925 protein-coding genes, 22 tRNA genes, 3 rRNA genes, 2 other RNA genes, 28 pseudogenes, 6 riboswitches and 8 other annotated features (1 of these 994 cut by a window edge) are annotated in these 919648 nt (G+C 46.3%); of the genes and pseudogenes, 728 read left to right on the forward strand and 252 right to left on the reverse strand.

Annotated elements, in window-relative coordinates; genetic code table 11:
• Nucleotides 1–395: 395 nt before the first annotated feature.
• The 3 genes from ACVC9U_RS00765 to ACVC9U_RS00775 all read right to left on the reverse strand — a co-directional run bounded on the left by ACVC9U_RS00765 (nt 396) and on the right by ACVC9U_RS00775 (nt 2476).
• A complete protein-coding gene (locus tag ACVC9U_RS00765) occupies nt 396–662 on the reverse strand; it encodes a hypothetical protein (protein WP_016885193.1) in 267 nt (88 codons plus the stop codon).
• 20 nt (nt 663–682) lie between these two features.
• Nucleotides 683–2197, reverse strand: a complete 1515-nt coding sequence (locus tag ACVC9U_RS00770) for a glycosyltransferase (protein WP_441390030.1) — start codon at nt 2195–2197, stop codon at nt 683–685.
• Between the two features lie 63 nt (nt 2198–2260).
• The gene (locus tag ACVC9U_RS00775; protein ID WP_016885191.1) at nt 2261–2476 is read right to left on the reverse strand and encodes a helix-turn-helix domain-containing protein; all 216 of its coding nucleotides are present in this window, start codon (nt 2474–2476) and stop codon (nt 2261–2263) included.
• Between the two features lie 159 nt (nt 2477–2635).
• Between ACVC9U_RS00775 and ACVC9U_RS00780 the strand changes: the two genes are divergently transcribed.
• Nucleotides 2636–3451, forward strand: a complete 816-nt coding sequence (locus tag ACVC9U_RS00780; protein WP_441390031.1) for a helix-turn-helix domain-containing protein — start codon at nt 2636–2638, stop codon at nt 3449–3451.
• 381 nt (nt 3452–3832) lie between these two features.
• Nucleotides 3833–3985 (forward strand): hypothetical protein, encoded by a 153-nt coding sequence (locus ACVC9U_RS00785; protein ID WP_023856347.1) that lies wholly within the window; start codon nt 3833–3835, stop codon nt 3983–3985.
• Between the two features lie 65 nt (nt 3986–4050).
• Here the strand turns inward: ACVC9U_RS00785 and ACVC9U_RS00790 are convergent, their stop codons facing one another.
• From ACVC9U_RS00790 to ACVC9U_RS00800, 3 genes are all read right to left on the reverse strand, one after another.
• Entirely contained in the window at nt 4051–5598 is a 1548-nt protein-coding gene (locus ACVC9U_RS00790; RefSeq protein WP_075751465.1) for a glycoside hydrolase family 32 protein, read from the reverse strand.
• A gap of 75 nt (nt 5599–5673) precedes the next feature.
• A complete protein-coding gene (locus ACVC9U_RS00795) occupies nt 5674–7119 on the reverse strand; it encodes a glycoside hydrolase family 68 protein (protein WP_441390032.1) in 1446 nt (481 codons plus the stop codon).
• 346 nt (nt 7120–7465) lie between these two features.
• Nucleotides 7466–8560 carry an NADH-dependent flavin oxidoreductase gene (locus ACVC9U_RS00800; RefSeq protein WP_075751463.1) on the reverse strand — a complete coding sequence of 365 codons (1095 nt, stop codon included), beginning with the start codon at nt 8558–8560 and terminating at the stop codon, nt 7466–7468.
• 172 nt (nt 8561–8732) lie between these two features.
• Here ACVC9U_RS00800 and ACVC9U_RS00805 point away from each other — a divergent pair, with 172 nt between their 5' ends.
• The gene (locus ACVC9U_RS00805; protein WP_075751462.1) at nt 8733–9065 is read left to right on the forward strand and encodes a winged helix-turn-helix transcriptional regulator; all 333 of its coding nucleotides are present in this window, start codon (nt 8733–8735) and stop codon (nt 9063–9065) included.
• Between the two features lie 50 nt (nt 9066–9115).
• Here ACVC9U_RS00805 and ACVC9U_RS00810 read toward each other — a convergent pair whose 3' ends face one another.
• Nucleotides 9116–9634, reverse strand: coding sequence for an NAD(P)H-dependent oxidoreductase (locus ACVC9U_RS00810; RefSeq protein WP_441391212.1), 519 nt, complete (start codon nt 9632–9634; stop codon nt 9116–9118).
• Nucleotides 9635–10045: 411 nt separating this feature from the next.
• Nucleotides 10046–10504 (reverse strand): HTH-type transcriptional regulator SlrR, encoded by a 459-nt coding sequence (gene slrR, locus ACVC9U_RS00815; RefSeq protein ID WP_023856335.1) that lies wholly within the window; start codon nt 10502–10504, stop codon nt 10046–10048.
• A gap of 236 nt (nt 10505–10740) precedes the next feature.
• On the opposite strand from slrR, the gene ACVC9U_RS00820 reads away from it, so the two are divergent.
• The 15 genes from ACVC9U_RS00820 to ACVC9U_RS00890 all read left to right on the forward strand — a co-directional run bounded on the left by ACVC9U_RS00820 (nt 10741) and on the right by ACVC9U_RS00890 (nt 26666).
• Complete coding sequence (locus tag ACVC9U_RS00820) at nt 10741–11493, forward strand: YveK family protein (protein ID WP_075751461.1); 753 nt, start codon at nt 10741–10743, stop codon at nt 11491–11493.
• Nucleotides 11483–12175 (forward strand): CpsD/CapB family tyrosine-protein kinase, encoded by a 693-nt coding sequence (locus ACVC9U_RS00825; protein ID WP_154495500.1) that lies wholly within the window; start codon nt 11483–11485, stop codon nt 12173–12175. The genes ACVC9U_RS00820 and ACVC9U_RS00825 overlap by 11 nt, the downstream gene beginning before the upstream one ends.
• Nucleotides 12176–12434: 259 nt before the next feature.
• Complete coding sequence (locus ACVC9U_RS00830) at nt 12435–14252, forward strand: polysaccharide biosynthesis protein (protein ID WP_075751459.1); 1818 nt, start codon at nt 12435–12437, stop codon at nt 14250–14252.
• A 10-nt stretch (nt 14253–14262) separates the two neighbouring features.
• On the forward strand, nt 14263–15411 hold the full coding sequence (locus ACVC9U_RS00835; protein ID WP_441390033.1) for a glycosyltransferase family 4 protein: 1149 nt from the start codon (nt 14263–14265) through the stop codon (nt 15409–15411).
• Nucleotides 15408–16250, forward strand: a complete 843-nt coding sequence (locus ACVC9U_RS00840) for a glycosyltransferase family 2 protein (protein ID WP_075751457.1) — start codon at nt 15408–15410, stop codon at nt 16248–16250. Before ACVC9U_RS00835 ends, ACVC9U_RS00840 begins: the two co-directional genes overlap by 4 nt.
• Nucleotides 16243–17403: a glycosyltransferase family 1 protein gene (locus tag ACVC9U_RS00845; RefSeq protein WP_075751456.1), complete on the forward strand. Its 1161-nt coding sequence runs from the start codon at nt 16243–16245 to the stop codon at nt 17401–17403. Before ACVC9U_RS00840 ends, ACVC9U_RS00845 begins: the two co-directional genes overlap by 8 nt.
• Before the next feature lie 4 nt (nt 17404–17407).
• Complete coding sequence (locus ACVC9U_RS00850; RefSeq protein WP_441390034.1) at nt 17408–18511, forward strand: EpsG family protein; 1104 nt, start codon at nt 17408–17410, stop codon at nt 18509–18511.
• 55 nt (nt 18512–18566) lie between these two features.
• Nucleotides 18567–19598, forward strand: coding sequence for a glycosyltransferase family 2 protein (locus tag ACVC9U_RS00855; protein WP_075751454.1), 1032 nt, complete (start codon nt 18567–18569; stop codon nt 19596–19598).
• Nucleotides 19599–19609: 11 nt separating this feature from the next.
• A complete protein-coding gene (locus tag ACVC9U_RS00860) occupies nt 19610–20689 on the forward strand; it encodes a polysaccharide pyruvyl transferase family protein (RefSeq protein WP_075751453.1) in 1080 nt (359 codons plus the stop codon).
• Entirely contained in the window at nt 20686–21705 is a 1020-nt protein-coding gene (locus tag ACVC9U_RS00865; RefSeq protein WP_075751452.1) for a glycosyltransferase, read from the forward strand. Before ACVC9U_RS00860 ends, ACVC9U_RS00865 begins: the two co-directional genes overlap by 4 nt.
• A complete protein-coding gene (locus tag ACVC9U_RS00870; protein WP_441390035.1) occupies nt 21702–23258 on the forward strand; it encodes an MATE family efflux transporter in 1557 nt (518 codons plus the stop codon). Before ACVC9U_RS00865 ends, ACVC9U_RS00870 begins: the two co-directional genes overlap by 4 nt.
• Before the next feature lie 20 nt (nt 23259–23278).
• Complete coding sequence (locus ACVC9U_RS00875) at nt 23279–23881, forward strand: sugar transferase (RefSeq protein WP_075751450.1); 603 nt, start codon at nt 23279–23281, stop codon at nt 23879–23881.
• Nucleotides 23881–24546 carry an acetyltransferase gene (locus tag ACVC9U_RS00880; protein ID WP_441390036.1) on the forward strand — a complete coding sequence of 222 codons (666 nt, stop codon included), beginning with the start codon at nt 23881–23883 and terminating at the stop codon, nt 24544–24546. The genes ACVC9U_RS00875 and ACVC9U_RS00880 overlap by 1 nt, the downstream gene beginning before the upstream one ends.
• Entirely contained in the window at nt 24533–25678 is a 1146-nt protein-coding gene (locus ACVC9U_RS00885) for a DegT/DnrJ/EryC1/StrS family aminotransferase (RefSeq protein WP_075751448.1), read from the forward strand. Before ACVC9U_RS00880 ends, ACVC9U_RS00885 begins: the two co-directional genes overlap by 14 nt.
• 10 nt (nt 25679–25688) lie before the next feature.
• Entirely contained in the window at nt 25689–26666 is a 978-nt protein-coding gene (locus ACVC9U_RS00890; RefSeq protein WP_075751447.1) for a polysaccharide pyruvyl transferase family protein, read from the forward strand.
• Nucleotides 26667–26681: 15 nt separating this feature from the next.
• Here ACVC9U_RS00890 and yvfG read toward each other — a convergent pair whose 3' ends face one another.
• Nucleotides 26682–26897 carry a protein YvfG gene (gene yvfG, locus ACVC9U_RS00895; protein WP_075751446.1) on the reverse strand — a complete coding sequence of 72 codons (216 nt, stop codon included), beginning with the start codon at nt 26895–26897 and terminating at the stop codon, nt 26682–26684.
• A 73-nt stretch (nt 26898–26970) separates the two neighbouring features.
• Between yvfG and rpoN the strand changes: the two genes are divergently transcribed.
• The gene (rpoN, locus tag ACVC9U_RS00900) at nt 26971–28281 is read left to right on the forward strand and encodes an RNA polymerase factor sigma-54 (RefSeq protein ID WP_441390037.1); all 1311 of its coding nucleotides are present in this window, start codon (nt 26971–26973) and stop codon (nt 28279–28281) included.
• 33 nt (nt 28282–28314) lie between these two features.
• On the opposite strand, the gene lutP is transcribed toward rpoN, so the two are convergent.
• Nucleotides 28315–30006, reverse strand: coding sequence for an L-lactate permease LutP (gene lutP / locus ACVC9U_RS00905; protein ID WP_441390038.1), 1692 nt, complete (start codon nt 30004–30006; stop codon nt 28315–28317).
• A 207-nt stretch (nt 30007–30213) separates the two neighbouring features.
• Between lutP and lutR the strand changes: the two genes are divergently transcribed.
• The 6 genes from lutR (at nt 30214) to ACVC9U_RS00935 (ending at nt 35949) form a co-directional block, all read left to right on the forward strand.
• Entirely contained in the window at nt 30214–30954 is a 741-nt protein-coding gene (gene lutR, locus ACVC9U_RS00910) for an L-lactate utilization/bacilysin biosynthesis transcriptional regulator LutR (protein WP_003185485.1), read from the forward strand.
• Between the two features lie 142 nt (nt 30955–31096).
• Nucleotides 31097–31813: a (Fe-S)-binding protein gene (locus ACVC9U_RS00915; RefSeq protein ID WP_009329616.1), complete on the forward strand. Its 717-nt coding sequence runs from the start codon at nt 31097–31099 to the stop codon at nt 31811–31813.
• Between the two features lie 43 nt (nt 31814–31856).
• Nucleotides 31857–33290: a LutB/LldF family L-lactate oxidation iron-sulfur protein gene (locus tag ACVC9U_RS00920; RefSeq protein ID WP_003185481.1), complete on the forward strand. Its 1434-nt coding sequence runs from the start codon at nt 31857–31859 to the stop codon at nt 33288–33290.
• On the forward strand, nt 33287–34009 hold the full coding sequence (locus ACVC9U_RS00925) for a LutC/YkgG family protein (protein ID WP_441390039.1): 723 nt from the start codon (nt 33287–33289) through the stop codon (nt 34007–34009). The genes ACVC9U_RS00920 and ACVC9U_RS00925 overlap by 4 nt, the downstream gene beginning before the upstream one ends.
• Before the next feature lie 324 nt (nt 34010–34333).
• Nucleotides 34334–35023: an ABC transporter permease subunit gene (locus ACVC9U_RS00930; RefSeq protein WP_075751440.1), complete on the forward strand. Its 690-nt coding sequence runs from the start codon at nt 34334–34336 to the stop codon at nt 35021–35023.
• Complete coding sequence (locus ACVC9U_RS00935) at nt 35023–35949, forward strand: ABC transporter ATP-binding protein (RefSeq protein WP_075751439.1); 927 nt, start codon at nt 35023–35025, stop codon at nt 35947–35949. Before ACVC9U_RS00930 ends, ACVC9U_RS00935 begins: the two co-directional genes overlap by 1 nt.
• A gap of 146 nt (nt 35950–36095) precedes the next feature.
• On the opposite strand, the gene ACVC9U_RS00940 is transcribed toward ACVC9U_RS00935, so the two are convergent.
• Nucleotides 36096–36569: a hypothetical protein gene (locus ACVC9U_RS00940; protein WP_075751438.1), complete on the reverse strand. Its 474-nt coding sequence runs from the start codon at nt 36567–36569 to the stop codon at nt 36096–36098.
• Between the two features lie 314 nt (nt 36570–36883).
• Nucleotides 36884–37141 (forward strand) — a binding site (T-box leader).
• A 61-nt stretch (nt 37142–37202) separates the two neighbouring features.
• Between ACVC9U_RS00940 and ACVC9U_RS00945 the strand changes: the two genes are divergently transcribed.
• Nucleotides 37203–38570: an amino acid permease gene (locus tag ACVC9U_RS00945; RefSeq protein ID WP_075751437.1), complete on the forward strand. Its 1368-nt coding sequence runs from the start codon at nt 37203–37205 to the stop codon at nt 38568–38570.
• 139 nt (nt 38571–38709) lie between these two features.
• Entirely contained in the window at nt 38710–39717 is a 1008-nt protein-coding gene (locus tag ACVC9U_RS00950; protein ID WP_075751436.1) for an LLM class flavin-dependent oxidoreductase, read from the forward strand.
• A gap of 169 nt (nt 39718–39886) precedes the next feature.
• Here the strand turns inward: ACVC9U_RS00950 and ACVC9U_RS00955 are convergent.
• A pseudogene (locus ACVC9U_RS00955) lies at nt 39887–39958 on the reverse strand (hypothetical protein); the annotation flags it as partial.
• Nucleotides 39959–40223: 265 nt separating this feature from the next.
• Here ACVC9U_RS00955 and ACVC9U_RS00960 point away from each other — a divergent pair.
• The 8 genes from ACVC9U_RS00960 to ACVC9U_RS00995 all read left to right on the forward strand — a co-directional run bounded on the left by ACVC9U_RS00960 (nt 40224) and on the right by ACVC9U_RS00995 (nt 48331).
• Nucleotides 40224–41264 carry a sugar-binding transcriptional regulator gene (locus ACVC9U_RS00960; protein ID WP_003185468.1) on the forward strand — a complete coding sequence of 347 codons (1041 nt, stop codon included), beginning with the start codon at nt 40224–40226 and terminating at the stop codon, nt 41262–41264.
• 33 nt (nt 41265–41297) lie between these two features.
• A complete protein-coding gene (gene gap, locus ACVC9U_RS00965) occupies nt 41298–42305 on the forward strand; it encodes a type I glyceraldehyde-3-phosphate dehydrogenase (protein WP_017474711.1) in 1008 nt (335 codons plus the stop codon).
• A 173-nt stretch (nt 42306–42478) separates the two neighbouring features.
• Nucleotides 42479–43663: a phosphoglycerate kinase gene (locus ACVC9U_RS00970; RefSeq protein WP_003185465.1), complete on the forward strand. Its 1185-nt coding sequence runs from the start codon at nt 42479–42481 to the stop codon at nt 43661–43663.
• 30 nt (nt 43664–43693) lie between these two features.
• Nucleotides 43694–44455, forward strand: coding sequence for a triose-phosphate isomerase (gene tpiA / locus ACVC9U_RS00975; protein ID WP_003185464.1), 762 nt, complete (start codon nt 43694–43696; stop codon nt 44453–44455).
• Nucleotides 44448–45983 carry a 2,3-bisphosphoglycerate-independent phosphoglycerate mutase gene (gene gpmI / locus ACVC9U_RS00980; protein ID WP_003185462.1) on the forward strand — a complete coding sequence of 512 codons (1536 nt, stop codon included), beginning with the start codon at nt 44448–44450 and terminating at the stop codon, nt 45981–45983. The genes tpiA and gpmI overlap by 8 nt, the downstream gene beginning before the upstream one ends.
• Nucleotides 45984–46005: 22 nt before the next feature.
• Nucleotides 46006–47298 carry a phosphopyruvate hydratase gene (gene eno, locus ACVC9U_RS00985; protein ID WP_003185460.1) on the forward strand — a complete coding sequence of 431 codons (1293 nt, stop codon included), beginning with the start codon at nt 46006–46008 and terminating at the stop codon, nt 47296–47298.
• A 135-nt stretch (nt 47299–47433) separates the two neighbouring features.
• A complete protein-coding gene (locus ACVC9U_RS00990) occupies nt 47434–48066 on the forward strand; it encodes a type 1 glutamine amidotransferase family protein (RefSeq protein WP_441390040.1) in 633 nt (210 codons plus the stop codon).
• 184 nt (nt 48067–48250) lie between these two features.
• Nucleotides 48251–48331: a putative holin-like toxin gene (locus tag ACVC9U_RS00995; protein WP_003185456.1), complete on the forward strand. Its 81-nt coding sequence runs from the start codon at nt 48251–48253 to the stop codon at nt 48329–48331.
• 337 nt (nt 48332–48668) lie between these two features.
• Here the strand turns inward: ACVC9U_RS00995 and ACVC9U_RS01000 are convergent, their stop codons facing one another.
• Nucleotides 48669–49061 carry a hypothetical protein gene (locus ACVC9U_RS01000; protein WP_003185454.1) on the reverse strand — a complete coding sequence of 131 codons (393 nt, stop codon included), beginning with the start codon at nt 49059–49061 and terminating at the stop codon, nt 48669–48671.
• Between the two features lie 286 nt (nt 49062–49347).
• Here ACVC9U_RS01000 and ACVC9U_RS01005 point away from each other — a divergent pair, with 286 nt between their 5' ends.
• Together ACVC9U_RS01005 and ACVC9U_RS01010 are read left to right on the forward strand one after the other, a co-directional pair.
• Nucleotides 49348–50295: an ABC transporter substrate-binding protein gene (locus tag ACVC9U_RS01005; protein ID WP_441390041.1), complete on the forward strand. Its 948-nt coding sequence runs from the start codon at nt 49348–49350 to the stop codon at nt 50293–50295.
• A 128-nt stretch (nt 50296–50423) separates the two neighbouring features.
• Nucleotides 50424–52202, forward strand: coding sequence for a zinc ribbon domain-containing protein (locus tag ACVC9U_RS01010; RefSeq protein ID WP_069500788.1), 1779 nt, complete (start codon nt 50424–50426; stop codon nt 52200–52202).
• A 43-nt stretch (nt 52203–52245) separates the two neighbouring features.
• Here the strand turns inward: ACVC9U_RS01010 and ACVC9U_RS01015 are convergent, their stop codons facing one another.
• Complete coding sequence (locus tag ACVC9U_RS01015) at nt 52246–53025, reverse strand: zinc ribbon domain-containing protein (protein ID WP_011198330.1); 780 nt, start codon at nt 53023–53025, stop codon at nt 52246–52248.
• A gap of 162 nt (nt 53026–53187) precedes the next feature.
• Between ACVC9U_RS01015 and ACVC9U_RS01020 the strand changes: the two genes are divergently transcribed.
• Nucleotides 53188–53820, forward strand: coding sequence for an NAAT family transporter (locus ACVC9U_RS01020; RefSeq protein ID WP_003185444.1), 633 nt, complete (start codon nt 53188–53190; stop codon nt 53818–53820).
• Between the two features lie 46 nt (nt 53821–53866).
• Here the strand turns inward: ACVC9U_RS01020 and ACVC9U_RS01025 are convergent, their stop codons facing one another.
• On the reverse strand, nt 53867–54406 hold the full coding sequence (locus ACVC9U_RS01025) for a GbsR/MarR family transcriptional regulator (RefSeq protein ID WP_003185442.1): 540 nt from the start codon (nt 54404–54406) through the stop codon (nt 53867–53869).
• A 257-nt stretch (nt 54407–54663) separates the two neighbouring features.
• Here ACVC9U_RS01025 and ACVC9U_RS01030 point away from each other — a divergent pair, with 257 nt between their 5' ends.
• The 4 genes from ACVC9U_RS01030 to ACVC9U_RS01045 are packed head-to-tail and all read left to right on the forward strand — an operon-like array spanning nt 54664 to nt 58103.
• Nucleotides 54664–55803 carry a betaine/proline/choline family ABC transporter ATP-binding protein gene (locus ACVC9U_RS01030; protein WP_003185439.1) on the forward strand — a complete coding sequence of 380 codons (1140 nt, stop codon included), beginning with the start codon at nt 54664–54666 and terminating at the stop codon, nt 55801–55803.
• 21 nt (nt 55804–55824) lie between these two features.
• On the forward strand, nt 55825–56478 hold the full coding sequence (locus tag ACVC9U_RS01035; RefSeq protein WP_009329612.1) for an ABC transporter permease: 654 nt from the start codon (nt 55825–55827) through the stop codon (nt 56476–56478).
• A 13-nt stretch (nt 56479–56491) separates the two neighbouring features.
• Nucleotides 56492–57409, forward strand: a complete 918-nt coding sequence (opuCC, locus tag ACVC9U_RS01040; RefSeq protein ID WP_441390042.1) for an osmoprotectant ABC transporter substrate-binding lipoprotein OpuCC — start codon at nt 56492–56494, stop codon at nt 57407–57409.
• A gap of 16 nt (nt 57410–57425) precedes the next feature.
• A complete protein-coding gene (locus ACVC9U_RS01045; protein ID WP_003185432.1) occupies nt 57426–58103 on the forward strand; it encodes an ABC transporter permease in 678 nt (225 codons plus the stop codon).
• A 47-nt stretch (nt 58104–58150) separates the two neighbouring features.
• On the opposite strand, the gene ACVC9U_RS01050 is transcribed toward ACVC9U_RS01045, so the two are convergent.
• Together ACVC9U_RS01050 and ACVC9U_RS01055 are read right to left on the reverse strand one after the other, a co-directional pair.
• A complete protein-coding gene (locus ACVC9U_RS01050) occupies nt 58151–58549 on the reverse strand; it encodes a helix-turn-helix domain-containing protein (protein ID WP_009329610.1) in 399 nt (132 codons plus the stop codon).
• A 169-nt stretch (nt 58550–58718) separates the two neighbouring features.
• Nucleotides 58719–59120 (reverse strand): transcriptional regulator, encoded by a 402-nt coding sequence (locus tag ACVC9U_RS01055; protein WP_009329609.1) that lies wholly within the window; start codon nt 59118–59120, stop codon nt 58719–58721.
• 152 nt (nt 59121–59272) lie between these two features.
• On the opposite strand from ACVC9U_RS01055, the gene ACVC9U_RS01060 reads away from it, so the two are divergent.
• The 8 genes and pseudogenes from ACVC9U_RS01060 to ACVC9U_RS01095 form a co-directional block, all read left to right on the forward strand.
• The gene (locus ACVC9U_RS01060; RefSeq protein ID WP_085959538.1) at nt 59273–59506 is read left to right on the forward strand and encodes a helix-turn-helix domain-containing protein; all 234 of its coding nucleotides are present in this window, start codon (nt 59273–59275) and stop codon (nt 59504–59506) included.
• 28 nt (nt 59507–59534) lie between these two features.
• On the forward strand, nt 59535–59819 hold the full coding sequence (locus ACVC9U_RS01065; protein ID WP_003185421.1) for an AbrB/MazE/SpoVT family DNA-binding domain-containing protein: 285 nt from the start codon (nt 59535–59537) through the stop codon (nt 59817–59819).
• A gap of 170 nt (nt 59820–59989) precedes the next feature.
• On the forward strand, nt 59990–60220 hold the full coding sequence (secG, locus tag ACVC9U_RS01070) for a preprotein translocase subunit SecG (RefSeq protein WP_003185418.1): 231 nt from the start codon (nt 59990–59992) through the stop codon (nt 60218–60220).
• Nucleotides 60221–60360: 140 nt separating this feature from the next.
• Nucleotides 60361–61107 (forward strand): alpha/beta hydrolase, encoded by a 747-nt coding sequence (locus ACVC9U_RS01075; RefSeq protein ID WP_003185416.1) that lies wholly within the window; start codon nt 60361–60363, stop codon nt 61105–61107.
• 13 nt (nt 61108–61120) lie between these two features.
• Nucleotides 61121–63424 (forward strand): ribonuclease R, encoded by a 2304-nt coding sequence (gene rnr, locus ACVC9U_RS01080; protein WP_003185414.1) that lies wholly within the window; start codon nt 61121–61123, stop codon nt 63422–63424.
• A gap of 111 nt (nt 63425–63535) precedes the next feature.
• A complete protein-coding gene (gene smpB, locus ACVC9U_RS01085) occupies nt 63536–64009 on the forward strand; it encodes an SsrA-binding protein SmpB (protein ID WP_009329604.1) in 474 nt (157 codons plus the stop codon).
• A 116-nt stretch (nt 64010–64125) separates the two neighbouring features.
• Nucleotides 64126–64481, forward strand: a transfer-messenger RNA (tmRNA) gene (gene ssrA / locus ACVC9U_RS01090).
• Between the two features lie 211 nt (nt 64482–64692).
• Nucleotides 64693–64962: pseudogene (locus ACVC9U_RS01095) on the forward strand (peptidoglycan-binding domain-containing protein); the annotation flags it as partial.
• 30 nt (nt 64963–64992) lie between these two features.
• Here ACVC9U_RS01095 and ACVC9U_RS01100 read toward each other — a convergent pair.
• The 7 genes from ACVC9U_RS01100 to ACVC9U_RS01130 all read right to left on the reverse strand — a co-directional run bounded on the left by ACVC9U_RS01100 (nt 64993) and on the right by ACVC9U_RS01130 (nt 68508).
• Nucleotides 64993–65277, reverse strand: coding sequence for a hypothetical protein (locus ACVC9U_RS01100; protein ID WP_003185302.1), 285 nt, complete (start codon nt 65275–65277; stop codon nt 64993–64995).
• 5 nt (nt 65278–65282) lie between these two features.
• On the reverse strand, nt 65283–65636 hold the full coding sequence (locus ACVC9U_RS01105) for a hypothetical protein (protein ID WP_003185300.1): 354 nt from the start codon (nt 65634–65636) through the stop codon (nt 65283–65285).
• Nucleotides 65637–65677: 41 nt separating this feature from the next.
• Nucleotides 65678–65905, reverse strand: coding sequence for a hypothetical protein (locus ACVC9U_RS01110; protein ID WP_003185298.1), 228 nt, complete (start codon nt 65903–65905; stop codon nt 65678–65680).
• A 152-nt stretch (nt 65906–66057) separates the two neighbouring features.
• Nucleotides 66058–66543, reverse strand: coding sequence for a DUF6022 family protein (locus ACVC9U_RS01115; RefSeq protein ID WP_069500775.1), 486 nt, complete (start codon nt 66541–66543; stop codon nt 66058–66060).
• Nucleotides 66544–66639: 96 nt separating this feature from the next.
• Nucleotides 66640–67038 carry a YrvL family regulatory protein gene (locus ACVC9U_RS01120; RefSeq protein WP_003185294.1) on the reverse strand — a complete coding sequence of 133 codons (399 nt, stop codon included), beginning with the start codon at nt 67036–67038 and terminating at the stop codon, nt 66640–66642.
• Nucleotides 67039–67110: 72 nt separating this feature from the next.
• Nucleotides 67111–68265 carry an oxalate decarboxylase family bicupin gene (locus ACVC9U_RS01125; protein ID WP_003185292.1) on the reverse strand — a complete coding sequence of 385 codons (1155 nt, stop codon included), beginning with the start codon at nt 68263–68265 and terminating at the stop codon, nt 67111–67113.
• 93 nt (nt 68266–68358) lie between these two features.
• Nucleotides 68359–68508: a YvrJ family protein gene (locus ACVC9U_RS01130; RefSeq protein ID WP_003185290.1), complete on the reverse strand. Its 150-nt coding sequence runs from the start codon at nt 68506–68508 to the stop codon at nt 68359–68361.
• Between the two features lie 156 nt (nt 68509–68664).
• On the opposite strand from ACVC9U_RS01130, the gene ACVC9U_RS01135 reads away from it, so the two are divergent.
• The 3 genes from ACVC9U_RS01135 (at nt 68665) to trhO (ending at nt 70603) form a co-directional block, all read left to right on the forward strand.
• Nucleotides 68665–69246 carry a sigma-70 family RNA polymerase sigma factor gene (locus tag ACVC9U_RS01135; protein WP_003185288.1) on the forward strand — a complete coding sequence of 194 codons (582 nt, stop codon included), beginning with the start codon at nt 68665–68667 and terminating at the stop codon, nt 69244–69246.
• A complete protein-coding gene (gene rsoA, locus ACVC9U_RS01140) occupies nt 69221–69439 on the forward strand; it encodes a sigma-O factor regulator RsoA (RefSeq protein ID WP_164972524.1) in 219 nt (72 codons plus the stop codon). Before ACVC9U_RS01135 ends, rsoA begins: the two co-directional genes overlap by 26 nt.
• A gap of 195 nt (nt 69440–69634) precedes the next feature.
• Nucleotides 69635–70603, forward strand: coding sequence for an oxygen-dependent tRNA uridine(34) hydroxylase TrhO (trhO, locus tag ACVC9U_RS01145; RefSeq protein WP_441390043.1), 969 nt, complete (start codon nt 69635–69637; stop codon nt 70601–70603).
• Nucleotides 70604–70735: 132 nt separating this feature from the next.
• On the opposite strand, the gene ACVC9U_RS01150 is transcribed toward trhO, so the two are convergent.
• On the reverse strand, nt 70736–70831 hold the full coding sequence (locus tag ACVC9U_RS01150) for a putative holin-like toxin (protein WP_222426460.1): 96 nt from the start codon (nt 70829–70831) through the stop codon (nt 70736–70738).
• A gap of 39 nt (nt 70832–70870) precedes the next feature.
• Entirely contained in the window at nt 70871–71458 is a 588-nt protein-coding gene (locus ACVC9U_RS01155) for a manganese efflux pump (protein WP_441390044.1), read from the reverse strand.
• A gap of 153 nt (nt 71459–71611) precedes the next feature.
• On the opposite strand from ACVC9U_RS01155, the gene ACVC9U_RS01160 reads away from it, so the two are divergent.
• Both ACVC9U_RS01160 and ACVC9U_RS01165 read left to right on the forward strand, forming a co-directional pair.
• The gene (locus ACVC9U_RS01160) at nt 71612–72265 is read left to right on the forward strand and encodes a helix-turn-helix domain-containing protein (protein ID WP_075751401.1); all 654 of its coding nucleotides are present in this window, start codon (nt 71612–71614) and stop codon (nt 72263–72265) included.
• Nucleotides 72266–72343: 78 nt separating this feature from the next.
• On the forward strand, nt 72344–72979 hold the full coding sequence (locus ACVC9U_RS01165; RefSeq protein WP_059232005.1) for an FMN-dependent NADH-azoreductase: 636 nt from the start codon (nt 72344–72346) through the stop codon (nt 72977–72979).
• 31 nt (nt 72980–73010) lie between these two features.
• Here the strand turns inward: ACVC9U_RS01165 and ACVC9U_RS01170 are convergent, their stop codons facing one another.
• A complete protein-coding gene (locus ACVC9U_RS01170; RefSeq protein ID WP_075751400.1) occupies nt 73011–74060 on the reverse strand; it encodes an oxidoreductase in 1050 nt (349 codons plus the stop codon).
• A 183-nt stretch (nt 74061–74243) separates the two neighbouring features.
• Between ACVC9U_RS01170 and ACVC9U_RS01175 the strand changes: the two genes are divergently transcribed.
• The 3 genes from ACVC9U_RS01175 to ACVC9U_RS01185 all read left to right on the forward strand — a co-directional run bounded on the left by ACVC9U_RS01175 (nt 74244) and on the right by ACVC9U_RS01185 (nt 76480).
• Nucleotides 74244–75422, forward strand: a complete 1179-nt coding sequence (locus tag ACVC9U_RS01175) for an amidase (protein ID WP_075751399.1) — start codon at nt 74244–74246, stop codon at nt 75420–75422.
• A 106-nt stretch (nt 75423–75528) separates the two neighbouring features.
• Nucleotides 75529–76008, forward strand: coding sequence for a MarR family transcriptional regulator (locus ACVC9U_RS01180; protein WP_154495591.1), 480 nt, complete (start codon nt 75529–75531; stop codon nt 76006–76008).
• A 16-nt stretch (nt 76009–76024) separates the two neighbouring features.
• Nucleotides 76025–76480, forward strand: coding sequence for a radical SAM protein (locus ACVC9U_RS01185; protein WP_075751398.1), 456 nt, complete (start codon nt 76025–76027; stop codon nt 76478–76480).
• Here the strand turns inward: ACVC9U_RS01185 and ACVC9U_RS01190 are convergent.
• Both ACVC9U_RS01190 and ACVC9U_RS01195 read right to left on the reverse strand, forming a co-directional pair.
• Nucleotides 76477–77697, reverse strand: coding sequence for a cytochrome P450, cyclodipeptide synthase-associated (locus ACVC9U_RS01190; protein ID WP_075751397.1), 1221 nt, complete (start codon nt 77695–77697; stop codon nt 76477–76479). The two genes, ACVC9U_RS01185 and ACVC9U_RS01190, sit on opposite strands and share 4 nt — an antisense overlap.
• Complete coding sequence (locus tag ACVC9U_RS01195) at nt 77694–78443, reverse strand: tRNA-dependent cyclodipeptide synthase (RefSeq protein ID WP_075751396.1); 750 nt, start codon at nt 78441–78443, stop codon at nt 77694–77696. Before ACVC9U_RS01195 ends, ACVC9U_RS01190 begins: the two co-directional genes overlap by 4 nt.
• Before the next feature lie 526 nt (nt 78444–78969).
• On the opposite strand from ACVC9U_RS01195, the gene ACVC9U_RS01200 reads away from it, so the two are divergent.
• On the forward strand, nt 78970–80196 hold the full coding sequence (locus tag ACVC9U_RS01200; RefSeq protein WP_075751395.1) for an MFS transporter: 1227 nt from the start codon (nt 78970–78972) through the stop codon (nt 80194–80196).
• A gap of 20 nt (nt 80197–80216) precedes the next feature.
• On the opposite strand, the gene ACVC9U_RS01205 is transcribed toward ACVC9U_RS01200, so the two are convergent.
• Nucleotides 80217–81416 carry an MFS transporter gene (locus ACVC9U_RS01205; RefSeq protein WP_441390045.1) on the reverse strand — a complete coding sequence of 400 codons (1200 nt, stop codon included), beginning with the start codon at nt 81414–81416 and terminating at the stop codon, nt 80217–80219.
• A 361-nt stretch (nt 81417–81777) separates the two neighbouring features.
• On the opposite strand from ACVC9U_RS01205, the gene ACVC9U_RS01210 reads away from it, so the two are divergent.
• From ACVC9U_RS01210 to ACVC9U_RS01255, 10 genes are all read left to right on the forward strand, one after another.
• Entirely contained in the window at nt 81778–83847 is a 2070-nt protein-coding gene (locus ACVC9U_RS01210) for a bifunctional aldolase/short-chain dehydrogenase (protein WP_075751392.1), read from the forward strand.
• 54 nt (nt 83848–83901) lie between these two features.
• Nucleotides 83902–84291, forward strand: coding sequence for a sensory rhodopsin transducer (locus ACVC9U_RS01215; RefSeq protein WP_075751391.1), 390 nt, complete (start codon nt 83902–83904; stop codon nt 84289–84291).
• Nucleotides 84284–85504: an L-rhamnose isomerase gene (gene rhaI / locus ACVC9U_RS01220; RefSeq protein ID WP_178388296.1), complete on the forward strand. Its 1221-nt coding sequence runs from the start codon at nt 84284–84286 to the stop codon at nt 85502–85504. The genes ACVC9U_RS01215 and rhaI overlap by 8 nt, the downstream gene beginning before the upstream one ends.
• Nucleotides 85501–86982: a rhamnulokinase gene (locus ACVC9U_RS01225; RefSeq protein ID WP_441390046.1), complete on the forward strand. Its 1482-nt coding sequence runs from the start codon at nt 85501–85503 to the stop codon at nt 86980–86982. The genes rhaI and ACVC9U_RS01225 overlap by 4 nt, the downstream gene beginning before the upstream one ends.
• A gap of 79 nt (nt 86983–87061) precedes the next feature.
• Nucleotides 87062–87823, forward strand: coding sequence for a DeoR/GlpR family DNA-binding transcription regulator (locus ACVC9U_RS01230; RefSeq protein WP_075751388.1), 762 nt, complete (start codon nt 87062–87064; stop codon nt 87821–87823).
• An 85-nt stretch (nt 87824–87908) separates the two neighbouring features.
• Nucleotides 87909–88460: a DJ-1/PfpI family protein gene (locus ACVC9U_RS01235; protein WP_145653699.1), complete on the forward strand. Its 552-nt coding sequence runs from the start codon at nt 87909–87911 to the stop codon at nt 88458–88460.
• A 124-nt stretch (nt 88461–88584) separates the two neighbouring features.
• On the forward strand, nt 88585–88890 hold the full coding sequence (gene csoR / locus ACVC9U_RS01240; RefSeq protein WP_020452956.1) for a copper-sensing transcriptional repressor CsoR: 306 nt from the start codon (nt 88585–88587) through the stop codon (nt 88888–88890).
• A gap of 94 nt (nt 88891–88984) precedes the next feature.
• Nucleotides 88985–89194: a copper chaperone CopZ gene (copZ, locus tag ACVC9U_RS01245; RefSeq protein ID WP_020452955.1), complete on the forward strand. Its 210-nt coding sequence runs from the start codon at nt 88985–88987 to the stop codon at nt 89192–89194.
• Between the two features lie 36 nt (nt 89195–89230).
• Entirely contained in the window at nt 89231–91666 is a 2436-nt protein-coding gene (locus tag ACVC9U_RS01250) for a heavy metal translocating P-type ATPase (protein ID WP_441390047.1), read from the forward strand.
• The gene (locus ACVC9U_RS01255) at nt 91663–91794 is read left to right on the forward strand and encodes a hypothetical protein (protein ID WP_256700593.1); all 132 of its coding nucleotides are present in this window, start codon (nt 91663–91665) and stop codon (nt 91792–91794) included. Before ACVC9U_RS01250 ends, ACVC9U_RS01255 begins: the two co-directional genes overlap by 4 nt.
• Before the next feature lie 60 nt (nt 91795–91854).
• On the opposite strand, the gene ACVC9U_RS01260 is transcribed toward ACVC9U_RS01255, so the two are convergent.
• The 14 genes and pseudogenes from ACVC9U_RS01260 to ACVC9U_RS01325 all read right to left on the reverse strand — a co-directional run bounded on the left by ACVC9U_RS01260 (nt 91855) and on the right by ACVC9U_RS01325 (nt 107954).
• Nucleotides 91855–92706 carry a tagatose bisphosphate family class II aldolase gene (locus ACVC9U_RS01260; protein ID WP_441390048.1) on the reverse strand — a complete coding sequence of 284 codons (852 nt, stop codon included), beginning with the start codon at nt 92704–92706 and terminating at the stop codon, nt 91855–91857.
• A gap of 25 nt (nt 92707–92731) precedes the next feature.
• The gene (locus ACVC9U_RS01265; protein WP_075751386.1) at nt 92732–93190 is read right to left on the reverse strand and encodes a PTS sugar transporter subunit IIA; all 459 of its coding nucleotides are present in this window, start codon (nt 93188–93190) and stop codon (nt 92732–92734) included.
• A gap of 6 nt (nt 93191–93196) precedes the next feature.
• Nucleotides 93197–94595, reverse strand: a pseudogene (locus ACVC9U_RS01270) (PTS fructose transporter subunit IIC).
• Between the two features lie 13 nt (nt 94596–94608).
• Nucleotides 94609–95523: a 1-phosphofructokinase gene (gene pfkB / locus ACVC9U_RS01275; protein WP_441390049.1), complete on the reverse strand. Its 915-nt coding sequence runs from the start codon at nt 95521–95523 to the stop codon at nt 94609–94611.
• Between the two features lie 83 nt (nt 95524–95606).
• Nucleotides 95607–96386: a MurR/RpiR family transcriptional regulator gene (locus ACVC9U_RS01280; RefSeq protein WP_441390050.1), complete on the reverse strand. Its 780-nt coding sequence runs from the start codon at nt 96384–96386 to the stop codon at nt 95607–95609.
• 109 nt (nt 96387–96495) lie between these two features.
• A complete protein-coding gene (locus ACVC9U_RS01285) occupies nt 96496–96822 on the reverse strand; it encodes a four-helix bundle copper-binding protein (RefSeq protein WP_065644319.1) in 327 nt (108 codons plus the stop codon).
• A 102-nt stretch (nt 96823–96924) separates the two neighbouring features.
• The gene (locus tag ACVC9U_RS01290; protein WP_441390051.1) at nt 96925–97854 is read right to left on the reverse strand and encodes a metal ABC transporter substrate-binding protein; all 930 of its coding nucleotides are present in this window, start codon (nt 97852–97854) and stop codon (nt 96925–96927) included.
• A gap of 27 nt (nt 97855–97881) precedes the next feature.
• Nucleotides 97882–98742: a metal ABC transporter permease gene (locus tag ACVC9U_RS01295; RefSeq protein WP_075751382.1), complete on the reverse strand. Its 861-nt coding sequence runs from the start codon at nt 98740–98742 to the stop codon at nt 97882–97884.
• On the reverse strand, nt 98742–99485 hold the full coding sequence (locus ACVC9U_RS01300) for a metal ABC transporter ATP-binding protein (protein ID WP_075751381.1): 744 nt from the start codon (nt 99483–99485) through the stop codon (nt 98742–98744). The genes ACVC9U_RS01295 and ACVC9U_RS01300 overlap by 1 nt, the downstream gene beginning before the upstream one ends.
• A 224-nt stretch (nt 99486–99709) precedes the next feature.
• Complete coding sequence (locus ACVC9U_RS01305; RefSeq protein ID WP_441390052.1) at nt 99710–102655, reverse strand: glycoside hydrolase family 3 C-terminal domain-containing protein; 2946 nt, start codon at nt 102653–102655, stop codon at nt 99710–99712.
• A gap of 15 nt (nt 102656–102670) precedes the next feature.
• Nucleotides 102671–104980: an alpha-xylosidase gene (yicI, locus tag ACVC9U_RS01310; protein ID WP_441390053.1), complete on the reverse strand. Its 2310-nt coding sequence runs from the start codon at nt 104978–104980 to the stop codon at nt 102671–102673.
• Between the two features lie 21 nt (nt 104981–105001).
• Complete coding sequence (locus ACVC9U_RS01315; protein WP_441390054.1) at nt 105002–105823, reverse strand: carbohydrate ABC transporter permease; 822 nt, start codon at nt 105821–105823, stop codon at nt 105002–105004.
• Complete coding sequence (locus ACVC9U_RS01320; protein ID WP_145652006.1) at nt 105820–106713, reverse strand: carbohydrate ABC transporter permease; 894 nt, start codon at nt 106711–106713, stop codon at nt 105820–105822. The genes ACVC9U_RS01315 and ACVC9U_RS01320 overlap by 4 nt, the downstream gene beginning before the upstream one ends.
• Before the next feature lie 26 nt (nt 106714–106739).
• Nucleotides 106740–107954 carry an ABC transporter substrate-binding protein gene (locus ACVC9U_RS01325; protein WP_441390055.1) on the reverse strand — a complete coding sequence of 405 codons (1215 nt, stop codon included), beginning with the start codon at nt 107952–107954 and terminating at the stop codon, nt 106740–106742.
• A 252-nt stretch (nt 107955–108206) separates the two neighbouring features.
• Here ACVC9U_RS01325 and ACVC9U_RS01330 point away from each other — a divergent pair, with 252 nt between their 5' ends.
• From ACVC9U_RS01330 to ACVC9U_RS01345, 4 genes are all read left to right on the forward strand, one after another.
• Complete coding sequence (locus ACVC9U_RS01330; RefSeq protein ID WP_441390056.1) at nt 108207–110318, forward strand: heavy metal translocating P-type ATPase; 2112 nt, start codon at nt 108207–108209, stop codon at nt 110316–110318.
• Nucleotides 110319–110443: 125 nt separating this feature from the next.
• On the forward strand, nt 110444–111139 hold the full coding sequence (locus ACVC9U_RS01335; protein ID WP_048350387.1) for a thioredoxin domain-containing protein: 696 nt from the start codon (nt 110444–110446) through the stop codon (nt 111137–111139).
• Nucleotides 111129–111542 carry a disulfide oxidoreductase gene (locus ACVC9U_RS01340; protein WP_048350388.1) on the forward strand — a complete coding sequence of 138 codons (414 nt, stop codon included), beginning with the start codon at nt 111129–111131 and terminating at the stop codon, nt 111540–111542. The genes ACVC9U_RS01335 and ACVC9U_RS01340 overlap by 11 nt, the downstream gene beginning before the upstream one ends.
• A gap of 96 nt (nt 111543–111638) precedes the next feature.
• Nucleotides 111639–112124, forward strand: a complete 486-nt coding sequence (locus tag ACVC9U_RS01345; protein WP_048350389.1) for a GNAT family N-acetyltransferase — start codon at nt 111639–111641, stop codon at nt 112122–112124.
• A 95-nt stretch (nt 112125–112219) separates the two neighbouring features.
• Here the strand turns inward: ACVC9U_RS01345 and ACVC9U_RS01350 are convergent, their stop codons facing one another.
• Together ACVC9U_RS01350 and ACVC9U_RS01355 are read right to left on the reverse strand one after the other, a co-directional pair.
• On the reverse strand, nt 112220–112585 hold the full coding sequence (locus ACVC9U_RS01350) for a GrpB family protein (protein WP_441390057.1): 366 nt from the start codon (nt 112583–112585) through the stop codon (nt 112220–112222).
• Complete coding sequence (locus ACVC9U_RS01355; RefSeq protein ID WP_441390058.1) at nt 112533–112748, reverse strand: GrpB family protein; 216 nt, start codon at nt 112746–112748, stop codon at nt 112533–112535. Before ACVC9U_RS01355 ends, ACVC9U_RS01350 begins: the two co-directional genes overlap by 53 nt.
• 124 nt (nt 112749–112872) lie before the next feature.
• Here ACVC9U_RS01355 and ACVC9U_RS01360 point away from each other — a divergent pair, with 124 nt between their 5' ends.
• The gene (locus tag ACVC9U_RS01360; RefSeq protein WP_003185205.1) at nt 112873–113481 is read left to right on the forward strand and encodes a trimeric intracellular cation channel family protein; all 609 of its coding nucleotides are present in this window, start codon (nt 112873–112875) and stop codon (nt 113479–113481) included.
• Between the two features lie 178 nt (nt 113482–113659).
• Nucleotides 113660–115996 (forward strand): RNA polymerase recycling motor HelD, encoded by a 2337-nt coding sequence (gene helD / locus ACVC9U_RS01365; RefSeq protein WP_075751375.1) that lies wholly within the window; start codon nt 113660–113662, stop codon nt 115994–115996.
• A 107-nt stretch (nt 115997–116103) separates the two neighbouring features.
• On the opposite strand, the pseudogene ACVC9U_RS01370 reads toward helD, so the two are convergent.
• Nucleotides 116104–116201, reverse strand: a pseudogene (locus tag ACVC9U_RS01370) (hypothetical protein); the annotation flags it as partial.
• A 308-nt stretch (nt 116202–116509) separates the two neighbouring features.
• Between ACVC9U_RS01370 and ACVC9U_RS01375 the strand changes: the two are divergent.
• Complete coding sequence (locus ACVC9U_RS01375) at nt 116510–117394, forward strand: alpha/beta fold hydrolase (protein ID WP_075751374.1); 885 nt, start codon at nt 116510–116512, stop codon at nt 117392–117394.
• 88 nt (nt 117395–117482) lie between these two features.
• On the opposite strand, the gene ACVC9U_RS01380 is transcribed toward ACVC9U_RS01375, so the two are convergent.
• Both ACVC9U_RS01380 and ACVC9U_RS01385 read right to left on the reverse strand, forming a co-directional pair.
• Entirely contained in the window at nt 117483–117893 is a 411-nt protein-coding gene (locus ACVC9U_RS01380) for a DUF5412 domain-containing protein (protein WP_075751373.1), read from the reverse strand.
• A 77-nt stretch (nt 117894–117970) separates the two neighbouring features.
• Nucleotides 117971–119095: an aminotransferase class V-fold PLP-dependent enzyme gene (locus tag ACVC9U_RS01385; protein WP_075751372.1), complete on the reverse strand. Its 1125-nt coding sequence runs from the start codon at nt 119093–119095 to the stop codon at nt 117971–117973.
• 265 nt (nt 119096–119360) lie between these two features.
• Between ACVC9U_RS01385 and ACVC9U_RS01390 the strand changes: the two genes are divergently transcribed.
• The gene (locus ACVC9U_RS01390) at nt 119361–120221 is read left to right on the forward strand and encodes an ROK family protein (RefSeq protein ID WP_075751371.1); all 861 of its coding nucleotides are present in this window, start codon (nt 119361–119363) and stop codon (nt 120219–120221) included.
• An 87-nt stretch (nt 120222–120308) separates the two neighbouring features.
• Nucleotides 120309–121148: an aldo/keto reductase gene (locus ACVC9U_RS01395; protein WP_075751370.1), complete on the forward strand. Its 840-nt coding sequence runs from the start codon at nt 120309–120311 to the stop codon at nt 121146–121148.
• A 39-nt stretch (nt 121149–121187) separates the two neighbouring features.
• Here the strand turns inward: ACVC9U_RS01395 and ACVC9U_RS01400 are convergent, their stop codons facing one another.
• The 3 genes from ACVC9U_RS01400 to ACVC9U_RS01410 all read right to left on the reverse strand — a co-directional run bounded on the left by ACVC9U_RS01400 (nt 121188) and on the right by ACVC9U_RS01410 (nt 125268).
• On the reverse strand, nt 121188–122639 hold the full coding sequence (locus ACVC9U_RS01400; protein ID WP_075751369.1) for an MDR family MFS transporter: 1452 nt from the start codon (nt 122637–122639) through the stop codon (nt 121188–121190).
• 199 nt (nt 122640–122838) lie between these two features.
• Nucleotides 122839–124698, reverse strand: a complete 1860-nt coding sequence (locus ACVC9U_RS01405) for an LTA synthase family protein (RefSeq protein WP_075751368.1) — start codon at nt 124696–124698, stop codon at nt 122839–122841.
• A 99-nt stretch (nt 124699–124797) separates the two neighbouring features.
• Complete coding sequence (locus ACVC9U_RS01410) at nt 124798–125268, reverse strand: metal-dependent hydrolase (RefSeq protein WP_075751367.1); 471 nt, start codon at nt 125266–125268, stop codon at nt 124798–124800.
• A gap of 241 nt (nt 125269–125509) precedes the next feature.
• On the opposite strand from ACVC9U_RS01410, the gene sspJ reads away from it, so the two are divergent.
• The 13 genes and pseudogenes from sspJ (at nt 125510) to ACVC9U_RS01475 (ending at nt 141649) form a co-directional block, all read left to right on the forward strand.
• Complete coding sequence (sspJ, locus tag ACVC9U_RS01415; RefSeq protein ID WP_003185183.1) at nt 125510–125650, forward strand: small acid-soluble spore protein SspJ; 141 nt, start codon at nt 125510–125512, stop codon at nt 125648–125650.
• A 160-nt stretch (nt 125651–125810) separates the two neighbouring features.
• A riboswitch (Lysine riboswitch) is annotated at nt 125811–125987 on the forward strand.
• A 114-nt stretch (nt 125988–126101) separates the two neighbouring features.
• On the forward strand, nt 126102–127505 hold the full coding sequence (locus ACVC9U_RS01420; RefSeq protein WP_048350392.1) for an amino acid permease: 1404 nt from the start codon (nt 126102–126104) through the stop codon (nt 127503–127505).
• A 156-nt stretch (nt 127506–127661) separates the two neighbouring features.
• On the forward strand, nt 127662–128726 hold the full coding sequence (locus ACVC9U_RS01425; RefSeq protein ID WP_048350393.1) for a FecCD family ABC transporter permease: 1065 nt from the start codon (nt 127662–127664) through the stop codon (nt 128724–128726).
• On the forward strand, nt 128726–129739 hold the full coding sequence (locus ACVC9U_RS01430; RefSeq protein ID WP_057957803.1) for a FecCD family ABC transporter permease: 1014 nt from the start codon (nt 128726–128728) through the stop codon (nt 129737–129739). Before ACVC9U_RS01425 ends, ACVC9U_RS01430 begins: the two co-directional genes overlap by 1 nt.
• A 63-nt stretch (nt 129740–129802) precedes the next feature.
• A complete protein-coding gene (locus ACVC9U_RS01435; RefSeq protein ID WP_048350405.1) occupies nt 129803–130570 on the forward strand; it encodes an ABC transporter ATP-binding protein in 768 nt (255 codons plus the stop codon).
• 171 nt (nt 130571–130741) lie between these two features.
• Nucleotides 130742–131470, forward strand: coding sequence for a response regulator transcription factor (locus ACVC9U_RS01440; protein ID WP_020452923.1), 729 nt, complete (start codon nt 130742–130744; stop codon nt 131468–131470).
• Nucleotides 131467–133224: a sensor histidine kinase gene (locus ACVC9U_RS01445; protein WP_048350394.1), complete on the forward strand. Its 1758-nt coding sequence runs from the start codon at nt 131467–131469 to the stop codon at nt 133222–133224. Before ACVC9U_RS01440 ends, ACVC9U_RS01445 begins: the two co-directional genes overlap by 4 nt.
• A 174-nt stretch (nt 133225–133398) precedes the next feature.
• On the forward strand, nt 133399–134820 hold the full coding sequence (uxaC, locus tag ACVC9U_RS01450; RefSeq protein ID WP_048350395.1) for a glucuronate isomerase: 1422 nt from the start codon (nt 133399–133401) through the stop codon (nt 134818–134820).
• A 41-nt stretch (nt 134821–134861) separates the two neighbouring features.
• Nucleotides 134862–136244 (forward strand): glycoside-pentoside-hexuronide (GPH):cation symporter, encoded by a 1383-nt coding sequence (locus ACVC9U_RS01455; protein WP_370510544.1) that lies wholly within the window; start codon nt 134862–134864, stop codon nt 136242–136244.
• Between the two features lie 80 nt (nt 136245–136324).
• Nucleotides 136325–137323: a LacI family DNA-binding transcriptional regulator gene (locus ACVC9U_RS01460; RefSeq protein ID WP_441390059.1), complete on the forward strand. Its 999-nt coding sequence runs from the start codon at nt 136325–136327 to the stop codon at nt 137321–137323.
• Nucleotides 137324–137381: 58 nt separating this feature from the next.
• Entirely contained in the window at nt 137382–138845 is a 1464-nt protein-coding gene (locus tag ACVC9U_RS01465) for a tagaturonate reductase (protein WP_048350398.1), read from the forward strand.
• A complete protein-coding gene (locus ACVC9U_RS01470; RefSeq protein ID WP_048350399.1) occupies nt 138845–140335 on the forward strand; it encodes a UxaA family hydrolase in 1491 nt (496 codons plus the stop codon). The genes ACVC9U_RS01465 and ACVC9U_RS01470 overlap by 1 nt, the downstream gene beginning before the upstream one ends.
• Nucleotides 140336–140348: 13 nt before the next feature.
• Nucleotides 140349–141649, forward strand: a pseudogene (locus tag ACVC9U_RS01475) (glycoside hydrolase family 28 protein).
• Between the two features lie 37 nt (nt 141650–141686).
• On the opposite strand, the gene ACVC9U_RS01480 reads toward ACVC9U_RS01475, so the two are convergent.
• Entirely contained in the window at nt 141687–142595 is a 909-nt protein-coding gene (locus ACVC9U_RS01480) for a LysR family transcriptional regulator (protein ID WP_075751363.1), read from the reverse strand.
• Between the two features lie 189 nt (nt 142596–142784).
• Between ACVC9U_RS01480 and ACVC9U_RS01485 the strand changes: the two are divergent.
• Nucleotides 142785–143469, forward strand: a pseudogene (locus ACVC9U_RS01485) (MOSC domain-containing protein).
• 44 nt (nt 143470–143513) lie between these two features.
• Here the strand turns inward: ACVC9U_RS01485 and ACVC9U_RS01490 are convergent.
• Together ACVC9U_RS01490 and ACVC9U_RS01495 are read right to left on the reverse strand one after the other, a co-directional pair.
• Nucleotides 143514–144305 (reverse strand): SDR family NAD(P)-dependent oxidoreductase, encoded by a 792-nt coding sequence (locus tag ACVC9U_RS01490; protein WP_165428041.1) that lies wholly within the window; start codon nt 144303–144305, stop codon nt 143514–143516.
• Nucleotides 144306–144403: 98 nt separating this feature from the next.
• The gene (locus tag ACVC9U_RS01495; RefSeq protein WP_441390060.1) at nt 144404–145084 is read right to left on the reverse strand and encodes a GntR family transcriptional regulator; all 681 of its coding nucleotides are present in this window, start codon (nt 145082–145084) and stop codon (nt 144404–144406) included.
• Nucleotides 145085–145464: 380 nt separating this feature from the next.
• Between ACVC9U_RS01495 and ACVC9U_RS01500 the strand changes: the two genes are divergently transcribed.
• The 11 genes from ACVC9U_RS01500 (at nt 145465) to liaR (ending at nt 155199) form a co-directional block, all read left to right on the forward strand.
• Nucleotides 145465–146415 (forward strand): ABC transporter substrate-binding protein, encoded by a 951-nt coding sequence (locus ACVC9U_RS01500; RefSeq protein ID WP_441390061.1) that lies wholly within the window; start codon nt 145465–145467, stop codon nt 146413–146415.
• Nucleotides 146378–147442 carry a FecCD family ABC transporter permease gene (locus tag ACVC9U_RS01505; protein WP_441390062.1) on the forward strand — a complete coding sequence of 355 codons (1065 nt, stop codon included), beginning with the start codon at nt 146378–146380 and terminating at the stop codon, nt 147440–147442. Before ACVC9U_RS01500 ends, ACVC9U_RS01505 begins: the two co-directional genes overlap by 38 nt.
• Nucleotides 147435–148718 carry an ABC transporter ATP-binding protein gene (locus ACVC9U_RS01510; RefSeq protein WP_075751358.1) on the forward strand — a complete coding sequence of 428 codons (1284 nt, stop codon included), beginning with the start codon at nt 147435–147437 and terminating at the stop codon, nt 148716–148718. The genes ACVC9U_RS01505 and ACVC9U_RS01510 overlap by 8 nt, the downstream gene beginning before the upstream one ends.
• Nucleotides 148719–148841: 123 nt before the next feature.
• On the forward strand, nt 148842–149420 hold the full coding sequence (locus tag ACVC9U_RS01515; protein ID WP_075751357.1) for a cob(I)yrinic acid a,c-diamide adenosyltransferase: 579 nt from the start codon (nt 148842–148844) through the stop codon (nt 149418–149420).
• A 131-nt stretch (nt 149421–149551) separates the two neighbouring features.
• Nucleotides 149552–150505 carry a pectinesterase family protein gene (locus ACVC9U_RS01520; RefSeq protein ID WP_003185134.1) on the forward strand — a complete coding sequence of 318 codons (954 nt, stop codon included), beginning with the start codon at nt 149552–149554 and terminating at the stop codon, nt 150503–150505.
• Between the two features lie 172 nt (nt 150506–150677).
• Entirely contained in the window at nt 150678–151064 is a 387-nt protein-coding gene (locus tag ACVC9U_RS01525; RefSeq protein ID WP_003185133.1) for a protein liaI, read from the forward strand.
• A gap of 20 nt (nt 151065–151084) precedes the next feature.
• A complete protein-coding gene (liaH, locus tag ACVC9U_RS01530) occupies nt 151085–151768 on the forward strand; it encodes a stress responsive protein LiaH (RefSeq protein WP_009329563.1) in 684 nt (227 codons plus the stop codon).
• Nucleotides 151769–151873: 105 nt separating this feature from the next.
• Nucleotides 151874–152737, forward strand: a complete 864-nt coding sequence (liaG, locus tag ACVC9U_RS01535) for a LiaG family protein (RefSeq protein WP_025807519.1) — start codon at nt 151874–151876, stop codon at nt 152735–152737.
• 30 nt (nt 152738–152767) lie between these two features.
• A complete protein-coding gene (gene liaF, locus ACVC9U_RS01540; RefSeq protein ID WP_048350404.1) occupies nt 152768–153499 on the forward strand; it encodes a cell wall-active antibiotics response protein LiaF in 732 nt (243 codons plus the stop codon).
• Nucleotides 153496–154560: a two-component system sensor histidine kinase LiaS gene (gene liaS, locus ACVC9U_RS01545; protein ID WP_003185128.1), complete on the forward strand. Its 1065-nt coding sequence runs from the start codon at nt 153496–153498 to the stop codon at nt 154558–154560. The genes liaF and liaS overlap by 4 nt, the downstream gene beginning before the upstream one ends.
• A gap of 3 nt (nt 154561–154563) precedes the next feature.
• Nucleotides 154564–155199: a two-component system response regulator LiaR gene (gene liaR, locus ACVC9U_RS01550; RefSeq protein WP_003185124.1), complete on the forward strand. Its 636-nt coding sequence runs from the start codon at nt 154564–154566 to the stop codon at nt 155197–155199.
• Nucleotides 155200–155235: 36 nt separating this feature from the next.
• Here liaR and ACVC9U_RS01555 read toward each other — a convergent pair whose 3' ends face one another.
• The 4 genes from ACVC9U_RS01555 to ACVC9U_RS01570 are packed head-to-tail and all read right to left on the reverse strand — an operon-like array spanning nt 155236 to nt 159292.
• A complete protein-coding gene (locus tag ACVC9U_RS01555) occupies nt 155236–155619 on the reverse strand; it encodes a hypothetical protein (protein ID WP_003185122.1) in 384 nt (127 codons plus the stop codon).
• A gap of 43 nt (nt 155620–155662) precedes the next feature.
• Entirely contained in the window at nt 155663–156784 is a 1122-nt protein-coding gene (locus ACVC9U_RS01560) for a Ger(x)C family spore germination protein (RefSeq protein WP_075751353.1), read from the reverse strand.
• Nucleotides 156781–157881: an endospore germination permease gene (locus ACVC9U_RS01565; protein ID WP_048349997.1), complete on the reverse strand. Its 1101-nt coding sequence runs from the start codon at nt 157879–157881 to the stop codon at nt 156781–156783. Before ACVC9U_RS01565 ends, ACVC9U_RS01560 begins: the two co-directional genes overlap by 4 nt.
• On the reverse strand, nt 157850–159292 hold the full coding sequence (locus tag ACVC9U_RS01570) for a spore germination protein (RefSeq protein ID WP_048349996.1): 1443 nt from the start codon (nt 159290–159292) through the stop codon (nt 157850–157852). Before ACVC9U_RS01570 ends, ACVC9U_RS01565 begins: the two co-directional genes overlap by 32 nt.
• A gap of 123 nt (nt 159293–159415) precedes the next feature.
• On the opposite strand from ACVC9U_RS01570, the gene ACVC9U_RS01575 reads away from it, so the two are divergent.
• Together ACVC9U_RS01575 and fumC are read left to right on the forward strand one after the other, a co-directional pair.
• Nucleotides 159416–159583 (forward strand): YvzF family protein, encoded by a 168-nt coding sequence (locus ACVC9U_RS01575; RefSeq protein WP_003185114.1) that lies wholly within the window; start codon nt 159416–159418, stop codon nt 159581–159583.
• 83 nt (nt 159584–159666) lie between these two features.
• Nucleotides 159667–161055 carry a class II fumarate hydratase gene (gene fumC / locus ACVC9U_RS01580; RefSeq protein ID WP_441390063.1) on the forward strand — a complete coding sequence of 463 codons (1389 nt, stop codon included), beginning with the start codon at nt 159667–159669 and terminating at the stop codon, nt 161053–161055.
• A gap of 45 nt (nt 161056–161100) precedes the next feature.
• Here the strand turns inward: fumC and ACVC9U_RS01585 are convergent, their stop codons facing one another.
• Nucleotides 161101–161985, reverse strand: coding sequence for a TetR/AcrR family transcriptional regulator (locus tag ACVC9U_RS01585; RefSeq protein WP_075751350.1), 885 nt, complete (start codon nt 161983–161985; stop codon nt 161101–161103).
• Between the two features lie 187 nt (nt 161986–162172).
• On the opposite strand from ACVC9U_RS01585, the gene spxO reads away from it, so the two are divergent.
• Complete coding sequence (gene spxO, locus ACVC9U_RS01590; RefSeq protein WP_023856228.1) at nt 162173–162337, forward strand: anti-adapter protein SpxO; 165 nt, start codon at nt 162173–162175, stop codon at nt 162335–162337.
• 23 nt (nt 162338–162360) lie between these two features.
• Here the strand turns inward: spxO and cssS are convergent, their stop codons facing one another.
• Both cssS and ACVC9U_RS01600 read right to left on the reverse strand, forming a co-directional pair.
• Nucleotides 162361–163707 carry a two-component system sensor histidine kinase CssS gene (cssS, locus tag ACVC9U_RS01595; protein ID WP_441390064.1) on the reverse strand — a complete coding sequence of 449 codons (1347 nt, stop codon included), beginning with the start codon at nt 163705–163707 and terminating at the stop codon, nt 162361–162363.
• Complete coding sequence (locus ACVC9U_RS01600) at nt 163704–164378, reverse strand: response regulator transcription factor (RefSeq protein ID WP_441390065.1); 675 nt, start codon at nt 164376–164378, stop codon at nt 163704–163706. Before ACVC9U_RS01600 ends, cssS begins: the two co-directional genes overlap by 4 nt.
• A gap of 238 nt (nt 164379–164616) precedes the next feature.
• On the opposite strand from ACVC9U_RS01600, the gene ACVC9U_RS01605 reads away from it, so the two are divergent.
• Complete coding sequence (locus tag ACVC9U_RS01605) at nt 164617–165987, forward strand: S1C family serine protease (RefSeq protein WP_441390066.1); 1371 nt, start codon at nt 164617–164619, stop codon at nt 165985–165987.
• Nucleotides 165988–166022: 35 nt separating this feature from the next.
• Here the strand turns inward: ACVC9U_RS01605 and ACVC9U_RS01610 are convergent, their stop codons facing one another.
• Together ACVC9U_RS01610 and ACVC9U_RS01615 are read right to left on the reverse strand one after the other, a co-directional pair.
• Complete coding sequence (locus ACVC9U_RS01610) at nt 166023–166487, reverse strand: Dps family protein (protein WP_145645619.1); 465 nt, start codon at nt 166485–166487, stop codon at nt 166023–166025.
• Nucleotides 166488–166580: 93 nt separating this feature from the next.
• Nucleotides 166581–167423 carry an oxidoreductase gene (locus ACVC9U_RS01615; RefSeq protein ID WP_048350822.1) on the reverse strand — a complete coding sequence of 281 codons (843 nt, stop codon included), beginning with the start codon at nt 167421–167423 and terminating at the stop codon, nt 166581–166583.
• Nucleotides 167424–167566: 143 nt separating this feature from the next.
• On the opposite strand from ACVC9U_RS01615, the gene ACVC9U_RS01620 reads away from it, so the two are divergent.
• The 3 genes from ACVC9U_RS01620 to ACVC9U_RS01630 all read left to right on the forward strand — a co-directional run bounded on the left by ACVC9U_RS01620 (nt 167567) and on the right by ACVC9U_RS01630 (nt 171142).
• Complete coding sequence (locus ACVC9U_RS01620) at nt 167567–168721, forward strand: D-alanyl-D-alanine carboxypeptidase family protein (RefSeq protein WP_145651567.1); 1155 nt, start codon at nt 167567–167569, stop codon at nt 168719–168721.
• 110 nt (nt 168722–168831) lie between these two features.
• Entirely contained in the window at nt 168832–170616 is a 1785-nt protein-coding gene (locus tag ACVC9U_RS01625) for a M3 family oligoendopeptidase (protein WP_075751343.1), read from the forward strand.
• 79 nt (nt 170617–170695) lie between these two features.
• A complete protein-coding gene (locus ACVC9U_RS01630; protein ID WP_075751342.1) occupies nt 170696–171142 on the forward strand; it encodes a YusW family protein in 447 nt (148 codons plus the stop codon).
• 40 nt (nt 171143–171182) lie between these two features.
• Here the strand turns inward: ACVC9U_RS01630 and ACVC9U_RS01635 are convergent, their stop codons facing one another.
• On the reverse strand, nt 171183–172160 hold the full coding sequence (locus ACVC9U_RS01635) for an ABC transporter substrate-binding protein (protein ID WP_075751341.1): 978 nt from the start codon (nt 172158–172160) through the stop codon (nt 171183–171185).
• A gap of 152 nt (nt 172161–172312) precedes the next feature.
• Between ACVC9U_RS01635 and ACVC9U_RS01640 the strand changes: the two genes are divergently transcribed.
• Genes ACVC9U_RS01640 through ACVC9U_RS01660 form a run of 5 tightly spaced genes read left to right on the forward strand, consistent with a single transcriptional unit; the run spans nt 172313 to nt 176187 of the window.
• Nucleotides 172313–173314, forward strand: coding sequence for a FecCD family ABC transporter permease (locus ACVC9U_RS01640; protein WP_075751340.1), 1002 nt, complete (start codon nt 172313–172315; stop codon nt 173312–173314).
• On the forward strand, nt 173311–174366 hold the full coding sequence (locus ACVC9U_RS01645) for a FecCD family ABC transporter permease (protein ID WP_020452889.1): 1056 nt from the start codon (nt 173311–173313) through the stop codon (nt 174364–174366). Before ACVC9U_RS01640 ends, ACVC9U_RS01645 begins: the two co-directional genes overlap by 4 nt.
• A gap of 17 nt (nt 174367–174383) precedes the next feature.
• Entirely contained in the window at nt 174384–175202 is an 819-nt protein-coding gene (locus tag ACVC9U_RS01650) for an ABC transporter ATP-binding protein (protein WP_020452888.1), read from the forward strand.
• Nucleotides 175195–175935: an IucA/IucC family C-terminal-domain containing protein gene (locus tag ACVC9U_RS01655; protein ID WP_075751339.1), complete on the forward strand. Its 741-nt coding sequence runs from the start codon at nt 175195–175197 to the stop codon at nt 175933–175935. Before ACVC9U_RS01650 ends, ACVC9U_RS01655 begins: the two co-directional genes overlap by 8 nt.
• Complete coding sequence (locus ACVC9U_RS01660) at nt 175936–176187, forward strand: YusU family protein (RefSeq protein ID WP_075751338.1); 252 nt, start codon at nt 175936–175938, stop codon at nt 176185–176187.
• 29 nt (nt 176188–176216) lie between these two features.
• Here ACVC9U_RS01660 and ACVC9U_RS01665 read toward each other — a convergent pair whose 3' ends face one another.
• The 3 genes from ACVC9U_RS01665 to ACVC9U_RS01675 form a co-directional block, all read right to left on the reverse strand.
• A complete protein-coding gene (locus ACVC9U_RS01665; RefSeq protein ID WP_009329552.1) occupies nt 176217–176558 on the reverse strand; it encodes a spore coat protein in 342 nt (113 codons plus the stop codon).
• Between the two features lie 10 nt (nt 176559–176568).
• Nucleotides 176569–176820, reverse strand: coding sequence for a hypothetical protein (locus ACVC9U_RS01670; RefSeq protein ID WP_075751337.1), 252 nt, complete (start codon nt 176818–176820; stop codon nt 176569–176571).
• A 76-nt stretch (nt 176821–176896) separates the two neighbouring features.
• Nucleotides 176897–177058: a YuzL family protein gene (locus tag ACVC9U_RS01675; protein WP_075213790.1), complete on the reverse strand. Its 162-nt coding sequence runs from the start codon at nt 177056–177058 to the stop codon at nt 176897–176899.
• A 209-nt stretch (nt 177059–177267) separates the two neighbouring features.
• On the opposite strand from ACVC9U_RS01675, the gene ACVC9U_RS01680 reads away from it, so the two are divergent.
• The 20 genes from ACVC9U_RS01680 (at nt 177268) to sufB (ending at nt 195255) form a co-directional block, all read left to right on the forward strand.
• Nucleotides 177268–179658, forward strand: coding sequence for a 3-hydroxyacyl-CoA dehydrogenase/enoyl-CoA hydratase family protein (locus tag ACVC9U_RS01680; protein WP_075751336.1), 2391 nt, complete (start codon nt 177268–177270; stop codon nt 179656–179658).
• Between the two features lie 11 nt (nt 179659–179669).
• A complete protein-coding gene (locus ACVC9U_RS01685) occupies nt 179670–180845 on the forward strand; it encodes an acetyl-CoA C-acetyltransferase (RefSeq protein ID WP_075751335.1) in 1176 nt (391 codons plus the stop codon).
• A 19-nt stretch (nt 180846–180864) separates the two neighbouring features.
• On the forward strand, nt 180865–182649 hold the full coding sequence (locus ACVC9U_RS01690; RefSeq protein WP_075751334.1) for an acyl-CoA dehydrogenase family protein: 1785 nt from the start codon (nt 180865–180867) through the stop codon (nt 182647–182649).
• Nucleotides 182650–182764: 115 nt separating this feature from the next.
• Nucleotides 182765–183121, forward strand: a complete 357-nt coding sequence (locus ACVC9U_RS01695; protein WP_003185068.1) for an arsenate reductase family protein — start codon at nt 182765–182767, stop codon at nt 183119–183121.
• A gap of 61 nt (nt 183122–183182) precedes the next feature.
• Nucleotides 183183–183566 (forward strand): glycine cleavage system protein GcvH, encoded by a 384-nt coding sequence (gene gcvH / locus ACVC9U_RS01700; protein ID WP_020452879.1) that lies wholly within the window; start codon nt 183183–183185, stop codon nt 183564–183566.
• A gap of 60 nt (nt 183567–183626) precedes the next feature.
• Nucleotides 183627–183863, forward strand: coding sequence for a YusG family protein (locus ACVC9U_RS01705; RefSeq protein WP_020452878.1), 237 nt, complete (start codon nt 183627–183629; stop codon nt 183861–183863).
• A gap of 61 nt (nt 183864–183924) precedes the next feature.
• A complete protein-coding gene (locus tag ACVC9U_RS01710; RefSeq protein ID WP_020452877.1) occupies nt 183925–184269 on the forward strand; it encodes a toprim domain-containing protein in 345 nt (114 codons plus the stop codon).
• 25 nt (nt 184270–184294) lie between these two features.
• Nucleotides 184295–184603, forward strand: coding sequence for a thioredoxin family protein (locus ACVC9U_RS01715; protein ID WP_075751333.1), 309 nt, complete (start codon nt 184295–184297; stop codon nt 184601–184603).
• A gap of 121 nt (nt 184604–184724) precedes the next feature.
• Complete coding sequence (locus ACVC9U_RS01720; RefSeq protein ID WP_003185057.1) at nt 184725–185072, forward strand: SCP2 sterol-binding domain-containing protein; 348 nt, start codon at nt 184725–184727, stop codon at nt 185070–185072.
• Nucleotides 185073–185255: 183 nt separating this feature from the next.
• A riboswitch (SAM riboswitch) is annotated at nt 185256–185363 on the forward strand.
• 116 nt (nt 185364–185479) lie between these two features.
• Nucleotides 185480–186505, forward strand: a complete 1026-nt coding sequence (gene metN / locus ACVC9U_RS01725) for a methionine ABC transporter ATP-binding protein MetN (RefSeq protein WP_075751332.1) — start codon at nt 185480–185482, stop codon at nt 186503–186505.
• Complete coding sequence (locus ACVC9U_RS01730) at nt 186498–187166, forward strand: methionine ABC transporter permease (RefSeq protein WP_003185053.1); 669 nt, start codon at nt 186498–186500, stop codon at nt 187164–187166. Before metN ends, ACVC9U_RS01730 begins: the two co-directional genes overlap by 8 nt.
• Nucleotides 187167–187179: 13 nt before the next feature.
• Nucleotides 187180–188010, forward strand: a complete 831-nt coding sequence (metQ, locus tag ACVC9U_RS01735) for a methionine ABC transporter substrate-binding lipoprotein MetQ (protein ID WP_020452873.1) — start codon at nt 187180–187182, stop codon at nt 188008–188010.
• A 92-nt stretch (nt 188011–188102) separates the two neighbouring features.
• Nucleotides 188103–188486 carry a carboxymuconolactone decarboxylase family protein gene (locus ACVC9U_RS01740; RefSeq protein WP_031305044.1) on the forward strand — a complete coding sequence of 128 codons (384 nt, stop codon included), beginning with the start codon at nt 188103–188105 and terminating at the stop codon, nt 188484–188486.
• A 143-nt stretch (nt 188487–188629) separates the two neighbouring features.
• Nucleotides 188630–188776: a YuzK family famiily protein gene (locus ACVC9U_RS01745; RefSeq protein ID WP_020452871.1), complete on the forward strand. Its 147-nt coding sequence runs from the start codon at nt 188630–188632 to the stop codon at nt 188774–188776.
• A gap of 132 nt (nt 188777–188908) precedes the next feature.
• The gene (locus ACVC9U_RS01750; protein WP_048350182.1) at nt 188909–189844 is read left to right on the forward strand and encodes a cation diffusion facilitator family transporter; all 936 of its coding nucleotides are present in this window, start codon (nt 188909–188911) and stop codon (nt 189842–189844) included.
• A gap of 222 nt (nt 189845–190066) precedes the next feature.
• On the forward strand, nt 190067–190852 hold the full coding sequence (gene sufC, locus ACVC9U_RS01755; RefSeq protein ID WP_020452869.1) for a Fe-S cluster assembly ATPase SufC: 786 nt from the start codon (nt 190067–190069) through the stop codon (nt 190850–190852).
• Between the two features lie 17 nt (nt 190853–190869).
• Nucleotides 190870–192183: a Fe-S cluster assembly protein SufD gene (sufD, locus tag ACVC9U_RS01760; protein ID WP_048350181.1), complete on the forward strand. Its 1314-nt coding sequence runs from the start codon at nt 190870–190872 to the stop codon at nt 192181–192183.
• Nucleotides 192183–193403, forward strand: a complete 1221-nt coding sequence (gene sufS, locus ACVC9U_RS01765; RefSeq protein WP_048350180.1) for a cysteine desulfurase SufS — start codon at nt 192183–192185, stop codon at nt 193401–193403. Before sufD ends, sufS begins: the two co-directional genes overlap by 1 nt.
• Entirely contained in the window at nt 193393–193839 is a 447-nt protein-coding gene (sufU, locus tag ACVC9U_RS01770) for a Fe-S cluster assembly sulfur transfer protein SufU (protein WP_003185039.1), read from the forward strand. The genes sufS and sufU overlap by 11 nt, the downstream gene beginning before the upstream one ends.
• Nucleotides 193840–193857: 18 nt before the next feature.
• The gene (gene sufB, locus ACVC9U_RS01775) at nt 193858–195255 is read left to right on the forward strand and encodes a Fe-S cluster assembly protein SufB (protein ID WP_003185037.1); all 1398 of its coding nucleotides are present in this window, start codon (nt 193858–193860) and stop codon (nt 195253–195255) included.
• Between the two features lie 65 nt (nt 195256–195320).
• On the opposite strand, the gene ACVC9U_RS01780 is transcribed toward sufB, so the two are convergent.
• The 3 genes from ACVC9U_RS01780 to ACVC9U_RS01790 are packed head-to-tail and all read right to left on the reverse strand — an operon-like array spanning nt 195321 to nt 197382.
• A complete protein-coding gene (locus tag ACVC9U_RS01780) occupies nt 195321–196478 on the reverse strand; it encodes a site-specific integrase (protein WP_095259981.1) in 1158 nt (385 codons plus the stop codon).
• 6 nt (nt 196479–196484) lie between these two features.
• Nucleotides 196485–196943, reverse strand: a complete 459-nt coding sequence (locus ACVC9U_RS01785; protein ID WP_441390067.1) for an ImmA/IrrE family metallo-endopeptidase — start codon at nt 196941–196943, stop codon at nt 196485–196487.
• A 10-nt stretch (nt 196944–196953) separates the two neighbouring features.
• Entirely contained in the window at nt 196954–197382 is a 429-nt protein-coding gene (locus ACVC9U_RS01790; RefSeq protein WP_098408127.1) for a helix-turn-helix domain-containing protein, read from the reverse strand.
• 275 nt (nt 197383–197657) lie between these two features.
• On the opposite strand from ACVC9U_RS01790, the gene ACVC9U_RS01795 reads away from it, so the two are divergent.
• From ACVC9U_RS01795 to ACVC9U_RS01810, 4 genes are all read left to right on the forward strand, one after another.
• Nucleotides 197658–197843 (forward strand): helix-turn-helix domain-containing protein, encoded by a 186-nt coding sequence (locus ACVC9U_RS01795; RefSeq protein WP_048407361.1) that lies wholly within the window; start codon nt 197658–197660, stop codon nt 197841–197843.
• Nucleotides 197844–197848: 5 nt separating this feature from the next.
• The gene (locus ACVC9U_RS01800) at nt 197849–198118 is read left to right on the forward strand and encodes a group-specific protein (protein WP_095259976.1); all 270 of its coding nucleotides are present in this window, start codon (nt 197849–197851) and stop codon (nt 198116–198118) included.
• A gap of 138 nt (nt 198119–198256) precedes the next feature.
• Nucleotides 198257–198412 carry a hypothetical protein gene (locus tag ACVC9U_RS01805; RefSeq protein ID WP_017695837.1) on the forward strand — a complete coding sequence of 52 codons (156 nt, stop codon included), beginning with the start codon at nt 198257–198259 and terminating at the stop codon, nt 198410–198412.
• 58 nt (nt 198413–198470) lie between these two features.
• Nucleotides 198471–198713, forward strand: a complete 243-nt coding sequence (locus tag ACVC9U_RS01810) for a hypothetical protein (RefSeq protein WP_017695838.1) — start codon at nt 198471–198473, stop codon at nt 198711–198713.
• Nucleotides 198714–198737: 24 nt separating this feature from the next.
• Here ACVC9U_RS01810 and ACVC9U_RS01815 read toward each other — a convergent pair whose 3' ends face one another.
• Complete coding sequence (locus tag ACVC9U_RS01815) at nt 198738–199079, reverse strand: hypothetical protein (RefSeq protein WP_159376597.1); 342 nt, start codon at nt 199077–199079, stop codon at nt 198738–198740.
• A gap of 57 nt (nt 199080–199136) precedes the next feature.
• Between ACVC9U_RS01815 and ACVC9U_RS01820 the strand changes: the two genes are divergently transcribed.
• The 40 genes from ACVC9U_RS01820 (at nt 199137) to ACVC9U_RS02015 (ending at nt 230896) form a co-directional block, all read left to right on the forward strand.
• Nucleotides 199137–199718: a hypothetical protein gene (locus tag ACVC9U_RS01820; protein WP_017695840.1), complete on the forward strand. Its 582-nt coding sequence runs from the start codon at nt 199137–199139 to the stop codon at nt 199716–199718.
• Nucleotides 199696–199971 (forward strand): YqaH family protein, encoded by a 276-nt coding sequence (locus ACVC9U_RS01825; RefSeq protein ID WP_017695841.1) that lies wholly within the window; start codon nt 199696–199698, stop codon nt 199969–199971. The genes ACVC9U_RS01820 and ACVC9U_RS01825 overlap by 23 nt, the downstream gene beginning before the upstream one ends.
• Before the next feature lie 193 nt (nt 199972–200164).
• Nucleotides 200165–200719: a host-nuclease inhibitor Gam family protein gene (locus tag ACVC9U_RS01830; RefSeq protein WP_017695843.1), complete on the forward strand. Its 555-nt coding sequence runs from the start codon at nt 200165–200167 to the stop codon at nt 200717–200719.
• A gap of 3 nt (nt 200720–200722) precedes the next feature.
• A complete protein-coding gene (locus ACVC9U_RS01835) occupies nt 200723–201655 on the forward strand; it encodes an AAA family ATPase (protein WP_017695844.1) in 933 nt (310 codons plus the stop codon).
• Entirely contained in the window at nt 201655–202095 is a 441-nt protein-coding gene (locus ACVC9U_RS01840; RefSeq protein ID WP_017695845.1) for a DUF669 domain-containing protein, read from the forward strand. Before ACVC9U_RS01835 ends, ACVC9U_RS01840 begins: the two co-directional genes overlap by 1 nt.
• A 60-nt stretch (nt 202096–202155) precedes the next feature.
• Nucleotides 202156–204573: a phage/plasmid primase, P4 family gene (locus ACVC9U_RS01845; protein WP_441390068.1), complete on the forward strand. Its 2418-nt coding sequence runs from the start codon at nt 202156–202158 to the stop codon at nt 204571–204573.
• A 394-nt stretch (nt 204574–204967) separates the two neighbouring features.
• The gene (locus ACVC9U_RS01850; protein ID WP_009329257.1) at nt 204968–205339 is read left to right on the forward strand and encodes a hypothetical protein; all 372 of its coding nucleotides are present in this window, start codon (nt 204968–204970) and stop codon (nt 205337–205339) included.
• The gene (locus ACVC9U_RS01855) at nt 205317–205754 is read left to right on the forward strand and encodes a hypothetical protein (protein ID WP_441390069.1); all 438 of its coding nucleotides are present in this window, start codon (nt 205317–205319) and stop codon (nt 205752–205754) included. Before ACVC9U_RS01850 ends, ACVC9U_RS01855 begins: the two co-directional genes overlap by 23 nt.
• A complete protein-coding gene (locus tag ACVC9U_RS01860) occupies nt 205751–206290 on the forward strand; it encodes an ERCC4 domain-containing protein (protein ID WP_017474876.1) in 540 nt (179 codons plus the stop codon). Before ACVC9U_RS01855 ends, ACVC9U_RS01860 begins: the two co-directional genes overlap by 4 nt.
• Nucleotides 206287–206457, forward strand: coding sequence for a Fur-regulated basic protein FbpA (locus ACVC9U_RS01865; RefSeq protein WP_441390070.1), 171 nt, complete (start codon nt 206287–206289; stop codon nt 206455–206457). Before ACVC9U_RS01860 ends, ACVC9U_RS01865 begins: the two co-directional genes overlap by 4 nt.
• 2 nt (nt 206458–206459) lie before the next feature.
• Nucleotides 206460–206984 (forward strand): putative metallopeptidase, encoded by a 525-nt coding sequence (locus ACVC9U_RS01870; RefSeq protein ID WP_441390071.1) that lies wholly within the window; start codon nt 206460–206462, stop codon nt 206982–206984.
• A gap of 22 nt (nt 206985–207006) precedes the next feature.
• Entirely contained in the window at nt 207007–208029 is a 1023-nt protein-coding gene (locus ACVC9U_RS01875) for a DNA cytosine methyltransferase (protein WP_335496456.1), read from the forward strand.
• Nucleotides 208011–208820, forward strand: coding sequence for a DNA adenine methylase (locus ACVC9U_RS01880; protein WP_105979916.1), 810 nt, complete (start codon nt 208011–208013; stop codon nt 208818–208820). Before ACVC9U_RS01875 ends, ACVC9U_RS01880 begins: the two co-directional genes overlap by 19 nt.
• Nucleotides 208821–208967: 147 nt before the next feature.
• Nucleotides 208968–209348, forward strand: a complete 381-nt coding sequence (locus tag ACVC9U_RS01885; protein ID WP_009329244.1) for an ArpU family phage packaging/lysis transcriptional regulator — start codon at nt 208968–208970, stop codon at nt 209346–209348.
• Nucleotides 209349–210097: 749 nt separating this feature from the next.
• Nucleotides 210098–210319 carry a hypothetical protein gene (locus ACVC9U_RS01890; RefSeq protein ID WP_048407332.1) on the forward strand — a complete coding sequence of 74 codons (222 nt, stop codon included), beginning with the start codon at nt 210098–210100 and terminating at the stop codon, nt 210317–210319.
• A 2-nt stretch (nt 210320–210321) separates the two neighbouring features.
• The gene (locus ACVC9U_RS01895) at nt 210322–210567 is read left to right on the forward strand and encodes a hypothetical protein (RefSeq protein ID WP_009330078.1); all 246 of its coding nucleotides are present in this window, start codon (nt 210322–210324) and stop codon (nt 210565–210567) included.
• A complete protein-coding gene (locus ACVC9U_RS01900; RefSeq protein ID WP_026080869.1) occupies nt 210555–211196 on the forward strand; it encodes an ATP-binding protein in 642 nt (213 codons plus the stop codon). Before ACVC9U_RS01895 ends, ACVC9U_RS01900 begins: the two co-directional genes overlap by 13 nt.
• A 159-nt stretch (nt 211197–211355) precedes the next feature.
• Entirely contained in the window at nt 211356–211730 is a 375-nt protein-coding gene (locus tag ACVC9U_RS01905) for an HNH endonuclease signature motif containing protein (protein WP_441390072.1), read from the forward strand.
• Nucleotides 211731–211869: 139 nt separating this feature from the next.
• Nucleotides 211870–212025: a hypothetical protein gene (locus tag ACVC9U_RS01910; protein ID WP_225315929.1), complete on the forward strand. Its 156-nt coding sequence runs from the start codon at nt 211870–211872 to the stop codon at nt 212023–212025.
• Nucleotides 212026–212111: 86 nt separating this feature from the next.
• Entirely contained in the window at nt 212112–212645 is a 534-nt protein-coding gene (locus ACVC9U_RS01915) for a phage terminase small subunit P27 family (protein ID WP_009330377.1), read from the forward strand.
• Entirely contained in the window at nt 212645–214354 is a 1710-nt protein-coding gene (locus ACVC9U_RS01920) for a terminase large subunit (protein ID WP_009330378.1), read from the forward strand. Before ACVC9U_RS01915 ends, ACVC9U_RS01920 begins: the two co-directional genes overlap by 1 nt.
• Before the next feature lie 11 nt (nt 214355–214365).
• Nucleotides 214366–214536, forward strand: a complete 171-nt coding sequence (locus ACVC9U_RS01925) for a hypothetical protein (protein WP_009330391.1) — start codon at nt 214366–214368, stop codon at nt 214534–214536.
• 5 nt (nt 214537–214541) lie between these two features.
• Nucleotides 214542–215786, forward strand: a complete 1245-nt coding sequence (locus tag ACVC9U_RS01930) for a phage portal protein (protein WP_009330396.1) — start codon at nt 214542–214544, stop codon at nt 215784–215786.
• Complete coding sequence (locus ACVC9U_RS01935) at nt 215776–216405, forward strand: HK97 family phage prohead protease (RefSeq protein ID WP_025807960.1); 630 nt, start codon at nt 215776–215778, stop codon at nt 216403–216405. Before ACVC9U_RS01930 ends, ACVC9U_RS01935 begins: the two co-directional genes overlap by 11 nt.
• Nucleotides 216406–216445: 40 nt before the next feature.
• Nucleotides 216446–217762: a phage major capsid protein gene (locus ACVC9U_RS01940; protein ID WP_017475036.1), complete on the forward strand. Its 1317-nt coding sequence runs from the start codon at nt 216446–216448 to the stop codon at nt 217760–217762.
• A gap of 25 nt (nt 217763–217787) precedes the next feature.
• On the forward strand, nt 217788–218237 hold the full coding sequence (locus ACVC9U_RS01945) for a collagen-like protein (protein ID WP_441390073.1): 450 nt from the start codon (nt 217788–217790) through the stop codon (nt 218235–218237).
• Nucleotides 218238–218252: 15 nt separating this feature from the next.
• The gene (locus tag ACVC9U_RS01950) at nt 218253–218603 is read left to right on the forward strand and encodes a head-tail connector protein (RefSeq protein WP_080626963.1); all 351 of its coding nucleotides are present in this window, start codon (nt 218253–218255) and stop codon (nt 218601–218603) included.
• Nucleotides 218533–218907, forward strand: a complete 375-nt coding sequence (locus tag ACVC9U_RS01955; protein ID WP_009329206.1) for a phage head closure protein — start codon at nt 218533–218535, stop codon at nt 218905–218907. The genes ACVC9U_RS01950 and ACVC9U_RS01955 overlap by 71 nt, the downstream gene beginning before the upstream one ends.
• Nucleotides 218900–219283, forward strand: coding sequence for an HK97-gp10 family putative phage morphogenesis protein (locus ACVC9U_RS01960; protein WP_009329205.1), 384 nt, complete (start codon nt 218900–218902; stop codon nt 219281–219283). Before ACVC9U_RS01955 ends, ACVC9U_RS01960 begins: the two co-directional genes overlap by 8 nt.
• Nucleotides 219280–219660, forward strand: coding sequence for a tail completion protein gp17 (gp17, locus tag ACVC9U_RS01965; RefSeq protein ID WP_009329204.1), 381 nt, complete (start codon nt 219280–219282; stop codon nt 219658–219660). Before ACVC9U_RS01960 ends, gp17 begins: the two co-directional genes overlap by 4 nt.
• Entirely contained in the window at nt 219660–220268 is a 609-nt protein-coding gene (locus ACVC9U_RS01970) for a major tail protein (protein ID WP_009329203.1), read from the forward strand. Before gp17 ends, ACVC9U_RS01970 begins: the two co-directional genes overlap by 1 nt.
• A 60-nt stretch (nt 220269–220328) precedes the next feature.
• Complete coding sequence (gene gpG / locus ACVC9U_RS01975) at nt 220329–220664, forward strand: phage tail assembly chaperone G (protein ID WP_009329202.1); 336 nt, start codon at nt 220329–220331, stop codon at nt 220662–220664.
• A 23-nt stretch (nt 220665–220687) separates the two neighbouring features.
• Entirely contained in the window at nt 220688–220849 is a 162-nt protein-coding gene (locus tag ACVC9U_RS01980) for a hypothetical protein (protein WP_009329201.1), read from the forward strand.
• A 12-nt stretch (nt 220850–220861) separates the two neighbouring features.
• Nucleotides 220862–224752 (forward strand): phage tail tape measure protein, encoded by a 3891-nt coding sequence (locus ACVC9U_RS01985; RefSeq protein ID WP_441390074.1) that lies wholly within the window; start codon nt 220862–220864, stop codon nt 224750–224752.
• Complete coding sequence (locus ACVC9U_RS01990; protein ID WP_017475032.1) at nt 224752–225588, forward strand: phage tail family protein; 837 nt, start codon at nt 224752–224754, stop codon at nt 225586–225588. Before ACVC9U_RS01985 ends, ACVC9U_RS01990 begins: the two co-directional genes overlap by 1 nt.
• A 12-nt stretch (nt 225589–225600) precedes the next feature.
• Nucleotides 225601–227310 (forward strand): phage tail spike protein, encoded by a 1710-nt coding sequence (locus tag ACVC9U_RS01995; protein WP_441390075.1) that lies wholly within the window; start codon nt 225601–225603, stop codon nt 227308–227310.
• 36 nt (nt 227311–227346) lie between these two features.
• Nucleotides 227347–228900, forward strand: a complete 1554-nt coding sequence (locus ACVC9U_RS02000) for a hypothetical protein (RefSeq protein ID WP_080626959.1) — start codon at nt 227347–227349, stop codon at nt 228898–228900.
• A 38-nt stretch (nt 228901–228938) separates the two neighbouring features.
• A complete protein-coding gene (locus ACVC9U_RS02005) occupies nt 228939–230378 on the forward strand; it encodes a phage baseplate upper protein (RefSeq protein WP_441390076.1) in 1440 nt (479 codons plus the stop codon).
• A gap of 12 nt (nt 230379–230390) precedes the next feature.
• The gene (locus ACVC9U_RS02010) at nt 230391–230714 is read left to right on the forward strand and encodes a bZIP transcription factor (protein ID WP_069500671.1); all 324 of its coding nucleotides are present in this window, start codon (nt 230391–230393) and stop codon (nt 230712–230714) included.
• The gene (locus tag ACVC9U_RS02015) at nt 230711–230896 is read left to right on the forward strand and encodes an XkdX family protein (protein WP_069500670.1); all 186 of its coding nucleotides are present in this window, start codon (nt 230711–230713) and stop codon (nt 230894–230896) included. Before ACVC9U_RS02010 ends, ACVC9U_RS02015 begins: the two co-directional genes overlap by 4 nt.
• Before the next feature lie 147 nt (nt 230897–231043).
• On the opposite strand, the gene ACVC9U_RS02020 is transcribed toward ACVC9U_RS02015, so the two are convergent.
• Nucleotides 231044–232255, reverse strand: coding sequence for an IS110 family RNA-guided transposase (locus ACVC9U_RS02020; RefSeq protein WP_441390077.1), 1212 nt, complete (start codon nt 232253–232255; stop codon nt 231044–231046).
• Nucleotides 232256–232539: 284 nt separating this feature from the next.
• Here ACVC9U_RS02020 and ACVC9U_RS02025 point away from each other — a divergent pair, with 284 nt between their 5' ends.
• Genes ACVC9U_RS02025 through ACVC9U_RS02045 form a run of 5 tightly spaced genes read left to right on the forward strand, consistent with a single transcriptional unit; the run spans nt 232540 to nt 234221 of the window.
• Nucleotides 232540–232809, forward strand: coding sequence for a hemolysin XhlA family protein (locus tag ACVC9U_RS02025; RefSeq protein WP_003185322.1), 270 nt, complete (start codon nt 232540–232542; stop codon nt 232807–232809).
• A gap of 15 nt (nt 232810–232824) precedes the next feature.
• Nucleotides 232825–233088 (forward strand): phage holin, encoded by a 264-nt coding sequence (locus ACVC9U_RS02030; protein WP_441390078.1) that lies wholly within the window; start codon nt 232825–232827, stop codon nt 233086–233088.
• Nucleotides 233089–233139: 51 nt separating this feature from the next.
• Nucleotides 233140–233982, forward strand: coding sequence for a peptidoglycan recognition protein family protein (locus ACVC9U_RS02035; protein WP_441390079.1), 843 nt, complete (start codon nt 233140–233142; stop codon nt 233980–233982).
• 7 nt (nt 233983–233989) lie between these two features.
• A complete protein-coding gene (locus ACVC9U_RS02040) occupies nt 233990–234136 on the forward strand; it encodes a hypothetical protein (protein ID WP_340428973.1) in 147 nt (48 codons plus the stop codon).
• A 13-nt stretch (nt 234137–234149) separates the two neighbouring features.
• Nucleotides 234150–234221 (forward strand): hypothetical protein, encoded by a 72-nt coding sequence (locus ACVC9U_RS02045; RefSeq protein WP_340428983.1) that lies wholly within the window; start codon nt 234150–234152, stop codon nt 234219–234221.
• A 70-nt stretch (nt 234222–234291) separates the two neighbouring features.
• Here ACVC9U_RS02045 and ACVC9U_RS02050 read toward each other — a convergent pair whose 3' ends face one another.
• Nucleotides 234292–234636 (reverse strand): hypothetical protein, encoded by a 345-nt coding sequence (locus ACVC9U_RS02050; RefSeq protein WP_021837705.1) that lies wholly within the window; start codon nt 234634–234636, stop codon nt 234292–234294.
• 17 nt (nt 234637–234653) lie between these two features.
• Nucleotides 234654–236375: a T7SS effector LXG polymorphic toxin gene (locus ACVC9U_RS02055; RefSeq protein ID WP_441390080.1), complete on the reverse strand. Its 1722-nt coding sequence runs from the start codon at nt 236373–236375 to the stop codon at nt 234654–234656.
• A gap of 983 nt (nt 236376–237358) precedes the next feature.
• Between ACVC9U_RS02055 and ACVC9U_RS02060 the strand changes: the two genes are divergently transcribed.
• The 5 genes from ACVC9U_RS02060 (at nt 237359) to ACVC9U_RS02080 (ending at nt 242568) form a co-directional block, all read left to right on the forward strand.
• On the forward strand, nt 237359–238480 hold the full coding sequence (locus tag ACVC9U_RS02060; protein ID WP_075751331.1) for a Rap family tetratricopeptide repeat protein: 1122 nt from the start codon (nt 237359–237361) through the stop codon (nt 238478–238480).
• A 588-nt stretch (nt 238481–239068) separates the two neighbouring features.
• A complete protein-coding gene (locus ACVC9U_RS02065) occupies nt 239069–239452 on the forward strand; it encodes a hypothetical protein (protein ID WP_075751330.1) in 384 nt (127 codons plus the stop codon).
• A gap of 30 nt (nt 239453–239482) precedes the next feature.
• Nucleotides 239483–240343: a DMT family transporter gene (locus tag ACVC9U_RS02070; RefSeq protein ID WP_075751329.1), complete on the forward strand. Its 861-nt coding sequence runs from the start codon at nt 239483–239485 to the stop codon at nt 240341–240343.
• Nucleotides 240344–240408: 65 nt separating this feature from the next.
• Nucleotides 240409–241530: an NAD(P)/FAD-dependent oxidoreductase gene (locus tag ACVC9U_RS02075; protein WP_441390081.1), complete on the forward strand. Its 1122-nt coding sequence runs from the start codon at nt 240409–240411 to the stop codon at nt 241528–241530.
• Between the two features lie 198 nt (nt 241531–241728).
• Nucleotides 241729–242568 (forward strand): FAD binding domain-containing protein, encoded by an 840-nt coding sequence (locus ACVC9U_RS02080; protein ID WP_075751327.1) that lies wholly within the window; start codon nt 241729–241731, stop codon nt 242566–242568.
• A 125-nt stretch (nt 242569–242693) separates the two neighbouring features.
• Here the strand turns inward: ACVC9U_RS02080 and ACVC9U_RS02085 are convergent, their stop codons facing one another.
• Both ACVC9U_RS02085 and ACVC9U_RS02090 read right to left on the reverse strand, forming a co-directional pair.
• Nucleotides 242694–243515 (reverse strand): endonuclease I family protein, encoded by an 822-nt coding sequence (locus ACVC9U_RS02085; protein ID WP_075751326.1) that lies wholly within the window; start codon nt 243513–243515, stop codon nt 242694–242696.
• Nucleotides 243516–243594: 79 nt separating this feature from the next.
• A pseudogene (locus ACVC9U_RS02090) lies at nt 243595–244619 on the reverse strand (anthranilate phosphoribosyltransferase).
• Nucleotides 244620–244883: 264 nt separating this feature from the next.
• Here ACVC9U_RS02090 and ACVC9U_RS02095 point away from each other — a divergent pair.
• Nucleotides 244884–246290: a YfcC family protein gene (locus tag ACVC9U_RS02095; RefSeq protein WP_003185015.1), complete on the forward strand. Its 1407-nt coding sequence runs from the start codon at nt 244884–244886 to the stop codon at nt 246288–246290.
• Nucleotides 246291–246468: 178 nt separating this feature from the next.
• A complete protein-coding gene (locus ACVC9U_RS02100) occupies nt 246469–247665 on the forward strand; it encodes an MFS transporter (RefSeq protein WP_003185013.1) in 1197 nt (398 codons plus the stop codon).
• Nucleotides 247666–247767: 102 nt separating this feature from the next.
• Here ACVC9U_RS02100 and ACVC9U_RS02105 read toward each other — a convergent pair whose 3' ends face one another.
• Entirely contained in the window at nt 247768–249366 is a 1599-nt protein-coding gene (locus tag ACVC9U_RS02105) for a PucR family transcriptional regulator (RefSeq protein ID WP_003185012.1), read from the reverse strand.
• Nucleotides 249367–249530: 164 nt separating this feature from the next.
• Here ACVC9U_RS02105 and allC point away from each other — a divergent pair, with 164 nt between their 5' ends.
• The 4 genes from allC to ACVC9U_RS02125 all read left to right on the forward strand — a co-directional run bounded on the left by allC (nt 249531) and on the right by ACVC9U_RS02125 (nt 252866).
• Complete coding sequence (gene allC / locus ACVC9U_RS02110) at nt 249531–250784, forward strand: allantoate deiminase (RefSeq protein WP_441390082.1); 1254 nt, start codon at nt 249531–249533, stop codon at nt 250782–250784.
• 15 nt (nt 250785–250799) lie between these two features.
• Entirely contained in the window at nt 250800–252026 is a 1227-nt protein-coding gene (locus tag ACVC9U_RS02115) for a pyridoxal-phosphate-dependent aminotransferase family protein (protein WP_011198269.1), read from the forward strand.
• Nucleotides 252027–252534: 508 nt separating this feature from the next.
• Nucleotides 252535–252756 carry a hypothetical protein gene (locus ACVC9U_RS02120; RefSeq protein WP_003185004.1) on the forward strand — a complete coding sequence of 74 codons (222 nt, stop codon included), beginning with the start codon at nt 252535–252537 and terminating at the stop codon, nt 252754–252756.
• On the forward strand, nt 252708–252866 hold the full coding sequence (locus ACVC9U_RS02125) for a YolC/YozM family protein (RefSeq protein ID WP_465251048.1): 159 nt from the start codon (nt 252708–252710) through the stop codon (nt 252864–252866). Before ACVC9U_RS02120 ends, ACVC9U_RS02125 begins: the two co-directional genes overlap by 49 nt.
• A gap of 78 nt (nt 252867–252944) precedes the next feature.
• Here the strand turns inward: ACVC9U_RS02125 and ACVC9U_RS02130 are convergent, their stop codons facing one another.
• Nucleotides 252945–253529, reverse strand: a complete 585-nt coding sequence (locus tag ACVC9U_RS02130; RefSeq protein ID WP_011198268.1) for a TetR/AcrR family transcriptional regulator — start codon at nt 253527–253529, stop codon at nt 252945–252947.
• Nucleotides 253530–253619: 90 nt separating this feature from the next.
• Here ACVC9U_RS02130 and ACVC9U_RS02135 point away from each other — a divergent pair, with 90 nt between their 5' ends.
• The 8 genes from ACVC9U_RS02135 (at nt 253620) to ACVC9U_RS02170 (ending at nt 260402) form a co-directional block, all read left to right on the forward strand.
• Nucleotides 253620–254153, forward strand: coding sequence for a hypothetical protein (locus ACVC9U_RS02135; RefSeq protein WP_003185000.1), 534 nt, complete (start codon nt 253620–253622; stop codon nt 254151–254153).
• A gap of 131 nt (nt 254154–254284) precedes the next feature.
• A complete protein-coding gene (locus tag ACVC9U_RS02140) occupies nt 254285–255136 on the forward strand; it encodes a DUF72 domain-containing protein (protein WP_441390083.1) in 852 nt (283 codons plus the stop codon).
• Nucleotides 255137–255153: 17 nt separating this feature from the next.
• Nucleotides 255154–255975 (forward strand): sulfite exporter TauE/SafE family protein, encoded by an 822-nt coding sequence (locus tag ACVC9U_RS02145; protein WP_441390084.1) that lies wholly within the window; start codon nt 255154–255156, stop codon nt 255973–255975.
• Between the two features lie 19 nt (nt 255976–255994).
• A complete protein-coding gene (locus tag ACVC9U_RS02150) occupies nt 255995–257350 on the forward strand; it encodes a bifunctional metallophosphatase/5'-nucleotidase (RefSeq protein WP_075751314.1) in 1356 nt (451 codons plus the stop codon).
• A 79-nt stretch (nt 257351–257429) separates the two neighbouring features.
• Complete coding sequence (locus ACVC9U_RS02155) at nt 257430–257735, forward strand: YunC family protein (RefSeq protein ID WP_003184991.1); 306 nt, start codon at nt 257430–257432, stop codon at nt 257733–257735.
• Between the two features lie 67 nt (nt 257736–257802).
• Nucleotides 257803–258579 carry a sporulation protein YunB gene (yunB, locus tag ACVC9U_RS02160; protein ID WP_020452848.1) on the forward strand — a complete coding sequence of 259 codons (777 nt, stop codon included), beginning with the start codon at nt 257803–257805 and terminating at the stop codon, nt 258577–258579.
• 183 nt (nt 258580–258762) lie between these two features.
• Nucleotides 258763–260292: a sodium-dependent transporter gene (locus ACVC9U_RS02165; RefSeq protein ID WP_145699681.1), complete on the forward strand. Its 1530-nt coding sequence runs from the start codon at nt 258763–258765 to the stop codon at nt 260290–260292.
• The gene (locus ACVC9U_RS02170) at nt 260289–260402 is read left to right on the forward strand and encodes a methionine/alanine import family NSS transporter small subunit (protein ID WP_003184985.1); all 114 of its coding nucleotides are present in this window, start codon (nt 260289–260291) and stop codon (nt 260400–260402) included. The genes ACVC9U_RS02165 and ACVC9U_RS02170 overlap by 4 nt, the downstream gene beginning before the upstream one ends.
• Before the next feature lie 46 nt (nt 260403–260448).
• On the opposite strand, the gene ACVC9U_RS02175 is transcribed toward ACVC9U_RS02170, so the two are convergent.
• A complete protein-coding gene (locus ACVC9U_RS02175; protein WP_020452846.1) occupies nt 260449–261429 on the reverse strand; it encodes a M23 family metallopeptidase in 981 nt (326 codons plus the stop codon).
• Nucleotides 261430–261660: 231 nt separating this feature from the next.
• On the opposite strand from ACVC9U_RS02175, the gene lipA reads away from it, so the two are divergent.
• Complete coding sequence (gene lipA, locus ACVC9U_RS02180; RefSeq protein ID WP_009329538.1) at nt 261661–262572, forward strand: lipoyl synthase; 912 nt, start codon at nt 261661–261663, stop codon at nt 262570–262572.
• 53 nt (nt 262573–262625) lie between these two features.
• Here lipA and ACVC9U_RS02185 read toward each other — a convergent pair whose 3' ends face one another.
• Nucleotides 262626–263249 (reverse strand): YhcN/YlaJ family sporulation lipoprotein, encoded by a 624-nt coding sequence (locus ACVC9U_RS02185; protein ID WP_441390085.1) that lies wholly within the window; start codon nt 263247–263249, stop codon nt 262626–262628.
• Nucleotides 263250–263351: 102 nt separating this feature from the next.
• Here ACVC9U_RS02185 and ACVC9U_RS02190 point away from each other — a divergent pair, with 102 nt between their 5' ends.
• The 3 genes from ACVC9U_RS02190 to ACVC9U_RS02200 are packed head-to-tail and all read left to right on the forward strand — an operon-like array spanning nt 263352 to nt 264885.
• Nucleotides 263352–263627 (forward strand): YutD family protein, encoded by a 276-nt coding sequence (locus ACVC9U_RS02190; RefSeq protein WP_003184977.1) that lies wholly within the window; start codon nt 263352–263354, stop codon nt 263625–263627.
• Nucleotides 263628–263654: 27 nt separating this feature from the next.
• A complete protein-coding gene (locus ACVC9U_RS02195; RefSeq protein ID WP_025806013.1) occupies nt 263655–264095 on the forward strand; it encodes a DUF86 domain-containing protein in 441 nt (146 codons plus the stop codon).
• A 19-nt stretch (nt 264096–264114) separates the two neighbouring features.
• The gene (locus ACVC9U_RS02200) at nt 264115–264885 is read left to right on the forward strand and encodes a TIGR01457 family HAD-type hydrolase (protein ID WP_075751311.1); all 771 of its coding nucleotides are present in this window, start codon (nt 264115–264117) and stop codon (nt 264883–264885) included.
• 47 nt (nt 264886–264932) lie between these two features.
• Here ACVC9U_RS02200 and ACVC9U_RS02205 read toward each other — a convergent pair whose 3' ends face one another.
• Nucleotides 264933–265433, reverse strand: a complete 501-nt coding sequence (locus ACVC9U_RS02205) for a phosphatidylglycerophosphatase A family protein (protein ID WP_020452842.1) — start codon at nt 265431–265433, stop codon at nt 264933–264935.
• A 144-nt stretch (nt 265434–265577) separates the two neighbouring features.
• Between ACVC9U_RS02205 and yutH the strand changes: the two genes are divergently transcribed.
• The 6 genes from yutH to ACVC9U_RS02235 all read left to right on the forward strand — a co-directional run bounded on the left by yutH (nt 265578) and on the right by ACVC9U_RS02235 (nt 273216).
• Nucleotides 265578–266588 (forward strand): spore coat putative kinase YutH, encoded by a 1011-nt coding sequence (gene yutH, locus ACVC9U_RS02210; protein ID WP_075751310.1) that lies wholly within the window; start codon nt 265578–265580, stop codon nt 266586–266588.
• Nucleotides 266589–266679: 91 nt separating this feature from the next.
• Entirely contained in the window at nt 266680–267642 is a 963-nt protein-coding gene (locus ACVC9U_RS02215) for a 2-hydroxyacid dehydrogenase (RefSeq protein ID WP_441390086.1), read from the forward strand.
• Between the two features lie 229 nt (nt 267643–267871).
• Nucleotides 267872–269173 (forward strand): homoserine dehydrogenase, encoded by a 1302-nt coding sequence (locus ACVC9U_RS02220; protein WP_075751308.1) that lies wholly within the window; start codon nt 267872–267874, stop codon nt 269171–269173.
• On the forward strand, nt 269173–270231 hold the full coding sequence (gene thrC, locus ACVC9U_RS02225; protein ID WP_075751823.1) for a threonine synthase: 1059 nt from the start codon (nt 269173–269175) through the stop codon (nt 270229–270231). Before ACVC9U_RS02220 ends, thrC begins: the two co-directional genes overlap by 1 nt.
• Complete coding sequence (gene thrB / locus ACVC9U_RS02230) at nt 270228–271148, forward strand: homoserine kinase (protein ID WP_441390087.1); 921 nt, start codon at nt 270228–270230, stop codon at nt 271146–271148. The genes thrC and thrB overlap by 4 nt, the downstream gene beginning before the upstream one ends.
• A gap of 106 nt (nt 271149–271254) precedes the next feature.
• Nucleotides 271255–273216: a S9 family peptidase gene (locus ACVC9U_RS02235; RefSeq protein WP_441390088.1), complete on the forward strand. Its 1962-nt coding sequence runs from the start codon at nt 271255–271257 to the stop codon at nt 273214–273216.
• Nucleotides 273217–273452: 236 nt separating this feature from the next.
• Here ACVC9U_RS02235 and ACVC9U_RS02240 read toward each other — a convergent pair.
• A pseudogene (locus ACVC9U_RS02240) lies at nt 273453–273751 on the reverse strand (NifU family protein).
• Between the two features lie 133 nt (nt 273752–273884).
• Between ACVC9U_RS02240 and ACVC9U_RS02245 the strand changes: the two are divergent.
• The gene (locus tag ACVC9U_RS02245; protein WP_003184955.1) at nt 273885–274211 is read left to right on the forward strand and encodes a YuzD family protein; all 327 of its coding nucleotides are present in this window, start codon (nt 273885–273887) and stop codon (nt 274209–274211) included.
• 110 nt (nt 274212–274321) lie between these two features.
• Nucleotides 274322–274588 (forward strand): hypothetical protein, encoded by a 267-nt coding sequence (locus tag ACVC9U_RS02250; protein WP_003184953.1) that lies wholly within the window; start codon nt 274322–274324, stop codon nt 274586–274588.
• 9 nt (nt 274589–274597) lie between these two features.
• Here the strand turns inward: ACVC9U_RS02250 and ACVC9U_RS02255 are convergent, their stop codons facing one another.
• On the reverse strand, nt 274598–275098 hold the full coding sequence (locus ACVC9U_RS02255; protein ID WP_009329528.1) for a phenolic acid decarboxylase: 501 nt from the start codon (nt 275096–275098) through the stop codon (nt 274598–274600).
• A gap of 276 nt (nt 275099–275374) precedes the next feature.
• Between ACVC9U_RS02255 and ACVC9U_RS02260 the strand changes: the two genes are divergently transcribed.
• The 3 genes from ACVC9U_RS02260 to ACVC9U_RS02270 all read left to right on the forward strand — a co-directional run bounded on the left by ACVC9U_RS02260 (nt 275375) and on the right by ACVC9U_RS02270 (nt 277369).
• On the forward strand, nt 275375–276481 hold the full coding sequence (locus tag ACVC9U_RS02260) for a Rap family tetratricopeptide repeat protein (protein ID WP_044822438.1): 1107 nt from the start codon (nt 275375–275377) through the stop codon (nt 276479–276481).
• 5 nt (nt 276482–276486) lie between these two features.
• The gene (locus tag ACVC9U_RS02265; protein WP_206696998.1) at nt 276487–276669 is read left to right on the forward strand and encodes a hypothetical protein; all 183 of its coding nucleotides are present in this window, start codon (nt 276487–276489) and stop codon (nt 276667–276669) included.
• 328 nt (nt 276670–276997) lie between these two features.
• Entirely contained in the window at nt 276998–277369 is a 372-nt protein-coding gene (locus ACVC9U_RS02270; protein WP_009329525.1) for an iron chaperone, read from the forward strand.
• Nucleotides 277370–277476: 107 nt separating this feature from the next.
• On the opposite strand, the gene ACVC9U_RS02275 is transcribed toward ACVC9U_RS02270, so the two are convergent.
• Entirely contained in the window at nt 277477–278544 is a 1068-nt protein-coding gene (locus ACVC9U_RS02275; RefSeq protein ID WP_025807488.1) for an NAD(P)/FAD-dependent oxidoreductase, read from the reverse strand.
• A 272-nt stretch (nt 278545–278816) separates the two neighbouring features.
• Here ACVC9U_RS02275 and ACVC9U_RS02280 point away from each other — a divergent pair, with 272 nt between their 5' ends.
• The 8 genes and pseudogenes from ACVC9U_RS02280 to ACVC9U_RS02315 all read left to right on the forward strand — a co-directional run bounded on the left by ACVC9U_RS02280 (nt 278817) and on the right by ACVC9U_RS02315 (nt 285086).
• A complete protein-coding gene (locus tag ACVC9U_RS02280) occupies nt 278817–279053 on the forward strand; it encodes a YuzB family protein (RefSeq protein WP_003184941.1) in 237 nt (78 codons plus the stop codon).
• Between the two features lie 156 nt (nt 279054–279209).
• The gene (locus tag ACVC9U_RS02285) at nt 279210–280427 is read left to right on the forward strand and encodes a NupC/NupG family nucleoside CNT transporter (RefSeq protein ID WP_003184940.1); all 1218 of its coding nucleotides are present in this window, start codon (nt 279210–279212) and stop codon (nt 280425–280427) included.
• A gap of 125 nt (nt 280428–280552) precedes the next feature.
• Complete coding sequence (gene dapF / locus ACVC9U_RS02290) at nt 280553–281410, forward strand: diaminopimelate epimerase (RefSeq protein ID WP_009329524.1); 858 nt, start codon at nt 280553–280555, stop codon at nt 281408–281410.
• Between the two features lie 74 nt (nt 281411–281484).
• Nucleotides 281485–281850 carry a HesB/IscA family protein gene (locus ACVC9U_RS02295; RefSeq protein WP_003184936.1) on the forward strand — a complete coding sequence of 122 codons (366 nt, stop codon included), beginning with the start codon at nt 281485–281487 and terminating at the stop codon, nt 281848–281850.
• A gap of 146 nt (nt 281851–281996) precedes the next feature.
• Nucleotides 281997–283043, forward strand: coding sequence for a tyrosine-type recombinase/integrase (locus tag ACVC9U_RS02300; protein ID WP_069500753.1), 1047 nt, complete (start codon nt 281997–281999; stop codon nt 283041–283043).
• 166 nt (nt 283044–283209) lie between these two features.
• On the forward strand, nt 283210–283944 hold the full coding sequence (locus tag ACVC9U_RS02305) for a helix-turn-helix domain-containing protein (RefSeq protein ID WP_441390089.1): 735 nt from the start codon (nt 283210–283212) through the stop codon (nt 283942–283944).
• 347 nt (nt 283945–284291) lie between these two features.
• Nucleotides 284292–284528: pseudogene (locus ACVC9U_RS02310) on the forward strand (BRO-N domain-containing protein); the annotation flags it as partial.
• A 12-nt stretch (nt 284529–284540) separates the two neighbouring features.
• A complete protein-coding gene (locus ACVC9U_RS02315; protein ID WP_441390090.1) occupies nt 284541–285086 on the forward strand; it encodes a tyrosine-type recombinase/integrase in 546 nt (181 codons plus the stop codon).
• 678 nt (nt 285087–285764) lie between these two features.
• Here ACVC9U_RS02315 and ACVC9U_RS02320 read toward each other — a convergent pair.
• The gene (locus tag ACVC9U_RS02320) at nt 285765–286097 is read right to left on the reverse strand and encodes a hypothetical protein (protein ID WP_069500749.1); all 333 of its coding nucleotides are present in this window, start codon (nt 286095–286097) and stop codon (nt 285765–285767) included.
• 11 nt (nt 286098–286108) lie between these two features.
• A complete protein-coding gene (locus ACVC9U_RS02325; RefSeq protein ID WP_069500748.1) occupies nt 286109–287539 on the reverse strand; it encodes a lipase in 1431 nt (476 codons plus the stop codon).
• A gap of 52 nt (nt 287540–287591) precedes the next feature.
• Here ACVC9U_RS02325 and ACVC9U_RS02330 point away from each other — a divergent pair, with 52 nt between their 5' ends.
• Nucleotides 287592–287933 (forward strand): DUF1433 domain-containing protein, encoded by a 342-nt coding sequence (locus ACVC9U_RS02330; protein ID WP_069500747.1) that lies wholly within the window; start codon nt 287592–287594, stop codon nt 287931–287933.
• Nucleotides 287934–287984: 51 nt separating this feature from the next.
• On the opposite strand, the gene ACVC9U_RS02335 is transcribed toward ACVC9U_RS02330, so the two are convergent.
• Together ACVC9U_RS02335 and ACVC9U_RS02340 are read right to left on the reverse strand one after the other, a co-directional pair.
• Entirely contained in the window at nt 287985–288173 is a 189-nt protein-coding gene (locus tag ACVC9U_RS02335; RefSeq protein ID WP_017474975.1) for a hypothetical protein, read from the reverse strand.
• A 6-nt stretch (nt 288174–288179) separates the two neighbouring features.
• Nucleotides 288180–288416 carry a helix-turn-helix domain-containing protein gene (locus ACVC9U_RS02340; protein WP_017474976.1) on the reverse strand — a complete coding sequence of 79 codons (237 nt, stop codon included), beginning with the start codon at nt 288414–288416 and terminating at the stop codon, nt 288180–288182.
• Between the two features lie 164 nt (nt 288417–288580).
• On the opposite strand from ACVC9U_RS02340, the gene ACVC9U_RS02345 reads away from it, so the two are divergent.
• The 15 genes and pseudogenes from ACVC9U_RS02345 (at nt 288581) to ACVC9U_RS02415 (ending at nt 298981) form a co-directional block, all read left to right on the forward strand.
• Nucleotides 288581–288919 (forward strand): hypothetical protein, encoded by a 339-nt coding sequence (locus tag ACVC9U_RS02345; protein WP_069500746.1) that lies wholly within the window; start codon nt 288581–288583, stop codon nt 288917–288919.
• Entirely contained in the window at nt 288916–289254 is a 339-nt protein-coding gene (locus ACVC9U_RS02350) for a hypothetical protein (RefSeq protein WP_069500745.1), read from the forward strand. Before ACVC9U_RS02345 ends, ACVC9U_RS02350 begins: the two co-directional genes overlap by 4 nt.
• Nucleotides 289251–289448 (forward strand): hypothetical protein, encoded by a 198-nt coding sequence (locus tag ACVC9U_RS02355; RefSeq protein WP_069500744.1) that lies wholly within the window; start codon nt 289251–289253, stop codon nt 289446–289448. The genes ACVC9U_RS02350 and ACVC9U_RS02355 overlap by 4 nt, the downstream gene beginning before the upstream one ends.
• Nucleotides 289445–289753, forward strand: coding sequence for a hypothetical protein (locus ACVC9U_RS02360; RefSeq protein WP_225315911.1), 309 nt, complete (start codon nt 289445–289447; stop codon nt 289751–289753). Before ACVC9U_RS02355 ends, ACVC9U_RS02360 begins: the two co-directional genes overlap by 4 nt.
• Before the next feature lie 17 nt (nt 289754–289770).
• Complete coding sequence (locus ACVC9U_RS02365; RefSeq protein ID WP_069500743.1) at nt 289771–290313, forward strand: hypothetical protein; 543 nt, start codon at nt 289771–289773, stop codon at nt 290311–290313.
• Between the two features lie 695 nt (nt 290314–291008).
• Nucleotides 291009–291431 (forward strand): hypothetical protein, encoded by a 423-nt coding sequence (locus tag ACVC9U_RS02370; protein ID WP_441390091.1) that lies wholly within the window; start codon nt 291009–291011, stop codon nt 291429–291431.
• 242 nt (nt 291432–291673) lie between these two features.
• A complete protein-coding gene (locus tag ACVC9U_RS02375; RefSeq protein ID WP_069500742.1) occupies nt 291674–292486 on the forward strand; it encodes a hypothetical protein in 813 nt (270 codons plus the stop codon).
• A gap of 65 nt (nt 292487–292551) precedes the next feature.
• Nucleotides 292552–292782, forward strand: coding sequence for a helix-turn-helix domain-containing protein (locus tag ACVC9U_RS02380; RefSeq protein WP_069500741.1), 231 nt, complete (start codon nt 292552–292554; stop codon nt 292780–292782).
• 689 nt (nt 292783–293471) lie between these two features.
• Nucleotides 293472–293861, forward strand: a complete 390-nt coding sequence (locus tag ACVC9U_RS02385) for a hypothetical protein (protein ID WP_069500738.1) — start codon at nt 293472–293474, stop codon at nt 293859–293861.
• A complete protein-coding gene (locus ACVC9U_RS02390; RefSeq protein ID WP_069500737.1) occupies nt 293862–294587 on the forward strand; it encodes a hypothetical protein in 726 nt (241 codons plus the stop codon). It abuts the gene before it with no gap.
• Nucleotides 294588–294703: 116 nt separating this feature from the next.
• On the forward strand, nt 294704–294928 hold the full coding sequence (locus ACVC9U_RS02395) for a hypothetical protein (RefSeq protein ID WP_021837232.1): 225 nt from the start codon (nt 294704–294706) through the stop codon (nt 294926–294928).
• Nucleotides 294925–297744 (forward strand): phage tail tape measure protein, encoded by a 2820-nt coding sequence (locus ACVC9U_RS02400; protein WP_441390092.1) that lies wholly within the window; start codon nt 294925–294927, stop codon nt 297742–297744. The genes ACVC9U_RS02395 and ACVC9U_RS02400 overlap by 4 nt, the downstream gene beginning before the upstream one ends.
• A 115-nt stretch (nt 297745–297859) precedes the next feature.
• Nucleotides 297860–298108: a hypothetical protein gene (locus tag ACVC9U_RS02405; RefSeq protein WP_069500735.1), complete on the forward strand. Its 249-nt coding sequence runs from the start codon at nt 297860–297862 to the stop codon at nt 298106–298108.
• Nucleotides 298109–298306: 198 nt separating this feature from the next.
• Nucleotides 298307–298399 (forward strand): annotated as a pseudogene (locus ACVC9U_RS02410) (iron-sulfur cluster assembly accessory protein); the annotation flags it as partial.
• 102 nt (nt 298400–298501) lie between these two features.
• Nucleotides 298502–298981, forward strand: coding sequence for a GNAT family N-acetyltransferase (locus ACVC9U_RS02415; protein ID WP_059231507.1), 480 nt, complete (start codon nt 298502–298504; stop codon nt 298979–298981).
• A gap of 104 nt (nt 298982–299085) precedes the next feature.
• Here the strand turns inward: ACVC9U_RS02415 and ACVC9U_RS02420 are convergent, their stop codons facing one another.
• The gene (locus tag ACVC9U_RS02420) at nt 299086–299310 is read right to left on the reverse strand and encodes a cold-shock protein (RefSeq protein WP_020452823.1); all 225 of its coding nucleotides are present in this window, start codon (nt 299308–299310) and stop codon (nt 299086–299088) included.
• 142 nt (nt 299311–299452) lie between these two features.
• Here ACVC9U_RS02420 and ACVC9U_RS02425 point away from each other — a divergent pair, with 142 nt between their 5' ends.
• Nucleotides 299453–299653, forward strand: coding sequence for a hypothetical protein (locus ACVC9U_RS02425; protein ID WP_020452822.1), 201 nt, complete (start codon nt 299453–299455; stop codon nt 299651–299653).
• 34 nt (nt 299654–299687) lie between these two features.
• Here ACVC9U_RS02425 and yumC read toward each other — a convergent pair whose 3' ends face one another.
• Complete coding sequence (gene yumC / locus ACVC9U_RS02430) at nt 299688–300686, reverse strand: ferredoxin--NADP reductase 2 (protein WP_020452821.1); 999 nt, start codon at nt 300684–300686, stop codon at nt 299688–299690.
• 357 nt (nt 300687–301043) lie between these two features.
• Between yumC and ACVC9U_RS02435 the strand changes: the two genes are divergently transcribed.
• The 4 genes from ACVC9U_RS02435 (at nt 301044) to ACVC9U_RS02450 (ending at nt 303775) form a co-directional block, all read left to right on the forward strand.
• The gene (locus ACVC9U_RS02435; RefSeq protein ID WP_165688675.1) at nt 301044–302261 is read left to right on the forward strand and encodes an NAD(P)/FAD-dependent oxidoreductase; all 1218 of its coding nucleotides are present in this window, start codon (nt 301044–301046) and stop codon (nt 302259–302261) included.
• A 190-nt stretch (nt 302262–302451) separates the two neighbouring features.
• Entirely contained in the window at nt 302452–302580 is a 129-nt protein-coding gene (locus ACVC9U_RS02440) for a YuiA family protein (RefSeq protein WP_003184925.1), read from the forward strand.
• A 74-nt stretch (nt 302581–302654) separates the two neighbouring features.
• On the forward strand, nt 302655–302975 hold the full coding sequence (locus tag ACVC9U_RS02445; RefSeq protein WP_011198260.1) for a YuiB family protein: 321 nt from the start codon (nt 302655–302657) through the stop codon (nt 302973–302975).
• Nucleotides 302976–303109: 134 nt separating this feature from the next.
• Nucleotides 303110–303775, forward strand: a complete 666-nt coding sequence (locus ACVC9U_RS02450; protein WP_441391213.1) for a 3D domain-containing protein — start codon at nt 303110–303112, stop codon at nt 303773–303775.
• A 42-nt stretch (nt 303776–303817) separates the two neighbouring features.
• On the opposite strand, the gene ACVC9U_RS02455 is transcribed toward ACVC9U_RS02450, so the two are convergent.
• Complete coding sequence (locus ACVC9U_RS02455; protein WP_003184918.1) at nt 303818–304294, reverse strand: divergent PAP2 family protein; 477 nt, start codon at nt 304292–304294, stop codon at nt 303818–303820.
• Nucleotides 304295–304459: 165 nt separating this feature from the next.
• Here ACVC9U_RS02455 and ACVC9U_RS02460 point away from each other — a divergent pair, with 165 nt between their 5' ends.
• Together ACVC9U_RS02460 and ACVC9U_RS02465 are read left to right on the forward strand one after the other, a co-directional pair.
• Complete coding sequence (locus tag ACVC9U_RS02460) at nt 304460–305950, forward strand: leucyl aminopeptidase (RefSeq protein ID WP_075751301.1); 1491 nt, start codon at nt 304460–304462, stop codon at nt 305948–305950.
• A gap of 152 nt (nt 305951–306102) precedes the next feature.
• Nucleotides 306103–307431, forward strand: a complete 1329-nt coding sequence (locus ACVC9U_RS02465; RefSeq protein WP_441390093.1) for a Na+/H+ antiporter family protein — start codon at nt 306103–306105, stop codon at nt 307429–307431.
• Nucleotides 307432–307509: 78 nt separating this feature from the next.
• Here the strand turns inward: ACVC9U_RS02465 and ACVC9U_RS02470 are convergent, their stop codons facing one another.
• Complete coding sequence (locus ACVC9U_RS02470) at nt 307510–308106, reverse strand: biotin transporter BioY (protein ID WP_020452815.1); 597 nt, start codon at nt 308104–308106, stop codon at nt 307510–307512.
• Nucleotides 308107–308209: 103 nt separating this feature from the next.
• On the opposite strand from ACVC9U_RS02470, the gene ACVC9U_RS02475 reads away from it, so the two are divergent.
• Nucleotides 308210–308803 carry a sulfite oxidase-like oxidoreductase gene (locus tag ACVC9U_RS02475; protein ID WP_441390094.1) on the forward strand — a complete coding sequence of 198 codons (594 nt, stop codon included), beginning with the start codon at nt 308210–308212 and terminating at the stop codon, nt 308801–308803.
• 14 nt (nt 308804–308817) lie between these two features.
• Nucleotides 308818–309060 (forward strand): hypothetical protein, encoded by a 243-nt coding sequence (locus tag ACVC9U_RS02480; protein ID WP_075751298.1) that lies wholly within the window; start codon nt 308818–308820, stop codon nt 309058–309060.
• Between the two features lie 52 nt (nt 309061–309112).
• Here ACVC9U_RS02480 and ald read toward each other — a convergent pair whose 3' ends face one another.
• Both ald and ACVC9U_RS02490 read right to left on the reverse strand, forming a co-directional pair.
• Entirely contained in the window at nt 309113–310252 is a 1140-nt protein-coding gene (gene ald, locus ACVC9U_RS02485) for an alanine dehydrogenase (protein ID WP_441390095.1), read from the reverse strand.
• Nucleotides 310253–310362: 110 nt separating this feature from the next.
• The gene (locus tag ACVC9U_RS02490) at nt 310363–311601 is read right to left on the reverse strand and encodes a PucR family transcriptional regulator (protein WP_048350244.1); all 1239 of its coding nucleotides are present in this window, start codon (nt 311599–311601) and stop codon (nt 310363–310365) included.
• A gap of 182 nt (nt 311602–311783) precedes the next feature.
• On the opposite strand from ACVC9U_RS02490, the gene ACVC9U_RS02495 reads away from it, so the two are divergent.
• From ACVC9U_RS02495 to ACVC9U_RS02540, 10 genes are all read left to right on the forward strand, one after another.
• The gene (locus ACVC9U_RS02495) at nt 311784–313193 is read left to right on the forward strand and encodes an alanine/glycine:cation symporter family protein (protein ID WP_075751296.1); all 1410 of its coding nucleotides are present in this window, start codon (nt 311784–311786) and stop codon (nt 313191–313193) included.
• A gap of 332 nt (nt 313194–313525) precedes the next feature.
• Nucleotides 313526–313822, forward strand: a complete 297-nt coding sequence (locus tag ACVC9U_RS02500) for a WXG100 family type VII secretion target (RefSeq protein ID WP_003184900.1) — start codon at nt 313526–313528, stop codon at nt 313820–313822.
• A gap of 80 nt (nt 313823–313902) precedes the next feature.
• Entirely contained in the window at nt 313903–314142 is a 240-nt protein-coding gene (yukD, locus tag ACVC9U_RS02505; RefSeq protein ID WP_020452810.1) for an ESX secretion system protein YukD, read from the forward strand.
• A 14-nt stretch (nt 314143–314156) separates the two neighbouring features.
• Nucleotides 314157–315473 carry a type VII secretion protein EssB gene (gene essB, locus ACVC9U_RS02510; RefSeq protein WP_075751295.1) on the forward strand — a complete coding sequence of 439 codons (1317 nt, stop codon included), beginning with the start codon at nt 314157–314159 and terminating at the stop codon, nt 315471–315473.
• A 36-nt stretch (nt 315474–315509) separates the two neighbouring features.
• Nucleotides 315510–319994 (forward strand): type VII secretion protein EssC, encoded by a 4485-nt coding sequence (gene essC, locus ACVC9U_RS02515; protein WP_441390096.1) that lies wholly within the window; start codon nt 315510–315512, stop codon nt 319992–319994.
• Nucleotides 319991–323029 (forward strand): type VII secretion protein EsaA, encoded by a 3039-nt coding sequence (esaA, locus tag ACVC9U_RS02520; protein WP_075751293.1) that lies wholly within the window; start codon nt 319991–319993, stop codon nt 323027–323029. The genes essC and esaA overlap by 4 nt, the downstream gene beginning before the upstream one ends.
• A gap of 25 nt (nt 323030–323054) precedes the next feature.
• Nucleotides 323055–323507, forward strand: coding sequence for a type VII secretion protein EssA (gene essA, locus ACVC9U_RS02525; RefSeq protein ID WP_441390097.1), 453 nt, complete (start codon nt 323055–323057; stop codon nt 323505–323507).
• 12 nt (nt 323508–323519) lie between these two features.
• On the forward strand, nt 323520–323975 hold the full coding sequence (locus tag ACVC9U_RS02530; RefSeq protein WP_075751291.1) for a hypothetical protein: 456 nt from the start codon (nt 323520–323522) through the stop codon (nt 323973–323975).
• Between the two features lie 20 nt (nt 323976–323995).
• Entirely contained in the window at nt 323996–324763 is a 768-nt protein-coding gene (locus ACVC9U_RS02535; protein WP_441390098.1) for a (S)-benzoin forming benzil reductase, read from the forward strand.
• 53 nt (nt 324764–324816) lie between these two features.
• A complete protein-coding gene (locus ACVC9U_RS02540) occupies nt 324817–325347 on the forward strand; it encodes an HD domain-containing protein (protein ID WP_003184886.1) in 531 nt (176 codons plus the stop codon).
• On the opposite strand, the gene ACVC9U_RS02545 is transcribed toward ACVC9U_RS02540, so the two are convergent.
• The 3 genes from ACVC9U_RS02545 to ACVC9U_RS02555 form a co-directional block, all read right to left on the reverse strand.
• Nucleotides 325344–326807, reverse strand: coding sequence for an esterase/lipase family protein (locus ACVC9U_RS02545; RefSeq protein WP_075178253.1), 1464 nt, complete (start codon nt 326805–326807; stop codon nt 325344–325346). The genes ACVC9U_RS02540 and ACVC9U_RS02545 overlap by 4 nt on opposite strands.
• A gap of 146 nt (nt 326808–326953) precedes the next feature.
• The gene (locus ACVC9U_RS02550) at nt 326954–327850 is read right to left on the reverse strand and encodes a prolyl oligopeptidase family serine peptidase (protein WP_003184882.1); all 897 of its coding nucleotides are present in this window, start codon (nt 327848–327850) and stop codon (nt 326954–326956) included.
• 170 nt (nt 327851–328020) lie between these two features.
• Nucleotides 328021–328455 carry an Rrf2 family transcriptional regulator gene (locus ACVC9U_RS02555; RefSeq protein ID WP_441390099.1) on the reverse strand — a complete coding sequence of 145 codons (435 nt, stop codon included), beginning with the start codon at nt 328453–328455 and terminating at the stop codon, nt 328021–328023.
• A gap of 188 nt (nt 328456–328643) precedes the next feature.
• Between ACVC9U_RS02555 and ACVC9U_RS02560 the strand changes: the two genes are divergently transcribed.
• The 7 genes from ACVC9U_RS02560 (at nt 328644) to ACVC9U_RS02590 (ending at nt 334471) form a co-directional block, all read left to right on the forward strand.
• Nucleotides 328644–329753, forward strand: a complete 1110-nt coding sequence (locus ACVC9U_RS02560; protein ID WP_441390100.1) for an AI-2E family transporter — start codon at nt 328644–328646, stop codon at nt 329751–329753.
• 56 nt (nt 329754–329809) lie between these two features.
• The gene (locus ACVC9U_RS02565) at nt 329810–330031 is read left to right on the forward strand and encodes a spore germination protein (RefSeq protein ID WP_003184874.1); all 222 of its coding nucleotides are present in this window, start codon (nt 329810–329812) and stop codon (nt 330029–330031) included.
• 73 nt (nt 330032–330104) lie between these two features.
• Nucleotides 330105–330353 (forward strand): YueH family protein, encoded by a 249-nt coding sequence (locus ACVC9U_RS02570; RefSeq protein ID WP_003184872.1) that lies wholly within the window; start codon nt 330105–330107, stop codon nt 330351–330353.
• 94 nt (nt 330354–330447) lie between these two features.
• Entirely contained in the window at nt 330448–330849 is a 402-nt protein-coding gene (locus ACVC9U_RS02575) for a YueI family protein (RefSeq protein ID WP_003184870.1), read from the forward strand.
• A gap of 184 nt (nt 330850–331033) precedes the next feature.
• Complete coding sequence (locus ACVC9U_RS02580; RefSeq protein WP_003184868.1) at nt 331034–331585, forward strand: cysteine hydrolase family protein; 552 nt, start codon at nt 331034–331036, stop codon at nt 331583–331585.
• A 17-nt stretch (nt 331586–331602) separates the two neighbouring features.
• Nucleotides 331603–333072 carry a nicotinate phosphoribosyltransferase gene (locus tag ACVC9U_RS02585; RefSeq protein ID WP_003184866.1) on the forward strand — a complete coding sequence of 490 codons (1470 nt, stop codon included), beginning with the start codon at nt 331603–331605 and terminating at the stop codon, nt 333070–333072.
• Nucleotides 333073–333250: 178 nt separating this feature from the next.
• Entirely contained in the window at nt 333251–334471 is a 1221-nt protein-coding gene (locus tag ACVC9U_RS02590; RefSeq protein ID WP_003184864.1) for an EAL and HDOD domain-containing protein, read from the forward strand.
• A gap of 42 nt (nt 334472–334513) precedes the next feature.
• On the opposite strand, the gene ACVC9U_RS02595 is transcribed toward ACVC9U_RS02590, so the two are convergent.
• The gene (locus ACVC9U_RS02595) at nt 334514–334861 is read right to left on the reverse strand and encodes a YuzC family spore coat inner layer protein (RefSeq protein ID WP_009329512.1); all 348 of its coding nucleotides are present in this window, start codon (nt 334859–334861) and stop codon (nt 334514–334516) included.
• 485 nt (nt 334862–335346) lie between these two features.
• Here ACVC9U_RS02595 and degQ point away from each other — a divergent pair, with 485 nt between their 5' ends.
• From degQ to ACVC9U_RS02625, 6 genes and pseudogenes are all read left to right on the forward strand, one after another.
• The gene (gene degQ / locus ACVC9U_RS02600; protein ID WP_003184860.1) at nt 335347–335487 is read left to right on the forward strand and encodes a degradation enzyme regulation protein DegQ; all 141 of its coding nucleotides are present in this window, start codon (nt 335347–335349) and stop codon (nt 335485–335487) included.
• 188 nt (nt 335488–335675) lie between these two features.
• Nucleotides 335676–336575: a polyprenyl synthetase family protein gene (locus tag ACVC9U_RS02605; protein WP_441390101.1), complete on the forward strand. Its 900-nt coding sequence runs from the start codon at nt 335676–335678 to the stop codon at nt 336573–336575.
• On the forward strand, nt 336559–336729 hold the full coding sequence (comX, locus tag ACVC9U_RS02610; RefSeq protein ID WP_075751281.1) for a competence pheromone ComX: 171 nt from the start codon (nt 336559–336561) through the stop codon (nt 336727–336729). The genes ACVC9U_RS02605 and comX overlap by 17 nt, the downstream gene beginning before the upstream one ends.
• A 20-nt stretch (nt 336730–336749) precedes the next feature.
• Nucleotides 336750–339066 (forward strand): annotated as a pseudogene (locus tag ACVC9U_RS02615) (ATP-binding protein).
• An 86-nt stretch (nt 339067–339152) separates the two neighbouring features.
• Complete coding sequence (comA, locus tag ACVC9U_RS02620; RefSeq protein ID WP_075751279.1) at nt 339153–339791, forward strand: two-component system response regulator ComA; 639 nt, start codon at nt 339153–339155, stop codon at nt 339789–339791.
• A gap of 16 nt (nt 339792–339807) precedes the next feature.
• Nucleotides 339808–340197 (forward strand): hotdog fold thioesterase, encoded by a 390-nt coding sequence (locus tag ACVC9U_RS02625; RefSeq protein WP_075751278.1) that lies wholly within the window; start codon nt 339808–339810, stop codon nt 340195–340197.
• Nucleotides 340198–340236: 39 nt separating this feature from the next.
• Here the strand turns inward: ACVC9U_RS02625 and mnhG are convergent, their stop codons facing one another.
• Genes mnhG through ACVC9U_RS02660 form a run of 7 tightly spaced genes read right to left on the reverse strand, consistent with a single transcriptional unit; the run spans nt 340237 to nt 346003 of the window.
• Nucleotides 340237–340611, reverse strand: coding sequence for a monovalent cation/H(+) antiporter subunit G (mnhG, locus tag ACVC9U_RS02630; protein WP_075751277.1), 375 nt, complete (start codon nt 340609–340611; stop codon nt 340237–340239).
• A complete protein-coding gene (locus ACVC9U_RS02635; RefSeq protein WP_075751276.1) occupies nt 340595–340879 on the reverse strand; it encodes a Na(+)/H(+) antiporter subunit F1 in 285 nt (94 codons plus the stop codon). Before ACVC9U_RS02635 ends, mnhG begins: the two co-directional genes overlap by 17 nt.
• A complete protein-coding gene (locus ACVC9U_RS02640; RefSeq protein WP_075751275.1) occupies nt 340879–341355 on the reverse strand; it encodes a Na+/H+ antiporter subunit E in 477 nt (158 codons plus the stop codon). The genes ACVC9U_RS02635 and ACVC9U_RS02640 overlap by 1 nt, the downstream gene beginning before the upstream one ends.
• 5 nt (nt 341356–341360) lie before the next feature.
• The gene (locus ACVC9U_RS02645; RefSeq protein ID WP_075751274.1) at nt 341361–342839 is read right to left on the reverse strand and encodes a Na+/H+ antiporter subunit D; all 1479 of its coding nucleotides are present in this window, start codon (nt 342837–342839) and stop codon (nt 341361–341363) included.
• The gene (locus ACVC9U_RS02650; protein WP_043929148.1) at nt 342832–343173 is read right to left on the reverse strand and encodes a Na(+)/H(+) antiporter subunit C; all 342 of its coding nucleotides are present in this window, start codon (nt 343171–343173) and stop codon (nt 342832–342834) included. The genes ACVC9U_RS02645 and ACVC9U_RS02650 overlap by 8 nt, the downstream gene beginning before the upstream one ends.
• On the reverse strand, nt 343173–343604 hold the full coding sequence (locus ACVC9U_RS02655; RefSeq protein WP_441390102.1) for a Na(+)/H(+) antiporter subunit B: 432 nt from the start codon (nt 343602–343604) through the stop codon (nt 343173–343175). The genes ACVC9U_RS02650 and ACVC9U_RS02655 overlap by 1 nt, the downstream gene beginning before the upstream one ends.
• Nucleotides 343601–346003: a Na+/H+ antiporter subunit A gene (locus ACVC9U_RS02660; protein ID WP_075751273.1), complete on the reverse strand. Its 2403-nt coding sequence runs from the start codon at nt 346001–346003 to the stop codon at nt 343601–343603. The genes ACVC9U_RS02655 and ACVC9U_RS02660 overlap by 4 nt, the downstream gene beginning before the upstream one ends.
• A gap of 244 nt (nt 346004–346247) precedes the next feature.
• Between ACVC9U_RS02660 and ACVC9U_RS02665 the strand changes: the two genes are divergently transcribed.
• Nucleotides 346248–346481 carry a hypothetical protein gene (locus tag ACVC9U_RS02665; protein WP_041817304.1) on the forward strand — a complete coding sequence of 78 codons (234 nt, stop codon included), beginning with the start codon at nt 346248–346250 and terminating at the stop codon, nt 346479–346481.
• A 59-nt stretch (nt 346482–346540) separates the two neighbouring features.
• Here ACVC9U_RS02665 and ACVC9U_RS02670 read toward each other — a convergent pair whose 3' ends face one another.
• From ACVC9U_RS02670 to malK, 7 genes and pseudogenes are all read right to left on the reverse strand, one after another.
• Complete coding sequence (locus tag ACVC9U_RS02670; RefSeq protein WP_441390103.1) at nt 346541–347881, reverse strand: 2-hydroxycarboxylate transporter family protein; 1341 nt, start codon at nt 347879–347881, stop codon at nt 346541–346543.
• 272 nt (nt 347882–348153) lie between these two features.
• Nucleotides 348154–348945: a phosphatidylserine decarboxylase gene (locus tag ACVC9U_RS02675; protein ID WP_003184826.1), complete on the reverse strand. Its 792-nt coding sequence runs from the start codon at nt 348943–348945 to the stop codon at nt 348154–348156.
• A 42-nt stretch (nt 348946–348987) separates the two neighbouring features.
• A complete protein-coding gene (locus ACVC9U_RS02680) occupies nt 348988–349470 on the reverse strand; it encodes a DedA family protein (RefSeq protein ID WP_016886500.1) in 483 nt (160 codons plus the stop codon).
• A 6-nt stretch (nt 349471–349476) separates the two neighbouring features.
• A complete protein-coding gene (pssA, locus tag ACVC9U_RS02685; RefSeq protein WP_011198249.1) occupies nt 349477–350013 on the reverse strand; it encodes a CDP-diacylglycerol--serine O-phosphatidyltransferase in 537 nt (178 codons plus the stop codon).
• Between the two features lie 230 nt (nt 350014–350243).
• Nucleotides 350244–350484 (reverse strand): annotated as a pseudogene (locus ACVC9U_RS02690) (ABC transporter permease); the annotation flags it as partial.
• Between the two features lie 84 nt (nt 350485–350568).
• On the reverse strand, nt 350569–351276 hold the full coding sequence (locus ACVC9U_RS02695; RefSeq protein WP_003184821.1) for a response regulator: 708 nt from the start codon (nt 351274–351276) through the stop codon (nt 350569–350571).
• Entirely contained in the window at nt 351269–352870 is a 1602-nt protein-coding gene (gene malK / locus ACVC9U_RS02700; protein ID WP_441390104.1) for a malate sensor histidine kinase MalK, read from the reverse strand. Before malK ends, ACVC9U_RS02695 begins: the two co-directional genes overlap by 8 nt.
• Nucleotides 352871–353056: 186 nt before the next feature.
• Between malK and ACVC9U_RS02705 the strand changes: the two genes are divergently transcribed.
• On the forward strand, nt 353057–353614 hold the full coding sequence (locus ACVC9U_RS02705) for a YufK family protein (protein ID WP_009329502.1): 558 nt from the start codon (nt 353057–353059) through the stop codon (nt 353612–353614).
• Nucleotides 353615–353664: 50 nt separating this feature from the next.
• On the opposite strand, the gene ACVC9U_RS02710 is transcribed toward ACVC9U_RS02705, so the two are convergent.
• The 3 genes from ACVC9U_RS02710 to ACVC9U_RS02720 all read right to left on the reverse strand — a co-directional run bounded on the left by ACVC9U_RS02710 (nt 353665) and on the right by ACVC9U_RS02720 (nt 357336).
• A complete protein-coding gene (locus ACVC9U_RS02710) occupies nt 353665–354078 on the reverse strand; it encodes a thiol-disulfide oxidoreductase DCC family protein (RefSeq protein WP_009329501.1) in 414 nt (137 codons plus the stop codon).
• Between the two features lie 17 nt (nt 354079–354095).
• Nucleotides 354096–355931, reverse strand: a complete 1836-nt coding sequence (locus ACVC9U_RS02715; protein WP_044051839.1) for a transglycosylase domain-containing protein — start codon at nt 355929–355931, stop codon at nt 354096–354098.
• 133 nt (nt 355932–356064) lie between these two features.
• A complete protein-coding gene (locus ACVC9U_RS02720) occupies nt 356065–357336 on the reverse strand; it encodes an MFS transporter (protein ID WP_003184810.1) in 1272 nt (423 codons plus the stop codon).
• A 218-nt stretch (nt 357337–357554) separates the two neighbouring features.
• On the opposite strand from ACVC9U_RS02720, the gene kapD reads away from it, so the two are divergent.
• On the forward strand, nt 357555–358172 hold the full coding sequence (kapD, locus tag ACVC9U_RS02725) for a 3'-5' exonuclease KapD (protein ID WP_003184808.1): 618 nt from the start codon (nt 357555–357557) through the stop codon (nt 358170–358172).
• Between the two features lie 27 nt (nt 358173–358199).
• Here the strand turns inward: kapD and kapB are convergent, their stop codons facing one another.
• Nucleotides 358200–358589, reverse strand: coding sequence for a kinase-associated lipoprotein KapB (kapB, locus tag ACVC9U_RS02730; protein WP_003184806.1), 390 nt, complete (start codon nt 358587–358589; stop codon nt 358200–358202).
• A gap of 67 nt (nt 358590–358656) precedes the next feature.
• Here kapB and ACVC9U_RS02735 point away from each other — a divergent pair, with 67 nt between their 5' ends.
• Nucleotides 358657–358857 (forward strand): hypothetical protein, encoded by a 201-nt coding sequence (locus ACVC9U_RS02735; RefSeq protein ID WP_003184804.1) that lies wholly within the window; start codon nt 358657–358659, stop codon nt 358855–358857.
• A 26-nt stretch (nt 358858–358883) separates the two neighbouring features.
• Here ACVC9U_RS02735 and ACVC9U_RS02740 read toward each other — a convergent pair whose 3' ends face one another.
• Nucleotides 358884–360047 (reverse strand): MalY/PatB family protein, encoded by a 1164-nt coding sequence (locus tag ACVC9U_RS02740; protein WP_003184802.1) that lies wholly within the window; start codon nt 360045–360047, stop codon nt 358884–358886.
• 106 nt (nt 360048–360153) lie between these two features.
• Here ACVC9U_RS02740 and ACVC9U_RS02745 point away from each other — a divergent pair, with 106 nt between their 5' ends.
• Together ACVC9U_RS02745 and ACVC9U_RS02750 are read left to right on the forward strand one after the other, a co-directional pair.
• On the forward strand, nt 360154–360651 hold the full coding sequence (locus ACVC9U_RS02745) for a hypothetical protein (protein ID WP_011198245.1): 498 nt from the start codon (nt 360154–360156) through the stop codon (nt 360649–360651).
• Between the two features lie 79 nt (nt 360652–360730).
• Entirely contained in the window at nt 360731–360985 is a 255-nt protein-coding gene (locus ACVC9U_RS02750) for a DUF1871 family protein (RefSeq protein ID WP_011201725.1), read from the forward strand.
• Between the two features lie 39 nt (nt 360986–361024).
• Here the strand turns inward: ACVC9U_RS02750 and ACVC9U_RS02755 are convergent, their stop codons facing one another.
• Complete coding sequence (locus tag ACVC9U_RS02755; RefSeq protein WP_009329497.1) at nt 361025–361846, reverse strand: alpha/beta fold hydrolase; 822 nt, start codon at nt 361844–361846, stop codon at nt 361025–361027.
• A gap of 204 nt (nt 361847–362050) precedes the next feature.
• Between ACVC9U_RS02755 and ACVC9U_RS02760 the strand changes: the two genes are divergently transcribed.
• The 3 genes from ACVC9U_RS02760 (at nt 362051) to yugI (ending at nt 364317) form a co-directional block, all read left to right on the forward strand.
• On the forward strand, nt 362051–362551 hold the full coding sequence (locus ACVC9U_RS02760) for an Lrp/AsnC family transcriptional regulator (RefSeq protein ID WP_003184796.1): 501 nt from the start codon (nt 362051–362053) through the stop codon (nt 362549–362551).
• Nucleotides 362552–363724: an aminotransferase gene (locus ACVC9U_RS02765; protein WP_441390105.1), complete on the forward strand. Its 1173-nt coding sequence runs from the start codon at nt 362552–362554 to the stop codon at nt 363722–363724.
• Nucleotides 363725–363927: 203 nt separating this feature from the next.
• Nucleotides 363928–364317 carry a S1 domain-containing post-transcriptional regulator GSP13 gene (gene yugI, locus ACVC9U_RS02770; protein WP_009329495.1) on the forward strand — a complete coding sequence of 130 codons (390 nt, stop codon included), beginning with the start codon at nt 363928–363930 and terminating at the stop codon, nt 364315–364317.
• 232 nt (nt 364318–364549) lie between these two features.
• Here yugI and ACVC9U_RS02775 read toward each other — a convergent pair whose 3' ends face one another.
• On the reverse strand, nt 364550–364786 hold the full coding sequence (locus ACVC9U_RS02775; protein WP_003184789.1) for a DUF378 domain-containing protein: 237 nt from the start codon (nt 364784–364786) through the stop codon (nt 364550–364552).
• 142 nt (nt 364787–364928) lie between these two features.
• Between ACVC9U_RS02775 and ACVC9U_RS02780 the strand changes: the two genes are divergently transcribed.
• Nucleotides 364929–366092: an iron-containing alcohol dehydrogenase gene (locus tag ACVC9U_RS02780; protein ID WP_441390106.1), complete on the forward strand. Its 1164-nt coding sequence runs from the start codon at nt 364929–364931 to the stop codon at nt 366090–366092.
• Between the two features lie 289 nt (nt 366093–366381).
• A complete protein-coding gene (locus ACVC9U_RS02785; RefSeq protein ID WP_020452762.1) occupies nt 366382–367734 on the forward strand; it encodes a glucose-6-phosphate isomerase in 1353 nt (450 codons plus the stop codon).
• Between the two features lie 21 nt (nt 367735–367755).
• Here the strand turns inward: ACVC9U_RS02785 and ACVC9U_RS02790 are convergent, their stop codons facing one another.
• Both ACVC9U_RS02790 and ACVC9U_RS02795 read right to left on the reverse strand, forming a co-directional pair.
• Nucleotides 367756–368283, reverse strand: coding sequence for a GNAT family N-acetyltransferase (locus ACVC9U_RS02790; RefSeq protein WP_441390107.1), 528 nt, complete (start codon nt 368281–368283; stop codon nt 367756–367758).
• Between the two features lie 72 nt (nt 368284–368355).
• Nucleotides 368356–368832 carry a TspO/MBR family protein gene (locus ACVC9U_RS02795; protein WP_075751260.1) on the reverse strand — a complete coding sequence of 159 codons (477 nt, stop codon included), beginning with the start codon at nt 368830–368832 and terminating at the stop codon, nt 368356–368358.
• 118 nt (nt 368833–368950) lie between these two features.
• On the opposite strand from ACVC9U_RS02795, the pseudogene ACVC9U_RS02800 reads away from it, so the two are divergent.
• Both ACVC9U_RS02800 and ACVC9U_RS02805 read left to right on the forward strand, forming a co-directional pair.
• A pseudogene (locus ACVC9U_RS02800) lies at nt 368951–369516 on the forward strand (DUF421 domain-containing protein).
• 38 nt (nt 369517–369554) lie between these two features.
• Complete coding sequence (locus tag ACVC9U_RS02805) at nt 369555–369959, forward strand: YugN-like family protein (protein ID WP_075751259.1); 405 nt, start codon at nt 369555–369557, stop codon at nt 369957–369959.
• Here ACVC9U_RS02805 and ACVC9U_RS02810 read toward each other — a convergent pair.
• Together ACVC9U_RS02810 and ACVC9U_RS02815 are read right to left on the reverse strand one after the other, a co-directional pair.
• The gene (locus tag ACVC9U_RS02810) at nt 369956–370897 is read right to left on the reverse strand and encodes a potassium channel family protein (protein WP_441391214.1); all 942 of its coding nucleotides are present in this window, start codon (nt 370895–370897) and stop codon (nt 369956–369958) included. The genes ACVC9U_RS02805 and ACVC9U_RS02810 overlap by 4 nt on opposite strands.
• Nucleotides 370898–370935: 38 nt before the next feature.
• Nucleotides 370936–371190 carry a membrane-integrating protein MstX gene (locus ACVC9U_RS02815; RefSeq protein WP_020452756.1) on the reverse strand — a complete coding sequence of 85 codons (255 nt, stop codon included), beginning with the start codon at nt 371188–371190 and terminating at the stop codon, nt 370936–370938.
• 182 nt (nt 371191–371372) lie between these two features.
• Between ACVC9U_RS02815 and ACVC9U_RS02820 the strand changes: the two genes are divergently transcribed.
• From ACVC9U_RS02820 to ACVC9U_RS02835, 4 genes and pseudogenes are all read left to right on the forward strand, one after another.
• Nucleotides 371373–371597, forward strand: coding sequence for a YuzI family membrane protein (locus ACVC9U_RS02820; protein ID WP_075751257.1), 225 nt, complete (start codon nt 371373–371375; stop codon nt 371595–371597).
• A gap of 99 nt (nt 371598–371696) precedes the next feature.
• Nucleotides 371697–372371, forward strand: a complete 675-nt coding sequence (locus ACVC9U_RS02825) for a zinc metallopeptidase (protein WP_023856125.1) — start codon at nt 371697–371699, stop codon at nt 372369–372371.
• Nucleotides 372372–372421: 50 nt separating this feature from the next.
• Nucleotides 372422–373711, forward strand: coding sequence for a hemolysin family protein (locus tag ACVC9U_RS02830; RefSeq protein WP_020452754.1), 1290 nt, complete (start codon nt 372422–372424; stop codon nt 373709–373711).
• Between the two features lie 182 nt (nt 373712–373893).
• Nucleotides 373894–374679 (forward strand): annotated as a pseudogene (locus ACVC9U_RS02835) (GH12 family glycosyl hydrolase domain-containing protein).
• Between the two features lie 82 nt (nt 374680–374761).
• Here the strand turns inward: ACVC9U_RS02835 and ACVC9U_RS02840 are convergent.
• Both ACVC9U_RS02840 and ACVC9U_RS02845 read right to left on the reverse strand, forming a co-directional pair.
• Nucleotides 374762–375436, reverse strand: coding sequence for a YqeB family protein (locus ACVC9U_RS02840; protein WP_016886100.1), 675 nt, complete (start codon nt 375434–375436; stop codon nt 374762–374764).
• Entirely contained in the window at nt 375433–376023 is a 591-nt protein-coding gene (locus tag ACVC9U_RS02845) for a TetR/AcrR family transcriptional regulator (RefSeq protein ID WP_016886099.1), read from the reverse strand. The genes ACVC9U_RS02840 and ACVC9U_RS02845 overlap by 4 nt, the downstream gene beginning before the upstream one ends.
• Nucleotides 376024–376325: 302 nt before the next feature.
• Here ACVC9U_RS02845 and ACVC9U_RS02850 point away from each other — a divergent pair, with 302 nt between their 5' ends.
• From ACVC9U_RS02850 to ACVC9U_RS02860, 3 genes are read left to right on the forward strand one after another with little or no spacing between them, the layout of a single operon-like run.
• Nucleotides 376326–378008 (forward strand): glycoside hydrolase family 13 protein, encoded by a 1683-nt coding sequence (locus tag ACVC9U_RS02850; RefSeq protein WP_441390108.1) that lies wholly within the window; start codon nt 376326–376328, stop codon nt 378006–378008.
• A 38-nt stretch (nt 378009–378046) separates the two neighbouring features.
• On the forward strand, nt 378047–378448 hold the full coding sequence (locus ACVC9U_RS02855) for a secondary thiamine-phosphate synthase enzyme YjbQ (RefSeq protein ID WP_075751251.1): 402 nt from the start codon (nt 378047–378049) through the stop codon (nt 378446–378448).
• A 15-nt stretch (nt 378449–378463) separates the two neighbouring features.
• A complete protein-coding gene (locus tag ACVC9U_RS02860) occupies nt 378464–379519 on the forward strand; it encodes an NAD(P)H-dependent flavin oxidoreductase (RefSeq protein ID WP_441390109.1) in 1056 nt (351 codons plus the stop codon).
• On the opposite strand, the gene ACVC9U_RS02865 is transcribed toward ACVC9U_RS02860, so the two are convergent.
• Nucleotides 379499–380236, reverse strand: a complete 738-nt coding sequence (locus ACVC9U_RS02865) for a protein-glutamine gamma-glutamyltransferase (RefSeq protein WP_441390110.1) — start codon at nt 380234–380236, stop codon at nt 379499–379501. The two genes, ACVC9U_RS02860 and ACVC9U_RS02865, sit on opposite strands and share 21 nt — an antisense overlap.
• 130 nt (nt 380237–380366) lie before the next feature.
• Here ACVC9U_RS02865 and tlpB (ACVC9U_RS02870) point away from each other — a divergent pair.
• From tlpB (ACVC9U_RS02870) to ACVC9U_RS02885, 4 genes and pseudogenes are all read left to right on the forward strand, one after another.
• Nucleotides 380367–382342, forward strand: a pseudogene (gene tlpB / locus ACVC9U_RS02870) (methyl-accepting chemotaxis protein TlpB).
• Nucleotides 382343–382487: 145 nt separating this feature from the next.
• Nucleotides 382488–384473, forward strand: a complete 1986-nt coding sequence (gene tlpB, locus ACVC9U_RS02875; protein ID WP_075646710.1) for a methyl-accepting chemotaxis protein TlpB — start codon at nt 382488–382490, stop codon at nt 384471–384473.
• Nucleotides 384474–384626: 153 nt separating this feature from the next.
• Nucleotides 384627–386588 carry a methyl-accepting chemotaxis protein TlpB gene (tlpB, locus tag ACVC9U_RS02880; protein ID WP_440898618.1) on the forward strand — a complete coding sequence of 654 codons (1962 nt, stop codon included), beginning with the start codon at nt 384627–384629 and terminating at the stop codon, nt 386586–386588.
• A 132-nt stretch (nt 386589–386720) separates the two neighbouring features.
• Complete coding sequence (locus ACVC9U_RS02885; protein WP_003184745.1) at nt 386721–387245, forward strand: type 1 glutamine amidotransferase domain-containing protein; 525 nt, start codon at nt 386721–386723, stop codon at nt 387243–387245.
• 44 nt (nt 387246–387289) lie between these two features.
• On the opposite strand, the gene ACVC9U_RS02890 is transcribed toward ACVC9U_RS02885, so the two are convergent.
• Entirely contained in the window at nt 387290–388276 is a 987-nt protein-coding gene (locus tag ACVC9U_RS02890) for a Gfo/Idh/MocA family protein (RefSeq protein ID WP_441390111.1), read from the reverse strand.
• A gap of 211 nt (nt 388277–388487) precedes the next feature.
• Here ACVC9U_RS02890 and ACVC9U_RS02895 point away from each other — a divergent pair, with 211 nt between their 5' ends.
• The 3 genes from ACVC9U_RS02895 to ACVC9U_RS02905 all read left to right on the forward strand — a co-directional run bounded on the left by ACVC9U_RS02895 (nt 388488) and on the right by ACVC9U_RS02905 (nt 391488).
• Entirely contained in the window at nt 388488–389633 is a 1146-nt protein-coding gene (locus ACVC9U_RS02895) for an AI-2E family transporter (RefSeq protein ID WP_003184738.1), read from the forward strand.
• A 77-nt stretch (nt 389634–389710) separates the two neighbouring features.
• Complete coding sequence (locus ACVC9U_RS02900; RefSeq protein ID WP_003184736.1) at nt 389711–390541, forward strand: undecaprenyl-diphosphate phosphatase; 831 nt, start codon at nt 389711–389713, stop codon at nt 390539–390541.
• 131 nt (nt 390542–390672) lie between these two features.
• A complete protein-coding gene (locus ACVC9U_RS02905) occupies nt 390673–391488 on the forward strand; it encodes a metallophosphoesterase (RefSeq protein ID WP_003184734.1) in 816 nt (271 codons plus the stop codon).
• Between the two features lie 44 nt (nt 391489–391532).
• On the opposite strand, the gene ACVC9U_RS02910 is transcribed toward ACVC9U_RS02905, so the two are convergent.
• Nucleotides 391533–392081, reverse strand: coding sequence for a YkoP family protein (locus ACVC9U_RS02910; protein ID WP_016885156.1), 549 nt, complete (start codon nt 392079–392081; stop codon nt 391533–391535).
• A 99-nt stretch (nt 392082–392180) separates the two neighbouring features.
• Between ACVC9U_RS02910 and ACVC9U_RS02915 the strand changes: the two genes are divergently transcribed.
• Nucleotides 392181–393314, forward strand: coding sequence for an MGDG synthase family glycosyltransferase (locus ACVC9U_RS02915; protein WP_017474930.1), 1134 nt, complete (start codon nt 392181–392183; stop codon nt 393312–393314).
• A gap of 16 nt (nt 393315–393330) precedes the next feature.
• Entirely contained in the window at nt 393331–394812 is a 1482-nt protein-coding gene (locus ACVC9U_RS02920; protein ID WP_003184728.1) for an alkaline phosphatase family protein, read from the forward strand.
• A gap of 20 nt (nt 394813–394832) precedes the next feature.
• Here ACVC9U_RS02920 and ACVC9U_RS02925 read toward each other — a convergent pair whose 3' ends face one another.
• Entirely contained in the window at nt 394833–395006 is a 174-nt protein-coding gene (locus tag ACVC9U_RS02925) for a hypothetical protein (RefSeq protein WP_003184726.1), read from the reverse strand.
• Nucleotides 395007–395028: 22 nt separating this feature from the next.
• Entirely contained in the window at nt 395029–395238 is a 210-nt protein-coding gene (locus ACVC9U_RS02930; RefSeq protein WP_441390112.1) for a zinc ribbon domain-containing protein, read from the reverse strand.
• Between the two features lie 293 nt (nt 395239–395531).
• On the opposite strand from ACVC9U_RS02930, the gene ACVC9U_RS02935 reads away from it, so the two are divergent.
• The 8 genes from ACVC9U_RS02935 (at nt 395532) to ACVC9U_RS02970 (ending at nt 401050) form a co-directional block, all read left to right on the forward strand.
• Nucleotides 395532–395891 carry a hypothetical protein gene (locus ACVC9U_RS02935; RefSeq protein ID WP_003184722.1) on the forward strand — a complete coding sequence of 120 codons (360 nt, stop codon included), beginning with the start codon at nt 395532–395534 and terminating at the stop codon, nt 395889–395891.
• Between the two features lie 18 nt (nt 395892–395909).
• Nucleotides 395910–396260 (forward strand): WXG100 family type VII secretion target, encoded by a 351-nt coding sequence (locus ACVC9U_RS02940; protein WP_003184720.1) that lies wholly within the window; start codon nt 395910–395912, stop codon nt 396258–396260.
• 17 nt (nt 396261–396277) lie between these two features.
• Complete coding sequence (locus ACVC9U_RS02945) at nt 396278–396985, forward strand: DUF5081 family protein (protein ID WP_003184719.1); 708 nt, start codon at nt 396278–396280, stop codon at nt 396983–396985.
• Entirely contained in the window at nt 396982–397305 is a 324-nt protein-coding gene (locus tag ACVC9U_RS02950) for a hypothetical protein (RefSeq protein ID WP_441390113.1), read from the forward strand. Before ACVC9U_RS02945 ends, ACVC9U_RS02950 begins: the two co-directional genes overlap by 4 nt.
• Before the next feature lie 19 nt (nt 397306–397324).
• Nucleotides 397325–398998: a glycohydrolase toxin TNT-related protein gene (locus ACVC9U_RS02955; protein WP_075646712.1), complete on the forward strand. Its 1674-nt coding sequence runs from the start codon at nt 397325–397327 to the stop codon at nt 398996–398998.
• A gap of 16 nt (nt 398999–399014) precedes the next feature.
• A complete protein-coding gene (locus ACVC9U_RS02960) occupies nt 399015–399650 on the forward strand; it encodes a hypothetical protein (protein ID WP_025807450.1) in 636 nt (211 codons plus the stop codon).
• A gap of 226 nt (nt 399651–399876) precedes the next feature.
• A complete protein-coding gene (locus ACVC9U_RS02965; RefSeq protein ID WP_003184713.1) occupies nt 399877–400863 on the forward strand; it encodes an ADP-ribosylglycohydrolase family protein in 987 nt (328 codons plus the stop codon).
• A gap of 114 nt (nt 400864–400977) precedes the next feature.
• A tRNA-Ala gene (locus tag ACVC9U_RS02970) sits at nt 400978–401050 on the forward strand.
• 73 nt (nt 401051–401123) lie between these two features.
• On the opposite strand, the gene ACVC9U_RS02975 is transcribed toward ACVC9U_RS02970, so the two are convergent.
• On the reverse strand, nt 401124–402305 hold the full coding sequence (locus ACVC9U_RS02975; protein ID WP_009329445.1) for an oxalate decarboxylase family bicupin: 1182 nt from the start codon (nt 402303–402305) through the stop codon (nt 401124–401126).
• A gap of 314 nt (nt 402306–402619) precedes the next feature.
• Here ACVC9U_RS02975 and alr point away from each other — a divergent pair, with 314 nt between their 5' ends.
• Together alr and ACVC9U_RS02985 are read left to right on the forward strand one after the other, a co-directional pair.
• The gene (alr, locus tag ACVC9U_RS02980) at nt 402620–403801 is read left to right on the forward strand and encodes an alanine racemase (protein ID WP_003184708.1); all 1182 of its coding nucleotides are present in this window, start codon (nt 402620–402622) and stop codon (nt 403799–403801) included.
• A gap of 174 nt (nt 403802–403975) precedes the next feature.
• On the forward strand, nt 403976–404893 hold the full coding sequence (locus tag ACVC9U_RS02985; protein ID WP_003184707.1) for a class I SAM-dependent methyltransferase: 918 nt from the start codon (nt 403976–403978) through the stop codon (nt 404891–404893).
• 43 nt (nt 404894–404936) lie between these two features.
• On the opposite strand, the gene ACVC9U_RS02990 is transcribed toward ACVC9U_RS02985, so the two are convergent.
• Nucleotides 404937–406565 (reverse strand): high affinity choline transporter 1, encoded by a 1629-nt coding sequence (locus ACVC9U_RS02990; protein ID WP_003184705.1) that lies wholly within the window; start codon nt 406563–406565, stop codon nt 404937–404939.
• 119 nt (nt 406566–406684) lie between these two features.
• Complete coding sequence (cudC, locus tag ACVC9U_RS02995) at nt 406685–407239, reverse strand: choline uptake/conversion transcriptional regulator CudC (RefSeq protein ID WP_003184703.1); 555 nt, start codon at nt 407237–407239, stop codon at nt 406685–406687.
• Nucleotides 407240–407562: 323 nt separating this feature from the next.
• Here cudC and betB point away from each other — a divergent pair, with 323 nt between their 5' ends.
• The 3 genes from betB (at nt 407563) to ACVC9U_RS03010 (ending at nt 410954) form a co-directional block, all read left to right on the forward strand.
• The gene (betB, locus tag ACVC9U_RS03000; RefSeq protein WP_026699416.1) at nt 407563–409035 is read left to right on the forward strand and encodes a betaine-aldehyde dehydrogenase; all 1473 of its coding nucleotides are present in this window, start codon (nt 407563–407565) and stop codon (nt 409033–409035) included.
• A 17-nt stretch (nt 409036–409052) separates the two neighbouring features.
• Nucleotides 409053–410261, forward strand: coding sequence for an iron-containing alcohol dehydrogenase (locus ACVC9U_RS03005; protein ID WP_009329443.1), 1209 nt, complete (start codon nt 409053–409055; stop codon nt 410259–410261).
• A 111-nt stretch (nt 410262–410372) separates the two neighbouring features.
• Complete coding sequence (locus tag ACVC9U_RS03010) at nt 410373–410954, forward strand: MOSC domain-containing protein (RefSeq protein WP_441390114.1); 582 nt, start codon at nt 410373–410375, stop codon at nt 410952–410954.
• A gap of 46 nt (nt 410955–411000) precedes the next feature.
• Here the strand turns inward: ACVC9U_RS03010 and ACVC9U_RS03015 are convergent, their stop codons facing one another.
• Complete coding sequence (locus tag ACVC9U_RS03015) at nt 411001–411486, reverse strand: DinB family protein (protein WP_441390115.1); 486 nt, start codon at nt 411484–411486, stop codon at nt 411001–411003.
• A 120-nt stretch (nt 411487–411606) separates the two neighbouring features.
• Here ACVC9U_RS03015 and ACVC9U_RS03020 point away from each other — a divergent pair, with 120 nt between their 5' ends.
• Nucleotides 411607–412521, forward strand: a complete 915-nt coding sequence (locus ACVC9U_RS03020) for a DMT family transporter (RefSeq protein ID WP_011198226.1) — start codon at nt 411607–411609, stop codon at nt 412519–412521.
• A 10-nt stretch (nt 412522–412531) separates the two neighbouring features.
• Here the strand turns inward: ACVC9U_RS03020 and ACVC9U_RS03025 are convergent, their stop codons facing one another.
• The 6 genes from ACVC9U_RS03025 to ACVC9U_RS03050 form a co-directional block, all read right to left on the reverse strand.
• Nucleotides 412532–413851: a TrkH family potassium uptake protein gene (locus ACVC9U_RS03025; protein ID WP_441390116.1), complete on the reverse strand. Its 1320-nt coding sequence runs from the start codon at nt 413849–413851 to the stop codon at nt 412532–412534.
• Between the two features lie 2 nt (nt 413852–413853).
• Nucleotides 413854–414510: a potassium channel family protein gene (locus ACVC9U_RS03030; protein ID WP_003184686.1), complete on the reverse strand. Its 657-nt coding sequence runs from the start codon at nt 414508–414510 to the stop codon at nt 413854–413856.
• A gap of 118 nt (nt 414511–414628) precedes the next feature.
• Entirely contained in the window at nt 414629–415276 is a 648-nt protein-coding gene (pcp, locus tag ACVC9U_RS03035) for a pyroglutamyl-peptidase I (RefSeq protein WP_003184683.1), read from the reverse strand.
• 79 nt (nt 415277–415355) lie between these two features.
• Nucleotides 415356–415484: a hypothetical protein gene (locus ACVC9U_RS03040; protein ID WP_003184681.1), complete on the reverse strand. Its 129-nt coding sequence runs from the start codon at nt 415482–415484 to the stop codon at nt 415356–415358.
• A 1-nt stretch (nt 415485) separates the two neighbouring features.
• On the reverse strand, nt 415486–416598 hold the full coding sequence (locus tag ACVC9U_RS03045; protein ID WP_003184679.1) for a response regulator aspartate phosphatase: 1113 nt from the start codon (nt 416596–416598) through the stop codon (nt 415486–415488).
• Between the two features lie 125 nt (nt 416599–416723).
• Nucleotides 416724–416912, reverse strand: coding sequence for a hypothetical protein (locus tag ACVC9U_RS03050; RefSeq protein WP_003184678.1), 189 nt, complete (start codon nt 416910–416912; stop codon nt 416724–416726).
• A gap of 180 nt (nt 416913–417092) precedes the next feature.
• On the opposite strand from ACVC9U_RS03050, the gene ACVC9U_RS03055 reads away from it, so the two are divergent.
• Together ACVC9U_RS03055 and ACVC9U_RS03060 are read left to right on the forward strand one after the other, a co-directional pair.
• Nucleotides 417093–418088, forward strand: coding sequence for a processed acidic surface protein (locus ACVC9U_RS03055; RefSeq protein WP_003184676.1), 996 nt, complete (start codon nt 417093–417095; stop codon nt 418086–418088).
• A gap of 106 nt (nt 418089–418194) precedes the next feature.
• Nucleotides 418195–418752: a class D sortase gene (locus ACVC9U_RS03060; RefSeq protein ID WP_003184674.1), complete on the forward strand. Its 558-nt coding sequence runs from the start codon at nt 418195–418197 to the stop codon at nt 418750–418752.
• Nucleotides 418753–418792: 40 nt separating this feature from the next.
• On the opposite strand, the gene thiT is transcribed toward ACVC9U_RS03060, so the two are convergent.
• Nucleotides 418793–419377, reverse strand: a complete 585-nt coding sequence (gene thiT, locus ACVC9U_RS03065; protein ID WP_009329439.1) for an energy-coupled thiamine transporter ThiT — start codon at nt 419375–419377, stop codon at nt 418793–418795.
• 111 nt (nt 419378–419488) lie between these two features.
• A riboswitch (TPP riboswitch) is annotated at nt 419489–419588 on the reverse strand.
• Nucleotides 419589–419750: 162 nt separating this feature from the next.
• Between thiT and ACVC9U_RS03070 the strand changes: the two genes are divergently transcribed.
• The 29 genes and pseudogenes from ACVC9U_RS03070 to ACVC9U_RS03210 all read left to right on the forward strand — a co-directional run bounded on the left by ACVC9U_RS03070 (nt 419751) and on the right by ACVC9U_RS03210 (nt 436970).
• A complete protein-coding gene (locus tag ACVC9U_RS03070; protein ID WP_075751223.1) occupies nt 419751–420851 on the forward strand; it encodes a GntR family transcriptional regulator in 1101 nt (366 codons plus the stop codon).
• Nucleotides 420852–421379: 528 nt separating this feature from the next.
• Nucleotides 421380–422928 (forward strand): 16S ribosomal RNA (locus ACVC9U_RS03075).
• A gap of 174 nt (nt 422929–423102) precedes the next feature.
• Nucleotides 423103–426032: ribosomal RNA gene (locus ACVC9U_RS03080) — 23S ribosomal RNA — on the forward strand.
• 138 nt (nt 426033–426170) lie between these two features.
• A 5S ribosomal RNA gene (gene rrf / locus ACVC9U_RS03085) occupies nt 426171–426286 on the forward strand.
• Together the 16S, 23S and 5S rRNA genes form the textbook arrangement of a ribosomal RNA operon.
• A gap of 717 nt (nt 426287–427003) precedes the next feature.
• Nucleotides 427004–427079 (forward strand) — tRNA-Val (locus ACVC9U_RS03090).
• Between the two features lie 15 nt (nt 427080–427094).
• Nucleotides 427095–427170: transfer RNA gene (locus tag ACVC9U_RS03095), tRNA-Thr, on the forward strand.
• Between the two features lie 81 nt (nt 427171–427251).
• A tRNA-Lys gene (locus ACVC9U_RS03100) sits at nt 427252–427327 on the forward strand.
• Between the two features lie 7 nt (nt 427328–427334).
• Nucleotides 427335–427419: transfer RNA gene (locus tag ACVC9U_RS03105), tRNA-Leu, on the forward strand.
• Nucleotides 427420–427434: 15 nt separating this feature from the next.
• Nucleotides 427435–427506 (forward strand) — tRNA-Gly (locus ACVC9U_RS03110).
• A gap of 11 nt (nt 427507–427517) precedes the next feature.
• Nucleotides 427518–427594, forward strand: a tRNA-Arg gene (locus ACVC9U_RS03115).
• An 8-nt stretch (nt 427595–427602) separates the two neighbouring features.
• Nucleotides 427603–427679 (forward strand) — tRNA-Pro (locus ACVC9U_RS03120).
• Between the two features lie 6 nt (nt 427680–427685).
• Nucleotides 427686–427758: transfer RNA gene (locus ACVC9U_RS03125), tRNA-Ala, on the forward strand.
• Between the two features lie 25 nt (nt 427759–427783).
• Nucleotides 427784–427857, forward strand: a tRNA-Met gene (locus ACVC9U_RS03130).
• Nucleotides 427858–427862: 5 nt separating this feature from the next.
• Nucleotides 427863–427939: transfer RNA gene (locus ACVC9U_RS03135), tRNA-Ile, on the forward strand.
• Between the two features lie 7 nt (nt 427940–427946).
• Nucleotides 427947–428039: transfer RNA gene (locus ACVC9U_RS03140), tRNA-Ser, on the forward strand.
• A 24-nt stretch (nt 428040–428063) separates the two neighbouring features.
• A tRNA-Met gene (locus ACVC9U_RS03145) sits at nt 428064–428140 on the forward strand.
• Nucleotides 428141–428184: 44 nt separating this feature from the next.
• Nucleotides 428185–428261, forward strand: a tRNA-Asp gene (locus ACVC9U_RS03150).
• 11 nt (nt 428262–428272) lie between these two features.
• Nucleotides 428273–428348 (forward strand) — tRNA-Phe (locus ACVC9U_RS03155).
• 22 nt (nt 428349–428370) lie between these two features.
• Nucleotides 428371–428446 (forward strand) — tRNA-His (locus ACVC9U_RS03160).
• 8 nt (nt 428447–428454) lie between these two features.
• A tRNA-Gly gene (locus tag ACVC9U_RS03165) sits at nt 428455–428528 on the forward strand.
• Between the two features lie 12 nt (nt 428529–428540).
• A tRNA-Ile gene (locus ACVC9U_RS03170) sits at nt 428541–428617 on the forward strand.
• Nucleotides 428618–428623: 6 nt separating this feature from the next.
• A tRNA-Asn gene (locus ACVC9U_RS03175) sits at nt 428624–428698 on the forward strand.
• Between the two features lies 1 nt (nt 428699).
• Nucleotides 428700–428790: transfer RNA gene (locus tag ACVC9U_RS03180), tRNA-Ser, on the forward strand.
• A gap of 12 nt (nt 428791–428802) precedes the next feature.
• Nucleotides 428803–428874, forward strand: a tRNA-Glu gene (locus tag ACVC9U_RS03185).
• A gap of 184 nt (nt 428875–429058) precedes the next feature.
• A complete protein-coding gene (glgB, locus tag ACVC9U_RS03190) occupies nt 429059–430942 on the forward strand; it encodes a 1,4-alpha-glucan branching enzyme (protein ID WP_441390117.1) in 1884 nt (627 codons plus the stop codon).
• Nucleotides 430939–432077: pseudogene (locus ACVC9U_RS03195) on the forward strand (glucose-1-phosphate adenylyltransferase). Before glgB ends, ACVC9U_RS03195 begins: the two are co-directional and overlap by 4 nt.
• Nucleotides 432078–432103: 26 nt before the next feature.
• Nucleotides 432104–433132 (forward strand): GlgC family sugar phosphate nucleotidyltransferase, encoded by a 1029-nt coding sequence (locus tag ACVC9U_RS03200; RefSeq protein ID WP_441390118.1) that lies wholly within the window; start codon nt 432104–432106, stop codon nt 433130–433132.
• A complete protein-coding gene (gene glgA, locus ACVC9U_RS03205; protein ID WP_009329435.1) occupies nt 433129–434583 on the forward strand; it encodes a glycogen synthase GlgA in 1455 nt (484 codons plus the stop codon). The genes ACVC9U_RS03200 and glgA overlap by 4 nt, the downstream gene beginning before the upstream one ends.
• Nucleotides 434570–436970 (forward strand): annotated as a pseudogene (locus ACVC9U_RS03210) (glycogen/starch/alpha-glucan phosphorylase). The gene glgA and the pseudogene ACVC9U_RS03210 overlap by 14 nt, the downstream one beginning before the upstream one ends.
• Before the next feature lie 33 nt (nt 436971–437003).
• On the opposite strand, the gene ACVC9U_RS03215 reads toward ACVC9U_RS03210, so the two are convergent.
• Nucleotides 437004–437762 (reverse strand): TraR/DksA C4-type zinc finger protein, encoded by a 759-nt coding sequence (locus tag ACVC9U_RS03215; protein WP_075752474.1) that lies wholly within the window; start codon nt 437760–437762, stop codon nt 437004–437006.
• A gap of 106 nt (nt 437763–437868) precedes the next feature.
• Entirely contained in the window at nt 437869–438801 is a 933-nt protein-coding gene (locus ACVC9U_RS03220; protein ID WP_441390119.1) for a 1,4-dihydroxy-2-naphthoate polyprenyltransferase, read from the reverse strand.
• Nucleotides 438802–439069: 268 nt separating this feature from the next.
• Between ACVC9U_RS03220 and ACVC9U_RS03225 the strand changes: the two genes are divergently transcribed.
• The 6 genes from ACVC9U_RS03225 to menC all read left to right on the forward strand — a co-directional run bounded on the left by ACVC9U_RS03225 (nt 439070) and on the right by menC (nt 446510).
• Nucleotides 439070–440494 (forward strand): isochorismate synthase, encoded by a 1425-nt coding sequence (locus ACVC9U_RS03225; protein ID WP_075751855.1) that lies wholly within the window; start codon nt 439070–439072, stop codon nt 440492–440494.
• Nucleotides 440491–442233 (forward strand): 2-succinyl-5-enolpyruvyl-6-hydroxy-3-cyclohexene-1-carboxylic-acid synthase, encoded by a 1743-nt coding sequence (gene menD / locus ACVC9U_RS03230; protein WP_075751856.1) that lies wholly within the window; start codon nt 440491–440493, stop codon nt 442231–442233. Before ACVC9U_RS03225 ends, menD begins: the two co-directional genes overlap by 4 nt.
• Nucleotides 442221–443042: a 2-succinyl-6-hydroxy-2,4-cyclohexadiene-1-carboxylate synthase gene (menH, locus tag ACVC9U_RS03235; RefSeq protein ID WP_075751857.1), complete on the forward strand. Its 822-nt coding sequence runs from the start codon at nt 442221–442223 to the stop codon at nt 443040–443042. The genes menD and menH overlap by 13 nt, the downstream gene beginning before the upstream one ends.
• A gap of 13 nt (nt 443043–443055) precedes the next feature.
• A complete protein-coding gene (menB, locus tag ACVC9U_RS03240) occupies nt 443056–443874 on the forward strand; it encodes a 1,4-dihydroxy-2-naphthoyl-CoA synthase (protein ID WP_020452693.1) in 819 nt (272 codons plus the stop codon).
• 77 nt (nt 443875–443951) lie between these two features.
• Nucleotides 443952–445388, forward strand: a complete 1437-nt coding sequence (locus tag ACVC9U_RS03245) for an o-succinylbenzoate--CoA ligase (RefSeq protein WP_441390120.1) — start codon at nt 443952–443954, stop codon at nt 445386–445388.
• Between the two features lie 12 nt (nt 445389–445400).
• Nucleotides 445401–446510, forward strand: coding sequence for an o-succinylbenzoate synthase (gene menC, locus ACVC9U_RS03250; protein WP_025808457.1), 1110 nt, complete (start codon nt 445401–445403; stop codon nt 446508–446510).
• Nucleotides 446511–446668: 158 nt separating this feature from the next.
• On the opposite strand, the gene ACVC9U_RS03255 is transcribed toward menC, so the two are convergent.
• The 4 genes from ACVC9U_RS03255 to ACVC9U_RS03270 are packed head-to-tail and all read right to left on the reverse strand — an operon-like array spanning nt 446669 to nt 449500.
• Nucleotides 446669–446860, reverse strand: a complete 192-nt coding sequence (locus ACVC9U_RS03255; protein WP_003184632.1) for a hypothetical protein — start codon at nt 446858–446860, stop codon at nt 446669–446671.
• Nucleotides 446861–446886: 26 nt separating this feature from the next.
• The gene (locus ACVC9U_RS03260; protein ID WP_003184630.1) at nt 446887–447048 is read right to left on the reverse strand and encodes a DUF1540 domain-containing protein; all 162 of its coding nucleotides are present in this window, start codon (nt 447046–447048) and stop codon (nt 446887–446889) included.
• Between the two features lie 44 nt (nt 447049–447092).
• Nucleotides 447093–448136, reverse strand: a complete 1044-nt coding sequence (locus tag ACVC9U_RS03265; RefSeq protein ID WP_025806211.1) for a cytochrome d ubiquinol oxidase subunit II — start codon at nt 448134–448136, stop codon at nt 447093–447095.
• A 38-nt stretch (nt 448137–448174) separates the two neighbouring features.
• The gene (locus ACVC9U_RS03270) at nt 448175–449500 is read right to left on the reverse strand and encodes a cytochrome ubiquinol oxidase subunit I (RefSeq protein WP_003184626.1); all 1326 of its coding nucleotides are present in this window, start codon (nt 449498–449500) and stop codon (nt 448175–448177) included.
• Nucleotides 449501–449691: 191 nt separating this feature from the next.
• Here ACVC9U_RS03270 and ACVC9U_RS03275 point away from each other — a divergent pair, with 191 nt between their 5' ends.
• Entirely contained in the window at nt 449692–449937 is a 246-nt protein-coding gene (locus tag ACVC9U_RS03275; RefSeq protein WP_003184624.1) for a type B 50S ribosomal protein L31, read from the forward strand.
• An 85-nt stretch (nt 449938–450022) separates the two neighbouring features.
• On the opposite strand, the gene ACVC9U_RS03280 is transcribed toward ACVC9U_RS03275, so the two are convergent.
• Together ACVC9U_RS03280 and ACVC9U_RS03285 are read right to left on the reverse strand one after the other, a co-directional pair.
• Nucleotides 450023–451054, reverse strand: a complete 1032-nt coding sequence (locus ACVC9U_RS03280; protein WP_009329427.1) for a metal ABC transporter solute-binding protein, Zn/Mn family — start codon at nt 451052–451054, stop codon at nt 450023–450025.
• Nucleotides 451055–451152: 98 nt separating this feature from the next.
• Nucleotides 451153–452334, reverse strand: a complete 1182-nt coding sequence (locus ACVC9U_RS03285; RefSeq protein WP_009329426.1) for a GTP-binding protein — start codon at nt 452332–452334, stop codon at nt 451153–451155.
• A 126-nt stretch (nt 452335–452460) separates the two neighbouring features.
• Between ACVC9U_RS03285 and ACVC9U_RS03290 the strand changes: the two genes are divergently transcribed.
• Complete coding sequence (locus ACVC9U_RS03290) at nt 452461–453030, forward strand: beta-class carbonic anhydrase (RefSeq protein ID WP_025808461.1); 570 nt, start codon at nt 452461–452463, stop codon at nt 453028–453030.
• Here ACVC9U_RS03290 and yidD (ACVC9U_RS03295) read toward each other — a convergent pair.
• Nucleotides 453027–453254, reverse strand: coding sequence for a membrane protein insertion efficiency factor YidD (yidD, locus tag ACVC9U_RS03295; RefSeq protein ID WP_003184617.1), 228 nt, complete (start codon nt 453252–453254; stop codon nt 453027–453029). The two genes, ACVC9U_RS03290 and yidD (ACVC9U_RS03295), sit on opposite strands and share 4 nt — an antisense overlap.
• Nucleotides 453255–453391: 137 nt before the next feature.
• Here yidD (ACVC9U_RS03295) and ACVC9U_RS03300 point away from each other — a divergent pair, with 137 nt between their 5' ends.
• Together ACVC9U_RS03300 and ACVC9U_RS03305 are read left to right on the forward strand one after the other, a co-directional pair.
• Entirely contained in the window at nt 453392–453865 is a 474-nt protein-coding gene (locus ACVC9U_RS03300; protein ID WP_003184615.1) for an S-ribosylhomocysteine lyase, read from the forward strand.
• Between the two features lie 131 nt (nt 453866–453996).
• Complete coding sequence (locus ACVC9U_RS03305) at nt 453997–454440, forward strand: FixH family protein (RefSeq protein ID WP_009329425.1); 444 nt, start codon at nt 453997–453999, stop codon at nt 454438–454440.
• Here ACVC9U_RS03305 and ytzI read toward each other — a convergent pair.
• Entirely contained in the window at nt 454434–454577 is a 144-nt protein-coding gene (gene ytzI / locus ACVC9U_RS03310) for a YtzI protein (protein ID WP_011201722.1), read from the reverse strand. The genes ACVC9U_RS03305 and ytzI overlap by 7 nt on opposite strands.
• Nucleotides 454578–454710: 133 nt before the next feature.
• Between ytzI and ACVC9U_RS03315 the strand changes: the two genes are divergently transcribed.
• The 4 genes from ACVC9U_RS03315 (at nt 454711) to ytkD (ending at nt 456746) form a co-directional block, all read left to right on the forward strand.
• Nucleotides 454711–455148, forward strand: a complete 438-nt coding sequence (locus tag ACVC9U_RS03315) for a Dps family protein (RefSeq protein ID WP_003184609.1) — start codon at nt 454711–454713, stop codon at nt 455146–455148.
• A 151-nt stretch (nt 455149–455299) separates the two neighbouring features.
• Entirely contained in the window at nt 455300–455704 is a 405-nt protein-coding gene (locus ACVC9U_RS03320) for a phage holin family protein (protein ID WP_003184607.1), read from the forward strand.
• Nucleotides 455705–455751: 47 nt separating this feature from the next.
• On the forward strand, nt 455752–456075 hold the full coding sequence (locus tag ACVC9U_RS03325) for a hypothetical protein (protein ID WP_003184604.1): 324 nt from the start codon (nt 455752–455754) through the stop codon (nt 456073–456075).
• 194 nt (nt 456076–456269) lie between these two features.
• The gene (gene ytkD / locus ACVC9U_RS03330) at nt 456270–456746 is read left to right on the forward strand and encodes an RNA deprotection pyrophosphohydrolase (protein WP_003184602.1); all 477 of its coding nucleotides are present in this window, start codon (nt 456270–456272) and stop codon (nt 456744–456746) included.
• Nucleotides 456747–456776: 30 nt separating this feature from the next.
• Here the strand turns inward: ytkD and ACVC9U_RS03335 are convergent, their stop codons facing one another.
• From ACVC9U_RS03335 to ACVC9U_RS03345, 3 genes are read right to left on the reverse strand one after another with little or no spacing between them, the layout of a single operon-like run.
• The gene (locus ACVC9U_RS03335) at nt 456777–457601 is read right to left on the reverse strand and encodes an ABC transporter permease (RefSeq protein WP_009329424.1); all 825 of its coding nucleotides are present in this window, start codon (nt 457599–457601) and stop codon (nt 456777–456779) included.
• A complete protein-coding gene (locus ACVC9U_RS03340) occupies nt 457564–458352 on the reverse strand; it encodes an ABC transporter ATP-binding protein (protein ID WP_003184598.1) in 789 nt (262 codons plus the stop codon). Before ACVC9U_RS03340 ends, ACVC9U_RS03335 begins: the two co-directional genes overlap by 38 nt.
• Nucleotides 458353–458364: 12 nt before the next feature.
• Nucleotides 458365–459357: an ABC transporter substrate-binding protein gene (locus tag ACVC9U_RS03345; RefSeq protein ID WP_003184596.1), complete on the reverse strand. Its 993-nt coding sequence runs from the start codon at nt 459355–459357 to the stop codon at nt 458365–458367.
• 107 nt (nt 459358–459464) lie between these two features.
• Here ACVC9U_RS03345 and ACVC9U_RS03350 point away from each other — a divergent pair, with 107 nt between their 5' ends.
• Entirely contained in the window at nt 459465–460265 is an 801-nt protein-coding gene (locus tag ACVC9U_RS03350) for an alpha/beta hydrolase family protein (protein WP_441390121.1), read from the forward strand.
• Nucleotides 460266–460289: 24 nt separating this feature from the next.
• The gene (locus tag ACVC9U_RS03355) at nt 460290–460532 is read left to right on the forward strand and encodes a DUF2584 domain-containing protein (RefSeq protein ID WP_009329422.1); all 243 of its coding nucleotides are present in this window, start codon (nt 460290–460292) and stop codon (nt 460530–460532) included.
• Nucleotides 460533–460572: 40 nt separating this feature from the next.
• Here ACVC9U_RS03355 and ACVC9U_RS03360 read toward each other — a convergent pair whose 3' ends face one another.
• Together ACVC9U_RS03360 and pckA are read right to left on the reverse strand one after the other, a co-directional pair.
• Nucleotides 460573–461757, reverse strand: coding sequence for a dicarboxylate/amino acid:cation symporter (locus ACVC9U_RS03360; protein ID WP_003184590.1), 1185 nt, complete (start codon nt 461755–461757; stop codon nt 460573–460575).
• Nucleotides 461758–462006: 249 nt separating this feature from the next.
• Nucleotides 462007–463590, reverse strand: a complete 1584-nt coding sequence (gene pckA / locus ACVC9U_RS03365) for a phosphoenolpyruvate carboxykinase (ATP) (protein WP_003184588.1) — start codon at nt 463588–463590, stop codon at nt 462007–462009.
• A gap of 194 nt (nt 463591–463784) precedes the next feature.
• Nucleotides 463785–463922: riboswitch (SAM riboswitch) on the forward strand.
• A 391-nt stretch (nt 463923–464313) separates the two neighbouring features.
• Here pckA and metK point away from each other — a divergent pair.
• Nucleotides 464314–465516: a methionine adenosyltransferase gene (gene metK, locus ACVC9U_RS03370; RefSeq protein WP_003184586.1), complete on the forward strand. Its 1203-nt coding sequence runs from the start codon at nt 464314–464316 to the stop codon at nt 465514–465516.
• Nucleotides 465517–465660: 144 nt separating this feature from the next.
• On the forward strand, nt 465661–467559 hold the full coding sequence (gene asnB / locus ACVC9U_RS03375) for an asparagine synthase (glutamine-hydrolyzing) (protein WP_075751871.1): 1899 nt from the start codon (nt 465661–465663) through the stop codon (nt 467557–467559).
• Between the two features lie 41 nt (nt 467560–467600).
• On the opposite strand, the gene ACVC9U_RS03380 is transcribed toward asnB, so the two are convergent.
• The 3 genes from ACVC9U_RS03380 to ACVC9U_RS03390 all read right to left on the reverse strand — a co-directional run bounded on the left by ACVC9U_RS03380 (nt 467601) and on the right by ACVC9U_RS03390 (nt 470013).
• Nucleotides 467601–468737: a glycosyltransferase family 4 protein gene (locus ACVC9U_RS03380; RefSeq protein ID WP_441390122.1), complete on the reverse strand. Its 1137-nt coding sequence runs from the start codon at nt 468735–468737 to the stop codon at nt 467601–467603.
• A gap of 58 nt (nt 468738–468795) precedes the next feature.
• Nucleotides 468796–469320, reverse strand: a complete 525-nt coding sequence (locus tag ACVC9U_RS03385; RefSeq protein ID WP_145652214.1) for a phosphatase PAP2 family protein — start codon at nt 469318–469320, stop codon at nt 468796–468798.
• A 174-nt stretch (nt 469321–469494) separates the two neighbouring features.
• Entirely contained in the window at nt 469495–470013 is a 519-nt protein-coding gene (locus ACVC9U_RS03390) for a gamma carbonic anhydrase (RefSeq protein ID WP_075751874.1), read from the reverse strand.
• A 43-nt stretch (nt 470014–470056) separates the two neighbouring features.
• On the opposite strand from ACVC9U_RS03390, the gene ACVC9U_RS03395 reads away from it, so the two are divergent.
• Nucleotides 470057–470836, forward strand: a complete 780-nt coding sequence (locus ACVC9U_RS03395; RefSeq protein WP_075751875.1) for an alpha/beta hydrolase — start codon at nt 470057–470059, stop codon at nt 470834–470836.
• 14 nt (nt 470837–470850) lie between these two features.
• Entirely contained in the window at nt 470851–471930 is a 1080-nt protein-coding gene (locus ACVC9U_RS03400) for a tetraprenyl-beta-curcumene synthase family protein (RefSeq protein WP_075751876.1), read from the forward strand.
• Between the two features lie 40 nt (nt 471931–471970).
• Here the strand turns inward: ACVC9U_RS03400 and gltP are convergent, their stop codons facing one another.
• The 3 genes from gltP to mnmL form a co-directional block, all read right to left on the reverse strand.
• On the reverse strand, nt 471971–473221 hold the full coding sequence (gene gltP, locus ACVC9U_RS03405) for a glutamate-aspartate/proton symporter GltP (RefSeq protein ID WP_075751877.1): 1251 nt from the start codon (nt 473219–473221) through the stop codon (nt 471971–471973).
• Between the two features lie 165 nt (nt 473222–473386).
• Nucleotides 473387–473971, reverse strand: a complete 585-nt coding sequence (gene mnmM, locus ACVC9U_RS03410) for a tRNA 5-(aminomethyl)-2-thiouridylate-methyltransferase MnmM (RefSeq protein WP_075751878.1) — start codon at nt 473969–473971, stop codon at nt 473387–473389.
• Nucleotides 473968–474936: a tRNA modification radical SAM protein MnmL/YtqA gene (gene mnmL, locus ACVC9U_RS03415; RefSeq protein ID WP_441390123.1), complete on the reverse strand. Its 969-nt coding sequence runs from the start codon at nt 474934–474936 to the stop codon at nt 473968–473970. The genes mnmM and mnmL overlap by 4 nt, the downstream gene beginning before the upstream one ends.
• A 153-nt stretch (nt 474937–475089) precedes the next feature.
• On the opposite strand from mnmL, the gene ACVC9U_RS03420 reads away from it, so the two are divergent.
• The 7 genes from ACVC9U_RS03420 (at nt 475090) to ACVC9U_RS03450 (ending at nt 479937) form a co-directional block, all read left to right on the forward strand.
• Nucleotides 475090–475362, forward strand: a complete 273-nt coding sequence (locus ACVC9U_RS03420) for a YtzC family protein (protein ID WP_003184568.1) — start codon at nt 475090–475092, stop codon at nt 475360–475362.
• Between the two features lie 125 nt (nt 475363–475487).
• The gene (locus ACVC9U_RS03425) at nt 475488–475616 is read left to right on the forward strand and encodes a hypothetical protein (RefSeq protein ID WP_441390124.1); all 129 of its coding nucleotides are present in this window, start codon (nt 475488–475490) and stop codon (nt 475614–475616) included.
• Between the two features lie 41 nt (nt 475617–475657).
• Nucleotides 475658–476050, forward strand: a complete 393-nt coding sequence (locus ACVC9U_RS03430; RefSeq protein ID WP_075751880.1) for a GntR family transcriptional regulator — start codon at nt 475658–475660, stop codon at nt 476048–476050.
• A complete protein-coding gene (locus ACVC9U_RS03435) occupies nt 476043–476921 on the forward strand; it encodes an ATP-binding cassette domain-containing protein (protein ID WP_441390125.1) in 879 nt (292 codons plus the stop codon). Before ACVC9U_RS03430 ends, ACVC9U_RS03435 begins: the two co-directional genes overlap by 8 nt.
• Entirely contained in the window at nt 476915–477892 is a 978-nt protein-coding gene (locus ACVC9U_RS03440) for an ABC transporter permease (RefSeq protein ID WP_020452659.1), read from the forward strand. The genes ACVC9U_RS03435 and ACVC9U_RS03440 overlap by 7 nt, the downstream gene beginning before the upstream one ends.
• A 25-nt stretch (nt 477893–477917) precedes the next feature.
• A complete protein-coding gene (locus ACVC9U_RS03445) occupies nt 477918–478616 on the forward strand; it encodes an ABC transporter ATP-binding protein (RefSeq protein WP_075751882.1) in 699 nt (232 codons plus the stop codon).
• Entirely contained in the window at nt 478606–479937 is a 1332-nt protein-coding gene (locus ACVC9U_RS03450) for an ABC transporter permease (protein WP_075751883.1), read from the forward strand. Before ACVC9U_RS03445 ends, ACVC9U_RS03450 begins: the two co-directional genes overlap by 11 nt.
• A gap of 27 nt (nt 479938–479964) precedes the next feature.
• Here the strand turns inward: ACVC9U_RS03450 and ACVC9U_RS03455 are convergent, their stop codons facing one another.
• Nucleotides 479965–480645, reverse strand: a complete 681-nt coding sequence (locus ACVC9U_RS03455) for a sunset domain-containing protein (RefSeq protein ID WP_075751884.1) — start codon at nt 480643–480645, stop codon at nt 479965–479967.
• Between the two features lie 130 nt (nt 480646–480775).
• A riboswitch (SAM riboswitch) is annotated at nt 480776–480883 on the forward strand.
• A gap of 56 nt (nt 480884–480939) precedes the next feature.
• On the opposite strand from ACVC9U_RS03455, the gene ACVC9U_RS03460 reads away from it, so the two are divergent.
• From ACVC9U_RS03460 to ACVC9U_RS03480, 5 genes are all read left to right on the forward strand, one after another.
• Nucleotides 480940–481764: a MetQ/NlpA family ABC transporter substrate-binding protein gene (locus tag ACVC9U_RS03460; RefSeq protein WP_075751885.1), complete on the forward strand. Its 825-nt coding sequence runs from the start codon at nt 480940–480942 to the stop codon at nt 481762–481764.
• 120 nt (nt 481765–481884) lie between these two features.
• A complete protein-coding gene (locus ACVC9U_RS03465; RefSeq protein WP_003184551.1) occupies nt 481885–483066 on the forward strand; it encodes an MDR family MFS transporter in 1182 nt (393 codons plus the stop codon).
• A gap of 220 nt (nt 483067–483286) precedes the next feature.
• Nucleotides 483287–483616, forward strand: a complete 330-nt coding sequence (locus ACVC9U_RS03470) for a DUF4257 domain-containing protein (protein ID WP_016885609.1) — start codon at nt 483287–483289, stop codon at nt 483614–483616.
• Nucleotides 483617–483718: 102 nt separating this feature from the next.
• Nucleotides 483719–483925 (forward strand) — a binding site (T-box leader).
• A 112-nt stretch (nt 483926–484037) separates the two neighbouring features.
• On the forward strand, nt 484038–486452 hold the full coding sequence (gene leuS / locus ACVC9U_RS03475) for a leucine--tRNA ligase (RefSeq protein WP_441390126.1): 2415 nt from the start codon (nt 484038–484040) through the stop codon (nt 486450–486452).
• A gap of 362 nt (nt 486453–486814) precedes the next feature.
• Nucleotides 486815–487219: a VOC family protein gene (locus ACVC9U_RS03480; protein ID WP_441390127.1), complete on the forward strand. Its 405-nt coding sequence runs from the start codon at nt 486815–486817 to the stop codon at nt 487217–487219.
• A 5-nt stretch (nt 487220–487224) separates the two neighbouring features.
• On the opposite strand, the gene ACVC9U_RS03485 is transcribed toward ACVC9U_RS03480, so the two are convergent.
• Nucleotides 487225–488118 (reverse strand): LysR family transcriptional regulator, encoded by an 894-nt coding sequence (locus ACVC9U_RS03485; protein ID WP_441390128.1) that lies wholly within the window; start codon nt 488116–488118, stop codon nt 487225–487227.
• A gap of 127 nt (nt 488119–488245) precedes the next feature.
• Here ACVC9U_RS03485 and ACVC9U_RS03490 point away from each other — a divergent pair, with 127 nt between their 5' ends.
• The 5 genes from ACVC9U_RS03490 (at nt 488246) to ACVC9U_RS03510 (ending at nt 493595) form a co-directional block, all read left to right on the forward strand.
• Nucleotides 488246–489196, forward strand: a complete 951-nt coding sequence (locus tag ACVC9U_RS03490; RefSeq protein ID WP_441390129.1) for an APC family permease — start codon at nt 488246–488248, stop codon at nt 489194–489196.
• A 186-nt stretch (nt 489197–489382) separates the two neighbouring features.
• Nucleotides 489383–490270, forward strand: a complete 888-nt coding sequence (locus tag ACVC9U_RS03495) for a dienelactone hydrolase family protein (RefSeq protein ID WP_075751890.1) — start codon at nt 489383–489385, stop codon at nt 490268–490270.
• An 18-nt stretch (nt 490271–490288) separates the two neighbouring features.
• Entirely contained in the window at nt 490289–491053 is a 765-nt protein-coding gene (locus ACVC9U_RS03500; protein ID WP_075751891.1) for an NAD-dependent epimerase/dehydratase family protein, read from the forward strand.
• A gap of 141 nt (nt 491054–491194) precedes the next feature.
• Nucleotides 491195–492073 carry a carbohydrate ABC transporter permease gene (locus ACVC9U_RS03505; RefSeq protein WP_020452647.1) on the forward strand — a complete coding sequence of 293 codons (879 nt, stop codon included), beginning with the start codon at nt 491195–491197 and terminating at the stop codon, nt 492071–492073.
• Nucleotides 492074–492089: 16 nt separating this feature from the next.
• Nucleotides 492090–493595 carry an extracellular solute-binding protein gene (locus ACVC9U_RS03510; protein ID WP_020452646.1) on the forward strand — a complete coding sequence of 502 codons (1506 nt, stop codon included), beginning with the start codon at nt 492090–492092 and terminating at the stop codon, nt 493593–493595.
• A gap of 31 nt (nt 493596–493626) precedes the next feature.
• On the opposite strand, the pseudogene ACVC9U_RS03515 reads toward ACVC9U_RS03510, so the two are convergent.
• Nucleotides 493627–495936 (reverse strand): annotated as a pseudogene (locus ACVC9U_RS03515) (helix-turn-helix domain-containing protein).
• A 215-nt stretch (nt 495937–496151) separates the two neighbouring features.
• Between ACVC9U_RS03515 and ACVC9U_RS03520 the strand changes: the two are divergent.
• The 10 genes from ACVC9U_RS03520 (at nt 496152) to ACVC9U_RS03565 (ending at nt 503220) form a co-directional block, all read left to right on the forward strand.
• The gene (locus ACVC9U_RS03520; RefSeq protein WP_020452644.1) at nt 496152–497117 is read left to right on the forward strand and encodes an ABC transporter permease; all 966 of its coding nucleotides are present in this window, start codon (nt 496152–496154) and stop codon (nt 497115–497117) included.
• A gap of 28 nt (nt 497118–497145) precedes the next feature.
• On the forward strand, nt 497146–498267 hold the full coding sequence (locus ACVC9U_RS03525; protein ID WP_075751893.1) for a glycoside hydrolase family 88/105 protein: 1122 nt from the start codon (nt 497146–497148) through the stop codon (nt 498265–498267).
• Nucleotides 498264–498752: a lipoprotein YteS gene (locus ACVC9U_RS03530; protein ID WP_075751894.1), complete on the forward strand. Its 489-nt coding sequence runs from the start codon at nt 498264–498266 to the stop codon at nt 498750–498752. Before ACVC9U_RS03525 ends, ACVC9U_RS03530 begins: the two co-directional genes overlap by 4 nt.
• Nucleotides 498753–498773: 21 nt before the next feature.
• Nucleotides 498774–500051: a Gfo/Idh/MocA family oxidoreductase gene (locus ACVC9U_RS03535; RefSeq protein WP_075751895.1), complete on the forward strand. Its 1278-nt coding sequence runs from the start codon at nt 498774–498776 to the stop codon at nt 500049–500051.
• 14 nt (nt 500052–500065) lie between these two features.
• On the forward strand, nt 500066–500713 hold the full coding sequence (locus ACVC9U_RS03540) for a YesL family protein (RefSeq protein WP_075751896.1): 648 nt from the start codon (nt 500066–500068) through the stop codon (nt 500711–500713).
• 37 nt (nt 500714–500750) lie between these two features.
• Entirely contained in the window at nt 500751–501110 is a 360-nt protein-coding gene (locus tag ACVC9U_RS03545) for a DnaJ family domain-containing protein (protein WP_023855528.1), read from the forward strand.
• A gap of 104 nt (nt 501111–501214) precedes the next feature.
• The gene (locus ACVC9U_RS03550) at nt 501215–502333 is read left to right on the forward strand and encodes a response regulator aspartate phosphatase (protein ID WP_162009189.1); all 1119 of its coding nucleotides are present in this window, start codon (nt 501215–501217) and stop codon (nt 502331–502333) included.
• Nucleotides 502330–502464 carry a hypothetical protein gene (locus tag ACVC9U_RS03555; RefSeq protein ID WP_256700609.1) on the forward strand — a complete coding sequence of 45 codons (135 nt, stop codon included), beginning with the start codon at nt 502330–502332 and terminating at the stop codon, nt 502462–502464. Before ACVC9U_RS03550 ends, ACVC9U_RS03555 begins: the two co-directional genes overlap by 4 nt.
• Nucleotides 502465–502546: 82 nt before the next feature.
• Nucleotides 502547–502861 (forward strand): rhodanese-like domain-containing protein, encoded by a 315-nt coding sequence (locus tag ACVC9U_RS03560; RefSeq protein WP_075751897.1) that lies wholly within the window; start codon nt 502547–502549, stop codon nt 502859–502861.
• 176 nt (nt 502862–503037) lie between these two features.
• Complete coding sequence (locus ACVC9U_RS03565) at nt 503038–503220, forward strand: sporulation protein Cse60 (protein ID WP_003184510.1); 183 nt, start codon at nt 503038–503040, stop codon at nt 503218–503220.
• 27 nt (nt 503221–503247) lie between these two features.
• Here ACVC9U_RS03565 and ACVC9U_RS03570 read toward each other — a convergent pair whose 3' ends face one another.
• The 3 genes from ACVC9U_RS03570 to ACVC9U_RS03580 form a co-directional block, all read right to left on the reverse strand.
• Nucleotides 503248–504678, reverse strand: a complete 1431-nt coding sequence (locus ACVC9U_RS03570) for an IS1182 family transposase (protein WP_016886315.1) — start codon at nt 504676–504678, stop codon at nt 503248–503250.
• A gap of 121 nt (nt 504679–504799) precedes the next feature.
• Nucleotides 504800–506335, reverse strand: coding sequence for a glycine betaine transporter OpuD (opuD, locus tag ACVC9U_RS03575; protein ID WP_142238593.1), 1536 nt, complete (start codon nt 506333–506335; stop codon nt 504800–504802).
• Between the two features lie 230 nt (nt 506336–506565).
• Nucleotides 506566–507840 (reverse strand): BaiN/RdsA family NAD(P)/FAD-dependent oxidoreductase, encoded by a 1275-nt coding sequence (locus ACVC9U_RS03580; protein WP_075752479.1) that lies wholly within the window; start codon nt 507838–507840, stop codon nt 506566–506568.
• A gap of 234 nt (nt 507841–508074) precedes the next feature.
• Between ACVC9U_RS03580 and ACVC9U_RS03585 the strand changes: the two genes are divergently transcribed.
• Both ACVC9U_RS03585 and ACVC9U_RS03590 read left to right on the forward strand, forming a co-directional pair.
• The gene (locus ACVC9U_RS03585) at nt 508075–509703 is read left to right on the forward strand and encodes a putative polysaccharide biosynthesis protein (protein ID WP_075751899.1); all 1629 of its coding nucleotides are present in this window, start codon (nt 508075–508077) and stop codon (nt 509701–509703) included.
• Between the two features lie 40 nt (nt 509704–509743).
• Nucleotides 509744–510466, forward strand: a complete 723-nt coding sequence (locus ACVC9U_RS03590) for a pseudouridine synthase (RefSeq protein ID WP_075751900.1) — start codon at nt 509744–509746, stop codon at nt 510464–510466.
• 122 nt (nt 510467–510588) lie between these two features.
• Here ACVC9U_RS03590 and ACVC9U_RS03595 read toward each other — a convergent pair whose 3' ends face one another.
• Nucleotides 510589–510810, reverse strand: coding sequence for a DeoR family transcriptional regulator (locus ACVC9U_RS03595; RefSeq protein WP_003184500.1), 222 nt, complete (start codon nt 510808–510810; stop codon nt 510589–510591).
• A gap of 267 nt (nt 510811–511077) precedes the next feature.
• Between ACVC9U_RS03595 and ACVC9U_RS03600 the strand changes: the two genes are divergently transcribed.
• Both ACVC9U_RS03600 and ACVC9U_RS03605 read left to right on the forward strand, forming a co-directional pair.
• Nucleotides 511078–511788: an ABC transporter ATP-binding protein gene (locus ACVC9U_RS03600; RefSeq protein ID WP_075751901.1), complete on the forward strand. Its 711-nt coding sequence runs from the start codon at nt 511078–511080 to the stop codon at nt 511786–511788.
• Nucleotides 511785–512945 carry an ABC transporter permease gene (locus ACVC9U_RS03605; RefSeq protein ID WP_075751902.1) on the forward strand — a complete coding sequence of 387 codons (1161 nt, stop codon included), beginning with the start codon at nt 511785–511787 and terminating at the stop codon, nt 512943–512945. The genes ACVC9U_RS03600 and ACVC9U_RS03605 overlap by 4 nt, the downstream gene beginning before the upstream one ends.
• A gap of 20 nt (nt 512946–512965) precedes the next feature.
• On the opposite strand, the gene ACVC9U_RS03610 is transcribed toward ACVC9U_RS03605, so the two are convergent.
• Nucleotides 512966–514273, reverse strand: a complete 1308-nt coding sequence (locus ACVC9U_RS03610; protein WP_075751903.1) for an NCS2 family permease — start codon at nt 514271–514273, stop codon at nt 512966–512968.
• Nucleotides 514274–514380: 107 nt separating this feature from the next.
• Here ACVC9U_RS03610 and pepV point away from each other — a divergent pair, with 107 nt between their 5' ends.
• The 3 genes from pepV (at nt 514381) to ACVC9U_RS03625 (ending at nt 517569) form a co-directional block, all read left to right on the forward strand.
• Nucleotides 514381–515772 (forward strand): dipeptidase PepV, encoded by a 1392-nt coding sequence (gene pepV / locus ACVC9U_RS03615; protein WP_075751904.1) that lies wholly within the window; start codon nt 514381–514383, stop codon nt 515770–515772.
• 16 nt (nt 515773–515788) lie between these two features.
• Nucleotides 515789–516262: a DUF2691 family protein gene (locus ACVC9U_RS03620; RefSeq protein WP_441390130.1), complete on the forward strand. Its 474-nt coding sequence runs from the start codon at nt 515789–515791 to the stop codon at nt 516260–516262.
• A gap of 116 nt (nt 516263–516378) precedes the next feature.
• Entirely contained in the window at nt 516379–517569 is a 1191-nt protein-coding gene (locus ACVC9U_RS03625; RefSeq protein ID WP_075751906.1) for an MFS transporter, read from the forward strand.
• Nucleotides 517570–517609: 40 nt separating this feature from the next.
• Here ACVC9U_RS03625 and cysK read toward each other — a convergent pair whose 3' ends face one another.
• Nucleotides 517610–518542, reverse strand: a complete 933-nt coding sequence (gene cysK, locus ACVC9U_RS03630; protein WP_075751907.1) for a cysteine synthase A — start codon at nt 518540–518542, stop codon at nt 517610–517612.
• 139 nt (nt 518543–518681) lie between these two features.
• Here cysK and thpR point away from each other — a divergent pair, with 139 nt between their 5' ends.
• The 5 genes from thpR (at nt 518682) to ACVC9U_RS03655 (ending at nt 524336) form a co-directional block, all read left to right on the forward strand.
• A complete protein-coding gene (thpR, locus tag ACVC9U_RS03635) occupies nt 518682–519287 on the forward strand; it encodes an RNA 2',3'-cyclic phosphodiesterase (RefSeq protein WP_075751908.1) in 606 nt (201 codons plus the stop codon).
• Nucleotides 519271–520212: a hypothetical protein gene (locus tag ACVC9U_RS03640; protein WP_075751909.1), complete on the forward strand. Its 942-nt coding sequence runs from the start codon at nt 519271–519273 to the stop codon at nt 520210–520212. Before thpR ends, ACVC9U_RS03640 begins: the two co-directional genes overlap by 17 nt.
• Nucleotides 520213–520264: 52 nt before the next feature.
• Nucleotides 520265–521185: a YegS/Rv2252/BmrU family lipid kinase gene (locus tag ACVC9U_RS03645; protein ID WP_075751910.1), complete on the forward strand. Its 921-nt coding sequence runs from the start codon at nt 520265–520267 to the stop codon at nt 521183–521185.
• Nucleotides 521186–521211: 26 nt separating this feature from the next.
• Complete coding sequence (gene pulA, locus ACVC9U_RS03650; RefSeq protein WP_075751911.1) at nt 521212–523344, forward strand: type I pullulanase; 2133 nt, start codon at nt 521212–521214, stop codon at nt 523342–523344.
• A 188-nt stretch (nt 523345–523532) separates the two neighbouring features.
• Nucleotides 523533–524336: a phosphotransferase family protein gene (locus ACVC9U_RS03655; protein WP_075752481.1), complete on the forward strand. Its 804-nt coding sequence runs from the start codon at nt 523533–523535 to the stop codon at nt 524334–524336.
• On the opposite strand, the gene ACVC9U_RS03660 is transcribed toward ACVC9U_RS03655, so the two are convergent.
• Nucleotides 524331–524609 carry a YtzH-like family protein gene (locus tag ACVC9U_RS03660; protein WP_075751912.1) on the reverse strand — a complete coding sequence of 93 codons (279 nt, stop codon included), beginning with the start codon at nt 524607–524609 and terminating at the stop codon, nt 524331–524333. The two genes, ACVC9U_RS03655 and ACVC9U_RS03660, sit on opposite strands and share 6 nt — an antisense overlap.
• A 180-nt stretch (nt 524610–524789) precedes the next feature.
• On the opposite strand from ACVC9U_RS03660, the gene trmB reads away from it, so the two are divergent.
• From trmB to ACVC9U_RS03675, 3 genes are all read left to right on the forward strand, one after another.
• Entirely contained in the window at nt 524790–525431 is a 642-nt protein-coding gene (trmB, locus tag ACVC9U_RS03665) for a tRNA (guanosine(46)-N7)-methyltransferase TrmB (RefSeq protein ID WP_075751913.1), read from the forward strand.
• Between the two features lie 91 nt (nt 525432–525522).
• Nucleotides 525523–526368 (forward strand): YtnP family quorum-quenching lactonase, encoded by an 846-nt coding sequence (locus ACVC9U_RS03670; protein WP_075752483.1) that lies wholly within the window; start codon nt 525523–525525, stop codon nt 526366–526368.
• A gap of 73 nt (nt 526369–526441) precedes the next feature.
• Complete coding sequence (locus ACVC9U_RS03675; RefSeq protein WP_441390131.1) at nt 526442–528139, forward strand: NAD-dependent malic enzyme; 1698 nt, start codon at nt 526442–526444, stop codon at nt 528137–528139.
• A 36-nt stretch (nt 528140–528175) separates the two neighbouring features.
• Here the strand turns inward: ACVC9U_RS03675 and ACVC9U_RS03680 are convergent, their stop codons facing one another.
• A complete protein-coding gene (locus ACVC9U_RS03680; RefSeq protein WP_020452616.1) occupies nt 528176–528490 on the reverse strand; it encodes a PepSY domain-containing protein in 315 nt (104 codons plus the stop codon).
• A 136-nt stretch (nt 528491–528626) separates the two neighbouring features.
• Here ACVC9U_RS03680 and ACVC9U_RS03685 point away from each other — a divergent pair, with 136 nt between their 5' ends.
• The gene (locus ACVC9U_RS03685) at nt 528627–529700 is read left to right on the forward strand and encodes a M42 family metallopeptidase (protein WP_075751915.1); all 1074 of its coding nucleotides are present in this window, start codon (nt 528627–528629) and stop codon (nt 529698–529700) included.
• Nucleotides 529701–529752: 52 nt separating this feature from the next.
• Here ACVC9U_RS03685 and ACVC9U_RS03690 read toward each other — a convergent pair whose 3' ends face one another.
• A complete protein-coding gene (locus ACVC9U_RS03690) occupies nt 529753–530199 on the reverse strand; it encodes a YtoQ family protein (protein WP_020452614.1) in 447 nt (148 codons plus the stop codon).
• 290 nt (nt 530200–530489) lie between these two features.
• Between ACVC9U_RS03690 and ACVC9U_RS03695 the strand changes: the two genes are divergently transcribed.
• The 13 genes from ACVC9U_RS03695 (at nt 530490) to motS (ending at nt 543283) form a co-directional block, all read left to right on the forward strand.
• Complete coding sequence (locus ACVC9U_RS03695; protein ID WP_003184462.1) at nt 530490–530810, forward strand: thioredoxin family protein; 321 nt, start codon at nt 530490–530492, stop codon at nt 530808–530810.
• A 19-nt stretch (nt 530811–530829) separates the two neighbouring features.
• Nucleotides 530830–531639, forward strand: a complete 810-nt coding sequence (locus ACVC9U_RS03700; RefSeq protein ID WP_075751916.1) for a DUF1444 domain-containing protein — start codon at nt 530830–530832, stop codon at nt 531637–531639.
• A gap of 18 nt (nt 531640–531657) precedes the next feature.
• Nucleotides 531658–532263: a YtpR family tRNA-binding protein gene (ytpR, locus tag ACVC9U_RS03705; RefSeq protein ID WP_075751917.1), complete on the forward strand. Its 606-nt coding sequence runs from the start codon at nt 531658–531660 to the stop codon at nt 532261–532263.
• Nucleotides 532264–532447: 184 nt separating this feature from the next.
• Complete coding sequence (locus tag ACVC9U_RS03710) at nt 532448–535354, forward strand: DNA translocase FtsK (RefSeq protein WP_075751918.1); 2907 nt, start codon at nt 532448–532450, stop codon at nt 535352–535354.
• Between the two features lie 264 nt (nt 535355–535618).
• Complete coding sequence (gene murC, locus ACVC9U_RS03715) at nt 535619–536917, forward strand: UDP-N-acetylmuramate--L-alanine ligase (RefSeq protein WP_075751919.1); 1299 nt, start codon at nt 535619–535621, stop codon at nt 536915–536917.
• Between the two features lie 167 nt (nt 536918–537084).
• On the forward strand, nt 537085–537507 hold the full coding sequence (locus tag ACVC9U_RS03720) for a DUF948 domain-containing protein (RefSeq protein WP_059231756.1): 423 nt from the start codon (nt 537085–537087) through the stop codon (nt 537505–537507).
• Between the two features lie 3 nt (nt 537508–537510).
• Entirely contained in the window at nt 537511–537927 is a 417-nt protein-coding gene (locus ACVC9U_RS03725) for a YtxH domain-containing protein (RefSeq protein WP_075751920.1), read from the forward strand.
• Between the two features lie 20 nt (nt 537928–537947).
• Nucleotides 537948–538274 carry a bacillithiol system redox-active protein YtxJ gene (ytxJ, locus tag ACVC9U_RS03730; RefSeq protein WP_020452607.1) on the forward strand — a complete coding sequence of 109 codons (327 nt, stop codon included), beginning with the start codon at nt 537948–537950 and terminating at the stop codon, nt 538272–538274.
• 149 nt (nt 538275–538423) lie between these two features.
• Complete coding sequence (locus ACVC9U_RS03735) at nt 538424–539083, forward strand: hypothetical protein (RefSeq protein WP_075751921.1); 660 nt, start codon at nt 538424–538426, stop codon at nt 539081–539083.
• 210 nt (nt 539084–539293) lie between these two features.
• Complete coding sequence (locus ACVC9U_RS03740; RefSeq protein WP_003184447.1) at nt 539294–540370, forward strand: bifunctional 3-deoxy-7-phosphoheptulonate synthase/chorismate mutase; 1077 nt, start codon at nt 539294–539296, stop codon at nt 540368–540370.
• Between the two features lie 315 nt (nt 540371–540685).
• Complete coding sequence (ccpA, locus tag ACVC9U_RS03745) at nt 540686–541687, forward strand: catabolite control protein A (protein WP_075751922.1); 1002 nt, start codon at nt 540686–540688, stop codon at nt 541685–541687.
• Nucleotides 541688–541782: 95 nt separating this feature from the next.
• On the forward strand, nt 541783–542601 hold the full coding sequence (gene motP, locus ACVC9U_RS03750) for a flagellar motor protein MotP (protein ID WP_075751923.1): 819 nt from the start codon (nt 541783–541785) through the stop codon (nt 542599–542601).
• Nucleotides 542591–543283, forward strand: coding sequence for a flagellar motor protein MotS (gene motS, locus ACVC9U_RS03755; protein WP_075751924.1), 693 nt, complete (start codon nt 542591–542593; stop codon nt 543281–543283). The genes motP and motS overlap by 11 nt, the downstream gene beginning before the upstream one ends.
• Nucleotides 543284–543347: 64 nt before the next feature.
• Here motS and ACVC9U_RS03760 read toward each other — a convergent pair whose 3' ends face one another.
• Genes ACVC9U_RS03760 through ACVC9U_RS03770 form a run of 3 tightly spaced genes read right to left on the reverse strand, consistent with a single transcriptional unit; the run spans nt 543348 to nt 545803 of the window.
• Nucleotides 543348–544508 carry an acetoin utilization protein AcuC gene (locus tag ACVC9U_RS03760; protein ID WP_075751925.1) on the reverse strand — a complete coding sequence of 387 codons (1161 nt, stop codon included), beginning with the start codon at nt 544506–544508 and terminating at the stop codon, nt 543348–543350.
• Complete coding sequence (locus tag ACVC9U_RS03765; RefSeq protein WP_075751926.1) at nt 544505–545149, reverse strand: acetoin utilization AcuB family protein; 645 nt, start codon at nt 545147–545149, stop codon at nt 544505–544507. The genes ACVC9U_RS03760 and ACVC9U_RS03765 overlap by 4 nt, the downstream gene beginning before the upstream one ends.
• Nucleotides 545150–545170: 21 nt before the next feature.
• On the reverse strand, nt 545171–545803 hold the full coding sequence (locus tag ACVC9U_RS03770; RefSeq protein WP_075751927.1) for a GNAT family N-acetyltransferase: 633 nt from the start codon (nt 545801–545803) through the stop codon (nt 545171–545173).
• Nucleotides 545804–545958: 155 nt separating this feature from the next.
• Between ACVC9U_RS03770 and acsA the strand changes: the two genes are divergently transcribed.
• The 3 genes from acsA to ACVC9U_RS03785 all read left to right on the forward strand — a co-directional run bounded on the left by acsA (nt 545959) and on the right by ACVC9U_RS03785 (nt 549564).
• Nucleotides 545959–547677 (forward strand): acetate--CoA ligase, encoded by a 1719-nt coding sequence (acsA, locus tag ACVC9U_RS03775; protein ID WP_075751928.1) that lies wholly within the window; start codon nt 545959–545961, stop codon nt 547675–547677.
• Between the two features lie 53 nt (nt 547678–547730).
• Nucleotides 547731–547971 (forward strand) — a binding site (T-box leader).
• 48 nt (nt 547972–548019) lie between these two features.
• On the forward strand, nt 548020–549285 hold the full coding sequence (gene tyrS / locus ACVC9U_RS03780; protein ID WP_441391215.1) for a tyrosine--tRNA ligase: 1266 nt from the start codon (nt 548020–548022) through the stop codon (nt 549283–549285).
• Nucleotides 549286–549417: 132 nt separating this feature from the next.
• Nucleotides 549418–549564, forward strand: coding sequence for a hypothetical protein (locus tag ACVC9U_RS03785; RefSeq protein WP_003184427.1), 147 nt, complete (start codon nt 549418–549420; stop codon nt 549562–549564).
• 50 nt (nt 549565–549614) lie between these two features.
• Here ACVC9U_RS03785 and ACVC9U_RS03790 read toward each other — a convergent pair whose 3' ends face one another.
• Complete coding sequence (locus ACVC9U_RS03790) at nt 549615–550034, reverse strand: Lrp/AsnC family transcriptional regulator (RefSeq protein ID WP_075751929.1); 420 nt, start codon at nt 550032–550034, stop codon at nt 549615–549617.
• 132 nt (nt 550035–550166) lie between these two features.
• On the opposite strand from ACVC9U_RS03790, the gene ACVC9U_RS03795 reads away from it, so the two are divergent.
• Both ACVC9U_RS03795 and ACVC9U_RS03800 read left to right on the forward strand, forming a co-directional pair.
• Nucleotides 550167–550928 carry an MBL fold metallo-hydrolase gene (locus ACVC9U_RS03795; RefSeq protein WP_075751930.1) on the forward strand — a complete coding sequence of 254 codons (762 nt, stop codon included), beginning with the start codon at nt 550167–550169 and terminating at the stop codon, nt 550926–550928.
• Between the two features lie 480 nt (nt 550929–551408).
• A complete protein-coding gene (locus ACVC9U_RS03800) occupies nt 551409–551846 on the forward strand; it encodes a DUF805 domain-containing protein (RefSeq protein ID WP_145699675.1) in 438 nt (145 codons plus the stop codon).
• 255 nt (nt 551847–552101) lie between these two features.
• Here ACVC9U_RS03800 and ACVC9U_RS03805 read toward each other — a convergent pair whose 3' ends face one another.
• Nucleotides 552102–552332 carry a hypothetical protein gene (locus ACVC9U_RS03805; protein ID WP_075751932.1) on the reverse strand — a complete coding sequence of 77 codons (231 nt, stop codon included), beginning with the start codon at nt 552330–552332 and terminating at the stop codon, nt 552102–552104.
• Between the two features lie 287 nt (nt 552333–552619).
• The gene (gene rpsD, locus ACVC9U_RS03810) at nt 552620–553222 is read right to left on the reverse strand and encodes a 30S ribosomal protein S4 (protein WP_075751933.1); all 603 of its coding nucleotides are present in this window, start codon (nt 553220–553222) and stop codon (nt 552620–552622) included.
• A gap of 331 nt (nt 553223–553553) precedes the next feature.
• Here rpsD and ACVC9U_RS03815 point away from each other — a divergent pair, with 331 nt between their 5' ends.
• Nucleotides 553554–555245, forward strand: coding sequence for a sensor domain-containing diguanylate cyclase (locus ACVC9U_RS03815; protein WP_441390132.1), 1692 nt, complete (start codon nt 553554–553556; stop codon nt 555243–555245).
• Between the two features lie 13 nt (nt 555246–555258).
• On the opposite strand, the gene ACVC9U_RS03820 is transcribed toward ACVC9U_RS03815, so the two are convergent.
• A complete protein-coding gene (locus tag ACVC9U_RS03820; protein WP_075751935.1) occupies nt 555259–555753 on the reverse strand; it encodes a GAF domain-containing protein in 495 nt (164 codons plus the stop codon).
• 129 nt (nt 555754–555882) lie between these two features.
• Here ACVC9U_RS03820 and refZ point away from each other — a divergent pair, with 129 nt between their 5' ends.
• The gene (gene refZ, locus ACVC9U_RS03825) at nt 555883–556521 is read left to right on the forward strand and encodes a forespore capture DNA-binding protein RefZ (protein ID WP_075751936.1); all 639 of its coding nucleotides are present in this window, start codon (nt 555883–555885) and stop codon (nt 556519–556521) included.
• Here the strand turns inward: refZ and hisJ are convergent.
• Nucleotides 556514–557326: a histidinol-phosphatase HisJ gene (gene hisJ, locus ACVC9U_RS03830; protein WP_075751937.1), complete on the reverse strand. Its 813-nt coding sequence runs from the start codon at nt 557324–557326 to the stop codon at nt 556514–556516. The genes refZ and hisJ overlap by 8 nt on opposite strands.
• A 187-nt stretch (nt 557327–557513) precedes the next feature.
• Here hisJ and ezrA point away from each other — a divergent pair, with 187 nt between their 5' ends.
• Complete coding sequence (gene ezrA, locus ACVC9U_RS03835) at nt 557514–559208, forward strand: septation ring formation regulator EzrA (RefSeq protein WP_075751938.1); 1695 nt, start codon at nt 557514–557516, stop codon at nt 559206–559208.
• Nucleotides 559209–559315: 107 nt separating this feature from the next.
• Here the strand turns inward: ezrA and brnQ are convergent, their stop codons facing one another.
• Nucleotides 559316–560653, reverse strand: coding sequence for a branched-chain amino acid transport system II carrier protein (gene brnQ / locus ACVC9U_RS03840; protein WP_441390133.1), 1338 nt, complete (start codon nt 560651–560653; stop codon nt 559316–559318).
• A 172-nt stretch (nt 560654–560825) separates the two neighbouring features.
• Here brnQ and ACVC9U_RS03845 point away from each other — a divergent pair, with 172 nt between their 5' ends.
• The 8 genes from ACVC9U_RS03845 to ACVC9U_RS03880 all read left to right on the forward strand — a co-directional run bounded on the left by ACVC9U_RS03845 (nt 560826) and on the right by ACVC9U_RS03880 (nt 568085).
• Nucleotides 560826–561971, forward strand: coding sequence for a cysteine desulfurase family protein (locus ACVC9U_RS03845; RefSeq protein WP_044789832.1), 1146 nt, complete (start codon nt 560826–560828; stop codon nt 561969–561971).
• Nucleotides 561972–561978: 7 nt separating this feature from the next.
• A complete protein-coding gene (gene thiI / locus ACVC9U_RS03850; protein WP_044789833.1) occupies nt 561979–563184 on the forward strand; it encodes a tRNA uracil 4-sulfurtransferase ThiI in 1206 nt (401 codons plus the stop codon).
• Between the two features lie 111 nt (nt 563185–563295).
• Nucleotides 563296–563508: an alpha/beta-type small acid-soluble spore protein gene (locus tag ACVC9U_RS03855; RefSeq protein ID WP_003184396.1), complete on the forward strand. Its 213-nt coding sequence runs from the start codon at nt 563296–563298 to the stop codon at nt 563506–563508.
• Nucleotides 563509–563641: 133 nt separating this feature from the next.
• Nucleotides 563642–565240 carry an acyl-CoA synthetase MbcS gene (gene mbcS / locus ACVC9U_RS03860; RefSeq protein WP_031314684.1) on the forward strand — a complete coding sequence of 533 codons (1599 nt, stop codon included), beginning with the start codon at nt 563642–563644 and terminating at the stop codon, nt 565238–565240.
• A gap of 25 nt (nt 565241–565265) precedes the next feature.
• Nucleotides 565266–565694: a MarR family winged helix-turn-helix transcriptional regulator gene (locus ACVC9U_RS03865; RefSeq protein ID WP_003184392.1), complete on the forward strand. Its 429-nt coding sequence runs from the start codon at nt 565266–565268 to the stop codon at nt 565692–565694.
• 137 nt (nt 565695–565831) lie between these two features.
• Nucleotides 565832–566365: an MFS transporter gene (locus ACVC9U_RS03870; protein ID WP_441390134.1), complete on the forward strand. Its 534-nt coding sequence runs from the start codon at nt 565832–565834 to the stop codon at nt 566363–566365.
• Nucleotides 566353–567447, forward strand: coding sequence for a hypothetical protein (locus ACVC9U_RS03875; RefSeq protein ID WP_441390135.1), 1095 nt, complete (start codon nt 566353–566355; stop codon nt 567445–567447). Before ACVC9U_RS03870 ends, ACVC9U_RS03875 begins: the two co-directional genes overlap by 13 nt.
• Nucleotides 567448–567449: 2 nt before the next feature.
• Complete coding sequence (locus ACVC9U_RS03880; RefSeq protein WP_441390136.1) at nt 567450–568085, forward strand: HlyD family secretion protein; 636 nt, start codon at nt 567450–567452, stop codon at nt 568083–568085.
• Nucleotides 568086–568121: 36 nt separating this feature from the next.
• Here the strand turns inward: ACVC9U_RS03880 and ACVC9U_RS03885 are convergent, their stop codons facing one another.
• Entirely contained in the window at nt 568122–569552 is a 1431-nt protein-coding gene (locus ACVC9U_RS03885; RefSeq protein WP_016886315.1) for an IS1182 family transposase, read from the reverse strand.
• A gap of 139 nt (nt 569553–569691) precedes the next feature.
• Nucleotides 569692–570489, reverse strand: a complete 798-nt coding sequence (locus ACVC9U_RS03890) for an NAD kinase (protein WP_009329373.1) — start codon at nt 570487–570489, stop codon at nt 569692–569694.
• A 192-nt stretch (nt 570490–570681) separates the two neighbouring features.
• Here ACVC9U_RS03890 and sppA point away from each other — a divergent pair, with 192 nt between their 5' ends.
• The 15 genes from sppA (at nt 570682) to ACVC9U_RS03965 (ending at nt 584003) form a co-directional block, all read left to right on the forward strand.
• Nucleotides 570682–571689, forward strand: a complete 1008-nt coding sequence (gene sppA, locus ACVC9U_RS03895; RefSeq protein WP_003184383.1) for a signal peptide peptidase SppA — start codon at nt 570682–570684, stop codon at nt 571687–571689.
• Nucleotides 571690–571704: 15 nt separating this feature from the next.
• Complete coding sequence (locus ACVC9U_RS03900; protein WP_003184381.1) at nt 571705–572223, forward strand: RDD family protein; 519 nt, start codon at nt 571705–571707, stop codon at nt 572221–572223.
• A 121-nt stretch (nt 572224–572344) separates the two neighbouring features.
• Nucleotides 572345–573028, forward strand: coding sequence for a DUF2953 domain-containing protein (locus ACVC9U_RS03905; protein WP_044789834.1), 684 nt, complete (start codon nt 572345–572347; stop codon nt 573026–573028).
• 12 nt (nt 573029–573040) lie between these two features.
• Nucleotides 573041–573499, forward strand: coding sequence for a GerW family sporulation protein (ytfJ, locus tag ACVC9U_RS03910; RefSeq protein ID WP_441390137.1), 459 nt, complete (start codon nt 573041–573043; stop codon nt 573497–573499).
• A 145-nt stretch (nt 573500–573644) separates the two neighbouring features.
• Nucleotides 573645–574148: a thiol peroxidase gene (gene tpx / locus ACVC9U_RS03915; RefSeq protein WP_011198194.1), complete on the forward strand. Its 504-nt coding sequence runs from the start codon at nt 573645–573647 to the stop codon at nt 574146–574148.
• Between the two features lie 85 nt (nt 574149–574233).
• Nucleotides 574234–575220, forward strand: coding sequence for a class I SAM-dependent methyltransferase (locus ACVC9U_RS03920; RefSeq protein ID WP_003184373.1), 987 nt, complete (start codon nt 574234–574236; stop codon nt 575218–575220).
• A gap of 229 nt (nt 575221–575449) precedes the next feature.
• Nucleotides 575450–576637 (forward strand): acetate kinase, encoded by a 1188-nt coding sequence (locus ACVC9U_RS03925; protein ID WP_441390138.1) that lies wholly within the window; start codon nt 575450–575452, stop codon nt 576635–576637.
• Between the two features lie 98 nt (nt 576638–576735).
• A complete protein-coding gene (locus tag ACVC9U_RS03930) occupies nt 576736–577254 on the forward strand; it encodes a MogA/MoaB family molybdenum cofactor biosynthesis protein (protein ID WP_075752489.1) in 519 nt (172 codons plus the stop codon).
• A gap of 193 nt (nt 577255–577447) precedes the next feature.
• The gene (locus tag ACVC9U_RS03935; protein WP_003184365.1) at nt 577448–578659 is read left to right on the forward strand and encodes an argininosuccinate synthase; all 1212 of its coding nucleotides are present in this window, start codon (nt 577448–577450) and stop codon (nt 578657–578659) included.
• On the forward strand, nt 578656–580035 hold the full coding sequence (argH, locus tag ACVC9U_RS03940) for an argininosuccinate lyase (protein ID WP_009329372.1): 1380 nt from the start codon (nt 578656–578658) through the stop codon (nt 580033–580035). Before ACVC9U_RS03935 ends, argH begins: the two co-directional genes overlap by 4 nt.
• A gap of 74 nt (nt 580036–580109) precedes the next feature.
• Nucleotides 580110–580253, forward strand: a complete 144-nt coding sequence (locus ACVC9U_RS03945) for a hypothetical protein (RefSeq protein WP_003184361.1) — start codon at nt 580110–580112, stop codon at nt 580251–580253.
• Nucleotides 580254–580431: 178 nt separating this feature from the next.
• Nucleotides 580432–581193, forward strand: a complete 762-nt coding sequence (locus ACVC9U_RS03950; protein WP_009329371.1) for an SDR family oxidoreductase — start codon at nt 580432–580434, stop codon at nt 581191–581193.
• Between the two features lie 34 nt (nt 581194–581227).
• Entirely contained in the window at nt 581228–581914 is a 687-nt protein-coding gene (locus ACVC9U_RS03955) for a metal-dependent hydrolase (protein WP_009329370.1), read from the forward strand.
• A gap of 116 nt (nt 581915–582030) precedes the next feature.
• On the forward strand, nt 582031–582588 hold the full coding sequence (locus tag ACVC9U_RS03960) for a PadR family transcriptional regulator (RefSeq protein ID WP_003184355.1): 558 nt from the start codon (nt 582031–582033) through the stop codon (nt 582586–582588).
• Between the two features lie 92 nt (nt 582589–582680).
• A complete protein-coding gene (locus tag ACVC9U_RS03965) occupies nt 582681–584003 on the forward strand; it encodes a CBS domain-containing protein (RefSeq protein ID WP_011198192.1) in 1323 nt (440 codons plus the stop codon).
• Between the two features lie 28 nt (nt 584004–584031).
• Here ACVC9U_RS03965 and ACVC9U_RS03970 read toward each other — a convergent pair whose 3' ends face one another.
• Nucleotides 584032–584334: a YtpI family protein gene (locus ACVC9U_RS03970; RefSeq protein WP_003184352.1), complete on the reverse strand. Its 303-nt coding sequence runs from the start codon at nt 584332–584334 to the stop codon at nt 584032–584034.
• 146 nt (nt 584335–584480) lie between these two features.
• Here ACVC9U_RS03970 and ACVC9U_RS03975 point away from each other — a divergent pair, with 146 nt between their 5' ends.
• Nucleotides 584481–585425, forward strand: a complete 945-nt coding sequence (locus tag ACVC9U_RS03975) for a DHH family phosphoesterase (protein WP_011198191.1) — start codon at nt 584481–584483, stop codon at nt 585423–585425.
• Between the two features lie 115 nt (nt 585426–585540).
• Here the strand turns inward: ACVC9U_RS03975 and ACVC9U_RS03980 are convergent, their stop codons facing one another.
• The 3 genes from ACVC9U_RS03980 to ytrH form a co-directional block, all read right to left on the reverse strand.
• Nucleotides 585541–585720 carry a YtzJ family protein gene (locus ACVC9U_RS03980; protein ID WP_003184347.1) on the reverse strand — a complete coding sequence of 60 codons (180 nt, stop codon included), beginning with the start codon at nt 585718–585720 and terminating at the stop codon, nt 585541–585543.
• Nucleotides 585721–585832: 112 nt separating this feature from the next.
• Complete coding sequence (gene ytrI, locus ACVC9U_RS03985; protein WP_003184345.1) at nt 585833–586336, reverse strand: sporulation membrane protein YtrI; 504 nt, start codon at nt 586334–586336, stop codon at nt 585833–585835.
• A complete protein-coding gene (ytrH, locus tag ACVC9U_RS03990) occupies nt 586333–586674 on the reverse strand; it encodes a sporulation membrane protein YtrH (RefSeq protein ID WP_003184343.1) in 342 nt (113 codons plus the stop codon). Before ytrH ends, ytrI begins: the two co-directional genes overlap by 4 nt.
• A 139-nt stretch (nt 586675–586813) precedes the next feature.
• On the opposite strand from ytrH, the gene dnaE reads away from it, so the two are divergent.
• From dnaE to ACVC9U_RS04025, 7 genes are all read left to right on the forward strand, one after another.
• The gene (gene dnaE, locus ACVC9U_RS03995) at nt 586814–590158 is read left to right on the forward strand and encodes a DNA polymerase III subunit alpha (RefSeq protein ID WP_095235610.1); all 3345 of its coding nucleotides are present in this window, start codon (nt 586814–586816) and stop codon (nt 590156–590158) included.
• 142 nt (nt 590159–590300) lie between these two features.
• Nucleotides 590301–591536 (forward strand): NADP-dependent malic enzyme, encoded by a 1236-nt coding sequence (ystJ, locus tag ACVC9U_RS04000; RefSeq protein ID WP_003184340.1) that lies wholly within the window; start codon nt 590301–590303, stop codon nt 591534–591536.
• 360 nt (nt 591537–591896) lie between these two features.
• On the forward strand, nt 591897–592772 hold the full coding sequence (gene accD, locus ACVC9U_RS04005; RefSeq protein WP_003184337.1) for an acetyl-CoA carboxylase, carboxyltransferase subunit beta: 876 nt from the start codon (nt 591897–591899) through the stop codon (nt 592770–592772).
• Nucleotides 592757–593734: an acetyl-CoA carboxylase carboxyl transferase subunit alpha gene (accA, locus tag ACVC9U_RS04010; protein ID WP_003184335.1), complete on the forward strand. Its 978-nt coding sequence runs from the start codon at nt 592757–592759 to the stop codon at nt 593732–593734. The genes accD and accA overlap by 16 nt, the downstream gene beginning before the upstream one ends.
• 242 nt (nt 593735–593976) lie before the next feature.
• Nucleotides 593977–594936, forward strand: coding sequence for a 6-phosphofructokinase (gene pfkA / locus ACVC9U_RS04015; protein ID WP_003184332.1), 960 nt, complete (start codon nt 593977–593979; stop codon nt 594934–594936).
• 24 nt (nt 594937–594960) lie between these two features.
• Entirely contained in the window at nt 594961–596718 is a 1758-nt protein-coding gene (pyk, locus tag ACVC9U_RS04020) for a pyruvate kinase (RefSeq protein WP_145838436.1), read from the forward strand.
• A gap of 312 nt (nt 596719–597030) precedes the next feature.
• Complete coding sequence (locus tag ACVC9U_RS04025; RefSeq protein WP_009329366.1) at nt 597031–597417, forward strand: FxsA family protein; 387 nt, start codon at nt 597031–597033, stop codon at nt 597415–597417.
• 40 nt (nt 597418–597457) lie between these two features.
• On the opposite strand, the gene ytvI is transcribed toward ACVC9U_RS04025, so the two are convergent.
• Nucleotides 597458–598573, reverse strand: coding sequence for a sporulation integral membrane protein YtvI (gene ytvI / locus ACVC9U_RS04030; protein WP_003184324.1), 1116 nt, complete (start codon nt 598571–598573; stop codon nt 597458–597460).
• A gap of 101 nt (nt 598574–598674) precedes the next feature.
• Between ytvI and ACVC9U_RS04035 the strand changes: the two genes are divergently transcribed.
• The 10 genes from ACVC9U_RS04035 (at nt 598675) to coaE (ending at nt 611126) form a co-directional block, all read left to right on the forward strand.
• Nucleotides 598675–599139 (forward strand): DUF441 domain-containing protein, encoded by a 465-nt coding sequence (locus ACVC9U_RS04035; RefSeq protein WP_003184322.1) that lies wholly within the window; start codon nt 598675–598677, stop codon nt 599137–599139.
• Between the two features lie 421 nt (nt 599140–599560).
• Nucleotides 599561–600679: a citrate synthase gene (gene citZ / locus ACVC9U_RS04040; RefSeq protein WP_003184320.1), complete on the forward strand. Its 1119-nt coding sequence runs from the start codon at nt 599561–599563 to the stop codon at nt 600677–600679.
• Nucleotides 600680–600846: 167 nt separating this feature from the next.
• Entirely contained in the window at nt 600847–602118 is a 1272-nt protein-coding gene (gene icd / locus ACVC9U_RS04045) for an NADP-dependent isocitrate dehydrogenase (RefSeq protein ID WP_011198189.1), read from the forward strand.
• Nucleotides 602119–602166: 48 nt separating this feature from the next.
• On the forward strand, nt 602167–603105 hold the full coding sequence (gene mdh, locus ACVC9U_RS04050) for a malate dehydrogenase (protein ID WP_003184317.1): 939 nt from the start codon (nt 602167–602169) through the stop codon (nt 603103–603105).
• 343 nt (nt 603106–603448) lie between these two features.
• The gene (locus ACVC9U_RS04055) at nt 603449–604171 is read left to right on the forward strand and encodes a response regulator transcription factor (RefSeq protein ID WP_009329363.1); all 723 of its coding nucleotides are present in this window, start codon (nt 603449–603451) and stop codon (nt 604169–604171) included.
• The gene (gene pnpS / locus ACVC9U_RS04060) at nt 604164–605909 is read left to right on the forward strand and encodes a two-component system histidine kinase PnpS (protein WP_441390139.1); all 1746 of its coding nucleotides are present in this window, start codon (nt 604164–604166) and stop codon (nt 605907–605909) included. Before ACVC9U_RS04055 ends, pnpS begins: the two co-directional genes overlap by 8 nt.
• 255 nt (nt 605910–606164) lie before the next feature.
• Entirely contained in the window at nt 606165–608804 is a 2640-nt protein-coding gene (gene polA / locus ACVC9U_RS04065; RefSeq protein ID WP_009329361.1) for a DNA polymerase I, read from the forward strand.
• 18 nt (nt 608805–608822) lie between these two features.
• Nucleotides 608823–609650, forward strand: a complete 828-nt coding sequence (gene mutM / locus ACVC9U_RS04070; RefSeq protein WP_441390140.1) for a DNA-formamidopyrimidine glycosylase — start codon at nt 608823–608825, stop codon at nt 609648–609650.
• A 178-nt stretch (nt 609651–609828) separates the two neighbouring features.
• Nucleotides 609829–610503 (forward strand): sporulation membrane protein YtaF, encoded by a 675-nt coding sequence (gene ytaF, locus ACVC9U_RS04075; RefSeq protein ID WP_254926394.1) that lies wholly within the window; start codon nt 609829–609831, stop codon nt 610501–610503.
• A 17-nt stretch (nt 610504–610520) separates the two neighbouring features.
• Nucleotides 610521–611126 carry a dephospho-CoA kinase gene (gene coaE / locus ACVC9U_RS04080; protein ID WP_003184302.1) on the forward strand — a complete coding sequence of 202 codons (606 nt, stop codon included), beginning with the start codon at nt 610521–610523 and terminating at the stop codon, nt 611124–611126.
• 26 nt (nt 611127–611152) lie between these two features.
• Here coaE and ACVC9U_RS04085 read toward each other — a convergent pair whose 3' ends face one another.
• Nucleotides 611153–612637: a pectate lyase family protein gene (locus tag ACVC9U_RS04085; RefSeq protein ID WP_073410699.1), complete on the reverse strand. Its 1485-nt coding sequence runs from the start codon at nt 612635–612637 to the stop codon at nt 611153–611155.
• 251 nt (nt 612638–612888) lie between these two features.
• Here ACVC9U_RS04085 and ACVC9U_RS04090 point away from each other — a divergent pair, with 251 nt between their 5' ends.
• The 10 genes from ACVC9U_RS04090 (at nt 612889) to thrS (ending at nt 621940) form a co-directional block, all read left to right on the forward strand.
• Nucleotides 612889–613911: a glyceraldehyde-3-phosphate dehydrogenase gene (locus tag ACVC9U_RS04090; RefSeq protein WP_003184298.1), complete on the forward strand. Its 1023-nt coding sequence runs from the start codon at nt 612889–612891 to the stop codon at nt 613909–613911.
• 236 nt (nt 613912–614147) lie between these two features.
• A complete protein-coding gene (speD, locus tag ACVC9U_RS04095; RefSeq protein ID WP_441390141.1) occupies nt 614148–614534 on the forward strand; it encodes an adenosylmethionine decarboxylase in 387 nt (128 codons plus the stop codon).
• Nucleotides 614535–614715: 181 nt separating this feature from the next.
• Entirely contained in the window at nt 614716–615108 is a 393-nt protein-coding gene (locus ACVC9U_RS04100) for a hypothetical protein (RefSeq protein WP_003184295.1), read from the forward strand.
• A 15-nt stretch (nt 615109–615123) separates the two neighbouring features.
• On the forward strand, nt 615124–615582 hold the full coding sequence (gene nrdR / locus ACVC9U_RS04105) for a transcriptional regulator NrdR (protein ID WP_003184292.1): 459 nt from the start codon (nt 615124–615126) through the stop codon (nt 615580–615582).
• Between the two features lie 116 nt (nt 615583–615698).
• On the forward strand, nt 615699–617123 hold the full coding sequence (dnaB, locus tag ACVC9U_RS04110) for a replicative helicase loading/DNA remodeling protein DnaB (RefSeq protein ID WP_003184290.1): 1425 nt from the start codon (nt 615699–615701) through the stop codon (nt 617121–617123).
• 17 nt (nt 617124–617140) lie between these two features.
• On the forward strand, nt 617141–618073 hold the full coding sequence (gene dnaI, locus ACVC9U_RS04115; protein ID WP_011198187.1) for a primosomal protein DnaI: 933 nt from the start codon (nt 617141–617143) through the stop codon (nt 618071–618073).
• 38 nt (nt 618074–618111) lie between these two features.
• The gene (locus ACVC9U_RS04120) at nt 618112–618525 is read left to right on the forward strand and encodes a TVP38/TMEM64 family protein (protein WP_254926393.1); all 414 of its coding nucleotides are present in this window, start codon (nt 618112–618114) and stop codon (nt 618523–618525) included.
• Nucleotides 618500–618745, forward strand: coding sequence for a TVP38/TMEM64 family protein (locus tag ACVC9U_RS04125; RefSeq protein ID WP_441390142.1), 246 nt, complete (start codon nt 618500–618502; stop codon nt 618743–618745). The genes ACVC9U_RS04120 and ACVC9U_RS04125 overlap by 26 nt, the downstream gene beginning before the upstream one ends.
• Nucleotides 618746–618822: 77 nt before the next feature.
• The gene (ytxC, locus tag ACVC9U_RS04130) at nt 618823–619665 is read left to right on the forward strand and encodes a putative sporulation protein YtxC (RefSeq protein WP_009329355.1); all 843 of its coding nucleotides are present in this window, start codon (nt 618823–618825) and stop codon (nt 619663–619665) included.
• 343 nt (nt 619666–620008) lie between these two features.
• On the forward strand, nt 620009–621940 hold the full coding sequence (gene thrS / locus ACVC9U_RS04135; protein ID WP_003184282.1) for a threonine--tRNA ligase: 1932 nt from the start codon (nt 620009–620011) through the stop codon (nt 621938–621940).
• A 31-nt stretch (nt 621941–621971) separates the two neighbouring features.
• On the opposite strand, the gene ACVC9U_RS04140 is transcribed toward thrS, so the two are convergent.
• On the reverse strand, nt 621972–622784 hold the full coding sequence (locus tag ACVC9U_RS04140) for an HAD family hydrolase (protein ID WP_025805119.1): 813 nt from the start codon (nt 622782–622784) through the stop codon (nt 621972–621974).
• Nucleotides 622785–623036: 252 nt separating this feature from the next.
• Between ACVC9U_RS04140 and ACVC9U_RS04145 the strand changes: the two genes are divergently transcribed.
• The 3 genes from ACVC9U_RS04145 to ACVC9U_RS04155 all read left to right on the forward strand — a co-directional run bounded on the left by ACVC9U_RS04145 (nt 623037) and on the right by ACVC9U_RS04155 (nt 625905).
• Nucleotides 623037–623264 carry a DUF3923 family protein gene (locus ACVC9U_RS04145; protein ID WP_003184279.1) on the forward strand — a complete coding sequence of 76 codons (228 nt, stop codon included), beginning with the start codon at nt 623037–623039 and terminating at the stop codon, nt 623262–623264.
• Between the two features lie 159 nt (nt 623265–623423).
• Entirely contained in the window at nt 623424–625208 is a 1785-nt protein-coding gene (locus ACVC9U_RS04150) for a sensor histidine kinase (protein WP_003184277.1), read from the forward strand.
• Nucleotides 625183–625905 (forward strand): LytR/AlgR family response regulator transcription factor, encoded by a 723-nt coding sequence (locus tag ACVC9U_RS04155; RefSeq protein WP_003184275.1) that lies wholly within the window; start codon nt 625183–625185, stop codon nt 625903–625905. Before ACVC9U_RS04150 ends, ACVC9U_RS04155 begins: the two co-directional genes overlap by 26 nt.
• A gap of 55 nt (nt 625906–625960) precedes the next feature.
• Here ACVC9U_RS04155 and ACVC9U_RS04160 read toward each other — a convergent pair whose 3' ends face one another.
• Nucleotides 625961–627517, reverse strand: a complete 1557-nt coding sequence (locus ACVC9U_RS04160; RefSeq protein WP_016885581.1) for an alkaline phosphatase D family protein — start codon at nt 627515–627517, stop codon at nt 625961–625963.
• Nucleotides 627518–627753: 236 nt separating this feature from the next.
• Between ACVC9U_RS04160 and lrgA the strand changes: the two genes are divergently transcribed.
• From lrgA to ACVC9U_RS04190, 6 genes are all read left to right on the forward strand, one after another.
• Nucleotides 627754–628167 carry an antiholin-like murein hydrolase modulator LrgA gene (gene lrgA, locus ACVC9U_RS04165; RefSeq protein WP_003184272.1) on the forward strand — a complete coding sequence of 138 codons (414 nt, stop codon included), beginning with the start codon at nt 627754–627756 and terminating at the stop codon, nt 628165–628167.
• Between the two features lie 23 nt (nt 628168–628190).
• Nucleotides 628191–628874: an antiholin-like protein LrgB gene (lrgB, locus tag ACVC9U_RS04170; protein ID WP_003184270.1), complete on the forward strand. Its 684-nt coding sequence runs from the start codon at nt 628191–628193 to the stop codon at nt 628872–628874.
• 135 nt (nt 628875–629009) lie between these two features.
• Nucleotides 629010–629142: a sequence feature (ribosomal protein L20 leader region), on the forward strand.
• 67 nt (nt 629143–629209) lie between these two features.
• Nucleotides 629210–629728, forward strand: a complete 519-nt coding sequence (gene infC / locus ACVC9U_RS04175; RefSeq protein ID WP_111304963.1) for a translation initiation factor IF-3 — start codon at nt 629210–629212, stop codon at nt 629726–629728.
• A 17-nt stretch (nt 629729–629745) separates the two neighbouring features.
• Nucleotides 629746–629946 (forward strand): 50S ribosomal protein L35, encoded by a 201-nt coding sequence (rpmI, locus tag ACVC9U_RS04180; RefSeq protein ID WP_003184267.1) that lies wholly within the window; start codon nt 629746–629748, stop codon nt 629944–629946.
• Between the two features lie 33 nt (nt 629947–629979).
• The gene (rplT, locus tag ACVC9U_RS04185) at nt 629980–630339 is read left to right on the forward strand and encodes a 50S ribosomal protein L20 (RefSeq protein ID WP_003184266.1); all 360 of its coding nucleotides are present in this window, start codon (nt 629980–629982) and stop codon (nt 630337–630339) included.
• A 116-nt stretch (nt 630340–630455) separates the two neighbouring features.
• Nucleotides 630456–630719 (forward strand): DUF1294 domain-containing protein, encoded by a 264-nt coding sequence (locus ACVC9U_RS04190; RefSeq protein WP_003184264.1) that lies wholly within the window; start codon nt 630456–630458, stop codon nt 630717–630719.
• A gap of 16 nt (nt 630720–630735) precedes the next feature.
• Here ACVC9U_RS04190 and ACVC9U_RS04195 read toward each other — a convergent pair whose 3' ends face one another.
• Nucleotides 630736–631137 carry a hypothetical protein gene (locus tag ACVC9U_RS04195; protein WP_009329349.1) on the reverse strand — a complete coding sequence of 134 codons (402 nt, stop codon included), beginning with the start codon at nt 631135–631137 and terminating at the stop codon, nt 630736–630738.
• 173 nt (nt 631138–631310) lie between these two features.
• On the opposite strand from ACVC9U_RS04195, the gene ACVC9U_RS04200 reads away from it, so the two are divergent.
• From ACVC9U_RS04200 to ACVC9U_RS04250, 11 genes and pseudogenes are all read left to right on the forward strand, one after another.
• Complete coding sequence (locus tag ACVC9U_RS04200; protein WP_003184261.1) at nt 631311–632396, forward strand: M42 family metallopeptidase; 1086 nt, start codon at nt 631311–631313, stop codon at nt 632394–632396.
• A 157-nt stretch (nt 632397–632553) separates the two neighbouring features.
• Entirely contained in the window at nt 632554–633516 is a 963-nt protein-coding gene (locus ACVC9U_RS04205; RefSeq protein WP_003184259.1) for a glycoside hydrolase family 43 protein, read from the forward strand.
• Between the two features lie 260 nt (nt 633517–633776).
• Nucleotides 633777–635259 (forward strand): annotated as a pseudogene (gene araA, locus ACVC9U_RS04210) (L-arabinose isomerase).
• A 14-nt stretch (nt 635260–635273) separates the two neighbouring features.
• Nucleotides 635274–636965: a ribulokinase gene (gene araB, locus ACVC9U_RS04215; RefSeq protein ID WP_075751982.1), complete on the forward strand. Its 1692-nt coding sequence runs from the start codon at nt 635274–635276 to the stop codon at nt 636963–636965.
• A 15-nt stretch (nt 636966–636980) separates the two neighbouring features.
• Nucleotides 636981–637667 carry an L-ribulose-5-phosphate 4-epimerase gene (gene araD / locus ACVC9U_RS04220; RefSeq protein ID WP_075751983.1) on the forward strand — a complete coding sequence of 229 codons (687 nt, stop codon included), beginning with the start codon at nt 636981–636983 and terminating at the stop codon, nt 637665–637667.
• Nucleotides 637668–637683: 16 nt separating this feature from the next.
• Nucleotides 637684–638883: a sn-glycerol-1-phosphate dehydrogenase gene (locus ACVC9U_RS04225; RefSeq protein ID WP_441390143.1), complete on the forward strand. Its 1200-nt coding sequence runs from the start codon at nt 637684–637686 to the stop codon at nt 638881–638883.
• A gap of 30 nt (nt 638884–638913) precedes the next feature.
• Nucleotides 638914–640191, forward strand: a complete 1278-nt coding sequence (locus ACVC9U_RS04230; protein ID WP_176464204.1) for an ABC transporter substrate-binding protein — start codon at nt 638914–638916, stop codon at nt 640189–640191.
• Nucleotides 640192–640221: 30 nt separating this feature from the next.
• A complete protein-coding gene (locus tag ACVC9U_RS04235; RefSeq protein WP_003184249.1) occupies nt 640222–641166 on the forward strand; it encodes a carbohydrate ABC transporter permease in 945 nt (314 codons plus the stop codon).
• Nucleotides 641166–642008, forward strand: a complete 843-nt coding sequence (locus ACVC9U_RS04240; protein ID WP_003184247.1) for a carbohydrate ABC transporter permease — start codon at nt 641166–641168, stop codon at nt 642006–642008. The genes ACVC9U_RS04235 and ACVC9U_RS04240 overlap by 1 nt, the downstream gene beginning before the upstream one ends.
• 35 nt (nt 642009–642043) lie before the next feature.
• Entirely contained in the window at nt 642044–643552 is a 1509-nt protein-coding gene (arfA, locus tag ACVC9U_RS04245; RefSeq protein ID WP_003184245.1) for an arabinosylfuranosidase ArfA, read from the forward strand.
• Nucleotides 643553–643645: 93 nt separating this feature from the next.
• Nucleotides 643646–643921: a hypothetical protein gene (locus tag ACVC9U_RS04250; protein WP_003184237.1), complete on the forward strand. Its 276-nt coding sequence runs from the start codon at nt 643646–643648 to the stop codon at nt 643919–643921.
• Nucleotides 643922–644036: 115 nt separating this feature from the next.
• Here the strand turns inward: ACVC9U_RS04250 and ACVC9U_RS04255 are convergent, their stop codons facing one another.
• From ACVC9U_RS04255 to ACVC9U_RS04265, 3 genes are read right to left on the reverse strand one after another with little or no spacing between them, the layout of a single operon-like run.
• Entirely contained in the window at nt 644037–645485 is a 1449-nt protein-coding gene (locus ACVC9U_RS04255) for a PH domain-containing protein (RefSeq protein WP_075751988.1), read from the reverse strand.
• Nucleotides 645486–645488: 3 nt separating this feature from the next.
• Entirely contained in the window at nt 645489–645944 is a 456-nt protein-coding gene (locus ACVC9U_RS04260) for a PH domain-containing protein (RefSeq protein WP_441390144.1), read from the reverse strand.
• 10 nt (nt 645945–645954) lie between these two features.
• Complete coding sequence (locus tag ACVC9U_RS04265) at nt 645955–646548, reverse strand: TetR/AcrR family transcriptional regulator (protein WP_075751990.1); 594 nt, start codon at nt 646546–646548, stop codon at nt 645955–645957.
• 199 nt (nt 646549–646747) lie between these two features.
• On the opposite strand from ACVC9U_RS04265, the gene cstA reads away from it, so the two are divergent.
• Nucleotides 646748–648544, forward strand: a complete 1797-nt coding sequence (cstA, locus tag ACVC9U_RS04270; RefSeq protein WP_075751991.1) for a carbon starvation protein CstA — start codon at nt 646748–646750, stop codon at nt 648542–648544.
• A gap of 29 nt (nt 648545–648573) precedes the next feature.
• Here the strand turns inward: cstA and sspI are convergent, their stop codons facing one another.
• Complete coding sequence (sspI, locus tag ACVC9U_RS04275; protein ID WP_023855460.1) at nt 648574–648786, reverse strand: small acid-soluble spore protein SspI; 213 nt, start codon at nt 648784–648786, stop codon at nt 648574–648576.
• 116 nt (nt 648787–648902) lie between these two features.
• Between sspI and ACVC9U_RS04280 the strand changes: the two genes are divergently transcribed.
• From ACVC9U_RS04280 to pheT, 3 genes are all read left to right on the forward strand, one after another.
• Entirely contained in the window at nt 648903–649649 is a 747-nt protein-coding gene (locus ACVC9U_RS04280; RefSeq protein ID WP_075751992.1) for a TrmH family RNA methyltransferase, read from the forward strand.
• A gap of 364 nt (nt 649650–650013) precedes the next feature.
• Nucleotides 650014–651048 (forward strand): phenylalanine--tRNA ligase subunit alpha, encoded by a 1035-nt coding sequence (gene pheS, locus ACVC9U_RS04285; RefSeq protein WP_075751993.1) that lies wholly within the window; start codon nt 650014–650016, stop codon nt 651046–651048.
• A 15-nt stretch (nt 651049–651063) separates the two neighbouring features.
• Nucleotides 651064–653478 carry a phenylalanine--tRNA ligase subunit beta gene (pheT, locus tag ACVC9U_RS04290; protein WP_441390145.1) on the forward strand — a complete coding sequence of 805 codons (2415 nt, stop codon included), beginning with the start codon at nt 651064–651066 and terminating at the stop codon, nt 653476–653478.
• A gap of 82 nt (nt 653479–653560) precedes the next feature.
• On the opposite strand, the gene ACVC9U_RS04295 is transcribed toward pheT, so the two are convergent.
• The 3 genes from ACVC9U_RS04295 to ACVC9U_RS04305 form a co-directional block, all read right to left on the reverse strand.
• Nucleotides 653561–654361 (reverse strand): zinc-dependent metalloprotease, encoded by an 801-nt coding sequence (locus tag ACVC9U_RS04295; protein ID WP_075751995.1) that lies wholly within the window; start codon nt 654359–654361, stop codon nt 653561–653563.
• Between the two features lie 1220 nt (nt 654362–655581).
• Complete coding sequence (locus ACVC9U_RS04300) at nt 655582–655956, reverse strand: MaoC/PaaZ C-terminal domain-containing protein (protein ID WP_075751996.1); 375 nt, start codon at nt 655954–655956, stop codon at nt 655582–655584.
• A 140-nt stretch (nt 655957–656096) separates the two neighbouring features.
• Nucleotides 656097–656648 carry a tautomerase enzyme gene (locus ACVC9U_RS04305; RefSeq protein WP_237562593.1) on the reverse strand — a complete coding sequence of 184 codons (552 nt, stop codon included), beginning with the start codon at nt 656646–656648 and terminating at the stop codon, nt 656097–656099.
• A 178-nt stretch (nt 656649–656826) separates the two neighbouring features.
• On the opposite strand from ACVC9U_RS04305, the gene ACVC9U_RS04310 reads away from it, so the two are divergent.
• A complete protein-coding gene (locus ACVC9U_RS04310; RefSeq protein WP_075751997.1) occupies nt 656827–657381 on the forward strand; it encodes a PadR family transcriptional regulator in 555 nt (184 codons plus the stop codon).
• Between the two features lie 198 nt (nt 657382–657579).
• Here ACVC9U_RS04310 and rnhC read toward each other — a convergent pair whose 3' ends face one another.
• Nucleotides 657580–658521, reverse strand: coding sequence for a ribonuclease HIII (rnhC, locus tag ACVC9U_RS04315; RefSeq protein WP_441390146.1), 942 nt, complete (start codon nt 658519–658521; stop codon nt 657580–657582).
• A gap of 149 nt (nt 658522–658670) precedes the next feature.
• Here rnhC and zapA point away from each other — a divergent pair, with 149 nt between their 5' ends.
• The 13 genes from zapA (at nt 658671) to ACVC9U_RS04380 (ending at nt 673437) form a co-directional block, all read left to right on the forward strand.
• Nucleotides 658671–658928 carry a cell division protein ZapA gene (zapA, locus tag ACVC9U_RS04320; protein WP_003184205.1) on the forward strand — a complete coding sequence of 86 codons (258 nt, stop codon included), beginning with the start codon at nt 658671–658673 and terminating at the stop codon, nt 658926–658928.
• Between the two features lie 8 nt (nt 658929–658936).
• Entirely contained in the window at nt 658937–659473 is a 537-nt protein-coding gene (locus tag ACVC9U_RS04325) for a CvpA family protein (protein ID WP_061576084.1), read from the forward strand.
• Nucleotides 659474–659616: 143 nt separating this feature from the next.
• A complete protein-coding gene (gene polX, locus ACVC9U_RS04330; RefSeq protein ID WP_003184202.1) occupies nt 659617–661332 on the forward strand; it encodes a DNA polymerase/3'-5' exonuclease PolX in 1716 nt (571 codons plus the stop codon).
• Between the two features lie 16 nt (nt 661333–661348).
• Nucleotides 661349–663706 carry an endonuclease MutS2 gene (locus tag ACVC9U_RS04335; protein ID WP_061576085.1) on the forward strand — a complete coding sequence of 786 codons (2358 nt, stop codon included), beginning with the start codon at nt 661349–661351 and terminating at the stop codon, nt 663704–663706.
• Between the two features lie 18 nt (nt 663707–663724).
• Nucleotides 663725–664129, forward strand: a complete 405-nt coding sequence (locus ACVC9U_RS04340) for a DUF350 domain-containing protein (RefSeq protein WP_003184198.1) — start codon at nt 663725–663727, stop codon at nt 664127–664129.
• Nucleotides 664130–664337: 208 nt separating this feature from the next.
• Entirely contained in the window at nt 664338–666017 is a 1680-nt protein-coding gene (locus ACVC9U_RS04345) for an AMP-binding protein (RefSeq protein ID WP_061876388.1), read from the forward strand.
• Nucleotides 666018–666158: 141 nt separating this feature from the next.
• Complete coding sequence (locus ACVC9U_RS04350; RefSeq protein WP_003184196.1) at nt 666159–666761, forward strand: TetR/AcrR family transcriptional regulator; 603 nt, start codon at nt 666159–666161, stop codon at nt 666759–666761.
• 2 nt (nt 666762–666763) lie between these two features.
• Nucleotides 666764–667540, forward strand: a complete 777-nt coding sequence (locus tag ACVC9U_RS04355; RefSeq protein ID WP_009329335.1) for an enoyl-CoA hydratase — start codon at nt 666764–666766, stop codon at nt 667538–667540.
• Between the two features lie 31 nt (nt 667541–667571).
• Nucleotides 667572–668345 (forward strand): electron transfer flavoprotein subunit beta/FixA family protein, encoded by a 774-nt coding sequence (locus ACVC9U_RS04360; protein ID WP_003184191.1) that lies wholly within the window; start codon nt 667572–667574, stop codon nt 668343–668345.
• A gap of 49 nt (nt 668346–668394) precedes the next feature.
• Complete coding sequence (locus tag ACVC9U_RS04365; RefSeq protein ID WP_009329334.1) at nt 668395–669372, forward strand: electron transfer flavoprotein subunit alpha/FixB family protein; 978 nt, start codon at nt 668395–668397, stop codon at nt 669370–669372.
• A 212-nt stretch (nt 669373–669584) separates the two neighbouring features.
• A complete protein-coding gene (trxA, locus tag ACVC9U_RS04370) occupies nt 669585–669899 on the forward strand; it encodes a thioredoxin (protein ID WP_003184189.1) in 315 nt (104 codons plus the stop codon).
• A gap of 142 nt (nt 669900–670041) precedes the next feature.
• Nucleotides 670042–671814, forward strand: a complete 1773-nt coding sequence (uvrC, locus tag ACVC9U_RS04375) for an excinuclease ABC subunit UvrC (protein ID WP_016885566.1) — start codon at nt 670042–670044, stop codon at nt 671812–671814.
• Nucleotides 671815–671878: 64 nt separating this feature from the next.
• A riboswitch (Lysine riboswitch) is annotated at nt 671879–672058 on the forward strand.
• Between the two features lie 149 nt (nt 672059–672207).
• Nucleotides 672208–673437 carry an aspartate kinase gene (locus tag ACVC9U_RS04380; protein WP_441390147.1) on the forward strand — a complete coding sequence of 410 codons (1230 nt, stop codon included), beginning with the start codon at nt 672208–672210 and terminating at the stop codon, nt 673435–673437.
• 44 nt (nt 673438–673481) lie between these two features.
• Here the strand turns inward: ACVC9U_RS04380 and ACVC9U_RS04385 are convergent, their stop codons facing one another.
• Entirely contained in the window at nt 673482–673925 is a 444-nt protein-coding gene (locus ACVC9U_RS04385) for a YslB family protein (RefSeq protein ID WP_003184184.1), read from the reverse strand.
• A 301-nt stretch (nt 673926–674226) separates the two neighbouring features.
• On the opposite strand from ACVC9U_RS04385, the gene ACVC9U_RS04390 reads away from it, so the two are divergent.
• From ACVC9U_RS04390 to ACVC9U_RS04455, 14 genes are all read left to right on the forward strand, one after another.
• A complete protein-coding gene (locus tag ACVC9U_RS04390; protein WP_075752003.1) occupies nt 674227–674835 on the forward strand; it encodes a succinate dehydrogenase cytochrome b558 subunit in 609 nt (202 codons plus the stop codon).
• 33 nt (nt 674836–674868) lie between these two features.
• Nucleotides 674869–676632, forward strand: a complete 1764-nt coding sequence (gene sdhA / locus ACVC9U_RS04395) for a succinate dehydrogenase flavoprotein subunit (protein WP_020452492.1) — start codon at nt 674869–674871, stop codon at nt 676630–676632.
• Nucleotides 676629–677393 carry a succinate dehydrogenase iron-sulfur subunit gene (sdhB, locus tag ACVC9U_RS04400; protein WP_075752004.1) on the forward strand — a complete coding sequence of 255 codons (765 nt, stop codon included), beginning with the start codon at nt 676629–676631 and terminating at the stop codon, nt 677391–677393. The genes sdhA and sdhB overlap by 4 nt, the downstream gene beginning before the upstream one ends.
• 63 nt (nt 677394–677456) lie before the next feature.
• Nucleotides 677457–677927, forward strand: coding sequence for an acyl-CoA thioesterase (locus ACVC9U_RS04405; RefSeq protein ID WP_075752005.1), 471 nt, complete (start codon nt 677457–677459; stop codon nt 677925–677927).
• A gap of 17 nt (nt 677928–677944) precedes the next feature.
• Entirely contained in the window at nt 677945–678622 is a 678-nt protein-coding gene (locus tag ACVC9U_RS04410; RefSeq protein ID WP_441390148.1) for an SDR family NAD(P)-dependent oxidoreductase, read from the forward strand.
• Between the two features lie 196 nt (nt 678623–678818).
• On the forward strand, nt 678819–679043 hold the full coding sequence (gene gerE / locus ACVC9U_RS04415; protein WP_003184172.1) for a spore germination transcription factor GerE: 225 nt from the start codon (nt 678819–678821) through the stop codon (nt 679041–679043).
• A gap of 163 nt (nt 679044–679206) precedes the next feature.
• Nucleotides 679207–679650: a MarR family winged helix-turn-helix transcriptional regulator gene (locus ACVC9U_RS04420; protein WP_003184148.1), complete on the forward strand. Its 444-nt coding sequence runs from the start codon at nt 679207–679209 to the stop codon at nt 679648–679650.
• A 7-nt stretch (nt 679651–679657) separates the two neighbouring features.
• Nucleotides 679658–680476: a glutamate racemase gene (racE, locus tag ACVC9U_RS04425; protein WP_142238588.1), complete on the forward strand. Its 819-nt coding sequence runs from the start codon at nt 679658–679660 to the stop codon at nt 680474–680476.
• Nucleotides 680477–680628: 152 nt separating this feature from the next.
• Nucleotides 680629–681738 (forward strand): GerMN domain-containing protein, encoded by a 1110-nt coding sequence (locus ACVC9U_RS04430; RefSeq protein ID WP_075752008.1) that lies wholly within the window; start codon nt 680629–680631, stop codon nt 681736–681738.
• 125 nt (nt 681739–681863) lie between these two features.
• Entirely contained in the window at nt 681864–682604 is a 741-nt protein-coding gene (rph, locus tag ACVC9U_RS04435; RefSeq protein WP_025811024.1) for a ribonuclease PH, read from the forward strand.
• A gap of 22 nt (nt 682605–682626) precedes the next feature.
• Entirely contained in the window at nt 682627–683217 is a 591-nt protein-coding gene (locus ACVC9U_RS04440; protein WP_075752009.1) for an XTP/dITP diphosphatase, read from the forward strand.
• Nucleotides 683218–683233: 16 nt separating this feature from the next.
• Nucleotides 683234–683755, forward strand: a complete 522-nt coding sequence (locus ACVC9U_RS04445; RefSeq protein ID WP_075752010.1) for a YfcE family phosphodiesterase — start codon at nt 683234–683236, stop codon at nt 683753–683755.
• Between the two features lie 119 nt (nt 683756–683874).
• Nucleotides 683875–683948 (forward strand) — tRNA-Arg (locus ACVC9U_RS04450).
• A 404-nt stretch (nt 683949–684352) separates the two neighbouring features.
• Entirely contained in the window at nt 684353–684841 is a 489-nt protein-coding gene (locus tag ACVC9U_RS04455) for a hypothetical protein (RefSeq protein ID WP_075752011.1), read from the forward strand.
• A gap of 43 nt (nt 684842–684884) precedes the next feature.
• Here the strand turns inward: ACVC9U_RS04455 and ACVC9U_RS04460 are convergent, their stop codons facing one another.
• Nucleotides 684885–685139 (reverse strand): hypothetical protein, encoded by a 255-nt coding sequence (locus tag ACVC9U_RS04460; protein ID WP_075752012.1) that lies wholly within the window; start codon nt 685137–685139, stop codon nt 684885–684887.
• A gap of 398 nt (nt 685140–685537) precedes the next feature.
• Between ACVC9U_RS04460 and gdhA the strand changes: the two genes are divergently transcribed.
• Nucleotides 685538–686920: an NADP-specific glutamate dehydrogenase gene (gdhA, locus tag ACVC9U_RS04465; RefSeq protein WP_441390149.1), complete on the forward strand. Its 1383-nt coding sequence runs from the start codon at nt 685538–685540 to the stop codon at nt 686918–686920.
• A gap of 42 nt (nt 686921–686962) precedes the next feature.
• On the opposite strand, the gene ACVC9U_RS04470 is transcribed toward gdhA, so the two are convergent.
• Nucleotides 686963–687190, reverse strand: a complete 228-nt coding sequence (locus ACVC9U_RS04470) for a hypothetical protein (RefSeq protein ID WP_003184104.1) — start codon at nt 687188–687190, stop codon at nt 686963–686965.
• A 456-nt stretch (nt 687191–687646) separates the two neighbouring features.
• Here ACVC9U_RS04470 and ilvE point away from each other — a divergent pair, with 456 nt between their 5' ends.
• The 14 genes from ilvE to yihA all read left to right on the forward strand — a co-directional run bounded on the left by ilvE (nt 687647) and on the right by yihA (nt 706162).
• A complete protein-coding gene (ilvE, locus tag ACVC9U_RS04475; RefSeq protein WP_003184102.1) occupies nt 687647–688561 on the forward strand; it encodes a branched-chain-amino-acid transaminase in 915 nt (304 codons plus the stop codon).
• A 4-nt stretch (nt 688562–688565) separates the two neighbouring features.
• Nucleotides 688566–688827, forward strand: a binding site (T-box leader).
• 158 nt (nt 688828–688985) lie between these two features.
• Nucleotides 688986–690710, forward strand: a complete 1725-nt coding sequence (gene ilvB, locus ACVC9U_RS04480) for an acetolactate synthase large subunit (protein ID WP_003184100.1) — start codon at nt 688986–688988, stop codon at nt 690708–690710.
• Nucleotides 690707–691225 carry an acetolactate synthase small subunit gene (gene ilvN, locus ACVC9U_RS04485; RefSeq protein ID WP_085537955.1) on the forward strand — a complete coding sequence of 173 codons (519 nt, stop codon included), beginning with the start codon at nt 690707–690709 and terminating at the stop codon, nt 691223–691225. Before ilvB ends, ilvN begins: the two co-directional genes overlap by 4 nt.
• Nucleotides 691226–691248: 23 nt before the next feature.
• The gene (ilvC, locus tag ACVC9U_RS04490) at nt 691249–692277 is read left to right on the forward strand and encodes a ketol-acid reductoisomerase (protein WP_003184095.1); all 1029 of its coding nucleotides are present in this window, start codon (nt 691249–691251) and stop codon (nt 692275–692277) included.
• Complete coding sequence (locus ACVC9U_RS04495) at nt 692264–693820, forward strand: 2-isopropylmalate synthase (RefSeq protein ID WP_075752016.1); 1557 nt, start codon at nt 692264–692266, stop codon at nt 693818–693820. The genes ilvC and ACVC9U_RS04495 overlap by 14 nt, the downstream gene beginning before the upstream one ends.
• A 27-nt stretch (nt 693821–693847) precedes the next feature.
• A complete protein-coding gene (gene leuB / locus ACVC9U_RS04500) occupies nt 693848–694960 on the forward strand; it encodes a 3-isopropylmalate dehydrogenase (protein WP_075752017.1) in 1113 nt (370 codons plus the stop codon).
• A gap of 33 nt (nt 694961–694993) precedes the next feature.
• Nucleotides 694994–696412, forward strand: coding sequence for a 3-isopropylmalate dehydratase large subunit (gene leuC, locus ACVC9U_RS04505; protein ID WP_075752018.1), 1419 nt, complete (start codon nt 694994–694996; stop codon nt 696410–696412).
• Nucleotides 696413–696424: 12 nt separating this feature from the next.
• The gene (leuD, locus tag ACVC9U_RS04510; RefSeq protein ID WP_075752019.1) at nt 696425–697024 is read left to right on the forward strand and encodes a 3-isopropylmalate dehydratase small subunit; all 600 of its coding nucleotides are present in this window, start codon (nt 696425–696427) and stop codon (nt 697022–697024) included.
• Between the two features lie 130 nt (nt 697025–697154).
• Nucleotides 697155–698162, forward strand: a complete 1008-nt coding sequence (gene ddcA / locus ACVC9U_RS04515) for a DNA damage checkpoint antagonist DdcA (RefSeq protein WP_075752020.1) — start codon at nt 697155–697157, stop codon at nt 698160–698162.
• A 226-nt stretch (nt 698163–698388) separates the two neighbouring features.
• Nucleotides 698389–699663, forward strand: coding sequence for a trigger factor (gene tig, locus ACVC9U_RS04520; protein ID WP_011198167.1), 1275 nt, complete (start codon nt 698389–698391; stop codon nt 699661–699663).
• A gap of 268 nt (nt 699664–699931) precedes the next feature.
• Nucleotides 699932–701197 carry an ATP-dependent protease ATP-binding subunit ClpX gene (gene clpX / locus ACVC9U_RS04525; RefSeq protein WP_003184083.1) on the forward strand — a complete coding sequence of 422 codons (1266 nt, stop codon included), beginning with the start codon at nt 699932–699934 and terminating at the stop codon, nt 701195–701197.
• 182 nt (nt 701198–701379) lie between these two features.
• Nucleotides 701380–703035, forward strand: a complete 1656-nt coding sequence (lonB, locus tag ACVC9U_RS04530) for an ATP-dependent protease LonB (RefSeq protein WP_271726749.1) — start codon at nt 701380–701382, stop codon at nt 703033–703035.
• 218 nt (nt 703036–703253) lie between these two features.
• Nucleotides 703254–705578 carry an endopeptidase La gene (gene lon, locus ACVC9U_RS04535; protein WP_009329308.1) on the forward strand — a complete coding sequence of 775 codons (2325 nt, stop codon included), beginning with the start codon at nt 703254–703256 and terminating at the stop codon, nt 705576–705578.
• The gene (gene yihA / locus ACVC9U_RS04540; protein WP_003184076.1) at nt 705575–706162 is read left to right on the forward strand and encodes a ribosome biogenesis GTP-binding protein YihA/YsxC; all 588 of its coding nucleotides are present in this window, start codon (nt 705575–705577) and stop codon (nt 706160–706162) included. Before lon ends, yihA begins: the two co-directional genes overlap by 4 nt.
• Nucleotides 706163–706210: 48 nt before the next feature.
• Here yihA and ACVC9U_RS04545 read toward each other — a convergent pair whose 3' ends face one another.
• Nucleotides 706211–706696: a hypothetical protein gene (locus ACVC9U_RS04545; protein WP_003184074.1), complete on the reverse strand. Its 486-nt coding sequence runs from the start codon at nt 706694–706696 to the stop codon at nt 706211–706213.
• Between the two features lie 188 nt (nt 706697–706884).
• On the opposite strand from ACVC9U_RS04545, the gene hemA reads away from it, so the two are divergent.
• From hemA to ysxE, 8 genes are all read left to right on the forward strand, one after another.
• Nucleotides 706885–708246, forward strand: coding sequence for a glutamyl-tRNA reductase (gene hemA / locus ACVC9U_RS04550; protein ID WP_441390150.1), 1362 nt, complete (start codon nt 706885–706887; stop codon nt 708244–708246).
• A 5-nt stretch (nt 708247–708251) separates the two neighbouring features.
• Nucleotides 708252–709082: a cytochrome c biogenesis protein gene (locus ACVC9U_RS04555; RefSeq protein WP_011198166.1), complete on the forward strand. Its 831-nt coding sequence runs from the start codon at nt 708252–708254 to the stop codon at nt 709080–709082.
• 39 nt (nt 709083–709121) lie between these two features.
• On the forward strand, nt 709122–710063 hold the full coding sequence (gene hemC / locus ACVC9U_RS04560; protein WP_145838381.1) for a hydroxymethylbilane synthase: 942 nt from the start codon (nt 709122–709124) through the stop codon (nt 710061–710063).
• Entirely contained in the window at nt 710053–710844 is a 792-nt protein-coding gene (locus ACVC9U_RS04565; protein ID WP_044789850.1) for a uroporphyrinogen-III synthase, read from the forward strand. The genes hemC and ACVC9U_RS04565 overlap by 11 nt, the downstream gene beginning before the upstream one ends.
• A 3-nt stretch (nt 710845–710847) precedes the next feature.
• The gene (gene hemB, locus ACVC9U_RS04570) at nt 710848–711822 is read left to right on the forward strand and encodes a porphobilinogen synthase (RefSeq protein WP_441390151.1); all 975 of its coding nucleotides are present in this window, start codon (nt 710848–710850) and stop codon (nt 711820–711822) included.
• Nucleotides 711823–711848: 26 nt separating this feature from the next.
• The gene (gene hemL, locus ACVC9U_RS04575; RefSeq protein ID WP_075752028.1) at nt 711849–713144 is read left to right on the forward strand and encodes a glutamate-1-semialdehyde 2,1-aminomutase; all 1296 of its coding nucleotides are present in this window, start codon (nt 711849–711851) and stop codon (nt 713142–713144) included.
• Nucleotides 713145–713291: 147 nt separating this feature from the next.
• Entirely contained in the window at nt 713292–714929 is a 1638-nt protein-coding gene (locus ACVC9U_RS04580) for a LysM peptidoglycan-binding domain-containing protein (RefSeq protein WP_441390152.1), read from the forward strand.
• Nucleotides 714930–714956: 27 nt separating this feature from the next.
• On the forward strand, nt 714957–715979 hold the full coding sequence (ysxE, locus tag ACVC9U_RS04585) for a spore coat protein YsxE (RefSeq protein WP_075752030.1): 1023 nt from the start codon (nt 714957–714959) through the stop codon (nt 715977–715979).
• 18 nt (nt 715980–715997) lie between these two features.
• Here the strand turns inward: ysxE and ACVC9U_RS04590 are convergent, their stop codons facing one another.
• The gene (locus tag ACVC9U_RS04590) at nt 715998–716189 is read right to left on the reverse strand and encodes a hypothetical protein (RefSeq protein WP_020452457.1); all 192 of its coding nucleotides are present in this window, start codon (nt 716187–716189) and stop codon (nt 715998–716000) included.
• A gap of 161 nt (nt 716190–716350) precedes the next feature.
• Nucleotides 716351–716583, forward strand: a binding site (T-box leader).
• A gap of 60 nt (nt 716584–716643) precedes the next feature.
• Here ACVC9U_RS04590 and ACVC9U_RS04595 point away from each other — a divergent pair.
• The 11 genes from ACVC9U_RS04595 to minD all read left to right on the forward strand — a co-directional run bounded on the left by ACVC9U_RS04595 (nt 716644) and on the right by minD (nt 728618).
• A complete protein-coding gene (locus ACVC9U_RS04595; protein WP_075752031.1) occupies nt 716644–719286 on the forward strand; it encodes a valine--tRNA ligase in 2643 nt (880 codons plus the stop codon).
• Between the two features lie 82 nt (nt 719287–719368).
• On the forward strand, nt 719369–720667 hold the full coding sequence (locus ACVC9U_RS04600; RefSeq protein WP_305954529.1) for a bifunctional folylpolyglutamate synthase/dihydrofolate synthase: 1299 nt from the start codon (nt 719369–719371) through the stop codon (nt 720665–720667).
• Between the two features lie 152 nt (nt 720668–720819).
• On the forward strand, nt 720820–721569 hold the full coding sequence (locus ACVC9U_RS04605; RefSeq protein ID WP_075752033.1) for a prepilin peptidase: 750 nt from the start codon (nt 720820–720822) through the stop codon (nt 721567–721569).
• A 204-nt stretch (nt 721570–721773) separates the two neighbouring features.
• Nucleotides 721774–722808: an SPOR domain-containing protein gene (locus ACVC9U_RS04610; RefSeq protein ID WP_075752034.1), complete on the forward strand. Its 1035-nt coding sequence runs from the start codon at nt 721774–721776 to the stop codon at nt 722806–722808.
• 422 nt (nt 722809–723230) lie between these two features.
• Nucleotides 723231–723794 (forward strand): Maf family protein, encoded by a 564-nt coding sequence (locus tag ACVC9U_RS04615; RefSeq protein ID WP_441390153.1) that lies wholly within the window; start codon nt 723231–723233, stop codon nt 723792–723794.
• Nucleotides 723795–723848: 54 nt separating this feature from the next.
• Nucleotides 723849–724523 (forward strand): RadC family protein, encoded by a 675-nt coding sequence (radC, locus tag ACVC9U_RS04620; RefSeq protein WP_075752036.1) that lies wholly within the window; start codon nt 723849–723851, stop codon nt 724521–724523.
• A gap of 87 nt (nt 724524–724610) precedes the next feature.
• Nucleotides 724611–725621 carry a rod shape-determining protein gene (locus ACVC9U_RS04625; RefSeq protein WP_003184042.1) on the forward strand — a complete coding sequence of 337 codons (1011 nt, stop codon included), beginning with the start codon at nt 724611–724613 and terminating at the stop codon, nt 725619–725621.
• Nucleotides 725622–725651: 30 nt separating this feature from the next.
• Nucleotides 725652–726560 (forward strand): rod shape-determining protein MreC, encoded by a 909-nt coding sequence (gene mreC / locus ACVC9U_RS04630; RefSeq protein WP_017474373.1) that lies wholly within the window; start codon nt 725652–725654, stop codon nt 726558–726560.
• A complete protein-coding gene (mreD, locus tag ACVC9U_RS04635; protein WP_441390154.1) occupies nt 726557–727075 on the forward strand; it encodes a rod shape-determining protein MreD in 519 nt (172 codons plus the stop codon). Before mreC ends, mreD begins: the two co-directional genes overlap by 4 nt.
• Before the next feature lie 53 nt (nt 727076–727128).
• On the forward strand, nt 727129–727809 hold the full coding sequence (gene minC / locus ACVC9U_RS04640; protein WP_075752505.1) for a septum site-determining protein MinC: 681 nt from the start codon (nt 727129–727131) through the stop codon (nt 727807–727809).
• A gap of 2 nt (nt 727810–727811) precedes the next feature.
• Entirely contained in the window at nt 727812–728618 is an 807-nt protein-coding gene (gene minD, locus ACVC9U_RS04645; protein WP_020452447.1) for a septum site-determining protein MinD, read from the forward strand.
• A gap of 46 nt (nt 728619–728664) precedes the next feature.
• Here minD and ACVC9U_RS04650 read toward each other — a convergent pair whose 3' ends face one another.
• Nucleotides 728665–728988, reverse strand: coding sequence for an ArsR/SmtB family transcription factor (locus tag ACVC9U_RS04650; RefSeq protein ID WP_023855421.1), 324 nt, complete (start codon nt 728986–728988; stop codon nt 728665–728667).
• Nucleotides 728985–729416 carry an SRPBCC family protein gene (locus tag ACVC9U_RS04655; RefSeq protein ID WP_035338321.1) on the reverse strand — a complete coding sequence of 144 codons (432 nt, stop codon included), beginning with the start codon at nt 729414–729416 and terminating at the stop codon, nt 728985–728987. Before ACVC9U_RS04655 ends, ACVC9U_RS04650 begins: the two co-directional genes overlap by 4 nt.
• Nucleotides 729417–729561: 145 nt before the next feature.
• Between ACVC9U_RS04655 and ACVC9U_RS04660 the strand changes: the two genes are divergently transcribed.
• From ACVC9U_RS04660 to pheA, 9 genes are all read left to right on the forward strand, one after another.
• A complete protein-coding gene (locus tag ACVC9U_RS04660) occupies nt 729562–730353 on the forward strand; it encodes a peptidoglycan DD-metalloendopeptidase family protein (RefSeq protein WP_075752037.1) in 792 nt (263 codons plus the stop codon).
• The gene (locus tag ACVC9U_RS04665) at nt 730346–731212 is read left to right on the forward strand and encodes a M50 family metallopeptidase (protein ID WP_075752038.1); all 867 of its coding nucleotides are present in this window, start codon (nt 730346–730348) and stop codon (nt 731210–731212) included. Before ACVC9U_RS04660 ends, ACVC9U_RS04665 begins: the two co-directional genes overlap by 8 nt.
• A 74-nt stretch (nt 731213–731286) precedes the next feature.
• Nucleotides 731287–731361: a sequence feature (ribosomal protein L21 leader region), on the forward strand.
• Between the two features lie 12 nt (nt 731362–731373).
• A complete protein-coding gene (rplU, locus tag ACVC9U_RS04670) occupies nt 731374–731682 on the forward strand; it encodes a 50S ribosomal protein L21 (protein WP_003184027.1) in 309 nt (102 codons plus the stop codon).
• 12 nt (nt 731683–731694) lie between these two features.
• The gene (locus tag ACVC9U_RS04675) at nt 731695–732036 is read left to right on the forward strand and encodes a ribosomal-processing cysteine protease Prp (RefSeq protein ID WP_035338334.1); all 342 of its coding nucleotides are present in this window, start codon (nt 731695–731697) and stop codon (nt 732034–732036) included.
• 12 nt (nt 732037–732048) lie between these two features.
• The gene (rpmA, locus tag ACVC9U_RS04680) at nt 732049–732330 is read left to right on the forward strand and encodes a 50S ribosomal protein L27 (RefSeq protein ID WP_003184023.1); all 282 of its coding nucleotides are present in this window, start codon (nt 732049–732051) and stop codon (nt 732328–732330) included.
• 226 nt (nt 732331–732556) lie between these two features.
• A complete protein-coding gene (locus ACVC9U_RS04685; RefSeq protein ID WP_075752039.1) occupies nt 732557–733135 on the forward strand; it encodes a sporulation initiation phosphotransferase B in 579 nt (192 codons plus the stop codon).
• A 32-nt stretch (nt 733136–733167) separates the two neighbouring features.
• Nucleotides 733168–734454, forward strand: a complete 1287-nt coding sequence (gene obgE, locus ACVC9U_RS04690) for a GTPase ObgE (protein ID WP_020452440.1) — start codon at nt 733168–733170, stop codon at nt 734452–734454.
• Nucleotides 734455–734571: 117 nt separating this feature from the next.
• Complete coding sequence (locus tag ACVC9U_RS04695; RefSeq protein ID WP_023855415.1) at nt 734572–735015, forward strand: ACT domain-containing protein; 444 nt, start codon at nt 734572–734574, stop codon at nt 735013–735015.
• Nucleotides 735016–735042: 27 nt separating this feature from the next.
• Complete coding sequence (gene pheA / locus ACVC9U_RS04700) at nt 735043–735894, forward strand: prephenate dehydratase (RefSeq protein ID WP_035339345.1); 852 nt, start codon at nt 735043–735045, stop codon at nt 735892–735894.
• A 42-nt stretch (nt 735895–735936) separates the two neighbouring features.
• Here pheA and ACVC9U_RS04705 read toward each other — a convergent pair whose 3' ends face one another.
• The gene (locus ACVC9U_RS04705; RefSeq protein ID WP_075752040.1) at nt 735937–736479 is read right to left on the reverse strand and encodes a transcription repressor NadR; all 543 of its coding nucleotides are present in this window, start codon (nt 736477–736479) and stop codon (nt 735937–735939) included.
• Nucleotides 736448–737626 (reverse strand): IscS subfamily cysteine desulfurase, encoded by a 1179-nt coding sequence (locus ACVC9U_RS04710; RefSeq protein ID WP_441390155.1) that lies wholly within the window; start codon nt 737624–737626, stop codon nt 736448–736450. Before ACVC9U_RS04710 ends, ACVC9U_RS04705 begins: the two co-directional genes overlap by 32 nt.
• A gap of 100 nt (nt 737627–737726) precedes the next feature.
• Here ACVC9U_RS04710 and nadB point away from each other — a divergent pair, with 100 nt between their 5' ends.
• The 7 genes from nadB (at nt 737727) to ACVC9U_RS04745 (ending at nt 744544) form a co-directional block, all read left to right on the forward strand.
• Complete coding sequence (nadB, locus tag ACVC9U_RS04715; RefSeq protein WP_075752042.1) at nt 737727–739301, forward strand: L-aspartate oxidase; 1575 nt, start codon at nt 737727–737729, stop codon at nt 739299–739301.
• On the forward strand, nt 739282–740121 hold the full coding sequence (nadC, locus tag ACVC9U_RS04720) for a carboxylating nicotinate-nucleotide diphosphorylase (protein ID WP_075752043.1): 840 nt from the start codon (nt 739282–739284) through the stop codon (nt 740119–740121). Before nadB ends, nadC begins: the two co-directional genes overlap by 20 nt.
• A 21-nt stretch (nt 740122–740142) precedes the next feature.
• Nucleotides 740143–741252: a quinolinate synthase NadA gene (gene nadA, locus ACVC9U_RS04725; RefSeq protein ID WP_075752044.1), complete on the forward strand. Its 1110-nt coding sequence runs from the start codon at nt 740143–740145 to the stop codon at nt 741250–741252.
• A gap of 115 nt (nt 741253–741367) precedes the next feature.
• Nucleotides 741368–742417, forward strand: a complete 1050-nt coding sequence (gene safA, locus ACVC9U_RS04730) for a SafA/ExsA family spore coat assembly protein (RefSeq protein WP_441390156.1) — start codon at nt 741368–741370, stop codon at nt 742415–742417.
• Between the two features lie 172 nt (nt 742418–742589).
• Nucleotides 742590–743225 (forward strand): YhcN/YlaJ family sporulation lipoprotein, encoded by a 636-nt coding sequence (locus tag ACVC9U_RS04735; RefSeq protein WP_075752046.1) that lies wholly within the window; start codon nt 742590–742592, stop codon nt 743223–743225.
• A gap of 127 nt (nt 743226–743352) precedes the next feature.
• Nucleotides 743353–744075: a YebC/PmpR family DNA-binding transcriptional regulator gene (locus ACVC9U_RS04740; protein ID WP_075752047.1), complete on the forward strand. Its 723-nt coding sequence runs from the start codon at nt 743353–743355 to the stop codon at nt 744073–744075.
• A gap of 142 nt (nt 744076–744217) precedes the next feature.
• Nucleotides 744218–744544 carry a hypothetical protein gene (locus tag ACVC9U_RS04745; protein WP_075752048.1) on the forward strand — a complete coding sequence of 109 codons (327 nt, stop codon included), beginning with the start codon at nt 744218–744220 and terminating at the stop codon, nt 744542–744544.
• Nucleotides 744545–744633: 89 nt separating this feature from the next.
• Here ACVC9U_RS04745 and ACVC9U_RS04750 read toward each other — a convergent pair whose 3' ends face one another.
• On the reverse strand, nt 744634–744813 hold the full coding sequence (locus ACVC9U_RS04750; RefSeq protein WP_441390157.1) for a DUF8096 family protein: 180 nt from the start codon (nt 744811–744813) through the stop codon (nt 744634–744636).
• Nucleotides 744814–745216: 403 nt separating this feature from the next.
• Here ACVC9U_RS04750 and ACVC9U_RS04755 point away from each other — a divergent pair, with 403 nt between their 5' ends.
• From ACVC9U_RS04755 to ACVC9U_RS04765, 3 genes are all read left to right on the forward strand, one after another.
• Nucleotides 745217–745927 (forward strand): poly-gamma-glutamate hydrolase family protein, encoded by a 711-nt coding sequence (locus tag ACVC9U_RS04755; RefSeq protein ID WP_020452428.1) that lies wholly within the window; start codon nt 745217–745219, stop codon nt 745925–745927.
• Nucleotides 745928–745986: 59 nt separating this feature from the next.
• The gene (locus ACVC9U_RS04760) at nt 745987–746451 is read left to right on the forward strand and encodes a DinB family protein (RefSeq protein ID WP_441390158.1); all 465 of its coding nucleotides are present in this window, start codon (nt 745987–745989) and stop codon (nt 746449–746451) included.
• A 108-nt stretch (nt 746452–746559) separates the two neighbouring features.
• A complete protein-coding gene (locus ACVC9U_RS04765) occupies nt 746560–746739 on the forward strand; it encodes a small acid-soluble spore protein H (RefSeq protein ID WP_145653880.1) in 180 nt (59 codons plus the stop codon).
• Nucleotides 746740–746819: 80 nt separating this feature from the next.
• Here the strand turns inward: ACVC9U_RS04765 and ACVC9U_RS04770 are convergent, their stop codons facing one another.
• Both ACVC9U_RS04770 and ACVC9U_RS04775 read right to left on the reverse strand, forming a co-directional pair.
• Nucleotides 746820–746942: a hypothetical protein gene (locus ACVC9U_RS04770; RefSeq protein ID WP_023855401.1), complete on the reverse strand. Its 123-nt coding sequence runs from the start codon at nt 746940–746942 to the stop codon at nt 746820–746822.
• Nucleotides 746943–747012: 70 nt separating this feature from the next.
• A complete protein-coding gene (locus ACVC9U_RS04775; RefSeq protein ID WP_145653881.1) occupies nt 747013–747660 on the reverse strand; it encodes a protein kinase family protein in 648 nt (215 codons plus the stop codon).
• Nucleotides 747661–747891: 231 nt separating this feature from the next.
• On the opposite strand from ACVC9U_RS04775, the gene ACVC9U_RS04780 reads away from it, so the two are divergent.
• From ACVC9U_RS04780 to yajC, 7 genes are all read left to right on the forward strand, one after another.
• Nucleotides 747892–748413, forward strand: coding sequence for a BofC C-terminal domain-containing protein (locus ACVC9U_RS04780; RefSeq protein WP_441390159.1), 522 nt, complete (start codon nt 747892–747894; stop codon nt 748411–748413).
• Nucleotides 748414–748535: 122 nt separating this feature from the next.
• Nucleotides 748536–749141, forward strand: coding sequence for a Holliday junction branch migration protein RuvA (ruvA, locus tag ACVC9U_RS04785; protein ID WP_441390160.1), 606 nt, complete (start codon nt 748536–748538; stop codon nt 749139–749141).
• Between the two features lie 9 nt (nt 749142–749150).
• Nucleotides 749151–750155: a Holliday junction branch migration DNA helicase RuvB gene (gene ruvB / locus ACVC9U_RS04790; RefSeq protein WP_145652810.1), complete on the forward strand. Its 1005-nt coding sequence runs from the start codon at nt 749151–749153 to the stop codon at nt 750153–750155.
• Nucleotides 750148–750348, forward strand: coding sequence for a DUF2905 domain-containing protein (locus ACVC9U_RS04795; protein WP_003183984.1), 201 nt, complete (start codon nt 750148–750150; stop codon nt 750346–750348). Before ruvB ends, ACVC9U_RS04795 begins: the two co-directional genes overlap by 8 nt.
• 40 nt (nt 750349–750388) lie before the next feature.
• A complete protein-coding gene (queA, locus tag ACVC9U_RS04800) occupies nt 750389–751417 on the forward strand; it encodes a tRNA preQ1(34) S-adenosylmethionine ribosyltransferase-isomerase QueA (protein ID WP_020452420.1) in 1029 nt (342 codons plus the stop codon).
• Nucleotides 751418–751445: 28 nt separating this feature from the next.
• Nucleotides 751446–752591, forward strand: a complete 1146-nt coding sequence (gene tgt / locus ACVC9U_RS04805; RefSeq protein WP_020452419.1) for a tRNA guanosine(34) transglycosylase Tgt — start codon at nt 751446–751448, stop codon at nt 752589–752591.
• Between the two features lie 46 nt (nt 752592–752637).
• The gene (yajC, locus tag ACVC9U_RS04810) at nt 752638–752901 is read left to right on the forward strand and encodes a preprotein translocase subunit YajC (protein WP_085959518.1); all 264 of its coding nucleotides are present in this window, start codon (nt 752638–752640) and stop codon (nt 752899–752901) included.
• 175 nt (nt 752902–753076) lie between these two features.
• Here the strand turns inward: yajC and ACVC9U_RS04815 are convergent, their stop codons facing one another.
• Nucleotides 753077–753460 carry a TIGR04086 family membrane protein gene (locus ACVC9U_RS04815; protein ID WP_003183976.1) on the reverse strand — a complete coding sequence of 128 codons (384 nt, stop codon included), beginning with the start codon at nt 753458–753460 and terminating at the stop codon, nt 753077–753079.
• A 155-nt stretch (nt 753461–753615) separates the two neighbouring features.
• Between ACVC9U_RS04815 and ACVC9U_RS04820 the strand changes: the two genes are divergently transcribed.
• Nucleotides 753616–754266: a DUF421 domain-containing protein gene (locus ACVC9U_RS04820; protein ID WP_048349912.1), complete on the forward strand. Its 651-nt coding sequence runs from the start codon at nt 753616–753618 to the stop codon at nt 754264–754266.
• 8 nt (nt 754267–754274) lie between these two features.
• On the opposite strand, the gene spoVB is transcribed toward ACVC9U_RS04820, so the two are convergent.
• Complete coding sequence (gene spoVB, locus ACVC9U_RS04825) at nt 754275–755828, reverse strand: stage V sporulation protein B (protein WP_009327771.1); 1554 nt, start codon at nt 755826–755828, stop codon at nt 754275–754277.
• Nucleotides 755829–755945: 117 nt separating this feature from the next.
• On the opposite strand from spoVB, the gene ACVC9U_RS04830 reads away from it, so the two are divergent.
• From ACVC9U_RS04830 to dtd, 7 genes are all read left to right on the forward strand, one after another.
• Entirely contained in the window at nt 755946–756242 is a 297-nt protein-coding gene (locus ACVC9U_RS04830; protein WP_003183971.1) for a post-transcriptional regulator, read from the forward strand.
• Between the two features lie 36 nt (nt 756243–756278).
• Nucleotides 756279–758504 carry a protein translocase subunit SecDF gene (secDF, locus tag ACVC9U_RS04835; protein ID WP_003183969.1) on the forward strand — a complete coding sequence of 742 codons (2226 nt, stop codon included), beginning with the start codon at nt 756279–756281 and terminating at the stop codon, nt 758502–758504.
• A 153-nt stretch (nt 758505–758657) separates the two neighbouring features.
• Nucleotides 758658–758951 (forward strand): LapA family protein, encoded by a 294-nt coding sequence (locus ACVC9U_RS04840; RefSeq protein WP_003183967.1) that lies wholly within the window; start codon nt 758658–758660, stop codon nt 758949–758951.
• A 71-nt stretch (nt 758952–759022) separates the two neighbouring features.
• On the forward strand, nt 759023–761371 hold the full coding sequence (gene recJ, locus ACVC9U_RS04845; RefSeq protein ID WP_048349913.1) for a single-stranded-DNA-specific exonuclease RecJ: 2349 nt from the start codon (nt 759023–759025) through the stop codon (nt 761369–761371).
• A gap of 17 nt (nt 761372–761388) precedes the next feature.
• A complete protein-coding gene (locus tag ACVC9U_RS04850; protein ID WP_020452411.1) occupies nt 761389–761901 on the forward strand; it encodes an adenine phosphoribosyltransferase in 513 nt (170 codons plus the stop codon).
• A 169-nt stretch (nt 761902–762070) separates the two neighbouring features.
• Nucleotides 762071–764272, forward strand: a complete 2202-nt coding sequence (locus tag ACVC9U_RS04855; protein WP_023855390.1) for a RelA/SpoT family protein — start codon at nt 762071–762073, stop codon at nt 764270–764272.
• Nucleotides 764273–764285: 13 nt separating this feature from the next.
• Nucleotides 764286–764729 carry a D-aminoacyl-tRNA deacylase gene (gene dtd, locus ACVC9U_RS04860; protein WP_048349914.1) on the forward strand — a complete coding sequence of 148 codons (444 nt, stop codon included), beginning with the start codon at nt 764286–764288 and terminating at the stop codon, nt 764727–764729.
• A gap of 29 nt (nt 764730–764758) precedes the next feature.
• On the opposite strand, the gene ACVC9U_RS04865 is transcribed toward dtd, so the two are convergent.
• Nucleotides 764759–766330 (reverse strand): SH3 domain-containing protein, encoded by a 1572-nt coding sequence (locus ACVC9U_RS04865; protein ID WP_441390161.1) that lies wholly within the window; start codon nt 766328–766330, stop codon nt 764759–764761.
• A 142-nt stretch (nt 766331–766472) separates the two neighbouring features.
• Here ACVC9U_RS04865 and ACVC9U_RS04870 point away from each other — a divergent pair, with 142 nt between their 5' ends.
• The 5 genes from ACVC9U_RS04870 to ACVC9U_RS04890 all read left to right on the forward strand — a co-directional run bounded on the left by ACVC9U_RS04870 (nt 766473) and on the right by ACVC9U_RS04890 (nt 771263).
• Complete coding sequence (locus tag ACVC9U_RS04870) at nt 766473–766637, forward strand: YrzK family protein (RefSeq protein WP_162009190.1); 165 nt, start codon at nt 766473–766475, stop codon at nt 766635–766637.
• A 54-nt stretch (nt 766638–766691) separates the two neighbouring features.
• Nucleotides 766692–766931, forward strand: a binding site (T-box leader).
• Nucleotides 766932–767011: 80 nt separating this feature from the next.
• Complete coding sequence (hisS, locus tag ACVC9U_RS04875) at nt 767012–768286, forward strand: histidine--tRNA ligase (RefSeq protein WP_441390162.1); 1275 nt, start codon at nt 767012–767014, stop codon at nt 768284–768286.
• 14 nt (nt 768287–768300) lie between these two features.
• Nucleotides 768301–770079, forward strand: coding sequence for an aspartate--tRNA ligase (gene aspS / locus ACVC9U_RS04880; RefSeq protein WP_057957844.1), 1779 nt, complete (start codon nt 768301–768303; stop codon nt 770077–770079).
• A 68-nt stretch (nt 770080–770147) separates the two neighbouring features.
• A non-coding RNA gene (gene ssrS, locus ACVC9U_RS04885) (6S RNA) lies at nt 770148–770344 on the forward strand.
• 154 nt (nt 770345–770498) lie between these two features.
• The gene (locus ACVC9U_RS04890; protein WP_020452405.1) at nt 770499–771263 is read left to right on the forward strand and encodes a tRNA threonylcarbamoyladenosine dehydratase; all 765 of its coding nucleotides are present in this window, start codon (nt 770499–770501) and stop codon (nt 771261–771263) included.
• A gap of 141 nt (nt 771264–771404) precedes the next feature.
• On the opposite strand, the gene ACVC9U_RS04895 is transcribed toward ACVC9U_RS04890, so the two are convergent.
• Nucleotides 771405–772670 (reverse strand): replication-associated recombination protein A, encoded by a 1266-nt coding sequence (locus tag ACVC9U_RS04895; RefSeq protein WP_048350766.1) that lies wholly within the window; start codon nt 772668–772670, stop codon nt 771405–771407.
• Between the two features lie 375 nt (nt 772671–773045).
• Between ACVC9U_RS04895 and cymR the strand changes: the two genes are divergently transcribed.
• The 21 genes from cymR (at nt 773046) to ACVC9U_RS05000 (ending at nt 793386) form a co-directional block, all read left to right on the forward strand.
• Nucleotides 773046–773462 (forward strand): cysteine metabolism transcriptional regulator CymR, encoded by a 417-nt coding sequence (cymR, locus tag ACVC9U_RS04900; RefSeq protein ID WP_023855382.1) that lies wholly within the window; start codon nt 773046–773048, stop codon nt 773460–773462.
• A gap of 20 nt (nt 773463–773482) precedes the next feature.
• The gene (locus ACVC9U_RS04905) at nt 773483–774622 is read left to right on the forward strand and encodes a cysteine desulfurase family protein (protein WP_016885536.1); all 1140 of its coding nucleotides are present in this window, start codon (nt 773483–773485) and stop codon (nt 774620–774622) included.
• A 105-nt stretch (nt 774623–774727) separates the two neighbouring features.
• A complete protein-coding gene (gene mnmA / locus ACVC9U_RS04910) occupies nt 774728–775846 on the forward strand; it encodes a tRNA 2-thiouridine(34) synthase MnmA (protein ID WP_075752054.1) in 1119 nt (372 codons plus the stop codon).
• Between the two features lie 94 nt (nt 775847–775940).
• On the forward strand, nt 775941–776591 hold the full coding sequence (locus tag ACVC9U_RS04915; protein ID WP_016885534.1) for a tetratricopeptide repeat protein: 651 nt from the start codon (nt 775941–775943) through the stop codon (nt 776589–776591).
• Between the two features lie 51 nt (nt 776592–776642).
• Entirely contained in the window at nt 776643–779039 is a 2397-nt protein-coding gene (gene recD2, locus ACVC9U_RS04920; RefSeq protein WP_075752055.1) for an SF1B family DNA helicase RecD2, read from the forward strand.
• 88 nt (nt 779040–779127) lie between these two features.
• A complete protein-coding gene (locus tag ACVC9U_RS04925; protein ID WP_075752056.1) occupies nt 779128–779592 on the forward strand; it encodes a PRC-barrel domain-containing protein in 465 nt (154 codons plus the stop codon).
• Between the two features lie 15 nt (nt 779593–779607).
• On the forward strand, nt 779608–779799 hold the full coding sequence (locus ACVC9U_RS04930) for a hypothetical protein (protein WP_016885531.1): 192 nt from the start codon (nt 779608–779610) through the stop codon (nt 779797–779799).
• Nucleotides 779800–779814: 15 nt separating this feature from the next.
• Nucleotides 779815–779946 (forward strand): YrzQ family protein, encoded by a 132-nt coding sequence (locus ACVC9U_RS04935; RefSeq protein WP_003183926.1) that lies wholly within the window; start codon nt 779815–779817, stop codon nt 779944–779946.
• 87 nt (nt 779947–780033) lie between these two features.
• On the forward strand, nt 780034–781092 hold the full coding sequence (locus ACVC9U_RS04940; protein WP_016885530.1) for an AI-2E family transporter: 1059 nt from the start codon (nt 780034–780036) through the stop codon (nt 781090–781092).
• A gap of 346 nt (nt 781093–781438) precedes the next feature.
• A complete protein-coding gene (gene alaS / locus ACVC9U_RS04945) occupies nt 781439–784075 on the forward strand; it encodes an alanine--tRNA ligase (protein WP_075752057.1) in 2637 nt (878 codons plus the stop codon).
• An 83-nt stretch (nt 784076–784158) separates the two neighbouring features.
• Nucleotides 784159–784425, forward strand: coding sequence for an IreB family regulatory phosphoprotein (locus tag ACVC9U_RS04950; RefSeq protein ID WP_003183920.1), 267 nt, complete (start codon nt 784159–784161; stop codon nt 784423–784425).
• Nucleotides 784426–784431: 6 nt separating this feature from the next.
• Nucleotides 784432–784851: a Holliday junction resolvase RuvX gene (gene ruvX / locus ACVC9U_RS04955; protein WP_003183918.1), complete on the forward strand. Its 420-nt coding sequence runs from the start codon at nt 784432–784434 to the stop codon at nt 784849–784851.
• 10 nt (nt 784852–784861) lie between these two features.
• Complete coding sequence (locus ACVC9U_RS04960; RefSeq protein ID WP_016885528.1) at nt 784862–785146, forward strand: DUF1292 domain-containing protein; 285 nt, start codon at nt 784862–784864, stop codon at nt 785144–785146.
• 194 nt (nt 785147–785340) lie between these two features.
• Nucleotides 785341–786453: an endolytic transglycosylase MltG gene (gene mltG / locus ACVC9U_RS04965; protein WP_075752099.1), complete on the forward strand. Its 1113-nt coding sequence runs from the start codon at nt 785341–785343 to the stop codon at nt 786451–786453.
• 146 nt (nt 786454–786599) lie between these two features.
• Nucleotides 786600–787262, forward strand: coding sequence for an O-methyltransferase (locus tag ACVC9U_RS04970; protein WP_441390169.1), 663 nt, complete (start codon nt 786600–786602; stop codon nt 787260–787262).
• Nucleotides 787259–788188 (forward strand): peptidase U32 family protein, encoded by a 930-nt coding sequence (locus tag ACVC9U_RS04975; RefSeq protein ID WP_075752103.1) that lies wholly within the window; start codon nt 787259–787261, stop codon nt 788186–788188. The genes ACVC9U_RS04970 and ACVC9U_RS04975 overlap by 4 nt, the downstream gene beginning before the upstream one ends.
• Nucleotides 788189–788202: 14 nt before the next feature.
• A complete protein-coding gene (locus ACVC9U_RS04980; protein WP_441390171.1) occupies nt 788203–789471 on the forward strand; it encodes a peptidase U32 family protein in 1269 nt (422 codons plus the stop codon).
• Nucleotides 789472–789475: 4 nt separating this feature from the next.
• Nucleotides 789476–790111 carry a uridine kinase gene (udk, locus tag ACVC9U_RS04985; RefSeq protein ID WP_075752107.1) on the forward strand — a complete coding sequence of 212 codons (636 nt, stop codon included), beginning with the start codon at nt 789476–789478 and terminating at the stop codon, nt 790109–790111.
• A gap of 238 nt (nt 790112–790349) precedes the next feature.
• The gene (gene greA, locus ACVC9U_RS04990) at nt 790350–790826 is read left to right on the forward strand and encodes a transcription elongation factor GreA (RefSeq protein ID WP_020452389.1); all 477 of its coding nucleotides are present in this window, start codon (nt 790350–790352) and stop codon (nt 790824–790826) included.
• Nucleotides 790827–790880: 54 nt separating this feature from the next.
• Nucleotides 790881–792635 carry a peptidoglycan D,D-transpeptidase FtsI family protein gene (locus ACVC9U_RS04995; RefSeq protein WP_441390174.1) on the forward strand — a complete coding sequence of 585 codons (1755 nt, stop codon included), beginning with the start codon at nt 790881–790883 and terminating at the stop codon, nt 792633–792635.
• 58 nt (nt 792636–792693) lie between these two features.
• Nucleotides 792694–793386: a YrrS family protein gene (locus tag ACVC9U_RS05000; RefSeq protein ID WP_123032355.1), complete on the forward strand. Its 693-nt coding sequence runs from the start codon at nt 792694–792696 to the stop codon at nt 793384–793386.
• Nucleotides 793387–793633: 247 nt separating this feature from the next.
• On the opposite strand, the gene ACVC9U_RS05005 is transcribed toward ACVC9U_RS05000, so the two are convergent.
• Nucleotides 793634–793837 carry a YrzA family protein gene (locus tag ACVC9U_RS05005; protein ID WP_043928220.1) on the reverse strand — a complete coding sequence of 68 codons (204 nt, stop codon included), beginning with the start codon at nt 793835–793837 and terminating at the stop codon, nt 793634–793636.
• A gap of 189 nt (nt 793838–794026) precedes the next feature.
• On the opposite strand from ACVC9U_RS05005, the gene ACVC9U_RS05010 reads away from it, so the two are divergent.
• The 7 genes from ACVC9U_RS05010 to ACVC9U_RS05040 all read left to right on the forward strand — a co-directional run bounded on the left by ACVC9U_RS05010 (nt 794027) and on the right by ACVC9U_RS05040 (nt 798706).
• On the forward strand, nt 794027–794668 hold the full coding sequence (locus ACVC9U_RS05010) for a class I SAM-dependent DNA methyltransferase (protein WP_145653533.1): 642 nt from the start codon (nt 794027–794029) through the stop codon (nt 794666–794668).
• A 21-nt stretch (nt 794669–794689) separates the two neighbouring features.
• Nucleotides 794690–795385, forward strand: a complete 696-nt coding sequence (mtnN, locus tag ACVC9U_RS05015) for a 5'-methylthioadenosine/S-adenosylhomocysteine nucleosidase (RefSeq protein WP_123032357.1) — start codon at nt 794690–794692, stop codon at nt 795383–795385.
• A gap of 52 nt (nt 795386–795437) precedes the next feature.
• Nucleotides 795438–796361: a PLP-dependent cysteine synthase family protein gene (locus ACVC9U_RS05020; protein WP_441390177.1), complete on the forward strand. Its 924-nt coding sequence runs from the start codon at nt 795438–795440 to the stop codon at nt 796359–796361.
• A 1-nt stretch (nt 796362) separates the two neighbouring features.
• Nucleotides 796363–797505, forward strand: a complete 1143-nt coding sequence (locus ACVC9U_RS05025; RefSeq protein WP_441390179.1) for a bifunctional cystathionine gamma-lyase/homocysteine desulfhydrase — start codon at nt 796363–796365, stop codon at nt 797503–797505.
• An 88-nt stretch (nt 797506–797593) separates the two neighbouring features.
• Nucleotides 797594–797827: a YrhC family protein gene (locus ACVC9U_RS05030; RefSeq protein ID WP_011198155.1), complete on the forward strand. Its 234-nt coding sequence runs from the start codon at nt 797594–797596 to the stop codon at nt 797825–797827.
• 406 nt (nt 797828–798233) lie between these two features.
• Nucleotides 798234–798383, forward strand: a complete 150-nt coding sequence (locus ACVC9U_RS05035; protein ID WP_020452381.1) for a YrzI family small protein — start codon at nt 798234–798236, stop codon at nt 798381–798383.
• A gap of 173 nt (nt 798384–798556) precedes the next feature.
• The gene (locus ACVC9U_RS05040) at nt 798557–798706 is read left to right on the forward strand and encodes a hypothetical protein (RefSeq protein ID WP_164468297.1); all 150 of its coding nucleotides are present in this window, start codon (nt 798557–798559) and stop codon (nt 798704–798706) included.
• A gap of 98 nt (nt 798707–798804) precedes the next feature.
• On the opposite strand, the gene ACVC9U_RS05045 is transcribed toward ACVC9U_RS05040, so the two are convergent.
• Nucleotides 798805–798954: a YjcZ family sporulation protein gene (locus tag ACVC9U_RS05045; RefSeq protein ID WP_003183876.1), complete on the reverse strand. Its 150-nt coding sequence runs from the start codon at nt 798952–798954 to the stop codon at nt 798805–798807.
• Between the two features lie 267 nt (nt 798955–799221).
• On the opposite strand from ACVC9U_RS05045, the gene ACVC9U_RS05050 reads away from it, so the two are divergent.
• The 4 genes from ACVC9U_RS05050 to ACVC9U_RS05065 all read left to right on the forward strand — a co-directional run bounded on the left by ACVC9U_RS05050 (nt 799222) and on the right by ACVC9U_RS05065 (nt 807240).
• A complete protein-coding gene (locus ACVC9U_RS05050; protein WP_441390182.1) occupies nt 799222–799827 on the forward strand; it encodes a class I SAM-dependent methyltransferase in 606 nt (201 codons plus the stop codon).
• A gap of 171 nt (nt 799828–799998) precedes the next feature.
• A complete protein-coding gene (locus ACVC9U_RS05055) occupies nt 799999–803142 on the forward strand; it encodes a S8 family peptidase (protein WP_441390184.1) in 3144 nt (1047 codons plus the stop codon).
• Nucleotides 803143–803405: 263 nt separating this feature from the next.
• Nucleotides 803406–803981 (forward strand): TetR/AcrR family transcriptional regulator, encoded by a 576-nt coding sequence (locus ACVC9U_RS05060; RefSeq protein WP_003183871.1) that lies wholly within the window; start codon nt 803406–803408, stop codon nt 803979–803981.
• A 34-nt stretch (nt 803982–804015) separates the two neighbouring features.
• A complete protein-coding gene (locus tag ACVC9U_RS05065) occupies nt 804016–807240 on the forward strand; it encodes a bifunctional cytochrome P450/NADPH--P450 reductase (protein WP_003183869.1) in 3225 nt (1074 codons plus the stop codon).
• Between the two features lie 24 nt (nt 807241–807264).
• Here the strand turns inward: ACVC9U_RS05065 and ACVC9U_RS05070 are convergent, their stop codons facing one another.
• The gene (locus ACVC9U_RS05070) at nt 807265–807648 is read right to left on the reverse strand and encodes a YoqO family protein (protein WP_441390187.1); all 384 of its coding nucleotides are present in this window, start codon (nt 807646–807648) and stop codon (nt 807265–807267) included.
• A 146-nt stretch (nt 807649–807794) separates the two neighbouring features.
• Nucleotides 807795–809012: an MFS transporter gene (locus ACVC9U_RS05075; protein ID WP_441390189.1), complete on the reverse strand. Its 1218-nt coding sequence runs from the start codon at nt 809010–809012 to the stop codon at nt 807795–807797.
• Nucleotides 809013–809132: 120 nt separating this feature from the next.
• Between ACVC9U_RS05075 and ACVC9U_RS05080 the strand changes: the two genes are divergently transcribed.
• On the forward strand, nt 809133–810032 hold the full coding sequence (locus tag ACVC9U_RS05080) for a LysR family transcriptional regulator (RefSeq protein ID WP_441390191.1): 900 nt from the start codon (nt 809133–809135) through the stop codon (nt 810030–810032).
• A gap of 273 nt (nt 810033–810305) precedes the next feature.
• Nucleotides 810306–811064: an ABC transporter substrate-binding protein gene (locus ACVC9U_RS05085; RefSeq protein WP_237562594.1), complete on the forward strand. Its 759-nt coding sequence runs from the start codon at nt 810306–810308 to the stop codon at nt 811062–811064.
• Nucleotides 811065–811106: 42 nt separating this feature from the next.
• Here the strand turns inward: ACVC9U_RS05085 and ACVC9U_RS05090 are convergent, their stop codons facing one another.
• Nucleotides 811107–812051 carry a cupin domain-containing protein gene (locus tag ACVC9U_RS05090; protein ID WP_075752121.1) on the reverse strand — a complete coding sequence of 315 codons (945 nt, stop codon included), beginning with the start codon at nt 812049–812051 and terminating at the stop codon, nt 811107–811109.
• Nucleotides 812052–812155: 104 nt separating this feature from the next.
• On the opposite strand from ACVC9U_RS05090, the gene ACVC9U_RS05095 reads away from it, so the two are divergent.
• Nucleotides 812156–812983, forward strand: coding sequence for a uroporphyrinogen-III synthase (locus ACVC9U_RS05095; RefSeq protein WP_075752123.1), 828 nt, complete (start codon nt 812156–812158; stop codon nt 812981–812983).
• Nucleotides 812984–813268: 285 nt separating this feature from the next.
• Here ACVC9U_RS05095 and ACVC9U_RS05100 read toward each other — a convergent pair whose 3' ends face one another.
• Complete coding sequence (locus tag ACVC9U_RS05100) at nt 813269–813934, reverse strand: peptidase E (RefSeq protein ID WP_075752125.1); 666 nt, start codon at nt 813932–813934, stop codon at nt 813269–813271.
• Nucleotides 813935–813953: 19 nt separating this feature from the next.
• Nucleotides 813954–814331: a winged helix-turn-helix transcriptional regulator gene (locus tag ACVC9U_RS05105; protein ID WP_043926545.1), complete on the reverse strand. Its 378-nt coding sequence runs from the start codon at nt 814329–814331 to the stop codon at nt 813954–813956.
• A gap of 157 nt (nt 814332–814488) precedes the next feature.
• Here ACVC9U_RS05105 and ACVC9U_RS05110 point away from each other — a divergent pair, with 157 nt between their 5' ends.
• Complete coding sequence (locus ACVC9U_RS05110) at nt 814489–815709, forward strand: MFS transporter (protein ID WP_075752127.1); 1221 nt, start codon at nt 814489–814491, stop codon at nt 815707–815709.
• Nucleotides 815710–815739: 30 nt separating this feature from the next.
• On the forward strand, nt 815740–816588 hold the full coding sequence (locus ACVC9U_RS05115) for an aldo/keto reductase (RefSeq protein WP_075752129.1): 849 nt from the start codon (nt 815740–815742) through the stop codon (nt 816586–816588).
• A 35-nt stretch (nt 816589–816623) separates the two neighbouring features.
• On the opposite strand, the gene ACVC9U_RS05120 is transcribed toward ACVC9U_RS05115, so the two are convergent.
• Together ACVC9U_RS05120 and ACVC9U_RS05125 are read right to left on the reverse strand one after the other, a co-directional pair.
• On the reverse strand, nt 816624–817151 hold the full coding sequence (locus ACVC9U_RS05120; RefSeq protein ID WP_075752131.1) for a methylated-DNA--[protein]-cysteine S-methyltransferase: 528 nt from the start codon (nt 817149–817151) through the stop codon (nt 816624–816626).
• Between the two features lie 4 nt (nt 817152–817155).
• A pseudogene (locus tag ACVC9U_RS05125) lies at nt 817156–817715 on the reverse strand (bifunctional transcriptional activator/DNA repair enzyme AdaA).
• Between the two features lie 218 nt (nt 817716–817933).
• On the opposite strand from ACVC9U_RS05125, the gene catA reads away from it, so the two are divergent.
• Nucleotides 817934–818584: a type A chloramphenicol O-acetyltransferase gene (catA, locus tag ACVC9U_RS05130; protein ID WP_075752133.1), complete on the forward strand. Its 651-nt coding sequence runs from the start codon at nt 817934–817936 to the stop codon at nt 818582–818584.
• Nucleotides 818585–818666: 82 nt separating this feature from the next.
• Here the strand turns inward: catA and ACVC9U_RS05135 are convergent, their stop codons facing one another.
• A complete protein-coding gene (locus tag ACVC9U_RS05135) occupies nt 818667–818927 on the reverse strand; it encodes a YrhK family protein (protein ID WP_075752135.1) in 261 nt (86 codons plus the stop codon).
• Between the two features lie 120 nt (nt 818928–819047).
• Between ACVC9U_RS05135 and ACVC9U_RS05140 the strand changes: the two genes are divergently transcribed.
• From ACVC9U_RS05140 to ACVC9U_RS05170, 7 genes and pseudogenes are all read left to right on the forward strand, one after another.
• Nucleotides 819048–819509: a hypothetical protein gene (locus ACVC9U_RS05140; RefSeq protein ID WP_075752137.1), complete on the forward strand. Its 462-nt coding sequence runs from the start codon at nt 819048–819050 to the stop codon at nt 819507–819509.
• Between the two features lie 628 nt (nt 819510–820137).
• Nucleotides 820138–822920: pseudogene (locus ACVC9U_RS05145) on the forward strand (sigma-54-dependent transcriptional regulator).
• Between the two features lie 200 nt (nt 822921–823120).
• Nucleotides 823121–823558: a mannose/fructose/sorbose PTS transporter subunit IIA gene (locus ACVC9U_RS05150; protein ID WP_075752141.1), complete on the forward strand. Its 438-nt coding sequence runs from the start codon at nt 823121–823123 to the stop codon at nt 823556–823558.
• Complete coding sequence (locus tag ACVC9U_RS05155; protein ID WP_075752143.1) at nt 823558–824049, forward strand: PTS sugar transporter subunit IIB; 492 nt, start codon at nt 823558–823560, stop codon at nt 824047–824049. The genes ACVC9U_RS05150 and ACVC9U_RS05155 overlap by 1 nt, the downstream gene beginning before the upstream one ends.
• 18 nt (nt 824050–824067) lie before the next feature.
• Nucleotides 824068–824871: a PTS mannose/fructose/sorbose transporter subunit IIC gene (locus ACVC9U_RS05160; protein WP_441390197.1), complete on the forward strand. Its 804-nt coding sequence runs from the start codon at nt 824068–824070 to the stop codon at nt 824869–824871.
• A 20-nt stretch (nt 824872–824891) separates the two neighbouring features.
• Nucleotides 824892–825719: a PTS system mannose/fructose/sorbose family transporter subunit IID gene (locus tag ACVC9U_RS05165; protein ID WP_075752147.1), complete on the forward strand. Its 828-nt coding sequence runs from the start codon at nt 824892–824894 to the stop codon at nt 825717–825719.
• A 129-nt stretch (nt 825720–825848) separates the two neighbouring features.
• The gene (locus ACVC9U_RS05170; protein ID WP_075752149.1) at nt 825849–827882 is read left to right on the forward strand and encodes a glycoside hydrolase family 32 protein; all 2034 of its coding nucleotides are present in this window, start codon (nt 825849–825851) and stop codon (nt 827880–827882) included.
• Nucleotides 827883–827919: 37 nt separating this feature from the next.
• Here the strand turns inward: ACVC9U_RS05170 and ACVC9U_RS05175 are convergent, their stop codons facing one another.
• Nucleotides 827920–828636, reverse strand: a complete 717-nt coding sequence (locus ACVC9U_RS05175; RefSeq protein ID WP_391509910.1) for an SDR family NAD(P)-dependent oxidoreductase — start codon at nt 828634–828636, stop codon at nt 827920–827922.
• Nucleotides 828542–828922, reverse strand: a complete 381-nt coding sequence (locus ACVC9U_RS05180; RefSeq protein ID WP_075752151.1) for a hypothetical protein — start codon at nt 828920–828922, stop codon at nt 828542–828544. The genes ACVC9U_RS05175 and ACVC9U_RS05180 overlap by 95 nt, the downstream gene beginning before the upstream one ends.
• A gap of 652 nt (nt 828923–829574) precedes the next feature.
• Here ACVC9U_RS05180 and ACVC9U_RS05185 point away from each other — a divergent pair.
• The 6 genes and pseudogenes from ACVC9U_RS05185 to ACVC9U_RS05210 all read left to right on the forward strand — a co-directional run bounded on the left by ACVC9U_RS05185 (nt 829575) and on the right by ACVC9U_RS05210 (nt 838848).
• Nucleotides 829575–830968, forward strand: a pseudogene (locus ACVC9U_RS05185) (MFS transporter).
• Nucleotides 830969–831014: 46 nt separating this feature from the next.
• Entirely contained in the window at nt 831015–832616 is a 1602-nt protein-coding gene (gene xynB, locus ACVC9U_RS05190; RefSeq protein ID WP_075752155.1) for a xylan 1,4-beta-xylosidase, read from the forward strand.
• 394 nt (nt 832617–833010) lie between these two features.
• On the forward strand, nt 833011–833898 hold the full coding sequence (locus ACVC9U_RS05195) for a sulfite exporter TauE/SafE family protein (protein ID WP_075752157.1): 888 nt from the start codon (nt 833011–833013) through the stop codon (nt 833896–833898).
• 447 nt (nt 833899–834345) lie between these two features.
• On the forward strand, nt 834346–835581 hold the full coding sequence (locus ACVC9U_RS05200) for a cytochrome P450 family protein (RefSeq protein WP_075752159.1): 1236 nt from the start codon (nt 834346–834348) through the stop codon (nt 835579–835581).
• A 393-nt stretch (nt 835582–835974) separates the two neighbouring features.
• Complete coding sequence (locus ACVC9U_RS05205) at nt 835975–836802, forward strand: alpha/beta hydrolase (RefSeq protein ID WP_075752161.1); 828 nt, start codon at nt 835975–835977, stop codon at nt 836800–836802.
• Between the two features lie 261 nt (nt 836803–837063).
• A complete protein-coding gene (locus ACVC9U_RS05210) occupies nt 837064–838848 on the forward strand; it encodes a phosphatase PAP2 family protein (protein ID WP_075752507.1) in 1785 nt (594 codons plus the stop codon).
• Between the two features lie 97 nt (nt 838849–838945).
• Here the strand turns inward: ACVC9U_RS05210 and ACVC9U_RS05215 are convergent, their stop codons facing one another.
• The 4 genes from ACVC9U_RS05215 to ACVC9U_RS05230 form a co-directional block, all read right to left on the reverse strand.
• Nucleotides 838946–839740, reverse strand: a complete 795-nt coding sequence (locus tag ACVC9U_RS05215) for an SDR family NAD(P)-dependent oxidoreductase (RefSeq protein ID WP_075752163.1) — start codon at nt 839738–839740, stop codon at nt 838946–838948.
• A 17-nt stretch (nt 839741–839757) separates the two neighbouring features.
• Nucleotides 839758–840765 carry a helix-turn-helix transcriptional regulator gene (locus tag ACVC9U_RS05220; RefSeq protein ID WP_075752509.1) on the reverse strand — a complete coding sequence of 336 codons (1008 nt, stop codon included), beginning with the start codon at nt 840763–840765 and terminating at the stop codon, nt 839758–839760.
• 305 nt (nt 840766–841070) lie between these two features.
• Complete coding sequence (locus ACVC9U_RS05225) at nt 841071–842426, reverse strand: MATE family efflux transporter (protein ID WP_441390202.1); 1356 nt, start codon at nt 842424–842426, stop codon at nt 841071–841073.
• 60 nt (nt 842427–842486) lie between these two features.
• Nucleotides 842487–843314, reverse strand: coding sequence for a MerR family transcriptional regulator (locus ACVC9U_RS05230; RefSeq protein WP_075752167.1), 828 nt, complete (start codon nt 843312–843314; stop codon nt 842487–842489).
• A 531-nt stretch (nt 843315–843845) separates the two neighbouring features.
• On the opposite strand from ACVC9U_RS05230, the gene ACVC9U_RS05235 reads away from it, so the two are divergent.
• Nucleotides 843846–844895 carry an NAD(P)/FAD-dependent oxidoreductase gene (locus tag ACVC9U_RS05235; protein WP_075752169.1) on the forward strand — a complete coding sequence of 350 codons (1050 nt, stop codon included), beginning with the start codon at nt 843846–843848 and terminating at the stop codon, nt 844893–844895.
• A gap of 73 nt (nt 844896–844968) precedes the next feature.
• Here ACVC9U_RS05235 and desR read toward each other — a convergent pair whose 3' ends face one another.
• The 3 genes from desR to desA all read right to left on the reverse strand — a co-directional run bounded on the left by desR (nt 844969) and on the right by desA (nt 847880).
• Complete coding sequence (desR, locus tag ACVC9U_RS05240) at nt 844969–845568, reverse strand: two-component system response regulator DesR (RefSeq protein ID WP_075752171.1); 600 nt, start codon at nt 845566–845568, stop codon at nt 844969–844971.
• A 19-nt stretch (nt 845569–845587) separates the two neighbouring features.
• Complete coding sequence (gene desK, locus ACVC9U_RS05245; protein WP_075752173.1) at nt 845588–846700, reverse strand: two-component sensor histidine kinase DesK; 1113 nt, start codon at nt 846698–846700, stop codon at nt 845588–845590.
• A 121-nt stretch (nt 846701–846821) separates the two neighbouring features.
• Nucleotides 846822–847880, reverse strand: coding sequence for a Delta(5) desaturase DesA (gene desA, locus ACVC9U_RS05250; protein ID WP_075752175.1), 1059 nt, complete (start codon nt 847878–847880; stop codon nt 846822–846824).
• Nucleotides 847881–848171: 291 nt separating this feature from the next.
• Between desA and ACVC9U_RS05255 the strand changes: the two genes are divergently transcribed.
• The 4 genes from ACVC9U_RS05255 to ACVC9U_RS05270 all read left to right on the forward strand — a co-directional run bounded on the left by ACVC9U_RS05255 (nt 848172) and on the right by ACVC9U_RS05270 (nt 850817).
• Nucleotides 848172–848519 (forward strand): winged helix-turn-helix transcriptional regulator, encoded by a 348-nt coding sequence (locus tag ACVC9U_RS05255; RefSeq protein ID WP_075752177.1) that lies wholly within the window; start codon nt 848172–848174, stop codon nt 848517–848519.
• A 185-nt stretch (nt 848520–848704) separates the two neighbouring features.
• Nucleotides 848705–849331 carry a 3-hexulose-6-phosphate synthase gene (gene hxlA / locus ACVC9U_RS05260; protein ID WP_075752179.1) on the forward strand — a complete coding sequence of 209 codons (627 nt, stop codon included), beginning with the start codon at nt 848705–848707 and terminating at the stop codon, nt 849329–849331.
• Between the two features lie 2 nt (nt 849332–849333).
• Entirely contained in the window at nt 849334–849891 is a 558-nt protein-coding gene (gene hxlB, locus ACVC9U_RS05265; RefSeq protein ID WP_075752181.1) for a 6-phospho-3-hexuloisomerase, read from the forward strand.
• 536 nt (nt 849892–850427) lie between these two features.
• The gene (locus ACVC9U_RS05270; RefSeq protein ID WP_075752183.1) at nt 850428–850817 is read left to right on the forward strand and encodes a tautomerase family protein; all 390 of its coding nucleotides are present in this window, start codon (nt 850428–850430) and stop codon (nt 850815–850817) included.
• 85 nt (nt 850818–850902) lie between these two features.
• Here the strand turns inward: ACVC9U_RS05270 and erm are convergent, their stop codons facing one another.
• Together erm and ACVC9U_RS05280 are read right to left on the reverse strand one after the other, a co-directional pair.
• A complete protein-coding gene (erm, locus tag ACVC9U_RS05275) occupies nt 850903–851766 on the reverse strand; it encodes a 23S ribosomal RNA methyltransferase Erm (RefSeq protein WP_075752185.1) in 864 nt (287 codons plus the stop codon).
• A 275-nt stretch (nt 851767–852041) separates the two neighbouring features.
• On the reverse strand, nt 852042–852086 hold the full coding sequence (locus tag ACVC9U_RS05280) for an erythromycin resistance leader peptide (RefSeq protein WP_105980607.1): 45 nt from the start codon (nt 852084–852086) through the stop codon (nt 852042–852044).
• A 239-nt stretch (nt 852087–852325) separates the two neighbouring features.
• Here ACVC9U_RS05280 and hemB (ACVC9U_RS05285) point away from each other — a divergent pair.
• The 18 genes and pseudogenes from hemB (ACVC9U_RS05285) (at nt 852326) to ACVC9U_RS05370 (ending at nt 868331) form a co-directional block, all read left to right on the forward strand.
• A pseudogene (hemB, locus tag ACVC9U_RS05285) lies at nt 852326–853311 on the forward strand (porphobilinogen synthase).
• Nucleotides 853308–853568: a membrane protein insertion efficiency factor YidD gene (yidD, locus tag ACVC9U_RS05290; RefSeq protein WP_075752189.1), complete on the forward strand. Its 261-nt coding sequence runs from the start codon at nt 853308–853310 to the stop codon at nt 853566–853568. The pseudogene hemB (ACVC9U_RS05285) and the gene yidD (ACVC9U_RS05290) overlap by 4 nt, the downstream one beginning before the upstream one ends.
• Before the next feature lie 391 nt (nt 853569–853959).
• Nucleotides 853960–854667 carry a DNA alkylation repair protein gene (locus ACVC9U_RS05295; RefSeq protein WP_075752191.1) on the forward strand — a complete coding sequence of 236 codons (708 nt, stop codon included), beginning with the start codon at nt 853960–853962 and terminating at the stop codon, nt 854665–854667.
• A gap of 44 nt (nt 854668–854711) precedes the next feature.
• Complete coding sequence (locus ACVC9U_RS05300) at nt 854712–855308, forward strand: class I SAM-dependent methyltransferase (RefSeq protein WP_441390208.1); 597 nt, start codon at nt 854712–854714, stop codon at nt 855306–855308.
• Nucleotides 855309–855653: 345 nt separating this feature from the next.
• Nucleotides 855654–855914 carry a metal-sensitive transcriptional regulator gene (locus ACVC9U_RS05305; protein WP_009327831.1) on the forward strand — a complete coding sequence of 87 codons (261 nt, stop codon included), beginning with the start codon at nt 855654–855656 and terminating at the stop codon, nt 855912–855914.
• Nucleotides 855915–856060: 146 nt separating this feature from the next.
• Nucleotides 856061–856543, forward strand: a complete 483-nt coding sequence (locus ACVC9U_RS05310; RefSeq protein WP_020452325.1) for a DsrE/DsrF/DrsH-like family protein — start codon at nt 856061–856063, stop codon at nt 856541–856543.
• Nucleotides 856544–856636: 93 nt separating this feature from the next.
• Nucleotides 856637–857188, forward strand: a complete 552-nt coding sequence (locus ACVC9U_RS05315) for a sulfurtransferase TusA family protein (RefSeq protein WP_441390211.1) — start codon at nt 856637–856639, stop codon at nt 857186–857188.
• 81 nt (nt 857189–857269) lie between these two features.
• Nucleotides 857270–858400 (forward strand): annotated as a pseudogene (locus ACVC9U_RS05320) (MBL fold metallo-hydrolase).
• Nucleotides 858401–858431: 31 nt separating this feature from the next.
• Nucleotides 858432–858659 carry a sulfurtransferase TusA family protein gene (locus tag ACVC9U_RS05325; protein WP_043054408.1) on the forward strand — a complete coding sequence of 76 codons (228 nt, stop codon included), beginning with the start codon at nt 858432–858434 and terminating at the stop codon, nt 858657–858659.
• A 55-nt stretch (nt 858660–858714) separates the two neighbouring features.
• Nucleotides 858715–859494, forward strand: coding sequence for a sulfite exporter TauE/SafE family protein (locus tag ACVC9U_RS05330; RefSeq protein WP_048350331.1), 780 nt, complete (start codon nt 858715–858717; stop codon nt 859492–859494).
• Between the two features lie 43 nt (nt 859495–859537).
• Nucleotides 859538–859873: a thioredoxin family protein gene (locus tag ACVC9U_RS05335; RefSeq protein WP_075752197.1), complete on the forward strand. Its 336-nt coding sequence runs from the start codon at nt 859538–859540 to the stop codon at nt 859871–859873.
• Nucleotides 859874–859892: 19 nt separating this feature from the next.
• Nucleotides 859893–860984 carry a PAS domain-containing sensor histidine kinase gene (locus tag ACVC9U_RS05340; protein ID WP_043054405.1) on the forward strand — a complete coding sequence of 364 codons (1092 nt, stop codon included), beginning with the start codon at nt 859893–859895 and terminating at the stop codon, nt 860982–860984.
• Complete coding sequence (locus ACVC9U_RS05345) at nt 860959–861603, forward strand: response regulator (protein ID WP_075752199.1); 645 nt, start codon at nt 860959–860961, stop codon at nt 861601–861603. Before ACVC9U_RS05340 ends, ACVC9U_RS05345 begins: the two co-directional genes overlap by 26 nt.
• A gap of 159 nt (nt 861604–861762) precedes the next feature.
• The gene (locus tag ACVC9U_RS05350; protein ID WP_043054403.1) at nt 861763–862962 is read left to right on the forward strand and encodes an NAD(P)/FAD-dependent oxidoreductase; all 1200 of its coding nucleotides are present in this window, start codon (nt 861763–861765) and stop codon (nt 862960–862962) included.
• Nucleotides 862963–863034: 72 nt separating this feature from the next.
• Nucleotides 863035–864465: an MBL fold metallo-hydrolase gene (locus ACVC9U_RS05355; RefSeq protein WP_075752201.1), complete on the forward strand. Its 1431-nt coding sequence runs from the start codon at nt 863035–863037 to the stop codon at nt 864463–864465.
• 345 nt (nt 864466–864810) lie between these two features.
• Nucleotides 864811–865473, forward strand: coding sequence for a hypothetical protein (locus tag ACVC9U_RS05360; protein WP_075752203.1), 663 nt, complete (start codon nt 864811–864813; stop codon nt 865471–865473).
• Between the two features lie 1195 nt (nt 865474–866668).
• Nucleotides 866669–867514, forward strand: coding sequence for a MerR family transcriptional regulator (locus tag ACVC9U_RS05365; protein ID WP_075752207.1), 846 nt, complete (start codon nt 866669–866671; stop codon nt 867512–867514).
• A gap of 247 nt (nt 867515–867761) precedes the next feature.
• The gene (locus tag ACVC9U_RS05370; RefSeq protein WP_025811105.1) at nt 867762–868331 is read left to right on the forward strand and encodes a flavin reductase family protein; all 570 of its coding nucleotides are present in this window, start codon (nt 867762–867764) and stop codon (nt 868329–868331) included.
• A 315-nt stretch (nt 868332–868646) separates the two neighbouring features.
• Here the strand turns inward: ACVC9U_RS05370 and ACVC9U_RS05375 are convergent, their stop codons facing one another.
• Nucleotides 868647–869378 (reverse strand): MurR/RpiR family transcriptional regulator, encoded by a 732-nt coding sequence (locus tag ACVC9U_RS05375; protein WP_048350351.1) that lies wholly within the window; start codon nt 869376–869378, stop codon nt 868647–868649.
• A gap of 210 nt (nt 869379–869588) precedes the next feature.
• On the opposite strand from ACVC9U_RS05375, the gene ACVC9U_RS05380 reads away from it, so the two are divergent.
• The 5 genes and pseudogenes from ACVC9U_RS05380 to ACVC9U_RS05400 all read left to right on the forward strand — a co-directional run.
• Nucleotides 869589–870917 carry a 6-phospho-beta-glucosidase gene (locus ACVC9U_RS05380; RefSeq protein ID WP_020452298.1) on the forward strand — a complete coding sequence of 443 codons (1329 nt, stop codon included), beginning with the start codon at nt 869589–869591 and terminating at the stop codon, nt 870915–870917.
• Nucleotides 870918–870972: 55 nt separating this feature from the next.
• Nucleotides 870973–871783, forward strand: a pseudogene (locus ACVC9U_RS05385) (Cof-type HAD-IIB family hydrolase).
• Between the two features lie 434 nt (nt 871784–872217).
• The gene (cotD, locus tag ACVC9U_RS05390) at nt 872218–872442 is read left to right on the forward strand and encodes a spore coat protein CotD (protein ID WP_075752209.1); all 225 of its coding nucleotides are present in this window, start codon (nt 872218–872220) and stop codon (nt 872440–872442) included.
• A gap of 109 nt (nt 872443–872551) precedes the next feature.
• Nucleotides 872552–872734 (forward strand): annotated as a pseudogene (locus ACVC9U_RS05395) (VOC family protein); the annotation flags it as partial.
• Between the two features lie 291 nt (nt 872735–873025).
• A pseudogene (locus tag ACVC9U_RS05400) lies at nt 873026–873283 on the forward strand (MFS transporter); the annotation flags it as partial.
• Nucleotides 873284–873448: 165 nt separating this feature from the next.
• Here ACVC9U_RS05400 and ACVC9U_RS05405 read toward each other — a convergent pair.
• Together ACVC9U_RS05405 and ACVC9U_RS05410 are read right to left on the reverse strand one after the other, a co-directional pair.
• Nucleotides 873449–873756, reverse strand: a pseudogene (locus tag ACVC9U_RS05405) (sigma factor-like helix-turn-helix DNA-binding protein); the annotation flags it as partial.
• A gap of 37 nt (nt 873757–873793) precedes the next feature.
• Nucleotides 873794–874129: a hypothetical protein gene (locus tag ACVC9U_RS05410; RefSeq protein WP_178388305.1), complete on the reverse strand. Its 336-nt coding sequence runs from the start codon at nt 874127–874129 to the stop codon at nt 873794–873796.
• Nucleotides 874130–874845: 716 nt separating this feature from the next.
• Here ACVC9U_RS05410 and ACVC9U_RS05415 point away from each other — a divergent pair.
• From ACVC9U_RS05415 to ACVC9U_RS05435, 5 genes are all read left to right on the forward strand, one after another.
• A complete protein-coding gene (locus ACVC9U_RS05415; RefSeq protein WP_075752211.1) occupies nt 874846–875277 on the forward strand; it encodes a hypothetical protein in 432 nt (143 codons plus the stop codon).
• A 64-nt stretch (nt 875278–875341) separates the two neighbouring features.
• Nucleotides 875342–877381, forward strand: a complete 2040-nt coding sequence (locus ACVC9U_RS05420; protein WP_075752213.1) for a nitroreductase family protein — start codon at nt 875342–875344, stop codon at nt 877379–877381.
• A 1-nt stretch (nt 877382) separates the two neighbouring features.
• A complete protein-coding gene (locus ACVC9U_RS05425) occupies nt 877383–877589 on the forward strand; it encodes a hypothetical protein (protein ID WP_075752215.1) in 207 nt (68 codons plus the stop codon).
• 4 nt (nt 877590–877593) lie between these two features.
• On the forward strand, nt 877594–878505 hold the full coding sequence (locus ACVC9U_RS05430; RefSeq protein WP_075752217.1) for a phosphoenolpyruvate carboxykinase (ATP): 912 nt from the start codon (nt 877594–877596) through the stop codon (nt 878503–878505).
• The gene (locus tag ACVC9U_RS05435) at nt 878468–878992 is read left to right on the forward strand and encodes a GNAT family N-acetyltransferase (protein ID WP_020452288.1); all 525 of its coding nucleotides are present in this window, start codon (nt 878468–878470) and stop codon (nt 878990–878992) included. Before ACVC9U_RS05430 ends, ACVC9U_RS05435 begins: the two co-directional genes overlap by 38 nt.
• A 185-nt stretch (nt 878993–879177) precedes the next feature.
• On the opposite strand, the gene sigK is transcribed toward ACVC9U_RS05435, so the two are convergent.
• Nucleotides 879178–879903, reverse strand: coding sequence for an RNA polymerase sporulation sigma factor SigK (gene sigK / locus ACVC9U_RS05440; RefSeq protein ID WP_003183729.1), 726 nt, complete (start codon nt 879901–879903; stop codon nt 879178–879180).
• Nucleotides 879904–880194: 291 nt separating this feature from the next.
• Between sigK and ACVC9U_RS05445 the strand changes: the two genes are divergently transcribed.
• Nucleotides 880195–880374 (forward strand): hypothetical protein, encoded by a 180-nt coding sequence (locus tag ACVC9U_RS05445; protein WP_154495329.1) that lies wholly within the window; start codon nt 880195–880197, stop codon nt 880372–880374.
• A 73-nt stretch (nt 880375–880447) separates the two neighbouring features.
• Here the strand turns inward: ACVC9U_RS05445 and ACVC9U_RS05450 are convergent, their stop codons facing one another.
• Nucleotides 880448–880927: a helical membrane plugin domain-containing protein gene (locus ACVC9U_RS05450; protein WP_075752219.1), complete on the reverse strand. Its 480-nt coding sequence runs from the start codon at nt 880925–880927 to the stop codon at nt 880448–880450.
• A gap of 21 nt (nt 880928–880948) precedes the next feature.
• Complete coding sequence (fdhF, locus tag ACVC9U_RS05455) at nt 880949–883888, reverse strand: formate dehydrogenase subunit alpha (protein ID WP_020452286.1); 2940 nt, start codon at nt 883886–883888, stop codon at nt 880949–880951.
• A 307-nt stretch (nt 883889–884195) separates the two neighbouring features.
• On the opposite strand from fdhF, the gene ACVC9U_RS05460 reads away from it, so the two are divergent.
• The 4 genes from ACVC9U_RS05460 to ACVC9U_RS05475 all read left to right on the forward strand — a co-directional run bounded on the left by ACVC9U_RS05460 (nt 884196) and on the right by ACVC9U_RS05475 (nt 886469).
• The gene (locus ACVC9U_RS05460; protein WP_025811122.1) at nt 884196–884567 is read left to right on the forward strand and encodes a Na-translocating system protein MpsC family protein; all 372 of its coding nucleotides are present in this window, start codon (nt 884196–884198) and stop codon (nt 884565–884567) included.
• 31 nt (nt 884568–884598) lie between these two features.
• Complete coding sequence (locus ACVC9U_RS05465; RefSeq protein ID WP_041817261.1) at nt 884599–885360, forward strand: GNAT family N-acetyltransferase; 762 nt, start codon at nt 884599–884601, stop codon at nt 885358–885360.
• Between the two features lie 144 nt (nt 885361–885504).
• Entirely contained in the window at nt 885505–886236 is a 732-nt protein-coding gene (locus ACVC9U_RS05470; protein WP_075752221.1) for an SGNH/GDSL hydrolase family protein, read from the forward strand.
• A 77-nt stretch (nt 886237–886313) separates the two neighbouring features.
• On the forward strand, nt 886314–886469 hold the full coding sequence (locus ACVC9U_RS05475) for a hypothetical protein (RefSeq protein WP_023855260.1): 156 nt from the start codon (nt 886314–886316) through the stop codon (nt 886467–886469).
• 114 nt (nt 886470–886583) lie between these two features.
• Here the strand turns inward: ACVC9U_RS05475 and sda are convergent, their stop codons facing one another.
• The gene (gene sda / locus ACVC9U_RS05480) at nt 886584–886724 is read right to left on the reverse strand and encodes a sporulation histidine kinase inhibitor Sda (RefSeq protein WP_003183713.1); all 141 of its coding nucleotides are present in this window, start codon (nt 886722–886724) and stop codon (nt 886584–886586) included.
• A gap of 368 nt (nt 886725–887092) precedes the next feature.
• Between sda and ACVC9U_RS05485 the strand changes: the two genes are divergently transcribed.
• Genes ACVC9U_RS05485 through ACVC9U_RS05520 form a run of 8 tightly spaced genes read left to right on the forward strand, consistent with a single transcriptional unit; the run spans nt 887093 to nt 892118 of the window.
• Nucleotides 887093–887611: a YqeG family HAD IIIA-type phosphatase gene (locus tag ACVC9U_RS05485; protein WP_020452282.1), complete on the forward strand. Its 519-nt coding sequence runs from the start codon at nt 887093–887095 to the stop codon at nt 887609–887611.
• Between the two features lie 3 nt (nt 887612–887614).
• On the forward strand, nt 887615–888715 hold the full coding sequence (yqeH, locus tag ACVC9U_RS05490) for a ribosome biogenesis GTPase YqeH (RefSeq protein ID WP_023855259.1): 1101 nt from the start codon (nt 887615–887617) through the stop codon (nt 888713–888715).
• A gap of 19 nt (nt 888716–888734) precedes the next feature.
• Nucleotides 888735–889571: a shikimate dehydrogenase gene (gene aroE, locus ACVC9U_RS05495; protein WP_075752223.1), complete on the forward strand. Its 837-nt coding sequence runs from the start codon at nt 888735–888737 to the stop codon at nt 889569–889571.
• Nucleotides 889565–889855, forward strand: coding sequence for a ribosome assembly RNA-binding protein YhbY (gene yhbY, locus ACVC9U_RS05500; RefSeq protein ID WP_075752225.1), 291 nt, complete (start codon nt 889565–889567; stop codon nt 889853–889855). The genes aroE and yhbY overlap by 7 nt, the downstream gene beginning before the upstream one ends.
• An 18-nt stretch (nt 889856–889873) precedes the next feature.
• Nucleotides 889874–890443 (forward strand): nicotinate-nucleotide adenylyltransferase, encoded by a 570-nt coding sequence (locus tag ACVC9U_RS05505; protein WP_075752227.1) that lies wholly within the window; start codon nt 889874–889876, stop codon nt 890441–890443.
• Nucleotides 890433–890996: a bis(5'-nucleosyl)-tetraphosphatase (symmetrical) YqeK gene (gene yqeK, locus ACVC9U_RS05510; protein WP_020452278.1), complete on the forward strand. Its 564-nt coding sequence runs from the start codon at nt 890433–890435 to the stop codon at nt 890994–890996. The genes ACVC9U_RS05505 and yqeK overlap by 11 nt, the downstream gene beginning before the upstream one ends.
• 13 nt (nt 890997–891009) lie before the next feature.
• A complete protein-coding gene (gene rsfS, locus ACVC9U_RS05515) occupies nt 891010–891366 on the forward strand; it encodes a ribosome silencing factor (RefSeq protein ID WP_020452277.1) in 357 nt (118 codons plus the stop codon).
• Nucleotides 891363–892118, forward strand: a complete 756-nt coding sequence (locus tag ACVC9U_RS05520) for a class I SAM-dependent DNA methyltransferase (protein ID WP_441390226.1) — start codon at nt 891363–891365, stop codon at nt 892116–892118. Before rsfS ends, ACVC9U_RS05520 begins: the two co-directional genes overlap by 4 nt.
• A 69-nt stretch (nt 892119–892187) precedes the next feature.
• Here the strand turns inward: ACVC9U_RS05520 and comER are convergent, their stop codons facing one another.
• The gene (gene comER / locus ACVC9U_RS05525; protein WP_075752229.1) at nt 892188–893009 is read right to left on the reverse strand and encodes a late competence protein ComER; all 822 of its coding nucleotides are present in this window, start codon (nt 893007–893009) and stop codon (nt 892188–892190) included.
• Between the two features lie 82 nt (nt 893010–893091).
• Between comER and ACVC9U_RS05530 the strand changes: the two genes are divergently transcribed.
• The 3 genes from ACVC9U_RS05530 to ACVC9U_RS05540 all read left to right on the forward strand — a co-directional run bounded on the left by ACVC9U_RS05530 (nt 893092) and on the right by ACVC9U_RS05540 (nt 896751).
• Complete coding sequence (locus ACVC9U_RS05530; protein WP_075752231.1) at nt 893092–893721, forward strand: helix-hairpin-helix domain-containing protein; 630 nt, start codon at nt 893092–893094, stop codon at nt 893719–893721.
• A gap of 68 nt (nt 893722–893789) precedes the next feature.
• Complete coding sequence (locus ACVC9U_RS05535; RefSeq protein ID WP_020452273.1) at nt 893790–894359, forward strand: ComE operon protein 2; 570 nt, start codon at nt 893790–893792, stop codon at nt 894357–894359.
• Between the two features lie 4 nt (nt 894360–894363).
• Complete coding sequence (locus ACVC9U_RS05540) at nt 894364–896751, forward strand: DNA internalization-related competence protein ComEC/Rec2 (RefSeq protein ID WP_441390229.1); 2388 nt, start codon at nt 894364–894366, stop codon at nt 896749–896751.
• Between the two features lie 24 nt (nt 896752–896775).
• On the opposite strand, the gene ACVC9U_RS05545 is transcribed toward ACVC9U_RS05540, so the two are convergent.
• Nucleotides 896776–896907 carry a YqzM family protein gene (locus ACVC9U_RS05545; protein ID WP_003183686.1) on the reverse strand — a complete coding sequence of 44 codons (132 nt, stop codon included), beginning with the start codon at nt 896905–896907 and terminating at the stop codon, nt 896776–896778.
• A gap of 229 nt (nt 896908–897136) precedes the next feature.
• Between ACVC9U_RS05545 and holA the strand changes: the two genes are divergently transcribed.
• A complete protein-coding gene (gene holA, locus ACVC9U_RS05550) occupies nt 897137–898162 on the forward strand; it encodes a DNA polymerase III subunit delta (protein ID WP_167564576.1) in 1026 nt (341 codons plus the stop codon).
• Nucleotides 898163–898255: 93 nt separating this feature from the next.
• Here holA and ACVC9U_RS05555 read toward each other — a convergent pair whose 3' ends face one another.
• Nucleotides 898256–898789, reverse strand: coding sequence for an NAD(P)H-dependent oxidoreductase (locus ACVC9U_RS05555; protein WP_020452270.1), 534 nt, complete (start codon nt 898787–898789; stop codon nt 898256–898258).
• Between the two features lie 252 nt (nt 898790–899041).
• Here ACVC9U_RS05555 and ACVC9U_RS05560 point away from each other — a divergent pair, with 252 nt between their 5' ends.
• Both ACVC9U_RS05560 and ACVC9U_RS05565 read left to right on the forward strand, forming a co-directional pair.
• Nucleotides 899042–899398, forward strand: coding sequence for a winged helix-turn-helix transcriptional regulator (locus tag ACVC9U_RS05560; RefSeq protein ID WP_020452269.1), 357 nt, complete (start codon nt 899042–899044; stop codon nt 899396–899398).
• A gap of 379 nt (nt 899399–899777) precedes the next feature.
• Nucleotides 899778–900062 carry an RNA polymerase alpha subunit C-terminal domain-containing protein gene (locus ACVC9U_RS05565; protein WP_020452268.1) on the forward strand — a complete coding sequence of 95 codons (285 nt, stop codon included), beginning with the start codon at nt 899778–899780 and terminating at the stop codon, nt 900060–900062.
• Between the two features lie 451 nt (nt 900063–900513).
• Here the strand turns inward: ACVC9U_RS05565 and rpsT are convergent, their stop codons facing one another.
• A complete protein-coding gene (rpsT, locus tag ACVC9U_RS05570; RefSeq protein WP_020452267.1) occupies nt 900514–900780 on the reverse strand; it encodes a 30S ribosomal protein S20 in 267 nt (88 codons plus the stop codon).
• Nucleotides 900781–900984: 204 nt separating this feature from the next.
• Here rpsT and gpr point away from each other — a divergent pair, with 204 nt between their 5' ends.
• The 13 genes from gpr to deoC all read left to right on the forward strand — a co-directional run bounded on the left by gpr (nt 900985) and on the right by deoC (nt 915753).
• Nucleotides 900985–902091 (forward strand): GPR endopeptidase, encoded by a 1107-nt coding sequence (gene gpr / locus ACVC9U_RS05575; protein WP_050820711.1) that lies wholly within the window; start codon nt 900985–900987, stop codon nt 902089–902091.
• Nucleotides 902092–902208: 117 nt separating this feature from the next.
• Complete coding sequence (gene spoIIP, locus ACVC9U_RS05580) at nt 902209–903414, forward strand: stage II sporulation protein P (protein WP_441390233.1); 1206 nt, start codon at nt 902209–902211, stop codon at nt 903412–903414.
• A 15-nt stretch (nt 903415–903429) separates the two neighbouring features.
• The gene (locus ACVC9U_RS05585; protein WP_003183676.1) at nt 903430–903753 is read left to right on the forward strand and encodes a YqxA family protein; all 324 of its coding nucleotides are present in this window, start codon (nt 903430–903432) and stop codon (nt 903751–903753) included.
• 145 nt (nt 903754–903898) lie between these two features.
• A complete protein-coding gene (gene lepA / locus ACVC9U_RS05590; protein WP_003183674.1) occupies nt 903899–905737 on the forward strand; it encodes a translation elongation factor 4 in 1839 nt (612 codons plus the stop codon).
• Between the two features lie 59 nt (nt 905738–905796).
• Nucleotides 905797–906936, forward strand: coding sequence for a radical SAM family heme chaperone HemW (gene hemW / locus ACVC9U_RS05595; RefSeq protein WP_009327869.1), 1140 nt, complete (start codon nt 905797–905799; stop codon nt 906934–906936).
• Nucleotides 906937–907016: 80 nt separating this feature from the next.
• Nucleotides 907017–908048 carry a heat-inducible transcriptional repressor HrcA gene (hrcA, locus tag ACVC9U_RS05600; RefSeq protein WP_003183671.1) on the forward strand — a complete coding sequence of 344 codons (1032 nt, stop codon included), beginning with the start codon at nt 907017–907019 and terminating at the stop codon, nt 908046–908048.
• A 78-nt stretch (nt 908049–908126) separates the two neighbouring features.
• Complete coding sequence (gene grpE / locus ACVC9U_RS05605; RefSeq protein ID WP_003183669.1) at nt 908127–908711, forward strand: nucleotide exchange factor GrpE; 585 nt, start codon at nt 908127–908129, stop codon at nt 908709–908711.
• Between the two features lie 23 nt (nt 908712–908734).
• A complete protein-coding gene (gene dnaK / locus ACVC9U_RS05610; RefSeq protein ID WP_003183668.1) occupies nt 908735–910573 on the forward strand; it encodes a molecular chaperone DnaK in 1839 nt (612 codons plus the stop codon).
• A 182-nt stretch (nt 910574–910755) separates the two neighbouring features.
• Complete coding sequence (gene dnaJ, locus ACVC9U_RS05615) at nt 910756–911883, forward strand: molecular chaperone DnaJ (protein ID WP_003183667.1); 1128 nt, start codon at nt 910756–910758, stop codon at nt 911881–911883.
• 23 nt (nt 911884–911906) lie between these two features.
• Nucleotides 911907–912842 carry a 50S ribosomal protein L11 methyltransferase gene (gene prmA, locus ACVC9U_RS05620; protein ID WP_003183664.1) on the forward strand — a complete coding sequence of 312 codons (936 nt, stop codon included), beginning with the start codon at nt 911907–911909 and terminating at the stop codon, nt 912840–912842.
• Nucleotides 912843–912865: 23 nt separating this feature from the next.
• The gene (locus tag ACVC9U_RS05625) at nt 912866–913633 is read left to right on the forward strand and encodes a 16S rRNA (uracil(1498)-N(3))-methyltransferase (protein ID WP_003183662.1); all 768 of its coding nucleotides are present in this window, start codon (nt 912866–912868) and stop codon (nt 913631–913633) included.
• A 2-nt stretch (nt 913634–913635) separates the two neighbouring features.
• Nucleotides 913636–914991 carry a tRNA (N(6)-L-threonylcarbamoyladenosine(37)-C(2))-methylthiotransferase MtaB gene (mtaB, locus tag ACVC9U_RS05630; RefSeq protein WP_003183660.1) on the forward strand — a complete coding sequence of 452 codons (1356 nt, stop codon included), beginning with the start codon at nt 913636–913638 and terminating at the stop codon, nt 914989–914991.
• Nucleotides 914992–915081: 90 nt separating this feature from the next.
• Entirely contained in the window at nt 915082–915753 is a 672-nt protein-coding gene (deoC, locus tag ACVC9U_RS05635; protein ID WP_011198130.1) for a deoxyribose-phosphate aldolase, read from the forward strand.
• A gap of 19 nt (nt 915754–915772) precedes the next feature.
• Here the strand turns inward: deoC and ACVC9U_RS05640 are convergent, their stop codons facing one another.
• Nucleotides 915773–916708, reverse strand: a complete 936-nt coding sequence (locus tag ACVC9U_RS05640) for a Na/Pi symporter (protein ID WP_003183656.1) — start codon at nt 916706–916708, stop codon at nt 915773–915775.
• A 185-nt stretch (nt 916709–916893) separates the two neighbouring features.
• On the opposite strand from ACVC9U_RS05640, the gene rpsU reads away from it, so the two are divergent.
• The 4 genes from rpsU to floA all read left to right on the forward strand — a co-directional run.
• Nucleotides 916894–917067, forward strand: coding sequence for a 30S ribosomal protein S21 (gene rpsU, locus ACVC9U_RS05645; protein ID WP_003183654.1), 174 nt, complete (start codon nt 916894–916896; stop codon nt 917065–917067).
• A gap of 14 nt (nt 917068–917081) precedes the next feature.
• On the forward strand, nt 917082–917528 hold the full coding sequence (locus ACVC9U_RS05650) for a GatB/YqeY domain-containing protein (RefSeq protein WP_003183651.1): 447 nt from the start codon (nt 917082–917084) through the stop codon (nt 917526–917528).
• Nucleotides 917529–917672: 144 nt separating this feature from the next.
• Entirely contained in the window at nt 917673–918992 is a 1320-nt protein-coding gene (locus tag ACVC9U_RS05655) for an NfeD family protein (RefSeq protein ID WP_003183649.1), read from the forward strand.
• A 23-nt stretch (nt 918993–919015) separates the two neighbouring features.
• Nucleotides 919016–919648: the 5' portion of a flotillin-like protein FloA gene (gene floA, locus ACVC9U_RS05660; protein WP_003183647.1), read on the forward strand. The gene runs 360 nt beyond the window's last position; the window shows 633 of its 993 coding nt (coding positions 1–633); the start codon lies at nt 919016–919018; the stop codon falls past the right edge of the window.

Below are 919648 nucleotides of genomic sequence, written 5' to 3' on the forward strand. Positions count from 1 at the left end.
ACATAAATCAGCTATAATATAAATAACGGAGGTTGATCGAATGGATTTCGTACGTGTAGAAGTACTGAAGAGGCGGATGTCGGTTGGGCGTATAATTCCTCGCGTTCTTTCAGGCCTAATTGGATTGTTCTTGTTGTTGATCAGCATAATATTGTTCGTTACTATTATCGGTATACTGCCAGGAATAGGTTTAGGCGGCATCGGACTCCTCTTCTTAGTCGGAGCATTTACGGGCAGTGAGCAGTTCGAATGCCCTCGTTGCGGATTCAAAAAGAATATTATTCTATACGGAAAACATAACGCAAGCTGTCGAAAATGTAAACAAAACATATCGATAGACTGGATAAAGGATAAATAAAAACTCTACCCTTATCCGGTAGAGTTTTTTTCTTTCTTTAATATATCTCATTTTCGCCGATTTTATCGGCTGCTACATACACCATTTCATCCTTATGCAGAATACTTCCTTTATACGAAGGTGACCCAAGAACGCTTTCTTTCTCTGTTTCACCATATAATTTAATGTTATAGACATCAGAGCTATGATTTTCTGTGGTGTTGAAATAAAGGTATAGTTCGTCTCTCTCGCTTTGTAGAGAAACTAATTCGCTACCAGACGGAACTACGATTACATCACTGTATTTTTGTTTAATAATAGACATTTTATTCTCTCCTCGCGTTGTTACTTCGAAAGTTGTTTAAACAGGCCTAACCAATTCTTCTTATAACGAGCATAACTAAACCGCTTGTACACATCCAATGAATTTTTCGCGAACTTTTTCTGTTTCATGCTGTCCAACATTAATTCAATTACTTTTTCCGCAACTTCTTCGTAGTTATTGTATTCTGTTAGGTATCCGTCTTTTCCGTCTCTGATAAGTGTTTCCGGTCCGTACTTCGTCCGGTAACTAACTACTGGCGTTTGGTTGGCTAGACTCTCCATGATCACTAGACAAAAGCCTTCAAAACGGGACGTCATAATAGACAATCCATGTTTTTGGATTTCTCTATTAACGTTATGGGTGAACCCGTGAATATAAACATTGTTTTCGAGTTTCAACTCCTTTATTAACGCTTGTAAATTTTCTTTCTCTTTTCCATAACCAAAGATGTGATACTCGGCTTCTTTAATAGTATCGACTACAATACGGAAAGCTCGAATTCCGTCCGCGATATTTTTGCTGTCCTCCAAGCGAGCTAGTGTTATGGCTGATTTAGGATTTCGCTCAATTGATTCATCTAGTATTTCATCTTTGTCCAATGTGACCGCATGAGGAACTACAACAAATCGTTTATCCTTACCGTAGTCTTCCTCGACATCCCTTTTTTGTTCTTCAGTTAAGAAAACAATCGCATCGAATTCATCCCTGTGATCAAATATCTCTTTATACACGCGCCTATATGGAGATCCTTTAACGTGTGGCTTATCAAGATGCGTATTATGCAAGGTTACGATTTTATAACAATCGTTGCTCACCTTACGGAAAACATCTAGTAATCCCAATTCATCAAGCATTAAAAACGGATTCGTGTAATCTTTTAGAACAGACTCAACCCAATAGACGTGCGCATCAGTTATATGATTAAATGCTTTGTTAATTCCAGCGTGAATAACACACTTCGTTCTCTTCCCTGAAGAATTTACCCAAACAGATAAATAACATTCTTCATTAATATCATAATATTTTTCAAACGCAGGTTTGTTGTTCTGAAGGTTGTATCTAATCTCACGTCTCTTTCTGCCGTTAAGATCATACTCAACTCTATGGGTACGTTGGAGATTAAGGTCACGATAATCAATGAACTTAAGTCTCATTTCTTCGTCGAATAGTTTGTACTTTACATAGTTCCCGTCCTTATCATAGTACCTGTAGCCATTTGTATTAGGGCGTTCATCTATATAGTGAGAAAGCCCATCCTCGACCAACCCAAGCTCAGGAGATTTATCCTTATTAGAGATTCGCTCAGGTAAGTTGTAGAAGTGCTCGTGAAAATTGTATACCTCGATATTCTCCGCGAGTCTCCCTCTTTCTTTCATTCTAGAGATAATGTGTTCGTGGTTATTTTGAAAATTAAGAGTTAGAAACGAGACTTCTCCCCGCTCTGTAGCAACCATATTAGCACGTCTTTCGGTTGCGAGAGCCATTCCGGATCTAACTTCGTCTAAGAAATCAATAAGTATAAAATTATGATTCATGAAATTCTCCTTAGTAATTTATTACTATTAGTATACATTAAATTCGAATGCAAGTGTTACTGTTTACCTGTCCTTTTCTATTTCGATAATTTCCCGAACATCATCAATCTCAAACGTATTTACAATTCGTTCTAAGTGGTCGATTGAAACGCGGACAACATGGTTTCGAGAAAGTTGCGAAATTGCGGCTGGTCTGATCCCGACCTTTTCGGCGAATTCACCCTGATTTAGTCCGTAGCGATCCATTAGCTTATCGATTCGTAGAACTACTCGTCTCATCGTTCTGCCTCCAATCGTTTTATTTAATTATAATGCACGAAAGTGTTTTCGTAAATACGTAAAAAAGAAATTTACGCAAAAACGAAAATAATCGTTGACTAGTATTACGCATAAACGTAAAATACGTATTAACAACTGATACGTAAAGGCGGAATCATTATGCATTACTTAGCGGAACACCAAACGTTCGACTCGACGGCCGAACTCAACGCTGCTGTCTACGAACATATCAAGCGCAATACATACGAACTAAACGACACGGACCGGCTGACGCTGAAGACGATCGCTCGCTATGCGGTCAAGTTCGCCGGGGCAGCGCATCTTAAAGCGGAAACACTCGCGGACCTGATCGGTAAGTCCGTCAAGACTGCGCGTCGTGCCGTCAACAAACTCGCATCACTTTCGATCATCCAAAAGGTCGCGACAACACGGAAAATAAACGGCGGACACGGCGCCAATATCATCGTCATTCTCCCGGTCGGAAGAAGAGTCGAGGACACGCAACTGTCCGAAGATGACCAGTCGACAATGACCACGCGTGAGGATGCCGAAACACCAACGGAGCCAACGGATGAAGCGCCTAAAATTACGAATGAACCATCGCATTCTATTAATCTTTCAAAAAATCACGTAATAGATACGGTGCTGGCCTGCGGTCTTAAAAATGCGTTACCAAGCGAAATCTACTCCGCAATGGCGCGCTACTTCGAAGCAGACGAAATTTATAAATACTACGGCATCTTATTGCGGGCTAAAGCATGCGTAGATCCAACGCTAGTACTCGAAGAACATCCGCAACCATTCGTTGAAGCGTGGCATGCAGCGATTCTCAAACGAAAACAGCAGAAAATTAGACGCTTTGACGACTACCTATACGCTAGCTTCCGACAGGCCGCATGGACGGTAAAAGCCCGTGAAAATCGTGTTAAAAACGTTGGGCTATTGGCGGAGTTCGAAACGTTCCTCCAAGCGTAGTAGATTTGCTCGTCACAAATTGTGACGACCGAAATTCGGATAATCAAACAACTTTAAGATCCGTAGAAAAGACGTTGACATGCCGTTCAGTATCGTTGTATAATCGCACAAAATACATTCGATTTCGCGTCCTTAAAATGTCGGACCGTTATCGAAAATAAGTGTGCGTAAGGCTTTCGTAAGTAAGGACGAACTGAATTTCGAAATAGGTTTCCGGTACCACGTCTGCCGGGGGTTCGAATCCCTCCGAGCGCGTTTTCAAGACAAGGATTTGGCATTAGCCGCCCTTGTTTTTTTTTGAACTTTTAGTCGTATTTGACTCCCCGGAAGCATATATCAATTGGGGTCACTCGTGATGACTAGACGAAGGGGCGGGGTTAAATGGACAAAAAACACAATTATTTTATACCATCAGGACTGTTGATTGGATTAGGCATCGGGATATTATTCGACCATCCGGCGCCGGGGCTTTTGATCGGCCTCGGGGCGGGGATTTTGTTGTCTGCTGTTGTGCCGAAACGAAACGGAAAGTGAGCTGGAAGGCTCGCTTTTTTACGCTTTTACAAAAAAAGGGCGGCCGTTTGGCCGCCCGTTGTTGTTTAATCATGGATTGAACGCATATGTTTGATCTTTAGATTTTCAAAGACGGCCGTTCCATTTTCGGTAAAGAGCGTGATACCTGTATCATTCAGGTCGGGAAATGCAAGGTTTGAGTGCGTCGTTTCGCCGTCATCAATAAACGCTTCGACAGTGTTTTGATCTACGATGATTGTGAAATGCACCCGCTTTTTTTCCGGATCAAACGGTGCTTTGCTTTCCAAATAGGTGCGGGTGCTGTCAGGCTGTCCCGTAAATCCTCTGTTCACAAAAGAATAACCGCCTTCAGCCGAAATACCTACATCGATATGGCGTTTTCGATCCGCAGATTCTCTGAGCCTGAATCCCGCGTTTTTAAGATCGGCCCACGAGATATCCGCCTCAAGCTGATAGGTATTTGCCTTAATCTGAAGCGTTTTTGATCCGTTTACTTCGATGCGCTCAAACTCATCTGTCGATTCGGTTAATTCATCCAATTGATCGATTGGATGAGAGGCAAGGCTGTATTGATTTCCGCCTTTATGTTTAAGCTGAATTTGCCGGACGATCGAATCGGTTCCGTTAAAGCCGTCTTTCCATGTCGGCGTCCGGTTTGCATAATCCCAGTTATTCATCCACGCCAAAGCATAGCGTTTCTCGTACGGATCGTTTGTTTCGCCGTCCTCAAATGTCACGCCCGCATACCAGTCAAAGCCGTAATCAAGCCACTGGGGTTCCGCCTCGTCCGCCGTAAATTCGTTGCCGTTGAAGCTGCCTGTCCAGTATGCATAAGTATTCGGCTTGCCGGCACCTTTTCCATTTGCGCTTGCTCCGAGAACCCATTTATATGTTCCGTCATCAGCCCGCATCTTGAACAGATCCGGACATTCGATGATGCCGATATTTTCTGTTTGAAAACTACTTGTATAACGCCATTCCTTCAGATTTTGTGATTCGTAAAAGCCGATTTTCGTTCCTTCAGCCAGCGCCATCACCCATTTATCATCCTCTTCATCCCAGATCACTTTCGGATCTCTGAAATCGACGGTGTCCGGGTTAGGCAAGACCGGCTCTTCACCGTAAGGTTTAAATGTTTTTCCACCATTTTTGCTGTACCATAAAAATTGTTCTTCCTTCCCGTCATTGGCCGAAGGCTGCGTCATAATCGCCACGATCGCCCCTTTGCCGAAGCCGGCTGTGTTTTGTGAGTCGACAACGACAGAACCGGACCAAGGATCGCCGTTTTTATTCGTATATTTCGGAATGGCAACCCCTTGATCCTGCCAGTGGACGAGATCGTCTGACACCGCGTGGCGCCACTCTGTCCCGTTGCCGTCCGGATAGTCCCGGTTATAGAGGTAGTAGTAATGATATTCTCCATTGAAATAGACGGGCTTTTGAGGGTCGTTTTTCCATTTGTCAGGGGTTGTCAAATGGAAAGCCGCTCGATATTCCGGTGTTTCCGGGGATTCTCCCTTTTTTTCTGTTTCCCGGGCTGAAGCCAATATCATGATGAAGATTCCAAGACAAACAGTTAAAATGCTAATCCGCTTATATACTGTCTTCTTCAAGAAAATTCCCCGCTTTATTCTAAGATGACACACGAAAGAAAATGCCGATGTTCACCGGCATTTTCTTTCGTTTTATTAGTTTACCGTTAATTGTCCCTGTTCAAGAATGCTGTTTTTGACAACGGATGTTTTTGATCCTTTGACTTTCAGCAAAAAGCTTGGTGCAAATGTGGCATGATGCTCGTTTGAAATTCCTCTGTTTGTGATGTAGCTCGTGATGACGACTTCGTCGCCTTTTTTCTGCGGTACGGCAAAGTGTGAATAAGTAAATGTGATGTCATTGTAATCCAGGTCCATGTGCAAAACAAGTCCGGATTTGTTTAAAGGCTTGAATGGCCCGGTTAGTGAATCTGATACATAGCCGAGCATATAAATGTCTTTTGCACCAATGCCGTCAATTGTCATTTTTGATCCTCTTGAATCTGTGAACAGATACCATTTTCCGTTCATTTTGAAGAGATTGGCCCGTTCGATTTCATCAGTCACCGCATTGGAGGCGATCAAAGGCTTCATGACTTTTTTCAGCGTATAATCGTTATTTAATTCGATGATGCCGAGTGCGCCGTTAGCCAATGAAGCGTTCTTTTTGTTCGCTCCTTGAAGCAGCTTGCTGCTTTCTTCTCTAAAGAATTTCTTGCTGCCTCCGTAGTAAGCTCTGTTGAATAGAGAGTCTTCTCCCTGATAGCCGGTTTTTGTTCCCGTATTGGCTTCAAATACGAGATATTTGCGGCCGTGATCTTCCACATAATGCGGGTCTCTCAGTGTATGGTTGTCGCCGGAGCTGTAGTTTCCTTCGTCAATGAATTGCTGAACGTTTTGGTACACTGAGCCGTCAGCGCCGTCAAAGACTGATTTATGATCTTCTACACCGTCAATTTTCAGTGTGTCCGAATCCGGCTGAGTGAAATTGACCTGCGCCGTTGTCAGCGTCTGTTTGCCGTATTGCATGCCGGAGAAAGCTGTGTAAAACAGTCGGACTTTTCCGTCTTTTGTCAGCGTGGCGGACCCTGACCATTCTTGTGTTTGATACTTAAGGTACGGATCGTCAGGAGTGAATTTGTCGCTGTCTTTAAACACTCTGCCGGCGTTTTTCCAGCTGTCGATGGAAGTTTCGCCTTTCTTTTGATAGAACAAGTAGATGGATGTGTCATCGACGTCTTTCGGGTCGCCCGCCAACGCGAAGACAAGATTGTAGCCGTGGTATGTAGCGACTGTTCCGTCGGCATTTTGCAGCGGCCAGCTGTCCCATACATCTAAATCGATCAGTTCTCCATTTTTGTTATAACCTTTTGCCGAAGGAATGTTTTTGATGGTTTTCGGATCGAATTGAGGAACTTTAAATTGTTCGCTCTTTTGCTGTTCGGGAATTTTCAGCATATCATGTCTTGTGATATGAGAAAATCCGTAGCTCTTCTTGTAATCTTGCGTTTCTTTTGCAAAGGTTTGCGGCGCACCTCCCGCAAGCAGAGCTGCTGCGACGGTTAAGGCTGACGCTTTTTTAGCGATGTTTTTGATGTTCATCAATATTTCCTCCCTTTTTAAATATGTAACAGATTGCTCCTGACAACATGAACGTTTCCAATCATCCCTCCTAACTGCGACATTGTCCTGAAGAACAGAAAAAAGACCTAAAATGTGCAAGGTCATATAGGCAAAAGATAGACTTCGCCCTTCACACATTTTAGGTCTTGCCTGCTTAACAGTAACAATCCCGACAATATTGAATTACCATCATTCTAATATACTCATCTCTGGGACTCAACTGGTCTAAGTTCCTCTTTTCTCATACATTTTTTTGCAAACGACATCAATTTTAAGCTAAAAGACACCTTTTTTAATGAATCTATAGTCTGTATAAGGAGTATCGTCAATCGTTGAAATCAATATACATCGGTATACTTTCCCAAAAGGCATCCGGAATTGCAAGCTTCTGCTGATCATGTCTTGACAGGGTTGTTTGAATATCGTCCTCTTTTCCGGCTTGAACTTTTTGAAGCCATTCCGGATCCATCAGAAGACCCCGGCCGATTCCGACGAGATCGGCTCCTGTTTTCAGCGCTTGAACGGCATCTTCCGGTGTGCGTACTTTCCCGGCTCCGATCAGAGGGAGACGGTCCCCGACCGCTTCTTTGATCAGTTCCATCCGCGTGCGGGATTTGTCTGCACCACGGCGCGGCAAGGACCGGAAATCAATGAGAGAAACGTGCAGGTAATCCAATGTTTGTTCCCGCAGTACATTGACGAAAGCCAACGTTTCAGCCATTGTGATTCCGGGCGTTTCCGGCTCTTCGGGCGAAAATTTGTAGCCGATGATAAAAGATGGTTTATGGCAGCTTTCCGCTACGCGTCTGATTTCTTCTATAATCTGAAGCGGAAATCTCATCCGTTTCTCTAAAGTGCCGCCCCAGCTGTCATTGCGCCGGTTGTAATAAGGGGAGAAGAACTGATGGATGAGAAACCCGTTTGCGCCGTGAATTTCAACTCCGTCAAACCCAGCTTCTATCGCTCTTCGCGCCGCCTGGCCGAAAGAATGGATAAGGTCTTGAATTTCTTGATCAGACAGCGCCCTTGGCACCGGTGCATTCGGTTGATTCGGAGCGACAGCGCTGGCGCTGACTGTTCGTTCTATACCTTTGGCTCCGGAATGGAAGAGCTGCAGGATCGCTTTTGCTCCATGTTTCTTTAAAGTGGCTGCAAGCCGGGTTAGTCCCGGGATTTGATCATCGTTCTCAGCTCCGGGGATGCCGGGAAATCCGGTTCCGGGCTGTACGGTTGTCGCAGATGTGATGACCATCCCGACATCTGTCGCCCGCGCGGCATAATAGACGAGTTCGTCGTCAGAAATGAATCCTCCCGGCATAGAGGATGAATGCCCCATTGGCGGCATGATGATCCTATTTTTCAATTGGATGCCGTTTTTAAAAGTAAAGGGTGTGAATAAAGAATCGTATTGTTTTTTCATGTTTTTCCTCCTTTTGATATAACCATAGCAACCACCGTGAGGCTCCACAAGAACGCAATTTTTTTATATATGCTTTATAAAAATAAACCGTAAGATCGTTCTCTTGAATGCTCCGGTGTCCATATGGTAGGATCAAGTCAAAATTGGCGAATGAGGCAATGGAGGAATTGCTATGAATTCAGCTGTCGATCATAAAGAATGCTCTTCTTTAATACAGGGTGTATTGAAAATTTTCTCTGGTAAATGGTCATTTTTGGTTCTCGCCGAACTCATTCAGGGCAAGCGGCGATTCAATGAGCTCAGAAGGAACTTGGGAAACGTCAACACGAAAGGATTAACTGACACATTAAGACATCTTGAAGAAAGCGGTATGATTTCCCGGAAGGTGTTCCCAACGGTTCCTGTTACTGTCGAATATGAATTAACAGAAAAAGGTAAAGAGTTCCACAGCATTTTTAAAGAGATGGCCGCGTGGGGGGAAAAGTGGATGGATGAACGTGAATGATAGCCGAAGAAATAATAAAACCCGACTTTTCAGAGTCGGGTTTTTTCGATTTAAAATGACTTCAAAACATGATCTCTATATGTTTTCGCGCTTTCGGCGAGCTCGCTTTCGCCGGTTGAACCCGCCCCGTAAAACACGTACGGCGGAAGGTATGTAGTACCGATGAAGTTGCTTGTCGCCTGAAAAGGGCGTAACAGTTCGCTGATCGTATAGTGATTTGACCCGCCAGCCTGATAGGCTTCTTCGGGAGCGCCCGCCGATACAGCGACCATGAATTCTTTGCCGTGAAGCGCTGTGCCGTTTGTTCCGTATGCCCAGCCGTAGAGAAAAACGTGGTCCAGCCATTTTTTTAAGAGCGGCGGCGAGCTGTACCAATAAAGCGGAAACTGGAAGACGATCCGATCGTGTTCTTCACAAAGTTTTTGTTCTTTTTCCACATCAATGGCCTCGTCAGGATATTTCAGATCGCGGAATGTAATGCCGGGTGCGTCTTTCAATGTGTCTGCAAATGCTCTGTTCACAACTGACTGCTCCATATTCGGATGAAATGCGAGCACCAATACTTTCATGATTCCATCTCCTTCTTCCATTTTATTCATCTTAACGAACAGCCAGCTTGGATTCAACAAAAACGCTCCGTCTCCATTCAAGGAATCGGGCCGTGACAAAGGTCTTGATATAAGCCACAAGACACAGAATTTGCATGCCTTGGAGGAAGATGCGAAAGGTCAAAATCCGAGTTTCTTCATTTATATATAAACATAAGCAAAAAGTCTCTTAAAGACTGCCATGAAAAAATAAGGCAAACAGGTGAAAACGGAGCTATAGACATGGATCATCATGATCGGGCGATATCTATTAATGCGATTATTCCGAATTTTAGGCAAGTTGAAATGGAAATGTGGATCTATATCCGGATGAATGGTTCAAGTCAAAAGCTCCCGTTATCTTCTAAAAATTAAATATGAATGCAGGATGAATTAATGGTTTTTTGTTCTCATCAAAAACGCTTCTACTTCTTTGACGGTTAATCCCATTTCTTTGGCCTCCAGCATAAGGGCTCTCCATTCGTCGATATTGGCTTGGGTCAGCTCCCTGTTTCGATAAAGCGTCCGTTCTTTCTTTTTCTGCTTGAGGCGGTGTGTGAATTGAAACAGTTCTTCCTGGTTCATCCCCGCCTGCACGGCCTGTACAAGGTGGGTTCTCCACTCGTCTTCATGCTCGGTCCGCCGATAAAGGATCACTTCGGTATCAAACAATTCCTTTAATTCCACTTTCAGCGCACGGGAGATTTTTTTCAGGAATTCGACTGACGGATTTCTGTGAACGCCGCGTTCAATTTTGCTTAAATATGATTTTGATACGCCTGCTATATCAGCAAGCTGGTTAATGGAGTAGCCTTTTCTTTTTCTGTACATTCGGATGACTCTTCCGATCATACTGATTCCTCCCCTTCCCCTTGCCATTCATATAAAAACGCTTTCCTGTTCATTATAAGAAATAATTTGTTCTTTATAAAATTCAAAAATTTAAGATATCGACAGAAAACAAAAGAAAACGAACGGATTTGTTCTCTAAAAAGAACTATATAGCTAAATTCAGCATTTTTCAATTCAAATTTTTTCTTTTATAATCCAATCATTAACAAACGGCATTCCTGAGGAGGCAGTCAAGCATGAAAGAAAATATTGATTTTAGAGAACTGATTGCAATCTTGCGAAAAAGAACGGTTCTTATTCTCGTTTTGACAATTGGTGTAACATTGACGACCGGAATCATTCAGTTCTATGTGCTGACACCTGTCTATCAGGCATCGACGCAGATTTTGGTACATCAAGTAGGAGAGAAAAAAGGGAGCGCCACGTACAGCGATATTCAAATCAACCTTCAATACACGCGGACATTCCAAGCGCTTCTGAAGAACCCGGTGATTTTGGAGCAAGTCAAGAGAGAGCTTGATTTACCTTACTCTGCCGGCCGGTTGGGTGAAAAAATCGCAACGAGCAGTGAAAGCGAATCAGAGATTATTAATATTTCGGTTCAAGATGAAAATCAGAAACGGGCAGCCGATATAGCGAACACGCTAACAGCGGTTCTCAAAAAAGAGATTAAGCAAATTATGAACACCGATCGGATAACCGTCCTTTCAAAAGCCGACATCGTCGATTCGCCGACTCCTGTCAGACCGAATTACAAAATGAATATTTTGCTGGCATTCGGCGCCGCAATAATGACCGGAATCGCTTTGGCGTTCTTTTTGGATTTTATCGATGATACGGTTGCAAGGCCGTCTCAAGTCGAAAAGGAAGCGGGATTTATTTATTTGGGAAGTATTGAGCAAATGAAGCATACAAAAAGTCTGTTTCGCGGAGACTCCGATATGAATATCCGCGTGAAAGCAGGAAGGAGTGAGCCGCTTGGCTATTAGAAAAAAACGCTCTCGCAAATATCAATCGGCGCTTGTCGCATTGCATCAGCCGAATGCGCCGATCGTCGAACAATATCGGACGATCAGGACGAACATTGAGTTCTCATCCTTTGAGAAGCCGTTTAAATCATTGCTCATCACATCGGGCCTGCCGGGAGAGGGCAAATCATTCTCGGCTTCAAACTTGGCGGTCGTATTTTCGCAACAGGAAAAAAAGGTCCTCCTGATCGACGCGGATTTAAGAAAGCCGACGATTCACAAAATTTTTGAGCTCGATAACCATTCTGGCGTCACAAATATATTGATGAAAAAAACGACGCTGGAAAATGTCGTGCAGCAAAGTCAGGCGGAAAATCTCCATGTGCTGACAAGCGGTCCGATTCCTCCGAATCCGTCCGAGCTGTTGTCGTCGCAGGCGATGGAGGATCTGCTTGCTGAAGCGTACAACCAGTACGATTTAGTCATCCTTGATTCGCCGCCGCTTTTGCCGGTCGCAGACGCGCAAATATTGGCGAACCAAGTGGATGGAAGCATCCTTGTCATCCTCAGCGGAAAAACAAAGCTTGATAACGCGATCAAGTCGCGGGACGCGCTGAATTCTTCAAAAAGCGAACTGCTCGGCGCCGTGTTGAACGGGCGGAAAGTGAAGAAGGCGCGTCAGTATAATTACGCAACCATGTAATCTTTTGAAGCGGCTGCGCCGCTTTAGGTGATGTCTCCTTGCCTTTACCGATGGAGGCACTCGGCTCTACCGTGGGCAGACTACCCGTCTGCCTTAGACGCAAGTCGTCGATGGCGGAGCGTGAGGACGGGTTAAATGCCCATTTTTATTTAATTGACGTGCTCGGTTTAAATTTGAAAATCGCCCGTATCTTTTTAGCTCATGGGATTTTGCCCTAAAAGATCCTATCAGCTAGAAAGATACATTAGGAGGTAGGAAATTGACATATCGGAGAAGGCTTTCCATTATTACCGCACTCGATTCGTACTTGGTTTTGCTGTCCATCTTTATCGGATATCAGCTGATTTCGCCATCATATGATTTATACCCTTCGGAAATGCTGCTGATGACTTCACTGATACTGCTTGGCGCTCAGCATTTATTCGCCCATTGCTTCCACCTTTACAAAAAAGTGTGGGAGTACGCAAGCATCGGTGAATTATATGTGCTGCTTAAATCGATTACCTTGTCCCATCTTGTGACGGCGGTCCTCGAACTGTTTTTCTTTCAAAACGTTCCGGTTCGCCTTTTATGTTTAAGCTGGCTGTTCCAGCTGATCTTGATCGGCGGGTCGCGGATGATGTGGCGCATCATCAGGGAACAGGTGAACAAAGAAAGCAAAGGATCTCTAAGAGCGCTCATCATTGGAGCGGGCTCTGCTGGCAGTTTGATCGCAAAACAGCTTGTGCAAAAGCCGGAATTGAACATTAAGCCCGTCGCATTTATCGATGATGACAAAACGAAATACCGGCTTGAAATCATGGGTTTGCCCGTTTTAGGCGGAAAAGAGCAGATCATGCAGACGGTCCGGCAGTGGAATATTGACCGGATCATCATCGCCATTCCGTCTTTAAGCGTCACTCAGATGCAGGACATGTACAAGGCGTGTGCGCAAACGGGGATCAAAACGCAAATCATGCCGAAAATAGACGAAATTTTGCTTGGCAGACATCCTGTCGGCCAGCTTCGCGATGTCAAAGCGGAAGATTTGCTCGGAAGGGAGCCTGTCCAGCTTGATACAAGCGAAATCTCCAATACGGTCAAGGACCGCGTCGTTCTTGTGACGGGGGCCGGAGGTTCAATCGGCTCGGAAATCTGCCGGCAAATCAGCAAATTTAAACCGAAATCGATTGTTTTAGTCGGGCACGGAGAAAACAGCATTCATTCGATTCTGCTGGAACTGCAGGAGAAGTTCGGAAAGCATGTCGCCTATTATCCGGAAATCGCCGACATACAGGACAGAGAGAAAATGTTTTTGCTGATGGAACGCTACAAACCGAATGTCATTTATCATGCAGCTGCACACAAGCATGTGCCGCTGATGGAAAAATGCCCGAAAGAAGCTGTCAAAAACAATATCCTCGGTACGAAAAACGTCGCTGAAGCCGCCGACGAAACCGGAGTGGAAACTTTTGTCCTGATCTCGTCAGACAAAGCGGTCAATCCCGCCAATATCATGGGGGCAACGAAGCGGTTCGCAGAAATGCTGATCATGAATCTCGGCAAAACGAGCAAAACCAAATTTGTCGCCGTCCGCTTCGGGAATGTTCTCGGCAGCAGGGGAAGCGTCATTCCGATTTTCAAAAAACAAATTGCTAAAGGCGGTCCGGTCACTGTCACACACCAGGACATGACGAGGTACTTCATGACGATTCCGGAAGCTTCAAGGCTGGTTATTCAAGCGGGGGCGCTTGCCAAAGGAAGACAGATTTTCGTGCTCGATATGGGCGAACCGGTCAAAATCGTCGATCTCGCCAAAAATCTCATCCAGCTCTCCGGCTATACGACAGACCAGATCAAAATCGAATTTACAGGCATCCGCCCGGGAGAAAAAATGTACGAAGAGCTGCTGAATCAAAATGAAGTGCTGGCAGAGCAGGTTTTTCCGAAGATTCATATCGGCAAGGCGGTCGACGTCGAGTTGACGGTGCTGAAGACATTCATGGAGGAATTTATGTATTTGTCAGACCGCGAGCTGAGAGAACGCTTGTTCCAAGCGATCGGCCAGCACGAGAAAAAGCTGGTGACAGCGCACTAGGGGGAAGAACATGACAAGAACGGTTTTGTTTTGCGCTACTGTGGATTACCATTTCAAGGTCTTCCACCTCCCATATTTAAAATGGTTTAAAGAGCAGGGATGGAACGTTCATATCGCCGCAAAAGGAGATATGACACTGCCTTATACAGACAAAAAATTTGATATCGACATCAGGCGTTCTCCTCTGAATGCAAGCAATATCGCAGCCTATCGGGAGCTGGCGCGCATCATTGACGAAAACCGGTACAGCATCATTCATTGCCACACGCCGATGGGAGGCGTGCTGGCAAGGCTTGCGGCCCGGAAACAGAGAAAAGAGGGAACGAAAGTGATTTATACCGCTCACGGCTTTCACTTTTGCCAAGGTGCACCTTTAAAGAATTGGCTGCTGTATTATCCGATTGAAAAAGGGCTGTCCGCTTTGACCGATTGCCTGATTACGATCAATGAAGAAGATTTCGTCCTTGCAAAAGGCTTGCGCAAGGCGCTGCGGACGGAAAAAATCCACGGCATCGGCGTCGATACGGAGCGGTTTCATCCTGTCAGCGAAACAGAGAAAATGCAGCTCAGGAAAACATACGGTTTCAAAGAAGACGACTTTATTCTCATATATCCCGCGGAACTGAACGCGAATAAAAACCAGGCGCTGCTCATCGAAACGGCGGCTGCTTTAAAAGACAGAGCCCCGAACTTAAAGCTCGTGTTTGCAGGTAAAGGGCAGATGGAAGAAAAATACCGAAGTCTCGCTGAACAAAAAGGCGTTTCTTCGACCGTCACATTTGCCGGTTTTCAAAAAAACATCCACGAATGGATTCAGCTTGCCGATGTGTCTGTCGCTTCAAGCATCAGGGAAGGGCTCGGCATGAACCTCCTGGAAGGAATGGCTGCAGGTAAACCCGCCGTTGCAGCGGACAACCGCGGACACCGGGAAGTCATTCAAGAGGGCGTGAACGGATTTTTGATTCCGCAGGGAGACGCCGGAACGTTCAGCGACCGGATTTTGCAGCTGTACCGCCTGCCTTCTTTGCGAAAAGAGATGGGGGACGCGGGGAGACGAACGGCCGCCGCTTTTTCCCAGCAGCGCACCGTCAAAGAAATGGCGGGCATTTACTCTTCCTTTATGGATCATGAAACAGTTGAAAGGAGGCTGAAAGGATGACAGGGGGTCAAAAGCCGAAAGTTTCTGTCATTATGGGAGTCTACAATTGTGAGGACACGATCGCAGAGAGCATCGAGTCGATTTTAAATCAAACCTATAAAAATTGGGAACTGATTATATGCGACGATGCATCGACAGATGGGACATATGCTGTTGCCAGGCGATATGCCGATCATTACGCAGATAGGATCAACCTGATCAAAAACGAGAAGAATCAGCGGCTGGCAGCTTCGCTAAACCACTGTCTCCGGTACGCCGGCGGGAAATATATCGCGCGCCAGGACGGAGATGACGTCTCTTTGCCAAGGCGTTTTGAAAAACAGGTCGCGTTTCTCGAATCACAATCTCATTATCATGTCGTCGGCAGCGGAATGATGGCCTTCGACGAAAACGGGATCAGAGGCATCAGAATGCTTCCTCCCTCTCCCGGGCCGAGAATCATGGCGAAAGGGACGCCGTTTTGCCATGCGACGATCATGATGAGAGCGGAAGTGTACGAGGCGCTGGACGGCTATCGGGTCGGCCGGAGAACAAGAAGGATGGAAGATATCGATTTGTGGCTTCGTTTTTTTGAGGCGGGCTTCACGGGCTACAACCTTCAGGAAGCCTTATACAAAGTAAGGGAAGACGAATCGGCGTTTAAAAGGAGAAAGCTCAGCTACTCGATTGATAATGCGTTTATCGTCTTTGCCGCCTGCAGACGGCTGAAGCTGCCGCTATCGGACTATATTTATACGATGAAACCCATCATCAGGGGGCTTATGCCTCCTTTTATCATGAACAGATATCATAAAAGAAGATTGATGAATGAAGGCGGAGGGGTCGTAAAACATGAGTGACGGAAGCGTGAGACCAGAACGGGTGCTTCACATCGTAAGCGGAATGAACCGCGGCGGAGCGGAGACGATGATTATGAATATATACCGCCATACAGACAGGCGGCATATTCAATTTGATTTTATTTCCCACCGGGAAGAAACGTGCGATTATGATCCGGAGATCATCACGCGCGGCGGCCGGGTGTTTTATGTACCGAGCATCGGGCGCTCGGGTCCTCTCGCCTACATCAAAAACATCAGAAGGATTTTGGTTGAGAAAGGGCCGTATGCCGCAGTGCACGCCCATACGGATTTTCAGACGGGGTTTGCCGCATTGGCGGCCAGGCTCGCCGGCGTTCCGGTCAGGGTCTGCCATTCCCACAACACGGCCTGGAAGCCTAACCCCCGGTTTTGGGATACATGGCAGCTCCTCGCATTCCGCCGTTTGATTTTCTCCAGTGCTACGGCTCTGTGTGCTTGCGGCAAAGATGCCGGGCGTTTTTTATTCGGCGGAAAAAAGATGGGCGAAAACGCGGTCCATCTTTTGCAAAACGGGATTGAACTTGACCGCTTCAAAGAAGCGAACGGCGTTTCAAAGACGGATGCAAAAAAGAGCTTCGGCATCAAGGAAGACGCATTGGTGATCGGGCATGTCGGCCGTTTTTTTGAACAGAAAAACCATGCGTTTCTGCTCGGGCTTGCCGCTCATTTTAAGAAATCGGGCACGCCTTTTCAAGCGGTGTTCGCAGGTGACGGTCCGCTGCGCAGACAGATGGAAGAAAAAGCCGCCGCTCTCGGTGTAAAAGACGACATACTGTTTCTCGGCGTCGTCGAAGATATCCCGGCTCTCATGCAGACGTTTGATGTATTTGCCATGCCGTCTTTGTTTGAAGGGCTCCCCCTCGTACTCGTCGAAGCGCAGGCTTCAGGGCTTCCTTGTATTGTATCAGACCATATTACGGAGGAAACCGATTTGGGACTCGGCCTGCTGACCCGTCTCAGCTTAAATGCCGGCTTTGAACGGTGGGCTGAGGATATCAGCCGTGCCGCTCAGGCGAAAAAGCCTGCATGGCCGGAGATTGAGAGAAGCCTGGCAGAGAGAGGCTATGATGCAAAAGCAAATTTGGCGAGACTGATGGACATCTATTCAATCTCCGCGGCAGAAGGACAGTGAGTGTATGGCTGTTTACATGTTGAATATGGGGATTGTTTTCATCTGGTCATGGTTTGCGAAAATGTACGGCAGGGAAGATCACAGGCTGCCGACGGGCTACCGTCCGAATGCGCTCCTCACCGTCGTTCCGCTCGCGTCTTTGATTATCGTTGCCGGCTTAAGATACAAGGTCGGAACGGATTACCACACTTATATGCTGCTTTACGAATTAGCCGGAAAATACAGAAACATTTGGGAGATTTTCGGTTTCGGAACAGACAAGTCGTCGACAGATCCCGGATTTACGGCACTCTTATGGATATTAAACCAGATTTCAGCTGATCCGGCGCTCATGTTTGCCGTCGTTGCCGCGATTACCTATATCTATATTGTCAAGACGCTTTATGTGTATGGAAGGCCGTTTGAATTGAGCATGTTTCTGTTTATCGGCATGTTTCACTATTATGCTTCGTTTAACGGCATTCGCCAATACATGGCGGCGGCCATTCTGTTTTGGGCGGTGCGGTATCTGATCGATGGGAAGCTGGTGCGCTATATGATCGTTGTACTGATCTGTTCGCTTTTTCATTCTTCGGCTTTGATCATGATTCCGGTTTATTTCATCGTCAGAAGAAAAGCGTGGTCGCCTGTCCTCTGGTGCCTGATGCTCGTCTTTTTGGCGGGGACTTTTCTGTATCAAAAATTTCTGTCCGTATTCCTTGTCGTGCTTGAAAACAGTCAATACGGACATTATGAAGAATGGCTGATGAAGAATACAAACGGCATGAACGTTATTAAAATCATCGTTCTTCTTCTCCCGCTCGCACTTGCCTTTTGCTTCAGGGAGCAGCTCAGAAAGCGCTGGCCCGAAGTCGATTATATCGTAAACCTTTGTCTGATCGGTTTCCTGTTCGGAATTTTGGCGACAAAGGATGTCATTTTTGCGAGGTTCAACATTTATTTCGGGCTCTATCAGCTGATTCTCGTTCCTTATTTTGTACGGATTTTTGAACCGAAATCAAACGCGCTTCTTTATGTTTTGATTTTGATCTGTTACTTCTTATACAGCTTTATGCTCATGCCGTTCGACTCGTCGGTATTGCCGTACAGAACGATTTTTGAACGTTGAATAGCGGAATAGGCCGTTTAGGTCTTGTGAAAATTTCGACAAAGGAGTCATCACATTGGAAAATCCAGCAGTTAGTCTACTGGTCGCTGTTTATAATACAGAAGCTTTTTTGCCGAATTGTTTGCAGTCGCTGATCAGCCAGACCTTAAAAAATATCGAAATCATTATCGTTAATGACGGTTCAACGGACGGAAGCCAGAAGATCATTGATCATTACGCCCGAAAGGACGGACGCATCAAAACGATTCAGCAGGAGAATCAGGGCCTCGGCGCTGTCCGCAATAAAGGGATCGAAGCGGCGTCAGGCGAGTACTTGGCATTTATCGACTCCGACGACTGGATTGAGCCGGACTATTGCCAATCTATGTATGAAAAAGCGAAGGATGAGGATGCCGACCTTGTCATCTGTGATTATGCCGTCGAAATTCAGGATACCGGAAAAACGGTCTGCCCGGACATCGGGAAAAACTATGAAGGAAAGCCGAAAGAGGCATTCATAAAAGATTTATTAAAGGGTCAAGTAAGCGGCTTTTCCTGGAACAAGCTCTACAGGCGGAGCCTGATTGAGCGGCATAAGCTCGTTTTCCCGCTGCGCGACGAGCTGGAAAACATCGAAGATCAATACTTCAGCTTCAGATGCCTTTTATATGCAAATACGGCGGCGTTCGTGACTAAGCCGCTTTATCATTACAGGGTCCATCTGTCGTCCATCGTCCAAAAGTATCAGGCGGGGCTGTTTGAAGACGGGCTCGCTCTTTATGAAGCGAACCTCGACTGCCTGACAAAGCACGGAGAGCTTCCGGCTTTAAAGGAGGCGCTGCACGTCTTTATCGTCAACCACGGCTGCATCAGTATTTTAAATGAATGCAAGAGCCGAAACCAAAACCCTTCAATAGAAAAATATAAAAATATCCGCAGCATATGCGCCTGTCCGGAATTCAGGGGGAAAATCCCCGCGGTGGACATGTCAGCATTCGATTCGAAGAAGAAGCTTCTCCTGATGCTGATTCGCTTGCGGTTGATGCCGGCAGTGTATGGATTTGCAGCCATTTACCAGAAAATGATCGAGCACAGAATGAAGAAATAGGCGGTGAGGAAATGACCTTTCAGGAACTGAAGATCAATCTTGCAGAATGGCTTTTGCTCAAGGTGAAATATCCTTCTGAATATGTGATGGGAACGCCGGGTTTAAGGCGTTTCGATCAATACAAAGGCAAGAAAAAGATCATTCTGACTTTAATTCCGTCCCATGATAATTTGGGAGATCACGCGATTGCCCTGGCAAGCCGGACATTCATAGAAAACGAGTTTCCCGATTTTGAATTAATTGAAATCGGCATCAACGATATTTACAAACATGCAAAAGCGCTCATGCGCATCCGCCACCCCGAGGATATGGTGTTCATCGTCGGCGGAGGAAACATGGGGGATTTGTACCGCAATGAGGAATGGACTAGGCGCTTCATTATCAAAACATTCAAGCATTATAAAATTGTCCAGCTCCCGGCAACCGCGCACTTTTCCGAGACGCCCCGCGGCAAAAAGGAGCTGAAAAGAGCGAAAAAAATCTACAACTCTCATCGCCGGCTGTTTATGATGGCGCGCGATGATACAACCTATCAATTTATGAAAAGGCATTTTTCAAAGCAAACGATTGTGAAACAGCCTGATATGGTGCTTTATTTAAAGAAAGAACAGCAGTCTGAAAGAGATGGTGTGCTCGTTTGTTTAAGGGAGGATAAAGAAAGCTTTCTCAGACCGGAAGAGCGTGAAAAGCTGCTGAAGGCTGTCGGCGACGAATATGGCGGCGTGCAAACTTTTACAACGACGATCGGCAGGAGGGTCAGCCGCGTGTCCCGCGAGAAGGAGCTGAATCGGCTTTGGGATCAGCTGAGAGGTGCGGAGGTCGTCGTGACAGACAGGCTGCACGGCATGATTTTTTGCGCGATTACAGGAACGCCGTGCGTTGTGATCCGCTCTTTTGATCATAAGGTGCTTGAAGGCTTTCGCTGGCTGAAAGGCGTTCCTTCGCTGAAGCTTGTGGAAAATCCCGATGCGGCAGAGGTTCTCGGCGCAATCGAAGAGCTGATTAAGACCGGTGATTCGTATCGTGAGACTCCGTCAAGGGAGCATTATTTCACAGATTTAAGACAGAAAATTATGGGTGATGTCCAATGAAGCCATTCGTCAGTATCATTGTTCCGATGTACAATGTCGAAGATTATATAGAAGAATGCGTCGATTCGCTGCGCAGGCAGACGCTGAAAAATATTGAAATCATCCTTGTCGATGACGGCTCTCCCGACAGATCAGGAGAGATAGCCAGAAAGTACTGCAGCCTGGATGCCAGAGTGAAAGTGATTCATAAAAAAAACGGCGGATTGAGCTCGGCGAGAAATGCCGGTCTTCAAGCTGCGACAGGAGATTATGTCGGATTTGTCGACGGCGATGATTTTGTATTGCCTGCCATGTTTGAAAACATGTACGCTGCTGCCAAAAAAGACGAGCTTGATATCGTCATGTGCGGGTATCATAAACATTCCGATGCGGAAGATACCTATTTCCCGCCGCCGCTGCCGACCGATCGCCTCTTGTTGAGCTGGGATATTAAACGCGAGCTCAAAAAGGCGCACGAAACCCGCTTCATCTGGTATGTGTGGCGGAATTTGTACAGGCGCGACCTGCTGAAGAAAAACCAGCTGTACTTTTTTGAGGACATTCGTTTTGCAGAGGATTCGCCGTTCAATTTGTACGCCTTTTATGCAGCCAAACGGGTGAGGGCGATCGATGACGGTTACTACATGTACAGATGCAATCCGGATAGCCTGACGGAGGTGCCGTTTAAACCGTACATGGATGAAAGCCTGAAAAGGCAGTACCGGGCGAAAAGGAGATTCTATGAGACGTTTCAGCTTTTGGATGAATGTGCGGACGATCTGGAAACATACACATGCAAACATCAAATTCCGATGCTTTTAGCCAATGCCTGTGCGGAACCGAAGCCTTCAAAGCAGGTGAGGCGGCACATTAAAGACATTTTGTCTTACCGGATGGTGCAGTCGTGCGTCAAATCAACGTCTCTCCGCAACCGCAATCTTTTAATCGGCCAACGGCTCGTTTTATTGCTATGCAAGCTGAATATTCCGATCCTGCTCGAATTGTTTTTTAAACGAAATCTGCCCAGTAAGGGATGAGCCTTTTGAATAAGACATTTGTTTTGAATCTCGGCGCCAATGTGGCGTCTTTTTTATTATCGGTGCTGTTTTCGATGTGGCTGACGCCTTATGTCATCAAGAACCTCGGTGTTGAGGCGTTTGGGTTTGTCCATCTCACACAGAATATGATCAATTACTTTTCGATTATTACGGTCGCCTTGAGCGCGGTCGTTGTCCGGTTTTTTTCTGTTTCCGCCCACAGGGGGGCGCTTGATGAAGCGAGGGGCTATATGAATACCTACATCGTTTCATCACTGGTGCTTTCGGTCATCTTGTTTTTTCCGCTTGGCGGCACGGTGTTTTTTATCGATCAGATCATTCGCGTTCCCGCCGGTCTTTTGGGGGATGTGCAGATCGCGCTTTTAATCGGGAGCCTGCTGTTTTTATTGACCTTTGTGATGTCGGGATTTGCCGCCGGTCCTTTTTTTGCCAATAAAATCTATATTACAAGCACGATCCAGGCCGTCCAAATGCTGATTCGCGTCTTGAGCGTATTGTTGATTTTCGCGTGGTTTGCACCGAAGATCTGGCACATTCAGCTCGCCGCTCTTATCGCAACCGCTTCGGCGTGTATCCTGTCGATCTTTTTCTTTAAGAAATTGATCCCATGGTTTACGTTTCGGGTGAGGGATATGTCGTTTGCAAAGTGCAAAAAACTGCTTCAGGCGGGAGGGTGGAGCTCCGTCAGCCAAGTCGGCGTCCTGCTGTTTCTGCAAATCGATTTAATGGTGGCGAATGTGATGCTGGGGGTTTCCGAATCCGGCATGTACGCGGCGATCATTCAGTTTCCGCTGTTATTGCGGACGCTTTCGGGAACGCTTGCGGCCGTATTTTTACCTACGATTACATTCTATTATTCAAAAGGCGACAAAGAAGGGCTCGTCCGCTATGCCAACCAGGCCGTCAGGTTTAACGGCATTCTGCTCGCTTTGCCGGCTGCGCTTCTGGGCGGGCTTGCCGGCCCGTTTCTGTCGCTGTGGCTCGGCCCTTCATTCGAACATTTGAAATGGCTTTTACTGATACATGCGGGTTACTTGGTTGTTTCATTAAGCCCGGCGCCGCTGTTTTATATCTTTACCTCCTATAACAAGCTGAGAACACCGGCACTGACAACGGTTGCCTTCGGCGTTGTCAATTTGCTGCTTGCCATCGTGCTGAGCGGACCGGCGGGATTCGGCCTTTACGGAATAGCGCTGGCCGGAGCGGCAGCTTTAATGCTGAAAAATGTCGTCTTCACTCCGATTTATGCGTCAAAGATTACGGGTGAAAGAAAAAGGGTTTTTTATAAAGGCATATACGGGCCGGTGGCCGGCGCTTCATTTACCTTGGCTGTCTGTTACGCTCTTCAATACTTATTTGCAATCGGCAGCCTGCTGTCCCTGTTTGTCACGGCGCTTGCTGCGACGGGGGCATACGGCCTGTTTGCCTATTTCGTCATGTTGACGAAAGCGGAACGGCATATTGTCACAACAAGGCTGCAAGCATTTCGATGCTCTTTATCCTTACCATTTCAAAAGGGATTTTTTAAATAAAAGAAAGGGGTGCGTTTTTCGTGCTAGCGAAACGGTTTTTCGATCTTGCATTGTCGGTTATTTTGCTGGTCGCGCTCAGTCCGGCCATGATCCTGACAGCTTGCCTTATCAGATGGAAAATCGGCTCGCCTGTTTTATTTCGCCAAACCCGTCCGGGGCTGAATGGCGAGCCTTTTACATTATATAAATTCAGAACAATGACTGATGAAAGAGATGAAGCAGGCAATCTGCTAAGCGATGAAAAACGGCTGACAAAGACGGGGCAGCTGATCAGAAAAACGAGCCTTGACGAATTGCCGCAGCTGATCAACGTCATCAAAGGAGACCTCAGCCTTGTCGGGCCGCGGCCGCTTTTGATGGAGTATATTCCCCTCTATACGAAGCGGCAGTGGAGACGGCATGAGGTCAAGCCGGGCATCACGGGCTGGGCGCAGATCAACGGGAGAAATAAAGTGACATGGGAGGAAAAATTTGAACTTGATGTCTGGTATGTGGACCATCGTTCTTTTTTGCTTGATCTCAAAATCCTTTTGTTGACTGTCGTAAAAGTCTTGAAGTCGGAAGGCGTCAGCCAGGACCGGCATGTGACAGCAGAAAAATTTACTGGGAGAAGGAATGCCTGATGCAAAATGTGGTGATCATCGGAGCCGGCGGCCATGGGAAAGTCGTTCGGGATCTTGTAATAGCGCGGCCCGATACGGCGCTTGCCGGTATTCTCGATGACCGGTATGCAGAGCTTCATGTCGAGAACGGTCTGTATCGCGGGCCTTCAGGCGCCGCAGAAGAACTTGCGCGATTGCATCCGGACGCGAAGTTCGTCTTAGCTGTCGGTCAAAACGGCATCAGAAAGCGGCTGTATGAACGCCTCGGCCTTCCGTTTGACCGGTATGCGGTTTTGATTCATCCGTCCGCCGTGATCAGCGGTTCGGCCCGGATTCAAAACGGCGCCGTTGTCATGGCGTCGAGCGTTATCCAAGCGGATGCCCACATCGGCATCCACACGATTGTCAACACAGGTGCGATCGTCGAACATGACAACCGGATCGGCGATTACGTTCATCTTTCGCCGGGAACGGTGTTAACTGGCGGCGTGACAGTTATGGAAGGCGCTCATCTCGGAGCGGGAACGGCGGTCATTCCCGGAAAGACAATCGGCCGCTGGAGCGTGACGGGAGCGGGATCATCCGTAATTCACGACATTCCTGATGATTGTACCGCTGTCGGAGTCCCTGCAAGAAAAATTAAATATCACAGCAGCAAAAAGGGTGAAAAACATGAGTCAGAATAAGCGAATTTATTTATCCCCGCCGCACATGAGCGGAGACGAAGAGCGCTATGTAGCCGAAGCGTTTCGGACAAACTGGATCGCGCCGCTCGGTCCCCTTGTCGATACATTCGAAGAAAAGCTTGCCGCCTATGCGGGGACGTCCGGTGCCGCGGCAGTCGGCTCAGGAACAGCCGCAATCCACCTGGCGTTGAAATTGCTCGGCGTTGGCAAAGGCGATACGGTGTTCTGTTCTTCCTTTACGTTTGTAGCGAGCGCCAATCCGATTATATATGAGCAGGCTGATCCGGTTTTCATCGATTCTGAACGGGATACATGGAACATGTCGCCCGAGGCGCTTGAACGGGCGCTCGACGAAGCAGAGCGGGCCAGGAATCTTCCGAAAGCCGTCATCGTCGTCAACTTGTACGGCCAAAGCGCGAAAATGGACGAGATTATGGCGATTTGCGATCGATTTGCCGTCCCTGTTATTGAAGATGCGGCCGAATCGCTCGGTTCTGTTTATAAGGGCAGAAAAAGCGGAACCTTCGGACGCTTCGGCATTTATTCGTTCAACGGTAACAAAATCATCACCACATCAGGCGGAGGAATGCTTGTCAGCGATGATGAAGACGCTTTGAAGAAGGCGCGCTTTTTAGCAACTCAGGCGCGCGAGCCCGCCATTCATTATCAGCATGAAAAAGCGGGCTACAATTACCGGATGAGCAATGTCCTGGCCGGAATCGGCATCGCTCAGCTCGCCGTCCTGGATGACAGGGTACACGCCAGACGGGCGATCTTCGAGCGCTATCAGGAGGCGCTCTCCGGTATCGAAGGTATAGAATTCATGCCTGAAGCCGGCATGTCAAACCGCTGGCTCACGACATTAACGTTTGATACAGCAAAGATTCAAACAACACCGGCGGACATCATTGAACAGCTCGCAAATGAAAACATAGAAGCCCGGCCGTTATGGAAGCCGTTGCACAGACAGCCCCTTTTTAAAGGCGCGGCCTTTTATCCGCACGATGACCAAGGCTCTGTCTGCTGCGACCTATTTCAGCGCGGGCTCTGCCTGCCGTCAGGATCAAGTATGACGCGAAAAGAGCAGGATCGGGTGATTCAAATCGTGGCCGACCGGATTAAATATAAATGAGGTGCTAAACATGGCGATTACATATTCCATGGACAGCTTAAAGCATAAGCTGGCAGAAATTTTGGATGTCATTCCAAGGCATTCATCAGTCGTTTACTTGGACTACCCGCTCTACGGAAACGTCGGGGACCTATTGATCATGAAAGGAACGGAAGCTTTTTTTGAAGCATACGGCATCAAGGTGCGCGAAAGATGGAATGCAGAGAATTTCATTCCGGGCCGCCGCATTCCAAAGGACGCCATCATTGTTTGTCAGGGGGGCGGCAATTTCGGCGATTTGTACCCTCACTTTCAGCAGTTCAGGGAACGGGTGGTCGAACATTACCCGGACCACCGGATCGTCATTCTGCCGCAGTCGATTTATTATGAACATGAAGAAAATGCAAAAAAAACGTGCGGCATTTTGGCGGCTCACCCGGATCTGCACTTATTCACGCGGGAAAAGGCATCCTTCGAATTTGCCCTCAAGCATTTCGAAGGGGTGAAAAACATCAGAATGATGCCCGATATGGCGCACCAGCTCTGGCCGATCGCGGCACCTGCCGAAAAGCCTTCTGAGTCCGTTCTGCGGTTGATCAGAACCGACAAAGAAGCAAACAGCAGCCTGCAGAAAACAGGGGAGCCGGATACGTACGATTGGAACGTCATCTTGTCAGAAGGCGACAAACGCGGAATCAAACGCTTGCAGACGATCAATGTCCTCAATAAAAAAGCCGGCAATCCGCTGCCGATCGCTTCTTATTGGAAACGCTATTCGGACAGCCTCGTCGACAAATCAATCCGTTTTTTCAACCGCTATGAATCAGTCGTTACTTCTAGGCTGCACGGCCACATCTTATCGTGCCTGCTCGGAAAAGAAAACGTAGTGATTGACAACTCCTACGGAAAAAACGCAAATTACTACAACACATGGATGAAGGATATCCCGAGTACAAAACTGATTCAAAACAAGCCGGAAGAAGCAGAAAAACCGCCTGTTCATGTATGACAGGCGGTTTTTCTGCTATGCTTCTTCGCGCTTTACTTTGTTGTAGGCTTCATCCAAATGCTGAATCCGTTTTAAGACGACCGCGTTTTTTGTCAGCTGGTCTTGGACAAGCGTTGACACGACTGAACGGTAGTAGCTGTTCATCGCCTGGATTTTATCCTCATTTGGATGCATTTCAATATGGGTTTTAAAATTTTCTATGAAATAGGGCACAGAGAAAAGTTCTGTCAATGGTAACACTCCTTTTTTAAGTCTATACGGTACGGAACCGATCGTGTAAACTAATAGTGGGAGGGGAGATTTGATGAACTTGCATGTACAGCAGCAGCAAACGGCAAAACTTCACTTGACGCAAGGGCTTGCCCAAGCCATTCATATGCTTCAGTATTCGTCGGCCGAGCTGAACAGCCGGATTGACGAACTCTCATTAGAAAACCCCCTGATCGAACGAAAAGACCCCGATATTCCCCGATCATTTTACCATAAAACGAATCGTCATTTGCAAAATGAAGGAATGAGCCGCTCTGAGACGGCGCATTCACGTGAAGATGTCAAAAGTGTCTTGAAACAGCAGGCGCTCGATCTCCGGCTGTCAAGCCGGGAAAAGCGGATTTTCAGCTATTTGGTCGAATCCCTTGATCCAAACGGATATGTGACAGAAGACATCGCCTTTATCGCTTCCGAGCTGGCTGTCACCAGAGAAGAAGCGGAAGAAGTCTTGGGCAAGCTGCAGACTCTTGATCCGGCAGGCATCGGAGCGCGGTCGCTTCAGGAATGCATCCTGATCCAATTAGAGCGTCTGCCAAAGGAGACGGCAAAAGCGGAGAAAGTCATTTCCCTATACTTTGATCTGTTTGCCAAAAAAGGATGGAAAGAGCTGTCTGAGAGAGCGGGCCTTTCGCTCTCAGAGCTTCAGGACATACAAGACCTTGTCGCAGGGCTGTCGCCGCGTCCCGGATTGATGTATGGCACGGATGAAGGCGGAGTCTATATCGAGCCTGATGTCATCATTTCAGCCGAGGATGGAAAATTGGTGCTTGAGCTCAGCAGCCGTTCTTTTCCCGATATCCAGCTTAACGCGTTTTACGAGCCGTTTTTAGAGCGCCAGTCAAAAGACGAGGCGACCGCTTATATCTCTGATAAGTTCAAGCAGTGGAAATGGCTCGACAATGCCCTCAGGCAAAGACGGGAAACGATGCGGAGGGTGATGGCGGAAATTATGGTGCGTCAAAAAGATTATTTTTTAAAAGGGAAAGACGAACTGAAGCCGCTCACATTAAAAGAGGTCGCCGATGCCCTCGGTGTTCACGAATCAACTGTAAGCCGCGCAGTCAAAGGGAAAATCGTGCAGACGCCTTTTGAGCTGTGCGAGCTTAAACAGTTTTTTTCGGCGAAGGTAAAGGACGCCGCTGACGGGCATGCGTCAAGTCACACAGTCAAAGCGCATCTGCGCCGGCTGATCGATGAAGAAGATAAAATGAAACCGCTTTCAGATCAGAAACTGGCCGACCTTTTAAACGAAAAGCACGGCGTTGTCATATCGAGGCGGACCGTCGCCAAATACCGTGATCAGCTCAATATACTGCCTTCGTCTGTAAGAAAGAGATATCAATAAAGAAGCCGTCCGGCACGATCGCCGGCGGCTTTTTTACGGGATCATCCACGAAAACAGATGATGCTGCAGGAAAGTGATCATGCAAACGAGGAAAAGAAGAAACAGACTGTGTTTCAGTGTAAAGCGCAGCAAGTCGGATTCCTTTCCTGCCAGTCCGACGGCTGCGCAGGCGACCGCAATCGACTGCGGAGAGATCATCTTTCCTGTGACGCCGCCCGAAGAGTTGGCCGCCACAGACAGTACCGGCTCCATTCCGACCGACTGTGCTGTCACTTTTTGCAGACTGCCGAACAGCAAATTGGCCGACGTATCTGAACCGGTTATAAAGACGCCGAGCCAGCCGAGAACGGGAGAAAAGAATGCGAACATTGAACCCGTCATCGCAAGTGACATGCCAAGTGTTGTGCTCATGCCCGAAGAGTTGGTGACATAGGCAAAACCGACGACGGAAGCGATCGTTAATATCGGCTTGCCGAGCTCTTTCAGCGAATCTGTAAACACGGCGACCCATTCTTTCCAAGGCATGCCTGTGACAAACTTTGTCAGTACGGCGGCAATCAGGATCGCCGTTCCCGCCGATCCGGCGAGATCAAGTTTATAAAGAGCTTCAAGCGGTTTTCCGGAGCCATCGAGAATTTGATTGTGCAAAAAAGGCACACCGGGCGCGAACGTCAGCCTGCCGCCGATGTCATTGATGAACAGCAGCAATGGATTTGACCCTTCGTAATGGCCTGTCAGCGCCTGTTTGACAGCTGGAATTCCCCAGATGGAGACCATTGCCGTGAGCAGCAAAAACGGTGTCCACGCCTTGAAAATCTGCCCCGCCGAGTATGAGGCCTTTTGATGTTCAAGCTGCTGCGCCTCCGCGGCAGCGGCCATTTCCTTTTCATGTGAAAATCTGAATGTCGTTTTCGGTTTCCAAAATTTTAAGAATACAGCGAGCGCGATAAGCGATACGATGGCTGACAAAATATCTGGGAGCTCAGGCCCCAGAAAGTTTGAGCTTACATACTGCGTAACGGCAAAAGAGACACCCGACACGAGAATCGCCGGCAGCACTTCCCAAGCCCTTTTCAAGCCGCTCATGATGATAATCAAATAAAACGGAATAAATACAGATAAAAACGGCAGCTGGCGTCCGACCATTTTTGAAATGTCCATCGCAGGAATCCCCGTCGGCCCTTCAACCGCGATAATCGGGATGCCGATCGCCCCGAAAGCGACAGGCGCCGTGTTGGCGATCAGGCATATGCCCGCCGCGTACAACGGATTGAAGCCGAGGCCGACAAGCAATGCGGCCGAGATCGCGACGGGGGCGCCGAAGCCTGCCGATCCTTCTAAAAACGCCCCGAATGAAAACGCTATCAAAAGTGCTTGCAAACGGCGGTCATCTGTGATCGACAATACCGAACTCCTGATGATTTCAAATTGGCCGGTTTTCACCGTAAGCTTGTACAAAAAAACTGAAGTCACGATAATCCAGCCGATCGGCAGCAGCCCGTAAACCGCGCCTTGCGAAGCCGACATCACAGCCTGCTGAGCGGGCATGCCGTATACGAAAACGGCCAGCACGAGTGCGATCAGCAAAGTCGTCAAGCCTGCTGTATGCCCTTTCATTCTTTTGATTGCCAGAGCCCAGAAAAAATACAAAATCGGTATAAGCGCTGCAAGCGAAGAGAGCAGCAAACTGTTCCCCAGCGGAGTATAATCTTGCGTCCATCCCATCTCCAATTCCCCCTTTGTTCGTCAAAAAAGCCTCATCTAGTCATCTGATGACATGATGATAAGACTGATCATTTAGCATTATATTTCTCAATGTCATAAATTACAATCTTTTTTTGCATGGAGCCGAAGTCTATATGTTCCAGACGGAAAGAACGGTATAATAAAAAATAGCGCATCATGCCCAGTCTGGTTACGAGGTGAAAAAAGTTGAAATACAAACAAATCAAGACGAAAAAAATATATGAAGAAGTCGCGGAAGCGCTTCTTGAATCGATTAAAAGCGGAGAGCTTGAGCCCGGCGACAAGCTTGACTCCGTCCAAGCGCTCGCCGACAGCTTTCAGGTCAGCCGTTCGGCCGTCAGGGAAGCGCTGTCCGCGTTAAAAGCGATGGGGATGGTCGAAATGAAGCAGGGGGAAGGGACGTATGTGAAAAGGTTTGAGCCTGAGCAAATTTCCATCCCCCTTTCGGCTGCACTTTTGATGAAAAAGAAAGATGTCGCTGAACTGCTCGAAGTCCGTAAAATACTTGAAATCGGGGCAGTTTCCAGTGCGGCTCAAAAACGCACGGAGGATGATCTCGGACGCATGCAGGAAGCACTTGAGGATATGAAGCTGGCGGACGGGAACGGCGAACTTGGCGAAAAAGCCGACCTCGCGTTTCACCTTGCGCTTGCCGGCGCTTCGCAGAACGATCTGCTGAAAGGCTTGATGAATCATGTGTCATCTCTCTTAATTGAGACGATGAGGGAGACGCGCAAAATTTGGCTGTTCTCGAAGAATACAACTGTTAAGCGCCTTTATGAGGAACACGAAGCCATCTATCAGGCTGTGAAGGAAAAAGACGGCCAAAAAGCGGAGCAAGCGATGCACAATCATCTGACAAATGTGGAAAATGTGCTGGCCTCATATTTTGAAGAAACGAAACAAGCCGACGAGCCGGCTATTTAAGCAGCAGTCAGCTGCACGGCCTGAGTGAAAACGAAAAAGAAACCCCTTTCAAAAAATTTTGCCAAGGTGTAAGATGGAGAAAGAGGGTTTTCTAACCAAGTCATCAGATGACCTGATTAATCGGGTTGGAGAGGGGATCAAGATGAAAGTATCACTGTTTATCACGTGTTTGGTTGACATGTTTCAGTCAAATGTCGGAAAAGCGACTGTTGAACTGCTGGAGCGGCTCGGATGTGAAGTGGATTTTCCCGAAGGGCAGATCTGCTGCGGCCAGCCTGCGTACAACAGCGGCTATGTCAAAGATTCCAAAAAAGCGATGAGACGGATGATTGAGACGTTTGAATCAGCTGAATACGTCGTCAGCCCTTCAGGATCGTGCGCTTTTATGTTCAAAGAGTACCCGCACCTTTTCCGGGATGAACCGGCCTGGGCGGAAAAAGCGCAGCGGCTGGCTGACAAAACGTATGAGCTGACCGATTTTATCGTCAACGTATTGAAGATTGAGGACGTCGGGGCGACACTCGAGAAAAAGGCGACTTATCATACGTCATGCCATATGACAAGGCTTTTGGGAGTCACGGAAGCGCCGATGAAGCTGCTTCGGCATGTGAAGGGACTGGAGTTCACGCCGCTGCCGCGCAAACACGACTGCTGCGGATTCGGGGGCACTTTCTCGGTGAAGATGTCGCAAATATCCGAACAGATGGTCGATGAGAAAGTGGCGTGTGTCGAAGAAACAGCCGCCGACGTGTTAATCGGGGCGGACTGCGGCTGCTTGATGAATATCGGCGGGCGGATCGGGAGAAAGAACAAGCCGATTGAAGTCATGCATATCGCAGAAGTGCTGAACAGCAGATAAACAGACAATCCGGTCATTTCACAGATAGAGGGGGACATTCGTTATGGCAATGAAGATCGGAACGCAGAAATTTAAAGAGCGCGTGTCAGACGGGCTCGACAACGAGTTTATGAGGGGGGCCGTTTCAAGCGCGCAGGAGCGCTTGAGAGCGCGCCGTCTTGAGGCGGCAAAAGAGCTCGGGAACTGGGAAGAATGGCGGTCTCTGGCCGAAGAAATCAGGCAGCACGTGCTGGAAAATCTGGATTACTATCTAGAACAGCTTGCCGAAAATGTCGCCAAAAAAGGCGGGCACGTTTTCTTTGCGCAGACGGCTGAAGAAGCGACAGGCTACATCCGCGATGTCGTGAAAAAGAAAAACGGCAAAAAAATCGTCAAATCAAAATCAATGGTGACCGAAGAAATCAACATGAACGAGGCACTTGAAAGCGACGGCTGCGAAGTGGTCGAAACCGATTTGGGCGAATACATCCTCCAAATCGATGATCATGATCCGCCGTCACATATCGTCGCACCTGCTTTGCATAAAAACAAAGAGCAAATCCGCGACGTCTTCAAAGAGCGGATCGGCTACCGCAACACCGAAAAGCCGGAAGAGCTTGTCATGCACGCGCGCGCCGTGCTCAGAAAGAAATTTCTCGAGGCTGACATCGGCATTACGGGCTGCAATTTTGCGATTGCCGATACGGGATCTGTCAGCCTTGTCACAAACGAGGGAAACGGACGTCTCGTCACGACCATTCCGAAGACGCAGATTACAGTGATGGGGATGGAGCGGATCGTCCCTTCATTCGACGAGTTTGAGGTTCTCGTCGGCATGCTCACAAGAAGCGCGGTCGGACAGCGGCTGACAAGCTATATCACGGCGCTGACAGGGCCGCGGCTGCCCGGTGAAGCGGACGGCCCGGAGGAGTTTCACCTCGTCATCGTTGACAACGGGCGTTCCAACATTCTCGGAACGGAGTTTCAGTCCGTCCTTCAATGCATCCGCTGTGCGGCCTGCATCAATGTCTGCCCCGTTTACCGTCATGTCGGCGGGCATTCTTACGGTTCGATCTATTCAGGTCCGATCGGGGCTGTATTGTCGCCGCTGCTCGGCGGATATGACGATTATAAAGAACTGCCGTACGCATCTTCGTTATGTGCGGCTTGCTCTGAAGCATGTCCGGTGAAAATCCCGCTTCATGAGCTGCTTCTAAAGCACAGGCAGCGCATCGTTGAAAAAGAAGGGCGCGCGCCGATATCCGAAAAGCTGGCGATGAAAGCGTTCGGCTTGGGAACTTCTGCGCCATCCCTTTACAAAATGGGCTCCAAATGGGCGCCGGCAGCCATGAAGCCGTTTAAAGAAGACGGCAAGATTACGAAGGGACCGGGTCCGTTAAAACAGTGGACCCAGATACGCGACTTCCCCGCGCCGAACAAGTCAAGGTTCCGCGACTGGTTTGAGGACAGACGGAAAGAGAAGGGGGAAGACAAATGACAAACGGAACAATCCACAACAAAAACGGCTTTTTAAACCGGATTGCTGAAAGGCTCGGCCGCAACAGGCGTTCTGCAGGCGTCACCGTTCCCGATTATATCCACCAGCCGCAGCACAGGGTATATCAAGGCTATACACAGGATGAGCTTGTCGGCGTCTTAAAGGACCACTGCCGGAAAATTCACACGGAGCTGATTGAAACAGATGTCATCGGCTTGCATGATGCCTTGTATGAACAAGCAGCGCGATTTGGAGGCGGGCCTGTCATGATCCCGAAAGATGACCGTTTTAAAGAGTACGGACTGTCAGGCCTGTTAACGGACAAGTGGCCGAATGAAGGGACGAAAGTGTGGGAATGGGATGCAGCGGCCGGAGATGAGAACATCCAGCGAGCCGAACAGGCTAACATCGGCGTGACATTCAGCGAGATCACGCTTGCTGAATCCGGAACGGTCGTCCTCTTCAGCTCAAAAGACAAAGGACGTTCCGTCAGCTTGCTGCCGACGACATATATCGCGATCGTCCCGAAAAGCACCATCGTCCCGCGGATGACACAAGCAAGCGCAATCATCAAACAAAAGATTGCAGACGGCGACGTCATCCCGTCCTGCATCAACTATGTCACTGGACCGAGCAATTCAGCCGATATCGAAATGGACCTTGTAGTCGGCGTCCACGGCCCGGTAAAAGCGGCATATATTATCGTGACGGACCGGTAATAAGACGATAACAAAAAGATTAGCCTCATGCTGAGCTAATCTTTTTTATTATGCGATATGACAATTCCGGTGCATACCGATTAAACGCATCGTTCTACTTTTTTTGCCGGTTATAAATAGTATATTAAAATGGTATTTTTATCGGATTTCCGGCTCTGCATCCCCATTTCTGCCGCTGGTTCAAGCCGCTTGCATCTCATTTGTGATTCTCGGAAACACCCTTGAAGGAAACAGTCTATTAAAATTTAAGGTAATGTTAAGGATAAGATTATTTCCCGATAATGTTCACTCACTATAATGGAGAATAGTGAAGGAGTGACTCGTATGCGGGCGGTATGTCTGAATGAATTTATCAGTCTTTTTAAAAGCATCAAGTCGATTATTGTCATTATTATTATGTTTTGGGTGAGCTATAAGACTGCGGGATTGATCGAACAGGCGCCTGCAGACTTCGTGAGCGAATTGGATTTAGGAAGCGATGCAAACGCAATCGGAACGGCGGTTATCGTTTTTGCTCTCGGTTTCCTGTTTATCGCTGGACTTTCCCATGACATGATCAACCGCGAAGTCCATGCCCGGACGGTCAGATTTCTTGTGACGAAAACGTCGCGGATCAAGATCATTCTGGGAAAGTTTTTTGGCGTCTGGCTGTTTTGGTTTTTCTGCATGCTCGTTTCGTACACCTTGGTGATGATCGCCTCAAAAGAGTTTTTATGGATGAGTTATGCAGACAGCATGGCGTTTCTTACAGCTGCAATCTCTTTGAACCTTTTATTTTCGATCGTGATTTCAAGGCCCGCCATGTCCATGTTTTTCGGAATCGTGTTTGCGCTCGTCTTTCCCGCGGTCAGCTTATGGGCTGTTTATTCAGAGAACGGCATGATCACCTGGTTTAAATATTTAACGCCGTACTATTACTCCGTGCTGGGCGGTTCTTTTGTTTTCATCAACTTTGTCTACGCCGCCATCGTTCTGTGCGGTGCGATCGTTTTGTTTAAAAGGAGAGATTTATAATGAATGTGGTGATCGAGGCAAAAGGGCTGATGAAAAGCTACGGGGCCAAAACCGTCGTCAACCATGTCGACCTCCAAGTCGAAAAAGGAGAGATTTACGGATTTCTCGGCCGCAACGGTGCGGGGAAATCTACGTTCATGAATATGATCACAGGCATTACCCAGCCGACAGCCGGCAGTTTTCTGCTGTTAAATGACGCTTCGATTGAAAACGTCAAGCATCGCATCGGCGTTTTACCCGATTATTTGACCCTCTATGATTCAATGACAGCAGTCGGGCATTTGAAGTATTTTGCAAAGCTGAACGGACGAGCCGTATCGACTGAGCGGTGCGAAGAAATCTTAGAGAGAGTCGGGTTCACTGAGCATGCTGAAAAAAAAGCGGGTGCGTATTCATTCGGTATGAAAAAAAAGCTCGGCATCGCCCAGGCGATCATCCATGATCCTGAGCTCATCTTTTTGGATGAACCGACATCAGGTGTTGATGCCGAATCGGCCCTGCACATTCAAAAGCTGATCATGGATTTGCAAAAAGAAGGTAAGACGATATTTATGACGTCACACAACCTGCATGAGATAGAGAAAATTTGCACACGAATCGCGATCATGAAAAACGGCTGCATTTTAATGGAAGGCACCCTCGATGAATTAAGAAGGCATTTCATGTCGAACATAAGCGTTCACATTCGTCACTCGAATATTCCCGAGCAGCATTTCGGCCTGATCGACCGTTTTCTTGAGTCAGCTGGTGAAAACGTTCAATTCAATCACCATGAGATTTCGATCACCGTCAATTCAGAAGAAAAAATTCCCGCCATTGTCAGAGTATTAACGAACTGCAAAGTGGGAATCTACAGAATTCACGTCGATGAACCGTCGCTTGAAGACATCTTTATGGACAGCTCGGAGGAACGCGTTGTTTCTTGACAGAATGATAGTGATGACCCGGGTTTATTCGGGCAGCTTGCCTTTTATTTTGCGGATGCGGATGGCGTCAGTGGATAGATCTATTAAATACCCGAACAAAAAAACGCCTTTGAATAAAGGCGTTTTCCATAAGGGGCGCTCGGTTTCTAGTATTTCCACAAAATCGACATGTCGCCGGTCGTTTCTTCATCAATGACATTTCCGTCTTGGTCCATCTTGACGAAATACCTGCCTCCGTTTGTTACGTTTTTGTACTCGGTTTCCGAAGTGCCGTCATCGTTTTGTGTGAATTCAAATTGAACATCAGCGATGAGAGTGTTGCTGTTGAGGTCGACATAGTAGGAATGGAAGCTGACATGGCTCCAGTCGTCTTTTTCGGCGGGGATGTCTGATATGACGCCGACTTTTTCAGCGGGGTCATTGACAATCACACCGTAATCCTTCTGCAAATTGCCGGTTTCGATATCAACGTCGTTTAAAATCTCTTTAATCTGGCTAAATTCAGCATCTGTAGGCGTTGTATACCTGTCTTCAGGAATGTCTTTCGCAAAGCTTACGGACGATGAAACAAAGACGAGCGTCAATACGGACAAGATCACCATAAACGAAAGTTTTTTCACGTTCTCTTCCTCCTTTAGCTGATGTGATGATTCGGTTCACACTCTATCATCGTTAAAATATTTTGTAAAGTTTGAATAATATTTCAATTTAACTATTTTTTTCGGGGGATATCCGCCGATTTTTATATTTTTCCCCTTTTGGGGAATGCTCCATCATCATGAAAGATGTGCATATCTTCCCTTGTATTTTCCAATAGAAAAGGCGATTTTCCTTGAAAAAAGAGAAAAATTTTAATTTTTATTTTTTGGCAGTGGATTTGATGTTGACAAAGTCAAGATCGGCACGTATATTATATGAATATATTTCAGGCAGAAAAAACACAATGAACGGGAGCAGTAAAAGATCGGCATTGGCAAAGAGAGCTGCGGGTAGGTGCGACGCAGACCAATGAACCTTTGAACTCGCCCGGGAGTGGACTGGCTAAAGGACGGACATCAATTCCTGAGGACATTACGATTAACCTTCGTTAACAGGTTTGCACAGCATGGCTGTGCTTCTCAAAAGCTGGATTCTTGGCATAGAATCAAAAAGAGTGGTACCGCGGTAAGCTTCAAAGCTCATCGTCTCTTTATCTTCAAATCGAAGAGGGAGACGGTGAGCTTTTTTCATTTTAATAGAGGAAGTGAACATAGATGGAGAAAGACATGCAGAAGCTCGAGCGCACGATGACATCGCGGCATATTATGATGATGGCATTGGGCGGGGCCATTGGAGCAGGATTATTTAAAGGAAGCAGCAAAGCGATCGATTTGGCGGGGCCTTCGGTCATGATCGCCTACTTGATCGGCGGCGTGATTTTGCTGTTTATCATGCAGGGGCTCGCCGAGATGGCTGTCCGAAACAGTGAAGCCAGAACATTCAGGGATCTCGTTCAATCAATATTAGGGCCGTATGCCGCTTATTTTTTGGACTGGATATACTGGAAAATGTGGGTTCTCAATATTGCGGCAGAGGCTGTTGTCGCCGCGATATTTTTGCAGTACTGGCTGCCGGGGCTGCCGATCTGGGTGCTGGCGCTGTTCGTTTCACTCGTCATTACGAGCGTGAATTTGCTTTCTGTCAAAAGCTTTGCCGAGACGGAATACTGGCTTGCCCTTATTAAAATCACAGTGATTGTCGTCTTTATTATATCCGGATTTATCTTGTTATTTTTCTCTTTTGGACAACATTCAGCTGTCGGTTTTACTCATTTGACAGACCATGGCGGCTTCTTCCCGAATGGCGCCGGAGGGCTGATTACCGCCATGCTAGTTGTGATCTATTCCTACGGCGGAACCGAAATTATCGGGGTAACACTGGCGGAAACCAAAAACCCTGAGAAGGTCGTGCCTAAAGCCGTGCGTGGAACGTTGACGCGCATTATTGCTTTTTATCTTCTGCCGTTTTTCGTGATCGTCAGCTTGATTCCATGGAATCAAGTCAACGGAGTGTCGGAGAGTCCTTTTGTCATGGTCTTTAAGATGATCGGCATTCCCGGAGCGGATCATTTGATGAATGCGGTCATTTTACTGGCGGTCATTTCTTCGATGAACTCAGGACTTTACGGCGCCTCCCGAATTTTGTATACACAGGCGTCAGACGGAAGAATGCCGAAAATCTTTTCGAGACTTTCCGTGAGAAAGGTGCCGGTTTATTCTATTCTATTATGTACTTCTTTCTTATACTTGGGCGTATTGTTTTCACTGTTTGCCGGCAGCCAAACGTTTGAATATTTGATGGGGTCTCTCGGCTATACCGTCCTTGTGATCTGGATGCTGATTGCCGCCGCCCATTTAAAATCGAGGAAACGGAATCAAACAGCGGGGAACGGCTACTATGTCAAATGGTTCCCTTATACGACTTGGCTGGCAATCATTTCGCTGACAGCGATACTGATCGGTGTCATCCTGACCACATCGATTGTCATTACATTGGTGACGGCGGGAATCTATTTGCTCATTAGCGCTGCTTATTTCTTTAAAGGAAGGAACCAGACAGCCGGCCAAACGGCCGCTTCTTAAAAAAAGGCTTGCCTCCGCAGGGAGGCAAGCTTTTAACACATTAGTTCGATTTTTTTCGAACTAATTTCTTTTATTCACCGGAACGATTATGTTATCGTCTAATTACATGACCACTACACTTCAGGAAGAAGGAAAGACAATGTCAGAACAGCATTTCAAAAATACGAAGTATTCCGTATTAAATCTGTCTCCTATTGTACAAGGCGGAAATGCGGGACAATCTTTTAAACAATCTATGGATTTGGCGCAGCATGCCGAAAAATGGGGATACCACAGGTTCTGGCTGGCTGAGCACCATAATATCGAAGGCGTTGCGAGCTCGGCCACCTCTGTTTTGATCGGCTATATCGCCGGGGGCACTAAGAAGATGCGCATCGGTTCGGGAGGGATTATGCTGCCGAACCATTCCCCGCTCGTCATCGCTGAACAGTTCGGAACGCTTGAATCCCTTTATCCAGGCAGAATCGATTTAGGACTGGGGCGCGCTCCGGGGACGGATCAATTAACCGCCCGCGCATTAAGAAGAAATATAAGCAGCGGGGAGGATTTTCCCGAGCAGCTTGAAGAACTCCGGCAGTATTTTAAGCCGTCCGGCAATGTAAGAAATCACGTGCGCGCCATACCGGGCGAAGGGCTTGATGTGCCGATTTGGCTTCTCGGTTCAAGCGGATTCAGCGCCCGGCTTGCCGGGGAGCTCGGTTTGCCGTTTGCATTTGCGGCTCATTTTTCGCCGGCCAATACGCTGCCTGCCTTGGAGCTGTACCGCAGTTCGTTTAAGCCGGGCGTCTTGGAGGAGCCTTATGCGATGGTCGGGGTGACCGTGATCGCGGCCGATACGGACGCGCAAGCGCAGCGCCTTGCAACGTCGCATTATCAGAAGTTTTTAGACCTTGTCCGCGGCGCCCCGACACAGCTTAAGCCGCCTGTAGATGATATGGATCAGATTTGGACTCCGCGTGAAAAAGCGATGGTAAATGAGCAGCTCAGCTCAACGATCATCGGCGGCCCGGACAGTGTGAAAGAAAAGCTTGAAGAATTCATCCGTACTACTCAGGCGGACGAGATCATGATCAATTCAGAAACGTTTGACCATGCTGATAGACTTCGCTCGTTTGAAATCATTGCAGATGTCTGGAAAAATGGATAAACGGCAAAAAAGCAACGGAACGGAAAAACCGCCCGTTGCTTTTTTTATAAGTACTTTAGTAATATATTTATTTTTGAAAATATACGAAGATGATGGACGGCATCAACCTGTACGCGAGCATCCACCTACACCCCATTCATACGTCCCAGAACGTTCGACAGCCAGATTCATTTTTTTCGAAGCCCATCATTTTAAATATTTCCGGTCCGTAATACGTAATGGCGTTCATTCTGATAACCCTTTTTAAGAAAAGGTTTTTTTTCATTGAGGCACGTTTTCATGAAATATGTATAGTATAGAAAATCAACAGGGACAATAATTAAAACAGATGTGTGAACATTCGCGCGAATCTTGTCGATGAATTGATTCTTAACAGTTGAATAAACATTTTAACCCTGTTACAATAAGGAATGTAAGCAGGAGTAATTTTTTTTGGCTGAGGTGGGACGTTTTCAGTCACTGCGGGACATTATTCGTCCAGGATGAGATGAAAGGAACGTTTTGGCATGAATCAACTAATACAGGCTCAGAAAAAATTATTGCCGGATCTTCTCGATGTCATGCAGAAAAGGTACAAAATTTTGCAGTACATAAGGCTGACTGAACCGATCGGCAGAAGAAGCCTTGCTGCCAGCCTCGGCATCAGCGAGCGGATTTTAAGGGCGGAGGTTCAGTTTTTAAAAGAACAAAATCTACTAGAGATTAAAACAACCGGCATGATATTGACACCTGAAGGATCCGACCTGCTGAAAGTTCTCGAAGATACGATGAAGGACGTTTTAGGTTTAACTCATTTGGAAAATACATTAAAAGAGAGGTTGAACCTCGACGAAGTCATCATTGTATCGGGAGACAGCGACCAGTCCCCATGGGTCAAAAAAGAGATGGGGAGAGCGGCCGTCGCATGCATGAAAAATAGGTTTACGGGGGAAAATATCGTCGCCGTAACCGGAGGTACGACACTTGAGGCCGTGGCAGAAATGATGACGCCTGACTCGAAAAACCGCAAGCTGCTTTTTGTTCCGGCAAGAGGCGGACTGGGCGAAAACGTCAGGAATCAGGCCAATACGATTTGCGCCCATATGGCCGAGAAAGCTTCCGGTACATACAAACTGTTATTTGTGCCGGGGCAGCTGAGCAAAGAAGCATATTCTTCTATCATTGAGGAACCTTCTATTAAAGAAGTGCTTCAGACGATTCAATCATCCAGTATGGTGATTCATGGAATCGGGGATGCTAAAACAATGGCAGAACGAAGAAATACGCCAAAGGAAGATTTGAAGAAAATAGAAGAAAATGAGGCAGTTGCAGAAGCGTTCGGCTACTATTTCGACCGCCACGGGGAAGTCATTCACAAAGTGCACAGCGTAGGCATCCAGCTTGAGGATCTCGATTCGATCCCGAACATCATTGCGGTGGCGGGAGGCTCGTCAAAAGCTGACGCCATAGAGGCATACTTCAAAAAGCCGCGCAATACGGTTTTGATCACTGATGAAGGAGCCGCAAAACAGTTATTAAGGGAAGCTTCTTCCCTCAATATAAATTAAATATCTCTTATTTACTTAAAGGAGGAAATCATCATGGCAGTAAAAGTCGGTATTAATGGTTTTGGTCGTATTGGACGCAATGTATTCCGCGCAGCATTAAATAATCCTGAAGTTGAGGTTGTGGCAGTTAACGATTTGACAGACGCTAACATGCTTGCTCACCTATTACAATATGATTCAGTACATGGAAAATTGGACGCAGAGGTTTCTGTTGACGGAAGCAACCTTGTTGTTAACGGTCAAACAATCCAAGTTACAGCAGAGCGCGATCCTTCTAAACTAAGCTGGGGAGAGCAAGGTGTTGAAATCGTTGTTGAATCAACTGGTTTCTTCACAAAACGCGCAGATGCGGCGAAACATTTGGAAGCCGGCGCGAAAAAAGTTATCATCTCAGCTCCTGCGAGTGAAGAAGATATTACAATCGTTATGGGTGTTAACGAAGGTAAATACGATGCGGCTAACCACCATGTTATCTCTAACGCATCTTGCACAACAAACTGCCTTGCGCCGTTTGCAAAAGTTCTGAACGACAAATTCGGCATCAAACGCGGTATGATGACAACTGTTCACTCTTACACAAACGATCAGCAAATCCTGGATCTTCCGCACAAAGACTACCGTCGTGCGCGTGCGGCAGCTGAGAGCATCATTCCTACAACAACTGGTGCTGCGAAAGCCGTTTCCCTTGTACTTCCTGAACTGAAAGGAAAACTGAACGGCGGAGCAATGCGTGTTCCAACACCAAACGTATCACTTGTTGACCTGGTTGCTGAACTTGACAAAGAAGTAACAGCAGAAGAAGTAAACGCAGCGCTTAAAGAAGCAGCAGAAGGCGAACTTCAAGGCGTTCTTGGCTACAGCGAAGAGCCGCTTGTATCTAAAGACTACAACGGCAATACAAACTCTTCTACAATCGATGCTCTTTCTACAATGGTTATGGAAGGCAGCATGGTTAAAGTTATTTCTTGGTATGACAACGAAAGCGGATATTCTCACCGTGTTGTTGACCTTGCCGCTTACATCGCAAAACAAGGTCTTTAATCCGGAAACCAGAATCAGACTTGGTTCTTGATGAGAGAAGCGCTATAATGAAAGCGGACAAGGGAAGGGGACACACACTCCCTTTCCCTTTTTCCATATCGGCGCCTTTAAGCCGCCCGGGGATTTCCGTTTTCAGGCTTGTAAAACATTAAAAGGAGGATCTCCTAAAAGCCATGAACAAAAAATCAGTAAAAGACATTGATGTAAAAGGCCGCGTTGTTTTCTGCCGTGTTGACTTTAACGTTCCGATGAAGGACGGAAAAGTGACGGATGATACGAGAATCCGCGCCGCACTTCCGACGATTCAATACTTAACAGAGCAGGGAGCGAAAGTTCTTCTTGCAAGCCACTTGGGCCGTCCGAAAGGCCAGGTGTCAGAAGAGCTTCGCTTAACGCCGGTAGCCGCACGCCTCGGCGAACTGATCGGCAAAGAAGTGAAAAAAGCGGATGAAGCTTACGGCGACGCCGTCAAAGCGCAAATTTCCGAAATGAAAGACGGAGATATTCTCGTATTGGAAAATGTCCGCTTCTATCCGGGAGAAGAAAAGAATGATCCTGAGCTTTCTAAAGCGTTTGCCGACCTGGCTGACGTTTATGTCAATGATGCATTCGGAGCGGCTCACCGCGCCCATGCTTCAACAGCAGGCATCGCTGAACACCTTCCGGCTGTTGCAGGCTTCCTCATGGAAAAAGAGCTTGAAGTGCTGGGCAAAGCGCTGTCAAACCCTGAACGTCCGTTTACAGCGATCATCGGCGGCGCAAAAGTAAAAGACAAAATCGGCGTGATTGAAAGTCTTCTTGAGAAAGTAGACAACCTGATCATCGGCGGCGGTCTTGCTTACACGTTCGTCAAAGCGCTCGGCCATGAAGTGGGAAAATCCCTGCTGGAAGAAGATAAAATTGAATTGGCTAAATCTTTCATGGACCGCGCCAAAGAAAAAGGCGTGAACTTCTACATGCCTACAGACGTGCTTGTTGCTGACGATTTCTCAAACGACGCCAACACGAAAATCGTGCCGGTAAGCGAAATCCCTAGCGACTGGGAAGCGCTTGACATCGGCGAGGAAACAAGAAAAACATATGCCGACGTCATCAAAAACAGCAAGCTTGTCGTTTGGAACGGACCGATGGGCGTATTCGAAATCGACGCGTTCGCTAAAGGAACAAGAGCTGTCGCTGAAGCATTAGCAGAGGCAAATGATACATACTCTGTCATCGGCGGCGGAGACTCTGCAGCTGCTGTAGAAAAGTTCGGCTTGGCTGACAAAATGAGCCACATTTCAACAGGCGGCGGAGCTTCCCTTGAGTTTATGGAAGGAAAAGAACTTCCTGGCGTCAAAGCATTGAACGACAAGTAAGCAAAATATACAGCATAAGGAGTGGAGCACATGAGAAAACCAATTATAGCCGGTAACTGGAAGATGAATAAAGTGCTTTCAGAAGCTGTCAGCTTCGTTGAAGAAGTGAAATCTTCCATTCCCGCAGCAGATAAAGCAGAAGCTGTTGTCTGTGCGCCTGCACTGTTCCTTGAAAAGCTCACATCAGCTGTAAAAGGCACAGATCTGAAAGTCGGCGCGCAAAACATGCATTTTGAAGAAAGCGGAGCTTTCACGGGTGAAATCAGCCCTGCGGCTTTGAAAGACCTTGGAGTTGAATACTGCGTCATCGGCCACTCCGAGCGCCGCGAAATGTTTGCTGAAACGGATGAAACGGTCAACAAAAAAGCGCATGCTGCATTTAAATACGGCATCGTTCCGATCATCTGCGTAGGTGAAACGCTTGAAGAGCGCGAAGCAAACAAAACAAACGAGCTTGTTGCAGACCAAGTGAAAAAAGCACTTGCAGGTTTAACAACTGAACAGGTAGCTGCTTCCGTGATCGCTTATGAGCCGATCTGGGCGATTGGAACCGGCAAGTCTTCAACTGCACAAGATGCAAACGAAGTATGCGCGCACATCCGCAAAACCGTGGCATCAGAGTTCGGACAAACTGCAGCAGACAGCGTCCGCATTCAGTACGGCGGAAGCGTAAAACCTGCGAACATTAAAGAATATATGGCCGAATCCGATATCGACGGCGCTCTTGTTGGCGGAGCAAGCCTTGAGCCGCAGTCTTTCGTGCAATTATTGGAGGCAGGTCAATATGAGTAACAAGTTAGCCGCGCTCATCATTTTAGATGGGTTTGGACTAAGGGACGAAACCGTCGGAAACGCCGTAGCCCAAGCGAAAAAACCGAACTTTGACCGCTATTGGAACAAGTATCCGCACCAGACGCTGACAGCTTCAGGAGAAGCGGTAGGTCTTCCAGACGGCCAGATGGGCAACTCGGAAGTCGGCCATCTGAATATCGGCGCAGGCCGGATCGTTTACCAAAGTCTGACGCGCGTGAACGTTGCGATTCGCGAGGGAGAATTCGAACAGAACGAAACATTCCTTGCAGCGATGAAGCACGTGAAAGAAAAAGGCACAAACCTCCACTTGTTCGGACTGCTGTCTGACGGCGGAGTGCACAGCCACATTCACCATTTATATGCACTCTTGAAACTTGCCAAAAAAGAAGGCGTTGAAAACGTCTATATTCACGGCTTCCTTGACGGCCGCGATGTAGGCCCGCAAACAGCTGAGAAGTACATCAAAGAGCTTCAGGATCAAATCGAAGAAATCGGCGTCGGCGAGATCGCAACATTGTCAGGCCGCTACTATTCAATGGACCGAGACAAGCGCTGGGACCGCGTCGAAAAAGCGTACCGCGCCATGGCATACGGAGAGGGACCGAAATATCAAAATCCGCTCGATGTCGTGAAAGATTCTTATGAAAACGGAATTTACGATGAATTCGTGATTCCTTCCGTCATTACGAAAGAAAACGGCGAACCTGTTGCGACAATCAAGGACAACGATGCGGTCATTTTCTACAACTTCAGACCCGACCGTGCGATCCAGATTTCCAACACGTTCACCAATGACGACTTCCGCGACTTCGACCGCGGAGACAAGCATCCGAAAAACCTTCATTTCGTTTGCTTGACACATTTCAGTGAAACGGTTGACGGATACGTGGCATTCAAACCGGTCAATCTCGACAACACAGTCGGCGAAGTTTTATCCCAAAACGGGCTGAAGCAGCTTCGCATCGCTGAAACTGAAAAATATCCGCACGTCACATTCTTTATGAGCGGCGGACGCGAAGAAAAGTTCCCGGGCGAAGAGCGAATCTTAATCGACTCGCCTAAAGTCGCAACATATGACTTGAAACCTGAAATGAGCGCATATGAAGTAAAAGATGCGCTTGTCAAAGAAATTGAGGCTGAAAAGCATAACGCGATCATCCTCAACTTTGCCAACCCTGACATGGTTGGACATTCAGGAAAAGTCGAGCCGACGGTCAAAGCAATCGAAGCGGTTGACGAGTGCCTCGGCGAAGTCGTTGATGCGATTCTTGCAAAAGGCGGCTACGCGATTATTACGGCCGACCACGGTAACGCAGACGTGCTGATTACCGAAGAAGGCAAGCCGCACACCGCACATACGACAAACCCGGTTCCTGTCATCGTCACAAAAGAAGGCGTGACATTAAGAGAAGGCGGAATCCTCGGGGATCTGGCGCCAACTCTTTTAGACTTGCTGGGTGTTGAAAAACCGAAAGAAATGACAGGATCGTCATTAATTCAAAAATAAGCATTAAAGGAGAGAAACAAACATGCCATACATTGTTGATGTTTATGCACGTGAAGTATTAGACTCCCGCGGTAACCCGACGGTTGAAGTTGAAGTATACACTGAATCAGGAGCTTTTGGACGCGCGCTGGTTCCAAGCGGAGCTTCCACTGGCGAATACGAAGCTGTTGAGCTTCGCGACGGCGACAAAGACCGCTACCTTGGAAAAGGCGTTTTAACAGCCGTTAACAACGTGAACGAAATCATCGCACCCGAGCTTATCGGCTTTGATGTGACTGAGCAAGTATCAATCGACAAATTGCTGATCGAACTTGACGGAACTGAAAATAAAGGCAAGCTCGGCGCCAACGCCATCCTTGGTGTATCAATGGCCGTTGCCCGCGCAGCTGCGGATTTCTTGCAGATTCCTCTATACCAATACCTTGGAGGATTCAACTCTAAAACGCTTCCTGTACCGATGATGAACATCGTAAACGGCGGAGAGCATGCGGACAACAACGTTGACATTCAAGAATTCATGATCATGCCTGTCGGTGCGGAAAACTTCCGCGAAGCACTTCGCATGGGAGCACAAATTTTCCACAGCCTGAAATCAGTCTTGAAAGAAAAAGGCTTGAACACAGCTGTAGGTGATGAAGGCGGATTCGCTCCAAACCTTGGATCTAACGAAGAAGCGCTTCAAACAATCGTTGAAGCGATCGAAAAAGCAGGATTCAAACCTGGCGAAGAAGTGAAATTGGCAATGGATGCTGCATCTTCTGAGTTCTACAACAAAGAAGACGGCAAATACCATCTTGCAGGCGAAGGCGTTGTAAAAACGTCAGCTGAAATGGTTGACTGGTACGAGGAGCTGACTTCTAAGTACCCAATCATCTCAATCGAAGACGGCCTTGACGAAAACGACTGGGAAGGCCACAAACTTCTGACTGAGCGTCTTGGCTCAAAAGTTCAGCTTGTCGGTGACGACCTTTTCGTAACAAACACGAAAAAGCTTGCTGAAGGAATCAAAAACGGCGTCGGCAACTCTATCCTGATCAAAGTAAACCAAATCGGTACATTGACTGAAACTTTCGATGCGATCGAAATGGCGAAACGCGCAGGCTACACTGCCGTTATCTCTCACCGCTCCGGTGAAACTGAAGACAGCACAATCGCTGACATCGCTGTGGCAACAAACGCAGGACAAATCAAAACAGGTGCTCCGTCTCGTACGGACCGTGTTGCGAAATACAACCAGCTGCTTCGCATCGAAGATCAATTGGCTGAAACTGCGCAATACCACGGTATTCAATCTTTCTACAACTTGAATAAGTAAGCATAAAAAAGAGGTTGGCTGCAGATGAGGCCAACCTCTTTTAAATGTGAAAGCTGAATTTCCTTTACCCTGACAAAAGCTGTCAGGGTTTTTGATTATAATAGGCTGTATCAATTGCGATTGGAGTGTTACTGGATGCAGTCGAAAACAGTATATCTTTATGGATTCCATACAATGTCAGATTGGGAATATGGATATTTAATGGCCGAACTGAACTCGGGAAGATATTTCAAAAAAGATGCGGCACCTTTAAAAGTCATGACAATAGGAGTGAATAAAGAAATGGTGACGACGATGGGTGGACTGCGCATAAAACCGGATATCTCCCTTGATGAGTGGACGCCCGAGAGTGCGGATCTAATCATTTTACCCGGAGGGAATACTTGGGGAGAAAAGATTCATCAGCCGATCTTGAAAAAGGCCGGCGAAGCTTTAGAGCTTGGCGCGATGGTTGCCGCAATATGCGGTGCAACTGCGGGACTGGCGAATAGCGGATATCTGGATTCAAGAAAGCATACAAGCAATGACTTGGCCTATATGAAAATGGTCTGTCCTCATTATAAAGGAGAACCGTTTTATGAGATGGGACCCGCGGTATCAGATGGGAATCTGGTTACTGCATCAGGAGCGGCTCCTCTCGAATTCGCAAGGGAAGTGCTGAAAAAATTAGACGTGTTTGCACCGGATACATTGGATTCATGGTATCAACTCAATAAGACCGGTCAACGTGAATACTTCTTCAAGCTAATGAATTCAATCAATAAATGAGCTGAAAGACCAAGAATTTAGTCGATGTCGAAGCAATTCGGCGGAAAAGCTAGATTTCATGAGTGAAAAAGGTTTTTTCCCTAATTTTATGTTCTCCTTGATATGGTATAATCTACCTCGTATAAAAAGCTTTGCTCACTCAAGGGAAGTCTTGCTCATCCCCTTCTGAAAGGGGGTGATAAAAATGACAGCATATGAAACAATCTCTTTAATGATTGCTTTTGGCATGCTGATTGCCATGTTGTCAGAGAACAAAGAAAAATAGACCGCCCCTTGAGCCTAGAAAGTGATAGGGAGTGGTCTATTTTAGGTCAATCTGAGCAAGCCCCTTCGAAGGGCCGGCTTTTTGTACAAGCCGAAGTGTTGGAGCACTTCGGTCTTTTTAGTATATGCAACATGTTTACTTAGATATCTATATCATAAAGAATTTTCATTAATTTGTAAATGGCGAAAGCAAATGTTGTTTTTTAAAAAATCAATCGTCAGATTACGCATTGGCAAGTGATTTTCTCAGAGCACCATATTGTCCAGCGCCGTTTATAGAAACCACTGAGTTCGACCTTGGCTCCAACACCCCGTCAGCCTAAGAAAAACCCACCCGTTTATCGCAGATTTTTCGCAGGCTTCAGAAACCAGGCGGGAAGAAAACCGCTGATGCCAACGATCAAAAAACCAATGATCGACAACAGCGCAATCGCGATGGGAGAGAGGGCTTGCTGAAGGCTGTAAGCCGAACAGGAAAGCAGCACGCCTAATCCTAAGGTGATGAGGAAGACCTTTTGATTTGTAAAAAACAACGTTTCAGATCTAGTGAATTTGGCATAAATCAAAGGAAGACCTGTATAGCACCCGATGATAAACGTAAAAAGCACCGCTTCCGATAATTGAAAAACGGCTGAATTGCCGGCTCCAAATATTTCACCAAAAGAAATCGACCAATTGCTCAGCATGACAAGTCCGAAAAGGTAGAAACCACTCAATAAAAACTTAGTCAAATCACCCCTCCTTACTATGGTAAAAAAAACATATTCATACAAGATTATGTTAACCTAATGAATTCAAAGTGTCTAGAAGGAGGATCATCCCGGTTTTCGTAAGAAGACGATAGCTCATTGTACAGTGTCTGCCGAGCAGGGTTTTCTTTATCCGGATGCAGCTCAAAAGCGGTTTTTAGCACAATCCAAAACAGATATATAGGAATTTCATATTGACTTTAGGTTGATTCATTATATAATCTAATTGATAATGAAAATCACTTGAGAAAAGGGGATCCTACATATCATGAAACGTTTTAAATGGTTTGCACTGTTCGCTGCGCTTATCCTTTTATTAGCCGCCTGCGGAAATCAAGATAAAGATCAATCTGCGGAGAAGAACGGCAGCAAAGATTCCTATACTGTAAAGCACGCAATGGGAACAGCGACAATTGACGGCACTCCGAAAAAAGTCGTCGTACTCACGAATGAAGCGACAGAAGCAGTGCTCGCACTTGGCGTAAAACCTGTCGGCGCCGTTCAATCCTGGCTGGGAGATCCATGGTATGACCATATTAAAGATAAAATGAAAGGCGTAGAGAACGTCGGAACGGAGGCTGCGCCGAATATTGAAAAAATCGCGAGCCTGAAGCCTGACTTAATCATCGGCAACAAAATCCGCCAAGAAGAAGTATACGACAAGCTGAAAGCAATCGCGCCGACCGTATTTGCCGAGACATTGTCAGGGGAATGGAAAGACAACTTTAAGCTGACAGCCGAAGCGCTCAATAAAAAAGCTGAAGGCGAAAAAGTCATCGCTGACTTTGACAAGCGCGTTGAAGACATTCATGAAAAACTAGGCGATAAAGTGAAACAAAAAGTCTCTCTCGTCCGCTTTACAGATGCTGATACCCGCATCTATCACAAAGGATCATTTGCCGGAACGATTTTGGATCAGCTCGGTTTTGCAAGGCCTAAAGGCCAGGAAGCCAACGATCTCGGACAAATGGAAGTGACAAAGGAACAAATTCCTGATATGGACGGGGACGTGCTTTTTTATTACACGTATGAGACAGGCGATGACAAAGCAAGCGCCATTGAGAAAGACTATGTCAATGATCCGCTCTTTAAAAACTTAAACGTCTCCAAAAAAGGAAACGTCCATAAAGTGAGCGATGCCATCTGGAATACAGCAGGGGGCGTCCTTGCAGCAAACCTGATGCTTGATGATATTGAAAAATACTTTTTAAAATGATCAAAAAAGCCAAACGGATCAGCGCATTCGTTTGGCTTTTTTTGATGCGGCCTTAATATTAAATCCCTTCTTACGATAAATATAGTATAAAATGACTAATGGTGTTTTTGTTTGATGGGAGGAAAGTCATGGATTTTTGCAAGGAATGTGGAAGGGAACGAACAAAAAATGCGCTGTATTGCAAGCATTGCGGCGCGCGGGCGGACGAGGAACGAGCTTCCGACCCGGCGGCAAGGTATCAGCGTGCGATGACACGAAAAAGAATCATCATCATGGCGGCAATCGCGGCCTGCTTGATTTTATTGTTTGCCGGCTATAAAACCGGTGAAGCACTCACATCAAAGGAAAAACTGATTTCCGATTTTGAAGCCGCCCTCGATCAGAAAGATGCCAAGAAAGCAGCAAAACTGCTTCAATCATCAGACGTGGATCTGGCTGTCACGGAGAAAAACGTCAAGCCGCTCTTGGATTACTTGAAAGAACACCCGGATCAAGAAAAAGAATTGATCACATCCTTAAAAAGCGGTGCCGGCCATCCATTGATGACGATCGAAAAAAAGGGCAGGCGTTTTTGGATCTATGACCGCTATGTCTTGAACACGGAGCCTGTCTACTTAACGGTTAAGACAAACTATAAAGATACCGGCCTGTTTGTTAACGGCAAAAAGGTCATCACAACAGAAAAAGAAAACTTCGAGAAAAAAATCGGCCCGTTTGTCCCCGGTACTTACGAGGTGAAGGCAAAGCTGAAAAGCGGAATCGCCGATCTTGAAAAAAAGGTAAAGGTCACCGCCCTCCAAGGTGATGTGAAGGTTAATGCGGACCTTAACGGGCACATGGCAAAGCTTGTCTTTGAAGAAGGCTATGAAAACTTGAAAGGAACGCTCTGGATCAATGATCAGGAGATGAAGATCAATCCATTCAAAGGAACTGAATTCGGACCTGTGCTGACTGACGGTTCAATGTCTGCTCAGGTTGAGGCGCAATTTCCGTGGGGGAAGCTGAAAAGCGAAAAAACGCCGATTGAAGGTGAAGAAATCGAAGTCAATCTTGCATCAGACAAAGGGTTTATGGATGACATGATGACCGCTGTCGTCAACCATACAAAGGAAGCAGCAAAGGCCTTTGCAAGCGGCAATGTCAGCGGCATGACAATGGCCGCCCCGTCTTATCAAAACCGCCTGAAAGAGGTCACGGACGGGCTGAAAAGCAGCAGCACCTACTATAAAGGCACCTACTTATCTACTGTATTTGATCTTGATTCGTTCCGGCTATACAAAGAAGACGGGCAATGGAAAACAGAGCTCAAAGGGATTGAAAAGCACAAATCGGCCTATTATGACGACTACATTGCGCCTAAACTGGAAGAAAACGATAGCGGATATACGTACACATTGGTCTATTCCGAAGGCAAGAAAAAGTGGCTCATCGAAAAAAGCGATCCTGAAGCCGTTATCGATATCGAGCATCAAAAAGAAATCAAAAATGACAATCCGAAGGAATACACATCGGCATGGGCCTCAGCGAAAGGGGCCATGAACAATGCATCAGCAGGCGAAGAGCTCACCGACCAAAAGGTTGCTTTCGCCATTGAAGCGTATTTATACAGGCTACAAGACGCCATCAACACAAACGATTTCGGCCTCGTCCGCGACAGCTTGAAAGAAGGAAGTCCGCTGTACAACGATCAAAAGAAACTGGTCGCTAAACTGTACAACAGCGGGACAGAGGAGGAAGTCGTCCAATTCAGCGTAAACAGCTGGAAGCAAAACGGGCGGGAGGCAACGATTAAGACAACGGAGAAAATTAATATTATCAAAGGCGGAAAAGAACAGTTAAAAACGTATCATTGGACATATCACGCCGCCATCGAGGACGGCAGATTGCTCTTAACGTCAATAGAATAAAAAAAAAGCCTTTTTCCTCAATGGAAAAAGGCTTTTCACTTCACTAAAACAGCCGCCCTAATATAGAGCCTCCGATCCTTCCGATATATTCAAGAAACAAATCTCCCATGATCCGCACCGACATAAATGTCAGCAAATAGACGATCAGCGTCGCGTAAATCGTATCAACAGCGCCTTCCGCTTTTTCGTGATAGCTCGAGATGACAGCCGGCGGAATTAAAAAGGCGATGCCGCAAAGGGCAAAGAAAAGAACATATATAAACAAACCCGTTTGCATGAATGATAAAAGCAAAGCGGCGAGCAGAAGGGCGACGAAAGGAATAAGCACCGCTCCGAACCGCCCGAGCACTTCCTTAAATGCCGCTTGCACACCCCGAATGCGCACGCCTGCGTATGTAAAAACAAATAATAAGAAAATATAAATAGCAAAGGTAACAGCGGGCTTTACGACGATATCAAAAAATGTCGGCATTGCGTAGGAGCGGCCGAATACTCCGGAATAGTCCCCCATGGCGTCAAAGAAGCCTTTGAGGCCGAAATAAAACATCAGCGGCACCGAAAGCGCAAATATCACCATTGTGGTGATGCTGTTGAGGACGTGCTGTTCTCCGGCGTTTTTCATTTCGATAAACGGTCGTTTCAGCACCTTTAAACAATAGGAAAAATACATGGAAGACGCTTGTTTCGCCGCCTCCGCATATCTAGCTGCCTGCGGCGTTTCAGCTGCTCCTTTTCCGCCATCACTGCCGCCGGCCAAACTTGACCCGCACTGCTCGCAAAATTTTCCGCCATCTGTTTGATGGCCGCACTTTGAACATGTCATGAAAATAAAATCTCCTTTAAAATAGTTATTTTGGCCTATAAAGGTTCATTATAAATGAAAGTGCAGGAAGGTGTCATTGTTTTTTGAAAGTTTAAGCGGTCAGCGTCGGAGGTAAAAATCGATTACCCGTATTTTTATACAGAGGAAGGAGTGGCTTTAACCGTGTTTGCTTTTATCATCCACGTTTTTGTATCATTGTTCGCCGTCACAAATCCGATCGGCAATGTTCCGATCTTTTTAGCGCTCACAGAAGGCTACGAAGCGAAAGAACGCACCGCATTGGCGAGAAAGGCCGCGGTTTTATCGTTTCTGATCCTGATCGCGTTTCTCATATTCGGAGAGTTTATCTTCAGGCTTTTTGACATCAACATCCATGCGCTGCGAATTGCCGGCGGCATATTTATATTCGGAATTGCCTACAACCTGCTGAATGCAAAGCAGTCCCATGTTCAGTCGCTGCATCATGCTGAGCATCGCGAGAGCAAGGAAAAGGAGGATATATCGGTGACGCCGCTCAGCATTCCGATCATTTCGGGGCCAGGAACGATTGCGACGGTGATGAGCCTTTCGGCCGGAAGCCGCAGTCTGGTGCATTTTGGCGGAATGATCATCGGCATCGCCGCCGTCCTCCTGCTGACGTTTGCGGCCTTTCATTATTCTACGCTGATCAGCAACAAATTGGGCCAGACGGAGATGAACGTGATCACCCGGCTGATGGGCCTGATTTTGGCTGTCGTGGCGGTCGGCATGATCGGAACGGGATTGAAAGGGATGTTTCCGGTGTTGGCGGGATAATTGAGGAAATGCAAAAAAGCTGCTTAGTCTTCGCAGCTTTTTTTGTTTATGAAGGTTTTGGCACATGCTTGAAGATCTCTTCGCTTTCCAAAAACGCGATCAGATTGTCAAGCCACTCGCAGTAATCGATCCATTGTTTTGTTTCAGCCAGCAGCTCGTTGATTTTAGCTTCGGTTTCAGGCGTAAGGCCTTCTTCCTCGAGCGCCTCCAACAGCTCTTTTCTGATTTTTTTCCCAATCATCCTGTTCTTTTTGGCGACTTTGCTCCAGTTGGCCGTAAACAATGAAATAAACGTTTGATAATAGTCTTGTTCGACATCGTACAGATCTTTGCGGACGCCTTTTTCAAAAACTTTTTCAGCTATATTTAAATCGATCATTTCGCGGACGACCTGGCTCATTCTCGTTTTGCTCATGCCCGTTTCTTCTGACAGTTCATTTAAGGTCATCGGCTTTCTGTTCATATAGATGATCCCGAGCACGCGGCCGACAGTTGATGATAGACCGTATGTATTCATATTTTCGGCGATTTTTTCTATGAAATGTTCTTCCGCTTGTTCAATCACTTTTAAAGCGTTTTCCTCCAAAGCTCATCATCCCTTCGGGCAGCCAATTTTATTGTCAATATATCATAATTTTGTTAGCGGTTGAAAACACTAAAACGACAGAAAAACAAAGAAATCAGCCGCAATTTTAAGAATAACCGGCAAATTGATGCCATGAATATATTTTTTTATGTCTTATATATATAATTTGAACACTTTGTAAACTTTTTATTTTACAAAGTGTATCTTATAATGAATGAGATGTTGAAATTTTTAAAAAACAGTTGGAGGTGTGCGTTTTGCTGAAGCTAGAGAATGTATCAAAGGTTTATAAAGGCGGAAAAAAAGCGGTCAAAAACATTAACCTTGATATAGCAAAAGGTGAATTTATCGTCTTTATCGGACCGAGCGGCTGCGGGAAAACAACGACGATGAAAATGATCAACCGCTTGATTGAACCGACTTCAGGAAGCATTTACATCGACGGAGAAAACATAATGGATCAGGACCCGGTGGAGCTGCGCCGGAAAATCGGCTATGTCATTCAGCAAATCGGACTCTTTCCCCATATGACGATTCAGCAGAATATCACGCTCGTTCCGAGGCTTTTGAAATGGCCGGAAGAAAAGCGAAAGAAGCGGGCGGAGGAACTGCTGCAGCTCGTTGATATGGGGCCGGAATATTTGAACCGCTACCCTCATGAACTAAGCGGCGGACAGCAGCAGAGAATCGGCGTGCTGCGGGCGCTTGCGGCAGAGCCGCCCCTCATTTTAATGGATGAACCGTTCGGAGCGCTGGACCCGATTACCCGTGATTCGCTTCAGGAAGAGTTCAAAAAGCTTCAGAAATCGCTGGACAAAACGATTGTCTTTGTAACCCACGATATGGATGAAGCGATTAAGCTTGCTGACAGAATCGTCATCCTTCGCGCCGGCGAGATCGTGCAAGTCGGATCGCCTGACGACATTTTGCGGAAACCGGCGGATGAATTCGTTGAGGAATTTATCGGAAAAGAGAGGCTTCTTCAGTCCCGTCCTGACATCGAGCATGTCGAACAAGTAATGAACCCGAATCCGGTCACGATTACGAGCGAAAAAAACCTGACTGAAGCAATTCAAGTGATGAGGGAACGCCGCGTCGATTCACTGCTCGTCGTGGACGAACACAATGTCTTAAAAGGATATATCGATGTTGAAATCATCGATCAGAACCGGAAAAAATCCGTCACAGTCGGGGAGGTTGTCAATGAGAATGTTTACTCCGTTCAAAAAGGAACGCTCATCAGGGATACCGTCCGGAAAATTTTGAAAAGGGGATTCAAATATGTTCCCGTTCTTGATGAAGAGGGCCGCCTTGTCGGGATTGTCACAAGGGCAAACCTTGTCGATATCGTGTACGACTCGATTTGGGGAGATGAAGAAACCCTTGTTCAACGTTAAATGCAGGGAGGTGCATCAATCATGAATCAGCTTGTCCAATTTCTTCAGCACAACGGCGGGGAAATGCTTTATAAAACATGGGAGCACTTATATATATCCATTTTCGCGGTTCTGCTCGGCATCATTTTCGCGGTTCCGCTCGGTGTCGTTTTAACGAGAATGAAAAAAGGAGCCGGCGTCGTGATCGGCGTTGTCAACATCATTCAGACGCTGCCGAGTTTGGCGATCCTGGCGTTTTTTATCCCGCTTCTCGGAGTGGGAAAGATTCCGGCGATTGTCGCGCTGTTTTTCTATTCAGTCCTACCGATTCTGAGAAACACTTACACGGGCGTAAAAGGCGTCAATCAAAATTTGCTTGAGTCAGGAAAGGGAATCGGTATGACTGCATGGGAACAAATCCGCCTGGTCGAGCTGCCGCTATCGGTGCCGGTGATCATGGCAGGCATCCGGACGTCCACCGTTTACTTAATCGGCTGGGCGACGCTTTCGGCTTTTATCGGCGGCGGCGGTCTCGGCGACTATATTTTTATCGGGCTCAACCTGTACCAGCCTGAGTACATTATCGCCGGAGCGGTGCCGGTTACGATACTGGCCATCGTGATCGACTATATTCTGTCGAAAACCGAAGACAAAGTCACGCCTCAAGGATTAAAAGGGATGAAGGAAGTATCATAAGGAGTTGGCTCTTATGCAAACAAAAAAACTGAGACGGCTCGGCGCCGTCATGCTGGTCCTCTCGCTTTTGATCAGCGGCTGTGCGCTGCCGGGCCTTGGCGGGGCTTCCGATAAAACGATCAAAATCGGAGCGCAAAACCTGACCGAATCCGAAATTCTTGCCAATATGATCTCGCTTTTGATCGAGCATGATACGGATCTCAATACGGTGCTGGTCAAAAACCTCGGCTCAAACTATGTGCAGCACCAGGCCATGCTCGGCGGAGACATCGACATTTCTGCGACGCGCTACTCGGGAACTGACCTGACAAGCACGCTTGGAAGGGAAGCGGAGAAAGACCCGAAAAAAGCGCTCCGCATCGTACAGCAGGACTTTCAAAAGAAATTCAACTACAAATGGTTCGATTCTTACGGATTTGACAATACGTACGCTTTTACAGTCACGAAAGAACTCGCTGAAAAAGGGAACTATGAAACCATATCCGATCTGAAAAAAGACGCGGATCAACTGAAGCTTGGCGTTGACAATGCATGGCTGAAACGAAAAGGCGACGGATATCCGGGATTTAACCAGGAATACGGGTTTTCATTTGGCTCGACCTTTCCAATGCAGATCGGACTCGTTTATGACGCCGTCAAAAACGGCAAAATGGATATCGTTCTTGCCTATTCAACAGACGGCAGGATCAAAGCCTATGATTTAAAGCTGTTAAAAGACGATAAACGCTTTTTCCCGCCGTATGACTGTTCGCCGGTCGTGCCGGAAAAAGTGCTGAAGGAGCATCCGGAGCTTGAAGAGACCATCAATAAACTGATTGGAAAAATCGACACCGAAACGATGCAGGAGCTCAATTACGAAGTCGATGGAAAGCTGAAAGAGCCTTCTGTCGTCGCGGCCGAGTTTTTAAAGAAGCACAATTATTTTGAGTAAAAGGAGGGGATGACAAATGGAAGTGCTGCAGCAGCTTTGGACGTATTACGCGCAAAACGGCGGCTATGTGCTGGGGGAATTTTACCGCCACTTTTTAATGTCGGCATACGGCGTATTGTTCGCCGCCGTCGTCGGCATCCCGGCCGGCATTTTCATCGCCAGATACCGTAAAATCAGCAAATGGGTCTTTTCCATCACTAATGTCATTCAAACGGTTCCGGCGCTGGCGATGCTCGCCGTCTTGATGCTTGTCATGGGGCTCGGCGCAAACACGGTGATTCTTTCATTGTTTTTGTATTCGCTGTTGCCGATCATTCGAAACACATATACGGGAATCGCCAGCATCGAGCATGCCTATCTTGAATCAGGGAAGGCGATGGGCATGACGAAATTTCAAGTGCTCCGGATGGTGGAGCTTCCCCTCGCCTTGTCGGTCATTATGGCGGGGCTCAGAACCGCGCTCGTCATCGCGATCGGCATTACGGCCATCGGCACGTTTGTCGGCGCAGGCGGCCTCGGGGATATCATTGTCAGGGGATCAAACGCGACCAACGGAACAGCGATCATTCTAGCAGGCGCGATCCCGACGGCGCTGATGGCGATCATCGCCGATCTGTTCATGGGATGGCTCGAGCGTGCGCTGAGCCCCGTTAAGCATCATAAAGGCAAGACGCCGAATCCGGATGCCGCTTAAGGCAGCCGAAAAAAGCCGAACTTCTCCTAAAAGGGAAATTCGGCTTTTTATGATTGGCGCTTCTTCGCTTCATTAACCAAAAAATGAAAATACTGTTCGAGGTTGAGCAGGTCTTCGCGGGACAAACAGTCCCATTTCTCGGGTTTAAACAGCCACAGGTCTTCGACGCCGTGCTTGGCCGCGATCTCCTGCATCGTGACATAGCCGCGCGGCTGTTCGCGAATCTCGTCAGCTCTCATATAACCGGCAATATCCATGAGCTGCTCGTACGGCATTTTCAGAGCCTCGGCCAATTTTCTGATCGTCGCGGGCTTGGGAACGCCGCGGTGGCCGTTTTCGATTCTGGAAATGGCTGCGGCGCTCACACCGGCATACATGGCAAGCTGATTAACCGACAGGCTTCTTTGTTCCCTCAGCTCTTTGAGCCGCTCGCCGAACCTTGTCATCGCCATCCCCCCCGCAAATTCATGATATGAACATTTTAATACAAATGTTGACTATAGGAAATACTTAGACAGGAAAAATATTGACAAAAGTTAACATAAGGGATAAAATAACAGCAGGATCGTAAACAGACGAAAATGATAGAGAGGAGAGTGTGCCGCGGAGAAGTATTCAGTTTTTGTTTCGGCTGCTTGCTTCCTGCACGAGAAAGTCGAAATATTTGTCCAGGTTTTCGATGTCTTTTTTTGAAAGCACCTTCCACTTTTCGCTGTCAAACAGAGAAAGGTCCTCTAAATCGTACTGTGACACGATGTCGTAAATGGAATCATAGCTGCTTCTTGCTTCCTGGACTGTAGACGCGCTGATATAGCCTGCAGATGCCATCAGTTCCTCATACGGGACTTTCAAAGCGTCCGCCAGTTTTCTGATCGTCGCCGGCTTCGGCACGCCGCGCTTTCCGTTTTCGATTCGCGAAATGCCTGCCGAACTGACGCCGGAATACATCGCCAGTTGATTGACGGTCAGTTTTTTCCGTTCCCTTAATTGTCGTAAATGGTGTCCAAAGTTCGTCATGGCCAAAACCTCGCAATCTCTTATTATAAAATATTTTAGTACGAATATTGCCTATAGGAAACATATGGATGGTAAAAGTATTGACAAAAGTTAACAAATCGTATATGTTCAATGTAGATAAAAAGAAACATAAGAGATTAGAAAGGGGAGTAATCATGGTAAAAAAGATTCATATCAAAAGAGATTTTGTTCTCCAGTACATGATTGAACACAATCTCTCCTTAAATCAGCTTGCCATTGAAATCGGCGTATCCCCGGCGACACTCAGCAGAGTTTTAAATGGCGAAAGGAGGCCCGGACAACTTGTGATCGGAAAGATGATTCAGTATTTCAACAAAAAATTTGAAGATCTCTTTTATTATAAAGATGTTGACAAAAGTCAATAAAGAAAGGAGAAAAGGAGGCTTTTCAAACGTGAAAAATACCGGGATTGTCCGGAGAATCGATGAGCTCGGCAGAGTCGTTCTCCCGGTCGAAATGCGCAGGGTGCTGAATATCAATGAAAAGGACCCGCTCGAAATATATACCGACGGCGAAAACATCATTTTGACAAAATACGCCGCAAACATGGCATGTTTGATGACCGGCGACATCACCACGAAAAATAAAACGTATGCGGGCGGCAAAATCGTACTCAGCCCGCGCGGAGCGGAAATGCTCCTGGAAGATATGATGGCGGCACTGTCAGAAAAGAAATAAATGTGATTACATATTCCGCAGGAAAGGGAGCAGAGCCGCTCTCTTTTTTTGTATACCTTATTCCGGCGCTGGGAAAAAATAAAAAAAGCTGTTCGAAACGCTCGTGACATGCGCTTGCTTTTCATGTAAAATAAAACTATTGTCAGCCAGTTTGTCTGGAGGTGTAGGTTATGGCCGCATTTTTAACGGTCTTATTAGTGATTGTAAGTATCGTATTAATCGTTGTCGTTTTACTGCAATCCGGCAAAAGCGCCGGATTATCAGGCGCGATTTCCGGCGGAGCCGAGCAGCTTTTCGGAAAGCAGAAAGCAAGAGGACTTGATTTGATTCTTCACCGGATGACGGTCGTTTTAACCGTGCTTTTCTTTTTCTTAACGATTGCGCTTGCTTACTTTGTATAAGACAATGAAGCATGAGGTCTGATGTTCAAGTCAGGCCTTTTTCCTATTTGCCGGTCTTTGTCTGAAGGGGCCGGCCGATTGATAAAGTTTGTTTCAAGACTAAACGTGGAAGAATACATATGAAAAGGAGACAGTGAATCATGAAAATTGTCAAACCACAACCTTTCACATTTAAAGGCGGAAAAAAAGCCGTCCTGCTGCTGCACGGATTTACGGGCAACACGGCGGACGTCAGAATGCTCGGAAGATATTTGAATGAAAAAGGCTACACATGCCATGCGCCCCAATATAAAGGCCACGGCGTGCCTCCGGAAGAACTTCTCTCCACAGGACCGGAAGACTGGTGGAAAGACGTCATGGACGGATATGAATATCTGAAATCGGAAGGATATGAACAAATCGCCGCTTGCGGACTGTCTCTCGGAGGGGTTTTTTCATTGAAATTGGGTTACACTGTACCCATAAAGGGAATTGTTCCAATGTGCGCGCCGATGTACATCAAAAGCGAAGAGACGATGTACGAGGGTGTGCTTGATTATGCCCGCAATTATAAGAAATTTGAAGGCAAGACAGCGGAGCAGATTGACGCTGAGATGGAAGAATTCAAAAAAACGCCGATGAACACGTTGAAAGCACTGCAGGATTTGATTGCCGATGTCAGAGAGCATGTGGACATGATCTATTCGCCTACATTTGTCGTGCAGGCGCGCCACGATCATATGATTAATACGGACAGCGCAAACATCATCTACAATGAAGTTGAAACGGATGATAAGCAGCTGAAATGGTATGAAGAATCAGGTCATGCCATCACATTGGATAAAGAACGCGAAACACTGCACAAGGATGTGTATCAATTTTTAGAAACGTTGGATTGGCAGACATAAGGAGGTCTGATTAGTGGAAAAAGAAGAATTTATGGATAAGCTTCTCTCCTTTATGAAAGAAGAAGCATATAAACCTCTTACAGTTCAGGAACTGGAAGAGATGCTGGAAATCACCGATTCGGACGAATACAAAGAGCTCGTCAAAGCTCTTGTAACCCTTGAAGAAAAAGGGCTTGTCGTCAGAACGAGAAGCAACCGCTACGGTTTGCCCGAAAAAATGAATCTGATCAAAGGGAAGGTGTCGGCGCACGCGAAAGGCTTCGCGTTTGTCCTTCCCGAAGACTCCTCGCTTGACGATGTCTTCATTCCGCCGTCTGAGCTGAACACAGCAATGAACGGAGATACCGTGCTCGTCCGCCTGAGCACAGAATCCGGCGGTACAAAAAAAGAAGGGGCCATCATCCGCATCATCGAGCGCAACATTCAGAAGATTGTCGGCACATACACAGAGACGAAAAACTTCGGCTTCGTCATTCCCGACGATAAAAAAATCACGAATGACATCTTTATTCCGAAGCACGCCAAAAACGGCGCCGTCGAGGGTCATAAAGTCGTCGTCCGCCTGACAAGCTATCCTGAAGGCCGGATGAGTGCAGAAGGAGAAGTCATCGAGATTCTCGGTCATAAAAACGATCCCGGCATCGACATTCTTTCGATTATTCATAAGCACGGCCTCCCGGGAGACTTTCCGGCTGAGGCGATGGAACAGGCCGGCAATACGCCTGATACAATCGATGAGAAAGATCTTGAAGGCAGACGGGATCTGCGCGATCAAACGATCGTCACGATCGACGGCGCAGATGCCAAAGACTTGGACGATGCCGTTACCGTCACAAAACTCAAAAACGGCCATTATAAACTCGGCGTCCACATTGCCGACGTCAGCCATTATGTAACGGAAGGATCTCCGATTGACCAGGAAGCGTATGAACGCGGCACGAGCGTCTACCTTGTCGACCGGGTGATTCCGATGATCCCGCACAGGCTGTCAAATGGAATCTGCTCCTTGAATCCGAAGGTCGACAGGCTGACAATGTCATGCGAAATGCTCATTAATCCTCAAGGGCAAGTCGTCGAGCACGAAATTTTTCAAAGCGTCATTAAAACGACCGAGCGGATGACTTATTCTGATGTGAACAAAATTTTAGTCGATGATGATGAAGAGCTGAAACAGAAGTATGAGGCCCTTGTCCCGATGTTTAAAGACATGGAAGACTTGGCTGCGATTCTGCGCGGCAAGCGGATGGAACGCGGAGCCGTCGACTTTGACTTTAAGGAAGCGAAGGTTCTCGTCGACGAAGAAGGAAAAGCGAAGGACGTCGTCTTGAGAGAACGGTCGACTGCTGAAAAGCTGATTGAGGAATTTATGCTTGTCGCCAATGAAACGGTCGCTGAGCACTTTCATTGGATGAATGTTCCGTTTATTTACCGGATTCACGAAGATCCAGATCAGGAAAAGCTGCAGAGATTTTTGGAGTTCGTTACGACATTCGGCTATGTCGTCAAAGGAACGGCGGGAAGTATCCATCCGAAAGCGCTGCAAAGCGTGCTTGAAGAAGTCAGGGATCGTCCTGAAGAAGCCGTAATTTCAACGGTTATGCTCAGGTCGATGAAACAGGCGAAATACGATCCGCAAAGCCTGGGGCACTTCGGCTTGTCGACTGAATTCTACACGCATTTCACGTCTCCGATTCGCCGCTATCCTGACTTAATCGTCCACAGACTGATCAGGACCTATTTGATTCAGGGCAAGACAGACGAAGCGACAAGGGAAAAATGGGCCGAGAAACTGCCTGAGATCGCCGAGCATACGTCAAATATGGAACGCAATGCCGTAGATGCGGAGCGGGAAACGGACGATCTGAAAAAAACCGAATTTATGCTGGATAAGATCGGTGAAGAATTTGACGGCGTCATCAGCTCCGTCACGAACTTCGGCATGTTCGTCGAGCTGCCGAACACGATCGAAGGGCTTGTCCACGTCAGCTTTATGACGGATGATTTCTACCGTTATGATGAACAGCACTACGCGATGATCGGCGAGCGCACGGGCAACGTGTACCGGATCGGCGATGAGATTACGGTCCGCGTCGTTGACGTCAATAAAGACGAGCGGAACATCGATTTTGAAATCGTCGGCATGAAAGGCTCCCGCCGCCGGCAGAAGCCGGAGCCAAAGCAGAAAAAGGCTTCAAAAAGAGAGGCTCCATCGGCTGACAAAGGGGAATGGTTCACCAAGCCGAAAAAGAAAAAAGTAAAGAAAAAACGCGGTTTTCAAAACGCGCCGAAACAAAAACGCAAGAAAAAGAAAAAATAGACGGCACACGTCAAAAAAAGGGCGGCGAAATTGTAACACGAACGTTCATTTGATAGAATAATACGTATTGGCCGCCCTTTAGTGAGATTGAAGGCGGGAGGAGGTTGCCGTATGCCAAAGGGAGAAGGGAAGGTTGTTTCCCAAAATAAAAAAGCAAATCACGATTATTTCATAGAAGAAACATACGAAACAGGCATCGTGCTTCAAGGAACGGAAATCAAGTCCATTCGCGCCGGTCGGGTGAATTTAAAGGACGCGTTTGCCAAAATTGAACGCGGAGAAGTGTTCCTCCACAATATGCACATCAGCCCGTATGAGCAGGGGAACCGCTACAACCATGATCCGTTGCGAACGAGAAAGCTTTTGATGCACCGCAAGCAGATCAACAAATTGATCGGTTTGACGAAAGAGCAGGGATATTCGCTCGTACCGCTCAAGATTTATTTGAAGAACGGCTTCGCAAAAGTGCTGCTCGGTCTCGGAAAAGGGAAGAAGAAGTTCGACAAACGCGAAGACTTGAAGCGCAAAGACGCCAAACGCGAAATCGAAAGAGCGTTCCGCGACAGGCAAAAAGGCTTGATCTAAAGCCAGAACTCATGTTATCCTATATGAACGTGATCACAGACATTACCATTTGGAATTGACGCGTGATCTTGTTATAATAGTGATGCAGCCAGTTATCCGGCTTCCTTTTCATCCAAGGGGACGTTACGGATTCGACAGGGACGGATCGAGCTTGAGCTGCGAGCCGAGAGGCGATCTCGTAAAAACGCACCTAAATATAACTGGCAAATCTAACCAGAACTTAGCACTAGCTGCCTAATTAGCGCAGCGAGCTCTTGCCCGCATCGCCTATGTGCCGGTTAAGAGCCCATAACGAAGTAGGCTACGCTTGCGCCCCCGTCTGAGGGCGCAGGAAGAGACTCATCAGACTAGCTCTCCGAGGGCCCGCCCGCAGGCACGAAGATGAGCGAAACTAAATATGCAGGGCTACGCTCGTAGACGCTGAAGCAATCGACGTTTCTGGACGTGGGTTCGACTCCCACCGTCTCCACCATACATATGATGGTGGTTTTTTTGTTTTTTGGGGAGTTTTTGTTGTTTGTGCAAGAGCGGGGAATCGCTTAATGAACATATGAATGATACTGCGGAATATGTCGGGTCATCGGTCCTCATATCATGAGAAAAACGTTTGGTTACTGGCATAATAATTCAAGGACGTTCCCATATTGCAAGCTCTTGCAGCGGAATAGAAAAAGCCTTCTTCAAGCGGCAAAAAATCATCCTGCACGCTGCGGTCTGGCATCTATAAGGTAAAAAGCCCACTGATGAAAGGGACGGTCGTCCGGCAGATTCAGGAGGCTTTAGCTGCCCTCTATTTCTATCCAGACAAAGGGGCGAAGAATAACGGCATAGATGGCTATTACGGGCCGAAAACGGCGAACGCGGTCAAACGGTTCCAGCTTATGCACGGGCTTTCTGCCGACGGTATTTACGGACCGAAAACGAAAGCAAAACTCGAATCCTTACTGAAGTAATAAAAAAAAGGCCTCTAAAAAGGGGCCTTTTTATCTCCATCTCCAATTTATTTCATTATCATTTTCGTAAATCCCTGGAAGGGATATACCTACCTTTTTTTGCTTTTCATCAATAATAAACCAATTTTCATCATCTAACCATTCTTCACTATACTGTTCAATGGCAAAAGGGTCATCCTCGTTTACTACAGCCTTAAAGAAATCTTTGAACTTTTCCATGTTTTCATTAGGAATGATTGTTCCATACATCCAGACACCTTCAACAGTAGCGCCTTTTATTTCACCCAAGCATTCATTTTTATAATATAGAAGCATATCTATCACTCCTTCGGATGTAGTTTGATAAATTGTTTTGGAACCTCACCTTTTACAAAGTATTCAGTGTCCCTTTGAGTCCATTTTAAAGCTTTGTTTTTCCAGTGTTCAGACTGGCGAGTATCATTTTTGATTAACCTTTCGATTTGTTTAGGAGATAAAATTACAATATCCTTCACTTCACCAGACCTGATGGCTTTACGGAGAGCAGATATGTCGAGTTCTATTGTATTTTTACCGTAGCCCTTTGCAACCTTTTGATTTATTGTAAAACTTGTATATGGGCTGTTGGATTTCCCGCCTTTTCTATATCCTCCAAGGACGTGCTCTGTTACAGTAACCTGACGACCTTGGTACATACCAGTTTTGTTGGCAGGTACAAGATTACCACCGGTTTCTTTTAAATGCTTGTTGAAAAATCCAAAACGTACCGGTTCACGATATCCGCGCTTCGTTCGCCGTCGATGTCGCCCGTCATGCCGAGCTGCTTCAAAAGTTTTGAATAAAGCTGCAAGTCCGCCAACACGCCAATACTCACAAATCCGGCTGCCGCCGCAAGCTTTCCCGGCATTTTTTGCTGAAACAGCATGACAAAAGACAGGAGTGTCAACACTTCGAAAGTTCTCATGAGTTTCTCCCTTATGTAAGATATTGGTCTTATACATAAACGAATGTGTGGTTTGATTGGTTGCAAAAATTCCTTGGCTGCATTTAGTGTAAATAAAAAAACCGCTGGAATACCCAGCGGCTACAGCTTATGACTTTGTGGGTCGAAATAAGCTAGTTCTCCTTTATCTGTTTTATGTGAGCAACAATTCGGTCTCTCTCCGTTTCTTCCAACGTGTAAATCCGCGGGGAGAGGGGGACATCAAATCCGGCGTGAGAGTGATAAAAGTCAAAGAGCAGCGTCCCGGCCGGCTGTTTTTGCTGATCGGAGATGACAACCCAAAACACACGTGAGCGGCAGTTGTCAGCTCCCCATTTTTCCATGGACTGTCTAAAGTTCAAGCCCTTTCCGATAAAAAAATCGCCTTTTCCCGCATTTTGAATCGTTGTAAAGCCGGACTGTTCGAGACTTTCAAATACAGGAGGCAGCAGGTGGTCCAGGTAGACCCCGTAAGTCGCGTCTTCCAATTCGGGAAACACCTTTAAAAGAGCTTCGCGATGATCGTCAAGCGTTTGTTTCCAATTTGCGGCGATATAGCCTTGCAACTGTTCGCTAATTTCTTTGATCGACATGCCGGGTCTGAAAAGAACCTTATTCATGAACAAAACCTCCTTTTAATCACTGCAAATCCAGTATATAACATTGTTGCAAATCATTGAGTCCTGCAATGAAAAAATTCGGTTTAAAATGGATCGTCAATATAAGAGCGAACCGGACCTCTGCCGCGGATAAAGGATTTTATCAATTGTAAAAAACGAAACGGCAATCATGATTTCCGCCGAGGTTGTCAGCAGAACGTCGTCCAGCAATTCGTCCGCGGTATAAATGGCGGCCCATAAACATCCGATCGTGATCATTTCAGCGGCAAAAACCGTGATCCGCCGATTGATGCCCAGCAGTTTCATACTGTGGATGAGCACCTTTTCAGCCGGTTCCAGGACAAAGGTCAGTCCGGTATAACAAAGCGTAAACAGCAGCAATGATCCGACTGTTTGGTAAAACGCGCCCGACAGATGAAACAGTATCGAAATGCCGAGAAAGTGGGCGAAAAAAACGAATATAACCGATATGCAGCAAATAATGAAATGTTTCATGACACAACTCCTTTAAAATATGTACACAAGCGCCAAAGGCCTGCAGGATATGTCTCCTGCAAGCCTGGCTGGTTATTTCTTATCAAATTTGACGACAGGATGCTTTTCTTTAGAGAGCATTTTTGTAAATTCGCTGCCGACGTCAAGGTGCTGGCGGACAAGCTCTTCCGGAACAAGCGCGAGCCATTGGTTTAACGAAACGTCAGCATAGTGGTCGTCTTTGAAAATTTCGAGGAACCGAAGCGGCTCATCTCCTGTATTTTGGACGTAGTGTCCCATTGCGAACGGCACATAGCCGACATCTCCGGCCTGGTAATTAAATGTTCTGGCATGCCCGTCGGCAGCGAAAACCGTCATTTTCGCTTGTCCGGAAATGTAATACTGCCATTCGTCTGTATTCGGATGCCAGTGCAGCTCCCGGATGCCTCCAGGTTCGACTTCCACTAACGCAGAAGCGATCGTTTTCGATGCTTTGAAGTTCGTGGAATCGGCAATCCATACTTTCCCTCCGCTGGATACAATCGGTTCCTGTTCAAGCAAATTGTAGCTGAAAGATAGAGGTACCGTTCCGTTCGGGCTTTCAACTTTGTCTTTCTCAAGACAGCCAGGGATCGCTTCTTGGAAAATATACTTTTCTTCAACTGGAAGAGAGGCGACGACGTCTTTTGAAATGCCGAAGTTTGCGGCAATCACCTCATCAGGCGTATGGGCCAGCCAATCTGTCACCTGGAAGGTGCTGTTTTCAGAGAAGGAGCCGTCATCGAAGACAAGCAGGAATTCGCATCCGTCTTCAAGTGCTTGAATTGAATGCGGCAGACCTGACGGGAAGTACCAGAGATCTCCTTCTTTCACATCTTCAATAAAGTTTCTGCCGTCTTGGTCAACAGACGTAATCCGTGCTTTTCCGTACAGCATATACGCCCATTCGGCTTCCTTATGCCAGTGCAGCTCCCTGATGGCCCCAGGTTTCAGCCTCATGTTGACAGAAGCAAGCTTGTCTGAAATCGGCAGCTCGCGAACTGTGACTTCCCGTGCATATCCGCCTTTTTCAAGACGGTTGTGGACATCGGAAAATGAAAATTTCATGTTTGGCACCGTTCCGTGGTCGGTTTCAGGCGGTACGAGCATGTCCGGGTTTTGGCGGTCGCGCTCAACGTTGTGCGGAATTTTCGTTTCCGCTCCTTTTTCTCCTCTGATCGGCTGTGGAATTTGTTTGTTTTTTTCCATGTGATATCCCCTCTTTCTAAAAATGTAAAGGAGAGCTGAAAGGCCTTTCGTTTTCCCCTTCTGTCATGTTAAGTGAAAAAAGTGAGGCCGATGTCAATCATCGGTTTCATTTTTTTCTTTGATCAGCTCGATCAGTTCATCGATTTTCTTTTCAAAACGAGTGAGCAAGTAAATTGCCAATACAGCTGGAAAGCCGACATTGCCGATTTGTTTCGCTGCTTCCTCAATGAATGCGCTGTCCATTCTTACCACCTCCTATGTTAAGAAGTGACGAAAGTTTGAAAAATGTAAGCAAAGAACTATTTTCTCTGAATGGGAACTTATGTTTGCATGTTAATAGAAGAGATGTGTTTACTTTTTTTTCATTTCTTTCATCTAAATAAATAGGAGGCGGTTTTTATGATTGATCAAACGTTACTGCGTGCGAAAATCAAGGAGATCACAAGGCATCCGCTTGTGAAGCATTTTTTGAGCAACCCAAGGTATGAGCGGCTTTTCAACCACGTGTTGGAACATCCGGATTCTGAAGAGGCAGAGTGTCTCGATCGTGAATTTAAGCGATTTTACAAAAACATCCGCATGATTAAATACATCAACTCGATGATCCGGATTTTCTCCGTCGACTTTGATAAAAGAGTCCGGAAAAACCGAGAGCGTTTTCCATTGATGATCGACGAAAGTCCGAATCTGCCCGAGCCGCCCCGAGGGGATCTGTTAGACGATGTCTTGGAACAGGAAGAGGAATTAAGCGAACACCTGCAAGACCCGATGCTTTATGAAGCGTTTTTGCAATTGACGGACAAGCAGAAAAAAGTGCTTGCACAAATTTATATTCATGGGGTATCCATGCAGGAAATTGCTGACTCTTTGGGAGAATCAAGGCAAAATATTTCAAAAATTCATAAAAGGGCACTCGAAAAGATAAGAGAGCTGCTGAATTCTAAAGCAGAGGGGAATGATAACAGTGAGTCTGCACGATGAAAAAGAGATTGAGAAATTGCTGGAAAATTTCACACCGATGATCAAAAGCAAATTAAACAACACATCCTATCAAGAGAGGGAGGATCTTGAACAGGAGCTGAAGATGAAGATTTGCGAAAAAGCGGAGATACTTTTATGCCAAGAGGTGCCTGGTTTTTGGGAGTTTATAACAGAATTACTGAAAGTCCTTTAATCTAAGCTGTTTTGCTTGCGTAAAGCCGCCGGAAGTGTTAAAATTTCTAACATTTGATTAATGGAATGTTCAAGCTGCTTCATTGAAATCATGGTGATGGTTTGTTTTAATATGAATGATGGTTTGATTATGTAAATGGACGGATATTCCATTTTCATCTTATAAAAACATGCATCAGATAGGTGGTAAAGTATCATGAAGAATCAATACCGAGTATTGTTGTATTATAAATATGTTCATATCGATAACCCTGAGCAATTTGCCGAAGATCACCTCAAGTTCTGCAAAGATTTGGGGCTGAAGGGGCGCATCCTTGTGGCGGGTGAAGGAATAAACGGAACCGTGTCAGGAACCATAGAGCAGACAGACCGCTATATGAGTGAAATGAAAAGCGATCCCCGCTTTGAAGATATGGTATTTAAAATCGATGAATCAGAAGGGCACGCTTTCAAAAAAATGCATGTCCGCCATCGCGATGAGCTGGTGACGCTCCGCCTGGAAGATGATATCGATCCGAACGAATTAACAGGAAAATACCTGGAGCCAAAAGAATTTTATGAGGCGATGCAGCAGGAAGATACGATTGTCGTCGACGCACGGAACGACTATGAGTACGATTTGGGACACTTCCGCGGCGCGGTCAGACCGGACATTAAAGCGTTCCGCGAATTGCCTGAATGGATCCGCGATAACAAAGAAAAGCTCGAAGGCAAGAAAATATTGACTTACTGCACGGGCGGTATCCGCTGCGAAAAATTTTCGGGATGGCTGAAAAAAGAAGGATTTGAAGACGTGTCCCAGCTTCACGGCGGGATTGTGACGTACGGAAAAGACCCTGAAGTTCAAGGTGAACTGTGGGACGGACAGTGCTATGTTTTCGATGAAAGAATCAGCGTTCCGGTCAACCAGAAAGAGCACGTCATCGTCGGCAAGGATTATTTCACCGGCGAGCCTTGCGAGCGCTATGTCAACTGCGCCAACCCTGAATGCAACAAGCAGATCATCTGCTCTGAAGAAAATGAGCACCGCTATTTGCGGGGCTGCACGCACGAGTGCCGGGTTCATCCGCGCAACTTGTATGTCAAAGAGCACGGCCTTTCAGAAGAAGAGGTGCAAGAGAGACTCGAAAAGCTGGAAGAAGAGGGGCATGCAGCGCAGTCATAAAAGTTGCAAACAAGAATATCATTTAAAAAATCGAAGATGCCGCGAGCATCTTCGAAGTGGCATTGCTCCTGCAAGGGAGTCGGCTTTGGTTTTGAATCCTGGAACGCCTTGATCTGAAAAATCGGGGTGTTCCTATTTTTTATTCGTGAAATGAAAGCAGAGTGAAAATATCGCAACGATCAGGATACCGAACGAAAGCATCAATTGAAGTGCGCTTTCTACTGCCATGCCTTTCCCTCCCTTCACCTGACGCTTTTGCTCCTGCCGCTAGTAAAAAAACGCAAAACCGGCAATCAATAGTAATATTGCTCCGCTGATCAGCGTGCCAAACTGCCCGACCGTAAAATGGCCAAAATGAATATGAGCCAGTTTGGAACCGCAGGCGGCACCTGCCCACACCGTCAGAAAACTTCCGGCGGCTGCCAAAACCGAAATCAGAAGCGGCGAATAGGCGAAGAGGCCAGCCCCGACTCCATTTGTAAGGGCATTTGCTGACAGTGCGATTCCGAGAAGGATCGATTCGAAAAAGCCAACGGTCTGTAGAGGCGAGCCAGTGCTTCCGTTTTCTTTCAAAGGGGAAGGTTTACGACGCGGAACGGCCAAAAGCATGATTCGCAGACCGATAACGGCCAATAAAACAGAACCTGCCAGAACGGGGAGAATCCCGGGTAAAACCGTTGATATCCAAAGTCCAAAGTGGATGCCGCACACGCTAAAGAGAAAACATATAAGTGAAATGACCACATTAGAAAAAAAGCTGATGCGAATTTGCCGAATCCCGTATGATAAACCGACCCCCAAATTGTCAACGCTTGATGAAACGGTTAAGCCTGCAATGATGATCCATGATGTCATGATGAGCAGCTCCTTTTTCCAGTAAGTTTGCTCTTACAGTATGTATCGTTGAGAAAAATGTGCCAGTACCATGAAAAAGCTCAACAAAAAAGCAAATTTCTCAACATATTCACATATCATGAGTTAAGAACCGTTGTGGAAAGGGGAGGGGAGATGGGACAGCCGAAAGAAAATCATATCGGACATCTGATTAAAGAGCTGCTAAAAAAGCGATCGCTTTCAATGCGAAAGCTCAGCAGCCTCTCCGGAATGGACGCCGCGACAATCTCGCGGATCGCTAACGGCAAGCAGCAACCTAAGCTTGTTCATCTAAAAGCTTTTTCCGAACATCTCGATATTTCACTTGATAAATTGATTGAAGCCTCGGGTTTTCAAGTTCATGGCAAAAAAGGACAAAACGGTACCGAGGTCCTTGGCTCTCTTGACGCCATGCTGGAAATGTTAGGGGCATCCAAGCTGTACGATCCCCAAGAGACGAGGCAGCGTATTGAACAGGAATTGAACAAATATGAGCAATATGCGCTGACAGAGGAAGGACACAGCATCATTTGTGAGGAATTCGACAACAAAGTAAGCCAGGTGAATGGAGCCGGACCGTTCATCAATCATTTGAAAAAAATGCACGACCGCTATTGTGACAATGCTACTTCTGAAAAAGACCGATCCGTTCTGGGGAGTGCGCTCCTGTATTTTATCCTGTCTGCGGACATTATTCCCGACTATACGTTTCCGATCGGCTACCTGGACGACGCCATCGCTGTTCACCTTGTATTGGACCGGCTGAATCATCGGGACGACACAGCATAATCCAATTTCCCCTGAATATTTGCCCGGCAACGTTCCATACTAACCAATATCAATATAAAAAGGCAGGTAGCAAAAGAGATGACAAAAACCCTTTACATTACCGCTCACCCGCATGACGAAAGGGCATCATACAGCATGGCGGCGGGGAAAGCTTTTATCGAATCTTACAAAGAAGCGCACCCGGATGATGAAGTGACACACCTTGATCTCTATCGGGAAAACATTCCGCAAATTGACGCGGACGTCTTCAGCGGCTGGGGAAAATTGCAGTCGGGATCGGGCTTTGAACAGCTTTCTGAACACGAAAAGGCAAAAGTCGGCCGTTTGAATGAGCTGAGCGAGCAATTTATCGCGGGAGACAAATACGTGTTTGTCACGCCGCTTTGGAATTTCTCTTTTCCGCCGGTGATGAAAGCGTACTTTGATGCGGTCGCTGTAGCGGGAAAGACGTTTAAATATACCGAGCAAGGACCGATCGGGCTGTTAACCGATAAAAAAGCCCTGCACATCCAGGCGAGAGGCGGCTACTATTCGGAAGGGCCGGCTGCGGAACTTGAGATGGGGCACCGCTATATCAGCATCATGATGCAGTTTTTCGGAGTGCCGGAATTTGAAGGTTTATTTATAGAAGGGCATAATGCAGAGCCGGATAAAGCCGAAGAAATTAAACGAAATGCAATTGCCCGGGCCAAAGAATTGGGCAGGACTTTTTGAAAAAACCGCGGATATGATCCGCGGTTTTGTTTTATTCGTTTAAGAACACCGTTTGATTCGTTTCGCTGCTTTTTTGCGCAGCTTCGATGATGCGGATGACGTCGCGTCCTTCTTCCGCCGTGACAGGCAGACTGCCGCCTTCAAGAATACTTGAAGCAAGCTGCTTGTAATAGGTTAAGTATGAACCGGGGAGCGTTTCCACGGTTTCCTTAATGACCTCGTCGCCTTCGACTGTGGCCAGTTCCCCGTAATATTCGGGTTGATCGGCTCCCCACTCATCGCCTGCAGGTTTTTGACCCGCTCTGAGTGCATCCTCCTGGCCGTCGATACCGTATTTGATAAAGCTTCCTTTTGAGCCGTGGATTTGGTAGCGGGGACCGTTGGCCGGAACAATCGAACCCGAGTGGAGAATCACTTGGCGCTGATCATAGTGGAGGACGACATGGAAGTAATCGTCTGTTTCCGCATTGGCTCTTTGAGCGGTCACTTGAGCGGTGACGCTGTTCGGCATGCCGAATAAATGAAGCGCCTGATCGATCAAGTGTGAACCCAAATCGTACAGTGCGCCTGAGCCCGGCCCTTTCTGCTCTCTCCAGCGCTGTCTGACATTCGGCCGGAACCGGTCGTAGGAGGCGTGGAATGTGTTGACCTCTCCGAGGCGCCCTTCTTTGATAAGCTGTTTGATCGTCAAAAAGTCGTTATCCCATCTTCGGTTGTGGTAGACGCTGAGAAGCACGCCTTTTTCTTTCGCGGCATTGATCAGTTTTTCCGCTTCTTCCGCCGTTGCCGTCATCGGTTTTTCAAGGACGACATGCTTTCCGGCGCGGATGCACTCTTTCGCCATTTCGTAATGAAGGCCGCTCGGCGTAGTCACGATGACGAGATCAATGTCCGGGTCATTTGTGATGTCTTCGATCGAGCTGACGGCTTCTGTTTCGGGGAGGTCTTGTTTGACTTGTTCTTTTCTTGAAGTCATCACCTTTCGAATCTCATAATCTTCTAACACAGATAATAAAGGCGCATGAAACACCGAACCTGACAAACCGTATCCTAATATCCCTGTGCAAACCTTGTTCACCATTCATTCTCCTCTCCCATGTTCGTTTTTAATATGTAATCAACACACCTTTATTTTACCCTGTTTGCCTATAGGAACAAACCTAAAGACCTTTTTCAACCGGGGAACGGAAGATTTTGTCACAATTTTGTTCAATTTGAAGAGGTGTCCGGTTATCGTTAAAAACAAAAAGAGGGGATTTTGAAAATGGAGCATGATTTGGGCGCTTTTATGAACAGGGATTTGGCTGTCGAGCCGGCATCAGCTGAAGGAAGCTTGAAAAATCTTTCGTTTGCGGTAAAGGATGTGTTTGCTGTAGAAGGCCATACAAATGCGGCGGGAAACCCTGATTGGCTGAGGACGCACGAACCTGCCGAAAAAAACGCGGAAGCCGTCGACTTGCTGCTGGGTGAAGGGGCAAGGCTTAAGGGTGCTGCACACACGGATGAGCTGATGTACAGCCTTGACGGAGAAAATGTCCATTATGGAACGCCTGTCAATCCTTGTGCAAAGGACAACATTCCTGGGGGATCTTCAAGCGGTTCGGCCGTGGCGGCAGCCTCCGGCATGGCCGATTTTGCTCTTGGGACAGACACCGGGGGTTCTGTCAGAATCCCTTCTTCCTACTGCGGAATTTTCGGATTTCGGCCGACGCACGGCGAGGTGCCGGTTGATGGTGTCATACCGCTGGCGAAAAGCTTTGACACCGTCGGATGGATGTCAAAAGATATCGGCGTTCTTCATGCTGCAGGCCGCGTCCTGCTTAGCGGACAGGAGGAGGCAGGGGCTTGTTTCAACCGGATTTATTTTGAAAAAGAGGCGTGGAGCCTGCTTGAAGAAAGCGACCGGACACAAGTATACGCTCATGCATTAAGCCTGATAGACGGCGAATTCGACTGGTGTGTTGCCGCTGACGGCGGCCTCGCGGAATGGGCGGAGATGTTCAGGGTGCTGCAGGCCCTGGATATTTGGGAGGAGCATGGAGCTTGGATCGAGCGCACAAATCCGGTGTTCAGCCCTGGAATCGCAGAAAGATTTGAATGGGCGTCAAGTCTTAGGAAAAGCGATCATGAGCATGTTTTTATGAAAAGAGAAGCGGTGAAAAGGAGACTGTCGGAATGGCTCGCGGAAGACGGCTTGCTCGTCACTCCAACTGCTCCCGGCACGCCGCCGCTCCGCGGGCTGCCGGAAAACGAATTACATGAGAGAAGGGCGCGCACAATGAAACTGACATGTATTGCCGGGCTTAGCGGGCTTCCGCAGATCACCGTTCCGCTACCGGCAAAAAACGGCAAGCCTTTGGGGCTTTCATTCATCGCCGGCCGTAAACAGGATCTGAAGCTTCTGGCTTGGACTGAAAAGCACGTGTTATCTCTTCAAGTATGAGGGAAGCATATGCTGCGGATCTTTTATGCTTTTTTGCTTGCTTCAATTATTGTTAACTGGTAAACTATTAAATAGTTAACCGGTTAACGATGATGGGAAGGACATGATGATCGTGGAAAACAAGACGTATGAGCAAGCATTTCAAGCCGTTCAGGATTTTATTCTCAAAAGAGAAAAGCGGGCTCAGCATGAACAGCAGACGCTCGTAAAGGAAGCTTTTCAAGAAGACGACAGCATCCGGAAGCATTGGACACTGACCCAGCTTCACATGATCTCGCTTATCAGCGAAAACGAGGCAGACGTCAACAACGCTTTCCTGGCAGCAAAACTTCAAATATCAAAAGCGGCAGTGACAAAAGCGGTCAATGTGCTCACAAAGCACGGGATGATCGAATCGCACAAAAAACCGAACAACAACAAAGAATTGTATTACACATTAACAGACGAGGGGAAGAAACTGGCCGACGTTCATGACAGGATGCACGAAATTGCAAAGCAGCGCTATATCGAGCTGTTTGATCGGTTTTCCGAATCCGAGCTGGAAACCGTCATCCGCTTTTTAAACGAATGGTCAAAACACATTTAATCAAGAGGAGCAGCGAATGAATAAAAGTGAAGCCCAACAGTTTTTAAGCAGCATGTATCAGGACATCTTGAGTGAAATGAAGACTGAAAAAATTCCCGATTATTTCAGCGAGAATTATGTTCAAGTAACCGACGGCAGTCAAATTGACCTTGTGCAGTTTAAAGATCACATGAGGACGCTGAAAAAGGTTGCCCGCACCATAACGGTGTCGCCCTTTCATGAGTTTTTGTTTGACGAGCGACTGCAAAGCGCAGCGGTCAGGTATACGGTCAATGTTGTCAAAACAAACGGAGACCGGGGGAGAATTGAAATCATCGCGATGTTTAAAATGAATGGTTTTAAAATCGTTCAATGCCACGAACTTTCACATGCGATCGAAGGTAAGGAGGATTTTGAAGAGCTGGCGAAGATCAGTGAGGCGGCAATTGAAAAAGCCTCCTCTCGGGAGGAGAAGGCTTTTTCACAAGATTAATGTTTGGTATCAAACTTGATATTGAGCGAGACGGGTCCGCGTGTGTAAAGGCCTGTCTCGCGGTAAACGAAGTCTTCCTCCAGCTGGATATTCTTCAGCTGATCCAGGACGATATTTGCGACAAGCTCGATTTCCGTCTTCGCAAACCCCGCTCCTACACAGTTGTGGACGCCTGAACCGAATGCGAGATGCCTGGCTGCGCCGCTGAATGCGCTTTTGACTTCCAGATCGCTGCGATGGATGTTGAACTCGTCTGGCTTCTCAAACGCTTCAGGATCGCGATTTGCCGCGCCTATCATGCAAAATACAGTCGTCCCTTCTTTGAGCTCGACTCCGCCGATCACCGCGTCTTGTGAAAGCTGGCGCGGAATGAGCTGCACCGGCGGCTTGTAGCGCAGCGTCTCTGCGATGGCCTGAGGCAGGAGCGTGCGGTCATCCAGCACATCATTCATTTGATCGGGGTGATGAAGCAAATGATAAATCATTAATGCGAGCGTCTTGTCCGCCGGTTCTGTGGCGGCAAGCAATATATTGAGAATCAGCGCGCGGATGTCCCGGTCAGACATCGCCACTCCCTCGTATTCGGAAGTGCAAAGGATGGATATTAAATCATGTCCGGGGTTTTTGCGCCTTTCCTCGATAATCGGATTCAAATATTCAGCGAGCTGTTCACTGCATTTGAGGGAATACTCCCGGTCCTCAGGCGCCTGATTCAAACTGGTAATGAAATCGGCGACGCCGCTGTGCCAGTTTCTCACTGTTTGGTGGTCGTTCTTGTCCAAACCTAAAATGTCCATCGTCACACAAACGGCGAACGTTTTGCCGAAATCATTAACAAGGTCGATCCGCCCTTTCTCCAGATGAGGAGCCAAAAGCCTTTGTGCATTGTCTTTAATGAGCGGCGTGAGGTGATCAAGGGATTCCCCGATAAAACGGCGCAGAACGATTCTCCTTTTCGCCGTGTGCTCTTTGCCTTTCATTTGGGCGAGCACAGGTCCGCGCATGACGGGCTCGGCCCGTTTGGCAAGCGATTTCGTTGTAAAGACGTCCTGATTCTGGAGCACGCGGCGCACATCCTGGTAGCGGCTGATAAAATAGCTGTCCAGCGATTCTTCATAATGGACGGGATCAGATTCCCGAAGGTATGAGAAATATTGATACGGATTCTCGTGATATTGTTCTGACAACACGCTGAATGTTTTTAGCGATTGATTCATACTCGTTCCTCCTGCATGCTTTTAGATTCCACACTTTCGTCCGATTCGGAAACCATAAGATATCCTTGATTCGGGCGCATTTTGACGGCAAATTCATGACGGGAGATCTGTTCGCCGAGCTTCCATGGACGGTGATAAGCAAGAAGCGTCTCTTCGACGCCTAAAATATCAGGGGCGGCGATGAAAAACGGAAGTTCAGCGATGACGTATTCAACAGCCAGCTCCAGCATGGCGGCGCTGACCTCCCGGACATCCATCCGAATGCCCCTGGCCCGTCCGAGGATCGCCGCATGCGACATCTCCAGGCAGGCTTTGCGAAAATGCGGCTGGTCAAAAAAGGCGTCTTCGACTTCCATCCGCAAACGCTGGTATACGGTCTGGTTCGCGAAATCGGAAAATGTATGGATGGCCTCGGGATTGCCGCCATGCGCTTCCAACGCCTTTTCAGCAAATCTCCGGTTCCGCGAGACTTCTTTCCTGACTTTCCGTTCGGCCTTCCCATTCGGGGTGCCAAGCGCTTCGAGAAGGTTGGCTGCTTCCTTTCCGGCTAAAAGCACGGATACATGGTGAAACTCACGGACGGCCCAGCCGATAAGCCGATGAATATAATCTTCGGAAAATCGGCTGTTAAACGGGCTGATGCCAACGAGAACATGGCGTCTGCGTTTTAGTATTTCATTGCAGTTTCGGGTAAGAGTTTCAGTTTTGAATGGCCGGTGTTTGCTCTCCATTGTAAGTTCTGTCATTGATTTCCTCCTTAACGGACATAGAATGACTTCTTTTGCAATCAATGATGGATACGTGCGGTTTATCGAGCTGGGAATAGGCTGGTCTCAACTTCACGATGAATCGAGAAGAATACAGCGATGGTGCGGGTCATGATGAAGGGGTATCGCATTTGTTCAATTGTTAAAGCAGAGCAAGAGTTTGAGCTCAAAATCAGGCAAGGTACAGCATGAAAGTTTACTAGTAAACAATAGTCATTTTATCCCTAACTTTTCCAGTTGTCAACACAAATCAAATTCAAAATATGAAAATATTCGTAACGTTTTTTGCAAATCTGAGGAATTTTGATCAGGATGAACCTTTTTTAAAGGCGTTTTTTGAGTAAAGGAACCCGATAAGTAAAAAATATGTAAAAAACTTTAAAGCTGCAGTAAGAAATGTCCGTTGACATTGATAAAGGGGTCATCTACAATTAATATTGTTAACTGGTAAACGATATTAAAGAGATTGTTAACGAATAAACAAAAACAAGGCAGGCGGTTTGACATGAGACCAATGAAATTAAATGCTTCTTTCATTATGTATTTTGTGTGTATCAGCGCCTTTTTCGCATCGTTGAATCAAAATATTTATTCACCCATCATTCCGTTAATCAGAGATTCGTTTCACGTTTCCGTATCGATGGTCAACCTGTCCGTCTCGCTGTTCATCTTCATTACAGCTGTGATGCAGATCATTGTCGGCTCAATTGTCGATTTTAAAGGAGCGAGGTTTGTGATGATGGCGAGCATGATCGTAACGGTCATTGCCACAATCGGCTGCGCCGTCGCCCGGGACTTTGGCCTGTTTCTTTTTTTCAGGGTGCTGCAGGCTTTAGGGACGGCAGCGCTTCCATTAATTGCGGCAACCACAATCGGTTCTCTGTTCCAGGGAACGAAGCGGGGCAGTGCGATGGGGACTTATCAAATGCTGCTTTCCCTTGCACCGGCAGCGGCGCCTATTCTCGGCGGTTTTATCGGGGAACGTTATAATTATCCGGGGATTTTTTGGTTTTTGACGGTATTGTCTGTTCTTTTGCTTTTCGGAAATGCGTTTTGCTTTCCGCAGAGCCATGCGGAGAAAAAGACCAATCTCAGCGCGGGCAGCCTGTTGTCGCATTATAAGGACATTTTCAAAAACAGGACGGGAAATGCCGTTTTGATATTAAGCTATCTTCTTTTCTTTATTTATTTTTCAGTGATCGTATATTTGCCGATTTTGCTGACCGATCATTATCACCTTGATCTGCAGATCGTCGGCTTGCTGTATTTGCCGATAGCCGTCAGCACGGTTGCCGGCAGCGTGCTGTTTAAGTGGATACAAAAGAAATTGTCGCTCAGACGCCTGTTTCTGATCGGCAATCTGACCGCCGCGGGCAGCGTCGTCTGTTTTGGCTTTACCCACTCGTTTTCACTTTTCGCCATGTCGGCGGCCCTCGTTCTTTTCGGCGTTACGATGGGGCTGATCCCGCCGCTATTCTCCACGATGATGGCAAATGAATTTGAGGAGAACCGCGGCAGTGCGATGGGCATGTTTAATTTTATCAGGTATACGGGAATGGCCTGCGGTCCCGTTATATCAGGCGTGTTATTAGGAATGTCATCTTCTGTTTTCGTTTTCGGCTGTTTCGGCATCGTCTATGCCGCGGCCGCCCTTTTGATGATCACGGTCATGCGGAAAGCAGCTCAGACAAAGACGCTGCAAGAACCAAACAAAAAAGCTGCCAGGTCTTAAAGCCGGGCAGCTTTTTTTTATTACAGATCCGTTCTCCACATTTCTTCTTTCACTTGTCTTTTCTCAGACACAAAGGCGAACAACGTCAGCGTCATTCCGCACATGGTCATAAGCGCACCGCCTGTGGCAAGGTATGTGTAGGACTCTGATGCATTAAGAATGAGTCCGCCGATCCATGCGCCGAGCGCGTTGGCCAAGTTAAATGCAGCGATGCTGACAGAGGTGGCGATCGTTGTTCCGTGTTCAGACGCAGCCACGACCTTTGTTTGCAAAAGGGGCACCGTTCCGAAAGCGCCGGCTCCGAATAAAAACGTCACGATGATGGCGCCGGCAGGGTGTCCGCTGACAAAAGGGAAGGCCGCAAGGATTGCCATGAGCGCGATCATCAATCCGATCATAGAGCGGGTTAACAGGTGAAACGGCACCTTTCCGGCGTAGAAATTGCCGACGACTCCGCCAAATCCGTAGGCGAAAAGGGCGGCTGTAATGCCGAGGCTGCCGAAACCGGCAGAATGCCGCAGCATCGGTTCAATAAACGTGTAGGCGATGAATACGCCTGAATACCCGAAAATCGTGATAGCAAAAGAGAAAAGAACTTGTTTATTTTTAAACACATCCCATTCATGGATCAATTTAGGGACGACTTTCGGTTTTCTGTGCGGCACCGTCAGCCAAATGCCGGCGAGGCCGATCAATCCGAGGCATGCGATCATCAGAAAGACGATCCGCCAGTTGAAAAGGTCGCCTAAATAAGAACCGAACGGAACGCCGAGCATCAGGGCGATGGTCAAGCCGCCGTTCATTGAAGCGGCAGCGGCGGCCCGCTTTTCGGGCGGTACCATTTCGCTGACGAACACCATCGTCGTTGCAAAAAATGCGCCATGAATGGAAGCGGATAGGATTCTTGAGATCAACAAAACGGTGAAGTTCGGCGCCAGGAAACTGAGCGCATTCGACAGTACAAACACACTCATCAAGCCGAGCAATACCGGTTTTCGCGGCATTTTTACCGACAATATGGTGACGATCGGCCCCGTCAGACAAACGCTTCCCGCATATGCCGTTACCAATAAGCCGGTAGACGAAATCGGAACAGAGAGATCCTTTGAAATGGAAGTCAATATACCCATAACGACATACTCTGTAAAGCCGATGGAAAATGTGCAAATCATAAAAATTGCGATGATCAGTTTGACTGGTGCGTGCAGTGTTTTATTCATCCTGACCCCTCCTTTTAAAAAACATGAGTTTATATATTAAAAGATTAAAAGCCGATTTTCAACCGTTTGTTGCGGATCAATATGTTCCCCAAACGGTATGCCGGCGGGACAAAAAGCGCCATCAACATGATGCCAGCGCTTTCTTAAAATCTGACATTTTATTTTCAAAATCAAAGGTTAAAACATTCCACATTCCTGACCCCGACGGCCGCCTGCTGTTGGGGGTTTTTTATTTATAGACCGATTGAAACAGCTCTATCATAAAATGGTTTCTAAAAAAGCGCTTACAAAACAAAACAAAATATGTTACTCTTTAAACAAACATATTCAAAAATAAACAAACAAAAACGGAGTGATACGTATGGTGGAATATTTATGGTCAGAAACTGAGGCTGCATCGCTGCTTCCGGGTCTTGACGAACTCGTCTACCGTTCCAACCTGATCGGCTCTGACCGCTCGGTCTGCAACTGGGGCGGGGGAAACACATCGATGAAAACGACGGAAAAGGATTTCAGGGGCAGGGACATCGAGGTGATGTGGGTGAAAGGCAGCGGCTCGGACTTGGCGACGATGTCAGCGGGTCAATTTACCGGGCTGAGGCTCGATGATATTCGTCCGCTGATGGAACGGAGCAGTATGACCGATGAAGAAATGACGGCATATTTGTCCCATTGCATGATGGACGGAAAGCACCCGCGGCCGTCGATCGAAACGCTTCTTCATGCTTTTTTGCCGTTTCCGCATGTCGATCACACCCACCCCGATGCGATTATCAGCATCTGCTGCGCTGATAATGGAAAAGAGATCGCAGAGGAGATATTCGGCAGCCGCTTTGTATGGGTGCCTTATGTCAGACCGGGCTTCGCTTTATCGAAGATGATAGCAGAAGGTGTGAAAAACAACCCGAATGCAGAGCTTGTTTTAATGGAGAAGCATGGGCTCGTCACGTGGGGGGAAACGGCGAAAGAAAGCTATGATCAGACGATTGCCGTGATTCGCGAAGCGGAAGCATACATTAAAAGCCGTTCAGAAGATCATCAGCCGTTTGGCGGACAGATGGTCGAGCCGCTTGCACCGGAGGAGCGGAAACGGATTTTAGCCGATATCTTGCCGATTATCCGCGGCGCTGTCAGCGGAGAGAAACGCATGCTGCTCACCTGGTGCGATGCTGACGATGTACTCGAATTCACGAACAGCAGGCGCGCTCCGTCGCTTTCACAGGTCGGCGCCGCTTGTCCGGATCACCTTGTGCATACAAAGCGGACGCCTGCCTATATTCCGTGGAATCCCGCTGAACAGGACACAGAGAAGCTGGCCGAACGGATCAAAACCGAGATTGCTAGGTTTAAAGAATCGTATGCCGCCTATTTTCAACGAAACCGGCGTGAAGGAGACGAGATGTTTGAACCGGCGCCGCGCGTGATGCTAATCCCGGGAATCGGCATGGTGGCAGCAGGTAAAAGCCTGGCGATGGCAAAGGTCAGCCGAGATTTATACCGGCGGGCGATTGCTGTCATGAAGGGAACGGAAGTCCTTGGAAACTTTGTATCTCTAAATGAGGAAGAATCCTACAATGTCGAATATTGGCCGCTTGAGCTTTATAAATTAACGCTTGCTCCGCCGGAAGCCGAATTTTCACGCAAGATCGCATTTGTGACGGGAGGAGCGGGCGGAATCGGCAGCGAGACCTGCCGCCGCCTTGCTTCAGAAGGTGCGCATGTTGTGGTTGCTGACATTAATATAGAAGGTGCAGAAAAAACAGCCGCAGAGATTAATGAACAATACGGTGCGGAACGGGCTTCCGCCGTCCGCATGGATGTGACAAAAGAAGAGGACGTTCAGGCGGCCTTCGAGGAAATCGTCCTTAAATACGGCGGGATCGATATTCTCGTCAACAACGCGGGGCTTGCGACATCCAGCCCGCTTGATGAAACGACGCTCGAAGAATGGAATTTGAATATGAATGTACTTGGAACAGGATATTTTCTCGTCGCCAGAGAAGCTTTTAAGCAAATGAAAAGACAGGGGTCAGGCGGCAGCATGGTGTTTGTCGGCTCGAAAAATTCCGTTTATGCAGGCAAAAATGCTTCGGCATACAGCTCTGCAAAAGCGCTTGAGGTTCATTTGGCGAGATGCATCGCCGCTGAAGGCGGACCGTACGGAATCCGCGCGAATTCAGTGCTTCCGGATGCGGTGCTTCAAGGGTCGGCCATCTGGGACTCCAAGTGGCGCGAAGAAAGAGCCGCCGCCTACGGGATTGAACCCGACCGGCTTGAAGAGCATTACCGCAAACGTACGACTCTTTCCGTCAACATTTATCCCGCCGACATCGCCGAAGCGATCGCTTATTTCGCTTCAGAAAAAACGGCAAAAACGACGGGATGCATGTTGACGGTTGACGGGGGAGTGCCGGCCGCATTTTCAAGGTAATTGGAAAGGAGCGGCTTCGGCCGCCCTTTCAGAAAACAAAGGGGGAAAAGGGAGATGAAGGGCGAGACCCATTGGATCATACCGGACGGTTTTATTCCTCCGGAAAGTTCCGGAAGCTTGACGAGCCATGAAGCGATTTGTGTTTTAAATTGCCATGAAGAAGACGCAAACCTTGCGATTACAGTATACTTCGAAGACCGTCCGCCGCTCGAAGGCATTCCCGAGACGGTTCATGGCAAGAGAACGAAGCATATTCGCACAAGTTCTTTGCATCGATCAGGAGAACGCATTCCTGAAAATATTCCTTATGCGATCGAGATCGCAAGCGATGTACCTGTGATCGTCCAGTACAGCCGGCTGGACACAACCCAGCCAGAACTTGCGTTAATGTCAACCATGGCATATCCGTTAAAAACAAGGGGGATGGGTGTACATGATGAATGACCGGGCTTACGCTTTATTTGAAGAACAGCAGAAAGACCGGGGCATCAGCCTTTCTGAAGTAAAGGAAAAATTGAAAGCGCTTAAAATCGAGACGCCTTCATGGGGATACGGGGATTCGGGCACGCGCTTCAAAGTGTTTCAGCAAGAGGGCGTACCAAGGGATCCGTTTGAAAAAATGGAAGATGCATCAGTCGTTCACAAATTAACCGGAACTTGTCCTTCCGTCGCCATCCATATTCCGTGGGATCAAGTTGATGATTACGGAAAGCTGAAAGCGCACGCCGAACAGCTTGGCCTTGCAGTCGGCGCCGTGAATCCGAACTTGTTCCAGGACGATGACTACAAATTTGGAAGCGTCACAAATGTTAAAGCGGACATTCGCCAAAAAGCGACTGAGCAATTGCTCGAATGCGTCGATATTGCAAAACAAACTGGCTCCAAGGAAATCAGCCTCTGGCTTGCCGACGGAACCAACTATCCCGGTCAGGGCGACATCAGAAAACGTAAAAACTGGATGTATGAGTGTCTGGCCGAAGTATACGAAGCGCTTGCCGATGATATGCGGCTCTTGATTGAATACAAGTTTTTTGAGCCGGCTTTTTATCATACAGACCTGGCGGATTGGGGGATGGCTTACAATTTGGCGCAAAAGCTCGGTCCGAAGGCCGAGGTGCTCGTCGACACCGGCCACCATGCCCAAGGGACGAACATCGAGCACATTGTCGCTTACTTGCTTGACGAAAAACGTCTCGGAGGCTTTCATTTCAACAGCCGCAAATACGCTGATGACGATTTGATCGCAGGCGCGCACAACCCGTACGAACTGTTTCTCATTTTTTATCAAATTTTGGACGCCTGCCGCGATTCCGACCCGAATGTCCGGAAGACGGCCGAACATATTTCGTATATGCTTGATCAATGCCATAATCTCGAACCGAAAATTCCGGCTGTACTGCGCTCTGTCATGAATGTGCAGACTCAATTTGCAAAAGCGCTTTTGATCAACTTCGATGATGTGAAGAAAGCGCAGGAAGATCATGACGTGCTTGCCGCAGAGGCTGCGATCCGCGAAGCATTTGAAATTGACGTCAAACCGCTCCTTTACGCCGTGCGGGAGGAAATGAACGTCCCGCCTGATCCGCTCAAGGCTTATGCGGAAAGCGGTTATGCGGAAAAAATACTGGCGCGAGGCAAAGGCGGTGCAAGCTGGTGACGATTCTCGCTTTTGATCTTGGTGCGTCGAGCGGCAGAGCTTATGCAGGTCATGTAGACGGCGGTCTGATCAAAGCGGAGGAAATTCACCGTTTTCCAAATCAGCCCGTTCAGGCGGGAAAACATCTTTATTGGGACATTCTCAGGCTGTATCATGAAATCAAACAGGGCATTTTAAAGGCGAAAAACGGCTGCGGACGAATCAGCTGCATCGGAATCGATTCATGGGCGGTTGATGTCGGCTTTCTCGATCGTAACGGAGAGCTGCTGGGGAACCCTTATCATTACCGCGACCCTTACACGGACGGAATGATGCGGGAGGTGCTGAATGAAATCGGAAAAGAAGAGCTGTTTTCCAGAACCGGTATTCAGCTTTTGCCGTTCAACACCATCTTTCAGCTCCGGGCGCTGAAAAAAGCGAATTCTCCGCTGTTTGAACACGCGGAAACGCTTTTAATGATTCCTGATTTGCTGCGCTATTTTTTAACGGGTGAGAAAAAAAGCGAGTTTACAAATGCGACAACAACTCAGCTGTTCAACCCGAAAACGTCTGACTGGGATTGGGAGCTCATCAGCCTTATGGGGCTCCCGGCCAATATTTTTCCTAAGGATATAGCAAAACCCGGAAGCGAAGCGGGGAGGCTGTCACAATCAGTGTGCAGCGAATTGTCGGTGCCTGCCGTACCGGTCATTGCCGTCGGCGAACATGACACGGCTTCTGCAGTTGTCGGCATTCCCGCTGAAACGGAAGACTTTGCATATTTGATTTGCGGCACCTGGTCGCTGATCGGAACCGAACTTGACACTCCGCTGATGACAAAACAGGCGCTCGATTGGAATTTTACAAATGAGGGCGGTGCCGGCGGCACATTCCGCTTTTTAAAAAACATTATGGGATTGTGGCTGTTCCAGCGCTGTCAGGCTGATTGGGAAAAAGACGGGAGCCGCTATTCGAGCGTCGAGCTTGTCAAACTTGCCGGACAGTCGGAAGCATTCAGGTCGGCGGTTGATCCGGATGACCCGGTGTTTCTCAATCCCGTGCATATGCCTGAGGCGATCAGGGAGTACTGCCGTGCAACTGGACAGCATGTTCCGGAAACGCCCGGACAGGTGATCCGCTGCGTGCTGGAAAGTCTTGCATTTAAATACCGGTTCACGCTTGAACGGATTGAAACATTGACAGGAAAAGAATATGACGGACTTCACATGGCGGGCGGAGGGATTCGAAATGAACTGCTCTGTCAATACACGGCGAATGTACTGGCCAGAAATGTATGGGCCGGACCGGCAGAGGCAAGCGCCATCGGCAACATTGCCGTACAGGCCATCGCGCTCGACATGTTTTGGGATATTCAAAGCGCCCGAAAAGCGATCAAAGCTTCCTTCCCTCAAAAAACGTATGTACCGGAAGATACAGAAGCGTGGGAGGCAGCATACCGCCGCTATACAAGTCAGATTCTCGGCGCCGCTTCCCGCTGAAAACATTTCCTGTATCGGCGCTGATGCGCTATCATGAAAGTAACAGTGACTTTTACCAAAAAAGGAAGGAAGTAAACGGATGCTTGTAGCTGAAAGACACCAAAAAATCGTCGAGCTTGTCAATCTGCGCTCGAGCGTACGCGTCACAGAACTGAGCGAGCTTTTTTCTGTCACGGAAGAAACGATCAGGCGCGATTTGGAAAATCTAGAGAAGGAAAATAAGCTGAAAAGAAGCCATGGCGGCGCTGTCAGCGTGCAGACTGAAGAAGCAGAAGTGCATTTTCGCGAGCGCGAAATTACAAACGTAAACGAAAAAAAGATGATTGCATTTGAAGCCGTCAAGCACGTGAAAAGCGGGGAACGGATTATTCTTGATGCGAGCACGACGGCGTGGTACATGGCAAAAGCGCTTGAAAACATCCCGCTGACCGTCATCACCAATTCAGTCAGAGTCGCGATTGAACTCAGCAAAAAAGAAAAGGTGACGGTTATTTCAACTGGCGGGATGCTGCTGCCGCAATCGATGTCATATGTCGGCCCTTTGGCTGAGCGCTCCCTTGATATGTATCACGTCAACAAAACATTTCTGTCTTGCAAAGGCGTCGACCCTGCGAGCGGTTTGAGCGATTCAAACGAAATGCAGGCTCTGTTGAAAAAACGAATGATCGAGATTGCGGACGAAACGATTTTGATGGCGGACAGCAGCAAATTCGGAACCCGTGCTTTTTCGCAAATCGATCGCCTTCATGACGGATACAGGATCATCACAGATTCAGGAATTGACAAAGCAAACCTTGCCCTCTTGAAAGACATAACAGAGACCATCACGATCGTCGGCTGAAACCAAGCTTTTCAAGCACTTGATTTTAAAATCAGGCGCAAATGGGATAAAATAGAAGAGTGAAAATGGAAAGGAGATGTTTTTGATGGCGAAAAAGATTTTGATCGTAACGGGCGACGCAGTTGAAGCGCTGGAAGTGTATTATCCTTATTACCGCTGTCTTGAAGAGGGCTATGAAACGACGATTGCCGCACCGAAAAAGAAAAAGATTCATACGGTTGTTCATGACTTCCTGGATTGGGATACATACACCGAGAAGCCGGGCTATTTAATTGACGCGCATGCTTCATTTGATGAGATTGATCCGTCCGAATACGACGGCATCATCATTCCGGGCGGACGGGCACCGGAATTTATCCGGATGTACGACTCCCTGCTGAAAATCGTTGCTCATTTCTTTGAAGAAAATAAACCGGTCGGCGCGATTTGTCATGCGAGCCTGATTTTCACAAGCCTGAGAGAACATCTGAAAGGTCGGGAGCTGACGGCTTACATCGCCTGCAAACCGGAAGTCGAAGCCGTGGGCGCGACTTATGTTGAGGAGAAGCTTCATGTGGACGCCAACCTGGTCTCAGGCCATGACTGGTCCAATCTACCGGAGTTTATGAGAGAGTTTTTTAAAGCGTTAAACAAATAATATGCAGGGACGACCCCGCAGAAGTTTGGGGTTGTCTCTTTTTTTTAGACATGTTCCGCTTCGCATTTTATAATGGTACAAACGGGTAACTTGGACAAAATATAATGGAAAGAGAGGTGCTCTGATGTCAGCAGATCATCATGAACACACATTAAATCCCAAAAGTTCTAAAGGAAAAGAACAAATCACAAACCGCTTAAAGCGGATTGAAGGGCAGGTCAGAGGCATTCAAAACATGATTGAAAATGACCGCTACTGCGTCGATATTCTCGTTCAAATCTCAGCTGTGCAAGCCGCGATGCAAAAGGTGGCTTTCAGCCTGCTTGAAGATCATACCCACCATTGCGTCGCAAACGCGATTAAAAGCGGTGAAGGCGAAGAGGCCATCGAGGAGCTGCTTGATGTGTTTAAGCGGTTTTCAAAGTCGTGAACGAAAAAAGAGAAAATCGTTTTCTTGAAATACCCTACAGGGGTATGGTAATATAAAACCGATCAATATCATCAAACCATAGGAGGTTTTCAATATGGAACAAAAAACACTGAAAGTCGAAGGCATGTCTTGCAACCACTGTGTTCAGGCAGTAGAAGGAAACGTCGGAAAGCTTGGCGGAGTAGAGTCCGTTAAAGTGAATTTAAGCGAAGGCAAGGTCGAAGTTTCGTTTGATTCAGGCAAAGTATCGCTGAAAGAAATCATCGATACGATCGAAGATCAGGGGTATGATGTCGCAGGCTAATGTATACCTATAAGGGGTATATAAGGAGTGAAGGATATGGACGGACAAAAAGAAGCCACCCTCCAAATCACTGGCATGACCTGTGCCGCCTGTGCGGCGCGGATCGAGAAAGGGTTGAAAAGGCTTGACGGCGTTCAGGACGCAAATGTGAACTTGGCGCTGGAAAAATCAAAAATCGTTTATGATCCGGGGCAAATCGAAGTCGGACAGCTGGCTGAGAAAGTCGAATCGCTCGGCTATCAAGTTTCAGCGGAAAAAGCCGAATTCGCAATTTCCGGCATGACGTGTGCGGCTTGCGCCAACCGGGTTGAAAAGCGCCTCAACAAGCTGCCGGGCGTCAAAAACGCCGCCGTCAACTTTGCCTTAGAGACTGCGGCAGTCGACTATCATGCCGGTGCGGTTTCGCCGGAGGAAATGATCGAAGCCGTTGAAAAGCTCGGCTACAAGCTCGAGTTGAAAAAAGACCGAACTGCGGATGGCGCAGCGGAACAAAGAGAAAAAGGCATTCAGCGCCAAACCGGCAAATTTATTTTTTCAGCCATTTTATCTTTTCCGCTGCTCTGGGCAATGGTCAGCCATTTCAAATTCACGTCATTTATATGGCTGCCGGGGATGTTCATGGATCCCTGGGTTCAGTTCGCGTTGGCGACACCGGTTCAGTTTATCGTCGGGAAACAGTTTTACACAGGGGCTTATAAAGCGCTTCGGAACAAAAGCGCCAACATGGATGTGCTGGTCGCTCTCGGCACGTCTGCCGCCTATTTCTACAGCTTGTATTTAAGCATTGAAAGCCTCGGCACGAACCGGCATCCGGACGGCCTTTATTATGAAACAAGCGCCATCCTCTTAACCTTGATCATTTTAGGAAAGCTGTTTGAAGCGAAAGCGAAAGGGCGCTCATCCGAAGCGATCAAAAAGCTGATGGGGCTGCAGGCAAAGACGGCGACCGTCGTCAGGAACGGCGAAGAGATGACCGTGCCGATTGAAGACGTATTGGCAGGCGACATCATGTACGTGAAGCCCGGTGAAAAAGTACCGGCAGACGGAGAGATTGTCGAAGGGCGTTCTGCGTTGGATGAATCGATGATCACCGGTGAAAGCATCCCTGTTGACAAGACGGTTGGAGATCCGGTTATCGGTGCTACAATCAATAAAAATGGATTTTTAAAAGTCAGAGCAGAAAAAGTAGGCAAAGATACTGCGCTGGCTCAGATTATCAAAGTCGTGGAAGAGGCGCAAGGTTCAAAAGCGCCGATTCAGCGGCTTGCAGACCGGATTTCCGGGGTTTTTGTGCCGATTGTCGTGGCGATCGCGGTCATCACATTTTTCGTCTGGTATTTGGCGGTTAGCCCCGGCGAATTCGGCACGGCGCTGGAAAAGCTGATTGCGGTGCTTGTGATCGCATGTCCGTGCGCGCTCGGTTTGGCAACACCGACATCGATCATGGCCGGATCGGGCCGTGCGGCTGAATTCGGAATTTTATTCAAAGGCGGCGAACATTTGGAGACGGCTCACCGCTTGGAGACGATCGTGCTTGACAAGACGGGGACGGTCACATATGGAAAGCCTCAGCTCACAGATGTGCGCCCTGAACCATGGATCGATGAAACATCGTTTCTCAAGCTTATCGGTGCTGCGGAAAAAAGCTCTGAACATCCGCTTGCAGAAGCCATTGTCGAAGGCGTTAAAAAGAGAGAGATAGAACCGGCCTCCGCAGACAGCTTTGAAGCGATACCCGGCTATGGTATCGAAGCCGCAGTCAATGAAAAACGGATTTTGATCGGCACAAGACGGCTGATGGAAAGCCGTGATATTGACATTCAAGAGGCGCACAGCGAAATGGAAGAGCTCGAAACACAAGGAAAGACGGCGATGCTTGCCGTCATCGACGGTCGGTTTGCCGGGCTGATCGCCGTTGCCGATACGATAAAAGACACGTCGAAGAGAGCGGTGAAAAGGCTGCATGATATGGGGCTTGAAGTCGTCATGATCACCGGGGACAACCGGCGGACGGCAGAAGCGATTGCTGCAGAAGCCGGCATTCAGCACGTCATCGCAGAAGTTCTGCCTGAAGGAAAAGCAGATGAAGTGAAGAAAATCCAGGCAAAAGGCAAAAAAGTCGCGATGGTCGGCGACGGCATCAATGATGCGCCGGCATTGGCGGCAGCCGATACCGGAATGGCGATCGGAACGGGGACTGACGTCGCCATGGAAGCCGCCGACATCACCTTGATCCGCGGCGATTTAAACAGCATCGCCGATGCGATCCTCATGAGCAGGCTGACGATTAAAAATATTAAACAAAACCTTTTCTGGGCGTTTGCCTACAACAGCATCGGCATTCCGTTCGCGGCCGTCGGGCTTTTGGCTCCGTGGATCGCAGGTGCCGCGATGGCGTTCAGTTCTGTCTCGGTCGTTCTGAATGCACTCAGGCTGCAAAAGGTGAAGCTTGATTGGAGGAATCCGTCTTGAAGGATAAGACAGTGCTCGTTTGGACGGTTTCGGCGGTTGTTTATGTAGGAATAGTCATGCTCGTATACAGCATATTGGCGCTCAGGAACCGATACCCGATGAAAAGCCTCATGACGGTCATGTTTTAGAAGAGCATAGCAGATGATTTGCTAAAAAGCTGGATGTTAATGAACATCCGGCTTTTTGTATTAGTATCTGTTATTGCTCATACACATCAAAATCTTTTCCTGAACGATTTCTTTCATGGCTTCTTTGGCGGGGGTCATATATTTTCTTGGATCGCTTGCATCGGTGTGTTCATGCAGATAACGGCGCAGTTTATCTGAAAAAGGAATTTTTAATTCAGTCGCGATATTTACTTTTGCACAGCCGAGCTTGATGCACTTTCTTACATCTTCTTGCGGAATTCCTGAGGCGCCGTGCAGGACGAGCGGAACTGAAACCCGTTTTTGAATCGCGGCCAGCCGGTCAAAATCGATATTGGGCTCTTTTGAGTAAAGCCCGTGGGCTGTACCGATTGCCACCGCCAGTGAATCGATTCCGGTTTTCTCGACGAACTCTTTTGCTGCATCCGGATCGGTGTAATAAGCGTCGGCTTCATCCACGATTAAATCATCTTCCTGTCCGCCGAGCCTTCCGAGCTCGGCTTCTACAGTGGCATCTTTTTGCCGGGCATATTGTACGACGCTCGCTACAATTCCGGTATTTTCGGCAAATGGACGGTGCGAAGCATCAATCATGACAGATTTTGTCCCTAATGATAAAGACTCGCGAATATCATCAATCTCTTCATGATGATCGAGATGGAGGGCGACCGGGATTGAGCAGCGCGCTGCGGCCGTTTCTGCAATCGCTTGAATATAGTCGCGGCCTGCATAGCTGAAGGTTCCGGGAGTAGCCGCAAGAATCACGGGGGACCTTAAGGCTTCAGCCGCTTCTGTCACGGCTTGCACGGTTTCAAGGTTGTGAATGTTAAAGGCCGGCACCGCATAGCCGTTTGTCTGTGCGTCCAACAGCATTTTCTTCGCATTTGTCAGCATATCGATTCCTTCTTTCTGATCAAAATTAGGATATATAGCTCGAAAAGGTGTTCAGAATATCGTCAGGACTCGAGGCTTCAAGCAGCTGCTGCCTCGCATCTTCGTGAACAAGCATGCGAGACACCGATGATAATAGATTGAGATGTGTGCTGCCTGCCTCGGCATCTGGTATCAATAAAGCAATGATAAATGTGACAGGGTTTTGATCAAGCGCGTTCCATTCGATTCCCGTCTGGTTTTGAATGATGATGACAGATGCTTCTGTGATGTCCTTCAGTTTTGCATGGGGAATGGCAAAGCCTTCAATGAAGCCGGTCGTACTTTCAGCCTCTCTTTGTGCCAATCCGTGAATGACCGCTTGTTTTGTTTGGGCGGCTCCCGATTCATATGCGATCTGAGCCACCCGGTCAAATGCTTCCGCTTGGGAAGATAACGTTTCTTGAAGATAGATGTGCTCTTTTTTGATTAAAGCTGCTGTGCCCATATTTGATCAGCCTTTCTGTTTTTCATATGTCCGTTTTTGGTAAAAGCCGTATAAGAAGGCGCCGATAAGCGATCCGATGATAATTGACAACACCCATTGAAAGGCTCCTGTGACAACGGGAAGTACAAGAAATCCGCCGTGCGGGGCAGGTACTTGAACTGCGAATGAGTATGTTAATATCGCCGATACCGAAGAGCCGATCATCAAAATCGGAATGACAGGGATCGGTTTTTTTGCGGCGAACGGGATAGCACCTTCGGTAATATGAGTGGCGCCGAGAATAAAATTGACAAGCCCTGCATTTCGGTCCTGCTGGCTGAAATATTTGCGGAAAAGCAAAGTGGCAAACGCAATGACGAGCGGCGGTGTGATGCACGCGGCGGAAACGCCTGCCATGAAATATTGGTTCCCTTCAGCGAGAAGAGCAGTGCCGGTGACATAAGCGGCTTTATTGACCGGACCGCCCATGTCAAATGCGCTCATACAGCCGATAATCAAGCCGAGAATGACGGGGTTCGCCCCTTGAAAATCGGCTAAAAAGTCCTTCATCCCTTCATTGATGGCCGTCATCGGCTCGACGAGGAAAAACATGACCGCACCGATCAGAAAAATGCCGATAACCGGATAAAGAAAAATTGCTTTTAGCCCTTCAAGGGACTGAGGCATTTTTTAGTGCATACGAGAGACCGTAAATAATCAGTCCCGCCAAAAAACCGGATACGATGCCGCCCAGAAAACCCGCTCCACCCGTGCTGGCGATCATGCCGCCGATAAAACCGACAATCAGGCCGGGGCGTTTGGCCATTGAATCGGCGATATAGGCGGATAAAATCGGAACCATCAGCTGGAAGCCGAAGGCACCAGTTTTATTCAGCAATTCGGCAAAAGCGTTGTAGCTTGGATGTTCAGGATCCGCTGAATGGATACCGAATAAAAAGGATAGTGCTATCAAAACCCCTCCGCCGACAACAAATGGGAGCATGTGGGAAACCCCGTTCATCAAATGTTTATATATTTTACGGCCGATGGAAGCAGCTTCGCCTGTTTGGGGTTCATCCTCTGTTTTTGCCGTTGTTTGTCCGCGGTAAATCGGCGCTTCGCCGTTCATCAGCGCCCGAATTAAAGATTCCGCATCTCGGATGCCCCGCGCAACCGGGACGTCAAGGACGCGTTTGCCTGCAAAACGCTCGGCGTCTACATCTTTGTCAGCCGCGACAATGACCCCGTCGGCTTGTTTAATGTCCTCTGGCGATAGTTCGTTTTGGACGCCGATTTGTCCGTGTGTTTCGACTTTGATTTCTACACCCAGTTTGGCGGCGGCCTGTTTTAAGGCCTCTTCAGCCATAAATGTATGGGCAATTCCTGTTGGACAGCCGGTTGCCGCGATGATTTTGAACTTTTTCATAAGAAAACCCCCTTTATAAATGAGTGATTTGAATTTGTGAAGCGGTTTGATCGAGTTTGGACACATCTCCGAGTCCTTTCGAGAAAGCCGTCAAGGATCCGGCGGCAGAGGCGTGTCTGAGTGCTTCAGGAACAGAACAGCCGAGCTCCTGTTTTCCGACGAACACGGCAAGCATGGCATCGCCGGCACACGCGGTATTGACAACTTTGCCTTTGGCGGCGGTCGCTTTTAAGGTTCTTTGGCGGTCCAAATAAAGGGCGCCGTCTTTGCCGCGGGAGATGAGAACCCTTTCAGCGCCGCGGTCGAGAAGCTCCTTTCCGTAATGGATGATGTCTTCTTCAGACAGCGCTTTCTTCCGGCTGAAAAAAGCGGCAAGCTCCTGTTCATTCGGTTTAATCAGGTAAGGATGGTATGAAAGACAATCTAATAGGACGGGAGAACTGATATCCAAGATCAATTTCAGTTTGTTTTCGGCGGCAATCTCGGAAAGCGAAAGGTAGATGTCATCGGGGACTCCTCTCGGAAGACTGCCAGAAACAAATAAAAAGCGGCCGGACGGAATTTGACGGATTTTGTTGATCAGCTCCTGTTTTCGGCCATCAGATATAAGCGGACCTTTGTTTACGATTTTGAATTCCCGGGTGGCGTTAATAAAAATATTAATCCGTGAGATGCCTTCGACTTCGACAAAGTCTGTGACGATTTTTTCATTGAGCAGTTCATTTTCAATAAAACGCCCGGTAAATCCGCCTGTAAATCCAAGCGCGGTATTGTTAAGGCCGAGGCGCTTGAGCATAAAAGAAATATTGACACCTTTTCCGTTTGGCTGATAATCTTCATCTTTAGTGCGGTTGACGACATCGGGTAGCAGCTCGTCGGTTTCAACGAATAAGTCGACCGCGGTATTCATCGTGCATGTATAAATCATGCTGTATCCCCCCTTTATCTGTGGCTTCACAGACATTATGTCACAGATAAAAGGGGGGATGTTTACAGGTTGTGTAAAGGTTTTCAGCTATGAGCGGTGCGGATGACGTATGAGTCCAGCATGATGCGGGAGAGGACTTGCAGAGGGAGGCGAGAGCGGACTTCATAATCGGGAAAAAATGATTGTTCACCTTTAAACCCGACAAGTACGATCTCTGATAATTTCGCAAGACGCGAATCGATCCTTGTTGTTAATGTAATGGTGGAAATGGCTTGCAATTTGAAATTTTGAGCGGCTTCAACAAGCTCTTCTGTCTCGCCGTTCAGGGAAACAAAAAGGCCGAGGTCTTTTTTGGCCAGTGTTTTTGACTTGCCTCTAATAATATTCGGGTCGCTGTGCATCTCGCAGTTTTTGCCGAGCAGCTGAAGCTTGATCGTCATCTCGGTCCCAATCATTTCAGACAATCCCCTTGCGAAAATGTAAACTTTTTCGGCATTGCTGATTTTTTGAATGGCATCTTCGATCAACCCGATATCAAGCATTTTAATCGTATCCAGAACTTCTCTTTCATTCTTTAGCACGGCCTGTTTAATTTGGTTGTCGATATCATCCATCAGCGGAGCGTGTCCGAGGTGGTGTTTTTCTTTTAATGCGTACTTAAAAGAAGTGTAGCCGTCATAACCGAGCTTTTTCATTAACCTGACAATCGTGGCTGTTGAAACATTTGCATCCTCGCTTAATTTTACAATCGATAAAGTGGCGATGACATCTAAGTGCTGATAAATGTACTCGAGCAAATGCCGTTCTGAATCGCTGAGCGACTGATATGTGTCAGAAGTCATTTGAAACACGCTGTCTTTCATATTAAAACCCCCTTTTATAGTCATATTGTATCAGTTTAGCATGGGGGGAGGAGAAAAAATAAACGTTTCCGACATAACAATATCCGGCCCGAGAGCCGGATATTTCAAGTTAAGAAGCGATTTTTCTGCATGCTTCCGCACATGCAAAGCAGCTTTCAGCACAAAGCTGGCAGTGGTCATGCTTGTGCAGGCTGCATTCATTGCCGCAAGCTTCGCAAACCTTTGCGCAAAGCTGGCAAATGTCTTCGGCATACGGGCTGTTGCGCGTCATTGCTTGAAGTGCGAATCCGCACATCTCCGCGCATTCCCGGTCAAGCCGGATGCATTCGGCCATCATTCCCGCGTCTTCTTCCATCAGACATTTGTCAAAGCAGTGATTGCATGCTTCAAGGCATTCCCGGCAGGCTTTGATGCATTCCTCATAGACAGATTCCACGACATACACTCCTTTTTCTGCGTTTTCCCTTCGTTGTACCCTGCTTTAAAAGCGGGAAAACATAAGAAAAACTGCTGTACATCGTGTACAGCAGTTCGTCGGTTATTCGGCGAGACCTTGATGGATCCGGTCAAGGTTTTCTTTCATCATCTTATAATAGGAATCTCCCGCTTCACCGGGCTTTCCGATCGAATCGGTGAAGACTTTTGCTTTAATCGGCACGCCTGTTTCCGCTGACAGGCTTTCCATGCTCCGCGGGTCAACGCTTGTCTCCACGAATAAGGCCGGGACGTCCTTTTTCTTTACGGTGTCGACGATTTTTTTCATCTGACCGGGAGTTCCTTCATTTTCGGTATTGATTTCCCAAATATACTGCGCGTCGACGCCGTAGGCCGAAGCGAAATATTTAAAAGCTCCTTCGCTTGTCACAAGGACGCGGCGCTCTTTCGGTATATCTTTAAAGCGGTTCACCGCTTCATCATGAAGCTTTTGCAGCTTGCCGATATAGGCTTCAGCGTTATTCTCGTAATCTTCTTTATGGTCCGGATCGTTTTTGATCAGCGCATCTCTTGCGTTTTTGGCATATTGAATCCCGTTTTCTATATCGAGCCATGCATGGGGATCTTCTTCCGTTTCTTTACCTTTGGCAGTGAGATGCTTTGGCTTGACCCCTTTGCTCAGCTTGTAGACAGGGGCGTCATCTCCGTCTTTTTCAGCTGTTTCCAGCAGCTTGTTAAACCAGCCGTTTCCTGTCTCCAAATTCAGGCCGTTGTAAAAGACGATATCGGCGTCCGTCGTTTTTTGCACGTCTTTAGGCAGCGGATCGTATTCGTGCGGGTCTGTTCCGACAGGTACAATGCTGTATAAATCGATGTGATCTCCTCCGACTTGTTTGACGATGTCATAGAGAATGGAGTAGGTGGTGACGACCTTTAGCTTTCCGTTTTCTTCACTGCTGCTTTTCGAGGAGCAGCCGGCGGCGAGAACAAGGATCAATGCCGCCGCAATGGCTAATGTTTGCTTCCACTTCATGTTTTGTTTTCCCCCTTTATATTGCGGTTATGATTGAAGTGCTGCCCGTTTTCTTCTTGATTTCAAAGCTCTCCAAAGCACGCCTTGTTTCGGTGAAAATGTAAAGGAAAGTCCGAACAAAATCGTAGCCACGAGCACGATCGCCGCTCCTGAGGAGAGGTTGTACGTATAGCTTAATCCAAGACCGACGACCGCTGACAAAGCGCCGAGGAAAGCGGACAAATAGATCATCACCCACAGCCGGTCCGTCAATAAATAAGCGGTTGCGGCAGGTGTGATCAGCATCGCGACGACGAGGATAATGCCGACGGTCTGAAGCGATGCGACCGTGACCATCGTTAAAAGCGTCATTAAAAAGTAGTGAATCAGCCGGTTCGGCAGGCCGTAGACGGCCGCCATCGTCGGGTCGAAAGAGGTGATGAGCAGCTCTTTGTAAAACAAAAAGACGGCGGTAAGAATAATGACTCCGATGACGAGCGTGATCCACATGTCGGATGAACGAACGGCCAGCACATTTCCGAATAAGATGTGGTACAGATCGCTTGAGCTTTTGACAAGCGTAATCAAAATGATCCCGACGGCGAAAAAGGCTGTGAAGACGATACCGATGGCCGAATCGTTTTTAATCCGGCTGTTTTGGCTGACATAGCCGATTCCGAGAGCCGTCAGGATGCCCGTAAAGACGGCGCCGAAGAAAAAATTGACGCCGAGCATATATGAGATGGCGACGCCGGGAAGAACCGCGTGTGAAATCGCATCTCCCATCAGCGCCATTCCCCTGAGAATGATAAAGCAGCCGATGACGCCGCAAATGATGCCCACCATAATCGATGTGAACAGCGATTTTTGCAGAAACGAATATTCCATCAAACCATGGATAAACTCCATCAGATCGCACCTCTTTTCGATTGCAGGAACGGAAGCTGAGATTCATAGGCTTTCATCATCACGTCGGGATTGAGGATGTCGGAGACAGGGCCTTTTTGAATCAGCTCTTTGTTCAGCAAAATTAATTCATTGAAGTAGCTGTCCGCTTTGCTCAAATCGTGATGGACGACAAGAACGGTCTTTCCTTCATCACGAAGTTCCTTTAAGATGCTGACAATCATTTCTTCGCTCGTCACATCAATTCCGACGAACGGTTCGTCAAGACAGAACAGCTCTGCTTTTTGGGCGAGCGCCCGGGCGAGAAAAACGCGCTGCTGCTGCCCGCCTGACAGTTCACCGATCTGGCGCTTGGCGTATGCTTCCATCCCGACTTTTTCTAGACAGTGATATGCCCAGTCTTTATCGCGTTTTTTCGGACGTCTGAAAAGGCCGAGTTCAGGATACGTGCCGAGGATGACGGTGTCGAGTACATTGATCGGGAACGTCCAATCCATATCATTCCGCTGCGGAACATAGGCGATTTGCTTGCGTACATCTTTGAGCGGTTTTCCGAGCAGACGGACGTCGCCTTTATCCTTTGGAATCAATTGGAGCATGGCTTTTAACAGCGTTGATTTTCCTGCGCCGTTCGGTCCGATAATGCCCGCCATCATTCCTTGATCGAGCGAGAAATTGATATCGCGGAGCGCTTCAGCGCCGTGATAAGAAACATATAAATCTTTTACAGTAATCGCGGGTTTCATAGGTTCATTAACCCCTTTCTATGTCTATATGAAAGTTAACCTGAATACAATATTTTTGTTCTGGTAATATTTTATTGCCTAATGACACTCTTTTTACCCAATGCAACTTTTGATTGAATTCTAATATATCATTCCTAAGTTGTAAAGCGCTAAAATTGCTGAAAAACGGTAAAAGCCATGCAGATCAAGCTGCATGGCTTTAAAAAAATTTCTTCTGTACCGGTTTATCGTTCAAATTGAAACGTATCGATTGCGACTTTCCCTTTGAAGACAAAGTAGACGCGGTGGGTGCCTGCCGATTTTCGGACGGAAGCTTTTATCGTTTTCCAGTTTTGCAATCCGGATGTGTCAGGCACTTTTAACGAACCGATTTGCTTTCCTTTTTGAGGATGGTCGAGGAAGATGCCGATTTCGCCGGCGCCGCTGCTTGCAACCTTTGCTTCTATCCTTTTTTCGCCTTTGAAGCGGACATCATGGTAGGCGATCCACGCGTTTGTTGTACTGCTTTTTACCGCATCGCCGCCGTATTTGGATTCTTCGGTGATGAGCACGCCTTTGTAGTCGTCGTAGTCTTCAGCGTTTGTCTTTCGGCGCAAGTTCCGTTCCCGAATTGTTTCGCCTTGGACGAAGATCCGCTTTGTCTTGCGGATGTCCGCCGCCGAGCTGCCGACGGATATTCTGTAAGGGCCTCTTTCAACGGCAAATGTTTCTCTCGTCACATCCCAAAAGGCAAGGTCTGTCTGTTTCAGCTTGAATGTCACGGTTTTCGTTTCTTTCGGTGCCAGTTCAACCCGCTGAAAATCTTTCAGGTCCAGGTTCGGCTGTTTAACCCGTGTTTTAAACAGGGGAGAGGTATAGAGCTGAACGACTTCATCTCCTTTTCTTCCGCCTGTATTGGTGACGTTGACGCGAATCGTGACAGATCCGTCTTTTTTGATGCTGTCAGAGGAAAGGCTTAAATCGCTGTAGCGAAACGCTGTATAGGATAACCCGTGGCCGAACGGAAACAGCGGCTTGCCTACGAAATATTTATAGGTTCTTTTCCCTTTGATGATATCGTAATTCATCATATCCGGCAGTTCTTTGACTGAGGTGTGCCAAGTTTGCGTCAGCCGTCCGCCCGGATTTACATCTCCATAGAGAATGTCCGCCAATGCGCTTCCCGCCTCCTGGCCTCCGTGAGCGGAATATATGATCGCAGGAATGTGCGCTTTTGCCCAGTTGAGAGCAAACGGATAGCTGCTCGTTACGACAAGCACCGTATTGGTATTGGCTTTAGAAACAGCTTTCAGCAGATTTTCCTGGGCCGGAGGGAGTGTAATATCTTTCCGGTCTTCGGTTTCCCGGCCGTTGATGTAAGGATTGTTGCCGACAAACACGATGGCTTTGTCCGCGGATTTTGCCAGCTGAACCGCTTCATCCGTACCGCTCTTGATGATCGTCTTTGAAAACTTTTCCGCTGCTGTTGCCGGCTTTTCGGCGGCGGCTGTTAATGTGCCGTCTTTACCGGCGGTGAGATATTTGCCGTTTGCCGTATTTTTGATGGCAAATGTCCCGTCAGACTGCTGTTCGAACTGAAATGTTTCTTTAACGGTCCGGCCGTTCGGCTGTTTCTGATCAGCGATCAGCCGGCCGTCATCCTGAAGCGAGACATAGAGGCCGTTCGCTTGGGCGCGGAGGGTGAAGATGCTTTCTCCCCAATCCGCCGCATCGAATGCCGCGCTTTTCTCAAGCTTATCAGCCGCTGCTGTGAGCGGTTGTTTGCCGTCCCGGCCTGCAGTTACAAACTTTCCGGTCGGCGCGGATTTGAAGCCGCTTTGTTCCAGACCTTCAGCAAAGGAGACGCGGTCTTTGCCGATTTTGTCCGCGATTTCGTCAAGCGGGGTTTTCCGATACGGCATCGTTCCGCTGTACCAATCTTCGTAAAGCGCATTTCCGAACGGGCCGATGACTGCAATGCTTTCATTCTTCCGGGCATTGAAAGGAAGCAGATCCTGGTCGTTTTTCAGTAAAACAATGGCTTTTTCAGCCGCTTTTTTCGCCAGCAGCTGATGCTTTGGACTGTTGATGACGTCATCTGTCAGGCGGCTGTACGGATTGAGTTCGTCCGGATCAAATTCGCCCGTGCGAAAACGGATGCTGAACGTATTGGCCAAGGCTTGATCGAGGTCTTTTTCAGAAATAAGTCCTTGCTTTAAGGCACCGGTTAAGGCGTTTCTCGTCAGCTCGGGATTTTCCCCCTGATCCGTAAAGTTGTCAATGCCGGCTTTTACGGCGTGGGCATGGGCTTTTTCGTGGCTGTCATAATACTTGTGGTCATTGACGATTCCGGAAGGATCAAAGGCATCGCTGACGATGAAGAAATCGTCTCCGGCCCATCTACGTTTGACTGTACTGTCGAGCAGCGGGCTCAAAATGGCCGGTTTATCGTTGACAGAATTGTAGGCCGGCATCAGTCCATACGCGGCTTTTTTGGAAATTGCTGTTTCGAAGGGCTTCAAATAATACTCGTGCATGTTCCTGGGATCGATGCTTGAGGAGCTGAATCCCCGGTCTGTTTCGTTGTTATAGGCAAGAAAATGCTTTAAGGTTGGAACTGTTTTCAAATAGAAGGGATGATCGCCCCTTAACCCGGAGGCATAGGCGGTTGCTATTTCCCCGGTTAAAAATGGGTCTTCGGAATAGCCTTCTTCATTTCTTCCCCACCTTGGATCACGCAGCAGATCGACGACCGGCGCCCAGACGTTGACTCCGTTTGCCGCGGGATCAAGGTGGTGGAAGCCGCGGACTTCATCACCGACCGCCGAGCCGATTTGTTTGATTAAATAGCGGTCCCATGTGTGCGCGAGCCCGAAAGCCTGCGGGAAAACGGTTGCTTCCCCGAGCCAGGCGACGCCGTGAAGCGCTTCTGTGCCCGTTTTAAAAGCGGGAATGCCCAGCCGGGGAACGGCGGGCTGATATTGATGCATCAGTGACACTTTTTCCTCAAGGGTCAGGCGTGAAAGCAAGTCGCTGACCCTTTTTTGAACAGGGAGACCCGGATCTTGAAAGGGATATTCATATTGATCAGCCCGGGTTTTAGCGGCCGCGGGCTGAGGCGGATCGAAAGCGGCGGCGGAAAGGATCGTGCACATTGCCGCCAACATGATGGTGCGGACCGTTTTCAGCATCCTGATCACTCCTTTTTAGAAAAAAATGAAGACATCCCGGTCGATTTCTTTTGGCTGAATCGCTGTTCCCTCCTGAAGCGCTTCCGCTGCGCCGTTTATGACTGAAGTGACAGAAAGACCGCGGATGAGCAGCTTCCATTTCTTTTGGACGCCTGCTGTTTTCACGGTAATCGTATTTTGATGCCGTGAAGCTTTGACTGTCATTGCTTCGCACTTTTCATTGTAAATCGTCTGTTCGGCTGTGCAGCCGTCTTTTAATTGGTAAAGGCAGAACGTCACATCGTCGAGATAGTCATAATCAGGTCGCCCGGATTCCTGCCCGAGCGGCAGCAGCGTGTTTTCCCTGACAAACAGGGGAAGCCCCATATACCCGTACTGTTCTTCTTTCCATTCTCCGCCTTCCGTCTCTTTTCCCGTCAAAAGGTGTGTCCAAGTGCCTTTTGGCAAATAATAACGGACAGCGCCGTCTTCCTGAAAAACGGGAGCGACGAGCAGCCTTCCGCCGAGCATGTACTGTCTGTCAAGCCAGTGGCAAGTGTTGTCCCCGGGAAATTCGAGGAGCATCGCCCGCATCATCGGAATGCCTTCATCGTGAGCTTCATGCGCGGCGGCGTACAAATAAGGCATCAGCCTGTGTTTCAGTTTGACAAAATACCGCATGACATCGGCCGCTTCTTCGTCAAACAGCCACGGAACGCGATATGATTCGCTCCCGTGCAGGCGGCTGTGCGTCGACAAGAGGCCGAATGCGGTCCAGCGCTTATACAAATCGGCTGTTGCCGTGCTTTCAAATCCGCCGATATCGTGGCTCCAGAAGCCGAAGCCTGAAAGGGAAAGCGACAGGCCGCCGCGAAGGCTTTCAGCCATTGAATCATAGCTGGCAAAACAATCCCCGCCCCAGTGTACGGGAAATTGCTGGCCTCCGGCCGTCGCCGACCTTGCAAACACGACCGCTTCCCGTTCGCCGCGCTTTTGCTTCAACAGGTCAAATACGGTTTTGTTGTATAAAAAAGAATAATAATTGTGCATTCTGTCGGGGTCTGATCCGTCAAAGTAAACCGCGTCTCTCGGAATCCGTTCTCCGAAATCGGTCTTGAAACAGTCGACGCCCATGTCGAGCAGGCTTTCAAGTTTTGAACAATACCAGTCACGCGCTTTTCGATTGGTGAAGTCGACGATTGCCATTCCGGCCTGCCACCGGTCCCACTGCCACACATCCCCCCGGCTGTTTTTTAAAAAGTAGCCGTTTTCTTTTCCTTCCTGAAAAAGCTTCGATTTTTGGGCGATGTAAGGGTTGATCCAGACGCATATTTTCAAACCCTTATCTTTCAGGCGGCTGAGCATAGCTTCAGGCTGCTTAAAATATCGTTCATCCCATTCGAAATTGCACCATTCAAATTCTTTCATCCAGAAGCAGTCAAAATGAAACACGCTGAGCGGGATGCCGCGTTCGGTCATCCCGTCGATGAAACGGGTCACGGTCTCCTCAGAATAGTCGGTTGTAAACGATGTGGACAGCCAAAGGCCGAAAGACCAGGCCGGGGGAAGCGCCGGTTTTCCCGTTAATGCCGCATAGCGTTTCAAAACATCCTTCGGTTCAGCGCCGCTGATGATAAAATAGTCAAGCGTTTCCCCTTCGACCGAAAACTGCGCTTTGGATACGACTTCAGAACCGATTTCATACGAAACGAGCTCGGGATGATTGACAAAAACACCGTACCCTTTGTTTGACAAATAGAACGGCACATTTTTATACGCCTGCTCCGTGCTTGTTCCGCCGTCCTGATTCCAGATGTCTACGGTTTGGCCGTTTTTCGCGAATGCCGTAAAACGCTCGCCGAGACCGTAGATCAATTCGCCGACGCCGATGTTGAGCTGTTCCCTCATAAATGTGCGCCCGTCATCGCTCGTAATATAGGCGAGGCTGTTCGATTCGCTTGCGGTCAGGCTCTGTCCATCACGTGAAAATTGGTAGCCCCAACTGTTTTTGTTCACTTCGACGCAGAGGCTGCCGCTTTGGAAGGTCAGCGCATCATCGTGTTCGGAGATGACCGGTTCAACGTCTGTCATATGCAGCTGAAACTCGGGCTTCCGAGGCGTTTCCCCTTGAAAATGGGACACTTGCACACGGATCACGTCTTCAAGAGGACTCGAAAATCTGACGGTGAGCATGCGGGTGTCCAGCGTGTCCCCGCGCTTTTGAACCGCTTTGACAGGCCCGTATACGGTCAATGATTGCTGATCAATCATTCGGTCGTAGGCTTCTTTTGGCGTGTTGATGTGATATCCTTCGCGCGTCAGCCAGTAGCCGTCTGAAAATTTCATGATCGAAAACACCCTTTCTTTTTACTTGATGGATCCGCTGATTAGACCTTTAACAAGCTGCTTTTGAAGCAGTATAAAAATGATGATGACAGGCAGAACCGATAAAACGGCAAATGACATCAAATCATTCCACTGGATTCCGTATTGGCTGATCACATTGTAAATGCCTGCCGTCAGCGGCCACAGCTCCTGATTTCGGTTGAATGTCATGCTGTAAATCAAATCTCCCCATGTAAAAAAGAAGGAAACCGCTCCGCTGACGGCAATCCCGGGTACGCTGATAGGCAAAATGATGCGGATGAATGCGGTAAAACTGCTGCAGCCGTCGATTTTGGCCGCATCTTCAAGATCCTTGGGGATCCCGAGAAAAAAAGTTCTGAGCATTAAAACCGAAAAAGGAACGCCGAGCGTTGCCCCCGTCAAAATCGGTCCGATATACGTGTTTAATATGTTCAGTTGATTAAAGGCGATAAACAGCGGAGTCAAAACAACGGTGGCAGGCAGCATTTGCGTGATGAGAAACAGTAAAATGAACATTTTTTTGCCCTTGATCCGAAAGCGCGCCAAGCCGTAAGCGGAAGGAACGGCCAATATAAGAACGATGGCGGCAGCCGCCCCGGAAATCAGCAGGCTGTTCAAAAAGTATCCGGCGATGCCTGAAGTGAACACAGCTTCGAAGCTGTCCGTCCGGAATGTCTCGGGCCACAATAAAGGCGGTGTTTTAAACAATTCTGCCTCGCTTTTGAAAGCCGTGGCGATCATCCAGTAAACGGGGAATAAAAAGCCGGCCGTAACGAGGACGCCAATAATGTTAAAGAGCCATTCCTTTTGCTTCGTTTTCATGACATCACCTCATCTTTTTTGATCAGCCGCAAATAGATAAGACTGACCAAAAGAAGAATAAAAAACAGGACATTGGCGCTTGCTGCGCCCATGCTGAATTGAAATTCGTCAAAGGAGTAGCGGTAGCTGACGGTTGACAGGACTTCAGTAGCGTGCACGGGGCCGCCTCCAGTCATCACAAACACAAGGTCGAACACTTTGAACGTATAAATGAAGCCAAGCATCATGACGACGGTGATCACCGGCCGCAATAAGGGCAGGGTCAGATGAATGAATTTCTGAAAAGCATTGGCGCCGTCAAGGCTTGCGCTTTCATAGACGTCTTCCGGAAGGGAGCTGAGACCTGCGGATATGAGCAGCATATTAAAGGGAATGCCGACCCAGATGTTGGCAATAATAACGGACCAGATAGCAATCTTCGGGTCTGACAGCCAGGGGATTGGATTGTCGATCATTCCCCATGATAGGAGCAGCTGATTGAAGACGCCTTCATTTGAAGCCATCATAAACTTGAATAAAAGCGCCGTAACCGTCAGCGGAATGAGCCAGCTCACCATCATCAATCCCCTGAGAAACGGGGCAAGCCGAAATTTCATGCTGAAAAACAAAGCGAGCAAAAAGCCGATTGCAAACTGAAAAACGACGCTTCCGGCCGTGTAAAGCAACGTGTTTTTTAAAGATGCCCAAAATACTTTATCCTGGGCAAGCCGCTGATAATTGTCGATTCCTATATAGCTGATATCCTGTGAGGCTATATTTGCAAGCGACACGTTTTGAAAGCTGAGAATCATGTTGTAGATGAGAGGATAACCGATAAGGGCAAGCATAAAAAGAACGGCCGGAAACAAATAGAAGTACCCTTCCCATTTACGGACAATGGTTCTGATCATGTCAAAACTCCTTCGTGCGCTTAAAGCTAGTTTAAGGCGTTGATTTTTTGTGCGGCCTCATCCAGCGCTTCTTTCGGCGTTTTGCTTTCGCTCAATGCTTCCTGCAGGGCCGTCTGTAAAGCTTCCGAAATTTTCGGCCAGTTTTTCGAAGGACCGCGGGCTGATGCAATCTCCATGATTGGAATGAAGGCTTTTAAATTGTCATCTGTTTTCCAATGACTTGATGATTCGAGCAAATCCTTACGCGGCGGGAATACACCTGTTTCCGCTGTCAGCGTTTCGAGCCGCTCCGGATCGATCAGCCAAGTGATGAAATCCCAGGCGCCGTCGGTGTTTTTTCCTTTAACGACCGCGATATTTTCCCCGCCGAGGGCGGAAGCGAATGTTTGATCTTTCGGGATGTAGGTAATCCCGTAATGTAAGTGCCCGGCTTCTTTCAGCCGTTCAATATTCCAGGAGCCGTTGATCATCATGGCGAGCTGACCTGCTGCAAACTGTCTGGCCAGATCATCCTGGGTGGCGTTTAACACTTCCTTGCTCATTGCGCCTTCTTTGACCAGATCCGTTAAAAACTGCAGGGAAGAGGCTGCTTCTTTTGAATGCAGCTGTTTTAAATCTGCTCCGGAAGACAAAAGAAACGGATAAAATTGAAAAGCGCTTTCCTCTGATTTGACGGCTGACAGGGCAAATCCTTTCGTTTGGCCTTTGCTCATTTTTTTCGCTGCTTTTTTCAGCTCGCTCCACGTTTCAGGCGGCTTGGAAATCCCTGCATCCTTCAAGAGGTCTTTGTTGTAAAACAAAGCAAGCGCATTGCTTGCGAAAGGGATGCCGTAGTACTTCTCTTCATATACGGCTGATGAGAGCGGCCCCTCATAATACCGGTCAGCCTGCCCCCATTGCTCGACTTTCTCCGTCAAATCTTCGAGCACGCCCATGGCGGCGAATGAGGCATTGTCGACATTGTCAAGAAAAACGGCGTCAGGCATGGCATTGCCGGCTGCTCCGACAGACAGCTGCTTTTTCACTTCATTAAAAGGAATGTACTCTGTTACGACTTTATACCGGTCCTGAGACCGATTGTACCGATCGACAAGTTCATGATAAAGTTCCTGCTGCCTGCCGGTGAAATAATCCCAGACTTTGATTTCTTCCGCATGCTTTGCGCCGGTGCAGTTTTTGCAGCCTGTGGAAAAAACGAGAAGAAAGGCGAGGCAGATGACCATCAGACACGATTTTTTCAAAAACGTTCACTCCTTATGAAAAAAGCTTGTTAGTTTAATAGCTAAACTAAGTATATTTGGCCATCGCTTCCAATATGCCAGCAGAGTTTTGCACACGCGGAATGCAGGGTAAACACGGAAACAGCCGGTGCGATGATAACAAAGATCGATTGACACATTTTTCAGATGAAGCATATAATAAGGGTAGACGATATATGCGTATATGCTCATATATAAAATAAAGCCCGGCGCTGAAAAAGAAAGGTGAGAGAGATGGAAAAGGTGAAGCAGGAATACATGTTAAACGGTCTCGACTGCGGCAATTGCGCACAAAAAATTGAGCATGAGATAGCCGGTATGAAAGGGATTGAAGCGTGTTCAGTCAATTTCGCAACAAGCACGCTGACTGTCAAAGTCGACCAAAACAGCGGTGAAGACATTCCTTCAAAAATAAAGAAAAAAGTAACCGAGATCGAACCGCACGTCAACGTAATGTTGAAGGAAGGGACAAAACAAGCTCCATCCGAAGGTGATGGCCGGTTTAAAAAAACGGTTGCAAGACTGGCTGCAGGAACCGTTCTCGGCGCGGCGGGCTTTCTGTTTCCCGGCGGTACCGCAGCTGAGTGGATTCTCTTTTTCCTTGCTTACCTCATCATCGGCGGTGATGTCGTATTAAGGGCCGTCAAAAACATCTTTCGCGGCCGGGTTTTTGATGAGCACTTTTTAATGACGATCGCCACTCTGGGTGCATTTATCATTCAGCAGTATCCCGAGGGTGTGGCGGTTATGCTGTTCTATCAAATAGGCGAGCTGTTCCAGGGAGCCGCGGTCAGCCGCTCCAGGAAATCGATCAGCGATTTGATGGACATCCGTCCCGATTACGCCAATCTTCAAACGGAAGGCGGTACGGTTAAAGTATCTCCTGATGAGGTTAAAGCGGGCGATGTCATCATCGTCAAGCCAGGAGAGAAAGTCCCGCTTGACGGCAAAGTGCGAGCGGGCAAATCGCTTGTCGATACGTCCGCATTAACCGGGGAATCCGTTCCGCGAGAAGCCGTGCCGGGCGAAGAGGTGCTGAGCGGATTTGTCAACAAAAACGGCGTGCTTGAAGTGAAAGTGGACAAAGAATACAGTGAATCAACCGTTTCAAAGATTCTTGACCTCGTCCAGAATGCCAGCAGCAGAAAAGCAAAAACAGAGAACTTTATCACCAAATTCGCCAAGTACTACACGCCTTTTGTTGTCATAGTCGCGCTTCTTCTCGCTTTTGTCCCGCCGCTGATCATTTCCGGAGCCGCGCTGTCGGATTGGGTGTACCGGGCCCTCGTCTTTTTGGTCATTTCTTGTCCGTGCGCCCTCGTCGTTTCCATTCCGCTCGGCTTTTTCGGCGGCATCGGAGCAGCGTCAAAAACGGGTATACTCGTAAAAGGCGGCAATTATTTAGAAGCGCTCAATGATGTCAAATACGCCGTTTTTGACAAAACAGGCACTTTAACAAAAGGCGAATTTGCCGTTGTTAAGCTCTCGCCGGCAGGCCGTGTCAAAGAAGATGAACTGCTTGAATATGCGGCGCTTGCCGAACATTTCTCAGGCCACCCGATCGCCGAGTCGATCCGTGAAGCATACGGGAAGGAAGTCCAAGCGGATCGCATCAAGGATTACAGCGAGACGGCCGGCTTCGGCGTCAGAGCGGTTGTAGACGGAGCCGTCATTTTGGCCGGCAATGCCAAGCTCATGAAGAAATTCGGCATAGAGTATCAAGAGGAAAGCGAAATCGGTACCGTTGTTTATGTAGCCGCCGGCGATACGTTTATCGGCTCGATTGTTATCGCAGACGAAATCAAAGAGGATGCCAAGCGTGCGATCTCTGCTTTGAAAAAAGCGGGGATTAAAAAAACGGTGATGCTGACGGGCGACGCGAAAGAGACCGGTGAGGCGGTCGGCGCGGAACTGTCCATTGATGAAGTGCATGCGGAGCTTCTTCCGCAGCATAAGGTGGACCGCATTGAAGCATTTGACAAGCAAAAGCTTCCAAAAGAAAAGCTGCTATTCGCAGGAGACGGCATCAACGATACGCCGGTCTTGGCGAGAGCGGATATCGGGGTTGCCATGGGAGGCCTTGGCTCTGATGCGGCAGTCGAAGCGGCTGATATTGTGATCATGACGGATCAGCCTTCAAAAATTGCGGAAGCCGTCAGCATTGCCAAGCGGACGAGGGCGATTGTCTGGCAGAATATTATCTTTGCGCTCGGCGTTAAAAGTGTTTTTCTCATCTTGGGTGCTTTCGGCATCGCGACGATGTGGGAAGCCGTCTTTTCAGACGTCGGTGTTACCCTTTTAGCCGTTTTAAATGCGATGAGGGTTTTAAAAGTGAAAGAAATGTAACTTTTTTACCACCTAATGAACTGGAAATTCCTTTTTTAGCATCTTCACGAATGCGGCTTGTCTTGTTAAAATGAAAGAGGTTATCAAACTGGCATACTAAAAAATAAGAATAATGAGGTGTCTAAGTGAAGAAGAAACAGCAGTCACCGATGAAATTTGCAGTGATTATGACAGTCATGGTCGTTTTTCTGATCGGCGCACTTGTCGTAATCAACAATCAAACCCAAAATGCTTCGCAAACCTTTGATGACAAGCCTTCAATTGAAGGACAGCCGCTTCTTGGCAACAAAGATGCGACTGTAACGATCACAGAATTCGGGGATTACAAGTGTCCCAGCTGCAAACAGTGGACTGAGACCGTCTTTCCGGATTTGAAAAAGGATTACATCGATAAAGATCAAGTTAATTTTTCATATATTAACTTCGTCAATGAACAGCACGGCAGAGGCTCTGAATTGAGCGCCCTCGCTTCCGAGCAAGTATGGAAGGAAGATCCGGCTTCATTCTGGAAATTCCATGAAGCGTTGTACAAAGCGCAGCCTGACAATGACACGATGGAAAACGAGTGGGCGACGCCGGCAAAATTGGCGGACATCACGGAAGCGAATACGAAAATCAAACGCGATAAGCTCGTCAGCAGCTTAAATGACAAAACGTTCGCTGAGCAATTAAAAACGGACAATTCGCTCATCAGCAAATACGAAGTAGACTCGACGCCGACAATCTTTGTCAACGGCGTAAAAATCGACAAACCGTTTGATTATGACAAAATCAAAGAAACGATCGACAAAGAGCTGAAAGGCCAGTCTGATGAAAAATAAACTGTTTTTTCTGTACGGCGCCTGGATCGTCTCATTAACGGCGACGCTAGGCAGCCTGTACTTCAGCGAAATCCGTAAATTCATTCCTTGCGAACTGTGCTGGTATCAGCGGATTATGATGTATCCGCTCGTGCTGATCCTTGGAATTGCGACATTTCAGGGCGATGCCCGCGTGAAAAAATACGTGCTGCCGATGGCGGTGATCGGCGCAGGCATTTCCCTGATGCATTACATGGAACAAAAAATTCCCGGATTCAACGGTATTAAACCGTGTGTCACAGGAGTGCCTTGCTCAGGGCAGTATATCAATTGGTTCGGTTTCATCACGATTCCGTTTCTCGCCCTTATCGCATTTATTTTGATTATCATTTTTATGTGCTTTCTCAAGGGGAAAGACGAGTAAAAAGAGCATTGTCTGACAATGCTCTTTTTTTTTACATGTTCAACAAAATAAATGCTATAATATTTGGAAATTATCAAATGGATAAGGATGATGAGGATGGAAATTAAGATTCGTAAAATGAAAAAGCAAGACATCCGACAAGTGCAGCAGATTGCCAAAACAAGCTGGAATCACACTTATGAAGGGATAATCCCTTTCGATATTCAAGAGAAATTCTTGCAGAAAGCGTACAATGATGAGAGAATGCAGCAGCGTTTGGAACACTCGTTAATGCTCGTTTCAGAAGCGGACGGAAAAATCGTCGGCTTTGCTAACTACTCCTTTGTCAGAGAAGGAGGGGAGGCCTATCTCGCTGCCATTTATTTAGCCCCGGAACACCAAGGAAAAGGCATCGGAACCGCATTATTGGAAGAGGGGCTAAAACATTTGGAGGGAGTAAAAAAGATCTTTGTAGAGGTTGAAACGGAAAACCGCACCGGAAAAAACTTTTACAAGGCGAGGGGTTTTGAGGATGTCTCCGAATATGATGAAGACTTTGAAGGGCATATCCTCAAAACGGTCCGAATGGCCTTGCGCGTATAATGCCCGCTTTCACTTCGTGACTTGGACATAGTAGTATAACAAAACCGCCATAATGAAGGCGATGGCTATTGTAAGCAATTTATGTTTTGTCTTTTTCAGCATGCCGGGCCGCTCCTTTCCAAATGTTTTGCTTTCTCAATCACGGCTTTAATGAACGATTCTTTTCCCTTTGTGTAGGAGGTGCGGTCATATGGAAAGCGCTGCGCCAAGGTTTTTTTCAATGTTTCATATTCTTGCCGCTCGGCGGAGTGCTTTCTTAAATAATTTCGGAATCTCAGCTGGTTTTTCCATTCTTCGCTTTGAAAAACATATACGTGCAGATGGTGTGTGCCCGCCCTCCACATCCCCTTTCGAAAAAAGCGCCTGGCCGGGAAGGCTTCGTGAAATACGTGCTCATAACCGAGCTGCTCAAGCGGTTCGATCCACGCTGAAGCTTCGCTGAGACTGTTGACGCCGGCCATCAGATCGAGCACCGGTTTTGCCGCAGCCGGGAACAGAGGTGCTGCCGATATGTTCGACAGCGATAACTTTTTTTCCGAGGGCATCCGTGAGCCGCTGTTTTTCAGATTCAAATTCCTGGACCCACCCGGCTTTCGCTTTTTCGATGATGATCTCCTGTTCCATGTTTTCACCCCTTTAAAAACGTCTTTTTATATTATAAGATATTTTGATTCAGAGAGGGTTGATTTAAAGGTTGGAGAAGTTATAAAATCAAAAAGATTGAAGTTTAGTATGGAGGACACCTTAGATGGCTTGGGAAGTGTTGAGCATCATCGGCACCGTCGCTTTTGCGATCAGCGGAGCGATCGTTGCAATGGAAGAAGAGTATGATATTTTAGGAGTTTATATATTGGGGATTGTGACAGCGTTCGGCGGAGGGGCGATCAGAAACCTGCTCATCGGAGTTCCGGTGTCCGCCTTATGGGAGCAGGGGAGCCTGTTTCTAATCGCTCTTGTTTCGATCACGATCGTTTTTTTGTTTCCGAAGCTCCTGTTAAAGCACTGGAGCATCTGGGGGAGCTTTTCAGACGCGATCGGTCTTGCCGCATTTGCGATACAAGGAGCGCTTTATGCCGTTCACATGAACCATCCGGTCAGCGCGGTGATCGTTGCGGCGGTCTTAACAGGAAGCGGCGGCGGAATGATCCGGGACCTTTTGGCCGGAAGAAAGCCGCTCGTGCTGAAAACCGAGATCTACGCCGTTTGGGCCGCTTTGGGCGGATTCATTATCGGCATGGGCTGGGCGGAGAAACCGCTCACGCTGTATATCCTGTTTGCTTTGCTGGTCGCATGCCGCGTATGTTCGTACATGTTTAACTGGAAGCTGCCGAATCGTTCGCTGCGATCCCACAGCTGAATAGAAAAAAGCCGATTTTTCGTTGATTGAAAAATCGGCTTTTTATATTGATTTGACCAAAGGTTATATGATAAGATGAAGTGTATTTTAACATAAAATTTCAAATATTATAGTATTATCCATTTTTATTTTATCATGAATATTTTTTGATGTCAAATCTTTTTAGGGAGTGGTCAGCGTGCAGGAAAACGGTCAGGAATGGCTGGAAGAGGAAAAACGAATCCGGCTTGTTTTAAAGGAATTGGATCAGAAGCTTCATTCTCTAAAGGGAAAGACCGGCGGATTGAAGGAGGATATCATCGATTTACGGAAACATTTCTGGAGCGATGTCACCGTAAACTTGGCCGATGAAAATGAAGCGGTTGAAACATTTTTTAGCATTAAACAGCAGGCTGAGTTTTTGGCTGAAAGGGAAAGGAGCCATAAGCAGTTTTACAACGAGTTGAAAAACTTGTTAAAAGTGAAAGAATCGCCTTATTTCGGCCGCGTAGATTTTTTGGAGGACGGCGAAGAAAACGCTGAATCCGTCTACATCGGACTCGCCTCTTTAATGGACGAAAAAGAAGAGCGGTTTTTGATTTATGATTGGAGAGCGCCGATTTCAAGTCTGTTTTACAACTATGGTCCCGGTGCGGCTCAATACGAAGTTCCGGACGAGACAGTCAGGGGAACGATTGAGCTGAAAAGGCAATTTCTCTTCAAAAACGGCCGGCTGAAAGCGATGTTTAATACGGATATGGCGATTGGAGATGAAGTCCTTCAGGAAGTCCTGGGGCAGCAGGCAGATATTCAGATGAAAAGCATCGTCGCCACGATTCAAAAAGAACAGAATCAGATTATTCGGAACGAAAGGAGCCGCTTTTTAATTGTTCGGGGAGCGGCTGGCAGCGGAAAAACGTCGGCGGCATTGCAGCGGGCTGCGTATTTGCTGTACCGCGGCCGCGGGCAGATCGAGTCGAGCCAGATGCTGCTATTCTCGCCAAACCTGCTTTTTAACAGCTATGTCGCCAATGTTCTGCCTGAGCTCGGAGAGGAAAACATCCAGCAGACGACATTCCAGGAATTTGTGGCGCGCCGCCTTGGAAAGCAGGTTTCGTGCGAGACTCCGTTCGATCAGCTCGAATATTGTTTAACTGCTTCAGACGATGAGGAGCAGCGCATCCGGATGAAATCAATCGAATTGAAATCCAGTCTGGCCTTCAAAGGCATTATCGATGATTACGTCAAATGTTTGGCAAAAGGGCGTCTGGATCTGGTGTTTAAACATATCGCCTTTCGCGGAAAAAGGATCATTACAAGCGATCAGGTGCGGGAATTTTTCGCGGCCCTTGATCATGCAGATACGCTGTCCAACCGGATTGAACAAACGGGAAAATGGCTGTTACAGCTGCTGAACAAATACGAACGCCAAGAAAGAAAAAAAGACTGGGTCATTGAGGAAAGCGAGCTGCTGGATAAAGAGGAATATTTAAAGGCCTACAAACGTCTTCAGGAAGAACAGCGCTTTACGGAGAATACGTTTGACGATTATGAAAGGGAACAAAGCCTCCTTGCCGCTATCATTGCCGAAAGGGAGTTCAAGCCGCTCAAGCAAGCGGTAAAAGCGTTCGGCTTTATTGATTTTAAAGGAACGTACCTTCAGCTTTTTTCCGGGCGCTATACTCCGCAAACCCGCCCCGATGACTGGCAGAGCATTTGCACATTCACCCAGAAAAGCTTTCGTTTTGAGAAGCTGCCGTATGAAGATGCCGTCCCTTTTTTATATATGAAAAACCAGCTGACAGGCGGGAGAAAAAACACGGCAATCCGCCATTTATTCATTGATGAAGCCCAGGATTACACGCCTTTTCAGCTTGCTTTTTTGAAGAGCCTGTTTCCCGCGTGCAGCATCACAATGCTGGGAGACTTAAACCAGGCGATTCTTGCCCATGCTTATCACGATAAGACGCTCCTGTCGGGAGGCGTGTTTGAAGGCGAAAAAACGGAGATCATCACCTTGAAGCGCAGCTACAGGTCGACGAAAGAAATTGTTGAATTGACAAAACGCATCATCGAGGGAGGCGAAGAGATCGAAGCCTTTAACAGGAACGGCAAAAAACCGACTTTGACAATATCGGCCGACCTTCATGCACATCATAAAAAGATGGCTTCCCTTTTGACCGCCCTTCAAAAAGAAGGACTTGAGACGATTGCAGTCATCTGTAAAACAGTCCGGGAATGCAGGGATGCGTTCCGGCATCTTCAGCAGCATACAGAGCTTAAACTGATCGATAAAGAAACGAGAACGTTTCAAAAAGGCGTGATCGTCATTCCCGTCTATTTGGCGAAAGGGATCGAATTTGATGCCGTCGTCATTTATGACGCTTCTGAAAAACAATACAAAAAAGAAAGAGAGCGGACTCTGTTTTATACGGCGTGCACGAGGGCGATGCATGAGCTCCATCTCTTTTCCCTTGGAAAGGAAACGCGTTTTTTAAACGGTGTTTCAAATGATATGTATACGAAAAGAGAGTGACGCTGTCACCTCTTTTTGTAGAGAAACCAGTGTTTCTATAAGCTTTTTTTTTACAGACTTTTTTACACTAGGCTGAGTCTGTGGCAATCTTCTTATATTCTGGCAGGAGAGATTGTTAAAGAGTTTGTCATCTTAAACAAAAATGAAATGATTGCCATCATTTATAGAGGAAAGTGGTCTGGCTAAATAATATAAAAGCTTTTATTCATCAAATCGCTTCTCTTTTTCTCGAAGATATATAACATATTAAAACTTCTAGTCGATTAACAACCTATTAGATTTCTATTTTCATTTTACATGCAGGAGATTACGAAATCGAAATCGCCAATTGAAATCTGTTATGTTCAATTTTATAATTCTGTACCATAATATAATGCTTTTTAATATTGGGGTTTGATGATTAATTTATTCTGTAATACACTATATATATAGTCTGTTATATATAATAACAAACTCCCCTACACGTAACGGCATATTCATTTGAAGAGGATTTATTGGGAGGGAAATATTTTCATGTCAAACCATTCACCGATTACCCCTGATTTAAGTGACAGTGGTATTCGCTATTTTCAAGCTTATAAGGAAAGCCTTGGTCTTTGGCCAGTTCATTACAAATCTTTCTACGTATCTACCCGTTTCGGCCAAACGCATATTATTGCAAGCGGACCTGAGGATGCCCCGCCGCTTGTATTGCTTCATGGCGCATTATTCAGCTCCACTATGTGGTACCCCAATATCGAGGATTGGAGCAGCAAATACCGAACATATGCAATCGATATCATAGGTGATAAGAACAAAAGCATCCCTGCAGATTTATGCGGTACGAGGGCGGGTTACGCTGATTGGCTTCTCGAAGTGTTCGACGCTTTGGGGATAGAGAAGTCGCACATGGTTGGTCTTTCGCTTGGCGGGCTTCATACGATGAATTTCGTTTTACGTGCGCCAGAGAGAGTAGAAAGCGCAGCTATCCTTAGCCCCGCGGAAACATTTTTGCTGTTTCATCACGATTTTTATCAATACGCTCTTAGCCTCATAGAGCCTGATGGAGTAGAGAATTTCTTAAATTGGATGATGACAGATCGTAATGTGTTACACCCGGTTTTTGCAGAGCAGTTTCATGCAGGCGTAATGTGGCAGGATGGATTAAGACAGCCCAAGCCTAACGCCGACGGATTTCCGTATGTTTTCACTGACGACGAATTAAAATCAGTAAAAGTCCCTATTCTATTATTGCTGGGTGAACATGAAGTCATCTATGACCCGCAATCAGCCTTACATCGCGCCTCAACATTCGTTCCTGGTATTGAAGCGGAAATCATAAAACAGGCAGGTCACGTTTTATCAATGGAACAGCCTCAATACGTAAATGAACGTGTATTACGTTTTTGCAGTAAATAAACCACAGTTTTGTTGTCTATGTCATAGAGATGCAGCGGCTTATACGAGCGGTCATACAAACTTTTTCCAAAGGCTGAGAGTGACGCTGTCACTCTCTTCTTCCATCATATATATCAGTTCTGACATCCAGCACGTTGTTGTTGATGGACACATGGTATTTGTCCTGCCATTCGATTTTGGCATGTTCTTCTTCGTATCCCCAATAAATGTTTTTTCGTTCACCGGTGGCAACCGTTGTCAATTCCCCTCTGACGGAAGGGGAGTTCGTTCCCCCGCCTTTATTCACGCTATACAAATTCAGGTTGTATGCTTGATTCGGCGAAGCGGAAGACTGAATCCAATTTCCTTTCGGCAGATGATTCATCGAGTAAAAATGCGTATAAACGATATATCCGATCGTAATGCCTGACGCAAGCAAAACAGCCAAAATGGCAAACAAGACGCTTCGGCACGGGGACTTCCTCTGCTCTTCTATTTCTCCGTCAATATAAAGCTCCAATTTGTCTCATTCCTTGATGAAAATTGTTTTTTTATAGTTTAAGGAAAAAATCGCATTCTGTCTATTTTCAAGCAGGGTTAACCAAAGAGCGCCGCCATCTCATCCATCACAAACCTGATTTCCTCCTTTGTATTGTAAAAATGCGGGGCTATTCTGATGACGTTGTTTCGCGCTGAGACGATGATATGCTTTTCACGCAAGAGAGCTTCCATACGGCCCGCCTCTTCGGCATACACCGAGATCAGGCTTGTTCTGTTATGTACGGTTTCGGGGCCTGCGATCTTCAGGCCTTTTTCCGCCCCGTATTGCAAAGAGAATGCCGCGAGCTGCCGCAGGTAGGGCTCGATCCTGCCGGGCTCTGCTTCAAGCAGTAGCTTCAGTGCCGCGTCTGCCGCGTAAATGCTGATAAATGACGGTGTCCCCGACTCGAAGCGTTTCGCACCTTCCGCAAAGCATGAATCTAAGGCAAATGGTTTGTTCCTGCCGAACCAGCCGGCCGTCTTCGGCTCAAATTGTCCGCAAAGTTCGCGTTTCATATACAAAAAAGCCGTTCCGGGAATGCCGAGCATGTACTTGCGCGTCCCCGCCGCAAGGATGTCGATATCCATGTCTTTGACATGAATCGGAATGTGTCCGGCAGTTTGATAGGCGTCGACAAATAAAAGCGACCCTTTTTGATGAACAATCTCGGCAATCTGTTTTACATCTTGTTTAAACCCGTTCCGATAGCCGGCATGGGGTACACAAGTCAAGAGCGTCTGCTCGGTAACGTCTTTTTCGTATTGTTCCAAGTCAATCATCCCGTCATCGCTCTGAATGATGATAAGGTGATCTTTGAAGCGGTCTTGCGCAAGCCAAATTTGGCCGACGGCAGGAAAATCGATATCCGTGAAGGCGATCTGCCTTCGGTGGGGTGGCTGCGGCAATGAAGCGGCGACAGCCGCCACTGCGTCAGATACTGACGGCAAAACGGCTATCTCTTCTTTTTCGGCACCGATCAGCATGGCGAATTTTTCCTTGGCCTCATCCATCTTGCCGAGATGCGCTTTCCAGTCTGCACCGGCTGTTAAAAGGCCGTTCTGATACTCATCAACCGCTTTGGCAACAGGCAGAGCCAACGCGCTTCCGGAGCATGCGGCAAGGTGAACATGACCAGACAATATCGGAAATAAAGAACGGTAAGTGTGGAATGGATGCTTCATGATATCCCTCCTCATTAAAGCTTCGAGCGGGCCTGAAAAAAATCCTCTTTTTCACAGTTGAAATAAAGCGGGCAGAAGCCTCTTTAAGCGAAAAAACAAGCGCTGCAGCTGTTTGAAAACTGTCACATTTTCGGGAAGCATTCTTCCGTCAGCATCAAAAGCTCCCATGCTCTGGTGAATCATTATTCAGTGCGATTGCTTTCTTTCATCGTCTGATTTATGATTCAATTAAAGCAATTCAAACAGATGAAAAGGAGCCGAGAGGATGAAACATTACGGTGCAATAGAAGCAGGAGGCACAAAGTTTGTTTGTGCAGTTGGAACAGAAAAGGGAGAAATCATTGACAGGCTGACGATACCGACGGAGACGCCTGAAGAGACCATTGGAAAACTGACCGATTTCTTCAGCAAGTATCAACTCACATCAATGGGAGTGGGCTCTTTTGGACCTATATCCGTTGCAAAAGATAAAGAGGATTACGGATACATAACCAATACGCCGAAATTAGCCTGGAAGGGGTACCCGTTTATTCCCGAGTTGAAAAAAAGGCTCGGCATACCGGTTTCGTTTACGACTGATGTAAACGCTGCCGCGCTTGGCGAACTGACAAAAGGAGCGGCGCAAGGCTTGGAAAGCTGCTTGTATATTACAGTAGGTACAGGAATCGGAGCAGGAGCGATTGTCGGCGGCCGGCTCGTGCAGAGCACGCTCCATCCTGAAATGGGTCACCTTCTCATTAGACGGCATCCGCACGATACGTTTGAAGGAATCTGTCCGTATCACAAGGACTGCCTTGAAGGGATGGCATCGGGTCCGGCGCTTGAAAAGCGCTGGGGGAAAAAGGGCAATGATTTGGCTGAAAACGAGGAAGTTTGGGAGATTGAAGCCGACTACTTAGCGCAGGCTCTCATGCAATATATCTTGATCCTGTGCCCTGAAAAAATCATCATGGGCGGCGGTGTCATGAAGCAGCAGCAGCTGTTCCCGCTGATTCGCAAAAAGCTTGCCGAATATATGAACGGATATGTTGACCTGCCTGATCTTGAAGGATACATCGTGCCGCCGGGTCTCGGCGATGATCAGGGAATCACCGGAGCGCTCGTGTTGGCTCATGAAGCCGATTGAGCAAGTTGTTTTGTAAAATCCACCCAGTGTGAGATAATAACAGCGGTGCGTTTAAAAGCATGAAAAAAAGAAAGGTGGTCGTTCAAAATGGTAAGCAGTTTAAAGGATACTGTGACATTACATAACGGTGTGAAAATGCCATGGTTCGGACTCGGAGTTTTCAAAGTGGAAGAAGGCAGCCAAGTCGTAGAATCTGTGAAAGCAGCCATTAAAAACGGATACCGGAGCATTGACACAGCCGCTATCTATCAAAACGAAGAAGGCGTCGGCAAAGGGATTAAAGAAGCAGGCGTTCCCCGCGAAGAGCTTTTCATCACGTCAAAGGTTTGGAACAGCGATCAGGGATATGAAAAAACATTGGCGGCTTTTGATGAAAGCCTTCGAAAACTCGGCCTTGACTACCTTGATTTATATTTGATTCATTGGCCTGGAAAAGACAAATATAAAGATACGTGGCGCGCACTAGAAAAGCTGTACAAAGACGGCAGAGTGAAAGCGATCGGCGTCAGCAACTTCAATGTGCACCATTTGGAAAGCTTATTGGAAGATGCGGAAATTAAACCGATGGTCAATCAGGTTGAGTTCCATCCGCGGCTGACTCAGGCTGAACTCAGAGACTACTGCAAAAAACAGGGCATTCAGGTGGAAGCATGGTCTCCGCTCATGCAGGGAAAACTCCTCGATGATCAAGTGCTGACTGACATCGCTAAAAAATACAACAAATCCGTCGCTCAAGTCATCCTGCGCTGGGATTTGCAAAATGAAGTCGTCACCATTCCGAAGTCAATCAAAGAGCACCGCATTATTGAAAATGCCGACATATTTGACTTTGAATTAACAGCGGAAGATGTCGAAAAAATCAACGCTCTTAACAAAGATGAGCGCGTCGGTCCCGATCCTGACACAATGGTTCACGGATTCGAATAAGCATAAGAAAATCCCGGGTTCATAAAAACCCGGGATTTATTATTTTTCATGAATGGCCAAGCGGCCTTTCGCTTGTTTCCTTCTGCTGCCGTCGAGCCGTCCGCGGCGGTGCTGCTTAATAAAGAATGAGAGAACCAATCCGATTCCCGACAATGCGGCCGCGGTCATAAACGCCAGATTGACGCCGTGAATCATCGCCGTATCCGAAGACGGACCGGCAGGATCAGCAAGCGCACGCTGTGTCATGATGGTGATGAGAACAGCCGTCCCGATCGATCCGGACATCTGTCTCATCGTATTGTTCATGGCCGTTCCGTGAGGAATCAAATGGCGCGGTAGCTGGTTCAAGCCGGCTGTTGTAACAGGCATGAGCACCATCCCCATGCCGACCATCCGAATCGCATAGACGACAGACAAATACGCAAAAGGCGTCGTCTTTGTCAGATGGGTCAAGAGCAATGTGGTCACGAAGATCGCCGTTAAACCGGTGATGCTCAAGATCCGCGCGCCGATTTTATCAAAAATTCTTCCGGTAATCGGAGACATCAGCCCCATCACTACAGCTCCCGGAAACAGCATCATTCCCGATTCCATCGCTGTGAAATGGCGCATATCCTGCATATACATCGGCACGATCGTCGCCGCTCCGATCATCGACATAAAGACAACCATCCCGATAATCGTCGCAAGTGTAAACATCGGATATTTAAATACCCTGAACTCCAAAATCGGTTCTTCCAAATGGAGCTGCCTCCAAATGAACCAAAACAGCGTAACACTGCCGACCGCGAAGCCGGCCAACACGTCCGCACCCGTCCAGCCCGCAACACCGGCGCTGCTGAAGGCGTACAAAATGCCGCCGAAGCCAAGTGAAGACAATATGATGGAAGTGACATCCATCTTAGGCGACGTCTGTTCGGTGACATTTTTTAAAATAAAGTGTGCGGCAATCATGTCGATAACGGCAAACGGAAGCAACAGGTAAAACAATACTTCCCAAGGGTAGCGATCGACGATCCAGCCTGACAAGGTCGGTCCGACAGCGGGAGCGAAGGCAATCACAAGCCCGACCATTCCCATCGCTGATCCGCGCTTTTCTTTTGGGAAAATCAATAAAAGCACCGTCTGCATCAATGGCATCATAATGCCCGCGCCGGCCGCCTGGACGACGCGTCCTACAATCAGCGCCGAAAAGCTGAATGACAAGGCGCAGATCAAAGTCCCAGCCGTAAATAAAGACATTGCCGCCATGAACAGCTTTCTCGTCGTGAATTTTTCAATTAAAAAAGCCGTAACTGGAATCATGATCCCATTCACGAGCATAAAAACGGTCGTCAGCCATTGGGCAAGCCCCGGCGTAATGTTTAAGTCCCTCATGATCGGAGGCAAAGCCGTCGTCAATAGCGTCTGATTCAAAATGGCGATAAAAGTCCCCATAATCAAGACGGCAACAATCGGCAGTTGATTTGTCTTATGCTGTGTTTCACTCATATTAAAACCTTCTTATTTATCATTTTTTATAACACTTTATGAAATAATCGGTAACCGAAATAACTTCTCTTTTTATTTAGGGTAACGAAGGAACCGCAAAACCGCAAGTTCATTTTTAACATTCGGTATATAATACCCAGCTGTCCCTCAATTTAAACAGCCCCTTTAAGCCGGGGGAATCCGGCTTAAAGGGGACGGATTATTTTTTATAAAATCTCAGCAAATCACCGTTAATAATCTTATCGGAAAGGGAAAGCTCTTGATTCGCCTTCTCTATGAGCGGGCCGCATTTGTCCTCTCTGTCGTTGATCATGTCCCCGGTTTTTTTGCTGTAGCACGTATTTTTCGTGTAGATATAATCATCTGTTATAAAGCTGCCGTTTCTTAACACAGCGAAAGGCATTCTTTCTTTCGAAAACAGGTCATTACCGAATTGAATCATGCCTTTTGTATCAATTCCGAGCAAATGGAGCAATGTCGGTTTCACATCAATCTGGCCGCCTGTTTCAGATATCGTTTTCGGGTCTTGATCCGTTACCCCCGGAATGTGGATAATCAGCGGCACACGCTGCAGCTGAACGGTATCGTAAGGGGTGATTTCGTCTTTGCCCAAAAATTGAGCCAGCGCATCGTTGTGCGCTTCTGATATGCCGTAGTGATCCCCCATGAAGACGATCACGGAATTGTCGTAAAGGCCGTTTTTCTTCAGTTTTGCAATGAAATGCTTCAATGATTCGTCTTCATAGCGTACAGTCGTGACATACCGATTTAAAATCTCACTGTCCGAGTCGTATTCATCGATCAGCTTATCCTTATCATCAATTTGGAACGGAAAGTGATTCGTCAATGTGATCAGGTTGCTGTAAAAGGGCTGCGGCAAGTCTTTCATCAAGTCGGCCGATTGCGTTAAAAACTCCTTATCCTTCAGCCCCCAGCCCGTTGAATTTTCAGGTGTCACATGAAAATGGGAGACGTCATAAAAGCTGTCGATGCCAAGGGCTTTGTACATAACGTCCCTGTTCCAGAATTTTTTATGGTTGGCGTGGAAAACCGATGTTCTGTAATCGTGGTTCGCCAGTGTTTTATACATCGAATTGTACGCATTTTCGCTCTTCGTAAAAAACACCGAACCGCTTAGAGACGGATAGAGCGAATTGGCGACAATGAATTCCGAATCGGACGTTTTTCCCTGTTCGGTCTGCTGATAAAAATGGTCGAAATAATAGCTTTTTTGAATGAATTTGTTCAAGAACGGCGTGATTTCCTGGCCGTTCACCTTTTCATTGATGACAAATGTCTGAGTGGATTCAAGCGTTACAAAGATGACGTTTCGTCCTTCGGCTATCCCGAACATATCTTGGTTCGGTTTGCTGTAGTCGGCGTTTGTGTAGTTCTCGATCGTTGCCAGGCTGTTTTCATCAGCGACCGCTTTTTGTGTCAAATTAAAGGTCTGTGAAATGCCGTCCAACAGATGAAACTGATATAAGCCGATGTTTTTTACAAGCACTTCCCTGTCGTAGGAGTAGCTTAAAAACTTCGGCTGATCCAGCTCCGACAGGGCGAGATTAAACAGCACCGTTCCGGCGGCTGCCGCATAGTAGATCTTAACGGCTTTAACGGAAAGCTTTTTGCCGGTTCTTTCGCGCGTTTTCGCCAGCCAGACCATGAGAGCCAGGTCCAGGAAAAGCGCGATGAAAACCGGATTGAACAGCTCCTGAAAACTGCTTCCAAGCCCCCCGAGGTTTTTTGCCTGGAACAGGACGGGAATGGTGATGAAATCGATGTAGAAACCATAAAAAATGCTGTTTGCAATCAAGATGCCCGTCAGGACGACATTAGCCCCGATTAAATAGAAGCGCTGCGTTTTTTCGCGAAAAAAGAGGCTGATGCCGAGTACAGGGATGAGAAAGCTAAGCGGGTTGATAAACAGGATCAGTTCCTGAAGTGCGTTGTCGATTTGTAAATTAAAGCCCAGCTTGTAGATGAAGTACGTCTTCATCCACATAAAAAATATGGACAGGCATAAAAACCACTGCTTTTTAAAAAATTGTTCTTTCATATAAATAGCTCCTCACATATAATCCCCGCAGGTAAAGAACACCAAGATAAAATGACTAAAAAAAGCACAATATAGCAATCGGTCAAACCGTCTCTTTCGTCAGGCGATCAAGTTCGCAATAAAATAGCACGACACAACGGTGAGCACAGCAAGAACGCCTTGTTCTGCCTTCCCGCCGGTTTTAATATAAAGGGGGAGCCGAACCTTAATGGCGGACGGAAAGAAAAGTTTGATGCCGTTTACAGTCCCGGCATCAAGGAGCAGATGGCTCGCCATTCCGGCCATCAATCCGACAAGTATGCTCTGATCTGCAAAATATAAATGTGCCGCAAATGCCGTGATGAGCAAAAAGAGCAGGCTGTGTGTAAACGTCCTGTGCCCGAAGACAGAACTGATCACTGCTGATAAAATCGGAAGCCTTCTGCCGATCTTGCTTTTTGTATGGCAAATATCCGGAATCAATGCTCCGATAACACCCGAAGCTGTCATGAACACAGGATCATATCCGTAAAAATAAGCAGCAGCCGTACAAGAAGCGACCCCTCCCATGATGTGTGTTTTTCCTGTCATATCGCTTCTCCTTTAAGACCTATAACAATTTCCTAATGAAAACTATATCAAGAGTTCTGACGGCCTTCAAGACAGATGGTGACAACTTGTCAGCTGAAAAACCGCATTTTCTTGAGGCAATCGGCACGTTTTCATCTAAAATATGGTGTTTTCAGTTGAAAAACACACTCCAAGGTTCTGCATAATTTTAAAATGATAAGCCAAATTAAAATTGTACCACATTTTTAAAGAGGTGATTCATTTGGGTATTTTCTTTAATAAAGATAGAGGAAATAAGGAAAAGGACCAAAACGCCGTTCGGGGGGCGCTTGAAGACGCAGGACAAGCGCTGAAAGGAGACCCTTTGCAAGAGGCGGTCAACAAAAAGAAAAACAACCGATAAATGCCAGATGGAAGCGCCGTCTTCCATTCTACAGAAGGCTGCCAAAACAGGCGGCCTTTTGGCGCGGCTGTCCGTTTTTTCCATCACTTCCCTTTGACAGATTAAAATTTCTCTGGTAACCTCTTTTCAGAATATGTGATAAATCCTCACTCTTAACTCTTAGTGAGGTAGAGGTTGCGCGGATGATGAGTCGCATGTGTGAGGCTGATGGGGCCGATGATCATATGCAAAAGGCATCAGCGCCGAAGCATAAGGAAGCCATTCATTCTTTATGCTGGGTCTGCATTGAATAAGTGCAGGACTGCCGCGGGTTTTCCCGCGGAGGGCTATCCGGAGATCAAGAGTGTATGTTTAACCAAAGCATGGACTTTTGTTCATGCTTTTTTTATTTTGAATGATCTCACGGTCTGGTCCGGCATATTTTTTATAAAATGCTCGGAGGTTATATCTTATGGAACAGACAAAAAAATGGGGCTTCTGGCTTCTTACCGCTTTTGTTGTCGGCAATATGGTCGGCTCAGGGATTTTTATGCTCCCCAGCACACTCGCCCAGACGGCAAGCCCGTTCGGCGTAACGGCGGCATGGCTGGTGACGGGTGCGGGGGTGCTGATGATCGCCCTTGTATTCGGTCATTTATCCATTCGCCGCCCGGATCTTAAAGCAGGTCCGCAAAGCTATGCAAGAGCTTTATTCTCAGCCCCTAAAAAAGGGAATGCGGCAGGTTTTACAATGGTATGGGGGTATTGGGTGGCAAGCTGGATCAGCAACGTCGCCATCATTACAAGCCTTGCAGGCTATTTGACGACTTTCCTGCCGATCTTAACTGACGGACGCGAGCTGATTGAACTCGGCGGCCACCCCGTTACACTCGGCCAGCTCTTGACATTTATCGTATGTACAATTTTGTTATGGGGGACGCATTTCATCTTAGTCTCCAGCATAAATGGAGCGGGTAAACTGAACTTTTTAGCGACTTTTTCCAAAGTGCTTGGGTTTGTCCTGTTTATTGTTGCAGGTTTGTTCGTTTTTCAGACGGCTTTATTCGAATCATTTTATTTTCCTATCGAATCAGAAGGCAAAAGTATTGGGCTGGGCGGACAGGTTCACAATGCGGCGATTTCAACGCTGTGGGCGTTTGTCGGCATCGAGTCTGCGGTGATCTTATCAGGGCGCGCATCATCCCAGCGCGATGTCAAACGCGCGACGATTACCGGACTGTTAATTGCGCTCGGCATTTATATGGTCATCACTTTAATAACGATGGGCGTCATCCCGCACGATCAGCTCCAGGCATCGGATAAACCGTTCGTTGATGTGCTGCACGTGATCATCGGCAGCTTTGGCAGCGTGATTATGGCGGTCTTGGCAATCGTTTCTTTGTTCGGATCGATGCTCGGCTGGATTTTAATCGGCGCAGAGGTTCCGTATCAGGCGGCAAAGGCCGGTGATTTTCCTGCTTTCTTTGCGAAAACGAACAAAAAGGGAAGCCCGGTCAATTCATTGATCGTCACAAACGTGATGTCGCAGATCTTTATTTTCTCAACGGTTTCGGGAACGATCAGCGAGGCCTTTACGTTTTTAACAACGTCGGCGACGCTCGCTTACCTTGTGCCTTATCTTGTGGCGGCTGTTTTCAGCTTGAAGCTCATCCTCAAAGGGGAGACATACGGCGAACTGAAAGGTTCAAGAACAGGGGACGGCATCATCGCTTTGGCTGCTCTGGCGTATTCTTTATGGGTCATCGTTTCAGGTACCTCTGACTTGACCACCTTTATCTTGGGAATCGGGCTGTTTTTCGTCGGTCTTGCGATATACCCGTTCGTCTACAAAAAGTTCAAAAATAATCAAGTGTGATAAAGTTCTTTGCCAGTCGGGTCTTTTAGCAGAAGATCGGCTGGCTTTTTGATTCCCGCCGAAATTTTTGATTAAAATTTCCGCTTAGGCCTGTTATACTATAAAATGAAAATGATAATCGTTATCGGTTAAAAAGATCGAAAGGAATGGCATCGAGTGAGTTCTTACAAAAACATACATCGTATCAACAGCACGGATGGCCGTGATGAGGAACAGAGACCGATCAGCCGTCCGCTCGGAGCTGTTTTTGTCCTGGCCGGCGGAATCATGCTGCTGCTGTTTGGCGCCGCATTATCGATTGCGCTCGGTGCGGCTGATATAAAGCTTGGAACTGTTTGGGACGCCATTTTTCATTTTGATGCGAAAAATACGGCCCATCAAATTATTCAGGAACTCAGACTGCCAAGGACGGTAAGTGCGGCTCTTGTGGGCGCCTGCTTGGCGGTTTCCGGAGCCGTGATGCAGGGGATGACGAGAAACCCACTCGCATCGCCGGAAATTATGAGCGTCACGCACGGGTCAGCTTTCGCAATTGCTGTCGCGTTTGCTTTTTTTCCGGGAACCTCATCGGTCGGGCTGATGATCTGGTCGTTTGCCGGAGCGGGTCTTGGAGCGGGGCTCGTTTTTGCGATCGGAATGTTTTCAAAAGGCGGTCTTACGCCTGTAAAGCTGGCTTTGGCCGGTACGGCTGTCGGCACGTTTCTGAGCGCTCTTTCTACGAGCATCGCGATCCATTTTGATGTGGCGCGCGACGTCAGTTTTTGGTATGCCGGAGGTGTCGCTGGCACGAAATGGATCAGCATTCAGTTGTTGGTTCCGGCGGCAGCGCTCGGTTTGGCCGTCGTTTTTGTCATCGCCCGTTCCATTACGGTTCTAAGCTTGGGAGAGGAGCTGGCGAAAGGGCTCGGTCAATATACGAAGACGGTTAAAGCGATCGGAATCGTGTCGGTTGTTCTGCTGACGGGTGCCGCTGTGTCCGTTGCCGGGGCAATCGGTTTTATCGGATTGATCATTCCGCATATTACCCGCTTTCTGGTCGGGGTTGATTACCGCTGGATCATTCCATGCTCAGCGGTGCTTGGCGCCGTCCTGCTGATCTATGCGGATATTGCGGCGAGGCTGGTCAACCCGCCGTTCGAAACACCTGTCGGAGCAGTCACGGCGCTTGTCGGCGTACCATTCTTTCTCTATCTGGCCCGCAGGGAAAGGAGTGGACTGTAATGCTCAAGAAAAACAACAGACGGGCGGCTGCGGTGATGCTCGTCATGGCCGTGCTGACGGTCGCCGTGTTTTTACTAAGCATGAACATGGGAGAAATCCGCATCGCCCCGCTTGATACATTGAAAACACTGTTCGGCTTCGGAACGCCGCAGGATGAACTTGTATTATTTGAATTCCGTTTGCCGCGCATGGTCCTCGCCATGCTGATCGGTGCGGGAGTTGCTGTCTCCGGAGCCGTCTGGCAGGGGATATCGCGGAATGACCTGGCCGATCCGGGGATATTGGGCATCAATACGGGAGCAGGTTTTGCCGTTGTGCTGTTCATCTTCTATTTTCAGGGAGATGTTGGCAATCTGCAAAAAGGATTCGTTTTTTCCCTGCCGATTTTCGCATTTTTGGGAGCCTGCTTTGCAGTCGTTTCCATCTATTTGCTGGCGTGGAAAAAAGGCTTGAGTCCCATACGCCTCGTTCTGGTCGGCATCGGAGTGAATGCGGCTTTCTCGGCGGCCATCTTAATGCTGCAGCTGAAAATGGACCCGAATGACTTTATGCAGGCGGCTGTTTGGCTGTCAGGAAATATATGGAGTTCGAACTGGAGTTTTGTCTCGGCCGTGCTGCCCTGGATTGTCGTGCTGCTTCCTTTTATCCTTTACAAAGCGCGCTATTTAAACGTGCTGAGTCTCGGCGATCAGCTCGCAACAGGGCTTGGAACGGCAGTTGAAAAGGAGCGGCGCACACTGCTTCTGTCGGCAGCGGCGCTGAGCGGCGCGTGTGTAGCGGCTGGAGGGAATATTACGTTTCTCGGTCTTGTGGCTCCGCATATTGCCAGAAGGCTTGTCGGGCCGAAGCATCAGCTTTTAATCCCGGCTTCCGCGTTGACCGGAGCATTGCTCTTTTTGCTGGCGGACTTAATCGGAAGAATGATACTGGCGCCTTCGGAAATTCCCGTAGGGTTAGTCATTGCCGCTTTAGGCGCGCCGTACTTTATCTATTTGCTCATGAAAACAAATTAAAGAAGGGAAGGGTGCAAGGTGTCTCTTTCAACAAACAACCTGGGGATCGGCTACGGAGAACAGATGATAGTCGAAAACTTAAACCTCCACATACCAAAAGGAAAAGTGACGACCATGATCGGTCCGAACGGGTGCGGCAAGTCAACCATATTAAAAACGATGGCACGCATACAGCGTTCGAGAACGGGCGCCGTTTATTTAAACGGCAAAGCGATCCACCAAATGTCGACGAAAGATATAGCCAAACAGATGGCGATTCTTCCGCAGACCCCTGAGGCGCCAGGCGGTCTGACCGTATATGAGCTCGTTTCTTACGGCCGTTTTCCTCATCAAAAGGGAATGGGCAGGCTCTCGGCCGATGACCGCCGCATGGTTGAATGGTCTCTCGAAGTGACAGGTATGCTGCCTTTTTATGACCGGCCGATCGAAGCCCTTTCCGGGGGACAGCGCCAGCGCGTCTGGATTGCGATGGCTCTTGCCCAGGAAACGGAGCTCTTGCTGCTCGACGAACCGACAACCTATTTGGATTTGGCGCACCAGCTTGAAATTCTGCAACTGCTGGAAAAGCTCAACAAAGAAGAAGGCCGAACGATTTTGATGGTCATTCACGACCTCAACCATGCCTCCCGCTTTGCCCATCACATGGTGGCGCTGAACTCCGGTGCGATTGTCAAAGAGGGCGCTCCTCATGAAGTCATGACATCAGAGGTATTGAAAAAGGTGTTTCAGATTGATGCTGAAATTATTTTAGACCCGCGAACAGGAAAACCGGTGTGCCTGACTTATGATCTATTGAAAAAAGAAGAGGATCAGAGGCTGGCAACCGGCTGACAGACATCAGACGATGTCTGTTTTTTTATTCCATGATTTCGTAAAGTAAAAAATCATTTCTAAAAAAGTTTATTTTTACTTTAAAATCAGAAAACTGGTGCCGATAAAGATATAATAGATGGTAAGATGAGGATATCAAAACATGATATAGACAGAAAGGAAAGAAGGATTTTGGAAAATGCGACAATTTTGATTGTGGATGACGAAGACGCCATTGTTCAAATGGTCAAGCGCGTCCTCACGAAGGAAGGATTTTCAGAAGTACTGACCGCGAGCAGCGCAGAAGAAGCGCTCGACATCGTGAAAAAGGATACCGTGCACTTAATACTTCTCGATGTCATGATGCCGGGACAGACAGGATTTGACGTATCCCCTGAAATCAGGCGGCACACCAACGCCCCGATCTTCTTTTTGACGGCGAAGACATCCGACCTCGATAAACTGTCAGGTTTTGCCTACGGAGCCGATGATTATATTACAAAACCTTTTAATCCTCTGGAATTAATCGCCAGGATTAAAGCGCATTTAAAAAGAACGTATATACATAAAGAAGTCGCGGCTGCTTCGGTATCTTCAGCCTACGAATATGAACGGTTTACATTTCATCCCGATTTTGCGGAGCTGATCGTGGACGGAGAAACGGTCAGCTGCTCCGCGCAGCTTCTCCAGCTTCTGCAATATTTTTGCGATCATCCGAACAGGGTGCTTTCCAAGGACCAAATTTATGAAAAAGTGTGGGGCGTTCCATCTTACGGAGACAGCAACACCGTTATGGTACATATCAGAAAACTGAGGGAGAAAATCGAAAAAGACCCGAGCAGCCCCGAATATATCGTCACGATTCGCGGTCTTGGCTATAAGTTCGTTCCCAATCCTGCAAGAAAAGAGAGCGAAGGATGAAGCTGAGAGGAAAGCTCGTCCTCCATTTTGTCAGCCAGATTTTCCTGATTCTCGGTCTTGTCCTTGCCACGCTGCTGTTATCCTTCATCTTTTTCGCTCTCCGGTTAAGCGAGAGCGAGGCGGATACAGGCTTGGCAAAAGCCACATCAGACACGTTTGAAAGCTGGGTCAGTGTGGATGACAATAACAATTGGCAGATTGAAGATATCTTGAAATCGGCGATCGACAAACAGGGAGGCTGGCTTCAAATATTAGACGGCAAGGAGAAGACCGTTTATTCCTACCGTCTTCCTCCGGAAATTCAGAGGCAGTACCACAGGGAAGACCTCGTATCAGTTTTTGACAAAAAAAGAATCAAAAAATATCAAGTCAATTTCTGGTCTGCCAATTTCAATGATGAAGACTATGTGATTTTATTCGGCTGGGAATCGAAAAGCGATACGATCCTGTCCTATTTGGAAAAGGAAGAAAAGGATATGGCGGACCTTTCTTCCTATAAAAAAAGCACGCTTGATTTCATTAAGAAAAACAAAGGATCGGTTTATCTGTTCAGCGAAAAAGGGAAAATGTTGAACTCGCTCTATCAGGACATAGATTACAGCCAGGGCATCACTGAGCTGGAGCTTTTAAAATACGGATCAAAGCCGTGGAACTACGAGCACGAGTTTTCATACAGGCGATTAAGCGCGACAGAATGGCTGATCGCCGCTACGCCGAACCCGATTTTTAATCCGGATCATGAGTTCAACAGGACGATGATCGGGCTCGCTTTAAAAATCGTTCTCATCGTGATCGGCGTTCTGATCTTACTGATGTCTTCTATGACCATTTGGTATTCTTTCAGATTCGGCATGCCGATCATCCATACGATTAAATGGATCGTCAACCTTTCAAAAGGGCGATTTGAAGAACCGAGAAACCGGAAAGGCCGCCCGCGAAGCCGGAACAAAAAAGGGAAGCGAAAACAGCCGTACCGGCTGTTCACAGAAGTGTTTGAATCGATGGAGCAGCTGACGGAAACGCTGAAAAAAGACGAGCAAAACCGCAAGAAAATCCAAACGACCCGGGAGGAATGGATCGCAGGGCTCTCCCATGACTTAAAAACGCCGCTCAGCACGATTTACGGCTACAGCATGATGCTGGAGTCTCCAAACTATGAGTGGTCAAAAGAGGAAATCCGCGAAATCGGCCAGGCGATGAAAGAAAAGTCGGACTACATGTCACAGCTAATCGAAGACTTGAACTTGACGTACAGGCTGAAAAACGACGCCTTGCCGATTAAACGCCAGACAGTGAGGCTCGTGCCGTTTTTAAAAAGCTTCGTTGAGGAGTTTAAGCGCCATTCGTTTTCGGAAGGGTACAACGTTTCTTTTGAATATACGCAAGAAGATACCGAGTTTGCGATAGACAGAGGCTGGTTCAGAAGAGTCTTGGAAAACCTCCTCGCCAACGCCGTCAAGCATAACAAAAAAGGCACTGACATCAAGGTGATCCTTGAAGAAACCAAGCAATATATTATTCTTAAAATTCAAGACAACGGAAGAGGCATGGACTCTGAAACCGTCTCAAATTTATTCAACCGCTACTACAGGGGAACGCATACAAAAGATGCGACAGAAGGAAGCGGTCTCGGCCTTGCCATTTCTTTGGAACTTGTTCACCTGCACGACGGCTGCATCGCAGTTGACAGCCGGACAGGACGCGGGACGGAAATTACGATGGAATTTAAGAAAAACCCTAAAGCCGCAAAATAAGCGGTATGAAAAAGAAGAAGCCAAAGGTTATTGCCTTTAGGCTTCTTTTATGTTGAGAAAATAATGGAAAAGAAGGCGAGGTTAGTATAAAATAAGATTAAATGTTAACGTTCACATCATATTTGCCAATGAAAATGTTAACGTTAACATTAAATAAAGAAAGGTGGGGATTTTATGAAGCCGTTTTTGAATGACGATTTTCTTTTAACGAATGAAACGTCGAAAGTGTTGTACCACCAGTATGCTAAAGGGATGCCGATCATCGACTACCACTGCCACTTGAGTCCAAAGGAAATTTACGAAAACAAAACGTTTAAAAACCTGACCGAAGTGTGGCTGTACGGGGATCATTACAAGTGGAGAGCAATGCGGGCCAATGGAATATCCGAAGAGTTTATTACAGGAGATGCATCAGACGAAGAGAAATTCAGCGCCTGGGCAAGAACGGTTCCGATGACGATCGGAAACCCGCTTTATCATTGGACCCATTTGGAACTGAGGAGGTTTTTCGGCATCGATGAACGGCTTGACGAAAAGAGCGCGCCGCATATTTGGGAGCGGGTGAACGAACAGCTGACCGGAGAAGGATTCGGCGCCAGAGACTTGATTGAAAAATCAAACGTTGAAACGGTTGTCACGACAGATGACCCGGCAGACAGTCTTGAATATCATGTGAAGCTGAAAGATGAAGACTTTAATGTAAGCGTTTTACCCGGATTTAGGCCAGACAAGGCGCTGGAAATCAATCAAGAAGGCTTTGCCGCCTGGGTGAGCAAGCTTGAAGCAGCAAGCGCTATGAAGATAGGAAATTACGACGATTTTTTGAAAGCGCTTAAAAACAGAATTGACTTTTTCCATGAAGCAGGCGGACGGATATCGGATCATGCCATCAATCAAATGATGTACACGGAAACAGATGAAAGCGAAGTGCGCCCGATTTTTGCAAAGGTGATGAACGGAGAAGCCGCCTCGCCTGAGGAAGAGTGCAAATTTAAATCCTTCACCCTGCACTATTTGGGAACATGCTATGCGGAGAAGGGCTGGGCGATGCAGCTTCACATTAACACCCTCCGAAACAACAGCAGCAAAATGTACCTGAAGCTCGGGCCTGATACGGGATATGATGCGATTAATGATCAGGACATCGCAAAGCCTTTGTGCAGCTTTCTCGATTCTCTTGACCGAAAAGACGCGCTGCCAAAAACGATCTTGTATTCTTTAAATCCGCGAGACAACGTCGTGATTTCAAGCCTTTGCGGAAGCTTCCAGGACGGCCGGATACCGGGGAAAATCCAGCATGGCACCGCCTGGTGGTTCAACGATACGAAAGACGGCATGCTCGAACAAATGAAATCGCTCGCCAACATCGGACTATTGAGCCGTTTTATCGGTATGCTGACTGATTCGCGCAGCTTTCTTTCCTACACAAGACATGAATATTTCAGGCGCCTGCTCTGCGATGTCATCGGCACATGGGTTGAAAACGGCGAAGCGCCGGATGATATCGAGCTGCTGGGCCGGATCGTCAAAGGGATCTGCTACGAAAATGCAAAACACTATTTCCAGTTTGAAGTGAAAGATCGTTTGAAAGCTTAGATTCACAAATTGGCTAGCAGAGGAGCTGCTTTTTCATGGAAATATCGACGAACAAACAAACCGAAACAGTCGCCGTCACTCAAGAGAAATTAAGTTTAAAAGAAAAGATTTCTTACGGTTTTGGAGATTTTGGGAACGGATTTATGTTTGACCTTGGACAGCTCTATCTTCTGAAGTTTTTTACGGATGTTGCCGGTATTCCGGCGGCGGCAGCCGGAGGCATTTTTCTTGTGAGCAAACTTTTCGCCGCTTTTGTCGATCCGATTGTGGGAACATCGATCGACTACAGGAAGAATATCGGGCCGAAAGGCAAATTCAGGCCGTATTTGCTTTACGGAAGCTTTGTGCTCGCGATTTTGACGATATTGACTTTCATCTCGCCGAATCTGTCACCGACGGGCAAACTCATATACGCTTATGCGTCATACATGCTTTGGGGCCTCGGCTATTCCTTTGTCAACATCCCTTATGGCTCGCTCGGGGCGGCCATGACGCAAAACTCGGTGGAAAGAACTTCACTTGCTTCCTTTCGACAGGCCGGCTCACTGGGCGCCCTGTTTGTGACGAGCATTGTTGTCATTCCGATGATCGTCAGGTTTGACAATCCTGCGGTTGCCTATCCGGTCGTCATGGGGCTTATGTCTTTTCTCGGTGTGTTGTTTTTCTACATTTGCTATAGAAACTGCCAGGAACGGATTGTCGTAAAAGATGAGAAGTACAAACAGGAAAAAGTGACATTCAAAGCAATATCAAAGACGTTTTTTACGAATAAACCGCTCCTTACGCTTATATTCATGACCATTTTTACGATTTCAGCCTATAACCTTAAATCCGCGATGCTGATTTATTTCGCGCAGTATAACCTCGGCAACGCCGAACTGATGGCCTACATGAACTTTATCATCATCGGCTCATCCTTTATCGGCGTCATCATGCTGCCGAAGCTCGTGAAGCTGTTCGGGAAAAAGCATACCGCTATTTTGGGGCTCGCGGTTTCTGTCTGTGCGGATCTGATCAATTTTTTCGTACCGGGCAATGTCTTTGTTTTTACGATTCTCGCAAGCATCGCCTTCATCGGCATCAGCATTCCGAACGGTATCACCTGGGCATTCGTATCAGACGCGATCGATTACGGCGAGTGGAGAACAGGGGAACGGAAAGAAGGAACGGTATACTCGCTGTTTAACTTTTCGAGAAAGCTGGCTCAGTCGCTCTCCGGCTTCCTGTCAGGGATCGGTCTCAGCATTATCGGCTATGTGCCGAATGCGACCCAAAAAGCGGGGACGCTGCTCGGCATTAAAGCAATACTCCTTTTGTATCCAGCAGCGGCGCTGACGGCGGCCATTCTTGTTCTCGGCTACCTGTACCGTCTGACAGATCAGAAGCACGCCGAAATGATCGCGGAAATCGAAGCGAGACCATAGCGGAATTTCACTTTCTAAAAAGCGCTTTTGATATGGTAAACTGATGGTAACAACAGCAGGAAAAGGCGGGTAAAAAAACAATGTCAGTAACGATTAAAGATATCGCCAGGCTGGCGAATGTATCGCACACCACAGTATCTAGAGCGCTGAACAACAGTCCGCTGATAAAAGAGAACACGAAAAAGAAAATACTCGACATCGCAGCCGAAATGAATTATAAACCGAATTTTAATGCGAAAAGCCTTGTTACGCAAAAGTCTTTTACGATCGGCCTGTTTTTAACAAGCCTGACAGACGGGACGTCTTCAAGCTTCTTTGCAGACATCTTGCGCGGCGTCAACAAGGTGATCGATGAAAACTATAATATGGTTGTCAGGGGGATTGACGATTATCATGATTTGTCATCCATTCACCGCAACCGCTATGACGGCCTGATTTTAATCAGCCAAAGCGAACAGGACCAGGCTTTTATTGAGCATGTCCTCAAACAGAATATTCCGGTCGTCGTGCTGAACAGAAAAATCGAAGGGCACTCCGTCGTCAATATTTTGGCGAATGAACACGAGGGCGCTTTCCTCGCTGCTTCATACTTGATCAAAAACGGCCACAGACGGATCGCCATGGTGCAGGGGAAAGAAGGTTTTAAATCGTCTCAAGAAAGAAAAGGAGGCTTTCTTCGCGCGCTTCGCGACTCAAATCTTGACATGCCCGGCGAATACCTCGTTCAAGGTGATTATACGATGCAAAGCGGCTTTCGCGCGGCTGAAACGCTGCTGAAACTGAAGAACCCTCCGACAGCCCTGTTTTGCGCCAATGATGATATGGCGATCGGCGCGATGAACGCCCTTTATGCAAACGGGAAACGCTGTCCTGACGATATGTCGATCATCGGTTTTGACGATAGCGGATTTTCGGCGTATACGACACCGTCATTGACGACGGTAAAAAAACCGACGGAAAAAATCAGCATGCTTGGTGCGGAAAGCCTGTTGTCACTGATCGAAAATCCGCAGGTAGAAGGCAGGCAGACGCTCATCGGCACGGAGCTGATCATTCGCAATTCAGTTAAGCATCTATAGCATCATTTTTGATGCGCTATAAAATGTGAACGTGTGCAAAAATGAGGAGGGAATTGAAATGGAGAGGCTGTCCAAACGGATAAGGTCTAAGCCGAGCCGTCCCGAACGGATTTTGCAAATCGGGGAAGGTAATTTTATGAGGGGGTTTATTGACTGGCAGATTCATAGATTGAATGAAGAAACCGATTTTAACGGCAGCGCCGTCGTCGTGCCTCCGCGCCGCGGTTCAGTAACGGCCTTTCAAGAGCAGGATGGGCTTTACACGCTTTATCTTGAAGGTTTCCGGGAAGGACGGGAGGTTCGCGATTCTGCTGTCATTACAACAATCAGCAGAGTCGTCAGCAGCTATGAACACTATGATGAATTTATGGAGCTGGCCGATCTGCCGGATTTGCGCTTTGTCTTTTCAAATACGACAGAGGCCGGCATCATTTATATCGAGGAAGACCGGCTGTCCGACCGTCCGCAGAAAAGCTATCCGGGGAAGCTGACTGCACTGTTATACAGACGATATCTGACTTTTCAGGGAAGCAAGGAAAAAGGTCTGGTCATCCTCCCGTGTGAGCTGCTTGAAGATAACGGAAAAAAATTGAAAGACATTGTGATGCGCTATACGAACGAATGGGCGCTTGAACAAGGGTTCATCGATTGGCTTGAGGAGGCGAATGTGTTTTGCAATACGCTTGTGGACAGGATCGTACCGGGATTCCCGCAAGAAAATGCACACCGGCTTGAAGAGGCGGCCGGCTATCGCGATTCCCTGATGGTGACAGCGGAGCCGTATCATTTGTTCGTGATTGAAGGGCCGAAATGGCTTCCAGACGAGCTTCCGCTTCATGAGGCCGGTCTGAATGTCGAGTTTGTCAAAGATGTGACACCGTACAGGGTGAGAAAAGTGAGAATCTTAAACGGCGCCCATACCGCGATGACGCCGGTCGCTTATTTGGCAGGCCTTGAGACGGTTCGTGAAGCGGCTGAAGACGAGCTTATCGGATCATTTGTGAAAGAGCTGATTCAGCGGGAAGTGCTCGAGACGATCGATATGCCCGGCAATGAGCTTGACGCCTATGCGGAAGAGATTCTCGACCGCTTTAAAAACCCGTTTATCCGTCACAAGCTGATCGATATTTCCTTAAATTCCTTTGCAAAATTCAAAGTCAGAAATTTGCCCGTCTTAATGGAATATGCGGAACGAACTGGCAAACTTCCGGCTCGAACCGTATTTGCTTTAAGCGCTTTAATTTATTTTTACCAAGGAAAACGGGAAGATGAGGCCATTCCGCTGTCTGACGACGATGAGGTGCTGGCTTTCCTCAAACGGCTCTGGACAGAAGTGACAGACGTTTCGAACATCGCGTTCCATGTTCTCGGGTTTGAAAAAGTATGGGGGCAAAACCTGAACGACATGCCCGGATTGACGGACAAGACGACCGAATATTTAAGGGACATGAAACAAACGGGAATGAGAAAGGCGCTGAAAAAAATGATGAACAGCCAAATGGCTGAGCTGGGGGACATGTGATGAAAGACTGCTTGATGATCAATCCTCAAGATAATGTCGGCATTGCGTTAAGAGAATTGCAGACCGGTGAAACGGTCACTGCAGGAGAACGGACCATCGTGATCAAGGAAACGATTTTGAAAGGCCATAAGTTTGCTTTAAAAGACATCGCTGAAAATGAAGACGTCATCAAATACGGCTTTCCGATCGGGCACGCGACTGACATGATTCAGACGGGGGAGTGGGTGCATACAAAAAATGTGAAAACGAATTTGGGCGGTGTCGAAGAATACAGCTACAAGCCGAAATTTACGGAAAACCGCTATCAAAAAGAACCGCTCACATTTAAAGGCTTTAAACGAAAAGACGGAAAAACGGGAATCAGAAACGAGCTGTGGATCGTACCGACTGTCGGCTGTGTAAATGGCATTGCAGAGCTGATCATCAAAGAATTTAAAGCTGAGGTCGGCTCTATCGCCCCTTTTGAAAGCGTTCACGTATTAAAGCACCAGTACGGCTGTTCACAGCTTGGCGATGATCATATCAACACGAGAACGATTTTGGCGAATGCCGTCAAACACCCGAATGCAGGCGGTGTCCTTGTGCTGGGACTCGGCTGTGAAAACAACAGCATCCATGAATTCCGCGAAGCGCTCGGCGATTATGATCACAGCCGGGTCAAGTTCCTGCTTTCCCAAGAAGTATCAGACGAAGTCACGGAAGGCGTCAAACTGTTAAAAGAAATTTACGAGTATGCAAAAGGTGACCGGCGTGAAGATGTTCCGCTTTCTGAACTGAAAATTGGTTTGAAGTGCGGCGGATCTGATGGATTTTCCGGCATTACCGCGAATCCGCTGCTCGGCCGGCTCTCCGATTTTCTGATCGCCCAAGGGGGAACGGCGGTTTTGACAGAAGTGCCTGAAATGTTTGGAGCGGAAACGCTTTTGATGGAGCGGGCTGAAAATGAGGAAGTGTTTCATAAAATCGTCCGCTTAATCAACGATTTTAAACAGTACTTTATCGATCACAGGCAGCCTGTCTATGAAAACCCGTCTCCGGGCAACAAAGCAGGCGGCATTACGACATTGGAAGATAAGTCGCTCGGTTGTACGCAAAAAGCCGGCACTTCAAAGGTGACGGATGTTCTGGAATACGGGGGCGTTTTGAAAAAGAACGGGCTGAACCTGCTGAGCGCTCCGGGAAATGACCTTGTTGCTTCATCCGCACTGGCCGCTGCAGGGTGTCAAATCGTTTTATTTACGACAGGGCGGGGCACGCCTTTTGGCACCTTTGTGCCGACGATGAAAATTTCGACAAATACAGCGATTTATGAGGCGAAGCGCCACTGGATCGATTTTAATGCGGGAAGGGTGCTCGAAAATCAGTCAGAAGATGACGTTTTGAAAGAGCTGACAGCATATTTGATCGAAGTCGCGGGCGGCAGGCAGCTAAACAATGAGATAAACGATTTCAGGGAGCTTGCGATATTTAAAACAGGCGTTACATTGTAAAGGGGGAGGTAACGTGAGTCTGCAGAAAATAAAAGACGAGATTCTAAAGACGCTGAAGGTTCCGGTATTTCCAAATCAATCATTTGATGTTACAGCGTTTGGGGCTGACGGAAGCGGAAAAAAGGATGCGACGGGAGCGATACAGAAGGCGATTGATCAAGCCCACCAAGCCGGCGGCGGAAGAGTAGCAGTTCCTGAGGGCGTGTTTCTTTCCGGTGCACTCAGACTGAAAAGCAATGTGGAGCTTCATCTTGCACAAGGAGCGGTGATCAAATTCAGTCAGAACCCGGAAGATTATCTTCCCGTTGTGCTGACGAGGTTCGAAGGCGTCGAGCTTTATAATTATTCACCGCTCATCTACGCTTACGAAGCCGAAAATATTGCGATAACCGGAAAGGGCACACTTGACGGTCAAGGAGATGACGAGCATTGGTGGCCGTGGAAAAGGGGAACGAACGGCCAGCCAAAGACCGGAATGCTTTGTTTGAAATGGCTGAGCACGGTGTTCCGGTCACTGAGCGGCAGTTTGGAAAAGGGCATTATTTGCGGCCGAACTTCATTCAGCCGTATCGCTGCAAAGATATTTTGATTCAAGGTGTCACCGTGCTGAATTCGCCGATGTGGCAAGTTCATCCCGTGCTTTGCGAGAATGTGACAGTGGACGGCATCAAGGTCATCGGACACGGTCCGAATACCGACGGAGTCAACCCGGAATCGTGCAAAAACGTGGTGATCAAGGGCTGCCATTTTGATAATGGAGACGACTGCATTGCCGTCAAATCGGGAAGAAACGCTGACGGCCGAAGGATCAACATGCCATCGGAGAACATTGTCATCGAACATAACGAAATGAAAGACGGGCATGGAGGGGTCACGATCGGAAGCGAAATTTCCGGCGGCGTGAAGAATGTCATCGCCGAGGGAAACCTCATGGACAGCCCGAACTTGGACAGAGCCCTCCGCATTAAAACGAATTCGGTGCGCGGCGGCGTTCTTGAAAACATCTACTTTCACAAAAATACAGTCAAAAGCTTGAAGCGCGAAGTGATCGCCATCGATATGGAATATGAAGAAGGGGACGCCGGAGATTTCAAGCCCGTCGTCCGCAACATTGATGTTAAGCAGCTGAAAAGCATGGGCGGACAATACGGGATCAGGGTGCTGGCGTACGATCATTCTCCAGTCACCGGTCTGAAAGTGGCTGATTCCGAGATCGACGGCGTCGATATTCCGATGGAACTGAAACATGTGAAAGACCCTGTTTTTTCGAATCTGTATATTAATGGAAAACGCTATGATTCACACGAAGTCTAAACAGAAATCCTCTGCAGACATGCAGAGGATCTTTCTTTTAACGCGGCGGCGCTTCAGCAGTTTCGTTTTTGACCGAGGAAATTAGCAGTTCCATAAACACCCGGCTTGCAGCGCACATATGCTTGTTTTTACGGTAAACGATGCTGATCTCCGTCGTCAAATCCGGCATTTGAATCGGAATCGTCTGAATGGATTTATTTCCAATATCATCAAGATAGCCTTTCGGCAAAATGGTGGCGCCAATGCCTTTACCAACCATGTTCATGATCGATTCCATCGTTGTCATTTCCATGACCGGCCGAGGCTCGAATCCAAACGTGCGGCACTTTTCGTTGATCAGCTGCCGCAAAAAATACGTCTGAGGCAGCAAAATAGATGGAATCTCCCTTAACACGTCAAGCGTGACAAACTGCCGTTTTGCAACCGGATTGTCGACAGGCACTGCGAGGGCGAGCTGCTGGGTCAGGAATGGAACGGTTTCCAGGTCACTGTGTTCCACCCGCTGGGCTACAATGCCCAAGTCGAGCTCATTTTGCAGCAGCCGGTCGTAAATATCCCCGGTTCTCAGCCCTAAAACAGACAATTCAATATTGGGGTAGCTGCGGTGAAATTCGATCACGGTCCGGGGAAGCAAATAATTAACCACGGTCAAAAGCGCTCCGATTTTTAGCGTCCCCCTCTTTAAACCTTGGAGCTCGCTGATCGCGTCTTGCGCCTGTGACAGTTCATGAAAGATATTGTAACAGTGCTGGAGCAGGATCTTTCCCGCTTCCGTTATCACGGTGCGTTTGCCTGAACGGTTAAACAAAGGCGTTCCGATTTCGTGTTCAAGCAACCGGATTTGCTGGCTCAGCGAGGGCTGAGCGATATTCAGTTTTTCGGCGGCACGGGTAAAATGAAGCTCCCGGCACAATGCCATGAAGTATTCCAATTGCTTTAGCTCCAATGCTCTTCCTCCTCTCCATCATAAAAAACAGACGAATTTCAATGATAGGTTTAACCTATTGTTTTTATAATAACGATTGAATAGTTTTATGGTAAGAGGTCGATTATACTTAAATCTCAAAAGGGATGGGCAGCGCTGCTGTTCGGCCGTTGCCGTCTGCAAGACATTTGAATGTAAGAGGTGATATGAATGGAATATGCCGATATCCTTTCGATCAATGTGGGGAAGCCAGAGGCAATTCAGTTTCAAAATAAAGCTGTGTCTACCGGAATATACAAGAAGCCGGCAAGCGGCCCTATCTTCCTGTCATCTACTAATTTCGCGGGGGACGGACAGGGGGATCTCGTTCATCATGGTGGCGCGGAAAAAGCAGTGTGTGTCTATCCGTATGAACATTATCTCTTTTGGGAAAAGGAACTGCAAAGAAAGCTGGAATACGGAGCATTTGGCGAAAATTTAACGATCAAGGGTCTGCTGGAGGATGACGTTCATATCGGCGACATCTTTCAGCTGGGTGAAGCTGTTGTACAGGTGAGCCAGCCGAGGCAGCCTTGCTATAAACTAACCGTAAGGTACGGTGTGCCCGACATGATACTGAAGGTACAGGACACCGGATTTACGGGTTTTTATTTTCGCGTGCTGAAAGAAGGGTTCGTCTGTAAGGATCGTGGTCTGAAACGAATCTCACGCCACCCTAAAGGCATCACGATTTCTTACGCAAATCGCATCAAGCATCATGAAAAGAACAATATTGAGGGGATCAAAGGTGGAGGAACTGTCGGCAAATTGGCGGGCATCATCTTTAAAACGGCTGAACGGTTTTGAGCCGGATGACCGCGAAAGGCTGACTGGAGGTCTGAAGCAGAGACCTTAATCCAAAAGGAAAAAAATCCTCTGCCGATCGGCAGAGGATACCTGTTAAATGGAGCGGATTATTCCGCCTTCCACTCTTTGAGCGGAACCGTTGATGGCCGCAGCTTTTTCGGAAGCGAGATAGACGATCGTACTCGCCACTTCTTCCGGTTTTGCATAGCGCTGAATCAAAGAAGTCGGCTCATTCACTTTGAAATAGTCTTTGACAAAAGTGTCTAAATCGGTTTTCTCCTGAGCGGCGGCTCCCTCCATATAATTGGCGACGCCTTCCGTCCATGTAGGTCCGGGAAGGACGGAGTTGACCGTCACATTTGTCCCTTTCGTCATTTCGGCCAAACCTCTTGATAAACTGATCAGAGCAGTTTTCGTCACCGAATAAGGGATCATCTGCGGAAGCGGTTTGATGCCGGCTTCGCTTGCCAAATTGAGAATCCTTCCCTTATTCCGCTTCAGCATGGCCGGCAGAAACGCGCGGCAAAGCCTGACTGCGCTTAAAACGTTTACTTCAAAATAGTTGAGCCACTCTTCGTCTGTCACCTCTGTGAAATCCTTCACTTCAAAGAAGCCCATATTATTGACGAGGACATCAAGCTCCCCGATTTTAGCGGTTTTTTCGACCAATGCCATGCTTTCGTCAGGATCGGATAAATCAGCGGCAATGCCGTGAACGTTTCCGTGCCGGGAAAGTTCCTCAACGACTGACTGGACTTTTTCTTCTGTCCGTCCGTTCACGATAACTTCGGCCCCTTCCGCCAAAAAGGCTTCCGCCGTTGCTTTTCCAATACCTGCAGTAGAACCTGTCACGAGTACGAGTTTGTCTTTCAGCTGTAAATCCATATGCCATCAATCCTTGTTTTAAGAGTTAAGATGAAAAAAACATCTAATGAACAGTATATCGCAGCTGGATACCTCGGTCGAAAATCGTGCTTGACGTTTTATTGTTCCTTGTCTTTTAAAATCTTATGAATATCTTCCATCGGACGGAGCCAATTCTTTTTCATCACTTCAGCCGCCAATTTCGAATCGTTTTTTTCAAAAGCGGCGATGATTTCCCAGTGCTCGGCGGCGGATTGCAGTTTCGGAGCAGACGGCCGATTGAAAAACACATACTTCATCCGTCTGACATGAAGCTGCAGAACGGCGGAAAACTGAAGGACATACGGGTTTTTAGCCGCTTCTGTAATCAAATGGTGGAACTGTTCGTCCAGTTCGGCTGCATCGTGGTTCCGCTCCTCTTTAAAAGCGGCTTCATATTGAGCCGCGAGTTTTTTGAGCTCGGCGATTTCTTCTTCAGTCAAAAGCGGCGCGGCCAGTTCTGCCGCCAGAGCCTGAAGATGTGCGAGCGGGGGATAGACGGCCAGCGCATCATCGGGATGAATGAGCGTGATCTTTGTTTCTTTTCCCGGCTTCATTTCCACAAAACCTTGAGATTCCAGAAGCTGGAGCGCTTCTCTGACCGGTGTGCGGCTGACGCCGAGCGCTTCGGCCAGATCGACGTCCGTGACTTTTTCACCGGGTTCAAGAGTTCCGTCAACAATCCAGCGCTGCAATTGATGAAACGCTTTTTCCTTTGCTGAAAGTCTGACCTGCGGCGTATAGTTTTTCGGTATCGGCATAAAACCACCCTTTCTCTATATGCAATATATCGTAAATGATTTAGTAAAAACAACGTTTTTTCAGTTGAAAATCTCCTTTTCAGAATCTCATATACAGACCTGTGTCGATTATAGTATAATAATTCCGAAATTAGGACACGAATGAGTCAGAAAGGCGCTGCCCGGAAGCAGCTTAAGAGGGGAGCCGGCGAGAGCCTCCCGCGAGCAGTTCGGCGGGCCGGGAGCGATCAACCGAAAGCCGGAATAACCGCCTGGATGATGACCGCGGATCTGCGAAGACAGATGCGGTATAAGCGATGTGCTCTTTTTTTGTACGATCCTGGTTTGCTGCATCTTTACTGAGTAGAGATGTTTTTATTTTATCCCGAGGAGGAAGCAGAATGAAGAAGTTAGGGCTTTTATTGCTGTCACTGCTGTTGGCCGCCGGCGTTCTTAGCGGCTGCGGTCAAGCGCAAAAACCGGCAGAACAGCAAAAACAGGAGAAGGCGGCTGAAGCGTTTCCGGTCACCATAAAAGATGCTTCAGGACAAGAGGTCAAAATTGAAAAAGAACCGAAGAAAATCGTCTCTCTGATGCCGAGCAATACCGAAATTACATACGCCCTCGGCCTGGGGAAGAAAGTCGTCGGCGTGACGGATTTTGATACATATCCAAAAGAAGTGAAAAACGTTGAAAAAATCGGGGGCATGGAATTCAACACAGAAAAAATCATTTCGTTAAATCCCGACTTGGTCTTGGCCCACGCTTCCGGCATGCAGAGTGCCAAAGAAGGGCTGAAGCAGCTGGAGGATGCAGGAATTACGGTGGTGACCGTGAATGATGCGGCCTCTTTTAAAGAGACGTACCGGTCCATCGAAATGATCGGAAAAGCTGCCGGCGCAGAGGATCGAGCGGCAAGCCTGATCAAAGGCATGAAATCTGACCTGGCTGACATAAAAGAAAAAGCCGCCGGCATATCTAAAGACGATCAAAAGAAAGTATTTGTCGAAGTGTCCCCGGCTCCGGACATTTATACGACCGGAAAAGGCACCTTTATGGATGAAATGCTTGAAGCGATCCATGCGGAAAATGCCGCTTCCGCGCAGAAAGGCTGGACCAAAATAACGGAAGAAGCGATCGTCAAGCTGAATCCTGATGCGATCGTGACGACAAACGGTGAATCCGCTGTCAGCGACATTAAAAAACGAAGCGGCTGGAGCGGTGTAAAAGCCGTCAAAAATAACGAAGTATACGACGTGGACCCAGACCTCGTGACCCGTCCGGGACCGCGATTGATCAAAGGGGTCGAAGAGCTTGCTGAACATATTTACCCTGACGTTTTTAAGAAATAACCGCTTCGCGGCATATGCCTTCAGTCTGATGTTTCTGTCGGCATCTGTTCTTATGGGAATCTCTATCGGATCTTTGGAGATTCCCATTCCTTCTATTATCAAGGTTTTTTTGGACGAATGGTTTGGCATTCAAGGGTTGAATCCCGATCCGACAGAGGCGAGCATCATCATGAAAATCAGACTGCCGAGGGTGGTGCTGGCCGCTCTTGTCGGCGCGGGGCTTGCTGCTGCGGGAGCCGGGTTTCAGGGGCTCTTGAAAAACCCGCTCGCAGATCCGTATACGCTCGGCATTTCGTCAGGCGCGGCCGTCGGTGCAGTGGTCACGCTGTTTTTTGGGATTCAGCTGCCGGTGATCGGAAGTTTTACACTGCCGTTTTTAAGCGTTGCCGCGGCCGTTGTCGTGATTTTTTTAGTTTTGTTCTTTGCGCGGCTCGTACACCCTTCATTGACCCTGTCTGCTTTGATTTTGACAGGAATTATCTTCAGTTCTTTTTTGGGGGCGCTTATTTCTCTCATGATCGCATTGACCGGCGATGATTTAAAACCGATCGTCCACTGGCTGCTCGGCAGCGTATCGATGAGAGGCTGGGGCTATGTCGCGCTGTTTCTGCCTTTTTTTTCTGCGGGTGCTGCCGCGCTTTTGATCAGCGGGAGAGAACTGAATGTGATGACTTATGGCGAGGAAAAAGCGAGGCTCCTCGGTGTGAATGTGAAGCGAAGTAAGTATGTCGTTCTGTTGGCGGGAGCTATTTTAACTGGCAGTGCGGTTGCTGTGTCTGGAACCATTGGCTTTGTCGGCCTCGTCATTCCGCATTTTATCCGGCTTTTCTCTATTACGGATCACCGCCATCTTCTGCCGCTCTCGATGCTGAACGGCGCTTCGTTCCTTGTGCTGTCAGACCTTTTGTCGAGAACCATCATTGAGCCGTCCGAACTGCCGATCGGCATTATTACCGCACTGATAGGAGCGCCTGTTTTTGGGTTTATTTTGATTCGGCGCTACCGGGGAGGGCGAATTCATGATTGATGTCATCCGTGTGTCCGGCGGTTACGGAAAAACGGATGTCTTACAGGACATCAGCTTTGCTGTAAAGCCGGGTGAGTTTTTAGGAATTCTTGGTCCGAACGGCAGCGGAAAAACGACTTTGCTGAACATGTTGTCGGGAACAATCGCGCCTCGAAGCGGCGAGGTGCTGCTTGAATGCCGTTCAGTCGGGGCGTACCAAACGAAGGAGCTCGCTCGCAAAATGGCGGTCCTTCCTCAAAAAACGGAGCAGGCCTTTTCCTTTACGGTGGAGGAAACGGTACAGTTTGGCCGCTACGCGTATCAATCAGGCCTTTTTCGGCAGCTGACAGCGGAAGACCATGATATCGTGAAGAGGGTGATGAAGCAGACAGACACGCTTCGTTTCGCTCAAAAATCCATTCATGAGCTGAGCGGCGGAGAGCAGCAGCGGGTGTATTTAGCGCAGGCACTTGCCCAGGAACCCGAATATTTGCTGCTTGATGAACCGACGAGTTTTCTCGATTTGTCATTTCAAAAGAGTCTGCTTGATTTAATGAAACAAGAAACGGCTGCATCCAAACTCGCAGTGGTCGGGGTGTTTCATGATGTGAATATTGCGAGTTTATACTGTGACCGCCTGTTGTTGTTGAAAGATGGAAAAGCGGAAGTTCTTGACCGCCCGGAAGCTGCCCTTTCTGCCGAGGGTATCGGAAGAGTGTATGATACGGGCATCACAGCGCTGGACCATCCTCAGCGTGCAAATCCGCAGTTTACGATCAAGGCGAAAACCATCCCGGAGAAAACCGAGCCCCTCTTTTTAAAAGAGCAAATTGAACAATATTTGCCGCATGGCATCGCATTTTCGGCAGACCGCCCGCTGCGTCTTCTGTCCTCTGAAGCAGGCTTTGCGTGGAGACGAAAGCTTGTCTTCGCAAGCGGAAACAACTCTGGATGGCCGCATGACCTGTCAGCCTATGAACAGGAAACGCTGTTTATCCAACATGATGCTGAATTGGCTGACTGTCATATTGTGTCGGAAAACGGTGATCTTTGCATCGTCGGTATGAAAGATACGGCGGGGCGTTTGATCATGTGGGTGCTAGTTGACGGCTGTTTGCAAGATGGTCAATTTGTGACGGCGATAAGCGCTGCAGCAAATGCCGCAGCCCAGCACCATGTTCCGTGCAGCGATGTGCTTGTAGCTGCCACTCAATCCGGCCGGTCAGCGGATCAAACCGCCTTTTTTACAGAAATTCAAAATAAAACAGCGGCTTGTGTGAAAGCTTTAAAAGGTTAATTTGACCTGCTTTGGTCACGCTCCCCTAAGATAGACAGTTGAAATAAAAAATTCTGTTTCTCTAAGCAGCCGTTACAAACGGAGTATACTAATAGGTACAAGTAATAAAGAGGGGAGAAGGAAATGAAACTATACACAAAAACAGGCGATCAGGGAAAAACGAGTTTAATTGGCGGAAAGGCTGATAAAGATCATCTTAGAGTGGAAGCGTACGGCACATTGGATGAAGCAAACAGTTTCATCGGGCTGGCCCAGTCTTATTTAAAAGCGGAAGAAGCGCTGTTTCGAGATGTTCTGTCAGAGTTGACCGCCATCCAGCATGAGCTGTTCGACTGCGGCACTGATTTGGCGCATGTCAATGTTCAGGAAGAAGGCAAGCTCAAGGCTGAATCGATCACGATTCTTGAAAAACGAATTGATGCCTATGTCGAGGAAGCGCCGCGGCTGACCAAGTTTATTCTTCCGGGCGGAACAGAACCGGCATCATTTTTGCATGCGGCGAGAACGGTCATCAGAAGAGCTGAACGAAAGATTGTCGCTTTGGCCAAAGAAGAAGACATTCCGCCGCTTGCGCTGCCATACGTCAACCGGCTGTCCGATTATTTATTTGCGGCGGCGCGCATTGTCAACCACCGGCTCGGGGAAGTGGATGTCGAATATGAACGAAGCGCTGATGTATTCCGGACAAAGAAAAAATCATGATTGAGCCATCCACCAATCGTGATCGAACAGAAAAGGGGCCGATTGATCAAATCAAGCCGTTTTCCGGCAGGGGAAAACGGCTTTTTGTCGTAAATTTTAAGTAAGCGTTTTCAAAGAGAGGGAGTGTTCAAGTGGTCAATCGGGAGGCAGCTGCTATACGGCTGACGGTTTCGAAGGATGGAGACGGCGAATTTCAAACCGTTCAAGAGGCGATCGATGCTTTGCCTGAGTACAGTCGGGAACAGAAAGTGATATTCATCAAAAAAGGAGTTTACAAAGAAGTCGTTCATATTCCGGCTACAAAGCCGTTTGTGAAGCTGATCGGCGAAAATCGTTACGAGACTGTGATTACGTATGACAACTATGCCGGAAAAGAAAAGGAAGGAGGAGGGAAATACGGCACGACCGGAAGTTCAAGCGTGTTTATTTATGCGGATCATGTTGAAGCCGAAAATTTGACGTTTGAAAACTCGTTCGACCGCACGAAAGTCGACACGACCGATACGCAAGCGGTGGCGGTTTATGCGAAAGGAAACAGGATGACGTTCAAATATGTCAGGTTTATAGGCAGACAAGATACACTGTTTGTCAATGACGGTACACAATATTTTTATCAATGCTATATAGAAGGCGATGTCGATTTCATTTTCGGAGGAGCAAGAGCTGTGTTTGAAGAGTGCCAGATCCATAGCGCTGACCGCGGGTCCGCTACAAACAACGGTTATGTGACAGCTGCGAGCACGCATATCGCAAAGCCGTTCGGTTTATTGATAACAAACTGCAGAGTGACAAGCGATGCCGCAGATGGAACGGTATACCTCGGGCGCCCATGGCATCCGGGAGGAGACCCCGACGCCATCGCCAGTGTGCTATATCACCGCTGCGATTTAGGCGCACACATCAAGCCTGAAGGATGGACGGATATGTCGGGCTTTTCTGCGGCCGATGCCAGATTGTACGAATACGGGAATACGGGTCCGGGTGCGATTTCGCATGAGGCCCGAAGGCAGCTTGCCGATCATGAGGCTGAGAAATGGACAATTGAAAACGTATTGGACGGCTGGAATCCTAAAGTTGAATCATAGCAAGGCAACCTGCAGAAAGACCGCTCTCTCGCTGAGATGAGCGGTCTTTTTATGCGAGCGGGTCCGATGTGCCATACGACCCTGGTCGTACGGCAAAATCAATCTGTGACTCGTTTTGTCGAAGCCTGAAATTGACTATAGTAAAGACATGAACGAGAAAGGAGGAGCAAATATGAATATAAATGGGAAGTCCATCATCGGCTTTTTTCTAATCCTTTTTGGCGTCTCCCTGTTCTTCGGCGGAGGCCATTTCGGCGGATTGGTTACAGGTGCTATTGGAGCATTGCTTCTATTCTATTCCGTGAAAAAATGGAAGGAAGGACGCCAGTTTGCCGCGGTACTGGCCGCGATCTTCGGCATCATGTTTTTGGGAGGGTCATTGCCGTTTCTGATCGGCATCGCGGTTGCTGCAGCCATGGTTTATTTCGGATGGAAAATGATGAAGCAAGATGACAAACAGGATGACATCCTTTATTCAGAGAAAACGGAGCCTTCCGCAGCTTCATATGACACAGGCTTTGATGCAGAGTGGGAAGACTTTTTGAAAAAGAATAAATAATATTTTAGGAGGACGAGATCATGGCTTTAAAAAGAATCAGAGACATGTTTGTCGCATCAGTAAATGAAGGATTGGATAAACTGGAGAACCCACGGGTGATGCTGAATCAATACGTACGCGACATGGAAAGCGATATCGCCAAGGCGAAGCATACCATCGTCAAGCAGCAGACAATTGAACATAGTTTTAAAGGAAAAGTGGAAGAAGCCGAAAAGCTTGCTGTCAAGCGAAGAAACCAGGCTCAGCTCGCTTTTGATGCGGGTGAAGAAGAACTTGCTAAAAAGGCGCTCTCAGAAATGAAGTATTTTGAAGAAAAAGCTGCTGAATACAAGGACGCTCACCAGCACGCGAAAAAGCAGCTTGCTGAATTAAAGGAACAGCTGGAGACACTTGAGGTTAAACTGCGCGATATCAAAGACCGCAAGCATGCGCTGATCGCCAGGGCAAACGCGGTGAAAGCGAAAGAACATATGAATGCATCATTTAATAAAATCGACAGCGAAAGCGCCTACCGGGAATTTATGAGAATGGAAAACCGGATTGAAGAGATGGAAACAAGGGTGAACAGCTATGCTGAATTATCAGCTTCATCAAGCAGCCCATTCGGCCGCCTTGAATATGCAAAAGAAGTGGAAGAAGAGCTGGAAAAAATGAGGGCTAAAAAGACAGGCTTGGAAAAGCAGACACCTGCGGGAAATGCATAAACGAATAGGGGCTCTCACAGCCCCTTATGCAATTTTTGATTTCTTTCAAAGACCATTTTCCTTATAATAAGGAGCATACACTTACTAGCCGAAAGGGTTTTCTAAATGAAAAAAACGGTTGGAAAACTGCTGATCATCGCCGGCATTCTCATCCTTGCAGGCATGATGTTTAATGGGCGTGAAGGCTTTTCTTTCTTCGGCTTCGATGAAGAGTCAGCCCGCACATATCATGCACAGGCGGAAGACATCGATAAAATTGACATTGATGCAAAGAGTATAACAGTCAACATTCAAGCTGAAAACCGCGATGATATAAAAGCCGAGATTTCAGGAAAAAACGTCCGGCTTGATTCGTCCGAACAGGGGCGTACTCTTCAGCTTTCCGCTCATTCGAAAGGCTTTTGGCCGTTTTTCTGGAAGAAAAATGAGCTGATTGTCAAGATCCCTTCTGAATATAAAGATGATCTGTCGATTTCTTCTGGAAGCGGAAATGTCAAACTGTCCGGCGGCGGTCTGCATTTGCGAAATGTAGCCTTAAAGTCGGGAAGCGGCAGCCTCAAGGCCGATGACCTTCAGGCGGAAGACCTTTCTGTAAAAGGGACGTCAGGATCGGTCAGGCTGGAAAACGTTCAAACGGCAGCTGCTGATATCCGCTCCACATCCGGTAATACAAAACTTGAAAATGTCACCGGCAAACTCAGCATCAAACAGACTTCGGGCAATTTGCGCGCTTCCTTTACAGAGATCAACGATTCTCTGAGCATCAAACAGACATCCGGAAACACCAAGCTCAGCCTGCCCGATGATGCCGACATCAGGCTTGAAGCCGAGTCGACAAGCGGAAACATCAGTCATTCCTATTCATTTGACCAAGTCGCCAATGAGAAGCGGACGCTGACTGGAAAAAAAGGAAATGGAAAAAATAAAATCGACATCTCAATTACGAGCGGGAATGTCTCAATTGAGTAATCGACAAGAAGAAAGGGGGCTCGAGTCAGCATGCGTCTTACAAAAAACCAGCTGATCGGACTGATCATCGTACTCTTCGGAATCAGCATATTTTTGCAAAACAGCGGGCTTGGAGACGCGTTATTCTGGCCGCTCGCTTTTCTTTTTGCCGGGTATTTTCTCCACAAATATTCCCGCCGCTGGCTCGGGTCTGTCATGTATATTTTTGCAGGCTTTCTGCTGCTGAAAGACATCTTCAGCATTACATTCAGCCTGTTCGGCTTCTTCTTTGCCGCTTTCTTAATTTATGCGGGATACCGGCTGGTGACAAACCAGCCGGTATTTGACCGCCATAAGCCGAAAGGCAGGGAGAAGGAAAAGACGGATTCCAAGCCGCTTCAGGAGAAGAACAGCCCGGGACAGCGCAGCTTCTTTTTCGGTGATGTAAAATTGATGAAAACACCTTTTGACTTAAATGAATTGAATATCTCCGGGTTTATCGGTGACGTGAAAATCGATTTGTCAAAAGCGATTATTTCAGAGGGAGAAAACACCATCGTCATCACGGGGTTGATCGGAGATGTCGATATTTACATCCCGTCCGACCTTGAAGTGTCCATCAGCTCCTCTGCGTTCATTGGAGACATTGACGTTATCGGCGGCCGAAAAAGCGGCATCGGCAATCAAATCTATACCGAGACAGAGAATTACGAGCAGTCGGCACGACGGGTCAAAATTTCGATTTCGCTGTTTATCGGCGATGTGGATGTGCGGTTCATATGAGAACGAACAGGCTTGCAAACATTCAATGGCGCGCCGTCCGCTTATCCCTTGGTGTCAGCTTTACGATTTTTCTTGCTGTATTGGGCTTTATGCTGTTTTATTACCAGCTGGATCCGAGGGTGCTCATCGTTTCCAGGTGGTTCGGGATTCCGTTTATCGCACTTCTCGCATTGATCAGCACAGCTGTCGGGTTCGGCTCAGGCTATATGTTCGGCAATCAGCTGAAAAAACGGCTTGAAAAGCTGATCGAGTCTATTCTAAAGTACGAAAACGGCAACTTTGCCTACCGGATTCCATCGCTTGGAGACGATGAGATCGGGCTGGCCGCCGACCAGCTCAATGAGATGGCCGAACGGATCGAAAGACAGGTTGCCTCTTTGCAAAAGCTGTCCAATGAGAGAGCGGAATGGCAGGATCAAATGAAAAAATCGGTGATCTCCGAAGAGCGGCAGCGTCTCGCGCGCGAATTGCATGATGCGGTGAGCCAGCAGCTGTTTGCGATTTCCATGATGACTTCAGCTGTTTTGGAGGGAATCGATGCTGCGGCTGATGAAAAGCTCGCTCAAAGGCTGAAAATGGTCGAAAAAATGGCGGCCGATGCCCAGAATGAAATGAGGGCGCTGCTTTTGCATTTACGACCTGTTACCCTTGAAGGGAAAGGTCTACAAGAAGGGCTTGCAGACCTTTTGAAAGAATTTAAAGCGAAACAGTCGATCGACATCGATTGGGAGATTGAGGATGCGGGCAAACTTCCGAAAGGTGTGGAAGACCACCTGTTCAGGATCGTTCAAGAAGCGCTCTCAAACGTGTTCCGGCATTCAAAAGCGACAAAAGTCACCGTCAGACTGCTGCTCAGGAACAAACAGCTCCAGTTGAAAGTCATTGACAATGGCGAAGGATTTAAGATGGATGCCGTCAAAACATCTTCGTACGGGCTGAACTCGATCAAGGAAAGAGCCAGCGAAGTCGGCGGAGTGGCAGAAATCATTTCATTTACGGGAAAAGGAACACAGGTTGATGTAAAGGTTCCGATTTTTGAACAACAAAAAGGAGAGGCTTAAAAGGTGATTCGAGTATTGTTAATTGATGATCATGAAATGGTGAGAATGGGGCTGGCCGCTTTCCTGGAATCCCAGCCTGATATTGAAGTGATTGGGGAGGCATCAGACGGAAAGCGCGGCGTTGAATTGGCGCTTGAAACCAAACCCGACGTGATTTTGATGGATCTTGTGATGGAAGGGATGGACGGAATTGAGGCCACGAAACAAATATGCCGGCAGCTTGCCGATCCGAAAATCATCGTTCTGACGAGCTTCGTTGATGATGACAAGGTCTATCCGGTCATCGAAGCCGGAGCGCTCAGCTATTTGCTGAAAACGTCGAAAGCGAGTGAAATCGCCGATGCGATCAGGGCTGCGAGCGTCGGAGAACCAAAGCTTGAAGCCAAAGTCGCAGGAAAAGTGTTGTCCAAGCTGAGACATTCAGCCGGCGAACAGCCCCTTCATCAATCGCTGACAGCAAGAGAATTGGAAATCCTCAAACTTGTAGCAGAGGGCAAGACAAACAAAGGTATTGCCGAAGAATTATATATCACCATTAAAACAGTTAAAACGCATGTGACGAACATCCTTTCCAAGCTTGAAGTCGACGACCGGACACAAGCCGCAATCTACGCCCACCGAAACAAACTTGTCGACTGATCAAACAAAAAACAGCTTTCTCAAGAAAGCCGTTTTTCAGCCGTTCCAATATTTTCGATCCTCGGCTGCAGGAAGAGTGAATGAATCTGTTTCAACCGTGCGGGCGGTAAGTTGGGCGGCCTCGTTTTCTTCGCGTGCATGTTCGCCCGCTGTACCGTTTTGGCAAATGATGTCGAGCCGCTCGGCCACTATGGCATTGTGTTTCTCCTGCAAGTCGATCAACTTGCCGATGCCTAGCAAAATGAATCCGCCGATGAAGCAAAAAAACGGAGTGGTGAGGTATGTGCCGATCGTGAAGAAAAGCATCGACTGCGAATCCTCCATAAACGGATCATAGGCGACATCACTGATAATGAATCCGGACAGAATGACTGCCGCTGCAATCAAAAAAATGCCTGTCATGTGCAATATCCGCTTCAAGCTCATCACCCTTTCAAACACATTCTATCAGAAAAACGGGGCGCTATCTGCTTTTTGTCGCACCTTTTGTTCCAAAGTCCTGAATCGTCGCTTTAATATGATAGTCGATATAGGCTTCGCTGAAGTGTTTGTCCCAATTGAATCTGTCTTTTTCCCACTCCTTCGGAAAATTGATCCGCGCATTGTCGGAAAAATCGGTGACGTCCGTTTTGATATCGTGCTGCAGGACATGGATCAGCTGCTCAACCCGCTTTTTGATGTCTTTTTGAACCGATTTCTCTATGTTTTTTATATATTGGTCATTAAAAGAATCCTCTCCAAGATACCAGTCCTCTGACAGCCTTCCTTTAATATTGGCATTTACGACGAATTTGTACTTTCCGTTCTGCCTCATCGCCCGCACGCGGTGGGTCATCGAAAACACTTCATACGAGAACAAATGTCCATCATGCCTTGAGTCGATCACTCCGCCGATGGCATTGCCAGTTAATAAATTCAGCGCTTCGATCTGAGACGGCGAAAGGTTTGCATGGTATTTGTTGTTTTTGATCACGGCGCCGCCTTCAAGCTGAAGCTGTCCTTTTTCGATCACAACCTTCGGCATGATATAAGATAAATCAGACTGCATTTTAATCGAAATATCGTTCAATGTGACGGGCTTGAGCAGCTTGATCGTCGAAGCTCTGTTTTCAGAGATGCTGTGGATCACGTCGGACGCAGGGTCACTTGCACCATCAACCTTCAGTATGCTGTCGGCAGCTCCGGGCGTCATATAGACCTCGCTGCTCCTTCTGATGCTGTTGTCCCTAATAAATTGATTGATCAATGCTTCCAGAGAAATATCGGATACAAGCTCCTCTGAGAAAATCAGGACTTGCAGATGCTGCGAGAATACCGGGAAATTTTTCAAAGCGGTGGAACGGATGGTTTGATGGACCGTGTTTCCGGAGGTGGACACCACTTTAGACGGATCCTGAGCGCTGCCGTCTTGTCCGATCTTTTTAGGAACAAGAAACTGATACGTCAATTTCACGTTTTTATCGTCCTCGCCTTTATCGAGGGCAAGGCCGATGGCGATGCTAAGCTTTTCGATCTGCCTGCTGTCCCAGCAGCCTGTTAAAAGGAGAAGCAGAGAAAGGGCTGCTAACATTCCCTTTTTTTTCATGAAGAAGTAAACCTCCTTTTGATGGACACGAGCAAAAAGATCATAAGCGGAAGTGCACAGAAGACAACGATAAAGATATATCCAAGGTAGTCGCTGAAGGCGCTGACCTGGTTGGCGTCCCGCGGGACAAGGGATGCTAGATAGATGACAACGCCGATGAAGAGGACGTTTTTTTTCACAGGCCATCCGAATACGTTTTCAAGTCCTGAAGCGGCAAAGTACGTATAGACGACAAACGTTGTGAAAAACTGGATCGTCCAAATGACGAGCAAAAACGATTCGAACCTTTCGATGAAAATCCCTCTTATCTCAAAAGACTGAAACAACGAGATCGTCGGCCATGTCAACGTCATGACCTCAGTCGCGGTCAGCGCCCCGACAACGACCGCAAAGGTGAGGATATATAAGAAGAGCGGTATCCCAAATCCAATCGCCGATGCCTTAAAAAGCTTTTCTTTGTTTTTGACGTATTTCGGCAGAAACATCATCAGCTCCACCCCTAAAAATGAAATGGAAACGACCGTCAAAGCTCTGCTGACCGGCTCCAAACCAAGGCCGAGAACCGGCCGCAAATGGTTCAGCTGAAACATATTCAGGCTCAGTCCGCAGACGATCAGAAGAATGACAATGGTAACGGACAGGAAGAACGGGAATATCTTTGACATATCGCTGATACCCCCGACAACCAAATAAATTGCACAGACGATAAAAGCGAAAATCGTCACGCTCATCGGCGTGAACTGAAGAAGGAAAAACTTTGCCATTTCAGCCATCGACCTGGCTTCAAAGCTGGCCACGCCCATGAAGTATAAAACGATTAACAGGTTGAGAATATTCCCGATTATAAAGCCGCAGCCTTCTCTTGTGTAATCAAAAAAAGACAGGACGTTGTGTTTTTTAACGATTTTTGCATTGATGTAGATAATGAGAAAAAAGACAAGCCCCTCAAAGATTAATACGATCCATCCGTCCGGCGACAGCGTTTTTTGCGTCAGCGCCCTGGGCAGCGTCAGCAGGCCTGCGCCGAGCATTGTGCTGGTTATGATCGAAGCGGCTTCATACGTGCTAATCCGATCGTGCTGATTTTTTGGATCCATTTTTACGGTTCACCTCCCGAGCTTTTGTTGGCAGACGAATAATGGCTTCATCCGTATGTTTTAAGCTGAATAAATGGTTCGGGTTAAAATACGGGATGCCGAAGCTTCTTTGCCTAGCCAAATGGGTGAAGATGGCGAGCATGCACAATATGATCCCGTAAAGCCCGAACACGGCTGCAGCCACCATGGAAATAAAACGAAGCACGCGAAACGACAGGCCCATGCCGTACTGCGGCACAGTAAATGAAGCAAGGGCGATAATGCTGACGATGATCACCATCACAGAGCTGACGATATTTGCTTCGACCGCCGCCTGGCCGATGACGACGCCTCCCACGAGGCCGATCGTCTGGCCTAGCGGGCTGGGAAGCCGCAGTCCCGCTTCCCGTAAGAGCTCGATCGTCACTTCCATAATCAGCGCTTCAAGGAGCGGCGGAAACGGCACATTTTCGCGCGTGCTCGCAATCGTAACAGCGAGAGCCGTCGGCAGCATGCCTTGATGAAAAGATACAAGCGAAATATAAAACGCCGATAGGAACAGGGTGATGAAAATCGAACTGAACCGAAGAAATCTGATCAAGGTCGTGGCGATCCATCTTTCGTAAAAATCGTCCGGGGACTGCATCACCATTCCGAAAGAAGCCGGCACGATCAGGGCAAATGGCGAGTAATCAACAAAAATTGCGATCCGTCCATTAAACAGCGCTGAAGAAACCTTGTCAGGTCTTTCGGTATTCTGGATCTGCGGAAACGGCGAGTACTTATTATCTTCGATTAATTCTTCAAGAACGCCGGTATCTTGAATATCATCCAGCTGAACTTTTTTCAGGCGCTTTTTAAGATCTTTGATGATCGAATCGTCCGCTTTGCCCTGGATATAGAGAATGGTCGCGTCTTTAAACTTGCTCTTGCCGAGCGGGATTTTTTCCACGGTCAGTTCTTTATCCGGGACACGCTGCCTGACTAGAGCCACATTTGTATCGACATCCTCGATAAAACCGACTTTCGGGCCTCTGACGACGTTTTCTGTATTCACTTCTCCAAGGCTTCTTTTCTTTTTCTCAGCTGTCGGCAGTGCAAATACAGTATTCAAACCGTTGATCAACAGCAGACATTTTCCTTTGAAGATTGCGTTAATCGCGTCCTTTTTTGCTGTAACGGGTTCCGCATTCAGCTTGTTTAAGCGGAGCCGGACATCCTCCAATGAATAGGAGCTGTCATCGGAGACAAGCAATTTCGCAGCCTTCTGGATTTTCTTGTCATCATTCAAATCTTTAAAGTACAAAAAGTAAAAAATGATTCCGTTTTTCAGCATTTTTTTATTTTGAATCAGATCATCGTTATGCTCGAGATGGGGAAGGAGCATTGCGAGATTTTCATGGATGTGTTCCTTGAATTCCGATTGAGTCATGATCGTCACCTGCCCTAGTGTTTCTGGAGTTGTATAGGTTATCTTTTCCTGTTAAAAAAACAATATACTGTGTTACAGTAGTGTTTGGCGAAATTTTCATTGAACAGAGACGGAGTGAGAAAGTTGGCGCAAATCAGGCTTACGGGGAAACCGGAGGAGATTGAACGCATTATTCAATCTTTTTCTAAGCATTATGAGGTTTCATATGTATCGAAAGAATACGGTAAAACAAATCCGAAATATAAATATGCAAAAGATACCCGGGTTTATATTGAGCTAAAATTAAAATAAAGATAAAATTTAAATGGAAGGGTTTTATCGATTTTTATCGAAATATAGAATATTGCAGAATTAGAGAAGGAAGGGATAAGAAAGTGGACTACAGAATTGAAAAAGATACGATGGGTGAAGTCAAGGTTCCCGCGGATAAGTTTTGGGGAGCCCAAACCCAAAGAAGCAAGGAGAACTTTAAAATCGGTTCCGAGAAAATGCCGCAGGAAATTGTGTATGCGTTTGCAATCTTGAAAAGAAGCGCTGCGATTGCCAATGAAAAGCTTGGAAATCTTGAGGCGGAAAAAAAGGAAGCGATTGTTTCCGTATGCGATGATATTTTAGAAGGAAAGTATGACAGCCATTTTCCGCTGGTCGTCTGGCAGACCGGCAGCGGAACACAGAGCAACATGAATATGAATGAAGTTGTGGCAAACAGGGGAACGGCTTATTTGCAGGAAAAAGGATCAAGCCTGAAAATCCACCCGAATGATGATGTCAACCGCAGCCAAAGCTCTAACGACACATTCCCGACAGCTATGCACGTGGCAGCTGTCCTCGCGATTCACGATAAACTGATTCCGGCGATTGACCGCTTGAGAAGCACGCTGCATGAAAAAGCTGAAGCTTTCAAAGACATTGTCAAAATCGGCCGCACTCATTTGCAGGACGCGACACCGCTGACATTGGGACAGGAAATCAGCGGCTGGGTATACATGCTGGACCGTTCTAAAGAGATGATCCTTGAAGCGGCTGAAAAAATCCGCGATCTTGCCATCGGCGGAACTGCCGTCGGAACAGGCATTAATGCCCACCCTGAATTCGGCAGCACCGTTGCCGAAGAGATCAGCGCTCTGACCGGGCAGACATTCAAAAGCTCGCCTAATAAGTTTCATGCGCTGACAAGCCATGATGAACTGACACACGTGCATGGGGCGCTTAAAGCGCTTGCGGCAGATCTCATGAAAATCGCCAATGATGTCAGATGGCTTGCGAGCGGACCTCGCTGCGGAATCGGCGAGCTGCTTATCCCGGAAAATGAGCCGGGAAGCTCGATCATGCCTGGAAAAGTAAACCCTACGCAAAGCGAAGCGCTGACAATGGTCGCATCCCAGATCATGGGGAATGACGCAACGATCGGCTTTGCCGCGAGCCAGGGGAACTTTGAGCTGAACGTCTTTAAACCGGTGATTATTTACAATTTCCTGCAATCCGTTCAGCTTCTTGCCGACGGCATGAATTCATTCCATGACAAGTGTGCCGTGGGAATCGAGCCTAATCGGGAAACAATTGAAAAGAACCTGACCAATTCTCTCATGCTGGTTACGGCTTTAAATCCGCATATCGGATACGAAAATGCGGCGAAAATCGCGAAGCTGGCCCATAAAGAGAGGCTGACGCTGAAAGAAGCGGCGCTCAAGCTGAACCTTTTAACAGAGGAGCAGTTCGACGAAGTTGTAAAACCTGAAGAAATGGTGAAACCGAAAGCATAATCAACAAACCGGCTGCATGCATTGCAGCCGGTTTTGTTTTGCAGATCATCCGTGCGGATGGTGCATGTCTTTTTTAATCAATTCAGCGAGTTTGTCCGTTTCTTTTCGAATCGCGTCATATTCCTTCAAGTTGGATATCATGCCTTTGATGATGGCGTTTTTGCGCTTTTCTTTTCTAAGCTCTTTTTCCAGAATATCGAGGCTTTCGGCAAGGTCGGCAGGAGGAGCGCCGTTGTACCGCTTGTTCGCTTTGACCCGCATTTCATTGAGGAGGGCGTCTTTCAGCGGATCAAATGTGTAAAACGGGCCGAACCACTCGTCTGCTTTTTCGAATGAGATCAGCGGCTGATCATTGCGCTTGATCATCCCCTTTGCCAAATCGTCGAGGCGGTTCAGCATGTGGTCGGCGAGAGACTGCAGGTCGAACGAATGGTGCAGCAAAATCATCAGGTCAAGATAAACATCGCTCATTCCATTGATCATAAAGCACAATTCGGCGCTGTACGGTTCAATGTCTTTGCCGTAAATGTTCTGGATGTTTTCGATGTGCAGCCTGAGCGTGGTTCTCCGCATTTTTTTCGCGAACGCTTCAATTTCTTCATTGATCGGCATTGACCGCTCATTAAACTGCATCGTGATAAACTCTTTGTGCTCCAAAATGTTTTCGAAAAAAACGACGAGCTGCATCCGGTACACATCGCGCGGGTGGTCATGCTCCGTTTTGATTTTCTGAATTCGGGTAAAGATTCTTTCATAGTAGTAGTGAAGGACTGAAAGGAGGAGCGCTTCCTTTGATTTAAAATAAATGTAAAAAGCGCCTTTTGACATTTGGCACTCTTTTGCAATCTCCTGAACTGAAGTAGAGCTGTATCCTTTTTTTGCGAAAAGTTTGATGGCTGTTTCAATAATGACTTTCTCTTTTTGTTTCATGGCTTTCACCTTCCTGAAAGATCGAACCCGAAAGCGGCTTTCGGCGGACCGTGGTGACTGGCGGGTCACTTTTTCTGCTCCGTTATATTTTTAACTGGATTGTAACTTGTTTTTTTGTTTGATATTATTTATATTATAAAGTAAGGTGACCGAGTGGTCAAAATTTGTGGAGAAAGGGTGAAGGTTGATGAAAGAAATCGATGATATGATCAGGCGTCTGCGCAGCAGGGGAATTAAGGTGGACAAAGTCAAATATCCAAAGCATGTCCTGTGCGAAAAGAAATGGATGAAAAAGCCGAAAAACACGATGAAGCCGAGCTACCGGGATTTCAACGGCTATTCGTTTATATGAAAAAAGACTGCAGCGTCTACAGTCTAATTTCGCGGAACGGATATTGAGTAGCACACACCGGTTTGATCATTCCGAATGGTCATGTCAGCATGGTGGAGCGTCAAAATTCGTTTAACGATGCTGAGTCCAATGCCGAATTCGCCTTTCTTCCCTTTATTAAAAGGCTCATACAGGCTGGAAACCATCTCTTCTTCAATGTGTGGTCCGTCATTTTTAATGGTGATCAACGTATGTTTTTTCGTCGACCTGACGCTGATTTCAATGCATGTCTCCGCATAGCGGATCTGGTTTTCAAGAACGTTTTCCAACAGCTTGCTCCATTGTTCTTGATCGCCCGTCAACATTGTTTCCTCTTCAAGATCAATCTTCCAGTTCAATTCTTTTTTGGACCATTTCAAGCGTTCAACAACTTCTTTAATGACCTCTTGTATATCAAAAGTTCCGTACTGTCTTTCTTGTCTCAGCAAATAATCAAGCTTTGTCAGATAAAGAAGATCCTTGATTTTCTTTTCAAGTTTTTCAGCTTCGCCTTCAATGACTTCAATCGTGTTTTCCAAATCTCCTTTAGGGTAGATGCCGTCTTTGATCGACTGGGTATACCCGCGGATGACCATGACCGGCGTTTTCAGATCGTGGGAGATGTTTTGCAGGAGCGTGCGTTCTGTTTCATCTTTCTGGATGAGCTTTTGCCGCATGTCCTCAATGGTGTGTCCGAGCTTGCCGATTTCGTCTTCCCTGTCGACAATCACGGGATCATCCCAATCCTGTTTAGAGATTTGTTTGACGTGCTTTTCGAGCGTGACGAGCGGTCTTGATAAATATTTCGCCAGCCAGATTGAAGGAATCCAGCTCAGCAAAATGACGACAATCAAAATAAACAGCAGCTGCTTAAACAGCGTATGGGACAAATCGTCCCTGTATGAATCAAGCGCATAGGACAACAGCAGAAACGTCTGGTCCTGGGTCTGGATTTTTTTGAGCACAAAGAAAATGTGCTCTCCGTTAACATTCTCCGAATACCTTTTTGAGGACTCGTCCTGTCTTTTGCCGAGCTTCTGAACCTTCTCGATAAATGAATCGGGGAGAATCTGCAGGCTTTGATAGACGGTTCCTCTCTCAGGCAGCAGGACGTGCTGAACGTGGCGGTTTGTGCTTCGCGAGCCGCTGCTTCCGCCGAAGCCTCTTTCCGGTGAATCGGAAAATCCGTATTCTGTCAGAACATGCTGTTCATTTTCAATGTTCGTATAAATTTCGTCAGTAAAAAAGTTCTGCAGTGTTGTCGAGAATAAAAACGTCAGCAAAATCGAGACCGTTAACAGGATGCCGCAAATGACACTCCAAATTTGAAAGGCGAGCGACCTGTTCTTCATGATTTCAACATCCTGTAGCCGAACCCGTAGATGGTTTCCACTTTCAGTTCGGGCATTTTCTTGCGCAGCCTTCTGACAAGATCATCGACGACGCGGTCGGTTCCGAAGTAATCGTCTCCCCAGATGCTGACGAGGATATCCTCCCTTGAAAAGGCGCGGCCTTTGTTGTTTATAAATAGAAGCAGAAGATCAAATTCCTTTGACGTCAAATTGATCATGCTGCCATTTTCATAGACTTCTCTCAAGTCTTCATAGACTTCGTAGCAGGAAACCGGCGTTCCTTTTTTCATTTCTCTCGGTTCTTCTTTATATATCAATTTGAGCAGCTTTTGCACGCGGATGATCAGCTCTCTGGGGAGAAACGGCTTAGAGATATAGTCACTGCTGCCCAGCTCGAGCCCCAGCACTCTGTCAATATCGGCATCGCGCGCAGAAATGAAAATGACGGGGACTTCCGGATCATGATTTTTTATTTCTTTTATTAGCGTATACCCGTCGATATCTGGTAACATGATATCGAGAATCCATAAATGAGGTGACTGGCCTATTTTTTGCCTGGCACTTTCACCGTTTAGAAAAGAAGTGACGTGCCAGCCTTCACTCTCTAAGTATTTTGTCAGCAATTCATTTAAATTCTCTTCATCTTCAACTAGATAAATGGAGTATGACAAGGGCGGTTCACATCCTTTCTACGTCATTATACTAGTTTTAACATAAGTCTGGTCAATTTTCATAATTTCACATATTCTTTTCATTTTTATCCCACAATGTTTTCGTAACATACTCATCAGGGAAGAAAGGGAATGAAAACAGAGTGAACGACGGCCGGGTCTCTTTTTTTGTGGATGTTAAAGCTTTTATGCCATTTGCGATAGTTGAAGACAAGAAAAATAAAGGAAGTGTACGCTTATGGATTTTAGACGCGATGACGAACAAAAACATGCAAATGAAGAGCAGCTTCAAGAAGAAGCGCAGACGCCGCAAACGGCAGGTTCTGAGGAGCAGCAGTCAGAACAGCCGGCAAAGGAGCCCGAGCTGATTTTAAAGAAGGATACAGACGATCAGTCAGATCTTACGAATAAAGAAACCGCTGCAGCCCTGGAAGATGCCAAGGAAACGAGAGCGGCAAAAGAAAAGCGGCGTAAGGCTTCGTGGCTGAGCCCAATTTTGGGCGGTATCATCGGGGGCGGCTTAGTGCTTGGAATCTCTTCGTATCTTCCGGGCGATCATCCGAGCGAAACAGCCGGAACCGGACAGACAGAGCCAAAGCAGTCGCAGAATTTCACCACAAAACCTGTCACAAGCGCAGATAACGTGCCTGATATGGTGGAAGATTTGGAGCCTGCGATCGTCGGAGTTTCAAATATTCAAACGAGCTTCGGCTTCTCTGAGGACGACGTGGAGGAAAGCGGCACGGGATCAGGCGTCGTCTTTAAGAAAGACGGCGGCAAGGCCTACATTATTACAAACAACCATGTCGTTGAAGGCGCTTCGAAGGTGACCATCTCCTTATACAACGGTAAGACAGCGGATGCCAAGATTATCGGCAGTGACGCTTTGACTGATCTGGCTGTTTTAGAGATCAGCAGCAAAGGCGTTGATAAGGTTGCAAGTTTCGGAGATTCCGCAAAACTTCGCGCCGGTGAAAAAGTAATCGCGATCGGGAACCCTCTCGGCCTTCAATTTTCAAGAACGGTTACAGAAGGCATCATCAGCGGTGTCAACCGGACAATTGAAGTCTCCACATCTGAAGGGAATTGGGATATGAACGTCCTTCAGACAGATGCGGCGATCAACCCTGGAAACAGCGGCGGACCTCTGATTAACAGCAGCGGGCAGGTCATCGGCATCAACAGCCTGAAGATCAGCCAAAGCGGTGTTGAATCGCTTGGTTTCGCGATTCCGAGCAACGATGTTCAGCCGATCGTTGACGAGCTTTTGGAAAAAGGAAAAGTGGAACGGCCTTTCCTGGGTGTGCAAATGATCGATATGCAGCAGGTGCCGGAACAGTATCAGCAAAATACGCTTGGCCTTTTCGGAGACCAGCTCAATAAAGGCGTGTACGTCGATAAAGTATCGCCGAAATCGCCTGCGGCTGATGCGGGCATGAAAGCCGGCGACGTCATCACCAAAATGAACGGCAAAAACGTCGAAACCACTTCAGACCTCAGAAAAATTCTTTATACTGAAGCAAAAGCAGGAGATACCGTCACATTTGAGGTGCTGAGAAACGGAAAGCAAACAACAATGAAAGCAAAACTTGCGAAAAGTAAATCATAAATAAAAGCCATGGCGTCTGCCATGGCTTTTTCATATTACTTGTCCAAAAATGAAGAAAGCATCCAAATTTGCTTATCAATTTCCTCTGTCAGGGCGATATAAAGGTCAGCGGTAGAATGGTCTGATTTGTCTTCCGCCAGTTCTATGGTATGCTGAATTTCATCGCGGATTTGACGGTAATCGCTGACAAGTGCGGAAACCATTTCTTCGGCCGTTTTTTCGGATCCGTCTTCCTCGATTGTGCCGTGGTCAAGGTATTCTTTCATTGTGGCAAGCGGCTGTCCGCCGATGGCCAGCAAGCGTTCCGCGACCACATCTGCTGTTTCTGCGGCATGGTTGTAAAGCTCTTCGAATTTTTCATGAAGGGTAAAGAACTGCGGCCCTTTTACATACCAGTGAAAACGGTGAAGCTTCGTGTAGAGAATGAACCAGTTGGACAAATTCGTATTCATTGAGTTTTCAAGTACAGGATTTTGCTGTTTTAATTGTTGAGAGATCATGTGATATTTCCTCCTCGTGTTTTCATTTGTTAATTATATTATAACAAATATAAAATTAAAATCAATACTAAATTATAATTATTTTAAATAACCTTATTTAAACAAATTTTTTATGACCGCGCGTTCCCAAATCCGCCATGGCAGGGCGTTGTGGAGGAGAATCAGGAGGCGGACGCCCCTGCCGATCGGATAGCGCAGCCTGTTCAGCCGCTTTTTTACCGCGAGGCGGCAGATCAGTTCAGCCACATCATCAGGGTTTCCGTAATGTTGGCGGCTCGCCGCAATGTAGGCGGAGATCCGCTCAAAATATGTACTGTACCGTGATTCGGCTTCAGGTGCAGTGACCTGGGCGGCAAACGATGTCTCCCAAATCGCCGTCTGATACGAACCCGGCTGGACGACGGCCACATCGATCCCGAATGGACGGAGTTCGAGGCGGAGGCTTTCTGAAAAGCCTTCAACCGCATGCTTTGATGAAGCATATGCCGAAAAAGCGGGGAAAGCGATCCGCCCGCTGATGCTGCTCAGATTGATGATTTTGGCGCCGCTGTGTTTCTTCATATAAGGAAGGATCGCTTTCGTTACCGCCATCAGGCCGAAAACATTTGTCTCATACTGTTTTCTGTAGTCGTCAAGAGAAAGCTCTTCAGCAAATCCGCCGTATGCCGTTCCTGCATTATTGACGAGAACGTCTATCTGTCCGTACCGTTTCAGCTCTTCGGTAAATGATGAAATCGATTGTTCGTTTGTGACATCTAGTTCGGCGACGGCAATCGATGAATCGATCGAAAGCTCCGCTATGCGGTTCCGCAAAGCTTCAGCTTTTTCTGTATGGCGCGCCGTTGCGATGACGAAATGAGTGCCGGCGAGTTTTAAAGCGGTCAATAAACCAAACCCGCTCGTCGCGCCTGTTACGATGGCGATTTTATTATTCAATGAGTTTCCTCCATTCAAAATTTTGGCTTGTTGACAAAAAAAGGCTTGTCAGCGGCAGTTTATCATTGATAAAATTTAAAAAGTGCTAAAAGACCTATTTTTTTATAAAAAAACGCAAGAGAGAAAGAAGGCAGGGTGACACGATGAATGTTAAACGATCCCTCCTGTTCATTATTGTACTATGTCTGACGCTGTTTTTTCATAGCTCGGCTCAAGCAGGAGAAAAAAATAAACCGGAAATTAAAAGCGTTTCCGCCATATTGATCGATGGGAAATCGGGGCAGGTCCTCTATGAAAAAAACAGCCGCAAAAAAATGTACCCGGCCAGCATTACAAAAATTGCCACGGCGATTTATGCAATAGAAAATGGAAATTTAGAAGATCGTGTGAAAGTCAGCAAAAATGCTGCTCAAACGGAAGGATCAAGCGTATATCTGGAAGCGGGGGAGTCGGTTCCGTTAAAACGGCTGCTCCAGGGGCTCTTGATGAATTCGGGAAATGACGCAGGAACGGCGATCGCCGAACATGTCAGCGGAAGCGTGACACAGTTTGCGGATGATTTGAACGCGTTTATTGCTGAGCATGCGGGAGTGCATGACACTCATTTTGTGAATCCTCACGGACTGTTTGACAAAAATCATTATACGACGTCCGCCGACATGGCGAGAATTACCGAGTACGCAATGAAAAACAAAACGTTTCGAGCGCTTTTTTCGGAAAAGCAAACGGCTTGGCACGGACAGACGTGGGACACGACGCTGAAAAACCATCACCGAATGCTGACAGGTGAGATTCCTTACAAAGGAATAACCGGCGGCAAAACAGGATTTGTGGATGAATCAAAGCATACCCTTGTCACGACGGCAACGCGGGGCAGCCTTGATTTAATCGCCGTCGTCATGAAGGCTGATAGCAAGAAAATGATGTACAGCGATACAAAAACGCTTCTGGATGAAGGATTTCACAATTACGAGACACAAGAACTCAAAAAGGGAGAGGCGTTTACCGACCAGAACGGGACGAGCCATGAACTGAAAAACCCTTTATACGTGACGAAAAAGAAAGGCGAAGCCCTGAGTGAAAATGTAGACAGCGACGGAATTCTGAACATTAAAGGGGAGGACGGCAGGCTGCTTCAGGCTTTGCAAATCGCAGAACCTTTCAGCGCAGAAATAGCAAGCGGCACAGATGGTGTTCACGGTCAGCCGCAAAGTAAAGGCGGATTGTTTTTATTTGTGTTCGGCCTAATCGGTTTATTGACGGCCAGCTATGCGGTCAAACGCATGAGGCAGCTGTAATATGATCAGGGAAGATGCGTGCCGGCTCACAAGCCGGCCGTTTTTTATTTGCCCTGAAAAGGCAAATTTATCTTATAATGGAAACAAGCCAATGAAAGGGGACGGGAATAATGACATTTCATCAACTTAAAGATACGTGGGAGCTCGAGGTTTTCTTTAAAGGCGGGAGCGGCTCCGCCGAGTTCCGTCAATATTTAAATGAGACTAAAGCACTGCTTTCAACTTTTAAACGCTCTGCCGAGGCTCTTACCGTTTCAAAAAGCAGCCTTGATGAATTGAAGGAAACACTGGCGCTTTTTGAAACAATTGATGTTAAAATCCGCGAAGCAGACGCTTTTGTCGGATGTCTCCAAGCGCAGGACACCGCGGATTTAAAGGCGAATGCCCTTAATTTTGAGGTCACCCAGCTCGCTGCCGATGCGCAGAAGGCGCTGGTCGTGCTTGACAGCAAATTTGCCGTTGTCCCAAATGAAGAATGGGAAGCGCTTCTACAAGATGAAGGCATTTCAGATATCGCTTATATTTTGAATGAGAGAAGGGAGCGGGTAACGGAAAAGCTTAGTTCCGAACAGGAAACATTGATTCAAGGCTTGTCTGTTGACGGATATCATGCCTGGGGCGATATGTACGACAGCATCGTCGACCAAATTCAAATTCCGTATGAAGAAGATGGCGAGACGAAAATTCTGTCTGTCGGACAAGCGCAGAACCTGACATCTAAACCTGACAGAAAAATCCGCCGCTCCGTATCGGAAAATTTGAACCACGGCTGGGAACAGCACGCTGATTTGCTCAGCAGCACGCTGAATCACCTCGCCGGTTTCAGACTGAACGTCTATGAGGCAAGAGGCTGGGACAATGTATTGAAAGAACCGCTGAACATCAACCGCATGAAGCAGGAAACCCTTGATGTCATGTGGCAGGTCATTATTGATCATAAAAAGCCGTTTGCAGACTATCTTTCACGGAAGGCATCTATGCTCGGGCTGGATAAACTGAGCTGGTATGACGTCGAAGCGCCGCTCGGTTCAGCGGCAAAGGAATATTCGTATCAAGAGGCAGCCGCTTTTATTACCGGGCAGTTTAAAACGTTTGGAAAAAAGCTCTCCTCCTTTGCCGAAAAAGCGCTCAGAGACAGATGGGTTGAAGCTGAGGACAGGGGAGGCAAGCGCCCGGGCGGCTTTTGCGCCAATTTTCCTGACAGCGGGGAATCGAGAATATTTATGACATTTGCAGGAAGCCAGTCAAACGTTTCTACGCTGGCGCATGAGCTTGGCCATGCCTTTCATCAGGAATCCATGCTGGACGTCAGGCCGCTGAACAGGGCGTACGCGATGAACGTGGCGGAAACCGCGTCCACTTTTGCAGAAATGATCGTGGCTGATGCGGCATTAAAACAAGCCGGTTCAGACGAAGAAAAACTCGTCCTTCTGGAAGATAAGGTTCAGCGAAGCGTCGCCTTTTTTATGAACATTCACGCAAGATTCCTATTTGAAACCCGCTTTTACGATGAACGAAAAAACGGCGTCGTATCCGCCGGAAGGCTGAACGAGCTGATGGAAGAAGCTCAGAAAGAAGCGTTTTGCGGAGCGCTTGGCGAGTATCATCCGTACTTTTGGGCATCAAAGCTTCATTTTTATATTACGTCTGTCCCGTTCTACAATTTTCCTTATACGTTCGGCTACTTGTTTTCGCTTGGCATTTACGCGCAAGCGCTGAAAGAGGGAGCGGCATTTGAAGAAAAATATATCGCGCTCTTAAAAGATACAGCCTCCATGTCTGTTGAGGAACTGGCGATGAAGCATCTCGGCGCCGATCTGACGAAGCGGGATTTCTGGGAAGCGGCCATTCAGCCGGCTGTCCGCGATGCAGAAGCATTGTTAGCGATGATATAAAGGCTTCCGCTAAGAGATTGAATGAGTTTCCGCAAAGTGGACATAGCTAAGGATAATGTGCATAGAGGAGATGAACGGTATGAACCTATTTCGGATGGCCGTTATCGCTCTTGTCATGATCCTGATGACCGGCTGCCGTTCAATAGTGGAAGAACATGCTGAAGGCAAGGAGGCCGTTCCCGATAACGCCCCTGTTTCAGATGTGGAAAGCGTGCCTTACGCCGCATTTGCATTGGAAGTGAACTATGGCCGTGGAAAGCACAATACGTTTGAAGCCGTATACGACAAACAGGAGCGGGAAAAAGCATCGATTAAAGACCACCTGAACGGAGCGGACCGCGAAGGGGAAGAAGCTTTAAACGAAATGAAAATGGTTTTAAGCGAACTTTCGATCGCTAAATCCGATTCAAAGCAGGACGTGATCAGCAATGTGCTCGAGGCTTTCAATCTTGATGAGCGATATGACCGGTTTCATCTGCGGGTGAAATGGCCGGATGGTACGTCAAGAATCTATCACGGAAAATAAGCAAAAGAGCATTTCCAACGGCGGAAATGCTCTTTTTTGCTTACGATTTTAAAAAGTATTTTTCGATGTCATCAAGGAACAGATACGCTGCTTTGACACCGCCGGCCGTCGTCCAGATCGCATCATCGACTTCGTGGGCGTTTCCGGTTTTTACAGCGTTCAATTTTTTCCAAAGCGGATCGCTTGTCCAATCGTTTTGCCATGTTTCGGCTTCTGTTTTGCTTTCGGCAGGTTTATATGTGAAATAGAAGAGGACATCCCCATCCATTTCAGGGATCGATTCTTTATTTTCTGTCATAAAAACAAATTTGTCGTCTTGTTTCTTAAACAGTTTTTCCTGTTTTTCCGGATACTTAAATCCGAGCTGATCCAAGATGATTCCCGGGAAAGAATCTTTATAGTAAATCCTTGATTGGCCGGCCATAAATCTGACAACCGACACCCGTTTCTTTTTCTGGTCGACGAGCTTGTCGCTCAATTCGCTGACTTTTTTATCGAAATCTTCTAAAACTTCTTTGCCCTTTTCCTCTTTGTTTACCGCTTTCGCGTAGAGGGAGAAGTTGTCTTTCCATTCGCCGCGCAGCGTTTCAGAGAAGACAGTCGGAGCAATTTTTTCAAGCTTGTCGTAGATTTTTTCATGTCTCATTTTATTCCCGATGATTAAATCAGGCTTCAGCTCGGCAATCGCTTCGATATTCGGTTCGCCTTCGAGTCCGACTTGCTTAACGCCTTTCATATCGGCTTGAATATGCTTATACCAAGGATCGCCTGTCCAGGATTTGACTGCACCCACAGGTTTGATTCCGAGTTCCAAAAGCGCTTCGGTTCCTTCATTTGTCAGGACGACGACTCTTTTTGGGTCTGAAGGCACTTGGTCTTCCGTACCCATTGCGTGTTTAACGGTGATCGTATCTTTATTCTCTCCGCCCTTTGCAGAGTCATCCTTGCCTCCGCCGCAGGCTGCAAGAATTGAAATCGCTAACAAAGCGATAAATCCAACAATTGACCATCTCTTCATGTGTGTCCTCCTTAGGTATGTAAGTCATTCATCCTGATCATAATTTTTGATCAGAATTTTGTCAATTGTTAATTGAAAATGATTTTCAAGATCAATGTTATCTGATACAATGACCAGTAGATGTTTCAGTCAAACTAGGAGAATTTTAATTTATGCTCTTAAGAACGAATAAATATAGAACGATCGCACTACTGTCTTTTATTTTGGTGCTGGTTGCCGCCGTTTGCGCCAGTATCGTATACGGTTATACGAATACGTCATGGTCGGTGGCCTACAAGGCTTTTACCGGCTTCAGCGGCTCTAATGAACATCTGGTCATCAAAAACGTGCGTTTGCCGCGCGCGCTGATTGCTGCAACTGTCGGCGCTTCCCTCGGGGTTGCCGGCGCTTTAATGCAGGCGATGACAAAAAACCCGCTTGCTTCCCCGGGAATTTTCGGTGTGAACGCGGGTGCCGGTTTCTTTGTTGTTGGAGCGCTGTTTTTCTTTCATGTCGGTTCGCTTCAGACGATTGCATGGATCTCGTTTTTCGGTGCAGCGTTTGCCGCGCTTGTCGTCTATTTTGTCGGCTCTCTCGGAAGGGAAGGGCTGACGCCGGTCAAGCTGACGCTTGCAGGGGCGGCGATGTCAGCGCTGTTCTCATCATTGACGCAAGGCATGCTTTCCGTTAATGAAGCAGCCCTTGAGCAGGCGCTGTTTTGGCTTGCGGGCTCTGTCCAGGGGCGCGACCTCAGCCTCTTGGTCTCCGTCCTTCCATATATCGTGCCGGCATTCATCATCAGCTTTTTACTCGGATCGAAAATCAATGTCTTAACGATGGGGGAGGAAGTGGCAAAAAGCCTCGGCCAGAAAACGTGGCTGATTAAAGCGCTGATGGCGGTTTCGATTATCCTGCTTGCCGGGGGATCTGTCGCCGTCGCCGGGCCGATCGGTTTTATCGGTATTGTCATCCCGCATTTTGCAAAATTTATCGTCGGCCACGACCATCGCTGGGTTCTTCCGTACTGCGCCGTGCTGGGAGCCATCCTGCTCGTAACCGCAGACATTGGCGCAAGGTACCTGATTATGCCTGAAGAAGTGCCTGTTGGCGTCATGACAGCCATCATTGGGACACCCATTTTTGTCTATATCGCGAGAAGGGGGTTCCAAAAATGAAAAATTACCGCACGCTGAGAATCGGAAAAGGCGGCATTTCATTGTTGATCGGCAGAAAAGCGCTGTTTTCATTCGTGATCCTATTGGTGTTGACGGCTTGTGCAGTCATCCTCAGCGCCGGCATCGGTGAACGTTTTATTTCTCCGGGCGCCGTCGCGAAAACGTTTTTGGGCATGGGGGATCCGGGCGATGACCTGATCATCATGTCCTTCAGGATGCCGCGGATTTTGGTCGCTCTGTTTGCCGGAATCTGTCTGGCGGCAGCCGGGTCGATCCTCCAGGGTCTGATCCGCAATCCGCTCGCTTCGCCGGATATTATCGGCGTGACCGGCGGGGCTTCAGTCGCCGTTGTCTTGTTTTTAATGCTGTTTTCCAATAAAAATAATGCGCTTACGGTCAGCATCAGCTGGCTCCCGGTCGCCGCATTTATCGGCGCGGCTCTCGCCGGAATGCTCGTTTATTTTCTTTCATATAAAAACGGCTCTTCGACTTTCAGGCTCGTTTTGATCGGAATCGGATTTTCGATGCTTGCCCAGTCGCTGACGACATTGTTTATGATAAAAGGACCGATATACAGAATGTCTCAGGCGAACGTCTGGATTACCGGATCAGTATATGGATCGAACTGGCAGGATGTGAACATTTTAATGCCGGCTGCGCTTGTCCTTTTGCTGATATCCGCAGCCGCCGCCAGAAACGTCAACATTCAGACGCTTGGCGAAGAACTGGCGACAGGAGCGGGCAGCTCGGTTCAGCGGAACCGCTTTTTGCTCCTTCTGCTGAGTACGGCTTTTGCCGGAATTGCCGTTGCCTTTGCCGGAACCGTCGGATTTGTCGGTTTGATGGCCCCTCATATCGCAAGAAGGCTTGTCGGTTCATCATTCGGCGCCCTCTTGCCGGTTGCCGCGCTGATCGGAGGATTGCTTGTGCTGATTGCCGACATCATCGGACGCACGCTTTTTTCTCCCGTTGAAGTGCCTGCCGGTGTGTTTACTGCAGCGATCGGCGCCCCTTACTTTATCTACTTGCTGTATAAAAGCAGAAACCAATAAAAGGAGAGATTTCATTTATGAGTGCCATTTCAACAGAAACGTTAAGCTTAGGTTATGGAGAAACAATCATTATTGATGAGTTAAACTTAACGATCCCAAAAGGTGAAATCACCGTATTTATCGGCAGCAACGGCTGCGGTAAGTCGACTCTCCTTCGGTCTCTCGCACGTTTGATGAAGCCAAAGGGCGGTTCAGTGCTTCTCGAAGGAAGTTCCATCGCCAAACTTCCGACGAAAGAAGTGGCAAAGGAGCTGGCCATTCTGCCTCAAGGCCCTTCGGCTCCGGAAGGCCTGACCGTTCTCCAGCTCGTTAAGCAGGGGCGGTATCCTTATCAAAACTGGCTGAAGCAATGGTCGGCGGAAGATGAAGAGGCCGTGCAAAAGGCTTTGAAAGCGACAAGAATGGAAGAACTGGCCGAGCGCACAGTCGATTCCTTGTCCGGAGGCCAGCGGCAGCGCGCCTGGATCGCGATGACGCTCGCTCAGGAAACGGATATCATTTTACTGGATGAACCGACGACATATTTGGATATGACGCATCAAATTGAAATTCTGGACCTTTTGTTTGAATTAAATGAACACGAAAAGCGCACGATCGTGATGGTGCTGCACGATTTGAACCTCGCCTGCCGCTACGCCCACCACCTCGTCGCGATTAAAGACAAAAAGATATATGCCGAAGGCCGGCCTGAATCCATTATCAACTGCAAGCTTGTGCAGGACGTTTTTGAAATGGACTGCGAAGTGACGAAAGATCCGCTTTTCGGCACCCCGCACTGCATCCCGTACGGAAGAGGAAGATGCATCGTCCAGCAGGTGGTTCAGTCCCATGCTTAATTTAACAAAAGAGGAGCTTGAGTCATTTCTTCGTTTTCGCCTTGGAACGAAGCAGACCGGCTCCTTATTCTCTGTTAAAGGAAACATGCTTCTTGATGAGGATTTTTTAGAACGTTATGTAGAAGATATGAAAGACTGGCTGAACGCTCCGAATCAAAAAGTTGCGGCTTCAATGCTCGTCAAGCGCAGCGGGATGCTTGCTGCGCTGCATTTCTATCTGTTTACGGTTTGCGGAAAACGCTTGCCAGCCGCTCCCGCTTCCGTGTCATGGGAGATAGAAGCCGATGATCAAGGGTGGACGCCGTCGTTTTATTTTCACAAAGGTGCTGAGCTTATCGAAGCGGATCGCACCGAAGAACTGAAAAAATTGACCGAGGATATCTTCAGGCGCCATCTTGGCGCCCTGATCGCAGCCTGTCGGCGGACATTTTCGATTTCAAAGCATATTCTTTGGGAAAATATTGCGGTTTATCTGTATTGGATGTATGACACGCTTCTGGAAGATCCGAAGCTCAAGGCGCGGGCGGCGCAAGATTTTCATTTTCTTCTTTATGAAGCTGAGCCCGGCCTTTTTGAAGAAGGGGCTGACGAAAACCCTCTCAAAAGGTTTTATCACGGACAGCACGCGGAGGATCGGACACGCACGACTTGCTGTCTGTATTATGCAACAGACAAAAACGGCGTCAAATGCAGGACATGCCCGAGAAATAAACGTAAAGAAAGGGTGTCGTGAGTGGAAAAACTAAAGGAGCAGCTGGACGGACTTGTTGAGAAATATACGGAGCTGCTTTTAGGCAAAACGGACGAAGAACTGAAAGAACAGGTGAAGATGTGGATCATCTACAGCCATATCGCCAAAAGCATGCCGTCCCTCGCCAAGCATTGGAACGGAGCTTATCCGGATGCGAAGCAGGAGATAAAAGAAGTCATCCGCCAGATTAAAGAACGAAATGAAGCGCACCGTGCGGCTAATCAAAAAAAATAAGCAGGGAGACTCCTCTGCTTATTTTTTGTTTATTGGTTTTGCTGATATGGCGACTGGTCTTGCAATGTAGAATGGAACTGCTGATAAGACTGCTGGATTTTCTGAGCATCTTCTGCCTCCACCTTGTACCATCCGTTTTGAAACATCACCTGGTACAATCTGCGCTGAACGTTTTGCGCCTCGTTAAACAGCGGCTGAACAGCCTGGTAAAGCGATTCATGGCTTAATTCATTAAGCGCTGTCGAGTATGCTGCCGTCATGTATTTTTCAGTTGTCAGCAGTTCGTTGACAAAATCCCTGTCATTCATCGCGCTCGTTTTCGGGACAGGAGTTTCCTGATTGCCGATTTTCTGTTGGTTTTGCTGATTCATCATTGACCTCCTATTGCATGTATGCTGACGGGTTTTGCGTTTGATTTTGACGAAGCTGCTCCAATATCACATTGTAATGGTGATGGTGCATTTGGCCGACCCTGTCGAGTTCTGTTTTAAGAGACTGATCCTGGCACTGCTCCGCCATAAAATGTGCTTTTTTCATCGCGAGCAAGTTCCAGTTCAGCATATCCGTCAAATACAGATGATCCTTTGTTGAAATGACCGGCGGCGGTGTTGTCATTCCTTGCTGTTGCTGCATGCGTCTGCCTCCTTTTAGCGTTTATTTTTAGATTTCCTAACACATCGGAAATTTATACCGGATGCTTAAAGGGGGCTTAGTGATCTTCAGGAACATCCATATTATGCTTTTTATATTGCTGGTTTTGGCTTGTTCGTTTTCCGCCCGCATTCGCCTTTTTATAATCCGGACCTGCATTGCCTTTTATGCTTGCGGCGCTGACTGCGGCAGAGGATGGATTTTTTCTTTCACGTACCAAGGCCTTCACCTCCTCTCTATTGGTTTGTCCCAAAAGCGGGGAAACATGTAACCGCGGCAAAATAATACCCGCTGAAAAAATTTCAGAAATTTTGCACCAAGTTATTGAACTCGCTTCCAAAATCTTTTAAGATGAAAGAAGACAGGAGAGTTTATTTTTTTGGAGCAAAAATGAATGAGTATTCATTCAAAGTGGGGGAGGATCTTTTCATGGTCAAGCATATTCGTAAAGCCGCCGTTATCGGTTCCGGTGTAATGGGTTCCGGAATCGCGGCTCACTTAGCCAATATCGGGATTCCTGTGTTACTGCTCGATATGGTGCCGCGTGAATTAACAGATGAGGAAAGAAAAAAAGGCCGCACCCTTGAAGACCCGGATGTGCGCAACCGGCTGGCACAGTCAGCCGTACAAAAGCTGCTAAAGCAAAAACCGGCTCCGCTGACTTCGAAGAAGAATATCAGCCGTATCACCACAGGGAACATGGAAGACGATTTTGAAAAAATTAAAGATGCCGACTGGATTATTGAAGTTGTTGTCGAAAAACTGGAGATCAAGAAGCAAGTGTTTTCAAAGGTCGATCAATACAGAAAACACGGAAGCATCGTCAGCAGCAATACATCAGGCATCTCCGTCAGGCAGATGGCGGAGGGAAGGTCCGCTGATTTCAAAAAGCACTTTTTAGGAACGCACTTTTTTAACCCGGCCCGCTATTTAAAGCTGCTTGAGGTGATTCCGATTGACGAAACGGATCCCGAAGTGCTGGCTTTTATGAAGAAATTCGGCGAAGACGTCCTTGGCAAAGGGGTTGTTGAAGCGAAAGACACACCAAACTTTATCGCCAACCGCATCGGAACCTATGGCTTGCTTGTGACGGTTCAGGAAATGCTGAAAGGCGGCTACACGATAGGCGAAGTCGATTCGATTACAGGTCCGCTGATCGGGCGCCCGAAAAGCGCAACTTTCAGAACGCTCGATGTCGTCGGGCTTGATACATTTTCGCACGTTGCCAAAAATGTTTATAACCAAGTCACTGATGAAGAAAAAAACGTTTTCCGGCTGCCTGAATTTATTGAACAAATGCTCGAAAAAGGCTGGATCGGAAGCAAAGCGAAACAAGGTTTTTACAAAAAAGAAGGAAAAGACATCCTTGAGCTCGATCCGATGACGATGACCTACAGCAAACGCCAAACATTAAAAACATCGGGACTTGAAGCGGCCAAGCAAATGAAAGGCACAGGAGCGAGATTGAAAGCGCTTATTTATTCAGATGACAGAGCGGGAAGCCTTCTTTGGAACATGACAGCTCCGACGCTTGTCTATTCGGCTGAGCTGACAGGGGAAATCGCTGACAGCATAACGGCGATTGATCAGGCGATGAAATGGGGGTTCGGCTGGTCGGAAGGGCCGTTTGAAATGTGGGACAGCATCGGTGTGAAAAACGCGGTGCAAAAGCTTGAAGCTGAGGGCTGGAAAGTCGCGGACTGGGTGAAGGAAATGCTCGCAAAAGGACATGAGACCTTCTACATTAAGGAAAACGGAAAGACGTTCTATTACTGTTTTGAAAGCGGCGAATACAGGGCGCTTCAAGAAAACAAGAAAACGATCCATTTGTCATCACTCAAAGAAACAAAAGGCGTCATCAAGAAAAACAGCGGGGCAAGTTTGATCGATTTAGGCGATGATGTTGCACTGCTCGAATTTCATTCGAAAAGCAATGCAATCGGCTTCGATATCATCCAAATGCTGAAATTCGCTCTTGAGGAAGTAGACGCCAATTATAAAGGACTTGTGATCGGCAACCAGGGCAAAAATTTCTGTGTCGGAGCCAATCTTGCGATGATGCTGATGGAAGCTCAAGACGACAACTATATGGAAATTGACATGATCATCCGTCAGTTCCAGGAGACGATGATGAAAGTGAAATACAGTACCAGGCCGGTCGTCGCCGCTCCGTTCGGAATGACGCTTGGTGGTGGGACTGAGCTTTGTCTGCCTGCAGCCCGTGTTCAAGCTTCAAGCGAGTCATACATGGGCCTCGTTGAAACAGGCGTCGGTCTGATTCCGGGCGGCGGAGGCAATAAAGAGCTTTATTTAAACTACTTGAAGGGGCTGCCTGAAGGCGTTAAACCGGACATCCAGGAGGCCGCCATCAAGACGTTTGAGACAATTGCCCTTGCAAAAACGTCGACTTCGGCTCAAGAAGCGAAAGAGCTGAACATCTTAACCGCAGAGGATCAAATCAGCATCAACCAGGATCACTTGTTATACGATGCTAAAAAACTCGTCCTGACGCTTTCCGAAAGCGGCTACCGTCCGCCGGTGAAAGAGAAAGTTCCGGTGACGGGCGAAACCGGCTATGCGGCGCTCCTGCTCGGTGCTGAATCGTTAAAACTTTCCGGCGCCATCTCTGAACACGACATGAAGATTGCGAAAAAACTGGCGTTTGTCATCGCGGGCGGCCGAGTTCCATTCGGCGCCGAAGTAACGGAAGAATACTTGCTCAATTTGGAAAGAGAAGCGTTTCTGAGCCTTGTGAGCGAACCGAAATCGCAGGCGAGAATGCAGCATATGCTTGTGAAAGGCAAACCTTTGCGTAATTAGGAGGGAAAATAATGAAAGAGGCAGTTATTGTATCGGGGGCGAGAACCCCGATCGGAAAAGCAAAAAAAGGCTCATTGAGGACTGTCCGTCCCGATGATTTAGGCGCATATGCGGTGAGAGAGACGCTGAAAAGAGCGGGCGGTTATGAAGGGAATATCGATGATTTAATCATCGGCTGCGCTACGCCGGAAGCCGAACAAGGCTTGAATATGGCGCGCAATATCGGCGCGCTTGCCGGTCTGCCGCACACAGTTCCGGCCGTTACGATCAACAGATATTGTTCATCAGGACTTCAATCAATCGCTTACGGGGCCGAAAAAATCATGCTTGGAGCTGCTGACACGATCATTGCAGGCGGCGCCGAATCGATGAGCATCGTGCCGATGATGGGTCATATCGTCAGACCGAACGCGGCTCTGGCGGAAACGGCTCCTGAATATTATATGGGAATGGGCCATACAGCTGAACAGGTTGCCGTCAAATACGGCGTTTCCAGGGAGGACCAAGATGCATTTGCCGTCAACAGCCATCAAAAAGCAGCCAAGGCGATCGCGGAAGGAAAGTTCGAAGATGAAATCGTCCCGGTGGACGTCACCGTCAGAGAAGTGGATGAACATCATAACCTGAAGGAGCGGACGTTTACTTTCTCTGCCGATGAAGGTGTACGCCCGGGGACAACCAAAGACGTTCTGTCAACGTTGAAACCGGCGTTTTCGGCAAACGGCTCGGTTACGGCAGGGAATTCCTCGCAGACGAGCGACGGGGCTGCCGCAGTGATGATCATGGACAGAGAAAAAGCGGACGCACTCGGGTTAAAGCCCCTCGCAAAATTTCGTTCGTTCGCAGTCGGCGGCGTTCCGCCGGAAGTGATGGGCATCGGCCCTGTGGAAGCAGTCCCAAGGGCGCTGAAGATGGCGGGACTTGAGCTGTCGGATATCGGTTTATTCGAATTAAATGAGGCGTTTGCATCGCAAGCGATCCAGGTTATCAGGTCGCTTGGAATCGATGAAGAGAAAGTCAATGTCAACGGCGGAGCGATTGCGCTCGGACATCCGCTCGGCTGCACGGGAACAAAGCTGACGCTGACATTGATCCACGAAATGCGGCGGAGAAGCGAGCAATTCGGCGTTGTGACGATGTGCATCGGCGGAGGCATGGGAGCAGCAGGGGTATTCGAATTAGTTTAATCACAAGGGGGATGGAACAATGGAACAAACAAAAGATCATATGAAAAAAGGCGGAGCCTTTCTGATCGAAGAGGTGACGGCTGATCAGCTGTTTACACCGGAAGATTTCACGGATGAACATAAAATGATCGCCAAAACGACTGAAGATTATATTCTCGGAGATGTTTTGCCATACATCGACGAAATTGAAGAGCACAATTTCGAACACTCTGTCAGGCTTCTGAAAAAAGCCGGCGAACTCGGGCTTCTCGGTGCTGACGTTCCTGAGGAGTATGGCGGACTCGGACTTGATAAAATCAGCTCGGCGTTAATCACCGAAAAATTTTCAAGAGCGGGGAGCTTTTCGTTATCGTACGGGGCGCACGTAGGGATCGGCACGCTTCCGATCGTATTTTTCGGAACCGAGGAGCAAAAGAAAAAGTATCTGCCGTCCCTTGCAACAGGGGAAAAATTTGCAGCCTATGCCTTAACAGAGCCGGGCTCCGGATCTGATGCATTAGGGGCAAAAACAACGGCCGTTTTGAATGAGGCGGGAACCCACTATATATTAAACGGTGAAAAGCAATGGATTACAAACTCAGCTTTTGCCGATGTTTTCATCGTCTATGCGAAAATAGACGGCGAACATTTTTCGGCCTTCATTGTGGAAAAAGATTACGCAGGTGTTTCCACAGGGCCTGAAGAGAAAAAGATGGGCATCAAAGGCTCTTCGACCCGCACGCTCATCTTAGACCAGGTTCAAGTTCCGAAAGAAAACCTTTTAGGCGAACCGGGAAAAGGGCATGTCATCGCCTTCAATATTTTAAATATCGGCCGCTATAAGCTCGCTGTCGGGACAATCGGCGCTTCCAAACGGGTCATCGAGCTGTCCGCTTCATACGCCAATCAGCGCCAGCAATTTAAGACGCCGATCTCAAAGTTTAGCTTAATCGGGGAAAAAATCGCCAATATGTCAGCCAAACTTTATGCGATGGAAAGCTCTGTCTATCGTACGGTCGGGCTGTTTGAAGACAAAATGGGCACCTTGAGCGAAGAAGAGCAAAAAGACGGGCGCCAGGTCGCAAAATCGATCGCTGAATATGCAATCGAATGCTCCCTTAACAAAGTATTCGGATCTGAAACGCTTGATTATATCGTTGATGAAGGCGTCCAAATCCATGGCGGTTACGGATTCATGCAGGAATACGAAGTGGAGCGGGCTTACCGCGATTCACGGATCAACCGGATTTTTGAAGGCACAAACGAAATCAATCGTCTCATCGTCCCGGGCACCTACTTGAAAAAAGCGATGAAAGGCGAGCTTCCTCTGTTTGGGAAAGCAAAGGCGCTTCAGGAAGAACTGATGATGCTCATGCCTGAAGAACCAGGTGACGGCGTTCTCGAACAGGAAAAGTATCTGCTGAGAAACGCCAAAAAGACCGCGCTCATGATCGCGGGACTCGCCGCGCAAAAATACGGAAAAGCGCTCGACCATGAGCAGGAAATCCTCGTTAACATCGCCGACATTGTCAGCCAGGTCTACGCGATGGAAGCAGCTATTTTGCGTACTGAAAAAGCCATCCAGGCAACCGGCGAAGACAAAAACGCCCAGAAAATTCTCTATACACAGATTTTTGCGCAGGAAGCTTTTCAGGAAATTGAAAGCCATGCCAAGGAGTCGCTCATTGCGATGGAATCAGGCGATTCGCTGCGCATGATGCTGTCCGCGCTCCGCAAATTGACGCGCTTTACGCCTGTCAACGTCATTGAGAAAAAGCGCCAGGCAGCCAAGGGAGTCTTTGAAGCTGAGAAATATATCGTTTAAACGAAAAGCCCTGCTTTAGGCGGGGCTTTTAAGCTGTTATAGAATCGAGCACGGTTTTAGGTTTTTCATTCGATCTGTGTTAAAATTACCTCGATTAAATGAGAGGGGTGTATGTATGGCTTTGGATTTTTACTGGTATCCGAAATGCGGGACATGCCGCAAAGCGAAAAAATGGCTTGAAGACCACGGCAAAGAAATCAATGGGATACATATCGCAGAACAGCCGCCAAGCAAGGAAAAACTGAAAGAACTCTACGAGAAAAGCGGGCTTGAATTGAAGAAGTTTTTCAACACGAGCGGCCAAAAATACCGCGAACTCGGTTTAAAAGACAAGCTGCAAAGCATGTCTGAAGATGAGCAGCTGGAACTGCTGGCTTCGGACGGTATGCTGATCAAACGCCCGATTACGACAGACGGCAGTAAAGTAACGGTCGGTTTTAAAGAAGATCAGTTTAAGACATACTGGTTATAACACATCAAAATATGATATCTTCAATGTAGGATCGATTAAAACACTTTATGGAGGGGTTAGCATGAGCACACCGAAAGAGTTGCGTTATTCAGAAGAACACGAATGGGTGAAAACAGAAGGAGATAAAGTCAGAATCGGCATTACAGACTTCGCCCAATCCGAACTTGGAGACATCGTATTTGTCGAGCTTCCTGAAGTGGGAGACGAAATCAAAGCGGACGAGCCTTTTGGCAGCGTTGAATCCGTAAAGACCGTTTCTGAGCTGTATGCCCCGATCAACGGAAAAGTGGTCGAAGTGAACGAAGATCTGGAAGACAGCCCTGAATTCGTCAACGAGTCTCCGTATGAAAAGGCATGGATGATTATCGTCGAGCCGTCAGATGCTTCTGAAATCGAAAATCTGATGACAGCCGAGCAATATGAGGACATGATAAAAGAAGACTAAGGATTATTCAGGATAGCCATGTGTCGTTTGGATACTCTATATCAAGAGGGGGTGTCCAAATTGACGCTGAAAAAAGAACGTATTGATATTACAGAACATGTGGAAAGCCGATTGAAAAACGGCGGAATGCAGCTGTACCATGAGAATGAGCTGATCGGCCGAATGACCGGCAAGGATCAATACGAGTTGAAATCTGGATATTCATTCCAAGACGAAAGATTTTACAAAACGGCGGATACCGTAAGCGGTCCGGATGCTAAATATGTAGACTGTGATGACCACCAAGGCTGGTGTTAATCGAGTCAGGCGGTGAATATTCACTGCCTTTTTTTACAAGTAAATCATTAAAGGTGATCATATGCCGGAAAATGAAAAAGTCATGATCGTCGAAGGGAAATCAGATAAGCAAAAAGTGAAGCATGTCATCGAAGAGCCCGTGGACATCATTTGCACAAACGGAACGATCAGCCAGGCAAAACTCGATGAATTCGCCGAGACGCTGTTTGATAAAGACGTTTATATCCTGGTGGATGCCGATGAATCAGGGGAAAAGCTCCGCCGTCAGCTGATGAGGGAGCTCCCCCAAGCTTCGCATCTATACATCGATAGGGTATACAAAGAAGTCGCTTCCGCCCCGAGTCAGCATGTTGCAGAAGTATTATTTCGTTCAAACATCCGGGTACATACAAAATATTTATTATAAAACGTATTGAGGTGCGGTTTAACAGATGCAAGAACTTCAAGAAAAAGAGCTGACACGGCTTGAACATGAGACCTGTCTTCTATATGTATACACGCCGTTCTGCGGAACGTGTCAGCTGGCCGGAAGAATGCTGGAGGTCGTTGATGAAATGATGAAGGACATTCCTTTTTATAAAAACAATCTCAATTACTCCCCGTCATTTGCCAAACAGCAGGAAATAGAAAGCGTCCCGTGTTTTATCCTTTACAAAAAAGGGCGAGTCGTCAAAAAAGAATACGCTTTTCACTCCGTTTCCTACTTATATGATACGATTAAACAAAATGTTGTGGATTAAGGGCGGTTTTGACATATTTCTCGGGAAATAACCAGCAAAAACTTGTCGAGCAATTCCTAAAGGAACTCCTGCAGCAGACAGAGAATCTGTAAGTATGACCAATTTACAGGAGGTTATACAGTTGGAGAAAATGGGATTGATAGAAAGAGAGGGCAAGGCTCTTTTTTTAAAACCTCTATTATCTACAACGGCTTTGCTGATTACGTTTCAAGGAGAGAAAGAAGCTTTTACGTTAGCAATCAACGAAAAAGGGGAAATGGAAAAATATTCTCCTGTAGAAAAAGCTCATTTGACCTTTTTTGGAGAGCAAAGCGAGATTATTGACCTTCTTCATGGCGACATTTCATTGCAGCATCTCGTACAGCGCGGCACTGTTAAAGTAAAAGGCTCTTTTAGAGCTTTATTGAAGCTTGAAGCGATTTTATGGCTGACGGACGGCTTCTTTAAAAACAGCGATCTTTATTCATAGACTTTTTAAAAATTCAAAAAATCGGCACATTCCGTGTATTAGTCAGACAGGGACGGGCGTTTACGCTCGTCTCTTTTCGCCGTAGGACGATTGTCTTACGAAAAATAGTTGACAACTATTTTTTCGCATGATATCCTACTTTAAGAATTCCGATCATAATAATCAAAAAATAAATATATGTTTCTCTTATCCAGAGAGGTGGAGGGAAGTGCCCTATGAAACCCGGCAACCATCAACACGTGTTGAAATGGTGCCAATTCACGCGAAGCGTTATGCTTTGAAAGATGAGAGAAAGGCCCAGACTTTTCCAAAGCCTTTCTGCTCATGTGTGCAGAAAGGCTTTTTTCGTTGATTGATCAGGAATTTAGACAACTATGAGAATTGAGCAAGAAAGCAGGTGATGGCTTTTGATAAATCTTCAAAATGTTTCAAAGATTTATCGGTCAAAGCATGGAGATGTCAATGCTGTCCAAGATGTCACCCTTACGATTAAAAAAGGTGAAATCTTCGGAATTATTGGATATAGCGGAGCCGGAAAAAGCTCCTTGATCCGTCTCTTGAACGGACTTGAACAGCCGACTTCAGGCACGGTTGAAGTAGCCGGCAGAAAAATCAGCGAGATCAAAGGGAAGAAGCTGAGGAAAGCAAGGCAGGAAATCAGCGTGATTTTCCAGCATTTCAACCTGTTATGGTCGAGAACGGTGCGCGACAATATTGCGTTTCCGCTGGAGATCGCCGGTGTCAGCAAAGCAAAACGTCTGGAAAGAGTCGCTGAACTGATTAAGCTTGTCGGTCTTGAAGGCAAGGAAAACGCCTACCCTTCACAGCTGAGCGGAGGCCAAAAGCAGCGCGTCGGCATCGCACGGGCGCTCGCAAACAATCCGAAAGTTCTGTTATGCGATGAAGCGACATCAGCGCTTGATCCGCAGACGACTGATTCGATTCTGGGTCTTCTGTCCGATATCAATGAAAGGCTCGGACTGACCATTGTCCTGATCACTCATGAAATGCATGTCATCAGGAAAATCTGCCACAGAGTGGCCGTCATGGAAAACGGAAAGGTCGTAGAAGAAGGCGATGTACTGAACGTCTTCATCAAGCCGAAGGAAGAAATGACAAAGCGCTTTGTTCAGCAGGTAACAGAACCGGTGGAAACAAAGGAAACGCTGAAGCATTTCCTCGAAGAAACGACATCCGGGCGGACGATCAAGCTCACTTTCGTCGGCGAAGCGGCCGAATCGCCGCTGATCACGCAGATCATTCGGAAGTTCGATGTTGAAGTCAACATCCTTCAAGGCAAAATCTCGCAGACTCAGGACGGTGCATACGGTTCATTGTTCATACATGTCGACGGACGTGAAAACGAGGTCAATGACGTGGTCGATTTCATCAAGAGCCGCCAGGTAGAAGCAGAGGTGATCACGAATGTTTGAAAAACTGTTTCCAAACGTAGATATGGAGCAGCTGTGGGAAGCAACGTATGAAACGATATATATGACAGGAATTTCCCTATTGTTTGCTTTTATCATCGGAGTGATTCTCGGTATGCTGCTGTATTTGACTTCAAAAGGAAACATTTGGCAGAATCGGGTCGTGAACGGTGTCATCTCGGCAATCGTCAATGTGTTCAGGTCTATTCCTTTTATCATATTGATTATTTTGCTGCTCGGTTTCACAAAGTTTTTAATGAACACGATCCTGGGACCGAATGCCGCACTTCCGGCTTTGATTATCGCATCCGCTCCCTTCTATGCCCGCCTGGTTGAAATCGCTTTGCGCGAAGTTGATAAGGGCGTGATTGAAGCGGCGAAATCGATGGGAGCCAAAACATCGACGATCATATTTAAAGTGCTCCTGCCCGAATCGATGCCGGCCTTGATCTCTGGCATTACGGTTACGGCGATTGCACTGATCGGTTCGACGGCGATGGCCGGAGCAATCGGGTCAGGCGGACTCGGGAACCTTGCCTATGTAAACGGTTTTCAGATGAACAATCCCGATATTATACTGATCGCCACTATTTTCATCTTAGCTATTGTGTTCATCATCCAGTTTATCGGGGATTTTATAACAAATAAATTAGACAAACGTTAGGGAGGACATCAACATGAAAAAAGGTTTATTAACAGCTTTATTCATCATTTTTGCAGGCGTTTTGGCCGCTTGCGGATCTTCCAGCAGCGAAGGGGATAAAGACAGCAAAGTCATCACAGTCGGAGCGACGCCGACGCCTCACGCTGAAATCCTTGAAGAAGCAAAGCCGCTTTTGAAAGAAAAAGGCTATGAGCTTAAAATCAAAAATTTCACGGACTACAAACTGATCAACAAAGCGCTTGCAACGAAAGATCTCGATGCGAACTATTTCCAGCACGTCCCGTATCTTGAACAGGAAATGAAAGAAAATAAAGATTATGATCTTGTTAACGTCGGCGCGGTACACCTTGAGCCATTCGGCATTTACTCTAAAAAGTATAAATCTTTAAAAGACCTTCCTGACGGTGCAAAAATTATTATGAGCAACAACGCAGCTGAACAGGGCCGCATGCTTGCAATGCTTGAAAATGCCGGACTGATCAAGCTGAAATCAGGCATTGAAAAAGTGGATGCGACAGTAAAAGACATTGCAGAAAACAAGAAAAACCTCAAAATCAAAAATGATGTGGCGCCTGAAATGACAGCAAAAGCATACGAAGCCAATGAAGCTGACGCAGTGTTCATCAATGTGAACTACGCGATCCAAAACAAGCTGAATCCGAAAACTGATTCAATCGAACTTGAGTCTCCAAAAGACAATCCTTACGCTAACATCATCGCCGTCCGAAAAGGCGACGAAGATTCTGACAAAGTGAAAGCTCTGATGGACGTATTGCGCTCTGATGACATCAAAAAGTTCATCGACAAAAAATATGAAGGCTCTGTCATTTCTGTTTCTGAGTAAATGAAAGAACACCCCGGTTTCAAAGAAAACCGGGGTTTTTTCGCGTATTTTTTGAAAAGAGGCTCATAATAAAAAAAGACTACCAACTGAAAATGGAGGAACAAAACGTGAATCAGCATGAATCAGAAAGCATTATCGAATCTGCACTGCATGAATATAAAGCAGGGATCGGCATCTTTTCCGAAAAAATGCCCGGAATTGCCGCCAAATACAACGAATTTACCGAGGAATGCTTTAAAAAAGGCGCGCTCAGCGAAAAGGATAAGCAGCTGATCGCACTGGGCATCAGTGTGAATACTCAGGATGAATATTGCATTATTTATCATATCAAGGGCTGCCTGGATTGCGGAGCGTCGGAGGAAGAAATTCTTGAAGCAGTCGGCGTAACTGCGGCATTTGGCGGAGGCGCGGCCATGAGCCAAGCTGTCACACTCGTTCTGCAGGCGATGGAAGAATTCCAGCAAATGAAGCATTGATTTTTCGTCCGTGAAAGCATATTGAAAGCACACACATTTTTGCAGAGTTTGTATATAACTGGTACTATGTAAGAAAATCTCTGAAAGGATGATTCATTATTTGTTCAAGCCAAGATCAGCTTGACCTTGAATTCACGGCCGAAATGGAAAAAGCGATGCACAAGTCGCATGGAATGGGGTACGAAGAGTACAGCAGAAGCCATGTGAACCGGCTTGAAGTTGAGAAAAGACGTGAAAAGCAGTATCAAAAAAGCAAGCAGATCGTATCAGACTTACCCATGATCGGATAAAACGCGAGGGGGGCGGATGTGTCGATCCGTCCTTCTCCATGTTCTTAAAAGCCGCTTGACCATAATTAAAGGAAAAGGTAAAATTTAAATATGAATACATGATCATATACTGATTTAAGAGGGGGATTTAAAATGGCTCATTCTCACGGACATACAGGTCACAGCCACCATGGCAGCCGATCAGCAAATCAAAAAGCGCTGTTCATCAGCTTCGGTTTGATTTTTACTTTTATGATAATTGAAGTGATAGGCGGGATATTGACGAACAGCCTCGCTTTGTTGTCAGATGCGGGACATATGCTCAGCGACGCTGCAGCGCTTGGATTCAGCCTCTTGGCGTTTAAAATTGGGGAAAAGGCTGCAACTGCGAGCAAAACATTCGGCTACAGGCGCTTTGAAATTTTGGCTGCGTTTATCAATGGGATCACCTTGCTTTTGATTTCACTTTATATTTTTTGGGAAGCGTACAACCGCTTTTTCAGCCCGCCGGAAGTCGCCGGCAGTGGCATGCTCGCAATTGCAACGGTTGGTCTGTTCATCAACATTGCTGCAGCCTGGATATTAATGAAAGGCGACACAAGCGGGAATTTAAACATGCGGAGCGCTTTATTGCACGTCATCGGCGATATGCTGGGATCTTTCGGCGCGATTATCGCAGGCCTCCTCATGATTTTCTTCAATTGGAATATCGCCGATCCAATCGCAAGCACCGCCGTCGCGGCTTTGGTTCTTGTTAGCGGGTGGCGGGTGACGAAAGACTCGGTGCACATATTAATGGAAGGAAAACCGAAAGACATTGATGCGGAAGCGCTTAAAAACGGCTTGCTTTCCATTCCGTCAGTAAAGGAGGTTCACGATCTCCACATTTGGTCGATCTCATCTGATATGCCGTCATTAAGCTGCCATATCGTGGCAGACGAAAACAGTGACAGGGATAGAATCTTAAAACAAGTATCAAAATATCTAAGGAAAGAATGCAACGTGGAGCATGTGACGGTCCAAATAGAAGGGGAGCGCTGTTCCCGTCATGAATCGTGCAGCCTGGGATCAAATCGTTCCCGCTCGTAATTCGCGCTGTTTGTCGATAGCTTGTTGATTGCAAGGTGCGCATCTCTCGTCCGGGAAGTTTTCTTACCCCAATCTCTTTAAGAACAAAACGTTTTTTGTTAAACTTGAGAACATGTACACGAAAAGATAGGAAGACTATTGTTGTATTCACTTTTCATTTGTTATAAAATTAGAATGAGAATAAATTGAGAATGATGATTATATATATTGGAGGTATATTTCATGGCTGCTTCGACATTAACAATCAAAGATCTTCACGTTGAGATTGAAGGAAAAGAGATTTTAAAAGGTGTAAACCTTGAAATAAAAGGCGGGGAATTCCACGCTGTAATGGGACCGAACGGAACGGGTAAATCAACTTTATCCGCGGCGATTATGGGTCATCCTAAATACGAAGTAACAAAAGGAAGCATCACGCTTGACGGCAAGGACGTTCTGGAAATGGAAGTGGACGAGCGCGCTCAGGCCGGCCTGTTTTTGGCTATGCAGTATCCGAGTGAAATCAGCGGTGTTACAAACGCCGATTTTCTCCGTTCAGCGATCAACGCGCGCAGAGAAGAAGGCGACGAGATTTCTTTAATGAAATTCATCCGCAAAATGGACGAAAACATGGAATTTCTTGAAATGGACCCTGATATGGCGCAGCGCTACCTGAACGAAGGTTTCTCAGGCGGTGAGAAAAAACGCAACGAAATTCTTCAGCTGATGATGATCGAACCGAAAATCGCGATTCTTGACGAAATCGATTCAGGTTTGGATATCGACGCCCTTAAAGTCGTTTCAAAAGGAATCAACAAAATGCGCGGCGAGGACTTCGGCTGCCTGATCATCACGCACTATCAGCGCCTCTTGAACTACATTACGCCTGACCACGTGCACGTCATGATGCAGGGCCGCGTTGTGAAATCCGGCGGACCTGAGCTGGCGCAGCGCCTTGAGGCTGAAGGATATGACTGGATTAAGCATGAGCTTGGAATCGAAGACGAAACTGTCGGTCAAGAAGCGTAAGCGTTAGGGGGATAAACATGACATTGGAAACAAAACTATCTGTAGATCGGGAATATGTCAAAAGCTTCTCTGAGAAGCACCAGGAACCGGCATGGCTGCAAGATCTACGCTTAGAAGCGCTTGAAAAAGCCGAAGATCTGCCGCTGCCGAAACCTGATAAAACGAAAATTACAAATTGGAATTTTACACGGTTTGATAAGCATACTGTAGAAAATAAACCGCTTGATTCTTTGGATGATCTTTCAGATGAGGTCAAATCGCTGATCGATCTTGGAAATGAAGACAAAACGCTTTATGTCCAAAGAGACCAGACGCCGGCTTACCTTTCTCTTTCAAAGGAGCTGCAGGATAAAGGCGTCATCTTTACAGATATTCATACTGCGTTCCGCGAACACGGCGAGCTAGTCAAAAAATACTTTATGAAAGACGGCGTTAAAGTCGATGAGCATAAATTAACGGCATTGCATGCAGCCCTCCTGAACGGCGGAGCCTTCCTTTACGTTCCGAAAAACGTCGAACTGGAAGCGCCTGTGCAAGCTGTTTATGTCCATGAAAGCAATGATACAACGCTTTTCAACCATGTACTTGTTGTTGCTGATGACAACAGTGCAGTCACATATGTAGAAAACTACATCAGCACTGTGAACCCTAAGGAAGCGGTCTTTAACATCGTGTCAGAAGTGATCACAGGCGCGAATGCCCGCGTGCAATACGGTGCGGTCGACAACCTTTCCGCAGGGGTGACGGCTTATGTCAGCCGCCGCGGAACTGCACTCGGACGCGACAGCAAAATTGAATGGGCGCTCGGTTTGATGAATGACGGAGACACCGTTTCTGAAAACACGACAAATCTGCATGGAGACGGCACATTCGGCGATACGAAAACGGTTGTCGTCGGCAGAGGAGAACAGACTCAAAACTTTACAACGCAAATCATTCATCACGGAAAGCATTCAGAAGGCTATATTTTAAAACACGGCGTTATGAAAGATTCCGCATCTTCGATCTTCAACGGTATCGGAAAAATCGAGCACGGCGCGTCAAAATCAAATGCAGAGCAGGAGTCACGCGTTCTTATGCTGAGTGAAAAAGCGCGCGGCGACGCAAACCCGATCCTATTAATCGATGAAGACGATGTAACGGCAGGACACGCTGCATCTGTCGGCCGCGTCGATCCGGTTCAGCTCTACTATTTGATGAGCCGCGGAATTCCTAAAGAAGAAGCAGAGCGCCTCGTCATTTACGGCTTCCTCGCACCGGTTGTCAATGAACTTCCGATTGAAGGCGTGAAGAAGCAGCTGGTCTCTGTGATTGAAAGGAAAGTAAAATAATGAATGCTAAAGATATTCGCGAACAGTTTCCGATTCTCAGCCAACAGGTCAACGGACACGATCTCGTTTATTTGGACAGCGCGGCCACCTCGCAAAAGCCGCGCGTCGTCATTGAGACGCTTGATGAGTATTACAACTCTTACAATTCCAATGTCCATCGCGGCGTCCATACATTAGGAACGAAAGCAACGGATGGATATGAAGGAGCACGTGAGAAGGTCAGGAAGTTTATAAACGCGAAATCGATGCAGGAAATTATTTTTACAAGGGGTACGACAACGGCCCTGAACACGATTGCGCTCAGCTATGCCCGCGCAAACCTCAAGCCCGGTGATGAAATCGTCATTACACCGATGGAGCACCATGCGAATATTATTCCGTGGCAGCAGGCTGTCAAAGCAACCGGCGCCACGCTGAAGTACATTCCGCTTCAGGAAGACGGAACCATTTCCTTGGACGATGTCAGGGAAACGGTGACGGAAAATACAAAAATCGTCTCGGCTGCGCATGTTTCAAACGTTCTCGGTACAATCAACCCGATTAAGGAAATAGCCAAAATCGCGCATGACAACGGCGCGGTTATGGTCGTAGACGGTGCGCAAAGCACGCCTCACATGAAAATTGACGTCCAGGATTTGGACTGCGATTTCTACACGTTTTCAGCCCACAAAATGTGTGGTCCGACCGGGATCGGGGTATTGTATGGAAAAAGAGCATTGCTTGAAAACATGGAACCCGCAGAATTCGGCGGAGAAATGATCGATTTTGTCGGTCTTTACGAATCGACTTGGAAGGAGCTGCCTTGGAAATTCGAAGCCGGCACACCGATCATTGCCGGCGCGATCGGATTGGGAGCGGCGATTGACTTCCTTGAAGACATCGGACTTGATGAAATATTAGCGCATGAACACCGTTTGGCGGCATACGCGCTGGAGCGCTTTAAAGAGCTTGAAGGCGCTGTTGTCTATGGTCCGGCCGAACGTGCAGGACTCGTGACGTTCAACCTTGAAGACGTTCATCCGCACGATGTGGCAACCGTGCTGGATGCAGAAGGGGTCGCCGTCAGAGCCGGCCATCACTGCGCGCAGCCTTTAATGAAATGGCTGAACGTCTCCGCCACTGCAAGAGCGAGCTTTTATCTGTATAATACGGAAGAAGACATCGACAAACTGATTGAAGCTCTTCAGAAGACAAAGGAGTATTTCACAAATGTCTTTTAATGTGAACTTGGATACACTGTATCGCCAGGTGATTATGGATCACTATAAAAACCCGAGAAATAAAGGGGTTTTGAATGACAGCATCGTCGTTGACATGAACAACCCGACATGCGGTGACCGGATCAGGCTGACGATGAAGATAACGGACGGTAAAGTAGAAGATGCAAAATTTGAAGGCGAAGGATGCTCAATCTCAATGGCTTCTGCGTCTATGATGACACAGGCGATCAAAGGGAAAGACGTGGAGACCGCCCTTCAAATGTCACGGATCTTTTCAGATATGATGCAGGGCAAAGACTACGACGATTCGATTGATTTAGGAGATATTGAAGCTCTGCAAGGCGTTTCAAAATTTCCGGCCCGAATTAAATGCGCAACATTGTCATGGAAAGCCCTCGAAAAAGGCGTTTCCAAAGAAAACAGCGATAACGAATAAAGATTGGAGTGAAAATGGATGGCTAAGAAAATGCCGGATATCGGCGAATATAAATACGGTTTTGCCGACAAAGACGTTTCCATTTTCCGTTCAGAGCGGGGATTGACAAAAGAAATCGTTGAAGAAATTTCACGCATGAAAGAAGAGCCACAGTGGATGCTCGACTTTCGCTTGAAATCTCTTGAACACTTCTACAATATGCCAATGCCGCAATGGGGCGGAGATTTAAACTCATTAAACTTTGATGAAATCACATACTATGTAAAGCCTTCTGAGCGTTCAGAAAGATCATGGGACGAAGTGCCTGAGGAAATCAAACAGACATTTGACAAGCTCGGAATCCCAGAAGCTGAGCAAAAATATTTGGCCGGTGTATCCGCGCAATATGAGTCAGAAGTCGTTTACCATAACATGAAAGAAGACCTTGAGTCTCAAGGGATCGTCTTCAAAGACACAGACAGCGCCCTCAAAGAAAATGAAGACATTTTCCGCGAGCATTGGGCAAAAGTCATCCCGCCGACTGACAACAAGTTTGCGGCCTTGAACTCTGCGGTATGGTCCGGCGGATCATTCATCTACGTGCCAAAAGGCGTAAAAGTTGATACTCCGCTGCAAGCATACTTCCGCATCAACTCAGAAAACATGGGACAGTTCGAACGGACGCTGATCATCGTCGACGAAGGCGCTCACGTTCACTATGTAGAGGGATGTACAGCACCTGTTTATACAACGAACTCCCTTCACAGCGCGGTTGTTGAGATCATCGTTAAAAAAGGCGGATACTGCCGCTATACAACGATTCAAAACTGGGCGAACAACGTCTTCAACCTTGTGACAAAGCGTGCGGTCTGCGAAGAAAACGCGACAATGGAATGGATCGACGGAAACATCGGCTCCAAGCTGACAATGAAATATCCTGCCGTTATCCTGAAAGGCGAAGGCGCGCGCGGCATGACGCTTTCTATCGCTCTTGCAGGAAAAGGACAGCATCAGGATGCCGGTGCGAAAATGATTCACCTTGCACCGAATACGTCATCCACAATCGTTTCAAAATCGATCTCAAAACAAGGCGGAAAAGTCACATACCGCGGAATCGTCCACTTCGGACGCAAAGCCGAAGGCGCCCGCTCAAACATCGAATGCGACACGCTGATCATGGACAACAAATCAACTTCTGATACAATCCCATACAATGAAATTTTGAACGACAACATTTCATTGGAGCACGAAGCGAAAGTATCAAAAGTATCTGAAGAGCAGCTCTTCTACTTGATGAGCCGCGGCATTTCTGAAGAAGAAGCAACAGAAATGATCGTCATGGGCTTCATCGAGCCGTTCACAAAAGAACTGCCGATGGAATACGCGGTTGAGATGAACCGTTTGATCAAGTTCGAAATGGAAGGGTCTATTGGTTAACCCTTGATACTAAAGGGGGTGATCAGATTTCGATTTGATTGCACCCACAAAACACCCACAAAATTTTATATGCTTGTGTACCGCAGATACAAATCCATTGCTTGGTCTTCAATCTTTTTGGTGACATGGAGGTATGTATCTGCGGTCATTTTTATACTCGAATGTCCTAGCCTTTCTGATACATATTTAATATTAACGCCGGCTTCAAGAAGGTGAACCGCATGACTATGTCTAAGAGCGTGTGGGGACAGAATAGGTAAACCAGCCCTTTTACACACTTCTTTGAAATATTCTCTGACAACATTTGTCCGAAGCCAGCGACCGTCGTGTTGAAAAAATATAATATTCGTTTCCGGCCTTTTATAATTTTTGTATTTCAGAACGACCTCATTCCGATTGATTTTATGCTTTTTCATAATATGGGCCGTGTTCTCATCAAGTTTGATGGTTCGTAAACTTGCTTTTGATTTTGGTGTGGAAAGGTATGGTGTTGAATTAGTTGGATAAACCAGTGTCTTGTTGACTGTAAGGGTGTTTTCTTCAAAGTTTATGTCATCCCAGGTTAATGCCAAGGCTTCACCAATGCGTAGACCGGTCCGCGCTATTAGAGAAAAAAGCGCATAATACTGTATTGAATGTTGATACTTTGATTTTTTTTGAGGCTCCTTTATTTTGTTAAGGAACTTGTTCAATTCTTCTATAGTAAAGAATTTAATTACCTTGTTAGTCATTGTGTCTTTTGGAATATTGATCCTTGTTACGGGATTTTCCCGAAGGATTCTGAATTCGTATACCGCATCGTTGAGTGCGGTGTTCATAATGCTGTGAATCCTTCTCACTGTTCCTTCACTATAGTGCCCCTTCAATTCATTGATCCATTTTTGATATTCATTTCGATTAATTTCTTTTAATTTATAGTCGCCCCACCGTGGGAGAATGTTTAATCTCACATTCCTTTCTTGAAGGGAATAGGTGATCGGTTTGACATTTGGTTTTTTGTATATTTCCAACCAACTTTCAAAATAGGTGTCAGTTTTTTCGTCACCATCTTCGGCGAAACCGTAATAATCAATCTCCATTTCAACTTGTGCAGCTGCCAGTTGTGCTTCTTTTTTTGTTTTAAAACCACGTTTTGATTTTTCTTTGTATTTATTTGATTTCCTATCCTTATACCGTATCCGATATTCCCACGATCCGTTAGTGTGCTTTCTAAAACTGGCCATCTTTTTTCACCTCTCAAGAAACGTACGTTCGATTTTTGGTGTAAAAATTTTTAGATTCAGGTTGGATAAAACTAATTTCTCAGGGATTCCGTATTGTTCAATTGCTTTCCTTACGGTGACGCAGCCATTAAAGGATGAGAACAACAAATTAATTGCGAAAAAATTCGCTTCCAACTCGATTCGATCTGTTGAAAATAGAGTCTGCCTTTTTAAAAAAGGAGTGTTTACGTCTGGATGAAAGATCGCATGACCTAGTTCATGGGCGCAAATAAACTCCTTACTATGTTCATTCGCATTCTTATTAATGTGGATGACCTTAACTTTAAAATGTCTACTGTAATAGCCCAAGGCTTTTCCTAAGTCTTCATATACCACTTCAATTCCTAATTCTTTTGCAATTTTAAATGGATTGTTTGTTTCAAATTTTTTTGTTATTGATTTGATTTTTGAAGTAATTGACTCCACAAAAAGGCACCTACTTACGATATTTTTTAGGAGTGAATTTTTGTTTTGAAATTCTTTTAGCGAGACGTAAGGAATTTTCCAGGCTGGCGATTAATAACTCTTTGTCTTCTTCATCCATATCGTCAAGAGTTTGGCCGTCAAATGCGGCATAACCGTTCTTGCCTTCTAACCCTTCTATAATTTTTTGTAGCTCTTTCTGTATATCTCTTTCATCTTTAGCAGTTAGCTCAGGCTCAAAGTTTTCTTTTTCTGTTCTGCCGAGAAGGTAGTCAACAGAAACGTTGAAGTAATCGGCAACTTTCTGTAGCTTATCAACTGCAGGTTTTTGGGTTTTCCATTTATATAATGAATTCACCCCCATATCTACGCGTTTAGCTAACTCAGTTAATGATATTCTACGATCATCAGCAAGTTTTTTAACCCTGTCGAACGTTGTCAAATTAATCACCCTTAATAAGCTCAGGGACTTTTTTATCCAAATAGATAAAAATGTGTTGACATTTATCCGAATGGATAATATACTATGTCCATAAGCTACTTATTCAGCTTTTTAGGCACTACAAAATAAAAGCCGCAGATCACGTCCCCAAACGTAAAGGCTATAATTGTAGGCTTGTTTAGCTATGGCTTTATTTTATCCAATTGGATAAAAAAAGTCAATAAAAAAGCTGAATATTTAGCTGAAAATATAAAAAGGAGGTGTTTTCTTTGGCTTTGGAACTGGATTTTGGAAAGCAGGTTAAGACTTGGTTAATTCTTAACGACATGCAGCAAAAGGATTTAGCAAAGATGCTAAACATTTCGAATGCGTATCTCTCTGACATTTTACTTGGTAAAAGAAAGGGCAAAAAAGTCAGAGAGAAAATTGTCAAAATCCTTGATATGAAGGAGGTTTCATAATAGGCATGCTAACGGTTCGGGTAGATCAAGAACAAATTGAACGCCAATTTCTTGATGAAATGCGCAAACACCTGAATGAAATTAAAAATCAATTTACGTTCTGGGACATGAAAGAACTGTGTCGACAGACCAACATGAGCCCTAATTTCATAAAGGACACGTTCTTTTACGACCCTCGCTTTCCTAAGTATCGAGTCGGAAAGAAATGGCTGTTTCCAGCAAAAGAGTGCGAAAAATTTCTATTGACCTGGTTGGCTGAACAGCCAAGGCATTAAGCCCTACTAAATGAGGAAGGTGAGAAAAATGAAGATCAAAACAAAAGAATGGCTTGCATTAAGTGAGGCGGAGCGTTTTATGAAGATTTATCAAGCTTTTGTGAAGAAGCATATCTAGAAATAAAAGGAGAGAGAAAAATGACCAAACAAAATAAATCAACCCCTGCGGCAACAGAGGTTGAAGAGGTTGGAGGTGATCAAATGGATAGCAGAAGATTTCATTTAATTGGAATTATAGTCAGTAGTATTTGTGTCATTCTGTCTCTTACTGCATTAATTCTGTCGCTTCAATAATCAAAGAAGATAAGAAAGGGAGTCGCTAAAATGGACACCCATGGGAGGAGAAAAGAAAGTGAAGCCTTATAGATCGGAAATGCAAAAAGTAAAAATCAAATCAGTTGAATATGAAGAAGCTTTGGAGAATACAGCAAAAGACCTCATTAGACAACTCAAAACATTTTGTCAGACATATGGAGACTTACTACATTGTTTAGATCAATTTAGATATAAGCCAAAAACTGAACAAGTTATTGCCGAATATGCTAAAAGACTTGTTAAACAAGAGATAAACAGCATCTTACTGAAAAAAATATAGCGCCCTAGGGACGCTATTAGATTACTAAACCATATCCATGAAATTTGAAGCGATTATGTTTCCATCAATTAATTCTAATGTTTGGCATAACTCAGGACGGAATCCAAATTCACTTTTCAAATTACTTATTGTTTGGCCGACTTCCCTGGCAGATTGGATATCAAATGTTCCACTATGGAAAACTGTTTGAATCGTTGAAAAAAGAGCAAGGGTGTATTTATATGTACGGCCAGGTTCAACAATTTGATTATAAGCAATATCTTCATAATCGCATGAATAATAAATGTGAACTGGCTCGATTCCATTTAGACCATGATTCCTAACGATATGTGAGAAATCATCAAGAGTTTTTGCAACAACTACCATTCTTTTCACCTCCTATTATCTTGATAGGAACATTATACCAAAAAAGGAGGATCGATAATGTTTCACCCATATGATTTCTATATTACACCAGAAGAGTTTGCACAAGCTGAGGCAAACGGGATATGTAAGGACACACTCATCTGGCGAATACGTAGGAAAGGTTGGAGCAAACAGCGAGCATTAACCGAACCGGTTCAGTTCCAAGACCGGGATAAATTCAGAGTGGAATGGAGTAAATGGGGAAAGTTTGCTGAAGAAAATGGCGTCTCGAGATCTGTCTTCTATGGAAGAGTGAAGATGGGATGGGATAGCGAAAAGGCGGCTACAACACCAAAAATAGATCAAAACGAACATATGAAAAGAATGTGTGAACTCTCCCCAAGAACCAAGCGCCGTAAATTCTCAGAAGATCTTGTCAGGTTAGCTGAATCGAACGGTGTCAGTTATACAAATCTACAAAACCGGGTGACTAATAAAGGTTGGGATCCATATACCGCGGCTACCACACCTTTGATGTCTCGACATGAGATTCAGCGAAAAGGGAATCAAACTTTTAGAAGAAAATACGGGTCAAATCCTAACGGTATTTTCTTTCTAAAAAGAAAGGAGCTCAAACATGAACTTAAATCATTTTCTTAAATCAGATAAGGAAAAAGCTAAACGTAAATTGGCATCCGCACAGTTTCTGCTGAACGAATTGCTTCCAGATGAAATAGAGGACAACAATTTCGATGAATGTATTGATCTCTGTTTGTCAGCTGCTGAAATGTTCAAGGAAATCAAACAGATGCATCATCCTGAACAAGTCGTTCAGCTACATGAAATTGCAAGTCAGTTTCTAAGCAAAGGTCTTAATGTCTCAATCGTAAAGAGGCCTGTATATGAATCTTGAGCATCCAATCATAACAGAAATTAACCGTTATGGTTACCCAAAAGAGTATCTGCAGTATGAACGGGGTCGGGAAGAGGATACCGATGAAGAAGACCAATAAAAAAGCCCACACGGCTATGTGGACTAAAAACAAACAAGCAACTCCATTTTAAATGGAATTCTCAACAAAATCAAATAGAGGAAGGTGTCTGATATGAATCCATTGCAGGATTTTGAATTAAATGAAATTAACAACGGCGAACTGCCGGGGGACCGTCCACAGTTTGAAATCACTGATATGAACAGCCTGAACTGGGCTTTCCGGAAAATAGCTGCTCTTAAGTCGCAGGAAAAGGAAATCAAAGCGCTGGCGGCCACAGAAAAGCAACGTATTGAAGAATGGGAAAGGCAGGAGCTTAAGCCTTTAGCTGACAGTCTTTCATTCTTTGAAAACTTGGTGAGTGTCTATCATACAAAGCAACTGCAGGAAGACCCGAAGGCAAAAACACTTTCCACACCTTATGGGAAATCAAAAAGCCGGACAACAAAAGCAGCGCCTAAAGAAGTGGACAAGGAAAAACTTCTGCATCATGTGAAAGATGCTGGCATGACTGAATTTATAAAAGAGTCTGTGGCATGGGGTGATCTTAAGAAGACATTGACTGTCACTGAGATTGAAGGTAAACCGATCGTAATTGATTCAAATGGACAAGCTGTCCCCGGCGTAGAAGTGCAGCCAGAAACAGTCAGCTTCAAAGTGGAGGTGTAAGGGATGTTTCAAGTAACAGACGCGCAGCGTCAAAAGGAAAAAGCAATTGTGGGATTTATCGGTCCAAGTGGTTCCGGTAAAACAGCCGGCGCCCTGCTGGTAGCTTACGGAATGATGCGTGAAGCATACCCAGAAGTAAGCGACGAGGTAATCTGGTCAAAGATCGGTGTCGTTGATACTGAGCACCGACGCGCAAAACTGTACGCTAATTTACAGTTTGATGAAATTCGCATCGGTAGCTTTAAGCATATTGATTTTACACCGCCGTATACAACTGAGCGTTATCAAATGGCTGTAGAAGCGATTAAGAACGCCGGTGCTGAGGTTGTCGTAATTGATTCACTCTCACACAACTGGCAGGGTGAAGGCGGAATAGTTGAAACACATGGCAGCATGTCCGGTAACTCTTTTCAAAACTGGGGCAAGCTTGCGCCGGAAACAACCAAGCTCATTAAGACGTTAACGCAAAATGATGTTCACATCTTAGCGACATTGAGAACAAAAACGGAGTATGTAGTGGAGCCTGATAATAACGGTAAAATGGCTCCTCGTAAGGTTGGGACAAAACCTGTACAGAAAGATGAAATGGAATACGAGTTTATGCTCAACTTTAATATTGACATTGATCATATGGCTGAGACCTCAAAAGACAATACGCGAATGTTTGAAGGATCTTCAATCAAGCTAAACCCGGAAGTCGGCCGCAAACTTTATCAGTGGCTTGAGCTCGGTATTGACGTGAAAGCAGAGGAAGAAGCCGAACGTATCCGTTTGATTGATGAAATTAAAACAATCGTCGCTGGCAACGAAACAGCTGCGCAGATGATTGAAGAATTTCAGATCAAAGCAAATAAAAAACTTGAACAATGGACTATTAAGCTGGCATCTGCCGCACTTGATAGATTACAAGATTTAAAGACTAAGGAGGAAAAATAATGTTTACAGTAGACCACAGCAAAGGTGAAGCTTTTGAACCGATTAAACCAGGAGAATATGAGGCCACAGTTATCAATTTCGAGGAGAAAACAGCAGCTTCATCCGGAAATAAGCGCCTTGTCGTAGACTATGAAATCCGTTCTGACGTTGAGCAACCATGTCAGGGCCAGAAAATCCTATACGACAATTTCACCGTTACGGAAAATGCAATGTGGAGATTTCACCAAGCATCAAAGGCCGCGGGTTTTCCAAACGGAATGCAATTTAAGGATCATATCGAATGGGCTAACGCGTTCCTGAATAAACCGGTTCGCCTGGTTGTCGGAGAACGAGAGCACAACGGCAAAAAATATCCGGAAGTCAAAGCGTTTAAGCCGTCTGAGGCGCCAGCGCCGGAAGCCGAACCGATTAATATCAGTGACGATGATGTACCGTTTTGATCATAAAAAACACATTTGAGGGAGTGTATAGCTCCCTCGTTTTTAAAGGGGAGTTATCACATGTACGAATTTAAGAACATACCGCAAGAGCTAAAAAACGCCCCTCAGTGGATTTTATGGCGTTCCGAAGAACGTGACGGTAAGCAAACAAAAGTGCCATACCAGATTGACGGCAGCATGGCTCAATCCAGTAATAAAAGAACCTGGTCGACGTTCCCGACCGTTTTGAAATTTTATAACGATCGAGATTATGACGGGATCGGCTTCATGTTTTCAAAAGATGATCCGTTCATCGGCATAGACATAGATCATTGTGTGGAGGATGGTGTCTTGTCCCCGTTCGCTGAGGAAATTGTTCAGGCGATTGGCAGCTACACCGAATATTCGCCCAGCGGCAAGGGCGTCCATATTATTACAAAAGGTAAGATCCCATTGCGCGGGCCGGGCACAGGGAGAAAAAATCCGGAACTCGGGCTGGAAGTATACCGCCATGGCCGCTATTTTACCTTTACCGGCAACAGCCTTGGGATCGGGGCAGTTGAAGAACGAACGGACGAGCTCAAAGAGCTGTTCGATAAATATTTGAAGGACAAAAAAGAAGAATCGAAACCGTCCAACCCGCCTGCTGCTTCATCCCGTGATATGAGCAATCTCTCCAATAAGGAGATATGGGAAAGGATGTTCAACAGCAAGAACGGGAAGAGCATTCAGGATCTGTTTAACGGTCATCTGATAAATGATGATCACTCCGCCACAGATATGGCTTTATGTAATCACCTGGCATTCTGGACGGATAAGGATCCCACAAAAATGGATTCGATGTTTCGGGAGTCAGGGTTGTTTCGGGAGAAATGGGATCGACAGCATTCATCTGACGGCTCTACATATGGAGAAATGACCATTGCTGCAGCCGTTTATTCTACCCATACGACAATTTCTGATTTGATGGAAGAGCAGCAGGAACAGCCGTATGAAGTGTATATTTCCCATCCCGATAATTCTCAAGTTGAGGATACGGAAGAGATCATTGACACCCCGCCGGTTTTTCATTTGACGGAGCTCGGCAATGCTGAACGGATTGTCTACTACCACGGAAAAAATATTCGATATTGTAACGAGCTTGACTGGCTGATCTGGAACGGGAAGAGATGGGAAGAAGACAGCAAACGAAAAATTGAAGCTATCACCGCCAAAACATTACGGGCGTTGTATGGAGAAGCAAAAGCCACGGAAGACAAATTCCGAAAAAAGCAGCTGAACGATTGGGCGAAGAAGTGCGAGCGTCGCAACATCAGGATGAACACAATTTTAGATGTGCGGCCAATGGTTTCAGTGAGGAAGCAGGAACTGGATTCCCACAATTATCTTTTTAATTGCGATAACGGTATTATCGATCTGAAAACAGGAGAACTTCTGCCACATGATCGGGATCTGCTTTTTACGAAAATATCCCCTATCTCGTATCAACCGGACGCCGACTGCCCGAACTGGAAAGCTTTTTTGGAAAGCATTTTTATAGATGACCAGGGCGCGCCAAATTATGAAATTATTGATTTCATGCAAAAGGCAATTGGCTATTCACTGACCGGGGATACCACGGAGCAAGTCATGTTTTTTCTATTCGGGAATGGCCGGAATGGTAAATCAACTTTTATCAATACCGTTCAGCACTTGTTTGGGGATTATGGCCGCCAGACCAACAGCGACACCTTCATAAAGAAGAAAAATGACAGTGCCATAAACAATGATATTGCCCGGCTGGACGGCGCCCGGTTTGTGTCGGCCGTTGAGAGTGAAGAAGGGCAGCAGCTGTCTGAATCGTTGGTGAAGCAGATCACCGGCGGTGAAAAGATGTCAGCACGTTTCCTGCGACAGGAGTATTTTGAGTTTACGCCGGAATTTAAAGTCTTCTTTACCACAAACCATAAACCGATCGTTAAAGGCAGCGATGAGGGTATTTGGCGCCGGATCCGGTTGATTCCGTTTACTGTCACGATCCCAAAAGAAAAAGTAGACAAGAAACTGCCGCAGAAACTGGCTGCGGAAATGCCTGGGATCCTTCGCTGGGCCGTTGAAGGCTGTTTGAAGTGGCAGAAGGAAGGTCTGGGAGAACCTGAAGCGATCAGGAAGGCGACGGAAGGATATCGGGATGATATGGACATTCTCGGTCCATTCATGGAAGAAAGATGCATCCAGTATCCGAAGGCCAAGGTAGAGGCCAAGGAGCTCTATAAAGATTACAAAGACTGGTGTTTTGAAAATGACGAAATTGAACTGAAGAACCGGGCATTTTATCGGCAACTCGAAATTCGTGGATTTAAAAAATATCGCGGCAACTATAACAAAAATTATTTTGATGGGATCGGTTTAATAAAAGAAAACCGAGATTTGCATAAGCAATTAAATCTTTTGAAACAGGGGCAGAATCCATCGGAATTAAAAAGTAATGTCACAAGTATTCAAAGAAAAAAATTATAAAAATTAATTAGAGAAGGGTTTTATTTAAAATACGGCTTTTCTTCTCGATTAAAAAGTAACAAAAAAGTAACATTATACAATTTATGGAATCGGCTATAAACGTTGATACAATAAGGGGTTTAGGCCTTTTGTTAAAAACTGGTGTTACTTTTGATACTTTTCTGCTATGTTCCCTCTACTGAAAAAATAAATAAAAAATAAATAAAAAATAAATAAATATATATATATATTAATTATTTATAGGGCGTTAATAAATATTTGAGTATCAAAAGTAACAAAAAAACGTTCAATCCCTTGGGAGAGTAAGAGTGAGGCGTGTTTTTTGAAAAAGTAACAAAAGTAACGACATTATCTGGAAACGACTGTGAGAAATTGATGAAAGGAGATTTCAAACGTGAATTCAATAATGAAAATAGATGAAATGACCTTAACGGAAAAAAATAAATTGTATATCAATCAAAAAAGAGAAATTGATAGGTTGAACAAAGTCATTGAAGACTTAGAAAAACAACTAAGTGTTCGGAATGAAAATGATGAACAATCATTAATATCAACATTTTTGAAAAAGTATTCCTCTAAAATTTCCGAACAACAGATTGAGGCTAAACAACTTTATCAAGAATATGAAAAGTGGATCAAAAGCTTATTACTAGGCAAAAGAAATTTTTATAATGTTGTAGCTACCTATGGTTATGAATTCAAAAGAGGTAAAGGAAATAAGCTCTTTGTCAAAGGTGAGGAAAATGCACCCAAAACAAATTTGTGATGACCTTGCCTTTTTGGGATCACCTTTAGTTCTGGACGGGGATGACCTTTATATTGAGAATCCGGAGAATGTCTATCCAGAACTTGTGGAATTTGTTCAGTCACATAAAAAACGGATCATCCAGTATTTAAAAGGTGAATACTCAATGCAGGATCATAAAGTCAAACAGACCATTGATAAAATCATCAATTATTTTATGGGCATAGATCAAGAAATGAATCCAAAGATAGACGACTGGTTCAATCATGATTGGGATGCGGCAACCAAAGCCGCGCGGTTGCTTGTTCTATTTTGGGGGAACGGCTGGAGAGATCTGAACAGCTCCGTTTCAAATTTTGAGGATGAAGAAACGGACAAGCTCTCTTTAGAAATCTATGAAAGGGCCATGTCGTACTTTAAGGGGAAGAAATCATGACGATTATTCACTATAACTATTCGGATACTGAAATGAAAAATATTCTCGACAGCATGATCATTATTGTGGATACGAGGGAGCAGAAGAACCAGCATGTTCTTGACTATCTCCGCAAAAAGAACGTATCCATTAAATTCAAAGGGATGAAGACGGGCGATTATTCCGCTATGATTCCGAAGAATGAAGAATATGGTATCAGTCGGGACATGTATTTGAACGCCGCTATTGAACGGAAAAACGGTGTTGATGAACTGGTTCAATCCATTAAGGACCGTTCCCGGTTTGAAAATGAATTGATTCGTGCATCCAAACACCCCTTCACTCTTCTTGTGGAGGATCTGGAAGGCTACCAAAAAATATTGAACGGAAAATATCGCTCACAATATAAGCCGCAGTCCTTGCTTGGCAGCTTAAAAACGTTTGAAGTCCGTTACAATTTCTCAACCGTTTTTATTAACCCGAGCGCGACCGGAAACTATATCTATCACCATTTTCATTATATGGCCCGGGAGCTGTTAAAGGGGGGCCTGTTGTGAATGACTTAATGAAGGCCCTTTATTTTGAAAGGAAAAAGGACGAGCTTAAAGCGCGGCTGCTCAAAATGGGATTTTTTAAAACGCCTGACGGTCGGCAGCTGTACGAGCTTTCATTGTCTGAATTAGACGAAATATTCAAAAAGAAATTGATTGAAAGGGGAAAATGATCATGGCATTTGTAGGTTTTGAAGAATCACAAGAGGTGCGGCAGCTGGCCGAAAGTTTAATCGATGAGCACCACCCACATTTAAAAGATGCAAAGGAGCACATTGGTTTTTACATCCGGGAAGGTAACAGCAAGTGGGCTGGGAAGGCGAAAAAATGCACAGCCTTTGAGCGCCATATGACCGATTACATGCTTTTTGTATTTATCAATAAGGAAGCCTGGAAGACGATGAACCAAGAGCAGCGTGCCGCCCTGGTCGATCATGAGCTTTGTCATTTTACCCGCGCGGAATGGGAGGAACCGGATCCGAATGACTCAAGCAAATGGGTTACTATGTACGGACCCGCAGACGATCCTGACAGTTGGGGGATTCGCGAGCATGACGTTGAAGAGTTTTCCGAAGTCATTAAGCGTCATGGCCTATGGGAAAAAGGTATTGAATCATTTGCTGCTGCCGTCAGGGAGGCTGACTATCAAATGAATATTGATGATGTGAATAGAGAGCAGCGGCTTCAGAGGGTGAAATGATGGGAGGCGGCGGAATAAACAAATGAAAAGTATTGAATTATTCGCTGGTATAGGGGGGATTGCACTTGCTGCAGAATGGGCTGGTATTGAAACAGTTGCCTTTTGTGAGCGAGAACCATTTTGTCAGAAGGTACTACAAAAAAACTTTCCCGGTGTCCCTATCTTTGATGATGTGTGCACCTTAAATAGACAGCTTTTAGAGGAAAAAGGAGTGATCGAACCTGGTGGAACAGTTGACATTATTTCCGGAGGATTCCCTTGCCAGCCTTACAGTATTGCCGGGAAGCGAAAAGGCAAGGAAGATGACCGCGACCTCTGGCCGGAAATGTTTAGGATCATCAAAGAACTCAGGCCCACTTGGGTTGTTGGTGAAAACGTTGCTAACTTCGCCAATATGGAGCTCGACCGCACGTTATTTGACCTGGAAAGTGCAGGTTACAAAGGGCAATCGTTTATTATACCGGCTTGTGCCGTCGACGCCAAACATAGAAGAGATAGAACATTCGTTGTTGCCTACTCCGACCACAAGGGACAGCAGGCCGGGGGATGCCAAGAATCGTCAAGGCGGTCGTTCCTTGGTCGATTCGGTGATGTGGCCGACACCAAGAGCAAACGATGCGGAGAAGAGGGGGAACATAAATCCTTACGACAAGAGGAATGGACTTCCCGCGGCTGTGAGGCTTTTTCCGACCCCGACAGCGCGGGATTGGAAGGGACGAACTGGTCCGAATTGGAATCATCAAACCTTGCCGGATGCCGTTCTATGGCCGACTCCGAGAACAAAGGGCATGTGCGGCGGAACCGGGTCATTCCAAACGATGATCGATCTGCAGGAAAAAGGGGTTATCACCGAAGAGGAGCGAAAACAGATGACGGCGGGCAACGGTGGGCAGCTGAACCCGACGTGGGTCGAGTGGCTAATGGGATTCCCAATCGGGTGGACAGAATTAAAGGATTAGGAAATGCTGTGGTGCCTCAGCAGATTTTCCCAATCTTTAAAGCGATTATGGAACAGGAGGCGGCAAGATGCCAAGATCACCTTTAATCTGGTTCGGTGGCAAGGCAAAATATGCCGAACACATCATTAACAAAATGCCTGCCCATAAGGTTTATGTTGAGCCTTTTGGCGGCGCGGCTCATGTTATAGCAAACAAGCCGAAAATTTCGCATGAAGTGTACAACGATATTGACGGAAATGTGGTCAATTTTCTAATGCAAGTCAGAAAGGATCCGAAGAAGATGCAGAAGGCTTGCGAGTCCATCCCGTACAGCAGAGCGCTCTATGAAAAGTGGAAATCTGAGAATTATCCAATAGACGATTTTGACCGGGCTGTCCGGTGGTTCTTTATGAATCGTTCTGGGATCAGTAAGGGAAACGCGGATAACGTGCCGCAAACTGGATGGCGACACAGTACAAAAAGTGGGCAGAATCCGGCGGGTGGCTACATAAGTGCCTGTACAGCATTCCAATCATTTGCCAATCGTATGAAGGGTGTCATGATTGAATGTCAGGATTTCCGCACGATTATTGAAAAATACGATAGCTCGGAAACTCTCTTTTACGTAGATCCTCCGTATGTTGGCCGAGAACAGTTTTATGCCGGCGGATTTACAGAGCAGGATCATCGGGATCTGGCTCGGTTGCTGATTCAGGCGAAAGGAAAAGTGGTTCTCTCCTATTATGATGATCCTTTGATACTCGAGCTCTATCCAAATTGGGAGAGAGAAACATTTTCAGCATACAAGCAGGTTGTCGGTGGATCCGGAAAAGGAAACTGGGCCGAAGAAATGTTGCTGTTCAATTATAAAATTACTCAGCTCAGTTTATTTGATTAGGAGGCGTGGTGGGCGCCGATAAGGAGGAGTTATGATTTATCTAATTATAGGAATCGTCATTCTTGCCGCTCCATTAATCTGGATGGAGATTATGGAAAGACGGATTCAGGAATGGGAAAAAGAAAAATGAACGAATGGAGGGAAAGGATGTCAAAGGAACAGCTATCTTTTCTCGATGATGTGGACGAAAAGGCCGTCCGAAAAATAGTCATCAAAGAACTGAAAAATTACCGCGCGCTCAAAGTCCAATTAGAGAATAAAAAAGAATGTTCATCTGCCGGCTTTAACATTTTCCCTTCCCTCCGGGATTCATTTACCGTTAATGAACTCAAAGTCAAACAGATGGAACGGGCTTTACAAAACAGCTTGGACGATGAAGAACGTTTGATTATCGAAAAGAAATACCTGACGGCTGCCAGGGTGAAAGACATCAATATTTATATGGAACTCGGCATGAAAAAGGATACCTATTATGAAATAAAGCAGCGGGCAATCTGCCGTATTGCAACAGCACTCGGAATTATCTGAGTGCTTTTTTCATCGAGAAAAACCCGACAAAATCCCGACATTTTTCCGATAATCGGGGGGATAAAGAGGGGGAATTTTTATGCGTAATTTGTCGATAAGATTTACTTATCAAGAAATAACGGGATACGCACCATTCCCTTATCAAGGTGAATTCGGATACTCAAATTAAGGCGATGAAGAATGAAGCCAAACGGGAGGAACATTCTGAGCCGGATCGCGCTAGTCTTGCGGCTTTGGTATCGGGAGATTGTAAGAAATATGTTTTTTGGACATGCCGTCTTACAATGCTTGGCTTCCTCCCGGAGTATGTGTGAGACGCAAATTTGAATAAGCGTTTAGCGTAAGGAGGAATTGTACAACTAAGATAAGAGGACAGTCCAAGACTGAACTATCGAGTATTATGGTATTAAGCGAGTAGACAAGTTTATTTTTAAAAATTTATTGCATAAAATAAAATACATCGAGAATTACCCCTTTTTTTGCACCCTCCATTTGGGTGCATTTTTATTTGGGTAGCTACTGACCACGGAAGGCGTTCGGGTGCACACGGATAGCCGGATGAAAGCAAGCGTTTCAGGGGGTTCAGTCTTAAACCCCTTGGTTTTATGTTCTCTGTAAACCGGGTCCAGTGAATCTCAGAATAGACGATTGGCGGCCAATGTGGGCCTCTGAGTGTGGGCTCGGTTTAGAAAGAATATACCAGGCGCTTTCCCAAATGGGAGGGCGTTTTTTATGTAGGAGGCTTGCATATGGAAGTCGTTATAGAAAGTATTGAGAGAAAAGGAGAAACCCTATTTAGTGATGGGAGCATAATGGGATTTGAAACCTATGGGTTTTTGATAAAAGCCACCGTTCGTTTTAAATCCGCTGAAGTTGAAGGCAGCTTTTATTTTCCGGGTGAACAGGAAATGAGCTTTTCAAAAGCTGAAAAGAAAATACGTGAGTTGTTCACCGAACAAAAGGGGGACTGACCTTGTCAGAGGATGAATTGTACGTCAAACAATTTAAAGCCTGGCGTACTGAACAAGAGCTACTTTTAAAACAAATCAATTATGATATTGAAGTCAGCCGGAGAAAAATTGAATTGAATGAGAAACAAAAGGAACTCCATTTAAAACGGGTGAACATAGGAATTCAGGAGTTTAATAATTGGGCGGAAACAACAAATCGGAAGGAAAGATTGGAGCTCTTAAAGGAGGTAGAAGCATGTTTGAATTGAATTTAGCGCATGCCAGTATCTTAGAGTTGTTGGAAAAGGCTGCTGAAAAGAATGAGTTTATTTTTGTAAGACAGGGACAAAGGCGGCTTGGTAAAACAACTGCGCTTATGGAATTTGCGAGAGAAAATGGTTATCCAGTCCTTGTAAATAAGGCGATTGTAAAGATTTTTCATCGTAAATATCCCGATGTGAATATTATCGGATATGTGGATGGATCAGAAGTCGACGGGCTATATAACGTCGTTTTTGATGAAGGGGTGCCGAGGGATGCGATTAAACGTCTCTATAAGCTTGGTATTTTGCTAACTGGATTTGTTCGTGTGGATGACCAGGCAGTTATTAATGATGATAACAGATATTCGGTATTTGGTGGATACAGTACAGAAGCACCATCGAAAAAAGCAACTCCTTTGCTGCAAATTGAGCTTGAGGATATTGATTCGATCCCGCACGTTTTCTATAAAGGCGAAAGGATCACCAAGCGTATTGCGATAGATTTTGAGTGGCGCACAGGGGGAGCTGATAAGGTTGGTTCTACCTATATTCGTATCAAGCATGGTAACGATCCTGATAAGGCACTAGCAGTTGAGACGAAGGAACTGGCGGTCGGTGAGAGAGCGTATGAATAGGGAACGTAAGCAGCGCTATAGATACCTACGAGAGCAACGAAGAGAACGCGACTATGAGCTTGGACTTATACAACTGGCTGGCCGTCCGTTCTGTAAACCTAGATTAATACGTCTGGGTCCAGCGCTAACCTTAACGCGATTCATGGCAGGTGCGAGGCGATGAATAAACCTTTAAAACCCTGCAATGAGCCAGGCTGCCCTACTCTCACCCGGGAAGGCTACTGCGAACAGCACAAGCGAACAAAGCCGGCCTATGATCAATACCGTGAGTCTGCTTCCCGCCGGGGATATGACAGCAAATGGCGGAAGGCAAGACAGGGGTACCTGTCAAAGCATCCTTTCTGTCTTTTCTGCATGAAGGAAGGCAGACGGGTTCCCGCGACAGTCGTTGACCATATCGTTCCGCATAAAGGAGATAAAAAACTATTTTGGGATTCTTCCAACTGGCAGCCGCTGTGTGCGCCCTGCCACAGCAGGAAGACCGCGAAGGAGGATGGCGGCTTTGGCAACAAAACATCAAACCTGCGTATGTGATCACTGTGGAACCAAGCTTCATATCAAAGGATGTTCGAAGGTTAGGAAGCATGACAACGGGGTGCGGCAGCATTACATCAAGTGTCCGCGGTGTCAGACTGAATACACGTCCTACTACACGAACGAGAAGATCAGGCGCATGCAACAGAAGGTAAAGAAACTGACCGTGCTGCGTCTCAATGCACAAGCGCAAAAGGGAATTGACGTATACAAACAAAAATACACGCAAGCTCGAAAAGAATTAGAGACTGCCATGCTGCAGCTGCGGGAGGAAATGGAGACCCCCCGCCCTTAAATCTCTGGAAAGGATTCGCCAGAGACCGCGCTCCCCTCCACATTTTGAAAAATTCCCTAAATGAAATTTCGGAAGGAGGTGAGGGAATGGCAAGACCAAGGCAACCGGTTGACTTATTGCTTGTGAAAGGTAAGAAAAACCTGACAAAACAGGAGATTGAGGAACGAAGAAAGCAGGAGATCAAGGCGCCAAGCGACAAAGTAAAGGCGCCTTCTTATTTACCGAAAGACTTAAAAAGGGAGTTCAAAAAAATAGCGGACGAGCTGAAAAACATCGGAATTATGACGAATTTAGATGTTGATGCGCTCGCCCGTTTTTTATATTCGCGAAAGCTTTACCTTCAGGTAACGGACCAGCTGCTTGAGCAGGGGCCAATGAAAACAATAGTCGTCAGAGATGTGGACGAACAGGGAAATATCGTGGGGGAAAAAGAAAAAACGGTAGTCAATGAAGCGTATTCGGACTTGCTTATCAATCAAGATAAACTATTCAAACAATGCCGGCAGGCTTCCAGTGATTTGGGCTTAACCATTTCCTCGCGCTGCAAGCTCGTTATTCCTAAAAAGGATGACGATAAGCCGAAATCAAAAGAGGAAGAGCGGTTCGGGGGCCGGATGTAATGCAAGAGGTCACCGCTGAAATTCTGATAGAGCGTGTATGGGCCTATTGCGAGAAAATACTTTCCGGTGAGATAAAGGCTTGTCAAAAGCATAAATGGGCTGTGCAGCGATTTTTTAAAGATGTTGATGCGTTAGCGGACCCGAATTGCCCCTTTTACTATGACGCTGAAGCAGTGTTAGATTTTTACGAATGGGCGCGGCAGTTCAGACATGTTGAGGGGATACTTGCGGGGGAGCCGATTGAGCTGACGGACTTTCAGCTTTTTATTGCGGCCAATGTATACGGCTTTTTTAAAAAGGAAAACGGTGCCCGCCGGTTTCGAAAAGTTTATATCCAGTTGGCTCGTAAGAATGCGAAATCGCAATTTCTCGCCCTCATGGCTTCTTATGAAGTGTTCCCGACAACCGAAAAACATCGGGTGTTTATTGCTGGATGGTCCCGGGAGCAGTCAGACGAAGTGTACCAGGCGATTCTTGAACAGCTGCAGCATGCTCCGATCCTCGAAGGAAAATATTCCTCCGCAAACGGCCGGGTAAAAAAGTATAAAACGAACTCAATAATTCAGCCTCTTTCCCGGGAGGCGCGGAAGCTCGGTGACGGTAAAAACCCGTCATTGGGAATTGTGGATGAATACCATGCACATGAAACCAGCGAGATTTATGATGTGCTTGACAGTGGTATGGTGGCCCGGCGCAGCCCGTTAATGGCAATCATCACGACAGCCGGGTTTAACATGGAGCGGCCATGTTTTAAGGAATACCAATATACAAGCAAGATTCTCGATCCTGATGCCGACACAGAAAACGATGACTATTTTGTTATGATCTGCGAACTTGATCCAGATGACGACATAAAAGACGAATCAAATTGGATCAAAGCCAACCCTATTGTTGCAACGTATCCAGAAGGTATGGAGTCACTACGCTCTGCCTTAAAGGTTGCACTCGAAGTTCCAGAAAAAATGCGAAGCTTCCTTACCAAGAATATGAACCGATGGGTTGATCAAAAGGATAACGGCTATATGAAAATGTCAAAATGGCGCGTGTGCAGCGGTGAAATTCCTGATCTGGAAAACATGGCCGTATATCTTGGGCTGGATTTGTCCATGACTACCGACTTAACATCAGTCGGCTGGGTTGGTGTTTTTGATGGAATCTATTATGTCGGACAACATTCCTTCATGCCTGAAGGGCGCGCAAAAGAAAAAATGGCGACGGATAAAGTGCCTTATGACCTGTGGAAAGAGATGGGCTACATTACGTATACGCCTGGCGACGCTGTTGATTATCAAATAGTTGAAAAATGGATCATTGAGTTTATTTACAAGCATCGGTTCCGGCCACAGGAAACCGCATATGACAAATGGAATGCCTTGCATTTGGCTCAACGGCTTGAATCTAAAGGCCATACCATGGTGGAGATTCCGCAAAGAATCAATCATCTATCTTTGCCGACAAAAGACTTTCGTCAAAAAGTATATGACGGCAAAGTTGTTCACGGGGATGACCCGGTTTTAAATTGGGCAATCAATAACGCGATCATGAAAATTGATCCTCAGGAGAATATCATGCTGGATAAAGCAAAATCTCCGCAAAGAATCGACCCGGCTGCAGCTGTCATTAATGCATACGCCAGGGCGATGTATCACGAAACAAACCAAAAAGTAGACCTGAATGCACATTTCATGTCTGATAATTTTAGCTTTTAGGATGTGAGAGAATGAAAAAATTCCTGGCCTTTCTGCTTTTAATTTTAAATGATCTGCTGTTTGTGGTGGGGGCCGCCTTCATCCTTGCAGCTGCATATAGATTCAATACGAACATCGGTCTGATTCTGACGGGTGTATTTTTTATGTTTTATGCCTATCTCCTGACCAAGAAAGGGAGGTGAAATAATTGCTAATTGATCGGGTGTTTGAAAAACGATCAGATTCCTCTGAGGCCAGTGGCTTCAATGAATTGATAAATTTGTTCGGCGGCAGACAGACCGCAAGCGGCGAGAAAGTGAATGAAAGAAATTCGCTTGTGCAGCCGGATGTTTTTGCCTGTGTGAATGTATTATCTGATGATATCGCAAAACTGCCTGTTCATACCTACCAAAAGTTAGACAACGGGATTGAGCGAAGACCAGAGCATCCTGTGGCGTATATGATCTATGCGCGCCCTAATCCTTATATGACCGCGTTTACGTGGAAAAAACTCATGATGACTCATGTTTTGACTTGGGGGAATGGCTACTCATACATTGAATTTGATTCCAGTGGGTTTCCAAAAGGATTATATCCATTGCGGCCTGACGCTACGAATGCTTATATCAATCCGAAAACGGGAATGCTTTGGTATCAAACGGCTCTCAATGACAAAGCGGTCGAGTTATATGATCACCAGGTGCTACATTTCAAAGGGCTTTCTACTGACGGCATACAGGGTAAGTCACCGGTCGGCGTTGTCCGCGAACACATCGGAGCCCAGGCAGCCGCGACAAAATATAATGCGAAGCTTTATAAAAATGACGCAACTCCTCGGGGAATTTTAAAGGTTCCTGCATTTTTAGATGAGAAGCCCAAAGAAAATGTTCGTAAAGAATGGAAACGTGTAAACCAAGGTGAAAACATTGCGATTATAGACAATGGGCTTGAATATCAATCCATCTCAATGCCACTGCAAGAGGCTCAATTCGTGGAATCAATGAAATTCAATAAAGCGCAAATAGCGATGATCTACAAAGTGCCTTTGCACAAACTGAATGAGCTGGATAAGGCCACATTCTCGAATATTGAACACCAATCCATTGAATATGTGAGAAACACTCTTCAACCGTGGATTGTTAATTTTGAGCAAGAACTAAACGTTAAGCTCTTCACAGATCATGAAACAGCCGCAGGCCACTATGTGAAATTTAATATTGATAGTGAGCTACGTGGAGACAGCAAGACCCAGGCAGAATACCTGAAAATACTTCAAGAAATTGGGGCCTTAAATAGAAATGAGATTAGGTCATTAATAGAACGCAACCCGATTGAATACGGGGACAAGTTCATGTCCAGCTTAAACTATGTTTTCCTGGACTTTATGGAAGAATATCAGCGCCTTAAAGCCGGCGGCGCCCTGAAGGGAGGTGACAAAAAGGATGAAGGATAAAGAGATTCGGCAGTTAACCACACCTATTGAAGTTCGTTCAGAGGGTGAAGGCGAAAGCGAATTTGTGGAAGGATATGCACTGAAATTTGAAAAGTGGTCTGAACGGCTTGGGGGATGGTTTAAGGAAATTATTAGCCGGAACGCTTTGGATTCGGCTGATCTTTCAAATGTTATTGCATTATTTAATCATCGGCAAGATTACCCATTGGCCCGAAATACCGTCTCAGGGGACGTAGGGCGGCTCGAATTAGAAGCGGACAACATAGGTCTCAAATTCCGTTTTAAGCCGTCAGAAACGTCATACGCGCGTGATTTGATGGCGAATATAAGAAGCGGCGTCATAAATCAGTGTTCTTTTGCCTTTTCCTTAAATCACAATGAGACGGATGCTGATGAATGGCGGTTTAATGATGAGGAAGATATTTATGAAAGGCGGATTAATAAAATCCATCGTATATATGATATTTCGCTTGTCACCACCCCGGCATATAACGACACGGAGGCAGTCGTTGGTTCGCGGAGTTTGGAGAAGGTAGAGCAGTTGAAAGAGTCCCGGAAACTGCCGGATGACAATTTAAAAATGGAATTAGAACTTTTAGACCTTATTCTCCCGGAATAGAGGTCTTTTTTTGTGTCTAAAAACAAGGAGGAAATCATTTATGCCAATGCAAATGAGCAAAAAAGAAATTGAATTGAGACAACAATTTACGGAAAAGAAAAATGCGGCAGATCAAAAGCTGCAAGAGGGAAATACAGAAGAGGCACGTACGCTGCTTGACGAGGCCAAGACCTTGAAAAATCAAATTGAATTAATGGCGGAGGGGCGTTCTCTTGATGTGTCGGATGTAACGGAACGGAACAATTTTGTACCGACGCTGGACGACGGAGAGGGTCGCAGTTTAGGCGCCCAGAATGAAACAGAGTCCCGAACCATTCTAACAGCTACAAAAGAGTATCGGGAAGCGTGGTTCAAAGTGTTGACTGGCCGTGAAGCTGATTTGAATTCTGAAGAAAGAAATATGATGGAACGGGTTTTAAAAGAAAATCGTTCTCTTTCTAGCGGAAGTGATAAGGATGGTGGCTATACCGTACCGGATGATATCTCAAAAGAGATTTTGAAATCTATCCAGGAATTAAACTCTGTCCGTAATTTGGTCCGCGTTGTTCCTAAAACTGCCCCTTCTGGCAGTTATACAGTCCGAAAAGGAGTGGCCGGAAAACTCTACAACACGGCTGAAAAAGAACAGATTCAAGAACTTAAAAATATGGAGTTTGATCAAATCTGGTACAACGTCAAGAAGTTTGCTGGATTTATGCCGGCTCCAAGTGAGCTTTTAGACGATTCATTTGAGAATTTTGTAAGAGAAATTGTGGAATGGCTTTCTGAATCAGCTATCGTCACAGAAAATGATGAAATCCTTTATGGAGCAGGCGGAGAGAAAAACGTTGAAGGGATCATCTCAAGCGAAAAATTTAAGACCCTCAAAGCACCATCAGTAATTACAATTAAGTTTTTAAGGAAAGTGAAAAATCAGATTAAACGTGGTTATCGGAAAAACGCAAAATGGGTGATGAATACTGAAGCCTTTGAAACTCTGGCAAACATTGAAGATAAAAACGGCAGAGGGATATTGGCTGAAGACCCTAGAGATGAAGACAACTTCCTTCTGTTCGGGCGTCCGGTTGAAATCTATGACGAAATTGTTACTGATGAGAAGACGCAAAAAACACACATTCTTTTTGGCGATTTCAAACGTGGATATTTTATGTTTGACCGTCAGAAATTCGAAATTAAATCAACAGATGTTGGCGGCGATGCTTTCTTGACTGATCAGACTTACTTCCGCGGAATCGAGCGTTTTGACGGGAAAGTTGTTGATCCTGAAGCTGCTGTGATTGTGACTGATCTAGTTGTTGGTGAAAATGCTCAAGTAGAAACCCCAAGAGAAGAAAAATCCGTTGATGTTGGAAAATAAAAATAACAGAAAAGGATGATGAAAAATGGCAGATCAATTTTTAAACCAAAGTAATGGTGTTTACACTTTCGCAGAGGATGACGGGACAGGAAAGCCTGTAACAGCTGTTTATTTGAAAAATAACAGTGAAGACAACCCTTTGTATATTAAAGGAATGCAGGGGGAACCAGGGCCCCAGGGACCACAAGGACCAAAAGGGGAAAAAGGAGATACCGGCCCACAAGGTCCACAGGGAGAGCCAGGACCCAAAGGTGAGAAAGGTGATCCGGCTGTCATTGAAGACGGGAGCATCACCCACGAAATGCTTGGTGAAAATGTTGTCAGAAGCAAAAACATTGGTACCGGCAGCGTCATGCCGGATAACTTAAACAGCGAAGTAAAGGCCATGTTTGATAGTCTTCAATCTCAAATTGATGAGTTGAGAGAAAAAGTGGCAGGCTCTGACGATTCCGCGAACAATGAGCCACAAGAATAAGGCGGGTGAACCATCATGAATATGGTGGATATGAAAAACTATCTCCGTCTGGACCATTCTGAAGATGATGAAATGTTATCGCAATTTATTGCGGCAGCGAAAAGCTATATTGTCAATGCTATTGGGCGGTTTGTTGATGGGAACCCACAGTTTGAAATTGTGGCCAAAATGCTTGTCCAGCATTGGTATGAAAACAGAGGAATGTATGAGTCAGGGACAAACGGCTCGTCCATCCCTTTTACTGTTGAAAATCTAATGACGCAGCTGCGTTATACGGATGATGAGGTGCAGGAAGATGAAGAGAAAGAGGACCAGCGATCTGCGGCACCGCCTGACCTTTCAAAAGAAAACCAAGATTCAAGATGAAGAACTGAATTGGATTGACGCTTATGTTGATGTATTCACTGTATGGGGAGCTGTGGAGGGGTTTAGCTCTCTCGGAAACAATGAATCTATGATTGCGGGGGCATGGGGCGTTAAATCGCCTAAAAAGATCACCATTCGGTTTCGGCAAGATATTCAACGCGATATGAAAATTGTTGAACAGATCGGCACAAATGAAAAGGGTGAACCGATTTTCCGAGCCTTTGACATCCTTGACTTTAACGATCCTGAAGATTCAAAAAAGTGGTTTGAAATTATGTGCCAGGAGGTGGGGCTCAATGGCTGAAATGAACTTTGAAGGGCTGGCCGACCTAGATCGATATTTTGAAAGAATCGGTGAAGACGTGGAAAAGGCGGAAGATGTGGCTTTGCAAGCCGGCGGGGAAATTATCGCGCAGCACCAGCGACAAAATGTTAATCGAAGCGATAAAAATCAGCCCCATATAGCTGATAACATTACGGTTTCAAAGGCCAGGGAATCAAAAGGCGCAGAAAAATTCGTGTCAATTGGGCCTAATAAAAAAGTCGCTTACCGGGCGAGATTCTTGGAGTATGGGACATCAAAAATGCCACCTTATCCTTTTATCGAAAAAGGCAGGGATGAAGGGGAGGCGTCAGCTGTGGAAGTAATGGCCCGCATTCTAACAGCGCCAATCAAATGAGTTTTGATGCAAAAGCAGAATTGAGCGCTGCCCTGGTCAACGATTTCTCATTAAAAGAACTGGTGACAGGCGGCTTTCATAATAGAGTCGCTTCAGACGTTAACGCATACCCAAGAATCATGTATACCGAATTGAAAAATGCTGATGATTCATATGCCGATAATCAGGCCCAATCTTCGGAGGTTCGCTTTCAGATCAGCATTTTTACCAATTCATATACAGTCAGTCAAGAAACCAAAATCGCAAAAGAAATTGACCGGCTCATGAAGTCAATCGGTTACGGCCGGTACGATTCTCAAGATTTATACGAAGAGACGGACAAGGTTTTTCACAAAGCTATGCGATATAAGAAAGCTTTTTTTAAGGAGGAAAAGTAATGGGACAAACAATTTATGGTTTAGATATGTTTCACTGTGCGGAAGTCATCCAAGACGATGAAGAGAGTTTGAAATTCGGTACACCTATAAAAATCCCGGGTGCTGTAAGCATAAAGGTTGACCCAAAATCAGAGCAAACAAAATTCTGGGCTGATAATGGTGTGTATGACATTTTTAATAGTATGGGTGACATTGATTTAGAAGCTGAAATGGCTGATCTCCCTTTAAAATTGCAGAATAAAATTTACGGCCACACAGAAGAGAATGGTGTTTCCTTTGCAAGTGCTGAAGACAAGGCAATTCATCTGGCTTTCGGCTTCAGAGCGAAGAAATCAACCGGCGGGTACCGGTATTATTGGTTTCTTAAAGGGCTGCCTGAATTAATGGCTATTGAATCGAAAACGACAGAAGACAAGGCTGACCCAGAAAGTGCAAAGTTTAAGGTTGGTTTTATGCCGTTGCAAAATCCAAAAGGAAAAAGACGCTGGAAAGCTCAAGCAGAAGACAGTGACACTTTTAACGGCGATGGTTGGTTTAATCAAGTTGTATATGATGGTTCTGCTTTTGCAACAGATACAAAAACCGAAGCAATTGGCTTAGGTAAATAAAGAATTTTGGAGCGCTTATAGGCGCTCTTTTTTATTGTCCAAAAACAGGGAGGAATCAAGATGGAACCTATTTCAATCAATCTCAGAATCAATGGTAAACACAAAAAGTTTGTCACACCAAATTTCATTTCAGGAAAGCTGTTCCGGGACGCGGCCGAGATCGCAGAAGATATTGAGTCAACTGACCCTGAACGCATCTACACAGAAAAGCAAATTGAATTTATCTGTGCTGCGTTTGGAAACAAATTCTCAGCTGACGAATTTGAAAATGGCATTGATGCGAGGCTGGTCACGAGAACAATTTACGGCACAGCAAACTACGTTTTAGGAAATATCGCAGAAGCCAGCCGAATTTTAAACCCTGATCCAAACGACGGTGAAGAGCCGGGGAAGTAAATTTATCTGACGCTGTCATTGACATGTACAACGCGTTAGAAGAAATCGGTTATACGCAAAACCAGATTGATGAAATGGACATTGTTTACCACCTGCGGCGCCTGGCCCGCCGAAAAGAAGCCGGCGGAAAGCTAGCAGCAGGGAAAGAAGAAAAGCGCCTTTATATTGACCAGGTGCTCGGGTAAGGGGGTGACCGATTGGCTAAGGACATAAAAGTCAGACTGTATTCAAACTCGAACCAATTCAGAACGGAAATGCGTGCAGTTGCTCTGCAAATGAAAAACGTCAAATCTGAATTTGAAAAGAACCGTACAGCTGTAGGCGTATGGGGCAACGAGTTAAGAACGTCTCAAGAAAAGGCGAAAACACTCAACCAGCAGCTGGATATTCATAAGCGGAAAGTAAAAGCTCTTGAACGGGCTTATGCTGATTCAGCTATAAAAAAGGGCAAAGATGCTCAAGAAACTCAGACACTGGCTCGACGGCTTAACTATGCCACAGCTGAAATGAATAAAACGCAAAATGCTTTGACGCAGACCACGCAGAGGATCAAAAAGCTGGAGGATGAATCTAGGCGCGCTTCTTCTACAATCCACAGAATGGGCCAAAGAATGAATGCAGTCGGCAGCACAATGAGGAATGTCGGTGCATCTGTCGCCATGACATCGGGTATTGCCTTTGGTGGTTTGGTCCTTCCTTTAAAAGATGCGGTTCAAGTCGGCATCGACTTTGAAAAGCAAATGAGTAAAGTGCAAGCCATTTCCGGCGGAACAGCGGGAGACCTTGCAAAATTAACGGCACAGGCGAAAGAACTTGGTGCCACTACAGTTTTTACTGCCAGCCAGGCCGCGGACGCTCAAAGCTTTCTTGCGATGGCCGGATTTAAAACCAATGAGATTTACGGGGCTATGCCTGGCATGTTAAGCCTTGCAGCGGCCGGACAGCTTGAACTTGGAACAGCTGCAGATATTACATCAAACATCATGTCTGCCTTTGCATTAAAGGCCGAAGAATCGGCGCATGCCGCCGATGTGATAGCCTATGCAGCATCCAACGCCAATACCAATGTTGAACAAATGGGCGAGGCAATGAAATTTCTTGCTCCAAATGCGAACTCACTCGGCTGGGGCATGGAGGAATCGGCTGCCGCTATCATGGCGTTTGGTGATGCCGGTTTACAGGGTACTATTGCAGGTCAGGCTTTCGGTACGTCCCTGATCCGTCTCGCAACTCCTGCCAGGAAGGCACAAAAAGAAATTGATCGACTTGGTTTTGAATTTTTTGATGCTGCCGGCAATATGAAAAGCATGCCTGAAGTCATCGCAGAAATGGAAAAGGGCATGAAAGGCATGACCAAAGAGCAGCAGGCGGCAACCCTGAAAACGATTGTTGGTGCTGAAGCATACAAGCATTGGGCGGTCCTTCTTCAAAAAGGCTCGAAAGCGCTCGGAGAAAACACGAAAAAGCTGAAAGAATCCGACGGCGCGGCCAAAAAAATGGCGGATACCATGCTTGATAATGCTCACGGAAGTATCATTCAATTCGAATCCGCATTGGAAGGCGCGAAAATAGCGTTAACCGAGGGACTTCTTCCTTCAATCGGTGACCTTGCGGATAAAGGTTCCGCCCTTCTTACCATGTTTAACAACCTGGATAAAGGCACACAAGCAACCATTGGAAAAACTGCGGTTCTTACTGCGGGAGTATTAGGCGTGACGACGGCTGTCGCTACACTAACGGCAGGAGTCGGCGCTCTGTTAGCTTTTACCGGTCCTGTGGGCTTGGCTATTGTCGGGGGAACGGCTTTATTGGGCGCTTTAGGAGTCGCCATGTATGCCGTTTCCGAACAAACCGAAAACATGAAGAAGAAGCAGGAAGAGGCCAGGGAAAAGGCTTTGCTTTTTGGTGAAGGGGTTTCAAAGGCGACACAAAAAGCAGCCGGCTCCTATGTGGATTTGAGAGAAAAAGCAGAGGTCCAACTTTTTGAACTCACCCGCGTTTCCGGGGAGCAGGCTGATAAGATGGCTGCAAAATTAGTTGAAACGTATTCTAAAATGCGGGATGAGCTGGTGCAGCAACTTCAGATGCTGAAAAAAGATGCTTTAGTCGTTATTAATGGCCTGCTGGATGATACGGATAAAAACACTCAAAAGGCCGGGGAAAAAATCGTTGATAAAATGGTCGGTAATATTGATCACGATATCCAGGAGGCAAGGGAAAAAGTAAAGGAACTGGAACAGCTCCAAAAAGAAACCGGCCTTGTCTCATCGAAAATGAATGATGCTCAGCAACGAAGACTTAACGAGATCATTTCTTATTTCGAAGAATCGACCAGCAAATTTGCGGCCAATCAAAAAGAAGCTCTTGCCATGCAAAAAGCGGTGACAGAGCAGCAAGGAAAGCTCTCTTTCAAGCAAGCAAAAGAATACAACGACAAGATTAAAAAAGTCTACGATGATGGCAAAAAAGCCGCGAAAGAAGATTATGAATATCGGAACAAGGTTCTAAATCAGTTGCATGCACAAGGTTATCTCAAGGCTGAAGCGTTAGAAGCTCTCTTGCAAAAAAGTTCAGCGGACTATCATAACACCCTTGCCGAAAATACTGCTTCTTATGAAAAAAATCTGCGCGCGCTTTTTTCAAAGATGTCCAAGAACGGAAAATTGCTTGACCTGGAAACCGGGAAGGCTCTTGAGAGACAAAAGAAATATTACACTAATTCTTTGGGAATAGTGACTTCTATGGATGAGTTAGATGCTGAATATCAAGAGCGATGGGCTCAAAAACAGATCAAATTTATGGATAGCATCGGGGCAAGTAAAGAGGAAGCCATCAAAACCACTAAACAGGCACTTGAGGATTTTTATATTGGTCTTGGTAATTCAGAACAGGAAGCCCAGGCAAAAGCAGACGAAGCGATCCAAAACGTCCTTGAAAAAATGAACGGCGGCAATGAAAAAGCTGAACAGGCTGGACGAGAAAAAGGATCGGCATTCACTCTTGGTTTGAGCAGTACATTAGGACAGGCCCAGGAAACAGGGAGTCTCATTGGTAAAGGAGCCAATCAGGGATTAAGCCAAGGGAAGATGCAGCCGAAGCAGTTTGGAATGGAAAAAGGAAATGCTTTTGCTCTCGGTTTAAGAAACACGCTCGGGATTAATAAACAGTCCAGCAGCGTGCTCCGCCAATCGGTGAACAGCGAGCTATCTAAAAACAGCGGGGCGGCACGTGCAGCCGGTAAAGAAAAAGGTGATCAGCACAATGCCGGTTTAAGTTCCACAAAGCCTAAAAACAATAATACTGCAGCAAGCCTTTCAAAAAACGTGTCCGGTCGTCTAGGTCAGACAACTGACGGCGGGGGCGGTAAAAAAGCCGGTATGGACTTGACCAAAGGGTTGATGAGTCAGCAAACCGCGTCTTACAATGCCGGTTCGAAGGTATCAAACAAGGCGAAATCTGGATTGAAAAGTGTGAAAACCAGTAGTGTGGGATCTGATTTTGTCTCTGGATTTGTCAGAGGAATTGAGGGCGGAATCGGCAGCAACTCGCTTTTTAAAGCAGCTTGGAATCTTGGTAAATCTGCATTATCAGCATTGAAAAAGTCTATTGATTCTCATTCCCCGGCGAAAAAGAGTATGGCTGAAGGTAACAACTTTACAGACGGATTCGCGATAGGGATAAGCAAAACGGTCGCACGCGCAAAACGAAGCGCCCAGGCGTTAGGGCAAGGAGCCAACCTGTCACTCAAACAGGAGATCAATAAAATGGCTTACAACATAAAAGGCGCGGCTGATGAGCTGCTGTCCTTGCGTTCGGAGTTAGTCGTCCGAAATGAAGTTGATACACCTGCTTTGAATCAGAAGCTGGATGCTCTCATTACGCTTCTTTCTAATGGTTTATCGTTTGGAGGACAACCAGAGCCGGCGGCCACGGGCGGGCCAATTAGAATTTATCCGGCGCCTGTCAATATTGATGGAAAACAAGTGGCGGAAATCGTTTTTGAACAAGGTGACGGCAGGATTTTGGATAGGAAGAGTTTAGACCGATATGATCAAAATGCTTATCAGAGTGGGGTGAGACGAACCTGATGAACCTTTATTTAGATTTTAATAATGGCCTGGGGGAACAGAGCTTATCAAGTTTGCTCCCCCATTTTAAGTTGCTGAGTTTTACGCCTGATTCACCGGCCATTGAACGGGAAACAGTGAAGATACCGAGGATCAACGGTCTTGTTTTGCCGCAGCATCCCCGCGATGTTGTTTTTAAAGAGCGATCTATCAAGGTGGAAATTCTATTAAATTCGATCATCGCAGAAAATTTTTATCAGTACAGGAGAGAAATTTATGCGCTTTTGGTGAAGCCGTTCCCTTATTATATTTCAACTGATCTATTGCCTAACCTCCGTTTTCTCGTTACGTGTGACGGTAATTTCAGCATACAGAAAGACAAACAGAAAAACCAAACTTCTTTTACTGTGGAATTTAATAACGTCACCGGCCTGGCTGAATCAAAATTTACGTCTTTGACAAAACAGAATTTTCACGGGGAATACTGGAGTCCAGGTATGAACATTCAAATGCGAGATGATCTGGAATACAGATTCAAAAATCGAAAGAGGTTTCAGGTTTATAACACTGGTGATGCCTATATCAATCCTCTGGAACATGACTACAATGTGACATTATGGGCGGCCGGAAAAAATGTGACAATCATCAATCATACAAATGGGGAAAAGCTGAAAATTGAGCAGGAATTAAAAAAATCACAGCGGGTTTCTTTTATTAAGCAATACACGGTGATCAATAAAACACCTATCAAAACATCCGGCAGGCTCCCGGGACTCGATATAGGAATGAATGAGTTTGAAATCCAGAATACCAATGATTTTGAAATCATATTCGATACTCGTTTCTATTACGGATAAGGAGCAAGGGAAATGGCAAATGTGGATTTTATAAAAGAGATTGCACCAGACGCCCAAAGAGTCTATAAAAAGTATGATATTCTTGCGTCTCTAATTATTGCACAAGCCTGTTTAGAGAGCGGATGGGGTACAAGTGAGCTGGCGCAGAAAGGGAAAAACTTATTCGGCATCAAGGGGACTTATAACGGTCAATATGTTCTCATGTGGACGACTGAATATGATAAGAGCGGAAATGCTACCCGTGTGCAAGCCAAGTTCCGAAAGTATCCGTCTTGGTATGAATCTATTCAGGATTTAGCCAAGCTGTACATAAACGGAACGAGCTGGGATCCAAACCATTATAAAGCCGTGGTGGGGGAAAAAGATTACCAGAAGGCGACAGCTGCGCTTGTAAAAGCCGGTTATGCGACTGACCCAAAGTACGCCACCAAATTGAACAGTCTCATTTTCACTTACAAACTCACACAATATGATTCTGTGGATGAGGTGCCGGATGAACCTGAAGAACCCGAAACACCGATACCCACCCCGGAGGTGCCAAGCAAAGAATATGATGGAAAAGACGTTCCGCTTAATCAAAACTTGCCTTCAGATGTTGATTTTCCACAGCTGCATGTACTAGCAGGGGACGGCAAGAATGTGGTTGAAATAACGGGCGTCTCGCTCGATCTGACGGACGATACGACGGGGAAGAAGAGCTTTACATTTACCATCACCAAAACGCAGGAAAACGCTATTGAATTTGATCTGTTGGTGATTGATAACATTCTTTTTCTGGATGAACGGAAATTTAATCATCAAAAGTATTACATTACAAACGTTGAAGTACGGCAGGAAAATAATGTGTTGAGAAAAACTGTTTCGGCCAGCCATATTTTTTCGGTCCTGCTGATCAACAATTATGTGACTGAAACGGCGTCTAAAAAAATGACGATCAAAGAGGCTTTTGATATCGCATTAAAAGAGACGCCATTCAAATATGTATTAAAAGCTTCGGCAAGTGATTTTCCGAGCATTGAACAAGAAAACTTTGGTGACGGAAATTCCACGGAATTGGTGGATAAAATCATTTCGGATTACGGTCCTGAGCTGGATGTTGATAACTATAAAATCCTTGTTTATAAGAAAATTGGACAAAAAATCAATTTCACCTTAGATTCGCGCTATAATATGCCAGGTATTTCTATTAAGACAAACTCGCAAAATTGTACAACGCGCGCCTGGGGTTACGGGGCGTTGAAGAAGAGCAGCACGGACAGTAAAAACCCACAATATGAATTTGAGCCGATCTTATACGTACATCCGGATGAGAAAAAGTTTTTACTCGAAGGCCTGCCGCGCTGGGCCGATCCGATTAAAGATGAAACCATAAAAAAAGCCAGCAGCATGGTTTCAGTTTTAAAAAAACATGTGAATCCATACCCTGAATTGACAATTGAAGCAGATTTCCAAAAAATCTATGAACCCAAGCTTTTAAAGATCGAACAGGATTTTTGGAAAGGTGACACGATTCACGTCCTTGCTGATACGGCATCAGGGATCACGTTTGAAGACGATGTTCGGCTGATTTCAATTCAGTATAACCCGTTGAACCCATACAGCAGCCCAAAATTAACGTTCGCGAATTTCAGAAAAGATATTCAGGATATTGCAGTCAATCAGGCCAAGAAACTAAGGGATCAAAAACGATATATTGACCAGCTTTTCAAAACGCTCAGATAGGCGTTTTTAATTTTGCCAAAAAAGGAGTGAGTAGCATTGATTCGGCTAATAAAAGACTATGATCATACAAGAAATTCCCGTCATCAAGCACAGTTAAGATCAGATATCCAGAGCATAGAAAATACGTTGAATGAACACGATTATAATTTAAAGCGTCATGAAGCTTCAAAAAACGCCCATACATCCGATCAAATAACCCATTTTGACGGTCTGACAGTATCAGATGAGATCGAGAGAGCAAAAAAACGGATAAACAACCTAATTTTAAATGCGGACGGGACAAATATTAAAGAGGTCGTAGATGCACGTGTAGACAATGATGGTTTTGTGTACCCGGTATTGAAAGAAAGATTAGATGCTGATAAGGGAGAAATTACTGCCAAACTATCAGAAACGTTCAGGACGGTTGAATTAATAACTAATTCGCAAGACGCCTTAAGCTACTTAAATAATGTCGAGGCGATGACTACATTTAAGGCGCGGGAGGAAGCTTTATTTTGGCCGCAATCTGCAAATATAAACGAACGAACAAATGAAATCTATGTTGCTTCGCAAGAAAATGAAGGAACAGAACTGAGAATTGAAATTCGCGATCTCGATACAGGTGGTTTTAAAGAAAGAAAATCAATTCCAATAGAATCAGGCGCATACACTGAGGGTTTATCGTTTTTTTATAATGAAAAAGATGAATTATGTTTTATCGTTAAAGCCACGAAAACGCCCGGATATAATATTTTCAATTATGATAAGGGAGAGCTCTCAGGACTAATCGCAGCTAATGTGAGTAGCAAATATGCATCTAATGGGTACTACTTTGTTTCAGTAACCGTAAATCAAGATAGTATCCATGCTTATGTGTACGCCTGGGAGTCGATAAAGGAGGGGAGCCCTGTTCTATACACTGAATTCCCCTTAGACTATATGCCTAACTTAGAGAAGATACAAGGTGTAACCCTAAACAATGGATACTTGTTCATGTCACATGGTAAAAGCTACGGAAGACCGGCTATATCTGTGTACAATCTAGTGGGCGAACTTTTGAATTACTATATTTACACAAAAGATTCACTCGCTAGTGCGATCAATAAAAAGTTCCCTGACTTTATCCCGAATATTCACAACTATCACTTTGAAAATGAATCGTGCTGCGTGTATAAAGGGGATTTAGTTGCGGTACAGGTAGTGAATAACGCAGATGTCGTTCTTGTACGGCATAATAGAATGCTAGGGTACCCATTGACTGTAAACGCAAACCAATCTCGTAAAGATACAGGCTGGATGCCCGTGGAGCTATTAAACGGGGCAAATACCTATGTTCCAGACCGCCCTCCACGAATCAGGAGAATAGGTAACAAAATACGTTTAGAAGCTGAACTAAAAGGTATAACGACAATGGACACAGAGTATATAAGTTACCATTCTGATTGGTCTCCTAGTAGAGTATTAGCTTTTGCGACACCGACATCGGGAGGATACAATGCTACTTGCCAAATTCAACCGAACGGAAAAGTTAAAATATTATCTACCCGACACCCTAGTCCGGATGAAAACTCTTGGTATCCGATAAACTTTGAATGGTATTTGAATTAATCCGTGCGATAACTATTTTAAAGGAGGGATGTCTCAGTATGATTTACAAAGATACCAATGTTCACTTCAGCATAAATTCGCAAATTAAACGAAGTATTGCCGCAAATATTCAATTTAGTACGCAGGACATCGATACGGCAAAACTAACGTTCAGCTTAACGAAAGATGGCATTCCGCTGCCGATCAGTCAAGCGACTCACGGGAAGTTGTTCATGCGATTTGCAGACGGAAGCAAGTTCTACGTTAATACGGAAGTTCAAGACGCGCTAGGGGGCGTTATTTTTTATGTCTTGAAACCGGATCAAGTTACGCATTATGGAACGGTGCAGGCGGAGCTTTACGTTAATTACGACAACGGCCAGAAGCTGAGCGTTCATAAATTTTCGTTCGAAATCGATCGGGCGCTCGTTGATCAGGACATTGTACCAGTGGGCGAGTATTATATAGAAGATTTCGAGGACCTTAAAGCTGTCATCGTAGAGATGTCGGATGAAGCGGAGCTAATGCTCACTGAGCTCCAAAAGAAATTTGAGACGCTGGACAGTATCGAGACGAAAGAGGGAGCGCAGGAAAAGGCGGATGCTGCGGAAGCTCACGCAAAGGCTTATACGGATGCACACGCAGCTAAGACGGACAATCCGCACAAGGTAACGAAAGCGCAGGTCGGCCTGTCCAACGTCGATAACGTCAAGCAAGCATCGAAAACAGAGTTTGATAGCCATGCTAATAATAAGAGCAACCCTCACGCTGTAACGAAGGCACAAGTTGGATTGGCTAACGTTGACAACGTAAAACAGGCAGCGAAAACGGATTTTGATGCACATACTGCGGATAATGTACGCCATATTACCGCTGATGAGCGGACTAAGTGGAATAAGGGGCAACTGTATAAATTGACACAAGATAATGGTGTGCGAATCCTTATTCCTGATGGTACTGATTTATTAACTTTGCCGCCTGGTTTTTATTACGGTATCAATAATAGACTGCTTAATAACCCCGACCCTAATGATGCTGGATGGTTCAATTATGACATTATGGATGGAAACTCTGGAAGAAAAACAATTATAGCCACAGCAAGTTACCACAATAAGATGTGGTTCGCAACCATCCACACAGATGGAGTCTTTAGGGGCTGGAATCGTATTATAACTGCTAATGATCTTGAGCCTGCATGGACTGAAGTTCCTTTGAAAAACGGTGCGGAACATGGGGCTAGAAAAGTTATGTGTGCAAATGTTGGGGGCTTGCTTTATTTAAAGGGTGAGATCATCACTAATAGGAGTGTAGTTTTCGGAACCCTCCCGGCATCTTATAGACCTGCCCAACTACGCAGCAAGCTTGTTCCTATATTCGGTACAACAGGGATGACTAAATTGTATATTGAAACAAACGGAAATATGAGGCTGGAGGGGCAAATCGCTGATAAGTCCGAGAACATAACTTCTTATGGTTTGGACGAAATTATTCCCCTGTAGGAGAGATAAATCATGAAAAACATTTTTAAATATGACAAAGAGACGTTCTTGTTAATTGATAATGATATTATTCAGCCTGATGATCAAGGGAATTATGAAATTCCGGATGGATGGACAGACATTCCATTTGACCCGGGTTTATATCTTCCGAAGTTTTATCCGGACGAAAAGGTGTGGAAGGAGTCGGCTACAAAAGAGTACATTGAAAGCTTGCAGCCTCCGGAGCCTGAAGCGAGTGAAATTGAGCTACTAAAAAAGCAAAACGCTTTACTCTCTTATCAATTGGCCCGTCTTCAAAAAGAAGTTGCATCATTGAAAGGTGATGGTTCCTCATGATGTATCCAGACTTTGCGGCTATTAAGCAGTTTTATGATTGGGGTTGTTATGATGATGACTCAATCATGAGAGATTACGTAGACTGGGGCCATATTACCCCGGCAGAATATGAAGAAATAACAGGCCGGAGCTATGACAAACCCGCCGTCTGTGCGGATTTAGGAATGACAAGCGCCCGATAAGGGTGTTTTTATTTTGCCTCAAAGACGCCCTAAGTCAATAAAAAATCTATCGGTACATTGGGAAAAAAGGCAATAGTAAACCAAGGGTGACGTTTAGTGATTTTTTTACAAACGCACCCGCTAAGGTCATCTCTAGCTTAAGCGCTTTTAAGCGGCATTTCGAGCTTTCGTTTCCAGATAGACAGATCGATCATAATGTTGGTGGTTTTTCCACATGGCAAAAAGTATACGTAACCAGGTATTTGCTACAATTCTCATGCTTTCGCTGGTACCACGGCCTAGCTTTCGATGCTTTTTAAACATTTCTTTGCTCCAGGGTTCATGTTTCACCATTTGCAAAGCAAATTGTTGCATAGTATTCCGAAAAGTCTTTTTACAAGCTCTTCGAAAATGTACCAGACGGCGTTTCCCACTTTTTCTGGTTACTGGAGCTGTTCCTGCTTCGCATTGTAAAGCGTTGGCATGTGGGTAATAGGAGTGATCATCACCAAATTCGACCATAAGCCTGGCAGCAAGATTTGTCCCAACACCTTTAAGTGAGAGGAAAATTTCGCTGTCAGGATGAGACTTTACCAAACATTCAATGGCTTTGTCGTATGCCTTAATATCTTGGATGAGCAGTTCCAATTGGTTTAGTAAAGACAATAGTAATCTACTTTTTGCTTGGACAGTCATGGCGTTGACTAGGAACTGTTTTTGTTGACCAAGTAAGAAAAGTTCTTTAGCTTTACTTTTCCAACCGAAATTGTAGCATTCCTTTAGAATGTGCTCTAAATGATCCAGGTCAGCACTTGCAAACTCTGTAGGTGTAGGAAACGCCTTGAGAAAAGTAATAGTAGATTGTTGATCCAGCTTACAAAAACATTCCAATGCTTGAGGATAGTAGCTTTTCAAGCAAGCCATAATTTGGTTTTCTATACGAACCTTAAGTGCTACAAGAGACTCTCTATCTCTTACAAGTAATTGAAGTTCCTTCAATTCGCTACTATCTTTGCGGAGGGGCCTATATTGGTGTTGATCTGTGCGGATCAAGTCCGCAAGGACTTGAGCATCACGAGAATCATCCTTTGCTCCTGCTGGTGAAAAGCGATCCCTAGCACGATCTACACTTTTTGGATTGATCGAATACACCGTATACCCTATTGCATGTAAGGATTCCATAAATAAGTGCTTATACGTTTCAGCAGAGATGAAAACATTATGTATATCTGTTGAAAATTCTTGTATTCCCGTTATCAGTTGGTCTAATCCCTCTGGTGAATGAGGAACAGTAAACTCTTTCAATTTTTCACCTGTAGAATCAAGAATGCAGATGTCATGTTTACGATCAGCAAGGTCTACACCAACATAATAGTTCATTTAACCACCATCCTCGTATATCAGATTGGGTATATCTATCGTTGCGATTGCCTCGTAGACTCGGTATACAGCAATACTACGCCCTAATGATCGTCTGCCGATAGATTCTTAGCTTTGGGGGATTAGTCTTTGAGAAGCAATGATTTTAAAACCCTGCAAGGAGGTGATGAATCTCCCCAAAACATACCCAGTTCTAATGTTAGATAAGGCTTATAGCCTTGTCTATAGATGATATTAACCTACGAGGAGGTGAAAACGATGTGAGAACAGGAGGATTTCAGGACATGACACAACCCAATGATTATGATGTTTTACAAAAAGAAATCGCAGAAATCAAAGCAGATCAAAAAACACAAGATCAGCGGATCACTACCCTCGAAAGAACGACTGACCGCCATGATCAGCAGATCATTTCAATTAATGAAAAGCTGAACAAAATCGAGGAAAACACAACTTGGATCAAGCGCAGCATCACCGGTGCGATCATCACAGCCGTCAGCACCGGTATCATTGGCGGCGCAATCGCTGTTTTTTATAATCTACTGCAAAAATAAGGAGGAAAACACAATATGAAAAACTTAGACAAAGGCACGGTCGTCCGGACGGTGCTTCTTTTTATTGCATTGGTAAACCAGACGTTGATCATGTTCGGAAAGGCAGTTTTGCCGATCAGCGAGGACCAGGTCAATACGCTGGCCGACGCTTTGTATTTGGCCGGCTCTACGATTTTTACAATCGTCACGACGTTGGTCGCTTGGTATAAAAACAACTATGTCACCGGTAAAGGTAAGCAGCAAAAAGAAGTTCTAAAACAAAAAGGATTAACGAAATGAGGTTGCCGGCTGGCAGCCTTTTTTATTTAAAACCAAATTGGAGGGGTTCAAATGGTTAAAGTTGTGAAGAATTATGTGAAAGTCAATCAGTATACCCGGCCGGGTCTGAAAATGTCGGGAGTTAAAGGCATTGTCATGCACTGGACGGCTACTCCCGGCGCTTCTGCATTGAATGAGCGGAATTATTTCAATGGAACGTGTATCGCTGATAAACGTTACGCATCAGCCCATTATTTTGTGGACCGTAAAGAGGCGCAATTAATTATTTCTGAAAATGAAGTCGCCTATCATGCCCATGATCAAAATCGCTGTTATGTCAGCTTTTTAAAACCAAACGCTAACACAACGGCAATCGGTGTTGAAATGTGTGTCGAAAAAGATGGCAAGATTCACAGCCAAACGATTCAAAATGCTGCTGAACTGGTTGCCGATCTGTGCAAGCGTTACGGCCTTTCTACAAACAAAATTGTCCGCCATTACGATGTGACAAACAAAAACTGTCCGGCGCCGTGGGTGAGCGATTCAAGCCAGCTGACGACATTCAGGAAAAAAGTCGATAGCTTGCTTGGAAAGAAGACGGTTTCCAAAACAACACCAGATAAAAAGTCATCATCCTCAAGCAAAAAGCAAACGAGCAAAAAATACACGCTGCCGTCCGGCATCTATAAAGTGAAAAGCCCGCTGATGAAAGGAACGGCTGTCCGTCAGATTCAAGAGGCTTTAGCTGCCCTCTATTTCTATCCAGACAAAGAGGCGAAGAATAACGGCATAGATGGCTATTACGGGCCGAAAACGGCAAACGCAGTCAAACGGTTCCAGCTGATGCACGGGCTGTCTGCTGATGGTATTTACGGTCCTAAAACGAAGGCGAAACTTGAAGCTCTGTTGAAGTGATGAAGAAATGCTGAAACAAATCCAAGAAATTGATGAAAAAATAGTTGTTATTGAAGAGCGAACTAAAAAAATAGACAGCTTGCCAACAAAAAATGAAATGCAAAGTTGTATTTCTGAAGCATTAAAAACCCTTTTGAAAAAGCCCTGTCCTTAAACGGTTCCAGCTTATGCACGGGCTTTCTGCCGACGGTATTTACGGATCGAAGACGAAAGCGAAAATTGAAAAGCTACTGAAATAAAGAAAAGGCCCTCTGTTGAGGGCCGATTTCATTTTTTTACTTTAAATTCTCATGGCTTTATCAGGTATTATTAATCCGACAGATTATCGTCATATTCCTGTATTTGTTCTGCTATCAGTCTGTCTCTGTCGATCAAGTTCTTAATAATATTAGAGTCTATAACTCTACTTGAATTCCGGATTTTTTGTATTATTTCCAACTTGGCTCCTTTTTGTTCTAATGCTTCGATAACACTTAACAGAGAGGTTAATTTATCCGGATCATCAACATAATAACAAGTTAATATAGAATGACCTTCGCTTATATTCTTTTTTATCTCGCTAATCGGCTCTCCACCGTATTTTCTAATTATTGATATAAGGCTATTTGTATTTTCAGCATTAAGTATTTTTACATCAATTCTATTTGAGCTCATAATTTTCACTCCATTCCTTAGAAATCTTTAATAGATTTTATCGGTTCACCAGGTTTACTGTTTTTCCAGTTACCGCCGTGCCAACCATAAAAATGTTCTTTGAAAGTAGCTGGGTAAATAATTTCACCTTTATCGGATAAATGAGGATATTTAGATGCACTATAAGTATGATGTCCAGCCATCGGTTTACCATCATATTTAGGGACTTTACCTGACAGTATATCCTGAACCTGTTTTTCACTCCAATTTCTAGTTGTAGGTTGTCCATTCATTATTCTTTCTGCTTCCATATCCCAAAATTCTGTAACACCAGCTTTACGTTTTTTAGCAAATTTCTTGTTCCATATATAGTCTTGGTATTCTTGTTTTGTAATTGTACGATTGTCAATCTTCTTTTTTAGTTCTTTCATTTTTTTCGAACCGAACTGCTTTGTTTTTGTGGGATGTTCCTTTAGATCAAGTGATTTACTTCTTTCTGCAATCACTTTTTTAACATCCTTCACTTCATTCTTCAAAGCTTTTTCAGCTGCTTTTTCAACTTTTGTAATTGCTTTTTTTCCCAAAGTTCGCGTAGCATTACCCAAGTTAAGATACTCTAAAATTTCCAATGGAGTTCCTTCAAAGTATGAGTCATTTATTTTAGCTGATGCAGCACCTCTGGCTTCTGGAATACGATCCACAACCATCACTTCTTCTTTGTCATTTGCTATATAGGTGCGTACAATCTGGCCATTTTCATATACACGATATCTGCCGCCAATAAAACTTGGATCTGAATGATCTCGGACAGCTTCGTCTGGAATATGAATATCTTTGACTACTTTCCATCCTTTATGATTATATAGTTTACCATCAATAACCCGGATATCTCCATAAACCTTTGGATGTTTCGCAAGTTCTTTTTGCAATGCATTCAAATCAAAATCGTTCGTATGAACGTCTTGATTGATGTTTTCTTCATTGTCTTCCCTAATCACCGTATCCACATTGGATTGTTTATTTTTGTTGAGCTTTTCAAGCATCATCTCCATCGGAGACGGCTCGGCATTCTCCAGTTGGCCCTGAAGCCCGCCAGGTAGTCCGTTTATTTTAGAGTTATCATCCTGCTTTAAAATCGCGCCTTTTTGATAGCCAGTTATTTCAATTTTCGGTCCGGTATACATCTTTTCAAGCCGCCCGATGTACTTCTGCATCGTCTCAAGGTCGTTTTCAGCCGTTTTAAGGGCGTTTGTTTGCTCGCGGTCAAACGCATGCAGCTTTTCAAGAGTCGTGCTGATTTCCTTTAACGCTTTCTGATTTTGCTCATGAAAACCGCTATCATTCAAATCCGGTAAATCAACGATATGACTGACTTTTGCGATCGTGGCGTTGGTCTTAGAAACCAAATTTTTTGTTGTGCGATCAGCGGCATTTAAGCCATTCTCCAACTCGTGTTCGAGAAAGGACTGTGAAATAAATCCGTTATGGTTGGGTTCCAGAGAATTTAGCGCGCTTTTCATTTTCTTCAGCGTGGAACTATATTCCTCTATGAAAGCATCATAGAACTGTAGAAAAGGGGTGTGGCATTCCTCATAAAACGCGCGGATCGCATCGCCGCCTTTTCCTTTTAAAGCATCATCAAGTGATGCGATGCCGTCAACGGCTTTTTTGACTTTGGCGAATTCGTCTGATTGTTTTTTTAATTGTTCGAGCGTTTGATCAATTGCATTGTGCAGCGCTTGAACATCCAGAGTCTTCATGGCATTCTCCTCTAATCTTTTTGGTTACAATCAGTATAGAGTTTACCACTATACGGAAACCAATCGGGGAATAAATCCTGTACACCCATGAAAATGAATCATTTGTTTTGGGTGATTATGCCTACATAGAATAAAAAGCCACCATTTAACGATTGGTGGCTTTGTTATTTTTGGTACCTTAGACAATTGTATAGATTACTTAAACAGATTTCTAAATAATTTGCCAGTTGCTTTACCGGCAGCGCGGCGAGCTATACGCTTTCCGATCGTCCCTCTTTTCGCCGCGTTTACATCTCCCAAAATCTTGGCCGACTTGTATAAAGCTGATCTGATTTTGTTGATGCTCATTTTTTCCTCGTCCCTTTTGTGTTGGTGATTTTATTATAACAAAATTCTTGAATGTGGGTCACCCACAGAACACCCACGAAACTATGATAAAGTATGATTTTAAGTGATTAAGAAAAATAAGAAACCCCGTAAAATCAATGTTTAGAACGGGTTATGATATAGCAAGATGTTCAAAAATAATCAAGTTCGAAATGGAAGGGTCTATTGGATAATAATTGGAAAGAAAGGGTGTAATCAGATTTCGATTTGATTGCACCCGCATAATTTTATATGTTTGTGTACCGCAGCTATAATCTATTGCCTATCGATTTTCTAAAAGGCGTAGAAATGTATCTGCGGTTTTTTCTTGAATAGATTAAACGATAATCGTAACGATTAGTTATACCAAATTGCATATCAACAGGAAAATATAATCCTTGATCTGTTCTGCCTTCCTTGCTATACTTCTAAAATTCACCCGAACACGGAAAACGAATCATATTGATTAGGTCAAAAAACCCCTAACTTTTAAAGATTTCATACAATGTTGTTGTGAAAAATTATTCTTTTATGTAAAATGATGACTATGAAGAAAAAGGAAAAACCTATTTAATTTTTCTGAAAAATTATAATCTTACGAGAAAGGACGAGGATATGTGAGCGTAATACCATTTGATTTAGTTGCGACGAAAATGAATTTTTGGTATACAGCATTAAAAAACAATTGGACAGGCAAGGCCGAGGATACAAAAAAAGAAGTTGAAAAAGAACTAGAACAAATGGAAGAAAACCAGGATGTGATTGTTTATTATAACTTACTGCTCTTTCGGCACAATCTTCAACTTGATTATATGTATTCAAATCCCGGTGTTAATTTAGATAGTCGGTTTGATGAGTTTAAAAAAATTCGCGATCAGAATAACCTGGAAGGGATGTTGGATTATTATTATCATTTTTTTGCTGGGATGTATCATTTCAGACAAAAAGAATTAATACTTGCGTTGAATTTTTATAGGGATGCCGAGAAAAAACTAGATTCTTTTGATTGTGATGAACTGGAAAAAGCTGAATTTTATTTCAAAGCATCTGAAGTGTATTACCATATGAAGCAAACGTTCTTTTCAATGAATTACGCAAGTCGTGCGTATAACATATACAAAAAGTACGAAACTTACGGTGAGCGTCGAGTGCAAAGTCAGTTTATCATTGCGGGTAACTGGTTAGATCAGATGTATCCTGAAAAGGCTCTACATAATTTAAATAAAGCACTTGAAGAGTCAGAGAAACAAAGAATCCATCACCTTATGGGTTCATCACATTTAAATATCGGAATATGTTATAATCAACTGGAAGAACTTGATAAAGCAACTGATCATTTTCAAGAGGCTCTTAATTTGTATAATGAGGAGAAACACGGTTTCTTGCCTAAAACGTTATTTAACCTCGCGCATGTTAGGGCGAAGCAAGGTAAGTTGTCGATTACTGATGACTTGTACTTTGAGGGGAAAGAACTGGCTGAAAAGAACAAAAATTCAGATATGCTTGCGAAGTTTGACTTAATAAAAGGGCTTTATCTTTCATTTGATCTAGACATGGTTCGGGAGTCGTTCAAGTTCTTCGAAGAAAAAGGTATGTATGCAGATATGGAGGAATATGGTTTCGTCACAGCAGACCTTTTAGAAAAACAAGAAAAAATTCGGGACGCTGTTGAATTTTACCGGATTACAGTTAATGCGAGAAGACAAATTCAAAGGAGTGCTTTTCTACATGAAAACTAAATTATTGATTTGTTTTGTTCTGTTGCTAGGAGCTATTGGAGTAGCAGGATCGTCTTCCTTTAAAGCAGAAACTCCCACCTACAAAGTAGCCGACAGGTTCGCTTCTTAAACTAACTATACCAAGGAATGATTTTATCTGATATAAATCCCAGTCTAAAATATGATACTCAGTCAGTAAAGCCCTTCTTCCAGCAGGGCTTTATTTATTCCAGTCCACTAACAATTTCAAATTTCGGATGATGAAGAAACGGCTCACGCGTTCTTTGTCATTATAGCTTAGTGTCCATCGTTGAGCCCTATTAAAGAAATTCAACAGCAATTCGGTTGTCCAGCAGCTCCACAAGGTTGCCTGCGAGAAAAAGATCATCATGAAAATATCCATCTTCATCAACAATTTTTATACCTGTCTTAATCATTTCAGCTTTGCTTCATACATGTAAATCATCCCCTTTCACCCACTTATACAGTATTTGTCCATTAAAAGAAGAACATGATCTTCTTGTCAAATATCTTTATTAGATCATATTGTCATGTATAATGAAGAGTATATCATGTGACATTCATACTGTATAAGAAAGGATATGACCAGTGAAAATGTTGAAAAAGGCTGTGTTGACAGCCGTTATTTTCTTGCTGGCCGCATTTGCAGGGAGTACAGAAGCCTTTGCTATGCCTTCCAAAGGGGCGGTGAAATTCAGGACGGATGCCAATACATATACGAAATCAGCCACTTCGATCGTTGTGACGGGAAAAAGTCCTGTTACGGGGACGATGGTCGCCGTCAGGCTGATCAATAAAAAAGGGACTGTCCTGATCTATCGAGATGTTCATTTAACACGCGGAAAACCTCATTTTCGGGTGAGCTTTCCGACGAAAAAGCTGAAACCGGGCAAGTATGACGTCTGGGTGGATGCCGTCAAAGGAAAGAAATGGCACGGGGAATTGAAGCGCTACATTGTCATCAAACATTGAGCTCCATTATGATGAACGGAGGGCTGTGTAATGACTGCCGTGGGTTTTTGTGTATTATTATGTTCTGCATTTATCCATGCATCGTGGAACTATCTTTCTAAAAAAGCCGATGGAGGCGTTCCGTTTATCTGGTTGTTCACAGCGATTGCAGCCGTTGTCTACACGCCGTTGGCCATAGGTGTTGTCATATATGAAAAGCCTGAAATCGGCAGCTGGCAGCTTGCCATCATCATGGCGAGCATCCTTGCCCACTTGGGCTTTTTTCTTGTTCTTCAAAAAGGGTACAAAAAGGGCGATCTTTCCCTCGTCTACCCTATCGCGAGAGGAACTGGCCCGCTGCTCACCTGTGTGCTGGCGGTCGCCTTTTTTGGCGAGACATTGACGCTGCCCGCTATTATAGGGATTCTTTTGATTGTGATCAGCATTCTTTTTTTCACAGGGGGAGTCAAGCGGTTAAAAGAATCAGGCTCGCTCACACCGGTTCTTTACGGGCTGGCGGTCGGCGGTATTATTGCCGCATATACCCTCCTTGATAAAGCAGCGGTCAGCCGGTTTCTTATTCCGCCGTTGCTGCTGGATTATTGCAATACGCTCGGCCGTCTGATCATATTGACTCCTTTTGCCGCGAAAAGCTGGAGCGAAGTCCGGTTTGAGTGGAAGCATCACCGGATGGAAGCTGTCGGGGTCGGGGTTTTTAACTCTTTGGCTTATATTTTGGCGCTGAGTGTCATGGTATTTGCGCCGGTCAGCTATGTGGCACCGGTTCGGGAAATCAGCATTTTAATCGGAACGGTGATGGGGGCGGTTCTTTTGTCTGAAGGTTTCGGACGGCTTAGAATTGTCGCGGCTGTCTTTATGGTGCTTGGCGTCATATCGGTAGCCGTTGGTTAGGTTGTGTTCCATCGATGTGATCCGTTATATTTGTAGAATAAACAGAAATGAAAAAGGTGTTAGTCATGAAATCTTTTATTGTAGTCGGAGCGGGCGTCCTCGGCGCTTCTGCCGCTTATCATCTTGCAAAAAAGGGCGCGGATGTGACATTGATTGACCGCGGAGAGCGGGGAAGGGCTACAGATGCCGCGGCTGGAATCGTCTGCCCCTGGCTTTCACAGCGCAGAAACCAGGCATGGTACAAGCTTGCAAAAGGCGGAGCGGTGTACTACGCCGATTTAATCAAGCGGCTTGAAGCTGACGGAGAATCGGATACGGGGTATAAACGGACAGGCGCTATCAGCTTGCATACAGACGAGCGAAAGCTGGAGAAAATGGAAGAACGGGCGCATCTCAGGCGCAAGGATGCGCCTGAAATCGGCGAGATCACCCGTTTATCCTATGAGGAAACGAAGCGTTTATTTCCGCCTTTGGCAGAGGGATACAGCTCGGTTCATATCAGCGGAGCCGCGCGCGTAAATGGAAAATTGCTCCGCCGCTCACTTGTGAACGCCGCACAAAAATACGGCGCTTCAGTTGTTGCCGGAAACGCTTCATTGCTCTATGAAGGAAACCTGGTAACAGGGATCTCCACAGCGGACAAAAAAATATACGCTGATCAGGTGCTGGTCACAGCGGGCGCTTGGGCGGACGAGCTTTTGAAGCCGCTCGGCGTGCGTTTTTCAGTCAGCCACCAAAAAGCGCAGATCGTTCATCTTCGTCTTCCAGATGCGGATACCGGCAGCTGGCCCGTTGTGATGCCTCCGAATGACCAATACATATTGGCATTTGAAGACGGCCGGATCGTTGCCGGCGCTACTCACGAAAATGAAGCGGAGCTTGATGATCTTCGGGTAACGGCCGGCGGCCTTCACGAAATTTTCTCAAAGGCGCTTGCCGTTGCGCCGGGTTTGGAATTGAGCGAGCTGCTTGAGACGCGCGTAGGCTTCAGGCCATTTACACCGGGCTTTCTCCCCGTGATCGGCTCATTGCCGAACATTTGCGGGCTGCTTGTTGCCAACGGTCTCGGCGCTTCAGGGCTTACGTCAGGTCCGTACCTTGGCGCAGAATTGGCAAGGCTCGCCTTAGGAGAAGAGCCTGAGCTAGATATCGCTTTATATGATCCGGCCGGCGCGCTTGAAAGTTAAATTATCATGCAGAAAAAAGTTCACTCGAAGCTAAAGTGAACTTTTTTCTTGTTTACAGTTTTAAAATAGAAAATTTTTCAATATAAATTCATGGAGGAAAATTTAGAAAAAAATCTAATTTTATTTGAAGGCATGCCGGTTTTTTGAATCGGCTGCCTCTGATTCCTAAACAAATTTGGGAAATGAAGGAGGGTCGCCATGATCCAGTTTGACTTTGAGTATTACAGGCCCCAATCTGCGCAGGAAGCGGTAAAGCTCTTTCAAAGCTTGGAGCGGGAGGGGAAAAAGCCGGCGTATTGTTCCGGCGGAACAGAACATTTGACGCCCGGACGGCTGAATGTGATCCATACAAATGCCGTTATCGATATTAAAGACATACCTGAGTGCAGAACTCTGCAATTTGAACGGAGTCACCTCGCTTTAGGCTCAGCATTAACATTGACGGAGGTCACGGAAAACGGCGGCTTTCCGCTGTTGAGTAAAGCGGTGAGGGATGTGGCTGACCATACGGCGCGCAATAAGATTACGCTTGGGGGCAATATTTGCGGGCAGATCTTTTACCGTGAAGCAGTGCTGCCTTTCTTATTAACCGACAGCAAAGTGGTGACGATCGGAGACGAGGGGGAAAAGCGCTATTTGATTCACGACGTATTCGATCAGCAGCTGAAGCTGAACAAGGGAGAAATCCTCATTTCGCTTTTAATTGAAGAACGCTATCTTCATCAGCCTTTTGCAAGCATAAAAGTGAGGCAGCAATGGGATACGGGATATCCTTTGGCGACGATTTCAGCTCTCGAAATAGACGGACGCGTCCGCTGTGCATTCAGCGGTGTCTGCCCTTTTCCGTTTCGTTCCGCAGAAGTGGAATCTGCGTTGAATGACGAAGCGCTCCCTGTCGATCAAAGGGTGGAAGAGGCGATCAGCCGCTTTCCCGGCCCTGTTTTGGACGATGCGCAAGGTTCCGCTGAGTATCGCAAATTTGTCATCAAACATACGCTGTTTGACATTCTCGGCATGCTGAAAAAGGGGCCACTATGACCAAGCGCTTGAATCCAATATTTGCAGGTGCACGGGGATACATGAATTTGAACTGGCCGTAAAATCGGTGCTGAACAAAAAAACAGAGGTTTTAAAAAAGAGCGCCGGGCAGGCGCTTTTTTTGTTCAATTCAAAACGCCTGAGCCCCAAATATCCTCCGCCCATTCAGGGTGATCAATGAATGGATTGCGGTTATGCTGGTATTGCTGATAGATGATGTCGTTCCGCTTTCTTTCGAGGGTATCGACAGGGTCTTCATGGTGCCATTTCAATAAAACCGACATTTTTCCGTGGTATGGTTTAGATCCGTTGTTCGTTGTGTCGTTCATTTCAAGATCCGGATGACCGTCGTCCCCTTCATAGCGGACCGCCATATAGAAAATCATTCTGGCGACATCGCCTTTAATGCTTTTGTCAGGTTCCCAGGAATCGCCGTCATAGCGGTTTCCGGGGGAACCGGGATAAGGGCTGCCGCCTTCGTCGAAATCAAGGTTTCCGCGGGCGGCGTTTACTTGCACATCGCTGGGCCTGAGGTGATGCAAATCTGTTCCGGGCCCTTTGCTTGTTCCGAAATCGCCGTGCGATTTTGCCCATACGTGCTCGCGGTTCCAATCGCCCGTTTGCCCCCCGTTCGCCTGTTTAGAGCGCGACTCTCTGGAATATAAGAGAATCACGTTGTTTCGATTGGCCGGATCTTCATCCGTTGCTTTCAGCGCTTCCCATACCTCACTGTAAGACAGCTCTCTATGATCGTCGATCGTGTCGTGAAGCGCTTGTTTTAAAGCTTCGCCTGTTTTGCCTTGCGCCTGTTCATAGTAATCCGCCGGAGCCGAGGACTGATAGGGCTGGACGTGTAAGGAAAACAATTGGAAGGCTTCTGCGTTTTGGGTGGGCGCGCACATCGCTGACAACATCAAAATAAACGGTATGAGACATTTTCGGTTCATCTTTCGATCGCCTCCTTTTCATTTCTTTCATTATCCAATCTTTTCATGAAAAGGAAATATCATTTTCGTTACGGTTTTCTTACGGTCTTGTAAATGAAGCTTTCCACCTCTCGAGAGCTTCCAGGCCGGCTTTTTCTTTCAGCTGTTTTTCCGCCGTTCGGATGCCTTCTTCAATGGCCGCGCAGTATCCGAACAAATAATAGCGCAATGCGGCATTCATGATGACTTGTTTTCTTTCGTATTCCGTATCCGCCGATTCATCTCCGGCGAGAACGGCTGTTATTTTTTCCGCCTGCTCTTCAGCAGACAGCGGTTTGTTGAGCTTTGCTTCCTCTGCGTAAAGTCCGTATTCTTCAGGTTTTAATATAAAAGAATCGATCTCGCCGTTTTTTATTGTAAACACAAAGCTGCCTCTGTGGACCGGCACATCTTCCGAGCCCTCCGCCCCTGGACAATGAACACTTCTTTGTACGTCAAGCGCTGAAATACGGGATGCATTTTCTGTATGGCCGTCCGGTGAAATGCGCCCATCATAAGCTTGTCGGCATCAGAGAAGTTGACCAGTTTTTCTGCTGTATTCAACACGGTGCGGACGCCGATTTCCTCGCGGATTTTCCTCATGCGAACAAACGGTTTGCAAAATGTTTCGGCGGCGGCGAATCCGATTAAAGCCTTTTCGAGTGAGCGTGCCGTTTGCGCTGGGGCAGTCTCAGAGGGGATTCCGAGTTTGTCCAGGACATCTTTTACGCTCGTTCCATATTTGGGCGGCAATGCATCGCTGCCGTGGAGAAACGCAGGAACGCCGTTTCCTGCGAGAAGGAGGGAGACGGGAATGGTTGCTAAAAAAGAATGTCTTCCTGTATAAGGTCCTGCAAAATCGATGACCGCCTCTTTTACAGCTCTGGAAAGGCTCAATGATTCCGAGCTGTTCCGCAATGCTTCGGTAAACGCGAACAATTCTTCAGGGGACTCCGTTTTGATCCTCTCCGCTATTAACAACGCGGCTGTCTGAGCGGGGCTTGCATTTCCCGTAACAATCGCTTCAGCAGCCTGTCTGGCCTCTTCATAAGTTAAATCCCGGGCGCCCCTTTTTCCTCTGGCCACTTCTTTAATCCACTGCTGCAATGTCAACTCTCTCCTTTACATGCTGATCTTTCTTATGACTTTACATGAAAATGCAGAAAAGGAACAGTCGAGATGATCAGCTTAATGATTGATAGAAAATGTGACGATTTTCTGGATTGCTCGTGTTGATTTATGTATTTTAACTGAAAACACGCTGAAATTTAGAGGATTTTTCAATGCTATCAGCGCTGCGATCATTTAATATGTTAAAAAATTTAACATGGAAGAAGGGGAGATTAAAAAATGGGAATGCCGGCTTACAAAACAGAAGAGGTGAAAAAGAACGAAAAACGCAAAAAGGAATTTCCGCATATTTATGTCATTCTGGCTGTCATGATTGGTCTTATGGCGCTTGCGACATATGTCATTCCGGCAGGCGAATATGAACGGGTGGAAAGTCCGGACGGCAGGGAAATGATTGATCCAGCGTCCTACAAACGGGTCGAACAGACGCCGGTTGATATTCTTGGCTTGCTTACGGCGGTTCCGAAAGGGATGACAGAAGCGGCTCCGATTATCGTGTTTACGTTTGTGATTGGCGGAGCTTTTGCCGTTCTGAGGAAAGCATCTGTCATTGAGCTCGGCGTCCGTCTGTTGGCCGATCAGTTCAGGAACAAGCCTGTTTTCGTTACGCCTGTCTTAATATTCGTTTTCTCCGGCATTTCCTGTTTTATCGGGACGCCTGAGCTTTCGATCGTTTATGTCCCTGTCATTCTTCCTTTGCTGCTGTCCCTCGGATATGACCGGATGACAGCAGCAGCAATCGCATTGTGCGGGACGATCGCCGGCTTTACGAGCGCTTTGACAAACCCATTTACCGTGGGAACCTCACAAATGATTTCCGGTCTCCCGCTTTATTCCGGGATGGGGTACAGGGCGGTCATCTTTGTTGTCGTTACGGCGATTGCCGCTGTTTATGTGCTCAAATATGCGGAAAAGATCAGAGCGCATCCTGAAAAAAGCCTGACGGGCAAGGAAGCAGTCGAACCCGTGCCGGCTTTTAAAGCAGGCGGACGGGTGAAATGGGCCGGGATCGCGGCGCTTGGGTTGTTTGCCGGCTTGATTGGGTGTGTAATTTATTTCAGGTGGGATATGCTGACAATGGCGGGCTATTTCCTGGCGCTCGGCATCATTCCTGCTTACATCGCCGGCATGAATTCGAGAGACATTGCCGAGTCCTTTAATGAGGGTTTTAAAGAAGTGCTCGTCGGTGCGATGATTTGCGGCATTGCAAGAGCTGCAGCAGTCGTTATGGCCGACGGGCAGATCATGGATACGATTGTTTACGGCTTGTCTCATGCTGTCTCACAGCTTCCTTCGTATTTAACGGTTACGGCGATGCTCTTTACACAGATGCTGTTTAACTTTTTTGTTCCAAGCGGAAGCGGACAGGCTTTAATAATGATGCCGATTATGGCGCCTTTGGCTGATATCGTCGGAATTACGCGGCAGACGGCGATTCTGGCCTTCCAATTCGGAGACGGTTTTTCAAACATCGTCTTTCCGACATCGGGATATTTTATGGCGACGCTTGCGATCAGCCGGATTGCCTGGAACAAATGGCTGCGATTCATCCTTCCGCTGTTTTGCCTCTGGATGGGAGCGGCCGTGCTTTTCCTGATGTTTGCTAACGCTGTCGGCTGGTCGTAAATGGATAAAAAGGCGGGGGAATCTCCGCTTTTTTATTTACCCATCATTCCTTCAGAAGAAAAAATATGCAAAAATATGAAAAAACTAGACTTTAAACCTATCTGTGGATATACTAATTTAGTAATTGTTCGAATTTAAGATTGTCCGGTATTTTCGGGCTGAAGGAAGGTATCCGCAGATGAAAAAGATGGCCAGATTGTATATGCTCATGCTTAACGTGTTTATCGTGATGCTTGGTATAGGCTTGATTATTCCACTCATGCCTACGTTTATAGAAGAATTCGGCGCGTCAGGCAGCACGCTCGGATTGCTGATCGCGGCTTCGGGGATTACCCAGCTGCTGTTTTCGCCCGTTGCCGGGGAAATGACTGATAAATACGGAAGGCGGAAAATGATCATTTTAGGAATCGGTGCGTTTGCGGTTTCCCAGCTGCTTTTCGCCTTGGCGAGCCAGATGTGGCTGCTGTTTGTTTCCCGCCTTCTCGGCGGAGCGGGAGCTGCGTTTTTGGTGCCGGCCATGTTTGCCTACATCGCTGACATCACATCGGAAAAGGATCGAAGCAAAGGGATGGGGCTGATCAGCGCCGCGATGTCTCTCGGCTTTGTCATCGGTCCGGGAGCAGGCGGATATTTGGCGGCGTTCGGGCTCACCTTCCCGTTTTACGTGTCAGCCGGATTAGCCGGCTTGGCGACGGTTTTATCGCTTCTTGTCCTCCCGGAAACGCTCAGTCAAGAAAAGATGCTTGAAAAGCGCCGCTCCGTTCAAAAGCGCGAACCGCTCGCTAAGCAAATGGCGCGCGCGCTGCGGTCGCCGTATGCATTTCTGTTTATCCTCGTGTTCATCTTGAACTTCGGGATCATGAATTTCGAGGCGGTATTCAGCCTTTATGTCGATCATAAGCACGGCTTTACACCGGGAGACATTGCCTTTGTCATAACAGCGGCAAGTCTGATCGGCGTGTTCGTCCAGGCGGTGGCTCTCGGGATGCTGACGAACCGCTTCGGCGAAAAAAAGCTGATGAACATGACGCTGATCGGTTCTGCCGGAGCGCTTGCCGTCTGCTCGATTGCCGGTTCGTACTGGCTCGTTTTCGGGGCAACAATTGTTTTCTTCATGCTGACGTCCATTCTTCGACCGGCGATTAATACGCTGATTTCAAAAATGGCCGGAGATGAACAGGGATTTGCCGCAGGCATGAACAATGCGTTTATGAGCCTTGCCAACATTGTCGGACCGACAGTGGCCGGTCTGTTATTCGATGTGAACGTAGAAATTCCATATATTTTTGGTGTGGTCGTTCTCGTGCTCAGCTTTTTGGCGGCAGTCAGCTGGGGGCGGAAGCAGCAGGCGCGCACAATTCCTGAAAAAGTATAAGGGAGCCGGCACATATGCCGGCTTTTTTATGGTGAAATGCTCAAATCATCAAATATGCCGGCGCGGCTTTACATCCTCCGATTGCCGCGGGGAAGGGATTTCTCACAACCCAAGCAGCATTTGAATTCTGAGCGCGAGTCTCAAGCGCAAGGTCGTGTCCGCATCTTTCAGGCTTTTCCCGAGCAGTTCCTCGCATTTTTCAAGCCTGTAGATGACGGTGTTTCTGTGGATGTACAGGCGCTTGGCCGTTTCAGAAATCTGACAGTGCGTTTCCAGATAGACGGACAATGTTTGCAGGAGCCCTGGGTCATCCTTCGGCAGGCTGGCAAGCTGATGCAGCGCATGCGTGTAAAATGTCTTCAAATCATCAGCCGGAATCATGCGCAAAAGCTCTGACACGTCTTTCATATGGTACGTCTGGATGAACTCGGTGCTGCCTGACAAATGGCCGGAGTGGAGCGCATCGACGGCTTCTTTGCAAATGTGCGGAACGTCTCTCAGCTGATGGCTGAGGTTGCTGATTCCAAAAGAAATCGTCCGCTGAAAATGCTCAGATGCATGGCGCTGAAACGCCTTTAAAAATCCGCCCACGGCTGCATTCATTTCAGCCCAGCTGTCCGTCGCCTCGGCCAGCAGGAAGCATATGTTTCCTTTTGTGAAAAGGTGAGGAGGAAACGGGAAGTCAACCAGCTCTTCTTCCAGGCGTTCGAACACGGAATCTGATTCAAGCTGATTTTCCGTGAAGCTGAGCGATTTTTCGCGGCGGTCCAATTTGCCGGCGATGCACACATATTTTTGATCCCACTTGAGCTGAAATTCTTTTGCTCGGTTTTTAATTTCTTCAGCAGAGGAAAAGGCGCCGTCCAAAAAATTTCTGAAAAACTCGTTCCGCGCTCTTCGCAAATATTGTTTGAGCGCATTTTCCTTCAGCAGCTCAAAGGCGATGACATTGGCGGCTTGTTCGAGGGTTAACAGCAAGCCTTTGTCTGAAGGGGAAATCATCCCGCAGACAACGAGGAAGCCGCATTTTTTTTCATGAGTATAGATCGGAAATACCGAATAGGTTTGTTTGTCGGGAATCGTTGAAAAACAGGTGAGCCCCGTTCTGTTTCCTTTTTGAAATATTCCTTCATAATCCGACAGCGTCCCGGCGGCATCTGCTTTTGAGGAGGCAATCGGCTTGAGGTGCTGATTGAATAGAAGAACGGGAAGCTTTAAAACAGCAGAGACGTTATGCAAGAGCGATTGAATGCTTTTTCCGCTCATAATATGGCTTGTGAACTTTTTTTGAGCGGCGATGGCCTGTTCGAGTTCTGCCGTCCGTTTGTCTAGAATATGGCTCAGTGTATGATTGACAATATCACCGAGGCGGACATCTTCATTTAGCTCGATGATCGGAAATGTCCGCTCGTCGGCAAGCTTGATCACCTCGTCGGGTATTTCCTGCAAAAAGCGGGTTTTGATACCGAGTCCGGCGCAGCCCCGCCTGATCATCCTTTCAATCAATTCCTTCAATAAAAAAGGCCGGTCTTTTAAATGGTATGCGGTCGTGACGAGGAGTTCGCCATGATGCAGATAATCGGCAATATCTGGCGCATCCATCATATTGATGTGTTCAATGTTCCGGGTTACGCCCGCCTTTCCAGCGGCAAGCGTTGCGCCTTTAAATACAGGGAGTTTCATCATGTCATAGATATTCATTGATCTGTACAGGCCTCCTTTGTCATTTTAGTCATTTTCAACAAAAAATGAGCGGATTTGTGACATTTATGCCGATGTTTATTTTTCATGTTACCAGTAAAATTGTATTTATATAGAGAGTTGTAAAGAAATATAACAAGAAAATAGAAAGGAAGTTTCTTTACATGACCATTGGTATTCATAAGACCGGAGAAAGTACAGCCCGCAATATCGAAGACATGATCAATTGGCTGGCATCATTCGGTGAAAGCGGAGAAGGAGGGGTGACAAGGCTTCTCTATTCAAAGCCGTGGATCAGCGCCCAGCAGTCGTTGAAGGAAAAGATGGAGGACTGGGGAATAGAGCCGTACTTCGATGATGCCGGAAATCTGTTTGGGAGAATAGAAGGTACAGAGAACCGTACGAAAGCGATCTTGACCGGTTCACACATTGATACGGTCATCAACGGAGGGAAATTCGACGGAGCGTACGGGATTTTAGCGAGCCTTTTGTCTGCCAAACACCTTCTGGACACGTACGGCAGGCCGAAAACGTCAATCGAAGTCGTGTCTCTGTGCGAGGAAGAGGGAAGCCGTTTCCCTTTGACTTTTTGGGGATCGGGGAATTTAACGGGCTTGTTTGACTGTCAAAAGACGCCGGCTGTGCACGATCGGGACGGAGTATCGATTGAGCAGGCGATGAAAGATTGCGGTTTCGGAAAACGGCGGTACAGGCGCCCGTTCAGGCGTGATGTGAAGTGCTTTATCGAGCTTCATATTGAACAGGGGAGCATTCTTGAGGAGAGCGGCCGTCAAATCGGCATTGTCACGGACATCGTCGGACAAAGACGGTTTACGGTTATGGTCAAGGGAGAAAGCAACCATGCCGGGACGACGCCGATGAACGCCAGAAAAGATGCGGTGGCCGTCTCGGCATTGTGCATTTCCTATTTGACGAACAAGGCTAAAGCTGCTTATCCGCTTTTAACAGCAACGGTCGGGAGGATTGAAGCAAAGCCGAATGTGCCGAATGTCATATCAGGAGAAGCTGTTTTTTCTCTTGATCTCCGCCATCATCATGATGCGGTGTTGGACCGGTATTGCGACGATATTTTTGCTTATTTCACAGAGCTGGCCGGCGAATGGAACGTTCAGATCACAGTTGAACAGACGACGGATGCGAAGCCTGTGAGGATGGACCGGGATTTGATTCAACTCTCAAAACAGTCGGCCGAGGATCTTGACGTATCCTATCAGGAGATGGTCAGCGGGGCGGGGCACGATGCCCAGGTTTTCGGCCCGCATTGCCCGACGTCACTGCTGTTCGTTCCGAGCCGGAAGGGCATCAGCCATTCGCCGGAAGAATGGACAAAACCGGCTGATCTTGCAGCCGGCGTTGAGCTCTTGACTCATGTATTATACAGGCTGGCATATGAATGAAAGGAGAAAAAGATCATGACAATTGGCGAAATGAATATTCCGAAACGGACAATTATGACTCCCGGTCCTGTCGAGGTTCATCCGAGAGTGCTGAGGGCGCTTTCCTCACCTGTACTGGGACAGTTCGATCCTGCATTTACAGACATGATGAACGACGTCATGGCGCTGCTTCGGCAGATTTTCCGAACGACAAATAAATGGGCATTCCCGATAGACGGGACATCGCGGGCCGGGCTTGAAGCCGTCCTTGCCAGTCTCATCAAACCGGGGGACAGGGTGCTCATTCCCATTTTCGGACGGTTCGGCTATCTGCTTGCCGAGATTTGCGAACGGTACCAGGCTGATGTTTATACAATGGAATGCCCGTGGGGAGACGTTTTTGAACCGAAAGAGGTCATCTCCGAAATCAAACGGACGAAACCGGAGATTGTTGCGGTTGTGCACGGCGAGACATCGACGGGATGCATTCAGCCGCTCGAAGAAATTGGCCGGGCCTGCCGGGAGCTTGATGTGCTTTGTGTAGTCGATGCGGTGGCTACAATCGGCGGCACGGATGTCAATACGGATGAATGGTGTCTTGACGCGGTCGTCGGCGGTACGCAAAAGTGTTTATCCGTTCCTTCAGGTATGGCGCCGATCACATTTAACAGCCGGGTTGAAAAGCGCATCAATGAAAGGAAAAAGGTAGAACGGGGCATTGCCACAAGAGAAGATATCGTGCTTGAAACGGGACGCTTGCCGATTTCCAGCAATTATTTTGACCTCGGCATGCTGATGGATTATTGGAGCCCGAGGCGCCTTAATCATCATACAGAAGCGACTTCGATGCTGTACGGCTTGCGCGAAGGAGCGCGGGTCGTTCTTGAGGAAGGGCTCCGCGAGCGATTCTCAAGACACCGGCTCCATGAAACAGCACTAATCAAGGGCATCAAAGCGATGGGACTCGAATTGTTTACGGAAGGCCGGAAAAAGCTGCCGACCGTCACTTGTGTGAAAGTTCCTGATCGGGTTGACGCAGATCTTGTCAGGAAGATGATGCTTGACGACTTCGGCGTCGAAATCGCCAGCTCTTTCGGGCCGCTGGCCGGAAAGATATGGAGAATCGGAACGATGGGATACAGCTGCCGGAAAGAAAATGTTCTTTTTACATTGGCTGCTCTCGAAGCTGTTCTCATTCGCACAGGTGCTTCAGTATCGCCGGGAAATGCGCTTCAGGCGGCACTGGATTTCTATCATGAGTAGGCTTCTGAGATAGAGGAAGGCTCGTGTTTGACGGCTCCGGCACGCGCGGGGCAACAGGTGGAACATGGCTGAACGAAAGAGATACAAAAAGCGGTTCACTAGTGCAGAAAAACAGCCTGCGATCAGGCTGTTTTTTTTGTGATGACCAGCAAAATAATTTGTGAAATCAATTTGTAATTTGAAAAATTTTGCAGAGGTTTATGCTATATTAGACTTGTGAATAAATAAAGGAGGTATCAAGGTAGAAGAGGCGGAAATAATGACAACGCCTCCAATCGCTAGCAAAAGAAGAAGTTGCAAAACAGTCAAATATCTCCATTCAGAGAAGATAAACTTACACTGATCCACCTCATGAGCCTACTTCCCCAGAAAATAAAGATCACCTCTCTCGTTAACGCTTTCAGGACCGGCTCCTAAAATATGAATAAACGGTGTCCCGGAAAGCTGAAATACATAAAAATAGAAACTCAATGCTGTGCTTAGGAAAAATTATTTTAAGGAGAGAATAATGAAGAAAAAACGGTTCGGAATCTTGTTCTTAGTTCTTTTCTTGTTACTGTTTAATACAGCTTCACAAGCGGCTGATCCAAATCAAAAAACAACTGAAGAAGTACTTCTGAACGCCTTTGATAAGTTTGGTTTAGTTAGTTCTGTGATTGGAAAAACAGACCAGTTATATCAATCGGCCCAGATGATACTCGCAGCGAAGAAAAACTCCGAGAATACTTAGATGAGAACTTACCTCCAGATGCAAAAGAGAAATACGAAATTGAAATTATTAAAAGAAATGTCGAAGAAATGAAGAAGGAAATCCGTGAGAATTTAAAACAAGAGCATTAAATCCAGAAAAGCAGGCTGAGAGGCCTGCTTTTCTGTGGTTGTGTGAGTTCCTTCTGGTGCAATGCGATAGATCTGTTCCTATTCCAACGATCTTAAATAACCCGCCAATACAGTATCGATCCTTTCAGCCGTCAGCCTTTCAGGGGCCATGATCAAATGAAGCGCCAGCCCGTCGACAAGGGCGTATAGATGCTCGGTTTCCTTAAGAACATCGATCCCGGTCTTTTTTTCGGTTTTTACCAGTATTTCAACAGCCGATTTGCAGGCTGAATAAATGCCTTCATTCATCTCCTTTCTCAACGGTTTGAGCTCCGGATCGCTGAGCGATTTGGCTGTAAATGCATACCATGCCTCCATTTCCAGTTTTCGCTCTTCATCAAGAGGCATAAGCTGAAAAAGAAGCTGTTTGACGTTTTCAGCCGGTGTACCGTTAAATGTCATGTTTTCGATACGCGTTTTGACCCGGTTTGCCACAAGCCTCATTGAATAAATGAAAAGCTCAGACTGATGAGGAAAATAATGGCGCATCGACCCGGCCGAAAGTCCGGCTTCCTTAGCGACATTTCTGACGGTGCATTGTTCAAGTCCATCTCTGTGAATCACATTCCACACCGCTTCGGCAATTTTTTCTTTTTGTTTTTCGTGATCAACTATTTTTGGCATACACACATTATAACACGGGTGTATTATTTAATACATCTGTGTTATAATTTTTTAGTACGAATGTGTTAAAAAAAGAGAGGCGGATAAAAGGTGATTGGTTTATTGATTTTAGCTTGTGAAATCGGCTTTTGGATTTTTATTCTGCTTGGACTTATTTTTCGCTATATGGCAGGCTGGAAAAAGGCTGGTTTGATCATGTTTGCATGCACACCGGTTTTGGATTTACTGCTTTTGGCTGCAACGTCGCTTGATCTGCACAATGGGGCGCAAGCGGATGTTTTGCACGGCATCGCCGCCGTTTATATCGGCGTCAGCATCGCGTTCGGGAGCCGCATGATCAAATGGGCGGATGAAAGGTTTGCCTATCGCTTTGCCGGAGGTCCGAAGCCTGACAAAGGCCCGCAGTACGGCAGGGAACACGCCAAAAAAGAGCGTGAAGGCTGGTTTCGCCATTTCATCGCATGGCTGATCGGAGCGGCTCTGCTGGCCGGGATGCACCTGTTCATCGGCGACCCGGAAAGAACGGAACCATTAATCCGCATCGCTTCTTTATGGTCGATCATCCTTGTCATCGATTTTTTGTACAGTTTCAGCTTTACCCTTTTTCCGAGGAAAGCCCGTTAAAAGAAGCCGGATGTCCGGCTTCTTTTTCATGTTCAAGTATCCCGCCGCTGAAAAAGGAAATGCTACAAGCAGACCTGGATCAAGATTTTCGAAAAAAACCTGTGATAAACTAAAAGAAGAGGTGAACTGCATTGATTTATATTGGATTAACAGGATGGGGGGATCATGACAGCCTGTATCCGCCCAAGACAAGCAGTCAAAACAAGCTGATCCACTATTCATCGCATTTTCCGATCGTCGAGCTTGATGCGAGCTTTTACGCGATACAGCCCGAGCGGAACAATGAAAAGTGGGTAAAGGAGACGCCGGAAACCTTTCAGTTTATCGTTAAGGCATATCAGGGAATGACAGGGCATCAGCGCGGGGAAATCCCCTTTGAAACGAAAGACGACATGTTTGCTGCTTTTAAGCTCTCATTAACGCCATACATAAAAGCGGGTAAGCTGGCGATGGTCCTCTTTCAGTTTCCGCCATGGTTTGATTGCAAGAAAGAAAACGTCAATTACTTAAGATGGGTAAAAGAGAAAATGGGAGATATCCCGTGTGCGCTTGAATTCAGGCATAGGTCATGGTTTATGCCCCAGTTTTACGACAAAACGCTCGCTTTTATGGAGGAGCAGCAATGGATTCACAGCATTTGCGATGAACCCCAGGCGGGCGAAGGCAGCATACCGACGGTTCTTCATGCGACTGACAGTCAAAAAACGCTCGTCCGTTTTCACGGCCGCAACAAGGAAGGCTGGTTAAGGCCGTCTTCCGGGCAAAATTGGCGTGAGGTCAGATATTTATATTTATATAATGAACAAGAATTAAAAGACTGGAAGAAAAACCTTGAGCTGCTTGAACAGCAGTCGAAAAACGTTTACGTGCTGTTTAATAACAATTCAGGCGGTGATGCGGCTCAAAACGGGAAGCAAATGAAGGAGCTGCTCGATATTGAATATAAAGGGCTTACGCCAAGGCAGCTCGATTTATTCAGCTAGAAAAGAGGACTTATTTTATGGAATATCTTATCTTGATCATACTCGGATTTATCGCGGGAACCATCGGCAGTCTTGTCGGGCTCGGCGGAGGGATCGTCATCGTTCCCTCGCTCCTTTTTCTGGCGGGGTTGCCGACGCTGTTTGACCATGTGACACCGCAAATGGCGGTCGGCACATCGCTGGTTGTCATCATATTCACAGGGCTTTCTTCAACGATTGCGTATATGAAGTATAAAACCGTTGACTATAAAAGCGGCCTTATTTTTTTCATCGGCTCGGGGCCGGGCAGCATCGTCGGTGCCCATGTATCGACATATTTTAGCTCAGACTCGTTTTCTCTATGGTTCGGGATTTTTATGATTCTCATTTCCCTTTCCTTAATGATAAAGAAAAGGGTGAAACCTGCCGAGAAAAAGCATACGGGCGTTATCAGAACGTTCACAGGAGATGAAGGACAGGAATATACGTATTCATATCATCCTTTAGCCGGAATCGCGATCGCCTTTGTTGTCGGCTTCCTCGGCGGGCTTTTCGGCATCGGGGGCGGCTCGCTGATGGTGCCGGCGATGATTCTTCTGTTTTTATTTCCGACAAGGGTCGCCGTTGCGACATCGATGTTTATTATTTTCCTTTCATCTGTCGCGGGCTCTGCCGGCCATGTCATCGCGGGCCATGTCAACTGGCTTTATGCGCTCGCATTGATCCCGGGCGCCTGGTTTGGCGGACAGCTCGGCGCCTACATTAATAAAAAGATGCAGACAAAGACGATCGTATTGATCATGAGGTTCGTATTGATCATCATCGGAATCAGATTAATCTATCAAGGCGTGTTTAGTTAAACGTTAGGGAGAGATTTGCATGACGGAAAAGCTCCATATTTACCATACGAACGATTTGCACAGCCATTTTGAAAACTGGCCGAAAATCGTTGATTATATTCAGACACAAAGACAAAAACATGAAGAGCGGGGGGAAGAAGTGCTTTTGTTCGACCTCGGCGATCATGTCGACAGATTCCATCCGATATCTGAGGCCACCTTCGGAAAAGCGAATGTGGAGCTGTTGAACCGTCTGCAGTATGATGCTGCAACGATCGGAAATAATGAAGGAATTACACTGCCGCATCAGGAGCTGGATACACTTTATGACAACGCTCAGTTTCCTGTCGTTGTTTCCAATTTATTTGACGAAAAAGGGAAGAGGCCCGGCTGGGCAGTGCCGTATGTGCTCAAAAAGGTGAAGAACGGCGCGACTCTTGCCATTCTCGGTGTGACAGTCCCGTATTATCCGATCTATCGACAGCTTGGCTGGACGGTTGCAGACGCATTTGAAAGCATCGGCGAGATGCTCAGTGAAATCAAAGGAAAAGCCGATACTGTCATCCTTCTTTCACACCTCGGCATTTTGGATGATCAGCGCGTCGCGGAGGCTTTTCCCGAAATCGACCTGATCCTCGGCTCGCATACCCATCACCTGCTTGAAGAAGGGATGATGATAGACGGTGTTATGCTGGCCTGCGCCGAAAAATATGGGAACTATGTCGGTCATGTTGAACTGACGTATAACGGAACGCTTGAGAACATCACAGCAACCGTTATGAAGACGGCAGAGTGGAACGAAGAATCAGAGGAGACGATTCGTTTTCTGAAGGAAAAAGAGAAAGAAGCTGGACATCTCCTTGAAGAAGAAATTGCGACATTGGACAACACCCTTGAAACCGCCTGGTTCCGCAGAAGCGCCCTTCCGCAAATGCTGGCAGACGCCTTAAAGGAATGGTGTGAGGCGGAAATCGGAATGGTCAACTCAGGCATTGTACTGGAATCTCTTTCACAAGGCGCGGTGACGAAAGCGGATGTTCACCGCATCTGTCCGCATCCGATTAATCCGGTCAAACTGAAGCTGACGGGACGTGAGCTGAAAGAGGTCATCCTTCATGCATCATCGGAAGAAACCGAGAAACTGCGCATTAAAGGGCTCGGTTTTCGCGGCGAAGTGATGGGAAAAATGCTGTATGCCGGCCTTGACCCGGAAAAGCTCTCTGTCAACGGAGCGGACATTGAAGATGATGTGTTCTACACGATAGCCACGATTGATATGTTTACACTCGGAACGCTGTTTCCGGCGATCCGCGATGCGGAAGATATCGAGTACTTTATGCCTGAATTCCTGCGCGATCTGCTCGCCTGGAAGCTTAAAAAAGCAAACCGGTTCTAATACAGATGGTTTAAGATTCGGGGCAAACCGGAACATGTCTCCCGCTTTATCATACATTAATGGTAAAGGAGGGATCTCGATGGTAAATTTAACTCCGATTATGATAGAAGATCAGCCGTTTACGGCTGTAACGGTCAAACTGCCGAAAACGAACTTTATGGCGGTAACCAATGACCATGGATATATTATGTGCGGAGCGCTTGACGTCGCCCTGCTGAACGATAAATTAAAAGAACGGAAGATCGTCGCCGCCAGAGCCGTCGGCGTGCGGACGATCGATCAGCTTCTCGAAGCCCCGCTCGAATCTGTAACCGATGCGGCCGGAGAGCTCGGCATCCATCCCGGAATGAGCGGAAAAGAAGCCCTTTTAAAAATGGTGAAATAAAGTTGTCTGATTGAATCGTATATCCCCTCTTACAAGCATACACTTGTGATGTAAGGGGGGATTTTGCTTGCGAAGATTTCGCGGCCCTCTGTCAAAAAGAGGACCTTTGCCTTTTCGATATGTCATGCTGCTTTCGTTTGTATTTTTTATTTTTTCAACGGCCGTCAGTCTGTTGATCATCAACTCATCCATCAAACCGACGCTTCTGAACATTGCTGAAATGGAAACGAACCGGATTGCGACGCACGTCATCCAGGAAGCCGTCGAGGATTATATGAGCCAAGATGAAAATGTGCAAAATCTAGTAGAAATGAAGACGAATGAAAATGGAAAAGTAACAACAATTGATTTCAACTCTCATGGTCTTCGTGGTATGCATTCGAAAATTACGAAACAACTTCACGAAAAGCTGAAGGAAACAGAAACCGAAGAATTTAATTCTTCTGCGAAAACTCCCGAAGGTAAGAATGATGGTGTAATCTATAATATTCCACTAGGTCAGGCAACTGGAAACACGCTTCTTGGAAACCTAGGGCCGAAAATACCTGTACGGCTTAATGTTGTGGGGGATGTCTTTACAGATTTTAAGCATAGTGTCGAACCATATGGAATTAATAATGCTTTAATTAATGTCGGTGTGCTTGTCGAAGTCAAGGTCCGTGTCGTCATACCGTTTGCGACAAAAACGGCGGTTGTCAAAAATACGATTCCGGCAACGATTCAAGCCGTGCACGGCGAAGTACCCGACTTCTACAGCGGCAGCGGCAGCCAGACGGCGCCATCGATTCAAATTCCTTCAAAGGATGAAAAAACAGAGCAAAAAAAGGAACAGAATAAGCAATGATTTCCAGGCGTTCTGCAAACATCAGGCAGAATGCTTTTTTTCATGGCTTAGAAACGGCATGCGTCTATTTTCTTAAAAAAATACTTTGACTTAGGCAAAAAGACTGTATATACTATTCAATAATAATAATCGTTAGAAAATTCAATGTTTTCAGATGTTTCGAAAAGATAAAGGAGGAAGCTTATGGATAATCGTCCGCAATGGGGAACAAGAGCGGGTTTTATTTTAGCAGCTGTCGGTTCTGCGATCGGTTTGGGGAATATTTGGAGGTTCCCGGCTGTAGCTTATGAAAACGGAGGAGGCGCGTTCTTTCTGCCATATTTGTTCGCGCTCTTGACAGCAGGAATCCCTCTTCTCATCATGGAATTTACAATCGGTCATAAATACAGAGGCTCAGCCCCGCTGTCCTATGCCCGGATGGGGAAAGGGAAGGAATGGATCGGCTGGTGGCAGGTCGCCATCTCATTTGTCATCTCGACGTATTATGCCGTTATCGTGGCATGGGCCATTTCTTACACTGTCTTTTCTTTCAATTTAGGCTGGGGAAAAAATACAGAAAATTTCCTGATGAATGAATATTTAAACAGAATTGATATCGGGGGAGGAGCCATCGGCCAATTCGGCGGCTTCGTGCCGGGCGTCCTGATTCCGCTCGCAATTGTCTGGATTGTTTCATTGGGGATTTTATTTGCCGGAGTCAAAAAAGGAATCGAAATCGCGAACCGCATTTTCATTCCGCTGCTTGTGGTCTTATTCTTAATCATTGTCATTTATTCGATAACACTTGACGGGGCTGCACAAGGACTGAATGCCTTTTTCACGCCTGATTGGAGCCAGATTACAAACGGAAAGGTGTGGGTGGCGGCCTACGGCCAAATTTTCTTCAGTCTGTCGATTGCGTTTGCCATCATGATTACGTATTCCAGCTATTTGCCGAAGAAATCCGATATTACAAACAATGCGTTTATCACCGGCTTTGGGAACTCCTCATTTGAACTGCTGGCCGGAATCGGGGTATTCAGTGCGCTGGGCTTTATGGCGGCGCAGCAAGGCGTTCCAGTCAAAGAAGTCGTCTCTTCGGGAATCGGTTTGGCGTTCGTCGTCTTCCCGCAAATCATCAATGAGTTTCCGGCGTTTAATGCGTTTTTCGGAATTTTATTCTTTGGCTCGCTCGTTTTGGCAGGTCTGACATCTCTCATTTCTATCTCTGAAACATATGTTGCCGCGATTCAGGATAAATTCAACGTTCCGCGGCGGAAAGCTGTCCTGTTCGGCGGAGGGGCTGCTGCATTGTGTTCGCTCGTATTTGCGACGAAAGGCGGGCTGTTCTTCCTCGATGCGGCAGATTACTTTATCAACAATTTCGGAGTGGCGCTTGCCGGATTGATCGAAGTCGTTGCGATTGCATGGTTTGCGAAAGAACTGAAAGCTCTGCAGGCTCACGCCAATTCGGTTTCCGACATTCAGCTCGGCGCCTGGTGGAGAATCTGCCTGAGCGTCGTCACCCCGATTGTTCTGGGGTATATGATGTTTGATAATATCAAGACGAATATCACAACAGCCTACGGTGATCTGCCGGTAGAGTTTCTCCTGAAATGGGGATGGTGCGTCGCTTTTGGAGCGATCGCAGCCGGATTTATCCTTTCGCTTTCAAAATGGAAGAACGAACTGAATTATACGCCATTTCAACATGACAAGGAGGTTTCCTCATGAACGGCGCATCTATAGCAATGATGGTGATCGGCATCGTCATTATTTGGGGAGGATTGGCCGCAAGCATTATCAATGCGGTTGTGAAAAGCAAGAAAAGCCAGGCCGGCTAACCTCTTAAAGCAAGACATCCCTATTCTTCTGAAATAGGGATGTCTTTTATTTTTTCTTTCGAAGCTCCTTCCGTTCCCATGCCCTTAAATGAGGATAAGGGTCAAAAGACCACTCTGTTCTTCCATTGTCTTTATACATGCCGTAGTGAAGATGGGGCGGGAATTTTCCCGATGTTCCCGGCGGCCCGTATCCCGTCGCTCCGACTGAGCCGATCACTTGGCCGGGCTCGACGATTTCTCCCACTTTCAAGCCTTTTGTGAATCCGTTCAAATGGGCGAAATAATGGTACGTATTGTTGATGTCTCTGATTCCGATCCGCCATCCGCCGAAACGGTTCCAGCCTTTCATTTCCACAATGCCGTAGCATGTCGACCGGACGGGGAGGCCGTAATGGGCGAACAAATCCGTCCCTTCGTGAATGCGCCTGCCCCCGAATCCGCGGGCATCTCCCCATGTGCTTCTATAGCTGTAATCTGATCTTACGGGAAGAGGAAAGGCGTGCTTGCCCAAATCAATGTGGCCGTATTTTTGAAATAGCCTGATAAAGCCTGATATGATGCCGACCGTCTGATCCCTTTCGTAAAACTCCCACAGGCCGATGCGGATATTTTCTATGTCTCTTCCGTATGTCAACAAGTATTGTCCAAACGTATAAAGGACGTCTTCATCCTGATCCGGTTCCGCCAGTCCGTCTCCGTTTCCGTCCATTCCAATTCCGTCAAAAACCTTGATGCTGAGCGGTGATGTATCTTTCGGGTTGGGGTTTTCAGGTCCGCTCCACACGCTTTGCGGAATATATATCCCGGTGTGCCCTTTTTGCTTCGGCAAGTCCTTACGGTTTTTGCGGATATTGATTTCGTATTGGTCGACAGCCGCGAAAACATACCAAGGAATATGGGTTGCAGCTTCTGTTTTATGATAAAGGGCCATTCTCTTTTGCAGATCGGGCTCTTTTTTCTCCTTTGCAAGAGCGCACGGCTGCGATATGAGCAAAAGGAGGATGAGAACGGATAATACAGCTTTCACAGTGTCCTTAGCTCCTTTCAGTTTGAATACGGTTAGTTTGTGACATCTGCAGAAATCGATAATAAGAAAATGTTAGAAATTCTATCTTGACTAATCAAGCTCTTGTTCACAAATCTGTACTATGTTAAAGTGACTAAAGATGAAGATTTAGCATTTTTAATTTAAGCGGTTCCAAAGCAGGGGGACACATCCGGCGCTATGTTTTCGTATTGAACTTGACTACAATCCACAATGGAGATGATGGAATTGGCAAAGAAAGACGAGCACCTAAGAAAGCCCGAATGGCTTAAAATCAAGCTGAACACAAATGAAAACTATACGGGCTTAAAAAAATTAATGCGGGAAAACAACCTCCATACGGTCTGCGAAGAGGCAAAATGCCCGAACATCCACGAATGCTGGGCCGTCAGACGTACCGCGACCTTTATGATTCTCGGATCTGTCTGTACGAGAGCCTGCCGCTTCTGTGCGGTGAAGACGGGGCTGCCGACAGAGCTTGACTTGAATGAGCCGGAAAGAGTCGCAGATTCTGTGAGCATCATGAACCTGAAACACGCGGTCATTACAGCCGTTGCCCGCGACGATTTAAAAGACGGAGGAGCGGGGGTATTCGCTGAAACCGTACGCGCCGTCCGGAGAAAAAGCCCGTTTACAACAATTGAAGTTCTCCCGTCTGATATGGGCGGAGACTATAATAATTTGAAAACGCTGATGGATACGCGTCCGGACATTTTAAACCATAATATTGAAACGGTCCGCCGCCTGACGCCGAGAGTCCGTGCGAGAGCTACATATGAAAGATCATTGGAATTTTTGCGCCGCGCCAAAGAGATGCAGCCGGACATCCCGACGAAATCCAGCATTATGATCGGTCTTGGCGAAACAAAAGAAGAAATCATCGAAACAATGGACGACCTTCTTGCGAACAATGTCGACATCATGGCAATCGGCCAGTATCTGCAGCCGTCCAAAAAACACATTAAAGTACAGAAATATTACCATCCTGACGAGTTTGCCGAACTGAAAGAAATCGCCATGGAAAAAGGCTTCAGCCACTGTGAAGCAGGACCGCTCGTCCGTTCTTCATACCATGCCGATGAACAGGTGAATGAAGCGTCTAAAAAACGCCAGGCGCAGGCATAACATTGGATGAAAAAACGCCAGCCATATGCGCTGGCGTTTTTCTTATTTTCAGGTCAGGATTCGGTCGCCTTTCCTTTTCCGTCAAGGTCGTTTCCGTTTTCATCTGTACCTGTCGTGGTTTTGCCTTGCGGCGATTTTTGCATTTCCTTAATTGTATCGGCCATCAGCTGATCGACGTTTCTCGAATTGGCTCCAAGCCGGCTGAAATTGGCGACGGATTGCATCATGTCCGGATCATCGGAAATATAGATATGGTAATATCTCGGAACGACGGATGCCGCCGTCTTTTTGACTTGATCAGCCGTCTGTTTGCGCTGCCCGGAGTCCGTTTTGTACACGACAAGCGCTTCTTCGTCTGTCACAAGCGCTGACGCATCTTGAATATTGGGAAGCTGAACCGTTAAACTAGATATAATATGCGCCATTTCTTCCCGGTCGATTTGGGGCGCCTGCATTTCTTCTTTGTTTGCAACAGGTGTTGCCTGATGTCGCGCATATCCGAATCTGCCTTTTCGGTTGTCATTTCTGAACTTTTCATGATATTGAGGGTTCTTGTCTGCAACGTGAACGGTATTTCCGTCTTCGTCATATATATTGTGTTCGGTATCGTTTAAGGCCGTCTGGCATCCTGCTAGAGGCACCGCCACCAGCCCTGCTAAAAGAATTTTTTTATTCATCTGCTTTTCCTCCTCATTTATAGCTTTTCCAAAGGGGAGGATTTATTCTTAGCAATTGATGGCGGCCCGGGTTTGAATTATCATATAAAAGAGGTGAAAAGAATGATTGTCGTTCAGAACGCTGCATTTGAAGTCGTCAAAGATGTGAAAAACGGTTTTAACGAAGAAGCGTTTAAAGCCAGATACTCCGACATTTTAAATAAATACGACTACATCGTCGGGGATTGGGGATACAGCCAGCTGAGGCTGAAAGGCTTTTTTGACGATCAAAATCAAAAGGCCACATTTGATACGAAGATCAGCACGCTTGATGAATATATTTACGAGTACTGCAATTTCGGATGTGCCTACTTTGTTTTAAAACGTCTGCGAAAATAAGCGATCATAAAAGGGGATGCACTGATGATGTATTTTGTCGATCGACACAAAATCGAAAACACGCTCAACTTCCTGGAAGAGGAGCTGCGGCTTTATCAAATGCAGGAAGAATGGACTTCCGACGTCGAAAAAAAAGCGCTTGAACGAATCGGCCACACGCTGATCGAATGTATATTGGATATAGGGAACGATATGATTGACGGCTTTATTATGAGAGATCCGGGAAGCTATGACGACATTATGGATATACTGACCGATGAAAAGGTTGTCAGCCAAGCGGAAGGCGACAGTTTGAAACATTTGATCGCCTATCGGAAGACATTGGTCCAAGACTACCTGAACGTCAACCATGAAGAATTGGAAGAGCTGCTCAGCAGGCATGCGGAAACGCTCGAGAAATTTCCGGCGCGGATCCGCGATTATTTAAACCATGAACTCGGTCCGGTATCCGCATTCAAACCGCACTAAACGAACTGGAGTGTACAACATGAAAACATACAAAGGATACTTAATTGATCTTGATGGAACAATGTACAAAGGGACGGAAAAAATCGAAGAAGCATGCGAATTCGTGAGAAAGCTGAAAGACCGGAACATCCCGTATCTGTTCGTCACGAACAACTCGTCGCGCACGCCGAAGCAAGTGGCGGACAAGCTTGTTTCATTTGATATTCCGGCCGAAGAGAGCCAGGTATTCACAACCAGCATGGCGACCGCCAATTTTATCGCCGAACAAAAACGAGATGCTTCCGTATATGTGATCGGTGAAGAAGGCATCCGGCAGGCCATTGAGGAAAAAGGACTGGCATTCGGCGAAGAAGACGCCGACTTCGTCGTCGTCGGCATCGACCGCGGCATTACATACGAAAAGCTAGCCGTCGGTTGCCTTGCCATCCGTAACGGCGCTACATTCATCTCGACTAACGGCGATATCGCCATACCTACAGAAAGAGGACTCTTGCCAGGCAATGGTTCTCTCACGTCAGTATTAACCGTTTCTACGCAGACAGAGCCTATTTTTATCGGCAAGCCGGAGCCGATCATCATGGAGCAGGCGATGAAGGTGCTCGGTACAGATATCAGTGAAACGCTGATGGTCGGTGACAATTATGATACGGATATTATGGCGGGAATGAATTCCGGGATGGACACGCTTCTCGTTCATACGGGCGTGACCAAAAAAGAACACCTTGAAGCCTATCAGGAAAAGCCGACATATGTCATTGATTCATTGACAGACTGGATGGATCGCATCTAAACCGAAAAAAAACACTTGTCTTTTAAGGACAAGTGTTTTTTAATGGCTTATTCCGCATCTTTTGCTCGATGCGCCAGTCTGCTGGATGCGGCTGCAGCAATCGCTCCGACGATATCATCCAAAAATGTGTGGCATTCGCCTGTTGATTTATCGTTTAAACGTGCGAGCACTCCCGGTTTGATTTTATCGATATATCCATAGTTTGTATAACCGATTGATCCATACAAATTCACAATGGAGAAGGATAAGATTTCATCGACGCCGTACAGGCTTTCATCTGTCTCGATTAAGGTTTGGAGCGGTTCCATGAGCTTTCTTTGCTCACCCAGCATATCCAATTGAATCCCTGTGATCACGGCGTTTTGAACTTCACGTTTTTTCATGACCCGGTTGACATTCTCTTCACATTCTTCTTTTGTCAAGTTTGGATGATATTTCTTCTGAAGTACGTAGACAAGATCGGCAATATCCGAAATCTTGACGCCCCGTTTCTCAAGCCATTCTTTTGCTGCTGTTTCGATTTGATGCATGCTGTTGTTTTCCGGCATCATTTTCACCCAATCTTTTTTTACTTAGTGTATACAAACAACCTTAAAAATGTAACGATTTTAGAACTCTTTTTCCGGATCGATTCATAATCGAATCCCTTCATGATTACGATGTGTAGAAGGGGAAAAATTTATCAGGAAGTGATGTCCGTGAAGGAGCTGATCAAAGAAAAATTCGGAATCCATATTCGCGATCTTACTTCATACTTGTCTTATCAGGCTTTTCATACCCCGAATTCGATGTTTTTGATCGTCCCGGTTTCCCACTTGAGTCAGGATGAGCTGGCGGAATTGTTTAGTATGAGTCAGTATTTGCAAGAACAGCGCGACCCATACGTTTCATCTTTTATATTGACAAAGGACGGGGAGATGACATTTGAGGAAAATAGCGTCTCATATGTGCTGCTTCAAGCTGCTCCCCGCATGACAAACAGGTCTGTTTCATTTGGGGCGGAGCTGGCCGAATTTCATCAGAAGGGAAGGGGATACCCTTACGAGGTAAAAGAAACCTCGCGGATCGGGCAGTGGAAAGAACTGTGGGGGAAACGGCTCGACCAGCTGGAACAATTCTGGATTCAAAAAACGCAGGCAAGACAGCTGCAGCCTTTTGAAAAACATTTTATCGAATCGTTTCCTTATTATCTCGGTTTAACCGAAAATGCGATTCAATATTTGGCCGATACCGAATTGGATGATCAGCCGCAGGCCGCCGACTCCGGGACGATTTGCCAGCAGCGGCTCACCTGTGAGGCTTTAAGGCGCGAACCGCTTATAAAAATCCCGATGGAATGGGTGTTTGATCATGCGGCCAGGGATCTTGCGGAATATGCCAGAAGCTTGTTTCACGAAAGGAAAAACTTCAATGAAATCGCATTGTTTTTTCAGCAATACGAACAAGCCGCGCCGCTTTCCTCATTTTCTAAGCGGCTGGTGTACAGCAGGCTGCTGTTTCCGCTCCACTATTTTGAGACGGTTGAAGGGTACTATATTTCTCCTGAATCTGAGCACCATTATTTTGAAAGCAGACTCGACCATTTATTGTCTCAAGCGCCGGCATATGAGCAATTTCTGAACGTCTTTCAAGAAATGGCGGGCATGAGAGCCGCAGGATTGATGAGCATGCCGCCTGTCAATTGGCTGAAAAGGACACCATAGACGCCGCGGTGTTCTTTTCTTCATGTTAACATTTCCGGATTTTTTCGATATGCTTAGATTGGAAGCTACTCTTAGAAAGGAACGAGGCAGCATGGACAAACCGTTTGTATATGTAACGAGAAAATTACCCGAAGAACAGCTTTCTGCGTTAAAAGAAGAAGCGCGTATTGAGATGTGGGAAAAGGAAGAAGAACCGTGCCCGCGCGCCGTTCTGGCGGAAAAAGCAAAAAAGGCGCACGGACTGTTGACGATGCTTTCCGACACGGTTGATGAGGAGCTTTTAAAAGGCGCGCCGCATTTAAAAGTGGTGGCCAATTTGGCGGTGGGTTATGACAACCTCGATGTGGCGGCTGCGAAAAAGCATGGCGTCATCTGCTGTAACACGCCCGGCGTGCTGACAGAGTCAACGGCAGATTTGACGTTTGCTCTGCTGATGGCATCCGCGCGCAGAATCGTCGAGGCAAGCGACTGGATTAGACAAGGCAACTGGACGGGCTGGGGGCCGCTGCTTTTGGCCGGAGCGGATGTCCATCATAAAACGATTGGCATCGTCGGGATGGGGAGCATTGGACAAGCCGTCGCCCGGCGGGCGAAAGGCTTTGGCATGGAGATTTTATATCATAACCGCACCCGCAATCCCGAGGCGGAAGCCGAACTGGGGGCAACTTATCTGTCCTTTGGCGAACTGCTTGAACAGGCGGATTTTGTTGTATGCCTGACGCCTTTGACTGATGAAACGAAGCATTTGTTTAACCGCAGCGCTTTCAAAAGGATGAAGCGCTCCGCTATTTTTATCAACGTCTCAAGAGGACAGGTTGTGAATGAAGGCGATTTATATGAAGCCTTGATCGAAAAAGATATTGCCGGCGCAGGACTCGACGTCTTTGCGGAAGAACCCGTGCAACAGGATCACCCGCTCGCCAGTCTGCCGCAAGTGACCGCACTGCCTCACATCGGCAGCGCCACTGTCGAAACGAGAGAAGCCATGATGAGGCTTTGTGCGGAAAATATTGCGCTTGTCCTGGGAGGGAAGCCGGTAAAGACCGAGATTTGACGTTTCTTCCGGCCTGAGCGGGTCGGAAGATTTTCTTACAAAAATATTTCTGAATATATAGAATCTTATTATATCAATGTATAAAGCGTTTTCATGATTTGTTTTTCAGCAAATGTCATCTTGTCAAAAAAAGAATCCCCCATTATAATGTTTGTAACTTAAATGTCTGCGTTGTGTTTACAAATGTCCTCACAGAGAGGACGATAAGAGAGAGAAAGGTGGAATTTCATTGAAGGCGATACGAGTGGGGCTGCTAGGATTAGGAACAGTCGGGAGCGGTGTGGTGAAGATTATTCAGGATCACCAGGATAAGCTGACACACCAAGTCGGATGCCCTGTTACGATTCAAAAAGTTCTTGTAAAAGATAAAGATAAGAAGAGGGATGTCGAACTTTCCAAAGATGTTCTGACGACGGAAGCTTATGATGTCATTCAAGATCCGGATGTGGATGTCATCATCGAAGTCATCGGGGGGATCGAGGAGACAAGACGCTATTTGCTTGACGCGCTTCAGGCGAAAAAACATGTTGTGACAGCGAATAAAGATTTGATCGCCCTCTATGGATCGGAACTGACGGCTGCCGCGAAAGAAAACGGCTGCGACCTTTATTTTGAAGCGAGCGTCGCCGGCGGAATTCCGATTTTGCGAAGCCTTGAAGACGGGCTGGCTTCAGACCGGATTACGAAGATGATGGGCATCGTCAATGGAACGACCAACTTTATTTTAACGAAGATGAACAAAGAAAACGCGCCTTATGACGAGGTGCTGAAAGAAGCGCAGGAGCTCGGCTTCGCAGAAGCAGACCCGACAGCTGATGTTGAAGGTCTTGATGCCGCGAGAAAGATGGCGATTTTGGCCAGGCTCGGTTTCTCAATGAATGTCGACCTTGACGATGTCAAAGTGAAAGGCATTTCCCAAGTGTCTGATGAAGACATCAATTTCAGCAAACGGCTCGGCTATACGATGAAGCTGATCGGCATCGCTCAGCGCGACGGACAAAAAGTCGAAGTGAGCGTCCAGCCGACATTGCTGCCGGAGCATCATCCGCTGTCTTCCGTCCATAATGAATTCAATGCGGTTTACGTATACGGCGAAGCCGTAGGGGAAACGATGTTTTACGGGCCTGGCGCAGGAAGCATGCCGACTGCGACCGCCGTCGTATCAGATTTGGTCTCTGTCATGAAAAACATGCGTCTCGGCGTGAACGGCAGCAGCTTTGTCGATCCGCAGTTTGAAAAGAAGATCAAGGCGCCGTCTGAAATCTTCGCCCAGCAGTTTTTAAGAATTCATGTCAAAGACCAGGTCGGTTCGTTTTCAAAAATCACATCGATTTTTTCGGAAAGAGGCGTCAGTTTTGAAAAAATTCTGCAGCTTCCGATTAAAGGCCATGATGACCTGGCTGAGATTGTCATTGTGACACATCATACGTCTGAAGAGGATTTTACGGATATTTTGCAAAAGTTGAATGATCTTGAGGTTGTTGATCAGGTGAAAAGCACTTATCGAGTAGAAGGGAACGGTTGGAGCTAATGTGGAAAGGACTCATCCATCAATATAAAGAATATTTGCCAGTAACGGACAAAACACCGGAATTGACGCTGAACGAAGGAAATACTCCGCTCATTTATCTGCAAAATCTTTCGAAAAAGCTCGGAATCGAGCTTTATGTCAAAACGGAGGGTGTCAATCCTACAGGCTCCTTTAAAGACCGCGGGATGGTCATGGCGGTCGCCAAGGCGAAAGAAGAAGGCAATGACACGATCATGTGCGCTTCGACCGGCAATACGTCGGCTGCTGCTGCGGCTTATGCGGCCCGCGCCAACATGAAGTGCATCGTCATTATTCCAGACGGCAAAATCGCCTTCGGAAAGTTGGCTCAAGCCGTCATGTACGGCGCCAAAATCATTGCGATCGACGGAAACTTCGACGATGCCCTGAAAATGGTGCGAAGCATTTGCGAGAAAGAGCCGATTGCGCTCGTTAACTCTGTGAATCCTTACCGGATTGAAGGACAGAAAACCGCTTCCTTTGAAATTTGTGAACAGCTGGGCGAAGCGCCTGACATCCTTGCGATTCCTGTCGGGAATGCCGGAAATATTACGGCTTACTGGAAAGGCTTTAAAGAATATCATGAGAAAAACGGCACAGGCCTGCCGGTCATGAGGGGTTTTCAGGCGGAAGGCGCGGCCCCGATTGTCAAAAATAAGGTAATTGAAAAGCCGGAAACCGTTGCGACAGCGATCAGAATCGGAAACCCGGCAAGCTGGGACAAAGCGGTCAATGCTGCAAAAGAATCGAACGGAAAAATCGATGCAGTGTCAGACGAAGAGATCCTGCACGCTTATCAGCTCCTGGCAAGAGAAGAAGGCGTATTTGCAGAACCGGGATCGTGCGCATCCTTTGCCGGCGTGCTGAAACAGCTGCAAACGAAAGAGATTCAGCCGGGGGCGAAAGTTGTCGCCGTCTTAACCGGAAACGGCTTGAAAGATCCGAACACAGCTGTTGATGTGTCGCAGATTAAACCTGTCACACTGCCGACAGATGAAGAAGCAATTCTCGAACACTTAAAAGGAGCCGCTCGTGTATGACTGAGGCTGACATGCTGTTTTCCGTTACGGTTCCCGGAAGCACGGCCAATCTGGGTCCGGGCTTTGATTCAGTCGGCATGGCGCTGTCCCGTTATTTGAAACTGTCTGTTTTTCCTCATGATGAGTGGCGTTTTGAGGCTGAAACAGAAGTCGTAGCGGGAATACCTGAAGGAACGGATAATTTAATTTTCCAGGTGGCCAAACGGACCGCCGCACACTTCGGAAAAGACCTTCCGCCAAGCCTTGTCAAAGTGTGGAGCGATATTCCGCTGGCGCGCGGTCTCGGCAGCAGCGCAGCCGCAATTGCCGCTGCGATTGAGCTGGCGAACGAACTTGCCGATTTAAAGCTCTCTGACCGCGAGAAACTCCATTTTGCGAGCCTTGAAGAAGGCCATCCTGACAATGCCGGAGCATCGCTTTTCGGCGGGCTTGTCATCGGACTTCATGAGGAAGATGAAACAGAGATGGTTTCTATGAAAGACATCGATTTGGATGTCGTCGTCGTCATTCCTTTTTATGAAGTGCTGACAAAAGATGCGCGGGATGTTCTTCCCGAAAGCCTCTCTTATCCGAAAGCCGTGGAAGCAAGCGCGGTCAGCAATATGCTCGTCGCCGGACTGATGGCGAAAGATTGGAAGGTTGTCGGCCGCATGATGCAAAAAGACCTCTTTCACCAGCCATACCGAAGGGCGCTCGTCCCTGAGCTTTCGAAAGTGGAGCATGAAGCAGGCCAAAACGGCGCGTTCGGGACGGCTTTAAGCGGAGCCGGCCCGACGATCCTTTCCTTTATTGAAAAAGGAAAAGGAGAGGCGCTGAGAAACCAGCTTGCGTCCAAGTTTCCGCACTGTGAGGTCGACTGCCTTTATGTCCCGGATACAGGCATTATCGTTGAAAGAAAGTCAGTAAACAGTGTTTAACGAAAAAAGAGCTTTTTCGGCTCTTTTTTTGTTTGCCTTCAAAACAAGGATTTTTATTTAGGAAGTCGAAGTAGTATGGCAAACAGACATGAGGAGGAGAAACGACATGAAGCAGCTGATAACCGAAAAAGACCTCATCAAGCTTGTATCCATTACCGATCCCCAGTATTCGCCCGATGGTGCAAAAATCGCCTACGTCCAAACAAAAGTAAACGAAAAACAGGACTCATATGATTCGCATATCATGATCTACGACCGCGAAAAACAAGCTTCGGTGCAATGGACGTTTGGGAAAGGCAGAAACCAGCATCCCCGCTGGTCGCCGGACGGCAAATACCTTGCATTTACGTCCAATCGCGAGGAAACCGCACAAATTTACGTGATAAGCGCCGCCGGGGGAGAAGCGAGAAAAGTGACCGATATTCCCTATGATGTATCACAGCCTGAATGGTCGCCGGACGGCAAGTCATTGCTTTGTTCAGTGAAGCTGACAAAAGAGGAAAGCGTCGACGATGAGAAGAAAACCGAGATTGAAGACCACGAACCGCTGGAAGTCGATTCTTTGTCATATAAAGCAGACGGCCAAGGGTTTAAAAGGGGAAAGTATACGCAGCTTGTCCTCGTTCAAGTGGAAACCGGGGAAATGAAACAGCTGACCGATCTTGAACGCGACCATTTCAGCCATGCATTTTCACCGTGCGGAGATCAGATTGCATTTTGCGCCAATCAAACGGATATGCGTGTGAACGATGTCTACTTGATGAACCTTTCGACAGGTGATTTGAAGCGCCTCACAGGTCAAAACGGCATTTTTTCTTCACTATCGTTTTCTCCTGACGGCAAACACCTTGCATTTATCGGAAACGAGAAAGAATATCAAAACGCCACGCTCGATAAAGCATGGCTGTATGATATTGAAACAGGAAAACTAACGTGTCTGACGGAAATGCTTGACGTCCATCTCAGCGATGCGGTGGCAGGAGACAGCCTTGTCGGAGGCGTTCTTCCGAAACCGGCCTGGACCAAAGACGGAAACGGCTTTTATGTCATCGGATCTGACCAGGGTTCTACAGGCATTTACTACATATCAATCGAAGGTCTTGCTTATCCGGTCCGGTTGGAAAAAGAGCATGTGAACGGATTCAGCCTGCATCCGGACGAAAGTGGCTTTGCGGCATCCATAGCCCTGCCCGTCCGGCCGAGCGAACTTTACCATCTCCAATTGGGTGAAGAAAAAGCGGAGCGACTAACAGATGCCAACCAAGCGTTTACGGAAGAACATATCATATCGGAACCGGAGGAGCTTCAATTTCAGGTAGCGGACGGTCTGACAATTCACGGATGGCTGATAAAGCCCGCCCAATATGAAAAAGGAAACACGTATCCGCTCATTCTGGAAGTGCACGGCGGACCTCACGCCATGTATGCGAATGCTTATTTTCATGAATTTCAAGTGCTGGCCGCAAAGGGAAGCGCCGTCGTATATGTTAACCCGCGGGGAAGCCACGGCTACGGACAGGATTTTGTCAACCGGGTGAGGGGCGACTACGGCGGTGGAGATTTTAAGGATGTAATGGCGGCTGTTGACCACGTGCTTGAACATTATGATTTCGTCGATCAAGAAAGGCTCGGCATCACCGGAGGAAGCTACGGGGGCTTTATGACAAACTGGGCTGTCGGCCACACGAAGCGCTTCAAGGCCGCAGTGACACAGAGGTCCATTTCCAACTGGATCAGTTTTTACGGGGTAAGCGACATCGGCTATTTTTTCACAGACTGGCAGCTCGGTGCAGACCTTTTTGAAGATCCAGGCAAACTGTGGGAGCATTCGCCGCTCAAATACGCGGACAAGGTGGAGACCCCTCTTCTCATTCTGCATGGCGAACGGGACGACAGGTGCCCGATTGAACAGGCGGAACAGCTGTTCACGGCGCTGAAAAAAATGGGGAAAGAAGTAAAACTCGTCAGATTTCCGAACGCGTCACACGATTTATCAAGAAGCGGGCATCCGAAGCAGCGGATCAGGCGGCTTGAGTATATTGCAGGCTGGTTTGAAGCTTATCTATAAAAAAGAAAAGGCTGCCGTACACTACGGCAGCCTCAGCGTGTCGACAAACCCTCGCATTCGTTGTCAGGGCTGCGCGTCGGTGCTCACGAATTCCAACATTCGCTCCGCTCCGATGCTCGACCTTCCTAGACTGCAAGGGTTTTCAATCACGCTGAGAGGATGACAAAATCCTAAACTGAAAACCGTTTTAGGATTTTGTCAACAATTTAGGCTGCCGTTACGGCAGCCTTCTCAAATTAAAATACTTGCTCTACTTCAATGACGCCCGGAACTTCTTCTAAAAGGGCGCGCTCAATTCCAGCTTTAAGGGTGATGGTGGAACTTGGGCAGCTTCCGCATGCGCCGAGCAGGCGAAGCTTGACGATGCCGTCTTCAACATCGACGAGTTCACAGTCACCGCCGTCACGGAGTAAAAACGGACGAAGTTTGTCCAGCACTTCCTGTACTTGTTCTTTCATTTCGACCTCTGTCGTCATTCGTATCGCTCCTTTCAAATCATACAACCATTATATTCAGTCGAACAATAAAAAGCTATTGTTTGGTTTCAATCGTTTTCCCACATATTATATCATATTTGCCGGCAAAGACAAAAAACGATTTTCATTTCAATATGGAGCAGATGGACAAAATAGAATAAAATAAAGATAAAGAGAAAGGAGCTGCCGCTGATGAAAAAACAAGCCGAGCTTTTTGTTTACGGTGCCGACGTTCTTTGTCCAAGCTGTGTGAACCTTCCGTCATCAAAAGAAACGTATGAGTGGCTAGAAGCCGCCCTGAAAAGAAAATATCCCGACCAGCCTTTCTCAATCACGTACATTGATATCCATCAGCCGCCGGAAAACGACCCTGAAAAACAGGAAATCTCCGAAAAAATCCTGAACGACGAATATTTTTATCCGCTCGTCATGGTCGGTGATCAAGTGGTCGGCGAAGGAAATCCGAAGCTGAAAGACGTGTATAAAGAAATGGAAAAGCAAGGATATAAGCCTGCATGATAAACAGCAAGGGGCAGACATGCCCCTTGCTGTTTTATTTTTTATGATTGCACCTTTCTTAAACCGGACAGACTAACTATCAGCCAGATCAATTAGGAGGGACAGCAAGCATGTCAAGCATTGAAGGACAAATCATGTCAGGCGATTTTGATGACGAAATGAATGTTTTTTCATTAAAGAAAATCAAGCAGTTTCAAACGCAGACCAGTCTGAAAGAAAACCAGCTCAAGGCTTTACAGCACTATTTAAGGCAGCATGAGCACGATGAGGACGGACAGATCATCACCCTCTACGACCAAATGCTTGTACCTTTGTCGCAAGATGATATAAAAGCGCTGCTGGATGACTTAACAAAAGTCCAGTCATTATATCATTAACTTTCCCTTTTATACCCGCTTTCCTGCCCTGATGTCATCCGTCATTCCGGGATAAGGGGCTTTTGAAATCAGATCTTCATTATCGATTCCGGCATTTTCAATAAATGTGATATCGGCGAATTCCGGTACGACATATTTTGGATACGTCTCATATTTTTCGCGCGATTCCTCCATTAAGTCGATATGGTCATTTTGATAGCAGACTGTAATATCAGGGCGTTCATGAACCCATTTAGGGAAGAAGATGATGCCGTGCATCCGCTTTTCATTCGGCATGAAGTTCAAGGAAACGTCAGTCCCTGTCGGTTCTGTCCAGGATACTTTATAGACGCCTTCAGTCAGCTTGACGATATCGGCTTTTTGATCGCGAACCCAGCGTCCCCCAACCATTCCGCTGTGAATGCGGTAATCGATGGTATGGTCATTTTTAATGTAGATTTCATATTCCCATCCGTTTTCATACGTATAGATCATATGGCTTCCTACAAACTCTTTGACATCTTGATTCATATGAACCGCTCCTTTATTTGTTTATTGTAAATCGAAACATGTTGATATTTACATATATAATTATAAAATGCCGTCAAAAAAGATGTCAAACGAAAATACTTCCTGAGAGATTTGCACAAATAAAGAAGATTGTTACGATTAATGTCAGAATTTTGAGTTATCTTAGGAAATTATGCCAATATTTAGAAAAGTGATTGTCAAAAAATAAGCGATTCTGTAAAATGAAAAACAACCCATAAAAAGGAAATGACATGGGAAGAAAGGAAGGATAAACGATTGAAGACAAAAATTGCGTATGAGGAAGTTGCGGGAATGCTTAATCAATGGTATGTCATGATCAAGCGTCACGAAGTATCACAAGCGGTCTCGATTAAATGCGACATTGAGCACCAGCTGCCGAATATGGAAGAAAATCAAGATCTGCTTCTTTATTTTAATCTTTTAGACTATCGGCACAAGCTGCTGACAGAAGAGTTTGCCGCTTCCAACAAACTGTTCGAGGATATTCAGGAGCAAAAAGCCGATATGCAAAGCACAGATGACATGATTGAATATTATTATTTCTTTTTCGCTGGCATGTACGAATTTCATAAGAAGGATTATACAAATGCAATCAATTATTATAAATTAGCCGAGGAAAAGCTCAGGACAATCCCCGATCAAATCGAAATCGCCGAATTCCATTACAAACTGGCTATCGCCTACTATCAAATCAAACAAAATTTCCTTTCCTTAAACCATGCGAAAACAGCTCTAAAAACCTTCAAAGCACATGGTGATTACATTCAAAAAGCGATCAGCAACGATATGCTGATCGGGGCAAATAAACTCGATTTATTTCGTTTTGATGAAGCCGAACAGCATTACAAGCAAGCCCTTAAAGACGCGGCACTGATCAAACATCATGTCCTCCTCGGCATGGCTCACCACAACTTAGGGTTGAGCTATGTCAATCGCAACCTCCTCACATTGGCTGAACATCATTTCAAAGAAGCGCTGCTTATCAAAGAGCATGAAGAATCGGTTTACGGCATCCATTCCATGTTTGAACTGACACATGTGCTGTACAAATCAAATGTTGTCAAAGAAGCACGCAAATTGTATGAAAAAGGATTTTTCCGTGCGGAAAAAGCAGGAGAAAGGGAATATTTGTCGAAATTTAAACTTATTCATGCTCTGTATGATGAACAGGATCCACTTACGGTTGAACATGCTTTAGAATATCTTAAAACGATCAATCTCTGGACGGATGTAGCGGAATTAACATTTGATATCGCACTTTACTATAAAGAAAATGGAGATGCAGACAAAGCTGCCGAATATTTTGAAGAATCTCATCATGCAAGAGACCAAATTCTTAAAAGAACGGAGGAGTTAAAGTGAAAAAGATGATTGCCGTTGCGTTGACTGCCGTCTTTGCAAGCCTTGTCGTTTTAAGTTTTTCGTCTCAGCCGAAGGGAGATGCCGAGTTTGCCGGCCGAGCCATTTTTCTTGACGATAAGCCGGCTCAGCTGATGGCGGGCAGAGCGATCTTTCTCGACAGCTTTGACGGAAATTCGCCAGCCGCCTGACAAAACACCGCATAACCCTGCTTGTCACCGGACAAGCTCTCTTCGAAAAGCGCCGCCAGCGGCGCTTTTTTTATGAAAGCAAATATAACCGGCGTCCCTGCAAATCGCTTGCGAAGATTAAAAATATGAAACACATGACAGGAATGGCGCTCACCGGCTTTTGGTCGAATCCTATTGAAAAATCTGCCCGATTTATAGTGCTTGTCATTCTATAAATCCTTATAATGGTCTTAACGCCAATGTGAGGCATGCCAATAGACAGATTGCAGGGGAAATTCTATACTGAACAGCGCAATTTAGCATGTAATCATTTTTAGGAGGGAGCAGCATGGAAGTCTTTGAAGAATATTTAGCGGGAATTGATCATCCGGAACATCGTGCCCGGATGGAAGAAGTATTGGGTTGGGTAGCGGAGACATTTCCAAATTTAACGCCGAAAATCGCTTGGAATCAGCCGATGTTTACTGATCACGGCACATTTATTATCGGCTTTAGCGTCGCGAAAAATCATTTGGCTGTCGCCCCTGAAAGCGCTGGGATCGATCGTTTTTCTGAGGAAATTGTGCAGGCCGGCTATGATCATACGAAGCAGCTTGTCCGTTTCCGCTGGGATCGTCCGGTGGATTTTTCATTGCTTGAGAAAATGATCGAGTTTAATATTGCGGATAAGGCGGACTGCTCGACTTTTTGGCGGAAATAAAAAAGCGCAAAAATAAGGGGCATCCTCTCATGAAGGCGAGAGAGCGCCCCGAAAGAAAAACGCTGTTTATCTAAAACTCCAAGGTTTCGCGCATGTACGCGGCAAACCTACCCATTATGATGCTTATACATCCAAAGCAAGCCGGATTTCAGCAGGCGAGGCACTCTGCCGATCAACGGCCGTTCAGCAACTAAACCGAAACCGGCTTTTTTGCCGAGCGACCCGAGGACGCCTTTCAGCTTGAATTTCGGCATTGTTTCAGGAAGAGGTTCGCCTTTCCAGCGCAGTTCAAGCACTTGGACGATTTGTTCCGCCTGGGCTTCGGCCAGCTGTGCGCTCGGCGCGTGAGGCAGGCTTGCACAGTCGCCGACAACATAAACGTGTTCGTCTCCCGGCAGGTTATGGTGCGGCGTCAGGACGACGCGCCCTTGCGGATCTTTTTCCACATCGAGATCCCGAACGATTTGATTCGGCTGTATCCCCGCTGTCCAGACGATGGCGTCGGCTTGGATCGGGTCGTCATGATTGTAGACGATGCCTTCTTCCACCTTTGTAATATTGGCGCAGTTGATAATCTTGACGCCGTGCTCTTCAAACCAGCTTTGCACATATTTGCTCAAACGCTTCGGGAAGCTCGACAAAATTAATTCTCCCCGGTCAAAAAGGATGATGTTCAAATCTTTTCGGCTTTCCCTCAGCTCGCTCGCAAGCTCAACGCCGCTCAGTCCTGCCCCGACGATCGCAACGGTGGCTTCCGCATTTAAGTTGTTGAGCGCCTGGTACGTGCTGCGTGATTGATCGATTGTCTGAATGCTGTAGGTATGTTCAGGCGCCCCGGGAACGTTGTGATATTTATCTTCACAGCCGAGTCCGATGACGGCGTCATCATAGGATACCGGCTCCCTGTCATGAAAAAAAACCTTTTTTCCTTCCAAATCAACAGACGAAATCGTCCCGTATTCAATCTTTAACTTCGGGTGATCCGGGAAGGACACTCTGATATGATGATCGGAAATCGTCCCCGCAGCCAGTGCGTAGTACTCCGTTTTTAAACAATGGTAAGGGTTTCTGTCGATTAAAGTGATCATCACATCATCTGGCAGCTGATTAGGCAGCAAACGATGAATGATGCGCATATTCCCGTATCCGCCGCCGAGCAAGACTAAATTTCTCATTGGTAATTCCCCTTTTCCCCTCAGATTAAGAAACTCACCTTTTACACTGCAAAAATAAAAAACTATGTAAATACCCTCTAGAATTATATCTAATTTGATGTAAAATCACAATATTTCTCGGGAAAATAACCTACACTAACGCCTAGAATCGATAATTAGTAAAACTCTTTAAAGTATTAATATGTTACAAAAGCTTTATTCTCCAGCCTTAAACTTTGACTAATGAAACGCATTTAGGGTACGATAAAAAAGGCGATGTGAGGTGAAATAAAGTGTTTCCAATCGTTGAGTTTTGCGTCAGCAATCTTGCCCAAGGTTCTCAGGAGGCAAAGGAAATATTGGAGAAAGATCCGAATTTGGATGTCGTTGAATACGGCTGCCTGAGTTACTGCGGACAATGCATGCAGACGATGTATGCTCTTGTAAACGGAGAAATGGTGACAGCGAATAATCCGGCTGAATTGGTCGAAAATATATACAAGTTCATTGATGAAAATGAACTCATTTAAAAACGGGGTCATCTTGGTGATCTCGTTTTTTCATGCAAAGCCTTTAAATGAAAGGGTTTACATAAAAAGAGAAAAAATTCGTGAAAATTTTTGTGGACAGGCCAATCATTAATTGATATCTTAATAAAAGTTTAAATAATAATAAGAGGTGTGGTCATGAACATTTTATGGGGACTTCTTGGTATTCTGGCGATTTTCGCGATTGCTTTCCTGCTTTCCGAGCATAAGAGCAAAATTAACATAAGAACGATTTTAATCGGTTTGGCGATCCAGCTCCTGTTCGGATTCATCGTTCTCAAATGGGAAACGGGGAGGGAAGCGTTTCTTTGGTTTACAAAAGCCGTTCAGCATCTCGTCAATTATGCGAATGAAGGCATCAGCTTTCTCTTCGGGCCTCTCTTACAAGTAGGCGACAGTGCTGCCTTTGCTTTAAGCGTTCTTCCTGTTATCATCTTCTTTTCATCTCTGATTGCAGTTCTTTACCATTTAAGAATCATGCAAGTGATCATCCGCTTCATCGGCGGCGGATTGGCAAAACTGCTCGGAACAAGCAAAACGGAATCTCTTTCTGCAGCTGCCAATATCTTTGTCGGGCAAACTGAGGCGCCGCTTGTAATTAAGCCGTTTATCGCAAACTTAACAAAGTCAGAGCTGTTTGCCGTTATGACAGGCGGACTCGCTTCAGTGGCCGGTTCTGTTTTGTTCGGTTACGCCCTTCTCGGGGTTCCTCTCGAATATTTGCTTGCAGCGAGCTTTATGGCCGCACCTGCGGGCTTGATTATGGCAAAAATGCTCATTCCCGAAACGGAAAAACCGAAAATTGAAGAAAAAGATATTCAAATGGCTGAAGACGAAGACGCAGCAAATGTCATCGATGCCGCGGCAAAAGGGGCATCAACGGGTCTCTCTCTTGCGTTGAATGTCGGCGCGATGCTGCTTGCTTTTGTTGCTTTGATTGCCGTTTTAAACGGAATTCTTGGAGGAGTCGGCGGATGGTTCGGCTTTAAAGACCTTTCACTCGAATATATTCTCGGCTATGTATTTGCCCCGCTCGCCTTTGTCATCGGCGTGCCATGGGATGAAGCGGTCCAGGCCGGAAGCTTTATCGGTCAAAAGCTCGTTCTGAACGAATTTGTCGCTTATTCCAATTTTGCTCCGATGTTTGATCAGCTTTCCGTCAAAACAGCTTCGATTATCAGCTTTGCGCTGTGCGGTTTCGCAAACTTGTCTTCTGTGGCGATTTTGCTTGGAGGACTTGGAGGAATGGCGCCGAACCGCCGTTCCGATATCGCCCGTCTCGGCTTGAAAGCCGTTGCGGCCGGAACATTGGCCAACCTTTTAAGCGCGGCGATCGCCGGAATGTTTATCGGATAACATGATAAAAGCTCCCTGCAAATGAATGCAGGGAGCTTTTATGTATGAAAAACGGGGGATAGCCATATTGTATCCATCCCTTTCAGCTTTTATACTAGAAGAAAGAAAAAAATGTGGAGGCGGCTATGAATTCTTTTCGTTTTACTAAAATGCACGGCTTAGGAAACAGCTATATATACGTCAATCAGTTTGAAGAACATCTCCCTGAGGAGCTGTTGTCGGATTTGGCCGTCAAAGTGTCTTCCGTTTACACCGGAATCGGTTCAGACGGAATGATTCTGATCTGTCCTTCAGATCGAGCGCCGGTTAAAATGCGGATTTTCAACAGCGACGGATCTGAAGGCAAAAACTGCGGAAACGGTTTGCGCTGCGTTGCAAAATACGCGTATGAACATAAACTGGTAGAGGAAACGTCCTTTTTAATTGAAACCCTTTCAGGCTTGGTAAAGGCTCAGGTTGAGGTGGATGAAGGAAAAGTTGTATCGGCTACGGTCGATATGGGCGAACCGCGACTTCTCAAATCAGATATGCCGATGCGGGGTGAACAGGGTTCAGAGACGATCAATGAAAAGATGATATTCGGCGGCCGTGAAATGAAGGGTACCGCTGTATCCATGGGCAATCCCCACATCGTCTTTTATTTAGACGATATTGAAAAAGCCCCGCTGACGACGATGGGACCGCTCATTGAAAAAGATGAAAGGTTTCCGGAAGGGGTTAATGTAGAATTTGTTGAAGTTGAAAACGAAAATGAACTCCATTTCCGCGTATGGGAAAGGGGATCAGGAATTACCCAGGCTTGCGGAACAGGCGCCTGCGCAGCCGCAGTTAGTTCGGTGCTCAACGGCTATTCCAAACGGGACACGGACATTACCGTCCATCTCGCCGGCGGCGATTTGATCATTAATTGGAAAAACGACGGACGCGTCATGATGACGGGACCCGCTGAAACGGTATGTGAAGGCGAGTTTTTTATATCATAAGTCGGTCTGTTTGAGAAATCGGACGTGCGACTTTATAATAAAGGTACACATGAGCTTTTAGGAGGTGTAATCTCATGAGCGAAAAAACGGTCACGGTTACGGAAGCGGCTGCTCTTCATATCAAGGATATGATGAAAGAGCATGAAGAGGAGAACGCATTTTTGAGAATCGGAGTAAAAGGCGGCGGATGCAGCGGCCTGTCATACGGCATGGGTTTTGAACATGAAAAAAACGAAGACGACAATGAATTCGTCCAGCATGGAATCACAGTGCTTGTAGACCAAGAAAGTCTGGATATCATGAACGGTACGGTCATTGATTTTAAACAATCGATGATGGGCGGAGGCTTCACCATCGATAATCCAAACGCCATCGCTTCATGCGGCTGCGGATCATCATTCAGAACCGCAGCGAATGCGGGGAAGCCTGAAGAGTGCTGACGTTCAGTGAATCGATAAGTTAGACGAAGGGGTTACGTATTTATCCCGAATAGGATTGCGTATACAACCCATTGGAAATCGCATATCTACTCGTTTATAAAACGCTTCTTTACGTATTTAACCGTACGTAAGGAGGCGTTTTTATTTTGTCGGAAGAACGATTAATTCGAAGAAGACGGAAGGCTGATAAGCGTGCGAACCCGCCTAGCAATATCCAACCGATGGAGCTAGCCCCGGCGTTTAACTACTTCATGAGTGCAAAAATCGGCGAAGGAATTCGGGAGCGTACGCAAACAGATTATTCGAATACGTGGAGGTATTTTACGGATTGGCTATACGAGGAGAATTATAACGTTAAGTATGTGCACGAAATTACTACAGAAATATGCCGCAGCTATATCCTTTATTTAACTGTCGAAGCTCCGCGGTTTAAAGGCCATAAATACATTCAAAATGATCAAGGCAAAGGGCTCTCAACCACGACAATAAACATGCGGATACGAGCGTTAAAGGTTGCGTTCAATTTTTGGTATAAAGAAGGCTTCGTTCGTAAAAATCCGATGGATAATATTCGGTGTCAAAAGGAAGATGAGGATAAAATCGAATCTTTCACAGATGAGCAAATCGAGGCCTTATTGGGGGCGTGTGATCAACGTACATACGTCGGTTTCCGTGACTATGTTTTTCAATGGTGCCTGTTAGATACTGCGATGAGAATTAATGAATTACTGTCAATTGCTCCAGAAGATATCGATATAAAAACTAGGTCTATTGAGCTGGCTGCCCGTTTTAATAAAAACAGAAGAGCGCGAATTGTTCCAGTGTCAGCAGAGACAATCAAATTACTCCATGAATTAATCGATGAGAATAAGGCCCACTTTCCTTACGCAAAGAAGGTGTTTCTGTCGGTTTATGGTGAGGAAGTCAAGGACACGCAGATGAACAAACGTTTGAAATATTATGGGGATATTACGGGCGTAAGTAAAGAGATACGAACGACTGCGCATACATGGCGCCATACTTCGGCAAGAAATTATATATTAAACGGTGGAGATCCTTATACATTAATGCGTCTACTCGGCCATAGTTCCGTTGCGATGACGCGTCGATATGTGCAGATGACGCCTGAGGATGTTCGGATTAAACACGAACAGTTTTCGCCGATAAAGAAATTTCGAACTAAATTAAGATAAAAAACACACAAAAAAAAAGACGACCACCCGTCGGAAATAAATTCCGATAGATAGCACGCCATACCCTACGTCTATCTTATCGAAAAAAAGCGTTCCAGTCAACGCTTTTTTGAGTGCGCCTAATTTTCCGATATGGGTCGGTACGTCTCCAAGGGGAGAAAACCGAATGTACACGAAAGAATCCGCTAAAATGGCGTCTTTTCGTTCTGTAGACGAGCTTAACGGCGCCATCCGTTCGCATATATACCGCAATAAATCCGATCTAACGCCTGCCGCAATCGAGGTTCTGAAGGTATTATCGCGTCATGCCTGCAAAACGCCGGGCGTCGCGTACTTGAAACTACAATCGATCGCGGATCTAATCGGCCGGCATCGTACAACAGTTATCCGGGCAATCAAGCGCCTAGTAGACTGTGGCATCATTCGCAAGGAAACGAAATTCCGGCCGGTATCCGGTGGCAACGGCGCCAATATGTACGTGATTTTGCCGGCTGATAATGGCGATGCTACTCCGCAAATGCAACTCCGCTCGACATCGGACAAGCCGACGGGGGAAACGTCTGAAGTACCGAAAAGTAAAAGCGAAACTGTTATTTCTAAAAGCGTAAATAAATTACTACGTAATACGTATAGCGCGTTTAAAGCTGTAGTCGAATCGTTTATGAGCGATCGGAAGCTAACGAATAGGCTATACGGCATTTACCTTGTGCATACGTCGTTTTTAAAAGGCGCTTATGATTCCGATACGCTAGAAGAAATCGGCCTACATGCGGTGCGTCAGACGTTCATTGCGACAAAGCGCAAGCACATTCGGAATCTTGCCGGCTATTATAACGGCGTGCTTGACCGAATGTTAGACCGACTATATGAAACACGTTTTGATGAGTTGACGCGTTCCTAACCGGTAAACAGAAGGACAGGACGTCGTTTCGGTTCGGTTGACTCTGCGGATGGGCGTGCGATTTCGTACGTTAGTGAGACGGGTAGGTCTTCGAGAAGATCAGTCTTACTGTCGCAATTTGAGACAATTAACTCGTACCTCTGAATTAACCTGGTTGCTGCGGTTATTTTAATTCCTATAGAGTGCAGCGATTCTGAAACGAAAACAGCAGAAAATTAGACGCTTTGACGACTACCTATACGCTAGCTTCCGACAAGCCGCATGGACGGTAAAAGCCCGTGAAAATCGCGTTAAAAACGTTGGGCTATTGGCGGAGTTCGAAACGTTCCTCCAAGCGGAATAGATTGAACGTCGCAAATTGCGACAATCAAACAGCTTTAATATCCGTAGAAAAGACGTTGACATACCGTTTGGATGAAGATGAAAAGAATACTGTCATTTTAAATGAGGGTATTGGAAACCCCAATAAAACGATTGTTAATGAACCCGGCCTATATTCATTGATTCTCGGCAGCCGCAAACCAGAGGCCAAACAATTCAAAAGATGGATAACCCACGAAGTCATCCAGACAATCAGAAAAACGAGGTGAATCGACATGGCAAACGAAGTTTTTCCGATAAAGTCAAAACGCGATTATAACAAGTTCATAAAGGCGCTCAAGCCGGGGCGCGATCAGTGGCTGGCGCAATTAGGCGCGGCATTCGGCCTCCGCATCAGCGACTTGCGGCTACTTAAAATCGGACAGCTTCGCGGCCAGAAGTCGATTACCCTATGGGAGAAGAAACGGAAGAAAAAGCGTGTGATCACGTTCAGCTCTTCCGTTCTCAAAATCGTTTCCCAACTCGAAGGTGATGACGATGATTACGTATTTGCCAGCCGTAAAGGAGGCGAGCCGATCAGCCGCGTCCAGGCATACCGCATTCTAAGTGACGCAGCCAAACGAGCCGGCATTTACGATAAGATTGGCGGCATCGGTACGCATACGCTGCGCAAGACTTTCGGATACCGGCTTTATCAGTCCGGCGTGCCTCTTTCGCGAATCATGGTGATTCTTAACCATTCGAGCGAGCGCGATACGGCCAAGTACATCGGGATTACTGCGGAAGAGATAGAGGCGGCATATGAGTCGATCGAGGTTTAGCGGCATACATCAGCGAGACGTGCCGGGCGGGGGCGACCGTCCAAAACTCAGGGGGTGCGGCACTACACTGCGCAACATATAACGATAGCCTGCGATCAGACGCAACGCTTTGTGCATCGCCGTTGCATGGCGCATTTATGGCCGTCAGACTCATCGGAAGTAGAAACGATGTTGCATCGACTCGCCTGACCAACGGCAGCAATACCGGTCCTATATGCACGACCTTATACATATCAACCGGCACCAGACGCAATCCTGATCGTTGATTTAATGCGGTTTATCGAATGCATAAATAACTTTCGTTTCATTGCGATAGAGAACGACTGGCGAGCGCTGTCATATCAAAGCTTTGTTCGATTGTTCAATGTAACAAAAACAGATTGTGTTACATTCGATATGCAAAACGATGAATGTTTTATTCAACGAAAGTTTTCGCTTGCGCCCGCCCCCAGGCCGCCCACCCAATCCCGCCTCATCTGCCGTTCGGAACTAGCGTGCAATTTTTTGAACTCGGAGGGTCATGACGGTTTAGGACGTCAAAATTGGCGATTGAATACAAATATAGTGGCCCCTTCGATTCTGCATTTCAAAAGCCCGTTAAATCAGCGTTTATGGGCGTCTAAATCGTCACGGAGTCCATGCTGTTGCGCAAAAAGAAAGACGCCGTCACTGGCGCCTCTATCTCGTCTTAAATCCGTTCACAAAGCCCTCTCCGTCCTTTTCTGTCGCAATAAGCTGCTGGGCGCTTTGGCTGATTCGCTGGGCAAGCGCCTGCTGCGCTTTTCCCTCGAAGCTGTAGAGAAGCGATGAATAAACGCTGTTCATTTCTTTTTGTATATCGTCTATTTTAAACTTCGGTCTTAGCGTCGTTTTAATGCCTTCAAGCTTAGTTGCGGCTGTTACTCTCATGCCCGTTTTCAGCATTTGAAGCTGATTGCGCCGTATGAAGAGGGTATCTTCTTGATCTCCGTTTAAGTTGTTGAGTGAAGCCAGTTTGTTGAAATTTTCCATTGTTTCATCTCCTAAAGTTTAAGCCAATTTGCCAGCATTTTATCTTTCGATTTAAAATTTTTTGCAATCTGCGCCAGGTATCCGCTGATGTCTTCTAAATCTGAAATCGTGTCCTTTAATGAGGCGATGTAAGCTTTTTCGGCATGAACATCGTAAAATAGCGGATTGCCTTTTTTGTCAAACGACTGCGCCAGGTTTTTCAGCGTATTGTTTACATCCTCGAGTGTCAGCTTGTCGTATAAACCGTGGCCGACTTGACGGTAGGTATCGTGCTTCAGGTCGTTGATCTCGGCGTCGTGTTCCTGATAAGCGTTTTCGGCTTCCCGTTTCATCGTCCGCAAGTCGTCGATGATCGCATTTACTTTTTGCGCGAGCTGCTTGGCAACTTCGGGTGTTACTTTAATTGCGCCACTTCCGGAGGCAACTTCCGGTGGGAGCATCGCTTTTAAATTTTTGTCATAAACGAGTTCATCGCCCTCTATATTTTGAACGTTGCCGTTTTCGTCGAAGGTAAAATTATTACTCCCGACCCAATGCGTATCAGGCATTCCTAAGATTGCGGTCTGAAAGAAATACCCAGCGTTTTGCCCGATTTGTTGGAATACATCGCCCTGCATTCTCGCCTCGCGCACCGCATTTGATAATTCAGGGTCCTTCGTATAAATTGTCGTTCCATTGTGCCGGTCATATTCGTTCCACCAGCCGGCCCCGACCATGTCATCCGGATTGATAATCGATTTTATGGACCGGTCATATTCGCCGTTATTAATTTTCTTTTGTTGCTCCTCAGAATGCAGCTTAACAATTGAGGGGCTGTTAAACGCGACGGCATAGACATTATTGTTGACCGCACTATATTCAGCCTCAGCGCCGCCAAGCGAGTGTCCGGTTGTTGAAATAACTGTCGAGGTGCCTTTATACTTTTGTTTAACTTCCCGCACCAGATCGTCAGCTTGCCCGATTTGGGACGTTTTTGTAATTAACTTGTAGTTACCGGTGCTAAGCATCGAGTCTTGTGTCGGAGTTCCGTTATATTTTCCGAGTGTTTTAGAAGTATCTTTCGCATCTTTTTCGACTATGTAGTGTTCCTTCTTTTTCGGGTCAATTCCCATTACAACGTTCCCGCCGTCAGCGTCAATAACATCCTGGAAGAATTGGCTCTTAGGATCTGTTCCCGCGAAGGCTACGACAACGTTTTCGGGATTATCTGATTTGACCCACTTGCCGTCTTTTGTTTTTTTGCCCTGCGATACAACAACCGCATCGAGTCCTGTATCGTTATCCCTTTTAATTCTTTCTACGTACCAATACGAATTCTTTTCGGTTTGTATTGGTTTTCCAGACTTCATTAGATCGTCCAACCGTTCGCGGTCGTAGGCCTCTCTATTAAGAATGAAATAAGTTTTATCTGATACATTTGGCACTTTTATGTCGTTGGTCATATACATCGCCTCTTTATTTTTGTAAAATTAGGGTATGAAAGGGTTGGTTTCTTTGAAAAAGAAAAAGTACATAATTATCCTTATTTTAATAATTATAGCAGTTGGAGGATTTATTATGAAGTATCAGCATGATCAAAAAGAAAAAGAGATTGCTTTTGTTAAAGAAGCTCAAGAACATATGGAGAAGTTTTTGTATGAAAATTACAGAGGTGTTAAAGGTGTTAGTTTTTCTGACGACTACTACATAAGTCCGATGGGGGGGATCAGGGTAGAAGGATATTTAAACGGAGATAAGGAAAGCAAATTCCAAGGAATATATGATCCTCCTAATGAAGAGATACAGTCCTATACCATCTATGATGATGAGATCGAAAAAACTAAAATTGAAAAATAGATAGCCCGCTCAAATCGAGTCGGGCTTTTGTTTTCTTCTAATGTTGTGTATTTACTTTTTATTAATGCCCTCAATAGCTTCCGCAATAGTAGACCATTTTTCAAGGCCGCGAGCTGTGTATGTACCTTTTCCGATAATCGATGCATGCACCTCATATGTAGAATTAACCTTGAACACCCGGACGTTTAACTTTCTTTCTTTAAAAAGAAGCCACTCTTGTTTTTCTTCTTCAAACATCATCTGAATTTAATCCTGTATATCCGACTTGTAAAGAATAATGTCATCTATTGTGTATGTCTTAGTTGGTGAGATGTCATTTAATACATTTAAGATCTTCTCAATTGTTTCAAGTTCTAATCTTTTGGTTTTCCCCTCGCAAAGATCCCCAATAGTTGCCGGCCTTACTTTTGCCTCAACAGCTAATTTGTTCTTAGTTATTCCTAACTCGTCCAGTATATTGTTCAAATTAAATCTAAAACCCATTTTAACAGTCCTCCATGAATTTGTTTCTAATCGTATTATACAAGTAAAACGCCAGTAGTAAAATATTTTTTGAAAAATATCTGAAAAACTCTTGACGCTTTACTTCTGGAGTAATATTATTAACCCAACGAGTTTTACTTCAGTGGTAAAGGAGAGGTCAAGAATTGAATAACCAAATTTCCAACCATCATTGGGAAGTCCTAACCGTGGATTTCGTCCTGTACGATCCGAAAACGGGGGCCATCGATTATCGAGAACCTACCGAAGTACTGCATCTTGGATCCGATATCGCGCTCGAAGTGAACGAAGCCTATCTCACGCTTTATAGGATGCGCGGCAAAGAGGGCGAATGGGAAATCGGCGAAAAGTGCGAAGTCCTGTACGATCTGCCGCTCGAATTTCCTGTCGGATTTAATTTCGGCCTAACAACCGAAGAGATCGCGAAAATGCCTGTACTCGATTTCATGCTATTTTTGGCGCAAAAAAAGGAGGAGACGCTATGAGCGAATTAACATGGATTGACGCAGGGGAACAACCGAAGAAAATGACCGTAGATTTCGTTTTTATTTATTCGGATACTGGCGAAGAAAGCCGCGAACGGGTAGATGTCTTAAACGTAGGTCGCGACTATGTACTTTATATAGACGAGGAGTGGCTCAATCTTTATCGCCTATACAACGGTCCTCACGGTTTAGAAATCGGTCAGCGTGCGGAATTGATTTACGATCTACCGTACGTCTCTGACTCGGAGATGGATCTCGAAACTATTGTGAATATGAACACGATCGAGCTGTTGGCTCATCTTGGCGGACAATTAAAGGAGGTAGTTGGAGAATGAACGTTTACTATAGAAAGACTGTTGTTGGTTGGTGGAATGTCTATCCCGCAGGCTCAGATGAATTTGTGAACCTAAACCCGGAGGAATTTTTCGCACTCTTGCCGCAAGTGTCCCGGAGAGCATTCGCAGGATGCGCCGAAATCGGCGTCACGGAAGCGCGAGAACTATTCGGTGAGGAGGTGCGGCCGGCGTGACGGAAAAATTTCAACCGCAGGCAGTAAAGCTGCATTATCACGGGGAAACATTCGATACGAAACAGGAAATACACGAAATTCCGGACGCCTGGTTAATTGCAGCCGATGTTATTGGAATGTATTCGGATGACGGGCTGGTGTTTTACAATACTGACCGATTAGAAAAAAGGAGCGACGGATACCATCTTTATGAAAACAACTATCCTCGGTTTTTTATGGTAGACACGTCAAAGGTAGGCGCAGACCTCCGCAAAATCGATGTTTCTGAACTCGCAAACATGTCGTTTCGTTCGGATTGGCTTTAATTTGGGGAGGGAAAACTATGGAGAAATTTAACGTTTCTAAAGCGGCAATTAAAAAAGCAACGACACGCCTCGGCCTATCAAAAACGCATGCACAAAACGTATTACCGAAGTATGCTCAAGGTGCCTCGTTCGTCTGGTCACTCGAATCAACTAGCGGCAGCCAGTCCGTTTATGATAATCCTCGCGAACAGGTGCGCCTGGTCATTGCGGAAAATGGAACGATTTTAGATGTTTTCCCGGCGGACTATGCGCTTCAGTCTCCGCACGCGTTGTCTGATGATGCTCTGCAATCGTTGAAAGAAGCGACACGTAACGCCTTAATTGCGAAAAGAGACGCAGTTCATCGCAAATGGTGCGAGGTAGAGGTCGACTTCCATTCGAACAGCTACGAGATTGCTAGGCGGCGGCTGGCTTTAATAGGGGCGACCGGTGACGATGAGCTGCAAATAAAAAGACGCCTGGCCCAGCTTTGCGCCGAAAACAAACGGCTGCACAACGAAAGGTCTGCTTTGAGGAAGGAAAGGACCGAGCTGGAACGCGCACTTGTGCCGTATGTATAACCCATGAACCGTCCGGCTATAAAAGTATATTCGCAGTTAATAATGAGGGGGGGGGTAAGATACGTCGATGCTTTATTTGAATGGGAAATAAAAAAAAGACGAACAGTTGCGGGAACAACTAAATCCGTCTTTAAAATTATCGAAACTAATTTGATTAAAACACTAAACATTTGAATTTAATGACCGATATTAATCTAGTAGACTATACGCATCCGGGGCCGAACGGGTTTCCGGGTGCGAATAAATAAATATTTTTTTAGATTCGACGGACATAGACTTCTTTTCTAATTCGAATCTATTTAAGTACGGGTGAAAACTTTTTTAGTTTAAAGTACACCCATTATATTATCTATTGCAATTATAATCACAAAAAGGAGGATTGTCAAGCACAAAATGAAAAACAAAATTACTTTACTCGAAAGTCAGTTTGTTCTCAGTGTTTCGTGGTTTTCAAATGAATTAAAGAAGGCGGTAAAAATAGATTCTGGATAGTTCTCAAGGGGATGTTCACCGTTACTTGTGTTGCCATATCGCCAATTACTTTCGCAGTTATATGTGAGGACGTATGTCCGGCTCGGAAAGTCATTTCGCAACTATAAATAAGGATAGAAATCTGTGTTATTAAAAAAACGAAGAGGCCAAAGAAAAAACTTCCGAACAACAAACAGGAATTACTATCTCACGATAATTATGAAATGTATAACCTGGACCTTTTGCGTAAAGTTTTTCCGAGAATCATAGACGATTATAACTCTTCTGTCGGTCGTACGCAGCGTAAGTTTCAAATCCGGGACGTAATTGCGCTTTATTTTTATCTACTTTCGTATGTGGACGGCACCCATACCCTAAAAAATGGAGATGAAAACGATCGTTTTGGTGCAAGTTTTCCGGGGCGACAAAAGATAGCGTCTGAGCTGGGGATCGCAGAAAGCCGGATAAAGAAACTGGTGGATATTCTATTAGCGAATGGACTGCTTCTCGACGTAAGAGACGTATGGATAGGGACAAATCGATATAAGTGGTATTTCGTTTCTTTCTGCCCGCGGATCAGCGATGACGGTTATATTGTCTCCGAGGAAGGGGAGGAAATAGTCCCCGATCCGTCCGTTTATGAATGATACATGCATTAGATGCCTGTTTGGATACAGCCATTAGAGGTACGTTTGCAAAGGGGCATTAGATATCCGAGTAAACATACCAAGGGAAACATACCAACGTTAAACATACCAACAAATAATAGCGCTCATATACATTCGCGCGGATATTTTTAATAAAAGATATATCGCGAGTAAATGAGCATCCGCAAGCGTGAGCGTAAGCGAACGATTGCAATGTTTTAAATAAGGAAGGAGGAAACAAGGTGAAAGAAGTTAATCCAAAGAAAGAGCTTGAACAAAAAATAAATAGATGGAAAATCGAAGTCAACTCCGAATTTATGGATGCTGCACGCCTGAATCGCGAGGTGGATGCCGCACTTTCGGCTTACGTCCAGGCTTCCGGAAAAAGTCCGCTACAATCGGCGCAGGAGTTAATGAAATTAATTACCGATCTGTTCGTCAAAGTCCACGAAAATATCGAGCGGCTTCAAGTAAAGGAACGGACCCGCGAAGAGTGGGAGCAGGAAGAGCGAAAGTATATGCCGCCCATGCCCTCCGAAGTTCCGGAAGGCTATCGAGTGTGTGCTTGCTGGAATTGTAACAATGTTTTTCTGCGCCTTGGAAAAAAGAAATATTGCAGCGACGCTTGCGGACAGGAGCAAAGGGACGCGGATAAACGGTTGAAAAGGACCGGCACATACTTGGCTCCCAAGCGCGACGGATATCTTCCTAATCGCGAAGAAAATGTCGGTCAAAAGGACAAAGTCCGCCTTGTTTTCACCGATCAAATAGAATTATACGGGAAGCGAGAGTCAGACGGAAACCGTGCATATTCCCCCCGCAGAGATACAAAAGCTAAGCAGTCGGGTGATATAAAATTTGGTCAGGTTGAGAGCGACGGGGAAGAGAAGACAGAGTATGAAAAATTCAGAGATGGTGAGAGTCCGGGTATCTTTACAGTGAATATTGCATCGGGTCTTAAAATCTATCATACAAACGGGAAAAAACACGAATATAGTGAGAGGGATACTGGCGCGTGGTATCTCTTTCAAACTTGCATTAGCCATTCTGGCTAATGCTTTTTTTATGCCTTTTTTTCGGCACTTTAGTTAAGAAAATTTAACAAAGGGGAATCGAAAACATGGAATTGACCGGTCATCAGGTTTTGAAAATTCGGCGAATTTATAGGCTATCACAAAAGGATGTAGCAGATTTGACGGGTGTTTCTGAGGCTTTTATTTGCATGATTGAAAACGGAAAGCGAAATATTACTCCAAAAGTCTCCAGGAGATTAATTAACAAATTGAGCCTTAATCCGGAAAAAGTGATTAGCCTGCTTGAATTCTACGCGCAAACGGAGGTTGTGAAATGAATCAGCGAAAGATTAACTCGACACGAAGCAAACTCGGCCGTCTAGCCCGAAATCATTGCGCCAACTATAAAAGTGGCGGCGCCTGCGATCTTCAGCGTTGCGGTTTGTGTACCGTTGAAATCAAAACGGATTCAATACAGGGGAATATATGTCCGTACTTTATGCGAAACGTTCTGCCCGCAGAGCCGGCTTTAATGCGGGAGTATCTCGAATGCTTACCGGCCGATCATCCGTTACGGAACAAGTCGAACCGGGCGGGAAAATGCAAACGTTGCGGCCAGCGGTTCGAACGCAGGAGTAACCGGCAACAATACTGCGCCGGATGTGCGGTTGAAAATGAAAAGGAAAATAGCCGGCGAAGGAATCGTGATTATCGTGATAGACAAAGAAAAAGAATGACGATTTAGACGTCCGTAAACGTTGATATGACGGGCTTTATAAATGCAAAAAACGGCACCCAGATATATTACTATTAGAATTCGATTTTTGCATCGAAAGGGGAGTTCTTATTTGTATGACGTTCTGATATACGTTAAGCCTACCGAAGTTCTTACGTTAGACGCCGAAACCGGGGAGATTCTGCGTCGATCGTCCGGCTGTAGCCGGGATATAAACGTATCGCGGGCGGTGCTAGAAGGTCGAGCTTACGGGGAAGAAGCGAAGGTCGTCTATGAAAAGGAGGAACCGGCATGTTCTGCGTTGTAACCGAAACCGAATACTACGGACCATACGGACCGGCCGGTGTTTCCTATCTTCGCGAAAGCAAAGACAGGGAGCAGCGGTCTTTTTTGTTCCCAGGCGGGGATGCGAGCATAAAACTCGATTGTGCTGGCGGCAGATACGAAATACGCAACATAGACGGCGAATTGTTGTTTCTTGCAACGGTCAAAAACGTGTACTCTTCTGAAATTGGATACGTCCGGGAGCTTTTCAACCGTGCAATGGATTGCGCTGTCGAATATGGTGCAAAAAATGCAATGATTGAATGCGGAAAAGACGTCATGGACGCAGATGAATTCGAAAAAGAATTATCGGCCAATGAGAAGGCCGCAAGAACTGAAAAACAGGGGGAATATTGAATGACTAAATTCAAAGAGATGCAAGAGAGCTACAAACAAATGGAAACTACTCGGAAAAGAGCCCGGGATATCGTATTAGAAGCTAAAACGAGCTATCGTGAAGAGCTATCCCAGATAACTAATGACAGGATGTTGTCAAATGAAGGTAAGCAGATAGAGAAAGAAAAACTAAACCAAAGATACCGGGATATATTTCTGGGTGAGATGATGAAGGTAAAAGATAAAGCCACGGAGGCGGCTGATAAAACGATTGATCTTGCGACAAAAATTCTCCTAGAAGACCCAGCGCAGCCGGAAGAAACCAAGGTTGCAACGTTCAATCAAAAGCTGGCAGACCTGAAAACGTCCCTTCTTCTTGCGCCGAATCCAGAGCGAGGAATAGAGAGCTTGAAAATGTTCGTGGAGGAGACTACAGACCCTTATCTGGCAAAACAGCTACAGTCTGAATTCTATGAAATGGCCGCCTCTATTGTAAAAGACGGATCTGCCGCCGAGAAAGTTAAATTGAACGAAATTTACGAACACATCAAAGTGAAATCTATGACTGAGGAGCAGAAACGTGCTGAAACACTTAAAGGGCTTGCTACAGCCGGAAAAAACAGCGACCTGTTACTGGATGGTGGCGTTCACCATAACGCCATTAAGGAGTTGCTTGGGTCCGAAACAGCAATGTACGCCAATAAGCCGCACGAATACTTTGACAGAATGATTGATGAGAACAGCTAAATACTTTTTGCGATGATGAACGGTTTCTGACATGGCCGTTTCGGAGCAAACCTCCTCATTTTTGGGCGCCATTTAATCGGGCGCCTTTTTTATTTCAACGAAAAGGAGCGAATTGTATGGTAAAGGTGAAAACACCGTTCAGAACGGAAGAGGAAGCTAACAAAGTTGCTGAAGCGCTTGGGGTTATTGACTGGATGAAAGACGCAGTGATAGCCGGAAATTTTTCATTCACCACAGAACAAGAGGCTGAGATATTGGCGGCCACAGAAACTCTAAATCAATATAGCCCTCAAGAAATTCTGCTTTTCATTTATTGGACACAGGTAGGTACTGAAGAATGAGTGCCGCAACAGTCGGAGAAATACGTGCCCGTTTGATTCTCGATATGGCCGATTGGTCTAAAAAATCCGATCAAGCAAAGAGCGACATGTCGGAGATGGGGAAATCGTCCAAAAAGCTATCGAAGGAAATGGGCCAAATACAAAAGGCGTCGCTGGCCGTCGGCGGTGCGGTAGTCGCCGGCATCGGAGCGTCCGTTAAGACTGCGGCAGACTTCGAAGCGGCCATGTCGAACGTCAAGGCGATCAGCGGCGCGACCGGTCAGGAATTCGAAGATTTAAAGAACATCGCGTCTAAGATGGGCGCTGAAACGAAATTTACAGCGGTAGAGGCGGCGGAGGGGCTCCAATTTTTAGCAATGGCGGGCTTCAGCGTAGAGGAACAAGTCGGATCATTACCGGCCGTCCTTAACCTGGCGTCAGCATCAAATGAAAGCCTCGGACGATCGGCCGATATCGTTTCGAACATTATGACGGGCTTCGGAATCAAAGCGGAAGAGTCTGGGCGCGCGGTCGACGTGCTTGTTAAAGCGATGACGACGGCGAATACGGACCTCGGCCAATTAGGTGACGCAATGAAATTCGTTGCCCCTGTTGCGACCTCTCTTGGATATTCGATCGAAGACACGGCGACAGCAGTGGCGAAAATGTCAGATGCGGGTATTCAGGGATCGATGGCGGGTACCGCATTGCGGGCGACGCTATTGCATTTGGCGAATCCAGTCGGACAGTCCGCACGAGCGATTAAAAAATATAACCTCGAAATACAAGACACGAACGGCAACCTGAAGCCGTTGCCGGAACTCATTGGACATATCGCGGAAAGATTTGACGGCATGACGTCGTCACAGAAAACGGCAGCTGCCGCACAGCTTGTCGGAACTGAAGCGGCTTCCGGATTTGTTACGTTACTCAGCGTTGGCGAAAAGGAACTGCGTAAATATTCAAGTACGTTAAAAGAAGCCGGTGGTACGGCTGATCGTGTAGCTAAAACGCAAATGGATAACCTGAACGGATCCTTCGAAAAATTCAGAAGTGCGCTCGATGGCCTCGGCATCAAGATCGGTAACGAGTTTTTGCCTACTTTCCGAAAAATTGTAGACGAGGGAACGAAAATACTCGATTTCCTTAATAAGCTGAATCCGGGAATTATCACGACAGGACTCGAAATGGCGGGGACAGCGGCGGCGATTGCGCTCGTAGCGTCGACGGTTGTCAAACTTGGAGTTGCGCTGAAAAGCTTAACGTTGGGGCCGGTTGGGCTGACGATTACGGCTCTTTCTCTTCTCGGCGGCTTACTCATCGGCATTAAAAATAGTTATGACGCAATGAACACCGTTAGTTTGGAGGCTGCGGAGACAAAGCAGAAAGAGATCGAGTCGCTTGATAAGGTCGCATCAGAATTCGATAAGCTTCAATCAAAAACGAAGCTGACTGCGGATGAGTTTGCCCATTATCTCGACCTTAATGACCGTTTGAAAACGGAGACAGATCCAGAGGTTATCAAACGTCTTAAAGACGAGCAGGCGAATCTAAAGGAGCGGTCCGGGCTTACAAATGCGGAGTTTGACCGTTTTCTGAAACTGAATGACGACATCGTAAAGAAGGCGCCAGAAACAAACGCGGCTATTAGCGAGCAGGGCAATGCTTTTACAAAAAACACCGAGGCCGTTAAAAAGTTAAGTGCGGCTAAGGCGGAAGAACTTCGGACTGAATTAGAAAAACAAAAAGCTACAGCTCAGAGCAAAGAAGCTGAACACCTTCAAAAACAGCAGAATCTTAAAACAGATATAAAAAAATTAGATGGAGAGCGAGCAGAATTAGAGGGGAAGATTGCTGATCAAACGCAAAAAGTAAAGGACGTAACTGACGAACTTAACTCAGCAAAAGCAGAAGGTAACGAAAAAGCGCAGTACCAAGCCGAAATTAATTTAGCCGCCGAAGAAGCGACGCTCAATAAATTGCGGGAACAACTCGTCGCAAACCTCGACAATCTACAGACAAAGCGAGAAAGCTTAGGTGAAGTACAAAAAGAGCTCGGCAAACTGAAGGATATTAACCAGAAATTGATTGATATTGAGCTGCAACAAGTCGGTTTGAACGCGAAAAAAGGAGAAGGCGTCAACGTTCTCAAGAAAGAAATCGCTAATCTCAAAGACGCGAAAGCCAATCTCGAAAACAACACAACGGCTGCGGACAAAAAGACGAAGGAGTATCGTGATGCCGTTAAAGCAATCGATAAAGAAATCGCGCAGCTTCAGGCGGCAAAGTCGAAGGTCCAGGAGATTACAAACGAAGCTGAAAACATGAACGCTAAGCTGGCGCGAAGGATCAATAAAAAGATCCACGTCACCTATAGCATGGACGGATCGGAAATCGAAGAGAGCGCGGAGACATTCAAGAAGACGCACGGAAAAGGCGGACAAGAAGTTCCGTATCACGTCGGCGGCATCGTCGGCCGCGGTCAGATCAACAGGCTCCATACCGGTGGCCTTGCGTCTAAGTTCGAAAATGCTCCGATGAGTCACGAAGTCGACATCCGGGCACTGCGGAACGAAATGGTTCTAACGGAAGCGCAACAGGCGAATTTGATGCGGATGATTGACGCAGGCCATACGGCGGCAGTCGGAGGAGAACTCGGAATATCAAGCGAGGTCATCGGAATACTGCGTTCGATTGACCAAGGCGTAAGGCAGAACCACAATGTGGCCGTTCAAATTGACGGAGAAACGGTTGCTTCCGCAACATATCCGCATATTGATAGGAAATTCACCCAAGATATCGCGATACAGTCACACTTTCTTGGACAAAAGAGTTAAATTTAGGGCTGTCCAGGCCGCACTTTCGTTCGACAATTTCCGCGAATAGTTCAAAACTCCCACCGTTTAACCGATAATAGGATACGGACTAATCAAATATGAAGGCGGGATATCAATGAAAGAAAAATTTCCGAAAATATTGTTTGTTCTCGGCTGGATCGTAATTGTGGCCGGTATATTGACGAACATCGAAGGTACCCTGTATCTTAACGCGAATCAATTCGTTGCTGACGGAGAAACACCGAAGCCGGTTAGAATGATGGAGATTGTTTCCGATATCATTCATCCGTTATATCAAGGCAGCATACTGATCGCACTGTCGTATCTATTAACCTACGTCAAAGGCTTCGGAAAAACTGAATAGATCGTCTGCCCCGTCCTTAATCGGATGGGGCGCTTTTTTTTCGAAATAAAACGCTTGTCCGAATTACCTGAACCGTTTATAATAACGTTAACAATGCACGATGCGTTAAATACGTAAGAACGAAAAAATAAACGAGTATGAAAATCGGTTCAGTGAGCGATAAGTTACCGTTTGGTCTACATTTGGGAATATCGACAATTCACCATCGATAATCCAAATGCCATCGCTTCATGCGGCTGCGGATCATCATTCAGAACCGCAGTGAATGCAGGGAAGCCTGAAGAGTGCTGACATATTGGCATCAGGTCAACGATATGGAATGAGAAAAACGCCTTTCATTGCGATGCATCATCGTGACGAAAAGGCGTTTTATTATGATCTGGGGGGAAAGAAATGAAACTCGTATCAACGCTCGGCTTGTCAAAAGCGGACGTTACCGCGTTTTTTCATAAGCATTGGGGAAGTCCGGACATGGTCAATTCACACGGAACATTCCGCTGCGATGAATTGGAAGGATTCGCTGTGACAGATGATAAAGGTGATATAAAAGGTCTGATTACGTACTTCATCGCCGGAAACGAATGTGAAGTCGTCTCCTTGGACAGTATTGCCGAAAACAAAGGGATCGGCTCACTCCTTTTAAACGAAGTGGAACGTGCTGCAAAGCGAAAACAGTGTCAATCGATTAAACTGATCACGACGAACGATAATATGCGGGCGTTTATGTTTTATCAAAAGAGAGGCTATACAATGGCCGAGCTGTATGTAAACGCAGTTGAAGAAGCAAGAAAAGTAAAGCCTGAAATTCCCTTTGCCGCTGATAACGGCATACCGATTCGGGATGAGATTCTTTTGGTAAAAGATTTAACATAATCTGTTTTCCGCTTCGCTCGGGAAATGCCGGAAGGAAGCAATGCAGCCACCCCGCTCAAGTGCTGAGCAAGGTTTTTGCAACGGGGCTTCCGGAACAATCGTGTTTATTTCTGGTTAAAGATTCGGTTGAGATTGCTCGTGTTGTTGGTGATTGAGGTGATATAGCGGCTTCCGCTTACCATTTCCTTGTTGCACAGAGGGCATAGAGGGCGATCGCTGCTCGTGAAATTTTTTCTCATCCATCCGTTGCAGTCCTCAGCGGTACATTCCCACGTACTGATATCTTCCTTTGGCAAAGGCTCTTGATTGCGATTGTTGTAGTAAGACATATCGTCACTTCCTAACAAGGGTTTTTTGGAGTTCATTTAAGAATATTTTGTGAATCTTAAGACATTCTATTCGTCAATTTGTTATTCTATACTGGACAGGTTTATTTAGAGTCCAAGCCCAGTAAAGAAAAGGGGTTCAACCATGGAAAAAATCAACTGCAGAAGCTGCGGCGGGCTTACGCCTTACGATTCAAAAGTCTGTGAAGCATGCGGCTGCGAAAAACCGCTTCCAAAAGCACAGAAAATTACGGACCGGATTGTCTTGACTGCGGCGGGAGTGGTCGGTATCTTAACGATTGTGCTGATTTTGGGAACGATCTTCTCATATTTGAATATCATATAATGAAAAGGAGCCGGTGTCAGGCTCCTTTTCATTTTTATTTGTTTTCAAACATGCTTGTAGAGTGCAGCGGCTGCACGCGCGCTTTAGGATCCATGTAAGCTTTTGCATTATTGACAGCGGTCGGTGCTTCTCCAAATCCGCTGGCAATCAGCTTGACTTTTCCTTCGTATGTGCAGATGTCACCGGCTGCATAGAATCCCTCGATGTTCGTTTCCATTGTGGACTTGACGACGATCGAATTTTTCTCGATTTCAAGCCCCCAGTTTTTGATTGGTCCGAGAGATGAAACAAAGCCGAAGTTGACGATCACATCGTCGACTTCGATGATTTCTTTTCTCTCGCCTTTCACTTCCTCGATGACGATCTGTTCAATCCGCTCGGCGCCGATCAGTTCGGTCGGAACAAACGGTGTCAGCACATTGACTTTTGAATTGTGCAGGTTTTCGACGCTGTGTTCATGTGCGCGGAATTTATCGCGGCGATGAATAATTGACACCTCTTTAGCGATCGGTTCCAGCATGAGCGCCCAGTCGACGGCGGAGTCGCCGCCGCCCAACACCGCAACGCGTTTGCCCGCAAATTGATTCAGATCATCTATAAAGTAATGAAGGTTTGCATTCTCGTATTGTGCCGCAGATTCAAGCTCGAGCTTTCTCGGCTGGAATGCTCCGTTTCCGGCTGTAATAATCACCGTTTTAGAATAATGGATTTCTTTGTTGGTGACGAGCTTGAAAATGCCGTCTGCTTGTTTTTCAACGCTTTCGACGGCTTGTTCCAGACAAACGGTCTGATCAAATTTCGCCATTTGCTCTTTTAAATTGTCGACCAGCTCCTGAGCGCGGATTTTAGGGAACCCGGCTACATCGTATATGTATTTTTCGGGATACAAAGCGGACAGCTGACCGCCTAGCTGCGGCAGGCTTTCGATAATTTTGACGCTCGCTTGCCGCATTCCGCCGTAAAATGCGGTAAACAAGCCGACAGGGCCGCCCCCGATAATTGTAATGTCATATACTTTTGAGTCTTCACGCATGAAAATAATGCCCCCTAAATGAAAATTGTTCTTAATTATATCATATCACATAAAATAAATACGAGCGCGTCTGTTTTTTTAAGATCGGAAAATATTACCGTCTGATCTAAAGTCTGCCGCCCGAGCATATTTAATCTTGAAAAAGCAAAAGCGAGCGGCTATGATGTAGTTGTGAACATTTTGTTAAAGATTCGTGAATATTTTTCGACGCACAGCCGAAAAACATTCCGTTGTTCGGTAAATTAAAGTGAAGGGTTTCACAAACTTTTTTTCATAAAAAGCCTGAAGCCGGCAGAAGATAACCCAAAGGCTATTTTTAATCCGGCTTAGCAGTAAAATACAGAAAAGGTGGATGTGATTCCGTTGAATAAGCCAAAAGTAGTAGTATTAGGTGCAGGTTATGGTGGATTAATGACCGTTACGAGACTTGTTAAAAAAATCGGCGTCAATGAAGCGGATGTTACGCTTGTCAACAAGCACAATTATCATTATGAGACAACCTGGATGCACGAAGCGAGCGCAGGTACGCTTCATCATGACAGATGCCGCTATCAGATTAAAGACGTCATCAATACATCCCGTGTCAATTTCGTTCAGGATACGGTAAAGAAAATCGATAAAGAAGGAAAGAAAGTCGTCCTTGAAACCGGCGAGCTTAGTTACGACTATCTTGTCGTAGCGCTGGGGGCCGTCCCTGAAACTTTCGGAATTTCTGGATTGAAAGAGTATGCTTTCTCCATTTCAAACATCAACTCGTCCCGGCAGCTTCGCGAGCACATTGAATATCAGTTTGCGACGTATAACACAGAAGCCGAGAAGCGCCCGGAACGCCTGACGATCGTTGTCGGAGGAGCGGGTTTTACCGGCATTGAATTTTTGGGCGAATTGGGCAACCGCATTCCTGAGCTGTGCCGCGAATACGATATCGATCGCCAGCAGGTTCGTTTAATATGCGTGGAAGCCGCGCCGTCCGTTCTCCCGGGCTTTGATCCGGAGCTTGTCGATTATGCGGTCAACTACCTTGAAGGAAAAGGCGTTGAATTCAAAATCGGCACGGCTGTGAAAGAATGCACGCCTGACGGAATCATCTGTGGAAAAGACAATCAGACCGAAGAAATCAAAGCAGGCACTGTCGTATGGGCCGCAGGTGTCCGCGGCAACCCGATCATAGAAGAATCAGGCTTTGAAAACATGCGCGGCCGTGTGAAGGTAAAGCCTGATCTGCGCGTTGAAGGCCATGATGATATATTTGTTATCGGAGACTGCTCGCTGATCATAAATGAAGAAACCGAAAGGCCTTATCCGCCGACTGCGCAGATTTCCATGCAGCAGGGCGAAACGTGCGCAAACAATTTGGCCGCACTGATTCACGGCAAAGAAACGGAAACGTTCTCATTCGATAATAAAGGCTCTGTCGCTTCTCTCGGCGAACATGATGCAATCGGCGTCGCATTCGGGAGAAAGATGACGGGAACGACGGCGTCCATGATGAAAAAAATCATCGACAACCGCTCGCTGTTCCTGATCGGCGGGCCGGGACTTGTTCTGAAAAAAGGCAAGTTTAAATTTTTCTAAGCGGAATCGAAGCCTGCAGCGGAAGCTGCGGGCTTTTTATTCGGGGTTAAAAACTTCAAAAACGAAAGAAAAAGGAAGAAAGCTTAGCTTTTAAGCGCTTACATCAAATGATCTGTTATATTTTCTGACTTTATTATTGACAATGTTCATGATATATTATCAGAAAATTAAGAAAAAAGGTGTGTATCTAATGAAGACGACGTCAACCCATCGCCTTGAATCAACCTGTACTTTCTGTTCGGGAAAAGGCTATTTTCAGCTTCTGCTTGGCGGTTCGGAAACGTGCAGCAACTGCAAGGGAACGGGAAAAGACCGCTGATCGCCGCTTTCCAATGATTGACTCAAGTTCCTTCCCCAATGTACACTAAAAGAGGTGAATTGGGGGTGGAGGCTTTGATTAGTTTACCAGTTGTCATCATTTCAGTTGTCTTATTTTTCGTCCTGTTTTTCGGTATCGGTTTTCTGCTGAATATGCTGCTCAGGATGTCATGGATCATGGCTGTCATTTATCCAATTGTATGCCTTTTCATTGTGAATAAAGAAAAGCTTATTCGCTATGTAGAGGCGCCGGGAGAGGCATTTTCCGGCCTTTTTGACAGAGTGGCTTCATTGGCTGCTGCCGATATCATCATTTTAGCCAGCGGAATGGCCGGGGCCCTGTTGTCGGGCGTTACGATTAAAGCGCTGCGAAAAAGGGGATATCAAATGTTTTAAGCCTTCTTCTTCAAGGGAGAGGGTTTTTTTGCGGTTAATTTTTTCACTTTTCTCAAAACTTTTCCGCCATCTGAATATTTCTTTTTCCACTTGGAAACAACTAGATGGTGAGAGGAGTGGAAGAATTGAGAAAAGTGATGACTATGTTCCGGCGTTTCTTGATGACAGTTTTGTTTGTCCTTGCTTTTATGACGACCTTCTTTGCCGTTTCAGGCGTGGAGGCACAGGATATATCCAGCTGGGCAAAAGAACGCGATCTGTCCTTGAAACAGCTGATGCTCACCTTTAAATCACTTCCGGAAGAAAAAGCGGAAAAGACGTCTCTGTCTGCCGCAGAACAAATTAAAAACAAACCGAAATCGCTTGAAGACGCGTTTGACTGGAGCAAGTATCCGAAGCAAAAAGTCACCGCGACCGGATATACAGCAGGGGCTGAATCAACGGGAAAACAGCCTCATCATCCCGATTACGGGATTGCATATTCGGGAGTCAAAGTAAAAAGAGATTTATATTCAACCGTTGCAGCCGACCCGTCGGTCTTTCCGATCGGCACGATATTGTTCATCCCGGACTACGGCTATGGGGTTGTTGCGGATACCGGATCAGCCATTAAGGGAAACCGGCTCGATTTGTACTATGAGACGGTTGAGGATGTTTATAAAGAATGGGGCAAAAAAACACTTGATGTTTATGTCATTAAAAAAGGAAACGGCACCATTACCGAAGAGGATCTCCTGAAGCTGAATGAAAATAAATCGATGCAAGTATTCAGACAAAAATATAAAATGGCGAAAGAATAAGAAAAAACGTTTAAGACCTGGCGTCTTAAACGTTTTTTTGCTTTACATCAATAAATAATCGAGAAGCAGCGTCAGGGCAATGCCGGTCAGGCCGCCGAAAAACACTTCAATCGGCTGATGGCCGAGCAGTTCCTTCAGCTTTTTCTGTTTTTCTTCCTGATGGCTTTTAGGGAAATCCTTCGCTTCGTTGACAAAGCGGTTAAAATCGCGGACAAGCCGGTTGATCACTGTTGCTTGTTCTCCGGCATGTCTTCTCACTCCGGTTGCATCAAACATCGTAATAACGGCAAATATTGCGGAAACGGCGAACAAAGAAGAATCCATCCCGTGATCAAGAGCTACACCGGTCGAGAGCGCCGTGACGGCCGCTGAGTGTGAACTCGGCATTCCGCCCGTGCTTGTGACAAGCCGCCAATCCCATTTTTTTGAGACGACAAAGTAAATGGGAACCTTGATAAACTGAGCGAAAAAGATCGCGGCAAAGCTCGCCAGCAAAGGAAAGTTTGTGAGGATTTCCATTTTGCAGAACATCCTTTCTATAAAGAAAATAGAGATGAATTCAGAAAAGCACGCAGTTATTTGCTAAAATATATGATATGAAACCCCATCGGGAAAAAATGTTTTTCCTATTATAACATTGTTGTTTTAATTTTACTCACTTTGCTGATAAGGAGCTGTGAACGCATGTTTTATGCCTTTAAAGACTTCGAAAAAAAAGAAACGCTTTTAATCGGACTGTTTAAAAAAAGCCGGCTGTACGGGAAGGCGGAAGAAATCGACCGCCTTTTGGACGGCCAGCTTTCTCAGCTGCTGAAAGACGGGGATGTATCTTCCAAAAAAACGAAAGTGTCTAAAATATTTACCCCTTCCCTTCAGGGAGTCAAACGCATCTATATCGTCGGATTGGGCCGTGAAGCGGAATTTACCTTCGAGGATGCGAAGCAGTGCTTTGCCGAAGCTGTTCAGCAGATTCACAAAGATCGAAAGCAGGAGTTAACCGTCATGCTCGACAGCTTCGTATCTGAAGAGGTCCCAGCCGCTGACGCTGCGCATGCATTGGCTGAATCGTGCATGCTGTCATGCTATGAAGTGCAGGATTACAAGCACAGAGCAAATGTGCCTGATCAATGCCTGCAAAGCGTCTATGTTTTGACAGACCATGACCTGAAAGAAATTCAGGCGAGTTTGCACGTCGGGCAGGTGTACGGAAATGCGACGAATTCGGCGAGAACCCTCGTGAACATGCCGGGGAACATGCTGACAGCGGCGGATCTCGCGTCATACGCCGCTGAATTGGCAGCAAAATACGAATTTGAATGTGAAATTCTCGAAAAGGCTGAAATGGAAGAGCTCGGGATGGGCGGTCTCCTCGCGGTCAACCAAGGATCAGAAGAGCCGCCGAAAATGATCGTCTTAAAATATCAGGGAAAAGAAACATGGGATGATGTCATCGGTTTAGTCGGCAAAGGGATCACGTTTGATACCGGCGGCTATTCGATTAAGACGAAGAGCGGCATTGTCGGCATGAAGTCAGATATGGGCGGAGCCGCCAGCGTTTTGGGAGCGATGGAAGCCATCGGAGAATTAAGGCCGGAACAAAACGTGCTTGCCGTGATCCCGTCGACTGATAACATGATTTCGGGAAGCGCAATGAAGCCGGACGATGTCATCGTTTCCTTGAGCGGCAAGACGATTGAGATCTTGAATACGGACGCCGAAGGAAGGCTGGCGCTCGCTGACGGACTGACATATGCGAAGCACCACGGAGCTTCCGTGTTGATCGATGTCGCGACACTGACCGGAGGTGTCGTCGTAGCTCTGGGAACGGAAACGACGGGCGCGATGACAAATCATGATCCGCTTTATCAGCAGGTGAGACAGGCGGCTGAAGAAGCGGGAGAAGCGATTTGGCAGCTTCCGATTACAGAAAAAGACAAAAAAAGAGTGAAAAACAGCCAAATGGCCGATCTTAACAATTCACCGGGCAGGGAAGGCCATGCGATTATGGCCGGAACGTTCCTCGGCGAATTCGCCGAGCGGACGCCATGGGTTCACCTTGACATCGCCGGAACGGCAACGACAGCTCAAAGCTCATGCTTTGGACCGAAAGGCGGAACAGGCGTGATGGTAAGGACGCTTGTCACGTTTGTCGAGCGGTTTTCAGATCAATTGTAGGCTTTTATCCCCTTTGACAGAAGGGGATTTTTTTTATGGAAAATACAGAGGAGCCTCATTGACGCATTCATAAAATATGTGGTACTATACGTTCATTACTTTAATTATCTACTACATTAGCAAACTAAAGCGTTTGTTCGGAGGTTTCAAATATGAATGCAGTTGTGATTGCTGTTATTGTCATGCTTATATTAAGCCTGCTGCGGGTCAATGTTGTTCTTGCCTTGATTGTGGGCGCACTTGCCGGAGGTCTGACGGGCGGTCTCGGCCTCGGCCAGACGGTCAGCATATTCACGGAAGGACTCGGAGGGAACGCAACCGTCGCTGTCAGTTACGCGCTTCTCGGCGCATTTGCGGTCGCTTTGACGAAAACGGGTCTTCCTGATGCCATGGTTGAAGCTGCTGTCAAGCTGATCGGCAAAGAAGGCGATGCAAGGCGCAAAACCCTTTCAAAAGCGCTGATCGTCTTCGTGATTTTAATCATTTCTTGTATGTCTCAAAATATCGTTCCAGTTCATATCGCATTTATCCCTGTTTTAATTCCGCCGTTATTGAAAATTTTGAATGAGCTGCAAGTGGACCGCCGCCTGATTGCGTGTGCGATGACATTCGGACTGACAGCTCCGTATATTTTGCTTCCCGTCGGCTTCGGCCAGATTTTCCAGGGGATTTTGAAAGACAATATGAAAGACGCCGGTCTTTCGGTCACATTGGCTGATATTCCGATCGCCATGATCATCCCGATCGCCGGGATGATTGCCGGTTTGGCTGCCGCTGTTTTTGTGTACCGCAAACCGCGCACATACGAAATGAAGGAAATCGCCGGTCAAAAATCGGCGGTTTATACGAAAAAAAGCCTTTCGATTGCCGGTTTGGCCATCGCTGTATCACTAAGCGTACAGCTTTATTTGTCTCAGAGTTTAGATGTCGACGGAATGATCTTCGGCGCGCTCAGCGGTTTGACAGTCTTGTTTTTAAGCGGAGCGATGAAGCGCGGCGAAGCGGACGAATTGATCACAAACGGCATGAACATGATGGCGTTTATTGGATTTGTGATGCTGGCCGCCGCTGGTTTTGCCAATGTGCTTGAGAAAACGGGCGATGTCAAAGCTCTTGTTGAAGCGTCAACAGGTTTCATCAACAATAATCAAGTGATCGGTGCATTGCTGATGCTGATTGTCGGTTTATTGATCACAATGGGGATCGGTTCATCATTTGCGACGATTCCGATTATCGCAACGATATTTGTGCCGCTTTGCATGCAGCTTGGCTTCAGTCCGATGGCGACCATCGCTATTATCGGGACGGCGGCGGCTCTCGGGGACGCCGGTTCACCTGCGAGCGACAGCACGCTTGGCCCGACATCAGGCTTAAATGCAGACGGACAGCACCACCACATTTGGGACACTTGTGTTCCGACATTCATCTTTTATAATATTCCGCTGATTTTGTTTGGCTGGATCGCGGCGATTGTTCTTTAAAAAAATTCCCCTCACTTTGAGGGGAATTTTTTTCTATGTTTGTTAAAATAAAAAGAGAACCGCACTGCCTGCTCTTAATCAATAGGTCGGGTTTCTTCTGAAGCCTGCGCCTTTTTGAACCGCCCGGAAAACCTTTGAGGCGAGCGCGGCGAGCAGAACGGAGAATGCCAAGTCTTTCACGAAGAACCAGGTCATCATCTTCCAAACGGCTGAATAAGACAACGGTGTATTGAGCCAAGTTGAAAACGCGAGATACGTATAATTGACGCCAATCAGATAAATGATTAGTGTACCGATCAATGAAGCTGTGAAAAAGTGGCCTGTTCTCGGTTCTGATACTTTGTCCGTGATCCAGCCCGCGGCATATGCGGCAGGAATGTAGGATAGAATAAATCCGGCGCTTCCTTTGAAAAGAACGGAAATACCGCCTGAAAAAGAAGCGAATACAGGAGCGCCTACAAAGCCGACTAACGCATAAACGATCATGGACAGCGCACCTAATTTGCGGCCGAGCAGAAGCCCGGCAAGCAGACAGAAGAAAGGCTGCATCGTAAGCGGAATACCGCCGATTTGCAGAAACGGGGCAAACGAAGTGATATTAGCGCCGATCCCCATGAGGGCGGCAAACATTCCGACAAGCGCCATATCAGCGGCGCGAAGTTTCTTTTTATTCATGATCTTTGTTCCTCCTCAGTGATTCAACACAACCTTATCGTAAGAGATCGTAAAATAGTTTGTCAACCACTTTTTAAACAAAGTTAACAAAGGGGGTTCTTTCGTGTTTTTTGGAAAAACAAAACCGCACAAGTCCGACAGGGTGCCTCCAAACCAAAATGTCACGACATCTTTTCCTGTTCTTCATGCAGGCGATGTTCCGGAATACAAAGACCTCTCAAAATGGAATTTGCAAGTCTACGGACTTGTCGAACAGCCGCTCCTGCTGTCTTTGAATGATCTGCATGACATGCCGCAGAGCGAAGTGTCCAATGATATTCATTGTGTAACAGGCTGGTCCAGGCTCGATAATGTCTGGGAAGGGATCAAAACAAAGGAGATCGTTGAAAGAGTAAAGCCGCTTCCCGAAGCCAAATTTGTCATCTTGCATGCAGAGGAAGGCTGGACGACGAATGTTCCGCTCGAAGACTTTTTAAAGGATTCGTCTCTTTTGGCTCATTCCCACAACGGCGCCCCGCTCACACCGGAGCACGGTTTTCCGCTAAGAGCGGTCATGCCGCATCTGTATTTTTGGAAAAGCGCCAAATGGCTGAGGGGCATTCAGTTTACAAAGGAAAACCATCCGGGCTTTTGGGAGAAAAACGGCTACCATATGAGGGGAAATCCTTGGAAAGAAGAAAAGTACAGCTTTGATTAGCGGGGGAGAATGAAATGTTTTTCGTACAGCTGCTCATATTTTTCATGCTGACCGTCTGTTTTTGGCTTTTTATCGCATCATTCAAGAAAAAGGCTTTTGCTGTTTTATTAGCGCTGACAGCTGCGGCGGTTTTGCTGCTGTTTGCCGCAGCCTGCGATTCCTCAAACAGGACGCTGTGGGGAATCGTTCTGTTTGCGGCGATCCCTGTTTCTGCAATCGCGGCAAAGTTGTTTCAGGATTGGCGAAAAACGGAATAATAGGAAAAGACAGAGTCTCGGAGATATTTCCTGAGGCTCTGTCTTTTTGATGCTAGGCGCCGGCAGCTGACGACGAATTTTCGATCGCAAGCTCTGCCGGAACGTAATCATAGTTTAAGTCCCTGGCTACGGCTTCATAAGTGATATGGCCGTTTGCTGTGTTTACGCCGGCTTTTAGCGCTCGGTTTTCAAGTATCGCTTTTTCCGCGCCCTTATTTGCGATTTCAAGCGCGTACGGAACCGTTACATTCGTCAGTGCGACTGTGGATGTCCGCGGAACGGCGCCCGGCATGTTGGCAACGGCGTAATGGACGATTCCGTGTTTGACATAGGTCGGATTGTCGTGGGTTGTGATGTGATCCACCGTCTCGACGATGCCGCCTTGATCGATTGCGACGTCAACGATCACAGAGCCCGGTTTCATCTGTTTGACTATCTCTTCCGTCACTAAAGTCGGCGCTTTGGCACCCGGGATCAGAACCGCGCAGATGAGGAGGTCGGCTTCCGCTACGGCATCGGTGATGTTGACCGGATTGGACATCAATGTTTTGATTTGGTTGCCGAATTGATCATCAAGCTGGCGCAGACGTTCCGCGCTTAAATCGATCATCGTCACATCGGCTCCGAGGCCCGCCGCGATTTTTGCCGCATTTGTGCCGACAACGCCTCCGCCGATGATCGTCACTTTCCCGCGCGCGACTCCGGGTACACCGGCCAGTAGTATGCCTTTTCCGCCTTTCGGCTTTTCAAGGAACTGCGCGCCGATTTGAGCGGCCATCCGCCCGGCTACCTCTGACATCGGCGTCAGCAAAGGAAGGGAGCGGCCGTCGCTGACCGTTTCATAGGCAATGGCTGTCACGCCTTTTTGCTTTAATGCTTCAGCCAGGGAAGGCTCTGCGGCCAGATGCAGATAGGTGAACAAGATGAGACCTTCTCTAAAATACGGGTATTCTTCAGGGAGCGGCTCTTTGACTTTCATCACCATATCAGCCGCTTCCCAGACGGCTTTCGCCTGTTCGGAGATCTCCGCTCCGACTGAGACGTAATCCTCATTTTCAAACCCGCTTCCAGTCCCCGCGTCTTTTTCCATGATGACGCGGTGTCCTGCCGCGATCAATTGAGAAGCCGCACCGGGAGTCAAGGCAACACGGTTTTCATTGTTTTTGATTTCTTTCGGTACGCCGATAATCATCCGATCATTCCTCCTTTTTCTGTAAAAATGCTGTTGCTTTAGTTTATACTGACTTTTTAGAATTTTCTTTGTTTGAATCGAAAAATAAAAAAACATGCATTTGTGGAATTTCACAAATGCATGTTGCGAAGCTTGATTTCAAGATAAATCGTAAATTTTTCATTGATGTTCTTTAAATCGATTTCGGCGATTTTGCTGATGCGTTTCAGCCTGTAATTCAGCGTGTTGACGTGAATGTTCAGCTTTTTTGCGGCGGTGTTGACGTTGCTGTCGCATTCGATGAACTGTTCAAGCGTCTCGACAAGATTGGAGTGGTGCTCTTTATCATATGCTTCAAGCTGCATTAAAGAATAGTTTGGATAGCTTGCATGTTTCCGTTTTTCGCTTAGCACGTCGAGATACTGATAGATGCCGAGCTCTGAAAAGCTGACGAGCTGCCTTGTCTCATCGGGAAAACGCTCCTTGACCTTCAGCGCCGAGAGCGCTTCCTGATAAGACTGGTGCACAAGGGTGATCAAGCTGTACATTCCGCCGATCGCGATCGTGCAGTTATTCAGTTTATAGCGCTCTTCAAGCTGCTTTTGTATATTTGCGGCAAATTGCTTTAAATCATTGAACGGCTGCCCTTTTTGCCCCGTTTTTGGCGAAGCGAGGACAATCAGCTCATTATAGTCGATAGTAGCCAGAAGGATTTGCACCTGCTGCGTCGTTTCCAGCAAGTAATGGAGCTGCTTTTCGGTTTTTTCTTCGATTTCGTCTTTCAGCCGGATGATGATGACCGAATAAGTTGAAGGAACTCCGATACCAAGCTGGTGAAAGCCGTCGGAGATTTCCTGATCTTCCGAAATGTGCCCGGTCAAAAGCTTCCAGAAAAATTCCTGACTGCGCTGTTCATTTTTTCTTTTTCGGACTTGATAAGGCAGCAGCTTGTTCTTTACGGAATCCGCGGCCAGCTTCAAAAGGTGAAGCTCGTCTTCCGACAGCGTTTTTTGGCTTTCCAGCGCCCAGATAAAACCGATAACCTCGCTGTTTTTCCAGATTGATATCGCCACGCGGCTCGACAAGCCGACTTCATCGATTTGCTCGACCCTGATCGGTTCGTCGGTTTTCATCAAGGCGGGAATCGTTCCATCCTTCCAAAGCTTGTTGATGACTTTTTCCGGCACGCGCCTTCCGATGATTGTTGACGTTCTCGCCGGGTCCGTGTAGTCGCTGTGGGTGCTGTAAGCAAGGAGGCGGTGATTGATGTCTTCTATCGTAATCGGACAATCCAGCACCTCGCTGATATGATCTGCCACATCTTCTAAACGGTCATATTGATATTTAAAAGGATTGTTTCGATTGTTCATAAAAAACCCCTACTTTTTATGTTTGCATGAAAAAATTTTGACATATACCCATCTTACTTTTATTATGAATATAGTTGTTTGTTAAAATCAACAAAAAAGTCGCTGATGATTTATTATTTTTCATAAACACGGCGATGTATTAAACCAAATTTAATTATTCTGAAATAAGAGGAGTAGGAACATTGGCGATTCTAGAGAAAATCAACGGCTTTTTATGGGGAGTCCCGGGCATCATACTGCTTGTGGGAACCGGTTTATTTCTGACGTTCATCCTGCGGGGACTTCAATTTAAAAGATTGATATATGCATTCAAACTTGCATTCGGGAAAGAGAAAGAATCAGCCGGAGCAGACGGTGATGTCAGCAATTTCAAGGCGCTGATGACGACGCTTGCCGGAACGATCGGAAACGGGAATATTGCCGGTGTAGCCACGGCGATTACGGTTGGAGGTCCGGGGGCTTTGTTTTGGATGTGGCTCGTCGGTCTTTTAGGGATGGCTACGAAATACAGCGAAGCATTGCTCGCCACGAAATACCGCGTCAAAAATGAGCGGGGCGAATATTCGGGCGGGCCGATGTACTATGTCGAAAAAGGGCTCGGGAAGAAGTGGAAGCCGCTTGCCGTTTTATTTGCCTTGTCAGGTGTGCTTGCCTCTTTTGGAATCGGGGATTCCGTCCAGTCCAACACGATTTCGGAAGTCGTTACACACAGCTTCGGGATTCCCGGCTGGATCATCGGCCTTGTGCTCGCAGTATTGACGGCTGCGATCATCTTCGGCGGTTTTCAGCGTGTCAGCACGGTTGCGAGCATTTTTGTGCCGGTCATGGCGATACTTTATATCGGCGGCTCACTGATCATTATTTTCCTTCATTATGATCAAATCATTCCGGCGTTCCAGCTGATTTTTTATCACGCCTTCAACCCGGTGTCAGCCGCGGGGGGCTTTACTGGTGTGGTCGTGTCTGAGGCGATCAGAAACGGAATGTCGAAAGGAATCTTTTCAAATGAAGCGGGTCTTGGTACCGCTGCTTTAATCGCAGGAAACGCGAAATCCGATCACCCCGTCAAGGCCGCTTTGGTTGCGATGACGGGAACTTTCATCGTTACATTGATCGTATGTACAATGACCGGACTCGTCCTCATTATCACGGGATTCTGGGATCCTTCAGGCGGTCTGCTTTCTGGTGTTGCCCATGATACATCGCTTGATGCCGGCGCGCTGACAAACGCCGCGTTTGCTTCTTCGCTGGGAGCCGCGGGCAAATACATCGTTACGTTTTCGGTGATTTTCTTTGGCTACTCAACCATTGTCGGTTGGTATGTATATGGAGAAAAATGTCTGGAATATTTAGTTGGTTTAAAATGGGTGCCGGTTTACCGTGTCGTTTATGTCATTGCTGCATATTACGGTGCAGTCGCAAGCCTCAATACTGTATGGGCTTTTGCCGACGCGGCAAACGCATTAATGATGATCCCGAACTTGATCGCCCTTGTGCTCTTATGGAAAGTCATTCGGGCGGAAACTGACGATTTCTTTTTGCACCATTATAATAAGGAAAAACAAAAGTCAGCCGGCTTGAAAGCGGGCTGATCGAGACAAGCCTGCCTCTCTTAGAGGCGGGCTTTTTTGCGCTTATGCAATCCTTCCTTTATCCTATGGAAACACTTCAGACTCAAGTGGGTATACAGAACCATGCCATTTGATTCAAATGTTCCGAAAGAAGAAAATTGAGATATTTTTACTAGATTTCTATAATTTTTGCTGGGTGGAAATAGAGGAATGATAAACCTTTAGACTCATTTTGTAAAATAACAACAGATTTGTTTGACTGTGCCTCAATCTTGTTTTTATAATAAAAGCGTTCAAAAAAATAAGTTATTTAGCCCATATCTAGGGCGAATAGCGCAGGAGGTATAAGGAATATGTCAGGAATCATTCGTGTTACGCCGGCTGAATTGCGGCAAATGGCTGACAGATATCAAAAAGAAAGCGGAGATGTGACTGAACAGGTCAATCAGCGTCTTGATCAAATGATCAACCAGCTTCAAGATATGTGGGAAGGTGAATCAAGCCGTGCGTTCTCAGAGCAATATCAAGAGCTAAGACCTTCTTTTATTAAAATGGCTGAACTTCTAAGCGACGTTTCTAAACAGCTTCATCAGACTGCTAACACTCTTGAAAGCACTGACCAAGACATCGCTAGCCAAATCCGCGGCTAATTTACAGATTAGAAGAATGAGAGAAGCGCCTAATTCAAAAGAAGATGACGGCGCTTTTTCTATTGAGAGGTGATGAACTGGTGTATGTTGACATTACCATCGATTTAAAACATTATGACGGCAGCGCCTTTGACCTCAGACTGTCGGATTACCATTCTGTTAAAAAGGTAATCGACATCGCGTGGCAAGCCAAAAGCATACCGGTACCTCCCCGGGAAGGCTACTGGGTAAGGGTGACAAATAAAGATGCCGTTTTTTCAGGCGAATATACATTATCGCAATGCGGAATTACGACAGGTGACCGCCTGGAAATTTTATGAAAGGATCTGGATGAATGGCAGAGAAAAAGAAAACGTATCTCGAAGACCAATTAGAGGCCGTCATGACGAAAGAAGACGGTGCATATATCTTTCGTTTTCAAAGAGAAAAGATCAATCTTGTGAACGGCTTGGAAGCAAACGTCATTAAAGAAGTCGATCCTTCCTTTAATAAAGAAACCGTCATGACCGATGATGAAGTCCAAATTTTGATTCAGCCTCCTTCCGAATATAAAGAATTTCGTTATATAAAAGGAAAAAATAAAAAAAGCAAATGGCTTTTTGCGTACCAGCTCGTGAAAGCCGTTGAAGAACATTCAATTAAAAGGCTGCACCTGATCGCTGCGCCTGAAAACATTGTTTTTGATAAAGGGTTAACACCTAAATTTTTACATTATGGAGTGAAAGAAAGCATTCCGCCATATGAACACGACGAAGAAAGACTTTTCAATGAAGTGAAAGCGGCCGCTGCGCTTGCTGTCGACGGGCAGTTTACTTTTGAAGAGTATTTAAAATACAGCGAAACCATCAAGTTTTCAGATCAGGTAAAAGACATCATCACAAGCGGGACGTACGGCGATTTGAAAGCCGTCATTCAAAAGAGGATCGATGAACTGGATGCCGAAGAAAAAACGCTTGTCCATCTTCCGAAGAAGAAATGGAAGATTCAAAGGTACATAGGGTTAGGACTTATTTTATGCTTAATACCGGCTGTTTTATTTTCCTTCTACTCATTATTCTTTGCACAACCGAAACAGCAGGCGTTTATCGAAAGCAACCGCTACTTCTTAAATAAACAGTACAGCAAAGTCATCAGTACGCTTGATAAATATGATGCCGGCGAGATGCCTGATTCTGTTCAATATCAGCTTGCTTATTCGTATATCATCGTTGACAATGTACTGAAGGAAGCGGATTTACAGGAAGATGCTATGAAGAGCCTGACGCTTCAAGTCGATCCGAATAACTTCCTTTACTGGATTCAGATCGGACGCGGCGCCAATAAAGAAGCGCTTGAGACGGCCCGTAAGCTGGAAAACAATGCACAGATTATGTTGGCACTTATGAAATATACAGATGACATTAAAGCTGATGATAAATTGTCCAGTGATGAGAGGCAGAAACAGCTGGAACCGCTCGAAAAAGAACTTGAAGAATTGAAGCGGACAGCAGATGAACAGAAAGCTAAAACTGATGAAAACCAGCAGGCAAACACCGAGCAAAGCCAGGCGGACGTAGAGGCCGCAAAGGCTGAAAAGGAGAAGGCCGAGCAAGAGCAGGCGAAAAAAGAAAATAAAGAAAAGGAAGACAAAAAGAAAAAAGATGATAAATAAAAGCGAAAACACCTGTTGTTGGCAGGAGGCGGAGAAATGAGTCTGTTATGGATTTTTTATCATAAAAACTATCAAAAAATAAAACTGGATGATCAGAACAGCCGCACGCTCACAATCGGGCCGGATTTGAAACATTCTGTCACGATCAAGCATTTTTCGTTTGAAAAAGGCCCGGTGGTACTGGAAAAGCAGAAGGACTCAGACGCTTTCAACGTGCAGCTGGGAGGGGAGACTGTTTCTTCTTTAAAGCTTGGCGGAAAGGCGTCCGTCCAAAGCGGCGCTGAACAGCTGACGCTTTTTTTAGCCGAAGAATCCGACAGCGTTCCCGCCCACTATTTGGGAGAGAGGCAGGAAGTCGTCATTTCTTCCCTCGATCAAGAAGCGGATGTTTATTTCCATGAAACGGATTCATTCTTTGGAGAAAAAGGTACATTCTCCTTCATCCGCCTCGACGGGCGATGGAATGTCCTGCCGAATGGCGCCAAAATTTATTTGAACGGAGAAGAAGTGTCCGCTTCGGTCTCCGTGCAAAATGGAGACGAAATCGCATTTGGACTGAATATTCTTCGCATCGTTGAAGATGATCTCTTGGAAATCGAGGGGTTCGGGCAGTATGATACGTCTTTGGAGAACATTCTCAAGCCGAGCTCCGAGACAAAAAATAAATATCCGCAATACCGCAGGCCGCCGAGAATGATTTACGACCTGCCGGATGAAAAGATATCCTTCAGCTTCCCGGCACAGGAAAGCGACGGAGACAACAGAGGCTTATGGCTGATGATTCTGCCTCCGATCGTCATGCTGCTCGTCATGGGGATCGTGGCGCTCATTCAGCCGCGGGGAATCTTTATCATCGTCTCCCTTGCGATGTTTATGATGACGCTGATTACGTCAACCGTGCAGTACTTCCGCGATAAAAATCAGCGTAAAAAAAGAGAAGAAAAAAGAGAGCGGGTCTACACCCTTTACCTTGAAAACAAAAAGAAAGAGCTGCATGAACTTGCAGAAAGGCAAAAGTTCGTCCTTGATTTCCATTTTCCTACATTTGAGAGAATGAAATATTTAACAAAGGAGATCAGCGGACGGATTTGGGAAAAATCGATTGAAAGCGCCGATTTTCTGCAAATCCGCCTTGGAACGGGAAATGTTGCATCTTCATACCAAATCAATTTGAACGGCGGAGATTTGGCCAATCGCGATACAGACCATCTCCTCGAACAAACGCAAAAAATGGAAGAGGTCTACAGAGAGCTGAAAAATGCGCCGATCACCGTGAATCTCGCCGAAGGCCCGATGGGCGTCGTCGGAAAATTGTCCGTCGTCAAAAATGAAATTCATCAGCTTGTCGGCCAGCTCGCATTTTTCCACAGCTATCATGATTTGCGCTTTGTCTTTATTTTTGACGAAGCCGAGTATCAAGAATGGGAATGGATGAAGTGGCTCCCGCATTTTCAGATGCCTCATATTTATGCGAAAGGGTTTATTTACAACGAACAGACGAGAGATCAGCTCCTTTCAAGCATATATGAGATATTGAGAGAACGGGATTTAGATGAAAATAAAAAGAAAACATTGTACAAGCCGCACTTTGTGTTTATCATCACAAATCAGCAGCTCATCGCAGAACACGTCATTTTAGAATATTTGGAAGGCAAGCAGAAAAACCTCGGAGTGTCGACAATCGTGGCGGCAGAGACGAAAGAAAGCCTGTCCGAAAACATTCATACCCTTGTTCGTTATATTACTGAACAGGAAGGCGACATTTTGATCAAGCAAAAGAAAGCCGTCCAGATCCCGTTTCAGCTGGATCACCACAACAGGGAAGACAATGAACTGTTTTCCCGGACGCTGAGAACGCTTGACCACCAGACGGGCATGACGAATTCGATTCCTGATACCGTATCATTTCTCGAACTGTTCCAAGTGAAGGAAGTCGATGACATCGGAATCGGCCAAAAATGGCTGACAAGCGAATCGGCCAAATCTTTGGCCGTACCGATCGGCTATAAAGGAAAAGACGACATTGTCTATTTGAACCTTCACGAAAAAGCACACGGCCCCCACGGGCTGCTTGCCGGAACGACCGGTTCGGGTAAAAGTGAATTTTTGCAGACTTATATTTTGTCTTTGGCCGTTCACTTTCACCCGCATGAAGTCGCATTTTTGTTAATCGACTACAAAGGGGGCGGAATGGCGCAGCCGTTCCGGAACATTCCGCATCTGCTCGGAACGATTACTAACATTGAAGGCAGCAAGAACTTCAGCAACCGGGCGCTGGCGTCCATTAAGAGCGAGCTGAAGAAAAGGCAGCGGCTCTTTGACCAGTACAAAGTCAACCATATCAATGACTATACAAAGCTTTACAAACAGAAAAAAGCGAAAACGGCGATGCCGCACCTTTTCTTAATTTCAGACGAATTTGCCGAGCTGAAAAGCGAAGAACCGGAATTTATCCGCGAGCTTGTCAGCACGGCAAGGATCGGCCGAAGCCTTGGGGTGCACTTAATCTTGGCGACGCAAAAGCCGGGCGGCATCATCGACGACCAGATTTGGAGCAACTCCAGATTCAAGGTCGCCTTGAAGGTTCAGGATGCGAATGACAGTAAAGAAATCCTTAAAAACGGGGATGCGTCTACCATCACGGTAACGGGCCGCGGTTATTTGCAAGTCGGCAACAATGAGGTGTATGAACTGTTCCAGTCTGCATGGAGCGGCGCCCCTTACATGGAGGACGGCTACGGCACAGAGGATGAAGTGGCGATCGTCACAGACACCGGGTTAATTCCTTTGTCAGATGTTGATGCCGATCATACGGCGAAAAAAGAGGCCGTGACGGAAATTTCCGCCGTCGTCGAACAAATTGAACGGATTCAAGCGGAAATGGGAATCGAGAAGCTTCCGAGCCCTTGGCTGCCGCCGCTTGAAGAGCGCATACCTAAAACGCGCTACCCGTCTGAGGAAGCGGATGCCTTTAACTTTGCTTATATCGATGAACCTGAAAAGCAAAGCCAGGAGCCGATCAGCTATCGCATGATGGATGACGGCAATATCGGCATCGTCGGTTCGTCAGGCTACGGAAAATCCCTGACCGCCATGACGTTCATGATGAGCTTTGCCGAACAATATACACCGGAAGAATTGCATTACTACATTTTCGACTTTGGCAACGGAACACTGCTTCCGCTTGCAAGGCTTCCGCATACCGCGGATTATTTCCTGATGGACCAAACGAGAAAAATCGAGAAATTCATGGTCCGGATCAAGGCGGAAATCGAGCACCGGAAAAATCTCTTCCGTGCAAAAGAAATCAGCCATATCAAGATGTACAATGCGCTGAATGAGGAAAAGCTGCCGTTTATTTTCATAACGGTCGACAACTTTGACATCATTAAAGACGAAATGCATGAACTTGAAAGCGAATTTATCCAGTTTTCACGCGACGGCCAGTCGCTTGGAATTTATTTAATCCTGACCGCGACAAGGGTCAATGCGATCAGACAGTCGCTCTTGAACAACCTGAAAACGAGGGTTGTCCACTACCTGATGGATCAGTCTGAAGCATATTCGATCATCGGAAGGCCGGAATTCAGCCTTGAACCGATCCCTGGACGCGTCATTATCAATAAAGAAAACCAATACTTCGCACAAATGTTTATGCCTGTGGAAGCGGACAACGATATCGAGCTGTTTGAAGGGATCAAAGCCGACATTCAGGCGATCGCAGAACGCTCGGAAGGCATGAGAAAGCCGGCGCCTGTGCCGATGCTGCCGCTCGAGCTTTCCGTCACGCAGTTTGTGAGAGATTATCCGCTGCAGCCTGAAAGAGGCCTTATTCCAATGGGGCTCGATGAAGAATCTGTCGAACCCGTATACTTTAACCTTGAGAAAAATAAGCACTGCCTCATCATGGGTCAGACGCAGCGCGGAAAAACAAACGTCATCAAGATCATGCTCGAGCACCTGCTTGACCATGACACGAAAAAAATTGCCGTGTTTGATTCGATAGACAGAGGGCTTTCTCAATATGCGACAGAGGATCATATCAGCTATCTTGAAACAAAAGACGACATTATGCTCTGGCTGGCTGAGACGGAAGAAATTTGCCGGACAAGAGAAGCGATGTATTTGGAAGCCGTTAAACAAGGCGAAATCGCCAACCTTGATTTTTCACCGATGGTCTTTATCGTCGACGGACTTTCACGGTTCCAGCAGACGATCGACGCATCGATTCAGGACAAAATGGCGATGTTTATGAAGTCATACGCCCATTTAGGCTTCCACTTTATACCTGCAGGAAACCACAGCGAGTTCACAAAAGGCTATGATTCGCTGACAAGCGAAGTCAAGCAGGTCAGACACGCCATGCTATTGATGAAAAAATCCGAGCAGAACTTGATTCAGCTCCCATATGAACGCCAGGAGCCGGAAATTCTCCCGGGCTTTGGCTATATCGTTGAAAACGGCAAAGAGAGGAAAATTCAAATTCCTTTATGTGCCGTAGAAAGGAAGAAAACGAAATGACGGAACAACAAAAAAGCACGCTGAAAATTATCAGCGCCATCGTCACGGTCATCTTGCTGCCCGTCTTGTTCTTTCATTTCATCGGTGAGAACCCGACGAAAAAGGTATCGAACGCGACAAGGGAAATCGCTGTCGTCAATGAAGATACCGGCATTTTGAAAGATGACGGAACCGTTGATGAAGATGCGCTGCTGGGGAACGAAATCTCGGCTTCCCTGGTTGACCGTCCGGACTATAAATGGACGGTCGTCAACCGGAGCGCAGCAGAAAGCGGACTTTCGGAGAAGCAATACGATGCGATTGTCTACATTCCGTCGGACTTTTCGCAAAACATTTTAAGCTACAACCATGAGCGTCCGCAAAAAGCGGAGCTGGAATTCAAAATTCAGGACCAGCTTGACGCCGTCAACAAGGAAAAAGTCCAGCGCGAACTTCAAGACGCGCAAAAAACGGTGAGCAAAAAAATGTCTTCCCTGTACTGGCGCTTTGTCAAACAGGGAGTCAAAAAGGTCAGAAAAGAGTTTGACAGCATCGTAAACAAAGAATCAGAGTTCCAAAACGCGATGTACAATTTTTACAAGCCGAGCTCCAACAATTTAGCTGGCGAAGTAGAGAGACAAAAAGAGATGATCGACAGACTGAAAGAGTCGATCAATGAAACAGAAGGCACATCAAAAGAGCGCAACGCAAGCGTCGAAGAATCCAAAAAACAATTGGACAGCTTCGTCGACAACGTCAATCAGTACAAACAATATCAAGAAAAGCAGTCGGAACTGCTGATGGCTGCACAAGCGGACAGTGAAGGCCAGATCCAAGACGGCCTTACGGTCATTAAGGAAAAGCAGTCCAGCGCCACGAGCCGTTTCAATGAACAAATGAGCGGCATGGCCGCTTCATTCAACGGTTTGCAAAATCAATTCGGCCTGACCGCGAACTCTTTTAAGTACCTGCAAACGACGCGGGAAGAACAGGTACCGATCCAAATAGACGGTATTAAGACTATCGAGAGTGAGTTGATCGATGAGTATCAGGCCCAAACGAGAAGCTATAATCTGAGCGTGCTGCAACCTAAATTAATAGAGAGGCGCTCAGTGTTAACCGTTCCACAGGAAGATCCAGGAACCACAAATCCTGGTGATGATCAAGATAACGATGATGAAGATCAAAATGACGACGAAGAACAGCCGAAAGATTTAAAAATTGATCTTCAAGAACAGCAAGATGAATTGAAGAGCATTGCGGCTGATCTAAAAGAATTATCGGACGGGCTAAAGGATTCCTCAGGGAATGATGGCGACAATTCAGGAGATAAAGACCCATCTGCCGGAGAGCCGAATCAAGGTCAAGAACCTTCTCCTGAAACCGGGGAAAACGGTCAGCAGGACGGAACAACTTCTGCTGCTGATGATGGCGATAAGGGAACGGGCGAAGACGGCCAAACGGAGAACCCGGGAGACGAGCCTGATGACGAAATTGCCAAGTTAAAAGCACAGCTCAATGAAGCCGCCGCTAGAATTGAAAAGGTGGAAACAGATCTTCGCGAAAAACAGGAAACGCATAATGAAGAGTTGAAAAAACAGCTAGAAAAATTTGATGATAAAGTCGCTGAATTAACGAATACGATTAAAGACTTAAATCAAAATATCGAAAAGCTGAACGGGCGAATTACAAAGCTTGAAGAGAGCCAGAATGAAGACTTTAAGACGATTTACAGCCAAATCGAAACGCTTGAAAACGAGATATTAAGCTACCCGATGGGTGCTGAGAGAAAAGAAGCATTAAAAGAGGCTTTTGCTTCTAAAATCAATACAAGAGATGTCCGCGACCTTCTTAGATATCATAATACGTTGTCTGTATATAGAACAACGCTATACGGATCAGTAGATTATTCAATTAAGAACAATGTCATCTCCGCGAAAAAAGACAGTGTGGATACCGTCCTTAAAATCGGTGAAACCGAAGCGGAAAAATGGAGCAATTTAAAAAATAACATGCTGTCTACAAATGAAGACATTGAAAATTACACAACAGACATGACCGATTTCGTCAAAAGCTACGGCGATTTCATTAATGAGAAGCAGACCGACGTGCTGAATGAGCTCAGCAACATTTCAGAACGAGCAAATGCCGTATCTGAACAGCTGCGCAATCCGGAAGGCGCCGGAACGGCGGTCATGCAGGGAGACGCGACAGATGGAACGATGGTCATCAGCATGCAGGATACGCTTGGAAATGACATTTTGCAGCTGTCTAACATGCTCGGTTCCTTGTCGGAAACGCAATCAGGCGTCATCGAGTACACGGGCAATATTCAGGAAAGTGTAAACGATGTTCAGAAAAAAGCGGATACCCTGAATTCAAACTGGGGTCAAAATGTCGCGACGACAAAACTGATCCGCGGAGACGTGTACGGCATTCTCGGCAATGCGTTCGGAGGAAACGACGGATATGTATACGATCATCTGGCAAGTCCGGTGAAAATCAGCGGGGATGTTCCAGAGTCGAAAGCGCAAAACGTACCGCCGGTCGTCATTCTCGTGATTGTGATGCTTTCCAGCTTGCTGATCGGATATTTCAGCCACCATTATCAAAATGCTCCGCTCTTAGTCAGAGGCGCGCTGTTTGGCATTTTGAATATTATTGTCGGACTGATGATCAGCCTGTTCGGTTTGAACATTTACTCACTCGCAGACGATCAGGCCGTCATGTGGTCGGTCTTTACGATCTTGCTGCTGGTCGCAAGTTCAGCCATCATCCGGACGGCGTTTATGCTGGGATCGATTGCAGGCGGAATCGCAACAGCCGCTATGGTGCTGTTCTATGTAGCGCCGCTGCTTGACTTGGCGATGCCGAATTTCAGCTTTAACAATCCGGTATCAGCCGTATATATGTCGATTCAGTACGGAACTGGAAGCCAGTTTGCACTCGGAATCGGAGCATTAATTTTAATCACGATCATCGCGATTGCTGTTCCTTTTATTATCGATTTTGCAAAATCAAGAACAGAAGAAAGCGAGACTGACCATGATGCTTAATGCGAAATGGGGAAAGAAGGGGATCATGGCAGTCATGCTCTCCTTCTTTCTTTTCACTCCGATCGTGAAGGCGGAGGAAACCGATAAAGTCTATGTAAAGCCAAACGAGTATGAAAAGCAGGATATTAAAATCGAGACGGACTATCTTCAGGAAGAAGAGACGGAATACAAAGAAAAAATATCAATTCCAGAAGAACTGAAGGAATTCTCATTTACAGATTCGAAAAAAGAAGATGCCATCGAAAAGCTGAAAAGCCTGTCCGGAAGCTTCACGAATGAGAGCAATTCCGTGGCGTCAAAGCTGAAGCAGCTTGACCTGTCATTCTCGGCAAATCCGTCCTTATCAGGACGGGAAGATGACGCTGCTGAAAGCCGGCAATCCATCTTCCTGCCCATCTTGTACGGTCTGCTGATCCTCTTATGCATCGCCGGTCTGTTCTTTTTGATTCCGAAAGTCAGCGGTCAGCAGAAAAAATAGGAGCGCTCAACAATGAAAAATCCGAGGTTCTATAAGGTGCTGTCTGCATGGTTAGCTTTTGCATTGGCGGCGATTTGGTTATTAATGCTTGTGGCAGTACACGGGCTGCTAATATTAGAATCCATTTTCTATTACATTGTGGTCATCGGCACATTAGGCATCATTTTACTGATATACCCATCGCTGAGGGAGGAACACGATCAGGCAATGGCGGACTTTTTCCACTACGGTTATGGCTTGCTAGGCTCGAGTGTGGCACTTGCCATCATGATCTTTGCTTTGATTCGCGTTTTAAAAGGGAAATGCGGTTCATGGACGCAAGGTTTGCTTGTTTTTGGGGCCGCTCTTCAGCTGGTTGTGTTCGAATGGTTCAGTTTACTGACGGCGGTTTTTTACGTGCTCGCCGCATTTCTTCCGGAACAGAAAACCGCTGCACTTGAGAAGCAGGCTGATGAATCAGTACAATAATGGATAAGGAGGGACGCCGTATGCATTTATCCATTGTTACCGGAGCGTCAAAAGGGCTTGGCGCCGCGATTGCCGAAGGACTTTTGCAAAAAGGCCATATTGTTCACGCTGTCTCAAGGACCAAGTCTGAAGTCAGTCATGACAGGCTGATCCAGCATGAGGCCGATCTGACACAGCTCGCTGAAACAGAAAAATGGTTTCGGCAATTGACAGAATCTGTCCAAGCCCGCGATTTTGCTTCGATCACTTTAATCAACAATGCGGGCATGGTGACGCCGATCAAGCGCGCCGTTGAAGCTGAACCGGAAGAGCTGAGGCTGCATTATGACTTGAATTTGTTAGCGCCGGTGATTCTCAGCCAGCTGTTTACCAAATGGCTCAAGCCATACAAAGGCAAGAAATCGATTGTCAATATATCATCAGGCGCAGCCAAAAACCCTTATAAAGGATGGAGCGCCTACTGCAGTTCAAAAGCGGGGCTCGATATGTTCACAAAAACATTCGGCTTTGAACAGGAAGATGAGTCTGATCCGGTGAAGATGATTTCTTTCTCACCGGGGATCATGGATACCGGTATGCAAGAGGTTATCCGTTCATCATCGAAAAAAGATTTTCATGAAATTGAACGATTCAAAACCTATCAAACAGAAGGAAAGCTGAGAAGCACCTCTTATGTGGCCGGCATTCTGCTCGACCTGCTTGAGACCGACTTTGAAAACGGCAGAGTGTATGATATTAAAGAGTTTTTTTATTTATCAATTTTGAATATGATGTGCCAGATCAATTGAGATTTGCATGAAAATATGTTAGGATTCTAAAAATATATAAAGGAGGGGTTTACATGAGAAACGTAACTTTAATGGATGTATTCACCCATCCAATCGCACAAAAATATTTAACTCGTTCCGGTGTAGCTCATGCTGTAGCCTGCGCCTATCACGCATACCGCCTGGCGGTGCGAGCTGGAGTAGATCCCGATATCGCGACAAAAGCGGCATTGCTGCACGATATCGGCCATTATGAATGGTACACCGACGGAGAATGGGATTATGAAAAATACAAGCAAAACGACATTCACGCAATAAAGGGAGCCGAGCGCGCCCACAAGCTTCTCATCCGCCTCGGCGAAGATCGGAAAGCGGCCAAAGAGATTGCTTTGGCGATTCTGCTTCATACGGATTCCTATTTGCCAGAAGGGGACCTTGATAAAAACAAGCTGCAGCAAATCGTCAAAAAAGCGGATGAGCTGGACGAAGAGCCGGGCGGAAACCACCATTACCGCAAAATCGATCATAAGCTGGCGCTTGAAAAAATCCGGAAGCTTGACCGCATGGTCGATGAATCCTTATCTCCCATGAAAAGAACGGTTTAATCGGACAAAGGGCTGTTTTCAAACTTTTCCCCTTTGTCATTTACATAAATAGAGCGGATGATCGTCCTGTTAAACGGCGAGTTGTCTGCCGTTTTTCCTGAAAGGTCTATCGTCACCGAGTACATGCCGGCTTTTTTGAATGACAGGCTGTTTTGCAGCGCATTGATAGAAGCAGGTTTCAGCGACTTTTTCTCGGCTTGTTTTCCGTTTTCGTAGCGGATCGAGCGGACGGACGCCTTAACATTCGCAAGGTTTGACGATTCTCTGGTGACTGCGTTTTTGATTTGCTGGTTTAGAGGAGAATCGAAAGTCACAATGAACAAAAACGCCTCTTTTTGTTTGACGGATGATGCGATCTTCCAAGTGCCTGCCGCGGGATTTTTGATGGCAGCGGAATGGACGACCCCCCCTTCAAAAACATCCGCCGTCTTTGCGATTGAAAAATCTTTGAACGGCTTGCCGCGTGGATCTGTCAATTTGATATTTCCCGAGGAATGATTGCTCAGCCAGTGAACGGTTATCTCCTTGACGCCTTTTTCAACGGCAAACTCCTCTTCTTTCAATCCATGATTTTCCCCCCCTCTGATGAAAGGGTACGATAAGTTTTCTTTGGTGGCCGCAGTTTCATTTGCATTTGCCTGAATCGTCAGTAAAGGCATGAATACAGGAAACGTGAGGTTTCCTTTAATAATTGAGAAGTGATCCCACTTCCCTGTATCCAGGTTTGTGGCGTAAGGGAGTCTCGCATTTTTTTCAGTGACGGCTCCGTCATTTTCGCCAAACATGTTTAAATAGACGCCCCCGAAAAATAAAGCGCTGCCGAACCCGCCGATTTTATTGCCTGCCAGGGTAAAATATTTGGTTTTCAATCGATTGGGATGATTGTCGGTCTGGTCGCGGAACGATTTCATAAACCCTGTCTGGAGTGAATAAACGGCGTCATTTTTCTGGCCTAAAATATCGGCTAGCCATCCTGCCCAGTTGCTGTAGGCAAGGTCTGCCAGCTGTGAGCCGTGATGGGGGGTTCCGAGTGTAATCACCCGCTCGACATAATGGTATGCGTTGTGATGAATAAGAGCCGACTGACTGTCAATTCCGCCTTTGCTGTAGGAAACGAGAATCACCTTGCGGCCGAAATACTGGTAGATTTCGCGCAGTTTGGCGGCCAGCATCGCTCCGTTGTCCTGCATGTCTTTATCGGGGTGGAGATCGATAAAAGCCGCGTCATACCCGTTTTTCCAGGCCTGTTCCGCCATGTCGTTTTCGTCAAACCAAGCGCTTGAAGAGCCGTTTAATCCATGGACGAATACAATCGGCGGTTTTGCGGGATCGGGATGTTCTACAGGGTCTCCCGCGAACCAGTAGCCCGGATTGCCGCCTCCTCCTTTAAATCCTCCCGCTTTCGATACATGCGGATACACGAGCAGCAAAACAAGCATGAGCAGCACCAGTTTTTTCATCGTTGTTCACCTCATGGTTTATTTGTAAGCGTTTTCATCTTATTTTCTGAAGGTGAACTTTATACCGATATACTGAAAAAAATTTAGAAAATATTCATAAAAGAGAGGAATATACACTGATAGGCCGGATATCCGGCCTTCAATGTTCAGGCTTTTCCAGGCTTTAAATGTTTGCGGAAGAACGATTTGACGATGTCCAGGGTATGAGCCTGGGTAAAACCGTTATGTCCGGCCCCGTTTATTTTATACATAAGGGCATCATGGCCTTCTTTTATTAAGGCTTCAAACAATTGGACGCTTTGTTGATAAGGGACGACATCGTCCTGATCCCCGTGCATAATCAGAATGGGAGGCGCTTCCCTGTGAACATAGCTTATCGGACTCGCTTGTTTCGCCTGTACTCTGTTTTCTTGAACAGCTCCGCCGATCAGCTTGGATTCCGGTGAATTGGGTGAATCATGATCGAAGATGGACGGATACTTGCTCATGGACAGAAGGTCGACCGGACCGAACCAGTCCGCAACCGCATCGACTTTGCTCGATACATGACGGTATTCGTCCGGGCCTTCAAATTCTTCAATTCCTTCGGTCAATCCAAGCAAAAGAGCCAAATGGCCGCCTGAAGAATCCCCCCAGACTCCGACTCTATCAGGATCGATGTTATAGCGGGCGGCATTTGCTTTTAAAAAGCGGACTGCTGTTTTCACATCATGAAGCTGAGCCGGAAACACCGCCTCTCCGCTGCCTCTGTATTGAACGCTTGCCACGACATATCCTTGCTCGACAAATGGAACCAGTTGGGGGATAAAGGCGGATGTATCCTGTTTTGTCCAGCCCCATCCGCACCCTTGCAAATAAATGATCAGCGGGTATGTTTCCTGATTGCCTTTCCTGTTAAATAACGCATCCATTGGATTGCGGTACACCAGCAAATGTAATGTCAAAGAAGTGTCTTCCACTTTTGTGTACTCAATATTCGGTATGAGCTGAATGTAAGAGTTGGTGTTTTGCTCCCAGTTGATTTCTTTTATATGATTCGTCATGTTAAGTCCTCCCTTAATGTGATGGAAATCCGAATTTGCCTGTGTTGATCACATGGAACCACCTCCTTTTATTCCGTTGTAATGAACAATATTACAACGAGGTGAAAAAAACACAGTGCCAGATGCTTGTTGTAAGTATAGTTATTACAACGAGTTGAAAAAATCATGCCTCACTGAGAAGCATTCTTTTTTTGGATGATCAGATCAGTCAATTCCTTTATAGACATTTCTTTGAGTATATTCTCCATGGCTGTTTGCGCTTTTAATAAAACAAGCTCAAGAACCTGGTGGATATTCGCGCCAACCCAGCAATCAGGATTGGGGTTTTCGTGAGTGTGAAACAGTTCGCCTTCACCGACAACTTCGACAGCTTTATAGACATCATACAAAGAAATGGCGCCGGCATCCCGTAATAAGTGCGCTCCGCCTGTGCCGCGCTTTACTTCAATCAAGCCCGCTTTTTTCAGCAATCTGCTGATTTGGCGGATGATGACCGGATTGGTATTGACGCTGTCTGCGATTTGCTCTGATGTCAAATGGTCGCTTCGGACGTGCATCAAGGATAACATATGTATGGCTATCGTAAATCTGCTGCTGATCTTCATCAAACCACCCTCCTGTTGTAATCATGATAATTACAACAGGAGGAGCTGTCAATCTTTTTTATTCAAAAGGCGCTGAAATATGAAACCCTGTCAAAGCTTTTTCGTATGAATGGAAGGAAAACAGTTGACAGACGTTAGTGTGAATAGTAGTTTTTAGATTAATGAAAAAAGCCGGGAGGAAACAAAGCTTGTTAAAATCAAAAACCCATTTTTGGACGCTGCAAATTTTATTGGTTCTTCTTATCATTTATGTGTCGACAAAAGTGTCTTTTCTTTTCGAACCGATCATCGTATTTGCATCGACTCTATTTACTCCGATTTTAATTGCGGGAATCTTGTATTTTATATTCAATCCGATCGTGCGGCTTCTTGAGAAAAAGCTGCCGAGAACGCTGTCCATTCTGCTGATCTATTTGGTGTTTGTGGCATTCATCGGGTTTGTATTGTCAGCAGTCGGTCCTGTATTTACAAAGCAGGTTACCGATCTGTTCAACAACATCCCCTCCTATGTGAAACAGATCCAGATTTTCATTAAGCAAATGTCGAATTCGCAGTGGTTCACTTGGATAATGAATCAGGACTTCGTATCGGTTGCCAAAATCGAAAGCTCAATCGGCGAATATTTGACGAGCCTGCCTGAAAATATTACAGGGAGCCTGACTTCTGTATTCGGCGTTGTGACCAACATTGCGCTCACGGCTGTTACCGTGCCGTTCATCCTGTTTTATATGCTGAAGGACGGCCACCGTTTCCCGAATTTGGCTGTCAAGATCCTGCCTGACAAGTATAAAAATGAAGGGCTGAAGATTTTTAAGGATTTGTACGAGACGCTGGCGGCTTACATTCAAGGACAGCTCATTGTTTGTCTGTTCGTCGGAACGGCGTGCTTCATCGGTTTTTGGATCGCCGGTGTGAAATACGCGTTGATTCTCGGGTTGATCATTGCCGTGACGAATATTATTCCATATGTCGGACCGTTTCTTGGAGCGGCGCCGGCCGTCATTATCGCATTTCTCGACTCGCCGACGAAAGCATTGATCGCGCTGATCATCGTCGTTGCCGTTCAGCAGACAGACGGGAATCTGCTGTCGCCGCTGATTATCGGCCGCCGCTTGAATACGCATCCGCTGACGATCATCCTTTTATTAATCGGCGCCGGAAGCTTCGGAGGCATTCTCGGCATGATCCTGGCCGTTCCGGCTTATGCCCTGCTCAAGGCTTTTACATTGAATATCGTCCGCCTTGTCCGTTTAAGGCAGAGGTATAAAAAAGAAACGGCGGAAAATGCTGAAGTCTGAACGTTTTGCCCATTTTCACATATGATGCTAATAAATTAAATGGCGGAGGTGTGAAAATGCCGGCAATTGTCGGACCGATTTTTATCAGGCGAGTCGTTGATGACAGCGCAGCCTTTTTTGGAGATGTGTTTGCGATTTCCCCGAAGTGCACGGATTCCTCCGGAGGAGGAGCGGGCACATTTCAAACAGGGGACTACGGATTGATTCATAACGATATCAATAAAACGACCTTCACAGATGCGGATGTGATGGACGGTTCCCAGTCATTGAACCTGTGACAGCCTCTTTTAAAGAGGCTGTTTCTTTTTTATAGTATAATGGAAAAAAAGATAGATAAGGCAGGTGACAAAGATGAAAATCAGGAAGGCAAACATCTTAAACGAAGATCAGATGATCACAGACGTTTACCTCCATGAAAATAAAAAGGAATTTCATACGCTTGTGGCTGTGCCGCAACTGGAGTGGAGCACGCTGATTTCCTATGAGGAAGAAAAAGCAGAACTCGCCGAAAAGCTTGACCGGTCATTGTCGAAAGTGGCTGAGTCGGATGCGGCCGAGGAGCTGTCCAAAAAGATCGTACAATGGGTGACCGAAATGTAGCACGGGCTCATGCCCGCTGTTTTCGTGGGCATACTGATAAAAAAATGCAGCTTAAAAAACGCTGCCAGCAGGATAAAACTGGAGGGTCTAAGACGTGAGCGACCAATCATTGGATCAATATTTACAGCAGGGAATGTACGGACCACGCGAAACGAAGCCGGATGAACGCAGACTGTTTTTAGGCTCGCTGAGGGAAAGGGTCATCATCGCATTGACTAAAGGACAAGTGCTGCGTCCGAAGGCATACCGGGAAGTCATCGATGCGCTTGGCTCAAAAGCGGATGCAACATTATTGCTTAACGGCGAAATCGGCTACTCTCATTTATCTCCTTACATCAAGGAGTCCAATAAGCAAGGCGTCCCTTTTTCGATCGTGTCCGATCAGCAATCGGACACTCCCCTTGGACTTGTTCTCGCGGCGCGTGAGGCCGTAGAGAAAGAATCGATTTATGTTCAGGACGATATCTTTGAGCAGTCGGTTTTAAACAAGAGATGAGGTGCGGGTTTTCGCACGCGCCTTCCGCAAGGCGGTCCCGAACCCGTGGTTTTTGTTTTTTTCTGAAAAAGAAAAAACCGCTGCTGGCGCGGCTTGACAGCCATATTCGATTGATTCGCCGTTCACTTGTCCGTTTAGATAAGTTATAATGTTACCTATCATACAAAAGGCGGGGAGGGCGGCAATGAAAAAAGCTCTTATATGTATAGATTATACGAATGACTTTGTCGCAGCTGACGGTAAGCTGACGTGCGGGGAACCCGGCCGCAAAATCGAAGACGCCGTGGCGCGTCTCGCGGATACGTTTATTCAAAACGGCGATTATGTCGTATTTGCAGTCGATTCACACGAGGCCGGCGATACGCTTCATCCGGAAACCCGTTTGTTTCCTCCGCATAATATAAAAGGTACATCAGGACAGGATTTATACGGGAAGCTTGAAAAGCTTTATCGAAAACACGAACACGATCAGAATGTCTATTACATGGAAAAAACAAGGTACTCTGCTTTTGCCGGGACAAACCTCGAGCTGAAGCTTCGTGAAAGGGATATTCAAGAACTGCACCTTGTTGGCGTATGCACAGATATATGCGTGCTCCATACCGCAGTAGATGCTTATAATAAAGGGTTTAATCTTGTCATTCATCAAAACGCAGTGGCTAGCTTTAACCCGGACGGACACGACTGGGCTCTTTCTCATTTTGCAAACACCCTGGGAGCCTCAGTGTCAGATTGAGGAAGGAGAAATGAAGGTTGGAACACCGTTTTACAGACGACAGTCTAGCACTACACACAGACCTATATCAAATTAATATGGCGGAAACGTATTGGCGCGACGGCATTGATCAAAAGAAAGCCGTATTTGAACTGTTTTTCAGAAAGCTCCCTTTTGACAGCGGTTTTGCCGTTTTTGCCGGTCTTGAAAAAGCGATTGAATTTTTGCGGGATTTCAGATTTACTGAAAGCGATTTAGTTTATTTAAAAGAAGAGCTGGGCTTTAAAGATGACTTTCTCGGCTTTTTAAAAGATATGAGATTCACCGGTTCGCTTTATTCTATGCAGGAAGGCGAAATCGTGTTTGGCAACGAACCGATCATGAGGATCGAAGCGCCTTTGGCTGAAGCGCAGCTGATTGAGACGGCTCTGCTCAACATTGTGAATTACCAAACATTGATTGCCACAAAAGCGGCGAGAATCAAAAGTGTGATCGGAGAAGAGACGGCGCTTGAATTTGGAACAAGGCGCGCGCATGAAATGGACGCGGCGATGTGGGGAGCAAGAGCCGCGATTATCGGCGGATTCGACGCGACAAGCAATGTCCGCGCCGGCAAGCGGTTTGACATTCCGGTATCAGGCACGCACGCCCATGCGCTTGTACAGGCCTATCGCGATGAGTACACGGCATTTAAAAAATATGCGGAAACCCATAAAAAATGTGTCTTTTTGGTCGATACATATGATACGGTGCGTTCCGGCATTCCAAATGCGATCAAAGTAGCAAAGGAATTCGGCGATCAAATTGAATTTTCGGGAATCCGCCTGGACAGCGGAGACCTCGCCTATTTGTCGAAGAAAGCGAGAGCCATGCTGGATGAAGCCGGATTTACAGATACAAAAGTTGTTGCATCAAGCGATCTTGATGAGTACACGATTATGAACCTTAAAGCCCAGGGTGCAAAAATCGACGTCTGGGGCGTGGGCACAAAGCTGATTACCGCTTACGACCAGCCGGCTCTCGGCGCGGTTTACAAACTTGTTTCGATCGAAGAAGACGGAAAGATGGCAGACACGATTAAAATTTCTTCGAATCCGGAAAAAGTGACGACTCCAGGCTTGAAAAAGGTGTACAGAATCATCAATCAGCTGAACCATCATTCAGAAGGCGATTATATCGCTTTGGACTATGAAAAGGTCAATGAACAGGAGCGGCTGAAGATGTTTCACCCCGTTCATACGTTTATCAGCAAGTTTGTGACGAATTTTGATGCGAAAGATCTTCACCAGCCGATCTTTGAAAAAGGCGAGCTTGTCTATGAGAATCCGAGCATTCAGGATATTAAGCGGTATGTTCAAGAAAATCTCAGTTTGCTTTGGGAAGAGTATAAGCGGATCAGCAAGCCCGAAGAATATCCTGTCGATTTAAGCGAAGCTTGCTGGAACAACAAGATGCAGCAAATTCACGAAGCGAAAATCAAGGCGAAAAAAGGTCTGGATCAAGGTTGACTCTGTAAACGATAGTTTTTAACATAACTGGGGATTGAAACAGATAATTTCTTCGGGGATTATCTGTTTTTCAATATTAAGTTCAAATTTGGGTGAATTTTTATACAGCAGACGGGATTTGCCCAATTATTTGATATACTTAAAAGCGAAGGCACCTCAGTCGCTAGGGGGAAGAAGAATGAGGGTATTCGTTGCCAGACAGCCAATATTCAACAGAAAAGAACAAGTTGTCGCATACGAGCTTTTATACAGGGAAAGCGAGAAAAACTTTTTTTCCGGTATTGACGGTGATCAAGCGACAACAGAATTAATGATTAACAGCTTTTTAAACATTGGAATCGATAAATTGACAGAAGGCAAAAGGTATTACGTGAATTTTACCGAGGGTCTTTTGGCATCAGGGCTGCCGACGTATTTTGACCCGGACCAGCTCGTTGTGGAAATCCTTGAAGATGTGCCGATTACCCTTGAGCTTATCGAAAGGTGCAGGCATTTGAAAAGCCTCGGCTACACGATTGCACTCGATGATTTTTGTTTAAAGCATCGCGTGAAGAGGGACTTGCTCCATCAGCTTTTGGCATCCATTGATATTTTGAAGATCGATTTTTTCAAAACGACGCAGCAGGAAAGACAGAGCATCCTTCGATCATGCCGTAACCACCGCCTGACGTTCCTCGCTGAAAAAGTGGAGACGCGAAAAGAGTATGAGCAGGCTGTAAAAGACGGATTTCATCTGTTTCAAGGCTATTTCTTCAGCGAGCCTGTCGTGATTGACGGTCAGGACATTACATATCATTTCCACGCTTATTATGAGCTGCTGCATGAATTAAGCGAAGATCAGCCTGATATTGAAAACGTCACAAATATTATAGAGCGCGATTTGTCGCTTTCTTACCAGCTGCTGAAGCTGTTGAATTCTCCAGCCAACCGGCCGATCCAAAAGATTAAAAGCATCCGCCAGGCTATCGTGCTTCTCGGATTTAAAGAAATCAAAAGGTGGATCTTCATCCTCTCATTTAAGGATTTAACGAAAAAGCAAAACTCCAGCAAGAACGAAGTCGTCAAGATTTCGCTGATCCGCGCGAAGCTTTGCGAATTGCTGGCAAAAAAAACGAACCGCCCTCAGCCGGCTTCTTATATGCTGACAGGCATGTTTTCATTTATCGATACACTGCTGCACAAAGAACTAACGGAAGTCGTCAGCGAACTGCCGCTGACAGACGAAGTGGGTCAGGCGCTGCTCGGAAAAGAAAATGATTACCGAAAAATCTTGCGGCTTGCAAAATCGATCGAACGAAACGAATGGGAAGACAACACACCGGAGACAGAAGGCTTAACTAAAGATGAAGCGTACCAGTGCTATCTTGAAGCTGTTGATTGGTGTCAAAAGCTCTTATAAAAAAATTCCGGCTCCTTCTTAGGGACCGGAATTTTTTTTGCGCTAAGACCAACGCAATAGCAGGAATAGTCTGCTGCGGGGGCTGATGAGCATGATGCGAATGCCGTCGGGATCGAATGAGGCATCAAGCTGGCTGCGGACGCCGGTTTGCCTGAGCGCGGCCAGCACGTTATTTTTTTGGTTGCTTTGGGCAGCCGTCATGATTTGCTGGGCCAAAGTACGCGAGGCTGAAAGCCTGCTTAAAATTCTCTGTCCGTCAGCCATCAAGCTCTCCGCTTCTTTTGCCGAGCGCAATAAGGCGCTGACTTGAACTTCGGGATAGACCTGCCGGCAGCTGACGTGTTGATATGGATGCATCCAAAAGCAATGAGGAGGAAGCAATATGAACACCTCTTTTCAATTTTTACGGGTCAAATTGCGGTTTTTGCGGTGTAAGGCGAAGGGATGGTTTTTTATAAGGGCCGAAATGCGTGTCGGTCTATTGCGTGTTTTTCGGTGGCGCATACCCGATCTGCGTTCCGTGAACACTCAAGTTTTTCTATTCCCCGCTAGTTACTACTTTAGACTCAAGGTTGCAAAACGAACAAAACACAACTGAACTTGCGATGATAAAGGGGTTTATATGCGATCTTTATTTGACTCCTTGAAAAACAAACAAAAATTTTATGTTTCATTAGGATTTGAGAACTAATCGCAAGTTGTGTAAAATGGGTGTTATGGTCTATTTAAAGTTTGCGGTGTAACGCATGAATTTATATGCAACTTTTCGGTGAAAAAGAAACCAAATCCCTTTAAACTTGTATTAACAGATCAAATACCTATGACTCGTTCACTATACACAAATTGATTGATCTTCCAAAAGGAGTGTGGAACCGGTGGAAAAGCAACAAATTGAAGAATTAAAACAACTGCTTTGGCGGCTAGAGAATGAAATCAGAGAAACAAAGGACTCCTTGCGCAAGATTAACAAAAGCATTGATCAATACGATAAGTACACATATTTAAAAACCTCGTAAAAAGACTTGTTTCAGACAAGTCTTTTTTTTGTGTGCAAACGAACCCAAAAAAAGGATAAATTATTATATAATTGTTAAATAAAAAAATTGCTCTGTCAATCGGGATTTTGATTTAGTAAAATATTAAGAAAGGAGAGAGCACCATCTCTAAGCTTTTTTGTCTAGATCACAGTAAAATCAAGCAAAGAATGAATCATTTTATAGACCTTGAGATTCCCAATGCGGACTTAAATCGGACGCTGCACGCTTTTCTAGATGCAAAGGACCAGTTGCATTTCAGCGAGCTTGCTTTTTATCATTACCAAAGTTTCGGCGGCACGGACACCGATGCGGCAGAAACCCTTGGAGCAGGCATTGAACTCTTGATTCTTGCGTTTGATATATTCGATGATTTAGAGGATGAAGACAGCCCCGATGAACCTTGGATGAAAATCAACAGTTCAGTCGCAATGAATGCGGCGACTGCGCTTTATACAATAAGCATTAAAGTGATCGGTTCGGTGTCGAAAGAACCGGTGTTTTTTGAAAAATTGATGGAATATATACTTCAATCGATGCAGGGACAGCATGACGATCTCAGCAACCGCCCTGCCACTGAAGATGAGTGTCTTGACATGATCAAGCGTAAATCCGGGTCGCTGACAGCCTTGCCATGCGTGCTGGGAGCGATGCTTGCTACGGGTAAATTTGACCCGGCGGTTGAAAAGTACGCCTACCAGCTGGGCATTGCTTCACAAATTGAAAATGATTATAAAGCACTTTTTTATGATTCAAAAAGCGATATTGCCAAGAAAAAGCGGACGCTTGCGTACTTATATTTGTCAAGAAAATTTAACCAGCCGTCGATTGATTTGTTAAAAACATTTGAAACTGAGGATAAAATTGCCGATAAAGAAATAAAATGCTATAAAGAGAAATTGAAAGCAGCAGGCGTCACTCAGTATATGTATGTTATGAATCAGCTCGCTATTCAGAAATTTAAGAAGGGAATCGAGGAGCTGAAGTTGGGAAATATGGAGAAAGAACGTTTGATGGCTTCGCTTTTAAACGAGTCTATACGAGGAGAGTCTTATGCAGGAGATCGTTAGTTTTTTGGTTGAACACCCAGAAGTGTTGGAACAGGTTATTGCTGGTAAAGCCAGTCTTATAGGTGTTGATAAAGACCAAATTTTCGGTTTAATTGAAGGTTTTAAAAGAATTGAAGCAGGTTGGGGTCCTTACCCTAATTTATGGTTCAAATAATGAATAGTAGGGATTTCTAAATGAAGTCATATTATAACAAGGTTTCACTAGTTCTCATATTGTTAAGTTTTATTTATGTTCTCTATGTTTGCTATCTTAGTTTTAATAATAATCTAGTTGGGTTAAAGGTGAAAAACCTTGATGAACACAGCCTAGAAGTTGTGGAAGTGAAAAAACACACTTTAGCCGCTGATTATGTAGAATTAAAAGAAGGAGATATCATTCATAGAATAAATGGGCAGCAGGTTCCATTTAAAAAAGATAAAGAATATACATTGTCAAACGTTTTAACGTTAACAATTGAAAGAAATGGGAAAGTATTTGAGAATGATTCTCTAATGTATTTGGATTTAGTCAGTTATGACAGTTTTTTTATATTTATCATACCGTTGATTTTTTACTTTTTATGTTTAATTTGTGTGTATTTTATTTTTAAAGTAAACAAATCTAAAAATCTCTTTTCAGCATTTTTATTAGTCCTATTTCTACTTATTACTTCTATAGCTTATGTCAGTGCAGGTGCTGTTGCAAGAGGTGACACTTTTAGTAGATTTGTAAATATACTTACTTTTTTAGCTGTTCCAACTAGCTACTTACATTTTATATATCAATACTTTAAAGAGATAGGGAAAACATTTTTCAGTAATAAAGTTTTTTTTACTTTATTTAATACCATTTATAAACCTCATACTTGAAGCTGGTTTATACATATTTGAATTTGAGGGAAGTATTCTGAAAAGCATAAACTTATTGTCGTTCTTTATTTCGATGGTTATTGTTTTTATTCTGATTACATATGCCTTAATTAAATTCAAGTATTCTCAACAGTCCTACTTATTGAAAATATTAATGTTGATGAACTTCATTGCATTGGTACCGTTTTTGTTTTTCTATGTACTTCCTATGCTGGTCTTTGGTGATTATATTTTTTCGGCCATTGTTGTATCCCCGTTTCTGTTGCTGATTCCTTTATCTTTGGTATATCAATTTATGTCTAATAAAATATATGATATTGAATTTTTAATTGGTCGATTGAAATATTATAGTTTTTTAGCTATAATTCCAACTTCTTTAATTATTACTATTTTAGCCATTGTTAAGCATCAAGAAGGAGAATTTTTTACAGTACAGGTTACAATCTTTACATATCTTATCATGGTAGGCGTTTTCTATTTAAAAGAAATTATTGATTTCCGCTTTCGGCTAAAGCGCTTTTCAGAAAAATTTAACTACCAGGATAGTATTTTTAAATTTACTCAAACCATTCGAACATTTACGTCTTTAAATCAAGTTTTAATGGAGTTAAAACAAATCGTTTTGGACGTGCTTCTTGTTAATAATATTTATATGCTCAAAGTAAAAAACGATGGATCGGTATCGATGCTAGAGAATGATGCAGAAGAAAAACCTTGGATCCCGTACGAACAAGAAGTAACCAAGGTCATCACCGACATCGGCAAAATCGTCGAAGTCGACCGCGGATTTTTGATTAAGATCGGTGAACGGGGCGGGACGTCTTATGTCATGCTGTGTTTGTCGGTTTTAAATACGCCTAGGCTGACGCGCGATGAGATTTCGTGGCTTGAGACGCTGGCGTTTTATACGAGTGTTTCCCTGGAGAACGTCTTGAAAATCGGCGAGCTGATGGAGCATCTGGAACATGTGAAAAAAAAAGGGCCGAATCCGGCGTGGCTGAATAAATTGATGTTTGCGATTGAAGAGAAGCAGAGATCTGATTTAGCCCGTGATCTTCATGATTCTGTGCTGCAGGACATGATTTCCTTGAAGCATCAAAGCGAGATGTTTCTGGCTGATTTTGAAAAAGATAAAGTCTGTACGAATCAAATCAGGCAAAGGCTCATCAATATGAATGAGCAAATGTCCACCGTCATCCAGACGACAAGGGAAACGTGCCAGGAGCTGAGGCCGCAGCTGTTGTACGATCTCGGACTGGTCAAAGCCCTTTCGAAACTGGCGGCGCAGCATCAGGAGTCCTCATCGATCGATAAGATCCGCCTTAATACGGAAAGGTTCTCAAAGGTGCTCGATCTGGACACGCAGCTGAATTTGTACAGAATTGTGCAGGAGCTTTTAAGCAATGCGGTTAAACACTCGAAAGCTCATGAGGTTTTGATTATGCTTGTCTGCATAAAAGAAAAAGTGGTTCTTCATTATGAAGATGACGGCATCGGTTTTGATCCGGACAAGCTTTATCAAAACAGCGCAAGCATGGGGCTGTCGGGCATTCGCGAGCGCGTCCGCGCGCTGAACGGCAGTCTGGATATACAGACAGCAGAAGGGAAAGGCTTCAGGGTCGCCATTGAAATGGAATTGTAATGTTTAGTTAACATTTTTGCTTGGCATCCGCCAAGTTTTTTCTATAAAATGGTGATAGGGCAAGGTTACGCAAAAGGGAGGAAATTATGAGAAGATTACTTGTGATCGATGATCATCCGGCTGTCATGGAGGGGACGAAGGCAATTCTTGAAACGAACCAGGACTTTGTTGTCGATTGCCTCAGCCCTGAAGCCAGCGAACAATTTCTCAAGAAGCATGATTTTTCTGCGTATGACCTGATCTTAATGGATTTAAATTTGGGTGAAATCAACGGCATGGACCTATCTAAGAAAATCCTTGAGACGTGTTCATCATGCAAAATTATCGTTTACACAGGCTATGAAGTCGAAGATTATTTTGAAGAGGCGATTCGTTCCGGCATGCACGGCGCCATCAGCAAAACGGAATCGAAGGAAAAGATTATAGAGTACATATATCAGGTGCTGGATAATAAAATTGTCGTCGATTTTGATTATTTCAAGCAGCTGATTACACAGCAAAAATCGAAGTCAAACAGCCAGCAGACCCAGCACGATCTTTTGACTGAAAGGGAATGCCTGATCTTAAAAGAAGTCGAAAAAGGCTATACAAATCAGGAAATTGCTGATGCGCTTCATTTAAGCAAGCGGTCGATCGAATACAGTCTGACTTCCGTATTCAGCAAACTGAATGTAGGATCACGAACAGAAGCTGTTTTAATCGCGAAATCTGAAGGCGTACTTTGATGAAGGGACGATTGTGATGGAAACGAAACATACACTTCTTGAAGCGTTGGGAATCGAGTTGAAGGAATGCAGTAAAGAGCGGTGTGTTGCGGTCATGCCTGTCGATGAAAGAACGCGTCAGCCATTCGGCTATCTGCATGGAGGTGCGTCCGTTGCGCTTGCTGAAACGGTGGCAAGCATCGGGGCATATCAGCATATCGATCCAAAAGAGGAGGCATGCTTCGGGCTTGAGATCAACGCCAACCATATTAAATCGGTGAAAGATGGAACGGTTAAAGCGGTCGCAACGCCTCTGCATGTAGGCAAATCAACAATGGTGTTTCAAATTGAAATACGCGATGAGCAAGACAGCCTGATTTGCACGTCCAGGTGCACGATGGCGGTCATCAGCCGTCCTTCATCGTAAACATAAAGAAAACTCGCCTTTTACGGGCGAGTTTTCTTTTTATAAATAGGAATCTTCCTTCTTTTTAATCAGAAAATTTCTGTAGCCTTCATAATCGTCCTGTACGCTTTTCTTTTCCATTTTAACGCCTGTATTATAGGCGGCCCTTGCGATCAGGTGGGCGCCTACAGGAGACGTCAGAAATACAAAGACGATACCGAGCAGCACTTTGGCCGTAATGAAGCCGTGCAGAAACCAGAAGTAAAAGAATACGCCGAGCAGCACGCTGATGATCCCCAATGTCGCTCCTTTAGAAGCGGCGTGGATTCTTGAGTATACGTCAGGCAGCCGCAGCGTTCCAAAGGAAGCGGCTAACGATATCAGTGCGCCAAGAAGGACCAAGACGGCGATAAGCAATTTAGCGGCTTCGATCATTTTCGATAATCTCTCCTTTCTCAAGGAATTTAGAAAATGCGACGGTGCCGATAAAGGCCAGAATACCGATCAAGAGGATGACTTCCAAATATGCTGTCGTATTTAACAGGATGGACACGAGAGCCGTAATTCCGATCAGGTTGATGCCGATCGCATCAAGCGCCACCACTCTGTCCGGGATGCTCGGCCCTTTAATGACCCTCAGGACATACAGAAAAGTGGAGACCGCCAAAATGCCGAGTGACAATTGCAAAATTAATTCAAACATCAGCGGCTTACCTCCTTAATCGCCTCTTCAAACGAAATGCGGATATCATTGATGGCTTTCTCGGCATCATCGATATCGACCGCATGAATATAAAGAATCGAACGGTCATCGGAGATATCGACGACCAATGTGCCCGGTGTCAGCGTAATCAGGTTCGCCAATGTCGTGATTTCCCAGTCTGCTTTAAGGTCTGTCTTGAAGGCGAATATGCCGGGCTTATTTTTTAACCTTGGGGATAAGATCGTCTTTAATACGCTGACGTTTGCGAGAACGAGCTCTTTAATAAAAATAAACAGCAGTTTGATGATCGCCCAAATGTTAATCAAGTAAAAGCGGCGGCGGAAAAAACGCCTCATCAGAAAGAGCGAGAATAATCCGATCACATAACCGACGACAAACCCGGCAGCGGTGTAGTCATTGTTCAGAAACATCCAGCACAACGCAAGAATAAAATTCAACAATATTTGTAATGCCATGCGATCTACTCCTTCAAAACGGCTTCAATATATTTTTCGGGGTTGACGAGTGTATCAGCCGCCTGATGGAAATACGGCGCGATAAGCTCGGTTCCGAGTCCGATGGCAAGCGACAGAAAGAGCAGTACCGCTGCCGGATACATATAGCCTTTTAGCGGTCTTTTGGCCGGAGCATCTTCCTGTTCATCCCCCCAGAAGCCGTTGATAAATATTTTCATGACGGAATACAAGACGAGCAGACTGGATAAAAGCATCAGCAGCGTAATCACGAATTCACCGCTTAGAAAGCCGCCCTCTGCAATTTTCAGCTTGCCGATGAATCCGCTGAAAGGAGGAACCCCTGCCAATGAAACGGCTGAAATCATAAACATCCAGCCGAGCACCGGATGGTTTTTGATCAGGCCGCTCATTTTTTTCAGGTTGTTTGTTCCTGTCAGGGCAAAAAGCGCTCCGCCAAGCATAAACAGCGCTCCTTTAATGATCATGTCATGAATCAGATAGTAGACAGATCCTTCGATCGAAGCCGGCGTATTGGCGGCGATACCGAACAAGATCACACCGACCGCCGTCACAATATTGTAGATAATGATTTTTTGAACATCCCAGTAGGCGATCGAGCCGATGACACCGAAGATGATCGTAAGGGCCGCAAGCCAGACCATTAATTGATGAGTAAAAGCCGCGTCTTGGGTGAAAATTAATGTAAACACCCTTGTGATCGCGTACAGGCCGACTTTGGTCAGAAGTGCGCCAAACAGTGCGGACACAGCGGCAGGCGGCGCATAATAAGAACCAGGCATCCAGAAATACAGCGGGAAAATGCCGCCTTTTAAACCGAAGACGATCAAAAATAAAACAGCGATGACCGTGATCAGTCCGGTTTGGCCCGATTCACTGATCCGAACGCTCAAGTCCGCCATGTTTAATGTGCCCGTCACCGCATATAAATAAGCGACTCCGATGACAAATAGGGCGGAAGAGATAATGTTAAAGACGATGTACTTCAGAGATTCCCGCAGCTGGATCTTCGTGCCGCCAATGACGATCAGCACATACGAAGCCATCAGGAGAACCTCAAAAAATACGAACAGGTTAAACAAGTCCCCGGTCAAGAAAGCGCCGCTAACTCCGGCAAGCAGGAACTGGACCGCGGGATAATAAAAGAAACGCTCGCGTTTTTCACCGATGGAGCGAAACGAATAAAGAATCGTCAGAAATCCGATAATGGCTGTCGTTAACGCCAGAAGGCTGGCGAATTGATCAGCGACAAGGCTGATTCCGAACGGCGGCTTCCACCCGCCGAGATACAAGGTCTGGATTCCGTCCGTATAGACGGTCTGCACAAGAACAGCGGCCGCAGCGATCGCCGCAATGGAAGATATGGCGCTGAATGCACGCATCAGCACGATCGACTTGTTCATAAAGATGAGCAGAACTGCGGCCATTAAAGGAATCAGTATTGGCAGAATTACAAGATTATTCATGTTGATCATTTCCCCTCATTTGATCCATATCATCCATTTTCAGCTCTTGGTAGGCGCGGAAAGCCATGACCAGGAGAAACGAGGTGACCCCGAAAGCAATGACGATCGCCGTTAAAATCAACGCCTGAGGGAGAGGGTCGACATAGGATGACGACTCTTCATTTAAAATGGGGGGCGCTCCTTTTTTTAACCCTCCCATTGTCAGCAAAAGCAGGTGGACGCCATGGCTGAGAACGGCAGTTCCGATAATCACCCTCAGAAGGCTTTTTGAAAGCAAGAGATATGTCGCCGCCATAAACAAAATTCCTACAATAAAAGACATTAAAATCTCCATTATTTTCTCTCCCCAATCGTCTGAATAATGGTCATGGTCACGCCGACCACTACGAGATAAACCCCGATATCAAACAATACCGCGGTGGCAAGCTCCGTTTTCCCCAAGAGCGGAAGGTTAAAGTAATCAAACGCGTGGGAAAGAAACTGAGCGCCGAATAAAAATGAGCCGATTCCGGTGGAAACGGAAATGAATAAGCCGACGGCCGCCACATAGATAAAGTTGACGGGCAAAATGTTCTGCACCGTTTTTAAATCATAGGCAAGCAGCAGAAGGACGAGCGAAGACGCCGTCATCAATCCGCCGATAAAACCGCCGCCCGGGTTATTATGGCCGGCAAAAAACAGATGGAAAGAAAAGAGCAGAATGATAAAGGATGCAATCTTTGTAACGGTTTGCAGGATCACATCATTCGTCTGAACCTTTTTCAATGCTCTTCCCCTCCTTTCCCCATTCTGAGCCTGATCATGCCGTATATTCCTAAAGCGGCTATGACAAGTACGGTAATTTCAAACAATGTATCAAATCCCCTGAAGTCGACCAATATCACGTTGACGATATTGTGGCCGCCTGCGAGTTTATAGCTGTTTTCAATAAAATACGATGCGATGCTTTCAAGGGAGCGCTGGCTGTTTGCAGAAAGTGCGAGCAGCGTCACAACAGTTCCGACCCCGACCGAGACAAGCGCATTTGTGACCCTGAACTTAGCCGACTTCGGCTTGAATCTGAGCTTCGGCAAATGATAGAAGCAAAGCAGGAACAATGCGACTGAAATCGTTTCAATGATCAGCTGTGTCAGCGCGAGATCCGGCGCTCTGAAAATGACGAAGAACAGCGCGAGCGTGTAGCCGATGACGCCGAGCCCGATAATCGCCGTCAGTCTTGATCTTGCGAAAACGGTGGTAAATGTTGCGGCAATCATGACGGCTGAAAGCACAAGCTCATAGATGCCGATTGAAGCATTGCCTTTCACATCGTAAGAAAAACCTCCGGTAACAGCGAGCGATCCGCCGATGATCACGATAAAGAAGACAAAAACATAGACGAGATAATCGCGAAGAAACCCGGTCATATATGTTCTTGTAATCTTGTTGGAGCCTTTTTCAAGCCCAGACAGCGAGCTGTCGTACAGTTTGTTGAGCGTCAGTTTTTCCGGGAAGAGGCCGTAGACCTTCCGCCATTTTGACAAGGTCAAATAGGCGAGAACTCCGAGAGCAACGACGCCGATTGTCATGTAGAGTTCAGGTGAAAAGCCGTGCCACATGTAAATATGAACCTTGAATTTTTCGTCTCCGTCCAAAAGAGTCGGCATAATCGACGATGCAGCAGGTTCAATGATGCTGTATGACAGAATGTTCGGGAAAAAGAAAAAAATCACCACGAGAGAGACGAGGACAATCGGCGAAATCAGCATACCGAGTGGAGCCTCATGCGCTTGTTTTTCAAGTTTTTCGGGCTGATATTTCCCCCCGAACGTTTTAAACAGCAGAACCATGCAGTAAATGAACGTAAACACGCTTCCGATCCAAGCCAGAACAGGAAGCAGAAAACTCCATGTGTCGGCGTTATACAAGTTAAAGTTCGTAATCCTGAGCATGCTTGTGAAAAACATTTCCTTGCTCAAAAAGCCGTTGAACGGCGGCAGACCAGCCATTGAAAATGCGCCGATCAGCGTAATCGTAAACGTAATCGGCATGATCGTCATCAGTCCGCCGAGCTTGCGGATATCCCTCGTTCCCGTTTCATGATCGATGATTCCGACCGCCATGAACAGGCTGCCTTTGAATGTCGCATGGTTGATCAGGTGAAAAACGGCGGCGATTACTGCAACCATATAGTATTCAAAATTTTGATAGTGCAGAGCCGCGGCTCCGACGCCGAGCATCGACATGATCATTCCGAGCTGGCTGACCGTAGAAAAGGCAAGTATCGATTTCAGATCAGTCTGCTTGACGGCGTTGAATGAACCCCAGAAAAGTGTGACAATCCCCGTGAGGGACACGATCCAAAACCATTCCCCGGAAAAAGCGAACACAGGGGTGAATCTTGCAACGATATAAATTCCCGCTTTTACCATCGTGGCGGAGTGCAGGTAAGCACTTACAGGCGTTGGTGCTTCCATCGCGTCCGGAAGCCAGATGTAAAAAGGGAACTGCGCAGATTTAGTGAAGGCTCCGATTAACACCAGCACGAGAGCCGGAATGAAAAAGCCGTGACCCGAAATTAAATCAACTTGGTTGATCATTTCTCTGATCGAGAATGAACCCGTAATCGTGTAAAGAAGAATGAAGCCTCCAAGCATGGAAAGACCGCCGAAAATGGTGATAAGCATCGATTTCGTCGCGCCGTATCTTGATTTTTCCCGCTTGTACCAATAGCCGATGAGCAAAAAAGACGATATGCTGGTCAATTCCCAAAATAAATAAAGTACAATGACGTTATCAACGAGAACAACGCCGAGCATTGCCCCCATGAACATGAGCAGATAAACATAAAACGGTCCGAGCTGCTCTCTTTCTTTAGATAGATAATAGATGCTGTAAAGGACAACCAAAGACCCTATCCCTGTAATCAGAAGGGCGAATAGCAATCCGAGTCCGTCAACGTATGCGGTAAAGTTAATGCCAAAAGACGGAATCCATTCCAGTACAGCCTTTAATGTTCCGCCATCCGCCGTCATGTTGATCATGCGGAAAAAATAAATAAATAATAGAACAGGAAGAACCAGGACAAACCAGCCTGTATGAATCTTTCTGACGTTTTTCGCCAATAGCGGAATCAAAAAGGCGAGTGCAAAAGGCGATAAAATTGCAATATGTAAAGCCGTCATATTAACCTCCCTTAAAGTAGCATGTATAAATACATTCTGTTCCATACTAAAATTTTCAAACGTTATGTACTTTTTTAGAACTGGTGACCTAGACAAATTATAACTCAAATTTTAATCGGCTGCATGATCTCATGGTAACCGCGGTTTATGCGGTCTTATGAACCTGAAAACAATTTTAACAAAAAATGCGGCATTTGTATAATGGAAAGTTTTTTTGAACAAGATGAATTTGAGGTGATGAAAGATGAGAAGGAAAGCTTTTGTCAGCTTAAGTTTATTTTGTTCGCTTTTTGCGGGAGCGTTTATGATCAACAGGGAAATGACGCGTGAACAGACTCCGGGGATAGGAACGGACGAAGGCCCTCAATTCCGCGGGGATTACACGCCGCTCCAGACGGGAGCGGAAGATCAGTCCTTAACGGGAAAAGAAAGAGCTCCCTTTAAACCGAGAGAATATATCAGAGTTGAGAAACGCTGAAAACAAAAAAGGAATCCGATCGTATAGATCAGACTCCTTTTTGTTTTTTTATGCGGCCCTTACGTGAAGAACCTTAGTAAAACGGTCGCCATAATGACGGTTGCTGCCCCGCCGAGACGCGTTGAGATTTGCGCAAACGGCATCAGACCCATCCGGCCTGAAGCCGAAAGAATGGCCACGTCCCCCGTGCCGCCGAGACCGCTGTGACAGCCTGTGACGATCGCTGATTCAACAGGGTACATGTTCATTAATTTTCCGACAAAGTAGCCTGATGTCACCATGGCAATGACGACTGAAGCGCAGACGGCGATGAAGCGCAGGGAAATAACAGACGCCACATCATCAAGAGGGATATAAAGAATGCCGAGCCCGACCATCAGCGGCCAAGTGAAGCTTGATGACATGAACTTGTAAAGCTGGTGAGCGCCTTTTTCCATGCTTGCAGGCAGAAGCTTTGCATATTTTACGGCAGCCGCTGCGATGATCATCAGGATCGCTCCCGGAATCGCGATGAACTTGGAGACCAAACCGCCGAAAATGAAGAAGGAACATGCGATTAAAACGCCGGCACCCATTAATTTCAAGTCGATTTTCGGCTCCTCTTCTTTTTGGTTGAAAATTTCATCGTCTTTTTTCGATTTAACGAGTCTGCCGTTACCGTTCAGTTCAGGACGCTTTTCCCCAAGCTTTTTCATCAGTCCGGCTGAGATGATGGCAACGACGTTTCCGATAATAGCGGCCGGAATGAGCTGTGAAACAAATACATCGGTGGACTGTCCCAAAATTTGCGAGTAGGCGAGTGACAGCGGCAGGATGCCTTCGCCGATGCCTCCGGCAATAATCGGTACAATAATAAAGAAGAAAGCTTCATAAGGGCTGTAGCCAAATAACAGACCGACGAGAATACCGGCGGCAACCGCTGCGATCGTCCCGGCCAACAACGGAACGAACATTCTCATAAAACCTTGAATCAGAACCGTGCGATGCATTCCTAAAATACTTCCCGCGACTAAACATGCGATGTAGAAATACAAGAAATTTGACGTTTTCATCAAAGTTGTAACCGCTTCCATAGATGCAGGGTTAAGCACTTTGAAAAAGACTAAGAACGAAGGAACAAACAGCGATAGAATGGCAGGTCCGCCGATATCTTTTAAAATCGGAATGCGCTGTCCGACATCCCCGAGAAAAATGCCGAGAATCATAATGACCGCGAAACCGCCGAGCATGTCATTCGGCAATTCATTAAAGTAAGCTGCCAGAAAAACAATCAGCGCAAGCGCAATATATAGCGGAAACGGAATCACGCCGATTTTCCAGTTGATCAGCTTATGGAAAATATTTTTATTTTCTTTATGACCGTGAATTGTAATCGGTTTCAAATCTTTTGCTGCTTCCATAAAAAACACCCCCATGTTTGTATGTGTTCAATTGTAGAAGAAAAGTGTCAATTCTGTGCGTTTTTTAAATTAAAATAATCGATTGATAATTAAATTAAAACGAAAAAGGGCGGGAAAAGAGAAGGAATCTCCTTGATTTTGATCGTTTTATAGGTCTTTTGGTTTATTAGGGATCCATATCCAGGCGGAAAAAGGGGATTTCCTGTCCATGGAGAAAAGCTTTTTTAAGCAGCAATTAAAAAACCCCCGAAGCGCATTTCGGGGGCGGTGCATTATGATGTTCTTTTGGCAAGAGATCCTAACACCTCTCCCATTTTGACTTGAAGAGAGGGGTGAAGGCGTTCATCAGGAATAAAGGTATCCTTTTCAAACAGCAGAATAACGGTCGAGCCGAAAGAGAAATATGCGATTTCGTCGCCTCGGCGCCATTCTTTTGACTCCTGGAGCATCACGATCGAGTTAATATACATCGCTCCGACCTTCACAAGCAGGGCGGACCCATATTGATGCTTAAATTCGGAAATCATCCGGTAGTTTTTTGTCAGCGGCGATTTCCCGTATGTCAAACCGATTTTATTCACAGGGTAAGACGTGCTTCCCAGCGAATACTGCGTTTCAAGTGTGCCGTAAGCCGGGCTGTGAATTCTGTGGTAGTCTCTCGGACTTAAATAGATAATGATATAGGTTCCGCCGACATAGCGGTTCACGATCTCGGATCGTCCGATCATTTCTTCTACAGAATAGAGTTTTTGTTTGACGGTAAATTGCTTGTCGCGCGTGATGGTGCCCATTTCTTCGATGACGCCGTCCACAGGGCTGACCAGGCTGTTTGGATCAGCGGGAAGGGGGCGTGCACCGCTCTTTAATTTTCTGATGAACAGCTCGTGCAGGCTGTTAAAAGAGCGGACATCTTCCAGCATCTCTTCTGTATTAATATGAAAGGTTTTGATATAGGAGGGGATGAGAGGTTTGCTTAGCTTTGACTGAGCAAACTTTTTCAGCATCCGGGACACGCCCTTTTTATTCGTCAACTCAATCAAAAACCGGTAAAGCCGCTTTTTCAAGCTGTTCACTCCTTTACTGATCATCCGGGATGCAAGCGGTATTTAAATCACGCCGATTGTGTATCCGATCGTAATAAAAACAAGACACCAAATAAAAGCTCCTGATCCGGCATAAATCAGGAACCTTTTCATGTCCATCTCGTTCATGCCGGACAGATAGCATGTCACATGGCGGATTCCGGGGACAAAATAGCCGAAAAGAATCGTCCACGGGCCGTATTTTTCAAACCAGCGGTGCACGGTGTCCAGTCTTTTCGGCGTCAGACCGATCCATTTCCCGAACTTATCGAGCAGCGGTTTACCGATTTTCTTCCCTAGAAAATAACTGATGAGCATCCCTGATATCGCACCTGAAAAACTGATCAAAAGGCACAGCTCATAGTTTAATATATGAATAGAAGACAGATACCCGACAAATGTCATCATGACTTCATCGGGTATCGGCAGGCCTACAATTCCGAGGACAAGCATCCCGAATATCGCGAAATACCCGTATTGGGAAATCAATTCTTTTGCCAACTCCATTAAAAACTAGCTCACTTTCTTCAATAGTTTTTTCCCCTTCAGGCTGATGACTTTGATTTTGCTGACCATGAGAAAGGACAGGAACAGCATGATCAAAATGAACGGCTTTTTGCCCAGGATTTCTGAGAAAAGGTTTAAGCATACCAGAATTGTTCCGGCTGCGGTGATCGGAAGGCCTGTAAAATAATCCTGGTTCTCTGATTGAATATTAAATCGCGCCAGCCGAAGCGCTCCGCAAACAGGGAATAACAATGTCGAAGGAAGGCCTAAGATCGGAGCATCATAAAAAACGATTGAATAGGTGATGATGGCCGGGGCGACTCCGAAAGTGATAATATCAGACAAAGAATCTAATTCTTTTCCAAACGGGCTGACGGCATTTAATCTGCGCGCGGCCATGCCGTCAAGGCTGTCCAAGATAGCGCCGATCAGAACAAATATAATGGCTAAGAATAAATACCCTCTGAATGCAAGCAGTATTGAAGAGATGCCCGAAACAAAGTTTCCAACCGTAATTAAAGAAGGTATGACTGATTTATTCAATGTTTTCGCATCCTTTAAATAAAAACGTTTTATATAGAAATTAAACAATATTAAATTGTATACGATTTGCTTCCTGTCTGCAATAAAATTCCTGTAATGATTGATAACCAGACTTTTTCATCATACCATAAAAGTGGTAAAGACAATGGCGGCGTCAAAAAATTTTATCTTTTGTTAAGGTAACAAAAAAAGAATAAGAGAGCAGGCCGCTCTCTTATTCTATCGTTCGGTTATCGTTTTCCTTTAATATAAGGGATACCGTTTGCCTTTGGCGCTTCGGCTCTGCCGCTAAATCCGGCCAGCGCTAGAATCGTCAATACGTAAGGCGCAATCAGCATATAGACGTTTGGTATTTCTTTTGAAGAAGGGAAGCGTGAACCCGATGATGCTTAAGCTTTGAGCGAAGCTGAAGAACAGGGCTCCGATCGGCTGCCATTTACCGAACACAAGCGCGGCGAGCGCGATAAATCCTTATCCGGCAATGATGGCGAGTCAAATGTGGCCGTTACAAAAAAAAACGCCCGCTGTCTTTAGAGAGCAGCGGGCGGGGACATGTTATAGATATTGGTTAATCACATTCAAGTCATTTGTATTTAATTTATATTGGAAAACCGGCCTGCCGATCGTCCCGTAGGCCATTTCTACGTTGAGAACTTCGATTTCCTCCAGAAACTTTAAGTATTTGCGGATTGAAACTTGAGAGATTTCCGTGTGATTGGCCAAATCTTCCGTTGTGAACGTCAAGCTGTCAAACGATCTGATGCTTGACCAAATGAGCTTCAGCGTGCTTTTGGTCAGCCCTTTTGGCAAATGTACCTTTTCGGGCGCGCGTTTTTTTTGAAAAAGTTCAAAATCCAGCTCTTTTTGGCTGATATTCCGGTTGCTTGCATAGAGCTGCTGCTTCCGTTTGTAATCAGTGAGCGCGCTTTGAAACCGCTCAAATTCGAACGGCTTGATTAAGTAATCGACGGCCCCGAAGCGCAGCGTTTTTTGAACAACATCCATTTCACTGGCCGCTGAGATGACAATCACGTCGACAGCTTGATTTTGGCGTCTGATCTCAGTGAGCAGCTCGACGCCGTTCCTGCCAGGCATATAAATGTCGAGCAGGATCAGATCGATATGCTCTTCCCGAAGGAAGGTGAGAGCCTCTTGAAAAGAAGCGGCAATTCCCTTCAGCTGAAATCCCTCTACTTGGCTGAGGTAACGTTTATTCAGCTCTCTTACCATCGGGTCATCTTCAACAATTAATACATCAATCATGGTCATCCTCCTTTGGTTCATACGGAATGCGGAGACTGAATGTCGTTCCTTCATTCTTTTCGCTCGTCACGACGATATGTCCATTTAAATTTTCAAGGCTTTGTTCGACGAAATAAAGACCGAACCCCCGATTGGGGCCCTTTGTTGAAAAGCCTTGGTCAAACATTTTCTGCTGTTCCTCCTTGGATATGCCGACTCCCGTATCCGTGACTTCAATATCAAGCTGTCCGTCATGATGGCGGAATGAAATCGAAATATTTTTCTTCTCAGTTGCGGAAACGGCATCAAGGGCATTGTTGAGAAGGTTCCCGATAACGGTGATCAAATCGTGAATCACCGCTGTGTTGGCTGTATCCGGAATCCTCGTGCTGCAATGAACCTCCAACGAGGCCCCCTGTTCCCGAATATAGCTCTGTTTGCCGAGCAAAAAGCCGGCGAGTACCGAGTTTTTGATATGGTTGATAATTCCGCTCGCTTCAGACTGCTGATAGATCGCAATGTCTTTTATATAGTTTCCAAGCTCGTCGTAGTTCTTTAATTGAACAAGACCGAGAATGACGTGGAGCTTGTTCATAAACTCGTGCGACTGCGCCCTGAGCGCGTTTGCGTACATTTTAACACCGGACAGCTGCTCAGCTAAGTGCTTCACTTCGGTTTTGTCGCGGAATGTCGCAATCGCTCCGACGATGTTTCCCTTTTTTAAGTGAATCGGAACTTCATTAAAGACAAGTTCAAGGCCATTGATTCTGACATCGCGGTCCTGAACGGGCTTCTGTGTTTCGATCACTTGTTTCAGTCGGCTGTTTGGCAAGATGTCGAGTACATCCCGGTCGATCGGATTCTCTTCGATCCCCATTTTTTGAAACAGGCGCTTCGCTTCCGCATTGGCGAGCTTGATTTTTCCTGTTCGATCAACGGCGAGAATCCCTTCTTTTGTCGACTCAAGCATTGCGCTTCGTTCGTTCAAAAGCGTTGCAATTTCATATGGTTCCATGCCGAACATAATCGTTTTCACTTTCCTCGCCACGATGACAGCTCCGATGATTCCGGCGACGATGCTGAGGACGATGACCGTATATAGAGGGCGGAGATTTTGCTGGGTGATCTGCTCAATCTCGTTAAGGGTGATCCCGACCGCTACCGCTCCGACCTGGGTGCCCGTTTTATTATAGATGGGAACGAAAGCCCTCAGTGATTCACCGAGCGTGCCTTTTGCCGTACTAATGTGGCGTCGGCCCTTCAGCACTTCTTTTTCGTCCCCGCCGGCAAATTTCTTTCCGATTCTATTCGGATCGGGGTGGGTTTTGCGGATGCTGTTCATATCCATGACAACGACGAATTCAGTCTGGGTGATTTTTTGAACGCGGGCGGTGTATTTCCGGAGCTCTTCGTATTCGCCGCTTTCCAGCGATTGTGCCGTAATCGGAGCCTCGGCGACCATCTCCGCCGTCTGCAGGGCAATCTGCTGCTCCTGCTCCCGAATGTTCCTTGCGGTCTCAGAGCCGACCATAAAAAACGCGATCAATAAAGAAATTAAAACGACGACGCAGACAAATATCGTTAACCGTGTCTGCAGTTTTAATGTTTTTTTCAACGGCGATTCCTCGCGATCTATTGATTAGTCAACACATAATACTTTACAAGTAAATGGCGAATTTGTGAAGAATCCTGCACCTTTCTGCCGCATTAGCAGAAATTAAAAATATGGAAAATATTCTTGTCAACAGGTCATAAGTCGTACATAATGAATGAGGAACATATCAGAAAGGGACTTTTTTTTATGAAAAATACGTATGTAACAGGCTTTTTTCCTTTTATCGCAATTCTTCTTTTCAGTTCATCTCTTGCGATTTCTTCCGTTATCTATGCCATGCAGATGCTGTCTTCTCTCGGCATCTACAAAGGGATGCTCGAATTTTTCTCTGAGAGCGGCATCCGGATGGCTTTGTTTGCTGTGTTTACGCTGATTTTTTTCATGGTATTTTCCGCTTTGAAGCTGATTGCCAATACAGTGACAGAGCTTGCCCTTTTATTTTTCGCCAAAGATCCTGAAGGAGCGAATCTGAGAAAAATCAGGATCGGTTCTGCCGTGTATCTAGGAGCAAGCCTTTTATCTTTTATTTTTGTCCAATATGCCGCGGGAATTGCAGCGCTTTTTTTACTCGCAACTCTCGTATATTTTATTTTTATCGTTTATACGATCCACAGCACGCTTTCATTCATGTCATTAATCGGTTTTATTATGTTTGAGCTGCTGTTTTGGTTTACGTTTATGATCGGGACGGTGTATATCATCATCAAGCTTTATAACAGCGTCATGGCGAGCCTGCCCGTTTGAGCCATGCAAAAAACCGGAGCGCGGACGTTTGTCCGGCGGCTCCGGTTTTTTTATGATAAAAATCGTTTTCTGATCTCAGGACCGGGAACGGTGCACTCGCTTTTTTGCCCGAACCATTTGTAGCGGTTTTTCGCAATGACACTGTAGACGGCGTCCCGAAGCGGCCGGGGAATGATCAAGAGGGCGGAAGCGGCCCGCCAAAGGCCCGGGAGGCTTTTCACCACGTGCAAGGCGGCCGTTGACTTTTGATATACCCGGCCGTTTTCGATCAAAATAAAGCTGTCAAAATGATCGGAAGGGAGGTGATATTGCTTGAGCAGATTCCCTCCGGCGTCAGATTGCAGGGAAGCGAATGAAAATAAGCCTTCAGGATCATGTTTGATAATGAATTGCACGGCTCCGTCGCAAAAGTTGCACACGCCGTCAAACAGAACGATTCGATCGGGCATATCCGCCACTTTCATCCACCCCTTTTTTTAATTTAAGATGCGTATTGCAGCGTTCCTCTCCAGATTAAAAGTTGAGGTCCCGCGTGATGCAGGTACTCGACAGTGCCTTTTGCCTCTTTTCCGACCCATACACTCATTGTGTATGTATCCGTCAATCCGACAAACCAAAGGTCTCTGTACCCGTTGGATGTTCCGGTTTTTCCTCCTACATATCCGCCGCTGAAATTCGCTTTTTTTCCGGTTCCTTCTTTGACAACCGCTGCTAAGAGTTCGCGCATTTGGCTGTTTGTCCGCATGCTGAATACTTGCTGCGGCTTGTCTTTCCATTTGTATAGCGTTTTTCCTTTTAAATCCGTCACCTTTGTGATTGCATGGCTGGATGTGTAGCTTCCGTTATTGCCGAAGGTCGTATAGGCATCAGCCATCTCCAGCGGTGAGAAGCCCCATGTAAATCCGCCCAGCGCAGCAGGAAGACGGTAGTCGTTTTGAACGATTTTATCGAATCCGAACGGTTTTAAATAGCTGAATCCTTTTTGCACGCCGACCCGGTTCAGCATACGTACGGCTGGTGTATTATACGAATATTTAAAGGCTGTCTTGATCGACACGGTTCCGTATGTTCTTTCGTTGAAGTTGTTCGGACAGTATTCCTTGCTGCAAAATTTGCTTGCGTCAATCATGCTGCCTGCCGTCGCACCCGTTTCTTCAATGTACGGCCCGTAGTCAAGGAGCGGCTTAATTGATGACCCCGGCTGCCTGTATGCTTGGAATGCCAGGTTATAATCGTACTTTTTATAGTTTTTCCCGCCGGACATGGCGACGATTTGATGGGTTTGGTGGTTGATCACCACTGCTCCGCCTTGTACGCCTTCATAAGGGAGGCGGTTCTTCACTTGCTGGACGACACGGTTTTGCATGCTGGTATCGAGCGCCGTATAAATTTTGATTCCGCTTGTCGTGAGGGAGCTGATTCGGTTTGACAGCTCTTTTTCGATTTTTTTCTTTTCTTCTTTTGTTTTTGCCTTTTTCAGCCGTTCGTCAAACCCTTCCGTAGCGGACACCAATTTGGTGAATTCCTCGTTGACATAGGTCGTATAGTCGGGATAGTCGTCTTTCTTTTCTTTCACGTTAAGCGTAATTTTTTGCTTAACGGCTTTGCTGTATTCTTTTTCGGTGATCACGCCCGCTTTTTTCAGCCCTTCAAGCAGCCGCTTTTGGCGGGTTTTTGTGTAGTCAAAATGTTTCAAAGGATCATATAATGTAGGGTTATTAGGGATCGCGCAAATAAACGCCGTTTCGGCAAGGCTGAGAGATTTCAAAGGCTTGCTGAAATAGAAAGAAGACGCGGATCCAATTCCGTAGACCCCGTGATTAAAATAGATGGTGTTTAAGTATTTCTCAAAAATTTCTTCTTTTGAAAGCTTTTTTTCCAGCTGGTAGGAATACAGGAGCTCAGTGAACTTGCGGTCGAAGGTTCGTTCATGGTTCAAATACAAGTTTCTCGAAAGCTGCTGTGTAATCGTGCTGGCCCCCTGATCAATGCCGCCTTTTTTGACATTGGCTGCGGCGGCCCGGGCCATCCCGATAAAATCAAAGCCTTTATGCTGAAAGAAATGACGGTCCTCCGAAGTCAGAAACAGCTGCTTCACATGTTCAGGGATATCTTTATAGGGGACGAATACCCGGTTTTGGTGATCTGAAACGATTTCGGAAATCAGAGCGCCGTCCCTGTCATACATGTAGCTGTTTTGTACAAGGCCGATATCCTTTATATTGATCTTCTCATCGAGCACCTGATCGAGAGGCTTCATATTCTGAGCTTCCCGGCCGGAGGCCATTAAGGTAAAGACAAATATAGGTATTAACATCAACAGAAAAATCCATCCAAAAAATGAACGCAACTTTGTCACTCTCTTTTCGCTAAATTCTAGCCATATCGTACCATTCTTTTTGGATATCGAGAAGGATAATTTGATAGATTGGCAGTTTTTTTATCCGATTTCAGCTTGCTTTCGCCTCTGATTTTTTTTGCTGGGACCTTTGGAACATCAGAAGGCATGCTCCGCCGAAAAAGAGGACGGCAGTTGCGTAAAAGGCGGAAGAAATACCGAAAAAGCTGGAAAGAATGCCGCCGAGCACCGGGCCGATGACATTGCCTAAAAATCTGAAACTTACATTATAGCCAAGCACTTCTCCTTGTATAGGCCCCGGTGATTCAACCCGGATTAAAGCGGTGATGCAGGGAATCATCCCGCCAAGTGCGATTCCGAACAGAAAGCGGAAGAACACAAGCGTTTCATACTGAGATGTAAGTCCTTGCGGGATAACGCAAACCGCGGCAGCCAGCGCGAGAATCATCAATATTTTTCCGTGGCCGAACCGGTCGCCCAAAGCGCCCCATTTTCTCGCAGCGAGCAGGCTTCCAAGGCCGGTTGCAGAAAAAGCCAGCCCTGAAAAAAATGCGAGATTCTGAGTTCCGTGCAGTTCGCTGACGTATAAAGCGAGCAGCGGCTGAACACTGAAGTTTCCCACTTGAATCACAGCGGTGAGGATCATCGCCGTGATCAGCGGACGCTGATGCAGAATCGTCTGCAGAACCTGCTTTCTCGTGTACCCGGCGGAAGCATCGCGCTTCTGCTTCAGGGGCCGTTCGCGCACTCCGGCAAACACGAGGAAAACCGCGCTGTAAATCGCAAATGACGTAATGAAAAACGTATATGTAAAACCGACGCGATCGGCGAGCAGACCGCCGAGCAAGGGGCCGAATAATCCTCCCGAGACCGTGCCCATCTGCAGCGTGCCGAGCACTTTGCCAGCCGTTTTTTTCGGCGTCTGAGCCGAAATCATGGCAAGGGAAGTGGGAATGAACCCGGTTACGAGCCCCATCGCCATTCTCAAAAAAAACAGCTCGTATACGGACGAGACAAGGGACATGAGAAGAATGGAAGTGCCGATTCCGGTACCCGTGATCAAGAGGATTTTTTTATAGCCGTGTTTATCGCCGAACCTTCCCCAAAAAGGAGAAACTAAAAAGGCCATCAAAAATGTGACGCCGAAAACGTATCCGCTCCATTTTGCCGTAAATCCGTCCGAATAGCTGCCAAGCGTCTCAATATAGAGGGAAAGAAACGGCAGAACCATTGTGGAGCTTGCGGCCACGAAAAAATTCGCAAACCACATGATCACAAGGTTTTTCTTATAAACAGAGATGCGAATCACCTTCTTAAAAAATTTGAATTCCCTTTCATTATAAATGAAATGCGAAAGCTGCATGGAATTGATGCTCTATAGAATGACGAAAAATGGGCATTTGAAGGAATTTTCAACATTTTCAGAAAATAAAACCTTAAATATAGAAATATAATGATATAATAAGAGAAATATGAGCGTACTTTGGAAAACATTCAGAAGACTATAGGCTTGGATAATTTCAATCCGCTGCGTTACCACCATAAGTTTTTTATATTGAGATAGAAAGGCAGGTGTGAAAGTTGGAAGCGAGCACCTTACTGATTATTGATTTTGAATTTACAATGCCTGAGGGAAAGTATCACCCGCAAAATTTTTTCCCGGAAATCATAGAAGCAGGGATTGTAAAGGCGGTTCATGATGAGGTGGTTGAGACGTTTTCAAGCTATATTAAGCCGAAGAAGTTCCCTAAATTAACGAGGCGCTGCAAAAATTTTCTCAGCATCACGCAGGAACAGGTTGACCAAGGCATCACGTTTAACGCGCTGATTGAAAAGCTGCGGGAGCTTGATCCTGACCGAAACAGCGTCATCATTACATGGGGAAACATGGATATGAAAGTGCTGAAGCAAAATTGCATGTTCAACCATGTTCCGTTTCCGTTTAAAGGAGAGATGAGGGACCTTTCCATGGAGTACAAGGAATTTTTCGGCGACAAAACATTGACGAATTTGTGGAAGGCAGCGGAAGAGTACGGCGATTCAGGAACGGGAAAACAGCATAAAGCGCTTGACGACGCGATGACAACGTATAAGTTGTTTCGGCTCGTAGAACGGGATAAGAAGTATTTGGAAAATCCGAAGCCGACGACGATCGGCGAACGGGTTGACCTCTCAAAAGTCTTTCCGCACGCCACATAAAAAACCCAATCTGACAAACAGATTGGGTTATTTGTGCAGGAAATATTCTTTTTCAAGCCCATGAATAAGCTCAAGCGATTTTGCCGCGTATTCGGACGAATCGTTTTGCAGATCCGTTTTTAAGCGGCTCAAAGCTGAGCGGAGCGAATCCGCATAATCCGGTACAGCTTCATCGAACGGCTTCACCATGCGGTGCGGGATATTCGTCTGTTCACCGTAAGCGAGCGCTTTTCGTTCATGAAAAAAAGGGACGTCTGCCCGATTGGGATGATGAAGGTCGCCCTGCTTCGGATGGGTCAGCACGGCGAGGATTTTGACCAGGTAGTGCATCGGTTTAACATCCGTAATTTCGCCGATGTAGACGCCTGTTTTATAAAAGCCCTTTACGCGATCTCCGACTTGAAATTGGTTGTTCACTGCATCTGCCTCCTAATGGTATCATAATAAATAAATGGTAAAAAAATCATTTCAGGGAGGAAGAAAAATGGCGCCGTTTCTGATTCAGTTTATGCTCTATTTTCCTGAAGACAAAAGAGAATATATCCCTTCTTTTATTACGCTGGCCGTTTTCTTTATCATCGCGATCGCTGTATTCCGGCTGATTATCAAGCATTCCAAAAAAGAAGCTGAAAAAGCGGAAAAGCTGGAAAGAGAATTGAATGAAACCATCCATAAACGCTCTTAGAAGCGCCCGGCTTTCAGCCGGAACGCTTACGAAAAAGCGGTCTTCAGACGTCGGAGTCCGTCTTTTACAACAGAGAGCGAACATCCGACATTCATTCTGACGAATCCTTCTCCGCCCGGTCCGTACTTCGGTCCCGGCTCAAGAATCAGCTTTCCTTTATGAAGGAGAAGCCGTTTGATGTCCTGATCCGACAATCCGAGCTTTCGGCAGTCAAGCCATGCCAAGTAAGAGGCGTCAGGCTCCATCATGCGGACCTCGGGCAGCTCCTCTGCCAAAAAGCGGCGGACTTCTTCCATATTTCGTTCAATGTATGGGATAAGCTGATCGAGCCATGGTTCGCCTTTTGAATAGGCCGCCTCGATGGCTGCAATCGCAAATGTATTTAAAGAATGCAGTCCCTGACGCTGCATGACCTTTGCAAAGGCGGTTCTCTTCGCTTTGTCGGGTATGATGATGGCTGAGGCCTGCAACCCGGCCAAGTTAAACGTTTTGCTCGGTGCAATGCATGTGATGGATATATCCGCGAATTCCGGAGATAAAGAGGCGAACGGCGTATGGTTCAGTCCGTTCAGCATCAGGTCCGAGTGGATTTCGTCGGAAACAACTGTGACACCGTGTTTAAGGCAGAGTTCGCCAAGCGTTGTCAGTTCCTCTTTCGACCATGAACGGCCGGAAGGGTTATGCGGATTGCAAAGAATGAACAGCTTGACATCCGGTTCCACAAGCTTTTTTTCAAGGTCGGAAAAATCCATTTCATAGCGGCCGTCTTTTTCGATTAATGGATTATGTAAAACAACCCGCCCGTTTTTTTCAACTATATCAAAGAACGGCGTATATACAGGCGGCTGTACGACCACCCGCTCGCCAGGCTCTGTGTACGCCTGAACCGCTTGGGCGAGCGCTGTTACAATGCCCGGGCTGAAGGTGATAAACGCCGGTTCAGTATTCCATCCGTGCCGGCGGCTGAGCCAATCGGTGACAGCTTCCTTCGTGCCCGCGTTTGCAGATGTATAGCCGAAAACCCCGTGCTCCAGGCGCTGCTGAAGGGCGTCAATAACAGGCTGAGGGGCACGAAAATCCATATCAGCCACCCACATTGGAAGCGCGTCATTTACGCCGAATAATTCCTGTGTTAAGTCCCACTTTACAGACTGGGTCCCGCGTCTGTTATGCTCTGTATTAAAATCCATGATCTCACCTCATGTCTTTTTCATATGTTATACATTAACTGTGAAAAGGATAGATTGCAATGTTTTAACCATGAAAGCTTTTATAAAATAAAGGGAGTGGCAGCTGGTGGAATGGAGCAGCATCCTTGAGTGGGCTTTTCAGCGTCATCTCAACCCAATGAGCTGGTATATACGCCCGCTCTTTCTGGTGGCGCTCGCGTACTTTTGTTATAGGCGGTCTTGGAAAGGTGTCATCATTACTTTTTTGCTGATGACGAGCAGCATGGTTTGGTTTCCCGTCCCCGAGCGGATCAATCCGGAGATGCAGGCCGTTTTGGATTACGAGCTAATGCTTTTGTCCAACCCGCTTTCAGCCGTGGTCACGCTCGCTTTCATGATGGGTTTTCTCGTGTTGATTGGCACGGCATTTTGGAAGCGCTCCTTAGGGTGGGGGCTTGCGGTATTGAATGTGACGCTGATCGGAAAGGTCGTGCTGTCAGTGATGCTGACGGGGGAAAACGGCTGGGCGCCCCTCGGAAATACCGTCTTTGGATTGATTCTCGTCAACGGCATCGGGCTGCTGCTGATCGCCTGGAGGGAGAAGCGGGGAAAAGCCGGCCGTTAGCCTGCGGCTTTCCTTATCGACAAGCCGGCATGTTGTGATACAATAGCCTTTGAAACATTAATATGAAGCGGTGATCATGATGAAAGAAAGTCAGGCAGCAGCACAAATCATACACATCATAAAGGAATGGGATCCGTTTCAAGCCGGACCCGATTTTTATGAAACGGAAGCGGCCGAAATCGTTCAGGCCGTCTATACGGAAGACGATGCAGAGCGGCTGGGCGAAGCGATCCAGACCGTTTTTGAAGTATCGTTTGATCAGACGCTGCCTCTGTCGGAATGCAAACGGCTGGCTGAACGGCTCCTTGTGATCAAAGACAGCAGTTCGTGCTGAACAGAATTTAAAAACCGCCAACCGGCGGTTTTTTTATGTTCATGTCAAAATGAAATTGGCAATCTTGTCTGATACATAATCCGGATTTTCTTCAGGGACGAGGTGTCCGGTTTCTTGCAGGGAGTAGAAAATGGAATTGGGCAGATCCTGATGAAGCCTTTTTCCGATCTGTACCGGGACGACGCGGTCCTCTTCGCCCCAGATCAAGAGGGAAGGCGTCTCGATTTTCTTCAAATCATCCGGTGATAAATCGCCTTCCCGGTGTCTGATAAGACGTGCGAGCGCCCTGAAAATTTGATCATCGAGAAACGGTTTCAGGTAGCCGTTGATCATTTCCTGATCGATCAGGGAGCTGTCGTAGACAACATTCATGAGGTTTTTCAGGACGCCCTGTTTTGACAGCCAGCGCTTGATGTACAAATAAAAATAAGGAATATGGCTCCCGAAAATAAGCGAGCGGGGCGAACGCTTTAAATAGCCTGAGCTGCACAGCAGGACGACTTTTTTGAACAGTTCAGGCCTTTCCTTTATCGCATAAAGTGAAATCTGGCCGCCCATCGAATGACCGACAAGCACGGCGTCTTTAATCTTCAGCCTTTCGATCAGTTCGATGACCACCCTGGCCATGTTTTGATAGGTATACACAAAGGTGCTGGATTTTTCTGATTGGCCGAAGGGAGGCAGGTCAACGGCGACTAAATTAAACTCATCCTTCAGAAGAGGAATGATTTTTCTGTAGCAAAACGAGGAAGAAAGAAAACCGTGTATTAAAACGAGCGATGTCTTGCCTGGATTCTCGTAATGTTCATAATATATATTGACCCCTTGAATGGTCTCGATAGAAGGTTTTGTTAACAGCATGATCCAAATCACTCCGAATGTTTTTCTTTCATGTTCAAACAATCTGGCTGCATGTTGTCGCCTAAGTCCTGAGTATGTTATTTATCGTTCCCGAAAAAAATTTTTTCACGCTGCGATTTCGCTTTTTTTACCGCCTTACATTCGTATAAAAACGTGCTATAATATTCAGAAGATTTCTTGACATATAAAAGGTGTGATAACGAGATGAAGCTAACAGAAAAAGAAACAGAAATATTGGAAATATTAGAGGAAAACAGCCGCCTCGAACCTGAAACGATTGCTAAAATGGCGAACATTTCACAGGAAGAAACAAAAGCGATTATTGAAAAGCTTGAAAAAGAAAAGGTCATCATCGATTATTCTGCAATGATCGACTGGCGAAAAGTCGACGGCCATGAAGGCGTGACAGCGATGATCGATGTGAAAGTAACGCCGAAGCGCGGCGTCGGATTTGACGAAGTGGCCGAGCGGATTTATCGTTTTCAGGAAGTTGAATCCGTTTACTTGATGTCAGGCGTATATGATCTGTCTGTTGTCATCCGCGGCAGAACGATGTCGGATATTTCGCATTTCGTGTCCGAAAAATTATCGACGCTCGAATCGGTCGTGTCGACAACCACCCACTTTATTTTAAAGAAATACAAGCATGACGGTAAAGTTTTTGACTCCGGTGATGATGACAAAAGAATCGTGGTGTCTCCTTAAATGAGGACAACTTATATTTCGAAAGCAGCCCAGCAAATCAAACCGTCGGGCATCCGCAAATTTTTTGATCTTGCGTCCACAATGGAAGGCGTGATTTCATTGGGCGTCGGAGAGCCCGATTTTGTAACGGCGTGGAATGTCAGGGAAGCGAGCATCCTTTCCCTTGAACAGGGCTACACGTCATATACGGCAAACGCGGGTCTTCTTTCTTTGCGGAAAGAGATCAGCGCTTATCTGAATAAACGCTTTCATCTGGATTATGCTCCTGATGACGAGCTGATTGTCACAGTCGGAGCAAGCCAGGCGCTTGATATTGCGGTCAGGGCGATCCTTGATCCCGGAGAAGAAGTGCTGATTCCCGAGCCTTGTTTTGTCGCTTATGAAGCGCTTGTTTCTTTGGCGGGGGGAAAAGCGGTTCATATTCACACGAACGCAGCGCGCGGATTTAAAGCGAGTGCAGCCGATTTTGAAGCCGTTCTGACTGAACGTACGAAGGCCATTATCCTTTGCACCCCGTCTAATCCGACAGGCTCTGTGTATTCAAAAAAAGAACTGGAAGAGATCGCGGCTTTTGCTGAACAGCATGACCTGATTGTAATAGCGGATGAAATATACGCCGAGCTGACATACGATGAAGCGTATACAAGCTTTGCGGAAATCGCCGGAATGAAAAAGCGGACGATATTGATATCGGGTTTTTCGAAAGGGTTTGCCATGACAGGCTGGCGCCTTGGATATGTCGCAGCTCCTGCATATTTAAGGGACCCTATGCTGAAAATTCACCAGTACTCGATGATGTGCGCGCCAAGCATGGCTCAATTTGCGGCGGAGGAAGCCCTTAAAAACGGTCTCGAAGACGTCGAAAAGATGAAAAAAAGCTATCGCCGCCGAAGGAATGTATTTGTGGATTCACTGAACGAGATCGGGCTTGACTGTCATCAGCCGGGGGGCGCTTTTTACGCGTTTCCGTCCGTTAAAAAAACGGGCATGAGTTCAGAACAGTTTGCTGAGGAGCTTCTCATGGCAGAAAAAGTCGCCGTCGTCCCGGGCAATGTTTTCGGTCCGAGCGGCGAGGGCTATATCAGATGTTCCTATGCTTCCTCGCTTGAACAGCTTCAGGAAGCACTCGTCAGAATGAAGCGCTTTGTGGAGAAGGTCGGTGCAGTAAAATAAAAAAATGCGCACCTGAAAGGTCCGCATCAACATAAGGGGGGGAATACTAGAAAGCCTTAGTTGTTCTTTAGTATTCCCCTTTCAGCTCGGTTTTAAACATACAATGCTTAAAAAAGTTTTTTTGCTTAATAAAGACTTGTATGATATAATTTTTTATTGCGTATAAAAAGAGTTAAATTCATATGATTTAGGAGTTGTTAGTTATGACAGCAAAGTTTGAAGTAGGCAGTGTTTACACTGGTAAAGTGACTGGATTACAGGCGTACGGAGCGTTTGTTGCATTAGATGAAGAAACACAGGGACTCGTGCATATTTCTGAAGTAACACACGGTTTCGTTAAAGATATTAATGAACATTTGGCGGTCGGTGATGAGGTGCAAGTGAAGGTTCTTTCCGTAGATGAGGAAAAAGGCAAAATCAGCCTTTCTATCCGCGCTACACAGGCAGCTCCTGAACGAAAAGAAAGCAAGCCTAGAAGACAAAAGGCTGTTCAAGCCGAAGATACAGCTGCTCCACAAGGATTCAACACTTTGAAAGACAAACTTGAAGAGTGGATCGAGCAGTCCAACAGAAAAGATCTTATTAAGAAGTAAATGAAAAAACTCCGGCAAAAGCCGGAGTTTCAGCGTGTCGACAAACCCTCGCATTCGTTGTCAGGCCTGCGCGTCGGTGCTCACGAATTCCAACATTCGCTCCGCTCCGATGCTCGGCCTTCCTAGACTGCAAGGGTTTTCAATCACGCTGAAAGGATGACAAAATCCCAAAACAAAAGCCGTTTTGGGATTTTGTCAACAATCTTAAACTCCGGCAAAAGCCGGAGTTTTTTTAACGCATTTCCGGCTGTTTGGCGTCTTCGCCGGCGGTCTCTTCAGCAGGTTTAAATAAAAGTCCGAGGTTGATCAGACCTGCGATTCCGACAAGCGCGTAAACGGTCCGTGCTAAAGCAGACCCTTGGCCGCCAAAAATGGCTGCAACCAAGTCAAATTGAAAAAATCCTATCAGTCCCCAATTGATTGCTCCAATGATCGTTAAAACCAATGCAATACGTTGAAGTGCATTCATTTGTTATTCCTCCTATTTTGAAATCATATATTTCACATTTATAGATTGCGACCGATTTGGAAACATTATACGCCTGAGGAGCAGATCGCTTTACAGGGCATTCGGCGATTTCCCATAATAGTAAATAAAGGAGGAGATATAGATGGATAATTTTACATATTGGAATCCCACGAAGCTGATGTTCGGCCGGGGAGAAGTTGAAAAGCTGGCAGAAGAGGTGAAACACTACGGCCGCAATGTCCTGCTCGTATACGGCGGAGGCAGCATTAAACGAAACGGTTTATACGATCAAGTGATTTCAATCCTTGAAAAGGCAGGCGCGACCGTCCATGAATTGCCCGGTGTCGAACCGAATCCGCGTGTTGCCACTGTGAATAAAGGAGTCACAATCTGCAAAGAGAACGATATTGACTTTTTATTGGCAGTCGGCGGCGGAAGTGTGATCGATTGTACGAAAGCGATCGCCGCCGGAGCGAAATACGACGGAGATGCGTGGGATATTGTGACAAAAAAACATATTCCGGCTGATGCGCTGCCGTTTGGAACGGTTTTAACGTTGGCAGCGACAGGATCGGAAATGAACTCGGGATCTGTCATCACAAATTGGGAAACCAATGAAAAATACGGCTGGGGAAGCCCGCTCGTATTCCCTAAATTTTCAATTCTTGATCCTGTCAACACATTTACCGTACCGAAAGACCACACGATTTACGGCATTGTCGACATGATGTCCCACGTGTTTGAGCAATATTTTCACCATACCGAAAATACCCCTTATCAGGACCGGATGTGCGAATCCCTGCTCAAAACGGTGATTGAAACAGCTCCTAAGCTCATTGAAGACCTTGAAAACTATGATCTGCGCGAAACGATTCTGTATACAGGCACCATTGCGCTGAACGGCATGCTATCAATGGGCGCACGCGGAGACTGGGCGACGCACAATATCGAGCACGCTGTTTCAGCAGTCTACGATATTCCGCATGCGGGAGGGCTTGCGATTCTGTTCCCGAATTGGATGAAGCACACGCTTTCCGAGAATGTCGGCCGCTTTAAACAGCTTGCCGTCCGTGTTTTTGACGTAGATGAAACAGGAAAAACCGATCGTGAAGTGGCGCTTGTTGGAATCGAGAAACTGTCTGAATTCTGGACCAGCCTTGGCGCGCCAAATCGTCTTGCCGATTATGACATCACAGATGAGAAGCTGGATCTCATTGCCGACAAAGCGATGGCAAACGGCGAATTCGGCCGCTTTAAAACGCTGAATAAAGACGATGTTCTGTCTATTTTGAAGGCTTCTTTATAAGACTTCTTGACGGCTCAAGGAGAACCGCCATTCCTTGAGCCGTTGTTTATTATTATGTTTTTGACAAAACTGCGGGTGGCGGCTGAAAAACATGCGTTTTTGGCGCGCCAGCCCCCATCCTCCTTTTTTTCGTCACTTGATTTAACGAAGGAGTTCATATAAAGTGAAAAGGGAAGAGGCTGTCGCCGAAAATCGACATGTTTTAAAACCCTTTGGCCCGCACTCTCATGAAAATGAAAGCGCTGGCGGGTATTTGAAAGAAAACAGCTAGTACTGGAGGTTTAATAATATGACGCATGTCCGTTTTGACTACTCAAGAGCATTGCCTTTCTTTAAAGAACATGAACTTACATATCTGCGTGACTTCGTGAAAGTCGCCCACCATACCATTCACGAAAAAACAGGTGCGGGCAGCGACTTTTTAGGCTGGGTGGATCTTCCGACTGACTATGACAAAGAAGAATTCGCCCGCATTAAAAAGTGCGCTGAAAAAATTCAAAATGATTCCGATGTTTTGCTTGTTGTCGGAATCGGCGGTTCGTACCTCGGCGCAAGAGCAGCGATCGAAATGCTGAATCATTCATTTTATAATGTGCTGCCGAAAGAAAAGCGGAAAACGCCGCAAGTGATTTTCATCGGCAACAACATCAGCTCTTCTTACATGAGAGACGTGATGGATCTTCTTGAAGACGCTGATTTTTCAATCAACGTGATTTCTAAATCAGGCACAACGACAGAACCGGCGATTGCTTTCCGGATCTTCCGCAAGCTTCTTGAAGAAAAGTATGGAAAAGAAGAAGCGAAACGCCGCATTTATGCAACAACTGATAAAGAGCGGGGCGCATTAAAAACGCTTGCGAATGAGGAAGGCTTTGAATCATTTATCATTCCTGACGATGTCGGGGGCCGCTTTTCTGTGCTCACAGCGGTCGGCTTGCTTCCAATCGCAGTCAGCGGAGCCGATATCGATGAAATGATGAAGGGCGCCCGCGATGCGAGCAAAGACTTTTCCACATCAGAGCTTGAAGACAATCCGGCTTACCAATACGCGGTCGTCAGAAACGTCCTTTATAACAAAGGCAAAACGATTGAAATGCTGATCAACTACGAGCCGGGCCTTCAGTACTTCGCAGAATGGTGGAAGCAGCTCTTTGGCGAAAGTGAAGGAAAAGACGAAAAAGGCATTTATCCATCTTCAGCCAACTTCTCGACTGATCTTCACTCTCTTGGACAATACGTACAAGAAGGAAGAAGAGATATGTTCGAAACGGTGCTGAACGTTGAAAAGCCAAGACACGAGCTGACAATCGAAGAAGCGGACAATGATCTTGACGGCTTGAACTATCTTGCCGGCAAAACGGTCGACTTCGTCAATAAAAAAGCGTTCCAAGGCACAATGCTCGCGCACACGGACGGTAATGTGCCGAACTTGATCGTGAACGTACCTGAAATGAACGCTTACACGTTCGGCTACCTTGTGTACTTCTTTGAAAAAGCCTGCGCAATGAGCGGATACCTGCTCGGCGTCAACCCGTTTGACCAGCCTGGAGTGGAAGCGTACAAAGTCAATATGTTCGCCCTCCTCGGCAAGCCTGGCTTCGAAGAGAAAAAAGCAGAGCTTGAGAAACGTTTGGATCAATAAACGAAAAAACAGCCTCCGGACTTAATGTCCCGGGGGCTGTTTTAATTCGTATGACGGATGCTGAAGTCCAGTAGACGGATAAAATTCGTCATGTGTGTAGACGAATCTCAATTTTTCCAATCGTTTTCGTGAAGCTGTATTTTCAGGGTGATGTCCCGCAAACAGCTTTTTTGCCCGGATTTTGTTAAATGCGTATTCAATCATGCCCTCAGCCGCTTCAGATGCATAACCTTTACCCCAAGCCGAACGGACGAGATGAAAACCAAGCTCGTACACATCATTTTCCGGGTCATAGGGGCGAAGTCCGCAGCATCCGATAAATTCGTTGTTTCCTGTTTTAAATATCGGGAAGTATTGAACCCCGTGTGTATTGTATTGTTCGATCTCCAGCAGCAAACGGTTTCTTATTTCGCTATCGGTCATGATTCCGTCTGCTGTCAGATATTTGGCCACATCTCGATTTCCCCACAATGTCTTTGCCAAATTCAAATTCTCTTCAGCCCATAAAGAAAAGCCGATGCGTGTTGTTTGCAGAAAGTAGTGCTTCATTCCATTCCGATCCCCCTGTGACAGCTGTTTACCTTATTTTATCACGACAATAGCCGGCGGGGGCTCTTTAAACTAATGATTCATCCCGTAAATCGTAAATGCGAGATAAGTCGCGAAAAAACTCCACAACACATAAGGGACTAAGAGAATCGCTGCCGTTTTATGAATGCGCCGTGTGATCAAGGCGAGCGCAAGAGCGGTCATGGCTACGAAAAAAGAGTCGGCCGCGGCAGCAAGTACGTTTTTTTCCGTGAATTGAAAATAGCTGAATGCCTGGTTAAACAAATAGTTAATGATCAGCATGATCCAAAATGACGCCGCTGCTTTTCTCAGATCGTATGCGGCATACACGAGCGCCGCCGCTAATGAAATGAAGGCGAACAGCACGCTCCAGATGGTTCCGATCAAACGGCCTGACGGTGTCCAATCCGGTTTGTTCAATGACTCATACCATTCCCGGTCTACAGGAAATAAAACGCCCGCCAGTGAAAACAGTGCATATGTAGCAATAAACACGATCACAGCCGTTGCTAATTTTTTTCTTCTCATTCGAAGTTCCTCCCCGTCATAAGCTCATACCTTTGTCTTTCCCAATTCGATCAAATATACTCATACCGCACAAGCTTCTGATCCATACTAAAAAAATAAAACGGTTTGGAGTGACGTCATGTTATTCGTGTTAGAAACATTGTTTCTCATCTTAACGGGTATTGTTCTGCTGAGAATTTCGGGAAGGAAATCAATTTCGCAGATGACAATAGCCACCACCGTCGTCATGATTTCCATCGGAACGATCATCGTTCAGCCGATCATTGAAGACAGCATTTTTAAAACGGTGGCAGCTGCATCGATTTTTATCATCGTCCTTCTGTTGATCGAGTTTTTTAAAATGAAGTTTGATTTTTTTGAAAGCCTGATTGCGGGGAAAGCCGTTGTATTGATCGAAAACGGCGAGCTTCAGGAGCAGAACCTAAAAAAGCACCGCCTGACTGTCGACCAGCTGAAATGAGGCTCCGGACACAGGGGATTTCAAAGTTAACGGACGTGAAAAACGTAACGCTCGAATCAAACGGCCAGATCGGCTACGAGTTATCGGATGACGCCAAGCCTTTTACTATGGGAGAGTATAAAAAATTCCTCCGCATGCAAAACAACCTGCAGCAGCCGGAGGACAATCTGTTTAAGGAAATCACTGAAGGCCACCTGCACGAACCTGATAAACAATTGCGCTAGGGCCCTGAAGTATAAAAACGAAAAAAGGAGTTTTTGTCATGATAAGCTTACCTTCTGAACTGGAAAACCGGTCGTTTTCTCTTTATCATCTCGAACAGACGCTCAAGCCTCTCGGCTATGTGATCAGCGGCGGCTGGGAATATGACCGCGGCTTTTTTGACTATAAAATTGATGATGAGGAAGGATACTTGTTTTTGCGGATTCCGTTTGAAGCGGAGGACGGACAGCTTGATTCGCAAAATGCGACGGTCAAGCTCGGCACGCCATTTTTGCTTCGCCACATCTATCAGGAAGCGCTGGACGACTACGTCGTTCAGGGGAATTTTCGGGCATCTTTTGACCAGTTTGCCGAACCGAAAGAAAAAGACGCCGATATTCCCGGCGTCTATGAAAAGCTTGGCCAATCGTATGTAAAAGAACTCGAAAAGGCGCTTCTTTCTTAAAGTGACAGCAGCTGGTCTGTCGGCTGAAGCTTGTACGAAAATGAAGGAGACAGCACAGGCCCGTCTTTTTGCTGGACACCGATGACGAAAATGTCTTCCTTCATGAAATGATGAATCACTTCTTGAAAAGACGCGCCTTCCATCGTCTTCGGAAGCGGAACCCGATGGACTTTGAAATGAATATCGGCTTCCTTAAATAGCGGATCAGGAAGCTGATTTTTAATGAGAAAATGCTGCAGCATCGCTGTTTTTAAAAGGTCCGCCGTACTGATGATTTGGTTCGCTCCGGCGCGCTCGGCATTTTTTTTCTGCTTTTCCGTCAAGATTTCTACAACGCAATACACCGACGGGTTCAAGCCTTTAACTGCCAGCAATGTTAAGACCGACTGCATGTCTGCAGATATTTCGCTTTTATGCTGATCGGCGGTAATAAAGACGATTTCAGCCTCTTCAATATTCGCTTTTTGCAGTGTGGCATCATCCGCAGCGTGTCCTCTGATGAAATGAATGTTTTCCATCAGGGGGCCTTCCTTTAGTGTTTCATCAATGAGCACGATCGTTTTGTTTGAATCGGCGGCCTGGAGCGTCCTCATCAGCTTGTTGGATTTCTCGTTCCAGCCGATCAGGATCATATGTCCCTTGCCTCTGTAGTTCACCTTGCCTTCGGCGTAGCGCTGCTGCTTGCTGAAAGCGGCCGTCGCCATCGTTGCAAAATAGGCCGTGACAAACGCTGCCCCCATTAAAATAAGGAGCATGCCGACGGTTTTGCCGAGCGCGGTTTCAGGGACAAAATCGCCGTAACCGACTGTGGAGACGGTGATCAGCGCCCACCATACGCCTTCAAAAACGTTTGAAAACTGCTGCGGCTCGACGAAGGTGATCAGCTGACCGAAAAGGATGATCAATAAAAGGATAATGATTGCGATGCGGACATATATCGGCCACCTTAGCTATGCGATAAATACACGGTTTGATTTCATGTTTCTTCACCGTCTTTCCGCAGGGAAAATGATAAAATCTCTTTGATGATTGCATTTAACTTTTGATTGGTGCTTACTTTCCCGTGCTGTTCAATGGCTTGTCTGATCATTTCTGCCGTTTCTTCTTCAAATTCGATCAGCTGCTCGTCTTTTTCCGATTCGTTATAGAGAAGAATGAACGCATCAAGTCCTTCATTCATTTTATCAATCGCCGTGCTTAACTGTTCTTTTTCCTGATCCGTTACTTTCACCGTGTCACCACCCGAGTTTTCCTTTTTAATCAGTATATCCCTCTTTTGAAAAAATTTTTCAGGTAATAATAAACCTTCGTTAACCGACAATAACCGGTAGAGCTGAAGATTTTCGCTGCGGCGTCATATCGGTTCCCGTCCTTCCATACACTTTTTATAAACGAATGAGGGATGGGAGCGGAATGTCCTGTTTAATGAGGCTCTTTTTCATACTGGTCGGAGTCCAGCTGATGGCGGCGGCATCCATTCAATTCATTTTTGATTTAAACGCCGTGTATCATTCCTCTGATGAGGTGTTCTGGAGGGAGTTTTTCAAGGAGCTGTCCACAAGGCCGCCTTTATACTTCATGATTTCAGGAATGGTGCTGATCTTTATCGGGGTTTGTTTGCCGCGAAGAAACAAATAGTGCACTTTTCTGTACAAAAGGAAATCCCTCGGGCTAAAATATATTTACAATTACAATTTTTAAACAACTTATCACAAGAGGGAAGATGATTGCATGAGCATGATTTTTTACTTGTTAACATTTGCTGCATTAGGTTTATCGATTTGGGCACAATTTAAAGTAAAGAGCAACTTTGAAAAATATTCAAAAGTAGAGGCGTCAAGCGGGAGAACTGGAGCCGAAGTGGCCAGACAGATTCTCGACCAAAACGGCCTTTACGATATCCCGGTTGAACCGGTAAGAGGAACCTTGACAGACCATTATGACCCGACAGCACGCGTTGTGCGCCTGTCCGAACCCGTATATTACGGGCGTTCAATTGCAGCGGTTTCCGTTGCTTCCCATGAATGCGGACATGCCCTGCAGCATCAGGAATCATACGGCGCACTTGTTTTGAGGCATAAGATGTTTCCGATCGTGAACTTTTCTTCGGGAGTGGCGCCGTTTTTGTTTATCGGCGGAATGCTGCTCGGAAGCCTGAATCTGATCGGACTCGGCATCATTTTGTTTTCGGCGGCCGTATTCTTTCAGCTTGTGACACTGCCTGTTGAATTTAACGCAAGCTCCCGGGCAAAAAGGATCATCGTTTCAGAAGGAATGATCCGCAACACGGAAGAAAGAGGCGTCAGCAAGGTGCTGGATGCCGCGGCTCTGACATATGTTGCTGCAGCGCTTGTTTCGCTGTTTGAGCTGCTGCGCTTCGTCGCAATTTTCCTGTCCGGTCGTAATGACTAACCATTCGTCTTAAGGAGGTGGCCCCTTACCATATTTGGTAAGGGCTTTTTTTGAATATCCTGAATCTCATACTCGTCATACTTTTAATTGCAGCTACGGCTTTTTTCGTTGTCGCCGAATTTGCGATCGTCAAAATCCGCGGCACAAAAATCGATCAGCTTGTTGAAAGCGGGGATAAGCGGGCGATTGCCGCCAAAAGAGTGGTGACAAATCTTGATGAATATTTGTCTGCCTGCCAGCTCGGCATTACCATCACCGCATTAGGGCTCGGCTGGCTCGGAGAATCGACATTCGAAAGGATCATCCATCCGCTTTTTGAACTATTTGGCCTGCCTGAATCCGTTTTAAGAGTGGCTTCGATTGTTACCGCCTTTGTCATCATTACATTTTTGCACGTTGTGGTCGGCGAGCTTGCGCCAAAAACGATTGCGATTCAAAAAGCGGAAGCCGTCAGCTTATGGACGGCGAAGCCGCTCATTTTATTTTATAAAATCATGTTCCCGTTTATCAAACTGCTGAATGGCTCGGCTCGGCTGTTAACGAAGCTGTTCGGGTTCCATTCGGTTAAAGAGCATGAAGTGGCAATCAGTGAGGAAGAGCTGCGGCTTATGCTGTCTGAAAGCTATAAAAAAGGAGAAATCAACCAGTCTGAGTATAAATACGTCAACAAAATTTTTGAATTTGACAACAGACTGGCCCGGGAAATCATGGTGCCGAGAACGGAGATGGCTACCTTGTTGGCCGATCAATCCATAAAAGAAGCGATTGAAACCGTCATTAATGAACGCTATACGAGATATCCGGTCATTAAGGATGATAAAGATCATATTATCGGAATTGTCAACAGCAAGGATTTGTTTAAATCGTATTTTCTCGACGAGACGATTCCTTTAACGGACTTAATGAGGCCTGTCATCAGGGTGATTGAGAACATACCGATCCAGGAGCTCTTGATTCGCATGCAGAAGGAACGGATTCATATGGCCATTCTTGTTGATGAGTACGGTGGAACGGCAGGACTGGTTACGGTTGAAGACATATTGGAGGAAATCGTCGGGGAAATCAGGGATGAGTTTGATCAGGACGAAATGCCGCACATTATAAAAAAAGGCGAACACCATTATATTATGGACGGAAAGGCTTTAATCGACGAAGTGAATGACCTCCTTCATATCGCGATTGAAAACGAAGAAGTCGATACGATTGCTGGCTGGCTTCTGACGCAAAAGATGGAGCTGAAAAACGGTGACATCCTCAAAACTGAGGGATGCGAATTTAAAATTCTTGATGCTGAAGATCATCATATCCGTTTCATTGAAGTGAAAAAAACGGAATTTTAAAAAGACAGCTGCGGGCGACCGCGGCTGTTTTTTAGTTCGATGGCCGTTCTTTATTTCAATAAAATGGATATCTTTTCAAAGATAAGAGGATATATCTATGGAAATTCATGACTTTTTACGAATGTACTCCGTTTCGTTCTTTTTTATAATAGGGTGTATAAATATGAGGAGGTTTTCAATACGTGAGAAACAACCATTTGCTAAAAGCTATCCTGCTATGGGGAGCTGTATGTATCATGCTGCTGACGGGGCCGCTCTCAGCGCTTGCTGCTTCGTCATCAAACCCGTCGGATAAATTGTATTTTAAAAACAAAAAATACTACATATTCAACAATGTTTGGGGAGCCGACTAGGTCAGCGGCTGGTGGCAGACCATTTATCATAACAATGATTCAGACATGGGCTGGGTATGGAATTGGCCGAGCAATACAAGCACAGTAAAAGCTTATCCGTCGATCGTCAGCGGCTGGCATTGGACTGAAGGCTATACTGCGGGCAGCGGCTTCCCGACCCGATTGTCAGATCAAAAAAACATCAACACGAAAGTCAGCTATTCGATCAGTGCGAACGGCACCTACAATGCCGCATATGACATTTGGCTCCACAATACAAACAAGGCAAGCTGGGGTTCGGCTCCAACCGATGAGATTATGATCTGGCTCAATAACACAAATGCCGGACCTGCCGGTTCTTATGTCGAAACTGTTTCGATCGGCGGGCACAATTGGAAAGTATATAAAGGCTATATTGATGCTGGAAGCGGCAAAGGATGGAACGTGTTTTCATTTGTCAGAACGGCAAACACCCAACGTGCGAACCTGAATGTTCGGGATTTCACGAATTATCTTGCCGACTCCAAACATTGGCTTTCCAAAACAAAGTATGTCAGCAGTGTGGAATTCGGGACGGAAGTTTTCGGAGGCACAGGACAAATTAATATTTCCAATTGGGACGTAACAGTCCGCTGATGGATTCACACCGCTCTTTCACAAAAAGAGCGGTGTTTAATTTATTCCTAATGTTCTTTTTTAGGCGTTCGCAACTGAAATATTACGATACCATCCTTACGTATTGCCGTTTATCTTCATCCTGTATAACCACTCCAAGCTTTGCCAGGTCTTTGCGCAGAATTTTTGCTTCTTCATGTTTATTATCCAGTAAAGCTCGTTCTCTGGCTAAAAGTAGCGTATTGATATGCGAGGGAAAATCGGGGTGATCCGCAACCCAGCGTTGATACTCATTCTTAAAAGGATCTTCGTCTGCCCATTTATAGCCGTGATGTTTAAAAGCACTTTCTGCAAGGGCTCTCTTTGATTCAAGTTGTTCACGGTACAATTCAGTACCCTTATGATCAAGAACAACAAGATCCTTATTCTCAAGATAAACTGCAGAAATGTCTTTTTTCTCAATCACTACTTCTTTCTCTTTAAACAACAGCTTCACATTTTGATCAGAGATGAACACCTGAAGAATTTCAGTGAAAATATATTGTGAAAAAAATAGGCCGGCAACGATTCCGATAACTGCAGCGATAATTGAAACCCAGAAATTGTTTAGTGATGTGATAAATTCCAAAGGCCCTTTAAAAGGAACGATTGGAATGGTCAATACCCAATCGGCTATAACAGGCAAAAACCATCCAAGAACAGCTCCTAAAACCGGTGGAATGATCCAATATAAGGTTTTCTCTATTTTAGATAATCCAATGATCGTTTCCTGATTCAAAATCTTTCACTGCCTTTCATCACATGACTGACTGCTGTTTCCCATATTTTTTTATAATCCATCTCGATTCCTAAAATCATAAAGTTACCCAAATTATCAATGATCAGGGCAAGGGAGTGTGCATTCACTTTGGTGTTTTTAGAAGAGATGACACCGAGTTCGACACCGTAAGAAAGCAAAGCTTCAAAACCTTCTAAGAATTGTTCCATGATAGATTTAAGCTTTTTCTCATACCTTGGTTTTTGTGCTGCACTTAAAACAAACTCGTGCACCACTTTTAAAGCAGGAGAGTTATGTTTATACTCTTCAAAATAGCGTATGCCGTCTGTTATTAATCGTTTTTTAAAGTTTTCCTTCGTGTACTCATTGATTGAAAAAAATTCAGAGAAATTGTGATCATCAAATACAATGTGAAATAGATAATCCACCAGCTCTTCTTTAGAAGGGAAATAATAGTAAATAGCCGGTTTAGAAATGCCGACTTCCGATGCAATCATTGAAAGGCTCGTGCCTTTTAGGCCGTGTTGGGCAATAAGAGTAAATGCTGCTTCAACAATCGCATCTTGGGTGTTCATTTTCTTTTTCATTGAAATCATCCTTAGCATAATCTGTATATTTATTTTACTTACCGATAGGTAAAAAAGCAACTGTAATTTATGCTTTACATATTCTGTATTAACAGATGCTCCGTTTCAAAAGGATTAAAGCTTCTTTCACCTACTCTTGCCATCACCCTTGCTGCCTTCAAAGGATTTATAAGCCGCAAAGCATATTTAGTATTGAGAAACGTATAATCGTTGGTATATCAAAGTTTATAGGATGTTTATGTTCGGAGTCTAAAAATATTTTATTCATATATCATAATGTCTTCACAACAAGGGGTGTTTGAATGACAAGGGCATGGTGGAAAGAGGCTGTCATATATCAAGTGTATCCGCGCAGTTTTATGGATTCGAACGGGGATGGCATCGGAGATATCAACGGGATCAGAGAGAAGCTTCCGTATATCAGGGAGCTCGGGGCAGATGCCATTTGGATTTGTCCGGTCTTTGATTCTCCCAATGCCGATAACGGTTATGACATCAGGGATTATCAAAGCATTATGCCGGAATTTGGCACGATGGACGACTTTGACGCTCTGCTGACTGAAACGCATCAGTTCGGAATGAAACTGATCATCGATCTCGTCATCAATCATACGAGCGATGAACATCCATGGTTTATCGAATCAAGGGCAGAGCGGAATTCCGGGAAGCGGGACTGGTATATTTGGCAAGACGGAAAGGACGGGAGCGAACCGAACAACTGGGAAAGCATATTCGGCGGCTCAGCCTGGACTTATGACGAAAAAACAGAGCAATATTATCTGCACCTGTTTCACGAAAAGCAGCCGGATCTGAATTGGGAAAACAGTGACATGAGAAGCGCTCTTTATGACATGATCAACTGGTGGCTTCAAAAAGGAATCGACGGGTTCAGGGTTGACGCGATTTCACACATTAAGAAAAAAGAAGGACTTCCGGATCTGCCGAATCCGGAAGGGCTCTCTTTTGTGCCTTCATTTGCTTATCATATGAATGTCGACGGGATTATAGCGTTATTGCAGGAACTAAAAGAAAATACGTTCGCCGGGTATCCCCATATCATGACAGTCGGCGAAGCAAACGGTGTCAGCGCTGAAGAAGCGGAGGACTGGGGTGGAGAACCAAACGGTATATTCAGCATGATTTTTCAATTTGAACACCTCGGGCTTTGGGATATTGAAGGCGGAGAACCCGATATCCCCGAACTCAAGCTGATTTTGTCAAACTGGCAATCTGCTCTTGAAGGAAAAGGCTGGAACGCGCTTTTTATCGAAAATCATGATCAGCCCCGGGCCGTTTCAGTTTGGGGAGATGACGGGAAATACAGAATAGACAGCGCAAAGGCCTTAGCTGCAATGTATTTTTTGATGAAAGGCACCCCGTTTATTTATCAAGGGCAGGAAATCGGAATGACAAACGCGATTTTCTTCGATATAGACGATTATGATGACGTCTCGATTAAAAATTATTACCGGATTCAAAAAGAAAAGGGCTGCTCACACGAAGACATCATGAAGGCGGTATGGAAAAAGAGCAGGGATCACGCGCGCACGCCGATGCAATGGACGGATCGGCCAAATGCCGGCTTTACTAAAGGGGCGCCGTGGCTGCTGATGAACGAAAATTACAAGCTGATCAATGTCGTTCATCAGCAGCATGACCCACGGTCGGTCTATCACTTTTATAAACGGTTAATCGCAATCAGAAAGCGGTATGACGTCTTCATCGACGGATCATATAAACTGCTTCTGCCTGAGGATCGGCAGATTTTTGCATACTTGCGAAAGCTTCGGGAAGAAACGGCCATCATGATCGTCAACCTTAGCGCGCGCCAGGCGTTTTACCATCATCCCGCATACCCGCTATGTACGGACGGACTGCTGCTGTCAAATGCGGATATCAACGCGCACAAGCACCTTACATCTTTCATGATGAGACCTTATGAGGCGCGTGTTTATTTGATCAGACAGGAAATCGGCGATTTGTAACGAATTGAGAAAGGGTGCCAAGAAAGGAGCGGATTCGTATGTTGAAAAAAATACAGATTCAAACAAACCGGCGCGATGAAATGCTTGATATTACAAATGACGTCCAAAGATTCATCTCAGAAAACGATGTTTCCAGCGGCGCTGTTATCGTCTACTGTCCGCATACAACGGCAGGCATTACGATCAATGAAAATGCCGACCCCGATGTCAAACGCGATATGCTGAGAAGATTCGATGAAGTGTATCCGTGGGAACATGAGCTTGACCGCCATATGGAAGGGAATACAGCGGCGCATTTGAAAGCGAGCACGGTCGGCGCATCGCAGCATATTTTGATTGAAGGAGGCAGGCTTGTCCTCGGGACTTGGCAGGGCATATATTTCTGCGAGTTCGACGGCCCGAGGCACCGGACGTGCTATTTTAAAATTTTAGCCGATTAAAAGGAGGAAATAAAAATGAATCAGTTCATGGAACGCCTCTCTTTGTCAAAGCCTGTGATCCAGGCGCCGATGGCGGGCGGACCGACAACGCCAAGGCTCGCCGCAGCCGTATCTGACAGCGGCGGCTTAGGCAGCCTTGCCTCCGGCTATTTGACGCCGGAAGTTCTTCGACAACAGATTCTGGAAACCAAAAAGCTGACATCAGCCCGGTTTCAAGTCAACCTCTTCATTCCTGAAAAACGGGAAAATGTCAGCCGGGAAAAATATGAAGGGTGGCAAAAGAAGATACCTTTGGCACGGTCGGCTTCACCCGTGCCAGAAGAGAAACACGACTGGGACGATTTTTACGAGAAAATCGAAATCATACTAAAGGAAGGGATCAGCGCCGTTTCATTTACGTTTGGCCCGCCGCCGGCCGATGCCGTCAAAGAACTGAAAGACCGAAACTGCTGTTTAATGGGCACCGCCGTTTCGGTTGAAGAAGCCTTGATGCTTGAAGAATTGGGGATGGATGTCATCGTTGTTCAAGGAAGTGAAGCTGGCGGCCACAGGGGGGACTTCTTGAAAACGAAGGGAGAGCCCGCTGTCGGCTCGATGGCTTTAATTCCCCAAGCGGCAGATCATGTGTCGGTTCCGGTTATCGCAGCGGGCGGCATTTTTGACAAAAGAGGTGTTGCTGCAGCTTTTGCCCTCGGCGCACAGGGCGTTCAAATCGGTACCGCTTTTTTGACGTGCGAAGAAAGCGGAACACACCCTGCCTACAAACAAAAATTGTTCGAAGCGGTTGAAACCGACACAAGTCTGACCCGTTTGTTCTCAGGGAAGCCGGCAAGAGGCATCGTCAATCAGTGGATGGAAGACAGACGCCATGAAGAAGCTGAAGCGCTGCCTTATCCTCTGCAAAACACGCTGACACAGCCGATGAGAAAACAGGCGAAGCTTGACGGGAATACGGATAACATGTCACTGTGGGCCGGACAGAGCGTGCGGGCCTCCGTCCGGCTAACGACGGTCAAGGAGCTGATGGATCAGCTTGTGCCGGCTGATGTGCTATCTGATCATTTGAATTAATGCCGGAATATCAACCCGCGTCACTTGGGAAAGCAGATAGGCGGACGTCTGTGCATGAGGCTTTCTCAGCCCGTTCAGTTTTTCAATGATTGTTTCGCCGCTTAAGATCCCCAGGCCGTGTGCCGCATAGAGATTATTTTCAAGTAAAATAGCATTTTCTCCGCGCCACTGCGGTCTTGAGGGATCGAATTCAGGGTTCTTGAAATACAGGCAGTCTCCCGGAAGGTAGTCGTTTCCTTTATCCGTATAGATCGGCAGCCGCTCATAGTGCCAATCGTATAAAATGATCCTTTGATAATTCCGGTCAAATGTCTGGTCGCCGATCGTTTTGAGAAGCGCCATATAAAAAATGATGACAATCGCAGTCGCGCACTCAAAAGCATAAGAAGGGCCGCTTTCAAAAATATTTCGAATCGCCTTTGAAGCCGGTGCCCTGTACTTCAACTCCAAAGCCCCCTCAGGCGTCACCCTCCAAAACTCTTCATTCCCGTATGTCTTTGAAAAGGTGGCAAACTTCGCTCCGCTGTTGATCAGCTCTCTGGCCGATTTGACGGTATGCTCTCTGAATCTCAGCTCAAATAACAGCTCTGAGATTGAACCGTATCTATATCTGGACGGCATGGCCAGCATCCGGTTGGCGATGTCTCTCTGCGTCTGACTGACATTCAGTTTTTCGATATCCTCAGGACGGAGCCGGTAGCCCGAAACACTTATCATAGGATACACCCTTTTCCTTTTTTATTAGCGTATGCCTGATGCTTGGGCAGGAAAACGGTCTAATTTTCCGCTTTTTTTATTTAAAAAACAGACCCCGTCTCCGATAAAAGTAGAGAAAGGGGAATCACACATGAAAAAGCTTTTAAATTGGATGAAACGTCCTTCTATTTCTAAAAAATTAATTTTCTCTTTTATATTCATTTTAACAATTCCGATTTTGGTTCTTTCGGTTACTTCATATTTTACGGCCAGCAGCACGCTTGAGGATGAGATTTTGAGAAGTGCGAAAGACAATATCGATGAACTGAACGACATCATTCAGCAAGATATCGGCAGCAAGGAGACTTCCATTGCGTATTTCAGCGAATGGATTGATCATACAAAGAGAAAGGCCAGACTGCCATTAAACAACGGTTTGAGCAGTTTGCAAAACAGAATCCCGATGTTGAACTCGTCTTCACCGGATCGGAAGATAGTGTTTACGCACAATATCCGAATGCTCCACTGCCCGACGGGTATGACCCGGTAGAACGCGACTGGTATAAACAGGCTGTCCAGGAAAAAGGGAAAACGATCGTAACTGAACCTTATAAGTCCGCATCAACAGGCCATATGGTCGTCACGATCGCCAAGCAGAATAAAGACGGTTCTGGGGTCGTCGCCCTTGACTTGAACATTGACAAGCTGATCAAATCGGCAAACAGCATCAGCATCGGAAAAACCGGCTATGCATTCATCATCGGTGAAGGGAAAACGTATGTCGCCCATCCGAAAATAAAAGCCGGCACAGATGCAGAAGCTGATCTGACAGAGCAAATGTTCAGCAAAGAGAGCGGCTTGTTCACCTTCAATGAAAAAGGCAAAGAAAAGAAAACGGTCTTCACGACAAACAAACTAACCGGCTGGAAAATCGGCGGAAAGATGAATACAGCGGAGATTAAAGACGCTGCCCAGCCAGTGCTTCACATGGCAGTCATGACATTGGCAGGCGCCATTATTCTCGGCGGCATCCTTGTTTACTTTATCGTCCGCGCGATCAGCAAGCCTTTAAATCAACTCGTCTCTTCTGCAAAAAGCATCAGCGAAGGAGATCTGACACAAAAAATCGATGTCCGCTCCAAAGACGAATTCGGCCAGCTGGGCACAAGCTTCAACGAAATGGCTGACTCGTTGCGCTCTCTGATCAGCACGATTCAAGAATCGGTCGACAATGTGGCATCTTCTTCAGAGCAGCTGACGGCAAGCGCGGACCAGACAAGCAAAGCGACCGAGCACATTACATTAGCCATCGAGCGGTTCTCAAGCGGCGCTGAAAGTCAAAGCGAAAAAGTCGAAGAAAGCTCACAGCGGCTCAGCCAAATGAATGAGAAGCTGAATGAAATTGCAGGCGTGTCAGAATCGATTACAGAATCCTCGGGTAAATCGACGGAAATTGCCGAAACAGGCGGAGAGCTCGTCCAACAAACCGTCGGGCAGATGAACTCGATCAACAGGTCTGTCAAACAGGCTGAACAGGTTGTCAAAGGGCTTGAAGCGAAATCGAAAGATATCACCGCGATCCTGCGCGTCATAAACGGAATCGCCGATCAAACGAATTTATTAGCTCTGAACGCCGCCATCGAGGCAGCGCGGGCCGGCGAATCAGGCAGAGGCTTCTCGGTTGTCGCTGAAGAAGTCAGAAAGCTTGCGGCTCAATCAGCGGGATCGGCAAAAGAAATCGAAGCGCTGATTCAGGATATCGTTAAGGAAATCGAACATTCGCTCAACATGTTCAAATCGGTCAACTAGGAAGTACAGTCAGGACTCGAAATTACCGAAGAAACGGAATCTAGTTTTAAACACATTTACGACATGACAAACGAAATCGCAGGCAAGCTGCAAACGATGAATGCCGCCGTAGAGCATTTATCAACAGGTTCTCACGAAATATCCGATGCGGTCGAAGAGATCGCCGACGTATCGCGTGAAAGCTCTGCCGGCATTCAGGACATCGCCGCTTCAGCGGAAGAACAGCTGGCTTCCATGGAAGAAATCAGCTCATCCGCTGCAACGCTCGAACAGATGGCTGAAGAGCTGCGCGATTTAACGAAAAAGTTTAAGATTTGATGAAAAGAGGCTGCTGGTCAGCCTCTTTTTTCAGTTCTATCTTCAAGAATTTTCAGAAATACTTTTTAAAGTTTTTTAATATGCAAAAGTAAATGAAAGCTCCGATATTAGTTTCATAATCTAGAAGCTAAAGGAGTTATACTAAATGAAAAAGATATTGGACTGGCTTAAACGTCCGTCTATCTCAAAAAGGCTGTTTTTCAGCTTTATATTGGTTTTAACTTTGCCGATTTTGGCCTTATCCTATAGTGCGTACCAAACGGCGGGAAGCTCTCTTGAAACGGAAATCATGAGAAGCGCACGCGATAATGTCGAACAGCTGAATGAGATCATAGACCAGAATATCGGAGAGAAAGAGGAGGCCGTCTCCTTTTTCAGCGGCTTGGTAAATGAAAAGCTTTATCAAGAAAAAGAGAACGCATCACTCGTAGAAAGACTCGAGCAGTACGCCAAGCTGAATCAGGATGTGGAAGCGATCTACACAGGTTCAAAAGACGGCAAGTTCATCCGATATCCCGCCGAGAAAATGGCGAAAGGCTATAACCCGGCGGACAGGGACTGGTATAAGCAAGCCGTTGAAAATAAAGGAAAGGTGATCATCACAAACCCTTATAAAACAGCGTCAACCGGAACGATGGTCATTACGATTGCGAAGCAGACGGAGGACGGCTCAGGAGTTGTTGCCGTCAACATGAAAATCGATGAACTCATCAAAGCGACAGAGCGCGTCAACATCGGAAAAAGCGGCTTTGCGTTTATTTCAAGCAATGACAAAAAATATGTTGCCCATCCGACAATCGAAGCCGGAACCGAAGGCAAAGGCGACTGGGTTGGACAAATGTACGGCAGTGAGAAAGGCGATTTTCAATATACATTTGAAGGAAAAGAAAAGAAAATGGCTTTTACGACGAACAAGCTGACCGGCTGGAAAATCGGCGGAACGATGTTCACAGATGAGATATCAGAGGCCGCCCAGCCCGTCTTCCACATGGCGATAATCATTTTGGCAGCGGCGATCGTGCTCGGCGGCATTCTCATCTACTTTATTATCCGCGGAATCAGCAAGCCGTTAAGCGAGCTCGTGTCATCCGCAAAGAGCATCAGCGGAGGCGATTTGACGCAAAAAATCGAAGTCCGTTCAAAAGACGAATTCGGTCAGCTCGGTACAAGCTTTAATGAAATGGCCGAATCGCTGAGATCTTTAATCAGCGTCATCCAATCATCAGTTGACAATGTAGCTTCTTCATCTGAAGAGCTTCATGCCAGCGCGGCGCAGACAAGCAAAGCGACTGAGCATATTACAATGGCCATTGAACAATTTTCCGACGGAAATGAAAGCCAGAAAGAAAAAGTGGAAGCGAGCTCGCATCAGCTGAATGAAATGAACAACGGGTTATATGACATGTCAAAAACATCAGCTGCGATTACCGATGCGTCGCTGAAATCGACTGAGATTGCCGGCAAAGGAGAAGAGCTTGTTCAAAAGACGGTCGGCCAAATGAATTCGATCGATCGGTCTGTCAAGCAAGCGGAAGCCGTCGTCAAAGGACTGGAAGCTAAATCCAAAGATATCACAAGCATTTTGCGCGTGATTAACGGAATCGCCGACCAAACGAATCTGCTGGCGCTCAATGCCGCGATCGAAGCGGCAAGGGCCGGAGAATCGGGCCGCGGCTTTTCGGTAGTGGCGGAAGAAGTCAGGAAGCTCGCCGCACAATCCGCCGACTCGGCGAAGGAAATTGAACATTTAATTCAGGAAATCGTCAAGGAGATCGACAACTCCCTGAACATGTTCAAATCGGTCAATCATGAAGTACAGTCAGGACTTCGAATCACCGATGAAACAGAGACAAGCTTCAAAACGATTTACGATATGACCAATGATATCGCTGGCAAGCTGCAGACGATGAATGTCGCTGTCGAACAATTGACGCAAGGCTCCCGCCAAGTTGCGGGCGCGGTCGAAGAAATCGCTGATGTATCGAGAGAAAGTTCGGCAAGCATTCAGGACATCGCTGCTTCAGCTGAGGAACAGCTTGCTTCAATGGAAGAGATCAGCGCATCCTCCACGACACTGGCGGAGCTGGCTGAAGAACTGCGTGATTTGACACGCAAATTTAAGATTGAATAGCTTTAAAACATCCGGTTATCCGCCGGATGTTTTTTAGTTATTTTAGACTATAAAAAGTTATAAAATCCATATAAAAACTTTTAAGAGAATCCGATATTAGGAATATAACAGAAAAGAGGAGTCAACAATTATATGTCAAACATTGTAAATTGGATGAAACGTCCCTCCATTGCAAAGAAATTAATTCTTTCATTCTTGCTTATCTTAACTGTTCCAATCATCGTCCTCTCCTATAGTGCGTATCAAACGGCAAGCAGTACGCTTGACGGAGAAATCATGGACAATGCGCGCGAAAACGTTAACCAGTTGAATGAAATCATCAATCAGAATATCAGCCAGAAAACAAACGCCATGTCTTATTTCAGCGGGTTCATTAAAGAAAACTCTTTTACAGGGAAAGAAAGCGACGCTTTAAAAGTGAAATTCGAACAGTTCGCCAAGCTTCATCCCGATGTTGAAGGGATCTTTACCGGTTCAAAGGACGGGAAGTTCATCCGCTACCCGGATCAAAAGATGCCGAGCGGATATAATCCGGTAGAGCGGGACTGGTATAAAAAAGCCGCTGAACACAAGGGCGAAGTCGTTATCACAGACCCCTACAAAACGGCGTCAACCGGAACGGTGGTTATCACCATCGCCAAGATGCATGAGGACGGCTCCGGCGTTGTCGCCGTCAATATGAAAATCGAAGAGCTCATTAAAGCGACAGAACGCGTAACCATCGGGAAAAAAGGCTTTGCCTTTATCACGAGCGCTGATAAAAAGTTTGTCGCCCACCCGAAACATGATGCGGGCACAGATGTCGAAGGCAGCTGGGCGGAAAAGGTATATGCGAATGACAAAGGAACATTCAAATACACGCTTGACGGCGAAAAGCAGATGGCTTTCGCGACCAACAAGCTGACCGGCTGGAAAATCGGCGGAACCATGTATATCACTGAATTAAAAGAAGCCTCACAGCCTGTGCTGAATGCCGCTCTGATTACGTTGGGCGCCAGCATCATCATTGGCGTGCTTCTCATGATTCTCATCATCAGATCGATCACAGGGCCGCTCCGCGAACTCGTTTCCTCTGCGAAAAGCATCAGCGGCGGCGATCTGACGCAAAAAATCACTGTCCGCTCAAAAGATGAAATCGGACAGCTCGGAACAAGCTTCAACGATATGGCTGAATCGCTGAGCTCTTTAATCAGCGTCATTCAGACATCGGTTGAAAACGTTGCTTCTTCGTCAGAGCAGCTGACCGCGAGCGCGGATCAGACAAGCAAGGCGACAGAACATATTACATCTGCGATCGAACAATTTTCAAACGGAAATGAAAGCCAAAATGAGAAAGTGGAAATCAGTGCGCAGCAGCTGACTGACATGAACAGCCGATTGCATGAAATGTCCAAAGTCTCAGCATCGATTACAGAATCATCCATTCAATCGACGGACATTGCCGGTACAGGCGGAGAGCTTGTTCAAAAAACGGTCGGACAGATGAATTCCATCGATCATTCCGTTAAACAGGCGGAATCCGTCGTGAAAGGACTTGAGAGCAAATCAAAAGACATTACGGCGATCCTGCGGGTGATCAACGGCATCGCAGACCAGACGAATTTGCTCGCGTTGAACGCGGCAATTGAAGCAGCAAGAGCCGGTGAAGCCGGAAGAGGGTTTTCTGTAGTTGCCGAAGAAGTGCGCAAACTGGCTGAGCAATCCGCGTCATCGGCAAAAGAAATTGAAGCGCTCATTCAGGAAATCGTCAATGAAATCGGAAAGTCGCTGGACATGTTCCGGGACGTCAACCGTGAAGTACAGTCGGGACTCACCATCACAGATGAAACAGATACAAGCTTTAAGCAGATTTATGACATGACAAACGAAATCGCGGGCAAGCTGCAGACGATGAATGCGGCAGTTGAAGAGCTGTCAGAAGGGTCACAGCAAGTCGCGGGAGCGGTTGAAGAAATTGCAGACGTATCGCGTGAAAGCTCAGGAAGCATTCAAGACATTGCCGCTTCGGCTGAAGAACAGCTCGCTTCAATGGAGGAAATCAGTTCTTCTGCGGCTACGCTTGAACAAATGGCTGAAGAACTGCGCGATTTAACGAAAAAATTTAAGATTGACTAAACATCAGGCTTCCGCCGATCCGGCAGCCTTTTGCCCGGGAAAAGCATCTTTTTAAAGGAACGGGGAAGGGTATAAATAGGTTTAAACAGACTGTCATCTATCGTACACTGGTTGTACAGGAAAGGATCAATCATGCGACTGGAAGGCAAGAAAGTGATCGCGCTTGTCAGCGATGAATTCGAAGATTTAGAACTGTGGTATCCAGTTTTGAGGTTGAAGGAAGAAGGAGCGATCGTACATTTCATTGGTGAAAAAGCGGATCATGAATACAAGGGCAAATACGGAGTGCCCGCTGTCTCAGATTATGAGCTGAAAAGCGTGAACATTGAGGAATACGACGCCGTTCTGGTTCCGGGAGGCTGGGCGCCTGACAAGCTCAGAAGATATCCCGAGGTCCTGGAGATGATTCGGTGGTTCAACGAAAGGAAGAAGCCCATCGGACAAATCTGCCATGCCGGCTGGGTGCTGATTTCTGCAGGAATATTGGAAGGCAGGAAGGTTACAAGCACACCGGGGATTAAAGACGATATGGAAAATGCCGGAGCCATATGGGTGAATGAAGCAGCGGTCGTCGACGGCCATATCGTGTCAAGCCGCCGCCCGCCGGACCTGCCGATCTATGTCAAAGCCTTTGCCGATCTTTTGGCGCAGTCCTAAAACAGATGAGCCGCCCGTTCATTCGAGCCGGGGCGGCTCATTTGCTACATGTGATCAGCGGGGAAAACGAGACCGATCTGTTTGCGCGCTTCATCTATGACCGCCAATGTGTCTATAGAACGTTCAAACGTGTTAAGCGAAGACTCGATCCGCCCTTGTTTAATTAAATTGATGAATTCCTCTGTTTCATAAAACATGGCCGGTTTGTCATCAGGCAGCGTAAGATGTTCAACCCGACCGTCCCGATAGCGGATGTCGACTTGTTCGGGGCGGTGGATTTTATCGATGACGATAGAGCCTTCTTCTCCTTGAATTTCAGCCGGGATGAAGGAATTTGAGATTTTCGAGTGCATCAGTACGGCTTCGTGCTCCTTGTATTTTAACAGCACTGTTCCTTCACCGTCCGCCCCTGACTCAAGGATCAGCCCGTTCGCTTTGACTTCGAGGGGGTTGCCGAACAGGACGATCGCGGGATGAACGCAATAGACGCCGATATCCATCAAGGAACCGTTCGATAAAGCCGGATTAAATGCGTTTAAGACGGTTCCGTTTCGATAGGCGTCATAGCGGGAAGAGTATTGGCAGTAGCTGGCTGTAAAACGGCGGACTTTGCCGATTTTGTGCAGGTTGCGACTGATGTTTTTAAAATTCGGAAGAAACGTCGTTTTCATCGCTTCCATAAATGTTACGCGGTGTTCCTGCGCTGTTTTTACCATTTCTTCCGCTTCTTTGACATGGGACGCAAGCGGTTTTTCGCACAGGACGTGTTTTCCGCTTTTCATGAATGTAACTGCCTGATCTTTATGTAAAGAGTTGGGACTTGCGATATATACCGCATCAATAACATCGCTCTCAGCCATTTCTCCGATATCGGTAAAAACCGCCTCGGCTCCGTATTTCTGCGCGAATTCACGTCCGCGCTCTCCGGTCCTTGAATATACCGCGGTTAATTGAAAATCTTCGATCAAACGGGCCGCCCCAAGAAACCGGTCGGTAATCCAATTTGTTCCGACTACCCCGAACCGCATCATGCTATTTTCCCCTTTCGCTGTAGGATATGTTTATTATACAGTGTTTTCTTTTGCCGGCGAAAGACAAAAAGACGGAAACGCCGGCGTATATCTATATAACAATAAACGTTTTCAAGCGGAAAAAAAGACCAATAGCAATGGTTTTATTTTTAGTATGAGGAGTAATAGTGTACAATTTAATTTATAAAACCAACGTTAATGGAGGATCGCCATGGACTCTTTGCATATGTGGGGCGGCAGGTTTAAAAAGTTTTTTTTAGACAATAAATTCGTCCTGTTTCTGCTTATTCTGCTTTTGATCGGACTGAACATCCTTGTATTTACAAAAGCATCGTTTATTTTCACGCCTTTCATCGTTCTTGTGGAAACCATCGCTCTGCCTGTCGTGCTGACAGGTGTCGTTTATTATTTGTTAAATCCGATCGTTGATTTTCTAGAGCGGAAAAACGTGAAAAGAATTTATTCGATTCTTCTTCTCTACATTGTGATCATCGGTCTGATCACGATTTCGATCGTCTCTGTTATCCCGCTGTTAAGGGAACAGATCACAAGCCTTGTCGATAACTTCCCAAGGTATGTCCACATTGTGGAAGACCAAATTAAACAGCTGATCGGAAGCCAGTTCTTTAATCAGGTCCAGCAGACGATGAACATCAATCTGACCGATTTGGCAAGCAAATTATCCGATCAGGCTACCACCATTTTAAACAGTACGTTTACCGGTGTGGGAACGTTCATAGGCGCCGTGACAGAGGTCGTGATTTCGATTGTGACCGTGCCGTTTATCCTGTTTTACTTGTTGAAAGACGGCAAAAAACTGCCGCTGTTTATTCTAAAACTCATACCGGTCCGCCTGCGGGAGCAGACGTATGTGATGATGTCCGAGATGAATCACCGGCTGAGTTCGTATATCAGGGGGCAGATCATCGTCAGCTTCTGTATCGGCTGCCTGTTGTTTATCGGATATATGATCATCGGTCTTGATTATGCTTCTCTTTTGGCCCTTGTGGCGGCGTGTACGAGCATCGTTCCGTATCTCGGACCGACGATTGCGATTACGCCGGCAATCATCATCGCTTTGGTCACTTCTCCGTTTATGCTTGTGAAGCTGATCATCGTTTGGACTGTGGTGCAGCTGTTTGAAGGAAAATTTATTTCGCCGCAGATTATGGGAAAAAACCTGCACATCCATCCGGTAACAATCATCTTTGTGCTGCTGACGGCAGCCAAGCTGTTCGGCGTGATCGGCGTCATTCTCGCCATCCCCGGATACGCGGTCATCAAAGTGGTTGTCACGCATTTATTTGAATGGTTTAAACAGCGTTCACACCTTTACGAAAAAAACGAAGAAGTCTGAATCCCGCTTGCATAATCGGCTTTTAATATAAATAGTTTATTAGAGGACAAGTTTTAAGGAAGCGAAAGGAATGACATATGAACATTTGGGATATTATTGTCGCTATCATACTTGGAATTGTTGAAGGATTAACCGAATATGCCCCTGTATCGTCAACAGGGCATATGATTATTGTTGACGATGTCTGGCTGAAATCGAAAGAACTGCTTACGCCGGAGGCGGCGAATACCTTTAAAGTCGTGATTCAGCTCGGCTCCATCCTTGCCGTCGCCATCGTATTTAAAGACCGGATTCTCAATCTTTTAGGCATGAAGAAAAACATTACGGAAGAGCAGAAATCGGGAAACCGCCTTTCCATCGCCCAAATCGCTGTAGGCCTTGTTCCCGCCGCTGTGCTTGGATTTTTATTTGAAGACTATATTGATCAATACTTGTTTTCCGTCCGCACCGTTGCGGTCGGTCTCATCGCCGGTGCGGTGCTGATGCTCGCAGCCGACTGGATCAATCGGCGCAAGGATACGACAGATTCGGTTGATAGGATGACGTATAAGCAGGCGCTTGGCATGGGGCTGTTTCAATGTCTGGCGCTTTGGCCGGGCTTCTCGCGCTCGGGTTCGACGATTTCAGGCGGGGTTATTCTCGGCTTGAGCCACAGAGCGGCCGCTGATTTCACCTTCATCATGGCGATTCCGATCATGATGGGTGCAAGCCTGCTCTCTTTAATCAAAAACTGGGCATATTTGAGTGCAGACCTGTTGCCTTTCTTTATCGCAGGGTTTATCAGCGCTTTTATTGTCGCTCTTTTTGTCGTCCGTTTTTTCCTCCGGCTGATCAACAAGATCAAGCTGGTTCCGTTTGCCATCTATCGAATCGTTTTAGGGCTGCTTCTGTTCATTTTGTTTCTGTAAGAGTGAAAATGCGAACCGATTTCCGGCTGGAAATCGGTTTTGTTATGGGTAAAAAGAATGATATTCTATTATTTCCCACTGTAAAACCGCCTGCCAACTTACTATACTAGTAAGAGGGAGGAGATATTGAAATGTTTATTATCGCATGTTTATTGATTATCTTAGGCCTCATGCCTTTTTTATATAAAGCGAACCACAATACAAAAGATGTGAAAGTCAACACGATTTCGGTCGAGCGCGTGCAGGCTCCCGCTTTAAAGAAAAAGCTGAACATTCTTCATCTGTCCGATCTTCATTTAGAAAACATTTCGATTTCACCTGAACGGATTCTTGAACTTGCCAATAAAAAACGAGTGGATCTCATTGCTTTAACAGGAGATTTTCTTGATAGGAAGAGAAATATTCCAAAGCTTGCAAACTACTTAAAAGCTTTGAAAAAACTGAAGCCGGCATACGGGATGTACGCTGTATTCGGCAACCATGACTACCTATTGAAAGACGAACACTTTCGGAAGCTGAAACGTGTACTGGAAGATAACGGATGCATCACCCTACAGAACCAGCATGTCTCCATTGAAGTGGAAGGCGAGACACTCAACATTATCGGGATTGATGATTACAGCACGAAGCGAAGCGATATTGCCGGTTCATATAAAGGGCTTAAAGAGGGCTACAACCTTGTATTGACGCATGATCCGAACGTTGTGCTTGATATGCAGGAATTTCACTTTGACTATCTTCTTTCAGGACATTTTCACGGCGGTCAGATTCATTGGCCGAAGCCTTATCATCTCGTGAAGATGGGAAAGCTTGTGCGAATGAATATGATAAAAGGTCTTCACTACCATCATGACAAACCGTTTTATATCAGCGAGGGATTGGGTCAGACTGGGGCGAACATCCGAATCGGAAGCCGTCCGGAAATGACGTTCCATCACATTTCATAAAAAGAAGAGGCTGTTGCATTTTTTTGCATCAGTCTCTTTTTTATTTATTTCTGCAGATAGGACTTGAACAATTTTTCTTTCGAAATAAACAAATATTGGGAAGGGGGGATTTTGCGAAGAGAAAATTGCTTTGTTGTTAAATATAAGATCGGTATCTGCGTCAGCTTCTTGAACACTCTGTAAAACTGGTTCGCAGGCTCAACCGCTTCAAAACCGAGCCTCTCAACTCCTTTATGCAGCGTAGTGATGCCGATGATGCCTTTAATTTGGTCTGACCGGTGATGATTTTTGATATATTCGGCCAAGATCGGCATTGAAAAATACGCTTTTTGATAAATGAGAATGCCTCTTCTGAAAGCGCTCTCAATATTTTGAAGCTCCTTGATCAGCTTAATATTGTGCAGATGAATTTTGATCAGAACATCGTTTTTCTTAATAACCGTCCCATCGCTTAACACCACATCGATCCCTTTGTACTTTGTTAGACGGACGCGAAAAATGCTCGTTTTCGTTTGGTCAATGAGTGTCAGTCTTGAAAAAAAATAATAAAACGGGTCAATTACACTCCAAATTGACAAAAAACAGTTTCTCAAGTCGTCACTTTCCTTTCCTGAAAAAATACACTTATATTTTGGCTGGATATTTGAAAAATATAAATGGAAAACATTTTTCTTCTGAAATGGAGGATGGAGATGACAAAGATTCTGATTTTCCCTTTTTTAAGCATTTCCACCGGTCATCATCACGTTGCCGATTCGCTGCAGACAGAACTGCTCCTCAAATCCCATCACTGTGAAAAAATCGACATTTTTTCACATGCTTATCGGCGGCTGGAAAAGGCCTCCTCTGCGGCATATTTGTCATGGATTCAGTATTTTCCGAAAGTCTACAGCTCGGTCTATCATCTCCTGGCGTGCGGGCGCCATGAAACGGCAAAGCGCCACCTCTTGTATGAGCTGATCTTTTTGAAAGGCATGCAGCAGATTATTGCAGAAAAAAAGCCTGATATCGTGTTCTGTACGCATGCATTGCCCTCCTATTTGCTGAACCGCTTAAAAGGCCAATTTCCCGACATGAAAGTGGTCAATGTATATACCGATTTTTTCGTCAACCGAATCTGGGGAAGAGAGAAGATTGATTATCATTTCGCGCCGATCAAAGACATCAAAGACCAGCTGATCGCAGAAGGCGTTGATGAAGAGAAAATTTTTCTGACCGGAATACCTGTGCACCGTTCCTATAAAACGGAGAGAAAGCCTGAGCAGGACGGGGACAAAAAAGCGTTTTGCAACATCCTCATAACCGGCGGAAGCATGGGGGTGGGCGGCATTTTTAAACTCGTGCGGGAACTGTCGCCGAACGGGAATGTCGCATACCAAATACTATGCGGAAAAAACCGAAAGCTCTACCGGTATGTTCGTGATTTAAACAATCCATATATTAAAGCGCTGCCTTATATCGAAAGCAAGACTGAAATGAACCGCTTATACGCGGAGGCGTCGGGCATTATTACGAAGCCCGGCGGCGTCACGATCAGCGAGTGCATTGAAAAACAGCTCCCTGTTTTCATCTATCATGCGCTGCCCGGACAGGAAGAGATGAATCTCGATATTCTGAAAAAGAAAAACCTTGTCATCGAACTGAATCAGCAAAAACAGCAGCCGATTGAACAGCAGCTGCTTTCCTTTTTCCGTTCGGATGAAGACATCAGGCGCTATCAAATGAGCGTCGATCAATATTTGCGCGAAAAATCGGACCGTGATTTCAGCGATATTTTAGACGGGATCATTCATAACCGGAGCGGTTTAGGGAATGCTCACGTATAAGGGAGGAGGAAGAACGATGTCTGAGAGCAGCAAGAAATCAGTCGTCATGTTGCTGATCGATTCATTAATGGATGAACCGCTCAAAGAAGCCGTGAAAAACGGACAGGCTCCTGGACTGCAATATTTACTGGAAAACGGGCGTTATGTGCCTGATATGATCAGCCCTTTTCCGACGATGTCTGTCAATGTCGACAGCACATTGCTTACAGGGGTGTACAGCGACCAGCACAAAGTGCCTGGCCTTGTGTGGTACAACGCGAAGGAAAAACGGATTATCAATTATGGCAGCCACATTCGAGAGCTTCTGAAATTAGGCATCAAACAATCCTCCAGAGACGTCTTTTACAATCTGAATCAGGTTCATTTAAGCCAACAGGTGAAGACGCTTCACGAAGAGCTTGACGAAAAAGGAATCGAAACGTGCTCGATCAATGCGCTCTTGCACAGGGGGAGCCGGGACGGCTATTTGCAGATTCCCTTTCTTTTTTCAATGATTTCCGGATTAAACCGGTCAGTCAAAATCAACGCATCCCAGCTGTTTTCGTACGGCGGTTTTTCCAAAGTGAATCCGGCCAACCGCTCGCTTTTCAAAAAATTCGGTTTTAACGACCGATTTTCAACCAATGAATTGGTCTATCTGATTCAAACAAACAAAGTACCGCCTCTTGCGCTCGTCTATTTTCCCGATCTCGACCAGCACGTGCATAAACACGGGAGGAACGACGCAGCGGGGGTGGCGAAAGCCGACCGGCATGTTCAAAGGATTTTAGACAGTTTTTCGTCATGGGAAGCCGCTTTAAAGGATCACATTTGGATCGTGATGGGGGACAACGGACAGGCCTGGATCAGCGGCAATAAAAAAGAAGCATTGATTGATTTGAGAAGCCTTTTGGACGCCTTTCGCATTGTGAAATTAAAGAAAGGTGTGACGGCCGATGACGACATCGTTCTTGCAGTTAACGAAAGAATGGCGTTCATCTATTCGCTCGATAAAGCGAAGCTTCCGCTCAAGAGGATAGCGGACATTCTGCAAAAGGACGAACGGATCGACATCATCTGCTGGAAAAATGAAGCGGATTCAATTGAGGCCGTTTCGGGGGAGCAGCACGGGAAGCTCACATTTCGGCCGGGAGGCAAATGCACGGACGAATTTGGACAAACGTGGACGCTGGAAGGGGATTTACATATTCTCGATTTGACGGTTGAGCAGAACAGCCTGACATACGGAAAATTTCCTGATGCGCTGGCCAGACTGTACGCTTCATTTTTTTCTCATGAAGGCGATTATTTGATCGCCAATGCAAAGCCCGGATACGAATTTATCGGCGAAGGGTCGCCGACGCACGTCGGAGGAGCCAGCCACGGTGCACTGCATAAGCAGGACACCCTCGTCTCCATGATCATCACCGGAACCGATACAATGCCGGCATACAATCGTCTTGTCGATATAAAAGAATGGATCCTCGATTTAGTCAAATCACGGGGAGCGGGGGAATGACTAAAGCCCCCTCCCCGCCATTATGACGGTTGTCTGATGCCTTTGACAAATGCTGCAAGCGCCGAAGCGATCATCACAAAAAGTGAAACTGCCTTTATGATTGTCTGTAAGAGCGCATGTTCTACGACAATGTTGGAGTGCACACATAATGCCAAAATAAATATGGCAATCAATGAACCGTATTTTTCCCCCATAACCGTTTCTCCTTTCGAGCCGTCATCCTCCAAAGAACAGGTCGAGAATGTTTCCGGCGGTTGAAGATTGTTTATTGTACAGCTCTGAATACCCGCAGTTTTTGCAATAAACGACGAGAAAACGGTTATGCTGCACATCGAACAATTTTGACAGGCCGGTGCCGGTCGTCGCGATTTCTTTTTGCCCCGCATCTTTGCTTCCGCACTTGATACATCCTTTATGTTCACGCATGGCGCTTCTCCTTTCGCGATGTAAAATCCAACCAAGTTCATTATAATGGAATGTTCTTCAAAAGAAAATATTTCTCAGGAAATGATCGGCCGGAAAACAAGGAAAATCAGACTGGATCTTTTTGCTTATAAAAGATCCTTATCGACTGGTAATTTTATTTTTGTGCCGCGGAAAACAATTCTTTTAACCTATTCATTCGTCTGGGACCATCCTGTAAGATAAACCTATTACAATATCATCCACTAGAGGAAAATAGTTTTTATTGACTAGGATAAACGAAAGGGGAAGCTGCTTTGAGCGAAGGTTTTTGGGATTCAGTAGGCAACTTTTTGCACATATCCTACACGGAAAATGAACGAAAACGCGATGAGTATAAAAATTTATACGACTATTTATCTGATAAAGAAAGCGATGTCAAGACGAAATTAGCAGAAATTGATGCAAGTTTGAAGGCTTACCACAGCAATCTCCCGGACTTGAAAATCCCTTCACACGAATTTGAGGATACCCGCCATGAAAAGGATGCCAAGCTGAAGGAATTGGTCAAGCATTTTAAAGATATGGTCGATGACATCCAAAGCGCCAAGACGAAGGCGAAAAGCAAGTGGGAGTATTATAAAGCAAAAGCTGAAGCTGAAGAGAAAAAGGCGTAGAGGAGGAACAGCCGAGTCATGGACGGATATGGATACTACAACTATCAAGCGGCGAATCCGAAAGTAAGCGGAGAGACTGTGAAAATTTCACACAATGGAACAATAAAAGCGCATTCCCATGCGAAAGCGATCGAAAAACATGTCGGCGATTCGCTCAAAAAAGCAAAGGAATTGAAAGCGTACGTCGAAAGCGGCAAATGGAGCGGGAAAACCCGCGACGCATTTTTAAGCTACCTTGAGCTGATTATTGAATTGAATGCCGATATGAAAGACGCCTTGAAAGAGCATACCGCTGCATTAGATGCGCTGGAAAAACACATCGACGGTTTTTCGCAGCTCAGTGAAGTGCAGGAAATCAAAAACTTATAACAGGGAAGGAGAATGACATGCAGGTGAAAGCAGATACGCTGTCGGCGGCAGAACTGTATGTTTTAGCAGGAGCAGCCGGAGTTTCCTACATATTCGGTCTTCCGGAACGCGAACAGCTGGCCTTGGTCGAGCCGGATTGTGCAATAAAAGCAAAGGACAGCCTGATTGAAAAAGGCATTCTTTTAAAGGAAGGCAAGCTGACCAAGACCGCTTTTTTTCTGATTAAGCTGCTGCAACATTACCAAGAAAGCGGAGAATACGTGCGCTTTAATAACGTGATGTGCGCATTTCTGCCGGACGACGAGGAGCGCGTTATCGCCCTGACTGAAATAAGCCCGGGCAAAGGGTACACATTAGATTATGTGGAAAAGCGCGAAGTTTATTTATCGCTCATTTCAAAGGTGTCATTTTTAGTAAGGGAGCCGCGTGATCAAGACCGCGCCTTTTTGACAAAACCGATGAGCGCCGCTGAAAAAGCGGAAGTCAGGGCAATGAATCTTGATGAAAAAGAAGTTCTTGCTGTGGAAACGTTCAAGCTAGCCTCACAGCAAAAACCGGCAGACCCCGGCTTCCAGACGACAACACTTTACTTTACAAAAGGCGAAGACTTCATCTCGGTTGATCCTTTAAATGATCGATATGAATGGATCAGCCTTTATATCATGAACAACCGGATCTATGATGCACTGCAGATCAATTTCAGAGCAGGGAGGGCGATGATATGAATGCAGAAGGCGGAGCAGGAGGCGGCGGTACAAACATCCATCTCGAGTTTGAAGAAATGATCACCATTTCCAATAAGCTGAAAAGCATCTGCGATATTTATACAGAAGGGGTTCAGAAGGAAATCAAAAACCTCTCAGAATCCGGTTTTTATAAAGCCGGACAAGCATCAAAAGCGATTGAAAGCTACGCGGATATTCTCGGAAAGACGATGGAGCTGTTTGATAATTACTGTATAGCTTCCCACATTGTCAGTTATGCGATGGAGAAAATGTATGAAACAGATAAAGAGCTCCAAAAACTCTACAAGATTCAGAAATAGAAATGAGGCGATCATCTAAATGGATGTGAAATACGTACCGGAAGAATGGCAGGGCATGAAAGACGGTCTTGATGCGCTGACGGGCGGCCAATACGGCGGCGGTATGAAATCCGGCCTTATAAAACTCAATGATCTCTTGGAAGATATCGAATCCAAAATCAAAGACAAGGACAGCGACAGGTCGATCAGCTTTACCCACACCAGCAAAAAAAGCAAGATCGAGGAACTGTTTAAGGATTATCAAAAGCTGGCCGACTTTTGCCTGAAAGCCGGCAGTTTGGTGGCAGACCACATTGACAGCCCTTTTTATAAAAAAATAGACGCGTTCGCCGAAAAAATGCGCGGACTGACCATACATAATTACACCACCGTAAACCGGATCGGCTCCAAGGAAACCACTTACGTCGGATACGGCATGTCCAAGCAAGCGGTTGAAACCGACAAAGCGAAAGTGAGCGTAAATGATATCTTCAAAGACTCGGAATCGTTTGATCACGTACTGAGCAAAGAATTTGAAGAATTCCAGATCAACCACCCCGACATTGAGTTATCGTATGAAGAATACACGAAAGCGATTGCCTCTTCCCGCGGATTTGAATACGAATCAATCGGCGATGTCCAAAAGAATCAGGAATTATGGCGGGATCTTCTGGCCGGAGCAGGCATTATCGTGCTCACCATCTTTTGCGCACCGGCAGGTCTCACGGTGGCCGTCGCCTACGGAGGAGCCAATATCGCGAGCGCGGCAACAGGAAAAGACTGGATGACGCAGCGGGAGTTAAACACAGGCGAAAGGTTTGAAAGAGGCGTGTTCGGCGCCCTTGACATCATCCCAGGCGCAGCCGCGGCGAAAGGTTCATTTAAAAGCGTAGCCACAATCGGCCAAATTTCAAGCAAAACAGAACATGTGGTACAATCTCTTAAAGACAGCAAAAACATCTGGGCGAACCGCATGAAGGTGAATGGGCTGAAAGCCCAAGACCGGCTCAACGATGCAGGCTTCGCCATTAAAAAACAATTCGCCAAAAGCGCCGACGCCTTGAGCGATATTGCCCGCGGTGCGGAAGCAGGAGCAGGCGGCACCCTCGTCCGAAAAGGGTCCAATTACTCCGCCCACGTCAACGACGCCCATAAGGCTTCGAAAACGAAGATTCAGGATTCGATTCAGCGGGTTGAGAAGGAGATTGAGGCTGGATCCAGCAAAGCTGTTAAAGAAATAAGTAAAGCAGATAAGGCAAAACTGGAAGGCTGGTCTTATCCTCCAAGTGAAGAAAAATATTTAAAATACAAAGAGGTTTATGATAATCCCAAATACTATAATCAAGAGACTGGAGACATCAATTGGCCGCCAAATAACGGATTTGATGGTGAGCCTGTGAAAATGAAACTAGAACAAGGAACCATTATTGATAGATATGGAGGCCCGAATGGAACCTTTGTTTCTCCAGCGGGGATTCCATACGAACAAAGGGCTTTAGCTTTACATAGTGATGATGCACCTTATCATAAATACAAAATATTAATAGAATTTGAAGTCGAAGGTGGGAAAATTGCTCCTTGGTTTGATAGGCCTGGAGGAGGCATTCAATACTTCACAGGAAATACAAAAATTAAGCATTTAGAAACGGGTGAATTGTTCGAAGCTACCGTCGAAAATTTATTGAAATTAGGTTATATAAGGGAAATTAAATAAAAGGGGTGGACTTTTAGTGAATATTAATCAAACACATAAAATTTTGAATAAGTTGGGGAAATCAACTACTCTTGAAGATAGTTGCATTAAAGAGAATGTTGCTCCGTATGAAAATTTTTATATATTGAAGAAAGACAAAGATAAATGGGTTTATGGTTTGTTTATGGTTGAAAGACAAAATAATCCTTATTTGCAAATAACAAAAGAATTTGACAATGAAGTTGAAGGGGCAAAACACTTTTTATTGGATAGGTTATCTTCTTTTTATTTTTTAGAAAAGTTTCAGCTTTTTGTGATGGAACATGAAGAGTTGGATATAGGTGGACCTACATTCGATCAAAGTAAACTTTTTGAAGGCATGTATATATTAGGGATCCCTGCTTCTTTATTTGTTTTGGGACAATCACAAGTAAAAAATAGAGCGATTATGCTAGAGAAGAAAGACGAAACAAGTTCAATTGTCTCTTTTGTCAACGATAAAGGTAATGTGATTCAATCTACAGTAGCAATCCAAAATCAAAGAGCACTGTTTATTGCGTTCAAAAAAGTTTATTTGCTTTATCAATTTGAAAATGAAGTGAAAAACTTGTTGGAAACTGAAGGAATAGCAAATAATTTCTCTGAAGGAGACATAAATACTTTTCTTTCGTAGAATTTTTCATCGGTCACTATAACAGAGGGTTTTGTTTTAATTTAATATCTTTCTGAAAATGAAAAAGGAAACGACAAGTTAGATAGAATAGTTAGTGAATTTTTTAATAATTAATTAAATGGATTTTCTAAACCGAAATTTGAAAAATGAAGAGCAAAAAAACTAAAACGCATGGAAATCGATCTCCATGCGTTTTAAAGATTATCTAACAAAGCAGGTGTGCCAAATGAAAAGACGAACAATACCGTTTCAGTGGAACGAAGATAACCATTTATCTAACTTTAGAAAAAGACTGTACTCCACTATCATTGGCGGAATTATCGGTGATGCACTGGGCGTCCCTGTGGAATTTAAAGCCAGAAACTTAAATATAACTGGAATGACAGGGTACGGGACATATAATCAGCCGCCTGGAACATGGTCAGATGATACATCACTCACTTTGTGTTTAATGGAGAATCTGATCGAAGAAAAAGATGAGACCGAATTGATGAAAAAGTTTGCTGCGTATCGGGAAGGGTATTGGACTCCATACGGCAGCATGTTTGATATTGGCAGAGCCACTGATGATGCAATCGAGCGTTTCAAAAGGGGTGTTCCGATTGAACAATGCGGCGGAGCAACTGAGTTCGATAATGGAAACGGAGCGTTGATGAGAATATCTCCGTTGGCTTTTACACTATGGAACGAATCCGATTTTTCAAAAAGGCAAGCTGAGATCGAACGGTGGGCCTTTATTACACATCGTCATCCCCGATCAACGCTGGGATGCTTCATTTATATAGAATTTTTAATAAACTTATTTGATCATTCTCCTGAAGAGGCATATAAACAAGCTGTTCATTCTTGTCTGGAGAATTTGAGAGGAACCGAGTATGAAAATGAGTTTTCTGCGTATAAGAGGATACTTAATGATGACATTGCGAGAGTTAAAAGAGAAGACATTATGTCAGACGGCTATGTTGTGCACTCTTTAGAAGCGGCATTGTGGTGTTTCCTCAATTCAGACCGTTATTCTGATGCCGTATTGGAAGCAGTGAACCTAGGGGAAGACACAGATACAATTGCCTTTATTACAGGTACGATGGCTGGAATGTATGATCAAATGAAAAGCATCCCGGAAGAATGGATCGCTGCCTTGGCAAGGAAAGAAGACATTCTGGATTTGTCTGAAAGGTTCATTCAGTTCTGCTTTGAAAAATCGGAGCGATAGATTGTCTATGTGAAAAAGAAAATGGCCGGCTGACAGAGCATTTTCTTTTTCACATCAAAAACCACTTGCTTTTCTCCAAAATTCCATCTATAATAAATCATGTCTCAAATATACGGGGCATTAGCTCAGCTGGGAGAGCGCTACACTGGCAGTGTAGAGGTCAGCGGTTCGAGCCCGCTATGCTCCATCTTTAAAACCCTTGATCATTCAAGGGTTTTTTTGTTGCCTTTTTTCGCGAGCCATTTTCCTAGGTTTATGGCCTAGCTGTCCGTACGGTATTTGACGACTGGCCATTTTTCTTTTCGCAGAGCGTTCATCAGCTCAGGGCCTGCATGCAAATGCTCTTCAACCAGTTCTCTCGGAGTCAGCGCCATCCACTGATTTAATGAAATGTCTGCGAAGCGGCTGCTTTTGAATATTTCTAAAAACCACAGGCTTTCGCTGCCTGTATTTTGAATGTAATGTCCCATGGCAAACGGGACATATCCGACATCCCCCGCCCGGTAATTAAAGGTCCGGGCAGTCCCGTTTGCGGCGAATACTGTCATTCGCCCGGTCCCTGAGATATAGTACTGCCATTCATCGTTGTTCGGGTGCCAATGCATTTCCCTCATTCCGCCGGGCTTGACTTCGACAAGCGCGGCGGCGATCGCTGTCGAAATCGGAAAGTTTGAAGAATCAACAATTCGCACCGTTCCGCCGGGTGTTACAATAGGCTTTTGTGCAAACAGCCTGTATGCGAAGCTTTTTGGTACGGTTCCATACGGGTCCGGCACTTTTTGGTTTTCGAGCGGTCCCGGCGCTTTTGCTTGGAAGATGTACCGCTGTTTGTCGGGGATGCGGGCGAAGGCGCTTTCGTGTACACCGAAATTCGCGGCCAGAACATCTTTCGGTGTGTGTGCGAACCAATCGGTAATCGTGAAGGTATCGAACTCGGAGAAGTTCCCGTCATCAAAAACGAGGAGAAATTCGCAGCCATCCTCAAGCCCTTGAATCGAGCGCGGTATTCCGGCGGGAAAGAACCACAAATCTCCGGGGCCGACATCGGCGATAAAGTTTCGGCCGTCCTGATCGACGGCGGTAATGCGCGCATGGCCCAAAATCATGTAAGCCCATTCCGATTGCTTATGCCAATGCAACTCGCGAACCCCGCCTGGCGTCAGCCGCATATTGACGCCGGCAATCGTCGTTGATACCGGCAGTTCCCGGGCTGTTATTTCACGGGACCAGCCGCCATGATTTAACTGCATATGTGTGTCTGAAAAAGAAAACTTTAAATTAGGGATTGCTCCGGCATCTGTTTTTGGAGGAACGAACATGTCGGGATTCTCTAAATCCCGCATCACGTCGCGGGGGCCAAAATCGGTCGCGCCCGCACCATCGTTTCTTATTGGATGCGGCACGTGATTGTACCAAGCTGGAGTCCCGGCTGTTCTTTTCATGCGGAAAGCTCCCTTCACAGGTCGTGTATACCGAAATTTATGACAGGGACGCTTAAAATATATCAAATCGGAGCCTTATTAAGACACTTTTAAAAAACTAGATGGACAGATTTGCATTTCCTTTGGCAGCAGAAGGAAACCTTCGATTTAAAGTCTGCACGGCACGGGCTCCTGCTGTTTGCCTTCCACCGCTAACGATTACTGGCTGAATGATTTCGCCCGAAGCTGAATAAGAATGAGATAGAAAGCATCCGGGCAATTTTCGAACGGCTACATGAAATGAATACTATGGGACAAGAAAGAAGGGAGCGTTGATGAAAAAGCTTTGCCGTGAAGTCTGGGTAGAGGTAAATCTTGATGCGATCAAAAAAAATTTGCGCGCGTTTCGGCGGCATATTCCGAAAAAGAGCAAAATTATGGCTGTCGTAAAAGCGAATGCTTATGGTCACGGATCGGTGGAAGTTGCACGCCATGCACTTGAACATGGTGCGAGTGAGCTCGCCGTTGCCTCGGTGGAGGAAGCGGTCGTTTTACGAAAAGCGGGGATTAAAGCGCCGATCCTTGTGCTTGGTTTCACCCCGCTGAGCTGTGTGAAAGAAGCGGCAGCTTGGAATATATCGTTATCAGCTTTTCAAGTTGACTGGATTAAAGAAGCGAACGAGATATTGGAAAATGAAGCAGATCCTAACCGGCTGGCTGTTCATATCAATGTGGATACCGGCATGGGGCGTTTAGGTGTACGAACAAAGGAAAAGCTTTTAGCAATCGTGGAAGCGCTGACGGCAAGTGAAAACCTCGAATGGGAAGGAATTTTTACGCATTTTTCCACAGCTGACGAACCGGATACTGAGCTAACCATGATTCAACACGAAAAGTTTATCAGCTTTCTTCGCTTTCTGAAAGAACAAGGCTTTAAGCTGCCTACGGTGCATATGAACAATACGGCCGCGGCGATCGCTTTTCCGGAATTCAGCGCTGATATGATTCGCTTAGGCATCGGAATGTATGGATTATATCCTTCCGATTATATCAGGCAGCTTAATCTCGTTAAGCTTGTGCCTGCACTAAGCTTGAAGGCGCGAATCGCTTATGTGAAAACCATGTTGACTGAACCGCGGACGGTTAGTTATGGTGCTACATATGTTGCAGAGCGCGGGGAAGTCATTGCCACAATTCCGGTCGGCTATGCTGACGGCTATTCCCGTGAACTTTCCAACCGCGGTTTTATTCTTCATCGAGGAAGACGAGTGCCGGTGGCGGGAAGAGTAACAATGGATATGATAATGGTCAGTCTGGGAGAGGGTGAAGGTAAACAAGGAGAGGAAGTCGTGATTTACGGCCGGCAAAAGGGAGCAGAGATATCTGTTGATGAAATTGCGGAAATGCTTGATACGATCAACTATGAAGTGGTATCTACCATAAGCTGGCGCGTCCCTCGTTTTTATATAAGAGACGGCGAGATTTTTAAAAAGTCGACCCCGCTGTTATACGTGTAGTTTTCCCATACTCACAGGCCGTTTGCTCGATCATTGATCAAAATAAAAAAGAGCAATTTCTTGACAAAAAAATTTATTTATGCTATAATTTACTAATTAAATATTGGTGTGTATAATAGGATTCTCCTGGCCGGGAGAATCCTATTTTTTTGCGTTTATGAAGGAGTGTCCGACATGAAAAAAGATGAATCGAGTATAACGTCCCTTATTTCGGCTTTTGGCAGAGCTTATCACAGCCAGTATGATGAACCAAAAATCTTTGATGATAATCTGGCCAAATCGCTCATTTCCCAACAAGAATTTGCTGATATCAAAAACAGCTTCATTCAAGGCATACAGTTCTTCAACAAAGCTATAGCGGAAAAATACGAGGGAGACGATGAAGAAATATTAAGATGGATCACACAAGTTCAGCTCTCTCCGACGCCGCTCGCCCGTGCCGCTTATTGCGAAAGAGTGCTGCATCATGAGATTCGGCTTGGGACAGAACAATACGTGATTCTTGGGGCAGGGCTGGATACTTTCTGTTTTCGGAACCTAGAGTTAAAGGACAAAATTGATATCTTTGAAATTGACCACCCAGCGACACAGAAATTGAAAAAGGAAAAGCTGGACAAAGCCGGTTTTCACATCCCGGACCACCTTCATTTTATTCCTTTGGACTTTGCCAAGTCGTTTTCTTATCAAGAATTGGCTGATAAGGGTTTTCATTTTAACAAAAAAACGTTCTTCAGCTTTTTAGGCGTTTCTTACTACTTAACAAAGGAAGAAACCGAAAAACTGCTCGGGGAATTAATGGCTGACCTCCCTTCAGGCAGTTCGATCGTTTTCGATTATGCTGATGAAAACTTGTTTAAAGAGAAAGGCTTCTTCAACAGGGTGGAAAATATGGTAAAAATGGCAGCGGCAGGAGGAGAACCGATGAAATCATGCTATTCGTATCAGAAAATACAGCACATGCTGCAGCAATCCGGACTGCTCGTTTACGAGCATTTATCACCTTCAGATATTCAAGGGCGTTATTTTAAAAATCGAAAAGATGATCTGTCAGCCTTTGAAACGATTCATTACATTCATGCCGTAAAAAAATAAACATAAATCTAGAAAAACGCCCGGGGCCGGGCGTTTTTCCTATTTAAGCCGCGCGGTCGTCTTTCTGTTTTTCTTGGGGGAGTACAAGCTGTTTAGGAGGGCATTTGCGCTGCGTCAATTCGGACACAGCGAAGATCGTCATAAATGCTGTGACTGCAGCCAGCGTCCGGAAAGGAAAGAGGACCGTGCCGTCTTCAATCATCGGATACGGCAGAAGCGGCGGAATGCCGAATGCGGGTTCACCACCGCCGAGCCTCAGAATGACTGCAACTGCAAATCCAGCAATCGACCCGTAAAGATTTGCTCTTTTATAAAAGAGGGCCATTGTTAACTGGGGAAAAAGAATGCAATAAACTAAATCCGAAGCCAAATACCATAAAGTATAAACGCTTTTGACATTCAGCGCGATGACCGCTGCTCCCGCGCCGAACAAAATGATTGAGCGTTTGACGACTTTTTGCAGCTGTTTTTGGGTGGCCTTCGGCTTGATGAGCGGACGGTAAATATTCCATGCGGCCATTGATGATGCCGATAGAATCGATGAGTCCATGCTTGACATGACGGCTGCTGCGATTGCACCCAAGCCGAGGCCTGCGATGATTCCTGGCGTCAAATACGCAAGCGTTTGCGGCAAAATCATCGCCGGGTTATCCGGAGCGCTCGCTCCGAACAGGCTCCAATCGGTACTGTTTCCGGCAGCTCCGATGATTACGCACGGAATGGCGGCAATGATGCAGATCACTCCGGCAATTATCGACTGCCACATGGCGGCGCTTTCCGATTTTGCCGAAAGAACGCGCTGAAAGTACACCTGCCATGCGATACCTCCGAAAATTAAGAGGAGCGCATTATCCCACCAGTTCCAAAACAGGTTTCCCCAATCCGGGTTTTTCCAGCCGTCCAACGGTGGAAGCAGATTGGCGCTGCTGCCGAAATCGTGCCTGTAATTTGCCCATACGCTATCGAGAGCACCGACATTCGACAATACAAATGGGACGACTAAAAACAGCCCGAGCAAAATGACAATCATTTGAAAGACATCTGTGAAAGCAACTGCCCACATGCCTCCGGCCACCGTATAAGCGATGGCGATCATCGCCGAAAGAATAATCGACGTTTGGAAATCGATATTCAGAATCATTCCGAAAGTCGTGCCCAATGCCGTTAAGATCGCGGCGCTCCAAAACAATTCTCCTAACAGCGCCGGTATATATAAAACGCCGGCCATCCGCTTACCGAAGCGCTGTTCGAGAGGATCGATAATGGTCATAAATTGATGACGGCGCATTTTTCTGGCGAAGAAAATACCGCCGATAATCAGGCTCAATGCGTAGCCCCAAGGCGCTTGGGCCCAGATGAGGCCGTCGCTGTAAGTCGATTCGGCCGTTCCGTTAATATATCCGCCGCCGACCCATGTTGCGGCCATCGTCACCATTCCGACGAAAAACGGCATGCTCCTTTTTGCCACGATCATATCGGAAAAAGAATTTGATTTCTTTGCTGCGTAAAAAGCGCCTAAATAATAGGTGAAAGCAAAGAATATCATCATGGAGATAAAGCCGCCCCAATGAATGTCCGCATTCGAAATGCCGATATACGCGAGTATGCCTCCCGCAAACAGCGCAAAAATACCTAATTTGATCCAGTTTTTTTTCTTCTCAGCATAATTCATGTATGCACATCGCCTCCGAAAATATTTTTTGAATTTTCTTGAAATTAAAATATGAAAAAAGGTTTTGCCCCACTCTGGGAAGTATGCAAATTGCTGACTTCAGAGCGGATAAAACCTTTTTATTTCTTGTTATCAATCGGTATAAACTCAAAAATCTCTCCGGATTGGACAGATTTAGCGAGTCTCAGCAGCCAGTCATAATACGGTTTTGAATGTTCAAGCTGGTCATAAAGAGTTCTCGCTTCCTCTTTTATGCTTTCGTCAAGCCCTTCGCTTTCGATGATGTCCTCCAATGCTTTTTGAGCGTCTTGAATAGCCATGAGATTCACTTTGACTTCCCTTTCCCATTTTTTAGGGAAAAAGCTTGTGAAAAATTTGAAGAAATCCTTTTCAGCAACAAAGCTGTGTTTTCTTCTTCCTCTGTGGAATGTCTTTTTGACGACGTTTAAGTCTTGGAGCTTTTTTACGCTTGTGCTCATGCTGGGCTTGCTCATTTGCAGTTCTTCCCGCATTTCGTCCAGCGTCATTTCATCCGAAAGGTACATCGTTCCGTACAAAATGCCCGCACTCCGGGTAATGCCGTACAGATCCATTGTTTCTGCGATTGAATCAATGACAAGATCTTTTGCCTGTGCGATCGTTTCTTTTGCTGAAACATCACGGGGATTGTCCATAACTTGCCTCCTTTCACAGGAGCGGAACATCGGCATTGCAGATTCAATGCCCCCCGAAAAATCGGGGATTGTTCTAAAATCCGCGTTAAGTTTGTTAAGTTATTTCTGTATGTTCTTTATCTTAACGAAAGAAATTGAAATGTCAAAATCAAAAATTTTTTTCAAACGGTCTCAGCCCATGTGAGCTCTGCATTCACATAAAATTCAAAAAAAATAATCAGCCTGATTTGCTTTGACACAAAAAATGGCGCATGATAAATTCAAAGTGTTCAAAACATTAAATTTTTATTTAACAAACTTTGCGTAATGAGGAGGCTGCTTTTATGAGTCAAACACTTTTCATTGACGGAAAGTGGGTGGGCGCCAAAAAAGGCGAGACTCGCCAAATTATCAATCCTTACAATCAAGAGCATATTGAAACCGTCAGTGAAGGAGACAGAGAAGACGCTGTTAGGGCGATTGCTGCAGCGCGCCGCGCATTTGACGACGGCGAGTGGGCGAATACGCCGGGTCTTGAACGAGGCAACATCGTATTAAAGATCGCCGAACTGATCAGACGCGACCACGAAGAGCTGGCAGAACTTGAATCGCTTGATACCGGCAAGACGATTGAAGAAAGCAGAGCCGATATGGATGATATTGCAAACGTATTTCAATATTATGCAGGGCTTGCGGATAAAGACGGCGGAGAAGTCATTTCTTCACCGATCCCCGATTCTAAAAGCAAAATTGTCAGGGAGCCGGTCGGTGTCTGCGGGCAGATCACACCGTGGAACTATCCGCTCCTGCAGGCAAGCTGGAAAATCGCTCCGGCTTTGGCGGCGGGCAACACGATCGTTGTCAAACCAAGTGAAATCACACCGCTGACAACCATTAAGATCTTCAAGCTGATGGAAGAAGCCGGTGTGCCTGAAGGGGTGGCCAACCTTGTTCTCGGCCCCGGGGCGACTGTCGGCGATGAACTTGCCAGAAATAAAGACGCCGACTTAATTTCCTTCACCGGGGGAATTGAAACCGGAAAGAAAATCATGCAGGCTGCAAGTACGAATGTGAAAAAAATTGCGCTTGAGCTTGGCGGGAAAAATCCGAATATTGTGTTTAAAGACGCAGATTTTGACGTAGCGGTTGACCAGGCGCTGAATGCGGTATTTTTCCACGCAGGACAGGTTTGCTCTGCGGGCGCTCGTCTTCTCGTTGAAGAGTCCATTCATGATGAGTTTGTCGCAGAGCTTGTCAAGCGTGCGAAAAAAATCAAGCTTGGCAACGGATTTCACGAGGAGACACAGAGCGGTCCGCTTATTTCAGCTGAACACCGCAGCAAAGTTGAAAAATATGTGGAAATCGGCTTGCAAGAAGGCGCCAAGCTGGAAACAGGCGGAAAACGTCCGGAGGACCCTGAACTTGCAAATGGCTTCTTCTATCTGCCGACAATCTTCTCGAGCTGTACATCAGATATGAGAATCGTTAAGGAAGAAGTATTCGGTCCTGTATTAACAGTTGAAACATTTAAAACAGAAGAAGAGGTTGTCTCACTTGCGAACGATACGATTTACGGCCTTGCCGGCGCCGTTTGGTCAAAAGACATCGAAAAAGCGGAGCGCGTCGCTTCCAAACTGCGCATGGGAACCGTCTGGATCAATGACTTCCACCCTTATTTCGCACAAGCGCCTTGGGGAGGTTACAAGCAGTCAGGCATCGGCCGCGAGCTTGGCCGCATGGGCCTTGAAGAATACACAGAAGTGAAGCATGTCTACCGCAATACGAAACCGGCGGCTGTCAATTGGTTTAAAGCATAAGAAGGAGGAGACTATTCATGACTTTAAATATGAAAGTAGAAGCGATGAACAAATTCCACACGTTTGAAATCCCTACCGTCATTAAGCATGGAATCGGAGCCGTTAAACATGTGGGGGAAGAAGTGAAAAAGCTTGGCGTTTCAAAAGCGCTGCTTGTCACAGACCCTGGCATCTACAAAGCCGGTGTAACAAACCCGGTCGTTGTATCCCTTCAGGAAGCAGGCGTAGAAGTTGCCGTCTTTAATAAAGTCGAGCCGAATCCGCCTGTCCGTCTTGTCGCTGAAGGTTCCAAACTGTATGCTGAAGAAAACTGCGACGGCCTTGTCGCGGTCGGCGGCGGAAGCTCAATGGATACGGCGAAAGCGATCGGAGTTGAAGCCACTCATGAAGGCTCAGTCCTTGACTATGAAGCGGCAGAAGGAAAAAAGCCGCTTGAAAACCGGATTCCTCCGCTTACAACGATCCCGACGACTGCCGGAACCGGCTCAGAAGTTACACAATGGGCGGTTATCACAGATGAAGAGCGCGAATTTAAATTCAATACGGGCGGCCCGCTGATTGCTGCTCATTTGACAATTATCGATCCTGAATTGCATGTATCAATGCCTCCGCACGTAACAGCGATGACCGGCGTTGACGCTTTGGCTCATGCCATCGAGTGCTATACGATGAAATTTGCCCAGCCGATTACTGACGCGGTGGCCCTTCTTGCGATCGAATACGGCGCACATTACATCCGCAGAGCGTTTGCCGATGGAGAAGATCTTGAAGCGAGATACGGCATGGCGCAGGCGGCCATGCTTGCAGGCCTTTCTTACGGAAGCGAATCCGCAGGCGCTGCTCACGCGATGAGCCAGACGCTCGGAGGGATCATCCCTGTCGCGCACGGCCAATGTGTGGCGGCGATGATGGGCCCTGTAATGGAATACAACTGGAAAGGCTACCCTGAAAAATTTGCCCGCATTGCAAAAGCGTTCGGAATTGACACAAGCGGCATGTCTGCAGTTGAAGCGGCTAAAGCTGCGGTGAACTGGATGTATCAGCTTGTGGAAGACTTAGAGATTCCTAGTCTTGAAGAGCAAGGCGTATCACCTGACATGATCGACCGCCTTTCAAAAGAAGCGATGAAAGATCCGCAAACGGTCGGTAACCCTAGAGACCTGAACGAAAAAGCGTACAATTGGATTTACAAACGCTGCTTCAATTTAACCCCGAAAACTGTCTGAAAAAATTGAAAAAGCCCGTTGTGTGCAGCACACAGCGGGCTTTTTCAATTTGAGAAAAAAAGGGAGGCAATGTAAAATAAATCACATCTTGAAAAAAAGGGGATGGGTTGAATGTGGAAGAAGCGCACGGCTGTGGCGGAGCACGTATACATAGCGGACACAGCGTCATTTGTGACAGAGAAACAGGCAAAGATCGTAATCGATTACGGGGGCATACCGGAGGATCTGCATTTTGGACTGACGAAAAAAGCCGGGGCAAGGGAGCCGATGTATAAAAGAGGAACGGAGATTTTCAACAGGAGGCAGATTTCTATCGTCTCGGTAGAAGAGTGCCTTGAAATTGCCGGACGGCTGAACATTCCGGCGGTCCTTCCGGAATGGCTCGGGGCCAATATCGCATTAAGCGGCCTGCCTGATTTAACCTCATTAAGAGAAGGAAGCAGAATCGTTTTTCCAAGCGGCGCCTCTTTGTTGAGCGAGGGCGAGAATGAGCCGTGCATTCAGCCCGGAGAAGTCATTCAGGAGCAGTTTCCCGACAAACCGAAGCTTGCTTCGCGCTTTGTGCGCCATGCGATGGGAAGAAGGGGAATCGTCTGCATCGTTGAACGCCCGGGCCTGATCCATCAAGGCGACCAAGCAGAAGTGTGGGCGTATTCGCCTGCTGCCATGAAAGACGCCAGGTCGTTTGCCTAGGCGGAAGAAAAGCCCTGAGTCTCTAAGAGCCGGGGCTTTCCGCTTATTACAGCAGTTTCTGCTTGACTTCTTTGATCTGTTTAATATGCCTTCTTTCATGATGGCCGATGAAGTCGAGCCACTGACTGACCGTAAGCTCTTCGAAAATCGGATGCGGCAGCCCCCTTTGAAAATCTTCATCGTGAAAGGCGGCGATGACTGAAGTTAATTGTGTTCTGACATTGTCGAGCTCAGCTTTGAGGGTTAAAGCATCCGCTGTTTTTCTTTCCGGCTCCGCATATGGAGGCGCCTTTCGTTTGGAGCTTCTGTCTTCCAACTGATGAACCGGTTTATCTTCGATTGATTTAACCGGTGCATGCTTGATTTGTTCCTTCAAGATTTGAAGTGCCATCAGATCGATTTTTTTCAGGTGGTCGATCACTTCTTGAATGCTCCATTCGTCTTCCGCCGGCCTTTTATTCAGCATTTCGTCTGACAGGCCTTGAATCTCGCTCCAAAGTTCTTTTCTCGCTTCATTAAAAATGCTCATCATATCCCCTCCTAGTTTTAACTGTACCATATCGAAGGCTGGTAAAATAACCAAAAAACACTCGATTTTCGCATCGCCATCGGATATGCTTAAGAAAAAATGAAAAGAAGGAAGGATTTCATTTTGAGAACCACATTGTACCCGTATATAGCATTAGTGGTCGGGGTGTTGGCTGTGTCTTCCTCCGCCATCTTCGTCAGGCTGTCAACAGCTGATGCTGGAATCATCGCTTTTTATCGTCTCTTTTTTTCCGCTTTGCTGATCTTTCCTTTTTTCTGGGGAAAAAGAAAAGAAGTCTTGGGTTTTTCGAAAAAAGACTGGCTGTTTTCCGCGGCAGCGGGATTCTTTTTAGCATTTCATTTTATTTTATGGTTTCGCTCGCTTGAATACACGTCTGTGGCGAGCTCGGTTGTTCTTGTTACGCTGCAGCCGATCTTTTCCTTTATCGGTACATATTTTTTATTTAAAGAAAGAGTCTCGTTCGCTGGGATCATCAGTGCGCTTCTCGCGATCGGCGGAAGCGTGTACATCAGCTGGGGGGATTTCAAAGTAAGCGGCCAGGCGCTCTACGGCGATATCCTGGCGCTTTTGGCATGTGCGCTTGTGACGGCATATCTGCTGTTTGGCCAGCATGTCAGAAAACGCCACAGCTTGACCGTTTACACTTTTATTGTATATGGAATCAGCGCCCTCACTTTATGTCTATACTGCCTGTTTTCGGGCGCCGCCTTTTTTTCTTATCCTGCGTCAGATTGGGGTTACTTCTTTCTGCTTGCCGTCATTCCGACTTTGCTCGGCCACTCGCTCTTTAACTGGGTGCTGAAATGGCTGAGCACAAATATGATTTCTGTGGCGATTTTATTTGAACCCGTCGGAGCGGTTGCGCTGGCGTATTGGATTTTAGACGAATCCGTCATGATGACGCAGGTGATCGGCGGAGCGGTCATTTTTTCAGGCATCATCCTGTTCATGGCCTCGCAAAGCATACGGAAAAACAACGTCCCGGCGGTGAAAGGGAAAACGCCCAAGGCGCTTTAAAGTCCGCGCTTTATCCAGTCAAAATATCTTCGCTTGAATAGCGGAGGTTTTCCTTTTCAGGTCTGGCCAGGGAAAACGCCAATGTGAGCGGCCCGAGTTTTCCGAGAAACATAATGAAAACAATCAGCATCTTCCCGATAGGGGACAGGTCGGCCGTAATCCCCATTGACAGGCCGACCGTGCCGAAAGCTGAAACGACTTCAAACAAAATCGCCAAAAACGGTATAGGTTCTGTCATATTTAAAATAAAGATGGCCGTTAAAATCAACAGCACGCTGATTGTTGAAATAGCGAGCGACCGGAGGATCAATTGGTCTTTCAGCGTTTTTTTGGCTATTGAAATATGTTTTTTGCCCTTTAAAAAAGTGATAACCGACAGAAGAATGACAAGAAACGTCGTCAGCTTGATTCCTCCGCCGGTCGATGCGCTCCCCGCTCCGACAAACATAAGAAGGAGCAAAAGCGTGATCGTGCTTTCGCGCAGGCTTCCGATGTCTGTCGTGTTAAATCCTGCTGTTCTCGGGGTCACAGCCTGAAAATAGGCGCCCCAAAGTTTTTCAGCTAGCGGAAGCATTCCCAGCGTTTTTTGATTTTGATACTCAAGCAGAAAAATAAGGATCATGGCTGCCAAATTGACGATAAACGTACCGTATATCATCAATTTCGAATGAAGGCTCAACTTTTTAAAGCTCCGCTTATGCCATAAATCGGACAATACAGTAAATCCTATCCCGCCGACGATGAACAAAAAACTGATCACCAGGTTGACGAGCGGATCGCCTTCATACCGCATTAAACTGTCCGGCCATATGGAAAATCCCGCATTGTTAAAGGAGGAAACCGCATGGAACAGGCTGTAGTAGATGCCGCGGGCGAGACCGTATTCAGGAATCCATTTGACAGCAAGTATCAGCATGGCCAGCATTTCAATCGCGAAGGAGTAAATAAACAAACTCTTGATCAGTTTAATAATCCCGCCTAAAGAAGTCTGATTAAGCGACTGCTGAATCAACAGCCGTTCTTTCAGGCCGATTTTTTTCCCGAGCATGATAAAAATGAGCACCGCAAAAGACATGATGCCGAGTCCCCCGAGCTGGATGAGAACGAGAATAATAAGCTGACCAAACATCGTATAATCCGTGCCTGTATCAACGACGGCCAGACCGGTAACAGTCATCGCCGAGGTCGATGTAAAAAGCGTATCAATCCAGCCTATAGGCTTGGGCGTTGCTGCCGGCAGCTTCAATAAAAGGGTTCCTAATATGATGAAAAATAAAAACACTAGCACGAGCAGTTGGGACGGGCTTAATTGTATCTGTTTAAACTTCACGGTTAATCGCCCTTTTTTTCAAAGGTCTCAATATCTTTATTTTGCCCGATCACAATCAAAATATCGTTTTCATATATCATGTCATCAGCGCTCGGTGCGATGATGAAATGCCCGTCCCTTTTTATGCCGACGATATTGCAGCCGAAGTTGGCGCGTACGTCGATATCCCCTAGGCTTCTTTTGTCCAGCTTTTTTGTTGCCACAATTTCGACGATGCTGTAGTTTGGCGACAGCTCGACAAAATCGATCATCTTTTCCGACGTGATATGGCTGGCTATCCGCTTGGCCATATCTTTTTCAGGATGAATGATACGATGGACGCCGATTTTATGGAGAACTTTTTGGTGATAGTCATTTTGTGCTTTCGTCCATACTTTGGGGACGCCCATTTCAATCAGCAAAAGCGAGGTCAGAATGCTTGCTTCAATGTCATCGCCAAATGATACAAATGCGTGGTCAATGTTGCGTATCCCGATTTGTTTCAAGGTCTTTTCATCAACGGCGTTGGCGCAAATGGTGTAGGTTGCATAAGTAGAATATTCGTTTACTTTTTCTTCTGATTTGTCGATGCCTAAGACTTCCGCCCCTTTTGCGTGGAAGGCTTTCACAAGGCTGCCGCCGAACTGGCCGAGCCCGAAAACGGCGTAAGATTTCTGCATCCGTATTCACCCTTTTACCTGTTTTTCTTATAGTGTTTACTTTTTTTAAGAAAAACACACTGGGATGTACAAGAATCCGGAAGGTGAAGCCGGAGGGCGCTTTGAGGCGGCTGCGGTGTCAGCTGATCGATCCGCCCGTTTCGCGAATATCTTTTTCGTGCAGGGCGGAGATGACCGCAGCTATTCTAAGTCCTTCGACGATCGTTTCAAGGCTGAGACTCGGCTCGGGTTTATCGATTGTTTGTTCGGGGAGAAACGGAATGTGGATGAACCCTCCGCGGATGTTTGCCGAGGTGCGGTCTATACGGTGCATTAACTGGTAAAAGAGATGGTTGCATACGAAAGTTCCCGCTGAATTGGAGACGGAGGCCGGTATTCCGTTTTTTCTCAACTCTTTCACAATGAGCTTGATCGGAAGCGCGGACCAGTAAGCAGCAGGCCCGTCTGCCGCGATGGGTTCATCGATCGGTTCCCGGTCTTCATTATCCGGAATGCGAGCATCATCGATGTTGATTGCGATGCGTTCCGGCGTAATATGAGCCCTGCCGCCTGCTTGCCCTGCGCAAATGACGACATCGGGTTTGTGCTTTTCGATCGCTTTTTTCAAAACGGCCGCTGAATGATGAAAAACGGTCGGAATCTGCTCCGCTGCGATAGAGACGCCTTCTGCTTCCTCTCCGTTCAGCCGTTTTACAGCTTCCCAGGACGGATTGACTGTTTCTCCCCCAAAGGGGTCAAATCCTGTCAGCAGTACTTTCTTTCCCATATCGATCACTCCTGAATATGAATGTAAAGTGCAAAATACCCATTCAGCAGATGTCTGAATGGGTATTTTGAGGATGTAGTCACCCGCCTGCTCCACGAGAAGCCAAAAGTATCTCATTGCTTTGGGAAGCCGCTTCAGGAGCGTGATTTGCAAACGAAAAGCTGAAAACAGTGCCTAATACAAATACAGCTAACAACACTTTTTTCATCCTATTCTCCTCCTCTTCCGGCAAGTTTACTTGCCTTGTCTGTTTTAATGTAGAAATATATGGCTTCTTCGTATAACTTATTTTCCCTATAGTAATTCGCTACGTCCATCAGCAATTCCTCCAGATCAACCCATGCTTTTTTATCTTCTAATTGGTGAATAAAGTCCTTGATTACTTCCAGTTTATTCTGACAATCGGAATGTAATGTATATAAAGTTTTGAATTTTAATTCGAAAATTTCGCTATTCACTTCTTGAGCTTTTTTAAAGCCTGTGTCGATCCATTTAAAAGCTTGGTCGGGATCGTTGGTTTTGAAAAGAGACCTTGTGTTTTCATATACACATAGAAGGTAAGCATACTTGGCTTTCGTTTCAAAGTCTTTGATTGCAAAAGCTTTATTATAATACTTCAGCGCTTCTTCGTGTTTATCTTCCTTACTCTTCAAAAAGCCCATATTATAGTAGGTATAAGGCAAAAGATATTGGTCGCCGATTTTTTCGGTTTTTTCAATTGCTTCCTTTAACAATACTTCACTTTCGGCAAACTTAAATTGGTCAATATAATTGAGCCCGATCAGCATTTTGCAGTTGATGACCCGCTTGGCATACCCGTCATACCCTTGGAAGATGCCTGAGGCAATGTTGATGTGGTGAATCGACAGCCATGTCGCTTTTAAGTTGTAATACAAAACACCGATTTTATAATGAAATTCGGCTTTTTCAATTTCATTTTGAATGACGCTCAGCCTTTTTTCCGCTATTCTGAAAAAATTAAGCGCTTCTGTATGGTTTTGCTTGTAGTCTTCATAAATCCCTTTGAACAGATAAAAATAATAATTCAGCTTATCGTCCGTACTTTTTGGATCTTTGTCCTTAAAACTGATGGCTTCCAATTTTTCTGTGGAAGATTGGGAGATATCTTCAAGAAGAAGCCTTAAGCGAAAATCCAGCATTTGATAATAGAGAAGAACGTCATGATCTTCTTCCATCTTTTCAATTGCTTTATCTATGTCATCTTTCATTTCGATTGAACCTGAAATGTCTCGTTTTTTCATCAGTATGTACCAGTCGTTCAGCATATTGGCGACTTCTTGAGAAGCCACGGCTTTGGCCATTCTTTTCCCTCCAATCTTTGTGAATTTTTTGTAAATTGAAGTTCTATTAATCATAGCATAAACTGCCGCCGTCTGTGAATAACACGGAAATGCATGTTTGTTGGCGAAAAAATTCATTCCCGAAATTAAATCGTCATTTTCCAAAAAAAGTGCGCGAAAAAAGCGAAAACCGCGCCAAGCGGAATACAGGAGATCATTGCGGTTCCGTTGACCAGCCCGTCAGCCCCGCTTATTTTCAGGGCTTCCCGGTAGCCTATTAAAAAGTGGATGATCGATAGGACATAACATAAGAGCATCATATAGTAAGGATTCATTTGTATACCCTCCTCTATTCGCTTTACTATATTACATTCAATAGAGGGAAAGATTATGCCTGTTTAAGTAGGAAAAAGAACAAAATATTATAGACGAAAAGATTTTCAATTACAATACATGTTTTTAAAAATATTTCCACTATAATCAAAATGAAAGATAAATTTAGGGGGTCATACAAAATGAAAAAAAGGCTGATGTCACTATTGGTCTGCATCCTGGTTTTAGTGCCGGCAGCAGGAGCTTTTGCCGCGCCGAAACAGGCCGAGCTTAAAGATTATCTTGAAGAAATAGGAATGACAGAAAAAGAATTGGAAGCCTATTTGCAGGATACATATGATGAGAGTTTAAAAGGTTTTGACTCGGTGGAAGAGTTGAAAGACTTTTTAGGGCAAAGACTGACTAAAAAGCTTTTGGCATCCTATTTGAAAGAATACGGATTGAGCGAAAAAGAAGCGGCTGACCTATTTGTTGAAAATGGCTATATGGAAAGCGGCCAAAACATTCTCGACGTGTTTATGTTTGAATACGAATTGGACGATGCGCTCTACACCGTGACATATGAAGAAGACGATTTTCAGATCGGAAACATGTTTCAAGAATTGGGTGTGGATGATCAGGAGTGGGAAAGACTCGTGAATCACCTCCGAAAAGTGCGCGATAACAATCCGAACCTTGAAAATGACTTGATGGCTCTTGGAGAACGTCTTGAAGCGGTAGCCGATTTCGAGTCTGTATCAGAGCTGTCAGCTCAGGATATCGCTGAAATGCTGTCCATTTTAAACGATCTTCAGAAGACGCTCGAAGTGAAAACGAAATATTATCTTGTTAAAGACGGAAAGAAAAAAGAAGTGTCTTTGACGACGCTTGTCAGTGCTGAAGATCTGAAGGGAGCAAGCCTCCTAGTGGAAGTATACGATCTGCAGGGCAATTTCATTTTGGATGTATTGCTGACGCCTGAAATGATCGGATCTGATTTAATTCATGACACAGGGTCGAAAGTGAAGCAAACCCAAACGGCTGTTAAACACGACGCAAAGAAATCTCATGTGAAAAAGACGGTTAAAGGTGCAAAGCTTCCGAAAACGGCCGGGCATTACGCAGAATGGTCGATCTTTGGCGCCGTTCTGATGTTTGGCGGATTGTTTATGGTCAGAAGGCTTCGAAAAGCGGCTTAACATTTTACTTCCCATTCTAAGTCTGTATAGAATGGGAAGTTTTTATAAGGAGTGAAAGGAAATTAAGGCACATCGAAAAAAGATCATCTGGCTTGCAGCCATTGCGATGGTTGCGTGCGGCGCTTATTTTACAACAACGAATGTGTTCAAGCTGATGCACGGCTACGCTCTATTTTCATTTCAGCAGATGAAAGAAGAGGAAAAGCCTGAAAAACCTCCGATTCAGACGACGAAAAAAGAAAAGACGGCAATTGATCAAACATTTGAAACCGGGGAGAAAATCGGTGATCTTGTTATTCCGAAAATCAATGCAAGGCTTCCGATATATCACGGAACAGATGAAGACGAGCTGCAAAAAGGCGTGGGCCATTTCGCAGGATCCGTTCTGCCTGGAGAAGATGACAACTCGGTTTTATCAGGCCACCGGGATACGGTTTTCCGAAAACTCGGCCGAGTGGGGAAAGGCGATCAGTTAATTGTTGAAGCTTCCTACGGAACTTTTACATACAAAGTGAAAAAGGTCCGAATCGTGGATGCGGATGACCGGACGGTGATAGTTCCAAAGCCGAGAGCGACATTGACGGTTTCCACCTGCTATCCTTTTGACTTTATCGGTTCAGCACCGGAGCGGTATATATTGGTCGCAGATTTGATTAAAACATAAAAAACAGCGGAATCTCAGGCGAATCCGCTGTTTTTTTATGTTATCTCATGTTTGTTCTGTTTTCTAGAAGTCTTGGTGCGGTTAGCAGCAGTATACAAAGGACGATTGTGCAGACAATGAAAGACGGAAGCATATACGTTCCATTATATACCAATGAATAAATCCATACCGGAGTGCCTTTAGGCGCATAGTTTCCAAAAAAGACAGCGCCGCTGATGACATGTGCGAGAAATTTCAGTCCGCTTCCAAGAAGGACGGCCAGCATAACATAGGAAATGATCTTTCCTTTTTGTTTCTCAAATGAAGCATTTCGGATCGATCCGGCAAAAAAGCCGCCGATTCCCGCGGCCGTAGGCGCGATAAAGTAATCAAGAAGAAGCTGCAGAGGATGAACAACGTAAAATCCTCCAGTGACAAATTGAAGCAATCCGGCTAAAAACCCGGTCGCCAGCCCTGCCTTGAGCCCCCATCTAAAGGAGATCAGGAAGATCGGAATCATCATGACGGCGATTGAACCGCCTTGAGGCATTTTTAAAAACATTCCGGACACCATATCAAGTATAAGTGCTATTCCTGTCATAATCGCAATTTCAATCAGCTGTACAAGTTGTTTAGATTGATTCATCATAACCCTCACTTTTGATGAACAAAGGGATACTGGACTTCTTTCCCAATAAAAAAAGCAATGCGGGGAAGGAGTAGGACAGTTTTCCACGCACTGCTTTGGATGCAATTAGAAATGACTTTGCCACATTCCTACGCCAGCATTAACTAACAGGTTCGAAGGGTCAGAACGGTCGTTCACTCTCAGCCCGGAGGCTCCCCTTGTGGTCATCAAGTTATTTAGTTATATTCTACTATACTAAAAAAAGAAACGGACGACAAGCTAATTTTTCGAAAAACTTTTGCTGAAACCCTCCAATATGTAGCAAGGCAAACATCTTTTCCTTTATAATAGAACTTATTCGTACGTACAAGATCAGTAAAGGGTTGATCTGATGGGTGAACTTACAAAATACAGCATGGTGAAAAATAAAATTAAATCGTGGATATATGAAGGCAAAGTGAAGCCGGGCGAAAAAATTCATTCGGAAAACGAATTGATGAAAATATTTGGTGTAAGCAGGCATACGATCCGGCAAGCGATTGGCGACCTTGTTCATGAAGGGCTTTTATACAGAGAGCAGGGCTCAGGGACGTATTGCTCCCACCGTCTTCAGCTTTCTGAAAAAGGAAGGGAAAGAAATAAGATGATCGGGGTCATGACGACTTACCTTTCGGATTACATTTTTCCTTCTATTATAAGAGGAATCGAATCGTCCCTGTCCAGTGAAGGATACACCCTTGTCGTCGCGAGCACCAATAATGACAATGAAAAAGAAAAACAATGCCTTGTGAATATGCTTGACAAAAAAATTGCCGGGTTGATCGTGGAGCCGACGAAAACAGGAAGCTTTAACCCGAATTTAAGTTACTATTTGACGCTTGAACAACATCATATTCCGTATTTGATGATCAACCAATTTTATCAGGAGTTAAATCCGCCCCATTTCATTTTGGATGATGAACACGGCGGTTTTATCGCCACGGAGCATTTGATTAAGCTCGGCCATGAAAAAGTGTTCGGTTTCTTTAAACAGGACGATATGCAGGGCGCCAACCGGATGAAAGGATTTATCCGTGCTTTCAGAGAAAACGGCTTGTCGTTTTACCCTGAAATGGTCGTGACGTACACAACAGAGAACAAAAAACAAAAAACGATAGCTGAAACCAGGAAGCGGCTTTCTTCATCAGACCGTCCGACTGCTATATTCTGCTATAACGACGAGATCGCGCTTATGGTGTTGGATGTCGTGAGGGAATTCGGTTTGAAGGTGCCGGAAGACATATCGATTGTGGGATATGACGACTCACACTTGAGCGAGGCATCTGAAGTGAAGCTGACGTCAGTCACCCATCCGAAAATGCAGATGGGGATTGAGGCGGCAAGATGGATGATTGCCAAAGTTGAGGGACGCAACACGGATCAGCTTGAGCATTCCACCGTCTACAAACCTGAACTGGTTGTCAGACATTCGACCGCCAAGCTGAAAAGGTAGGCTGTATAAGCTTTATCCGCCAACCAGCGTGAATGAAAATATATCCTGTTAAAAAGCTCCGGAATGAGGAGCTTTTTATTCAAGTGAAAGCTGATAGCGGAGAGTTTAATGTCATCCTCGAAGCTTCGGCCCATGTGCAGCTTTAGCAAATCGATTTTTAAAGACCGCTGTATACCTTTATATAGAAGAAAGCGGTAAGGAGAAATAAATGGCGTCAATTGCCGGCTGGTCGAGATAATCAGGAATCATCGGAGTCAAAATCATTTGATTATTATTTTTTTAAAAAAGCTATTGTGTAAAACGAAAATAGATGTTATATTTGTATCCGCCCCTAAAAAGGAGGCTTTATAAAAACAACTTCGAAAATCTTTTAAAAAAAGTTGTTGACATTCACAGTGATAGAATGTTATATTAGTAAAGTCGCTTCTTCGAGAGGCGGAAATGATCTTTGAAAACTAAACAAGACAAAACGTACCTGTTAATTCATTAAATAAATCGCACACATGTTGTGCGTAGTCATTATCAAACTTCATGGAGAGTTTGATCCTGGCTCAGGACGAACGCTGGCGGCGTGCCTAATACATGCAAGTCGAGCGGACCGACGGGAGCTTGCTCCCTTAGGTCAGCGGCGGACGGGTGAGTAACACGTGGGTAACCTGCCTGTAAGACTGGGATAACTCCGGGAAACCGGGGCTAATACCGGATGCTTAATTGAACCGCATGGTTCAATTATAAAAGGTGGCTTCGGCTACCACTTACAGATGGACCCGCGGCGCATTAGCTAGTTGGTGAGGTAACGGCTCACCAAGGCAACGATGCGTAGCCGACCTGAGAGGGTGATCGGCCACACTGGGACTGAGACACGGCCCAGACTCCTACGGGAGGCAGCAGTAGGGAATCTTCCGCAATGGACGAAAGTCTGACGGAGCAACGCCGCGTGAGTGATGAAGGTTTTCGGATCGTAAAACTCTGTTGTTAGGGAAGAACAAGTACCGTTCGAATAGGGCGGTACCTTGACGGTACCTAACCAGAAAGTCACGGCTAACTACGTGCCAGCAGCCGCGGTAATACGTAGGTGGCAAGCGTTGTCCGGAATTATTGGGCGTAAAGCGCGCGCAGGCGGTTTCTTAAGTCTGATGTGAAAGCCCCCGGCTCAACCGGGGAGGGTCATTGGAAACTGGGGAACTTGAGTGCAGAAGAGGAGAGTGGAATTCCACGTGTAGCGGTGAAATGCGTAGAGATGTGGAGGAACACCAGTGGCGAAGGCGACTCTCTGGTCTGTAACTGACGCTGAGGCGCGAAAGCGTGGGGAGCGAACAGGATTAGATACCCTGGTAGTCCACGCCGTAAACGATGAGTGCTAAGTGTTAGAGGGTTTCCGCCCTTTAGTGCTGCAGCAAACGCATTAAGCACTCCGCCTGGGGAGTACGGTCGCAAGACTGAAACTCAAAGGAATTGACGGGGGCCCGCACAAGCGGTGGAGCATGTGGTTTAATTCGAAGCAACGCGAAGAACCTTACCAGGTCTTGACATCCTCTGACAACCCTAGAGATAGGGCTTCCCCTTCGGGGGCAGAGTGACAGGTGGTGCATGGTTGTCGTCAGCTCGTGTCGTGAGATGTTGGGTTAAGTCCCGCAACGAGCGCAACCCTTGATCTTAGTTGCCAGCATTCAGTTGGGCACTCTAAGGTGACTGCCGGTGACAAACCGGAGGAAGGTGGGGATGACGTCAAATCATCATGCCCCTTATGACCTGGGCTACACACGTGCTACAATGGGCAGAACAAAGGGCAGCGAAGCCGCGAGGCTAAGCCAATCCCACAAATCTGTTCTCAGTTCGGATCGCAGTCTGCAACTCGACTGCGTGAAGCTGGAATCGCTAGTAATCGCGGATCAGCATGCCGCGGTGAATACGTTCCCGGGCCTTGTACACACCGCCCGTCACACCACGAGAGTTTGTAACACCCGAAGTCGGTGAGGTAACCTTTTGGAGCCAGCCGCCGAAGGTGGGACAGATGATTGGGGTGAAGTCGTAACAAGGTAGCCGTATCGGAAGGTGCGGCTGGATCACCTCCTTTCTAAGGATATTATACGGAATATAAGACCTTGCGGTCTTATAGACAGGTGCGTTTAGATCTTGTTTAGTTTTGAAGGATCATTTGATTCTTCAAACGTGTTCTTTGAAAACTAGATAACAGTAGACATCACATTCAATTAGTAACACAAGATATCACGTAGTGATTCTTTTTAACGGTTAAGTTAGAAAGGGCGCACGGTGGATGCCTTGGCACTAGGAGCCGATGAAGGACGGGACGAACACCGATATGCTTCGGGGAGCTGTAAGCAAGCTTTGATCCGGAGATTTCCGAATGGGGAAACCCACTGCTCGTAATGGAGCAGTATCCATATCTGAATTCATAGGATATGAGAAGGCAGACCCGGGGAACTGAAACATCTAAGTACCCGGAGGAAGAGAAAGCAAATGCGATTCCCTGAGTAGCGGCGAGCGAAACGGGATTAGCCCAAACCAAGAGGCTTGCCTCTTGGGGTTGTAGGACACTCTGTACGGAGTTACAAAGGAACGAGGTAGATGAAGAGGTCTGGAAAGGCCCGCCATAGGAGGTAACAGCCCTGTAGTCAAAACTTCGTTCTCTCCTGAGTGGATCCTGAGTACGGCGGAACACGTGAAATTCCGTCGGAATCCGGGAGGACCATCTCCCAAGGCTAAATACTCCCTAGTGACCGATAGTGAACCAGTACCGTGAGGGAAAGGTGAAAAGCACCCCGGAAGGGGAGTGAAAGAGATCCTGAAACCGTGTGCCTACAAGTAGTCAGAGCCCGTTAACGGGTGATGGCGTGCCTTTTGTAGAATGAACCGGCGAGTTACGATCCCGTGCAAGGTTAAGTTTGAAAAGACGGAGCCGCAGCGAAAGCGAGTCTGAATAGGGCGCATGAGTACGTGGTCGTAGACCCGAAACCAGGTGATCTACCCATGTCCAGGGTGAAGTTCAGGTAACACTGAATGGAGGCCCGAACCCACGCACGTTGAAAAGTGCGGGGATGAGGTGTGGGTAGGGGTGAAATGCCAATCGAACCTGGAGATAGCTGGTTCTCTCCGAAATAGCTTTAGGGCTAGCCTCAAGGTAAGAGTCTTGGAGGTAGAGCACTGATTGGACTAGGGGCCCCTACCGGGTTACCGAATTCAGTCAAACTCCGAATGCCAAAGACTTATCCTTGGGAGTCAGACTGCGAGTGATAAGATCCGTAGTCGAAAGGGAAACAGCCCAGACCGCCAGCTAAGGTCCCAAAGTATACGTTAAGTGGAAAAGGATGTGGAGTTGCTTAGACAACCAGGATGTTGGCTTAGAAGCAGCCACCATTTAAAGAGTGCGTAATAGCTCACTGGTCGAGTGACTCTGCGCCGAAAATGTACCGGGGCTAAACGTATCACCGAAGCTGCGGACTGTTCTTACGAACAGTGGTAGGAGAGCGTTCTAAGGGCTGTGAAGCGAGACCGGAAGGACTCGTGGAGCGCTTAGAAGTGAGAATGCCGGTATGAGTAGCGAAAGAGGGGTGAGAATCCCCTCCACCGAATGCCTAAGGTTTCCTGAGGAAGGCTCGTCCGCTCAGGGTTAGTCGGGACCTAAGCCGAGGCCGAAAGGCGTAGGCGATGGACAACAGGTTGATATTCCTGTACCACCTCCTCACCATTTGAGCAATGGGGGGACGCAGGAGGATAGGGTAAGCGCGGTATTGGATATCCGCGTCCAAGCAGTTAGGCTGGGAAATAGGCAAATCCGTTTCCCATAAGGCTGAGCTGTGATGGCGAGCGAAATATAGTAGCGAAGTTCCTGATTCCACACTGCCAAGAAAAGCCTCTAGCGAGGTGAGAGGTGCCCGTACCGCAAACCGACACAGGTAGGCGAGGAGAGAATCCTAAGGTGATCGAGAGAACTCTCGTTAAGGAACTCGGCAAAATGACCCCGTAACTTCGGGAGAAGGGGTGCTCTGTTAGGGTGCAAGCCCGAGAGAGCCGCAGTGAATAGGCCCAGGCGACTGTTTAGCAAAAACACAGGTCTCTGCGAAGCCGTAAGGCGAAGTATAGGGGCTGACGCCTGCCCGGTGCTGGAAGGTTAAGAGGAGCGCTTAGCGTAAGCGAAGGTGCGAATTGAAGCCCCAGTAAACGGCGGCCGTAACTATAACGGTCCTAAGGTAGCGAAATTCCTTGTCGGGTAAGTTCCGACCCGCACGAAAGGCGCAACGATCTGGGCACTGTCTCAACGAGAGACTCGGTGAAATTATAGTACCTGTGAAGATGCAGGTTACCCGCGACAGGACGGAAAGACCCCGTGGAGCTTTACTGCAGCCTGATATTGAATGTTGGTACAGCTTGTACAGGATAGGTAGGAGCCTTGGAAACCGGAGCGCCAGCTTCGGTGGAGGCATCGGTGGGATACTACCCTGGCTGTATTGACCTTCTAACCCGCTGCCCTTATCGGGCAGGGAGACAGTGTCAGGTGGGCAGTTTGACTGGGGCGGTCGCCTCCTAAAAAGTAACGGAGGCGCCCAAAGGTTCCCTCAGAATGGTTGGAAATCATTCGCAGAGTGTAAAGGCACAAGGGAGCTTGACTGCGAGACCTACAAGTCGAGCAGGGACGAAAGTCGGGCTTAGTGATCCGGTGGTTCCGCATGGAAGGGCCATCGCTCAACGGATAAAAGCTACCCCGGGGATAACAGGCTTATCTCCCCCAAGAGTCCACATCGACGGGGAGGTTTGGCACCTCGATGTCGGCTCATCGCATCCTGGGGCTGTAGTCGGTCCCAAGGGTTGGGCTGTTCGCCCATTAAAGCGGTACGCGAGCTGGGTTCAGAACGTCGTGAGACAGTTCGGTCCCTATCCGTCGCGGGCGCAGGAAATTTGAGAGGAGCTGTCCTTAGTACGAGAGGACCGGGATGGACGCACCGCTGGTGTACCAGTTGTTCTGCCAAGGGCATCGCTGGGTAGCTATGTGCGGACGGGATAAGTGCTGAAAGCATCTAAGCATGAAGCCCCCCTCAAGATGAGATTTCCCATTCCGCAAGGAAGTAAGATCCCTGAAAGATGATCAGGTTGATAGGTCTGAGGTGGAAGTGTGGCGACACATGGAGCTGACAGATACTAATCGATCGAGGACTTAACCCAAAAACTTTTGTGAATCGTCTGACCGTTATCTAGTTTTGAGAGAACACCTCTCAACAGCCAAAGGCAAGGAAACTCGGCTAAAGGCCGCCCTCACATCCTGTGAGGAACGTCTAGTACCTTCGTCCTGAAGGCAAATAGTTTGGTGGCGATAGCGAAGAGGTCACACCCGTTCCCATGCCGAACACGGAAGTTAAGCTCTTCAGCGCCGATGGTAGTTGGGGGCTTCCCCCTGTGAGAGTAGGACGCCGCCAAGCGCTTAAGAAGACCAGCTTATATAAGCTGGTCTTTTTTACGGCTGTTCGATTGTATATACCGGAAGGGAAGGAGTGCATAGACGATTTCAACCCTTCAGGCTCCGCGAAACAGTGTGAAGAATAGGCAAGCTGCCTTCATCTTCTCTGGCCCGTGTTCTGGGTGTTCAAATCCAAATTTTAAAGCGGAGTGAAGCCAATAAGCACGTTGGCATGCATAAAATCAGTGAAGCCAGGGAGTAAAACTCATGCAAATAGAAGAGTGGATGCTGCCATGTTCCGGCAAATGGATTTCGAGGGATTGAGGTAGCTGGAGGATTGACAAATGAATGCATATATTTTGAGCCGCACAACACTCATTTTCAAAACACGTCGCTTGGCTATTAAGAGTTGGGATAGAGAGAGTCGAGAAGCCAATTACATTGCTTATCGTTCGAAAAGGACTTAAAATTGTTTTGAGAAATCAATTCGAATACAAATTTGCCATGGGAACAAGACAGGAATTCACGGATCGTCTGAAGAATCTATTTTATAAGCAGTACATAGGGATAAATGTTGCTCTGAAGCTTTTGATGCAATATACGGATTAAGCGGAACGAAGTATGCATATTCGTCTGTTGTGATAGAATAAACTGAAAATAAAATTTTTTTAATATAGCCTTTACAAATGGGTGTATTCCCGTATATAATAGTCCTTGTCAGATCGAGAACAACTGACGAGGAGGATTAGCTCAGCTGGGAGAGCATCTGCCTTACAAGCAGAGGGTCGGCGGTTCGATCCCGTCATCCTCCACCATTCATATTGGAATGGGCCGGTGTAGCTCAATTGGTAGAGCAACTGAATCGTAATCAGTAGGTTGGGGGTTCAAGTCCTCTTGCCGGCACCACGATTTTATGATACAATATAAAAGTTGCTAAAAAAAGACAGATAGCTTTCGAAAAAGTCTTCAGCTTTCATTGCAGTATTGGAGCCATTAGCTCAGTTGGTAGAGCATCTGACTTTTAATCAGAGGGTCGAAGGTTCGAGTCCTTCATGGCTCACCATTTTCATGCGGATGTGGCGGAATTGGCAGACGCGCTAGAATCAGGCTCTAGTGTCTTTTAAAGACGTGGGGGTTCAAGTCCCTTCATCCGCATTGCCAATCTATTTTGCGGAAGTAGTTCAGTGGTAGAACACCACCTTGCCAAGGTGGGGGTCGCGGGTTCGAATCCCGTCTTCCGCTTGATCATCTATGCGCCCGTAGCTCAATTGGATAGAGCGTTTGACTACGGATCAAAAGGTTAGGGGTTCGACTCCTCTCGGGCGCGCCATTATATAACGGGAAGTAGCTCAGCTTGGTAGAGCACATGGTTTGGGACCATGGGGTCGCAGGTTCGAATCCTGTCTTCCCGACCATTATTTGGGGCCTTAGCTCAGCTGGGAGAGCGCCTGCTTTGCACGCAGGAGGTCAGCGGTTCGATCCCGCTAGGCTCCACTTTGTTATCTTTAATATTCACCATGGCGGTGTAGCTCAGCTGGCTAGAGCGTACGGTTCATACCCGTGAGGTCGGGGGTTCGATTCCCTCCGCCGCTATTAAAGGACCTTTAGCTCAGTTGGTTAGAGCAGACGGCTCATAACCGTCCGGTCGTAGGTTCGAGTCCTACAAGGTCCACCATTGTTACGGAGGAATACCCAAGTCTGGCTGAAGGGATCGGTCTTGAAAACCGACAGGGGTGTCAAAGCCCGCGGGGGTTCGAATCCCTCTTCCTCCGCCATATATCTTTCATTATTTTGATCATCGCGGGGTGGAGCAGTTCGGTAGCTCGTCGGGCTCATAACCCGAAGGTCGCAGGTTCAAATCCTGCCCCCGCAACCAATTTACTCATTAAATGAGAAGTCCCCGAAAGGTGCAATCAAAATGGTCCGGTAGTTCAGTTGGTTAGAATGCCTGCCTGTCACGCAGGAGGTCGCGGGTTCGAGTCCCGTCCGGACCGCCATTTTAAATAAAGGCTCGGTAGCTCAGTTGGTAGAGCAACGGACTGAAAATCCGTGTGTCGGCGGTTCGATTCCGTCCCGAGCCACCATTTTACAATTTTATATATTGCGGCGGTTGTGGCGAAGTGGTTAACGCACCAGATTGTGGCTCTGGCATTCGTGGGTTCGATTCCCATCAACCGCCCCATGCGAAATGCGGGTGTAGTTTAGTGGTAAAACCTCAGCCTTCCAAGCTGATGTCGTGGGTTCGATTCCCATCACCCGCTCCATTTGCATATCATGGGCCTGTAGCTCAGCTGGTTAGAGCGCACGCCTGATAAGCGTGAGGTCGATGGTTCGAGTCCATTCAGGCCCACCATGATATTCCGCAGTAGCTCAGTGGTAGAGCTATCGGCTGTTAACCGATCGGTCGCAGGTTCGAATCCTGCCTGCGGAGCCATGGAGAAGTACTCAAGTGGCTGAAGAGGCGCCCCTGCTAAGGGTGTAGGTCGCGTAAGCGGCGCGAGGGTTCAAATCCCTCCTTCTCCGCCATTTTTTCAATAAGGCCCGTTGGTCAAGTGGTTAAGACACCGCCCTTTCACGGCGGTAACACGGGTTCGAATCCCGTACGGGTCATCATGTTAAACTCTGCATCATTATGATGCGGAGTTTTTTTATGCCTGTATGACTTCAGTCAATGTTCAAAAAGGATATTGTTGAACTTTGTCAATAAAAAGAAGCGCTTTCACGTAAGGGATCAAGCCATATTATGCGAATAAAAGAGTAATCTTTAAATATAGTGGCAGAAAGGATGAAATCAATGGCTGATGTGAGTGCCTCGGATATTAAAGTGCATCTCTTTCATGAAGGTCGGCTTTATGAATGCTACAGATTTTTCGGCGCTCATCAGATGGAACAGGACGGCCGCCAAGGTTTTCGGTTCTGTGTTTGGGCCCCGAATGCGAAGGAAGTTCGAATCGCCGGAACGTTTAACGGCTGGTCCGGTGCCCTGCATCAAATGGAGAAGCGTCATCAGGAAGGCATATGGGAACTGTTTATCCCCGGCATCGGAGAAGGGGAGCTGTATAAATATGAAATGATCACAGCCGCAAATGAAACAAAATTGAAGGCCGATCCTTATGCTTTTTTTTCTGAAGTCAGGCCGAAAACGGCATCGATCACTTATCAATTGGACGGATACCCATGGGGCGACCGAAAGTGGCAAAAGAAAAAGCAGCAAAAAGCTGTGTATGAAAAACTGATTTCCATCTACGAGCTTCATGTCGGTTCATGGAAAAAGAAAGCGGATGGGCGTTTTTTCACATACCGGGAACTGAGCGAAACAGTCATTCCTTACGTCAAAGAACACGGATTCACACATATCGAGCTGATGCCGTTGACAGAGCACCCGTTTGACCGTTCATGGGGCTATCAGACAACGGGGTACTACAGTCCGACGAGCAGATATGGCGAACCGCGTGACTTGATGTATTTTATCGACCAGTGCCATCAGCATGAGATCGGCGTCATTATGGATTGGGTTCCCGGCCATTTCTGCAAAGATGACCACGGCTTGTATTTGTTTGACGGTATGCCGCTGTATGAATATACACACGAGCATGACAGGGAAAATTGGGAATGGGGGACCGCCAATTTTGACCTCGGAAAACGAGAAGTTCGCAGTTTTTTAATCTCGAATGCGTTGTATTGGATCGAGATGTATCATATAGATGGATTTCGAGTCGATGCAGTTGCAAACCTCCTGTATTGGCCAAACCGTCCTCAGCCTGAAGCGAACGGCTTTGCCGTCGAATTTATTCAAACTTTAAATGAACAGGTTTTTGCAAAAGATCCCCACTTTTTAATGATTGCTGAGGACTCCACAGACTGGCCGCTTGTGACGCATCCGACCTATGCAGGCGGTCTCGGGTTTAATTATAAGTGGAATATGGGTTGGATGAACGATGTATTAACCTATATGGAAGCTTCCCCAGAACAAAGAAAACACCTGCATCATCTTGTTTCATTCTCCTTAATATATGCCTACTCAGAAAACTACATCCTGCCGTTCTCCCACGATGAAGTGGTATACGGCAAAAAGTCTCTGCTTCATAAGATGCCCGGCGATTACTGGCAGAAATTCGCCCAGTACCGCCTGCTGATCAGTTATTTTACGCTGCACCCGGGAAAAAAACTTCTCTTTATGGGCGGTGAGTTTGCTCAATTTGATGAATGGAAAGACGAAGAAGAGCTCGATTGGTTCTTGGACGATTTTGACATGCACCGCAAGGCCCGGATGTTTACAAAGGAGGCTCTTCACCTCTACAAAAAAAGCCGTATTCTGTATGAAAATGATCATCGGCAGCAAGGATTCGAGTGGATTGACGTCAACAATGCGGAACAGTCGATTGTATCGTTTATCCGCTATGGAAAACAGCCCGGTGAAGCGCTGATTATCGTCTGCAATTTTACGCCTTCCGTTTATCACGAATATCGGGTCGGCGTCCCTTTTCAAACCGAATATATCGAAGTGCTTAACAGCGATGATGCAAAATACGGAGGTTCACACCAAATCAACCCGAAACGCCTTCAAGCAAAAGAAGGCGTTCTGCACGGCAAACCATACAGCATCAGCATGACAGTCCCTCCGCTGGGAGCTGCGGTTTTCAGAGCAGTCAAAAAGAGAGGAGCGAAAAAGGGATGAAAGAACAATGTGTGGCTATGCTTTTGGCTGGCGGCAAGGGAAGCAGGCTGAATGCCTTAACGAAAAACCTCGCAAAACCGGCCGTTCCATTTGGCGGCAAGTACAGAATCATTGATTTTGCCCTCAGCAACTGCGCCAACTCGGGAATTCATCATGTCGGTGTGCTGACTCAATACCAACCGCTTTTATTAAACTCATATATCGGCATCGGCGAGCCATGGGATCTTGACCGCAATGACGGCGGGGTCTCCATTTTGTCCCCTTATGCGGAAGCGTCGGAAGTGAAGTGGTACAAAGGAACGGCAAGCGCGATTTATGAAAACCGCCATTTTTTAAAAGAGCTTCAGCCTGAACATGTACTCATCCTATCAGGAGATCATATCTACAAAATGGATTACGGAAAAATGCTCGAATACCACGCGGAGAAACAGGCTGATGCCACCATTGCCGTCATCGAAGTGAGCTGGGCAGAAGCCGGCCGTTTCGGTATCCTTCATACCAATGACAAGATGGAGATTACAAGCTTCGAGGAAAAGCCGAAATATCCGAAGAGCAACTTGGCATCGATGGGTGTCTACGTTTTCAAATGGAGCGTGCTTGAAAAGGCGTTGGAACGCGATGAAAAAAAATCCGGCTCAAGCCACGATTTCGGTAAAGATATCATACCGGCTCTTCTCGAAGAAAAAAGAAGCTGAACGCTTATCCGTTTAAAGGGTACTGGAAGGATGTCGGTACGGTCAGAAGTTTATGGGAAGCTAATATGGATCTGCTTGGAGATCATCCTCTGCTTGACCTGTTCGAACGGAACTGGCGGATTTATTCCGTCGCCCCGAACCTACCGCCGCAGTTTGTTGCCGAGCAGGCGGACATCAAAGAATCGCTCATCAGCGAAGGGTGCGCCGTATATGGGGCTGTCACCCGTTCGGTTATCTTTCAGCGCGTTGCAATCGGCAGACATTCCGCGATTAAACGTTCAGTCGTGATGCATGACGTTTCAATTGGAGAGCATGTTGAGATCGAAAATGCTATTGCATCGGCAGGAATACGAATTCCGGACGGTTTTCGCGCGAAGGGGGAAGATGGCGAAGTCCTGCTGATCACAGAGGAATATGTCAAAAAACATAAGGTTGTTTAAACAACACGGAGAGGCGGATGGTGCCAATGAATAATCAAATGCTGGGAATTATTGATGCAGCTGTTAACCAGCACTCTCTTCAGGATTTAACGGCCGGCCGTTCGATCGGAGCCGTGCCGTTTGCAGGAAGGTACCGGCTGATCGATTTTGCGTTGTCAGGCATGGTTCATGCAGGCATTCGGAGTGTCGCTGTATTTTCCAAGTCTCCGTATCGTTCCTTGATGGATCATTTAGGATCGGGAAAAGAGTGGGATTTAAACAGGAAAAGGGACGGTCTTTTCTTTCTTCCGTCTTCGATTCCCCATGATGAGCACGTCGGGCTTGGTTCGTTTCGGCAATTTGCGGAGCATCTCGATTATTTTCAAAGAAGCACTCAGCCATATGCTGCTGTGGCAAACAGCTATACGGTCTGTCACATACCTTTTCAAGAAGTGCTCAAACAGCACCTTGAATCCGGGTGTGATCTGACTGAAGTTTGTCAAGAAGGAAAGCCTTTAGGCTTGTATATTACGAAGAAAAGTCTGTTGAGGGAGATGGCTGAAGGGCATTGCGCCGGAGGAGCGCAATCTTTTGAGGAAGTCTGCCGGAAAGAGCGTGGTTCGCTATCCGTCAACAGCTATGAGCATTCAGGGTATACCGCCGTGATCGACTCTCCCGAAAGCTACCTTTTTCATAGTTTGAACCTCATCCAGCCTGTGTTTCGGGAGCAAGTCTTTCATATGGGCCAGCCTGTCTACACAAAAATAAAAAACGATCCTCCTGTAAAATACGCTAAAAACAGCAGGGTAAAGCAATCGATTATCGCTAATGGGTGCGTAATCGAAGGTGAGGTTGAGAATTCGGTCTTGTTCAGAGGGGTTCACGTAGGAAAAGGAACAACCATCAAAAACAGCGTTGTCATGCAAAAAACAAGGATCGGAGAAAACTGCCGGCTTGAGCACGTCATCTGCGACAAGGACGTCAAAATCGGCCATCATATCGAAATGTCCGGCACCATGAGCCTCCCTTTCATATTAAAAAAAGGAGCCATACAAGGAGCGCTGATGAACTCTTGAAAGTCTTATTTGCTGTTTCTGAATGTGTGCCGTTTGTTAAATCAGGCGGGCTCGCCGATGTCGCCGGGGCGCTCCCGAAAGAGCTCGCCCTTTTAGGCATAGAAACGGTCGTCATGATGCCGAAATACAGTTTGATTGCGGAAGACGTCAGAAGACGGATGGTTAAAACGGCTGAATGCGAGGTTCGCGTCGGGTGGCGCAGGCAGTTTTGCGGCATTGAACACCTTGAACATGACGGAGTTTCCTATTATTTTCTTGATCATGGGTATTATTTTAATCGGGATTCCCTTTACGGCCATTATGATGATGGAGAGCGGTTTGCTTTTTTCTCGCGGGCTGTTTTGGAAGCACTATACGCGCTGAATTTTGAAGCTGATGTCATCCATACCCACGATTGGCACACAGGGATGGTCAATTATTTATTAAAAGAAGAATATCGAAAAAAGCCGTTCTATCAGCACATGAAAAGCGTATTTACAATTCATAACCTTCAATTTCAGGGCATTTTCCCGAAGGAAGCGGTTCATGACCTGCTCGGACTTGATATTTCCCATTTCACGACCGAAAAGCTCGAGTTTTATGGGAACATTAATTATATGAAAGGCGGCATTATCGCCGCTGATCAGGTGACAACGGTCAGTCCGACGTACCGCGATGAAATCTTGACTCCATACTACGGCGAGCGGCTTGAAGGGGTGCTGTCAGACAAGAAGGATGCACTGACAGGCATTTTAAACGGGATTGACGATGTGCTGTACGACCCTTTAAACGATCCGCACATCGATTATCATTACGATGCCGTCAACCGGGACGGAAAACGGAAAAATAAAGCTGTGATCCAGAAGACATTCGGTCTGCCGGTGAATGAAGACATTCCGCTCATCAGCATGGTGGCAAGGCTGACGAAGCAAAAAGGCTTCGATTTGATCAAGCGGGTATTGCATGAACTGTTTGAAGAAGAAGACATGCAGCTGATCGTTTTAGGAACCGGAGAAGCGGAATTTGAAAATTACTTCCGCTATATGGAGCATGCTTTTCCGGACAGGTGCAAGGCGTATATCGGTTTTCATGAACCGCTCAGCCGCAAGATTTATGCCGCGAGCGATCTTTTCCTGATGCCTTCAAAATTCGAGCCGTGCGGTCTTGGACAGCTGATTGCCCTCAGGTACGGCGCGGTGCCGGTTGTCAGGGAAACAGGCGGGCTTCATGATACGGTGACCGCTTACCGGGAAACAACCGGTGAAGGCAACGGTTTTACGTTCGCCCATTTTAACGCCCATGATATGAAGCATACGATCAAAAGAGCACTGTCATTTTATCACAGGAAAGAAGAGTGGGGCAGGATCGTTCAAAAAGCGATGACACATGATGTCAGCTGGGCTTTGTCAGCCCGTCAGTATCAGCGGTTATACAGCCGGGAGATAAAGGGGGAAGCGCATGTTCTCAAGTAAAGAAAGCTTTAAACAATGCTTTTTGAAACGTGTTGAACGGTTGTGCGGAAAAAGCTTTCGGGACTCTTCAACGCTTGACCAGTATCAGACGCTCGGCATCATGGTCAGGGAACATATCAGCGCAAACTGGATCGAGACCAATGAAAGGAGCCGCTCCAACCAAAATAAACAGACCTATTACTTATCGATTGAGTTTCTCCTGGGCAGACTGCTCGGCCAAAACCTCCTCAATCTCGGGGTTCGTGAAGTTGTCCAAGAAGGTCTTTTCAGAGCTTGGCATTTGTCTTGAAGACATCGAAGAGGCCGAAATGGATGCAGGCCTTGGCAACGGGGGATTGGGCAGGCTCGCGGCGTGCTTTTTGGATTCACTGGCTTCGCTCGACCTTCCCGGGCATGGAATGGGGATTCGCTACAAGCATGGGTTTTTCGAACAAAAAATCGTCGACGGTCATCAAGTCGAATTGCCTGAACAATGGCTCAAACATGGTTACGTATGGGAGATCCGCAACGCCGATCAGGCTGTTTGTGTTCGTTTCGGCGGGCGGGTCAAGATGGCGCAGGAAGGAGGGCGCCTCCGCTTTTGGCAGGAAGATGCGGAAGTGATGACAGCCGTGCCTCACGACATCCCAATCATCGGCTATGAGACCAAGACGGTCAACACCCTTCGGCTGTGGAATGCGGAGCCTTGCTCGCTCCATCATGAACCGAATATTTTGAAGTATAAGCGCGAGACAGAAGCTGTATCTGAATGCCTGTATCCGGATGACACGCATGACGAAGGCAAGATTCTCCGTTTGAAGCAGCAGTATTTTTTAGTATCGGCAAGCCTGCAAAGCATTGTGAAACGCTATAAGAACACTCACCCGTCACTGCATGATTTTCACCAAAAAGTCGCGATCCATATCAATGACACCCATCCCGCTTTGGCGGTGCCGGAATTGATGAGAATTTTGCTTGACGAAGAAAAAATGACGTGGGATGAAGCGTGGCATGTTACCGTACATACGATCTCATATACGAATCATACGACGCTTGCCGAAGCGCTGGAAAAATGGAGGATCGATTTAATTAAACCGCTTCTGCCGAGAATTTTTATGATCATTGAGGAGATCAATGAGCGGTTTTGCGGCTGGCTGTGGGAAAAATACCCGGGTGAATGGGGTAGGATCGAAAAGCTTGCCGTCATCGCCCACGGCGAAGTGAAAATGGCCCATCTGGCGATTGTCGGAAGCTACAGTGTTAACGGCGTAGCCAACATTCATTCAACCATATTAAAAGAGCGGGAAATGAACGACTTTTATTCTGTTTTCCCTTTTAAATTCAATAATAAAACGAATGGCATCTCACATAGAAGGTGGCTGTTAAAGGCAAATCCGCCGCTGGCGAATCTGATTACTGAAGCGGTAGGGGACAGGTGGCTGAAAGAACCGGAAAGCCTCCTGGATCTTCGTCCGTTTGCGCGCGATTCCGCGTTTCTTGAAAAGTTTCAGCGTATCAAAAGGGAACGAAAGCAGCTTTTGGCAGACATGATGAAAGGCAGCATCGGCTTCGCCATTAATCCTGACAGCATCTTCGATGTTCAAGTCAAGCGTCTCCACGCTTATAAGCGCCAGCTTTTAAATGTGCTCCATATCATGTATTTGTACAACAGGCTGAAGGAAGACAAAGGCTTTGCCATTTATCCGCAAACATTTATTTTCGGAGCAAAAGCATCGCCGACTTATCATTATGCCAAAAAGGTCATCAAGCTGATCCATTCAGTCGCAGATAAAATCAATCATGATCCGGATGTCAGACAATCAATCAATGTCATCTTTCTGGAAAATTACCGGGTATCAACCGCCGAGCGTATTTTTCCGGCGTCAGATGTCAGCGAGCAAATATCTGCGGCAAGCAAAGAAGCCTCCGGTACAGGAAACATGAAGTTCATGATCAATGGGGCTTTGACGATCGGCACGCATGATGGTGCCAATATAGAAATGCTTGAGAGGGTGGGGCCTGAGTGTATTTACACGTTCGGTTTAAAGGCGGATGAAGTGCTGAACTACACTGAAAAAGGCGGCTATCTATCAAGGGAATACTATCAGCATGATGCGAGGATCAGACAGACGGCCGATCAGCTGATCAATGGTTTTTTCGAAGGGGAAGCCGGCGAATTTGAGCCAATTTATGACTCGCTGATCGCTTATAATGATGAATACTTCGTTTTAAAAGATTTTGCTTCTTATATTGAAGCGCAGGAACGGATTCAAAAAGACTACTTGAATAAGCGTCTTTGGGCCGAAAAAGCCGTCACAAACATCGCGCATGCCGGATACTTTTCAAGCGACCGCACGATCCGGGAGTATGCGGAAGACATTTGGGGAATTAAACCGTATCACCGCTGAATTTAAAAACGCTAAGCCCCTGACCCGCGGGGCTTAGTCTTCTTCATCTTCAGTATAAGGGTCCTTTTCATAAGCCGGGAGATCGCCGAAAGAGGTCATGATGCCTTCTTCATCAAGAAGGTCTTCATATTTTTCGTGTTCTTTCGTCGGGTAGACGGTTACTTCTTTGCCGGTAATGTCTGTTGCGGCATAGTTTTCGTAATCTTCGACATATCCGAGCGGCTCTTCATATTCCATGTACATCTGGCTGTATGAAAGCGGCGGAACGGCCAGATCCTGAGGCGTTTCAGAATTGCCGTAACGTTCGACGTCCTGGTAAGCGTCTTCTGAATCGTATGCGACGTTTTCGTCTTCTTCGTCTTTTTCAAAATGTCCGAACGGGGGGTTCAGCACTTCTTCTTCAATCGGACGGTCTTTTGAAACGGAGACGGTTGACGAATGTTCGCTGCACGTCGTTGCGGTTGGCAGTACGGACAGCCTTTCATACGGGATATCCTTTCCGCATACTTCACAGCGGCCGTATGTTCCTTTTTCGATCAAAGCCAGAGCATGTTCGATATCGTGCAAATGCTCTCTTTCATGTTCAAAAAGAGCAAGATCTTTTTCGCGTTCGTACAGTTCTGTACCTTCATCTCCCGGATGGTTGTCATAAGCCGAAAGATCGCCCGTCGAGTTGAACGGGTGCGTCACATCGATGCCAAAATGTCCGTTTTCTTTAAAGCGGCTGACGATCTGTTCTTTTCCGGCTTTCAGTTCATTTTCTAGTTTTGTCAACTGTTCTTTTGTTAGCACATGCATCGCCTCGTTTCTTTAAAGTGCTCGCGTTTTTAGTATGAACGAATTCAAACAGAACTTTCTTGTAAATAAAAGCAAAAAAAAGAGCCGTAAAGGCTCTTTTTTAAAAAATATACTGAATGAGCAGGGCAATGGCGAGCAAAAGGCCGAAAAAGGTGTTCGTCTGCGCCGTTGATTTCATGGCGACCATCAGTTCCGCCGGTTTTTCTTTTTCCTTAAACTCCTTGATGGCTTTAATCGGTTTCGGCAGGCTCAAAAGAACAAGGCAGCTCCACAGAGAAACGATCTCAAAGCCGATGTATATACCGATCAATATATAGGAAACAGCAAAAACCCAGCTCAAAATCTGTACGGCATTTTTTCTTCCAGCTAAAATCGGCAGCGTCTTCCTTCCGTTTTCTTTATCTCCGACCAAATCGCGGATATTATTGGAAAGATTGATGCCTCCGACTAAAATCGTAATCGGAAGGGAGATCAGAAAGACGTTCCAAGTCAGCCCGCCGGTCTGAATATAATATGAAATCAGAATGATGACCATTCCCATAAAAACGCCCGACATAATTTCACCGAACGGCGTATAGGAGATCGGAAACGGCCCGCCCGTATAAAGATAGCCGACGGCCATGCATACTAATCCGATCAGCGCAAGCCACCAGCTTGAAGAAGCGCAGATGTACAGGCCGAGTAAAACGGCTGCTCCAAACAGTCCGTAAGCCAGGTATAATACCGTCTTTGGCTTCATTCCATAGCGGACGATAGCACCGCCGATGCCGACCGAGTTTTCATTATCAAGTCCTCTTACAAAATCAAAATACTCATTGAATAAGTTCGTTCCGATTTGAATTAATATTGATGCGGCCAGCATAGCTAAAAACAGCCAGATATCAATTTTTCCCGATTCAAGGGACATTACGGTCCCGAGCGTTACAGGGACAAAGGCGGCTGTCAGTGTATGGGGTCTTGTTAACATCCACCATACGCGCCATTTTTCCGGCTTTATTTCAGAAACACTCCCTGAAAGTGATTGATGCTGCATATAGTATGACTCCTTTAGTTTTAATACGTACACGTCCATACTAAGTTTAGAAAAAGTTAAAAAAGGTGTCAATATAATGGGTGATATTGTTAGAAAAAAAGCGGCCGTCCAGCAATTCAAAAATATTAAATGACCTTGTCTTTTTCAATCGGCCGATTACGTTTATAATAGGGAAGGGCACTTGTTAATAAAGTGTCGTTTTGTTGACACATACCGTTCGCAGGTGTATGGTTATAAAAGCATTTTACGGATTTTGGAGGAATGTATCATGGTGACAACAGTGCAGCGCACTTTCCTAAGGGAAGCGCCTGAAGCATTAAACATCGTCAAAAAAGTCAACCATGCTGTTTTAATAAGTTATTCCAGAAAAATTGAGAGCATAGATGCTCTTTCCTTTTTCATAAATGGGGAAGAACAATTTGCCGGGAAACGGTTCTTCTGGTCTGATCCCGACGGCGGACTGACGCTTGTCGGACTGGGAAAGGAAGTTTTGGTTTCCACAGACCTGAAGGATGCCGGACGTTATCAGGCTGTACATGAAAAATGGGAGCGCTTAAAAGAGAAAACCTTTCACTTCCACGAAGATCAATGCACGAGTCAGGCAGCGGTGGGGCCATTGCTGTTTGGCGGTTTTTCATTTGATCCGCTGGAAGATCGCAAGCAGCATTGGAACGGCTACCAGGAAGGCGCTTTTTTTATTCCTACCGCTATGCTGACACAGGACGGAGAGGAAACGTTCATAACGGTCAATAGATGGAAGGCTCCTGAAGAGGATGTGCGCAAAGTACTTGAAGAAATAAAGAGCGCTGCTTCACAGCTGATCAAGGCGGACGATTCCCGTTATCCCGAAAACAGTCATGCGCGATATACTGCCAAGGAGGAGCTTGATGTTCCTGAATGGCTTGAAGCGGTTCGGCGGGCGACAGACGACATTAAAAACGGGAAATACGATAAAGTGGTGCTCGCCAGAGAGATCCTTTTAACGTTCGACCAGCCTGTCGAACTTCACAGAGTATTATTCAATCTGATGTCTGAACAAAAAACGAGCTATATATTCGCTATTGAAGAAAACGGCAAAAGTTTTGTCGGCGCGTCACCTGAACGACTGGTCAAAAAAGACGGAGACAACGTGCTGTCGACCTGCCTTGCCGGTTCAATCAAGAGAGGCGAAAGTGAGCAGGAGGACCGGATGCTCGGTCTTGAGCTGTTAAACGATGAAAAAAACCTTATCGAACACGACATTGTCGTCAATATGATTCATCAGGCGCTATTGTCAAATTGCAGCAATATCAAAAAGCCGGCCAAGCCGGGACTGTACAAAACAAAAAATGTGCAGCATTTGTATACGCCGATTGTCGGCAAAATCAATGCGGAGTCCTCGCTTTTTGATTTAATCGAGAAGCTTCATCCAACTCCTGCGCTCGGAGGAGCGCCTCAGCAAAAAGCGATTGAGGTCATCAGGGTGTTGGAGCCGATGTCAAGGGGCTGGTATGCGGCACCGACGGGCTGGATCGACATGTCCGGCAATGGGGAATTCGCGGTGGCGATCAGGTCAGGACTTATCGATTCAAAAGAGGCCAGAATTTTTGCCGGCTGCGGAGTTGTGGCTGATTCCGATCCTCATATGGAATACGAAGAAACGCAAATTAAGATGAAGCCGATGCTGTCTGCACTTGGAGGCGATATCCGTTGACTGAAAATCCAATTACAAAATATATAGGGAATTTTATTGATGAGCTTTCTCTTGCAGGCGTGACAGAAGCGGTCATCTGCCCGGGATCAAGATCGACGCCCCTTGCGATTTTGGCCGCGAGTCATCCGGACATCAATGTTCATATCCATGTGGATGAAAGATCCGCTGCGTTTTTTGCAATGGGCATGGCAAAAGCAATGCGGAAGCCTGTCGCATTGATCTGTACGTCCGGAACGGCTGCGGCGAATTTCTACCCGGCTGTGATCGAAGCACATTATTCAAGAATACCGCTTATAATCTTAACGGCTGATCGGCCGCATGAACTGAGGGAAGTAGGAGCACCTCAGGCGATTGATCAGCAATTCTTATTCGGAAACTTTGTTAAGTTTTTCACAGACTCGGCTTTGCCTGACAGTCATCCCGAAATGCTGGCGTACATCCGCTCTTTGGCAGCACGCGCAGCCGGAGAAGCCAAAAAAGCGCCGCGCGGACCTGTGCATATCAACTTTCCGCTGAGAGAGCCGCTCATGCCGAACCTTGAGGATGAACCGTTTCAAAGGTTGAGAAACGGCAGTCATGTGGCGGTTGAAAGCGGCCGCTTTCGTGCTGACCGGCATCAGCTTGAAGCGCTGAGCACTCTGATCAAAGAGACGGAAAAAGGCATGATCGTCTGCGGAGAGCTGCAAGATGATGACGCCAAAGCACATATTGTATCTCTCTCTCAGGCAGCGGGATATCCGATTTTGGCAGACCCGCTCTCAAACTTGAGAAACGGCAGCCATTCAAAAGAAACCATCATCGATGGATACGATTCATTATTGAAAGAAGAACAGCTGAAACGGGAGCTCATGCCTGAGCTTGTCATCCGCTTCGGCGCGATGCCGGTTTCAAAGCCGCTTTTTCAGCTGCTAAAGCAAAATCCGAGCATCAGGCAAATCGTTGTTGACCCAGATGGAGGGTGGCGCGACCCGACTCAGCTCAGCGCACATATGGTGCATTGCGCAGAAGAAGAGTTCGCGGCTGCTGCGGCTTCCGCTGTCCATTCAGAAAAAAGATCAGGCAGCTGGCTGGAGAAATGGCGGTTTGCCAACTGCCGCTTCCGAGCTCTTTTAAGAAATCTTGAAGCTGAGGATCTTACCTTTGAAGGAAATATCTACCGGAACCTGCAGCATTTGATTCCGGAAAACAGCTCCCTGTTTGTCGGAAACAGCATGCCGATCCGTGATGCGGATACATTTTTTGAAAATCAGGAACGGTCCTTCCGGATTTTCGCCAATAGAGGGGCAAACGGGATTGACGGCGTTGTCTCGACTGCGCTGGGCATATATGCCGCAACGAAAGAACCGGTAACCCTTGTCATCGGCGATCTGTCTTTTTATCACGATTTAAACGGCCTCCTCGTCAGCAAAACGCTCGACATTCCGCTGACTGTCGTTCTCGTCAACAATGACGGCGGCGGCATTTTCTCTTTTCTTCCCCAATCTGCTGAAGAAAGGTACTTCGAGCTCTTGTTTGGAACGCCGACGGGGCTCGAATTCGAGCATGCCGCCAAGCTGTATGGGGGACGCTATGTATGCCCTGAGTCATCCGCTCATTTTGCCGATGCGTATTTGTCCTCCGTCAACCGCCGCGGCTTGGATATCATTGAGGTGAAAACGAAGCGCGATGATCGTGTGGAGCAGCATCGCCGAATACTTGATTCCGCGATGTATGAAATAAGAAAAGAGTGGCCGTTTTGAAATTGACACTGAAAGACGGCGTCTCCTATAAAATAGAAGACAATGGCCTGTCTGCGGAAAAAACGGCGGTGTTTTTGCATGGTTTTACAGGAAGTGCGGCAACATGGGACGGGATAGACGGCTATTTTCAGGGGCTGCGTCTGATCAAGCTGAACCTGCTCGGACACGGCGGAACAGACTCGCCGGCAGACAGCAGCCGCTACACAACAGAAAAGCAGGCAGCCGATCTGATCGAGATTTTGGACCGTTTAAATGTGAAACAGGCTTACCTTATCGGTTATTCAATGGGCGGCCGGCTTGCCTTATCAGTAGCGATGATTCACCCGGAGCGTGTGTCCGGTCTTGTGCTGGAAAGCAGTTCCCCGGGCCTTGATTCGCCGGAAGAAAGAAAAGCGCGCAGGGAGCAGGACAGCCGGCTCAGCAGCCGGATACTTGAAGAAGGAATCGAGTCTTTCGTAGATTATTGGGAAGGCATTCCGCTGTTTGCATCTCAGCTGTCAATGGACCCTTCAAAAAGAAAAAAAGTGCGTGAAGAACGTCTGAACAACAATCCGGTCGGGCTTCGAGGCAGCTTAATCGGAATGGGAACCGGATCACAGCCGTCCTGGTGGAACAGATTGAGCGGAATCGATTATCCGGTGCTTCTCATTGCGGGGAGCCTGGATCGGAAATTTATCGCGATCAATGAAAGCATGGCAAAGCGAATTCCAACCGCCCGCCTCGAGATTGTTGAACATACCGGTCATGCGGTTCATGTGGAAGAGCCCGATTTTTTTGGTAAAATAGTAAGTGAATTTATTTTAAAGTAGGAGGTACACATCTATGACTGTAGAATGGAAAAGCGAACGTCAATACGAAGATGTATTATATGAAACATATAACGGCATCGCCAAAATCACGATCAATCGCCCTGAGGTACATAACGCATTTCGTCCAAAAACGGTTTCGGAACTGATCGATGCGTTTGCATATGCGCGGGATGATGCCAATATCGGTGTCATTATCCTTGCAGGCGCCGGCGATAAAGCGTTCTGTTCAGGAGGAGACCAGAAAGTAAGAGGACACGGCGGCTATGTCGGAGAAGACGAGATTCCGCGTCTGAACGTGCTTGATCTTCAGCGGCTGATCCGCGTCATTCCGAAGCCTGTTGTTGCGATGGTGTCAGGCTATGCGATCGGCGGCGGCCATGTGCTCCACATCGTATGCGATTTGACGATTGCTGCAGACAACGCGATTTTCGGACAAACAGGACCGAAAGTCGGCAGCTTTGATGCAGGCTACGGATCAGGCTATCTGGCGCGTATCGTCGGTCATAAAAAAGCGCGTGAAATCTGGTATCTGTGCCGTCAGTACAACGCTCAGGAAGCAAAGGAAATGGGCCTTGTCAATACGGTTGTACCGCTTGAAAAGCTTGAAGAAGAAACGATTCAATGGTGTGAAGAAATGCTTGAGAAAAGCCCGACAGCACTCAGATTCCTTAAAGCGGCCTTTAATGCCGACACGGACGGGCTTGCCGGCATCCAGCAGTTTGCCGGAGATGCGACACTGCTTTATTACACAACAGATGAAGCGAAAGAAGGCCGCGATGCGTTTAAAGAAAAACGCCGTCCAGATTTCGGACAGTTCCCGCGTTTTCCTTAAAAATCGGAAGAGAGAAACAGCTTGGTGCGACTGAGCTGTTTCTTTTATCATTCAAGACATTTTTTGGAGATGATGATATGCTGATGGACCATCCGAATTGGCTTAAACAGCGAGCAGAACTGACACCTGACAGGATGGCTGTGATTCAGGGAGATCACAAGCTGACTTTTATTCAATTATTTCATGAAGCAAAAAAAACGGCCGGCCGGCTGAAGAGCTTTGGTCTGAAGAATGGGGATACAGCGGCTTTACTTCTCACAAACCGGATGGAGATGGTCATCGCCGTCCATGCCTGCTTTCTTCTCGGCGTTCGCATCGTTTTGCTGAATACGAAGCTGTCAATGGCCGAACGATCATATCAAATTGAACATTCTGAAGCAAAGCTATTGCTTACAGAGAAGCCTTTCATAGAAGAGCATAGAGGGGGACAGCCGGCTCGCGCTGTTGACATTGAAGACGTTCAAAACGCCGCTTGCCCGCCGGTTACAGAAATCGAAAGCATTCATTTGGACGATGCGGCAACAATCATGTATACGTCTGGAACGACCGGACGGCCGAAAGGGGTTATGCAGACATTTGCAAACCATTATTTCAGCGCGGTTTCATCCGCCTTGAATTTGGGGCTCCAAGAACACGACCGCTGGCTGATCGCCTTGCCGCTTTTCCATATCAGCGGCTTATCGGCGCTTTTTAAATCGGTCATTTACGGAATGACTGTCGTTTTGCATCAAAGGTTTGACGCGGAAGAAGTTCTTCGTTCGATCAAAGACCAGCAAGTAACGATTGCATCGGTCGTTCAGACGATGCTGTCGAGGCTTGCGGCAAAAGTCGACAGCTGCCCCGGATCATTAAGGTGCCTGTTATTGGGCGGAGGGCCAGCACCGCTTTCTCTCCTTGAGGAATGCAAAAGAAAGCGGCTGCCCGTCGTACAGTCGTACGGAATGACTGAAACGTGCTCACAGATTGCGACCCTCGCCCCGGAATACTCGATTGAAAAGCTCGGTTCAGCCGGCAAACCGCTGTTTGCATCAAGCATCAAAATCGAAAAGAACGGAACGGAATGCCAACCCGGAGAACATGGTGAAATAACCGTAAAAGGGCCGACCGTTATGAAGGGCTACTTGAAAAATGAGGCGGCAAATAAAGACTCATTCAATGACGGCTGGTTTAAAACCGGTGATATCGGGTATTTTGACGATGACGGATTTTTATATGTGCTGGACAGGCGTTCAGACTTAATCATATCAGGAGGAGAAAACATCTATCCGGCTGAAGTCGAGGCCGTTCTTCTGTCACACCCCAATGTCGCGGAAGCGGGGGTGAAAGGAGTCGATGACAAAACTTGGGGAAAGGTTCCCCACGCCTATCTCGTCGCCGACAGCCCCGTTGATGAAGAGGAGCTGAGCGAATTTTGCAAAGAACGGCTTGCTTCATATAAAGTGCCTAAAGCATTTCATTTTGTCGATAGGCTGCCGAGAAATGCTTCAAATAAAGTGATGAGACATAAATTGTAGAGGGGGAGCGCCATGATTCAAATCAAACAGCTGACATTGTACCATCTCAGCATGCGGCTGAAAAAGCCTTTTAAATCAAGCTTGGAAACCTTTCAGGATCGCAAGTTTATCATCATTGAAGCTGCTGATCAAGAAGGTGTGACAGGCTGGGGGGAAGTATCCGCTTTTTCATCTCCGTGGTACACCGAAGAAACAACGGAGACATGCTACCACATGCTCAAAGATTTTTTGATTCCGGCTGTGCTGCGCGAATCATTCACACACCCTTCAGAAGTGCCCGAGGCGCTTCGCGGATTCAAAGGCAACCGAATGGCAAAGGCCGGCCTTGAAGCCGCCTTTTGGGACATTTACGCCAGGAAAAAAGGGATCTCTTTAAGAGAGGCGCTGGGCGGAGTAAAAACAGAAGTTCCTGCCGGAGTCGTCGTCGGTCTTGCCCCATTGGATGATATGCTTCAGGAAATTGAACAATATGTAAAAGAAGGATATCAAAGAATAAAAATCAAAATTCAGCCCGGGCAGGATATAGAGCTTTTAAAAGAAATACGCCGGCATTTTCCGAAGGTGCCGCTGATGGCAGATGCCAACTCTTCTTATGAATTAAAAGACATCAGCCGGATTAAAGAGCTTGACGCATTTAAATTAATGATGATCGAACAGCCGCTGGCTGATGATGATATCGTTGACCACCGCCATCTGCAAAAACATATCAAAACATCAATTTGTCTTGACGAAAGCATCCGTTCGGCTGCTGATGCGCGAAAGGCAATTGAGCTCGGCAGCTGCAAAATTATCAATATAAAGCCGTCCCGAGTCGGCGGTTTGACAGAAGCTCTGAAAATCCACGACATCTGCAAAGAACATCAAATGCCTGTCTGGTGCGGCGGCATGTTTGAAACCGGCATTTCAAGAGCCCATAATCTTGCACTGAGTTCTCTTCCGCAGTTTTTGATTCCCGGGGATCTTTCTTCATCCTCAAGGTATTGGGAAGAGGATATCGTAAAACCGGAAATCCGGATCGAGGGCGGCTATATTCAGGTTCCAACCTTACCGGGAATGGGATTTGAAGTCGATACTCATATTTTAAGAAAGAATTCATCTAAAATAGACGTTTTTAAGCAGTAAAGGCTGTTTTAAACGCCGATTTCCAGATTTTCAAGCTTTGTTAAATAGGCGGCCTCTCATGTATATTAAAGCTGTACATTATTCCCTTCTCGTTTGGACCGGCTTTCTAGCCGGTTTTTTTAACATAAAAAGAGCTGCCTTTATGACAGCCCTTTCCTTTAATCGCCCAAAAGCAAATCTTCGTGCACGATCTGTCCGATCACCCGGTCCGCTTGATCCGGCAGCCCGTCGAGACAGCCGTATTCATAATCCCATAAGTTCATGAAGGAGCGGGCGGCTTTTTGAAATGCGGTTTCATCCGCCCCGTGGATTTCCTGATAAAAAGCCTGTAACAGCGACTCTTTATTCACGACTGTCCCTCCTTCATTCATCCGTTTTAATGATGTTCAGGTTTAAAGGTTTTGCAATCCGTTTCTTCACTATTAGAAGCTTTTTCACCTTCAGCATGGCTGACGACATAGATGGCGTCGGCTGTGCATTTGTTACCCTCTTCCCAATAGGTGCAGTTGCTGACTTCACACAGTATTTTTTGCTCCATTTAGTTTGGGCCCCCTTTAAAAGTTGTACACATTTAGCTTAACCTTATTCATGCTGTTTGATGTACCGCTTGTCCTTCATGAACAATTTCCAGAAATAATAAAAGCCGGGGAATAAAATAATAAAACCGACGATGTAGGAGATGAACAGCGCCCTGAATGTCTCCGGTGCGGTGAAGCCCGATTGAATCGTGACATCAGGATAGACCATGTAAGGAAGGTGCGCCCTCCCGTACACATAGCTCGCCGTAAAATACTGCAGCGTAATGGCGATGACAGCCAGGCGCGGCTTTCCCAGCCGGTCGCTGTTATGTCTGTTTGGCAGAAACAGAGCCGCAAATGCGACGAGAAACAGCAAAAACGATAAAATCAGCCATGGAAGCCCGTCCATCATTTTTGTATAAAGCCAGCTGGCTTCCGTCCTCATGGTCATCATGATGCTGAACGACATGAGCAGTGCGAGCGGCCCGGTAATTAAAGCGTTTCGGCGGTAGACCTGATACGCGTCTTTTTCTCCGGCTACATTTGAAAAATCAGCCAGCAGCAGTGAAGACAGAAACAGCGTACTGAAAATGGCGAAGCCCATAAAAGAATAGGCATGAGGGCTTAAAAACAAATTGACAAAGTCCAATTGGTGGCTTCCGTCTACCTGGTATACGAAATTGCCGTGTGTCACAGGCAAGACAAGGATTAAAACAGCCGGAATGATAAAGCCGCTGATCCCTGAAACGTAAGTCAGCGCCCTTTCATAATCTTTTGCAGCGTGGGAGAAGACCAAAAATCCGCTTCGAATCGCCAAAAGCAATAAAATGATGCTGCCGGGAATCAAAAGCACAGTCCCCAGCACAAAAGTGCCGCCCGGGAAAAAGCTGAAAAGGGCTACGACGATTCCGACGATGAAAACATTGGTTACTTCCCAGGTCGGAGAAAGATAGCGGTTTGCAATATTGGTTGCTTTCAGCTGTTTTTTGTTCATATAAATCATCGACCAAAATCCCGCTCCAAAATCCATCGACGCCATAACGGCGTATATAAATATAAATCCCCAGACGATCGAAATAGCCAGCAGGGCATCTGTTGTTCCATCCAGTTGCATCATATGACTTCCCTTCTGTTTTTTTTGTGCATTCAGCTGCTTTTTAAGTCCTCTTCAACAGGATGGCGTTTAAAGTAATATTGCAATACGAACACCACCGCTGCTCCTAAAATGATATAGACGATAAAGAACAAAAGAAACAATATGCCGATCGAGCCGGAGGTGGTCACTACTTCCGACGTTTTCTGCATATGGTAAATGACCCAAGGCTGCCTTCCGGTGCAAGCGAATACCCAGCCAAGTTCGATTGCGAGCAATGCGAGCGGGCCGCCGGTTATGAACACGGCCAGCATCCAGCGGGGAAAGCGGTCTTTTTTCATGACTTTTCTCCAAATAAAACCCACAGCGGCATAAACAATCAAAAGGCTGCCGATAAAAACCATGCCGTTAAATAAGGTATGAATGAACAGGGGAGGCCACTCATCCCTTGGAAAGTCATTCAGCCCTTTTACGACGGTGTCAAAGCGGTTGTCGGCCAAAAAGCTTAAAGCCCACGGAATCTCAATCGCCCATTTCACCGATTGCGTCTTTTCATCAGTAAATCCGCCGATCGCAAGAGGAGCATGGGACTGGGTTTCAAACAGCCCTTCTGCGCCCGCCAGTTTTTCAGGCTGGTAGCGGTGAAGTAGCTGTGCGGATTCGTGCCCGCTCAGAGCCGTGACCAGAGAAAACGCTCCTCCGACAATCAGCCCGAGCAGCAGCGCTTTCCTATGAAGGGCGTAGACTCTATCATCGCCGCGGTTTCGGAGCATTTTGTAGGCGGCTATCGTCGCAATAATAAACGCACCTGTCATAAAAGCGGAGACGACAACATGTCCTGCTGTGGCCACAAAGCTTTTGTTGAAGAACGCCGTCCACGGCTGAACATCCGTAATTTCACCGTTTACAATTTTGAAGCCTTCTGGCGTTCCCTGAAAAGCGTGCACATTTGTAATCAAGATGGCCGATGCGGCTGCTCCGATAACGATAAAAATGACGGCTGTAATTCTCATAAGTGGAGTCAGCCGATCGGCTGCGTAAACATAAATGGACATAAATAAAGCCTCAATAAAAAAGGCGTAGATTTCAATTTGAAATGGAAGGGACATGACTTTTCCGATCACTTCCATGAATCCCGGCCAGAGCAGGGCTAGCTGCGTGCCGGCAATGGTTCCGGTCGGTATGGCGACCCCGAGCAACACGGCCTGCGCCTTCGTCCATCTTTTGGCCATAATGGCGTAGTGGGGATCTTTCGTTCTTTGATAGATCAGCTCGGCCAGCAAAATCATCAAAGGAATTCCGACACCGAGCGAGGCAAAAATAATATGGAATCCCATCGTTGTTCCGAAAAGGCTTCTTGCAAAAATCAAGTCATTCATCCGGAAAACCACCTTTCATTTACACCATTTTGCTTTTTATTGTTTACCGCCTTTTTTAGATTATTCTTCCTGTAGGAGGTTAAAATGGATAAAGGGATTAAGTATGGCAAATGAACATTCATTTTTGACACAGGGATTTGAAAGGTATATAATAAAACGTAATTATTACGTTTTGATAGGAGGAATGGCATATGAAACCAAATATTCATCCGAAAACTTATCAAGTGATCTTTCAGGATGTAAACAGCGGGTACCGTTTTTTAAGCCGCTCAACTAAAACTTCCGATGAGACGGCCGAGTGGGAAGACGGCAAGACGTATCCCGTTATAAAAGTTGAGGTGAGCTCTGATACCCATCCGTTTTATACCGGAAGACAGAAATTCAATGAAAGAGGCGGAAGGGTCGAACAGTTCAAGAAAAGATTTAATATGGATTAATAAATTAAAAAGACCGGATGTTTCCGGCCTTTTTTTTCGTCCATTTAAAAAACAAGCGCATGACATCTCATGCGCTTGTTCTCTGTTATTTGCTTGATAAAGCTTTTTTCAAGACGTCCAGGTTTTCTTTCATGATGGCGGTATAATCTTTGCCGCTTTCAATGTCTTCTTTTGTTACAGATTCAAGGTTTTTCATCGTCAGACTTTCCGCTCCGATTTCTTTTTTGATGATCTCGGAGATTTTGCTGCTGACATTGCTTTCAAAAATGATATATTTAATATTATGTTCTTTCGCTGTTTTAACAATGTTTTCAAGCTGCTTTTGTGAAGGTTCCTCAGTAGGCGAAAGGCCGAGAACGCTTATCTGCTTAATGCCGTAGCGTTTTTCCCAGTAGCCGTAGGCGGCATGTGAGACGAGAATTTCTTTTTTATCAGCTTTGTCGACTGTTTGTTTGAAGTCTTTGTCAAGCTGCTCCAAGTCTTTTTTTAATGACTCATAGTTTTTCGTAAACGTTTTTTCGTGTTCAGGTTCTAATTTTACGAGTTGGTCTTTAATGTTTTCGGCCATTTTTTCAGCAAGGACAGGATCAAGCCATGCGTGCGGGTCATGATCTCCATGGTCGTGATGATGATCGTGGCCTTCGGCTTCTCCGTGTTCATGTTCTTCTTCATGTGCATGCTCATCGTGCTCACCGTGTTCTTCTCCATGTGCATGCTCATCATGTTCGCCTTCTTCTTCACGTGACAGAAGGTCAATGCCCTCCCCGGCTTTGACGATTTTGACGTCGCTGTTTTTAAGTGTGCTTACAGCTTTGTCTGCGAATCCTTCAACACCGACTCCAGAGTATATAAAGGCATCCGAGTCGGAAATTTCTGCCATCGTTTTTGAGCTTGGCTCGTAAGTGTGCGCTTCAACGTTTGGCGGGTAAACACTTTTAACGTTCACATATTCTCCGCCGATCTTTTTGGTGAAGTCTTCAAGCGGATAAATGGTTGTATAGATGTCCAGCGTGTCTTTATTTTCTTTTTGTTCACTGGAAGCTCCATTGCTTGAGCAACCCGCTGTTAATCCGGCAGCAAGAATGAATGCAGATGCTATTCCGAATGTTTTTTTCATGGTATTTCTCCTCTCAATGTAAAACTGAAATGGTTCCGATTTAATGGTCCTGTATCATTGTATCGTAATAATTACGATTTGAAAAGAGGAAATGATAGTTAAATATACTCAGGCAGTGAATCAAGTAAGGCCGACCAGTCTGAATTCATTTCTTTATCTGTAAGAAGGGTCTGATCCAGGGAGCGGATAATGTCTTCCTGATTCATGTCAATGCCGATAAAAACGATTTCCGTTTTCCGGTCTCCGTATGTTTCATCCCAGTCCGCTTTCAAATTAGGGTCCTCTTCAAACGCGAGCTTTTGTTCTTCCTCGGTAGACGCTGCAATCCAGGGGCCCGCGCTTTGGATCATCAGGGAAGAGCCTGCCTGGGACAGAAGGCCTGCTGTGTCATTTCGAGAAGCAAGCCAGAAGAAGCCTTTTGCTCTGATAATTTGCGGCGGCCAGTTTTCAAGCCAGCGCTTCAGTCTTTCAGGATGGAAAGGCCTTTGCTTTTGATAGACGAAAGAAGAGATTCCGAATTCCTCTGTTTCAGGTGTGTGCTCTTCATTCAGCTCTTTGATCCATCCCGCTGATTGACTTGCTTTTTCAAAATCGAACGATTTCGTATTCATGATGGCCGAAAGCGGCACTTTTGCGAATGCCGCAGAAATGATTCTGCAGTCCGGATTCAGTTTTCTCAGGGACCAGAACAGCTTTTCCTGCTCTTCTTCATTGAGTAAATCAGTTTTATTCAAAATGAGGACATCGGCAAATTCAATTTGCTCAATTAAAAGGTCGGCCACTTCCCGGCTGTCCGTTTCATCTGCCGCCTGCTTCCGTTCCAATAGGCTCTCGCCCGAAGCGAAGTCCTCAAAAAAACGGCTGCCGTCGACGACGGTGACCATTGTATCAAGCCTGCAATATTTGCCTAAATCAATATTCAGCTCCTCATCTTTGTACGTAAAGGTTTGGGCGACGGGAATCGGCTCGCTGATACCGGAAGATTCAATGAGAATATAATCGATTCCGCCGTTCTCCGCCAGCTTTTTGACTTCGATGAGCAGATCGTCTCTCAGCGTACAGCAAATGCAGCCGTTCTGCATTTCGACAAGCTTTTCATCCGTGCGGATGAGGTCACCTTTTTTCACGAGGGAGCCGTCGATATTAATCTCGCTCATATCATTGACGATCACGGCGATTTTCAAGCCGTGCGCTTCATGCAGGACATGCTGCAGCAGCGTCGTTTTCCCGGACCCTAGATAACCGCTTAAAACAGTGACCGGAATCAGGTTTTCCTTCATGTTTTTCACCTTCCTTAAAACGTAATTGTTTCGATTTGCACAAAGGAAATCTTACTGGACTTGTGAAAAAAATACAAGAAATATGTTATATTTAGATATAAAAAGCGTTTAGAAAGGAAATGAGCCATGAAACTTTTGGATAATATTCTACAGTTCAATCAACAGTTTGTTGAACGGCAGGACTATCAAAAATATCAAACAAGCAAGTTTCCCGATAAAAGAATGGTGATTCTGTCTTGCATGGACACAAGGCTTGTCGAGCTGCTTCCTCATGCCATGAATATGCGGAACGGAGACGTGAAGATCGTTAAGAGCGCGGGCGCACTCGTGGCTCATCCTTTCGGAAGTATTATGCGGAGCATTCTCGTTGCGGTATACGAACTGAACGCTAATGAAGTATGCGTGATCGGCCATTATGACTGCGGCATGAGCAAGCTGAGCTGCGACAGCTTTTTGGACAAAGTCGTCAAGCGCGGCATTCCAAAAGAACGGATTGAAACGCTTGAGTACTCCGGCGTCGATTTTGAACAATGGCTGAAAAGCTTTGATTCTGTAGAGGACAGCGTCAGGGACAGTGTAAGCGTTATTCGGAACCATCCGCTGATGCCGGAGGAAGTACCTGTTCACGGACTTGTCATTGATCCGGAAACAGGCAGACTGGATCTCATTGTCAACGGATATCCGGAAGAGCGCTAATCCTTTTGCTTTTTTTCCGGAACGGGATCTATTCCGCCGGGATGAAACGGATGGCATTTTAGAATCCGCTTGATGGTGAGCCATCCGCCTTTAAATGCGCCGTGCTTTTCGATCGCTTCAAGACCGTAATTGGAGCATGTCGGATAAAAACGGCAGGTCGGCGGAAGAGCCGGTGATATCCATTTTTGATAAAAGCGGATGAGCAGCAGGAATACGGTTTTCATGTTTTTCGCACCTTTTTTGTTTTGATCTTATTATAATATAAGCAAAAAACGCATAAAAAGGAAAAGCATTCACCTGAAAACTTATCGGTAAAGTATGATATAATACAAAAAGACCGATTAGAGGGGAGAGAGGAACCATGCCTTCAGTTGAAAGTTTTGAGCTTGACCATAATGCGGTAAAAGCGCCTTATGTCAGACACTGCGGCGTCCACAAAGTGGGAACGGACGGCGTCGTCAACAAGTTTGACATCCGTTTTTGCCAGCCGAATAAACAGGCAATGAAACCTGATACGATTCATACTTTGGAGCACCTTCTTGCATTTACAATCCGCACATATGCGGAAAAATATGACCACTTTGATATTATCGACATTTCGCCGATGGGCTGCCAAACGGGCTATTACCTGGTGGTAAGCGGTGAGCCGAAAGTGGAAGAAATCGTTGATTTGCTTGAGGATACGTTCAAAGAAGCCGTTGAAGTGACTGAAATTCCGGCGGCTAACGAAAAACAGTGCGGCCAGGCAAAGCTTCACGATCTTGAAGGCGCAAAGCGCATGATGCGTTTTTGGCTTTCGCAAAATAAAGAAGACCTGCTCAAGGTGTTTGGGTAAAATGATTGAAAAAAACCGGCTCATAAGAGAGCCGGTTTTCATTTTTTGTTCACAAAGAAAATAATGCCATTTATCCCTGAACTTTGCTACACTTTATATTGTAATACATATCATAGAAGAAGGGTGATAGGATGCGTTTTGGAAAATGGTTCATTCTCTTATGTTTAGCGGTCGGTCTTTCCGCCTGCAGCCAGGGGGACAAGCAGGCGGCATCGGATGAGGAGCCCAAAGTGCTGACGGCAAAACTGGCGACGCCTGAATCGGCGGCCAAAAATGAAAAGGCTGTCATAAAAGCGACCGTCCTCTACGGGGAAGAGCCGGTTGCAGATGCCGATGAGGTGGAGTTTGAATGCTGGAAGGCCGGGAGCAAGGAAGATAGCGAGCTAATCAAAGCGAAGAATGAGGGAAAAGGCGTATACAGCATGGAAAAAGCGTTTCCTGAAGACGGCCATTACAAAGTCCAAGTCCATGTCACGGCGAAAAAACAGCATACAATGCCTGTTGCAGACATTAAAGTAGGGAAAGCGACGGATGAGACCGATGAAGATGAAAAAGAAGAAGCCCACCATCATTGATGGGGCTGTTCTTCTTCCCGCGACGGGAGGGGATCGACTTCATGCTTGAAGTCATAAGCTTTTGATGTTGTGACAAGCGATATGGCCAGAACGGCGCCGGTGATCAGAATTCCTACAATAATCCAAAAGAGGATCATCACTTACCTCCGAATAGCTTTTTCCAACAGTTTACCATATCAGGCAAAGAAAATCATGATAAAGAGTAAAAGAAATGTTTCCTGCACAAGCTAAACGGGTAAATCAAAAGTAAACGAAAAGGAGGACGATCTAATGTCTGAAAAATTGAAAGCAACCGTCAACAAACAAGTCGCGAACTGGACCGTTCTATATGTGAAGCTACATAATTATCATTGGTATGTGAAAGGGAAAGATTTCTTTACGCTGCATGAAAAATTCGAAGAGCTTTACACAGAAGCGGCAGAGCATATCGATGATTTGGCTGAACGCCTATTGGCCATACAGGGCTCTCCGGTCGGAACGATGAAGGAATGCCTGGAAATGTCCGCGATTAAAGAAGCGGACGGAAGCGAGTCTGCTGAACAAATGGTGCAAAATATTTATAATGACTTTTTAACGGTGGCTGAGGAGCTGAAAAGCGGAATGGAGCTTGCCGATGAAGTCAACGATGAAACGACGGGAGACATGCTGCTCGCGATTCATCAATCGATCGAAAAACACAACTGGATGCTGAAAGCCTACTTAGGGTAAGGAAAAGCTCGGGCAATGCCTGAGCTTTTTTGTGTTTTCGTTCTTTTTAAAGCCTTTTTTAGAAATTGTCAAACAATTCATCCAAGCCTTTCAAAGTCTTTTTTCATAGGATAAGCTATGAAAAGTCTTTTTTGAAAGGATGTTGAAGCATATGTTTAAGGACTTAAGCATCTTTTCGCTCTTTACAATTGGTTTATCGGCCATCGGATTTTTGTTTGGCCGAATCGAATATTTATTTATGATCTTAATTACGCTGATGGGCATTGAATTTGTCAGCAAAAGCTTGAACGAATGTGTGGAAGATCGATTTACAATTAAGAGGCTGTTTACAAGGCTGGCGAAAAAATTGGTTACGCTCTTTCTGATATCCGTTGCCCACCTTTTTGATCAAATGCTGCAAACAGGCAGTTCGATCCGCGATTTTTCTATTATGTTTTATATTTTATATGAAGCGTTTCAAATCGTGAGCACGGCTCATTCGTTAGGAATCCCCGTGCCGCAGATGTTATTGGACATTTTAAATACCATAAAGGAAAAACTCCGGGGAAAGCCGTAACATTTTAAAACAACTGGTCATACTAACACGAAAAAGGATGATTGGCTTTGGAAAAAAAGACATACTATGTTTCGGTGCAAGATGGAATGATTTCGCAGAGCTCTGACGCTTCCCCGTGGGAATTTCAAATTTCGGCGACAGATGATGACATCATCATTTTAAGGGAATATTTTGATCAGCTGTATTCAGAAGACTGGGTCAACTTTTTCAGAGCTCACGTGCCTGCGGTCGAATATCACAATGACAGTGCAAATGATAAAATGGACGAACTGCGCAAAGACATTTACTCGATGCTTTACCGTCTGGGCAATGAAGAAACCAAGTCATTTATCAGTGAAAACGGCCTTGCCGAACTCAATTCAGCAGATTAAAAAATGCCGCTTTTGAAAAGCGCCCGCAGGCGCGGAGTCATCCAGCCTTGCCGCCTTCTCACTCAGGAATGGACAATGAAGTTCTTTAGGGAACGATAAAATTACTGAACTGAACTGGACAAAAACTCTACCGAAAGAACCAATATATGATATGATGAGTGGAAGAAGCAAGGAAACGGATAAGAGGGATTAGGATGTACGAATTTAAAGATTTTTACCGTAATACGGTTCAGCTTTCTTTTGAGAAGGAACCTTTTTCAAAAGAACCAAAGCATGTATGGGTGATCTGCCGTTACGAGGATCAATGGCTGCTGACAAATCATAAGGACAGGGGCCGTGAATTCCCCGGCGGCAAAGTCGAACCGAGCGAAAACGCTGAGGAAGCGGCTTTGCGGGAAGTGAAGGAAGAAACGGGCGCTGTCGTAAGAAAGCTGACCTATCTCGGACAATATAAAGTTCTTGGCAGGGAGAAAGTGATCGTCAAAAATATTTATTTTGCCGATATCGAAAAGATAGAAAAACAGCAGACGTACTATGAGACGAATGGTCCTGTTTTGCTGAAGAGCCTCCCGAAGGATATCGCAAAAAACAAAAATTACAGTTTTATTATGAAAGATTCCGTCCTGACGATCAGTCTTGAAAAGCTGAAAAAGGCCGGCATCATCAAATAAAAAGCCCTGCATTTGCAGGGTTTTTTCATGTTATACTCTGCCTTTCATCCACTTTCTTTCCAACAGCTCGACACCTTGATACATCAATGTTGCGAAGACGGCGATGATCAGGAGGCTCAGCATGACGAGGTTGAAATTAAAGACTTGAAAGCCGTAGATGATCATATAGCCGAGGCCTTGAGCCGATACTAAAAATTCTCCTACGATGACACCGACCCAGCTCAAGCCGACATTGACCTTCAGTGTAGATATGATCGTCGGAATGGAAGCGGGCAAAATGACTTCTTTGAAAATCTCGCGTTTCGTAGCGCCGAATGTTTTCATCACTTTTAAATAGTTTTCATCAATTTCTTGAAAGGACGTATAGACGACGATAGTCGTAATGATAACGCTGATGATGGCGCCCATTGCAATAATGCTCGTCAAGCTGGGGCCGATCGCAACGATGAGAATGGGACCCAGCGCCACTTTCGGCATCGCATTTAAGACGACAAGATACGGATCTAATATTTTGGAGAGCCTCGGGAACCACCATAAGAGGGCGGCTAGAAAAGTTCCAAGCAATGTTCCGGCCAGAAAGCCGAGGATGGTTTCAAATACGGTTACACCGATATGTCCCGGCAATGATCCGTCTCCCATTTTTTCGAGGAAAAGCGCCCAGACGGCTGAAGGAGAGCTGAAGATCAGCGGATCGATCCATGCCAGACGGCTTGCGGTTTCCCACAGCGAAAAGAAAACGATGAAAATCGCGATTTGAAAAAAGCGGACCCGCCTTTTTTCGGCCTGCTGCTCCTTTAAAAAAGCCTCATGAAGGAAGTCAACTTTTGGTTTCGGATGTTTGTTGTTCAAGGTCATTGAGCTCCTTCCATATGTTCTGAAAGAGGGGCTGAAATTCCGGTTCCTGCCTCGCTTCAAACGGTGTCAGCTTCCTGATCGGTTCAGGAACGGCAAATGTTTTATGGATAGTGCCCGGCTGCTTTGAAAATAGCAGAATCCGGTCGCTCATCGCTATCGCTTCACCGATATCATGGGTCACGAGCACCGCTGTTTTTTGATACGTCTTTAACGTGTTGAACACTAAATCTTCGAGGTTCAATTTTGTCTGATAGTCAAGGGCTGAAAAAGGTTCATCAAGCAGAAGGATATCGGGGTCGACAGCGAGAGTGCGGGCAAGCGCCGCCCTTTGCCTCATGCCGCCCGAGAGCTCTTTTGGATACTTTTTTTCAACCTCGTAAAGCCCGAATTTTTTCAGCAGGCCGAGAGCGGTTTCCTTCGTTTCCGGGCCTAGTTTTTTGGAAATGTGCAAACCGATTAAGACGTTTTCCTCAATGGTTTTCCAGGGAAATAAATAATCCTGCTGGAGCATATAACCGATGTGCCGATCCTTTCCATCAGGTGTGCGCCCTTCAACCAAGACGCGTCCTTCCGTGGGGGAAACGATGCCGGCGATGATCGATAAAAGCGTTGTTTTGCCGCATCCGCTTGGGCCGAGAAACGAAACAAATTCGCCTTTTTCGACTTCAATGCTGACGTTTTCCAGCGCCGCTGTTTTTTCCTTCAATGAAAAGTAAGTATGTGTGACATCCTGAACTTGCAGAAAAGACACTGCGGCCACCTCCTAGTAATTTTTTGTGACCTTTTCGGCGATCTTTGTATTGACCAGCTTTTGATGAGGGGTGCGCTTCGGCAGCTCGCCGGCTTCATCCATGATGGTTTGAAGCTGGTTCCATTCTTTTTCATCCAAAACAGGATCAAGAGCAAAAGACTGTTGTTGTTTATACCGTTCGATTGAAGATGCAATGATTGAAAGCTCGGTATCTTTAAAATAATCTTGAATGCTTTCGGCTGCTTCTTTTGCAGAGTGCGTCTCAACCCACTGCTGCGCTTTGTAAACCGCGCGGGTGAACTTTTCGACCGCTTCTTTGTTTTTCGTTAAATAGCTTTGTTTGGCCATAAAAGTTGTATATGGGATTCGGCCCGATTCTTTTCCGAAGGAGGCGACAATGCGGCCGATGCCTTCTCTTTCAAAAATGGATGCCTGGGGTTCAAATAATTGAACATAATCACCTGTACCAGATGCAAAGCTGTTTGCGATATTCGCGAAATCAATCGTTTGGATCAGATCCACATCCTTTTTAGGATCGATGCCTTTCTGTTTGAGGACAAATTCGCCTGCCATCTGCGGCATTCCGCCTTTGCGCTGGCCAAGGAACGTTTTGTCTTTCAAATCATCCCAGCTGAAATGCCCCGAATCGTTCCTGGAGACGAGGAAGGTTCCGTCCGTCTGGGTAAGCTGTGCAAAATTAATCACCGGATCGCTTGCGCCCTGGGCATTTACGTATATTGACGTTTCCGAGCCGACAAGCGCAATATCGGCGCCGTTTGACAGAAGGGCAGTCATCGTTTTATCTCCGCCCCAGGTCGTTTTCAGTTCAACATCAAGGCCTTCTTCTTTAAAAAAACCTTCAGATAAGGCGATATATAAAGGCGTATAGAAAACGGAACGGGTCACTTCCGCCAGACGGATCTTTTCGGTCTTTTGTCCGCCGCATGAAGCGAGGATAAACAGCATCATGATGAAGGATAATATGGTAAAAAAGAAACGCTTCAAACCGATTTCCCTCCTTTGATTTCGGTTATTTTCGGCATAAAATAGTTTATGTTATATACTAAACAGGTGTGAGGGACAGCTGCGGATTAAAAGAGGTGACGTGACGAATGTGGATAGAAAAAAGAAGGTTTCCATCGCCGAACAAAGAGGTGCGTCTGTTTTCCGTCACATACCTTTCACAAGGACTCAAGGTTAAGGGGCTTTTGGCCGAACCGGCCGCTCCCGGAAATTATGACGGGTTTTTGTATTTGCGCGGCGGAATTAAAAACGTCGGGATGGTCAGACCGGGCCGAATCGTCCAGTTCGCTTCACAGGGCTTTGTCGTTCTTGCTCCGTTTTACAGGGGCAATCAAGGAGGAGAAGGCGATGAGGATTTTGCAGGTAATGACCGGGAAGATGCTTTTGCCGCTTTTCGTCTTCTTCAGAAGCACGAACTGGTAAAGGACGGACGCGTTCACATTTTTGGCTTTTCCCGCGGCGGAATCATGGGCATCTTAACGGCAATCGAAATGAAAGCAGCGGCCGCTTCGTTTGTGTCTTGGGGCGGTGTCAGCGACATGGTCATGACCTATCGCGAACGAAAAGATTTGCGGCGGATGATGAAGCGGGTCATCGGCGGGACGCCTGAAAAGGTTCCCGAAGCGTATGAATGGAGGACGCCTTTTGACGAGCTGGAGAAGATTGAAGCGCCCGTGCTTTTGATCCACGGAGCAAACGATGAAAATGTCTCCATCGAGCATGCGCGGCGTCTTGAGCGTGAACTTCTGCAAAGGAACAAGTCTGTGGATACGTGGTATTTCAGCCAATATACCCACTATTTTCCTCCGCGCGAAAACAGGCGGATTGTTAGAGAATTATCCCAATGGATGAAAAGCCGTCCTTGGACAAGTTATGGTAAACTAAAGTAAAAGAGAAAAGGAGGGGGACTTTAGGTGGGAATGCCAGTTGAATTTAACACGATGATTGTGACAAAAGGAAAAGAAACGCGGGTTGAGGAAAATGTGTTTACACTCGAGAAAGAAGGTTATCGGGTTTACCCTCTTCATGTGCCGCTTGAAGTCAGAAAGACCAAGCGGGGCGACATTACCGGCACCGCGCAGGCGGAGCGCCTTGAATGGTCAGACGGACGGACTCATTTAACATACAGGCTCGTATCATTAAATTCCACGAATTAAAAAAAGCCAAGGCGCGGATAGCGTCCTTGGCTTTTCTGTATTATGCAGGCACATTTTCCTCTTTTCCGATTCCTTTTTTGGAAGTCAGCCTGTGAATCAGCATGGTGAGAGCGCCGTCTCCTGTTACGTTCGTTGCTGTGCCCAAGCTGTCCTGGGCAAGGTAAAGAGCGATCATCAACGATACGCTAGTTTCATTAAAGCCGAGCATCGACTGCAACAATCCGGCAGCGGCCATGACGGCACCGCCTGGTGCACCGGGCGCTGCGACCATTGTGACGCCAAGCATTAAAATGAACGGCATCATGACCGAAAAAGTCGGCGTTTGACCGTTTAGAATCATCACGCCCATTGCACAGCTTGTCAGTGTAATTGTGCTTCCTGACAAATGAATGTTGGCCAGGAGCGGAACGGCGAAGTCAGCCACTTTTTGGCTTGCCCCCGTTTTTCTGACTTGTCTCAGCGTAACGGGAATCGTTGCCGCTGACGATTGTGTGCCGAGCGCGGTGAAGTATGCCGGTGCTACGATTTTCAACAGCGACAGCGGATTTCTGCCGTTTGCAGCACCCGCAACGGAGTACTGAATCAAGAGTATGACAAGGTGAAGCACGATAATCATCACGAAAACTTTCGCAAATACGGATAGAATCGTCTGCACCTGACCGCCGAACGTCATATTGGTGAAAATACCGAAAATATGAACAGGCAGTAACGGAATAATAATATATGATATCAGCTTTTCAACGATCGTTTGAAATTCATCAAACGCGTTTTTTAATGTTTTTCCGGGCAGATAAGCGATGCCGATCCCCATGATGAAAGCAAAAATCAGTGCGCTCATCACGCTCATAAACGGCGTCATTTCAATGGTGAAAAATCCTGCTTGCAGTACTTCTTCCGGATTTTTAAACTCCTGCAGCTGATGGCCGGAAATGATCGCGGGAAGAAGGTTTGAACCGACAAGGTACGCCAGGAGGCCTGCAAAAATGGTTGACGTGTAGGCGATACCTGCCGTAATGCCGAGGATTTTTCCGGCGCCGCTGCCGATTTGTCCGATGCCGGGAATAATAAAAGCGATAATAATAAAAGGAATGACAAATTTAATGAAGCTTCCAAAAATATCATTGAAAGTAGCTGCCGTTTTGACGAACCAAAGCGGAGCAAAGCTTCCGACGATAACACCAAGAACAATTGCCGTAATGATCCTTGGCAGTAATCCAAATTTCATAGATGTGTCCTCCTGAAATATACAAATGTTTTTATAATATTAACATATGAAAGATTTCTTTTGTTAAAAATAAAAAAAGTCTGTATTTTCAAATAATAATACTTGCAAATTGGAATCGTTTTATCTGAGGCGGTGCTTGACTGTCATCTTGATCATTGCCCAGGAAATGGCATCGGCCGCTGATAGGCGAAGAGGTTTTCGATAAACTGGATCAGCGCAGAAGATCTGCGCTGATGCAAGCAGGCTGAGTTAAACGAGCGGTCCTCCGGCTTTTTCGATGTTTTCCGTATTGGAGAACTTTTTGAAATTCTGTTTGAATGCTTTCGCCAGGTGGATCGCTTTTTCCTCGTATTCGTTTTCATCTGTCCAAGTTTTGGCCGGGTCAAGCACTTGATCAGGCACACCCGGAACGTGGACAGGTGAATGAAGTCCGAAAATGCGGTCAGTCCTCATTTCGGCTTTATCCAGTTCTCCTTCTATTGCGGCCTGAACCATCGCTCTCGTATATGCGAGGCTCATTCTTTCCCCGGTTCCGTATCCGCCGCCGGTCCAGCCTGTATTGACGAGAAAGACGCCGACCCCGTGCTCATCGATTTTTCTTCCGAGCATTTCAGCGTACACATGTGCCGGAAGCGGGAGGAACGGTGAACCGAAGCAGGTCGAGAATGTGGCTTCAGGAGTGGTGATCCCGCGTTCGGTGCCGGCGAGCTTGCTTGTATATCCGCTCAGGAAATGATACATGGCTTGTTCTTTCGTTAACTTGCTGATCGGAGGAAGCACGCCGAAAGCATCTGCGGTCAAAAATACGATGGTCTGCGGGTGCGCTGCGATGCTCGGCTTGACGATGTTGTCAATCGCGTCAATCGGGTAAGCCGCTCTCGTGTTTTCCGTGTAGAATGAGTCGGAATAGTCCGGCTCTCCGGTTTTGCTGTCAACCACGACATTTTCGAGAACGGAACCGAAGCGGATCGCATTGTAAATCTGCGGTTCTTTTTCTTCGCTTAAGTTAATGCATTTGGCGTAGCAGCCTCCTTCAATGTTGAAAACGCCTGTGCTGGACCAGCCGTGTTCGTCGTCGCCGATCAGCTTCCGCTTCGGATCGGCGGAAAGCGTCGTTTTGCCTGTACCTGACAATCCGAAGAAGAGAGCAGTTCCGCCTTCCTCGCCAATGTTTGCCGAACAGTGCATCGGTAGAATGTTTTGTTCAGGCAGAAGAAAATTCATAATAGAAAAAATCGATTTTTTCATCTCTCCGGCATATTCGGTGCCTCCGATTAAGATCGTCCGCTTCTCAAACGACACGATGATAAACGTTTCAGATCTGGTTCCGTCAACGAGCGGATCGGCTTTGAAATGCGGAGCTGAAAGAATCGTAAACGGCTGTTCTTCAGGTTTTTTATCATGTTCTTCAGGTCTGATGAACAACTGTCTTGCAAACAGGTTGTGCCAGGCGAACTCGTTGACAACAGTAATCGGAAGCCGGTATTTTTCGTCTGCTCCTGCAAACCCTTCAAATACATACAATTCATCGCGTTCCTTTAAATAGCCGAGCACTTTTGCGTACAGCCGGTCAAAGGCGGCTTCTGAAATCGGCTGGTTTACTGCGCCCCAATCGATTTTGTCCTTTGTGCTCGCTTCTTCCACAATGAATTTGTCTTTTGGCGAGCGGCCGGTGTATGTACCGGTTGTTGCCCGCACGGCTCCGGAAGATGTCAAGACTCCTTCTTTGCGCTCAAGGATCTTTTCAACCAAATGGGGAACGGATAAGTTCATCTGAACGTTTTCGCCCGTTAATAGCGTTTGTAAGTCAGTTGTTAAATCTACAGAATTCATAAAAAACCTTCCTTTGCGTGTTTTTTAATGTGTATAACATTAATGTAGAATTAGTATAACACATTTACTCTTATAGTCTATACCGTTTCTTCATTTTTCGTTCGGGTTTTTTCTCGTAGGACAAGTTCAAATTTATTTCGGCCGATATTGACATAACAAGCCATTTTAAGATAAGATATTTCATTGAGCGGATACTCTTATCCCGAGCTGGTGGAGGGACAGGCCCAATGAAACCCAGCAACCGGTTTCTCTTATTAATGGAAAAAAACAGTTTCTGAGACAACTACGGTGCTAACCTGATGCAAGGTGTTCAATACCTTGAGCGATAAGAGTGAAAGGCACGCAATACCAGACCCTTTCCTCACCGAATAGGAAAAGGTTTTTTTATTGCATAAATCGAGATCCAAAAATTGCTAAAAAAACTACCTTCAGGAGGAAGGTACTGGGCGTTTTTCACAGGACGTGAAAGGTTTTAGCCGAGTATCAAGCAGGAGGAAGGTACTGGGCGTTTTTCACAGGACGTGAAAGGTCTAGCCGGGCAACCAGTCAGGAAAAATTCTGCTAAGGGGAATTTCGACTCAGAATCTCGTCAAGAATAGCATAATGGAAATTGTTTCAAAACGAGAGCGTATGAAGCCCGAGTATCGTCATATAATCAAGAGGGACGAGTTCCGTATCATACTTAAGATCACGGCTGATCTTCATATACAGGAGGAAACATAAATGAGCAAAAACCGTCGGTTATTTACATCAGAGTCAGTTACGGAGGGACATCCGGACAAAATTTGCGACCAGATTTCGGATAGTATATTAGACGAAATTTTAAAGAAAGATCCGAATGCCCGCGTTGCCTGTGAAACATCTGTGACAACCGGATTGGTGCTGGTAAGCGGTGAAATCACGACGTCCACATACGTCGATATTCCGAAAACAGTCCGCGAAACGATTAAAGAAATTGGCTACACACGTGCAAAATACGGTTTTGATGCCGAAACTTGCGCGGTCTTAACGTCTATAGATGAACAGTCTCCAGACATTGCAATGGGAGTCGACCAGGCGCTTGAAGCGCGTGAAGGAGCAATGAGCGACGCTGAAATTGAAGCGATCGGAGCCGGAGACCAAGGTTTAATGTTCGGTTTTGCCTGCAACGAAACAAAGGAACTTATGCCGCTGCCGATTTCGCTTGCCCATAAATTGTCTCGCCGTTTGACAGAAGTCCGCAAAGAGGAAATTCTGCCGTATCTGCGTCCGGACGGAAAGACACAGGTAACCGTTGAGTATGATGAGAACAACAAGCCGATTCGCATCGATACAATCGTCATTTCGACTCAGCATCATCCTGAGATTTCGCTTGAACAAATCCAGCGCAATCTGAAAGAGCACGTCATCAATCCGGTAGTTCCAAAAGAGCTGATCGATGAAAACACGAAATACTTCATTAATCCTACGGGCCGTTTTGTTATCGGCGGACCGCAGGGGGATGCCGGTTTAACAGGGCGCAAAATCATCGTTGACACCTATGGCGGCTATGCCCGTCACGGAGGCGGAGCGTTTTCCGGCAAGGATGCGACAAAGGTTGACAGATCTGCAGCTTATGCAGCGAGATATGTAGCGAAAAATATCGTCGCCGCAGGCCTTGCTGATTCCTGTGAAGTACAGCTTGCCTACGCGATCGGTGTCGCTCAGCCGGTGTCCATTTCAATCGATACATTCGGTACAGGCAAAGCGAGTGAAGAAACATTGATCGAAGTGGTTCGCAAAAACTTTGATCTAAGACCTGCCGGCATTATTAAAATGCTCGATCTTCGCCGTCCGATTTACAAACAAACGGCAGCTTACGGACATTTCGGCCGCCTCGACCTCGATCTGCCTTGGGAGCGCACAGACAAAGCAGATCAGTTGAAGAAAGATGCATTAGGAGAATAACAACCGCATAGCCGCTTTCATAAGCGGCTTTGTTTTTCGATGGCAAAAAGCGGGCGGATGTGAAACGTTTTTCTTTAAACACTTGTCTAATCAAGAAGCAGACTTTGATTTCTGCACGAAATTTAAAAAATCGGAGGCAATACTATGTGTGGATTTGTAGGGGTATTCAATCATCGCCCATCATCCGAGACAGCAGCCCAGGAAGAACTGATTAAACAAATGAATGAAATGATTGTACACCGCGGTCCGGACGATGATGGGTACTATCATGATGAGCATGTAGGCTTCGGATTTAGAAGACTCAGCATCATCGATGTGGAAAACGGAGGACAGCCTCTGTCTTATGAAGATGATTCCTATTGGATTATTTTTAATGGAGAAATCTATAACTATATAGAACTGAAAGACGAACTTATTTCAAAAGGATACGAGTTCAAAACCGATTCAGATACGGAAGTTTTGCTTGCGACTTACCGCCACTACAAACAGGAAGCCGCTTCCAAGCTGCGCGGAATGTTTGCTTTTTTAATCTGGGATAAAAAAGAACAGCTCCTATACGGAGCGCGCGATCCGTTCGGCATTAAGCCGCTCTATTTTACGAAAACGGACGGCCATGTTTATTTTGCGTCAGAAAGAAAGAGCCTGATGGCTGTTGATGCCGATTTGGAATTGAATGAAAAAGCGCTTCAGCAGTATACGTCATTCCAATTTGTACCGGAGCCTGAGACGCTTGACAAAAAGGTGCAAAAAGTAGAACCGGGCCATCAGTTTACTGTCCGCCCGGGCGAGGATATTCAATTTAAAACATACTGGAAAGTTCAATTCAAGCCTGTTCAGACCGAAGAAGACAAGCTTGTTCAGGAAGTAAGAGACGCGATCTTTGATTCCGTAAAAGTCCATATGCGAAGCGATGTGCCTGTAGGTTCCTTCCTTTCCGGAGGCATCGACTCTTCTTTTATCGTGTCGGTGGCGAAGCAATTCCATCCCAACTTAAAAACGTTTTCTGTCGGCTTTGAACATGAAGGCTTCAGCGAAGTTGACGTTGCGAAAGAAACCGCTGAAAGGGTCGGCGTGGAAAACTTCAGCGCGATCATTTCCCCTGAGGAATATATGAACGAGCTTCCAAAGATCGTCTGGCATCTGGATGATCCGCTGGCAGACCCTGCTGCGATTCCTTTGTATTTTGTCGCGAAGGAAGCGAAGAAGCAAGTTACGGTTGTTTTGTCCGGAGAAGGAGCAGATGAGCTGTTCGGCGGTTACAATATTTACCGAGAGCCGCTTTCATTAAAGCCGTTTGAGCGAATTCCGTCCCCGCTGAAAAAGATGCTTCTGCACGTAGCTTCAGCGATGCCGGAAGGAATGAAAGGGAAAAGCTTTTTAATGAGGGGCTGTACACCTCTTGAAGAGAGATATATCGGCAACGCAAAGATTTTTGAAGAAGGCATGAAATCAAAACTTCTTCGCCAGTATGACAGCAACCTCTCTTACTGTGACGTGACAAAGCCATATTTTGAAGAAAGCAAGTCCTACAGCGAAATCAACAAAATGCAGTATGTCGATATCCACACATGGCTGCGCGGTGACATTTTGCTGAAGGCTGACAAAATGACGATGGCCAATTCACTGGAACTCCGAGTTCCGTTTTTGGACAAAGTCGTATTTGAAGCGGCTTCCAAAATTCCGGAAGAGCTGAAAACGAAAAACGGCACGACAAAATATCTGCTTAGAAAAGCGGCGGAAGGCATCGTTCCAGATCATGTCTTAAACCGCAAAAAGCTAGGGTTCCCTGTGCCGATCCGCCACTGGCTGAAAAACGAAATGCATGACTGGGCCGTGAACATCATTAAAGAGAGCGAGACAGACGCATATATCCATAAAGATTACGTGCTTCAGCTTCTTGAAGACCACTGCGCCAACAAAGCGGATAACAGCCGCAAAATCTGGACGGTTCTCATCTTTATGATCTGGCACAGCATTTTTGTTGAAAAGCGCTTTGTACCGGAAGAACTGAACCATCAGCCAAAAGAGGTCATTATCGTTTAAGCCAAAAAAGAAGGTTTTCGTTAATCGAAAACCTTCTTTTTTTATGCCGGTTTTTCAGCTGATAAATCTGCAAGCACATGTTCACATTCGGAGAGGAGATTGTCAAAAATCACGTCCCACGACTGGGTAAGGGCATAGCTTCTCGCATCGTATGACATCCGTTTTTTTAACGGCACGTTGGAGAGGACGCGCAATATATTTTCGGTGAATGCATCCGGATTTCCAGGTTCGGAAAGTAGACCGTTTCTTCCATTTTGTATAAAGTCTTTCAGGCCGCCGGAATCTGCCCTGATAACAGGCGTCCCGCAGGCGAGCGCTTCAAGCGCGGAATTTCCGAAGGTTTCCGTCGGAGAAGGAAAGACGAAGAAATCTGAGCTCGCATAAATGCTTGCCAGCTCTTCTCCTTTGACATAGCCGGCAAAAGTCATGTTGAGAGGAGCTTGCTTCTCAAGCTCTTTTTTTAATGGACCGTCTCCGGCGATCAGCCAGTGGATGTCATCTTTCAAAGCGGGGTGATTTGCGATCTTGAGCAGCGTCTCCAAGTCTTTTTCAGGTGCAAGCCTTCCGACATAGCTGAGGATATAGGTTTCCTTTATGCCGTATCGCTTGCGGATGTGTTCGGTTTGATACGCCGGACTGAACAGCGAGCAGTCCACGCCGCGCTTCCAGATGGAGAGGTTCCTGAATTGTTTGGCTTTGAGCTGCATAAACGTTTCGCGCGAAGGGACGAAAACTTTTCGAAAATCTTTATGAAACCAGTGCATATATTTCCATAATAGTTTGGAAAACATTTGAAGATCATAATATGAAAGGTACTGGTCAAAATCGGTATGGTAAGAGCCTACGATGGGGATGTTCCATTTCTTCGCAAGCTTGAGCCCCGCCAGGCCGATATTAAAAGGAGTCGCAATGTGAATGAGATCGGGGTGGAATTCGCGGAGTTCTGATTTCATTTTGATGAGATTAGGAAGAGCGATTCTGCACTCGGGGTATAAGAAGAACGGCATGCTCGTAAACCGGCTGATGCGGCTCGAAAATTGTGTTTCATGCGTGCTTTCCGGCGCAAATACTTTATAGGGTATCCCGTTTTTTTCAAGATAATCCGTATACCTTTTCAGCGTTCTGGCGCAGCCGTTCACATCCGGTGTAAAAGTGTCCGTAAATATCGCAATTTTCATCGTGTCCCCTCCTGTTGGTGATGTGAAAATCAGTGACGCTTTGGAAGAAACGGCCGGCTTAGAAGACCATCGCCGACAAAGTTCCGACTGAAATCCCGAGGGCCGTGCCTGCCAGAACATCCGAAGGATAATGAAGACCGAGATAAATTCTGGAGAGTCCCACACTGATGCCTACCGGAATTAATAAAAGCGCGAGTATCGGAAAGAATATCATTAGCGGTGTAATGACGGAAAATGCCGCGGTCGTATGGCCGGATGGAAAAGAATGATCCTTGAGCGGATTTTGCAAAACCTGTGTTTCCTTTAGCGTTAAATACGGCCGCTTTCTCGGATACAGCTTTTTGATCAGCATGACTTGAAGGTGGCTGACCAAAAGCGCAAGGGCGCTGGCGATCCCCGCTGTACGAACACTTCCGGATCCGAACAGCAAGAGAGCCAGGCAGGCGGAAATCGTGCAGAAAGCCCCTCCCAAATGTGTTGAGGAACGAAAGTAACGGTTTAGTGTTTTTTGATGAAATAAGCTGTTCATACCGAGGAAAATCCGGCATTCAAAGTTGTAGATGCCGACCATCAGTTTATTCAAAAGTCATAACCCCCTTTACATGAATGGCTGCTTCATGTTTATTGTAAAAAATGAATGTTTAGCAAATGATAAGTATTTGTAAAGATTTCGGAAAAGAAAAAAGCCGCAGACGCGTGCGGCCGAAAAGGTTTTTGCTTAAATTATCGGTGGAAAAATGGTAAAGTTGTAGCAAAGCTAATCTTTTTTTTGCAAGGATTTGTAGTATTGTCCTTTTTCAATATATTCTTTGCGAATTCTTTCCATTTCCTGTTTATCTTTGTCGGTTAACGGGCGGATGACTTTAGCGGGCCTGCCGAAGGCGAGGTGCCCGGCCGGGATCTTTTTGCCAGGCGGGACAAGACTGCCTGCCCCGATAAAAGCGCCTTCCCCGACTTCCGCTTCATCAAGAAGAACCGACCCCATTCCGATAAGGGCATGCTTTCGTATCACGGAGCTGTGCAGTGTAACCTGATGGCCTACCGTCACACCGTCTTCAATCACGAGAGGGCGCTCAGGGCTTTGGTGCAGGCAGGAAAGGTCTTGAATGTTCACGCCTTTTCCGATCCTGACCGGGGCGACATCGCCGCGGATAACCGAAGAGAACCAGATGCTTGATTGCTCTCCGATTGTTACATCTCCGGTGATGACCGCGTTGTCGGCGATAAACGCCGTTTCATGAATAACGGGTTCCGTTTTTTTATAAGGGTAGATCATAGGTTTCATCCTTTCATTTATAAAATTGTGTGAGGTGGTCAGCATGTGGTGCATCGAAGCGGAAAGACCTGTTGCTTCAATCGTCATCATTCACGGTGCATGTGAGCATCACGGGCGGTATAAATGGCTGTCCGAAATGTGGCGTTCATCCGGGTTTAATGTCGTGATGGGGGATTTGCCCGGACAGGGAACTTCGACAAGAGAAAGAGGACATATACGCTCGTTTCAAGAATATATTGATGAAGTAGACAAATGGGTCGCCAGGGCGAAAGCATTTGAACTGCCTGTATTTATGCTCGGGCACAGCATGGGCGGCCTGATCGCGATCGAGTGGTTTAAGCAGCAGCAAAGCGGCATTGCCGGTCTCATTTTATCATCCCCTTGTCTCGGGCTGCAATTAAAGCCGAACAAATTTTTGGACTGGCTTTCCAAAGGGCTCAACGTTTTGGCTCCGTCCATGCGGTTTGAATCCGGGATCACGCCTGATAAAGCGACGAGAAACAAAGAAGTCATCGAAATGGACATCAACGATTCATTATATATCACAAAAGTTTCTGTCAGATGGTATCAAGAAATGTTAAAAGCGTTGAAAAGCGCGATGGAGCCGACGGACGCCTTTCTCAACATCCCGCTCTTTGTCATGCAGGCGGGCACAGACTGGCTTGTTGACAAAAAAATGGTCGTCAAGTGGTTTAACGAGCTTGCTTCTTACAATAAGACGTACAGGGAATGGGAGGGCTTATACCACGAAATTTTTAATGAGCCTGAGCGGGAAGACGTTTTTAAAGCGGCCAGAGCGTTTGCGGAACAGTATATGACATAATGGAGGTGCATTCTTTGGCAGTACCGGAGCATCCTTTTGGATTAATGGCTAAAGTATACAGAGAGGTTTTTCCTCTTGTTCATCAGGAATTGGACAAGTGGAAACGAAAAGCTGAAACGATTCAAAATCCCGAGCTGAAAACGCAGGCGAAAGCCAGCATCAGGGATAAAACCTTTCACTGTGAAGGCGGCGGCATTATGGCCCTCCTTTCAGGCGACAAAATCGACAAGTCGATCCGGTTTATTACGGCGTATCAGACGATAAGTGACTATCTCGACAATCTATGCGACCGGAGCACCTCGCTTGACCCGGATGATTTTTCCATGCTTCATCAGTCGATGAAAGACGCGCTGACCGTCGGGGCTGAATTAAAGAACTATTACCAGTTCAGGGAAGACCAGGATGATCAGGGCTATTTGCACGACTTGGTGAAAACGTGCCAAGGCGTGCTTGCGGAAATTGAGAACTATGATCTGATCAAGCAGCATCTGCTTGAGCTTTGCAGCTACTATTGCGATCTGCAAGTTCATAAACACGTCGTGGAGCATGAGCGCGTTCCCCGGCTCGAAGCTTGGTTTGAGAAATATAAATCGGCCTTGCCGAAAATGGAATGGTACGAGTTTTCAGCCTGTGCGGGTTCAACGCTCGGCATCTTCTGCCTCGTATCGTATTCCGTCCGTCCCGATTTTACTGAATCGATGGCCGGAAAGATCCGCGACAGCTATTTTCCGTACATACAGGGACTGCATATCCTGCTCGATTATTTAATTGACCAGGAGGAAGACTTAATTGGCGGAGATTTGAATTTCTGCACGTATTACCCATCGCATTCAGATATGATGGATAGGCTCGAATATTTCATCGAAATGGCGGATGAACATCTGCGCGGGATTCCGCACGAAAACTTTCACCGTTTGATCAACAGAGGTCTTCTGGGGGTTTATTTATCAGACGATAAGGTCGCGGGTCAAAAGGAAATCGGCCGGCTGGCGAAGCGCCTCATTAAAGCGAGCGGAAAAACTTCCTACTTCTTCTATATCAACGGCAGGGCATACCGCAAAATTCAAAAAATGCCGTGGATGAAAAGCTCGTAAAGAAAAGCTCAAACCGTTCATCGGCTTGAGCTTTTGCCGTTTACAAGCTTTCCGTCCGGTATTGTTTTTCAAGTACAAAACGCTTATTATACCGGAAGCTTTTTTCCCATTTTGAAACAACGATGCAGGCGACAGCATGACCCGGCACGTTCACGCCTGTTCGCGCCATGTCCATCACGCGGTCCACTCCCGCGATAATCGCGACTCCTTCAGCGGGAAGGCCGACTGCGTTGGCGGTAGCCAGAAGGACGACGAGCGAACCAGATGGCACGGCGGCGATCCCTTTGCTTGTCATCACTAGCACGAGCATCATGAGCAATTGCTGTGAAATGCTCATGTCTATATTGAAAGCCTGCGCCAAAAAGATACAGGCGACCGATAAATATAGGCTGGAGCCGTCACAATTTAGAGATAAGCCTGAAGGAACCACAAAGGAAACGACCCGTTTTGGGCAGCCGTATTTCTCCATGCGGTCCATCAGCTGCGGCAAGACTGTTTCTGTGCTCGTCGTGGAGAACGCGATCAGAAACAAATCCCAAATCATTTTCAGGACTTCGAAGTATTTAATTTTAAAAATAAGACCGACGATCGGAAATAAAACAAAAAGAACGAGAAACAGTCCGAGAAAAACAGTGCTGACTAATTTTAACATAGGAAGCAGGAGCTCGATGCCGTATTGCCCGACGGATGCGGCCATAAGAGCAAGCACGCCGATAGGGGCTGTGACCATCACCATCTGCGTCAGCTTGAACATGATATTGGCAACAGACTCAAAAAATTTCATGACAGGTTCTGAGGCTTTGCCGATCCCGGCAGCTGCAACGCCGAACAATATCGCAAAGAAGATCACGGCGAGCAAATCATTTCTGGCCATGACGTCAACGATGTTGGTAGGAATGATATCGAGGATCATTTGTTTAATATCGACCACTTTTTCCGTGTAGCCCGAGAGTTCGTCGATATCCTTTTTGGCCAAATGGGAAAGGTCAAGGCCGACGCCGGGCTTTAACACATTAGCCAAAAGCAGCCCGAGTCCTAGCACGAACGTCGTAATCACTTCAAACCAAATAATCGTCTTGATGCCGAGGCTGCCCATTTTTTTCATGCTCCCGCTTCCGGCCGCTCCGATGACAATTGTAGAAAAAACGATTGGAACGACGATCATTTTGATCAAGCGGATAAATCCGTCTCCGACGGGGCGCAGCGCCATTCCGAAATCAGGGAAAAAGTGTCCGATCACTGCTCCAATGGCGAGTGCGATCAAAATTTGATAAGCGATAAATTTTTTCAAAGCGAAATCCCTCCGTATTTTACATGAGTTTTCAATAATTTCGTGACAAAGAGTGAAACACCTTTTCTTTTTAGAAAATTGCGAAAAATTTCTTATATTTTATTTTGATATCGCTTACATTATGTTTGGATAAAAAAATCCTCCTAATGGAGGATCTTCAAGATATCATTTTTGGGCCGCTATTTTCTTTTCGATCGCAATGATAAAAGGCGGATCGTTTCGCTGGTTTAAATATTGGTAACAGAGGACGCGGGCGGTATCCTGGTCGAGCGATGTGCAAAATTCGAGCAGGGCATCCTTTTCCCGCTTTCCTTCGGGATGGCCATGGTAGACGACCAGAACGATCAGCCCCTCATTTTTCAGGATTTTGAGAAGCTGCTTGATGCTGGCGATGGTTGAATCGCTTTTTGTCGTCACCGATTTGTCGCCTCCCGGAAGATACCCGAGGTTAAACACGGCTGCTGCCACCTTGCCTGCGACGTCGTCAGGAAGCGAAGTGATGAGCTCATCATGGCTTTTTTGAATCAATGTCACCCGGTCTTTGTACTCGTTTCCAAGTCTTGCGGCAGTATTCATAAGAGCTGTTTCTTGAATATCAAAGGCATAGACATGCCCGCTTTCACCGACAAGTTCTGCTAAAAAATACGTATCATGTCCGTTCCCCATTGTCGCATCAATGACGATGTCTCCTTCGCCTGCGGCTGTTTTCAGCAGTTCTTTCGCATACGGGAGGATCTTCTTGAGCTTCATGTGGCCATGCCTTCTTTCTCTTTGTTGAACCATTTCCCCTGATAGCTGCCGCGCCTTTCCAGTTCTCCATTGATGGCGTTTAAGACTTCCCATTTATTGACGCTCCACATCGGTCCGACCATCAATTCGATCGGTCCGTCACCCGTAATCCGGTGAATGATCATTTCCGGCGGAAGAATTTCAAGTTGATCGCAAACAAGCTGGACATAATCATCTTGAGAAAGGAATGTTAATTTGCCTTTTTCATACTGCTTCACCATTGGCGTTCCCTTTAACAGGTGGAGCAGATGGATTTTAATCCCCTGCACATCCAAGTCGGCGACCGCTTTTGCGGTTTCCATCATCATGCCGCGGTCTTCGAGAGGCAGCCCGTTAATGATGTGGGAGCAGACGCGGATGCCGTGCTTCCTCAGTTTGTTCACGCCTTCCACATAGCAGTCGAAATCATGGGCGCGGTTGATCAAATCAGCCGTCCGTTCATGAACGGTCTGAAGGCCGAGTTCCACCCAGAGGTATGTGCGTTCATTAAGCTCTGCAAGATATTCGACAACATCGTCAGGAAGACAGTCCGGCCGGGTTGCGATAGAAAGGCCGACTACGCCGTCGAGGCCGAGGACCGTTTCGTATTTTTCGCGAAGAACGCTGACAGGAGCGTGCGTGTTCGTAAATGCTTGAAAGTACGCCATGTATTTGCCGTCTTTCCATTTTTCATGCATTATGTCGCGCACTTCATTAAATTGGGTCAGCAGATCGTCGGCTCGGTTTCCCGCAAAGTCTCCGCTCCCTGCGGCGCTGCAAAATGTGCATCCGCCGTGTGCGACCGTGCCGTCGCGGTTCGGGCAGTCAAAGCCTCCGTCAAGGGCGACTTTAAACACTTTATGACCGAAATGATTTCTTAAATGATAATTCCATGTATGATAACGTTTTTCACTGTTCGTATATGGAAAAGGGTTGTTCTGATGCAAACAAAAGGACCTCCTTTTAGTATCACGGCATCCTAAAATTGTAGCAAATAAACATGATAAGAACAAACCGATTCCCAATTATTTTCTTCAATGATCAGGGCTGTGATGGTCAAACTAATCACGATGGATTTTTCCATTAAGGAGGGGTTTTCTTTGGCTACAAGACAATCCGTCGGAGAGCACATCCAAAGAAGCGAAGATGCTTATGATTATGCTTTATCTCAATTTGAAACTGCAAGCAGGCAGGAGCATTACAATGAGACAGAGTACAGCGATGCGCAGCTGATGCTTGAAAACGCGGTCAACGAATTAAACAAGCTTTCGCTGTTTGCCAATGAGCAGCAAAGGGAGGAAATTCACCGCAAAAGGCTTCAGCTGCAAACCCTTCAAAACAATATGATTCTGCAGAGATCGTATGAAAGATGAACCCTTTTTGAAAGGGTTCATTTTTTTGAAAAAAGCGATTGACAAAAGAGGACGATGTATTTAATGTATTAGGTGTACTATATCGAGTAATACAATTAACACACACATGTAAAGGAGCAATACTCATGAGTGATAAACATAAGAAAGTAACGCCAATGGTTGTCGTGGCGTTTATCATTGCCTGTTCGTTCTTGTTTGTACTTGCGAAGCTGGGCTTTATAATTCAAGAAAATTTGGAATACGTGTTTTTTTAAAAGTGAATGACCTGAGATTGAACGAGAAAGAAGGGAGATAGATGATTCAAATCGATCCGAGAAGCTCAACTCCGATCTATGAGCAGATCATCCAGCAGATGAAAGAGCTTTGCTTAAAAGGGATAATCAAGCCTGGAGATAAACTTCCTTCTGTCAGAGAGCTTGCAACTATTATCATTGCGAACCCGAACACTGTCAGCAAAGCCTATAAAGAACTTGAACGGGAAGGAATTATTGAAACGTTGAGGGGAAGAGGAACGTATATTTCTGAAAACGCGAAAGTTACGCTTGATGAAGGGAAGATTGCGATGATTAAAGAGCAGTTAAAGCAGCTGATCATCGATGCGCATTACGCTGGGATCGACACTAAAAAGCTGCAGCAGTGGATGGCGGAAATCGACGAAGAAGTGAGAGGAGGCGAAGTGAATGATTGAGCTCAAATCTGTGTCAAAAACGATTGAGGGAAAACAAATACTCAAAAACATCTCCTTTAAGCTGGAGGAAGGAGAAATTTTCGGGCTGCTCGGAAGAAACGGCTCAGGGAAAACGACGCTTCTCCGCCTGATTCAGCAAATCCTGCTGCCTGATGAGGGAGACATCTACTTCGGCAGCGTCAAGGTGAAGGACCATCCGCTCGTCAAGCGCAACATCGTCTATATGCCCGTTCAAAACACATATTTCGAAAAATACAATTACAAACAGCTCGTCAATATTTTACGTAACATTTATCCTGACTTTGATGTTACATACGCAAATGAATTAATGAACCGTTACGATATTCCCGAAACAAAAAAGTACGGGGAATTGTCTACAGGATTGAAAAAGCAAATGTCGCTGATCTTGTCGTTTGCGATCCGGCCGGCGGTCATCCTGCTTGATGAGCCGACAGACGGCATTGATGCCGTCACAAGACAAGACGTTCTCCAGCTGATGGTCGATGAAGTGGCTGAAAACAACACGACGATTCTCATCACATCCCACAGGCTTGAGGATATTGAAAGAATGTGCAACCGAATCGGTTTTCTCGAAGACAATACATTGTCGAACATTATGGATCTTGACGAGCTGAAAGGCGATTTTATTAAAATCCAAATGGCATTTGAAGAAGATGTCAATTTGAAAATCAGAGAAAGGGAAATCCCTGTTTTGGATCACACCGGCGTCTTTTATACGGTGTTGATTCCGAAAGAAGATGATGTGAGCAAACAATTTCTTAAAAGTTTGTCTCCGAAAGTTTGGAACGAGCTTCCGGTCAGTCTTGAGGAAGTATTCATCGCGAAGTATGGAGGTAAGCGAAGATGGTAGACCGCGGACTTTTATATAAAGAGTGGAAACAGCATTTCTGGATTTTTTTAGTTGTGTTTGCAGCGGTGATGCTGAGTGAACCGCTTACGCTTTTGAATGATTATTTCCAGTACCAAGGATGCCTTGCAGAACTGAAAAAATTTCCCGATATGGAGTGCGTTTTATATAAAGATTATGAGATAGGCGGGGCTATGAGAATGTTCTGGGTTGGAGGAGTCGCGCTTGCACTCAGCCAGATCGGGTTTGAACGTAGCAGAGGAACGCTTGATTTCACACTCGGCCTCCCTTATAGGCGCGGCATCATTTTCAATACGAAATATGTCTTCGGCCTTTCAATTCTTTTAACAGCTCAGCTATTATCTTACTTATTATCTTACGCTTTGATTATTTTGTATAAGGTTGATGTCATTCATTTTCATGAGTATTTTATCGGGTCGGTCATTTTCTGCTTTATGGTCTACTCGCTTGTCATGGCGGCGGGCGCGATGACCGGCAATCCGCTGGCCCAGCTGGTCGTTGCATTTTCAACGTCGATCCTGCCGTATTTGCTGATCGGGCTTCCGTTGGCCAACCTTCGAATCATCCGGAGTTTCTTTGGAGGTCACTCTGCTTTCTTTTATGGTGAAACAGAACTATTGGATTATATAACGCCGATCATGTACCTCAACCATTTCGGCATTCAATACGGCAGCCTGGCCTTTACGCTTATTCCGCTCGCCATGGGGATTTTGTTTTATATGATCGGCTACTTCTGCTTTATCAGACAGCAGATTGAACGGAACGGACATTTTTTCCTTTGGGGAAAAATGGACCGGCCGATCCAAATTCTCGTGATTTTATTCGGCATCGGGGGATTCGGGACAGCCTCTGGCTCAAGCCTGTCCAGCTATATCTTCGGTATGTTGATCGGTTCGGCAGTCGGGTTTTTAATCAGTTACTTCTTGATTTTTAAAAAAATAAAACAGCTGTAACCCATAATGGAGAGGAGATTTACAAATGATCAGTGTAGAGCATATTCACCACTCGTTTAAAGTCGGCAAAAAGGGGAGGGAAAATGAAATTAAAGTGTTAAAGGATGTCTCGCTTACCGTCGAAAAAGGCGAAATCGCCTGCATTGTCGGACGGAGCGGTTCCGGAAAATCGACGCTGTTGAACTTGATTTCCGGCTATATCGCCCCGACAGAAGGTAAGATCGTCATTGACGGCACGGATGTCACGAATTACGGCGAAAAAGAATGGGCGGCATTCAGGCTTGAACATTTCGGCTTCATCTTTCAAAGTTTTCAGCTGATTCCGAGCCTGACGACTTTCGAAAATATCGAGCTGCCTCTGACTTTAAAAGGTGTTCATCCGTCTGAGCGGAAGCAACGCGTCAATGAGATGCTTCACCGCGTCGGCCTTGAAAACCACGCCGGCCACTATCCGAATGAGCTTTCAGGCGGACAGCAGCAGCGCGTCAGCATCGCCCGCGCTTTGATTTTGAATCCGTCAATCATTTTAGCCGATGAACCGACCGGAAGCCTCGATTCCGAAACAGAGCAGGAAATCCTGGAATTCATTCGGCAGCTGAACAGGGAGCGCGGCATTACATTTGTGATCATCACGCACGATGACGAAGTGGCATCGATCGCCAATACGAAATTTCATCTATCTGACGGCGTGTTAGAGAAAGGGGAAGAGACTGTTGAAGTTTAAGGATCAGTTGAAGTTCATTAGAAGAAATATGAAGAAAAACCGCCTGCGTGTATTCATGACCATTCTCGCAACAACGGTGGCCTGCGCGTTTTTAATCGTGCTCGCATCCGTCGGATTCGGCCTGCAAAAATCGATGACTGAACAGCTGATGAAAGAGCAGATCGTGACTGAGATAAATGTTGTCGGAAAAGAAGGGCAAAGCGATCAGAAAGTTCAAAAGAAAGACTTGAAAGAGTTTGAAAATCGCAAAGATGTGTCCGCGATTATCGAGCGCACGAAGGTTTTCGCACCTGCTGAAGCAAAGTTGGGCAACAGGACAAACAATCAAATTCAGTATGTCTCAATTACCGACATGGCCGCCGAGCAAAAAGCCAATATCAAACTCGATCGCGGCCGCGTAGCGAAAACACCGAATGAAATCGTCGTCGGCTACCATTTCGGAAAGAATCTCTGGACGAAAAAAGAAGCCCAAGATTATGAAAAGCAGATGGAAAATAATGCTGAGGAAGTAAAAGAACCAAAAGGATACGCAGAAGATATTCTCGGCAAAACAATTGAATTAAAGATCTCAAAAATGGATGAAAAAACAGGAGAAGAAGGGAAAGCGAAAACATATGATCTGAAAGTTGTCGGAGTGACGAAAAAACCTTCTTATGAATGGGCAAGCGATTCAACAGTCTATGTCAGCAACGACATGCAAAAAGACATCACCGGTTTTCTGAAGGCGGACAAAGACAACGGCACGATCGAAAAAACGCTCTCGGTTTACGCGGATAACTTTGAACATGTCGGACAGCTGACAACAGATTTGGAGGATAAAGGCTACTACGTCGATTCAATAACGAAAAAACTCGATAGCATCAATCTTTTTTTCATGGCTTTTAAAATCGGTCTGATCTTCGTCGGAGTCATTGCCGTCTTGATTTCAGCGATCGGCATTTTCAACACGATGACTATGGCGGTTACAGAGCGGACGCAGGAGATCGGCATTATGAAAGCGATCGGGGCAAGCCCGAACGTGATCCGGAAAATGTTCCTGTTGGAAAGCGCCTATATCGGTATCTTAGGATCTGTTTTAGGTATTATCATTTCATATGGCGTCAGCTTTTTAGTAAACATGATTATACCGGTGATTTTATCATCGGTTTCAGAAGGAGAAGCGAGTGCGGCAGAGCTCAGCATCACCTTCTCGTACATTCCGGTCAGTCTTGTCCTCATCGCGACCTTGATCAGTGCAGGTGTCGCCATTCTTTCCGGCTTGAATCCGGCCATTAAAGCGACAAGAACGAACGTGCTGACAGCATTAAGAAGAGAGCTGTAAAAAAAAGCCGGCGGTATGCCGGCTTTTTTAACGTTTCGGAGGTCTGTACCCCGCATCACGCGCCTCCTGTTCTGTGCAGAACCAGCGAGCGACGTTTTTCGTGCGGTCATAATATGTACTTCCCGGTGTATGATAAATATGGTTGACGCTTCCTTTGATTTTGCACTCCTGTTTGCTTTCACCGCTGCTTTTCTTAGCGGCGGGCGCGCTGTGTGACGTTCCGGCCTGAGCGGTGGCGTTCTTTTCTTTTACAGTGGCTTCGGCACTGCCGCTTTTTTCTTCAGCCTTGGCCAGTTTTTCTGACAGCGATTTTGTTTTTTTCGTAAGCGAGTCTTTTTCTTTTGTCAGTTTTTCATTTTCTTTTTTTAATGTGTCATTCTCCGTTTTGACTGCCTTCAGTTTTTCGTTTGCTTGATTGAGCTGCTGCTTTAATGCGGTTTGCTCCTTTTGCACAGCGCTGTGTTCAGTTTTCAGTTCTTGAAGCTCGGTTGTCAGGTCCTCTGTTTTTGTCTCATCGACGGCATATGTTTCTTCATCGTAATAAGGAAGAGAGATGATCAGGAGGAGAAGTCCGCCTGCAAAACAAGGATAAAAGAGTTTTCTGGAAAACCTTTTGCCTGGAGAAAAGATCCTTTTGATAAAATGAAAGGCAAGATAGCAGATGGAAAAAATGAAGGATAAAAACCCGATCAGCATGATAGATTCCATGATTCGTCTCCTTTCGTGTTTGATAACTATATTTTAGCTTAAAAAGAAAAAAATGTTTATGCCAAAAAACTTCTTGCAAATCTAAATATTCAAACGTAAAATAGAGAAATCATTTAAAAACCGAATATGGAGCTTATAAAGAGAGATGGAGGGACTGGCCCGGCGAAATCTCAGCAACCTGCAGCAGAGCAAGGTGCTAAATCCAGCAGAATGTCAGGCGCATTCTGAAAGATAAGTTGAACAACTCTTTCAGGCGCTGAAAGAGTTTTTTTTATTTTGGAGGAGGAGATATACATGAACAAGTTATTAAAATGGACTTCTGCGCTGGTACTGGTCCTAAGCTTGGCGCTTCTGGCCGCATGCGGAAACAATGCCGAAAGCGACGGCAAAACGATCAAAATAGGCGCTACTGCAGGACCGTATTACGATATGGTCAAAAAAGCGATTCAGCCTGAACTTGAGAAAAAAGGCTACAAAGTTGAAGTTGTCGAATTCACCGACTATGTACAGCCGAACACGGCATTAAGCGAAGGCGAACTCGACGCCAATTTGTTTCAGCATGAGGTTTTTATGAAATCATACAATCAAGAAAACAATAAACATCTTGCGGCGCTCATTTCTGTGCCGACCGCTCCGATGGGTCTCTATTCTGCCAAATATAACGACTTGAACGATGTCAAAAACGGGGCGGAAGTGGCTGTGCCAAACGATCCGGCCAATGCCGCCAGGGCATTTTTAACGCTTCAGGATCAGGGGCTGATTCGGCTGAAAAGCGATGTCGACACATTGAAAGCATCTGTGCAGGATATTGCAGAAAATCCGAAAAAGCTGACATTTAAACAGCTTGAATCCGCCAATCTTCCAAGAGCTGTCGATGACCTGGATATCGCGGCTGTCCCGGGCAATTTCGCTCTCTCCGCCAATATGAAGCTGCAGGACGCGCTGGCGCTTGAGAACATGCCTGACCGCTACCGCAATCAAGTGGTAGTGGATGAAAAAAACAAAGACAAGCCATTCGCCAAAGATCTCAAAGAAGCGGTAAAATCCAAAGCTTTCGAAGATGCGATCGATCGGGAATTCGCCGGCTTCGGAAAGCCGAAATGGATGACGCAATCATAAAAAAATTCCCCCTTTAAAAAGGGGGTTTTTTATGTTGAAAATCGAAATCGTGTCAATTGAAAAAAATGGGCAAAACGAATAGAATCTAGAGGGAATGCTAAAGAGAAAGAAGGAAACGCTATGCCGCGCACATTATGGCTATTGGTCATCGGAATGTTTATCAATGTCACAGGGGCATCTTTTTTATGGCCGCTGAATACCATCTATATCCATCAGCATTTGGGAAAGTCGCTGACAGCGGCCGGATTTGTGCTGATGCTGAACTCAGGGGCAAATGTGCTGGGCAACCTGTTCGGGGGATATCTATTCGATAAAATCGGCGGATTTAAAACGGTTGTTCTTGGAATTGTGATCACGTTTGCGAGCCTTTCTGGCCTCGTCTTTTTTCACGATTGGTTCCAGTACATTCTTTTCTTAACGTTGGCCGGTTTTGGATCAGGGATCGTTTTTCCGGCATGCTATGCAATGGCCGGATCAGTTTGGCCGGAAGGCGGCAGAAAGCCGTTCAACGCTGTATACGTGGCCCAAAATGCAGGTGTGGCAGTTGGCTCAGCGCTCGGCGGAATTGTCGCTTCTTTTTCATTTACGTATGTTTTTCTCGCGAATGCGATGCTGTACGCCGTCTTCTTCATGATTGCGTTTTTCGGATTTAAACGCATCCGGTCTGAAAAAGCCATGCAGTCATCTGTTTTGGATCATGCCGATTCAGTCAGCGGGAAATCGAAATTTTCTGCGCTTTTGGTCATATGTACGGGCTACCTGCTCGGCTGGATCGCTTATTCGCAATGGTCCTCGACCATCGCTTCACATACCCAGGAGCTGGGGATATCTCTTGGGCAGTACAGCGTGCTTTGGACAGTGAACGGGGCGCTCATCGTTTTCGGTCAGCCGCTGATCGGTTTTTTTGTGAAACGGTTTGCCGAATCGCTGAAAAACCAAATCGTGATCGGATTTGTCATTTTTATGATGGCATACGGAATTTTGTTTGGCGCTGAACGGTTTCCGGCTTTTCTTGCTGCGATGGTTGTGCTGACCATTGGCGAAATGCTTGTATGGCCGGCTGTGCCGACGATTGCAAACCGTCTCGCACCGAGAGGGAAAGAAGGGTTTTATCAAGGGTTTGTCAACAGTATGGCGACCGGCGGAAGAATGATCGGACCGCTTTTTGGCGGAATGCTGGTTGATTATTTTAGTATGCAGCTTTTGCTCGCGGTTCTGCTCGCATTGCTGCTGATTGCAATAGGAACGGCGTTTTTATACGACAGGAAGGAAAAGCAGCTCTCCGCTCAGTCAGATGCATGAGTAATATAGAAAAAATAGGTAATTGTAATTATTCGAAAATGAATCGAAGGAATCAAGATTATCAACCAAATCTTCACATATAATGGAAGAAACAAGCTTTTTTTCTTCTCAGACAGAACACATTTTCTGTATGGTAGTATCGAATATCATCGCAAGGGGTCTAGGGGGGCTGCTCGATGGCCTGAAGTCGCTTGACTAAACTAAGGGCTTTAGGAAGGTGATGAAGATGCTGCATCAAGTTTTGGTTGCTTGTTTGATTGGAGGGATTATGGGGGTTCTCGGGCACGTTAAAAAAAGAGGACGACTCGAGAAACCGAGAACAACGAAACGATTCATTTACCTTGGATTTTTTGAAGATATTCTTGTCGGAATGGTTGCTTCTATTTTGCTTGTTTTATCTGCGGAACCTGATTCTGGAATTCAGCTTGTCGTGTTATCGATCATTGCCGGCTACGGCGGTGAAGCTGTATTGAGAAGCTTTGACTTTGTCAGAGAACAGCAGGCAAATGTACAGAACTCCGAACGGCAAAACAAATCTCCACACGATTAAGATCCTCACTCTTACCCTTTTTTCAGCACATTCCCATTGTATACAAACCTGCTTGCACTTATGAACAGAATTCTATAAAATACAGATAAGATTACGGTTACGGCAAGAACAGTGAAGAGGAGCAGTAAGAAGCCCATTTTGTTTCAGAGAGTTGACGGCTGGTGAAAGTCAATCAAATGAGCTTCCGAACTCGCCTCAGAGTTGCAGCAGTGATGAGCTGCTGCCGCGTATCTGCGTTACAGATATCAAGTGAGTGTGCCGCATGCACACTAACAAGGGTGGTACCGCGGGAAATCTCTCGTCCCTTCTTAGGGATGGGAGAGTTTTTTTGATTTTAGAATAATCTGAATATAACGCTGCCAGTCCCGTCCATACTTGAAGACAAAGAAGCCGTACTCATATTCAAAGGAGGTTTTTACAATTGAGTTTTGACCATCAAACAATCGAGAAAAAGTGGCAGGACTATTGGCTGAAAAATAAAACGTTTGCCACGCGTGAAGATAAATCGAAACCGAAATTTTATGCATTGGACATGTTTCCGTATCCGTCAGGCGCAGGCCTTCACGTCGGACACCCTGAAGGCTATACAGCGACCGACATTTTGTCCCGCATGAAACGGATGCAAGGGTACAATGTCCTCCATCCGATGGGCTGGGATGCATTCGGGCTTCCTGCGGAACAATATGCGCTGGATACGGGAAACGATCCTGCCGTCTTTACTAAGCAGAACATTGCCAACTTCCGCCGCCAGATCAGAGCGCTCGGCTTTTCGTATGACTGGGACAGAGAAGTCAATACAACAGATCCGGACTACTATAAATGGACGCAGTGGATTTTCTTAAAGCTTTACGAAAAAGGTCTCGCTTATGTAGATGAAGTCCCTGTAAACTGGTGTCCTGCGCTTGGAACCGTTCTTGCCAATGAAGAAGTCATCGACGGCAAAAGCGAACGCGGCGGCCATCCTGTAGAACGCCGTCCAATGAAGCAGTGGATGCTGAAGATTACCGCTTATGCCGACCGCCTGCTTGAAGATCTGGAAGAACTCGACTGGCCGGAAAGCATTAAAGAGATGCAGCGCAACTGGATCGGCCGTTCCGAAGGGGCGCATGTTCATTTTGCGGTCGACGGCACAGACGAAACGTTTACGGTTTTCACAACGCGGCCTGACACATTATTCGGTGCGACATATGCCGTTTTGGCTCCGGAGCACGATCTGGTTCAAAAAATCACGACGCCTGAACAGAAAGACGCGGTCGACGCCTATATCGAAGAAGTTCAATCAAAGAGCGACTTGGAGCGGACAGACCTTGCCAAAACAAAAATAGGCGTCTTCACAGGTGCTTATGCGGTCAATCCGGCAAACGGGGAAAAAATTCCGGTCTGGATCGCGGACTATGTCTTGGCTACATACGGAACCGGAGCGGTCATGGCGGTTCCTGCCCATGATGAGCGGGACCATGAATTCGCATCAGCATTCGGGCTGCCGATCAAAGAAGTCGTCAAAGGCGGAGATGTTGAGAAAGAAGCATATACAGGCGACGGCGAACACATCCATTCAGACTTTCTGAACGGCCTTGATAAAGCGGCTGCGATCGAAAAAATGATCCAGTGGCTTGAGGAAAACGGGAAGGGCGAGAAAAAGGTAACATACCGCCTCCGCGATTGGCTGTTCAGCCGTCAGCGCTACTGGGGCGAGCCGATCCCGGTCATCCATTGGGAAGACGGCACATCGACTCCGGTTCCTGAAGAAGAGCTGCCGCTGATCTTGCCGAAAACGTCGGAAATCAAACCGAGCGGAACGGGTGAGTCCCCTCTTGCGAACATTAAAGAATGGGTGGAAGTGACAGATCCTGAAACAGGCAAAAAGGGAAGACGCGAAACGAATACGATGCCGCAATGGGCGGGAAGCTGCTGGTACTTCCTGCGCTACATCGATCCGAAAAACCCGAACGAACTGGCTTCCCCTGAAAAATTAAAGGAATGGCTTCCTGTCGATATGTATATCGGAGGGGCGGAACACGCGGTTCTTCACTTATTGTATGCGCGCTTCTGGCATAAATTCCTTTATGACATCGGGGTCGTTCCGACGAAAGAGCCGTTCAAACAGCTTTATAACCAAGGAATGATTCTTGGTGAAAACAACGAAAAAATGAGCAAATCGAAAGGCAATGTCGTCAATCCGGACGAAATAGTGGAGACGCATGGCGCGGACACGCTCCGGCTGTACGAAATGTTCATGGGGCCTTTGGATGCATCGATCGCCTGGTCAACGACAGGACTTGACGGCGCCCGCCGCTTCCTTGACCGCGTATGGCGTCTGTTCATCGATGACAAAGGCGGGTTAAACGAGAAGATCGTTGAAGGAGCTGGCGAAACGCTTGAGCGCGTCTACCATGAAACGGTCATGAAAGTGACAGACCATTTCGAAGGTCTGCGTTTCAATACAGGTATTTCTCAGCTGATGGTCTTCATCAATGAAGCATATAAAGCTGATCAGCTTCCGAAAGAATACATGGAAGGCTTCGTGAAATTGCTGTCTCCTGTCGCGCCTCACTTGGCTGAAGAGCTGTGGAGCCGACTTGGACATGAGGAAACGATCACGTATGAAGCATGGCCTGTCTATGATGAAGCAAAGCTCGTTGATGACGAAGTCGAAATCGTCGTTCAGCTGAACGGAAAGGTGAAAGCAAAGCTGAACGTTCCAGCCGACGCCGACAAAGAACAGCTTGAAGAGCTGGCGAAAAATAATGAAAAAGTAAAAGAACAGCTCGAAGGAAAAACGATCAGAAAAGTGATCGCTGTACCTGGAAAGCTTGTAAATATTGTCGCAAATTAATGGAGAAGCCCCTTCAACCCGAAGGGGCTTTTCAGCTTGCCGACAAACCCGCGCATTCGTTGACAGTCCTGCTAAGCCGGTGCTCACGAATAGGAGAAAGATCAGGCGGCAAACCGCCCGGGTGCCTGCCTGAAAACCGCCGTCACCACATCCTGTGGAAGACCGCTCCGATGCTCGGCCTTCCTAGACTGCAAGGATTGCGGGACAAAGGATGACAAAATCCCAAAACTAAAAGTGTTTTGGGATTTTGTTAATAATCTGAAAGCCCTGTCATTCCGCCGAAAGGATGAAAATATTTCAGCCGTTCGCTTCGTTTCAAATGATCCATGACCGCTTAAAATGGGAAAAAGGAGATGATTTTGATGCATTTTTCCGATTTTTCCGCCGTACAGGTCAGAATTGCCCGGCCTACAGACCGTTTTGACGAAATCGTTTCGTTTTACGAAAAGGGGATGGGCCTGAAAAAGGTTGGCGGTTTTTCCGGACATCAAGGGTATAATGGCGTCATGTTCGGCCTGCCGAATGTCCAATATCACCTTGAATTCACCTCCCATATCGGAGGCAGCCCTTGTCCGGCACTGACTAAAGACAATCTGTTCGTCTTTTATATTCCTGATCAGAAGGAAATCAAGAGCATTTTAAAAAGGCTCGCTGACATGGGCTATCACGAAGTGCCGCCTGAAAATCCGTATTGGAAGGACAAAGGGGCAACAGTGGAAGATCCGGACGGCTGGCGGATCGTGCTGATGAATACCGAAGGCATATAGGGACGTTATGCCTGTGCCCAGTCTCTTGCTTTCGTGCGGACGATATCTGTAAAAGCCGCCATTGCTGGAGAAAGCCATTTGTTTTTATGATAAGCCATTTGAGTGGAAAACAGGGTGTCGCAGACCAGCGTGCCCTGAAGCTTTCCTTCTTCGATATCAGTGCGCGTTGTGATCAAAGGAAGAAGGGATACGCCCAAACCGCACATCACGCACTGTTTAATCGCTTCGACACTCCAAAACTCCATCGTATGGTCGGCAATGACTCCCCTTTGACGTAAATACTCCTCAAAAAAATCACGGTAGCTGCAGCCGTGCTCCGTATATAAAAACGTTTCATTTGCGGTAAAAGTCAAATCATCAAGGGCTTTTTGTCCTGCCGGGTGTTCCTTGGGAAAGATGAACACCATCGGCTCATTGACCAGCTTTTCAACATGAAGGTCGTTTTCTTTCCGATCGTTGTCCAAAAGAAAAGCGACATCGATTTTTCCCTGCTTCAATTCGTCTCTCAGCTGCCAGCACGTGGAAGACTTTAATGTGACCGTGACCTGCGGATATTTGTTAGTAAATTCGTGAAGAATGGCAGGCAATCTGTAAACCGTTAAAGATTCTGAGGCACCGATGATCAAGTTTCCCGACGGCTCCTGGTCGTTTTCCGGAATGTGCCTCGCTTTTTCATACAGTTCGACCATTTCTGCGGCATAAGGGAGAAGGTGTTTTCCCGCTTCCGTCAGCATCATTTTTTTCCCCAGCCTGTAGAACAGCGGCTTTCTTAATTCTTGTTCGATTGCTTGAACATGCGAAGTCACAGTGGACTGCGCATATCCCAAATAATCGGCAGCACGGGTAAAACCGCCGATATCCACGATGGTTTTGAATGTTTTCAAATGTCGGATCTCCATCTCGTCATCCCCCTTTTTTATCTTATATCGAAAAATTCGAAGTTACAGATCGATAATATCTATTTTACTGATGAATTGAACAAGATTACAATCATTTTAAATGACTTTGCGAAAGGATTGTATCAGTATGAGAGAAAAAAAGCTTGGCCCTTTATTATTAAGCGGGCTGATGACGGGGCCCATTTTAGGATCCGGAATCATTCTGCTGCCGCCAATGATTCATCAGACAGCGGGGGACTATGCGATTTTTGCATGGCTGTTGATGTTGGGAATCGGTTTTTTATTTGCCTGGATTTTTGCCAGATTGAGCGTCGAGTATCCGAATGATGCCGGGATTGCTTATGCGGCTGAAAAAGCGTTCGGTTCCCGTGTTAAAAAGTTGGCAGTCTTTTATTTTATCATGGCTGCGAGCTTCGGTCCCGCCGCCGTATTAATGACGGCCGGCGAATATATTCATTCTCTTGCGGCCGGCACGGCATTTCCTGCTGAACTGTACGGCTTCATTTTTTTTATCTTTTGTATGGTAGTTCTTTGCTTTAATCTTTCATTTGTCGGCATGGTTGCACTCATTTTCTCTACTGCCGCGGCTCTTATCCTGTTTGGAAGCAGCGCGGCTTCCGTGCCTTACTTCCGTGAGGGGCCGCTCGTAGACGGAACATTTCAGTTTGCTGATTTTGGACGCGGATTGCTGCTGTTGTTCTGGGCATTGGTCGGATGGGAAATCGTCGGCAACTACAGCATGGAAGTGAAAAACCGCGGGAAAACGATTCCCCGGGCCGTCGTGATCAGCAGCCTGACGGTAACGGTCATATATTTGGCGACTGCGGCAGCTGTTCAGTGGATTGATCCGGGATTCTTCGCAAACGGACAATTGAAGCTGGCGATGATGCTGACGCCGTTGTTCGGATCTTTTGCATTGCCTGTGATCGCAGTCCTCACTGCTGTCCTCTGCATGTGCGCTTATTTTCAGGTGACAGGCGGAGCAGCCAGGCTGGTGGCATCGCCTTTTTCATCTGCAACTCGCTGTGCGGTCTTGCCGCTGCTTACAAGCTGCTATCCGGCCGCGTTTACAAAATAGGCTGCCTCTTTCTCATGGGGTGCTTCTCGCTGCTTCTTTTGTTTTCATCACCCTGGGTCTTACTGTTTATCATGCTTGCCAGCGCCTTGTTTGTGGTGAACTTCCGTCAACTTATCATCTGGAAAAAGGTAAAACGCCCTTTCAAATCGTATTAATCAATCAAACGGAAAAAGAAAGGGGAACACGATGCGCAGTCAACTTTTCAAACTGCTCGGCGATTTGCCGGGGAAAAAAAGCATTGATGTGAGCACTCTTAAAATTGAAGAAAAGTCATCTTTTATTCTCGAAACGCTTTTGCTTGAGTTAAACGGAATTGAAGCGGTGCCGGCCTATTTTGCAAAACCGAAACAGATGAACGGCAAGCGGCCGGCCGTGCTTTACTGTCATTCACACGGAGGACGTTACGAAAGGGGAAAGGAGGAGCTGATTGAAGGAGCGGATTACTTGCAAACACCGCCGTTCGCCGAGGAATTGACGGCCTTGGGATTTTCCGTGCTTGCGATTGACCATTGGGCTTTCGGAGACAGGCGGGGCAAAACGGAGAGTGAGATATTTAAAGAAATGCTTTGGACAGGGCGGGTGATGTGGGGAATGATGGTCTTCGACAGCATCAGAGCCATCGATTACCTGAGCATGCGGGAGGACACAGACGAAAGCCGCATCGCTTCACTCGGCATGTCGATGGGAGGTCTGATGGCCTGGTGGACTGCTGCATTGGATGAGCGGGTCAGCGTATGCGTTGATATATGCGCGCAGGTGGACAGCGAAACATTAATCAAGACGCAGAATTTGGACCGTCACAATCTCTATTCGTATGTTCCAGGGCTGGTCAAGCACTTTTCAACCGCTCAAATCGAAAGCCTGATCGCTCCAAGGCCTCATTTAAGCCTGGTCGGAACCGCAGATAAACTAACGCCAGTTCAAGGGATTGACCTCATTGAAGAAAAGCTGTCCGATGTGTATAAAGAAAAAGGCGCCGGTGAACGCTATGAAGTGTTTCGCTCTCATTCAGGGCACTTCGAGACAGCCGGAATGAGGCATAAAGCGATCGGTTTCTTAAAAACATGGCTGTAAAACAGGAGGTGAATCACTGTGAAAAAGGTGACGATCATCGGAGGGAACGGCACGGTCGGCCGCGTATTAGCATGCGGATTGGCAGGCGAAGGATACGAGGTGACAGTGCTGGATTTAAAAGAACCGGATGAAAAGCCGGCTGTCCGCTTTGTCCGGGTGGATGCGGCAGATTACAATGAAGTCGTGAAAAACATTCCTCTGAATACGGATGCGGTGATCAACCTTTTAGCTGTAAAGCCGTCGGGTGATTTGCTTGACCGGCAGGAGTTTGAGAAAATGACGGATATCTTTTTTAAAGCGACATATACGATTTTGCGGGCGGCGGCGGAGCTCGGGGTGCCGAAGGTGGTTTTTGCAAGCAGCAACCATGTGACAGATGTGTATGAAAAGGACGGAGATTCTCTGCTGGGGAGGCAGATCAACACTGATGACTACCCGCAGTCGAAAAGCTTGTACGGCTTGCTAAAATTGGCGTCCGAAAATCTCGGCTACCTTTTCTCGCACCAATTAGACGCCAAGGTTTCCGTGATCAATCTGCGGATCGGGACAGCCGCTGAAAATGAGCAAGAAACGCTGCGCGCAAAACCGAGGAGCAAAAAAACGCTGTTATCCCACCCCGACCTTATCGGGATTTTTAAAGCCGCAATCGAATCCGGCAAAACATATGGTACATATTATGCTGTCAGCGACAATAAGGGGCGGCCGTGGTCGATCGATTCCGCCATTCGGGAACTGGGGTTCAAGCCGAAAGTAAGCGCCTCAGACATCCTTGATGAAGACTGACGTATCATCTTCTAAGGTGATGATCTTTTTCTCCGCTTTTCTGATCCTGCTTAAAAAATGATTATAGACGCTCTCCTTTCTGTTTGCTACATTTTAGACACGATATCGTAATATTTTGACAGCGCTTACAAGGAGGGGGAAATGACGATCAGGCATTCTGCTGGAAGCCGCGTGTTTGACATATTGAATTATTCATTTTTAACAGGGTTCGGATTGGTTTGTGTGCTGCCGTTCATTCACGTTATTGCAGCCTCTTTCGCGACAGTTGAGGAGGTCATTTCGAAAAAGTTTATCTTAATACCGACGACTTTTTCGCTGGATGCGTACAGGTATATTTTTTCAACTGACATTGTGTACAGAAGCTTAATCATTTCTATTCTTGTCACAGCCGCAGGGACAGCGGTCAGCATGTTTCTATCCTCTTTAATGGCATACGGGTTGTCGAGAAAGGAGCTGATGGGAAGGCGCGTCCTCATGTTCTTGGTCGTGTTCACGATGCTGTTCAGCGGAGGGATGATCCCGACCTTTCTCGTTGTAAAATCGCTCGGATTGCTCGATACCTATTGGTCTCTGATTCTTCCGACGGCCATCAATGCGTTTAACTTGATAATTTTAAAGAACTTTTTTCAAAACATACCGTCAAGCCTCGAGGAATCCGCCAAAATCGACGGCTGCAATGACATCGGCATCTTCTTCCGCATCATTCTTCCGTTGTCTTTGCCGGCGATCGCGACGATTTCGCTGTTTTACGCCGTCACCTATTGGAATACGTACATGCAGGCGATTCTGTACTTGAGCGATGCGACAAAATGGCCGATACAAGTTTTGCTTCGCCAGATTGTCATCGTATCAAGCGGTATGCAAGGGGATATGACGGAAATGGGAGCAGCCGCGGCGCCGCCGGAACAAACGATCAAAATGGCGGTCATTGTCGTTGCAACCATACCGGTGCTGCTCGTGTATCCGTTTATTCAAAAGCACTTTGCAAAAGGCGCTCTTTTAGGGTCAATTAAAGGATAAAAACGGAGGGGACAATATGGGGAAAAAATGGCTGATCGCGATTTTTGCGTTCGCGCTTTTGGCCGGCGGGCTGCTTGGCTGTTCGAACAGCGGAGCAGATCAGGCTTCTACAAAGGATGAGAAAATCGACCTGAACTCGCCTTTGGACTTGAGCTGGATGGTAATTCTTTATCATCAGCAGCCGCCGAAAGATACGGCGATTAAAAAAATCGAGGAACTCACCAATACAAAGCTCGATTTAATGTGGGTGCCTGATGCGGTAAAAGAAGACCGCTTAAACTCAGCGCTCGCCGCCGGAAACCTGCCGAAAGTCGTCACCATTCAGGACATTAAAAATTCATCTGTCATGAATGCGTTCAGGTCGGGGATGTTTTGGGAGGTCGGCCCTTATTTAAAGGATTATCCGAATTTAAGCAAGATGAACAAGCTGATCAATAAAAACGCTTCGATCGACGGAAAGCTTTACGGCATCTACAGGGAGCGCCCGTTATCAAGACAGGGGGTTGTCATCCGTAAAGACTGGCTTGACAACCTTGGGCTCGAAATGCCGAAGACGGTTGATGAACTTTACGAAACAGCGAAGGCATTTACAGAAAAAGATCCTGACCAAAACGGAAAGAACGATACGATCGGCTTTGCCGACAGAAACGATTTGATCTACGGCGCCTTTAAAACATTGGGGTCCTATATGGGCATGCCGACTGACTGGGAGGAAAAAGACGGCAAGTTCACGCCTGACTTCATGACAAAAGAGTACATGGATACGATGAAATATATGAAAAAACTCTATGATGAAGGGCTGATCAACAAAGACTTCCCGGTTACGAGCAAAACGCAGCAGCAGGAGATGTTTTCACAAGGGAAAGCCGGCATTTATGTCGGAAATATGGTCGATGCCGTCAATTTAAGAGACCAGTCTGTCGATGATAAAATGGAGCTTGAGATCATCAATCGGATCAAAGGGCCGGACGGAAAGGAACGCGTCTGGGCATCAGGCGGGCATAACGGAATCTTTGCCTTCCCGAAAACAAGCGTCAAAACAGAAAAAGAGCTGAAGAGGATTCTGGCCTTTTTCGACCGGATCGCCGAAGAGGATGTTTACAGCCTGATGACTTACGGGATCGAAGGGGTTCACTATAAAAAAGAAGGGAATAAACAATTCAAACGGATCGACGAGAAACTGAAAGACTGGCAGGCGGAAATCCAGCCGCTCGTCTCTCTCGTCGGCATTGATAAACAATATTTGAAAAATACGGGAGATCCGCTCCGTACAAAATATGAAGAGCTGACAGAGGACAATAATGAGATCATCGTCTCAAATCCGGCCGAAAGCTTGTACTCACCGGCCGCATCTGAAAGAGGCGATGAACTGCAAAAGATCATTGATGATGCCACATATCAATTCATCCTCGGCAAAATCAATGAAAGCCAGTTCGAGAAAGCGGTTGAAAAATGGCGGACGAACGGCGGAGATCAAGTAATAGAAGAATATGAGGAGTCATTTAAAAAAGCAGAAAAATAGAAGACAATCCCGGGAAACCGGGATTGTCTTTTTATGCCGAATGATTTTTCAGCTCGCGGTATTTGCCGGGCGTGATTCCTTCCAGCTTTTTAAATGAGCGGATGAAATTCTGCGGATTTTTGTATTTCAGTTTTTCAGAAATTTCTTTTACGGACAGCGTCGTTTCCGTCAGCCAGTTCTTCGCGATATGATGCCTGTAGGATGACAAGTATTCGCTGAACGATATTTTCATTTCTTTCCTGAAGATGCTGCTTAAATAGTTGGGGTTGTAATGAAGCCTTCCTGCGATCGATTCGAGCGTCAAGTCCGTGTCGAATTCCTGCTGGATAATATGGACGATTTTTTCTGAGATGTTTTTGTATTGCGATTCTTCTCTGATGCTGAGTGTATCGATCATCTTGACGATAATCTGCGCGTTCAGCCAGCTTTCGATTTCCTCGATGGTCGTCAGCTCAAAGACGTCGTCGTACAGCATCGTATTTTCGTTCGGTTCAAAAATCTCGATTCCGAGCAAATGCATAAATTCAATCAAGTTGTTCAAGAGCCTTGCAATCGCCAACTGGCAGTGATGCGGATTCATGTTTTCAGAACAAATCGATTCAAGGAGAAGATGAAGCTGTTCGGCCGCTTGTTTACGGTTGCACGTTTTAATAGCTTCAAACAGTTCATTTTGGATCTGCTTTGGAAACTGGGTTAAAAACGCTTTGTTGCGGTCAAGATGCTCATAGAAAATCACCGCGTGTTTTCCTGATTTCAGACGGTATGTCAGCGCTTCAAGCCCTTCCAAATAAGCGCGCTTCGACATTGCAAGGCTTGTAAACGGCTGGCTGATGCCGATGCTGACAAACAATCCAAGCTCTTCATGAATTTTATCCCTGATGGATGATGCGGTACGCTCCAAGTCCTCCTGAAACCTGTCCAGCGGCTGTCCGCGGTTCAGCATGATGATGGTCTACGTTTTATCAATGACAACCGGCGGGAGGCGCTTATTCTTGGGCACAGATCGTTCGACAAGGCTGTTGATCGCAAACAGCAGGACATCAAGATCCTTTTTTTCATATGATGTGTCTTTCAATGTATCAATTTGCAGTGCAAAAACGGACAGGTGGCTCCAATCTTCAGGGAAGCCGAGCCCTGTAAAACGGTCTTTAATTTCTTCTTCGCTCAGCTTGCCGAGCAAAAGCCTTGTTAAAAAATACTGCTTCAGCTGGGTGACCTGCTGTTCGACGCGCACCTTCAGATCATGGTTTTTATTTTTCATCTCTTTAATATTCCGTTCAATCAGTTCAAATTCGTTTTTCGGATTCTCTTGGCCGGAAGCGGCCCCCGCAGAAAAGCCTGAGACGGATTCGTACAAAACCTTGATCGGCCTGTAAAAATGACGTGAACCAAACCAGGAAAATAGATATGAAAGCGCTAACAAAATGACGCAGGTCGTAAATGTGAACCAGCCGATTGATGCCGTCTGTTGATAAAGTTCCGGAATGGTCGTTAACGAAATATATATCCAATTATTGTAATCTGATTTCTGGTATGTAATGTTATAGGCGGTGTCGCTGACTGTTGTATCAAACTGGCCGTTTTTGTCCTGATGCCGGCGGATCGTTTTGAAATAATCCTTTTGTTTGATCGATTGCCCAATCATTGACGGGTCTGAGTGAAGGATGATCCGTCCGTTGTCATCAAGCACCATCATGCTGTTTGTTTTTGAATGATGAGGCATGCGCTTGACAAGTGAACAAGAAGGAATGCTCGCGATCGCAAGGCCTCTGTTTTCCATGCTGTTCAGGGGAAGCTGTTTGACCAGATTGACGTTGTACAGGCAGTTGCCCGAAGCTCCTTCTTTTGTGGCGACAAGGTCGTTGTTTTTTTCAAGCACCCAGCTGGAACGGCTTTTTAAAGCGTTGTAAAGCGAGATCGTGATGGCTTGTTTTCCCTGATCTAAAGGATATAAACCGGAATTGTTGATATACCACTTTTTTTCTTGGCTGATCAGCGTGATATCCGACAGATCGGTATCGAATGTCTGCAGTTCGTTTAATTCCTTGTTGATTTGGTTATATAGCTGAAAGCGTTCTGGTGTAATGGTGCGGCTGAGTGTCTGAATTAAAGGATAGGAACGGACGTAATTGGTGAAGGAATGGTCAACCGTTTTTAAAATATGCTCGATATTTAGCTGTGTCTGGCCAACGGTTTGGAGCTTTTCGTTTGTAACGTTTTGTTCAATCGTTTCCGCTGATCTCTGATAGGAAAAAAAGCCGACGATGATGACCGGAATGGTGCTCAGAACGAGAAAGAAGGTCACCAGCTTATAGTAAAACTTATATTGTTTTCTCTTCATAAATTCCCCCCCAACAAATCTTCGTTTGAGATGTTCATATATAATTAATCCGACTTTTGTGTGAATTTGTCAATAATCATTTTCTAACCATCGTTTCATTTTATTAGGTTTTGCCGGCTGCCGGGCGAGGTGGGGCCGATGTGATGATATGATTGTAGATTTATTTTTTCATGGTGGGATAAAGTGAAAGCAAACATCACGAAGGGAGGCCGTTTATGAAAGCAGCCGATGTCCAGACCGGAAAAAATCCGGCCCATATTGTTGAAAAAAAACGAAAGACGCGTTTTTGGGAAAAGCTTCTCCAGCAAAAGTATTTATATTTGATGATTCTGCCGGGACTGATTTATTTTTTGCTTTTTAAGTATGTGCCGATGTGGGGGATTGTCATAGCGTTTCAGGATTACCAGCCGTTTCTCGGCATAACGGGGAGCGAATGGGTTGGTTTTAAGCATTTTGAAAGGCTGTTTACCGAACCGACGTTTTTTATGCTTCTGAAGAATACATTGATTTTGTTTTTCCTCAACCTTGTTGTATTCTTTCCGATACCAATTATTTTGGCGCTTTTATTGAATGAAGTCAGAGTCGCATTGTTCAAAAAGTTTGTCCAGACGCTGATCTATATTCCGCATTTTATGTCATGGGTTATTGTGGTATCGCTTTCATTCGTCCTGTTGACGGTTGATGGAGGATTGATCAATGAGATTATCGCCTACTTCGGCGGAGAAAAGATCAACTTTTTGCTGAATGAAAGCTGGTTCAGGCCGATGTATATTCTCCAGGTCATCTGGAGGGAAGCCGGCTGGTCGACGATCATTTATTTGGCGGCGATTACCGCTGTCGACCCGCAGCTTTACGAAGCGGCGAAAATGGACGGGGCCAATCGCCTGAGGAGGATGTGGCATGTCACACTACCTGCGATCAGAAGCGTCATCGTTGTTTTGCTTATCTTGAAAATCGGCGATACGCTCGAACTCGGCTTTGAGCATGTGTATCTGCTTTTGAATGCAACGAACCGCGAAGTGGCCGAGATCTTTGATACGTATGTATACACGGCCGGATTAAAGCAGGGGCAGTTCAGCTACAGTACAGCCGTCGGTTTATTTAAAGCAGCTGTCGGTCTCATTCTTGTCATATTTGCAAACAGGATGGCGAAGAAATTTGGAGAAGAAGGAATATATTAATATTTTTTGATGAAAGGAATTGAATGACATGAATCAATCTCTCATCACAAAAACGCCTCTTTACATTGCCGAAGAAGCGGCCAAAACAATAATGAAAGCGTATACACCAAAGGAGCTGCCGCCGGCCGGACGCTGGCACTACCATCAGGGCGTATTTCTGTGCGGACTGATTCGCCTCTGGGAAGAAACGGGGAAAGAAGCATACTTCAAATATGTAAAAGAATACGCCGATGAGCTCATTGACGGCTGCGGGAATTTTTATTTCAGGAGGGATGAACTGGACGCCATACAAGCCGGACTTATCCTTTATCCTTTGTATGATGAAACGGGCGATGAACGCTACCGTAAAGCCGCCAAAAAGCTGAAGGGCCTTTTTGATACGCTGAATCAAACAGAAGAAGGCGGGTTTTGGCATAAAGATAAATATCCTTACCAAATGTGGCTTGACGGGTTGTACATGGGAGGGCCTTTCGCACTCAAGTATGCAAGAGCGTTCAATGAGCCTGAACTGTACGATATGGTCATCCTCGAAGAAAAACTGATGAGAAAACATACGAAAGACTGCAGGACGGGATTATATTATCATGCGTGGGATGAAAAGAGGGAAATGCCCTGGGCCGACCCCGTTTCAGGCTGTTCTCCCGAATTTTGGGGAAGGTCAATCGGCTGGTACGCGCTTGCACTGAGCGATATGATCGAACTGCTCCCGCAGGGGCATGACACAAGACAGGAGTGGACCCGGGCGCTTCAAGAGATGGTCAAAAGCATTGCCGATTTTCAAGATGAACGCACAGGGTTATGGCACCAGGTTGTCGATAAAGGCGGACTTCCGGATAATTGGCTTGAAAGCTCCTGCTCGTGTTTGTATATGTACGCGATGACGAAAGGAGCTCGCATGGGCTATATCGATTCATCATATATTGATAGAGCCGCAAAGGCTTTCAAAGGACTCGTCGAAGAGAAAATCGAGCTGAGCGCAAAAGAAGGCTTGCTTTTAAAAGATATTTGCGTCGGAACTTCTGCAGGGACATACGATTATTATGTCGGGCGGGAAAAAAGCACCAACGATCTTCACGGTGTCGGCGCATTGATCATGGCACTTGTAGAACTTGAAAAGACCGGCCGCTTTTCCCGCGAGGCAGCGAAGTGAAGAACTTCGCTTTCTCCGTCCTTCTATTTGCAGCAGTGCTTCTTTTTTCCTCATGCGGAAAGGATGGAGGCCGGGGAACAGACGTATTGATCTTTTCGGATGCACCGGCTGAAATAAAGGAAAACGTCCAGCGCGCTGCCGGGAAAGAACAGCTCAACATCACCGTTTTCCCGGCTGCACCGGAAAAACTTCTAGTTGAAATTGCGGCGAAAGAAGGAGATCTGTTTATCGTTCCAGAAGACATGTTTAAACCTTTTTACGATCCTGAAGGACTTCAGCCATTGAATGTTGCCTCGGAAGAAAAAGAGCCGTACAGCGCTCCGGGTAAAAACGGGGACGTACAGCTGTATGCGGCTGTCATTGAAAAAGGAGAAAAACGTTTGAACGGCTATACGTTTCAGCTGAATACAGACATGGCAGCTTTCATACCGGTCTATGCGAAGAAAACCCCTGAAGCGACGGAACTCATCGAAGCGCTTCGCTGAAAATGAAAGGGGGAGGAACCGATGAAAACATATGCGATATGCGGTCTGAGCGGCCGCGCTTTTAACATGTTTATCGAGCCTCTAGTGGGAAAATACGGGGAAGAACACCGCATTGCTGCGCTCCTGGACAGCGATCCGCTAAGGGAAGAAGTCTGCAAAGACAGGTTTCCGGCGCTTCATCCTGTCCCGTTTTTCGAGGAGAAAGCGTTTACCGAAATGCTTGACAAAATCAAGCCAGACGCCATTATTGTAGCAGGCCGTGATGATACGCATGTCCGCTATATATTGGGCGCTTTACGGGCGGATATCGATGTGGTCACTGAAAAGCCGATGGTGACAACGGCACGGGATGCGGCAGCCGTGTTAAAAGCCGAAGCCGCGAGCAAAGGAAAAGTGACCGTTACGTTTAATTACCGCTGCAATCCGTACCACCGCAAGATCAAAGAGCTGATACTTGAAGGAAAGCTCGGCACGATTACGTCGGTTGACTTGAACTGGTACATCGATACGTATCACGGCGCAAGCTATTTTAAACGCTGGAACAGGATGAGAGCATACTCCGGCGGGCTTTCCGTCCATAAGTCAACTCATCATTTCGACCTTGTCAATTGGTGGCTTGATCAAACGCCTAGCGAGGTTTTTGCCTATGGCGGCCTGTACTACTACGGACCCGGCGGCGAAATGAATCCTGAAAAAGGGGAAAAACGCTATTGCGGAACATGCCATGTCAAGAAGAAATGCCGCTATTATATGAGGTGGCAGGCAGGCGACCCGCAGGACGACCATGTTAAAACCAACGAAAGCCAGCATCTGCTCTATACCGATTACAGGCCTGACGCGTGTATTTTCGATGAAGAAATCGATATCGAGGATACGTATGCAGCCGTTTTGAAATACGACAAAGGGGCGCTGCTGAATTACTCCGTTCATTTTTCAGCCCCGTATGAAGGCTACCGGCTTGCAATCAACGGGACAAAGGGAAGGCTTGAAACGCAGGAATATCATGCGCCGGCAAGGGTTCCCTTTGAAGTTCCCGAACAGACCATCGATTATTATCCGCTGTTTGAATCGAAAGAAACGATTCGCGTCGTCAGGCAGCCCGGCGGGCATGGCGGAGGAGATCCGCTGCTTTTGGAAGAGCTGTTTGGCGGAGGAGACCCGTTGAGGAATTACGACATTCTGGCCGGTGCCGAAGCAGGCGCCTATTCAATTGCAGCCGGCGAGGCATTATGGCGCTCCATCAAAGAAAAAAAGCCGATAGGAATCAGTGAACTTCTGTATACCCGGCAATATACATAAAGGGGGGGGAATTCGTGGAACAAAGTGTCTCCATGGGAAGGGTGCTGAGCTTTTGTGATTGGGTGCTGAAGTTTTTTTACGCCAATCTGCTGTGGTTTGTTTTTACGATGCTCGGCCTTGGCGTCTTCGGGTTTATGCCGGCGACGACTGCATTGTTTTCCGTGATGAGAAAATGGATTATGGGCAAAACCGATATTCCGATATGTAAAACGTTTTGGCAGGCGTACCGCGGCGAGTTTTTTCGTTCCAACGTCATCGGTCTTATTCTGGCGGCAGTTGGCATCATCATTTATGTTGACCTTGCTTTTATTTATCCGGAGCATTTCCTATTGCACGTTCTCCGGTTCGTCATTATGATTTTTGGATTTTTGTTTTTGATTATGCTGTTTTATATGTTTCCGCTGCTCGCCCATTTCGATTGGAAGAAGCGGATGTATTTTAAGTTTTCGCTGATTCTGGGCATATCGTATTTGCAGTATACATTAACGATGATGGCGGTCACTGCCGTGCTTTATATCGCTTTTGCCTTTCTGCCAGGAATCGTTCCTTTTTTCAGCGCCAGCCTGCTCAGCTATGCGGTCATGTGGCTGGCATATCAAGTATTGAAAAAAGCGGAGGCCGTAGAACAGAGGGAAACCGTCATAACGACAAGACACACCTGACCCTTTGCTTCAGGTGTGATGAGAGGAGATGGCTCATATGAGTGAAGAATTTGAAAAACGATATCTTCACTGGATTGATCAAGCCGTAAAGGAGAGCGAAAAGAAAGACGACTTCAAGTCCCTCCCCGGTTTTGGAAGACCGCTCAGCAAAGAGGCGCTCGAGGGGGATGCGCTTTCGTCAACTCTAAAAAACGCCCGTTATCTGCCGGAGTGGCTGAAGCTGCAAAAGGAAATTAAACAAGAGATTGAAAAAGCGATCAAATCGAATCAGCGCGAAGCGCTGATCGATGCCATCAACCTAAAAATTAAAAAATACAACCTCACCTGTCCGAACCAATTCCAAAAAGGCCTTGTTTCAGCCAAAAACCTCGAAAGTCAGCTCAAATATTGGAGCTGACGCCATTCCTTGCACTTATTCATAAAAATAATTGCCAATAACATTTATCTTCTGTAAAATAAAGTTAATAAATGTAATTTTTATGTTTTTAAAAAGAAGAAAGGATGAATGAAGAAGTGGAAGCGAAAGCGGCATACGAAAAAGCGGCCGGGCTCTTGAATCAGTGGTACACCATGATCAAGCGCCATGAAGCGCTCCAGGCTGTATCTTTGAGATACGAGATCCGAAACCTGCTTTCTAAAATGGAGAAAAACAGAGATTTGGAGCTCTATTTTCAGCTTTTGGACTACCGCTGCAAATTGATGATGGAGCAGTTTGCAGAATCAGCCGAGCTCTTCCGGAAGATTAAAAGGCAGAAGGAAACGGTTAAGAACGCGGATGACATCATTCAGTACTATTTTTTCTTTTTTTCAGGCATGTATGAGTTTTATGAGAAAAACTATCTTGAGGCGATCAGCTGTTACAAAAAAGCGGAAATGAAGCTGCATAAACTGACCGATGAAATTGAAAAAGCGGAATTTTACTATAAAATCGCGACCGCCTACTACCAAATAGATGATCATTTCAGATCGTTGAACTACTCCGAAAAAGCGCTCTCACTTTTCAGCAAGCATAAAGAATACATAGACAAAACGATCGGGTGCGAAATGATTCTCGGATCGGTTCAGTTTGAACTGTTCCGCATCAAACAAGCCGAGGAACACTACGGCCGGGCGCTTGATCAGGCCGTTTCCCTCCAAAACCGGCGAATCATCGGGCTGATCTATCATAATATGGGTCTGAACTACGCCAAATGCAGCATGCCGCTTTTGGCGGAAGAGCACTTTAGAAAAGCCCTTTCAATCGGTGTCCATGAGCAATCGGTCTTTGGCATTAACACCCTTTTTGAGCTGTCTCATCTCATGTACAAAAACGGTTCTCCCGAAGAAGCGAGACGTCTCTGCAAAGAGGGATTTACCAGAGCGGCGGAACAAGGAGAGGATGAATACGCGGCGAAATTCAGGCTGATTTTCGCCCTGTATGACGCGGGCCATCCGCTCGATATTGAACTTTCGCTTGAATACATGAGCGATAAACGGCTATGGCCGCATGTTGCCGAACTGATAAAAGATATAGCCGATTACTACATGAAATCCGGCGACCATGAAAAAAGCGCGCTTTACCTGGAAAAATCGCAGCATGCCAAGAATCAAATATATAAAATGAAGGAGGAGCTCATATGAAAAAATCCATTTGTTTTTTCGCCGTTATGCTTGTTTGCCTGATAGGAGGAAGCTTCACAGCCGATTCTGCAGCACAGGACGGATCATTTCAGCCATTAGGCAAATCGGTGTTTCCTGACAGCGGACGATAGAGAAAATCTGCTGAAATAGAAATTGCCTCCCGACTTTTGCTATAATAGTCTCACCTAAAGGCAATTGAAGGGAGCAGTAACGATGACGATAAAAGAGATTTCGGCTGATGAGCTGAAAGACAGGCTTGCAAAAGGAGAAACGCTGAACATTATTGACGTCAGAGAAGATGAAGAGGTGGCTGAAGGAATGATCCCTGAAGCCGTTCACATTAAAATGGGGGATATTCCTGAAAAACTCGATGTCTTCGAAAAGGAGCAGCCTTATATTTTTGTCTGCCGATCAGGCAAGCGCAGCGAAAATGTCTGCCTCTATTTGCAGGATAAAGGCTTTGATGTCACCAATATGGTCGGCGGCATGCTCGAATGGACCGGAAACACAAAGCCGAAAACAAAATAAGCGGGTCCGGCTTCTTATCTGTAGAGATAAGAAGTTTTTTTATTTGCAATAGATTATCACATGTTAGGAAACGTTCTGAGCGTCCTGCCGGCGATATTCAAGGTTCTTTCGATCAGGATTTTAAGCATAACTTCGGCTGTGTGCGAATACCTTTCATTATAGAAAGGAGAGAGCGTATGCTGAAGGTAGCCGTTTTTGATGAAGAACACGAAAAAGATTTGCAGCATGAGATCAATGAATTCTTAAAAAAGCTGTCGGAAGACCAGCTGGTCGATATAAAATATGACGTATCAGCCGCATGCGATCCTCAAGGCGAACAGCTTTACTGTTTTTCAGCGTTAATTTTATACAGAACATAAAAAAACAGCTCTTCAAAGGAAGAGCTGTCAGACCGTTGACAAAACAGGTCGGATTTTAAAAATCCGACCTGTTTTTGTCCATTTTATTCTATTATTTCGATCAGAAGGCTGGCGGTTAGGACCTTTCCAGGTCCAATTCGCCAGCTTTTTCAGATTCATGGCAGCGAAAACAAGCATCGCCTGCATGGACAATTTTTTCTTTCCCCGTAAGGTTGTCCAGCGCAAGCCATGCTTATGTTTTAAATCGGCAAAAACTCGTTCGATCGTCTCTTTACGTTTGGCATAGATTTGTTTATTCTCTTCCGTATGCCGAAGATGATCAGCTTCGTCTAAATGATCCTGCCAGATATGTCTGTGAATCATCTTTCGATGATCTCTACTTTCTGTACACGTATGTAGTAATGGACATTGTTTACATCGATTTGGATCTGAAGCATACTCTCGATAACCTTGCCGATTGGTTGTGCGATAGGAGAGAATATGGTCTTGCGGGCAGATATAGACATCATAAAATTCATCGTAAACATACTCGTGTTTTCTCATGAATCCTTTTTTGGTTTGCGGACGCGTGTAAGGCATAACAGGGCGAACGTTTTCTTCATGAAGAAATTTTGCGATAACCGGTGTTTTGTATCCGGCATCAACTGCGACCGTATGAGGCTTGGCGACGCGCTCTTTCACTTGTTGAAACAGGGTCGTGAACACTTGGCTGTCATGAATATTGGCAGGCTCAACAACCGTCCCCAGCACAAATCCGTTCCGGTCACAAGCTGTATGAAAACCATAAGCAAAAAGGCGTTCCCGTTCACCCTTTACAAAATAGCCGCTCTCAGGATCTGTTGTACTTTCTTTTATTTCTCGTTCTTCTGAGCATTGCCTGGGCTTTAAGGGCTTTTTGCCGTTGGCTTCGCGATCGGCATTAATTTCTTGATCTAACTGTTCCTGATAAGCTCTTGTTTCTTTTCTTACGATCTTTTTCACAAACTTTTTCTTATTGGCATTCGCTTTGACATGTGTGCTGTCGATGAAGGCAACCGAAGGATCGACGAGGCCGAGATCCATGGCCTGACGTAAAATCCTATAGAAGATTGTTTCAAATAGGTCTGTGTCATGAAAGCGACGTTCATAGTTTTTACTGAAGGTTGAAAAGTGAGGGATTTTTTCAGAGAATCCATATCCAATAAACCAGCGATAGGCTACATCAGTTTCGATTCGCTTAATGGTTTCGCGCATGGAGCGATGACCAAACACGTATTGAATGAGCACCATTTTAATCAGTACAACAGGATCAATACTTGGACGCCCTTTTGAAGAATAAAGAGGGGCAACTTTTTGATAAATAAATGAAAAATCAATGGCTTCTTCCATCTTCCTGACCAAATGGTCTTCAGGTACAAGCTCACTTAAGGCAACGACTTCAAGCTGTTCACGCTGATCTTTAGAGTGTTTGGTCAACATGGTAAAACCTCCAAAAATTAGATTCCACACACATTTTAACAAAAAAAGCTTGTCGATCAAGCCACTTTTTTGTGACTTTGTCGACAAGCTGACAGCTCTTCAAAGGAAGAGCTGTTTTCGTCTATGCTTTTTTCACCCTAGGGCTTCTTGGCTTCTGGAATTTCTCAGCCTGTTTAATTTCTTTCCGCTCTTGTGACAGAGATTTATACAACGATACAAGCATGAAAATCACGACGACTGAGAACGGCAGTGCGGCCAGGATGGCGGTGTTTTGCAGCGCCGATAGTCCGCCTGAATATAGAAGCGCCGCAGCCATTGCTGACTGGATGATACCCCATGATACCTTGACCGAATTCGCAGGGTTCAGTGAACCGTAAGTTGTTTGCATTCCGAGAACAAATGTTGCCGAGTCTGCGGAAGTGATAAAGAATACGGCAATGAGCACCAAGGCAACGATAGATGTAATCATCGCCAGCGGATAGTGGTCAAACACGCCAAACAGCATCGTGTCTGTAGACAGTTTTGCAACGTTGAAAGTCCCTTTTTGCTGAAGATCCATCGCTGAAACCCCGAAAATTGAAAACCATAGAAACGCCAGCACAGTAGGCGCAAACAATACGGCAATCAAAAATTCCCTGATTGTGCGCCCCCTTGATACGCGGGCGATGAAAATACCGACAAACGGCGACCAGGAGATCCACCAAGCCCAGTAGAAAATCGTCCATGAATTGATCCATTCACGGCTGTCCGGATCATTAGGCGCAAGGCGGAAGCTCATTTGCACCACGTTGGAGATATACGTTCCGATCGTGTCCGTAAACGAGTTCATAATCAACACCGTCGGTCCGACAAACAGCATAAAGATCATCAGGACGCCGGCCAGCACCATGTTCGTATTACTCAAGTACTTGATGCCTTTTCCGATACCGCTCCATGCGGAAATTAAGAACAGAACGGTAACGACCGCAATAATGGCCAGCTGCACCTGAAAGCTGTTCGGCACTCCGAATAGATAATGGAGTCCGCCGTTGATCTGCGTGGCGCCGATTCCGAGGCTTGTTGCTACACCGACGACGGTTGCGAAGACAGCGATGCAGTCAATCCCTTTTCCAAGCGGTCCGTTGACTTTGTCGCCGAAGACCGGAAACAGCGTCGCGCTGATCAAGCCAGGCGCGTCTTTTCTGAATTGAAAGTACGCGATGCAAAGAGCAACGATCGCATAGATCGCCCATGCATGCAATCCCCAGTGGAAAAATGTATACCTCAGAGAATCTCTGAAGGCCTGGGCTGTTTCTGTTTCACCTGATGGAGAGCTAATGGCAAAATGGCTGATCGGTTCAGCCGCGCCATAAAATACGAGACCAATGCCCATACCTGCGCTAAAAAGCATGGCAAACCAAGATAATCGAGAGAATTCAGGTTTTTCTTCAGGTTTCCCTAATTTGATCTTTCCGATCGGACTGAAGATCAAAAAGATGCTGAATGCGACAAACAGAGAAACCACCAATAAATAATACCATCCGAGTGTGTTCGTAACATAACCTTGAATCGAAGTCGTTAACGCCTGAAGGTTATCAGGAGCAACGATTCCCCATAATACAGCTGCTGCTGTAATAACAATCACAATCCAAAAAACGCTTGAAATATTTTTCAAAATCATCCTCACCCTCTAATCATTTTTCGTCCTTACTCCCATCATTATGTTTAGTATGAGTTGCACATATAAAATTCATTCTCTCTCAGGAAGTTTGACCTAGCTTCCCCTATTACCCCACAATCAGGTGAAACAAAACTCTTTAACCGTAACATACTTTTCAAAAAAGGCACAAGTCTCAGCACTGCGCTGAAACTCTGCCATTCCACGTTTGTCAAGGGTTTGGAGTAATTTTATTTTTTTCTTCGGCAAAGCGAAAATTCGCCTGCATTCATGCCTGCAAGTCTGCCTGTGACAAGCGCGGATGTGATATTATACCCGCCCGTATAGCCGTGGATATCGAGGATTTCTCCGCAGAAATAAAGTCCTTCCTTTTTTTTAGACGCCATTTTTTTAGGATCGATTTCTTTTACGGAAACCCCTCCGCCGGTCACAAAGGCTTTGTCAAGGGAAAGGGTGCCGTTCACGTTGACGGTAAACTCTTTACAGTCTTTGACGAAAGCTCTGAAACGGTCTTTGGAAAGGGATGAAAAGGTTTCAGAAGGGTCAATCTTGTTGCGCTCGAGAAGAAACAGCAGATACCTTTCCTGCATCCAAGGCTTCAGCATGTTTTTGAGTGATTTTTTCGGAGCGTCCTTTAATTCTTTATGCATGTTTTGAAAAAGCTGTTCTTCATGAATGTCAGGGAACAAGTCGATTTTCAGCCTGACTTTTTCCTGCTTTTTCAACTCTTTGACGACAAATTGGCTGCACCTGAGGACAGCGGGCCCAGAAAGTCCAAAATGGGTAAAAATCATATCCATTTGGTGGGTGATGACCGGTTTCCCTTTTTTGTTCAATACGCTGAGGGCGACGTTTCTCAGTGATAGGCCCTGCAATGTTTTCTGCTTGATAAAAGGCTCGTCAGACGTAACCGGAACTTCTGTCGGGAACAGTTCCGTAATCGTATGGCCGGCTTTTTCCGCCCATTCATAGCCGTCTCCGGTCGATCCTGTATGCGGGACGCTTTTCCCGCCGACGGCGATAACGACAGAGCCCGCTCCAATTTCTTCGCCGCTGCCTGTCACGATCCCGCACGCTTTTTCTTCATTGTATAGGACAGTTTTCACTTTTTCGTTTGTCCGCACGCTTACATGAAGCTGTTCAAGCCTTGATAAAAGTGCGTTCACTACGCTCTGCGCCTTGTCGGAGACAGGAAACATTCTTCCGTGATCTTCCTCTTTCAGCTTGACGCCCAGGCGCTCAAAAAATTTGATGATGTCCTCGTTGTTAAATTCAGAAAAAGCGCTGTACAAAAAGCGTCCGTTTCCGGGAATATGCCGGATGATCTCATCAACCGGCAAGCGGTTCGTCACATTGCACCGTCCGCCTCCCGAAATGGCCAGCTTGCGGCCGAGTTTGTTTCCTTTGTCAATCAAAAGAACGTCTGCCCCCTGTTCACCGGCCGCGATGGCGGCCATCAGCCCGGAGGGGCCTCCGCCGATGACGATGACATCAAAATACTTCATACCCATATCCTCAACTTTCCTGTCTTGTAGAGCCTGCATTCTGTGCAGGCGGGGCGGATTGCATCAGATAACATCCGCGCTCCATCTTCTTATTATAACGAAAGAACGGCAGGATGAAAAAACGTTAAAACATGGGGATGTTAAAATTTAGCCATGTTATTATTACCTGAGTAATGCGCCTGTATGTTAAAATAGAAAAGTTGAATCTATTGAAGAAAAATGGTGATTGGGAACATGTCAAGCAAACTGTTAAGAGGCACCTTTGTATTAACGCTTGGTACCTATATTTCAAGGATCCTCGGAATGATTTATTTGATTCCGTTCGGAGCCATGGTCGGTGCCACCGGCGGTGCCCTGTTCCAGTACGGTTATAATCAATATACGATTTTTTTAAGCATTGCGACCATGGGGTTTCCGGCGGCCGTGTCCAAGTTTGTTTCAAAATATAACTCGATGGGCGATTATGAAACAACGAGAAGGATGTTGCGCGCCGGAATGTCGATGATGCTCGTCACAGGCATCATTGCTTTCTCCATTCTATATTTGTCCGCCCCGTTTTTTGCGGAGATGGCCCTCGGCGGAACAGAAAACAACGGGCTGACGATTGAACATGTCGTGTATGTTATTCGCATGGTCAGTCTCGCTTTACTTGTTGTGCCGATCTTGGCGCTGATCAGAGGCTTTTTCCAAGGTCACCAGATGATGGGGCCGACAGCCGTTTCACAGGTCGTTGAACAAATTGCCAGAATCGTCTTTCTATTAACGGCTACTTATTTGGTGATCAAAGTATTAGACGGCGGGCTTGTCGTCGCTGTCGGCTATGCGACTTTTGCGGCTTTGATCGGCGCATTTGCCGGGCTCTTCACGCTTTATTTTTCCTGGCAGAAAAGAAAAGGGGCGCTTTTGGCGCTGAAGCCGAACCTGGTTCCTTCTGCAAATATTACGTACCGGCAGATGTTTAAGGAGCTGTTCAGCTATGCTGCCCCTTACGTCTTTGTCGGGCTGGCGATACCGCTTTACCAGTACATTGATACAAATACGTTTAATAAAGCGATGATTGCAGCCGGCTATCAAAACATCAGCCAGGATTTGATGGCGATCGTGACGCTGTACGTGCCAAAGCTTGTGATGATACCGGTATCTCTCGCGACGGCATTCGGCCTGACATTGATCCCGGCGGTGACTGAAAACTTTACCAACAAAGATTTCCCTGCTTTAAACAAACAGATTGATCAGGCGATGCAGATCATTCTTTTCATCGTTCTTCCTGCATCAGTCGGTATGGCCCTTTTATCGGGTCCGGTTTACACGTTCTTTTACGGCTCGGAAAGCCTGCTCCCTGAAATGGGACGAGATATTTTGTTCTGGTACGCGCCCGTGGCGCTGTTATTCTCGCTCTTCACCGTCAACGCTGCGATTTTGCAGGGGGTGAACAAGCAGAAATTTGCGGTTGTCAGCCTGATGATCGGGATTGTGATCAAAATCGCGCTTAACGTTCCGCTCATCAAGCTGTTTCAAGGAAGCGGATCGATTTTGGCAACGGCGCTCGGCTATTCGGCGTCACTCCTGTACGGATTTATTATGATTAAACGCCATGCCGGCTATTCGTATCGCAAACTGTTTAAACGGTTTTTGCTGATGCTGATCCTGACGGCGGTCATGGGCATCATGTTGCTGCTTGTCCAGGCGCTTCTCAGTCTGTTTATTTCATATGAAGGCGGGCAGATCAAATCTGCTGTCGTCATTTTCATCACAACCGCGGTCGGCGGATCAGTTTATCTGTACTTGGCTTACCGTGTGAAACTGCTCGAAAAAATCTTCGGTCAGCGGTTGAATCGCTTTTTCAAAAGAAAGGCCTCCTAAAAAGGGCTTTTCTTTTTATGCAAAAAAAGGGCGTGTCTTCATGAGATTGGATAAACTGTTGTCAAACAGCGGCTACGGGTCGAGAAAAGAAGTCAAAAAAATGCTAAAAAACGGCGCGGTGCGCGTGAATGATCAACTGATCAAAGATGCAAAAGAGCATGTAGACCCGGAATCAGACGACATAACGGTTTACGGCGAACCCGTCGTTTATCAGCAATTTATTTACTTGATGATGAACAAGCCGCAGGGAGTGCTGTCAGCGACAGAAGACAGCCGCCAGGAAACGGTTGTCGATTTGCTCGATCCGGAGCTGCTGAGGTTTGAGCCGTTTCCGGTCGGAAGGCTTGACAAGGATACCGAGGGGCTGCTGCTTTTGACGAATGACGGACAGTTGGCACACCAGCTTTTATCGCCGAAAAAACACGTGCCTAAAACGTATGAAGTACATGTCAATAAGCCGATTGATCAGGCGGCTCTCGATCAGCTTGAAAAAGGGGTCGATATCGGTGAAGGATATGTTACAAAACCGGCTGAAGCGTCGCTTTTGGCAAGCGAAAACGGAGTGGAACGTCTGCTTTTGACAATAACGGAAGGAAAATTTCATCAAGTTAAAAGAATGCTGAAGGCGGTCGGCCGTGACGTCATCTATTTAAAGCGGCTGAAAATGGGGGATGTCGATCTCGATGAAGAGCTTTTGCCGGGGGAATACAGAGAGCTCTCTGAGCACGAGCTTGCCGCATTGCAAAACAAAAAGACACTCTGAATCGTCGAGTGCCTGTAGAGCTGGTTTATGGAGCATCGAACTTAATCGGGTTTGATGCTTTTTATGTTTGAGGGCTGTCCTATATGATATTCAGCGCTAAAGTTCAATTTTTCAGAATATTACTATGAGGAGATTTTCACTTTTTTTCTTGTAGTCTCCCATTTGCCTCTGCTCGGGCTGTGTACTAGATCGTTGTATGCCAACACATTCAGATCACGCTGGATTGTTCTCGGTGTAGTGCCAAATTCATCAACCAGTTCCTGGGTTGTAACGAGTCCTTTTTCTTGAATGAACATGTAGACTGATTTGATCCTGGTTAGCATTCGGTTTGTTGAAGGTTTCAAACAACCACTCCCTATCGTATGATCGAATGGACTTGACTACCACAACTTACGACTCCAAAATGCAGCATGGACGGTTAGCGACCATTTCTTGAAAATGATCAATAAATATTATACACGATCTCTTTGCCAAATATCCAGAAAAAAGCCGGAGCCAAATTAATGAAAAAATGAAAATCGTGAGCAGAACATGCAGTGCGATCACGTTTTTTGCTAAAAAAATTTTAAACTTTTTCTAGCTTCATACGTATTAAAAGAGAGGTGGTAAAGATGATCAAATTAAAAGTGCATATCGAAAAATCCGGTTATGAAGAAAAGGAATCGGCGATCGAAAATATATCGTTTGCTGTGGGGGAAGGCGAGCTCGTCGGATTAATCGGACCGAATGGAGCGGGGAAAAGCACGACAATTAAAACGATACTCGGTTTAACAAGGCATATGGCCGGGCAGATTGAATGGCCTGAAACGGCAAACTATGCATACATACCTGAACAGCCCAGTTTTTACGACGAATTGACTTTATGGGAGCATATCACGGCTTTAGGGACGTTTTTGCAGGAGGACGAGTCCTCGTTTTTGCCGAGGGCGAATCGGCTCATCGAGCGATTCTCGCTGGAGCATGCGCTTCATGATTATCCGGGAAGCTTTTCGAAAGGGATGCAGCAAAAGCTGATGCTGATCCATGCTTTTCTCATGCAGCCTGATCTATATATTATCGATGAACCGTTTATCGGGCTTGATCCGATCGCAAGCCGCCTCTTTTTGGATATGCTGAAAGAAGAGCAGAAGCGGGGAGCGGGTATTTTGCTTTGTACGCATGTGCTGGATACCGCCGAGAAAATCTGTGACCGTTTTTTGCTGATTTCAAATGGCCGTCTGATGCTGGAAGGTACGCTCGAAGAGCTGCGGGAGAAAACCGGCCTTTCGGATGGCTCGCTGCTTGACTGCTTTTACTTTGCTGTAAAAGGTGCGCCCGCATGAGCGGCCGGTCGCTGTTTATCAGCAGGCTGAAAGCGGACTGTCTTTATCAGCTCCGGATCATCAAACTGGTCATCGACTGGACGGTTGCGCTGTATATTGTGCTGCCTGCGGCTGGAATCGGCGTTTATCAATATATCAAATGGCTGAATGAAGGGGCGTTTGCTAACGGATGGCAGGCCGAATTGATTGTGCTGGCTCCGGCCGTTTTTACGCTGTTTGGGTCTGTCAGGACTTTTTTAATCGAAGCCGATCAGCTTTATTTGTTGCAAAAAAAGACGCTCGTGCTGGACATGAAAAGGTGCGGCTATTTATATTGTCTGTTTGTCCAGTTTTGCAAATGGCTGTTTGCGGCGGCCGTGTTTACTCCACTGTTCGTCAGACAATTTGGGGTTGAACTGCCCGCTTGTCTCGCCGTATTCTTTTTTTATTTCTGTCTCAATTCCTTGATCACCGTCTTGAAGAGGCGGAACATCGGATGGCAGTACAAGCTGAAACACCGGGTGCTGAACGCCGGACTGATCTTTTTCGTGTGGCTGTCGGCTTGTGCAGTTGTTTTGTTGTTTTCCTGGCCGGTTGTGCTCTTGATCGGCCTGGTGCTGCCTGCGGCCGCGATGAAGACCGTCGCAGGCACTCTCGGCAACATGTATCTATTTTATGAAGAGGTTGAATTTGATAACAGAAGAAAGCTGAGACTCGCAAAATTTTTCCTGTCGCTGAACCTGGATGGAAGCATGCCGAAGCCGGGGAAACGAGGGGCAAAAAGGCCGCGGCTGTTCTTTAATAAATCTCGGAAAATCTTTAAAGCCCGTACAGTGCAAAATGGTCTTAAGGAAATCTTTTTTAAAGTGATGCTGCGCCATCCGGACTATAAAAGACAGCTTATGCAAATGATCGGCATTTTTACGGCGCTGATAATGGTTGGACCGATCTGGATGAAAGCGGGCGCTCTCCTGGTTTTTGCCTTCGCTTATCGAAGTCTGTTGTCCGTCCATTTTGACAAGGTGATGGAACGCGTTTTTTTGCTGGGGGCAGACAAAGAAAGCGACGCTTTTTATGAAGCCAGGCGGAATTCCATTGACTGGCTTTTCTATCCGGGGTTGATCTGGTGCTGCCTCGTCATCGCGCTCAGCCTGATGCTGAAAACCCCGTCTTTTTAAAAAAGACGGGGTTCAGTCGTTTAATGCCCTTCCAAAAAGAAGAGGTGTATGAAAAAGAGAACGGCAAACACGAAGACAAGCGGATGAATCTCGCGCCATTTGCCTTTCGCGGCTTTGACAATCGGATAAGAAATAAACCCGAAGGAAATGCCTGTCGCAATAGATGATGTCAGCGGCATTGTCAAAATGACGAGAAAGGCCGGGAATGCTTCGTCAAGCTCTTTCCAGCGAATGTTGGTGACAGCGCCGATCATCATGCTTCCTACAATGATCAATGCCGGCGACGTAATCGCCGAGATCCCGGAGACCGCGCTCACAAGCGGACTGAAAAACAGCGCCGCTCCGAAAAGCACAGCGACTGTTAAAGACGTAAGCCCTGTTCTTCCGCCTGCAGCCACCCCTGCGGATGATTCGATATAAGCGGTCGTCGGACTTGTCCCGAACATTGCGCCGATCGTCGTCGCTGTCGAATCGGCAAGAAGGGCTTTTCTTGCATTCGGCAGTTTGTTGTTTTTCATGAGTCCGGCTTGTTCGGCGACACCGATCATCGTTCCTGTCGTATCAAAAATCGTGACGAGCAGAAACGAGAAGACAACCGAATAAAGGCCGTAGTGGACGACATCTCCAAAAGCGGCGAAAGGGTTTGTGACGATCAGTTTTTCCGGCAGATGAGGCATTGACAGAATCCCTTTGGTAAACTCAAGCTGACCGGTAAAAAAGGCGATCAGTCCGGTTAAGATCATACCGAAAAATAAAGCGCCGTTCACATTCATGACCATCAAAACGACGGAGAAAGCCAAGCCGATTAGTGCCAGGATCACTCCGGGCGAGTGCAGATTGCCGAGCCCGACCAAATTGGATTCATTGGCGGTAATGATTCCGGCTCCTCTCAGACCGACAAAAGCGATAAACAATCCGATTCCGGCGGTAATCCCGTATTTTAGATTGGCCGGAATGGCTTCGATCAGTTGTTTTCTAAGAGGTGTTAGCGATAAGATAATAAAGAGGATACCGGCCGCGAAAACAGCGCTGAATGCTGTCTGATAAGAAATTTCGCCGTTGGACGAGCCGACGACTGACACTGCAAAATACGCGTTCAGTCCCATCCCGGGTGCAATCGCGATCGGAAAATTGGCGGAAAGCGCCATCCAAAGCGTTCCGACGACTGCGGCGATGATTGTGGCAGTGAACACTTGATCAAACGGGACGCCTGTGCCGGAAAGGATACTCGGGTTGACCACGACGATATAAACCATTGTGAAGAAGGTTGTAATACCGGCGAGGATTTCTTTTTTGACTGTGGTTTGGTTTTCTTTTATGTTAAACATCATTTCCTCCAATAACGAACATTGTAGCAAAACAATATCTATATTATTCGTTATCGGGTGTTTTTGCAAGGGTTTTTGGCTAAACTGAAAAAAGAAGGGGCGAAATTATGAACTGGGAACAGGAAGTGTTAAAAAGACGGAATGAGATCGTAGAGGATATTCAAGGTTTTTTAAAAATCAACAGCGTCCTTGATGGAGGGACGGCGGGTCCGGGCCGGCCGTTTGGAAAAGGAATTCAAGAATGCCTGACAGCGCTTCTCAATAAAGGGGAAGAAAGCGGGTTTACGGTCAAAAATCTTGACGGGTATGCAGGCCATATCGAATGGGGGAAAGGCGAGGAGATCATCGGTGTGCTTTGCCATATTGATGTCGTTCCGCCCGGAGACGGCTGGACGAGCGATCCGTTTGCTGCAGAAATCAGAGACGGCCGGATCTATGCAAGGGGAGCGCTTGATGATAAAGGGCCGACAATGGCCGCGTATCATGCTTTAAAAATTGTCAAAGACTCCGGCCTCCCATTATCAAAGCGAATCAGAATGATTATCGGCACCGATGAAGAAAGCGACTGGCGCTGTGTGGAGCATTATTTTAAACACGAAGAGATGCCTTCGGCCGGTTTTGCGCCTGATGCTGATTTTCCGATTATCTATGCGGAAAAAGGCCTGATTGACGCGGCTTTAAAAATTGAAACTGATCAAGCGGAAACAGGTGCGGACTTAACATTGGAGACTTTCCGGTCCGGCCGGCGTCTGAATATGGTGCCTGATGATGCCGAAGCCGTCCTGGAGGGGTCTGCCCCGTCAGGTTTTGAAGAGTCATTTGTCCGGTTTGTAAAAGAAAAGCGTGCAGAAGGGCGTATTCTTCAAGAAGGCGGCAGACTGACATTAACCGTGTACGGCAAATCAGCTCACGCCATGGAGCCTAATAACGGTGTCAATGCCGGTCTCATTTTGGCCGAGTTTTTACATACACAATCCCTTGACAGAGCCGGGCTCCAGTTTGTTCAAACGGTTAGCGGGGCTTTTGCCGGAGATACGAGAGGGAAAAAAATCGGCATCGGCTGCCGCGATGACATCAGCGGAGAGCTGACGTTGAATGTCGGACGGCTGCAGTATGAACAGGAAAAAGGCGGAGAAGCCCATATTAACATCCGCTATCCTGTGACTGAAGAGAGCGATCGGGTGAAATCCGGGCTTTCGCAAATAAAGGGCGCCCGGCTGGTGAGCTTTAAAGACAGCAAGCCCCATCATGTAGCAAAAGACCATGAGCTGATCAAAACGCTGCAGCGGGTCTATGAGGAGCAGACAGGGGAAACGGCACAATTAATTTCTATCGGCGGGGCGACATATGCACGGTCACTGGAAGCCGGCGTGGCATTTGGCCCGCTGTTTCCAGGCCGGCCTGACGTTGCCCATCAGAAAGACGAGTATATGGAAATTGATGATCTGCTGAAGGCTGTATCGATTTATGCACAGGCCATTTATGAATTGGCGAAGTAGCAAAGCGAGTGATGACATGAGTCATAAGCGAGGCGTAATATTTGAAATCCCGAACGGGTACGGGCGCTTTCTTCTCGATATGCTGAAGCCGGTTGATCCGGCCTGTTTCAATTGGCTGCTTGCCGATGGCGAATGCTATCTCGTGCAAAACGGTGAATTGTCAGATGAAAATCTTTTTCCCCAAGAACCGCAGGTGCTGACAGGAAAAACATTTAAAAAAAGGCTGGAAGACGAAAAATACTATCTCATCTTCGCCGATCTGAAGGCTTTTCCCCCGGATGGTCATCCTGAAGATGTCAGCACATATGAATCATATATGAAAAGCAGCTGCGAGCTGATTGTGCATACAGCAGATTCGAGTTTTGTCACGATATACTGCAAAGATCAAAAAAAGCTGGAGCTTCTGTATCAAAATGCAAAGGACTGCGGTTTCAAGCGTATTGAATATATAACGGATCACAACGACACCAGGACGGGAATGCATGTGTAGCACAACAAAGACGGCCGCTCTCTAGAGCGGCTTTTTTTTTCTGAAAAACATTGCTGTTTTCAAGGATAACGAATATAGTAAAGGTGCGTACAGGCGTCCGAGAGGAGAGGGGCTTTTTGAAGCAGGAAAAGGAATTGCAGCATGTGAAGAAACGGTTTTATTCATTTTACTTTTTGTTCTTTTTCGGTTACGGGGCATTTTATCCGCTTCTTTCCGTGTATTTAAAAGATGCCGTTCATTTGTCAGGCGGGCAAATCGGCCTGATCTTGTCGATCAGCCCCGTTGTCATGATTTTCATCCAGCCTGTCTGGGGAATCATGAGCGATTTAACGAGAAGACCTACCGTGCTTTTGACGATTGCTTTACTGTCGACGGCTTTATTTGCCTTCTTGTTCTCACTATTCAAATCATATGAATGGCTGCTTCTTGCGATGATTTTTCTTGCTGTATTTCAAAGCGCCATCGTCCCGCTGTCCGACAGCATCGCGGTCAATTTTTCGGAAAAATCAAAAATCCCCTACGGATCGATTCGGCTGTGGGGCGCCCTCGGCTTTGCCGCCGCCGTTTTTGTGATGGGAAGGCTTGCTGAAATTTTTCATCTTTCCGTTATTTTTTATACGTTTACTTTGTTCCTGATCGCTTCAGCTTTATTCGCTCACATGCTTCCGAAAGAAAATAAAGCGATGAAGGTCGATTTGAAGAGCGGGATCAGAGAGTTATTCAAAATCAAAAAGTATTTGATCTTTTTGCTTGCCGCCTTTTTGATGATGGGACCTACACTTGCCCATAACATTTATTTTGGCATCTATATCAATGAAATCGGGGGCATGCTTGCGGGAGTGGGGATCGCGTTTTTGGTCGCTGCCGGCAGTGAAGCGCCTTTTATGAAAGCCGCGAACCGCTTGATTCAGCGGTTTGGAATTGAAAGGGTGCTGCTGTTTGCGGTTTTCATTTCCTCGCTTCGCTGGATTTTTTACTACATCATGCCGTCACTGCCGTTTGTTTATGCGACATGTATTGTACAGGGCTTTTCGATCGGATTGTTTATTCCGGCCGCGCTGCAATACGTAAGAAAGCTGGCACCCGGTCATTTGGGCGCTACAGCGATCAGTCTGTACACAGCCGTCGGAAATGGTTTTGGCAACTTGTTTTGTACATTTGCCGGCGGGTTGATTTATAAACGCTATTCAGCGCTGTCCGTCTATTTGTTCTTCGGCGTTTTATCCTCTCTATCTTTCCTGTTGTTCGTGATGATCAACGCCTTTTCAAAAAAGACGGCAGCCGTACAGACATCAATACCTTCATAAAAAAAGCCTGATTTCACAACAGAAATCAGGCTTTTCTCTCTTAATCAAATTGAAATAAATCGCTTGATAAATAGCGTTCCCCTGTATCGGCTGTCATACAGACGACCACTTTGCCGGGAGGGAGCTTCTTGGCTGTTTCAACAGCGGCGAAGCAAGCGGCCCCAGAAGAAGGACCGACAAGGATTCCTTCTTCCCGCGCCAATCTGCGCGTCATCTCATAAGCTTCTTCGTCTTTGATCTTTAAGATTTCGTCATAGACGTTTTCGTTTAAAATGTTTGGAATAAATCCCGGACTTGTCCCGACAAGCTTGTGCTTTCCCGGTTTGCCCCCGGATAAAACAGGCGACCCTGCAGGTTCTGCCACATGAACGGTTATGCCCGGAAATAATGCTTTCAGCTTTTCGCCTGTTCCGGTAATCGTTCCCCCTGTTCCTGCTGTTGCAACAAATGCGGCGAGCGGTTTGCCGATTTCTTCTATTGCCCGGGCAATTTCCAAAGCGGTTGATCTCCGGTGAGCCTCCGGATTGGCTTCATTATCAAACTGCATCGGAATAAAGCTGCCCGGGATTTCCCGAGCGAGCTCCTGCGCTTTTTTGATGCTGCCCGGCATCCTTTCATCCCCCGGCGTCAGGACGACCTCAGCCCCGTACGCTTTCAGAAGATTGATCCGCTCTTTTGTCATCGTATCAGGCATAACAAGAATGGCTTTGTAGCCCCTTGCCGCCGCGTTCATCGCAAGGCCGATGCCGGTGTTTCCGCTCGTCGGTTCGATGATGGTTGAACCCGGTTTCAGCAGGCCTTTTTCTTCGGCATCCACAATCATTTGGTAGGCCGCGCGGTCTTTCACGCTTCCGCTCGGATTAAAAGATTCAAGCTTTATATAAACTTGGGCTGCGTTTTCGGGCTGAACGCGGTTCAACTTGACAAGGGGCGTTTCCCCGATTAATTCTGCAATATTTTGAACGGCTTTCACGGCTGTGCACCCTTTCTAAAAAACATGATTCTGTCAATATCCTATCATAAGGCCTCGGAAAGTGGAAAATAGAGAGGTTATAAGTCCTTATATTTTTTGTTAAAATATAGAGAAGACGAATGAGGAGGAAGCCATACATATGTCAGTCAAACCGCATTACTTTATTGGAATTCCAATTCCGGCGGAGCTTAGTGAGCCGCTTTATCGAACAGTCAGCAGCCGTCCGGAATTTTCTTTTCATAGATGGGTGCATCCTTTGGACTACCACATCACCCTCGTGTTCCTCGGCTCCGCTGAAGAAGAGCAGCTGGCTATGCTTGCTGACAGCCTCAAGCTGATCTCCGATGAGACGGCTCCGTTTCAGATTGCCTTGAAACGTTTCGGAACGTTCGGCAAGCCGTCGGAGCCGAGAATTCTTCATGCAGAACCGGAATACTCAGCCGCTCTCTTTCACGTGAGGGAACGGGTGAAGCATGCTGCAGATGCGGCGGGATTTGAAATTGAAAAACGGCCTTTTCATCCACATATGACGGTCGCGAGAAAGTGGAATGGATCGGCCTCTTTTAACGGCCGCCTGAAGCCTCTTGAAGACGCGGTGTCTTTTACGGCCCGGCATTTCACCATCTTTCAAACCCATTTAGACAGGCTTCCCAAATATGAGCATCAAGCCGTTTTCCATTTCGGCGAACGGCCGGCTGCAGAAAAGCAAGATTCGGAGATGAACGCAGATGGCACAGATTATTAAAATACAGGACTGTATTTCAAGGTATGAACAGGATCCTTATCATTATATCAACCAGTTTATCCGCTTGAAAAAGCAGCGCTGGCAGTCAATTAAAGAGATGGCTGAGAAAAAGAAAGACAGCCTTCATTACGATGAAGGAGCCGTCGATGATGAAACGATCGGAAAAAGAAAGAAGACATTTACATTAAAGAGAAAAAAAGAAGCATCCGATATTAATAAAGGAAAAGAAGCCGATGAATGGTTTAACGGACTGGACGGAGAAACGGATGAAAGCTTGATCGCAAGAATTCCTGCGGCAGGGGAGGAGCTCGTGTCGTTTTTCAAAGAATACGTGTACGAGTTTCAGCTGAAATGGGCAAGCTCGACAATCTCTGACATATCCAGGCTTTCCCGGGAAATAAAAAGCGATAAAATCCTGCACATTTTGGCACAGCAGCTGCCGGATTCATATTTCATCATGTATCGGCCGGTGCTGCAGGTGAATCAGGCTGCGGTAGAGCTCAGCGTCTTGATTCTCACGCCTCTTGAGATCTACTGTATATCATTTCTCGAAGGCGAGAAGGACAGCGCATTTATCGGTTCCAAAGATCGTTTTTGGAAAGAAAAAACGGTAAGGGGAAGGGAGCGGTCACTGTTAAATCCGGCTGTCGAGCTTCTCAGGACAGGCACGGTTCTTTCCGGCTTGTTAAAGGGATCGGGGATTGAACTGCCTGTGCGCAAAGTCATTGTCAGCCGGACATCGTACATCGATTATCCGGAACCTCCTTACGGAATCGGCATTTGCGACAAAAGACACTGGAAAGAGTGGCTGGAGAAGCAGCAAAAGAACTTCGCACCGATTAAAAGCCAGCAGCTGAAAACGGCGAAAATTCTGTTGTCGCACGGCGTCTCCGACTCGATGCGGAGACAGGAATGGCTGAGCTGACCGCCAGAACGTTATCCCGGCTTTTTCATACTATAAAATGGAGAATGGAATCATGAGCGATTGGTATATCATCATAAATCCAAAGGCGGGAAATGCGACGGCCTTCAGAGTATGGAAATCATTGCAGAAAGACCTTCAAAAGGCAAATATATCGTACCGCTCATTTATGACCCAGCATCCCGGGCATGCTGAAGTGTTGGCAAGGCAAATATCAACGATGCAGGATGACAGGTTGAAGCGTCTGCTGGTGATCGGCGGGGACGGAACCGTCCATGAAGTGCTCAACGGCTTAGTCAGCTTGCGGGACATTCAGCTGAGCGTCATCCCGTCGGGCTTAAATAATGATTTTAAACGCGGCTTTGCCGTGAAAAAATCGAATGTCATCAAGGAAATGAAGCGAAAAGGGGAATCACTGACCCGGACCTATGCCCTCGGAAGCTTTCATACGAAAGACAGTGAAAACGAACTTTATTTTGCCAATCATCTCAGCCTAGGATTTGATGCCTGCGCCGTCAAAAAGATGACTGCTTTGCCGAAATGGACGGCTGCTCTCAGGCTGAATCATTTGATTCAGCCGCTGATTTTCTTTGTTACGGCGTTTACGTTTAAACCGTTTGTTCTTTCGTATGAGAACGGGGATGACAAGCGTACGTTTAAAAAAATCTGGTTTGCGTCGGTTTCAAATCACCCCTACTATGGCGGAGGCATGAAGGTTGCACCGAACGCGAATCCGCGGGATGAGTTTTTAGACGTGATCATTATTGAAGACCACTCCGTATTGAAAAAAGCTGGCCTCTTGTTTGCGATGATATTCGGCAAACACATCGGCAAAAACGGTGTTACGGCATTTAAGACGAAAGAAATTTATTTTCATACGAATGAGCGGGTGCTCTTTCAAGCGGATGGAGAAGTGATCGGCTGGGCGCCCGTTTTCATCAAAACAGGGACCGAATCTCTTCGGTTAAGAGCATAAATCTTTCGAATGAAGGAGAGACTGAGATGCCGGGTATCAGCCGCCCTTTTGAAGCTTATCTCGATGAAATGAGAACGATCACTGTTTTAGTTCCGAAGAGCCGCGCGTTAAACTGCAGCCCCCCTTTTCTGCTTGAAGATGATCAAGGAGAGAGGATAGATCTTTCGGTAAAAGCGACGGAGGAGCTTGAGGAGAAATTCAAGTATGTTCTCCAAAGCAGCCGCCCCGTTCCATTCGGAAGAGTTCACAAAGTATGCTGTGAAGAAAGCGTCTGGACAGACCTGCAAATCGGTTCTGTTACGCGAAGTGCGGCGTTTGATAAGGCTTTTTTTTATGGCGGCCGTCTCGGCGCTTTTTATTCAAAAGAGCGTACTTTATTTAAGGTATGGGCGCCGACCGCGAGTACGGCAGCGATCAAGCTGGAGAGCCCTGATTCGCTTCAAACAAATACTTTTCAAATGACGCGCAGAGAAAAGGGTGTTTTTGAGGTAACGGTCGAAGGCGATCTGAACGGCTGGTCCTATTTATATGAGCTTTATGTAAACGGGACGCCGTTATTGACAGTCGATCCTTATGCGAAAGCTGTTACGGTAAACGGGGAAAAGGGTGTTGTAATAGATCCTGAGGAAGTCAAAATGGAAAAATACCGTGCGCCAAGCCTTCACAGTCCGTGTGATGCGGTTATATATGAGGTTCACATCCGCGATTTTTCGATTCATGAAGACAGCGGTATGCGCCATAAAGGCAAATATCTTGCTTTTACAGAGGACGGAACTGAAACGTCCGGCGGCTTCTCAACGGGAATTGCCTATTTGAAAGAGCTCGGCGTCACCCACATCGAGGTTCTGCCCTTTCACGATTTTGCCGGAGTTGACGAGCTGTCTCCTGACCAATCCTATAATTGGGGCTATAATCCCCTTCATTTTAATGCACCTGAAGGAAGCTATTCGCTCGATCCGCAGAATCCCAAAAGCAGAATCACCGAGCTGAAAACGATGATTCAGACGCTGCACAAACACGGCTTCTCCGTAATCATGGATGCCGTATATAATCATGTGTACAAGAGGGAAACGTCCCCTTTTGAAAAAACGGTTCCCGGGTATTTTTTCAGACATAATGAATACGGTTTTCCAGCAGACGGAACAGGCGTCGGAAATGACATTGCTTCTGAGCGGCTGATGGTGCGAAAATATATTCTCGATTCTGTCCGCTATTGGCTGGAAGAATATGATGTCGACGGAATTCGTTTTGATTTAATGGGCATTCTTGATATTGAAACCGTCCGCCAAATCAGTGAGCTTGCCGAGAATGTGAAGCCGGGCGCGCTCCTGTTCGGAGAAGGCTGGGATTTAAATACCCCGCTTGAAAGCGGGCAAAAAGCAACATTGCAAAATGCCGGAAAAGTTCCGGCGGTCGGCTTTTTTAATGATCGGTTCAGGAACGCAGTCAAAGGGAGTACATTTGAGCTCGGTGACCGCGGATATGCTTTGGGGGACACTGGAAAAAAAGCAGAGCTTCAACATGGAATTGCCGGCTCACCGGGATTCTTGCCGCCGCCACAGTCAATCAATTATGCGGAGTGCCATGACAATCATACGTTTTGGGATAAGATGGCCTTCTGTTCGGAAGAAGATGCCTGCACAAAACGGCTCAGGCAAAGGCTCGCGCTGTCGATCGTCCTGCTTTCGCAAGGCGTCCCGTTTCTTCATGCCGGGCAGGAATTTTGCCGAACAAAGAATGGGGACAGCAACAGCTACAGGTCGGGAGATGGCATCAACAGTCTCGATTGGGAAAAGCGGGCGGAGCTTTGCGAGGATGTCGAATATGTGCGCCGGCTGATCAGGCTGCGGAGAAGCCATCCCGCTTTTCGTCTGCAAAAAGAGGAGGAAGTCAAGGAACATCTTTCTTTTATGAGCGGTACAGGAGAGGTGACGGCCTACAAACTCAAGAACATTGCAGCATTTGATTCTTGGAACGAAATCATAGTGGTGCATTGTCCGTCTGCAAAAAAGGAAACGCTTGAGCTGCCCGCTCAGAAACAGTACTTGCTGCACTGCGATCCTTTTACGTTCTTCAATGGGAAGGTTCAAGCGGAAAAAAGGCTTCGGCTGAACGGCATCGGAACCTACGTTCTATACGAACCAAAAGGGATTTTTTAGTTTTGCTTGACGAAGTTTGGCGTCTAGCGCTAAAATTTAAAAGACGGCTATTGTTTAGCACAAATGACTCTCAATAGCCGTCTTTTTATTTGAATATAAAGAGACGACAATACAAGCGGTTTGCTGCCCGCTCTAGGGAGCAGATGCTTTTTAAAATCTTTTAATGAAATGATGGGTTGAAAATCGATATGAACTGGTTGGGACAATTACTAGGTAGCGAATGGGAGATTTCCCCCGCAGGAGGAGCTACAGGAGACGCATATTATGCAGAACATAATGGACAGCAGCTTTTTTTAAAGCGCAACAGCTCTCCTTTTTTGGCTGTCCTGTCCGCGGAAGGAATTGTTCCTAAGCTCGTTTGGACAAAACGAATGGAAAACGGGGATGTGATTACAGCACAGCACTGGCTTAAGGGAAGAGAGCTGAAGCCGAAGGATATGAACAGCCAGGCGGTGGCTGAGATGCTTCGGAAAATTCACAGCTCCAAAGAGCTTTTAGACATGCTGAAGAGACTCGGCAAGCAGCCTTTTCAGCCAAGCTCTGTAATCACTCAATTGAAGCAGTTTATCCAGGCCCGGCAATATCCGATACCGCAGCTTGACCAAGCCCTTTTGTATCTGGAGCACCATCTCGAAGATGTACAGTCCGGAGAAAAGGTCGTCTGTCACTGTGATGTTAATCATAACAATTGGCTTCTTACAGATCAGAACCAGCTTTATTTAATCGATTGGGATGGAGCGATGATTGCAGATCCCGCGATCGATCTGGGGCCGCTTCTTTATCATTACGTTGAAGAGCGGGAATGGGGAAGCTGGCTCGAACGCTACGGCTCTTCGTTAACGGACAATCTTAGGCTGAGAATGGCCTGGTACGTATTGGCGGAAAAAGCAATGACAACGCTCTGGCAAAAAGCGAAAGGCAATCAGGAAGGCTTTCACCAAGGGCTGGAACAGCTTCACGCATTAATGAAGCGTCTCGCCGGGACTTCATGAAAATGAGTCGATATCTTCCACCCATTGTGTGAGATGATCCTGGTGTTCCTGAATGTGGCTGTTGATCGAAGCGGACGATTTTCCTCTCTGGCTATACAAATAAATGTCTTCGAGAACGCCTTTCAGGCCGGCGTCAAGATTCGTATTTGCCATTAAAGACTTGATAATCCGCTCCACCTGTTCGCATTCAGCGACGGTTCCGGTGCAGTCTGCCTGATGGTCTGAGAGAATGTCTTTTAATAGATGAATCTGATTTTGCTGATTTAAGCCCATAATATTGGCACTTCCCTTCATTCTCGGAGTATATGGATTAAAATGTTCAGAAAGCTGTAATTTATACGCGAAAGACCCGGAGGCCGATCTTCGGTCTTTTTTGCTTTGGAAGAGGCCTTGCGGGATTCCGGTATTTCATGGTATGTTGTAAGACGATATAACAGATAGAGGTGTAAGTACATGCGAATGCGTCACAAGCCTTGGGCGGATGAGTACCTGGCTGAAAACTCTCATATTGTGATCAGCGAGCCGTCTCAATTTAAAGGGAAATGGCATTCCGTTTTTGGAAATGACAACCCGATCCACATCGAAGTAGGAACCGGAAAAGGGCAATTTATTTCAGGAATGGCCCTGCAAAATCCGGATGTAAACTATATCGGAATCGAATTATTTAAAAGCGTCATCGTAACCGCTGTTGATAAAGTAAAACAGACAGAGGCGCCGAATGTAAAGCTTTTGAACATTAATGCCAATATGCTTTCAGACGTTTTTGCAGATGGGGAGGTCAGCCGGGTCTATTTGAATTTTTCCGACCCGTGGCCGAAAAAGCGCCATGCAAAGCGCCGTCTGACCAATCAAGCGTTCTTGAAAAAGTATGAGCAGGTGCTCGGAGGCAAGGGAGCGATTCATTTCAAAACCGATAACCGCGGGTTATTTGAGTACTCCCTTACCAGTTTTTCCGAATACGGACTCGTTTTGACGTTCGTGAGCCTTGATCTGCATCAAAGCGATTTTGAAGGAAACGTGATGACCGAATACGAAGAAAAGTTCGCCGCTAAAGGCCAGCCGATCTACAGAGTCGAAGCTGAATGGCGAACATAAAAAACAGACTGCTTCCGGCGGTCTGTTTTTTTGCTTTCAAATGAAGCTTCGGGTTGCGTTTTTTGCTACGATAGGAGGAGGAGGGATGATCATGGAAACTTTAACAATCGGACGAATCAAGCTGACATGGCTGAACGGAGGCGTCACGCACATGGACGGAGGCGCCATGTTCGGCGTTGTGCCCAAGCCGCTTTGGTCAAAAAAGTATGACGCCAATGAGAAAAATCAGATCGAACTGAGAACAGACCCTATACTTGTTCAGAAAGACGGCACAAATCTGCTGATCGATTCCGGTATCGGGTGCGGCAAACTGACGGATAAGCAGAAACGAAATTACGGGGTCACCGAAGAATCGTCAATTGCTGAATCGTTAAAAGCACTCGGGCTCTCAACGGAAGATATCAACGCCGTTCTGATGACACATCTCCACTTTGACCATGCATGCGGATTGACGCGCTATGAGGGAGAAAGCCTTGTTTCCGTGTTTCCGAATGCAGCGATTTACACGTCTGCGATCGAATGGGAAGAGATGAGAAATCCGAATATCCGCTCCAAAAATACATATTGGAAAGAAAACTGGGAAGCGGTTCAGCATCAAGTGAGGACCTTCGATGAGAAGCTTGAAGTTTTGCCCGGAATTACGATGCATCATACAGGCGGCCACAGCGACGGCCATTCCGTGATCGTTCTCGAGGATGCCGGCGAAACGGCCCTTCATATGGCTGACATTATGCCGACGCACGCCCATCAGAATCCTCTCTGGGTGCTGGCGTACGACGATTATCCGATGACATCGATTGCGGCGAAGCAAGAATGGCAGGCGAAAGCCGCCGAGAAAAACGCCTGGTACATTTTTTACCATGACGCCATTTACAGGGCATTAAAATGGGATGAAAACGGCGAGATTGCAGAGTCAGTAAAAAGAGAAAGGCGCTAAGCTATTTTGGTGAATGGTTTGCTTTGTTGTTATCCATCCTAAGGATAACTAACTTGTGAAAGGAAGACGACGGGTGAGCCACAATAAACTGAATGAACAAGTGATCGAGACGCAATTAAGAGGATTTGAAGTCCTTGCGACGCCCCTGCTGAACAAAGGGGTTGCCTTCCCTCCGGAGGAAAGGGAAGCTCTCGGCTTGACAGGATTGCTTCCTCCCAAGGTGCTGACGCTTGAAGAACAGGCAAAACGGGCGTATAAACAGTTCCAATCACAGCCTGATGACTTGAGCAAAAACGTCTATTTAACGGCGCTTCATGATCGAAATGAAGTGCTGTTCTACAGGCTTCTGAACGACCATATGACAGAAATGCTGCCGATTGTATATACCCCGACTGTCGGAACGGCAATCCAGCAATACAGCCATGAATACAGAAAGCCGCGGGGGCTGTTTTTGTCGGTTCATGACCCTGAAGGCATGAAAACGGCATTTGAAAATCTGGCCGCTAAAAAAAGCCGGATCGATTTGATCGTGGCCACTGATGCTGAAGGAATTCTCGGAATCGGGGATTGGGGAGTCGGAGGCATCGCCATTTCGGTCGGAAAGCTTGCCGTTTATACTGCGGCTGCGGGCATCGATCCTAGCAGGGTCCTTCCCGTTGTCATTGATGCGGGGACGAACCAGGAAAGGCTTCTCAATGATCCGCTTTATGTCGGGAATCAGCATTCAAGGATCAGAGGCGAGCGTTATGAATCGTTTATTGATCAATACGTTCAAATCGCAACCGAGACGTTTCCGGGCGTTTTGCTGCATTGGGAAGATTTCGGAACGCAAAATGCCCGTCAGATTTTGAAAAAATACAAAGACAAAATTTGCACCTTTAACGACGACATTCAAGGCACAGGAGCAGTAACCCTCGCAGCGGTGCTTGCGGCCGTCAAAATATCGAAAATGCCCCTGAAGGATCATAAAGTGGTCATATTCGGAGCGGGGACGGCCGGAATCGGCAACGCAGAGCAAATTCGCGCCGCTCTCGTTCAAGAGGGGGTGTCGGAAGAGGAATCATACCGCCGTTTTTGGTGTGTTGACCGGAACGGTTTGCTGACAGATGATATGAACGACTTGCAGGACATTCAAAAGCCGTATGCACGGCCTGCCGACGAGATCAAAGACTTCAGCCGGAACGGCCCGGGGGATACAATCGATCTGCTTGAGGTGGTAAAACAAGTGCAGCCTACCATTTTGATTGGAACCTCTACTGTATCGGGCGCATTTACAGAAGAAATCGTAAAAGAAATGGCAAAGCATGTGAAACGGCCGGCTATATTCCCGATGTCCAATCCGACGCCGTTATCTGAAGCAAAGCCTGAAGATTTGATCAAATGGACGGAAGGGCGGGCGCTCGTCGCCACAGGAAGCCCGTTTGAGCCTGTCGATTACAACGGCACCCGTTATGCGATCGGCCAGGCGAACAATGCCTTTGTATTCCCCGGTCTCGGGCTCGGAACGCTCGTATCTAAAGCAAGGCTGATTACGGACAACATGTTTTACGCCAGCGCAGCTGCGATCGCGGGCATGGTTGATACCGGCCGGCCCGGCGCCGCGCTCCTTCCGGAGGTTGAGAATTTGCGCACGGTTTCCGCAACAGTGGCAACGGCTGTCATCAAAGCAGCCATAAAAGACAGAGTGGCAGAAAATGAGCCGGACGATGTGATTCAAGCGGTGCAGGATGCGATGTGGCATCCGGTCTATCGGCCGATTCGCGCCATATAAAAAAATGCGGCCTGAAATGGCCGCATTTTTTTGATGCTATGCTGCGGTATCAATCACATCTACGATCATGCCTGTTTTCGCATCAACCATGACTTCGTACTGTTCAAGCTCTCCGAAAGCGGAACGTGTAATGCCTGTTTTGTACACCATGACGGTTTCGCCGTTTACGGTATAGGCTTCCGGAACGGTATATATCCATGAACCGTCGATCGGGCCTCTCTGTTTAAAAGCGGACTTGACGATGCGCAGCGCTTTTTCAGAAGAAATGTAAGGCTGCATGACATATTGTTTGACAACAACGGCCGCGGCAATGCCGATGCCGGCCCCAAGAAGAAAATGGCGCAGTTTCATCTTTTCAGCACCTCCAAAGCTTGTTTTTTTCATTATACAGAACATGTCCGTCCGTGTTAAGGATGGGCTCTCTTCTGGAAACACATCGCACACTTATGTAAAATGTAGAGAGATACATAAGAAAAGAGGGAAACAGATGAATCAGGAAACGAGAACGCTTTTTCAAACGCTGACGGAGCTCCCCGGCGCCCCGGGAAATGAACATCTAGTCCGTCGTTTCATGAAAAAAGAGCTTGAAAAATATGCTGATGAGATCCTCCAGGACAGACTGGGAAGCGTGTTCGGCGTTAAACATGGACCTGAAGGCAGTCCGAAAATTATGGTGGCCGGCCATATGGATGAAGTGGGATTTATGGTTACATCAATCACAGACAACGGACTGCTTCGGTTTCAAACACTGGGCGGCTGGTGGAGCCAGGTTTTATTGGCTCAGCGGGTGGAAATCCATACGGACAACGGGCCGATCCCCGGCGTCATTGCGAGCACGCCTCCTCATCTTTTAACAGATGAGCAGAGGAGACGTCCGATGGATATCAAAAACATGATGATTGATATTGGTGCGGATGATAGGGAAGATGCAGAACGCATCGGTGTCAAACCAGGCCAGCAAATCGTGCCGATCTGTCCGTTTACCCCGATGGCAAATGAAAAGAAGATCATGGCTAAAGCATGGGATAACCGCTACGGCTGCGGCCTCAGCATTGAGTTGCTGAAAGAACTGCAGGGAGCAGAACTTCCGAACACGCTTTACTCAGGTGCGACCGTCCAGGAAGAGCTCGGCACAAGAGGTGCGCAAACTGCGGCCAATATGATACAGCCTGACTTGTTTTTCGCGCTTGATGCAAGTCCGGCAAACGATGCGAGCGGCGACAAAAATCAATTTGGCCAGCTAGGCAAAGGAGTGCTGTTAAGGATTTTCGACCGGACGATGGTGACGCACAGCGAAATGAGAAATTTTGTGCTGGATACGGCAGAGACTCATGACATCCCGTATCAATATTTTGTTTCCCCTGGAGGAACCGATGCCGGCCGTGTTCACATCTCAAATGAAGGCGTTCCTTCGGCCGTGATCGGCATTTGTTCAAGATATATCCATACATCTGCTTCCATTATCCACGTTGATGACTACCTTGCTGCAAAAGAATTGCTGATCAAGCTTGTCAAAGCTTGCGACAGCTCTGCCGTACAGTCGATTTTGCGAAATGATTAAACAAAGAGACCCTGTGCCGCTTTACGCACAGGGTCTCTTTTTGATGATACAGCTACCGGCTTTCAAATACGTATGACAACGATTTTATCGCCTGATTGACAGTTTCTACAGTAATGTTCGCTTTGTTTGACAGTTCTTTTAACGGATGATGGAGTGACTCAGGACGGATGATGATCAGCGGCTTGCCTTTGGCAATCGCGTATGAAGCATCCATCGCCGTGTTCCATTGCTTGTATTTTTCCCCGAAAAGAGCGATGACCACATCCGCCTTGTTCATTAAAACGGAAGTTCTAAAATTGTTCAAATCCGAGGCTGCATCATCTTTCGCGATCGAATCAGCCTGCTTGCCCATAATTTCTTCACCGATGTTGTCGGAGCGGTCGTGATTTTCCATCGGTCCGACAAACGTGATCGGCAGCTTGAGCGATTTTGCTTTTTCCTTCACTTCTTCACGCCAATTGCTATGTATTTCTCCGGCAAGATAAACGATAAATTCCATACATGCTCCTCCTGACTGTCATGGGATCACGGCGCAAGGCGCCTTAACGGATATTTTTACCCTATTACTTACCATGTTAAACGAGAATAGCTTGATAAAGCAAAAAAATTATGCTTATGATATGAAAGAGGATCGGATCGTTAAGATTTTCCCTTTTTAAAACGGGTAAGATACATAAAGAATCGTCCATCTTTTAAAAAAGCCGGTGGATAGCAAAAGGCTGGCGATAGAGCCGGTTGTCTGGTATGATCCGAATGGATGATAAGAACATATATTGGAGGCGTTGAGCGATGAAAACAATCGAGACGAATGAAGAACTGCAAAAAGTTGTGAAAGACGATTTATCCTTGTTGATGTTTTCGGCTGACTGGTGTCCGGACTGCCGTTTTGTAGAACCGTTTTTGCCTGAGCTTGAAGCGAACTATCCGGAATTTACATTCTATTATGTTGACCGCGACAAATTTATTGATACGTGCGCGGAGTGGGACATTTTCGGAATCCCGAGCTTCCTCGTATTTAAAGAAGGAAACGAAATCAGCCGTTTTGTCAGCAAAGACCGAAAAACGAAAGAGGAAATCGAGCAATTTTTGACAGATTCACTGAATAAGTAGCCGAAAGGAGAGTTCCTCTATGAAAATGACGTCAAGGAAACTTTCCGATATATTAAAAAAACGTTTGCAAAATGACAACTGGTCCTTTCATTTCGACAGGGAAAAAGACACCTTGAGAATCGAGGATCAAAACACAGGAAAAGGCATTACACTCGAACTCCCGGGGATCATCGCCAAATGGGAGCAGAAAAAAGATGATGCGATTGACGAAGTCGTCTATTATACTGAGGAAGCGCTCAATGCCATGAAAGGCCAGTCGCAGGAAATGGAAGGGCGGGAAAGTCTCATCTATCCCGTCATCCGCTCGACTTCCTTTCCCGAGAAGTCCAGCGCAGGCGTTCCCTTGGTTTTTGACGGCCACACGGCTGAAACACGAATTTACTACGCGCTCGACCTTGGCAACACATACCGGCTGATCGACGAACAAATGCTTGAAAAAGAGGGCTGGACAAAGGAAAGGATTCGGGAAACGGCTTCCTTTAACCTTCGCTCGCTCCAAACCGTTGTCAAAGAAGACGCAGTCGCCGGCAATCACTTCTACTTTTTCAGAGCAAATGACGGCTATGACGCCAGCAGGGTGTTGAACGAATCGATTCTCGCAGAGTATGAGAAAAGCGCGGAAGGGACTCTGGCGGTGTCAATCCCGCACCAGGATGTGCTGATTATTGCCGACATCCGCAACAATGCCGGATACGATATTCTCGGGCAAATGTCGATGAGCTTTTTTGCAAACGGAACAGTGCCGATCACTGCGCTTTCTTTCCTTTATGAGGATGGAAAGCTTGAACCAATCTTTATTCTGGCTAAAAACCGCCCTAAAAAGAAATGATAGAAAGGAATTTTTCTCATGAACGCATTTTATAATCCAGAAGGCGTAGGCGATACGCTGCTCATCTCATTGAACGATATTCCGCGCGAAGAGATTGCTTTTGAGCGCTGCGGAGACGTTGTGAAAATTTTTCATAAAGACACAAAGGAAACAGCAGGCTATAACGTTTTTAATCTCTCCTCATATTTGAGCATTGAGGAAAGCGGAGCTGTTGCGCTTTCCGAATCCTTTGTCCAAGATGTGAATGAAATTCTGGTCCGCAACGGTTTGAAAGATGAGCTGACCGTCGATCTTTCTCCGAAGTTTGTGGTCGGATATGTCGAAGAAAAAGAAAAGCATCCGAATGCCGATAAATTGAGTGTCTGCAAAGTGAATGTAGGGAGCGAGACGCTGCAAATCGTCTGCGGAGCTCCTAATGTTGAAGCCGGCCAAAAAGTTGTCGTAGCCAAAGTCGGAGCCGTGATGCCGAGCGGTATGATTATTAAAGATGCGGAACTTCGCGGAGTGGCGTCAAGCGGAATGATTTGTTCTGCCAAGGAGCTGAACCTCCCAGACGCGCCGAAGGAAAAAGGCATTCTTGTCCTTGATGACAGCCGTAAAGCAGGAGAAGCTTTTACATTTTAACGGCATAAAATGAACAAAACTTTCGAATAGATGTAAAAAAGAAGCCGCTGGGTAGATAAACTTGGCGGCTTTTTTATTCGGAGGGCGGACACATGAGAAGGACTTGTCCTTTTCTGGGTGGGGAAGCAGTGGTATACTTAAAACCGTCCCCGAAAAATTTAAGGGAGTTAGAGAGTGATGATTCATGAGCTGGTTTAATAAAATGTTCAGCCTGTTTTTAGGCGATGATGAAGATAATGAAAAACAAAAAAAACACATAGAAGAGTTTGAGGCGGATTCATTTATAGAGAAAGACGAAGAAATGCCGCAAATATCCGACGCAAAAGTCGTATATGAATATCCAAAAGGGAAGTTCCGTTTCCCGGTTATACCTGATCAAAACTCGCGGCCGCGGGAAAAGGATGACAGCCGCGAACAAAGGACCCGTCGCCCGGCAAGCCGGCACACAGCTTCTCAGCCGAAACCCGGCAATTCCTATCATCATGAAGAGAAAGCGGCGAAAAAACCCTTTAGGCCGTCTGTCATCCCGTCACCGGTTTACGGCTTTCATGAACAGAAAAGAGCCAAACCGGAAAATTATACATATCGTGCAAACAATCAAATGGAAGCGCGTGTTACGCTGTTTAACGAAGAAATTGAAAAAGAGCAGAAGGTTGCCGGAAATAAGCAGCCGGTACGAGAAGAACCTTCCTTGCAAACTGAAAAGAACGGCCGTCCGCTGACTAAAAGCGAGAGCCGCAATCCGGAGTGGCGGGCCGAATTTGAAGATGTCCCGCATATGTCGGAGGAAACGGAAATCCGCCGAGAGCGAATCACAGAAGTCGGCGAAGTCGCTGAAGAAAAAGTGCTGCGGCATGAATCCGAACGAACGGAAACCCCTGTCTCAACGCATATTCCGGAAGAAACGAAAATCCGCCGAGAGCGAATGACAGAAGGCGGCGGGCTCGCTGAAGAAAAAGTGCTGCGGCATGAATCCGAACGAACGGAAACCCTTGTCTCAACACATATTCCGGAAGAAACGGAAATCCGCCGTGAGCGAATGACAGAAGATTCCGGGCTCGCCGAAGAGAAAGCGCTGCGGTATGAAGCTGAAGAAGAGACAGCCACCGCATCATGGAACATAACGGAAGAAGAAGCAATCCCCGCTCAACAAACGCCGGAACAAATCGAAAAGCTTTTGGATAAGATTGGGGAAACCGGAGAAGAGAAGGAAACTGCAGAGGATGCAGAAGCCGTTACGGAAGAACAAGTGGAGACTAACGGCTCGGACGAAATGCGTCCTGACCCGGAAGCTTCAATTCCGGAAGAGCCGTACACTCATGGCCGCAGCTCTGAAATATCCGCCCAGAGCGATGGTCCTTCCGATATCAAAAACCGGACAGATTCCCATGCGCCGGCTGACGTTATTGAAGAAAGCGGAAGCAGCCAGGCTGGCTGGAAACAAGAGCAGGCATCATTTTCACCGGAATCGGAAGAGACAGTGTCAAGCGCGGGTGAACCCGAAAACAGCGAACTGGACCGGGAGAGTACAAGGACAAATGAGGGGCGGCCTGAAGTTCCGCGGAAGCGGGAAACAGGAGCTGCTCCGGGATCGAAGAAAGGCTCTGTTCCGTTTAATGTCATGATGCTTGCATCAGATAAACAAAAAGAAAAAGCGCCTCAAGGATATCAGTTCCCGAATATGTCTTTGCTTGATGTGCCGCCGGCGCAAAAGCAGGATGATCAGGCCTGGATACACGAGCAGCGCGAGCTGTTGGACGTCACGCTTGAGAACTTCAATGTCAAAGCAAATGTCGTTCATGTCACCCAGGGGCCTTCTGTGACAAGATTTGAGGTGCATCCTGAACCCGGAGTGAAAGTCAACAAAATTACAAACCTGTCAGATGATATTAAACTTAGCCTGTCAGCGAAAGATATTCGGATCGAAGCGCCGATTCCGGGAAAAAATACGATCGGAATTGAAGTGCCGAATCTGCATAGTAAAATGGTTTATTTGCGCGAAATGATCAGAAGTTCGGAATTCAGAACGAATCCGTCTCCTCTGACCGCAGCCCTCGGACTCGACATTTCCGGAAAGCCCGTTGTGGCAGATCTGAAAAAAATGCCCCACGGTTTGATTGCCGGGGCTACGGGATCAGGGAAAAGCGTATGCATCAACACGATCTTAGTCAGTCTGCTGTTCAAAGCGGCGCCGAGGGATGTAAAGCTTCTGCTTATCGATCCTAAGATGGTGGAGCTTGCTCCGTATAATAAAATTCCTCATCTCGTCAGTCCTGTCATCACAGATGCCAAAGCGGCAACTGCTGCATTAAAATGGGTTGTCGAAGAAATGGAGCGGCGCTATGAATTATTTGCCCATTCCGGTGTTCGGGAAATTGAACGATTTAATGAAAAAGTCCGGGAACAGAACATGGGTGAAAAACTTCCTTATCTTGTTGTCGTGATTGATGAACTTGCCGACTTAATGATGGTCGCTCCGAATGAAGTGGAAGAAAGCATCTGCCGAATCGCACAAAAAGCAAGAGCGTGCGGCATCCATCTTCTGATCGCGACGCAGCGGCCTTCAGTTGATGTCATTACCGGCTTGATTAAAGCCAATATACCAACAAGAATAGCATTTTCTGTATCAAGTGCCGTCGATTCAAGAACGATTATCGATATGGCGGGAGCTGAAAAGCTGCTTGGAAAAGGAGATATGCTGTTCTTGGAGAACGGTTCAGGCAAACCGGTCCGCCTGCAGGGCAACTTTGTTTCCGACCGGGAGATTGACCGTGTCGTTTCACATGTCAGACGGCAGCAGGAGCCGAACTATTTATTTGAACAGGAACAATTGGTCAGACAAAATCCGGCCGGATTTGATCAGGATGAACTGTTTCTTGAAGCGTGCGAATTTGCCGTGGAACAAAACAGCGCCAGCACTTCAAGCCTGCAGCGGCGCTTCCGCATCGGCTATAACAGAGCTGCCAGATTAATCGATATGATGGAAAGGGAAGGCATGATTTCTGAGGCGAAAGGAAGTAAGCCGAGAGAAGTCCTGATTACAAAGGCCGACCTGGAACAGTTAATAGAAAGTAGTTCACTTTTCGGCTAAACATGGTATGATAGCAGATGGGCGTGTTTTTTTAGAGCGCCGCATATTAAAGCGCCGGCAGCGGCGTTTTAATCCGTTTTTAAGAGCACTTCCGTGAAAGGGTTCAAAAAAATCCTTTACGCAGGAGGTTTATTCACTCTTGAAAATGTCTGATACTGAATATAATGATGACTTTGAAGAAAACGATGCGGCCGGGTTTAGGTTGCAAATTGAAATAAGCGTCATATACTGGGAAGCAGATAGACGTTTGTTGGAGGTACAATTATGACTGTTTATCATTTTGTCGGAATAAAAGGGACAGGTATGAGTCCGCTTGCCCAAATTCTCCATGATAATGGATATAATGTCCAAGGATCGGATATCGAAAAGTACATTTTTACACAAACCGCTTTAGAGGAGAGAAATATCCCGATATATCCGTTTGATCCGGAAAATATCAAGCCGGGAATGACTGTCATTGCCGGAAATGCTTTTCCCGACACCCATCCTGAAATTGAAAAAGCGCAAGCCGAAGGCCTGCCAGTCGTGCGGTACCATAAATTTCTCGGCGACTATCTGAAGAAATTTACGAGCATTGCCGTTACAGGGGCACATGGCAAAACGTCAACGACGGGTCTTTTATCCCATGTCATCCAGAAAGCAAAACCGACATCTTATCTGATTGGAGACGGGACTGGAAAAGGCTGCGAAAACAGCGAGTACTTTGTGCTTGAAGCCTGTGAATACAGAAGGCATTTTCTGAGCTATCAGCCTGATTATGCGATCATGACAAATATTGATTTTGATCATCCCGATTATTTCGCGAATATCGATGATGTATTCGACGCATTTCAAACGATGGCATTACAGGTGAACAAGGGAATTATCGCATGCGGAGACGACGAGTATTTGATGAAAATCCATGCGAACGTTCCAGTCGTATACTACGGCTTTGCCGAGGAAAACGATTTTCAGGCGAGAAATGTCATCAAAAATACCGAGGGCACAACGTTCGATGTTTTCGTCAGGAACACATTCTACGATACCTTCTATATACCGGCATACGGCAGCCATAACGTTCTGAACGCTTTGGCCGTCATCGCACTCTGCCATTATGAAGAGGTCGATGTCGATATCATTAAAGAAGGATTGCAAACCTTTGGCGGCGTTAAACGCAGATTTAACGAAAAACATGCCGGCAGCCAAGTGCTGATTGACGATTATGCCCATCATCCGACTGAAATCACGGTGACGATTGAAGCAGCCAGACAGAAGTATCCGGAACGGGACGTTGTCGCAGTATTTCAACCGCATACATTTACGCGCACGCAGTCGTTCCTGAATGAGTTTGCCGAAAGCCTCAAGAAAGCCGATTATGTATATCTTTGCGATATATTCGGATCTGCCCGGGAAAATGCAGGAAAGCTGACGATCGGCGATTTGCAGGAGAAAATCCCGCAGGCGAAGCTGATCGATGAAAATGACACATCGATTTTGAAGGAGCATGAACATGCAGTGTTAATTTTCATGGGCGCAGGTGACATTCAAAAGTATTTAAAAGCATATGAAAATGTATTAGCATAATTAGAAAAAGGCAGTGTGAGTCAATCCGCTGCTTTTTTGTACATATGGAGCCGGGAGTTTCTGTTAAAGGAATTCTCCCGTGCGTGTAGAAAAAGTAAATATAGAGGTTTACGATTTAAACAATTGGGTATACATCAATTGTAAGACCTTAGCTCGAGGAGGATAAGATGATTATTATTCTATATTTAAGCGCCGCACTCATCGCCGTCAGCTTTCTTATTCTGGTTATCTATTTATCAAAAACATTAAAATCGCTTCAAGTCACACTCAATCATGTTGCCTCAACGCTGGAAGGTGTTGAAGGACAAATGAAAGGCATCACCGCTGAAACAACGGAGCTCCTGAATAAGACAAACCGGCTCGCTGATGATATTCAGGAAAAATCTTTGAAGCTGAATACGGTCGTGGATGCCGTTCAGGAAGTCGGCACATCGGTCAGGCAGTTTAACAGCTCTATTCAGCAGGTTTCAGAGTCCGTCACATCAGCCGCAGAGCAAAACCGTGAAAAAATTTCTCAAGTTGTCAGCTGGAGCAATGCAGCTTTGGAAATTTGGAATAGATGGAAACAAAAGAAGATGAAGGAGGAATAATTTATGAGTAAAGATGGAATGAATACTAAGGATTTTTTAATCGGCACGTTTGTAGGCGGAATCATCGGGGCAGCCGCAGCTTTATTTTTAGCGCCGAAGTCAGGGAAAGAGCTTCGCGATGACCTCGGAAATCAGGCTGTCGTTTTAAAAGATAAGACTGGAAAGCTCACAAGCGAAGCGAGGGAGAGAGGTTCTGAGTACGTCAGCATCGCCAAAGAGAAGACATCTTCGATTTCACAGCTTGTTGCCGACCAGTCTTCACAGATCATGGATAAAGTCAAAGACTTGCGAAACAAAGGTGCCGAAAAAGCTGATGAACTAAAGGAAGAAGCATCGTCTAAAATCGAAGAACAGGCTGAAGAAGCCAAAAATGAAATAGAAGATGAAGCAAGGGAAACAGCAGATACCGTCCAGAAATAATGGAGGAAAGGGAGATCACCGTGTCGAAACAGCTCATTCAAACAGAGGATGAATTTAAAAAGCTTGCAGAAAACAACGATACATTTATCTTTTTGAAACACAGTGTGACATGCCCGATCAGCAGGCGCGCGTTTGAAGAATTTGAATCATTCGCCAATCAGCATGAAGACATACCGGCTTATTATTTAAAAGTGCAGGAAAGCCGACCGCTGTCAAACTATATCGCTGAGCAGTACGGAATTAAACACGAAAGTCCTCAAGCCTTCATTTTTACAAACGGGAACGTGAAATGGCACGCCTCCCATTCGCAAATTACAGCTCAAGCACTTGCGGAAAACAGCAGATAATCCGCAGGTGAAAACGGCCAAGACGTATAGCGTTTTGGCCGTTTTCTATGTTGTTATAATGCTTTTGCCTCATGGAAATGCCTTTTTAGGAAAATGTATCGTTTGATCCATGGTTGTACGTTATAATTAAAAAAACGGGAGGTGATAAGTTGAACACTGAATTAAAGGACATGCTTCAATCCGTTCTAAAAGAAGAATTGAGTCCGATCAATCAGCGTCTTGATGGAATCGACAAGCGCTTAGACAAAATCGACGCACGCTTCGTTGAGATCGACAAGCGCTTCGATGAAGTGGATGCACGCTTCGTTGAGATCGACGCACGCTTCGATGAAGTGGATGCACGCTTCGTTGGGATCGACAAGCGCTTCGATGAAGTGGACGCACGCTTCGTTAAGATAGACAAGCGCTTCGATGAAGTGGACGCGCGCTTCGTTGAGATCGACAAGCGCTTCGATGAAGTGGACGCGCGCTTCGTTGAGATCGACAAGCGCTTCGATGAAGTAGACGCGCGCTTCGTTGAGATCGACAAGCGCTTTAACGCAATCGACAAGCGCTTCAAAGAAATAGACGGGCGCTTAAACAAAGTAGAAAACCGTTTAAACGCAATGGACAAGCGGCTGAATCGGCTTGAAACAGATATAGATGAACTGAAAAGAGGGCAGGAGAGGCTCCCGAAAACGATCATCGAGAACATCGGACAATTTACGGAGAACATTGTCGAACATGCCGATGATAAGGCGGCTGCCTTAAATGACAGAGTTTTTAGCGTCGAAACCGCAATACAGAGAATATACAGGTTATCAAGTTAAAGAATCAAACATGATTCTTTTTTTTTATTCTTCCGACAAACACCCGCACAGCAAGGGATAAACTGCATATAATGCTTTATCGCTTAAAAGCGTTTTGGTAATAAAGAATTTTTTCGTGACATTTTAAGAAACATTGTTTATAATAAACCCTAATCAATTGAATCATTCTTATTCTCATAGAGGGTGAAGTTAAAAGAAAGGATGGATAACATGAGCAACACTGAACTTGATTTGCTGAGGCAGCAGGCGAATGAATTAAACTTGCAAATATTAAAGCTGATTAATGAGCGAGGAAGAATCGTTCAGGAGATTGGAAAAGCGAAGGAAGCGCAAGGCATCAACCGCTACGATCCAGTCAGAGAAAGAGCGATGCTGAACGAAATTATTGAAAATAATGACGGACCGTTTGAAAACTCGACGATCCAGCATATTTTCAAAGAGATTTTCAAAGCCGGACTCGAACTTCAGGAAGACGATCACAGCAAAGCGCTGCTCGTTTCCCGCAAGAAAAAGCCTGAAAATACGATCGTTGATTTGAAAGGCGAAAAGATCGGCGACGGAGAACAAAGATTTATCGTCGGTCCGTGTGCGGTTGAAAGCTATGAGCAAGTAGCCGAAGTCGCAGCCGCAGCTAAAAAGCAAGGCTTGAAACTGCTTCGCGGCGGAGCCTTCAAACCCCGTACAAGCCCGTACGACTTCCAAGGCCTCGGTGTTGAAGGCCTGCAAATCTTAAAGCGTGTTGCTGATGAGTATGATCTGGCCGTCATCAGTGAGATCGTGAATCCGCAGCATATTGAAGAAGCCATTGATTACATTGATGTTATCCAAATCGGCGCCCGCAACATGCAAAACTTCGAGCTCTTAAAAGCGGCCGGTTCAGTGAAGAAGCCGGTTCTGCTGAAGCGCGGACTTGCCGCAACGCTGAAGGAATTCATCAATGCAGCGGAGTACATCATGTCGCAGGGCAATGATCAAATCATCCTTTGCGAACGCGGAATCAGAACGTATGAGACAGCGACTAGAAATACGCTTGATATCTCAGCTGTGCCGATCCTGAAGCAGGAAACTCACCTTCCTGTATTCGTGGATGTCACTCATTCTACCGGACGCCGCGACTTGCTTCTTCCGACAGCAAAAGCAGCGCTTGCGATCGGAGCTGACGGCGTCATGGCCGAAGTCCATCCTGATCCTTCTGTCGCGCTTTCCGACTCTGCTCAGCAAATGGATATCCCGACATTTGAAAAATGGTTAAATGAACTGAAGCCGCTCGTTCAAGTAAAAGCATAAGATTCGATTATGGACCGCTTTCGAGCGGTCCTTTTTTTAGTTGTCATCAAAAATTGTCGAAAAAATGTCTTATTTTTAATTAAAAAGCTGTTTATTCTTATTTAAATTAATTATAAAAATAAAGGGAACGTTTTCATATTAGGTAAAACCGTGTATAATTTCAGAGAGCCCCTTTTGTTTTGGCAGGTTATGAAAAATAATGTAAACTTGAGTTCTGTTTATTTTACATAAAGTTTTACATTTTGACATTTCTCTACATGAAAATGTTTATGCTATAGGAAAAGAAAAGTGTACCCAGTTGAAGGAGTGGTAAAAATGAGTAATGTGACAATATATGATGTAGCACGCGAAGCAAATGTAAGTATGGCAACCGTTTCCAGGGTTGTGAACGGGAATCCGAATGTCAAGCCGACGACGAGAAAGAAGGTGCTTGAAGCCATCGAGCGTCTTGGCTATCGTCCAAACGCCGTGGCAAGGGGCCTTGCAAGCAAAAAGACGACGACTGTCGGTGTGATCATTCCCGATATTTCCAGCATCTTTTATTCAGAGCTGGCGAGGGGAATCGAAGATATCGCAACGATGTACAAGTACAATATTATTTTGAGCAACTCCGACCAGAATATGGACAAAGAACTCCATCTTTTGAATACGATGCTAGGAAAGCAAGTTGACGGTATCGTCTTTATGAGCGGAAATGTCACTGAGGACCATGTGGAGGAGTTTAAGCGGTCACCGGTTCCGATCGTGCTTGCGGCATCTGTTGAAGAAAAAGGGGAAACGCCGTCGGTTGCGATCGATTATGAACAGGCGATTTATGATGCGGCTACCATGCTGATTGAAAAAGGCCATAAGCGCCTTGCGTTTGTATCAGGACCTATGACTGAGCCGGTCAATCAAGCGAAAAAACTTCAAGGCTTTAAAAGAGCGCTTGAGGATAAGGGGCTGAAATTTAAAGAAGAGTATGTCGCAGAAGGCGATTATACGTACGATTCAGGAATGGAAGCGCTGGAGGCGCTAATGAAGCTTGATGAAAAACCGACGGCCGTTCTGTCAGCGACAGACGAGATGGCGCTCGGCGTTATTCACGCAGCACAGGATAAAGGACTGGCTATTCCGGATGACCTTGAAGTGATCGGCTTTGACAATACAAGGCTTTCATTAATGGTTCGGCCGCAGCTGTCGACTGTTGTCCAGCCGACGTATGATATCGGTGCCGTAGCGATGAGACTTCTGACAAAGCTGATGAACAAAGAGGAAGTCGAAGAGCATATTGTCCAGCTGCCGCATCGCATTGAACTCAGACAATCAACAAAATGATCATGATTAAATAAACGAGAAAGAAAGCAAGTGTTCACAGCTTTTTTCGTGAATTGCTTGCTTTCTTTTCCTTGAGCTGGAGAGATTATGAAAAAATGAAACGATTTGATTATCTGACACCGGTCGGTTTGATTTTGGGTATTTTCATTTTAGTAATCGGCGTTGTTTCTGGAGCGGGGCTTTCCGGTTTTTATTCGTTTATCGATTTGACGTCTTTCTTTATCGTGACGGGCGGATTGTGTGCAGCTGTTTTTATCAGCTTTTCCCCGAAAGATTTAAAAAGAGCGCCGGCTGTGCTGAAGCAGGTCTTTATTTCGGAAGAAGACGATGTGCGCGACTTGGTCAAAACCTTTGTCAGCCTGTCTGAACAGGCGCGCAAACAAGGAATTTTATCATTGGACGCCAATGTCAATGAAATGAAAGACCCGTTTTTGAAAAAAGGTCTGCTTCTTGCCATCGACGGATGGGATGAGGAGACGATCCGCAATGTGATGAACTCGGAAATCGCCGCGATGGAAGAAAGGCACAGAAAGGGAAGAAGGATCTTTGAAAAAGCGGGGGAATTTGCCCCTGCATGGGGAATGATCGGAACCCTTGTCGGGCTCGTCATGATGCTCAAAAACCTGAACAAGCCGGAAACGCTCGGTCCGAATATGGCGATCGCCCTTTTGACGACGCTTTACGGATCCCTTTTAGCCAACATGCTGTTTATACCGATCGCCGCAAAGCTTGAAGAAAAGACGGAGAATGAAATCTTTAAGAAGCAGGTCATGATCGAAGGCATCATCGGCATCCAATCGGGAAGAAATCCTCGAAATCTGGAAAGTCAGCTTGTCGTTTTCAGTTCGAAAGAAGAATGGGCAAAAAAGCGGGCGGATCATGTAAGACAAAAGGACAGGGCTCATGAAGCTTAGACATGAACGAAGGAAGCGCGAGCAGGGTCGCAAATCGTCAAACTGGATCATCACGTTTTCGGATTTGATCACGCTCATCCTCGTGTTCTTTATTTTACTGTTTTCGATGTCGCAAATCGATTTAAACAAATTTAAAGCAGCAGTCGGTTCATTTCAAGACAGGGCCGACGGCAAATCCGCCGCAGAGCTGAAAAAAGAAAACGCGGACGATCAGAAGGCTGAAAAAACGGCTAAAAGCCAAGATGATTTATTAAAGAAAATCAACGACTATATTGAAAAAAATGAACTGTCAAGTTTGATTGCGGCCAAGCGTGACGAACGGGGCGTCATCCTCGTCCTTCAGGAAGCGGTTTTGTTTGATTCAGGAAAAGCGGATCTGAAAGACCAGGCTCACCCGCTTTTGCATAAAATCGCCGTCCTTCTCAAATCAGTGTCCAACCCGATCCGTGTGGAGGGGCATACGGACAGCCGCCCGATTTCGACTTACCGTTTTCCATCCAATTGGGAGCTTTCTGCGGCAAGGGCGAGCACTGTGATCGGCTACTTTACGTCGAAAGAGAAGCTCGATTCTTCGCGTTTTCTTGCCATCGGTTATGCCGATACAAAACCGGTCAAGGACAACCGCACAGAGAGCCATATGAAGGAAAACAGGCGCGTCGAAATTGTCATCGCAAAAAAATAGGTGAGAAGAAAGCAAGGTCTTGCGTAAAAGCAAGGCCTTTTTCTGTGCGCCGGGATTTTTCACATTAAGTGGCGCGCTGAGCAGAGCGAATCGGATAAAGAGCTTTGGCAACGGTTTGGGCGTTTTTTTCCGTTATTTCGGCTTTTCTTGGAATCGGAGGATACAAATCTCCCGGGTCGGACCAGTTGGCAGGAAGCCGGAGAGATGCCTGTTTGCCCCACTTTTTCAGCCATTTTTCAGGCATCTTATCCTCAGGTTTCATCCCTTTCATTTCAAGCCAGATTCTTGCCCATGCCCTCGGTACGACGCGCCAAATGTCATACCCGCCTCCGCCGACAGCGATCCATCTTCCGTTGCAATACGTGTGTGCAAGTTCGTGAGCGAGCTTTGGAATCTCTTCGTAAATCTTCATCGTCGTGCACAAGTGTGTCAGCGGATCGTAGTAATGCGCGTCAGCTCCGTTTTGCGACAAAATAACGTCCGGTTTGAAAAACTCGGCTATTTCAGAAACAGCCGTCCGGTAGGAATCAAGAAAAGACTCATCTTCTGTGAAGGCATCGAGCGGGATATTAAAAGCATAGCCGTAGCCTTTGCCATGACCTCTTTCCTGAACCTGCCCAGTTCCCGGGAAAAGGTAGCGGCCGGTTTCATGAATCGAGACGGTGCACACGGAAGGATCATCATAAAACGTAAACTGCACCCCGTCGCCGTGGTGGGCGTCCGTATCAATATATAAAACCTTCGCATGATATTTTTTCTGCAAATATCGTATCACAACAGAACTGTCGTTATAGACGCAAAATCCTGAAGCTCTACCTCTGAACCCATGGTGAAGCCCGCCTCCGAGATTGAGGGCGTGTCTTGCTTTGCCTGTCATGACATAGTCTGCAGCTGTCAGTGTTCCGCCCACCAAAAGGGAGGCGGCTTCGTGCATCCCGGCAAAGACAGGGGTATCTTCTGTTCCAAGCCCGTAGTTTTCACTTTCGGCTGCCGGAAGTTTTCCCGCCCCTGCAAGCTGGACGGCCCTGATATAATCGCCTGTGTGAACAAGCCCGAGCTCGGCTTCTGTCGCTATACGCGGAGCAATCGTTTCTCCCGGTTCAAATGCGCCGACCGTATTCAAAAGATCGTATGTTACATAGACGCGCAGCTGATTAAACGGGTGATCTTGATGAAATTGATAAGTTTGATAAGAGGGAGAAAAAATAAATACGCTGTCCTTCATGGCAAATCCCTTTGAACAGCCGGCCAAAGAACCTGATACCCTTTGGACTTCACGTCTTTGATGATAGAGGCGGGATTCATCGTTTGAACGCGAAACACGAGTATTTTCGAATCATTTTCATCACCGGGATATACGAGCACGCTCAATATGGCGATTTGGCGCCTGCTGAAAATGGCGCTGATATCAGCGAGGCTTCGGGCGATATGATCGGTTTTGATTTCGATTTGGGAGCCTGGAAAATGGGCTCCTGTCAGCTGGACGAACGTATGCAGCAAATCGGATTTTGTCACAATGCCGACAAGCTTCCCGTTTTTTACGATCGGAAGGCAGCCGATTTCGTGTTCGAAAAAAACGGCTGATATTTCTTCGGCAAAATCAAGTGGGTGACCGGTGATCACTTCTTTTGACATAATCAGTTCCACCGGCTTTTTTAAATCTTCGTGAGATCTGTTTTGGGCAAAAATACTCGGACTTGCTGTTTTGACGTCCCTGTCCGTGACAATGCCTATGACCGTTCCCCGTTCATTGATGACGGGAAGGTGTTTAATGTGAAATGTACGCATGCGTTTGATCGCTTCTTCAATCGTATCCGTTCTGGAAAGTGTCACAACATCCCGTTTCATGATTTTTTCAACAATCATATTCAGGTCCCCTTTGCTCCCTTAATACATAAAACGATTGTGGAATCTGAGTCTGTCAAAACGCTCGATCGACTCCTGACTGACCTCTTTTCCGATGCGGGCCATTAAACAGTTGGCGGGATGGGAGCTGATTTCCGGATCGTCTGTCGCAAACCAGACAAGCCCTCCGGCATTCATCATTTTCTCCATCATCTTTCTGTATTCCCAAACATCTTTATTAGTCCCCTTTAGATCCCAATGCCAGTAATATTCAGTCGTGATAATGATATATTTTTCCATCTGCGGATCCATCATGCTCACCTCAAGCAGCGTCTTCCCGACAGAGTGACCCCTGAATGCCGGAATGACTTCGATGGCTCCAAGCTCAATTAAATTTTCCATGTTTCCTTCAGACCATCTTTCAAGCGGGTCTGGATAAACATATGTCACATAGCCGACAATGGTTTGCCGGAAACGGGCGATGATGATCCGTCCTTCGGGAAGCCCGGCGATTTCGATTAATGCTTCATGTTGTTTTTGAGATGGGCGAAAGGCTGTAAGCTCGTCGTGAAATTCATATTGTGCGAGTTTTTCGGGACTGATAGGGCCCTCTATCAGCACTGAGCCTTTCTCGGTCTGCAATTCTTTGGCATGATAAGTTTTGTGATGCTCCACGTATCCACCGCCTTATATCTTAGTTGAAGTCTTTTATACATAACATACCAAAATATTAAGCGTTTTCATAGGATGGAAGAGTATTTTTTAAAAATTGAGAAAATAAAAAATCTATACTATAATATATTTTGATGAGCGAACAAAGGGGGATGGGCATGGAATTGAAAGCGTTGCCAGCAGAAAAGGGAAACTACAACTTGAAAGACTATGATGAAGCATACCGGACATTTGACTGGAAGGATGCCGAAAAACATTTTTCATGGCACAAAACGGGAAAAATCAATGCAGCTTATGAAGCGATCGACCGCCACGCTGAGTCAAATTTGAAAAATAAAGTGGCATTTTACTACAAAGATCCGGTCCGCGAAGAAAAGTACACCTTCAGAGAGATGAAAAATGAAACGAATAAAGCCGGGAATGTCTTAAAGCAGCATGCCAATGTGGGAAAGGGAGACCGTGTGTTTGTTTTTATGCCGAGATCACCCGAGCTTTATTTTATTCTTCTTGGCGCTGTCAAATTAGGAGCGATCGTCGGGCCGTTGTTTGAAGCATTTATGGAAGGCGCTGTCAAAGACAGGCTTGCAAACAGCGGAGCGAAGGTCATCGTGACAACACCGGAATTGCTTGAACGGATGCCGGCCGGCGAACTTCCGGATCTTGAATCAATCATTGTCGTTGGAGAAGGCGTAAAGGAAGAAGGATCTGTCATCGATTATTACGCGAAAGCGGCTGAAGCAGACACTGATCTTGAGATTGAATGGATGGATCAGGAAGACGGGATGCTGCTTCACTATACTTCCGGTTCGACCGGCGCGCCAAAAGGGGTTCTCCACGTCCACAAAGCAATGATTCAGCATTATCAGACAGCCAAATGGGTTCTTGATCTGCACGACGATGACATTTATTGGTGTACGGCTGATCCAGGCTGGGTTACCGGAACGGTTTACGGGATCTTCGGTCCGTGGCTGAATGGAGCAACGAATGTCGTCGTAGGCGGCAGGTTCAGTCCAGAAGCATGGTACGAAACGATTGAAAAAATGGAAGTGACGGTATGGTACAGCGCGCCAACGGCTTTTCGGATGCTGATGGGTGCTGGCGACGATCTCGTGAACAAATATAATCTGAGCTCATTACGGCATATTTTAAGCGTAGGGGAGCCGTTAAATCCTGAAGTCATCAGATGGGGGCATAAAGTCTTCGGCAACCGGATTCATGATACATGGTGGATGACCGAAACAGGGGCGCAGCTCATCTGCAATTACCCGTGCATGGAAATTAAACCGGGATCGATGGGCAAACCGATTCCAGGCGTAGAGGCTGCAATCGTCGATCACCAGGGAAATGAACTGCCTCCTTACAGAATGGGGAATCTCGCCATTAAAAAAGGCTGGCCGTCAATGATGCATTCGATCTGGAACAATCCTGAAAAATACAGCTCCTATTTTATGCCGGGGGATTGGTATGTATCAGGGGATTCCGCCTACATGGATGAAGACGGATACTTCTGGTTCCAGGGAAGGATCGACGATGTCATCATGACATCGGGCGAGCGCGTCGGCCCGTTTGAAGTCGAAAGCAAGCTTGTTGAGCATCAAGCTGTCGCTGAAGCAGGCGTCATCGGCAAACCGGATCCTGTCCGCGGTGAAATTATTAAAGCGTTCATCGCCTTGAGGGAAGGTTATGAACCTTCAGATTCGTTAAAAGAAGAAATCAGGCAGTTCGTGAAACAAGGCTTGGCCGCACACGCCGCGCCAAGGGAAATCGAATTTAAGGATAAACTGCCGAAAACAAGAAGCGGAAAGATCATGCGACGTGTCCTGAAAGCTTGGGAGCTGAACCTTCCGGCAGGCGATCTCTCATCGATGGAAGACTGATGTCTCATTGACAATGCAAAAATATTATGTTAAAAAAGATTTAGTCGAATATTCAAAAGGTGAAGACTGAGATCAGTAAAACGCATCCTTCCCTGTCTTAGAGAGCTGATGGCCGGTGAAAATCAGCACATATGGATGGTTTGAATTACACTCATGAACCGCTTTTGCGAAAAAAGCCTCCCGGGCTTTGTGTAGCAGAAGAACGGAAGCTTTTCCGTTATCAATGAGAGTGAAAAGAGCGCGGCCATGCGTTCTTTTAAGCAGGGTGGTACCGCGATTTTTATCGTCCCTTCGTTTTTGCGAAGGGGCGTTTTATTTTTGGAAAAAAGGAGCTAAATGATGATGACACACTTACTTGATGATTTGTCCTTCAGGGGACTGATTCAGCAGCAAACCGATGAAGCAGGCTTGAGAGACCTGCTGGATACAGAGAAAATCAGCTTATACTCCGGATTTGATCCGACAGCTGACAGTCTGCATATCGGACACCTGCTGCCGATTTTAATGCTTCGCCGCTTTCAGCTGGCCGGACATCGTCCGATTGCACTTGTAGGCGGAGCGACGGGCCTGATCGGCGATCCGAGCGGAAAGAAAGCGGAGCGCACGCTGAACACTGAAGAAATCGTCCGCGAATGGTCACAGAAAATCAAAAACCAGCTTTCGCGTTTCCTTGATTTTGAAGCTGATGAGAATCCGGCGATCATGGCGAACAACTATGACTGGATCGGCAAAATGAACGTCATTGATTTCCTGCGCGATGTCGGCAAAAACTTCGGAATCAATTACATGCTTGCCAAAGATACGGTAAGCTCCAGAATCGAGACGGGCATATCTTATACTGAGTTCAGCTACATGATCCTGCAGTCTCTCGATTTCTTGAATTTATACAGAAACCAGGAATGCAAGCTGCAGATCGGCGGAAGCGATCAGTGGGGCAATATCACGTCAGGACTTGAGCTTATCCGCAAATCTGAAGAGAATGCAAAAGCTTTCGGATTGACGATTCCGCTTGTGACAAAAGCAGACGGCACAAAGTTCGGAAAAACGGAAGGCGGCGCGATCTGGCTTGATAAAGAGAAGACGTCGGCATATGAGTTTTATCAGTTCTGGATCAATACCGACGACAGGGATGTCGTGAAATACTTAAAATACTTCACTTTCTTGTCCAAAGAAGAAATCGAAGATCTCGCTGAAAAAACAGAGACGGCACCTGAAAAACGCGAAGCGCAAAAACGCCTCGCCGAAGAAGTGACCGTACTTGTACACGGCCGTGAAGCGTTTGAGCAGGCCGTCAACATCTCAAAAGCGCTCTTCAGCGGAGATATTAAACAACTGACTGCTGAAGAAGTGAAGGTCGGCTTTAAAGGGGTTCCTTCCATGGAGCTCGGGGAAACCGATGAGCTGCCGCTCGTCGATGTTCTCGTCCAATCGAAGCTTTCCCCATCCAAACGCCAGGCGCGCGAAGACATCACAAACGGAGCCGTCTACATCAACGGCGAACGACGTACTGACGTAAACAGCGTCCTCAGCCCTGAAGACCGCATCGAAGGCCAATTCACCGTCATTCGCCGCGGTAAAAAGAAATACTTCCTGCTCACATATAAGTAATCAAAAAAACTCTTGCCAAACGGCAAGGGTTTTTTTGTGTCCGTATGTTTCATGTATGTTCATTCAGGAAATGTCAAAAATATAGATGTAATAGGTAAAGCGTTTCCATCGTTGAAGAGGGAGGAATGTAGCATGAACCTGTTCATTGCAGCTAAAGAAAAATTTATGGAAGATTACCACAAGCAGCTGGAAACTGAACGAAAACAAGAGGTGCAGCAGTCGGCTGACGGATACAATCAATTGAATCAGACGGAAAATGCGGCAAAGCGGCTGAAGTAGAGGGTCTTTAGGGGCTCTCTTTTTTATAAAAAAAGCGGACGGCAGGTTCTTTATACGCCCGTTTTATTAATAACGATCGACAGTTTATAATTTGCATGATGATTTAAGTCTGTTAAAAATTGATCCAACAGTTGATTTGACGGAAACTTGCATTCGAGAAGATAACAGCCGTCCCCGCTGATTTTATAGTTTTGAATGATGTATTTCTGCTGTGCTTTGATAAACGAAAGATAAGGCTTATGATAAGTGCTTTTTGTATAGATATTGATAAAAGCGTGAATAAAACACCCGAGTTTCACTTGATTCACTTTTATGGTGTAACCTTCAATCACTCCTTGATCCTCTAATTTAGCAACCCTTGCTGAGGCCGCCTGCCCTGTCAAATGAACTTTCTCTCCTAATTCCTTCATGGTCATCCGGCTGTTTTTTGATAATTCCTCTATGATTTGCTTGTCTGTATGATCCAGCATTTCATCATATCCTTTCAAATGAACGTTTTTCAAAAATCAAGTCAAACGCTAAAAAGACTTGATTTTATCAATGTAAATGTTGATCGGCCATAGTATAAACTAATCGTAAATGAAAGGAAAGGCATGATAACGATGAATATTCAACAAATTCGAAATGCAACATTAGCCGTCAAATATGCGGGCAAAACATTTTTAATAGATCCGATGCTGGCTGAGAAAGGCGCTTATCCTCCTTTCCCGAACTCAGCAAGACAAGAGCAAAACAACCCTTTGGTCAGCCTGCCTGTGCCAACCCGCGAGCTCGTCAAGAATACAGACGCAGTCATCATCACTCATCTGCACTTAGATCACTTTGACGATGCTGCCAAAGATCTGTTGCCGAAAGAAATCAAACTGTTTGTCCAAAATGAAGCAGATGCTGAGGAAGTGAGAAAAGCCGGTTTTCAAAATATAGAGGTTTTAACAAAAAATACGGTGTTTGAGGGGATTCAATTAATCAAGACAAAAGGCGAGCATGGACGAGGAGAGATACTAAAGCTTGCCGGAGAAGTGTGCGGTGTTGTCTTCAAGCACTCAAAGGAGAAAACGCTGTATGTGGCAGGGGATACAGTTTGGTATGAAGGTGTCCGGGAAGAAATCGCTGCGCATCAGCCGGACATCATAGTCGTTAACGGAGGAGACAATCAGTTCTTTGAAGGAGGGTCTCTTGTGATGGGGAAAGAGGATATTGCCAAAGTCTATCAAGCTGCACCTCAGGCCACAATCATTTCCAGTCATATGGAAGCTGTCAACCATTGGACTTTATCACGGGAAGAATTGAAGAGCTTCATTCGTGAAAAAGGAATGTCCTCTCGCGTACTCGTGCCGGATGACGGCGAATCTTACACATTTTAATATATGACAGATTAAAGCCGTCAAAAAACAGACAGTGAATTTCTGTCTGTTTTTTGACTTCTTCTTCGAGAACAAAGATCAATGCCTCCGGCGGGATTCGAACCCGCACTCCTCTCGTAAGCATAGGCTGGGGGAGAACACGCTTCCCTACGGACTTTCACCGACAGGAATTCCACCTGTCTCAGCTATTTGCTTTTCGGTGCTTCTGAAACCCTTGCCTTGCGACCCGTTCCTACAATGTTTTACGGCGCTCTTCCCTTCTAAAGCTACAGAGGCGAAATGGATGATTCATATTATACAGAAGCAATGGTGAAATGAGAAGTGAATGTTGAAAAGGAACAAGCTCAAATTCCAATTAGAAAAAATGTTCCTCTAAGATGACTTGGGAGCATCCTTCAATTAAATGGTTGAAAATGATATTTTATGGTATAATTCTTATGTTTTTCGCAAATTTATAGATTTGACAATGGAGGAACTTGTATGAAGTGGTATTGGAAAGGCTTGAGGAATTATGCGAATTTTGAAGGGAGAGCAAGACGAAAGGAATATTGGTTGTTTCATTTATTTAACGGCATCATATGTTTTATTTTATTTATCTTAACCGTAATGATCGTAAGTTTATTTATTTCAGGAATCATGACAGCGGAAGGATATGACGGATATCAAGTAGGATATATCATCGGGTACGGCGGTGGATTCCTCGGGTACGTCCTGATCTTAATTTATCAGTTGGCTGTTTTGCTGCCCTCTTTGGCTGTCAATGTCCGCAGGCTGCATGATACCGGAAGAAGCGGCTGGTGGATTTTAATTGGCTTGTTGCCGATAATCGGTGCTGTCATTCTGCTGATTTTTTACTGTCAGGCTGGCGAAACAAAAGAAAATCAATATGGGCCAAATCCAAAAGTAAATGTATCGTAAATTGCACGCCAATTGTTAGACAATCATCTGGCGATTGGGGTTTTTTTATAGTCTGAAGGAAGACTGTTAACTTGATTTTTAATGAGAGAAGCCCGTATTTCCGAAGATTGTTTGGCGTATCAATTTCAGTGATGATTCAGGATGGTTTTGAGATACCGGAGACAGTCAAATGGGCGAGACTAAAACAAAAGCAGTCACTAAGATGCGGTATCGCGAGACGGATCTCGGCTCTCATCGAAGCCTTCCGGGAGTTTTTTATAAATAAATCGCACACCATCCCGCTAACACCCCCATAACAAAGCAGTCGTTGCTGTCCATTTTCTTACCGTGTTTAACAAAGACATTCAAAGCCCAATTCAGTTTAGTGCCATCTTTAGTCTTTGCAACCCATTTTTTGCTGATATTGTAGTACATGACTTTGAAAATGGCGAATGCAGCTAAACAGAACAAGTAGAACAAGACAAACTTACCAAAAAACATAAGCATTTGTTGGTCACTCCCCAGTTTTCATTCTTTAACCAACGATTTGATTTTACCGAAAATCTGTATTAGAGAAAAGGAGACGTTTGTCATATCTTGCTCGTGAGGAGGTACCTTGCAAGAAAAATCATCTATCAAAAACCCGACGCTTATGGGCTGGGTCCGTTTTATTCCCGGCTTATCAACAGCCCGCAATCTCCCCGAATCAACGGAGGACAACAAAAAACCCTAGAATCGCTAATATATCAGCGATTCCAGGGTTTTTGCCAATGCTCTTTAAAGAGCATTTTCTATTAACGAGAGTAGAACTCAACGATCAATGCTTCGTTGATCTCAGCAGGAAGCTCAGAACGCTCTGGAAGGCGAGTTAGTGAACCTTCAAGCTTTTCAGCGTCAAAAGTCAGGTATTCAGGAACGAAGTTGTTCACTTCAACCGCTTCTTTAACGACAGAAAGGTTTTGAGATTTTTCACGAAGTGAAATCGTTTGGCCAGGTTTAACTTGGTAAGACGGAATGTCAACGCGGCTTCCGTCAACAAGAATGTGACCGTGGTTTACCAATTGGCGTGCTTGGCGGCGAGTGCGCGCTAGGCCAAGACGGTAAACGATGTTGTCAAGACGTGCTTCAAGAAGAATCATGAAGTTTTCACCGTGTTTACCAGCCATTTTCGCAGCTTTGTCAAAAAGGTTGCGGAATTGGCGTTCGTTCACACCGTACATATGGCGAAGCTTTTGCTTTTCTTGCAATTGCAAACCATATTCTGATAGTTTTTTACGCTGTCCCGGACCGTGAGGACCTGGTGCGTAAGGCCGTTTTTCTAATTCTTTACCCGTACCGCTCAAAGAGATGCCTAAACGGCGGGATATTTTCCAGCTTGGACCTGTATAGCGAGCCATAATGTGACTCCTCCTTTGGTTTTATTTTTGTGAAAATAAAACCCATCTGTTCAATTCAGCCATGTCCATTTTGTTTTCATGTATCCTCGCTCCAGCAGCAAAGAGTTACACGATACACCTTAATAGATAAGGAACAAAATGAAACACAGAAGCAGAACAAAAAGGCTGCATTATTTCACACAAAGAAGATTATATAATGTCCGCTGTGCAAAGTCAACCATTCATGGACTGTCCCAAAGAGCACGAATCGTTAATAAGTATAAAGTCCTGTTTTTTATGATATAATCAGGAAAATAAAATACACAAAACGGATTTTTTTAAGGTGATGACCATGAATAAACAAACTGAAGACCTATATCTGTCTTTTCATCAGAAGCTGTTCCAATTTCTTTTAAAAAGGCCGGCAGTCTCGTACGATGACTCTGTTGCCTGGCTAAAAGCGGCAGCAGAGTCATTTTTTTTGTTTATATCTCTTTCATTGCGTCCTTCTTCAAGACCGCAGGGAGCGAACGACCAAATCAGTCGAGTTAATGATTATTATATCATTATAACAATAGAAGAAAACAGCAAATATATAGAACTTTCATGTCAAAAGAATCATAAATTACCAGAACGTCTCGCGGAATCCATTCATCTGTTTTTGGTGCATTGTCTGGAGCTTGACGCATTATTTCGTGATGAGCTTAAGAAAACAAAGATTTATGAAAAGACGGAGCTGCTGCATGAGCTGATGGATCAGGAGCAGGTGCTCAAGACAATGCTCGAAAGCTTAAGGAGTGTGTTTCCTTTTTTAACGTATTGTCTTTTCTTGTCATACGATGAGGATCAATACATCAACCTCCCTGCGATAGAGTTGGATGTGCAAAGCGAATCGACCGATTCTTTCGCCTTGGAGGCATACTTATCAGGACAGGTGAAGAGCAAAAATGAAGCGGAAGTATACATTCCGATTAAAGGCCGGCAGGGAACGTACGGCGTTTTGAAAGCCTTTGGACCAGGCGCTGCCGATACGGCAGCGGATATATGCATTATTTCGAATGCGGCAGGGAAAGCATTTGAAAATTCACGGCTTTACGAACAGTCGCAGAATATGATTTCAAATTTGGAGCTGATTAATGAAACATCGCATCAGCTGAACCGGACGAAACGCCTCCCGGATATGATGAAGAGTTTGTCCGAAAGGCTGATCAGTTCATTTGGTGCCGAAGAAGTGGGCTTTTTTTATAAAAATCACTTGGGCGAGGAAAACCTGCTGCCGAAAAGCACTAGTTTTTTTCAGACTGATGATGCCCTTCCATACATCCGCTATGTTAAAGAAAAGATTTCAGAGGAAAACGGGGTGTTTGTCGGAAACGGTTCTTCGCTTTTTGGGAATGAAGGATATGCTTCATTAATGGGCGTTCCGATGCTGGAAAATAATGAAAACAAAGGATTTGTCATCGTGTTGAAAAAAAACGTCTGCTCCTTTTCGTTTGAGATGTTTAAGCTGTTTCAGACGCTGATCAGGCATTCCACGCTCGCCGTATCGAATTTGATGCTGCGCGACCGGCTGAAGTATCTTGTTCAAACAGACCGTTTGACAGAGCTTTACTCGAGAAGCTATTTCGATGAAAAAATCGGATACAGTATGAAAGCGGATGAGAGCGGCGTGCTCGTATTGATTGATATCGATGATTTTAAACAGATTAACGATACGTACGGCCATCAGAAAGGCGATGATATTCTCATTCAAGTCGCCCGGGTGATCCAGCGAAACATCCGCGACCAGGATGTCGCAGCAAGGTGGGGAGGAGAAGAGCTTGCGGTATACTTGCCGAAAGCAAGGCTGAACGCCGGTGAAATGCTTGCTGAAAGGCTCATAATGCTTGTCAGGGAATATACGGATCCGACGGTGACGATTTCGTGCGGGGTATCCCATTGGTCTCAGGATCGTCCGAAATCTTTATCCGACCTTTTTAAAGAGGCGGATGTCGCGCTGTACAATGCAAAGCGGAACGGGAAAAACAGGTTCATGACACATTAAAAAAGAGCCGGATTTACCGGCTCTTTTCGCTTAAACGCTCTCCAAGCTTCTCTGTGAACTTTTTCAAATAATATTCATCCGTTTCGTCGAAGCGGTTTTTAATCGGGCTGTCGATATCGAGCACTCCGATGATGTTCCCGTCAACTTCAAGCGGAACTACGATTTCGGATTGGGATGCCGCATCACACGCAATGTGTCCGGGGAACGCGTTCACATCTTCAACGCGCTCAACCCGGCCGTTTGTATAAGTGGTGCCGCAGACGCCTTTCCCGAACGGGATTCTTACGCATGCAGGAAGTCCCTGGAACGGCCCGAGCACAAGCTCGCCGTCTTTGGCAAAATAAAAACCCGCCCAGTTGATGTCTTCCAATGATTGATACAAAAGAGCGGAGGCGTTTGCTGTATTGGCGATCATATCAGGTTCGCCTTCTGTCAGCGCATCGATCTGTTTGAGGAGAAGCTCGTATTTTTTTTCTTTGCTGCCTTCTGTTTTTTCGACATGAAACATGATAATTTCCCTCGCTTTTTCTTTGAAATGGCAAAAACACGCTTGCCGTGATGCTATTTGTCGAGCACTTTTTACAGGAACAATTCCGTTTGAAGTGGAATTGTTTTAAGTAAGAAGGGGTGAAACAAGATGGGATCAAACGCTATTTCAACCACGAAGGACAGGATCATCGAATCTGCCGTGGAGCTGTTCAACCAAAAAGGTTTTTCAGGAACATCCGTCCGCGAAATTGCCCGAGCAGCCAATGTTAATGTCGCCCACATCTCCTATTATTTTAATGGAAAAGGCGGTTTAATGGAGCATTTGATATCCCGTTTTTATGAAGGCTATTTAAGAGTCCTTGAAAAGGGTTATGAACGCCTTCAGGATGCAGGTGCAACGGATTGCCTTCTTCAATTGGTTTTTGATATTCTATCGTATCAGCATGAGCATCGTCAATTAACTCGGTTTGTTTATCGCGAAGTCACGATCGATTCCACACTGAATCGTGAAGTGTTGTCGACATATTTAACAAAAGAAAAGTACATTCTCCATCTGATCATTGAAAAGGGAAATGAGGACAACGAATTTTCCCGTTTTCCCCTTTCCCATTTTATGATTCAGCTGAAGTCGCTTTTAATGATGCCTTATCTGCAGCCTCAATATATTTCAGAAGTGCTTTATGTACAGCCGCACGAGCCGTACTTTTATCAGGCGTATTACAAGGAAGTCAAAACATGGCTTCTCAGTCTGTTGTACAGAGAAGGTCGGCAAGCCGCCGTTATTTAGCAAAGCGGCTCTCAAACTGTTCGTAACCAAATCCGGCATCCTCTGCTTGGTGGGCGTCAGACCCAAAGACAAGCGGGATGTTTTTTTGTTCCGCTTCTTTTATCATCCATTCTTCCATATAGACGTCGCCTGCATAAGGCTTGCGGAGGCCGGACGTATTAAAGTCAAGTTCGAATCCGCGTTTTGCAGCTTCATCCAGACAGGAGGAGACTGATTTTCTGACGCTTTCTGACATCGTATACGGAAACAGCTTCACAAATTTTTTCGCAAGCGTGATGTGGCCGATTCGTTTTGGCTTAAATGCTCCCAGCGGTGATACAATGGAAGAATAGATTTCGTCATAATAGGCGAGATAGACCTGTTCTGTGCTGCCGTAGCAGCCGATCAGCTGCTGAAACGCTTTTTCATCGTAGTCAAGGCAGATGTACGAAGATCCGGCCGGCAAAAAATGAACGGAAAGAATGCTGTCGTCAAGATGCGTGCCGTATTGATCGAGAAAAGCTTTCGTTTCGTGTTCAAAGGCGCGGATATAATCGACTTCAAGACCGATCAAAACGTCGAGCTGTCCTTTGTATTCTGTCTTCAGTTCGGTCAGCCGTTCAATATAGCGGTCCAGCTCGGAGATCGGCATGGCGCTGTCTTTCTCCGGAGTCGGATCCATGAATGAAGGCGGAAGCGGCGCATGCTCGGTGAAGGATACGGATCGGAAGCCTTTTTTGCATAATTCTTCTATATAATATCTGAATTCGTCTTTTGATCCGTGCGGACAAAAAGGAGAATGAACATGACCGTCTCGTTTCAGCATGATGTCACCCCGTAAAAAAATAGTCAGATGTTGTCACTTTGATGTAAAAAAATTAAAAATTCTGCTCAAAAAATGTTGGTTACATGGTATCATAAGAACAATGAAAACGATAGTTTAACTTCATTTTTACATAACAATTTCAAATATCATACCCTGACAGAACAGATAAACAGCAAGGGGGCTCATTATGGAGTTTGTCATTGGCTTACTGGCGTTATTTTTAATCTTATTCGCTACGGGCTACTTATTCAGAAAAAATATATATAAAGAGATCGACCGTTTAGAAGCTTGGAAAATTGAAATCATGAACCGATCGATCGTGGAAGAGATGTCAAAAATCAAGCATCTGAAAATGACGGGGCAGACTGAGGAATTCTTTGAAAGGTGGCGCCGGGAATGGGATGAAATCGTCACCTCGCATATGCCCAAAGTCGAAGAGCTTCTGTTTGAAGCCGAGGATTGCGCCGACAAATACCGTTTTCAAAAATCGAAACAGGTGCTTGCGCATATTGAGAATCTTTTATCAGCGGCTGAATCCAACATTGAAGACATCTTAAAGGAAATCGCCGATCTTGTCTCGAGCGAAGAGCAGAACCGCAAAGAAATCGAAGAGGTAAAAGAACGGTATACAAAAGTGCGGAAAAACCTTTTGGCATACAGCCACCTGTACGGAGACCTCTATGAGAAAATTGAAGCCGACCTCGACACCGTGTGGGAAGGCATTAAACAGTTTGAAGAGGAAACAGAAGGCGGAAATTATATAGAAGCCAGAAAGGTGCTGCTTGCCCAAGACCGTTTGCTTGAAGAGCTTCAATCATACATAGACGATGTGCCGAAACTGCTTGCAAGCTGCAAGCAGACCGTTCCGCAGGAACTTGCCAAATTGAAAGCCGGCTATCAGGAAATGATCGATAAAGGGTACAAGCTCGATCATATTCAAGTGGAGAAGGAGCTCGAAAACCTTTTGAAAGAATTGAAGCGCGCTGAAGGTGCGCTTTTGGACGAACTTGATTTAGAAGAAGCCGCCGCAATCGTGCAGATGATTGATGAAACGATCCAGACGCTGTATAACCAGCTGGAGCATGAAGTCGAAGCAGGGCAGGAAATTTTGGGGAAAGTGCCTGAGCTTGCCGCTGCATTGGAAAAGCTTGAAGCCTCCAAAAAGGATACCGAAGCTGAAACCGAGCTCGTTAAGAAAGGCTACAGACTGACAACCGGAGAACTGGAGAAACAGCAGTCATACGAAAAGCGCCTTGAAATGATCGAAAAGCAGTTCGAACAAGTGAGAGAAAGGCTTGATCAGAAACATGTCGCCTACTCGCTGTTAAAAGAAGAGCTTGCGGATATCGAAAAGCAGATGGAAGCCGCTCAACGGGAGCATGACGAATACAGGGACATGCTGCAAATGCTGAGAAAAGAAGAGCTTCAGGCAAGAGAGCTTCTCAAGCAATTGAAGCGGACGATCAAAGATACGGCGCGAAGCCTGGAGAAAAGCAATGTTCCAGGCATTCCGGAGGCCATAACCGAAAAGATCCGGCAGTCGCAGACGACTGTGCAGAAAGTGACAGAACAGCTGAATGAGCTGCCGCTGAACATGGATGCGGTGAACGAACGCCTTCAAGAGGCGGAACAGCTTGTCACAGAAGTGAAAACAAAGACGGATGAACTGGTTGAAATGGTTTTGCTGATCGAACGCATCATCCAATATGGCAACCGATTCAGAAGCCAGGACCGGATTCTTTCCGAACAGCTGAAAGAAGCAGAGAACAGTTTTTACGCATATCAGTATGAAGAGGCTTACGACATTGCCGCCAGAGCGGTGGAAAAAGCGTCGCCGGGAGCAGTGGCCCGGCTTGCAGCGGACGCGAAGCAGCCTGAATAGAGCAAAAACCCGGCACGTGAAGAGGCGTGTCGGGTTTTTTTATCTAAAGCTGCAATGAAAGATAAAAAAACCGGCCCTGTTTAAAAACAGAGCCGGTTTTTCAAAGATCAGCTGACTTTCTTTAATTTGTCTTTCGGCGAAGCGATAAAAAATGTCACAATGTAACCGATCACCGCGCCGATAACAGCCGGAATGACCCAGCCGACACCCATGCTGAACAGCGGGATGTTCGCTTTTAAGATATCGTTAACCGGCCCCAGCGGAATTTTCGCCGCGTTTAATCCGTCGATGATGCTTAAAATTCCAGTCGGGATAAGGGCACCGATATAGACTTCGCGCCGTTCAGCAAACAGCTTGTCAATGAATGAGAGCAAAACGACAACGATCGCAAGCGGATAAATCGCCGACAGAATCGGTACTGAAAACGAGATGATTTCTGTCAGTCCGAAATTGGCAATCACAAGGCTGAAAAGCGTCACGATGATGACAACAGCTTTGTAAGAGAGCTTCGGAATCAGCTTTGAAAAATACTCTCCGCAAGAGGAAACGAGTCCGACGCTCGTCGTCAGGCAGGCGAACAAGATCGCGATACCGAGCACGGCATTTCCAAGCGAGCCGAACAAATACGCGGAAGCTTTGGACAATATTTCGCCGCCGTTGTCGAGCGAACCGACGGTTTCAACACTTGTCGCCCCTAAATAAGCGAGAGAAACATAAACGAGTCCGAGACCGACTGCAGCGACTATCCCCGCTTTGATGCATGAAGCGGCGATTGACTTTGGATTTGTAACGCCGCGGTCTTTAATCGCGGTAATAACGACAATTCCAAATACGATTGAAGCGATCGCATCCATCGTTTTATACCCTTCTAAAAATCCGACAAACAGAGGTGCGGATTGATAGGCCTCTGTCACAGATCCGATGCTGCCCATTGGGGTGATAAACGCTTTGATGACTAAGATTGCGATTACAGTCAATAATATCGGTGTTAAAATTTTACCGATGCGGTCAACAAGCTTGCTTGGGTTTAACGCCAAGAAATAAGTGATCCCGAAAAAGATCAGGGTAAAGATGAACAGATAAAGACTTGACGAATGTTTTCCTAAAAACGGCTCAACCGCTATGACGTATGAAACGTTTCCCGTCCTCGGAATGGCAAATAAAGGTCCGATCGTTAAATAAATGCTGACGATTAATATCGTGCCGAAGACCGGGTGGGCTTTGTCAGCTAGGCCTTTTGCACTCCCTTTTAAAGCAACCGCGATGACGCCGAGCAGAGGAAGACCAACGCCCGTCAGCAAGAATCCGATGATAGCCGGCCAAATATTCTCTCCGGCAGCTTGACCAAGCTGGGGAGGAAAAATCATATTTCCCGCTCCGAAAAAGAGGGCGAACAGCATAAGCCCAATCGCCGTCGTTTCCTTAGCGGATAGTGAAGTTTTCATTAAAAAGAACCTCCTGGCATTTTGTTTAAATTTTCTGTCAATTTATTTTCGTGATATAATATGACAAAAGTCCAAAGACTATTATATTTTAAAAATCAGAGAAGTCAAACATTTATTTTTAATTTTCAATTACAAGTTGATATGAAGAACGTTCATTTTAAAGGAGTAGATCATGATTTATCTTGATAATAGTTCAACAACAAAACCATATCCTGAATTATTACAAATTTATGAACAAGTAAATCAGCGCTTCTTCGGCAACCCGTCGTCTCTGCACCGCCACGGCGTTGAAGCGGATCAATTGCTTTCTGAAGCGCGGAAACAGATTAAATCGGCGCTTTCGCTAAAAAATCATGATATCGTGTTTACGTCCGGCGCTTCAGAAGCCAATAACATGGCGCTTAAAGGCATTGCTTTGGCACATGCGCAAAAAGGAAAGCATATCATTGCTTCCTCCATTGAACACCCGTCTGTGACGGAATCCTTGGAGCAGCTGAAGACGGCCTTCGGCTTTGAGGTTACATATCTTCCTGTCGACGGCCATGGCTTTGTTTCTCTTGAAGACTTGAAACAAGCGCTCCGCAAAGACACGATTCTTGTAAGCATCATGCACGTCAACAATGAAACAGGCGTCATCCAGCCTCTGGAAGAAATCGGGAAAATCGTAAAAGAAAACACAAGGGCATACTTTCACGTTGATCATGTTCAGGGCATCAACAAGGTTCCGCTGGACATCTCCGGGGCAGCCATTGACCTTTGTACAATCTCGGGTCACAAATTTCACGGCTTAAAGGGGACAGGAGCCCTCATTCTAAACGAACGGATCTCGCTTTTTCCTTTGATTTCCGGAGGAGAACAGCAGAACAACAGGCGTGCTGGAACTGAAAATACCGCCGGCGCCGTTACACTTGCAAAAGCGATCAATTTGTCAAAACAGGATTATAACCATTATATAGAAGAAATAAAGGCGGCAAAATCAGCTTTTATCAAGGAGCTAAAAGAGCTGAAAGGTGTTATATTAAATACGCCGGAAGAAAACAGCGCGCCGCATATCATCAATTTTTCCGTTCCGGGATTGAAGGCTGAGGTCCTTTTGCATATGCTAGAGGAGCGGGATATTTTCGTATCGACGACATCAGCATGCTCTTCAAAACAGCATAAGCCGAGCAAGGTGCTTTTAGAAATGGGAAAAGGTGAAGATGCGGCCTCAAGCAGCATCAGAATCAGCATGACGTACCGGGATAATCATGAGATTGTCGGCCCGTTTATGACGGCCTTAAAAGAAAGTTTACACAAACTAAAAGGAATTATGAGGTAGAGGCACAATGAATGAGGACTACATTTTAATCAGATTTGGCGAAATTTCAACAAAAGGAAAGAATAGAAAGCTTTTTGTCGATCGCCTGAAAAGAAATATCAAAATGGTCTTGCGCGATTTCCGCAAGGTCCGTTATGAATCAACACGCGACAGAATGACTCTCGTATTAAACGGAGAAGACGCTGAAGCTGTAATGGCTCGTCTGAAACACGTTTTCGGCATCCAATCGTTCAGTCTTGCCGTGAAGTGCCGGACAGATCTGGAAAGCATTAAAGAGACGGCGCTCGCTTCTGTTCAAGAACAATACAAGCCCGGGGATACCTTTAAAGTATCGACGAAAAGGGCTTATAAGCAGTTTGAATTAAATACAAATGAGATGAATGCCGAGATCGGAGGACACATTTTGCGCAACACCGACGATCTTACCGTTGACGTCCACTCCCCGGACATCCATTTGCGTATCGAAATTCGGGAAGATGCCACGTATTTGACATTCCGGGATGAAAAAGGTGCGGGCGGACTGCCGGTCGGAAGCGGAGGAAAAGCGATGCTTATGATATCCGGCGGAATCGACAGCCCTGTTGCCGGGTTCTATGCCATGAAGCGCGGACTTGAGATCGAAGCCGTTCACTTTTTCAGCCCGCCATATACAAGCGAGCGGGCCAAGCAAAAAGTGATCGATCTTACTAAGCGGCTTACGGCTTTTGGCGGAGACATCAAGCTTCATATCGTTCCGTTTACAAAAACTCAAGAGCTCATTCAAAAGCAGATTCCCGAGAACTATTCCATGACGGCGACCAGAAGGCTGATGCTCCAGATCGCCGACAAACTGCGCGAACGCCATAACGCGCTTGCGATCTTTACAGGGGAAAGCCTCGGCCAGGTGGCAAGCCAGACGCTTGAAAGCATGTATGCCATCAACGCGGTCACGAGCACGCCGGTTTTGCGCCCTTTAATCGGCATGGATAAGACGGAAATCATCGAAAAAGCGAAGGAAATCGATACGTACGATATCAGCATACGTCCGTACGAAGACTGCTGCACGATCTTTACGCCTTCTGCGCCGAAAACGCGTCCGAAAAAAGAGAAAATCGAACACTTTGAAAGCTACACAGATTTCGAACCGCTTATCAACGAAGCTGTGGAAAACACGGAAACGATTGTTTTGAGCAGCAAAGCGGAAACGAAAGATCAATTTGCGGATTTTTTCTAAAGGAATATTCAATCAAACATCTTTGTCTGTTTTTGCATACAATTACCAAACATTCTTTGTATGAAGTCATGTGTTTTTACACAATCTATACTCACAAGGAGGTGAGAACACATGGCTCAAAACAACAGACAAAGCAGTTCTAACCAACTATTGGTTCCTGGTGCTGCTCAAGCTATCGACCAAATGAAATTCGAAATCGCTTCTGAATTTGGCGTTAACCTTGGAGCAGAAACTACTTCTCGTGCAAACGGTTCAGTTGGAGGAGAAATCACTAAGCGTTTAGTTTCTTTCGCTCAACAGCAAATGGGTGGAACACAACAATAATTAAAATTAAAAAGCAATGGATAATGGGTGGGGTTTAATCCCCACTCTTTTTTATGTTCTGCAAAATAGGCATTTCGGAATACAATTGTATGAAAGGATTATGTATAATAAAAAGATGGCACAAGACAAGGAGATGGAAGGGTTGAGAAGAGAAGATTTGATTGCGCCGGAGAAGTATAATGCGGTTGATGAAATTGAAAAATTTAAATCTTCCCGCGATAAGACCGCATTGATCTGGGAAGATGAATCAGGGCGTCAAGTGTCATGGTCCTATGAAAAATTGATTGAAAAGGCTTACAAAATCGGCAGCATATTAACCCGTTCTGGACTGAAAAAAGGTGACAAGCTTATCGTGATGATGCCGCGGATACCGGAAACGTATGCCGTGTACATGGCCATTTTAAAAGCTGGAATGGTGGTCATCCCATGTTCCGAAATGCTTCGGGCGAAAGACTTGGATTACAGGATCAAGCATGCAGGCGTCAAAGGAGCCGTCGTATATTCAGCATTTCTTGATGCTTTTCTAGATGTTCGTTCAAAAGAGGCACTGTCGTTATTTGCCGTCGGAGAAAGCAGCGAAGGGTGGATCAATCTGCTCGAAAAAATGAATCAGGCCATTGCAGCGGATTTTCAAGCGGCGGATACCTCTCGCGATGACATCGCATTTTTATCTTACACATCCGGCACGACCGGTCAGCCAAAAGGGGTTGTACATACACACGGCTGGGCTTATGCTCACTTAAGAACGACAGCTTCCGCATGGCTTGACATTTCGGAAGGGGATCTCGTCTGGGCGACAGCAGGGCCGGGCTGGCAAAAATGGGTATGGAGCCCGTTTTTAGCAGTGCTCGGTAGCGGTGCAACCGGCTTTATCTATCATGGAAAATTCACGCCGGAAACGTATTTGCGGCTGATTGAGCGCCATCAAGTCAATGTGCTGTGCTGTACGCCGACAGAGTACCGGTTCATGGCGAAAGTCAATGATTTGTCCCGATTTGACCTGTCTTCTCTGCACAGCGCTGTTTCGGCCGGAGAGCCGTTGAACAGGGAAGTCATCGATACATTTAAAAAGCATTTTCATATTGCTGTGCGGGACGGATACGGACAAACGGAGAGCACGCTGTTGGTGGGGATTTTAAAAGGTATGAAAATCAAGCCTGGAAGCATGGGAAAACCGACGCCTGGAAACTTGGTTGATATTATTGACGGGAATGGAAAGAGCTGTCCCCCGGGCGAAACAGGCGATATTGCCGTTCACTTAAGCACGCCGGCTCTTTTTAAAGAATATTACAAAGATCAAGAACGAACGCTCCGACAAAGAAGAGGGGATTACTTTATAACAGGCGATAAGGCGCGAAAGGATGAAGACGGCTATTTTTGGTTTGAAAGCCGCAATGACGATGTGATCATCAGCTCAGGATATACAATCGGCCCGTTTGAAGTTGAAGATGCGCTGATCAAGCATCCTGAGGTCAAAGAATGTGCTGTTGTGGCAAGCCCTGATGAAATCAGGGGATCGATCGTGAAAGCATACGTTGTCTTAAAGGACCCATCCCGCGGAAATGAACACCTGACAAAGGAATTACAAGACCATGTAAAAGCCATGACGGCCCCTTATAAATACCCCCGGGAGATAGAATTCATCGAAGAACTGCCGAAAACGCCTTCGGCGAAAATCAAGCGCTTTGAACTAAGACAACGGGAAATCGCACTTAAAACGAAAGCTGAATAACCACACAAAGAGGAGGGAATATCCGTTGGGTCATGACTCACTCCGAAACATAGAGAAAGAAATCGCGCTTTTGGTCCGTCTGACGACGGCCTACAGCCCGCGCTTTGGAAGTCTGGACCGCTCGGAATATCTGCTGTTAAGCGAGCTTGATAAGCAAAGTCCTCTCGCCATCAACTCGCTGGCTGAAACCTTAATGCTGAATCTGTCGACAGCAAGCAGACAAGTTTCAGCCTTGGAACGGAAAAAGCTCATCAGACGTTTTCCTGATCCCAACAACGGCCGGATCAGCCTTGTGGAGATGACTTCGGAGGGCATTGATGCTCTGAAAAAAGTGCAAAAGGCCCGCTATCATGTATACACGGAGGTTCTTCAAGACTGGACAACAGAAGAACTGAACACGTTGGAAACCCATTTGATCAGACTGAATCAGGATTTTAAAAAGTGGAGCAAATAAGCGGCTAAAGGCTGGTTGGTCAGACGATCATCAGCCTTTTCTTTTTCTTTCGGTTGATTTATTGCGGGAAGGATGTATAATTTAACTTGCATAATACAACTTGTGATATGAAATATATAACTAAAGGAGGAGCGCTTATGAGTCAATCTGATGTGGCGATCCCGAGCTCTAAAAAAATCGGCATTCCGAAGTATTTGATCATTTCGGTTTTAACGATACTGGCCATTGGGCCGCAATATTTTCTTAATCTTTCCTATACGCTCAGTCAAGTCGTCATTCAAAACGGACTTCATTTGTCACCGGACGATATGCGGATTCCGTCCATTTTGACAAATCTTGCTTTTGCTCTCGGTGTTCCGCTTGGACGTATATTTTCAAGGAGGTTCGGCATTCGGAACAGCTACCTGACACTCATCACCTTATTTTTATGCGGCTCGCTGATCGACGCATTTTCAGCAGGCTTGTTTTCGCTTCTTATCGGAAGGGTGATACAAGGATTATGCTCCGGAATGTTATTTTTGACGATTCTTCCTGTCAAATTGATTTCGTTTCCGAACAAGGTCCGCAATTTGTTTTTGTTTTTCGTCATTAGCGGATTGTTCGGCGCTTCTGCCATCGGAGCGGTTTTTGGTTACTCAGCGCGGATGCATGGCGCTGGGTGTTTATATTAAATATTTGTTCGCCTGTCCTTTGCCTTGTGATCGGCTTCTTTTCTTTGCCGAAACAAGCAGCGGATGAGCGGGAGCATCATTCGATTGATAAGACGGGCGTTTTTATGCTCTCATTGCTCATGGTTGTTTTGACGGTGCCGCTTATCAATTTGCAGAAGACGGGTGTTCATTCTTTTTATGTGTGGCCGTTCTTTTTGGCCGGATTCATCATTTTGGCGTTGTTTGTCATTACAGACTTGCGCGCCCGGGAACCTCTTGTGCCGTTTCGTTCACTGTGGTCCGCAAAAGCTGTTTCCGGGACAGTCATGGCCGTTGCTTCACACATTGCAATCATTGTTTCCCTTGCCGGGATAAACGGATTTTTGGAAAACATTGCAGAGGCTTCTTTTGAAAGCATGACACGCTTTTATTTGTGTTTTTTCGCAGGGATTTTAGCTACTGCCGTGCTCAGCACGCTTTTGTATGATCATTTTGGCGCCGGATTGCTCGGCTGTATCGGCGCTTTGGAAATGATCATCGTCGGTATGGAATGGAGATCGGTTCAACCCGGTGTTTCGATGGAGTCGTTATATCTTCATGCTGTTTTGCTGGGCAGCGGCGTCAGCATGGTATTGGTATCGGGAGCGCTGGGCACGGCGCTTGCCGGAGATATTCACCAAGCTTCAAAACGCTCGGTTTCGCTTCACTTTATCCGCAATTTCGCCGGTGCCTGGGCTGCACCGGTGATCGGCTGGTTTGCTTCAATGAAGAATGCGGTGCACTACGAGATGATAAGAGGACATATCAGTGAAGCTGATCCTGAAATTCAGCTGGAATTGTCAAAAATGATTCGTGATTTTGTCAGCAGCGGGCTTTCTGTTGGTGATGCGAAGAACATGGCGGCCTATACGATTGTTGCAAATGCCAGAAAAGCTTCAGCCCTTGGCGCATATCACGATTTGTTTACGATACTGCTCTGGCTAAGCATCATCATGCTTGCGGCTTCAATTGGAAAGGCAGCGACCGGAAAAGGAAGATCGCTCGTTCAGAAGCGCCTTCGCCTGCCAGACCCTTCAGCAAGTCAACAAAAGGAGATAGGATAAACATGAGTAAAGGACGTTTGATGATCATCAATATGATTGGTATTATCGCAACTTTAGCGCTTGTCGCTGTATGCGGATATTACTATTATCAAAATAAACATTATGTCACGACGGATGAAGCAAGGGTTTCCGCAAATATGACAAAAATAACGGCGCCTGCTTCCGGAAAATTAAGCGGCTGGGATGCAAAAGAAGGCGACCATATATCAGACGGCGACAACCTCGGAAAAATATCGGACGGGCAGCAGTCGGTAGCTGTCAAAGCCATTTCCGACGGAACACTGGTCAAAAATACAGCCGTCAATCATAAAATCGTAAATGCGGGGGTTGTCATCGGTCAAACTGCCGATATGGATAACATATATATTACGGCTCATATTAAAGAAACGGAATTACGCGATATCGAAAAAGACGACAAAGTGGACATCAAAGTCGACGGGGACCCTGATACAACGTTTGAAGGGAAGGTCGAAGAGATCGGATATGCGACAGATTCGGTATTTTCAATGTTTCCGGAAATGAACCAAAGCGGAGACTATACGAAAGTCACCGAGAAAGTTCAAGTCAAGATTTCGATTCAAAATCCGTGCGCCAAATTGCTTCCCGGCATGAATGCGGAAGTGAAAATTTCGTTATAGGCATTCGCAAAAAAGAGCAAGACGATCGTCTTGCTCTCAGACCGTTGACAAAACAGGTCGGATTTTAAAAATCCGACCTGTTTTTGTCCATTTTATTCTATTATTTCGATCAGAAGGCTGGCGGTTAGGACCTTTCCAGGTCCAATTCGCCAGCTTTTTCAGATTCATGGCAGCGAAAACAAGCATCGCCTGCATGGACAATTTTTTCTTTCCCCGTAAGGTTGTCCAGCGCAAGCCATGCTTATGTTTTAAATCGGCAAAAACTCGTTCGATCGTCTCTTTACGTTTGGCATAGATTTGTTTATTCTCTTCCGTATGCCGAAGATGATCAGCTTCGTCTAAATGATCCTGCCAGATATGTCTGTGAATCATCTTTCGATGATCTCTACTTTCTGTACACGTATGTAGTAATGGACATTGTTTACATCGATTTGGATCTGAAGCATACTCTCGATAACCTTGCCGATTGGTTGTGCGATAGGAGAGAATATGGTCTTGCGGGCAGATATAGACATCATAAAATTCATCGTAAACATACTCGTGTTTTCTCATGAATCCTTTTTTGGTTTGCGGACGCGTGTAAGGCATAACAGGGCGAACGTTTTCTTCATGAAGAAATTTTGCGATAACCGGTGTTTTGTATCCGGCATCAACTGCGACCGTATGAGGCTTGGCGACGCGCTCTTTCACTTGTTGAAACAGGGTCGTGAACACTTGGCTGTCATGAATATTGGCAGGCTCAACAACCGTCCCCAGCACAAATCCGTTCCGGTCACAAGCTGTATGAAAACCATAAGCAAAAAGGCGTTCCCGTTCACCCTTTACAAAATAGCCGCTCTCAGGATCTGTTGTACTTTCTTTTATTTCTCGTTCTTCTGAGCATTGCCTGGGCTTTAAGGGCTTTTTGCCGTTGGCTTCGCGATCGGCATTAATTTCTTGATCTAACTGTTCCTGATAAGCTCTTGTTTCTTTTCTTACGATCTTTTTCACAAACTTTTTCTTATTGGCATTCGCTTTGACATGTGTGCTGTCGATGAAGGCAACCGAAGGATCGACGAGGCCGAGATCCATGGCCTGACGTAAAATCCTATAGAAGATTGTTTCAAATAGGTCTGTGTCATGAAAGCGACGTTCATAGTTTTTACTGAAGGTTGAAAAGTGAGGGATTTTTTCAGAGAATCCATATCCAATAAACCAGCGATAGGCTACATCAGTTTCGATTCGCTTAATGGTTTCGCGCATGGAGCGATGACCAAACACGTATTGAATGAGCACCATTTTAATCAGTACAACAGGATCAATACTTGGACGCCCTTTTGAAGAATAAAGAGGGGCAACTTTTTGATAAATAAATGAAAAATCAATGGCTTCTTCCATCTTCCTGACCAAATGGTCTTCAGGTACAAGCTCACTTAAGGCAACGACTTCAAGCTGTTCACGCTGATCTTTAGAGTGTTTGGTCAACATGGTAAAACCTCCAAAAATTAGATTCCACACACATTTTAACAAAAAAAGCTTGTCGATCAAGCCACTTTTTTGTGACTTTGTCGACAAGCTGAGAGCAAGACGATCGTCTTGCTCTTTTTTAATGAAAAGGTTTTCAAAATTATAGAAATGTGCGCCTTACTTTTTCCCAGAACGAATTATCTTTTAATTTAATGGTTTTGATCATCTTGCCGGAGAGGCTGACTTCGACTTCTTTCACATTCATCGTACTGAAGGCTTCGTTATCAAGGCCGATGATCGGATAGTCGTTCCCGTCCTGGACGATTTTTAATGTCAGCTTTCGATCCGCGCTTAAAATAAACGGCGAGCCGAGGGTTCTGTATGTGTTGTTGTTCAATGAAGCGAGCTCTGTCACCTGTATGCATGGAATCAGCGGATCAACGATTGCCCCATCAACCGATTTGTTATAAGCGGTGCTTCCGGTCGGAGTGGACACGATCATTCCGTCCCCCCGGAATGTTTCAAAATGAAGATCATCTATATAGACGTCCATTACAAATGTTTTAATAATGCTTGAACGGATGGATACTTCATTTAGACATTGAAAGCTGGTCCCGTCAACGGTTACATCGATCAGAGGATATTTTCTGACCTCGATTTGCTCCGAGTTTGTCGCTTCAATCATTTTATCGGTATCATATATATTAAAATCCGCATACAAATGAGCTTTCCCCTTTTTGGCCACGCCTACGTACAGGCAGTCATCCCTGAAGTTCGTCTTTCGAACAGCCTGCAAAAATGTCCCGTCGCCGCCGATGCTTGCGATAATATTGGCTTCATTGTGATGGTGAACGACGCGAAATCCGTGTTCTTCGGCAAGCTGTTTCAGTTTTTTGCACTGCTCGTCGGTTTCTTCGCTTTTTTTGTAAAAGAAATAAATGTTTCGGCGGTCTGTCACAATCATTCTCCCCTTTGTCTGTTAAGTTTAGATTTTTCTGCCATCTAACATATATGTTAAAATGACCTGTGACCCTTAGTTTACCATGTCCAAAAACTTCTTGTATATGAAGCGGCATCATAATGAACTTTTTCTCTTCATATACGTACTAAGACATGCAGCTTTTTTATTCAAAGGAGGAGAACAGACAAAATGAATGCGAAAAGATGGATCGCACTTGTCATCGCGCTGGGCGTTTTTGCGTTATCTGCGGTGATGAGCCTTTTGCTTGCAGTATTTGACACGATGGGGAATGACGGAAAGATGCAGTTTGGCCTCAATGACACCCAGGAAGAAACGGTGCTTGAACAAGGAAACAGCTCAAGAAAAATCGCCGTTCTTGAAGTGAACGGAACGATTTCCGACAATGGCGGCGCTTCAGGCCTGTTCAGCTCTGAAGGCTACAACCACAGATCGTTTTTGCAAATGCTTGAAAAAGCAAAAGACGATTCTGCCGTAAAGGGCATTGTTCTGCGCGTCAATTCTCCGGGTGGCGGAGTATACGAGAGCGCTGAGATACATAAGAAGCTTGAAGAGATCAAAAAAGATACGAAAAAACCGATTTACGTATCAATGGGATCGATGGCTGCGTCCGGCGGCTATTACATTTCAACGCCTGCCGACAAAATCTTTGCAGCGCCTGACACGCTGACGGGTTCACTCGGGGTCATCATGGAAAGCCTTAACTACAGCAAGCTTGCAGAGAAGCTTGGATTAAAAACGGAGACGATTAAAAGCGGTGAGTTTAAAGATATCATGTCACCGACGCGCGATATGACGAAAAAAGAAAGAGAAATCATGCAGTCAATGGTCGATGACGCGTACGAAGGGTTTGTAGATGTTATTGCCGAAGGGCGCGGCATGTCCGAAAATGACGTGAAAAAAATTGCCGACGGACGTGTCTATGACGGCCGCCAGGCGAAACAGAACCATCTCATTGATGAGCTCGGCTATTATGAAGATGCGGTCAAAGCGATGAAAAAGGACCACAAAAACCTTGCCGGCGCATCTGTTGTCAGCTATGAAGAATCAGCCGGCCTTGCCTCGCTGTTTTCAATGACTGCAAATAAGATGTTTAAAAGCGAAGCTGATTTCTTAAACATTAAAGAAGCGATTTCTCAATCCGGTGCACCGAGACTCATGTATTTATATGCCAAATAGGAGGGGACCGAAAAAATGGATGTGACTTATGATGGAAAGGATCATAATGAATTATCGCCGAATGTCGGCGTTTCCAGGGAAGAATCGGCCCCGCATGTAGAGCATGCCTATGCCGGTTTTTGGATCAGGCTGTTTGCTTTTCTGCTTGACGGGGTTGTTATCGGCAGCATCAACAACTTAGCGGTTTCACCCGTTTTCAGCCTGCTGAACCTCCCTAAAGAATCAGGGTTTTTCACCTTTTCGCTTTATTCTTTTGTGACGGCGGCAGTATTTTTTGCTTACTTTGTCCTGATGACGAAGTATTTCGGACAGACGTTGGGCAAGATGGTATTCGGGCTGAAGGTCGTGTCGCTTGTCCCGGAAAAAGGGCTGACATGGGATGTGGTCCTGTTTAGGGAGTTTATCGGCCGCTATATCAACAGTTTATATATTACGTATCTCGTAGCAGCGTTTTCGCCTAAGAAACAAGGGATTCACGATTTCTTTGCGGACACTGCGGTTATCCATGAAAAACTGTATCGAAAAAAAGACTGAGAGTTTTAAACCCGGCTGAAGACTGCCGGGTTTTTTTATTCCTTTGTATCGGCGGAATTCCGGCTATGTTTATTTTTCCAGTTTTCTTCCTATAATGCTTAGTATAAGAGGAAGTGAAATCATGATTTACATATGGATTGCGGGAGTATTCATTCTTTTGGCAGCATTGATGATAATGAAAATCCGCGTAGCGATCGAGTATCTTCATACAGACGATGACGACCGGCTGACCGTCAAAGTTCGGACGGCTTTTGGCCTTCTGCGCATTAAAAGGGAGATTCCGGTGATTAAAATCAACCAGGAGGATATGACCGTTGATGTGAAAGAACAGACGAATTCGGCTCTGAAAAAAGATAAAAAGAGGAGAAAAATCGGCTATCGGGAAGTGTTCGATAGTACGAAGCAAATCAAAAAATTGGTGGAACAGATCATCAATATGCAGCCGATCATCCGCCGGTTTATGAAGCGGATTCACGTCACGAAGCTCGAATGGACCTCTGTCCTCGGCTTTCCTGACGCGGCTTTAACCGGGATTGTCACAGGCGGCGTCTGGTCCCTGAAAGCCGGCACGGTGGCTCTCTTGCATCAGCTTTTTTGCTTTGACAGCCAGCCGGAATACGAGGTGATTCCAGCCTTTAACAGCCGTTCCTCCAAAACGCATCTGACATGTATATTCCATTTTCGGGTTGGACATGCTATAACCGCAGCTTTCAGAATCGTGGTGAACTGGAAAGGGAAAATGCGCGGCTTATTTAAGCTGCCAAAAAATCTGTCAGGTTCAACAAAGAATGATTCATCAGTATAGGAGGAATAGAATATGGCTGAACATCCAATTCAAGGTTTGATGAAAACCGCAATGGAAAACTTAAAAGAAATGATTGATGTCAATACCATTATCGGAGATCCTGTGGAAACACCTGACGGCAGCGTCATCCTAACCGTCTCCAGAGTGGGATTCGGCTTTGCGGCTGGCGGAAGCGAGTTCGGCGGCAATAAACCGGCCGAATCCAAAGCTTGCGATGGAGACCGCGAACGAAAAGAATCGAAGCTCCCGTTTGGCGGGGGAAGCGGAGGAGGCGTATCGATTACGCCGATTGCTTTTTTGATTGTCGGATCATCAGGCGTTAAAGTACTGCATTTGGATGAAAACACGCACGTCATCGATAAGATTTTAGACTCAGCTCCGCAAACGATCGAACGGATTCAGCATATGTTTAAGAAAAACGATAAGCAGAAGCAAAATATGAACCGTCAAAACCAGACGCCTCCTTTTTAAAAGCCCCGGCTTTCCGGCAACAGAGTCCCAGAAGTTAACTGTTCCTGCAGCAGTTAACTTTTTTTGTCTCTGCCGGACTTAAGCTTTGCAGTTTGTCCTAAACTCTTTTATAGTAGAGTCATACATAAATGAAGGAGGAATGATGATGGCTTCAATTACATTTAAGGGAAACCCGGTGACACTGGTGGGTTCAGAAGTGAAAGTCGGAGACCAGGCGCCTGATTTCACGGTTTTGTCCAATTCGCTTGAGGAAGTCACACTTCAGGACATCAAAGGCAAACCGGCGGTTATTTCGGTGATTCCGTCTATCGATACAGGTGTTTGTGACGCACAGACCCGCCGCTTTAACGAAGAAGCCGCAGGCCTCGGTTCGGTGAAAGTGTATACGATCAGCGCTGACCTGCCGTTTGCACAGGCGCGCTGGTGCGGAGCAAACGGAATTGAAAATGTGGAAACATTGTCAGATCACAGGGAGATGTCTTTTGGGGAAGCATTCGGGGTTTACATTAAAGAATTGAGATTGCTTGCCCGCGCCGTATTTGTTTTAGATGAAAACGGAAAAGTTGTCTACACTGAATACGTCAGCGAAGCGACAAACCATCCGGACTACGACAAAGCCATCGAAGCTGCCAAATCACTCGTTAAGTAAATTCGACTCATAAAAGGGCTCCAGGTGATCATCTTGCCGGAGCTCTTTTCATGGCTTTGATTTTTTGATAAGGAGAGACATCATCATGCAAAACTATCCAGTCGAAACGATTTATGAATGGCTTGACAAAGGAGCGGAAGTCATCGCACGCGATCGGCAGATCCCTTACATAGAAGGATTGGCGGAAGCCGGAGAGGCATTCTTTACAGGTTCTGCGGACCGTGGGCTTTCCGAAGAAGCCGAACAAAAGGTGAAGGATCTGATCGGCCGTGCGCGCTTTTCAGAGTGCAGTCATGAGTCGATACGGAAAGCCTTCCAGCTTGCCATACTGAAAGGCCAGAAAGATATTCCTCATCCGAACAGGCAGATGACGCCCGATACGATCGGATTATTTATCGGATATCTTGTGAACAAATTTATGGAGCGGAAAAAAGGATTGACGCTGTTTGATCCGGCGGTCGGCACTGGAAACCTGCTGCTTGCCGTTTTGAACCAGCTGGCTGAGGAAGCGGGAAAAGCGTTCGGCTCAGAGATTGATGACGTCCTGATCAAGCTGGCCTATGTCCAGGCAAACCTGCAGGAAAAGGAAATCGAGCTTTTTAACCAGGACAGCCTGCAGCCGATTTTTATGGAACATGCCGATGCGGTCATCTGCGATCTTCCTGTCGGATATTATCCTGATGACGAAAGTGCGCGCGCTTTCGAATTAAAGGCAGATGAAGGCCACTCTTTTTCACACCATTTGTTTATTGAACAAAGCTTGACCTATACGAAACCGGGCGGCTATTTATTTTTTATGATTCCGAACCATTTGTTTGAAAGCGGTCAAAGCGAAAAGCTGCGTACCTTTTTAAAGAACAATGCGCATATTAATGCAGTGCTTCAGCTTCCGCTGTCCATTTTCAAAGATGAAGCACACGCGAAGAGCATTTTGGTTTTACAAAAGCATGGGGAACAGGCGAAAGCGCCTAAACAGGTTCTGCTCGCGCAAGTCCCGTCATTCGCCAATCAGGATGCGATGCTGAACATGACAGCCAAACTCGACAGCTGGTTCCAGGCTGAAAAAAGATAAGCAGATCAGAGAAGATATATTCTCTGATCTATTTTTATATTCAGAAAATAATAATTTCTTAGTGAAAGCGTTAACATGTCGGATCGTGACTTGAAATGCACTCTTTTGAGTGTTTAAATGAGAAAGGCAGATATTTTTTGAATTTACTAAGAACGATTTTATACATATTTTTTATGTTCCGGGTTGAACATAATGTCACCGGACTATAGGTAAAAAGGAGCGTCATTTTATGTCCAAAATTATTGCAATCAATGCTGGAAGCTCATCACTGAAATTTCAACTGTTCGAAATGCCCAGCGAAAAAGTATTGACAAAAGGCCTTGTTGAGCGAATCGGGCTGGATAACGGCATCTTCACGATTTCCGTCAACGACGAAAAAAAGACTGAGACAACAGATATTCCGGATCATTCCGTAGCTGTAAAAATGCTGCTGGATAAACTGACAAAATTTGGCATTATCAAGGATTTAAATGAAATCGACGGAATCGGTCACCGCGTCGTACACGGCGGCGAAAAGTTCAGCGACTCCGTTTTATTGACGGATGAAATGATCCATGAGATCGAAGAGATTTCAGAGCTTGCACCGCTTCATAACCCGGCCAATATGGTCGGAATTAAAGCGTTTAAAGAAGTGCTTCCAAATGTTCCTGCCGTGGCCGTTTTTGATACGGCATTCCATCAAACGATGCCGGAACAATCTTATCTGTACAGTCTGCCATATGAATATTATGAGAAATTCGGCATCCGTAAATACGGTTTCCATGGTACATCTCATAAATATGTGACTGAACGCGCGGCAGAGCTGCTTGGCCGTCCGATTGAAGAACTTCGCCTGATTTCCTGCCACCTTGGAAACGGAGCGAGCATCGCAGCTGTTGAAGGCGGTAAATCAATCGATACATCAATGGGCTTCACACCGCTTGCAGGTGTAGCGATGGGTACGCGTTCAGGTAACATCGATCCTGCGCTTATCCCGTTCATTATGGAAAAAACGGGTCAAACAGCCGACGAAGTCCTGAACACGCTCAATAAGAAGAGCGGTCTTTTAGGTATTTCTGGATTCTCAAGCGATTTGCGCGATATCGTTGAAGCAACTAAAGAAGGCAATGAACGTGCGGAAACAGCACTCGAAGTATTCGCAAGCAGAATTCATAAATACATCGGTTCTTATGCAGCGCGAATGAGCGGAGTAGACGCGATTATTTTCACTGCCGGCATCGGGGAAAACAGCGTTGAAGTCAGAGAGCGCGTTCTTCATGGTTTGGAATTCATGGGCGTCTATTGGGACCCTGCCTTGAATAACGTCCGCGGAAAAGAAGCGTTTATCAGCTATCCGCATTCGCCTGTAAAAGTCATCGTCATTCCGACGAATGAAGAAGTAATGATTGCAAGAGACGTCGTCAGACTGGCACACTAAAAATAAAAAAACAGCCTTCTCTTTTCAAGGAGGGCTGTTTTTTTATACATTTTCCCCTTTATAATGAAAAAAGACTGTATAAAGGAGGCTGTCTAGTCATGAGTGTTGAGGAGCATAAAAAAGAAGCGCCTGACCGCGTCAACTGCAAAGTCATTACCGTCAGCGATACAAGAACGGAAGCCACAGATAAAAGCGGCCGACTTATGAAAGAGTTTTTAGCGGAAGCCGGTCATGAGATCGTTTCCTATGAGATTGTAAAGGATGAAAAGGAAATGATTCAAAAAGCTGTGCTGGAAGGCTGTCTTGATGACCGGATCGATGCCATCCTATTAAACGGAGGGACGGGCATTGCCTCTAGAGATGTAACAATCGAGTCAATCGTTCCTCTTTTTTCGAAAGAAATTCCGGGGTTTGGAGAGATATTCCGCATGCTGAGTTATACTGAGGATATCGGAGCGGCTGCGATCCTTTCGAGAGCTGCAGCGGGTGTTATTCAAAACAAAGCCGTGTTTGCAACGCCGGGTTCAAGCGGGGCGGTTAAGCTTGCAATGTCAAAGCTGATTGTGCCTGAGCTTGCCCATGTCATCAGAGAACTGAGAAAAGATATGAAAAAATAAAGCCGGAAAGCCCTCCGGCTGAACGCTGAATATGCACTGAACTTCATTCATAAAAAATGAATGAAGTTTTTTTTATAAAAAGGTTGAAAAAACGAGACTTCCTTGTTAAAGTGTATACATATTAAATGTATTTTTATTAAATAAAACTTATTTTTATACAAAAAGAGCACCGAGATGAGAGGAGTTTTTCAAAATGACGCAAAAGAAAAAAGTGGTTTTAGCATATTCAGGAGGACTTGATACTTCTGTCGCGATAAAATGGCTGCAGGAACAGGGATATGATGTAGTGGCCTGCTGCCTTGACGTCGGGGAGGGAAAAGATCTCGCATTTGTTCAGCAAAAAGCGCTTCAAGTCGGGGCTTCTAATTCATATGTTATCGATGCAAAAGAAGAATTTGCGAAAGAGTTTGCGCTGACCGCCCTCCAGGCTCATACGCTTTATGAAGGAAAGTACCCGCTCGTATCAGCTCTGTCCAGACCGCTGATCGCCAAAAAGCTCGTCGAAGTGGCTGAGAAAGAAAACGCGCAAGCCGTGGCTCACGGCTGCACAGGCAAAGGGAATGACCAAGTGCGCTTCGAGGTGTCGATTAAATCGCTCAATCCGGATTTGGAGGTGCTGGCACCTGTGCGCGAATGGAAATGGTCTCGCGACGAAGAGATCGCGTATGCAGAAAAGCATGGCATTCCAATTCCGATCAATCTTGACAGCCCGTATTCAATCGACCAGAACCTGTGGGGCAGAAGCAATGAATGCGGAGTCCTGGAAGATCCTTGGGCCGCGCCTCCTGAAGGAGCGTATGATTTGACGAAGCCTCTTGAAAAAACACCGGATACTCCTGATGTGATCGAAATCGCTTTTGAAGAAGGCGTTCCCGTATCCATTGACGGGACTCACTACCCGCTGTCAGACTTGATTTTAAAGCTGAATGAACTGGCGGGCGCACATGGAGTGGGGCGCATCGACCATGTTGAAAACCGCCTTGTCGGCATCAAATCGCGCGAAGTTTACGAATGCCCGGGCGCGATGACTTTGATTAAGGCGCACAAGGAGCTTGAAGATTTGACATTGGTAAAAGAAGTGGCGCATTTCAAACCTATAATCGAACAAAAAATGGCTGAAGTGATCTATAACGGCCTCTGGTTTTCTCCGCTTAAAGACGCGCTTTCCGGTTTCCTGAAAGAAACGCAGAAGCATGTCACGGGCGTCGTCCGCGTCAAGCTGTTTAAAGGCCATGCGATCGTTGAAGGGCGTAAGTCCGAATACTCCCTGTATGATGAAAAGCTTGCGACGTATACAAAAGACGATGCATTCGATCATCACGCTGCAGTCGGCTTTATCGAGCTGTGGGGACTGCCGACGAAAGTAAACAGCATCGTCCAAAAAAAGGAGCAGATTAAAGCATGAAAAAGCTGTGGGGAGGCCGGTTCCAAAAAACACCGGAAAAATGGGTCGATGAGTTCGGCGCATCGATCCACTTTGACAAAACGCTTGTAAAAGAAGATATCGCAGGGTCTCTCGCTCATGCTTCCATGCTTGAAAAATGCGGCATTTTAACCGAAGCAGAAGCGGTCAAAATAAAGGAAGGCCTGACATCCCTTTTGCACAAAGCGGAAAAAAACGAACTCGATTTTTCAGTCGATTGCGAAGATATTCACCTCAACCTAGAAAAAATGCTCATTGATGAAATCGGGCCGCTCGGCGGAAAGCTTCATACGGCCAGAAGCCGAAACGACCAGGTGGCGACGGATATGCACCTGTATTTAAAAGGGCACACTGAGCATATCATCGAGCTGATTACGGCTTTTCAACACGTTCTGATCGAAAAAGCGGAAGAACACGTGGAGACGATACTGCCGGGATACACCCATTTGCAGCGGGCCCAGCCGATCTCGTTCGCGCATCATTTGCTGGCTTATTTCTGGATGCTGGAGCGCGATAAAGAACGCTATCATGATTCATTCAAGCGGATTAACAAGTCTCCTCTCGGATGCGGGGCGCTCGCCGGAACGACGTTTCCGATCGACCGTGAATATTCCGCAGACCTGCTCGGCTTTGATTCGATATATGAAAACAGCCTGGACGGCGTCAGCGACAGGGATTTCATCCTTGAATTTTTAAGCGCGAGCAGCATTCTGATGATGCATCTGTCAAGATTCTCCGAAGAAATCATTCTTTGGTGCTCGCAGGAATTTAAATTCATTGAGCTTGATGACACCTACGCGACGGGAAGCAGCATGATGCCGCAAAAGAAAAACCCGGACATGGCGGAGCTCATCCGCGGGAAAACAGGACGCGTATACGGTGATCTGATCGGACTCCTCACGATTATGAAGGGGCTCCCGTTAGCATACAATAAAGATTTGCAGGAAGACAAAGAAGGTATGTTTGATACTGTGAAAACGGTCGAAGGAAGCCTTGAGATTTTTGCCGGCATGATTAAAACGATGACAGTGAACAAAAATATGATGAAAAAAGCAACGGAGCAGGATTTTTCAAATGCAACTGAACTTGCCGACTATCTGGCGAAAAAGGGCATGCCCTTCAGAGAAGCGCACGAAGTCGTCGGAAGACTTGTCTTCACCTGCATCGAAAAGGGCATTTATCTCAGCGGCCTGCCGTTTGAAGAGTTCAAAAAGGCAAGCGGGCTGTTTGAAGAAGACGTCTACATCGTGCTCGACCCGCACCATGCCGTCGAAAAAAGAATGAGCGAAGGCGGGACGGGATTCAAAAAGGTGACAGAAGCCATTCAAAAGGCGAAGCAGTGTTTGAACAATTTTTAACACTTCCCGATTCGATTCATAACTGTGCGGCTTCATACGCAAAATAAATTTGTGAATCGAAAAGGGGTGTGGCAATGAAACAAGATCAGTCAAAACACGGATATATGTATGATGCCGACGGAGATAAAGAAACCGTTCAGCAGATCTCTGATGCTTATTTCAGCGGGTTTGTCGCGCACGATGACGCACAGCCGTTAGCTGACGCAGATAAACAATAGAAAGCTGGAGCCCGTAAGAGCGGGCTTCAGCTTTCTTCCGTCTGTCGATTGTATTCCAGCGGCGATTGAAACTTCCCGATGCTCCAAATGTGATATCCTAAGGGTTTTGTAGTAAAGTATAGGTAGATTAATGCAATCATTTGCGAATACCGAGAACCAATGCCTGGGAGGGAAAGATGTGCGCCATGCGTTAATTACTGCCGGTTCAAAAGGTTTGGGGCGTAAAGTGACGGAAGCCCTGCTTGAAAAAGGCTACTCAGTGACGGTGAATTACAGGCAAGACGAAGAAGCTGTCCGCCGCCTCAAAGAAAAATGGCGGTCATCCCTTGACCGTTTGCAGTTTGTTAAGGGTGATGTCACCAGGAAAGAAGACCTGCTCCGGATGGTGAATGCCGCTCTTGAGCGATTTGGAAAAATTGATCTTCTGATCAATAATGCCGGCCCATACATATTTGAACGAAAAAAGCTTGCGGATTATACTGATGATGAATGGTATGACATGCTTGAAGGCAACTTAAGCTCTGTCTTCCATCTGTTTAAAGCGGTTGTTCCGATCATGAGGCGCCAGCGGTTCGGCCGAATCATCACTTACGGATTTCAGGGGGCCGACCATGCGCCTGGCTGGCTGCATCGTTCCGCTTTTGGAGCGGCAAAAGTAGGGCTGGCTTCTTTAACAAAGACGATCGCCATTGAAGAAGCGGGCTCCGGCATCACAGCCAACATGGTCTGTCCAGGCAACATTGTCGGGGATATGAAAGAGGCCTCGATTTCAGAAGCGAGGGCGTCACTTGATGAGGAAACGCCGATCGGCAGGTCGGGAACCGGTGAAGACATCGCAAGGATCATCACTTTTCTATGCGATGAACATTCCGACTACATTACGGGAACAGTCATTGAAGCCACAGGCGGCTTGAATGTGATTAACCGTCATTCTCTCTAGACGTGCGAAATTAAAAAAATCAGGGGTGGATATGATGAAAGTGGCATATCATGGTCATTCAGTGGTAACAGTTGATACGGGAGATCATCAGTTGATCTTCGATCCGTTTATTACAGGAAACTCATTAACCGATTTAAAGCCCGAAGATGTCAAAGCGGACGTCATCTTGCTGACTCACGGACATAACGATCATGTCGGCGATACCATCGAAATCGCCAAGCGAAACAATTCGCTCGTTGTAGCTCCGAATGAACTCGCGGTCTATCTAGGATGGAAAGGCCTGAATGTACATCCGATGCACATCGGCGGCTCCCACCAGTTCGATTTTGGAAAAGTCAAGCTGACGCAGGCTTTCCACGGATCGGCTTATACGGAAGAAGACAGCCAAAAGATCGTCTATACCGGCATGCCGGCGGGGATCCTTCTGACTGTGGAAGGAAGGACGATTTTTCATGCCGGCGACACCGGGCTTTTCTCAGATATGAAGCTGATCGGTGAATTAAATCATATCGACCTTGCCTTCTTGCCGATCGGCGATAATTTTACGATGGGCCCTGAGGACGCCAAACTGGCCGCAGAATGGCTCAGAGCGAAACAGGTTGTCCCGGTTCACTACTCGACGTTCCCCGTCATCGAACAGGATCCGCATGCATTTGCGGACAGCCTTCCTGGAGGCGTCGGAAAAGTGCTTGAGGTCGGTGAGTCAATCGAATTTAAGTAAATTTGTTTTAGAGGGCCCGAATCCGGGTCCTTTTTTCGGTTGAACCGGTTATGCGCCTATCAAAACATGTCCACCATGATATAATGTAGGAATCGGATTCATCTTGGAGGGTGATTATGAGGGTATTGAAATACGCGATTTTGGGGCTCCTTGATCATGGGAGTTTAAGCGGCTACGATATGACAAGCCGGTTTAAAGCCGAATTGGGCCAATTTTGGAGCGCCAAGCACAGCCAGATTTATCCCGAGCTGAAAAAGCTGACGGATGAAGGATTTATCGAATTTGAAACGGTGATCCAAGGCTCAAAATTAGAAAAGAAAATGTATTCCATCACAGAAGCCGGAAAGCGTGAACTTCACGGGTGGCTTACGGAATTTAAGCCGGTTCCAGATACGGTAAAAGATGAATTTATGCTGAAAGCTTATTTTATCTCTTCGATGGAACCTGATGAAGCGAAAAGGCTTTTTAACGATCAGCTTCAAAAGAGACAGGAAAAAGCTGCTTTTTTAAACACCAAGCTCGATGAATTGAAGCGCGAAGCGGGTGATTCAATAACGTTCCGCTCGCCTCATTTCGGCCATTACCTTGTATTGACCCGGGCGCTTGAGCGGGAAAAAGGCTATTGCTCATGGCTTGAAAAAGCGCTTCTCCTGATGGAGGATGATAAGGCTTAGGCGGGCATGATGTTGTGAAGGCGGATTGCGGTTCAATCGCACAACGATTTATAATAAATATATCTAGCAGTCAGAGGATGAAGGTGAAACGATTGGCGACAAAACACGAACAGATTTTAAAATATATTGATTCTTTGTCTGTCGGCGAAAAAATCTCCGTCAGGCGGATTGCCAAAGAAATGAAAGTCAGTGAAGGAACTGCTTACAGAGCGATAAAAGAAGCCGAGAATAAAGGGTTTGTCAGCACGATTGAAAGGGTCGGAACGATCAGGATCGAGCAAAAGAAAAAAGAGAATATTGAAAAACTGACATATGCTGAAGTGGTGAATGTCATTGACGGCCATGTGCTTGGCGGAAAAGCAGGGCTTCATAAAACGCTCAACAAATTCGTCATCGGAGCGATGAAGCTTGATGCGATGATGAGATATACCGGAGCGGGCAACCTGCTGATTGTCGGCAACCGAATCGATGCGCACCGCCAGGCTTTGGAAGCGGGTGCTGCCGTACTGGTGACGGGCGGTTTTGATACGGAGCCGGAGATTATTGAGCTTGCCGACAGGCTCGAGCTCCCGGTCATTTCTACAAGCTATGATACGTTTACTGTAGCGGCGATGATCAACAGGGCGATTTATGACCAGCTCATCAAAAAAGAAGTCGTGCTTGTTGAGGATATTTTGACTCCTTTAGAAAAAACAGTCTGCTTATCACCTCATGAAAAGCTGGAAAGATGGTATGAGAAAAACTTTGAAACTGGGCACGGACGCTTTCCCATCGTTGACGAGCAGATGAAAATCCACGGCATTTTAACTTCGAAGGACGTTGCCGGATATGACCGCAGTGTATTGATTGAAAAAGTCATGACGAAAAACCCGATTACAGTGATCGGAAAAACGTCTGTTGCTTCAGCCGCGCAGATGATGGTCTGGGAAGGGATCGAAGTGCTTCCCGTCGTTGACGAGCGGCAAAAGCTGATCGGCATGATCAGCAGGCAGGATGTATTAAAGGCGCTTCAAATGATCCAAAAACAGCCGCAGGTCGGAGAAAAACTCGATGACATCGTGACCGGCGGTTTCAAAGAATCGGACCATGACAAAAACAAGCCGGCTCCGGTCTATCAATACGAAGTAACGCCGCAAATGACAAACCACTTGGGGACGATTTCCTACGGCGTGTTTACGACGATTTTGACCGAAGCTGCAAACCGCTTTTTGCGGTCGCGCAAAAAAGGCGAGCTCGTGATAGAGAGCATGACGATTTATTTTTTAAAGCCTGTGCAAATGGAGTCTGTCATTGAAATAAAACCGAACATTCTCGAAGCCGGGAGAAAGTTCGGGAAAATGGATATAGAAGTTTTTCACCAGGGTGCTCTAGTCGGCAAAGCGATGATGATGGTTCAGCTGATGGAAAGAAGCTAAGGGACGCGGTCGGTGTCCCTCTTTTCGCTTATGCGTTCTCCCGTTCGTTTTCTTTCGCAAGCAAAGGGACATAGTGCTTATAGGCCTTGTAGCCGGCCCACATGCTCCCGAGCCCGGTCAGCATAAAAATAACGCCGATGACGACAGCCAGCGTGCCGCGGTTTAAAATCAGCTGATTGGCGCCGAAGAACATGATAAACAGGCCCAGACTCATGCTTGACTTGGCCGAATAGTATTCCCGTTCAACCGCTTTTTTGGTGCGCACATACCTTACTTTGAAGTACACATAAGCTATCGCTGAAACCACAATAAAAAAAACAAAAAACGGCATAATCGACATCCTCCATTGTAAGTTTTACAAACCCATTGTATACATAATCGGGTTCGCTTTCTACAATAAAAAGTCATAACTTTCACTTTCCACCAACAACAGATTATGATTTAATGGTTAAAAACAAAGTAAAGAAGGGGCGCGTCATGAAAAAAGAAATCATCAGAACCATATCATTATATGACACGATCATTATACATAGACATGTGAGACCGGATCCTGACGCCTACGGATCCCAATGCGGCCTTACGGAAATCCTGAGGGCAACCTACCCCGAAAAAAATATTTTCGCGGTCGGAGCTCCTGAACCTTCTCTCGCTTTTTTGTATACCCCAGATGTGATTGAAGACCCGGTGTATGAAAATGCACTTGTCATCGTTTGCGACACGGCAAATCAAGCGAGAATTTCAGATTCGCGCTACAACCTGGGCGACAAGCTGATCAAAATCGACCACCATCCGAATGAAGACCGGTACGGCGACCTTTTATGGGTGGATACGAGTGCGAGCTCGACGAGCGAGATGATTTACGAACTGTACTTAGCGGGTAAAGAACAAGCGGGATGGGCGCTTCCAACAAAGGGCGCCGAACTGATCTATGCCGGCATTGTGGGGGATACAGGGCGCTTCTTATTTCCGAACACGACAAAAAAGACATTGAAATATGCCGGAGAGCTGATCGAGTATCCTTTTTCTTCCCAGGCGCTTTTTGATCAATTATATGAGACGAAATTAAATGTTGTGAGGCTGAATGGCTATATTTACCAGAATGTTTCTCTGTCCGAAAACGGTGTTGCGTCGGTTTTCATCACCCGCGATATTTTACATCAATACAATATTACGCCGTCTGAAGCTTCACAGCTTGTCAGCACGCTCGGCAATATTTCGGGGATCAAAGCATGGGTGTTTTTTGTGGAGGAAGCCGATCAAATCAGGGTAAGGCTTCGTTCAAAGGGGCCGATTGTCAATGAAGTCGCTAAAAAATACAACGGCGGGGGCCATCCGCTCGCAGCCGGCGCTTCCATCTATGACTGGAAAGACGCTGATCTTGTCATCGCTGACCTGGAGCGTATATGCAAAGAAAACAAATAAGAGGGGAAGTCCCTCTTTTTTGTGCAGTTCAACTGCAAGCGCTTGCATTGCATCTTGCAAAAAAGTAAACAGCAGCAAAGTGTAAGCGGATCATTTTACGCACGACAGCTGCTGTTTATTCAGGTATAAACCATGATCCGATATCTGTTACATCCTCATAAACATGGATGTTTTGGGCCTTTAACTCTTTTTTGATAAGGGACGCGAGACTTTCAGTTTCCGCATAAGCCGAGTAGCCCAGCTTGATCCGGTTGACTTTATCTCTTGCCAGCTGATGGTAACTGTAAATGTACATTCTGCTTTCCTCCCTTTTTAAAAAAACTTACATATCGCTTACTGTCAGTTTAAATTAAAATATGGAAAAAAGCGACGAATGCATGTGAATCGTAAAAAAAAATCCATAATTTTTATTCGGAAAAAGAGATTTTGATTTCAACGGAAAGCCGCGTATAAATCGTCAGTTCGGTGACTTTCGCCTTGTACTTTTTATCGTTTATCGTATACTCTTTATTTTCAATCGTCCGCTTTAAAAGCTCCTTCGTCCGGTAGACGCTTTCGATATCCTTTGTAATGACATCTGAAATGTTATCCCGGATATGCTCCTCAAAGTTCATCATGTCCGGCTGTGACAGCTTGTATTGCTTGCCGTTGATCAGCTTGACGTCGACGCTTTGAATCAGCAGTTTTCTTTTATTGTCTTCATTCAGCTTATGCAGATCCTCGCGGTAAATGGTGATCTGGTCATTTAAATCATTGATGCGCTCTTTCTGTTCCCTGATCAAGACGACCTGCTTCTCCTGAAAGGTTCCGTATGTAAACAGGAACACGAACCAGCTGATGATGGCTCCGCACATCATTCCCGCAAAAAAACGCTGCCACCCAGGCTTTTTATAATATGGAGGGATTCTCATGAGGAAATATGCTCCTGTGTGAGCCAGTTGATGATCAGATAACCGGTCTGCGCTCCTCCCATCGCCGAAAGAATCAGGAGAAGCTGTTTTACGATGTCTCTCGTATTGCCTTCGATAATGCCCCTTTCAAAGCTGTAGACCGCATCAAACGTGCCGCCGATTGCCGCAACCAGCGCCCAGATTTTCAGGCGGTTTGCGAGACTTGTAATGATCGTTAAAGGCGGCTGCCCCGACAGATAGGCGCCGATCCCCCCGATTAAACAACCGCCGAGAAGCACTCCAAGCGCAATAAAATAACAGCTGATAAAGTTTGGGAAAAAGGGCTGTTCAGGATCCATTCCGATCACCTCACCTTATCACACTATATGGATAAAGAAAGACAAGTATGATTGTTGATCAAAGAAAGAACATTTGTTTCTCATTCGATCCCATCATATAATGAAAAGAGACGGCTCGAAAAAGGAAGGGGTGACAGAAATGCCTTTTGTTCACCTGCAAGTACATAGCGGTTACAGCTTATTAAACAGCGCCGCTTCCGTAGAGGATCTCACGGCCAAAGCCAAAGAGCTGGGCTACAGCGCAATGGCGCTGACGGATGACGAGGTCATGTACGGGGCGGTGGAATTTTATAAATCATGCAAAAAACGCGGCATCAAGCCGATTATCGGGCTGACGGCTTCTGTTTTAACAGATGAAAAAGAGCAGCTATCATATCCGCTCGTTCTTTTGGCGAAAACAAACAAAGGCTATCAAAACCTGCTGAAAATCAGCAGCGTGTTGCAGTCAAAATCAAAAACCGGCATCAAGGAAAAATGGCTCAAAAGCTATCATGAAGGCCTCATCGCGCTGACAACGGGCGGGACAAGCCATGTTGAAGCGCTGTTGAAAGAAGGGCTGATCGAAGAGGCGAAGGACGCTGCCCTCCGCTGCCTTTCGATCTTTGGAGAGGGCAGCTTCTATTTGTCGTATCAGCCGTACAAGGGAGACCCGCTTCTTTCTGAACGCATTTTAGAGCTAAGCGAACATACGGGAATTCCGATTGCCGCAACCGGCGATGTACGCTACATCGAAAAGGAGGACGCGGCAGCTTACACGTGTTTAAAAGCGATTAAAGCGGGCGAGAAGCTGAACGAAGACATGAAGGCCGAAGGAGATCTGCATTTTGAGCTCAAGCCGCCCGCTGAAATGCTGGACATTTACAGAGATCGTCCGGACGCGTTGGAGAATACAGTCAAAATCGCGGACCGATGCCAGGTGGACCTGAGCCTTGGCCAGACGCGCCTGCCGAAATATCCGGCGCCTTCCGGCAAGAATGCCGACGATTATTTGGCCGAGCTTTGCTTTCTCGGACTGAAAAAACGGTTCGAAGCCGCTCCGAAGGAGTATGTCGAGCGGCTTAAGTATGAGCTGAAAGTGATTCGCGACATGGCTTTCAGCGACTATTTTTTGATCGTCTGGGATTTCATGAAGTTCGCCCACGATAACGGCATTATCACAGGGCCGGGGCGCGGATCGGCGGCCGGTTCTCTCGTCGCTTATACGCTGTTTATCACAGATGTCGATCCGCTTAAGCACAAATTGCTGTTTGAACGGTTTTTAAATCCGGAGCGCATCAGCATGCCCGATATCGATATCGATTTTCCCGATACGAGAAGGGATGAAGTTATTCAGTACGTGAAAAATAAGTACGGGGCACTGCACGTAGCACAAATAACCACGTTCGGTACATTGGCCGCAAAAGCGGCGCTCCGAGACGTCGGCAGGGTGATGGGCATCAGTCCGAAAGAAGCCGACCAGCTGGCGAAGCTGATTCCCTCCAAACCCGGAGTGACGCTGAAAGAGGCGAGAGCACTTTCACCTGAACTTGACAAGCGCCTAAACGGCTCAAAAAAGCTTCAGGACATATTTAAAACGGCGCAGAAAATCGAAGGGCTTCCCCGGCATACGTCCATTCATGCGGCTGGCGTCGTATTGAGCGAGGAGCCGCTGACGAATATCATACCGGTACAGGAAGGTCATGGCGGCGTATATTTAACGCAATATTCGATGGGCTATCTCGAAGACTTGGGACTTTTGAAAATGGATTTTCTCGGCTTGCGCAATTTAACGCTCATTGAATCGATCAAAACGCTGATCGAAAAAAGCGAGCGGGTCACTATCGATTTCTCGGCGATTCCCTATGATGATGAACAGACGTTTAAGCTGCTGGCTGAAGGAGATACGACAGGTATTTTCCAGCTCGAATCAGCCGGCATGAGAAACGTTTTAAAAAGGCTCAAGCCATCGAGCCTTGAAGATATTGTCGCCGTCAATGCCTTGTACCGCCCGGGCCCGATGGAAAACATCCCGCTGTATATCGAAAGGAAGCACGGACGGGTTCCTGTGTCTTATCCGCACGAGGATTTGGCCGATATCCTGAAAGATACGTACGGCGTGATCGTTTATCAGGAACAAATCATGATGATCGCATCCCGGATGGCGGGTTTCAGGCTTGGAGAAGCCGACCTTTTGCGAAGGGCGGTCGGCAAAAAAAACAAGGAAATTCTCGATACAGAGAGAAATCATTTTATTAGTGGATGTTTGAAAAAAGGATATTCCGTACAGGCGGCTAATGAAGTATACGATCTGATTGTGAAATTCGCCAATTACGGTTTTAACCGGAGCCATGCCGTTGCATACAGCATGATCGGCTACCAGCTCGCTTATTTAAAAGCGCATTATCCCCTCTACTTTATGTGCGGCCTCTTGACGAGTGCGATCGGAAATGAGGAAAAGCTTGCTCAGTACATCTATGAAGCAAAAGGGAAAGGGCTGAATGTTCTAGGTCCTTCCATCAATAAGAGCGGCTATCCGTTTGTCGTGGAAAACGGGGCGCTGCGCTACAGTTTAAGAGCTGTTAAAGGCGTCGGGATAGCGGCTGTAAAAGAGATCTACAGAGCCAGAAAAGAAAAGCCGTTCGCAGATTTGTTTGATTTTTGTGTGAGGACTTCTGTGAAAAGCGTAAATCGGAAAACGATTGAAGCCTTAATTTTTGCCGGAGCAATGGATGAATTCGGTGAAAACCGGGCTACTTTGCTCGCTACTGTCGATGTCGCGCTGGAGCATGCCGAATTGTTTGCAGGAGACAATGATCAGCTAGGCTTCTTTCTCGATGAAGGCTTGACAATCAAGCCGAAGTACGCCGAGACGGAGGAAATGCCGCTCGTCGACCTGCTGGCACACGAGAAGGAAACGCTTGGCATTTACTTTTCTGACCATCCGCTGAGCGTCCACCGCAAGAAACTGGACCGTGCAGGTGCGCTGCCGATTATTCAGCTGCTCGCCTCCGGCCGCAAAAAAGCGGCTCTGGGCGGACTTTTGACGAGGATGAAGACGATCCGCACAAAAACGGGACAGACGATGGCTTTTCTGGAGCTGAGCGATGAAAGCGGGGAAATGGAGGCGGTTGTTTTTCCTGAACAGTTCAGGCAGCTTTCCCCGATCCTGGAAGAAGGCGTATCGCTTTTTGCAGAAGGACGCCTTGAGACAAGGAATGAAAAACGCCAGCTGATTATTTCCGGGGCATCGCTCGTCGAATCGCTTCATGCGAAAAAGCAGCCGTCCGTCTATATTAAAGTGGAGGAAAGCCAGCACACCCACGATATTTTCAAGAAGATCAGCAGCATCCTGCTTGAACACAAAGGGGAAACGCCGGTCTGCGTCTATTATGAAAAACGGAAGCAGACGATGCAGCTGCCGGAAAGCTATAATATCAAGGCTGATCACGCTGCTCTATACAGGCTTAAAAGCGTTGTAGGTGAGAAAAATGTCGTGCTCAGATAGCAGGTATCCTGAGCATTTTTGATCAAAAATGCGGTCAGTTGTGTTATCATTTTTAAGATTCTGGGGTTCGTCTTACAAGAATCTTAAGCAGAAAACGAAGCAAAGTTTTTGGCAAAATTCCCTTGAAGGAGTGTTTGTTAACATGTCATTGAAAGAAAAAGCACTGCATATGCACAAAGTAAACCAGGGCAAATTGGAATCAAAATCAAAAGTGCAGGTTCGCAATGCGGACGATTTAAGCCTTGCATATTCTCCGGGTGTGGCTGAACCCTGCAAAGCGATTTACGATGATAACAGCAAAGTATATGATTATACAATGAAGGGAAACATGGTAGCAGTCGTCTCGGACGGAACGGCTGTGCTCGGCCTCGGCAATATCGGCCCTGAAGCCGCCCTCCCTGTGATGGAAGGAAAAGCGGTTCTTTTCAAAAGCTTTGCCGGTGTGGACGCTTTCCCAATCTGTTTAAATACATCTGATGTCGATAAAATTGTTGAGACGGTCAAGCTGCTTGAGCCGACATTCGGCGGCGTCAACCTTGAAGACATTGCAGCTCCAAACTGTTTTGTCATTGAAGAACGCCTCAAAAAAGAAACGAAAATTCCGGTGTTTCACGATGACCAGCACGGTACAGCAATCGTAACGGTAGCCGGTCTCGTCAATGCGCTTAAGCTGTCCGGCAAAACGATGTCTTCCGTCAAAGTTGTGGCGAACGGCGCCGGCGCAGCGGGAATTGCCATCATTAAGCTTCTTTATCATTTCGGCGTGCGCGACATCATCATGTGCGACACGAAAGGCGCGATCTACGAAGGCCGTCCGAACGGCATGAACGCAGTTAAAGAAGAAGTCGCAAAATATACGAACAAAAACCGCATAGACGGTTCGCTCAAAGACGTGATCAAAGACGCCGATGTCTTTATCGGGGTTTCCGTCGAAGGCGCTCTGACAAAAGAAATGGTTGAAAGCATGGCTGACAAACCGATCATCTTCGCCATGGCGAATCCAAATCCTGAGATCATGCCTGCCGAAGCGCATGAAGCCGGAGCAAGCGTCGTTGGAACGGGACGCTCTGACTTCCCTAACCAAGTGAACAACGTTCTCGCTTTTCCTGGCATCTTCCGCGGGGCGCTCGACGTCCGCGCGACACATATCAACGAGGAGATGAAAATCGCCGCGGTTGAGGCGATCGCGTCACTCGTTTCCGACGAAGAGCTGAGACCTGAATATGTCATTCCGGCTCCGTTCGATCCAAGGGTCGCACCAGCTGTTGCCAAAGCGGTAGCCAAAGCCGCGATGGAAACAGGCGTTGCACGAATCGATGTCGATCCAGAAGAAGTCGCTGAAAAAACAAGAAAGCTTGCAGTGATTGAAGGGAAATAAAAGTCCATTTTTGATCAGCGCGTGATTGCTCTGGCCTAAAGAGCCGTCACGCGCTGTTTATCGAATATGATGTTCGGTTTTTCCTCTTATTGGGGACACTTGTAAGGAAATATTCGGGCTGTGAAAATTTTTTTCAAATCGCTTTTCCGGACTTTTGTATCCGCTCTCAAGGCTGATATATCAATTTGTCAGTCTCTAACCGCATAAAGTGCGATTCGGCTGTTTGCCGGTCAAAAATGTCGAATTGAGGATGACACCGTTTGACAAAAAAAGTACAATAGTTTCGGTATAGTGATGTTCTAGTCTATAAACAGGACAGGCATACATGAAGAAAACCCTTCAGAAAAGGGAGGTAATCTTTTGTTAAAAGATATATTCAGCAAAAAGAAAAAAAAATACGCTTCCGTTCCCGCGGAATCAGCGAAGCAAGATGTACCGGAAGGGATCATGACAAAGTGCCCGGATTGTAAAAAAATCATGCTCACAAAAGAGCTGGATAAAAATTTAAGGGTCTGCATGAATTGCGGTTACCATCTTCAAATGAACGCGAAGCAGCGTATAAAAAGCCTGCTGGACGATGGCTCCTTTGAAGAATTCAATCAGGATATGATGTCTGAAAACCCGCTGGAGTTCCCGGGATACCTTGAAAAATTGCAAAAAGACCGGGAAAAAACGTCGCTGAATGAAGCGGTTGTTACCGGGAAAGGGACGATTGACGGATCTCCGGCGGTCGTGGCCGTGATGGATTCATCTTTCAGAATGGGAAGCATGGGATCTGTCGTTGGCGAAAAAATTACGCTTGCAATCGAAAAGGCAAGAGAAGAAAAAGTACCTTTCATCATTTTTACCGCATCAGGCGGTGCAAGAATGCAGGAAGGCCTTCTCAGCTTGATGCAAATGGCTAAAACAAGCTCCGCTTTGAAGCTGTTCAGCGAAGAGCAGGGCTTGATCATTTCAGTGATGACGCATCCGACAACAGGCGGCGTATCCGCAAGCTTCGCATCCCTCGGCGATTACAACCTTGCCGAACCGGGCGCGCTGATCGGCTTTGCCGGAAGAAGAATTATCGAACAAACCATCCGTGAAGAACTGCCCGAGGATTTTCAGACTGCGGAATTTCTGTTAAAGCATGGCCAGCTTGATTCCGTCGTTCACAGAGCTGACATGAAAAAAACGCTCGGCAGCATTTTGAAAATGCACCAAACTGGAGGTGATCTCGAGTGGCTGGAGAATTAGAATTTGAAAAACCGGTGGTCGAACTGCGTGAAAAGATCTCCGAATTGAAAAAGTTCACACAGGATTCCGATATGGATTTGAGCTCTGAAATTACGAAGCTTGAAGCTCGTCTTGAAAGGCTTGAAGAAGACATTTATACAAATCTGAAAGCCTGGGACAGAGTCCAGATTGCAAGGCACCCGAACCGTCCGACAACGCTCGATTATATCGAACATCTCTTTACCGATTTTTTTGAATGCCACGGAGATCGTTATTTCGGTGATGATGAAGCAATTGTCGGCGGAATTGCCAAGTTCCGGGGTCTTCCTGTGACAGTAATCGGTCAGCAGCGCGGCAAGGATACAAAAGAAAACATCCGCCGCAATTTCGGAATGCCGCATCCTGAAGGCTACCGCAAAGCGCTCAGGCTGATGAAGCAGGCCGACAAATTTAACAGGCCGATCATCTGCTTTATTGATACAAAAGGAGCATACCCGGGCAAAGCAGCTGAAGAGCGGGGGCAAAGCGAAGCGATTGCCAAGAATCTTTTTGAAATGGCGGGACTCTCCGTGCCGGTCATCTCGATCGTCATCGGGGAAGGCGGCAGCGGGGGAGCGCTTGCGCTCGGCGTCGCAAACCGCTTATTGATGCTGGAAAACTCAACTTATTCGGTGATCTCTCCCGAGGGAGCTGCTGCTATCCTCTGGAAGGATTCAGGACTCGCGAAAAAAGCGGCAGAAACAATGAAAATCACCGCTCCGGACCTTAAAGAATTGGATATTATAGATCATGTTATAAAAGAAGTAAGAGGCGGAGCACACCGCGATGTGGAGCAGCAGGCTGCCTACATCGACGAAGCGCTGAAAGGCGAGCTTAAATCCCTGCTGAAACTGGATAAGAACGAGCTGATCCAACAAAGATATAACAAGTATAAGTCAATTGGAAAAATTTCGACTGAAAACCAATATGTTGGGATAAAATAAATAAACGTGAGGCCTTTGGCTCACGTTTATTTTTTATGGGTGAAGGTGAAAAGTGAAAGGATTGTGTCTGCCGCCCGCGATTTTTCAAAGAGTTTGCTTAAAATTTATTTAAAAACTTTTTGTTTAATTGTATAATGAGTAAGGTTTTATAGGGATTTTCGGAAAACTTTCATCCCTTTTTCATTGTTTTAGCGGCAATGAACGTGTTAAGGTAAATTATATATGTTTTCGAGGTGAAAAAGATGAAACGTATCGGAGTATTGACAAGCGGCGGAGATTCCCCGGGAATGAACGCGGCGGTCCGCGCGGTTGTCAGGAAAGCGATCTACCATGACGTAGAAGTATACGGAATTTACAACGGGTATTCAGGTTTAATCAGCGGAAAAATAGAAAAGCTTGAAATCGGTTCTGTCGGAGATATCATTCACCGCGGAGGAACGAAGCTATATACAGCAAGGTGTCCTGAGTTTAAAACGGTAGAAGGACGGGAAAAAGGAATAGCGAATTTAAAAAAATATGGTATAGAAGGATTAGTCGTCATTGGCGGCGACGGTTCTTATATGGGAGCCAAAAAGCTCACAGAACACGGTTTTCCTTGTGTGGGAGTGCCGGGAACGATCGACAATGACATCCCAGGCACTGATCTGACGATCGGATTCGATACGGCGCTAAATACCGTTATCGACGCCATCGATAAAATCAGGGATACAGCTACATCCCATGAACGTACATACGTGATTGAAGTAATGGGCCGCCATGCCGGGGACATTGCTTTATGGTCAGGTTTGGCCGGAGGCGCGGAATCCATTTTGATTCCTGAAGCCGACTACGATATGGAAGAAATTATTGCAAGGCTGAAAAGAGGGCATGAGCGCGGCAAGAAACACAGCATCATCATTGTGGCGGAAGGCGTCGGCAGCGGCGTTGAATTCGGAAAAAGAATTGAAGAAGCCACAAATCTCGAAACTAGAGTATCGGTGCTTGGACATATCCAGCGCGGCGGTTCCCCGACTGCAGCAGACCGCGTATTGGCAAGCCGTCTAGGGGCATTTGCGGTTGAACTGCTTCTTGAAGGAAAAGGCGGACGTTGTGTAGGAATTCAAAATAACCAGCTTGTGCATCATGATATCATTGAAATACTCGAGCAAAAACATACAATTGATCAAAGCATGTACCGCTTGTCTCAAGAACTGTCAATCTAGTGTAAAACCCGAGGAGGAAGCAATATGAGAAAGACTAAAATAGTTTGTACAATTGGACCGGCCAGCGAAAGTGTTGAAAAGCTCACCCAGCTGATGGAAGCCGGAATGAACGTGGCGCGCCTGAACTTTTCCCATGGAGATTTCGAAGAGCACGGCGCAAGAATTAAAAACATTCGTGAAGCAGCCGGCAAGCTGGGAAAAGATATCGGCATCCTTCTTGACACGAAAGGGCCTGAAATCCGCACGCACACAATGGAAAACGGTTCGATCGAACTGGCAGCGGGTTCTCAGCTGATCGTTTCAATGGACGAAGTCATCGGTACGCCTGATAAAATCTCAGTTACATATGATGGGTTGATTCACGATGTGTCAGTCGGTTCAACGATTTTGCTTGACGATGGATTGATCGGACTTGAAGTCACTGACATAAACAAGGACAAGCGTGAAATCGTCACGAAAGTGATGAACAGCGGAACGTTGAAAAACAAAAAAGGCGTGAATGTGCCGGGCGTCAGCGTCAATCTTCCGGGAATTACGGAAAAAGATGCAAACGACATCGTATTCGGCATCCAGCAGGGCGTTGATTTCATCGCGGCATCCTTTGTGCGCCGTCCGTCGGATGTCCTTGAAATCCGCGAACTTCTTGAAGAGCACAATGCGGCAGATATTCAAATCATTCCAAAAATCGAAAACCAGGAAGGCGTTGACAACATCGATGCCATTCTTGAAGTATCAGACGGTCTGATGGTTGCGCGTGGAGACCTGGGTGTAGAAATCCCTGCCGAAGAAGTGCCGCTCGTTCAAAAAGAACTGATCAAAAAATGCAATGCGCTTGGCAAGCCTGTCATCACGGCTACCCAAATGCTCGACAGCATGCAGCGCAATCCGCGCCCGACACGCGCGGAAGCGAGCGACGTTGCCAATGCGATCTTTGACGGAACTGACGCAATCATGCTTTCAGGTGAAACGGCAGCGGGAAATTATCCTGTTGAAGCCGTTCAGACGATGCACAATATCGCTTCCCGTTCAGAAGAAGCGCTCAACCATAAAAAGATCCTTTCCGCACGAAGCAAGCAAGTCAGCATGTCAATTACAGATGCGATCGGCCAATCTGTGGCGCATACGGCAATCAACCTTGATGTGAATGCCATCGTCACACCGACGGAAAGCGGCCATACGGCGAGAATGATTTCCAAATATCGCCCACAGGCGCCGATTGTCGCAGTTACGGTAAACGATGCGGTGTCAAGAAAGCTGTCACTTGTGTTCGGGGTTTTCGCAACAAGCGGACAAAACCACAGCTCCACTGACGAAATGCTTGAAAAAGCGGTGCAAAAATCTCTCGATACAGGCATCGTACGCCACGGCGACTTGATCGTTATCACGGCCGGAGCTGTCGGTGAAGCCGGTACAACAAACTTGATGAAAGTGTATGTTGTCGGAGACGTGGTCGCAAAAGGCCAGGGCATCGGACGCAAATCCGCATTTGGTGAAGTAGTCATCGCTCAAAACGCACAAGAAGCGGCCAAAAAAATGAAAGATGGCGCCGTTTTAGTTACAAAAAGCACGGATCGTGACATGATGGCATCCCTTGAAAAAGCGGCTGCGCTGATTACGGAAGAAGGCGGCTTAACAAGCCACGCGGCAGTCGTAGGCTTAAGCCTCGGCATCCCTGTCATCGTCGGAATGGAAAATGCGACTTCCATTCTGAAAGAGGGAGAAGACATCACGGTCGACTCCGCCCGCGGAGCTGTATACAAAGGACGTGCAAGCGTGCTTTAATCGCTTATTGAAGAAGAAGGGAAGCTTTCCCCTTCTTTTAGATTTATGACAAAATCCTAAAACGTTTTTCAGTTTTAGGATTTTGTCATCCTTCAATTCAGCGTGATTGAAAACCCTTGCAGTCTAGGAAGGCCGAGCATCGGAGCGGAGCGAATGTTGGAATTCGTGAGCACCGACGCGCAGGCCTGACAACGAATGCGAGAGTTTGACAACACGCTGGAAGAAGGGAAGCTTTCCCTTCTTTTTTTGCAGGCGGCACAAGCAAAATAGGGCGGCCGTTCGCTTCCAATTTAGAATTATAAGGTGAAAAAAATGAAGTTTTTCTTATTATTTCTCGTCATTTTTCCAGCGAGTGAAATCGGTCTGTTCCTCTTGTCCGCTAATTGGATCGGTGTGCTGCCGACCGTTTTGCTGATCATTTTGACGGGCTTTCTCGGGGCCGCTCTCGCCAAAAAACAAGGAATCGAAGTCTACTACAAAGTCCAGCGCGATCTTCAGTACGGAAAGATGCCTGGGGCCGCGATTTTGGACGGGCTTTGTATTTTCATAGGGGGCATGCTGCTTTTGCTGCCCGGTTTTTTATCGGATATCATCGGTTTACTGCTGCTGCTGCCGGCAACGCGCGGCCGTTTCAAACCATTTATCTCCCGCAAGCTGAAGAGAATGTCTGAAGGCAGGCGGATCAACATTATCAAATAACCCGATAAGCGGCAGCCCGCATGGAAAAGCAGGCTGCCGCTTATTTTTCATTTCCTTTAATAAACAGCCATATGTCTCTAAAAATACCTGTTGTAAAGAGAGCCTGAATAAGAACGAGAAGGGCGGGGCCCATGATCAATCCGAGAAAGCCAAACAATTTGAAACCGGCAAACAGCGCGATTAATGTTCCCAAAGGGTGAAGTCCGATTGACCGGCTTAAAATCTTCGGTTCGGCAAGCTGCCTGAAGACAAGTACGACGATGTACAGAATTCCAAGGCCGATCGCCAGCGGCAGCTGTTTGGCCGCTGCTAAATAGACAATCCACGGCACAAATACAGACCCTGTTCCCAAATACGGCAGCAGGTCGACCAGCCCGATCAGAAAAGCGATCGCCACAGCATGATTGACCTTCAACACGGAAAGCCCGATCAACACGAGCACCATCGTCATCGCCACAAGGGTAAGCTGGGCCTTCACAAAGCCTGCCAGTGCTCTTTTCAATTCTGCATAGACAGCCGCTGCACCCGAGATCAGACGATCAGGAAGAACAGACCGTGCCTTGTTTTGTATTTTATGCAGATCTTTGCTGATAAAAAAAGTGGCCAGGAGCGAAAAGATCAGCACGGCCGCCATATTCGGCAGAAAGGCGAAAAAAAGGGGCACCGTCTCAAGAATTTTTGAAAGCAATAAAGCCGTGCCTGAAGCAAGTTCACTGCCCAAATTTTGGACCTGTGTAATGATCGATTCCTGCTGGGCGGCTTCAAGGCCGTCAAAAAAAGCGGCCAGCTCATTATACAGCGGCATGATTTGATTCGTAAAAAACGATTCGATATAAAGAGCGGCTTTATTAAACTGGAGGGGAAGTATTTTAGCCAAATAGGCCGTTCCAGAGACGATCTCGGCAACGACCAGTGTCAAAAAGCCGGCTCCGGCGGTCAAAAAGCCGAACAGAACGATTCCGACATTGACGCCTCTCGGGAACCCGGTCAGCTTATCGAGCCATTCCACAAAAGGATTGATCATGATGGCGAGAATAAGCGCAATCACAAAAGGATAGGTTAACGGAAAAGAGTAGTAGCCGACCGCTCCGCAAACAGCGGTCAAAAACAGCACATACACTGCCCGAAGCGCAGCTGTGAGATAGGATTGGTTCAATTCTGCATCCTCCTGATATTAGAAAGCATGTCCTTATTTCATTTTATTCTTGAGTCCTGTTATTATGAGAAAGGTCATAAAAAAATGGAGTTGAATACAGCATGTTTACTCAAGCTAATTTATTTTTGATCCTGCTTTTGGCCATCGCTTTAATCGCGAAAAATCAGTCGTTGATCATCGCTGTATCCGTCCTGCTTTTGATCAAGCTGATCGGCCTCGATCAAAAGCTGTTTCCAGCCATCCAATCCAAAGGGATCAACTGGGGCGTTACCGTTATTACAATTGCGGTTCTTGTGCCGATCGCAACAGGAGAGATCGGCTTTAAACAGCTTGGCGAAGCGATGAAGTCATATTACGCATGGATTGCACTCGGAGCGGGCATTCTCGTAGCATTGATCGCCAAAAACGGGATCACATTGCTTGCAGAAGACCCGCATATCACGACCGCTCTTGTATTTGGAACGATTTTAGCGGTCGCTTTATTCAAAGGCGTTGCCGTCGGCCCGCTGATCGGTGCCGGGATTGCCTATCTTGTCATGCAGGCCGTCCAGCATTTCACATCTTAGAAATGTGCGCGGTCCCCCTGTTTCAGGGGGTTTTTTAGTTTGAAAAAAACTTTCGCTACTAAAAAAATTTCGGCCCCGTATTTTTTTAAAAAAACATAATTGAATATAAATAATACAGTTAAAACTACTAAGAATCTGTAAATAGAAGTAAGCTGGGCCAAAAAATAAGAAAAAAAACTATAGTTAAACATTTAACAAATGTCTGATAATTGTTTATAATATAAATATGCTTAATCTTTATTAAGCATATCGGAGTATCGAACGGTATATAGAAACGCACGATTGTTTTATTTGAAAAACGATTTAATGTAAGCATTTTCTTTTTGGATTAAAGAAGATGTATACATCATGCGTTGTTTTTGCTCCTGGGTTTTGGTTTAATTTTAAAAGGGGAAATTTTTAAAAAAAGGGAGAGATGAGTATGACAGCAACACGCGGCCTTGAAGGGGTAGTCGCCACTACATCATCAGTAAGTTCAATTATTGATGATACTCTTACATATGTAGGGTATAACATCGATGATTTGACAGAAAAAGCTAGCTTTGAAGAAGTTGTTTATCTGCTTTGGCATTTAAAGCTGCCGAACAAAGAGGAGCTTGCCGAGCTTAAAAAACAGCTTTCTGAAAATGCCGGTATCCCCAAAGAAGTCATTGACCATTTCAAATCCTACCCGAATGGAAAAGTCCACCCGATGGCAGCTCTTCGGACAGCCGTTTCTTTACTCGGGCTGTTTGACGAAGAAGCAGATCAAATGGATGCGGAAGCAAACTACAGAAAAGCGGTGCGTCTCCAAGCGAAGATGCCTGCGCTTGTCGCTGCTTTTTCAAGAATCCGCAAAGGGCTTGAGCCGATTGAGCCGAATCCGGAACTCGGCTTTGCAGCCAACTTTCTCTACATGCTGAATGGAAAAGAACCTTCACCTGTCGAAGTGGAAGCGTTTGACAAAGCTTTGATCCTTCATGCGGATCATGAGCTGAACGCATCTACGTTCACAGCCAGAGTATGCGTCGCGACGCTTTCAGACGTTTACTCAGGGATAACGGCCGCAATCGGAGCCTTGAAAGGTCCGCTTCACGGCGGAGCAAACGAAGCAGTTATGAAAATGCTTTCAGAGATTGGCGAGGTTGAAAACGTAGATTCATATATTCACGCCAAGCTTGAAAAGAAAGAAAAGATCATGGGGTTCGGCCACCGCGTATACCGCCAGGGCGATCCCCGCGCAAAACATTTGAAGGAAATGAGCAGGCGTTTGACGAATTTAACGGGTGAAAGCAAATGGTATGAGATTTCAGAGCGGACTGAGGAAATCGTCACGTCTCAGAAAAAGCTGCCGCCAAACGTAGACTTTTATTCTGCGTCGGTTTATCATAGCTTAGGAATCGACCATGATCTGTTTACGCCGATTTTTGCGATCAGCAGGGTATCAGGCTGGCTCGCTCACATTCTTGAACAGTATGAAAATAACCGCCTGATTCGTCCGCGGGCTGACTACACCGGCCCTGACATGCAGACGTTCATTCCGATTGAAGAAAGAAGCTGACCGTTTGAAAAGAGGCTGCTCGAGCTTCGTTCGGCCGGCCTCTCAACGGCTTTTCTATGGAAGCAATGAATTAATGAATCTATGAAAAAACATGTTTGTCCCCCGCCAAACGGGGGAAACAAATGTTTTTCTATATTGAAGAATTACATATTATGGGAGGTTTTATTGTGGCACAAGGCGAAAAAATTACAGTCTCCGGCGGAGTATTAAACGTTCCAAACAACCCGGTCATCCCGTTTATTGAAGGGGACGGAACAGGTCCTGATATTTGGAGAGCGGCTTCCAGGGTTCTTGAAGCGGCTGTGGAGAAAGCGTATAACGGCGAAAAGAAAATCACTTGGAAAGAAGTCTACGCCGGGGAAAAAGCGTACAACAAAACCGGCGAATGGCTTCCGGAAGAAACGCTTGATACGATCCGCGAATACCTGATCGCGATTAAAGGTCCTTTAACAACTCCTGTAGGCGGGGGAATCCGCTCATTAAACGTAGCGCTCAGACAAGAGCTTGACTTGTTTACATGCCTGCGTCCTGTCCGCTATTTCACAGGCGTTCCTTCACCGGTTAAGCGCCCTGAAGATACGGACATGGTCATCTTCCGTGAGAATACTGAAGATATCTACGCCGGCATCGAGTACGCGAAAGGCTCTGAAGAAGTGCAAAAGCTGATTTCATTCCTGAAAAACGAGCTTGGCGTTAACAAAATCCGCTTCCCTGAAACATCAGGCATCGGCATCAAGCCGGTTTCTGAAGAAGGAACATCAAGGCTTGTCAGAGCTGCGATCGAGTATGCGATCGAGCACGGCCGCAAATCTGTGACGCTCGTCCATAAAGGAAACATCATGAAATTCACGGAAGGCGCCTTTAAAAACTGGGGCTATGAAGTGGCTGAAAAAGAATTCGGCGATAAAGTATTCACTTGGGCCGAATACGACCGCATCGCTGAAAAAGACGGCAAAGACGCTGCAAACAAAGCGCAAAGCGAAGCTGAAGCTGCCGGCAAAATCATCATCAAAGACAGCATCGCCGACATCTTCCTGCAGCAGATTCTGACACGTCCTGCCGAGTTTGACGTTGTGGCGACAATGAACCTGAACGGGGACTACATTTCAGATGCGCTGGCTGCCCAAGTCGGCGGAATCGGCATCGCACCTGGAGCAAACATCAACTATGAGACAGGACATGCCATCTTTGAGGCGACACATGGTACAGCGCCTAAATACGCCGGCCTCGACAAAGTAAACCCGTCTTCAGTCATCCTATCCGGCGTGCTGCTTCTTGAGCATTTGGGCTGGAATGAGGCGGCCGACCTTGTCATTAAATCAATGGAGAAAACAATCGCATCCAAAGTCGTCACATACGATTTCGCTCGTTTGATGGACGGCGCGACTGAAGTCAAATGCTCTGAATTCGGTGATGAGCTTATCAAAAACATGTCTTAAACGGCTGTTTTGGGGTAAAACAAACAACAATTAAAAGGGGTAGAAAAAATGGGAAAGAAGCGAAATAAAGTATCTGTCATCGGAGCGGGTTTTACAGGTGCAACAACTGCGTTTTTAACGGCTCAAAAAGAATTGGCTGATGTCGTGCTAGTCGACATTCCGCAGCTTGAAAACCCTACAAAAGGGAAAGCGCTCGATATGCTGGAAGCGAGCCCTGTCCAAGGATTTGACGCGAATATTACAGGAACGGCAAACTATGAAGATACGGCTGGTTCAGATATCGTCGTCATCACGGCGGGGATCGCAAGAAAGCCGGGAATGAGCCGGGACGACCTCGTGGCTACAAATGAAAAGATCATGAGGAGCGTAACGAAGGAAGTTGTTAAATACTCACCTGATTGTATCATCATCGTTCTGACAAACCCTGTAGATGCGATGACATACGCCGTCTATAAAGAATCGGGCTTCCCGAAAGAGCGGGTCATCGGCCAGTCGGGAATTTTGGATACGGCAAGATTCAGAACGTTTGTCGCTCAGGAGCTCAACCTTTCCGTCAAAGACATTACAGGTTTTGTACTGGGCGGACACGGGGACGATATGGTTCCGCTCGTTCGCTACTCTTATGCAGGCGGCATTCCGCTTGAAACGCTTCTTCCGAAAGACCGGATCGATGCGATTGTTGAAAGAACGAGAAAAGGCGGGGGAGAAATTGTCAACCTGTTAGGAAACGGAAGCGCGTACTATGCGCCGGCCGCTTCCCTGACAGAAATGGTTGAAGCAATCTTAAAAGACCAGCGCCGCGTGCTGCCGACCATTGCCTACCTTGAAGGCGAATACGGCTATGAAGGCATTTATCTCGGCGTTCCGACGATTATCGGCGGAAACGGTCTTGAACAGATCATTGAACTTGAACTGACTGAAACCGAAAAAAGTCAGCTCGATAAATCCGTTGAATCAGTCAAAAACGTCATGAAAGTATTATCATAATAAACACGGCAGGAAGGCTTTATACAAGCCTTCCTGTTTTTGAATGCGAACCTTTTACATAAGACGGTATGAAAATCAAGACATAAACACGGGCTGTCAGCATATACCTAATCATAATCATCTGCCCGGACATTTTCATTCTTTTTGATGGAGGCCGCTGGCTGCATGGGGATTCCATCACTTAAAATAGCGGCTTATGGCCGAAAAAGAGAGATTTTAAGCAAAACACTGAAAAATCAAATTGTCGAACGGATAGGCTTTCGTTAAAATAGGAGTGAAAACGTTTATTTAACAAAAGATAGAGAAAGAGATGTCGGGGAAATCTGAAGCCTGGAGGCATGTCATGAGCAAAAAGATATTAGTTGTAGATGATGAGGAATCGATTGTTACCCTTCTAAAATATAACCTTGAACGGTCGGGCTATCATGTGGTGACCGCCATGGACGGAGAGGCCGGCTTATTAAAGGCGATTGAAGAGAAGCCGGATCTGATCGTGCTCGATCTGATGCTTCCTAAAATGGACGGCATTGAAGTATGCAAGGAACTCAGACAGAAGAAGCTGATGTATCCGATTTTGATGCTGACCGCAAAGGATGATGAATTTGATAAAGTGCTCGGTCTCGAGCTGGGTGCCGATGACTATATGACAAAGCCGTTCAGCCCGAGAGAGGTGACGGCAAGGGTCAAAGCGATTTTAAGAAGAACACAGACGCTGTCCGTTCAGCCGGAGGAGACGGAAGAACCGGATGCAGGCGAGCTGATCATAGGCGAACTGAAAATACTGCCTGAACATTATGAGGTTTATTTTCAAAACGAACGCCTCGAGCTGACGCCGAAGGAATTCGAACTTCTCTTATATTTGGGAAGGCATAAAGGGAGGGTGCTGACGAGAGACCTTCTCCTCAACGCTGTCTGGAACTACGACTTCGCGGGCGATACGCGCATCGTCGATGTCCACATCAGCCACCTTCGCGATAAGATCGAAAAAAATACAAAAAAACCGGAATACATTAAAACAATCAGAGGTCTTGGCTACAAAATGGAGGAGCCGAAACTGAATGATTAAATTCCGGACCCGGCTTTTAGCTGCCCTGCTGACGCTTTTGATTCTCGTATTTGCTTCACTCGGTTTTCTGCTCGTTCACTTGTTTCACTCCTCTTACGATGCCAAACTGAGCAGCCATATTGAAAAAGAGGCCGCTTTGGTCGCTTCATTGGCAAATGGTGAAAACATGAAGTCTTCGGAGCAAGGAGCTATTTTAGAGAAGGCAAGCCGTGAACTGGACAGTCGTGTATCGCTTATTGATACAAAAGGTCAGGTTCTTTTTCATTTTGGGGGCCGCGCCGAAGAGCAATCCGTTATCAAGGAAGCGCTTGAGTCGGATTTAAACGGTGAAGGAGGAGGCTTCAGGATCAACCCTGATGACGAGTCCGTTTACCGTTACGTGCAGCCGCTCAAAGATGACGGGAATGTGAATGGATATATTCTGATCAGCACTCCTGTCGATTCATTGCAAGACATCAATCAAAAGATCTGGATTCTCCTCGGCGTGAGCCTTGGAACGGCCTTTTTAATCATCGCCGGGCTTGGGGCGAGAATAACCTCTCAATATACGAATCCGATTGAGTCTGCGACACAAGTGGCGATTGAGCTTGCCAAAGGAAACTATAAAGCAAGAACATTCAACGAAGATGAAACGATGCTGAGCCAGTCCATCAATATGCTGGCGCAGAACCTGCAGGACATGACAAGAGCCCAGGAAATGCAGCGCGACCGTCTGCAAACCGTCATCGAAAATATCGATTCCGGTCTGATCTTAATCGACGGAAAGGGTTATATTCACCTTGTGAACCGCGCTTATCAAAAGCAATTTCACGTAGAAGCCGATCAGCTTCTTTACCATTTCTATCACGAAGTGCTCGAACACGAAGAGATCATTAATCTCATTGAAGAAATTTTTATGACGGAAACAAAGGTCCGCAAAATGTTTAAACTGCCGATCAAAATTGAAAGAAGGTATTTTGAAGTCGACGGGGTTCCGATTATCGGCATCAATGATGAGTGGAAAGGCATCGTTCTCGTTTTCCATGACATGACGGAAAGAAAGCAGCTTGAAGAAATGAGGAAGGACTTTGTCGCCAATGTCTCCCATGAGCTGAAAACGCCGATTACATCAATCAAAGGGTTCACCGAAACGCTTCTGGACGGAGCGATGAACGAACGGGAGACGATGTTGCAGTTTCTATCGATCATCTTAAAAGAGAGCAGCCGTCTGCAAACCTTGATCCAGGACCTGTTGGATCTGTCGAAAATCGAACAGCAAAACTTCACCCTGAATATTCAAAATTGCAATATCGGTGAAATCCTCGCCGAAATTGAGATGCTTTTGAAGAATAAAGCGGAGGAAAAAGGAATCACCTTGACACTGGAAAAGCCGGATAAGCCGGCCGTTGCTTCCGGAGACCCGCACAGACTAAAGCAGATCTTTTTGAATTTGGTAAACAATGCGCTCACATATACGCCTGAAGATGGAAGCGTGACGATTTCGGCTGATGTTCTGGAAGATGCAGTGCAAGTCAAAGTGAGGGATACGGGCATCGGGATCAAGCAGTCCGAAATCCCGAGGATATTTGAACGGTTCTACAGGATCGATAAAGACAGGAGCAGAAATTCAGGAGGAACCGGTCTCGGTCTTGCGATCGTCAAGCATTTAGTCGAAGCCCACCAAGGCGAAATCGACGTCGAAAGCGAGCGGGGAAAAGGCACCGAATTCACGGTCCGCTTAAAACTCGCATCCGAGTAGCTTCATTTAGCAAACTTTACAAAGGCTTAACAACTTTTATATATATGGTTAAAACTTGGCTGATAGGATCATTAGTGAACCCCTTCATCCAAGGAGCCATATGGACGGACGCGATCAACAGCGCGTCCCTTTTTTTATTTTTCTGCGAAATCACTCTCATTTTCCTTTCAAAATGAACTTTGCTAAAATAAAATAAGCAAATATGATCACGAAGTTGAATGGAAGCTGACGAATCGGCTCCTTAGGAGGATAAAGATGACTGAAAGAAAAAAATTAGTATTGGTTGACGGAAACAGCCTGGCTTACCGTGCGTTTTTCGCCCTGCCTCTTCTCAGCAATGAAAAAGGGATACATACAAACGCGGTGTACGGTTTTACCACGATCTTAATGAAGATGCTTGAAGAGGAAAAACCGACCCACATGCTCGTCGCTTTTGATGCGGGGAAAACGACATTCAGACATAAAACGTTTAAAGAATATAAAGGCGGCAGACAAAAAACGCCGCCGGAGCTGTCAGAGCAATTGCCGTTTATCCGCGAGCTGCTCGACGCATATAGAATCTCAAGGTATGAGCTTGAAAACTACGAGGCCGATGATATTATCGGCACCCTTGCCAAATCAGCGGAAAAAGACGGATTTGAAGTGAAGATTTTTTCCGGCGACAAGGACCTGACACAGCTGGCTACAGAAGGAACGACGGTCGCCATCACAAAAAAGGGCATTACAGATGTCGAATACTATACGCCTGAACATGTCCGGGAAAAGTACGGACTTACCCCTGAACAGATCATTGATATGAAAGGGCTGATGGGAGACTCGTCAGACAATATTCCAGGCGTGCCGGGAGTCGGCGAAAAGACGGCGATCAAGCTTTTGAAACAGTTCCATACAGTAGAGGAGCTGCTGTCGTCAATAGACGAAGTCAGCGGAAAAAAACTGAAAGAAAAGCTTGAAGAATTTAAAGAACAGGCTTTGATGAGCAAAGAGCTTGCGACGATTACGACAGAAGCGCCGCTTGAAGTCAGCCTCGATTCCCTCGGATATGAAGGTTTTGACAGGGAAGCGGTCGTCAAGATTTTTAAAGATCTCGGCTTTCATTCTTTGCTCGAAAGGATTGGCGAAGAGGCGGGAGAGAAAGAAGAAGAACAGTTGGAAGAGATCGATGTCATGATCAAAACAGACATCACGGATGACTTGTTTGCGTCACCGGCTTCACTCGTAGTCGAACAGCTCGGCGACAATTATCACGAGGCGCCGATCCTCGGTTTTTCGATCGTCAACGAACACGGCGCTTTCTTCATTCCGGAAGAGACGGCCGTTCAGTCGGACTGTTTTAAAGAATGGGCCGAAGATGAGTCGAAAAAGAAATGGGTGTTTGATGCAAAACGTGCGGCGGTCGCTTTGCGCTGGCGGGGCATTGAACTGAAAGGCGCTGAGTTTGACGTTCTTCTTGCGGCCTATATCATCAACCCGGGGCACTCCTACGATGATGTGGCAAGCGTTGCGAAAGAACATCAATTACACATCGTTTCAGCAGATGAAGCGGTCTACGGAAAAGGAGCGAAACAGGCGGTTCCGGATGAGAAGGAGCTTGCCGACCATTTAGCCAGAAAGGCGAAGGCGATATCGCTGCTGCGCGAAAAGCTCCTTGATGAACTGGAAGAAAACGAGCAGCTCGAACTGTTTGAAGCGCTCGAAATGCCCCTCGCCCACATTCTCGGTGAGATGGAATCGATCGGTGTCCAAGTCGATGTCGACAGACTGAAAAAAATGGGTGAAGAACTGTCCGCTAAATTAGCGGAATACGAGAAAAAAATCCACGAGTCAGCAGGTGAAACCTTCAACATTAATTCACCAAAGCAGCTCGGTGTGATTTTGTTTGAAAAACTCGGGCTGCCTGTCGTCAAAAAAACAAAAACGGGCTATTCAACTTCAGCCGATGTGCTTGAAAAGCTGCGCGATAAACATGTCATTATCGAAGATATCCTGCACTACAGGCAGATTGGCAAGCTCCAGTCCACATACGTAGAAGGGCTTTTGAAAGTGATCAAAAAAGACAGCCATAAAGTGCATACCCGCTTTAATCAAGCTTTAACACAGACGGGAAGGCTCAGCTCAACCGATCCGAATCTGCAAAATATACCGATCCGCCTTGAGGAGGGCCGCAAAATCCGGCAGGCGTTTGTCCCTTCGCAAAAAGGCTGGCTCATATTTGCGGCGGATTACTCACAGATCGAGCTGAGGGTTCTCGCCCACATTTCAAAGGATAAAAATTTGATTGAAGCGTTCACGAACGATATGGACGTTCACACAAAAACGGCGATGGACGTTTTTCATGTATCAGAAGAAGAAGTCACCCCTGCGATGAGAAGGCAGGCGAAAGCAGTCAATTTCGGAATCGTCTACGGAATCAGCGACTACGGCTTGTCGCAAAACCTGGGAATTACAAGAAAGGAAGCGGCAGCGTTTATTGAACGCTATTTCCACAGCTTCCAGGGAGTCAAAGAATACATGGAAGAGACCGTTCAGGAAGCGAAGCAGCGAGGCTATGTAACGACTCTTTTAAGCCGGAGGCGGTATATACCGGAATTGACGAGCCGGAATTTCAATCTGCGCAGCTTTGCCGAACGGACGGCGATGAACACACCGATCCAGGGAAGCGCCGCAGATATTATTAAAAAAGCGATGATCGACATGGCGGACAAGCTGAAAGAAAAAAATCTCCAGGCCAAACTGCTGCTGCAGGTTCATGACGAATTGATTTTTGAAGCGCCTGAAGATGAAATCAAAGTGCTTGAAAAACTGGTTCCGGAAGTCATGGAACATGCATTGGAGCTCGATGTTCCACTGAAAGTGGACTGCGCTTCAGGGCCTTCATGGTACGATGCAAAATAGAGAAAAGGAAGTGATGATGTGCCGGAATTACCAGAAGTCGAAACAGTCCGGCACACTCTTGCCGGGCTTGTAAGAGGGAAAACGATCGATGCGGTTGATGTCAGATGGACAAAAATCATAAAACGTCCGGAGGAGCCTGAGGAATTCGCAAGGCTCCTGGCCGGCCAGACGATTCAGTCGATCGGAAGAAGGGGAAAATTCCTGTTGTTTCATCTTGATGACTGTGTCATGGTTTCCCATTTGAGAATGGAAGGAAAGTACGGGCTTCATCAAAACGATGAACCCCTTGATAAACATGTGCACGTCATTTTCAGGTTCACGGACGGAAGCGAGCTGCGCTACCGGGATGTCAGAAAGTTCGGCACCATGCATTTGTTTAAGCAGGGAGAGGAACTGACAGAGCTGCCTCTCAGGCAGCTCGGCCCCGAGCCCTTCAGCAGCGAATTTACAGCCGATTACTTAAGAGAGCGCCTGAAGAAAACAAACCGCTCGGTGAAAACCGCGCTGCTCGATCAGCGGACAGTCGTCGGACTGGGCAATATTTATGTCGACGAGGCTTTGTTCAGAGCCGGTATCCATCCCGAGGCAACAGCGAACAAGCTCACAAAAAAACAGACGGTTCTTCTCCATAAAGAGATCATTCAAACGTTAAAGGAAGCTGTTGAAGCAGGGGGAAGCACAGTCAGATCTTACATCAATTCACAAGGTGAGATCGGCATGTTCCAGCTCAAACTTTTCGTTTACGGCAGGAAAGACGAACCTTGTAAAAAATGCGGATCTCCAATTGAAAAAACAGTCGTTGGCGGAAGGGGCACGCATTTTTGCATAAAGTGCCAGAAAAAATGACAATCGCATAGAAGGACAAAAGCAAGCCGTATCATGGTTCAAGCTGTCGGTGCATACGCTCCATATAGCTGTTAAAAGCAAGCTTTAAGGTGTGATGTTTCTTTTTCGGGTGAACAACACACGGATGGTTTTCTTCTTTCATATATATAAGAAGCCTAGAAAGCTGCCTTTAGGCTGCATGACTTACACTGCTCGCATCAACAGAAAGGAAGAGCCTGATATGATGTTTGCATCTTTCTTGCTGCTGGCATTTGCCGTCAGCTTGGACAGTTTTTCAGTCGGATTTACTTACGGATTGCGAAAGCTGAAAATCCCATTTAAAGCGATTTTGATTATTGCTTTTTGCTCTGGTGCCGTGATGTATATTGCCATGATGATCGGAACCCTTTTGGCGAAATTCCTGCCCGTTGTCGTAACAGAAAGGCTCGGAGCCGTCATCTTAATGGGGATCGGCGCATGGGTGCTGTATCAGTTTTTCAGGCCGGAGAAAGAACAGGATCTCGTCTTCTCTGAAAAAACGCTCATTAACCTTGAATTGAAATCGCTCGGAATCGTGATACACATATTAAGAAAACCGACAAGCGCCGACATTGATAAATCAGGAATCATTACCGGTATAGAAGCTTTCCTTCTAGGTTTCGCCCTCTCTATTGACGCGTTCGGCGCAGGGATCGGCGCGGCCGCGCTGGGCTTTTCCCCTGTACCGATGAGCATTACGGTAGGCATCATGAGCTCATTGTTCGTATTTTGCGGAATACAGGCAGGCCGATTTTTATCGAAATGGAACTGGATGGATAAACTGACCTTTCTTCCCGGTATATTGCTGATTATGATCGGCATCTGGAAACTGTAAGAAGGAGGTGCAGGCCTTTGACATTGGTCATCGGATTAACCGGGGGGATTGCCAGCGGCAAAAGTACTGTCGCGCAAATGTTCCAGCAGTGCGGCATCACGGTCGTCGATGCGGACGTGATCGCGAAAGAGGCCGTTGAACAGGGGATGCCCGCTTATCAGAAAATCGCTGAGACATTTGGTGAAGGCGTGCTGCTTGAAACAGGCGATATCGACCGGAGAAAACTTGGAGAAATTGTTTTTGCTAATGAAGAAAAAAGGCTGCAGTTAAATGCAATCGTCCATCCCGAAGTGAGAAAAATGATGATCAAGCAGCGCGACGAAGCCATCCGGGCCGGTGAACGGTTTGTTGTTCTCGATATTCCGCTTTTATATGAAAGCGGGCTCGAACATTTGACAGATAAAGTGATCGTTGTCTGGGTTCCGATGGAGCTTCAGCTTGAGCGGCTGATGAAAAGAAACCGGCTTAATAAAGACGAGGCGCTGAACAGAATTCACGCCCAGCAATCTCTTGACGAAAAAAAGAAAAGGGCAGACGCGGTGATCGATAACAGCGGCAGTCTGAAAGATACAGAAGCGCAGCTTCATCAGCTGCTTGATACATGGTCAAATATTGAAAAGTGAGCGCAATGTCGCGCTCACTTTTTTGATTAGTCTTTTTTAAACTGGCTGTAATTCGCATAGTACAGAGCGGTGCGCTGCGCACCTGCGTACCGTTTGGCAAAAGCTTTGGCATTGCCGGCCTTCATCGTCCGATAGCTGTAGTTGGATGAAGGTGTCCAGCTTGTCTCAGGCGATTTCTGCCCCTTTATCGCCGGATATGACCCGACATCTTTAAACGCGCCGTCTCCGTAATCATCCAGTATGCCTTTCTCATTGCCCGTGCCGAAGTAATTGGCTTCAGAATATATTTTCGCCAATGTCGTAATCGTGAAGCCAAGGTGGTAATTGTTGATATAATTGTTTTTCACGTGATAATAGCCGTAACGCATCAACCCGGGCGCCCTGACATAGAGATTCTCAAAGCGGCTGTGGCTGATTGTCATCCGCGGATAGCCATTATATATACTGTGGTATTGCTTGTCATCTTGAGGCCAGCCGAGAATCAGGCCGTACCTGTGGTCTGTGAATGTGCTGTGCGACAGTGTGACGTAATCGGCTTTAGCGCCGACGTATAAGAGCTTGTCGAGATCGTGGCCGTTTGCCGTATAGCTGTGGCCTTGGAATGTGACGTGGTCAATCCAGTAGTTTCTCGAATCGGTAATGTAAACAGGGATGTCATTGTTTTCATTTATGGATGCATCATGTGCAATGACCAGATTTTTGAAAATAACGTTGCCAGAGTCCGCTTTTGTTTTAAAGTAAATGTTATTCAGCTTATGTTTTTCATACGAGCCGATGATTGTTTTATTGGCGCCCACCGTTAATACCGTTTTGGCTGAAGCGCCGATATTGCTGGAGACGACAATCGTGCGCGGCGTTGAATCTTCAATATTGGCCTTCAGTTCGCCCAGATTATTGACATAGACGACTTTTCCAAGCAGGCCGCCGGTTGTGCCTGTTTTCTGCTTGCCGTTCGTTTCCCTTGCATAGCCTGCGAAACCTTCGAGCCCGTCGCTTGGAAGCTTCCACTTTTGGACGGAGCTGCCCGTATATTTGGCAAGCTTCACTCCGCTGCCGTCCAGTGTCAGTGCAAGGCTGCTGTTTTGTGCACTGACGATTTTATACGTGATAAAATCTCCGTTTCCGTCTTTGTCGGCCCCGATGATATTCCACAACTCTTCCTTCCGTGAATTGTCATAGTAGACCACAGCCGGATTATTGTCTGACAGTGCGTAATGGGCAGGGATGATAATTTTGCCGCTATCCATATTTCTGATTTTGAATTGTTTGCCGTCAGACGTATCAAGCCTCCATCTTTCTTCTTTTTCTCCGCTCGTCTGTTTTGCTGTTAGCGGTGCGTTGTCTTGATTCCCGGCGGGCGTAATATTTAAGCCTGATGAGCTTTCCAGCCTGATCATCTGTTCCGGATAATCTTCGTTTGCCGCAGAAGCAGCGACTGTACCTAATAAAAAATAAATGCCGGCCGCAGCCAAAAAAGAAATGATAAAAGATGCGTTTTTGATCAGTTTCATGGTTGTCCTTCCTTGAAGACACTGCCTTCTGTCGGTGAAAATTTAGCGCTGTTGCAAATTGTAGCACCAAAGGTGTATTTGAAATATATGCTTTAGGGCCGATTTTTTTTAGTCTTTTGTTCACGATTTCACAAAAGTGCGTAAATTTGCTGTGAAAGCAACAAATGGTATGGCTAATTAAAAATAATGTGTTATACTTATTTTGAATAAATCATGATGTGGAATGACATAAAATAAGGGGTGCATATTTGATGAAAGTGAAAGTTGCGATAAACGGATTCGGCCGAATCGGCAGAATGGTGTTTAGAAAAGCGATGCTTGATGAACAGATTGACATTGCGGTGATCAATGCGAGCTATCCTCCGGAAACGCTCGCTCATTTAATAAAGTATGACACAAATCACGGCCGTTATGAACTTGATGTAAAGGCTGGAGACGACTGCCTGTTCGTTAACGGTAAAAAGGTCATGCTGACCAATCAGAGGGACCCTAAGCTTCTTCCATGGGGACAATACGGGATCGACATCGTCGTGGAAGCGACGGGGAAATTCAACTCAAAGGAAAAAGCGGAAGCACATATTGAAGCCGGCGCGAAAAAAGTTATTTTGACGGCGCCGGGCAAAAATGAAGACATCACAATTGTAATGGGTGTCAACGAACGCGATTTTGATGCGGAGCGTCATACGATTATTTCAAACGCTTCCTGTACGACGAATTGTCTCGCTCCAGTCGCAAAAGTGCTTGATGATGCATTCGGCATTGAAAACGGCCTGGTGACAACCGTACACGCTTTTACAAATGATCAAAAAAATATTGATAATCCGCACAAAGACTTGAGGAGGGCGCGCGCCTGCGGATCTTCGATCATTCCGACAACGACAGGCGCCGCGAAAGCGCTGTCACTTGTCATGCCCCATTTAAAGGGTAGAATGCACGGCCTGGCCCTGCGCGTTCCCGTCTCAAATGTGTCGCTCGTTGACCTTGTGGCTGATTTGAAAAGCGATGTGACGTCGGAGGATATTAATGAGGCGTTCCGCATGGCGGCGGCAGGCTCCATGTCCGGGATCATCGATGTATGCGATGAACCGCTCGTTTCATCCGATTTTAATACGAATCCATACTCGGCGGTGATCGACAGTCTTTCGACAATGGTGCTTGAAAACAGAAAGGTGAAAGTGCTCGCATGGTATGACAATGAATGGGGATATTCGTGCAGGGTTGTCGATTTGATCAGATACGCGGCTTCAAGAATGAAACACCCCTCAGCTGTATAAAATAAGAGCATGGACGGATAAAAAAATAAATACCCCTTAACCATCAAATGATAAAACCGCCTTGCAAAAAATATTCAAACAAAGTATACTATTTTTCGTGAACTTCTAGTTCGTGAGCGCTTCGGCATTACTTAAAGGGTTAGGACCTCTCCGGACTAACTTTCCCCCGTGGTAATTGACCGGTTCAGTTGCTTGGAAATTCACTTTTTTAATTCTTGTTAAGGGGGGTCCATGCTATGGAAACAATGGGGCGTCACGTTATCTCCGAACTGTGGGGATGCGATTTTGATAAGCTGAATGACATGGATTTTATTGAAAAATCGTTTGTAAATGCGGCACTGAAGTCAGGTGCTGAGGTACGTGAGGTAGCCTTTCATAAGTTTGCGCCTCAAGGTGTAAGCGGAGTCGTGATTATTTCAGAATCTCACTTGACCATTCACAGTTTTCCTGAACACGGATATGCCAGCATTGATGTTTATACTTGCGGAGATTTAGATCCGAACGTAGCTGCCGATTATATCGCAGAAGAGTTAAGAGCGGAAACAAGAGAGAACATTGAAATACCGAGAGGCATGGGACCTGTTCAGGTGAAACAGGCCAAAGCCAAAGCACAGGCACTTTAATGCCGATAGAGGAGCTGGATGAAAAAGCGGACACCGCTTTTAAAATCCGCTCCTTTTTCTTTCCTCTCCCGAAAATCCCCAAACCATATTCCCCGGCATTCTCTTGCTGTTTTGTTTTCCCTTGGAAATCAACCATTTTTTTAATAAAATATAGAGAAGAAAGACAAAGGGGACAGGGGATATGAGTCTTTTTCAAAACATTCAACGGTTTTTTTCTACACACGCCGAAACGTCTGACCGCCATCCTTCGGAAGAGCTGAAGAGCCGCTATTATAAAGCGGCGTCAAAAGAAGCGCTCAATGCTGTAAAGGAAGTGCTGGAAGGCCTTGACGGCTGCAAGGTGACGTCAGTGTCGGAGGAAAGAGGAGAAATCAGCGCCGAAGTTAAAAAAACGAGAAAAGCTTTTGTGGTGGCGACAGTCGTTTCGATTCGGCCTTTTGATACAGCGGTGGACTTTAATGTGTCAACTGAAACGTTTTTGCCGACCGATTTTGGCTACAGCCGCGGGCTTGTCTCGACGCTATACAGCGAACTGGACGGAAAGCTGCAGGAATCTGTACATTCAAACAATTGAATAGGAGCTGAAAAAATGAAATGTCCAGCATGTCAGCATAATGGGACGAGGGTTTTGGACTCCCGTCCGGTTGACGAAGGCAGATCGATTCGCAGAAGACGCGAATGCGAATCGTGCAACTATCGATTTACTACATTTGAAAAAGTGGAAGAAATTCCGCTCATCGTCGTAAAAAAAGAAGGAATCCGGGAAGAATTCAGCCGCGAGAAAATGCTCCGCGGTTTGATCAAAGCGTGCGAAAAGCGCCCTGTCGCCTTGAAGCAGCTTGAGGATATTTGCTTTGAAATTGAAAAAGAGCTTAGAAATCAAGGCGTTTCTGAAGTGAAAAGCGACATGATCGGAGAAATGGTGATGGACAGGCTTGCGAAAATCGACGAAGTCGCATATGTACGGTTTGCTTCAGTATACCGCCAATTTAAAGATATTAACGTATTTATCGACGAGCTGAAAGATTTAATAAAGAAAGAACGGTAAAGAGCTGTAAATTGATCCAGCTCTTTTCTCATGACAAAAACACAGTCGTGTGACATGAAAGCCTGAAAAAGGTGTAAAATGAGGACAAGAAACAAAGTGGAAGGTTGACAAAAGATATGAGTAATTATTGGAAAGATTTGCTTCCTGTCGATCCGTATGTTGTCAAAAGCAGCGGATTGCTGCAGGACTTGGACCGGCAAATTGTCACGCTATTGTATCAGCCTTTAATCGGCTCTTTTTCGTTCAGCTTGTTTCTCACGCTGTGGGGAGAGCTGGAGCAAAACAGAGTCTGGGGAAAAAGCTCGACTCACAGACAGCTGATGGCGGCGATGCAGACCAGCCTGAAGACGATTCACTCAGAAAAGGAAAAGCTTGAGGGGATCGGACTGTTGAAAACTTATATAAAAGAAACGGAACACGAACGTTTGTTTATATATGAATTGATTCCGCCGCTCAGACCGGACGAGTTCTTTCAGGACGGCATGCTGAATGTCTTCTTGTACAACCGCGTCGGAAAGGCGAGGTTTCAGCAGCTGAAAGAATATTTTTCCCACCCGTCTGTTCCTGAAGAAGCACGGGACATCACCCGTTCTTTCAATGAAGTTTTTGCATCTGTCCAGCCGAGCGAATGGAAGATGTCCGACGATATGATCGAAGCGATGGAGCTTCGCGAAGATCATGAATGGATGAAAGAAGGGAATAGCCAACCGGCAGCAGTCACAGACGGCGCCTTTGACTTTCAACTGTTTCTCGCCGGTTTATCTGACACGCTTATCCCGAGAAAAGCGCTGACAGACCAAGTAAAGGAAACGATTAAAAAGCTGGCCTTTCTCTACGGTATCGAACCGCTTCAGATGCAAAACGTCGTCATGTCAGCCGTTGACGAACACGATATGATCACGACAGAGGCGCTCAGAAAAGCGGCGAGCGACTGGTATCAGATCGAGCGCGGCGGCCCGCTTCCGGAACTCGTCGACAAAGTGCAGCCGATGAATCTCCGCGAACAGCCGAATCAACAGTCGTCCACAAACGCCAAGGAAGACAATTTGATCGCTTTGCTTGAGCAAGTATCGCCAAGAAAGCTGCTGCAGGATATTGGCGGCGGAGCGGAACCATCCAAAGCCGATCTGAAAATTATAGAAGAAATTATGCTTGACCAAAAATTAGAGCCCGGCGTCATCAATGTTCTGATTTATTATGTCATGCTGAAAACCGATATGAAGCTTTCGAAAAATTACACGCAAAAAATCGCTTCCCACTGGGCCAGAAAAAAAGTTCGTACGGTTAGAGAGGCCATGAAGCTTGCGAAAGAAGAAAACCGCCAATATCTTGAATGGGCGGAAGGGAAGAAAAAGACTTCCCGGAACAAGAAAGTCATCAGAGAAGAAAAGCTGCCTGATTGGCTTCGGGAAAGTGACGATGCTGACAGCAAACCGCTGGAAACAGAGCAGGCTGGTCCTGCAACCAGAGAAGGCTTTGACCAGCAGAAACAGAAGCTGCTCGAAGAAGTAAAAAAACTGAAAAACCATTCCGCTCTTTAATGTGAGGTGACAAGATGATGGAGCCGATTAAACGCGCTTTGCAAGGCGTGACGACGAGACCCGATTTTAAAAAACGCCTTGAAGATATGAAAGAAAAAGTGCTCTCTGACAAGGATGTTCAGGCGTTTTTAAACAGCCGCCAGTCAGAAGTGGATCAAGGAATGATCGACAGGAGCCTTAACAAGCTTTATGAATATACACAGCAAAGCAAAGCATGCCAAGACTGCCCGGGTCTGAAAGAATGCAAAAACCTGATACAGGGTTATCATCCAAAGCTTGTGCTGAACGGAAAAACAATCGATGTTCAATACGATAGGTGTCCGGAAAAAAAGAAAGCGGACGAGAGGGAAAGACAGAGGTCGCTGATTAAAAGCATCTATATTCAACAGGATCTTCTGAATGCTACGTTTGCCGATATTGACGGAGATGACCCGAGCAGATTGAAGGTCCTTCAGCTTGTGACGGGATTCTTGCATGACTATAACGAAACGGGAAAGGGAAAAGGCATTTACGTCTACGGGAAGTTCGGGGTCGGAAAGACCTTTATGCTGGCCGCCATTGCAAATGAGCTTGCCGCAAAGGATCATCCGTCCATTCTCGTCTATGTTCCTGAATTTGTCAGGGAGCTGAAAAATGCGATACATGATCAGTCGCTTGAGGAAAAGCTTGATATGGTCAAGTCTACGCCGATTCTGATGCTCGATGACATCGGTGCGGAGTCCATGTCAAGCTGGGTGAGGGATGAGGTGCTCGGCGCCATCCTTCAGCACAGAATGTCCCAGCAGCTGCCGACGTTTTTCTCTTCAAACTTTGATCCTGATGAACTGAAACACCATTTCACCTATTCGCAAAGGGGAGAAAAAGAAGAAGTAAAAGCGGCAAGGCTGATGGAAAGGGTGCTGTATTTAGCGACGCCTGTCCGGCTGGACGGGAAAAACCGGCGTCAGTAATCATTTGACACCGAGCTTCAATCACGGAGATGAAGAAGATGCGAAAAAGAACCTTGGCCAAATGGACGGTAATCGCCGTAATCGCGGCGGCCGGACTATGGCTGAATGCGAAATACCTGAATCTGAGCCCTGCTCATATAAGAGAAGGCGTCTTATCCTTTGGGATTTTCGCCCCGTTGATCTATATCGGACTATTGATGATCCGGCCGTTTTTGCTGCTTCCTGCTTCCGTTTTCGCCGTCAGCGGCGGCCTCGCATTCGGTCCGCTGTTTGGCTCTTTGTATTCTTTTATCGGTGCGGCAGGCGGTGCATTTTTATCATTCGCTCTTGCATACAGGCTCGGCGGATACTTTCCAGCACATGCCGCTGAAGCTCGACAGCCTGCGGACGCTTTTGCGGAAAAACGGCTTTTTCTGCATTTTGCTCTTGAGGCTGGCGCCGATTCATTTTGACGCGGTCAGCTATGCGGCAGGCGTTTCCAAAGTGAAGCCTCTGTCGTTTGCCCTGGCGACGGCCGCGGGTATCATACCGGGCACCATTATTTTAAACGTGCTCGGGTCAAGCCTCTTGACCGGCGACATCATAGCGATTGCGGTTACAGCCGCAATTTACCTGATATTCATTACAGTGCCGCTTTTGTTCAGAAAAAAAGTGCAGGCGCTCCTCGATTAAGGGCTCATCCTTTTTTTACGTCTATTTTATTTGTCACCCCCATATACATGTAACAGATGTTGTTAGGGGGGACAAACATGCTTGAAATTACATTTGAAGATGATTATGATACAGCCGCGTTTTTGCATCTCCTTCGCAATGCGGATGCGAATCGGCATATCAGGATTCACGAAGCGCCAGGGAAGATCGGAATTGAAAAGACCCATTCCTCTGTCAGTATTCAGGCCTATATTGAGCCGGTTCTGACGAGATTTTTTACAGAATGCAAAGAAGATGAATACATGCTTTCGGTCATTGAAGGCGATTATTACTTTTTGGACCGGGATGAACAGCAGCAGATTCTTCAATTGGCCCACAGCATTATGGAGGGCGAACTTGAAGGGCTTCCTCTCAACAAGGACGACACCCCTCGCGAACATTACATCATTCAGGAGCTCCAAGCGATCTGTCTTGAGGAAAACGTCTTTTCGATTCGGTCATTTATGACGTTTCGCCTTGCGAAGTATTATGAACGCCTCAGATCTTATGTGGAGGCGGCGATCGACGAGTATAAAATGGAGCAGGAATATCAGACATTCATTCAATCGCTGAGAGACTACGTCATGTCGAAAGAGCCGATGCTTGACCATGTCCACATTGTGCACGACGGTTACTTTGTATTGTGGGAATTAAAGTATATTTCTGAACGGGAACAAAAAAAATACATAGACAGGCGGTTCGTAAGAGAACACCCAATGTATATTGATTCCCATCTCCTGGCTCCGCTCGTATCGATTGCGCCGGAAAAAATAGACCTCTATACAGAAGACCGGGAACACGCCATGGTTCAGACCATTCAAAATATTTTTCAGGAGAGGGTGCGGATTCTTCCGCTTGGCGCCTTTCATCCGCGGGAAAACATTTTGGAAGAGCATTCTTGATTTTGCGTGAAAAACAATTTATAATACGGTATAAACTTAAAGATATCATGTATTGATAAGGACATGAAAAGATGAACACCGGTTTGACAGAGAGGGAGACCATGGCTGAAAGTCTCTTATGCCAAGGATCATTTTTTTACCGCCTTTGAACATCAGTTGTGAACGGCAATTTGTCTAGTAATGACTGACGGGACTTCCCGTTACAGAACCGAAAGCCGAGAGCGCGCCGGGTTTTTTGCGTTTTCGGGAAAAAGGGTGGAACCACGAATTCCGTTTATTAATCCTCGTCCCTTTCTTAGGGGGACGGGGATTTTTTATTTTGTAAAAAAAAGGAGTGACTAGGATGTCAGATATGGTAAAAATCAAATTTCCTGACGGAGCGGTTAAGGAGTTTGCAAAAGCGACGACAACAGAAGATATCGCGGCATCAATCAGTCCCGGCTTAAAGAAAAAAGCGATAGCGGGGAAATTAAACGGCAAAGAAATCGATCTGCGCGCACCGATCCTTGAGGACGGCGCCATCGAAATCATTACAGAAGGCAGCGAAGAAGCGCTTGAAATCATGCGCCACAGTACTGCACACTTAATGGCCCAGGCGATCAAGCGCCTGTATAAAAACGTGAAGCTCGGGGTCGGCCCGGTTATCGAAAACGGCTTCTACTACGACGTGGATTTGGAAGAAGCGCTGACTCCGGAAGACCTTCCGAAGATTGAGAAGGAAATGAAAAAAATCGTCGGGGAAAATCTGCCGATCGTAAGAAAAGAAGTCAGCCGAGAGGAAGCCAGAGCCCTGTTTGCCGAAATCGGCGATGATCTGAAATTGGAACTGCTTGATGCGATTCCGGAAGGCGAGACGGTATCGATCTATGAGCAGGGCGAATTCTTCGATCTGTGCCGCGGTGTTCACGTTCCTTCGACGGGCAAAATCAAGGAGTTCAAGCTGCTGAGCCTTGCGGGGGCATACTGGCGCGGAGACAGCAACAACAAGATGCTCCAGCGCATCTATGGGACGGCTTTCTTCAAAAAAGCCGAGCTTGAAGAGCATCTTCGCCTCCTTGAGGAAGCGAAAGAACGCGACCACAGAAAACTCGGAAAAGAACTGAAGCTGTTCGCCAATTCGCAAAAAGTCGGCCAGGGTCTGCCGCTTTGGCTGCCAAAGGGTGCGACCATCAGACGCGTCATCGAGCGCTATATCGTTGACAAAGAGCTCGCGCTCGGCTATGAGCACGTGTACACCCCTGTCCTCGGCAGCAAAGACCTGTATGAAACATCAGGCCACTGGGATCATTATCAAGACGGCATGTTCCCGCCGATGGAGATGGACAATGAAACACTTGTGCTTCGTCCGATGAACTGTCCGCACCATATGATGATTTATAAAAACGACATTCACAGCTACCGTGAGCTTCCGATCCGGATCGCCGAGCTCGGAACGATGCACCGCTATGAAATGTCAGGGGCTCTTTCAGGGCTGCAGCGCGTCCGCGGAATGACGCTGAATGACGCCCACATTTTCGTCCGTCCAGATCAAATCAAAGACGAGTTCATTCGAACTGTCCGCCTGATTCAGGATGTATACGAAGACTTCGGACTGGAAGAGTATTCATTCCGCTTGTCTTACCGCGACCCTGAAGATACAGAGAAATACTACGATGACGATGAAATGTGGAACAAAGCGCAATCGATGCTGAAGGAGGCGATGGACGAGATCGGCCATGATTATTACGAAGCTGAAGGGGAAGCGGCCTTCTACGGACCGAAGCTTGACGTTCAGGTCAAAACAGCAATCGGCAAAGAGGAAACTCTGTCAACTGTTCAGCTGGACTTCCTTCTTCCTGAAAAATTCGATCTGACATATGTCGGGGAAGACGGAAAACCTCATCGTCCGGTCGTCATTCACAGAGGTGTCGTATCGACAATGGAACGCTTTGTCGCTTTCTTAATTGAGGAGCATAAAGGCGCATTGCCGACATGGCTTGCCCCTGTTCAGTTCCAGGTCATCCCTGTATCGCCGTCTGTGCATCTTGACTACGCCAAAAAAGTTCAAGAGCGCCTGCAGCGTGAAGGGCTTCGCGTTGAAGTCGATACCCGCGACGAGAAAATCGGCTATAAAATCCGTGAAGCGCAGATGCAAAAAATCCCTTACATGCTTGTCGTCGGCGACCAGGAAGTTGAAAACGAAGCCGTCAACGTCCGCAAATACGGAGAGCAAAAATCAGAAACGGTTGCAATTGCAGACTTTATCAAAAAAGCCGTTGCTGAAGCAAAGAAATAAACAAGAAAAAAGCATGATTCCCGCCCGGGAGTCATGCTTTTTTGCTTAGCTTGTCCGCTGCTTGTCCGCGGAGGATATCGAACAGTTCGCTTAAATGGCTGATTTCGTGATCAGGTGCAACATCAGTTTCATTCTTTTTGCCTTTGCGGTTGACCCAGACGGTTTGGATGCCTGCTCTGGAAGCCCCGAGAATGTCGGTGTTCAAGTTGTCTCCGACCATCACGGCATCATCTTTTGTCATGCCGAGGAGGGTGAGGCAGTGTTCAAATATGCTTGGATCAGGCTTTCCTTTTCCGAATTCACCGGAAATCACGATTTCATTAAAATAAGGAGCAAGTTCCGGTACGCCTGCCAACTTTTCTTTCTGCAGGCTCGGATCGCCGTTTGTCAGCAAAAGAAGCTCTACTTTTCCTTTCAGCTCATCTAAAACGGCAAATGTTTCTTCATAAACAAAAGGGCTCTTTCGGCGCACTGCCGCAAAATATTCGCCGAGTTCTTCCCCGAAGGCGGGATCGTCGATGCCAAACGCCTTCAATCCGTTTGTCCATGCGTTTCTTCTGTATTCGGGAACAATTTTGTTCAGTTTTTGAAACCCTTCGCTGATCGGCTCGCTGAAGTTTGACCACAGGCCTTCAAATGGGTTGATGCCGATCATGACGGTGTATGGATATGTTTCATAAGACGTGTAAAGCTTTCGCGCTGCTTCGCGCACGGCTGCTTCAAATTCTTCCGCATGGATTCCGTATTTTTCTTCAGCTTTAAGGCACGTTTTGGAAAATGCTGTACTGACGCTTTTTTCATCCCAGAGCAATGTATCGTCTAAATCAAAAAATACGGCTTTCATCATCTTCTCCTCTGCCATTAATTTATAGAATTCTCTCATTTATTTTACAATAGATCAAAGGGATGTGAAAGAAATGATTTAAGAATGTGATGTAATGCAGTATCAAAGTATGAAAGCTTCTTGAATATGATAAAATGAAACGAAATCTATTGTTTGGAAAACGTTTCTAAGATCTATTTGATGATGGTGATGCTGGCCCATGCGCGGGAGGAAGAATCGTTTTATAGTTGAGGAGATGGAAGGAATGGTATTGTGAAAAAACGCTGGGTATTTTGGTGGATTTGCAACATATTGTGGACGGCCGTTTTTGTAATCGGAGCAGCTGTTGTTTGGCTGAGAGATGTTGATGGCGCTGGTGTTGCTCAAACACCTGAACTTAAATTAATAGCATTTATCGTTTTGTTAATTGCATTTATATTTCCATTCATCATTCAAGTTGTGTGGCTGATTGTTAATTTCAAAGTGGGAAGCAGCAAATAAGTAAACGGCGGCAGACAATTGCTGCCTTTTTTATTTTGCTCATGAAGCGGTTTTGGCCGTTAAAAGGTTTTAAGGCCATGCCGTCTCAAAGAGTGAATAAAGAGAGGTATGATAGAATAAGAGCAGATTCCGATTCAGAAAGAAAGCAAGGGGAAGTACATGGTCCAACTCATGATTATGATGCTGGAGAGAGTGGGGATCATCGTCATTCTGGGCTTTATGTTGGCCCATATGAAGGTGTTCCGTCAGCACCTACAGCATCCGGAAGGGTATAAGGGCAAGGGAGTTCTCATCTTTATTTTTTCCTTGTTCAGCATCATCAGCAACTATACAGGCATTGAAATCCGGGAGCGCGAGATTTTGAACAATGACTGGATTTTCGCAATCGACCCGTCAAGCTCGATTGCCAATACGAGAATTCTCGGCGTCGAAATCGGCGGCTTGATCGGAGGGCCGTTTGTCGGAGCGGGTGTCGGACTGCTCTCAGGCATTCACCGTTTTTCACTGGGAGGGACGACGGCTTTGAGCTGCGCGGTTTCTTCACTGCTGGCAGGTGTCATTGCGGGTTATATCGGCAGCTTTTTCAGGAATCGGCACCAGATGGTGACACCGCGGGTAGCCGCTCTTGCGGGCATTTGTATGGAGGGCCTGCAGATGCTTATGATTCTCGTGCTTGCAAAACCGCAGGCTGAGGCACTTGCGCTTGTTCAGATGATCGGCATTCCAATGACGATTGTCAACGGGACGGGCAGCTTTATTTTTCTATCGATCATTCAGTCTATTATCCGCAAAGAGGAACAGGCGCGGGCCGTTCAGACCCATAAGGTATTTTCGATAGCGGATCAGACGCTTCCTTTTTTCCGCCGGGGACTGAATGAGGATTCCTGCAAAAGCGCCGCTCTCATTATACACCGCATGACAGGGACGGATGCCGTATCGATTACGGATAGAGAGAACATTCTCGCTCATGTCGGAGATGGAGCAGATCATCATATTCCTTCGAAAAATCTGATCACCGGTTTATCGAAAAAAGTCATTCAAACCGGAAAGGTCATGAAAGTGAAGTCGCGCGATGAAATCGAGTGTGCGCACCGTTCCTGTCCGCTGCAGGCGGCGATCGTACTGCCGCTCTTCTCCAACCGCGAAACAATCGGCACGCTGAAGCTGTACTTCAAGCACCCGTCCGGTCTTAACCGTGTGACGGAAGAGCTGGCCGAAGGGCTTGCCATGCTTTTTTCCACTCAGCTAGAACTCGGTGAGGCTGAGCTGCAAAGCAAGCTTTTGAAAGATGCCGAAATCAAGGCGCTTCAGGCGCAGGTCAATCCGCACTTTTTATTTAATGCCATCCATACGATTTCTGCTCTGTGCAGGACAGATCCGGAAAAAACGCGAAAACTTCTCTTGCAGCTGAGCGTTTATTTTCGTTCCAATCTGCAGGGAGCCAGGCAGCTGATGATTCCGCTTTCAAAAGAGCTGAATCATCTGGAAGCCTATTTATCATTGGAGCAGGCCCGATTTCCGGGCAAGTATCATATTGATTTTCATATCGAGGACGGCCTTGAAAATATGGAAATCCCTCCTTTTATCTTGCAGCTGCTCGTTGAAAACGCGCTTCGCCATGCATTCCCGAGAAAACAAAAGGTATGCACGGTAAAAGTATGCGCTGTGAGAGAGCGGGACGGCGTTTTGATGAAGGTGTCAGACAACGGCAGGGGAATTAATCCGGAGATGCTTGGACAGCTGGGGCAGGCGCCCGCCCCTTCAAAGGAAGGAAATGGGACGGCGCTTTACAATGTGAACCAGCGGCTCACCGGTTTGTTCGGGCACCAGGCTGCTCTGCAGATTGCCAGCGAACTTGATAAAGGAACAGAGATATCCTTCAAGATTCCTTTTCAAACCGAAAGAGAGGGGAACAGAGATGCTCAAGGTATTAATCGTGGATGATGAAATGTTTGCGCGGGACGAGCTGAGATATTTACTAGAGCAGACTGAAGAAGTGGATGCGATTGACGAAGCTGAACATATCGAAGAAGCGTTTGACAAAATGGCGGATCGCAAACCCGATATCCTCTTTTTGGACATCGATCTGTCAGGGGAGAACGGTTTTGACATTGCGCAGCGGCTGAAAAAAATGTCGGCGCCTCCGGCTGTCGTTTTTGCGACCGCTTATGATGAATATGCGCTGAAAGCATTTGAAGTGGATGCGATTGATTATTTGACAAAGCCGTTTGATGAGGAGCGAATCAGACAGACAATCCACAAATATAAAAGGATGCGCCCCGGCAAACAGGAGGAGCGGCAGCTTGCAGGCCACCACAGGCTGGCTCTCAGCATTGACGAATCGATCGTCGTGCTCGATCCCGATGAAATCGTATACGCCGGGTTAGAAGGCGGACACGTCACAGTGAAGACTTTTGATCAGGCATACACGGTTCACGATACATTGGTTGTACTCGAACAAAAGCTTTCGCAGACGGCATTGATCAGGGTGCACAGAAGTTTTCTCGCAAATATGGATCATATTAAACAGGTCAAACCCTGGTTCAATTCGACATACAACCTCCTGATGAAAGACGGCTCCACGATCCCTGTCAGCCGTACATACGCGAAAGAGCTGAAAAAACGGCTGCATATGGTGTGAAAAAATGATCAGCGGCGGTGAAGGGCTTAATTCGTCTTTCACCGCCGTTTTTTAGCTAAAACATGCGCTGGAGCCCGGGGCGTCCTGCTTCAACGGCGAACTTGGCATAAGTTGAGGCTGGAGCGCCGGGACGTGTGATATAAGGAAGAACCTGAAAGTCGGCTTCGAGCTGCCGGGGCGTCAAGCGGCAGCGAACATAGCCGCGCTGTGCATTGTACAGTTTGACATGCGGGTTTCCGAGCCAGATCGGCGCCAAAGAATCGGTCTCGCTGCCGTCAGCGTCCGAAGATATCGAAGTTGTGATCAGCTCGGTTCCGATTGTCGCTGACCCCGCATCATCGAAGTCCGCTTTTAAGTCGGCGGCGGCATGTCTGTGGATATCCCCTGTCAGTACAACGGGGTTTTGGATGCCGTATGCCTTGTATGCGGAAAAAAGCCTATCGCGGCAAGCGGGAAAGCCGTCCCACTGGTCTGTGCTGTACTCAACTCCAGGACCTGTGTCGCGGTCGATTTGAGCCAGCACGACTTGCTGGACTAAAAAGTTCCAAATCGTGTCAGACCGGCTCAAGCCGTGAAAAAGCCAGCGCTCCTGGTCAAATCCGAGTATGGAGCGGGATGGCTCAAGCCGTTCAGCCTCATTTGCCGGAAAATTATTGCGGTACTGCCGGGTGTCCAAAACATTGAATTCAGCCAGGTTTCCATAGCGGAACCGCCTGTACATCAGCATGTCAGGCCCCTTTGGAATCGATGTGCTGCGGATCGGGATATTTTCATAGAAAGCTTGATACGCCGCTGCGCGCTGCCGGAGAAAATCGTCCGGAGAAGCATTGTATTGCGAATGGATGCCGGCATAATTGTTTTCAACCTCATGGTCATCCATCGTCACAACCCAGGGAGCCAGCGCATGAATGGCCTGAAGGTCCGGATCTGTCTTAAAAAGAGAATATCTGAGTCTGTATTGGCTGAGGGTAACGGTTTTTGCGTTGTGGGCAGCGGATAAAGTCACATCGCGGAAAAGATTTTTAGCATTAATGGCATATTCATAAATATAGTCTCCGAGGAAAAAAACAACGTCCGGATGGTCTTCGGCCATATGCCGGTAAGCCGTAAAATACCCGTGGTACCAAGCTTGGCACGAGGCGAGGGCGAACGACATCCCCTTGATGTCGGCGTGCGGGGCAGGCGCGGTTTTTGTACGGCCTGTCCGGCTGATTTCCCTGCCCGCTTTAAACCTGTACCAATAATAGCTTCCCGGCTTTAAACCGTGCACTTCAACATGAACGGAGTGGGCAAGCTCAGCGAGCGCAGAGGACGTCCCGCGCTTCACCACTTTGTGAAAATGTTCATCTTCAGCTACTTCCCACTGAACAGGGACAGCTTTGTCAGGCATTCCCCCTAATCCGTCTTCGGCAAGCGGATCGGGGCCAAGCCTCGTCCAGATGACAAACCCGTCGGGATGCGGGTCTCCTGAAGCCACTCCAAGCTTGAATGGATAATCTGCAAATCGGGGCGCGCCTGCGGCGATTGAAGCGTCTTCAGGCATCAAGCCGCGCCTTGCCAAAGATGCAAATTCGCCAGACGGAACAAAGCGGCCTCCTCTTGAATGGTCCATGGGTCAGGGCCTCCTCATCAATTTCTCATTAACCACTATACGATCAGCTTAGCTTCATTAGCACATTCTGGAATTTAAATAATTGTGAAGAATTTGCAAAGCCGGAAGAGTGATTTGCATTTCAGCTTCCCATTTCTGCAATTGAGGGGCCGTATCCGGCAAGTTATTTTGAAAACGCTTTTTTGGGGAGGCTCTTTTTATATAATGAACCCAACACAGCCAAAGAGGTGAACGAAATGAAGGGTAAAAAAGAATACGGCTTTTTAACTCAGGCATTTATTTTTGCTGTTATGATGTTTATTTCAAACGGAATCGCCGCGGTTCTGCCCATCCCGATTCCTCCATCTGTCATCGGTTTGGTGCTGTTGTTTGCATTGCTGTGTACGAAGGTGCTGAAGCTTGAACAAGTTGAATCGCTCGGCACGGCGCTCACTTCGCTGATCGGCTTTTTGTTCGTTCCGTCGGGAATATCAGTGATGAATTCGCTCGGCGTCATGGAGAAATACGGATTGCCGATCGTCCTCGTGATTTTCCTGGCCACCGTCATTCTGCTTGCAGCGACAGGATTGTTTTCACAGTTCATTCTGTCTGTCGGCAAAAAGGACCGTCAAGACACACGAGTTGAACCAGCCAAAAAAACAGCATCTTGAATCAATAGGAGGTTCTTTACGCTATGACACCTTATTTCGGTATCGTCGTTTCACTGGCCGCATTTGGCACCGGCACTTTTTTATTTAAAAAATCAAATGGTTTTTTCTTATTCACGCCTCTGTTTGTCGCGATGATTCTTGGGATCGCGTTTTTAAAAATCGGCGGTTTTTCATATGAGGACTACAAGAGCGGCGGAGACATCATTAAGTTCTTTTTGGAGCCCGCCACAATTGCGTTCGCCATTCCTTTATATAAACAGGCGGACAAGTTGAAAAAGTATTGGCTGCAAATCCTTGGTGCCATTATTGCAGGCTCCGTCTGCTCGGTTGCCGTCGTCTATCTGATCGCAAACGCGCTCCATCTTGACGGAGCCGTCATGAAAAGCATGCTGCCCCAGGCCGCCACAACGGCGATTGCTCTTCCTTTATCAAAAGGGATCGGCGGGATTCAAGATATTACGGCCTTCGCCGTCATCTTTAACGCAGTGATCGTCTATGCGCTCGGCGCGCTTTTTTTGAAAATCTTCAAAGTGCAGCATCCGATCGCCAAAGGGTTGGCGCTCGGAACATCAGGACATGCCCTCGGCGTCGCCGTCGGAATTGAGATGGGGGAAGTCGAAGCGGCAATGGCGAGTATTGCAGTTGTCGTCGTCGGCGTCGTGACCGTGTTTGTCGTTCCGTTATGTGTTCAAATGATCGGCGGATAGAGCGGCTGAAAGAAAAATAAAAAAATAGCATTGCTATTTGAAATGTGTCCTGATATAATAGCAAATGTTGTGATAAATTTTATATCTTGACTTGCAGGATTTGTTTATGTAAGATGGATAATGAATTGAATATATATCAACAAGCAGAAGCACCCGCTTCTCACCTGATTGACACATTCTTGTAGTTGGCAGGTTAAACGTACATTTCTTATTTTTCTATGCAATGTTCGCAGTGTGGGTGTTTCGATGCCCGCACTTTTTGTTTGCCTGTGGAATGCAAAGAAACGGTCAAAATGAGTTGTGAAATCAATTCAAAGATTCTATGGAGGTGGCTCATTATTAGCAAAGATCAATTGGTTAATGAGGGTATCCGTGCGCGTGAAGTTCGTTTGATCGGACAAAATGGCGATCAGCTTGGGATCAAATCCCGCCAGGAAGCACTGGAAATTGCGGGTCGCGCAAATCTTGACCTTGTGTTGGTTGCAGCGAATGCAAAACCGCCTGTCTGCCGGATCATGGACTATGGAAAGTACAGATTCGAGCAGCAGAAGAAGGAAAAGGAAGCACGCAAAAATCAAAAAATCATTAACTTAAAAGAAGTTCGGCTGAGCCCTGGTATTGAAGAACACGACTTCAATACAAAGCTTCGCAACGCCATCAAGTTCCTGCAAAAAGGGGACAAAGTGAAAGCGTCCATCCGCTTTAAAGGCCGTGCGATCACGCATAAAGAAATCGGGCAGCGCGTGCTGGACCGTTTTTCAGAAGCCTGCGCGGAAGTGGCGACTGTTGAAACGAAGCCGAAAATGGACGGCCGCAGCATGTTCCTGGTGCTCGCGCCTAAAACTGAAAAGTAATTAAGGAGGAAACATCCATGCCAAAAATGAAAACTCACCGCGGATCTGCGAAACGTTTTAAAAAGACAGGTTCCGGGAAACTGAAACGTTCTCATGCATATACAAGTCACTTGTTCGCAAATAAATCTCAAAAACAAAAGCGCAAGCTTCGCAAAAGCGCAGTCGTAAGCGCCGGCGATTTCAAACGCATCAAGCAGCAGCTTGCCAACATTAAGTAATTTCGGAAAAGGTATAATTAGGAGGGAAATCTAATGCCAAGAGTAAAAGGCGGAACTGTTACACGCAAACGTCGTAAAAAGGTTCTCAAATTAGCAAAAGGTTATTTTGGTTCAAAACATACATTATATAAAGTAGCTAACCAGCAGGTTATGAAATCAGGAAACTACGCTTTCCGCGACCGTCGTCAGAAAAAGCGCGATTTCCGCAAACTTTGGATCACTCGTATCAATGCTGCAGCGCGCATGAACGGTCTTTCTTACAGCCGTTTAATGCACGGTCTTAAGCTTTCCGGTATCGAAGTAAACCGCAAAATGCTTGCTGACCTTGCTGTAAACGATCTGAACGCATTCAATCAGCTTGCAGACGCTGCTAAAGCGCAATTGAATAAATAATTGAAAAAAGGCCGGGCTCCGGCCTTTTTCTTTTGTTCTTCGAGCAGGATGTAAAACGATTCGGGGAGGCCGGCCGCAGCAGGCGCCCAAACCGAAAAACAAGGGGAAATGAACAATTGACTCTCATATGGATATACATGATCCTCATAAACGGATACGGTTTTTTCTTAATGAAAGCCGATAAGCAAAAAGCGGTCAGAGGCAAATGGAGGGTGTCTGAGCGCCGCATCTGGCTCGTTGCGGCTGCTTTTGGCTCCGCAGGCGTCTGGTTCGGGATGATGCGGTTCAGACATAAGACAAAACACCTTTCCTTCAGGCTCGGCATTCCTTTTTTGCTCGGCGTGCAAGCTGTTTTGACCGGCTTTTATATGATGAATTAAAAAAGCAGACGAGGCTTTATTGCTCTTCTGCTTTTTTGTTTTTCCACTTTTGGATGTTCGAATCCCAGTCGATTTTGCAATCGGGATAGTGCTCTTTAATATTTTCTTCAAGTTCCGCGAAGTCTTCTTCCGTAAAAGAGCTGAGCTTTTCTTCAGGCGCTTCCGTCCATACAAAAATCGTATGGATGAACAGCGGATGGTCTTTTGAAGGAATGTGTTTTTCTCCTTCGAAAAGCACGCCTTTAAATGTCAGCTTGAGATTTTTGCGTGTATTCTTTTGTTCGTCCAAAACATAAAAGTGCTTTTTTGCCTGTGCTGATTTCAGCCTTCTGTCCGGGCTCCCCAAAAATTGAACGGCCCTGTACACGACGTAGACCAAAAGCGCCAGCAAAGCCAGTCTCAATATGATGACAATCATGTTAAAACAGAACCTCCCTTGAAAGTAATTTTGAGTATATCCCAATATATACGAACCAGTTCCCGCAAGGTTTCATTTTTTAACCAAAAAAGCTGTAAACGATATTGGTCGTATTGAAAAGGGATGTTTCTGTATAATAGTAAATGAGGGTTAATTAAGGAGGCTGTATAGAGATGGCAAAGCTTGATGAAACATTGATGATGCTAAAGGAATTAACTGATGCAAAAGGAATTCCGGCGAATGAAAAAGAACCCAGACAAGTCATGAAATCGTACATAGAACCGTTTGCCGACGAGGTTACGACAGACAGACTGGGAAGCTTAATCGCAAAAAAGACCGGACAGGCTGACGGACCGAAGATTATGATTGCCGGCCATCTTGATGAGGTCGGTTTTATGGTTACGCGGATCGATGACAGGGGCTATCTCCGCTTTCAGACGGTCGGAGGCTGGTGGAGCCAGGTCATGCTGGCGCAGCGTGTGACGGTCGTGACAAAGAAAGGCGACATCACCGGTATCATCGGTTCAAAGCCTCCTCATGTCCTGTCTCAGGAGGCGAGAAAAAAATCGGTCGATATTAAAGATATGTTTATCGACATCGGGGCGTCGAGCAGGGAGGAAGCGATGGAATGGGGCGTTCTTCCGGGAGACCAGGTCGTCCCTTACTTTGAATTTACGGTGATGAATAATGAAAAAATGCTGCTTGCCAAAGCATGGGACAACCGTATCGGCTGCGCGATCGCAATCGACGTGCTGAAAAACCTGAAAGGAGCCGATCATCCGAATGTCGTCTACGGCGTCGGAACCGTACAAGAGGAAGTAGGGCTGAGAGGCGCGAAAACAGCCGCGCATACGATCAAGCCTGATATCGCTTTCGGTGTCGACGTGGGAATTGCGGGTGATACGCCTGGTATTACCGAAAAAGAGTCGGCAAGCAAAATGGGAAAAGGCCCGCAGATCATACTTTATGATGCATCAATGGTGTCCCATAAAGGGCTTCGCGACTTTGTAACGAATGTGGCAGATGAAGCCGGCATTCCGTATCAATTTGACGCCCTCTCAGGCGGAGGAACAGATTCAGGATCAATCCACCTTACCGCGAACGGAGTGCCTGCCCTGTCGATCACGATCGCGACGAGGTATATCCATACGCACGCGGCCATGCTTCACCGGGATGACTATGAACATGCGGTAAAATTAATTACCGAAGTCATTAAACGACTGGATAAAGAGACGGTTCAAAACATTACGTTTGACTGATGAAAGAGCAGGCTGACAGCTTATCTTACAAGCTGTCAGCTTTTTTTGTTTTTTGGAATGTTAAAGACAGCGCTTACATATATAAACATTGTTCGAAAAATTGACAAAGAAAGGGAGGCATTGTTTTTTTCATTACAAGAACAGGAGTGTGAGCTGAATGAAAAATGTGTTGCGGAAAATGTCTTTGGCGGCCTTGATATTCGGACTGCTGCTGTCTTTTTCGATGCCTGAATCAGGCAAAGCGGCGTTTTGGGACACAAAAGGGGACAATTTCATCCATGACCCTTCTATCATTAAAGAGGGAAATACATGGTATACATTTGGAACAGGGCTCGGCACAGGGCTGCGTGTCATTAAGTCAACAGACGGGAGAAACTGGAGTGCTGCCCCGAGTATTTTTCCAACTCCATTGTCATGGTGGAAGATGTACGTACCAAATCATGAACCGCATCAATGGGCACCGGATATCAGCTACTATAACGGCCGGTATTGGCTGTACTACTCGGTTTCGTCTTTCGGTTCAAACACATCAGCGATAGGGCTCGCATCGACAGACCGGATTTCATCCGGCCAATGGCGGGATGACGGGCTGGTCATCAGGTCGACATCCGGCGATCAGTTTAATGCCATTGACCCTGATCTGGTCATTGACAAAGACGGAAACCCTTGGCTCTCATTCGGTTCCTTCTGGAGCGGCATTAAGCTGACAAGGCTTGATAAAAACACGATGAAACCGACGGGAAGCCTGTATTCGATCGCCTCAAGGCCGAATAACGGAGGAGCGGTTGAAGCCCCGAACATTACCTACAAAGACGGCTACTATTACTTATTTGTCTCGTTTGACAGCTGCTGCAAAGGGGTGGACAGCACATATAAAATAGCCTATGGCCGTTCAACGAGCATTACGGGACCCTATTATGATAAAAGCGGCAAAAATATGATGAACGGCGGAGGGACGATCCTGGACTCCGGCAATGACCGCTGGAAAGGGCCGGGACATCAGGATGTTCTGAACAACTCGATCCTTGTCAGACACGCTTATGACGCACTGGACAATGGCGTATCAAAGCTGCTCATCAACGACTTGTACTGGGATTCCCAAGGGTGGCCGACTTATTAACAGATGACGGGCGATTTTTCCGCCCGGTTTTTTTGTTCTGAAATCTGTCAAAAAAAATAAAAAACATACTGGAAATTAAATTGACAGTTTTTTTCAAAATGATATAATGAAGTTGTTCGTACAAATATGTTTTTGAGTTTAGTTGTACGTACATATAGTCGCGATAAGTTTGAGAATAAGGTATATCCATGTTTTTTTGTAAGCGTTTTAATAGTTTGCTAATCTTTACACAGACACCATAAAGAAGAGGAGGAAGCTATTTGATTCAGACAAAGACGCATGTATTTTGGTTTGTGACAGGGAGCCAGCATTTATATGGAGAAGAGGCCGTACAAGAGGTGGAAGAGCATTCCAAAATGATCTGCAACGGATTAAATGACGGGCATTTAAGGTTTCAAGTCAAGTACAAAGCGGTGGCCACTTCGCTGGACGGCGTCAGAAAACTGTTTGAAGAGGCGAACCGGGACGAGGAGTGCGCGGGCATCATCACCTGGATGCATACGTTTTCACCGGCGAAAATGTGGATTCCGGGCCTGTCAGAGCTGAATAAGCCGCTGCTCCATTTTCATACCCAGTTTAACCGGGACATTCCGTGGGATAGAATCGACATGGATTTCATGAATATTAATCAGTCTGCACACGGCGACCGCGAATACGGCTTTATCGGAGCGAGATTGGGCATTCCGCGAAAAGTCATCGCCGGGTATTGGGAAGACAGAGACGTCAAACACTCGATCGACAAATGGATGAGCGCAGCGGTCGCATATATTGAAAGCCGTCATATCAAAGTCGCCCGATTTGGGGACAACATGCGCAATGTGGCGGTAACAGAAGGAGATAAGATTGAAGCGCAGATTCAGCTTGGCTGGTCTGTCGACGGATATGGAATCGGCGACCTCGTCACAGAGATCAATGCAGTATCAGAACAGAGTCTGAACGAGCTCGTCTCCGAATATGAGGAGCTTTATGAGTGGCCGGAAGGCGAAGAGGCAAGGGAATCCGTCAAAGAGCAGGCACGGATCGAGCTTGGATTAAAGCGCTTTCTTTCGAACGGGGGCTATACGGCCTTTACGACAACCTTTGAAGACCTCCACGGTATGAAGCAGCTTCCAGGTTTGGCCGTTCAGCGGCTGATGGCCGAAGGCTACGGTTTCGGAGGAGAAGGAGGATTGGAAAACGGCTGCGCTCGTCAGGATGATGAAAGTGATGGCCGGCGGAAAAGAAACGTCATTTATGGAGGATTACACGTACCATTTTGAACCGGGCAATGAAATGATTCTCGGCTCCCACATGCTTGAAGTGTGCCCGTCGATTGCCGAACACAAACCGAGAATTGAAATCCATCCGCTGTCAATGGGTGCAAAGGATGATCCGGCGCGGCTCGTGTTCGACGGAATTGCAGGCCCTGCGGTCAATGTCTCCCTCATCGATTTGGGCGGACGTTTCAGGCTTGTCATCAATGAAGTGGAAGCTGAGAAGGTTCCGCATGATATGCCGAATCTTCCGGTGGCGCGCGTACTTTGGAAGCCGCAGCCGTCTCTGAGAACATCGGCTGAAGCATGGATTTTGGCTGGCGGTGCGCACCATACATGCCTTTCGTATCAGCTTACAGCCGAGCAGATGCTCGATTGGGCCGAAATGTCGGGCATTGAAGCGGTGTTGATCAATCGCGATACGACGATTTTAAATCTTCGCAATGAACTCAAATGGAGTGAAGCTGCATATCGGCTTCGCAAGTTTTAAGGGGGTGAAGGCTTATCCCTTACACAATCGGAGTTGACTTTGGAACATTGTCAGGACGCGCTGTTCTCGTCGATGTCCGGACAGGTGAGGAAATCGCGACAGCTGTCAAAGAGTACACACACGGGGTGATAGACCGGGAGCTTCCCGTCTCAAAGCGAAAGCTTCCGAGGGACTGGGCGCTTCAGCATCCGGCTGATTACATTGAAGTGCTGGAGGAAACGATTCCGAGCCTTTTAAAGCAGTCGAAAGCGGATCCGAAAGAAATCATCGGCATCGGAATCGATTTCACGGCTTGCACGATTTTGCCCGTTGACGAGAACGGCACTCCTCTTTGCATGAGGGAAGAGTATGCGTCAGAACCGCACAGCTATGTGAAGCTTTGGAAGCACCATGCTGCCCAGGAGCAGGCGAATCGCTTGAATCAAATCGCGGAAGAAAGAAATGAACCTTTTCTTCAAACATACGGCGGGAAAATTTCTTCCGAGTGGCTCGTTCCAAAAGTGATGCAAATCGCGGAAGAAGCGCCTGATATTTATGATGCCGCAGCCGATATTATGGAAGCGGCCGACTGGATCGTCTATATGCTGTGCGGAACAAGAAAGCGCAACAATTGCACAGCGGGGTATAAAGCGATTTGGAACAATAAGAGCGGCTATCCTTCCGACGATTTCTTCGCAAGCCTGCATCCGAAGCTGAAAAATATCGTTCGCGAAAAATTAACGGAGGATATTTATTCTGTAGGCGAAAAAGCGGGCGGACTGACTGAAGAAATGGCCGGGAAAACAGGGCTTCTGGCAGGTACGGCGGTCGCTGTCGCAAATGTTGATGCGCATGTGTCAGTTCCTGCGGTCGGCATCACCGAGCCGGGCAAGATGCTGATGATCATGGGAACGTCTACCTGCCATATGCTGCTCGGTGAAGATGTCAGAATGGTGCCGGGAATGTGCGGCGTTGTTGAAAACGGGATTCTCCCGGGCTATGTCGGCTATGAAGCAGGCCAATCGTGCGTCGGCGACCATTTTCATTGGCTGATTCAACACTTTGTTCCAGAAGCGTATATGAAAGAAGCTGAAGCCGAAGGGATTTCCATTTTCGAACTGCTGTCTCAAAAGGCTGACCGTCTCCAAATCGGTGAAAGCGGTTTGCTTGCATTGGATTGGTGGAACGGAAACCGTTCAACACTCGTTGATGCCGATCTGACGGGCATGCTGCTCGGTATGACGCTTGCCACTAAACCTGAAGAGATATACCGTGCATTGGTTGAAGCGACTGCCTACGGGACGAGGATCATTATTGAAACGTTCAGACAAAGCGGCGTGCCGATCGAGGAGCTGTATGCCGCAGGAGGAATCGCTGAAAAAAATCCGTTTATCATGCAGATTTACGCGGATGTCACCAACATGGAAATCAAAATTTCCGGATCTCCGCAGGCGCCGGCTTTAGGTTCCGCGATATTCGGAGCGCTCGCGGCCGGAAGCATGAACGGCGGTTACGACCATATCGAAGAAGCAGTCGCACATATGGGCAAGATCAAGGATAAAACGTACAAACCAATTCCTGAAAACGTTTCCTTATACGATCGGCTTTATGCGGAATACAAGGAGCTTTACACGTACTTCGGAAAGCAAAACAATGTGATGAAACGCCTTAAAAAATTGAAAAACATCCAGTCCCTTAGTTCCGACACCGGTAAAGCGATGGCTTAGAGGGAGGAGAAAACTGTGCTGGAATCTTTGAAGGAACAAGTATTAAAAGCGAATTTGCAGCTTGAAGAATACCGGCTTGTCACCTTTACATGGGGAAATGTCAGCGGTATTGACCGGGAGAATGAGCTGGTCGTCATCAAACCGAGCGGTGTCAAATACAGCGATTTGAAAGTCGAAGATTTAGTGGTCCTGAATATGGACGGCGAGATTGTAGATGGGGATCTGAAGCCGTCTTCCGATACGCCGACACACCTCTATCTTTACCGGCAGTTTCAATCGATCGGCGGGATCGTCCATACGCATTCTCCGTGGGCGACAAGCTGGGCGCAGTCAGGGAAGGATATTCCGTCACTCGGAACGACTCATGCTGACTACTACCACGGTGACATTCCGTGTACAAGAGAAATGGATCCCGAGGAGATCAGAAGTCAATACGAGTTGAATACAGGAAAAGTGATTGCAGAGACGTTCCGGCATCTTGACCCCCTGGCGATGCCCGGCGTTCTCGTGAACAATCACGGGCCTTTTTGCTGGGGGAAAGACGCCTTGAATGCCGTACACAATGCTGTCGTCTTGGAAGAAGTCGCGAAGATGGCGTACCGCTCCCTGATGCTGAATCCGTCTCTTGAGCCGATTAAGAGCGCTTTGCAGGATAAGCATTATTTTCGCAAGCACGGGGCAGACGCGTATTACGGCCAATAGAGGAGGAAAGCTGTCAATGAAAGACTTGATCTCTTATGTGAAAGACACTATGGGAGCATGCGAATGCGGAGCCGTTCATCATCCGCTTACAGTCGAAAAAATCGCGATCGGCGGCAATGCCGTTGAGCAAGAATTGCCCGCTTTCGTGAAATCGGCTTCCTATAAAAAAGCCGCTGTCATTTATGATGAAACGACCGGACGAATAGCCGGCAAGCGGATTGCGGCTCTTCTTGAAGAAACGGCTGAAACGGTTCAGGTTTTGCTGGAAGCTAATGAAGCGGGCGATGTGACGGCGGATGAGCAAACATTGGTGAGTGCATTGATCGGTGTACCGATTGATGCGGATGTACTAATTGCGGCCGGAGCGGGCACGATTCACGACATCGTCAGGTTTTGCGCCTATCAGCGCGGCATTCCGTTTATTTCAGTTCCTACGGCTCCGTCGGTTGACGGTTTTACTTCAGCCGGCGCACCGCTGATTTTAAAAGGAAAGAAACAGACGGTTCAAACGACAGCGCCGATCGCGCTTTTTGCCGATTTGGAGCTCTTGTGTCAAGCGCCGCAGAACATGGTAGCCGCAGGTTTTGGCGATATGCTCGGCAAGGTGACGTCGCTTGCGGATTGGGAGATTTCCCGCTTGCTTGCCGGCGAGCCGTATTGTCCGGCCGCCAGCCGGCTCACGAGGGAAGCGCTTGATCAATGTCTTGACCGAAAAGATGACATCGCCGCCAAGATGCGGGATGGGATTGAGAAATTGATGGAATCGCTGATCCTTTCTGGCCTAGTCATGCTGGTTCTCGACCATTCAAGGCCGGCTTCCGGCGGCGAGCACCATCTTTCCCACTACCTTGAAATGAAAGCGCTGGAGAACAATAAGCGGCAAGTGCTCCACGGTGCTAAAGTCGGCTGCAGCGCGATTATGCTGACTGACATTTACCGATCTCTTATCGGTGCAAGCCTGGGTGATCAACACGCTGAGCAAGCGATTCGCTCCGTTTATGAAAAGCTCCCTGACGGTAAGAAAATGGCAGAGTGGATGAGGCGTATCGGCGGGCCTGTATCATTCAAAGAACTCGATGTTGAAGAAGAGCTGGTGAGAGAAGCGCTCGCATACGCCCATCAGCTCAGAGACCGGTATACGGGACTGAAAATCATCAATCAATACGGCCTTTTGCCGGGGCTTTTAGGCAAAGGACCAGGCGTGAAAGGGGGTTAAAATGTGAAAAGGTTCCTTTCATCTATCTTTATGGTCACGGTCGCTGTATGTTTGCTTTTATCGGGGTGCAAGGCGAGTCCTGCCTCCGATCAAGCGGACGGCACCGAACTGACATTTTGGACATTCAACGGCCTTCATGAACAGTTTTATGCTGAGATGGTGAAAGAATGGAACAAAAAGTATCCCGAGCGAAAAATCAAATTAAATACAGTGGTGTATCCGTATGGACAGATGCATGACAATTTATCTATCTCGCTTTTAGCCGGGAAAGGGGTTCCAGATATTGCCGATGTTGAGCTGGGGCGCTATTCGAACTTTTTGAAGGGCTCTGACATTCCTCTTACCGATTTAACGCCGCTTGTGGAGGACGAACGCGACAAGTTTGTTGAAGCGAGGCTGACGCTCTACAGCAAGAACGGCAAGCTTTACGGACTTGACACACATGTCGGAACAACCGTGATGTATTACAACATGGAAATGATGAATAAAGCAGGCGTTGATCCGGACGACATCAAAACATGGGAAGATTACAGGGAAGTGGGCAAAAAGGTCGTCAAAGCTCTCGGAAAGCCGATGACGACGATTGAAACGACCGACCCGAATTCATTTCTGCCGCTGGTTTCCCAGCAGGGATCCGGTTACTTTGATGAGCAGGGGCGGTTGACATTAAACAATGAGACAAACGTGAAAACGCTCGAATTTTTAAAGACTTTAATTGAGAAAGATAAAATTGCCGTCACAACGCCCGGAGGCAATCATCACAGTGAAGAGTATTACGGATTTATGAACCAAGGCGGCGCGGCGTCTGTCTTAATGCCGATCTGGTATATGGGCCGTTTTTTGGATTATATGCCTGACTTGAAAGGGAAAATCGCGATCAGACCGCTGCCGGCATGGGAAGAAGGGGGAGACCGCTCAGCGGGAATGGGCGGAACGGCCACCGTGATTCCAAAACAGGCGAAACAGGTCGATCTGGCCAAGGATTTCTTGAAATTTGCCAAAGCGTCAAAAGAAGGCAACATCAAGCTGTGGACCGTGCTCGGGTTCGATCCGCTCAGATGGGATGTGTGGGACTCGGACGAATTGAAAAAACCAAATCAATATACAGAATACTTTCAAAACGGACAACACATCTTTTCCGTGCTTCTTGACATAAAGGATGAGATCAATCCGCTTTACCTTACTGAGGATTATGCGAAGACTTCCGATCTCGTCAACAGAAACATACTGTACGAAGCGCTCAAAACGAAGAGCAAAACACCGAAAGAAGCATTGGACAAAGCAGCAGCTGAAGTGAAAGGGCAATAGTCTTTCATTACTGTAAAGCGAGGCGATAACTTGAAGACTGTTAAAACAGATACAGTGCATTCGTTTCCGCCGGTGAGCAGAAAAAGAAAGATCAGACGTTTATTATATTCAGCAAAAGCCGCACCCTACATTTTTACAGCACCTTTTGTACTCTCCTTTTGCATATTTTTTCTTTATCCGCTTATCAGCGTCGTCATCATGAGTTTTCAAAGCATTCTCCCCGGGGAAGTCCGCTTCATCGGGACGGAGAACTATAAAGCATTAAACAATCCTACATTTTATACCGCACTATTCAACACCGTAAAATACACCTTTTGGACATTGCTGATTTTAATACCTGTTCCTCTTATTCTGGCAGTCTTTTTAGATTCTAAACTCGTAAAGGTTAAAAACGTGTTCAAATCGGCTTTATTCATCCCGGCTCTGACTTCAACCATTGTGGCGGGGATTATTTTCAGGCTGATTTTTGGAGAAATGGATACATCCCTGGCGAATTCGATATTGGCTAAGCTCGGAGGTTCGCCGTACAACTGGCTGAACAATGAACATACCGGCATGTTTTTAATGGTGATGCTCGCATCTTGGAGATGGATGGGGATCAATGTCCTGTACTTTTTGGCGGGCTTGCAGAACGTTCCGAAAGAATTGTATGAAGCTGCCGAAATCGACGGGGCAGGCACGTTCAAGAAGTTTTACCATATTACGCTTCCGTTTTTAAAGCCCGTCAGCGTCTACGTGCTGACGATCAGCATCATCGGCGGCTTCCGGATGTTTGAAGAAAGCTACGTGCTGTGGCAGAACAACTCTCCGGGCAACATCGGCCTGACGATGGTCGGATACATTTATCAGCAGGGGCTTGCCTATAACAACATGGGCTACGGATCGGCGCTCGGCATCGTGCTCTTGATCATCATTTTCATCTGCAGCCTCATTTCATTAAAGCTGTCTGGATCTTTTAAAAAGGAGGGCTATTAATGCGTCCTGCCGGAGGCCTCAACATTGCGAAAGCAGCTCTGTTTCTGCTGTTTGCGATATTAAGCTTTTTGTTTGTGTTTCCGCTCTTCTGCCTTGTACTCGGCTCGCTCAAGCCATCTTCGGAATTGCTGCGCTTCGGCCTGAATTTAAAGCTGAGCCCTGAAATCCTGAGCCTTGACAATTACACTTACTTGTTTAACGGAGGCAGCATTTATTTTCAATGGTTTTCGAACAGCTTGATTCTCGTGGTGATATCCACCGTGCTGACGCTCTTGTTTTCTTCAATGGTCGGATACGGGCTTGCCGTCTACGACTTTAAAGGAAAAAATCTCTTGTTCGTAGCCGTGCTCCTGATCATGATGGTGCCGATCGAAATTCTCATGCTGCCTTTATTTAAAATGACGGTTTCTCTTCATATTGTCGACACATACGCCGGTGTGATCCTGCCGTTTATCGTCTCGCCTGTAGCCGTGTTTTTCTTCAGACAGTATGCGCTCGGCCTGCCGAGAGATTTGCTTGATTCCGCGAGAATGGACGGCTGCACAGAGTTCGGCATTTACTTCAGGATCATGGCGCCCTTGATGAAGCCGGCATTTGGAGCGATGATCATTCTTCAATCCTTAAACAGCTGGAACAACTTCTTATGGCCGCTGATCGTTTTGCGATCGAAAGAAATGTTTACGCTCCCAATCGGACTGTCCGCTTTGCTCAGTCCGTACGGGAACAATTATGACATGTTGATTTCGGGTTCTGTGCTGGCGATTCTGCCCGTGATTCTCATCTTCCTGTTCTTCCAGAAGTACTTTATATCAGGTTTGACGGCGGGCGGAATCAAAGGCTGATCCACTATATATCATCTTGAAAGGAATGATTTAACATGACTGTACACAAAGCGAAGATGACGATTGACAAGGAATATAAGGTGGCAGAGATTGATAAGCGAATTTACGGCTCCTTTATCGAGCATCTCGGCAGAGCCGTTTATGAAGGCATTTATGAGCCTGATCATCCTGAAGCTGACGAATCAGGCTTTCGGAAAGATGTCATTAAACTAGTCAGAGAACTAAAGGTGCCGTTTATCAGGTATCCCGGCGGAAACTTTGTATCTGGATATAACTGGGAGGATGGAGTCGGACCTGTCGAACAGCGGCCGACAAGACTTGATTTGGCGTGGGCGACAACCGAGCCGAACTTAATCGGTACGAACGAATTTATGGATTGGGCAAAGCTTGTCGGGGCAGAGGTGAATATGGCCGTCAACCTCGGAACGAGAGGAATTGATGCCGCACGCAACCTAGTAGAATATTGCAACCATCCGTCAGGATCGTACTACAGCGACTTGAGAAAATCCCACGGATATAAGGAACCGCATAAAATTAAAACATGGTGCCTCGGCAATGAAATGGACGGTCCATGGCAAATCGGCCATAAAACAGCGGCCGAATACGGAAGACTTGCTGCTGAAGCCGCGAAGGTGATGAAATGGACGGACCCGTCGATCGAGCTTGTCGCCTGCGGAAGTTCGGGAAGCGGAATGCCGACATTCATCGACTGGGAAACGACCGTGCTTGACCATACGTACGAACACGTCGAGTACATCTCGCTTCACTCGTATTACGGCAACCGCGACAATGATCTTCCAAACTATTTGGCGAGATCGCTAGACATGGATCACTTTATCAAAACGGTCATCTCAGTCTGCGACTATATGAAAGCGAAAAAGAAAAGCAAGAAAACGATTCACCTTTCATATGATGAGTGGAATGTCTGGTATCACTCGAATGAAAAAGACAAAGAAGCTGAACGCTGGGCGAAAGCGCCGCACCTTCTTGAAGACATCTACAACTTTGAGGATGCGCTTCTCGTCGGCTGTATGCTGATTACGATGCTCAAGCATGCCGACCGCGTGAAAATCGCCTGTCTGGCTCAGCTTGTCAATGTCATCGCGCCGATTATGACAGACAAAGGGGGAGAAGCATGGCGTCAGACCATTTTCTATCCGTTTATGCACGCTTCCGTCTACGGCAGAGGAACGGTACTGCAGACGGCGGTATCGTCTCCAAAGTATGATGCGAAAGACTTTACGGATGTGCCGTACTTGGAGTCCGTGTCTGTTTTCAATGAAGAAGCCGAGGAATTAACCGTTTTTGCCGTCAACCGCGCAACAGACGCCGGCCTTGAAATGGAAGCCGATATGAGAAGCTTTGAAGGGTACAGTGTCTCTGAGCACATCGTTCTGGAACACGAAGATCATAAAGCGACGAATGAAAAAGACCGCAACAACGTCGTTCCGCACAGCGGCGGAGACGCCAAAGTATGTGACGGCAGGCTGACGGCTCACCTTCCGAAGCTTTCCTGGAATGTGATCAGAATGAAGAAACAATGATTGAAAAACCGGCCCGAAGAGGCCGGTTTTTTCAGATGAAAAAAAGGCTTCAGCAAATATGCCGAAGAATAAGTTAAAACGGGAAGAGGATTTATGAAGACGTTTTTTTCGGCTGCGTACTGTTTTTTGATGTACGCATTTTTAGCATACCTTTGGCTTCTGTTTATCACGGCGATCCTTGACCGGCCCCGGTTTCTTAATCACTCACTTTTAGAGGCGGGCGTCATCTTGATCGGCACCATTTTGTTTTTTTCGCTGTCCCACCATTTCTCAGCTTCGCTTGTCAAAACAAATGTCAATCGAATCGCGGGGACCGCCGCTTTTTGTCTAGTGATGGCCGTTCATTTTTTTATCGTTCCGTTATGCTGACAGAAAAAAGGCGGATATCCGATGATACCCGCCAATTATGCCTTAAAAAGGCAGCAGATGAAGCTTGTGTCTATTTTATTCTTATTATTCCTATTAGTCGACTAGGTTTTGGGAATTATTCCTTTGTTTTAAGGACATGTTGATAAAGATCTGCTGCACTCTCTATTGGAATGTGGCTGATCGAAAACTTCATATTTTCTTTTCCTGAGGCAACGGCCAGCTTAATTGACGCTAAGTTTTTTCTCTCTTGCATAAATGTTTGGCTCAATGATGCCCATTGAATGCGCCCACGTTTCATAATTGCCGTTTTCCGGGATAAAATGCCGTATTGCACAGTTAAAAACCGGCTGCTTTGATTCCAGCCAATCATCCGATACCCCATCCATCCCAGGCTGAATAATCCGAGCGGCAGAACTGCAGCCAGATTGTGATAGTCGGAAGGTACAAACAGCCATATCGGTATGGCAAAAAGACAGCCGGCTATAAATGGCATAACCATATAGTGAATTTTCGCTTCCTTTGTGAGCATGTGCAGATGGCCTCCTTTACGGTAACCGGTAAACGGTTCAAGCATGGATTGGGCCTTTTCTTTTTTAACAAAAGGAAGCAGGGTGACGTTTTTGCTGCTTTGCTCATTTGAACGACTGCGAATCACAACAGCTTTGATTGCTGCATACCCCAAGAAGCGGTGAATCGGACGCTCGATGATGAGAATGGCCTGTATCCGGTCTTGTCCGATCGTTCGTTTTTTCTTTTCAAACAGGCCTTGCTCAATCTCAATTTCTCCTTTGCTATTTTTCTTTAATGTGAATTGAAAATCACTTGCAAATGTGAGTAATAGCGAAAGCGCGAATGATAGAATAGCCATCAAGATCACCGTGATCATGATCCAGTTGGGGCCGAACCAGCCGGATAAGGAGGTGAACAAAGTGTCCCTGTCTCCTTCTTTCGATATATCCATATATTTTAGCAATCCCAGTAATAACAGCGTAAACACAATCCCGAATTTAGGCGATAGCAGGCTGTGTAAAATGAGATCATTTTTAGATAATTGAAACATTGAGTCTTCAGCATGTTCGCTCGGCCTGTCTTTTGCTTCTGCTTTTAAAGCCGTCCGAATGCGCTGTTCTTCTTCTTTTGAAATGCAGCTGAGCGTGATGCTGGATTCTTCTCCTCCGGCAAGTTCAATTGTCAAAGTCCGGGTGGAAAATAAATGATCATATACACGAATCGCAGAATCAATTGATTGTATACGATCCGGCTGCACCCACCTTTTCTTGACGACAAGCAAACCGGATTCAACATATATCGCTTTCTCATGTATTTGGTAGGTAAATGACCGCCATTTTAATACACCAGCCACGAAAAACAACATGATAAGGCATGAGCCTAAAGTGATATTGATGATAAAAGCGGGAATGTCGCCGCCCAGTTTATGAATACATAATACGAGCAGCGGAAACAACCAAATAAAGGACAAGGATTCCTTGATCGCTGTAGCGATAAAATAAAGGATGGAAACAGGATGGAGATGATGTTTGATTAATGTGTCAGACTTGTTCATCGCTTAACCTCGCATAGGCTTCAATATCTTTGCGGATCGAGTCGGCTGTTCCTTCGGCCAATCCCAGAATGTCGTGGCTGCCGTTGATAAAGTCACTGTATATAAATTGTACTTTTTTAAAATAGGGCCTTGTTTTGCTTCGACATGCTGGACTTTCCCCATAGGAATTAATACTTTTCGTCTGAAAATGATCCCTTTATGAATTTGAATGCTTACTTCACTTAGGCGGTATCGCCATAAGTGATATTTCCACTTCGGCAAAAGATAAAGTTCAAACGGTACCGAGGCGACAGCTAAACATAATGTGACAGCCAATATCCATTTTGGCCAGCCGAATGTGATAGTAAAGTATAGCAATGCCAGAATCATGGATGTATACACACATAAAGTGATCACACCTTCAAGCTTCCGTACGGCAACAATTTTTCCGTCCAATTTCTTAAATTCACCAGTGCTCACGATAGCCCCCCTATTTAGTTATTTTTCTTGTTGCATAATCGAACGTATCGACAATTTCTGATATCATGTTTTCCTTGTCTGATATATCTTGATTTGCGATTTTGGTCCCAAGAGAATCGATGACGCTTCGGACGGTTCTGGCCATAATGTGCGGGGAAAACTTCCTGAAACTCCCTTCCATTTCCTGTCCCCACTTAAAAATTTCAATTAACGGCTCATATATTGATTCATCTTCATTCTGGTAAAACAGCTCGCCGGTTTCTGTTCGTAGGTTGGATACCACCTCAATGATTGCGGTCACGTAAGTTCGGTGTTCATACATGAATCTGAGATTTGATTCAATGTATGCGCGCAGTGTCGCCGGCGCACTGTCTGAACCATCCATGAATTTTTCCATATAAGGTGCGGCAAGTCCGTAGCAATACTCAACAACAGCCTTCATAAGCTGCATTTTATTTGGAAAATGATACGTAACGACTCCTTTGCTGATTTCCCCCTTTTTTGCGATATTGCCGATTGAGGCATTTGCATAGCCTTCTTCCACAAGCACTTGAATAGCGTCTTCAATAATTTGCAGCCGTCTTTTTTGTGATTTCGTATTCATGACTCAATTTTAGTACGATCGTGCTAAAGTGTCAATTAGAATATAAAATCAAACTGAGAGATCCGGGTGCTCGTCTATAACAAAAGGAAGCTGTCATAAAAAGCGAAGATAGGGGCCGGGCTTTTTTCGAAAAAAGATGATTGCGCTTACAAAAAATATGAGATATGTTAAAAAAGAAACAAAGGGGGGGAGGAATTGGATGAATGCAATAACAATTGTGATCGCTTCCATCTGTATTTTGGCGATCGCCTATCGTTTGTACGGAACATTTATGATGGTGAAAGTGTTGAAGGTTGATGATGACAAGCCGACTCCTGCCCATCTCCAGAAAGACGGCAAAGATTATGTGCCGACGAACAAATGGGTGTCGTTCGGCCACCACTTTGCCGCCATAGCAGCCGCTGGGCCGCTTGTCGGGCCGATCTTGGCGGCGCAGTTCGGCTACTTGCCGGGGCTGTTGTGGCTTTTGATCGGAGCGGTGATCGGGGGAGCCGTGCATGATATTGTCGTTTTATTTGCGTCCATGCGGAGGAAGGGAAAGTCGCTTTCAGAAGTGGCGAAAGAAGAGCTCGGTCCTGTTGCGGGATTTTGCACGGGGCTTGCGATGCTGTTTATTATTACGATCACGATGGCGGGGCTGTCGATGGTTGTGCTTCATGCGCTTGAACGCAATCCGTGGGGGACGTTCGCCGTTGCGATTACAATTCCGATCGCGATGGGGGTCGGTTTATTTTATAAAAAGACAGGCAATTTAAAATTAGCATCAACCGGCGGATTTATTTTGTTGATGGCGGGTGTCTTCATCGGACCGTCCATCGCGGAGACGCCGCTTGGAGACGCCTTGACGCTCGATACGAAAACGCTTGCTGTCGCACTTCCTGTCTATGCATTTTTTGCTGCGGCGCTCCCTGTATGGCTGCTGCTTGCGCCGCGCGATTATTTGAGCAGCTTTATGAAAATCGGGGTGTTTATCGCTTTGATTGCCGGGGTGTTTGTCGTCAATCCGGCGATTCCGTTTCCGGCGTTTACCGAGTTCACGGGCGGAGGGGGACCTGTATCGCCTGGTCCGGTCTGGCCGTTTATTTCAATTACGATCGCCTGCGGTGCGATTTCCGGCTTCCATGCGTTTGTCGGTTCAGGCACGACGCCGAAGATGCTTGATAAGTGGAGCGACATGAAATTCGTCGGCTTCGGGGCGATGCTCGTTGAGTGTCTTGTCGGCATCATGGCGCTGATCGCGGCAACGGCCTTGCAGCCGGGCGATTATTTTGCCATCAACAGTTCGCCTGAAGTGTTTCGGACGCTTGGCATGAATGTCGTCCACCTGCCTGAACTCAGCCGCGAAATCGGTCTCGATCTTGAAGGAAGAACAGGCGGAGCTGTTACCCTTGCCGTCGGCATGGCTTATATTTTTACGGATATTCCGTTTTTCAGCCATTTGGCCTCTTACTTTTTCCAATTTGTCATCATGTTTGAAGCTGTCTTTATTTTAACGGCGATCGATGCCGGTACAAGGGTGGCGCGTTATTTGATTCAAGACTTTTTCGGGGAAGTGTACAAACCGCTGAAAAAAACGGACTGGCTTCCGGGTTCGGTCGCAGCGAGCGCCCTTGCCTGTTTCATGTGGGGATATTTGCTGTACTCAGGCGATATCAGCTCGATTTGGGCGCTGTTTGGCGTATCCAACCAGCTGATGGCGTCCGTCGGTTTAATCATCGGAGCGACGGTCGTTTTAAAAATTGCGGACAAACGGCGTTATATGCTGACATGTCTCATCCCGCTCGCTTATTTGTATGTGACGGTCAACTATGCGGGATACTGGATGATCAAAAACGTTTATTTTAATGCGGAAGCTGCCGGTTTCAGCGTTTTAAACGGCATTTTATCGATTATTATGCTGCTGCTCGGGCTGGTGATCATGGCGGCTGCCATTAAAAAATGGACGGAGATTTGGCGCGATCCGGCATTGCGGATGGAGCCCTCTATTCCAGGATGAAAATAAACCGGGGCCGTTTGGCCGCCGGTTTATTTTGTTTTTAATCCTTGTTCCAATGTCTCGAGCATTTCGGTTTTGTCCGATTCAGTTGCGTGCTGCCAGATGACCTCGAACAACACACCTAATCCCGGAAGCATTTTTTCTTCACCGCTTTGGATCGCATCGACGATCGTGTGCTCAAGCTCTTCTTGCGAGTTTCCTGATACATTGGCAATAACGGCATGGCGCAAATTCAAATCCATCTTTTTTCACTCCATTTCATCATCTGATTTTCTATATTCTGCCTCGCTTTCGGGTTTATTATGTATCATTGATGAGATATAATGTGACTATTGCGAGACAAAGGAGTCAAAACGATTTGAAACGAATTGAATCAGCCAAAAATCAAAAAGTGAAGGATTGGAAAAAACTTCATGCGAAAAAAGAGCGGACAAAAACCAATACTTTCTTAATAGAAGGCGAGCATCTCGTTGAGGAAGCGCTGAAGACACCGGGTGTTGTGAAAGAAATCATGGTCGCAGACGAAGCGGATTTCCCGGCCGCGCTTGATGAGTCTGTTGCCCGCTATATTTTGAGCGCCGATGCTTTCTCTGCGATTGCCGAAACAGAGACACCCCAGGCTGTCGCCGCTGTATGCCGAATGCCTGAAAGCGGACCTTTTCAATACGAAAAGCTGCTGCTTGCGGATGCTGTGCAAGATCCGGGCAATTTAGGGACGATCATCCGGACGGCAGACGCGGCGGGGATTGATGCCGTTGTTATCGGACAAGGCACTGTCGACCCTTACAATGCCAAAACGCTCAGATCGGCTCAAGGCTCGCATTTTCACATTCCGATTTTAAAACGCGAGCTTTCAGAGCTGATTGAAGAGCTGAAGGGAAAAAGCGTCCCGGTTTACGGCACAGCGCTGCAAGATGCCGTGCCATTTAGGGAAGCGGAGCCGTCGCATTCATTTGCGCTTTTGATCGGAAACGAAGGATCTGGGGTCGATCCGGATCTCCTCGCACAGACTGACCAAAATCTGTACGTTCCGATCTACGGAAAAGCGGAGTCGCTGAATGTGGCGGCCGCAGCCGCGGTCCTTCTTTATCATCTCCGCGGATAACCGGTTGCACAGGACCATGTAATTCACTATAATGAATGTAATATGTTTAAAAACAGTGATAGAGGCTCCGTTTTTTCACATGCCGCCATTTAGGGAGAAAATGCCTTAGACTGCAAGCATTTTTATGGCAGGCCGGAAAAACGCTTCACCTCTTGAGTTGTCACCGGGACCGCGTCTCTCGAGGGATGTGTAAAGGTGAACCGGATTCATTCCGTTATGCCAATGAAGTAAGCAGCAAAGCTTTTTTTGCTTTGTTTTAAAAAAAGGGTGGTACCACGGCCACGATTCGTCCCTTTCATTATGAAAGGGGCTTTTTTTATTGCCTAAAATAACAGGTTACTACATAAAAGGAGGAGTTTTTAAGATGCAGGAAGAGCTGAAACGGCTTGAGAAAGAAGCGGTTGAAAAAGTGGAAGCCGCTGGTTCATTAAAAGAAGTCAACGATGTCCGCGTTGCGTACCTGGGAAAAAAGGGACCGATCACGGAAGTGCTTCGGGGAATGGGAAAGCTGTCCGCTGAAGAAAGGCCGAAAATGGGCGCCTTGGCGAACGAAGTAAGAGAAAAAATTGCCGCGACGATTGCCGAAAAAAATGCCCGCCTTGAGGAAGAAGAGGTGAAAAGGAAGCTGAAAGAACAGACGATTGACGTGACGCTTCCGGGAAGCCCTGTAAAAACAGGAGCGCGGCATCCGCTGACGATCGTTATTGAAGAAATCGAAGACTTATTTATCAGCATGGGATATTCGGTGGAAGAGGGGCCTGAAGTGGAAACCGACTATTATAACTTCGAAGCGCTCAACCTTCCGAAAGAGCATCCGGCCCGCGATATGCAAGACAGCTTTTATATTACGGAAGATACGCTGATGAGAACGCAGACGTCTCCCGTTCAGACGCGCACGATGGAAAAGCATAAAGGCAAAGGCCCTGTCAAAATCATCTGCCCCGGCAAAGTATACCGCCGCGACAACGATGATGCGACACACTCCCATCAGTTTATGCAGATTGAAGGGCTTTGCGTAGACCGCGATATCAGCATGAGCGACTTAAAAGGAACGCTTGAAACAGTCGCGAAAAAGATGTTCGGCGAAGAGCGCGAAATCAGACTGCGTCCAAGCTTCTTCCCGTTTACAGAGCCGTCTGTCGAAGTCGATGTTTCCTGCTTTAAATGCGGAGGCAAAGGCTGCTCCGTTTGTAAACAAACGGGCTGGATCGAAATTCTCGGCGCCGGAATGGTGCACCCGAACGTGCTCGAAATGGCCGGATTCGATTCCAAACAATATCAGGGATTTGCATTTGGAATGGGTGTTGAACGGATCGCGATGCTGAAATACGGCATTGACGACATTCGTCATTTCTATACGAACGATGTCAGATTTTTATCTCAATTTAAACAGGCTTAAAGAGGAGGACGCGTGATGTTTGTTTCATATAAATGGCTGCAGGAATACGTGGATTTAGACGGGATGACTCCCGAGATACTCGCTGAAAAGATTACGAGAAGCGGAATTGAAGTGGAAGGCATCGAATATAAGGGAGAAGGAATGAAAGGCGTTGTCATCGGACATGTGCTGGAGCGCGAACAGCATCCGAACGCCGACAAGTTGAATAAATGCCTCGTTGATATCGGCGAAGAAGAGCCTGTCCAGATCATCTGCGGGGCTCCGAACGTGGACAGAGGGCAAAAAGTAGCCGTCGCCACGGTTGGTGCAGTACTGCCCGGCAATTTTAAAATCAAAAAAGCGAAGCTTCGCGGGGAAGTGTCTAACGGCATGATCTGCTCTTTGCAGGAGCTTGGCATTCAAGGCAAGCTTGTGCCGAAAGAATATGCGGAAGGCATCTTCGTCTTCCCGAATGATGCTGAAACCGGTGCGGACGCACTTCAAAGCTTGGCGCTCGACGATGCGGTTCTCGAACTGGGATTGACGCCAAACCGCGCCGACGCCATGAACATGCTCGGCGTTGCCTATGAAGTGGCTGCGATTCTCGGCCGCGAAGTCAAGCTTCCTGAGACGGCTTATCAGACAGGCGCCGAAAAAGCGGCGGACTATATTTCCGTCAAAATTGAAGATCCAGAAGCCAATCCTTTGTACGCGGCGAAAATCATTAAAGACGTCAAAATCGGCCCGTCGCCGCTTTGGATGCAGACGAAGCTGATCAATGCCGGCATCAGACCGCACAACAATGTTGTCGATATTACGAACTTTGTTCTGCTTGAATACGGTCAGCCCCTGCACGCGTTTGACTATGACCGCTTCGGCTCAAAAGAGGTCGTCATCCGCAAAGCGTACGAAAATGAAACGATAACGACGCTTGACGAACAAGAAAGAACATTGGCGCTTGAGCATCTTGTCATCACAAACGGTTCTCTTCCGCAGGCAGTCGCAGGCGTAATGGGCGGAGCGGACTCCGAAGTCCGCGAAGATACGGCGACAGTGCTGCTTGAGGCCGCGTATTTTAACGGCCAAACCGTTCGCAAAGCATCAAAGGACCTCGGTCTTCGCAGCGAATCAAGTGTCCGCTTTGAAAAAGGCATCGATCCTGCACGGGTGCGCCTCGCTGCAGAACGGGCGGCAGATTTGATCAGCCGGTATGCCGGAGGAACCGTCTTGGAAGGTACGGTTGAAGAAAACCACCTTGACATCAAAGAGAATGTCATCCGCCTTTCCGTTGATAAAGTGTCGAAGGTTCTCGGCATGTCCATCAGCAAAGAAGAAATGATCAGCATTTTTGAAAGGCTCGGCTTTGCAGTTGAAGACGCTGAACGGGAGCTGGTCGTGACGGTTCCGTCAAGGAGAGGCGATATTGCGATTGAAGAAGACTTGATCGAAGAGGTCGCAAGACTGTACGGATATGACAACATTCCGTCGACACTGCCGGAAGTAACAGGCTTTGCGGGCGGACTGACACCTTATCAGGACAAGCGCAGAAAAGTAAGACGCTTCCTGGAAGGAGCAGGGCTTTCCCAGGCGATCACATACTCATTAACAAACGATAAAAAAGCAACGGCTTACGCATTGGAAAAATCGTTTAAAACGATCCTTTCTCTGCCGATGAGCGAGGAAAGAAGCGTGCTGAGGCACAGCCTGCTTCCTAATCTGCTCGATTCGGTCGCATACAACCTGGCACGGCAGGCCGATTCAGCTGCTTTTTATGAGGTCGGTTCAGTTTTCTTGAAAGCCGAAGAACATACGAAACCGGTCGAAAAAGAACACGTCGCCGGAGCCGTGACAGGCCTGTGGCACAAAAACCTCTGGCAGGGCGAGAAAAAGCCGGTTGATTTCTTCGTCGTCAAAGGCATCGTCGAAGGTCTGTTGGAAAAGCTCGGTATCACCGAAGGCATCGAATTCGCTCAATCTGAAAGAAAAGAGCTTCATCCTGGGCGGACGGCCAATATTTTGCATAACGGCTCATTAGTCGGCTTCATCGGCCAGCTGCATCCGTCAGTTGAAAAAGAGCTGGATCTGAGCGACACGTATGTGTTTGAGCTGGACCTGCACGAGCTCCTTCGCTTGGATGTACCGGAGATCACGTATACACCAATTCCGAAGTATCCTTCTGTTACCCGGGATATCGCGCTTGTTGTAGACAAAGAAACAGCGGCCGGCCAGCTTGAGGACGTCATCAAAACAGCAGGCGGCAAATGGCTCAAAGAAGTCCATGTCTTTGACGTCTACGAAGGCGAGCACATGGAAGAAGGCAAGAAATCCGTCGCCTTCAGCCTGCAATATTTGAATCCTGAACAAACATTGACTGAAGAAGAAGTGACAAAAGTTCACGACCAAGTGCTAAAAGCGCTGGAAGATAAATATCAGGCTGTATTGAGAGGATAACCGGTTCCCAGCCCGATTTGGCACTGGCCGGCTGCAGTACAAAAAAGGCGTCTCCGCTTTATGCGGAGACGCCTTTTTATAACTATTGATACCAAACTTTATTTTTCTCGATCAGGCTGTTGTGTTCTGCATCCCAGACATCGACGGTGTATGCGTAATCGTAGTTCATAATGCAACGGATGCCGCTTCCTTGCGGATCATGCTCCACCCCGAAATTATGAGAAAATTCGTGTCTTTGTGCTTTTGCCGTATTTTCCGTTCCCAGGTCGAACGTGACGCTGAAAGCGGGACCGTCCGGCTTAACAGGGTATTGAAAAGCGATGCCGCCCGCTTCAAAATTGTCGTTATCTGTAAAGCCGGCTACGAATTGATAAGGCTGTCCTTCGAATTTGTCCGCCAGGTTGTCAAGAATGTCAGAGGCATTGCTTCCGGAAGAACTCCATGGGGCAACAGCTTCCACGACAAAATCAATATCGTGGTCGCGGTTAAACATTTCGTCCGCCTCTTCAACGATGTTGACGATTCTCGTTTTCCAGTCTTTGTGTTTCTGCCGGTACTGCTTATCAGCCACCGCCAGGACGCTTATCTTTTGCTTGCCCGTGCTTGCCTGAGTCGAAAATTTACCGTTGTTTACATTCTTTTTAAATGTGATCGTACTCGTTTCATTTCCTTTCTCATCCAGTACTTTTGTTTTGGTTGTTTTTTCAATGTGAACTTTGCCGGTTAAATCTTTAAAACCCTCCTTAGGTTTAGGCAATGCTTCCTTATGAATCCCTTTTGCTTCATGAGTATGCTCATGACCGCCCGTTTCCGCGACTCCGGTCGCCCCGGGTATTAAACTTGCAGAAAGCAATAAAGTAAAGAATAAAGACCGTTTTTTCATTTGAAAAATTCCCTCCTTAGTTTTTAACAGACTAAAGATTCGTCTAGTTAACTAGAAATCCCTTCTTTTCATCCAAAAAGAGGAAAATATGCACAGATTCTTATGACAAACCTTTCAATATAACCACAAATTTCGTTAAAATCCGACAAAAAATCTGCTGTTTGACAGGGTTTTTCTTACGGATCTATAGGCCTTTGTTTTGCTAATTTACTAATAAAATGCAATATTCTCCGATAAGATTGAGTCTCTTTGTGATGCCTGCGGGGATAGAAGCAAGATCAAGAGACAGAAACTGGATCGTTAAACAAAAAGAAAACAAGCCGGCTGAAGAAGGTTCTCCTGCTGCAAATGACAGTCAGGAGGAACATGGCGCTGCCTGTTCAAACGTTGTGTTGCATAGAGGATGGACAAGCCGACAGACTCTATGAATCTTTGACAAAAATAAGCTGCACAGTCGGCTTTGAAAAGAGGGGAATCTCACATCCAAGCATTTTTTCGTTTTAAATGTAAATCGATTAAGTCAGTGAAAAGGGCATTAGCTTAAATTAGCCGCGGTAAAATATGAAGGCCCTTTGTGCGAAATGCGGAAGGAGTTTTAATTAAAGACAAATAAGGTGATTGAAAGAATTTTAAAATCAGGACAGAGGATTTCGGGAAGGAGACAGTATATGTCTGCATGAATAGCAGGACGGTTTCATCGGACAATCGGTAAATGTTTGTCACGTATACCACGGGTTATATGCAGAAACCGGTGGTTTTGGAACAAGAGAAAAGCAGAAAAAGAAATAGATGGAATTAACATTTCTCCAGCTGCGGTACACATAATGGGCACTTTTATCATAGGACAGGGAGTGATACAGGTGAACAGTTCCGAAAATGCAAAATTTAATGCGGGAAAGTAACTGTCAACGTTTTAGATGGCGTTAACGGTGCGGCTTATGAAGCCGAGGAGCCGGAATATGGAAAAACATTTATGAAACGGCCAAAGGAGACTTTGCCAATGTTGAATCAGAAATAGGTTGCAAAATTAAATAAACAGAGGTTTTCGCATGGGAGGAATGAAATGAATACACTAAGTCTGCACTCTGCATTCACACACCTTTTGATGAGAAACCTTTTTACCTTGGTAAAGTATAAGGAGGCCTCTCGTTAGCGAAAGGCCTTTCACAGCTCAAAGATGTTTAGTTTTTCTTTTGGCTTTTTAAAGACATCATTTTAGTTTAGTTTCGAATGATTCCGCGACTTGTTCCTTTTAATACTTCCTTTCCATTTTGATTAGTATATACCGCTTTCATTTCAACCCTTTTCAATCCTTGCAACTGTTCAACATTTGTGAGAGTGATTTTGCAAGTGATGGTATCTCCGGTAAAAACCGGACGAATAAATTCACTTACCAATTCTTTGGCGATATAGTCAAAGTCGCCTCCAATTTTCGTCCCTATACTTGCAGTAAGTAAACCGTGAACCATTAGACGTCCTTTTTCATCAGGTTCTACATGGTGCTTACCTTGGTCACCAGAAATAATGCCAAACTCCAAAACATCTTTTTCAGTGAAAGTTCTTTCAAGTGTAAAAACGTCATTTGTTTTAATCACCTTGTCTCCTCCCCGGTATTTACTAATAATTAATAAATGACCATTCAAAGCAGGAATTCAGCAGTAAACCAAATGCAAATGATTACCGGTATACTGCCGCATTTTTGTCCCCGCTTCTTCGCTATGGGTAATACGAAATTTTACGAATTATTTTGAATATTTTTCTGGATTGCCTTTATTTTTTCCTCCGCAAACACGCCCGAATCCAATAAGTCTAGGATCGAAAGTACGCTACTGCGCGATCCCCAACTTCCTTCTTCAATGACTTGGAAAGTTACCCACCATGAAGGGGATGGCTCTGGAACTGCAAGAACTTTGGTTAAACTGGCAAGAATATTTTCTATGACCTGTTTACGAACTTTTTTAGGCCAATCACCCTCCATAACCAATAAGTTAATTACAATGACATCATGATCAGGTATGTCAGATAACAATTTGCCTCCAATAGCCATTTTGTCTGTTGGACGCTCTGTAAAGTGGACCTGAAAGCCTTCGCGCGCCGGAGGACAAAATTGCCCTACTTCTGGAACAAGCACAGCATCTGTCAGAGATTCAGCTAAAAGACGTCGGTGTTCAAGTGTAAACCGATTTTCCGAATAATTCACCGAGATAATAGTCATTTTCTTATTTCTCTCCTTTTTAAAACCGGGTGCAAAAAAGCTTTCTCTTGATTCGAAATTCGATTCCTGCATGAGATTGCTTCTCACAAATTTCACTTTACTACCGATATGAACCATCGTCAACACTAATTATTAAAAAAATATATATTTTTTTAATATATGACTGATGGTGTAAACATAGCAGAAATGAATTATAATGATACCTGTCTTTTTTTATGGATATGCATTATTTTTTAGAGGAGGGAATCAGATGGCGAAACAGTCTGGAAAAACCAACACGATGTTCGCTGTATTAGGCATTCTAACATTAGGTCCTCATACGGGTTATGATATTAAACAACATATGGAAAAAAGCACTAGCTATTTTTGGAATGAAAATTACGGTCAGATTTATCCTAGTCTTGCTGAACTTCTGAAACGCAAGGATGTTTCTATGGAAGTAAAACGACAAATGGGAAAGCCGGATAAAAAAGTGTACATGATTACTGAACAAGGAAAACAAACTTTATGTGACTGGTTGTCCCAGCCGATGGAGCATGAAGTAATGCTGAAGAAGAATGACTTTTTGTTAAGGGTGTTCTTTGGCAGCAATGCCCCGACCGATAGCATTATTCAACATATAAGGGATCATAAAAGAAAGCTGGAAGAAGCCTTGCATGTTTTTGAGGTACTTGAAAATTGGCTCCGAAGCGAAGAACGTGAGAATCCAAATTTTAAATATTGGCTTCTCACCATTAATTATGGGAAAAGTCAGTTCAGCAGTTTAATTAAATGGTGTGATGAGAGCATTAAAGAAATAAAGTGATTCAGTGGGGATTGAAGTTACTAGAAAACATAAGGCAAGTTTGACGGTCGATAAAACAGCAAAAGGAATGGAATTTATGTCCAGGTGAACACCGAGCGGAAGGTCCTTGCTTCCCGGAAATCCGTGAATTTATCTTCAGCATCCTGCCAAAACCGCCGGGAACCCCTGATAGTCAGGAGTTCCCGCTTTTTGGTGTATTCAGTTTTTCGACGCCAGCCGCACCGCTTTCTGTGTGTTCGCAAAATGGCGTTTCGTGAAATGACCGAGCGCTGCTTCGCCGTGTTTCTTGATCAGCTTTGCCGCCGCTTCATCGACGAGCGGGCCCGCTCCTTTCGGAAGCGTAATGCCGGCTTGTTTTGACAGCTTATCCATTTCCATTAAAAATGAATAGCGTGCAATGATCGAGGCTGCTGCAACTGAAAGATGGATGCCTTCCGCTTTTGTGCTGAAATATGTACGTTCTTTGACGGCGGTTTTGCCTGCCAGATGCTTGAAGTATACGGCCGGTTCGGCGAACTGGTCGATTAAAATCGCTTCAGGCCGGGTTCCGTCCAATTTTTTGAGAAGGTTGCCGATCGCCTGGTTGTGGAGAAGAGCTTTCATTTTTCCTTGGCTCATCCCTTTTTCCTGCATTTCATTATACTTTTCGTTTCTTAAAACGAGCAGGCTGTAAGGGACTGTCTTGATTAAGTCGCGCGCGATCTGAACGATTTGCGGATCTTTTAAGTTTTTCGAGTCTTTAACACCGAGTTCTTTTAACAGCGGAAGCTTCGCCTTGTCAGCGTATACGCACGCGACGGTGATCGGGCCGAAATAATCGCCTGTCCCGACTTCATCGGAGCCGATCACAGACATGGAACCGATGCCTTCAGGCGGCTGATAGACGGACGGGATGCTTTTTTTCGATGCGGGCTTTTTGGGAGCCGGTGTTTCAGCATCCGCCGTCCAGCGCTCCGCTTCCTTTTCCGCGTTTTTTCCTTGGAACAGCACCTTCCCCGACCGGTATGCTGTAATGGTGCACCCTTGGGGTTTGGCTTGGAAAACTGCGCCCTGTACGGAAAGTGAAGTAATGTCAGGCCCGTAGTGGCTTTGCATCCGTTCAATAACAGACGGGGGAACTTTTAAAACAGAATGTGACACGTTCTAATCTCCTTTATTAGCTTTAAATACGCTAAATCATTGTTTTCATAAGTGTATCATAACAGCGGAGGGCTCGTCTTTCCATTCAATCTGTAAACATGTTATGATATAGACTAGGATTCTCGCATAATTGGAATGGAGGAGAAACGTTGTCTGATGGTCAAAAAACGAAAACAACAGTTGACATCTACGGTCAGCAATTCACAATTGTCGGCGATGAGAGCAAGAGCCATATGAGGCACGTTGCCTCGATTGTGGATGATAAAATGAGAGAAATCAACGAAAAAAATCCGTATCTTGATATAAATAAACTGGCCGTTTTGACGGCTGTAAATGTGGTTCACGATTATTTGAAGCTTAAGGAAGAGCTTGAGAGATTAAAAGGACAAATAAAAGAAAAGGATTGAACATCACGATGTTAGATATCATCATTATCATTTTGCTTTTGTCCGGTTTGTTTATTGGACTCAAAAGAGGGTTTATCCGCCAGTTTATCCGTTTGGTTACGTTTATCGCAGCGATCGCTGTGGCCGCAACCTATTACGGCGACCTTGCGCCTAAGCTCGGCTGGATTCCGTCTCCCGACTTTACGGGCGGCCAGGCTGCGCTGGCGTTTGTAAACGGAAGCCTTGAAGGCGCTTATTACAATATGATTGCGTTTTTGATTCTCTTTATCCTGACGATTATCCTTTTGAGAATTGCCGCATCGTTTTTGGATGCCGTCGCAAGCATACCGGTTCTCAAACAGATCAACCAAATACTCGGAGCCGTGCTCGGTTTTGCGGAAATCTATCTGTTCGTGTTTGTCGTTCTGTTCATCGGAACGCTTCTGCCGATTGATGTCCTGCAAAGCATGATGGCCGGTTCAGTCATGGCTGATTTGATCATTCATAAAACACCGTTTTTATCAAACATGTTAAACAATCTGCTGCATCAGTACGGATCTTTGTAAAAACTTCTCTGTTTGTAGGGAAGTTTTTTTTCGGGGCTCTTGAGAACCCCGGAAGCTGTCGGATATGCCTGTTTGTTGTAGGATCAGCCAAAAATTTGTATGATTGAAGCAGGATGAACGAGGGGAAACAAGAGGTGAACAACATGCATAAAAAAGATATCATCAAATTGCTTGAAACGATTGCGATATATATGGAACTAAAAGGGGACAACCCGTTTAAAATCTCTGCTTTCAGAAAGGCTGCGGCAGCTCTTGAACAAGACGACCGGAGCCTCTCGGAAATCGATGATATGACGTCCCTGTCCGGGATCGGCAAAGGCACATACGCTGTCATCAAGGAATATATGGACACGGGAGCATCCGGAACGCTGGAACGATTAAAGGAAGAGGTTCCGGAAGGACTTGTCCCGCTTTTGAAGCTTCCGGGTCTCGGCGGCAAAAAAATCGCCAAGCTGTATCAGGAGCTCGGCGTCTGTGATGCGGCATCTTTAAAAGAGGCCTGCGAACAGCAAAAGGTTCAGGGGCTTGCCGGATTCGGCAAAAAGACGGAGGAAAAAATCCTGCAGGCTTTGGGTGAAGCGGGAAAACGCCCTGAACGGTACCCGATCGCGGTCGCTTTGGCCGTCGCTGACATCATCGAAGAGCAGCTTGAAGGGCTCCCGGGCCTCATTAAGTTTTCACGGGCCGGAAGCCTGCGCCGCGCCAAAGAAACGGTGAAAGACCTCGATTACATTATGGCTGTCACTGATCCGGAACTTGTCCGGGAAGGGCTCTTAAAGCTTTCGAACATCAAGGAGGTCATTGCCGCAGGAGATACGAAAGTGTCTCTCACATTTGCGTTTGAATACGAAATCAGTGCGGATTTCCGGCTGGTGACAGAGGAACAGTTCCCAACGACGCTTCATCATTTTACCGGATCAAAAGACCACAATATCAAAATGCGCCAGCTTGCCAAAGAAAAAGGCGAAAGAATCAGTGAATACGGCGTCGAAACCGTTGAAACTGGAGAAATTAAAACTTTCTCAAGCGAAAAAGAGTTTTTCGCCCATTTCGGGCTTCCGTTTATTCCGCCCGAACTGCGGGAGACAGGAAGAGAAGTCGAGGACTACAGCGTTGACATCGGACTCGTTTCCGCCGAGGATATTCAAGGAGACCTTCACATGCACTCGGCTTGGAGCGACGGTGCTTTTTCGATCAGGGAAATGGCGGAAGCATGCATGGCAAAAGGGTACCGCTATATGGCGATCACAGACCATTCCCAATATTTAAAAGTCGCAGGCGGTTTGACGCCTGAGCGCCTTCGCATGCAGGCGAAGGAAATTGATGAACTGAATAAGGAATTTACCGATTTTCATATTTTTAAAGGCGTGGAAATGGACATCCTGCCTGACGGAACACTGGATTATGACGACGAGCTGCTGGCGGAAATGGATCTTGTCATTGCTTCCATCCATTCAAGCTTTTCACAGCCGCAGCATGTCATCATGAAGCGGCTTGAAACCGCGCTGCTGAATCAGCACGTTGACATTATCGCTCATCCGACCGGCCGTCTGATCGGAAGAAGGGCGGGGTATGAAGTCGATATTGACCAGCTGATCGAACTTGCGAAAAAAACGAATACAGCATTGGAGCTGAACGCAAATCCAGCGCGGCTCGATCTCAGAATGGAGCACTTGATCAAAGCGAATGCTGCCGGAGTGACACTCGTTATTAATACGGATGCCCACAACACAGCGATGCTTGATGATATGAAAACGGGCGTTACGGCAGCGAGAAAAGGATGGACGCCAAAGGCCAATGTATTAAACACCCGCTCCTTTGAAGAAGTCCAGGCATTTTTGTCGCGCCATCGATCTTAAGGAGGTTTAATGGACGTTGCAGCAAAAAGCGCTATCAGCACTTGAATTTCATAAAGTAAAAGAACAGCTCACAGAGCATGCGGCATCTTCTTTGGGGAAGGAAATGCTTTTGGAACTCAAACCTTCCCGTTCGCTCGAAGAAGTTAAAAAGCTGCAGGAAGAAGTCGATGAAGCAGGAACCGTCCTGCGTTTAAAAGGAAGCGCCCCTTTCGGCGGCCTTACGGACATTAGAAAAGCGTTAAGAAGGGCAGAAATCGGCAGCATTTTAAGCCCGGCGGAATTGACTGAAATATCGGGTCTGCTATACGCAGCAAAACAGATGAAGCACTTTCTTGAAGGCCTGTTCGAAGACGGGGTTGAGATTCCTTATCTTCATCAATATGCAGAAAAGCTCATACCGCTTTCCGAATTGGAAAGGGACATCAATTCGTGCATCGATGATCATGGGGAAGTGCTTGATCATGCATCAGAGACGTTAAGGGGAATCAGGACCCAGCTGCGGACGCTTGAATCAAGAATCAGGGACCGGCTGGAATCGATGCTGCGTTCTTCATCTGCGCAAAAAATGCTGTCGGATACGATCATCACGATTCGCAACGACCGCTTCGTCATCCCTGTCAAACAGGAGTACAGATCAAGCTACGGAGGAATCGTGCACGATCAGTCTTCTTCCGGTGCGACATTGTTTATCGAGCCTCAGGCGATTGTCGATATGAACAATGCGCTTCGCCAGGCAAAAGTAAACGAAAAACAGGAGATTGAACGGATTTTGCGCGTCCTGACAGAAAAGACGGCAGAGCACACAAATGAGCTCTTTCACGATGTCAAAGTGCTTCAGACGCTGGACTTTATTTTTGCAAAAGCAAAATATGCAAAAGCGACAAAAGCGGTTAAACCGGCTGTCAACGCTGACGGCTATGTCCGCCTGATTCAAGCCCGCCACCCGCTTTTGCCCCTGGATGAGGTCGTTCCGAATGATATTGAGCTCGGCGGAGAGTATACGACAATTGTCATCACGGGCCCGAACACGGGGGGGAAAACGGTGACGCTCAAAACGCTCGGGCTTTTGACCATGATGGCGCAGTCGGGATTGCACGTACCGGCGGAAGAAGGATCAGAGACCGCCGTATTTGATCAAGTATTTGCCGATATCGGCGATGAACAGTCAATCGAACAAAGCTTAAGTACGTTCTCGTCGCATATGGTCAACATCGTCGATATTTTGAAAGACATGACGGAAAACAGCCTTGTGCTTTTTGACGAGCTCGGTGCCGGAACAGACCCGCAGGAAGGCGCGGCCCTTGCGATCAGCATCCTTGATGAGGTGTGCCAGACAGGCGCACGCGTCATTGCCACGACCCATTACCCGGAGCTGAAGGCATACGGCTACAATCGCGAAAATGTCATTAATGCAAGCGTCGAATTTGATATCGATACACTATCACCGACATACAAGCTTTTAATCGGAGTGCCCGGCCGAAGCAATGCGTTCGAAATCTCGAAGCGCCTCGGGCTGCCTGATTACCTGATCGGCCGCGCAAAAGCGGAGATGACGGCCGAACATAATGAAGTTGATACGATGATCGCATCGCTGGAAGACAGCAAAAAGCGCGCAGAAGCGGAGCTCAAGGAGACCGAAGCCATCCGCGCGGAAGCTGAAGCCCTTCACCGCGACCTGCAGCAGCAGATCAGCGAATGGCAGGAGAAAAAAGACAAGCTCTACGAAGAAGCGGAGCAAAAAGCGGCTGAAAAAGTCAAAGCAGCGATGAAAGAAGCAGACGACATCATCCAGTCGCTCCGCATGATCAAAGAAGACCATAAAGCATTTAAAGACCATGAGCTGATCGAGGCGAAAAAGCGCCTTGAAGAAGCCGTGCCTTCGTTTGAAAAAGCGAAAAAGCCGGCTCAGAAAAAAACGGACAAGCGCGAATTAAAACCGGGCGATGAAGTCAAAGTTTTAACCTTTGGCCAAAAAGGGACGCTGCTCGAAAAAACGGGTGCGGCCGAATGGAATGTGCAAATCGGCATCCTGAAAATGAAGGTCAAGGAAAAGGATCTGGAATTCCTGAAATCGGCACCCGAACCCGAGAAACAAAAAACGATCGCCGCCGTCAAAGGGAAAGATTATCACGTCTCGCTCGAACTCGACCTTAGGGGGGAGCGGTATGAAAATGCGCTTCACCGGGTTGAAAAATACTTGGATGATGCGGTGCTTGCGGGCTATCCGAGAGTCTCGATCATTCACGGAAAAGGAACCGGCGCCCTCCGAAAAGGCGTCCAGGACCTATTGAAATTCCACCGCAATGTGAAAAACTCCCGGTTCGGCGAAGCGGGAGAGGGAGGATCAGGAGTCACCATTGTCGAATTAAAATAATAAAGGGAGTCTAAAAGGATGAAAGAGTTTTGGGAGAACAACCTTGTGGAAATCGCCGCGTACTACAGTGTTTCCGTTTTGTGTCTTGTGATATTTTTATCTGTGTTTGAACTCGTCACCACGTATAAAAATTGGGAGGAGATTCAAAAAGGAAACATGGCGGTTGCGATGGCAACAGGCGGAAAAATTTTAGGCATCGCCAACGTGCTGCAAAAATCGATCAGCCAGCATAATTCCCTGCTGCAAATGATGGGGTGGGGGCTGTTCGGTTTTATCCTGCTTTTGATCGGCTACTTCATTTTTGAATTTCTGACGCCGCGCTTTAAAATTGACAAGGAGATTGAAAACGACAACCGCGCAGTCGGCTTCATTTCATTCGTCATTTCAGTAGGCCTGTCATTTGTCGTGGCTTCGGGTATCTAAAGGGGATCAACATGGAGAAATTAGCGAAAGTCCTGTTTTTTACAGCTGGGGTATTTGTGGTTATCGGCCTGATTTATATGATCTTTTATGCTTGAAAAAGGTGTCCTAAAAAAGGGCGCCTTTTTAAAAATGAAAAAATATCATTACTTTCTGAATATTGTTTTGATATACTCAAATCAAGAATATATTGTTTAAAAGGGGGGAGCTTATGCCGACTGAAAAACCGTGGCTGCGTCATTATCCCGAACAAATTCCTCACGAGCTGCAATTTGAAGATCAAACACTCCATTCCATCCTGCAACAATCCGCCCAGCAGTTTTCAGAAAAAACAGCGATTCATTTTCTCGGAAAAAAACGTTCGTACCGGGAAGTTTACGAGGATGCTTTAAAAATGGCAGATTACCTGCTGTCGCTCGGCATTCAAAAAGGAGACAGAGTATCGATCATGCTGCCGAACTGCCCGCAGGCGGTTATCGCGTATTACGGCGTTCTTTTCTCCGGCGGCATCGTCGTCCAGACAAATCCGCTGTATACGGAAAGGGAGCTTGAACATCTGCTTCATGACAGCGGGGCAACCATCATCATTACGCTCGACATGCTGTACCCGGCGGCATATAAAATGAAAGCGCTAACAAGCATTGGGCACATCATTGCGACAAGCATAAAAGATTACCTGCCTTTCCCTAAAAATCTGCTGTACCCGATCGTTCAAAAAAAAGAGAATCAAATGTCCGTTGAGATCAATGAAAATGAGACGACCCACCTTTTCCGCACCATCATGAAACGCCCCGTTCCAAGCGGACCGCCCGGTATTGAAATTGATCCGGCCCACGACATTGCCGTCCTGCAGTATACCGGAGGAACGACAGGCACGCCAAAAGGCGTCATGCTCAGCCACCGCAACATACTAGCCAACATGGAGATGTGCGCCGCCTGGTTTTATCAATTGAATAAAGGGGAGGAGAAGGTGCTGGGGATCGTTCCGTTTTTTCACGTCTACGGAATGACGGCCGTCTTGAATTTCACGATCAGGCAGGGGTATGAAATGATCCTGCTGCCGAGATTTGACGCGCGCGCAGCGCTGAAAACGATCGATAAAGAAAAGCCGACGATATTTCCGGGGGCGCCGACGATTTATATCGCCCTGTTGAACCATCCCGACCTTCACCAATACGATCTGTCATCGATTAAGAGCTGTTTGAGCGGATCTGCGGCGCTTCCTGTTGAAGTCAAACAGCAGTTTGAAAAGGTGACGGGCGGAAGGCTTGTCGAAGGTTATGGAATGTCTGAAACGTCGCCGGTCACTCACGCCAATTTTATTTGGGATTTGAATAAAGCGGGCAGTATCGGGTGTCCTTGGCCTGGTACAGACGCTGCTATCTATTCGGAAGAAACCGGCGGTTTTCTCGGGCCTTATGAGCATGGAGAAATCGCCGTCAAAGGACCGCAGGTGATGAAAGGCTACTGGAACAATGATGAAGAAACCGCTCAGAGTCTAAGGGACGGCTGGTTTTTTACCGGAGACATCGGCTACATGGATAAAGACGGCTTCTTTTATATCGTCGACCGCAAAAAAGACGTGATCATTGCCGGGGGATACAACATCTACCCGCGCGAAATCGAAGAAGTGCTCTACGAGCATGAAGCAGTTCAGGAGGCGGTCGTTGCCGGCATCCCTGATGAATACAGGGGGGAAACGGTTAAGGCTTTTGTTGTGCTGAAAGATCATGTTACAATAACGGAGAAGGAATTGGACGAATATGCCAGATCGCGTCTCGCTCCTTATAAAGTGCCAAAAGTATACGAGTTCAGGGACGAACTTCCGAAAACGGCGGTCGGAAAGATTTTAAGAAGAGCGCTCGTTCAAGAGGAAAAGACCGGCGTCTGAAAAAGAAAAGTCTGCCGTCGATTTTGACGGCATGCTTTTGTGATGCGATTTACTTTTAGCTTCTTGACAAAGCGTCCATTTTTATTTACGATTAACTCATGAATGAGTATTCATTCATTAATTTGAAAGGAACGAAGCCAATTGAAACAAAAGAGACCAAAGTATATGCAGATTATCGACGCAGCTGTCATTGTGATTGCAGAAAACGGATACCATCAGGCGCAGGTTTCAAAAATCGCCAAGCAGGCCGGGGTGGCGGACGGCACCATTTATCTTTATTTTAAAAACAAAGAAGACATTCTCATCTCATTATTCAAAGAGAAAATGGGACAGTTTATCGAGCAGATGAGCGAAGAAATGACAGCGAAAAATTCGGCGACAGAAAAGCTTTCGCTGTTCATCAAAAAGCACTTTGAACTGCTCAGCAGCGATCGCCACCTCGCGATTGTCACCCAGCTTGAGCTGAGGCAGTCGAATCTTGAGCTGAGGCTGAAAATCAATGAGATTCTCAAAGGGTACTTAACGATCCTGGAAGACATCATCACCGAAGGAAAAGAAGCTGGAGAATTTAAAAGCACGCTTGACGTCCGCCTTGCGAAGCAGATGATTTTCGGTACGGTGGATGAGACGGTTACAACCTGGGTGATGAATGATCAAAAATACGATCTCCCAAACCTGGCAGACAGCATTCATGAATTGCTGATCCACGGGTTCAGCAGCCAAAAGACGAAGGAGGAGGAATAAAAATGGCAGCATTATCATACGCCGTAGACGGCCATGTTGCGACCATTACGATTCAGCACCCGCCGGCAAATGCGCTATCGACGCAAGTGCTTGAAGATCTTTCGGCATGCCTTGATGAACTTTCAGAACGTCAGGATGTCAGAAGCGTCGTTATTCACGGGGAAGGAAGATTTTTCTCGGCAGGCGCTGATATTAAAGAGTTTACATCATTGATGGACGGGTCTGATTATGCAAATTTGGCTGATAAGGGCCAGCAGATTTTCGAAAAAGTAGAATCTTTTCCAAAACCGGTGATCGCCGCGATTCACGGGGCCGCTCTTGGAGGCGGTCTTGAGCTAGCGATGGCATGCCACATCCGGATTGCCGAGGAAAGCGCAAAGCTCGGCCTTCCCGAACTGAATCTCGGAATCATTCCCGGCTTTGCGGGAACGCAGCGCCTTCCCAAGTATGTGGGCACCGCCAAAGCGCTTGAAATGATCGGGACATCAGAGCCGATATCCGGCAAGGAAGCTTTTGAATACGGTCTTGTCACGATTTTGGCGGCGAATGAAGAAGAAGTGCTGCAAAAGGCAAAAGAGCTCGCACAAAAATTCGCTGAAAAAAGTCCGCAGACGATGGCTTATGTCATTGAACTCCTGAATTCGAGCAAAGTGTATTCGTATGAAGGAGGCCTCAAGCTAGAAGGGAAATACTTCGGCGAAGTGTTCCAATCCGAGGATGCGAAGGAAGGGATTCAGGCATTTCTTGAAAAGCGGAAGCCGCATTTTAAAGGGAAATAACAAACGTGAAAACAAAGGGGATGAACAGAACATGAACATTTATGTCTTAATGAAGCGCACGTTTGATACAGAGGAGAAAATTCAGATCGAACAAGGGGAAATCAACACGGACGGAGCGGAATTCATCATCAATCCGTACGATGAGTACGCCATTGAAGAAGCGCTCCAGTTGAAAGAGAAGCACGGCGGTGAAATTACGGTCGTGACAGTCGGCGAGGAAGAAGCTGAAAAAGAACTCAGGACGGCTCTGGCGATGGGGTGCGACAAAGCCGTTCTGATCAACATTGAAGACGACGTGGAAGAAGCGGACCAATATACGGCTTCAGCCATCCTTTACAACTATTTGAAAGACCGCGAGTACGACATTATACTCGGCGGGAATGTGGCGATCGACGGGGGATCGGGACAGGTTGCGCCTCGTTTGGCCGAACTGCTGGGCATTCCTTGTATTACGACGATTACAAAGCTGACGGTAAACGGCGGAGATGTTGAAGCGGAACGCGACGCCGAGGGCGATCTTGAAGTGATCCAAACATCGCTTCCAATCGTAGCGACTGCACAGCAGGGGTTGAACGAGCCGCGTTATCCGTCTCTTCCGGGAATCATGAAGGCAAAGAAAAAGCCTCTCGAGGAGCTTGAGCTTGATGATCTCGACATCGACGAAGAAGACGTGGCTGCGAAAACAAAAACGATCGAACGGTTCCTGCCTCCGAAAAAAGAAGCCGGGAAAATCCTTGAAGGGGAGCCGGAGCAGCAGGCGGCAGAACTTGTATCACTGCTGAGAAGCGAAGCAAAGGTCGTATGAAGCCGAAGGGAGAAATAACACGGTCATTAAAATACAGGGGGAAATGGACATGAGCAAAAAAGTTATCGTATTGGGAGAGTTCAGAGACGGTTCGTTGAGGAATGTGACTTTCGAAGCGATAGCCGCAGGAAAAACGGTTGCCGAAGGGGGAGAGGTGATCGGCGTACTGTTCGGTGAAAGCGTTTCAAGTCATGCGGCAGAACTGATCCATTACGGCGCTGACAGAGTGCTTACAGCCGAAAACCCGCTCTTGAAAAACTATACGTCTGACGGCTATGTTCAAGCCTTGTTGCCGATCATAGAACGCGAGAATCCGGACGTCATCATTTTCGGACATACGTCAATGGGAAAAGACTTGTCGCCGAAGCTTTCAGCCCGTATGGGAACAGGGCTGATATCGGATGCCGTCGATGTCGAAGTGGCCGGCGGCAACATCGTGTTTACAAGGCCGATTTACTCGGGCAAAGCGTTTGAACGGATCATTTCCGAAGATGAAACGATTTTTGCAACGATCAGACCGAATAATATCGCCCCGCTTGACAAAGATGAGACGCGGACAGGAGCGGTCGAAAGCATCGAAGCAGATATTCGGGACATCAGAACGGTCATCAAGGACATTGTCAAAAAAACGTCCGAGGGCGTCGATTTGTCTGAAGCGAAAATTATCGTAGCCGGCGGTCGCGGCGTCAAAAGCGAGGAAGGCTTTAAACCGCTGCAGGAGCTCGCCGATGTATTGGGCGGGGCGGTCGGCGCTTCAAGGGGAGCCTGTGACGCAGACTACTGCGACTATTCGCTTCAAATCGGCCAGACCGGCAAAGTTGTGACACCTGACTTATATATTGCCTGCGGCATTTCAGGAGCGATTCAGCACCTCGCAGGGATGTCAAACAGCAAAATCATCGTTGCCATCAACAAAGATCCGGAAGCTGATATATTTAAAATTGCCGACTACGGGATCGTCGGCGACTTATTTGAAATCGTTCCGCTGCTCACGGAGGAATTTAAAAAGCTGAGCGTCAGCACATGATCAAAAGCCGGCCTGAAATGGCCGGCTTTTGACATAGGCACATTTCCGCCTTCTGCAAAATAACATGGGATATGGACATTTTCAGAAAGGCTAAAATCCCGATGTGTAAAACTGTGCAGATAGGGAAACGTATAATCAAGCATTATGTTAGCGTGAACCAAAGGGAGATGCTATACTAAAAAGCATAATTTCACAATTGGAGGAATGAAAGAATGGCTATCGTAAAAGCAACTGATCAAACATTCTCATCTGAAACAAGCGAAGGCGTAGTTCTTGCCGACTTTTGGGCTCCTTGGTGCGGACCTTGTAAAATGATCGCGCCGGTACTTGAAGAGCTTGATCAAGAAATGGGAGACAAACTGAAAATCGTAAAAATCGATGTTGACGAAAACCAAGAAACTGCCGGCAAATACGGCGTGATGAGCATCCCGACTCTCCTCGTACTAAAAGACGGCGAAGTGGTCGAAACATCTGTCGGCTTTAAACCGAAAGAAGCGCTTGAAGAACTGGTCAACAAACATTTGTAAAATAGAAACCTGTGAAAAAGGCGATTCCAAAGGGATCGCTTTTTTCTTACAAGTCATCTTCTTTCTCCATTTGTGGCGAACGTACGGTCGGTCATGGTAAACTTAAATGAAGGAAAAACGCCGAAATAAGGAAGGATTTTTGATGAACAAAAAAATCAAAGAAAAGCTGGCCCTTCTTCCGGATCAGCCTGGCTGCTACTTGATGAAAGACAGGCAGGATACCGTCATCTACGTCGGGAAAGCGAAAATCTTAAAAAACAGGGTCCGCTCCTATTTCAGCGGGTCCCATGATGCCAAAACACAGCGTCTTGTCAGTGAAATTGAAGACTTCGAATACATTGTCACATCCTCGAACATCGAAGCGCTCATTCTTGAAATGAATTTAATCAAAAAGTACGACCCGAAATATAACGTGATGCTTAAAGATGATAAAAGCTACCCGTTCATTAAAATCACGAACGAGCGGCATCCGAAGCTGATTGTCACAAGGAAGGTCAAAAAAGACAAAGGCCGCTATTTCGGGCCGTACCCCAATGTCCAGGCTGCGAGGGAAACAAAAAAGCTGCTGGACCGCCTCTATCCGCTCAGAAAGTGCGCCAAGCTGCCTGACCGCGTCTGTTTGTACTATCATCTCGGACAATGTCTGGCGCCATGCGTATATGATGTGTCTGAAGAGACAAACAGACAGCTCACAGAAGAAATTACCCGCTTTTTAAAAGGCGGCTACAATGAAGTGAAGAAAGAGCTTGAAGCAAAAATGCTCGAAGCCTCGGAAAACCTGCAGTTTGAACGGGCGAAAGAATTCCGCGATCAAATTGCCCATATCGAGTCAACGATGGAAAAACAGAAAATGATGCTGAATGACATGGTTGACCGCGATGTATTTGCCTATTCGTATGACAAGGGCTGGATGTGCGTCCAGGTCTTCTTCATCAGGCAGGGCAAATTGATTGAAAGAGATGTCAGCATGTTTCCTTTATACAGGGAAGCAGACGAGGAATTTCTGACATTCATCGGGCAATTTTACTCCAAAAACAACCATTTTCTTCCGAAGGAAATTTTGGTGCCTGACAGCGTCGACAAGGACATGATTGAGGAGCTTTTGGACGTGAATGTGCGCCAGCCGAAAAGAGGAGCGAAAAAAGACCTGCTGCTCCTTGCCCATAAAAATGCAAAGCTCGCTTTGAAGGAGAAGTTTTCGCTCATTGAACGGGATGAAGAGCGGACGATCGGCGCGATTGAAAAGCTCGGAAAAGCGCTGGACATCTACACGCCATACAGAATTGAAGCGTTTGATAACTCAAATATTCAAGGAACGGACCCTGTTTCGGCCATGGTTGTATTTCTCGATGGAAAACCGCATAAAAAAGAGTACCGCAAATATAAGATCAAGACGGTTGAAGGTCCTGACGACTACGGATCAATGCGCGAAGTCATCAGAAGAAGATATACAAGGGTGCTGAAAGAGAATCTGCCGCTGCCTGATTTAATTTTGATCGACGGCGGAAAGGGGCAGGTGTCTGCCGCCCTTGACGTTCTGGAAAATGAACTGGGTCTCGATGTCCCTGTTGCCGGTCTGGTGAAAGACGATAAGCACAGAACATCCAACCTTTTGATCGGCGATCCCCTTGAGATCGTCCAGCTTGAGCGGAACAGCCAGGAATTTTACCTGCTTCAGCGCATTCAGGACGAAGTGCACAGGTTTGCGATCAGCTTCCACAGGCAGCTCAGGGGAAAAAGCGCATTTCAATCGGTGCTGGACGGCATACCGGGCGTCGGCGAACAGCGGAAAAAACTGCTGTTAAAACATTTCGGTTCCGTTAAGAAAATGAAGGAAGCGAGCGCCGAAGATATCCGCAAGCTCGGCATACCTCTGAAAACGGCGCAGCTGATCGAAGAGGCATTGAAAAAATAATGTTGAACTTTTAAAAAGAATCTGATAGAATTTGTACTAATTTCATAATAAGATCGTGTGATATGGTGAAGATAGAGGTGCGAACTTCAAGAGTAGGCTTGATGAGGAAGATGGATTCCGATGAAGAAAGCCGAAAGGGGAGCGTCGCCGAAGCGGGGAAAAATCCACTCGTTTTTCCTGCTGGCTTTACATTGAATAAATGTGAGGCTGTCAAGAAATCATTTCTTGGAGAGCTATCTCGTTGTTTAAGATCATCGGCATTTTTGTTGGTTAAAGCAATGAGGGAATTCTCTCGTTGCTTTTTTTGTGCAAAAAAAACCGTACAGGCCGCCGGTCAAGCTTTCCTCTTCATACATAAACAAACACGAACGAAAACAAAAAGGGTGGTATTTGATGGGTCTCATCGTCCAAAAATTTGGCGGAACTTCCGTAGGGTCAGTGGAAAAAATATTGAATGTCGCAAACCGCGTCATCGAAGAAAAACAGCGCGGTCATGATGTTGTCGTCGTCGTTTCGGCGATGGGCAAATCGACGGACTCCCTCGTCGCGCTTGCCAAGGAAATCACCGAGCAGCCGAGCAGCAGGGAAATGGACATGCTGCTGACAACAGGAGAGCAGGTGACGATTTCGCTGTTGACAATGGCTTTGCAGAACAAGGGGTATGATGCGGTTTCCTATACAGGCTGGCAGGCCGGCATCGAAACCGAAAATATTCACGGCAACGCAAGAATTACGAACATTGATACAGCCAAGCTGAAAGAGCGCCTGAATGAAGGGAAAATCGCCGTTGTCGCCGGATTCCAGGGCGTCACAGCGGAAGGCGAAATCACAACGCTCGGCAGAGGCGGATCAGATACGACAGCCGTTGCCCTCGCAGCAGCCCTGAAAGCTGATAAATGCGACATTTACACCGATGTGCCGGGGGTTTTCACGACGGATCCCCGCTATGTGAAAACAGCGCGGAAGCTGGCCGGAATCTCCTACGATGAAATGCTGGAGCTTGCCAATCTTGGAGCAGGCGTCCTTCATCCGAGAGCTGTTGAATTTGCGAAAAACTACCAGGTGCCTTTGGAAGTCCGTTCAAGCACCGAAAAAGAAGCCGGCACATTAATCGAGGAGGAATCATCAATGGAACAGAATTTAATCGTAAGAGGCATTGCATTTGAAGATCAGATCACACGCGTGACCGTATGCAGCCTGGCGAGCGGCCTGACAACGCTGTCAACGATTTTTACAACGCTCGCCAAACAGAACATCAACGTTGACATCATCATTCAATCGGTGACAGGCACAAGCAAAACGTCGATTTCTTTCTCAGTGAAAACGGAAGACTTAAAACGGACGGTTGAAGTTCTCGAAGAATACAAAGACGCGCTCGACTATGAACAGATTGAAACGGAAAACAGGCTTGCCAAAGTGTCGATCGTCGGTTCTGGCATGATCTCCAACCCGGGAGTAGCAGCGGAAATGTTCGCTGTGCTGGCGGAAAAAAACATCCAGGTCAAAATGGTCAGCACATCCGAAATCAAAGTTTCGACTGTCGTCAACGAAGGCGATATGGTGAAAGCCGTTGAAGCGCTGCATGATGCTTTTGAACTGTCGAAGCAGACAGCAGTCATTTAAAAAGAAAAAGGCGGGACTTTTGCAGTCTCCGCCTTTTTGCATAGTTATGCCGGGTCTTTCAAATCCCATTTCACCGTTAAAACCACTTTTCCGGCTCTTTTTTTCACCTGTTCATAAGATTCGGCAATTTGTTCGTTCATCAGCTGGATTTGCTCGGCGATAAACCCGGCTTCAAGCTGAAAGCAGGGCTCCTTTTGATACTTGAGGCGGTTTGAAACCAGCGGGCCTTCGAGTTCAAACTCAAGCTCCTGTTTTTTTGAATGGACGATCGCAAGCGTTCCCCAGCCTGCATCCTGAAAGAAAGCGGGAAGATCCTCCCGGGATTCAAGCGGGAACTTGCGGGCGAGCTTTTTTCCCGCCCAGTACATCATATCTGCGTAGTCTTGTCCCAGCATATCGGGAAGCAGCACTTCCCTGATCAACTCATAGCCATATGCGGAGACTTCCAGCTCTTTTAATTGCGCTAAGTTTGCTTCATATTTATTCATATCCAATGTCTCCCCTCTTTTCTCCGTTTATTATAGCTTAAATGGGGTGAAAGATTACAGCGGAGACATGCATTTAGGAAGAAAAAAATCTGATATATTTATATTTTGATAAAATAAAATTTTCTAAAATATGATTAAATTTTAGAAAATTTCAATTTATGTACGCGTTTTCTTGACGCCTATTTCTCATAGGAGTAAAATGAAATTGTCATAAAAACTTAACAAAGTGCGATATTTGAAACAGGACGGGGGATAGGAGACCTTTCATTTTTACTGCACTTTTCAACTAGGGGGTAAAGCAATGGCCGGGAACAGAGAGTTTGTTTATCGAAGACTGCATTCTTTGCTTGGCGTCATACCGGTGGGCATATTTTTAATCCAGCATTTGGTTGTCAACCATTTTGCGGCAAGCGGAGAAGAGGCGTTTAATAACGCCGCTCATTTTATGGAAAACCTGCCGTTCAGGTACGCTTTGGAAATCTTCGTGATTTTCCTTCCGCTGATTTATCATGCTGTTTATGGAGTATACATAGCTTTTACAGCGAAAAACAATGCGAACAGATTCGGATTTTTTAGAAACTGGATGTTCGTTCTGCAGCGGATTACAGGAATCATTACCTTGATTTTTGTCAGCTGGCACGTGTGGCAAACACGGATTGCCGCCCAAATGGGGGCAGAGGTGAACTTTGACATGATGGCTGATATTTTGAGCTCCCCGATCATGCTCGGCTTTTACATTGTAGGTGTCCTCTCAACAATCTTCCACTTTTCAAACGGTTTATGGTCGTTTGCTGTCACTTGGGGAATCACCGTTTCTCCCCGCTCACAGCGAATCGCCACGTTTGTGACAATGGGAGTCTTTGTTGTGCTGTCCTATGTAGGGCTGAGAGCGATTTTGGCATTTGTGTAAAAGAACTAGATTACTAGAGGGAGTGGGGCAGGCATGAGCAATTCAAGCATCATCGTTGTCGGCGGAGGACTTGCGGGTCTGATGGCGACCATTAAAGCTGCGGAAGCAGGAACAAATGTAAAACTATTTTCGATCGTTCCCGTTAAGCGCTCACATTCCGTATGTGCGCAGGGCGGAATCAACGGAGCGGTCAATACAAAAGGTGAAGGCGACTCCCCTTGGGAGCATTTTGACGATACCGTTTACGGTGGCGACTTTCTGGCCAACCAGCCGCCGGTCAAAGCGATGTGTGACGCGGCGCCGTCGATTATTCATTTGCTTGACCGCATGGGCGTCATGTTTAACAGAACACCTGAAGGGCTGCTTGACTTCCGGCGCTTCGGGGGAACTCAGCATCACAGAACGGCATATGCGGGGGCGACGACCGGACAGCAGCTCTTGTACGCGCTGGATGAGCAGGTTCGCCGCTTTGAAGTCGAAGGGCTTGTTTCGAAATATGAAGGCTGGGAGTTTCTCGGAGCTGTTCTTGATGATGACAATGCGTGCCGGGGCATCGTCGCCCAAAATCTGACGACGATGGAAATCGAGTCGTTCCGTTCAGACGCGGTCATCATGGCGACCGGGGGACCGGGCATCATCTTCGGAAAATCGACGAACTCGATGATCAATACCGGATCAGCCGCTTCGATCGTTTACCAGCAGGGGGCTTACTATGCGAACGGAGAATTCATCCAGATCCACCCGACCGCCATTCCGGGAGACGACAAGCTCCGTCTGATGAGCGAATCGGCGCGCGGTGAAGGCGGACGAGTCTGGACGTACAAAGACGGCAAGCCTTGGTATTTCCTCGAAGAGAAATATCCGGCATACGGAAACCTTGTGCCGCGTGATATTGCGACTCGTGAAATATTTGATGTATGCGTCAGACAAAAGCTCGGCATCAACGGCGAAAACATGGTTTATCTCGATCTTTCCCATAAAGATCCGAAGGAATTGGACATCAAGCTGGGCGGAATCATTGAAATCTATGAAAAATTCATGGGTGACGATCCGCGCAAGCTGCCGATGAAGATTTTCCCTGCGGTCCACTACTCAATGGGCGGACTCTGGGTCGACTACAATCAGATGACCAACATTCCAGGACTGTTTGCCGCAGGAGAATGCGATTATTCAATGCACGGCGGAAACCGCCTGGGCGCGAACTCGCTCTTGTCAGCCATTTACGGCGGCATGGTGGCAGGTCCGAAAGCCGTTGAATACATTCAAGGTCTTGAAACATCCGCAGAAGATCTGTCTTCTTCCGTTTTCGACAGCTGCGTCAAAAAGGAAGAAGAAAAGTGGGCTGACATTATGAAAATGGACGGCAATGAAAATGCTTATGTCCTTCATAAAGAGCTCGGCGAATGGATGACAGACAACGTGACGGTTGTGCGCCACAATGACAAGCTGCTGAAAACGGATGAAAAAATCCAAGAGCTTGCAGAGCGCTACCAAAACATCAATATCAACGATACGGCAAAATGGAGCAACCAGGGCGCCGTATTCACGCGCCAGCTGCACAACATGCTGCAATTGGCACGGGTGATCACGCTCGGTGCATACAACCGGAATGAGAGCCGCGGCGCCCATTATAAACCGGATTTCCCTGAACGTAATGACGAGGAATGGCTGAAAACAACAATGGCGAAACATGCAGGCGATTTTGAAGCCCCGAAATTCCATTATGAGGATGTCGATGTTTCATTAATCGCACCGCGTAAACGGGATTACTCGAAGAAAAAGGTGGCGAAATCATGAGTGAAAATAAGACAATCAAGTTTATCATCACTCGTCAGGATACATCGGATTCTAGTCCTTACCAGGAAGAGTTTGAAATTCCATACCGTCCGAATATGAACGTCATTTCCGCTTTGATGGAAATCAGAAGGAACCCGGTTAATGCAAAAGGGGAAAAAACGTCGCCGATTGCTTGGGATATGAACTGTCTCGAGGAAGTGTGCGGCGCTTGCTCGATGGTGATCAACGGCAAGCCGAGACAGTCCTGTACAGCGCTGATCGACCAGCTTGAGCAGCCGATCCGCCTTGAACCGATGAAAACATTCCCGGTTGTCCGTGACCTTCAAGTGGACCGGAGCCGCATGTTTGATTCATTAAAGAAAGTCAAAGCATGGGTGCCGATCGACGGCACATATGACCTCGGACCGGGACCGAGAATGCCGGAAAGAAGAAGGCAGTGGGCGTATGAGCTGTCAAAATGCATGACTTGCGGCGTATGTCTTGAAGCTTGTCCAAACGTGAACGATAAAACAAACTTTATGGGACCTGCGCCGCTCTCGCAAGTCCGCTTATTCAACACCCATCCGACAGGCGCGATGAACAAATCGGAACGGCTTGAAGCGATTATGGGGGACGGCGGACTGGCCGAATGCGGAAATTCGCAAAACTGCGTGCAGTCATGTCCGAAAGGCATCCCGCTCACAACCTCAATCGCTGCGTTAAACAGGGATACGACCGTTCAGGCGTTTAAAAACTTCTTCGGAAGCGACAACACGGAATAACACGAAAAAACGCACCTCTTCAAGCCGAAGAGGTGTTTTTATGACCAAAGGGGATGAAAAACAATGAAGCTGCCGGGATATATTGAAGAACCGTTTGACACATGGTGTCAGTCATTTTCTTTTTTTGATGAAGTATCCGTCCGTTTTTCAGAAACGGACATGTTCGGTCATATGAACAATGTCACACCGTTTGTCTATTTCGAGGAAGCGAGGATTTCCTATTTCAAGCACCTGGGCGTCATGGACCGCCTTTCAGACGCGAAGAGCGCGGCAATTCCCGTCGTGGCGAGCCAGCAATGCGATTATTTTCAGCAGGTCATGCTTCATGAACATTTGAAAATCGGCGTCAAAACAGCATCTGTCGGCAACGCCTCCCTCATCCTTCACTATGCGGCGAAAAATGGGGAAGACGGCCTTTGCTTCACAGGGAAGGCGGTTATGGTGCAAATTGCGAAAGATACGGGCAAACCGGTGAAATGGACAAATGAACAAAAAGCAAAACTGCTTGGCAATGACTCATTTCCTGAGAAATAATTGACAAGGAGAGGAAAATGAAAAAATCGATGATCATCGGCGCGAGTTCCGGAATTGGCAAAGCGCTTGCCAAGCAGCTGTCAGCCGCGGGAGTGGAAGTCGGTCTTGCAGCAAGACGGTATGAACTGCTAGCCAAATTGCGTGACGACCTCCCTGGACCTTCATACATTAAAAAGGTCGATACAGCCGACAGCGAACGCTCGCCTATACTGTTGAGAGAACTGCTTGATGAGATGAATTGGGCAGACGCAGTCTTCATCTGTTCAGGTGTTGGATATTTGGAAAGCGAAATGGATTGGAGCAAAGAAAAGGAAACGATCGATGTAAATGTGACGGGATTTGTGTCCTGCTCGAACGTGTTGATGGAGCATTTTATCAAAAACGGGAGAGGGCATTTAGTCGGCATTTCATCCATTGCCGCGCTGAGAGGAAACGGAGGAGCCGTCACCTACGCCGCTTCAAAAGCATTCGTTTCTAATTACTTAAAAGGGCTCCGGCAAAAAGTGAAAAAACTTGGGTGTGATGAAATCGTGGTCACCGAAATTCAGCCAGGCTTCGTGGACACGGCACTTGCAAAAGGTGATCACCTGTTTTGGACGGCTTCGTCCGAAAAAGCGGCTGCACAAATCATCAGCGCTGTGCAGAAAAAGAAAACGCACGCATATATTACGAAGAGATGGCGGCTGATCTCTTAGATTTTAAAATGTCTTCCTTAGAAGTTCAGCCCTGAAACGATGCCTGTATCATGATTTGAAAAATAGGTGTTTGAGGGAACCCTTTTCTCCGTCAGAAACGTCACCGACCTTGCGTATGTTTCATATGATATCACGACTATATCGAAACCCATTCGTTTCAGATCAGCTCTCACCTTAGCAAGGAGGGTTACAATACTTGAAGGAGAAAGAGTTTCAATCAAAGCCGCTGCTAACAAAAAGAGAAAGAGAAGTGTTCGAATTGCTCGTTCAAGACAAGACAACAAAGGAAATCGCAAGCGAGCTCTTTATAAGTGAAAAGACTGTACGTAATCACATTTCCAATGCAATGCAAAAATTGGGAGTGAAAGGCCGTTCGCAAGCTGTTGTTGAACTTCTTCGAATGGGTGAGCTAGAGCTCTAAATTGAGCCGGTGTTCCTTCTTGTATCAAGAAGGGAACCGGTTATTTGTTTTTTCAAGAGCAATTTGTATATTCATGTTGAAGTCTTGCAATTTGTGTAGAAAAGAAGGAAAATAGACTCAAGTGTTTTGAAAACAAAACAACGAGTCGAGCGAGGTAGAGAAAATGAATTCGAATGCTTCTTTGAATCACATAGCGGACATTGAAAAATCACTCCGCCATATTGCGGGCATCATTAAACAAAAAGGAAGAGAAATTCTCACCCAATATACGATTACCCCTCCCCAGTTTGTCGGTCTTCAATGGCTGTATGAATACGGGGATATGACGATCGGCGAGTTATCACAAAAGATGTACCTGGCGTGCAGCACCACAACGGATTTAATTGACCGAATGGAGAAAAACAACCTCGTTGAACGGGTTAAAGATCCGTCCGACAGGCGCGTAGTCCGCATTCATCTTCTATCGGAAGGAGAGCGGATCATCCAGGAGGTCATTCAAAAAAGGCAGGACTATTTAGAAGACATGTTAGAGGCGTTTTCCGAGGAAGAAACAGCCGCGTTTGAAAAATTATTAATTAAACTTCAGCAGGAAATGAACAGAAAATGAGGCGATTTTGTTGGATCAACCGATAGGAGTCATTGATTCGGGAGTCGGCGGTTTAACCGTTGCAAAAGAAATCATGAGGCAGCTGCCGAAAGAAAAAATTATATATCTTGGAGATACGAAAAGGTGTCCGTACGGACCCCGGGACAGACAAGAAGTCCTGTCATATACATGGGAAATGACAAATTATTTGTTATCCCGCCACCATATTAAAATGCTCGTGATCGCCTGCAATACAGCGACGGCCATCGCGCTTGAAGAAATCAGCAGAGAAGTCGCGATCCCGGTCATCGGCGTTGTGCAGCCTGGAGCCAGAACCGCGATTAAAGTGACGGAGAACCAGCGGATCGGCGTGATCGGAACAGAAAACACGATCAAAAGCGGCGCATACGAAGAAGCGCTTCTTTCGCTAAACGGAGATTTAACGGTGGAAAATCTGGCTTGCCCGATGTTTGTCCCGTTTGTGGAAAGCGGCAAATTTTTGGATGAGACGGCTGATGAAATCGTCAGGTCGTCACTGCACCCGCTCAGGGATTCATCAATCGATACGCTGATTCTCGGATGCACGCATTATCCGATTTTAAAAGAACCGATTCAGCGCTATATGGGAGAGCGCGTCAACATCATTTCCTCCGGAGATGAAACGGCCAGGGAAGTCAGCACGATCTTGTCATACAACGGTTTATTAAGCAAAACGGGGGAACCGCCGGAACACTTGTTTTTAACAACCGGGGAGCGCGCCCGCTTCACAAAAATTGCAAATGATTGGTTTGGATACGAAGTGAAAAATGTGGAAAGCATTTCTCTTCAGGAAACCGCTGTAAAATAAAGCTGCCGCACAAGCAAACGGCAGCTTTTTTTCATGGCCTTTTCTTTTAAAGAAAAGGTTTTTTGTATTCAGAGGGATTTTTTTAAAAAGCGGTCTAATTCAAAAACGGGCTCGTATACATAATAGTACAAACTGCCTTAGGAGGGAAAAGTATGCTGAAAAAAGGAATGAAAGGAATCGCGGTTACGGTTACGGCCTCCGCGCTGCTTCTTTCCGGGTGCGGAATATTTCAGTCAGATCAAGCCTCAGAGGAGATAGATCCGCCGCAGGACATCACATATGTAAAAGAGGAGAAGGAGCAAGACCAAACAGACAAAACCAAAGATAAAACAGAAGACAAAGGCAGCAAAACGACAAGCGACGATAAAGCCGCTCAAACGGGCGATACGGTCATGAGAGAGCTTTATCTCATTGATAAGAACGGCTATGTGACAGCGCAGACGCTGCCGTTGCCAAAGCAGGAAGGTACGGCTAAACAAGCGCTTGAATACCTCGTTGAAGGCGGCCCTGTTTCAAACATCCTGCCAAACGGGTTCAGAGCCGTGCTGCCGGCGGATACCACGGTCAATGTCGATATTAAAGAAGACGGAACAGCGATTGCTGACTTCTCAAATGAATTTAAAAACTATAAAGCTGAAGACGAGCAAAAAATTGTACAGGCAATTACATGGACGTTAACACAGTTTAACTCGATTGATAAAGTGAAGATCCGCATGAACGGCCATGATTTGAAAGAAATGCCTGTTAACGGCACGCCGATTTCAGAAGAACTCAGCCGCGAGGACGGCATTAACCTCGACACGGCGGGTGTGACAGATATAACGGCGACACAGCCGGTCACCGTCTATTATTTGGCTGAATCGGACAAAGGCACATATTACGTTCCTGTAACGAAACGGACATCTGTAAAAGAAAACGACCAGGTGACGGCGGCGGTTAAAGAGCTGACGGAAGGACCGGGCAATAAAAGCGGCCTGCTTTCCGATTTCCAGGGCGATGTCAAGCTTGAAAACGAGCCGAAAATTGAAGACGGCCATGTGACTCTCGACTTTAACGAAGCGATCTACGGGAGTGCCGACGGCGAGAAGAAAGTGATATCGGATGAAGTGTTAAACAGTATTGTGCTGACATTAACCGAGCTGCCTGATGTGAAAAGTGTGTCGGTTACTGTGAACGGAAAATCCGAGCTCGTCAATGAAAAAGGAGAAAAGCTTTCCAAGCCGGTTTCAAGACCGAGCAAGGTGAACACAGGTAGTTTTTAAGCAGAGATTTTTGATATACTATAGAAAAAGAGGTAAGCGATTAAAGCTGCCTCTTTCTTTATTCAGCTTTTTGGAAGAGCAGAATGATTGTGAAAGGTTTATGTACATACAATCGGAGGTAAAAAATGAGATACGATGGAAGAGAAAACAATGAACTGCGCCCTGTCACAATGGACCTCGACTTCATTACGCATCCCGAGGGATCGGTCCTGATCACAGTCGGCGGGACAAAGGTGATATGCAACGCGTCTGTGGAAGACCGTGTACCGCCCTTTTTGAGAGGAGAAGGGAAGGGCTGGATCACCGCGGAATACAGCATGCTCCCGCGGGCCACGAACCAAAGGACGATCAGGGAATCGTCAAAAGGGAAAATCTCCGGGCGGACGATGGAAATTCAACGGCTGATCGGACGAGCTCTGCGGGCGGTCGTTGATTTGGAAAAGCTCGGTGAGCGGACGATCTGGATCGACTGCGACGTCATTCAGGCTGACGGAGGCACGAGAACTGCGTCGATCACCGGAGCATTTACGGCCATGGCGCTTGCCGTCGGAAGACTTGTCGAAAAAGGCGCGCTGAAGGCGATGCCGATCACTGACTTTTTGGCTGCCACTTCGGTGGGAATCGATAAGGAAAAAGGATTGATCCTTGATTTGAACTACCAGGAAGATTCTGCAGCAGAGGTGGATATGAACGTCGTCATGACAGGCGAAGGCCGCTTTGTCGAACTTCAGGGAACAGGAGAGGAAGCGACATTCTCAAGAAGTGAATTGGACGGGCTTTTAGAACTGGCTGAAAAAGGGATCGCCGAACTCATCGAAAAGCAGAAAGAAGTGCTCGGCGACGTTGCATCAGCCATTCAACAATAACATGAGAAAGGCTTGATACAAGATGAAAGAAGTCATCATTGCCACGAAAAACGAAGGGAAAGTCAGGGAATTCAAAGCGATGCTCGAACCGAGAGGCTACGATGTCAAATCTCTACTGGACATCGGCTATACGCCCGAAATCGAAGAAACCGGGCAGACGTTTGAAGAAAACGCGGTGATTAAAGCGGAAACGATTTCGAAAGAAACCGGTAAAATCGTGATTGCCGATGACTCAGGCCTGTCTGTCGACTACCTCGGCGGCAGCCCCGGCGTATACTCGGCCCGCTATGCAGGAGAAGAGAAAAACGATCTCGCCAACCTGAAAAAGCTATTGAAAGAGCTTGAAGGGGTGGAAAAAGAAGACCGCTCCGCGAGGTTCAGATGCGCGCTCGCATTATGCACTCCAGGGCAGGAAACGAAAACGGTCGAAGGTTCTGTGGAAGGGTACATTACCGAAGAGCCGCGCGGCACAAACGGCTTCGGCTACGACCCGGTTTTTCTCGTCAAAGACAAAGATCAAACGATGGCCGAGCTCTCAAGCGGCGAAAAGAACAAAATCAGCCACAGAGCGGAAGCGCTGAAAAAACTGTCCGCTCTATTGGACCAAGCGTAAAGGAGGAGGGCCGATCATGAAGGTTCTGATTGTCAGCGACAGCCACGGCCTTGAAGACGAACTGGAAATGATCGCTGAGCGGCACGGAAAGGAAACAGATCTCATCATCCATTGCGGGGATTCCGAATTGGATCCTTCCCATCCCGCGCTTTCCTCTTACTTAACAGTAAAAGGAAACTGCGATTTTTACGGGGAGTTTAAAGACGAAATTGTCGTTCCCGTCGGATCGAAAAAGCTTTTTTTCACACACGGGCATTTATACGGCATTAAACAGTCGCTTTTAAATGTATACTACCGCGCTGAAGAACTCGGCGCCGATATCATCTGTTTCGGCCATTCCCACATCGCAGGAAGCGAACTGATGGACGGAAAACTGCTGATCAACCCCGGCAGCATCCGCCTTCCGCGGGTGCGGAAAGAAAAAACTTATGCTATACTAAACATTGACAAAGACAATGCAACGGTCCGCTATTATGACTTGGACGGCCGGGAAGTCGAAAGCCTGACGAACCACGTCCAACTGCCAGCACATTCATGAGGAAGAATTTTTTTCTTCCTCGTGAAGAAAAAAATTCTAAAAAGTTGTTGACTTTATGTCCCGATCCGCATATAATAAATCTTGTCGCTGATAGTTAAAGCGAAACAAAACAACATCATGTCCCAGTAGCTCAGCTGGATAGAGCAACGGCCTTCTAAGCCGTCGGTCGGGAGTTCGAATCTCTCCTGGGACGTCACTGAAAAAAGCCTCAAACTTCTTGGTATACAAGAGTTTGAGGCTTTTTTGTTTACTTGGAACTTGCGTTCTGTTTTGGGGTTGAAATGTGTTTTGGGAGCGGATTGGGAGCAGATTTAAATTTTCGAATTTCATTGAAACTCCTTTATCTTATTGGATATCCTGTTAAAATACACTCTCCATCTTCCCCTTTTAGGAATGTTTTTCATATATAACAAATTGGGTGTACCTAATCCTCTTTCTATACTTCTTCCAAGAACATCTCCATTTGTATCTTGAGGTGAGAGTAGTTCTCTGAATGGCCTTTTTCTTCAAACAACAACATCCTAAAAATCCCCTTTCATTATTTCAAACAAAATGAAAAAGATAAAGGGTGTGATCAATTTTAAGGAGGATGTTGTCATGACAAAACAACAGCAAAATCAGCAGCAAAAGCAGAAACAACAAAAACAAAAGCATGAGCAGCTGCTCGGGGCCAACATTACGGATACCGAACTTGCTCAGGAATTCGGAAATATCCAGCAGCAGCTTGCCCAGCTGGAGCAAACTGTTAATCAAATGGGGTCACAGCAGCAGCAGGGCCAAAGCGGCCAGCAGAGCTCTCAATTGAGCCAGGGCATCAATCAGCTGAAGCAGCAAATTCAGCAGTTCAGCTCACAATCTCAGCAGCAGATGCAGCAGACGGATCAGCAAATTCAGCAAAGCATTCAGCAGGCTGTTCAGCAGCTAAATCAGGCTCTTCAAGGAATCCAGACAAACCAGGCTATGAACCAAATGAGCCAGGCACTTCAGCAGGCGCAGCAATCATTTAACCAGCAAGGACAGCAACAGGGGCAGCAAAACCAACAAAACCAGCAGCAAAATCAAAATTTCCAGCAGCCCCTTCAATAAAAAGCTGTAAAGAGCCGTTTAGCACGGCTCTTTTTTATATCGGTCATTCCTCGTTTTGATCCTTTTCGTCATGGGTTGGATGCGCCCCGGGGTACTGTCGCGGCATTCCTTGGTGGAGATTGCGGAATTCATATGTGAAATTGCTGTAGTACTGCTGGCCTTCCTTCCATGACGTGTTTTTGTTTTCAACAGGCTTGTCTTTGCCTTGGGCAGCTCCATACGCTCCTTCAGGAAATTCTTCTGCCGTTAAAAAGTTTCTTTGTGTTTCAACGTTCGACAGTTCTTTTTTGTCGTCCATCAGATCACCCCTGTTTTAGTTTTATTGTTGCCATGAAAAAGAAGAGCTATGTGTTTTCGTTTTGTGCAGTAGGATTCATTTTAAGAACGGGATAAGATGCTCATTTTCTGCCGAGAGTACAACGGGCAAATGCGCCGATCACAACGAAAAGCACAGAAAGAACCTTTCGGATGTTATGGTATTTTGTGGTTTATTGGTCCTTTTCTCCTCAGCTTTTAAAAACTATTCTTCTATCTTAATACCCGCCTATTCTCGCTTTTTGTTATACATCTCAATTCAGCAATGGTTTAATCTGTTTTCCAGATTGATGTAAATGGGGAATTGGTTATAAAATTTACCATGATAGAAAATCTTACAAGTGCGTTCTGCTTTTATTTTAGAAAGGGAGCTGAAGAAAGGTGCATACGCTAGAAAAAATGGAGGAAACAAATTTCCAGACGGCGAGAGATTATGTGACAAAAGCATACGAGACAGTGCGGAAGCGAAATCTTCACGAAAGCGAATTTCTTCAAGCTGTCAAAGAAATTTTCGATTCCCTCGTCCCTGTATTAGCAAGGCATCCAAAGTATATCGAACACCGCATTCTTGAGAGGATCGCAGAGCCGGAACGGATGATCACCTTCAGGGTGCCGTGGGTCGATGATGAAGGCAATATCCGGGTTAACCGAGGGTTCCGGGTTCAATTTAACAGTGCAATCGGTCCGTATAAAGGCGGCATCCGCTTTCACCCTTCTGTGAACGCGAGCATTATTAAATTTTTGGGTTTTGAGCAGATTTTTAAAAATTCTTTGACCGGACTGCCGATCGGAGGCGGAAAAGGCGGGGCTGATTTTGATCCGAAGGGCAAATCGGACAGGGAGATTATGAGTTTTACGCAGAGCTTCATGAATGAACTGTACAGACATATCGGACCGGACACGGATATCCCTGCCGGCGATATTGGTGTCGGAGCAAGGGAAGTCGGGTTTATGTTCGGACAGTATAAAAAGATTCGGGGCCGCTATGATGCAGGCGTGTTAACAGGCAAAGGCCTTGAATACGGGGGCAGTTTAACGAGGAAAGAAGCGACAGGGTACGGTCTGGTTTATTTCGTGGAAGAAATGCTGAAGGATCAGGGGCTGCGCTTTGAAAACAGCACCGTTGTCGTCTCCGGTTCAGGGAATGTGGCGCTGTACGCGATGGAAAAAGCCGCTCAATTCGGTGCGAAAGTGGTGGCCTGCAGCGATTCTGACGGCTATGTCTATGACGAAAAAGGCATCTGTCTTGAGACGGTGAAGCGGCTCAAAGAAGACGGGAACGGAAGGATTCGCGAGTATGTCAGCGAGCATCCGGAAGCACACTATTTCGAGGGATGTACCGGCATTTGGTCTATTCCATGCGATATCGCGCTTCCGTGCGCGACCCAGAACGAAATTGACGAAGAGGCGGCCGAAGTGCTCATTTCAAATGGGGTCAAAGCTGTCGGAGAAGGAGCAAATATGCCGTCTGAAGAGGGCGCCGTCAAACGCTTTTTGGATGCGGGAGTTCTATTCGGACCGGCTAAGGCTGCAAATGCCGGCGGTGTAGCCGTTTCAGCGCTCGAAATGGCGCAGAACAGCGCACGGCTTCACTGGACGGCGGAAGAAACGGATGCGAAGCTCAGGGCGATCATGGCTGATATTTACAAGAGAAGCGTTGAAGCGGCTTCAGAATACGGACGGCCCGGAAATCTGCTCGACGGCTGCAATATAGCCGGATTTATCAAAGTGGCGGATGCGATGATCGCTCAGGGAGTCGTTTAACGGTAAAAAGAGAGAGCATGATGCCCTCTCTTTTTTTGTGCTTTATTCATTGTCTCTGAATCCACCGGTAAAGGCGTGTACAGCCGGAACGGAAATTCCCGGGTAGCCGATGCCGAATCCGAGCGTCGGAGTGGTGAACACCCCGCCGTACGGATAATAGGTATATGGCCCGTGTGCTGAAGGATTATAGACATAAGTAACCGGGTAGCCGAAGTATCCCGGGTATTGGCGCACGCGGGGAACAGAGTGCGCAGGAAATGTGCGGTACATCATATTCACCTGTTTCTTTTTGATTAACACCAGTTTATGTAAAAAATCGTAAAATGGAGTCTGTACATATATGTGGCAAAAAATCTAACCGGCGGGGATGAAATTATAAAAAATTGTCGGGATAAAATCTAACAAAACTGTATAAAACGCCAGTTTTTTTATGTAATCTTTATAGATTACATAAAAAATTTTAAATTGTTTTTCAATTTTACATTTCCTTTTATATCAATCATGTAAGCGTATACAAATAGATTGATTAATCAAAATTGTCTAATAATTTTAAAAAATACGGTTGACACTGCATGTAAAGGGGCGTAATATGAGTTCAAACAAAAGAACAAATCACTTGAAAACTTTTCATCTTTCCCGGGAATGACAGCGGGAAAACGGGTTCCCGCATCATCAATTTTTAACCGTTTAAAGCGTTCATTTACAACAGAAAGGTGTGCTTGAGGGATGGGGGACCAGAAAGACCAGTGGATCTTCCTAAACGACAAACTCGTTAAAAAAGAAGACGCTAAAATATCAGTCTATGATCACGGATTTTTATACGGGGACGGCGTGTTTGAAGGGATCAGGGTATACGACGGCAACATCTTCAGAATGCAAGAGCACATGGACCGCCTCTACGATTCTGCGAGATCGATCATGCTGGAGATTCCATATCCACAGGAAGAACTGACACAGCACGTACTCAAAACAGTCGAAAAAAACGGGCTGAAAGACGCTTACATCCGCTTGGTCGTTTCAAGAGGAGCAGGTGACCTCGGACTCGATCCAAACAATTGTTCAAACCCGAGTGTCATCATAATTGTCGAACCATTGGCAATATTCCCGAAACATTTATATGAAACGGGGATTGACATTGTTACGGTTCCGACAAGAAGGAACAGACCCGATGTGCTGAGCCCTAAAGTAAAATCGCTGAACTACTTAAACAATATTCTTGTCCGGATCGAGGCGCATATGGCGGGTGTGACGGAAGCGCTCATGCTCAATGATCAAGGCTATGTCGCCGAAGGGTCTGCGGATAACGTATTTATTTATAAAAACGGAAAGCTCTTGACGCCTCCGGGCTATATCGGAGCGCTTGAAGGAATCACCCGGAATGCCATCATCGAAATAGCGCGAGAGCTCGGCTATGAAGTGAAAGAAGAGCCGTTTACCCGCCATGACGTATACACAGCCGAGGAAGTGTTTTTAACCGGAACGGCTGCAGAAGTCATCGCGGTCGTAAAAGTTGACGGCCGCAAGATCGGGGACGGCAAACCGGGAGTCCACACAAACCGGATGCTTGAAAAGTTCCGCGAGCGCGTCGTCCGTGAAGGGTTAAAAGTCAGCCTCAAAGATCAAAGCTTAAGTGTCAGCTGAATAAAGATAAACGTTGAAGAGGATAAGTAGCAGCGGAAACGCCGCCTGCAGAGAGCCGGGATTGCTGGGAACCGGTGACGGCCTCCGCTTGTGAACTCCCCTCTGAGTGTCAGTCTGAACGATTTCCATGTTTAGTAGGGCTGGCCGGGTGAACATTACGAAGGTTCACTCGTTATTAAACCGGATAAGCGATTATCCATAAGGCGGCTTTCAAAAGCCGCGAACAAGGGTGGTACCGCGGAAAGAAAAGCCTTTTCGCCCCTTTGGCCTGCAAGGTGTGCAGCGTCAACAGTGGGCGGGAAGGCTTTTTTTAGCTGCAAAAGCAGATTGGATACATGCTTTGCGGCACATATATATTGATTATTTTTTGAAAAACAATTGTGAATGAACAGTGATGATGATCACTTGATAAGGAGGAAGAAAAATGGGGACGAATGTACAGTTGGATGCTGAAAATGCCCAATGTACACAAACAATGGCAGGGGCGTCAATGCTGATCGAGGCTTTAAAACAGGAAAATGTTGAAGTGATCTACGGGTATCCGGGCGGTGCGGTCCTGCCGATTTATGACAAACTCTACGGATCGGGAATGTTTCATGTGCTGACGCGCCATGAACAAGGCGCCATCCACGCAGCCGAAGGATATGCAAGGATTTCCGGGAAACCGGGTGTCGTCATCGCTACATCCGGACCGGGAGCGACCAACCTTGTAACGGGTCTGGCCGACGCGATGATCGATTCATTGCCTCTCGTCGTATTCACCGGTCAGGTTGCGACATCGGTTATCGGATCTGACGCATTCCAAGAAGCGGACGTCATCGGAATTACGATGCCGATTACAAAGCACAGCTACCAGGTACGCAATGCCGAAGATTTGCCGAGAATTATTAAAGAAGCATTCCATATCGCAACAACAGGAAGACCGGGCCCCGTTTTAATCGATATTCCTAAAGACATCGCCGTTGTAGAAGGAGAATTCCGCTATGACCACGACATTCACCTTCCGGGCTATCAGCCGACGAAGGAACCGAATTATCTGCAGATCAGAAAGCTTGTGGAAGCGGTCAGTGCAGCGAAAAAGCCGGTTATTTTAGCGGGTGCGGGCGTCTTGCACGGGAAAGCGTCAGAAGAATTAAAAAATTATGTCGAACAGCAGCAGATTCCGGTGGCACATACGCTGTTAGGCTTGGGAGGATTTCCGGCCGATCATCCGCTTTTCCTCGGGATGGCCGGAATGCACGGAACGTATGCGGCCAACATGGCTCTGTATGAAAGCGATCTGTTAATCAGCATCGGTGCCAGGTTTGATGACCGGGTCACAGGGAACTTGAAGCATTTTGCAAAATATGCGAAAGTCGCTCACATTGACATCGATCCGGCTGAAATCGGCAAAAACGTTCATACGCACATTCCGGTTGTCGGCGACAGCAAGCTTGTACTGACGGAGCTGATCAAGCAAAACGGCAAGCCGAGCGCTTCTGATGAGTGGAAAAAGCAGCTTGCGGCATGGAAAACCGAATATCCGCTCTGGTATGAAGAAAATGAAACAGAAGGATTCAAACCGCAGAAGCTGATCGAATATATCCACCGCTATACAAAGGGCGAAGCTATTGTAACAACAGACGTCGGACAGCATCAAATGTGGGCCGCGCAATTTTATCAGTTCCAAAAAGCCGACAGATGGGTCACTTCCGGCGGGCTCGGCACAATGGGCTTCGGACTTCCGGCGGCAATCGGAGCACAGCTTGCGGATAAGGATGCGACGGTTGTATCGATACTCGGCGACGGAGGATTCCAGATGACGCTGCAGGAGCTGTCTGTTATTCACGATCTGAACCTTCCGATCAAGGTCGTGGTCTTAAACAACCGCTGCCTCGGAATGGTCCGGCAATGGCAGGAAATCTTTTACGATGAGCGCTATTCGCACTCCAAGTTCACATCACAGCCTGATTTCATCAAGCTGTCTGAAGCTTACGGCATCAAAGGCGTCCGAATCACATCCGAAGAAGAAGCGGAAGAAAAGCTGGAAGCGGCGCTAACGTCGAATGAACCGATGGTCATTGATGTTCAAGTTGCACAAGCTGAAAAAGTATTTCCAATGGTTGCGCCTGGAAAAGGGCTGCACGAAATGGTGGGGGTGAAACCTTGAAAAGAATCATCACGCTGACGGTTTTGAACCAAAGCGGCGTCTTAAACAGAATCACAGGGTTGTTTACAAAACGGCATTACAACATTGAAAGCATTACGGTCGGCCACACCGAAACCGCGGGAATTTCCAGAATCACGTTTGTCGTTCATGTGGCAGATGGAAAAGAAACGGAACAGCTGACAAAACAATTAAACAAGCAGATTGATGTACTGAAAGTCACGGACATTACGAATCAATCGATCGTCCAAAGAGAGCTGGCGTTAATCAGGGTGGTTTCCCCTCCGTCGAGCAGGACGGAAATAAACGGCGTCATCGAACCGTTTCGGGCGTCTGTCGTCGATGTCGCAAAAGACAGCGTCGTGATTCAAGTGACAGGGGAATCGAGCAAGATCGAAGCCCTGATCGAACTATTGAAACCATACGGGATTAAAGAGGTAGCCAGAACAGGCACCACGGCCTTTGCGAGGGGAACTCAGCAAAAGCCGGCCTCTATTAAAACAATATCTATTGTATAAATCATAAAAAGGGAGAGATTGAAATGGTAAAAGTATATTATAACGGTGATATCAAAGAAAACGTATTAGCAGGCAAAAAAGTAGCGGTGATCGGATACGGCTCACAAGGCCATGCGCACGCACTGAACCTGAAAGAAAGCGGAGTGGACGTCATTGTCGGCGTCAGAAAAGGGAAATCCTTTGCAAAAGCAGAGGAAGACGGCCATCAAGTTTTCACGGTAAGAGAAGCGGCAGAACAGGCCGACATCGTCATGGTGCTTCTTCCGGATGAACAGCAGCAAAAAGTGTATGAAGCGGAAATTAAAGACGGACTTCAAGCTGGCAATTCACTTGTATTCGCCCACGGATTCAACGTTCATTTCCATCAGATCGTGCCTCCGGCGGATGTTGACGTATTCCTTGTCGCTCCTAAAGGACCGGGACATCTTGTCAGAAGAACGTTTGAACAAGGTGCGGGGGTTCCGGCGCTGTTTGCGATCTATCAGGATGTGACAGGGGAAGCGAAAGACAAAGCCCTTGCTTATGCTAAAGCGATCGGCGGCGCAAGAGCCGGTGTTCTTGAAACAACATTTAAAGAAGAAACTGAAACCGATCTTTTCGGAGAACAGGCGGTGCTGTGCGGAGGATTGACTTCCCTTGTCAAAGCCGGGTTCGAAACGCTGACAGAAGCGGGCTATCAGCCTGAACTCGCATACTTCGAGTGTCTGCACGAGCTGAAGCTCATCGTCGACTTGATGTATGAAGAAGGTTTGGCAGGGATGAGATATTCGATTTCCGACACAGCGCAGTGGGGAGACTTCGTATCAGGTCCGCGCGTTGTCGATGAGAAGGTAAAAGAATCAATGAAAGAAGTATTGAAAGACATCCAAAACGGTACATTCGCAAAAGAGTGGATCGTCGAAAACCAAGTCAACCGTCCGCGTTTCAACGCCATCAATGCAAGCGAAAACGAACACCAAATCGAAGTGGTCGGCAGAAAGCTTCGCGAAATGATGCCGTTTGTCAAGCAGGGCAAGAAAAAGGAAGCGGTGGTAGCCGGTGCGAAAAATTAACTTTTTTGATACGACACTCCGTGACGGTGAACAGTCGCCGGGCGTTAATTTAAACACGCAGGAGAAGCTGGCGATCGCCCAGCAGCTTGAAAAACTCGGGGTCAACATTATGGAAGCGGGCTTTCCCGCTTCATCCCCCGGGGATTTCAATGCAGTAAAAGAAATCGCAAGGACGATTAAAAACTGTTCGGTAACAGGGCTTGCCCGCTCTGTCAAAGGAGATATCGACTCGGCGTGGGAAGCGCTCAAAGACGGAGCTGAACCAAGGCTTCACATTTTTATCGCCACTTCTGACATCCATTTAAAATATAAGCTGAAAAAAACGCGCGAACAGGTTCTGGAACAGGCGGTCGCAATGGTGAAATACGCCAAAGAACGCTTCCCGATCGTCCAGTGGTCTGCCGAAGATGCGTGCCGAACCGACCTTCCGTTTTTAGCCGAGTTCGTCAGCGAAGTGATCGCCGCGGGAGCGGACGTCGTCAATCTTCCGGATACGGTCGGTTATTTAGCGCCCGCCGAGTACGGAAATATCTTCCGCTATATTAAAGAAAATGCCCGCAATGCTGACAAAGTCACGCTTTCAGCTCATTGCCACGATGATTTAGGCATGGCTGTCGCCAACTCTTTGGCTGCGATTGAAAACGGAGCGGATCAAGTCGAATCGGTCATCAACGGCATAGGCGAAAGAGCAGGGAACGCCTCTCTTGAAGAAATCGCCGTCGCCCTTTATCTCAGAAAAGATTTCTACCAGGCGGAATCAACGATTCAGCTGAATGAGATTAAGCGGACAAGTGATTTAGTGAGCAAACTGACCGGCATGGCCGTGCCGCGGAACAAAGCGGTCGTCGGCGATAATGCCTTTGCCCACGAATCAGGCATTCACCAGGACGGTTTCTTAAAAGAAAAAACAACATATGAAATTATTTCTCCGGAGCTTGTCGGCGTGAAAACGGATGCGCTTGTGCTCGGAAAGCATTCAGGGCGCCACGCATTTAAAGATAAGCTGCAAAACCTCGGATTCCAGTTTGGAGAAGAAGAAATCAATAAATTTTTTAACATCTTTAAAGAGCTTACCGGCAAGAAAAAGGAATTTACGGATGAAGATCTCATCTCGCTGATTCTCGAGGAGAAAACGGCAGACCGCAAAATCGGCTATGAATTTATTTCACTGCAGGTTCATTACGGCACCTCGCAGGTTCCGACAGCAACGGTTTCCCTTAAAGATCAGGAAACGGATCAGATCATCCAGGAAGCGGCGACCGGAGCGGGTAGCGTTGAAGCGGTGTACAACACGCTGAAGCGCTGTATGGATAAAGAAGTCCAGCTCCTTGATTACCGGATTCAATCCAATCGCAAAGGACAGGATGCATTCGCGCAAGTATACGTCAGGGTGATGATCGACGGAAAAGAATCCGGAGGACGCGGAGTCGCCCAGGATGTTCTCGAAGCATCTGCCAAAGCTTACTTGAACGCAGTGAACCGCTATCTCGTATTGAAGACGAATACCGAAGGATTGTCAAAACAGGCGGCTGTAGGATCATAACAGTAATAAGGAAGGAGTTTGTTGAATTTGAAAAAACGAATCGCACTTTTGCCCGGTGACGGAATTGGTCCCGAAGTATTGGACGCGGCTGTTGATGTGCTGAAAAGCGTTGCTGAACATTATCAGCATGAATTCGAATTTGAATACGGCCTGATCGGCGGAGCGGCAATTGATGAGGCGGGAGCGCCGCTTCCCGAGGAAACTGTCGCCGCCTGCAAAGCTGCGGACGCCATTTTGCTCGGAGCAGTAGGCGGGCCGAAATGGGATCAAAATCCTTCTGAGCTGAGGCCTGAAAAAGGGCTGCTCGCCATCCGCAAGCAGCTCGATCTTTTTGCCAATCTGCGGCCTGTTAAAGTATTTGAAAGCCTTGCGGGGGCTTCTCCGTTAAAAACCGAATATATCGAAGGTGTTGACTTTGTCATCGTACGCGAGCTGACGGGCGGCTTGTATTTCGGAAAGCCGAGCGAGCAGTACGTCAATCAGAACGGCGAGGAAGAAGCCGTTGACACGCTGTTTTATAAAAAGTCGGAAATGGAAAGGGTCATCAGGGAGGCCTTCCAAATGGCGCAGAGACGAAAAGGCAAAGTGACCTCCGTTGATAAAGCGAACGTCCTTGAGTCAAGCAAACTATGGCGCAAGACGGCGGAAGAAGTAGCGAAAGAGTTTCCTGACGTCAAGCTTGAGCACATGCTCGTCGACAATGCAGCGATGCAGCTCATTTACGCGCCTGGACAGTTTGACATTATCGTGACTGAAAACATGTTCGGCGATATTTTAAGCGATGAAGCATCGATGCTGACCGGATCGCTCGGCATGCTGCCGTCGGCAAGCTTATCAAGCTCCGGACTTCATCTATATGAACCTGTGCACGGTTCGGCTCCTGATATCGCGGGACAGAACATTGCCAATCCGCTTGCGGCAATCTTGTCCGCGGCGATGATGCTCAGGACGTCATTCGGTCTTGAAGCTGAAGCGAAAGCTGTTGAACACGCAGTCGATCAAGTTCTCCGGGCAGGTAAGCGGACGAAGGACCTGGCAAAAGGATCGGAGCATTCCACGACTCAATCGATTACAGGGGAAGTAAAAGCTGCGCTGGCAGACGACAATGCCATTTCAAACATCATGACCGCTTACGTTTAAGGAAAATGGATATTGGTAGAGGGAGGAAGAAAGATGATGCCTCGAACGATCATCGAAAAAATTTGGGATCAACACGTGATTAAAAAAGGTGAAGGGAAGCCTGACCTTCTCTATATCGATCTGCATCTGATACACGAGGTAACGTCACCCCAGGCCTTTGAAGGCCTTAGGCAAAAGAACAGAAAAGTCAGACGGCCTCAAAATACGTTTGCCACAATGGACCACAACATTCCGACTGTCAATCGGTTTGAGATTAAAGATGATGTCGCCAAACGGCAGGTCAGTGCGCTCGAACGGAATTGCGAAGAATTCGGCATCCGCCTCGCAGACTTGTCAAGCGTCGACCAGGGGATCGTCCATGTCATCGGGCCTGAACTGGGGCTGACGCTGCCGGGCAAAACGATCGTTTGTGGAGACAGCCATACATCTACACACGGAGCGTTTGGCGCGCTCGCTTTCGGGATCGGAACGAGCGAGGTCGAGCACGTCTTGTCAACGCAGACGCTTTGGCAGCAAAAACCGAAGACGCTGGAAATCCGTGTTGACGGCAAACTGCAAAAAGGAGTGACGGCTAAAGACGTCATTCTGGCGGTCATCGGAAAATACGGGGTTAAATTCGGTGCGGGTTATGTCATTGAATATACCGGCGAAGTATTCCGAAACATGTCGATGGACGAACGGATGACGGTGTGCAACATGTCAATCGAAGCTGGGGCAAGAGCCGGATTGATTGCACCGGATGAAACAACATTTGAATATGTCAAAACGAAAAAATATGCGCCAAAAGGCGAAGAGTTTGAGAAAGCTGTAGAAGAGTGGAAGAATCTGAGAACCGATCCGGGGGCGGTCTACGACCGGACGATCGTGATGGACGGAAGCTCCATTTCGCCGATGGTGACGTGGGGCATCAACCCCGGCATGGTGCTGCCGGTTGATGAAGCGATTCCGGGGCCTGAGGCATTCTCGCAGGAAGACGATAAAAAAGAAGCGCAGCGCGCATATGAATATATGGGTCTTGAACCATATAAAAAAATCGAGGATATTACAATTGAGCACGTCTTTATCGGTTCATGCACCAACTCGCGCATGACAGATCTTCGCCAGGCGGCTGAAATGATAAAAGGCCAAAAAGTCGCTGACGGTGTCAGGGCGATCGTCGTTCCCGGCTCGCAAAGCGTCAAAATTCAAGCTGAAAAAGAAGGGCTTCACGAGATTTTCATCGAAGCGGGCTTTGAATGGAGAGAATCGGGATGCAGCATGTGTTTGAGCATGAACAACGATGTTGTCCCCGAAGGAGAGCGCTGTGCTTCCACTTCCAACCGCAATTTTGAAGGCAGGCAGGGCAAAGGGGCCAGGACGCATCTCGTCAGCCCGGCGATGGCTGCGATGGCCGCGATTCACGGACGCTTTGTCGATGTCAGAAAATATTACCAAGAGACAACAGCTGTATAGAGGAGTGACAAGATGGAGCCATTAAAGACCCATACCGGAATAGCGGCGGTGCTAAACAGAATCAACGTAGACACGGACCAGATCATTCCGAAGCAATTTTTAAAGAGGATCGAAAGAACGGGGTACGGACGTTTTGCTTTCTTTGACTGGAGGTATTTGGATAACGGCGATCCCAACCCTGATTTTGAGCTGAACCGGCCGGAATACAAAGACGCTTCAATTTTAATCGCCGGCGAAAACTTCGGCTGCGGCTCTTCAAGGGAACACGCGCCATGGGCGCTTGACGACTACGGATTTAAAATCATTATCGCGCCGTCTTTTGCCGATATCTTTCACCAAAACTGTTTTAAAAACGGCATGCTGCCGATCCGCCTTCCTTATGAGACGTGGAAAGAGCTTGCTGAACAGTATGAGTATCAATCTTTGCCGATGACTGTCGATCTCGAAAAACAGACGATAACAGACCACGCCGGGCAGCAGATTGCCTTTGAGGTCGATCCGCATTGGAAAGAGATGCTGCTGAACGGTTACGATGAAATTTCTTTAACATTGCTCCTTGAAGAAGAAATCGAACAATTTGAGAAACAGAGAAGTTCTTGGCTGCAAGCATAAAAAAGCTGTCCGATGTAGATCGGAGGCTTTTTTTTGCTGGCGGAAGCATACTGCCGCCGGTTCTTTCTTGTGTTTAGCGGGCCGGGTTGATACACTTGTTAAAAAATAAGTGCCTGAAAGGAACTTAGAAATGAAGCATGACAAGAAAAACTCGAAGATCATCCCGTTCCCGAACGTTAAGGAGCGTTTAGTGCACAAAGGGATGGCCGCGCTCAAAGAAAAGAATTACCACGAAGCGCTCAGGCTGTTTTCTGAAGCGAAGCGCTATGATGACGAGGAATCGGATATTTACCTGGGAATGGCCATCTGCCTGCTGGAAATCGGCGAGCTTGAAGAAGCGAAAGGCATCTGCGAAAAAATGCTGAAAGAAGGCCACGGCCATTATTTTACCGTTTTACAAGTCTATATGACGATTTTAATCCAGCTCAGACAATACGAAAAAGTAAAAGAAACGATTGAAGCTGTACTCGAAGAAAACAAGCTGCCTCCTGAAAGCGCGGAACAGTTTTATAAACTGCTTGATTTCAGCCGCAAGATGACGGAAGACCCCAGACCTGAGGACATCACCGAAGACCTTCCCGAGACGGAGGAGGTTGATCAGGAAAGGCTTTTGAATGACACGGAAGAGCAGGTTAAGCTTCTTCACGGACTGAAGGACCGCAATCTGACAAGCTATATCGGCTTGTTGAAAACGATTCTGCAAAATCCGAGCGCGCATCCTGTCGTAAAAACGATGATTCTTCAGCTTTTGGCCGAGTCAGACCATGAAAAGCCGACGCTTGTCGCAAAATTTGGCGATTCGATGACAATTAATCCGACAGAGACGGTCAAGCCGGATGATATGCCGATATTAAAGCATGTTCTGAGCGTGCTCGATGACACGCTGGGGAATGAAAATCCCACGCTGTACCAAGCGGTCGAAGAGCTGTGGAGAAGACATATTTACGTCCTCTACCCGTTTCAGCCGAAATACTCAAACCGCGAGCTCTGGGCTGCCGCGCTGCATAAAGTCGGATACGAGATGCACGGGATCGACATCGATAAAGAGGAGCTTCATATTCTCTATGAATTCAATGACAGACAGCTTGACGAGGCCTGCGCGCTCATCAAAGACATAGAAGAAATTTCTTATTTGTAAATGTTGAAAGCAGCGGGCATTGTGTTATAATATAGTGGTTGCATTTGTGAAAAACGGAAGCTGTTCCGTTTGCCGCTTAAGGTTCATTATTTATCTTTGTATACATAATGATGGCTGTCAGAAACACATGAGCTGCACACAGTCGGCAGCTTGCGATGGACGTAGCCGTTTGCTTGTTTTAAAATGGAAAACCGACACAACCTGAATAGATTTTGGAGGGAAACACATGTCAGTAAAATGGGAAAAGCAAGAAGGAAACGAAGGCGTTTTAACGGTTGAGGTAGATGCCGATACCTTTAATAAAGCCCTTGATGATGCATTTAAAAAAGTCGTAAAGCAAGTATCCATTCCTGGATTCCGCAAAGGGAAAGTGCCGCGCGGTTTGTTTGAACAGCGTTTTGGCGTTGAGGCGCTTTATCAGGATGCGCTGGACATCCTGCTTCCTGTCGAGTATCCGAAAGCGGTAGAGGAAGCGGGCATTGAGCCTGTTGACCGTCCGGAAATCGATGTGGAAAAAATCGAAAAAGGCGAAAACCTGATCTTCACTGCGAAGGTAACGGTTAAGCCTGAAGTGAAACTTGGCGAATACAAAGGCCTTGGCATTGAAAAAGACGATACTGCCGTAACGGATGAGGACGTTCAAAACGAACTTAAGTCTCTCCAAGAGCGCCAGGCTGAACTCGTTGTAAAAGAAGACGGCAAAGTTGAAGAAGGGGACACTGTTGTTCTTGACTTCGAAGGATTCGTAGACGGCGAAGCATTCGAAGGCGGAAAAGCGGAAAACTATTCCCTTGAAGTCGGTTCAGGCTCTTTCATCCCGGGCTTTGAAGATCAGCTTGTCGGACTTGAAGCCGGTGCTGAAAAAGACGTTGAAGTGACATTCCCAGAGGAATACCACGCGGAAGAGCTTGCGGGCAAACCTGCGGTATTCAAAGTGAAAATTCACGAAATCAAAGCGAAGGAGCTTCCTGAGCTTGATGACGAGTTTGCGAAAGATGTCGACGAGGAAGTTGGAACGCTTGCCGAGCTGACTGAAAAAACGAAAAAACGTCTCGAAGAAGCAAAGGAAAACGAAGCGGACGCTAAACTTCGCGAAGAGCTTGTCTTGAAAGCAGCTGAAAACGCTGAGGCTGACATTCCTCAAGCGATGATCGACACAGAGCTTGACCGCATGATGAAAGAATTCGAACAGCGTCTGCAAATGCAGGGCATGAACCTTGAGCTTTACTTCCAATTCTCAGGACAGGATGAAAACGCGCTGAAAGAGCAAATGAAAGAGGATGCTGAAAAACGCGTGAAATCCAACCTGACACTGGAAGCGATCGCCAAAGCGGAAAACCTTCAAGTCACTGACGAAGAAGTCGAAGAAGAGCTTTCTAAAATGGCTGAAGCATACAACATGCCTGTTGAAAACATCAAACAAGCAATCGGTTCTACAGACGGAATGAAAGAGGACTTAAAAGTTCGCAAAGCAATTGATTTTCTTGTAGAAAACCGTTAATATGTTTCATAATCATACTTTATATAAAACAGGGCGCGAATGTTTCGTGCCTTGTTTTATACAATTTTGACTTATCATCTTTTCTTTGGGAAAGGATAGATAATGTCGTTTTGATCAACATACATATTGAATATGCCGGACGGCAAACACAACGTTATCGCCTTTTTGGAAAGTGTGGTAAAATGCAATACATAATGGAACGAATGTTTTCAAGCGATGTTTCTTTTAACGAAGAAACAGGAATGACAAGGATATAAGGGGTGAAAGAATGTTTAAATTCAACGAGGAAAAAGGACAATTGAAATGCTCGTTTTGCGGTAAAACACAAGATCAGGTACGCAAGCTTGTCGCCGGACCAGGCGTATATATATGTGACGAGTGCATCGAACTTTGCACTGAAATTGTAGAAGAGGAACTCGGCTCTGAAGAAGAAGTGGAGTTCAAAGATGTTCCGAAGCCAAAGGAAATCCGCGAGATTCTTGATGAATACGTCATCGGCCAGGACCAGGCAAAAAAATCCCTTGCCGTGGCCGTCTACAATCATTACAAGCGGATCAATTCGAACAGCAAAGTCGACGACGTCGAGCTGTCAAAAAGTAACATTTCCATGATCGGACCGACTGGAAGCGGAAAAACGCTTCTTGCTCAAACGCTTGCCCGCATCCTGAATGTGCCGTTCGCCATTGCGGATGCCACGTCGCTTACTGAAGCAGGCTATGTCGGTGAAGATGTGGAGAACATTTTGCTTAAGCTGATCCAGGCAGCTGACTACGATGTTGAAAAAGCGGAAAAAGGCATTATCTACATCGATGAAATCGATAAAGTGGCCAGAAAGTCCGAGAACCCTTCGATTACACGCGATGTATCAGGCGAAGGCGTTCAGCAGGCATTGCTTAAAATTCTTGAAGGTACGGTTGCCAGCGTTCCTCCACAAGGCGGAAGAAAGCATCCTCATCAAGAGTTCATCCAAATTGACACAACCAACATCCTGTTCATTTGCGGCGGAGCTTTTGACGGAATCGAGCAGATCATCAAGCGCCGTCTCGGCCAGAAGGTCATCGGCTTCGGCTCTGACAACAAGCATGAAGACCTTGAAAAAGAAGCGCTTCTTTCCAAAGTGCTTCCGGAAGACTTGCTTCGCTTCGGGCTGATCCCTGAATTCATCGGCCGTCTCCCGATCATCGCAAGCCTTGAGCCGCTGGATGAAAAAGCGCTGGTTGAAATTTTAACAAAACCGAAAAACGCGCTTGTTAAACAATATAGAAAAATGCTTGAATTGGATGATGTGGAGCTTGTGTTTGAAGACGAAGCGCTCACAGAAATCGCTAAAAAAGCAATTGAACGTAAAACAGGAGCACGCGGACTTCGTTCCATTATCGAAGGAATCATGCTCGACGTGATGTTTGATCTGCCGTCTCGCGAGGATATTGAAAAATGCGTGATCACAGGCAAAACCGTCACTGACGGCGAACCGCCGCGTCTCATTATGAAAGACGGCACGGTCGTCAATAAAGACAAAAAAACTTCAGCATAATGCAGAGAACCTCCTGGCCTAAAGGAGGTTCTTTTTTTGCATCCGGAAACCGTCGGCATCCCGGAGCAGAGTGACGGCTTCAAAAGCAAAATAATCCCTTTCTGTACGTTTATTCCCTCCCTGATCAGGAAATACTATCTGACATACTAAAGATACGAAACCATTTCAGGAGGGACCATCAGTTGAGCTGGACGAGCATTGCACTTTTTGTACAACTATTTTTCGGGATCATCATCGGATTATATTTTTGGAATTTGCTCAAAAATCAAAGAACCCAAAAGGTTACGATAGACAGAGAGTCCAAAAAAGAGATGGAACAGCTCCGGAAAATGAGATCAATCCATTTATCAGAACCTTTATCGGAAAAGGTGAGGCCGACGGCTTTTAAAGACATCGTCGGCCAGGAGGACGGCATTAAAGCGCTGAAAGCCGCCCTTTGCGGACCGAATCCGCAGCATGTCATTATTTACGGCCCTCCAGGTGTGGGAAAAACGGCAGCTGCAAGGCTTGTCCTTGAAGAAGCGAAAAAGAACAAGCGCTCACCGTTCCAGGAACATTCCGCCTTTGTCGAGCTTGACGCGACAACGGCCCGTTTCGACGAGCGGGGAATCGCCGACCCGTTGATCGGTTCGGTCCACGATCCGATTTATCAGGGCGCCGGAGCGATGGGGCAGGCCGGAATTCCCCAGCCAAAGCAGGGAGCCGTCACGCATGCACACGGTGGAGTATTATTCATCGATGAAATCGGAGAGCTTCATCCGATTCAAATGAATAAAATGCTGAAGGTGCTCGAAGATCGGAAAGTTTTTTTGGAAAGCGCCTATTACAGTGAAGAAAACACGCAAATCCCCAAGCATATTCACGACATTTTTCAAAACGGGCTGCCGGCGGATTTCAGACTGATCGGCGCGACGACAAGGATGCCTGATGAAATCCCGCCTGCCATTCGGTCGAGATGTTTGGAAGTGTTCTTCCGCGACCTTGAAAAGCACGAATTAAAAACGGTCGCCAAAAAAGCGGCAGATAAGATTCAAAAGAAAGTCGCAGAGGAAGGACTCGACCTGTTGACGCGGTATGCGAGAAACGGCCGCGAAGTCGTCAATATGATGCAAATCGCCGCCGGAATGGCTTTGACTGAAGAGCGCGACGAGGTGACGGTTGAAGATATCGAATGGGTGATCCATTCGAGCCAGCTGACACCGAAATACGAACAAAAAATCGCCTCTAAACCGCAGGTCGGCATCGTCAACGGACTTGCCGTCCACGGGCCTAACAGCGGTTCGCTGCTCGAAATTGAGGTCACAGTCAATCAGGCGGCTGATAAAGGATCGATTAATATCACAGGCATTGCAGAAGAAGAGAGTATCGGCAACCAGTCAAAATCGATCCGCCGGAAAAGCATGGCGAAAGGATCGGTCGAAAACGTCATGACTGTATTGCGGACAATGGGAGTCAAAGCTTCGGATTATGATATTCACGTGAATTTCCCCGGCGGTATCCCGGTTGACGGACCATCTGCAGGGATTGCAATGGCGGCGGGCATATTCTCCGCTATTCATAAGATTCCGATAGACCATACTGTCGCCATGACGGGTGAAATCAGCCTGAACGGCCGGGTAAAGCCGATCGGCGGCGTGATTCCGAAAATCAAAGCGGCCAAGCATGCGGGGGCAAAAACAGTCATTATTCCGCACGAAAATGTTCAGTCGATTTTAAAGCGGATAGAAGGCATACATATCGTTCCCGTCAAAACCTTGCAGGAAGTACTCGACCTCGTATTGGTCAACCCTCCTTCAGAAATGCCCGACGGCGTTCAAATGAAAAGAGAATCCGTTTAAATCCCCATCGTTTCAGATGGGGATTTTTTTCGGGGCGGTTTCTCCGAAGCCGGGAGCCGGCATGTTTTCTTAGCGGAGGACATCTTTTCCTTTTTCAGAACTGAAAGAAAGGGTATACTACAGGAGACCCTTTTTATTTCGCCGGGCTTACAATTGTACAGGAATAAAAAAAGTATATTATAATGGTTCATACTAAAGTTACGGAGGTGTCAGTCAAAATGGCAGATGAAACGAAACGAAACATCCCGCTCCTCCCTTTAAGAGGTTTACTCGTCTATCCGACGATGGTTTTGCACCTTGACGTCGGGCGTGAAAAGTCGGTTCAGGCACTTGAACAGGCGATGATGAATGACCATATGATCTTTTTGGCAACGCAAAAGGACATATCCATAGACGAACCGGATGAAGACGAGATTTTTACATTCGGAACCTATACGAAAATCAAGCAGATGCTCAAGCTGCCGAACGGAACAATCCGCGTTTTGGTGGAGGGGTTGCAGCGCGCCCGCATTCTTGAGTACCATGACTTAGATGAATATACGTCTGTAAAAATCGAGCGAATCGATGAAGAGACTGAAAAAGATGTTGAAGATGAAGCACTCATGCGCACATTGCTTGACCACTTCGATCAATACATAAAGATTTCGAAAAAAATATCGGCGGAAACATTTGCCGCTGTGACAGATATTGAAGAGCCGGGAAGAATGGCCGATATTGTCGCCTCCCACCTCCCGCTCAAGCTGAAAGACAAGCAGGAAGTGCTGGAAACGATCGATGTCAAAGCCAGATTGAACAAAGTAATCGACCTGATTCACAATGAAAAAGAAGTCCTTGAGATTGAAAAGAAGATCGGGCAGCGCGTCAAGCGTTCAATGGAAAGAACACAAAAGGAGTATTACCTGCGCGAGCAGATGAAAGCCATCCAAAAAGAACTTGGCGATAAAGAAGGAAAAACGGGCGAGGTCCAAAAGCTGACCGAAAAAATCGAGCAGGCCGGAATGCCTGACAATGTGAAAGAAACCGCGCTTAAAGAGCTGAACCGGTACGAAAAAATTCCGTCCAGCTCAGCTGAAAGCTCTGTCATCCGCAATTATATCGAATGGCTTATTTCTCTCCCATGGAACGATGCAACAGAAGACAGGCTGGATTTAAAGCTCGCCAGTCAAATTCTCGATGAAGAACACCACGGCCTTGAAAAAGTGAAGGAGCGGGTTCTCGAATATTTGGCTGTCCAGAAGCTGACCCGCTCGTTAAAAGGACCGATCTTATGCTTGGCCGGCCCTCCGGGTGTTGGAAAAACCTCTCTGGCGAAATCGATCGCCAAATCGCTCGGACGCAAATTCGTCCGCATTTCCCTTGGCGGCGTGAGGGATGAATCTGAAATCCGCGGTCACCGCCGCACATATGTAGGCGCCATGCCGGGCCGCATCATTCAGGGGATGAAAAAAGCAGGCAAGAACAATCCCGTATTCCTTTTGGACGAGATTGACAAAATGGCGTCGGATTTCAGGGGAGATCCCGCTTCAGCGATGCTGGAAGTGCTCGATCCTGAACAAAACCATACGTTCAGCGACCATTATATTGAAGAGACATTTGACTTATCAAAGGTTTTGTTTATCGCAACCGCGAACAACCTGGCCACAATCCCCGGCCCGCTCAGAGACCGCATGGAGATCATCACGATCGCCGGCTATACGGAAGTGGAAAAGGTCGAAATCGTCAAAGACCATCTGCTTCCAAAACAGCTGAAAGAACACGGTTTGAAAAAATCCAATCTGCAAATACGGGAGCAGGCTGTCCTGGACGTCATTCGCTATTATACGAGGGAAGCCGGCGTCAGAAATCTTGAACGCCAAATTGCAGCGATATGCAGAAAAGCGGCGAAGCTGATCGTATCAGGGGAAAGAAAAAGAATTACGGTCACAGACAAAAACCTTGAAGACTATTTAGGAAAAAGAATGTTCAGGTACGGACAGGCTGAGCTCGACGATCAGATCGGCGTTGTCACAGGTCTTGCCTACACGACGGTCGGCGGTGATACGCTGTCCATCGAAGTGTCTCTTTCCCCCGGGAAAGGCAAGCTCATTTTGACCGGAAAGCTCGGCGATGTCATGAGAGAGTCGGCGCAGGCCGCATTCAGCTATGTCCGTTCAAAGGCGGAAGAGTTGAACATCAGCCCTGATTTTCACGAAAAACACGATATTCACATTCACGTGCCGGAAGGAGCCGTTCCGAAGGACGGCCCATCCGCGGGGATCACAATGGCGACGGCTCTTGTCTCGGCGCTGACGGGCCGACCTGTTTCGCGAAATGTCGGCATGACCGGCGAAATCACGTTAAGAGGCCGCGTTCTTCCGATCGGCGGCTTGAAGGAAAAGGCGCTCGGCGCACACCGTGCCGGCTTAAAGACTGTCATTATGCCGAAAGATAATGAAAAAGACATTGAGGACATTCCAAACAGCGTGCGGGAAGGCTTGACCTTCATTCCCGTCGCTCACCTGGACGAAGTTCTAAAGCATGCGCTAGTAGGAGAAGAGAAATGAAAGTAACGAAATCAGAGATTGTCATCAGTGCGGTGAAACCCGAGCAGTACCCTGAAGGGGGACTGCCGGAAATCGCCCTTGCAGGGAGATCTAATGTCGGAAAATCGTCATTCATCAATACAATGATCAACCGTAAAAACTTAGCGAGGACATCTTCAAAACCGGGCAAAACACAGACATTAAACTTTTATATCATTAACGATGTCCTTCACTTTGTCGATGTGCCCGGCTACGGATTTGCAAAAGTCTCCAAAACGGAGCGCGAGGCTTGGGGCCGTATGATAGAGACGTATTTGACATCCCGCGAAGAACTGAAAGCGGTCGTTCAAATCGTCGACCTCAGGCATGCTCCTTCACAGGATGATGTGATGATGTACGACTTTTTAAAGCATTATGAAATTCCTGTGATCGTGATTGCGACAAAAGCGGATAAAATCCCTAAAGGCAAATGGGAAAAGCATGCCAAAGTCGTCAAAGAGACGCTTAATATAGAAAAAGAAGACCGGCTCATATTGTTTTCCTCCGAAACGAAAAAGGGTAAACAAGAAGCATGGTCGGCGATCGAGCAAATGATCGCGAGATAAAAGAAAAAGCACTTGCGGGATTGATGCAAGTGCTTTTTCTTGAATAAACTATTTTCTTTTTAAGAATAATAAGAGCAGACTAACCGCGATAAAAGCGGCCGGCCAATAAGCTTCTACATATGCCGTCTCGATATTCACCGACTTCAGCCAGGCGGCAATTTGCCGGAAAAAGTAAAGATAGAGGGCGACCGCGATCATCAGCAGACTTTCATATTGATATTCTTTTGTCTTAAACGATTTGACAAGCAGCGCCGCACCGAAGATCAGCACGATGACCGCAAAATCATCCGCGCGGCTGAAATAGTCCTCTTTAAATGTGAAATAAACGCCGATCGCTGTCATTAAGAGCCCTGCAAAGGAATGGGCGGAATCGGCTTCCTTCTGTCCCTGATAAAAAAGAGCCAGTCCGACGAGACCTGCAAGTACAGACCATTCTTCCTGGCCGTCAAACAGGCTGATCCGGCCCGACCGCAAAAAGGCGTAGACAGCAACGGCTATCAACAGCAATGGAAGCAAAACAGATTTCTTTTTCAAAGTATCACCTTCTTGATGTAGTGAAAGAAATAGAAACACATTTTCTACTATATCACATCAATTTTTTAAAATCTGTTCACATTTTGGGAAGAGAAAATAGTGAATATATGTTATAATCGTTTTGAATAATAAATTCTATATTATAATCATTCTAATTTAGATAGATGTTGGGGGTGCAAGCAAGAGTTATGCATATACTTGTCGTGGGATTGGATTACAAATCAGCCCCTGTTGATATACGTGAAAAGTTAACCTTTCAGCCGGATGAGCTGGGGCAGGCGATGGCGCAATTGAAAGAAGAAAAAAGCATACTTGAGAACATCATCGTGTCGACATGCAACCGGACAGAGCTGTATGCAGTCGTTGATCAGCTGCACACCGGACGTTATTATATGAAAATGTTTTTGGCGAACTGGTTCGGATTAAGCAAAGAGGACATTTCGCCTTACTTGAAGTTTTATGAAAACGACGGGGCCGTTGAACACCTGTTCCGCGTATCGTGCGGATTGGATTCGATGGTTATTGGAGAAACGCAGATTTTGGGCCAAGTGCGTACAAGTTTTAAGCTGGCTCAGGAAGAGAAGACAATTGGTACCGTTTTCAACTGTTTGTTTAAGCAGGCGGTCACGGTCGCAAAGCGCTGCCATGCCGAAACGGACATTGCTTCAAATGCTGTATCCGTCAGCTATGCCGCCGTCGAGCTTGCCAGGAAAATCTTCGGCGACCTTTCCGATAAACACGTGCTGATTCTCGGGGCGGGCAAAATGGGTGAGCTTGCGGTTCAAAACCTGCACGGCCACGGAATCGGACAGGTTACGGTGATCAACAGAACATTTTCAAAAGCGAAGGAGCTTGCCGGCCGTTTTTCAGGCGCGGCGAAAAGCTTGAATGAGCTGCAATGCGCTTTGATGGAAGCCGATATTCTCATCAGTTCGACCGGCGCCAGCGGCTATGTCGTCACAAAAGAGATGATCGAACATGTCAATAAGCTTCGCAAAGGCTGTCCGCTTTTTATGGTGGACATTGCCGTGCCGCGGGATCTTGACCCGGCTCTCAGCGAAGTGGAAGGCGTCTTCCTGTACGATATTGACGATCTTGAAGGGATCGTCGAAGAAAATTTGAAGGAACGCCAGGCCGTTGCCGAAGAGGTGGAGCTGATTATTGAAGCTGAGATCGTTTCTTTTAAACAATGGCTGAATACGCTCGGCGTCGTGCCGGTCATCTCGGCTCTCAGGGAAAAAGCCTTGACGATCCAGGCGGAAACGATGCAGAGCATCGAACGGAAGCTCCCTCATTTGAGCACAAGGGAGAAAAAACTTTTAAACAAGCATACGAAAAGCATTATCAACCAGCTTTTGCGCGACCCGATTTTAAAAGTGAAGGAGTTTGCGTCAGAAGCTGATGCCGAAGAAAAGCTTGCACTGTTCACGCAGATTTTTGATATTGAAGAAGCGGCTTTTCCTGACGGTGAGAGACAAGACGAACGTCAGCCGGTTCATGCGTTTAAGCGGCAAAATCCGCAGGGTTTGACTTCTATCGCGAGCGAGTGACAGACATGACAGACACATTGTTAGCAAGGCTTAACGAAGTTACAATCGTGTTGTACGCGTTCACCGTTCTCTTTTATTTTATAGACTTTTTACAGCACAACCGGAAGGCGGGAAAAGCGGCCTTCTGGTTGCTTTCTATTGTCTGGATTCTCCAGACGGTATACCTTTTTTATTTCATGCAGTACACAGATCAGTTTCCTGTTTTGAATAATGCGCAGGGGCTTTATTTTTACGCGTGGGTGCTCGTCACGCTGTCTCTCGTTTTGACGAAGCTTTTGAAAGTGGAATTTCTCGTTTTTTTCACCAATCTCATCGGCTTCTCAATGGCGGCGATCCACACATTTACTCCAACGGCTCAGCAGTCGGCGGAGCTTTCGGGCAGGCTCGTGTCCGAGCTCTTGATCATCCACATTACAATGGCGATTCTTTCGTACGGGGCATTTTCATTGTCCTTTGTCTTTTCCGTGCTGTATCTTTTTCAGTATCGCTTATTGAAAAAGAAGAAGTGGGGGAAATGGCTCTTGAGAATCGAAGATTTGTCAAAACTTGATCATATGGCTTATGTCCTCAATATCATCGGCGTTCCCATGCTTCTGCTGAGCCTGATTCTGGGGATTATCTGGTCGTATGTATCGCTTGAAACCCTGTATTGGGCCGATCCGAAAGTGCTCGGATCGATCGTGCTGCTTTTTTTATACGGATACTATTTATTTATCAGGATTGTCAAAGAGCTGCAGGGAAGGATCGCGGCCATGTGGAATGCCGCGTCTTTTCTTGTTCTTTTAATCAATTTCTTTTTGCTCGGCAGCTTTTCGCAGTTTCATTGGTTTAGTTAGTTAAAACGGTTGCCCGTGACGGATTGGGAGGAAGAAAACATGAGAAACATCATTGTAGGCTCAAGAAGAAGCAAATTGGCGATGACCCAGACAAAATGGGTGATCAAAAAGCTGGAGGAATTAAATCCGGATTTCACGTTTGAAATAAAGGAAATCGTTACAAAAGGCGACCGGATATTGGATGTTACGCTGTCAAAGGTCGGCGGAAAAGGCCTGTTCGTCAAAGAAATCGAACAGGCGATGCTCTCCGGGGAAATTGATATGGCCGTTCACAGCATGAAGGACATGCCGTCGGCGCTTCCTGAAGGGCTGATGGTCGGCTGCATTCCAAAACGGGAAGACGCCAGGGATGTTCTCATTTCAAAAGGCCGTCAAAAGCTGGCTGACTTGAAACAAGGCGCAGTTGTCGGAACGAGCAGCCTCAGAAGAAGCGCACAGCTTTTGCAAATGCGCCCCGACCTTGAGATCAAGTGGATCAGGGGAAATATCGATACAAGGCTGAAAAAACTTGAAACCGAAGATTACGACGCGATTATTTTAGCTGCGGCCGGCCTGTCAAGAATGGGGTGGAAGGACGATGTCGTCACTGAATTTCTTGATCCGGAAAGCTGCCTTCCCGCCGTTGGGCAAGGCGCTTTGGCGATCGAGTGCAGAGGCTCTGATGAGGAGCTGCTGTCTCTCTTTTCGCGCCTGAACGACCGCTACACACAGCTGACCGTCACGGCTGAGCGCGCTTTTCTTCATGCGATGGAAGGCGGCTGCCAAGTGCCGATCGCAGGATTTGCAAAGATGGACGAAGACGGCGTCATCGAACTGACCGGTCTTGTGGCATCGCCTGACGGAAAAACCGTATACAGAGAAACAGTAAAAGGAAAAGATCCGGAGGCTGTCGGCAGAGAATGCGCCGCAGTCATGTCGGAAAAAGGAGCAAAGGCACTGATTGACCGGGTGAAACAGGAGCTGGAAGACCATGAAGCATGATCTTCCTTTACAGGGAAAGAAAGTGCTCGTCACCCGCAATAAAGCGCAAGCCCAATCTTTCAGGGAAAAGGTGGAGGCTTTGGGCGGGGAAGCTGTTTTAACGTCATTGATTTCGTTTCGGCCCGCCCTTCCGCCAGAACAGGCCCGGCGCTTTCGAGCAGATCTTGAAAGTGCGGACTGGCTTGTTTTTACAAGCGTGAACGGGGCAAAATTCTTTTTTTCTTATTTAAAGGACGCCGGGTTGTGCGATCCTCCCGCATCAAAGGCGAAGGTTGCTGCTGTCGGTGAAAAAACAGCCCGGTATTTGCGCGACAGGGGTCTTTCTGTCGATCTGATGCCGGAGTTATACGTGGCTGAACATTTGGCGGAGGCACTTAAGCAAAATGCCGGACGTCATGACAAAGTGGTCGTTTTAAAAGGGAATTTATCCCGGGACGTCATCAAGAAAACCATCTCTCCTCTCGGAATTCAAGTTTCGGAATGGATTTTGTATGAAACCGTGCGTGATGAAAGGGGAATTCTGGACCTGAAGGAAGCAGCAAAGCACGCGTCTTTTGATTTTGTGACGTTTACCAGTTCTTCGACGGTACATACATTCATGTCCATTCTGAAAGAGGAGAGCTTAGCGTGGGCCGAAAAGAACCGGACGGCTTTTATTACGATCGGGCCTTTGACAAAGAAGGCGCTGTCGGACTACGGAATTCCATCATATATGCCGGACGTCTATACAATCGACGGAATGCTGCGCGAAATGTGCCGCATTTCAAGAAAGGGAGAATGACTAATGGAAGCATCATTTCAAAGACACCGCCGCCTGCGGACGACAGCAGGTATGCGGAAATTGGTAAGGGAAACCGAGTTAAGAGCATCTGATTTCATTTATCCGATATTTGTTACCGAGGAAGAGAACGTCAAAAGCGAAGTTCCTTCTATGCCGGGCGTGTACCAGCTGTCTTTGGACCGTTTGAAAGAGGAGATGGAGGAAGTCGCAAGCCTCGGCATTCAATCTGTGATCGTCTTCGGCGTGCCTGAGCACAAAGATGATGTGGGAAGCGGAGCCTATCACGATCACGGCATCGTCCAAAAAGCGATTGCACAAATTAAACAGGACTTTCCTGAACTTGTCGTTATCGCCGATACGTGCCTATGCGAGTACACGGACCACGGTCACTGCGGCCTGGTGGAAAACGGTGAAATTTTAAATGACGAATCGCTTGTTCTTTTGGCAAAAACCGCTGTCAGCCAAGCCCGTGCAGGCGCTGACATTATTGCGCCGTCAAACATGATGGACGGTTTCGTTGCCGCCATCAGGGATGCGCTTGATCAGGAAGGATTTACAAATGTGCCGATCATGTCGTACGCTGTAAAATATGCGAGCGCATTTTACGGCCCGTTCCGCGATGCCGCGGGAAGCAGCCCGCAGTTCGGCGACCGCAAGACGTACCAAATGGATTATGCCAACCGCAGGGAGGCTCTCCGGGAGGCAAAATCCGATGTGGAAGAAGGCGCCGATTTCCTGATCGTCAAGCCGACCCTTTCATATCTTGATATCGTCAGAGAAGTGAAAAACGAATTTAACCTGCCTGTTGTCGGATACAATGTAAGCGGGGAGTATGCAATGGTCAAAGCCGCGGCCCAAAACGGCTGGATTGAAGAAAAAGCTCTTGTTCTCGAAATGCTGACAAGCATGAAGCGGGCGGGCGCCGATTTGATCATTACGTACTTTGCAAAAGATGCGGCAAAATGGATTTCGGAATAAGAATTTGAACTGGGGGGTTTTAGAGGATGCGGAGCTATGAGAAGTCTAAAGCGGCATTCGAAGAGGCGCAACGAGTCATGCCTGGCGGGGTGAACAGCCCGGTCAGAGCCTTTAAATCAGTGAACATGGACCCGATTTTTATGGAGCGGGGAAAAGGATCAAAAATCTATGATATTGACGGAAACGAATACATCGATTATGTCTTGTCATGGGGACCGCTTATTTTAGGACACAGCAATGAAAAAGTGGTGAAAGAAATTCAAAAAACGGCAGAACACGGAACAAGCTTCGGTGCACCGACACAACTGGAAACCGAGCTTGCCGAGCTTGTCATCGAGCGCGTTCCTTCCATAGAAATCGTTCGGATGGTGAGCTCCGGTACGGAGGCGACGATGAGCGCCTTGCGGCTGGCGCGCGGATACACAGGCCGTAACAAAATCGTGAAATTTGAAGGCTGCTACCATGGACACGGTGATTCCCTGCTGATTAAAGCGGGCTCTGGAGTAGCAACGCTCGGCCTCCCTGACAGCCCCGGAGTTCCGGAAAGCATTGCAAAAAACACGATTACCGTTCCTTACAATGATCTGGAAAGCATGAAGCTTGTCTTTCAGGAATTCGGAGAGGACATTGCCGGCGTTATCGTTGAACCTGTCGCGGGCAATATGGGTGTCGTACCTCCGGTTAAAGGGTTCCTCGAAGGGCTTCGCGAGCTGACTGAGACGCATGGCGCTCTGCTGATTTTTGATGAAGTAATGACAGGCTTCAGGGTGGGTTACAACTGTGCGCAAGGCTATTTCGGAGTGACGCCTGATTTGACTTGCCTCGGAAAAGTGATCGGCGGCGGTCTTCCTGTCGGCGCTTATGGAGGAAAGGCGGAAATCATGGAGAAAATTGCGCCGAGCGGTCCGATCTATCAGGCCGGCACGCTGTCCGGCAACCCGCTTGCCATGACAGCCGGACTCGAAACATTGAAACAGCTGACTCCTGAATCCTACCAAGAGTTCTCCCGCAAAGCAGACCGTCTGGAAAAAGGAATTTCTGAAGCTGCAGAGAAAAATGGCATTCCGTGTACATTTAACCGGGCGGGGTCTATGATCGGCTTTTTCTTCACAAATGAACCGGTCATCAATTATGATACAGCGAAACAGTCTGACCTCGGACTGTTTGCCGAATATTATAAAGGGATGGCCGATGAAGGCGTGTTTCTCCCGCCTTCACAGTTTGAAGGGCTTTTCTTGTCAACCGCTCATACGGATGACGACATTGAGCATACGATTCAAGCTGCTGAACGCGTATTCGAAAGAATCAGCCGCTCCAGATAAAGAAAAGGGCTGCCGGACATTGCCGGCGGCCCTTTTTTGCATGGTGCCGGTAACGGCTTATGATTTTCTGTTCATATTCTGCCTGCTTTTCTCATACATCTTTACTGACATCTAATTTTAAAAATTAGGTGAAGGGAGGATATCAGTTTGCCGCAAAACAATCGTTTGCAATTTTCTGTAGAAGAGTCAATCTGTTTTCAAAAAGGACAGGAAGTATCCGAATTATTATCGATTTCATTGGACCCTGACATTACCGTTCAGGAAGTAAATGATTATGTATCCATAAGAGGGTCATTAGAGCTGACAGGCGAATACAACATAGATCAAACCCGGGAGTATGCACAGCTGCCTGCGACAAGCCGATTTGTGGAAGATGTAAAGCTGAAAGGGGACGGCAGCGCAGAGCTGACGCATTGTTTCCCAGTGGATATCACCATCCCGAAAGACAAGGTCAATCATTTAAACGACGTATTTGTTTTTATTGACGCTTTCGATTATCAGCTGACAGATGCGAGGATGCTGACGATTCAAGCTGATTTGGCGATTGAAGGCCTCTTGAATGTAAGCGGTGAAGCGGGAGAAGAAGAACCGCGTACTATGCCTGCGGCCGTCCAGCCGGAAGAGGAGTTCGAGCCTGCCTTCAGATCACCTTCAGACGACGAAGAGCAGGGTAAAGAGGAAGAATTTTTGATTCAGCTTGACAGATCTTATGAAGTGCAGGACGAAGAACAGCCGTATGAAGAGGCAGAAGAAAATGATACCGATGAGGAAGCGGTTCCGATTTACCAGTCGTTTCTCGGAGACGATACAGAGGAAGCAAAGCCGTTTTTTACAGCGTCTTTGTCTGCGGCAGAGCGTTCGAAGCGCGAAATGGAAAATCAAAAAGACGCCGCTCTTGAACATCCGGAAGAAGAAGAATATGAGCTGAAAAGGGAGAAAGTAGAAGCGAAGCCGGAAGAATATGAGCTCAAAAAGGGGAAAGCGGAAGCAGAGCCGGAAGAATATGAGCTCAAAAGGGAGAAAGTAGAAGCAAAGCCGGAAGAATATGAGCTCAAAAAGGGGAAAGCGGAAGCAGAGCCGGAAGAATATGAGCTCAAAAGGGAGAAAGTAGAAGCAAAGCCGGAAGAATATGAGCTCAAAAAGGGGAAAGCGGAAGCAAAGCCGGAAGAATACGAGCTGAAAAGGGAGAAAGTAGAAGCAAAGCCGGGAGAATATGAGCTCAAAAAGGGGAAAGAAGCAGAGCCGGAAGAATACGAGTTAAAAAGGGAAGAAGCGGAAGAAGAGCCGGAGCCGCTCCAAAGGGCTTATCAACCTCATGATCAACCGAAAGAAACCCCGTTCTACGGTGTTCCGCCTCTTTTGGAGGAAGACCAGAATGACAGGGAGCCTGAGACGTTTGAAGTTGAAGTGACACAGGAAGCAGAAGCGATTGATGAAGAAGAGGAAGCCGGACATACCATTGAAATCCCGGAATATTCGTTTCATGAGCAGACGGAGCCCGAAGAAGAAAGAGATGAGATGCCGGCAGCAGACGAACAGGAAGTGTCAGCGAAGGAGAATGACAATGCTCTCTATTTGACAAAGCTGTTTACAAAACAGGGAGAGGAGGAGTTTACTCGAATGAGGATGTGCATCGTTCAGCAAAACGATACCATTGATCTTCTGTGCGAGCGCTATGATATTAACGTCCAGCAGCTCATCCGGATGAATTCCCTTTCCCTTGACGAGGAATTAAAAGAGGGACAGATCCTTTATATACCGGATTATCAAAACAGCCATGCCTAATGCATTGATAAAAATGTGGTGAAGCCGATGGAAGGCATCCAGTCTGTTTTAAATGAGTACGGTCTTACGCCTGAATATATGGAATCGGTCAGTCCAAAGGTATGGAAAGTGTATACGGATCACGGTGTATTCGCCCTGAAAAAATTGGCGGCTTCAAGAAACGCCCGCTTCACAGAACAGATGATCATGCTGGAGGAAAAAGGCTACAGGCAGTTCGTTCCCGTCTATCGAAACCGCACGGGCGAATTTTTAACGCAAGCCGGAGAAGATGTCTGTTATCTCATGCCTTGGCTTACCCTTGAAAGAGAGGAAGAGCGTGATCAAAAACACGAATATATGTTTAAAGAAATCGCTCTTCTTCACAAGCGGACGGAAAAAGAGCTCGGTGTGAGACGGGAAGAAATACTCGGGCACTATGAACGGACAAAACGGAAATGGGAACAGCAAAAACAGAAATATGAAGAATTCATCTCAAGAGCGGAAAACGAATGGTATATGTCCCCGTTCCAGCTTCAGGCAGCCATGTATTTCAAAGAGACGATATCAGCTGCAGACTTTGCGCTTGCCCGCCTTGAAGAATGGTATGAGACCATGAAAGACAAAGAGTCTTCCAGAATGGTTTTAAACCACGGGCAGCTGTCCGTCCGGCATTTTCTCTATAACGATACCGGAACGGGTTACTTTACGAACTTTGAGAAAGCGGGACACGGGCCCCCTGCGAACGATCTCATCGTATTTTTTACAAGAATGTTTAAGACGAATCCCGTTATGTACACAGAATGTGTAAACTGGTTTTATACGTATCACAATGTCTATCCTTTGCGGGAGGAAGAAATCAGCTTATTCCTCAGCTATATGGCTTACCCCGGGCCTGTATTCGGCGTGCTGAACCGCTACGACCTTGAGAAGGGGCCCGGAGAAAAAGAAGCCTGTACAACGCTTTTGAAGGCGTACTGGCAAATGAAAAACGCCGAACCGCTTGTGATGAGCATTCACGAGACGGAAGAAAACAGAAAACTGCAGGAAGAAACAGAGTCCCCATCATCATGATGCGGACTTTTTTCGTGCCTATATCCAGTCAAGGTGAAAGGCGCACGCAAGGAATATGAGAATGCCCAAAAGGAGGACATCAAATGTGGTAGGAAAGATGATCGTGCGTATGCCCTGGAAGATCGTGATCGGGAGGACGACTTGAACAGCAACAAGCCTGACTTGCTTCAGCCACGGCTGGAATGAATGTGTGTTGAATTTTTTTCGCATCTTATGCCTCCTCTCCTTATCGTTACAGCATCATATGAGGAAAAGGAGCTTGTGTGCATGGCCCAGTCTCGTATAAAACAAGAGAAAAACGGAAAAGATGATTGACGAAAATGAAAAAGATTTAGTAATATAAGAAAAAGTACGTGCTGAAAAGTCAATGATCACCCGCTTTGAATGGGAAGAGTACAAAAACAGACGCTTGCAGAGAGGGAAGCCGGTTCGCTGAAAGGCTCCCAGTCAGTCTTTTTTGGAAGGTCGCCCAGGAGCGCAATTTCTCGAACAAAAAGTAGAGAAATTCGGGAAAGTCCCGTTATCCCATTTAAGTGCGTGAATGCGTTTTTTTTGCATTCATGAAAAAAGGTGGTACCGCGAGAGAGTTCTCTTCGTCCTTTTAACAGGATCGAGAGGGCTCTTTTTTATTGTTCAGCCGTTTAATACTGTTGGAGGTTTGAAAATGGATAATCAAGAACTGACGATGCCGACAAAATACGATCCGTCTGCAGTTGAAAAAGACAGATACGACTATTGGGTGAACGGCAAATTTTTCGAAGCGAAAAACGACCCTGAAAAAGAACCGTACACTGTTGTCATTCCCCCGCCGAATGTGACGGGTAAGCTGCACTTGGGGCATGCTTGGGATTCCACCTTGCAGGATATCGTGACAAGAATGAAACGGATGCAGGGCTATGACGTGCTCTGGCTGCCGGGTATGGATCACGCCGGTATTGCAACTCAGGCAAAAGTAGAAGCGAAGCTTCGCGAAGAAGGAAAAACGCGCTATGATCTCGGCCGCGAAAAATTCCTTGAAGAAACATGGAAATGGAAAGAGGAATATGCCGATTTTATTCGCAGCCAATGGGCGAAAATCGGCCTTGGCCTCGACTATTCAAGGGAGCGTTTCACCCTTGATAAAGGGCTTTCTAAAGCGGTTCGCGAAGTATTTGTAAAGCTATATGAAAAAGGGCTGATTTACCGCGGAGAATATATCATTAACTGGGACCCGGCCACTAAAACGGCTCTGTCTGACATCGAAGTCATCTATAAAGACGTACAAGGCGCGTTCTATCATATGCGCTATCCGCTGAAAGACGGTTCAGGCTCGATTGAAATTGCGACGACCCGTCCGGAAACGATGCTCGGCGATACAGCGGTTGCGGTACATCCGGAAGACGAGCGGTACAAACACCTGATCGGAAAAACGGTTATTCTGCCGATCACGGGAAGAGAAATTCCGATTGTCGGAGACGACTACGTCGATATGGAATTCGGCTCAGGTGCCGTCAAAATTACGCCTGCCCATGATCCGAACGACTTTGAAATCGGAAACCGCCACAACCTTGAACGCATTCTCGTTATGAATGAAGACGGCACAATGAATGACAAGGCGCTTCAATATAAAGGCATGGACCGTTTTGAATGCCGCAAGCAGATCGTGAAAGATCTTCAGGAAGAGGGCGTGCTGTTCAAGATTGAAGAGCATACGCATTCGGTCGGCCACAGCGAACGCAGCGGAGCAGTCGTTGAGCCGTATTTGTCAACGCAGTGGTTCGTGCAAATGCAGCCGCTTGCCGATGCCGCCATCGAATTGCAAAAAAGCGAAGGAAAAGTCAACTTCGTCCCTGACCGTTTTGAAAAAACGTATCTGCACTGGATGGAAAATATCCGCGACTGGTGCATTTCCCGCCAGCTTTGGTGGGGCCACCGGATTCCTGCGTGGTACCATAAAGAAACGGGGGAAATCTATGTGGGCGCTGAAGCTCCGGAAGATGCCGAAAACTGGGAGCAGGACAAAGACGTTCTTGACACATGGTTCAGTTCCGCTCTTTGGCCGTTTTCAACAATGGGCTGGCCGGATATCGATGAGGAAGATTTCAAGCGTTACTATCCGACGAACGTCCTTGTCACAGGATATGATATTATTTTCTTCTGGGTATCCAGAATGATCTTCCAAGGTATCGAATTTACCGGAGAACGTCCGTTTAAAGATGTTTTGATCCACGGGCTCATCCGCGACGACCAGGGCCGCAAAATGAGCAAATCGCTCGGAAACGGCGTCGATCCGATGGATGTGATCGATAAGTACGGAGCGGATTCGCTGCGCTACTTCCTTGCGACGGGAAGCTCTCCGGGGCAGGATTTACGCTTCAGCTTTGAAAAAGTGGAGTCAACATGGAATTTTGCGAACAAGATTTGGAACGCATCAAGATTCGCCCTGATGAACATGGACGGCATGACATACGAAGAGCTTGATCTGTCAGGAGAAAAATCAGTTGCCGATAAGTGGATTTTAACAAGGTTGAATGAAACGATTGAAACTGTGACACAGCTGGCTGACAAGTACGAATTCGGCGAGGTTGGCCGCCATCTCTACAATTTTATCTGGGATGATTTCTGCGACTGGTACATCGAAATGGCTAAACTTCCGCTTTACGGTGAAGATGAAGCGGCGAAAAAGACGACCCGCTCCATTTTAGCGTATGTGCTGGATCAAACGATGCGCCTGTTGCATCCGTTTATGCCTTTCCTGACGGAGGAGATCTGGCAGCATCTTCCTCACGAAGGGGAATCCATTACAGTCGCCAAGTGGCCTGAAGCTGTTAAAGAATATACGGACACCGAAGCAGCGGCGGATATGAAGCTTCTCGTTGAAGTCATCCGCGCTGTACGGAACATCCGCAGCGAAGTCAACACGCCGCTCAGCAAGCAGATTGAGCTTTATATTAAAACAAGCACGCCGGAAATCGCCGAACGACTTGAAGAAAACCGTTCGTACGTGGAACGCTTTACGAATCCGAGCCTTCTTCAAATCGGAACGGATATTCAAGCGGTCGATAAAGCGATGACCGCTGTCGTATCCGGCGCCGAGCTGATTTTGCCGCTCGAAGGTCTGATTAACATTGAGGAAGAAATCAGCCGCCTGCAAAAAGAACTCGATAAGCTGACGAAAGAAGTTGAACGGGTTCAGAAGAAATTAAGCAACGAAGGATTTATGAAAAAAGCGCCTGCACATGTCATTGAAGAAGAGCGGGCGAAAGAAGCCGATTATACGGCAAAACGTGAAGCTGTAGAAAAAAGAATCGCCGAATTGAAAAATTAATAACACGAAAAAAGGAGGTGTTTTCCAGGTCTTTCTAAAGGTGCTGGAAAACACCTTCATCAATTGAAGGGAAGGAATGCGCTTGTTCAAAACGTTTGATGAAGCACTCAGCTGGATTAACGGAAGGCTTAAATTCGGCGTGAAGCCGGGTTTGGAACGAATGGAATGGCTGCTGAGAAAGCTCGGACACCCCGAGAAAAAGCTCAATGCGATTCATGTCGCTGGAACAAACGGAAAAGGTTCAACGATCGCTTTTCTCCGTACGGTATTAAATGAAGCCGGTTATACAGCAGGCACCTTCACATCACCGTATATCATTACCTTTAACGAACGGATCAGCGTTGACGGCGCACCGATCTCGGACGACGAATGGACGGCGCTCTTTAATGAGGTCGGGCCTCTCGTCCTTGAGCTTGAAAAAACCGAATTCGGAGCCGCCACCGAATTTGAAATTATTACGGCATGCGCATTTTTATATTTTGCTAAATACCGGAGCACCAATTTTGTTATTTTTGAAACGGGATTAGGCGGCCGTTTGGATTCGACAAACGTCGTGAAGCCGCTGTTAACGGTCATCACTTCGATCGGCCATGACCATACGGCGATATTAGGCGGTACGCTGAAAGAGATTGCCGCAGAAAAGGCGGGGATCATCAAACGCGGCGTTCCTGTTATCACAGCCGTTCATCAGCGTGAAGCAGCTGAAGTGATAAAGCGAAAGGCGATGGAGACAGAATCTGCTTTTATATCCCTTCATGAGGATTGCGAGCTGTACGGAGAGCGTTCACTGCCCGATGGAGAGCAATTTTCACTGAAAACACCGTTGCATCGTTATGAAGGAATTGAAACAAGCCTGATCGGCACCCATCAGCGGCAAAACGCGTCTTTGGCCATACTTGCGGCCGAATGGCTGACAGCCGAAAAAAATGCGGCCATCGGCGAAGAAGAGCTGAAACGCGGCATTCATAAGGCGGGATGGCCCGGCCGGTTTGAGAAGGTATTGAACAGGCCTCTTGTTTATATCGACGGCGCTCATAACAAAGAAGGTGTAGAGCGGCTTGCCGAGACGATCACGTCCCACTTCGACGGGCGGAATATTCACGTATGCTTCAGCGCTCTCAAAGATAAGCCGTACAGAGACATGATCCGCAAAATCGAGTCGTTTGCATCATCGATTCACTTCACATCTTTTGATTTTCCGAGAGCGGAATCTGCTCAAAAGCTGTTTGAGCAAAGTACCGCTGATCATAAAACATGTGATGAAGACATAGGCTCTGTTTTCCGCTATATCGAAGAACAAGCTGAAGATGAAAAAGCGGTGGTCGTTGTTACCGGGTCGCTTTACTTTATTTCCGCCGTCAGGGCAGCTTTAACTGAATAAAAAACATAAAAATGCGCTTTTGGCCATCGGCTGACGGCGCATTTTTATGTTTTATGAAAAGCGGAGGCGCTTCATATTTGCTAAAATAACAGCCTCAGGAAGCCGCTCTTTCCCATGAAGCGGTTAAATTTGATTGTGCGAGGCTGATGGTGATGTTCATCTTTTACCTTTTTACGGCGGGGTTAGTGCTCGGTTCCTTTTTTAGTTCGGCCGGGCGCCGCATTCCTGAAAAGATATCATTGATTGCTCCGCGTTCCCTCTGCCGGGCTTGCAAAAGAAAGCTGGGCCTCTCGGAGCTGATACCTGTTTTGTCCTATTTGATGCAGCGGGGGAGGTGCAAGGGGTGTCAAACCCCGATATCGATCGTGTATCCGGCAGTTGAGCTCTCCGCCGCCATCCTGTTTGCGTTTGCCGGCATGCACGTTGGGCATCAGGGGGAGCTGGTGATTGTGCTTGCTCTTATTTCCCTGCTTTTGATTGTCTTTGTATCTGATGTGACACATATGGTCATTCCGGATGCTGTTCTTTGTTTTTTCCTGATTGTCTTTGCTGTCGGACGGTTTCTTGTTCCCCTCGAGCCGTGGCATTCCGGTTTGAGCGGTGTGTTTGCCGGCGGCATGCTTCCGCTCTTGACGCTGCTTTTGACGAAAGGAGGGATCGGCTGGGGGGACGTAAAGCTGTTTGCGGTGCTCGGCATGGCGCTCGGCAGCCGCCTCCTCATTCTCGCTTTTTTCCTTTCGGCAGCCGCAGGAACGGTGCTTGGTCTTATTGCGCTGCTGGCAGGCAAGCTAAAGAAAAATGAACCTATGCCGTTTGCTCCCGCGATTCTGATCGGGACGCTGATAAGCTGTTTTTATGGCAATCCAATGATCGAGTGGTACCTTCAAATGGCACGGTGGTAAAAAATTTGACGAAACCTTTTTGGGCAAGACGACAAAAGTCTTGTTCTTTTTTTTTGAGGCTGTGATAAAGTGTGGACAATAAGAGGGACAGCCTTTGGGAGAACTCCTCCTTCCTTCTGGCTTCCCTCTGCCGATCGTATAGAGAGCGGCCAATCTGCCGCCTAATCTCAATATAAAACAATAAACGGAAAGCGAGGGAAGCACATGAAAAAACGGAAAAGCAAGAAAAACTCAGCTAAAAAAGCGCCCCAGGAAGACCCGCTTAAAGTGATGATCAATGGCAGAGAAGAGACCATCTACGGAAATGAAAAAGAGTTTTCCAACAGAAATGAAGAAAAGAAGTTCACCTTTTCAAACTGGGAAGAAAAGAGAAAGGCGGAACGGGAAATATCGGCTTCAAAAGAGGACGGCACACCTGAAACAGATGAATTTACATGGACGCCTCCAGACGAAGAAGAAACCGTGTACAAAGACGATCCCAAAGTGGTGGCGCCTTATCAAAAGAAAAACGAGGCCAAAAACAACCGAAAAGCGAAAACGTCCCTTACGTATCCTTTGAAGCGCTTTGCTGCAACCATTATCTTTGCTGTGTTGCTGGGCACGGGACTCGGGCTGTTTGCGCTGAATCTCGCAACCCATAAAGAAGGAGTGCCGGCATCCGGCAGCCTGGGGGCAGATGCGGAAAACGGACAGACGGTTAAAGCCGGTGACTCAGGTGCCGAAGAGAAAAAGAGCGGAGAAAAAAATAGCGGACAAGCGGGAGAATCTTTTAAAAGCTTTGCCGTTCAGGCCGGCAAGTTTTCATCTAAAGAAGGAGCGGAGACGCTGGCCTCTCAAATCGCAGACAAGGGGTATGCCGCCGTTTCGATTGCCAAGGACGACGGATTTTATGTGATCGCCGGAATAACGGGGGAAAAACAGATGACATCTGAAATTGGCAAAATATTAATCGAAAACGATTTTGAAGCGTGGGGCGGAAAAGAGCTTCCGGTTGCACTCGAGCCCGGTTTGCTGGAGCCTTTTAAAGAAGCGGCTGAGCTGTCGGCAAAAGCGATTCTCGGCGCGGAGGTTACATCTCAAAACATAGCTGATGTCAAAGCTGAACTTGACGGCGCCAAATCAAAAGGAGAATCTGACGAGGTAAAGAAGAGCATACTGGAAGCCGTCAACCTGCTGGAGAAACCGACCGCAGCCAACGGCTGGAAAAGCCAGCAGCTATTGCTGAGCCAAATAAAATAAAAAAACGGCAGAGTGAACGGCCCCCTGTCAAGTAGACAGTGGAAATAACGAAAACACACTAGACGGCTTTAGCCCTGTATTCCGCCGGGCTGAGGCCGTTTAGTTTTACTTGTAGACGATCGTGGTTGTAAAACGTGAACACCATACTTGTCCGCAATCTCTTTCAGCGAAGCATTTCCCTGATCACATTCTGACAGAATGTTCAGTTTTTCTTCTATCGTGTACCATTTCCCAGCCATAAAATTTTTATTTCATCTGTCTACTTTTAGAGGAGCATATCAGAGGGCGAGAGGTTTTTTTATTTTCACGATTTTTGTCATTAAAAAGTTACTTTTCTGAAATTGTGGCGGCGGCGTTCTTTTGGTAGGATAAAACAGGTATCTTTTTTTCCTATGCAAAAACCTTTGAAAGGATGTCTTCTTATGGCCCGACAGCTCATATTGGCTTCACAATCACCCCGCAGAAAGGAACTCCTCGATCTCCTGCAGATTCCGTACAGCATCGTTACGAGCAACACGGAAGAAAAATTAATTCGAAACTTTTCACCAGCAGAAAACGTCAAATGGTTGGCGGAACAAAAAGTGCGTGCAGTAGCCGAACAATATCCTGATGCCGTCGTGCTTGGCGCCGACACTATTGTTCTTTATGACGGGGCTTATTTGGGCAAGCCCAAAGATGCAAAAAGGATGCTGAGCATGCTTTCGGGAAAGACCCATTCAGTGCTCACCGGCGTCTGCATTAAAGACGGCGAGAGATGCGAAACATTTTTTGAAGAAACCGAAGTCTCTTTTTGGCCTCTTGAAGAAAAGGAAATCAGCGCTTACATCGCTACGGGAGAGCCGTTTGATAAAGCCGGTTCATACGGAATACAAGGAAAAGGCGCGCTTTTTGTCAAACAGATAAAGGGAGACTATTATACAGTTGTGGGTCTTCCGATTTCCAAAACGATGAGAATGCTGAAAACGTTTGATCTACACTCCTTTTGATGAACCGAACGAGAAGGGAATCAAAAGGGAGGGTTTATCATAAGCGATCTGCCATTGAAATTAAAGGATTTTCCTGATGAAGAAAGGCCGCGGGAACGCCTTCTCAACACAGGCGCCGAAAGTTTGTCAAACCATGAACTGCTCGCGATACTGCTCAGGACCGGGACGAAAAAAGAATCGGTTCTTCAGCTTTCAAGCCGGCTGCTTCAAACGTTTGACGGCCTCCGTTTGTTAAAAGAAGCATCCGCTGAGGAGCTTTCAAGCATTTCCGGGATCGGCCGCGCCAAAGCCGTGCAGATTTTGGCGGCGCTCGAAATTGGCCGGCGCATTCACAGTCTTGCCTGCAAAGACCGTTATGTGATCCGTTTTCCCGAAGATGCGGCCAATTTTTTAATGGGGGATATGCGCTTTCTGTCTCAGGAGCACTTCGTATGCCTGTATCTGAACACGAAAAACCAGGTGATCCACAAGCGAACAATTTTTATAGGAAGCTTGAACTCTTCAATCGTCCATCCGAGGGAAGTGTTTAAGGAAGCTTTAAAGCGCTCCGCAGCCTCATTCATCTGCGTCCACAATCATCCGTCCGGAGATCCGGCTCCAAGCCGCGAAGACATAGAAGTTACACAGCGCCTTCACGAGTCCGGACAGCTGCTTGGAATTGAATTGCTCGATCATATCATCATCGGTGATCAAAAATTTGTGAGCTTAAAAGAAAAAGGATATTTGTAACACTTTTTTTTTCATTAAATTAAGCTATAATAGAATTTATGGGTTTTTGCTTAGGAATATTGTTTTAAGAAAGGAAGATACATACAAATGTTTGGAATTGGTGCGAGAGACCTTGGAATAGATTTAGGAACGGCGAATACGCTTGTTTTTGTGAAAGGTAAAGGAATTGTCGTCAGGGAGCCTTCCGTCGTTGCGCTGCAAACAGATACAAAGCAGATCGTTGCAGTCGGAAACGATGCGAAAAACATGATCGGACGTACGCCCGGCAATGTCGTCGCCCTCCGCCCGATGAAAGATGGCGTAATCGCTGATTATGAAACAACAGCGACAATGATGAAACATTATATTAGCAAAGCTGTTAAAAACAAAGGCTTATTTGCGAGAAAGCCGTATGTCATGGTTTGTGTCCCGTCGGGAATTACGGCGGTTGAGCAGCGTGCGGTTATCGACGCCACGCGCCAGGCCGGGGCGAGAGATGCATATCCGATTGAAGAACCGTTTGCAGCGGCGATCGGAGCCAATCTTCCTGTTTGGGAACCGACTGGAAGCATGGTGGTCGACATCGGCGGCGGAACGACCGAAGTCGCGATTATTTCTCTCGGCGGCATCGTCACATCCCAGTCTATCCGCGTTGCCGGTGATGAAATGGATGAAGCAATCATTACTTATATTAGAAAAACATATAACTTGATGATCGGTGACCGTACTGCGGAAGCGATCAAACTTGAAATCGGTTCTGCCGAAGCTTCTGAAAACGGAGAAAGCATGGAAATCCGCGGCCGCGATCTTTTAACAGGTCTGCCGAAAACGATTGAAATCACTGAAAAAGAAATTACAGCGGCGCTTCGCGACACTGTGACTGCAATTGTCGATGCCGTAAAAAATACGCTTGAAAAAACTCCGCCTGAACTCGCGGCTGATATTATGGACCGCGGAATCGTCCTGACGGGAGGCGGTGCGCTGCTGCGCCACTTGGACAAAGTCATCAGCGAAGAAACGAAAATGCCGGTTTTAATTGCGGAAGACCCTCTTGACTGTGTAGCGATCGGAACAGGTAAAGCTCTCGAGCAAATTCATCTATTTAAAGGCAAAAATTAAGGACACAGGGAATAGAAGAGGTGTATAATCATGCCGCAGTTTTTTACGAATAAACGGTTGATGCTTTTACTCCTTTGTATCATCATTTTAGTGGCAATGATTGGATTTTCGTTAAAGAATGACCGGAATGCAACTTGGCCCGAAAAATTTATTGGCGATACAACTGGTGTATTCCAGACGATTTTTCATACGCCCGCTCAATTTTTTGCGGGCTTCTTTGAAAATATCGAAGACTTAAAAAATACGTACAGCGAAAATGAGCGCCTGCGGAAAAAGCTCGACGGCCAGACGCAATACGAGGCAAAGCTGCAAGAGCTTGAAAATGAAAATAAGTCTTTAAGAAAAGAGCTCGGCCATTTGAAATCAATTAAAGACTATACGCCGATTCTGGCGACCGTTATCGCCAGAAATCCCGATAAGTATGAGTGGTGGAACCTGATCACGATTAACAAAGGTTCTAAGCACGGCGTCGAAAAGGATATGGCGGTCACAGATGAAAACGGCAACTTGATCGGAAAAATCAAAAGCACAAAAGTGAACAATTTCACTTCCACCGTCCAGCTTTTAAGCGCAACAGACAGAAACAACAGAATTTCTACGGTTATCGCTGCAAATAAAGGCAAGAAAACGGTCAACGGAATCATCAACGGCTACGACTCCGAGAAAAAGGCGCTGTCAATGGAAATCATTGAGCCTGATGAAGACAGGGAAGTGAAAAAAGGAGACCTCGTCGAAACTTCCGGCGCGGGCGGCGTTTTTCCGAAAGGCCTGACAATCGGAAAAGTGACAGAGGTGGAACCCGATTCCTACGGCTTGACGAAAATCGCTTATGTAGAGCCGGCGGCCGATATGTATAACCTTGATAACGTCATCGTCGTCGACAGAACGCTTGATACGGTGGATGTCGACAAGATGGACGATGAGGAGGAAGGTTCGTGAAACGCTTCCTTCTTCCCGTCGTTATGATGTTTGTTTTAGTATCTGACAGCGTCTATGCGGATTTTGTCAACCTGCCTTTTGTGACGGAAGAACAGCAGCTCATACCGCGTTTTCTGCTGCTTGTCTTAGTTTTTATGACGGCTTATGTCAATCAGCCTTTTGCCATTACATATGGATTTATTTTCGGACTGTTATATGATATTAATTACACCGACCTTTTAGGTGTATATATGTTCGGTTTTGCCGGTATTTGCCATTTATCGTCAAAAGCATTCAAAGTATTGCAGACAAACGCGCTGGTCGTCATTTTTATTTCGCTGCTCGCCGTCTGTGTTCTTGAATTTTACCAATATGGCGTGCAGATGCTGATACGTCCGGAAATCATGCCGTTCCATCAATTTGTGCTCGGCAGACTCCTGCCTACGCTTGGACTGAACGCCGTTGGTGGCCTTTTGCTCATTTACCCGTTCAAATGGTTTTTTACCAGTCTTAAGAAAGAGCTGAGGAATGAGTAAAAGAGGATTTTATGAGCCGATGTCGAAAAGAGTATGATGTTGAGGTGAACACCGTGAAGACCCAAAAGCAGCAATACGTAACAATTAAAGGAACGAAAAATGGATTGACGCTTCATCTTGATGACTCATGCTCTTTTGAAGAATTATTGTACGGTCTTCAGGATATGCTGTCACTCGAACATTATATGGATGGAAAAGGCCAGAAAATCAGTGTGCTCGTTAAGCTCGGCCACCGTTATGTGACAGAGGAGCAAGAACAGATCCTGACCGATGTGATCACTGAGAAACAAAATCTGTTCATCCACTCCATTGAAAGTGAAGTCATGACCAAAGATGAAGCAAACCGTTTAAAAGCGGAAAGCGAAATTATTTCTGTCGCTAAAATTGTCCGTTCAGGGCAAGTCCTCGAAACGGAGGGCGATTTGCTTCTGATTGGGGATGTGAATCCGGGAGGAATGGTGAAGGCCGGAGGGAATATTTTCATCCTCGGCTCATTAAGAGGGATTGCCCACGCCGGTTTTAATGGAAATAAACGAGCTGTTATTGCGGCTTCGGATATGAGACCGACTCAATTGCGTATCAATCATGTGCTCAATCGCTCCCCAGACCACATCCAAGAAGGGAACGACATGGAATGTGCTTATTTAGATGAAAATGAGAATATGGTCATTGACCGCCTTCAGCAATTAGCTCATTTAAGACCTAGTTTAACAAGGCTTGAGGGAGGAATGTAAAATTGGGTGAAGCTATCGTAATAACCTCGGGGAAAGGCGGAGTAGGCAAAACGACGACATCCGCAAATCTTGGCACCGCCTTGGCCATATTGGGAAAACGGGTATGTCTCGTTGACACGGATATCGGCCTGCGCAATCTTGATGTTGTCATGGGCCTTGAAAATAGAATCATATATGATTTGGTAGATGTCGTTGAGGAGCGATGCAAAATCCATCAGGCGCTTGTGAAAGATAAACGCTTCGATGATTTGCTTTATTTGCTCCCGGCCGCTCAGACAAGCGATAAGTCGGCTGTTCTTCCCGAGCAGATGGTCAAGCTTGTGCAGCAGCTCAAACAAGACTTCGACTACATTGTCATCGACTGCCCTGCAGGGATTGAGCAAGGTTATAAAAATGCGGTCTCGGGCGCTGACAAAGCGATTGTCGTGACGACACCGGAAATCTCCGCTGTTCGTGACGCCGACCGGATCATCGGCCTGCTTGAAAAAGAAGAAAATATTGAGCCGCCGAGACTTGTCGTCAACCGGATCCGCAACCACTTAATGAAAAACGGCGATACGCTGGATGTTGATGAAGTCATTCAGCACTTGTCGATCGAACTGATCGGTATTGTTGCGGATGATGACGAAGTGATTAAAGCTTCCAATAACGGGGAGCCTGTCGTCATGGATCCGAACAATAAAGCTTCAATCGCATACCGGAACATCGCCCGCCGCGTGCTGGGCGAATCTGTGCCTTTACAGTCGTTTGAAGAAGAAAATAAAGGCGTTTTCGCAAAGATTAAATCATTTTTCGGCGTACGCGCTTAACTTGCAAAAAAGCAATCTCCAAAGCGAGATTGCTTTTTTTGCAGTTTCATTGATCGTTTTCGACTTTGTGCTTTAACAAGGAAAGCTTATTGTCCCAATACATGTCGAAGTAGGCGAGCCATTGCTGCAGCTCCGCGAGAGGTTCGGGATGAAGCCTGTACAGTTTTTCTCTGCCCGCTTTTCTCCCGCTGACAAGCCCGGCTTCTGACAAAATTCTCAGATGCTTTGAAACAGCCGTCCGGCTCATCGGGAAATGAGTGCTAATATCTGTTACAGGCAATTCTCTGCCGGCGAGGAGCTTCAGCATTTTTCGCCGTGAGGGATCGGAAACGGCTTGGAACACATCATGTTTTACGGCCGATGATGTCACGAGCCTTCAACTGCCTGACGCAGCTTTTGATTGACGATCGCTTCCCAGCCGCCATTCATCCGATTGCGGACATCCGCTTGTTTTTCTCCCGCTTTTGAAACCGTTTCTTCCGGCGCGCCCCATCCTGAATGAATCAGGGTAAATTCGGTTTTTTCTGCAGATAGCTTTTTCAATTCAAATGTGACGATCCATCCCGATGTATCCCAGCTGAATGCGAGTCGATGCGGCGCTTCAAGCTCGATCACTTTGCACGGGGAGGGGCCGAACGGAGACTGCAAGGTGAATTCACAGCCGATCTCCGGACGGAAATCATTTGGCATAAACCAGGCGGCGATGCCTTCACTGGTGGCGACGGCCTCCCACACTTTTTCTATCGATGCGTGAAAAACAGCCTGTTTATGTATATCAGGCACTTGTTGATTGCTCATAATAGACCTCCTAGAAAAAAGTAAAACCAAATGGTTTCCTATCCATTATATGAAACCATTTGGTTTTATGTCAATGTTCCGTCATAATCCCCTGGGACAAGGCATATCATTGAACAAACGAACCTGAATGTAAAGGATGAGGGTTATGAGTCATAGAGCAGATGAGATTCGAAAAAGAATGGCCAGGAAAAGAAAGCGGAAGACGCCGGACAAACAGCCCTTTTCGTCAGGCGGCAAAAAGCTGCCGGTCAAGCCGCCTGCATGGACAGCCTTTTCAGAAGATGAAAAGGGAGGAGACTTCTCTCCGCCCGAAGGAAGCTCCCTGCTGATAAATGGGAAGCATCCTCTTGTCAAAGCGGATGCGCTCATCATGAAATGTCTTCTGTCGGCATGCCTTGTCCTTGTGTCCGCCATTGCCTACAAAGGCCAGTTTGAACCCGCAAACCAAATCAAACCGGTCATCAGCCAGGTGTTTACTGAAGAGTTCCAATTTGCGGCCCTCCAGAATTGGTATGAATCCAAGTTTGGCGATCCCCTCGCATTCTTTCAGCCGAAAGGCGACAAACCATCCGGCCAGGTCGAGGTGAATCAGGATCTCGCTGTTCCTGCCATGGGAAAGGTTCAGGAGAAATTCTCAGGCCAGGGCATTAAGGTAGAAACAGAAGACGAAACGATCCGCAGCATGAAGGAAGGCTATGTCATTGAAGTGGACAAAAATCCGGAAACGGGCCTGACGGTGGTTTTGCAGCATGCGGACAACAGCTATACCTACTACGGTCAGCTGAAAAAAGCGAATGTCGCTTTATACGATTTTATAGATAAAGGAACGAAGCTCGGAACGATTAAGCAGGATAAAAATCAAAAAGGTGTCTATTACTTTGCGATCAAACAAGGCGAGGAATTTGTTGATCCGATACAGGTGATCACATTTGAATAAATGGACGGAGCTCTTCACCAAGCTTCACATTCACCCTCTGCTGTGGCTTGTCATGGCGATCGGTATCATGACAGGACATATTAAAGCGCTGTTATGTTTAATGATCGTTATTTTGATCCACGAGCTTGGCCACGCTGCTGCTGCCGTTTATTTTTCATGGAGAATTAAAGGCATTTTCCTGCTGCCTTTTGGGGGAACGCTTGAAGTCGATGAACATGGCAACAGACCGTTAAAGGAAGAGCTGGCCGTCATCGCCGCGGGGCCTGTTCAGCATATCTGGCTTCAATTTGCTGCCTGGCTTTTGGCGGTCAATTCGCTCGTCAGCCCTCATATATTTGAAACGTTTACCTTTTACAATCTGACCATCCTCTTGATTAATCTGTTTCCGGTTTGGCCGCTTGACGGCGGGAAGCTGCTGTTTTTGCTGTTTTCAAAACACCTTCCGTATCAGAAAGCACAGCGGATGATGCTGGCTGTGTCATGCTTTTGCTGCGCTGTTCTAATCGCGGCAATTTTGTTGGTTTCCCCGTCACAGCTGAGCGCTTGGGTGCTCCTCGTATTTTTGGCTGCATCCCTTTACCAGGAATATCGCAATCGCCATTACGCCCATATCCGTTTTTTGCTTGAGCGGTATTATGGAAAGGAGAGGGAAGTGCGACGCCTCGCCCCGATCACGGTGTGCGCCGAACAGCGGGTTTATGAGGTCATGCTCCTGTTTAAAAGAGGCTGCAAACACCCGATCATTATTGAGAAGGACGGACAAAAACTGAGCCAGCTTGATGAAAACGAAGTTCTCCACGCTTATTTTACAGACAAGCGCACGACTTCCTCAATGGAAGATCTGCTTTTGGTTTATTGACTATATCCATCTTCTAAAAGACATTGACACTCGAGCTCTTTTCTGGTATATTTTTTAATGTTATGGATGTAGCACCCGTGCTACAACCGCTCAGCACAGGTGTTAAGTGCTTTCTTAGCCCCCTGTGACTGGCGAGTCTTAGTTTATTAGGAGGTGCAGAGATGTACGCAATTATTCAAACAGGCGGAAAACAAATCAAAGTTGAAGAAGGCCAAACTGTATACGTCGAAAAGCTTGCTGCTGAAGCCGGCGAAACAGTTACTTTTGACAACGTATTGTTTGTCGGCGGTGAAAATGTTAAAGTTGGCAGCCCTACGGTTGAAGGCGCTACGGTAACAGGCAAAGTTGAAAAACAAGGCCGCGCGAAAAAAATTACCGTATTTAAGTACAAGCCGAAGAAAAACCAACATAAAAAACAAGGTCATCGTCAACCTTACACTAAAGTTGTAATCGAAAAAATCAACGCTTAAGGCGTGTATGATATGATTCATGCAAAGGTTACCAGAGCCCGATCGAACAAAGACATCTTAGGCTTTGAAATGTCGGGACATGCGAATTTTGCTGAACATGGTCAGGATCTCGTTTGTGCAGGGGCATCGGCGGTCGCCTTTGGAGCTGTTAATGCCGTCATGAAGCTGACGGGCATTGAGCCGGTCATTGACCTCGGGGAAGACGGCGGATTTTTATCTTTCGGATTCCCGGACGGTACGGATCGGGAGGCTTTTGAAAAGGCGCAGCTCCTTCTCGAAGGCATGATCGTCTCCCTTGAAACGATCGAACGAGACTACAAAGGTTACTTAAAAGTAACGACGAACAGAATATAGGAGGTGAGCTACATGCTAAGATTAGATCTTCAGTTTTTTGCATCTAAAAAAGGAGTAGGTTCAACGAAGAACGGACGTGACTCTGAGGCGAAGCGCCTAGGTGCTAAACGTGCAGACGGTCAATTCGTATCTGGCGGTTCCATCCTTTATCGTCAGCGCGGAACAAAAATCTATCCAGGTGAAAACGTTGGGCGCGGCGGAGATGACACTCTATATGCAAAAGTCGACGGAACTGTTAAATTCGAACGTTTCGGCCGTAACCGCAAAAAAGTGAGCGTATATCCTGTAGCCTAACCTTTAAACGAAACTCCGGTCGTTCTGACCGGAGTTTTTTACATACAGCACCGTGACTAGCTTAAAAACACCTTCCCGCCCCCTGGAAAAGGCCGGGTTTCCGCTCTGATTCTGCTTCTTTAAAGTATATAAACGTGTTTCATTTATACTGCCTTCTCTGTTATAATTCAAAGTACAAACTGAATCAGACTCCTAAAATAGAGAACAAACGATTGGGAGTGCAAAAATGGAAGAAACTTCGAAAAAACAAGAAAAGAATATGGACGATAAGGCTTTGACCCATGAGCTTATCCATCTGCTCAGCCACTCAAGGCACGACTGGATGAATAAACTGCAATTGATTAAAGGAAACTTAACATTAAAAAAGTATGACCGCGTATTTGAAATTATTGATGAAGTGGTCATCGAAGCTCAGCATGAATCAAAGCTTTCAAACCTTAAAATCCCGCGTGCGGCGTATGAGCTGCTTACATTTAACTGGATGGCCCATTCGCTGACGCTTGAATATGAGGTGATCGGTCAGGTCAGGGATTTGTCAGCTTATGAAGAGAAGCTCGTCGTTTTCGTCAGAAAGCTGTTTGGGACTTTTGAGGATGCCGTTTTGAAAGGCGGCGACAATCATCTGACGATCACGCTGCAGACGGACGGTCCGGACGACCGGCTTGTCATCTTTCTGGATTTCCACGGCGTATTCACAAAGCTGACCGGTATTAAAGACTTTCATCATTCACTGGCTGATTTTTATGAAATCAAGCGGCTTGATGTAACAGACCGTGAGTGCATCGCCGAAATTCATATCAAGTAAAGCGGTTTTTTAGGAATAGAACGGAGGACATTATGTTTGTTGATCAGGTAAAAATATACGTAAAAGGCGGAGACGGAGGCAACGGTATGGTTGCTTTCCGCCGCGAAAAATATGTGCCAAAAGGAGGCCCTGCCGGAGGTGACGGCGGAAAAGGCGGAGACGTCGTTTTCAAAGTTGACGAAGGCCTCAGCACGCTGATGGATTTTAGATATCAAAGACATTTTAAGGCGACGCGCGGAGAACACGGCATGTCTAAAAACCAGCACGGCCGAAATGCAGAAGACATGGTTGTGAAAGTTCCGCCCGGCACGGTTGTCATTGACGATGATACAAAGCAGGTCATCGCTGATCTAACCGAACACGGACAGGAAGCCGTCATCGCAAAAGGGGGACGCGGCGGACGGGGCAATACCCGTTTCGCGACGCCTGCCAACCCGGCGCCGCAGCTTTCTGAAAACGGCGAACCCGGCAAGGAGCGCTATATCGTTCTCGAGCTGAAAGTTTTGGCCGATGTCGGCCTTGTCGGTTTCCCAAGCGTCGGAAAGTCAACGCTCCTGTCTGTCGTGTCTTCGGCCAAGCCGAAAATTGCCGATTACCACTTTACAACGCTGAACCCGAATCTCGGAATGGTCGAAACGGAAGACGGCCGCAGCTTTGTAATGGCGGATCTTCCGGGACTGATTGAGGGGGCGCACGAAGGAGTTGGCCTCGGACACCAATTCCTCAGACATATCGAAAGAACGCGCGTCATCGTGCACGTGATCGACATGTCGGGTCTTGAAGGGCGCGACCCGTATGAAGATTATGTGACCATCAATAAAGAGCTTGAACAGTATAATCTGAGGCTGACAGAACGTCCTCAAATTATTGTCGCCAATAAAATGGATATGCCGGATGCGGAAGAAAATCTGAAGGCTTTCAAAGAAAAGCTTACAGATGATTATCCTGTTTTTCCAATCAGCGCGTTGACCAGACAAGGGTTGAGGGATCTGCTGTTTGAGATTGCCGACCGTTTGGAAACGACACCGGAATTCCCGCTCTACGACGAAGAAGACATGACTGAAAACAGAGTCATGTATAAGCTTGAGGATGAGGAAGCGCCGTTTGAGATCAGCCGTGATCCTGACGGCACCTTTGTGCTCAGCGGAGCCAAGCTCGAACGCTTATTTAAAATGACGGATTTTTCAAGAGACGAGTCTGTTAAGCGTTTTGCCAGACAGCTTCGCGGAATGGGCGTTGATGACGCGCTTCGGGCCCGCGGTGCAAAAGACGGAGATACGATCCGTCTTCTCGAATTTGAATTTGAATTTATCGACTGATCATACCGGAGAGTTTGCCAGGCAAGCTCTCCGACTTTTAGCTGAAAGGAACGCCTTTCCTTTCGCTCACTGAATCAATGTAAAGGAATCAGGGTTTTTAAAAGGAGAGAAAAGTCTGTGAAAGAGGAGACCTTTTATCTTGTCAGGGAAGACGTGCTGCCGGAGGCAATGCGGAAAACACTTGAGGTCAAAAAGCTGATTGAGCGGAAAAAAGCGGAATCTGTAGCTGAAGCCGTCCAAAAGGTAGATTTGAGCCGAAGCGCTTTTTACAAGTACAGAGATGCGGTTTTTCCTTTTTATACGATGGTCAAGGAACAGATTATCACGCTTTTTTTTCATTTGGAGGACCGCTCGGGAACGCTGTCCCATCTGCTCCAAGTGGTGGCTGAATCGGGCTGCAACGTGCTGTCGATCCACCAGACCATCCCTCTTCAAGGAAGAGCGAATGTCACGCTGTCCGTCAGTACGAGAGGAATGGATGGAAATATCGATTTGCTGATGAACAAATTAAGAAAGCTGGAATTCGTAGAAAAGGTCGAAATACTAGGTTCGGGCGCTTAAAGGGAGAGAATGTCATATATCATGAGTATGAGAGTAGGTTATTTAGGTCCAGAAGCAACATTTACGCACCTTGCCGTCTGCTCCTGCTTTTCAGATGCAGACCAGCAAGCATTTAACACGATACCCGCATGTATGGATGCCGCGATGAACGGCGAGATTGATCTGGCTGTCGTCCCGCTTGAAAATGCGATTGAAGGATCGGTGAATCTGACAATAGACTACTTAATTCACGAACAGCCCCTTTATATTGTCGGAGAAATCACCGCTCCCATCCGTCAGCATTTACTTGTGCATCCTGCAAGAAAAGAGGCTTGGGAAGACATTCAGAAGGTTTATTCCCATTCCCATGCCATCGCGCAATGCCATAAATTTTTGCACAGCCGGTTCCGCTCCATTCCGTTTGAATATGCGACATCCACCGGAGCAGCTGCAAAATACGTGAGTGAACATCCGGACGAGAACATTGGCGTGATCGCCAATGAAATGGCAGCAGCTACGTATGGATTAGACATCGTCAAAAGAGATGTGCATGACTATGAATACAATCACACGAGATTTGTGATGCTTCATCCGGATCACGAGGCATCTCCGCCGGTCAATCCGCACTTGACGGGAAGGCCGAAAACGACTTTGCTGGTAACCCTTCCTTCGGACAAATCAGGGGCTCTCCACCAAGTGCTGTCGGCTTTCGCCTGGAGAAATTTGAATCTTTCTAAAATTGAATCGCGGCCGACAAAAACCGGTCTCGGCAATTATTTTTTCATTATTGATATTGAAATGGCACTGGACGACGTGCTGATTCCAGGTGCGATAGCTGAGCTTGAAGCTTTGGGCTGCAAGGTGAAAATGCTCGGAGCCTACAATGCGTATACATTATAAAGAAAAGGTCCTTTGCGTTGATGACGGCAAAGGACCTTTTCTTTATTCGGGAATGAGGATGCCCGCTTTTTGCAGGGCGTCGCAAGCTTGTTCGATCTTCTCTTCGTCATCTGCCTCCAATGTGTGCAGATGGGTGCCGTTTGTCAGTTGAGACAGATAAGCGGCGTTTGTCGACGAGATTTTTTTGACGAAATCCGAGACTTCTTTTCTTGTGCTGACCCTGATCGAAGCTGTTAAGTCGCCGTAGACCGGATGTTCAATCGTTACATCTTTCACGGTTACGCCAAAGTCGACGATCAGATTCAGTTCTTCTTCCGTTTTTTCCGGCTCGTGTTCACAGGCGATGAGCCGCTGAACCGGCTGTTTTTTGCCGAGGGCCGACCGCAAATACACGTATCCTTGGCTTGTTGCGATGATCGGTTCGTTTTTTGCTTTTAATAAAGAAATGTCCTGTACGATGACCTGCCGTGAAACAGATGCTCTTTTCGCCAGTTCGCTTCCTGTCAGCGGAGCCTCAGACTCCTTAAGCCAGGCCAGAAGCTGCTGGCGCCGCTCAGCTCCCGTAAGTTTTAATCCGTCTGTCAATCCGATGGTCTCCTTTCTCATGCATCATATCTTCAAAAACGTCCAACAGCTTATCAACATGTTCGCTTGTCGTATCGTATCCGAACGAAATTCGGACGAATTGAAGCGCGAGCTCCCTTGGGATCAAAAGGGCTTTCATCGTATTCGACGGCTCATGATAGCCCGCTGAACACGCGCTCCCGGTAGAAATGCAAATTCCTCTCCGATTACATTCCAGCATAGTATATTGTCCTTCAAAGGAATGAAAAAAACAACCTATAATATGCGGCAGAACATGCGAATTTGCCGAATCGGGCACAGCGAGGGAGACGGGAAGCTTCCGGGCTTTTGCCTTTTCCAGAAAACGGGCGCGCAGTTCCTGATGTTTGAGATACGCGGCACCCATACGCTTTATTGTCAACTCGGTAGCGGTAATGAAAGCGCCGATTCCAGGGACATTGACGGTGCCGCTCTTCAATCCGTTTTCATGCAAAGTGCCCGGGTAGACGGGTTTCCAGTTCACACCAGGCCGGATATAGACCGCTCCAACTCCTTTTGGTCCGTATACTTTATGGCTTGAAACAGATAAGGCATCAGCGCCGAGCTCATCAATGCAAACCGGAATCTTGGCAAAGGTCTGTACGCAGTCGCTGTGCAGGAGCACGTCCCGCTTATGCAAGTAAGCCGAAAGCTTTGCCAGGGGCTGGATGACGCCTGTTTCTGAGTTGGCATGCTGAATTGAGACGAGACCTGTATCAGGGCGGAGATGCCGTTCCAGTATCTCTGTTGTGATGATGCCTGAAGCATCGGGTTTCATCAAGTCGACTTTAAACCCCAGTATCTCAAGATGCCGCTTTAAAATGTGGATCGACTGATGTTCCATTTCTGTCATTAAAAAGCGCTGCTTTCCGGCGGGGAGTCCATTTAAGAGGGAGTGAATCGCCAAAAAATTGGCTTCGGTGCCGCCGCCCGTAAAATAAACGCCTTCTTCTTCCCCGGATAAAAGTTCCGCCATCCTTTGGCGGCAGTAGCGCAGAATGCTTTCGGCTTTCCCTCCCGCATCGTGCAGACTGCTCGAATTTCCGTACACGTCTGTGCTCAGTTTTTGAAACGCGTCCAAGGCTTCTTTTGCCGCCGGTGTCGTCGCTGCATAATCAAGATAAATCACAACTCTCGTCTCCCATTCTTTATAAAAAATACTTGAGTTTATTTTATCGATATGTAAATATAAGTGTCAAGACACATGTAAATTTACAGGAGGAGTCGACATGTCTCATCAGACGATAATTGTTGTCGGAGCAGGTGCCGCTGCGCTGTCTTTTGCTGCATCCATTCCGCCGTCTTATGAAGTGATTGTGATGACAAAAGCATCTGTAAAAGACAGCAATTCAACCCTCGCTCAGGGAGGAATTGCCTCGGCTGTATTGCCTCGCGATTCCTGGTCAGCTCATGCGGACGACACATTATATGCCGGATGCGGCCACAATCAAATCGAAGCGGTTCAAGATGCCATTAAAGACGGCCAGCGCCTTGTTGATGAGCTGATTCTTCAGCATTTCCCTTTTGATACTGACGAATCCGGAAAGCTCAGCCTCGGCAAAGAAGGCGCACATTCGATGAACAGAATTTTGCATGCCGGGGGAGACGCTACGGGGCAGGCGCTGATCCGGCACTTAATCGGAAGGCTCGGTCCTCATGTCGTATTGAAAGAATACGAAACGGCGGCGGATTTATGGATTGAAGACGGACGCTGTGCGGGCGTCTGGACGAAAGACCGCCAGGGAAAGGCTTTTCTCAGGAAAGCCGATTTTGTTGTGCTGGCGGCAGGAGGCTGCGGAAATCTATTTCAAATCAACACGAATAACCGTTCTGTGACAAGCGATGCGATTTCTTTGGCATATCGGGCAGGAGCCGAGCTCGCAGATTTGGAATTCGTTCAATTTCATCCTACATTGCTCGTCAAAGACGGGCGCGCACACGGGCTTGTTTCAGAAGCTGTGCGCGGAGAAGGCGCTGTCTTGGTTGATGAAAACGGACAGCGGGTGATGGAAGGCATTCACCCCATGCAGGATTTAGCGCCGCGGGACATCGTATCTCGTGCGATTCACGAAAAGCTGGCCTGCGGAAGCAGCGTATTTTTGGATATTACCCGCATATCAGACTTTAAAAGCCGCTTCCCTACGATTTCCTCTCTTTGCGAAAAAGCCGGAATTTCCATTGAAGAAGGCCGGCTTCCGGTTTCACCGGGCATGCATTTTTTAATGGGGGGCGTTTCTGTGAACAGATGGGGGGAAACGGACGTTCCACACCTTTATGTGATTGGGGAAGCCGCATGCACAGGCTTTCACGGCGCCAACCGTCTGGCAAGCAATTCTCTCTTGGAATGCATCGTCTTCGGAAGGAGAGCGGCGGATCGGATACAAGCTTATGAAAAACCTGAGCCTGTCAGAGGCCAATCTCCTCAGCCTGAGGATGTGACATATTCTGTTCCCCTGACAAATGTGAAGGATATTCAAAAACACATGACGGATCATGTAGCGATCGTGCGAACGGGGGATGAATTGACGAAGGTGAAAGAATGGCTTGAGCGAGTGCCTTTTCAAATCGTGAATGTGAAAGAAATCACAAAAGAACAGCTTGAATTAGCTCATTTATGGCAGACCGCCAAGCAGATGACGGTCTCGGCATTGATTCGTACAGAAAGCAGAGGCGGCCATTACCGTTCGGATTGCCCGGCGCCTGATGATAAAAACTGGCATGGCAAGCAAATCGTTCACACAAAAGGCGGGATCAAGATAAAACAAAACGAAGGGATTGTGAAATATGCAGCGGCTCATACTTAGGAACATGCTTAAAGAATTTTTCAAGGAAGATATCGGCTGGGGGGATTTCACTTCTGAAGCCGTTTTTGACGACAATCTTCAATGCGAAGCTGTCATCACAGCGAAGGATGACGGATTGTTTGCAGGAGAATTAGTGATTTTCGAAGGCTTTCGGCTGCTAGATGAAACGATCGCCGTGCAAATGCTGAAAACAGATGGCGAAGCGGTTCATAAAGGAGAAACGATCGCGCGGCTCAAAGGCCGTGCAGCTTCCCTCATGACCGGCGAACGGGTCGTGCTGAATCTCATTCAAAGAATGTCGGGGATCGCCACTTTAACAAAGCAGTCCGTTATCAGGCTGAATGATCCGGATATCGCGATTTGCGATACGAGAAAGACGACCCCGGGCCTGCGCATTCTTGAAAAATACGCGGTCAAAACCGGCGGGGGCTGCAATCACCGCTTTGGCTTGGACGGCGGCATCATGATTAAAGACAACCACATTGCCGCCTGCGGCTCGATTTTAAAAGCGGTTGAAAAAGCACGGTCAGCGTGCGGCCATATGGTCAAAATCGAAGTGGAGATCGAGTCTGAACAAGAGCTTCATGAAGCGATTGCGGCTGGTGCCGATATCATTATGTTTGACAATTGTCCTCCTGACAAGGTGAAAGCATTTGCGGAAATGACACCCGCCGGCATTATTACGGAAGCTTCAGGCGGAATTTCATTTGAAAATCTCGCCGCATACAGGGGAACAGGGGTGCACTGTATTTCATTGGGCTACTTGACTCATTCGGCGAAAAGCCTTGATATCAGCATGAATGTCGATCTGAAAAAATAAGCGGGATTGGAGAGGTGACAGATGTTTATTTTAAATTTGATTCATGACAGAAACGCCGGCATGATGCCGGAGCTGTATAAAGAATTGACCGAAGAAGAAATGGCCGGAAGGATTTTGAATATCAAAAAGAAATTCGGAGAAAGGCTGTTTATCCCGGGGCATCACTACCAAAAAGACGAAGTGATCCAATTTGCGGACGCGACGGGAGATTCGCTTCAGCTGGCGCAAGTCGCCCAAAAAAATAAAAAAGCGGAATATATCGTGTTCTGCGGCGTACATTTTATGGCAGAAACAGCCGATATGCTCACTTCGGACGAACAGATTGTCGTTTTGCCGGACATGCGCGCAGGCTGTTCGATGGCCGATATGGCCAACATGCAGCAGACGAATCGCGCCTGGGAAGAGCTTTCAGAGCTGTTTGGCGATACAATCATTCCCCTCACATATGTCAATTCGACAGCGGAAATCAAAGCTTTTGTAGGAAGAAACGGGGGAGCATCCGTGACATCCTCAAATGCGGCCCGCATGTTGACATGGGCGCTATCGCAAAAGGAGAGGATTTTATTTCTTCCGGATCAGCACTTGGGACGCAACACGGCATTTGACCTCGGCATTCCTCTCAGCAGAATGGCGGTATGGGATCCCATTGCAGAAAAACTTGAGTATAACGGCGATTATGAAGACATAAAAATCATTTTGTGGAAGGGGCATTGCTCTGTTCACGAAAAATTTACCGCGGCGAATATCAAAAACGTTAAAGAGCGGGATTCGGACATTAATGTTATCGTTCATCCGGAATGCACCCATGAAGTCGTCGCACTCAGCGATTTCAGCGGGTCTACAAAAAAAATCATCGATACGATTAATGAAGCAAAACCGGGGAGCAAATGGGCGATTGGAACAGAGATGAACCTTGTTTCACGCATCATTCAAGAACATCCTGATAAACAAATCGAATCCCTTAATCCAGATATGTGCCCTTGTTTGACAATGAACAGAATCGACATGCCGCATTTGCTGTGGTCGCTGGAGCAGATTGACAAAGGTGAACCGACAGGCGTGATCAAAGTGGATCAAGATATCGCAAAAGATGCCATTCTTGCGCTGAATCGGATGTTAACGATCCGTTAAATTTTTGGAGAACAAGTTTTTATCATAACCCCTCCGCTATGCGCATAAATTTGTGGAGAAGCATATTTGTTATTCTCATCTGTTCGTTCACGTTTTTGCATAGGAGGGGAAAACGTTGAAAATTCATATTGTCCAAAAGGGCGATTCTCTGGAAAAAATCGCGGAAAGATATGAAGTGGACTTTGAAGAACTGAAAAAGCTGAATTCGCAGCTGAGCAATCCAGATTTGATCATGCCGGGCATGAAAATCAAAGTACCGTCAGGGGGAGTGCCGGTCAAAAAAGAAGAACAGCTCAATATGCGAAAAGAGTTACCGAAAAAACAGCAGGAACATCCATTTGCAAAAGAAAAGCCGAAAAGCAAGCTTGATGTTGAAGATATAAAACCGAAAGAAAAGCCTTCGGTTCCTTATGTTCCGCCTGTCCCGAACATCGGACAGTCAAGTTTGCCTGAAGGCGACATATCGAATTTGTATCAAAGCGTCAATCAGCTTCACCAGCCGTACGCACCTCCAAAACCTTATGAACATCAAGAGAAAGGCCCCAACATGTATAATCCATGGACAAATGAGGAGGAGAATCATATGGAAAATGTCAATTATCCGAATGTTCCGCAGCCGCCGAATGTCGGTGCAGCAGGTGATGAAAATAAGCAGTTTCACGGCATGCCGAATGTAGCTGCTGCCGGATATCATCACCATCCGCATCCTTATCCGTTCTATCCTGGAGGCTGCTGGATTCCTGTTTCACCGGTGCTGTCTGGATCGGGATTATGCCACCCTTGGTATCCATATCCTGCTCAAATGATGCCTTACATGCATCAGCCTAGCTATGTATCTCCTGCTGAATATGACGGTGATGACAACATGGGGCATGACAATGTCGGTCATCACGGATATCATCATCAGCCGATGACTGCTCCGGCATATGCGCCTTATCAGCCGTTTCCGGGAAATGCACCGCCAAACGTCGGTCACGATCCCAATATGGCACACGGCAAAGAAGATGACTGCGGGTGCGGGCCGGGCCAATTCCCGGGAGGTTTTCCGGGTGCAGCGCCATATGGACAGATGCCGCAAATGGGAGCTCCGTACGGTATGGGCGGATACGGACAGCAGCCCGCAGGCGGACAGATGTTTAACAGACCGGAAGATGAAGAAGACTGATTCGGAATGGGACGATGATCTATCGTTCCTTTTTTATTGTGGACCGCTATAAACACTTTCATGCTTTTTCACGGACTGTCTATAACTGTCAAGGGTAACTCTTCACATCACGCACATCCTAAAAAAGAGCGCAATGCTCAAATTCAGCGGTTTTCTACGGGGGGTATTACCATTGGACAGCAAGCTGAAAGTGTTTTCGGGTATTTTGCTTTTGACAGCTGGTCTATCTGCCTGCGGAACGAACGACGCTATAGATAATGGAAACAATACGCGTCCGATCGGATATTATTCAAATGATGCAGATCGTAATAACGGTCTTGATAATGACGGTCCTGTTACAGAAATGCTTGAAAATATGAACGGGAGAAACGGTGCAACGAACGTGAACAATCGAGCGGGCAACGGGAATCCCGTTCCAACAGGCGATGGAACTTTCAGCCGGGGAGACATGAATTATCACAATCATTTGGTGAACACGGCGGACACAGGCTATAACAGACCAGAAAACCGTAAAATCTCCAGGAATATCACTGGACGCGTCAACAAATTGAATTATGTTGACGAGAGTCAGGCCGTGGTAACGAACGAAACGGTCATCATCGCGGTACGGTCAGATAAACGGCTGACAAATAATGAGAGAACTCAAATTAGAAAAGCAGCCAAAACGTTTGCTGGAGACCGGACCGTTCAAGTTGTCGAGGATGACGGCGCATTTACAAGGCTCCGCGAAATGAACGACGACCCTCAGAACATTAGGGATCGCGGAGACACGACGAATAACAATTTGAACCGCTTGCGCAACCAATGACAAGCAGGGAATTGCCGGGGATTCCCCGGCAATTTTTTTGTGAGCGTTCGGCCGATTTCTTTACAAAAACGGAGAAAACCGTATAAAGTGTACATAGAGACGAGAATTTTTTTGGAGGTAGAAAGATATGGCTGGCCATTCTAAATGGAAAAATATTCAGAGAAGAAAAAATGCCCAAGATGCTAAACGCGGCAAAATTTTCATGAAGCTTGCCAAAGAAATATATGTAGCCGCAAAAGAAGGGGGACCCGATCCCGAATCTAACGCAAGTCTGCGTCTCGTCATCGATAAAGCCAAAAATGCAAACATGCCAAACGACAACATCGACCGCGCCATCAAAAAAGCTTCCGGCAGCCAGGATGGAAAAAGCTACGAGGAAATTACGTATGAGGGCTACGGCCCAAGCGGTGTGGCTGTCATGGTCAACTGTTTGACAGATAATAAAAACCGGACGGCGACAAACGTCAGAACCGCCTTCAGCAAAAACGGCGGCAGCTTGGGGGAAACAGGATGCGTTTCTTATATGTTCGACCGGAAAGGATATATTGCAATCGAGCGTGAAGATCTTGAGATAGATGAAGAGGAGTTTATGCTTGAGGTTATTGATGCCGGTGCCGAGGAGCTCGAAACGAGCGAAGAGCTGTTCGAGATTTATACTGAGCCCGAACAGTTTGAAGAAGTAAAGAAAAACTTGGAGGAGCGCGGCTACCAAATGGCGACAGCCGAAATTACAATGGTTCCGCAAACCTATGCAGAGGTCGATGAAGCACTTCAGGAAAAAGTCGAAAAGCTCATTGACGTACTTGAAGATGATGACGATGTGCAGGAAGTGTATACGAACGTTCATTAAAAAGGACGCCGCACCGGGTTCGCGGCGTCTTTTTATGTATCATCAACCAATTAGCAGCCGTATCAAGCTGCTGCGGAAACAGGATTTGATTTTTTATCATATATTGTGAAGGAGTATGTCATTATGAGAGGAGGATCTGCAAATGGCTGAACAGCACGGGAATGAGAAGTCTTTCACGGCTATGGGCGGCAGTCCGCAAGACAAGGAAACCGCTCAAATCATCGAGAGAGTCAACGGCCTTATCACGGGATTTGGCGAATCGATCTATGAGCTGGTTCAGAAAAACAGCGGCATCGATCTGAGAGAGGCCGATTTCACAAAAAGCGAAAATGCGGAACTTAATGAAGCGATCCAAAATGTCATCAGCGAATATATTCAAAATCTCAACAATCTGAATGCCGATCTTAGCGGAAAGATCGGTGAATCGATCAACGGCTTTGTCACAAACAAAGATCAAAAAGATGTTTAAACATTTGACAGCATGACGTGTATTGCCGGCAAAGCTGCATTCAGCCTTGTCGGCAAGTTTTTTTATACATATGAGAATATGCTGTAACGCTAAATGCTTTTTTTCATGCCGCAGCGCCGGCATTCACGCAAAAACTGCCCGTTTTTTACAGAGGTTTTAAAAAGGGTGTAATCGCAATTGTCGCACCGTCCGTGGCGGACATCCGGATATTGATTGTAATCATAAACTTTTGTCAGGTCGTAGCCTTTTGTTTCATATTCTGTTTCCATGTTTTATCACCTGCATTTTTATTGTCGGTAATAGGATAACAGAACGGGGATGAAAAGAAAATATAACATCTGCAGCCGGCAGACGCGGCAGATTTTACTTTTATCAAACCGTATACCCCGTTTCTGATAGAACGCCTCATTCTCAAGCGGGATAGGCTGTAGGGAAAGTCGTGCAACAAGAGACGCCGATTCTTATGAGATTTTTTTCTTAAAATTTATCGATCTTTTAAACTAATGAAAAAGCATCATTTTATTTAAATTTTTATTTTTTATCAAACTTATTCATAATTGAACACGTCATGTCTAAAGCGTAAAATAACTGTGTCACAAAAAAGCCAAATATACAATGAGGCTTGGAGGACATGCTTAGAAATCGAAAGGTAGTGTAAAAGGGGAATAATCAATGAAGAAAAAAGTACTCATCTACTTGGTGATCGCAGCAGTGATGATAAATGGCGTATACAGGTGGTTCGAAAAAACAACCCGGGAGAACTTTCAGATCCAAGCCGGGGACAGATACATGAATTTCAAGGAATTGCAGGAACACGAAAAAAGCGGCTATGACATTGAGTACCACGAAAAAGCGGGAAGCGACTGTTTAATTTTTTCGCCACACGGAGGAAGAATAGAAGGCGGAGTAAGCGAGCTTGTCAGAGCTTTCAAAGATGATTATTCAACTTATTTATTCGAAGGAAAAAAGGATGAGAACAACTCGGATCTTCATATTACAAGCACAAACTTTGACGAGCCTCTGGCATTGCAGAAAATAAAAGAACACCGCTATACCATCGCATTCCACGGCTATTCCGGCGACCGCCCGCACACGCTTGTGGGAGGAACGGATAGAAAGCTGGCAAAAGCCATCGTCAAATCTCTGAAAAAGTCTGACTTTTCCGCAGAATTGGTCAAAGTGGACGGGAAATTTGCCGGAACTGCCGAGGAAAACATCAATAATGAAAGCCAGTCAGGAATGAGCGTGCAGCTTGAAATCAGCACGGCTCAAAGGAAAGAGTTTTTCGAAGACTTTTCCTATAAAGAGAGGGAGGAAACAAAAACGAGAACATTCCGCAAATATGTCAAGGCGGTCCGAAGGGTGCTGCAGGACAGATGCTGAAAATGGAAAGTCGTGTTATTCTGTGTATGAACTGCTAAAACATGAAGGAGGAATAAAAAATGGAACGAAAAGACCGCATCGTTCAGGAATTTATGTCCCACCGCCTGGTGACAGAAGAACTGATTCAAAAGATTGATGAAAAACATCTCGATTACAAACCGACTGAAACGTCGATGCCAGCGAAGGAACTTGTCACGCATATGCTGCAATCTTTCTATGCCTTTGCTTCGGCGGCAAAAGAAGGGAACGGAGAGTCTTTTAAAAAGAAACCGGAAGAAACAGGGACAAGCCTGAGCGAGCTTGCTAAAACGTATACAGAAAAAACAAAAAAGCTGCTTGAATCTTTTACGGATGAAGAATTGGATCGTGAAGTCGATTTGACCGGCGTCTTCGGACGAAAAGTAGCCGGCGAACAACTGCTGCAGCTCGCGATCGGACACGAAATTCATCACAAAGGCAATCTGTTTGTTTATGTGCGTGAAATGGGACACACGGATCTGCCTTTGTACGTAAAGATTCATTGATTACGGGAGCCTGAAGATAACCCTTCCTTGAAAGAAAACCGGCTAAAAAGGAATACGAAAGCAGCCGGGTGTACACATTATGAGTAAAAGCTAAAGGAGGGTGTCAGCATGAATACGCAGCGTGCCCAGGAAATCGTCGAATCACCCGACATGGTTGATGTTACTTATAACGGCAGGCCGATTTATATTCAGCGTGTCAACGAACAAAATGAAACGGCAAGAATCTTTCCGCTCGGCCAGCCGGAGAACGAGCAGGAAGTACCGCTCACAAATTTGAAAGAGCATTAAAAAGCAACCCCTTCTGATGAAGGGGTTTTGTATTTGACTGATCACCCGGCCATCAAAAAAACACCCGAAAGCCCGGGTGTTTAATTTATGATTTTCGCAAGTCCTCTTACTGCCAGCCTCAGCACATAAAACAACGGCTCAAGCAAATCAACGAGATAAAGATAATCCCATTTATCATCATTTCGTTTCTTCTTTTTCTTCAACAGCTGTTTCTCCCTTCCTGACTGTAATGGGGTTATTTCATATACGGACGTGCTTTCTTTAAGTTTCAAATTACGGGTGAAATTTGTTTTTTCTGGCGGCCCATTGTTTTTGAAGCCAGCTTTTTTTATAAAGATAAGCGATCAATTCCATCCACAGCTTAGGAAGCCTTTGCGGGAAACGGCTTTTTTTATAAATGGTTTGATAGGCTGTTTTTAAGTCATCCCACTGTCTGCATTCTTTCGTCTGCAAAAACCTGGCGACATCGATGACTTTGATTGTCCCAGCCGGCGTCAGTATCAGGTTTCGGAGGTGGATATCGGATGGATTCAACCCTTTTCGCTTCGCATCATTCAATGCGCGGTCGACCTCGCAGATCATGTCATCATCGATCGGAATGCCTTTGTTTAAACACTCATAAAAAGTGTATCCTTTAATATACTCCATTAAAATATATGATGGCCCTGTTTCATATATATCAGGATAATAATTCGAATCAGAAAGCTTTTTGTAAATCTCCGCTTCCCTTGCGGCGATGTTCTTAAATTCGGGAAAAAAGACTTTAAGAGCCATTTCCCTGCCCTCTTCAGTCAGCTTAAAAACGTATGCGCTCCTGCCTTTCCCGATCAACTCTAAGTCATCGGGTTTTTGGATAAGTTTATTGAACTTTTTTTTCGTATTATACTTTACGGCCTCTGCATAGGTTTGCGCCTTTTTCACGCTGAACTCACCTTCTTTTTAAGGGCTGGTCAAACGAAAAACTCTCTATAATGTTGTTTATACATGAGAACGGGCGGTTTTGCACCTTAAATGCTTTTGAGTTCTTCATATTGGTTTGAAAATGTAACATTCGTAAACCGGTTGTCATCTAATTGCTTTTTTAGATTAATTTTTAAAAGCGTTGGTCAAACTATGGATATGATCGTTAAGGCAAAAAAGAAGGTGATATTGATGAACAGCCAAAGCAAGTTCAAAATCGGTTTAGTGCTTATTGGAAGTCTGCTGGCCGCGCTCAGCTTTCACCTGGAGGCCCTGGCCGAAAAGCCGGCTACAGTTCAAATCCAGCTTGAAAAGGTTTATCTGGACGGGGACGTTGGAATCGAAAATAAAGTAGAGGCCGCTCGAACAATGGAAGACTTTAAAGCTGCTTATAAAGGGTGGCAGCTCATCGATCAGAAAAAGGGGTTTATTCTGTTTCGCAAACAGGTGGACGACATTTCTCCCCTCAGCAAAACAAACGGTTATATCGGAGTGACGGAAGACGGCGTGATTTCGACTTTCCACGGCCGCCCTGGCATATTATCAGAGCCGATTCAATCGTTTTTTCAGATTGATATAAAGCGCCTGGAAAGCCGGATGGCGGATGATTTGCGCAAAGGGATCCCATACCGCACGAAAAAGGAATTTGAACATGTCATTGAAGCCGTAAAATCATCCGGAAGCCAACATCATGTAGAAGATATGAAGACATGACGCTGTTATGTCTTTTTTCAGCTGCAGACAGAAGCTTTTTTAGCGAACATATGTTAACTTTTTCATTCTAGCTTTGCCTGTTTTGTGTTACAATGAAGAGCAGTCAAAGAGGTGAATGAACGTTGATCGAATTCGTAAAAGGGACGATTGATTATGTATCGCCCCAATATATTGTCATTGAAAACGGCGGGATCGGCTATCAGATCTTCACGCCAAATCCGTTTATTTATAAGAAAAACAGCAAAGAAACAATCTATACATACCATTATGTAAGAGAAGATACGAATGCGCTGTACGGCTTTTCGACAAGGGAAGAAAAAATGCTGTTTACGAAAATGCTGAATGTTACAGGAATCGGCCCAAAAGGAGCGCTTGCGATCCTCGCTTCCGGCGATCCGGGAGCGGTGATTGAAGCGATCGAGAATGAGGATGAAGCGTTTCTCGTCAAGTTCCCCGGCGTAGGCAAAAAAACGGCAAGGCAGATCATCCTTGATCTGAAAGGGAAGCTTGCGGACGCCGTTCCTGAAATCGCGGCCGATCTGTTTAACCATGAAGAGCGGGAGCAAATTCATGAAGCGGAAACGGCTCTTGAGGAGGCGCTTGAAGCATTAAGAGCGCTCGGCTATTCCGACCGGGAAATTAAAAAAGTCCAGCCTCATTTGAAAAAGGAAGAGGCGCTTTCGACGGATCAATACGTTAAAAAAGCATTGCAAAAATTGTTAAAGTAAGGTGATATCATGGATGAGCGGCTTGTATCAAGTGAACTAGACAACCATGAATCAGCGATTGAGCAAAGTCTGCGTCCGCAAAGACTGGCTCAGTATATCGGCCAGGAAAAAGTGAAAGACAACCTCAAGGTTTTCATTGAAGCTGCGAAAATGCGGGAAGAAACGCTTGACCATGTCTTGTTGTACGGGCCGCCGGGATTGGGAAAAACGACGCTCGCTGCGATCATCGCCAACGAAATGGGAGTCAATCTCAGAACGACGTCAGGTCCGGCGATCGAGCGCCCCGGCGATTTGGCGGCGATATTAACGGCTCTGGAGCCAGGCGACGTTTTATTTATTGACGAGATCCACCGTCTGCACCGTTCGATCGAAGAGGTGCTGTATCCTGCGATGGAAGATTTCTGCCTTGATATCGTGATCGGCAAAGGGCCGTCGGCGCGTTCTGTGAGGCTCGATCTTCCTCCTTTTACGCTTGTCGGCGCGACCACAAGGGTCGGGCTTTTAACCGCGCCTCTCAGGGACAGGTTCGGCGTTCTGTCAAGGCTTGAGTATTACACGCGTGACGAGCTTTCGGAAATCGTGATCAGAACGGCGGAGCTGTTTGAGGTCGACATCGATTCGCTCTCGGCTCTCGAAATCGCGAGACGGTCAAGAGGGACGCCGCGGATTGCCAACAGGCTTTTGAGGAGGGTCAGGGATTTTGCCCAGGTGCTTGGAAACAGCTCCATCACGGAGGAAGTGGCGGTTGATGCGCTTGAACGCCTCCAGGTTGATAAACTCGGGCTTGATCATATCGACCGCAAGCTTTTAATGGGCATGATCGAAAAGTTTGGCGGCGGTCCAGTCGGCATCGATACGATTTCGGCTACCATCGGTGAGGAGTCTCACACGATTGAGGATGTGTATGAGCCGTATCTTCTTCAAATCGGTTTTATTCAAAGAACGCCGCGGGGGCGCATCGTAACCCCTGATGTATACAGCCACTTTAAAATGGAGGTTCCGAACCGTGACTGAATTTCCAAAGATTTTAATGGTGCTGGGCGCCGTCATTTTTGGCATCGGTTTATTCATGCAAGTCATCGGCAGGCTCCCCGGCGATATTTTTGTAAAAAAGGGAAACGTGACATTTTTCTTTCCGGTTGTTACATGCATTGTCATCAGCATCATTCTGTCCGTGGTGTTTTCCTTTTTCGGACGAATGAAATGACGCGACATTCAAGTCTATAGATAGAGTAAGGTGAAAAAAGATGAAAGTAGAATTATTCGATTTTGACTTGCCTGAACGCCTTATCGCACAGGTTCCTTTAAAAGAGCGGGATGCGTCCAGGCTGATGGTGCTGGATAAAAAAACAGGAGAAATCACTCACAGCACGTTTAAGCACGTGATTGATTTTCTGAACGCAGGCGATTGCATCGTGTTGAATGATACGAGGGTGCTACCGGCCCGCTTGTACGGAGTCAAGGAAGAGACGGGCGCAAAGGTTGAAGTTCTTCTGTTAAAACAGGAGGAAGGGGACGTATGGGAAACGCTTGTCAAGCCCGCAAAGCGGGTCAAGCGCGGAACCGTTCTTTCGTTTGGAGACGGCCGTCTAACGGCGGTCTGCACAGAAGAGCTCGAGCACGGCGGAAGAAAAATTGAATTCCGCTATGAAGGAATTTTTTACGAGGTGCTCGAATCGCTCGGCGAAATGCCTCTGCCTCCTTATATTAAAGAACAGCTCGATGACAGAGAGCGCTATCAGACGGTTTACTCAAAGAAACAAGGATCGGCGGCTGCGCCGACGGCCGGGCTGCATTTTACGGAAGAGATTCTCGATGCGCTCAGGAAAAAAGGCGTGCATATTGCGTTTATTACCCTTCACGTCGGGCTCGGGACATTCCGGCCTGTCAGTGCGGAAAATGTAGAGGAACACGATATGCATGCCGAGTTTTATGAAATGTCGGAAGAAACGGCAGCATTGTTAAACCGCGTCAGACAGGAAGGCGGAAAAATCATTTCCGTCGGCACGACATCGACGAGGACGCTTGAGACCATCGCTTCCGAACATGACGGCCGCTTCCGGGAAGCGAGAGGCTGGACATCGATTTTTATTTATCCAGGCTACACATTCCGGGCGATTGACGGGATGATTACCAATTTTCATCTTCCGAAATCGTCCCTCATTATGCTTGTCAGCGCGCTCGCAGGCAGAGAGCATGTGCTTTCTGCCTACCGCACCGCAGTGGAACACGAATACCGCTTCTTCAGCTTCGGAGATGCCATGTTGATCAAATAAAATTCAAAAAGATTGGAGGGCTCATAATTTGTCGCAGCAACCGATACGCTATGAGTTCATAAAAGCATGTAAACAAACAGGAGCAAGGCTGGGGAGAGTGCACACCCCGCACGGCTCATTTGAAACGCCGGTGTTTATGCCCGTAGGAACGCTCGCCACCGTTAAAACGATGGCGCCGGAAGAGCTGAAAGAAATGGGTGCAGGCATTATTTTAAGCAATACGTACCACCTTTGGCTGAGACCGGGCCATGACATCGTCAAAGAGGCGGGGGGCCTTCATCAGTTTATGAATTGGGACCGCGCCATTTTGACGGATTCAGGCGGCTTTCAGGTGTTTTCCCTGAGCGAGTTCCGCAAAATCGAAGAGGAAGGCGTTCATTTCCGCAATCATTTAAACGGAGACAAGCTGTTTTTATCTCCTGAAAAAGCGATGGACATCCAAAACGCCCTCGGATCAGATATTATGATGGCGTTTGACGAATGCCCGCCGTACCCGGCAGAGTACGATTATATGAAGAGGTCTGTTGAGCGGACGAGCCGCTGGGCGGAAAGGTGCCTGAAAGCTCACAAACGCCCTGACGAGCAAGGGCTTTTCGGAATCGTTCAAGGCGGAGAGTACGAAAACTTGAGAAAACAAAGTGCGAAAGACTTGATTTCACTGGATTTTCCGGGATATGCTATAGGTGGACTATCCGTCGGAGAGCCGAAAGACGTGATGAACCGTGTGCTGGAGTTTACAACTCCGCTGCTTCCTGCGGATAAACCGCGCTATTTAATGGGGGTCGGCTCACCGGACTCTCTGATTGACGGAGCCATCCGCGGAGTGGATATGTTCGATTGCGTGCTGCCGACAAGGATAGCGAGAAACGGTACGCTCATGACGAGCGAAGGGCGTCTCGTCGTGAAAAATGCCAAATATGAAAGAGATTTCAGACCGATCGACGAGCAGTGCGACTGCTATACGTGCCGCAATTACTCGCGCGCTTATATCAGACATTTAATCCGCTGTAACGAAACGTTTGGAATTCGTTTAACTTCTTATCATAATCTTTATTTTCTGTTAAAATTAATGGGGCAAGTCAGAGATGCCATTCGTGAAGATCGTTTAGGTGATTTCCGGGAAGAGTTTTTTGAGCGCTACGGTTTTAATAAACCAAATGCTAAAAGTTTCTGACACATAAACGAAGAAAGCGATAAAGCCATTTGAAAGGGGTGAAAAAATAATGGAGATGCTTGGAACATTACTTCCGATTATTTTAATGTTTGCGGTTCTTTATTTCCTTTTGATCCGTCCGCAGCAAAAGCAGCAGAAGGCTGTCCGCCAGATGCAGGAGGAGCTGAAAAAAGGAGATAAGGTCGTAACGATCGGCGGCCTGCACGGCATCGTTGATTCAATTGACGAAAGCAAGGTTGTCATCAAAACAGGTGACAATACCCGTCTGACATTCGACCGCCGCGCGATCAGAGAGGCGTCAGCAGAATAGCCGAAAGGCTGATACATAAGCATCGGAAATCAGACTGTCGCAGGACGTGAAAACGGCGCTAGCGCCGTTCCTTATGTCTTGATGAAGCCGCAGTTGTTCCTGATGTGACATGGCATAAAAGAAGCCTTATGGGCACGAGAAAAGGGAGCGGACATCCGCTCCCTTTTTGCTGCCTTTATGCACGGCTCCCCTGCAGATTGACCCCGAAAACCCCGCCCAGCATGCTGACTCCCAAAAAGCCGGAATGATAGAGGAGCTGCTTCAAATTGAAGGCCTCTCCAAAGCCGAGATATTGAAACAAAAGCACCGTAAGGGAGAAGCAAAGCGCTGTCAACCCTCCGCTCAGCCACCCCTTTTCCTTCGATTTTCCTCCCGCAATAAAACCGCCGATGAACAAGGTAATAAAAGATATGGCGGTAATCAACCAGCTGAATGAACTTTCGGTTAATGATGTGAAGGTAAGGAGCAGCGAAATAAGCAGGCTTCCTGCAAACATCAAAGCGAAAATGACCACCAAGCTGTATAAAATCCCTTTGCCGACTTGTTTTGGTTCGTTCATCACGATCCTCCTTTCAAAATAGACGGGCTCGTCTTTTTAAATGTATTCTGCATGTTTCGCAAATAGACTAGCTCCCCCGACCTTTTATACATAAAAGACTCAAATTAACAAAGGCTATGTTTATGATCATGATAGGCGGAAGGAGGCGGGCCGTAATGGATGAAATCTTAGCTCTTACGTTTCGGACGATCGTTTTGTATTTCATCATCTTTATTTTGTTTCGCTTGATGGGGAAGAGGGAAATAGGCGAGCTGAGCATACTGGATCTTGTCGTTTTTATCATGATGGCCGAAATCGCGGTTTTGGCTATTGAAAATCTCGATGACCACCTTCTCCATACGATCATCCCGATTCTCGTTTTGACGCTGATCCAGGTTATATTTGCATATCTGTCATTGAAAAATCAAAAAATCCGCCGGCTTCTCGATGGAAAACCGACGATTATCATAGACCGCGGAAAAATTGATGAACACGCCATGAGGACACAGCGCTATAATTACGATGATTTGATGACGCAGCTGAGAGATAAGAATGTGGAACGAATCGGGGATGTTTCATATGCGATTTTGGAGCCGACCGGGAAGCTTTCAGTGTTTACAAAAGACGGGCCGAACAAAATGATCGAACTGCCGTTGATTATTGACGGAGTTGTTCAGAAAGAAGAATTGGAAAAGATCGGGAAGGATCAAGAGTGGCTTGAGCAAAAGCTTGAAAAAAGAGGACACCGCGATCTTTCCAAAATTTCTTATTGCACTTACAATAAAGGTTCTTTTTTTATTGACATAAAGGATGAATTCAAGCCTTAAAAAGAAAGCTATGAAATCCAGCGGCCGAACAGCGGAAACCGCTGGATTTCTTCCTTTTTGACCAGCTTGAAGGCAATCAGAAGGAAAACGTAGAGACAGCTTGTAACCGCGATACATAAAAGCAGGCGCATCGGCTCGGACTGGGCTAAAAAAAGGTGTTCTTTCATCAGAAGGCTGCCCCACCCTGATATCAAAATGACGCCGAAGGATACGATATATTCTTTCAGGTTAATGCTGATGGGAAGCACTTTGCTGACGGTTGCAGCGTGCAGCAAAGTGACAAGGATGATTCCCGTCAAGATCGCAAGCGCAGCCCCCATAATGCCAAGCGAAGGCCGTGAAGCGAGAACAAAAATGAGACCGGTTTTCACAACGGCGCCGACCAAGCTGTTCATCATTGCCGCGCCGGCCAGGTTTAAAGCCTGCAGGACGGCCTGCAGGGGGCCTTGGAAATAGTAGAACAAAAAGAATGGAGCCATGATTTTGACGTAAATGGCGGCATTTGACGACCCGTACATCACGCTGACCAGCTCATCAGCATACGAAAATAAAATGACCGCTGATATTCCGCCGCTTAATAGGCAAAGCCTCATCGCCTGCTCAAGCCTGTATTCCACAACCTGCATTTTTTTCTGCTCGATTCCTTCGCTGATGGCGGGAACGAGCGCGGTAGACAGCGAATATGTGATAAAGCTCGGGAGGGTGAGAAGCGTCAGGGCAAAGCCGGTCAACTCCCCGTACTGGCTCGTTGCGGCGGAAGCGGCGACCCCTGCTATCGCAAGGCTTTGCGCTACGACAATCGGCTCAAAAAACCATGACAGGTTCCCGATAAAACGGCTGCCCGTCGTTGGGAGCGAGACGCTCATCAGCTCGAAAAAAGTCGTTCGCCCCGCTTTAAGCGATTGGAAAAAACGTTTTCTGATGCGGATTTTCTTTTTGTATTTAAAGGCGACGAACAAATAAAGGAGTGAAGCCAATTCGCCAAACACGGAAGACAGCATGGCGCCCGCTGCTGCATACTCGATGCCGAGCGGAAGGAATGCTGTCGTGCAGACGGCGACGAGCGATATCCGGACAATTTGTTCGAGAACCTGGGACACGGCAAGCGGCCGCATATTTTGCTTCCCTTGAAAATAGCCCCTCAGCACGCTGGAAACGGCAATGATCGGCACGACCGGCGTAACCGCCAAAAGCGGATAAAGCGTTCTTTTGTCTGTGAGCAGCGTATCGGCCATCAGCGGGGCGTAAATGAGAAACACCGGAGTGATGATGGCGCTGAGCGTCCCGGTGATCGCAAGAGACATCACTAAAATCTGTTTTGTCTTCCTATGGTCTCGGCGCGCTTCCGCTTCAGCGACCAGCTTGCTGATGGCGACCGGGAGGCCGAACTGGGTGAGGGTGACGGCCAGAAAAAAAGTCGGGGCCGCCATCATGTAAAGCCCGACGCCTTCACCACCGATGAACCTTGCGATGACAATCCGGTTGATAAAGCCGAGCATTCTCGTAATCAAACCCGCCGCTATTAAAATGAGCGTTCCTTTTAAAAACGTCTGCTTCGTCATTTCTAGAGTCCCCTGCCTTCTCAAACAACCTTTAATCATATACAATAAGATATGCGCATACATCGTCCAAGCATGACAAGTCTCTCTGAAAAAATGTGAAAGGAGCGTGGCTTTGGCATGGGCAAACATCCGGCTGATCTGTACAAGGATCATTTAAAACCCTTTCTTCGCAGCAAGACGGAAGAGTTTAGAATACTCGGTTATGACGATATTGAAATAGAGGAATTGTGGTCATACTTATTGAATAAGAAATGGAAGAACCGGAAGGATGTTCAAATTCACCAGCTGGCCGGTGACATTTTATCTGTGAAAATTGGCGAATTTATGAACTATGCAACCGTAGAATCGTTTAAAACGTCTAATTTACTCGACAGCAAAGAAGGGCAGGATATGCTCGATGAGCTGCTGAGGTAGCCGTTGATTTTGGTTGATTTAAGGAGGAAATACATAATGAAAAAAGGACGCTTGATTGCGTTTTTCCTTACCGTTCTCTTGATCGGTACAGGACTGGGAATGTTCACGAAGCCGGCTGCAGACAACATCAGCCTCGGCCTTGATCTTCAGGGCGGTTTTGAGGTTCTGTATGAAGTCCAGCCTGCCAAACAGGGCGACAAAATTGACAGGGATGCCCTCATCAGCACGGTTGAAGCGCTGAACCGCCGGGCGAATGTATTAGGCGTCAGCGAGCCGAACATTCAAATTGAAGGAAACAACCGGATCAGGGTTCAGCTTGCCGGCGTCGACAACCAGAACAGGGCGCGGGAAATCTTATCGACACAGGCTCAACTTACGTTCAGGGATACGAATGACAAAGAGCTTTTGAACGGTGCGGATCTTGTCGAAAACGGCGCCAAACAGTCGTTCAAGCAGGATACGAATGAGCCGATCGTGACGATCAAGCTGAAGGATGCCGATAAATTCGGCGAAGTGACGAAGAAAGTGCTCGATATGAAGCCGAACAACCAGCTCGTCATCTGGCTTGATTACAAAAAAGGCGACTCTTTTAAAAAGGAATCGCAAAAAGCGGATCATAAATACATTTCCGCTCCGAATGTCAGCCAGGTGCTGAATACGTCAGACGTGATGATTGAAGGCAACTTTACGATTCAGGAAGCAAAAGACATGGCGAGCATTTTAAATGCGGGAGCTCTTCCTGTCAAACTCGTTGAAAAGTATTCGACATCCGTCGGAGCGCAGTTTGGGGAGCAGGCTTTGAATGATACCGTGTTTGCGGGAATCATTGGTATTGCTATTATTTTCTTATTTATGCTTCTTTACTATCGCTTGCCTGGTTTTATTGCGGTCATTACGCTTTCGGTCTACATCTACATTACACTGCAGATATTCGACTGGATGAATGCGGTTCTGACCCTTCCGGGGATCGCGGCTCTTATATTGGGCGTCGGGATGGCGGTTGACGCCAACATCATTACGTATGAACGCATAAAAGAAGAGCTGAAGCTCGGCAAATCGGTCCGTTCGGCTTTTAAAGCAGGAAACAGAAGATCGTTTGCAACGATTTTTGATGCCAATATTACGACGATGCTTGCCGGAATCGTGCTTTTCATATTTGGTACAAGCTCTGTCAAAGGCTTCGCGACCATGCTGATCCTATCCATTTTGACAAGCTTTATTACAGCTGTCTTCCTGTCGCGCTTCCTGCTCGGCCTGCTGGTCGAAAGCCGCTGGCTTGACCGGAAAAAAGGCTGGTTTGGGGTGCGCAAAAAAGACATTTTGGATATCAGAAAGACAGACGAAAATACGGAGCCTCCGAACCCGTTTTCCAAATGGGATTTCGTCGGGAAGCGCAAATGGTTCTTTGCATTTTCGGGCGTTCTTCTGGCCGCTGGTCTTATCGTCTTGCTTGTGTTTAAGCTGAACCTCGGCATCGATTTCTCAAGCGGATCGAGAATCGAAGTTCAAAGCGATCATAAGCTGACAACCCAGCAGCTCGAAAAGGACTTTGAACAAGTCGGGCTTGATCCTGACTCGATCGTTCTTTCAGGCGAAAAAAATGATCATGGCGTCGCCAGGTTTGTCGGCGTGCCGAATCAGAAAAAGATCGCTGAAGTGAAAGATTATTTTAAAGACAAATACGGAAGCGAACCAAATGTCAGCACCGTATCGCCTACCGTCGGCAAGGAGCTGGCGAGAAATGCGCTTTATGCGGTGATCATCGCGTCAATCGGGCTCATTTTGTATGTCTCGATCCGCTTTGAATACAAGATGGCGATTGCGGCTATTACTTCATTGCTGTATGACGCGTTTTTCATCATTGCCGTCTTCAGCCTGACAAGGCTTGAGGTTGATGTTACTTTCATTGCTGCCGTGCTGACGATCATCGGCTATTCGATAAATGATACAATTGTAACGTTTGACAGGATCAGGGAGCATATGAAAAAGCGCAAACCGAAAACCTTCAGCGACTTGTCGCATATTGTGAATTTGAGCTTGCAGCAGACGTTCACGCGTTCGATTAATACGGTGCTGACTGTCGTCATTGTCGTCATTGCACTTCTCATCTTCGGCGCTGCATCGATTTCGAACTTCTCTGTTGCGCTGTTGGTCGGACTTTTGAGCGGAGTATATTCATCACTCTACATCGCAGCTCAACTATGGCTTGTCTGGAAAGGGCGCGAACTGAAAAAGCCGAAGCGCAAGCCTGCAGAAGAATAAATAATGGACTGCCCGCACTGCCGGGCGGTCTTTTTTTGATTTGAATAGAAAAAAAGTTGTTTTGGCGGCTTTCTATCGATCTTCTTTTTGTTTAAAATTGGAGCAGAGCGGGAAAATAACGCTAGAAAACGACGCGAATGGAGAGAATATCTCATGAACAAACAATGGACGTTAATTGCTGCACTTATTTTTACATTAATTGTTGCTGTTTTCGCGGTCATTAATGTTGAACCGGTGAAGGTTGATTTTCTTTTTGGTACAGCAGAATGGCCTTTGATCCTGGTGATTTTGGTGTCGGTATTGATGGGGGCGCTTATCATCGGCTCGGCCGGCGCTTTCCAGATCATGCGGCTGAAAAAAGAGCTCAAGACGCTCAAGAAAGAAGAACGGGCAAAGCATCCTGAACTCGAAGCCGAACCGGCGGCGCCCGAAAATCAGAAAGACTAGAAAGATTGTACGAAATAAATTGAATCCCCTCATGCCGCTCTAGTATAATAGTGTGGTTGAGGGGTGAATTTATGTTAGCGTCAAAAATGCGTTGGGACGTGCAAACGCCCGACAAAGAAAAGGTGGAGCAGCTCGCCGGAAGGTTAGGCATTACTCCCCTTGCCGCCTCATTGCTTGTCATGAGAGGTTACGATACAGCCGACAAAGCATCTTCATTTTTATATGGCAATGATGCACGTTTTCACGATCCTTATCTGCTGAAAGATATGGAAAAAGCTGTACGGCGAATCAAACAGGCAATTTCAGATCAAGAAAAGATTATGATTTACGGCGATTATGATGCGGACGGTGTGACAAGCACGACTGTCCTTTTGCAAATGTTGAAAAAATGTTCAGCACAAGCCGATTTTTATATACCTGACCGCTTTAAAGAAGGGTACGGTCCGAATGAAGCGGCCTTTCGCGGGATCAAAGAATCAGGCTATTCATTGATCATTACAGTTGACACAGGCATTGCCGGCGTTCATGAAGCTGAAGTCGCTAAAGAGCTTGGTGTCGATTTGATCATTACGGATCACCATGAGCCGGGCCCCGTTTTGCCGGATGCCTATGCGATCATTCATCCGAAGCAGCCGGGCTGCGGCTATCCATTTAAAGAGCTAGCCGGCGTCGGTGTCGCATTTAAGCTAGCCCACGCTTTGAACGGAGAGCTCCCGGAAGATTTGCTCGACCTTTGTGCGATCGGCACGATTGCCGACCTTGTGCCGCTCCATGATGAAAACAGGCAGATTGCCAAGCGCGGCATGGAACAGTTCAGGAGGACGAAGCGCCCCGGATTAAAGGCGCTGACCAAAATTGCCGGAGCGGAGATACATAGTGCGGATGAAGAGACTATCGGTTTTCAAATCGCGCCCCGCTTAAACGCGGTCGGCAGAATTGAACAGGCTGACCCGGCTGTCTACCTCCTGAACACAGAAGACGAAACAGAAGCGGAAGAGCTGGCCGAAGACATCAACGCCTTGAACAAGGAGCGCCAAAAAATCGTCAATCAGATGACAGAGGAAGCCGTTCAGATGATCGAGGAGGAAGGCCTTGACCAGCCGGTGATCGTCGCGGCGCGGCCGGGCTGGAATCCCGGCGTCGTCGGAATCGTGGCTTCAAAGCTTGTCGAGAGGTATTACAGGCCAGCCATCGTTCTCGGTATCGATGAAGAAAAAGGCATTGCCAAAGGATCTGCGCGCAGCATCAAAGGATTTGATTTATTTCAAAATCTCTCGGAGTGCCGGGATATTCTCCCGCACTTCGGCGGCCACCCGATGGCAGCTGGAATGACGCTCAACCTGGAAGATGTTTCGGCACTAAGGGAGAGAATCAACCGTCAGGCTGAAGCGGTTCTGACCGAGGAAGATTTTATTCCCGTCCAAGACGTCGATTTGTGCTGCCGGCTCGAAGATATCACGGTTGACAGCATTGCCGAAATGAACATGCTGGCGCCGTTCGGCACGGGAAATCCGAAGCCGTTCGTTCTTGTCAGCGACGTTAAAATTGATGATTCCAGGAAAATCGGCGCCAACAAGAATCACTTGAAGCTTGTCCTGGCAGACGGCGAGAACAAGCTCGATTGCATCGGATTTTATAAAGGCGCCATCGAAGACGGGATCGTTCCTGGAGCAAAGATTTCGATTGTCGGGGAACTGTCGATTAACGAGTGGAACAACAGAAAAAAACCGCAGCTGATGATCAAAGATGCGGCCGTCAATGAATGGCAGCTGTTTGATCTGCGGGGAAAACGGTCATGGGAAGAAAAAATATTGCAGCTGGACCCTGCAAAACGGGCGTGCATCTGCTTCCGCGAGGAAACAAAAGCGAAGCTTGCGGGGACAGGCCTTGAAGAAGAGCTGACCGTCATCAGCGGCCCTGAAGAGGCAGAGCGTCTCGACCTTGAGAGCCGTTATGCGGTATTTATAGATATTCCGCCGTCGCTCGACATCTTTGACCAAGTGATAAAAGGCAAAAAACTGGAGCGCATTTATCTGATTTTTTATCAATCAGATGAACATTTTTTCTCAACATTTCCAACAAGGGAATACTTTAAATGGTACTATGCTTTCCTCCTGAAAAGAGGTTCTTTTGACTTGCCGAAATACGGCGGGGAGCTTGCCAGACATAAAGGCTGGACAAAAGACACAATTGATTTCATGACAAAGGTGTTTTTTGAGCTCGGTTTTGTTACAATAGAGAATGGTGTTTTATCTGTTGTTTATCATGCCGAAAGGCGTGATCTGACAGATTCTGAAACCTACCGGGAAAAACAGCGCCTGATTGAATTGGAGCAAAAGCTCATTTATTCTTCGGCGGATGAGCTTAAACAGTGGCTGGATAAGCGGATGGCGGAAAACGCCGTCGCTTATAAAGTATGAGGAGGACATGAAGACAGATGGATTTGAAGAAGTATGTGACAATTGTGCCGGATTACCCGAAGGAAGGCGTACAATTTAAAGATATTACAACATTGATGGACAAAGGCGACGTCTATCGCTATGCGACAGATCAAATTGTAACGTATGCGAAAGAAAAAGAGATCGATCTTGTCGTGGGACCTGAAGCGAGAGGATTTATCATCGGCTGCCCTGTCGCATATTCGCTTGGGGTAGGATTTGCGCCTGTCCGCAAAGAAGGCAAATTGCCGCGCGAAGTCATCAAAGTCGACTACGGATTGGAATATGGAAAAGATGTCCTGACCATCCATAAAGATGCCATTAAACCGGGGCAGCGCGTCTTGATCACTGACGACCTGCTTGCAACTGGCGGGACGATCGAAGCAACGATCAAGCTGGTTGAAGAGCTCGGCGGCATCGTAGCCGGAATCGCTTTCCTGATCGAGCTGACATATCTTGAAGGAAGAAATAAACTGGACGGATATGATATTTTAACCTTGATGCAATACTAAACAAAATTTATACTATAAAAAGCACTCATCAAAAGCGGGTGCTTTTTTTCCTATTCATATAGTATTCCGGGGCCGGCAAAAGTCCTTTTGAATTTCTTCTCTTTACATCTGTGACATTTTTCTTGATAATAATTACAATACAGTTTTCAATTATAAAAAAGGTGATTCCATGGCGAACGAACAAGTATTAACCGCTGAGCAAGTCATTGAGAAGGCGAAAAGTTACCTTTCCGATGAACATGTTGCTTTTATAAAAAAGGCTTATCAGTACGCGGAAGACGCACATCGCGAACAATACCGCAAATCGGGCGAGCCGTATATTATCCATCCGATCCAGGTCGCGGGTATCCTCGTCGATTTAGAAATGGACCCCGCCACAATAGCGGGAGGATTTCTCCATGATGTGGTGGAAGATACGAGTGTAACGCTTGAAGATTTAAAGGAAGCATTCAACGAAGAAGTTGCGATGCTTGTCGACGGCGTCACGAAGCTTGGGAAAATTAAATATAAATCACAGGAAGAACAGCAGGCAGAAAATCATCGGAAAATGTTTGTGGCTATGGCTCAGGACATCCGCGTCATTTTGATCAAGCTGGCGGACCGCCTTCACAACATGAGAACCCTGAAGCACCTGCCGCAGGAAAAGCAGCGCAGAATTTCAAATGAGACGCTTGAAATATTTGCTCCGCTGGCTCATCGCCTTGGGATTTCAAAAATAAAGTGGGAGCTTGAGGATACCGCTTTGCGCTATTTAAATCCGCAGCAATATTACCGGATCGTCAATTTGATGAAGAAAAAGCGGGCCGAAAGGGAATTGTACGTCGAAGAGGTCGTAAACGAAGTGAAAAGCCGCGTCGAAGAGGTTAATATTAAAGCGGACTTTTCCGGACGGCCGAAGCATATTTACAGCATCTACAGAAAAATGGCGATGCAAAACAAGCAATTCAACGAAATTTACGACTTGCTCGCAGTCCGGATCCTCGTCAACAGCATCAAGGACTGCTACGCGGTTTTAGGCATCATTCATACATGCTGGAAGCCGATGCCGGGCAGATTTAAAGACTATATCGCAATGCCGAAGCCGAACATGTACCAGTCGCTCCATACCACCGTCATCGGTCCGAAGGGGGATCCGCTGGAAGTCCAGATCAGGACGTTTGAAATGCACGAAATTGCGGAATACGGAATCGCGGCCCACTGGGCTTACAAAGAAGGCAAAAATGTCAATGAAGATTCAAGCTTTGATAAAAAGCTCTCCTGGTTCCGTGAAATTTTGGAATTTCAAAATGAGTCGAGCGATGCCGAAGAATTTATGGAGTCTCTAAAAATCGATTTGTTTTCCGACATGGTGTTCGTTTTTACGCCGAAAGGGGACGTCATTGAATTGCCGTCAGGCTCCGTGCCGATCGACTTTTCGTACCGGATCCATTCAGAAATAGGCAATAAAACGATCGGGGCGAAAGTAAACGGCAAAATGGTCACGCTTGATTACAAGCTGCGCACAGGGGATATCGTAGAAATTCTGACGTCCAAGCATTCGTACGGTCCGAGCCAGGACTGGATCAACCTTGCGCAGACATCTCAAGCGAAGCATAAAATCCGCCAGTTCTTTAAAAAGCAGCGCAGAGAGGAAAACGTCGAAAAAGGCAGAGAACTGGTTGAAAAAGAAATTAAAAACCTGGACTTTGAAGTGAAGGACGTCTTAACAGTCGAGAATCTGCAGAAAGTCGCCGACAAATTCAATTTTGCCAATGAAGAAGACATGTATGCCGCAGTCGGCTATAACGGCATTACAGCCGCTCAAGTTGCAAACCGTCTGACGGAAAAAGAACGGAAAATCAGAGATCAGGAAGAACAGGTGAAAAGCGTTCAAGACGTAACGCCTGAACCGAAACCTTACCAAGGGAAAAAGCGCGAAGCGGGTGTTCGCGTCAAAGGCGTTGACAACCTTCTGATCAGACTGTCAAAATGCTGCAACCCCGTTCCGGGAGATCCGATCGTCGGATTCATTACAAAAGGCCGTGGTGTATCTGTCCATCGCGAGGACTGCCCGAATGTTTTAACAAATGAAGCACTCGACCGGCTGATTCAAGTAGAATGGGAGCATGAGCCGCAGACGCAGCGGAGAAAAGAATATAACGTCGAAATCGAAATTCTCGGCTATGACCGCCGCGGCCTTCTTAATGAAGTTCTTCAGGCCGTTAATGAGACAAAAACAAATATTTCATCTGTATCAGGTAAATCTGATCGCAATAAAGTGGCGACGATCCATATGGCCATCTTCATTCAAAATATTAATCATTTGCATAAAGTGGTTGAACGGATCAAACAGATCAAAGATATTTACTCCGTGCGCAGGGTGATGAATTAGGAGGAAAAGGGTCATGAGATTAGTTGTTCAGCGCGTCACAGATGCAAGCGTTTCGGTAGGAGGCGAGACTGTCGGTCAAATCGGTCTCGGCTTGATGGTGCTTGTCGGCGTGACGCAGGAAGATACGAGCGAAGATGCCGCATATTTGGCGGAAAAGCTAGTCAATCTGCGAATTTTTGAAGATGAAGGCGAAAAGATGAACCTGTCGCTTTTAGATGTCGGAGGCTCCGTTTTATCGGTATCTCAGTTTACCTTGTACGGCGACACGAAAAAAGGGAGACGGCCGAATTTTACAAAAGCGGCAAAGCCCGATCAGGCGCTTCAATTGTACGAGGAGTGGAACAGCATGCTTCGCGCAAAAGGGGTCGCTGTCGAAACGGGAAGATTTGGCGAAATGATGGATGTCAAGCTGACAAATTCGGGCCCCGTCACCTTTATTATGGATTCTAAAGCTTGAAAAAGCTCCCAATTGGGAGCTTTTTTAAATTAGTCAAAATAGTTTTCCAGGCCGCTTCTGATGCCGTCTGTCACTCTTTCTCTGTAAGCATTCGTGCTGACAACCGCTTCTTCTTGAGGGTGGCTCAAGTAGCCGAGTTCAAACAATGCGGCCGGCTGTTTATTTTCTCTTAATACGAAGTAGTCCCCGAATAATACGCCGCGGCTTGGCAGAGGCGAGTGTTTTTCGATCTCGGACTGCACGTCTGCTGCGAGCTTCCGGTCTTTTGAAGGGCTGTAGTAATAGGCGGTATTTCCCCTTACGGACGCGTTTGCAAAACTATCATAATGAATGCTGATAAAAGCGTCGGCGTTTCGGTAGTGAGAGGTCGCGACCCGCGACTGAAGGCTGACGAAAGAATCGTCATTCCGCGTCATATAGACATTGACGCCATCGGCTCTCAGTTTCGCGGCAAGAAGCGTTGTCGTTTTGATGGTCAGCCGTTTTTCCAGCGTCCCTTGCGTTCCGATTGTCCCGCTGTCATGTCCGCCGTGTCCGGCATCGATGACCACCGTTTTGTTTTTGATTGTGCCGCTCGAGCTCGACCGCTTTGCCAAAGGCGGAGCTGCGCTTTTCGAATCTCCGGCTGAGCCAGACTGGTCAGCAGTCTGAACGACCCAGTTTGCCACATAGGCGGAATCGCCGTTTGACAGTTTGATTTCATACCAGTCGCCTTTTGCAGAGACGATCGGGTAAGACTCGCCTTTCCCTGCGCGCTTGACGATCGCTGAGGATGTCGAAGGCCCGCTTCTAACATTTGTACCTTCATACACGATGGTGGCCTGCTGTTTTGACACGGAGCCGCTGCTTGTTTCCGAAGTTCCGCTTTTCTGTTTGGTTCCTTCGAGAATATAGTGGCTTGCGACCCAGCCCTTTTGACCATTAAATTCGATTTCATACCAGCCGTGCTGTTCGTTTAAAATCGTCACACTTGCATTCCGTTGGAGCGACGCAATAATCCGTCCTTGATGGGAAGCTGTGCTTCTGACATTTAAGGTGGATACGCCGACCGTTCCTGATTTTGTTGATGAAGCATGTGATGAAGACGATTGAGACTGTTTTGCTCCTGAACCTTGATTGACATAGTCTGAATGGACCCAGCCAGTGATGTTCTGGTAGGAAATCTTCATCCATTTTCCGTCGGTCTTTAGCAGGTCAGCCTGTTCTCCTTCAGGGAATACGCCTTGGACTTCATATGAAGTGCCGGGGCCTTTTCTGATTCTCAGGTTTGCTTCGGAAGATGTGACTTTTCCCGCCGCTGAATCAGAGCCGTTGGAAACTTGGCTTTTTTTCTTGATCAGCCAGGATACGACCCATCCTTTTTGTCCGCCGTTCAGCTGGATCTGGACCCAATCCCCGCGCTCTTCGAGGATCGGATAGCTTTCATTCCGGCTGACGACGCTGACGATTTCATGGCTCAGTCCGGGCCCGCTCCTGACATTGATTTCATCGGTGGCAATCACGGCTTCCCCGATGGCTGCAGAAGCTGTGTTTGACGATGTATAAAAGGCTGCTTGTGCTGCCAGCATCATCGATAGGATCAATACTGTTCTTTTTTTCATATTGTTACCCATCTCCTCCTTTCGGTAAAAAACTTGGAACACTACTTCTTCTTCTATATCGTATATTCCTTGCCGTTTTTTTAATAAAATGAAAATGATTTGTTTATACTATAGAAAAAAGATATCAAAAGGATGTTGTTGCGTGAGGTATAATCAAAGAATGGGCAGAGCGATCCATGAGCAAGAAGCGAATCTGCATCTAAAGGATCATGCGGACCCGGAGCAGGCCGGCTTTATGGAAGAAACGGCGACTGAGCTGGGGCTTGCGTCCAAAGAATCAATTCAAAATAAAAAGAACCGCAAATAGGGTTGACATGCACACTTAACACTCGTATTATAATATAAATTAGTGTACATATGAGTTGAACTGAAGATGGAGAATAGTAGGCAAGAGTACGTGAAAAGAGAGGAACCGCCCTGGGCTGAAAGCGGTCTGCACGGTATCTTGACCGAATGAACACTCCGAAGGTTTCCCGCTGAAAGCCCGGCAGAACTTGCGAGCAATTAGGCGGCGGACGTGAACCTGCGTTAAAGGCATGAGCGGGAACGGGTTGATCGTTCCAACTAGGGTGGCACCACGGGTATAACTCTCGTCCCTACTATTGGTTTTATAGTAGGTTCGGGGGTTTTTTTATTTCCATAAATGAAAAAAAGCATTTAAGTCATGAGGAGGATTTAAAAATGGGATTTAATATTCCAAGGGGAACACAAGATATTCTCCCAGGAGAATCGGAACGCTGGCAATACGTCGAAAAGATTGCGAGAGAAACGTGTCATGCGTATCAATATAAAGAAATCCGGACGCCTATTTTTGAACATACAGAACTATTTTCCCGCGGGGTGGGAGAATCGACCGATATCGTGCAAAAGGAAATGTACACATTCGCAGACAAAAAAGGAAGAAGCCTGACGCTTCGTCCTGAAGGCACTGCATCTGCAGTACGCTCTTTTGTGGAAAACAAACTTTTTGCTAATCCGGTTCAGCCGACGAAACTTTACTACATCGGACCGATGTTCCGCTATGAAAGGCCGCAGACAGGCCGCTACCGCCAATTTTATCAATTCGGCATCGAAGCGATCGGTTCGAACGACCCGGCGATTGACGCGGAAGTCATTGCCTTGGCGATGAGCGTATACTGGAAAGCGGGTCTCAACAATCTGAAGCTGGTCATTAACAGCCTCGGCGACAAAGAGAGCCGAACCGCTCACAGAGAAGCGCTGATCCGCCACTTTGAGCCGAGGATCGACGAGTTTTGTTCAGACTGTCAAAAACGGCTCCGGCAAAATCCGCTGCGGATTCTCGACTGCAAAAAAGACAGGGATCATGAACTGCTGAAAACGGCTCCTTCGATTCTTGACTACTTAAATGAAGAATCCAAAGCCTATTTTGCGAAAGTGCAGCAATATCTGACCGACATCGGCATTGCGTTTGAGGTCGATCCGAATCTGGTGAGAGGGCTTGACTATTACAATCACACGGCTTTTGAAATCATGAGCAATGCCGAAGGCTTCGGAGCGATTACGACGCTTGCTGGCGGAGGGCGCTATGACGGCCTTACCGAGGAGTTCGGCGGACCGAAAGCGCCGGGCATCGGCTTTGCGATGAGCATCGAACGCCTTCTCGCCGCACTGGACGCGGAAAATGTGAAAGTCGGAGCGGATGAAGGCATTGACTGCTATATCGTGACACTTGGCGACAAAGCCAAAGACTATTCTGTATCCCTCCTTTATAAATTGAGAGAAGCAGGGATTTCCGCCGAAATCGACTATGAACAGAAAAAAATGAAAGGCCAGTTTAAATCCGCCGACCGTCTCAATGCGAAATATATCGCTGTTTTGGGCGAGGATGAACTGAGCCAAAATCAAATAAATGTCAAAGATGCGAAAACAGGAGATCAACAGGCCATCGGCCTTGATGAATTCATCCGTTTCTTGAAAACAAACACTGAAAGTTAAAGGAGAGGACCGCTTTGTTTGGACGAACATATTATTGTGGCGAAATAACGGAGAAGGCGATCGGAGAATCCATCGTTTTAAAAGGATGGGTTCAAAAAAGACGCGATCTCGGAGGCTTGATTTTTATTGACTTGAGAGACCGCACCGGCATTGTGCAGGTTGTATTTAACCCCGACGTTTCCAAAGACGCCCTTGAAACAGCTGAAAGCATCCGCAGCGAATATGTGCTTGACATTACAGGAAAAGTCGTTGCCCGTGAAGAAGCAACAGTCAATCCGAACTTGAAAACCGGAAGAATCGAAATCCAGGCGGAATCGGTCAATGTGCTGAGTGCGGCCAAAACGCCGCCTTTTGCGATCAGCGACCAGGCTTCAGAAGTGTCTGAAGACATCAGGTTGAAGCACCGCTATCTCGACTTGCGCCGTCCGGAGATGTTCAACACCTTAAAAATGCGGCATAATGTTACAAAAGCTGTCCGCAGCTTCCTTGACGACAACGGCTTTATCGATATTGAAACACCAGTGTTGACAAAAAAAACGCCTGAAGGAGCGCGCGACTATCTCGTACCGAGCCGCGTCCATGAAGGCGAATTTTACGCGCTGCCGCAGTCTCCGCAGCTTTTCAAGCAGCTGTTGATGGTATCCGGCTTTGACCGCTATTATCAAATCGCCCGCTGCTTCAGGGACGAAGATTTACGCGCCGACCGCCAGCCGGAATTTACGCAGATCGATATCGAAATGTCATTTATGAGCCAGGAAGACATCATGAAGCTCGCTGAAGAAATGATGGCGAAAGTCATGCTCGAAACGCACGGTGTGGACATTTCTCTGCCGCTGCCGAGAATGTCATATCAGGATGCGATGAACCTTTACGGATCCGACAAACCGGATACCCGCTTTGACATGCTGTTGACCGATGTATCAGAAAGCGTAAAGGATTCCGATTTTAAAGTGTTTGCGTCAGCTGTGGCAAACGGAGGCGCGGTTAAAGCGATAAACGTTAAAGGCGCTGCATCTAAATATTCGCGGAAAGACATTGACGCACTCGGCGAATTCGCCGCAAACTACGGGGCGAAAGGGCTGGCATGGCTGAAAGCTGAAGCGGACGGACTGAAAGGTCCGATTGCGAAGTTCTTCCAGGGCGAAAAACAGCAGGCGCTCATTGAAGCGCTTGACGCCAAGGAAGGGGACCTCATCCTCTTTGTCGCAGACCGGCTGGAAGTCGCCAATGACGCGCTCGGCGCGCTGCGCTTAAAGCTCGGAAAAGAATTGAATCTGATCGATGAAAGCTTGTTCAACTTTTTATGGGTCGTTGATTGGCCGCTTCTTGAGTATGATTCAGAAGAAGGACGTTTCTATGCGGCGCACCACCCGTTCACGATGCCTGTCCGGGAAGACCTTGATCTGGTCGACACGAATCCGGAAGACATGAAAGCGCAAGCCTATGATCTTGTCTTAAACGGCTATGAGCTGGGCGGCGGATCGATCCGTATTTTTGAAAAAGATGTTCAGGAGAAAATGTTTGCGCTTTTGGGCTTATCTGAGGAAGAGACGAAAGAACAGTTCGGCTTCCTGCTTGAAGCATTTGAATACGGGGCTCCCCCGCACGGCGGAATCGCGCTCGGCCTTGACCGGCTTGTGATGCTGCTCAGCGGCCGCACCAACCTGAGAGATACGATCGCATTCCCGAAAACGGCAAGCGCAAGCTGTCTGTTGATGGAAGCACCTAGCGAAGTGGACAGCGCCCAGCTCGATGAGCTGCACCTGTCAATCAACCGCAAAGTTCGACAGTAAATTGTAAAATATACGGCTGTACATCCCATTGAAAATCAAAGGGACGTATGATATCATTTTTAACAAATAAAGTCCTGATGTGTTTGTTGTACACCTAGTTTTGACCGAACATTTTTTTACTTGGGAGTTCGACGTTTCCAAATGGAGCAAATGCCTCTTCTCACTCGTGTGCTCAAGAGGACTTGCAAAGTTTGCAACAGAACACCCACCTGCCGAGAGCGGGATCAAAACGAAGGAATACGACAACGGCACAATCGGGACTTTTTTTGTGCTTGAAAAGGCCTTTTTCGGCCATACATAGGATAATCTATGAGGCGAAGCGAAAAAATATGACGGGAAAATGAAATAGACCGCTTGTTTAATCACCCGATTATGATAAGATACTATCGGTAACTGTTAATAAAGATGGAGTGAGATTCTTGTTACATCAGTTTTCGCGCAATGAATTAGCGATTGGAAAAGAAGGTTTAAATATTTTAAAAAACAGCACGGTCGCCGTTTTAGGCGTCGGCGGGGTCGGCTCTTTCGCCGCGGAAGCGCTCGCCCGTTCTGGTGTCGGCAGAATCGTGATGGTCGATAAAGATGATGTTGACATCACCAATGTCAACCGTCAGCTGCCGGCTTTACTTTCAACGGTCGGACAGCCGAAAGTTGACTTAATGAAAGCGAGAATCGCCGATATTAACCCGGAGTGCGATGTCATCGCTTTAAAAATGTTCTATACCGAAGAGACGTATGAACAGTTTTTTGCTTATGAACCGGATTATGTGATCGACGCGTCAGACACGATTCATTATAAAATTCACTTAATGAAAGAGTGCCTGAAGCGGGACATCAACATCATTTCAAGCATGGGAGCGGCCAATAAAACAGATCCGACAAGGTTCCAAGTGGCCGATATTTCTAAAACCCACACCGATCCGATTGCAAAAGTCATCCGGACGAGGCTTCGCAAGGAAGGCATTACGAAAGGCGTTAAAGTCGTCTTTTCTGACGAAAGCCCGATCGTGATCCGCGAAGACGTACGCCAAGTCGTTGGAAATGACGAGGCGAAAATCCGCAAAGCCCAGATGCCGCCGTCTTCAAACGCTTTTGTTCCGTCAGTCGCAGGCTTGATCATGGGCGGCCATGTGATCATGGAGCTTTTGAAAGATATTCCGATCAAAAGGGTGAAAGATAAGTAATACAAACGGCAAAGGTGCTGTCGTTTAAGATTGTTGACAAAATCCCAAAACTAAAAGCCGTTTTGGGATTTTGTCATTCTTTAAAGCTTAGCGTAAGGAAAAACAGCCTGTCCCCCATATGAAAAGGGAACAGGCTGTTTGTTATTTTTGTTTCATTAGCTTGTCATATACTTGTTTCAGCGCGAGCTCAAATTTTCCTGTCTGCTTCGGCTGATAGTAAACTTTGTTTTTCAGCGGATCAGGCAGGTACTGCTGTTTGACCCAGCCGTTCTCGTAATTGTGCGGATATTTGTATTCGATGCCTCTGCCAAGCTCTGCGGCTCCTTTATAATGGGCGTCTTTTAAATGGTTCGGCACATCGCCGATCTTTCCGGAGCGGACGTCTGACAGCGCTTCGTCAACCGCAAGGATCGCCGAGTTTGATTTAGGAGACAGGCAAAGCTCGATCACGGCGTTGGCGAGCGGAATCCTTGCCTCCGGAAATCCGATTCGTTCCGCCGTTTGAATAGCTTGAAGCGTTCTTCCTCCAGCCTGCGGACTCGCCAGGCCGACATCTTCATAGGCGATAACAAGCAGCCTCCGTGCAAGGCTTTCCAAATCCCCCGCTTCAATGAGCCTTGCCAGATAATGAAGTGCAGCATTGACATCAGAGCCTCTGATCGATTTTTGGAAAGCGGAAATGACATCATAATGCGCGTCTCCATCTTTGTCGTGGACAAAGCTTTTTTTCTGCAGGCATTCTTCTGCGATTTCCAATGTAATGCGGATGGTTCCTTCGCTGTTTTCCTTTGTGGACAATACGGCAAGCTCGAGTGCATTCAAAGCGGAGCGGACATCGCCGCCGCAGCCGCGGGCCATATGGTCAAGCGCTTCATCATCGAGGGCAACATCATACGAACCGAGGCCTCTGTGTTCATCCTCAAGCGCCCGTTTAATGGCCGCTTTGATTTGTTCAGAGTCTAATGGCTGCAGCTCGAAAATCTGCGTTCTGCTTCTGATCGCCGGATTGATCGCATGGTACGGGTTGGCTGTCGTCGCCCCGATCATGATAATCATGCCGTTTTCCAAATACGGAAGGAGAAAGTCCTGCTTGCCTTTGTCAAGCCGGTGCACCTCATCAAGGATTAAGATGACCTGCCCCGACATTTTGGCTTCGGCGGCAACGGCTTCCATGTCCTTTTTATTATTGATGACAGCGTTCAGCTTTCGGAAAGCGATGCTTGTGCTGCGGGCAATCGCCGTGGCGATCGACGTTTTGCCGATGCCCGGGGGGCCGTACAGAATCATAGATGAGAGGTGTTTGGCCTGCACCATCCGATGAATGATCTTTCCTTCTCCGACCAGATGATCCTGGCCGAGAACCTCTTCGATTTTTGTAGGGCGCATTCGAAATGCGAGTGGTTTCATGATTGATCTCTCCCGAATGTATTCTTTTTATAGAGTAACGGAAAAAAGACGATTAGAAAAGAAATGAATATGGCAAGCTGAATATAGGGCCGAAAATGAAAGTTTATATAAAGTGTGCTATAATAACCTGTAATCTATCAGAAGGGCAAGGCCGGAACCTTGCCCCAACCGAGTTTTTAATATATAACAGATGTTTGAAACCGACAGCCGGCTTGCACCGGTGTTTCATCTTGGAGAACGGCTAATGCCTTGATAGGATGTGCCGGGCGCCTTTGCGTCCGAACGGGACTCGGCTGCGCGCTTTCACCTTCTGCGAGGAACGCCGAGAACCTTCGTCCTGAAGGCTTGATTTATTATAGGTTAGAGGTGTTTATTTTGAAAATATCAACTAAAGGCAGATACGGGCTGACGATTATGATTGAGCTTGCTAAAAAGCATGGGGAAGGCCCGACTTCTTTGAAAAGTATTGCTCAGACAAACGATTTATCGGAACATTATTTGGAACAGCTTGTTTCACCTTTACGGAACGCAGGGCTTGTGAAAAGCATCCGCGGCGCGTACGGCGGCTATATTTTGGGTGACGAGCCTGAGGCGATTACGGCGGGCGATATCATTCGCGTTCTGGAAGGACCGATCAGCCCGGTGGAAGTGCTTGAAAATGAGGAGCCGGCAAAGCGCGAGCTGTGGATCAAGATTCGCGACGCTGTCAAGGAAGTGCTGGACTCCACGACGCTTGAAGACTTGGCCAGCTATACAGAGGGCGAGCAAGAAGCGTATATGTTTTACATTTAAGATCGAGGTGTAATGGTAGGATGGAACGGATTTACTTAGACCATGCAGCGACTTCTCCGACTGACCCCCGGGTAGTGGAAAAAATGCTGCCTTACTTAACAGAAAACTTCGGAAACCCTTCAAGCATTCATTCCTTTGGGAGGGAGAGCCGAAAATGGCTTGACGGCACGAGGGAGCTGATCGCTCGGGAAATCGGAGCGCATCCCAATGAAATCGTTTTTACGAGCGGGGGAACCGAAGCCGACAATATGGCGATTCTCGGAACCGCGCTGGCAAGAGAGCAGCAGGGCCGCCACATCATCACGACAAAGATCGAGCACCACGCCGTTCTGCATACGTGCAACAGGCTTGAAGAAATGGGATTTGACGTCACATATCTTGATGTCGACGAAAGCGGAAGAATCTCCGCCGAGCAGGTGAAAGACGCGCTGCGGGACGATACCATCCTGGTGACGGTAATGTATGGAAATAATGAAGTGGGAACGATTCAGCCGATAGATGAGATCGGCGATCTGCTAAAAGACCATCGGGCGCTGTTTCATACAGATGCGGTTCAAGCCTTCGGCTTTTTGCCGATTGATGTGCAAAAAAGCCGCATCGATATGATGTCAGTCTCCGGACATAAACTGAACGGGCCGAAGGGGACAGGCTTTTTATACGTCAACGAAAACGTGAAGCTCAGCCAGCTGCTTTTCGGAGGAGAGCAGGAACGCAAACGCCGGGCGGGAACGGAAAATGTCCCGGGAATCGCGGGGCTCGGTGAAGCCGTTTTGCTGTCAGGTCAGGAAAGAGAAGAAAAATCGGCGCTTTACCGCCGGTTTAAAGACATCGTCATTCGTACGCTGGAAGCAGATGGCGTCTCCTTCGATGTGAACGGCAGCAGAGAGCACAGCCTGCCGCATATTTTAAATCTGTATTTTCCGGGAGTATCTGTTGAATCGCTGCTCGTCAATCTCGATATGGCGGGAATTGCAGTATCGAGCGGATCGGCGTGCACGGCCGGATCTGTGCTTCCGTCTCATGTTCTCTCCGCCATGTTTGGCGAGGAAGATGATCGGCTGACGTCATCCATACGGATCAGCTTCGGCTTTGGCAATACAGAGGAGCAGGTGGAGCGGGCCGCGAAAGAACTTGCGACAATTGTTAAGCGCCTTTCATAAATGTCGGGAAACGATGCTCCGAGCTAAAGATTCGCATCTTGCCCGAAAATGATGATATGATCTGAAAGGACAAGTTTTTGAATTGATTTATTGGAGTTGATGAAAATGGCGAAGCGGCCTGAAGATACACGGGTGGTCGTCGGAATGTCCGGAGGCGTTGATTCCTCTGTCGCGGCTTTGCTTTTGAAAGAGCAGGGCTATGATGTCATCGGAATTTTCATGAAAAACTGGGATGACACAGATGAGAACGGTTTTTGCACGGCCACGGAAGATTACGAAGATGTTATAAAGGTATGTAATCAAATCGGGATCCCGTATTATGCGGTGAATTTTGAAAAGCAGTATTGGGAAAAGGTTTTTCAATATTTCCTTGATGAATATAAAGCGGGCAGAACGCCGAACCCAGATGTGATGTGCAATAAAGAGATTAAATTCAAAGCCTTTTTGGAGCATGCTTTGTCGCTTGGGGCCGATTATTTGGCCACCGGCCACTATGCGCGGGTCGACCGTACGGACGGGCGTATTAAAATGCTCAGAGGGCTGGACGAAAATAAAGATCAGACCTATTTTCTTAACCAGCTGACAGAAGAGCAGTTAAGCAAAGTACTGTTTCCGATCGGCGAGCTTCAAAAAAGCCGCGTCAGGGAAATCGCAAAAGAAGCGGGGCTTGCGACAGCTGCCAAAAAAGACAGCACAGGCATCTGCTTTATCGGAGAACGGAACTTCAAAACGTTTCTCAGCCAGTACCTTCCAGCACAGCCGGGAGATATGCGGACGATGGAAGGCGAACTCAAAGGCCGCCACGACGGTTTAATGTACTATACGATCGGACAAAGGCACGGCCTCGGCATCGGCGGAAGCGGAGACCCTTGGTTTGTCGTCGGAAAAGAACTCGAAAAAAACATTTTGTATGTTGACCAAGGATTCGACAATCCGCTTCTTTTCTCCGATAAGATCACGGCGACAAACGTAAGCTTTGTACATGACGGCATCTTCGGCGGCGAAGACGAGCTTGCCTGCACGGCCAAATTCCGCTATCGCCAAGCCGATCACGAAGTCACTGTCAGAATGACCGGGACAGATGAAGCAGAGGTCGTCTTTAAAGAGCCGGTCCGCGCCGTTACGCCGGGACAAGCGGTTGTCTTTTACAGAGGCGAAGAATGCCTCGGCGGCGGAACGATTGATGATGTGTTTAAAGACGGACAACAACTTTGGTATGTATAAAACCGGGGCTCTGGATAACACCCCGGAGCTTCTCGAACGGCTGCCGGCAATGTCGGCGGCCTTTTTAAAATAGTTCGTGAAAGGGAGAGGGCTTTTGGATAACAATCAAATTGGAATAGATGCTATGCAAAAAGGCGACTTTGAAAAAGCCGCAGAAGCCTTTACAAAGGCAATTGATGAAAACAGCGGCGATCCGGTGCCTTATATCAACTTTGCCAATCTGCTTTCCGCAGTCGGCGAACTGGACAGGGCGCTTAAGTTTTACGACCGGGCGGCTGCTTTGGACGAGAAAGCGGGAGCAGCTTATTATGGAGCCGGGAATGTCTATGTCATGAAAGAACGGTATCAAGAAGCGAAGGACATGTTTGAAAAGGCGCATCGGACGGGCATGGAAAACAGCGACTTATATTATATGCTCGGGACGACGCTTATGAAGCTTGAGCAGCCGAAGCTCGCGATGCCGTATTTGCAAAGGGCCGCTGAGCTGAACGATGCGGATGTCGAAGCCCGTTTTCAATACGCGATGTGCCTTGCCAATGAAGGGATGCTGGACGAAGCGATCACGGAGTTTTCAAATGTAACTGAGCGCGACCCGTCCCATGCAGATGCTTTTTATAATTTAGGCGTTGCCTATGCGTTTAAGGAAGATCGGGAAACAGCGCTTGCCATGCTGAACAAAGCGCTGGACATTCAGCCGGACCATATGCTCAGCATTCGCGCCAAGCAGCTTTTGGAAGAAGCTTGATTGATCAAGGGCCGTTATGACGGATTTTGAATGGAGAGGGGGAGAACAGTGATGCAGCGCCATAACCCGGACCAAATTGAAATGGAAGAAGCTTCATTTGTAAAAGGAACGGTTGCGGCTGTCATTTATCATAATGAAACAAACCTGTATACCGTATTAAAAGTAAAAGTGGAAGAAACATCGGAGTCTTTTGAAGACAAAACCGTTTCTGTCACCGGTTACTTTCCTTTGATCCATGAAGATGATATCTACACTTTTTACGGAAAAACCGCCTCCCATCCGAAATTTGGCCTGCAATTTCAAGCGGATCATTTTAAAAAAGAAGTACCGACAACGAAAGAAGGCGTGATCCAATACTTGGCCAGCGATTTATTTGAAGGAATCGGCAAGAAAACGGCCGAGGAAATTGTTAATAAGCTTGGGGAAGGTGCGATCAACAAAATTTTAAGCGACGGGGCCGTCCTGTATGATGTTCCGAAGCTCTCCAAAAAAAAGGCGGATAAGCTTGCCGCTGCCCTGCAGCAGCATCAGGGGCTCGAGCAGATTATGATCTCCCTGAGCGAATTCGGTTTCGGCCCCCAGCTGTCCATGAAAATTTATCAGGCGTACGAAGCGGAAACGCTTGATAAAATCCGCGAAAATCCGTACCAGCTTGTCAAGGATGTCGAAGGAATCGGCTTTATCAAGGCAGACGAACTGGGCGGCAGAATGGGGATCTCAGGTAAACATGAAGAGCGGATCAAGGCGGCGATTTTATACACGGTTGAAGCGACATGCCTTCAAGAAGGGCATACGTACATAGACACGAGACAGCTTATCATCGAGACGCAAAAACTGTTAAACCAGTCTGCAGGTGATGAAAAAGTAACCGAGATGGATGTGGCGGACGCGATCATTTCTCTAGGGGAGCAAAAAGAGCTGTTCATTGAAGATGAAAGGTGTTACTATCCGTCCCTTTACTACGCCGAACAAAGCTTTGCCAAAAGGGTGCAGAAAATCGCCGGACAGACCGAATACGATGACCAGTTTCCCGAATCGGAATTCCTGCTCGCTTTAGGGGAGCTTGAAGAACGGATGAAAGTGCAGTACGCGCCAAGTCAAAAAGAAGCGATTCAAAAAGCGCTGATGTCGCCGATGCTGCTTTTGACAGGCGGACCGGGAACCGGGAAAACGACCGTCATCAGGGGAATCGTCGAGTTGTACAGCGAGCTGCACGGCTTAAGCTTAAATCCGGCTGATTACAAAAAGGATGAAACGTTTCCGTTTGTGCTGGCAGCACCGACCGGCCGGGCCGCTAAGCGGATGAGCGAGTCGACCGGGCTGCCGGCCGTAACGATTCACAGGCTTCTCGGCTGGAATGGAGCCGAAGGATTTACGCACGATGAAGACAATCCGATTGAAGGGCGGCTGCTCATCATTGATGAAACGAGCATGCTTGATATATGGCTCGCCAACCAATTATTCAAGGCGATCCCAGACCGGATACAGGTGATTATGGTCGGAGACGAAGACCAGCTTCCGTCCGTCGGTCCCGGACAGGTGCTAAGGGATCTTTTGGCATCGAATGTCATTCCTTCTGTCAGACTAACCGATATTTACAGGCAGGCTGAAGGCTCTTCAATCGTTGAACTGGCGCATGAAATGAAACAAGGAAAGCTTCCGGAAAACTTGACCGCGCCGACAAAAGACCGTTCTTTCATTCGCTGCCGCCAGCAGCAGATCAAAGAAGTCGTCGAAAAAGTCGTCAAAAACGCGCTGCAAAAAGGATATTCGGCCAGGGATATTCAGATTTTGGCTCCGATGTACAGGGGAGCGGCCGGCATCAACGAGTTAAACGCGCTTTTGCAGGGCATCCTGAATCCCCCGAAGCCGAAAGGCAGGGAAATGAAGTACGGCGATGTCGTGTACCGTACCGGCGATAAAGTGCTCCAGCTCGTCAACCAGCCGGAGCACAACGTGTTTAACGGTGACATGGGTGAGATCGTCTCGATTTTTTATGCAAAAGAAAATACGGAAAAAGAAGATATGGCCGTCGTCTCTTTTGACGGGAATGAAATTACCTTTACAAAAAAAGATTTTAACCAATTTACGCACGCCTATTGCTGTTCGATCCACAAATCGCAGGGCAGCGAATTTCCGATCGTCATCCTTCCGGTCGTCAAAAGCTATTACCGGATGCTGAGAAGGAACTTGCTTTACACGGCCATCACAAGAAGCAAGAAATTCCTGATTCTGTGCGGGGAAGAAGAAGCCCTTGAATGGGGCGTGAAAAATAAAGAATCATCGGAAAGGCAGACATCGCTTAAAAGAAGGCTTCAGCAGGCGGCGCATGAAGAGGATGAAGAGCTCATGGCGCTGCAAAAAGAGCTGCCTTTCAGCGTATATGACGCCAATATCGGGATGGAAGGCATTACACCTTTTGATTTTATGGAAAAGGAAGCAGAATAAGTGTTTTTCATGGAATCCATTTCATCGTATGAGTCGTGTCGCAACAGCAGATCATAAGAGTGTTCGTAAAAAGGTGGTTGATCACACTTTGAGAACATGCAATGAGCTGGAAGGACTCAATGTTTACGACAGACAATCTTCCCTCCCGCTTGGGGTGGTAACAGATATCTGTTTTTCCCATGAAGGGACATGTCTCGGATTGATTATGGAAGAGAAGCGGCGCTTTTACAATCCCCGTTCGCTTCTTCCGCTTCCCGCTGTCACCGAAATCGGATGTGACGGCGTATACGTTGATTTCACCGAATTCAAGCCGATGCAAGTTCCGAAGCAGAGTCTTTCTTATGACCAGATGAAACAAAAAATGGTCAAAAACGGAGCAGGAGACACGCTGGGCATGCTGGAAGATGTATACTTTTCTTCCGACACGGGCATAATCGTAGCATATGAACTATCAGACGGTTTTTTTGCCGATTTGTCAGGCGACAAAAAGCAGATTCACTCATCTGGGGAACCGCTTGAAGTAGGCAGAAGCACAATCGTCTTGAACGAATAAGAGGTGTGTGTTCAAATGCTCGTTTGCCCGAATTGCAAAAGCAAAAACATCGGCAAAATCGGTGTAAATCAATATTACTGCTGGGGATGCTTTATTGAGCTGACCCTTTCAAAAGGAAAAATTTCGACTCATCAAGTCGAAGAGGACGGAACATTGAGCAGCCTGGACGATCTGTTTTCAGATGACGAACGAACGATTAACCTTTGAATGGAGGTTAGAAAGTTGAATCGTACAATGACTTCTCTTATTTCTTTAGGAGCCGGGGCTTTGATGTACTACATGGCGTCTCAGAACGATATGATGAACAAGCGAAACATGAGAAAGCTGAGAAGACGCGTCATGAAAATGTTTTAAGCAGAAGGGATACCCTTAAAAGGGTGTCCCTTTTTTCTTCGGGAATAATTACAAGCAGAAATCAAAAGCTAACAAGGGGTGAAAAAAATGCTGAAAAAACCGCTGCAGCTTTTAATGTGGGTTTCGATCTTCATGCTTTTGCTATTAACCGTCTATATCTTTTTGCAGCTGAGAATGATTTGGGAGCCTGTCTGCGTGCTGCTGAAGTCGATTCTGATCCCGCTTGTAATTGCGGTTTTTATCACCTATCTGCTTTTGCCTGTCGTTGAAAAGATACACCAGGCCGGCGTGCCGAGAACATTGAGTATTTTGCTGATTTATTTTTTGTTTTTTGCCGGTCTCGGCTACGCTTTTTACAAAGGGGTGCCGATTCTCATTAAACAGCTGACAGAGCTATCAGAGGGAATTCCGTTTCTTGCCGCATCTTACGAAAGCATGCTGGATCAGCTGCATCATCATACAGACGGCTGGCCCGACGGTATGCACGACAGGATCGACAGGTTCGTCAATCAGACGGAAGAATTCGTAGCAAGCTGGGTGGAACGGACGATCAGAAGCATCCGGTTCGTTTTTGATTATATGCTCGTGGCGGCGATTATTCCTTTTTTAGTATTCTACATGGTGAAAGATATTGATACGATGAAGAAGGCGGTATGGTATTTGACGCCTTCTTCATGGAGGTCGAGAGGCAGCGAATTCATCCGCGATGTCGATGATTCTCTTGGAGACTACATCAGAGGACAGCTTTTTGTCTGTCTTGTCATCGGCTTGGGAGCGAGCCTGTCATTTTGGTTTTTTGACCTGCCCTATCCGCTGATCCTCGGCCTTGTCATCGGCGCGACAAATGTCATCCCGTATTTCGGTCCCGTCATCGGCGCGATTCCCGCCGTCATGGTAGCCGCCGCTTTATCGACGAGGCTCGTTTTTGTGGTGATCATTACGATTTTGGTGCTGCAGTTTATCGAAGGCAATATTCTCGGCCCTCTTGTCGTCGGCAAAAGCCTGCATATGCATCCCGTCGTCATTATGCTTGGATTGCTGGCGGGCGGGGAGCTTGCCGGCATCATCGGCATGATTCTGGCTGTGCCTGTCATGGCCGTTATCAAAGTGATGTTCGTCCATTTTTTAGCGGCAAGAAAAGCGTGAGCGGCAGAAGTTTGACATAACGGCTTCCGTTGTCTATAATTTCGAAATAGACATACATACGTATCTCGTTTGACGGATCCGAGTATACTGAAAGCCCTGTTTGATAGAGAGAAGCTCCATTGCGGTGAAAGAGCTTTAACAGAAGATCAGTAGAAGCTAATCCTGAGTGCAGGCGAAAACCTGCCGTCTTCATCCGGCGTTATTCGGATATCAAGGTGATGGGCGTTTTGTTACGCCCATAATCAGGGTGGTACCGCGAGAGGAGCTCTCGTCCCTGTGTAAACGTTGTTTGCATAGGGCGGGGGCTTTTTAATTTGCATGTGCATCATTAAAGGAGGAAAAAATAATGAAGACATTAACATCCGCACAAGTGCGCCAAATGTTTTTAGATTTTTTTAAAGAAAAAGGGCATGCCGTTGAACCGAGCGCCTCTCTTATTCCGCATGAAGATCCCTCCCTGCTTTGGATCAACAGCGGAGTCGCGACGCTGAAAAAATATTTTGACGGACGGGTTGTGCCGGAGAATCCGCGCATCTGCAACGCTCAAAAATCAATCAGGACGAACGATATTGAAAATGTCGGGAAAACAGCCCGACACCATACGTTCTTTGAAATGCTCGGAAACTTTTCGATCGGCGATTATTTCAAAGAAGAAGCGATCGAGTGGGCATGGGAATTTTTAACCGATCAAAAATGGATCGGCTTCGATCCCGAACGCCTGTCAGTCACGGTCCATCCGGAAGATGACGAAGCGTATGAATTATGGTCAAAAAAGATCGGCGTTCCTGAGGAACGGATCATCAGACTGGAAGGAAACTTCTGGGATATCGGTGAAGGCCCGAGCGGACCGAATACCGAAATTTTCTATGACCGCGGTGAAGATTATGGAAATGACCCGTCTGATCCAGAACTTTACCCGGGCGGGGAGAACGAGCGTTACCTTGAAGTATGGAACCTTGTGTTCTCCGAGTTCAACCACAATCCTGACGGAACATACACACCGCTTCCGAAGAAAAACATCGATACGGGGATGGGTCTTGAACGGATGGTATCTGTTATTCAAGATGCCAAGACGAACTATGATACGGATTTGTTTATGCCGATCATCAAGGCGACAGAAGCCATTTCAGGAGAAAAGTACGGCACATCTGCTGAAAAAGATACGGCATTTAAGGTTGTGGCCGACCATATCCGGACGGCTGCGTTTGCGGTCGGCGACGGAGCGCTTCCGTCAAACGAGGGGCGCGGCTATGTCATCAGAAGGCTGCTTCGCCGCGCTGTCCGATATGCGAAGTCCATCAATATCAACCGTCCGTTTATGTATGAGCTCGTTCCGGTAGTTGCCGACATCATGGCCGCATTCTACGGCGAAGTCAAAGAAAAAGCGGACTTTATCGCGAAAGTCATCAAAACAGAGGAAGAACGCTTCCATGAAACATTGCACGAGGGCTTGGCGATTCTCTCAGAAGTGATTCAAAAGGAAAAAGCAAAAGGAAACCGCATCATTTCCGGGGAAGATGTCTTTAAACTGTATGATACGTATGGATTCCCTGTTGAGCTGACCGAAGAATACGCCGAAGATGAAGGCATGGAAGTCGATCATGACGGATTTGAGCGCGAGATGGACAAGCAGCGCGAACGGGCCCGGCAGGCGCGCCAGGACGTCGGCAGCATGCAGGTTCAAGGCGGCGCTCTCCGCGATATCATGACAGAAAGCGAGTTCATCGGCTATTCCGATATCAAGACGGAAACGAAAATCGCCGAGCTTCTTCAAGACGGGGAACTTGCCGACCTTGTTCAAGAAGGCAAGAAGGTTCAGTTTATCCTGGAAAAAACCCCGTTCTATGCTGAAAGCGGCGGACAAATCGGTGATAAAGGCTGGGTTAAAAGCGGGGATGCCGCTATTCGCGTCACAGACGTTAAAAAAGCGCCGAACGGCCAGCACCTCCATGAAGGGATCGTGGAAAGCGGCGCAATTAAAAGAGGCATGAGCGTGACCGCAGAAGTCACGGAGCGGCTCAGAAAAGACATCGTCAAAAACCATACCGCGACACACCTGCTTCATCAGGCGCTGAAAGATGTGCTCGGCACCCATGTCAACCAGGCCGGCTCGCTAGTCACTGACAGCCGTCTGCGCTTTGACTTCTCTCACTTTGGACAGGTGACTAAGGAAGAACTCGAACAAATTGAAACAAAAGTGAACGAGAAAATTTGGGCATCGATTCCTGTGCAAATCGACTTAAAACCGATTGATGAAGCGAAAGCGATGGGAGCCATGGCGCTGTTTGGAGAAAAATACGGAGACATCGTCCGCGTCGTTCAGGTCGGCGACTACAGCATCGAGCTGTGCGGAGGCTGCCACGTGAGAAACACAGCTGAAATCGGCCTCTTTAAGATCGTGTCCGAATCAGGCATCGGGGCCGGCACCCGCAGGATCGAAGCTGTAACAGGGCAGGGCGCTTATGAAGAGATGAACGCCAAACTGGAGCTTCTCGAGCAGGCGGCAGAAGTCCTGAAAACCAACGTGAAGGAAGTGCCGAAACGGATCGAAGCGCTCCAGTCTGATTTGAAAGAAGCCCAGAGAGAAAACGAATCTTTATTGGCGAAACTGGGCAATAAAGAAGCCGGAGAGATTTTAGAAAAAGTAAAAGAAATTGACGGAATCAAACTGCTCGCAGAAAAAGTGAATGCCAAAGATATGAATCACCTGCGCACAATGGTTGACGATCTGAAGGCGAAATTGGGCTCAGCCGTCATCGTTCTCGGGGCGGTTCAAAACGAAAAAGTGAATATTTCCGCCGGAGTTACAAAAGATTTAATAGAGCGGGGTTTCCACGCAGGCAAGCTTGTCAAGCAAGTCGCAGAAGCATGCGGCGGAGGCGGAGGCGGCCGTCCGGACATGGCGCAGGCGGGAGGAAAACAGCCTGAGCGGCTTGCTGAAGCATTAGCATCTGCGGAAGAATGGGTAAAATCCGTTTTATAAATAGCCGTTGTGGTGTAGAATGGTGATTAGAAGGTAATCAGGCTGAAACTTTGCCTGCGAATTTGGGAAAGAGGTGCAAAACGGTGAGCTCATTTGATAAGACGATGAAATTTAACTTTTCCGACGATTCGATGGAAACCAATGTAAATGAAGTGCTGATAACCGTCCATGATGCGCTTCAGGAAAAAGGCTACAACCCGATCAACCAAATTGTCGGATATCTGCTATCAGGAGATCCCGCTTACATTCCAAGGCATCGAGATGCACGTAACCTGATTCGGAAAATAGAAAGAGACGAGATAATCGAAGAATTGGTTAAATCGTACTTAGAACAGCATAAAGAGGCGTAAACAAGCATGCGAATATTAGGTCTGGATTTAGGTTCGAAAACGCTCGGCGTAGCGCTGAGCGATGAAATGGGCTGGACGGCTCAAGGGATAGAAACGATTAAAATCGACGAGGCGGGCGGTGACTACGGCTTGAACCGCCTCGCCGAATTGACGAAAGACTATGTAATTGACAAGATTGTACTCGGTTTTCCCAAAAACATGAATGGAACCGTCGGCCCGAGGGGGGAGGCGAGCCAGAAGTTCGCGGAAGTGCTTGAAGAAACGTTTCAAGTTCCCGTCGTGCTTTGGGACGAGCGCCTCTCGACAATGGCGGCCGAAAGAATGCTGATTTCAGCAGATGTAAGCAGGCAGAAAAGAAAAAAAGTAATTGATAAAATGGCGGCCGTGATGATCCTTCAAGGATATCTCGACAGCCTAAACTCATGAGGTGATCAAGATGGAACACGGAGAAAAAAACATTACGATTGTAGACGATAAAGGAAACGAACAGCTGTGTGAAGTGCTCTTCACATTTGACAGCGATCAGTTTAACAAGTCATACGTGCTTTATTATCCGGTTGAAGCACAGGATGAGGAAGAGATCGAGATCCATGCTTCAAGCTTCGTACCGAATGAAGCCGGAGAAGACGGCGAACTGATGCCGATTGAAACAGAAGAAGAGTGGGATATGATCGAAGAGACGCTGAACACGTTTTTAGCGGATGAAGACGAAGAAGAATAAAGCAGCGGCTGAACCGCTTGACAAAATCCTAAAACTTAAACCGTTTTAGGATTTTGTCATTTTTTAAATGGACATCTGCAATCATTTGCGCCCTGCTGCCGACAGGCGGCTTTTTTTATTAAAACATTTTGTAATAAATTGCCGAATGATAACGAATCATGTAGTATATACCATGGGAGGAGAGGAGGACACCAATGTTTGAAGATCAGACAAAGAAACCGTTTATAAAAAGACTCCTTAAACATAAAATAAAGTTTTGGCTGACTGTGGCCGCGGTTCTGCTGATTTTAACCGCAGGGGCTGTTTCGCTCTACGTCAAATCGGCGCTCGAACCGGTCGATAAAAATAATGCAAAAACGGTCAGCGTCTATATTCCGGAAGGATCGACCGTTACGTCGATCGCCGCCAAACTGAAAAAAGAGGACCTAATTAAAAACGAAAAAGTATTTATCGCTTATGTGAAATTTAAAAATGCCTCCGGCTTTCAAGCTGGGAATTTTCAGCTCAGCCAGTCGATGGATGCGGCCGGCATGGTCAAAAAACTGACAAGCGCTTCGCATGTACCGGCATTTAAAATCACCGTTCCTGAAGGAAGGCAGCTCCAGGAAATCGCAGCTATCATCGCCGGACAAACCAACTACTCGGAAGCGGACATTATGAAAAAGCTGGATGACCGCGAATTCATCAGCCGATTAAAACAGAAGTATCCGAAATTGATCACCGACGACGTGCTAAACAAGAATATCAAGCATCCGCTTGAAGGATACCTGTATCCTGCGACATATCCGTTTTACGACCCTGAGACGAAGCTGGATGCAATCATCGAAGCGATGATCAAACAAACAGATCAGCTGGCTGAAAAGTATGAAAAGCAGATGAAAGACAAAAAGATGTCCGTCCACAAAGCCTTGACGATGGCTTCTTTAATTGAAGAAGAGGCTACCGAAAAAGCGGACCGGCACAAAATCTCAAGCGTCTTCTACAACCGCATCAGCAAAAACATGCCATTGCAAACGGATCCGACCGTTTTATACGCGCTGGGGGAACATAAAAACCGTGTCATGTACAAAGACCTTGAAGCGGATTCCCCGTATAATACGTACAAACATACCGGTCTACCGCCTGGGCCGATTGCTAACGCGGGAGAGAGCTCCTGGGAAGCGGCATTAAATCCGGAGCAAACAGACTATGTTTATTTCCTTGCAAAGAAAAATGGGGAAGTCGTCTTTACAAAAACGCTTGAAGAACACAATAAAGCAAAAGCAAAATACATTACGAACACGCAGGACGAGGAAAAAGGAGAGTAAAAAATACTCTCCTTTTATTCGCAAATACAAAGGTTTTATGATAAAATATATCGGGTTGTTTATTGAGAAAAGACAGTCGACTGCTTTAGGAGAGTGCTGCACATCTGACCTAAGGCTCTTTTTTATGAAAGGGAGGCCATCTGCCCGTGAAGATTGGACACGAAGAATTGACCGGCTATCTTGAAAAGCTGCTAAAGCAGAGGCCGGCTGAAATTATGAAACTGGAGGCCTATGCTGAAGAGCATGGCGTGCCCATTATGGAACCGACAGGAATCGAAGTGCTCCTGCAGCTTCTTTCACTTAAAAATCCGAAAAAAATTCTTGAAATCGGTACCGCCATCGGTTATTCGGCGATTCGGATGGCACTTGCCCTTCCCGAAGCTGAAATCTTTACGATCGAGCGCGATGAAGACAGGTATCGGGAAGCGCTGAAAAACATCCGGTCATTCCAGCTTGAAAACAGAATTCACGTGTTCTTCGGCGATGCGCTCAGCGAGTCTGACCCCGTTCAATCGATGGCTCCCTATGATGCGCTGTTTATCGATGCCGCAAAAGGCCAGTATCAGAAGTTTTTCAGTATATATGAAAAAATGCTCGCCGATGACGGCATCATTTTTACTGACAATGTCCTTTTCAAAGGCCTTGTCGCATCAGATTACAATCAGATCGAAAACAAGCGCATCAAAAAGCTTGTATCGAAAATAGATCAGTACAATCATTGGCTGATGGAGCATCCTGACTACCACACGGCGATCATGCCTGTGGGCGACGGATTGGCCGTCAGCCAAAAAAGAGGTGAACGGATATGAAAAAACCTGAACTGCTTGTGACGCCGACGGCTGTTTCGGATATTAAGCCTTTGGCAGAGGCAGGCGCCGATGCGTTTATCATCGGTGAACAAAGGTTCGGTCTGCGTTTAGCCGGGGAGTTTTCCAGAGAGGAAGTAAAGGAAGCCATCATTCAGGCTCATCAAAAAGGCGCAAAAGTATATGTTGCGGTGAACGCGATTTTTCACAATGACCGGGTGCCAGAACTGAATGACTATCTTTCATTCTTGGACGAGGCAGGCGCGGATGCGGTTGTCTTCGGCGATCCCGCCGTACTGATGGCCGCACGGGAATCAGCGCCGAACATGAAACTTCACTGGAATACGGAAACGACCGCAACCAACCATTATTCCTGCAACTATTGGGGGCGAAAGGGCGCGAAGCGCGCGGTGCTCGCAAGAGAGCTCAACATGGACAGCATCGTTGAGATTAAAGAGAAAGCCGAAGTCGAGATTGAAATTCAGGTTCACGGCATGACATGCATGTTCCAGTCAAAGCGCTCCCTGATCGGCAACTATTTTGAATACCAGGGAAAAGTCATGGATATCGAAGGCAAGAAAAAAGAAAAAGGCATGTATCTTCATGATCAAGAACGCGGTAACAAATATCCGATTTTCGAAGACGAAAACGGCACGCACATCATGAGTCCGAATGATGTCTGCATCATTGATGAGCTTGAGGATTTAATCGATGCCGGCATCGATTCATTTAAAATCGAAGGAATTTTAAAATCGGTCGAATACATGACTGAGGTAACGGCCATGTACCGCGAAGCCATCGACCTTTGCATCGCAGACAGAGAAGCATACGAAGACAAGAAAGAACAATGGATCGAGCGGATCGAACAGCTGCAGCCTGCTAACCGCAGCATCGATACCGGATTCTTTTTCAAAGAAACAGTATACTAAAAGGAGGGATAGCCATGTCTGCAGTAAAAGATAAAATTTCCAAAATCGTTGATGGAAAACGCGTCATTACGAAAAAGCCAGAACTTCTTGCTCCGGCGGGAAATTTGGAAAAACTGAAAATCGCTGTCCACTATGGCGCAGACGCTGTATTTATCGGCGGACGTGAATATGGACTCCGCTCAAACGCAGATAACTTTTCAATTGAAGAAATGGCTGAAGGTGTCGAATTTGCGAAAAAATACGGCGCAAGAATTTATGTGACGACAAACATTTTTGCGCATGAAGAAAATATCGACGGACTGGAAGACTATTTGCGCGACCTCGAGGGAGCAGGCGTGTCAGGCATTATCGTCGCTGATCCCCTGATCATTGAAACATGCCGCAAGGTAGCGCCGAAGCTGGAAGTGCATTTGAGCACCCAGCAGTCCCTTTCAAACTGGAAAGCCGTTCAGTTCTGGAAGGAAGAAGGCCTTGAGCGGGTCGTGCTCGCGCGTGAAACGAGCGCACTTGAGATCAGAGAAATGAAAGAAAAAGTTGATATTGAAATCGAAACATTCATACACGGTGCGATGTGCATCGCTTATTCCGGCCGCTGCGTGCTCAGCAACCATATGACGGCCAGAGACTCTAACCGCGGAGGCTGCTGCCAGTCATGCCGATGGGACTATGATTTGTATCAGACGGACGGGACGAATGCACTGCCGCTATATGAAGAAGGCGATGCTCCATTTGCGATGAGCCCGAAAGATCTGAAGCTGATTGAATCGATTCCGCAAATGATTGAAATGGGCATCGACAGCCTGAAAATCGAAGGCCGGATGAAATCGATCCACTACATTGCGACAGTCGTCAGTGTGTACAGAAAAGTGATCGATTCTTATTGCGCTGACCCCGAAAATTTCGTCATCAAAGAAGAATGGCTGAAAGAACTGGACAAATGCGCCAATAGAGACACGGCGCCTGCTTTCTTTGAAGGAACCCCCGGATATGAAGAGCAGATGTTCGGTGTCCACGGCAAAAAGACAACATACGACTTTGCCGGACTTGTCCTTGATTATGATGAAGAGACAAAAATGGTCACGCTCCAGCAGCGGAACTTCTTTAAAACCGGAGATGAAGTCGAATTTTTCGGTCCGGAAATCGAAAATTTCACATGCAAAATTGACACGATTTGGGACGAAAAAGGCAATGTGCTTGATGCAGCCCGCCATCCCCTGCAGATCGTCAAATTTAAAGTGGACAACAAGATATATCCTAGCAACATGATGAGAAAGGGGCAGTAATGGCATGGGGAAAAAACCGGTAGTTATCGGCATAGCGGGAGGCTCCGGCTCTGGAAAAACGAGCGTCACCAGATCCATTTATGAACAGTTTAAAGGTCATTCGATCTTGATGCTCGAACAGGATTTATATTATAAAGATCAGAGCCATCTGCCGTTTGAAGAGCGGCTGAACACGAACTACGACCATCCGCTTGCATTTGATAATGACTATTTGATCGAGCATTTAAACGAATTGCTTGCCTACAGGCCGATCAAAAAGCCGATTTACGATTACAAGCTGCATACGCGTTCAGAGGAAGTCGTGCACGTCGATCCGAAAGATGTTATTATTTTGGAAGGAATCCTTGTTCTCGAGGATGAAAGGCTCCGCGACTTAATGGACATCAAGCTGTATGTCGATACGGATGCCGACCTGCGGATCATCAGAAGGATGGTCAGAGATATAAAAGAAAGAGGACGTTCGATCGATTCTGTCATCGAGCAGTATATCTCAGTCGTCAGACCGATGCATAACCAGTTTGTCGAACCGACGAAACGCTATGCCGATATCATTATTCCGGAGGGCGGACAAAACCGCGTCGCCATCGACCTGATGGTAACAAAAATACAAACTATTCTTGAACAAAACGCGATTTTATAATAACATAGCATAGACAAACACAACTCTGACCATATTATGTATAGAAATTGAAGGGTTCTCATCCTGAGCCCTTCTTTAACTGTATAAGCACCATTTACCGGAGCCTTCCATCCGGTTTATATGATACTTTACAAATATGGGAGAGAAGAAGGGGACAAGGGTTGTCCTCATTCTTGTATATTCAAGTCTATACCTCACATACAAGTGATGAGGAACCAACTAGAAGGAGTGAAGGAACATGGCACAAGAGAAAGTATTTCCTATGACAGAAACGGGAAAGAAAAAACTGGAAGAAGAACTTGAGTATTTGAAAACGGTTAAACGCAAAGAAGTTGTTGAACGTATTAAAGTGGCAAGAAGCTTCGGAGACCTCTCCGAAAACTCCGAATACGATTCAGCAAAAGAAGAACAAGCTTTTGTAGAAGGGCGCATCACAACCCTTGACAATATGATCCGCAACGCAAAGATCATCGAAGACGACGGTGCAAACTCTGATATCGTCGGCCTCGGAAAAACCGTTACATTTACGGAGCTTCCCGACGGTGAAGAAGAATCTTATACCATTGTGGGCAGCGCGGAAGCCGACCCGTTTGAAGGAAAAATCTCGAACGATTCCCCAATCGCGAAAAGCCTTCTCGGCAAACAGGTCGGGGACGAAGTAACCGTTCAAACACCGGGCGGCGAAATGCTTGTAAAGATTGTGAAAATTTCATAAAATTTGTTTAGCAAACGATGACCTCGTCCACAATGTGGATGAGGTGTTTTTATTATGAAATGGCAAAAGCGCATGAAGTGGGTGTCGATTATCATTTCGGCTGCCCTGTTATTTCTGCTGATCAGGCTCGCTGAAATTCAACTGTTTTTTACCGAATCCTTTTCTAAACGAAATGTGAACTTAATCCAGGAAAGCGTCAAACAGCGCACGGAGGAAGTTCGGATTTCAGACGGGAGAGGATCTTTTTTAGATCGGAACGGCGAACATTTGTCCGTCAGACAAAAACCGGCCATCGTCTTATTTCCTTTTTTAAAACATCAGCCATGGCCGGCCGAAGAAGCAGCCGACATTTTAAACATGACAAAAGATGAGCTCGAGAATAAGCTTGAGCATGCGAAAAAACCTGTGATTCTCACAACACATGAAGGAGCGTCCGTTTCAAAGACGGCTCTCGAAAAAATCAATAAACTGAAATATCCCGGCGTTTACGGCGTATACATAGAAGAAACAGAAAAGAACAGGCTGGCTTCGCATACGCTCGGTATGACCAATCAAGACCCGGACCTTCTCCGTCGAAAATATCCAGATAAAGACGACCTCTCCATCAGCACGAAAATCGGCACCTTCGGCATGGAGCGGACATTTGATGAATTCCTGCTCCCTGAACAAGACACAAAACTGTTGTACCATGTGGACGGATTGGGAAACCCTTTGTTCGGTATGGACGTCAAATATACGGCAGACGCAAATCCGTTTTACCCGCTGCAAGTCAAAACAACGATCGACAAAAAGGTTCAGCGGGCAATGGAAGATGTACTGGCTGACCATCAGCTTGATAAAGGCGGGGCGGTTCTGCTTGACATCGAGACGAACGGCGTGGCGGCGATTGCGAGCAAGCCCGATCTCAACATGGCATCGCAAAAAACAAGGCAGAACTATATGCTGACACCGGTATATCCCGGCTCGGTTTTTAAAACCGTGATTGCCGCGGCAGCGATAGAAAACGGCTTGGACCATCCGTCAAAAACCTTTAACTGCAATTTGAACCTGTACGGTGAGACCGGAGAAGACAAAGGGAAGCTCAGCTTGGAAGACAGTTTTGCGGAAAGCTGCAACTACACGTTTACTAATCTTGCCGGACAGCTCGTTGAAAAAAACAGCTCCGTGATCGAAGATACCGCCGCAAAGCTTGGGCTGACCGGACGGGTCGGCTGGGAAGGGAAGCTGTATCATGAAGATGAGTTCAGGCAGTTTTATCATGAAACTGCCGGATCAATCTGGGGGGATGAAAAGGACAAAAAAGTTAAAAAAGCTGTAGCCCAGACCGCCATCGGCCAAAAAAATGTGAAGCTGACCCCGTTGGAAATCGCCAACATGATGGCGACCATCGCAAGAGGCGGAGAGAAAAAACAAGTCAAGATCGCAGACCAGATCGAATATAAAAACGGCACATTGATGACGGCTTTTAAAGATCACAAGCTCCCCGGAGAGAAAATCGATCAGTATACAGCGCAAAAGCTGCAGAAACTGCTCAGAAAAGTCGTCACCTCTGAAAAGGGGACAGGCCGGCGCTTCAGCGATCTTCCGTACGAAGTAGCGGGAAAATCGGGCACAGCGCAGACAGGCAGGACGACAGTTGATAAAAAAACGCTCTATCATAAATGGTTCGCAGGTTATTTTCCGGCGGACAAGCCGAAATATGCGCTCGTCGTCGTCCATATGGATACGCCGGATAGCAAGGCTGCGACAAATGCCGTATTTTATGATATTGTTAAAAAAGTATATGAAATTGAAAAGAACCAGACATAGAAGAATGCCTCAGGTGATGATAAAATAGAAAGCGAGGCAAGAGGGAAAAAGGAGTGCAATGAACTTGAGCGAAACAAGGGAATCTCGTTTTGAAAATCGTGATAAGCGCAGGAAAGCGAATCTTGTGCTTAACATTTTAATAGGCATCGTATTGGTGTTAATCGTTGTCGTCGCCAGCAGTCTGATGATGAACAGCCCGAAGGAGCAGGCGCAGCAAGATGCTTCGAAAAACGATTCTGAACAGACGACAGAAGCACCTGCTTCCGACAATAAGAAACAAACGTCTGACGAAGATGTAAAAGATGAGGACAAAGGAAAAAGCGATTCTGCCGATAAAGAAGACAGCGATTCCGACTCGGACAAGGATAAAGAATCTGCTTCAGACGAGGACAAATCAACATCAGATGATCCGTTTGAAGGAGCCGAAGTGAAAGAAGGCGGTTCAAGCGCCAATGTTGAAAAAACGATCATCAATCCTGACTGGAAGCCTGTCGGCACACAACAGAGCGGACAGCATACCGCAACATATGATTCTTCTTCACAAGACTGGAAAGAAATGCTTGAAGCCATTTCATATGCGACAGGGGTTTCCCAGGATAACATGACGTTGATCTGGCTCGGAAACAACGGCAGCCCGCAAGATGCGAAAGGAACCATTCAGGCGAAGGACACCGGCGTCAAATACCAGGTAGCCATTACTTGGGTTGACGGAAAAGGCTGGAAGCCGACAAAAGTTGAACAGTTGAAATAAAGAAATAAGCGGCCGGTTGTTAAAACCGGCCGCTTTCAGCGTGTCGAGAAACCCTCGCATTCGTTGTCAGGCCTGCGCGTCGGTGCTCACGAATTCCAACATTCGCTCCGCTCCGATGCTCGGCCTTCCTAGACTGCAAGGGTTTTCAATCACGCTGAAGGGATGACAAAATCCCAAAACAAAAAGTCGTTTTGGGATTTTGTCAACAATCTAAAAGCGCCCGGTTGTTAAAACCGGGCGCTTTTTTTTATGATTCGGCTTTAAAATGAACGACTGCGCTGTAGTGGATCCGTCCGTCAATGACCGCTGTCTGATGGGAAACCGAATGGACCCTCAGCAAAATCGCCTGGTTGTTTTCAATCTGCTGACTGATCTTTTTTTCAAGCTCCTCTAAGCTCAGCGCCTCAAAAAACTCAATTTTATCTTTGATCAGATCGAGCCCGAAGTTCATAAACCAATCCTCCATTCGTTTCATGTCATTTTTTATTAAAGCAGAGAAGCTGCCGGGTGACAAGGGAAATATAACCAAGCCTTTTTTGTACCCAAAACGAACGACTTATGGTAGGATAAGAACTAATCAACCGAATAAATCATACTATACTTATAGGAATTGTAAAAATAGATGGAGAGTGACGATAAAATGGGAAGAGAGTTCATTCCTTTATTTGAGAACTGGGCAAATTCTTATGATGATACAGTAGTTGGCCGCGATCTTCAGTACAAAGAAGTGTTTCGCAACTACGACGGCATTCTGGATGATGTCGTCAGCCGCTCCGGGCATAAAGTTCTTGAATTCGGCGTCGGCACTGGCAATCTGACTGCAAAATTGCTTGCAGCCGGAAAGGGAGTCACAGGTGTAGAACCTTCAAAAGCAATGAGAGAAATTGCCGAGGCAAAGCTAGCGGAGAATGCAGTGATCGTTGACGGAGACTTTCTCGACTTTCCGGAACCGCCGTTTTCTCCCGACACGATTGTCAGTTCCTATGCGTTTCACCACCTGACAAACGATGAGAAGCGGGAGGCTGTGAAGCGATATGGAAAAATGCTCGGAAAGCATGGTAAAATAGTGTTTGCTGATACCGTCTTCAAGGATCGGGAAGCCTTCTCTGCCGCTGTTAAAAAAGCGAAGGAAAAAGGGTTCCTGCAATTGGCGGAAGACCTTGAAACGGAACATTATCCGACGATTTCGGAGATGGAAACGATCTTTACCTCAGAACAATTCAGTATCGCCTTTCAAAAGCATAATGATTTTGTCTGGGTAATGGAAGCGGCAAAATTGTAATTTGAAGGGAAGTTTTAAGATATGAAAATCGCAGTTATCGGAGCAATGGAAGAAGAAGTCACGATTTTGCGAAGCAAGCTCGAACAGACGAACCAAGAAGTCATCGCAAACTGTGAATTTACCAGCGGATTTTATGAAGGAAAAGAAGTCGTACTTTTAAAGTCCGGCATCGGCAAAGTCAATGCAGCCATGAGCACGACGATTCTGCTCGACCGCTTTCAACCGGACGTTGTCATCAACACCGGATCAGCCGGCGGCTTCCATCATTCGCTTAATGTCGGAGACATCGTCATCTCGACCGAAGTCCGCCATCATGATGTCGATGTCACGGCATTTGATTATGAATATGGACAGGTTCCGAATCTGCCGGCCGCATACAAGGCCGACAGTGCATTGATCCAAGCGGCGGAAGACGAAGCGTCTGAACTGGGACACATTCAGGTTGTCAAAGGAACGATTGCAACAGGCGATTCCTTTATGAGCGATCCTGACCGCGTGGCATTCATCCGCGGCAAGTTTGAAGACCTATACGCGGTTGAAATGGAAGCGGCTGCTGTCGCACAGGTTTCTTATCAATTTAATACGCCGTTCGTTGTCATCAGGGCGCTTTCAGACATCGCCGGAAAAGAGTCTGAAATTTCATTTGACCAATTTTTGGAGCAGGCTGCCAAGCATTCGACAGACCTTGTGCTCCGCATGATCAAAAGAATCAATTAAAAACAGGGGGGGAGCCCCCCTCTGTTTTGCACCTCTTGAAGGAGGAAGGAACATGAATGTGATCAAGGACATCACCCAATTGATCGGCAAAACGCCGCTTCTGCAGATTTTGAATTTTCACATCCCGAGCGGTGTTAACATATATGCAAAGCTTGAAATGATGAATCCGGGAGGCAGCATTAAAGACCGGCTCGGAGAAGTGATGATTGCTGAAGCCGTCGATTCGGGAAAGCTGAAACCCGGTGGAACGGTCATTGAGGCGACCGCAGGCAATACGGGAATCGGGCTGGCCCTCACCGCCAGAAAGCACGGGATTAGACCCGTTTTTTGCGTACCCGAGCATTTCAGCATGGAAAAACAGTCGATCATGAAAGCGCTCGGCGCTCGAATTGTTCATACCCCCAGAAGTGCCGGAATGAAGGGTGCGATTGAAAAGGCACTTGAACTTGAGAAGGAGATTCCCGATTCTTATTGCATTTTGCAGTTTAAAAACCCAGTAAATCCATTGGCTTACTATAAAACGATCGCCCCGGAAATATGGGATGATCTTGACGGCCGGATTGACGTCTTCGTCGCCGGTGCTGGATCAGGCGGCACATTTGCGGGAACCGCCAAGTTTCTAAAAGAAAAAAATCCGTCCATTAAAACGGTTATTGTTGAACCTGAAGGCTCGATTTTAAACGGAGGGGAACCGCACGGACATAAAACCGAAGGAATCGGAATGGAATTCATTCCGGAATATATGGACGAAAGCCATTTCGATGAGATTTACACCGTGCTTGACGAAGATGCGTTCCGGCTTGTAAAAGAAGCCGCTGAAAAGGAAGGGCTTCTGATCGGAAGCTCATCAGGCGCCGCGTTGTTTGCCGCGTTAAAGGAAGCCGAAAAAGCGAAAGCCGGCACAAACATTGTGACAATTTTCCCCGACAGCAGCGACCGCTATTTAAGCAAAAAAATTTACGAAGGAGGAATATGATATGAAGCCAAAAACGAAAATGATTCACGGCGGCATTACAGGAGACGAAAAAACAGGAGCGGTATCGGTTCCTATTTACCAAGTCAGCACGTACAAACAGCCGCGCGCCGGACAGCATACAGGATACGAATATTCCCGGACGGGAAATCCGACAAGAACGGCGCTCGAATCCTTGATCGCGGATGTTGAAGGCGGTGCAGCAGGCTACGCGTTCGGCTCTGGGATGGCAGCGATCACAGCGGTCATGATGCTTTTTAAAAGCGGCGATCACATCGTGTTGACAGATGATGTATACGGCGGCACATACCGCGTGATGACAAAGGTGATGAATCGCATCGGCATTGAAGCGACCTTCAGTGACACGAGCAGCATTGAAGACATCGAAAAAGCGATCAAGCCGAATACAAAGGCGATTTATGTTGAGACGCCGACAAATCCTTTATTGAAAATCACTGACATCAAGAAAGCCGCTGAAACAGCGAAAAAGCACGGCCTGTTGCTGATTGTCGACAACACCTTCTACACGCCGTACTTTCAAAACCCAATCTCGTTGGGAGCCGATATCGTCCTTCACAGCGCGACGAAGTACTTGGGCGGACACAGCGATGTCGTCGGCGGACTGGTTGTGACAGCCTCGAAGGAACTCGCAGAAGAGATCCATTTCATTCAAAACTCTACAGGCGGGATTCTCGGGCCTCAGGATTCCTGGCTCTTAATGAGGGGGATGAAAACCCTTGGCTTGAGAATGGAAGCCCATGAGCAAAATGCCAGGAAAATCGCGGCTTTTTTAGACGATCATCCCGCCGTCAAAAGGGTTTATTATCCAGGGCTGCCGTCTCATCCGGGACATGAGCTTGCCAAGCGGCAAAGCACGGGCTTCGGCGGCATGATCTCGTTTGATATCGGAAAAGAAGAGAACGTGGACCTTGTCCTTGGCCGTCTGAAATGGTTTACGATTGCCGAAAGCCTTGGCGCGGTTGAAAGCCTGATTTCGGTGCCGGCGCGGATGACTCACGCTTCGATCCCGCGTGAACGCAGGCTGGAGCTTGGCATTACAGACGGATTGATCCGCATTTCCGCCGGGGTTGAAGATATTGACGATCTGTTGGAAGACTTGCAGCAAGCGCTGGCCCCTCTTTCTTAAAATGGCTGAATTTACATGTCTGGTCATCTGTCAATCTATGTTATTCTCAAATCATATCCATTATGAAACAAAAGCAGGTGATCATGACATGCAGAAGAAAAAAGTCAAATCGCTGATGGAAGACTATAAGCAGTTTGCTTTTACGCTTCTCAGCGTAAGCGCATTTTTATATATCGGATCGGTCATTCCCGGACAAGGTTTGGAAACCGGCCAAAAGATGACAATGATGCTCGCGACATGCGGCTTTTTAGGAGGAGCTTTCTATTGTGTGAAGCGCTCGCTCAAATATAAAAGACAATTAGACGAAATGGAAGAATCATAAGCAGAGAGACTCCTGAAGGGGTTCTCTGCTTTTTTTTGCTCGATCAATCCGTCCATTTTTAAAAAAAACGGTTTACAAACAGGAATTTGATGGATATACTTACAAAGTAAACAAAAAGCAAAGGAGGTTGATGAACATGAAACCAGCACTGACTACATACATTAGACTTTGTGAATGCCAATATCATGATTCATCAAACCTGTGGGAGAGATTGTGTACTTCCTTAACCGATGCTTTTTCAGCACAGCCGGTCCGTTAGGAAGTTAGGCATAATAATACGCTGCTCCTCCCGCAAGATAAAGACTCGATTCGTTTTTATCTGGCGGTTTTTGTTTGCGCCCGCAGGTTTGTCAGATAATCTGCGGGCTGTTTTTGTTTTTAGCGAACTTGAAAGGAGGTGAGCGATTTGACAATAAATCTATTCTTCTTAACACTAACCATTCAGAGAAGATTTAAAAGTCCGGAAGAGTACGAGCGAGAATACGAAATTGAACAAATGTACAATGAAATGAAAGACCTGCAGCTGAAATATCTTTACATGAACAGCCAGCGCTAGCTTAAAGCGCGAAAAAAAAATAAAGGAGGAGATCAAGATGATGCATAGAAGGGAACTGTTGGCACATTACACTCGGGAGAAGGACCAGGTTTAGCCGGGGCTGAAACGAGTTCCGCATCTCCGCTTTTCTGCATAATATGAAGCAAGCAATTCAAGGAATGCGGGTGAACAGCATGCAGAAAAACGGCAGAATGCCTTTTATCGGCCACGGGTATACATCGATGCCCCATTCTTTCAAGCACGGATACGGTAATCCGTACCGGCGCCAAAGAATGGAGATGGCGCGCCAATTCGGGTATTGGCCGCATTATTGGTATTATTGAGAAAGAGCAGAAAACGGTTTGTTTTCTGCTCTTTTTTATTTGGACAAACTGAATGGCAAAATAAAAAGGGGGGGCTTTAAATCCCCCCTCCAGTTCATTTAGCAGACGTAACAAGCGCCGATGATAATTAAAAGAATGAATAGAACCACAACAAGCGCGAATCCGCCTCCATAGCCGTATCCGCCGCCGTATCCGCCAGGGTAGCCACCCCAGCCGCCGCAGCATCCGCCGCCGTAACCAAAGCCCATAAATAGCACCACCTTTTAGTGAAAATTCCATATATACTATGCATGGGTTTAGGTTGTGGAAAGGGCGGATAGACCAAATCATTAAAAAAACAGTTTTCATAAAGCGAAACATTTTCAAAGCTGAAGCCGTCTAGTTATGGAATGTAACAAAAGAATGCAGTTATTTTTGCAAATCCTTTTAATATTCGGTGCATTGACCGATATGAGTGGGGAAAGGCCCGTTTGAACGATTTGCGGGCTAATTAGAATTAAAGCAGGTGTTTTAACGTGTTTGAACAATGGCTTGGAAAACAATTGCGGAGCCCGAGAGGCATTTTGTCGAAATGGGTCGCGTCATATATAGAAAACGGAAATCATGATATAAACGAATGGACCATCAATTTAATGGATGTCTGTCCGCATGAGCGCATCCTTGAAATCGGAACGGGAAGCGGAGCGGCACTTTATCGGATTGCGGAGATGCTTGAGGGCGGCAAGGCCTGCGGCATAGACGCATCAAAAAGCATGGTCAAGCAGGGAATGCGGCGAATCCGTCATGTGAAAGAAGAAGGAAAAGCCGAATTAAAGCTTGGCCATGCCGAACAAATTCCTTATCCGGATCGTTCTTTTCATAAAGTATTTTCAGTCCACACCATTTATTTTTGGACGGATTTCAAACAGGCATTAAAAGAAATTTACCGTGTTTTACAGGTTGACGGCACGCTGTTTCTCGCTGTGCATCTGGAAGGGCAAATGAAAAAATCGAAAAAAACAAAAGGCTTTTCCTTATACTCAGAAGAGCAAATCAAGCAACTGCTTGAGGAAAGCCATTTCAGAGACATCACGGTACATATGAACAAAAATTACTGCTGCATTTCTGCGGTAAAATCATGAACTTTGTATGATCATCCCTTTCAATACGGAAGGGATTTTTTATGTTTGATAGAGTTGAAACTGGATCTTAAATATCATATTTTTGATTTTTAAAGAAAAGTATTCCATTAACATAGCAAACATGGTTTAATATCAAAGTGAACGTTTTTACTATATTTTCCGGAGGTATTTATGAACAAAAGGATCGTGAAAAGTTCAATTGTTTTCTTTCTCCTTGCCGCATTAATTTTTGGCCAGCTGCCTTTACCGAAGACAATGGCAGCCGAAGACAGCGTTCCGAATAACGAAACCACATTGACCAGCGCGTCCCCTGTTGAAGCTTCGTTTCAAAGCGATGACGAGGTGCATTGGTATAAAGTCAATCCTTCAAATCAGGAAATCGCAAACTATACGCACTTCCGCGTCAAATTGAAATCAGATGCAGAGCTGAACATTTCCGTCTACTCCAGCCTGGAAAATGCAACTGGTCATCAAACGTTTGACCGATACAACGGCTACTCCTATGAAAATAATCCCGCTCTAATCGATTTTCCGATTGCCTGGAAAGGTCCTTACTACATAAAAGTAGAAAATCACCATGATGAGGAAAACGAAACCACTTCAATTACAGATATTTCTTACACCATAAGCTATGAAGGCGTCACCCTGCCTCCGTCAATCCAAGAGGCAGAAGAAGAGTGTCCGGCAGAATTAAGCGTCTCCGAAAGGGAAACAGGCAAGGGCATATTAAAACAGTTAAGAACGATCAGGGATGAAGTTCTTTCAAAAACTGAAAAAGGAAAAGAGCTGTCTTCCCTTTACTATAAAGCAGCTCCATTCATCAGCGCAAAAATGCTCTTTAACAAATCGATGAGAGACAGTGTCTACAAAGACCTGGTGCAGCTGAAGCCGCTGTTTGCCGATGTCGCAAAAAACGGACAAGTGAGCGCATACTCGATTACGAATGATGATCAAAAAGCGATCAGCCGCCTGTACGAAACAGCTCGCGCGTCCGTTCCCGAGCCGTTGAAAAAACAGCTGGATCAAGTCGCGAAAGACATCGGCATCGAACAATTAACAGGCAGCAAAGTATCGGCTGTGCTTGAAAAAGCGGGGATGGCGACAGCTTCATCAAGCGCGCCCGAAAACCGTTACATCGTAAAATTGAAAGAAGGCAAAAAACCGGGATCTTTCAAATCTAAAGCCCAATCATCCGGCGTCCAGGCATTAGAGCCCCTCGGTAAAAGCAAAACGGCATTTAAAGATATGTACGTTGTGGAAATGAAGGAAAGCCGTTCTTCCGGATTCAAAGCGGCGGCAAAGCAATATCAGGCGGCAGCCTCCAAGATCGCCAAGATGCCTGAAGTGGAATTCGTCGAACAGGTTCAGCAATATGAAGCACTGTCAAGAGACACCCAATATCCATATCAATGGTCGCTCAAAAATAACGGCAAAAACCGTGCTGCGAATGCTGACATACAATTTGAACAGCTTCAGAAGCTGATGAAAGGCAAAAAGCTGAAAGATACAGTAATCGCCGTCGTTGACACAGGCGTTGATCATACCCTTGCGGATTTAAGCGGCAGCGTCAAAAAAGACGAAGGCTATAACTATGTCGGCCGCACGGCGGATGCGATGGATGACAATGGCCACGGCACACACGTGTCAGGCATCATTGCAGCCGCGCAAGACAACCATTTTTCGATGGCGGGAATCAATGCTTATGCCAAAATTCTGCCTGTCAAAGTGCTGGATTCTTCAGGCAGTGGAGATACGGAACAGATTGCAAACGGCATCATCTATGCCGCCGACCACGGTGCAAAAGTCATCAATTTAAGTCTTGGCGGGCCATACAGCCGGGTGATGGAATATGCGCTTAAATATGCGGCTTCTAAAAATGTGACGATCGTTGCCGCCACCGGAAATGACGGAGTATCGGAGATTTCCTACCCTGCATCTTCGAAATATACGCTTTCAGTCGGGGCGACCAATAATCTCGATCTTGTCTCGGACTACTCCAATTATGGAAAAGGTCTCGATATGGTGGCGCCGGGAACCGATATTCCAAGCCTCGTTCCGGACGGGAATGTCACTTATATGAGCGGAACATCGATGGCGGCGCCGCACGTGGCAGCTGCAGCAGGACTTCTTTTGTCACAGAATCCGTCCTTGAAACCAAAGCAAATCGCAAGCCTATTGACCGAGACGACAGCAGATGTGGCATTTGAAGAGCAGGATAATCCAAACCCGGATTATGACCTGGATATAGAACCGGCTGCACAAATTCCCGGATATGACTTCGTCTCCGGGTGGGGAAGGCTGAATGTTTTTCATGCAGCCAGCGTTTTTGAGCTGAACATGAAGGTTCATCCCGTTTTAAACCGCCATACGGCAGTGACAGGCACAGCCAAAAGCGGTGTGACGGTCAAAATCTTGCGAGGGAAGCAAGTATTGGGGACGGGCACGGCCGGAAAATCAGGCGCGTTTTCAGTGAAAATTCCGGCCCAGAAGGCGGGGCAAGTTCTTCATGTCGCGGCATCGGGTTATCAGGCGGAAGCCTCGCTCAGAACCGTCGTGGAGAAAGCGCCGAAAAACCCGTCCGTCAAACGCATCACGAACAAAGATACTGCCGTAACGGGTAGAACGGCAGCCGGCTACACGATCAAAGTGAAAAACGCGTCCAAAAAAGTGATCGCGCAAGGCAAAGCGGATGCATCCGGAGCGTTTAAAGTGAAAATCAACAAGCAAAAAGAATATGCCGTTTTGTATGTCTCCGCATCTGCTGATGACCACAGAGAAAGCGGCGATGTCAAAATGACGGTGGCTGACGTCATCCCGCCAGGCGCCCCGAAAGTTTATCAGGTTTCCGATAAAAGTACGGTGATTCAGGGAAAAACAGAAGCAAACGCGCAAGTCAGCGCAAAAGCTAAAGGAAAGACGATCGCTTCCGGCAAAGCGAACGGAAAAGGTGAATACAAGCTGAAAATCAGCAGGCAAAAAGCCGGAACCGTCATCAGCGTAACAGCAAAGGATAAAGCCGCAAATATCAGCAAAGCGACAGATGTCACTGTGCTTGACAAAACCCCGCCGTCTGCGCCGAAGGTGAATCCGGTGACAAACAAGAGCACGGCCGTTAAGGGGAAAGCAGAAGCGAACGCCGCCATCATCGTCAAATCAGGAAAGAAAACGATCGGAACCGGCAAGGCCGATAAAAAAGGCGCGTTTTTTGTCAAAATAAAAAAACAAAAGGCAAACACCGTTTTAGCGGTCACTGCAAAAGATAAAGCCGGCAATACGAGCAAAGTGAGCAAAATAAAAGTCAAAAAGGCAAAATAATCCGATGGCGGAGGAACTGATGACATATCAGTTCCTCTTTTTTTCATCAAAATTAATATATAAGAATATTATTAAATCTGCACTGTCTATTTTCAATTTGTGATTTTCAGCTCATATCGCCAATTGGTCCTATTATCCCTTTTTTCATTTTCCCTTAAAAATTTTTATATTAAAAAAGGAATCTTCGGGTGTTCTGTCAAAAAGTGAATGTATTGGAAACAGCGGAATGAACGTTCATTCCGCTGACTTGGAGGGCAAAATCAATGGAATCGGAAAGCAAATATCAGAAGATTATCGAGGCTTCGCTCGTCCTTTTCGCGGACAGAGGCTTTGACGCCGCAACCATTCCGATGATCGCCGATAAGGCAAACGTCGGTGCAGGCACCATCTACCGCTACTTTGACAGCAAGGAAGCACTTGTAAACGTCTTGTTCCAAGACAGTGTGAAGAGATTTAAAGAAAAGATAGAGGAGGGCTATCCTGAAGATTCAGCAGGCATAAAAAAACAATTTCAGCACATTTTCCGCTGCCTTTTCGAGTTTTCTCAGGAAAATATCCATGCGCTGTATTTTTTGGAAATTGACAAGACCTCTCATTACTTGACTGAGAAAAGCCGCGAGGTCTTGAACGAACTGCTGGATTTCATCTATTTATTTTTTGAAAAAGGGAAAGCGGCCGGCATGATTCGCCCTTTGCCTTCCCACATTTTGTCTGCTGTTGTATTCGGAGCGTTCGTTCATATTCAGAAGTTGGTAAGAGCAGGGGAATTCGAGGACCCTACCGAACTGATGGAGGAGATTGAAGAATGTTCCTGGGATGCTGTTAAACATCATGGATGAAAAGCTTTTTTCCAAAACAGAAAGGATGATTTTCATGAACAAGTTAGATGGAATTCCAATCCCTAAAACTTACGGGCCGCTCGGCAACCTGCCTTTGCTTGACAAAAACAGGGTCTCCCAGTCACTTTGGAAAATCGCGGATGAGATGGGGCCTATCTTTCAATTTAAGTTTGCGGATGCGATTGGGGTTTTTGTGTCCAGCCATGAACTGGTTAAAGAAGTCTCTGAAGAATCCCGTTTTGACAAAAACATGGGGAAGGGGCTATTGAAAGTTCGCGAGTTCAGCGGAGACGGGCTCTTTACAAGCTGGACGGAAGAACCCAATTGGCGGAAAGCCCACAACATCCTTCTGCCGAGCTTCAGCCAGAAAGCGATGAAGGGATACCATCCCATGATGCAGGATATCGCCGTCCAGCTCATTCAAAAGTGGTCCCGTCTCAATCAGGATGAAAGCATTGATGTGCCGGACGATATGACGCGGCTGACGCTGGACACGATCGGCTTATGCGGGTTTAACTACCGCTTTAACAGCTTCTACCGTGAAGGGCAGCATCCGTTTATTGAGAGCATGGTCCGGGGTTTGAGCGAAGCGATGAGACAGACGAAGCGCTTCCCGCTGCAGGATAAGCTGATGATTCAAACGAAGCGCCGGTTTAACAGCGATGTCGAGTCGATGTTTTCTCTTGTTGACCGGATCATCGCTGACCGGAAGCAGGCCGAGAGTGAAAGCGGAAATGACCTCTTGTCGCTTATGCTTCATGCGAAAGACCCTGAGACCGGCGAAAAACTGGATGATGAGAATATCCGCTATCAAATTATTACATTTTTGATTGCCGGACACGAGACGACGAGCGGTTTATTATCGTTTGCAATCTATCTGCTCCTGAAGCATCCGGATAAGCTTAAGAAAGCGTATGAAGAAGCAGACCGCGTGCTGACCGATCCCGTCCCATCCTACAAACAGGTTCAGCAGCTGAAATACATCCGAATGATTTTGAATGAATCGATAAGGCTTTGGCCGACGGCACCGGCTTTCTCTCTTTATGCAAAAGAAGAAACGGTTATCGGGGGAAAATATTTGATTCCAAAAGGACAGAGCGTTACAGTGCTCATCCCAAAACTGCACAGAGATCAAAGCGTCTGGGGAGAAGATGCCGAGGCATTCCGGCCTGAACGGTTCGAGCAGATGGACAGCATTCCGGCGCACGCATACAAACCGTTTGGCAACGGCCAAAGGGCATGCATCGGCATGCAGTTCGCCCTTCATGAAGCGACGCTTGTGCTCGGCATGATTCTTCAGTACTTTGATCTTGAAGATCATGCAAACTACCAATTGAAGATCAAAGAATCGCTGACATTAAAACCGGATGGTTTCACAATCCGGGTGAGGCCGAGGAAAAAAGAAGCAATGACGGCGATGCCGGGCGCTCAGCCTGAAGAGAACGGACGGCAGGAAGAACGGCCTTCCGCACCGGCGGCGGAAAATACGCACGGAACCCCTCTTCTTGTGCTCTACGGTTCAAATCTCGGCACAGCCGAAGAGATTGCGAAGGAGCTTGCTGAAGAAGCGCGTGAGCAAGGGTTTCACAGCCGGACGGCGGAGCTTGATCAATACGCAGGCGCCATCCCGGCAGAAGGGGCTGTTATCATTGTGACGGCTTCCTATAACGGAAACCCGCCCGATTGCGCAAAGGAATTTGTCAATTGGCTTGAGCATGATCAGACAGACGATTTGCGTGGTGTCAAATATGCGGTATTCGGCTGCGGTAACCGCAGCTGGGCCAGCACCTACCAGCGGATTCCGCGCCTGATTGACAGCGTATTGGAAAAAAAAGGCGCCCAAAGGCTGCACAAGCTTGGAGAAGGGGATGCAGGCGATGATTTTGAAGGACAGTTTGAGTCATGGAAATATGATCTGTGGCCGCTTTTAAGAACCGAATTTTCATTGGCCGAACCCGAGCCGAATCAAACAGAAACAGACAGGCAAGCCTTATCTGTCGAGTTCGTAAACGCACCTGCGGCTTCGCCGCTGGCTAAAGCTTATCAGGTGTTCACAGCGAAGATATCGGCAAACCGAGAACTGCAGTGTGAAAAGAGCGGGAGAAGCACAAGGCATATTGAAATATCGCTTCCTGAAGGCGCCGCATATCAGGAGGGAGACCATCTCGGTGTGCTACCGCAAAACAGCGAAGTGCTGATTGGCCGCGTTTTTCAGCGGTTTGGGCTGAACGGAAATGAACAAATTCTGATTAGCGGCCGGAATCAAGCATCACATTTGCCTTTGGAGAGGCCCGTTCATGTCAAAGACCTTTTTCAACATTGCGTCGAGCTCCAGGAACCGGCCACAAGGGCCCAGATACGCGAGCTGGCGGCTCATACTGTTTGTCCGCCTCATCAGCGCGAGCTTGAAGACCTGCTGAAAGATGACGTCTATAAGGATCAAGTGTTGAATAAGCGGCTGACAATGCTTGACCTGCTTGAGCAATACCCGGCCTGTGAACTGCCGTTCGCCCGTTTTCTGGCGCTTCTTCCTCCGCTAAAACCGAGGTACTATTCGATTTCCAGTTCGCCGCAGCTTAACCCGCGGCAAACAAGCATCACCGTCTCTGTCGTAAGTGGCCCGGCGTTGAGCGGCCGCGGGCATTATAAGGGAGTTGCATCGAACTATCTCGCCGGCCTTGAGCCGGGAGACGCGATTTCGTGTTTCATCAGAGAGCCTCAGTCAGGCTTCCGGCTTCCCGAAGATCCTGAAACACCGGTGATCATGGTCGGGCCGGGCACCGGAATCGCCCCTTACCGCGGATTTCTTCAGGCGCGCCGCATCCAGCGCGATGCCGGTGTGAAGCTCGGTGAAGCGCATTTGTACTTCGGCTGCCGCCGTCCGAACGAAGATTTTCTGTATCGAGACGAGTTGGAGCAAGCGGAAAAGGACGGAATCGTCCATCTGCATACAGCGTTTTCCCGGCTTGAGGGCCGGCCGAAAACATATGTGCAAGATTTGCTCAGAGAGGATGCAGCCTTGCTGATTCACTTGTTGAACGAAGGCGGCCGCCTGTATGTGTGCGGAGACGGAAGCCGCATGGCTCCAGCTGTTGAACAAGCTTTGTGCGAGGCGTATCGCATAGTACAGGGTGCGAGTCGGGAAGAGTCGCAAAGCTGGCTGTCCGCACTTTTAGAAGAAGGGCGCTATGCAAAGGATGTATGGGACGGCGGCGTTTCCCAACATAATGTGAAGGCGGACTGCATTGCAAGAACGTAAACAAAAAGAGGCATTCTGAATTGATCAGGATGCCTCTTTTTTAGAGTTTGTTATTTTTTCATTGATATAGATGAAAAGGTTTGATCCCAAGAACAAAACGAGCAAAATATACACCCATTTTGCCGGCGTTTCCCAACCCTCGAAAAAAGGCAGAGAAGCAATGAATGTTTGTCCTTTCATGATGACAAACACCAATAACGCCACAAAGATGACAAGCGCGATTCCCTGTAAAATGAGCGTTTTTGCACTTCGTTTTTTCAAATCGTCCCATACGTACATCAGCCCGAATACCAGGGAGGCCATTGAAATGATATCATTCGCTGTGCCATTGATCTTGAGCCCCGCCCGGAGAAAAAGATTCAAACCTACAGATGCCAAAATTCCGTAAAATCCGATTGTTTTAAGCAAGATGATACCCCCTCAAACCATTATAGAGGGAGATAAAGGAAAAGCCAACATGACAGGCTGCATTCAATCATTCTAAAAACGGCTGATCTTCAGGAGGAATCGTCATGCTGGCTTTGATTTAAATATCGGCATGCGGTGAAGAAAGTTTAGCTTTTATTTCGGATCTGTGTATCGTCTTGCCGCCTGTTCCTTTTGGCTTCGGCAAAGAAAATTGCAGGATAAGCGGCCAAAAGCAGCAAGGTAATGAAGGAGACGATTCCCGGCCATTTAAAATGAGTCCAGAAGAAGCCTCCGAAAGACCCCGCTAAGCTTGAGCCGAGATAATAGCTCAGCAAATAAAGGGAGGAAGCTTGAACGCGCTGTTCGCCGGCCGTCTGCCCGACCCAGGAGCTTGCGATCGAATGCGACCCGAAAAATCCGAATGTAAAGACAGCGATCCCGGCGATTTTCAGAGAAAGCTGAGGCAGAAGCGTAAGCAATGCGCCTCCCGCGATAATGGCAATCCCGATTTTCAGCATCAATGGGCTGCCAAAACGGTCGGCTTTCTTCCCCATATAAACGGAACTGATTGCCCCTGCCAAATAAACGATAAAGATGAACCCGATGACAGTTTGAGAGAGTCTGTACGGAGGTCCCATCAATTGAAACCCGATATAATTGAACAGCGTAACAAAGCTTCCCATTAATAGAAATCCGAGTGAAATAATCGACAGCAGCCGTTTGTTCATCAAGACGGCAGAGTAGGCGAGGCTCGCCTTTTTCACGCTCGTTTTTCGCTTGGCGGAGTGCTGCGGCCGGGGCAGCAAAATCCAAAACAAATAGCTTAATAGCACTGATAATCCCCCGATGATTCCAAGCGCTGCACGCCAGCTGAACAAGTCTGTCAAAAGGCCGGTCAAAAGCCTTCCGCTCATTCCTCCGAGGCTTGTGCCGCTAATGTATAACCCCATCATTTTGCCGAGCCCTCGCGGATCAAATTCCTCTCCGACATAAGTCATGGCGATCGCGGGTACGCCTGCAAGGAAAAAGCCAAGCAGCCCTCTCATCACCAAGAGCGCCGCGAAGTTCGGACTAAAGGCGGTCAAGAGGCCGAGCACAGATGTCGCAAACAGGGATATTGCCATAATTGTCTTCCGGCCAAATCCGTCAGATAAAGCTGCTGCCGTAAGCAGTGCAAAAGCCAATATACCTGTTGAAATGGATAAAGTTAAGCTTGCAGCTGCCGCCGATATGCCGAATTCCTCCGCAAACAGAGGCATAAGCGGCTGTGTGGTGTAAAGCGTGGCAAATGTCACAAAACCGCTGATGAATAAGGCGATGCTCGCTTTGTGATAATCCTTCGAATGCGGCTGTATGTAGGTCATGGCAGCTCCTCTTTTCTAGAATGACAATCTATGTTTCATGGTACGCTTTCATTTGTGATGTGTCTAATTTATAATATCTATCAACATCATGCATTCTAGTTATGAAGGAGCGGATGAGCATTGGAACTCTATCAAATTGACCATTTTATTGCCGTGAGCAGGCATAAACACTTTACAAAAGCCGCCCTGGAACAAAGGATTTCCCAGCCGGCTTTGAGCAGGTCGATCAAAAAGCTTGAAGAAGAATTGGGCGTCCCGCTGTTTATTCGAAAAACAAAATCGATCCGCCTGACAAAGTACGGCGAGCAGTTCCTCATCAAAGCGAAACAGGCCCGCCTTGCTCTTGACGAAGGCGTCCAGCAAATCAGAGAAAGCGTCAATCCGAATGCCGGGGAAATCTCGGTATCTTTTTTGCATACGCTTGGTTCACGCCTGATGCCGCAGCTAATTGCCGGTTTTAAAAAGAAATACCCGAATGTTGCGTTCCGTCTGTATCAGGCCGCAAATGAACATCTTCAGCACATGGTGGAGACGGGCGAGGCTGATATATGTCTCAGCTCACCACCCCTCCCAAACGAGCTTCTTGAATGGACGGTGCTGGATACTGAACCGCTTTACCTGGTGCTTCCCGCCGACCACCCGCTCGCAAATCGGGAAGAAGTCGCGATCAGATCCATTGCCCATGAAGACTTTGTCGGTTTTAAGCCGGGTTATGGTCTTCGATATGTGTTTGATCAAATGTGCCGGGAACTGTCCATCAGCCCGAAGCTTGCGTTTGAAGGGGAAGAAGTGTCGACGATTTTGGGACTAGTATCAGCAGGGCTCGGTGTAGCAATCCTGCCGAAAACGGCGGAGCACGTCCATTCTCCAGTGGCATTTTGCCGAGTGTCAGACTACCGTTCTGAGAGGACGATCGGTCTCGCCGTTTTGAAAGACTATTATTTATCGCCGGCGGCACGCAACTTTAAAGAATTTGTCATCGAATACTATCGACGGAACGAGCGGCCTGATCAGCCGTAAATCAAATAAGGACTTCTCATGGTGACAAATATCCTGTATATTGATAATGATAATTATTATCAATTTGAGGGTTGGACATGACGAAAAAGCAGTATTCTTATATATTGACCGTTTTACTCGCATTTTCTGTTTTTCTTTCAGGCTGTCAAAGCGGCCAAAAACAGACGGCATCAAAGAACGAAGAGAAAGCAAGAGTGGTGAAAACAATCAACGGGAAATGTCACTGTACCGGCCAATCCGAAGCGCGTCGTTACGATAGGCTATGCCGGGACCATGCTTGCATTCGGGATCAAGCCGCTTGGAGAAACAGGGAAATATCTTGAAAGTCCATATATTAAAGATCATATTTCAGAAATAAAGAATATCGGGGGAAAAGACGGTTTTTCAGTATCTGTGGAAAAGATTCTTAAGCTTAAACCCGATTTGATCGTATCGATGACAAACGATAAAAAAGAATATGAAAAGCTCTCAAAAATCGTTCCCACTGTCGTTTATCCGTTCGGCACGTTTAAAGATGCACGCGATGAAATGAAAACGTTTGGCGAGCTGCTCGGCAAGGAAAAGGAGGCTCGGGAGTGGACGAAAACGTTTAATCAAAAAATGAAAGCCGCCCGCGCGAAAATTAAAGATGCATCTGTACAAGGTGAAACGTTCTCTTTAATCGGCGCATATGCAAAATCTGTGTATGTCTACGGGGCCTACGGGTATCGGGGCGGAGAAGCGATCTATACGCAGCTGGGACTGACGCCGCCTCAATCTGTTAAAAAGGATGCCATTGATACAGCTGACGGATATAAAGCCATATCTTTCGAAGTCCTGCCGAAATATGCCGGAGACTACATATTTGTCGATGAATCATACAACGGAAAGCTTGATCAGGACAATCCGGTTTGGATGTCGCTTGACGCGGTGAAAAAAGGCAAGGTCTTTTTCCTCGATCCGGACAGGTTCTGGCCGTATGATCCAAACGCTGTTCAGGCGCAGGCCGAAGAAATCGCTGACATGATTTCCAAGAAAGCGAAAAACGAATAGAAAAGCGGGGAGCCGAAAAGAATGATCCGGCTTCCCGCTTTTTCATTTTTCATAATGCTGAAATTGAATATCCAGTGTCCGGAGGTACGTTTGCAGGCCCGCATCCTGGATGGGGATGATATAGGCCGCTTCACCCGACTCATTATGGTGGGAATGCCATAATCCCGGCGGTGTAATGAAGGCTTTTCCGGTTACCCAGTCAATCCGTTTCGGATCGATGATTTCCTTTGTGACCGGATCGATTTTGCTTCCGACTAATGTGTACGTGCCGGGTGCGGCATAGGCGACAAAATCGAGAGCCACCGACTTGTGGCTGTGGGGCGCTTGATTAGATCCGGGAGGCACGATGCCGAACATCGCCCACAATACATGGGTGATCGTCAACGTTTGATCGAATATATCATTGTTTAAAAGAACGGAAATCCGGTTTCGGAAACGGGCGTCAGGAGCGGCGGCTGCTTCAGCCAATTTTGCTTTTGCCTGTTCAGCGGTGTAGAGGGTTGGTTGAAAGCGGGATTCCGACGGCTTTACGCCCAAATAATGCAGAAGAGGTGAATCGGTGATGTAATAAATGGCGGCATCTTCTGCTGCGGTATGCCGGCTGCTTGAACCGGCAGGCAAAGTCAAAAAATCGCCTTTCTGCCAGTGAATCGTATCTTCGCCCGTTTCGGTACGCCCTGCGCCGCTGACAATGTAATATAGTTCGCTTGTCGCACGGGGGACGGTGGGAATCGTGTCGCCTGAACGAATCTTGATGAAGTGGGCGAGAAGGGAAGGGCTTGAAGCGGGATAATCCGTCTTCAGTTCTTCTGAGATGTCCAGCGGGATGATCCGCGTTTCACCTGTCTCATACAATTCAGGTCCGAACTCTTTCACAGGAACCGGGCTGATTATTCCGCTTCCAATCGGGTCAGAGGCAGTGGTATACTCGAAAAAACGGGCATGTTTCGTCAAATGCTCGGCTCGGGTTTCAAATTGAGAATGCATTGAAAAACCTCCTGTTATTTTTTGATAATTCAATCACATCTCATTTGGAAGATGCTAGTAAACCATTATATTGATAGAAACAGATACGGAAAAGAGGGATTGGATTGGAAAAAGGATTGAACGGCAGAAGAATTGCCATCGGAGCATCGCGAAAAACGGATGAAATGAGCACATTAATCAAAAAGCAAGGCGGGGTTCCCGTCGTACGCTCCCTTCAGGGTACCGTGTTTTTGGCCGAAAAAGAAGTAGGTCCTGATTTGCGAGCCTTTGTTGAAAGGGGAGCCGACTGGGTGATTTTTACAACCGGAATCGGGACGGAGACGCTTGTCAACCTAGCTGAGAAACTGGGGATCGGTGAGCGCTATTTACAAGCGATCCGCGGGGCGAAGGCGGCATCGAGAGGCTACAAAACAATCGCCGCTTTAAAAAAGCTCGGCATTACGCCGGTTGCGGCGGATGAAGACGGCACCACCAAGGGACTGATCGACTCGCTTCAATCCCACGATTTTTCAGGGAAACGGGTGATGGTCCAGCTTCACGGCGAAAACGCACCGTCATTGCTTCAGTTTTTGGAAGAGAAAGGTGCAGCCGTTGTTCCGCTTCTCCCGTATCGCCATGTTGCCCCAGACCGGGAAACCGTCGCTTTATTGTGCAGCGAGGTCATCAACCGTGAAGTGGATGCGGTTTGCTTTACAACAGCCGTCCAAGTCCGCTCGCTTTTTCATTTTGCGAAAGAAAACGGCTGTGCGGAGAAAATTGTTCAATCTTTTCAAGACAGCGTGTTGGCGGCCGCTGTCGGAAAAGTGACGGCAGAAGCTTTAAAAGAAGAAGGAGTTGAACGCCTGCTCGCTCCCGGCCTCGAACGGATGGGAGCGATGATTGTGGAGCTGGCCCGGTTTTATGAAACGGAAGAGGAAATCAAAACACAGTAAGTGCGAAGGAAATCAGCAGATTGGGGTGTGAGAGTCTCCTTGGGAGGCGCTGCCATGTGATGCAGACCCAAAAGAAAAAAAGCCGCAGACACAGCTTGCCGTGCGGCTTTCATTTGCTGGGCCGTGATACTTTTTGAATCATGCTTTTGAATATGTTGATCGTGAGCCGTTGATTTCAAATTGCTGGGTATGGCCGTGTTTTTTCTGTCGTATCGCCTTGTCAAACGGCTTGCAGCCGCAAAAACAAGAAAAACGCTTCGCCGATGAGCCGAAGCGTTTTTTACTTTATAAAACAAATCGATCTGAAACGAATACCGCACCGTCTTCATTAAAAATCCGGGCGGGCTTTGTTCCGATGACCCGGATGTCTGAAGTGCTTGCGGCGATTCCCGTTTCTTCCGGCAAGGCGATGACGGGCGTGTCAAAAGCATGCCTATACCTTTTAATCAGCGGATCATGTTCAACCTTGTAGTGGCACCAAACCGCATAGTCTCCCAGGAGCTTTAAGCCGTTAAAATCGCGCAATCCGCAAGCATTGCGATCCATATAAGAGCAAGTCATGATGTTCTTTCCGAGAATGATGGCGTCGGCGCTTCCGCCGTAAATGACGCCGCCGCTTTCGGCATAACGCTTTAAAACCTCGATAAATTGTGATTCAATGAATTGTTTGAGCAGACGAAACGTATTTCCTCCGCCGATATATACGGCAGAAAACGCGTCCAAATCGTGCCCGGTTTTGTCTTTGACATCCGTCCACATCACGATATTTTTAACGCCGAGCGGGTGAAAGAGCCGGCTGATCCAATCGAAGCCGTCACCATACCTGTCGGCGTCCATGGCAATCGGAATATACAACAAAGGCTTATGAGGGCAGAGGCTCCCGGCAAAATGCCGATCCAGCCGTTCGGTTTGGTGTGCATCTCCGCCTCCGGAAAGAAACCATTTTCCCATCCTGACCTCCATCCATTTATTATGTTTCCTTTAATTGTTCATTCAACACGCTGTCCTCCAAAACAGCAAATTTGTCTCCATACACTTTCGTAATATGTGTTTCACCCCAGGCGCACAATGAATCCAATATGTCTTTAAGCGTCCATCCGTATTCGCTGAGTTCGTATTCGACCTTCGGCGGCACCTGCTGGTACACGATCCGGTTGATAACGCCGTCCTCTTCCAGTTCGCGCAGCTGCTGGGTCAGCATTTTCTGTGTAATGTTCGGCATCAGCCGCTTCAGCTCGCTCGTGCGTTTTTTGCCGTGCGTCAAATGGCACAAAATCACACATTTCCATTTACCGCCAATTACTTCGAGTGTAGCTTCGACAGATATATTGTACTTTTTCTGCTTCATGTTCTCCTCCAAACCATAGGAACTAAAAAGTACCTATCTAACTTTTTGGTTCCTAGCGCACTTAAAAGTGCGTACTTTTTTTTATAGATGATATGTACCATAATATCATTTGCCGGCAGCCATTTGCTATACATTAAAAACGAAAGGGGGAAAAAGAATGACTTCTGTTCATGATAAAAAACGCAGTACATTAGCGCTTTTAGCCTTGGCGGCCAGCGCATTTGCCATCGGGACAACCGAATTCATCAGCGTGGGACTTCTGCCTTTAATTGCTGATGACATGAACATTTCAGTGACGACCGCAGGGCTGACTGTATCGTTATACGCTTTAGGCGTGACAGTCGGCGCCCCCGTATTGACGTCTGTGACATCGAGTATGCCGAGAAAAGCGCTGCTGCTTGTGATTATGATTATTTTTATGATCGGCAACGGGCTTGCGGCATGTGCCGGAAGCATCGGTGTTTTATTAACCGCCCGCGTGATTTCCGCGTTTTCTCATGGCGTATTTATGTCAATCGGTTCAACAATTGCGGCAAGCCTGGTCCCGGCGGATAAAAGAGCCGGAGCGATATCAATTATGTTTACCGGGCTGACGATTGCGATGATTACCGGAGTTCCCATCGGCACGTTCCTCGGTCAGCTGTTCGGCTGGCGGATTGCTTTTGCGGCGATCGTCGCAGTCGGCGCACTGGCGTTTATCGCCAACAGCTTGCTTGTTCCGGCCGATTTGCCAAAAGGCGTCCGAACGTCTTTCAGGAACCAGTTGAAGCTTGTAACCAATGGCCGTCTGCTGCTTTTATTCATCATTACGGCGCTTGGTTATGGAGGAACATTTGTTGTCTTTACGTATTTATCCCCGCTGCTTCAGCATGTGACGGGATTTAAACAGGAAGCTGTTGCCATCATTTTGCTTGCTTACGGCATTGCCGTCGCGCTCGGAAATATCATCGGAGGTAAAGCGGCCAACCAAAAACCGCTTACTGCATTATTCTATATGTTCATCGCCCAAGCTGTTGTGCTTCTCATCTTAACGGCGGCTGTTCCTTATCAGGCAGCGGGCTTTATCGCCATCATGCTGATGGGATTTTTAGCATTTATGAATGTCCCCGGGCTCCAGTCCTATGTAGTAATTCTGGCTGAACGGTTTGTTCCGGGGGCGGTAGATGTCGCATCAGCTGTCAATATCGCCGCATTCAACGCCGGGATCGCGATCGGCTCTTATACAGGAGGCGCCATCACACAATCGATCGGTTTAATTCACACGCCATGGGCCGGAGCTTTGATGGTGCTCGGCGCCGTCGCGCTGACGGGCTGGAGCAGGGCGCTGGAACGACATGATCAAAAACAAAATCAAGCTTTAAAGAAAAACTGCGCATAACGCATACAAAAATATAAGGAGGCCAATGAGATGATGACGGCAAGAAATTTGCAAGATCGAATCACATTGAATAACGGGACGGACATGCCCTGGTTTGGACTTGGCGTGTTTAAAGTAGAAGATGGGCCCGAACTGGTGCAAGCTGTAAAAACGGCAATCAAGCACGGCTACCGCAGTATTGATACGGCAGCGATCTACGGAAATGAAGAAGGGGTTGGCCAAGGAATTCGCGAAGGGTTAAAAGAAGCCGGAATTTCTAGAGAAGACTTGTTTGTAACATCAAAGGTCTGGAATGACGATTTAGGCTATGACGAAACGATTGCAGCCTACGAAGCGAGTCTCGAAAAGCTCGGGCTCGATTACCTGGATTTATACCTGATCCACTGGCCTGTTGAAGGGCGCTATAAAGCGGCGTGGAAAGCACTTGAAACCCTTTATGAACAAGGGCGCGTCAAAGCAATCGGCGTCAGCAATTTTCACATTCACCATCTGGAAGACTTGCTGAAAGATGCCGCCGTCAAACCGGTCATCGACCAGGTCGAGTATCACCCGCGGCTCACGCAGAAAGAACTGCAAGCGTTTTGCCGTTCGCACGGCATCCAGCTTCAAGCATGGTCGCCGCTGATGCAAGGCCAATTGCTCAGCCACCCGCTGCTGAAAGATATCGCGGACAAGCACGGCAAGACACCCGCCCAAGTCATTTTACGCTGGGATTTGCAAAACGGAGTCATCACCATTCCAAAGTCGACAAAAGCGGAGCGCATTGCCCAAAACGCGGACGTATTTGATTTTGAACTGACCCTCGAGGAAATGAAGCAAATTGACGGACTGAATCAAAACACCCGTGTCGGCCCTGATCCTGATAACTTTGACTTTTAACAAAAACGGCCCCGTTCGAATTTTCGAACGGGGTTTTAATTGAATTGTGCGGTTACGCCTGCGGCCTCCATCTTCAGCAGTTCTTTTTTCATCTCCAATCCGCCCCGGTATCCCGTGAGCTGCCCGTTTTTGCCGATAACCCGATGGCACGGCACCACCATTAACAGCGGATTTGCGCCGATCGCCGCGCCTACGGCCCGGACAGCGTTCCGCTTTTGTATATGCCCGGCAATATCGGAATAGGAACGCGTGCTCCCGAAAGGAATTTCGGAGAGCGCCTGCCACACAGCCAGCTGAAAAGGCGTGCCGGCAAGGTCGACAGGAAAGCTGAAATGAGTCCGCTTGCCATCTAAATACGCCTGAATCTGCTCGGCGTATTCTGCCAACCCTTTGTCATCCCGAATGAAAACTGGCTGTGCGTACCTTTTTTCAGCCCAAGCGGCCAGCTCCCCGAAGCCTTGGTTCCATGCCCCGGTAAAACAGAGCCCGCGGGCAGTCGCCGCAATGTGAATCTGCCAGCGGCGGCAAGTCAGCGTACGCCAGTATACGATTTGATCTTCCATATGTTTACCACCGTTTCATTTGCCGGTATGACGTCGGCGATTGCCCCGTTTTCTTTTTAAACAAAGCGGCAAAATAATCCGCATTCTCGATGCCTACCGTCGATGCGATTTCTGCGATCGTTCGTTCTGAATGGGCAAGCAAATCGAATGCTTTCTCAATCCTTTTCTGCAGGATGTATTCTGCCGGCGAGACGCCTTTGATTCGTTTAAACGTCCGCTGCAGATGAAAAGGGCTGATATGGCACCTGTCAGCCAAAGCTTGCAGAGACAGCGGATCGCGAAAAGATCCCTCGATGATTTGCACCACACGCTGTGCCAGCTCTTCATCCGGCAGCAGCATCCCGGCCGGATTGCAGCGTTTGCAGGGGCGGTACCCTTCTGATAAAGCATCTTTTGCATTGAAAAAGATCTGCACATTTTCGATTTGCGGAACTCTCGATTTGCAGGAAGGGCGCAAAATATCCCGGTCGTTTTGACCGCGTAATAAAAAACTCCGTCATAGGCGGAATCGTTTTCCGTAATCGCCCGCCACCTTTCAGGCGTCAATCGTGATTTGCTGTTCATATCTTCACCCCGATCTATGTCAGTATAACCTAAATGACAGCCGGAGGTGGAGAGGCGGAGAATGGCACAGCAAGAAGACAAAGAAGAAGAAGAGGGACTGTTGCTTGGACCTCCGAAACGCGGTACAATTCATTTACAATCAGGATGAGGTGAGAATATTGCCGAAATCAGTGAAGCAGGCCTCCTAAAATAAAAATCTATATTTTAGGAGGTAAAACATGAATTTTCAAACAATCAAGCTCGACACTTGGTATAGAAAACCTTATTTTGACCATTACATGAAGGAAGCGAAATGTTCTTTCAGTATAACGGCAAATGTCAATGTGACAAATTTGCTCGCCATGCTCAAGAAAAAGAAGCTCAAGCTGTACCCGGCTTTTATTTATATCGTATCAAAGGCCATTCATTCGCGTCCCGAGTTTAGAACAACTTTTAACGGCCAAGGACAGCTGGGATATTGGGAACAAATGCACCCGTGCTATACGATTTTTCATCAGGACGACCACACGTTTTCCGCACTCTGGACAGAATACTCAGATGATTTCTCACGGTTTTATCGTCAATATCTTCAGGATGCTGAGCGCTTTGGAGACAAAAAGGGCTTGTGGGCTAAGCCGGACATCCCGCCCAATACGTTTTCAGTTTCTTCTATTCCATGGGTGCGCTTTACAAACTTTAATTTAAACCTAGATAACAGCGAACACTTGTTGCCGATGATTACAAACGGGAAATATTTTTCAGAAGGCAGTGAAACATTTTTGCCCGTTTCCCTGCAAGTACACCATGCAGTGTGTGACGGCTATCATGCCGGCGCTTTTATGAACGAGTTGGAACGGCTTGCCGCCGATTGTGAGGAGTGGCTTGTGTGACAGAGGAAAGGCCGATAGGATTCGGCCTTTTTTATATGCACTTCTTAGCGGGTCTCCTAACATCTCTCACTGCTGTTTGAATTTACTCACGGCATTTGGAACGCCGGCTCTCAACAAACTTTCGGTAATGAAAATCATGAACCAAACGGATCGTCGGCCTGATTAACAGCTGAAAGCTGCCGATCACAAACATCCATATTCCCGCCGGCTTCAGTTCCTCGGAGAAGAAGCAGAAGCTTCCAACAAGGAATAAAAGACCGATGAGAAAATCGTTTAATGTATGAAGAACTTTGTATCTTTTTTTGAAAAAGAGTTCGTATCGATTGTTTTGGTTTTGCGGCATTGCTTGATCCCTCCAGTCCATTTATTACCCTGCCGGAAGCAGGAGTGAAACGTCGGTATGCATAGGATTTATGAATAAGGAAAAACATATGGGGACATAAACCATCGAGGAGTGAAAAATATGCGGCGGCTATTCATAGGTGCATTGTGCCTGTTCGGCTTGATTGTTCCGACATTTGAAACAAAAGCGCTGACGTTTGAAGAATTGCCGGTTAAACAGGCTTCAAAACAATGGGAAGTTCAAATCGGTAAAGCCGAAGCCGGGAACGGAATGGCGAAGCCGGAAAAAGGTAGGTTTCATACTTATGCTGTCGAAATCAAAAACATTGGACACGATGTAGCTTCGGCGGAAATTTATCTCTATCGGAATGAGCCCAATTGTTCAACGAAATTTTCGCTTTGGAACATTCCTCACGAAAATGCGGTCTCTTTAGCCAAAAGCTTAAATGACGGAAGCCCTGTCAAACACCGGAATTTGCTATTGGCAGAGAAAGCGACCGAATTGGAAGTGGACTTGATTTGGACGGAAAAAGGGAGTGAAGGCAGACTTTTAAAGGAATCGTTTATTTTCAAAGGGAGATGAATCATGAAGAAAGAGGCCGTTGAACCGTCAACGGCCTTTCAGCGTGTCGACAAACCCTCGCATTCGTTGTCAGGTCTGCGCGTCGGTGCTCACGAATAGGAGAAGGATCGGCGGCTAACCGCTCAGGCGTCCTGCCTGAACGCCGCCGTCATCACATCCTGTGAAAGTCAGCTTCCGATGCTCGGCCTTCCTAGACTGCAAGGGTTTTCAATCATGCTGAAGGGATAACAAAAAATACCGTTGAACCGTCAACGGCCTTTTTTGTGAAGATTAAGGCAGCCGGTCGGTCGTCCAACATGATATCGAAGTGAACGTTGATCAGCAGAGCTTTTCACAAAACATTTACATTTAGAGAAAAATACAGGATGTTTTCACCAATATTTTCTCAATGATGATACACTATTGACAAGCTGTGCTACTTTGGGAGGGGTGTTTCTATGGATGCTGATGAAGCAAAAACACCAAACTGTGTCATGAGAGCACGATCAAATCGATATAAAAGTAGGAGAGCCAGGGTTGTCAATCTGTAAAAGATCTTTTTTATCCCGTGATTCGGCTTTAAAGTTCTGAATCTTCAAGAAAGTTTGCCGCCTTGTTGCTGATCAATCGAGAACAAAGGATGATACATATGAAAAGAATAGATAAAATCTACCATCAGCTGCTGGATAATTTTCGCGAAACGAATATCCAGCAGCTTTTAAAGATACAAGGGAATTCGGCTCAAGAAATCGCCGGACAGCTGCAAATGGAGCGTTCAAATGTCAGCTTTGAATTAAACAATCTCGTTCGGGCCAAAAAGGTGATCAAGATTAAAACGTTCCCCGTGCGCTATGTCCCGGTGGAAATCGTTGAAAACATCTTGAACATCAAATGGAATTCAGAGTTGATGGAGGTTGAAGAACTGAAGCGGTTGGCTGACGGCCAAAAAAAGCCGGCGCGCAACATGTCCGCCGATCCCCTCGAGCTCATGATCGGGGCTAAAGGGAGCTTGAAAAAGGCAATCTCTCAGGCGAAAGCGGCTGTCTTTTATCCGCCGCACGGCTTGCACATGCTGCTGCTCGGTCCGACGGGTTCGGGTAAATCGCTGTTTGCGAACCGGATCTACCAGTTCGCCGTTTATTCGGACATATTGAAGCCCGATTCCCCGTTCATCACATTCAACTGTGCCGATTATTATAACAATCCTCAATTATTGCTCTCTCAATTGTTCGGACATAAAAAAGGGTCGTTTACAGGTGCCGGCGAAGACAAAGCAGGATTAGTCGAACAGGCGGACGGGGGCATTCTGTTTATGGATGAAATTCATCGTCTCCCGCCGGAGGGGCAGGAAATGCTGTTTTATTTCATTGACAGCGGCACATACAACAGGCTTGGTGAAACAGAGCATAAGCGAACGGCAAAAGTCCTGTTTATCTGCGCAACAACAGAAAACCCGAGTTCTGCTTTGCTGAAGACATTTTTACGGAGAATTCCGATGACCGTACATATCCCTTCGCTCGATGAACGGTCCCTTGGAGAAAGAGTAGAACTGACAACGTTTTTATTGGGGAAAGAAGCAGAGCGGATCAAAAAAAACTTAAATGTGCATATCGATGTCTATAATGCATTGATTAATTCTGCAAAATTCGGAAATGTCGGGCAGCTGAAATCAAATGTGCAGCTCGTCTGTGCGCACGGATTTTTAAATAACCTTGACAAAGACGAGGTTGTGGAACTGACCGTCCGGGATCTTCCCGATGAGATCAAACAGGACTGGATGTCCAGCAGCAAAAATATCGAACGGAGCAAAATGATTTCTGAATACGTCAACATTACAACGATCATCTCTCCAATTGTGGAAGATGATACAACGAAAATCGATGACTCATTTAACTTATATCATGTCATAGAAGAAAAAGCGAAAATCCTGAATAAAGAAGGCTTAACAAAAAAACAAATCAATCAATATATTTTAACGGATATTCATTTGCACGTCAGAAGCTTTTTTAATCAGAAAATGCTTCAAAACCACAGCTTGCTCAAATTCGTTGAAGACGACGTGATTCAGATGACGAAAGAATTAAAGGAAGTCGCCGAACATGAGTTAGACTGCAAATTCGACCGTAAATTCATCTATTTCCTGAGCATGCATATCGCCGCATTTTTAAAGCGCGGAAAGCAGGTTGATATCTTAAACCCGCAGGAAACAGATGAAATCAGGGAAACCCATGTGAAAGAATATGAGGTCGCACTGATTTTCAAAGATAAAATTCAAGCGTATTTTAAAGTAACCGTTCCGGAAATCGAAGTGATCTACTTGACGATGCTGATTCAGTCGATTAAATCATGGAAAGAAAACAAAAGGACGGGCATTGTCGTGGCGGCCCATGGAAACAGCACAGCAAGCTCTATGGTTGAAGTAGCCACTGAACTGCTGGGGAGCACCCCGATTGCTGCGGTTGATATGCCTTTGACCGTTTCACCCGCGGAAATCGTCAGCAGTCTGGCGGAGAAAGTGAAGCAAGTTGATGAAGGTGAAGGCGTATTAATGCTTGTCGACATGGGATCGCTTGCGATGCTGGAAACAAGGCTCGAACAACAAACGGGCGTAAAAATAAAAACGATCAGCAATGTTACGACATCAATGGTGCTTGATGCCGTCCGCAAGGTGAATTATTTGAATTTGAATTTGCACGCCATCTACGATTCGGTTACAAAGGATTTCATCGATTTATGGGCCGATAAACCGCGGGTTTCAGGCAAAAAGAAGGCGATCGTCTCCATTTGCACGGCGGCGGAACAGCGAAAAAGCTCGAAGAGATCTTAACATCAATCGTGAGCAGGACATCCGATGAACAAATCAGCATTTTGACGGTGTCATCGATAAAATTAGCAAGCCGCATGAAAGAAATTGAAAAAGCGTATGAGATCCTTGCCACGGTGGGCACGAAGAATCCTAAAATCGATGCTCCGCACGTGCCTTTAGAAGTATTGATTGAAGGCGAAGGAGAAAAAGTGATTCAGCAAGTAATCGGAAACGGCAATATCCCTGTGAGCGGCGGATTATCCGGTAAAAATGTGGTGGTGAAGGAGCTGTGCGAAGACAGCCTGAAGAAGTATCTTGTCTTTTTGAATCCCTATCATATGATAGACATGCTGTTGGAGTGGCTTCAGACGGTTCAAGACGAACTGCGCATCACATTCAGCAACGCGGTGCTGATCAAAGTCATCATGCATACCGCTTTTGCTTTTGAAAGGGTGATCAAACAAAATCCGATCGCTTTTCCTGAGGAAGAAGAAATGAATGATCAGCTTGAAAAAGTTCTTCACATCACAGAGAAAACATTAAAGCCTTACGAAGAAAAGCTTGGACTCGCGATCACTGAAGATGAAAAAATATTTATCGCGTCCATCTTTTCTGAAGAGTTATAGCTGTTTTCCATGAGCGATTTTTTCAGATAAACCTGTATTAAGTGGAATCCCATTTTAATACAGGTTTATTTTTATGCTTGAATGTGTTTCAAACTTAAAAATCATTCGTCTTGAGATACAGTGAAAGCGCTTAATACAACTTTGTTGGCACGATACTTGCATTATAAATAAGCGAACGAAAAAAGAAAGGAGCAATGTACATGATTACAGTCATTATCAGCGGCCACGGAAACTTTCCCACAGCATTAAAAGAATCTTCAGGGATGATATTCGGAGAAGAAGACAGCCTGATCGCGGTGCCGTTTCTGAAAGGGGAAGGCATTCAGACACTGCAAGAAAAATATCATCAGACGCTGAAGGACATTCCAGAGGAACACGAGGTGCTTTTTTTAGTGGATATTTTCGGCGGGACGCCATATAACGCAGCGACCCCTTACATCGCGAAGGAGCGGAGATTCGATATGGCAGCCGGCGTGAATCTGCCGATTTTATTAGAGGCATTGAGCTTGAGGAAGCATATGCCGCTTAAACAACTGCTGAACCAGTTGAAAAAGATGAGCCGGGAATGCTTTCAAATCTGCAGCGAACAATTGGAAAAATTCAGTCAGTCCAATCAGGGAAGAGAGGATGAATTGTAATGAAAATCGTTTTAGCAAGAATTGATGACCGCTTTATTCACGGCCAAGTATTAACAAGATGGATCAAAATCCACGCTGCTGACCGCATTATCGTTGTCTCTGATGAGGTGGCGCAGGACGAAATGAGAAAAACGCTGATCCTTTCTGTCGCACCTTCAAATGTGAAAGCCAGCGCCGTTTCGATCTCCAAAATGGCCAAAGCGTTTCACAGTCCGCGGTACGAAGATACGACGGCAATGCTGTTATTCGAAAATCCGGGCGACATTGTTTCCTTAATCGAAGCAGGTGTTCCGATCGAAACAGTCAATGTCGGCGGGATGCGCTTCGAGAATAACCGCAGGCAAATCACGAAATCGGTCAGCGTGACTGAAAAGGACATCAAAGCGTTTGAACAATTGCACGGATTGGGCGTGAAGCTGGAACTGAGGCAGCTGCCGTCAGATTCGAGCGAAGACTTTATGCAGATTTTAAGAAACGCAACAAAATCCTAGAAGGAGGGTTCTAAAGCCATGTCAACGATTCAAATTATTTTGCTGCTCGTCATTGCAGCTATAACAGGTATCGGTAGTGTATTGGACGAAGGGCAGACACACCGTCCGCTGATTGCCTGCACGTTGGTCGGCCTGGTTCTCGGGGATCTGAAAACAGGCATCATTCTCGGCGGAACGCTGGAGCTGATGGCGCTTGGCTGGATGAACGTCGGTCTTGCAATGGCCCCCGATACGGCTATCGCTTCCGTGATTTCGACCATTTTAGTGATTACCGCCGATCAGGGAATCGGCGAAGGGATTGCCGTCGCGGTGGCTTTGGCTGCTGCGGGTCAGGCGCTGACGATTTTCGTCAGGACGATCACCGTATTTTTAATTCACCGCGCCGACAAATACGCAAAGGATGGCAATTTTAAAGGAATTGAAATCATGCATATTACCGCCATGGCGTTTCAGGCGCTGCGCGTTATGATTCCGACATTGATTGTGGTTCTGATAAGTGTCAGCGCTGTTCAGGCGTTTTTGGGAAATATTCCGGACGTCATCACAAAAGGTTTGCAAATAGGCGGGGGCATTATCGTTGTTGTCGGATATGCGATGGTCATCAACATGATGAACATTCCGTATTTGAAGCCGTTTTTCTATATCGGTTTTTTGCTGGCCGCGTTTACCGATTTCAATTTAGTCGGCTTCGGTGCCCTCGGGCTCTGTCTGGCATTTTTATATCAGCAAGTGATGCAAAAAAATCATGCGCAGGGGGCGGTGGCTGCCGCCAGTGACAGCAGCGTGGCCGCTTATGATGATGACGATGATCTGGATGCTTAACAATTGAGGAGGGACGAATAATGGGCACAGAAAAAAGGTTAACGAAGAAAGAGATTTTCAGTATGTTTATCCGCTCAAACTTTTTGCTCGGATCATTTAACTTTGAGCGTGTACAGGCGCTCGGCTACTGCTACGTCATGATTCCGGCGATCAAAAAATTGTACGGTCCGGGAGCGAAACGGAGCGAAGCGCTCCAGCGCCACTTGGAATGGTTTAATACGCATCCGTGGCTGACAGCGCCGATATTCGGCGTGACCGCTGCGATGGAAGAAGAAATGGCCAACAATAAAAAGATTGATGCCAAAGCGATTAATGGAATGAAAATCGGCTTAATGGGCCCGTTGGCAGGTGTGGGCGATCCGATTTTCTGGGGGACGTTGCGTCCCGTTCTGGCAGCCTTGGGAGCGTCGCTTGCTTTAGGCGGAAATATCGCCGGCCCGCTTTTGTTTTTCTTTTTAATCAACGCGGTCAGATTAAGTACAAAATACTACGGGTTAAAGTACGGCTATGTGAAAGGTATGGAAATTTTGCAGGACTTGGTCGGGAACCGCATTCAAAAAATGACGGAAGGCGCTTCAATACTCGGGCTGTTTGTAATGGGAGCGCTCGTTTCCAAGTGGACGACGATCAATATCCCGATCGTCGTGTCGAGAATTAAGGATGATGCAGGCAAAGTCGATGTGCAGACCGTGCAAAACATTTTAGACAGCATCATGCCGGGGGTACTGCCTTTAGGATTGACACTGCTCGCTGCGTGGATGCTTCGCAAAGGGGTGAATCCTCTTCTCATGATTTTCGGTATTTTTATCATCGGGATTGTCGGCTATTGGACTGGTTTTTTGGCATAAAATGACTTAGTTGTTCTTTTCTTAGCTTTTGGAGAGGCAGGTCCATTCGGCCGCAAAAAGGGGGCGGCTGTTTGGACTTCCTGCATTAACCGTCACTAAAAACCGTGTGAAGAAGAGGGGAGAAAAGGGATGAAAAAGAAAATGATTCAGATGGGGATCATAGGGGCCATGATGTTTCCGGAAGCCTTTTCCGCAGCTGCGGCCGACCCGGACTACTATAACGAGGATCATCGGCCCAAGTATCATTTCACGCCGGAAGCAAACTGGATGAATGACCCGAACGGGATGGTGTATTACGCGGGAGAATATCATCTGTTTTATCAATATCATCCGTATGGCCTGCGCTGGGGGCCGATGCACTGGGGGCACGCAGTAAGCAAAGATTTGGTCAAGTGGGAGCATTTGCCGGTCGCGCTGTATCCTGATGAAAAAGGGACGATTTTTTCGGGCAGCGCTGTCGTCGATCGGAATAATACAACAGGGTTTCAAACAGGGACGGAGAAGCCGCTCGTTGCCATTTATACGCAGGACCGGGACGGGGAACAAGTACAAAGCATCGCTTACAGCAATGACAAAGGCAGGACATGGACGAAGTACTCAGGCAACCCCGTCATTCCAAATCCGGGAAAAAGAGATTTCCGAGATCCGAAAGTCGTTTGGCACAAACAGACGAACAAGTGGGTGATGTTGCTTGCAGGCGGCGACCGAATTCTGATCTATACATCGCCTGACCTGAAGCAGTGGACATATGCGAGCGAATTTGGAAAAGGAGAGGGCAGCCATGGAGGCGTGTGGGAATGTCCGGATCTGTTTGAGCTTCCTGTAGAGGGCAGACCGAATGAAACGAAATGGGTGATGCAAGTCAGTGTTGGAGACGGTGCTGTCTCAGGAGGATCAGGCATGCAATATTTCGTCGGAAGCTTTGACGGAACAACCTTTAAAAATGAAAACCCGCCGAATCGCGTATTATGGACAGATTACGGCAAAGACTTCTACGCAGCTGTCAGCTGGTCTGATATCCCGCGGTCTGACGGACGAAGGCTTTGGTTAGGATGGATGAGCAATTGGCAATACGCAAACGATGTTCCCACTTCCCCGTGGAGAAGCGCAATGTCTATCCCGAGAGAACTAAAATTGAAAGCGTTTTCTGAAGGGTTCAGAATTGTTCAGGCTCCGGTAGCGGAGCTGGAGTCGATCAGGGGTGTATCGCAAAGGTGGAAAAACAAGATCATTTCGCCTCGAAACAAAAATTTTTTGAAAGCGCTGTCAGGTGATGCGTACGAAATCAATGCGGAATTTCAAGTAAATACCGGAACTGCGGCCGAATTCGGCTTTAAAGTCCGAACAGGGGAAAACCAATATACGAAAATCGGCTACAGCAAAAACAGCGCTTCACTGTTCGTCGACCGAAGCCAATCCGGAAACGTCTCCTTTAATCCGAACTTTAACACCGGAAAGCATGCGGCCCCGCTGCAACCGGTCGGCGGGAAGGTGAAGATGCGCATTTATGTCGACCGCTCTTCAGTTGAAGTATTCGGCAACGACGGGAGGCAGGTGATCACCGACATTATTCTGCCGGACCGATCCAGTAAAGGGCTTGAAGTATACGCATCTAACGGGTTTGTCAAGCTGAATTCGATGACGGTTCATCCTCTGAAAAATGTATGGGGAACGTCTCCCTTTCAATCGAATTTGACCGGCTGGACGACCGTAAACGGTGTATGGGCCGACACGATTGATGGAAAACAAGGGCGATCTGACGGGGATTCGTTCATTTTATCTTCAGCAAAAGGAACAGATTTCACATATGAAGCAGATGTCACGGTAAAGGATGGAAATGGCAGAGGGGCGGGTGCTCTCGTGTTTCGGGCCGACAAGGATGTTCAAAACGGATACCTTGCCAATGTGGATGCCAAGCATGACGTGGTGAAGTTTTTTAAATTTGAAAACGGCTCGGCTTCTGTTATTGCCGAACACCGCACACCGATAGAAGCCGGCCGGAAATATCACCTGAAGGCGGTGGCCCGCAGTTCCAACTTTAATATTTACTTGGACGACCGATTGGTGATAAGCGCCCGGGATTCCACGTTTACCGAGGGAGCATTCGGCTTGAATGCATGGGATGCGACCGCAGTCTTCCAACATGTTTATGCTGATCGATGACGATGAAGCTGGAATGCCGGGCATTCCAGCCTTTCATTTAAAAGACGCTGCGGACCAATCCGCCGTCCGCCCGCAAGGCTGCACCATTGATCGGCGAGGAAAGCGGACTGCTTAAAAAGGTGACAAAGTGCGCGATTTCTTCAGGCCGAATCAGCCTTTGTATGATAGAGGTCGGCCGGTTTTCTTTCATAAACCGCCTTTCCGCTTCTTCAACCGTCAGGTTTTCATCCGGATAAAGAGTCTTCAGCATCGTTTCAACGCCTTCGGTTAAGGTTGAGCCCGGCATAACGGTATTGACAGTCACATTTGTACCCGTAGCAAGCTCTGCCAAGCTCCGGGAAATCGATAGCTGCATCGTTTTTGTTGCGCTGTAATGCGCCATTTCCTGTGACGGCATAACTGCGGCTTCGCTCGCAATAAAAATGACCCGCCCTTCTTTTTTCTCGATCATGCTTTGCAAATATCTCCGCGAGAGCCTTACTCCGCTCATAATATTCACTTCGAAAAAGCGGAACCAATCCTCATCCGGAATCTCGAAATATTCCGCCGGCTCAAAAATTCCTAAATTATTAAAGAGGGGACCGCGTTTGTTTGACCGGGCAAAAAAAGCATCAAAAAACCGCCGTCTGTAAACGGCGGGCTTACTGTTTATGGGGAATTCAATCATAGCAAGTAACGGTGATGTATGTATCGTTCCCTTTAAACAGAACGAGTTCTGCTTTTTTATTCGCACCATCTGTAAAATCGCTGACATCGATCACCGGACTGTTGTTTTTCGGTCCGACGTAGATATTTTTTCTTACGATTTCGGGCGTGCTTCCCGCCCCGTCAACTTCATACAGCGTAAAAGTAAAGCCATAAAAGCTGTTGTTGTGAAAATAAAATTTCCCTCCGCCTGATTTAATGATCGGAGTCTGCGATGTCATGCCATATGTGCCGATATTATCCCATACACCGGCACCTGCTGCAGACGCCGAAGAAAAAGGCAAAAGCAAACACGCCAAAGTGAGCAGTAAGGCACCGATTTTGCTGAATTTCATGATTGGTCCTCCTTTTTAGTCACTACACTGGGGATTGTATCATTCATCACAGATGAAAGAATGAGGCATTGTTCCCTGAAAAATTGGGTTTATCTTTTTCATGCGATGCACTTTTTGCGAGCGGCATCCATAAATTGTGCTTTTATTAAGAAAAAAGGCCGATCATGGTCTGAGGCGCTATAACATATGAAGCAGATATCCCATGCAGGGCCCAATTCTGCCGAACGCTCCCTCAATCCCCGCATTGTTATCAGGAGAAATCTGTTGTTTTAACGTTGTTTCCTTACCGCAGTTTTTCGAGGTTTTTTTCTTTTGAAATCGAAATAGGCACTGCTAATGATTGACAACATTTTCAAACTGACTTAAACTTAGTTTGTTGGTTAAACTAAGTGTAGGCATGAGGAGTGGATGAAAAAGGGAGACCATTTTTATGTTCTGATCATAAGCAACCTTTGAAATCTGATTTTTGTGAAAATTTCAAAATGGAGGTGATAAGATCGCATAAACCTACAATCTTGAAGAGAATTCGTGGTTGACGAGAGAAGCATCTGTCTCACTTCGGCTGAAAGGCCGCTTGCCAGGTTTAATGTATGCGTTTTCATATAAACTTATCATAAAGCCGCTTTGAAAGGCTGTGGAGGAGGTAAGAATCATGACGGGTGAACATGTAAAACAAGTTAGTATGTATGAGAAATCCGGTTATGCTTCTGGAGATTTAGCATGTAATTTAATTTACACCACGGTTTCTACATATCTTTTATTTTTCTATACGGATGTTTATGGTTTATCAGCCGCTGCCGCTGGAACAATGTTTCTGATTGTTCGAATCATTGATGCGCTTGCCGATCCTTTTATCGGAACATTAGTAGACCGAACAAACAGCAGATTCGGGAGGTTTAGGCCGTATCTGCTGTTCGGCGCGTTTCCGCTTTCTGTACTTGCCATCCTCTGTTTTACAACCCCGGATTTTTCAGATACCGGAAAACTAATCTACGCCTATATCACGTATGTCGGTTTATCGCTCACATATACGGCGATAAATGTTCCATACGGCGCTTTAACCTCCGCGATGACGAGAGATAATCAAGAGGTCGTCAGCATTACTTCGGTTCGGATGGTCTTTGCCAATCTTGGCGGACTCATCGTATCTTTTTTTGTTCCTTTACTTTCTACTTATTTAGGTGATACGACAGGAAACACGGCTCTTGGCTGGCAGCTGACGATGAGCATGCTGGGGATCATTGGCGCCTGTCTATTAATCTTTTGTTTTAAAAGTACAAAAGAACGGGTCACTCTGCCAATGTCCGAAGAAAAAATTAAATTTTCCGATCTATTCGAGCAATTTCGGGTGAATCGTCCGTTAGTCGTTTTAAGCATTTTCTTTATCATTATTTTTGGCGTCAACTCAATAAGCAATTCCGTCGGCATTTACTACATGACGTACAATGTAGGCAGAGCTGATCTTGTGAAATGGTACGGCTTGCTTGGAAGCCTTCCTGCATTGGCCATCCTGCCGTTTATACCCCGAATCAATAGGTGGCTGGGAAAGAGAAAGCTATTAAATGCCGCTTTATTATTAAATATCATTGGACTTTTGGCCATTCTCATTGTTCCGCCAAGCAATGTGTTTCTGGTGCTCTTCTTTCGTGTCATTGCCGCAGTTGGAAGTGTGACGGCCGGGGGATATATGTGGGCGCTTATCCCTGAAACCATCGAATATGGCGAATATAAGACAGGGAAACGCTTGAGTGGATTGATTTATGCGATTATCGGCTTCTTTTTCAAGTTTGGCATGGCACTCGGCGGAATCGTTCCAGGACTCATACTGGAGAGGTTCGGCTATGCCGCAGGTCAGGTCCAAACTCCTGAAGCGTTGACAGGGATATTATTAACGACAACTGTAGTTCCGGTTATTTTCCTTATATTAGCTATGATCGACATTAATTTTTACAATTTAAGCGATGAAAAATATGCAAAAGTCGTACGTGAATTAGAGAATAGAGATAAAGTGACCTGGACCATATGAATGAATTTGAGTGGGAATAGGGCTAGCCGGCTTACACTTTAAAGACAACCGTTAGGAGGAATGAAGATGAAGATTATCAATCCGGTGCTTAAAGGTTTCAACCCGGATCCATCCATATGCAGAGTAGGGGAGGATTATTATATCGCAGTATCAACCTTCGAATGGTTTCCAGGAGTGCAAATCCATCATTCGAAAGATTTGGTGAATTGGCGTTTAGTTGCACATCCGTTGCAGAGGGTTTCACAATTGGATATGAAAGGGAATCCCGACTCAGGCGGTGTATGGGCGCCTTGTCTAAGTTACAGTGAAGGAAAGTTTTGGCTTATATATACAGATGTAAAAGTTGTGGATGGAGCCTGGAAAGACTGTCATAACTATTTAGTTACTTGCGAAACCGTCGATGGGGATTGGGGGGAGCCGATTCAACTAAATAGTTCCGGCTTTGATGCTTCATTGTTCCATGATGTCGACGGAAGAAAATATTTGTTAAATATGCTGTGGGATCACCGGATCGGCCGCCATTCATTCGGAGGCATTGTGATGCAGGAATTTTCCGTGCACGAAAAAAGGCTTATCCATCATCCGAAAATCATTTTTGAAGGCACAGATATTAAACTGACTGAAGCGCCGCACCTTTATCATATCGGGGATTATTACTATTTATTGACAGCGGAAGGCGGTACCCGTTTCGAGCATGCCGCCACAATTGCCCGTTCAAAACATATCGAAGGACCATATGAGATTCACCCCGACAATCCAATTTTAACGTCTTGGCACGAACCTCGGAATCCGTTGCAGAAATGCGGACATGCATCAATTGTGGAAACGCATACAGGCGAGTGGTATTTAGCTCATTTAACCGGGCGTCCTATTCATCCTGCTGATGACTCGGTTATTCACCAAAGAGGATATTGTCCTTTGGGAAGAGAAACCGCGATTCAAAAATTGGAGTGGAAAGACGGCTGGCCTTATGTGGCAGGCGGAAAAGAGGGGAGGGTGGAGGTGGAGGCGCCCCGCATATCTGAAACCAAGTTTCCATCGACATATGAGGAAGTCGATCAATTTGCTGATCGGACATTAAATATAAACTTTCAGACATTGCGGATTCCCTTTACGAAAGAATTAGGATCATTGACTGAAAGGCCGAATCATTTACGTTTATATGGACATGAATCACTAACCTCCACATTTACCCAGGCGTTTGTAGCCAGGCGTTGGCAAAGCCTCCGTTTTACAGCGGAGACTGCTGTTGATTTCAGTCCGGAGACCTTTCAGCAAGCAGCGGGACTCGTGAATTACTACAACACCGAGAACTGGACGGCTCTTCAAGTGACTTATGATGAAGACCTTGGGCGCATTTTGGATGTAACGATATGCGATAATTTTACATTCTCACAGCCGATAAAAGACAAAATTGTCATCCCGCGGGACATACAATATGTTTATTTAAGAGTAAATGTCGAATGGGAAACATATTATTACTCCTATTCTTTTAATCAAAAAGACTGGTATAAAATTGAGCTCCCGTTGGAGTCTAAAAAATTGTCAGATGATTATGTGCGCGGAGGCGGATTCTTTACCGGAGCTTTTGTGGGAATGCAATGCCAGGATACAAGCGGGGCACATCAACATGCCGATTTTGATTACTTTATGTACAAAGAGCTATGAGTCAAAAAAACACCGCCCCCGACAATCGGGGGCGGTTCAAATTTGCTTTCGTCCCTTCCCGTTTTAATGCCTCTTTCCCCCTCGGTTCATTTTAAAAGTCGTCATCCTCGCTCGCTTTGGGGTAAGTGAAACGCAAAAGGAGCAGATGCATGATGGAACCTTTTAAATTAAACTTCATTACTTAACAATGATTCCGGAAGGTGTTCATTAATGAACATCCATAAGACAAAGGACCGGGGGATAGGCGCTCATTTTGCATGCATATGTTCTTTTTTGCTGGTGTCGATGATAAATACAAAAAATTTATATTTTTAAAAATTCGCACTTTACAGGTAGGTATAGTATAGATTATATTTAACAATAAAAATAAAACCAATTGAAGTGGGAGGCCAACATGAAAAAGCTGATTGTGTTTGTCTTGATAGGATTATTTGCGCAGCTGATAGATGGCGCCTTAGGGATGGCGTACGGGGTGACATCGTCATCATTGCTGCTTGCCTTCGGCATTGCACCGGCGGTTGCGTCAGCATCCGTTCACCTGGCGGAAGTGGTCACAACCGCGGCATCTGGTGTGTCGCATATAAAGTTTGGAAACGTCGATAAACAAACGGTCAAACGACTCGTCATCCCAGGATCACTCGGGGCATTTCTCGGCGCTTCCTTTTTAAGCAACATTCCGGGTGAGCTTGCGAAACCTTATATTTCAATGTTTCTGCTTGTTCTCGGCGTGTATGTGCTCATTCGATTTCTATTCATGTTTAAAATAGGAGAGCAAAAAAACAATATCAGCCTTTCGAGAAAAAAAGCCGTTCCCCTGGGATTAATCGCGGGTTTTGCCGATGCAACCGGAGGGGGCGGCTGGGGGCCGATTGCCACTCCTGTTTTGTTATCCAAAAAAGGCGTCAGTGCGAGAAAAGTAGTGGGAACTGTTGACACAAGCGAATTTGCCATTGCCGTTTCGGCAACGTTAGGATTTTTCATTTCTCTCGGCTGGGAAGAAGTCAATTGGCTGTGGGTTGGTGCATTGATGATTGGCGGAATTATTGCGGCACCGATTGCCGCCTGGCTGGTGCAGAAGGTGCATGCCCGATTAATGGGCGTTCTGGTCGGCGGGCTGATCATCCTCGTCAACACAAGAACGCTGGTCCATTCGTGGATCGATCAAACAGCATTATATCCGGTTATTTATATTGGAATTATCGCAGCTTGGATATCAGCTATTGTCTATATTGTTGTAAAAATAAGAACAAGTGATCAAACTGCTCAAGCGTTTAATCAGTAACTCTGCGACGGCTTTAGACTTTCATGGACGTTTTAAAAAAGAAGCGGAAGTCGATAAGCAAGGAAAGGAAAGAAGAACTTCACGCTGTCAACAAACGAATAGATTCCGATCGGACAACCGAAGGGCTCCTGTTAGACTGCCGTTCCTTGAAAAGGAACTGTTAACTAAGAGGATTTTTTATTTTTAAATTTACTTATAGCGAGATCGGCATAGCGCCGGTCTCAGCTTGTTTTCATTCCTTTTTTACATCTCCCCGTCTCATTTCTATACAAGGAATGCGGAAGGTGTTCATTAATGAACACCTCCCGCTTGATTGCCGATTGAATGTGAATTTCCCTGAAATTATAATATTTGTGAATGAGTGGATGTGAACAGCCTAACGCATTATCTCGGTATACAATTCCGATCAGGCTGTTATTTACAAAAACAGAGATGGAGGTTGGATGTATGTCTTCAAAACAAGAGGAGAGCTTCGCCATATTAACTGAGAGAGAATTGTCTTCTGCAGCATTTAAAGATGAGGCGTATGAATTTTACAAGCGATTACGCGCTTCCCGTCCTGTCTGTCCCGTATCGATGGGGGAGCTGGGCGAAGGCTGGCTCATTACGAGGTACGATGATGCGGTCCATATATTAAAGGATGCAAGAATGAAGAAAAATTACGAAAATGTGTTTACAGAAGAAGAATTAGAGAACTTTTCCGCTCTGGAAAATGAAGAACCTTTATCAAAGCATATGCTCAACGCAGATCCCCCCGACCACGGCCGTTTGCGGTCTCTTGTTCAGAAAGCATTTACTCCCCGGATGGTTTTACAGCTCGAAAACAGAATCCAAAAAATCGCTGATTCCTTATTGGATCAAGTAGAACCGAACCATTCTATGAATCTTGTAGACGACTTCGCTTTCCCGCTGCCGATCATTGTCATCAGCGAGATGCTTGGTATTCCGCTTGAAGATCGGCAAAAATTCAGAGTTTGGTCCCAGGCGGTGATTGATTTTTCTGACACGCCCGAAAGCCTGGAGGAATACAAGTATAAAATAGGCGAATTCGCTGAATACCTGGAATATTTGGTCCGCAAAAAAAGGGACGAGCCGGCTGAGGATTTAGTCAGTGCATTAATTCAGGCAGAAAGCGAAGGAACGAAATTAAGCATAGAAGAGCTGTATTCGACGATTATGCTTCTTATCGTCGCAGGACATGAGACAACGGTAAACTTAATAACCAATATGACCTTTGCCTTGCTGAACCACCCTGAGCAGCTGGAAAAGCTTCGTCAACATCCTGATTTAATCGACTCAGCCATTGAAGAGGCGCTCAGATTTTACAGTCCCGTGGAATTAACCACCTTGCGCTGGGCGGCCGAACCGTTTACATTGCACGGGGAGGAGATTAAGAGAAAAGATGTGGTCATCATTTCATTAGCCTCGGCCAACCGCGATGATACGGTCTTTTCGAATGCCGACCGCTTTGATATTGAAAGAAAGGATAACCGCAACCTTGCTTTTGGCCATGGCAGCCATTTTTGCCTCGGCGCACCGCTTGCCCGATTGGAAGCCAAAATCGCCATTCAAACCTTGCTGCGCCGCTTTGAACATATAGAGATTAAAGGCGAAAGGGAGCAAATCAAATGGAAAGACAATTTTCTGATGAGAGCTTTAGAAGAACTGCCATTATGTTTTTAAATGGGTAGATTTGCGGTCAGCCGTGACTTGTTATCTGTCATTTCGGCCGAACAAAAAGCAGACGTCCATCTATCACAGGGCTCATAAAAATCGTACTCCCCGATATGACGGGGAGTACTCTTCTTGCCGGCTTAATTGTCTATTACTTATTCAGGTCGCTTTCACGAAGGCATCCTCTCATCTTTTCCTCGCAGATTTACCGCACCTCGACAATAAAAACCTTTAATTTTCTCATTGATTTTAATATTTGTAAGTTTTTTGTTTCTGTTTATAATTAGAAACATATGTTAATGTTCCGGTACCTGTTAAAACCGCTTAACAGATGAGCATTCCCGGAATGTTATGTGAGGCTCTTTAAAATATACTGGCTAAAGAAGAAAGGTGTTTTTTAATTTGAGAGGATTCATCAAATGGACAGGGGTGGCGATTCTGTGTATCGGCTTATTCGCCTGTACTTCCAACAAGAATGCTGAAAATGTTCATTACGCAAAAGACGACAGACAAACATTGGATATTTATACACCGCAAACAAACGAGGGTGAAAAACATCCCGTTCTCATCTACCTTCACGGCGGAGGATGGACAAGCGGCGACAAAAGCAGGGCTGCTTCGAAGCCGGCATTTTTTACAGATAACGGCTATGTTTTTGTATCTGTCAACTATCGGCTTCATCCGGATGTTGAGTATGATGAGATGGCTGATGATGCGGCCAAGGCCGTAAAATGGGTGATGGATCATGCGGACGAGTATCAAATCGATCCGTCAAAAATCAACGTCATGGGACACTCGGCAGGGGGACAATTGGCCGGATTAATTGCCGCAGATTCAACATATTTAAATCGTGTCGGCCTCACGCCGGCCGCACTCAATTCGATTGTTGTTTTAGATGGCCCCTTGGATATGAAACGATTCATCGAAGCGATCCCGTCTTATAAAGAAGTGTTTGGCACAGACGAAAAGGTGTGGACAAAAGCATCGCCGCTTTCCTACATAAACAACTCAAAATTGCCGCCCGCCTATCTTGTGACCCGCTGGGAAGACCCTGCCGTTTACAAGTTCGCGGAAACCGTAAACAAAGCGAAAGCAACGGATTTTGTTTATCAAGTCAACAGCTTATCTCACAGTGATTTAAATAAGATGTTCGGCTCTCCGGATGCGCCGGCAGAAGCACAGAATCTGACAAAAGCGGTTATGGCGTTTTTAGAGAAGGAAAATAAATAGACTAAACGGGCCGATTTAGCCTCCTATGCATTTGGCTGAAAGTGTATAAACAGCTGTTAAATTAGCAGAGAAAGGCCTGAATTTTAAATCCGGCCTTTCTCACACTTGTTCCCCCCCTCACTCATAAAGCATCGATCTGCAAAATCCCAAAATATAAACAAAACATTAATAAAATCAAGCCATTTGATTAACAAATTTACGATACGATCATATAGAACTTGATGGTTGGGAGATGAAGAGCAAGGGGGATATGATGTGAGAATGAAACGGTTAAGGATGAGGAAGCATTTACTGATAGCTGTCTGTTCTTTGGCACTTCTTCTAAGTTCTCCGGATGTAGGCGATGCGAGCGCAGCCACTAAACGAACAACCGCAGCTTCGCCGTACTCTTCCGGATTTTTCGTAGATCATTACAAAAATAATATCTCTGCTAATATGACGGTGGAATCCAATCCTGTCATCGGGGTACTTTCCGAATTTAATAAACTTTGGACCCCCGGAAAGACGTGGAATACCGGTACTAAACTGAACAGCAGAGTGTTGGATGCCAACATCCAAAAAGTCGTGGATATTGCTGAACACCGCACGATGCTTGAGGAAAGTGCTGCATATTTTGATGATCGGAGGGGCCAGAGCTACAGTGTTATTGACGGCCTCGGGAAGCTGGCTGACGTCTATCGAATGAACGCGGGAGCGACGACAACGATCATCAGTATCCCGGCAGATGCCTCGATAAAAAAATATCATGATGAAGGAACCAATTCAGGCAGCACCAGCTCGGAACTTGGACATGTCGTGAGTTTGGTCAATACTTTACGCGGCAACTATTCTTCATCGAATCCGGCTAAAGGCTATTTCAATTATCCCCGCCCGTTTCGCTGGAAAGACAATTCGATCATTGTTCCAACGCTTATTCCCGTCATCAATCCTGATCCGAACAAAGACGGAGGTTTTCCAAGCGGACATACGAACGCCGCATATCTCAGCGCTTTTGCTTATGCCTATGCGATACCAGAGCGTTATCAAGAGCTGCTGACTCGCGCTTCAGAACTCGGTCATAACCGGATTGTTGCCGGTATGCATTCCCCGCTGGACGTCATGGGGGGAAGGGTAATGGCAACAGCGTTGTCAGCTGCGATTCTGTCTGATCCCGACAATGAAAAATTGAAGAAAGCGGCTTATGATGAAGCTCATCGTAAACTATTAACGCAAACCGGTACAGGCGAAGACAGATACAGCGATTATGAAACGAATAAAAAACAATATACGGAACGATTGACATATGGATTTCGTCAAATGAAGACAACCGCTAAACCAATGGCAGTTCCAAAGGGAGCCGAAGTCCTGCTGGAAACGCGTTTTCCTTACCTTGACAAAAAGCAGCGCCGTTCGGTTTTGGCCACTACCGGTCTTCCGGCCGGCTACCCTGTTCTTGATGATCGAGAAGGATGGGGAAGGCTTAATCTCTTTTCCGCCGCAGATGGGTATGGTGCTTTTACCAAAAATGTTACCGTGACCATGGATTCCGCAAAAGGCGGCTTCCATACAGCCGATCGCTGGCGCAACGACATCTCCGGCACTGGAAAGCTGACCAAAAAAGGGACAGGCACTTTGAAGCTGGAAGGGGATAATACATATTCCGGCGGTACACGGATTAATCAAGGAACGCTTGAGGGCGGTTCGGAGACAGCTTTCGGGAGAGGTGATGTTACACTAAACGGAGGCATCCTTAAGGAAGATGTGCCGGGAAAACTGATCATCGAAGGAGACTACAAACAATCTGCTGAAGGAATACTTGAACTTCAGCTCAGCGGCAAAAAAGATCAGCTGAAAATTAAAGGCAAAGCAAAATTGAAAGGGATATTACGCCTCAATTTTACGGACAATTACGTACCGGCTGACGGATCGGCGATCATAACCTTCCGCAAGCGTCATGGCTCATTTTCTTCCGTCGAGACCAAGGGGTTGCCAAGCAAGTATAAAGTGAAGATCATCTATAAGTCCAACAGTATTCAGTTGAAAGTTGAGCAAAAGGGGAGAAGCTGATCTGTAAGAGGATTCACGTCACCAAAAGCTGCAAGCTGGCGCATACTGCCGCCAGCTTGTTTTTAGTGTTGACGAAGTCTATCTTGAACGGGGGATCTTAAAAAATAGTCGGCACCATTCCTCCGTCCATACGGATCGGAGACCCTTTAAATGCGGATGCATAAGGACTGCATACAAATGCCGCCAATCTCCCGATTTCAATAGGCTTGATAAATCGCTGTATTTCGGATTGAGGCAGGTTTGTGGTCATAAATTTCTTCTCTTTTTCCGAAAAAGTCATCCCTTCATCAGGGTACATTCCCTGAATAATTTGCTTCACATTCTCAGAGAGTGTCGGCCCCGGCATGATCGTATTGACCGTTACTTCTGTACCGATTGTTAATTTTGATAAGCTTTTTGCCAAAGATAATAGCATTGATTTTGTCATACAATACTGAGGCATCTGCCCTGAAGGCATCATCGCTTCTTCACTTGCAATAAAGATGATGCGGCCAAAATCACTTTTCAGCATTTTCGGCAAATAAAATTTAGTTAAACCGTTTGCAGCCAGCACATTGGTGCGGAAGTATTTTTCCCATACTTCATCGTCAACGTTTTCATATTCCATGATTTCATAAATGCCCATATTGTTTACTAAAATATCGATTTGAGGGTATTTTTTAAATAAAGCTTCCCTTTGCCTAATATCCACGATGTCAGCCGCGGCGTTTTGGGGAGAGGTGGCAGGAAAAGCTGATTTTATTTCATTGACTGTTCGTTCTGCCTCTTCCTCATTTCGTCCGTTAATGAGGACATGAACACCTTCTTTGGCAAGTTCAATAGCGATGGCTTTTCCTATACCTTTCGTCGATCCTGTAACTAATGCTGTTTTATTTTTTAATCCCATATCCATCAAACATTTCTCCTATTCTAGTTAAGTCCATTCATCCGGGTTTGCTTACGCCAATTAGAAGGTGTCTCGCCTTCCCAGAGGCGGAAGGCCCGGTAGAATGAGTTCTGATCTTCATATCCGATCAGAAAGGCCACTTCTTTAATATCGAGCGAAGGGTCTGCCAAGTACTCCCGCGCCTGCTCATGTCTGACTTGGATCAACAGCTGTTTAAAGCTAGTGCCTTCGTCAGTAAGCCGGCGCTGCAAGGTGCGGCCGCTCATTCCTAATTCGCCCGCGACAGTCCGAATGTCTGGGTGCCCTCCTGTGAGCGTGCGTTTCATGATCCACTTGACCACTCCGGTAATTGAAAGGCTATTTTGCTGATCATTCAACGATTGATCCAGCACAGGAGTCAGAATCTCCAGCAACTCTGCATTATACGAGACAAAAGGGCGGTCCAGATCTCCTCGATGCAGCGTCAGCCGATTCCGATCTGCACCGCTCCGGATACGGCAGCCGAAGTATGCTTCAAGCGCCTGCATGTCGCCCATTGGGTGTGCAAACTCGACCGACTTCGCTGTCAACGGCTGACCTGTGCCCCGGCGTCCGAGTTCGAGAAGAAATGCCAGTGTAATGCCAATCAAGAGCGGCGGACCGGGTTGCTTATCATCCAACCATTCCAGTTCGATTGCGCAGTGCTCACCTTCCTCGGTGATACGCAAACTTTCAGGAGGGCATAATTGTTTGTAGCGGGCCATTCGCTTTAGCGCGTCGCGGTAGTCACGGGCATGGTAAGCCGCTAATACGGCCGGAGGGTAATGTGCCGGCTCAAAGCCGGTCGCAAGCTTGATGATTCCTTTGGAAACATCATCAACAAGGTCGGAATACGCCTGCCAGATCGCGAAGTATTGGGCGGCGGTGACAACTGGTTCAGTCATCATGGTGAGCGGCAGCTGGGCTTTTCGGAGCACGTCAGAGGCATTAATTCCTAAGTGACGCAATCCTGCCCAAAACCCTGCCGGGAATTTAATTCGATTATGAGACATCATACGTATGAGCACTCCTTTAACTTTCTGCACCTTCGCTCACTTGGTCGTCATTGCGTCCTGCCTTGTTGGCGGGACAGTTATAACTTTACCTATCCATTGTCGGACTGTAACTAGCAAAGGACGACATTTAACTTGCCGATTACGCCGAACGTGTCAGCGTACGAAGACTGTGACAGGCGGGCGCCTGTATTCTATCATTACCTTCAAATAGGAGGGACAAGTATTATTGTTTGAACCTTCAATTGATGAATGCAGTCCTTAGATATAGGAAACAAGCCGGGAAGAATCTCCCGGCTGTAAAATCATCCCTTGCCGAACATGGGATTTCCTGTTCTCATCACATGTTTTCTCGTCATGAAAAAGAGGAGGGCAGCGACAAAAAACTCGGAAAGCGGCAAGGATAGCCAAACTCCCGTGATGCCAATAAACTTAGGCAAAATCCAAAGCAGGACGAAAAGGGACACGAAGCTTCGCAATATGATAATCACAGCCGATGAGCCGGCCCGGCCAATGGATTGAAAGTAACTCATATAGACAAAGTTATAGCCAAGGAAGGTATACCCGATAAAAAATAGGCGGATTCCATCGATGGCCAGCTGCTGGATTTCGGTTGATTCTATTCCGAATAAGCCTACAAGGAACGGTGCAGCCACCCAGCCGATAACGAGCAAAAGAATTCCCAGGATAACAGCGGTCTTCTCCCCAATCTTCATGCTGCTTTTGATTCGTTCGCTTTCTTCAGCACCATGATAATAGCTGATCATGGGCTGAAGTGCCATTTCAATGCCGAAGAAGGACAGGAACATGAACCCGTGAAGGTAGTTAATGACCGAGAAGGCAGCGACTCCTCCCGTGCCTGCCAGTCCGGCCATCGCCAGGTTATACCCTGTTACAAATGCGAGGAGCCCGGCCTCTGCCAGAAAACTTGGAAACCCGATGGAAAAGATGTGCATAAGGGATTTCCAGGACCACTGAAACGCCAGCTTTCTCAGCTGCACTTGACGGTTAAAGAAGTGCAGGGATAATACAAGCAGTCCGGCGAATCCGCCAAGCACCGTTGAAATCGCAGCGCCTGTTACCCCCATGTTCAAGATCATGATTGTATAAAAATTCAGGATGATATTCACAATCGATGTTGTTGCAAGAGCCATCATCGAAAGCTTTGGATTGCCGTCATTCCTTACAAAAATACTTAACACCTGTTCTAATGCGATGACCCAGCCGAATAAAAACATGACGTTTAAGTACTCTATGACGTAAGAAGAGGTGTCGGAGTTAGCGCCAAGCCATAGCGAAATGGCTTGAATATTGAGAAGCCCGAACACCCCTAAAAGCGCACTGATGATTAGCGTAGAGAAGAGAGCCAGAGAAAAAACGCTGCTTGCCTTTTGCGGACGATTCTCTCCGATGCTGATAGAGTACTTCGTTGCTCCGCCTATCCCAATCCACAGAGCGATGGCCATAATCAAAGAAATGACCGGATAGGAAAGGTTCACTCCAGCCAGTGCTGCGGTTCCAATCCCATTTCCCACGAATAGGCCATCAATTAAAATATTCGCTGACATCAAGAGTAATCCAAGCGTTGCAGGGATGAAATATTTAAAAAACACTTGATTAACTGGTAATTTCATTAGCTGCTGATGTGTTTCTGTCATCATGTATTCCTCCTATAATGAGCTACAGGAGTATTCTAAACCTTCAAGTTACTTGAAGGTCAATCAAAACTTTGTCACCGGAATTTGGATTAAAGTGACAAAATGATCGGACTCCTTGATGACAGCCTCATCAAGAACGGAAATCTCAACGGGGATTCCTTCAAGTTTATATCCTTCCTCTTTCAGCTGACGTAAAACAAGCTGATAACTTTTCCTCATGTCCTCGTAGGGGCCAATATGGGGATAGCTGGCATACAGCCCTTCGTTTAAATATTCCTCGCTGTCTTCGCCGTGCAGCAATTCAAATAAGCCGATGTATTTTACAGGTCCTTCTTGCTTCAAGCTTTCCATATCCACGATCGTTCCGATGTCTCCGGTGAAGAAGCCGTTATTCTCGATCGACTGGCTCGAGAGCGTTTCTCTATCCTTTAAATAAATGTCGTCGCCTTCCTCTATCAGATCGACAGGTTTGTCAAAATGCAGATAGGAAACAGGCCGTTTTGGGAAATACTGAAATGTTAAAGCGGGGTGACCGGCAAGTTTTATTCCTTCTTCGATTGTGGAAATTTTGTTCTCGATCCTCGCCGCACTGCGTTGGAGCCGGAAAATTTCCATCCTGACTTCCTCAAGCTTCTTCTTTAAAATGTCCATCGTCGTTTCCGGAGTCCTTTTATTTAACTGATGCTGAATGTCTTTTAACGAAAATCCATTTTTCCTTAAAAAAATAATGGTATCCAGAACCTGAAATTGTTCAACACCATAATATCGATAGGATGTTTCAGGATCGGTATACTTTGGCTTGAACAGTCCGATTTCATCATAGTAACGCAGAGTCGATGCGGGCAGCTTGAAAAGTCGCGCTACTTCTCCCACGCGGAATCGATTGTTCATCATTTTTCACCTCATTTGTTCGTTTTAGTGATATCACCGAAATACAGAGCTATTCGGTTATCGGAATTATGTATTAAGTCTACTATTGACAGTAGGTGAAAATACACGCCTGGTCAATAAGAAGTCGCAGTATCCCTAAGCAATCTGTTCGATGCAAAGCAATTCTTTATGCCATACCAATCTATCATCATGGAAAAGAAACGGAGGTTGCGAACGTTAGATTTTTAAAAATAAATGAGGACTCCATTATTGGAAGCCCTCATTTGCCATATTTTTTTTCATTACGAATAAAAAAATCTGAATACAGTTTGATTAATGTAGCCCATTCAAAGGAAAAGTTCGGAAAGGCCACACGCCATCGCAGCATCTCAGTAACAGCTGGTCAATTCATCCGGCTTGAAGGTAGGCGAAGAATGAACTTTTTATTAAAATGGATTGTAAAAACGAAGCAATCAAAGTACACTTAATGATAATGATAATCATTTACGATTGAGGGTGTAAACTCATGACATATACCGGGAGTGAAGAGCGATGAGCAGAAATGAAGTGTTTGATGTGACCGTGATCGGCGGAGGTCCGGCCGGGTTATATTCCGCCTTTTACAGCGGACTGCGGGGAATGAAAACGAAGATTATCGAATATCAGCCGATGCTGGGCGGAAAGGTTCACGTTTATCCTGAAAAAATGATCTGGGATGTCGGGGGGCTAACGCCGATTTCGGGAGCCAGGCTGATAGAACAGATCGTGCAGCAGGGGCTAACGTTTCACCCTGAAGTGCTGCTGAATGAGAAAGTCGAATCGATTGCCCGCAATGAAGCAGGGTTGTTTGAATTACATACGGCTGCCTCAGGTGTGCATCTGTCCAAGACGGTCATCGTTGCCGTGGGCGGCGGCATCCTCAATCCGCAAAAGCTTCAGATTGAAGGAGCAGAGCGTTTTGAAGTGTCCAATCTGAATTATACGGTCAAATCGCTGCAGCATTTTAAAGATAAAACGGTCATAGTATCAGGCGGAGGCAATTCGGCTGTCGATTGGGCCAACGAGCTCGAACCTGTAGCGAAAAAGGTCTACCTCGCTTACCGCAAAGATGCGCTCAGCGGGCATGAGGCCCAGGTGGATCAGCTGCTGAACAGCTCGGTGAGCTGCTTCTTCCATACACAGATTACCAAGCTGATCGCTTCGGAAGATCATGAGGTGATCGAACGGGTCGAGCTCACGAACGCTCAAACCGGTGAGGTGATGGAGCTGCCTGTCGACGAAGTGGTCATCAACCACGGCTATGAACGCGACACCTCACTGCTGGAGAACAGCCGGCTTCATATTACCCGGGTTGATGACTATTATATTAAAGGTACCGCCAACTGCCAGTCTTCCGTGCCCGGACTGTATGCGGCAGGGGATATTGTGCATTACGAAGGCAAGCTGCACCTGATCGCCGGAGCGTTTCAGGATGCGGCAAACGCGGTCAACAGCGCCAAGCGCTTTATCGATCCCGAAGCACACAAGAGTGCGATGGTGTCGTCGCATAATGAGGTTTTCAAAGAGCGCAACCGCGAGCTTGTGAAGAAGATGTTCGTGTAGAAAAGAAGCGTTTCCGCCCGTGGGAACAGCTGATTCGTCGAGAGGATCTTGGAGATATGCCAAGATCCTCTTTTTATTTAAACCAGCCTTTTTCCTTTGAACGGGTTATGGCTTCGATCCGATTTTTCACCTCAAGCTTTTCAAGAATCATTGAGATATAATTTCGGACGGTTCCGCTTTTGATGCTGAGTTCTTGGGCGATTTCTTTTGTGTTTTTTCCGTCGGCCACAAGTTCGAGCACTTCTTTTTCTCTATCTGTAAGGGGATTGGCCTCACTGTACATGTCTTCCATCAATTCAGGCGCATAGATCCGCTTTCCTTTCATGACGCTGCGGATGGCGCTCACAAGTTCTTCGCTTGGGCTGTCCTTTAACAAATAGCCTTTAACACCTGCTTTAATGGCCCGCTGAAAGTAACCGGGACGGGCAAAAGTGGTTAAGATAATAATGTTGCAGCCTGTATCCTTTAGTTCCTCGGCAGCTTCAAGCCCCGTCTTTCCGGGCATTTCAATGTCCATAATGCATACATCAGGCCGATGTTTTTTTGTGAAATCAACGGCATCCTGTCCGGTTGTGCCTTTGCCGACGACTTCCATATCTTCTTCTAAATTCAGAAGCGATCCTAAAGCGCCCAAGAGCATCTGCTGATCTTCCGCAATAAATATACTAATCATGCAAGCCATCCTTTTTTGTTTATTTTGAGTTATTAGGAATTGACATGGTAAGCTTAGTTCCGTTTTTTGTATCAATGTGAAGGCTTCCGTTTGCAAATTCAAGCCGTTCTCTCATCCCAAGCAAGCCGTGTCCTTTTGAAAAGCACTTCTCTTCACCTTGAAACGTTCCATCGTCAGTCACTGTAATGACAACTTCCTTCCAGAGCTGCTGGATGTCAATGCGGCAGGTCGTAGCCTGACTATGCTTGACGACATTAGTGACAGCTTCCTTTAAGCACATGCTCAATATGTTTTCATTAAGCAATGAGATATTTTCCGGCAATTTATCTTCTTCATAGATGAACGCAATGTCGGCTGCTTCAAGAATTTGTTTGATGTTGATAATTTCATCCTTGAGCCGGATGCCTTTCATGGAGGATACAATTTTTCTGACTTCATTTAAAGAAGTTCTCGCAGTTTGCTGAACGCTTTTCAGTTCACGCGCAGCTTGATCGGGATCTTTGTAAATTAATTTTCTCGCCAAGTCGCTTTTTAAACCGATCAGAGACAGCTTTTGTCCAAGTGTATCGTGAAGGTCGCGGGCAATCCGCTGCCGTTCTTCTAATTTTACCAAATTGGCAATCCGTTCATTAGCATACTCGAGTTTTTCTTCGAGGCGTTCGCGTTCCTTGCGGTTTCTGATACTGAACGGCAATAAAATCGCGCTGATGAGAGTGATGACCACAAAAGGAATTTGTGTCAGAAAAAATTCCTTTTTTAAAACGAGACTGAAGTTGGCAGCGACGGCTGCGCTTATTAAATGGACGTAATATAAAATGTGAAAAGGGGCTCGTTTTTTAATGTTCCCTATAAAATATGCGATAAAAAAAGCAAAATAAATATAGCTGAACAGCATAATCGAGGCGGTTGAAATGCCGATTAAAATAAACGCCCACAAATAAACGTCCCAGCCTTTTGAGACAAAAGCAAATCTGTATACCGCAAAAAATAAAAGTGTCAAAATGATGCCGACGACGATGACAAGTGTAGATGATGATTGCATGATAAAGTAGAAGGGCAGGATGAAAAATATCGTCCATATATACGGCGAGATCCCGTTAAGTTTTTGAAATGCAAAATGCTTTTTGAACATGATATAACCTCGTTTTCAGCTTTTCATCTTTAGAGTAACTTTACCATTGCCTGAGCCGGATTGCATCATCCGACAATAAATAAGGAAGCCTTCTTGTTAATATAAGAAGACCTCCTCATCGTCAGGCGTTCTTCCGCAGCTTCTGTTTTTCCGTTGAATCCTGCGAAAGATGGGAAGATGTTTGTTTCATGTCCCGAAAGGTTACAAACTGCTTTTTTTCTTCATCCCAAAGCCGGAACGCGAGTGATTGCAGGCTTGTTTTTAAAGTGATGGTCGGGACGTTTTTTAGTGGTTCATGCTGCTCATGTGCAATTTCAAGTTTATAGTTAGGCACCTTTGGGCTCAGATGGTGAACGTGGTGGTACCCGATATTGCCTGTAAGCCATTGAAGCAGTTTCGGGAGCTTATAAAATGAACTTCCTTCCACAGCGGCCTGAACGTAGCTCCAGTTTTCATCCGCTTCAAAATAAGAATCTTCAAATGTATGCTGAACATAAAACAGCCAAACGCCGATCGAACCCGAGATCAGAAAGATCGGACCCTGTACGAGCAAAAACGATTGCCAGCCAAAGATCAGGCAGCAGACAGCAGCCAATGCCGCGATCGCAAGATTGGTGAGGTATGTGTTCACACGTTCCTTCCGTCTTGCACCTTTTTTGTTAAAGCGGTTTGTGATCAGAAAGACATAAATCGGTCCGAGAATAAACATGATAAACGGATTTCTGTAAAGTCTGTATGCGATTTTTGTGCGTAAAGGTGCGGCTTTATATTCGTTTACCGTCAGCAGCCAGATATCGCCTGTTCCGCGTTTATCCAGGTTGCTGCTTGTCGCATGATGAATCGAATGGCTGTGCTGCCATTGAAGATAAGGAAATAAAGTCAGAACGCCTGTCAAAAAGCCGAGAATATGGTTATGGCGCTTTTGTTTGAAAAAGGATAGATGGCAGCAGTCGTGAAAAATAATGAAAATTCTCGTCAAAAACCCTGCGGCAATCACCGTTATTCCTAAAGTAAGGAGATAGGAGACATCGAGGCTGAAATAGGCAAGAAACCAAAGTCCGAAAAAAGGAATAAACGTATTGAAGAGCTGAATGAGACTGTTTTTGGTATCAGGCTGGGCAAACGCAGCAACCTGTTTTGTTAGCTGTTTTTGTTTATGGGCAATAGTTTGTTCAGTCATAGTAAAGTTATCCTCTCATAAATGGGTCTTAAGTTAAGTTTACGGCACAGCGAGATGTCTTTGTAGTAGCACACATCATGCTTCAAACATGACACTTGTCATGTTTCCTGCACTCGAATGGATTGCTCAGGCATAAGAAGATTGACAATGTCATGATGGGCAAATCTGCATGATGATATGGTAAATAACGGAAGTTACAAAAACGCGATGATTGATTCGTTAAACAAAGTTCTTTTACAATGATGTAATAGATGATCATCGTTTAGTCATTTAGATAAGGAGTGAATTCATATGTCACGAATGGAAAATAAAATATTTAATTGTGAGAAGGAGCTGACGCTCAACATTATCGGCGGAAAGTGGAAAATGCTGATTTTGTGGTTTTTAGGAAAAGAAGGTACGAAAAGGTTCGGAGAATTAAAAGCTTTGATGCCCGGCATTACGCAAAGAATGCTGGTGAATCAGCTGCGGGAATTAGAAGAAGATCATATTGTACATAGGGAAGTATATCCGGTTGTTCCCCCAAAAGTTGAATATTCCCTAACAAAACAAGGAGAAAGTTTAATGCCTATATTAGAGGCGATGTATGAATGGGGTAAAAATTATATAGAAACTAACTTTTCAAAAGATGATGAATAGAATGATTGACTTTAAGATACTGTTTTGGAGACAGTATCTTTTTCTATACCATATGAGGAAAAGTATAGTATGTAAAAAAAAAGTGCGTACTATTAATGGAATTTTTCACTTGTTATACTCTTGATGTAACAAAATATGAAAAGAATAATCCGCGGAATTCTTAATTCAAACAGAGGTGATTGCAAGTGGAATTACAGTTAGCATTAGATTTAGTCAATATACCGGAAGCCATCGAAGTAGTAAAAGAAGTGGAAGAATACATTGACATTGTAGAAATCGGTACGCCGGTTGTGATAAATGAAGGACTCCGTGCAGTGAAAGAGGTGAAAGCCGCTTTCCCGAATTTGAAAGTACTGGCAGACCTTAAAATTATGGATGCGGCAGGGTATGAAGTGATGAAAGCATCAGAAGCAGGAGCCGACATCATCACCATTTTAGGGGCTGCTGAAGACATGTCTATTAAAGGCGCTGTAGAAGAGGCAAAAGCCCAAGGGAACAAAATCCTGGTGGATATGATTGGAATTAAAGATATCAAATCGCGCGCTAAGGAATTGGATGAACTTGGTGTCGATTATATTTGTGTCCATACCGGTTATGACCTTCAAGCCATTGGCCAAAATTCATTTGAAGACTTAATGACCATTAAAAATGTTGTAAAAAACGCTAAAACGGCTATTGCAGGCGGAATTAAATTAGACACATTGCCCGACGTCGTTAAATTAAAACCTGATTTGGTTATTGTCGGGGGCGGTATTGCAAATCAAGATGATAAAGCTGCGGCAGCCGCAAAAATGAAGCAGATGATCCAATAAACATGAAGACTTATGATTATGTAAAAGCGATCATCGCAGAGCTTGATCTTGCAACGTCTCAAAATCAAGCGGAAGGAATAGAAGACTTAATATCCACTATCATGTCTTCTGAAAAAGTGTTTGTTTCCGGTGCAGGCCGCTCTGGTTTAATGGGGAAATCATTTGCTATGCGATTAATGCATATGGGTATTGATGCATTTGTAACAGGAGAAACCGTAACACCACCATTTACCGGAAAAGACTTGCTTATCGTGGGCACAGGTTCAGGGAAAACAGAAAGTTTGCTTCATATGGTGGAAAAGGCAAAAGATATCGGAGGCACTGTCGCAGCAGTTACGATCTCTCCAGATTCACCCATAGCTGAAATAGCTGACCTGATACTGCAGCTGCCCGGCTCCCCAAAAGATCAAACGACGGGCAATAAACAGACGATACAACCGATGGGCTCGCTTTTTGAACAGACTCTTTTATTGTTTTATGACGCTATCATATTGCGAATCATGGAAATGAAAGGGCTGAATACTCATAACATGTATGGAAATCATGCCAATCTTGAATAATAGAAAATCGCCATCCGCTATCTTGGATGGTGATTTTTTTTGCATACAAACCTGTTTTTAACATATCATTTACATCTTTATTATATTTTTGAAATGTAGATAACGTAAACTGGAGCAGGGACTAAATAGATATATGAAGAAAGGAGCTTATCATGCTTACAAGTTTTAGCCTGATTGGGTTTATACCTTCAATTATTGTTGCTGCTTTAATCATATTCGGGTTGAGAAAGCTTGTACTTTCTTTAAGAAATAAATAGGGTATTGATAATCATGTTGTTGTCACATTTTGATAAAGTTTTGTTTATATACTAATCTCCTAAATATTGATTGTGAGCTGATCCAGCCCTTGTATCTTCTGTTCTGATAAATGAGATGAATGGATGATCAAATATTGAATATATTTTGGTTATATGTTATGTTTTTATCAAGTTAGCAGAAATCATTCCTTGTATCCATATCGAAACAATTGTTCAAGGACAGGTGGAACCTCTTATTTCTCTAACGAAATTTAAAACGATCAAAAAGGGGATAAACAAATGCCATTATTACGTTTCGATCTAATAGAAGGCCGTGATGAACAAGCATTAAAAAAATTATTAGATACCGCACACGATGCGATGGTAGAAGCGTTTAACGTTCCGGAGAAAGACCGCTATCAAATTGTTCATCAGCATCCGGCGAATGAGCTCATTATCCAAGATACAGGCTTGGGATTGAATAGATCAAAGGATCTGGTTGTGATCAGCATTACCAGTAAAACAAGAACGGAAAGTCAAAAAGAGAAATTGTACGCTTTACTTGCTGAAAGGCTTGAAGCGGAATGCGGCATTTCACCTGAAGATGTCATGGTGTCCATCACAGAAAATGGAGATGCCGATTGGAGTTTCGGCCTCGGCGAGGCGCAGTTTTTAACTGGAAAGCTGTAAGCACGCAAAAGGAATGTTGACAGGGACATCTGAATCTCTTCAGAAATAGCAAAAGCTGCTGACGGGAAGTCAGCAGCTTTTTTCTTTATATTTCTCCGGGTTTTCGCTTATTTGCTCTTGGCCATTTGTGGTGCATCACATATTGAGTCATCGTGTTAAAAATAACCGCCCATTGGTTTTCGGTGAGCGTTCCAACGGTTTTTTCATTGTTGATTTTTAGACTTTTTCTTAAGTGTTTCATTTGAGGCGGAGTAAAAATCCCGCGTAAAGCAACACAGAGAGGGATATTCGGCTCCTTTAGCGCGTATTCGGCAAGCCCCCGAAACGCAATATAATGTTTATGTGATATAGGCGCGTCTTTTTTTCGTGTTATTCTGACCATTGCCGAGTCCACTTTTGGAGGGGGAGAAAAATGTTCTTTCGATATTTCTCTGACAATGCCGATATTAAACCACATTCTCCAAGCTAAAACATAGGAATTTTTAATGAATTTTGATGTGAAGCGTTTAGCAGCCCCTTTTTCCATTACGATGATCCCTTTTTGAAATCCGCTTGCAGGATTGTTCAAAAGCATTTTCATAATGGGGGTTGTGATGGCATAGGGAATATTAGAGACCACCACAAACTTTTCTTTTGGTAAATGAATCTTCAAGATATCTTGATGAATAATTTTCGTATTTGAATGGTGTGCTGTTTTACGTGTGAGTATATCAATGAATTTAGAATCGTTTTCCACTGCCAATACCTTACCGGCCTTTTGACATAGCACAGTTGTCAAAGCCCCTTTTCCCGCTCCTAACTCTAAAACTGTATCGTCAATGCCGATATTTGCCCGATCCACAATTTCTTCAATTAATTTTTTATTATGCATCAAATGCTGTCCCGAAAAATTCGGGGATTCCCCGCGGTTTAACTTTTTTCCTCTGTACTTATGATTTTTTTTCTTCATGTTTCCTCTTCCTCTCATCATAAAAAATCACAGGCGGTCTGCCTGTGATTCAGAGTAAAGGGAAGAGCCATCCTTTAAGGATGAATCCGCGGTATTTCCATAACCAAATAAGCCTTTCTCAGCCGTTTGAAAAAAGGATTAAACAAAAAAGAAAGGCAGAACGATCCGCCTTTCTACAAGTTACAAATTTTATATGCAAATTGAAGATTATTAAAAAAGGACAGACTGATCCCGTTTACTCTGCATACACAAACAGAGCCTTTGAACGTATTTAATTACTGGTTCAAAGTTGGGAAACGAAGTCTCATTGAGTGTGTCATTTTTTAATAATCCTCCTGAAAAGTTAAAGTTACGATTACATTGTAGGGCATTCTTTGGAAAACGTCAACGGCTGCTGGAAGTTTCTTCTCCTTACGAATACGCAGGGGTTAACCAGGCAGTGTTAAGAACGGGAGTCTACTAACATTGAAATTATAGATGTGATTGTCTATAATTCAAGATATAAATCGTAATATTTACGATTTTAGAATAATCCATGTAGAAAAGTGGTGCAATAACATTGAATCAATCATTCGCATTCTCACGGCATCGCAGACTGCGCTCAACGCCGGGTATCCGGGATTTGGTAAGAGAAAATCGGCTTTCCGCTAACGATTTCATATATCCTCTGTTTGTCCAAGAGGGGAGGGGGTTAAAAACAGAAGTTCCTTCCATGCCGGGCGTTTATCAACTGACATTGGATTTATTGGAAGAGGAAATTATGAAGTAAGGACACTCGGGATTAAAGCGATTCTTCTCTTCGGGATTCCGAATTGGAAAGATGATTTGGCAACGTCTGCTTATGCGTCAGATGGAATTGTTCAACGAGCGGTTAGGCAAATCAAGGCTTTAGATTCTGATTTGGTCATCATTACAGACACATGTATATGTCACTATCAAACAGAAGGCCATTGCGGCATACCGGTAAACGGCAGGATCGATAATGACGTGTCTTTAGATATACATGTAAAAGTCGCCGTATCTCAGGCTGAGGCAGGTGCCGATATTCTGGCGCCCTCAAGCATGATGGATGGATTTGTGACGCATATACGACATGCACTGGATGAATCGGGTTATAAAGACATACCGATCATGTCGTACGGTATTAAATATGCTTCAAGCTATTATGGACCATTCCGTGATGCCGCGGATAATTCGCCGGCTTTCGGTGACCGCCGGACCTATCAGATGGACCCGGCAAACCGTTTGGAGGCTTTTCGTGAGGCACAGTCCGATATTGAAGAGGGAGCGGATTTTATGATCATTAAACCTGGTTTGCCTTATTTAGACATCATCAGGGATATGCGAAATTCTCTCCAGATTCCGCTGGTTTCATATCAAGTAAGCGGTGAATATGCCCAAATAAAAGCTGCATCGCAAAACGGCTGGATAGATGAAAAAAATACAGTGTTGGAAAGTATGCTTGCGATGAAGAGGGCCGGTGCAGATCTAATTGTTACATATTTTGCAAAGAATATAGCAAAATTTCTTCGGGAGGAATCGTGAAACGGGCAGCGATCGTATTCATTCGATTCTATCAAAAGGCGATATCACCTCTTTTCCCGCCAACTTGCAGATTTTATCCAACATGCTCCAACTATGGGCTTGAAGCGATTCAAAGGTTTGGGTTTATCAAAGGCAGTTATCTGCTCATCAAACGATTACTGAAATGCCATCCCCTTCATCCAGGAGGCTTTGATCCTATTCCAAGCAAAACAGAGAAAAAAAGTGAAGGGGAATCGCCCAAATCAAATAGGATTTAACTTTTTCTGGGGATTGCTCTTTATGAAAACATACCTAAAAAAACAAAAGTTGTGATCAGCTGATGCAAATATCAGTGGCATTCGAATTTGACGCATGAAGAGAAAAGGCGGTCAAAAACCCCCCCTTTCTGCTTGTTAAAATGTTTCATATAATAAACATAAATGATATGAATGAAGTGCAGAGGAAATGTAGTTTTCATTAGACTTTAGGAAACAAAACAGCCGCTAAAAAAGATGAGGATCATACATGGCAACTGATCTTTTCATGCTGATGTAGCCGTTTATGGAGAGCATTAAAACAAATGAAATTGATTTGAAATGATTAGATGAAGTTAAAGAGCATGATAATGGAGTTAAAGTAATGAATTTAATTTAAGAAGGAAGTGAAAGCATGGATCTTGAAACGGTTATGAAGGAACTGGAAGCGTTGGGTACGGAAAACATGAAAAAAAGATACATAACGAATGGTGCACACGAACCGCTTTTTGGCGTGGCGACAGGCAAGATGAAGCCGCTCGCAAAGAAAATCAAGAAAAATCAGCCTTTGGCGGAGCAGCTTTACGCTACCGGGAACTACGATGCCATGTATTTTGCCGGCATTATTGCTGACCCAATCATAATGACTGAAGCTGATTTTGAGCGCTGGATCGATGCTGCGTATTTTTATATGCTTTCTGATTATGTTGTTGCCGTAACTTTGGCAGAAACCGATTTTGCGCAAGCTGTCGCAGATAAATGGATTTCAAGCGGGGAAGAACTCAGAATGTCGGCAGGCTGGAGCTGTTACTGCTGGCTTTTAGGTAATCGATCGGACGATGAATTTAATGTGACCAAAATTGCCGGTATGCTTGATCAGGTGGAACATGCGATTCACGATTCTCCGGATCGAACAAAATCGGCTATGAATAACTTTATCTACACAGTCGGGATTTCATATTTGCCGCTCCATGAAAAGGCGGTTGAAACCGCAAAAGCAGTAGGCCCGGTCGAACTTCGGCGGGACAAGAAAAAAAGCAGTATCCTGAACGCTTCCAAAAATATTCAAATGGATGTTGAGAGAGGCCGCCTTGGTTTCAAACGGAAATATGTAAGATGTTAGCACAGTCTGCAGTGAAATTTCTAAAAATAACTAGGGAGCGGAGCATGGAAAATAACGTTTTTGAACAGATGGCAAAACGATATGATACAGAAGAAAGAATTGAATTAGCAAAAGTGATCGTGAATGAAGTAAGACAAGAATTGAGAAATAGTCAATCAAAATCTTTAATCGACTATGGGAGCGGTACTGGTCTCATTAGTTTAGAATTATCAGATTTAGTACATTCTATTTTGTTGGTCGATTCGTCAAAACAAATGCTGGAGGTGGCGAAAGCTAAAATTTCTCGCAAAGGAATCGCCAACGCAAAAGTGCTTTATTCAGATTTTACCCAAGAAACTCCTGAACTGAAGGCAGACATCGTTTTAATGTCACTAGTCCTTCTTCATATTCCGGATACGAATAAAATTTTACAAGAATTGTTCGGTGTTTTAAATAATGGCGGAAAGCTCATGATTATTGATTTTGACAAAAACGATAAAATTCAACATCCGAAAGTTCACAGCGGTTTTTCGCACGGAGAATTGAAAAAAAGATTATCCGATGTTGGATTTAAATCAACTGAAATGAAAACATTCTATCACGGCCATCGTATTTTTATGAATCAAGAGGCTCCAATGTTTATATCCAGCAGCATAAAGTGATTTCTTGTTTTTGAAATGAAATAGCGGAAGCCGGAAAACGATCCGGCTTTTTCTGCTTCACTTCCCTTCTCCACAAGGTAAAACACATGAAACATCTTCATCAGCGCTCGGGTCCGCGACAGAAGCTTAAAATTTGATTTATCCTCAGCAGTTCAGTATATTATACACATAGGGGTATATGTATTGTGCGGGAGATAGGCTGTTTTGTACAAAAAGTCGTCACAGGCTGGATTCTTAACGAATATGACAGAAATGCAGGACAGTTCATATCCGCATAGTAACGGTTTCGCGAAACTGTTGATAAAAATGATATGCTATCATCATAAGAAAATGGGAGGTTATCTGATGGAATACGATGATCAATTAAAAAATAGGATCAAACGAGTGGAGGGTCAAGTTCGAGGGATATTAAAAATGATGGATGAAGGAAAAGAGTGTAAAGAGCTCGTAAGCCAAATGTCAGCGGTTCGTTCCGCATTAGATCGCGCCATTGGTGTTGTTGTAAGCAGCAACTTGGAGAAATGCGTTCGCCTTCAAATCGAAAGAGGAGAAGATACCGAAGACCTCATTCAAGAAGCCGTTAATTTATTGGTTAAAAGCAGATAGTGTTAAGATGGCTGTTGATAATACAGCCTCTGTATACCCTTAGTTAAAAGAAAACCCCTTAAGGGTATAAAGAGCTGAAACTTATATTTTTTTATTTTTTATATACCCATACGGGTATTAGTATATGGAAATAGGAGAGTTGATCTATGTCAGACCAAAAAGAAAAAACGACCATTGTTTTATTTAGCGGTGACTTAGATAAGGCGATTGCCGCTTTTATTATTGCTAATGGAGCCGCTGCTTATGATCATGAGGTAACAATTTTTCATACATTTTGGGGGCTTAACGCTTTAAGAAAGGATGAACCGGTGCCGGTAAAGAAAGGGCCGCTTGAAAAAGCATTCGGCTTTATGATGCCCCGGGGTTCAAAGAAATTCGGATTATCTAAAATGAATTTTGCCGGTATCGGGCCTAAAATGATCAAACATGTCATGAAAAAGCACGGCGTGCTGTCTCTGCCTCAGCTGATTGAAATGGCGCAAGAACAAGGAGTTAAGCTTGTTGCCTGTACAATGACAATGGACTTGTTAGGCTTGCAAAAAGAAGAACTTATCGACGGTATTGATTATGCAGGAGTTGCCGCATATCTCGGGGATGCCAACGAAGCAAAAGTGAATTTATTTATATAACGGTCTCCAAATTAAACGGTGCTTTAAGGAATAGGGTTGCCGGAGCGATCAAATGGAACTTTGATACTGAAAATGAGTATGGAGGGATGATTGATGAACATCAAATCTGACCGCGTGTTAGATGCGAAGGGGCTTGCTTGTCCAATGCCCGTTGTAAAAACGAAAAAGGCCATGAATGAGTTAGAACCGGGGCAGGTAATGGAAGTGCATGCTACTGATAAAGGGTCTCTTGCTGATATACAGGCATGGGCAAAGGGAAGCGGCCACCAGTATCTCGGGACGACAGAAGACGGAAATATATTAAAGCATTTTCTTCGTAAAGCAGGTCACTCGGAAATAAAGAAAGAAAAAACGTTTCCTTATGTGATTCAAAATGAAGAGCTTCAAAAAAAGGTAGAGGCGGGAGAACGGATAACAGTCGTTGATGTTCGGGAACCTGCAGAATACCGTTTCGGCCATATTCCAGGAGCGATTTCAATCCCATTAGGTGAACTTGAAAAAAGAGCAAAGGAACTGAATAGAGAAGAGAAAATTTACGTTGTTTGCCGTACAGGTAATAGAAGCGATCTGGCAGCTAACGGCTTTAAAGACGTTGAAAATGTGGCGCGGGGAATGGAGGAGTGGTCAGGGCCTATTGAAAAATGATCAATAAATTGAACGGCTGCAAAAGTTGCGACCATTGCAACATGTGCCAATGAGATTCTAACATTCTAAGGAGGTTTAGAAGTGGACTTTACAATCATTTCACCAAAAGAAGTAACCGAAAAATTATTAGGAAAAGAATCGTTTTTTATTTTAGACGTACGAAATAAAGATGCCTTTAGTGATTGGAAAATCGAGGGCAGCCGGGTTGAACATTTAAATGTTCCGTATTTTGATTTAATTGATGGTGTAGATAAAATTGCAGGCCAAGTTCCCAAAGATCAAGATGTTCTGGTGGTTTGTGCCAAACAAGGGTCTTCGGAGATGGTTGCACAGCATTTAGTGGATGCCGGTTTTGAAAGAGTTTTTGCACTTGAAGGCGGCATGAAAGCGTGGAGCGAATTTTTACATCCGGTAAAAATCTGAAACTTGAAAGAAGGGGGCTCGATCTATCAATTCGTAAGAATGGGGAAAGGCTGTTTATCCTATTTTATTGAGACTGACGGAGAAGCAATTGTAGTTGACCCTGCTCGTACTGTAGACGCATATATAGATTTTGCAAAAGAGAGAAACGTTACGATTAAACATGTGGTCGATACACATTTACATGCGGATCATATTTCTGGCGCACGTTTACTTCGTGAGCGTACAGGAGCCTCATACTACCTGCCGCCAAAAGATGCTGAGGAAGTGCAATTTTCGCATGAACCGTTAATTGAAGGTCATGATGTTTCGATAGGAAACACAAGCATGAAAGTGGAGCCTATCTACTCACCGGGCCATACGATTGGAAGCACATCTTTAATTGTTGATAATCACTATTTGTTAACAGGAGATATTTTATTTGTTGAATCAATCGGCCGGCCAGACTTGGCTGGAAAAGCCGGGGACTGGGCAGAGGATTTACGTAACACATTGCATGAAAAATACAAACAAATATCAGGTGACTTGATTGTGCTTCCAGCTCATTTTTCGTCAGTCAGTGAATTAGGCGATCAAGGGCAGGTTCAAGCTAAGCTGAGTGATGTATATAAAAAGAATGCCGGTTTAAATCTGGATGAAAATGAATTCAGAAGTGCTGTATCAGAAAACCTGCCGCCACAGCCAAATGCCTATCAGGAAATCCGTCAAACCAACATGGGCAAAATAACGCCGGATGCTGACAGGCAAAGTGAGATGGAAATTGGACCAAACCGTTGCGCGGTTCATGGATGAGTATAGATTTGAAGATAGGGAGAGATAAAACATGAAATCAGATAAAGTGATAGATGTTAAAGGATTCGCGTGCCCGATGCCAATTGTGAAAACAAAAAAAGCTATGGATGAATTGCAATCCGGAGAAGTGTTAGAAGTACACGCCACTGATAAAGGGGCAAAAAGTGATCTGACAGCATGGGCGAAGTCAGGCGGCCATGAATTGCTTAAAGGTACTGAGGAAGATGGTGTACTAAAGTTTTGGCTTAAAAAAGGTTAAGGTGATAAAAAGGGGGGACTATTCCCCTTTTTATTGAAGGAAAGGAGGAAAGTCGGTGGACATCTCTTTTATTCTTCTCATATTTTTCATCGGATTTGTTGGTTCTTTTATGTCCGGAATGCTTGGTGTCGGCGGGGCAATTCTTAATTACCCTTTATTATTATATATTCCTGTGTTATTTGGGTTTACAGGCTTTAATGCTCACCAGGTTTCAGGTATTGTCGCAGTCCAGGTTTTTGTTGCAACATTTTCCGGTGTATGGGCTTACCGGAAAGGCGGTTACTTAAATAAAGAACTTATCACCGTTATGGGATTAAGTATTCTGATCGGAAGTCTAGTCGGTGGTTATGGGTCACATTTTTTCTCCGAAGATTTCATAAACTTGGTTTACGGAATATTGGCGATAATCGCCGCAGTCATGATGCTTATTCCAAAGACAGGAACAGAAGGTAATCACAGTGATCACGTTCGCTTTCCGAAGATATTAACCTCAGTAATTACTTTTGCAGTCGGCTTGGCTTCAGGCATTGTCGGTGCCGGCGGCGCTTTTCTGCTTGTTCCGCTAATGTTAGTCGTTTTAAAAATACCTACACGAATCACAATCGCAACATCGCTCGCAGTTACATTTATTTCATCGATTGGAACAACAGCTACAAAGCTCATCATTGGACATGTTCCTATTATGCCGGCTTTGATTATAATAGCTGCCAGCCTAATGGCATCCCCGCTAGGTGTTTTAATTGGCAAGAAGATGAAGGCTAAAGTTCTTCAAGGTATTCTGATATTCGTTATTTTGATTACAACTGTGAAAATCTGGTTTGATATCTTACATTAATGTTTAAAGTTTTCTATATTTTCTGTTTTGAAGGAGGGATTGGATGAAAGAGATTACAGAGCTGACTTCAATGGCGGCAATTGAGAAGTTTATAACCGGTCATAAATTAAGTTTTATATATATATCAAGGCCTCAATGCACAGTATGTCACGCTGTTCTGCCGCAGCTTAGAGTACTGTTGACTCGCTTTCCAAAGATTAAATTAGGGCATATCAACGCTGATATAGTGGAGGAGGTTGCCGGCAGGTTTTCAGTCTTCACAATTCCTGTGCTTCTTTTGTTTATTGAGGGAACCGAATGTCTAAGAGAAGCGCGTTTTGTTCATTTTGAGCAGCTTGAACAGAAGTTAAAAAGAGTCTATCAGTTGTACGAGGAATAGATAGCTAAAGGGAGGGGCCATGATGTGTCAAAACCCGACTTTTTTTGAACGGTATAAAGAAGAAGGAAAGTCAATGGAAAGCGGCTATTTAAGGCAGATCTTCGACCATTTGCAGGATGGAATCATCATGATGGATCAGGAACGCAGAATTCTGGTGATGAATCCGTCCGCAGAGAAGATGACGGGATGGAAATTAGGTGACAAGGTTCCGTACTGTTCCTACTGCCAAACGAGAAAATTGGAAGCGGGAGAAGAGCGTTGTTATTTGCTGGCCAAGCGGGAAGTTCCTTATTTTCTTTCCTCGATGCCCACATATGAGGGACGATTCGTTGACATGGAGATGAGTACGGCTGTCATTTCTGAAAACGGCGATCAAATGGAAGTTCTTTTGGTCCTGAAAGATTTAACGATAAAGAAAAAGGAAGAGGAAGCGCGGATCTCCAAGCTGGTTCTGCAAAAAACGCTAGAAACTCAGGAAAACGAACACAAGCGGCTGGCCCAGGAACTGCACGATGGCGTAGGACAATCGCTTTATTCGGTATCAGTAGGTATTCAAGCGATTCAATCGCGCATGGAGCAGGAAGAAACATTTAGAGAGTACATGCAGGAAATCATCGATGAACTGGAAAAAGCGATCCAAGACGTCAAGCTCTACTCTCTTCAGCTGCGGCCGCACAGTCTCGATCAGCTGGGGCTGATTCCTGCTGTCAAGCACCTTGTGTCCAGCTTAAACAAGACTCATCAGGATGTTTCTATTACGTTTGCCTCAAGCAATGTCAGCATTCGCTTGCTGCCGGTTTTGGAAATCAATTTATACCGCATCATTCAGGAGGCGCTGCATAATGCCCTGAAATATTCGCAGGCGACACATATTAAGGTCATATTGTACAAAGAAGATGGCGAGCTTATTTTGATGATTCAGGACAATGGCATTGGTTTTGATCGCGGGCTGACAGAGGAAGGCTTGGGATTCAAACATATGGAAGAAAGAGTCAATCAGATGGAAGGAAGCCTTCGAATTCACTCCGCACTTCAGAAAGGAACGACAATTAAAGTGAAAGTACAGGACAAGGAGGGGAGGGGGAGTGATCAAGGTATTGCTGGTCGATGACCACATGATGATCCGCAAGGGCATCCGTGTGCTTTTGGAAGGTTTTTCTGAAATCGAAATTGCGGGAGAAAGCAACAATGGCAACGAAGCCGTTTTTAAGGCCGGACAGTTGAAACCGGATGTCGTGCTGATGGATTTGTCGATGCCAAACGGGTTGGACGGATTCACAGCGAGCACTGCGATCCGAAAGATGAACCCTTCTGTTAAAATCGTGATTTTGACAATGCATGATGAAGAAATTTTTATCCAAAAAGCGATAGAGGCGGGGGCCCATGGATACGTCTTGAAAAACAGTCATTATCAGTTGCTTTATCAGGCGATTGTCGAAGTGTACAGGGGAAATCTCTATTATAAGACATCTGTATCGCAGGACATCATTGATCAATGGCTGAATTCAGAGTCCCAAAAGCCGCCTTCTGTTTTAACTGTTCGCGAAAAGGAGATTCTCAGATTCATTGTGCTGGGTTATGCCAATAAGGAGATTGCCGATAAACTCTCAATCAGCGTCAAAACCGTCGAAAATCATAAAACAAATATGATGCAGAAATTAAAACTGGACTCGAAACACGAATTAATCCAATATGCGATCAAAAACAAATATCTCGATCTGACGTTCTAACATACTGCCCCTTAACCTTGTCAGCTTGGGAAGACGGTGCTCAAATAAAAGTAGGGGAGTTCCCCTATACAAAAAAAGGAAGATGGATGGTAACTTAAAAAACGAGAGACACATCTTTAAGACAAACAGCAACTTTCTATAAACATAAGGGGGTTGACCATGGCAAGACAGGCTCGTTATTCCATTGTCATTGTTGGAGGTGGGACTGCTGGCATCTCTGTCGCCGCCCGTCTCGTTCGGGCTTCTAAAACACTCAAAGGACAAATTGCCATCATTGACCCGCAAACAAAGCACTATTACCAGCCTTTGTGGACATTAGTTGGAGGCGGCGCAGCGAAGAAGGAAGAGTCTGAGCGCGATTTAGCTTCCCTGATTCCTGGCGGGGTCGACTTGATCGGCGATGCTGTAACTGAGTTTCGCCCGAATCAGAACACACTTCTTACAAAACAAGGAACGATCGTTTCCTACGATTATCTCGTGGCGGCAGCCGGTTTGCAAATCGATTGGGACGGGGTCAAAGGTTTGAAAGATGCGGTTGGAAAAAACGGGGTTTGCAGCAACTATTCATATCATACGGTAGACAGCACTTGGGAAAACATCCGCAATTTTAAAGGCGGAACCGCCATTTTCACTCATCCTGATTCTCCCGTGAAGTGCGGGGGAGCTCCACAGAAAATTATGTACTTAGCAGATGACTATTTTCGCAAGTCAAATGTTCGCCATCAGTCGGACATTATTTTCGCATCGGCGAAATCGATCATTTTTGATGTCCCCAAATATGCAAATGCGCTCGAAAAAGTCGTCAGGCGCAAGGATATCCACACGATGTACAAGAGAAATCTAATCGAAATTCAGCCTGATTCAAAAGAAGCCTTGTTCGAAAACTTGGAGACGGGAGAGCAGGAAGTATTAGCATATGATCTTCTTCATGTGACGCCGCCGATGAAAGCACCTCTCTTCATCAAAGAAAGCGCATTGGCGGATGCCGGCGGCTGGGTCGATGTTGATCCGTACACGCTGCAGCACAAAAAGTTTGCCAATGTTTTCGGAATTGGTGACTGTGCCAACCTGCCGACGTCCAAAACGGGAGCTGCAGTTCGTAAACAGGCTCCGGTTGTGGTGCGAAATCTGATGTCCTTGATCAAAGGATCTTCATTAGAAGCAAAGTACGATGGATATACCTCGTGCCCCTTGGTTACAGGATACAACAAACTCGTGCTGGCTGAGTTTGACTATCACAAGGTGCCGCAAGAAACGTTTCCATTTGATCAGTCCAAGGAACGATTCAGCATGTACCTGTTAAAAAGAAGATTGCTTCCCATCATGTATTGGAATGGCATGTTAAAAGGACTGATGTAAGAGGCAAGACAAAGCATGATGCGAACTCAAAAGGACATATTCCGTTAAATGTTTCAAGAGGAGGAATACAACATGTTATTGCGCTATTTTTACGATGAAAAGCTGGCCCATGCATCCTATCTGGTTGGCTGCCAAAAAACAGGAGAGGCAATTGTCATTGATCCCGGCCGCAATCTAAAACCATATTTACAAGCAGCCGAAGATGAAGGGCTAAACATCACAGCGGCCGCAGAAACCCATATCCACGCCGACTTTGTTTCCGGCGCTCGCGAACTCGGCGCTACACATCAAGCGAAGCTGTATCTTTCCGATGAAGGGGACGCAGATTGGAAATACCAATATGTCGATGAATTGAAACATCAACTTGTGAAAGACGGCGATCGCTTTTCCATCGGAAACCTGATGTTTGAGGTTATGCATACTCCCGGCCATACCCCGGAAAGCATTTCCTTTCTGTTGACGGACGGCGGAGGAAATGCGGATCGTCCAATCGGCATCTTTACAGGAGATTTCGTCTTTGTGGGCGACATTGGCAGACCCGATTTGCTCGAAAAAGCGGCGGGGATCAAAGGAACGTCACAATCGGGGGCAAGAGAGATGTTCAAGTCCCTTGGAAAGTTTAAACAACTCCCGGATTACTTGCAGGTTTGGCCGGCTCATGGCGCAGGCAGCGCTTGCGGCAAGGCATTGGGAGCCATTCCAACTACGACTGTCGGTTACGAAAAGATGTTTAACTGGGCAATGGCATACACCGATGAAGAAACATTCGTTAAAGCCTTGCTTGACGGGCAACCAGAACCGCCAAAGTATTTCGCTGTGATGAAACGAGTAAATAAAGAAGGCCCTGCATTGCTTAAAGATCTTTCTGCTGTTCCAGAGATTACATCGATTGAACAAGTGAAAGATTTGCAGGGAAAAGAGCAAATTGTGGATACCCGCACTTCCCGAGAATTTGCTGAAGGGCATATCAAAGGCACAATCAACATTCCATTCAACAAGGCGTTTACGAACTGGGCAGGCTGGCTCATCGACTACACTCGTCCTGTGTACTTCATAACGAATCCGGCAGAAGTGAACGAACTCCTGGAAGCGCTGCGCTCTGTGGGCATTGACAATGCGGCAGGGTTTATGGATCGGGACAAAATCCTGGCAAGCGGTGCTTTTTCACTTGAATCGTACGCGGAGATCACGCCACCTGAGATCGCAAAATTAGTGGATGACGGATTCGTGCACGTGCTTGATGTTCGCAATCTGACTGAATGGCAGGAAGGTCATATTCCAAATTCGCAACACATCATGCTGGGAACGCTCCCAGAACGGCTCGATGAAATTAGAAGAGACTGTCCGATTCTTGTGCAATGCCATTCCGGAGCCCGATCTGCCATCGGGGCCAGCATCCTGCAAGCTAACGGCGGTTTCAAACAAGTATTGAGTTTGAGCGGCGGCATTGTCCAATGGCAGAAAGACGGTCTTGCCATTACAATCCCTTGCAGCGGATTGTAATGAAAGAAAATGTCTGCTCAAGCGCATGGAATAAAGAGTCAAGAGGCCGATATTGTCTTACTCCCGGCCTCTGACTGATATTATTTCCGCTTTTCCTTCTCCGTCTGATCACACTTCTGAAACATCTTTCGCAGCGCCCGCTTTTTCGCGTTTTCTCTTCCTTCGAATCAAGGCCGAAACGGCCGACGATGACTTTTTTCCGTCCAAGATGTCGATACATTCCCGTGGCATACAAAAAGCGATTTATTGACTTTAGGAAATCGATATTGACAAAAGTATTGTGTAAAATAACCCCTTTTTATAAAATGTAAAGTAATTATTTGGATATTCAAGGGGGAGAGAAGTGTGAAAAAGAAAATGTATTTTTTAATAGTACTGCTTTTTGCAGGTGGTTCTTTTGTGACTCCATATGACTTTGTCTCGGCTGAAGGGTTTGTAGAACATAAAACTGCCATTGACGATCTATATTACTCAGGGAAAAAGACAAGGGAAATTGTAAAAGATGGGCAGATGCATTTTACGCTGGAAACAACATACCATGAAAATGGAATCGTTGAAGCCATCGTTACGGAAAATAAACATACGACTCATATTCAATATAACCCTGCAACGGGCATGACCTTATTAAACGGTGTAACATTAGAAACAAAGAAAGAATTTGAAATGGGTTTGTCAGCGTACAAAGAAGTATACATGGGGACTGTAACAAATAATGTTCCGGCAGGCACTTTGGTTGGAGCGGCAATTTCTTTGACAAGTATATGGACCAGGGTTCCTGCGAGCAGAGTAAAACAAACAGTTTTAACCCTAACTTCATTGGCTGTAGGAGAGACACTTGATAAATTAATAAAGGTGAAAATCAAGCAATACAGAACTTCGAAGCCTGTCAAAGATGGAAGCATGTGTTACAAACAATATAAATATAAGCATAAGTCCACATGGTATTATAAGAAAAAACAAAGCAAACAACAAAGCTCAAGCTGGTTTTTACAAAGTAAGCCCTGTTAAGGAGCGGGAAAATGAGCAAATGTCCGGTATGCAGGAAACCGTTTACTTTTAGAGAAAAATCTAAACTTATTAGAACAAAGAGGCCAACTTGTCCCAGATGTAAAAGTCCGCTAAAGGAAACAACAGCTTCAAAATTGCTTTTTAGTTTGATTTTTATTTTGCCAATACTTTATTTTATGTCTTTTTGGAGCGGATGGGATTCACTATTAAAGTGGTTTTCTCTTTTTATTTGGATTGTGTTTTGTTTATTGATTTTGCAACCTGTACTTTATCGTTATGATAAGATAAAAAAGCTAAAGGACTGAATTGAACAAGTATTTAGTCCTTTAGCCTGTCAGGGAACTATGAATGTGCAAAAAATCCTCAGCGTATTCTTTTTTCATGTAAGAGTGCAGGTTTATCTCATCCTGAGTCTCTTCACTGAATATCACACTTCCTCTTCACCCATTTCTCAGATTCGGAATCATAGCTCCGCAAGATCCTGAGCTCCTTCTTCAAATCAAGGTCGAAACGGCCGAAGATGACTTCCTTTTTTCTGACATCCAAGGTGTCGATATATCTTTTGGCTTTGGTACCAATTAAGGCGGTAAAAGATGACATACACCATTTACTTGAAGCAAGTCATTACATACCTAGATTTATGGCCTTTTCGTTGGCGATAAGTAACAACTAAAACTTAACGTCTACTCATACCCGACTTACAAATTCCATATCTTCCGCTTAAAATGCAGCTATTCATGCCATTATATACACTCTATTGACTGTGAAATTGCTATAATGTGGTTAATTCTCATTCGCGTTTTGATGATCAAAAGAACCATGAACCCATCATGAATCACTACATAAAGAAACAGAAGATGGAGTCAAAGCAATGAGACGATATATCATGTCAATTTAACACGCACGAGTACACCATACCCGGATATTTGGTGGATTCTTTAATCATCTTCTGGCAGATACTCACCCCTTTCATAATCATTTTTAAAGCTGCGTAACAAATCATAAATCTATAGTGACTATAGGATCAATTCTTTTGTGCCTGCTTAACGAGCAATCGTTATGAGACAGGAACGATCATTTCTTGGTGGATATGTTGAACAAAGAACGAAAAAAGAAGTTCGTCTTAAACAGGCTTTTCTCAAGATCGTTCAGTTAAGGTCATCTTAGAGCTAACAAAGAAGAAAGGATGAGATTGATGAAGGAATATTTTTCAATTGGGGAAACAGCCCGTCTTAATAACATTTCAATTCAAACATTGCGCTATTATGATAAGATCGGAATTTTTAAGCCTCAATGTACAGACCGGGATAATGGCTATCGATATTACCATGTTAAACAGTTTTTTTATTTAGATATTATAAAATATCTCAAATCTATTAAAACACCTTTGGGAGAAATTAAGCGCATGATTTCACATACATCTACCCCTGAACGGATGCAAGCTTTTCTTGAGGAGCAAGAAAGCGTGATTGAGCGTGAGATGGAAAGCCTCGAACGTGCCAGGCAATTGCTTCAAAGAAGAAAGAACCAGCTTAATGAACAATTGGAGATACGCACTAAAAAAGAAGAAGGTCTAGTTTATGTTCGACATATAGGAGGCCAAACCATTTTAAAAGCAGCGGCACCTCAAGTGAATCCTCATGACCAATCAGATTTGTATTACCGAAAATTGGCTGAAGTTCTTGAAGAAAGAGGGGATATCGTTGATAACTATTATGGACTTATTTATGATTTAAAGCCCTATAAAGATTCCGGTGACATTTATTGCAACAGCGTTTATACGACGATTTATGACGAAGTAAAGATAGATACAGGAGAACAAAACATGAAGATAGATACAATCCCATCCGGCGAATATGTATGTATTTCATTTGATTGCACGGCAACAAATTATTTTTACTACTATCAAAAACTGTACCATTTTATTGAATCACATGGCATTCAAACGGATGGAAAAGTATATCAAGTTTCTTTTCCAAACAGCTATAACTCTTTAAAAGAAGAAGACTTCCTCACAGAATTTAGAGTGCGGAAAAAATAAAAACCCCTTGACCCTATAGTTGCTATAGGGTTTATGATTTATGCATCGTTCTGATTAATATTTGAAAGGAAGGATGTATAAGATGGCAGAATATAAGACGCTTCGGTTACTCATGCCGCAAAGCCTGCTGGAAGCCCATTTATTAAATTCTAAACGAATGGTTCATTTGAAGAAGTACCTGGCGATTTAGATGTGTGCCTCTCAAATTTAAATAAAAAATGAATCTAAAACAAAAGGAGCGATGAAGATGAGAGCACCGATAGATGAACCCATTTGGTACGCCTACCCTGGAATGGTAGCTGTCGTTACGGCTCAATATGAAGGTGAAAAAAACGCAATGGCTTCCGGGTGGCATACGTATATTGGATCTTCTCCCGGAATGTATGGGATATCGATAAATAAAGAGACATATACTTACAAATTGATTGAGAAAAGCGGCGTTTTCGGTGTGAATTTTCTTCCGGGGAGATGTTCGGAACTCATTCAAGCATTAGGCACCCATAGCGGCAGAGATTTAAATAAGTTTGAAGCATTTCATATTCAATACGAAGAAGGACTAAAAGCTGAGATACCGATTTTAACTGATGCGTATTTTGCTTATGAGTGTAAAGTACACAGTATTTCCACTTTGGGCGATCAAGAGTGGATTGCGGGAGAAGTTTTACAGAGATATCAAGATAAAGAGCTTTTCTTAAAAAATGGTATGCCGAATTTAGAAAAATTGGATGTTCCGCTTCATATTGGAGGGTCCAGCTATCGAATATTAAATAGTCAAGCAGAGGAGCGTCAACACGTTTTTTATCCCAAAACTGATTGAAACATTCAGGCTCCTCCGCATTCCGCAAAGCTACTTTAAGAAAGCTTTGCGGTCTTTTTTTATAAAAAAGAGGATCATGTCACTCGTTATTTCTCTTTTATTAACGCTTTTGGGAGGAACAGTCCTTAGCTTTGGAGGAGACATAGAATTTTTTTATCACACCTGCTTCTTCTTCCCCCGGTAAAACCATGAAACATCCTCATCAGCACCCGTTTCTCGGGCCCGGGACATATAGCTCCGCGAAATCGCATTTTGGACTGCGTTTTTTCTTTTCTTTAAATCAAGCCCAGAAGCACCAGGCCGAAGGTAGCGATATTAGTCTTTATTGCTAAGCTTATAGATTTCGCGAGCCATTAATTCCAAAATATACATAACGGGGATTTGCGTAGTAATATTAGCATTTTCAAACCACTCTTCTGTCACGTAATACGCAATATTAATGTCGGATATTCTGGCAATTGTGGAGTGCTTATGATTTGTAATACTGATCACTTTACTTCCTTCTTGCTTGAGCTGATGAAGATGAGTAACTGTAGAATGGCCTTCACCTGAGACGGATAAAGCAATCGTTATGCTATTGCGGCGGAATTGGGAGTGCGTCGGAAAGTAAGGATCTTTAATATACATTGAAAATTTGCCTAAACATGAGAAATACCTTGCTCCATACTCGGCAAGAATACCTGAGCTTCCTACGCCGATAAAAATGACACTCTCCGCTTTGGCAATTAGAAGTGCGGCCTCCTCAATCTTTTCTTCTATGTCTCCTTTTAATGTTCTCTCAAAAAACTCGGCTACTGAATGTTGGGAACTCTTCAATACCGTCTTTTTATCTTTTTCTAACTGCATTTTAAGCTTCACTTTAAATTCCGAAAAACCCTCACAATTTAATTTTTTGCAGAAACGCAGAATGGAGGCTGTTGATACGTGGGTTTCATCTGCCAATTCGCGGATTCGCATATAGACGACTTTCTCGCCATTTTGACAAATGTAATTGTATAAAGAAGTTTCCAGTTCATTAAACGAAGCGATGATCTCGTGTGTAAACATGGATGCGGGACTCTCCTTCCCTTGACCCTTTCTGCTAACTCCATCTTAGCATACCTGCTTCATAAGAAACATAGTGTTACATATGTGCGACAAATGACTTCTTGTGTGATTAAAAACAACATGTTACCGGCTTATTTACCGGCTTGCTCATCTGCAGATACAATTTATCCATAAGTACTTTTGCTAAAATTACCCGGAGGTGTAAAGAGGATGACACAAGGTATTAAAATTGTCACGATTGGCGGGGGATCGAGTTATACTCCTGAATTAGTAGAAGGGTTTATCAAACGGTACGATGAATTGCCGGTTCGAGAGTTATGGCTGGTAGATATTGAAGCGGGAAAAGAAAAATTAGAAATCGTCGGAAACCTTGCGAAAAGAATGATTGAAAAAGCCGGTCTTCCAATTGAAATTCATTTAACGCTTGACAGGAGATCAGCTTTACACAATGCCGATTTTGTTACGACTCAGTTTCGCGTAGGGCTGCTTGATGCCCGTGCAAAGGATGAAAGAATACCTTTAAGTCATGGAGTTTTGGGCCAAGAAACAAACGGACCGGGCGGATTGTTTAAGGGGCTGCGTACCATTCCGGTTATATTGGATATTGTAAAAGATATGAAAGAACTATGTCCGGATGCCTGGTTAATCAACTTTACAAATCCTGCCGGCATGGTGACCGAAGCTGTCCTTCGCTACACTGACCATAAGAAAATTGTCGGCTTATGCAATGTTCCAATCGGAATTGAGATGGGGATCGCCAAGCTCTTGGATGTTGATCATTCACGGGTTCGCATTGATTTCGCCGGTCTCAATCATATGGTATATGGATTGGATGTATACGTCGACGGAGTCAGCGTAAAAGAGAAAGTGATGGAGCTGTTATCAGATCCCGAGAACAGCAGTTTTGTAAAAAACATCGAAGGGCAAGGCTGGGAGCCGGAATTTATCCGGGCATTAAATGTGTTAACTTGCCCATATCATATGTACTATTATAAGACAGATGAGATGCTCCAAAAAGAATTGGAAAACTTTAAAAAGGGAACAACGAGAGCTGAAGTCGTTCAGAAGCTTGAAGAGGAATTATTTGAGCTGTACAAAGACCCCGATCTGGCCGTTAAACCTCCCCAATTAGAGGAGCGCGGCGGAGCGTATTACAGCGATGCAGCCGTTCGTCTCATTTCGTCTATCTATAACGATAAACGTGATATTCAGCCGGTTAATACAATCAACAACGGAGCGATTGCAAGTATTCCGGATGACTCTGCGGTCGAAGTAAGCTGTGTGATTACAAAAGAAGGTCCAAGGCCAATCGTTCATGGTGATCTGCCAGTTGCAGTCCGGGGACTCGTCCAGCAAATCAAGTCATTTGAACGAGTAGGCGCCGAAGCCGCTGTAACAGGAAGCTATGATACAGCTTTGCTGGCGATGACGATCAATCCGCTTGTCCCTTCTGATAAAATCGGCAAAGCGATTTTAGATGAAATGCTCGAAGCGCATAAAGAGCATTTGCCAAGGTTTTTCAAAAAAATAGAAGCATAAGGGAGGAGCAGTTGGTTAAATTGGGCGTTCACTTTATGCTGATAAGGAGGAAAAAGTGAGCATAAAACTCATAGCGGTTGATATGGACGGAACGTTTTTGGACGATGAAATGAAATATAACAAAGATCGTTTTATGAAACAATATCGTGAATTAAAAGCACGGGGGATAAAATTTGTTGTTGCAAGCGGGAATCAATATGATCAGCTTAAATCCTTTTTTCCATCAATTGAAAATGAAATAGCTTTCGTTGCTGAGAACGGTGCTTATGTAATAGATTCGGGAAAAGAAATATTCTCAAGCGAAATGTCTAAAGAAACGATAAAAAAGGTTATCGATGTTTTAGAAGGATACGAATACACAAATCTAATTGTTTGCGGAAAAAAAGTGCTTATATACATGAAGATGTCCGCGACGATGCATATCATCATGCTCGTAAATATTATCATAAACTGCAAAAAGTGCCTCGTTTCGAAAATCTGAATGATAAAATATTCAAGTTCTCCACAAGCTTTTCCGCGGAAGATGTTTCAGGACTTTTACGCGACTTGAAAAAGTCAATCGGTTCTCTCGTTACTCCCGTATCAAGCGGACATGGCGACATCGATTTGATTATACCCGGCCTTCATAAAGCAAGCTGGATTAAAATCCTTCAAGAGCGGTGGGGGATTCGTGATGCTGAGTCAGCTGCATTTGGAGACAGCGGAAACGACCTGGAGATGATTTCCACTGTTCAGTATGGAATCGCAATGGAGAATGCCCAGAAAATGATTAAAGATGCTTCCCGATATATTACACAACAAATAACGAAGAGGGCGTCTTAAATGCAATAGACGCCATTCTTAAAAATGAAGAGCCTTTTATTTAACAATAATGGCTTATAGCTTCATAAGCTTTTTTTGCTGAAAAATAGATTCTTCAATAACTTAGCTGCATATTTCATTTGCTGAATTTTCAAATGATAGGGTTTCGTAACTGATCGTAAGTTTTGTTTTAATTGAGAGCTTAATGAAAGAAGCCGGGTTGTCAGTCCGGCTTCTGCGGCAACATTTCCCCTTCGCCTTCTTCCGCTTCTCCTTCTCCGCGCGGTAAAACTCATGAAACATCTTCATCAACGCCCGTTTCTCAGGTCCGCGACACATAGCTCCACGAAATCCCGAGCTGCGTTTTTTCTTTTTTTAGATGGAGGAAATGAATAGTCGATAAAAACAGAGTAAATATAGGTGATTGTAATAGTACATGTATCCACTCTATAGCATAGTTTAATAATGAATTTACTGTGATTGAAGGGAGGATTTAGTGATGTTTCATTGTAAAACAAATGTGATGCCGCCAATTGTGCATCCGACTAACTGTTGTGAAAATCATACTTTTTCAAAAACAATTGTCCCACATATTCATCCGCAGCATGTAACAAATGTGCATCACCAGCATTTCCAGCATGTGCATCAATATCCGCATTCTTATTCTAGTTACGATCCGGTTACACACTCTCACACTCATTGTGGTAAACCTTGTTGTAACTAGTGGGATTAAACAATGTCTGTATGGTTTACAGTGCATCTTCATATTTAGCACCCAAATGAAGGGTGCTTTTTGACTTGGATAGCTACTGATCACGGAAGGAATTGGTCTAAAGAAGCTATTTGCCGAAGGCATCCCAGTAACAATGTTTGGCGTTGCAGATATTCGTGAAGAGTACGAACGATTATTGGAAAACGGCGTGAAGTTTACGATGGAGCCGACAAAAATGGGCGAAGTCACAATAGCTGTCTTCGACGATACATGCGGCAACCATATTCAGATCATACAGAAGTAACGCAGCTTTAATGACTTGATTGGCAAATATTTAGTTCAGTGAAGTGATTTTTATCAAAAATTAAACAACTTTATGTTAACCCTGTCTTATTTTTAGGATGGGGTTATACATTTATTTCGTTTACTACTTGAGATTATCCGTTTTTGTAAGTGAAAGCTTGCCGTCGGTTATAAAAACCGGCCATATCAAACATTTGAAGTTTCTCATACTTAATGCCCGCCGTGTTCGTTAAATGTCAAACAACACAATCATATGTGTCCATTGGAGTTCCGATAGGAGAAAGATAATACGTTGACGAGCGACGCTTATACAGGGCTTGACAGCAAACAATTTCCAGAAGCAGGTGTCGGTATTCATATTATTGAAAACCTTGGTTCAAGCTTTGGGTCAGCTGTGATCGCAACCGTTGGCGCAACTGTCATGCAAGGATTGCAACCAACGATTGCGAATGGCTTAAAAGGTTATCATGCCGGGTTCTTAGTTTCTACAATAGTCATTTCCATAATCTTCATTCCAAGTCTATTTCTCACACATAAAAAAGTTCAATAAACAAATGGTCACAAGTGAAGCTGAAACGCTCCAAGCGCAATCAAATTGGCTGATTTATTCCATACGGAGAAACTTCAGCGAGCAGAAGACGCACCCGTTATCCAGCCAAATTAGCTCGTATAAAAAGAGGCCGGGTTTATATCATCCCGAGCCTCTTCATTGATTTCACTTCCCCTTCCCCTTCTTCCGCTTCTCCTTCTCAGCCGGATAAAACTCATGAAACATCTTCATCAGCGCGCGCTTTTCAATCCGCGACACATGCTCCGCGAGATCCCAAGCTCTTTCGCAATTTCGCGCTGTGTTTTTTCCTTCTTCAAATCAAGACCGAAGCGGCCGACGATGCCTTCTTTTTCTCTGCTGTCCAGGTGTCGATGTATTTTTTGACTTTTTCAAGCTCTGTGCCTGAGCTGGATGGTGTCGATGACGTCTTCGTTTTCCGATTTGAGGACATCGCTGAGGCTGATTTCGTTGCCACCCATAGGTTACCTGTTTGGAATTCAGGTGAAAAGTTCAGATAAAAGGAGTTTTACAATAGCTTGTTACATACCAAAAGCGATTTATTGACTTTAGGGAATTTATATTGACAAAAGTATTGCGTGAATAACTCCTTTTTATAAAATAAAAGGTAATGATTTGGATATTCAAGGGGGAGAGTAGCACTTTTTTTACAGGTGCTTGTTTTATGACTCCGTCAACAGGCATGACCTTATTAAACCGTGTAATATTAGAATCAAAGAAAGAATTTGAATGAGGCTTGTCAGCATACAAAGAAGTATACAAGGGGACTGTAACAAATAACGTTCCGGCAGGCACTTTGGTTGGAGCGGCAATTTCTTTGACAAGCATTTGGACCAGGGTTCCTGCGAGTAGAGTAAAACAAACAGTTTTGACTCTAACTTCATTAGTTGTAGGAGAGACACTTGATAAATTAATAAAGGTAAAAATCAAGCAATATAGAACTTCGAAGCCTGTCAAAGGTGGAAGCGTGTGTTACAAACGATATAAATATAAGCATAGGTCACTTGGTATTATAAAACAAACAAAGTAAACAACAAAGCTTAAGCTGGTTTTTACAAAGTAAGCCCTGTTAAAGAGAGAGAAAGTGAGCAAATGTCTGATATGCATGAAACCATTTACTTTTAGAGAAAAATATAAGCTTATTAGAACAAAGATGCCAACTTGCCACAGATATAAAAGTCCACTAAAGAAAACAACAGCTTCAAAATTGTTTTTTGGTTTGATTTTTATTTTGCCAATACTTTATTTTATGTCTTTATGGAGCGGATGGGATTCAATATTAAAGTGTTGAACAAGTACTCAGTCCTTTAACCTGCCAGGGAACTATGAATGTGCAAAAAATCCTAAGCGTATTCAAGAGGTCAGGGTCAGGTTTATGTCTCTCTGAGTCTCTTCGATGATGTTTTATGTATATTTAGTAATTTTATTTAACTTAGTAAAAAAAGACCGAAAATTCAGAATTATATTGACTGTTTATTCGATTTGGATAATAATGTTATTGGAGCCGCCATTAGGTAAAGAAATTTTAAGGAGGTAATTAGTTCATGTTAAAAGAAAAAGACTGTCAACAAACAAAAATAAATACCATATTAATTCAAGATCCTGCTCGTAATTGTGCTTATTATCTATCAAGCACTGCTTTAAACAAATATTTAACTGAGGGATGGACAAATCTTGAAGCAGGAACGGTTACATTTGTCCTTTCGAATGAAGGATTATTGCAAGAATTGACAGAGATAACTCCTGTTGATGAATCAAAGGAAATTAGTATTTTAATTCAAGATCCCGAAAACAATGTTGCTTATTATATCAATTCAGGGGAGCTAACAAAATATAAATGCGATCTTCCAGAATCTTGGGGAGATATACCTCAGGAAGCTCTAACTTTTATAGTTCCTAGAAATAATTTGATTGAAGAATTGCCAGGTGTAAGGCGAGGTCTTCTTCAAAACAATACCCCTAGACCTACGATGTAATCCAATAAAAAACTTAATGGTGGCTCATCTTAAACTCTAAGGAATAACAAAAGGAGTGATTTATTTGAAAACCTTTATAAAATCCATTCAAACAAACATTGTAACAAACCCTAACTTATTAATCATTCAAAGTCGTCTCCATAATCCCAATCTTTATTCGTCTGCTAAATGGATTATTTTCGATGCTGAGAACAAAAAGAGTTTTTTAATTTCAAGTTTCAAAATAATCAGTATATTAATTAAAGCTTCTGTTCCTATTAATATAGATGACCTCTTAAGTTACTTTAAAAATGATAGCCAAGTAACAAAAAATTTAATCTATAAATTAATTGATTTAAATATAATTCGAAAATCAATTTATCCTTTGAAAACCCAAACAAATTATACATATTTATATCAGTTATCAAACTTTAATTATCCGTTTCGAGATTATAGCGATCCCTTTTGGCTGGAAAAAGACTTAAAAATTATGGACCAATATAAAAGACATACTACACCTCCTTCAATATATCGTAAGGTAGAAGGGGAACCAATATTTCTAAAAAAACCGACATTGAATGATACAGTGAGCATTGTTAAAAACGGACCAATAAATGAAAATTTCATTGCTAATTTATTATATTTAACTCTTGGAAAAATAGGAGAAATTAAAGGTCCTACAGGACCTTTGTTAAAAAGAACAAGTCCTTCAGGAGGTGGGAGACATCCTACTGAAGGGATTTTACTTATCAGAAAAGCAATCGGGAATATTAAAGAGGGGAATTATGCCTATGATACAGAAACACATTCACTTGTAAAACTAGATAGCAGTAATATTAAATTAGATCATATCTTACCAGAAGGGACAGATTTTTCAATATTATTCACTGTTTGTCCAGAAAGAGCTATGTGGAGATATAGAGACATTCGAGCTTTTCGTCCAATGCTAATCGATATTGGACATGTTATAGAAACATTTAAACTTTTAATATCAAAGGCCAGTTATAATTTAATTAAAGGGGGAATAACTGAAGCAACTGAAGTAGCAGAAACATTAGGAATTAATTGGATGAAAGAGCCTGCATTTAACATTTTACATGTCGGCATAGAAAAAATGAATCTTAATAACCAAAATAAAATTTACACCCCTGTTTTCCTAAAAAAATTGGTTAATAGAGTAAGTTCATATACTGCTTTAAATTTATTAACAAATCCATTTTCCTGGATTGAAATTAAAAACGGTGCAATTTTCTTAAATATCATTTATCCAGAGCAAAGACAATTACATTTAAATATTTCAGACCTTGAAGTACTAACTCATTGTTTACCCTCTCAAAGAGGGGATCGATTAACTGATATAAAGAACATATTAAATTCTGTTAACTATTATAATGAAGATCCAGAAAAGAGACTCTATAATCTCATAAACAATTATGGACTCATTCCTGAACCCATAGCTAAAGATTGGTATAATCATATAGCTAAGTGGTCGATATATGGTTGGTATCCTTCTTTACTTCAACATGCCCATACTATTACAGAACTGAGCTACAAAAAAAATTCAAGTTTTTATGAAGAAAGTCCAAGAAGGGGATTTGAGAATTTAGAAAATTCATTAATGAAAAGAAGAACAGTTAGAGAATTCGAGAATGATATTGTAACCTTTGAATCTTTTAAAAACATTATCGATTCAATTTTCCCTATAACAGAAGGTTTGTCTTTAAATATATATATAGTCGCTTTTAATATAACAAAAATAAAAAATGGTTGTTATAAGATTATCAATAAAGATGACCGCTGGCAAATAAAAAAAACCGGGATCAGTTTAAACAGAAAAGAATTTCAGGATTTAGCAATTGGGCAGTATCCTGCAAGTGCAGGAGCGTTTAATATTGTAATGATAAATGAAATGGATGTTTCTTCATCAAAAAAATACGAAGAACAATTTATATCTTTAGGAAAATTAGGTCAGCGCATATGTTTAACTGCTACGAGAGAAGACTTGGGTGTATTTTTAACTCCTGCAGTGAAAGACAAGGCCCTTTTCGGAAAATTAGGAATTACACAATATGATAGATGTGCAACATATTTATTCAGTATTGGAGTTCCGAAAGGAGAAAGATAATATGTTATTCGAATTATTGTTTGAAAAAGTTTTTAAAAAAGGATGGAAATGTGCCTTATTAAATTCTAAAGAAAAAATTTTTTTATACGATCCTAAAGAAAAATATATGGTTATAATTCCCATAACAGAGTTAAAGCTATTGCTTGAAAAATTAGATGAATTTAATTCATTAAATAAACTAACTTATATTTTTATAAATAAAGGATGATTCTATGGTAAAAAAACATTCAGCTTTTTTCGAAATGTTTGGTTCACTTATAAAAGTAGAATGTTTACATGAAGAATGCTTGAAACAAATCAAGGAACATTTCCCAATTTTCATTAGTGAAGATCCATATACAGGTCCTGATATTATAGTAGAGTGTGACTGGAAAGAACAAGGGCGGTATTTGTTTCGATCAAGACCTGAAAATCAATCTGGTATATTAGAAGGTATTCGTATAAAATTGCCCGGAGGTTCTTCTAATTATACTGTTTGGGACAAGCTTGAACCCCCTTTACCGCCTTTTTCAGTACCACCTTTATCAAATCGATTTATCGGAATCCATGCCTCTTGCATTTCTGACAGTAATGGTAATAGTATGTTAATTGTCGGAGAAAGGGGATATGGAAAAAGTACTTTATCCTTAGAGTTAGTTAACAATTATGGTTATTATTTAGTTACTGATGAATTATCGATAATACATAATCGCAGTAATATAGTTGAACCTTACCCACGACCACTTGGAATTTGGGAAACTAATTCAGAGTGTGAGCTTATAAAAATAAACGTACCAGCTACAGAAGTTTGCGAACGGATTGCCGATACACCAACAGTAATTAAACAAATTATAATATTAGATAAAAAAATGAGTCATATTTCTTCCCCTTTAATAAAAAAATTAGATAGCTATTTAATATTAAAAGCTTTATTGACACAACATATAAACTTAGGGTTAAATATGGGTGATGCAATATCTACATTAGTTAATTTATCTGTGAAGATTCCTTCTGAACAATTGATATATTCAGATTTTAACCATTTAAGAGAAGCCGCCGATATTTGCGATATCCTCTTTAAGAAAAATATTAATTATAGGAGGAAAAATGTTTTTAATAAGAAAAGCCAAAGTGTCAGACGCTAATTCAATTGCCGAAGTTCATGTGGAAAGTTGGAAAACCACATATCAAGGAGTATTGCCTGATGACACGTTATCTAAGCTCTCTGTCGAAAATCAGGCAGAGCTTTGGAAAACTTCATTAAGTGATCCTCAAAATCAAGATATTGTCTATGTTGCAGAAGAAACCGACGGTAAAATTATAGGCTTTGCTTCCGGAGGTCCAAATCGCGATCATCTTAGCAAATATAAGGGTGAAGTTTCCGCGATTTATCTGTTGTTACAGTATCAAAAAAAAGGAATCGGCTCTCGACTAATGAGGGCGGTTGTAGAGGAGCTTGTAAAGAAAAACATAAAATCATTAATGGTATGGGTTTTAGCCGGTAATCCATCGATAAATTTTTATGAAAAATTAGGTGGAAGGCAGAGCACAACAAAACAAATACAATTCGGTGAAGATTATTTCAAAGCCATTGCTATCTGCTGGACGGATATAAATAGTTTTTTGTTATAAAATGATCTCCGCGTTATTATATGCTCCCCTAAAGGTAGGGCAGATGAAATAAAAAAATCTGTTTGGCTGCTTTGGGGGAGTCGGGATGCTCGTTACCAGGCCAATGATCGCACCCGTTATCCAGCCAAATTAGCTCGCATAAAAAGAGGCTGGGTTTTATATCATCCCAAGCCTCTTCATTGATCTCATTTCCCCTTCGCCTTCTTCCGCTTCTCCTTCTCAGCCCGGTAAAATTCATGAAACATCTTCATCAGCGCCCGCTTCTCAATCCGAGACACATAGCTCCGCGAGATCCCAAGCTCCTTCGCGATCTCGCGCTGCGTTTTTTCTTTCTTCAAATCAAGACCGAAGCGGCCGACGATGACTTCTTTTTCTCTGCCGTCAAGGATGTCGATGTATTTTTTGACTTTTTCAAGCTCCATGTTGAGCTGGATGGTGTCGATGACGTCTTCGTTTTCTGATTTGAGGACATCAATCAAACTGATTTCGTTGCCTTCTTTGTCCTGGCCGATCGGGTCGTGGAGTGAGACGTCTTTTTTCGTTTTTTTCAATGCCCGCAAATGCATGAGGATCTCGTTTTCTATACACCGCGCCGCATAAGTGGCGAGCTTTGTTCCTTTTCCGGCTGAATAGCTTTCGATTGCTTTGATCAGCCCGATCGTTCCGATGGAAATCAGGTCTTCTGCATCCTCGCCTGTGTTTTCGAATTTTTTGACGATGTGGGCGACCAGCCGGAGGTTATGCTCGATCAGCATGTTTCTCGCGTGTTCATCCCCCTGGGCCATCAGCTCCAAGTACTTTTTTTCGTCACTGCTTGACAGCGGTTGTGGAAAGGCATTGTTTTTCACATATGATACTAAAAAAACGAGTTCCTTGATGACATAACCGAGCGCTGCAAAAACACCTGTCATTATCGGCACCTCCACATAATGTATGTAGGCAGAAGCCTATATGTAAATGTATGTGGGAGGGGGGATGTCTGTGTCTGTACGCGGCAAAATTGCCGGACTGCCAAATATTCCGGCGTTCTGTTCTGCATGAAGCCGCTTGTTTTCGCCGGTGATGGCGACTGGTGCAACCGCTTCCATTTTTTATCCGTTTACAAAAGTTAACAAGAGCGGGATAATAAAGGCAAGGAGGTGAGGGTGCCGGACGGTTCACCATAGGGTAAACGTTATCAACCAGTCGGTCCGGTGCGGCAGATGAAAAACAAACGTCTGTTCATACTTTCGTTAATTGTACTGAGCGTGGTCATGATCGGAGTTCAGGAAACCTTCCCAAACCCGCTGACGACAGGTTTAATGACTGTCGTTATTGCGGTGGCAGTTTTTAATATTTTAAAAGAATCGCTGAATAAAAAAGATGAAACACACAGCAAATGAGGCGACAGAAAGCGTTTGCTTCTATCGCCAATAAGAAAACCGGCTCAAAGTGGTGAGCCGGTTTTCTTATTTGTTAGTCTTTCAATGCTTTTCCCATGCCTTTTAAAAATTGCAGGCCGAAGCCGACGGCCCGGTTGATGTCCGGGTCGTTCATGGCTTTCAGCAGATCGAGGACTCCGGTTTTTTTATCGCTTTTTAAAAAGTCTTCTCCTTGTTTTGTGCCGGCGACGATGCTTTCTACCAGTTTCCCCATGATTTCCGGTTCGGCTTTGGAGAGCGCGCCGCCTGTCGCAATGGCTGTATTCATCAGGTTTTTGACCGGCTCTTTAGACAGCTGGCCGAGGACGATTTTGGCGATATCTTCCTTCGCGCCGATCATGCTGTCTGCGGCATCAAGGACCCCGAGGCCGTTCAGTTCGCCGAGAAGCTTCATCGTTTTTGAAACGGCGGCTTCCTGTTCAGCCAAAAGGGTTTTGAGTTCTTCTAATTTTTCAAGCTTCATTTGCTCCTCAGATTTGTCTTCTTTGCGGATGGCGGTGATGGGAGCTGCCATGTGTGATGACCTCCTTTTGATTTAGTCTGTTAAATGAACGTACCCCGGACGCTTCCATTTCCGCTCGACTTCAGCTCCGTTTTGCGGATGGCGTTTCTTATTGCGCGGATTTGTTTTCGGCAGCGGCGGTTCTGCGCATCCGCCGAGCACTTCCATACGCACTTTTGTCTGCTTGTAAGCAGGTGTATTGGTACGCGCATCTACTGCGGGGCCTGTCAAGAAATTGATCGCCGATTCTTTATCTGTCGAGTTCATCGGCAAATACAATTCGTTCGCTCTAACCCGGTCTGTCACAAGCGCGGTTAATTTTACGGAGCCAAACGGCGAGATCAGTCTGACCTGCGATCCGTCGCAGATGCCCCTGTCTTTGGCGAGCTCAGGCGAGACTTCAACAAAGACGTCCGGCACTTTGGCTTGGATGCCTGCTGATTTGTTCGTCATATTTCCTTCGTGAAAATGCTCCAGCATTCGGCCGTTGTTAATGTGAAGGTCGTACTCTTCAGGGAATTCGGCAGGCTCTGTCCAGTCTGCTAGGGCAAAGCGCGCTTTCCGATCAGGGAAGTTAAAGCCGTCTTCATATAAAAGAGGCGTGCTTTCTCCGGTCAGGCTGCCCCACAGGAAGCTGTTCCATCCTTCAATTGCGTCATAATCCGCCTTTGCGAACAGTGGTGACAGGCTTGCCATTTCTGAAAAAATGTCTCCCGGGTGGCTGTAATGCCAGTCAGCTCCAAGCCGGTTTGCGATCTCTTGAATGATGACCCAGTCCGGCTTTGCGTCTCCGAGGGGCGAAAGGGCCTGATACAATCGCTGGACGCGTCTTTCCGTGTTTGTAAAAGTTCCTTCTTTTTCAAGCGAAGCTGACGCAGGCAGAACAACGTCGGCGTATTGGGCTGTTTTTGAAAGAAACATATCCTGAACCACAAGGAAATCAAGGCTTGATAAAATGTCATGGACCCGGTTTGCGTTTGAATCGACTAAAGCCATATCTTCTCCGACGATATACATGGCTTTCATTTTGCCTTCTTCAACGGCGTGAAGCATTTCGATGTTGTCGAGACCGGGCTTCTCGTCGATTGTTGTGCCGTAAGCTTTTTCGAACTTTTTCCGCGCTTTGTCATCTGTAATATGCTGATATCCCGGAAGCCAGCCGGGAAGCGTCCCCATATCGCAGGCGCCCTGGACATTGTTGTGGCCGCGGAGCGGGTACGCCCCAGCGCCCGGGCGGCGGTAATTGCCGGTAGCTAAAAGAAGGTTTGAAATCGCGGCGGACGTGTCGGAACCGCCTGTGTTTTGGGTGACTCCCATCCCCCAGAGGACGCACGTGCCGTCGGCGTCACGGATCATCTCAGCGATTTGGATCAGCGTCTGTTGATTAATGCCTGTGATTTTTTCTGCATATTCAAGGGTGTATGTCTCAAGCGATTGTTTATATTCTTCAAAGAAATTGACGTTTTCATTGATAAACGCCTGATCGTGCCAGCCTTGGTCGATCATATACTTCGTCACGGCCATCAGCCATACTTGATCAGTTCCTTGCCGCGGTCTGATAAACAGATCCGAGCGTTCGGCCATTTCGTTTTTGCGAAGGTCGGCGACGATCAGCTTTTGTCCGTGAAGCTTATGGGCGCGCTTCACACGGGTTGCCAGTACCGGGTGGCCTTCGGCCGGGTTGGCGCCGACGATGATGACGAGGCCTGCTTTCGCGATGTCTTGAATGGTGCCGGCATCACCGCCCATGCCGACTGTGCGGAATAATCCGTCCGTTGCCGGAGACTGGCAGTACCGCGAGCAGTTGTCGACATTGTTTGTGCCAAATACTTGCCGCGCCAGCTTTTGCATCAAGTAGTTTTCTTCATTCGTAATTTTTGAAGACGAAATAAACCCGACGGCGTCTTTTCCGCTCTGCTCCCGAATCGAGCCTAATCTGCGGGCGACGTAGTCAAGCGCTTCTTCCCAAGTTGATTCTACAAATTCGTCATTTTTGCGGATCAGCGGTTTGGTTAAACGTTCTTCCGCATTTACGAAATCCCATCCGAATTTCCCTTTCACACACGTCGAAATGGCGTTGACGGGAGCTTCTGACACAGGCTGAATTTTTAAGATGTCACGGCCTTTTGTCCATACTTCATATGAACAGCCGACACCGCAAAATGTACAGACGGTCTTTGTCTTTTTGATCCGCTGTGAACGCATCGCCGCCTCGACTTCTGAAACGGCAAAGATGCTGCTGTATCCCGGCTCTACATCTTTGACAAGGTCGATCATTGGCTCCATGACATCCGGTTTGATGCCTGTCATGAACCCGGCTTTTCCAAGCATCGATTTTTCCATTAACGCATTGCACGGACAAACCGTGACACACTGCCCGCAGCTGACGCATGATGACTCGTTGATTGAAACGCCTTCATCCCAGATCACCCGCGGCCGTTCACGCTCCCAATCAATTGAGAGCGTCTCATTGACCTGCAGGTTTTGGCACACTTCAACACATTGTCCGCATGCGATGCACTGATTCGGATCATAGCGGTAAAAGGGGTGCGACATATCGACTGCGCAAGACGGGTCTTCTTTTGGCGTGTAAGGGTATTTCTGCTCTTCGATTCCCATCATTTCTGCCGTATTATGTAGCGTACAGTTGCCGTTGTTGTTGTCGCATACCGTACAATAAAGCAAATGGTTTTCGAGCAGGCGGTCCATTGCTTCTTTTTGTGCTGCTTTGACCCGTTCTCCAGACAGGCTGACCGTCATTCCGTCTTCTGCCCGCAGGGAGCATGCCCGTTTTAATTTTCCGTCTGCTTCCACAATACAGGTATCACACGTTTGAATAGGATCCGTCTCCGGAACATGGCATATTTGCGGGTGTTCAAACCCGTTTTTGTTCAATATGTCTAAAACGGTTGCCCCGGCCGCTGCTTTAATTTCTTTGCCGTCTATCCGGACACTGATTGGCTTTCCGTCCATCTTTATTCCCCTCCATCATCTTTTCAAAATCAAAAAAGCCATGTACATATATACCGAATCCTGGCGCGGAAAGCGGTATAGACATACATGGCGGAATAGTTTACTAGCAAAGCTTACTAACAGACCAATCCTATATTGTCAGAATTCGATAGATTCATAACACGACGGTATTACAAATCCATCAGCCCGGCTTTTATTATAAAGTGATATTGATTATAATTCAATAGAATAGGAAAATTTTAACCAAGTGAAATGTCTAAGGGGACATCGAGACAGATGGAAGGTTTAAACGGAAGGGGTATGCATGATGTCTAAAAAAATCCACGAATTCAACGATATGATCCGCAAGCTTCGAAAAGAGCTGTTTGGCAAGGGGCCTGAACGGATTCACACGGTCTTTGTCGACAATATGGCAGTTTCGACGCTTTACGGCAATTTGACGGCGAGCGAGCAATTTATTGCAAGCACGTCGGAGGGAAGGGAAATGGTCCATGCCGCAAGGACGACCCTGATTCAGAAACACTACTCCAATCACGTGCCTGAGGGAATGGAGCAGCTCATCGGAGCGAAGCTCGAGCACCTTTTTACAGACATCAAAATTCAGGAGGATATTGCGGTGTCTGTTTTTATCTTTGACCGCAATATTGAATACGGCACCGAATCAGCCAGCGGGGCTTGACGATCGGTCTCAAGTTCGAGGGGGAGTCATGATGATTGAACTGAAATCGAGTGAAAAACGAAAAGCAAAGGTTTTGTTAACAGAAGAAAGTCCGACATTCGCGCATGCGATAGCCGAAGGACTTATCGAAGGAAACGTTTATATCGATGATTTCCTCACACCGGCCACTGTTCTTTTTCGAACAGCTACCGGGATTTATTATGTCGCTGGAGATATCCCCGACAGCGGAAGGAGCGAATGGCTTCATTATCTGAATGAACAGAGGAACGGAGCGCGCTTTACCGTGTTTTCGGCTTCTGAAGAGTGGGACGCCTTTTTAATCGGGGGGCTTGGCGAGCCTCTGCAGCAAATGGAGCGCGTGTCATTTTTCCTCGGAAAAGAGGAATATGTTCGCAGCGCCGCATTTGCCGGTGTTGAAAGATTTTCTGAAGATGACCTTCAAAAAAGCGTGAATTTTACGGAAAAATACGCGGTTGAGTATTGGGGAGGGCCAGGCCGTTTTTTGAAGAACGGTTTCGGATTTAAAGTGTCGCATGAAGGTGTGATCGCCAGTGAATGTGTCACCATTTTTTGTTCGGAACGCTTTGCCGAAGTTGATATCGTAACACACCCGGATTACAGGGGACGTGGGTTTGCAGTCCGCTGCGCCGGCGCCTTTATCGCGTATGCAATAGAGAACCGCTTGAAACCGCGCTGGGATTGCGACCGGCAAAACGACGCATCGATTCGCCTCGCTGAAAAATTAGGCTTTCGACCTGTCAAAACATATTCATTGTTTGTCGGAAAACCGTGAACCAATACGAATGTTTTTAAACAGGGGGGACAGGTTAAAGGCATAGTAAGGACTAAACGCTTGCAGGATGGCAGAGATTTCTCCCATTGAAAGTGCAGCTTCTCTCCTATATGATCGTAGTATTGGCTTTTGGAGGTGGTACGAATGAAAAAAAGCTTGGTGATGGTCCTCGTCTTTCTGCTTCTGCTTGCAGGCTGCGGAGAGGACGATCCCAGAAAAGTCGTAGCATTTGGAGACAGCAATACACGCGGCTCAAATTGGCAATTTCGCGATTATCCAAAAGCGGAAAAATGGGTCAATTTACTTCAGACTTCCCTTCAAGGGCAGTACAAAATAAATAATGCGGGAATAGGCGGAGAAACAACGGAAGACGCCAGGCTTCGGTTCAGGAAGGATGTGCTGGATGACGAGCCGGCATATCTTTTTATCATGTTCGGAACAAATGATGCAGCAATTCTTGCGAAAGGGCTGCCGCGCGTATCGAAAAAAAGGTTTAAAGAAAACCTCTATTATTTTGTTAAAGAAAGCCGCCGCCGCGGGATAGAGCCGATATTAATGACGTGCCTGCCGATCGTCGAAGGAAGCGGGGACAACATCTTTTATTATGCAAGATACCGGGCTGCTTCGTTTGAAAAATACGGAGGAGCGCGTAAATGGCACGATTCCTATAATGACGTCACAAGGGAAACGGCGCGTGAACTTGATGTTCCGCTAATCGACAACTGGAAAAACATCGTGAAAAAAGCAGGCGGAGCTACAGATGAGAAGCTGATCCATTCGGGGTTTATCGACCCATCGGGAAATCACTTAACCCCAAAAGGCGCGCGAATTATTTTTGAAGGAATTAATGAAAGTAAAGTCATAAAAACTTCTTGATTTAAGTAAAAGGCCTAGCCATTTCTCCTTTTTCTTCATAGGCTGTTACTATAACAGTCTAAAGGAGGAATGATGCGATGGGATATCCTTTTCCCGCTGGTCCGTGTTCGTACCCGGCTTATCCCGGATATGCAGGCGCCGCATACGGATATGCGTTCGTTGTCGTCCTTTTAGTCGTCCTGCTCGTCATCGGCGGGTTCTACTGGCTTAGTCCTCACGGATTCTTCAAATAGCACCTCTTTTAGAGAGGTGTTTTTTCATGAAAAACAGTAGTAAGCGTATTATTCAAGTGATATAATATCAACCTAAGTGAAAAAAAGCGGTAAGAGCGCTCGGGAGTGCTTGAGCTATGAAGAGACGGAAAGCAGATGACCGAGCGACCTTCTTTTGATTTCGGTTTCAATCAGCTCGATGAATTCGCGGTTCAAATTCATCTCATTTGCTTTAATGTATGATTCTATTAAAAGTTCATCAGACAGCTTTTTCATACTCGGTACCCATTTAATGGGGAAGACACCTCCTCGTAAAAATTGGAATAACCTGTTTGGAATGAGCATAAAATGTTAAGTTATATGATCTTTGTTTGAAGTACCTATAATCTATCATGAATATTGGGCGAGAACAATCGTTCTGTTATCCACACCAAAAAGTGGATAACTTGTGGGTATCATGTTTATAATTTAATAAAAGGTCGATGAAATATGAGTGGATACTGTGTGTAATTTTATCCACACCTGTTGAAGAATCCTATTATATGTCGAAAACTTTTCGGACAGCCGATTTTTTAAGACACTTTTAGATTTGATTCGACACATTGAAAAAAGAAGCAGTAATTGAAAGGAAAGGGTGCGGCTTTGTGTTAAAAAAGTTCTTTTTGCCGGATGAATTTGTAAAAAATATTTTTCATATTACCCCTGAAAAACTAAAAGAGCGCAATGTAAAAGGTATTATTACGGATTTGGACAACACGCTTGTAGAATGGGACAGGCCTAGTGCGACACCGCGTCTCATCGAGTGGTTTGAAGAGATGAAAGAGCACGGCATTAAAGTGACAATTGTCTCAAATAATAATGAAAAACGCGTCAAAATATTTTCTGAACCGCTTAATATTCCGTTTATTTACAAAGCGAAAAAGCCGATGGGCAGAGCTTTCAGAAAAGCCGTCAAAAATATGGGTCTTAAAAAAGAAGACGTCGTTGTCATAGGAGATCAGCTCATGACAGATGTGCTGGGAGGGAACCGCAATGGGTTCCATACCATTCTTGTCGTGCCTGTGGCTGCTTCCGACGGCTTTTTTACGCGTTTCAACCGCCAGGTGGAACGCAGAATTCTCAGCGCTTTAAAACGGAAAGGCCATATTCAGTGGGAGGACTAAAGAATGGAAAAGGTAGTTTGTATCGGATGCGGAGTCGCCATTCAAACCGAAGATAAAAATAAACTGGGCTACGCGCCTGAAGCATCGCTGTTAAAAGATAATGTCATCTGTCAGCGCTGCTTCAGATTGAAAAATTATAACGAAATTCAGGATGTTTCACTGACGGACGATGACTTTTTGAAAATCCTGCACGGCATCGGGGAAACGGATTCGCTTATTGTGAAAATCGTCGACATCTTTGATTTCAATGGAAGCTGGATCAACGGCCTAAACCGCTTTGTCGGAGGCAATCCGATCTTATTAATAGGAAACAAAGCAGACATTCTCCCTAAATCAGTCAAGCGCGAGCGCCTTGTAAACTGGATGAAGCGCGAAGCGAAAGAGCTCGGCTTAAGGCCTGTTGATGTGCTGCTCGTCAGCGCCGGGCGCGGGCAGGGGATGAAAGATGCGATCGACGCGATCGAACATTACAGACAAGGCAAAGACGTATATGTCGTCGGGTGTACGAACGTAGGGAAATCAACGTTTATCAATCGGATTATTAAAGAGGTTTCCGGAGAGGGCGACATTATTACGACATCCCAATATCCGGGGACGACGCTTGACGCGATTGAAATTCCTCTGGATGACGGATCGGCGATGTATGATACGCCGGGAATCATCAACCATCATCAAATGGCGCATTATGTCGCGAAACGCGATCTTAAAATATTAACGCCGAAGAAGGAGCTGAAGCCCCGCACCTTTCAGCTGAACGAAGAACAGACGCTGTTTTTCGGCGGATTGTCGCGGTTTGATTATGCAAGCGGAGGCAGATCTTCGTTTGTATGCTATATGCCGAATGAACTCAACATCCACAGAACAAAGCTTGAAAACGCGGATCAGCTGTATGAAAAGCACGCTGGGGAAATGCTTGCTCCCCCTGCAAAAGAAGATCTTGACTCGTTTCCGGAGCTTGTTAAACATACGTTTACGATTAAAGAGCCGAAAACGGACGTTGTGTTCTCGGGCCTCGGCTGGGTAACTGTCCAAGAGGCGAACCAAAAAATTGTTGCCCACGCGCCTAAAGGTGTTCACGTGTTTTTACGCAGATCTCTAATATAAGTGCTAAGGGGAGAGAGTTATGAAACCGATATACGGACTGATTGGCAATCCGGTGGCTCATTCCATGTCTCCGGACATCCATAATGCGGCTTTGGAGGATCTTTCTTTAGAAGGGTATTATCACGCTTTTCGCGTGGAAAATGAAGATCTTGAAGATGCTGTGAAAGGTATGCGAGCCCTTGGTATTCAAGGGTTTAATGTGACCGTCCCCCATAAAGTATCGATCATGAAGCATCTCGACCGTATTGATGAAAGCGCCGAAGCTCTCGGGGCGGTCAACACTGTCAGAAGAGAAAAAGAAGGGCTGGTCGGATATAATACAGATGGAGCAGGGTTTCTTAAATCGCTGAAGCCATCCCTTGATCGTCCCCTTTCTGAGCTCTCGATACTGTTGATGGGAGCCGGCGGTGCGGCGAGGGCGATATTTACCACTCTGGCAGCTGAGATGCCGAAGCAGCTGGACGTCGCGAATCGTACGCCTGAAAAGGCACTAGCGTTCACTCGGCGTTTTGAAGGAGAGGCACGTGCTTTGTCGTTGCAGGAAGCGGAAGCAGACTTGTCAGCATATGATATCGTGATTCAAACGACGTCGGTCGGGATGCATCCGAACATCGAAGCTGCCCCGCTTTCATTGGCGAATGCGAAAGAAACGTGCCTTGTATGCGATATTATCTACAATCCGCTGAAAACGGCCCTGTTGCAGGAGGCTGAAGCAAAAGGCTTGAAAACATTGGACGGAGTCGGCATGTTCATCGGCCAGGCGGCCCTAGCTTTTGAGCTGTGGACCGGACATGAGCCGAATATGGAAAAAATGAAATCAATTGTGTTGCAGCAACTAGGAGGAAAATCATGCTAACAGGAAAACAAAAACGCTATTTGCGCCGGGAAGCGCATCATCTGTCACCGATTTTTCAAGTCGGTAAAGGCGGAGTCAACGAAAACATGGTCAAACAAATCAGTGAAGCGCTTGAAGCCAGGGAATTGATCAAGGTGAGCGTGCTGCAAAACTGCGAGCAGCCTAAAGACGAAGTAGCCGAAGCGCTGGCGGCCGGAGCACGCGCCGAACTGGTGCAGACGATCGGAAACATTATCGTGCTGTATAAGGAGTCTGAAGAAAATAAAAAAATTGAGCTTCCTTAACGCTTAAAGGTGGTAATCATGAGGAAAATCGGGATTTTTGGAGGGACATTTGATCCTCCGCACAACGGGCATTTATTAATGGCAAATGAAGTCCTGTATAAACTGGATCTTGATGAAATTTGGTTCATGCCCAACCAAATTCCGCCGCATAAACAAAAAAACTCGTTTTCGTTAAGTATGCACAGGGCGGAAATGTTGAAGCTCGCTATATCGGGGAAAGAGCAATTTAAATTGGAGACGATCGAACTTGAAAGGGAAGGCCCTTCTTATACATTTGATACCGTTCGCCTGCTGAAAGACCGATATCCAAACGATGAGTTTTACTTTATTATCGGCGCGGATATGGTGGAATACCTGCCGAAATGGTCAAACATTGACAAGCTTGTCAACATGATTCAATTTGTCGGGGTGAAACGGCCCGGCTTTCAAATTGAGACGCCGTATCCGCTCGTTTTTGTCGATGTGCCTATTTTTGAAGTGTCATCATCTTTACTTAGGGACCGCATTAAAAATCAGCAGCCGACAGATTATTTAATCCCTGACGAAGTGAAGGTCTATGTGAAGGAGAATCATCTATATGAAACGTGAGGAAGCCTTAGCCTGCGTGCAAGAACAGCTGACAGAACAGCGCTACATCCATACGGTCGGCGTAATGGAGACGGCTGTAAAACTTGCCGAACGGTTTGGCGCAGATGTGAAAAAAGCCGAAATCGCCGCGATATTTCATGACTATGCCAAATTTCGCCCGAAAGAGGAAATGAAACAAATCATCCTCGACGGAGGCGGGCCGCTTGAAGTGCTCGATTTTCATCATGAACTATGGCATGCGCCGGCAGGAGCAACGCTTGTCAAAACAGAGGTTGGAATTACGGATGAAGACATCCTGTCAGCAATTCGATTCCATACATCTGGAAAGCCGAATATGACTCTTCTTGAGAAAGTGATTTATGTAGCGGATTATATCGAGCCGGGCCGCCGTTTTCCAGGGGTTGAAGAGGTTCGGACTCTAGCTGAAGAAGATTTGGATTTGGCCCTTATCCAGGCATTGAAAAATACGATTACCTTTTTAATTTCAAAAAATCAGGCTGTTTATCCGGAAACGGTCGCCACATATAATGCTTTAGTAAACGATAGACATTAGGAGGAATTACTGAATGGATCAAGCTTCAATTTTAAAAATTGCCGCAGAGGCCTGCGATGATAAACGGGCGGAAGATATTATCGCCTTGAATATGCAGGGGATTTCCCTCGTGGCTGATTATTTTCTGATTTGCCACGGGAATTCTGACAAACAGGTTCAGGCCATTGCCCGGGAAATTAAGGATCAAGCTGAAGAAAATGGAATCGACGTGAAGAAAATGGAGGGCTTTGACGAAGCCAGATGGGTTTTGATCGATTTGGGCGATGTCGTTGTCCACGTTTTCCACAAAGAGGAACGAGGCTATTACAACCTTGAAAAGCTGTGGGGAGACGCGCCGACTGAAGACCTTTCGTTCGGAGTTAATGAATGATCTATAAAGGATTTTCCGGTATTTATGACAAGCTGATGTCTCACGCTCCTTACGATGAGTGGGTCAGCTGGATTGAAAAAACGATCGGTGCACAGCAGAAAGAACGTATACGGATACTTGATCTGGCGTGCGGAACGGGTGAAATATCGGTCCGCTTGGCTGAAAAAGGCTACGATGTCACAGGAATCGATATCAGCGAAGATATGCTTGCCCAGGCTCAGTACAAAGCAGCCGTCCGGCAGCTCGATATTCAGTTCTTTCAGCAGGATATGCGCGAAATTGCCGGGCATGGGCAAGAGTTTGACGCGGTTGTGATCTGCTGTGACTCGCTGAATTATCTAAAGAGCGAAAAAGACGTTTTCAATACTTTTAAAAACGTTTTTTCTCTATTAAAAGAAGGCGGGCTTCTTCTGTTTGATGTTCATTCCATTTACAAAATGGATGTCGTTTTTCCGGGAAGTACGTATGCCGATCAGGATGAAGAAGTCAGCGTCATTTGGCAAAGCTATGTGGGGGATGAGCCTCATTCAGCTGTTCACGATTTGACCTTCTTCGTAGAAAGCGGAGGCGTATACGAAAGGTTTGATGAATCGCATGAACAGCGGACTTTCCAGACGGAAAAGTATATCAGCTTATTGCGGCAAGCCGGATTTGAGGTGCAGTGCGTGACTGCCGATTTTTCAAAATTGGAGCCTGGCGCAGAGTCGGAACGTCATTTTTATACAGCGAAAAAAACAAAAACCATCGTTTAATCGTAACGATGGTTTTTCATAATGCATTTTTCCTTTGTTGAGATCTCAGCGCATTCGTGAAACAATGAATCAAACGGAAAATTGCTTCTTGACTAGAGCGATATCTTCTTCATACTTCAAATGGGTGTTTCGGAACATCTGGCGGAACATATCCTGAACGCCGCTTTCCAGCGCCTTAATTCCCTCACCGGTTACACCGCCTTTAACGCACACCTTTTCCTGCAGGGCGGGCAATGTGTAATGCCCTGTTTCGAGCAGCCTTCCCAAACCTACCAGCATTTCTGTCGTCATTAAAATCGCGTCTTCTTTTGATACGGAGGTTTCTTCGACAGCGGCCTGAATAAACTCCTGAACCAAATAACTGACAAAGGCGGGGCCGCAGCTGACAATGTCTGAGGCGACCCTCGTAATCCCGCTTTCGATTTCAAGAGGGATTGAGATCTTGCTCACTAAAGCCGTCAATTTTTCTTTTGCCCCAGCTGTGCAGCTTTCTCCGAAAGTCAATAATGACACGCCAGACAACGCTCTGTTCGTAATGCTCGGGATCACTCTTGCCGCCTGGCAGGAGATGATGGCTTCCAGCTGTTCGACCTGCACCGGACTCGTAATGGTGACCACAATCTGATCGCGGGTGAAGACGGGTGAGAGCCGCTTTAGCAAAGGATAAATATCCAGCGGCTTTACACAGATAAACACGGCATCACTTTCCGTAATCACTTCTTCCGGCCGTTCTGCAACCTGAATGTCTGGGAATCGTTTTTTTATGTTTAACGCTTTGTCGATCGTTCGGTTAGTAATTGTTAAAGATGAGGGAATGACCGCTCTGGATTCAATCAACGCCTCAATTAAAATGGTCCCCATATTTCCTGTCCCGATAAAGCCGATATTCAATCGTTCTCCCCTCCTTTGAACCTGTATCTTTTAAACGATATGAAGGCTTCAGTAAAAATATGTATGAAAGCAGGTGAGCAGTTTGACAGATTGGCTAAAACAATATAAATGGCATGCGGCGGGAGGAGTGGCACTCGTCTTGATCATCAGCGCGGCCTTCATGCTGTTAAGCGGAAAGCGTGAAACTTCATCCGACATTTCCATTCCTGAAGAGGCTTCTGCACAGACTTTTGACAAGAAAGAGGAAGTGAAGCTTAAAAAAAACGCGGGGAGAGAGGAGGTTATCATCGATTTGAAAGGCGCTGTGAAAAATCCGGGCGTCTATCAAATGAAGGAGGGAGACAGGGTGCACGATGCATTGAAAAAAGCAGGCGGCACCGAGAAAAAAGCGGACCAACAGCAAATTAATCTGGCGGCCGTTTTGCGGGACGGTATGGTTCTTTACATTCCATTTGAAGGGGAAGAGGCCGCTGGCTCTCTTTCGGAAGCGGACTCAAGAGCAGACGGCAGCTCAGGTGATATCGTCAATATCAATACGGCTTCCTCTGAGGAGCTTCAGACGATTCCCGGGATCGGTCCTTCAAAAGCGGAAGCGGTAATCGAATACCGTGAGGAGAACGGAATGTTTCAGACGATTGAAGACATAACAAACGTTTCGGGAATTGGAGAGAAGTCTTTTGAAAGAATAAAATCTTCAATCACGGTAAAGTAAATTGACGTTTGCGGATAAACATATGTAAACTTAGGGAAGTCGACATCGTATTTTTGGAGGGAAAACAAGTGGAACGGATTTCTTGGGATCAATATTTTATGGCGCAAAGCCATTTGCTGGCGCTTCGCAGCACGTGTACAAGGCTTGCTGTAGGGGCGACGATTGTCAGGGATAAACGAATTATCGCAGGGGGCTACAACGGATCGATCGCCGGAGGTGTTCACTGTGCGGATGAAGGCTGCTATATGGTGGACGGGCATTGCATCAGAACGATTCACGCCGAGATGAACGCGATTCTTCAGTGTGCAAAATTCGGCGTTCCGACCGAAGGCGCTGAAATATATGTCACGCATTTTCCGTGCATTCAATGCTGTAAATCGATCATTCAGGCAGGTATTAAAACGATATACTATGCGAAGGATTACAAAAACCATCCTTACGCGGTTGAACTTTTCGATCAGGCTTCTGTTAAAGTGGAGCAGGTAGAGCTCGATGAGATGATTATCGACTTAAAAAACCAGGAAAAGTTATCGTTTGTGGCCGATCTGATCAAACAGCTGGCTGATAAAGGCCTTGAGGAAGAGGAAATCAGGAAAATACACGCAGAGGCCAACAAACTGTTTACAAGCTACGTGTAATTCAATGGACAGACATCGCATCTTCCCGTGCGGAGCGATTTCAGCGGCAGCCGGAATCGCCTCCGCTCACTCTTCTCTTTATCTCTTCCTCGCCGTCGGTTTTTTTCTGTTCTTTATCCTCTGTTTCTTCAACAAACAAATGCTCCTTTTCATCATATGTGCAGCGATTTGTATTTTATATTTCACTTCTTTTTACATGATCGACCATTTCAATACAACGATTTATCATGAAGGCAAATTTCACACGCTCGCTTCTGTTCGGGATATCCCCATAATGGACGGAGACCGGCTTTCATTCACAGCCGAAACAGATAAGGGGGAAGCTTTGAAAGCGGGCTATACGATCCGGTCTCCGCAAGAAAAACGGGCGCTCTCCGCTCTTCAGCCGGGAAGCATCTGTGTCATGCAAGGTGAATTAAGAGCGCCGAAAAAAGAGACGGTTCCTGGAACTTTTGATCAAAAAGAATCCTTGTATCAAAAAGGGATTCACTGGATATTTGCGGTTCAGTCCATTGAAAACTGCAAGCCGGGCGGCGGTCTTATGCCATTTCTATTGAACATCCGAAAAGCGGGCCTTGATTTTACAGAAGAAAATATGGCGAACCCGGCTGCCGGTATTGTAAGAGCGCTTACTTTCGGTGACCGGTTTCTCATTGAACAAGATGTACTGGACGGCTATCAGCGCCTTGGGATCATTCACCTTTTAGCGATTTCCGGGCTTCATGTCGGTCTGTTGTCGGCCGCTCTGTTCCACGTATTTATTCGCTTCGGTTTGACAAGAGAATGCGCCAAATGGCTGCTCGTTTTCGGGCTGCCCGTTGCGGCAGTTTTGACCGGAGGCGCCCCGTCGGTAGTGAGGGCGGTTCTCATGTCTGAAATCTATCTGCTGGCATCACTGTCTAAAAAGAACTTCAAAAGCGCCGATGTGATCAGCCTCGCCTGCCTCGGACTGCTGCTGTATCATCCTTATCTGCTATTTCAAGCCGGATTTCAGCTTTCTTTTGCCGTATCCTTCGTTTTCATTCTTTCAAAAGAAATATTGAACAAGCCGAAAAGCCGAATCTCTCAGCTGCTATTGGGGTCATTTTTGGCTCAGCTCGCTTCCCTTCCTATTCTGCTTATTCATTTTCAAGAGTTTTCATTTCTCAGCACAGTAATGAATCTGCTTTTCATACCTCTCTATATTTTTATCATCATGCCGCTGTCTTTCGGAAGCCTGTTGGCTTTCATATGTTTTCGTCCCTTGAGGGAGGCGGCAGCCTGTGTGCTGGACCGTCTGCTTGTGTGGAGCCATCAGGCTGTTAAAGCGGTGTCTGCCGCAGATGTTTTCGTTTTTTCTGCGGTTAAACCGCCGGATATTTTGTTGTTTTTCTACTTCGCAGCTATTTTTCTGTTTTTGCTGTTTCTTGAAAAAGAGATGTCGTTTCGTGCGGTTATGATTTCGTCCGGCTTCCTTGCCGCTGTGTTTGCTATTCACTTATATCTTCCTCAGTTTGCAGGAGAAGGAGAGGTCACAATGCTTGATATCGGCCAAGGTGACAGCATGTATGTCAGCGCTCCCGGTCAGAATGGCACCGTCTTCATTGATACGGGAGGAACCGTATCCTTCCGGAAAGAGCAGTGGAGAAAGCGGAAAAAGGATTTTTCCCTGGGAGAGAGCGTATTAATGCCATTTCTGGCATCCAAAGGAGTCAAGAAGCTCGATGCTTTAATTTTGACTCATGCTGATCAGGATCATATTGGTGAAGCTCAAGTGCTGATCCAAAAACATAAAGTCAAGCAATTGATCGTGCCGAAAGGCTTCGCAGCCGAACCGTCTGATGAAAAGCTGCTTCGCCTTGCCTTGAAAGAAGGCGTCAAGGTGCATGTAGCCAAAAGAGGTGACATCCTTCATATTGGCAATCTTGAATTTTATGTTCTTTCACCGAAAGAGGCGGACAAAAACAGCAAAAACAACGGTTCCCTCGTATTGTGGATGAAAGCGGGCGAATTTTCATGGCTGTTAACGGGCGATTTGGAGAAAGAAGGTGAAAATGAGATCATGAAAGTGTATCCGAATCTTAAAGCGGATATTCTGAAAGTCGGTCACCATGGAAGCAAAGGTTCTACGGGGGAAGATCTGATTAAGCAAATTGAGCCGAAAGCAGCCATCATTTCGGCGGGAGAGCACAACCGCTACGGCCATCCCCACGGGGAAGTGCTGGATATCTTAAACCGCCACCATGTGAAGGTATTCAGAACGGATCGGCACGGTTCGATTCAGTACCTATTTCGAGGCGGAAACGGAACGTTTTTGCTTCATCCCCCATATGATAAAGTACATTCCCCGCAAGAAAAAAAGACTGCTGAAAAACAGCAGCCGTCAAAAAGCCGCTTGCCTGACGGAGAGTAAAGCGGTGTCCATGACTTGGCTTGATTAAGCGGCCAGATGTATAACAGTAGCGATAATAAACATTGTAGCGAAAAAGCCAAAAGACACGATAAAACCGACACCTGAATCTACAAGATCGTTACGTTTGCTTTGCACGTCTTTTTCAAATTCATTCACAATTTACCCCTCCTATTGATATCCAGTATAATTCAATTCTTTGCAAAAATCTAGGAGCTTCATGCAACCGTTTTCTAAAATTTATGAACATCGTCTTCTATAAACTGACCCGGGGGTTTATGGAAGGCGTTTATTATAAATGAGAGAGCGGGTGACTCCGCTTCTCTCTTTACTAATTGCAAAACACGCTTTAGGATAGAAAGGAAGGATGAAAGAGGGGAAAATGCAGATGACGGTATTTGATATTTGGAAAAGCTTAAAAAAAGGCGATATTCATCCTGTTTATTGTTTATACGGGAAAGAGACGTATCTTCTGCAGGAGACGGTTCAAAGGATCAGACAAGCCGTTGTTGATGAAGAGACGAAGGATTTCAACCTTTCCGTATTTGATCTGGAAGAAGAGGCATTGGACCTTGCTGTTGAAGATGCTGAAACTTTTCCGTTTATGGGGGATAAGCGTCTTGTTGTTGCGAAAAACCCGTCTTTTTTAACAGCTGAAAAAAAGAAAGATAAAACGGAGCATAACCTCGGGAGCCTGGAGGATTATATTGTGCAGCCGGCGCCTTATTCTGTTTTTGTGCTGCTCGCTCCTTATGAAAAGCTTGATGAGAGGAAAAAGCTGACCAAGCTCTTGAAAAAACACGCCCATATGGTTGAAGCAAAAGAACTGAACGGCCGGGAAACGGCTGATTTTATCGCAGGGCTTGCAAAATCAGAGGGGAAGCTCATAGAACGAGAAGCGGCGGAGGAGCTTGTCATCCTGTGTAATGCCAGCCTGTCGGCCATTGCCCAAGAGGTGAAAAAGCTTAGTACATATATTGGTGATCGGGATTCGATCACGCTTGAAGACGTCAAAAAGCTCGTTGCCAGAGGTCTCGAGCAGAACATTTTTGAATTGATCAACAAGGTTGTGAACCGGAAGCGTACAGAAGCGCTGCAGATTTTCTATGATCTGTTAAAGCAAAATGAAGAACCGATCAAAATGATGGCGCTGATCGCAAACCAGTTCAGGCTTTTGATGCAGACGAAATACTTTTCGCAGCAGGGGTACGGGCAAAAGCAAATCGCCTCAAACCTCAAAGTTCACCCGTTCAGGGTGAAGCTCGCGATCGACCAGGCGAGGCTGTTTTCTGAAGAAGAGCTGAAAAGCATCATCGAGCATCTCGCCGTTATGGATTATGAAATGAAGACAGGCAAAAAAGACAAGCAGCTCCTGCTTGAGCTGTTTTTGCTCAAGCTTTTGCAGTCCGATTGAAAAAACGGCTCTCTAATTTTAAGAGAGCCGTTAGGCTGTCGAGAAAATCTCGACAGCCTTTTCAGTTATCCTTATTTCTTTTTCCATTTACCTTCATAATCGGCAAGCTTCACCCTTAGGTGATAAAACATGCTTTGCATATCGCTTCGCTTCGGCTTTGAGGATATTGTCATTAGGATTGTGAGATGCAAAAGCCGGAAGAAACGTGCCGTGACATCGGATAATAGTACCCTCAATCGGCCGTAAATACTCTTCTACAGTGAACATATTGCGGCCCCCAACGCGATATTCTTCTTCCGCTCCGCCTGTTGTCGTAGCAATCATGAATTCTTTGCCTTTCAAGTTTTCGCCTCCGGGGCCGTGCGCCCAGCCGTATGTCAGCACATCATCAAACCATTTTTTCAAAAGAGGCGGACAGCTGAACCAATAAAATGGGAACTGAAGAACGATCCGGTCATATTCAAGTAATAATCGCTGTTCTTTTTCAACATCGATACTCCAATTTTGATACTCCTGATACAGATCACGAATAAAGATATCAGGATGATTTTTCAATTCGTTCATTAGTGCCTTGTTCCATTTGGACTCCCTCAGATTTGGGTGTGCTGCAATTACCATTATGTTCATAAACATCTTCCTTTACTGTTTGTTGTTTTCCTTGAACCTTTGTTCGTCCCAATTATTACGAATATTTTTGGCATTGCAAAGTACGCTTTTTTTTCGTACATAGTCCTTTAAATCGTACGATTGCGGTGAAAGAACTTTTTTATGGTAGTACGGTAAACCGTACTATGTATGTAAAATAAGAGTACTACCGCGAATCAGAATGATATGGTAACGTAACTGATATCACGAATACCGAATCGGGAGTTGACAAAGATGAAGTCAAAAGTACAGGAAATGAAGACGACGGAAGGTATAATCATAACTTTGGCGGCCATAGGAGGAAAATGGAAGCCGCTGATCCTGTTCGTATTACTTCATGAAGGCACCAAACGCTTCGGAGAGCTGAGGCGGATGCTCCCTGGGGTTACACAAGGGATGCTGACCAACCAGCTTAGGGAGCTCGAACATGATGGTCTCGTCAAACGGCAAGTTTATCAGGAAATCCCTCCGAAGGTCGAATATAGTTTAACCGGGCACGGAAAAACGTTGGCGCCGGTGTTGACTGATATGTGCAGCTGGGGATATAAGCATCTCGACTTTGTGAAGCAATTGAGTGATGAAGAGGAATGAGTTTGGCCTAAAAGTCTTTACAACAATGGGGACCTTCATGATTTATGTCTATTTCGCTTCAGTCCGGGGCATTGTTTTTGGGGCGCTTCCCTTTCTTTACTCAAAACGTGTTTCACTTTGATGCCCGCTCCAGTTACTCACAGGTTATAAGTAAAACCATCCTTGCTAAACCGTTATGACGATCCGGGAACCAGTTGGAGCTTCGATTTCTGAAACCGACGATTTCGCAGCCTTTCTTTTTCCGGGAGATAGTTTAACGAGTTTCGGTGTATCCTGAATATGAACAGCAGAGGCCAAACATAGCAAAGGGGCACGATTGCAAAAAAAGAAAAGATAAAATCGGAAACATTGAAATGTGCGGAAAAGGAGAAATGTAAAAATGACAAAGAATTTAAGGACTTGCAGCAAAGGACACGAATATTATAAAAGCAGTGATTGTCCTGTTTGCCCGATTTGTGAGCAACAGCGCAAACCTGACAACGGATTTCTTTCATTGCTCTCTGCGCCAGCCAGACGAGCTTTGGAACACAATGGAATAACTTCTTTGCAGGATCTGTCAAAATACAGCGAAAAAGAGATTTTGAAATTTCACGGTATGGGACCGGCATCTTTGCCTAAATTGCGAGTTGCTTTGAAGGAAAAAGGGTTATCATTTAAAAGTTAAACACCATGAATGATTATACTTGTACATAGCAAGGGAACTTCCTTTTTTGGAAGTTCCCTTGCTATGTATAAAAATCAACAATATTTAGCACAAAAAATAGCGCCGTGCGAGTGAACATAGCTGACAGGTGGAAGGAAAGCTCTTCCCCTTGATAAGTCTTATACGCTATTTCATTTCATGTCCAGTTTACTCAATCCGCGAATATTTCGCTTCGGCACGGGTTCAGGCTTGACGCAAAAAAAGGTCGGACCCCAGAGCATTCTCTTTTCCGCAGAGCCTACCCATGGCTGGATTTTTGCAATGCAGCGCATCGCGCACATTGTCATGTTGATTTTCTTCCGCCAGCGGACCGCGCGGTTTTTACGATTTATCGGCGGTCTGACGGCTTCTCAATTAAGAGAGCCGTTTTTTTGACGGCAAGCAAAAAAGCTTGGCATGGCCAAGCTTTCTATTATGCAGAAAGTCCGTTCACTTTTTTCGCTAGGTTTGATTTGTAACGAGCTGCGGTGTTTTTGTGGACAAGACCTTTTTTAGCTGCTTTATCGATTTTCTTTGCTGCTGCAGAAAGAGCTGCTTTCGCTTTGTCTGCTTCGTTGTTGCTTACGAAAGTTTCAACTTGTTTCATAGCAGTGCGCATTGAAGATTTGATTGTTGCGTTGTGCGCGCGGCGCTCGTTGTTTGTTTTTGTGCGTTTGATCGCTGATTTAATGTTTGGCAATGTGTTTCACCTCCTAAGACATAACCTCTGTTCCTTTTCTATAGGTTAGATCTCAACAATAGAACAAATTGTATTCTATCAAACACACCCTTAGATTGCAATATAAATGTAAAGTATTTTTATTTGAAAGCTCCGCTTCGCGGGAATGTTTGCAGACCTTGTGGGCACACTAACACCAGTTATGTTTTTGGAGGGAATGCAAATATGGAGAAAAAGAAGCTTGATTTAAGTCAATATGCAGTCCGGACAGACTTAGCCGTGGAAGCGAGGGATCTGGCAGAGGAAAAGGAAGCTTCTCCAAAGAAAGAGCTGAAAGGGTTTACAGTCAAAGAATACGAAAAAGACGGGATCAAAATTCAGACAATGGACATTGATGAAGAAGGAGCGAAGCTGTCGGGGAAAAAAGCCGGCCGCTATTTAACCTTTGAAACACAAGGGATCAGACAGCAGGATTCCGTATTGCAGGAAAAAGTCGTCAATGTGTTCGCGAAGGAATTTTCCGCATTTCTCGATTATTTGAACATTCCGCGGGATGCCAGCTGCTTAATTGTAGGGCTCGGCAACTGGAATGTCACGCCTGACTCGCTCGGCCCCCTAGTGACGGAGAACCTTCTCGTGACGAGGCACCTTTTTCAGCTGCAGCCCGAAAATGTAGAGGATGGCTACCGTCCGGTGAGCGCGCTTTCCCCGGGAGTCATGGGCTTGACCGGAATTGAAACGAGCGACATTATCCAAGGGGTAATCGATCGCTCAAAGCCCGATTTTGTCATTGCCATTGATGCGCTGGCATCAAGAGGGATCGAGCGTGTGAATTCTACCATTCAAATTTCAGACAGCGGGATACACCCCGGGTCTGGGGTGGGGAATAAAAGAAAAGAGTTAAGCAAGGATACGCTTGGCATTCCGGTCATCGCCATCGGTGTTCCGACGGTGGTCGATGCCGTCACGATCACGAGTGATACGATTGATTATATGCTGAAGCATTTTGGAAGAGAGATGAGAGATGACAGTCCGTCCAGGTCGCTCGTTCCCGCGGGGATGAGCTTTGGGAAAAGAAAGGTCCTCACCGAAGAAGACCTTCCCGATGAGGAGCACCGCAAATCGTTTCTCGGTATAGTCGGAGGCCTCGCAGAGGATGAAAAAAGGCAGCTGATCCATGAAGTCCTCGCTCCGCTCGGCCATAACTTAATGGTGACCCCAAAAGAGGTCGATACCTTTATCGATGATATGGCAAATGTGATTGCGAACGGTCTGAACACAGCGCTTCATGAAAATGTCTCGCAGGACAATAAAGGAATGTATAACCACTAAGATCAAGGCGGCTGACCAGGCCGCTTTTTTTCGTGCTTATAGCATTGCCGGAACTTGTTCTACTTCCTCTATCTTGTACATAGTCTATTTACTAGACAAGCTCTGGAGGGATTTGCGATGAGAAAAAGAGGCAGGAATCGTCAGTTTGTGCTGGCTGTAAATGGAAGAAATGCGGTTAAGACAGTATTCTTATTTATCGTCAGCCTGCTGCTCGTTTTTATTTTATCAGGCGTGCTGACATCGCTGCGTCCTGAGTTAAGGCCGTCTTCATCGTTGTACCGGGTGACTGATGAACTGGCGGGCGAGACCTTTGGGCTCATTTTGGGAATGGAAAACCACTACTTCGCATCAGAATTGCCGGAACCGAATAAACGCTTTGAGCTTTCTCCCATCGTCTTGAAACTGGCGACCAGCATTAATTTAAAAGATCCGCGAAGTTTTCTCGGGCGGGAGCTTCCGGGCTTCTCTCATTTTGACTCGGAAATCCTCATTGCAGGGCAAGGGACGGATTACACGAATATGCCGTCAGAATCTCCGCCGCCGACAGAGGTCTTAAAAGAGGAGAGAGAAGCGAATCTTGCAGAGCTTGAAGGGAAGCAGAAAAAGAAAACAGGGGAGGAAAAACCCCCTGAACAATCGACGGGCGGCCGAAAAGTCGTATTTATCTACAATACGCACAATACGGAATCGTATCTCCCCTTTTTAAAAGGTGAGACGGAACCTAATCGGGCGATTCATTCGAAAGCAAATGTTACGCTTGTCAGCGATATGCTCGCAAATGCGATGAAATCGCAGGGTGTCGGGGCAATGGTGGATAAAACCGATTTTCAGGCGAATTTGCGGAAAAAAGGCTGGGCCTATGCCCGTTCCTATGATGAATCAAGGCCGGCCGTTAAAGAGGCGATGGCTCAAAACAAAGATTTACAGTATTTTATCGATATTCACAGAGATGCTACACGGAAAAAAGCGACCACAACAACGGTAAACGGAAAAAGCTATGCGAGGCTCGCATTTGTCATCGGTAAGAAGAGTCCTAATTTTGAATCGAATTTTAAATTGGCAAAAGAACTGCATGAACGGCTGGAAAAAAAATATCCCGGTTTGAGCCGCGGTGTTATATCTAAGGGAGCTGCCGGGGATAATGGCATATATAATCAGGATTTAAACGAAAGATCCGTCTTAATCGAATTTGGCGGCGTAGATAATAACCGCGAAGAGCTGGAGCGGGCTGCAGAAGCGATGGCGGATGTATTCAGCGAGATGTACTGGAATGCTGAAAAAGTTGATGCAGACTCCGGTGAAGACGATAAGAAAAAACAATAGAGGCAGGTGATCGAAGTGGCTTCTTTTATGGGAAAATGCATATTGGCTTGCGCTGTCATGTTTTTCGGCGTTCTTCTCGGCATGCAGCAGGCGAACAACGGAATGATTGAAATGAAAGGGTACGAGGACCCTGATTTAAAAGCAGCGCTCAGCATATCTGAAGGGGATGCGAAAGAGGCGTCAGTCCTCGGCCATCAAATCGATTTGGAGGAAAAACAAAAAGAGCTGGAACAGCTGGAAGCTTTCAACCTCTTTTCCTCGGCCGGCCGAGCCCTGGCCGATTCGGTCACAAACACAGCCCGTTCATTGTATGACTGGATAAAGGAAAAAACGGAATAGGTAAAAGAAAAAACGAGCCGGATGCAGGACTCGTTTTTTCTTTTTCGGGTTTAGAAAGCATATGTGACTTAGCATTGAATCTTCACAACCCTATTGATATAATCTAAGCTAGCGCATATTGCGTTTCATAGTAGGAGTGATTAGTGTGACAGATAAAGAAAAACGATTACAAAGGCAGTCGAGAATCCGAAATTTCTCTATTATCGCCCATATCGACCACGGCAAGTCAACGCTTGCGGATCGAATCTTGGAAAAAACGGCGGCAATCACTCAAAGGGAAATGAAAGAACAGCTCCTCGACTCAATGGATTTGGAACGTGAAAGAGGAATCACCATTAAACTGAACTCCGTACAGCTGAAATATCAGGCGAAGGACGGAGAGGAATATATTTTTCATCTGATCGATACCCCGGGACACGTCGATTTTACGTATGAGGTTTCGAGAAGCCTTGCCGCATGCGAAGGCGCGATTCTCGTCGTAGACGCCGCCCAGGGAATCGAGGCGCAAACGCTGGCAAACGTTTACCTTGCGCTTGACAACGACCTTGAAATCCTGCCGGTCATTAATAAAATCGACCTTCCGAGCGCAGAACCCGAACGCGTCCGCCAGGAAGTCGAGGATGTTATCGGTCTTGACGCTTCAGAAGCCGTCCTTGCTTCAGCAAAAGCAGGCATCGGAATTGAGGAAATATTGGAGCAGATCGTTGAAAAGGTTCCCGCACCAAGCGGAGATCCGGAAGCGCCGCTTCAGGCGCTGATCTTTGACTCCCTGTATGATGCTTACCGCGGGGTCGTCGCCTATATCAGAGTCGTGCAAGGTACCGTAAAAGCCGGTCAAAAAATCAAGATGATGGCGACCGGAAAGGAATTTGAAGTCACTGAAGTCGGCGTTTTCACACCGAAGGCCGTTCCGGCTGACGAACTGACTGTCGGCGACGTCGGATTCCTGACGGCAGCAATCAAAAACGTCGGAGACACTCGTGTAGGGGATACGATTACGAGCGCGGAAAACCCTGCACCCGAAGCCCTGCCAGGCTACAGAAAGCTGAATCCGATGGTTTATTGCGGCCTGTATCCGATTGATACAGCGAAATACAACGACTTGCGGGAAGCGCTTGAAAAACTTGAGCTGAACGATTCAGCCCTGCAGTACGAAGCGGAAACGTCCCAAGCTCTCGGATTCGGCTTCCGCTGCGGTTTTTTAGGGATGCTCCACATGGAAATCATCCAGGAGCGGATTGAACGCGAATTCAACATCGATTTGATTACGACGGCTCCGAGCGTAATCTACGACGTGTACATGACAGACGGTGAAAAAATCGTCGTCGATAACCCGTCAAACATGCCTGATCCGCAGAAGATCGACCGGGTGGAAGAACCGTTCGTCAAAGCGACGATGATGGTGCCGAACGACTTTGTCGGAGCGGTCATGGAACTGTGCCAGGGCAAGCGCGGCCAGTTTATTGATATGCAGTACCTTGATGCGAACCGCGTCAGCATTGTCTACGAAATTCCGCTTGCGGAAATCGTCTACGAGTTTTTCGATCAGCTTAAATCAAATACGAAAGGCTATGCGTCATTTGATTACGAACTCATCGGATATAAACCGTCCAAGCTCGTGAAAATGGATATTATGCTGAACGGCGAAAAAATCGATGCCCTTTCCTTTATCGTTCACCGCGATTATGCTTATGAACGAGGAAAAGTTATCGTCGAAAAGCTGAAAGAGCTCATTCCGCGCCAGCAGTTTGAAGTGCCTGTCCAGGCAGCCATCGGTACAAAAATTGTCGCCCGTTCAACCATCAAAGCAATGCGCAAAAACGTTTTGGCGAAGTGCTACGGCGGGGATATTTCCAGAAAGCGCAAACTGCTTGAAAAGCAAAAGGAAGGAAAGCGAAGAATGAAACAGGTCGGCTCTGTCGAAGTTCCGCAGGAAGCCTTTATGGCAGTCCTGAAAATGGACGACAGCGGCCCGAAATCATAATCATGAGCCGCCGCAGCGTAACACACTGCGGCTTCTTCCTGTAAAAGAAGGTGAAAACAATGAAAGCAGCATATATACATATTCCGTTTTGCGAGCACATTTGCCATTATTGCGACTTCAACAAGTTTTTTATTCAATCTCAGCCCGTTGATGAATATTTGCGTTCCTTAGAGAAGGAAATGGCCAATTCAATGGAGGCAACCGGACATCCGGAGCTGAAAACGATCTTTATCGGGGGAGGAACGCCGACATCGCTGTCGGCAGCTCAGCTCGAACGGCTCCTCGATTCCATTCATCGCGTTTTGAAACCGTCCGAAAGCCTTGCTGAATTTGCAGTGGAAGCCAATCCCGACGATTTATCAGCTGAAAAGCTGGATGTTTTAAAAGCTGCCGGTGTAGACAGGCTGAGCTTTGGCGTGCAGACGTTTGAAGACGAGCTGCTGAAAAAAATCGGCAGGGTTCACGAGCAAAAAGACGTACTCGTTTCGTTTGAAAGAGCGAGAAAGGCGGGGTTTGATAATATCAGCCTTGATCTGATGTTCGGTCTGCCCGGACAAACCATCGGCCACCTCGCTTCATCGCTCGATACGGCGCTTGCCCTCGGTGCTGAACACTATTCGGTTTATTCGCTGATCGTCGAACCGAAAACCGTTTTCTACAACTTGATGAAAAAAGGCCGGCTTCACCTGCCGCCGCAGGATCAGGAAGCTGAAATGTACGAACTCGTTATGCGGAAAATGGAAGAAGCGGGCATCGGCCAATACGAAATCAGCAACTACGCCAAAAAAGGATATGAGAGCAAACATAACCTCACATATTGGAACAATGAGGATTATTTCGGTTTTGGCGCGGGCGCACACGGTTATATCAATGGTGAAAGAACGGTAAATGCGGGCCCTGTCAAACATTATATCGACCTGATTGAACAATCCGGCTTTCCTTATAAGGAAAAGCACATGGTCACAAAAAATGAACAGATTGAAGAAGAAATGTTTCTCGGTCTTCGAAAAACTGAGGGAGTAAACAAAGAGCGCTTTTTCGAAACATATGGAAGATCTGTTGACGATCTCTTTCCGAAGGTGCTCCATTCGCTGGAAGAAACAGGGTTGATTGTGAACACGAACAAAAACGTGTTTCTAACACATAATGGAAAACTGTTGGGAAATGAAGTATTTCAGGCATTCCTGGGTGAGTTATAATTGACATTTTGATTTCGGTTTGGTAATTTTGATATACAATTAGCACTCAGTTGTGCCGAGTGCTAACAGGGGTGATATGGATGTTAACAAATCGTCAGCTGTTAATCTTGCAGGTTATCGTCAACGATTTCATTCGTTCAGCTCAGCCGGTAGGATCAAGAACGCTTTCCAAAAAGGAAGATATCACATTCAGCTCGGCAACGATCAGAAACGAAATGGCTGACTTGGAAGAGCTCGGTTTTATCGAAAAAACCCACTCATCTTCAGGCCGGATTCCTTCTGAAAAGGGCTATCGCTATTATGTCGATCATCTGCTTTCACCTGGAAAGCTGTCAAAAACGGACTTAAACATTATTCATTCGATTTTCAAAGAAAAAATCTTTGAACTCGAAAAAGCCGTGCAGAAGTCGGCCCAAGTGCTGTCCGACCTGACAAATTATACATCGATTGTCCTCGGTCCGAGACTGAGTGAAAACCATCTCAAACAGATCCAGATTGTACCGATTCAGCCCAAGAAGGCCGTTGCCATTCTAGTAACGAATACCGGCCATGTGGAGAATAAAACGATTAATTTCCCGGCGGAGGTCGATCTTTCCGATCTCGAGAAGCTGGTGAATATATTAAATGAACGCCTTAGAGGCGTGCCGATCTCAGAACTGAAAGACAGGATTTTCAAAGAGGTTGTCATCTTCTTGAAGTCGCACATTCAAAATTACGATACGATTTTGCACGCGCTCGGCGCAACGCTGGATTCATCTGTTCAAACCGACCGGCTGTTTTTCGGCGGCAAGATTAACATGCTGAACCAGCCCGAATTTCACGATATTGACAGAGTGAAATCGCTATTGTCGCTCATTGAGAAAGAACAGGAGATTCTCCGGCTCTTTCAGTCGACTGAGTCCGGAATTACCATCAAAATCGGCAAAGAAAACGACTATGAAGAGATGGAAAACTGCAGCCTGATTACCGCAACATACACGGTCGGCTCAAAACAGATCGGCTCCATTGCGGTCATCGGACCGACGCGCATGGACTACTCCCGCGTCGTCGGCTTGCTTCAGCACGTATCATCTGACTTGTCAAAAGCGCTGACAAGTTTGTATGATGGGTAAGGCAGTACCTGAAAACAAACAGAAGGGAGGAATCCCTTCTTTATCATGAAACTCATCCTTTAAGGGAGGTGAACACAGATGGCAGAAGAAAAACAAAACGAAGAGCTAAACGAACAAGAGGAACTGAACGAGACAGAAGCGGAGACAGCCGAAGCTGAACAAACGGCTGCTGAAGCTGATGCCCCGGCAGAAGAAACTCAAACAGAAATGCTTGAAAAACAACTAAAAGAACTTCAAGAACGTCTTGAAGAAAAAGAAAATAAACTTTTACGTGTTCAGGCGGACTTTGAAAACTACAAAAGACGCGCACGCCTTGATCTCGAGGCTGCTGAAAAGTACCGCTCCCAGCGCATCATCAGCGATTTGCTGCCGGCGCTTGACAACTTTGAGCGCGCACTTCAGATCGATCCTGACAATGAGCAGACGAAAAGCCTGCTTCAAGGAATGGAAATGGTGCACCGTCAAATTTTGGAGGCTCTTAAAAATGAAGGAGTTGAACAGATTCCATCAGTCGGAGAGCAATTTGACCCGAACATGCACCAAGCTGTTATGCAGGTTGAGGATGAAGCGTACGAATCAAACGCAGTCGTTGAGGAACTGCAAAAAGGCTATAAACTTAAGGACCGGGTGATCCGTCCTTCTATGGTAAAAGTCAATCAATAACTACATAGCAGGAGGTAAAAATCATGAGCAAAGTAATCGGAATCGACTTGGGAACAACGAACTCATGCGTTGCAGTGCTTGAAGGCGGAGAGCCGAAAGTCATCCCAAATCCAGAAGGAGCCCGCACGACTCCTTCAGTTGTCGCATTTAAAAACGGAGAACGCCAGGTGGGTGAAGTGGCGAAACGCCAGTCCATCACGAACCCGAACACGATCATGTCGATCAAGCGCCACATGGGCACTGACTATACAGTTGAAATTGAAGGCAAAAAGTACACGCCGCAAGAAGTGTCTGCCATCATCCTTCAGCATTTGAAATCATATGCTGAAAGCTATTTGGGCGAAACCGTGTCTAAAGCCGTGATCACAGTTCCTGCATACTTCAACGATGCAGAGCGTCAAGCGACTAAAGATGCCGGTAAAATCGCCGGACTTGAAGTTGAGCGGATCATCAACGAGCCGACTGCAGCTGCGCTTGCCTACGGTCTGGATAAAACGGAAGAAGATCAGACGATCCTCGTCTACGACCTTGGCGGCGGTACATTCGACGTTTCCATCCTTGAATTGGGAGACGGCGTATTCGAAGTTCGCTCTACAGCGGGTGACAACCGCCTTGGAGGAGACGACTTTGACCAAGTGATCATCGATCATCTCGTCTCAGAATTCAAAAAAGAAAACGGCATCGACCTTTCTAAAGACAAAATGGCGCTTCAGCGCTTAAAAGATGCTGCTGAGAAAGCGAAAAAAGACCTTTCCGGCGTATCTTCTACGCAAATTTCCCTGCCGTTTATCACAGCGGGTGAAGCAGGTCCGCTGCACCTTGAATTGACACTGACCCGCGCGAAGTTTGAAGAGCTGTCTTCACACTTGGTAGAGCGCACAATGGGTCCTGTACGCCAGGCTCTTCAAGATGCGGGACTTTCTGCAAGCGAAATCGACAAAGTCATCCTTGTCGGCGGATCAACACGTATTCCTGCCGTTCAGGAAGCGATCAAAAAAGAAACTGGAAAAGAAGCGCATAAAGGCGTCAACCCTGACGAAGTCGTAGCCCTTGGTGCAGCAATTCAAGGCGGCGTCATCACAGGCGATGTCAAAGATGTTGTCCTTCTGGACGTAACTCCGCTGTCACTTGGTATCGAAACGATGGGCGGCGTGTTCACGAAGCTGATTGAGCGCAACACGACAATCCCGACAAGCAAGTCCCAAGTGTTCTCAACAGCGGCCGACAACCAAACAGCGGTTGACATCCACGTGCTCCAAGGTGAGCGCCCAATGGCTGCCGACAACAAAACGCTCGGACGCTTCCAGCTTACAGATATCCCGCCGGCTCCTCGCGGCGTACCGCAAATCGAAGTGTCATTTGACATTGATAAAAACGGTATCGTCAACGTCAGCGCGAAAGATCTGGGCACTGGCAAAGAGCAAAACATCACGATCAAATCTTCTTCAGGCCTTTCTGACGACGAGATCGAGCGTATGGTGAAAGAGGCTGAAGAAAACGCCGAAGCAGATGCGAAGAAAAAAGAAGAAATCGAGCTTCGCAACGAAGCGGACCAGCTTGTCTTCACAACTGAAAAAACGCTGAAAGATCTTGAAGGCAAAGCCGATGAAGCACAGGTGAAAAAAGCGAATGAAGCAAAAGACGCGCTAAAAGCTGCGATCGAGAAAAATGACCTTGATGAAATCAAGGCGAAAAAAGATGAGCTGCAAGCGATCGTTCAAGAGCTTTCAATGAAGCTTTACGAAGAAGCCGCAAAACAGGCTCAGGCTCAGCAAGACGGCGGAGCTGGCGCTAAAAAAGCCGATGATAATGTCGTGGACGCTGAATATGAAGAAGTAAACGACGACAAAGATCAAAAATAATCGAAATAAAATGTGCTGTGCTTACCCCGGTTTGCACAGCACATGACCTTACAGGCGATGAAAGTCAAAGTCAGGATCTCTTGACTTTGACTTTTTTCTTCCTAAAGGACAAAAGGAATTGAAAAAACATAATTTGAAATGATACAATCTAATTTATGTGAGAAAATCGGGAGTGTGAAGAGATGAGTAAGCGTGATTACTATGAGGTGCTTGGGGTAGGTAAGAGCGCTTCTAAAGATGAGATTAAAAAAGCTTACCGCAAGCTTTCTAAAAAATATCACCCGGACATCAACAAAGAAGCCGGAGCGGCTGAAAAATTCAAAGAAGTCAAAGAAGCCTATGAAACACTTTCTGATGACCAAAAACGGGCCCATTACGACCAGTTCGGCCACACCGACCCAAATCAAGGATTCGGAGGCGGAGGTTTCGGCGGAGGCGACTTCGGCGGCTTTGGGTTTGACGATATTTTCTCAAGCATTTTCGGAGGCGGCGCAAGGCGGAGAGACCCGAATGCCCCGAGGCAGGGTGCCGATCTGCAGTATACGATGACACTGTCATTTGAAGAGGCAGCCTTCGGAAAAGAGACGACGATCGAAATTCCGCGTGAAGAAACGTGCGAAACATGCAGCGGCTCCGGCGCAAAACCGGGAACAAAGCCGGAAACATGTTCACACTGCGGCGGATCAGGCCAGCTGAACATGGAGCAGTCAACACCGTTCGGAAAAGTTGTCAACAGAAGAGTATGTCATTACTGTAATGGAACGGGTAAGCAAATCAAGCACAAATGTTCAACTTGCGGCGGCACAGGAAAAGTGAAAAAACGCAAGAAAATCAATGTCACCATCCCGGCGGGTGTGGACGACGGCCAGCAGCTTCGAGTAGCCGGACAGGGCGAACCGGGGATCAACGGCGGTCCGTCAGGTGACTTATTCGTCGTTTTCCGCGTCCAAGAGCACGAATTTTTCGAGCGCGATGGAGACGATATTTACTGCGAAATGCCGCTGACATTTGCACAGGCTGCCCTTGGAGATGAAATCGAAGTGCCTACTCTTCACGGAAAAGTAAAATTAAAAGTGCCGGCGGGCACCCAGACGGGCACCAAGTTCCGCTTAAAAGGAAAAGGCGTTGCCAACGTGCGCGGGTACGGACAAGGCGATCAGCACATCGTTGTCCGCGTCGTGACACCGACGAATTTAACAGAAAACCAGAAAAATATTCTCCGCGAATTTGCAGAAGTGAGCGGAAATATGCCGGATGAACAGGAAATGAGTTTTTTCGATAAAGTAAAGCGCGCCTTTAAAGGCGATTAATGATTGGATGAGGAGTTGGTAGTATGAAATGGTCCGAAATCTGCATTCACACGACACATGAAGCGGTTGAGCCCATCTCGAATATTTTGCATGAAGCTGGTGCGAGTGGAGTAGTGATTGAAGATCCGCTTGATTTAATTAAAGAGCGTGAGAATGTATACGGAGAAATCTACCAGCTCGATCCCAATGATTATCCTGATGAAGGAGTCATCATCAAAGCGTATCTTCCGATCAACAGCTTTTTGGGGGAGACCGTAGAAGGAATCAAAGAAACGATCAATAATCTGCTGCTGTATGATATTGACCTTGGACGCAACAAAATCACCATCAGCGAGGTTAACGAAGAAGAATGGGCGACAGCATGGAAAAAATATTATCATCCCGTGAAAATTTCCGAGAAGTTTACGATTGTTCCGACTTGGGAAGAGTACACACCGGTTCATACGGATGAACTCATCATCGAGATGGACCCGGGAATGGCGTTTGGAACAGGCACCCACCCGACAACCGTCCTTTGCATACAGGCGCTTGAAAGGTATGTGAAAGAAGGGGATTCGGTCGTGGACGTCGGAACGGGAACCGGCATTTTGAGCATTGCTTCAGCCATGCTTCGCGCCAAACAGGTTGAAGGATATGATCTCGATCCTGTAGCCGTTGAAAGCGCCCGCTTGAACTCCAAGCTCAATAAAGTCAGCGATCATATCGAGATTAAGCAAAATAATCTGCTTGACGGCGTCGAAGGCGAAAAAGACATCATCGTCGCCAATATCCTGGCCGAGGTCATCTTGCGCTTTACGGATCAAGCATACAGCCTGTTGAAAGACGGCGGCTATTTCATCACTTCGGGGATCATCCAGCAGAAAAAACAGGAAGTCAAAGATGCACTGGTGAAAGAAGGCTTTACGATCGTTGAGGTTCTTTCAATGGAGGACTGGGTCAGCATCATCGCTAAAAAATAATCGTTAGTAGGTGTGACAAGCGTATGCAACGATATTTTATCGAACAATCAAAACAAGAGGTCACAGCCGCACCCGCATTCTCGATCAAAGGCGAAGACGTTCATCACATTGCGACTGTGATGAGGATGTCTCCCGGAGATGAGGTCATTTGCTGTGCAAAAGACGGCCATGAAGCGAAATGCCGGATCGAGTCCGTCACTAAAGAAGAGGTTTTATTGAGCGTTATCGAATGGACGGGGGAAACACGCGAACTGCCCGTCCAGATCCATATTGCAAACGGCCTTCCAAAAGGAGATAAGCTGGAATGGATCATTCAAAAAGGGACAGAGCTCGGTGCAAGCTCGTTTATTCCTTTTCAGGCATCGCGCTCCGTTGTTAAACTTGATGAAAAAAAGGCAAAGAAAAAACGGGAAAGGTGGGCGAAAATCGCCAAGGAAGCGGCAGAACAGTCCCACAGAAACGCGATTCCCGATGTGGCGCCGGTTCACACGTTTCAACGTTTGCTTGAGAGCCTTGAGGACTTCGATAAATGTGTCGTTGCATACGAAGAGTCATCAAAGCAAGGCGAGACGAGCCGGTTTCAATCCGTGCTCAAAAGCCTTTCTGAAGGATCATCCGTACTCATGGTGTTTGGTCCTGAAGGCGGATTTACAGAAGAGGAAATTGAGGCGCTAAAAGAAAAAGGTGCCCTCGCCTGCGGGCTCGGTCCGCGGATCTTAAGGGCGGAAACAGCTCCGCTGTACGCGTTGGCGGCAGTTTCTTATCATACAGAGTTATTAAGAGGTGAATAACAATGGCAACCGTTGCATTTCATACACTTGGCTGCAAGGTCAACCATTATGAAACAGAAGCAATCTGGCAGCTTTTTAAAGAAGCCGGCTACGAAAGAAAAGAATTTGAAAGTTCGGCGGACGTATACGTCATTAATACATGCACCGTCACAAATACGGGTGATAAAAAGAGCCGCCAGGTGATCAGACGGGCGATCCGCCAAAATCCTGACGCCGTCATTTGCGTGACAGGGTGCTACGCCCAGACTTCCCCGGCGGAAATCATGGCGATCCCGGGCGTTGATATCGTCGTCGGTACACAAGACCGCGAAAAAATGCTCGGCTATATTAAGCAGTACCAGGAAGAAAGACAGCCGATTAACGGCGTCAGCAATATTATGAAAGCGAGAGTGTTTGAGGAGCTTGATGTTCCTGCATTTACCGACAGAACGCGTGCTTCTTTGAAAATTCAAGAAGGCTGCAACAATTTCTGCACATTCTGCATCATTCCGTGGGCGCGCGGCCTGCTTCGTTCCCGCGACCCTGAGGAAGTCATCCGCCAGGCGCAGCAGCTCGTTGATGCCGGCTATAAAGAAATCGTTTTGACCGGTATCCATACCGGCGGTTATGGAGAAGATATGAAAGACTACAACTTTGCGCAGCTGTTGAAAGAATTGGACAGCCGTGTGAAAGGTCTGAAAAGAATCCGTATCTCTTCAATCGAAGCGAGCCAAATTACAGACGAAGTCATCGAAGTGCTTGACCGCTCAGACAAGATCGTCAGACACCTTCACATCCCGCTTCAATCCGGCTCAAACAGCGTTTTAAAGCGGATGAGAAGAAAGTATACGATGGAGTTTTTCGCCGACCGGCTGACAAAACTCAAAAAAGCTCTTCCGGGGCTTGCAGTCACCTCTGATGTGATTGTCGGCTTCCCGGGTGAAACGGAAGAAGAATTCATGGAGACGTATAACTTTATCAAAGAACACAAGTTTTCCGAGCTCCACGTCTTCCCGTACAGCAAACGGACCGGAACCCCTGCAGCACGCATGGACGGCCAGGTTGACGAAAACGTGAAAAACGAAAGGGTTCATAAACTGATCGCTCTTTCAGACCAGCTTGCGAAAGAATATGCATCAGACTATGAAGGCGACGTTCTGGAGATCATTCCGGAAGAGCCGTTCACGGAAACGGGCGAAGGCAACCTGCTTGTCGGCTACACGGACAACTATATTAAAGTCGTTTTCGAAGGTTCAGAAGACCTGATCGGCCAGCTTGTTAAAGTGAAGATCTTAAAAGCCGGCTATCCGTACAACAAAGGACAGTTCGTCCGCGTCGCGGAAGACGACGTCCGCGAAAACATCCGCTTATCGTCATAAATCATCAATTCAGCCGGTTCACAAAAAAGGTGTTCCGGCTTTTTTTGCGAATATCTTAAGCAAACAACCACCTAAAAAGGAGTCAGGATGATGACAAAACAAATTGCGCGAATGATCGATCACACTGCATTGAAGCCAGATACCGTCAAATCCGAAATCGAAGCGCTTTGCAAAGAAGCGCGTGTTTACGGTTTTGCCTCCGTTTGTGTCAACCCTTGCTGGGTGAAGCTTTGCGCCGAGCTTCTTAAAGAGTCAGAGGTGAAAGTATGTACAGTTATCGGCTTTCCTTTAGGTGCAGCGTCTCCGGAAACAAAAGCCTTTGAAACCAGGCAGGCAATTGCAGACGGTGCCGGTGAAGTTGATATGGTGATCAACATCGGTGCACTAAAAGACCGCGATACGGGAACAGTGGAACATGACATCAGGGCGGTGACAGACGCGGCCGACGGCAAAGCTCTTGTAAAAGTCATCATAGAGACGTCGCTTTTGACGGATGAAGAAAAAAGGCTGGCTTGTGAACTGGCCGTAAAAGCAGGCGCCGACTTTGTCAAAACATCGACCGGTTTTTCCGGCGGCGGTGCGACAGTCCGGGATATAAAACTGATGCGGGAAGCTGTCGGACCTGATATCGGCGTTAAAGCTTCAGGTGGCGTCCGCGATAAGGAAAGCGCACTTGCCATGATTGAAGCCGGAGCGACGAGAATCGGAGCGAGCGCCGGCGTGTCGATTGTCAAAGGGTTAACAGCGGATGAAGACTACTAATCAAACAAAAACCAGGCGTTTATCGGGCCTGGTTTTTGTTTGGAATGAGAAACATGATCAGCGAATGAAACAGATTTGAGAGCGGCAAAAACAATAGGGACGTGACGACGTTGAACAGCAGGCTGAAATGGGCAATCTGCTGGGCGGGGCTTTCGGACAGTCCGGAGATAAAGCCTGTGATTGATGAGAGCAGAGGGTATACAGCTGCTACACCAATGACATTAAACAGAACATGGGCATAAGCTGTTTGCCTGGCTGCAGCTCCGCCTTTGAAGGATGCCATCACGGCCGTAATGCATGTCCCGATGTTGGAGCCAAGAACAACGCTCATCGCTTCGGTCAATCCGACGACACCTTGATCCATAAAGCTCATCAGGATGCCGACACACGCCGAACTGGAATGAATCATCGCGGTCAAAACGGTGCCGATGAACAAAGCGTAAAGCGATGAATCTTCGGCAAGCTGCACGATATAAGCGCCCGAGTCTAGCTGTGACAACGGCACGGCAAGCCGGCTGAAACCGCTGATACAGAAAAAAATAACCCCCAAGCCGATCATGCTTACGCCGACTTGCCGAAAAGGGGATTTTCCGGCAATGAAAAGAGCTGCACCTGCGGCCAAAAGGGCAAAAATCAAAAATTCCAGCTTCACCGCCAAAAATTCCGTTGTGAAAGTGGACCCGATGTTTGTCCCTAAAATGAGCGGAATCGAACGTTTAAATGAAAGAGCGCCTACTGAGACAAACCCTATGACGATCACCATAAATGCCGAGCTGCTTTGCAAAATCCCCGTAAATATAATACTGACCAAAAAAGCTTTCACCGGATGATCCGTGAAAAACAGCAGCCGCTTTTCGATTTTTTCAAATGTTAGTGAAATCAGGCCTTTTCTCAGCATGCTCATGCCTTTGAGAAAAAGAACGATCAATAATACGAACAAGATCAAGATCATCATCAGTTTTTCGAACAGCCTCCTTTATAAATATATACAGACAAGCTGCCGAAATCATGACTGAACAATAAAACGATTCTCCTTGGTTGACCTTACCGGAGGCTTATATTATAATGTCAAAGTACATGTTTATATGTATGTCTTTTTTTAAAGCAGTCGATTGGTGTATTCGGAGGGAGGGAAAGAGAATGTCAAAAACGGTCGTTAGAAAAAACGAATCGCTTGAAGATGCTCTTCGTCGCTTCAAACGCAGTGTATCAAAGACAGGTACTTTGCAGGAAGCAAGAAAGCGTGAATTTTATGAAAAACCTAGCGTAAGACGCAAGAAAAAGTCTGAAGCTGCAAGAAAGCGCAAATACTAAAAGAGGGTGGATTTATGAGTCTTCTTGAGCGGCTGAATCAAGATATGAAGCTCTATATGAAAAACCGTGAGAAAGACAAACTGACTGTCATTCGCATGGTCAAAGCTTCGCTTCAAAACGAAGCAATCAAGCTTAAGAAAGACAGGCTGACCGATGATGAAGAACTGACTGTTCTTTCTCGTGAATTAAAACAGCGTAAAGACTCCCTCCATGAATTTTCAAACGCTAATCGTTCAGATTTAGTAGATAAAGTTCAAAAAGAGTTAGACATTCTGGAAGCTTATATGCCTGAACAGCTGACGGAAGAAGAGCTGCTCGACATCGTCAACGAGACGATCGCCGAAGTCGGGGCTTCTTCAAAAGCGGATATGGGCAAAGTGATGAGCGCTGTCATGCCGAAAGTCAAAGGCAAGGCGGACGGCGGTCTCGTCAATAAGCTTGTCAGCAAACAACTGTCTTGAGAAAAAGACGCCTTTTAAGCAATTAAAGGCGTCTTTTTTTGTGCGTGTTCATACAATAGAAAAGTAGTAGAAAGATGAAACCTTTGCTACATGTATAACGTATGTAATGTTAATGATAATAGGGGAAGGAGGCCTCATCCATCATTGCTGCTGAAAAAATTTAGAATTTTTGTTGCTCTGGCCTGCGGTTTTGTTTTATTCTTATTACTAGGCGTTCATTTGACCGTGAAAGCGGATGGAGATACAGTGTATGTCATTCCGATCGAAGAAACCGTTGAAAAAGGGCTTTCAAAATTTCTTGAGCGCTCATTTCAAGAAGCGGAAGATATGAATGCCAAACATATCATACTCGATATCAATACCCCCGGCGGAGCGGTCGACGCAGTCCTTGACATGGCTGATACGATACATAACTCCGACATTCCGGTGACCGCTTATGTGAATAGAAGGGCTCTGTCCGCAGGCGCTTACCTCGCCTTGAATGCAGACGATATTTATATGGCGCCCGGCGGAAAAATGGGAGCTGCCGCGATCATTGACACGCAGGGAAATGCCGCTGACAAAAAGTCGGAATCGCTGTGGCTGGCTGAAATGGAAGACGCAGCCAAAAAAAACGGACGTGATCCGAAATACGCTCTCGCGATGGCCGATGCAGACGTCGATGCTAAAGAAGTAGGGGCGCCAAAGGGCGAGCTGCTCACATTAAGCCCTGACAAAGCGCTGAAAGTCGGCTATTCCGAAGGCACAGTTTCGAGCCTTGATGATCTTTTGAAAAAGCTGAATTTGAAGGATGCCAAAATCGAGCGTGCCGAGGTAAGCTTTGCCGAAAAGGTGGCCAGGTTTATCACGCATCCGGTCGTGATTCCGATTCTTCTTTCAATCGGAAGCCTCGGGCTGATTGTGGAGCTTTATTCTCCTGGTTTTGGGATCCCCGGCTTTATGGGACTCACCGCATTGCTGCTCTTTTTCTACGGTCATCTCGTCGCCGGGCTTGCCGGAATGGAAACGATCCTTCTGTTTGCAGCAGGCATTATTTTAATCATTTTAGAGATTTTTCTGCCGGGCGGAATAGCAGGGATTGCCGGCCTGATCGCAATTGTTGCGAGCCTCTTTTTAGCTTCGGGAAGCTTTAAGGTCATGGCCGTCTCCATTTTGATTGCAACTGCTGTTTCGATAGCGGCATCCATTCTATTGACAAGGGTGTTGGGTAAGCGTATGAAATTTTTTAAAAAATTGATCTTAACCGACTCGACAAGCACAGAAAGCGGATACGTGTCAAATGAAAGCCGGCGCGATTTAATTGGCAAAATCGGCGTCACGTATACACCGCTCAGACCGTCCGGAACGGTCATCATCGACGATGAACGGCTTGATGTTGTATCTGAAGGCTCGTTCACCGCAAAGGATAAGAAAGTGAAAGTGGTTAAAGTGGAAGGCTCACGCATTGTTGTGAGAGAATTATAAATTACATTTTTAGGAGGAATATAATGGATCCGTCAACACTGTTTCTTTTACTTATTATCGCAGCCGGAATCATCCTACTAGCTGTCTTCTTTACATTCGTCCCGGTCATGCTGTGGATCTCGGCTTTGGCCGCTGGTGTTAAAATCAGCATTTTCACACTGATCGGAATGAGGCTCCGCCGCGTCATTCCAAACCGCGTGGTGAACCCGCTCATCAAAGCGCACAAAGCGGGACTTGATGTTGCCATCAATCAGCTGGAAAGCCACTATCTTGCAGGGGGTAATGTTGACCGGGTCGTCAACGCGCTTATCGCTGCCCAACGTGCAAACATTGAACTTACATTCGCCAGATGTGCGGCCATCGATTTAGCGGGCCGTGACGTGCTTGAAGCCGTTCAAATGAGCGTTAATCCGAAAGTCATCGAAACGCCGTTTATTGCCGGTGTAGCAATGGATGGTATCGAAGTGAAAGCAAAAGCGAGAATCACGGTTCGCGCTAACATCGACCGCCTTGTCGGGGGAGCGGGCGAAGAAACGATCATTGCCCGTGTCGGCGAAGGGATCGTTTCGACAATCGGTTCTTCCGATAATCATAAAAAAGTGCTTGAAAACCCAGATATGATTTCACAAACCGTATTGAGCAAAGGGTTGGATTCA

The sequence above is a fragment of the Bacillus sp. GM2 genome (assembly GCF_056155945.1).

Bases quoted from the DNA above. Each gene is read 5' to 3' on its own strand.
- ACVC9U_RS00765 (WP_016885193.1), bottom strand. From the start codon at position 662: ATGTCTATTATTAAACAAAAATACAGTGATGTAATCGTAGTTCCGTCT.
- ACVC9U_RS00770 (WP_441390030.1), bottom strand. From the start codon at position 2,197: ATGAATCATAATTTTATACTTATTGATTTCTTAGACGAAGTTAGATCC.
- ACVC9U_RS00775 (WP_016885191.1), bottom strand. From the start codon at position 2,476: ATGAGACGAGTAGTTCTACGAATCGATAAGCTAATGGATCGCTACGGA.
- ACVC9U_RS00780 (WP_441390031.1), top strand. From the start codon at position 2,636: ATGCATTACTTAGCGGAACACCAAACGTTCGACTCGACGGCCGAACTC.
- ACVC9U_RS00785 (WP_023856347.1), top strand. From the start codon at position 3,833: ATGGACAAAAAACACAATTATTTTATACCATCAGGACTGTTGATTGGA.
- ACVC9U_RS00795 (WP_441390032.1), bottom strand. From the start codon at position 7,119: ATGAACATCAAAAACATCGCTAAAAAAGCGTCAGCCTTAACCGTCGCA.
- ACVC9U_RS00800 (WP_075751463.1), bottom strand. From the start codon at position 8,560: ATGAAAAAACAATACGATTCTTTATTCACACCCTTTACTTTTAAAAAC.
- ACVC9U_RS00805 (WP_075751462.1), top strand. From the start codon at position 8,733: ATGAATTCAGCTGTCGATCATAAAGAATGCTCTTCTTTAATACAGGGT.
- ACVC9U_RS00810 (WP_441391212.1), bottom strand. From the start codon at position 9,634: ATGAAAGTATTGGTGCTCGCATTTCATCCGAATATGGAGCAGTCAGTT.
- slrR (WP_023856335.1), bottom strand. From the start codon at position 10,504: ATGATCGGAAGAGTCATCCGAATGTACAGAAAAAGAAAAGGCTACTCC.
- ACVC9U_RS00820 (WP_075751461.1), top strand. From the start codon at position 10,741: ATGAAAGAAAATATTGATTTTAGAGAACTGATTGCAATCTTGCGAAAA.
- ACVC9U_RS00835 (WP_441390033.1), top strand. From the start codon at position 14,263: ATGACAAGAACGGTTTTGTTTTGCGCTACTGTGGATTACCATTTCAAG.
- ACVC9U_RS00840 (WP_075751457.1), top strand. From the start codon at position 15,408: ATGACAGGGGGTCAAAAGCCGAAAGTTTCTGTCATTATGGGAGTCTAC.
- ACVC9U_RS00845 (WP_075751456.1), top strand. From the start codon at position 16,243: ATGAGTGACGGAAGCGTGAGACCAGAACGGGTGCTTCACATCGTAAGC.
- ACVC9U_RS00850 (WP_441390034.1), top strand. From the start codon at position 17,408: ATGGCTGTTTACATGTTGAATATGGGGATTGTTTTCATCTGGTCATGG.
- ACVC9U_RS00860 (WP_075751453.1), top strand. From the start codon at position 19,610: ATGACCTTTCAGGAACTGAAGATCAATCTTGCAGAATGGCTTTTGCTC.
- ACVC9U_RS00865 (WP_075751452.1), top strand. From the start codon at position 20,686: ATGAAGCCATTCGTCAGTATCATTGTTCCGATGTACAATGTCGAAGAT.
- ACVC9U_RS00870 (WP_441390035.1), top strand. From the start codon at position 21,702: ATGAGCCTTTTGAATAAGACATTTGTTTTGAATCTCGGCGCCAATGTG.
- ACVC9U_RS00880 (WP_441390036.1), top strand. From the start codon at position 23,881: ATGCAAAATGTGGTGATCATCGGAGCCGGCGGCCATGGGAAAGTCGTT.
- ACVC9U_RS00885 (WP_075751448.1), top strand. From the start codon at position 24,533: ATGAGTCAGAATAAGCGAATTTATTTATCCCCGCCGCACATGAGCGGA.
- ACVC9U_RS00890 (WP_075751447.1), top strand. From the start codon at position 25,689: ATGGCGATTACATATTCCATGGACAGCTTAAAGCATAAGCTGGCAGAA.
- rpoN (WP_441390037.1), top strand. From the start codon at position 26,971: ATGAACTTGCATGTACAGCAGCAGCAAACGGCAAAACTTCACTTGACG.
- lutP (WP_441390038.1), bottom strand. From the start codon at position 30,006: ATGGGATGGACGCAAGATTATACTCCGCTGGGGAACAGTTTGCTGCTC.
- ACVC9U_RS00915 (WP_009329616.1), top strand. From the start codon at position 31,097: ATGAAAGTATCACTGTTTATCACGTGTTTGGTTGACATGTTTCAGTCA.
- ACVC9U_RS00920 (WP_003185481.1), top strand. From the start codon at position 31,857: ATGGCAATGAAGATCGGAACGCAGAAATTTAAAGAGCGCGTGTCAGAC.
- ACVC9U_RS00925 (WP_441390039.1), top strand. From the start codon at position 33,287: ATGACAAACGGAACAATCCACAACAAAAACGGCTTTTTAAACCGGATT.
- ACVC9U_RS00930 (WP_075751440.1), top strand. From the start codon at position 34,334: ATGCGGGCGGTATGTCTGAATGAATTTATCAGTCTTTTTAAAAGCATC.
- ACVC9U_RS00935 (WP_075751439.1), top strand. From the start codon at position 35,023: ATGAATGTGGTGATCGAGGCAAAAGGGCTGATGAAAAGCTACGGGGCC.
- ACVC9U_RS00945 (WP_075751437.1), top strand. From the start codon at position 37,203: ATGGAGAAAGACATGCAGAAGCTCGAGCGCACGATGACATCGCGGCAT.
- ACVC9U_RS00950 (WP_075751436.1), top strand. From the start codon at position 38,710: ATGTCAGAACAGCATTTCAAAAATACGAAGTATTCCGTATTAAATCTG.
- ACVC9U_RS00960 (WP_003185468.1), top strand. From the start codon at position 40,224: ATGAATCAACTAATACAGGCTCAGAAAAAATTATTGCCGGATCTTCTC.
- gap (WP_017474711.1), top strand. From the start codon at position 41,298: ATGGCAGTAAAAGTCGGTATTAATGGTTTTGGTCGTATTGGACGCAAT.
- ACVC9U_RS00970 (WP_003185465.1), top strand. From the start codon at position 42,479: ATGAACAAAAAATCAGTAAAAGACATTGATGTAAAAGGCCGCGTTGTT.
- tpiA (WP_003185464.1), top strand. From the start codon at position 43,694: ATGAGAAAACCAATTATAGCCGGTAACTGGAAGATGAATAAAGTGCTT.
- gpmI (WP_003185462.1), top strand. From the start codon at position 44,448: ATGAGTAACAAGTTAGCCGCGCTCATCATTTTAGATGGGTTTGGACTA.
- eno (WP_003185460.1), top strand. From the start codon at position 46,006: ATGCCATACATTGTTGATGTTTATGCACGTGAAGTATTAGACTCCCGC.
- ACVC9U_RS00990 (WP_441390040.1), top strand. From the start codon at position 47,434: ATGCAGTCGAAAACAGTATATCTTTATGGATTCCATACAATGTCAGAT.
- ACVC9U_RS00995 (WP_003185456.1), top strand. From the start codon at position 48,251: ATGACAGCATATGAAACAATCTCTTTAATGATTGCTTTTGGCATGCTG.
- ACVC9U_RS01005 (WP_441390041.1), top strand. From the start codon at position 49,348: ATGAAACGTTTTAAATGGTTTGCACTGTTCGCTGCGCTTATCCTTTTA.
- ACVC9U_RS01010 (WP_069500788.1), top strand. From the start codon at position 50,424: ATGGATTTTTGCAAGGAATGTGGAAGGGAACGAACAAAAAATGCGCTG.
- ACVC9U_RS01015 (WP_011198330.1), bottom strand. From the start codon at position 53,025: ATGACATGTTCAAAGTGCGGCCATCAAACAGATGGCGGAAAATTTTGC.
- ACVC9U_RS01035 (WP_009329612.1), top strand. From the start codon at position 55,825: ATGAATCAGCTTGTCCAATTTCTTCAGCACAACGGCGGGGAAATGCTT.
- opuCC (WP_441390042.1), top strand. From the start codon at position 56,492: ATGCAAACAAAAAAACTGAGACGGCTCGGCGCCGTCATGCTGGTCCTC.
- ACVC9U_RS01045 (WP_003185432.1), top strand. From the start codon at position 57,426: ATGGAAGTGCTGCAGCAGCTTTGGACGTATTACGCGCAAAACGGCGGC.
- ACVC9U_RS01050 (WP_009329610.1), bottom strand. From the start codon at position 58,549: ATGACAAGGTTCGGCGAGCGGCTCAAAGAGCTGAGGGAACAAAGAAGC.
- ACVC9U_RS01055 (WP_009329609.1), bottom strand. From the start codon at position 59,120: ATGACGAACTTTGGACACCATTTACGACAATTAAGGGAACGGAAAAAA.
- secG (WP_003185418.1), top strand. From the start codon at position 59,990: ATGGCCGCATTTTTAACGGTCTTATTAGTGATTGTAAGTATCGTATTA.
- ACVC9U_RS01075 (WP_003185416.1), top strand. From the start codon at position 60,361: ATGAAAATTGTCAAACCACAACCTTTCACATTTAAAGGCGGAAAAAAA.
- smpB (WP_009329604.1), top strand. From the start codon at position 63,536: ATGCCAAAGGGAGAAGGGAAGGTTGTTTCCCAAAATAAAAAAGCAAAT.
- ACVC9U_RS01100 (WP_003185302.1), bottom strand. From the start codon at position 65,277: ATGCTTCTATATTATAAAAATGAATGCTTGGGTGAAATAAAAGGCGCT.
- ACVC9U_RS01105 (WP_003185300.1), bottom strand. From the start codon at position 65,636: ATGTACCAAGGTCGTCAGGTTACTGTAACAGAGCACGTCCTTGGAGGA.
- ACVC9U_RS01110 (WP_003185298.1), bottom strand. From the start codon at position 65,905: ATGAGAACTTTCGAAGTGTTGACACTCCTGTCTTTTGTCATGCTGTTT.
- ACVC9U_RS01115 (WP_069500775.1), bottom strand. From the start codon at position 66,543: ATGAATAAGGTTCTTTTCAGACCCGGCATGTCGATCAAAGAAATTAGC.
- ACVC9U_RS01120 (WP_003185294.1), bottom strand. From the start codon at position 67,038: ATGAAACATTTCATTATTTGCTGCATATCGGTTATATTCGTTTTTTTC.
- ACVC9U_RS01125 (WP_003185292.1), bottom strand. From the start codon at position 68,265: ATGGAAAAAAACAAACAAATTCCACAGCCGATCAGAGGAGAAAAAGGA.
- ACVC9U_RS01130 (WP_003185290.1), bottom strand. From the start codon at position 68,508: ATGGACAGCGCATTCATTGAGGAAGCAGCGAAACAAATCGGCAATGTC.
- ACVC9U_RS01135 (WP_003185288.1), top strand. From the start codon at position 68,665: ATGATTGATCAAACGTTACTGCGTGCGAAAATCAAGGAGATCACAAGG.
- rsoA (WP_164972524.1), top strand. From the start codon at position 69,221: ATGATAACAGTGAGTCTGCACGATGAAAAAGAGATTGAGAAATTGCTG.
- trhO (WP_441390043.1), top strand. From the start codon at position 69,635: ATGAAGAATCAATACCGAGTATTGTTGTATTATAAATATGTTCATATC.
- ACVC9U_RS01150 (WP_222426460.1), bottom strand. From the start codon at position 70,831: ATGGCAGTAGAAAGCGCACTTCAATTGATGCTTTCGTTCGGTATCCTG.
- ACVC9U_RS01155 (WP_441390044.1), bottom strand. From the start codon at position 71,458: ATGACATCATGGATCATCATTGCAGGCTTAACCGTTTCATCAAGCGTT.
- ACVC9U_RS01160 (WP_075751401.1), top strand. From the start codon at position 71,612: ATGGGACAGCCGAAAGAAAATCATATCGGACATCTGATTAAAGAGCTG.
- ACVC9U_RS01165 (WP_059232005.1), top strand. From the start codon at position 72,344: ATGACAAAAACCCTTTACATTACCGCTCACCCGCATGACGAAAGGGCA.
- ACVC9U_RS01170 (WP_075751400.1), bottom strand. From the start codon at position 74,060: ATGGTGAACAAGGTTTGCACAGGGATATTAGGATACGGTTTGTCAGGT.
- ACVC9U_RS01175 (WP_075751399.1), top strand. From the start codon at position 74,244: ATGGAGCATGATTTGGGCGCTTTTATGAACAGGGATTTGGCTGTCGAG.
- ACVC9U_RS01180 (WP_154495591.1), top strand. From the start codon at position 75,529: ATGATCGTGGAAAACAAGACGTATGAGCAAGCATTTCAAGCCGTTCAG.
- ACVC9U_RS01185 (WP_075751398.1), top strand. From the start codon at position 76,025: ATGAATAAAAGTGAAGCCCAACAGTTTTTAAGCAGCATGTATCAGGAC.
- ACVC9U_RS01190 (WP_075751397.1), bottom strand. From the start codon at position 77,697: ATGAATCAATCGCTAAAAACATTCAGCGTGTTGTCAGAACAATATCAC.
- ACVC9U_RS01195 (WP_075751396.1), bottom strand. From the start codon at position 78,443: ATGACAGAACTTACAATGGAGAGCAAACACCGGCCATTCAAAACTGAA.
- ACVC9U_RS01200 (WP_075751395.1), top strand. From the start codon at position 78,970: ATGAGACCAATGAAATTAAATGCTTCTTTCATTATGTATTTTGTGTGT.
- ACVC9U_RS01205 (WP_441390045.1), bottom strand. From the start codon at position 81,416: ATGAATAAAACACTGCACGCACCAGTCAAACTGATCATCGCAATTTTT.
- ACVC9U_RS01210 (WP_075751392.1), top strand. From the start codon at position 81,778: ATGGTGGAATATTTATGGTCAGAAACTGAGGCTGCATCGCTGCTTCCG.
- ACVC9U_RS01215 (WP_075751391.1), top strand. From the start codon at position 83,902: ATGAAGGGCGAGACCCATTGGATCATACCGGACGGTTTTATTCCTCCG.
- rhaI (WP_178388296.1), top strand. From the start codon at position 84,284: ATGAATGACCGGGCTTACGCTTTATTTGAAGAACAGCAGAAAGACCGG.
- ACVC9U_RS01230 (WP_075751388.1), top strand. From the start codon at position 87,062: ATGCTTGTAGCTGAAAGACACCAAAAAATCGTCGAGCTTGTCAATCTG.
- ACVC9U_RS01235 (WP_145653699.1), top strand. From the start codon at position 87,909: ATGGCGAAAAAGATTTTGATCGTAACGGGCGACGCAGTTGAAGCGCTG.
- csoR (WP_020452956.1), top strand. From the start codon at position 88,585: ATGTCAGCAGATCATCATGAACACACATTAAATCCCAAAAGTTCTAAA.
- copZ (WP_020452955.1), top strand. From the start codon at position 88,985: ATGGAACAAAAAACACTGAAAGTCGAAGGCATGTCTTGCAACCACTGT.
- ACVC9U_RS01250 (WP_441390047.1), top strand. From the start codon at position 89,231: ATGGACGGACAAAAAGAAGCCACCCTCCAAATCACTGGCATGACCTGT.
- ACVC9U_RS01260 (WP_441390048.1), bottom strand. From the start codon at position 92,706: ATGCTGACAAATGCGAAGAAAATGCTGTTGGACGCACAGACAAACGGC.
- ACVC9U_RS01265 (WP_075751386.1), bottom strand. From the start codon at position 93,190: ATGGGCACAGCAGCTTTAATCAAAAAAGAGCACATCTATCTTCAAGAA.
- pfkB (WP_441390049.1), bottom strand. From the start codon at position 95,523: ATGATTTATACATGCACGATGAATACCGCGGTCGACTTATTCGTTGAA.
- ACVC9U_RS01280 (WP_441390050.1), bottom strand. From the start codon at position 96,386: ATGAAAGACAGCGTGTTTCAAATGACTTCTGACACATATCAGTCGCTC.
- ACVC9U_RS01290 (WP_441390051.1), bottom strand. From the start codon at position 97,854: ATGAAGTGGAAGCAAACATTAGCCATTGCGGCGGCATTGATCCTTGTT.
- ACVC9U_RS01295 (WP_075751382.1), bottom strand. From the start codon at position 98,742: ATGGAGTTTATCCATGGTTTGATGGAATATTCGTTTCTGCAAAAATCG.
- ACVC9U_RS01300 (WP_075751381.1), bottom strand. From the start codon at position 99,485: ATGAAACCCGCGATTACTGTAAAAGATTTATATGTTTCTTATCACGGC.
- ACVC9U_RS01305 (WP_441390052.1), bottom strand. From the start codon at position 102,655: ATGCTGAAAACGGTCCGCACCATCATGTTGGCGGCAATGTGCACGATC.
- yicI (WP_441390053.1), bottom strand. From the start codon at position 104,980: ATGAAATTTTCAGACGGCTACTGGCTGACGCGCGAAGGATATCACATC.
- ACVC9U_RS01315 (WP_441390054.1), bottom strand. From the start codon at position 105,823: ATGAAAACGAAGCAAAAGGAATGGCTCTTTAACATTATTGGCGTCCTC.
- ACVC9U_RS01320 (WP_145652006.1), bottom strand. From the start codon at position 106,713: ATGATCAGAACCATTGTCCGTAAATGGGAAGGGTACTTCTATTTGTTT.
- ACVC9U_RS01330 (WP_441390056.1), top strand. From the start codon at position 108,207: ATGGAAAAGGTGAAGCAGGAATACATGTTAAACGGTCTCGACTGCGGC.
- ACVC9U_RS01340 (WP_048350388.1), top strand. From the start codon at position 111,129: ATGAAAAATAAACTGTTTTTTCTGTACGGCGCCTGGATCGTCTCATTA.
- ACVC9U_RS01345 (WP_048350389.1), top strand. From the start codon at position 111,639: ATGGAAATTAAGATTCGTAAAATGAAAAAGCAAGACATCCGACAAGTG.
- ACVC9U_RS01350 (WP_441390057.1), bottom strand. From the start codon at position 112,585: ATGGCCGGCGTCAACAGTCTCAGCGAAGCTTCAGCGTGGATCGAACCG.
- ACVC9U_RS01355 (WP_441390058.1), bottom strand. From the start codon at position 112,748: ATGGAACAGGAGATCATCATCGAAAAAGCGAAAGCCGGGTGGGTCCAG.
- ACVC9U_RS01360 (WP_003185205.1), top strand. From the start codon at position 112,873: ATGGCTTGGGAAGTGTTGAGCATCATCGGCACCGTCGCTTTTGCGATC.
- ACVC9U_RS01375 (WP_075751374.1), top strand. From the start codon at position 116,510: ATGTCAAACCATTCACCGATTACCCCTGATTTAAGTGACAGTGGTATT.
- ACVC9U_RS01385 (WP_075751372.1), bottom strand. From the start codon at position 119,095: ATGAAGCATCCATTCCACACTTACCGTTCTTTATTTCCGATATTGTCT.
- ACVC9U_RS01390 (WP_075751371.1), top strand. From the start codon at position 119,361: ATGAAACATTACGGTGCAATAGAAGCAGGAGGCACAAAGTTTGTTTGT.
- ACVC9U_RS01395 (WP_075751370.1), top strand. From the start codon at position 120,309: ATGGTAAGCAGTTTAAAGGATACTGTGACATTACATAACGGTGTGAAA.
- ACVC9U_RS01400 (WP_075751369.1), bottom strand. From the start codon at position 122,639: ATGAGTGAAACACAGCATAAGACAAATCAACTGCCGATTGTTGCCGTC.
- ACVC9U_RS01405 (WP_075751368.1), bottom strand. From the start codon at position 124,698: ATGAAAGAACAATTTTTTAAAAAGCAGTGGTTTTTATGCCTGTCCATA.
- ACVC9U_RS01410 (WP_075751367.1), bottom strand. From the start codon at position 125,268: ATGACAGGAAAAACACACATCATGGGAGGGGTCGCTTCTTGTACGGCT.
- ACVC9U_RS01420 (WP_048350392.1), top strand. From the start codon at position 126,102: ATGGAACAGACAAAAAAATGGGGCTTCTGGCTTCTTACCGCTTTTGTT.
- ACVC9U_RS01430 (WP_057957803.1), top strand. From the start codon at position 128,726: ATGCTCAAGAAAAACAACAGACGGGCGGCTGCGGTGATGCTCGTCATG.
- ACVC9U_RS01435 (WP_048350405.1), top strand. From the start codon at position 129,803: ATGATAGTCGAAAACTTAAACCTCCACATACCAAAAGGAAAAGTGACG.
- ACVC9U_RS01445 (WP_048350394.1), top strand. From the start codon at position 131,467: ATGAAGCTGAGAGGAAAGCTCGTCCTCCATTTTGTCAGCCAGATTTTC.
- uxaC (WP_048350395.1), top strand. From the start codon at position 133,399: ATGAAGCCGTTTTTGAATGACGATTTTCTTTTAACGAATGAAACGTCG.
- ACVC9U_RS01460 (WP_441390059.1), top strand. From the start codon at position 136,325: ATGTCAGTAACGATTAAAGATATCGCCAGGCTGGCGAATGTATCGCAC.
- ACVC9U_RS01465 (WP_048350398.1), top strand. From the start codon at position 137,382: ATGGAGAGGCTGTCCAAACGGATAAGGTCTAAGCCGAGCCGTCCCGAA.
- ACVC9U_RS01470 (WP_048350399.1), top strand. From the start codon at position 138,845: ATGAAAGACTGCTTGATGATCAATCCTCAAGATAATGTCGGCATTGCG.
- ACVC9U_RS01490 (WP_165428041.1), bottom strand. From the start codon at position 144,305: ATGGATTTACAGCTGAAAGACAAACTCGTACTCGTGACAGGTTCTACT.
- ACVC9U_RS01495 (WP_441390060.1), bottom strand. From the start codon at position 145,084: ATGCCGATACCGAAAAACTATACGCCGCAGGTCAGACTTTCAGCAAAG.
- ACVC9U_RS01500 (WP_441390061.1), top strand. From the start codon at position 145,465: ATGAAGAAGTTAGGGCTTTTATTGCTGTCACTGCTGTTGGCCGCCGGC.
- ACVC9U_RS01510 (WP_075751358.1), top strand. From the start codon at position 147,435: ATGATTGATGTCATCCGTGTGTCCGGCGGTTACGGAAAAACGGATGTC.
- ACVC9U_RS01515 (WP_075751357.1), top strand. From the start codon at position 148,842: ATGAAACTATACACAAAAACAGGCGATCAGGGAAAAACGAGTTTAATT.
- ACVC9U_RS01525 (WP_003185133.1), top strand. From the start codon at position 150,678: ATGAATATAAATGGGAAGTCCATCATCGGCTTTTTTCTAATCCTTTTT.
- liaH (WP_009329563.1), top strand. From the start codon at position 151,085: ATGGCTTTAAAAAGAATCAGAGACATGTTTGTCGCATCAGTAAATGAA.
- liaG (WP_025807519.1), top strand. From the start codon at position 151,874: ATGAAAAAAACGGTTGGAAAACTGCTGATCATCGCCGGCATTCTCATC.
- liaF (WP_048350404.1), top strand. From the start codon at position 152,768: ATGCGTCTTACAAAAAACCAGCTGATCGGACTGATCATCGTACTCTTC.
- liaS (WP_003185128.1), top strand. From the start codon at position 153,496: ATGAGAACGAACAGGCTTGCAAACATTCAATGGCGCGCCGTCCGCTTA.
- ACVC9U_RS01560 (WP_075751353.1), bottom strand. From the start codon at position 156,784: ATGAAAAAAAAGGGAATGTTAGCAGCCCTTTCTCTGCTTCTCCTTTTA.
- ACVC9U_RS01565 (WP_048349997.1), bottom strand. From the start codon at position 157,881: ATGGATCCAAAAAATCAGCACGATCGGATTAGCACGTATGAAGCCGCT.
- ACVC9U_RS01570 (WP_048349996.1), bottom strand. From the start codon at position 159,292: ATGACTCAATCGGAATTCAAGGAACACATCCATGAAAATCTCGCAATG.
- ACVC9U_RS01585 (WP_075751350.1), bottom strand. From the start codon at position 161,985: ATGAAACAAAAAGAGAAAGTCATTATTGAAACAGCCATCAAACTTTTC.
- spxO (WP_023856228.1), top strand. From the start codon at position 162,173: ATGAAAGAAATCGATGATATGATCAGGCGTCTGCGCAGCAGGGGAATT.
- cssS (WP_441390064.1), bottom strand. From the start codon at position 163,707: ATGAAGAACAGGTCGCTCGCCTTTCAAATTTGGAGTGTCATTTGCGGC.
- ACVC9U_RS01605 (WP_441390066.1), top strand. From the start codon at position 164,617: ATGGATTTTAGACGCGATGACGAACAAAAACATGCAAATGAAGAGCAG.
- ACVC9U_RS01610 (WP_145645619.1), bottom strand. From the start codon at position 166,487: ATGATCTCTCAACAATTAAAACAGCAAAATCCTGTACTTGAAAACTCA.
- ACVC9U_RS01620 (WP_145651567.1), top strand. From the start codon at position 167,567: ATGAATGTTAAACGATCCCTCCTGTTCATTATTGTACTATGTCTGACG.
- ACVC9U_RS01625 (WP_075751343.1), top strand. From the start codon at position 168,832: ATGACATTTCATCAACTTAAAGATACGTGGGAGCTCGAGGTTTTCTTT.
- ACVC9U_RS01630 (WP_075751342.1), top strand. From the start codon at position 170,696: ATGAACCTATTTCGGATGGCCGTTATCGCTCTTGTCATGATCCTGATG.
- ACVC9U_RS01635 (WP_075751341.1), bottom strand. From the start codon at position 172,160: ATGAAGAGATGGTCAATTGTTGGATTTATCGCTTTGTTAGCGATTTCA.
- ACVC9U_RS01640 (WP_075751340.1), top strand. From the start codon at position 172,313: ATGCTCTTAAGAACGAATAAATATAGAACGATCGCACTACTGTCTTTT.
- ACVC9U_RS01645 (WP_020452889.1), top strand. From the start codon at position 173,311: ATGAAAAATTACCGCACGCTGAGAATCGGAAAAGGCGGCATTTCATTG.
- ACVC9U_RS01650 (WP_020452888.1), top strand. From the start codon at position 174,384: ATGAGTGCCATTTCAACAGAAACGTTAAGCTTAGGTTATGGAGAAACA.
- ACVC9U_RS01655 (WP_075751339.1), top strand. From the start codon at position 175,195: ATGCTTAATTTAACAAAAGAGGAGCTTGAGTCATTTCTTCGTTTTCGC.
- ACVC9U_RS01665 (WP_009329552.1), bottom strand. From the start codon at position 176,558: ATGAATCAGCAAAACCAACAGAAAATCGGCAATCAGGAAACTCCTGTC.
- ACVC9U_RS01670 (WP_075751337.1), bottom strand. From the start codon at position 176,820: ATGCAGCAACAGCAAGGAATGACAACACCGCCGCCGGTCATTTCAACA.
- ACVC9U_RS01680 (WP_075751336.1), top strand. From the start codon at position 177,268: ATGGTCAAGCATATTCGTAAAGCCGCCGTTATCGGTTCCGGTGTAATG.
- ACVC9U_RS01685 (WP_075751335.1), top strand. From the start codon at position 179,670: ATGAAAGAGGCAGTTATTGTATCGGGGGCGAGAACCCCGATCGGAAAA.
- ACVC9U_RS01690 (WP_075751334.1), top strand. From the start codon at position 180,865: ATGGAACAAACAAAAGATCATATGAAAAAAGGCGGAGCCTTTCTGATC.
- ACVC9U_RS01695 (WP_003185068.1), top strand. From the start codon at position 182,765: ATGGCTTTGGATTTTTACTGGTATCCGAAATGCGGGACATGCCGCAAA.
- gcvH (WP_020452879.1), top strand. From the start codon at position 183,183: ATGAGCACACCGAAAGAGTTGCGTTATTCAGAAGAACACGAATGGGTG.
- ACVC9U_RS01710 (WP_020452877.1), top strand. From the start codon at position 183,925: ATGCCGGAAAATGAAAAAGTCATGATCGTCGAAGGGAAATCAGATAAG.
- ACVC9U_RS01715 (WP_075751333.1), top strand. From the start codon at position 184,295: ATGCAAGAACTTCAAGAAAAAGAGCTGACACGGCTTGAACATGAGACC.
- ACVC9U_RS01730 (WP_003185053.1), top strand. From the start codon at position 186,498: ATGTTTGAAAAACTGTTTCCAAACGTAGATATGGAGCAGCTGTGGGAA.
- metQ (WP_020452873.1), top strand. From the start codon at position 187,180: ATGAAAAAAGGTTTATTAACAGCTTTATTCATCATTTTTGCAGGCGTT.
- ACVC9U_RS01740 (WP_031305044.1), top strand. From the start codon at position 188,103: ATGGAGGAACAAAACGTGAATCAGCATGAATCAGAAAGCATTATCGAA.
- ACVC9U_RS01745 (WP_020452871.1), top strand. From the start codon at position 188,630: ATGGAAAAAGCGATGCACAAGTCGCATGGAATGGGGTACGAAGAGTAC.
- ACVC9U_RS01750 (WP_048350182.1), top strand. From the start codon at position 188,909: ATGGCTCATTCTCACGGACATACAGGTCACAGCCACCATGGCAGCCGA.
- sufC (WP_020452869.1), top strand. From the start codon at position 190,067: ATGGCTGCTTCGACATTAACAATCAAAGATCTTCACGTTGAGATTGAA.
- sufD (WP_048350181.1), top strand. From the start codon at position 190,870: ATGACATTGGAAACAAAACTATCTGTAGATCGGGAATATGTCAAAAGC.
- sufS (WP_048350180.1), top strand. From the start codon at position 192,183: ATGAATGCTAAAGATATTCGCGAACAGTTTCCGATTCTCAGCCAACAG.
- sufU (WP_003185039.1), top strand. From the start codon at position 193,393: ATGTCTTTTAATGTGAACTTGGATACACTGTATCGCCAGGTGATTATG.
- sufB (WP_003185037.1), top strand. From the start codon at position 193,858: ATGGCTAAGAAAATGCCGGATATCGGCGAATATAAATACGGTTTTGCC.
- ACVC9U_RS01780 (WP_095259981.1), bottom strand. From the start codon at position 196,478: ATGGCCAGTTTTAGAAAGCACACTAACGGATCGTGGGAATATCGGATA.
- ACVC9U_RS01800 (WP_095259976.1), top strand. From the start codon at position 197,849: ATGCTAACGGTTCGGGTAGATCAAGAACAAATTGAACGCCAATTTCTT.
- ACVC9U_RS01805 (WP_017695837.1), top strand. From the start codon at position 198,257: ATGACCAAACAAAATAAATCAACCCCTGCGGCAACAGAGGTTGAAGAG.
- ACVC9U_RS01815 (WP_159376597.1), bottom strand. From the start codon at position 199,079: ATGGTAGTTGTTGCAAAAACTCTTGATGATTTCTCACATATCGTTAGG.
- ACVC9U_RS01820 (WP_017695840.1), top strand. From the start codon at position 199,137: ATGTTTCACCCATATGATTTCTATATTACACCAGAAGAGTTTGCACAA.
- ACVC9U_RS01825 (WP_017695841.1), top strand. From the start codon at position 199,696: ATGAACTTAAATCATTTTCTTAAATCAGATAAGGAAAAAGCTAAACGT.
- ACVC9U_RS01830 (WP_017695843.1), top strand. From the start codon at position 200,165: ATGAATCCATTGCAGGATTTTGAATTAAATGAAATTAACAACGGCGAA.
- ACVC9U_RS01835 (WP_017695844.1), top strand. From the start codon at position 200,723: ATGTTTCAAGTAACAGACGCGCAGCGTCAAAAGGAAAAAGCAATTGTG.
- ACVC9U_RS01840 (WP_017695845.1), top strand. From the start codon at position 201,655: ATGTTTACAGTAGACCACAGCAAAGGTGAAGCTTTTGAACCGATTAAA.
- ACVC9U_RS01845 (WP_441390068.1), top strand. From the start codon at position 202,156: ATGTACGAATTTAAGAACATACCGCAAGAGCTAAAAAACGCCCCTCAG.
- ACVC9U_RS01855 (WP_441390069.1), top strand. From the start codon at position 205,317: ATGCACCCAAAACAAATTTGTGATGACCTTGCCTTTTTGGGATCACCT.
- ACVC9U_RS01860 (WP_017474876.1), top strand. From the start codon at position 205,751: ATGACGATTATTCACTATAACTATTCGGATACTGAAATGAAAAATATT.
- ACVC9U_RS01870 (WP_441390071.1), top strand. From the start codon at position 206,460: ATGGCATTTGTAGGTTTTGAAGAATCACAAGAGGTGCGGCAGCTGGCC.
- ACVC9U_RS01875 (WP_335496456.1), top strand. From the start codon at position 207,007: ATGAAAAGTATTGAATTATTCGCTGGTATAGGGGGGATTGCACTTGCT.
- ACVC9U_RS01880 (WP_105979916.1), top strand. From the start codon at position 208,011: ATGCCAAGATCACCTTTAATCTGGTTCGGTGGCAAGGCAAAATATGCC.
- ACVC9U_RS01885 (WP_009329244.1), top strand. From the start codon at position 208,968: ATGTCAAAGGAACAGCTATCTTTTCTCGATGATGTGGACGAAAAGGCC.
- ACVC9U_RS01890 (WP_048407332.1), top strand. From the start codon at position 210,098: ATGGAAGTCGTTATAGAAAGTATTGAGAGAAAAGGAGAAACCCTATTT.
- ACVC9U_RS01900 (WP_026080869.1), top strand. From the start codon at position 210,555: ATGTTTGAATTGAATTTAGCGCATGCCAGTATCTTAGAGTTGTTGGAA.
- ACVC9U_RS01905 (WP_441390072.1), top strand. From the start codon at position 211,356: ATGAATAAACCTTTAAAACCCTGCAATGAGCCAGGCTGCCCTACTCTC.
- ACVC9U_RS01910 (WP_225315929.1), top strand. From the start codon at position 211,870: ATGCAACAGAAGGTAAAGAAACTGACCGTGCTGCGTCTCAATGCACAA.
- ACVC9U_RS01915 (WP_009330377.1), top strand. From the start codon at position 212,112: ATGGCAAGACCAAGGCAACCGGTTGACTTATTGCTTGTGAAAGGTAAG.
- ACVC9U_RS01920 (WP_009330378.1), top strand. From the start codon at position 212,645: ATGCAAGAGGTCACCGCTGAAATTCTGATAGAGCGTGTATGGGCCTAT.
- ACVC9U_RS01925 (WP_009330391.1), top strand. From the start codon at position 214,366: ATGAAAAAATTCCTGGCCTTTCTGCTTTTAATTTTAAATGATCTGCTG.
- ACVC9U_RS01935 (WP_025807960.1), top strand. From the start codon at position 215,776: ATGAAGGATAAAGAGATTCGGCAGTTAACCACACCTATTGAAGTTCGT.
- ACVC9U_RS01940 (WP_017475036.1), top strand. From the start codon at position 216,446: ATGCCAATGCAAATGAGCAAAAAAGAAATTGAATTGAGACAACAATTT.
- ACVC9U_RS01945 (WP_441390073.1), top strand. From the start codon at position 217,788: ATGGCAGATCAATTTTTAAACCAAAGTAATGGTGTTTACACTTTCGCA.
- ACVC9U_RS01950 (WP_080626963.1), top strand. From the start codon at position 218,253: ATGAATATGGTGGATATGAAAAACTATCTCCGTCTGGACCATTCTGAA.
- ACVC9U_RS01955 (WP_009329206.1), top strand. From the start codon at position 218,533: ATGAAGAGAAAGAGGACCAGCGATCTGCGGCACCGCCTGACCTTTCAA.
- ACVC9U_RS01960 (WP_009329205.1), top strand. From the start codon at position 218,900: ATGGCTGAAATGAACTTTGAAGGGCTGGCCGACCTAGATCGATATTTT.
- gp17 (WP_009329204.1), top strand. From the start codon at position 219,280: ATGAGTTTTGATGCAAAAGCAGAATTGAGCGCTGCCCTGGTCAACGAT.
- ACVC9U_RS01970 (WP_009329203.1), top strand. From the start codon at position 219,660: ATGGGACAAACAATTTATGGTTTAGATATGTTTCACTGTGCGGAAGTC.
- gpG (WP_009329202.1), top strand. From the start codon at position 220,329: ATGGAACCTATTTCAATCAATCTCAGAATCAATGGTAAACACAAAAAG.
- ACVC9U_RS01980 (WP_009329201.1), top strand. From the start codon at position 220,688: ATGTACAACGCGTTAGAAGAAATCGGTTATACGCAAAACCAGATTGAT.
- ACVC9U_RS01990 (WP_017475032.1), top strand. From the start codon at position 224,752: ATGAACCTTTATTTAGATTTTAATAATGGCCTGGGGGAACAGAGCTTA.
- ACVC9U_RS01995 (WP_441390075.1), top strand. From the start codon at position 225,601: ATGGCAAATGTGGATTTTATAAAAGAGATTGCACCAGACGCCCAAAGA.
- ACVC9U_RS02005 (WP_441390076.1), top strand. From the start codon at position 228,939: ATGATTTACAAAGATACCAATGTTCACTTCAGCATAAATTCGCAAATT.
- ACVC9U_RS02010 (WP_069500671.1), top strand. From the start codon at position 230,391: ATGAAAAACATTTTTAAATATGACAAAGAGACGTTCTTGTTAATTGAT.
- ACVC9U_RS02015 (WP_069500670.1), top strand. From the start codon at position 230,711: ATGATGTATCCAGACTTTGCGGCTATTAAGCAGTTTTATGATTGGGGT.
- ACVC9U_RS02020 (WP_441390077.1), bottom strand. From the start codon at position 232,255: ATGAACTATTATGTTGGTGTAGACCTTGCTGATCGTAAACATGACATC.
- ACVC9U_RS02025 (WP_003185322.1), top strand. From the start codon at position 232,540: ATGACACAACCCAATGATTATGATGTTTTACAAAAAGAAATCGCAGAA.
- ACVC9U_RS02030 (WP_441390078.1), top strand. From the start codon at position 232,825: ATGAAAAACTTAGACAAAGGCACGGTCGTCCGGACGGTGCTTCTTTTT.
- ACVC9U_RS02035 (WP_441390079.1), top strand. From the start codon at position 233,140: ATGGTTAAAGTTGTGAAGAATTATGTGAAAGTCAATCAGTATACCCGG.
- ACVC9U_RS02040 (WP_340428973.1), top strand. From the start codon at position 233,990: ATGCTGAAACAAATCCAAGAAATTGATGAAAAAATAGTTGTTATTGAA.
- ACVC9U_RS02050 (WP_021837705.1), bottom strand. From the start codon at position 234,636: ATGAGCTCAAATAGAATTGATGTAAAAATACTTAATGCTGAAAATACA.
- ACVC9U_RS02055 (WP_441390080.1), bottom strand. From the start codon at position 236,375: ATGAAGACTCTGGATGTTCAAGCGCTGCACAATGCAATTGATCAAACG.
- ACVC9U_RS02070 (WP_075751329.1), top strand. From the start codon at position 239,483: ATGACTGCCGTGGGTTTTTGTGTATTATTATGTTCTGCATTTATCCAT.
- ACVC9U_RS02075 (WP_441390081.1), top strand. From the start codon at position 240,409: ATGAAATCTTTTATTGTAGTCGGAGCGGGCGTCCTCGGCGCTTCTGCC.
- ACVC9U_RS02080 (WP_075751327.1), top strand. From the start codon at position 241,729: ATGATCCAGTTTGACTTTGAGTATTACAGGCCCCAATCTGCGCAGGAA.
- ACVC9U_RS02085 (WP_075751326.1), bottom strand. From the start codon at position 243,515: ATGAACCGAAAATGTCTCATACCGTTTATTTTGATGTTGTCAGCGATG.
- ACVC9U_RS02095 (WP_003185015.1), top strand. From the start codon at position 244,884: ATGGGAATGCCGGCTTACAAAACAGAAGAGGTGAAAAAGAACGAAAAA.
- ACVC9U_RS02100 (WP_003185013.1), top strand. From the start codon at position 246,469: ATGAAAAAGATGGCCAGATTGTATATGCTCATGCTTAACGTGTTTATC.
- ACVC9U_RS02105 (WP_003185012.1), bottom strand. From the start codon at position 249,366: ATGAATATCTATGACATGATGAAACTCCCTGTATTTAAAGGCGCAACG.
- allC (WP_441390082.1), top strand. From the start codon at position 249,531: ATGACCATTGGTATTCATAAGACCGGAGAAAGTACAGCCCGCAATATC.
- ACVC9U_RS02115 (WP_011198269.1), top strand. From the start codon at position 250,800: ATGACAATTGGCGAAATGAATATTCCGAAACGGACAATTATGACTCCC.
- ACVC9U_RS02120 (WP_003185004.1), top strand. From the start codon at position 252,535: ATGAAGAAAAAACGGTTCGGAATCTTGTTCTTAGTTCTTTTCTTGTTA.
- ACVC9U_RS02130 (WP_011198268.1), bottom strand. From the start codon at position 253,529: ATGCCAAAAATAGTTGATCACGAAAAACAAAAAGAAAAAATTGCCGAA.
- ACVC9U_RS02145 (WP_441390084.1), top strand. From the start codon at position 255,154: ATGGAATATCTTATCTTGATCATACTCGGATTTATCGCGGGAACCATC.
- ACVC9U_RS02150 (WP_075751314.1), top strand. From the start codon at position 255,995: ATGACGGAAAAGCTCCATATTTACCATACGAACGATTTGCACAGCCAT.
- ACVC9U_RS02155 (WP_003184991.1), top strand. From the start codon at position 257,430: ATGGTAAATTTAACTCCGATTATGATAGAAGATCAGCCGTTTACGGCT.
- ACVC9U_RS02165 (WP_145699681.1), top strand. From the start codon at position 258,763: ATGGATAATCGTCCGCAATGGGGAACAAGAGCGGGTTTTATTTTAGCA.
- ACVC9U_RS02170 (WP_003184985.1), top strand. From the start codon at position 260,289: ATGAACGGCGCATCTATAGCAATGATGGTGATCGGCATCGTCATTATT.
- lipA (WP_009329538.1), top strand. From the start codon at position 261,661: ATGGAGATGATGGAATTGGCAAAGAAAGACGAGCACCTAAGAAAGCCC.
- ACVC9U_RS02185 (WP_441390085.1), bottom strand. From the start codon at position 263,249: ATGAATAAAAAAATTCTTTTAGCAGGGCTGGTGGCGGTGCCTCTAGCA.
- ACVC9U_RS02190 (WP_003184977.1), top strand. From the start codon at position 263,352: ATGATTGTCGTTCAGAACGCTGCATTTGAAGTCGTCAAAGATGTGAAA.
- ACVC9U_RS02195 (WP_025806013.1), top strand. From the start codon at position 263,655: ATGTATTTTGTCGATCGACACAAAATCGAAAACACGCTCAACTTCCTG.
- ACVC9U_RS02200 (WP_075751311.1), top strand. From the start codon at position 264,115: ATGAAAACATACAAAGGATACTTAATTGATCTTGATGGAACAATGTAC.
- ACVC9U_RS02205 (WP_020452842.1), bottom strand. From the start codon at position 265,433: ATGCCGGAAAACAACAGCATGCATCAAATCGAAACAGCAGCAAAAGAA.
- yutH (WP_075751310.1), top strand. From the start codon at position 265,578: ATGTCCGTGAAGGAGCTGATCAAAGAAAAATTCGGAATCCATATTCGC.
- ACVC9U_RS02215 (WP_441390086.1), top strand. From the start codon at position 266,680: ATGGACAAACCGTTTGTATATGTAACGAGAAAATTACCCGAAGAACAG.
- thrC (WP_075751823.1), top strand. From the start codon at position 269,173: ATGTGGAAAGGACTCATCCATCAATATAAAGAATATTTGCCAGTAACG.
- thrB (WP_441390087.1), top strand. From the start codon at position 270,228: ATGACTGAGGCTGACATGCTGTTTTCCGTTACGGTTCCCGGAAGCACG.
- ACVC9U_RS02235 (WP_441390088.1), top strand. From the start codon at position 271,255: ATGAAGCAGCTGATAACCGAAAAAGACCTCATCAAGCTTGTATCCATT.
- ACVC9U_RS02245 (WP_003184955.1), top strand. From the start codon at position 273,885: ATGAAAAAACAAGCCGAGCTTTTTGTTTACGGTGCCGACGTTCTTTGT.
- ACVC9U_RS02250 (WP_003184953.1), top strand. From the start codon at position 274,322: ATGTCAAGCATTGAAGGACAAATCATGTCAGGCGATTTTGATGACGAA.
- ACVC9U_RS02255 (WP_009329528.1), bottom strand. From the start codon at position 275,098: ATGAATCAAGATGTCAAAGAGTTTGTAGGAAGCCATATGATCTATACG.
- ACVC9U_RS02265 (WP_206696998.1), top strand. From the start codon at position 276,487: ATGATTGCCGTTGCGTTGACTGCCGTCTTTGCAAGCCTTGTCGTTTTA.
- ACVC9U_RS02270 (WP_009329525.1), top strand. From the start codon at position 276,998: ATGGAAGTCTTTGAAGAATATTTAGCGGGAATTGATCATCCGGAACAT.
- ACVC9U_RS02275 (WP_025807488.1), bottom strand. From the start codon at position 278,544: ATGAGAAATTTAGTCTTGCTCGGCGGCGGATACGGGAATATGCGCATC.
- ACVC9U_RS02285 (WP_003184940.1), top strand. From the start codon at position 279,210: ATGAACATTTTATGGGGACTTCTTGGTATTCTGGCGATTTTCGCGATT.
- dapF (WP_009329524.1), top strand. From the start codon at position 280,553: ATGAATTCTTTTCGTTTTACTAAAATGCACGGCTTAGGAAACAGCTAT.
- ACVC9U_RS02295 (WP_003184936.1), top strand. From the start codon at position 281,485: ATGAGCGAAAAAACGGTCACGGTTACGGAAGCGGCTGCTCTTCATATC.
- ACVC9U_RS02305 (WP_441390089.1), top strand. From the start codon at position 283,210: ATGTACACGAAAGAATCCGCTAAAATGGCGTCTTTTCGTTCTGTAGAC.
- ACVC9U_RS02315 (WP_441390090.1), top strand. From the start codon at position 284,541: ATGGCAAACGAAGTTTTTCCGATAAAGTCAAAACGCGATTATAACAAG.
- ACVC9U_RS02320 (WP_069500749.1), bottom strand. From the start codon at position 286,097: ATGGAAAATTTCAACAAACTGGCTTCACTCAACAACTTAAACGGAGAT.
- ACVC9U_RS02325 (WP_069500748.1), bottom strand. From the start codon at position 287,539: ATGACCAACGACATAAAAGTGCCAAATGTATCAGATAAAACTTATTTC.
- ACVC9U_RS02335 (WP_017474975.1), bottom strand. From the start codon at position 288,173: ATGATGTTTGAAGAAGAAAAACAAGAGTGGCTTCTTTTTAAAGAAAGA.
- ACVC9U_RS02340 (WP_017474976.1), bottom strand. From the start codon at position 288,416: ATGGGTTTTAGATTTAATTTGAACAATATACTGGACGAGTTAGGAATA.
- ACVC9U_RS02350 (WP_069500745.1), top strand. From the start codon at position 288,916: ATGAGCGAATTAACATGGATTGACGCAGGGGAACAACCGAAGAAAATG.
- ACVC9U_RS02355 (WP_069500744.1), top strand. From the start codon at position 289,251: ATGAACGTTTACTATAGAAAGACTGTTGTTGGTTGGTGGAATGTCTAT.
- ACVC9U_RS02365 (WP_069500743.1), top strand. From the start codon at position 289,771: ATGGAGAAATTTAACGTTTCTAAAGCGGCAATTAAAAAAGCAACGACA.
- ACVC9U_RS02370 (WP_441390091.1), top strand. From the start codon at position 291,009: ATGTATAACCTGGACCTTTTGCGTAAAGTTTTTCCGAGAATCATAGAC.
- ACVC9U_RS02380 (WP_069500741.1), top strand. From the start codon at position 292,552: ATGGAATTGACCGGTCATCAGGTTTTGAAAATTCGGCGAATTTATAGG.
- ACVC9U_RS02385 (WP_069500738.1), top strand. From the start codon at position 293,472: ATGTTCTGCGTTGTAACCGAAACCGAATACTACGGACCATACGGACCG.
- ACVC9U_RS02390 (WP_069500737.1), top strand. From the start codon at position 293,862: ATGACTAAATTCAAAGAGATGCAAGAGAGCTACAAACAAATGGAAACT.
- ACVC9U_RS02395 (WP_021837232.1), top strand. From the start codon at position 294,704: ATGGTAAAGGTGAAAACACCGTTCAGAACGGAAGAGGAAGCTAACAAA.
- ACVC9U_RS02400 (WP_441390092.1), top strand. From the start codon at position 294,925: ATGAGTGCCGCAACAGTCGGAGAAATACGTGCCCGTTTGATTCTCGAT.
- ACVC9U_RS02405 (WP_069500735.1), top strand. From the start codon at position 297,860: ATGAAAGAAAAATTTCCGAAAATATTGTTTGTTCTCGGCTGGATCGTA.
- ACVC9U_RS02415 (WP_059231507.1), top strand. From the start codon at position 298,502: ATGAAACTCGTATCAACGCTCGGCTTGTCAAAAGCGGACGTTACCGCG.
- ACVC9U_RS02420 (WP_020452823.1), bottom strand. From the start codon at position 299,310: ATGTCTTACTACAACAATCGCAATCAAGAGCCTTTGCCAAAGGAAGAT.
- ACVC9U_RS02425 (WP_020452822.1), top strand. From the start codon at position 299,453: ATGGAAAAAATCAACTGCAGAAGCTGCGGCGGGCTTACGCCTTACGAT.
- yumC (WP_020452821.1), bottom strand. From the start codon at position 300,686: ATGCGTGAAGACTCAAAAGTATATGACATTACAATTATCGGGGGCGGC.
- ACVC9U_RS02440 (WP_003184925.1), top strand. From the start codon at position 302,452: ATGAAGACGACGTCAACCCATCGCCTTGAATCAACCTGTACTTTCTGT.
- ACVC9U_RS02455 (WP_003184918.1), bottom strand. From the start codon at position 304,294: ATGGAAATCCTCACAAACTTTCCTTTGCTGGCGAGCTTTGCCGCGATC.
- ACVC9U_RS02460 (WP_075751301.1), top strand. From the start codon at position 304,460: ATGTTTTATGCCTTTAAAGACTTCGAAAAAAAAGAAACGCTTTTAATC.
- ACVC9U_RS02465 (WP_441390093.1), top strand. From the start codon at position 306,103: ATGAATGCAGTTGTGATTGCTGTTATTGTCATGCTTATATTAAGCCTG.
- ACVC9U_RS02470 (WP_020452815.1), bottom strand. From the start codon at position 308,106: ATGAATAAAAAGAAACTTCGCGCCGCTGATATGGCGCTTGTCGGAATG.
- ACVC9U_RS02480 (WP_075751298.1), top strand. From the start codon at position 308,818: ATGTTTTTCGTACAGCTGCTCATATTTTTCATGCTGACCGTCTGTTTT.
- ald (WP_441390095.1), bottom strand. From the start codon at position 310,252: ATGATTATCGGCGTACCGAAAGAAATCAAAAACAATGAAAACCGTGTT.
- ACVC9U_RS02490 (WP_048350244.1), bottom strand. From the start codon at position 311,601: ATGAACAATCGAAACAATCCTTTTAAATATCAATATGACCGTTTAGAA.
- ACVC9U_RS02500 (WP_003184900.1), top strand. From the start codon at position 313,526: ATGTCAGGAATCATTCGTGTTACGCCGGCTGAATTGCGGCAAATGGCT.
- essB (WP_075751295.1), top strand. From the start codon at position 314,157: ATGGCAGAGAAAAAGAAAACGTATCTCGAAGACCAATTAGAGGCCGTC.
- essC (WP_441390096.1), top strand. From the start codon at position 315,510: ATGAGTCTGTTATGGATTTTTTATCATAAAAACTATCAAAAAATAAAA.
- esaA (WP_075751293.1), top strand. From the start codon at position 319,991: ATGACGGAACAACAAAAAAGCACGCTGAAAATTATCAGCGCCATCGTC.
- essA (WP_441390097.1), top strand. From the start codon at position 323,055: ATGGCAGTCATGCTCTCCTTCTTTCTTTTCACTCCGATCGTGAAGGCG.
- ACVC9U_RS02530 (WP_075751291.1), top strand. From the start codon at position 323,520: ATGAAAAATCCGAGGTTCTATAAGGTGCTGTCTGCATGGTTAGCTTTT.
- ACVC9U_RS02535 (WP_441390098.1), top strand. From the start codon at position 323,996: ATGCATTTATCCATTGTTACCGGAGCGTCAAAAGGGCTTGGCGCCGCG.
- ACVC9U_RS02540 (WP_003184886.1), top strand. From the start codon at position 324,817: ATGAGAAACGTAACTTTAATGGATGTATTCACCCATCCAATCGCACAA.
- ACVC9U_RS02545 (WP_075178253.1), bottom strand. From the start codon at position 326,807: ATGAAAAAACTGGTGCTGCTCATGCTTGTTTTGCTGCTCGTGTATCCG.
- ACVC9U_RS02550 (WP_003184882.1), bottom strand. From the start codon at position 327,850: ATGACGAATCATATAAAAGAAATCAACTGGGAGCAAAACACCAACTCT.
- ACVC9U_RS02555 (WP_441390099.1), bottom strand. From the start codon at position 328,455: ATGAAGATCAGCAGCAGATTTACGATAGCCATACATATGTTATCCTTG.
- ACVC9U_RS02565 (WP_003184874.1), top strand. From the start codon at position 329,810: ATGCCGGCAATTGTCGGACCGATTTTTATCAGGCGAGTCGTTGATGAC.
- ACVC9U_RS02570 (WP_003184872.1), top strand. From the start codon at position 330,105: ATGAAAATCAGGAAGGCAAACATCTTAAACGAAGATCAGATGATCACA.
- ACVC9U_RS02580 (WP_003184868.1), top strand. From the start codon at position 331,034: ATGAAAAAAGCTCTTATATGTATAGATTATACGAATGACTTTGTCGCA.
- ACVC9U_RS02590 (WP_003184864.1), top strand. From the start codon at position 333,251: ATGAGGGTATTCGTTGCCAGACAGCCAATATTCAACAGAAAAGAACAA.
- ACVC9U_RS02605 (WP_441390101.1), top strand. From the start codon at position 335,676: ATGAATCATTTTATAGACCTTGAGATTCCCAATGCGGACTTAAATCGG.
- comX (WP_075751281.1), top strand. From the start codon at position 336,559: ATGCAGGAGATCGTTAGTTTTTTGGTTGAACACCCAGAAGTGTTGGAA.
- comA (WP_075751279.1), top strand. From the start codon at position 339,153: ATGAGAAGATTACTTGTGATCGATGATCATCCGGCTGTCATGGAGGGG.
- ACVC9U_RS02625 (WP_075751278.1), top strand. From the start codon at position 339,808: ATGGAAACGAAACATACACTTCTTGAAGCGTTGGGAATCGAGTTGAAG.
- mnhG (WP_075751277.1), bottom strand. From the start codon at position 340,611: ATGATCGAAGCCGCTAAATTGCTTATCGCCGTCTTGGTCCTTCTTGGC.
- ACVC9U_RS02635 (WP_075751276.1), bottom strand. From the start codon at position 340,879: ATGTTTGAATTAATTTTGCAATTGTCACTCGGCATTTTGGCGGTCTCC.
- ACVC9U_RS02640 (WP_075751275.1), bottom strand. From the start codon at position 341,355: ATGGCATTACAAATATTGTTGAATTTTATTCTTGCGTTGTGCTGGATG.
- ACVC9U_RS02645 (WP_075751274.1), bottom strand. From the start codon at position 342,839: ATGAATAATCTTGTAATTCTGCCAATACTGATTCCTTTAATGGCCGCA.
- ACVC9U_RS02650 (WP_043929148.1), bottom strand. From the start codon at position 343,173: ATGGAGATTTTAATGTCTTTTATTGTAGGAATTTTGTTTATGGCGGCG.
- ACVC9U_RS02660 (WP_075751273.1), bottom strand. From the start codon at position 346,003: ATGACGGCTTTACATATTGCAATTTTATCGCCTTTTGCACTCGCCTTT.
- ACVC9U_RS02665 (WP_041817304.1), top strand. From the start codon at position 346,248: ATGAGAAGGAAAGCTTTTGTCAGCTTAAGTTTATTTTGTTCGCTTTTT.
- ACVC9U_RS02670 (WP_441390103.1), bottom strand. From the start codon at position 347,881: ATGGAAGCAGCAAAAGATTTGAAACCGATTACAATTCACGGTCATAAA.
- ACVC9U_RS02680 (WP_016886500.1), bottom strand. From the start codon at position 349,470: ATGGAGTTGGCAAAAGAATTGATTTCCCAATACGGGTATTTCGCGATA.
- ACVC9U_RS02695 (WP_003184821.1), bottom strand. From the start codon at position 351,276: ATGATTGATGTATTAATTGTTGAAGATGACCCGATGGTAAGAGAGCTG.
- ACVC9U_RS02705 (WP_009329502.1), top strand. From the start codon at position 353,057: ATGAAAAATACGTATGTAACAGGCTTTTTTCCTTTTATCGCAATTCTT.
- ACVC9U_RS02710 (WP_009329501.1), bottom strand. From the start codon at position 354,078: ATGAAAGTGGCGGATATGCCCGATCGAATCGTTCTGTTTGACGGCGTG.
- ACVC9U_RS02715 (WP_044051839.1), bottom strand. From the start codon at position 355,931: ATGTTAATACCTATATTTGTCTTTACCTTAATGGCCTCCGGCCGGGAA.
- ACVC9U_RS02720 (WP_003184810.1), bottom strand. From the start codon at position 357,336: ATGCAGCTTTCGCATTTCATTTATAATGAAAGGGAATTCAAATTTTTT.
- ACVC9U_RS02735 (WP_003184804.1), top strand. From the start codon at position 358,657: ATGGCGCCGTTTCTGATTCAGTTTATGCTCTATTTTCCTGAAGACAAA.
- ACVC9U_RS02740 (WP_003184802.1), bottom strand. From the start codon at position 360,047: ATGGATTTTAATACAGAGCATAACAGACGCGGGACCCAGTCTGTAAAG.
- ACVC9U_RS02750 (WP_011201725.1), top strand. From the start codon at position 360,731: ATGAAAGAAAGTCAGGCAGCAGCACAAATCATACACATCATAAAGGAA.
- ACVC9U_RS02755 (WP_009329497.1), bottom strand. From the start codon at position 361,846: ATGCTGTTAACAAAACCTTCTATCGAGACCATTCAAGGGGTCAATATA.
- ACVC9U_RS02760 (WP_003184796.1), top strand. From the start codon at position 362,051: ATGAAGCTAACAGAAAAAGAAACAGAAATATTGGAAATATTAGAGGAA.
- ACVC9U_RS02765 (WP_441390105.1), top strand. From the start codon at position 362,552: ATGAGGACAACTTATATTTCGAAAGCAGCCCAGCAAATCAAACCGTCG.
- yugI (WP_009329495.1), top strand. From the start codon at position 363,928: ATGACAGCAAAGTTTGAAGTAGGCAGTGTTTACACTGGTAAAGTGACT.
- ACVC9U_RS02775 (WP_003184789.1), bottom strand. From the start codon at position 364,786: ATGAATGCACTTCAACGTATTGCATTGGTTTTAACGATCATTGGAGCA.
- ACVC9U_RS02780 (WP_441390106.1), top strand. From the start codon at position 364,929: ATGGATAATTTTACATATTGGAATCCCACGAAGCTGATGTTCGGCCGG.
- ACVC9U_RS02785 (WP_020452762.1), top strand. From the start codon at position 366,382: ATGACGCATGTCCGTTTTGACTACTCAAGAGCATTGCCTTTCTTTAAA.
- ACVC9U_RS02790 (WP_441390107.1), bottom strand. From the start codon at position 368,283: ATGAAGCACTACTTTCTGCAAACAACACGCATCGGCTTTTCTTTATGG.
- ACVC9U_RS02795 (WP_075751260.1), bottom strand. From the start codon at position 368,832: ATGAGAAGAAAAAAATTAGCAACGGCTGTGATCGTGTTTATTGCTACA.
- ACVC9U_RS02805 (WP_075751259.1), top strand. From the start codon at position 369,555: ATGATAAGCTTACCTTCTGAACTGGAAAACCGGTCGTTTTCTCTTTAT.
- ACVC9U_RS02820 (WP_075751257.1), top strand. From the start codon at position 371,373: ATGTCCTGTTTAATGAGGCTCTTTTTCATACTGGTCGGAGTCCAGCTG.
- ACVC9U_RS02825 (WP_023856125.1), top strand. From the start codon at position 371,697: ATGATTTTTTACTTGTTAACATTTGCTGCATTAGGTTTATCGATTTGG.
- ACVC9U_RS02845 (WP_016886099.1), bottom strand. From the start codon at position 376,023: ATGAAAAAGAAAATGAACACCCAAGATGCGATTGTTGAAGCAGCATTT.
- ACVC9U_RS02850 (WP_441390108.1), top strand. From the start codon at position 376,326: ATGACAAGGGCATGGTGGAAAGAGGCTGTCATATATCAAGTGTATCCG.
- ACVC9U_RS02855 (WP_075751251.1), top strand. From the start codon at position 378,047: ATGTTGAAAAAAATACAGATTCAAACAAACCGGCGCGATGAAATGCTT.
- ACVC9U_RS02860 (WP_441390109.1), top strand. From the start codon at position 378,464: ATGAATCAGTTCATGGAACGCCTCTCTTTGTCAAAGCCTGTGATCCAG.
- ACVC9U_RS02865 (WP_441390110.1), bottom strand. From the start codon at position 380,236: ATGATAAGTGTTTCGGGCTACCGGCTCCGTCCTGAGGATATCGAAAAA.
- tlpB (WP_075646710.1), top strand. From the start codon at position 382,488: ATGAAAAAGATATTGGACTGGCTTAAACGTCCGTCTATCTCAAAAAGG.
- tlpB (WP_440898618.1), top strand. From the start codon at position 384,627: ATGAAACGTCCCTCCATTGCAAAGAAATTAATTCTTTCATTCTTGCTT.
- ACVC9U_RS02885 (WP_003184745.1), top strand. From the start codon at position 386,721: ATGCGACTGGAAGGCAAGAAAGTGATCGCGCTTGTCAGCGATGAATTC.
- ACVC9U_RS02890 (WP_441390111.1), bottom strand. From the start codon at position 388,276: ATGATGCGGTTCGGGGTAGTCGGAACAAATTGGATTACCGACCGGTTT.
- ACVC9U_RS02895 (WP_003184738.1), top strand. From the start codon at position 388,488: ATGGACTCTTTGCATATGTGGGGCGGCAGGTTTAAAAAGTTTTTTTTA.
- ACVC9U_RS02900 (WP_003184736.1), top strand. From the start codon at position 389,711: ATGAACATTTGGGATATTATTGTCGCTATCATACTTGGAATTGTTGAA.
- ACVC9U_RS02905 (WP_003184734.1), top strand. From the start codon at position 390,673: ATGTTTATTATCGCATGTTTATTGATTATCTTAGGCCTCATGCCTTTT.
- ACVC9U_RS02915 (WP_017474930.1), top strand. From the start codon at position 392,181: ATGACAAAGATTCTGATTTTCCCTTTTTTAAGCATTTCCACCGGTCAT.
- ACVC9U_RS02920 (WP_003184728.1), top strand. From the start codon at position 393,331: ATGTCTGAGAGCAGCAAGAAATCAGTCGTCATGTTGCTGATCGATTCA.
- ACVC9U_RS02925 (WP_003184726.1), bottom strand. From the start codon at position 395,006: ATGGGGGAAAAATACGGTTCATTGATTGCCATATTTATTTTGGCATTA.
- ACVC9U_RS02930 (WP_441390112.1), bottom strand. From the start codon at position 395,238: ATGCGTGAACATAAAGGATGTATCAAGTGCGGAAGCAAAGATGCGGGG.
- ACVC9U_RS02940 (WP_003184720.1), top strand. From the start codon at position 395,910: ATGGACGGATATGGATACTACAACTATCAAGCGGCGAATCCGAAAGTA.
- ACVC9U_RS02945 (WP_003184719.1), top strand. From the start codon at position 396,278: ATGCAGGTGAAAGCAGATACGCTGTCGGCGGCAGAACTGTATGTTTTA.
- ACVC9U_RS02950 (WP_441390113.1), top strand. From the start codon at position 396,982: ATGAATGCAGAAGGCGGAGCAGGAGGCGGCGGTACAAACATCCATCTC.
- ACVC9U_RS02955 (WP_075646712.1), top strand. From the start codon at position 397,325: ATGGATGTGAAATACGTACCGGAAGAATGGCAGGGCATGAAAGACGGT.
- ACVC9U_RS02965 (WP_003184713.1), top strand. From the start codon at position 399,877: ATGAAAAGACGAACAATACCGTTTCAGTGGAACGAAGATAACCATTTA.
- ACVC9U_RS02975 (WP_009329445.1), bottom strand. From the start codon at position 402,305: ATGAAAAGAACAGCCGGGACTCCAGCTTGGTACAATCACGTGCCGCAT.
- alr (WP_003184708.1), top strand. From the start codon at position 402,620: ATGAAAAAGCTTTGCCGTGAAGTCTGGGTAGAGGTAAATCTTGATGCG.
- ACVC9U_RS02985 (WP_003184707.1), top strand. From the start codon at position 403,976: ATGAAAAAAGATGAATCGAGTATAACGTCCCTTATTTCGGCTTTTGGC.
- ACVC9U_RS02990 (WP_003184705.1), bottom strand. From the start codon at position 406,565: ATGAATTATGCTGAGAAGAAAAAAAACTGGATCAAATTAGGTATTTTT.
- cudC (WP_003184703.1), bottom strand. From the start codon at position 407,239: ATGGACAATCCCCGTGATGTTTCAGCAAAAGAAACGATCGCACAGGCA.
- betB (WP_026699416.1), top strand. From the start codon at position 407,563: ATGAGTCAAACACTTTTCATTGACGGAAAGTGGGTGGGCGCCAAAAAA.
- ACVC9U_RS03005 (WP_009329443.1), top strand. From the start codon at position 409,053: ATGACTTTAAATATGAAAGTAGAAGCGATGAACAAATTCCACACGTTT.
- ACVC9U_RS03010 (WP_441390114.1), top strand. From the start codon at position 410,373: ATGTGGAAGAAGCGCACGGCTGTGGCGGAGCACGTATACATAGCGGAC.
- ACVC9U_RS03015 (WP_441390115.1), bottom strand. From the start codon at position 411,486: ATGATGAGCATTTTTAATGAAGCGAGAAAAGAACTTTGGAGCGAGATT.
- ACVC9U_RS03030 (WP_003184686.1), bottom strand. From the start codon at position 414,510: ATGCAGAAATCTTACGCCGTTTTCGGGCTCGGCCAGTTCGGCGGCAGC.
- pcp (WP_003184683.1), bottom strand. From the start codon at position 415,276: ATGGGAAAGAAAGTACTGCTGACAGGATTTGACCCCTTTGGGGGAGAA.
- ACVC9U_RS03040 (WP_003184681.1), bottom strand. From the start codon at position 415,484: ATGAAAAAAGTGTTGTTAGCTGTATTTGTATTAGGCACTGTTTTCAGC.
- ACVC9U_RS03045 (WP_003184679.1), bottom strand. From the start codon at position 416,598: ATGGCCAAAGCCGTGGCTTCTCAAGAAGTCGCCAATATGCTGAACGAC.
- ACVC9U_RS03050 (WP_003184678.1), bottom strand. From the start codon at position 416,912: ATGAATCCTTACTATATGATGCTCTTATGTTATGTCCTATCGATCATC.
- ACVC9U_RS03055 (WP_003184676.1), top strand. From the start codon at position 417,093: ATGAAAAAAAGGCTGATGTCACTATTGGTCTGCATCCTGGTTTTAGTG.
- ACVC9U_RS03060 (WP_003184674.1), top strand. From the start codon at position 418,195: ATGGTTGCGTGCGGCGCTTATTTTACAACAACGAATGTGTTCAAGCTG.
- thiT (WP_009329439.1), bottom strand. From the start codon at position 419,377: ATGAATCAATCTAAACAACTTGTACAGCTGATTGAAATTGCGATTATG.
- ACVC9U_RS03070 (WP_075751223.1), top strand. From the start codon at position 419,751: ATGGGTGAACTTACAAAATACAGCATGGTGAAAAATAAAATTAAATCG.
- glgB (WP_441390117.1), top strand. From the start codon at position 429,059: ATGGCTGATGTGAGTGCCTCGGATATTAAAGTGCATCTCTTTCATGAA.
- ACVC9U_RS03200 (WP_441390118.1), top strand. From the start codon at position 432,104: ATGAATAATCAAATGCTGGGAATTATTGATGCAGCTGTTAACCAGCAC.
- ACVC9U_RS03220 (WP_441390119.1), bottom strand. From the start codon at position 438,801: ATGCAGCATCAATCACTTTCAGGGAGTGTTTCTGAAATAAAGCCGGAA.
- ACVC9U_RS03225 (WP_075751855.1), top strand. From the start codon at position 439,070: ATGGTGACAACAGTGCAGCGCACTTTCCTAAGGGAAGCGCCTGAAGCA.
- menB (WP_020452693.1), top strand. From the start codon at position 443,056: ATGACTGTAGAATGGAAAAGCGAACGTCAATACGAAGATGTATTATAT.
- ACVC9U_RS03245 (WP_441390120.1), top strand. From the start codon at position 443,952: ATGCTGATGGACCATCCGAATTGGCTTAAACAGCGAGCAGAACTGACA.
- menC (WP_025808457.1), top strand. From the start codon at position 445,401: ATGATTCAAATCAAACAGCTGACATTGTACCATCTCAGCATGCGGCTG.
- ACVC9U_RS03260 (WP_003184630.1), bottom strand. From the start codon at position 447,048: ATGGAGCAAAAAATACTGTGTGAAGTCAGCAACTGCACCTATTGGGAA.
- ACVC9U_RS03270 (WP_003184626.1), bottom strand. From the start codon at position 449,500: ATGAATGACTTGATTTTTGCAAGAAGCCTTTTCGGAACAACGATGGGA.
- ACVC9U_RS03275 (WP_003184624.1), top strand. From the start codon at position 449,692: ATGAAACCAAATATTCATCCGAAAACTTATCAAGTGATCTTTCAGGAT.
- ACVC9U_RS03280 (WP_009329427.1), bottom strand. From the start codon at position 451,054: ATGAAAAAAACATTCGGAATAGCATCTGCATTCATTCTTGCTGCCGGA.
- ACVC9U_RS03285 (WP_009329426.1), bottom strand. From the start codon at position 452,334: ATGAAGGAAAACCTGATTCCGGTCACTGTTTTAAGCGGTTATCTAGGG.
- ACVC9U_RS03290 (WP_025808461.1), top strand. From the start codon at position 452,461: ATGAAACTTTTGGATAATATTCTACAGTTCAATCAACAGTTTGTTGAA.
- yidD (WP_003184617.1), bottom strand. From the start codon at position 453,254: ATGAAAACCGTATTCCTGCTGCTCATCCGCTTTTATCAAAAATGGATA.
- ACVC9U_RS03300 (WP_003184615.1), top strand. From the start codon at position 453,392: ATGCCTTCAGTTGAAAGTTTTGAGCTTGACCATAATGCGGTAAAAGCG.
- ACVC9U_RS03305 (WP_009329425.1), top strand. From the start codon at position 453,997: ATGCGTTTTGGAAAATGGTTCATTCTCTTATGTTTAGCGGTCGGTCTT.
- ytzI (WP_011201722.1), bottom strand. From the start codon at position 454,577: ATGATCCTCTTTTGGATTATTGTAGGAATTCTGATCACCGGCGCCGTT.
- ACVC9U_RS03315 (WP_003184609.1), top strand. From the start codon at position 454,711: ATGTCTGAAAAATTGAAAGCAACCGTCAACAAACAAGTCGCGAACTGG.
- ACVC9U_RS03320 (WP_003184607.1), top strand. From the start codon at position 455,300: ATGTTTAAGGACTTAAGCATCTTTTCGCTCTTTACAATTGGTTTATCG.
- ytkD (WP_003184602.1), top strand. From the start codon at position 456,270: ATGTACGAATTTAAAGATTTTTACCGTAATACGGTTCAGCTTTCTTTT.
- ACVC9U_RS03335 (WP_009329424.1), bottom strand. From the start codon at position 457,601: ATGACCTTGAACAACAAACATCCGAAACCAAAAGTTGACTTCCTTCAT.
- ACVC9U_RS03350 (WP_441390121.1), top strand. From the start codon at position 459,465: ATGTGGATAGAAAAAAGAAGGTTTCCATCGCCGAACAAAGAGGTGCGT.
- ACVC9U_RS03360 (WP_003184590.1), bottom strand. From the start codon at position 461,757: ATGAAATTTGGATTACTGCCAAGGATCATTACGGCAATTGTTCTTGGT.
- pckA (WP_003184588.1), bottom strand. From the start codon at position 463,590: ATGAATTCTGTAGATTTAACAACTGACTTACAAACGCTATTAACGGGC.
- metK (WP_003184586.1), top strand. From the start codon at position 464,314: ATGAGCAAAAACCGTCGGTTATTTACATCAGAGTCAGTTACGGAGGGA.
- asnB (WP_075751871.1), top strand. From the start codon at position 465,661: ATGTGTGGATTTGTAGGGGTATTCAATCATCGCCCATCATCCGAGACA.
- ACVC9U_RS03380 (WP_441390122.1), bottom strand. From the start codon at position 468,737: ATGAAAATTGCGATATTTACGGACACTTTTACACCGGATGTGAACGGC.
- ACVC9U_RS03390 (WP_075751874.1), bottom strand. From the start codon at position 470,013: ATGATCTACCCTTATAAAAAAACGGAACCCGTTATTCATGAAACGGCG.
- ACVC9U_RS03395 (WP_075751875.1), top strand. From the start codon at position 470,057: ATGTGGTGCATCGAAGCGGAAAGACCTGTTGCTTCAATCGTCATCATT.
- mnmM (WP_075751878.1), bottom strand. From the start codon at position 473,971: ATGAAGCTCAAGAAGATCCTCCCGTATGCGAAAGAACTGCTGAAAACA.
- ACVC9U_RS03425 (WP_441390124.1), top strand. From the start codon at position 475,488: ATGAGTGATAAACATAAGAAAGTAACGCCAATGGTTGTCGTGGCGTTT.
- ACVC9U_RS03430 (WP_075751880.1), top strand. From the start codon at position 475,658: ATGATTCAAATCGATCCGAGAAGCTCAACTCCGATCTATGAGCAGATC.
- ACVC9U_RS03435 (WP_441390125.1), top strand. From the start codon at position 476,043: ATGATTGAGCTCAAATCTGTGTCAAAAACGATTGAGGGAAAACAAATA.
- ACVC9U_RS03440 (WP_020452659.1), top strand. From the start codon at position 476,915: ATGGTAGACCGCGGACTTTTATATAAAGAGTGGAAACAGCATTTCTGG.
- ACVC9U_RS03445 (WP_075751882.1), top strand. From the start codon at position 477,918: ATGATCAGTGTAGAGCATATTCACCACTCGTTTAAAGTCGGCAAAAAG.
- ACVC9U_RS03455 (WP_075751884.1), bottom strand. From the start codon at position 480,645: ATGGAATCTATCATGCTGATCGGGTTTTTATCCTTCATTTTTTCCATC.
- ACVC9U_RS03460 (WP_075751885.1), top strand. From the start codon at position 480,940: ATGAACAAGTTATTAAAATGGACTTCTGCGCTGGTACTGGTCCTAAGC.
- ACVC9U_RS03465 (WP_003184551.1), top strand. From the start codon at position 481,885: ATGCCGCGCACATTATGGCTATTGGTCATCGGAATGTTTATCAATGTC.
- ACVC9U_RS03470 (WP_016885609.1), top strand. From the start codon at position 483,287: ATGAAGATGCTGCATCAAGTTTTGGTTGCTTGTTTGATTGGAGGGATT.
- ACVC9U_RS03480 (WP_441390127.1), top strand. From the start codon at position 486,815: ATGCATTTTTCCGATTTTTCCGCCGTACAGGTCAGAATTGCCCGGCCT.
- ACVC9U_RS03485 (WP_441390128.1), bottom strand. From the start codon at position 488,118: ATGGAGATCCGACATTTGAAAACATTCAAAACCATCGTGGATATCGGC.
- ACVC9U_RS03490 (WP_441390129.1), top strand. From the start codon at position 488,246: ATGAGAGAAAAAAAGCTTGGCCCTTTATTATTAAGCGGGCTGATGACG.
- ACVC9U_RS03495 (WP_075751890.1), top strand. From the start codon at position 489,383: ATGCGCAGTCAACTTTTCAAACTGCTCGGCGATTTGCCGGGGAAAAAA.
- ACVC9U_RS03505 (WP_020452647.1), top strand. From the start codon at position 491,195: ATGACGATCAGGCATTCTGCTGGAAGCCGCGTGTTTGACATATTGAAT.
- ACVC9U_RS03510 (WP_020452646.1), top strand. From the start codon at position 492,090: ATGGGGAAAAAATGGCTGATCGCGATTTTTGCGTTCGCGCTTTTGGCC.
- ACVC9U_RS03520 (WP_020452644.1), top strand. From the start codon at position 496,152: ATGAAAGCAGCCGATGTCCAGACCGGAAAAAATCCGGCCCATATTGTT.
- ACVC9U_RS03525 (WP_075751893.1), top strand. From the start codon at position 497,146: ATGAATCAATCTCTCATCACAAAAACGCCTCTTTACATTGCCGAAGAA.
- ACVC9U_RS03535 (WP_075751895.1), top strand. From the start codon at position 498,774: ATGAAAACATATGCGATATGCGGTCTGAGCGGCCGCGCTTTTAACATG.
- ACVC9U_RS03545 (WP_023855528.1), top strand. From the start codon at position 500,751: ATGAGTGAAGAATTTGAAAAACGATATCTTCACTGGATTGATCAAGCC.
- ACVC9U_RS03550 (WP_162009189.1), top strand. From the start codon at position 501,215: ATGAATGAAGAAGTGGAAGCGAAAGCGGCATACGAAAAAGCGGCCGGG.
- ACVC9U_RS03555 (WP_256700609.1), top strand. From the start codon at position 502,330: ATGAAAAAATCCATTTGTTTTTTCGCCGTTATGCTTGTTTGCCTGATA.
- ACVC9U_RS03560 (WP_075751897.1), top strand. From the start codon at position 502,547: ATGACGATAAAAGAGATTTCGGCTGATGAGCTGAAAGACAGGCTTGCA.
- ACVC9U_RS03565 (WP_003184510.1), top strand. From the start codon at position 503,038: ATGCTGAAGGTAGCCGTTTTTGATGAAGAACACGAAAAAGATTTGCAG.
- ACVC9U_RS03570 (WP_016886315.1), bottom strand. From the start codon at position 504,678: ATGTTGACCAAACACTCTAAAGATCAGCGTGAACAGCTTGAAGTCGTT.
- ACVC9U_RS03580 (WP_075752479.1), bottom strand. From the start codon at position 507,840: ATGAAGTATTTTGATGTCATCGTCATCGGCGGAGGCCCCTCCGGGCTG.
- ACVC9U_RS03585 (WP_075751899.1), top strand. From the start codon at position 508,075: ATGTCAAGCAAACTGTTAAGAGGCACCTTTGTATTAACGCTTGGTACC.
- ACVC9U_RS03590 (WP_075751900.1), top strand. From the start codon at position 509,744: ATGAGATTGGATAAACTGTTGTCAAACAGCGGCTACGGGTCGAGAAAA.
- ACVC9U_RS03600 (WP_075751901.1), top strand. From the start codon at position 511,078: ATGATCAAATTAAAAGTGCATATCGAAAAATCCGGTTATGAAGAAAAG.
- ACVC9U_RS03605 (WP_075751902.1), top strand. From the start codon at position 511,785: ATGAGCGGCCGGTCGCTGTTTATCAGCAGGCTGAAAGCGGACTGTCTT.
- ACVC9U_RS03610 (WP_075751903.1), bottom strand. From the start codon at position 514,273: ATGTTTAACATAAAAGAAAACCAAACCACAGTCAAAAAAGAAATCCTC.
- pepV (WP_075751904.1), top strand. From the start codon at position 514,381: ATGAACTGGGAACAGGAAGTGTTAAAAAGACGGAATGAGATCGTAGAG.
- ACVC9U_RS03620 (WP_441390130.1), top strand. From the start codon at position 515,789: ATGAGTCATAAGCGAGGCGTAATATTTGAAATCCCGAACGGGTACGGG.
- thpR (WP_075751908.1), top strand. From the start codon at position 518,682: ATGTCAGTCAAACCGCATTACTTTATTGGAATTCCAATTCCGGCGGAG.
- ACVC9U_RS03640 (WP_075751909.1), top strand. From the start codon at position 519,271: ATGGCACAGATTATTAAAATACAGGACTGTATTTCAAGGTATGAACAG.
- ACVC9U_RS03645 (WP_075751910.1), top strand. From the start codon at position 520,265: ATGAGCGATTGGTATATCATCATAAATCCAAAGGCGGGAAATGCGACG.
- pulA (WP_075751911.1), top strand. From the start codon at position 521,212: ATGCCGGGTATCAGCCGCCCTTTTGAAGCTTATCTCGATGAAATGAGA.
- ACVC9U_RS03655 (WP_075752481.1), top strand. From the start codon at position 523,533: ATGAACTGGTTGGGACAATTACTAGGTAGCGAATGGGAGATTTCCCCC.
- ACVC9U_RS03660 (WP_075751912.1), bottom strand. From the start codon at position 524,609: ATGGGCTTAAATCAGCAAAATCAGATTCATCTATTAAAAGACATTCTC.
- trmB (WP_075751913.1), top strand. From the start codon at position 524,790: ATGCGAATGCGTCACAAGCCTTGGGCGGATGAGTACCTGGCTGAAAAC.
- ACVC9U_RS03670 (WP_075752483.1), top strand. From the start codon at position 525,523: ATGGAAACTTTAACAATCGGACGAATCAAGCTGACATGGCTGAACGGA.
- ACVC9U_RS03680 (WP_020452616.1), bottom strand. From the start codon at position 528,490: ATGAAACTGCGCCATTTTCTTCTTGGGGCCGGCATCGGCATTGCCGCG.
- ACVC9U_RS03685 (WP_075751915.1), top strand. From the start codon at position 528,627: ATGAATCAGGAAACGAGAACGCTTTTTCAAACGCTGACGGAGCTCCCC.
- ACVC9U_RS03690 (WP_020452614.1), bottom strand. From the start codon at position 530,199: ATGGAATTTATCGTTTATCTTGCCGGAGAAATACATAGCAATTGGCGT.
- ACVC9U_RS03695 (WP_003184462.1), top strand. From the start codon at position 530,490: ATGAAAACAATCGAGACGAATGAAGAACTGCAAAAAGTTGTGAAAGAC.
- ACVC9U_RS03700 (WP_075751916.1), top strand. From the start codon at position 530,830: ATGAAAATGACGTCAAGGAAACTTTCCGATATATTAAAAAAACGTTTG.
- ytpR (WP_075751917.1), top strand. From the start codon at position 531,658: ATGAACGCATTTTATAATCCAGAAGGCGTAGGCGATACGCTGCTCATC.
- ACVC9U_RS03710 (WP_075751918.1), top strand. From the start codon at position 532,448: ATGAGCTGGTTTAATAAAATGTTCAGCCTGTTTTTAGGCGATGATGAA.
- murC (WP_075751919.1), top strand. From the start codon at position 535,619: ATGACTGTTTATCATTTTGTCGGAATAAAAGGGACAGGTATGAGTCCG.
- ACVC9U_RS03720 (WP_059231756.1), top strand. From the start codon at position 537,085: ATGATTATTATTCTATATTTAAGCGCCGCACTCATCGCCGTCAGCTTT.
- ACVC9U_RS03725 (WP_075751920.1), top strand. From the start codon at position 537,511: ATGAGTAAAGATGGAATGAATACTAAGGATTTTTTAATCGGCACGTTT.
- ACVC9U_RS03740 (WP_003184447.1), top strand. From the start codon at position 539,294: ATGAGCAACACTGAACTTGATTTGCTGAGGCAGCAGGCGAATGAATTA.
- ccpA (WP_075751922.1), top strand. From the start codon at position 540,686: ATGAGTAATGTGACAATATATGATGTAGCACGCGAAGCAAATGTAAGT.
- motP (WP_075751923.1), top strand. From the start codon at position 541,783: ATGAAACGATTTGATTATCTGACACCGGTCGGTTTGATTTTGGGTATT.
- motS (WP_075751924.1), top strand. From the start codon at position 542,591: ATGAAGCTTAGACATGAACGAAGGAAGCGCGAGCAGGGTCGCAAATCG.
- ACVC9U_RS03760 (WP_075751925.1), bottom strand. From the start codon at position 544,508: ATGAAGGACAGCGTATTTATTTTTTCTCCCTCTTATCAAACTTATCAA.
- ACVC9U_RS03765 (WP_075751926.1), bottom strand. From the start codon at position 545,149: ATGATTGTTGAAAAAATCATGAAACGGGATGTTGTGACACTTTCCAGA.
- acsA (WP_075751928.1), top strand. From the start codon at position 545,959: ATGGAATTGAAAGCGTTGCCAGCAGAAAAGGGAAACTACAACTTGAAA.
- tyrS (WP_441391215.1), top strand. From the start codon at position 548,020: ATGACACACTTACTTGATGATTTGTCCTTCAGGGGACTGATTCAGCAG.
- ACVC9U_RS03785 (WP_003184427.1), top strand. From the start codon at position 549,418: ATGAACCTGTTCATTGCAGCTAAAGAAAAATTTATGGAAGATTACCAC.
- ACVC9U_RS03790 (WP_075751929.1), bottom strand. From the start codon at position 550,034: ATGCTGGATCATACAGACAAGCAAATCATAGAGGAATTATCAAAAAAC.
- ACVC9U_RS03795 (WP_075751930.1), top strand. From the start codon at position 550,167: ATGAATATTCAACAAATTCGAAATGCAACATTAGCCGTCAAATATGCG.
- ACVC9U_RS03800 (WP_145699675.1), top strand. From the start codon at position 551,409: ATGAAGTGGTATTGGAAAGGCTTGAGGAATTATGCGAATTTTGAAGGG.
- ACVC9U_RS03805 (WP_075751932.1), bottom strand. From the start codon at position 552,332: ATGCTTATGTTTTTTGGTAAGTTTGTCTTGTTCTACTTGTTCTGTTTA.
- rpsD (WP_075751933.1), bottom strand. From the start codon at position 553,222: ATGGCTCGCTATACAGGTCCAAGCTGGAAAATATCCCGCCGTTTAGGC.
- ACVC9U_RS03815 (WP_441390132.1), top strand. From the start codon at position 553,554: ATGAATAAACAAACTGAAGACCTATATCTGTCTTTTCATCAGAAGCTG.
- ACVC9U_RS03820 (WP_075751935.1), bottom strand. From the start codon at position 555,753: ATGTTTCATGTCGAAAAAACAGAAGGCAGCAAAGAAAAAAAATACGAG.
- refZ (WP_075751936.1), top strand. From the start codon at position 555,883: ATGGGATCAAACGCTATTTCAACCACGAAGGACAGGATCATCGAATCT.
- hisJ (WP_075751937.1), bottom strand. From the start codon at position 557,326: ATGCTGAAACGAGACGGTCATGTTCATTCTCCTTTTTGTCCGCACGGA.
- ezrA (WP_075751938.1), top strand. From the start codon at position 557,514: ATGGAGTTTGTCATTGGCTTACTGGCGTTATTTTTAATCTTATTCGCT.
- brnQ (WP_441390133.1), bottom strand. From the start codon at position 560,653: ATGAAAACTTCACTATCCGCTAAGGAAACGACGGCGATTGGGCTTATG.
- ACVC9U_RS03845 (WP_044789832.1), top strand. From the start codon at position 560,826: ATGATTTATCTTGATAATAGTTCAACAACAAAACCATATCCTGAATTA.
- thiI (WP_044789833.1), top strand. From the start codon at position 561,979: ATGAATGAGGACTACATTTTAATCAGATTTGGCGAAATTTCAACAAAA.
- ACVC9U_RS03855 (WP_003184396.1), top strand. From the start codon at position 563,296: ATGGCTCAAAACAACAGACAAAGCAGTTCTAACCAACTATTGGTTCCT.
- mbcS (WP_031314684.1), top strand. From the start codon at position 563,642: ATGGAAGGGTTGAGAAGAGAAGATTTGATTGCGCCGGAGAAGTATAAT.
- ACVC9U_RS03870 (WP_441390134.1), top strand. From the start codon at position 565,832: ATGAGTCAATCTGATGTGGCGATCCCGAGCTCTAAAAAAATCGGCATT.
- ACVC9U_RS03880 (WP_441390136.1), top strand. From the start codon at position 567,450: ATGAGTAAAGGACGTTTGATGATCATCAATATGATTGGTATTATCGCA.
- ACVC9U_RS03885 (WP_016886315.1), bottom strand. From the start codon at position 569,552: ATGTTGACCAAACACTCTAAAGATCAGCGTGAACAGCTTGAAGTCGTT.
- sppA (WP_003184383.1), top strand. From the start codon at position 570,682: ATGAATGCGAAAAGATGGATCGCACTTGTCATCGCGCTGGGCGTTTTT.
- ACVC9U_RS03900 (WP_003184381.1), top strand. From the start codon at position 571,705: ATGGATGTGACTTATGATGGAAAGGATCATAATGAATTATCGCCGAAT.
- ACVC9U_RS03905 (WP_044789834.1), top strand. From the start codon at position 572,345: ATGATTTACATATGGATTGCGGGAGTATTCATTCTTTTGGCAGCATTG.
- ytfJ (WP_441390137.1), top strand. From the start codon at position 573,041: ATGGCTGAACATCCAATTCAAGGTTTGATGAAAACCGCAATGGAAAAC.
- tpx (WP_011198194.1), top strand. From the start codon at position 573,645: ATGGCTTCAATTACATTTAAGGGAAACCCGGTGACACTGGTGGGTTCA.
- ACVC9U_RS03920 (WP_003184373.1), top strand. From the start codon at position 574,234: ATGCAAAACTATCCAGTCGAAACGATTTATGAATGGCTTGACAAAGGA.
- ACVC9U_RS03925 (WP_441390138.1), top strand. From the start codon at position 575,450: ATGTCCAAAATTATTGCAATCAATGCTGGAAGCTCATCACTGAAATTT.
- ACVC9U_RS03930 (WP_075752489.1), top strand. From the start codon at position 576,736: ATGAGTGTTGAGGAGCATAAAAAAGAAGCGCCTGACCGCGTCAACTGC.
- ACVC9U_RS03935 (WP_003184365.1), top strand. From the start codon at position 577,448: ATGACGCAAAAGAAAAAAGTGGTTTTAGCATATTCAGGAGGACTTGAT.
- argH (WP_009329372.1), top strand. From the start codon at position 578,656: ATGAAAAAGCTGTGGGGAGGCCGGTTCCAAAAAACACCGGAAAAATGG.
- ACVC9U_RS03945 (WP_003184361.1), top strand. From the start codon at position 580,110: ATGAAACAAGATCAGTCAAAACACGGATATATGTATGATGCCGACGGA.
- ACVC9U_RS03955 (WP_009329370.1), top strand. From the start codon at position 581,228: ATGAAAGTGGCATATCATGGTCATTCAGTGGTAACAGTTGATACGGGA.
- ACVC9U_RS03960 (WP_003184355.1), top strand. From the start codon at position 582,031: ATGAGGGTATTGAAATACGCGATTTTGGGGCTCCTTGATCATGGGAGT.
- ACVC9U_RS03970 (WP_003184352.1), bottom strand. From the start codon at position 584,334: ATGCCGTTTTTTGTTTTTTTTATTGTGGTTTCAGCGATAGCTTATGTG.
- ACVC9U_RS03975 (WP_011198191.1), top strand. From the start codon at position 584,481: ATGAAAAAAGAAATCATCAGAACCATATCATTATATGACACGATCATT.
- ACVC9U_RS03980 (WP_003184347.1), bottom strand. From the start codon at position 585,720: ATGTACATTTACAGTTACCATCAGCTGGCAAGAGATAAAGTCAACCGG.
- ytrI (WP_003184345.1), bottom strand. From the start codon at position 586,336: ATGAGAATCCCTCCATATTATAAAAAGCCTGGGTGGCAGCGTTTTTTT.
- ytrH (WP_003184343.1), bottom strand. From the start codon at position 586,674: ATGGATCCTGAACAGCCCTTTTTCCCAAACTTTATCAGCTGTTATTTT.
- dnaE (WP_095235610.1), top strand. From the start codon at position 586,814: ATGCCTTTTGTTCACCTGCAAGTACATAGCGGTTACAGCTTATTAAAC.
- ystJ (WP_003184340.1), top strand. From the start codon at position 590,301: ATGTCATTGAAAGAAAAAGCACTGCATATGCACAAAGTAAACCAGGGC.
- pfkA (WP_003184332.1), top strand. From the start codon at position 593,977: ATGAAACGTATCGGAGTATTGACAAGCGGCGGAGATTCCCCGGGAATG.
- pyk (WP_145838436.1), top strand. From the start codon at position 594,961: ATGAGAAAGACTAAAATAGTTTGTACAATTGGACCGGCCAGCGAAAGT.
- ACVC9U_RS04025 (WP_009329366.1), top strand. From the start codon at position 597,031: ATGAAGTTTTTCTTATTATTTCTCGTCATTTTTCCAGCGAGTGAAATC.
- ACVC9U_RS04035 (WP_003184322.1), top strand. From the start codon at position 598,675: ATGTTTACTCAAGCTAATTTATTTTTGATCCTGCTTTTGGCCATCGCT.
- citZ (WP_003184320.1), top strand. From the start codon at position 599,561: ATGACAGCAACACGCGGCCTTGAAGGGGTAGTCGCCACTACATCATCA.
- mdh (WP_003184317.1), top strand. From the start codon at position 602,167: ATGGGAAAGAAGCGAAATAAAGTATCTGTCATCGGAGCGGGTTTTACA.
- ACVC9U_RS04055 (WP_009329363.1), top strand. From the start codon at position 603,449: ATGAGCAAAAAGATATTAGTTGTAGATGATGAGGAATCGATTGTTACC.
- pnpS (WP_441390139.1), top strand. From the start codon at position 604,164: ATGATTAAATTCCGGACCCGGCTTTTAGCTGCCCTGCTGACGCTTTTG.
- polA (WP_009329361.1), top strand. From the start codon at position 606,165: ATGACTGAAAGAAAAAAATTAGTATTGGTTGACGGAAACAGCCTGGCT.
- ytaF (WP_254926394.1), top strand. From the start codon at position 609,829: ATGACTTACACTGCTCGCATCAACAGAAAGGAAGAGCCTGATATGATG.
- ACVC9U_RS04085 (WP_073410699.1), bottom strand. From the start codon at position 612,637: ATGAAACTGATCAAAAACGCATCTTTTATCATTTCTTTTTTGGCTGCG.
- ACVC9U_RS04090 (WP_003184298.1), top strand. From the start codon at position 612,889: ATGAAAGTGAAAGTTGCGATAAACGGATTCGGCCGAATCGGCAGAATG.
- speD (WP_441390141.1), top strand. From the start codon at position 614,148: ATGGAAACAATGGGGCGTCACGTTATCTCCGAACTGTGGGGATGCGAT.
- ACVC9U_RS04100 (WP_003184295.1), top strand. From the start codon at position 614,716: ATGAGTCTTTTTCAAAACATTCAACGGTTTTTTTCTACACACGCCGAA.
- nrdR (WP_003184292.1), top strand. From the start codon at position 615,124: ATGAAATGTCCAGCATGTCAGCATAATGGGACGAGGGTTTTGGACTCC.
- dnaB (WP_003184290.1), top strand. From the start codon at position 615,699: ATGAGTAATTATTGGAAAGATTTGCTTCCTGTCGATCCGTATGTTGTC.
- dnaI (WP_011198187.1), top strand. From the start codon at position 617,141: ATGGAGCCGATTAAACGCGCTTTGCAAGGCGTGACGACGAGACCCGAT.
- ACVC9U_RS04120 (WP_254926393.1), top strand. From the start codon at position 618,112: ATGCGAAAAAGAACCTTGGCCAAATGGACGGTAATCGCCGTAATCGCG.
- ytxC (WP_009329355.1), top strand. From the start codon at position 618,823: ATGCTTGAAATTACATTTGAAGATGATTATGATACAGCCGCGTTTTTG.
- thrS (WP_003184282.1), top strand. From the start codon at position 620,009: ATGTCAGATATGGTAAAAATCAAATTTCCTGACGGAGCGGTTAAGGAG.
- ACVC9U_RS04140 (WP_025805119.1), bottom strand. From the start codon at position 622,784: ATGAAAGCCGTATTTTTTGATTTAGACGATACATTGCTCTGGGATGAA.
- ACVC9U_RS04150 (WP_003184277.1), top strand. From the start codon at position 623,424: ATGGTCCAACTCATGATTATGATGCTGGAGAGAGTGGGGATCATCGTC.
- ACVC9U_RS04155 (WP_003184275.1), top strand. From the start codon at position 625,183: ATGCTCAAGGTATTAATCGTGGATGATGAAATGTTTGCGCGGGACGAG.
- ACVC9U_RS04160 (WP_016885581.1), bottom strand. From the start codon at position 627,517: ATGGACCATTCAAGAGGAGGCCGCTTTGTTCCGTCTGGCGAATTTGCA.
- lrgA (WP_003184272.1), top strand. From the start codon at position 627,754: ATGAAGGGTAAAAAAGAATACGGCTTTTTAACTCAGGCATTTATTTTT.
- lrgB (WP_003184270.1), top strand. From the start codon at position 628,191: ATGACACCTTATTTCGGTATCGTCGTTTCACTGGCCGCATTTGGCACC.
- rpmI (WP_003184267.1), top strand. From the start codon at position 629,746: ATGCCAAAAATGAAAACTCACCGCGGATCTGCGAAACGTTTTAAAAAG.
- rplT (WP_003184266.1), top strand. From the start codon at position 629,980: ATGCCAAGAGTAAAAGGCGGAACTGTTACACGCAAACGTCGTAAAAAG.
- ACVC9U_RS04195 (WP_009329349.1), bottom strand. From the start codon at position 631,137: ATGATTGTCATCATATTGAGACTGGCTTTGCTGGCGCTTTTGGTCTAC.
- ACVC9U_RS04200 (WP_003184261.1), top strand. From the start codon at position 631,311: ATGGCAAAGCTTGATGAAACATTGATGATGCTAAAGGAATTAACTGAT.
- ACVC9U_RS04205 (WP_003184259.1), top strand. From the start codon at position 632,554: ATGAAAAATGTGTTGCGGAAAATGTCTTTGGCGGCCTTGATATTCGGA.
- ACVC9U_RS04225 (WP_441390143.1), top strand. From the start codon at position 637,684: ATGAAAGACTTGATCTCTTATGTGAAAGACACTATGGGAGCATGCGAA.
- ACVC9U_RS04230 (WP_176464204.1), top strand. From the start codon at position 638,914: ATGGTCACGGTCGCTGTATGTTTGCTTTTATCGGGGTGCAAGGCGAGT.
- ACVC9U_RS04240 (WP_003184247.1), top strand. From the start codon at position 641,166: ATGCGTCCTGCCGGAGGCCTCAACATTGCGAAAGCAGCTCTGTTTCTG.
- arfA (WP_003184245.1), top strand. From the start codon at position 642,044: ATGACTGTACACAAAGCGAAGATGACGATTGACAAGGAATATAAGGTG.
- ACVC9U_RS04250 (WP_003184237.1), top strand. From the start codon at position 643,646: ATGAAGACGTTTTTTTCGGCTGCGTACTGTTTTTTGATGTACGCATTT.
- ACVC9U_RS04255 (WP_075751988.1), bottom strand. From the start codon at position 645,485: ATGAACAAGTCTGACACATTAATCAAACATCATCTCCATCCTGTTTCC.
- ACVC9U_RS04265 (WP_075751990.1), bottom strand. From the start codon at position 646,548: ATGAATACGAAATCACAAAAAAGACGGCTGCAAATTATTGAAGACGCT.
- cstA (WP_075751991.1), top strand. From the start codon at position 646,748: ATGAATGCAATAACAATTGTGATCGCTTCCATCTGTATTTTGGCGATC.
- sspI (WP_023855460.1), bottom strand. From the start codon at position 648,786: ATGGATTTGAATTTGCGCCATGCCGTTATTGCCAATGTATCAGGAAAC.
- pheS (WP_075751993.1), top strand. From the start codon at position 650,014: ATGCAGGAAGAGCTGAAACGGCTTGAGAAAGAAGCGGTTGAAAAAGTG.
- pheT (WP_441390145.1), top strand. From the start codon at position 651,064: ATGTTTGTTTCATATAAATGGCTGCAGGAATACGTGGATTTAGACGGG.
- ACVC9U_RS04295 (WP_075751995.1), bottom strand. From the start codon at position 654,361: ATGAAAAAACGGTCTTTATTCTTTACTTTATTGCTTTCTGCAAGTTTA.
- ACVC9U_RS04305 (WP_237562593.1), bottom strand. From the start codon at position 656,648: ATGCAGGAATCGAATTTCGAATCAAGAGAAAGCTTTTTTGCACCCGGT.
- ACVC9U_RS04310 (WP_075751997.1), top strand. From the start codon at position 656,827: ATGGCGAAACAGTCTGGAAAAACCAACACGATGTTCGCTGTATTAGGC.
- ACVC9U_RS04325 (WP_061576084.1), top strand. From the start codon at position 658,937: ATGTTAGATATCATCATTATCATTTTGCTTTTGTCCGGTTTGTTTATT.
- polX (WP_003184202.1), top strand. From the start codon at position 659,617: ATGCATAAAAAAGATATCATCAAATTGCTTGAAACGATTGCGATATAT.
- ACVC9U_RS04340 (WP_003184198.1), top strand. From the start codon at position 663,725: ATGAAAGAGTTTTGGGAGAACAACCTTGTGGAAATCGCCGCGTACTAC.
- ACVC9U_RS04345 (WP_061876388.1), top strand. From the start codon at position 664,338: ATGCCGACTGAAAAACCGTGGCTGCGTCATTATCCCGAACAAATTCCT.
- ACVC9U_RS04355 (WP_009329335.1), top strand. From the start codon at position 666,764: ATGGCAGCATTATCATACGCCGTAGACGGCCATGTTGCGACCATTACG.
- ACVC9U_RS04360 (WP_003184191.1), top strand. From the start codon at position 667,572: ATGAACATTTATGTCTTAATGAAGCGCACGTTTGATACAGAGGAGAAA.
- ACVC9U_RS04365 (WP_009329334.1), top strand. From the start codon at position 668,395: ATGAGCAAAAAAGTTATCGTATTGGGAGAGTTCAGAGACGGTTCGTTG.
- trxA (WP_003184189.1), top strand. From the start codon at position 669,585: ATGGCTATCGTAAAAGCAACTGATCAAACATTCTCATCTGAAACAAGC.
- uvrC (WP_016885566.1), top strand. From the start codon at position 670,042: ATGAACAAAAAAATCAAAGAAAAGCTGGCCCTTCTTCCGGATCAGCCT.
- ACVC9U_RS04380 (WP_441390147.1), top strand. From the start codon at position 672,208: ATGGGTCTCATCGTCCAAAAATTTGGCGGAACTTCCGTAGGGTCAGTG.
- ACVC9U_RS04385 (WP_003184184.1), bottom strand. From the start codon at position 673,925: ATGAATAAATATGAAGCAAACTTAGCGCAATTAAAAGAGCTGGAAGTC.
- ACVC9U_RS04390 (WP_075752003.1), top strand. From the start codon at position 674,227: ATGGCCGGGAACAGAGAGTTTGTTTATCGAAGACTGCATTCTTTGCTT.
- sdhA (WP_020452492.1), top strand. From the start codon at position 674,869: ATGAGCAATTCAAGCATCATCGTTGTCGGCGGAGGACTTGCGGGTCTG.
- sdhB (WP_075752004.1), top strand. From the start codon at position 676,629: ATGAGTGAAAATAAGACAATCAAGTTTATCATCACTCGTCAGGATACA.
- ACVC9U_RS04405 (WP_075752005.1), top strand. From the start codon at position 677,457: ATGAAGCTGCCGGGATATATTGAAGAACCGTTTGACACATGGTGTCAG.
- ACVC9U_RS04410 (WP_441390148.1), top strand. From the start codon at position 677,945: ATGAAAAAATCGATGATCATCGGCGCGAGTTCCGGAATTGGCAAAGCG.
- ACVC9U_RS04420 (WP_003184148.1), top strand. From the start codon at position 679,207: ATGAATTCGAATGCTTCTTTGAATCACATAGCGGACATTGAAAAATCA.
- ACVC9U_RS04430 (WP_075752008.1), top strand. From the start codon at position 680,629: ATGCTGAAAAAAGGAATGAAAGGAATCGCGGTTACGGTTACGGCCTCC.
- rph (WP_025811024.1), top strand. From the start codon at position 681,864: ATGAGATACGATGGAAGAGAAAACAATGAACTGCGCCCTGTCACAATG.
- ACVC9U_RS04440 (WP_075752009.1), top strand. From the start codon at position 682,627: ATGAAAGAAGTCATCATTGCCACGAAAAACGAAGGGAAAGTCAGGGAA.
- ACVC9U_RS04445 (WP_075752010.1), top strand. From the start codon at position 683,234: ATGAAGGTTCTGATTGTCAGCGACAGCCACGGCCTTGAAGACGAACTG.
- ACVC9U_RS04455 (WP_075752011.1), top strand. From the start codon at position 684,353: ATGACAAAACAACAGCAAAATCAGCAGCAAAAGCAGAAACAACAAAAA.
- ACVC9U_RS04460 (WP_075752012.1), bottom strand. From the start codon at position 685,139: ATGGACGACAAAAAAGAACTGTCGAACGTTGAAACACAAAGAAACTTT.
- ACVC9U_RS04470 (WP_003184104.1), bottom strand. From the start codon at position 687,190: ATGTACCGCACATTTCCTGCGCACTCTGTTCCCCGCGTGCGCCAATAC.
- ilvE (WP_003184102.1), top strand. From the start codon at position 687,647: ATGGGGGACCAGAAAGACCAGTGGATCTTCCTAAACGACAAACTCGTT.
- ilvB (WP_003184100.1), top strand. From the start codon at position 688,986: ATGGGGACGAATGTACAGTTGGATGCTGAAAATGCCCAATGTACACAA.
- ilvC (WP_003184095.1), top strand. From the start codon at position 691,249: ATGGTAAAAGTATATTATAACGGTGATATCAAAGAAAACGTATTAGCA.
- leuC (WP_075752018.1), top strand. From the start codon at position 694,994: ATGATGCCTCGAACGATCATCGAAAAAATTTGGGATCAACACGTGATT.
- leuD (WP_075752019.1), top strand. From the start codon at position 696,425: ATGGAGCCATTAAAGACCCATACCGGAATAGCGGCGGTGCTAAACAGA.
- ddcA (WP_075752020.1), top strand. From the start codon at position 697,155: ATGAAGCATGACAAGAAAAACTCGAAGATCATCCCGTTCCCGAACGTT.
- tig (WP_011198167.1), top strand. From the start codon at position 698,389: ATGTCAGTAAAATGGGAAAAGCAAGAAGGAAACGAAGGCGTTTTAACG.
- clpX (WP_003184083.1), top strand. From the start codon at position 699,932: ATGTTTAAATTCAACGAGGAAAAAGGACAATTGAAATGCTCGTTTTGC.
- lon (WP_009329308.1), top strand. From the start codon at position 703,254: ATGGCAGATGAAACGAAACGAAACATCCCGCTCCTCCCTTTAAGAGGT.
- yihA (WP_003184076.1), top strand. From the start codon at position 705,575: ATGAAAGTAACGAAATCAGAGATTGTCATCAGTGCGGTGAAACCCGAG.
- hemA (WP_441390150.1), top strand. From the start codon at position 706,885: ATGCATATACTTGTCGTGGGATTGGATTACAAATCAGCCCCTGTTGAT.
- ACVC9U_RS04555 (WP_011198166.1), top strand. From the start codon at position 708,252: ATGACAGACACATTGTTAGCAAGGCTTAACGAAGTTACAATCGTGTTG.
- hemC (WP_145838381.1), top strand. From the start codon at position 709,122: ATGAGAAACATCATTGTAGGCTCAAGAAGAAGCAAATTGGCGATGACC.
- ACVC9U_RS04565 (WP_044789850.1), top strand. From the start codon at position 710,053: ATGAAGCATGATCTTCCTTTACAGGGAAAGAAAGTGCTCGTCACCCGC.
- hemB (WP_441390151.1), top strand. From the start codon at position 710,848: ATGGAAGCATCATTTCAAAGACACCGCCGCCTGCGGACGACAGCAGGT.
- hemL (WP_075752028.1), top strand. From the start codon at position 711,849: ATGCGGAGCTATGAGAAGTCTAAAGCGGCATTCGAAGAGGCGCAACGA.
- ysxE (WP_075752030.1), top strand. From the start codon at position 714,957: ATGGAAGGCATCCAGTCTGTTTTAAATGAGTACGGTCTTACGCCTGAA.
- ACVC9U_RS04590 (WP_020452457.1), bottom strand. From the start codon at position 716,189: ATGCGAAAAAAATTCAACACACATTCATTCCAGCCGTGGCTGAAGCAA.
- ACVC9U_RS04595 (WP_075752031.1), top strand. From the start codon at position 716,644: ATGGATAATCAAGAACTGACGATGCCGACAAAATACGATCCGTCTGCA.
- ACVC9U_RS04605 (WP_075752033.1), top strand. From the start codon at position 720,820: ATGTTCATCTTTTACCTTTTTACGGCGGGGTTAGTGCTCGGTTCCTTT.
- ACVC9U_RS04610 (WP_075752034.1), top strand. From the start codon at position 721,774: ATGAAAAAACGGAAAAGCAAGAAAAACTCAGCTAAAAAAGCGCCCCAG.
- ACVC9U_RS04615 (WP_441390153.1), top strand. From the start codon at position 723,231: ATGGCCCGACAGCTCATATTGGCTTCACAATCACCCCGCAGAAAGGAA.
- ACVC9U_RS04625 (WP_003184042.1), top strand. From the start codon at position 724,611: ATGTTTGGAATTGGTGCGAGAGACCTTGGAATAGATTTAGGAACGGCG.
- mreC (WP_017474373.1), top strand. From the start codon at position 725,652: ATGCCGCAGTTTTTTACGAATAAACGGTTGATGCTTTTACTCCTTTGT.
- ACVC9U_RS04655 (WP_035338321.1), bottom strand. From the start codon at position 729,416: ATGAGCAATCAACAAGTGCCTGATATACATAAACAGGCTGTTTTTCAC.
- ACVC9U_RS04660 (WP_075752037.1), top strand. From the start codon at position 729,562: ATGAGTCATAGAGCAGATGAGATTCGAAAAAGAATGGCCAGGAAAAGA.
- rplU (WP_003184027.1), top strand. From the start codon at position 731,374: ATGTACGCAATTATTCAAACAGGCGGAAAACAAATCAAAGTTGAAGAA.
- ACVC9U_RS04675 (WP_035338334.1), top strand. From the start codon at position 731,695: ATGATTCATGCAAAGGTTACCAGAGCCCGATCGAACAAAGACATCTTA.
- rpmA (WP_003184023.1), top strand. From the start codon at position 732,049: ATGCTAAGATTAGATCTTCAGTTTTTTGCATCTAAAAAAGGAGTAGGT.
- ACVC9U_RS04685 (WP_075752039.1), top strand. From the start codon at position 732,557: ATGGAAGAAACTTCGAAAAAACAAGAAAAGAATATGGACGATAAGGCT.
- obgE (WP_020452440.1), top strand. From the start codon at position 733,168: ATGTTTGTTGATCAGGTAAAAATATACGTAAAAGGCGGAGACGGAGGC.
- pheA (WP_035339345.1), top strand. From the start codon at position 735,043: ATGAGAGTAGGTTATTTAGGTCCAGAAGCAACATTTACGCACCTTGCC.
- nadB (WP_075752042.1), top strand. From the start codon at position 737,727: ATGTCTCATCAGACGATAATTGTTGTCGGAGCAGGTGCCGCTGCGCTG.
- nadC (WP_075752043.1), top strand. From the start codon at position 739,282: ATGCAGCGGCTCATACTTAGGAACATGCTTAAAGAATTTTTCAAGGAA.
- nadA (WP_075752044.1), top strand. From the start codon at position 740,143: ATGTTTATTTTAAATTTGATTCATGACAGAAACGCCGGCATGATGCCG.
- ACVC9U_RS04740 (WP_075752047.1), top strand. From the start codon at position 743,353: ATGGCTGGCCATTCTAAATGGAAAAATATTCAGAGAAGAAAAAATGCC.
- ACVC9U_RS04745 (WP_075752048.1), top strand. From the start codon at position 744,218: ATGGCTGAACAGCACGGGAATGAGAAGTCTTTCACGGCTATGGGCGGC.
- ACVC9U_RS04750 (WP_441390157.1), bottom strand. From the start codon at position 744,813: ATGGAAACAGAATATGAAACAAAAGGCTACGACCTGACAAAAGTTTAT.
- ACVC9U_RS04755 (WP_020452428.1), top strand. From the start codon at position 745,217: ATGAAGAAAAAAGTACTCATCTACTTGGTGATCGCAGCAGTGATGATA.
- ACVC9U_RS04760 (WP_441390158.1), top strand. From the start codon at position 745,987: ATGGAACGAAAAGACCGCATCGTTCAGGAATTTATGTCCCACCGCCTG.
- ACVC9U_RS04765 (WP_145653880.1), top strand. From the start codon at position 746,560: ATGAATACGCAGCGTGCCCAGGAAATCGTCGAATCACCCGACATGGTT.
- ACVC9U_RS04780 (WP_441390159.1), top strand. From the start codon at position 747,892: ATGAACAGCCAAAGCAAGTTCAAAATCGGTTTAGTGCTTATTGGAAGT.
- ruvB (WP_145652810.1), top strand. From the start codon at position 749,151: ATGGATGAGCGGCTTGTATCAAGTGAACTAGACAACCATGAATCAGCG.
- queA (WP_020452420.1), top strand. From the start codon at position 750,389: ATGAAAGTAGAATTATTCGATTTTGACTTGCCTGAACGCCTTATCGCA.
- ACVC9U_RS04815 (WP_003183976.1), bottom strand. From the start codon at position 753,460: ATGAACGAACCAAAACAAGTCGGCAAAGGGATTTTATACAGCTTGGTG.
- ACVC9U_RS04820 (WP_048349912.1), top strand. From the start codon at position 753,616: ATGGATGAAATCTTAGCTCTTACGTTTCGGACGATCGTTTTGTATTTC.
- spoVB (WP_009327771.1), bottom strand. From the start codon at position 755,828: ATGACGAAGCAGACGTTTTTAAAAGGAACGCTCATTTTAATAGCGGCG.
- ACVC9U_RS04830 (WP_003183971.1), top strand. From the start codon at position 755,946: ATGGGCAAACATCCGGCTGATCTGTACAAGGATCATTTAAAACCCTTT.
- secDF (WP_003183969.1), top strand. From the start codon at position 756,279: ATGAAAAAAGGACGCTTGATTGCGTTTTTCCTTACCGTTCTCTTGATC.
- ACVC9U_RS04840 (WP_003183967.1), top strand. From the start codon at position 758,658: ATGAACAAACAATGGACGTTAATTGCTGCACTTATTTTTACATTAATT.
- recJ (WP_048349913.1), top strand. From the start codon at position 759,023: ATGTTAGCGTCAAAAATGCGTTGGGACGTGCAAACGCCCGACAAAGAA.
- ACVC9U_RS04850 (WP_020452411.1), top strand. From the start codon at position 761,389: ATGGATTTGAAGAAGTATGTGACAATTGTGCCGGATTACCCGAAGGAA.
- ACVC9U_RS04855 (WP_023855390.1), top strand. From the start codon at position 762,071: ATGGCGAACGAACAAGTATTAACCGCTGAGCAAGTCATTGAGAAGGCG.
- dtd (WP_048349914.1), top strand. From the start codon at position 764,286: ATGAGATTAGTTGTTCAGCGCGTCACAGATGCAAGCGTTTCGGTAGGA.
- ACVC9U_RS04865 (WP_441390161.1), bottom strand. From the start codon at position 766,330: ATGAAAAAAAGAACAGTATTGATCCTATCGATGATGCTGGCAGCACAA.
- hisS (WP_441390162.1), top strand. From the start codon at position 767,012: ATGGGATTTAATATTCCAAGGGGAACACAAGATATTCTCCCAGGAGAA.
- ACVC9U_RS04895 (WP_048350766.1), bottom strand. From the start codon at position 772,670: ATGAAACCACTCGCATTTCGAATGCGCCCTACAAAAATCGAAGAGGTT.
- ACVC9U_RS04905 (WP_016885536.1), top strand. From the start codon at position 773,483: ATGGAACGGATTTACTTAGACCATGCAGCGACTTCTCCGACTGACCCC.
- mnmA (WP_075752054.1), top strand. From the start codon at position 774,728: ATGGCGAAGCGGCCTGAAGATACACGGGTGGTCGTCGGAATGTCCGGA.
- recD2 (WP_075752055.1), top strand. From the start codon at position 776,643: ATGCAGCGCCATAACCCGGACCAAATTGAAATGGAAGAAGCTTCATTT.
- ACVC9U_RS04930 (WP_016885531.1), top strand. From the start codon at position 779,608: ATGCTCGTTTGCCCGAATTGCAAAAGCAAAAACATCGGCAAAATCGGT.
- ACVC9U_RS04940 (WP_016885530.1), top strand. From the start codon at position 780,034: ATGCTGAAAAAACCGCTGCAGCTTTTAATGTGGGTTTCGATCTTCATG.
- alaS (WP_075752057.1), top strand. From the start codon at position 781,439: ATGAAGACATTAACATCCGCACAAGTGCGCCAAATGTTTTTAGATTTT.
- ruvX (WP_003183918.1), top strand. From the start codon at position 784,432: ATGCGAATATTAGGTCTGGATTTAGGTTCGAAAACGCTCGGCGTAGCG.
- ACVC9U_RS04960 (WP_016885528.1), top strand. From the start codon at position 784,862: ATGGAACACGGAGAAAAAAACATTACGATTGTAGACGATAAAGGAAAC.
- mltG (WP_075752099.1), top strand. From the start codon at position 785,341: ATGTTTGAAGATCAGACAAAGAAACCGTTTATAAAAAGACTCCTTAAA.
- ACVC9U_RS04975 (WP_075752103.1), top strand. From the start codon at position 787,259: ATGAAAAAACCTGAACTGCTTGTGACGCCGACGGCTGTTTCGGATATT.
- ACVC9U_RS04980 (WP_441390171.1), top strand. From the start codon at position 788,203: ATGTCTGCAGTAAAAGATAAAATTTCCAAAATCGTTGATGGAAAACGC.
- udk (WP_075752107.1), top strand. From the start codon at position 789,476: ATGGGGAAAAAACCGGTAGTTATCGGCATAGCGGGAGGCTCCGGCTCT.
- greA (WP_020452389.1), top strand. From the start codon at position 790,350: ATGGCACAAGAGAAAGTATTTCCTATGACAGAAACGGGAAAGAAAAAA.
- ACVC9U_RS04995 (WP_441390174.1), top strand. From the start codon at position 790,881: ATGAAATGGCAAAAGCGCATGAAGTGGGTGTCGATTATCATTTCGGCT.
- ACVC9U_RS05000 (WP_123032355.1), top strand. From the start codon at position 792,694: ATGAACTTGAGCGAAACAAGGGAATCTCGTTTTGAAAATCGTGATAAG.
- ACVC9U_RS05005 (WP_043928220.1), bottom strand. From the start codon at position 793,837: ATGAACTTCGGGCTCGATCTGATCAAAGATAAAATTGAGTTTTTTGAG.
- ACVC9U_RS05010 (WP_145653533.1), top strand. From the start codon at position 794,027: ATGGGAAGAGAGTTCATTCCTTTATTTGAGAACTGGGCAAATTCTTAT.
- mtnN (WP_123032357.1), top strand. From the start codon at position 794,690: ATGAAAATCGCAGTTATCGGAGCAATGGAAGAAGAAGTCACGATTTTG.
- ACVC9U_RS05020 (WP_441390177.1), top strand. From the start codon at position 795,438: ATGAATGTGATCAAGGACATCACCCAATTGATCGGCAAAACGCCGCTT.
- ACVC9U_RS05025 (WP_441390179.1), top strand. From the start codon at position 796,363: ATGAAGCCAAAAACGAAAATGATTCACGGCGGCATTACAGGAGACGAA.
- ACVC9U_RS05030 (WP_011198155.1), top strand. From the start codon at position 797,594: ATGCAGAAGAAAAAAGTCAAATCGCTGATGGAAGACTATAAGCAGTTT.
- ACVC9U_RS05040 (WP_164468297.1), top strand. From the start codon at position 798,557: ATGCAGAAAAACGGCAGAATGCCTTTTATCGGCCACGGGTATACATCG.
- ACVC9U_RS05045 (WP_003183876.1), bottom strand. From the start codon at position 798,954: ATGGGCTTTGGTTACGGCGGCGGATGCTGCGGCGGCTGGGGTGGCTAC.
- ACVC9U_RS05055 (WP_441390184.1), top strand. From the start codon at position 799,999: ATGAACAAAAGGATCGTGAAAAGTTCAATTGTTTTCTTTCTCCTTGCC.
- ACVC9U_RS05060 (WP_003183871.1), top strand. From the start codon at position 803,406: ATGGAATCGGAAAGCAAATATCAGAAGATTATCGAGGCTTCGCTCGTC.
- ACVC9U_RS05065 (WP_003183869.1), top strand. From the start codon at position 804,016: ATGAACAAGTTAGATGGAATTCCAATCCCTAAAACTTACGGGCCGCTC.
- ACVC9U_RS05075 (WP_441390189.1), bottom strand. From the start codon at position 809,012: ATGACCTACATACAGCCGCATTCGAAGGATTATCACAAAGCGAGCATC.
- ACVC9U_RS05085 (WP_237562594.1), top strand. From the start codon at position 810,306: ATGCTTGCATTCGGGATCAAGCCGCTTGGAGAAACAGGGAAATATCTT.
- ACVC9U_RS05090 (WP_075752121.1), bottom strand. From the start codon at position 812,051: ATGCATTCTCAATTTGAAACCCGAGCCGAGCATTTGACGAAACATGCC.
- ACVC9U_RS05100 (WP_075752125.1), bottom strand. From the start codon at position 813,934: ATGGGAAAATGGTTTCTTTCCGGAGGCGGAGATGCACACCAAACCGAA.
- ACVC9U_RS05105 (WP_043926545.1), bottom strand. From the start codon at position 814,331: ATGAAGCAGAAAAAGTACAATATATCTGTCGAAGCTACACTCGAAGTA.
- ACVC9U_RS05110 (WP_075752127.1), top strand. From the start codon at position 814,489: ATGACTTCTGTTCATGATAAAAAACGCAGTACATTAGCGCTTTTAGCC.
- ACVC9U_RS05115 (WP_075752129.1), top strand. From the start codon at position 815,740: ATGATGACGGCAAGAAATTTGCAAGATCGAATCACATTGAATAACGGG.
- ACVC9U_RS05120 (WP_075752131.1), bottom strand. From the start codon at position 817,151: ATGGAAGATCAAATCGTATACTGGCGTACGCTGACTTGCCGCCGCTGG.
- catA (WP_075752133.1), top strand. From the start codon at position 817,934: ATGAATTTTCAAACAATCAAGCTCGACACTTGGTATAGAAAACCTTAT.
- ACVC9U_RS05135 (WP_075752135.1), bottom strand. From the start codon at position 818,927: ATGCCGCAAAACCAAAACAATCGATACGAACTCTTTTTCAAAAAAAGA.
- ACVC9U_RS05140 (WP_075752137.1), top strand. From the start codon at position 819,048: ATGCGGCGGCTATTCATAGGTGCATTGTGCCTGTTCGGCTTGATTGTT.
- ACVC9U_RS05150 (WP_075752141.1), top strand. From the start codon at position 823,121: ATGATTACAGTCATTATCAGCGGCCACGGAAACTTTCCCACAGCATTA.
- ACVC9U_RS05155 (WP_075752143.1), top strand. From the start codon at position 823,558: ATGAAAATCGTTTTAGCAAGAATTGATGACCGCTTTATTCACGGCCAA.
- ACVC9U_RS05160 (WP_441390197.1), top strand. From the start codon at position 824,068: ATGTCAACGATTCAAATTATTTTGCTGCTCGTCATTGCAGCTATAACA.
- ACVC9U_RS05165 (WP_075752147.1), top strand. From the start codon at position 824,892: ATGGGCACAGAAAAAAGGTTAACGAAGAAAGAGATTTTCAGTATGTTT.
- ACVC9U_RS05170 (WP_075752149.1), top strand. From the start codon at position 825,849: ATGAAAAAGAAAATGATTCAGATGGGGATCATAGGGGCCATGATGTTT.
- ACVC9U_RS05175 (WP_391509910.1), bottom strand. From the start codon at position 828,636: ATGTCAGCGATTTTACAGATGGTGCGAATAAAAAAGCAGAACTCGTTC.
- ACVC9U_RS05180 (WP_075752151.1), bottom strand. From the start codon at position 828,922: ATGAAATTCAGCAAAATCGGTGCCTTACTGCTCACTTTGGCGTGTTTG.
- xynB (WP_075752155.1), top strand. From the start codon at position 831,015: ATGAAGATTATCAATCCGGTGCTTAAAGGTTTCAACCCGGATCCATCC.
- ACVC9U_RS05195 (WP_075752157.1), top strand. From the start codon at position 833,011: ATGAAAAAGCTGATTGTGTTTGTCTTGATAGGATTATTTGCGCAGCTG.
- ACVC9U_RS05200 (WP_075752159.1), top strand. From the start codon at position 834,346: ATGTCTTCAAAACAAGAGGAGAGCTTCGCCATATTAACTGAGAGAGAA.
- ACVC9U_RS05210 (WP_075752507.1), top strand. From the start codon at position 837,064: ATGAAACGGTTAAGGATGAGGAAGCATTTACTGATAGCTGTCTGTTCT.
- ACVC9U_RS05215 (WP_075752163.1), bottom strand. From the start codon at position 839,740: ATGGATATGGGATTAAAAAATAAAACAGCATTAGTTACAGGATCGACG.
- ACVC9U_RS05220 (WP_075752509.1), bottom strand. From the start codon at position 840,765: ATGTCTCATAATCGAATTAAATTCCCGGCAGGGTTTTGGGCAGGATTG.
- ACVC9U_RS05225 (WP_441390202.1), bottom strand. From the start codon at position 842,426: ATGATGACAGAAACACATCAGCAGCTAATGAAATTACCAGTTAATCAA.
- ACVC9U_RS05230 (WP_075752167.1), bottom strand. From the start codon at position 843,314: ATGAACAATCGATTCCGCGTGGGAGAAGTAGCGCGACTTTTCAAGCTG.
- ACVC9U_RS05235 (WP_075752169.1), top strand. From the start codon at position 843,846: ATGAGCAGAAATGAAGTGTTTGATGTGACCGTGATCGGCGGAGGTCCG.
- desR (WP_075752171.1), bottom strand. From the start codon at position 845,568: ATGATTAGTATATTTATTGCGGAAGATCAGCAGATGCTCTTGGGCGCT.
- desK (WP_075752173.1), bottom strand. From the start codon at position 846,700: ATGTTCAAAAAGCATTTTGCATTTCAAAAACTTAACGGGATCTCGCCG.
- desA (WP_075752175.1), bottom strand. From the start codon at position 847,880: ATGACTGAACAAACTATTGCCCATAAACAAAAACAGCTAACAAAACAG.
- ACVC9U_RS05255 (WP_075752177.1), top strand. From the start codon at position 848,172: ATGTCACGAATGGAAAATAAAATATTTAATTGTGAGAAGGAGCTGACG.
- hxlB (WP_075752181.1), top strand. From the start codon at position 849,334: ATGAAGACTTATGATTATGTAAAAGCGATCATCGCAGAGCTTGATCTT.
- ACVC9U_RS05270 (WP_075752183.1), top strand. From the start codon at position 850,428: ATGCCATTATTACGTTTCGATCTAATAGAAGGCCGTGATGAACAAGCA.
- erm (WP_075752185.1), bottom strand. From the start codon at position 851,766: ATGAAGAAAAAAAATCATAAGTACAGAGGAAAAAAGTTAAACCGCGGG.
- ACVC9U_RS05295 (WP_075752191.1), top strand. From the start codon at position 853,960: ATGGATCTTGAAACGGTTATGAAGGAACTGGAAGCGTTGGGTACGGAA.
- ACVC9U_RS05300 (WP_441390208.1), top strand. From the start codon at position 854,712: ATGGAAAATAACGTTTTTGAACAGATGGCAAAACGATATGATACAGAA.
- ACVC9U_RS05305 (WP_009327831.1), top strand. From the start codon at position 855,654: ATGGAATACGATGATCAATTAAAAAATAGGATCAAACGAGTGGAGGGT.
- ACVC9U_RS05310 (WP_020452325.1), top strand. From the start codon at position 856,061: ATGTCAGACCAAAAAGAAAAAACGACCATTGTTTTATTTAGCGGTGAC.
- ACVC9U_RS05315 (WP_441390211.1), top strand. From the start codon at position 856,637: ATGAACATCAAATCTGACCGCGTGTTAGATGCGAAGGGGCTTGCTTGT.
- ACVC9U_RS05325 (WP_043054408.1), top strand. From the start codon at position 858,432: ATGAAATCAGATAAAGTGATAGATGTTAAAGGATTCGCGTGCCCGATG.
- ACVC9U_RS05335 (WP_075752197.1), top strand. From the start codon at position 859,538: ATGAAAGAGATTACAGAGCTGACTTCAATGGCGGCAATTGAGAAGTTT.
- ACVC9U_RS05340 (WP_043054405.1), top strand. From the start codon at position 859,893: ATGATGTGTCAAAACCCGACTTTTTTTGAACGGTATAAAGAAGAAGGA.
- ACVC9U_RS05350 (WP_043054403.1), top strand. From the start codon at position 861,763: ATGGCAAGACAGGCTCGTTATTCCATTGTCATTGTTGGAGGTGGGACT.
- ACVC9U_RS05355 (WP_075752201.1), top strand. From the start codon at position 863,035: ATGTTATTGCGCTATTTTTACGATGAAAAGCTGGCCCATGCATCCTAT.
- ACVC9U_RS05365 (WP_075752207.1), top strand. From the start codon at position 866,669: ATGAAGGAATATTTTTCAATTGGGGAAACAGCCCGTCTTAATAACATT.
- ACVC9U_RS05370 (WP_025811105.1), top strand. From the start codon at position 867,762: ATGAGAGCACCGATAGATGAACCCATTTGGTACGCCTACCCTGGAATG.
- ACVC9U_RS05375 (WP_048350351.1), bottom strand. From the start codon at position 869,378: ATGTTTACACACGAGATCATCGCTTCGTTTAATGAACTGGAAACTTCT.
- ACVC9U_RS05380 (WP_020452298.1), top strand. From the start codon at position 869,589: ATGACACAAGGTATTAAAATTGTCACGATTGGCGGGGGATCGAGTTAT.
- cotD (WP_075752209.1), top strand. From the start codon at position 872,218: ATGTTTCATTGTAAAACAAATGTGATGCCGCCAATTGTGCATCCGACT.
- ACVC9U_RS05410 (WP_178388305.1), bottom strand. From the start codon at position 874,129: ATGCTTGTCAAAGAAATTGCCGCTCCAACCAAAGTGCCTGCCGGAACG.
- ACVC9U_RS05415 (WP_075752211.1), top strand. From the start codon at position 874,846: ATGTTAAAAGAAAAAGACTGTCAACAAACAAAAATAAATACCATATTA.
- ACVC9U_RS05425 (WP_075752215.1), top strand. From the start codon at position 877,383: ATGTTATTCGAATTATTGTTTGAAAAAGTTTTTAAAAAAGGATGGAAA.
- ACVC9U_RS05430 (WP_075752217.1), top strand. From the start codon at position 877,594: ATGGTAAAAAAACATTCAGCTTTTTTCGAAATGTTTGGTTCACTTATA.
- ACVC9U_RS05435 (WP_020452288.1), top strand. From the start codon at position 878,468: ATGTTTTTAATAAGAAAAGCCAAAGTGTCAGACGCTAATTCAATTGCC.
- sigK (WP_003183729.1), bottom strand. From the start codon at position 879,903: ATGACAGGTGTTTTTGCAGCGCTCGGTTATGTCATCAAGGAACTCGTT.
- ACVC9U_RS05445 (WP_154495329.1), top strand. From the start codon at position 880,195: ATGAAAAACAAACGTCTGTTCATACTTTCGTTAATTGTACTGAGCGTG.
- ACVC9U_RS05450 (WP_075752219.1), bottom strand. From the start codon at position 880,927: ATGGCAGCTCCCATCACCGCCATCCGCAAAGAAGACAAATCTGAGGAG.
- fdhF (WP_020452286.1), bottom strand. From the start codon at position 883,888: ATGGACGGAAAGCCAATCAGTGTCCGGATAGACGGCAAAGAAATTAAA.
- ACVC9U_RS05460 (WP_025811122.1), top strand. From the start codon at position 884,196: ATGTCTAAAAAAATCCACGAATTCAACGATATGATCCGCAAGCTTCGA.
- ACVC9U_RS05465 (WP_041817261.1), top strand. From the start codon at position 884,599: ATGATTGAACTGAAATCGAGTGAAAAACGAAAAGCAAAGGTTTTGTTA.
- ACVC9U_RS05470 (WP_075752221.1), top strand. From the start codon at position 885,505: ATGAAAAAAAGCTTGGTGATGGTCCTCGTCTTTCTGCTTCTGCTTGCA.
- ACVC9U_RS05475 (WP_023855260.1), top strand. From the start codon at position 886,314: ATGGGATATCCTTTTCCCGCTGGTCCGTGTTCGTACCCGGCTTATCCC.
- sda (WP_003183713.1), bottom strand. From the start codon at position 886,724: ATGAAAAAGCTGTCTGATGAACTTTTAATAGAATCATACATTAAAGCA.
- yqeH (WP_023855259.1), top strand. From the start codon at position 887,615: ATGGAAAAGGTAGTTTGTATCGGATGCGGAGTCGCCATTCAAACCGAA.
- aroE (WP_075752223.1), top strand. From the start codon at position 888,735: ATGAAACCGATATACGGACTGATTGGCAATCCGGTGGCTCATTCCATG.
- yhbY (WP_075752225.1), top strand. From the start codon at position 889,565: ATGCTAACAGGAAAACAAAAACGCTATTTGCGCCGGGAAGCGCATCAT.
- ACVC9U_RS05505 (WP_075752227.1), top strand. From the start codon at position 889,874: ATGAGGAAAATCGGGATTTTTGGAGGGACATTTGATCCTCCGCACAAC.
- yqeK (WP_020452278.1), top strand. From the start codon at position 890,433: ATGAAACGTGAGGAAGCCTTAGCCTGCGTGCAAGAACAGCTGACAGAA.
- rsfS (WP_020452277.1), top strand. From the start codon at position 891,010: ATGGATCAAGCTTCAATTTTAAAAATTGCCGCAGAGGCCTGCGATGAT.
- ACVC9U_RS05520 (WP_441390226.1), top strand. From the start codon at position 891,363: ATGATCTATAAAGGATTTTCCGGTATTTATGACAAGCTGATGTCTCAC.
- ACVC9U_RS05540 (WP_441390229.1), top strand. From the start codon at position 894,364: ATGGACAGACATCGCATCTTCCCGTGCGGAGCGATTTCAGCGGCAGCC.
- holA (WP_167564576.1), top strand. From the start codon at position 897,137: ATGACGGTATTTGATATTTGGAAAAGCTTAAAAAAAGGCGATATTCAT.
- ACVC9U_RS05555 (WP_020452270.1), bottom strand. From the start codon at position 898,789: ATGAACATAATGGTAATTGCAGCACACCCAAATCTGAGGGAGTCCAAA.
- ACVC9U_RS05560 (WP_020452269.1), top strand. From the start codon at position 899,042: ATGAAGTCAAAAGTACAGGAAATGAAGACGACGGAAGGTATAATCATA.
- ACVC9U_RS05565 (WP_020452268.1), top strand. From the start codon at position 899,778: ATGACAAAGAATTTAAGGACTTGCAGCAAAGGACACGAATATTATAAA.
- gpr (WP_050820711.1), top strand. From the start codon at position 900,985: ATGGAGAAAAAGAAGCTTGATTTAAGTCAATATGCAGTCCGGACAGAC.
- spoIIP (WP_441390233.1), top strand. From the start codon at position 902,209: ATGAGAAAAAGAGGCAGGAATCGTCAGTTTGTGCTGGCTGTAAATGGA.
- hemW (WP_009327869.1), top strand. From the start codon at position 905,797: ATGAAAGCAGCATATATACATATTCCGTTTTGCGAGCACATTTGCCAT.
- hrcA (WP_003183671.1), top strand. From the start codon at position 907,017: ATGTTAACAAATCGTCAGCTGTTAATCTTGCAGGTTATCGTCAACGAT.
- grpE (WP_003183669.1), top strand. From the start codon at position 908,127: ATGGCAGAAGAAAAACAAAACGAAGAGCTAAACGAACAAGAGGAACTG.
- dnaK (WP_003183668.1), top strand. From the start codon at position 908,735: ATGAGCAAAGTAATCGGAATCGACTTGGGAACAACGAACTCATGCGTT.
- dnaJ (WP_003183667.1), top strand. From the start codon at position 910,756: ATGAGTAAGCGTGATTACTATGAGGTGCTTGGGGTAGGTAAGAGCGCT.
- prmA (WP_003183664.1), top strand. From the start codon at position 911,907: ATGAAATGGTCCGAAATCTGCATTCACACGACACATGAAGCGGTTGAG.
- ACVC9U_RS05625 (WP_003183662.1), top strand. From the start codon at position 912,866: ATGCAACGATATTTTATCGAACAATCAAAACAAGAGGTCACAGCCGCA.
- mtaB (WP_003183660.1), top strand. From the start codon at position 913,636: ATGGCAACCGTTGCATTTCATACACTTGGCTGCAAGGTCAACCATTAT.
- deoC (WP_011198130.1), top strand. From the start codon at position 915,082: ATGACAAAACAAATTGCGCGAATGATCGATCACACTGCATTGAAGCCA.
- ACVC9U_RS05640 (WP_003183656.1), bottom strand. From the start codon at position 916,708: ATGATGATCTTGATCTTGTTCGTATTATTGATCGTTCTTTTTCTCAAA.
- rpsU (WP_003183654.1), top strand. From the start codon at position 916,894: ATGTCAAAAACGGTCGTTAGAAAAAACGAATCGCTTGAAGATGCTCTT.
- ACVC9U_RS05650 (WP_003183651.1), top strand. From the start codon at position 917,082: ATGAGTCTTCTTGAGCGGCTGAATCAAGATATGAAGCTCTATATGAAA.